The 922,746-nt window shown below is 42.2% G+C and carries 823 protein-coding genes, 4 tRNA genes, 13 pseudogenes and 1 riboswitch (2 of these 841 cut by a window edge); of the genes and pseudogenes, 430 read left to right on the forward strand and 410 right to left on the reverse strand.

Going from position 1 to position 922,746, the window contains the following annotated elements; translation table 11 throughout:
- The 3 genes from hflX to ABM313_RS14450 form a co-directional block, all read left to right on the forward strand.
- Positions 1 to 172, forward strand: partial view of a GTPase HflX gene (gene hflX, locus ABM313_RS14440; RefSeq protein ID WP_434688485.1) — the final stretch only. The gene continues 1,499 nt to the left of window position 1, outside the view; only the last 172 of its 1,671 coding nucleotides appear in the window; the start codon falls outside the window, past its left edge; its stop codon occupies positions 170 to 172.
- 126 nt (positions 173 to 298) lie between these two features.
- Complete coding sequence (def, locus tag ABM313_RS14445) at positions 299 to 865, forward strand: peptide deformylase (protein ID WP_434683884.1); 567 nt, start codon at positions 299 to 301, stop codon at positions 863 to 865.
- 59 nt (positions 866 to 924) lie between these two features.
- On the forward strand, positions 925 to 1,284 hold the full coding sequence (locus ABM313_RS14450) for a cupin domain-containing protein (RefSeq protein ID WP_190578944.1): 360 nt from the start codon (positions 925 to 927) through the stop codon (positions 1,282 to 1,284).
- Between the two features lie 177 nt (positions 1,285 to 1,461).
- Here the strand turns inward: ABM313_RS14450 and ABM313_RS14455 are convergent, their stop codons facing one another.
- Together ABM313_RS14455 and ABM313_RS14460 are read right to left on the reverse strand one after the other, a co-directional pair.
- Positions 1,462 to 3,516: an FAD-dependent oxidoreductase gene (locus ABM313_RS14455; protein WP_434683885.1), complete on the reverse strand. Its 2,055-nt coding sequence runs from the start codon at positions 3,514 to 3,516 to the stop codon at positions 1,462 to 1,464.
- Positions 3,517 to 3,567: 51 nt separating this feature from the next.
- Complete coding sequence (locus ABM313_RS14460; protein WP_434683886.1) at positions 3,568 to 3,987, reverse strand: hypothetical protein; 420 nt, start codon at positions 3,985 to 3,987, stop codon at positions 3,568 to 3,570.
- 204 nt (positions 3,988 to 4,191) lie between these two features.
- Here ABM313_RS14460 and ABM313_RS14465 point away from each other — a divergent pair, with 204 nt between their 5' ends.
- A complete protein-coding gene (locus tag ABM313_RS14465; RefSeq protein WP_434683887.1) occupies positions 4,192 to 6,426 on the forward strand; it encodes a PhoX family protein in 2,235 nt (744 codons plus the stop codon).
- Positions 6,427 to 6,605: 179 nt separating this feature from the next.
- Here the strand turns inward: ABM313_RS14465 and msrP are convergent, their stop codons facing one another.
- The gene (gene msrP / locus ABM313_RS14470; protein WP_434683888.1) at positions 6,606 to 7,568 is read right to left on the reverse strand and encodes a protein-methionine-sulfoxide reductase catalytic subunit MsrP; all 963 of its coding nucleotides are present in this window, start codon (positions 7,566 to 7,568) and stop codon (positions 6,606 to 6,608) included.
- A gap of 239 nt (positions 7,569 to 7,807) precedes the next feature.
- Between msrP and ABM313_RS14475 the strand changes: the two genes are divergently transcribed.
- Both ABM313_RS14475 and ABM313_RS14480 read left to right on the forward strand, forming a co-directional pair.
- Positions 7,808 to 8,995: an AAA family ATPase gene (locus tag ABM313_RS14475; protein WP_434683889.1), complete on the forward strand. Its 1,188-nt coding sequence runs from the start codon at positions 7,808 to 7,810 to the stop codon at positions 8,993 to 8,995.
- The gene (locus tag ABM313_RS14480; protein ID WP_434683890.1) at positions 8,992 to 9,600 is read left to right on the forward strand and encodes a DUF4276 family protein; all 609 of its coding nucleotides are present in this window, start codon (positions 8,992 to 8,994) and stop codon (positions 9,598 to 9,600) included. Before ABM313_RS14475 ends, ABM313_RS14480 begins: the two co-directional genes overlap by 4 nt.
- Positions 9,601 to 9,636: 36 nt before the next feature.
- Here the strand turns inward: ABM313_RS14480 and ABM313_RS14485 are convergent, their stop codons facing one another.
- From ABM313_RS14485 to ABM313_RS14510, 6 genes are all read right to left on the reverse strand, one after another.
- Positions 9,637 to 10,119 (reverse strand): hypothetical protein, encoded by a 483-nt coding sequence (locus ABM313_RS14485; protein WP_434683891.1) that lies wholly within the window; start codon positions 10,117 to 10,119, stop codon positions 9,637 to 9,639.
- A gap of 3 nt (positions 10,120 to 10,122) precedes the next feature.
- The gene (locus tag ABM313_RS14490; protein WP_434683892.1) at positions 10,123 to 11,484 is read right to left on the reverse strand and encodes an AAA family ATPase; all 1,362 of its coding nucleotides are present in this window, start codon (positions 11,482 to 11,484) and stop codon (positions 10,123 to 10,125) included.
- Between the two features lie 7 nt (positions 11,485 to 11,491).
- Complete coding sequence (locus ABM313_RS14495; protein ID WP_434683893.1) at positions 11,492 to 11,974, reverse strand: CRR6 family NdhI maturation factor; 483 nt, start codon at positions 11,972 to 11,974, stop codon at positions 11,492 to 11,494.
- A gap of 52 nt (positions 11,975 to 12,026) precedes the next feature.
- The gene (locus ABM313_RS14500; protein ID WP_434683894.1) at positions 12,027 to 12,998 is read right to left on the reverse strand and encodes a DnaJ C-terminal domain-containing protein; all 972 of its coding nucleotides are present in this window, start codon (positions 12,996 to 12,998) and stop codon (positions 12,027 to 12,029) included.
- Between the two features lie 114 nt (positions 12,999 to 13,112).
- Positions 13,113 to 14,459, reverse strand: coding sequence for a phospholipid carrier-dependent glycosyltransferase (locus ABM313_RS14505; protein ID WP_434683895.1), 1,347 nt, complete (start codon positions 14,457 to 14,459; stop codon positions 13,113 to 13,115).
- Between the two features lie 145 nt (positions 14,460 to 14,604).
- Positions 14,605 to 15,366, reverse strand: a complete 762-nt coding sequence (locus ABM313_RS14510; protein ID WP_190578519.1) for a DsbA family protein — start codon at positions 15,364 to 15,366, stop codon at positions 14,605 to 14,607.
- Positions 15,367 to 15,601: 235 nt separating this feature from the next.
- On the opposite strand from ABM313_RS14510, the gene ABM313_RS14515 reads away from it, so the two are divergent.
- Positions 15,602 to 15,865: a hypothetical protein gene (locus ABM313_RS14515; RefSeq protein ID WP_434683896.1), complete on the forward strand. Its 264-nt coding sequence runs from the start codon at positions 15,602 to 15,604 to the stop codon at positions 15,863 to 15,865.
- 149 nt (positions 15,866 to 16,014) lie between these two features.
- Here the strand turns inward: ABM313_RS14515 and ABM313_RS14520 are convergent, their stop codons facing one another.
- Positions 16,015 to 18,042: an ATP-binding protein gene (locus ABM313_RS14520; RefSeq protein ID WP_434683897.1), complete on the reverse strand. Its 2,028-nt coding sequence runs from the start codon at positions 18,040 to 18,042 to the stop codon at positions 16,015 to 16,017.
- Positions 18,043 to 18,706: 664 nt separating this feature from the next.
- Here ABM313_RS14520 and ABM313_RS14525 point away from each other — a divergent pair.
- On the forward strand, positions 18,707 to 18,922 hold the full coding sequence (locus tag ABM313_RS14525; protein ID WP_434683898.1) for a DUF2949 domain-containing protein: 216 nt from the start codon (positions 18,707 to 18,709) through the stop codon (positions 18,920 to 18,922).
- Positions 18,923 to 18,943: 21 nt separating this feature from the next.
- Here the strand turns inward: ABM313_RS14525 and ABM313_RS14530 are convergent, their stop codons facing one another.
- From ABM313_RS14530 to ABM313_RS14540, 3 genes are read right to left on the reverse strand one after another with little or no spacing between them, the layout of a single operon-like run.
- Positions 18,944 to 19,201 carry a MoaD/ThiS family protein gene (locus tag ABM313_RS14530; RefSeq protein ID WP_434683899.1) on the reverse strand — a complete coding sequence of 86 codons (258 nt, stop codon included), beginning with the start codon at positions 19,199 to 19,201 and terminating at the stop codon, positions 18,944 to 18,946.
- Between the two features lie 58 nt (positions 19,202 to 19,259).
- Complete coding sequence (locus tag ABM313_RS14535) at positions 19,260 to 20,222, reverse strand: PhoH family protein (protein ID WP_434683900.1); 963 nt, start codon at positions 20,220 to 20,222, stop codon at positions 19,260 to 19,262.
- Between the two features lie 49 nt (positions 20,223 to 20,271).
- Positions 20,272 to 21,453, reverse strand: a complete 1,182-nt coding sequence (locus ABM313_RS14540) for a peptidylprolyl isomerase (RefSeq protein WP_434683901.1) — start codon at positions 21,451 to 21,453, stop codon at positions 20,272 to 20,274.
- Positions 21,454 to 21,534: 81 nt separating this feature from the next.
- On the opposite strand from ABM313_RS14540, the gene ABM313_RS14545 reads away from it, so the two are divergent.
- From ABM313_RS14545 to ABM313_RS14555, 3 genes are all read left to right on the forward strand, one after another.
- Complete coding sequence (locus tag ABM313_RS14545; protein WP_434683902.1) at positions 21,535 to 23,478, forward strand: ATP-binding protein; 1,944 nt, start codon at positions 21,535 to 21,537, stop codon at positions 23,476 to 23,478.
- Positions 23,479 to 23,556: 78 nt separating this feature from the next.
- Positions 23,557 to 25,044 (forward strand): hypothetical protein, encoded by a 1,488-nt coding sequence (locus ABM313_RS14550; protein ID WP_434683904.1) that lies wholly within the window; start codon positions 23,557 to 23,559, stop codon positions 25,042 to 25,044.
- Positions 25,045 to 25,233: 189 nt separating this feature from the next.
- Positions 25,234 to 26,547, forward strand: coding sequence for a dihydrolipoamide acetyltransferase family protein (locus ABM313_RS14555; protein WP_434683905.1), 1,314 nt, complete (start codon positions 25,234 to 25,236; stop codon positions 26,545 to 26,547).
- A 242-nt stretch (positions 26,548 to 26,789) separates the two neighbouring features.
- Here the strand turns inward: ABM313_RS14555 and ABM313_RS14560 are convergent, their stop codons facing one another.
- The 3 genes from ABM313_RS14560 to ABM313_RS14570 form a co-directional block, all read right to left on the reverse strand.
- Positions 26,790 to 27,866, reverse strand: coding sequence for a sensor histidine kinase (locus ABM313_RS14560; RefSeq protein ID WP_434683906.1), 1,077 nt, complete (start codon positions 27,864 to 27,866; stop codon positions 26,790 to 26,792).
- Between the two features lie 19 nt (positions 27,867 to 27,885).
- Positions 27,886 to 29,052 carry an FIST signal transduction protein gene (locus ABM313_RS14565; protein ID WP_434683907.1) on the reverse strand — a complete coding sequence of 389 codons (1,167 nt, stop codon included), beginning with the start codon at positions 29,050 to 29,052 and terminating at the stop codon, positions 27,886 to 27,888.
- Between the two features lie 669 nt (positions 29,053 to 29,721).
- Positions 29,722 to 29,853 (reverse strand): ribbon-helix-helix protein, CopG family, encoded by a 132-nt coding sequence (locus tag ABM313_RS14570; protein ID WP_434683908.1) that lies wholly within the window; start codon positions 29,851 to 29,853, stop codon positions 29,722 to 29,724.
- 220 nt (positions 29,854 to 30,073) lie between these two features.
- Between ABM313_RS14570 and ABM313_RS14575 the strand changes: the two genes are divergently transcribed.
- The 6 genes and pseudogenes from ABM313_RS14575 (at position 30,074) to ABM313_RS14600 (ending at position 34,861) form a co-directional block, all read left to right on the forward strand.
- Positions 30,074 to 30,433, forward strand: a complete 360-nt coding sequence (locus ABM313_RS14575; protein WP_434683909.1) for a Pepco domain-containing protein — start codon at positions 30,074 to 30,076, stop codon at positions 30,431 to 30,433.
- Complete coding sequence (locus ABM313_RS14580) at positions 30,426 to 32,258, forward strand: SUMF1/EgtB/PvdO family nonheme iron enzyme (RefSeq protein ID WP_434683910.1); 1,833 nt, start codon at positions 30,426 to 30,428, stop codon at positions 32,256 to 32,258. The genes ABM313_RS14575 and ABM313_RS14580 overlap by 8 nt, the downstream gene beginning before the upstream one ends.
- 200 nt (positions 32,259 to 32,458) lie before the next feature.
- Positions 32,459 to 32,668: pseudogene (locus tag ABM313_RS14585) on the forward strand (type II toxin-antitoxin system Phd/YefM family antitoxin); the annotation flags it as partial.
- A 44-nt stretch (positions 32,669 to 32,712) separates the two neighbouring features.
- Complete coding sequence (locus ABM313_RS14590; RefSeq protein ID WP_434683911.1) at positions 32,713 to 33,294, forward strand: Uma2 family endonuclease; 582 nt, start codon at positions 32,713 to 32,715, stop codon at positions 33,292 to 33,294.
- A gap of 25 nt (positions 33,295 to 33,319) precedes the next feature.
- Complete coding sequence (locus ABM313_RS14595; protein ID WP_434683912.1) at positions 33,320 to 34,000, forward strand: Uma2 family endonuclease; 681 nt, start codon at positions 33,320 to 33,322, stop codon at positions 33,998 to 34,000.
- A gap of 75 nt (positions 34,001 to 34,075) precedes the next feature.
- A complete protein-coding gene (locus ABM313_RS14600; protein ID WP_434683913.1) occupies positions 34,076 to 34,861 on the forward strand; it encodes a DUF3120 domain-containing protein in 786 nt (261 codons plus the stop codon).
- 231 nt (positions 34,862 to 35,092) lie between these two features.
- On the opposite strand, the gene ABM313_RS14605 is transcribed toward ABM313_RS14600, so the two are convergent.
- Complete coding sequence (locus ABM313_RS14605; RefSeq protein ID WP_434683914.1) at positions 35,093 to 36,523, reverse strand: AmpG family muropeptide MFS transporter; 1,431 nt, start codon at positions 36,521 to 36,523, stop codon at positions 35,093 to 35,095.
- Between the two features lie 82 nt (positions 36,524 to 36,605).
- Between ABM313_RS14605 and ABM313_RS14610 the strand changes: the two genes are divergently transcribed.
- The 5 genes from ABM313_RS14610 (at position 36,606) to ABM313_RS14630 (ending at position 40,072) form a co-directional block, all read left to right on the forward strand.
- Positions 36,606 to 36,887, forward strand: a complete 282-nt coding sequence (locus ABM313_RS14610) for a hypothetical protein (protein WP_434683915.1) — start codon at positions 36,606 to 36,608, stop codon at positions 36,885 to 36,887.
- Positions 36,888 to 37,038: 151 nt separating this feature from the next.
- Positions 37,039 to 37,368: a thioredoxin gene (trxA, locus tag ABM313_RS14615; protein WP_094534188.1), complete on the forward strand. Its 330-nt coding sequence runs from the start codon at positions 37,039 to 37,041 to the stop codon at positions 37,366 to 37,368.
- Between the two features lie 172 nt (positions 37,369 to 37,540).
- A complete protein-coding gene (gene pyrR, locus ABM313_RS14620) occupies positions 37,541 to 38,146 on the forward strand; it encodes a bifunctional pyr operon transcriptional regulator/uracil phosphoribosyltransferase PyrR (RefSeq protein WP_434683916.1) in 606 nt (201 codons plus the stop codon).
- Between the two features lie 320 nt (positions 38,147 to 38,466).
- Positions 38,467 to 38,823: a nuclear transport factor 2 family protein gene (locus tag ABM313_RS14625; protein WP_434683917.1), complete on the forward strand. Its 357-nt coding sequence runs from the start codon at positions 38,467 to 38,469 to the stop codon at positions 38,821 to 38,823.
- Positions 38,804 to 40,072: a bifunctional folylpolyglutamate synthase/dihydrofolate synthase gene (locus tag ABM313_RS14630; RefSeq protein WP_434683918.1), complete on the forward strand. Its 1,269-nt coding sequence runs from the start codon at positions 38,804 to 38,806 to the stop codon at positions 40,070 to 40,072. Before ABM313_RS14625 ends, ABM313_RS14630 begins: the two co-directional genes overlap by 20 nt.
- A gap of 111 nt (positions 40,073 to 40,183) precedes the next feature.
- Here ABM313_RS14630 and ABM313_RS14635 read toward each other — a convergent pair whose 3' ends face one another.
- From ABM313_RS14635 to ABM313_RS14660, 6 genes and pseudogenes are all read right to left on the reverse strand, one after another.
- Positions 40,184 to 40,627 carry a DUF4058 family protein gene (locus tag ABM313_RS14635; protein WP_434683919.1) on the reverse strand — a complete coding sequence of 148 codons (444 nt, stop codon included), beginning with the start codon at positions 40,625 to 40,627 and terminating at the stop codon, positions 40,184 to 40,186.
- 155 nt (positions 40,628 to 40,782) lie between these two features.
- Positions 40,783 to 44,004 carry a COR domain-containing protein gene (locus ABM313_RS14640; protein WP_434683920.1) on the reverse strand — a complete coding sequence of 1,074 codons (3,222 nt, stop codon included), beginning with the start codon at positions 44,002 to 44,004 and terminating at the stop codon, positions 40,783 to 40,785.
- A 39-nt stretch (positions 44,005 to 44,043) separates the two neighbouring features.
- Complete coding sequence (locus ABM313_RS14645; RefSeq protein ID WP_434683921.1) at positions 44,044 to 44,457, reverse strand: type II toxin-antitoxin system VapC family toxin; 414 nt, start codon at positions 44,455 to 44,457, stop codon at positions 44,044 to 44,046.
- The gene (locus ABM313_RS14650; RefSeq protein WP_434683922.1) at positions 44,454 to 44,711 is read right to left on the reverse strand and encodes a DUF2281 domain-containing protein; all 258 of its coding nucleotides are present in this window, start codon (positions 44,709 to 44,711) and stop codon (positions 44,454 to 44,456) included. Before ABM313_RS14650 ends, ABM313_RS14645 begins: the two co-directional genes overlap by 4 nt.
- A gap of 73 nt (positions 44,712 to 44,784) precedes the next feature.
- A complete protein-coding gene (locus ABM313_RS14655) occupies positions 44,785 to 45,015 on the reverse strand; it encodes a DUF433 domain-containing protein (protein WP_434683923.1) in 231 nt (76 codons plus the stop codon).
- Positions 45,016 to 45,283: 268 nt separating this feature from the next.
- A pseudogene (locus ABM313_RS14660) lies at positions 45,284 to 45,568 on the reverse strand (DUF433 domain-containing protein).
- Between the two features lie 173 nt (positions 45,569 to 45,741).
- Here ABM313_RS14660 and ABM313_RS14665 point away from each other — a divergent pair.
- Both ABM313_RS14665 and ABM313_RS14670 read left to right on the forward strand, forming a co-directional pair.
- A complete protein-coding gene (locus ABM313_RS14665; RefSeq protein WP_434683924.1) occupies positions 45,742 to 45,939 on the forward strand; it encodes a hypothetical protein in 198 nt (65 codons plus the stop codon).
- Entirely contained in the window at positions 45,878 to 46,321 is a 444-nt protein-coding gene (locus ABM313_RS14670) for a hypothetical protein (protein ID WP_434683926.1), read from the forward strand. The genes ABM313_RS14665 and ABM313_RS14670 overlap by 62 nt, the downstream gene beginning before the upstream one ends.
- 154 nt (positions 46,322 to 46,475) lie before the next feature.
- Here ABM313_RS14670 and ABM313_RS14675 read toward each other — a convergent pair whose 3' ends face one another.
- The 3 genes from ABM313_RS14675 to ABM313_RS14685 all read right to left on the reverse strand — a co-directional run bounded on the left by ABM313_RS14675 (position 46,476) and on the right by ABM313_RS14685 (position 48,387).
- Positions 46,476 to 46,640, reverse strand: a complete 165-nt coding sequence (locus tag ABM313_RS14675; protein WP_434683927.1) for a hypothetical protein — start codon at positions 46,638 to 46,640, stop codon at positions 46,476 to 46,478.
- A gap of 135 nt (positions 46,641 to 46,775) precedes the next feature.
- Positions 46,776 to 47,627: a 3'(2'),5'-bisphosphate nucleotidase CysQ family protein gene (locus ABM313_RS14680; RefSeq protein WP_434683928.1), complete on the reverse strand. Its 852-nt coding sequence runs from the start codon at positions 47,625 to 47,627 to the stop codon at positions 46,776 to 46,778.
- 1 nt (position 47,628) lies between these two features.
- A complete protein-coding gene (locus tag ABM313_RS14685) occupies positions 47,629 to 48,387 on the reverse strand; it encodes a bifunctional sterol desaturase/short chain dehydrogenase (protein ID WP_434683929.1) in 759 nt (252 codons plus the stop codon).
- 311 nt (positions 48,388 to 48,698) lie between these two features.
- Here ABM313_RS14685 and ABM313_RS14690 point away from each other — a divergent pair, with 311 nt between their 5' ends.
- On the forward strand, positions 48,699 to 49,955 hold the full coding sequence (locus ABM313_RS14690) for a CCA tRNA nucleotidyltransferase (protein ID WP_434683930.1): 1,257 nt from the start codon (positions 48,699 to 48,701) through the stop codon (positions 49,953 to 49,955).
- A gap of 203 nt (positions 49,956 to 50,158) precedes the next feature.
- Here ABM313_RS14690 and ABM313_RS14695 read toward each other — a convergent pair whose 3' ends face one another.
- A complete protein-coding gene (locus ABM313_RS14695; protein WP_434683931.1) occupies positions 50,159 to 50,608 on the reverse strand; it encodes a DUF29 domain-containing protein in 450 nt (149 codons plus the stop codon).
- Between the two features lie 209 nt (positions 50,609 to 50,817).
- Positions 50,818 to 53,832: an AAA family ATPase gene (locus ABM313_RS14700; protein ID WP_434683932.1), complete on the reverse strand. Its 3,015-nt coding sequence runs from the start codon at positions 53,830 to 53,832 to the stop codon at positions 50,818 to 50,820.
- Between the two features lie 54 nt (positions 53,833 to 53,886).
- On the opposite strand from ABM313_RS14700, the gene ABM313_RS14705 reads away from it, so the two are divergent.
- Positions 53,887 to 54,813 (forward strand): Uma2 family endonuclease, encoded by a 927-nt coding sequence (locus tag ABM313_RS14705; protein WP_434683933.1) that lies wholly within the window; start codon positions 53,887 to 53,889, stop codon positions 54,811 to 54,813.
- 38 nt (positions 54,814 to 54,851) lie between these two features.
- Here the strand turns inward: ABM313_RS14705 and ABM313_RS14710 are convergent, their stop codons facing one another.
- Together ABM313_RS14710 and ABM313_RS14715 are read right to left on the reverse strand one after the other, a co-directional pair.
- Positions 54,852 to 56,018: a metallophosphoesterase family protein gene (locus tag ABM313_RS14710; protein WP_434683934.1), complete on the reverse strand. Its 1,167-nt coding sequence runs from the start codon at positions 56,016 to 56,018 to the stop codon at positions 54,852 to 54,854.
- Positions 56,019 to 56,030: 12 nt separating this feature from the next.
- Positions 56,031 to 56,666, reverse strand: a complete 636-nt coding sequence (locus ABM313_RS14715) for a ribonuclease HII (RefSeq protein WP_434683935.1) — start codon at positions 56,664 to 56,666, stop codon at positions 56,031 to 56,033.
- 279 nt (positions 56,667 to 56,945) lie between these two features.
- Here ABM313_RS14715 and trpB point away from each other — a divergent pair, with 279 nt between their 5' ends.
- Both trpB and ABM313_RS14725 read left to right on the forward strand, forming a co-directional pair.
- Complete coding sequence (trpB, locus tag ABM313_RS14720; RefSeq protein ID WP_434683936.1) at positions 56,946 to 58,178, forward strand: tryptophan synthase subunit beta; 1,233 nt, start codon at positions 56,946 to 56,948, stop codon at positions 58,176 to 58,178.
- A 543-nt stretch (positions 58,179 to 58,721) separates the two neighbouring features.
- On the forward strand, positions 58,722 to 59,864 hold the full coding sequence (locus ABM313_RS14725; protein ID WP_434683937.1) for an alpha/beta hydrolase: 1,143 nt from the start codon (positions 58,722 to 58,724) through the stop codon (positions 59,862 to 59,864).
- 59 nt (positions 59,865 to 59,923) lie between these two features.
- Here the strand turns inward: ABM313_RS14725 and trxB are convergent, their stop codons facing one another.
- Positions 59,924 to 60,865: a thioredoxin-disulfide reductase gene (trxB, locus tag ABM313_RS14730; protein WP_434683938.1), complete on the reverse strand. Its 942-nt coding sequence runs from the start codon at positions 60,863 to 60,865 to the stop codon at positions 59,924 to 59,926.
- Between the two features lie 521 nt (positions 60,866 to 61,386).
- Here trxB and remA point away from each other — a divergent pair.
- The 5 genes from remA (at position 61,387) to ABM313_RS14755 (ending at position 64,751) form a co-directional block, all read left to right on the forward strand.
- Positions 61,387 to 61,647 carry an extracellular matrix/biofilm regulator RemA gene (gene remA, locus ABM313_RS14735; protein WP_009629073.1) on the forward strand — a complete coding sequence of 87 codons (261 nt, stop codon included), beginning with the start codon at positions 61,387 to 61,389 and terminating at the stop codon, positions 61,645 to 61,647.
- Between the two features lie 258 nt (positions 61,648 to 61,905).
- Entirely contained in the window at positions 61,906 to 62,514 is a 609-nt protein-coding gene (gene gmk, locus ABM313_RS14740; RefSeq protein WP_434683939.1) for a guanylate kinase, read from the forward strand.
- Positions 62,515 to 62,704: 190 nt separating this feature from the next.
- Entirely contained in the window at positions 62,705 to 64,021 is a 1,317-nt protein-coding gene (locus ABM313_RS14745; protein WP_434683940.1) for a D-alanyl-D-alanine carboxypeptidase, read from the forward strand.
- An 83-nt stretch (positions 64,022 to 64,104) separates the two neighbouring features.
- A complete protein-coding gene (locus ABM313_RS14750) occupies positions 64,105 to 64,470 on the forward strand; it encodes a TMEM165/GDT1 family protein (protein WP_434683941.1) in 366 nt (121 codons plus the stop codon).
- A 5-nt stretch (positions 64,471 to 64,475) separates the two neighbouring features.
- Positions 64,476 to 64,751 (forward strand): TMEM165/GDT1 family protein, encoded by a 276-nt coding sequence (locus ABM313_RS14755; RefSeq protein ID WP_434683942.1) that lies wholly within the window; start codon positions 64,476 to 64,478, stop codon positions 64,749 to 64,751.
- On the opposite strand, the gene ABM313_RS14760 is transcribed toward ABM313_RS14755, so the two are convergent.
- Entirely contained in the window at positions 64,748 to 65,557 is an 810-nt protein-coding gene (locus ABM313_RS14760; protein ID WP_434683943.1) for a hypothetical protein, read from the reverse strand. The two genes, ABM313_RS14755 and ABM313_RS14760, sit on opposite strands and share 4 nt — an antisense overlap.
- Positions 65,558 to 65,889: 332 nt before the next feature.
- Between ABM313_RS14760 and cobJ the strand changes: the two genes are divergently transcribed.
- The gene (gene cobJ, locus ABM313_RS14765) at positions 65,890 to 67,302 is read left to right on the forward strand and encodes a precorrin-3B C(17)-methyltransferase (protein WP_434683944.1); all 1,413 of its coding nucleotides are present in this window, start codon (positions 65,890 to 65,892) and stop codon (positions 67,300 to 67,302) included.
- Positions 67,303 to 67,465: 163 nt separating this feature from the next.
- Here the strand turns inward: cobJ and ABM313_RS14770 are convergent, their stop codons facing one another.
- The 5 genes from ABM313_RS14770 to cobD all read right to left on the reverse strand — a co-directional run bounded on the left by ABM313_RS14770 (position 67,466) and on the right by cobD (position 72,238).
- The gene (locus ABM313_RS14770; protein WP_434683945.1) at positions 67,466 to 68,191 is read right to left on the reverse strand and encodes an SDR family oxidoreductase; all 726 of its coding nucleotides are present in this window, start codon (positions 68,189 to 68,191) and stop codon (positions 67,466 to 67,468) included.
- Between the two features lie 151 nt (positions 68,192 to 68,342).
- Complete coding sequence (locus ABM313_RS14775) at positions 68,343 to 68,933, reverse strand: Crp/Fnr family transcriptional regulator (RefSeq protein WP_434683946.1); 591 nt, start codon at positions 68,931 to 68,933, stop codon at positions 68,343 to 68,345.
- Between the two features lie 244 nt (positions 68,934 to 69,177).
- Positions 69,178 to 69,714: a hypothetical protein gene (locus ABM313_RS14780; protein ID WP_434683947.1), complete on the reverse strand. Its 537-nt coding sequence runs from the start codon at positions 69,712 to 69,714 to the stop codon at positions 69,178 to 69,180.
- A 317-nt stretch (positions 69,715 to 70,031) separates the two neighbouring features.
- A complete protein-coding gene (locus ABM313_RS14785) occupies positions 70,032 to 70,898 on the reverse strand; it encodes a hypothetical protein (protein ID WP_434683948.1) in 867 nt (288 codons plus the stop codon).
- 221 nt (positions 70,899 to 71,119) lie between these two features.
- Positions 71,120 to 72,238 carry a threonine-phosphate decarboxylase CobD gene (gene cobD, locus ABM313_RS14790; RefSeq protein WP_434683949.1) on the reverse strand — a complete coding sequence of 373 codons (1,119 nt, stop codon included), beginning with the start codon at positions 72,236 to 72,238 and terminating at the stop codon, positions 71,120 to 71,122.
- Positions 72,239 to 72,435: 197 nt separating this feature from the next.
- On the opposite strand from cobD, the gene hisD reads away from it, so the two are divergent.
- On the forward strand, positions 72,436 to 73,734 hold the full coding sequence (hisD, locus tag ABM313_RS14795; RefSeq protein ID WP_434683950.1) for a histidinol dehydrogenase: 1,299 nt from the start codon (positions 72,436 to 72,438) through the stop codon (positions 73,732 to 73,734).
- 132 nt (positions 73,735 to 73,866) lie between these two features.
- Here the strand turns inward: hisD and ABM313_RS14800 are convergent, their stop codons facing one another.
- The 4 genes from ABM313_RS14800 to ABM313_RS14815 form a co-directional block, all read right to left on the reverse strand.
- Entirely contained in the window at positions 73,867 to 74,469 is a 603-nt protein-coding gene (locus tag ABM313_RS14800) for a Uma2 family endonuclease (protein ID WP_434683951.1), read from the reverse strand.
- Between the two features lie 115 nt (positions 74,470 to 74,584).
- The gene (gene thrC / locus ABM313_RS14805; RefSeq protein WP_434683952.1) at positions 74,585 to 75,685 is read right to left on the reverse strand and encodes a threonine synthase; all 1,101 of its coding nucleotides are present in this window, start codon (positions 75,683 to 75,685) and stop codon (positions 74,585 to 74,587) included.
- 289 nt (positions 75,686 to 75,974) lie between these two features.
- Positions 75,975 to 76,241 carry a (2Fe-2S) ferredoxin domain-containing protein gene (locus ABM313_RS14810; protein WP_434683953.1) on the reverse strand — a complete coding sequence of 89 codons (267 nt, stop codon included), beginning with the start codon at positions 76,239 to 76,241 and terminating at the stop codon, positions 75,975 to 75,977.
- Positions 76,242 to 76,340: 99 nt separating this feature from the next.
- Complete coding sequence (locus ABM313_RS14815) at positions 76,341 to 77,183, reverse strand: Npun_R2479 family HD domain-containing metalloprotein (RefSeq protein ID WP_434683954.1); 843 nt, start codon at positions 77,181 to 77,183, stop codon at positions 76,341 to 76,343.
- A 592-nt stretch (positions 77,184 to 77,775) separates the two neighbouring features.
- Between ABM313_RS14815 and ABM313_RS14820 the strand changes: the two genes are divergently transcribed.
- The 3 genes from ABM313_RS14820 to cobM all read left to right on the forward strand — a co-directional run bounded on the left by ABM313_RS14820 (position 77,776) and on the right by cobM (position 80,279).
- Positions 77,776 to 78,345 (forward strand): hypothetical protein, encoded by a 570-nt coding sequence (locus ABM313_RS14820; RefSeq protein ID WP_434683955.1) that lies wholly within the window; start codon positions 77,776 to 77,778, stop codon positions 78,343 to 78,345.
- A gap of 82 nt (positions 78,346 to 78,427) precedes the next feature.
- Complete coding sequence (gene cbiD / locus ABM313_RS14825) at positions 78,428 to 79,474, forward strand: cobalt-precorrin-5B (C(1))-methyltransferase CbiD (RefSeq protein WP_434683956.1); 1,047 nt, start codon at positions 78,428 to 78,430, stop codon at positions 79,472 to 79,474.
- A gap of 46 nt (positions 79,475 to 79,520) precedes the next feature.
- A complete protein-coding gene (cobM, locus tag ABM313_RS14830) occupies positions 79,521 to 80,279 on the forward strand; it encodes a precorrin-4 C(11)-methyltransferase (RefSeq protein ID WP_434683957.1) in 759 nt (252 codons plus the stop codon).
- 287 nt (positions 80,280 to 80,566) lie between these two features.
- Here the strand turns inward: cobM and ABM313_RS14835 are convergent, their stop codons facing one another.
- A complete protein-coding gene (locus ABM313_RS14835; protein WP_434683958.1) occupies positions 80,567 to 81,052 on the reverse strand; it encodes a CGLD27 family protein in 486 nt (161 codons plus the stop codon).
- Between the two features lie 123 nt (positions 81,053 to 81,175).
- Positions 81,176 to 81,787 carry a LysE family translocator gene (locus ABM313_RS14840; RefSeq protein ID WP_434683959.1) on the reverse strand — a complete coding sequence of 204 codons (612 nt, stop codon included), beginning with the start codon at positions 81,785 to 81,787 and terminating at the stop codon, positions 81,176 to 81,178.
- A 142-nt stretch (positions 81,788 to 81,929) separates the two neighbouring features.
- On the opposite strand from ABM313_RS14840, the gene ABM313_RS14845 reads away from it, so the two are divergent.
- On the forward strand, positions 81,930 to 83,531 hold the full coding sequence (locus tag ABM313_RS14845; protein ID WP_434683960.1) for a SpoIID/LytB domain-containing protein: 1,602 nt from the start codon (positions 81,930 to 81,932) through the stop codon (positions 83,529 to 83,531).
- A 90-nt stretch (positions 83,532 to 83,621) separates the two neighbouring features.
- Here ABM313_RS14845 and ABM313_RS14850 read toward each other — a convergent pair whose 3' ends face one another.
- Together ABM313_RS14850 and ABM313_RS14855 are read right to left on the reverse strand one after the other, a co-directional pair.
- Entirely contained in the window at positions 83,622 to 83,738 is a 117-nt protein-coding gene (locus ABM313_RS14850; RefSeq protein ID WP_071590168.1) for a Photosystem I reaction center subunit IX, read from the reverse strand.
- 107 nt (positions 83,739 to 83,845) lie between these two features.
- Positions 83,846 to 84,421: a Photosystem I reaction center subunit III gene (locus ABM313_RS14855; RefSeq protein ID WP_434683961.1), complete on the reverse strand. Its 576-nt coding sequence runs from the start codon at positions 84,419 to 84,421 to the stop codon at positions 83,846 to 83,848.
- Positions 84,422 to 84,738: 317 nt separating this feature from the next.
- On the opposite strand from ABM313_RS14855, the gene tsaD reads away from it, so the two are divergent.
- Positions 84,739 to 85,764, forward strand: coding sequence for a tRNA (adenosine(37)-N6)-threonylcarbamoyltransferase complex transferase subunit TsaD (tsaD, locus tag ABM313_RS14860; protein WP_434683962.1), 1,026 nt, complete (start codon positions 84,739 to 84,741; stop codon positions 85,762 to 85,764).
- Positions 85,765 to 85,836: 72 nt separating this feature from the next.
- Here the strand turns inward: tsaD and ABM313_RS14865 are convergent, their stop codons facing one another.
- The gene (locus ABM313_RS14865; RefSeq protein ID WP_434683963.1) at positions 85,837 to 87,222 is read right to left on the reverse strand and encodes a 1-acyl-sn-glycerol-3-phosphate acyltransferase; all 1,386 of its coding nucleotides are present in this window, start codon (positions 87,220 to 87,222) and stop codon (positions 85,837 to 85,839) included.
- A gap of 455 nt (positions 87,223 to 87,677) precedes the next feature.
- Here ABM313_RS14865 and ABM313_RS14870 point away from each other — a divergent pair, with 455 nt between their 5' ends.
- Both ABM313_RS14870 and ABM313_RS14875 read left to right on the forward strand, forming a co-directional pair.
- Entirely contained in the window at positions 87,678 to 87,983 is a 306-nt protein-coding gene (locus ABM313_RS14870; protein WP_434683964.1) for a hypothetical protein, read from the forward strand.
- A gap of 110 nt (positions 87,984 to 88,093) precedes the next feature.
- Positions 88,094 to 88,876: a carbonic anhydrase gene (locus ABM313_RS14875; protein WP_434683965.1), complete on the forward strand. Its 783-nt coding sequence runs from the start codon at positions 88,094 to 88,096 to the stop codon at positions 88,874 to 88,876.
- A gap of 59 nt (positions 88,877 to 88,935) precedes the next feature.
- Here the strand turns inward: ABM313_RS14875 and ABM313_RS14880 are convergent, their stop codons facing one another.
- Positions 88,936 to 89,238 (reverse strand): ArsR/SmtB family transcription factor, encoded by a 303-nt coding sequence (locus ABM313_RS14880; protein ID WP_434683966.1) that lies wholly within the window; start codon positions 89,236 to 89,238, stop codon positions 88,936 to 88,938.
- A 137-nt stretch (positions 89,239 to 89,375) separates the two neighbouring features.
- Between ABM313_RS14880 and ABM313_RS14885 the strand changes: the two genes are divergently transcribed.
- The gene (locus ABM313_RS14885) at positions 89,376 to 90,458 is read left to right on the forward strand and encodes an alkene reductase (RefSeq protein WP_434683967.1); all 1,083 of its coding nucleotides are present in this window, start codon (positions 89,376 to 89,378) and stop codon (positions 90,456 to 90,458) included.
- A 490-nt stretch (positions 90,459 to 90,948) separates the two neighbouring features.
- On the opposite strand, the gene ABM313_RS14890 is transcribed toward ABM313_RS14885, so the two are convergent.
- Positions 90,949 to 93,252 carry an MASE1 domain-containing protein gene (locus ABM313_RS14890; protein ID WP_434683968.1) on the reverse strand — a complete coding sequence of 768 codons (2,304 nt, stop codon included), beginning with the start codon at positions 93,250 to 93,252 and terminating at the stop codon, positions 90,949 to 90,951.
- A 562-nt stretch (positions 93,253 to 93,814) separates the two neighbouring features.
- On the opposite strand from ABM313_RS14890, the gene ABM313_RS14895 reads away from it, so the two are divergent.
- Together ABM313_RS14895 and ABM313_RS14900 are read left to right on the forward strand one after the other, a co-directional pair.
- Positions 93,815 to 94,033: a hypothetical protein gene (locus ABM313_RS14895; protein ID WP_434683969.1), complete on the forward strand. Its 219-nt coding sequence runs from the start codon at positions 93,815 to 93,817 to the stop codon at positions 94,031 to 94,033.
- A gap of 292 nt (positions 94,034 to 94,325) precedes the next feature.
- On the forward strand, positions 94,326 to 96,803 hold the full coding sequence (locus ABM313_RS14900) for a dynamin family protein (protein WP_434683970.1): 2,478 nt from the start codon (positions 94,326 to 94,328) through the stop codon (positions 96,801 to 96,803).
- A gap of 41 nt (positions 96,804 to 96,844) precedes the next feature.
- Here ABM313_RS14900 and ABM313_RS14905 read toward each other — a convergent pair whose 3' ends face one another.
- The 7 genes from ABM313_RS14905 to ABM313_RS14935 all read right to left on the reverse strand — a co-directional run bounded on the left by ABM313_RS14905 (position 96,845) and on the right by ABM313_RS14935 (position 102,014).
- Positions 96,845 to 97,510 carry a response regulator gene (locus ABM313_RS14905; protein WP_434683971.1) on the reverse strand — a complete coding sequence of 222 codons (666 nt, stop codon included), beginning with the start codon at positions 97,508 to 97,510 and terminating at the stop codon, positions 96,845 to 96,847.
- Positions 97,511 to 97,591: 81 nt separating this feature from the next.
- On the reverse strand, positions 97,592 to 98,704 hold the full coding sequence (locus tag ABM313_RS14910; protein ID WP_434683972.1) for a sensor histidine kinase: 1,113 nt from the start codon (positions 98,702 to 98,704) through the stop codon (positions 97,592 to 97,594).
- A gap of 76 nt (positions 98,705 to 98,780) precedes the next feature.
- Entirely contained in the window at positions 98,781 to 99,347 is a 567-nt protein-coding gene (locus tag ABM313_RS14915) for a DUF6887 family protein (protein ID WP_434683973.1), read from the reverse strand.
- Between the two features lie 2 nt (positions 99,348 to 99,349).
- Positions 99,350 to 99,523, reverse strand: coding sequence for a DUF6888 family protein (locus ABM313_RS14920; protein ID WP_286392746.1), 174 nt, complete (start codon positions 99,521 to 99,523; stop codon positions 99,350 to 99,352).
- Between the two features lie 6 nt (positions 99,524 to 99,529).
- Positions 99,530 to 101,200: a pentapeptide repeat-containing protein gene (locus ABM313_RS14925; protein WP_434683974.1), complete on the reverse strand. Its 1,671-nt coding sequence runs from the start codon at positions 101,198 to 101,200 to the stop codon at positions 99,530 to 99,532.
- Between the two features lie 142 nt (positions 101,201 to 101,342).
- Positions 101,343 to 101,684, reverse strand: coding sequence for a DUF5615 family PIN-like protein (locus ABM313_RS14930; protein ID WP_434683975.1), 342 nt, complete (start codon positions 101,682 to 101,684; stop codon positions 101,343 to 101,345).
- A gap of 3 nt (positions 101,685 to 101,687) precedes the next feature.
- A complete protein-coding gene (locus ABM313_RS14935) occupies positions 101,688 to 102,014 on the reverse strand; it encodes a DUF433 domain-containing protein (protein WP_434683976.1) in 327 nt (108 codons plus the stop codon).
- Positions 102,015 to 102,356: 342 nt separating this feature from the next.
- Between ABM313_RS14935 and kdpA the strand changes: the two genes are divergently transcribed.
- The 5 genes from kdpA (at position 102,357) to ABM313_RS14960 (ending at position 108,298) form a co-directional block, all read left to right on the forward strand.
- A complete protein-coding gene (kdpA, locus tag ABM313_RS14940; protein ID WP_434683977.1) occupies positions 102,357 to 104,051 on the forward strand; it encodes a potassium-transporting ATPase subunit KdpA in 1,695 nt (564 codons plus the stop codon).
- A gap of 222 nt (positions 104,052 to 104,273) precedes the next feature.
- Positions 104,274 to 106,286, forward strand: a complete 2,013-nt coding sequence (kdpB, locus tag ABM313_RS14945; RefSeq protein ID WP_434688487.1) for a potassium-transporting ATPase subunit KdpB — start codon at positions 104,274 to 104,276, stop codon at positions 106,284 to 106,286.
- Positions 106,287 to 106,308: 22 nt separating this feature from the next.
- Positions 106,309 to 106,572 carry a potassium-transporting ATPase subunit F gene (locus ABM313_RS14950; protein ID WP_434683978.1) on the forward strand — a complete coding sequence of 88 codons (264 nt, stop codon included), beginning with the start codon at positions 106,309 to 106,311 and terminating at the stop codon, positions 106,570 to 106,572.
- A 26-nt stretch (positions 106,573 to 106,598) separates the two neighbouring features.
- Entirely contained in the window at positions 106,599 to 107,189 is a 591-nt protein-coding gene (gene kdpC / locus ABM313_RS14955) for a K(+)-transporting ATPase subunit C (protein ID WP_434683979.1), read from the forward strand.
- Positions 107,186 to 108,298 (forward strand): universal stress protein, encoded by a 1,113-nt coding sequence (locus ABM313_RS14960; protein WP_434683980.1) that lies wholly within the window; start codon positions 107,186 to 107,188, stop codon positions 108,296 to 108,298. Before kdpC ends, ABM313_RS14960 begins: the two co-directional genes overlap by 4 nt.
- A 246-nt stretch (positions 108,299 to 108,544) precedes the next feature.
- Here ABM313_RS14960 and ABM313_RS14965 read toward each other — a convergent pair whose 3' ends face one another.
- The 4 genes from ABM313_RS14965 to ABM313_RS14980 form a co-directional block, all read right to left on the reverse strand.
- A complete protein-coding gene (locus ABM313_RS14965) occupies positions 108,545 to 109,795 on the reverse strand; it encodes a PQQ-dependent sugar dehydrogenase (RefSeq protein WP_434683981.1) in 1,251 nt (416 codons plus the stop codon).
- Positions 109,792 to 111,360: a mucoidy inhibitor MuiA family protein gene (locus ABM313_RS14970; protein WP_434683982.1), complete on the reverse strand. Its 1,569-nt coding sequence runs from the start codon at positions 111,358 to 111,360 to the stop codon at positions 109,792 to 109,794. Before ABM313_RS14970 ends, ABM313_RS14965 begins: the two co-directional genes overlap by 4 nt.
- Positions 111,361 to 111,363: 3 nt before the next feature.
- Positions 111,364 to 113,682, reverse strand: a complete 2,319-nt coding sequence (locus ABM313_RS14975; protein WP_434683983.1) for a DUF4139 domain-containing protein — start codon at positions 113,680 to 113,682, stop codon at positions 111,364 to 111,366.
- Between the two features lie 326 nt (positions 113,683 to 114,008).
- Complete coding sequence (locus tag ABM313_RS14980) at positions 114,009 to 114,383, reverse strand: IS110 family transposase (protein WP_434683984.1); 375 nt, start codon at positions 114,381 to 114,383, stop codon at positions 114,009 to 114,011.
- Positions 114,384 to 114,788: 405 nt separating this feature from the next.
- Here ABM313_RS14980 and ABM313_RS14985 point away from each other — a divergent pair, with 405 nt between their 5' ends.
- Complete coding sequence (locus tag ABM313_RS14985; protein WP_434683985.1) at positions 114,789 to 117,578, forward strand: CHAT domain-containing protein; 2,790 nt, start codon at positions 114,789 to 114,791, stop codon at positions 117,576 to 117,578.
- Between the two features lie 463 nt (positions 117,579 to 118,041).
- Positions 118,042 to 118,674 (forward strand): ATP phosphoribosyltransferase, encoded by a 633-nt coding sequence (gene hisG / locus ABM313_RS14990; protein WP_434688489.1) that lies wholly within the window; start codon positions 118,042 to 118,044, stop codon positions 118,672 to 118,674.
- Between the two features lie 463 nt (positions 118,675 to 119,137).
- Here the strand turns inward: hisG and ABM313_RS14995 are convergent, their stop codons facing one another.
- Together ABM313_RS14995 and ABM313_RS15000 are read right to left on the reverse strand one after the other, a co-directional pair.
- The gene (locus tag ABM313_RS14995) at positions 119,138 to 119,707 is read right to left on the reverse strand and encodes an IS630 family transposase (RefSeq protein ID WP_434683804.1); all 570 of its coding nucleotides are present in this window, start codon (positions 119,705 to 119,707) and stop codon (positions 119,138 to 119,140) included.
- A 24-nt stretch (positions 119,708 to 119,731) separates the two neighbouring features.
- A complete protein-coding gene (locus tag ABM313_RS15000) occupies positions 119,732 to 120,211 on the reverse strand; it encodes a helix-turn-helix domain-containing protein (RefSeq protein WP_434683986.1) in 480 nt (159 codons plus the stop codon).
- 57 nt (positions 120,212 to 120,268) lie between these two features.
- Between ABM313_RS15000 and ABM313_RS15005 the strand changes: the two genes are divergently transcribed.
- Positions 120,269 to 121,126: an IS110 family transposase gene (locus ABM313_RS15005; RefSeq protein ID WP_434688491.1), complete on the forward strand. Its 858-nt coding sequence runs from the start codon at positions 120,269 to 120,271 to the stop codon at positions 121,124 to 121,126.
- Positions 121,127 to 121,289: 163 nt separating this feature from the next.
- On the opposite strand, the gene ABM313_RS15010 is transcribed toward ABM313_RS15005, so the two are convergent.
- Positions 121,290 to 121,634 carry a hypothetical protein gene (locus ABM313_RS15010; RefSeq protein WP_434683987.1) on the reverse strand — a complete coding sequence of 115 codons (345 nt, stop codon included), beginning with the start codon at positions 121,632 to 121,634 and terminating at the stop codon, positions 121,290 to 121,292.
- A gap of 37 nt (positions 121,635 to 121,671) precedes the next feature.
- Here ABM313_RS15010 and ABM313_RS15015 point away from each other — a divergent pair, with 37 nt between their 5' ends.
- From ABM313_RS15015 to ABM313_RS15040, 6 genes are all read left to right on the forward strand, one after another.
- On the forward strand, positions 121,672 to 122,961 hold the full coding sequence (locus tag ABM313_RS15015; RefSeq protein WP_434683988.1) for a tetratricopeptide repeat protein: 1,290 nt from the start codon (positions 121,672 to 121,674) through the stop codon (positions 122,959 to 122,961).
- A 258-nt stretch (positions 122,962 to 123,219) separates the two neighbouring features.
- Positions 123,220 to 124,050, forward strand: a complete 831-nt coding sequence (locus ABM313_RS15020; protein ID WP_434683989.1) for an AAA family ATPase — start codon at positions 123,220 to 123,222, stop codon at positions 124,048 to 124,050.
- A 60-nt stretch (positions 124,051 to 124,110) separates the two neighbouring features.
- The gene (locus ABM313_RS15025; RefSeq protein WP_434683990.1) at positions 124,111 to 124,329 is read left to right on the forward strand and encodes a hypothetical protein; all 219 of its coding nucleotides are present in this window, start codon (positions 124,111 to 124,113) and stop codon (positions 124,327 to 124,329) included.
- The gene (locus ABM313_RS15030; RefSeq protein WP_434683991.1) at positions 124,317 to 125,354 is read left to right on the forward strand and encodes a metal-dependent hydrolase; all 1,038 of its coding nucleotides are present in this window, start codon (positions 124,317 to 124,319) and stop codon (positions 125,352 to 125,354) included. The genes ABM313_RS15025 and ABM313_RS15030 overlap by 13 nt, the downstream gene beginning before the upstream one ends.
- Positions 125,338 to 126,453, forward strand: a complete 1,116-nt coding sequence (locus ABM313_RS15035; RefSeq protein WP_434683992.1) for a hypothetical protein — start codon at positions 125,338 to 125,340, stop codon at positions 126,451 to 126,453. The genes ABM313_RS15030 and ABM313_RS15035 overlap by 17 nt, the downstream gene beginning before the upstream one ends.
- A gap of 10 nt (positions 126,454 to 126,463) precedes the next feature.
- On the forward strand, positions 126,464 to 127,306 hold the full coding sequence (locus tag ABM313_RS15040) for a hypothetical protein (protein WP_434683993.1): 843 nt from the start codon (positions 126,464 to 126,466) through the stop codon (positions 127,304 to 127,306).
- Here the strand turns inward: ABM313_RS15040 and ABM313_RS15045 are convergent.
- Entirely contained in the window at positions 127,303 to 128,538 is a 1,236-nt protein-coding gene (locus ABM313_RS15045; RefSeq protein ID WP_434683994.1) for a hypothetical protein, read from the reverse strand. The genes ABM313_RS15040 and ABM313_RS15045 overlap by 4 nt on opposite strands.
- A gap of 124 nt (positions 128,539 to 128,662) precedes the next feature.
- Between ABM313_RS15045 and ABM313_RS15050 the strand changes: the two genes are divergently transcribed.
- A complete protein-coding gene (locus ABM313_RS15050; RefSeq protein WP_434683995.1) occupies positions 128,663 to 129,271 on the forward strand; it encodes a thermonuclease family protein in 609 nt (202 codons plus the stop codon).
- Between the two features lie 113 nt (positions 129,272 to 129,384).
- On the forward strand, positions 129,385 to 129,909 hold the full coding sequence (locus ABM313_RS15055) for a hypothetical protein (RefSeq protein WP_434683996.1): 525 nt from the start codon (positions 129,385 to 129,387) through the stop codon (positions 129,907 to 129,909).
- A 59-nt stretch (positions 129,910 to 129,968) separates the two neighbouring features.
- Here ABM313_RS15055 and ABM313_RS15060 read toward each other — a convergent pair whose 3' ends face one another.
- From ABM313_RS15060 to ABM313_RS15070, 3 genes and pseudogenes are all read right to left on the reverse strand, one after another.
- On the reverse strand, positions 129,969 to 130,163 hold the full coding sequence (locus tag ABM313_RS15060) for a hypothetical protein (protein WP_434683997.1): 195 nt from the start codon (positions 130,161 to 130,163) through the stop codon (positions 129,969 to 129,971).
- Positions 130,164 to 130,210: 47 nt separating this feature from the next.
- A complete protein-coding gene (locus ABM313_RS15065) occupies positions 130,211 to 130,405 on the reverse strand; it encodes a hypothetical protein (protein WP_434683998.1) in 195 nt (64 codons plus the stop codon).
- A 59-nt stretch (positions 130,406 to 130,464) separates the two neighbouring features.
- Positions 130,465 to 130,617 (reverse strand): annotated as a pseudogene (locus ABM313_RS15070) (IS4 family transposase); the annotation flags it as partial.
- Between the two features lie 100 nt (positions 130,618 to 130,717).
- On the opposite strand from ABM313_RS15070, the gene ABM313_RS15075 reads away from it, so the two are divergent.
- Complete coding sequence (locus tag ABM313_RS15075; RefSeq protein ID WP_434683999.1) at positions 130,718 to 132,064, forward strand: CHAT domain-containing protein; 1,347 nt, start codon at positions 130,718 to 130,720, stop codon at positions 132,062 to 132,064.
- A 77-nt stretch (positions 132,065 to 132,141) separates the two neighbouring features.
- Positions 132,142 to 132,759: a DUF4113 domain-containing protein gene (locus ABM313_RS15080; RefSeq protein ID WP_434684000.1), complete on the forward strand. Its 618-nt coding sequence runs from the start codon at positions 132,142 to 132,144 to the stop codon at positions 132,757 to 132,759.
- On the opposite strand, the gene ABM313_RS15085 is transcribed toward ABM313_RS15080, so the two are convergent.
- The gene (locus ABM313_RS15085; protein ID WP_434684001.1) at positions 132,756 to 133,001 is read right to left on the reverse strand and encodes a hypothetical protein; all 246 of its coding nucleotides are present in this window, start codon (positions 132,999 to 133,001) and stop codon (positions 132,756 to 132,758) included. The genes ABM313_RS15080 and ABM313_RS15085 overlap by 4 nt on opposite strands.
- Positions 133,002 to 133,029: 28 nt before the next feature.
- On the opposite strand from ABM313_RS15085, the gene ABM313_RS15090 reads away from it, so the two are divergent.
- Genes ABM313_RS15090 through ABM313_RS15100 form a run of 3 tightly spaced genes read left to right on the forward strand, consistent with a single transcriptional unit; the run spans position 133,030 to position 133,650 of the window.
- Positions 133,030 to 133,239, forward strand: coding sequence for a hypothetical protein (locus tag ABM313_RS15090; protein WP_434684002.1), 210 nt, complete (start codon positions 133,030 to 133,032; stop codon positions 133,237 to 133,239).
- A 23-nt stretch (positions 133,240 to 133,262) separates the two neighbouring features.
- Positions 133,263 to 133,505, forward strand: coding sequence for a hypothetical protein (locus ABM313_RS15095; protein WP_434684003.1), 243 nt, complete (start codon positions 133,263 to 133,265; stop codon positions 133,503 to 133,505).
- Positions 133,486 to 133,650 carry a hypothetical protein gene (locus ABM313_RS15100; protein ID WP_434684004.1) on the forward strand — a complete coding sequence of 55 codons (165 nt, stop codon included), beginning with the start codon at positions 133,486 to 133,488 and terminating at the stop codon, positions 133,648 to 133,650. Before ABM313_RS15095 ends, ABM313_RS15100 begins: the two co-directional genes overlap by 20 nt.
- 789 nt (positions 133,651 to 134,439) lie before the next feature.
- On the opposite strand, the gene ABM313_RS15105 is transcribed toward ABM313_RS15100, so the two are convergent.
- On the reverse strand, positions 134,440 to 134,643 hold the full coding sequence (locus ABM313_RS15105) for a hypothetical protein (RefSeq protein ID WP_434684005.1): 204 nt from the start codon (positions 134,641 to 134,643) through the stop codon (positions 134,440 to 134,442).
- A gap of 641 nt (positions 134,644 to 135,284) precedes the next feature.
- The gene (locus ABM313_RS15110) at positions 135,285 to 135,710 is read right to left on the reverse strand and encodes a hypothetical protein (protein WP_434684006.1); all 426 of its coding nucleotides are present in this window, start codon (positions 135,708 to 135,710) and stop codon (positions 135,285 to 135,287) included.
- 94 nt (positions 135,711 to 135,804) lie between these two features.
- On the opposite strand from ABM313_RS15110, the gene ABM313_RS15115 reads away from it, so the two are divergent.
- The 5 genes from ABM313_RS15115 to ABM313_RS15135 all read left to right on the forward strand — a co-directional run bounded on the left by ABM313_RS15115 (position 135,805) and on the right by ABM313_RS15135 (position 138,610).
- Positions 135,805 to 136,242, forward strand: a complete 438-nt coding sequence (locus ABM313_RS15115) for a hypothetical protein (RefSeq protein WP_434684007.1) — start codon at positions 135,805 to 135,807, stop codon at positions 136,240 to 136,242.
- A 240-nt stretch (positions 136,243 to 136,482) separates the two neighbouring features.
- Positions 136,483 to 136,782 (forward strand): hypothetical protein, encoded by a 300-nt coding sequence (locus tag ABM313_RS15120; RefSeq protein ID WP_434684008.1) that lies wholly within the window; start codon positions 136,483 to 136,485, stop codon positions 136,780 to 136,782.
- Positions 136,783 to 136,789: 7 nt separating this feature from the next.
- Positions 136,790 to 137,209, forward strand: a complete 420-nt coding sequence (locus tag ABM313_RS15125) for a hypothetical protein (RefSeq protein WP_434684009.1) — start codon at positions 136,790 to 136,792, stop codon at positions 137,207 to 137,209.
- Positions 137,210 to 137,280: 71 nt separating this feature from the next.
- On the forward strand, positions 137,281 to 138,195 hold the full coding sequence (locus ABM313_RS15130) for an ArdC family protein (RefSeq protein ID WP_434684010.1): 915 nt from the start codon (positions 137,281 to 137,283) through the stop codon (positions 138,193 to 138,195).
- Between the two features lie 154 nt (positions 138,196 to 138,349).
- Positions 138,350 to 138,610: a hypothetical protein gene (locus ABM313_RS15135; RefSeq protein WP_434684011.1), complete on the forward strand. Its 261-nt coding sequence runs from the start codon at positions 138,350 to 138,352 to the stop codon at positions 138,608 to 138,610.
- Positions 138,611 to 138,682: 72 nt separating this feature from the next.
- On the opposite strand, the gene ABM313_RS15140 is transcribed toward ABM313_RS15135, so the two are convergent.
- Positions 138,683 to 138,820 carry a hypothetical protein gene (locus tag ABM313_RS15140; RefSeq protein WP_434684012.1) on the reverse strand — a complete coding sequence of 46 codons (138 nt, stop codon included), beginning with the start codon at positions 138,818 to 138,820 and terminating at the stop codon, positions 138,683 to 138,685.
- Between the two features lie 75 nt (positions 138,821 to 138,895).
- Here ABM313_RS15140 and ABM313_RS15145 point away from each other — a divergent pair, with 75 nt between their 5' ends.
- From ABM313_RS15145 to ABM313_RS15225, 17 genes are all read left to right on the forward strand, one after another.
- Positions 138,896 to 139,090 (forward strand): hypothetical protein, encoded by a 195-nt coding sequence (locus ABM313_RS15145; protein ID WP_434684013.1) that lies wholly within the window; start codon positions 138,896 to 138,898, stop codon positions 139,088 to 139,090.
- Positions 139,083 to 139,547 (forward strand): hypothetical protein, encoded by a 465-nt coding sequence (locus tag ABM313_RS15150; RefSeq protein ID WP_434684014.1) that lies wholly within the window; start codon positions 139,083 to 139,085, stop codon positions 139,545 to 139,547. Before ABM313_RS15145 ends, ABM313_RS15150 begins: the two co-directional genes overlap by 8 nt.
- Positions 139,548 to 139,616: 69 nt before the next feature.
- A complete protein-coding gene (locus ABM313_RS15155; protein ID WP_434684015.1) occupies positions 139,617 to 139,808 on the forward strand; it encodes a hypothetical protein in 192 nt (63 codons plus the stop codon).
- Between the two features lie 272 nt (positions 139,809 to 140,080).
- Positions 140,081 to 140,419 carry a DUF3768 domain-containing protein gene (locus tag ABM313_RS15160; RefSeq protein WP_434684016.1) on the forward strand — a complete coding sequence of 113 codons (339 nt, stop codon included), beginning with the start codon at positions 140,081 to 140,083 and terminating at the stop codon, positions 140,417 to 140,419.
- 91 nt (positions 140,420 to 140,510) lie between these two features.
- Positions 140,511 to 140,795, forward strand: coding sequence for a hypothetical protein (locus ABM313_RS15165; protein ID WP_434684017.1), 285 nt, complete (start codon positions 140,511 to 140,513; stop codon positions 140,793 to 140,795).
- 37 nt (positions 140,796 to 140,832) lie between these two features.
- Positions 140,833 to 141,042, forward strand: coding sequence for a hypothetical protein (locus tag ABM313_RS15170; protein ID WP_434684018.1), 210 nt, complete (start codon positions 140,833 to 140,835; stop codon positions 141,040 to 141,042).
- The gene (locus ABM313_RS15175; RefSeq protein ID WP_434684019.1) at positions 141,039 to 141,428 is read left to right on the forward strand and encodes a type II toxin-antitoxin system VapC family toxin; all 390 of its coding nucleotides are present in this window, start codon (positions 141,039 to 141,041) and stop codon (positions 141,426 to 141,428) included. Before ABM313_RS15170 ends, ABM313_RS15175 begins: the two co-directional genes overlap by 4 nt.
- A 95-nt stretch (positions 141,429 to 141,523) precedes the next feature.
- Positions 141,524 to 141,745 carry a helix-turn-helix domain-containing protein gene (locus ABM313_RS15180; RefSeq protein ID WP_434684020.1) on the forward strand — a complete coding sequence of 74 codons (222 nt, stop codon included), beginning with the start codon at positions 141,524 to 141,526 and terminating at the stop codon, positions 141,743 to 141,745.
- A 79-nt stretch (positions 141,746 to 141,824) separates the two neighbouring features.
- Entirely contained in the window at positions 141,825 to 144,836 is a 3,012-nt protein-coding gene (locus tag ABM313_RS15185; protein ID WP_434684021.1) for a BPTD_3080 family restriction endonuclease, read from the forward strand.
- A gap of 3 nt (positions 144,837 to 144,839) precedes the next feature.
- Positions 144,840 to 145,127 (forward strand): toxin, encoded by a 288-nt coding sequence (locus ABM313_RS15190; protein ID WP_434684022.1) that lies wholly within the window; start codon positions 144,840 to 144,842, stop codon positions 145,125 to 145,127.
- Position 145,128: 1 nt separating this feature from the next.
- Positions 145,129 to 145,404 (forward strand): antitoxin, encoded by a 276-nt coding sequence (locus tag ABM313_RS15195; RefSeq protein ID WP_434684023.1) that lies wholly within the window; start codon positions 145,129 to 145,131, stop codon positions 145,402 to 145,404.
- Positions 145,405 to 145,410: 6 nt separating this feature from the next.
- Complete coding sequence (locus ABM313_RS15200) at positions 145,411 to 148,200, forward strand: site-specific DNA-methyltransferase (RefSeq protein WP_434684024.1); 2,790 nt, start codon at positions 145,411 to 145,413, stop codon at positions 148,198 to 148,200.
- 17 nt (positions 148,201 to 148,217) lie between these two features.
- Positions 148,218 to 149,576 (forward strand): AlbA family DNA-binding domain-containing protein, encoded by a 1,359-nt coding sequence (locus tag ABM313_RS15205; RefSeq protein WP_434684025.1) that lies wholly within the window; start codon positions 148,218 to 148,220, stop codon positions 149,574 to 149,576.
- A gap of 13 nt (positions 149,577 to 149,589) precedes the next feature.
- Positions 149,590 to 151,650: a 3'-5' exonuclease gene (locus ABM313_RS15210; protein WP_434684026.1), complete on the forward strand. Its 2,061-nt coding sequence runs from the start codon at positions 149,590 to 149,592 to the stop codon at positions 151,648 to 151,650.
- Positions 151,651 to 151,743: 93 nt separating this feature from the next.
- The gene (locus tag ABM313_RS15215; protein ID WP_434684027.1) at positions 151,744 to 152,247 is read left to right on the forward strand and encodes a hypothetical protein; all 504 of its coding nucleotides are present in this window, start codon (positions 151,744 to 151,746) and stop codon (positions 152,245 to 152,247) included.
- A 133-nt stretch (positions 152,248 to 152,380) separates the two neighbouring features.
- Positions 152,381 to 152,704 (forward strand): hypothetical protein, encoded by a 324-nt coding sequence (locus ABM313_RS15220; protein WP_434684028.1) that lies wholly within the window; start codon positions 152,381 to 152,383, stop codon positions 152,702 to 152,704.
- 118 nt (positions 152,705 to 152,822) lie between these two features.
- The gene (locus ABM313_RS15225; RefSeq protein WP_434684029.1) at positions 152,823 to 153,662 is read left to right on the forward strand and encodes a hypothetical protein; all 840 of its coding nucleotides are present in this window, start codon (positions 152,823 to 152,825) and stop codon (positions 153,660 to 153,662) included.
- A gap of 35 nt (positions 153,663 to 153,697) precedes the next feature.
- Here the strand turns inward: ABM313_RS15225 and ABM313_RS15230 are convergent, their stop codons facing one another.
- Positions 153,698 to 153,931 carry a hypothetical protein gene (locus ABM313_RS15230; RefSeq protein WP_434684030.1) on the reverse strand — a complete coding sequence of 78 codons (234 nt, stop codon included), beginning with the start codon at positions 153,929 to 153,931 and terminating at the stop codon, positions 153,698 to 153,700.
- An 88-nt stretch (positions 153,932 to 154,019) separates the two neighbouring features.
- Here ABM313_RS15230 and ABM313_RS15235 point away from each other — a divergent pair, with 88 nt between their 5' ends.
- From ABM313_RS15235 to ABM313_RS15245, 3 genes are all read left to right on the forward strand, one after another.
- The gene (locus ABM313_RS15235; RefSeq protein WP_434684031.1) at positions 154,020 to 155,876 is read left to right on the forward strand and encodes a 3'-5' exonuclease; all 1,857 of its coding nucleotides are present in this window, start codon (positions 154,020 to 154,022) and stop codon (positions 155,874 to 155,876) included.
- A gap of 374 nt (positions 155,877 to 156,250) precedes the next feature.
- Positions 156,251 to 159,907, forward strand: coding sequence for a GAF domain-containing protein (locus ABM313_RS15240; protein ID WP_434684032.1), 3,657 nt, complete (start codon positions 156,251 to 156,253; stop codon positions 159,905 to 159,907).
- A 137-nt stretch (positions 159,908 to 160,044) separates the two neighbouring features.
- The gene (locus ABM313_RS15245; RefSeq protein WP_434684033.1) at positions 160,045 to 160,968 is read left to right on the forward strand and encodes a DNA/RNA non-specific endonuclease; all 924 of its coding nucleotides are present in this window, start codon (positions 160,045 to 160,047) and stop codon (positions 160,966 to 160,968) included.
- Here ABM313_RS15245 and ABM313_RS15250 read toward each other — a convergent pair.
- On the reverse strand, positions 160,965 to 161,354 hold the full coding sequence (locus ABM313_RS15250) for a nuclease A inhibitor family protein (RefSeq protein ID WP_434684034.1): 390 nt from the start codon (positions 161,352 to 161,354) through the stop codon (positions 160,965 to 160,967). The genes ABM313_RS15245 and ABM313_RS15250 overlap by 4 nt on opposite strands.
- 137 nt (positions 161,355 to 161,491) lie before the next feature.
- Between ABM313_RS15250 and ABM313_RS15255 the strand changes: the two genes are divergently transcribed.
- Positions 161,492 to 163,129 (forward strand): hypothetical protein, encoded by a 1,638-nt coding sequence (locus ABM313_RS15255; RefSeq protein WP_434684035.1) that lies wholly within the window; start codon positions 161,492 to 161,494, stop codon positions 163,127 to 163,129.
- A 785-nt stretch (positions 163,130 to 163,914) separates the two neighbouring features.
- On the forward strand, positions 163,915 to 164,115 hold the full coding sequence (locus ABM313_RS15260; protein ID WP_434684036.1) for a hypothetical protein: 201 nt from the start codon (positions 163,915 to 163,917) through the stop codon (positions 164,113 to 164,115).
- Between the two features lie 381 nt (positions 164,116 to 164,496).
- On the opposite strand, the gene ABM313_RS15265 is transcribed toward ABM313_RS15260, so the two are convergent.
- Positions 164,497 to 165,228 carry a hypothetical protein gene (locus ABM313_RS15265; protein ID WP_434684037.1) on the reverse strand — a complete coding sequence of 244 codons (732 nt, stop codon included), beginning with the start codon at positions 165,226 to 165,228 and terminating at the stop codon, positions 164,497 to 164,499.
- Here ABM313_RS15265 and ABM313_RS15270 point away from each other — a divergent pair.
- The 3 genes from ABM313_RS15270 (at position 165,227) to ABM313_RS15280 (ending at position 166,563) form a co-directional block, all read left to right on the forward strand.
- A complete protein-coding gene (locus ABM313_RS15270; RefSeq protein WP_434684038.1) occupies positions 165,227 to 165,388 on the forward strand; it encodes a hypothetical protein in 162 nt (53 codons plus the stop codon). The genes ABM313_RS15265 and ABM313_RS15270 overlap by 2 nt on opposite strands.
- Before the next feature lie 235 nt (positions 165,389 to 165,623).
- Positions 165,624 to 166,007: a two pore domain potassium channel family protein gene (locus ABM313_RS15275; protein WP_434684039.1), complete on the forward strand. Its 384-nt coding sequence runs from the start codon at positions 165,624 to 165,626 to the stop codon at positions 166,005 to 166,007.
- Between the two features lie 88 nt (positions 166,008 to 166,095).
- Positions 166,096 to 166,563, forward strand: coding sequence for a hypothetical protein (locus ABM313_RS15280; protein WP_434684040.1), 468 nt, complete (start codon positions 166,096 to 166,098; stop codon positions 166,561 to 166,563).
- Position 166,564: 1 nt separating this feature from the next.
- Here ABM313_RS15280 and ABM313_RS15285 read toward each other — a convergent pair whose 3' ends face one another.
- Positions 166,565 to 166,720 carry a hypothetical protein gene (locus tag ABM313_RS15285; RefSeq protein WP_434684041.1) on the reverse strand — a complete coding sequence of 52 codons (156 nt, stop codon included), beginning with the start codon at positions 166,718 to 166,720 and terminating at the stop codon, positions 166,565 to 166,567.
- Positions 166,721 to 166,736: 16 nt separating this feature from the next.
- Between ABM313_RS15285 and ABM313_RS15290 the strand changes: the two genes are divergently transcribed.
- Together ABM313_RS15290 and ABM313_RS15295 are read left to right on the forward strand one after the other, a co-directional pair.
- Positions 166,737 to 167,279, forward strand: a complete 543-nt coding sequence (locus tag ABM313_RS15290; RefSeq protein ID WP_434684042.1) for a GUN4 domain-containing protein — start codon at positions 166,737 to 166,739, stop codon at positions 167,277 to 167,279.
- A 63-nt stretch (positions 167,280 to 167,342) separates the two neighbouring features.
- Positions 167,343 to 167,690 carry a hypothetical protein gene (locus ABM313_RS15295; RefSeq protein ID WP_434684043.1) on the forward strand — a complete coding sequence of 116 codons (348 nt, stop codon included), beginning with the start codon at positions 167,343 to 167,345 and terminating at the stop codon, positions 167,688 to 167,690.
- Here the strand turns inward: ABM313_RS15295 and ABM313_RS15300 are convergent.
- Positions 167,687 to 168,046: a helix-turn-helix domain-containing protein gene (locus ABM313_RS15300; protein WP_434684044.1), complete on the reverse strand. Its 360-nt coding sequence runs from the start codon at positions 168,044 to 168,046 to the stop codon at positions 167,687 to 167,689. The two genes, ABM313_RS15295 and ABM313_RS15300, sit on opposite strands and share 4 nt — an antisense overlap.
- Before the next feature lie 117 nt (positions 168,047 to 168,163).
- Between ABM313_RS15300 and ABM313_RS15305 the strand changes: the two genes are divergently transcribed.
- Complete coding sequence (locus ABM313_RS15305; protein WP_434684045.1) at positions 168,164 to 168,328, forward strand: hypothetical protein; 165 nt, start codon at positions 168,164 to 168,166, stop codon at positions 168,326 to 168,328.
- Here ABM313_RS15305 and ABM313_RS15310 read toward each other — a convergent pair.
- The gene (locus ABM313_RS15310; protein ID WP_434684046.1) at positions 168,303 to 169,154 is read right to left on the reverse strand and encodes an IS5 family transposase; all 852 of its coding nucleotides are present in this window, start codon (positions 169,152 to 169,154) and stop codon (positions 168,303 to 168,305) included. The genes ABM313_RS15305 and ABM313_RS15310 overlap by 26 nt on opposite strands.
- Positions 169,155 to 169,771: 617 nt before the next feature.
- Between ABM313_RS15310 and ABM313_RS15315 the strand changes: the two genes are divergently transcribed.
- From ABM313_RS15315 to ABM313_RS15340, 6 genes are all read left to right on the forward strand, one after another.
- Positions 169,772 to 170,008 (forward strand): hypothetical protein, encoded by a 237-nt coding sequence (locus tag ABM313_RS15315; protein WP_434684047.1) that lies wholly within the window; start codon positions 169,772 to 169,774, stop codon positions 170,006 to 170,008.
- Positions 170,001 to 170,975, forward strand: a complete 975-nt coding sequence (locus tag ABM313_RS15320) for a helix-turn-helix transcriptional regulator (RefSeq protein ID WP_434684048.1) — start codon at positions 170,001 to 170,003, stop codon at positions 170,973 to 170,975. Before ABM313_RS15315 ends, ABM313_RS15320 begins: the two co-directional genes overlap by 8 nt.
- A complete protein-coding gene (locus ABM313_RS15325; RefSeq protein ID WP_434684049.1) occupies positions 170,972 to 171,829 on the forward strand; it encodes a hypothetical protein in 858 nt (285 codons plus the stop codon). Before ABM313_RS15320 ends, ABM313_RS15325 begins: the two co-directional genes overlap by 4 nt.
- A gap of 10 nt (positions 171,830 to 171,839) precedes the next feature.
- Positions 171,840 to 172,226: an HNH endonuclease gene (locus tag ABM313_RS15330; protein WP_434684050.1), complete on the forward strand. Its 387-nt coding sequence runs from the start codon at positions 171,840 to 171,842 to the stop codon at positions 172,224 to 172,226.
- A 79-nt stretch (positions 172,227 to 172,305) separates the two neighbouring features.
- Positions 172,306 to 172,890, forward strand: a complete 585-nt coding sequence (locus ABM313_RS15335; RefSeq protein ID WP_434684051.1) for a J domain-containing protein — start codon at positions 172,306 to 172,308, stop codon at positions 172,888 to 172,890.
- 100 nt (positions 172,891 to 172,990) lie between these two features.
- Positions 172,991 to 173,359, forward strand: a complete 369-nt coding sequence (locus tag ABM313_RS15340; RefSeq protein ID WP_434684052.1) for a hypothetical protein — start codon at positions 172,991 to 172,993, stop codon at positions 173,357 to 173,359.
- Here ABM313_RS15340 and ABM313_RS15345 read toward each other — a convergent pair.
- Both ABM313_RS15345 and ABM313_RS15350 read right to left on the reverse strand, forming a co-directional pair.
- On the reverse strand, positions 173,337 to 174,383 hold the full coding sequence (locus ABM313_RS15345; protein WP_434684053.1) for a tyrosine-type recombinase/integrase: 1,047 nt from the start codon (positions 174,381 to 174,383) through the stop codon (positions 173,337 to 173,339). The two genes, ABM313_RS15340 and ABM313_RS15345, sit on opposite strands and share 23 nt — an antisense overlap.
- A gap of 59 nt (positions 174,384 to 174,442) precedes the next feature.
- Positions 174,443 to 174,514 (reverse strand) — tRNA-Thr (locus ABM313_RS15350).
- A 116-nt stretch (positions 174,515 to 174,630) separates the two neighbouring features.
- Between ABM313_RS15350 and ABM313_RS15355 the strand changes: the two genes are divergently transcribed.
- On the forward strand, positions 174,631 to 175,074 hold the full coding sequence (locus ABM313_RS15355) for a DUF29 domain-containing protein (protein ID WP_323261980.1): 444 nt from the start codon (positions 174,631 to 174,633) through the stop codon (positions 175,072 to 175,074).
- Positions 175,075 to 175,344: 270 nt separating this feature from the next.
- On the opposite strand, the gene ABM313_RS15360 is transcribed toward ABM313_RS15355, so the two are convergent.
- The 6 genes from ABM313_RS15360 to prfB form a co-directional block, all read right to left on the reverse strand.
- Complete coding sequence (locus tag ABM313_RS15360; protein WP_434684054.1) at positions 175,345 to 177,684, reverse strand: secretin N-terminal domain-containing protein; 2,340 nt, start codon at positions 177,682 to 177,684, stop codon at positions 175,345 to 175,347.
- A 237-nt stretch (positions 177,685 to 177,921) separates the two neighbouring features.
- Complete coding sequence (locus tag ABM313_RS15365; RefSeq protein WP_434684055.1) at positions 177,922 to 178,665, reverse strand: hypothetical protein; 744 nt, start codon at positions 178,663 to 178,665, stop codon at positions 177,922 to 177,924.
- A gap of 1 nt (position 178,666) precedes the next feature.
- Positions 178,667 to 179,374 carry a PilN domain-containing protein gene (locus tag ABM313_RS15370; RefSeq protein WP_434684056.1) on the reverse strand — a complete coding sequence of 236 codons (708 nt, stop codon included), beginning with the start codon at positions 179,372 to 179,374 and terminating at the stop codon, positions 178,667 to 178,669.
- An 8-nt stretch (positions 179,375 to 179,382) separates the two neighbouring features.
- On the reverse strand, positions 179,383 to 180,492 hold the full coding sequence (pilM, locus tag ABM313_RS15375) for a type IV pilus biogenesis protein PilM (protein WP_434684057.1): 1,110 nt from the start codon (positions 180,490 to 180,492) through the stop codon (positions 179,383 to 179,385).
- Between the two features lie 246 nt (positions 180,493 to 180,738).
- Positions 180,739 to 181,341, reverse strand: a complete 603-nt coding sequence (locus tag ABM313_RS15380) for a DUF4168 domain-containing protein (RefSeq protein ID WP_434684059.1) — start codon at positions 181,339 to 181,341, stop codon at positions 180,739 to 180,741.
- A 139-nt stretch (positions 181,342 to 181,480) separates the two neighbouring features.
- Positions 181,481 to 182,588, reverse strand: a protein-coding gene (gene prfB / locus ABM313_RS15385) for a peptide chain release factor 2 (RefSeq protein ID WP_434684060.1) whose coding sequence is annotated in 2 segments (ribosomal slippage) — positions 181,481 to 182,515 and positions 182,517 to 182,588 — 1,107 coding nt in all. Because the reading frame shifts where the segments join, the coding sequence is not laid out codon by codon here.
- 524 nt (positions 182,589 to 183,112) lie between these two features.
- Here prfB and ABM313_RS15390 point away from each other — a divergent pair.
- The 8 genes from ABM313_RS15390 to ABM313_RS15425 all read left to right on the forward strand — a co-directional run bounded on the left by ABM313_RS15390 (position 183,113) and on the right by ABM313_RS15425 (position 188,303).
- Positions 183,113 to 183,493 carry an FHA domain-containing protein gene (locus ABM313_RS15390; RefSeq protein WP_434684061.1) on the forward strand — a complete coding sequence of 127 codons (381 nt, stop codon included), beginning with the start codon at positions 183,113 to 183,115 and terminating at the stop codon, positions 183,491 to 183,493.
- A 233-nt stretch (positions 183,494 to 183,726) separates the two neighbouring features.
- On the forward strand, positions 183,727 to 184,074 hold the full coding sequence (locus ABM313_RS15395; RefSeq protein ID WP_434684062.1) for an FHA domain-containing protein: 348 nt from the start codon (positions 183,727 to 183,729) through the stop codon (positions 184,072 to 184,074).
- 166 nt (positions 184,075 to 184,240) lie between these two features.
- Complete coding sequence (locus tag ABM313_RS15400) at positions 184,241 to 184,807, forward strand: hypothetical protein (protein WP_434684063.1); 567 nt, start codon at positions 184,241 to 184,243, stop codon at positions 184,805 to 184,807.
- Between the two features lie 113 nt (positions 184,808 to 184,920).
- Positions 184,921 to 185,961, forward strand: a complete 1,041-nt coding sequence (gene csaB / locus ABM313_RS15405; RefSeq protein ID WP_434684064.1) for a polysaccharide pyruvyl transferase CsaB — start codon at positions 184,921 to 184,923, stop codon at positions 185,959 to 185,961.
- Between the two features lie 269 nt (positions 185,962 to 186,230).
- Entirely contained in the window at positions 186,231 to 186,866 is a 636-nt protein-coding gene (gene tsf, locus ABM313_RS15410) for a translation elongation factor Ts (RefSeq protein WP_434684065.1), read from the forward strand.
- Positions 186,867 to 186,968: 102 nt separating this feature from the next.
- Positions 186,969 to 187,568: a hypothetical protein gene (locus ABM313_RS15415; protein ID WP_434684066.1), complete on the forward strand. Its 600-nt coding sequence runs from the start codon at positions 186,969 to 186,971 to the stop codon at positions 187,566 to 187,568.
- A 69-nt stretch (positions 187,569 to 187,637) separates the two neighbouring features.
- Positions 187,638 to 187,964 carry a translation initiation factor gene (locus ABM313_RS15420; RefSeq protein ID WP_190581648.1) on the forward strand — a complete coding sequence of 109 codons (327 nt, stop codon included), beginning with the start codon at positions 187,638 to 187,640 and terminating at the stop codon, positions 187,962 to 187,964.
- 93 nt (positions 187,965 to 188,057) lie between these two features.
- Positions 188,058 to 188,303, forward strand: a complete 246-nt coding sequence (locus ABM313_RS15425; RefSeq protein WP_434684067.1) for a hypothetical protein — start codon at positions 188,058 to 188,060, stop codon at positions 188,301 to 188,303.
- Positions 188,304 to 188,321: 18 nt separating this feature from the next.
- Here ABM313_RS15425 and ABM313_RS15430 read toward each other — a convergent pair whose 3' ends face one another.
- The 5 genes from ABM313_RS15430 to ABM313_RS15450 form a co-directional block, all read right to left on the reverse strand.
- Complete coding sequence (locus ABM313_RS15430) at positions 188,322 to 188,861, reverse strand: Uma2 family endonuclease (protein ID WP_434684068.1); 540 nt, start codon at positions 188,859 to 188,861, stop codon at positions 188,322 to 188,324.
- Positions 188,862 to 189,030: 169 nt separating this feature from the next.
- The gene (locus ABM313_RS15435) at positions 189,031 to 190,239 is read right to left on the reverse strand and encodes an acetate/propionate family kinase (protein ID WP_434684069.1); all 1,209 of its coding nucleotides are present in this window, start codon (positions 190,237 to 190,239) and stop codon (positions 189,031 to 189,033) included.
- 32 nt (positions 190,240 to 190,271) lie between these two features.
- Positions 190,272 to 190,952 (reverse strand): class I SAM-dependent methyltransferase, encoded by a 681-nt coding sequence (locus tag ABM313_RS15440; RefSeq protein WP_434684070.1) that lies wholly within the window; start codon positions 190,950 to 190,952, stop codon positions 190,272 to 190,274.
- 57 nt (positions 190,953 to 191,009) lie between these two features.
- The gene (locus ABM313_RS15445) at positions 191,010 to 191,648 is read right to left on the reverse strand and encodes a histidine phosphatase family protein (RefSeq protein ID WP_434684071.1); all 639 of its coding nucleotides are present in this window, start codon (positions 191,646 to 191,648) and stop codon (positions 191,010 to 191,012) included.
- 88 nt (positions 191,649 to 191,736) lie between these two features.
- The gene (locus tag ABM313_RS15450) at positions 191,737 to 194,184 is read right to left on the reverse strand and encodes a phosphoketolase family protein (RefSeq protein WP_434684072.1); all 2,448 of its coding nucleotides are present in this window, start codon (positions 194,182 to 194,184) and stop codon (positions 191,737 to 191,739) included.
- A 566-nt stretch (positions 194,185 to 194,750) separates the two neighbouring features.
- Here ABM313_RS15450 and sat point away from each other — a divergent pair.
- Positions 194,751 to 195,953 carry a sulfate adenylyltransferase gene (gene sat, locus ABM313_RS15455; protein WP_434684073.1) on the forward strand — a complete coding sequence of 401 codons (1,203 nt, stop codon included), beginning with the start codon at positions 194,751 to 194,753 and terminating at the stop codon, positions 195,951 to 195,953.
- A 44-nt stretch (positions 195,954 to 195,997) separates the two neighbouring features.
- Here the strand turns inward: sat and ABM313_RS15460 are convergent, their stop codons facing one another.
- The gene (locus ABM313_RS15460) at positions 195,998 to 197,098 is read right to left on the reverse strand and encodes a glycosyltransferase family 4 protein (protein ID WP_434684074.1); all 1,101 of its coding nucleotides are present in this window, start codon (positions 197,096 to 197,098) and stop codon (positions 195,998 to 196,000) included.
- A gap of 208 nt (positions 197,099 to 197,306) precedes the next feature.
- Between ABM313_RS15460 and ykgO the strand changes: the two genes are divergently transcribed.
- Positions 197,307 to 197,432, forward strand: coding sequence for a type B 50S ribosomal protein L36 (ykgO, locus tag ABM313_RS15465; protein WP_094534052.1), 126 nt, complete (start codon positions 197,307 to 197,309; stop codon positions 197,430 to 197,432).
- Between the two features lie 100 nt (positions 197,433 to 197,532).
- Here ykgO and ABM313_RS15470 read toward each other — a convergent pair whose 3' ends face one another.
- From ABM313_RS15470 to ABM313_RS15510, 9 genes are all read right to left on the reverse strand, one after another.
- Positions 197,533 to 200,613, reverse strand: a complete 3,081-nt coding sequence (locus tag ABM313_RS15470) for a beta-ketoacyl synthase N-terminal-like domain-containing protein (protein ID WP_434684075.1) — start codon at positions 200,611 to 200,613, stop codon at positions 197,533 to 197,535.
- On the reverse strand, positions 200,610 to 201,836 hold the full coding sequence (locus ABM313_RS15475; protein ID WP_434684076.1) for a cytochrome P450: 1,227 nt from the start codon (positions 201,834 to 201,836) through the stop codon (positions 200,610 to 200,612). The genes ABM313_RS15470 and ABM313_RS15475 overlap by 4 nt, the downstream gene beginning before the upstream one ends.
- A 100-nt stretch (positions 201,837 to 201,936) precedes the next feature.
- The gene (locus tag ABM313_RS15480) at positions 201,937 to 203,973 is read right to left on the reverse strand and encodes an AMP-binding protein (RefSeq protein ID WP_434684077.1); all 2,037 of its coding nucleotides are present in this window, start codon (positions 203,971 to 203,973) and stop codon (positions 201,937 to 201,939) included.
- A 71-nt stretch (positions 203,974 to 204,044) separates the two neighbouring features.
- Complete coding sequence (locus ABM313_RS15485) at positions 204,045 to 208,547, reverse strand: beta strand repeat-containing protein (RefSeq protein WP_434684078.1); 4,503 nt, start codon at positions 208,545 to 208,547, stop codon at positions 204,045 to 204,047.
- A 20-nt stretch (positions 208,548 to 208,567) separates the two neighbouring features.
- Positions 208,568 to 210,715: an OmpA family protein gene (locus ABM313_RS15490; RefSeq protein WP_434684079.1), complete on the reverse strand. Its 2,148-nt coding sequence runs from the start codon at positions 210,713 to 210,715 to the stop codon at positions 208,568 to 208,570.
- Between the two features lie 5 nt (positions 210,716 to 210,720).
- Positions 210,721 to 215,778 carry an OmpA family protein gene (locus tag ABM313_RS15495; RefSeq protein ID WP_434684080.1) on the reverse strand — a complete coding sequence of 1,686 codons (5,058 nt, stop codon included), beginning with the start codon at positions 215,776 to 215,778 and terminating at the stop codon, positions 210,721 to 210,723.
- The gene (locus tag ABM313_RS15500) at positions 215,778 to 217,313 is read right to left on the reverse strand and encodes a hypothetical protein (RefSeq protein ID WP_434684081.1); all 1,536 of its coding nucleotides are present in this window, start codon (positions 217,311 to 217,313) and stop codon (positions 215,778 to 215,780) included. The genes ABM313_RS15495 and ABM313_RS15500 overlap by 1 nt, the downstream gene beginning before the upstream one ends.
- An 88-nt stretch (positions 217,314 to 217,401) precedes the next feature.
- Positions 217,402 to 218,043 (reverse strand): hypothetical protein, encoded by a 642-nt coding sequence (locus tag ABM313_RS15505; RefSeq protein WP_434684082.1) that lies wholly within the window; start codon positions 218,041 to 218,043, stop codon positions 217,402 to 217,404.
- A gap of 109 nt (positions 218,044 to 218,152) precedes the next feature.
- Entirely contained in the window at positions 218,153 to 220,669 is a 2,517-nt protein-coding gene (locus tag ABM313_RS15510; RefSeq protein ID WP_434684083.1) for a beta strand repeat-containing protein, read from the reverse strand.
- A 732-nt stretch (positions 220,670 to 221,401) separates the two neighbouring features.
- Here ABM313_RS15510 and ABM313_RS15515 point away from each other — a divergent pair.
- Both ABM313_RS15515 and ABM313_RS15520 read left to right on the forward strand, forming a co-directional pair.
- Complete coding sequence (locus ABM313_RS15515; protein ID WP_434684084.1) at positions 221,402 to 221,995, forward strand: PAP/fibrillin family protein; 594 nt, start codon at positions 221,402 to 221,404, stop codon at positions 221,993 to 221,995.
- 197 nt (positions 221,996 to 222,192) lie between these two features.
- Positions 222,193 to 223,755: a mechanosensitive ion channel family protein gene (locus tag ABM313_RS15520; RefSeq protein WP_434684085.1), complete on the forward strand. Its 1,563-nt coding sequence runs from the start codon at positions 222,193 to 222,195 to the stop codon at positions 223,753 to 223,755.
- Here the strand turns inward: ABM313_RS15520 and ABM313_RS15525 are convergent.
- Entirely contained in the window at positions 223,752 to 224,306 is a 555-nt protein-coding gene (locus ABM313_RS15525; RefSeq protein ID WP_434684086.1) for an ankyrin repeat domain-containing protein, read from the reverse strand. The genes ABM313_RS15520 and ABM313_RS15525 overlap by 4 nt on opposite strands.
- 179 nt (positions 224,307 to 224,485) lie before the next feature.
- Here ABM313_RS15525 and ABM313_RS15530 point away from each other — a divergent pair, with 179 nt between their 5' ends.
- From ABM313_RS15530 to ABM313_RS15540, 3 genes are all read left to right on the forward strand, one after another.
- Positions 224,486 to 225,967: a BCD family MFS transporter gene (locus ABM313_RS15530; RefSeq protein WP_434684087.1), complete on the forward strand. Its 1,482-nt coding sequence runs from the start codon at positions 224,486 to 224,488 to the stop codon at positions 225,965 to 225,967.
- A 46-nt stretch (positions 225,968 to 226,013) separates the two neighbouring features.
- Positions 226,014 to 226,550: a hypothetical protein gene (locus ABM313_RS15535; RefSeq protein ID WP_434684088.1), complete on the forward strand. Its 537-nt coding sequence runs from the start codon at positions 226,014 to 226,016 to the stop codon at positions 226,548 to 226,550.
- Positions 226,551 to 226,861: 311 nt separating this feature from the next.
- Positions 226,862 to 228,544, forward strand: a complete 1,683-nt coding sequence (locus ABM313_RS15540) for a sensor histidine kinase (RefSeq protein WP_434684089.1) — start codon at positions 226,862 to 226,864, stop codon at positions 228,542 to 228,544.
- On the opposite strand, the gene ABM313_RS15545 is transcribed toward ABM313_RS15540, so the two are convergent.
- The 8 genes from ABM313_RS15545 to ABM313_RS15580 form a co-directional block, all read right to left on the reverse strand.
- A complete protein-coding gene (locus ABM313_RS15545) occupies positions 228,499 to 229,272 on the reverse strand; it encodes a hypothetical protein (protein ID WP_094534094.1) in 774 nt (257 codons plus the stop codon). The genes ABM313_RS15540 and ABM313_RS15545 overlap by 46 nt on opposite strands.
- A 272-nt stretch (positions 229,273 to 229,544) precedes the next feature.
- Positions 229,545 to 230,057 (reverse strand): opioid growth factor receptor-related protein, encoded by a 513-nt coding sequence (locus tag ABM313_RS15550; RefSeq protein ID WP_434684090.1) that lies wholly within the window; start codon positions 230,055 to 230,057, stop codon positions 229,545 to 229,547.
- A 34-nt stretch (positions 230,058 to 230,091) separates the two neighbouring features.
- On the reverse strand, positions 230,092 to 230,253 hold the full coding sequence (locus ABM313_RS15555) for a hypothetical protein (RefSeq protein WP_434684091.1): 162 nt from the start codon (positions 230,251 to 230,253) through the stop codon (positions 230,092 to 230,094).
- Between the two features lie 63 nt (positions 230,254 to 230,316).
- Positions 230,317 to 231,369, reverse strand: coding sequence for an isochorismatase (locus ABM313_RS15560; RefSeq protein WP_434684092.1), 1,053 nt, complete (start codon positions 231,367 to 231,369; stop codon positions 230,317 to 230,319).
- A 19-nt stretch (positions 231,370 to 231,388) separates the two neighbouring features.
- Complete coding sequence (locus ABM313_RS15565) at positions 231,389 to 233,245, reverse strand: hypothetical protein (RefSeq protein ID WP_434684093.1); 1,857 nt, start codon at positions 233,243 to 233,245, stop codon at positions 231,389 to 231,391.
- A 17-nt stretch (positions 233,246 to 233,262) separates the two neighbouring features.
- A complete protein-coding gene (locus tag ABM313_RS15570; RefSeq protein ID WP_434684094.1) occupies positions 233,263 to 234,036 on the reverse strand; it encodes an ADP-ribosylglycohydrolase family protein in 774 nt (257 codons plus the stop codon).
- On the reverse strand, positions 234,030 to 234,803 hold the full coding sequence (locus ABM313_RS15575) for an ADP-ribosylglycohydrolase family protein (RefSeq protein WP_434684095.1): 774 nt from the start codon (positions 234,801 to 234,803) through the stop codon (positions 234,030 to 234,032). The genes ABM313_RS15570 and ABM313_RS15575 overlap by 7 nt, the downstream gene beginning before the upstream one ends.
- Before the next feature lie 48 nt (positions 234,804 to 234,851).
- Complete coding sequence (locus tag ABM313_RS15580) at positions 234,852 to 235,715, reverse strand: protein phosphatase 2C domain-containing protein (RefSeq protein ID WP_434684096.1); 864 nt, start codon at positions 235,713 to 235,715, stop codon at positions 234,852 to 234,854.
- Positions 235,716 to 235,823: 108 nt separating this feature from the next.
- Here ABM313_RS15580 and ABM313_RS15585 point away from each other — a divergent pair, with 108 nt between their 5' ends.
- From ABM313_RS15585 to ABM313_RS15600, 4 genes are all read left to right on the forward strand, one after another.
- On the forward strand, positions 235,824 to 236,516 hold the full coding sequence (locus tag ABM313_RS15585) for an NUDIX hydrolase (RefSeq protein WP_434688493.1): 693 nt from the start codon (positions 235,824 to 235,826) through the stop codon (positions 236,514 to 236,516).
- 263 nt (positions 236,517 to 236,779) lie between these two features.
- Positions 236,780 to 237,493: a ribonuclease H-like domain-containing protein gene (locus ABM313_RS15590; protein ID WP_434684097.1), complete on the forward strand. Its 714-nt coding sequence runs from the start codon at positions 236,780 to 236,782 to the stop codon at positions 237,491 to 237,493.
- Positions 237,494 to 237,625: 132 nt separating this feature from the next.
- On the forward strand, positions 237,626 to 237,910 hold the full coding sequence (locus tag ABM313_RS15595; RefSeq protein ID WP_434684098.1) for a BolA family protein: 285 nt from the start codon (positions 237,626 to 237,628) through the stop codon (positions 237,908 to 237,910).
- A gap of 179 nt (positions 237,911 to 238,089) precedes the next feature.
- Positions 238,090 to 238,686: a lysophospholipid acyltransferase family protein gene (locus ABM313_RS15600; RefSeq protein ID WP_434688495.1), complete on the forward strand. Its 597-nt coding sequence runs from the start codon at positions 238,090 to 238,092 to the stop codon at positions 238,684 to 238,686.
- A 36-nt stretch (positions 238,687 to 238,722) separates the two neighbouring features.
- Here ABM313_RS15600 and pyk read toward each other — a convergent pair whose 3' ends face one another.
- From pyk to ABM313_RS15615, 3 genes are all read right to left on the reverse strand, one after another.
- Positions 238,723 to 240,150 (reverse strand): pyruvate kinase, encoded by a 1,428-nt coding sequence (gene pyk, locus ABM313_RS15605; protein ID WP_434684099.1) that lies wholly within the window; start codon positions 240,148 to 240,150, stop codon positions 238,723 to 238,725.
- Positions 240,151 to 240,480: 330 nt separating this feature from the next.
- Positions 240,481 to 241,482 (reverse strand): photosynthesis system II assembly factor Ycf48, encoded by a 1,002-nt coding sequence (locus tag ABM313_RS15610; protein WP_434684100.1) that lies wholly within the window; start codon positions 241,480 to 241,482, stop codon positions 240,481 to 240,483.
- A gap of 58 nt (positions 241,483 to 241,540) precedes the next feature.
- Positions 241,541 to 241,930: a rubredoxin gene (locus ABM313_RS15615; protein ID WP_434684101.1), complete on the reverse strand. Its 390-nt coding sequence runs from the start codon at positions 241,928 to 241,930 to the stop codon at positions 241,541 to 241,543.
- Positions 241,931 to 242,110: 180 nt separating this feature from the next.
- Here ABM313_RS15615 and ABM313_RS15620 point away from each other — a divergent pair, with 180 nt between their 5' ends.
- From ABM313_RS15620 to ABM313_RS15650, 7 genes are all read left to right on the forward strand, one after another.
- Positions 242,111 to 242,302, forward strand: a complete 192-nt coding sequence (locus ABM313_RS15620) for a DUF6888 family protein (RefSeq protein WP_434684102.1) — start codon at positions 242,111 to 242,113, stop codon at positions 242,300 to 242,302.
- Positions 242,286 to 242,378, forward strand: coding sequence for a DUF6887 family protein (locus tag ABM313_RS15625; protein ID WP_434684103.1), 93 nt, complete (start codon positions 242,286 to 242,288; stop codon positions 242,376 to 242,378). Before ABM313_RS15620 ends, ABM313_RS15625 begins: the two co-directional genes overlap by 17 nt.
- A 293-nt stretch (positions 242,379 to 242,671) precedes the next feature.
- Positions 242,672 to 243,925 carry an AAA family ATPase gene (locus tag ABM313_RS15630; RefSeq protein ID WP_434684104.1) on the forward strand — a complete coding sequence of 418 codons (1,254 nt, stop codon included), beginning with the start codon at positions 242,672 to 242,674 and terminating at the stop codon, positions 243,923 to 243,925.
- A gap of 14 nt (positions 243,926 to 243,939) precedes the next feature.
- A complete protein-coding gene (locus ABM313_RS15635; protein WP_434684105.1) occupies positions 243,940 to 244,554 on the forward strand; it encodes a DUF4276 family protein in 615 nt (204 codons plus the stop codon).
- 148 nt (positions 244,555 to 244,702) lie between these two features.
- Positions 244,703 to 245,029 (forward strand): hypothetical protein, encoded by a 327-nt coding sequence (locus tag ABM313_RS15640; protein ID WP_434684106.1) that lies wholly within the window; start codon positions 244,703 to 244,705, stop codon positions 245,027 to 245,029.
- 68 nt (positions 245,030 to 245,097) lie between these two features.
- Positions 245,098 to 245,604 (forward strand): hypothetical protein, encoded by a 507-nt coding sequence (locus ABM313_RS15645; protein WP_434684107.1) that lies wholly within the window; start codon positions 245,098 to 245,100, stop codon positions 245,602 to 245,604.
- Between the two features lie 7 nt (positions 245,605 to 245,611).
- Complete coding sequence (locus ABM313_RS15650) at positions 245,612 to 246,451, forward strand: metal ABC transporter permease (RefSeq protein WP_434684108.1); 840 nt, start codon at positions 245,612 to 245,614, stop codon at positions 246,449 to 246,451.
- A gap of 214 nt (positions 246,452 to 246,665) precedes the next feature.
- On the opposite strand, the gene ABM313_RS15655 is transcribed toward ABM313_RS15650, so the two are convergent.
- The gene (locus ABM313_RS15655; protein ID WP_281005633.1) at positions 246,666 to 246,959 is read right to left on the reverse strand and encodes a hypothetical protein; all 294 of its coding nucleotides are present in this window, start codon (positions 246,957 to 246,959) and stop codon (positions 246,666 to 246,668) included.
- Between the two features lie 492 nt (positions 246,960 to 247,451).
- On the opposite strand from ABM313_RS15655, the gene ABM313_RS15660 reads away from it, so the two are divergent.
- The 8 genes from ABM313_RS15660 to ABM313_RS15695 all read left to right on the forward strand — a co-directional run bounded on the left by ABM313_RS15660 (position 247,452) and on the right by ABM313_RS15695 (position 255,504).
- Entirely contained in the window at positions 247,452 to 248,744 is a 1,293-nt protein-coding gene (locus tag ABM313_RS15660) for an MSMEG_0569 family flavin-dependent oxidoreductase (RefSeq protein WP_434684109.1), read from the forward strand.
- 295 nt (positions 248,745 to 249,039) lie between these two features.
- A complete protein-coding gene (locus tag ABM313_RS15665) occupies positions 249,040 to 249,522 on the forward strand; it encodes an MSMEG_0572/Sll0783 family nitrogen starvation response protein (protein WP_094534132.1) in 483 nt (160 codons plus the stop codon).
- A gap of 15 nt (positions 249,523 to 249,537) precedes the next feature.
- On the forward strand, positions 249,538 to 250,548 hold the full coding sequence (locus tag ABM313_RS15670; protein WP_434684110.1) for a Nit6803 family nitrilase: 1,011 nt from the start codon (positions 249,538 to 249,540) through the stop codon (positions 250,546 to 250,548).
- 41 nt (positions 250,549 to 250,589) lie between these two features.
- Positions 250,590 to 251,687: an MSMEG_0568 family radical SAM protein gene (locus ABM313_RS15675; RefSeq protein WP_434684111.1), complete on the forward strand. Its 1,098-nt coding sequence runs from the start codon at positions 250,590 to 250,592 to the stop codon at positions 251,685 to 251,687.
- 282 nt (positions 251,688 to 251,969) lie between these two features.
- The gene (locus ABM313_RS15680) at positions 251,970 to 252,476 is read left to right on the forward strand and encodes an MSMEG_0567/Sll0786 family nitrogen starvation N-acetyltransferase (protein WP_434684112.1); all 507 of its coding nucleotides are present in this window, start codon (positions 251,970 to 251,972) and stop codon (positions 252,474 to 252,476) included.
- Entirely contained in the window at positions 252,477 to 253,451 is a 975-nt protein-coding gene (locus ABM313_RS15685) for a sll0787 family AIR synthase-like protein (protein ID WP_434684113.1), read from the forward strand.
- Positions 253,452 to 253,658: 207 nt separating this feature from the next.
- Positions 253,659 to 254,333: a glycerol-3-phosphate 1-O-acyltransferase PlsY gene (gene plsY / locus ABM313_RS15690; RefSeq protein WP_434684114.1), complete on the forward strand. Its 675-nt coding sequence runs from the start codon at positions 253,659 to 253,661 to the stop codon at positions 254,331 to 254,333.
- The gene (locus tag ABM313_RS15695; RefSeq protein WP_434684115.1) at positions 254,311 to 255,504 is read left to right on the forward strand and encodes a DegT/DnrJ/EryC1/StrS family aminotransferase; all 1,194 of its coding nucleotides are present in this window, start codon (positions 254,311 to 254,313) and stop codon (positions 255,502 to 255,504) included. Before plsY ends, ABM313_RS15695 begins: the two co-directional genes overlap by 23 nt.
- Positions 255,505 to 255,653: 149 nt before the next feature.
- Here the strand turns inward: ABM313_RS15695 and ABM313_RS15700 are convergent, their stop codons facing one another.
- Positions 255,654 to 256,322, reverse strand: coding sequence for a helix-turn-helix domain-containing protein (locus ABM313_RS15700; RefSeq protein ID WP_434684116.1), 669 nt, complete (start codon positions 256,320 to 256,322; stop codon positions 255,654 to 255,656).
- A gap of 71 nt (positions 256,323 to 256,393) precedes the next feature.
- On the opposite strand from ABM313_RS15700, the gene ABM313_RS15705 reads away from it, so the two are divergent.
- Positions 256,394 to 256,855: an MAPEG family protein gene (locus ABM313_RS15705; RefSeq protein ID WP_434684117.1), complete on the forward strand. Its 462-nt coding sequence runs from the start codon at positions 256,394 to 256,396 to the stop codon at positions 256,853 to 256,855.
- A gap of 131 nt (positions 256,856 to 256,986) precedes the next feature.
- Here the strand turns inward: ABM313_RS15705 and pheT are convergent, their stop codons facing one another.
- Positions 256,987 to 259,398, reverse strand: coding sequence for a phenylalanine--tRNA ligase subunit beta (gene pheT / locus ABM313_RS15710; protein ID WP_434684118.1), 2,412 nt, complete (start codon positions 259,396 to 259,398; stop codon positions 256,987 to 256,989).
- Positions 259,399 to 259,551: 153 nt separating this feature from the next.
- A complete protein-coding gene (locus tag ABM313_RS15715) occupies positions 259,552 to 260,163 on the reverse strand; it encodes a Uma2 family endonuclease (RefSeq protein ID WP_434684119.1) in 612 nt (203 codons plus the stop codon).
- A gap of 168 nt (positions 260,164 to 260,331) precedes the next feature.
- Between ABM313_RS15715 and ABM313_RS15720 the strand changes: the two genes are divergently transcribed.
- The gene (locus tag ABM313_RS15720) at positions 260,332 to 263,646 is read left to right on the forward strand and encodes a tetratricopeptide repeat protein (RefSeq protein ID WP_434684120.1); all 3,315 of its coding nucleotides are present in this window, start codon (positions 260,332 to 260,334) and stop codon (positions 263,644 to 263,646) included.
- A gap of 381 nt (positions 263,647 to 264,027) precedes the next feature.
- Positions 264,028 to 264,240, forward strand: coding sequence for a hypothetical protein (locus ABM313_RS15725; protein WP_434684121.1), 213 nt, complete (start codon positions 264,028 to 264,030; stop codon positions 264,238 to 264,240).
- A 231-nt stretch (positions 264,241 to 264,471) separates the two neighbouring features.
- Here the strand turns inward: ABM313_RS15725 and ABM313_RS15730 are convergent, their stop codons facing one another.
- The 6 genes and pseudogenes from ABM313_RS15730 to ABM313_RS15755 all read right to left on the reverse strand — a co-directional run bounded on the left by ABM313_RS15730 (position 264,472) and on the right by ABM313_RS15755 (position 269,223).
- A complete protein-coding gene (locus ABM313_RS15730; protein WP_434684122.1) occupies positions 264,472 to 264,726 on the reverse strand; it encodes a hypothetical protein in 255 nt (84 codons plus the stop codon).
- 105 nt (positions 264,727 to 264,831) lie between these two features.
- Positions 264,832 to 265,656: pseudogene (gene acsF / locus ABM313_RS15735) on the reverse strand (magnesium-protoporphyrin IX monomethyl ester (oxidative) cyclase); the annotation flags it as partial.
- Positions 265,657 to 265,776: 120 nt separating this feature from the next.
- Positions 265,777 to 266,196 carry a bacteriohemerythrin gene (locus ABM313_RS15740; protein WP_434684123.1) on the reverse strand — a complete coding sequence of 140 codons (420 nt, stop codon included), beginning with the start codon at positions 266,194 to 266,196 and terminating at the stop codon, positions 265,777 to 265,779.
- A gap of 53 nt (positions 266,197 to 266,249) precedes the next feature.
- Positions 266,250 to 266,837, reverse strand: coding sequence for a 4Fe-4S single cluster domain-containing protein (locus ABM313_RS15745; protein WP_434684124.1), 588 nt, complete (start codon positions 266,835 to 266,837; stop codon positions 266,250 to 266,252).
- A gap of 187 nt (positions 266,838 to 267,024) precedes the next feature.
- On the reverse strand, positions 267,025 to 268,425 hold the full coding sequence (gene hemN, locus ABM313_RS15750; RefSeq protein WP_434684125.1) for an oxygen-independent coproporphyrinogen III oxidase: 1,401 nt from the start codon (positions 268,423 to 268,425) through the stop codon (positions 267,025 to 267,027).
- A 66-nt stretch (positions 268,426 to 268,491) separates the two neighbouring features.
- On the reverse strand, positions 268,492 to 269,223 hold the full coding sequence (locus tag ABM313_RS15755; RefSeq protein ID WP_434684126.1) for a heme oxygenase (biliverdin-producing): 732 nt from the start codon (positions 269,221 to 269,223) through the stop codon (positions 268,492 to 268,494).
- A gap of 229 nt (positions 269,224 to 269,452) precedes the next feature.
- On the opposite strand from ABM313_RS15755, the gene ABM313_RS15760 reads away from it, so the two are divergent.
- Entirely contained in the window at positions 269,453 to 269,866 is a 414-nt protein-coding gene (locus tag ABM313_RS15760) for a XisH family protein (protein ID WP_434684127.1), read from the forward strand.
- Positions 269,854 to 270,195, forward strand: coding sequence for a XisI protein (locus ABM313_RS15765; RefSeq protein ID WP_434684128.1), 342 nt, complete (start codon positions 269,854 to 269,856; stop codon positions 270,193 to 270,195). Before ABM313_RS15760 ends, ABM313_RS15765 begins: the two co-directional genes overlap by 13 nt.
- Positions 270,196 to 270,347: 152 nt before the next feature.
- Here the strand turns inward: ABM313_RS15765 and ABM313_RS15770 are convergent, their stop codons facing one another.
- Together ABM313_RS15770 and ABM313_RS15775 are read right to left on the reverse strand one after the other, a co-directional pair.
- Positions 270,348 to 272,081 carry an ABC transporter permease gene (locus ABM313_RS15770; RefSeq protein ID WP_434684129.1) on the reverse strand — a complete coding sequence of 578 codons (1,734 nt, stop codon included), beginning with the start codon at positions 272,079 to 272,081 and terminating at the stop codon, positions 270,348 to 270,350.
- 3 nt (positions 272,082 to 272,084) lie between these two features.
- On the reverse strand, positions 272,085 to 273,437 hold the full coding sequence (locus tag ABM313_RS15775; protein ID WP_434684130.1) for an ABC transporter ATP-binding protein: 1,353 nt from the start codon (positions 273,435 to 273,437) through the stop codon (positions 272,085 to 272,087).
- Positions 273,438 to 273,875: 438 nt separating this feature from the next.
- On the opposite strand from ABM313_RS15775, the gene ABM313_RS15780 reads away from it, so the two are divergent.
- The 5 genes from ABM313_RS15780 (at position 273,876) to ABM313_RS15800 (ending at position 280,331) form a co-directional block, all read left to right on the forward strand.
- Complete coding sequence (locus ABM313_RS15780; RefSeq protein ID WP_434684131.1) at positions 273,876 to 275,144, forward strand: glycosyltransferase; 1,269 nt, start codon at positions 273,876 to 273,878, stop codon at positions 275,142 to 275,144.
- A 47-nt stretch (positions 275,145 to 275,191) separates the two neighbouring features.
- Positions 275,192 to 275,734 (forward strand): CDP-diacylglycerol--glycerol-3-phosphate 3-phosphatidyltransferase, encoded by a 543-nt coding sequence (pgsA, locus tag ABM313_RS15785; protein ID WP_434684132.1) that lies wholly within the window; start codon positions 275,192 to 275,194, stop codon positions 275,732 to 275,734.
- An 84-nt stretch (positions 275,735 to 275,818) separates the two neighbouring features.
- Positions 275,819 to 277,780 (forward strand): protein kinase domain-containing protein, encoded by a 1,962-nt coding sequence (locus tag ABM313_RS15790; protein ID WP_434684134.1) that lies wholly within the window; start codon positions 275,819 to 275,821, stop codon positions 277,778 to 277,780.
- 410 nt (positions 277,781 to 278,190) lie between these two features.
- Positions 278,191 to 278,961 (forward strand): alpha/beta fold hydrolase, encoded by a 771-nt coding sequence (locus tag ABM313_RS15795; protein ID WP_434684135.1) that lies wholly within the window; start codon positions 278,191 to 278,193, stop codon positions 278,959 to 278,961.
- Positions 278,962 to 279,119: 158 nt separating this feature from the next.
- The gene (locus ABM313_RS15800; protein WP_434684136.1) at positions 279,120 to 280,331 is read left to right on the forward strand and encodes a tetratricopeptide repeat protein; all 1,212 of its coding nucleotides are present in this window, start codon (positions 279,120 to 279,122) and stop codon (positions 280,329 to 280,331) included.
- A 57-nt stretch (positions 280,332 to 280,388) separates the two neighbouring features.
- On the opposite strand, the gene ABM313_RS15805 is transcribed toward ABM313_RS15800, so the two are convergent.
- The gene (locus ABM313_RS15805; protein ID WP_434684137.1) at positions 280,389 to 280,538 is read right to left on the reverse strand and encodes a hypothetical protein; all 150 of its coding nucleotides are present in this window, start codon (positions 280,536 to 280,538) and stop codon (positions 280,389 to 280,391) included.
- A gap of 50 nt (positions 280,539 to 280,588) precedes the next feature.
- Here ABM313_RS15805 and ABM313_RS15810 point away from each other — a divergent pair, with 50 nt between their 5' ends.
- The 8 genes from ABM313_RS15810 to ABM313_RS15845 all read left to right on the forward strand — a co-directional run bounded on the left by ABM313_RS15810 (position 280,589) and on the right by ABM313_RS15845 (position 290,687).
- Entirely contained in the window at positions 280,589 to 281,428 is an 840-nt protein-coding gene (locus ABM313_RS15810; RefSeq protein ID WP_434684139.1) for a hypothetical protein, read from the forward strand.
- A 182-nt stretch (positions 281,429 to 281,610) separates the two neighbouring features.
- Positions 281,611 to 282,729, forward strand: a complete 1,119-nt coding sequence (wecB, locus tag ABM313_RS15815) for a non-hydrolyzing UDP-N-acetylglucosamine 2-epimerase (protein WP_434684140.1) — start codon at positions 281,611 to 281,613, stop codon at positions 282,727 to 282,729.
- 96 nt (positions 282,730 to 282,825) lie between these two features.
- The gene (locus ABM313_RS15820) at positions 282,826 to 284,277 is read left to right on the forward strand and encodes a CmpA/NrtA family ABC transporter substrate-binding protein (protein ID WP_434684141.1); all 1,452 of its coding nucleotides are present in this window, start codon (positions 282,826 to 282,828) and stop codon (positions 284,275 to 284,277) included.
- Between the two features lie 385 nt (positions 284,278 to 284,662).
- Complete coding sequence (locus tag ABM313_RS15825) at positions 284,663 to 285,106, forward strand: T3SS (YopN, CesT) and YbjN peptide-binding chaperone 1 (protein ID WP_434684142.1); 444 nt, start codon at positions 284,663 to 284,665, stop codon at positions 285,104 to 285,106.
- A 114-nt stretch (positions 285,107 to 285,220) separates the two neighbouring features.
- Positions 285,221 to 285,670, forward strand: a complete 450-nt coding sequence (locus ABM313_RS15830) for a T3SS (YopN, CesT) and YbjN peptide-binding chaperone 1 (protein WP_434684143.1) — start codon at positions 285,221 to 285,223, stop codon at positions 285,668 to 285,670.
- A 12-nt stretch (positions 285,671 to 285,682) separates the two neighbouring features.
- Positions 285,683 to 286,324: an HAS-barrel domain-containing protein gene (locus tag ABM313_RS15835; RefSeq protein ID WP_434684144.1), complete on the forward strand. Its 642-nt coding sequence runs from the start codon at positions 285,683 to 285,685 to the stop codon at positions 286,322 to 286,324.
- A gap of 232 nt (positions 286,325 to 286,556) precedes the next feature.
- Positions 286,557 to 289,556, forward strand: a complete 3,000-nt coding sequence (locus ABM313_RS15840) for a CHAT domain-containing protein (RefSeq protein WP_434684145.1) — start codon at positions 286,557 to 286,559, stop codon at positions 289,554 to 289,556.
- A gap of 168 nt (positions 289,557 to 289,724) precedes the next feature.
- Complete coding sequence (locus ABM313_RS15845; protein WP_434684146.1) at positions 289,725 to 290,687, forward strand: protochlorophyllide reductase; 963 nt, start codon at positions 289,725 to 289,727, stop codon at positions 290,685 to 290,687.
- Positions 290,688 to 290,768: 81 nt separating this feature from the next.
- On the opposite strand, the gene topA is transcribed toward ABM313_RS15845, so the two are convergent.
- Together topA and ABM313_RS15855 are read right to left on the reverse strand one after the other, a co-directional pair.
- The gene (gene topA, locus ABM313_RS15850; protein WP_434684147.1) at positions 290,769 to 293,480 is read right to left on the reverse strand and encodes a type I DNA topoisomerase; all 2,712 of its coding nucleotides are present in this window, start codon (positions 293,478 to 293,480) and stop codon (positions 290,769 to 290,771) included.
- A gap of 278 nt (positions 293,481 to 293,758) precedes the next feature.
- Complete coding sequence (locus tag ABM313_RS15855) at positions 293,759 to 294,196, reverse strand: protein disulfide isomerase family protein (protein ID WP_434684148.1); 438 nt, start codon at positions 294,194 to 294,196, stop codon at positions 293,759 to 293,761.
- Positions 294,197 to 294,379: 183 nt separating this feature from the next.
- Between ABM313_RS15855 and ABM313_RS15860 the strand changes: the two genes are divergently transcribed.
- Positions 294,380 to 295,516: a glycosyltransferase family 4 protein gene (locus ABM313_RS15860; RefSeq protein ID WP_434684149.1), complete on the forward strand. Its 1,137-nt coding sequence runs from the start codon at positions 294,380 to 294,382 to the stop codon at positions 295,514 to 295,516.
- 40 nt (positions 295,517 to 295,556) lie between these two features.
- Here the strand turns inward: ABM313_RS15860 and ABM313_RS15865 are convergent, their stop codons facing one another.
- Entirely contained in the window at positions 295,557 to 296,462 is a 906-nt protein-coding gene (locus ABM313_RS15865) for a phosphoribulokinase (RefSeq protein ID WP_434684150.1), read from the reverse strand.
- A gap of 252 nt (positions 296,463 to 296,714) precedes the next feature.
- On the opposite strand from ABM313_RS15865, the gene dusB reads away from it, so the two are divergent.
- Positions 296,715 to 297,788: a tRNA dihydrouridine synthase DusB gene (gene dusB, locus ABM313_RS15870; RefSeq protein ID WP_434684151.1), complete on the forward strand. Its 1,074-nt coding sequence runs from the start codon at positions 296,715 to 296,717 to the stop codon at positions 297,786 to 297,788.
- A gap of 124 nt (positions 297,789 to 297,912) precedes the next feature.
- Positions 297,913 to 299,043, forward strand: a complete 1,131-nt coding sequence (gene lptC, locus ABM313_RS15875; protein WP_434684152.1) for an LPS export ABC transporter periplasmic protein LptC — start codon at positions 297,913 to 297,915, stop codon at positions 299,041 to 299,043.
- A 230-nt stretch (positions 299,044 to 299,273) separates the two neighbouring features.
- On the opposite strand, the gene ABM313_RS15880 is transcribed toward lptC, so the two are convergent.
- The 4 genes from ABM313_RS15880 to ABM313_RS15895 all read right to left on the reverse strand — a co-directional run bounded on the left by ABM313_RS15880 (position 299,274) and on the right by ABM313_RS15895 (position 302,499).
- Positions 299,274 to 301,247 carry a bifunctional aldolase/short-chain dehydrogenase gene (locus tag ABM313_RS15880; RefSeq protein ID WP_434684153.1) on the reverse strand — a complete coding sequence of 658 codons (1,974 nt, stop codon included), beginning with the start codon at positions 301,245 to 301,247 and terminating at the stop codon, positions 299,274 to 299,276.
- A gap of 47 nt (positions 301,248 to 301,294) precedes the next feature.
- Positions 301,295 to 301,711, reverse strand: coding sequence for a type II toxin-antitoxin system VapC family toxin (locus ABM313_RS15885; RefSeq protein ID WP_434684154.1), 417 nt, complete (start codon positions 301,709 to 301,711; stop codon positions 301,295 to 301,297).
- Positions 301,711 to 302,019, reverse strand: a complete 309-nt coding sequence (locus ABM313_RS15890; protein WP_434684155.1) for a type II toxin-antitoxin system HicB family antitoxin — start codon at positions 302,017 to 302,019, stop codon at positions 301,711 to 301,713. Before ABM313_RS15890 ends, ABM313_RS15885 begins: the two co-directional genes overlap by 1 nt.
- Before the next feature lie 87 nt (positions 302,020 to 302,106).
- Positions 302,107 to 302,499, reverse strand: coding sequence for a Rid family detoxifying hydrolase (locus tag ABM313_RS15895; RefSeq protein ID WP_434684156.1), 393 nt, complete (start codon positions 302,497 to 302,499; stop codon positions 302,107 to 302,109).
- A gap of 314 nt (positions 302,500 to 302,813) precedes the next feature.
- On the opposite strand from ABM313_RS15895, the gene ABM313_RS15900 reads away from it, so the two are divergent.
- The gene (locus tag ABM313_RS15900; protein WP_434684157.1) at positions 302,814 to 303,038 is read left to right on the forward strand and encodes a hypothetical protein; all 225 of its coding nucleotides are present in this window, start codon (positions 302,814 to 302,816) and stop codon (positions 303,036 to 303,038) included.
- 21 nt (positions 303,039 to 303,059) lie between these two features.
- Here ABM313_RS15900 and ABM313_RS15905 read toward each other — a convergent pair whose 3' ends face one another.
- The 8 genes from ABM313_RS15905 to ABM313_RS15940 all read right to left on the reverse strand — a co-directional run bounded on the left by ABM313_RS15905 (position 303,060) and on the right by ABM313_RS15940 (position 309,203).
- Positions 303,060 to 303,389: a hypothetical protein gene (locus tag ABM313_RS15905; protein WP_434684158.1), complete on the reverse strand. Its 330-nt coding sequence runs from the start codon at positions 303,387 to 303,389 to the stop codon at positions 303,060 to 303,062.
- A 41-nt stretch (positions 303,390 to 303,430) separates the two neighbouring features.
- Positions 303,431 to 304,474, reverse strand: a complete 1,044-nt coding sequence (locus tag ABM313_RS15910) for a recombinase RecB (RefSeq protein ID WP_434684159.1) — start codon at positions 304,472 to 304,474, stop codon at positions 303,431 to 303,433.
- Positions 304,475 to 304,562: 88 nt separating this feature from the next.
- Complete coding sequence (locus tag ABM313_RS15915; protein WP_434684160.1) at positions 304,563 to 304,796, reverse strand: toxin-antitoxin system HicB family antitoxin; 234 nt, start codon at positions 304,794 to 304,796, stop codon at positions 304,563 to 304,565.
- Positions 304,797 to 304,798: 2 nt separating this feature from the next.
- Positions 304,799 to 305,218 carry a putative toxin-antitoxin system toxin component, PIN family gene (locus tag ABM313_RS15920; protein WP_434684161.1) on the reverse strand — a complete coding sequence of 140 codons (420 nt, stop codon included), beginning with the start codon at positions 305,216 to 305,218 and terminating at the stop codon, positions 304,799 to 304,801.
- 54 nt (positions 305,219 to 305,272) lie between these two features.
- Positions 305,273 to 305,653: a DUF433 domain-containing protein gene (locus tag ABM313_RS15925; RefSeq protein WP_434684162.1), complete on the reverse strand. Its 381-nt coding sequence runs from the start codon at positions 305,651 to 305,653 to the stop codon at positions 305,273 to 305,275.
- Positions 305,654 to 305,737: 84 nt separating this feature from the next.
- Positions 305,738 to 307,357, reverse strand: a complete 1,620-nt coding sequence (locus ABM313_RS15930) for a B12-binding domain-containing radical SAM protein (protein WP_434688496.1) — start codon at positions 307,355 to 307,357, stop codon at positions 305,738 to 305,740.
- A 231-nt stretch (positions 307,358 to 307,588) separates the two neighbouring features.
- Positions 307,589 to 308,053: a hypothetical protein gene (locus ABM313_RS15935; protein WP_434684163.1), complete on the reverse strand. Its 465-nt coding sequence runs from the start codon at positions 308,051 to 308,053 to the stop codon at positions 307,589 to 307,591.
- A 79-nt stretch (positions 308,054 to 308,132) separates the two neighbouring features.
- Positions 308,133 to 309,203: an FAD-dependent monooxygenase gene (locus tag ABM313_RS15940; protein WP_434684164.1), complete on the reverse strand. Its 1,071-nt coding sequence runs from the start codon at positions 309,201 to 309,203 to the stop codon at positions 308,133 to 308,135.
- A gap of 371 nt (positions 309,204 to 309,574) precedes the next feature.
- Here ABM313_RS15940 and ABM313_RS15945 point away from each other — a divergent pair, with 371 nt between their 5' ends.
- Both ABM313_RS15945 and ABM313_RS15950 read left to right on the forward strand, forming a co-directional pair.
- Positions 309,575 to 310,216, forward strand: a complete 642-nt coding sequence (locus tag ABM313_RS15945) for a Coq4 family protein (protein WP_434684165.1) — start codon at positions 309,575 to 309,577, stop codon at positions 310,214 to 310,216.
- Between the two features lie 347 nt (positions 310,217 to 310,563).
- Positions 310,564 to 311,283 (forward strand): phytochelatin synthase family protein, encoded by a 720-nt coding sequence (locus tag ABM313_RS15950; RefSeq protein WP_434684166.1) that lies wholly within the window; start codon positions 310,564 to 310,566, stop codon positions 311,281 to 311,283.
- 10 nt (positions 311,284 to 311,293) lie between these two features.
- Here ABM313_RS15950 and ABM313_RS15955 read toward each other — a convergent pair whose 3' ends face one another.
- The 3 genes from ABM313_RS15955 to ABM313_RS15965 all read right to left on the reverse strand — a co-directional run bounded on the left by ABM313_RS15955 (position 311,294) and on the right by ABM313_RS15965 (position 313,868).
- Positions 311,294 to 311,917: a Vat family streptogramin A O-acetyltransferase gene (locus tag ABM313_RS15955; protein ID WP_434684167.1), complete on the reverse strand. Its 624-nt coding sequence runs from the start codon at positions 311,915 to 311,917 to the stop codon at positions 311,294 to 311,296.
- Between the two features lie 113 nt (positions 311,918 to 312,030).
- Complete coding sequence (gene lipB / locus ABM313_RS15960; protein ID WP_434684168.1) at positions 312,031 to 312,717, reverse strand: lipoyl(octanoyl) transferase LipB; 687 nt, start codon at positions 312,715 to 312,717, stop codon at positions 312,031 to 312,033.
- 89 nt (positions 312,718 to 312,806) lie between these two features.
- On the reverse strand, positions 312,807 to 313,868 hold the full coding sequence (locus ABM313_RS15965) for a hypothetical protein (protein WP_434684169.1): 1,062 nt from the start codon (positions 313,866 to 313,868) through the stop codon (positions 312,807 to 312,809).
- Between the two features lie 98 nt (positions 313,869 to 313,966).
- On the opposite strand from ABM313_RS15965, the gene ABM313_RS15970 reads away from it, so the two are divergent.
- Positions 313,967 to 314,758 (forward strand): ABC transporter ATP-binding protein, encoded by a 792-nt coding sequence (locus tag ABM313_RS15970; protein WP_434684170.1) that lies wholly within the window; start codon positions 313,967 to 313,969, stop codon positions 314,756 to 314,758.
- Positions 314,759 to 314,816: 58 nt separating this feature from the next.
- Here the strand turns inward: ABM313_RS15970 and ABM313_RS15975 are convergent, their stop codons facing one another.
- Positions 314,817 to 315,494 (reverse strand): integron integrase, encoded by a 678-nt coding sequence (locus ABM313_RS15975; RefSeq protein WP_434684171.1) that lies wholly within the window; start codon positions 315,492 to 315,494, stop codon positions 314,817 to 314,819.
- A gap of 63 nt (positions 315,495 to 315,557) precedes the next feature.
- Between ABM313_RS15975 and ABM313_RS15980 the strand changes: the two genes are divergently transcribed.
- Positions 315,558 to 316,711 (forward strand): IS630 family transposase gene (locus ABM313_RS15980; RefSeq protein ID WP_434683792.1). Its coding sequence is split into 2 segments (ribosomal slippage): positions 315,558 to 315,999 and positions 315,999 to 316,711, totalling 1,155 coding nucleotides; the frame shifts between segments, so codons are not numbered across the junction.
- 46 nt (positions 316,712 to 316,757) lie between these two features.
- Here the strand turns inward: ABM313_RS15980 and ABM313_RS15985 are convergent.
- A pseudogene (locus tag ABM313_RS15985) lies at positions 316,758 to 317,036 on the reverse strand (phage integrase N-terminal SAM-like domain-containing protein); the annotation flags it as partial.
- Between the two features lie 552 nt (positions 317,037 to 317,588).
- Positions 317,589 to 318,615 (reverse strand): IS630 family transposase gene (locus tag ABM313_RS15990; protein ID WP_434684172.1). Its coding sequence is split into 2 segments (ribosomal slippage): positions 317,589 to 318,198 and positions 318,197 to 318,615, totalling 1,029 coding nucleotides; the frame shifts between segments, so codons are not numbered across the junction.
- 241 nt (positions 318,616 to 318,856) lie between these two features.
- On the opposite strand from ABM313_RS15990, the gene ABM313_RS15995 reads away from it, so the two are divergent.
- From ABM313_RS15995 to ABM313_RS16010, 4 genes are all read left to right on the forward strand, one after another.
- Positions 318,857 to 321,613, forward strand: coding sequence for a coiled-coil domain-containing protein (locus ABM313_RS15995; protein WP_434684173.1), 2,757 nt, complete (start codon positions 318,857 to 318,859; stop codon positions 321,611 to 321,613).
- 4 nt (positions 321,614 to 321,617) lie between these two features.
- Positions 321,618 to 322,118 carry a helix-turn-helix domain-containing protein gene (locus ABM313_RS16000; RefSeq protein WP_434683803.1) on the forward strand — a complete coding sequence of 167 codons (501 nt, stop codon included), beginning with the start codon at positions 321,618 to 321,620 and terminating at the stop codon, positions 322,116 to 322,118.
- 2 nt (positions 322,119 to 322,120) lie between these two features.
- Positions 322,121 to 322,690 (forward strand): IS630 family transposase, encoded by a 570-nt coding sequence (locus ABM313_RS16005; protein WP_434683804.1) that lies wholly within the window; start codon positions 322,121 to 322,123, stop codon positions 322,688 to 322,690.
- Between the two features lie 222 nt (positions 322,691 to 322,912).
- A complete protein-coding gene (locus ABM313_RS16010) occupies positions 322,913 to 323,551 on the forward strand; it encodes a hypothetical protein (RefSeq protein WP_434684174.1) in 639 nt (212 codons plus the stop codon).
- A gap of 173 nt (positions 323,552 to 323,724) precedes the next feature.
- On the opposite strand, the gene ABM313_RS16015 is transcribed toward ABM313_RS16010, so the two are convergent.
- A complete protein-coding gene (locus tag ABM313_RS16015; RefSeq protein WP_434684175.1) occupies positions 323,725 to 324,660 on the reverse strand; it encodes an IS110 family transposase in 936 nt (311 codons plus the stop codon).
- 369 nt (positions 324,661 to 325,029) lie between these two features.
- Between ABM313_RS16015 and ABM313_RS16020 the strand changes: the two genes are divergently transcribed.
- The 5 genes from ABM313_RS16020 to ABM313_RS16040 all read left to right on the forward strand — a co-directional run bounded on the left by ABM313_RS16020 (position 325,030) and on the right by ABM313_RS16040 (position 327,051).
- Positions 325,030 to 325,302: a hypothetical protein gene (locus tag ABM313_RS16020; RefSeq protein ID WP_434684176.1), complete on the forward strand. Its 273-nt coding sequence runs from the start codon at positions 325,030 to 325,032 to the stop codon at positions 325,300 to 325,302.
- The gene (locus ABM313_RS16025) at positions 325,299 to 325,676 is read left to right on the forward strand and encodes a clan AA aspartic protease (protein WP_434684177.1); all 378 of its coding nucleotides are present in this window, start codon (positions 325,299 to 325,301) and stop codon (positions 325,674 to 325,676) included. Before ABM313_RS16020 ends, ABM313_RS16025 begins: the two co-directional genes overlap by 4 nt.
- Before the next feature lie 104 nt (positions 325,677 to 325,780).
- A complete protein-coding gene (locus ABM313_RS16030) occupies positions 325,781 to 326,218 on the forward strand; it encodes a hypothetical protein (RefSeq protein WP_434684178.1) in 438 nt (145 codons plus the stop codon).
- Positions 326,219 to 326,291: 73 nt separating this feature from the next.
- Entirely contained in the window at positions 326,292 to 326,453 is a 162-nt protein-coding gene (locus ABM313_RS16035; RefSeq protein ID WP_434684179.1) for a hypothetical protein, read from the forward strand.
- Positions 326,446 to 327,051 (forward strand): GNAT family N-acetyltransferase, encoded by a 606-nt coding sequence (locus tag ABM313_RS16040; RefSeq protein ID WP_434684180.1) that lies wholly within the window; start codon positions 326,446 to 326,448, stop codon positions 327,049 to 327,051. Before ABM313_RS16035 ends, ABM313_RS16040 begins: the two co-directional genes overlap by 8 nt.
- A gap of 94 nt (positions 327,052 to 327,145) precedes the next feature.
- On the opposite strand, the gene ABM313_RS16045 is transcribed toward ABM313_RS16040, so the two are convergent.
- From ABM313_RS16045 to ABM313_RS16060, 4 genes and pseudogenes are all read right to left on the reverse strand, one after another.
- Positions 327,146 to 327,877, reverse strand: a complete 732-nt coding sequence (locus ABM313_RS16045) for a DevA family ABC transporter ATP-binding protein (RefSeq protein ID WP_434684181.1) — start codon at positions 327,875 to 327,877, stop codon at positions 327,146 to 327,148.
- A 39-nt stretch (positions 327,878 to 327,916) separates the two neighbouring features.
- A pseudogene (locus ABM313_RS16050) lies at positions 327,917 to 328,102 on the reverse strand (response regulator transcription factor); the annotation flags it as partial.
- 253 nt (positions 328,103 to 328,355) lie between these two features.
- Entirely contained in the window at positions 328,356 to 329,528 is a 1,173-nt protein-coding gene (gene devC, locus ABM313_RS16055) for an ABC transporter permease DevC (protein ID WP_434684182.1), read from the reverse strand.
- On the reverse strand, positions 329,525 to 330,709 hold the full coding sequence (locus tag ABM313_RS16060; protein WP_434684183.1) for an ABC exporter membrane fusion protein: 1,185 nt from the start codon (positions 330,707 to 330,709) through the stop codon (positions 329,525 to 329,527). Before ABM313_RS16060 ends, devC (ABM313_RS16055) begins: the two co-directional genes overlap by 4 nt.
- A 196-nt stretch (positions 330,710 to 330,905) precedes the next feature.
- Here ABM313_RS16060 and ABM313_RS16065 point away from each other — a divergent pair, with 196 nt between their 5' ends.
- Complete coding sequence (locus ABM313_RS16065) at positions 330,906 to 331,526, forward strand: TetR/AcrR family transcriptional regulator (RefSeq protein ID WP_434684184.1); 621 nt, start codon at positions 330,906 to 330,908, stop codon at positions 331,524 to 331,526.
- A gap of 187 nt (positions 331,527 to 331,713) precedes the next feature.
- On the opposite strand, the gene ABM313_RS16070 is transcribed toward ABM313_RS16065, so the two are convergent.
- Entirely contained in the window at positions 331,714 to 332,721 is a 1,008-nt protein-coding gene (locus ABM313_RS16070; RefSeq protein ID WP_434684185.1) for a diguanylate cyclase domain-containing protein, read from the reverse strand.
- 942 nt (positions 332,722 to 333,663) lie between these two features.
- Here ABM313_RS16070 and ABM313_RS16075 point away from each other — a divergent pair.
- The 8 genes from ABM313_RS16075 (at position 333,664) to ABM313_RS16110 (ending at position 342,388) form a co-directional block, all read left to right on the forward strand.
- Positions 333,664 to 334,410, forward strand: a complete 747-nt coding sequence (locus tag ABM313_RS16075) for a carbon dioxide-concentrating mechanism protein (protein ID WP_434684186.1) — start codon at positions 333,664 to 333,666, stop codon at positions 334,408 to 334,410.
- Positions 334,411 to 335,034: 624 nt separating this feature from the next.
- Entirely contained in the window at positions 335,035 to 335,343 is a 309-nt protein-coding gene (locus ABM313_RS16080; protein WP_094532067.1) for a carbon dioxide-concentrating mechanism protein CcmK, read from the forward strand.
- Between the two features lie 105 nt (positions 335,344 to 335,448).
- Entirely contained in the window at positions 335,449 to 335,790 is a 342-nt protein-coding gene (locus tag ABM313_RS16085) for a carbon dioxide-concentrating mechanism protein CcmK (RefSeq protein WP_190578735.1), read from the forward strand.
- A 114-nt stretch (positions 335,791 to 335,904) separates the two neighbouring features.
- Positions 335,905 to 336,213, forward strand: coding sequence for a EutN/CcmL family microcompartment protein (locus ABM313_RS16090; protein WP_434684187.1), 309 nt, complete (start codon positions 335,905 to 335,907; stop codon positions 336,211 to 336,213).
- Positions 336,214 to 336,381: 168 nt separating this feature from the next.
- A complete protein-coding gene (locus ABM313_RS16095; protein WP_434684188.1) occupies positions 336,382 to 338,418 on the forward strand; it encodes a ribulose bisphosphate carboxylase small subunit in 2,037 nt (678 codons plus the stop codon).
- A 215-nt stretch (positions 338,419 to 338,633) separates the two neighbouring features.
- Positions 338,634 to 339,491, forward strand: coding sequence for a hypothetical protein (locus tag ABM313_RS16100; RefSeq protein WP_434684189.1), 858 nt, complete (start codon positions 338,634 to 338,636; stop codon positions 339,489 to 339,491).
- 475 nt (positions 339,492 to 339,966) lie between these two features.
- Complete coding sequence (locus tag ABM313_RS16105) at positions 339,967 to 340,146, forward strand: hypothetical protein (protein WP_434684191.1); 180 nt, start codon at positions 339,967 to 339,969, stop codon at positions 340,144 to 340,146.
- Between the two features lie 160 nt (positions 340,147 to 340,306).
- Positions 340,307 to 342,388: a ribonuclease catalytic domain-containing protein gene (locus ABM313_RS16110; RefSeq protein WP_434684192.1), complete on the forward strand. Its 2,082-nt coding sequence runs from the start codon at positions 340,307 to 340,309 to the stop codon at positions 342,386 to 342,388.
- Here the strand turns inward: ABM313_RS16110 and ABM313_RS16115 are convergent.
- Positions 342,385 to 342,711, reverse strand: coding sequence for a DUF433 domain-containing protein (locus tag ABM313_RS16115; protein ID WP_434684193.1), 327 nt, complete (start codon positions 342,709 to 342,711; stop codon positions 342,385 to 342,387). The genes ABM313_RS16110 and ABM313_RS16115 overlap by 4 nt on opposite strands.
- A 214-nt stretch (positions 342,712 to 342,925) precedes the next feature.
- Here ABM313_RS16115 and ABM313_RS16120 point away from each other — a divergent pair, with 214 nt between their 5' ends.
- Genes ABM313_RS16120 through rnc form a run of 4 tightly spaced genes read left to right on the forward strand, consistent with a single transcriptional unit; the run spans position 342,926 to position 345,283 of the window.
- Positions 342,926 to 343,549 (forward strand): Swt1 family HEPN domain-containing protein, encoded by a 624-nt coding sequence (locus ABM313_RS16120; protein WP_434684194.1) that lies wholly within the window; start codon positions 342,926 to 342,928, stop codon positions 343,547 to 343,549.
- Between the two features lie 4 nt (positions 343,550 to 343,553).
- Positions 343,554 to 344,054: a helix-turn-helix domain-containing protein gene (locus tag ABM313_RS16125; protein WP_434683803.1), complete on the forward strand. Its 501-nt coding sequence runs from the start codon at positions 343,554 to 343,556 to the stop codon at positions 344,052 to 344,054.
- A 2-nt stretch (positions 344,055 to 344,056) separates the two neighbouring features.
- Entirely contained in the window at positions 344,057 to 344,626 is a 570-nt protein-coding gene (locus tag ABM313_RS16130; protein ID WP_434683804.1) for an IS630 family transposase, read from the forward strand.
- 6 nt (positions 344,627 to 344,632) lie between these two features.
- On the forward strand, positions 344,633 to 345,283 hold the full coding sequence (gene rnc / locus ABM313_RS16135) for a ribonuclease III (protein ID WP_434688498.1): 651 nt from the start codon (positions 344,633 to 344,635) through the stop codon (positions 345,281 to 345,283).
- Positions 345,284 to 345,576: 293 nt separating this feature from the next.
- Here rnc and ABM313_RS16140 read toward each other — a convergent pair whose 3' ends face one another.
- The 4 genes from ABM313_RS16140 to rpsP are packed head-to-tail and all read right to left on the reverse strand — an operon-like array spanning position 345,577 to position 347,729.
- The gene (locus tag ABM313_RS16140) at positions 345,577 to 345,720 is read right to left on the reverse strand and encodes a hypothetical protein (RefSeq protein ID WP_434684195.1); all 144 of its coding nucleotides are present in this window, start codon (positions 345,718 to 345,720) and stop codon (positions 345,577 to 345,579) included.
- Between the two features lie 33 nt (positions 345,721 to 345,753).
- Complete coding sequence (locus tag ABM313_RS16145) at positions 345,754 to 347,013, reverse strand: competence/damage-inducible protein A (protein WP_434684196.1); 1,260 nt, start codon at positions 347,011 to 347,013, stop codon at positions 345,754 to 345,756.
- 57 nt (positions 347,014 to 347,070) lie between these two features.
- Complete coding sequence (locus ABM313_RS16150; protein ID WP_434684197.1) at positions 347,071 to 347,442, reverse strand: KH domain-containing protein; 372 nt, start codon at positions 347,440 to 347,442, stop codon at positions 347,071 to 347,073.
- A 38-nt stretch (positions 347,443 to 347,480) separates the two neighbouring features.
- Positions 347,481 to 347,729, reverse strand: a complete 249-nt coding sequence (rpsP, locus tag ABM313_RS16155; RefSeq protein WP_094532087.1) for a 30S ribosomal protein S16 — start codon at positions 347,727 to 347,729, stop codon at positions 347,481 to 347,483.
- Positions 347,730 to 348,000: 271 nt separating this feature from the next.
- On the opposite strand from rpsP, the gene ABM313_RS16160 reads away from it, so the two are divergent.
- Together ABM313_RS16160 and ABM313_RS16165 are read left to right on the forward strand one after the other, a co-directional pair.
- Positions 348,001 to 348,408, forward strand: a complete 408-nt coding sequence (locus ABM313_RS16160; protein WP_434684198.1) for a hypothetical protein — start codon at positions 348,001 to 348,003, stop codon at positions 348,406 to 348,408.
- Between the two features lie 384 nt (positions 348,409 to 348,792).
- Positions 348,793 to 349,761: an aspartate carbamoyltransferase catalytic subunit gene (locus ABM313_RS16165; RefSeq protein WP_094532089.1), complete on the forward strand. Its 969-nt coding sequence runs from the start codon at positions 348,793 to 348,795 to the stop codon at positions 349,759 to 349,761.
- A gap of 349 nt (positions 349,762 to 350,110) precedes the next feature.
- Here ABM313_RS16165 and ABM313_RS16170 read toward each other — a convergent pair whose 3' ends face one another.
- From ABM313_RS16170 to ABM313_RS16180, 3 genes are all read right to left on the reverse strand, one after another.
- Complete coding sequence (locus tag ABM313_RS16170; protein ID WP_434684199.1) at positions 350,111 to 351,289, reverse strand: Era-like GTP-binding protein; 1,179 nt, start codon at positions 351,287 to 351,289, stop codon at positions 350,111 to 350,113.
- Between the two features lie 7 nt (positions 351,290 to 351,296).
- Positions 351,297 to 351,878 (reverse strand): Uma2 family endonuclease, encoded by a 582-nt coding sequence (locus tag ABM313_RS16175; RefSeq protein ID WP_434684200.1) that lies wholly within the window; start codon positions 351,876 to 351,878, stop codon positions 351,297 to 351,299.
- Positions 351,879 to 352,244: 366 nt separating this feature from the next.
- Entirely contained in the window at positions 352,245 to 353,876 is a 1,632-nt protein-coding gene (locus tag ABM313_RS16180) for a photosystem II high light acclimation radical SAM protein (RefSeq protein WP_434684201.1), read from the reverse strand.
- 414 nt (positions 353,877 to 354,290) lie between these two features.
- Between ABM313_RS16180 and ABM313_RS16185 the strand changes: the two genes are divergently transcribed.
- Together ABM313_RS16185 and ABM313_RS16190 are read left to right on the forward strand one after the other, a co-directional pair.
- On the forward strand, positions 354,291 to 354,653 hold the full coding sequence (locus ABM313_RS16185) for a DUF1830 domain-containing protein (RefSeq protein ID WP_434684202.1): 363 nt from the start codon (positions 354,291 to 354,293) through the stop codon (positions 354,651 to 354,653).
- Between the two features lie 2 nt (positions 354,654 to 354,655).
- Complete coding sequence (locus ABM313_RS16190; protein ID WP_434684203.1) at positions 354,656 to 356,149, forward strand: MBOAT family O-acyltransferase; 1,494 nt, start codon at positions 354,656 to 354,658, stop codon at positions 356,147 to 356,149.
- Between the two features lie 16 nt (positions 356,150 to 356,165).
- Here the strand turns inward: ABM313_RS16190 and ABM313_RS16195 are convergent, their stop codons facing one another.
- The 4 genes and pseudogenes from ABM313_RS16195 to ABM313_RS16210 form a co-directional block, all read right to left on the reverse strand.
- The gene (locus ABM313_RS16195) at positions 356,166 to 356,324 is read right to left on the reverse strand and encodes a DUF2887 domain-containing protein (RefSeq protein WP_434684204.1); all 159 of its coding nucleotides are present in this window, start codon (positions 356,322 to 356,324) and stop codon (positions 356,166 to 356,168) included.
- Positions 356,325 to 356,341: 17 nt separating this feature from the next.
- Positions 356,342 to 356,488: pseudogene (locus ABM313_RS16200) on the reverse strand (DUF2887 domain-containing protein); the annotation flags it as partial.
- Between the two features lie 374 nt (positions 356,489 to 356,862).
- Entirely contained in the window at positions 356,863 to 360,360 is a 3,498-nt protein-coding gene (locus ABM313_RS16205) for a tetratricopeptide repeat protein (RefSeq protein ID WP_434684205.1), read from the reverse strand.
- Positions 360,361 to 360,434: 74 nt separating this feature from the next.
- Positions 360,435 to 363,284, reverse strand: coding sequence for a tetratricopeptide repeat protein (locus ABM313_RS16210; RefSeq protein ID WP_434684206.1), 2,850 nt, complete (start codon positions 363,282 to 363,284; stop codon positions 360,435 to 360,437).
- Positions 363,285 to 363,875: 591 nt separating this feature from the next.
- Here ABM313_RS16210 and ABM313_RS16215 point away from each other — a divergent pair.
- The gene (locus tag ABM313_RS16215) at positions 363,876 to 365,537 is read left to right on the forward strand and encodes a GMC oxidoreductase (RefSeq protein ID WP_434684207.1); all 1,662 of its coding nucleotides are present in this window, start codon (positions 363,876 to 363,878) and stop codon (positions 365,535 to 365,537) included.
- A gap of 69 nt (positions 365,538 to 365,606) precedes the next feature.
- Here the strand turns inward: ABM313_RS16215 and ABM313_RS16220 are convergent, their stop codons facing one another.
- Positions 365,607 to 366,914, reverse strand: coding sequence for a hypothetical protein (locus ABM313_RS16220; RefSeq protein WP_434684208.1), 1,308 nt, complete (start codon positions 366,912 to 366,914; stop codon positions 365,607 to 365,609).
- Positions 366,915 to 367,629: 715 nt separating this feature from the next.
- On the opposite strand from ABM313_RS16220, the gene ABM313_RS16225 reads away from it, so the two are divergent.
- Positions 367,630 to 367,938 carry a DUF3082 domain-containing protein gene (locus ABM313_RS16225; protein ID WP_434684209.1) on the forward strand — a complete coding sequence of 103 codons (309 nt, stop codon included), beginning with the start codon at positions 367,630 to 367,632 and terminating at the stop codon, positions 367,936 to 367,938.
- 187 nt (positions 367,939 to 368,125) lie between these two features.
- On the opposite strand, the gene ABM313_RS16230 is transcribed toward ABM313_RS16225, so the two are convergent.
- Positions 368,126 to 370,120 carry an FAD-dependent oxidoreductase gene (locus tag ABM313_RS16230; RefSeq protein ID WP_434684210.1) on the reverse strand — a complete coding sequence of 665 codons (1,995 nt, stop codon included), beginning with the start codon at positions 370,118 to 370,120 and terminating at the stop codon, positions 368,126 to 368,128.
- Positions 370,121 to 370,584: 464 nt separating this feature from the next.
- Here ABM313_RS16230 and ABM313_RS16235 point away from each other — a divergent pair, with 464 nt between their 5' ends.
- Both ABM313_RS16235 and ABM313_RS16240 read left to right on the forward strand, forming a co-directional pair.
- Positions 370,585 to 370,845 carry a hypothetical protein gene (locus ABM313_RS16235; RefSeq protein ID WP_434684211.1) on the forward strand — a complete coding sequence of 87 codons (261 nt, stop codon included), beginning with the start codon at positions 370,585 to 370,587 and terminating at the stop codon, positions 370,843 to 370,845.
- A 2-nt stretch (positions 370,846 to 370,847) separates the two neighbouring features.
- Positions 370,848 to 371,291 carry an HNH endonuclease gene (locus ABM313_RS16240; protein ID WP_434684212.1) on the forward strand — a complete coding sequence of 148 codons (444 nt, stop codon included), beginning with the start codon at positions 370,848 to 370,850 and terminating at the stop codon, positions 371,289 to 371,291.
- A gap of 194 nt (positions 371,292 to 371,485) precedes the next feature.
- Here ABM313_RS16240 and ABM313_RS16245 read toward each other — a convergent pair whose 3' ends face one another.
- The 5 genes from ABM313_RS16245 to ABM313_RS16265 all read right to left on the reverse strand — a co-directional run bounded on the left by ABM313_RS16245 (position 371,486) and on the right by ABM313_RS16265 (position 375,294).
- The gene (locus tag ABM313_RS16245) at positions 371,486 to 371,770 is read right to left on the reverse strand and encodes a hypothetical protein (protein WP_434684213.1); all 285 of its coding nucleotides are present in this window, start codon (positions 371,768 to 371,770) and stop codon (positions 371,486 to 371,488) included.
- 87 nt (positions 371,771 to 371,857) lie between these two features.
- The gene (gene tnpC / locus ABM313_RS16250) at positions 371,858 to 373,276 is read right to left on the reverse strand and encodes an IS66 family transposase (protein ID WP_434684214.1); all 1,419 of its coding nucleotides are present in this window, start codon (positions 373,274 to 373,276) and stop codon (positions 371,858 to 371,860) included.
- Between the two features lie 4 nt (positions 373,277 to 373,280).
- Positions 373,281 to 374,036: a hypothetical protein gene (locus tag ABM313_RS16255; protein WP_434684215.1), complete on the reverse strand. Its 756-nt coding sequence runs from the start codon at positions 374,034 to 374,036 to the stop codon at positions 373,281 to 373,283.
- The gene (locus ABM313_RS16260) at positions 374,036 to 375,010 is read right to left on the reverse strand and encodes a helix-turn-helix domain-containing protein (RefSeq protein WP_434684216.1); all 975 of its coding nucleotides are present in this window, start codon (positions 375,008 to 375,010) and stop codon (positions 374,036 to 374,038) included. Before ABM313_RS16260 ends, ABM313_RS16255 begins: the two co-directional genes overlap by 1 nt.
- On the reverse strand, positions 375,010 to 375,294 hold the full coding sequence (locus tag ABM313_RS16265; protein ID WP_434684217.1) for a DUF4160 domain-containing protein: 285 nt from the start codon (positions 375,292 to 375,294) through the stop codon (positions 375,010 to 375,012). The genes ABM313_RS16260 and ABM313_RS16265 overlap by 1 nt, the downstream gene beginning before the upstream one ends.
- 316 nt (positions 375,295 to 375,610) lie before the next feature.
- On the opposite strand from ABM313_RS16265, the gene gyrA reads away from it, so the two are divergent.
- Positions 375,611 to 378,307, forward strand: a complete 2,697-nt coding sequence (gene gyrA / locus ABM313_RS16270) for a DNA gyrase subunit A (RefSeq protein ID WP_434684219.1) — start codon at positions 375,611 to 375,613, stop codon at positions 378,305 to 378,307.
- A gap of 345 nt (positions 378,308 to 378,652) precedes the next feature.
- Here the strand turns inward: gyrA and ABM313_RS16275 are convergent.
- Together ABM313_RS16275 and menE are read right to left on the reverse strand one after the other, a co-directional pair.
- Positions 378,653 to 379,990 (reverse strand): annotated as a pseudogene (locus ABM313_RS16275) (cytochrome P450).
- A gap of 70 nt (positions 379,991 to 380,060) precedes the next feature.
- Positions 380,061 to 381,587, reverse strand: coding sequence for an o-succinylbenzoate--CoA ligase (menE, locus tag ABM313_RS16280; protein ID WP_434684220.1), 1,527 nt, complete (start codon positions 381,585 to 381,587; stop codon positions 380,061 to 380,063).
- Positions 381,588 to 381,669: 82 nt separating this feature from the next.
- Here menE and ABM313_RS16285 point away from each other — a divergent pair, with 82 nt between their 5' ends.
- Both ABM313_RS16285 and ABM313_RS16290 read left to right on the forward strand, forming a co-directional pair.
- Positions 381,670 to 382,044, forward strand: a complete 375-nt coding sequence (locus ABM313_RS16285) for a phasin family protein (protein WP_434684221.1) — start codon at positions 381,670 to 381,672, stop codon at positions 382,042 to 382,044.
- Positions 382,045 to 382,086: 42 nt separating this feature from the next.
- Positions 382,087 to 383,481 (forward strand): tetratricopeptide repeat protein, encoded by a 1,395-nt coding sequence (locus ABM313_RS16290; protein ID WP_434684222.1) that lies wholly within the window; start codon positions 382,087 to 382,089, stop codon positions 383,479 to 383,481.
- Here the strand turns inward: ABM313_RS16290 and tnpC (ABM313_RS16295) are convergent.
- Entirely contained in the window at positions 383,430 to 384,848 is a 1,419-nt protein-coding gene (tnpC, locus tag ABM313_RS16295) for an IS66 family transposase (protein WP_434684214.1), read from the reverse strand. The genes ABM313_RS16290 and tnpC (ABM313_RS16295) overlap by 52 nt on opposite strands.
- On the opposite strand from tnpC (ABM313_RS16295), the gene ABM313_RS16300 reads away from it, so the two are divergent.
- The 3 genes from ABM313_RS16300 to ABM313_RS16310 all read left to right on the forward strand — a co-directional run bounded on the left by ABM313_RS16300 (position 384,836) and on the right by ABM313_RS16310 (position 386,318).
- A complete protein-coding gene (locus ABM313_RS16300; protein ID WP_434684223.1) occupies positions 384,836 to 385,231 on the forward strand; it encodes a tetratricopeptide repeat protein in 396 nt (131 codons plus the stop codon). The genes tnpC (ABM313_RS16295) and ABM313_RS16300 overlap by 13 nt on opposite strands.
- Positions 385,232 to 385,626: 395 nt before the next feature.
- A tRNA-Thr gene (locus ABM313_RS16305) sits at positions 385,627 to 385,698 on the forward strand.
- 302 nt (positions 385,699 to 386,000) lie between these two features.
- Positions 386,001 to 386,318: a hypothetical protein gene (locus tag ABM313_RS16310; RefSeq protein WP_434684224.1), complete on the forward strand. Its 318-nt coding sequence runs from the start codon at positions 386,001 to 386,003 to the stop codon at positions 386,316 to 386,318.
- Positions 386,319 to 386,517: 199 nt separating this feature from the next.
- Here ABM313_RS16310 and ABM313_RS16315 read toward each other — a convergent pair whose 3' ends face one another.
- The gene (locus tag ABM313_RS16315) at positions 386,518 to 386,967 is read right to left on the reverse strand and encodes a single-stranded DNA-binding protein (protein ID WP_434684225.1); all 450 of its coding nucleotides are present in this window, start codon (positions 386,965 to 386,967) and stop codon (positions 386,518 to 386,520) included.
- Between the two features lie 616 nt (positions 386,968 to 387,583).
- Between ABM313_RS16315 and ABM313_RS16320 the strand changes: the two genes are divergently transcribed.
- On the forward strand, positions 387,584 to 388,186 hold the full coding sequence (locus ABM313_RS16320) for a hypothetical protein (RefSeq protein WP_434684226.1): 603 nt from the start codon (positions 387,584 to 387,586) through the stop codon (positions 388,184 to 388,186).
- Positions 388,187 to 388,397: 211 nt separating this feature from the next.
- On the forward strand, positions 388,398 to 389,402 hold the full coding sequence (locus tag ABM313_RS16325; protein ID WP_434684227.1) for a zinc-dependent alcohol dehydrogenase family protein: 1,005 nt from the start codon (positions 388,398 to 388,400) through the stop codon (positions 389,400 to 389,402).
- A 39-nt stretch (positions 389,403 to 389,441) separates the two neighbouring features.
- Here the strand turns inward: ABM313_RS16325 and ABM313_RS16330 are convergent, their stop codons facing one another.
- The 5 genes from ABM313_RS16330 to ABM313_RS16350 form a co-directional block, all read right to left on the reverse strand.
- Positions 389,442 to 390,125, reverse strand: a complete 684-nt coding sequence (locus ABM313_RS16330; protein WP_434684228.1) for a Crp/Fnr family transcriptional regulator — start codon at positions 390,123 to 390,125, stop codon at positions 389,442 to 389,444.
- Positions 390,126 to 390,261: 136 nt separating this feature from the next.
- On the reverse strand, positions 390,262 to 391,038 hold the full coding sequence (fabI, locus tag ABM313_RS16335; RefSeq protein WP_434688500.1) for an enoyl-ACP reductase FabI: 777 nt from the start codon (positions 391,036 to 391,038) through the stop codon (positions 390,262 to 390,264).
- A 69-nt stretch (positions 391,039 to 391,107) separates the two neighbouring features.
- Complete coding sequence (locus ABM313_RS16340) at positions 391,108 to 391,383, reverse strand: YggT family protein (RefSeq protein WP_434684229.1); 276 nt, start codon at positions 391,381 to 391,383, stop codon at positions 391,108 to 391,110.
- A 147-nt stretch (positions 391,384 to 391,530) separates the two neighbouring features.
- Positions 391,531 to 391,860 carry a hypothetical protein gene (locus ABM313_RS16345; protein ID WP_434684230.1) on the reverse strand — a complete coding sequence of 110 codons (330 nt, stop codon included), beginning with the start codon at positions 391,858 to 391,860 and terminating at the stop codon, positions 391,531 to 391,533.
- A gap of 657 nt (positions 391,861 to 392,517) precedes the next feature.
- Positions 392,518 to 393,396 carry a DUF928 domain-containing protein gene (locus ABM313_RS16350; protein WP_434684231.1) on the reverse strand — a complete coding sequence of 293 codons (879 nt, stop codon included), beginning with the start codon at positions 393,394 to 393,396 and terminating at the stop codon, positions 392,518 to 392,520.
- A gap of 1,427 nt (positions 393,397 to 394,823) precedes the next feature.
- Here ABM313_RS16350 and ABM313_RS16355 point away from each other — a divergent pair.
- The 3 genes from ABM313_RS16355 to ABM313_RS16365 all read left to right on the forward strand — a co-directional run bounded on the left by ABM313_RS16355 (position 394,824) and on the right by ABM313_RS16365 (position 396,773).
- The gene (locus ABM313_RS16355) at positions 394,824 to 395,834 is read left to right on the forward strand and encodes an RNA polymerase sigma factor, RpoD/SigA family (protein ID WP_434684232.1); all 1,011 of its coding nucleotides are present in this window, start codon (positions 394,824 to 394,826) and stop codon (positions 395,832 to 395,834) included.
- 119 nt (positions 395,835 to 395,953) lie between these two features.
- Positions 395,954 to 396,304, forward strand: coding sequence for an NAD(P)H-quinone oxidoreductase subunit M (locus tag ABM313_RS16360; protein WP_094528447.1), 351 nt, complete (start codon positions 395,954 to 395,956; stop codon positions 396,302 to 396,304).
- 58 nt (positions 396,305 to 396,362) lie between these two features.
- Complete coding sequence (locus ABM313_RS16365) at positions 396,363 to 396,773, forward strand: DUF2996 domain-containing protein (RefSeq protein ID WP_434684234.1); 411 nt, start codon at positions 396,363 to 396,365, stop codon at positions 396,771 to 396,773.
- A 42-nt stretch (positions 396,774 to 396,815) separates the two neighbouring features.
- Here the strand turns inward: ABM313_RS16365 and ABM313_RS16370 are convergent, their stop codons facing one another.
- The 4 genes from ABM313_RS16370 to ABM313_RS16385 all read right to left on the reverse strand — a co-directional run bounded on the left by ABM313_RS16370 (position 396,816) and on the right by ABM313_RS16385 (position 402,346).
- Complete coding sequence (locus ABM313_RS16370; protein ID WP_434684235.1) at positions 396,816 to 397,607, reverse strand: hypothetical protein; 792 nt, start codon at positions 397,605 to 397,607, stop codon at positions 396,816 to 396,818.
- 5 nt (positions 397,608 to 397,612) lie between these two features.
- Positions 397,613 to 399,370, reverse strand: coding sequence for a peptidoglycan-binding protein (locus tag ABM313_RS16375; protein ID WP_434684236.1), 1,758 nt, complete (start codon positions 399,368 to 399,370; stop codon positions 397,613 to 397,615).
- 101 nt (positions 399,371 to 399,471) lie between these two features.
- The gene (locus ABM313_RS16380) at positions 399,472 to 400,644 is read right to left on the reverse strand and encodes a peptidoglycan-binding domain-containing protein (protein WP_434684237.1); all 1,173 of its coding nucleotides are present in this window, start codon (positions 400,642 to 400,644) and stop codon (positions 399,472 to 399,474) included.
- Positions 400,645 to 400,858: 214 nt separating this feature from the next.
- Positions 400,859 to 402,346: a DEAD/DEAH box helicase gene (locus ABM313_RS16385; RefSeq protein ID WP_434684238.1), complete on the reverse strand. Its 1,488-nt coding sequence runs from the start codon at positions 402,344 to 402,346 to the stop codon at positions 400,859 to 400,861.
- Between the two features lie 155 nt (positions 402,347 to 402,501).
- Here ABM313_RS16385 and ABM313_RS16390 point away from each other — a divergent pair, with 155 nt between their 5' ends.
- Positions 402,502 to 404,364: an iron uptake porin gene (locus ABM313_RS16390; protein ID WP_434684239.1), complete on the forward strand. Its 1,863-nt coding sequence runs from the start codon at positions 402,502 to 402,504 to the stop codon at positions 404,362 to 404,364.
- Positions 404,365 to 404,877: 513 nt separating this feature from the next.
- On the forward strand, positions 404,878 to 406,287 hold the full coding sequence (locus tag ABM313_RS16395; protein ID WP_434684240.1) for a hypothetical protein: 1,410 nt from the start codon (positions 404,878 to 404,880) through the stop codon (positions 406,285 to 406,287).
- Positions 406,288 to 406,358: 71 nt separating this feature from the next.
- On the opposite strand, the gene ABM313_RS16400 is transcribed toward ABM313_RS16395, so the two are convergent.
- Positions 406,359 to 407,891, reverse strand: coding sequence for a family 10 glycosylhydrolase (locus tag ABM313_RS16400; RefSeq protein ID WP_434684241.1), 1,533 nt, complete (start codon positions 407,889 to 407,891; stop codon positions 406,359 to 406,361).
- 126 nt (positions 407,892 to 408,017) lie between these two features.
- Between ABM313_RS16400 and ABM313_RS16405 the strand changes: the two genes are divergently transcribed.
- The 3 genes from ABM313_RS16405 to ABM313_RS16415 all read left to right on the forward strand — a co-directional run bounded on the left by ABM313_RS16405 (position 408,018) and on the right by ABM313_RS16415 (position 409,763).
- The gene (locus tag ABM313_RS16405; protein WP_434684242.1) at positions 408,018 to 408,968 is read left to right on the forward strand and encodes a tetratricopeptide repeat protein; all 951 of its coding nucleotides are present in this window, start codon (positions 408,018 to 408,020) and stop codon (positions 408,966 to 408,968) included.
- Between the two features lie 112 nt (positions 408,969 to 409,080).
- The gene (locus tag ABM313_RS16410; protein WP_434684243.1) at positions 409,081 to 409,338 is read left to right on the forward strand and encodes a hypothetical protein; all 258 of its coding nucleotides are present in this window, start codon (positions 409,081 to 409,083) and stop codon (positions 409,336 to 409,338) included.
- The gene (locus tag ABM313_RS16415) at positions 409,335 to 409,763 is read left to right on the forward strand and encodes a putative toxin-antitoxin system toxin component, PIN family (RefSeq protein WP_434684244.1); all 429 of its coding nucleotides are present in this window, start codon (positions 409,335 to 409,337) and stop codon (positions 409,761 to 409,763) included. Before ABM313_RS16410 ends, ABM313_RS16415 begins: the two co-directional genes overlap by 4 nt.
- Positions 409,764 to 409,899: 136 nt before the next feature.
- On the opposite strand, the gene ABM313_RS16420 is transcribed toward ABM313_RS16415, so the two are convergent.
- Positions 409,900 to 411,573: an RluA family pseudouridine synthase gene (locus ABM313_RS16420; protein WP_434684245.1), complete on the reverse strand. Its 1,674-nt coding sequence runs from the start codon at positions 411,571 to 411,573 to the stop codon at positions 409,900 to 409,902.
- Between the two features lie 21 nt (positions 411,574 to 411,594).
- On the opposite strand from ABM313_RS16420, the gene ABM313_RS16425 reads away from it, so the two are divergent.
- Positions 411,595 to 413,022: a protein adenylyltransferase SelO gene (locus tag ABM313_RS16425; RefSeq protein ID WP_434684246.1), complete on the forward strand. Its 1,428-nt coding sequence runs from the start codon at positions 411,595 to 411,597 to the stop codon at positions 413,020 to 413,022.
- Positions 413,023 to 413,056: 34 nt separating this feature from the next.
- Here ABM313_RS16425 and ABM313_RS16430 read toward each other — a convergent pair whose 3' ends face one another.
- Positions 413,057 to 413,773, reverse strand: coding sequence for a hypothetical protein (locus tag ABM313_RS16430; RefSeq protein WP_190576109.1), 717 nt, complete (start codon positions 413,771 to 413,773; stop codon positions 413,057 to 413,059).
- The gene (locus ABM313_RS16435) at positions 413,770 to 413,910 is read right to left on the reverse strand and encodes a hypothetical protein (protein ID WP_434684247.1); all 141 of its coding nucleotides are present in this window, start codon (positions 413,908 to 413,910) and stop codon (positions 413,770 to 413,772) included. The genes ABM313_RS16430 and ABM313_RS16435 overlap by 4 nt, the downstream gene beginning before the upstream one ends.
- 351 nt (positions 413,911 to 414,261) lie before the next feature.
- Between ABM313_RS16435 and ABM313_RS16440 the strand changes: the two genes are divergently transcribed.
- The 7 genes from ABM313_RS16440 (at position 414,262) to ABM313_RS16470 (ending at position 420,385) form a co-directional block, all read left to right on the forward strand.
- Entirely contained in the window at positions 414,262 to 414,759 is a 498-nt protein-coding gene (locus tag ABM313_RS16440) for a GNAT family N-acetyltransferase (protein WP_434684248.1), read from the forward strand.
- Between the two features lie 9 nt (positions 414,760 to 414,768).
- Positions 414,769 to 415,848 carry an AAA family ATPase gene (locus ABM313_RS16445; protein ID WP_434684249.1) on the forward strand — a complete coding sequence of 360 codons (1,080 nt, stop codon included), beginning with the start codon at positions 414,769 to 414,771 and terminating at the stop codon, positions 415,846 to 415,848.
- Positions 415,845 to 416,489, forward strand: a complete 645-nt coding sequence (locus ABM313_RS16450) for a DUF4276 family protein (RefSeq protein WP_434684250.1) — start codon at positions 415,845 to 415,847, stop codon at positions 416,487 to 416,489. Before ABM313_RS16445 ends, ABM313_RS16450 begins: the two co-directional genes overlap by 4 nt.
- A gap of 91 nt (positions 416,490 to 416,580) precedes the next feature.
- Complete coding sequence (gene rpmE / locus ABM313_RS16455) at positions 416,581 to 416,817, forward strand: 50S ribosomal protein L31 (protein WP_190576113.1); 237 nt, start codon at positions 416,581 to 416,583, stop codon at positions 416,815 to 416,817.
- 81 nt (positions 416,818 to 416,898) lie between these two features.
- Complete coding sequence (prfA, locus tag ABM313_RS16460; protein WP_434684251.1) at positions 416,899 to 418,005, forward strand: peptide chain release factor 1; 1,107 nt, start codon at positions 416,899 to 416,901, stop codon at positions 418,003 to 418,005.
- 96 nt (positions 418,006 to 418,101) lie between these two features.
- Entirely contained in the window at positions 418,102 to 419,601 is a 1,500-nt protein-coding gene (locus tag ABM313_RS16465; RefSeq protein ID WP_434684253.1) for an isochorismate synthase, read from the forward strand.
- 16 nt (positions 419,602 to 419,617) lie between these two features.
- Positions 419,618 to 420,385 carry a Fic family protein gene (locus tag ABM313_RS16470; RefSeq protein ID WP_434684254.1) on the forward strand — a complete coding sequence of 256 codons (768 nt, stop codon included), beginning with the start codon at positions 419,618 to 419,620 and terminating at the stop codon, positions 420,383 to 420,385.
- A 23-nt stretch (positions 420,386 to 420,408) separates the two neighbouring features.
- Here ABM313_RS16470 and ABM313_RS16475 read toward each other — a convergent pair whose 3' ends face one another.
- Together ABM313_RS16475 and ABM313_RS16480 are read right to left on the reverse strand one after the other, a co-directional pair.
- Positions 420,409 to 420,900, reverse strand: a complete 492-nt coding sequence (locus tag ABM313_RS16475; protein WP_434684255.1) for a hypothetical protein — start codon at positions 420,898 to 420,900, stop codon at positions 420,409 to 420,411.
- 2 nt (positions 420,901 to 420,902) lie between these two features.
- Entirely contained in the window at positions 420,903 to 422,255 is a 1,353-nt protein-coding gene (locus ABM313_RS16480) for an AAA family ATPase (protein ID WP_434684256.1), read from the reverse strand.
- A gap of 165 nt (positions 422,256 to 422,420) precedes the next feature.
- Between ABM313_RS16480 and ABM313_RS16485 the strand changes: the two genes are divergently transcribed.
- The 3 genes from ABM313_RS16485 to ABM313_RS16495 all read left to right on the forward strand — a co-directional run bounded on the left by ABM313_RS16485 (position 422,421) and on the right by ABM313_RS16495 (position 426,378).
- Entirely contained in the window at positions 422,421 to 423,968 is a 1,548-nt protein-coding gene (locus tag ABM313_RS16485; RefSeq protein ID WP_434684257.1) for a cytochrome P450, read from the forward strand.
- Between the two features lie 383 nt (positions 423,969 to 424,351).
- Entirely contained in the window at positions 424,352 to 425,509 is a 1,158-nt protein-coding gene (locus ABM313_RS16490; RefSeq protein ID WP_434684258.1) for a hypothetical protein, read from the forward strand.
- Positions 425,510 to 425,619: 110 nt separating this feature from the next.
- A complete protein-coding gene (locus tag ABM313_RS16495) occupies positions 425,620 to 426,378 on the forward strand; it encodes a sterol desaturase family protein (protein WP_434684259.1) in 759 nt (252 codons plus the stop codon).
- A 118-nt stretch (positions 426,379 to 426,496) separates the two neighbouring features.
- Here the strand turns inward: ABM313_RS16495 and ABM313_RS16500 are convergent, their stop codons facing one another.
- Entirely contained in the window at positions 426,497 to 428,911 is a 2,415-nt protein-coding gene (locus ABM313_RS16500) for a PAS domain S-box protein (protein WP_434684260.1), read from the reverse strand.
- Between ABM313_RS16500 and ABM313_RS16505 the strand changes: the two genes are divergently transcribed.
- Positions 428,892 to 430,229, forward strand: coding sequence for an FAD-dependent oxidoreductase (locus ABM313_RS16505; protein ID WP_434684261.1), 1,338 nt, complete (start codon positions 428,892 to 428,894; stop codon positions 430,227 to 430,229). The two genes, ABM313_RS16500 and ABM313_RS16505, sit on opposite strands and share 20 nt — an antisense overlap.
- Here the strand turns inward: ABM313_RS16505 and ABM313_RS16510 are convergent.
- Together ABM313_RS16510 and ABM313_RS16515 are read right to left on the reverse strand one after the other, a co-directional pair.
- Positions 430,226 to 430,426 (reverse strand): N-6 DNA methylase, encoded by a 201-nt coding sequence (locus ABM313_RS16510; protein WP_434684262.1) that lies wholly within the window; start codon positions 430,424 to 430,426, stop codon positions 430,226 to 430,228. The genes ABM313_RS16505 and ABM313_RS16510 overlap by 4 nt on opposite strands.
- 166 nt (positions 430,427 to 430,592) lie before the next feature.
- Positions 430,593 to 431,984, reverse strand: coding sequence for an aldehyde dehydrogenase (locus ABM313_RS16515; RefSeq protein ID WP_434684263.1), 1,392 nt, complete (start codon positions 431,982 to 431,984; stop codon positions 430,593 to 430,595).
- 111 nt (positions 431,985 to 432,095) lie between these two features.
- Here ABM313_RS16515 and ABM313_RS16520 point away from each other — a divergent pair, with 111 nt between their 5' ends.
- Positions 432,096 to 432,896 (forward strand): E3 ubiquitin ligase family protein, encoded by an 801-nt coding sequence (locus ABM313_RS16520; protein ID WP_434684264.1) that lies wholly within the window; start codon positions 432,096 to 432,098, stop codon positions 432,894 to 432,896.
- 168 nt (positions 432,897 to 433,064) lie between these two features.
- Complete coding sequence (locus tag ABM313_RS16525) at positions 433,065 to 435,923, forward strand: zinc-dependent metalloprotease (RefSeq protein WP_434684265.1); 2,859 nt, start codon at positions 433,065 to 433,067, stop codon at positions 435,921 to 435,923.
- 249 nt (positions 435,924 to 436,172) lie between these two features.
- On the opposite strand, the gene ABM313_RS16530 is transcribed toward ABM313_RS16525, so the two are convergent.
- Positions 436,173 to 437,009: a TPM domain-containing protein gene (locus ABM313_RS16530; RefSeq protein WP_434684267.1), complete on the reverse strand. Its 837-nt coding sequence runs from the start codon at positions 437,007 to 437,009 to the stop codon at positions 436,173 to 436,175.
- Between the two features lie 88 nt (positions 437,010 to 437,097).
- On the opposite strand from ABM313_RS16530, the gene ylqF reads away from it, so the two are divergent.
- The 8 genes from ylqF (at position 437,098) to ABM313_RS16570 (ending at position 446,514) form a co-directional block, all read left to right on the forward strand.
- Positions 437,098 to 437,937, forward strand: coding sequence for a ribosome biogenesis GTPase YlqF (gene ylqF, locus ABM313_RS16535; RefSeq protein WP_434684268.1), 840 nt, complete (start codon positions 437,098 to 437,100; stop codon positions 437,935 to 437,937).
- A 200-nt stretch (positions 437,938 to 438,137) separates the two neighbouring features.
- Positions 438,138 to 439,079, forward strand: coding sequence for a GAF domain-containing protein (locus tag ABM313_RS16540; RefSeq protein ID WP_434684269.1), 942 nt, complete (start codon positions 438,138 to 438,140; stop codon positions 439,077 to 439,079).
- Positions 439,080 to 439,114: 35 nt separating this feature from the next.
- Positions 439,115 to 439,966, forward strand: a complete 852-nt coding sequence (locus tag ABM313_RS16545) for an IS5 family transposase (RefSeq protein ID WP_434684046.1) — start codon at positions 439,115 to 439,117, stop codon at positions 439,964 to 439,966.
- Positions 439,932 to 442,991, forward strand: a complete 3,060-nt coding sequence (locus ABM313_RS16550) for a GAF domain-containing protein (protein ID WP_434684271.1) — start codon at positions 439,932 to 439,934, stop codon at positions 442,989 to 442,991. Before ABM313_RS16545 ends, ABM313_RS16550 begins: the two co-directional genes overlap by 35 nt.
- Positions 442,981 to 444,699 (forward strand): response regulator, encoded by a 1,719-nt coding sequence (locus ABM313_RS16555; protein ID WP_434684272.1) that lies wholly within the window; start codon positions 442,981 to 442,983, stop codon positions 444,697 to 444,699. The genes ABM313_RS16550 and ABM313_RS16555 overlap by 11 nt, the downstream gene beginning before the upstream one ends.
- A gap of 69 nt (positions 444,700 to 444,768) precedes the next feature.
- The gene (gene rnhA / locus ABM313_RS16560) at positions 444,769 to 445,707 is read left to right on the forward strand and encodes a ribonuclease HI (RefSeq protein WP_434684273.1); all 939 of its coding nucleotides are present in this window, start codon (positions 444,769 to 444,771) and stop codon (positions 445,705 to 445,707) included.
- 61 nt (positions 445,708 to 445,768) lie between these two features.
- Positions 445,769 to 446,182, forward strand: a complete 414-nt coding sequence (locus ABM313_RS16565) for an element excision factor XisH family protein (RefSeq protein ID WP_434684274.1) — start codon at positions 445,769 to 445,771, stop codon at positions 446,180 to 446,182.
- Positions 446,170 to 446,514: a XisI protein gene (locus ABM313_RS16570; RefSeq protein ID WP_434684275.1), complete on the forward strand. Its 345-nt coding sequence runs from the start codon at positions 446,170 to 446,172 to the stop codon at positions 446,512 to 446,514. Before ABM313_RS16565 ends, ABM313_RS16570 begins: the two co-directional genes overlap by 13 nt.
- Positions 446,515 to 446,552: 38 nt before the next feature.
- On the opposite strand, the gene ABM313_RS16575 is transcribed toward ABM313_RS16570, so the two are convergent.
- Positions 446,553 to 447,752, reverse strand: coding sequence for a GNAT family N-acetyltransferase (locus ABM313_RS16575; RefSeq protein WP_434684276.1), 1,200 nt, complete (start codon positions 447,750 to 447,752; stop codon positions 446,553 to 446,555).
- A 727-nt stretch (positions 447,753 to 448,479) separates the two neighbouring features.
- On the opposite strand from ABM313_RS16575, the gene tpiA reads away from it, so the two are divergent.
- From tpiA to tuf, 5 genes are all read left to right on the forward strand, one after another.
- Entirely contained in the window at positions 448,480 to 449,229 is a 750-nt protein-coding gene (tpiA, locus tag ABM313_RS16580; RefSeq protein WP_434684277.1) for a triose-phosphate isomerase, read from the forward strand.
- Positions 449,230 to 449,431: 202 nt separating this feature from the next.
- Positions 449,432 to 449,845 carry a 30S ribosomal protein S12 gene (rpsL, locus tag ABM313_RS16585; RefSeq protein WP_126384375.1) on the forward strand — a complete coding sequence of 138 codons (414 nt, stop codon included), beginning with the start codon at positions 449,432 to 449,434 and terminating at the stop codon, positions 449,843 to 449,845.
- Between the two features lie 79 nt (positions 449,846 to 449,924).
- Complete coding sequence (rpsG, locus tag ABM313_RS16590) at positions 449,925 to 450,395, forward strand: 30S ribosomal protein S7 (RefSeq protein WP_281005785.1); 471 nt, start codon at positions 449,925 to 449,927, stop codon at positions 450,393 to 450,395.
- Positions 450,396 to 450,474: 79 nt separating this feature from the next.
- Positions 450,475 to 452,553: an elongation factor G gene (gene fusA, locus ABM313_RS16595; protein WP_434684278.1), complete on the forward strand. Its 2,079-nt coding sequence runs from the start codon at positions 450,475 to 450,477 to the stop codon at positions 452,551 to 452,553.
- Positions 452,554 to 452,660: 107 nt separating this feature from the next.
- Positions 452,661 to 453,893, forward strand: a complete 1,233-nt coding sequence (gene tuf, locus ABM313_RS16600) for an elongation factor Tu (protein WP_434688502.1) — start codon at positions 452,661 to 452,663, stop codon at positions 453,891 to 453,893.
- A gap of 58 nt (positions 453,894 to 453,951) precedes the next feature.
- On the opposite strand, the gene ABM313_RS16605 is transcribed toward tuf, so the two are convergent.
- Together ABM313_RS16605 and ABM313_RS16610 are read right to left on the reverse strand one after the other, a co-directional pair.
- A complete protein-coding gene (locus ABM313_RS16605; protein ID WP_434684279.1) occupies positions 453,952 to 457,119 on the reverse strand; it encodes a SpoIIE family protein phosphatase in 3,168 nt (1,055 codons plus the stop codon).
- Positions 457,120 to 457,505: 386 nt separating this feature from the next.
- A complete protein-coding gene (locus ABM313_RS16610; RefSeq protein ID WP_434684280.1) occupies positions 457,506 to 458,024 on the reverse strand; it encodes a pentapeptide repeat-containing protein in 519 nt (172 codons plus the stop codon).
- 140 nt (positions 458,025 to 458,164) lie between these two features.
- Between ABM313_RS16610 and ABM313_RS16615 the strand changes: the two genes are divergently transcribed.
- Complete coding sequence (locus tag ABM313_RS16615; RefSeq protein ID WP_434684281.1) at positions 458,165 to 458,530, forward strand: YraN family protein; 366 nt, start codon at positions 458,165 to 458,167, stop codon at positions 458,528 to 458,530.
- A 118-nt stretch (positions 458,531 to 458,648) separates the two neighbouring features.
- Here ABM313_RS16615 and ABM313_RS16620 read toward each other — a convergent pair whose 3' ends face one another.
- From ABM313_RS16620 to ABM313_RS16630, 3 genes are all read right to left on the reverse strand, one after another.
- A complete protein-coding gene (locus tag ABM313_RS16620; protein WP_434684282.1) occupies positions 458,649 to 459,947 on the reverse strand; it encodes a glycosyltransferase family 4 protein in 1,299 nt (432 codons plus the stop codon).
- Positions 459,948 to 460,018: 71 nt separating this feature from the next.
- On the reverse strand, positions 460,019 to 460,963 hold the full coding sequence (gene pip / locus ABM313_RS16625) for a prolyl aminopeptidase (protein ID WP_434684283.1): 945 nt from the start codon (positions 460,961 to 460,963) through the stop codon (positions 460,019 to 460,021).
- Between the two features lie 107 nt (positions 460,964 to 461,070).
- Positions 461,071 to 461,850 (reverse strand): ABC transporter permease, encoded by a 780-nt coding sequence (locus ABM313_RS16630; protein ID WP_434684284.1) that lies wholly within the window; start codon positions 461,848 to 461,850, stop codon positions 461,071 to 461,073.
- 232 nt (positions 461,851 to 462,082) lie between these two features.
- On the opposite strand from ABM313_RS16630, the gene ABM313_RS16635 reads away from it, so the two are divergent.
- Complete coding sequence (locus ABM313_RS16635) at positions 462,083 to 463,156, forward strand: AI-2E family transporter (protein ID WP_434684285.1); 1,074 nt, start codon at positions 462,083 to 462,085, stop codon at positions 463,154 to 463,156.
- Positions 463,157 to 463,182: 26 nt separating this feature from the next.
- Here ABM313_RS16635 and ABM313_RS16640 read toward each other — a convergent pair whose 3' ends face one another.
- Together ABM313_RS16640 and ABM313_RS16645 are read right to left on the reverse strand one after the other, a co-directional pair.
- A complete protein-coding gene (locus ABM313_RS16640) occupies positions 463,183 to 463,437 on the reverse strand; it encodes a YciI family protein (RefSeq protein ID WP_434688504.1) in 255 nt (84 codons plus the stop codon).
- A gap of 120 nt (positions 463,438 to 463,557) precedes the next feature.
- Positions 463,558 to 463,731, reverse strand: coding sequence for a hypothetical protein (locus ABM313_RS16645; protein ID WP_434684286.1), 174 nt, complete (start codon positions 463,729 to 463,731; stop codon positions 463,558 to 463,560).
- A 311-nt stretch (positions 463,732 to 464,042) separates the two neighbouring features.
- On the opposite strand from ABM313_RS16645, the gene ABM313_RS16650 reads away from it, so the two are divergent.
- Positions 464,043 to 464,996: an NmrA family NAD(P)-binding protein gene (locus tag ABM313_RS16650; RefSeq protein ID WP_434684287.1), complete on the forward strand. Its 954-nt coding sequence runs from the start codon at positions 464,043 to 464,045 to the stop codon at positions 464,994 to 464,996.
- 101 nt (positions 464,997 to 465,097) lie between these two features.
- Positions 465,098 to 465,397: a DUF6825 family protein gene (locus tag ABM313_RS16655; RefSeq protein WP_434684288.1), complete on the forward strand. Its 300-nt coding sequence runs from the start codon at positions 465,098 to 465,100 to the stop codon at positions 465,395 to 465,397.
- Positions 465,398 to 465,462: 65 nt separating this feature from the next.
- On the opposite strand, the gene ABM313_RS16660 is transcribed toward ABM313_RS16655, so the two are convergent.
- Positions 465,463 to 467,067 carry a NupC/NupG family nucleoside CNT transporter gene (locus ABM313_RS16660; RefSeq protein WP_434684289.1) on the reverse strand — a complete coding sequence of 535 codons (1,605 nt, stop codon included), beginning with the start codon at positions 467,065 to 467,067 and terminating at the stop codon, positions 465,463 to 465,465.
- A gap of 171 nt (positions 467,068 to 467,238) precedes the next feature.
- On the opposite strand from ABM313_RS16660, the gene rpsT reads away from it, so the two are divergent.
- The 8 genes from rpsT to ABM313_RS16700 all read left to right on the forward strand — a co-directional run bounded on the left by rpsT (position 467,239) and on the right by ABM313_RS16700 (position 474,799).
- On the forward strand, positions 467,239 to 467,532 hold the full coding sequence (gene rpsT, locus ABM313_RS16665; RefSeq protein ID WP_190578680.1) for a 30S ribosomal protein S20: 294 nt from the start codon (positions 467,239 to 467,241) through the stop codon (positions 467,530 to 467,532).
- A 280-nt stretch (positions 467,533 to 467,812) separates the two neighbouring features.
- Entirely contained in the window at positions 467,813 to 468,046 is a 234-nt protein-coding gene (locus ABM313_RS16670) for a DUF7219 family protein (protein ID WP_434684290.1), read from the forward strand.
- Between the two features lie 330 nt (positions 468,047 to 468,376).
- Positions 468,377 to 469,909, forward strand: coding sequence for a DEAD/DEAH box helicase (locus tag ABM313_RS16675; RefSeq protein ID WP_434684291.1), 1,533 nt, complete (start codon positions 468,377 to 468,379; stop codon positions 469,907 to 469,909).
- A gap of 156 nt (positions 469,910 to 470,065) precedes the next feature.
- The gene (locus ABM313_RS16680; RefSeq protein WP_434684292.1) at positions 470,066 to 471,361 is read left to right on the forward strand and encodes an MFS transporter; all 1,296 of its coding nucleotides are present in this window, start codon (positions 470,066 to 470,068) and stop codon (positions 471,359 to 471,361) included.
- A gap of 175 nt (positions 471,362 to 471,536) precedes the next feature.
- A complete protein-coding gene (locus ABM313_RS16685) occupies positions 471,537 to 473,270 on the forward strand; it encodes a zinc metalloprotease HtpX (RefSeq protein WP_434684293.1) in 1,734 nt (577 codons plus the stop codon).
- 264 nt (positions 473,271 to 473,534) lie between these two features.
- Entirely contained in the window at positions 473,535 to 473,711 is a 177-nt protein-coding gene (locus ABM313_RS16690; RefSeq protein WP_434684294.1) for a DUF6888 family protein, read from the forward strand.
- Complete coding sequence (locus ABM313_RS16695; protein WP_434684295.1) at positions 473,711 to 473,917, forward strand: DUF6887 family protein; 207 nt, start codon at positions 473,711 to 473,713, stop codon at positions 473,915 to 473,917. Before ABM313_RS16690 ends, ABM313_RS16695 begins: the two co-directional genes overlap by 1 nt.
- Positions 473,918 to 474,118: 201 nt before the next feature.
- Entirely contained in the window at positions 474,119 to 474,799 is a 681-nt protein-coding gene (locus ABM313_RS16700; RefSeq protein WP_434684296.1) for a DUF4145 domain-containing protein, read from the forward strand.
- A 195-nt stretch (positions 474,800 to 474,994) separates the two neighbouring features.
- On the opposite strand, the gene ABM313_RS16705 is transcribed toward ABM313_RS16700, so the two are convergent.
- From ABM313_RS16705 to ABM313_RS16720, 4 genes are all read right to left on the reverse strand, one after another.
- On the reverse strand, positions 474,995 to 475,864 hold the full coding sequence (locus ABM313_RS16705; RefSeq protein WP_434684297.1) for an aldose epimerase: 870 nt from the start codon (positions 475,862 to 475,864) through the stop codon (positions 474,995 to 474,997).
- Between the two features lie 67 nt (positions 475,865 to 475,931).
- Complete coding sequence (locus tag ABM313_RS16710) at positions 475,932 to 476,336, reverse strand: thiol-disulfide oxidoreductase DCC family protein (protein ID WP_434684298.1); 405 nt, start codon at positions 476,334 to 476,336, stop codon at positions 475,932 to 475,934.
- A 166-nt stretch (positions 476,337 to 476,502) separates the two neighbouring features.
- Entirely contained in the window at positions 476,503 to 481,224 is a 4,722-nt protein-coding gene (locus ABM313_RS16715; protein ID WP_434684299.1) for a pentapeptide repeat-containing protein, read from the reverse strand.
- 701 nt (positions 481,225 to 481,925) lie between these two features.
- On the reverse strand, positions 481,926 to 483,092 hold the full coding sequence (locus ABM313_RS16720) for an LL-diaminopimelate aminotransferase (RefSeq protein WP_434684300.1): 1,167 nt from the start codon (positions 483,090 to 483,092) through the stop codon (positions 481,926 to 481,928).
- A gap of 677 nt (positions 483,093 to 483,769) precedes the next feature.
- Between ABM313_RS16720 and ABM313_RS16725 the strand changes: the two genes are divergently transcribed.
- Positions 483,770 to 484,123: a HesB/IscA family protein gene (locus ABM313_RS16725; protein ID WP_190578647.1), complete on the forward strand. Its 354-nt coding sequence runs from the start codon at positions 483,770 to 483,772 to the stop codon at positions 484,121 to 484,123.
- Between the two features lie 52 nt (positions 484,124 to 484,175).
- On the opposite strand, the gene ABM313_RS16730 is transcribed toward ABM313_RS16725, so the two are convergent.
- A complete protein-coding gene (locus ABM313_RS16730) occupies positions 484,176 to 484,571 on the reverse strand; it encodes a GFA family protein (protein WP_434684301.1) in 396 nt (131 codons plus the stop codon).
- Between the two features lie 87 nt (positions 484,572 to 484,658).
- On the opposite strand from ABM313_RS16730, the gene ABM313_RS16735 reads away from it, so the two are divergent.
- The 3 genes from ABM313_RS16735 to ABM313_RS16745 are packed head-to-tail and all read left to right on the forward strand — an operon-like array spanning position 484,659 to position 488,401.
- Positions 484,659 to 487,394 (forward strand): ATP-binding protein, encoded by a 2,736-nt coding sequence (locus tag ABM313_RS16735; RefSeq protein ID WP_434684302.1) that lies wholly within the window; start codon positions 484,659 to 484,661, stop codon positions 487,392 to 487,394.
- Positions 487,378 to 488,241: a diguanylate cyclase domain-containing protein gene (locus tag ABM313_RS16740; RefSeq protein ID WP_434684303.1), complete on the forward strand. Its 864-nt coding sequence runs from the start codon at positions 487,378 to 487,380 to the stop codon at positions 488,239 to 488,241. The genes ABM313_RS16735 and ABM313_RS16740 overlap by 17 nt, the downstream gene beginning before the upstream one ends.
- The gene (locus ABM313_RS16745; protein ID WP_434688507.1) at positions 488,222 to 488,401 is read left to right on the forward strand and encodes a diguanylate cyclase domain-containing protein; all 180 of its coding nucleotides are present in this window, start codon (positions 488,222 to 488,224) and stop codon (positions 488,399 to 488,401) included. The genes ABM313_RS16740 and ABM313_RS16745 overlap by 20 nt, the downstream gene beginning before the upstream one ends.
- Before the next feature lie 135 nt (positions 488,402 to 488,536).
- Here the strand turns inward: ABM313_RS16745 and ABM313_RS16750 are convergent, their stop codons facing one another.
- The gene (locus tag ABM313_RS16750; RefSeq protein WP_434684304.1) at positions 488,537 to 489,067 is read right to left on the reverse strand and encodes a DUF2059 domain-containing protein; all 531 of its coding nucleotides are present in this window, start codon (positions 489,065 to 489,067) and stop codon (positions 488,537 to 488,539) included.
- 210 nt (positions 489,068 to 489,277) lie between these two features.
- Here ABM313_RS16750 and ABM313_RS16755 point away from each other — a divergent pair, with 210 nt between their 5' ends.
- On the forward strand, positions 489,278 to 490,930 hold the full coding sequence (locus tag ABM313_RS16755; RefSeq protein WP_434684305.1) for an ABC transporter substrate-binding protein: 1,653 nt from the start codon (positions 489,278 to 489,280) through the stop codon (positions 490,928 to 490,930).
- 83 nt (positions 490,931 to 491,013) lie between these two features.
- On the opposite strand, the gene ABM313_RS16760 is transcribed toward ABM313_RS16755, so the two are convergent.
- Together ABM313_RS16760 and ABM313_RS16765 are read right to left on the reverse strand one after the other, a co-directional pair.
- Complete coding sequence (locus ABM313_RS16760) at positions 491,014 to 491,466, reverse strand: hypothetical protein (protein WP_434684306.1); 453 nt, start codon at positions 491,464 to 491,466, stop codon at positions 491,014 to 491,016.
- Complete coding sequence (locus ABM313_RS16765; protein WP_434684307.1) at positions 491,463 to 491,975, reverse strand: hypothetical protein; 513 nt, start codon at positions 491,973 to 491,975, stop codon at positions 491,463 to 491,465. The genes ABM313_RS16760 and ABM313_RS16765 overlap by 4 nt, the downstream gene beginning before the upstream one ends.
- 310 nt (positions 491,976 to 492,285) lie before the next feature.
- On the opposite strand from ABM313_RS16765, the gene ABM313_RS16770 reads away from it, so the two are divergent.
- The 5 genes from ABM313_RS16770 to ABM313_RS16790 all read left to right on the forward strand — a co-directional run bounded on the left by ABM313_RS16770 (position 492,286) and on the right by ABM313_RS16790 (position 496,398).
- On the forward strand, positions 492,286 to 492,603 hold the full coding sequence (locus ABM313_RS16770) for a hypothetical protein (protein ID WP_434684308.1): 318 nt from the start codon (positions 492,286 to 492,288) through the stop codon (positions 492,601 to 492,603).
- Between the two features lie 74 nt (positions 492,604 to 492,677).
- A complete protein-coding gene (gene ycf46, locus ABM313_RS16775) occupies positions 492,678 to 494,201 on the forward strand; it encodes a stress-responsive protein Ycf46 (protein WP_434684309.1) in 1,524 nt (507 codons plus the stop codon).
- Between the two features lie 174 nt (positions 494,202 to 494,375).
- Positions 494,376 to 494,726, forward strand: coding sequence for a DUF1257 domain-containing protein (locus tag ABM313_RS16780; protein WP_094535623.1), 351 nt, complete (start codon positions 494,376 to 494,378; stop codon positions 494,724 to 494,726).
- Positions 494,727 to 494,912: 186 nt separating this feature from the next.
- On the forward strand, positions 494,913 to 495,551 hold the full coding sequence (locus ABM313_RS16785; RefSeq protein WP_434684310.1) for a Uma2 family endonuclease: 639 nt from the start codon (positions 494,913 to 494,915) through the stop codon (positions 495,549 to 495,551).
- A gap of 169 nt (positions 495,552 to 495,720) precedes the next feature.
- The gene (locus ABM313_RS16790) at positions 495,721 to 496,398 is read left to right on the forward strand and encodes a hypothetical protein (RefSeq protein WP_434684311.1); all 678 of its coding nucleotides are present in this window, start codon (positions 495,721 to 495,723) and stop codon (positions 496,396 to 496,398) included.
- 44 nt (positions 496,399 to 496,442) lie between these two features.
- Here the strand turns inward: ABM313_RS16790 and ABM313_RS16795 are convergent, their stop codons facing one another.
- A complete protein-coding gene (locus ABM313_RS16795) occupies positions 496,443 to 497,096 on the reverse strand; it encodes a 4'-phosphopantetheinyl transferase family protein (RefSeq protein WP_434684312.1) in 654 nt (217 codons plus the stop codon).
- Positions 497,097 to 497,280: 184 nt separating this feature from the next.
- On the opposite strand from ABM313_RS16795, the gene ABM313_RS16800 reads away from it, so the two are divergent.
- Complete coding sequence (locus tag ABM313_RS16800; protein ID WP_094535627.1) at positions 497,281 to 497,589, forward strand: hypothetical protein; 309 nt, start codon at positions 497,281 to 497,283, stop codon at positions 497,587 to 497,589.
- 37 nt (positions 497,590 to 497,626) lie between these two features.
- Here the strand turns inward: ABM313_RS16800 and ABM313_RS16805 are convergent, their stop codons facing one another.
- Both ABM313_RS16805 and ABM313_RS16810 read right to left on the reverse strand, forming a co-directional pair.
- Positions 497,627 to 497,902 (reverse strand): MoaD/ThiS family protein, encoded by a 276-nt coding sequence (locus tag ABM313_RS16805; protein WP_190578634.1) that lies wholly within the window; start codon positions 497,900 to 497,902, stop codon positions 497,627 to 497,629.
- A 210-nt stretch (positions 497,903 to 498,112) separates the two neighbouring features.
- A complete protein-coding gene (locus tag ABM313_RS16810; protein WP_434684313.1) occupies positions 498,113 to 498,574 on the reverse strand; it encodes a hypothetical protein in 462 nt (153 codons plus the stop codon).
- Positions 498,575 to 498,680: 106 nt separating this feature from the next.
- Here ABM313_RS16810 and ABM313_RS16815 point away from each other — a divergent pair, with 106 nt between their 5' ends.
- Positions 498,681 to 498,818: a photosystem II reaction center protein K gene (locus tag ABM313_RS16815; protein ID WP_009627037.1), complete on the forward strand. Its 138-nt coding sequence runs from the start codon at positions 498,681 to 498,683 to the stop codon at positions 498,816 to 498,818.
- A gap of 159 nt (positions 498,819 to 498,977) precedes the next feature.
- On the forward strand, positions 498,978 to 499,217 hold the full coding sequence (locus ABM313_RS16820) for a hypothetical protein (RefSeq protein WP_281006750.1): 240 nt from the start codon (positions 498,978 to 498,980) through the stop codon (positions 499,215 to 499,217).
- 30 nt (positions 499,218 to 499,247) lie between these two features.
- Here ABM313_RS16820 and ABM313_RS16825 read toward each other — a convergent pair whose 3' ends face one another.
- Both ABM313_RS16825 and sppA read right to left on the reverse strand, forming a co-directional pair.
- On the reverse strand, positions 499,248 to 500,246 hold the full coding sequence (locus ABM313_RS16825) for a 2OG-Fe(II) oxygenase (protein ID WP_434684314.1): 999 nt from the start codon (positions 500,244 to 500,246) through the stop codon (positions 499,248 to 499,250).
- A gap of 55 nt (positions 500,247 to 500,301) precedes the next feature.
- A complete protein-coding gene (gene sppA, locus ABM313_RS16830; protein ID WP_434684315.1) occupies positions 500,302 to 501,312 on the reverse strand; it encodes a signal peptide peptidase SppA in 1,011 nt (336 codons plus the stop codon).
- 150 nt (positions 501,313 to 501,462) lie between these two features.
- Between sppA and bchM the strand changes: the two genes are divergently transcribed.
- The 6 genes from bchM to ispD all read left to right on the forward strand — a co-directional run bounded on the left by bchM (position 501,463) and on the right by ispD (position 507,000).
- Positions 501,463 to 502,173 carry a magnesium protoporphyrin IX methyltransferase gene (gene bchM / locus ABM313_RS16835; RefSeq protein ID WP_434684316.1) on the forward strand — a complete coding sequence of 237 codons (711 nt, stop codon included), beginning with the start codon at positions 501,463 to 501,465 and terminating at the stop codon, positions 502,171 to 502,173.
- An 86-nt stretch (positions 502,174 to 502,259) separates the two neighbouring features.
- Entirely contained in the window at positions 502,260 to 502,940 is a 681-nt protein-coding gene (locus ABM313_RS16840; protein ID WP_434684317.1) for a restriction endonuclease subunit R, read from the forward strand.
- Between the two features lie 234 nt (positions 502,941 to 503,174).
- Positions 503,175 to 504,125: a hydroxymethylbilane synthase gene (gene hemC / locus ABM313_RS16845; protein ID WP_434684318.1), complete on the forward strand. Its 951-nt coding sequence runs from the start codon at positions 503,175 to 503,177 to the stop codon at positions 504,123 to 504,125.
- A gap of 294 nt (positions 504,126 to 504,419) precedes the next feature.
- Positions 504,420 to 505,931: a threonine ammonia-lyase, biosynthetic gene (gene ilvA / locus ABM313_RS16850; protein ID WP_434684319.1), complete on the forward strand. Its 1,512-nt coding sequence runs from the start codon at positions 504,420 to 504,422 to the stop codon at positions 505,929 to 505,931.
- A gap of 163 nt (positions 505,932 to 506,094) precedes the next feature.
- Positions 506,095 to 506,313, forward strand: a complete 219-nt coding sequence (locus ABM313_RS16855) for a DUF2839 domain-containing protein (protein WP_434684320.1) — start codon at positions 506,095 to 506,097, stop codon at positions 506,311 to 506,313.
- Positions 506,314 to 506,316: 3 nt separating this feature from the next.
- Positions 506,317 to 507,000 (forward strand): 2-C-methyl-D-erythritol 4-phosphate cytidylyltransferase, encoded by a 684-nt coding sequence (gene ispD, locus ABM313_RS16860; RefSeq protein WP_434684321.1) that lies wholly within the window; start codon positions 506,317 to 506,319, stop codon positions 506,998 to 507,000.
- Positions 507,001 to 507,243: 243 nt separating this feature from the next.
- Here the strand turns inward: ispD and ABM313_RS16865 are convergent, their stop codons facing one another.
- Complete coding sequence (locus ABM313_RS16865) at positions 507,244 to 507,696, reverse strand: peroxiredoxin (RefSeq protein ID WP_094535637.1); 453 nt, start codon at positions 507,694 to 507,696, stop codon at positions 507,244 to 507,246.
- 92 nt (positions 507,697 to 507,788) lie between these two features.
- Here ABM313_RS16865 and ABM313_RS16870 point away from each other — a divergent pair, with 92 nt between their 5' ends.
- Positions 507,789 to 508,322: a hypothetical protein gene (locus ABM313_RS16870; RefSeq protein ID WP_434684322.1), complete on the forward strand. Its 534-nt coding sequence runs from the start codon at positions 507,789 to 507,791 to the stop codon at positions 508,320 to 508,322.
- Between the two features lie 62 nt (positions 508,323 to 508,384).
- Here the strand turns inward: ABM313_RS16870 and ABM313_RS16875 are convergent, their stop codons facing one another.
- Positions 508,385 to 508,960 carry a hypothetical protein gene (locus ABM313_RS16875; RefSeq protein WP_434684323.1) on the reverse strand — a complete coding sequence of 192 codons (576 nt, stop codon included), beginning with the start codon at positions 508,958 to 508,960 and terminating at the stop codon, positions 508,385 to 508,387.
- Positions 508,961 to 508,998: 38 nt separating this feature from the next.
- Between ABM313_RS16875 and ABM313_RS16880 the strand changes: the two genes are divergently transcribed.
- The 4 genes from ABM313_RS16880 (at position 508,999) to ABM313_RS16895 (ending at position 512,353) form a co-directional block, all read left to right on the forward strand.
- The gene (locus tag ABM313_RS16880) at positions 508,999 to 509,733 is read left to right on the forward strand and encodes an SDR family oxidoreductase (RefSeq protein WP_434684324.1); all 735 of its coding nucleotides are present in this window, start codon (positions 508,999 to 509,001) and stop codon (positions 509,731 to 509,733) included.
- Positions 509,734 to 510,378: 645 nt separating this feature from the next.
- Complete coding sequence (gene folE / locus ABM313_RS16885; RefSeq protein WP_434684325.1) at positions 510,379 to 511,146, forward strand: GTP cyclohydrolase I; 768 nt, start codon at positions 510,379 to 510,381, stop codon at positions 511,144 to 511,146.
- Between the two features lie 128 nt (positions 511,147 to 511,274).
- Positions 511,275 to 511,856, forward strand: coding sequence for a thylakoid membrane photosystem I accumulation factor (locus tag ABM313_RS16890; RefSeq protein ID WP_434684326.1), 582 nt, complete (start codon positions 511,275 to 511,277; stop codon positions 511,854 to 511,856).
- A 77-nt stretch (positions 511,857 to 511,933) separates the two neighbouring features.
- Positions 511,934 to 512,353 (forward strand): (2Fe-2S) ferredoxin domain-containing protein, encoded by a 420-nt coding sequence (locus ABM313_RS16895; RefSeq protein WP_434684327.1) that lies wholly within the window; start codon positions 511,934 to 511,936, stop codon positions 512,351 to 512,353.
- A gap of 48 nt (positions 512,354 to 512,401) precedes the next feature.
- Here the strand turns inward: ABM313_RS16895 and ABM313_RS16900 are convergent, their stop codons facing one another.
- Positions 512,402 to 513,760 (reverse strand): hypothetical protein, encoded by a 1,359-nt coding sequence (locus ABM313_RS16900; protein ID WP_434684328.1) that lies wholly within the window; start codon positions 513,758 to 513,760, stop codon positions 512,402 to 512,404.
- A gap of 926 nt (positions 513,761 to 514,686) precedes the next feature.
- Here ABM313_RS16900 and ABM313_RS16905 point away from each other — a divergent pair.
- The 3 genes from ABM313_RS16905 (at position 514,687) to ABM313_RS16915 (ending at position 517,838) form a co-directional block, all read left to right on the forward strand.
- Entirely contained in the window at positions 514,687 to 515,940 is a 1,254-nt protein-coding gene (locus ABM313_RS16905; RefSeq protein WP_434684329.1) for a M16 family metallopeptidase, read from the forward strand.
- 143 nt (positions 515,941 to 516,083) lie between these two features.
- Positions 516,084 to 516,542: a photosystem II protein PsbQ gene (gene psbQ / locus ABM313_RS16910; protein ID WP_434684330.1), complete on the forward strand. Its 459-nt coding sequence runs from the start codon at positions 516,084 to 516,086 to the stop codon at positions 516,540 to 516,542.
- A 144-nt stretch (positions 516,543 to 516,686) separates the two neighbouring features.
- A complete protein-coding gene (locus ABM313_RS16915; RefSeq protein ID WP_434684331.1) occupies positions 516,687 to 517,838 on the forward strand; it encodes an IscS subfamily cysteine desulfurase in 1,152 nt (383 codons plus the stop codon).
- A gap of 383 nt (positions 517,839 to 518,221) precedes the next feature.
- Here the strand turns inward: ABM313_RS16915 and ABM313_RS16920 are convergent, their stop codons facing one another.
- The gene (locus ABM313_RS16920) at positions 518,222 to 518,446 is read right to left on the reverse strand and encodes a DUF433 domain-containing protein (RefSeq protein WP_434684332.1); all 225 of its coding nucleotides are present in this window, start codon (positions 518,444 to 518,446) and stop codon (positions 518,222 to 518,224) included.
- A 20-nt stretch (positions 518,447 to 518,466) separates the two neighbouring features.
- On the opposite strand from ABM313_RS16920, the gene ABM313_RS16925 reads away from it, so the two are divergent.
- On the forward strand, positions 518,467 to 520,869 hold the full coding sequence (locus tag ABM313_RS16925) for a GUN4 domain-containing protein (protein WP_434684333.1): 2,403 nt from the start codon (positions 518,467 to 518,469) through the stop codon (positions 520,867 to 520,869).
- Positions 520,870 to 521,401: 532 nt separating this feature from the next.
- Here ABM313_RS16925 and ABM313_RS16930 read toward each other — a convergent pair.
- The 7 genes from ABM313_RS16930 to ABM313_RS16960 form a co-directional block, all read right to left on the reverse strand.
- On the reverse strand, positions 521,402 to 521,911 hold the full coding sequence (locus ABM313_RS16930; RefSeq protein ID WP_434684334.1) for a DUF1993 domain-containing protein: 510 nt from the start codon (positions 521,909 to 521,911) through the stop codon (positions 521,402 to 521,404).
- Between the two features lie 148 nt (positions 521,912 to 522,059).
- Positions 522,060 to 522,611, reverse strand: a complete 552-nt coding sequence (locus tag ABM313_RS16935; RefSeq protein ID WP_434684335.1) for a DUF3038 domain-containing protein — start codon at positions 522,609 to 522,611, stop codon at positions 522,060 to 522,062.
- Complete coding sequence (locus ABM313_RS16940; RefSeq protein ID WP_434684336.1) at positions 522,608 to 524,245, reverse strand: AAA family ATPase; 1,638 nt, start codon at positions 524,243 to 524,245, stop codon at positions 522,608 to 522,610. Before ABM313_RS16940 ends, ABM313_RS16935 begins: the two co-directional genes overlap by 4 nt.
- Positions 524,246 to 524,312: 67 nt before the next feature.
- On the reverse strand, positions 524,313 to 525,056 hold the full coding sequence (locus tag ABM313_RS16945) for a hypothetical protein (RefSeq protein ID WP_434684337.1): 744 nt from the start codon (positions 525,054 to 525,056) through the stop codon (positions 524,313 to 524,315).
- 155 nt (positions 525,057 to 525,211) lie between these two features.
- Positions 525,212 to 526,873 carry an HD domain-containing phosphohydrolase gene (locus ABM313_RS16950; RefSeq protein ID WP_434684338.1) on the reverse strand — a complete coding sequence of 554 codons (1,662 nt, stop codon included), beginning with the start codon at positions 526,871 to 526,873 and terminating at the stop codon, positions 525,212 to 525,214.
- Between the two features lie 62 nt (positions 526,874 to 526,935).
- Positions 526,936 to 527,739, reverse strand: coding sequence for a hypothetical protein (locus ABM313_RS16955; protein WP_434684339.1), 804 nt, complete (start codon positions 527,737 to 527,739; stop codon positions 526,936 to 526,938).
- Between the two features lie 65 nt (positions 527,740 to 527,804).
- Entirely contained in the window at positions 527,805 to 528,404 is a 600-nt protein-coding gene (locus ABM313_RS16960; RefSeq protein ID WP_434684340.1) for a hypothetical protein, read from the reverse strand.
- A gap of 263 nt (positions 528,405 to 528,667) precedes the next feature.
- On the opposite strand from ABM313_RS16960, the gene ubiE reads away from it, so the two are divergent.
- Together ubiE and ABM313_RS16970 are read left to right on the forward strand one after the other, a co-directional pair.
- On the forward strand, positions 528,668 to 529,375 hold the full coding sequence (gene ubiE / locus ABM313_RS16965) for a bifunctional demethylmenaquinone methyltransferase/2-methoxy-6-polyprenyl-1,4-benzoquinol methylase UbiE (protein ID WP_434684341.1): 708 nt from the start codon (positions 528,668 to 528,670) through the stop codon (positions 529,373 to 529,375).
- A 140-nt stretch (positions 529,376 to 529,515) separates the two neighbouring features.
- Positions 529,516 to 529,689, forward strand: coding sequence for a hypothetical protein (locus ABM313_RS16970; RefSeq protein ID WP_176453121.1), 174 nt, complete (start codon positions 529,516 to 529,518; stop codon positions 529,687 to 529,689).
- A 32-nt stretch (positions 529,690 to 529,721) separates the two neighbouring features.
- On the opposite strand, the gene nadA is transcribed toward ABM313_RS16970, so the two are convergent.
- Complete coding sequence (gene nadA, locus ABM313_RS16975) at positions 529,722 to 530,705, reverse strand: quinolinate synthase NadA (RefSeq protein WP_434684342.1); 984 nt, start codon at positions 530,703 to 530,705, stop codon at positions 529,722 to 529,724.
- 375 nt (positions 530,706 to 531,080) lie between these two features.
- Between nadA and ABM313_RS16980 the strand changes: the two genes are divergently transcribed.
- From ABM313_RS16980 to ABM313_RS16995, 4 genes are all read left to right on the forward strand, one after another.
- Positions 531,081 to 531,980 carry a M48 family metallopeptidase gene (locus ABM313_RS16980; RefSeq protein WP_434684343.1) on the forward strand — a complete coding sequence of 300 codons (900 nt, stop codon included), beginning with the start codon at positions 531,081 to 531,083 and terminating at the stop codon, positions 531,978 to 531,980.
- Positions 531,981 to 532,127: 147 nt separating this feature from the next.
- On the forward strand, positions 532,128 to 533,798 hold the full coding sequence (locus tag ABM313_RS16985; RefSeq protein ID WP_434684344.1) for a Clp protease N-terminal domain-containing protein: 1,671 nt from the start codon (positions 532,128 to 532,130) through the stop codon (positions 533,796 to 533,798).
- A 110-nt stretch (positions 533,799 to 533,908) separates the two neighbouring features.
- Positions 533,909 to 536,530, forward strand: a complete 2,622-nt coding sequence (gene clpB, locus ABM313_RS16990; RefSeq protein ID WP_434684345.1) for an ATP-dependent chaperone ClpB — start codon at positions 533,909 to 533,911, stop codon at positions 536,528 to 536,530.
- Between the two features lie 75 nt (positions 536,531 to 536,605).
- Positions 536,606 to 537,316, forward strand: a complete 711-nt coding sequence (locus ABM313_RS16995; RefSeq protein ID WP_434684346.1) for a Uma2 family endonuclease — start codon at positions 536,606 to 536,608, stop codon at positions 537,314 to 537,316.
- 9 nt (positions 537,317 to 537,325) lie between these two features.
- Here ABM313_RS16995 and ABM313_RS17000 read toward each other — a convergent pair whose 3' ends face one another.
- The gene (locus ABM313_RS17000; RefSeq protein WP_434684347.1) at positions 537,326 to 538,483 is read right to left on the reverse strand and encodes a 3-deoxy-7-phosphoheptulonate synthase; all 1,158 of its coding nucleotides are present in this window, start codon (positions 538,481 to 538,483) and stop codon (positions 537,326 to 537,328) included.
- Between the two features lie 198 nt (positions 538,484 to 538,681).
- Here ABM313_RS17000 and ABM313_RS17005 point away from each other — a divergent pair, with 198 nt between their 5' ends.
- From ABM313_RS17005 to ABM313_RS17015, 3 genes and pseudogenes are all read left to right on the forward strand, one after another.
- On the forward strand, positions 538,682 to 539,176 hold the full coding sequence (locus tag ABM313_RS17005; RefSeq protein WP_434684348.1) for a DUF1648 domain-containing protein: 495 nt from the start codon (positions 538,682 to 538,684) through the stop codon (positions 539,174 to 539,176).
- 250 nt (positions 539,177 to 539,426) lie between these two features.
- Positions 539,427 to 540,281, forward strand: a pseudogene (locus tag ABM313_RS17010) (Rpn family recombination-promoting nuclease/putative transposase).
- A gap of 125 nt (positions 540,282 to 540,406) precedes the next feature.
- A complete protein-coding gene (locus ABM313_RS17015) occupies positions 540,407 to 541,384 on the forward strand; it encodes a M48 family metallopeptidase (protein WP_434684349.1) in 978 nt (325 codons plus the stop codon).
- 41 nt (positions 541,385 to 541,425) lie between these two features.
- Here the strand turns inward: ABM313_RS17015 and ABM313_RS17020 are convergent, their stop codons facing one another.
- The 3 genes from ABM313_RS17020 to aat all read right to left on the reverse strand — a co-directional run bounded on the left by ABM313_RS17020 (position 541,426) and on the right by aat (position 546,113).
- Positions 541,426 to 543,321, reverse strand: a complete 1,896-nt coding sequence (locus ABM313_RS17020; RefSeq protein WP_434684350.1) for a tetratricopeptide repeat protein — start codon at positions 543,319 to 543,321, stop codon at positions 541,426 to 541,428.
- 616 nt (positions 543,322 to 543,937) lie between these two features.
- The gene (locus ABM313_RS17025; RefSeq protein ID WP_434684351.1) at positions 543,938 to 545,347 is read right to left on the reverse strand and encodes a serine/threonine protein kinase; all 1,410 of its coding nucleotides are present in this window, start codon (positions 545,345 to 545,347) and stop codon (positions 543,938 to 543,940) included.
- A gap of 163 nt (positions 545,348 to 545,510) precedes the next feature.
- Positions 545,511 to 546,113 (reverse strand): leucyl/phenylalanyl-tRNA--protein transferase, encoded by a 603-nt coding sequence (aat, locus tag ABM313_RS17030; RefSeq protein WP_434684352.1) that lies wholly within the window; start codon positions 546,111 to 546,113, stop codon positions 545,511 to 545,513.
- 1,012 nt (positions 546,114 to 547,125) lie between these two features.
- Here aat and ABM313_RS17035 point away from each other — a divergent pair.
- Both ABM313_RS17035 and ABM313_RS17040 read left to right on the forward strand, forming a co-directional pair.
- On the forward strand, positions 547,126 to 547,815 hold the full coding sequence (locus tag ABM313_RS17035; RefSeq protein ID WP_434688508.1) for a zinc metallopeptidase: 690 nt from the start codon (positions 547,126 to 547,128) through the stop codon (positions 547,813 to 547,815).
- 469 nt (positions 547,816 to 548,284) lie between these two features.
- Complete coding sequence (locus ABM313_RS17040) at positions 548,285 to 549,058, forward strand: hypothetical protein (RefSeq protein WP_434684353.1); 774 nt, start codon at positions 548,285 to 548,287, stop codon at positions 549,056 to 549,058.
- On the opposite strand, the gene ABM313_RS17045 is transcribed toward ABM313_RS17040, so the two are convergent.
- From ABM313_RS17045 to ABM313_RS17070, 6 genes are all read right to left on the reverse strand, one after another.
- On the reverse strand, positions 548,975 to 549,325 hold the full coding sequence (locus ABM313_RS17045; protein WP_434684354.1) for a DUF2887 domain-containing protein: 351 nt from the start codon (positions 549,323 to 549,325) through the stop codon (positions 548,975 to 548,977). The two genes, ABM313_RS17040 and ABM313_RS17045, sit on opposite strands and share 84 nt — an antisense overlap.
- 41 nt (positions 549,326 to 549,366) lie before the next feature.
- Positions 549,367 to 551,985, reverse strand: coding sequence for a CHAT domain-containing protein (locus ABM313_RS17050; RefSeq protein ID WP_434684355.1), 2,619 nt, complete (start codon positions 551,983 to 551,985; stop codon positions 549,367 to 549,369).
- Between the two features lie 44 nt (positions 551,986 to 552,029).
- Entirely contained in the window at positions 552,030 to 554,684 is a 2,655-nt protein-coding gene (locus ABM313_RS17055; protein ID WP_434684356.1) for a CHAT domain-containing protein, read from the reverse strand.
- Positions 554,685 to 555,144: 460 nt separating this feature from the next.
- Positions 555,145 to 557,793, reverse strand: a complete 2,649-nt coding sequence (locus tag ABM313_RS17060) for a PAS domain S-box protein (protein WP_434684357.1) — start codon at positions 557,791 to 557,793, stop codon at positions 555,145 to 555,147.
- 195 nt (positions 557,794 to 557,988) lie between these two features.
- Entirely contained in the window at positions 557,989 to 558,726 is a 738-nt protein-coding gene (locus ABM313_RS17065) for a phycobilisome rod-core linker polypeptide (RefSeq protein WP_434684358.1), read from the reverse strand.
- A 271-nt stretch (positions 558,727 to 558,997) separates the two neighbouring features.
- Positions 558,998 to 559,753 (reverse strand): phycobilisome rod-core linker polypeptide, encoded by a 756-nt coding sequence (locus ABM313_RS17070; RefSeq protein ID WP_434684359.1) that lies wholly within the window; start codon positions 559,751 to 559,753, stop codon positions 558,998 to 559,000.
- Positions 559,754 to 560,117: 364 nt separating this feature from the next.
- On the opposite strand from ABM313_RS17070, the gene ABM313_RS17075 reads away from it, so the two are divergent.
- The 4 genes from ABM313_RS17075 (at position 560,118) to ABM313_RS17090 (ending at position 566,511) form a co-directional block, all read left to right on the forward strand.
- Complete coding sequence (locus ABM313_RS17075; protein WP_434684360.1) at positions 560,118 to 560,792, forward strand: response regulator transcription factor; 675 nt, start codon at positions 560,118 to 560,120, stop codon at positions 560,790 to 560,792.
- A 398-nt stretch (positions 560,793 to 561,190) separates the two neighbouring features.
- A complete protein-coding gene (metH, locus tag ABM313_RS17080; protein ID WP_434684361.1) occupies positions 561,191 to 564,754 on the forward strand; it encodes a methionine synthase in 3,564 nt (1,187 codons plus the stop codon).
- Between the two features lie 17 nt (positions 564,755 to 564,771).
- The gene (locus tag ABM313_RS17085; protein ID WP_434684362.1) at positions 564,772 to 565,887 is read left to right on the forward strand and encodes an AAA family ATPase; all 1,116 of its coding nucleotides are present in this window, start codon (positions 564,772 to 564,774) and stop codon (positions 565,885 to 565,887) included.
- 3 nt (positions 565,888 to 565,890) lie between these two features.
- Complete coding sequence (locus ABM313_RS17090; protein ID WP_434684363.1) at positions 565,891 to 566,511, forward strand: DUF3226 domain-containing protein; 621 nt, start codon at positions 565,891 to 565,893, stop codon at positions 566,509 to 566,511.
- Between the two features lie 42 nt (positions 566,512 to 566,553).
- Here the strand turns inward: ABM313_RS17090 and ABM313_RS17095 are convergent, their stop codons facing one another.
- Positions 566,554 to 566,988, reverse strand: a complete 435-nt coding sequence (locus ABM313_RS17095; RefSeq protein WP_434684364.1) for a gamma-glutamylcyclotransferase family protein — start codon at positions 566,986 to 566,988, stop codon at positions 566,554 to 566,556.
- Between the two features lie 88 nt (positions 566,989 to 567,076).
- Between ABM313_RS17095 and ABM313_RS17100 the strand changes: the two genes are divergently transcribed.
- Positions 567,077 to 567,904, forward strand: coding sequence for a Uma2 family endonuclease (locus tag ABM313_RS17100; RefSeq protein ID WP_434684365.1), 828 nt, complete (start codon positions 567,077 to 567,079; stop codon positions 567,902 to 567,904).
- Positions 567,905 to 568,088: 184 nt separating this feature from the next.
- Positions 568,089 to 569,978 (forward strand): AAA family ATPase, encoded by a 1,890-nt coding sequence (locus ABM313_RS17105; RefSeq protein ID WP_434684366.1) that lies wholly within the window; start codon positions 568,089 to 568,091, stop codon positions 569,976 to 569,978.
- Here ABM313_RS17105 and ABM313_RS17110 read toward each other — a convergent pair.
- The 4 genes from ABM313_RS17110 to ABM313_RS17125 all read right to left on the reverse strand — a co-directional run bounded on the left by ABM313_RS17110 (position 569,975) and on the right by ABM313_RS17125 (position 574,434).
- A complete protein-coding gene (locus ABM313_RS17110) occupies positions 569,975 to 570,265 on the reverse strand; it encodes a hypothetical protein (protein WP_434684367.1) in 291 nt (96 codons plus the stop codon). The genes ABM313_RS17105 and ABM313_RS17110 overlap by 4 nt on opposite strands.
- 418 nt (positions 570,266 to 570,683) lie before the next feature.
- The gene (locus ABM313_RS17115) at positions 570,684 to 571,544 is read right to left on the reverse strand and encodes an NfeD family protein (RefSeq protein ID WP_434684368.1); all 861 of its coding nucleotides are present in this window, start codon (positions 571,542 to 571,544) and stop codon (positions 570,684 to 570,686) included.
- Between the two features lie 166 nt (positions 571,545 to 571,710).
- Positions 571,711 to 572,427: a DUF3386 domain-containing protein gene (locus ABM313_RS17120; RefSeq protein WP_094530250.1), complete on the reverse strand. Its 717-nt coding sequence runs from the start codon at positions 572,425 to 572,427 to the stop codon at positions 571,711 to 571,713.
- A 288-nt stretch (positions 572,428 to 572,715) separates the two neighbouring features.
- Positions 572,716 to 574,434: a DUF3352 domain-containing protein gene (locus ABM313_RS17125; protein ID WP_434684369.1), complete on the reverse strand. Its 1,719-nt coding sequence runs from the start codon at positions 574,432 to 574,434 to the stop codon at positions 572,716 to 572,718.
- Between the two features lie 703 nt (positions 574,435 to 575,137).
- On the opposite strand from ABM313_RS17125, the gene ABM313_RS17130 reads away from it, so the two are divergent.
- Together ABM313_RS17130 and ABM313_RS17135 are read left to right on the forward strand one after the other, a co-directional pair.
- A complete protein-coding gene (locus tag ABM313_RS17130; RefSeq protein ID WP_434684370.1) occupies positions 575,138 to 576,394 on the forward strand; it encodes a response regulator in 1,257 nt (418 codons plus the stop codon).
- 11 nt (positions 576,395 to 576,405) lie between these two features.
- Positions 576,406 to 577,782 carry a plasmid pRiA4b ORF-3 family protein gene (locus ABM313_RS17135; RefSeq protein ID WP_434684371.1) on the forward strand — a complete coding sequence of 459 codons (1,377 nt, stop codon included), beginning with the start codon at positions 576,406 to 576,408 and terminating at the stop codon, positions 577,780 to 577,782.
- 125 nt (positions 577,783 to 577,907) lie between these two features.
- Here the strand turns inward: ABM313_RS17135 and ABM313_RS17140 are convergent, their stop codons facing one another.
- Positions 577,908 to 579,698: a proline--tRNA ligase gene (locus ABM313_RS17140; protein ID WP_434684372.1), complete on the reverse strand. Its 1,791-nt coding sequence runs from the start codon at positions 579,696 to 579,698 to the stop codon at positions 577,908 to 577,910.
- Positions 579,699 to 579,848: 150 nt separating this feature from the next.
- Between ABM313_RS17140 and ABM313_RS17145 the strand changes: the two genes are divergently transcribed.
- On the forward strand, positions 579,849 to 580,112 hold the full coding sequence (locus ABM313_RS17145; RefSeq protein WP_434684373.1) for a ribbon-helix-helix protein, CopG family: 264 nt from the start codon (positions 579,849 to 579,851) through the stop codon (positions 580,110 to 580,112).
- A complete protein-coding gene (locus ABM313_RS17150) occupies positions 580,099 to 580,518 on the forward strand; it encodes a type II toxin-antitoxin system VapC family toxin (protein ID WP_434684374.1) in 420 nt (139 codons plus the stop codon). The genes ABM313_RS17145 and ABM313_RS17150 overlap by 14 nt, the downstream gene beginning before the upstream one ends.
- A 113-nt stretch (positions 580,519 to 580,631) precedes the next feature.
- Here the strand turns inward: ABM313_RS17150 and ABM313_RS17155 are convergent, their stop codons facing one another.
- The 5 genes from ABM313_RS17155 to ABM313_RS17175 all read right to left on the reverse strand — a co-directional run bounded on the left by ABM313_RS17155 (position 580,632) and on the right by ABM313_RS17175 (position 586,546).
- Positions 580,632 to 580,964: a XisI protein gene (locus ABM313_RS17155; protein WP_434684375.1), complete on the reverse strand. Its 333-nt coding sequence runs from the start codon at positions 580,962 to 580,964 to the stop codon at positions 580,632 to 580,634.
- A 54-nt stretch (positions 580,965 to 581,018) separates the two neighbouring features.
- The gene (locus ABM313_RS17160; protein WP_094532524.1) at positions 581,019 to 581,363 is read right to left on the reverse strand and encodes a DUF5615 family PIN-like protein; all 345 of its coding nucleotides are present in this window, start codon (positions 581,361 to 581,363) and stop codon (positions 581,019 to 581,021) included.
- Positions 581,360 to 581,653, reverse strand: a complete 294-nt coding sequence (locus ABM313_RS17165) for a DUF433 domain-containing protein (RefSeq protein ID WP_055075740.1) — start codon at positions 581,651 to 581,653, stop codon at positions 581,360 to 581,362. The genes ABM313_RS17160 and ABM313_RS17165 overlap by 4 nt, the downstream gene beginning before the upstream one ends.
- A 67-nt stretch (positions 581,654 to 581,720) precedes the next feature.
- Positions 581,721 to 582,095, reverse strand: coding sequence for a hypothetical protein (locus ABM313_RS17170; RefSeq protein WP_434684376.1), 375 nt, complete (start codon positions 582,093 to 582,095; stop codon positions 581,721 to 581,723).
- A 32-nt stretch (positions 582,096 to 582,127) separates the two neighbouring features.
- Positions 582,128 to 586,546, reverse strand: coding sequence for a HEAT repeat domain-containing protein (locus ABM313_RS17175; RefSeq protein WP_434684377.1), 4,419 nt, complete (start codon positions 586,544 to 586,546; stop codon positions 582,128 to 582,130).
- 473 nt (positions 586,547 to 587,019) lie between these two features.
- Between ABM313_RS17175 and ABM313_RS17180 the strand changes: the two genes are divergently transcribed.
- From ABM313_RS17180 to ABM313_RS17195, 4 genes are all read left to right on the forward strand, one after another.
- Entirely contained in the window at positions 587,020 to 588,018 is a 999-nt protein-coding gene (locus ABM313_RS17180) for a PRC-barrel domain-containing protein (RefSeq protein ID WP_434684378.1), read from the forward strand.
- Positions 588,018 to 588,794, forward strand: a complete 777-nt coding sequence (locus tag ABM313_RS17185; RefSeq protein ID WP_434684379.1) for a photosystem II S4 domain protein — start codon at positions 588,018 to 588,020, stop codon at positions 588,792 to 588,794. The genes ABM313_RS17180 and ABM313_RS17185 overlap by 1 nt, the downstream gene beginning before the upstream one ends.
- A 173-nt stretch (positions 588,795 to 588,967) precedes the next feature.
- Positions 588,968 to 589,246, forward strand: coding sequence for a BrnT family toxin (locus ABM313_RS17190; protein ID WP_434684380.1), 279 nt, complete (start codon positions 588,968 to 588,970; stop codon positions 589,244 to 589,246).
- Positions 589,209 to 589,493, forward strand: coding sequence for a hypothetical protein (locus ABM313_RS17195; RefSeq protein WP_434684381.1), 285 nt, complete (start codon positions 589,209 to 589,211; stop codon positions 589,491 to 589,493). Before ABM313_RS17190 ends, ABM313_RS17195 begins: the two co-directional genes overlap by 38 nt.
- 369 nt (positions 589,494 to 589,862) lie before the next feature.
- On the opposite strand, the gene ABM313_RS17200 is transcribed toward ABM313_RS17195, so the two are convergent.
- The 6 genes from ABM313_RS17200 to gltB all read right to left on the reverse strand — a co-directional run bounded on the left by ABM313_RS17200 (position 589,863) and on the right by gltB (position 597,017).
- Positions 589,863 to 590,711 (reverse strand): dual OB domain-containing protein, encoded by an 849-nt coding sequence (locus ABM313_RS17200; protein WP_434684382.1) that lies wholly within the window; start codon positions 590,709 to 590,711, stop codon positions 589,863 to 589,865.
- Positions 590,712 to 590,714: 3 nt separating this feature from the next.
- Positions 590,715 to 591,164 (reverse strand): DUF488 domain-containing protein, encoded by a 450-nt coding sequence (locus tag ABM313_RS17205; RefSeq protein ID WP_434684383.1) that lies wholly within the window; start codon positions 591,162 to 591,164, stop codon positions 590,715 to 590,717.
- Complete coding sequence (locus ABM313_RS17210) at positions 591,157 to 591,813, reverse strand: DUF488 domain-containing protein (RefSeq protein WP_434684384.1); 657 nt, start codon at positions 591,811 to 591,813, stop codon at positions 591,157 to 591,159. Before ABM313_RS17210 ends, ABM313_RS17205 begins: the two co-directional genes overlap by 8 nt.
- Before the next feature lie 47 nt (positions 591,814 to 591,860).
- Complete coding sequence (locus ABM313_RS17215) at positions 591,861 to 592,088, reverse strand: hypothetical protein (RefSeq protein WP_434684385.1); 228 nt, start codon at positions 592,086 to 592,088, stop codon at positions 591,861 to 591,863.
- Positions 592,069 to 592,347: a BrnT family toxin gene (locus ABM313_RS17220; RefSeq protein WP_434684386.1), complete on the reverse strand. Its 279-nt coding sequence runs from the start codon at positions 592,345 to 592,347 to the stop codon at positions 592,069 to 592,071. Before ABM313_RS17220 ends, ABM313_RS17215 begins: the two co-directional genes overlap by 20 nt.
- A gap of 80 nt (positions 592,348 to 592,427) precedes the next feature.
- Positions 592,428 to 597,017 carry a glutamate synthase large subunit gene (gltB, locus tag ABM313_RS17225; protein ID WP_434688510.1) on the reverse strand — a complete coding sequence of 1,530 codons (4,590 nt, stop codon included), beginning with the start codon at positions 597,015 to 597,017 and terminating at the stop codon, positions 592,428 to 592,430.
- Positions 597,018 to 597,394: 377 nt separating this feature from the next.
- Here gltB and ABM313_RS17230 point away from each other — a divergent pair, with 377 nt between their 5' ends.
- Positions 597,395 to 597,766 (forward strand): DUF2809 domain-containing protein, encoded by a 372-nt coding sequence (locus ABM313_RS17230; RefSeq protein WP_434684387.1) that lies wholly within the window; start codon positions 597,395 to 597,397, stop codon positions 597,764 to 597,766.
- 124 nt (positions 597,767 to 597,890) lie between these two features.
- Here the strand turns inward: ABM313_RS17230 and ABM313_RS17235 are convergent, their stop codons facing one another.
- The gene (locus ABM313_RS17235) at positions 597,891 to 598,517 is read right to left on the reverse strand and encodes a lysozyme inhibitor LprI family protein (RefSeq protein WP_434684388.1); all 627 of its coding nucleotides are present in this window, start codon (positions 598,515 to 598,517) and stop codon (positions 597,891 to 597,893) included.
- Between the two features lie 234 nt (positions 598,518 to 598,751).
- Between ABM313_RS17235 and ABM313_RS17240 the strand changes: the two genes are divergently transcribed.
- Complete coding sequence (locus ABM313_RS17240) at positions 598,752 to 599,189, forward strand: hypothetical protein (protein ID WP_434684389.1); 438 nt, start codon at positions 598,752 to 598,754, stop codon at positions 599,187 to 599,189.
- A gap of 2 nt (positions 599,190 to 599,191) precedes the next feature.
- Here ABM313_RS17240 and ABM313_RS17245 read toward each other — a convergent pair whose 3' ends face one another.
- The 10 genes from ABM313_RS17245 to ABM313_RS17290 form a co-directional block, all read right to left on the reverse strand.
- Positions 599,192 to 599,938 carry a cytochrome c biogenesis CcdA family protein gene (locus ABM313_RS17245; protein ID WP_434684390.1) on the reverse strand — a complete coding sequence of 249 codons (747 nt, stop codon included), beginning with the start codon at positions 599,936 to 599,938 and terminating at the stop codon, positions 599,192 to 599,194.
- A 100-nt stretch (positions 599,939 to 600,038) separates the two neighbouring features.
- Positions 600,039 to 600,770, reverse strand: coding sequence for a methyltransferase domain-containing protein (locus tag ABM313_RS17250; protein WP_434684391.1), 732 nt, complete (start codon positions 600,768 to 600,770; stop codon positions 600,039 to 600,041).
- Between the two features lie 59 nt (positions 600,771 to 600,829).
- Positions 600,830 to 601,945 (reverse strand): type III polyketide synthase, encoded by a 1,116-nt coding sequence (locus ABM313_RS17255; protein ID WP_434684392.1) that lies wholly within the window; start codon positions 601,943 to 601,945, stop codon positions 600,830 to 600,832.
- Between the two features lie 105 nt (positions 601,946 to 602,050).
- Complete coding sequence (locus ABM313_RS17260) at positions 602,051 to 602,572, reverse strand: transposase (protein ID WP_434684393.1); 522 nt, start codon at positions 602,570 to 602,572, stop codon at positions 602,051 to 602,053.
- 437 nt (positions 602,573 to 603,009) lie between these two features.
- Positions 603,010 to 603,147, reverse strand: coding sequence for a hypothetical protein (locus ABM313_RS17265; RefSeq protein ID WP_434684394.1), 138 nt, complete (start codon positions 603,145 to 603,147; stop codon positions 603,010 to 603,012).
- A 1,160-nt stretch (positions 603,148 to 604,307) separates the two neighbouring features.
- A complete protein-coding gene (locus tag ABM313_RS17270; protein WP_434684395.1) occupies positions 604,308 to 606,668 on the reverse strand; it encodes an nSTAND1 domain-containing NTPase in 2,361 nt (786 codons plus the stop codon).
- Entirely contained in the window at positions 606,661 to 607,275 is a 615-nt protein-coding gene (locus ABM313_RS17275) for a hypothetical protein (RefSeq protein WP_434684396.1), read from the reverse strand. Before ABM313_RS17275 ends, ABM313_RS17270 begins: the two co-directional genes overlap by 8 nt.
- A complete protein-coding gene (locus ABM313_RS17280; protein ID WP_434684397.1) occupies positions 607,178 to 607,906 on the reverse strand; it encodes a caspase family protein in 729 nt (242 codons plus the stop codon). The genes ABM313_RS17275 and ABM313_RS17280 overlap by 98 nt, the downstream gene beginning before the upstream one ends.
- 23 nt (positions 607,907 to 607,929) lie before the next feature.
- Entirely contained in the window at positions 607,930 to 608,199 is a 270-nt protein-coding gene (locus tag ABM313_RS17285) for a type II toxin-antitoxin system RelE family toxin (RefSeq protein WP_434688512.1), read from the reverse strand.
- On the reverse strand, positions 608,196 to 608,492 hold the full coding sequence (locus ABM313_RS17290; RefSeq protein ID WP_434684398.1) for a type II toxin-antitoxin system prevent-host-death family antitoxin: 297 nt from the start codon (positions 608,490 to 608,492) through the stop codon (positions 608,196 to 608,198). Before ABM313_RS17290 ends, ABM313_RS17285 begins: the two co-directional genes overlap by 4 nt.
- Before the next feature lie 73 nt (positions 608,493 to 608,565).
- Here ABM313_RS17290 and ABM313_RS17295 point away from each other — a divergent pair, with 73 nt between their 5' ends.
- Positions 608,566 to 608,907, forward strand: a complete 342-nt coding sequence (locus tag ABM313_RS17295) for a CU044_2847 family protein (protein ID WP_434684399.1) — start codon at positions 608,566 to 608,568, stop codon at positions 608,905 to 608,907.
- Between the two features lie 29 nt (positions 608,908 to 608,936).
- Here ABM313_RS17295 and ABM313_RS17300 read toward each other — a convergent pair whose 3' ends face one another.
- From ABM313_RS17300 to ABM313_RS17310, 3 genes are all read right to left on the reverse strand, one after another.
- The gene (locus ABM313_RS17300; RefSeq protein WP_434684400.1) at positions 608,937 to 610,643 is read right to left on the reverse strand and encodes an NAD+ synthase; all 1,707 of its coding nucleotides are present in this window, start codon (positions 610,641 to 610,643) and stop codon (positions 608,937 to 608,939) included.
- 201 nt (positions 610,644 to 610,844) lie between these two features.
- Positions 610,845 to 611,462 (reverse strand): CPP1-like family protein, encoded by a 618-nt coding sequence (locus ABM313_RS17305; RefSeq protein WP_434684401.1) that lies wholly within the window; start codon positions 611,460 to 611,462, stop codon positions 610,845 to 610,847.
- A gap of 176 nt (positions 611,463 to 611,638) precedes the next feature.
- The gene (locus tag ABM313_RS17310) at positions 611,639 to 612,343 is read right to left on the reverse strand and encodes a Uma2 family endonuclease (RefSeq protein ID WP_434684402.1); all 705 of its coding nucleotides are present in this window, start codon (positions 612,341 to 612,343) and stop codon (positions 611,639 to 611,641) included.
- A gap of 426 nt (positions 612,344 to 612,769) precedes the next feature.
- On the opposite strand from ABM313_RS17310, the gene ABM313_RS17315 reads away from it, so the two are divergent.
- The 3 genes from ABM313_RS17315 to ABM313_RS17325 all read left to right on the forward strand — a co-directional run bounded on the left by ABM313_RS17315 (position 612,770) and on the right by ABM313_RS17325 (position 614,940).
- Entirely contained in the window at positions 612,770 to 613,240 is a 471-nt protein-coding gene (locus ABM313_RS17315; RefSeq protein ID WP_434684403.1) for a hypothetical protein, read from the forward strand.
- A 321-nt stretch (positions 613,241 to 613,561) separates the two neighbouring features.
- Positions 613,562 to 614,554, forward strand: a complete 993-nt coding sequence (locus ABM313_RS17320; protein ID WP_434684404.1) for a sodium-dependent bicarbonate transport family permease — start codon at positions 613,562 to 613,564, stop codon at positions 614,552 to 614,554.
- Between the two features lie 80 nt (positions 614,555 to 614,634).
- Complete coding sequence (locus tag ABM313_RS17325; protein WP_434684405.1) at positions 614,635 to 614,940, forward strand: P-II family nitrogen regulator; 306 nt, start codon at positions 614,635 to 614,637, stop codon at positions 614,938 to 614,940.
- A 118-nt stretch (positions 614,941 to 615,058) separates the two neighbouring features.
- Here the strand turns inward: ABM313_RS17325 and murJ are convergent, their stop codons facing one another.
- The 3 genes from murJ to glyS form a co-directional block, all read right to left on the reverse strand.
- Positions 615,059 to 616,759, reverse strand: a complete 1,701-nt coding sequence (murJ, locus tag ABM313_RS17330) for a murein biosynthesis integral membrane protein MurJ (protein ID WP_434684406.1) — start codon at positions 616,757 to 616,759, stop codon at positions 615,059 to 615,061.
- 157 nt (positions 616,760 to 616,916) lie between these two features.
- Positions 616,917 to 617,216: a 2Fe-2S iron-sulfur cluster-binding protein gene (locus tag ABM313_RS17335; RefSeq protein ID WP_434684407.1), complete on the reverse strand. Its 300-nt coding sequence runs from the start codon at positions 617,214 to 617,216 to the stop codon at positions 616,917 to 616,919.
- A 422-nt stretch (positions 617,217 to 617,638) separates the two neighbouring features.
- The gene (gene glyS / locus ABM313_RS17340) at positions 617,639 to 619,765 is read right to left on the reverse strand and encodes a glycine--tRNA ligase subunit beta (protein WP_434684408.1); all 2,127 of its coding nucleotides are present in this window, start codon (positions 619,763 to 619,765) and stop codon (positions 617,639 to 617,641) included.
- A gap of 186 nt (positions 619,766 to 619,951) precedes the next feature.
- Here glyS and ABM313_RS17345 point away from each other — a divergent pair, with 186 nt between their 5' ends.
- From ABM313_RS17345 to darG, 16 genes are all read left to right on the forward strand, one after another.
- Entirely contained in the window at positions 619,952 to 620,647 is a 696-nt protein-coding gene (locus ABM313_RS17345) for an aldehyde oxygenase (deformylating) (RefSeq protein ID WP_434684409.1), read from the forward strand.
- Positions 620,648 to 620,797: 150 nt separating this feature from the next.
- The gene (locus ABM313_RS17350) at positions 620,798 to 621,817 is read left to right on the forward strand and encodes a long-chain acyl-[acyl-carrier-protein] reductase (protein WP_434684410.1); all 1,020 of its coding nucleotides are present in this window, start codon (positions 620,798 to 620,800) and stop codon (positions 621,815 to 621,817) included.
- A gap of 793 nt (positions 621,818 to 622,610) precedes the next feature.
- Complete coding sequence (locus ABM313_RS17355) at positions 622,611 to 625,958, forward strand: PAS domain S-box protein (protein WP_434684411.1); 3,348 nt, start codon at positions 622,611 to 622,613, stop codon at positions 625,956 to 625,958.
- Between the two features lie 185 nt (positions 625,959 to 626,143).
- A complete protein-coding gene (locus tag ABM313_RS17360; protein ID WP_434684412.1) occupies positions 626,144 to 627,034 on the forward strand; it encodes an NAD(P)-dependent oxidoreductase in 891 nt (296 codons plus the stop codon).
- A gap of 158 nt (positions 627,035 to 627,192) precedes the next feature.
- On the forward strand, positions 627,193 to 628,362 hold the full coding sequence (locus tag ABM313_RS17365; protein WP_434684413.1) for a pyridoxal phosphate-dependent aminotransferase: 1,170 nt from the start codon (positions 627,193 to 627,195) through the stop codon (positions 628,360 to 628,362).
- Positions 628,363 to 628,437: 75 nt separating this feature from the next.
- Entirely contained in the window at positions 628,438 to 629,187 is a 750-nt protein-coding gene (locus ABM313_RS17370) for an SGNH/GDSL hydrolase family protein (RefSeq protein ID WP_434684414.1), read from the forward strand.
- Between the two features lie 60 nt (positions 629,188 to 629,247).
- On the forward strand, positions 629,248 to 629,796 hold the full coding sequence (locus ABM313_RS17375) for a pyridoxamine 5'-phosphate oxidase family protein (protein WP_434684415.1): 549 nt from the start codon (positions 629,248 to 629,250) through the stop codon (positions 629,794 to 629,796).
- 144 nt (positions 629,797 to 629,940) lie between these two features.
- The gene (nrdJ, locus tag ABM313_RS17380; RefSeq protein WP_434684416.1) at positions 629,941 to 633,402 is read left to right on the forward strand and encodes a ribonucleoside-triphosphate reductase, adenosylcobalamin-dependent; all 3,462 of its coding nucleotides are present in this window, start codon (positions 629,941 to 629,943) and stop codon (positions 633,400 to 633,402) included.
- A gap of 114 nt (positions 633,403 to 633,516) precedes the next feature.
- Positions 633,517 to 634,272 (forward strand): hypothetical protein, encoded by a 756-nt coding sequence (locus ABM313_RS17385; protein WP_434684417.1) that lies wholly within the window; start codon positions 633,517 to 633,519, stop codon positions 634,270 to 634,272.
- Complete coding sequence (locus tag ABM313_RS17390) at positions 634,250 to 634,408, forward strand: hypothetical protein (RefSeq protein WP_434684418.1); 159 nt, start codon at positions 634,250 to 634,252, stop codon at positions 634,406 to 634,408. The genes ABM313_RS17385 and ABM313_RS17390 overlap by 23 nt, the downstream gene beginning before the upstream one ends.
- Before the next feature lie 121 nt (positions 634,409 to 634,529).
- Complete coding sequence (locus tag ABM313_RS17395; protein ID WP_434684419.1) at positions 634,530 to 634,880, forward strand: DUF6173 family protein; 351 nt, start codon at positions 634,530 to 634,532, stop codon at positions 634,878 to 634,880.
- Positions 634,881 to 634,993: 113 nt separating this feature from the next.
- A complete protein-coding gene (locus ABM313_RS17400; RefSeq protein ID WP_434684420.1) occupies positions 634,994 to 636,145 on the forward strand; it encodes a hypothetical protein in 1,152 nt (383 codons plus the stop codon).
- A 180-nt stretch (positions 636,146 to 636,325) separates the two neighbouring features.
- Complete coding sequence (locus ABM313_RS17405) at positions 636,326 to 636,565, forward strand: hypothetical protein (RefSeq protein ID WP_434684421.1); 240 nt, start codon at positions 636,326 to 636,328, stop codon at positions 636,563 to 636,565.
- Positions 636,565 to 636,972 carry a putative toxin-antitoxin system toxin component, PIN family gene (locus ABM313_RS17410; protein WP_434684422.1) on the forward strand — a complete coding sequence of 136 codons (408 nt, stop codon included), beginning with the start codon at positions 636,565 to 636,567 and terminating at the stop codon, positions 636,970 to 636,972. The genes ABM313_RS17405 and ABM313_RS17410 overlap by 1 nt, the downstream gene beginning before the upstream one ends.
- 100 nt (positions 636,973 to 637,072) lie before the next feature.
- On the forward strand, positions 637,073 to 637,723 hold the full coding sequence (darT, locus tag ABM313_RS17415) for a type II toxin-antitoxin system toxin DNA ADP-ribosyl transferase DarT (RefSeq protein ID WP_434684423.1): 651 nt from the start codon (positions 637,073 to 637,075) through the stop codon (positions 637,721 to 637,723).
- A gap of 17 nt (positions 637,724 to 637,740) precedes the next feature.
- Complete coding sequence (gene darG / locus ABM313_RS17420; RefSeq protein WP_434684424.1) at positions 637,741 to 638,790, forward strand: type II toxin-antitoxin system antitoxin DNA ADP-ribosyl glycohydrolase DarG; 1,050 nt, start codon at positions 637,741 to 637,743, stop codon at positions 638,788 to 638,790.
- A 79-nt stretch (positions 638,791 to 638,869) separates the two neighbouring features.
- Here darG and ABM313_RS17425 read toward each other — a convergent pair whose 3' ends face one another.
- The gene (locus ABM313_RS17425) at positions 638,870 to 640,159 is read right to left on the reverse strand and encodes a hypothetical protein (protein WP_434684425.1); all 1,290 of its coding nucleotides are present in this window, start codon (positions 640,157 to 640,159) and stop codon (positions 638,870 to 638,872) included.
- Positions 640,160 to 640,243: 84 nt separating this feature from the next.
- On the opposite strand from ABM313_RS17425, the gene ABM313_RS17430 reads away from it, so the two are divergent.
- Together ABM313_RS17430 and ABM313_RS17435 are read left to right on the forward strand one after the other, a co-directional pair.
- Positions 640,244 to 641,050 (forward strand): DUF1997 domain-containing protein, encoded by an 807-nt coding sequence (locus tag ABM313_RS17430; RefSeq protein ID WP_434684426.1) that lies wholly within the window; start codon positions 640,244 to 640,246, stop codon positions 641,048 to 641,050.
- 39 nt (positions 641,051 to 641,089) lie between these two features.
- Entirely contained in the window at positions 641,090 to 641,785 is a 696-nt protein-coding gene (locus tag ABM313_RS17435; RefSeq protein ID WP_434684427.1) for a GvpL/GvpF family gas vesicle protein, read from the forward strand.
- Between the two features lie 87 nt (positions 641,786 to 641,872).
- On the opposite strand, the gene glcD is transcribed toward ABM313_RS17435, so the two are convergent.
- Entirely contained in the window at positions 641,873 to 643,372 is a 1,500-nt protein-coding gene (glcD, locus tag ABM313_RS17440; protein WP_434684428.1) for a glycolate oxidase subunit GlcD, read from the reverse strand.
- Between the two features lie 140 nt (positions 643,373 to 643,512).
- Positions 643,513 to 644,184 (reverse strand): hypothetical protein, encoded by a 672-nt coding sequence (locus tag ABM313_RS17445; protein ID WP_434684429.1) that lies wholly within the window; start codon positions 644,182 to 644,184, stop codon positions 643,513 to 643,515.
- A 185-nt stretch (positions 644,185 to 644,369) separates the two neighbouring features.
- Here ABM313_RS17445 and ABM313_RS17450 point away from each other — a divergent pair, with 185 nt between their 5' ends.
- Positions 644,370 to 645,302: a methylenetetrahydrofolate reductase gene (locus ABM313_RS17450; RefSeq protein WP_434684430.1), complete on the forward strand. Its 933-nt coding sequence runs from the start codon at positions 644,370 to 644,372 to the stop codon at positions 645,300 to 645,302.
- 80 nt (positions 645,303 to 645,382) lie between these two features.
- The gene (locus tag ABM313_RS17455; protein WP_434684431.1) at positions 645,383 to 645,901 is read left to right on the forward strand and encodes a DUF3172 domain-containing protein; all 519 of its coding nucleotides are present in this window, start codon (positions 645,383 to 645,385) and stop codon (positions 645,899 to 645,901) included.
- A gap of 74 nt (positions 645,902 to 645,975) precedes the next feature.
- Here ABM313_RS17455 and isiD read toward each other — a convergent pair whose 3' ends face one another.
- From isiD to ABM313_RS17480, 5 genes are all read right to left on the reverse strand, one after another.
- Positions 645,976 to 646,209 carry a protein IsiD gene (gene isiD / locus ABM313_RS17460; RefSeq protein WP_434684432.1) on the reverse strand — a complete coding sequence of 78 codons (234 nt, stop codon included), beginning with the start codon at positions 646,207 to 646,209 and terminating at the stop codon, positions 645,976 to 645,978.
- A 24-nt stretch (positions 646,210 to 646,233) separates the two neighbouring features.
- Positions 646,234 to 646,325 (reverse strand) — tRNA-Ser (locus tag ABM313_RS17465).
- 47 nt (positions 646,326 to 646,372) lie between these two features.
- A complete protein-coding gene (locus tag ABM313_RS17470) occupies positions 646,373 to 646,660 on the reverse strand; it encodes an MSMEG_0570 family nitrogen starvation response protein (protein WP_434684433.1) in 288 nt (95 codons plus the stop codon).
- A 112-nt stretch (positions 646,661 to 646,772) separates the two neighbouring features.
- Complete coding sequence (locus ABM313_RS17475; protein WP_434684434.1) at positions 646,773 to 647,924, reverse strand: MSMEG_0565 family glycosyltransferase; 1,152 nt, start codon at positions 647,922 to 647,924, stop codon at positions 646,773 to 646,775.
- A 3-nt stretch (positions 647,925 to 647,927) separates the two neighbouring features.
- On the reverse strand, positions 647,928 to 648,791 hold the full coding sequence (locus tag ABM313_RS17480; RefSeq protein WP_434684435.1) for a class I SAM-dependent methyltransferase: 864 nt from the start codon (positions 648,789 to 648,791) through the stop codon (positions 647,928 to 647,930).
- A 321-nt stretch (positions 648,792 to 649,112) separates the two neighbouring features.
- Between ABM313_RS17480 and ABM313_RS17485 the strand changes: the two genes are divergently transcribed.
- A complete protein-coding gene (locus ABM313_RS17485; protein ID WP_434684436.1) occupies positions 649,113 to 650,318 on the forward strand; it encodes an NAD(P)/FAD-dependent oxidoreductase in 1,206 nt (401 codons plus the stop codon).
- On the opposite strand, the gene ABM313_RS17490 is transcribed toward ABM313_RS17485, so the two are convergent.
- Both ABM313_RS17490 and ABM313_RS17495 read right to left on the reverse strand, forming a co-directional pair.
- A complete protein-coding gene (locus tag ABM313_RS17490) occupies positions 650,280 to 651,542 on the reverse strand; it encodes an MFS transporter (protein WP_434684437.1) in 1,263 nt (420 codons plus the stop codon). The two genes, ABM313_RS17485 and ABM313_RS17490, sit on opposite strands and share 39 nt — an antisense overlap.
- A gap of 134 nt (positions 651,543 to 651,676) precedes the next feature.
- On the reverse strand, positions 651,677 to 652,384 hold the full coding sequence (locus ABM313_RS17495; RefSeq protein ID WP_434684438.1) for a pentapeptide repeat-containing protein: 708 nt from the start codon (positions 652,382 to 652,384) through the stop codon (positions 651,677 to 651,679).
- Positions 652,385 to 652,834: 450 nt separating this feature from the next.
- On the opposite strand from ABM313_RS17495, the gene ABM313_RS17500 reads away from it, so the two are divergent.
- Positions 652,835 to 653,554: a TerC family protein gene (locus tag ABM313_RS17500; RefSeq protein WP_434684439.1), complete on the forward strand. Its 720-nt coding sequence runs from the start codon at positions 652,835 to 652,837 to the stop codon at positions 653,552 to 653,554.
- 135 nt (positions 653,555 to 653,689) lie between these two features.
- Positions 653,690 to 654,076: a glycine cleavage system protein GcvH gene (gcvH, locus tag ABM313_RS17505; RefSeq protein ID WP_434684440.1), complete on the forward strand. Its 387-nt coding sequence runs from the start codon at positions 653,690 to 653,692 to the stop codon at positions 654,074 to 654,076.
- A gap of 27 nt (positions 654,077 to 654,103) precedes the next feature.
- On the opposite strand, the gene ABM313_RS17510 is transcribed toward gcvH, so the two are convergent.
- The 3 genes and pseudogenes from ABM313_RS17510 to ABM313_RS17520 all read right to left on the reverse strand — a co-directional run.
- Positions 654,104 to 654,742 carry a TMEM165/GDT1 family protein gene (locus tag ABM313_RS17510; RefSeq protein ID WP_434684441.1) on the reverse strand — a complete coding sequence of 213 codons (639 nt, stop codon included), beginning with the start codon at positions 654,740 to 654,742 and terminating at the stop codon, positions 654,104 to 654,106.
- 446 nt (positions 654,743 to 655,188) lie between these two features.
- Entirely contained in the window at positions 655,189 to 657,843 is a 2,655-nt protein-coding gene (locus ABM313_RS17515) for an ATP-binding protein (RefSeq protein WP_434684442.1), read from the reverse strand.
- Between the two features lie 125 nt (positions 657,844 to 657,968).
- Positions 657,969 to 658,082, reverse strand: a pseudogene (locus tag ABM313_RS17520) (PDDEXK nuclease domain-containing protein); the annotation flags it as partial.
- Positions 658,083 to 658,384: 302 nt separating this feature from the next.
- Between ABM313_RS17520 and ABM313_RS17525 the strand changes: the two are divergent.
- From ABM313_RS17525 to dprA, 3 genes are read left to right on the forward strand one after another with little or no spacing between them, the layout of a single operon-like run.
- Positions 658,385 to 659,635 carry a SufS family cysteine desulfurase gene (locus ABM313_RS17525; RefSeq protein WP_434684443.1) on the forward strand — a complete coding sequence of 417 codons (1,251 nt, stop codon included), beginning with the start codon at positions 658,385 to 658,387 and terminating at the stop codon, positions 659,633 to 659,635.
- 4 nt (positions 659,636 to 659,639) lie between these two features.
- Positions 659,640 to 660,203 carry an adenylate kinase family protein gene (locus ABM313_RS17530; RefSeq protein ID WP_434684444.1) on the forward strand — a complete coding sequence of 188 codons (564 nt, stop codon included), beginning with the start codon at positions 659,640 to 659,642 and terminating at the stop codon, positions 660,201 to 660,203.
- A gap of 12 nt (positions 660,204 to 660,215) precedes the next feature.
- Positions 660,216 to 661,325 (forward strand): DNA-processing protein DprA, encoded by a 1,110-nt coding sequence (gene dprA / locus ABM313_RS17535; RefSeq protein ID WP_434684445.1) that lies wholly within the window; start codon positions 660,216 to 660,218, stop codon positions 661,323 to 661,325.
- A gap of 265 nt (positions 661,326 to 661,590) precedes the next feature.
- Here dprA and recJ read toward each other — a convergent pair whose 3' ends face one another.
- From recJ to ABM313_RS17555, 4 genes are all read right to left on the reverse strand, one after another.
- Positions 661,591 to 663,915, reverse strand: a complete 2,325-nt coding sequence (recJ, locus tag ABM313_RS17540; protein WP_434684446.1) for a single-stranded-DNA-specific exonuclease RecJ — start codon at positions 663,913 to 663,915, stop codon at positions 661,591 to 661,593.
- A 203-nt stretch (positions 663,916 to 664,118) separates the two neighbouring features.
- Positions 664,119 to 664,556 carry an NADAR family protein gene (locus ABM313_RS17545; protein ID WP_434684447.1) on the reverse strand — a complete coding sequence of 146 codons (438 nt, stop codon included), beginning with the start codon at positions 664,554 to 664,556 and terminating at the stop codon, positions 664,119 to 664,121.
- A gap of 154 nt (positions 664,557 to 664,710) precedes the next feature.
- Positions 664,711 to 665,835 carry a hybrid sensor histidine kinase/response regulator gene (locus ABM313_RS17550; RefSeq protein ID WP_434684448.1) on the reverse strand — a complete coding sequence of 375 codons (1,125 nt, stop codon included), beginning with the start codon at positions 665,833 to 665,835 and terminating at the stop codon, positions 664,711 to 664,713.
- Between the two features lie 576 nt (positions 665,836 to 666,411).
- Positions 666,412 to 670,491, reverse strand: a complete 4,080-nt coding sequence (locus ABM313_RS17555) for a GAF domain-containing protein (protein WP_434684449.1) — start codon at positions 670,489 to 670,491, stop codon at positions 666,412 to 666,414.
- Between the two features lie 605 nt (positions 670,492 to 671,096).
- On the opposite strand from ABM313_RS17555, the gene ABM313_RS17560 reads away from it, so the two are divergent.
- The 4 genes from ABM313_RS17560 (at position 671,097) to ABM313_RS17575 (ending at position 675,340) form a co-directional block, all read left to right on the forward strand.
- Positions 671,097 to 672,500, forward strand: a complete 1,404-nt coding sequence (locus tag ABM313_RS17560; RefSeq protein ID WP_434684450.1) for a serine/threonine protein kinase — start codon at positions 671,097 to 671,099, stop codon at positions 672,498 to 672,500.
- Between the two features lie 292 nt (positions 672,501 to 672,792).
- Positions 672,793 to 673,074 carry a hypothetical protein gene (locus ABM313_RS17565; protein ID WP_434684451.1) on the forward strand — a complete coding sequence of 94 codons (282 nt, stop codon included), beginning with the start codon at positions 672,793 to 672,795 and terminating at the stop codon, positions 673,072 to 673,074.
- 241 nt (positions 673,075 to 673,315) lie between these two features.
- Positions 673,316 to 674,065: a DUF4079 domain-containing protein gene (locus tag ABM313_RS17570; RefSeq protein ID WP_434684452.1), complete on the forward strand. Its 750-nt coding sequence runs from the start codon at positions 673,316 to 673,318 to the stop codon at positions 674,063 to 674,065.
- A 228-nt stretch (positions 674,066 to 674,293) separates the two neighbouring features.
- Positions 674,294 to 675,340: a DMT family transporter gene (locus ABM313_RS17575; RefSeq protein ID WP_434684453.1), complete on the forward strand. Its 1,047-nt coding sequence runs from the start codon at positions 674,294 to 674,296 to the stop codon at positions 675,338 to 675,340.
- Positions 675,341 to 675,367: 27 nt separating this feature from the next.
- On the opposite strand, the gene glgB is transcribed toward ABM313_RS17575, so the two are convergent.
- The 6 genes from glgB to ABM313_RS17605 all read right to left on the reverse strand — a co-directional run bounded on the left by glgB (position 675,368) and on the right by ABM313_RS17605 (position 679,780).
- Positions 675,368 to 677,626: a 1,4-alpha-glucan branching protein GlgB gene (gene glgB, locus ABM313_RS17580; RefSeq protein ID WP_434684454.1), complete on the reverse strand. Its 2,259-nt coding sequence runs from the start codon at positions 677,624 to 677,626 to the stop codon at positions 675,368 to 675,370.
- 182 nt (positions 677,627 to 677,808) lie between these two features.
- On the reverse strand, positions 677,809 to 678,228 hold the full coding sequence (locus tag ABM313_RS17585) for an HNH endonuclease (protein WP_434684455.1): 420 nt from the start codon (positions 678,226 to 678,228) through the stop codon (positions 677,809 to 677,811).
- A complete protein-coding gene (locus ABM313_RS17590) occupies positions 678,228 to 678,647 on the reverse strand; it encodes a hypothetical protein (protein WP_434684456.1) in 420 nt (139 codons plus the stop codon). The genes ABM313_RS17585 and ABM313_RS17590 overlap by 1 nt, the downstream gene beginning before the upstream one ends.
- Positions 678,648 to 678,800: 153 nt before the next feature.
- Complete coding sequence (locus tag ABM313_RS17595; protein WP_434684457.1) at positions 678,801 to 679,073, reverse strand: BrnA antitoxin family protein; 273 nt, start codon at positions 679,071 to 679,073, stop codon at positions 678,801 to 678,803.
- Positions 679,074 to 679,111: 38 nt separating this feature from the next.
- Positions 679,112 to 679,459, reverse strand: coding sequence for a DUF5615 family PIN-like protein (locus tag ABM313_RS17600; RefSeq protein ID WP_434684458.1), 348 nt, complete (start codon positions 679,457 to 679,459; stop codon positions 679,112 to 679,114).
- Between the two features lie 12 nt (positions 679,460 to 679,471).
- Entirely contained in the window at positions 679,472 to 679,780 is a 309-nt protein-coding gene (locus ABM313_RS17605; RefSeq protein ID WP_434684459.1) for a DUF433 domain-containing protein, read from the reverse strand.
- Positions 679,781 to 679,922: 142 nt separating this feature from the next.
- Between ABM313_RS17605 and ABM313_RS17610 the strand changes: the two genes are divergently transcribed.
- The gene (locus tag ABM313_RS17610; RefSeq protein ID WP_434684460.1) at positions 679,923 to 683,486 is read left to right on the forward strand and encodes a DNA methyltransferase; all 3,564 of its coding nucleotides are present in this window, start codon (positions 679,923 to 679,925) and stop codon (positions 683,484 to 683,486) included.
- A gap of 105 nt (positions 683,487 to 683,591) precedes the next feature.
- On the opposite strand, the gene ABM313_RS17615 is transcribed toward ABM313_RS17610, so the two are convergent.
- Positions 683,592 to 683,966 (reverse strand): winged helix-turn-helix transcriptional regulator, encoded by a 375-nt coding sequence (locus ABM313_RS17615; protein ID WP_434684461.1) that lies wholly within the window; start codon positions 683,964 to 683,966, stop codon positions 683,592 to 683,594.
- An 83-nt stretch (positions 683,967 to 684,049) separates the two neighbouring features.
- On the opposite strand from ABM313_RS17615, the gene ABM313_RS17620 reads away from it, so the two are divergent.
- A complete protein-coding gene (locus ABM313_RS17620) occupies positions 684,050 to 684,475 on the forward strand; it encodes an acyl-CoA thioesterase (protein WP_434684462.1) in 426 nt (141 codons plus the stop codon).
- Positions 684,476 to 684,494: 19 nt separating this feature from the next.
- Here the strand turns inward: ABM313_RS17620 and ABM313_RS17625 are convergent, their stop codons facing one another.
- The 4 genes from ABM313_RS17625 to petJ form a co-directional block, all read right to left on the reverse strand.
- Positions 684,495 to 685,715 (reverse strand): urease accessory protein UreH domain-containing protein, encoded by a 1,221-nt coding sequence (locus ABM313_RS17625; protein ID WP_434684463.1) that lies wholly within the window; start codon positions 685,713 to 685,715, stop codon positions 684,495 to 684,497.
- A 205-nt stretch (positions 685,716 to 685,920) separates the two neighbouring features.
- The gene (locus ABM313_RS17630; RefSeq protein ID WP_434684464.1) at positions 685,921 to 686,376 is read right to left on the reverse strand and encodes a hypothetical protein; all 456 of its coding nucleotides are present in this window, start codon (positions 686,374 to 686,376) and stop codon (positions 685,921 to 685,923) included.
- Positions 686,377 to 686,396: 20 nt separating this feature from the next.
- Positions 686,397 to 687,047, reverse strand: a complete 651-nt coding sequence (locus tag ABM313_RS17635) for a superoxide dismutase family protein (RefSeq protein WP_434684465.1) — start codon at positions 687,045 to 687,047, stop codon at positions 686,397 to 686,399.
- Positions 687,048 to 687,124: 77 nt separating this feature from the next.
- On the reverse strand, positions 687,125 to 687,466 hold the full coding sequence (petJ, locus tag ABM313_RS17640) for a cytochrome c6 PetJ (RefSeq protein WP_434684466.1): 342 nt from the start codon (positions 687,464 to 687,466) through the stop codon (positions 687,125 to 687,127).
- 343 nt (positions 687,467 to 687,809) lie between these two features.
- Between petJ and ABM313_RS17645 the strand changes: the two genes are divergently transcribed.
- A complete protein-coding gene (locus tag ABM313_RS17645; protein WP_094532815.1) occupies positions 687,810 to 688,511 on the forward strand; it encodes an ATP-dependent Clp protease proteolytic subunit in 702 nt (233 codons plus the stop codon).
- Positions 688,512 to 688,671: 160 nt separating this feature from the next.
- Positions 688,672 to 689,271 (forward strand): ATP-dependent Clp protease proteolytic subunit, encoded by a 600-nt coding sequence (locus ABM313_RS17650; RefSeq protein WP_434684467.1) that lies wholly within the window; start codon positions 688,672 to 688,674, stop codon positions 689,269 to 689,271.
- A gap of 82 nt (positions 689,272 to 689,353) precedes the next feature.
- Here ABM313_RS17650 and ABM313_RS17655 read toward each other — a convergent pair whose 3' ends face one another.
- Positions 689,354 to 689,695, reverse strand: a complete 342-nt coding sequence (locus tag ABM313_RS17655) for a hypothetical protein (protein ID WP_434684468.1) — start codon at positions 689,693 to 689,695, stop codon at positions 689,354 to 689,356.
- A gap of 206 nt (positions 689,696 to 689,901) precedes the next feature.
- Between ABM313_RS17655 and menC the strand changes: the two genes are divergently transcribed.
- Complete coding sequence (menC, locus tag ABM313_RS17660; RefSeq protein WP_434684469.1) at positions 689,902 to 690,921, forward strand: o-succinylbenzoate synthase; 1,020 nt, start codon at positions 689,902 to 689,904, stop codon at positions 690,919 to 690,921.
- A gap of 22 nt (positions 690,922 to 690,943) precedes the next feature.
- Here the strand turns inward: menC and ABM313_RS17665 are convergent, their stop codons facing one another.
- From ABM313_RS17665 to ABM313_RS17710, 10 genes are all read right to left on the reverse strand, one after another.
- Complete coding sequence (locus ABM313_RS17665) at positions 690,944 to 691,315, reverse strand: hypothetical protein (RefSeq protein WP_434684470.1); 372 nt, start codon at positions 691,313 to 691,315, stop codon at positions 690,944 to 690,946.
- Between the two features lie 143 nt (positions 691,316 to 691,458).
- Complete coding sequence (locus ABM313_RS17670; RefSeq protein WP_094532806.1) at positions 691,459 to 691,740, reverse strand: DUF3593 domain-containing protein; 282 nt, start codon at positions 691,738 to 691,740, stop codon at positions 691,459 to 691,461.
- A gap of 44 nt (positions 691,741 to 691,784) precedes the next feature.
- Positions 691,785 to 692,093 carry a DUF2499 domain-containing protein gene (locus tag ABM313_RS17675; protein WP_323262456.1) on the reverse strand — a complete coding sequence of 103 codons (309 nt, stop codon included), beginning with the start codon at positions 692,091 to 692,093 and terminating at the stop codon, positions 691,785 to 691,787.
- 42 nt (positions 692,094 to 692,135) lie between these two features.
- The gene (locus tag ABM313_RS17680; RefSeq protein ID WP_434684471.1) at positions 692,136 to 693,113 is read right to left on the reverse strand and encodes a carbohydrate kinase family protein; all 978 of its coding nucleotides are present in this window, start codon (positions 693,111 to 693,113) and stop codon (positions 692,136 to 692,138) included.
- A 9-nt stretch (positions 693,114 to 693,122) separates the two neighbouring features.
- Positions 693,123 to 695,714 (reverse strand): cyanophycin synthetase, encoded by a 2,592-nt coding sequence (gene cphA / locus ABM313_RS17685; RefSeq protein ID WP_434684472.1) that lies wholly within the window; start codon positions 695,712 to 695,714, stop codon positions 693,123 to 693,125.
- A 262-nt stretch (positions 695,715 to 695,976) separates the two neighbouring features.
- Positions 695,977 to 697,152, reverse strand: coding sequence for a GNAT family N-acetyltransferase (locus tag ABM313_RS17690; RefSeq protein ID WP_434684473.1), 1,176 nt, complete (start codon positions 697,150 to 697,152; stop codon positions 695,977 to 695,979).
- Between the two features lie 364 nt (positions 697,153 to 697,516).
- Positions 697,517 to 698,353, reverse strand: a complete 837-nt coding sequence (locus ABM313_RS17695; protein ID WP_434684474.1) for a carbon-nitrogen hydrolase family protein — start codon at positions 698,351 to 698,353, stop codon at positions 697,517 to 697,519.
- A gap of 131 nt (positions 698,354 to 698,484) precedes the next feature.
- Entirely contained in the window at positions 698,485 to 699,156 is a 672-nt protein-coding gene (gene phoU, locus ABM313_RS17700) for a phosphate signaling complex protein PhoU (RefSeq protein WP_434684475.1), read from the reverse strand.
- Positions 699,157 to 699,389: 233 nt separating this feature from the next.
- Entirely contained in the window at positions 699,390 to 699,863 is a 474-nt protein-coding gene (locus ABM313_RS17705; protein WP_434684476.1) for a GNAT family N-acetyltransferase, read from the reverse strand.
- A 124-nt stretch (positions 699,864 to 699,987) separates the two neighbouring features.
- Positions 699,988 to 700,851 carry an acyl-CoA desaturase gene (locus ABM313_RS17710; RefSeq protein ID WP_434684477.1) on the reverse strand — a complete coding sequence of 288 codons (864 nt, stop codon included), beginning with the start codon at positions 700,849 to 700,851 and terminating at the stop codon, positions 699,988 to 699,990.
- A 123-nt stretch (positions 700,852 to 700,974) separates the two neighbouring features.
- Between ABM313_RS17710 and ABM313_RS17715 the strand changes: the two genes are divergently transcribed.
- Together ABM313_RS17715 and ABM313_RS17720 are read left to right on the forward strand one after the other, a co-directional pair.
- Positions 700,975 to 702,237 carry a TetR family transcriptional regulator gene (locus ABM313_RS17715; RefSeq protein WP_434684478.1) on the forward strand — a complete coding sequence of 421 codons (1,263 nt, stop codon included), beginning with the start codon at positions 700,975 to 700,977 and terminating at the stop codon, positions 702,235 to 702,237.
- 232 nt (positions 702,238 to 702,469) lie between these two features.
- A complete protein-coding gene (locus ABM313_RS17720; protein WP_434684479.1) occupies positions 702,470 to 704,614 on the forward strand; it encodes an IMS domain-containing protein in 2,145 nt (714 codons plus the stop codon).
- A 254-nt stretch (positions 704,615 to 704,868) separates the two neighbouring features.
- On the opposite strand, the gene recA is transcribed toward ABM313_RS17720, so the two are convergent.
- Positions 704,869 to 706,008 carry a recombinase RecA gene (gene recA / locus ABM313_RS17725; RefSeq protein WP_434684480.1) on the reverse strand — a complete coding sequence of 380 codons (1,140 nt, stop codon included), beginning with the start codon at positions 706,006 to 706,008 and terminating at the stop codon, positions 704,869 to 704,871.
- Between the two features lie 365 nt (positions 706,009 to 706,373).
- Entirely contained in the window at positions 706,374 to 706,871 is a 498-nt protein-coding gene (locus ABM313_RS17730; RefSeq protein WP_434684481.1) for a hypothetical protein, read from the reverse strand.
- Between the two features lie 768 nt (positions 706,872 to 707,639).
- Between ABM313_RS17730 and ABM313_RS17735 the strand changes: the two genes are divergently transcribed.
- Positions 707,640 to 708,185, forward strand: coding sequence for an NYN domain-containing protein (locus ABM313_RS17735; RefSeq protein WP_434684482.1), 546 nt, complete (start codon positions 707,640 to 707,642; stop codon positions 708,183 to 708,185).
- Here the strand turns inward: ABM313_RS17735 and ABM313_RS17740 are convergent.
- Together ABM313_RS17740 and ABM313_RS17745 are read right to left on the reverse strand one after the other, a co-directional pair.
- Entirely contained in the window at positions 708,182 to 709,732 is a 1,551-nt protein-coding gene (locus ABM313_RS17740; protein WP_434684483.1) for an adenylate/guanylate cyclase domain-containing protein, read from the reverse strand. The genes ABM313_RS17735 and ABM313_RS17740 overlap by 4 nt on opposite strands.
- Complete coding sequence (locus ABM313_RS17745) at positions 709,729 to 710,784, reverse strand: molybdopterin-dependent oxidoreductase (protein WP_434684484.1); 1,056 nt, start codon at positions 710,782 to 710,784, stop codon at positions 709,729 to 709,731. Before ABM313_RS17745 ends, ABM313_RS17740 begins: the two co-directional genes overlap by 4 nt.
- Positions 710,785 to 711,426: 642 nt before the next feature.
- Here ABM313_RS17745 and ABM313_RS17750 point away from each other — a divergent pair.
- Entirely contained in the window at positions 711,427 to 712,023 is a 597-nt protein-coding gene (locus tag ABM313_RS17750; RefSeq protein ID WP_434684485.1) for a Uma2 family endonuclease, read from the forward strand.
- A gap of 50 nt (positions 712,024 to 712,073) precedes the next feature.
- Here ABM313_RS17750 and ABM313_RS17755 read toward each other — a convergent pair whose 3' ends face one another.
- From ABM313_RS17755 to sfsA, 9 genes are all read right to left on the reverse strand, one after another.
- Complete coding sequence (locus ABM313_RS17755) at positions 712,074 to 713,702, reverse strand: B12-binding domain-containing radical SAM protein (RefSeq protein ID WP_434684486.1); 1,629 nt, start codon at positions 713,700 to 713,702, stop codon at positions 712,074 to 712,076.
- Between the two features lie 190 nt (positions 713,703 to 713,892).
- A complete protein-coding gene (locus tag ABM313_RS17760) occupies positions 713,893 to 715,479 on the reverse strand; it encodes a B12-binding domain-containing radical SAM protein (RefSeq protein WP_434684487.1) in 1,587 nt (528 codons plus the stop codon).
- 66 nt (positions 715,480 to 715,545) lie between these two features.
- A complete protein-coding gene (locus ABM313_RS17765; protein ID WP_434684488.1) occupies positions 715,546 to 716,010 on the reverse strand; it encodes a YlqD family protein in 465 nt (154 codons plus the stop codon).
- Between the two features lie 61 nt (positions 716,011 to 716,071).
- Positions 716,072 to 717,949, reverse strand: coding sequence for an AMP-dependent synthetase/ligase (locus ABM313_RS17770; RefSeq protein WP_434684489.1), 1,878 nt, complete (start codon positions 717,947 to 717,949; stop codon positions 716,072 to 716,074).
- A gap of 120 nt (positions 717,950 to 718,069) precedes the next feature.
- Positions 718,070 to 719,176 (reverse strand): hypothetical protein, encoded by a 1,107-nt coding sequence (locus ABM313_RS17775; protein ID WP_434684490.1) that lies wholly within the window; start codon positions 719,174 to 719,176, stop codon positions 718,070 to 718,072.
- Positions 719,177 to 719,232: 56 nt separating this feature from the next.
- Positions 719,233 to 720,030, reverse strand: a complete 798-nt coding sequence (locus ABM313_RS17780; RefSeq protein ID WP_434684491.1) for a Uma2 family endonuclease — start codon at positions 720,028 to 720,030, stop codon at positions 719,233 to 719,235.
- 181 nt (positions 720,031 to 720,211) lie between these two features.
- Positions 720,212 to 720,436, reverse strand: a complete 225-nt coding sequence (locus ABM313_RS17785; protein WP_434684492.1) for an Hfq-related RNA-binding protein — start codon at positions 720,434 to 720,436, stop codon at positions 720,212 to 720,214.
- A 217-nt stretch (positions 720,437 to 720,653) separates the two neighbouring features.
- A complete protein-coding gene (locus ABM313_RS17790) occupies positions 720,654 to 721,178 on the reverse strand; it encodes a hypothetical protein (protein WP_434684493.1) in 525 nt (174 codons plus the stop codon).
- A 491-nt stretch (positions 721,179 to 721,669) separates the two neighbouring features.
- The gene (sfsA, locus tag ABM313_RS17795; protein WP_434684494.1) at positions 721,670 to 722,386 is read right to left on the reverse strand and encodes a DNA/RNA nuclease SfsA; all 717 of its coding nucleotides are present in this window, start codon (positions 722,384 to 722,386) and stop codon (positions 721,670 to 721,672) included.
- Positions 722,387 to 722,474: 88 nt separating this feature from the next.
- Here sfsA and ABM313_RS17800 point away from each other — a divergent pair, with 88 nt between their 5' ends.
- The 9 genes from ABM313_RS17800 to ABM313_RS17840 all read left to right on the forward strand — a co-directional run bounded on the left by ABM313_RS17800 (position 722,475) and on the right by ABM313_RS17840 (position 735,652).
- Positions 722,475 to 723,362 carry an ion channel gene (locus ABM313_RS17800; RefSeq protein ID WP_434684495.1) on the forward strand — a complete coding sequence of 296 codons (888 nt, stop codon included), beginning with the start codon at positions 722,475 to 722,477 and terminating at the stop codon, positions 723,360 to 723,362.
- Between the two features lie 344 nt (positions 723,363 to 723,706).
- Complete coding sequence (locus ABM313_RS17805; protein WP_434684496.1) at positions 723,707 to 724,714, forward strand: ABC transporter substrate-binding protein; 1,008 nt, start codon at positions 723,707 to 723,709, stop codon at positions 724,712 to 724,714.
- 46 nt (positions 724,715 to 724,760) lie between these two features.
- Entirely contained in the window at positions 724,761 to 726,704 is a 1,944-nt protein-coding gene (locus tag ABM313_RS17810; protein ID WP_434684497.1) for a sensor histidine kinase, read from the forward strand.
- Entirely contained in the window at positions 726,697 to 727,149 is a 453-nt protein-coding gene (locus ABM313_RS17815) for a response regulator (protein WP_434684498.1), read from the forward strand. Before ABM313_RS17810 ends, ABM313_RS17815 begins: the two co-directional genes overlap by 8 nt.
- A 318-nt stretch (positions 727,150 to 727,467) precedes the next feature.
- The gene (locus tag ABM313_RS17820) at positions 727,468 to 728,592 is read left to right on the forward strand and encodes an ATP-binding protein (protein ID WP_434684499.1); all 1,125 of its coding nucleotides are present in this window, start codon (positions 727,468 to 727,470) and stop codon (positions 728,590 to 728,592) included.
- On the forward strand, positions 728,589 to 729,011 hold the full coding sequence (locus tag ABM313_RS17825; protein ID WP_434684500.1) for a response regulator: 423 nt from the start codon (positions 728,589 to 728,591) through the stop codon (positions 729,009 to 729,011). Before ABM313_RS17820 ends, ABM313_RS17825 begins: the two co-directional genes overlap by 4 nt.
- A 48-nt stretch (positions 729,012 to 729,059) precedes the next feature.
- A complete protein-coding gene (locus tag ABM313_RS17830) occupies positions 729,060 to 731,051 on the forward strand; it encodes a response regulator (protein WP_434684501.1) in 1,992 nt (663 codons plus the stop codon).
- Between the two features lie 584 nt (positions 731,052 to 731,635).
- A complete protein-coding gene (locus ABM313_RS17835; RefSeq protein ID WP_434684502.1) occupies positions 731,636 to 733,087 on the forward strand; it encodes a DEAD/DEAH box helicase in 1,452 nt (483 codons plus the stop codon).
- A gap of 321 nt (positions 733,088 to 733,408) precedes the next feature.
- Positions 733,409 to 735,652: a PAS domain S-box protein gene (locus tag ABM313_RS17840; RefSeq protein ID WP_434684503.1), complete on the forward strand. Its 2,244-nt coding sequence runs from the start codon at positions 733,409 to 733,411 to the stop codon at positions 735,650 to 735,652.
- 223 nt (positions 735,653 to 735,875) lie between these two features.
- On the opposite strand, the gene ABM313_RS17845 is transcribed toward ABM313_RS17840, so the two are convergent.
- From ABM313_RS17845 to ABM313_RS17870, 6 genes are all read right to left on the reverse strand, one after another.
- Positions 735,876 to 737,357: a DUF1565 domain-containing protein gene (locus ABM313_RS17845; protein WP_434684504.1), complete on the reverse strand. Its 1,482-nt coding sequence runs from the start codon at positions 737,355 to 737,357 to the stop codon at positions 735,876 to 735,878.
- A gap of 114 nt (positions 737,358 to 737,471) precedes the next feature.
- A complete protein-coding gene (thiC, locus tag ABM313_RS17850) occupies positions 737,472 to 738,857 on the reverse strand; it encodes a phosphomethylpyrimidine synthase ThiC (protein WP_434684505.1) in 1,386 nt (461 codons plus the stop codon).
- A gap of 7 nt (positions 738,858 to 738,864) precedes the next feature.
- Positions 738,865 to 738,961, reverse strand: a riboswitch (TPP riboswitch).
- Positions 738,962 to 739,557: 596 nt separating this feature from the next.
- Positions 739,558 to 740,310, reverse strand: a complete 753-nt coding sequence (locus tag ABM313_RS17855; protein WP_434684506.1) for a DUF561 domain-containing protein — start codon at positions 740,308 to 740,310, stop codon at positions 739,558 to 739,560.
- A 363-nt stretch (positions 740,311 to 740,673) separates the two neighbouring features.
- Positions 740,674 to 742,005, reverse strand: coding sequence for an ATP-binding protein (locus tag ABM313_RS17860; RefSeq protein ID WP_434684507.1), 1,332 nt, complete (start codon positions 742,003 to 742,005; stop codon positions 740,674 to 740,676).
- 88 nt (positions 742,006 to 742,093) lie between these two features.
- Positions 742,094 to 742,378: a DUF7734 family protein gene (locus ABM313_RS17865; RefSeq protein WP_434684508.1), complete on the reverse strand. Its 285-nt coding sequence runs from the start codon at positions 742,376 to 742,378 to the stop codon at positions 742,094 to 742,096.
- Between the two features lie 144 nt (positions 742,379 to 742,522).
- Positions 742,523 to 743,449 carry a hypothetical protein gene (locus tag ABM313_RS17870; RefSeq protein WP_434684509.1) on the reverse strand — a complete coding sequence of 309 codons (927 nt, stop codon included), beginning with the start codon at positions 743,447 to 743,449 and terminating at the stop codon, positions 742,523 to 742,525.
- Between the two features lie 642 nt (positions 743,450 to 744,091).
- Here ABM313_RS17870 and ABM313_RS17875 point away from each other — a divergent pair.
- Positions 744,092 to 745,909: an ABC transporter ATP-binding protein gene (locus tag ABM313_RS17875; protein ID WP_434684510.1), complete on the forward strand. Its 1,818-nt coding sequence runs from the start codon at positions 744,092 to 744,094 to the stop codon at positions 745,907 to 745,909.
- Between the two features lie 32 nt (positions 745,910 to 745,941).
- Here ABM313_RS17875 and ABM313_RS17880 read toward each other — a convergent pair whose 3' ends face one another.
- The gene (locus ABM313_RS17880; protein ID WP_434684511.1) at positions 745,942 to 746,286 is read right to left on the reverse strand and encodes a winged helix-turn-helix transcriptional regulator; all 345 of its coding nucleotides are present in this window, start codon (positions 746,284 to 746,286) and stop codon (positions 745,942 to 745,944) included.
- 122 nt (positions 746,287 to 746,408) lie between these two features.
- Between ABM313_RS17880 and ABM313_RS17885 the strand changes: the two genes are divergently transcribed.
- The 5 genes from ABM313_RS17885 to ABM313_RS17905 all read left to right on the forward strand — a co-directional run bounded on the left by ABM313_RS17885 (position 746,409) and on the right by ABM313_RS17905 (position 750,674).
- The gene (locus ABM313_RS17885; RefSeq protein ID WP_434684512.1) at positions 746,409 to 747,017 is read left to right on the forward strand and encodes a flavodoxin family protein; all 609 of its coding nucleotides are present in this window, start codon (positions 746,409 to 746,411) and stop codon (positions 747,015 to 747,017) included.
- A gap of 450 nt (positions 747,018 to 747,467) precedes the next feature.
- Positions 747,468 to 747,833 carry a cupin domain-containing protein gene (locus ABM313_RS17890; protein WP_434684513.1) on the forward strand — a complete coding sequence of 122 codons (366 nt, stop codon included), beginning with the start codon at positions 747,468 to 747,470 and terminating at the stop codon, positions 747,831 to 747,833.
- Positions 747,834 to 747,837: 4 nt separating this feature from the next.
- Positions 747,838 to 748,245 carry a hypothetical protein gene (locus ABM313_RS17895; RefSeq protein WP_434684514.1) on the forward strand — a complete coding sequence of 136 codons (408 nt, stop codon included), beginning with the start codon at positions 747,838 to 747,840 and terminating at the stop codon, positions 748,243 to 748,245.
- Between the two features lie 578 nt (positions 748,246 to 748,823).
- Positions 748,824 to 749,708: a Sll0314/Alr1548 family TPR repeat-containing protein gene (locus ABM313_RS17900; protein WP_434684515.1), complete on the forward strand. Its 885-nt coding sequence runs from the start codon at positions 748,824 to 748,826 to the stop codon at positions 749,706 to 749,708.
- Between the two features lie 129 nt (positions 749,709 to 749,837).
- A complete protein-coding gene (locus ABM313_RS17905) occupies positions 749,838 to 750,674 on the forward strand; it encodes a Cof-type HAD-IIB family hydrolase (RefSeq protein ID WP_434684516.1) in 837 nt (278 codons plus the stop codon).
- Positions 750,675 to 750,712: 38 nt separating this feature from the next.
- Here ABM313_RS17905 and ABM313_RS17910 read toward each other — a convergent pair whose 3' ends face one another.
- Complete coding sequence (locus ABM313_RS17910) at positions 750,713 to 751,537, reverse strand: Uma2 family endonuclease (RefSeq protein ID WP_434684517.1); 825 nt, start codon at positions 751,535 to 751,537, stop codon at positions 750,713 to 750,715.
- A gap of 273 nt (positions 751,538 to 751,810) precedes the next feature.
- Here ABM313_RS17910 and ABM313_RS17915 point away from each other — a divergent pair, with 273 nt between their 5' ends.
- From ABM313_RS17915 to ABM313_RS17925, 3 genes are read left to right on the forward strand one after another with little or no spacing between them, the layout of a single operon-like run.
- Positions 751,811 to 753,253 carry a serine/threonine protein kinase gene (locus ABM313_RS17915; RefSeq protein WP_434688514.1) on the forward strand — a complete coding sequence of 481 codons (1,443 nt, stop codon included), beginning with the start codon at positions 751,811 to 751,813 and terminating at the stop codon, positions 753,251 to 753,253.
- A gap of 19 nt (positions 753,254 to 753,272) precedes the next feature.
- Positions 753,273 to 754,778: a serine/threonine protein kinase gene (locus ABM313_RS17920; protein ID WP_434684518.1), complete on the forward strand. Its 1,506-nt coding sequence runs from the start codon at positions 753,273 to 753,275 to the stop codon at positions 754,776 to 754,778.
- On the forward strand, positions 754,778 to 755,707 hold the full coding sequence (locus ABM313_RS17925; protein ID WP_434684519.1) for an endonuclease/exonuclease/phosphatase family protein: 930 nt from the start codon (positions 754,778 to 754,780) through the stop codon (positions 755,705 to 755,707). The genes ABM313_RS17920 and ABM313_RS17925 overlap by 1 nt, the downstream gene beginning before the upstream one ends.
- Before the next feature lie 26 nt (positions 755,708 to 755,733).
- Here the strand turns inward: ABM313_RS17925 and ABM313_RS17930 are convergent, their stop codons facing one another.
- The 3 genes from ABM313_RS17930 to ABM313_RS17940 form a co-directional block, all read right to left on the reverse strand.
- Positions 755,734 to 756,576, reverse strand: coding sequence for a C39 family peptidase (locus tag ABM313_RS17930; RefSeq protein WP_434684520.1), 843 nt, complete (start codon positions 756,574 to 756,576; stop codon positions 755,734 to 755,736).
- Positions 756,577 to 756,722: 146 nt separating this feature from the next.
- Positions 756,723 to 757,364 carry an HAD family hydrolase gene (locus ABM313_RS17935; RefSeq protein ID WP_434684521.1) on the reverse strand — a complete coding sequence of 214 codons (642 nt, stop codon included), beginning with the start codon at positions 757,362 to 757,364 and terminating at the stop codon, positions 756,723 to 756,725.
- A 124-nt stretch (positions 757,365 to 757,488) separates the two neighbouring features.
- On the reverse strand, positions 757,489 to 757,992 hold the full coding sequence (locus ABM313_RS17940; RefSeq protein WP_434684522.1) for an endonuclease V: 504 nt from the start codon (positions 757,990 to 757,992) through the stop codon (positions 757,489 to 757,491).
- 181 nt (positions 757,993 to 758,173) lie between these two features.
- On the opposite strand from ABM313_RS17940, the gene ABM313_RS17945 reads away from it, so the two are divergent.
- Complete coding sequence (locus ABM313_RS17945) at positions 758,174 to 758,422, forward strand: DUF433 domain-containing protein (protein WP_434684523.1); 249 nt, start codon at positions 758,174 to 758,176, stop codon at positions 758,420 to 758,422.
- Between the two features lie 187 nt (positions 758,423 to 758,609).
- Positions 758,610 to 761,456 carry a leucine-rich repeat domain-containing protein gene (locus ABM313_RS17950; protein WP_434684524.1) on the forward strand — a complete coding sequence of 949 codons (2,847 nt, stop codon included), beginning with the start codon at positions 758,610 to 758,612 and terminating at the stop codon, positions 761,454 to 761,456.
- 234 nt (positions 761,457 to 761,690) lie between these two features.
- Here ABM313_RS17950 and ABM313_RS17955 read toward each other — a convergent pair whose 3' ends face one another.
- Positions 761,691 to 763,415: a ShlB/FhaC/HecB family hemolysin secretion/activation protein gene (locus ABM313_RS17955; protein ID WP_434684525.1), complete on the reverse strand. Its 1,725-nt coding sequence runs from the start codon at positions 763,413 to 763,415 to the stop codon at positions 761,691 to 761,693.
- A gap of 633 nt (positions 763,416 to 764,048) precedes the next feature.
- On the opposite strand from ABM313_RS17955, the gene ABM313_RS17960 reads away from it, so the two are divergent.
- Both ABM313_RS17960 and ABM313_RS17965 read left to right on the forward strand, forming a co-directional pair.
- The gene (locus ABM313_RS17960) at positions 764,049 to 766,928 is read left to right on the forward strand and encodes a DUF4347 domain-containing protein (RefSeq protein WP_434684526.1); all 2,880 of its coding nucleotides are present in this window, start codon (positions 764,049 to 764,051) and stop codon (positions 766,926 to 766,928) included.
- Positions 766,929 to 767,028: 100 nt separating this feature from the next.
- Entirely contained in the window at positions 767,029 to 768,246 is a 1,218-nt protein-coding gene (locus ABM313_RS17965) for a M20 metallopeptidase family protein (RefSeq protein ID WP_434684527.1), read from the forward strand.
- A 32-nt stretch (positions 768,247 to 768,278) separates the two neighbouring features.
- On the opposite strand, the gene ABM313_RS17970 is transcribed toward ABM313_RS17965, so the two are convergent.
- The 10 genes from ABM313_RS17970 to ABM313_RS18015 all read right to left on the reverse strand — a co-directional run bounded on the left by ABM313_RS17970 (position 768,279) and on the right by ABM313_RS18015 (position 788,417).
- On the reverse strand, positions 768,279 to 769,223 hold the full coding sequence (locus ABM313_RS17970) for a trypsin-like serine peptidase (RefSeq protein WP_434684528.1): 945 nt from the start codon (positions 769,221 to 769,223) through the stop codon (positions 768,279 to 768,281).
- Positions 769,224 to 769,497: 274 nt separating this feature from the next.
- Positions 769,498 to 772,641: a tetratricopeptide repeat protein gene (locus ABM313_RS17975; protein WP_434684529.1), complete on the reverse strand. Its 3,144-nt coding sequence runs from the start codon at positions 772,639 to 772,641 to the stop codon at positions 769,498 to 769,500.
- Positions 772,642 to 772,674: 33 nt separating this feature from the next.
- A complete protein-coding gene (locus tag ABM313_RS17980) occupies positions 772,675 to 776,040 on the reverse strand; it encodes a CHAT domain-containing protein (protein ID WP_434684530.1) in 3,366 nt (1,121 codons plus the stop codon).
- Positions 776,041 to 776,278: 238 nt separating this feature from the next.
- Complete coding sequence (locus ABM313_RS17985; RefSeq protein ID WP_434684531.1) at positions 776,279 to 779,173, reverse strand: CHAT domain-containing protein; 2,895 nt, start codon at positions 779,171 to 779,173, stop codon at positions 776,279 to 776,281.
- 173 nt (positions 779,174 to 779,346) lie between these two features.
- Complete coding sequence (locus tag ABM313_RS17990) at positions 779,347 to 781,632, reverse strand: CHAT domain-containing protein (RefSeq protein WP_434684532.1); 2,286 nt, start codon at positions 781,630 to 781,632, stop codon at positions 779,347 to 779,349.
- A gap of 244 nt (positions 781,633 to 781,876) precedes the next feature.
- Positions 781,877 to 783,466, reverse strand: coding sequence for an IS5 family transposase (locus tag ABM313_RS17995; RefSeq protein ID WP_434683668.1), 1,590 nt, complete (start codon positions 783,464 to 783,466; stop codon positions 781,877 to 781,879).
- Between the two features lie 117 nt (positions 783,467 to 783,583).
- Positions 783,584 to 786,313 (reverse strand): CHAT domain-containing protein, encoded by a 2,730-nt coding sequence (locus ABM313_RS18000; RefSeq protein ID WP_434684533.1) that lies wholly within the window; start codon positions 786,311 to 786,313, stop codon positions 783,584 to 783,586.
- Between the two features lie 363 nt (positions 786,314 to 786,676).
- Entirely contained in the window at positions 786,677 to 787,630 is a 954-nt protein-coding gene (locus ABM313_RS18005) for a DNA polymerase III subunit delta' (RefSeq protein WP_434684534.1), read from the reverse strand.
- Positions 787,631 to 787,632: 2 nt separating this feature from the next.
- Positions 787,633 to 788,130 carry a hypothetical protein gene (locus ABM313_RS18010; protein WP_434684535.1) on the reverse strand — a complete coding sequence of 166 codons (498 nt, stop codon included), beginning with the start codon at positions 788,128 to 788,130 and terminating at the stop codon, positions 787,633 to 787,635.
- A 32-nt stretch (positions 788,131 to 788,162) separates the two neighbouring features.
- A complete protein-coding gene (locus ABM313_RS18015) occupies positions 788,163 to 788,417 on the reverse strand; it encodes a hypothetical protein (RefSeq protein WP_094529921.1) in 255 nt (84 codons plus the stop codon).
- Positions 788,418 to 788,662: 245 nt separating this feature from the next.
- Here ABM313_RS18015 and hisS point away from each other — a divergent pair, with 245 nt between their 5' ends.
- Complete coding sequence (gene hisS, locus ABM313_RS18020) at positions 788,663 to 789,928, forward strand: histidine--tRNA ligase (RefSeq protein WP_434684536.1); 1,266 nt, start codon at positions 788,663 to 788,665, stop codon at positions 789,926 to 789,928.
- A 117-nt stretch (positions 789,929 to 790,045) separates the two neighbouring features.
- Here hisS and ABM313_RS18025 read toward each other — a convergent pair whose 3' ends face one another.
- The 3 genes from ABM313_RS18025 to ABM313_RS18035 form a co-directional block, all read right to left on the reverse strand.
- The gene (locus tag ABM313_RS18025) at positions 790,046 to 790,267 is read right to left on the reverse strand and encodes a hypothetical protein (protein WP_434684537.1); all 222 of its coding nucleotides are present in this window, start codon (positions 790,265 to 790,267) and stop codon (positions 790,046 to 790,048) included.
- 76 nt (positions 790,268 to 790,343) lie between these two features.
- Positions 790,344 to 790,613, reverse strand: a complete 270-nt coding sequence (locus ABM313_RS18030; protein ID WP_434688516.1) for a PIN domain-containing protein — start codon at positions 790,611 to 790,613, stop codon at positions 790,344 to 790,346.
- 103 nt (positions 790,614 to 790,716) lie between these two features.
- Positions 790,717 to 790,890 carry a hypothetical protein gene (locus tag ABM313_RS18035; RefSeq protein ID WP_434684538.1) on the reverse strand — a complete coding sequence of 58 codons (174 nt, stop codon included), beginning with the start codon at positions 790,888 to 790,890 and terminating at the stop codon, positions 790,717 to 790,719.
- 496 nt (positions 790,891 to 791,386) lie between these two features.
- On the opposite strand from ABM313_RS18035, the gene ABM313_RS18040 reads away from it, so the two are divergent.
- The 6 genes from ABM313_RS18040 to ABM313_RS18065 are packed head-to-tail and all read left to right on the forward strand — an operon-like array spanning position 791,387 to position 795,765.
- Positions 791,387 to 791,680 carry a hypothetical protein gene (locus ABM313_RS18040; protein WP_201324263.1) on the forward strand — a complete coding sequence of 98 codons (294 nt, stop codon included), beginning with the start codon at positions 791,387 to 791,389 and terminating at the stop codon, positions 791,678 to 791,680.
- Positions 791,677 to 792,024, forward strand: coding sequence for a helix-turn-helix domain-containing protein (locus ABM313_RS18045; RefSeq protein WP_434684539.1), 348 nt, complete (start codon positions 791,677 to 791,679; stop codon positions 792,022 to 792,024). Before ABM313_RS18040 ends, ABM313_RS18045 begins: the two co-directional genes overlap by 4 nt.
- Positions 792,024 to 792,938 (forward strand): ImmA/IrrE family metallo-endopeptidase, encoded by a 915-nt coding sequence (locus tag ABM313_RS18050; protein ID WP_434684540.1) that lies wholly within the window; start codon positions 792,024 to 792,026, stop codon positions 792,936 to 792,938. The genes ABM313_RS18045 and ABM313_RS18050 overlap by 1 nt, the downstream gene beginning before the upstream one ends.
- Positions 792,931 to 793,707, forward strand: a complete 777-nt coding sequence (locus ABM313_RS18055) for a thymidylate synthase (protein ID WP_434684541.1) — start codon at positions 792,931 to 792,933, stop codon at positions 793,705 to 793,707. The genes ABM313_RS18050 and ABM313_RS18055 overlap by 8 nt, the downstream gene beginning before the upstream one ends.
- 33 nt (positions 793,708 to 793,740) lie before the next feature.
- Entirely contained in the window at positions 793,741 to 794,862 is a 1,122-nt protein-coding gene (locus tag ABM313_RS18060; RefSeq protein ID WP_434684542.1) for a nucleotide kinase domain-containing protein, read from the forward strand.
- A 21-nt stretch (positions 794,863 to 794,883) separates the two neighbouring features.
- Entirely contained in the window at positions 794,884 to 795,765 is an 882-nt protein-coding gene (locus tag ABM313_RS18065) for a nucleoside triphosphate pyrophosphohydrolase family protein (protein ID WP_434684543.1), read from the forward strand.
- A gap of 46 nt (positions 795,766 to 795,811) precedes the next feature.
- On the opposite strand, the gene acpS is transcribed toward ABM313_RS18065, so the two are convergent.
- The 6 genes from acpS to ABM313_RS18095 all read right to left on the reverse strand — a co-directional run bounded on the left by acpS (position 795,812) and on the right by ABM313_RS18095 (position 801,128).
- Entirely contained in the window at positions 795,812 to 796,192 is a 381-nt protein-coding gene (gene acpS / locus ABM313_RS18070; RefSeq protein ID WP_434684544.1) for a holo-ACP synthase, read from the reverse strand.
- A gap of 58 nt (positions 796,193 to 796,250) precedes the next feature.
- Entirely contained in the window at positions 796,251 to 796,727 is a 477-nt protein-coding gene (locus ABM313_RS18075) for a DUF1643 domain-containing protein (protein WP_434684545.1), read from the reverse strand.
- 208 nt (positions 796,728 to 796,935) lie between these two features.
- The gene (locus tag ABM313_RS18080) at positions 796,936 to 798,168 is read right to left on the reverse strand and encodes an RNA polymerase sigma factor (protein ID WP_434684546.1); all 1,233 of its coding nucleotides are present in this window, start codon (positions 798,166 to 798,168) and stop codon (positions 796,936 to 796,938) included.
- A 6-nt stretch (positions 798,169 to 798,174) separates the two neighbouring features.
- Positions 798,175 to 798,792, reverse strand: a complete 618-nt coding sequence (locus ABM313_RS18085; protein WP_434684547.1) for a glutathione S-transferase family protein — start codon at positions 798,790 to 798,792, stop codon at positions 798,175 to 798,177.
- A 122-nt stretch (positions 798,793 to 798,914) separates the two neighbouring features.
- Positions 798,915 to 799,247, reverse strand: coding sequence for a YciI family protein (locus tag ABM313_RS18090; RefSeq protein WP_434684548.1), 333 nt, complete (start codon positions 799,245 to 799,247; stop codon positions 798,915 to 798,917).
- A 327-nt stretch (positions 799,248 to 799,574) separates the two neighbouring features.
- Positions 799,575 to 801,128 (reverse strand): site-2 protease family protein, encoded by a 1,554-nt coding sequence (locus ABM313_RS18095; RefSeq protein ID WP_434684549.1) that lies wholly within the window; start codon positions 801,126 to 801,128, stop codon positions 799,575 to 799,577.
- A gap of 814 nt (positions 801,129 to 801,942) precedes the next feature.
- On the opposite strand from ABM313_RS18095, the gene ABM313_RS18100 reads away from it, so the two are divergent.
- Both ABM313_RS18100 and ABM313_RS18105 read left to right on the forward strand, forming a co-directional pair.
- Complete coding sequence (locus ABM313_RS18100; protein ID WP_434684550.1) at positions 801,943 to 803,022, forward strand: leucine-rich repeat domain-containing protein; 1,080 nt, start codon at positions 801,943 to 801,945, stop codon at positions 803,020 to 803,022.
- 177 nt (positions 803,023 to 803,199) lie between these two features.
- The gene (locus ABM313_RS18105; protein ID WP_434684551.1) at positions 803,200 to 804,219 is read left to right on the forward strand and encodes a sulfate/molybdate ABC transporter ATP-binding protein; all 1,020 of its coding nucleotides are present in this window, start codon (positions 803,200 to 803,202) and stop codon (positions 804,217 to 804,219) included.
- Positions 804,220 to 804,320: 101 nt separating this feature from the next.
- Here ABM313_RS18105 and ABM313_RS18110 read toward each other — a convergent pair.
- Positions 804,321 to 804,987, reverse strand: a pseudogene (locus tag ABM313_RS18110) (Rpn family recombination-promoting nuclease/putative transposase); the annotation flags it as partial.
- Positions 804,988 to 805,055: 68 nt separating this feature from the next.
- Between ABM313_RS18110 and ABM313_RS18115 the strand changes: the two are divergent.
- The gene (locus ABM313_RS18115; RefSeq protein ID WP_434684552.1) at positions 805,056 to 805,394 is read left to right on the forward strand and encodes a hypothetical protein; all 339 of its coding nucleotides are present in this window, start codon (positions 805,056 to 805,058) and stop codon (positions 805,392 to 805,394) included.
- A gap of 252 nt (positions 805,395 to 805,646) precedes the next feature.
- Here ABM313_RS18115 and ABM313_RS18120 read toward each other — a convergent pair whose 3' ends face one another.
- From ABM313_RS18120 to ABM313_RS18170, 11 genes are all read right to left on the reverse strand, one after another.
- The gene (locus tag ABM313_RS18120) at positions 805,647 to 806,441 is read right to left on the reverse strand and encodes a tetratricopeptide repeat protein (protein WP_434684553.1); all 795 of its coding nucleotides are present in this window, start codon (positions 806,439 to 806,441) and stop codon (positions 805,647 to 805,649) included.
- Between the two features lie 532 nt (positions 806,442 to 806,973).
- Entirely contained in the window at positions 806,974 to 807,834 is an 861-nt protein-coding gene (locus ABM313_RS18125; protein ID WP_434684554.1) for a DUF4388 domain-containing protein, read from the reverse strand.
- Between the two features lie 76 nt (positions 807,835 to 807,910).
- Positions 807,911 to 808,450 (reverse strand): GTP-binding protein, encoded by a 540-nt coding sequence (locus ABM313_RS18130; protein WP_434684555.1) that lies wholly within the window; start codon positions 808,448 to 808,450, stop codon positions 807,911 to 807,913.
- A gap of 107 nt (positions 808,451 to 808,557) precedes the next feature.
- The gene (locus tag ABM313_RS18135; RefSeq protein ID WP_434684556.1) at positions 808,558 to 808,929 is read right to left on the reverse strand and encodes a roadblock/LC7 domain-containing protein; all 372 of its coding nucleotides are present in this window, start codon (positions 808,927 to 808,929) and stop codon (positions 808,558 to 808,560) included.
- A gap of 118 nt (positions 808,930 to 809,047) precedes the next feature.
- Positions 809,048 to 809,524, reverse strand: coding sequence for a hypothetical protein (locus tag ABM313_RS18140; RefSeq protein ID WP_434684557.1), 477 nt, complete (start codon positions 809,522 to 809,524; stop codon positions 809,048 to 809,050).
- 679 nt (positions 809,525 to 810,203) lie between these two features.
- The gene (locus ABM313_RS18145; RefSeq protein ID WP_434684558.1) at positions 810,204 to 811,115 is read right to left on the reverse strand and encodes a pentapeptide repeat-containing protein; all 912 of its coding nucleotides are present in this window, start codon (positions 811,113 to 811,115) and stop codon (positions 810,204 to 810,206) included.
- Between the two features lie 361 nt (positions 811,116 to 811,476).
- A complete protein-coding gene (locus tag ABM313_RS18150; RefSeq protein WP_434684559.1) occupies positions 811,477 to 812,166 on the reverse strand; it encodes a cysteine hydrolase family protein in 690 nt (229 codons plus the stop codon).
- Between the two features lie 163 nt (positions 812,167 to 812,329).
- Positions 812,330 to 812,683, reverse strand: coding sequence for a cupin domain-containing protein (locus tag ABM313_RS18155; RefSeq protein WP_434684560.1), 354 nt, complete (start codon positions 812,681 to 812,683; stop codon positions 812,330 to 812,332).
- Between the two features lie 2 nt (positions 812,684 to 812,685).
- The gene (locus ABM313_RS18160; protein WP_434688517.1) at positions 812,686 to 814,260 is read right to left on the reverse strand and encodes an ABC transporter ATP-binding protein; all 1,575 of its coding nucleotides are present in this window, start codon (positions 814,258 to 814,260) and stop codon (positions 812,686 to 812,688) included.
- A 101-nt stretch (positions 814,261 to 814,361) separates the two neighbouring features.
- A complete protein-coding gene (gene biuH, locus ABM313_RS18165; RefSeq protein WP_434684561.1) occupies positions 814,362 to 815,045 on the reverse strand; it encodes a biuret amidohydrolase in 684 nt (227 codons plus the stop codon).
- Positions 815,046 to 815,302: 257 nt separating this feature from the next.
- Complete coding sequence (locus tag ABM313_RS18170) at positions 815,303 to 816,955, reverse strand: bifunctional metallophosphatase/5'-nucleotidase (protein WP_434684562.1); 1,653 nt, start codon at positions 816,953 to 816,955, stop codon at positions 815,303 to 815,305.
- 135 nt (positions 816,956 to 817,090) lie between these two features.
- Between ABM313_RS18170 and ABM313_RS18175 the strand changes: the two genes are divergently transcribed.
- Positions 817,091 to 817,426, forward strand: a complete 336-nt coding sequence (locus tag ABM313_RS18175) for a hypothetical protein (protein WP_434684563.1) — start codon at positions 817,091 to 817,093, stop codon at positions 817,424 to 817,426.
- A 220-nt stretch (positions 817,427 to 817,646) separates the two neighbouring features.
- Here the strand turns inward: ABM313_RS18175 and ABM313_RS18180 are convergent, their stop codons facing one another.
- Together ABM313_RS18180 and ABM313_RS18185 are read right to left on the reverse strand one after the other, a co-directional pair.
- Positions 817,647 to 818,009, reverse strand: a complete 363-nt coding sequence (locus ABM313_RS18180; RefSeq protein WP_434684564.1) for a DUF5615 family PIN-like protein — start codon at positions 818,007 to 818,009, stop codon at positions 817,647 to 817,649.
- Positions 818,006 to 818,257: a DUF433 domain-containing protein gene (locus ABM313_RS18185; protein ID WP_434684565.1), complete on the reverse strand. Its 252-nt coding sequence runs from the start codon at positions 818,255 to 818,257 to the stop codon at positions 818,006 to 818,008. Before ABM313_RS18185 ends, ABM313_RS18180 begins: the two co-directional genes overlap by 4 nt.
- Positions 818,258 to 818,382: 125 nt before the next feature.
- Between ABM313_RS18185 and ABM313_RS18190 the strand changes: the two genes are divergently transcribed.
- The 3 genes from ABM313_RS18190 to ABM313_RS18200 all read left to right on the forward strand — a co-directional run bounded on the left by ABM313_RS18190 (position 818,383) and on the right by ABM313_RS18200 (position 822,860).
- Positions 818,383 to 819,360 (forward strand): CHAT domain-containing protein, encoded by a 978-nt coding sequence (locus ABM313_RS18190; RefSeq protein ID WP_434684566.1) that lies wholly within the window; start codon positions 818,383 to 818,385, stop codon positions 819,358 to 819,360.
- On the forward strand, positions 819,305 to 821,743 hold the full coding sequence (locus ABM313_RS18195) for a tetratricopeptide repeat protein (protein WP_434684567.1): 2,439 nt from the start codon (positions 819,305 to 819,307) through the stop codon (positions 821,741 to 821,743). The genes ABM313_RS18190 and ABM313_RS18195 overlap by 56 nt, the downstream gene beginning before the upstream one ends.
- 754 nt (positions 821,744 to 822,497) lie before the next feature.
- Positions 822,498 to 822,860 carry an endonuclease domain-containing protein gene (locus tag ABM313_RS18200; protein ID WP_434684568.1) on the forward strand — a complete coding sequence of 121 codons (363 nt, stop codon included), beginning with the start codon at positions 822,498 to 822,500 and terminating at the stop codon, positions 822,858 to 822,860.
- Between the two features lie 99 nt (positions 822,861 to 822,959).
- Here the strand turns inward: ABM313_RS18200 and ABM313_RS18205 are convergent, their stop codons facing one another.
- The 3 genes from ABM313_RS18205 to ABM313_RS18215 all read right to left on the reverse strand — a co-directional run bounded on the left by ABM313_RS18205 (position 822,960) and on the right by ABM313_RS18215 (position 831,511).
- Positions 822,960 to 824,192 (reverse strand): LL-diaminopimelate aminotransferase, encoded by a 1,233-nt coding sequence (locus tag ABM313_RS18205; protein ID WP_434684569.1) that lies wholly within the window; start codon positions 824,190 to 824,192, stop codon positions 822,960 to 822,962.
- Between the two features lie 305 nt (positions 824,193 to 824,497).
- A complete protein-coding gene (locus ABM313_RS18210; RefSeq protein WP_434684570.1) occupies positions 824,498 to 826,831 on the reverse strand; it encodes a response regulator in 2,334 nt (777 codons plus the stop codon).
- 141 nt (positions 826,832 to 826,972) lie between these two features.
- Positions 826,973 to 831,511 carry a PAS domain S-box protein gene (locus tag ABM313_RS18215; RefSeq protein WP_434684571.1) on the reverse strand — a complete coding sequence of 1,513 codons (4,539 nt, stop codon included), beginning with the start codon at positions 831,509 to 831,511 and terminating at the stop codon, positions 826,973 to 826,975.
- A gap of 833 nt (positions 831,512 to 832,344) precedes the next feature.
- Between ABM313_RS18215 and ABM313_RS18220 the strand changes: the two genes are divergently transcribed.
- Positions 832,345 to 833,115, forward strand: a complete 771-nt coding sequence (locus ABM313_RS18220) for an ABC transporter substrate-binding protein (protein WP_434684572.1) — start codon at positions 832,345 to 832,347, stop codon at positions 833,113 to 833,115.
- On the opposite strand, the gene ABM313_RS18225 is transcribed toward ABM313_RS18220, so the two are convergent.
- Positions 833,047 to 833,850, reverse strand: coding sequence for an IS5 family transposase (locus tag ABM313_RS18225; protein WP_434684573.1), 804 nt, complete (start codon positions 833,848 to 833,850; stop codon positions 833,047 to 833,049). The genes ABM313_RS18220 and ABM313_RS18225 overlap by 69 nt on opposite strands.
- A 164-nt stretch (positions 833,851 to 834,014) precedes the next feature.
- On the opposite strand from ABM313_RS18225, the gene ABM313_RS18230 reads away from it, so the two are divergent.
- From ABM313_RS18230 to ABM313_RS18255, 6 genes and pseudogenes are all read left to right on the forward strand, one after another.
- Positions 834,015 to 834,242 (forward strand): hypothetical protein, encoded by a 228-nt coding sequence (locus ABM313_RS18230; protein ID WP_434684574.1) that lies wholly within the window; start codon positions 834,015 to 834,017, stop codon positions 834,240 to 834,242.
- Between the two features lie 44 nt (positions 834,243 to 834,286).
- The gene (locus ABM313_RS18235) at positions 834,287 to 836,923 is read left to right on the forward strand and encodes an ATP-binding protein (RefSeq protein ID WP_434684575.1); all 2,637 of its coding nucleotides are present in this window, start codon (positions 834,287 to 834,289) and stop codon (positions 836,921 to 836,923) included.
- A gap of 212 nt (positions 836,924 to 837,135) precedes the next feature.
- Positions 837,136 to 838,071 carry an IS110 family transposase gene (locus ABM313_RS18240; protein ID WP_434684175.1) on the forward strand — a complete coding sequence of 312 codons (936 nt, stop codon included), beginning with the start codon at positions 837,136 to 837,138 and terminating at the stop codon, positions 838,069 to 838,071.
- 166 nt (positions 838,072 to 838,237) lie between these two features.
- Positions 838,238 to 838,612, forward strand: a pseudogene (locus tag ABM313_RS18245) (response regulator); the annotation flags it as partial.
- An 11-nt stretch (positions 838,613 to 838,623) separates the two neighbouring features.
- Positions 838,624 to 839,628 (forward strand): diguanylate cyclase domain-containing protein, encoded by a 1,005-nt coding sequence (locus ABM313_RS18250; RefSeq protein WP_434684576.1) that lies wholly within the window; start codon positions 838,624 to 838,626, stop codon positions 839,626 to 839,628.
- 125 nt (positions 839,629 to 839,753) lie between these two features.
- Positions 839,754 to 841,571 (forward strand): EAL domain-containing response regulator, encoded by a 1,818-nt coding sequence (locus ABM313_RS18255; protein WP_434684577.1) that lies wholly within the window; start codon positions 839,754 to 839,756, stop codon positions 841,569 to 841,571.
- A gap of 80 nt (positions 841,572 to 841,651) precedes the next feature.
- Here the strand turns inward: ABM313_RS18255 and ABM313_RS18260 are convergent, their stop codons facing one another.
- From ABM313_RS18260 to ABM313_RS18285, 6 genes are all read right to left on the reverse strand, one after another.
- On the reverse strand, positions 841,652 to 842,590 hold the full coding sequence (locus ABM313_RS18260; RefSeq protein WP_434684578.1) for a ribonuclease Z: 939 nt from the start codon (positions 842,588 to 842,590) through the stop codon (positions 841,652 to 841,654).
- 2 nt (positions 842,591 to 842,592) lie between these two features.
- The gene (locus tag ABM313_RS18265; RefSeq protein WP_434684579.1) at positions 842,593 to 843,153 is read right to left on the reverse strand and encodes an OmpA family protein; all 561 of its coding nucleotides are present in this window, start codon (positions 843,151 to 843,153) and stop codon (positions 842,593 to 842,595) included.
- Between the two features lie 2 nt (positions 843,154 to 843,155).
- Positions 843,156 to 843,356, reverse strand: a complete 201-nt coding sequence (locus ABM313_RS18270; RefSeq protein ID WP_094536372.1) for an NAD(P)H dehydrogenase subunit NdhS — start codon at positions 843,354 to 843,356, stop codon at positions 843,156 to 843,158.
- 111 nt (positions 843,357 to 843,467) lie between these two features.
- Positions 843,468 to 844,574, reverse strand: coding sequence for a DnaJ domain-containing protein (locus tag ABM313_RS18275; RefSeq protein WP_434684580.1), 1,107 nt, complete (start codon positions 844,572 to 844,574; stop codon positions 843,468 to 843,470).
- 135 nt (positions 844,575 to 844,709) lie between these two features.
- On the reverse strand, positions 844,710 to 845,681 hold the full coding sequence (locus ABM313_RS18280) for a M56 family metallopeptidase (RefSeq protein ID WP_434684581.1): 972 nt from the start codon (positions 845,679 to 845,681) through the stop codon (positions 844,710 to 844,712).
- A complete protein-coding gene (locus tag ABM313_RS18285; protein ID WP_434684582.1) occupies positions 845,599 to 846,027 on the reverse strand; it encodes a BlaI/MecI/CopY family transcriptional regulator in 429 nt (142 codons plus the stop codon). The genes ABM313_RS18280 and ABM313_RS18285 overlap by 83 nt, the downstream gene beginning before the upstream one ends.
- A gap of 448 nt (positions 846,028 to 846,475) precedes the next feature.
- Here ABM313_RS18285 and ABM313_RS18290 point away from each other — a divergent pair, with 448 nt between their 5' ends.
- The 6 genes and pseudogenes from ABM313_RS18290 (at position 846,476) to ABM313_RS18315 (ending at position 853,329) form a co-directional block, all read left to right on the forward strand.
- The gene (locus tag ABM313_RS18290; RefSeq protein ID WP_434684583.1) at positions 846,476 to 848,542 is read left to right on the forward strand and encodes a protein kinase domain-containing protein; all 2,067 of its coding nucleotides are present in this window, start codon (positions 846,476 to 846,478) and stop codon (positions 848,540 to 848,542) included.
- 230 nt (positions 848,543 to 848,772) lie between these two features.
- On the forward strand, positions 848,773 to 850,887 hold the full coding sequence (locus tag ABM313_RS18295) for an ATP-binding protein (protein WP_434684584.1): 2,115 nt from the start codon (positions 848,773 to 848,775) through the stop codon (positions 850,885 to 850,887).
- 1 nt (position 850,888) lies between these two features.
- Positions 850,889 to 851,989, forward strand: a complete 1,101-nt coding sequence (locus ABM313_RS18300; RefSeq protein WP_434684585.1) for a DNA cytosine methyltransferase — start codon at positions 850,889 to 850,891, stop codon at positions 851,987 to 851,989.
- A 54-nt stretch (positions 851,990 to 852,043) separates the two neighbouring features.
- Positions 852,044 to 852,373 (forward strand): annotated as a pseudogene (locus ABM313_RS18305) (aminotransferase class V-fold PLP-dependent enzyme); the annotation flags it as partial.
- A 368-nt stretch (positions 852,374 to 852,741) separates the two neighbouring features.
- Positions 852,742 to 852,999, forward strand: a complete 258-nt coding sequence (locus tag ABM313_RS18310) for a hypothetical protein (protein ID WP_434684586.1) — start codon at positions 852,742 to 852,744, stop codon at positions 852,997 to 852,999.
- A gap of 138 nt (positions 853,000 to 853,137) precedes the next feature.
- A complete protein-coding gene (locus tag ABM313_RS18315; protein WP_434684587.1) occupies positions 853,138 to 853,329 on the forward strand; it encodes a hypothetical protein in 192 nt (63 codons plus the stop codon).
- A 135-nt stretch (positions 853,330 to 853,464) separates the two neighbouring features.
- Here the strand turns inward: ABM313_RS18315 and ABM313_RS18320 are convergent, their stop codons facing one another.
- Positions 853,465 to 853,908: a type II toxin-antitoxin system YhaV family toxin gene (locus ABM313_RS18320; protein WP_434688519.1), complete on the reverse strand. Its 444-nt coding sequence runs from the start codon at positions 853,906 to 853,908 to the stop codon at positions 853,465 to 853,467.
- Positions 853,909 to 853,916: 8 nt separating this feature from the next.
- Positions 853,917 to 854,243, reverse strand: a complete 327-nt coding sequence (locus ABM313_RS18325) for a hypothetical protein (protein ID WP_434684588.1) — start codon at positions 854,241 to 854,243, stop codon at positions 853,917 to 853,919.
- 171 nt (positions 854,244 to 854,414) lie between these two features.
- Between ABM313_RS18325 and ABM313_RS18330 the strand changes: the two genes are divergently transcribed.
- Both ABM313_RS18330 and ABM313_RS18335 read left to right on the forward strand, forming a co-directional pair.
- The gene (locus tag ABM313_RS18330) at positions 854,415 to 855,038 is read left to right on the forward strand and encodes a histidine phosphatase family protein (protein WP_434688521.1); all 624 of its coding nucleotides are present in this window, start codon (positions 854,415 to 854,417) and stop codon (positions 855,036 to 855,038) included.
- Between the two features lie 17 nt (positions 855,039 to 855,055).
- The gene (locus ABM313_RS18335) at positions 855,056 to 855,673 is read left to right on the forward strand and encodes a hypothetical protein (RefSeq protein WP_434684589.1); all 618 of its coding nucleotides are present in this window, start codon (positions 855,056 to 855,058) and stop codon (positions 855,671 to 855,673) included.
- Positions 855,674 to 855,724: 51 nt separating this feature from the next.
- Here ABM313_RS18335 and ABM313_RS18340 read toward each other — a convergent pair whose 3' ends face one another.
- Positions 855,725 to 856,690 (reverse strand): acetyl-CoA carboxylase carboxyltransferase subunit alpha, encoded by a 966-nt coding sequence (locus ABM313_RS18340; RefSeq protein ID WP_434684590.1) that lies wholly within the window; start codon positions 856,688 to 856,690, stop codon positions 855,725 to 855,727.
- A gap of 497 nt (positions 856,691 to 857,187) precedes the next feature.
- Positions 857,188 to 857,637 (reverse strand): hypothetical protein, encoded by a 450-nt coding sequence (locus tag ABM313_RS18345; RefSeq protein ID WP_434684591.1) that lies wholly within the window; start codon positions 857,635 to 857,637, stop codon positions 857,188 to 857,190.
- 99 nt (positions 857,638 to 857,736) lie between these two features.
- On the opposite strand from ABM313_RS18345, the gene crtH reads away from it, so the two are divergent.
- The 4 genes from crtH to ABM313_RS18365 all read left to right on the forward strand — a co-directional run bounded on the left by crtH (position 857,737) and on the right by ABM313_RS18365 (position 860,563).
- A complete protein-coding gene (gene crtH, locus ABM313_RS18350; protein ID WP_434684592.1) occupies positions 857,737 to 859,251 on the forward strand; it encodes a carotenoid isomerase in 1,515 nt (504 codons plus the stop codon).
- 62 nt (positions 859,252 to 859,313) lie between these two features.
- Positions 859,314 to 859,607 carry a hypothetical protein gene (locus ABM313_RS18355; RefSeq protein WP_271254286.1) on the forward strand — a complete coding sequence of 98 codons (294 nt, stop codon included), beginning with the start codon at positions 859,314 to 859,316 and terminating at the stop codon, positions 859,605 to 859,607.
- The gene (locus ABM313_RS18360; RefSeq protein ID WP_434684593.1) at positions 859,604 to 860,038 is read left to right on the forward strand and encodes a type II toxin-antitoxin system VapC family toxin; all 435 of its coding nucleotides are present in this window, start codon (positions 859,604 to 859,606) and stop codon (positions 860,036 to 860,038) included. Before ABM313_RS18355 ends, ABM313_RS18360 begins: the two co-directional genes overlap by 4 nt.
- 198 nt (positions 860,039 to 860,236) lie before the next feature.
- A complete protein-coding gene (locus tag ABM313_RS18365; RefSeq protein WP_434684594.1) occupies positions 860,237 to 860,563 on the forward strand; it encodes a low molecular weight protein tyrosine phosphatase family protein in 327 nt (108 codons plus the stop codon).
- A 29-nt stretch (positions 860,564 to 860,592) separates the two neighbouring features.
- Here ABM313_RS18365 and ABM313_RS18370 read toward each other — a convergent pair whose 3' ends face one another.
- The 4 genes from ABM313_RS18370 to ABM313_RS18385 all read right to left on the reverse strand — a co-directional run bounded on the left by ABM313_RS18370 (position 860,593) and on the right by ABM313_RS18385 (position 864,775).
- Complete coding sequence (locus tag ABM313_RS18370) at positions 860,593 to 861,270, reverse strand: DevA family ABC transporter ATP-binding protein (protein WP_434684595.1); 678 nt, start codon at positions 861,268 to 861,270, stop codon at positions 860,593 to 860,595.
- Between the two features lie 128 nt (positions 861,271 to 861,398).
- The gene (gene devC / locus ABM313_RS18375) at positions 861,399 to 862,580 is read right to left on the reverse strand and encodes an ABC transporter permease DevC (protein WP_434684596.1); all 1,182 of its coding nucleotides are present in this window, start codon (positions 862,578 to 862,580) and stop codon (positions 861,399 to 861,401) included.
- A 194-nt stretch (positions 862,581 to 862,774) separates the two neighbouring features.
- Positions 862,775 to 863,944 carry an ABC exporter membrane fusion protein gene (locus ABM313_RS18380; RefSeq protein WP_434684597.1) on the reverse strand — a complete coding sequence of 390 codons (1,170 nt, stop codon included), beginning with the start codon at positions 863,942 to 863,944 and terminating at the stop codon, positions 862,775 to 862,777.
- A 6-nt stretch (positions 863,945 to 863,950) separates the two neighbouring features.
- Entirely contained in the window at positions 863,951 to 864,775 is an 825-nt protein-coding gene (locus tag ABM313_RS18385; RefSeq protein ID WP_434684598.1) for an SDR family NAD(P)-dependent oxidoreductase, read from the reverse strand.
- Positions 864,776 to 864,867: 92 nt separating this feature from the next.
- On the opposite strand from ABM313_RS18385, the gene ABM313_RS18390 reads away from it, so the two are divergent.
- From ABM313_RS18390 to ABM313_RS18400, 3 genes are all read left to right on the forward strand, one after another.
- Positions 864,868 to 865,425, forward strand: coding sequence for a PadR family transcriptional regulator (locus ABM313_RS18390; RefSeq protein ID WP_434684599.1), 558 nt, complete (start codon positions 864,868 to 864,870; stop codon positions 865,423 to 865,425).
- A 490-nt stretch (positions 865,426 to 865,915) separates the two neighbouring features.
- Positions 865,916 to 866,257, forward strand: a complete 342-nt coding sequence (locus tag ABM313_RS18395) for a hypothetical protein (RefSeq protein WP_434684600.1) — start codon at positions 865,916 to 865,918, stop codon at positions 866,255 to 866,257.
- A 166-nt stretch (positions 866,258 to 866,423) separates the two neighbouring features.
- Positions 866,424 to 866,963: a GNAT family N-acetyltransferase gene (locus tag ABM313_RS18400; RefSeq protein WP_434684601.1), complete on the forward strand. Its 540-nt coding sequence runs from the start codon at positions 866,424 to 866,426 to the stop codon at positions 866,961 to 866,963.
- A 43-nt stretch (positions 866,964 to 867,006) separates the two neighbouring features.
- Here ABM313_RS18400 and cobU read toward each other — a convergent pair whose 3' ends face one another.
- Positions 867,007 to 867,588, reverse strand: coding sequence for a bifunctional adenosylcobinamide kinase/adenosylcobinamide-phosphate guanylyltransferase (cobU, locus tag ABM313_RS18405; RefSeq protein ID WP_434684602.1), 582 nt, complete (start codon positions 867,586 to 867,588; stop codon positions 867,007 to 867,009).
- 181 nt (positions 867,589 to 867,769) lie between these two features.
- Here cobU and ABM313_RS18410 point away from each other — a divergent pair, with 181 nt between their 5' ends.
- Entirely contained in the window at positions 867,770 to 868,243 is a 474-nt protein-coding gene (locus ABM313_RS18410; protein ID WP_434684603.1) for a hypothetical protein, read from the forward strand.
- Positions 868,244 to 868,454: 211 nt separating this feature from the next.
- Here ABM313_RS18410 and ABM313_RS18415 read toward each other — a convergent pair whose 3' ends face one another.
- Positions 868,455 to 869,039, reverse strand: coding sequence for a Uma2 family endonuclease (locus ABM313_RS18415; RefSeq protein WP_434684604.1), 585 nt, complete (start codon positions 869,037 to 869,039; stop codon positions 868,455 to 868,457).
- A 132-nt stretch (positions 869,040 to 869,171) separates the two neighbouring features.
- On the opposite strand from ABM313_RS18415, the gene nagA reads away from it, so the two are divergent.
- Entirely contained in the window at positions 869,172 to 870,218 is a 1,047-nt protein-coding gene (nagA, locus tag ABM313_RS18420) for an N-acetylglucosamine-6-phosphate deacetylase (protein WP_434684605.1), read from the forward strand.
- Positions 870,219 to 870,223: 5 nt separating this feature from the next.
- Here the strand turns inward: nagA and accD are convergent, their stop codons facing one another.
- The 3 genes from accD to grpE form a co-directional block, all read right to left on the reverse strand.
- On the reverse strand, positions 870,224 to 871,198 hold the full coding sequence (gene accD, locus ABM313_RS18425; protein WP_434684606.1) for an acetyl-CoA carboxylase, carboxyltransferase subunit beta: 975 nt from the start codon (positions 871,196 to 871,198) through the stop codon (positions 870,224 to 870,226).
- A 258-nt stretch (positions 871,199 to 871,456) separates the two neighbouring features.
- Positions 871,457 to 873,316, reverse strand: a complete 1,860-nt coding sequence (gene dnaK / locus ABM313_RS18430) for a molecular chaperone DnaK (RefSeq protein ID WP_434684607.1) — start codon at positions 873,314 to 873,316, stop codon at positions 871,457 to 871,459.
- A gap of 115 nt (positions 873,317 to 873,431) precedes the next feature.
- Positions 873,432 to 874,193, reverse strand: a complete 762-nt coding sequence (grpE, locus tag ABM313_RS18435; protein WP_434684608.1) for a nucleotide exchange factor GrpE — start codon at positions 874,191 to 874,193, stop codon at positions 873,432 to 873,434.
- A gap of 399 nt (positions 874,194 to 874,592) precedes the next feature.
- Here grpE and ABM313_RS18440 point away from each other — a divergent pair, with 399 nt between their 5' ends.
- Positions 874,593 to 875,102, forward strand: a complete 510-nt coding sequence (locus tag ABM313_RS18440) for a GNAT family N-acetyltransferase (RefSeq protein WP_434684609.1) — start codon at positions 874,593 to 874,595, stop codon at positions 875,100 to 875,102.
- 41 nt (positions 875,103 to 875,143) lie between these two features.
- Here the strand turns inward: ABM313_RS18440 and ABM313_RS18445 are convergent, their stop codons facing one another.
- From ABM313_RS18445 to ABM313_RS18460, 4 genes are all read right to left on the reverse strand, one after another.
- Positions 875,144 to 877,069: a pentapeptide repeat-containing protein gene (locus ABM313_RS18445; protein WP_434684610.1), complete on the reverse strand. Its 1,926-nt coding sequence runs from the start codon at positions 877,067 to 877,069 to the stop codon at positions 875,144 to 875,146.
- Positions 877,066 to 878,034 (reverse strand): protein phosphatase 2C domain-containing protein, encoded by a 969-nt coding sequence (locus ABM313_RS18450; RefSeq protein WP_434684611.1) that lies wholly within the window; start codon positions 878,032 to 878,034, stop codon positions 877,066 to 877,068. Before ABM313_RS18450 ends, ABM313_RS18445 begins: the two co-directional genes overlap by 4 nt.
- 89 nt (positions 878,035 to 878,123) lie before the next feature.
- On the reverse strand, positions 878,124 to 878,465 hold the full coding sequence (locus ABM313_RS18455) for an MgPME-cyclase complex family protein (RefSeq protein ID WP_094530224.1): 342 nt from the start codon (positions 878,463 to 878,465) through the stop codon (positions 878,124 to 878,126).
- A gap of 255 nt (positions 878,466 to 878,720) precedes the next feature.
- Positions 878,721 to 879,512, reverse strand: coding sequence for a TIGR01548 family HAD-type hydrolase (locus tag ABM313_RS18460; protein ID WP_434684612.1), 792 nt, complete (start codon positions 879,510 to 879,512; stop codon positions 878,721 to 878,723).
- A 60-nt stretch (positions 879,513 to 879,572) separates the two neighbouring features.
- Between ABM313_RS18460 and ABM313_RS18465 the strand changes: the two genes are divergently transcribed.
- Positions 879,573 to 879,872, forward strand: coding sequence for a 30S ribosomal protein PSRP-3 (locus ABM313_RS18465; RefSeq protein ID WP_094530228.1), 300 nt, complete (start codon positions 879,573 to 879,575; stop codon positions 879,870 to 879,872).
- A gap of 80 nt (positions 879,873 to 879,952) precedes the next feature.
- On the opposite strand, the gene psbC is transcribed toward ABM313_RS18465, so the two are convergent.
- Positions 879,953 to 881,344 carry a photosystem II reaction center protein CP43 gene (gene psbC / locus ABM313_RS18470; RefSeq protein ID WP_434684613.1) on the reverse strand — a complete coding sequence of 464 codons (1,392 nt, stop codon included), beginning with the start codon at positions 881,342 to 881,344 and terminating at the stop codon, positions 879,953 to 879,955.
- 217 nt (positions 881,345 to 881,561) lie between these two features.
- Positions 881,562 to 882,623, reverse strand: a complete 1,062-nt coding sequence (psbD, locus tag ABM313_RS18475; protein WP_434684614.1) for a photosystem II D2 protein (photosystem q(a) protein) — start codon at positions 882,621 to 882,623, stop codon at positions 881,562 to 881,564.
- Between the two features lie 453 nt (positions 882,624 to 883,076).
- Here psbD and ABM313_RS18480 point away from each other — a divergent pair, with 453 nt between their 5' ends.
- From ABM313_RS18480 to ABM313_RS18495, 4 genes are all read left to right on the forward strand, one after another.
- On the forward strand, positions 883,077 to 883,775 hold the full coding sequence (locus ABM313_RS18480) for a type IV pilin-like G/H family protein (protein WP_434684615.1): 699 nt from the start codon (positions 883,077 to 883,079) through the stop codon (positions 883,773 to 883,775).
- Positions 883,776 to 884,037: 262 nt separating this feature from the next.
- The gene (locus tag ABM313_RS18485; RefSeq protein WP_434684616.1) at positions 884,038 to 884,955 is read left to right on the forward strand and encodes a pentapeptide repeat-containing protein; all 918 of its coding nucleotides are present in this window, start codon (positions 884,038 to 884,040) and stop codon (positions 884,953 to 884,955) included.
- A gap of 35 nt (positions 884,956 to 884,990) precedes the next feature.
- Positions 884,991 to 885,767, forward strand: coding sequence for a sterol desaturase family protein (locus tag ABM313_RS18490; RefSeq protein ID WP_434684617.1), 777 nt, complete (start codon positions 884,991 to 884,993; stop codon positions 885,765 to 885,767).
- Positions 885,767 to 886,306 carry a rhodanese-like domain-containing protein gene (locus ABM313_RS18495; RefSeq protein WP_434684618.1) on the forward strand — a complete coding sequence of 180 codons (540 nt, stop codon included), beginning with the start codon at positions 885,767 to 885,769 and terminating at the stop codon, positions 886,304 to 886,306. Before ABM313_RS18490 ends, ABM313_RS18495 begins: the two co-directional genes overlap by 1 nt.
- 35 nt (positions 886,307 to 886,341) lie before the next feature.
- On the opposite strand, the gene ABM313_RS18500 is transcribed toward ABM313_RS18495, so the two are convergent.
- Positions 886,342 to 886,415 (reverse strand) — tRNA-Pro (locus tag ABM313_RS18500).
- 342 nt (positions 886,416 to 886,757) lie between these two features.
- Between ABM313_RS18500 and gap the strand changes: the two genes are divergently transcribed.
- Positions 886,758 to 887,783 carry a type I glyceraldehyde-3-phosphate dehydrogenase gene (gene gap, locus ABM313_RS18505; protein WP_434684619.1) on the forward strand — a complete coding sequence of 342 codons (1,026 nt, stop codon included), beginning with the start codon at positions 886,758 to 886,760 and terminating at the stop codon, positions 887,781 to 887,783.
- A gap of 352 nt (positions 887,784 to 888,135) precedes the next feature.
- On the opposite strand, the gene ABM313_RS18510 is transcribed toward gap, so the two are convergent.
- Complete coding sequence (locus ABM313_RS18510) at positions 888,136 to 888,705, reverse strand: IS630 family transposase (RefSeq protein ID WP_434683804.1); 570 nt, start codon at positions 888,703 to 888,705, stop codon at positions 888,136 to 888,138.
- A 2-nt stretch (positions 888,706 to 888,707) separates the two neighbouring features.
- Positions 888,708 to 889,208, reverse strand: coding sequence for a helix-turn-helix domain-containing protein (locus ABM313_RS18515; RefSeq protein WP_434683803.1), 501 nt, complete (start codon positions 889,206 to 889,208; stop codon positions 888,708 to 888,710).
- Positions 889,209 to 889,364: 156 nt separating this feature from the next.
- Here ABM313_RS18515 and ABM313_RS18520 point away from each other — a divergent pair, with 156 nt between their 5' ends.
- From ABM313_RS18520 to ABM313_RS18540, 5 genes are all read left to right on the forward strand, one after another.
- Positions 889,365 to 890,930 carry a hypothetical protein gene (locus ABM313_RS18520; RefSeq protein WP_434684620.1) on the forward strand — a complete coding sequence of 522 codons (1,566 nt, stop codon included), beginning with the start codon at positions 889,365 to 889,367 and terminating at the stop codon, positions 890,928 to 890,930.
- Between the two features lie 499 nt (positions 890,931 to 891,429).
- Positions 891,430 to 892,119: a response regulator gene (locus ABM313_RS18525; protein ID WP_190580946.1), complete on the forward strand. Its 690-nt coding sequence runs from the start codon at positions 891,430 to 891,432 to the stop codon at positions 892,117 to 892,119.
- Between the two features lie 120 nt (positions 892,120 to 892,239).
- Positions 892,240 to 894,117, forward strand: a complete 1,878-nt coding sequence (locus tag ABM313_RS18530; RefSeq protein WP_434684621.1) for a lipoxygenase family protein — start codon at positions 892,240 to 892,242, stop codon at positions 894,115 to 894,117.
- Positions 894,118 to 894,179: 62 nt separating this feature from the next.
- Positions 894,180 to 895,442, forward strand: coding sequence for a family 3 adenylate cyclase (locus tag ABM313_RS18535; RefSeq protein ID WP_434684622.1), 1,263 nt, complete (start codon positions 894,180 to 894,182; stop codon positions 895,440 to 895,442).
- The gene (locus ABM313_RS18540) at positions 895,432 to 897,144 is read left to right on the forward strand and encodes a TPM domain-containing protein (RefSeq protein ID WP_434684623.1); all 1,713 of its coding nucleotides are present in this window, start codon (positions 895,432 to 895,434) and stop codon (positions 897,142 to 897,144) included. Before ABM313_RS18535 ends, ABM313_RS18540 begins: the two co-directional genes overlap by 11 nt.
- A 25-nt stretch (positions 897,145 to 897,169) precedes the next feature.
- On the opposite strand, the gene lnt is transcribed toward ABM313_RS18540, so the two are convergent.
- The 3 genes from lnt to ABM313_RS18555 all read right to left on the reverse strand — a co-directional run bounded on the left by lnt (position 897,170) and on the right by ABM313_RS18555 (position 901,762).
- Complete coding sequence (gene lnt / locus ABM313_RS18545; RefSeq protein ID WP_434684624.1) at positions 897,170 to 898,705, reverse strand: apolipoprotein N-acyltransferase; 1,536 nt, start codon at positions 898,703 to 898,705, stop codon at positions 897,170 to 897,172.
- Positions 898,706 to 898,859: 154 nt separating this feature from the next.
- Positions 898,860 to 900,719, reverse strand: coding sequence for a polysaccharide deacetylase family protein (locus ABM313_RS18550; RefSeq protein ID WP_434684625.1), 1,860 nt, complete (start codon positions 900,717 to 900,719; stop codon positions 898,860 to 898,862).
- Positions 900,720 to 900,922: 203 nt separating this feature from the next.
- Positions 900,923 to 901,762: a YdcF family protein gene (locus ABM313_RS18555; RefSeq protein WP_434684626.1), complete on the reverse strand. Its 840-nt coding sequence runs from the start codon at positions 901,760 to 901,762 to the stop codon at positions 900,923 to 900,925.
- A 114-nt stretch (positions 901,763 to 901,876) separates the two neighbouring features.
- On the opposite strand from ABM313_RS18555, the gene ABM313_RS18560 reads away from it, so the two are divergent.
- The 9 genes from ABM313_RS18560 (at position 901,877) to ABM313_RS18600 (ending at position 913,028) form a co-directional block, all read left to right on the forward strand.
- Positions 901,877 to 902,071 carry a hypothetical protein gene (locus ABM313_RS18560; protein WP_434684627.1) on the forward strand — a complete coding sequence of 65 codons (195 nt, stop codon included), beginning with the start codon at positions 901,877 to 901,879 and terminating at the stop codon, positions 902,069 to 902,071.
- Positions 902,072 to 902,284: 213 nt separating this feature from the next.
- Positions 902,285 to 903,583, forward strand: coding sequence for a response regulator (locus ABM313_RS18565; RefSeq protein WP_434684628.1), 1,299 nt, complete (start codon positions 902,285 to 902,287; stop codon positions 903,581 to 903,583).
- Positions 903,584 to 904,231: 648 nt separating this feature from the next.
- Complete coding sequence (locus ABM313_RS18570) at positions 904,232 to 905,509, forward strand: response regulator (protein WP_434684629.1); 1,278 nt, start codon at positions 904,232 to 904,234, stop codon at positions 905,507 to 905,509.
- A gap of 231 nt (positions 905,510 to 905,740) precedes the next feature.
- A complete protein-coding gene (locus ABM313_RS18575) occupies positions 905,741 to 906,100 on the forward strand; it encodes a response regulator transcription factor (protein ID WP_434684630.1) in 360 nt (119 codons plus the stop codon).
- A gap of 81 nt (positions 906,101 to 906,181) precedes the next feature.
- The gene (locus ABM313_RS18580; protein ID WP_434684631.1) at positions 906,182 to 906,547 is read left to right on the forward strand and encodes a response regulator transcription factor; all 366 of its coding nucleotides are present in this window, start codon (positions 906,182 to 906,184) and stop codon (positions 906,545 to 906,547) included.
- 1 nt (position 906,548) lies between these two features.
- Positions 906,549 to 907,061 carry a chemotaxis protein CheW gene (locus ABM313_RS18585; protein WP_434684632.1) on the forward strand — a complete coding sequence of 171 codons (513 nt, stop codon included), beginning with the start codon at positions 906,549 to 906,551 and terminating at the stop codon, positions 907,059 to 907,061.
- A gap of 52 nt (positions 907,062 to 907,113) precedes the next feature.
- The gene (locus ABM313_RS18590; RefSeq protein WP_434684633.1) at positions 907,114 to 909,435 is read left to right on the forward strand and encodes a methyl-accepting chemotaxis protein; all 2,322 of its coding nucleotides are present in this window, start codon (positions 907,114 to 907,116) and stop codon (positions 909,433 to 909,435) included.
- Between the two features lie 61 nt (positions 909,436 to 909,496).
- The gene (locus tag ABM313_RS18595) at positions 909,497 to 912,415 is read left to right on the forward strand and encodes a hybrid sensor histidine kinase/response regulator (RefSeq protein ID WP_434684634.1); all 2,919 of its coding nucleotides are present in this window, start codon (positions 909,497 to 909,499) and stop codon (positions 912,413 to 912,415) included.
- Positions 912,416 to 912,491: 76 nt separating this feature from the next.
- Positions 912,492 to 913,028 carry a chemotaxis protein CheW gene (locus tag ABM313_RS18600; protein ID WP_434684635.1) on the forward strand — a complete coding sequence of 179 codons (537 nt, stop codon included), beginning with the start codon at positions 912,492 to 912,494 and terminating at the stop codon, positions 913,026 to 913,028.
- 174 nt (positions 913,029 to 913,202) lie between these two features.
- Here ABM313_RS18600 and ABM313_RS18605 read toward each other — a convergent pair whose 3' ends face one another.
- The 7 genes from ABM313_RS18605 to ABM313_RS18635 form a co-directional block, all read right to left on the reverse strand.
- A complete protein-coding gene (locus tag ABM313_RS18605; RefSeq protein WP_434688522.1) occupies positions 913,203 to 916,022 on the reverse strand; it encodes a cyclic nucleotide-binding domain-containing protein in 2,820 nt (939 codons plus the stop codon).
- A 163-nt stretch (positions 916,023 to 916,185) separates the two neighbouring features.
- Positions 916,186 to 916,638, reverse strand: coding sequence for a fasciclin domain-containing protein (locus tag ABM313_RS18610; protein ID WP_434684636.1), 453 nt, complete (start codon positions 916,636 to 916,638; stop codon positions 916,186 to 916,188).
- A 180-nt stretch (positions 916,639 to 916,818) separates the two neighbouring features.
- On the reverse strand, positions 916,819 to 918,135 hold the full coding sequence (locus ABM313_RS18615; protein ID WP_434684637.1) for a CO2 hydration protein: 1,317 nt from the start codon (positions 918,133 to 918,135) through the stop codon (positions 916,819 to 916,821).
- Positions 918,136 to 918,153: 18 nt separating this feature from the next.
- Positions 918,154 to 918,750 carry a Uma2 family endonuclease gene (locus tag ABM313_RS18620; RefSeq protein ID WP_434684638.1) on the reverse strand — a complete coding sequence of 199 codons (597 nt, stop codon included), beginning with the start codon at positions 918,748 to 918,750 and terminating at the stop codon, positions 918,154 to 918,156.
- Positions 918,747 to 920,285, reverse strand: a complete 1,539-nt coding sequence (locus ABM313_RS18625) for an NADH-quinone oxidoreductase subunit M (RefSeq protein ID WP_434684639.1) — start codon at positions 920,283 to 920,285, stop codon at positions 918,747 to 918,749. The genes ABM313_RS18620 and ABM313_RS18625 overlap by 4 nt, the downstream gene beginning before the upstream one ends.
- 13 nt (positions 920,286 to 920,298) lie before the next feature.
- The gene (locus tag ABM313_RS18630) at positions 920,299 to 922,134 is read right to left on the reverse strand and encodes an NAD(P)H-quinone oxidoreductase subunit F (protein ID WP_434684640.1); all 1,836 of its coding nucleotides are present in this window, start codon (positions 922,132 to 922,134) and stop codon (positions 920,299 to 920,301) included.
- 330 nt (positions 922,135 to 922,464) lie between these two features.
- Positions 922,465 to 922,746 carry the end of a hypothetical protein gene (locus ABM313_RS18635; RefSeq protein ID WP_434684641.1) on the reverse strand. It continues 453 nt past the right edge of the window, so only the last 282 of its 735 coding nucleotides appear in the window; the start codon falls outside the window, past its right edge; the stop codon is at positions 922,465 to 922,467.

The raw sequence follows: 922,746 nt of genomic DNA on the forward strand, positions 1-922,746 counted from the left end.
CGTTGGTCCAATCTTGTTAGTTTTCAATAAAATCGATGCTGTTGAAGATCCCAAGGCAATCTTAGAGAAATATCCTGAGGCGATCGCTATATCTGCGCTGAAACGCCAAGGCTTTGAGCAGATGAGTAAGTCTTTGCTCAAACTCATCGAATATGCGATCGGTAAGCTATAAAAGTTGACAGAATGGCGGCGCAAAGCGCCGCCATTCTGTCAAAGTACGTTAATTGTCGAACAAGCGATGCAATATGCCAAAATATAGTTAGTTAACTACAAGCTTATATTTACAAGCTGATCGGCAATGTCTGCAATTTCCATAAAAGTCCCCAAACAAAAACTCAAAAATCCACCACTGCAAGTCCATACCCTAGGCGATCGCGTATTACGCCAGCCAGCTAAGCGCATTAGCAAAGTCAACGACGAGATTCGTCAGACTATTGTGGAGATGCTCCAAACCATGTATAGCAATGATGGCATCGGGCTGGCTGCACCACAGGTGGGGATTAACAAACAATTACTTGTCATTGATATTGAACTCAAGGATGAAAGTAAGCCGCCTTTAGTAATGATCAATCCTGAAGTGAAGTCTTCGGGCGGTGATCTGGTTACTGGCGAAGAAGGCTGTTTGAGCATTCCTGAAGTATTTCTTGATGTTGTGCGTCCCGATCGCGTTGAAGTCTCTTATCGTGATGAAGATGGTAGACCGAAGCATCTTATTGCCGATGGATTGCTAGCCAGAGTGATTCAGCATGAAATGGATCACTTAAATGGTGTCTTGTTTGTCGATCGCGTTAAGAATCCGATCGCCCTCAATAAAGAATTAAGCGCCCACGGCTTTGCTACTAAGGATGTCCAAGCAATTAAGTAATTCTAGGGCGGCACAAAGTGCCGCTCTATTGCTCAGAAAACTTATTTAAGATTGTTTCAATGTTGATCCAAAAATTGCTGGATTGTCCAGAGTTCATCGCTGGCGATTCGACCATATTGCGCGAATTATTGCATCCTGACAAACAGGCGATTAACCTGCGTTATAGCCTAGCCCATGCCATTTTGCCTGTGGGCGAGACTTCGCAGCCACATTCCCTAACAACTTCTGAGGTGTATTACATTCTCAGTGGTCGCGGAGAAATGCACATTGATGAAGAGATTCGTGAGATCGAGTCTGGTGATGCAGTGTATATTCCACCAGATGCAAAACAATTTCTCAAGAATATCGGTGATGAGCCAATTGTATTTATCTGTATCGTCGATCCAGCTTGGCGGAAAGAAGACGAAACCATTTATTAACTGACGATACGTAGAACAAAGATCGTCATCATGTTTCCAAGTCATCTTAAAAGAGGATTTGGAGACCAAATCCCTACATATTTGTATAGGTAGGGGCTTGGTCTCCAAGCCCCAATCTCAGCGTTTCATGTAACATCAGTAAATAAAATCAGCCATGCAAAGCATGGCTGATTTTATTTACCAAATTTTCCAATCACTCCAATTGAGATTAAAAATAGAAGTGTCTGGGAACGCGATCGCATTATTATTTTTCACTAGCATCTGTTGTAATTGCAAAAGCTTAGGACTTACTCTCGGTAAATCTTCAACTAGTTGATAGGGAAGCATCCCTTCAGACAGTGCAAAGGATGCAGTCGTTGCAGCAGCGGCTCCCACTGACCACTCGTAGGAATGGACACGATAACCTGCGGCAACGATATAACTAAAGGCGATATTCTTCCCAGATACGATCAGATTATCGACTTTTTGAGGAATTAGCGATCGCAACGGAATTTGTCCTGGGAACGCTGGTCCATGACCATTACGAACTCCTGCTCTTTCCGTATTGCCAGCTTTTTCGACGGGATATTCGCTCAGGCAAGGATGAAAGTCGAGATAGTACTGAGCAATACCGATCGCATCAGGATAAATCGTAGAACGGGTGCGGCGGGAAATCTTTTGCGGCTCAGTATTATTTCTAATGGCACTAGCTGACTCTACACCTGCTAGAGCTTTCCATAAACTGCGATAGGTTTGCTCAGAGAGATTTTGGCGATAGGTTTCAGTACTAAAATCTACTTGTGATACATCGATTTCAGACATGCTGAAGCCTTCAGGATAACCATAGGATGGACGACCGATGATTCTACGGGACTCACGAATGTAGGGGTATTTGGACAGTCCATGCGAAGTTCCCATTGGCGAATCGAAGCCAGTCAGCAAACGATGATTAGGGAAAGGCTTTTTCCAATCAGTTTTTTGTTGTGAGTCGGTTGTACCTGCGACCAACCAATAATAAAAACCGAGGGCAATTTCTTCACCACTTTTGAGGGTTTCCGTTCTTAAACCTCCCATCCATCCATTTGGCTCCAACTGTCCCGATCGCAATAATTGCTCACGCGAATAAATGAGATTATCTTTGTTAGTCCCTGGACGATAATCATTACCCCAAACCCAGTTCTGCATGGAGATATCGCATGCTTTCATAGGCGAAACCCCAAAGGCATTCTTTTTCGGGTTTTCAGTGGCAGCGCTCCAAATACGGCGATAGGTAAAGATCGTATCAAAGTTAGCCAGATTGGGCTTAGGGTCGGAGCCGTAATAGGGCAAGTAGCGATCATAGAAACTCGGCTTTTGCTGGGGTTGCGCTTCGGCAGTTTGCTCCATTGCAAAGGTGTAGGTAAAGCCTTGCGTACAGTATGGATCATTCTCGGTGACGGGCGATGATGGATTGAGATGCGATCGCGGATCGAGACCCAAACGATATGGAACATCGGCTAAAGCGATAATTTCTCCTGTTTCCGTCGAGTCAATCACAAACCAATCAGTAGGACGCTTTTCAGTACTGGCAAGCGGAATGAACCGAATAATTTGTTTGTTTAATCGCGATGAATTTTCGTAGCGATAAGCATCTTCAATGATTGATGAAAGTGTTTCAGTATTTAGCGGCGGCGTATTGGGTGCGGGACTATGTTGTATTGCGATCGCGCCATCAATCAGTTTCCCGTCAGGACTCATTTCCAGCTTTTTAATTACTGTATTCGGGAACCATTTCAATTTGCCATTCCCCTTCTGCGCTGCTTCCTGCAACATTCCCACTAATATTTGCTGAGCAGTATTGGGAATGAAACAAGACACACTTACCCAACAATCTCCCGCGTTCAATTTGCCATAGTTCTGCTCAATCCTCTTCCGAAATTCGGTGTAACCTTGGGGAAAGAACCAGAGATTGCGCTGTTTTTTTGCTTCATCTAAAGCCGATGTACCTTGAGCAGTTATCTGTCCACCGACCCAATCCGTAATCTCGGTCATGCAAACAGTTCGTCCTGCTAGCAATCCTTCATAGGCTGTAGCTGTTCCTGCGACACCACCACCCACGATCAGAATTTCACATTCTTCGCTACGATCTGGGGCTTTAGGAGTAGATGGCTGTGCGATCGCCTGATCAGTAAGTGCTGCTGCTAAAGAGATTGAGCCAATCGCAAAGATAAAGATCCGAACTGTAGAAGCAAGATTTTGCAATGATTTTGACATGTGTTTTTGGGTCACTGATATCATCTGAAATTAGCATTGAACATTTTTAAGTCAATTATCTCCATAACTAGTTACCCCAGTGTAGATGTAGCTATAAAGTGCTACTAGAGCAAGCATTATGGCAATTACGATCAGCCATCTTTGTAAATAACGTGGTGCTTTTGATAAGATTTTTTCTCCAACGAGTTTACCAATAAGTCCTCCTATTAAAGATCCATATAAAGGCATTTGGATAAATATTGTATACCAGTTGCCCTTGGCATTTGCTCCATGCCCCAAATTCCATAAAGCCCCTAGAATACCTGTAGCGCATAAAGCACCCAAAACTTCTCCAAAACATTCTAAATTTCGATTGTTGGGGAATTTAAATGATCGATTATTTACAAAGTTAATAATTAGAGTCAAACAGAAAAGAATTAATAATCCTGTAATTAGATAGAAAAAAATAGAGAGAATCGCAAAACTAAACATAGTTAACCTACCCTACAACAAATTTGCAGACCGAGCGAAGTTTCGATCCATTCAATCTCGCTAGAATTTTTGATGGCTTGGCAAAGCCAAGCCATCAAAAATTGCTTCCTTATCCATAGTTTTACCTTGCCTTAAACTCATAACGCTAAAGTTAGAACTATCGTCAATCCTCACGAAACTAACTTTAGAAAGCTATCAAAAAACATGACCATTAAACGTAGAGATTTCCTAACTTTTATAGGTGGAATTGGCGGAGCAATGTTATTTGACGTAGGATCTCGAGATCGCTCAGCCTCCAAATTTTCGATGCCTTTTATGGGGGCTGAAGGAAACAGTGAAGCTCTAGCCGCAACATCGTCTTCACAGTTAAACTTTAAACCGATTAAAGGTCCAATACCATTAGTAACGGATGCGATCGCTCCGTCAAAACAGAGTCAATTTTATAGAACTTTTGAAGTAGCTGATGATCTAGTTTTACCTGAAGGATTTGTCTATGATGTCATTGCTGCATGGGGCGACCCAGTTGGTGACTCGCGCTTTGGCTATAACAATGACTATTTATCTCTTATTGAAACAAGTGCAAATGAAGGTTATCTAACTGTCAATTTTGAATATATTAGTAGTATTCCTTGGGAGCAGTCCTACGCAAAAGTTATTGGCAAAAATTTACCATTTGATGAAGTTGACTCAGCCCTTAAAGCTCTCGGTACTAAGGATATCGATGCATGGTCTTTAGCCGCAAGTGATCCTCTCAAAGCCAAAATTGAATTGATCTCTAAAGAAGCACTGATTGATTTGGGAATTGGTGTAATTTCAGTACGTCGAACCTCTGAAGGTAAATGGGTGCGGACAAATTCCAAAGCCGATCGCCGCATTACTGGTATCTCAGGTTTAGATGATGGTCGCTATCTCAAGACAACAGGTCCCGCTACCATAATTTTTCGGAAAGAGAAGGGTTTAGGCTATACCGATAAAATCGGCGATCGCATTATTGGGACATTCAACAATTGTGCGGGTGGTACAACCCCTTGGGGAACTGTATTCAGTGCAGAAGAGAACTTTCAAGATTTTGTACCAGAACCAGTAATGCCTGATGGAACTTCCCTCGATCCGAGCAAAAAGAAATTCATTAAAGACAATGGTGATCTCAATGGTGTCGCCAATGTGTTGGGCTTAGCAGGTAACAAATACGGCTGGATGGTAGAGATTGACCCTGCTAATCCTGAGGATTATGGCACAAAGCACACTTGGCTAGGTCGCTATCGCCATGAAGCGGTAGGCATTCGCGCCGAAGCTGACAAGCCCCTAGTATTTTATTCGGGTTGCGATCGCCGTGGTGGACACCTTTACAAATTTGTTAGCAAAGGGATTGTCACCAATCCTCAAGACAAGAGGAATTCTCAACTCTTGGAATCAGGAATGCTCTATGCGGCTAAGTTTAATGCTGATGGTTCAGGTAGCTGGATTGCTCTAGAGCCCTCTACCCCAATTAATCCCCATAGCCTAGATGTCCTTGCTGGGAAAATGTTGCCTCTTCCCCAAAGACCCGCAGGTGGGATTTTCCGAGCAACTAAAGAAGAGGAGATTTCGGAGTTTAAGTCCAAGTTTAAAACTTTGGGTGATTTGTATGTAGGTAGCGATCGGGAAAAGCAAGGCGCAATATTGATCGATGCTCACTATGCGGCTAATGCTATTGGTGCAACCTGTGCCGCACGTCCTGAAGACACTAAAGTAGCCACCGATGGTTCTTTATTTATTGCTTTTACTTCAGGTGCTGCTAGTGATAGCGATGGTAGTCCAGATTTGAGAATCTTTAAAGGTGCTGATGGCAAAGCTTATGAATATGGCTGGATCATGCGTTTAAATGAGCAGGAAAATCAACCCAATGCAATGAACTTCCAATGGTCAATGATTGCTACAGGTGGCGAACCTGCGGAAGGTGGTCTAGGTTTTGCCAATCCTGATAACTTAGCGATTGATCGCAGTGGACATCTCTGGATGGTTACCGACATAGGCACTGACAAGTACAATCTCGCGATTCCTAGCCGCAAGGACAAATTTGGAAAATCTGTTAGTCAATCAGACTTACGCGGACTTTATGGTAACAGTTCTATCTGGTTTTTACCAACATCTGGTGCGGATATTGGTAAGGCTTTTCTATTTGGATTTGGTCCAATGGAATGTGAAACCACTGGGCCATTTTTCTCCAGTGATCAGCAGACTTTATTCCTGTCAGTACAGCACCCTGGGGAAGTTAGAGGTACTCGCAAAGATATGACCTCTGAATCTCGTCAGTTTGCGATGCGAACCACAGATGGCAGAGAGTTTATGCAAACTCGGAAAGTTCCCATCGGCTCTAACTGGCCCTCCCTCAAGCCCAATGATTCACCAAAACCAGCAGTAGTTGCCATTCGCAAAATTAGCAATAGCTCGATCTAACACCAAAGCAGAAAACGGCATAGTCGTTTTCTGCTTTTATAGCTATAGTCACCTGTATGAGAACAAATCAAAAACCCAATAGTGTGAGGCGGCGCTTCGCGCCGCCTCACACTATTGGGTTTTTATGTCCTAACAAGCATGGCGATAGCTATAAAACTAACGTGCATAGACGTGAACCCTTAATACAAATTAGCAACATAAGAGGCATAGCCGTTATACATTTGCGTAGCATAGCGATCGCCTGTACCTAGCATCTTTTCGCTAGCCTGAGACCAACGGGGATGGGGAATATTTGGATTGACGTTAGCAAGAAAATCATATTCTTGGGGAATACGTGTATTCCAAAATGTAGCTGGTTGGCGATCGCTAAATTCAATATTGACTATTGATTTAATGCTTTTATAGCCATATTTCCAAGGCAAAACTAATCGAATCGGAGCGCCATGTTGTTTGGGCAGCTCATGTCCATATATACCCACAGCCATAAAAGCAAGATCATTCATCGCTTCCTTAATTGTTAGCCCTTCGGTATAAGGCCAAGGCTCGCTCTGCAAGATTTGTCTCCTTGCCTGCTCTGGACGAAAGAAAGTTGTAAATTTAACATGGGTTGCATTAGCCTTTGGTTCCACTAATTCAATTAATCGCTTGAGAGGGAACCCAGTCCAAGGAACTGCCATTGCCCATGCTTCTACGCAACGATGGCGATAGAGTCTTTCTTCGATAGGCATTTTGGCAATCAAATCCTCGATCGCAAATTTTTGGGGATTTGTGACTAGGCCAGATACTTCCACAGTCCAAGGATGCGGTTGAAACTTCCCCACTTTCTCCCATACATCTTTATCTCCACTAAATTCATAAAAATTAGTGTAAACAGCAGCGCTATATTCATCGGTAATTGGGCGATCAAGGGTAAAAGCAAGATTGCGAGAAGTGGTAATTACTTTTAAGCGATCGTCTAGTAGTTTTTGTTTGACAATGGCTTTTTTCTCTTCGATAGTTTGACAGCCAGCTAATAATCCCATAATGCTTAGGCTACCTAATCCAGCTTTCTTCATAAATCTCCGCCGATTTAGATAAACTGATTCTGAGGTTGCTTGACTTTCAGGCAGAAACCAATCTGGAAGAATCTTGATCAAAGTCATAAGAACATTCAACTATTTTAGAGCCTACAACTATAGTAGACCGATCCCCAACCAAGATGAGTGACTAAGGGATTAAAACTATTGCTGGTACTCACTTCATAAATTGCGATCGCGACAAGTGCCAATGCGATCGTCTAATTCATCGGTCTGATATGCTGCATTTTGCCAAAATTTTAAGCTAATCTGAAAACGATATACTTAAATGCATCGTACACAAAAATGTTGCTGACTACTTGACTATGAGTAAATTTGAAAGAATATCTATTAAAGGTTATCGCCGATTGCAACAGGTGGATCTAGAAATGCGAGATCTTATAGTCATGATTGGTGCAAATGGCTCAGGCAAGACATCTTTTTTAGATGCTATGTCAATGTTAGCTGATTCAGCAAGTGGAAAGTTACATGAATCATTACAAAGCAAAGGCGGATTGAATGAAGTTTTAACCAGAGGAAGAGCAGAAAAACTGCAAATAGGAATATTAGGAAAGGCGTTAGATCAAGAAAGCTTAACATACAGTCTAGCTATATCTCCTAAAGGCTTGGCTTATGAAATCAAACAGGAATTTTTAGCAAAGCACCCAACTTCTGTCGCTGAAATATCTCAGAGGGTTTCGTCAATAATCCCCGACAAGCGTATTTCAAAGAAATATATTGAGTCTTATGGTTTAAGTATCAAATATTTTCAAGAAGATGATGATTTTACTTTAATTCCTAATTGGGAACATAATTATCTAGAGACTTCTCTTTCTCAAGTTCCTAAAATGTATCAAGAACCTGAGAACCTGAGAAAAAGTCTTGCTTCTTGTACTTATTATGGAGCGCTTGATGTCTCAGGGACAAGCCCAATCCGTCTACCTCAAGCAATGCGACCAGCGAAATTACCAGGGGTAAAAGGAGAGGATTTAGTTTCTTGTTTTTATGATTTGCGTGAAAGCGATCGCGATCGCTTTGAAATGGTTGAGAGTATTATTTCTGCGGCTTTTCCAGATTTTGAACGTTTGAATTTTCCTCCAGTTGCAGCAGGAACTATTTCTATGACTTGGAAGGATAGAAATTTTTCACAGCCTATATATGTACATGAGCTATCAGAGGGAACGTTGCGATTTCTTTGGTTAGTAGCACTGCTGCAAAGCCAAAATTTGTCAACAATTACGCTCTTAGATGAACCTGAAGTTAGTTTACATCCAGAACTTTTAAGACATTTAGTTTATTTGATGCGCGAGGCTTCCAAGCATACGCAATTAATCGTAGCAACTCACTCAGATCGACTTATTCGATTTCTTGCACCCCATGAAGTTCTGATTTGCGATATCGAAGATGGCGAAGCAAAAATGACATGGGCTGATACTCTCGATCTTGAGAAATGGCTGGAGGATTATAGTCTGGATCAACTTTGGGCAATGAATGTAATGGGTGGTCGTCCATGAAAATTGCAATTTTAGTTGAAGGTGCTACTGAAGCAGCTTTTAGAGAGAAGCTACGCGAGTTTTTGCAAAAATATTTAGCGCAAAATATGCCGAGGTTAAAATTTATCCCGCAGGACGGACGAATTCCCAAGGAAGATAAGTTAAAGCGGCTTGTGGAAAATTTATTGAGTGGGAAAGATGCCTATGATGCTGTGATTGCTTTGACGGATGTATATACGGGGACAAGAGATTTTGTAGATGCGGCGGATGCTAAAGCAAAAATGACTACATGGGTTGGCAACAATCCGAAGTTCTATCCACATACAGCTTGTCATGATTTTGAGGCATGGTTACTTCCCTATTGGGGTACAATCCAAAAGATCGCTAAACATAACCGTTCTGCTCCCAGTGGCGCACCAGAGAAGGTAAATCATAATAAACCGCCTTCTTATTGGATTAAGGAGGTTTTTAAATTAGGCGATTGCAAAAGAGACTATAGCAAGATCATTGATGGCAAAGCTATTCTCAAAAATCAAGATCTGATGATTGCGATTCAAGCTTGTCCAGAGCTGAAGGCTTTTGTAAATCAAATTATTGCTTTGTGTGATGGTGAGGCAATAATCTAAATGTAAATTTTTGGGCGATCAGTGTACTCATAATGATTAGATGCGATCCTTCTCAAATTGTACTGAGCCATACGCAAAATCTCCACCAAGTTTCTTCAGCAACTTTCTTAGTGATAGTACTCTAGCATCAGTATCAATAGATGATGTAGGTATATGAACTCGGGTGACAACAGCTCTTGCAAAGACTTTTCCAGTAAATTTATATTTTTCAGATTGAAAATATTTAATTGTCTCAGTTAGCTGCTCTACAGCAGACATTAAATCTCGACCTTTAAGTTCAACAAAGTATAAATCGACTGATTCAGTCTGATTTGATGCTTCATCTTCACAAACTATCATAAGATAGTCACACTTTCTTTGGCTTTGACTAGTAATTACGCAGCCATCAATTCTTACTTTACATACTTTCTTTCTGGAGGGATTTTGAAGAATATACTTTCTTTTATTTTCTTCTGCGACATCAGAACACTTTGTACATTCTCGATAATTTTCCTGAAAATGTTGACAATTAAATTTCATGCCTCAATCCTCAAGGTCAAACAGTTGATTAAAGGTATCAACAATAATGTTTGAGGCTCTATCGATTTCGGCTGATTGAATCAATCCCATTTCGCGATCGACAATGGTTCGGGCAGTACCATCTTCTAAAATATAAGCATCTAGCCTATCAGGATTAATCCATAAGTGAGGATCTATAATATCTGCAACTTCCTTTTTATCTTCTCCATTTCCTAATTTATGAGCATAAAGGAGATTATTAAATGATGAAAGTATATAGGGGCTATGAGTAGTTAAAAGGATTTGATTTTTACTATAGTTAGCAAAAAGTGATATTAGGTCAATAATTTGCTTTTGGGCTACTGGGAAAAGATGCGCTTCAGGCTCCTCAATAATTAGAAAAGCTTTACTATCGTTAAGAATTAAAAGAAAAATAATTAGTAAAATCCAAACAACTTCTTGTTGACCCGAAGAAGCAAAATTTATCTCAGTACTCTTGCCATCAGCAAATTCAATTTTTTCAATTCCATTTTGATAACTATATGATCCTTTTAAGATTGAATTAATAAGACCTTGAGCAAGTTCAATTGTTCTTATGGATGTATCATTGGGGCTATTTTTTTCTGAAATATAATCTTGAATTAAAGTATCTATACCATTTTTACAGACAAGTTTAGCTTGATCAATAAGATCAATAAATTCTCGCATGAGATAATCTAGCTTAATTAAATTATCTGATTGTAATTTGTTATCTGATAACAAATCATCTCCCATATCAATATTGTATCTTTGCTGAGATAGTGTTGTAATCAAGCTACGTCCAGCAGGTAAATATATAACTTCTCTCTCATCTCCAAAAAGGATGTTAAGCTGAATATTAATTTCTTCAAACAGAGCAGATTCCTTAGATTTAATAATACTAGACTCTTTTGAAGAAGAAAAATTAGATGTCTTTCCATATAGCTCACTTCTTAAATCTTTTAATTTGTTGATTGTTTCCTCAAAACTTATTGTAAATACTGAATTAAATTCAATATAATTAACTCGACCATTTAGATCAGTTCCAATTAGTATCTCATTTTGGTCACTGTATATGTAAGTTAGCTTAGTATTGGGAGATTGCAGTAATGTAACACCATAGATTTTTGTAAATTTCTGATTTACTAATTTGCAAAATCTAGAAATAGCGTGATCAAATTTATTTTGATTATAACAATCAAGATAGTATCGATATAAATCATCTTTCAAAGACTTAAAAAAGAAGATTGCTTTACTAACGGTACTCTTGCCACTAGCTTGAGAACCTATAAACACAAGGATATCTTTCACCTCAATATCGATGTCCGCAATTGGTCCAAATTGATGAATGATTAACCGTTGTGACATATTGATTTTACAAAAGGTTGAAAAATGCTGAATCAATCTCGTAGCCGAGGCTTTGAGTCATTTGTTGTAACTTTGCTGTGCTTTCAATGCCACGTGACTTGAGCCAGAGAGAAATTGTGAATACCTTCTGCATTACAAAAATCTCCAGTGCTTCAGGATTGTATTGCAACACATAGCCATCACCTTCGCGCTTAAACTCATGGGGAACTAGCATCGCGGCATAGCGACTGAGTTCTAAACGCCAATCGAGGAGATAGCTAAACCAAGGATAAGTGGCATCGAGACGCACAAACCAGAGACGGACTTCCGAGATTTCTGATAATTCGCGAGGGTCGCCATCTTCCTTATCCCATACAAGTTCAATTTGAAATGCGCGATCGCCTTCGGGAGTTTCATCCCAATTGGCTAATAACTTCTCGATCGCAATTTTGGCAGGAGTAATATCCAGCGACTCAATACAGGCTTGGTTGACGTAGATGACAGTAGACATATAGCTTTTAGATAGAATTAAGTTAGGGCGGCGCATCGCGCCGCCCTAATGTTTATTTTTTCGGTAAGTTTTCGCGAGGATCGAAGGATTGGATTTCTAGCAACTGCTCGTAAAGTTCACGTTCACGCTTGCTAGGATTTTTGGGAACGACAATCTGGATTTCTACATACTGATCGCCAAAGGTTCTCGCATCTTTTGGGAAACCCTTGCCAGATAGTCTTAACTGCTGTCCAGACTTCACCGCAGGGGGAATAGTTAACTTGACTAATCCACTTAGGGTTGGCACTTCCACTTGAATACCGAGAACTGACTCGCTCGGTGAAATGGGCAATTGACAGCGAATATCGGAACCTTCGAGGGTGAAGAATGGATGAGGCTTAAGCGTGATTTTAAGATAGAGATCGCCGCCTGATGCACCTTGCCCTTTGAGGCGGATTCTTTGACCTGAAAGTACACCTGCGGGCATATTCACCTCAAGCGATCGCCCATCTTCGAGACGAATGCGTTCACGACCGCCGACATAGGCGCGTTCGAGCGGTAATTCTAAAAGAGCTTCCGAATCACGGCGTGGTGTGGGGCGTGGTGGAGCTTGGGTGCTAGTGCGATAGGAAGATGCGCCACCAGTATCTTGGGCGCGTTCATTAGTACGGAATTTGCCTAGGAGTTGATCAACAAACTCTTGGAAGTCGTTATATTGGCTAAAGTCCACATCACCTGTGTAGCCACTACGCTCAAAGTCTGGTGTATATTGCTCACGCGATGAGGGAGCGCGTCCTCCAGACCCCTGAAAGCCGCCTTGTTTCCAATATTGCCCAAAGCGATCGTATTGCTGACGTTTGGTGGTATCAGATAGGACTTCATAGGCTTCACCGATATCTTTAAATCGTTCCTCGGCTGCCTTGTCATTGGGATTCAGGTCGGGATGATATTTCCGCGCTAACCTGCGATAGGAGCGCTTAATTTCGTCAGCCGTGGCTGTCTTCGGAACACCGAGGATTTCATAATAGTTGCGAAAGTTTTGCATATTTCCCGAACTGCAAACAAGGAGATAACTTAGCTTACCTTATCGTAGCTTTTGGAAACGCTTGCGCGTTTGTCAAAAAGTATGAGTAGAGACGTTACGAAGCAACGTCTTATGTTAGATCCAGCTAGGTAACCACATTAGCACGGGCAAATAACCCGATGAGATCGGTAAACCGATATAAATAGGCAACCAAAATATAAAAGCGATCGCAATAATTCCCACAATCCCCGAACCGAGCGTTCGCATTTCCTGCAATGGCGATCGCCACATCCATGACACCAAGAGGGCAAGGGCGGTAAAGGCAAAAACTGAGGCGGGCATATAGTGATACAGAAATATGCAACGTTTGCTCAAGCTCCAAGGCAACCAATGACCAGCAAAACTAATCGTCACATAGGACGCAAACCAAAATAGTTGCGATCGCTCTTTAGGATGAATTTCAGTTAATATTTGGGGCGAAAATTTTAGTTTTGAGGCAATTAAAAAAGCTAACCAGATTAATAAGGCGATCGCACTAAGCCAATATAACAAAGGGTTACCCATCGCATGAACAAATTGCACCATGCTATTGGGACGCATCTCAAAGAAATAGGCAACTGGACGAATTAATAAAATCCAACTCCACCAAGGTGAACAATAGGGATGAATCGGTTCAGTTTTTCCAGCACCCAAGTTTTGATGAAAGCCAAGGATCTGGTGATGTAGTTCCCAAATATCAAATTCGTGATTCATCATCAAATGCGGAATCCACTGCACAAAATAAAAGGCGATCGGTAAAATGATTAAACCAATTAAGATTTGCAATGCATTTAAAGTTTGGCGATAACGTGACCATGCATAACCCATGAGAACGACAAGCCCGACAATATAAGCCAAGCCTGTCCACTTCACACTAATTGATGCGCCTAACATTAAGCCTGTAGCCATTACCCAAAACCAACGTTGTCGCGATCGCTTAAGAGCTAGCACTATACATAGCTGACTGAGCATCCCAAACAGCAGAATATAGGTATTGATCAAGCCAAACCGTGACTCCACCAATAGCAAACCATCCATAGCCATAAACCAACCTGCTAGCCATGCCCAACCACGGCGATCGCTCAACTGCCAAATCAACTCATAGGTAACTAAGGGCAACAGTGAGCCAGCTAGTGCCGTCATGCAGCGATAGCCAAAAGGTGCATAGCCAAAAATCTGAATCCCTATGGCAATGATGTACTTGGCTAGGGGCGGGTGAGCATCAAAAAATGGCACACCACGTAGATAATTTTGAGCAAACTTAGGGTAGTAAAGCTCATCAAAAACGATATCCCTCAGACCATCCAAATTCCAAAATCGGCTAGCAAAGGCAACTAAAGCGATCGCCATGACTCCATAGATAGGATGCTCTGATAACCAGATCAGGCGATCGGATAAACGAGCAAAGGGAGTCTTAGTTATTTGCTTACTCCAATTGCTCATTTACGTTTCTCATCTAAAAAATACTAAGTTACTAAAAACACAGAAACTGCGATCTACTTTTTTAAAATCTCTAAAAAGCTTGCAAAGCAAGCTTTTTAGAGATTTTAATTAGAGAATAGCTTTGCTTAGCAAAGCTATTCTCTAATTATTTACCTGCTTTAATTTGAGCAACCAACGCTTCCAAATCCTTGACCTCTGGTACACCAGAGAAAAATACTCCGTTTACTACAAAGGAAGGTGTGCCGCGTACTCCTAAAGATTTACCAAGTTCAAAATCTTTCTTAACTGCTTCCTTGGCTTCTTTGCTTTGGCGATCGCGATTAAAGCGATCAATATCAAGCTTCAAGTTCTTAGCTAATTCCAAATAAAACTCTTCACCAAGTTTGTTCTGCTGCTCAAACAAGGCATCATGGTATTCCCAAAACTTACCTTGTTGGAAAGCCGCCCATGAGGCAAATGCTGCGGGTTCCGCCTGAGCATGGATCTCTGACAAGGGGAAATGCTTGTATACCAAAGTTACATCATTCTGATTTTTTGACATAAACTCTTTGACTACAGCATGACCTCTAGCGCAAAAAGGACATTCAAAGTCGGAGAATTCCGCCATAATAATTTTCTGGCTTGCCGAACCTGTCACAGGAGAATTGCGAAGTAATAAACGAGGCTCTTGGCGAATCTGTGATAACACCTTATCGCGCAATTGCTCTTCTTGCTGAGCCTGAGATCTTTGATAAGACTGCACAGAGTCTAAAATCACCTGTGGATTTTTACGAATAATCTCTAAGACCTTGGATTCAAATTGAGCATCAGACAGTTGAGCGCTAGCAGATTGTCCTGTAGAAGCACAACTAGTAATCATCAGTAAGAGCGCAACTAAGGCTGACAATAGATAAGGTTGGAGGCGCATTGCAAAAACATCCCAAGTAGAAGGCGGAATTCTTTTCGTCTTAAGTCTACACGATCGCCTATTAAAAACGATAGAAGTATAACCCCTGCGTTTCTATCATTTCTCTCACCTCTTGCACCTTAATGGGTGACGACAAAATATGTTAAGTTATACTAAGTTTGTTTAAGATTGCAAACGAGGAAATTATTTTGAGACGTAATTAAGAAAATCTTACTGACATCAATAGACACAAACAATGACCGCTATTACTGATACTTACAACAGCCAGACTCTCATTATTGCAGGCAGCTATTCTGAATATTTAAACTGGCGCAAAAACAATACATCGATTAAATCTTGTAAATATGTAGAACGGATTGAAGATGTGCAGGGGGTAAATGGATTTTTGGCAAACATTGTTCTCTATGGAGATTATGAACAGAATCCCGTATATAACACTTTAAAAATGCAGAAAATCCTAGCAGAAAAGGCTTCTCCATTTCGTTCCTATGTACATTAAGTACAGCCTATTGAGGCTTTGAGTAATACAGATAAATTTTGGGAAGCGGCGCGGAGCGCCGCTTCCCAAAATTTATCTGGGGTTTAATTAAGCGCAAAGCACTATAACTGGAACAAATAACTCTAAGAAGTGCCTTGCACTTCTTAGAGTTATTTGTTGCTGTAAATATATCTCAAGTTCAGATGTTCAGCCATTCTGGCAAAAATCTTGTCTTCAGTAAATGGTTTAGCGAGAAATCCATCGAACCCTTGCAAAAATAATTCTTCTTCTCTAAGATCGATTAGACTAGCGGTCAAAGCAATAATTCGGACTTTTTGCGATGCTGGTATATTTCTCATTGATTCAATTTCCCTAATTGCCGAGGCAGCTTCTTGCCCACTGAGGATCGGCATTCTGACATCCATCCAAATTAAATGTGGTGACCAAGACTCCCATACAGCGATCGCTTCTTCACCATTACTAACTTCACGCACCTCAAAACCCAGAGGTGACAAAATTCTGGTTAATAGTTGGCGATTCAAACGCATATCTTCAGCAATTAAGATGCGGTAAGTTGGATTTCCCTCAATACCAATCACGCGGTTGGGTAATTTATTGGGAGAATTTAGATTAAATAAATCCAAGGATCTGACAGGAATATAAAATCTAAAAGTAGAACCTTCGCCGACCTTACTAGTTACAGACATCTGTCCACCCATGATCTTGACGTAGTTATAGCTAATGGATAAACCTAACCCTGTACCCTCCTGAGATCGCCTACCAGAATGAGTTTGAACAAAAGGCTGAAACAAAGTTAGTATTTCTGTCTCAGATATACCTGCACCAGTGTCTTCCACTTCAAAACAAAGGATGCGAGGTATTTCTGAATATTCTCCAACGATAGCTTTCACATCTTCAGGAAGGCTACGCACATCTACACGAACATGAATATGTCCTGTTTCCGTAAATTTGATCGCATTACTAATCAAGTTGATTAATATTTGGCGTAATTTACCTTCATCGGTATAAATATAGGGAGGAACATCTGGTTGAATACTGACATCGAAAGATAGGGATTTCTCTAGAGCTTTCAGAGATAACATATCTCTTGCTGTATCCACGATATTGTATAGATAGCACTCCTTTTCACGGAGAAGTACGCTACCAGCTTCGAGTTTCGACATTTCTAATATGTCATTAATCATCGTTAGCAAGTGATTACCACTATTGCAAATTGTTTGTAGGTCAGCTTGATGCTGCTCATTTAACTCTTGGTCATAGAGCATAAGCTGAGCGAAACCAAGAATTGCATTTAGAGGAGTTCGCAATTCATGACTCATGTTTGCTAAAAATGCGGCTTTAGAGCGACTTGCTGCCTCAGCAGCCTCTTTGGCAAGTTTAAGATCGCGAGTCCTTTCTTCAACACGATGTTCTAAGAGGTTAGCCTGTTCTCGGAGTTTTGTTTCTGACTCACGTAGTGCAATTTCTATCTTTTTAAGCAGCGTAATATCATAGAAAGTGCTTAATAAGACTTGCTCACCTTTCAGCCATAGTGGGTGTAGGGAAGCCAGTACCCACACAGGTTCCTGATTTGCTCTACATAGACGAATCTCATAGTCACGCACCCTTTGATTTTGCAAAAATTGCTGCTGCAAAATTTCCCATTCGGCAGGTAAGTAGTAAAGATCCTTAATTGAGCGCTTAATTAACTCATGGGATTCCCTTTGTAGCATTGTGCCAGCGCTGGTATTGGCATAGGTAATTGCCCCATCTGAGAGGCTACTTACGAGCATTGCCATACTAGTTGATTCAGCGATCGCTCTAAACTGCTCCTCACTTTGACGCATGGTCTCAACAGCGCGATTGTACTGCTCGTACTCGATCGCGTCACCATGTTCAGTAGTGGTCATCAGCATGATTTCGAGATCGCTTTTATCGCGATAGACGATCTCTAAAATTGATTGCAAGGTCGCTTGCGCCATCTTGCGTTCAATAATTTCACTTTTTAATCTTTTATTGACATCTAGTAGTTCTGATTCAACAAGATCACCATGTTCAACTGCGGTTAACAGGGAATTTTCCAGATCGCAGTTTTCCATTTGAAGTCGGCTGACTTCCATTCGTAATTCTTTTACTTCTTGCTGGATCGTTTGCCAGTCTTTAGTGGATATTTCTTCAGAAACTTTGGGATTGTCCATGTAGGGAAATTTTGTAAAAGCACTGGAAATTATTTAGAAGCGTCCAAAACAAGAGTGATGCAATCTAGAAAAGATTACCAATTTTAAGAGATTTACTAAACTTATTATGCGCTTTTAGAGATTCTGTCAGGTGAATCTTGTAGAAATTTTTTGAAATATTCGTCAATTATAAAATTATCAAGATAAATCACACTTAAAAAGACAGGATACAGCGTAAAATGCTGCATCCTGTCTTTTTAATACCAAAACACAAAATGGCATAGCCATTTTGTGTTTTTAAAACCCTTACTGGTTTTGGGTTTTAATTCACGAAAGTGTTGCCACTCTTTCGTGAATTGGTATAAGTTTAGCGTGAGTTCGATATACTCCCTTCCCACCCAATAATTAGACATTGCGGCGCGAAGCGCCGCAATGTCTAATTATTGGGTTTAATGTATATTGCTTGAGTGGGAAGGGAGTAGCTATTAGCGGCGTACTTCGCACACTGCTAATGACAACAAAAATGGTAAGAATCACTTAGCGATTCTTACCATTTTTGTTGTCATTGAACTGACGTTAAGTTCATGTTTTAACAAAAAAATAATTTTGACGGACGTTGATAGATATGGTAAGGTGCGCTACGCTATTAATCCAAATTGCTTAAGTAATTAGTTATCTGATCTCAATGAGTTATCACTCCCAGACATATGCGATCGCTAGTCGCCAAGAAGATTTAGAGAGACACCTGCTGGAGTTGTCTGTCGTTGACCGTGAGCAGTTGGCGGTTGCCAAACGTTGGCAAGAACGCCAAGAAGGACCCTTACTGATGATTTTGTTACAGCTTAGTTTTATTGACTTGCACCAGTTTAGTGGTTTGCTTGACTGGTCTGGTCAAAGCTAAGCATGAGAGGGTGGATCGATGCTATCCACCGCTCACAGGGGGGATCAGTGCAACCTCATCACCATTTTTTAGAATTGTCTGGGGATCTGCAAAATTTAGGTTGACAGCATAACGAGTGAGCGATCGCCATTTCTCTAGATGCGGATATTGACTCACAAGGCGATCAAATATTGTTGATACCGACGTACCCGACTCCAAATTAATTTGCAGTTCATCAGTAGCGAGTACTTCTTGAAAAATTGCAAATAGTTTGACAGTAATTTGAATATATTCAGCCATTGGTTTGTGGGAATAGTTTTAATTTAGGAAAAAAGGGTTGCTAAGCAACCCTTTTTTCCTAATCTGCTTCTGCATTTTCATAGGCAGCGATGATGTTATGCACTAAGGGATGGCGCACTACGTCATTCTTATCGAACAGGTTAAAGGAAACGCCTTGAACGCCTTTCAAAATATTCATGGCGATGATCAAACCTGACTTTTGATGGCGGGGCAGATCGATTTGGGTGATATCACCCGTTACCACCATGCGCGATTTAAAACCCAATCTGGTTAAAACCATCTTCATCTGCGCAGCAGTTGTATTTTGCGCCTCATCCACGATGATGAACGAGTTACTGAGAGTGCGCCCACGCATATAGGCAAGGGGTGCAACCTCAATAATGCCGCGCTCCATTAATTGCGGGACTTTTTCCGCCCCGATCATTTCGTACATTGCGTCATAGAGAGGACGTAGATAGGGATCAATCTTTTGCTGTAAGTCTCCAGGAAGGAATCCCAGACTTTCGCCTGCTTCGACCGCAGGGCGGGTCAGGATAATCCGCTCAAATTTGTTGCTCTGTAGCGCACTAACCGCCGCAACGGCCGCAAGATAGGTTTTTCCAGTACCTGCAGGACCAACCCCAAAAATCAGATCGTGGCTTTCCATCGCCTGTACATATTGCTGCTGACGATAGGTGCGTGGCTGCACTGAGTCTCCGCGTTTATTACGCGATATCGTCGCCCGATCGCGCCATTCTCCAGAGCGTTCCTCAGCGATCGCTTCAAGGGCGGCGCGAATATCTACAGCCGCGATCGTTTTCTCCTGTGACCACAGAGTTTTTAGAGCCTTAATCACCTGTTCCACTAGACTGATTTGCTCAGTTGTGCCATCTATTAAGAGGTCTTGTCCCCGCAACACCAGCCGTACACTCGTTAGTTCTGCAAGTGTTTTGAGATTTTCCTCCCTTGTTCCCGCCAAACTGATGGCACTACTGGGAGTTGGCAAGCTCAAAATGTACGGTTCGTCGCGGGGAGTACCCATTAAATTAATTTTCCTCTAGTTGTGATTGTGTGGGGCAAAGCCCCACACACTAATTAGTTAAATTTTCAGCGCCACTGATGACACGGGCGGACAAAATTTTGTCACCTAGTCTTAGTTTATCTAAAGTTTCCTTACCATCGGTGACATAACCAAAAACAGTGTAGTTGCCATCTAGTAAATTCAGACCTGCGGGAGTTAGTTCTGATTCAAATAGGTAGATGAAAAACTGAGATGAACCCGCATTAGGATCATCATTGGGATGCGCCATCGCCACAGTCCCGAAGGCGGCAAAAGGTAGTACAGGTATTGTTCCTGATAAACCCTGTTCTTCAAAGGTTTTACCATAGGTAGGAACCTTCTGATCGGGTAAGCGGACTTCAATGGGAACTGTGCGATATTTGCCTGTTTTGGGATCGACGTAGCCATCCGATGGTCCATCGGGATCGCCCGTCTGCAAGTAATAGTTTTCGTCTGCTCGTGTGAAAGTCAGCCCATCATAAAAGCCTTTCTGCACGAGATCCACAAATTGACCTGCATTGACTGGCGCATTATAGCCATCGACAGTAATCGTAGCATTGCCTTTTTCTGTAGATAGTTCTACTAGAGCGCGTCCCTTGAGTTGGGGGAGATTGGCATATTTCGCTGGAATTTCAAAGGGGAAGGTTTGGATAAAGTCAGCTTCTACTAGACCGACATAATCCAAGGCTTTTTCTGATAGAGCCTTGACATTGTTACGATCTTTGATGGCGATCGCTTCTTGGAGAGGCACAAGAGCCGTTGCTAAGCTAGCCAGATGTTCAGTTACTAATCCTTGGCGATCGCTGCTAACTTCAGCAATCAACTGTGACTGATTTTGAGTCAGGGTTTGCGTGATTGTTTCAATATCTTTTTTGAGACTGCTCCAGCGTTTCAGATTGGCTTGGCGAGGCATTTGCTCCAATGTGCGTTGGACATCGCGTAGCACTTCACTATCAATTGGCAAAGCGTTTCTCAAGATAATGCGGGGATCTTTGATCGCACTTTTGGTTGGTAAGGCTGCCATACTTGGCGCGATCGCCGATATCATCGTTAAACAAGTCACAAACAAACAAGCGATCGCGAACGTCACGCCCTTAAACCACCAAGATCTCTGAACAATAAGATCGGTTTGATGATTAGTTCGATCGCTGCTTCTTTCTAAATTACGATTTAAATTAAGATTCAACATTGCACCCAAAACTAAATTAGCCACTTAAAAAATGCTATTGCATTTGGTTGCACTGTTAGGCAAACTTAATCTGATTTCATGCAGTCCTATCTTTAAAAATTCATTATGACGGACGCAAGTATCGATCACACAGCAGCGCATAAAACAAAGCAGGGTTCTGATGAATCAGATATATCAGCCCTCAAAAATGATCGCCTATTTAGATCGATCATGGAAAATGTTGCCGACTTAATTGCGGTGATCGATGCCCAAGGCTATCGCATTTACAATAGCCCTTCCTATCAAAGAGTTCTGGGCTATACCTCTTCAGAGTTAAAAGGGACATGGGCTTACGACAAGATTCATCCTGACGATCAAGCACAAGTGCTAGAAGCAGCCGCAGAGACCTTAAGAACAGGTGTGGGCAAGGTTTTAGAATATCGAATGCAACATAAGGACGGCACTTGGCGGATTTTAGAATCATCGGGCAGTGTGATGCGTGATGAGCAAGGGAATGTCCAAAATATTGTGATTGTGGCTCATGACATTAGCGATCGCAAAAAGGAGCAGTGGGAACGCCGTCGTGCCGAACGAGAGCTAGAGCGATCGCGCCAAAGTTATAAAGATCTAGTCAGACGTGAGGAGATGCTCAACCGTCGCCTTGCTAGTCAGATTCGTAATTCCCTTGATCTCGATACGATCCTTGCTACTGCTGTCAATGAAATACAGGATTTGTTACTAATTGATCTGTGTAATTTCTTTTGGCATGTTCCTGATACCAATCCACCAGAATTTCAACTTGTGCATTTTGCTTCTAGTCATAACTTTCTGAATGCTGCTACTAGTTATCCCCTGTCGCGATTGCCGAAATTTGGTCAGCGCTTACTTAGCCAAGAAATTATTCGGATTCAATCAATCTATACCAATGCTGAACTAGATAACCCAAGTCGGATGCTTCTCGCCGAGAAAGGTTTTACTTCGCAGTTACTTGTACCAATCAAAACCCGATCGCAAAAATTAGGGGTGATTGTGGCGGCGCATTGTCAAGGGAGCCGCCCTTGGGATGCGGATGAAGTTGAGCTACTCCAAGCGGTTGCTAACCAATTAGCGATCGCGATTGATCAGGCTGAACTCTTTGACAGCGCCCAAGCCAATGCCGCCAATGCCCAAGCCCAAGCCCTACTAATCGAAAAAGCTCTTGCTGATTTGCAGAAAACTCAAAGTCAACTGATCCAGACCGAAAAAATGTCCAGCCTTGGTCAACTCGTCGCAGGTGTTGCCCATGAAATTAATAATCCTGTGAACTTTATCTATGGCAATCTCAATCACACCAACCGATTCGTCCAAAATTTATTAGATGTGATCGCCCTTTATCAAAAAAATTATCCAGAGCCAATCCCTGAAATCGTCAAGTTTCTCGATGAGATCGATCTGGACTTTCTTCAAGAAGATCTGCCCAAAATGCTGACATCGATGAAAATCGGGGCTGAGCGCATTCGCCAAATCGTTTTATCCTTGCGAAATTTTTCGCGTACAGACCAAGAAGGGCTTAAACCCTTTAATATCCATGAAGGGCTTGATAGTACGCTTCTAATTTTGCAAAACCGCTTCAAAGCCTATGGCGATCGCCCCGCAATTAACTTAACGAAGCGTTATGGCAATATTCCAGTTGTTCAAGCCTATGCAGGACAGCTCAATCAAGTGTTTATGAATATTTTAAGTAATGCGATCGATGCACTTGATGAGAGTGTCACCGATCGCGATCATGCCGCAGATTCTTCTCAACATGTCGCTAGTGAAATCTCGATCATTACTGAATTTAAGCCACCCACAACTGAAAATCAGCAACCAAAAGTAATAATCAGCATTGCCGATAATGGTCGTGGCATTCCTGAAGATATTGTCAACAAACTCTTTGATCCCTTTTTCACGACTAAGCCTGTGGGCAAAGGGACAGGATTGGGGCTATCCATTAGCTATCAGATTGTGGTGGAGAAACATCAAGGCAGATTGCAATGCTTTTCCAAAGTTGGCAAAGGCACTGAATTTAGGATTGAAATCCCTGTGTAAATAATAGAAGTGGTGCGAAGTATACCTTCTACTGTTTAGTTTTTCGTTTATCCTAGGCACTATAGCGATCGCCTCACTATGAAATCAAACTCCCCCGACAATAACGCTTCCCCCTTGCAAAATATTTTCTCTTGGGTCAAAAACACGCCTGAACGCGCGATTAACGAGGCTTTTGAAGCAGCTGTCAACATCAAGAGAATTGAAGAAGAAACTTTCAAAGGCAATAAAATTGCTAATGATGGCAGCTTTGGTCGCAATGTATTTAGCGTATTTGAGATCCAGCTTCAGAAATATCTCAGAACGATCAATGCAGGGCTAAATTTTTATAGGGTAAGTGCTTCATTACCTTACTTACAGACTCAAAGCTCAAGTAATCAAGCAAATACAGCGATCGCTAAATACGCCCCCAACAATCAGGACAATGATCCCGTTGCTAATGGACAACTATCGGCAAATCAACTAGGTGGCAATAGTCGTAGATTTTCCATTTACCAGAAACTTGCGTTTATTGATTACACCCTCGAAAGATATAACCAAGCAAGTGATCAGACTATTGATGTTTCAGCAAAGCCTTCGGTTAACACGAATTCGTCGGATAATCGGCAGAACTTAGAAGAGCTTGTAGAGACTGAAACTGATGAAAAGTTTCAACTCTTTAAGAGCACGAATAAATCCAAAAAATACAGACGACCTCCTCAGCAAGTAACATCAGTAGAAAAAAGTATTTTACCTGGGTCTTTTTTTAAAGCTTTTGATCGGGTTAAACGTAATCTTACTGGCTCATATCCAGATTATGAGAAAGATATTGTTGAGGAATTAAGGCAATCACAAAAGCGCATTACTCAGGCTTTACGGTACATCGTGATTTTAGTGATTTCGGTGATCGCCGTGCAGTTTTTATCGAAAGCAATAGTTTTTAGTCCGATGATCGATAGCTTTATTGATCCCAGCATTATGACTGTCAAGTTTAGCCCTGCGGTCGAGGAGAGAGCCTTTAATGCACTGCGATTAGCTAAAGAAAGAATTGAATTTGACTACACGATCAAGTCAATTGCGCTAGAAGAATCGCTAGAGAGAGAAGAATCTACCAACCCTAAAAAAACGGCAGCAGAACAATCCGAAGAAATTGAAGAATTAATAAGACAAGAATCGGTCAGAATTTTAAAAAGATTTAATGCTGAAAGCCTTGATGGTGTAAAAAACTTGCTTGCTGATATCACTGCATCTTTTGTCTTTTATCTATTTTTACTCTCAGGGCGTAAAGAGTTAGAAACTATTAAAGAATTTCTTGATGAAGTTCTCTATAGTCTCAATGACAACGCTAAAGCCTTCTTGATTATTATTTCAACTGATACTTTTGTGGGTTTCCACTCTAGCGAAGGATGGGATGCTTTGTTAACAGTTTTATTTAATCATTTTGGATTACCTGAAAATAAAATCTTGGCACAATCTTTTATCTCAACAGTTCCCGTATTTTTAGATGGATTGTTTAAATTCTGGATTTTCCAATACCTAACTCAAGCTTCACCTGCTACAGCCACAATTTATCGAGAAATGAACGAATAAGTTTGATAATGCTTTGTGTGCAAGAAAAAACAAAGATAAAAGGCGGCGCTTCGCGCCGCCTTTTATCTTTGAACCGAGAATTGCTGTAAGCGATCGCAAAAACAAGTTAAGATTTATGATGGCTTAGCGACCCAGCCGTTGACAGCCGTTGACTTTGTTAGTTGTGCAATAGATTTTTAAAAATTCCCTATGATTTACGAAATTTTCATGCCCGCGCTTAGCTCCACCATGACCGAAGGCAAAATCACTTCTTGGGTGAAATCGCCTGGCGACAAAGTGGAAAAAGGCGAAACTGTCGTGATTGTAGAGTCTGACAAAGCTGATATGGATGTCGAAACCTTCTACGAAGGTTATCTTGGAGTAATTCTCACTCCCGCAGGCGAATCTGCTCCTGTTGGTTCGGCGATCGCCTATGTTGCTGAAACCAAAGAAGAAATCGCAGAAGCCCAGAAAAAGGCTGCGAAGAAAAGTGATGGGGCTGCACCCAAAGAATCTGAAGAGCCACCTGCTAAGCTAGTTTCCGCACCCACAACTGCATCCGTCGCTTCAATCCCTGATGTGGTTGTATCCTCTCCTCGCAAATCTGCACCCGCCGCACCCTCAGGTCGTCAGATCGTTTCTCCCAGAGCTAAGCGCATTGCCAAGGATAACGGTATTGATTTAGCTAAGATTTCGGGTACTGGTCCCAATGGACGAGTTACTGCTGCTGACGTGGAAGCATTTTTAAGTCCTGCTTCTACGCCCGCGCCTGCTCCTGTAGCTCAAGTCTCATCTGCTCCTGCAAAAGTTGTTGCCCCTGCGACCGTTAAAACGGCGGCTCCCGTTGCGCTAGGAACTGCTCAAGCCTTAACAACTTTGCAAAAGGCTGTGATCAATAACATGAATCAGAGCCTCTCAGTGCCGACATTCCGTGTAGGCTACACGATTACCACCGATGCTCTAGATGCTCTATACAAGCAAGTCAAGTCTAAGGGTGTGACTATGACCGCACTTTTGGCTAAGGCTGTAGCCGTAACTCTCCAAAAGCATCCTTTGGTAAATGCAAGTCTTAGCGATCGCGGTATTGAGTACAAGAGTAATATTAATGTTGCCGTTGCGGTGGCGATGGATGACGGTGGATTGATTACGCCTGTGTTGAAAAATGCTGACCAAACCGATCTCTATACACTTTCCCGTGACTGGAAAGGACTAGTTGATCGCGCCCGTGCGAAGCAATTGCAACCCGATGAATATAACTCTGGCACATTCACCATTTCCAACTTGGGTATGTTTGGTGTGGATCGCTTTGATGCGATTTTGCCTCCTAATACGGGTGCAATTTTAGCGATCGGTGGTTCGCGTCCTCAAGTTGTGGCAACTAAGGATGGGGCGATCAAGGTTGCTAGCCAAATGCAAGTCAATCTTACTGCCGATCACCGTGTGATCTATGGCGCTCATGCGGCGCAGTTCTTACAGGATCTAGCCAAGTTGATTGAAACCAATCCTCAATCTTTGACTCTGTAATATTTCTGGTAGTGCTAAATAGGTAAGGATGGGCGGCGCGAAGCGCCGCCCATCCTTACCATATAAATCCTTTCCTTTTTAGGACTACCATATTTCTAGCTATTTATTAACGTCAGTTTGGCAAAAGTGGAAATCCGCATCTTGCCGTAGGGGCAGGTTTTGCTAAAATCCTTGCTGTAAGCCAATCACTGATCTACTAAACCTGCCCCTACAGAGATTTGTCAGTCAATCAGCTATCGAACTCACGTTAACGAAGACCTTTGCTCCACTGGAATCTCTAGCATAAACCTAGTACCCACTCCAAGTGTAGAATCGCAGTAAAGTTTACCGTTATGTTTTTCAGTAATGATTTGATAGCTGATTGATAGACCTAAACCTGTACCTTTGCCTACAGGCTTGGTAGTAAAAAAAGGATCAAAGAGGCGTGATCTGACGGATTCTGGTATACCTGCCCCATTATCTGCAAAAGTGATGTTGATGTAATTGTGATTATCAACCGTTGTCTTAATTTCAATTATGTTTGGATCAGCCTCAATCTCTTGATATGTCCGTGATTGGCTTGAATCTTCTAAGGCATCAATGGCATTACTCAAAAGATTCATAAAAACTTGATTCATTTGTCCTGCATAGCATTCTACCAACGGTAAATTACCATAAGCCTTGATGACTTGAATTTCTGGACGATGTGAATTAGCCTGTAAGCGATGTTGCAAAATTAGTATGGTATTGTCAATTCCTTCATGGATATTCACTGCTTTAAATTCTGCTTCGTCCAACCGCGAGAAATTCCTTAATGAGAGGACAATTTCTCGAATGCGATCGCTACCTATTTGCATCGATTTGAGAATCTTGGTCATATCTTCTCTTAAAAAGAGAAGATCAATCTCTTCCATTAAATCTTGTAAGTTTTGAGGTGGATTGGGAACATAATCTTGATAGGCTTCAACTAGTCTTAAGAGATCCTGAGTATAGACTTTAATGTAGTTTAAGTTGCCATGAATAAAACTGACAGGATTATTGATTTCATGAGCAATTCCAGCTACCAGTACCCCCAAAGCGGACATTTTCTCAGCTTCAATTAGTTTGACATGCAACTGCTTGAGATCCCTTAGTGCTATCTCTAGTTCATGGGTGCGCTTTTCTAATGCTCTTTCTGACAGTTCAAAATCACGAATTACCTGTTTGAGTACACGTTCACGTTCTTCGCTGGATGCTTCTAATTGTCGGCGATCTGCTTCTGAGCGTTCTAGCTTTTTGGTAAGAACTCGCACCTGCTTCTCTAAATCCTGTAATCTTTTCTCATCAGCAGTGATTTCCATAGTTTGCATATTTCATCTACTATGCAGTACCTAAAAGTAAGGTAACAAAGGTTTCTTGGTGATAATAATTACAACCCTGTGCTTGAAGAGGTGCAAATTCACCATAGGTATAAAAGCCAGCGATAGGCATCATCTTTGGCAGTGAGTTTTTAACCAAATCATATTCCTCTTTAGCGCGTGTCCCTAATAACCAACGTCGGCAGCAGCAAGAAAATATTAGCACTGCTTCTGGCTCGCTACCAGGATAATCTGCTAAAGCCATTTTGAAAGAGCTTGCAGAAGCCTCGATCACTTGATCTCGACTAATCTCTGCTAGTTGCACGGTTGCACCTTGGGGTATATTGCCCAAAAAGTTAATGCTACCTGCTTCTAAATCATAGGTATTCGGCACTCGTAGGTAACATCGATCGCTATCCCCTTCATAGACATAGAGTGGATGCTCTGCGGTAGGTTGGCGATCGCCCAAGTATTTTTGATAGAATTCCAGTGCAGACTGTCCATTTACCTCATATAGAACAGTGTCTTGCGCTTTGGTTACAGTACTTTTATAGCCCATTGGCTGCCAACCGCAACCAACACCATGAGAGATATATAGGTCTCCAGAAAAAAGCAGAATAGGTAAGGCATCGGTAAATACTTCTGTACCAAAGAACTGGTAAGTTTGTTTAAATCTGAATTGATCTCCTGCGGTTCCTCCAACAATAGGAACGTTACCCCCTAAAGCTGACTCTAATCCTTTGAGAATTTGTTCACCACTGGTGGTTGAACCTCGACTGGTATAACTTGCTGGGACTGTAATACAAAGTTTTGTTGGGGCATGATTTTTGTCAGTTGCTTGCTGTACAGCTTGGTAAGCTGCGGTGATTGCGTCTTTTTCTGTATGATGCCCCACTCCCGCAAAGATTTCCACAGTATCTGAACAAAATAACGTCAGAATCAAAGAATCTTGTTGAAATCCCATGATTGAAGACATTTCTCCATCAGTGGTACAACCAACTAATTGTAAATTTGGAAAGGTTTGATTAATCTGTTGCAAAATTGAAGCATGGTCAAAATCTATGGCAGCAAATAATAGACCTGCTTTAGGTAGCATTCCTGCTAACTCTTGGATACATTGCTCTAGTACTTCTGTAATTGCTCCTTGAGAATCAGGATCATCACTGTGACCAACAACTATTTTGAGCATTTATTATTCCCCCTGCGTATAGACAAATATAGACAAATATTATTTACAGCGTTAGTGATCAAGATGGTAGATTTTAGAGGATAAGAATGGACAGTGCTTTGCGGCGCTTATCCTTTCTAGATTACAACCAAAATTGCTAACAGGAGCATCTTAAGTAGGTACTACTTATAAATGCTTAATAAACATGAGAGGTAACATTTGAGTTTAACTGTATCAGCTACTCTAAGCGGTTAAACTAGAAGTCGTTTCATGTTGGTTCCAACGACTTGTTCTACCTGCAACGTTTCGTAATTTTATTATATTCAGAATGATCGCTATAAAAACAGAACCAGCTAAAGCCCAAATTTAGTTTGATGAGGAGTTTGCTGTTAATGGCGATCGCTCTTGAGATTATTTTGGTAAAAAGAAAGTTTTCCTAGAGGCTAGACATTTACGCGGCGATCGCACTAAGCTTTCCACAACCCAAGGATCGCTTTAGATTGTTTATTGGTGATCGCTCCAAACTAAACTGGCGATCGCACATTTATTGATCATCTACAAAATTAGAAATCTAGGTTGGAAAAATGGTGTCAAGGACTATTCTCATGACACCATTTCAAAGATATCTTTGTCTGTGAAACCACCTTGTAGATCAGTTTTGTTAAGCATTTTTTTGCGTAGCGATCGAGATTAACGTACTAGCAAATATTCACGAACTGCACGTTCGATAAGTTCTGTTGATGAAATTGCTTCAATTTTTGATCGCAATTCGAGTGAGGCTTTTACATCTACTGGCAGATTTATGGTTATTGCTTCTTGCATAGAGCATTAGGGACAAAGTAAAAAAGCATTGCTTGTGAGTATTTTAGCAAAAAGCAAGTTTTCTTAGAGACTAGACATTTACGCGGCGATCGCTTGGTACTCAAGACAGTATCTACAAGTGATTGGTGATATTTTTCTGTGGCGATCGCTTTATATACCCTTATTTTTTGTATATTGGCGTTAGTAATTGTTAGTAAGCCACATTTCGGAACGTAAAACCATGACTCGAACTACTCCTAAAGGCATTTGGATTATTACTGATGAAACTGTAGAGGTTGTGGAGGGTAAAGGTGGGGTAGATATTGGTGCGGACTATGGTGATTCGCCGAGTGACGATCGCAGTGGTCGTAAGCGATCGCATATTAGCGCTGAAGATTTAAAACAGAATATTGGTGAATTTATTGAGGTGGTGGAAGAGTCATTTGATCGGGCTGAAAGTTCAAAGTCGAAGCTGCAACTGGAGGAAATCGAGCTATCTGTAGAAATCAGTGGTAGTGGCAAGGTAAGCTTGTTAGGTTTTGGTGGCGATGCGTCGGCTAAGGGTGCTGTCAAACTCAAGTTCACACGAAAAGATGGCTAAGAATTGGGCGATTTGCATCGGTATAAATGAATATCACAATCTGCCATCTCTGAATTTTGCGGTGCGAGATGCCGAAAAGATGCGGGATTGGTTTGTGGATGAGGCGGGGTTTGAGAAGGATCATGTTTATCTCTTTACCGATAACTCGCCACCGATCGCTGATATGAGTAAGCCCTATCCGTCGCAACCAACCTACGCGACGCTCCTCCGCTTTTTGGAGAATCGCTTTAAGAAACGATTTCTAGAAGCGGGTGATAATTTATGGTTCTTTTTTAGCGGGCATGGGTTGCGTCATTCTGAACGCGATTATTTGATGCTGACAGATAGTAGTGCTAGTGAGAGGTTAATCGAGAGGACTGCTATTCCTTTGATTTATGTAACTGAGCGTTTGCGGCTTTGTGGGGCGGACAATGTGGTGATCGTGCAGGATGCTTGTCGCAATGAGTTAAAGGACAAAGGAGTGGGTATTGGTGAAGAACATCAGGCTGGGGTGATTACTTTTGCTTCATGTAGCCCTGCGGAAAGATCCTATGAAATTGAGTCACTACAACAGGGGGCATTTACCTATGCATTATTAGAGGCTTTGCGTTTAGAAGGTGAAGGGAATTGTGCGACGGTCGAACGGCTGTATCAGAGGTTGCGCTATCGGGTTGCGGAAATCAATCAACTGCATAAAAAGCCTCGTCAGACTCCCTATGCGATCGTGGAGCCAGCGACGAAATATCATTTAATTCTATTACCGAAACAGGCGACGCTTCGGGATATTGATGCGTTGAAGATGGATGCTCAGGAGGCTGAGCTAGAGAGAGATTTACAGCTAGCCGAGCAAATCTGGACAAGGGTTTTAGCGGTTTCGCCTGCGGATAATCAAGCTCTAAAGGCGCTGAAAAGGATTTGGGGACAGTCACCATCTCCAAGCAAATCGCAACAAGCATTGTATCAATCACAATCGTCAAGCAAATCAGTCGCATTGCCGACCTTTGAATTTGAGGTGGTGAGTGTTAATGCGAAGGGGAAGGAAGTTAAGCGAGAAAAAAGATGGGCTAAATATATTGCTGAAAATCTGGGTGATGGCGTAACTCTAGAAATGGTGTCGATTCCTGCGGGTAGCTTTATGATGGGTTCGCCCGAAACTGAGAAGAATAGTTTTAATAGGGAACGTCCGCAACATCGAGTCAATATTACCGAATTTTTTATGGGTAAATACCAAGTCACACAGGCACAGTGGCGACAAGTGGCAGCATTGCCGCAAGTAAAAACTGAACTCAATCCCGATCCTTCAGATTTCAAAGGTGATAATCGACCTGTGGAGAGTGTATCGTGGCTAGAGGCTATGGAATTCTGTGCGCGGCTATCTAAATATTCAGAATGTGAATACAGGCTACCGAGTGAGGCTGAATGGGAATATGCCTGTCGTGCTGGTACAACAACGCCGTTTCATTTTGGCGAGACAATTACGCCCGAATTGGTTAACTATAACGGCAATCATCCTTACGGTGATGCGCTCAAAGGGGAATATCGAGCACAAACAACGGATGTTGGTAGTTTTAATCTAGCAAATGCTTTTGGTTTATACGATATGCATGGAAATGTATGGGAATGGTGTGCCGATGATTGGCATGATAATTATGAAGGAGCGCCAACCGATTTATCCATCTGGATAGATGTTGTTAAAGATTATGGAGAACTCAAAACGAAAAAGCCGTTGCGCGGTGGTTCGTGGTTCTATGATTCTCAGGATTGTCGGTCTGCGTTTCGCTTCAACGACATCGTTCGCAATCAGGACGGCAACTACGGTTTTCGGGTTGTGTGTGTTGTGCGATGAGGACTTCCTTCTCTATTCTTTTGCCTCAAATCTTTGCACTTCTTCGTATTTCTTTACACTTCTTTCTTCCTCCCTCACCGTCAGGCGATCAAATTTTTTTGAGATTGCCTTTCCAATTACACTTTTATCACATCCACTAATACCAACTTTATGATTTCATGGTAACATTAAATTGAATGCAAATTTAGTGCAGTAGCCCTATGATTGACCTCAGCCAAGACATTCAACCCCTATCTACCTTCAAGCGAAATACCAATGAACTCATCACCCAGATGAGAAATACTGGACATCCCATAGTATTAACCATCAATGGCAAAGCAGAATTAGTCGTACAAGATGCAGCGTCCTATCAACAGTTGCTCAATAGAATTGAAGAACTAAAAGCTATTGTTGGAGTAGAAAAAGGATTATAAGGCTTGGCATAGGTTCACACTAGATAAAAGAAATTAAAGCCATGACGATCGCCACAGAAAAAACTCAAGCTAAAGCCAAAATTTGGACTGATGAAGAGTTCATGGCTTTGCCCGATCTCGGTGATCGCTACGAAATTATTGATGGGGAGTTGGTAACTTTGGGTAACTCTGGCATGGAGCATGGGAATATCGGCATATTCCTTGGCGGCTTAATCGAAATTTTTGTCAGACAGCACCGTCTTGGTGTTACCTGCGACTCAAGTACCGCTTTTAAAATGAAAGGTGGTAACAAGCGATCGCCTGATATTTCCTTTGTAAGCAAAGAACGTCTAACGGGTCTGAAACGCTTGCCCCAAGGATTTTTTGACGGTGTGCCAGATTTAGTAGTGGAAATTATTTCCCCCGAAAATACCTTTGAAGAAATTCATACCAAGGTTGAAGAATATTTTGCAAGCGGAACGCGATTGCTATGGATCATCCATCCCGATGAAAAATTTGTGCTGGTTTACCATAGTCCCCAACCTGATCGCCTACTGCGTGGTGATGACATTTTGGATGGCGAAGACGTAATTCCTAATTTCAAGGTTGCTCTCAGTGATTTATTTAGAACCCTAGATTTTTAACATCGAATTTTCGAGGTGAGTCGTCATGATTGCCATCCCTAAGTCTCTTGAAATAACAACAACTCACACTGAGCAATCTCGACCTATTGCCGAACAAAGAATCTGGCTCGAAAACATCAGTTGGCAAACCTTTGAGCGATTGCTGGAAGATATAGGCGATCGCCGCAGCACTTTATTTCATTACATCAATGGAAACTTAGAAATTATGTCGCCAATGGCGCTCCATGAGCGCAGCAATCGATTTATTGATGATTTAATTCGGGTGCTGTCCGATGAGCTAGAAATAGATTTATGTAAATGCGGCTCATTATTGATGCGGATTCCTGAACTCAAGATTGGTGCAGAACCAGACTCTTGCTATTACATTCAAAATGAGCCAAAAATTCGCAATCAAAATGTAATTACGATGGAGCAAGATCCGCCCCCCGATCTCGTTTTAGAAGTTGATATTACTAACCCTAGCGATCGCCGTTTACCGATCTATGCTCAACTGCAAGTCCCTGAAATTTGGATCTACAACGGCTATAGCTTAGATTTTCTAGGCTTAGAGAATGGCGAATATCGCAAAATAGAACATAGCTTGTCTTTTCCTAACTTACCTGCGGCGACTGTGGTGGAGTTTGTGCAGAAGCGATTTGAACTAGGCGATCGCCAAACCCTCAAGGAATTTCGGCAATGGGTAAGCGACAATCTTAAAAAAAGCTAGAGGCTAAGCTCGCTTGGTTAAAAAAGCCTGTTAGTATATTAAGTAATAAAAATTAATATAACTTTTTAAGATACTTTGTTTTTAAATCCTGACAAGGTTGAACTAGAGGAGCGCACCTTAGCACGTTCTACATCAACAGTTCAGGCTTTACCCTTAACTGCAAATGTTCCGTCTGCGTTTCCCCAATACTTATCGCAATACTTACTTGCCCTCGCTTCCTTAGTGCAGCATTGGCGGGTTTGGTTTGCGGCTCTATTTTTAGTATCCGTACCCGTCTTTTTTGAAGCTCCCCTTGTGCGCTATGCCCCTTGGTTGAGCTTGATCTGTACAGTCGGTTGGCTGGCGATCGCTAAGCATCTCCAAGCAGACCCAAAAACTAAAATATGGGGCAGCTTAGTCTGGGGCTTTAGCCTCACTTGGCTATGTGGCTCCCTCTATTGGGGTTGGTTACGTTGGGAGCCAGCCTATCATGTGCCTGTCGAAGCTTTGGCTCTACCTTGGGCTATCTGGGCAACTCGTCAAGATGTTTACCGAGTCGGCGGGTGGTTCTATATTGGCTCATTATTAGGAACTGCAATTACTGATTTCTATTTCTACATCGCAAATCTTTTTCCAAATTGGAAAGCTTTGATGCAAGTTGAAGCCAATATCAGCCTCGCTCAACCAATTTTAAAAAGTGCTTTAGCTCTGGTCGAAACACCTTGGGGTATGACTTGGGCTTGTGCTTTAGCAGCATTACTCTTGATTACAGGTAATCGAGCCATGCGATCGCCTGATCTTGGTTATTGGGCTTTTGGTGGTGCGGTGCTAGGTACGATTTTTGTGGATTTGCTATTTTTTAGCGTTGCCATATTGGGATAAAAAAAGGAGTCACTTAGCGACTCCTTTTTTTATCCCAATATTTTTTGCCAAATAAAAACCCAGCGTTGGTGCGCTGGGTGCAGTCAGTTTAAGGCTTCATTGATAAGTAGATTACTCGAATAAGTTCTCTTTGCACCTCACGCGATCGGGTGAAAAAAATAAATAAAGGCGGCGCTTCGCGCCGCCTCACTCTATTTGGGTTTTGATTGAAGTTATGGCAAAGCAATGGCTTCAATCAATTGGTAAGGAATCTACTTTTTTAAATTCTCCATTCCAAGGTGCAAAAAATGGCAAAAATAGCATTCCTGGAAGAGCTAATACCAAGGTAAACAAGAAAAATAACGCCCAACCCTTGCCGTCGCTGCCAACGAGCCAAAGGTTTTGATTGATTGCTGTCCATGAGGGCATGTTGCGTTGAATAAATTGGGCTGACTCCCCTGAAAATGGAGAAGCTAATAGATCGCGTCCAACCGCAAATAGACTTGATAGCAAGGCAAATTGAGTTGCCGAAAAACTAGGATTGCATAACACCATCAGAAATCCCAAGAAACCTGCGGTTCCCAGTCCACCGCAAAAATTCTCGACATTAATCGCAGCAATTAAAACATAATCATTTTTGCCTACTACAGAAATTGCGTAATAGCCAATATTACTAACCGCTTGTAGAATTCCGAAAACCCATAGCGATCGATTGACTCCAATTTTGCTCAGAATAGCTCCCCCAGTCAAGGTTCCCACAATTGTCGCAACCAGTCCAATACCCTGCCGAACTGTGCCAATCGTGCCATCATCAAACAAAGTTTTTAAAAAAGGAACTGCCATTTTCCCCACCATCGCATCACTAAACCGATAGAAGATCGTGAATGCGAGAATCAATAAAACTTTCCAAACCCCCAAGCGTTGAAAAAACTCTTGAAAAGGCTTAACTACAGCTTCATCTAAGGTTGCGGGACGAGCATGAGCCTCTGGTGGTTCAGGAGCAAAGATTGTAGCAATCAGTCCAAGGCTCATCACAATTGCTAGCAACACATAGACCCAAGCCCAGCCAAATTTACTTAGGCTTAAACCAGTAAATCCGTTATTAAATAGAAACTGTGAAAGCGGTGACTTCCAACTTAATCGAGTTGCTAAATTAAAACCCACAAAGCCTGCAAATAGCAGCGCAATTCGATATCCCATTACCCAAATGCCAATCCCCGCGCCCACTTCCTGAACTGCTAATACATCAGTCCGATAAGCATCGATCGCAATATCTTGAGTGGCACTAAGAAAGGCAAGCATCAACGCCGCGATCGCCAACATTGGTAAAGCAGCATTACGGCTAGCCAAATCAAGCTGGTCAATTGTAAACATTTGTAAGGCGATCGCCAAAATAGCAATAATTAAACCGCCCTGTGTTAGTAAAATCCAACCCCTGCGCCGCCCTAAAAAAGGTGGTACAAACCGATCAATTAATGGCGACCATAAAAATTTGAGCGAATAGGGTAGTGAAACTAAGCCCAGCCAACCGATGGTACTGAGGTCAAACTTAGCCGTAGTAAGCCATGCCCGAAATGCATCATCGGTAAGAGCATAGGGTAGCCCTGACGCAAATCCTAATGATAAAAGCGCCGCCATTTTGCGACTCTGAAAAACTCGAAAAAATTGGGCGATCGTATTCATACTTGCGGATTAGACTACAATATATATGTAAGCGGAGACGAAAGTTTCCGTTCACTCCTCACACCACATTCCGCCTGAGCTTATGAGCAGCAAGGGCGGTTTCTTATTTTTTGCCTATAAGAGGCAAATTTTGGTGTCGCCTGAGCTTATACGCATCAGCAGCAAAAATATTTTCTTATTTTTTGCCTATAAGAGGCAAATTTTGGTGTCGCCTGAGCTTATACGCATCAGCAGCAAAAATATTTTCTTACTTTTTGACTATATAACCAATTTTGGGGTTGGCTACGCCGAAGGTGCAGCCAACCCCAAAATTGGTCTCATAATATTGCTTCGTAACACTTACAAAGCTATTGCGCGTAATTAAAAATTGGCAATCGCTGCGAAGAGTTAACTCAATCGTTGAGTGTGTTGCTTAACAATTCTGGTTTTTAGCAAATATGTGATTCTAGCTGTTATACTACCTACACATAATTTTTGAAATTAAAAGTTTTTAGTATTTAGGGAGTTAGCAAAGCATGTCATCAGCGATCGCCGTCACAGATGCTAGCTTTGAGCAGGACGTACTTAAAAGTGACATCCCTGTTCTAGTAGATTTTTGGGCCCCTTGGTGTGGTCCTTGCCGTATGGTTGCGCCTGTAGTGGAAGAAGTCGCCACACAATATGAGGGCAAAATTAAAGTTTTCAAGCTTAATACCGATGAGAATCCTAGCGTAGCTGGACAGTATGGCATTCGCAGTATTCCCACGCTCATGTTATTTAAGGGTGGTCAGCGTGTGGATGTGGTTGTCGGTGCTGTCCCTAAGACAACACTATCAACGACTATCGAAAAGCATTTAGATAGCTAAAGATTTTTCCTTCTCCAAAACAAAAGGGGCGCTAAGCGCCCCTTTTGTTTTAGATAGATAAGCACAAAGCGCTATATTTATAGCTATCGCCAGTCTTCTTAGGAAACAAGCCCAAGAAGCAAATAGCGGCGCGAAGCGCCGCTATTTGCTTCTTGGGTTTAGAGTTTTCCTAATGCAAGTGGCGATAGCTATAATTACAGAACTACCAACTAATTTAACGAAACTAGTAGTGCCACAATCCAAGATTGTCGAAATTTTATCTGAGGACGAGTTACGCCGCACGATTAATCGTCTGGCTTCACAAATTGTCGAAGCTAGTGGAGATCTATCCAATGTCGTCCTACTCGGTGTTTATACTCGTGGTGTGCCGCTAAGTGTGGCGATCGCTAAGCAGATTCATACCCTTGAAGGAGTCTTGGTTCCTTCTGGCGCATTAGACATTACTTTTTATCGGGATGATCTTGATAAGATTGGACTGCGGACACCTAGCAAAACAGAGATTCCCTTTGACCTCAACGGCAAAACCGTAGTCTTAGTGGACGATGTAATTTATAGTGGTCGGACAATTGGGGCAGCATTAAATGCCATCCATGATTATGGTCGTCCTAAGGTTGTGAGACTATTAGCCTTAATCGATCGCGGTCATCGTGAGTTACCCATCCATCCTGATTTTGTGGGGAGGACATTGCCGACTTCTAAGGATGAGCAGGTCAAAGTATTTCTAAGTGCCGCAGGGGATAGTCGCGATGGTGTTGAGTTAATCAAACCTATTGGTTAACGTTACAGCCACCTGTAGACAAATCAAAACCCAAATAATGTGAGGCGGTGCTTCGCGCCGCCTCACATTATTTGGGTTTTATGTCCTGACAAGAATGGCGACAGCTATAGTTCGATAAGCCATTTGCGACGTGCGAAGCACGCCGCAAATGGCTTATCGAACTGACGTTATATTAATGCCCTATAGGGTGAAGTAAATTTTACAATCAAGAGCTTAATATATGTTTACAAGTACAGAAGATAAATAGAAAAACTTCAATAAAGCAAGTTTAGTCCTATTAAACAAAGTTTTTAGCTTTAGAGTAGTTGAGGTAAGGGAATATGACCGTTTTAGACCAGTATTTTGAACTTTCAGATCGTGCTAGTGACGATGAACAAGCATTTAACGAGTTGGTAGAGTTGTTTGCCGAGCAAGCTGAAGTTCATCCATCAGGGGCGCGGAAAGTAGTTGGCAAAGATGAAATCGCCAATCTATATCGCAAGTTTTTTCAGTCCTATTCAGGAATGCAACGAGTTTGGACAACCAGAAAGACGGAAAATGGACTAGAAGCCATTTGGGCGATCGCAGGCAAGCGTGATAGTGGTGAACTATTCGCGATGCAGGGCAGACATATTGCCGAAGTCGATGCCCAAGGCAAAATCTACGCCTTAGAAGTTCATGTCTCCAAAGCTAATTAATTCATCTCCCGAAGCATATCTTGACAGTTTTGATAAATTTGGTATTCATCTCGGTTTAGAACGAATTCAACAACTGCTCGGTGCTTTAGGAAATCCTCATCAACAAATTCCCGTGATTCATATCGCAGGCACAAATGGAAAAGGTTCTGTTTGTGCTTTTTTGCTGTCAATTTTGCAGGCGGCAGGTTATCGCGTTGGACGTTATACTTCGCCACATCTGATCGATTGGCGTGAAAGAATTACGATTAACGGTGAATGGATTCGCGATCAGGATTTGCTAGAGGCTCTGCAACAAGTGGCAGCCGCAATTAATCCTGAGTTTCCGCCCACGCAGTTTGAAGTGATTACGGCGGCGATGTGGTGGTATTTTGCTACCCAAAAAGTCGATATTGCGATCCTAGAGACAGGATTAGGCGGGAGATTAGATGCCACCAATGTCTGCGATCGCCCTTTGGTTTCCGTCATTACTTCCATCGGTCTCGATCATTGTCAGCAGTTGGGAAATACCTTAGGTGAAATCGCTTCCGAAAAAGCAGGAATCATCAAACCTCAATGTCCTGTCGTCATTGCCGAGAATGATGCTGAAGCGATCGCAGTTTTGCAAGCAAAGGTAATAGAATGTGAGGCTCCTGTCACTTGGGTAAGTGCAGCTCAGCCTACGGCGATAAGGGCGATCTATCAAGGCTTTGAGTATCCTTTGTCATTATTGGGAAAGCATCAGTTAATCAACTCCGCAGTGGCGATCGCCACAATCCAATCCTTGCGAAATCAGGGTTGGGAGATTAGTGACGAGGCGATGCGTACAGGCTTAGCAAATACGCAATGGTCAGGGAGATTGCAATGGATCGACTTTAATCTTGATGGTAAGTTCCATAAAATCCTGATTGATGGAGCGCATAATGTGGCGGCGGCGGAATATCTAAGGCAATTTGTCGATGAGGCTTTTCCGCATCGGCGTAAACGTTGGGTCATCGGTATTCTGAATACAAAAGATCAAGCGGGAATCCTCAATACACTTTTAGTTCCTGACGATTTACTTTTTCCTGTCCCTGTACCTAGTCCTTCGTCTACTTCACCACAGGATTTATCTGAAATTGCATCTTCTATGGTTAGGGTTAAACCGCATCCCTATGCAAGTTTGAATTTAGGACTGGCAGCCGCTTTTGAGGATCAACAAAATGATGTGGTTATTCTCTGTGGTTCTTTATATCTAGTGGGAGAGTTTCTCAGTCAACTAGCAAGTACTTAGGGACTTGACGAGAAAAAAGGTGCCACCGAGTTTGTATGGCTTCGACTTCGCTCAGCCAACGTTGGCTGAGCGAAGTCGAAGCCGTAGATACTTTAATTAATCGCAAGTCCCTTAGCTTTTCTCAATCAAACTTCTTACCCAAGCTTCATCTTCCATACTTAAAGGTGGTTGTGGTAATTGGGAATAATCAATTGCGAGGTCATAGCGTCCACTTTTAACTTCCCTAATTTCTAGGTATCTTTCGTTAATTTCCTCTGGTATTGGCAGCAAGATACGGGTTGGTTGCATTGTCGTTTTTTCAGCTACAGCGATCGCTTGATTGGTTTCGCTATTGCGATCGACGCGACTCAACAAAGCTACGTCAGGAATTCCAATTAGCAGATCATCTCCTGACTCATCGCTCCAATAGGTACGTTTTTCAATTTCTATGCGATATTCCTGAGAGAGTGTATCCGCAAGGGCATCGGCGATCGCTACAATTAGTCGGCTATGGACGGCTGACCATAGTTCGGGATTTTCTAAGTAGGGATTCATTCCCAAGAAAGGAGATGGCATTTTTAGAGATCCTTCTGTAGGTTTGGGCTTATGGAGTAAAGGGTAGCTCGATATTTAATTTGTTGTTGGTGAAGTCTGTGATGCCTGCGATCGCGCCAAAGGTGGGTGACACGGCAATAAACAAGCAATTTTTCTGGAACTTAGAAAGTCTAGTCTTAACTTTTCTTTAAAAGTTTCGGAGTGGCATATTCTTTGATTCCTGCTAAGCGAATAGCATTGCAACCTAGTTTAAAAGCAAACTCGTAGGATTCTCCTGCACCGATCGCGGCATAAAAACCAACGGCAAACTCAATAGCTGCCCGATCGCCAATTGCTTGATTCATGCCAATTACATATTTGATGTTTTGGCGGATTGCTTCGGATTGGGTTTTGCTGTAGCAGGCATTGAGGACAACGCATTCAATGCGATCGCTAAATAAATCAAATAAATCCGCTAGGTCTTCTCCACCAATTAATTTGAATTGTCCATCGATATCTTCAAATACTAATCCATCTTCATTGGCTCCATGCCCTGAGAAATGGATGATTTGCGGTTTGAAGTCGAGCATGGCTTGCTGGATATCTCTAGGACGAACAGCTACAGCAGTTTTGATCGGTTCTGTGCCATAACCTGCGAGACGCAAGCGTTCTTTGATGTCGCGCTCCTCTTCTTGGAGTCTCAAAGAGACTGAATTTTTAGGATTTGCCGCCAGCATGAGAATCGTTTTCATGGGTTTAGTTGCGCTGTTGTTTTTATTTGGTGGTGATGCTTCAGGTGCAGGGTTTTGACTGAGGTGATTGTTCTGAGTTCCAATATTGTTTCCTGCGGGTTTTACATTTCCAGTAATTACCTGTCCTGTTTGTTCGTAGAAGTTATAGATGATGTCGCCTCGGCTTTCAGTTTTCTCATTGCGCGATCGCCTATCTTCGATGCTACTAATGTCATCGCCTATGTCGCGAGGTTTCCGATCGCGATAGGGGTCAATGGAGTCATCGAGTAGGCGGCGAACATTAACATCTTCACCACTTTCATAACACTCAATGGTGGGGCGACGCTGTTCGGAATATTGATTTAGACGCTTTAAGGTGTAAGTGTATGGCTCAATGAGAGTTTTACATTTATCGCAATTACAGGGTATGAGGGTGTCGTATTCTAGGCGATTTTCAAAGCGATCGTGAATTTTTTCAAATTCATTGTTGATGATGGTGAGAAAGTCTCGTTGCCATGAACCACTGAGGCGAATCCGAATTTCGCGATCATGGGTGCGTTCGGTGACTTCTGCACGGGTGTTACCACGATTGAGAACTACGCCATATTTCCACACTAAAGCGCGATCGGGATCGGAGACGTTTTCAATTTTTTGGTGCATTTCCACAATAAAGCGGCTCAAAATCCCTTTGGGCATAAAGATTTTGTATCGATAGCGGAGGATTAGATTTTGGCTAGTATCCCAATCATAATTGGGAGGATCTTTTTGGAGGAGGTGAGGGGCGATGTAGTTACCCTTATGGTGGGGGATTTCGTAACAGACTTTAAACTCCTTCATCAATTGCAGAAGTTCATGGCGCATATTGTTATATTGACTTTCCCGCCAAATATTTCGCAGATCGTCATCACAAAACTGTCCAAGTTCTTTTTTGACCTTTGCATTATCTAAAATTTTGTAAATGGCGGCAGTTCCCCAGTTGGGTTTGAGGATAAGGCGATGGCGGAGGATGGGGTCTTTTTGGAAATGGAGACAGATGCCGAGTCGATGCAAAAAGTCGCTGATATCTAGCATCTCTTGAGGATCGCTAATTTTATGTAATCGACAAATCGATTCGTATTCACTAAGAGCGATATAGTTGCGTCCGTCATTTTCGAGAGCATAGCGAACATTTAGCCATGAGTTAGGGAAAGGAATGCCATTGGGTAGTAGATCTTCGAGGTTGCGCTGAATGGTTTCTTTGATTTCCGCTAGTCCGCGATTGTCGGCGAGGTTGATGCTTTGGGGTGTTCTAAGCTGTTCAAACTCGGCGCGGAGTTCGCGGAGGTTGAGGTTGCAGTTACGGTTTTGTTTTTCGTTTTGAACCAATAGGACGGGGCTATCTTTGCCGAGTAAACGGATTACTTGTAGCCAAAAGTAATGATCGGTGTCTTCTTTGCGGCTGTCGGCAACTAATAGATAGAGGGAGCGCTCGGTTAGGAAAAATTGATGAGTTTGGTGATAGATTTCCTGTCCGCCAAAGTCCCAAATATTTACTTTATAGGCTTGCTGATTGCGTCCTGTAAATTCCCATTGCAAAATATCGATGCCCTGTGTGGAGATGTTCTCTGCTTCAGGTTTAAGTTGATAATCAGCGTCAATCAGTTTGTTAGCAAGGCTCGTTTTGCCTGAACCACCTTCACCAACTATCAAGATTTTTGCTTCATAGATTTGGGTAGTTTCTTTGGGATCTTGGATGCGGAAATAATAGTCAAGAATTAGACGTGCAGAAGGGCGATGATCTCCTACTAGTGGAGCTAGAAGATCGCGAGGAATACTAATCGGGTTACCACGCAAATTTAAATATTTCAACTTGACTAATTGTGTGATCGCGTCAGGTATCGCCGTGATCTGGTTGTCAGCGAGGTAAAGCAAAGTCAGATTTGCTAATTGAGAGATCGCATCGGGGATCTTCGTGATTTGGTTATCAGAGAGGTAAAGCAAAGTCAGATTTGCTAATTGGGAGATCGCATTGGGTACATCCGTGATTTGGTTGTGAGAGATATCAAGCAAAGTCAGATTTGCTAATTGGGCGATTGCATCGGGTATCTCCGTGATTTGGTTAACATGAAGGGAAAGCTCAGTCAGATTTGCTAATTGGGTAATTGCGTATGGAATCACCGTGATTTGGTTGATATTGAGGTCAAGCGTAGTTAGGTTTGCTAATTTGGCGATCGCATCTGGTATCTCTGTGATTTGGTTGTTAGAGATGTCAAGCGTAGTCAGATTTGCTAATTGGGTGATTGCATCGGGTATCTCTGTGATTTGGTTGCTAGAGATGTCAAGCGTAGTCAGATTTGCTAATTTGGTGATCGCGTCTGGTATCGCCGTGATTTGGTTGTTATAGAGGTAAAGCGTAGTCAGATTTGCTAATTTGGCGATCGCATCTGGTATCGCCGTGATTTGGTTGTATGGAATATGAAGTTCTTTGAGATTGGTTAATTGAAAAATCTCTTGGGGAATAGCAGTTAAACGATTTCCTTTACCTTGATACGTCTTATTGTCCCACTTACCTAAAATCAACTTTTCCAGACTTTGCAACCGTCCAATTTCGCTAGGTAATCCTTCCAGATCGTTTCCCGACAGATCGAGTTCTGTCCAGCCCTCACGTTCTGCTTGTGCGATTATTGCCAATAACTCTGCATCAGTCATAAATTCAAGGAAAAAGTAGAAAGTAAAAAGGAAAAAATATTAGGGTTGGATTATGGGAATTTCTTGACTGCGATATTTACGATAAATTTGAAAATCACTATCCAATGTCATCACCGTGCTGTTTTCTATTTGTTCAGACATTCTCACCAAACAAGCATCCGCAAACGACATCGGCACAGACTCATAACGATCCATCAATACTCGCACATTACCCGCCTCCTCTTGCAAATCAAAGGCGATCTCAATTACATTCCCTTCAATTAACTCAACTATGGCTCGTTGAATATGAGGCAAATCTCGAAATAGAAAACAAGCTTCCGAAATCACCGCATCACAAGTGAATACAGGCAAATCAACCAGATCCCATTGCTTGACAGCCCATTGATGAAAGCGATCAGACTTTCTAAAATATGCAACCAAAACACCAGTATCGAGAATTACGCGCTGACTCATTTCTGACCATAGCCTTCCATGTACTTCTGGTTAAAAGAAAGATCATCTACGCCACCTTCAACAGCCCCTTCCCATTTTTTGAGTAAATCGCGAGGAGAACCTTGGAGTTTTTTAGCAATTGTGCTTTCAGATTCTTGGTTAACTTGGCGATCGCCCAACTCAAACGCGAGAAATTCAACAAAGCGGAGTACTTGTTGCTGCTGATCTGTTGGTAATGTCTGCATTTTACTCAGAACTTTTTCTAATACCGTCATTCTCTGAATTCTCCTGCATACTTAATCTAGTCATATTTTACAAGCTTTTCTAGATAGGCGATCATCTATACTTTCATGCTGCCCCCAAAGCAACCTCAACCTCCTCAGACCGCCAAGCCGCATAGGACAACGCCGCCGTAATATCCTCTTTCTCTAAATAAGGATAAGCATTTAAAATTTCTTCAACCGAATGTCCAACCGCCAATAGTCCAACCAATGTACCCACAGTCACCCGCATTCCCCGAATACAAGGTTTACCGCCCATCACTTGAGAATCCAAGGTAATTCTAGCTAAATACTTCATTTTTCAGACCTCACTGAAACCATCAAAATTCTAACCTTTACAACTTCACTAAACCACTTTAGGATGAACTAACGCTTGACTCTTCCAATACTCGATATTAGAAGACTCTTCCAAATCCTTCTCAATTTCCTCCTGATGATCAAAATAATAGGCGGTAGTGCTAAATAGGTAAGGATGGGCGGCGCTTCGCGCCGCCTATCCTTACCACCATAAATCCTTTCCTTTTTAGGACTACCTAATAGGCAAGTGCTGACTGTACTTGAGAAGGTCACAAGTGAGAAAGCACACTTAAAATCTCATCCACATTCATCCCCATCTGATAATATCCAGCAATCCGCCGCACCGTTACCCTCGTACCTTCAATAATTGGCACACCACCCGCAATCTCAGAACTAGCTGCAATATAAGGATAAATTGTTGCGGTAATACTCATAGTTTCAGGTAATCACAAACTAACTATATCTGCAACCGTAATGCGTCTACCAGCAATGCGCGGCTTACCACCCCGAATATCAGGCGTAATCTCAATATAGCGATCGAGTGTAACTTTCATTATGTTCTCTGATGCCGATTTTCTAGTGTTTTACAATCTTTTTAATCTAGCCATTCAAATCTTGCTAGGGATTATACTAGTTATAGACAAACGTACAAGGCGGACTGGCGGAAAACACAGCAAATATCATCATTAAGCTTAAACCAAATACTCACATCAACAAACCTAAGACCATGAAATTCAATCGAGTTACATTCAGCATCGTTAACTTACATGATGAAGATATAGAAGACAAAGCTTACTGGCTCTCAAAAAGTCCTAGTGATCGCCTAGTTGCTCTAGAATATCTACGTCAAGTAATGTATGGCTATGATCCAAATACCACCAGACTTCAAAGAGTTTTTGAGATTGCTAAATTCCCATCAAGTTGAATACCTATTGATTGGAGGATACGCCGTTGGCTACTACGGCTTTGTCAGAGCAACAGGAGACATGGATATTTGGGTAAATATTAATACGACTAATGCCACTAACGTTGTGGCAACCCTAAAAGAATTTGGCTTTGCTGTTCCCGAATTATCCCCTGAACTTTTCTTGCAAAAAGATCGAATTATCCGAATGGGAATTCCACCATTACGATTAGAAATCCTCACAACCATCTCAGGGGTTGACTTTGCAGAATGCTTCGAGAATAAATTAACAGTACAAATAGAAGAGCTTGAAGTAAATTTAATCAACCTACAAGACTTGAAAGTAAATAAACGGGCAAGTGGAAGACTCAAAGATTTATTGGATTTAGAAAACCTTCCTTAAAAATTTATCACTCTCTAATAAAGCTAGTTCAGCCATTGAAAGCTTATGGAATGATTTCTCTACCCACACTGCGATCGCGCAAATCCGCAAAATCCTCATTAGTAAACCCCACTCCCTCATTTTGAATTGTCAATCTAAATTTTTGCAATCCTTTCTAGAAATCAGATTTTGGCTGACCTTCTTTGAGATCCTCAGATTCTTGGTTAACTTGGCGATCGCCTAACTCAAACGTAAGAAATTCAATAAATCGCAAGACTTGTTGCTGTTGCTCAGTTGGTAATTTCTGCATTTTACTCACAGCATTTTCTAACACAGTCATTCTCTGACTCCTCATGCATACTTAATCTACAGACATTTTACAAGCTTTTCTAGATAGGCGATCGCGTTGTCAAGGCAAAGCAAATTTCACCATCAAGCCCAAATATAAGAAAGGCGGCGCATCGCGCCGCCTTTCTTATATTTGGGCTTGAAGTTCTTGATAAATTGCTGCCAAATATTCATCGATAAATTTTGACCAGCCAATCACAATTAGTTGATTGTGAGTTAATTTCTCAGGATGAATATCATCATAGCCAAATCCAATTTCTCGACCTGAGAGATCACAACAAACTAACCCTGCGGCTTTAGCGATCGCTAAAGGTCCAACCGTATCCCAAAGCTTCACCCGACGATTGAGATAGATATAGGCACTAGCGCGACCTTGGACAACTTCCATTACCTTCAAGCCAAAACTACCGAGGGTATAAAATTCCACATTCGGAACCGCCACACGAATGGCATCACCATAGGCGAGATCATCTTTTTTGCTGACGATCACGCGATCGCTACTTGCGCCAATCGGCGGCACAGCATAGAGAACTTCAGGAACATTCCCATTCGTGACGGTAAATACTCCATTTATCGCCGTACCGCCAAAATATAAGAGATCGCTCTTTGGTGCATAGATCCAACCCAGCGTAGGCTGAAATGCTTCTAAGATCCCAACCATTACCGAATAGAATTCACGCCCATGAATGAAGTCATCCGTGCCATCAATGGGATCGATAAACCAGTACTTTTGATTTAGTTCTGCATATTGCTTCCATAGTTCCTGCGATCGCGAATTTTCTTCACTAATTACCACATCATCAGGAAACCATGCTTGAAACCTCTGGCTGAGCAGATGATCGAGTTCGCGATCAACATTAGTTACATAATCATCAAAGCCCTTCTCATCGACCTGAAAACCAGACTCTCTCAGATGAATTGCTTTTTGTCCAATCTCCCGAATAAATTGACAGATTTCTGTTTGTAATGCGAGATTCATATTATTGCTTACGGTGAGAGAATAGTCGGAAATAAAGCGATCGCCAAAATTCTTTGACAGGATAGGCGATGAAAGTAATGGGATTAATCGTGACGATAATATCGCGCAAACCGAGTTCGGCTAAAAAGGCGATCGCCCAAGCCACAAAACTTGCCGACATCACCCCATAGGGATTAAGCTCGCTTTTAAATGGTCCCAAAATCAATTTGCGAATTGTACAAGCGTTATCAAGGCGACGGAGGGTAACTAAATCACCAATGGCGCGTTTGGAAAGCTCATACAAGGGACTCAGAGCAGGATTAACTTCCGCTTCCGAGGTATTGACCCATATTTCTTTCTGATTGGCATTGTCAGCATCAGGTATTGTTTCTAGGAATAGATCAATCCAGCGAAAAACCGAAAAAGTATTGACTTCATAGGATTTGTAAATAGATGCTGAATCTCTGTCCCCCAGTACATTTATACCATGATTGAGAATGAGAATATCCACTTTTTGTAAGCGATCGCGCAGTTCTGCCTCATGCCCTAACTGCCATGTGAGTACTTCTATTTTTTTATTTATTTGATTATCACTGTCTGTCGTTTGAAAACTCACATTAGGTGAAGTGGTTAGTGCAACTAATTTTGCCCCTCGTTTAGATAGCTCAGACATCAGCGCTCGTCCCATCGTGCCTGAAGCGCCTGTAATCGCGATTGTTTTATCCTTAAATGACAAGGTTTTACCCAAAACTCTATCTACAAGTGTAATACCAAAGCACAAAATGGCTACGTCATTTTGTGCTTTTAAAACCCTTACAGGGTTTGGTTTTTAATTCCCAACTGATGTTACGTGGATAGAATTCCTACGATCATCTAAGTCTAGGGCTTGCGCTGTGGCACAGACCCTACAAAAATCTAAATTATTGGAGTAGGGGCAATCCCCCCGTGGTTGTCCTGTCATGCTAGCAACAAGAGATTCATCATCTGAGTTCCACGTAACATCAGTTACCAAAATTTTGCTGGATCAGTACGGTGATCGTATAACATATCTAAGCAATCAATACCTTTAGCTAAGCGGAATATAAATAGATTTTGCAGCAGTTTCCTTTTGATTTTAATGATTTGCCTACACCAACTTATCTCGTGGGGGGATGGGTGCGCGATCGCCTATTACAACGTCAAGGTAAATATCTTGATCTAGATTTTGTCTTACCTGAAAATGCGGTGGAAACGGCTCAAGAAATTGCCCGTAAGTACAAAGCAGGCTTTGTAGTTCTTGATGCTGAGCGCAAAATTGCAAGGGTTGTTTTTAAGAATGGTACGGCGGATTTTGCTCAACAGATGGGTAGTAGTTTAATTGACGATTTGGGGCGGCGTGATTTTTGTATGAATGCGATCGCGATGGAATGTCATCAATTAATTGGCGATCAGTTAATTGGTAATCGGTCGTTGGGGATTGGTGATGGGTTATTTGCAGGTGAAGATTTTATTGATCCTTTTGATGGAATTGGGGATTTAAAAGCGAAGAGAATTAGGATGGTTGCTCCTGAGAACTTGGCGGAAGATCCTTTACGGATTTTGCGCGGATATCGGCAGTCAGCACAATTGGGCTTTGCGATCGAAGATTTAACGCGACAGGTTTTGATTAAACTTGCACCGAGATTAAAATCTGTGGCAGCAGAACGGGTACGCACAGAGTTAGGTTATCTATTGTCAATTAACAGTGGTAGCCAATGGATGATGGAAGCAATTGGCGATCGCATTTTAGAGGATTGGCTACCCAGTCAGCATTTAAATTTGCCTAGATTTGCGGAGATTGAAAAAGTAATCTCTAGTTTGCTATCCCAGTTTCCTAATTTAGAATTATTTTTTAGTAAACATTTATCTGGCGATCGCTATGCCATTGTAATCGTCAAATTAGCAGCTTTAAACAATAGTGCAACTGCCCTTGAGTCTTTGGGCTTAAGTCGTGCTGAGCAACGTTGGTTAGTAGGTATTTTGAGATACTTACCTCAATTTATTAACTTGCTAGATCAAGCTACCCCTAAGGAGCAATATAAATTCTTCCAATCAACTCTAGAGTTTTTCCCTGCGATCGCTGCGATGGCTCTAGCTAGTGGTTACGGATCTGAAAAGATTTTCCCTTGGTTGGAGCGATGGCTCAATCCCAATGATGCGATCGCCTATCCGACTACATTAATTACAGGTGACGATCTGCGTAAGGATTTAGGAATACCACCTAGTCCAAAGATTGGTGAACTTTTAGAAAGTGTGAAAATTGCTCAGGTAGAAGGCAAAATTAGTTCTCGATTAGAGGCGATCGCTTTCATTAAGTCAATTATCAGTTAGTTAGGATAGGTGCTTTGCACCTATCTTAACTAATTGACGTTACGTGGAAGGAATTCTTGCGATAGCGTAAGTCTAGAGCTGGCACGGGGGCACAGCCCCTACAAGATCTGAAATTTATAGGTAAGGGCAATCCCCCTGTGGTTGCCATGTTATGCTAGCAGCAAGAGGTTCATCATCTGAGTTCCACATAATCTCACCTCTTCCTAACTAATTAAATAGTCATCTGAGTTAATATCCAATACATCAGACTTGGAGAAAGGACAGGATGAAGGGAAAGTTGCTAAAGGCAATTGTGTCTCAACAGAAGCTGCTTGACAAGCCGCAGCATAACATTCATCAAACACGTCATTAAAGTGTCGATTTAGACTAGGACTATTCTTAAAAGCCTTATTCAATCTTCGAGAATGTTCGATAATCGTATAAGCCCAACTAGGCGATCGCTTTTGTGGTTGATAATTCCATTTTAGGAGATGTTGCAGAACTTTAATCAAATTACTTTCTACTGCATCTTTCTCTCTCCGACTCATACCTTCAATTTCTTCAAACAGATTTTCAATGTCTAATCGATCTAACTTACCCTCTTTGATGAGGAGCGCAGTTTCCTCTAGCCAAAGGTTAAAATCAGTTTCGTAAAGAGTTTTTATAGCTATCATCTTACTAAGCCTGAGCTAAAAATCTGGACTCTAGTTGAATTATATAGCAATGTAAGTTTTGCTTAGAACATAAAGACCACAAGATTAGTGGCGGCGCGAAGCGCCGCCACTAATCTTGTGGTCTTTGATTTGTCCTAGCGATCTCTTGCATTGCTATAGCATTCGCCAAAAGCAAAGGAATAGCAACGCAAAGCGTTGCTATTCCTTTGCTAGATTCTAACTAATTCTGAACCATTGATGGACTTGCGAACGTGGATTTGGGTGGGTAATCGCTCGGCTAAAGATTGAATATGGGTAATTACACCGATTAGGCGATCCTGTTGGCGTAAGGATTCGAGGATTTGGGTGACGCTTTCGAGTGTTTCACTGTCGAGCGTGCCGAAACCCTCATCAAGGAAAAGGCTACCAAGTTCGATACCCATTGATAATTTTTCTGATAGAGCAAGAGCCATTGAGAGGGAAGCCGCAAAGGTTTCACCACCAGAGAGGGTGCGTACACGCCGCTTTTCGCCTCCATTCCAATTATCTGCTACCCAATAGTCACCACTTTCGATTTGGAGGATATAGCGATCTTCCGAAAGTTGTTGCAAGAGAACTGAGGCACGGTTAGCGAGTTCCTGTTGCAGGCTGTCGAGAATATATTCCTGAAAGCGATTGGATTGCAGGTCTTGGGCGAGGGTGTGATAGGTTTGCTCTTGCGCCTGTAAAGCAATTTTACGTTCTTCGAGTTCCTGTGACTCTTGGCGTTTTTGGTGGGCTTGCTCTAACCATGCTTTGATGGAGGCGCGACTTTCACTAGCTATTTGTAATCCTTCTTCAGCTTGTTGCGATTCCTCACGCAATTTTGCGATCGCCTGTTCATCAGTTTCTCTCTCTGCGATCGCCTCCGCAAACATTTGTAAGCGCGTTGTTAAGTCCTGCTCTTGACGCTGATAGTTCTCAATTTGCTGTTGCCATGTATCCATTTGCGATCGCGCAGTCTGAGCAGCGAGAAACTCTAATTCAGTAAAGTTAATGGAATTGAGTTCATGTTGCCAATTGGATTCCTGTTGAGCTTGCTCAGCAATGGCAAGATCATGATTTTCTTGAGCCTTAGTTGCTGCTTCCTCCCGTTTAGCAAAGGTTTCACGGGCTTGTTGATATTTTGCTTCAATAGTTTTGAGGCGATCGCTAAGTTCCTGCTTTGCCTGCAAAATACTTTGACGCAAGGATTCGTAACTCTTGCCATTGGTAATTTCTAGCAACCGTTGCGAAATTTCCTGTAGTTGCGATTCTCTAAGGACTTTTTCCTGTGATGATTTATCAAATTCTGTTTGGGCTAATTGCAGATTTTCTTGACTGGTTTTAAGTTTATTTTCGGCATTTTGAGCAGCGATCGCTATTTCCTTTTGTTCGCTACTTAGCTTGAGATATGCTGACTCTTGAGCTTCGAGTTCTTGGCGATCGCGGAGAATATCGACCGCTTGCCAAGCGGACTTAAGAACTTGATCAATCTGTTTTTGTAATTTGGCAAGTTGTGATTCTAAATCCTCAATTTCCTGAGATTGACTCTGCAATTGTTGCTGTGAAGCTTCGAGACTAGCCTCGATTTTTGCTTTATCTTGTAATAACTTCGCTAACTGACGCTCAGTAACTTCCTTCTGTTTTACCAATCCTGACGTATCAACTAATTCTAATTCTGGAAGTTCGGGCAATCCCTCTAAACTATAGAGATGATTACAAACGGGGCAATGATCGCCATCATGTAATTCAGTACGCAAAGCGTTAGCGTGGCTGGTTTGCAGGGCTTGCAGATTAGAGGCTTCTGCTTCTTTGAGAGCATTATTCGTAGTTTGAAAATCACTTTCAGCCTTAGCGATCGCCTGTTGTGCTTTCTCTAGTTGTTGCGTGAATTTCTGAATTTCTGTTTGGAACTGAGTTGACTTTTGCTGCTGCTTAGTGAGGTTCTCTTGGAGAATTTGCCATTGTGTAAGCGGTTCGGCAACTTGACGCAATTGTTCGAGCTTAGTGGGATCGTATTGCGAATTTTTAAGGGCAGCTTCAAGGTTTTGCAGGTTTTGATTAATAGTTTGTAAATCTGATTTCGCTTGAATTACAGCCTTATTTGCTTTTTGTAGAACCTGCGATCGCTCTTGCAAGTTTCGCTCAGCACGTTCTAATTCAGCTTGAGATTGTTGTTGATGTGTATGTAGAGATTCCGCCAGAGCAAGATTGCGCTCTTGAGTCTCGATTTGACTTTGGGTAGCAACCTGCTCGGTACGAAACTGCTCATAGACTTGTTGTTGTTGATCGAGATCCAGCCTCGAAATTTCTAGCTGTTTCTTAGCGGTTGCAAGATCAGCGATCGCCTGTTCCACACGCTTACGCGCAGTCTGGAGAACTGTCCAAGTTCCCATGATTGAATTTGCTAACTGAGCATTTCGTAATTGATTTTCTAAAACTTGGATTTGCGATGCGTCCTGTTGCAATTGCGCTAGTTTTAGAGAAAGCTGTTGATATTGCTGGATTTGAGCAAAGAGTCTTTCTTCTACTTCCAAGAGTTTTTGACTTTGCTTTGCTTGAATATCGAGTTCAGGAATTAAACTTTCTAGATTTGCTAATTCTAATTGTTGCGCTTCCACTTCCTCATGTGTTGGTGCTTGCATCCCTTCAAGGACTTTATCTAAGCCTTCCCGTTCCGCCTTAAACCGACTAGTGCGATCGCTTGCTTCTTTCCGCATCTGTTCAAAAATTTGAAATCCTGCTAACTGCCGCAAGATCTCGCGCCGCTTACCCGCCTCCCCCTTGAGGAATTCATCAAATTGTCCCTGCGGTAAGATGATCACACGGGTAAAGGTCTCAAAATCCATGCCGATGATATCTTCTACCTTTTGACTGCGATCGCATCTTTCCCATTCCCCATCGATTAACTGATCAAACAGAAATTTCTTCTCATCAGTTTTGCCACGATTGCGCCAAGTTCGCAATACCCGATATTCCGTTTGACGCATCTCAAACCGAAATTCCACTTTTAATTGCGTCGCGCCTTGGCTAACTAATTCCTTTGATGAATTGGGCTTATTCGCCACCTTGTCATACAGTGCAAAGGTAATCGCATCCAATAGCGAAGTTTTGCCTGCTCCCGTTGCGCCTGTAATCGCAAACAAATCAAGGCTCGTAAAATCTAACACTTGACGAGTGCGGAAACTGGTAAATCCTTCAACAATTAATTCAAGGGGACGCATCAAGAAACTCCATGTAGAATAGCAATAATCAATTAGTCATTTACTCAAAAAATAATGACGCAAGCGATCGCACCAATCACAAATACTACTCCTCAACCACCTAATCAATCTGCAACTGGGCAAATCGCGACTAACTCAGTCCAACCTGAAGTACTCCAAGCGATCGCCAAAGCCAAGGCTAAGCCTGAGATCGTTTGGGAATCTTTGCCTAAAAATTTTATTCTACCCGATGATCCTGTGGAAAGCATTGCTCAACCTCTTCTCGCCGCCGCCCTCAATGACAGCCTAGAAATTGCCCAGCTTGTTACTCTAGAGCGTATAGTTGCCTCAAATATGGCGCTAGTGGTCAGAATCAATCAAAAGACGATCGTGAAAGCCCCCGATTGGTTCTATGTTGCCAAAGTTAATTCCACTTGGAAAAATGTGATCCGCCGCAGCTATAGCCCCCATGTGGACGGAGATACACCTGCGATCGCGATGGAATTTCTCTCCGAAGAGGAAACGGGAGAATATTCCACACGCCCCACCTATCCCTACGGCAAGATGTATTTCTATGAGCAGATCTTGCAAATTCCGATCTACGTGATTTTTGATCCTGAAGATGGACGCTTAGAAATTCGCCAACTAGATGCTTCGGGTAAATATATCTTGCAATCCCTTGATGAAAATGGTCGCTACTTCATCGAGTCTATTGGCTTATATCTTGGCACATGGTACGGCACAAGGCTCGATCAGACTTTTCACTGGCTGCGATGGTGGGACAATGCAGGAAATTTGCTGCTCTGGGGATCAGAAAAACTAGCTCAAGAACGGCAATTACTCGAAGCTGAAAAGCAACGCGCTGAAGCTGAAAAGCAACGTGCCGAAGCTGAAAAGCAACGTGCTGAAACCGAAAAGCAACGTGCTGAAACCGAAAAGCAACGTGCCGATGAAGCCGAGCAAGAAATACTGCGCTTAAAGCAACTTTTAGCCGAAAAGTAAAAGTTTGCCAGAATTACAAGATAATTCTGGCAAACTTTTTAAGCAGTTACCTCGCTAAATTCCATATACAACTCTTTAAAAACAGTAATTACTTCAGGCGATAAGTTTTTTTCCCGATCTCTATAAAACTTTTGAAACTCAATGATCGGATCGAAGCGATCGTAATCTTTCGGTTCTGGAACCTGTGCGGATTCACTTACGATTAACTTCGGCTCGACCATCACTGCTTGCGGGCAAACTTTTCGTACCCGATCCGCGAGTCCGATGGGCGGCGTATCCACAGCGATCGCAAATTTCAAATAGCCTGCATAATCCCGATGGGCTTCTAGATGCTCATCCAGTTGATCTAAATGACATTCGACACGCTTAAGCGGCTTATGGCAAGTAAGTGGCTGAAATTGCACTTTTGCAGGTCGCCCAGTTTCCACTTCAATTAAGTTAAATCCTTTCTCTTCGCCTACTTCTCCAAAATCCACTTGAATTACAGAACCAGCATAATAGGTCGGCGCAGCATTGGGAATTTGCTGTGGTCGATGGATATGTCCTAAGCCCACGTACTGACATTCCGAAGGAATCGATTGCCCCGAAAGACTATACACAGCACCACTATAAAAAGCTGCCTCAGAACCTGTAAACTTTGCGCCATCAACGGTCATATGTGCCATCATCACATTCACTGAATCGGGTTTAAAGGCATTAGCGAGATTCTGGAGAACATAGGTAACTGTGGTTTTATAATCATTTCGCTGTTCCAAAGCATCCTTATTCCAGACATCCTCAGCAGCTAATAACTTCCGTTCCGAGGCAAAGGGCATCGCACCGATGCAAAGCTTACCACTCGCGGTTTCTAAATTAACCACGCCACCTTCTTCGGCAATTCTGGGACGACCTAATGCTCTCACGCCTGCGAGGGATAGCAAATGGGCAAGACTATCAATGCGATTTGCTGAGTCATGATTTCCTGCGATCGCTACAGAGGGAATACTTAGCTGATTGAGCTTGTAGAAAAAATCATAGGCAACCCGCTCGGCTTCTGTCGTGGGATTTGGCACATCGAAAATATCGCCAGATACTAAAACAGCATCTACTTCATATTCTTTTGCATATTGCAGAATTTCGTCTAAGGCTAAGGCAATTTCAGGCGTGCGATCGACTCCTTTTAACTTTCTACCCAAATGCCAATCTGAAGTATGTATTAAGCGCATAGTCCTTATGTTTTAAAGAAGTGATTGCGAGGTAATCACTTCTTTGATCTTAAACGTTTTACGATGTAAATCACTGTAACCTAATTTCGCGATTGCCTGTCGATGTTTAGGCGTACCATAGCCCTTATTTGTAGCAATGTCATAACCTGTATAGATTTCTGCGAGTTCGACCATGCGGCGATCGCGCCATACTTTCGCGACAATACTCGCAGAGGCGATCGAGATTGATAGAGAATCACCTTTGACTACAGTAGTTTGTGGTATTGAGGGAATGAGTTTAAATCGTAAAAGTTGATTGCCATCAATCAAGCAAAGCTTGGGTTGTGGATTTAGCTGAGCGATCGCTCTTTCCATCGCTAGTAAACTCGCTGCGAGAATATTCATTTCATCAATTTCCTCAACTGATGCTGTGCCAATTGCACAGGCGATCGCTACTTCACGAATGAGTAGATCTAACTTTTCGCGACGCTGAGGTGAAAGCTTCTTGCTATCAGTTACGCCAAGCTCTTCTAAATAAGTCAATTTATCAATTGGCAAAATTACCGCCGCCGCCACCACTTCACCAAATAGACAACCACGCCCAACTTCGTCTACTCCTGCAACTGGATAATTTGTAATTTCTAGCGATCGGATCTCTTCTTGATTCATGAAAGTGATTCATCTTTCGGTATATAGCTATCGCCATTCTTGTTAGGACATAAAATCCAAATAGTGTAAGGCGGCGCGAAGCGCCGCCTTACACTATTTGGATTTTGATACAGGTATCTTAGGTATATGTTACAGCGCAAAGTACCGACTTAAAACCCAGTAAAAATTTTGAAAGTGGCGCGAATCGGCACTTTCAAAATTTGTTATCCTAAATACAGTGCCATAAACACCACAAGCAAGTTTTAATAGTAGCTAACTCATCAGTCAAGATCCACCGCAATGACCACAACGCCGATCGCACCCAAAACAACTGCACCATCCACAATCGTCAATCGTCCCGATACTTTAGGACGGTTTGGTATTTTCGGGGGGAAATATGTCCCCGAAACCCTCATGAGTGCTCTTACTGAGCTAGAAACTGCCTTTTATCATTACAAGAATGATCCAGATTTTAACAACGAGCTAGACGGCTATTTGCGGGACTATGTGGGTAGACCAAGCCCTCTATATTTTGCAGAGAGATTGACACAGCACTATGGAACTGCTCAGATTTACCTAAAGCGTGAAGACCTCAACCATACAGGCGCACATAAAATCAATAATGCACTTGCTCAAGTTCTCCTTGCGATCCGTATGGGCAAAAAACGGGTAATTGCCGAAACAGGTGCAGGACAGCATGGTGTGGCTACAGCAACAGTTTGCGCTCGCTTTGGGCTAGATTGTGTAATTTACATGGGTGTACAGGACATGGAGCGTCAGGCTCTAAATGTCTTCCGTATGAAGCTGATGGGTGCAGAAGTGCGCCCCGTTGAAGCGGGTACTGGCACGCTCAAGGATGCTACATCTGAGGCAATTCGTGATTGGGTAACTAATGTGGTCGATACCCATTATATTCTTGGTTCCGTTGCAGGTCCCCATCCTTACCCGATGATTGTGCGTGATTTCCATGCAGTGATTGGCAAAGAAAGCCGTCGCCAGAGTCAAGAGAAATGGGGTGGTTTGCCAGATGTTTTGTTGGCTTGTGTAGGTGGTGGTTCCAATGCCATGGGACTATTTCATGAATTTGTCGATGAACCAAGTGTCCGTTTAATCGGGGTGGAAGCCGCAGGTAAAGGGACAAACACAGAGTTCCACGCCGCAACCCTAACACTTGGACGTGTTGGTGTACTCCATGGTGCAATGAGCTATTTATTACAAGATGCCGAAGGACAGGTACAGGAAGCCCATTCCATTAGCGCTGGTTTGGATTACCCAGGAGTTGGTCCAGAGCATAGCTATCTGAAGGATTTAGGTCGCGCCGAGTATTACAGCGTCACCGATCAAGAAGCTCTAGATGCATTTCAACGCCTCTCTCGTTTGGAAGGAATCATTCCTGCTTTGGAAACATCCCATGCGATCGCCTATCTCGAAACTCTCTGTCCACAGTTAACTCCTGATCAACGCATCATTATTAACTGCTCTGGTCGTGGCGATAAGGATGTAAATACTGTAATTCAGCATTTGCATCTCTAAGCAAAAATCAACAACAGATCTGTTGTTATAAGAACCGTAAATTAACAAAATCTAGATCCATCACTTTCTCAAAACCCAAGAGATTTTTTGAAGGTGTTGATTTATAGCTGTCGCCAATTGTATTAGGACATAAAACCCAAGAGGCGAATGGCGGCGCTTCGCGCCGCCATTCGCCTCTTGGGTTTTGCTTGTGTCTTGACACAAGTTACTGTAGCTATATAACACTTTCAAAAAACTTTTTATATTACATAAAGTCCAAATAGGCTGTACTGCTTTATAACTTAATAAGGAACTATTTTTTGTATAGCAATGAAAGTTTTACTTAGGATCTAAAGCCCAGACAAAAGAAGACGACGCAATGCGTCGCCTTCTTTTGTCTGGGCTTTGATTTTTCCTAGCTATCTCTTTTATTTGGTATAACATAGCCTCAATGACACACAAATAGTTATTTATTAATTGCAATTTAGCCGATATTTATTAATAAAAATTATTATGCATTTAAGATAAAAGCATTTACTCTTATGCACTAAGAGAATCTAGTCTATGCATAATAAGTATATGTCGTCAAAGTTAAACCCAATTCGTTTCTTTGCAACCAATCGAGATCTTGACGACCTCGGTCGTGATGCAAATCGTGATGATCGCATTCGACTTCAGCAAGGTGGCTATCACTGGGTAGACATGAAAAAATACATGGCGCATTATCTATCTACTACCGATTCGACGACTATGCCGCCTGACGCGATCGTGCAGAATTCTCAAAAAATCGTGTTCGACAATTTTCTCTCTAAACCCACTATCAAACGTATCATTATCGGTATTCATGGATTTAATGTTCCATTTCATGGAGCTTTAACTTCTTTCTCACTGCTTGCTGACACTTTAAGCATTGCTTTTAAAAAGCACAATACGACACTACTCACTGATGAACCAAGTGCTGATTTAGATTTAGGCAACGGAGATTTGACAGCTTTTGTCGGATTCTCTTGGCCCTCTAATGGCAAAGTCTTAGACTATCTATCAGATCGAGCTGAAGCTGTGCAAACTGCTCCTGCATTAGCAAATCTGATCGGCTATATTCGCACTCAAAACCCTGAAGCTAAGATCCATATCATTGCCCATAGTATGGGCAATTACCTAGCCTGTAATATGTTGAAGGGATTAATTAATGAAACCTTTAAGCCGATCCTGTTCTCTGACAATGCCGAGATCAAAGCGAAGATTGACCAGCAATTAAAGCGCATCGACAAAGGTGGTAGAGATATGTTTTTCATCGATCGCTATTTGATGCTAGCTCCTGACGTAGAACGTCGAGAGGTAACTCAATGCGATATCGATGGAGACAAGTCTAGTTATCTTGGTCCTTTCTATGCAGGAATCAAACACTTAGTTTCCGAAACGCATCTGTTTTACTCTCGGTATGATAACGCTCTCAAAGCCTCTGTCGCAGAGAAAGATTTTATCCAAGAAACCTTGCAGAAGGGGAAGGAAATATTTACAGGACAAGATTTACAAAAACGCTGGGAGAATAGCCTAGGACTGAATCCTCTGCCTTCTCTGGTTCCTGACAATATGTATAGTCACAACACTACAGTTTTGACCAATCGCACAATTGATCATGGTGACTATTTTGATGCGATCTCGATCGCTGAAAGGATGGCGGAAATCATTATGAGTGCTGTTTAAGGTTCTTTATTCAATAGAAATCCTAAATGAGTGGCGGCGCTTCGCGCCGCCACTCATCTTTATAGCTGGGCAGAGAGCCAGCGTTCTGCTTCTAGAGCCGCCATACATCCAGTTCCTGCGGCAGTAATTGCTTGACGATATTCGTGATCTTGGACATCGCCACAGGCATAGACACCTCCGATATTAGTGGCTGTTGACTTACCTTTGGTGATGATATAACCATTCGGATCAAGCTCTATCTGTCCTGCAAACAAATCTGTATTCGGAGTATGCCCGATCGCATAAAAAAGCCCACCCACTGCTAAGTTACTTTCCTCATTAGTGGCAGTATGGCGAATTTTTACCCCTTTTACAATCTCTTCGCCATAAACATCAATGGGAATAGATTGCCAATGCACCATAATTTTCGGATGATTAAAGACTCTCTCCTGCATAACTTTGCTAGCTCTCATGCGATCGCCTCGCACCAGCAAATGAACCTTCGAGCCAAACTTAGTTAAAAAAATTGCTTCCTCGGCGGCTGTATCTCCACCACCAACTACCGCTAACTCCACGCCTCGAAATATGGGAGCAGCGCCATCACATACGGCACAAGCTGAAATACCCCGATTCCAATACTGTGTTTCGCTTGGTAAATTGAGCCTTTTGGCAGTCGCGCCTGTGGCAATGATCACACTTTTGGCTTGGACTTCCTGAGAAGTTGACTGTATCGTAAAAGGATAATTGCTAAGATTAACAGCGATTACATCTTCCATCACTAATTCTGCACCACAGTTATTAGCTTGCTCCTTCATATAGCTCATCAATTGCGGACCAATTACACCTGAAGGAAATCCTGGGAAATTTTCTACTTCCGTTGTCGTCATCAATTGTCCGCCAGCAATTCCTCCCTTTTGAAATCCTTCAAATACAAGTGGATTAAGGCTAGCGCGTGCAGCATAAATTGCGGCAGTATAGCCTGCGGGTCCTGAGCCAATGATCACTACATTTCTAATCGACATAATAACTTTGCTGATAAGATTTGAAACTTTAGATTGAGCAATTCTCATTATAAAAATCAGTTTTTTGAAAGCTCCTTGAAGGTGGGCTTTCAAAAAACCGATTTTGTTATTTCCAGTTGGAAATAACAAAATCGATTTCATAATGAGAATTGCTGTTTTAGATTACAGTAAAACCAAAAAGATGCATTTCTCTAAACCGCATCTTTTAAGTTTTATATACTGACAAAATTGGTGGCAGATGTATAGCTGTCGCCATTCTTGTTAGGATATAAAACCCAAATAGTGTGAGGCGGCGCTTCGCGCCGCCTCACACTATTTGGGTTTTGATTTGTCCTTATACAGGTGGCTATAGCTATAAAACACAAACCGACTAGACTGATGAGTATATCTGCTTAATTAAGATAAATTTCGCCATGCGTGACAAAATATATCGTATCTAATTGATTTTTATTGGATAATGCGATAATACTTTCAAAAATGAAGCTACACCACCTCTAAATCGATTTTAGATCGATAAAATTATGGACATTAAGCTCATCAACATCGGCTTTGGTAACATTGTTTCGGCAAACCGAGTTGTAGCGATCGTTAGCCCTGAATCTGCTCCTATCAAGCGTATCATTAGTGATGCACGTGAACATGGTAAGTTAGTTGATGCTACCTATGGGAGACGTACAAGAGCCGTAATTGTTACAGACTCTAGTCATGTAGTTCTATCTGCTATCCAACCTGAAACTGTCGCCAATCGTTTTGTCATCAGTAAAGAAGGCGCAACAGACTAAACTAATTTACGGCGCAAACAAACCACAAGAGATTTTTTGAAAGTGCTGCTTTGCAACACTTTCAAAAAATCTCTTGGCTTGATGATCAATCTATTTAAAAAAATTTGCTTTACAGAGTTTTTTTAATACATAGCTGCCTTCACTTGTATTAAAACAAAATCAAAATCCAAGCAGAGATAAAGAGACATTTCTCTACTTAGGTTGTATGTCCTAAAGCGATTGGCAACAGTTATAATGTGAAGCTGATGAAGGCTCAAATTGCTATCAGATTTATCTCTACGAAGGACTTACGAAACGTTGGGTGAAGATAACTTAAGCATAGGTAAATTAATTGTGGTTACGGGACCAAGTGGTGTCGGTAAAGGCACTCTATTACAGAAGCTACTTGAACGCTATCCCGATCACATTCTCTTTTCGGTATCAGCAACGACTCGATCGCCTCGTGCAGGGGAAGAAAATGGTCGAGAGTATTTCTTTTGGGACAGGGCTGAATTTGAACAGAAGCGTGATGCAGGTGAATTTCTGGAATGGGCTGAGTATGCGGGAAATTTCTACGGCACACCACGTAAACCAATTGATCAGGCGATCGCTCTAGGGCAAATCGTTCTGTTGGAAATCGAACTGGAGGGAGCGCGGCAAGTAGCGCAGTCTTTCCCCAGTGCAAAACGAATTTTCATAGCCCCACCTTCGATGGAAGTACTAGAAAATCGTTTGCGCGATCGCAGTACCGATAGTGATGAACAAATTATCAAGCGCTTGCATCATGCCAAGTTAGAAGTAGCTGCCGCCCACGAGTTTGATATCACAATTATCAATGATGATCTAGAAATTGCTTTACAGCAACTCGAAAGCGCCATGTTTGACTAGATTCCCCAAAACCGATTTTTTGAAAGCTCGCCTTCGGCAAGCTTTCAAAAAATCGGTTTTATTGTTTCTAGCGCCTTTGGCGCTAGAAACAATAAATCGATTTTTATAATGAGAATTGCTGCACTAGAATGATTGTGCTTGTGTTGGCAAATCCAACACAAGCACAATCATTCTAATTGCGGATTTCTTTATGACTACGTGGAGTCTCGTTGGTGCTTTGCTGTTATCGGTTTCGACCCAAGTTCTCGATGGTCGTGAAGTTGCCGCAGTACCTCGATCAGTGATGAGCTACGCTACTCGTCCAGTCCTAGCCTCAGAAGAGATTGCCAATAATCAGTCTGATCCCATCGCGAAACAAGCGATCGCAACGATGCTCAGCGATCTCAAGCAAGCAGGGATAACTAGTCCTGATCAAGGCGTTTGGATTCAGTCCCATGATGGAGCGATCGCTTCAGGGCGTTTGTCAAGTCGCCCATTGCCCTCAGCTTCACTGACTAAAAATGTCACCACCTTAGCAGCGTTACAAACTTGGGGATCAAATTATCGCTTTATTACGAATATTAGTACTACAGGCAACCTCACAGGCGATACTCTCAGAGGGGATCTGATTATTGAAGGCAGTGGTGATCCATTTTTTGTATGGGAGGAGGCGATCGCCCTTGGCAATAAACTTAATCAAATAGGCATTAAGCGCGTTCAGGGCAATTTGATTATTACAGGTCGATTTTCTATGAATTTCGAGTCTGATCTCCAAGAATCAGCAAACTTTCTGCGTCTTGCCTTTGATAGCAGCCGATGGCAGGGTGAAGTTGCGGAGCAATACGCAACGATGCCTGTGGGAACGCCCAAACCGCAGCTAGTGATTTTGGGGAATGTACGAATTGTGCCAAATCTTGCTGTAGATAATGTTTCTACCCGCAAATTGTTGATCCGTCATGCATCGCTACCCCTTTGGCAAATCCTGAAGCGGATGAATACCTTTAGCAATAATGAAATGTCAGAAACCCTTGCGGCTCAAATGGGAGGTGGGAGACAAGTTGCGGCGATCGCAGCTAATGCGACAGGGATACCAATTTCGGAAATAAGACTAATTAATGGGTCAGGGCTAGGACAAGGCAATCAAATTTCCCCTCGCGCAACAGTGGCGATCCTGATGGCTATTCATAATCGCGCTCAAGTTGAGGGGTTAACCCTAGCCGATCTCTTTCCAGTCAGTGATTGCAATTGCGGTACGATCGAAGGACGTAAAATGCCGAAAGGAGCAATCGTCAAAACTGGCACTCTCTCTGATGTCAGCTCCTTAGCAGGGATCGTCCAAACTCAAGAGCATGGTGCAATTTGGTTTGCGATCGTCAATCGAGGCGAGGGTGATATTGATACTTTTCACCGATCGCAGGATCGCGTCTTACAAGCTTTAGTTGCTAAATGGGGTTTAGCCAAATTACCAACTGCTAGCTTTGCAGAAACACCTTGGCAAGATAGCGATCGCAATGAAATCGTGAAATAGTAACAAATCCCAAAATGGCGTTGCCATTTTGGGATTTGGTGTAAACTATGAAATGATTATGAAAGATTGAATAATGCTTATAAATGATGTCTGCAAAGCCTGAATTGAATAACCAAGAGCTTGAGCAAGCTCAAGTAATAATGACATCACCAGTAAAATCTCAGATGAAATCTGAACATTGGCAAATTGTTACCACAACTTTTATTACGGTATTTCTTGCGGAAGTTGGGGACAAAACCCAACTAAGTGTTTTAGTGATGTCGGCTCAGTCACATCAGCCTTGGATTGTATTTGCTGGAGCCGCGATCGCCCTAGTCTCCACTAGCTTATTAGGCGTAATCGCAGGTAAATGGCTAGCTAAAACTTTCTCACCAAGTTTGCTGAATACCTTAGCTGGCTTAAGTTTTCTAATTTTGTCACTTAGTTTATTGTGGGAAGCGATCGCTTAAAAAATATGGATTGGCAATTACTATTTCTAAGCTTTGGTACGATTTTTTTGTCTGAATTAGGTGACAAAAGCCAATTAGCAACCTTGAGTTTAAGTGGTAGCTCAACGGCTCCTAGGTTTGTTTTTATTGGCTCAGCCGCAGCCCTGCTAGTAGCTAGCTCGATTGGGGTGTTTTTGGGTGACAGCATTTCCGTCCTTTTGCCAACCAAAATACTCAAGGCGATCGCAGCTTTGCTATTTGCAATGATGGCTATGCGTTTATTGATGACAGATGCCAGCTAGCTCTTGTTTTTAGAAAGTTTTCTAATTTCGTTTAACAAATTTTTTAAAAATAAAGTCTTTTGGTCTTTATCCTCATTCAACAGTTGTTTTGTATTGAAGTACCTTGAGATAAACTCTGGCAATGGTTTACTTTCTAGATCAGATTCCGAATCTGATACTATAGATAACCCTGTTCTTCGTAAAAATAATATCTTTCTTTTGGATGGTAGTTTTTGATATTCTAGATTGAGTCTGTTGATGATATTGGCATTTAACTGTATGTAACTTTGCGTATCTAAAGAATCGGATTTTCTTTGATTCAAATAAATTATTGTTACTTCAAAAACTAAAATTAGGCATAAGCAAAAGCTCAATATTGTTTCGGTTTTATTATGTATATTATGTAATTTTTTGTAATCTTCAATTTGTTTCTCATAGATTTCTTGTGGGCTTTTCTCCCATGTAAATCCTACAAATTCTTTGCGTATACCAATCTTGCATAGAAATTTGTCTAAATTATCTAACTCTCTTTTTACAGCTTGGATTCTGATAGTGTTTAGTAGAGGAGATTCACTATCTCTTCTCCCAACAAGTCTTTTGTTGATATCAGGACCATCCGCGAAACACTGAATATTATCTGGCTTACCTGCAATATTTTTGACGTCAACATACGAGTTCTCTTTACCAATATGCCATCTACTACCCATCCTCACAAAATAATATGGCTTACTAATCTCAAACCCAGGGACTTGCTTTAGATCTTCAATTGTTGGCAACTCATTTAACCACTGTTTAATTTCTTTAAGGCTAGGGTTGGGATGGTTCACTAAATTTTTGAGGTAAAGTGATTTTAAAGGGAATTTTAATTTTATATATAAATCTAAAATATAGCTAAATCAAAAATTTAAGTCAATCAACTCTATACAAAACGAAATGTGCATATAGAGATTTTTATTCCCTCCAACTATAGCTATAGCAATCTGTATCAGGACAAATCAAAACCCAAATAGTGTGAGGCGGCGCTTCGCGCCGCCTCACACTATTTGGGTTTTATGTCCTAACAAGAATGGCGACAGCTATAGAACCAATTACAATATTTGGGGCTACATCAATAGCACTAGATAAATAGTAAAAAATAGCAACTAAATAGCAAAAACAAATGAAATCGCCTGTAATTATTAGCTTAGGAGAAAAAAGTATTGCGATCGCCAGACAAATTCAAACCGTAATTCCTAACGCCACAAGTTATGGACTTGCATCACGTACCCAAACCGCTGATCGCCAATATGACAAATTCAGCGAAACCGTCAGCGAATTATTTAGCCAAGGACATCCAATTATTGGCATTTGTGCCGCAGGAATTCTCATTCGATCACTAGCTCCCTTACTCTCAGACAAACGTGCTGAACCACCCGTAATCGCGATTGCCGAAGATGGTAGCGCCGTAGTGCCTCTCTTAGGTGGACTGAATGGGGCAAATGAACTTGCCAGAGCGATCGCCAAATCACTTCAAGTCCAGCCAGCAATCACAACCACAGGCGATTTGCGCTTTCAAATTTCATTGTTAGCCCCACCTGCTAATTATCGGTTGTTAAATTCCGATGAACAGGCAAAGACTTTTTTAGCGGATTTATTAGCAGGAGCAAGGGTCAAACTCATCGGTGAGGCAACTTGGTTAAGTGATAGCAATCTTCCCTTTGACGATGACGCTACACATCAAATAGAAGTAATTTCTGAGGAAGTGGAACCAGAGGCGATCGCTTCTAAACTAAGTTCTAAGTACTTGCTATATCAAACAGGATTCTCTCCAAATTCACAGACTACAGGTATGGTTTCCATAATTGGTACAGGACCGGGAGCCGCTAAATGGATGTCACCCGAAGTAAAAGCGATTTTAGAAGCGGCTACAGATTTTGTTGGCTATAAAACCTATGTAAATCTAGTTAAAGAATTTACTAAAGGAAAAACTATCCATGCTTCTGATAATCGTGTCGAGCTAGATCGCGCTCGTCACGCCTTAGAACTAGCTAATGACGGCAAATCTGTAGTCGTAGTTTCATCGGGAGATGCAGGAATCTATGGCATGGCTTCCGCCGTATTTGAAGTAGTTGATCAAGATCGTCCCAAATGGAACCATATCCATATCCATGTTGCTCCTGGCATATCTGCCGTCCAAGCTGCCGCCGCCGCTATTGGTGCACCCATCGGACATGATTTCTGTACTATTTCACTCTCAGACATTCTCAAGCCTTGGGAAATTATCGAGCAGAGGTTGTCTGCCGCTGCCCAAGCTGATTTTGTAATTGCAATTTATAATCCCATTTCTACACAGCGTAAATGGCAACTCCCAGCCGCCAAAGAGACATTATTAAGATGGCGATCGCCTAATACACCAGTAATTCTTGGTCATAAAATGGGACGTAAAGGCGAAAATGTGAAAGTGATTACACTTGCAGAATTAGAGCCTGAACTTGCAGATATGCAAACGGTGATTATCGTTGGTTCTAGCAAGACTAAGATTTTAGAATTAGGCGATCGCATACGAGTGTACACTCCTCGCACATACAATTAAGATTCTATTCCCAAATCCTGCAAACGATTACATAGATACCTTTCCATCGGGATTGCATAAATTGGGAACTGCAAGCATCATGAAAAAACCACTCAAAAGAAGCAGAATCATACCAAACTAGTAAGTTGTTTATGCATAAGTCTCTTCTTGTAAAAATAAATGATTAGAGTCCAAGACGCATAATTCGCTCTGCAAGCGATGGCATGAAACGCTGAAGCACAAAGAGCAATTTCGTTTTCCCAATTCGCATCTCATAGCAATCGTTGCCAAAATCACGCCAGAATTCTTGCACCAATGTCTTCGTCGTAATTTTGCCGCGTCCCCTTCCTTTCGTCATGGTAGTATCTACCAGTGGCGGAATAATCTCAAATACTCGCACCGACGTTCCTTCCAGTTGCCAGCGCAACGTCTTGGTAAAACTATGTATTGCAGCTTTGCTAGCACAATAAACTGGTGCACTCTGCTTTGGTACGATGCCTAAGCCAGACGACACATTCATAATGGCAGCCGTCCGATGACTTAAAAATTGAGGCAAAAATAGCTTAGTCAGATACAAAGGGCTGAGCAAATTGATATCGAGTTCAGTTGAAATTTGTGTAGGTGCGATCGCAGGATCGGCAAAGTTATAGTTGTACTGAACACCTGCATTATTAATTAGAATATTGACATCAGGATAGCGATATACAAGCTTTTCGAGGGCTTGACGATCACGCATGTCAGCAAGTTCAACAGTCAGCGCAGGCAAATCATACTTTACGGCTTCTGCCTTTTGAACATTCGTTCCTGTAACGATCACAGTATTATCCGCCATCAGAAATCGTTTAGCCAAAGCCAATCCAATTCCTGATGTTCCGCCTGTAATCAGAACAGTGTGGTTAGAAGTCTTCACAACATTTCCTCATCAATGACATTTTTAGCCACTGTAGGCGGAATCTTGTGAGAAAGCATTAACCTATGTTAATGCGATAGGTTAACGTGAGTTTGATATCGCCATTTGCGGCGTGCTAAGCACGCCGCAAATGGCAGAAAATGACATTAGGTTAAAGAGATTTTAGTTGAGCACGAATTCGACTTAAGGTCACTGGAGTCATCCAAAGATAGGAAGCGATGTGATGTTGTTTGAGCCGCACTTCTAATCCCGAATATTCCTCTAAAAAACTGAGGTAGCGAGTTTTAGCATCATCCAATAGCAAAGCGCTTTCTCGTCGTTCTTTTTTAATGAAGAGGGATTCTGCAATTTTGCAATTCAACTGCTGCAATTTTATCTGAGATTCTGACAGCGATCGATAAGTGGAATAATCGGCAACCAAGATCTTGGAATCTTCTAACGCTTGAATAAACAGTCGAGAAGGCTGTCTCATGAGCAATGCGCTATACGCTGCCACAAAACTATTTTCATCACAAAATGACTTCGTAGATTCATTACCACCATCATCTACATAGTATAGGCGCAGAATACCAGATATGACAAATCCAATTGTCTGAGGAATATCCCCCGCACGAACAAAAAATTCTCCTTGGTTCAAGGTACTGAGTTGAAATATACGAACAGCTTGATTTGCCTCACTCTCAGTAAGCTGAATCAGCGATCGCAGGATTGCCATCAGTTGAATTTGTTCTGGAATGAGCATATTTCCAATGATCTACACTGAGTTATCTTTGTACCAGAAATTATTAGCCTTACTCTATTTAACCTCAGTTCGGGTTAATTTTAAACTTGTTTCTAGAAAGGGTTCGCGTTGCGAACCCTTTCTAGAAACCAAAATAGTAAAAGCCTCGCGAAGCGAGGCTTTTACTATTTTGGTTTATCGTCTCCTTCCAAATCCTCCTGCAACTTCATTTTTTAGCCAAAACTTAAATTAGGCGGCGATTACGCTAAAAGTTTGGATCAGGATGAGAAGTTGGTCTACTTTCGCCACCAGTACATATCCCATCATATACATTTCCATAGTTGCTCAATCGGCTACCCTGAATCCTAAATCCAGCATTACCAGTAAGTCTAGAAAAACTTTGCATATTCTCATACCAACAGTAATGACCTTGTCCATTGGAGTAGTAAATGGGAGATCGATTTTTGAATTTAAAGTTTCCTAAACGAATAGGTGTTGGATCAGGGTGAGTCGATGGTCTACTTTCGCCACCAGTACATATCCCATCATATGTCATATCGTAATCAACTAATTTTCCACGCAAGGTTGTCCATTTTGAGTTACCAGCAAGCCTAGAAAAACTTTCCATATTCTCATACCAACAATAGTGACCTTGTCCATTGGAGTAGTAGATGGGAGATCGATTCTCAAATTTAAAGTTTCCCAAACGAATAGAAGTTGCCTGAGCAGAGTAACTAAAGACAATCGTTAACAGAAAAAACAAACTAAGGGGAATTGTGCAACGAAAAAATCTAATTTTCACAAATCTTCCTCTCGATAATATCTTGGTTTCAATCAATGCTCGCAGTCTAAACATAACGTTTGAGTTGAATCGCATTGGCTACGCTAAGCGTTTAACTAAAAGTTGTTTTTATGTCAGTTCCAAAGACTTATTCTATCTACTGCTTTTCATAACTTTATCATATAATGTCAAGTCCTATTTAACCAAAGTTGATACTCATAGGTTAACGCTAAGTGCAAGGGTTAGTTATTAGTCTTAACACATAATGGAAACCGCATAAAGGAAATATCTATCAAGTATTTGGTGATTTATCTTGTTTTATAACAAGTTATAGCAGATTATTTCCTGTCACTATTCTCTTGGAGATAGCCTCCTGTATGGAGAAAGTCAAGAATTTGCTTTGCACATTTTTCATAATCACTTTTGCGACTAAAAAACAAAGACGGAGGACGCAAAATTATTACTGAACCTACAATACCTTGAAAGAAAAGCCCAAAGATGACTTGTCTTATATTTGTTTGTTGCAATGCTGTATTTGCTTTCAATACAATCATTAGAACGTGATATTCATGTAGTCTAACTTTACTGCTGGTTACGATCACTTTATCGATTTGATTTAGACCACACTCAAAGATTTTTGTTCCTAAACCGCCTTGTTTTTTTAGTGTCAATTTCTTAGTTATCTTATTAAGACTAAGCGTTGAAATTCCGCCAAATAGGATGTTTATACCTACAGCTATTATCACTATTACCAAGCCTATAAAATAAGAGAAAAATCGATCGTCTTCCTGCAATGTTACTTGAGGTTGTAGAGAGTCTTTCAGAAAAGCTTCTATTCGCCTAACTTCAGACTGCATTTCTTCCCATGCCCTAATAGAAGAGGGTACATATTCCTGTGATGTAGTTAAATAAATCTCATAGATCTTGCGACCCTTACTACTACCTACAGGAAAGAAACTTGCCCCTTTAATCTGTTGCAGTTGTAAGCTTCGTTGGCTTTGAATCTGCCCCAACCAATTAGATTTGGTTAATGTGCATTGTCCTTGAGTGGGTTGCTGCAAGTCACGAGTGCAAGATAAAGTCATCAATTTTGCATTTGTTAGAGCGATAATCCCTAAACAGACCATTAAGCTCCCAAACAGCCACACTCCCCAAGGAAGATACCGTATGGTCAAAATATTTGCTGTTTGTTTAATTAATCTCATTAGCAGTGTTAGCAAAAACTGTAATTTTAACTTTTACAATAAAGTGCGATCGCAATAATCAAAAGCTTTATTTTAATGTGAGTTTGATCTTGCCATTTACGCTGTGATTCGCACAACATGAATGGAAAAAGCAGGAAAAATCGCTTAGTAATTTTTCGGCATTTGCGCCTTGCTTTGCAAGACACAAATGCCAATATCAAACTGACATTTGTTTAATGAGATTAGGATAGACATCTTAGTACCTCTATCAATCGCTGATTTTCATGTTCGAGACGTACAGCTACTCGAAAATAGCGATCGCCTAATTCAGGAAAACTAAGACAGTCGCGAATGAGAATTTTATCTTCTTGCAATAGTTCCTTCTGTAAAAGTGAACCTGCTATTTCTGTTTGAACTAATAGATAATTTGCAGCATTTGGTAATGGGTTTAAACCTGCTATTTGTGACAAACCTGAAAATAGATGCGATTTAGCACTTTTTAACCATGCCCATGTTTGTTGCTGAAATTCCACATCTTCTAATACGACAATTCCTGCGGCGACAGCTAAACTATTTACACACCAAGGATCTCGCCATGTTTGCCAGCGTTGCAAGCGTTCAGGATGAGCGATCGCATAGCCAAGTCTCAATGCTGGCAAACTGTAAAACTTAGTAAGCGATCGCAAAATCACTAAATTCGGATGAGAGGGAACTAAATCGATTAAACTTTGCTGCTGATCTGGTGTGAGGAAATCCATAAAAGCTTCATCAATCACCACGAGAGCAAATCTTTCTAGATAGGGAAGGAGGCTATTCCTTGTAAATAAATAGCCTGTGGGATTATGGGGATTATTAATGAGGATTCCTTTGTTATGGGAATTGGTGATTTCAGGTAAATCTTTATCAAAAATGACTTGTTGATTGCTTAATTGCAATGGATATCTTTCTACTTGGCAATCAAAAGTTTTCAGAGCGCGATCGTAGTCGGTAAAGGCTGGTGTAAATAGAACCGTTGAAGATAGTTGTGAAAGATCACGCCCTACCCAAGTTAATAGCTCCGCCACACCATTGCCAGCCAAAATCCATTCTGGTGACAGTTGATGAAACTTTCCTAATGCTGCTCTGAGCGATGTATATTCAGGGTCAGGATAATGACTGAGATCGGTTAAATGGGATTGGATGGCAGCGATCGCTGATTTAGGTGTCCCAAGGGGATTAATACTCGCCGAAAAATCTAAGATTTGTTCTGGTGATATACCAGCCATACTCGCCGCCCATTGACGATTTCCCCCATGAATTGGACGCGATGCTCGTTGCTTTGCGCCTGCAATATAAGTTTGTAAGTCATTGGGACTGATCATTTTTTTCCTTTAAACGAAATCCCAAGAGATTTTTTGAAAGTGCTGCTTTGCAGCACTTTCAAAAAATCTCTTGGTTTGGATTTGCTCGTAAAGCGCTGTATTAAAAATCCTAGCTCTCTTTTTTGGATTTTAGGTCACACAACTTACGGGAATACAGGTTAAGCTAGGATTAATCATCGCTTCTTACGTCACAATCTATGCTACGAATTGTCACCCAGAGAACTGAAGCAGAATCCGAAATCAAGCGGATTTGCGATCGCATTTATGACGATCAGATGATCCACAAGGAAGCCACCGTCACCGAAATCATTCAAACGGTAAGACGCAAAGGCGATACAGCCCTGCTGCACTATACCTCTGAATTTGATGGTCAAGACTTCACGGCTGCGGAACTGCGCGTCAGTGGATCGGAACTTGATGCGGCTTATCAACAGGTCAAAGGTGGTCTGCTCAAAGCGATCGAGATGGCGCATCAGCGTATCGAAGAATTTCATAAGATGCGTGTACCCAAAAGCTGGGTGCATTTTGGCGACAAGGATGTAGTTTTAGGTAAGCGCTATACACCTGTCGATGCTGCGGGTATTTATATTCCGGGGGGAAAAGCTGCTTATCCAAGTACCGTTTTGATGAATGCTGTACCTGCGAAAGTTGCAGGGGTCAAAAAGATTGTGATGGTTACTCCTCCCGGTCAGGAGCGCACGATTAACCCTGCCATTCTTGTGGCAGCACAGGTAGCTGGAGTAGAAGAAATTTATCGTGTCGGTGGCGCACAGGCGATCGCTGCTTTAGCCTATGGCACAGAAACTATTCCTAAGGTTGATGTGATCACAGGTCCGGGCAATATTTATGTCACCCTTGCCAAAAAACAAGTATTCGGTCGTGTGGGTATTGATTCGATCGCAGGTCCTTCGGAAGTATTAATCATTGCTGATGCGAGCGCAAATCCCACCTATGTTGCTGCCGATATGCTTGCCCAAGCGGAGCATGATCAAATGGCAGCATCAATCCTGCTCACCAATGATTCACGCCTTGCCAATCGTGTCTCCGAAGAAGTAAATCGGATGCTCGAAAATCATCCCCGTCGGATGATGACTGAAAAGGCGATCGCCCATTATGGCTTAATTGTGGTGGTTGATAGCCTGAAGACTGCTGCCGAACTATCCAACCAGTTTGCTCCCGAACATTTAGAACTAGAGGTCGAAGAGCCTTGGCAATTAGTTGATCAAATCCGTCATGCGGGGGCAATTTTCATCGGACATTCTACGCCCGAAGCTGTGGGGGATTACTTAGCAGGACCAAATCATACTTTGCCAACCTGTGGCGGTGCGCGTTACTCGTCAGCGCTTGGGGTCGAGACTTTCTTAAAGCATTCCAGTTTGATCCAGTACAGTCCTGAAGCCCTAAAAGAAGTATCAGGGGCGATCGCTTTGCTCACGGAAGCTGAAGGCTTACCGTCTCACGGTGACTCAGTTAGTTTACGTCTAAAAGATTCGTAACCACGATGGTTATAGCCAATTCTCCGCCAACGTTAACAATTCTGGAAAATGGCGATCGCTTAGATCGCCTTGAATTTGAGCGACGTTATACAGCCTCAAATATCAAAAATCGGGGCTTTAGCGAGCTGAGACTCATGAGATGGGAGGCAGTATTGAAGTTAGGTTAATCGCCAAATCAGGAAATGCTAAAGGCGAAACTTGGCTAGGTTCGGAAAGAATGAGATGTTCGATGTAGCCAGTTGCTGTTGGTTTGCGAAAGATATGCAATTGACGTTTTTGAGGAGCTAATACCCAATAGTCAGCAATACCTGCTTTAGCGTAGAGTTTATCTTTGGTTTCACAATCCTGCTTTAATGTGGAGTCAGCAACTTCTACGATGAGATAGATTTGCTCAGGATATGGATGTTGGTCGGTATAGTCGAGAACCGTTCCTTGGGCGATCACTAAATCTGGTTCGGGTTCCGAGAAATCATCTAAATGAATAGGATCTTGAGTGCGAACTAGTGCCGAATTGCCAAGGCGATCGCGGAAAACATTGGCAAGCAAATGTAATGAAGTAACGTGGGGCGTTCCTTTGGCTGCCATTAAGGTAATTTGTCCGTCAAGTAGTTCCGTGCGCTCATTGCAATCCAAAATCCCTAATTCACTCATGCGCCGATAATCGTTAGCAGTCCAACGTTTAAGGATGCTTGACTCCAGAGTGATCCGAGAAATAGTTTCATTGCCAAGAGCCATAGTTTACTTGAGTAGTTATCTCACGAACAATGATAAATATCTGATTTTTCATGTTGCCGCAGGCAACATGAAAAATCAACAAGCATTTTTACATATCAGTTGCGAAATGCCATAATTAAAAGCCCATTACTTTAGCGACGCTGGTAATGTCTGGAGCAATGCCCTTATGTAACTTGGACTCGGCACAGGCGATCGCTGTGTCAGGGTCTTTAATGCCATTACCTGTGAGGACACAAACAATCGTTGACCCAGAGGGAATTTGATCGCTGACCTTCAGTAACCCTGCAACAGAAGCGGCACTAGCGGGTTCACAGAAAACGCCTTCTTCCCCAGCTAAGAACTTGTAAGCTGCTAGAATCTCGACATCGGTGACACTGTGGAACTCGCCACCACTTTCTTCGCGGACTTTGAGTGCCTTTGCCCAGTTCGCAGGATTGCCAATTCTAATCGCTGTAGCGATCGTTTCGGGTTTTTCAAAGACTTGTCCTGTAACGAGAGGAGCAGAACCTGCGGCTTGAAATCCCATCATGCGGGGCAGTTTCTTGGCTTTGCCCGATGCGTAATACTGCGAGAAGCCCATCCAGTAGGCGGTAATATTACCCGCATTACCCATAGGGATACAGAGCCAATCTGGAGCATCGCCGATCGCTTCGACTAATTCAAAGGCGGCGGTTTTCTGTCCTTCTAAACGGTAAGGATTGACGGAATTAACTAACGTAATCGGGAATTTTTCCGACATTTCCCGCACAATTTCTAGGGCTTGGTCAAAGTTGCCATCGATCGCAATGACTTCAGCTCCATAAATCAGAGCTTGGCTTAACTTACCGAGCGCAATCTTGCCATCGGGAATTAATACAAAAGCTTTGAGTCCACCACGTTTGGCGTAGGCGGCGGCAGCGGCGGAGGTGTTACCTGTACTCGCGCAGATTACCGCCTGTGATCCTGCCTCCTTCGCCTTGGAGATCGCCATCGTCATCCCGCGATCTTTAAAACTGCCAGTGGGGTTGAGTCCGTCATACTTGAGCAGGACTTTGATATTGCGCCCTAGTCTTTGACTAAGCGCGATCGCGGGAATTAGCGGAGTATTGCCTTCATGCAAAGTTACGATCGGCGTTTGGTCTGTAACTGGCAAATAATCCGCATAGCGACATATCAGTCCGGGCCAACCATTAGGAACTGTAGAGGCAGGGTAAAGATCGAGACGAGTATCAATCACGCTTTCTTATATAAAATGCTTATAAACTATCAAACCTAGTTTAGCCTGATACCAATTTCAAAATCCTGACTGGGTTTGAGTTGTACTGGCAAACGAGTATAAGCTTATATATTACTGCAAATAGTTGAAGCGATCGCCAAAATAATATAGGGGACAGCAATTCTCATTACGAAACCGATGTTGGAGTTTCCAGTACCTTTGGTACTGGAAACTCCAACACCAGTTTTTTGAAAGCCCAATAGGAATAAGCGGCAAGGATGAACGGCGCTTCGCGCCGCCCATCCCTTATCTAGCCAAAATAACGATTTAGTAAGCTACTAACCTGAGACGGCTTGACATAGCTATGGCGATCTTTATTAGGCATAATCATTAAATTAGGCGCTTGGTGGCAATGATTTTGACATCCCGTTTTTTGAATTTGAATGCGATCGCTCCATCCGCGATCGCGCAATTCCTGTTCCAAACGCTGGTACACCTCTTTACCGCCCTGTAGCCAACAGTCAGATTTTTGACAGATCAAAATACTAGATGCTTGATTCTTTTTTTTCTTAACCACACTGTAAGTATCACTAGAGAAATCTAAAGTTATAAATGAAGGCGGCGCTGCGTGCTGCCTTCATAAACAAAGAGAGGACGTTTCACGTCCTTTCTTTGTTTATGGCTGATATTCTGGCTTTTCATGCTCAACTACAAACACATTGGAATAGAGATGAGCCACAATCTCTTGACCCTGCTGTGTCAGTGATAAATAGTAAAGAGCATCTTTGACAAATGGGTATACGCTTGTCCAATAGAACTTAGGATAGTTTCGGCGTAAATCCCCTGGGTGGGCATATCCAAGAGCCGCATTTACACCAGTTTCTTCAAATTCATAGAATAAAGCACCTATTTTCTTGAGATAACGCGGATCACTAAGTTGTCCTATCAAATCTGCCGATCGCACTAGCCCTGCAAAATGTGTCGTATCTTGGTGGTCACCAGTTTTAGGTACAGGAAATCGTGTTAGTTCAATATTGCGGCAAATTTTTTCGGCTTTAATCAAAGAGTGATTGGCAAAGCGTTGATTTACAAATAGTTTGGCGCGATCGACATGATATGGCGTTAACCCCGCATCGGAAGCCCCTGCGGGCAACTCCACCATTGCATCACCAATTCCCGTGGCAAACTTACCATTACCATCCTGAAGACAAACACCTTTGACATAGCCGATATCATGACAAACCAGAGAAATGATGTAATGCAACCAATCTTCAGGCGAGACTCGACCTTCACGAATATGTTTACCGCGTAAAATTTCTTGCCCAACTAACGTTACTAAAATCGTATGTTCGACATTATGGTAGAGCGCATCGCTATTGGCTATATTTTCCAGAGCCATATTGCCAGCCCAACCGATGATATCTTCGTAATCATGTAGATAGCCACCATAGGTACGGCGATATCCTAGCTTTAGTTGTTCAACAAAGTTACCTATTAGGAGTTCAGTTGCATTAAACATAAATCTTCGTGTACCTATGTAAAGCCAAAATCTACTCTAAATAATAAGCCCAACTCTTATTTTTGGCGCAATCATCAATAAAATTCTTAGAAATTACTGCTAAGTAGCTAGGCATAAGTAAGCTAAAAACCCAAAAGGTTGTTCCGCCCGCGTAGCGGGCGGAACAACCTCTGGTTTTAGATTTTAATTAAGCCCAGCTACTTAGTTTTTTGCATTACAACAATTACCAATTCAACTAACTATAGGTAGGTGTCGTCACTTGCTTTAGAACACAATCAAAAACAAAGAAGAGAATGGCGGCGATTCGCGCCGCCATTCTCTTCTTTGTTTTTATACCAAAACACTTGACGCTAGCTATACAAAGAATTTTTGCAAGTGTTGCTTCGCAACACTTGCAAAAATTCTTTGTTTGGATTTGAGTGCAAAGAGATGAAAGACTTAGCGAAACTACAAAATTGGGATGAATATGCTTGATTTTGCCATCTTAAGTTTGTTGATTTAGTGGTTTTAAGTTGAAGCAAAAAGTACTATATGTGCAATATGGTTAAGGTAGTATTATTGGGTTGATGAATCTTACTCCTAAATATTAAATATGCTTAAACACTTCGCTGGTCGTTTGTTACTGCCTCTATCCGTTGCTTTGGCAGTAGCTTCATGTCAGCAGCCTAGTGCTACAACATCTCCTTCGCCGTCAGTGGCAGCTTCAGCCTCTCCTACTGCTAGTCCCTCCGAATCTCCTAAGGCTGATGCATCTCCTAAGGCTGATGCATCTCCTAAAGCCGATGCATCTCCTAAAGCCGATGCATCTCCTAAAGCTGACGCATCCCCTAAAGCCGACGCATCAACTAAGGGAGATGCTCCTTCCACAGGAAAGACCAAAGATATTGATGCCTTGGTCAAAGAAAATGCTGAGTACAAGGAAATGTACGATGCAACTAACGGCATTAAGTATATCGGTTTAGTCGAAACAGAAACTTGTAAGGCTTTGGATCAAGGCGTGCCTTTCCCCACTCTAATTGATGCGCTCGAAAAGGAATTTGACAAGCAAGGTAGTTCCATGCCCGCAGATAAACTCACGAAGTTGAAAGAATATACAGGTTTTGTCGTTGGTGCTAGTGTAGTCATCTCTTGTCCTCAACACAAAGATAAGATTAAGTCTTAATTTTCTAAGTAACCTACATAAACTAAAAAGAGAGACAGCACCTAGCACTGTCTCTCTTTTTTTGAGCGCTATAATTGCACATATGAAATCTGGTTATACTCTGCCTGTATTTGCGATCGCTGCTGCTAAAGCCGCAATTTCTGCTATACACAAAAACATCGTAACTTCAGTCAACCTTGATTTATTAGACTCTGGTTCTGGTGAAGTGGCGATCGCCCAAAGTGCAATTATTGATGAGAATACTGCTCTAGCGATTGCAATCAGCGATCCAGGCGATAACCTTGATCTGACGGCAGGAACGCCCATCTGGGCATGGGTAACATTAGAATCTACAGAATCTACAATTGGTGGGGAGCGAATAATTTTAGAAGCAGGGGAAGGCTTAGGAAAAACTGCTAATGGAAAACCAGCGATCTATCAATTAGCGCGAGATTTAGCAGAAGTGAATCTCATCCCATTACTACCAAAAGGTATTACTGCGAGAATTAGATTCATTTTACCTGAAGGTAGAGCATTGGCTAAACGTACTTCTAATGCTGCTTTTGGTATTTTAGAAGGCTTATCTTTACTAGGTACTTCCGCAATATCAAAACCACTTTCTGTTGAAGATAAATTGGAGGAGTTTCGCTTAGATTTACGTAGCAAAGCTATAAATTCCCAAGAAATAGTCTTTTATATTGGTGCAAATGGTTATCAAGTTGCTCAAAATTTAGGATTTCAGTCTTCGCAATTGGTACAGACAGCCAATTGGTTAGGTGCAATGTTAGTAGAAGCAGCCCTCTTAGGCGTAACTTCAATCACTATCGTGGGCTATCATGGCAAATTGTTAAAACTCGCTGGTGGAATTTTTAATACTTCTAGTCATTTAGCTGATGCCAGAATTGATATTTTAGTTAGAGCCGCAGTAAATCAGAAGTTACCATTTGACCTAATTCAAGAAATAGAAAGTCTATCCACTGCTGAAGCTGTGCATAGAGTATTAGTTGAGCATGGATACGATCACCAAATATTCCAATATCTCACCGATCAAATTACGCAACGCACCACAGCCTATATCCAAAAATATACGGATCGCCAGATTGAGGTTAAAACAATTTTATGTGATCGCTTAGGGAAGTTAGTTGTTTAAGATTAAAAACAACGCTTTGCGTTGTTTTTAATCTTAGGGTTTTGTAATGCAACCAGTTTATATTGTTGGTGCGGGACCTGGTGACCCAGACCTCATTACTGTTAAGGGGCGAAATCTGCTTACCAAGGCTGATGTGGTCGTTTATGCCAATTCGCTTATTCCTGACTCAATGCTGCAATTTTGCCGCCCCGATGCCGAAATTATTCCTACTGCGAGCAAATCTTTAGAAGAGATTTTGGAAATAATAATCGACAGAGTGCGATCGCAAAAATTAGTAGTCCGTTTGCATGATGGCGACCCTAGTCTATACGGTGCTATTCAAGAACAAATGGTTGCTCTCAGTGAAGCCCAAGTTCCCTTTGAAATAATTCCTGGGGTGAGTGCTTTTCAACTAGCTGCGGCTCGTTTACAAGTAGAACTAACGGTTCCTGAATTAGTGCAGACAATTATTCTCACGCGCATTAGTGGGCGTACTCAAGTCCCTGAACGTGAAGATCTATCAAGTCTTGCATCTCACCAAGCCTCTCTATGTCTCTATCTCAGCGCTCATCATGTCGAGAACGCCCAAGCAAAATTAATGGAACATTATCCAGCCAATACGACAGTAGCAATTTGTTATCGCTTGGGTTGGGATGATGAGAAAATTTTGACAGTTCCTCTTGCAAATATGGCTTCAGTTACACAAAAAGAGAACTTAACTAGAACAACTCTATTTGTGATTAGTCCTGCTTTAAACCATATCAATAAGGTCGAAAAAGGGCGATCGCAGTTATATAGTTCTCACTACAAAAGACTTTTTCGTTAATGTTAACGTGAGTTCGATATAGCCATTTGCGGCGTGCTTCGCACGCCGCAAATGGCGAAAAATGGTAAGAATCGCTTAGCGATTCTTACCATTTTTCGCTTTCGTCGAACTGACGTTGATGTTAACGAGCGTTCGGGATAATCTACAAAATTTTAGAAGCCAAAACAGTAAAAGCCTCGCAAAGCGAGGCTTTTACTGTTTTGGCTTTTAGAGAGGGTTCGCACCGCAAGACCTTTCTAGGAAATAGTTTGAAATTAACCCGAAAAGTCGCTGTTTGTGTATGGCATTTAGCCGAAAATCTTTAGAGAGCCAAAGCCAAGGGCGAGAAACCCAATGATCCCCAAAAGTGTTTTTTGTAATCTCGTCATGACTGGTTTGATTTCGTAAGTGACTAGCAACCGATCCTTGGCTAGGTCTGCTTCTGGTTTTTCCCATGTCTGCCCATCATACCAACCCGATTCTTCATAAAAAATCTTCGCACTATCTAGCCTTTGCTTGACATGACTCCACCCTGATAATAGCAGCAGCACTGGCAAAATCAGACCTACTGCACCGCCAATGCTCGCCACACAGATAAATTGCCACAAATGTCGGCTTGGGGACTCGATGCTCATCGCCACTGGCGCAAAAACAACGGTAAATCCTAGCCACATGAACAACAACACTCGCAAATATTGCGATCGCGCTAGTTTTGCCCAACGATAGAAGAACGCTTCCTTAAGTTCAATATATTCATTAAGTGGTTGTTGGTCTTTGGGAACTGGACAGGTCATGGGTTATATGATGATGAGCAAATATTCTGTCAGTGTAACTCGTTTCAATAAATTTAAGAGCTAAAGGACACGCAGTAAAATTTTTAGTGATGCGGCAAAGCCGCATCACTAAAAATTGAGAAACTATGCTTTAACAATTACAAATATGCCTACAGCAATCATTACGCAGCCAGCAACTAGGTTGATTTTGTTTTTGGTTTTAGAACTGGCGATCGCACTCACTTTATCTGCCATAAGTGCATACATAAGCTTGACACCACCTACAGCTAATGTGGCAACCAAGATAACAGCGATCGTATCTAAATAAGATATTTTCGAGACATCAAGAAAGGCGGGCAGAAAGCCAAGATAGAATAATGTCGCCTTTTGGTCACCTAAAGTAATGACTAAACCCGTTACAAAACTAGAAAACAAAGAGGAATTTACAGGCTTCTTAATCGTCATCTCTTGCACTTTTGACCTACATAGACTAATTCCTAGCCATACCAGATAAGCCCCACCAAGGTATTTGATCACAATGAAGAGACTTCCCATCGCTTCAGAAAGAAACGATAAGCCCCAAATGGCGATCAAAATAAAAATAATATCTCCCGTTACTAAGCCAATGGTTGTGAAAACGCCGTCAACAAATCCATAGGTAGCTGCTCTTGTAGTTACAGTTAACACACTGAGACTAGGAATCGCCGCTAAGACAACCATGGCAATGAACAGGGAAACAATATTGCTAAATGTCATAGCTGAGTGCAATTTTAGAGTTTTGATGAAAGTTAGCCGACAGCTGACTTTCATCATATTTGATGGCAAAGCCCTTACTATTGGGGAAATTATCCTAGAGTAGGTGTAAAATGTCTAAGTTTCTGAAAATGTTGGGCTTGACATGCTAAAGACTTTCGGTATCATCCGCCAAACCGTAATAGTGACTATTTGTTCATTTACGCTCACAGCAGGTGAATTTGTTCAAGCTCAATCTGACTCCAATCCCATCTTAAAAATTGGTATTGTGCAGCGTTTTGGAGAAAGACCCCAAGATCGTCTGACCCTCAAAGCAACATCAGGTGGACAACTGACACTTTCTTTTCCCTCGGCTGATGGTAAAACTACACAAACTATTACAAGCGATCGCGTAGTGATCGAAGTCGCATCACAGCCATTATCGCCACCAATTCTCGAAGAGAAGATCGTTCTTAGTAATCATCGTAGTTTTGAGAATGCGGCTGCAAGTGCCTTCCATTGGAATGATAAAGGTATTCAAACAGAAATAGCTCAGCCAAGACGTTGGCAAGTGTGGACAAAGCGTGATGTCTATGACTCAATGTTATTGCGCTATTTGATGTTTTATACCCTACGATCGCAAGGTAATTTAACCGTACAACTTGATCGCCGTATATTGCCTCAAAAAGCGATCGCCTCCTTTACCATCGGAGATTTTCGATATAATCGCGATCGCCTTGATGTTAGTAGCAGTACAGGAATTGTCGAAGTTAGCTACCAAAGAGAGAATAAATCCGAAATTAGCAATCGCCCCTATGCAGGTACTCTCAAATTACAATCTAATGCCCACCAAAATTTTACGCTAGTTAATAATGTTCCCTTGGAAACCTATGTGCGTGGTGTGGTTCCCCATGAAATTGGGTATAACGCTCCCTATGCCGCAGTCCAAGCGCAAGCAATTTTAGCTCGTACTTACGTGTTGGCTAGTTTGCACCGTTTTAAAGTCGATAACTATGAACTCTGTGCTGATACTCAATGCCAAGTCTATCGAGGGTTAGAAGACACAACAGAAGTAGCTGATCGGGCGATATCTGATACCAGAGGCTTAGTACTAACCTATAACAATCGGGCGATCGATGCTCTGTATTCCTCAACTACAGGGGGCATTACCGCCAACTATAACGATATTTGGGATGGCACACCTCGTCCCTATTTACAATCGGTACTAGATCTTGCGAAGCGTCCAGACAATATGCGATCCGCAAATATTAGTGACGATAAGAACTTGAAAGCATTTTTAGAGCGGCAAGAAGGGTTTAATGAAGCAGGGTGGAAAAATCTGCGGTGGCGGAGAATTGGTACGCTAGAAGAGTTACAAACATCTTTGAAAAAGTTTTTACGCTTCTCTGGAGACAATACAACAAACTTTAGTGCGATTAAGCAATTACGAGTCTCCAAAAGAGCAGCTTCGGGAAGAGTTTTAGAGATGGAAGTAACCACTGATACTGGCAAAATCCTCGTCAAAAAAGATGAAATCATCGATGCTTTCGATCCGCCTGACAGCACGTTTTTTAAACTAGAGCCAATTTATCAAGATAAGGTATTAACTGGATATGCTTTTGTTGGTGGTGGTTTGGGGCATGGTGTCGGCATGAGTCAGACGGGTGCTTACAATTTGGCGCGTATGGGCTGGACTTACGATCGCATTCTCAATTTCTACTACACAAATGTCCAGCTAGAAAAGCTCCGTCCTGAACATTACCAATAAAAAAGAGATAGCACGCATTGAGTGCTATCTCTTTTTTATTGTGGAGAGTTAAATTAAGAGCAACGCTCTTAATTTAACTCTTTTCAAAATTTAGAAAGGAAATGTCAGGGTGTCTGGGAATAAGCGATTAGCTTCAATCAATACACCAGCCGTAATGGTCATCCATACAGCAGCTAAAACAGGAGCAGATGATAAGAAACCTTTCAATGGAGTTCTCCTTTTAAATAGTTTTGATAAATTCTCTAAGTGGGAATATGCTGAGTGTAATTTTTAAAAGCTTTGCAAAACAAAGCTTTTAAAAATTACTTGCATATCTAGCGAGGTGAGACAGTAACTTCGTTTTCAGGAGCTACTAGTTCGCCAGTACCAAATTCTTTGAGAGCAGCAAGGGGCCATGCAAAGCCAGTTAGCATGTACTTAACAGCTAGAGGAAGATCGATGAGGATTTCCTTTTGAGCTGCGGTTGCTGCATCCTTACGGATCGCAATGAGGTAAGCACGACCTACCCAGCCAATCCAACCAGCGATGTATAGGAACATCAAGGCAGGAATAGTGAATTCGCCAGCGCGATCCCAGCGACCATCACTGATCAAGTGAGGTAGACCATCGTCTCCACAAAGTAAGCCTGCTTGAGCATACTTAGCAAAGCGGGCTTCAGTTTGAGCAATTTTACCTTTGAGGTATTCCGCAGGACCACTGCCAGCTTTGAAGTTAGCGAGACGAGCGGTGTAACCATCAACTTCTGATGCCAAACGATCTTGGAATGCAGAGGAAGTGGCACAAGGAGTCAAAGCATTGAATGAGAACTCTGCATATGCAGCAGGGGTTGCAGCAAGGCTCACGCCAAACCACAAGCTAATAACTAGAATGAGAGCAAAAAGTCTTTTCATAGACTGACCTTAATTTACCTTGGTTAAGATAGGCAAAAATAACGAGATTTTAGTTTGAGAACTTAGCCTCAGATCCTATATCAGCGATCGCGCCTTGGTAAAGCAATCTTCACATCCTGTAAAGTAAGTTATCAATTACGGGTTTTTAGCTTTTAGCTGTTAGCCATTAGCTTTTAGCTGTTAGCCATTAGTTTTAGGCTTTTTTAGAATATGTAAGTCCCCTCAAGGCTAATCGCTAATAGCTAACAGCCACTTGTATCATAAGTAAGTCCCCTAAAAGCTAATCGCTAACAGCTAATTGCTAACAGCCTATTAAAATGCCAACAATCCTTGCGATCGAATCTAGCTGTGATGAAACTGCGGCGGCGGTGGTATGCGATCGCCAAATTCTTAGTAGCGTAGTTTCATCGCAAATCCAGACCCATGCCCTCTATGGTGGCGTTGTGCCTGAGATTGCGGCGCGTCAGCATGTGGAGACGATTAATCCTGCGATCGCCCAAGCCTATCGTGAGTCTGGCAAAACATGGGCTGATATTGACGGGATTGCGGTGACTACTGCTCCTGGGCTAATTGGTTCACTGATGATTGGGGTGACAGCGGCAAAAACTTTGGCAATGCTACACAAAAAGCCTCTCATTGCCGTGCATCACCTTGAGGGGCATATATGTTCAGCTTTGTTAGCTGATCCAACTTTAGAGCCGCCTTTTCTATGTTTACTAGTCTCTGGCGGACATAGCAGTATTATTTTGGTGAAGGACTACACCGATTATCAGGTGATGGGTAAAACTCGCGATGATGCTGCGGGTGAAGCCTTCGATAAAGTAGCAAGGTTGTTAGGTTTGGGTTACCCAGGGGGACCAGTAATCGACAAGATTGCGATCGCGGGAAATCCTAAAGCCTATAAATTGCCACAGGGTCGCATCCCAGATTTTCCCTATGATTCCAGTTTTAGCGGGTTAAAGACTGCTGTATTGCGCTTAACCCAAAAGCTAAGCCCCAATGGCGAAGAGTTGCCGATCGCTGATATCGCCGCCAGTTTTCAAGAAACCGTTGCCACAGCCCTTGTCACACGCACAATTAAATGTGCGATCGAGCATAATTTATCAACAATTGTGGCGGTTGGTGGTGTTGCCGCGAATAGTGCTTTGCGATCGCGACTAGTAGCAAGTGCCGCAGGGCATGACATTCGTGCCATTTTCCCGCCTTTAAGTCTATGTACTGATAATGCAGCAATGATTGGTTGTGCAGGAGCAATTCACCTCGCACGCGGCGAAACTTCATCGATGAATATTACTACGCGATCGCGTTTGAATCTAGAAGATTGCCAGAGTTTATATGCATAAATAAAGCGCCGCTTGGCAAAGCGCCGCTTGGCAAAGCGCCGCTTGGCAAAGCGCCGCTTGGCGGCGCTTTATTTACATAGCCGAGGGGAGAATTAAATTTTTCATGGCAATATGAATTTCTTCAGTGAGCTTTTTAGTACATTCCTTAGCAGAGGTACGACTGGATTGATATTCGGCTAGCCGCTCGGAGACAGATAATGGCTCAGCCACTGAGATTGTTAATTTTCGCTTGCCAAAATTAGGAGTTTCTTTAAAAACTGACTCTTGATTGCGCTCAGTGACGCGCTGTAAAACGCTCCACATTAACTTCAAAACTTCAATATAACGACTAGGACTGGGACGTTGACGCACGTAATCACTGGTGACACCGATTATGCTCTCAGCAATTCGCATATGCCAATTGCTATAGCTAGCTTCAAGAGCTAATTGATCAGCAAAGCCACGCTCCACTTCTGATAACTGCTCAATATCCTGAATGTCATTGCGAAAAATGCGATCCCATCCTGCTTGTTCTAGGCGACGGCAGCGATCAATCGGTGTACCCTTTGCCTTGATGCCAAAATTCATTTCGGCAACACTCAAAATGCGTTCGGCTAACTCCTGCAAACTAATTGCCAGATCATCAGAATTGTTGTTGCTGCTATCAATTTTGACATAGTTACCATAGAAGGATTTGTAATAACCACTGACCCATTGCACAAGGTAAATCCCCAAGTCGTAGAGTCTTTGGTATCTGGTATCAGGTGTAATTTCAGGTTTACTAAGACCACATTCTTTTTCAATTGTAGCGATCGTTTGATCAATTTTGTCCCAAGCCTTAGTCGAATACTCGTATTGAATCCCCACAGGAATGATTAACATTTCCTCAGTGCGCCCTTCTTTTTGCAAATCTTCGGCAGCCCAGAACCCGATCTGAGCAATTCCTGGTTCTAGTTCCGCAACGGTTTCACTTTTGCCATTTGTACCGCCTTCTGGAGCCATTGATAAAGGCACATCGCCATTAGTAATTTGCTTACGCATTAGATTTAATGCTGGGCGATCAAGTTTACCTCGAAATATAGAAATCCCTCCCAATGCTGGAAATAGCCAATTGATATAGTCCCCAGCCCATAGAGAAATGCCGCGATCATACACAAAACCGCTATGGGGTAATGTCGTTAATTTGATCCCCATTTCTTGCGCTTGCTCTGGCACTGCGTAGGCTAACAGATATAACATCGCAAAGGGATCATCTGTAGTGGGATGCCGAAAAGCAAGCATATAACGAGCTTTGCCGTCCTGAAACTTTTTTGTAGCTTCAACAAGGCGATCAATATATCGAGTTTCAATCTGCCTGATGCCACATTGCCACCACAACCACAAAGGCGTTAACAGCCGTATGATTTTCAATATGAATTGATTGGCTTTGGGCGGATAAACTTTGAGAGGTGGTTGGACGCGAGTCAGATCTACTGCCATGATTTCCGTTGTATGTATAGCAATACGAATTAAAACACGCAAAGCGTATCTTCGCGATTTTAGCTGTTTTATCAACTAAATAAATCTAGTTACAGCGCTTTATGCTCAAACTCGAACCAAGAAATTTTTGGGAAGTGTTGCAAAGCAACACTTCCCAAAAATTTCTTGGTTTATTTGATCGGTAATTGCTGCAAGCTATAAATATAGCTGTCGCCATTCTTATTAGGACATAAACCCCAAATAGTATGAGGCAGTTCTTTGCACTGCCTCATACTATTTGGGGTTTGATTTGAGCTATAGCTATACCAAAATAGAGTGGCGGTGCTAAGCACCGCCACTCTATTTTGATTGCAATTTCAGCTAAAGAGCTATTGTTCTTTGCAAGATAATAGATGAATATTTCTAATCAAATATTTTTAAATACTTTTAGCAACAAATTTAATTCAGTGAACGCTATGCTGACGAATATACCTGTGGTACTAAACGATTTTGGTGCATATTTAAAAGCTAGTGGTAGAAGATTTCAGTGGATTGCCCCAAAAAAAGACACTAAATTTCGGACGATCGCATGGTCAAGTGGCACGATGTTGCTTTTGCGCGTCATACTACCTAACCGTAGATATGCAGTGGCAAGAATATATTGTGCAACTCAAGAGATTTTACAAAAAACCCATCAACATTTAATTAATGGCGATCGCCTATCGGTGAAACTGGGTTTTCAACTAACGCGATCAATATGGTGTGCAATTCCTCAAGTATAAAAAGGGGGCGCTTTGCGCCCCCTTTTTTTATCGACACAAATCGCTATACACTAAACATTAAGCAAGAAACACAAGCGATAAATTGCTGCATCCAAGGTCAACACTGGTATATGAGAAAGCTACTAAAGGGTTTACACAAGTTTCAATCGTCCTATTTCCCTGCCAATCAAGAGATTTTTGAACAACTCGCTGAAGGACAAAAACCGCGAGTACTGTTTATCACTTGCTCCGATTCGCGGATTGTGCCGCATCTCATTACTCAGTCAGGTGTTGGCGAACTATTTGTAATTCGGAATGCAGGAAACTTAGTACCGCCCTTTGGTGCGGCAAATGGTGGCGAAGGCGCAGCGATCGAATATGCGATCCATGCCCTCGGTATCGAGCAAGTAATTATTTGCGGACATTCTAACTGTGGCGCGATGAAAGGTTTGCTCAAGCTAGAAAAGCTCAGAACTGAAATGCCACTAGTCTATGAATGGCTACAACATGCTGAGTCAACTCGACGCTTGATTATCGAAAATTATGCTGATACTAAAGGTGAAGAGTTAGTTGCAATTACGATGGCAGAAAATGTCGTCACCCAAATTGAAAACCTGAAAACCTATCCCGTAATTCGCTCGAAATTGCATCAGAACAAGATGTCCATCTATGGCTGGATCTATGACATTGAGACTGGTGAAGTACTTGCCTACAATCCTGAAACCGATGAGTTTGAAGTTCCCCAAACTTTGCTAGCCAATACGAGTAATGCGCCCAACGAACATTTTGTGCATACTGATGCCCCACCAATTCCATCCGCCTATCAAAAACCTAAAAATCCTGGTGATTTAGCTTCATGGATGACCCCTGAGCAAGCTAATCGCATTTATCGTGGTTCAGCCACAACCAGATAGAGCAAGGTGGTGAAGCACTAAGCGCCGCACCACCTCTTAGGTTTTGCCAAGGAACGTATTTAATCTATTCCTTGTAAAATTGCATCTAACAAGTTTGGAAACCTTGCATCTAAATCCTCACGACGCAAGGAATTATAATGCTGCGTACCTTCTAGACGTGTATACATAATCCCCATATCACGTAGCACTTTAAAGTGATGAGATTGAGTGGATTTGCTCATTTCTAAGCAAAATTCGCCACAGGTAATTTCTTCCTTAGTAGCCAACATTTTCACAATTTGTAAGCGCGTCGGATCGCTGAGTCCATAGAGAACTCCTGTTAGAGAGATATTTTCGCGATCGGGGTGATGATATTGACGCATTACGAAAGGCTGAACAAATTAACTTAGGAAAAAAGTAAAGCTTTTTCTCTAAGTTAATTATCCCACGATCTTGCATAAATTTCTATAGTTCGTATATAATCGAACTATAGAAATTTATGTAGCCATCAGTTAATCAAATGAGCGCTCCTCTCCTCTCCTCAGTTAAGCTCGGTCGTTATACATTGCCCAATCGAATTGTGATGGCTCCTTTAACGCGCAATCGAGCTGCTGCTGGTAATGTACCTACAGCCTTAAATGCTCTGCACTACGAACAAAGAGCTTCCGCAGGATTGTTGATTACAGAAGCAACACAGGTTTGTCCTGAAGGTTTGGGCTATCCTAATACCCCAGGGATTCACTCTCCTGAACAAGTTGCAGGCTGGAAACTCGTTACGGATGCTGTTCATGCGAAGGGTGGCAAAATCTTTTTACAACTTTGGCATGTGGGTAGAATTTCGCATCCAGATTTACAACCCAATGGCATATTGCCCGTCGCACCATCGGCGATCGCACCTGAAGGTGAAGTTGCCACTTACACAGGTATGAAGCCTTACGTTACACCTCGCGCTTTAGAATTAGATGAGATTCCTCAAATTATTGAACAATATCGCCTCGGCGCAAAAAATGCACTCGAAGCTGGCTTTGATGGCGTAGAAATTCACAGCGCGAATGGATATCTATTGGATCAGTTCTTGCAGGACAATACTAATCACCGCAACGATATCTATGGTGGATCGGTAGAAAATCGTGCTCGTCTACTGTTGGAAGTAACTGCCGCAGTTGTAGATGTATGGGGTAGCGATCGCGTCGGAGTAAGGCTTTCTCCTAGTGGCACATTTAACAGTATGTATGATTCAAATCGTGCTGTTACTTTTGGCTATGCCGTTAAAGAATTAAATCGCTTTAATCTTGCCTATTTACATTTAGTCGCGCCCAGAGTTGAAGGATTTGGATCCGCCGAAGATCAACCTGATCTTGGTGCTGATTTCTTCCGTCCAATTTTTAATGGCACAATTATTACTGCGGGTGGTTATAGCTTTGAGACTGGTAATGCGGCGATCGCATCTGGATCAGCCGATCTGGTTGCATTTGGTCGTCTCTATATTGCTAATCCTGACCTCGTAGAACGTTTTGCTGCGAATGCTCCACTAAATAAACCCGATCGCAATACCTTCTATGGTGGCGATGAGAAAGGTTATACCGACTATCCTAGTTTATAAGCAAAAGAGAGTTCGCTTTGTGAATTCTCTTTCTCTTATTAGCTGATGTTACGTAGAACAAAGATCGTCATAATGTTGCTATGTCATCTTAAAACTGATGTTACGTGGAACTCAGATGATGAATCTCTTGTTGCTAGCACGACAGGGCAACCACGGGGGGATTGCCCCTACTCCAATAATTTAGATTTTCGTAGGGGCTGTCCCACAGGGCAAGCCCTAGACTTAGATGATCGTAGGAATTCTATCCACGTAACATCAGTTAAAAGAGGATTTGGAGACCAAATCCCTACATATTTGTAAAGGTAGGAGCTTGGTCTCCAAGCCCAAATCTTGGTTTCTAATCAACCCGTTTCAACGGGTTTGAGCTTTTAGCCTGCACTTGAGTGCAGGGCTACCTATTTATAAAAGGTAGTCCTAAAAAGGAAAGGATTTATGGTGGTAAGGATGGGCGGCGCGAAGCGCCGCCCATCCTTACCTATTTAGCACTACCTTATAAAAGACTATGAGTTTGAGTTCGCTTAATAGCCGCAATTAAATTCTCTATTTGGATAGGCTTACTCAAAAAGTCATCCATTCCTGCTGCCAAACACTCCTCGCGATCGCTAGGCATAGCATTTGCGGTCATCGCAATGATCCGAGGACGCATAGCAAAATTCCATTCTTCTAAAATCTTGGCTGTAGCCTCTAATCCATCCATTATAGGCATTTGAATATCCATAAACACCAGATCATAATTACGCGATCGTAGCATTTCAATTACTTCAAGCCCATTATTGGCAATATCGACGATGTAGCCCAATCTTTGAAACAGCCGTGAAGCAACTTTCTGATTCACAATGTTATCTTCAGCAAGTAAAATCTGTAAAGGGTACTGCTGGGCTAACTTGGAGTCAAACCCACGATGGGAATTGCTCACTTGATCAGAATTTCTTGACAGCTCATATTGGTGAGCATCATAATCACTTGCACCATAGCCCATAGGATCAACAACTTCAAATGGTAATCGTAAATTAAAACAACTACCTACCCCTAATTCACTAGTGACACTAATTTCACCTCCCAGAAACTGAGCAATTTTTTGACTGATGGCTAACCCTAATCCTGTACCTTGAGATTTAAACTTATGCTCACCCACTTGCTCAAAGGGTAAAAAGATTTTGTTCAGTTTCTCAGAGTCAATCCCTATGCCCGTATCTGCGATCGTAAATAGCACATATACAACTTCAGATGTAGACGAAATAGAATTGGAAGAACAAGTTATCGCATTAATGTAGATAGAAGAAGCAAGCTCAGAAATCATCTCTTGATTAGTCATTTTACTAACTTCAAAAGTCACTGCGCCTCTATCTGTAAATTTCAAAGCATTACCTAATAAGTTAAAGAGAATCTGCTTCAATCTCTTAGCATCTGTATGTATCATTTGAGGTAAATCAGGTGCAAACTCACAAATTAAGTCTATCCCTTTTTTATTTGCTAAAGCTCGAAAACTCTCACTCACTCCCTGCAACAGTTGCAAAAAATGACAATCCATTGGCTGGATTTCCATTTTACCTGCTTCAATTTTGGAAATATCAAGAATATCTTCAATTAAAGATAATAAATGGAATCCAGCATTATAAATGATTTGCAAATCTTCCTTTTGCTGTGGCAAAGCACCTTCGTCTTCCTGAAGCAATTGAGTGATACCAATAATGGCATTGAGTGGCGTGCGTAACTCATGGCTCATACTAGTCAAAAAGTGGCTTTTTGAACGATTTGCGGCTTCGGCTAATTGTTTAGCTTGGGTAAGTTCCTGATTACTCTTAGTGAGGAGTTGTGATTTCTGAAGTAGTTCCATTTGAGATTTTTTTAAATGATTGCTATTGCGACGTTGTTCGTTAATTGTTCCTGACAAAATCAATGTAAATGAAACAGTCGCAACGATAAAACTTTGTAATAACAGTAAGGATTCATTAATATTGACTCTTGCGAATGATCCTGATCCTTTGAGTGTACCAACAATCGCAATTATGGCAATCAGCAAAATCAAATTAGTAGCTGCAAAATGTCCAAAACGGAAAGTTACCCATACCAAACAGGGAATAATTAGATATTCAATGGGATAAATACCAGCAAAAGCAGTTTGAGAAATTGTTAGTACAATGACTAACATCACTAATGCTTCCAAAAGATGTAGAGGCTTAGTTTGGCGATAGAAGTAGATTAGTTTGTAGTGGGTAATCTCACTCCAACTTAAGAGCGTCGGGGTTAATACAAAAATGCCTGTCACATTGGACACCCACCAAGTTAGCCAGACATTTGCGTACTCAGACCAAGCGATCGTACCGCCCAAGCATAGAGCCGTTACACCCGCTGTTGCATTCACCATCGTTCCCATTAGCCCCGTCAGCCAGAAAAACTGGGCAACATTCCGAAAGTTTCTCAGCGGACTTTCTCGCCCAATCCCCCGACGTAACAGATAACTACCCAAACCAATTCCTGTAGTTGTACCGATCGCAATTATTGTGACTTGGGCAATAGATTGTACTAGATGTAAAGTGGTATCGGTTTTCAGAAAAGCCCAAATATTTGCTAAGAAAGAACCGATAAAAACCCCAAGAAGTAGGCGATCGCCAAACAGCAAAATCGCAGCAGAGGCAAATCCATCAGGAAACCAAACAGGTGTAACATCTTGAGGAGTAGAAGCAAGGCGACGACAGATTTCGGCGAGCCCATAGTAACCTGCTGCAACTATGACGATACCAAGGCAATTGATACAGGTTTTCCAAATAGATTTGTGTTGACGAAAAATCATAGGAATTCTCAACATATTGCTGTACCTAATAGCTCAATTCCGTATAGCCATTTAACTGATTGTAGATGGTAGTTGCTAAATACTGGCTCTCTAGCCTTGATCCTTGTAAAAGAGGGATGAGTAGATGAGTAACTATACTTCTACATCCCCTTCTCCCTGCAAAGAGGATGGGTTGGGAAATAAGGCGCATTTTTCTTACCAAGTCAGCTATTAAAAGATTGTATTCGGTTAATTGAGCTTATTTTTACAAAAAACAAAGAATTTTCTTGCGCATTGTATAGCAATGCTAGAGATAGCTACACCGAAAATATAAGTGGCAGTGCAAAACTCTACCACCTATATTTTCGGTATTTACTTGTCCTAAACTTACATTGCCATAGTCTGTTTCATGTTGAGAGATCACTGTTCATTAATGATCTAGATCGTTGGTTGTTGTAATTGCAATCGTGATTTTGAGTGCTGGAGATCGTTAATTTGTCACTATTTGAATCACCAATAGACTTAGCGATCGCCACGATAATAATGATGTCCAGAATTGATATGCGAACTGAGGGGGACTTCTATGACACCTACACAAATAGCCAGAACCCAAGAATTACTGAGCAAGCATCAGTTTCAGCTTTTCTTTCAACTCAGTAAGATTCGTGGATGGATGGGAGAACTATATTTAGAATTAGTTTTATCCGATGAAGATGTTGAATATATCTATCGTTCAGAAACTGATATCTGCAATTATCAAGATGATCAAAAAGAACTGAAATCGCCCTATCTAATGCGATGAAATCACCCCATCAAAGGAACTACAAGAAGCTTTTGAAAGTGTTGCTTGACAGTACTTTCAAAAGCTTCTTGATTTAGATTGAAGCGGAAGATATTGTAAATACTCTCTAATACCAATTCATAAAAGTATGAGTGACTTTTATGAATTGAAAACTAAGCCCAGTAAGAGGTTAAAAAACACAAAATAGTGTAGCCATTTCGTGTTTTGGTGTAAATTACGGTAATTTAACGGGTATCTACATGATATATTCAGGTTAAAGCGTTAAATTTTCTTAAATTAAGGATCTGCTTGCATGACACTCCTCTCCCTTTTTCCACAATGTCAAGACTTACAAGCACAGGTTGAGTCGATTTTACAACTTTTGCAACAGGAGCCAAATTTGCGATCGCAGCAGGATGGCAGCATTGTTCAAGCTTCCCTCAGAAAAGCGATCGCCCCAACCTTTGAGATTGTATTTGCGGGGGCTTTTAGCGCGGGTAAATCAATGTTGATTAATGCACTGTTAGAGAGGGAATTGCTCTACAGTGCCGAAGGACATGCTACGGGGACGGAATGCAAAATTGCCTTTGCCAAAACTGGGGAAGAACGGGTTGTATTAACTTTCTTGAGTGAAGTGGAAGTCCGCGAACAGGTACAAGCTCTGTCTGAACTGATTGGACAGGTTGCACCAATGAATATTAATCAACCTGAATCTCTCAAGCAGTTGCAAATCCTAGCCCTAAGTGTAATTGAGCAAGAAGGTGGTAAGAGCAAATCGAAACGTGCCAAGGATGCTGATGCACTAAACCTATTGCTCGAAGGATTCACGAATAACCGCGATCGCATTAGTTCGACAGCCAATGCAACCTACTCAATGGAACAGTTTGGTTTTGACAATCTCAAAAAAGCTGCTGACTATGCAAGACGCGGAGCCAATAGTGCAGTTCTCAAACGGGTGGAATATTATTGCAATCATCCCCTGTTACAAGATGGCAATGTGATTATCGACACCCCTGGGATCGATGCACCTGTTAAGAAAGATGCAGCTTTAACCTTTGAGAAGATTGAGCATCCCGATACTTCAGCAGTAGTATTTGTGCTTAAGACCGCAGCTACTGGAGAGATGACTTCTGAAGAAACAGAATTGAGTGAAAAAATGCAAGGTAATGCGGGAATTCGCGATCGCGTTTTCTATGTATTCAATCGCATTGATGAGACTTGGACGAATGATCAATTGCGAGATCGCCTCAATCACACAATTTCCAGCCAGTTTCGCAATAGCTCAAAAATCTATAAAACCAGTGGATTGCTAGGTTTCTATGGCAGTCAACTTAAGAACACAAGTATTAGCGATCGCTTTGGTTTGGACTCAGTATTTGCCGAAAGTGTTAAGTCTGTGGGCGGCGAAGAAGGCACACCACAATTTGTCAATGAATTTAACAGCTATTGTTTAGTCTCTGGCAAACTGGACATTACTAAGTTCCCAATTCCCTACAGCGTTTTAGAAACCAATGTTAAAAATGAGAAGTATGTACGCTTGCTCAGCCATTCAGGAACAGCACTAATCGAGCAACTAATTAAGGATAGTGGCATCGAAGAGTTTCGCACTGCGATTACCCGCTATCTGACCACTGAGAAGCGCCCACTGTTGTTTGCCGATCTTGCTGATGATTTACAACCCATTTGTATTGCACTGCGCCAGTCCTATCTCGAAGCATGGCTGAATCTGGAAAGCCAACCTCGCGATATTGAAGCGATCAAGTCTCAAGAATTGCAGAAACTCAGTCAAGATTTGAAACAAATTGGCGATCGCTTGCGTGAACATATTGCTCAAGAAGTAAATGTAGCAGTTGCTAGCGATCGCAATGAACTTTTAGAGACAGATTATCTGAAGCTAAAAACCAAGATGGTCAGACGTTTAGACGAACTGATTGTCAGTTTTTCAGTTGCTATGGTGCATCAACGCGCTCAAGCTAGCCATCGTCGTAACTCTGTAGTTCCTGTAATGGGAATTTTAACTGAGGGCTTCTATTTCTTGGCAAATGAGCTAGAGGATGTGCTGGTGGAATGCTCTAGAGAAATTATTGCTAATTTCTTCCAAAATATGATTGAACAGATTAAAAAAGCTGACTATTACCGTGAACTCTATCGCTTACTTGGTAATGATGGTGAGACAGAGAGCTATCTTCAAAGTTTAATGGTCAAAGCCTCAGATGCTTTGGTCAATGAAGCTAAAACTGAATGCGATCGCTATGTGCGTGAACGTCCAACCTTCTACGCAGACGGGACTGTAGGTTTTTGGCAGTTGCAACAAACCTTACAGCAAGCCTGTCGCGGTTACGACTATCAGAGTATGATCGAGTCTGAACCCGCTATCCGTCAACTGCTCAAACTAGATTTTGAGTACAAAGTCAAAGACACCGTAATTCGCACTTTCCGTCAGACAATTAATCAAACTCTAAATACTCATTTACTCGGTGGTGCAGATAAGCAAGCGGATAAAATTTTGCAGCAATATGATCGCGCCCGCGAATATCTCGCTCAAACCCTCGAAAAAGAAGCTCAATCTAAGGTTGACAATAATCGCCGCTTGCAAGGCGAGGTAAAACACAATATTGATGCCTATAATGCCGCAGTTTCCAACATTAACCAGTGTTTAGAAGCAATGCAATTGACTCGCAAAAAGCTGCCAATTATCAGTGAGTCTGACCTACTGATTCCAACAGCGATCGCAGAGACAGTAGAGGCTGACTCTTCTATCGTTGATGAAGGAGAAAATACAAAAGCATAAATTTTAGTGGCGCGGTTTCGCCGCGCCATTAAAATCTGTTCTTATTTTTGATTCAGGCTGTTTTGAATCGCGATCGCTTGTTTGCGATCGCTTACTCCCAACTTGTGCAAAATTGCATGAATATGAACCCTTACTGTCCCTGACGAAATATAAAGTATCTCTGCGATTTCTTGATTGGTCTTGTGTTCAGACATTAAAACGAGAATCTCTTTTTCCCTTCGCGTCAAAGTATCAATTTTTGCTCCAGATGAATCATCTAAAGTAAGTTCAGAAGATTGATTTTGAAAAGTATGATGGATTTCAGCAGTAGCAGTAGCATCCCACCAAGAAGCCCCAGCAATCACCGAGCGCATCGCCAAAATCAACGTCTCGGCAGCAACGCCCTTAAGACAGTAACCCTGTGCGCCTGCGGTGACTAAACGGGAAATAAGCGATCGTTCATTACGTGAAGTGAGTACCAAAATTGGTAAGTTCGGATGATTCATTTTGATTTGGCGACAAGTTTCTAGTCCACCCAACCCTGGTAAACCGATATCAAGCAGGACGAGATCAAATGGCTGCTGTTTGGCAAGATCGATTGCCGTTTCTCCATCATTAGCCTCCGCTAAAACTGCAATTTTAGTTTCCTGTTGCAAGCGCACCTGTAAACCGAGGCGAAAGAGCTCGTCGTCTTCAACTAACAGGATTTTGAGGTGATCTAAGGTCATTTTTTTTAGGGTAAACTTCAGCACCAAGCACCAAAGTTGAAGTGATATTGTCAATTCAAGCTGGCAGGATACCGATCCTGTCTAGGCACTGTTATGGGATGAATAGGGCAAAGCTGGCAGACGGAATCCAAAAATTGCACCTTGGAGATGATGATTTTCTGCCCAAATTGTACCGCCATGAGCTTCAATAATTTGGCGAGTTAGATATAAACCTAGCCCAGAACCAGTAGCTAAGCGATCGCTCTGCCCTTGATAAAACCGTTCAAATAGGTAGGGTTGCTCGTCAGGCTTAAGCCCTGCACCAACGTCAATTACTTGGACAATCTGAAGCGAAGATTGGGTTTCTAGCACCAATTCTACTTTTGCACCTCGCGGAGAATGATTGATTGCATTAGTCAGTAAATTTGTAAAAACTCGCCGCAATTGGAAGGCATCACCATGCACCCATAGGAATTTGCGAAAGTCTGATTCTCCATAATTTAGGTTCAAATAAACTCGACGACTAGTAGATAGACTCAAAAGTGAAGTTGCCACATCTTCCGCTAGCATGGCTAAATTAATTGGTTCTAATTGTAATTGCAAACCTTCCGTTTCATTGCGATAGACATCAAGAAGGGTTTCCACTAGTTGCAGACTATTCTGATGACTGCGAATCATGGTTGCGACTACAGTTTTTTGTTTGGCATGAATAGTGCCAAATTGTTCACGGTCAAAGGCTTGGAGAGTCTCGATCGCACCAAGTAACGGTGTACGTAAATCATGGGCTAAAGTGGAAGCAAAGTCTTCACGGACATTCATGATTTTCTCTTGTGCTTGCAGTTTTGACTGTTGCTGCACCAAAATTTGCTGTGTTTGCCGATAGCGATCGCACAGAATCGCGGTCACGATTAGAGCTAAAATAGTCACCAAGCGATTGACAATCATGGAAACTTGAATTGTTTGATGATGAGGAATCCAGATATTGATGAGCGTCAACACCACCGATGCAAGTGTGAACAGAAAGGTACTAGTACGGCTCAATTGGGAATTAGCGATCAGTATGGGACTGATGTAGAGATAACCCATCACATATTCGGGCGGTGTAGAGAATTCTAAAACAATCACCAACCCAACCAAGCCTATGATCTTCCAAAATGAAGGCGATCTCCAAGGTGATGATTGTTTAGCTATACGTATAGAATTTCTCACAACCATTCGCCTTTCTCAAAAATTGATTAAATAGCGATCGCCTATTAATTCCCACAACCAGCGATCGCTATAATCCCAATATCTATTTTTGCGGTTCTGCTTCTAGCCAACCTTTGACAGTTTCAAGTGGAATGCTGACAAAGGGATTATTTGTAAGAACTTTTACTGTCTCAATACCACCAGATTTGATTGCACTTAGCAAACGATCTTTAAGGGTTGGATCTTCTTTAACTTTGCGTCTAAGTTCCATCTTAGCGACTGTTTGTTTCTCTTCTGGTGAGCCTTCAGGGTAATCTTGAGCGAGTTGTGTCAAAAGTGCTTGTATTTCCATTGCGGCACTTGCTAGACCTTGTTGCTGGGCGTTAATGACTTGGTTGCCTGCAACATGACCAGCGACACCATAGACATTGCCGTGAAAGTTTTGGCTAACCATATTTGTGGATTCTTGCTGTTTGCGTTGTTTATTTTGTTCAATGAAAGTAGCAAATTTTTGGGGATCGGCAATTACTTCATCATTGATTGGGGTTTTGACGGCTTCTTGCTGAACTTTGTCCATGTAGGTGTGAAAAGCTTGCTCATCATCACGGTGAGCTAACATATATTCCCGTAGTTCGGTACGAGTCATTTGTTTGTAATCAGGCTGGATCATCTCTATATCTCCACTATTTCGCCGTTACTACCAATCAATACTTCTGTTTCTTCGCCTGCGAGAATGTAAATAGCATTATATCGCGAATCAAATCTGACGAGATAAATAGGCAAATACATACTTGATAGGCTTTGACAAACTAAAAAGCATTTTTTTAACTGCGCTTCTGAAAGCAAGTTATGTCACTCCTCATTTTCATTATAATTACCCTGAATATTATCAGGTTTAAGTGGATAAATTTTTTGATCGCCTTGCAAGTTACCTGCCACTCCATAAACAGGAGCATGAAAAGCTTGACTAGGTTGTTGCAAGGCAGTTTGCAATAGGTTCAACAAGTTAGTATTTTCTCTGCGATATCCTTCAATTTGAGTGTCTTTTACCTTGAGCAAAGTCTCAATTTCCTTTTTGTCTGCATCAGGCGGGACATTGACACGAATAACAAAATAACCATCCCACTTATCTTCTATCGAATAAATAGATAATTCGTCGCCAGTTTCAGATTTTAGCTTCAAAAAAGCCTGTAGAAAGGCTTGCCAGTCAATGCCATTCGTAAAAATCAGATCGACTGTATTTTGAGCTTTTTGAATAAATCTCTCAAATTCTCCTACTTTAAAATTTATTGCAGGATCATGCGGTAATCGATCTGAAGGCAAAAATTCACCATCGTCATCCCATCCAGATTTATTGTAAACAAAGTTGCAAAGTATATTTTGCAACTTTGTCTTTGTATTGATATTCCAATCTTCAATACAAACTCCAGTTAAATTAGCTTCGGAAAAATTTGCATCAATTCCACGCATTGCAGCAAGGCAAGCATCTGTTAAATCTGCATTAAAAAAGTTACAGTCGATTGCATTGGCTGCATAAAAAAACGATTTTTGAAGATTTGCTTGCTGAAAGTTTGCAAATGTAATATTAGCCCCATTGAAAACTGAGGATCTAAGATTAGCCTGATAAAAACTAGCTCTTAAGCAGTCAGAATACCCAAATAAAGATGATTCTAGGTTAGCTTCTCGGAAGTCTGTTTGATAACATTTAGATTGATATAGATTTGCTCGTCTCATATTCGCTTTAAAAAAGCACGAGTAACTAAGATCAGCTTTGTTTAGATTGACTCCTTCACAATCTGATTTATTAAGATTCGTATAATTGAGGTTTGCATATTCTAAATCTGAATCTTTTAGAATTGCTTTTGTTAAGTTAGCATTAGACAAGTTAACCCTTATAAGTTTTGCATTACTTAAGTTTGTAGATTCAAAATTGATATTGCTCAAATCCATCCCACTTAAGTCAGATTTACTAAGATCGCAATTCATTAGGCAATAACTTTTTAAGTTAAAACTACGGAGATCTAATTCAATTAAATTTGCACCACTAAGGTCGATTTCTTCAAGATTAAACTCTTTAAATATTGCTTCAATAATATTTGCTTTTTCAAATCTAGCTCCTTTAAAAATAACGCCGCTACTAAATGAAAAATTAGTCATATTTGAATTACTTAAATTAGCATGACTTAGATTTGTATTACCCAAAACAAAATTTTTATAAGAACCAATATGAGCATAAGCTTGTGCAAATCCAGCAGGCTTATGTGGTATGAAAACAGACCGAATGAAATTAGTTTTTTGAAATATAGCTCCAGATAAGTTCACGAAGAAGAATGTAGCTTTGGTTAAATTGGCTCCACTAAGATTTGCATAACTCATATCACCGTTAAAAGTAGAATCACTCAAATCTACCCCATTAAGATCTGCATAGCTCAAATCAGGTTTGATATCAGGATTTTTGACTATCCATTTGTTCCAAACATCTGAACCTTGCCAGAAAATATCTAAATGTTCTTGATTAGCCATAATAAATTTTTAGAAATATCTTTTAAAGATTTAAGTTTTAATTAATCGTAGCTGTAATTTGGTATGAAGCGATCGCCACACTATAAACTTCTCAACAAGCAATCGACAATTTTACCCATGAAATGATTAGGCGATCGCTAATTTAGACAGAGGGACGAACCACCCGAATTAACTTTCTCTGTAACGATCCCTCTGCTATTACTGCTTCATTAACCCGTGCCGCAAACTGTTCCCAATTACGATTATTCGTACAAACCACAATCCCGAAATGCTCATCATCACGACGATGTAGACGAATAAAGTCAATTCTATTGATAGTCAAAATAGAGCGCTCTTGACCTACAGCAAACGCTAACACTTGCTCGTCAGGTATTCGTTGATTAGCCTTTCCCGCTTCTTGCACTGTCAAAACATCATGACCAAAATTTCGCAGCAATTCCACAACCTGAAAGGGAAACTGCTCATCCGCGTAAAAACGAGCCATCTCCTAAGCAGCCTCATTCTGCTCGATCAGCAAATCCATCTCATCCGCATGTGCTGCCGCATATACCCAAGCGTTTGCTAAATCTGTAGCCGTAATCGTTGGATAGCTCGTTAACAAATCAACATCGCTATATCCAAGACGGCGAGCCTCTACCAGTACCCAAACAGGAATTCTTGTATTCGCAATGCAAGCATGACCACCGCAAACTCTAGGCGTTTTCTCAATTCCCTGCCAATTGCTACCCAGACTTTGAGCAAGTAACTGGATCACCTGCACCTTTTCACTAGGTCTGAGTGCAAGAAGTTGCTGTTCTAACTCTTTGATGATCACAGATGTAAATCCTCATAACGCTTTAGCAAACTATATTTACCATTTTATATCCTATCTAACAGCCAATGAGTGGAAACTTTCTAATTAAAGACAAATAGGCTAGAAGAGATAATGATCAACTGTTACTTTGATCATGAGATGTATAGAAGATCGCTAGCTAAACACCATCTAAACGCTATCTAAACAGCACAATCTTGAATGTGTTTAAAACCTATACTTAAGTAAGCACAAGGATTCTAAACAAAAAGATATACCTTGTCAGAGTAGAGAAATAGGTTGATGATTTGACTATCACAGCAATTGCTTGATACTTCATCGACGCAAAAGGAAGCAGAAATTTCCATGCTACAAGGATGGATTCAGATAGGAATAACGCTGGTGCTGATTGTGGCGATCGCTCCGATTTTTGGGCGCTACATCGCAAGGGTGTTCTTAGGACAAAAGACTTTACTGGATAGAGCTTTGAACCCACTGGAGAGTTTGATATTTACTCTCAGTGGAGTTAATTCTCAAACCCAAATGACAGGTTGGCAATATGCCCGTTCGATTTTGTATAGCAATTTGGTAATGGCGATTATGCTATTTCTGATGCTAATGTTTCAGGGATTGTTGCCGCTTAACCCAACGGGCATGAGCGCTCCAAGCTGGGATATGGCTCTACATACGACGATTTCGTTTATTACTAATACCAATCAACAACATTATTCTGGGGAAACAGCCCTCAGTTACTTTACCCAGATGCTGGGTTTGGGATTTCTATTTTTCACCTCAGCCGCAACAGGTATCGCCGTGGCGATCGCCTTTATTCGGGGTTTAACTGGGCGATCACTTGGCAATTTCTATAAAGATCTCACGCAGGCGATTACCAGAATCCTCTTACCAATTAGCATTATTGGGGCAATCATATTTATCGCCGCAGGTGTACCCGAAACCTTATCAGCGCCTGTAATTGTCCCGACTTTAGAAGATGGAAATATCAGTCAGGCGATCGCGATCGGTCCTGTAGCTCATTTCGAGATCATTAAGCAACTTGGCGAAAATGGTGGCGGTTTTTTTAGTTCTAATTCAGCTCACCCATTTGAGAATCCCAATAACTTCACGAATCTAATTCAGATTTTGACGATGATTTCCATACCCACAGCGCTAATTTTTACCTATGGAGAAATTGCCAATAGCCGTAAGCAAGCATGGCTAGTTTTTGGCATGGTGTTCATTCTCTATGTTGCTTTTATTGTTGTGGTAGGCGTTGGAGAGTATCAGGGCAACCCCCTTGTAAATACATTGCTTGGCTCAGCAAGTCCCAATCTAGAAGGGAAAGAAGTTCGCTTTGGATGGGCGCAGTCAGCTTTATTTGCAGTAACGACAACGGGAACAATGACAGGCGCAGTCAACTCGATGCATGATTCTCTAATGCCAAGTGGTGGCTTTATCACTCTATCGAATATGTTCCTACAAATCATTTGGGGCGGACAGGGAACAGGTACTGCTTACCTATTTGCCTATTCAATTTTGGCTGTATTTGTGACAGGCTTAATGGTGGGGCGAACTCCCGAATTTCTGGGACGCAAGATTGAGAAGAATGAAGTGGTTTTGACAAGTTTTTTGATTTTGTTAATCCATCCGATTTTTATTCTCATTCCCAGTGCGATCGCCTTAGCGTTTCCCGATCAGTTAGCAGGTATTAGCAACTCAGGATTTCATGGGCTCTCGCAGGTAGTTTATGAATACGCTTCGGCAGCCGCAAATAATGGTTCTGGTTTTGAAGGATTAGCTGACAATACGCTCTGGTGGAATCTCAGCACTTCCGTTAGTTTGTTAGGTGGGCGTTATATTCCTTTAGTTGCTCTATTGCTGTTAGCCGATGGCATATCGCGTAAGCAACCTGTGGCGATGACAACAGGAACATTGCGTACTGATACTGTTCTTTTTACGAGCGTTACCGCAGGCGTGATTTTGATTATGGGTGCATTGACTTTCTTTCCTGTATTGGCTCTCGGCTCTGTTGCTGAAGCTTTTTTGATTGCTAGAGGTGGATAGCCCTCATCCCCCAAACCCTTCTCCCTTTTTGGGAGAAGGGGAGTAAGAGATTTTTCTTGTTCCCCTCTCCCTTTTTGGGAGAGGGGCTAGGGGTGAGGGTCTTAGAAGATCCTAGTCAATTCATATTCCAAATGTTTTCCCCTAAAATCTATGAACAATTCTTCATTAAAATCGATGCCTAGCGGCACTCGCGACTCGCGTAAACATACGCCCAAAGCCTCAATGGTGGGACTTTATCAACGTGCTGTTCGTGATGCTTTCCGTAAACTTAATCCCAAGATTGCGGTGCGAAATCCTGTCATGTTTATGGTTTGGGTCGGTACGATTGTGACTTTGCTAGTTACGATCGATCCCAATCTCTTTGGAACAGTTAAAGGCGACCCCAATCAGGAACGGATTCTCAACGGCTCAATTACGATAATTCTTTTCTTTACGGTAGTATTTGCCAGCTTTGCTGAAGCGATCGCAGAGGGACGTGGTAAAGCTCAAGCCGACTCATTACGCACAACGCGATCGGACACGATCGCTCGTAAAATGCTGCCCGATGGAACAATTCAGCCAACTAGTTCTACGGAATTGCGGCGTGGTGACTTAATCAAAGTAGCGATCGGGGAAATGATTCCTGCCGATGGCGAGGTGATTGGGGGGCTAGCCTCAGTCGATGAGTCCGCGATCACAGGCGAATCGGCTCCCGTTCTCAAACAAGCAGGGACAGATATTTCTAGTTCGGTTACAGGTGGTACTCGCGTGGTCTCCGATGAACTGACAATTAGGATTTCGGCTGACCCCGGACAGGGATTTATCGATCGCATGATTGCTCTAGTGGAAGGAGCCGAGCGCTCTAAAACACCGAATGAAATTGCTTTGACGGTGCTGCTGACGGTGCTAACACAGGTATTCTTAATTGTTGTCGCCACGATTACGCCGATCGCCAACTATGTGAATACCCCCACCACGATCGCAATTTTAGTTTCTCTATTGGTTGCCCTAATTCCTACCACGATTGGCGGATTGCTCAGCGCGATCGGTATTGCAGGCATGGATCGCGTCGCCCAGTTTAATGTGATCGCCACATCAGGACGCGCCGTTGAAGCTTGCGGCGATATCAATACTTTGGTACTCGATAAAACAGGCACAATTACTCTAGGTAATCGCTTAGCCGATGAATTTATTCCTGTCAATGGGCATTCGATGAAAGAAGTTGCCACGGTTGCCCTTACAGCTAGTGTCTTTGATGAAACTCCAGAAGGACGCTCAATTGTCCAACTAGCTGAACAATTAGGAGCGATCGCCAATTTTGATCGCACCCAAGCCAAAGGAATCGATTTCTCCGCTCGTACTCGCATGAGTGGCACTGATTTACCCAATCAGATCGAAGTTCGCAAGGGAGCCGTGGATGCAATTCGTGGATTTGTGCGATCGCGATCTGGAAATGTTCCTGAAGAATTTGAAGCAGCCTATGAGAAAGTCTCAAGACTGGGCGGCACACCTTTGGGAATCTGTCAGGGCGGTGACCTCTATGGTGTGATCTATCTCAAAGATATCGTCAAATCAGGACTGCGCGAACGTTTCGATCAACTGCGTCGGATGGGTGTACGCACCATTATGCTCACAGGAGACAATCAGATTACGGCTTCGGTGATTGCCGAAGAAGCGGGAGTTGATGATTTCATCGCTGAAGCCACACCCGAAGACAAGATCGAAGTAATTCGTCGTGAACAGTCTCAAGGTAAATTAGTCGCCATGACAGGCGATGGTACAAATGACGCACCAGCCTTAGCCCAAGCTAACGTTGGAGTTGCGATGAATTCAGGCACACAAGCCGCTAAGGAAGCCGCAAATATGGTGGATTTGGACAGCGATCCGACCAAGTTAATTGATCTTGTAGCGATCGGCAAACAATTACTGATTACACGCGGCGCATTGACCACCTTCTCGATCGCCAATGACATCGCCAAATACTTCGCCATCATCCCCACCATCTTCGCCACCGCAGGGATTGGCACTTTAAATGTAATGGGTCTAAAAAGTCCCCAATCCGCAATTCTCTCGGCTCTAATTTACAATGCCCTAATTATTCCTGCCTTAATTCCCCTTGCACTCAAAGGCGTAAAATTCCGACCTCTTACTGCGGATCAACTTCTCCAACGCAATATCCTAATTTATGGTCTAGGTGGTGTAATCGCTCCATTTATTGCCATCAAATTCATTGATATTCTCCTGCCAATTGCCTAATACAAAAAATTTCTTCACAACTATGAAAAAAACTACTTCTCACATTTCTCCAAGCTTCCCCATAGCCGACCTTAGCGATCTCTGGCAACACTCTCTTAAACAGAAATATCCTATCTATCTGTTTCTAGCGATCTGCTTTAATCTCATCATTGCTCCTGCGGTCTATGCCGCCAATGCCGAAAGCTTCACTAAATTCCAAGCCTATGCTCTAGGACTTCTAGGAATTGTCACCTTTGCCTTCTCAATTTATCTATTTGTCGTCATGTTTCAGCCTGAGAAGTTTTAAATTAATTCCCAATTACCAATCCCCATATGAACGAAATCATCAAAGCCATTCGCGCCACCCTAGTTCTCTGGATACTCGTTGCTGTAATCTATCCTTTGGGAATGTTGGCGATCGCCCAGTTGCCATTCCTCTCATATCAAGCCAATGGTAGCCTCATCCGCAATGCTCAAGGTCAAGTTATCGGTTCGACTCTAATCGGACAACCCTTTACTAGCGATCGCTATTTCCACAGCCGCCCCAGTACTACCAACTACAGCACCGCCGATCCGAAATCAGATACAGCAAATATTCTCAAAACAGGTGTTTCTGGTGCAAGCAATCTCTCGCCAAGCAATCCTGACTTGCTCAAGAGAATTAAAACGGATATATCTAAACTACAACAATCGGGAATCTCACCAACTGCTGATTTGGTCTATACTTCTGGCTCTAGTCTTGACCCACACATCACTCCTGAGTCTGCAAAGGCGCAAATTAACAGAATTGCTCAAGTCCGTAAAGTTGAACCGAGCCAACTCGAAAAGCTGATTGAGCAAAATAGCGATCGGCGGTTTCTCGGTATCTTTGGCGAAGATGGCGTGAATGTCTTGAAATTAAATTTAGCTTTAGATAGTTTATGATTAAAGCCCATCGGCGCGGTAAGCATAAAATCTTTATCGGCATGAGTCCTGGGGTCGGTAAAACCTATCGGATGCTGGAGGAAGGGCATCGCCTACGCTCTGAAGGCATTGATGTCGTCATTGGCTTACTAGAAACCCATAATCGCGAGGAAACTGCGGCAAAAGCAATAGGACTAGAACTAATTCCACGCCAACAGATTAGCTGGGAATCCGTAACACTTACAGAAATGGATACGGAGGCAATCCTCAAGCGACAACCCCAATTAGCGCTAGTAGATGAATTAGCTCATACTAATGTCCCCAATGCCGATCGCGAAAAGCGTTATCAGGATGTAGAAGTTCTGCTTGAAGCAGGAATTGATGTCTATTCCACTGTAAATATTCAACATATCGAGAGCTTAAATGACACGGTGGCAAAGATTACAGGTGTGATCGTGCGTGAGCGGATTCCCGATCACATTCTCGAAAAAGCTGATGAAGTGGTAGTAGTTGACGTTACGCCTGAAACTCTTCAGGAACGTTTACGAGATGGCAAAATCTATGCTCCTGACAAAATCGATCAATCATTGAACAATTTCTTTCAGCGTCGTCATTTGATTGCTCTACGAGAACTTGCCCTGCGGGAAATAGCAGATAACATCGAAGATGCTCTAGAATCCCATGATCAGTCAGGCTTCAGCACAAACCTCATTTGTAATATTCACGAGCGGGTGTTAGTTTGTGTGTCTACCTATCCCAATTCACTCCAATTACTCCGCCGAGGGGCAAGAATTGCGGGATATATGCACGCCCAACTTTATGTTTTATTCGTTGATGATCCCGATCGCTTTTTAACCAAAGCTGAAAGCTTACATATCGAGACTTGTGAACGTTTATGTAAAGAGTTTGGCGGTACTTTTATTCGTGTGCGCGATAGCAATGCTTTAAAAGCGATCGTGGAAACCGCTCAAAGCTATCGGATTACCCAAATTGTGATGGGTGAAAGCCAAAAGTCACGCTGGCAGATCCTGTTTAAAGGATCGCTTACGCAAAGGATTTTGCGAATACTCAAAAATGTAGATATTCATATTATCTCTACTAGCAAGGTAGATGATAGCGATCGCGATTAATAACTGATGTTACGTGGATGGAATTCCTACAATCATCTAAGTCTAGGGCTGGCACGGGGGCGCAGCCCCTACAAAATCAAATTATTGGAGTAGGGGCAATCCCCCCGTGGTTGCCCTGTCATGCTTGCAGAAAGAGATTCATCATCTGAGTTCCACGTAACATCAGTAATAATAATGTGCTTCGCAAAGAGATACATATCATTACTAGCAGTCATGGGATGTGGCACTCCGTGCCACATCCCATGACTACACTGGTTCTAGTCGGATGAGTTGCCCCGCTTGTTCGTCAGTGAGAATATAAATAAATCCATCTTTCCCCTGTCGCACATCACGCACCCTTTGACCGATGGGCATCTTTTCTTGAACTACCGCTTGATTACCTTCTATTTGAATGCGAATAACTTCTTTAGATACCAAACCTCCTGCAAATAGATTACCTTTCCAATTAGGAAAGCGATCGCCACGATATAACAGCAACCCAGATGGTGCGATCGCAGGAGTCCAGACTAATTTGGGATCGACCATATCAGGACGAGATGTTTCGTCAGAAATCTTACCACCAATGTATTCTTGGCTAAAGCTCACCACTGGCCAACCATAGTTTTTACCTGCTTCGATGAGATTTAATTCATCGCCACCCCTTGCACCATGTTCCGTTGACCATACCTGCTGCGATCGCGGATCAGCAAATAGCCCTTGAATATTGCGATGTCCATAGCTCCAAATTGCAGGATTAGCATTAGCGGTTTTCACAAAGGGATTATCTGGTGGAATGGAGCCATCATCCTTGAGCCGTAAAACTTTGCCAAGGTGACTATCTAATTTTTGGGCTTGTTTCCGAATCAATTCACCATTCAGTTGTAAAGGTGGATTGCCACCATCACCGATCGCAATTAGCATCGTTTCATCGGGTAGCCAAACGATGCGCGAACCAAAATGCTGATTTCCCGACTTTGAAGGCTTGACCTCAAAAATTACTTGTGGTTCAACCAGAGCTTTGCCATCAAATTTTGCCCTCAAAATACTGGTGTGATTAGCTTGGAAATTTCCAGAGGAATAGGTGAGGTAAACCAAGCTATTTTCCGCAAAGCGTGGATGTAGTGAGATATCCATCAAGCCTGCTTGTCCAGATACAAATAGATTGGGGATATTGGCGATCTCAACTTGCTGTAGTGATCCATTTCGCAGGATTTGGACTCGACCAACTCGCTCAGTAATCAGCACAGCACCATCGGGTAACCAAGCCATTCCCCAAGGTCTTTCTAAATTTTGGACTACCGTCACTTTTTTGAACCCATTCTGAGTAGCTTCTTTACTCTTTGCGGTATTTGTGGCGATCGCGGAAGTTGTCGGTTGAGCAGATGGTGTTGGTGTTGGTGTTGGATTGAGGTTAAGTTCTGGAATAGCACAACTTCCTATGGTTAGCGCGATCACCCCAAATACAAATCCAAACGACGGATAGCTTAAAGTCTTCATTACTTTGATCTGATAACTCATAAACCCTCTACATCAGGAGCAGCAGCAATTTTATAAACTAGGTTAACTTTGGATTGAGAATAGGGGGAGATATGTAAGTCCCAATTACAAAAGCCATTGACATCAGGTTGAAGGCGATCGCTCGTTTCATCCTGAACCACCTCAATTTTAACTTTTTCTAATTCGGAAACAGGAACACGCTCAGTCATCATGATTTTTCTGGCTTCATCACCAATATTCGAGAGAAAAATGCTAACGGTATTGGTAATCGTATTCCATTGAGTGAGATGATTTTTCTCACGTTTTTGTGATTGAATACGCTGGACACGCATATTTGCATCAGTCCCCCAACCAAGGGCAAATTTTTCTTGGGGAGCGATAAAAGATACAGTTGTTCGCCCGACATATTCAGTAGACCGTACTAGATCGACAGGACCAGCCAGAATTGGTAAGGTCGCATTATTTGTTTGTTCACTTTTGAGAACGACTTGCAGAGCGATCTCTGGCATCAGCACATACTCAATCTTGGCTGAGGATTGGAACTGAAATAATGGCACACGATAGGGATTGCCATTGGAGGGAATATTTGCTTTTTGAGGAGCGCGAATTGTTCGCACTTCACCACCATCATCTACCCCTGGTAGATCGATCGCCTCTGGTCTTGTTGCTACACCTAGCCCCGTAGTTTTCACCGTTTGATCGCGCATTTCTACAGCAATCTTCTTTCCTTTCTCGCGAATATTCAGCCAATCATCGGTGAGTAAAGGTGGCTCAGTGCCAAGAGAAGCACGGGCTGTGGAGAAAACTAAATCAACATTTAACCATTCTTCGCCTGTGTTTTGCCAAACACAACCATCGGTACGGAAAGTTAATTGGGAATTCTCTCCCATTTGCAATTGGGCTTGATGATAGGGTCGCCAGAAGGCATTAGGAACCACATAATCAAAGGCTAGTTCGTACTCGCCCGTTTCCGCGATCGCCAAATCAGCCTCAATGTGAGCTATAAACATCTGATCTGGTCTAGTTTCAGCTTGGATACGGCTTACGAGTCGCTCGATCGCTGACTTTAATTTTGCCTGTGCATGGTAAGTATGGAGAATTTCGCTACGAGATTCCCGCATTTTTTGAAATAGTGGCTGTAATTGCGATCGCCATGCCATCGGATCAACCTGTCCCCAAGCCGCGTCAATGGGCAGTTCTTGCAAAGCCTTGCCCAAAATTATGCCAATTTGGTGGAACTGTTCTTCCAGTTGTTGGCGATCTTCAGTGAGGACATTGTATTGCTCAAATTGCGATCGCCATTCGGTCTTTAACTCCTCGATTAAACCTGAGCGATCGGATTCCTTAATTAACATGCGTCGGCGCACACGTACATCATTTACTCGCGCACCAGATTGGCGACCTCTAAATTCCGCCCGTAGCGACTTATCAGAGAGAATCGGAGTCACCCGATCAATATGCACTCGCCATAGTCCTGCGGCTAAAGTTACCTTGGCTATCCGTTGAACTTGAGCGCGATCTTCGAGCAGGGTCACGGTAGTCACAGGAGCATTTAGATCTAGGGTCTGAATTTCAGTTGATATCATGGGCTATTCCTCTCTCCGATTACCGTTAACTAGCTCATTGTCCACAAAGGTTTTGATCGTATAGTCGGCGGTTAATTCCGTTTCACCACCTGCGGGAACGTTGACATGCCAACGATAGCCGCCTTTGATGATGGCATTACGTTCTTGCTGTTCGTACTTTTCCCATGCTGGTGAAACCTGCGTAACGGTCACATCAACTTTTACATCCGCTTGGGGAACAGGGACACGTTCGCGTACTTCGATACGGGCATCTCGTCCTAGTCGATTGGCGATCGCGATATGAATACTGTGACGCAGTTCGTTAAAGGCAACCAGACTCATACCCGATCGCACTTCTTTAAAGGAGGTATTTCGCGCCACTTTAATCGATTGCTCTACGCCTAAACCTAGTTCCATTTGTCCCTTGGGTGGCACGGTATTAATGCGCGTTGAGAGAATATATTCCCCATCCACATAGACATCGGTAGAACCTGATAGTAATGGTGATCGCAGCGGGTTGCGAAGTTGCGCGATCCGAAAAACATTGGTGTCTTCACGGGGAACAACAACATAACGCATATCAATTTCGGCATTCTCTTCAAGCAGAGCCACGGAATGAAATTGCCCATCCGACGGAATATCAATGCGTCCAGTCCCAAGATAGGCAAAGTCAAAAGCACCTGCCATTTGACGCACATTCGTTCCACCCGCAGGTAAGGGAATGTTAGAACAAGCAGCTAACTGTAAGGCTTTTCGCAAAACCATCGTCAGATCAAAGTTAATCGTTATCTGCGATCGCTTCAGGGATTCTAAATAGAGTGTCTGTACATCAGGCAAACTGAGTTTGCCACGCTGTGAGGTATTACTAGGATCAGCCAATCGCATCAGTCCATAGTTCGTAATCTCTTGAACAGTATCAAAGATGGATTCTCGCATTACTGCCCCTTGTCGATCCAAAAGCGTAGAACTTTGTGCAGAAGCAGGAGCCCTTGCCTTCCTCATAGCTGCTTGAGGAGCTTTAGCTTCACTCATCATAACGCTTTCTTCCATTCTTTCTGGAGCAGGAGCTGGTGCACTGCTGCAAACTCTAGATTGCATCCTAAATTTCAGATCTTCCAACTCTGCATCAACTTCTGATGACATAGCACCAAAATATTGGTTCTGTTCGTCAAACGAGATGGCTTCACTTGCTAACTCAACCGAGTTGACTCCCCGACCCAGCAGATTTTGACTAAGCTCTGAACCAGAATCTATTTTTAAATATTCAAGATTCTGGTTCAGAATCGATCGGGTTACTGCTGATAATGGCTCTAGTGATGGTATTTGAAAATTTTGCGAAATTGAAGTAGTACTAATGGCGCTATCGGCGATCTGTCTCTGAAGATCATAATCTTCAAACAGAACCTCTGATCCCTTGGGTGGATTGCGCCAAGCTTTTTTAGATGCGAAAGTCTGCGATCGCCCTAATCGCAAAGAAGGCAACTCTGGCAACTCACACCAACCCATCGGCGTAGCTGTCGAAAGCTCGATCTGCACACCCGACCAGTCTTCACCAGTACGCTGACAAATCAAGGCTCTCAAGGCGATCGCGGCAGTATTGTTGGCACTATTGAGCCGACAGACATAGGTGGGTATCCATTTTGCTCCTTGGACAAAATATTCCACAATCAGTTGTAGATTATCGGGTACTGGCAAAGATGCTGCTTGGCGATCGCGAATTTGCAAACGCGCCACGATGGTTTTACGCAATTCGTTTTCTTTGGCGACATTGGCATTAGAGGCAAGGTTTTGTTGTTGCTGGAGATCGGCTAATTGTTCGGTTGCCTTTCGCAGTTGACTTTCAAGTTCTCGATGCTCTTTAATGCGTAATTGTTTCTGCTCATCCTTGAAATTGGCTAGGGCGATTCTTGCGCCTGTTGGTGAGGTTGGTGGCGCTTTGCCTTGTTCACCAATCGGGCGATCGGGGACATGCAGCACATTCAAAGCCGACATTTCTAGGACTATTACATTCATCAAATCATTCAGGCGATCAACCTCAGCTTTGGCGGACTGGATGGATGCTTCTAAATCTGATATAGGAACTTCCACAGGTGGCGGGACATGTAACCCAACCCGCACATCTGTAACTATTATGTTGCTGTCTGTCTCTGTGCCGTTGTCTACCCTTACCCTGATACTTCCATCATCTAGAGCCAGTGGTAGTCCAACGATTTCCACTTCAACATTTTCATCGTTTTCATTTTGCCATGCGATCGCTGATAGACTTGCTAACCGCTTCACAGTGGAGCCTTCGGCATAGACTTTAACTTTATCGATTTTGGAGGCAAGCTGAGCGATCGACATAAATTTATGCGTTATCCAAATCTTGTCTTGGTTTTATTAAATTCATTATATACTCCTAAAAATCAAAGTCTGTAAATGCACAAATAGCCTAGTATTTGCGGGTTGAGATGGTGATGGGTTTAGAATAAGATCCCATTTAAGAATTACACAATCCTTAACACCTCGTTTAAATTTATTAGGTGTCTAGCCCCCTAAATCCCCCAATGCTAGAGGACTTAAATGTGACTCCCCCCAGAATTGGGGGGGCTAGAGGGGCAAAAAGCACAGAGCACATAGGATTTATAGAAATGTAGGGGCATAGCATTCCCACAGAAATTTATGAATTTTCAGATCACCTTAATTTGGGAATGCTTTGTACAAAATCTGGCAATAACTTTGGCATCAGCACGGTCTGTTTTTGTGCGACTTAATTCACTTTTACCAAAGGCTTTGGGAAGTGATGGATTAACAATACTTACTTTGCCTGCTTCTACTAAGAATCTAGCTAACCCATTGCCGTAAGTGCTGGTGGCTTCCATACAGCTATGTAAATTTGTGACACCTTGAGTATTTAGCCATGCTTGTAATTCAGAAAATCCTTCAGGATTGTTGGCAAATACTTTGCTCTTGATTTTGGCGTTGCCTTGGATAAGTGCAACATCAAATTTGGCTTTGCTGATATCTATTCCTAAAACATCACATACTTCATTGCTATTGTTCATAGTGTTTTCCTTGTCTCTTGCTAGAGTTTCGAGTAAAGCAATTAGTGGTGTTTAACTATCCTTGTGAATGCAGGTTTACCTGTTGGGCGACCTCTGATACTGTCCTGTCTTTACTGTTTCCACTGTTGAAGCAGAGACGACTCTGTCTACAGTTCGAGCTTGGTGTCCCTAGGGGTTTAACGAGTTTATCTCTGCTTTTGCTTGTTGGAGTTTAGTAAAGATTTTATCCTTTACTTTTCTTCCTAGATACAAGGGGTTTAGCATTTGCGCCGCAATATTCAATCTCCTCACAAGAAATCTCAATCCGCAAATGCTAAACCCTCTTCGCTCTCACCGATAAATTGGGGCTGCGTTGTGAGGTTTGGGCGTAGCAATACCGTTCGACGATCTCGATGATATGCGTAGATGGTGGCGGTAATGCTTTGCCCCTACGGAGAATTGGTGGATTTTAGTTATGTTTTTTGTAACGATCGCCTGTTTTGGAGAATATCGCTTTATGCTGTCTGGTGTGATACTGCGGGTTTGGATGTAAATGTGAGGATGTGGGCGATGAATAAGGCGATCGGTATCGTGATGTTGACTTTTTTGTCTTGTTTGCCGATGTCCACCATTATCAATAACAGTGTTCAAGCACAACCAGCGCCAGATTCCCAAGCAGAAGCAACTCGACTATTAAGGCAAGGAAATCAGTTATATCAAGCTAGTCTTTATCGAGAAGCTATTCAAACATGGCAACTAGCTTTAGGAATCTATCGCACAATCAAAGATCGTAAAGGCGAAGCAACTATACTCAATAATTTAGGTACTGCCTACGAAAACTTTGGACAATATCAGAAAGCCATTGATTTCTATCAACAATCTCTCACGATCACAACCCAAATCAGCGATCGCAAAGGGGAGGCAATGGCACTCAGTAATTTAGGTGGCGCATACGATAGTCTCGGACAGTACCAGAAAGCGATAGAACTCTATCAGCAAGCCCTAGCGATCCAAAAACAAATTGGTCATCACTATGGAGAAGCAACATCACTCAATAATTTGGGATTAGCTTATAACAATATTGGGCAGTACCAGAAAGCAATTGAATTTTATCAGCAAGCCTTAGCAACTCAAAAGAAAATCGACGATCGCGAAGGGGAATCAATATCACTCAATAATTTAGGATTTGCTTCCGACAATCTTGGACAGTATCAAAAGGCTATTGCTTTTTATCAACAAGCCTTAGCAATCAAAAAGCAAATTGGCGATCGCAATGGTGAGGCAAGATCACTCAATAATTTGGGCGCTATATACAAAAATCTTGGGCAATACCAGAAAGCAATAGACTTCTATCAGCAATCCTTAGCGATCAAAAAGCAAATTGGCGATCGCGATGGTGAAGCAACGTCACTCAATAATATGGGACTTGTATATGACTATCTGGGACAGTACCAGAAGGCGATTGATTTTTATCAGCAGTCCGTAGCGATCGCTAAGCAAATCGGTGAGAGCAGTATTGAAGCAAGATCACTCAATAATTTGGGTGCGGTCTATGACAGGCTTGGACAATATCAAAAGGCTATTGACTTCTATGGACAAGCTTTAGAAATGCAGGAGAAAATCGGCGATCGCCAAGGCGAGGCTAGGTCACTCAATAATTTGGGTGTTGCCTACAAAAATCTTAGACAGTATTCAAGAGCAATTGATTTACATCAGCAGTCCTTGGCAATCAAAAAGCAAATTGGCGATCGCCAAGGTGAGGCAACATCACTCAATAATTTAGGGTTCGATTTTAATCAACTTGGCCAGACTGAAATCTCGATTCTCTTTTATAAGCAAGCTGTTAATGTATTTGAGTCTATTCGCCAAAGTCTCAAGGGACTTAGAGAAGAAGAACAGCAGTCTTTTACCAATACCATTACAAATAGCTATCGCAACCTTGCGGATCTCCTTCTCAAGCAAGGACGGATCATGGAAGCCCTGCAAGTTCTCGATCTCCTCAAAGTCCAAGAACTCGAAGACTATTTCAAAAATATCAAGGGCAGTGACAGATCGGCGCAAGGTGTCCGACTTTTAGAAGCAGAGAAAGCGATTAGCGATAAGCTGTTAGCGGTTAGCTTTGAGAATAGTCCTGAAATTAACAGCCAACTTGCTAAGCAGATTCAACGACTTCGCAAATCTGAAATCAATAAAGTTCCCGACTATCTCAACCAAATCCCAAATGGAACCGTATTACTCTATCCATTCATCCTAGGCGATCGCCTCGAGATCATCCTCTTCTCGCCCAATACCATCCCCATCAGCCGCACTGTCAAAATCTCGCAAGAAGAACTAGAAACCCTAGTGATTGATTTTAGAGCTGCACTCCTTGATGCTGGCTCTGAAGATGTCAAAGAAACTGCGGCTCAACTCTACAAATTGCTAATTAAACCCATCGAAGCCGAAATCATCCAAGCCAAAGCCACAACGATCCTTTATGCACCCGATGGACAACTGCGATATATTCCCATCGCCGCCCTCTATGACGGTAACCAATGGCTAGCAGAGAAATACCGTATTAGTAACCTCATTGCCTATAGCCTCTTTGACTTTTCACCAAAGCTAAATACTCAACCCAACATCCTAGCAGGAGCATTTGGTGGGAAATATGGTGAACTCAAATTTGGACAAAACGCTTTACCTGCAACAATAACAGAAGTTCAAGCGATCGCAAATTCCTTTGATAACTCAGTTACTTTAATTGAGGATCAATTTAGCCGCCAAGCGATCGAAGCAAAATCCAAAAATCATAATATTCTGCATCTCGCCACCCATGCCGAATTTAACATAGGCGTTCCAGAAAACTCCTTCATCATTTTCGGCAATGGTGACAAAATCCGTCTCAATGAAATCACCGATTGGCAAATTCCGAATATCGATTTGATCGTGCTAAGTGCTTGTCAAACTGGAGTTGGTAAGCTTGGTGATGGGGTGGAAATCTTAGGCTTTGGCTATCAAGTTCAGAAAGCAGGTGCAAAAAATGCGATCGCTTCCTTCTGGAAAGTCGATGATGCAGGAACACAGGCTTTAATAGAAGCATTTTATGGTGAACTGCAAACAGGTAATGTTCCTATTGCTGAGGCATTACGCAAAGCACAAGTCTCTCTAATCAAATCGTCAAATTACAATCATCCTTTCTATTGGTCAGCATTTTTTGCGATCGGCAATGGTTTATAAAGTAAGTAGCTGGGCTTAATTAAAATCTAAAACCAGAGGTTGTTCCGCCCGCTACGCGGGCGGAACAACCTTTTTGGTTTTTAGTTTACTTATGCCTAGCTACTTAACGTGAGTTCGATATAGCTATTTGCGTCGAACTGACGTTAAAGTAAAAAGTGCTGCCATGTTTAGAGTATTGGAACGGTTTCTTCTTGTTGGTTCTCGAATATGGTTAACACTCTTCCCCAACAGACGACTAGCGAAGCTGTGGTGTTAGTCCTTGGGGCTATGGCTAGGAACTTGGGAAGGGACAAGTGGTCTTGACTTAACTTTGACGGTTACCCAGATTTTTGATTGGCACAATTTTTAAGCCTGAAGCGCTCATATCAATTAGCGATCGCTAGCCCCAAGTAATAATTGCGACGCAAAGCGTCGCGACTCTATAGCTATAGAATTAACTATGACCAACGCTTTAAAACATTCCATGTTCACCTTCGCACTGCCCAAAGGCTCACTATTAAAAGACTCGATCCGCTTACTCCAAGGCGTGGGACTTGACTTTAGCGTTTTTCTTGATCCTGCAAACCGTCAACTACAAATTTTAGATCCCACAGGAACCGCCAGAGCCTTGCTGGTCAGAGCGCAGGATGTGCCTGTATATGTAGAATATGGACAAGCCCAAGCGGGCATCGTCGGCGAAGATGTTTTGCGTGAAAAAAAGCCAAAAGTTGCCAAATTACTAGACTTAGGATTTGGTGGTTGTCGGATGTCGATCGCTGTTTCAGGAGAGAGCCGCTACCGATCGCCCTTAGATCTCCCACCCCACAGCCGCATTGCCTCTAAATATGTCGGATGCGCCCAGACCTACTTTGACAGCATTGATTTACCTGTCGAGATTATTCCCCTGTATGGCTCCGTTGAGCTGGGACCAATTACAGGTATGGCTGAAGCGATCGTTGATTTAGTCTCAACAGGCAAAACTCTCAAAGATAACGGACTGATTGAAATTGAAGTTTTATATCAAAGCACAGCCCGATTGATTGCCCATCCGCTTAGCTATCGCCTCTATAGCGATCGTTTTAGCAAACTGATGAGCCAAATTCAAGTTCCTACCTAACTGATGTTACGTGGATAGAATTCTACGATCATCTAAGTCTAGGGCTGGCACGGGGGCGCAGCCCCTTGTATCTAGGAAGAAAGTTAAAGGATAAAATCTTTACTACAATCCAAACAAGCAAAAGCAGAGATAAACTCGAGCAGCCCCTAGGGACACCAAGCCCGTAATGTAGATAGAGTCGTCTCTGCCCTAACAGTGGAAACAGTAAAGACTGGACAGTATCAGAGGTCGCCCCATGGGTAAACCTGCATTCACAAGGATAGTTAAACTCCACTAATTGCTTTACTCGAAACTCTAGCAAGAAGCAAGGAAAACACTATGAACAATAGCAATAAAGTATGTGATGTTTTAGGAATAGACATTAGCAAAGCCAAATTTGATGTTGCACTCATCCAAGGCAACGCCAAAATCAAGAGCAAAGTATTTGCCAACAATCCTGAAGGATTTGCTGAATTATACCAAATCACAAAAGAGAGGCAACAGATAGAGCATCCAGTATGGAATCTCTACCGACAAGAGAAGCAATTACAGATTTAGTCATTTCGGAGAGACGATTCTTGACCAAAAGCCGCAACTCATCCATATTTTTGGGTAAAGAAAATCTCAACCCTTGCTTCAAATGTAGCCAAACCCGCTCAATTGGGTTTAATTCTGGAGAATGAGCAGGCTGAAATATCAAAATGATATTGTGAGGTAATCGTAAACGCTTAGCCCGATGACAACCAGCCTGATCAACTTGCAAGATAATTATGCTGTCTGCAAATTTCTCTGATACAAGGTCTAGAAATATTTGAAAACAGTCAGTGTTGAGATGACTAAATTCATAGAAAAAGCTTTCTCCCGTCGCAGGTTCGACGATGCCGTATAACCATGTAGCCTGAAACTGCCACTGGACTTTTGCCTTGGGTTTGACCCCACGAGCCGTTATTTTACGACCACTGATGGTTTTCAAACCAATCCTTGTTTCGTCTTGACAAAAGAATCGGACTTTTCCCGTTAATCCCAACACGGTCACGGCATACCATGCCACCATGGCTAGGTTATCCGAGAGTTTTTTTTATATATCCTCGCGTTGCCCTTGGTTTTGACTGGCGCTATAGGGACGGGCTACCTTTGGTTTTGCCTTCATTCGGTAATGCACCAAGTCATGCACATTTTTATAGGTACTTTCGATTCCTAGTTTTTCCTGTAGCCATTGTCGTATCTCTCCGTAGCTATTAAATCCTTTTTCCTGTTGCAGTTGTTTGTCCAGTGCTTTTTGCGCCCAATCTGGGATTTTGGGTATTCTGCCTACTCTTGGTTTATGGCTTAGTATTCCTGCTATTCCTCCCTCTCGATATCCTCTGATCCACTCTTGCACTGTGCTACGGTTTCTCCCGATTAGTTGAGCGGCGGCTTGCACTGTGCCAGCTTGCTTGCTTTTCAGTAAGTACAATACTTGCACTCGTTCTTTATCTGAGCCTGTTTTCTGCCGCCCTAGCATCTCTTTTAGCTCTTCTTCGCTTTCACTTATTTCTAATCTATATACCCCTGCCATTTTGTTATCCTCTTTCTCCTTTTTCTCTTATATCATCTGTTGCCTCTTCTTTGTGTTTTGGTATTACAAGCATGGCTAAACACTCAAGGTGTCACCAATTTACATAGCTGTATGGAAGCCACCAGTACATACGGCAATGCCTTAGCTAGATTCTTAGTAGGATTAGGTTACAAAGTAAGTATCGTTAATCCATCACGCCCCAAAGCCTTTGGCAAGAGTGAGTTAAGTCGCACAAAAACAGACCGTGCTGATGCCAAAGTTATTGCTAGATTTTGTGCTGCTTTAAAACCTGCACCATGGACACCACCTGCATTAGAAATTGAGCAACTCCAAGCATTGGTGCATCGTTTAGATAGCTTAACTGCTATGCAGCAGCAAGAGCAGAATCGTCTTGCTACGGCTGACCAAATTTTGGTTGAAGCAATTATTGCTCACATTGATTTTCTCAAAGAGCAAATTGAGATGACCAAAAAATTGATTCGTCAGCACTTTGATCAACATCCCCATTTGAAATCTCAACGGGATTTGTTGACTTCCATTCCTGGTATTGCTGATTTGACTGCAACTGTATTACTCGCAGAAATTCGGGATATTTCGGCTTTTGATACTGCTGATCAATTAGCTGCTTTTGCGGGTTTAACTCCCCGTGAGTTCTCTTCTGGGTCTTCGGTTCATGGAAAACCACGTTTATCGAAAATTGGTAATTCTCGTTTGCGTAAAGCTTTGTTTATGCCTGCGATTGTGGCTCGTCGTTATAATTCGCCGATTGCTGCTTTCTGCGATCGCCTTACGGCTAAGGGTAAGTCCAAAATGTCGGTCATTGGCGCTGTCATGCACAAGCTATTGCGACAGGTCTTTGGCGTTCTCAAGTCTCAGCGTTCTTTCGATCCTAATTTTGTTCAAATTCCCTCTTGACTTTTTGGTACTCAAGACAGTATCTACAAAATCTAAATTATTGGGGTAGGGGCAATCCCCCCCGTGGTTGCCCTGTCGTGCTAGCAGCAAGAAATTCATCATCTGAGTTCCACGTAACATCAGTACCTAAGCAAAAAAGAAGCGTTTCACGCTTCTTTTTTGCTTAATCGGATAATTTTTGCCATGCCGATCTCGCTGCTTTTTGAATACGGCTGACAGTTTTAGAGACTTTTTTCTCTATTTTCTTCTCGACATTTTCTAAAGCCTCATTCACCGACTCCACCGCCCAGCTATCAAACTCCTCAAGGCGATCTCGTACCGAGTCAACCTGTTTGTCAACATTTTTATGGGCTTTTTTTAAATTTTTTTCATACTGCTGTTGAGCGACATCAACAACCGTATGTAGGGTTTTCTCAATCTGATGCTTGATATCTTTTGGTCTTTCTTTCGGTCTTTTGGACATTGGATTAACTCCGCGAGTAATGCACTGCAAAAGTATGAGTTTCATTTATCATATCGCTATAGCTTGAGTAGCAAGTACAGCCATGACACAAGATTTTAATGAAGATTTTTATCAGCAGGGGTTGGCAAAGGCAAAATCAGGCGATCGCTATGGCGCTATACAAGCCTTTAGCTGCGCGATTGCGGCTAATCTTCACTTAGCAGAAGCCTACTACCAGCGTGGTTTAGCTCTCTTTGATTTGGGCGATCGCCAAGGTGCGATCGCTGACTATGACCAAGCGATCCAGCTAAATCCTGAGGCAATTGATGTATACATTGCTCGCAGCATTACCCGTATAGCGATCACAGATATTAGTAGTGCTCAAGCTGACATTGCCCAAGCTCTAGTACTTAACCCCAAATCAGCGATCTCCCATCAATTACTGGGCTTGACCTATAAGCAACAAAATCAAATCGAAAAGGCGATTGCTACTTACAAAAAAGCTGCTAGCTTGTTTTTAGAACTTCGTGATGAAGAAAATTGTCGTCGTTGTATCGAGAGCTATAAACCGCTAGAAGCTTTATTACCGCCATCAACAGAAGATTTGTTGGTAAATGTACAGCAAAAAATTGACAAGAGTGACTATACAAATGCCCTGATCGATCTCAATTGGCTTTTACAAATTGAGCCCAAAAATGTGAAAGCTTTCTGCTTGCGGGGCTTAGTTTTTGGGAAATTAGGCGATCCTCAAAGTGGGCTCAAAGATCTTAATCAAGCACTATTTCTAGAACCTCAAAACCCAGAAGTTCGCATTGGTCGGGGCAAAATTCGCGTGGAAATTGGTGATGCTCAGGGGGCGATCGCTGATTTTAATGAGTTACTCCGCGAATATCCCAGCAATAGTGAAATCTATAGCCATCGCGCTAAAGCCCACCTCAAACTTAAAGACTATCGTACTGCAATTGAAGATTTTTCGCGATCGCTAGCTCTCAATCATCAAAGCCCTCAACTCTATTGCGATCGCGCCGAGGCAAGATATGACTTTGGCGATCTCAAGGGGGCGATCGATGATTACCAACAGGCAGCAAATATTTGGTTTAACCGCTCACTTATGGATCGCTATCAGTACGCCCTCACGCGCATCAATCTCTGGCAATCGGAACTCGAAAAACAAACCCAAGAGCAGAAGCGTCAACTTGCTAGTGCTGCGGCTACTGTAGATCTGATGCAAATGCCAAGTTTAGAATTACAACAACGGTTACTTGGTTTAGTTGGCGGGAATATGGCGATCGCGCAGCGTCTGATCGATATAGCAAAGCAGGAAAAACCAAACATGCCTGAAGTTTGGTATTGGCAAAAAGTAATTTTCGATCTGGAAAGCGATCAGCAATAAAAAAGGTTGCATTGCAACCTTTCTCTCTATAAAGCCCTCAACGGGATTTGAACCCGTGACCTTTCCCTTACCAAGGGAAAATTTATCAATCTGAGATTCAATACTGAATATACTTTTGCTTGTATTTTGCATTTAGAGGACTTAATCAGGACTCAAAATCAAAGATTGTCCTAACGAGAATAATAAAAATATTGTGGCTTTGTTTAGTCTAGGAAAAAGGTCTAGATTGCTAAAAATTACAATTCTGACTACTAAAGCATGGACAACTTCAGACAGAATGAAATCAATCAAGCGATCGCTAGCCTAGAAAGTAAGCAATCGCTTTTGATAATCGGTGAAGAGGGATCGGGCAAATCTGCGATCGCTGAGGCAGTCGAGACTGTCTTTAGTTCTAGGGGTTGGAATGTAGCGATCGCAGATTACGAAAGCAGTTCAAAAGACACCCTTCTAGAAATATGTGACCAGTTAGGCTGTGACACGGTAGACAATAGCGGTGCGAAGCCTAAACCCTACAGCGCTGCACAGCTTCGGATGGAAATCAAAACTGCTCTATCAACTAACAATACTTTGTTGATATGCGATAACGCCAACCATTATCCAGTTGCCATGCAGAGATGGTTAAAAAATTGCTTGGCGGATCGGGCGTTGTTACTAATGCTTGCAACTAAACCTCCTGCTGGGGGGATTTTTTTTAAAATGCCACGCATATGTATACGAGCGCTCGAAAGTTCTCAAATTAGAGAAATCATGTTGGAGGAAGCAACAGAGATTGGGCTAAAGTTACCAGCTTCAGAGCTTGCGTTACTGGAACAACGATGTGGGGGGAACCCATTTCTGGCTAGGCGCGTTGTACGCGAGCATTCTCTCAATTTGGCACAAGACCAAGAAGGAGATCGCGTCGATTACATCGACGGCACACCGTTTTTAATTGCCACTCTAAGCATGGTGGGTGTGGTGCGGTTGATTGGCTTAGGACTAGGGAACAGGTCACTGTATATCATTGGTGGGATTTTTACGATTTCAGCCATTACCTTGCGGATATTGGTAACGAGGGCAAATTCTCGGAGCAAAACGAGGCTTGAATCGTAACGGCTCTTGATTAGTCGGAAAACCCTTGACTATGCTTGAGAATCGTTGTGAGTTTGCCACATGGTCAAGGGTATCTATGGAGACGAGTACAAACAGTTCAAGGGCGATCAATGGGTCAATGTCTATCGGCGGGACTGTATGGATCGCGCTATTTATTACGCAACTATGCAAATTGACGATCTGAAATGCCGAGAGGATCTGGAAGATTTTCTACTTGAACCAGTTACGGAAATGGGTGATGTGATGTCAGTCGAGGAGGCTAAGCAATGCTCTCGATAACTCATGCTGCGATCGCTACTTGCTCTGTATCGTTAATTATTGGCACAGCCGATCCCCTTGTTCTCGCGGCAAGTGCGATCGCGTCACAACTGCCTGACGTGGACAGCACGAAATCCTATACAGGTATGGTGCTTTACCCAATTGCCAAATACCTAGAATCAAAATTTGCCCATCGGTCGGTAACACATTCATTTCTTGCCACAGGCATTGTGACAGCCATAACCGCACCCATTGCCCTGTGGTTTAGTTGGCAAATATGGCTCGGAATTGCGATCGGTTATTTCTTTGGCTGGTTCTCTGATGCCTTTACCAAAAGCGGTGTTGCCGCGTTTTATCCGAGTACGGCAAGGCTAGTAATACCAGGGAATCCCAAAGCTAGGCTCTCGACTGGTGGCAATGGTGAATATTGGATTTTAGCGATCGCGATCGCCTTACTCATAATTTCTTGTCAATTTATTAGCAATGGTGGAGTTACCGAGCTATTTGAAAGATCTTTTTTCCGTAGCGCCCAAACTGCCGCAGATATCTTTAAAAAAAGTGGTTCTTACCAACAGGTATTTGTCAAAGTTACTGGAATCAACGCGGCAACTTCAGAGCAGATCGTAGACAGAGAATTTAAAGTAATTGCGGCTAATGAGTCATCGGTTATTGGTCGAGATGCGAATGGGGACTTGTACCAGATTGGCAGTAATGAGACATCTCAAATCCGCCCCAGTAGTGTAGAGACTCGACTTGGTGAGAAAATTTCGATTCAAGCGATCGAGGTTGAGCCTAAAGATATGTTTGTGTCTGAATGGCTTCAGTCAGTACCAAGCAATGCTTTGATTTCTGGCAATTTACTTGTCGATAATGTGGAATCTTTGCGATTTCCCCTAGAACAAAAGACCTTTAATACCTTTCGACTATCAGGAGGACAGATAGAACTAACAAATGCTCAAAAACAAAATCTAGAGCCAATTATGGACTCATTCATCTTGGATGGTAAGGCAATCATTAAGGTGCGTAGTGATGAACCGATACGATAATCTTCCTGAAATACTTGGTACAGCGATCGCCCAACAGTTGATCGACAATGGTGCAGCAGATGAGGTAAAGGCTTCAATGCTAGCAACATTGAAAAAGCATAGAGAACAAAAGCGTAAATCTCGCAGGGAGAGACTTTTAGTGGCGATCGCTATTTGTTGGATAGGCGGAAGCTTTGGTTTTTGGATTGGTGGAAAATTACCTTTTGCGATTGCCCAGTCGGAAGGCAATCAAGTTACCGCACCCAAGGAACCCACGACACAGCCTAGATTGTTGCGAATCACTTTAACTTTGAGTGACCCCAAAGACTTGAAAGTTAAAGAAAAAGATTTCTTGCAAAAGGATGCCATCATTAGCGATCGCACAGACGAAAGAACAAGACTGCAAGCACAACGCTCTGAATACTTGGCAACTATTAAAAGGTTGTCACTAGAGCCATCGAAACCAATTGAACCTCTGTCAGTGCGGAAAGCTCCTGAATTGCCTCCACAATCGTTTGCGGAATATGAATCAGAAGTAGATTTTCAGCGCATTAAGGTTGAACGAGCTAAGAATCAAGTAAGTTTGCAGCAGAGAAAAATCGATCTAATCGCTACTCTTGATCCTAAAGATTTGCCGTCTGGAGTGGAAGCCCATGAGAATGAAAAGCTTGCTCAAGTTAAGGCTGATCTGGCTAAGGAAGAGGCAATGCTTCAACTTCAGTTAGGTAAGTTTGAAACTGCCAAAGCGAATCGGGCTTTGAAAGAATACGATTCTCAAGAGGCGGCTGTAAGGCTTGCCTTGCAACAAAATCAAACCCAGATGGAGTATCAAAAAGCGCTTGCCGAATATAACCGTTCGGAACAAGAACGTCAGTTTAGGATTGCGGAAATCAGATCAAAGATTGCTGATGTCGAAAATAAATTGCAAGAGTTGTCAACGGTTCGCGCCCAATTTGCTAGTGAGGTTAAACGGATTAGATATGTTAAGCAGGTTAATAACCAGATCGATGTTGAGTTGTTTTTGTATGTTGCCGATCGCAGCGACAAGCGTATTCGCACAAACAGCAAAGGATCTAGCTCCACCCCCTTCAACCAAGAATCCTTTACCAAGCCCAATTAGATTAGAGCGTGTGGATGGTAAGCCTGTTATTACTATCGATCGCCCAGCCAATAAGCCAGTTGTAAATGTTAACACTGTCAAACCTGTGAACGGTTCTAGTGGAAATGGAGAAGATGAACCCATTGAAGGATCTGGTCTAGATGAAAAACTCGATCAACGGGAGGAATCAGAGCAGTTTGAAATGCTGAAGGGCGATCTGCCCTGCTTGGATTCAACACCTGAGTGTATTAAGCAGTTGGAGCAATTAGCGATCGCTAATAGTCCCGAATTAAGAGCGATCGATGCTCAAATTGCAAGTTCATCGGACGCGGTGAAGTTGGCTAAAGTTCAAGGTGAAGGCTCATTTATTGAAAGTATTCAGCCCTTTGTTAGTGCGATCGCCCCAATACTTTTGCAGAATTCCAGACCTCTTGCATTTGGCGAAATTCGTACATCCTTAGAGTCAAGATTATTGTTTGAGGCACTTCCCACAATCATTAGTGGACGAGCAACATCTGATGCTAACCAGACCAGAAACAATCAAGCTAATGCCGATCTTGCGATCAAATTAGCTCAACTCGAAAAAACTAAATCTGAAATTGCGATCGCGATCAAGGGCAAAGTTACCGATGCTGTAATTGCTTTTGAGCAGATTCGAGATGAGTCGGATCTGCAAAGTACCATTGTGAGGCGGGAAGAAGTCAGAGCTAAATTGATTGAGATTTCTTACCGACTAGGGGAAGGTACAACCACTGAACAGATTGCCAGATTAAACGAGATGGACAGAAAAAAAATAATCGCAGCTCAACTAAAAAGTAAGCTGCGATCGCAAGCGCTCCGTATTCAGAGGCTGTGTAAGGGTTCTGAGACTTAGTTCACCTTGACAAACAATTCATTGTTTGTGCAGCGTGGCGCTACGAATTCGGGCAAATTCGAGAATGTTTCTTGGGCGTTGCTACCCTTTGTAAATAAGGTAGCTGCCAAGATTGGTGCGTTTGATGTACTGCGGATTTGTGCTAAGCCACAGGCATTAGTCCGACTATTTACGGTGCGAACGCCTGGTACTTCAACATTGAGGATCGAGCGATCGCCAAATTTATTAGGTGCAGCACCGTTAATATTTAAGCCCACAACCTCAGACAAAAATACTTGTCCATTTGGTAGCTTGAAGTTTGGCGCAGTTGGCACAAACTCAAAGGCATAATTGCCACCACTCAACAAGCATCTTGGACGTGCTGCGGCTGTGGGTAAAGTGTCAGTATTGACAGATAAACCGTTTACTTTGACTGTGCCACTTACGGGATTTGTGGCAGATCCAAGAAGTAAACCACCGCAGCGATCGCTAGTTGCCGATCTGATATTGGGAGCGCCTTCAAAGGTAGTAGTAATTTCTGTGAATGGAGCACCGTAATACCAGATAGATGTGCCATCTCGGAAGGTTGCGGGGATTGTTGGCGCAGGCGTGATTGAGGATGCTTTCGCGAATATGTTGCCGCTTACACAATTAAATAGAGATACTGGCAAACTTCCCCAAGCAACGGGCGCACCGCCATTTACAGAAATATTTCCATAGCCAGAGGGTGGATTTGTTAGCCCGAATCCACAGGCATTAAGAGTAATGAATCTGCTCACAGGTGAAGAATCTGTATAGGTCAGATCGAGAACTCTTGAAGGTGGCAACCCAACTAGCAAGATCGAGTTATTTGGAGCATGATAAGCGCCATTTGCCTGATCGCTAGGAAGTGGCGAAGATGGCACGCCATTAACGCAAGTAGGCACTTCACGAACAGGCAAAGCCAAAACCGACGCGACGTTTACTGTTTGTGCTACATAGGAAATTGAGCTACCCAATCCATTTGCATTTGGAACAACTGCAAAGCCACATGCATTTACTCGAACAGTTCTAGTCCTTGGCTGCCCAGTCCCAAGATCAGGTGTAAAAGTTACGGGTACTTGTGTTCTAGGTGTTCCCGAAACACCAACTCTAACGCCACTTGTTCCAGTCTGCACAAAAACACTTGGCAATTGTGCAAATGCTTGACCACCTGATGAGATCGCCCCTGCAATCACAACCCCAAACAATCCAAATTTAATTAATCGCTTCACTTGTTTAGTCCTCAATATTTATCTATACAAATATCTGAGGACAAATTGATTAATCTAATAATAGCCTGAGCCTAGCTATATGCAAGGACTTAGGCTATTTTTTTATTGGTTAAGCGTGGCAACCATGAAAGAAAAGTTTGTCGAGGCAATTGTTACGATCATTGTGATCGCAGGAATAGCCAGTTTTTTCTTTTGGCAAAATCACCAACGGGAGATTGCTAAAAGCCCAAGCTACGAAGGTGACAAACCAACGCTCTCCCGTCCGATAAGATTGGCAGATACTCAGTTTAGAATCTGCGAAACAACCAAAGTTTCCGACGGTGACACGATCACCGTTGATTGTGATGGGGAAAAGTTGAAGCTTCGTTTTTGCGGGATCGATGCGCCTGAGTTAAGTCAGCCGTTGGGTGCAGAGTCCAAAGCTTTGATGTTGGAGCTAGTCGAGGATAAGCAAGTTGTAATTAGACCGATTGAACTAGATCGCTATGGTCGGACCATTGCCGAAGTGGAGGTAAAGAGCGATCGCAAGGGTAGCAATGGGGAATATGAGATTTTGTTTGTTGGGGGTGAAATGGTCAACGCTGGTATGGCTTATCACTATAGGCAATTCTCTGGGAACTGTCCCAACAGAGAAATAATTGTCAGTGCCGAAGAGGAGGCAAAGTCTAAGAAAGTCGGTGTGTGGAGTGGCAATTATCAAAAGCCTTGGGATTACCGCAGATCCAAGCAGTAACAGATATCGTGACAATGTTTTCTGAATCTGTAACATTCACCGATCCACTATTGCTTAGTCAGTAACGCTCTGCGATCCTGATGCAATCAATTTTGTCACAGGAGATGTTACAAATGTCTGAAATGGTTACTATGTCTGTGCCTAAGACCTACTCTAACAAAGAAATCGCGAGTATTCTGGGATGTTCTGAAGAGTATGTACGGCAGCTAAAAAATCGCAATGAAGAAGCTCTGATCGGATTGTGGGGAAAAGATGGCACTAAAACTGAGTGGACTCAAGAGGGATTGGACAAACTCGCTGAACTTGCGAATACTCTTGAAGCAAAAGAGTATCGTGCAAGTGCCTTGGCTAGAAGGACGGCTGAAGCGATCGCTGTCGATCGGGCGGAGTTGAATTGTCCCGATTCTCAAGATTCCCCTAGAACAGGTCAGGAAGTATCAGCCTATGAGATTCCAAGCCCAACCGCAAAAGGCGGAAGGTATGCAGATTTGCCTGAGAAAGTGGGAACTGCGATCGGCAATCGGATTCTTGACAATGATGGACTAAAGCGGATGGACAAAGCTGCTGCCATGACCTTGCTTAAAGCCGCAAATCTAGGCGATATTGGTATTGATATAGATGCTTTGCTAGGCAACTAGAAAATTATCCCCATCACATTTTGAAGCGATCGCCTGTCCGCAAACAGCGATCGTTTTTTTCATTTAACAAACAAAGGAATTATCTGCATAATCGAATAACCAGCGATCGGTCCCGCGATCGCCATAGCCACAAACCAAGGAAATATCTGCCAAATGCAATATGTCATCACACCCAAAGCTGTGATCGCAGGGATGAAAAATAATAGGCGTAGGTATCTGAGTTTTGATTTGGGTTTGGCAGATTTTAGTTCCATGATTGAATTGTTCTAGTGGAAAGGTGCAACGCATCACTACTCTCAAATTAATTACTTTTGCTACTGATTTGAAGCCTTAGACCTTGACTATCTAACCACTGTGCAAACTCATACACAGCTTGGCTTTTATTGTTTGCTGCAAAATCTTTTACCCATTGGTGATCGCTATCATTGCCCAGTGCAGCCGCGACATGCCCCAAACATAAAGGTAATAACTCAGGCTCAGGATTTTCTTCTTCCAAAATTGCTGATAAATAAGCAGCAGATTCTTCTGGATCTTTAAGAGAATCAACTAAGTATTGGCTTTGCCGCTAAATCCTGTGGCAATTTCTGCCAAATTCACTGTCCTTACTCGTATTAGCGCAATAAGAAATGTAGCCACAAAGGCTAGTCTTGCTGCATTCTATTGTAGATGCGGCTGCAACATTTCTCGGAATAGGTTAATCTCTTTGATAGGGGTTTTATGGTTGATGTGGTTATCTTTTATAAAACCCTTTCCTCTCTAATTTCGCAACTTTTTTGCCCTGTACTTAGTCAAAATCCATAACTATACTATGCAACGTAGACAGATTCTGAAAGCCATCCCTTTTTTTATATCTACTTGGGCTTCAGCAACTTACGCTCAGAATCGTCCAGATGATGCCGTTCGACTATTTGACTTAGCAGCTTCAAAGCATAAACGAGAGCTTAGGGATTTATGGAAAGCGCGAAATGCACCAAGCATTAGACTTAGTGACGTATCTTCTGAAAGTATTGCAAGAGTTTTAAAAGTCAGATCAGAAGACAGTAGAATAGACCGAAGAGGACGATATGGTGAAATAACATACCCAGACAGAACTGCCCTACTCTTTTACTCTTACGATAAGGAAAATCTCCAAGTTTGGCTAGTCGATGCTCTTGGAATACAGGCATATGAAAGTCAAAGGATATCTAAGCAACATATTAGCGAAGCAATTATAAAACTGAGAAATTCACTTAATGTAGATTCGCTGCAACGTTCTCGTGTGCCACGGCTACGAGAACGTATTAAAGCTGGAACAGTCGATGATAATGAAGGGGAATCACAAGATCACTCTATCAATAATCTGACTCAGATTTTATTGCCAACTACAGTAGCTAACAAATTGGATACTGTAGAACATCTAATCATCGTACCAATTTTGGAGATTGGTATAGTTCCTTTCGCTATCCTGAGACCGTTCAGAGACAACTCATTTCTGATTGACAGAATGTCTATTTCTATAGCTCCTAGCTTGTTCGATCTTAGCCAAGCTTTGCATGAAGATAATTCAAGAGGTTTATTAGAATCTCCATTGATTGTAGGCAATCCTTATCTTCCAAAAAGTACTATTTGGTCAGTTCCACCTTTGCCTGGGGCGGAGAAGGAAGCCCAAGCTGTTGCAAAAATGATGAATGCTATCCCACTTCTTAGAAAGGAAGCGACAAAGGCAGAGATTGTTTCGAGAGCTAGGACATCAAGTTTGCTCTACTTTGCAACACATGGTGTTGCAAGTAGTCAAAATCCCTTATCCGATAGCTTTCTCATGTTGTCAGCAGAGAGATTCGATCAAGGTTGGTGGACTGCACAAGAGATCCAAAGTACAAGACTTAGAGCGAGAATTGCTATATTAAGTGCATGTCAAACAGGTTTAGGTAAAGCACATGATGCTGGTATTATAGGGCTTTCAAGGGCATTTCAAATAGCTGGCGTACCACGGGTAGTAATGAGTTTATGGAGTGTGGATGATCAAGCAACGAGCCAGTTAATGCAAACATTTATAAAACATCTGGAAACTCAATTCCCATCCGAAGCATTACGACAGGCAATGCTTGAAGTTAGGCAAGAATATTCTGAACCTTCTAAGTGGGCATCGTTTGTTGTATTTGGTACTCCAAGATAGTTATGCGGTAGGGTTATGGATGATAGTCTGCGGCTGCTCAGTTAAGAGATGCGAATGAATCATTAATCAAGCAAATCATGGGCATTGTCGGTGTAAGGATCATGCATGAACTGCGAGGTTTGTCTTGTCTGCCATTGGAAGCGATCGCTCCACCGCAAAAGCATATGATTTGTTCGCGATCCTTTGGTCAACCTTTGACTAGTCTCGCACAAATGCATGAAGCGATCGCCCACCATGCAGCGAGGGCGGCGGCAAAATTAAGGCATAGAAAATTAAGAGCTTCGGTTCTAGGGGTATTTCTGACAACTAACCGATTCAAGCCTGATGAACTGCAATACAGCAATTCGGTTACAGTTGCTTTGCCGACGGCAACAAACAGTTCTCAAATATTGATTCGGTATGCCAAGCTCTGTATGACAAGTTTGTTTCGCGAAGGATTCAGTTATAAAAAATGTGGTGTTAGTCTGAACGATTTAAGCTCGGTTGATGCGGTGCAGTTGGATTTGCTATCACCCGCAGTTGATCGCCATGATGAAAAGTTAATGGCAGTAATTGACACACTGAACAGACGTTATGGAACTGGAACGATTCGGTTTGCCAGTGAGGGGATTAGGCAAGAGTGGAGAATGCGTAGTGATCTGCGATCGCCGAGGTTTACAACTAACTGGGATGAAATACTAGTAGTGAAGAGTTAGACAGATTGCAAAATCAATTCGTTAGGAATCGAAACCCAAACACTAAACTGGTTATCATTGGGCGCGATTAATACTGCCATGCCCAAATCTAAATCTCGTCTGCATCCTGCGATCGCATCGTTGAGGGAGTTATAAGCTTTATCGGCTACGAAGATTTTGCCTAGAAAAATAATCGCCTGTTCAGTGCCAACAACGGTATTGATTACAATCGAGCGAACTTGGTTTAATGAATTGAGGATCATTGCTTTTGCCTTGTGAACGTTTTTCTCTATGGGATTAGTATCGCGTTCTATCAAGGTTGGGGATGCGATCTCGAATCTATGCTCCTGTGATGTTGGGTGTGGGAATATGCGATCAGGATCACAAATGTCTCGACCTACTCAAAGTGCTAGTAGTCCCAAGGTATTGGTTGTTTACAGTGATTGTCCCTTCGTTTCCGTGAGCCAAAAAATCTTTACCAATAGCGATCGCTCTTATTAGGAATTAGAGCTAGGCAGATTTTTATGGCTCACTTAGCCCACTACCCAGAAACATTGATACTTCGTGTCCGAACCTGTGCTGTCATCGTGCTATTCGGCAATCTTCCTGCGATTGCCCAAGATTACCGATCGCACCATGACAAAGGCACAAGAGGCACAGCGATCGCTATTCAGTTTGCAAAGCCCGTAACTGATTATCGATTCGCCGTGCCAAGAATCAGTGGAAAACAATATCTATGGCAAAGCTTTGTACCCAGAAAACATTGATTTCCGTTGGTCAGTTTTATTCTATGGGGGACACCCCCACCCCCCCGATCCTGTATGGTTGCTTCGCGTCCGAACTGTGCCGATGCAGTGCGATCGCTTAGGGTTTCTGAGTGATTTTAATACTGGCGATCGCACCACATCGTAAGGCACAAATAAGCAAAGCGAAAAACAAAGATCTTCCTGTCTACACCCAAGATCTTTGTTTTTCGCCATGCCCAGAAACAACGGACTAAACTTTTATTTAATTGGGAAGTTTCCCAAAACCTCGATCGCATATTGATACTGCGTAATCCGAACCTGTGCTGTCATCACGAAATTTGCAAAATTCTCGAAGGGCTAAGCAGGAATTTTGAAAATTTCGCCATGACAAAGGCACAAAGAGACACAGTGCTATTCGCCGATCTTCCTGCTGCACCCAACATCGCCGATCGCACCGTGTCCGTAAGTTGAACGTTTGTTGATTCTCGTTCTAGGGGAAAGTTGTAAAAGCTTAGAGCGATCGCCCGAATAGTTTTCTCTGTAGCTTCGTTGGCGGAGGCGGGCTAGGTGCTAAGTAGCGATCGCTGTCTCAGAAATTTAGAGTTATTGCACCTGGCCCACCACCTCGAGTAACTAACATCTATATTGACGGGCAAAGCCCGATCCGAACTGTGCTGTCATAGTGCGATTTAATTGGCGATATAAGGGCTGAGCGATCGCCAATTAAATCGCACCATGACAAAGGCACGAAAGATCGGTAAGGCGAATCGCCATGACTACAGAGTTCGGTTCTATATCTTTAGCGATCGCACAGGTTATGTCTGCTACTAGCGCCCCGTTGGTAGCTTAGTTTACTGCCCTCGGTGAACAATACCCCCTGAAGTCGGTTAAATCGAGTGAGATACTTGTGGGTAGGGGTATTGTTCACCTTGGGGCTAGTTACTCGGTTGCTAGGTTATCCCGCTTGAAGCGAAGCATACGCTTCGCAGGTGATCTCTAAGAGAAAATTTTGCTGTCTATGTTGAGAGGTTTTACATATAATTGTTGCTTCGCATTTTGAATGTGCTGTTGCAGTGCGATCGCTTACCTCATTAAAGCCCAAGGTATCAGCAAGCGATCGCACCGCAACAAAGGCACAAAGAGCGACAGAGCTATTCACCGATCTTCCTGTCTAAGCCCAAGATCGGCGATCGCTCCGTCGTCAGAAACAAATGATGCTTCGCGTTTATGCGATCGGGCAAAATGCCATTTGTTTGATTGGGGAAGTTTCCCCAAACCCCTCGATCTCATTTTGACTGAACTTTTGTTGATTGAGCCGCAAAAGGTACAAATCCCAGCTTAGCAAGGGGCGCAAGGGGATTATTTGTTTATTTTGATAGACACCCCTTGCGCTCCCTTGCTCTTTGTGGGCTGTGTACCTTTTGCGGCTAGAAATATTGACTATACTTTTGTTTATGTGGGGATACCCCACACCCCGATCTATTGATGCTTCGCAATCAGAACTGTGCCAGCGCAGTGCAATCAAAAAAAGTTTTAAGGGCTGAGCAGACTTTTTTGATTGCACCGCACTGCGAAGGCACGAAGAAGCGCCGATTTCATCCGCGCCAAGAAATATAGACGGCAAAGCCGATTTGTTTAATCCGATCGCAGGGGGACGTTCATTGGCACTCCCCCTGCACCCCCTCGCCTAGTGTGTGTGGGGCGGTGGGGTTATCGGTGGGGTTCGAGTTTTCTGCTTAGGGCGGCGTTTTTTTGCCTCACCTCTAGCCCCCACTGGGGCGGCTGCGCCGCCCGAGTACCTCAGAGCCAGTCTGGGGATTCGAGTCCATCAACTAGCCAGTGTAGTTCGACAGTTACGCCTAGTCCTTTTGCTAGTGCTATAGTCCCCCACGTTCCTGATCCGTTTGCGCCTTTCCAGTTTTTAGCGGGCTTTAGTCCTTGTGGTGCTGGTTTGTTTGCCCATGCGTGGAGTGTCCCTCCTACGGATGCGATCGCCTTTACCATGCGAGTGCTTCTCTCTGCGTAGTGCCACTTTTCAGAGCCAGTTACTTCATATATTTTGAGTTCTCCATTTACTACCCAGTTTCTAGCTAGTTCATCCACTCCCGCCGCGTCGCCTATGTGCCACTCGTTGCCAGTGTGGTCTAGTTCCCATAGTTCATATTTGATTTGCTCCACTTGTTCAGTGGTTAGTTTTCTTGCTCCAGTCACTCCGATTACTGCCATTTTCTCTAGCTCTTTTTCTTTTTATTATATACTAATTGGTATATATTTACAAGCTTATAAGTTATAATATAGATCTGATTTCAAATGGATGTTTATGGACTTCGATCAACTTTATTTGCATTCCAAAAATCTTTTATCCAAGTATGGAAAGGCGGACAAAAGTAGTCTTACCGAAGATAGAAAAATTGTTTGGATTGGTAAACAGCCTTTGTTTACAAAAAAGATGGAGATTGCAGGACATGACGACCAAGTTATCAAAGCGATCGCTACAGAGATTTATCCAACCCACGACTATATTTTGATCTGTGGCGGCAACACTGAAATTAATCCCCATCGTGATGCTACTTACGCTTTACCAGAGGCAGTTTCGATTAATTTAGGTGGTATGGCATATTTTGACCATGAGGACGGCTGCAAATGGCTAAAGCATGGCGATGTCACTGCATTTAATTGCAAGAAGTTACACGCAATTTTAGAGGCGGATCTAGACCGAATTTCGATATGTATATGGCGAAAAAATCCTAAGTGGTAAGTTCTATAAAAAGTTACCGTAACCTCAAAAATTAGCCCCCTCCTAGTCTGCAAGCAGCGTTAAGCAAAGGATTAAGGAGGAGGCTAATTTTTTTGAGCTTACTAGAAAATTTTCTTTAAAAATAAATACTAGAAAGATTGTAATTATATACTAATTAGTATATAATTAGATTAATCGAAAGAGGCAAAAAAAAAGACCGCCTCTGAGAGACAGCCAAAAAAATTCTTACTTGGAGTTTATATGCCTTTCACCGAAATGTCCATTGATGTACCTCCAGAAACCATCTCAGAGATTGCTGAAGAGTACTGCCAAAATCAACGCGATCAATACGGTTCAGTCTTCTACAAATCGGATGTAGAGGACATGGTGACAAACCTTCTAGCTGATGCTTACGAAGAGATAGTTCGTGAGTTGCCACGATTGCTGACGAATCCCAACAGCAAGGCAATTGATTTTAGTTTGCTAATTCGGCAGCGTACATCAAATCTAGTGGAGGTCGATAGCGATCGCCTATATCAAGTCGAATCAATCGCTGCCTAGTTCTCTCATGGCGATTGTCACCTATGGCGATCGCCTCTCACAAATAATTTTATTCACTTCCATTCTGAAAATGAACACATCCACTTTAAATAGATTGCCTCAAGCGATCGCAGATCAAAGTTATAAAATCTTGGCACTGGATAAAAAAATTCGAGAAGTGCGCGAGACTGTGGCTAGTTTTGAAATCGAAATCGAACGGACGATTGCTTTCTCTCAAGACCTCAAAAATGATTCACAGCGTAAATCTCTTAAGTCTCAAATGATTCTAGAGAATGAAGCCTTACAAGACAGTTTGAAGCATTTACAAGCCTTAACAACTGAGAGAGAAGAAAGCTCGATTGAATTGACTTTGTTGCGAGATCGCTTTGCAATTGCCAAATTAGAGGCAAGGGAGCGGATCGCTAAGACTGAAAGTTTAGCTGCCTAGTTTACTCATTGCGATCGCTTCTCTCTAGCGGCGATCGCCTCTCAAGTCCACTTAAATTTATTACTAAAAATATGACTAAGCACGAACCAAGCGATAAGTTTGAGATCGTTACGGATAGACTCATCCAAATTTTGGAAACTGGTGTTAAACCTTGGTCTAAGCCTTGGCACTCTCAAACCTCAGAGAGCATCTTTCGCAACATTGTTACAGGGCATTGCTACAAAGGCATCAACCCAATCATCTGTTTGATTGACATCCTAACTTTAGGAGACGATCGCCCGTACTTTGTGGGCTTTAGTCAGGCTAAAGATCTTGGCTGGAAACTGCAAAAGGGAAGTAAATCCACTTGGTTGCGCTGGGGTGGCACGGTTGCCAAATCGACTGAGAACGAGAACGGCGAGACTGAAAAGCAGTTTTACAATGCTTGCAAATGGCTGAACGTTTTTCATGTCAGTTTGTTTGATGACTCAGAGGCAAAAATTAAAATTGCTGATTATGCTGCCAAGTATGAAGCTCAAAAGCTTGAAGTCATTAACCCCGATGCAAGGTTGCAAGAAGCCGATCGCCTTATTAATGCTACAGGTGCAAAGATTCGCTATGGCGGCGATCGGGCTTGCTATTCTCCACAGGTAGACGCAATTCTATTACCTCAGTTTGAGCAGTTCACTAGCGCATCTAGTTTTTATGCAACGGCAATCCACGAACTGACTCACTGGACAGGACATCAAAGCCGATGCGATCGCGATTTATCGGGCAGGTTTGGATCTTCTAAATATGCCTATGAAGAACTGATCGCTGAGATTGGGGCGGCTTTTACTTGTAACCATTTAGGCATTAGTGGCGAGATGGAAAACTATGCAAGCTATATCGGCTCATGGATTAAAGCTTTGAAGGATGACAAAAAGTATTTCTTCAAAGCGGCGACCGAGGCGAGAAAAGCCAGTGAGTTTCTACTTAATGCCAACAGTCAACAGTTAGCCGCCTGATTCTTTTTGAGCTAGTCAAAGGCGATCGCCTCTCAGTGTTAACTCTTGCTTTAAATACGGTGCGATCGCCTTTGACTAGCCTCGCCCCTGCGAGGTTAGCTTTTTTCTCTTTCTCTACTTTCCCCTAGAACTTTAACTTTAATTCAAAACAATCATGATTGAAATTATTGCTACTGCGATCGTCCTTACCCCTGCCCAAATTGATCGGGTTATCCGTTGCGATCGAGTTCTCTCTGTCCGAGTCACTAGCGAAGAATCAAGTAAATATTTTCAGTGTGTCCGAAAGATTGAAGCCGATCTTGATTTGCAGCTTGTCCCCACTGTGAAAGAGTGTCGCAAGAAGCTTTCTAGCCCTTTTTGGAATGCCTCAAGGGAAGACAAGAAGACATTTAGAAATTGTCTCAAAGGTATTTAATCTTTTCTCAATCAACTTTATTCAGTAAGTAAATTATGGAATGCCCAAATTGCGGAAGCACAAACACTGACTTTAATCCTCATTTTCTTTGCTATGAGTGTGATGATTGCAGTAATCAGTGGGACTTTCAAGACGCTCACGAAAGCGCAACAGAAGCTCTAAGGGCTGAACTGGAAAGGAATTGGGAGGCTGAAGAGTAAGTCTATCCATTGCGATCGCCTATCAATTCCGTTAAGCGATCGCTTTCCCCTAGAACACAATTTTTATTCACTTTCCCCTAGAACAATGACTGAAAAACAACGGGCTTTACTTCTCTTTTCTATTAGAGAATTACAAATGAGCATCCAATACGATCGCGATGGAATGCTTGCTAATTTGAAAGAATTTTACGGTGTGGCGATCGGATCTGCCGATGAGCTTTTTACTACTTTGGAAGATTTGGCTAAAACAGTTAATTTGGAGGGTTTGGACAATGGCTAACATCACAATGGCAACGGGTAAAGTCAAGTATGGCTGTGGTAAACCTAAAGACTTTGGGCATGGCGATCGAATTAACGCTGTAGTTACTCTCGACAATGGTGAAGAGGTCAAATTATGGGGTAAGCCAGATGATCAAGATTTGCTGAGTTTAAGAAAAGGACAGGCAGTAAATTTGATCTATGACGGTAAAAATTACAAGCTGGTAAACTCTCAACCCGTCGCCAGTTCTCAAACCGTTCCTACTTCTCAAATTGCACCCGCACCCATTGCCAGTTCTAATTTATCGACAGAACAAAAAAAGGCGATCGCCGAGTATATCGAAGGACGTGCCGATCTTCTTAAGTATTGCTGGACGACGGCAAAGTTGAAACTCGGAGATGTCACCACTGATGAAGAATCTTTACGGAGTGCTGCTAGCACTTTGTTTATAGCGGCTCAGAAGAAGTTCAACTTGTAACCCTTTGCGCTGATTTGGGGAGTAGCGCCCCCACTAGTCAACCCTATCAATTTTGTGAGTATCAGAACTATGGATTTAATTTGCCCAAACTGCGGAAGTCATGAAGTTTATGAAGCAATCAACTTTTTTAAGTGTGAGACTTGCTCAACTATTTGGACAGACAAAGACGATGAACTAAACGAGCCAGATTTTAACTTGTCTGCACATCAAGAGTATTTAGCTGAATGTGCCTATGAAGATTCTTTTGCAGACTTAGGTTAATTCTTTGGGCTGATTTGGGGAGTAGCGTCCCCTGAGAACATTTAACTTTTTTATTTCTTACTGATATAGATGAAATTGCGAACAGGTCAAACAATTGGCTGGACTTGGTACTTTGCCAAGCCGACACAACGCCGCCCGATCAATTGGTTTATAGGATTTTTTTGGATTCAAATTACCAACTAATCTCTAAATCTTGGAGCCTCTGTACTTGCTACGAACAACTACAGAGGCAACCCAACCAACCCTTGTAAAATCAATCAGGTAACTCAATTATGTCTCAATCCACAACCCCCGCAATGATCGCCCAACTGAATGACCAGTTTCGTCGCGGCGATCGCACCTTGGGAATTTTCAATGCTACGGTTAGCGTCGCCAACTTGCCCCCCGAACGACTCGCTGCTATTACCACAGCGATCGCAGATTTTGATGACTTCAACCCAGATAACGATCCCTATGGTGAACATGATTTGGGATTTATTGAGTTGGATGGCGATCGCTATATTTGGAAAATTGATTATTTAGATCGGGATTTGAAATATCTCAGCAAAGACCCCGCAGATCCAAGGCTGACTAGACGAGTAATGAATATCATGTTCGCCAACGAATATTAAATACTGGGGGGATTGCTTAGCCAGTCCCCAGCCAAATATGCTCTTTGTAGTTTATAAAAACCAACTAACTAATTTATAATCACAGACTTATATGTTTACTCTAGAAAAACCTGTGACTGCTCAAGAGTTGACCGAAAAACAATTAGAAGCTATTAAAACTAGGGCGATAAAGCTGTGGGGAGATCGCTTTTGGATAGCTAAATTAGCCGCCGCTTACGAAGAGGCAAATGGGTTTGAGCCAAAATCCAAAGATCCTGTAGTGCGGAGATGGTTTAGAGATGGCACAGTACCATCACTCGAATCTTTTAACGGTTTGCTTCTTGCCGTCGGTTGCACAATGGCGATCGACTGCCCAACAACTGAGAGGATTTTGTGAGTGCTATATTGCATAAATGACCAAGGAGGCAAACCGAATGACTGTCACCACAAAACAGCAAATCATCCAAGAAGTTGAAGCCATGTCAGAAAGTGAGTTGACCAAGGTTCTCAAGTTGCTGCAATCCTTTGGTTTAACTAAGCACAAGCCTCAAATCGCTGATGCTAAATACCCCTTACGTGGTTTACCAGTGGAATATATCGATCCCCTAGAACCAGTTGCCCTCAGTGACTGGGAATTAGCATGATTGTTTTAGATACACATATCTGGATCTGGTGGGTGCATGGCGATCCTAAGCTCAGTCCAACTGCGATCGCTGCCATCCAAGCCCATGAGTCTGATGTAATTGGGATAAGCGCCATATCCTGTTGGGAAATTGCCAAGCTCGTTGAATACGATCGCTTGAAATTGCCCTGCGAAATTTCCAAATGGTTTGAGCAAGCTTTGTCTTATCCCGCAGTCCAATTACTAGACCTAACGCCCGAAATTGCGATCGCCTCAACGCAGTTAATTGGTTTTCATCGCGATCCATCCGATCAAATCATTACCGCAACAGCTAAGGTGTACGATTGCCCACTTGTCACCGCAGACACAAAGATATTGAGCTATTCGGGTGTATCGACTATTGCTTGAAATTGTTCGCGATCTCGTAAACATTGCTTTTTTGTCACATAAAAGCTAAAAAGTATCTGATACAGTGAAAATATCACTTGATAAATTTCGCTGTCATGAAGTTACAGGTAAAAAGTTATTCAAATTTAATTAGTGAACTTCAGTCAAGGTTAAATCTAACCCAGACCGAACTCGCGAAGAAAGTTGGCATATCCTATCCTTCGCTTAGTCGATGGCGTAATGGGCATCATCAACCGTCACCGATGGCGATCGCATTGTTAAAGCAAGTGGTTCTCGATTTGGGCGATCGGGGGACAGATTTGCAACAGTATTTCTAGGCTCTTGTTGTAGAGATTATTTTTTTGTGCGATCACGTATCACTTGATATAAAAACATTGTTCTAGGGGAAATTGGTTGATGACCAAGCAATTCTTTGAAAGTCCTATTCTTAACTCTCCTTATAAAATTCCTCTACAACATTGGGAACTTGATAAGTCTGGCCAGCCAACAAATAAAATTACCGAAACAAGACGATCGGCAGAATTTGTTTCTCCTATTCCCAAACCAAGAAAGCGTAAAGTTTCTCAAGGCGAACTATTTACTGAGCAGGAAATTTCAACTGATAAACAAAAGTATGCGATGTCTCTGTTTATCAACAGCATTCGCGAGAAGGTGAGTGAGTGGCGATCGCTACCAAATCCTGAAAGCTGGAAAGTAACACCAGAAACCGCTAGACTTTTGCAGCATTGGCGAAGTCATCCGTTTGCAAGCGTAAGACCTTTTTTCTGTCAGATTGAGGCGGCTGAAACTGCTATTTGGTTGTCAGAAGTTGCGCCCAAACTTGGAAAACAAGGGCAAAACTTTATTGATACTATCAACCAAGCAAACCTAGATGCTAATCCCGAAATTTGGCGTGTTGCGTTAAAACTTGCTACTGGAGCAGGTAAAACTACAGTTATGGCGATGCTGATCGCATGGCAAACAGTAAATGCTGTGCGCCATCCATCAAGCAAAAAATTTACACGCGGATTTTTAATCATCACCCCAGGAATTACGATCCGAGATCGCTTACAAATATTGCAACCTAACCATCCTGATAATTACTACAGCACCAGAGAATTAGTACCACAGGATATGTTAGGTGAAATTGCAAAAGCCAAGATTGTAATTACTAATTACCATGCCTTCAAACTGCGTGAGCGCTGGGAAATCGCCGCAGGTACACGCAAACTATTGCAAGGACGTGATGAACCTCTTCAGACCTTAGAGACTGATGGACAAATGCTTCAGCGTGTTATGCCTGATCTGACGGGAATGAAAAATGTTTTGGTAATCAATGATGAGGCTCACCATTGCTATCGTGAAAAGCCAGATAACGATGAATTAGACGATCTCAAAGGTGATGATAAGGACGAGGCAAAGAAAAACAACGAAGCTGCGAGGCTCTGGATTTCCGGGATTGAGACAGTCAAGAAGAAGCTCGGTGTTGATGTGATCTATGACCTATCAGCAACACCATTCTTTCTAAGAGGATCTGGCTATGCCGAAGGTACTTTATTTCCTTGGACTGTGAGCGATTTTTCTCTCATGGATGCGATCGAGTGTGGGATTGTCAAATTGCCCCGCGTACCCGTATCCGATAACGTTCCAAATGAAGATATGCCTAAGATGCGTAATCTTTGGGAGCATATCCGCAAAAAAATGCCGAAAAAGGGGCGCGGATCTGGAGGCAGTTTAGACCCTTTGAGTTTACCTGCGGAATTACAAACTGCTCTTGAAGCTTTGTATGGTCACTACGCAAAAACCTACGAACAATGGCAAGCGATCGGTATCCGAGTCCCACCAGTGTTTATCGTGGTATGTAACAACACATCAACATCGAAGCTTGTGTATGACTTCATATCAGGGTTTCATCGTGAGGGAGAAAATGATGAAACTAGCTACAATGCAGGACGATTAGAGTTATTCCGTAACTACGATGAATATGGCAACCGATTAGCCAGACCACGAACTCTTTTAATCGATAGCGAGCAGTTAGAGTCAGGTGATGCCCTTGATAACAATTTTCGAGAAATTGCAGCCGACGAAATCGATCGCTTTCGCCGTGAGTTAGCGCTCCGCAAAGGTTCGGCTGAAGTGGAAAAGCTGACCGATCAAGACCTATTGCGCGAAGTTATGAATACTGTAGGCAAAGAGGGCAAGTTAGGCGAATCGGTGCGCTGTGTAGTTTCAGTTTCCATGCTTACTGAGGGATGGGATACAAACACCGTAACCCATGTTCTAGGGGTTCGTGCTTTTGGTACACAGCTACTTTGTGAGCAGGTAATCGGACGTTCTTTGCGCCGCTATTCCTACGAACTCAATGACGATGGTTTATTTGATGTGGAATATGCCGATGTGTTGGGTATTCCCTTTGACTTCACGGCTAAGCCCGTTATTGCCAAGTCCAAACCGCCCAAAAACACAACCCATGTCAAGGCAATTAGTCCCGATCGCGATGACTTAGAGATCAAATTTCCCCGTGTTGAAGGCTATCGCGTGGAATTGCCTGAAGAAAGGCTATCGGCTGTCTTTACTCAAGATTCAGTACTAGAACTTAATCCCGATCTTGTCGGCGCGACCATTACGCAAAATTCGGGCATTGTTGGCGAAAGCGTAGAGCTAAACGTGAAGCACCTAGACGGAATGCGACAATCTACTATTTTGTTCAACCTGACTAAGTATCTGCTTTACAACAAGTACCGCGATCCCAACGAAGATCCTAAGATGCACTTATTTGGGCAACTCAAACGGATTGTAAGGCAGTGGATTGATGGAGGATATTTACGCTGTACGGGTAGCACATTTCCTGCACAGGTGCTTTATCAGGAAATAGCAGATATGGCTTGCAACAAAATCAAAGCTGCTATTACTGAAGCAATGATAGGCGATCGCCCCATCAAAGCGATCCTCGATGCTTATAACCCCATTGGCTCAACCCTTGGTGTCAGTTTTAATACTTCAAAGCAAACCCTATGGCAGACTGCGCTAAATAAGAGTCATATCAACTGGGTTGTCTGCGATAGTGACTGGGAATCTGAATTTGCCCGTGTTGCCGAATCTCATCCCAGAGTGCGATCGTATGTCAAAAATCAAGGCTTAGGTTTTGAAGTCCCCTATCTCTATGGCTCCACACCCCGCAAGTACATTCCAGATTTCATTGTGCAAATAGATGACGGTCTAGACGACTTACTTAATCTGATTGTTGAAATCAAAGGTTATCGCGGTGAAGATGCTAAGCAGAAAGCCAGCACCATTCGTAATTACTGGGTTACAGGGGTAAATAACTTAGGCAAGTTCGGACGTTGGGAATTTGCGGAGTTTACCTCGGTGTTTGAGATTGACTCAGACTTTCATAAGTTAATTGATTCATTGATAAAAAAGGAATGAATAATGCCCCAAGAACCATTAAAGCCTTTTCGGTGGAATGTCGATAAAAACAGTCAACTACAACTAGAGAGGCAAATTAACTTTCCAACTATCGTATCGGCTATAACAGGAGGCAAACTACTTGATACCATCGAACATCCAAATCAGGAGAAATACCCAAATCAAAGAATTTTTATTGTAAAGATTGATCGCTATGTTTATCTCGTTCCTTTCGTAGAAGATGATACCGAGTTTTTTCTCAAGACCATTATTCCCAGTCGCAAAATGACAAAACAATACTTAGGAGAATGACATGACTATCCAACTTGATGAAGAAGAACAAGACATTTTAGATTCTGTAGAACGAGGGGAATGGCAATCTGTCCCAAACCTACAGCAAGAGATCGAGCGCTATCAAAGTCACGCCCAAGCCTATGTGCAGTCCATCCAAAAAATTACTATCGAGCTGCCCAGTAGCGATATTGAGTCACTGCAAGAGCTAGCGAGTAGTTCGGGTGTATCGATACCTTTGCTCTTGTCTAGCATCATTCATCAATATGTCGGTTCTCAATCTATTCGTCAGTCGTAAATAACCATGCCTCCACGCAAGTCCAGCAACCAGTCCAAGAAAGTCGAAGCGCTCAAACACGAAGAAGCCAAGCGGCGCAATATTCCCACAGCCGAACATCAATCGGTCATGGCGGAAGATGAGAAAAGCCCGATCCGTGTTGCCTACGATCGCCGCAATCGTGATCTCGATCCGCAGTTGGTATGGCGCGGCAAGGATGAACAGGACTGGTCAGATTTGGTTGTGTCGGCTCCACCTCTATACATTCAAGAAAAGGTACATCCAAAAGCGATCGTTGACGATTTGCGCCGCCAAAGTCAGGAGCGATCGGAGGCAACTCAAGATACGCAGTTAGATTTGTTTGCTGATTTTAACGGTTTACCAAAGGATGCAACGGCGACGGAATTTTACAAGCATGATGCGAACTGGACAAATCGCATGATTTTAGGGGACAGCCTTCAGGTGATGGCAAGCCTAGCCGAGCGTGAGGGTTTGCGCGGTAAGGTGCAATGTATCTATCTCGATCCGCCCTATGGGATTAAGTTCAATTCTAATTTTCAATGGTCAACGACAAGCCGAGATGTGAAAGATGGCAAGCTTGAGCAGATTACCCGTGAACCTGAACAGGTCAAAGCTTTTCGGGATACTTGGCGCGATGGTATTCATTCTTATTTGACTTATTTGCGCGATCGCTTGACGGTGGCGAGAGATTTATTAACGGAAAGTGGTTCTATTTTTGTTCAGATTGGGGATGAAAATGTTCATCGGGTTCGCCTACTTTTGGACGAATTAATTGGTGAAAACAACTTTATTGCTGAAATTCATTTTCGTTCAATGATGCCTATGGCATCTGGACAAATTGAAAATGTTTTTGATCATATACTTTGGTTCGCAAAGTCGAAAGAGTCTCTCAAGTACAGAGATTTAAAGCGATTAAAAAATTTTGGTGCTGACTCTGAATTTAATCTTATTGATAATAAAGATGGGATTTTTCAAAGATTATCAAAGCAAGAAATTTCAAGAGATGATGTAATTAATGCTTATCCTAATTTATTCAAAAGAAGTGACCTAGCGTCATCAGGGTATACTGCAAGCTGTACATTTCCAATTGAATTTAGAGGAGAAGTATGGAAAACTTCTTCAGGTAAATCTTGGCGTACTACTCGTAAAGGCATAGATACCCTTAAGAGAGCAGATCGTATTTTTACTTTAGGAACAAAGCCATATTACAAACTATTCTTTTCTGACTACTCCTATACATCTTTTGAAAATACATGGTCAGATACTATAGAATTTGAGGCAAAATCGTATGTTGTTCAAACTACACGAACAGTAATACAACGCTGTCTCCTCATGGCAACCGACCCTGGCGATCTAGTTCTAGATCCCACCTGTGGCTCAGGAACTACAGCCTATGTTGCCGAACAATGGGGAAGACGCTGGATTACCGTTGATACCTCTCGCGTTGCCTTAGCCCTAGCCCGTGCAAGAATCATGGGCGCACGTTACCCCTATTACCTCCTAGCTGACAGTCCCGAAGGTCAGCAAAAAGAAGCAGCAATTACTCGTACCATGCCATCCGAAACCCCGACACATGGCAACATTCGCTTAGGTTTCGTGTACGATCGCGTTCCCCACATTACGCTGAAATCCATTGCTAACAATACCGAAATCGATACTATTTGGGAGTCATACCAAACCAAGCTCGAACCATTGCGAGAGGCATTGAACAAAGAACTAAGCAAATCTTGGGAAGAGTGGGAAATACCCCGTGATGTTGAGGCGAAATGGTCTGACAAAGCCAAGCAATTGCATAATGACTGGTGGAAAAATCGCATTGCTAGACAGAAAGAAATTGATGCTTCTATTGCTGCTAAAGCCGATCAAGAATTTCTCTATGACAAACCCTATGAAGATAAAAACACTGTGCGGGTAGCTGGTCCATTCACCGTTGAAAGTTTGTCGCCTCACAGAGTCTTAGCAGTTGATGAAAATGATGACCTTATCGATCCAGATGCAAAACCAGATCGCGATAATGACGAAATCGACTTTGTAAATGTGATTCTGGAAAACCTCAAAACCTCTGGTGTGCAACAAGCCCACAAAGAAGACAAGATCAATTTCACATCGCTTGTCCCCTTTCCTAGTCAATACATTTGTGCCGAAGGTCGTTATGTCGAAGGTGAAAATGACAAAGAAAAACGCGCAGGTATTTTCATCGGTTCTGAATTTGGCACAGTATCCCGTCCCGATCTAGTTGCCGCCGCTAGAGAAGCGGGTGATCTTGGCTTTGATGTCCTAATTGCATGTGCCTTTAACTATGACGCTCACTCAGCCGAATTTAACAAGCTCGGTCGTATCCCGATCCTCAAAGCTAGGATGAACGCCGATCTACACATGGCGAATGATCTCAAAAATACTGGTGCAGGAAACCTATTTGTCATCTTTGGAGAGCCTGATATTGATATTAATACCCTTGACGATGGCAAGTTACAGGTCAAGATTCACGGTGTCGATGTCTTTCATCCCCAATCTGGTGAGGTCAGGTCTAGCAACGCCGATGAAATCGCATGTTGGTTCATCGACACCGACTACAACGAAGAAAGCTTCTTTGTCCGTCATGCCTATTTCTTAGGTGCGAGTGACCCATACAAGTCGCTCAAGACCACACTCAAAGCTGAGATTGACGAAGAAGCATGGTCGAGTCTTTACAGCGATACATCCAGACCTTTTTCTAAGCCTAAGTCTGGACGCATTGCGGTTAAGGTAATCAATCACTTAGGCGATGAAGTGATGAAAGTTTTTAGTGTGGTGTAGTTGGAGATTAACCAACCATGAGCGAGAATATCGATTTTTCAGAAATTGTAGAAAGAATTTTTCAGATCGATCCGACTAATCCTGAGTTTCTTATTACAGGAGAAACTACTGAGCTTGAGTTCAAAACCAGTTTTCACTCTCAAACTAACAAATGGGATGATTATGGTAGAACTATCGCGGCATTTGCTAATAATCTTGGAGGCTGTTTAGTTTTCGGCATTAAACCAGAAATGCCTCATCCTCTCATTGGGATGCAAAATGATAGCTTTGAAAACTTAGATAGTGAGCAATTAGCTAGCTACTTGAATAGTAGATTCTCTCCTGAAATATTGTTCAGAAAATATATCCATCAAATCGAAAACAAAAAGTTTGGACTAATTTATGTCAAGAAGTGCTATTTCAGACCTGTAGTAGCTACAAAAAATGGAGAGGATGGTAAAACTATCCGCGAGTCCGATATTTTTTATCGCTATGAAGCTCGTAGTGAAAGAATTAAATACTCTGAACTAATTCAAATTATTGATGAACGCAGACAACGCGAACAAGATATGTGGATGCAACACTTAAGAAAGATTGCGTCTATTGGTGTAGAGAACGCAGCAATTTTCAACCCTGACGATGGAACTGTTTCAGGAAACAAAGGGACATTCGTAATTGACTCAGAGCTACTTTCCAAAATCAGTTTTATTCGAGAGGGAGAATTTCAGGAGGTTTCTGGAAAGATCGGAGTCCCAACATTAAAGATAGTAGGAGATGTTGAAATCCTTGCTGCCGCAGGTGAAATAAAAAGAAATGTTTCTACTGAGAAAGAAAGAATTACATGCAAAGATATTTTTGAAGATTTTTTACTACAGAAAAAACCGAATCAACCAAGATTATATTTAGAGCAAGCTTGTTATGAAGATACATGGTTTTTACCTATCTATTATTACGCATTTTTAGCTGAGTTTGATATTGAAAAGTTGAAAGAAGTAATTGATACTCAAGAATCCATAAGAAATACGAAGAAACAAATTCTCGTCAGGATAAATACTGGAGACAAAAGCTTGTTCAAAGATATTTCTGGTTCATCTCAATCAGAAAGTCAACACAAAAAGTTGGAATTTCGACAATCTTTTATTTCTCAAAGTTTTTCTTCGGAGGCGATTGATGAAATCAGCAATGATGAGCAGCAAATTCAGTATGCTCTATCTTCACTGCAAAGTTTAAAGAGCGAAGAAATTGATATTGACTATATTTTTCCTATCCTTCATCTATGGCTTGGCAAATGGTATTTTAATGAAAATTCAAAGCCTATCACACGAACAAATTTTAATAAGGCAGTCTGCCACCTTGATAAAGAGATGTTTTTTCAAAAATTGACAAAAATAGAATAGATGGATTGTTCTTATGGAATTTCGCATCGCCGACACCTTCACTGATAGCCTCAGCCGACTTACTGGACAAGAACAGAAAGCCGTGAAAATGACTGCTTTTGACTTGCAGCTAAATCCTAGTAGTCCCAGTTTGCGCTATCACAAACTCGATCGCACCAAAGATCAAAACTTCTGCTCGATCGCTGTAAATCTTGACCTGCGATTAATCGTGCATCGTACCGAAAATAGCTTACTGCTTTGCTATGTCGATCACCATGACAAGGCTTATGCGTGGGCAAATCGCCGCAAAATCGAAAACCACCCCAAAACGGGAGCCGCCCAACTTGTCGAAGTACGCGAGACGGTCGAAGAAGTCATCGTTCAAAAAACAATTGTCAAAGGTGTTCAAAAATCCCTGCTATTTGCCCATATTTCCGATGATGACTTACTTAGTTATGGCATCCCCCCAGAATGGCTGTCTGATGTCAGAATTGCCGATGAAGATCGACTATTCGATATTGTCGATCGCTTACCTCAAGAAGCAGCCGAGGCATTGCTAGAAATAGCCACAGGGGGTAAACCTAAACCGATTATTCCGACAGTTGCTGTCAATCCTTTCGATCATCCTGACGCACAGCGTCGCTTCCGCATTATGAGTAATGCCGAAGAACTTCAACAAGCACTTGATTATCCTTGGGAAAAGTGGACAGTATTTTTGCATCCCAGTCAGCGATCGCTAGTCGGGCGAGACTATAGCGGCGCTGCCCGTGTATCTGGTTCGGCAGGGACAGGTAAAACCATCGTTGCTTTACATCGCGCCGTATTTTTAGCCCGTAAATATCCCAACGCCCAACTATTGCTAACTACCTTTTCGCCAGCCCTAGCCAATGCTTTGCAAATCAAGCTAGAGAGATTAATTGGCAACGATGCAAAAGTGATTAGTCGCATTAGAGTTAGAGCAATTCAAGACATTGCATGGGAGCTTTACAAGCCTTTAGGCAATCTCAAAATTGCTAATCCAATAAAAGTGCGGACTAAGTTAGTGGCGATTGCTACTCAAAACCCTAACCGTAAGTTTTCCGAGTCATTGCTATGGGATGAATGGAATGATGTTGTTGATGCGTGGCAACTGGACACATGGGAAGAATACCGCGATGTCATTCGTTTAGGCAGAAAGACTAAGCTAGGCAGCAAACAACGGGAAATACTTTGGGAAGTGTTTCAAGAGGTCAAAAATTGGTTGCGATCGCAGAATCTAATTACATGGTCAGGAGTATTCCGTACAGTTACCGAGTCCTTTAACCAAACTAATGCTTACCCCTTTCAGTTTGCGATCGTTGATGAATGTCAAGACATGGGTATTGCCGAGCTTCGTTTCTTAGCAGCGATCGGCACACAAAGACCTGACAGCCTATTTTTTACAGGTGACTTAGGGCAACGCATATTTCAACAACCTTTTTCGTGGAAGTCTTTGGGTGTTGATATCCGAGGGCGATCGCAAACTCTCACGATCAATTACCGTACTTCATTCCAAATCCGTTCTATTGCAGATCGCCTATTGCCTAGCTCTATTTCTGATGTGGACGGCAACCAAGAACAACGCAAAGACACAATTTCTGTGTTCAATGGCATAGCCCCAGAAATCAAAATTCTCGATGACGATGACGCTGAAAGTGAATACGTTGCTAAATGGATTGCCAACCATTTAGCCAGTGGTATTCAACCCGAAGAAATCGGTGTATTCGTTCGCGATAAACCTCAAATCGAAAGAGCGATCGCCGCAGTCATGGAAGCTGGTGTAAAACCTGTTGAATTAAGCGATCGTTTGTCCTTTGCCGAGGGTCGTATTGCAGTTAGCACCATGCACCTAGCCAAAGGCTTAGAGTTTCGGGCTGTGGCTGTCATGGCTTGCGATGATGAGGTTTTACCACTACAGGAGCGAGTCGAAAATATCAGCGATGAATCTGATTTAGAGGAGGTTTACAACACTGAGAGACATTTGCTCTATGTAGCCTGTACCCGTGCGAGAGATTACCTGCTAGTTACAGGTGTTGATCCTGCTTCTGAGTTTTTAGATGATTTGAGGAGTTGCTAAATATCAAAAAGGAGGATGTGCGCCTGGTTTGTTATGAGTGGTTCAAGTCTAATAGTTAAAAAACAATCAAAAAAATTATAAGGAGTCTTAATTATGTTTCATGGAAGAAATTACATTATCTATATCATCACAGGCTTGATATTTCTTTTAGGAGGAGAGGTTCAATCTAAGACGAAGCAACAAAGAGATTATTGTGATTTAGCATTAGACAAAACTCAAAGCAAACTCCGTGAAAACAGAAGACGTATTAATGTCGATTTTAAACCGCGTGAGATTACGAGACAATCAGATTGGTATGAAGGTATGCCCAGTGATCGCCCTTATGAACTTTGGGTGATTATGCGGGGAAGTGAAAGCGATATGAGTAACGTCATGCACTCTAAACAGTTTCTAACAACGCTGGCAGCAAATATTATTACTAATTGTGATCGTGTAAGTGTTGTGACTTTTGGCATAAACAGTACAGACTACTTGAGAAGTTATGGATTGATTAATAATAAGGTCACTTACTTTAAGTGTATTGACAGAGAGACATTCCTCGCAGCGCAACGCATAAGTTCTCGCGTTATTTATTGGGGAAGACAATTGTGCATTTAAATTTCCTAATCTATTAATTTACTAACAAGGTAATACTTCAATGAAATCACTATTAACTAGACTTATTTGTCTCACTTATTTTTTTTCTGTTTGTTCTGAGGCAATGAGTCAAAACGTACCTTTGAGAGTAGGCATGAACTACACACAAGCTCGTAAGGTATTACTCGACAATGGTTGGCAACCTTTTGTGCCAACTGGCGCTCTTCAACTTGCTTGTGATGGCAAAAGCCCTTGTGATAGTAGGTTGATAGACCGTGAGATCGCATTCAGAAAGCAATTCAGAAATAGAGGATGGTTTGAGACTGTTATGTGTATGCCTTCAGGTGCTGGTCTTTGTTATCACCAATTCTATGACATCAATGAAAGAGGTCTTGTAGTTGTAACTGGCTCTGGTTCTTACTCACAGATGCCTTCGGTAGTGAAGTTCTACTATGAAGATATACCAAGGCGTAGATAGAAGTTTTGCAGCGATCTCCTATTGCGAGAGATCGCTAAGTTGAATGCGATCGCTGAGTGTTTGGATAATTTGAAATAGCTATATAATTCAAAGATATTATCAGAGAGACATATTTGCAATGTTTAATCATTCACAAAATCAAAATATAGATATTAAAGATATAGCAATAATAAAAATATTTTTTGCTAATCTTAGCGCTTTTATTCTTGGATTAGGAGTATATGCATTAGGAGTTAATATATCTCAGGTTTTACCAATACCTCCATTTCTTTTTACAGCAATAGTTGGGCTTATTTCTACATATATTTTATCTGATAAGTTCGCTAAACCATTTGTTAGTCAATGGATTGAATCTGAAATCAAAGCTTATAAAGATTTGATTAAAAAAGAATCAGTGCAGAGCTTACAAAGACAATATTTTGATCTTTTGTACGGGCTAAAAAAAGTATATTTAAATGTAAAGACTTTAAATATTGATGATTTGATAGAAAATGATGAGTACTCAATATCTAAATTAGAGATTGACGAAAAAATAGATGCGAGTTTTAAACAGGAAAAAATCTATGATAAGGCTTGGAAAGAACTACTAGAGGCTGAAGAAAGAGAAGATAATGGAGAAATCCGTGATGTAATTCAAGAAGTTGTAAGAACTACTGTAACAAAAGGTCTAAAAATCAATAGGCAAGATACAAATTATCAGCTATATGCTAAACCAATTCGAGCATATCTCAGAGCTTGGCTAGTTTGTAGCATTAAATATAGAAAATGTATGCCTATAGAACCAATCTTAGATTCTAGGGATAATGTTAAGACCCACAAAACTGCTATTAGATATATTAGAAATAATATTTTAAATAGTGAGAATAGATACCAATTTATTCCAAGTCAAGAATCTATAGATGTTATTAAAGAGTACTTAGACAAGTTGCTTGCAATGATTCAAGAGAAAGACAAATGAAATTCAAAAATTTTTGTTTGCCGAGTTTTCACGACTTAAGGATCAAATTCTCTGCCAAAAGGATCGATATCACCAAAATTTTTTAAATAGTTTATAAGCTCTCTGTATTCTGCTAGACCTTCAAAGTCATCACTATGTTTTTTTATAGAGGTTTGAACAGTAGTCCAAGCCCTATTAACGGATTCTCTTTCGTGTGGATTTAGTCTTTTTGATAATGCATTTACTGCTTTACCAAATTTACTTATTAATTTTATAGTGTCAGCAGTCATAAGAATATCCTATGTTTCTTAATATCAAGATTAAGCAATATCCTTGATGGAAGCCATACGCTAAATTACTTAGAATTCAATATCTTAAATGCCCTCTCTCATCCCCTCTCTAAATAGCTGCGTCGCCAGAATGACTTCAGGCGAAAAGCGCTTTGCGGTGAGATTAGAGCAGAAACTTGATGACGATTATCTAATCTGGTATGACGTACCCATCGGCAAAAAGCAACTGCACCCCGATTTCATTGTCTTGCACCCGTTGAGAGGCTTACTGGTACTAGAGATCAAAGATTGGAAAATCGACACAATCAAAAATGTCACTAGAGCCAATTGGACGATCGGCGATCGCCACACCAACGAACCGAAACAAGTCAAAAATCCCCTAGAACAAGCTCGAAACTATGTCCTTCATGCTGCCAGACTCTTAGAACGTGATGCCGATCTAGTCCATGCGATCGCAAGTGACCACGCTGGTAAATGTATCGTTCCCTATGGCTATGGTGTGGTGTTTACCAACATCACAAGGGCAGTGTTTGATAAGCAAGGCTTAGGAGAAGTCATCGAATCAAACTTGGTAATCTGCCAAGATGAGATGTATGACAGCGTTGACAATGGCGATTTCCAACAAAGGTTGTGGGATATGTTCCCCTACCATTTCGATCGCACCCTAAGCCCGCACCAAATCAATCGTATCCGTTGGCATATTTTCCCAGATATCGCGATTCAAGCGTCACTGTTGCCAGAGCCAGAGGAAGAAGAAGTAGTTACACCCGTGGCGATCGCACCTGACTTGATTAAAATCATGGACTTGCAGCAGGAGCAACTAGCGCGAAGTCTACGCGGCGGACATCGGGTTATTCATGGTGTGGCGGGAAGTGGCAAGACTTTGATTTTGGTTTACCGTTGCCAATTTTTGGCAGAGCAAAGCGAAAAGCCAATTTTGGTACTGTGCTATAACATCTCGCTAGCATCGAGGCTGAGGCAAATGCTTAGAGAGAAAGGCATTGCTGAGACTAAGGTTTCAGTGCAGCATTTTCATAGCTGGTGTGCGGAAATGTTGCGACTCTACCAAGTTCCTTTACCCGATCGGACCAAGCATCAAGGAGGAGAATTTTTTGAGCAGTTGGTTAACCAAGTGGTTCTAGGGGTGGAGCAAGAGAAAATTCCCAAAGGCAAATATGGGGCTGTGCTTTTGGATGAAGGGCATGATTTTCAGCCAACTTGGTTTAATTTAATCGTGCAGATGGTTGACCCCGAAACTAAGTCATTACTTGTACTTTATGACGATGCTCAGAGCATTTACGAGAGGCGAGAACGGGGCAGATTTAGTTTTGCCAGTGTCGGCATACAGGCAAGGGGTAGGACGACGGTACTCAAACTCAACTATCGCAACACTGAAGAGATTTTGTTTTTTGCATACGAGTTTGCCAAGAACATCATGCAACCCACCGAGGATAGCGAAGAAGATAGTCCCGTTCTCATAAAGCCGCAGAGTGTGGGCAGACATGGTGCAAAGCCTACTTTTACAAGGTTATCTAGTTTTTCAGCAGAGACAAAACATATATGCGATCGCATAGGGGAATATCGAGATCGCGGGATTGCTTGGAATGACATCGCAATTATTTATCGATCCGACTTCATGGGGCGATCGCTGAGCCGTGCTTTGAAAGATGCTGGTATACCTGTGGAATGGTTAAGTCAAGACAGTAACAGCAAGCGTTACCACCCAGAAGCGCAAAGCGTGAAATTACTAACAATGCACAGCAGTAAAGGTCTAGAGTTTCCAGTGGTGTTTATTGCAGGTGTTGGATTTATGCCAAATCGGTCGGAGGCGATCGCGGATGAGGCGAGGTTGCTATACGTGGCGATGACTAGGGCTACTGAGTTTTTAGAATTATCGTGCGATCGGGATTCGGCTTTTGTGAGGAGATTGGAGAGGGTGATTTAGGGCTACAGGGGGGTGTGACGAAGTGCGATTAATAGTCAAACTATAGATTAAATTTAATTCATAAAATTATGGTTCGTTAACATTAAAAAGCATTTTACGATTGCAACTATTTCTTGCTTTCGTTTAGTAGTAATAAATCTGCCAAAAAAGAACGGATTATGATTTACAAAAATTTATAAAAAATTGTTATCCCTAGAAAATATACTTGATATATAAAGATTTTATACTTGACTAAGAATGTCAATCAAATAAAGCTTCAAAATTAATTTTATAAAATAGATCATAAATAGTTGCACATTGACAAAATGAGTGGGCAACTCTAGAAAGAGTAATAATTGTTTTGTTTTACTATCAATATTCTAAGCAAGAATTCAATGATTAATATCCTACTTCTTGATTTATCTGATGGTGATAGTTGCTGTAATAGCATAATTGATAAGCTAACTAATGCAAGCGAAAAAATAAAACTTGAAATTGTTGATTCTTTAGAAATTGTAAAAGAAACAATAGTCGAGCGATGGAACAACATCTCGGAAACATCTGAATTTGCGAGTTGGGATATTGTTTTAGTCTGGTTAAACCAGCAAAATGCTGGTTTCTTGGGACAAATAATTGAATTCAAAGATGAGATTAGAGACATTGAGCCTCTAGAAATCATTATTATATTTGGGTTTAACGAAGAAGTTCAGCAAACAGCACTTACATCGATGATGAATGGGATATATGCTTTTGCACAGCCATTTAATCAAGGAGTTCTGATAGCGTATATAGAATCAATAGGTTTAGAGGTTCAGATTTCCAAAAAACTACTAGAATTCAAAAGCTATCTTTTGGAAGCAAAAAATATCGACGAAATTATTGATATAAGTATTTTAGAGCTAGAAACAAATCCGATAATTGGTTGTAATAGAGTTACAATATCTTTGATTGATAACAATGGGGCAGAGCAACATAACAGATATTTGTTGAAATACAAATCTGACGGACTTGAATTACCTAATAGAAGTCTAATTAAAAATATAAAAAAAGACAAATTAATTGAAGATGTTGAAAAAAAAGGGGTATATATTATTGACAACTTAAATGATCTACGTACAAATGGAAAAGAAGAATTAAATCAATTAGGCTGGGAAGACTGTGGAATTACATCGGAAATCAATTCTTGGGTAGGATTGTGTACTAAACATCAAGATAAATCAATAGCAGTTATTACATTAGACAATAATTCTGCTAATCATTATTCGCAGTCTAAGGATAAATTGACTAAATTCCTTAAAGGGTTTGGAGAAATTTTCGCTAATACAATTAAAGATTTTTTTGAAGCTAGGAATTCAAAAGCAATCTATGAAATCACTCGCGATATCGGTGATGTAATGGATAGCAAAGAACTTGTAATCTTAATATTAAGTAAGCTGAAAAATGTTCTTGATTGTGACAACTGTACATATTTTAAAGTGAGTTCTTTTAGAGAATCTCAATTTGCGGAGGAACCTTTTCTTATTGAATGGATTTCTGCTAAAGACTCTAATAATTATAGAGAATCATCTCGTGATGAACCAAAATTTTTTAAGAAAGGTGAGGGAATAGTAGGCTCAGTATTGGCAGATGCCCAATGTAGGATTATTCCTATCGCCTCAGAAAGTCATGAGTTTAGGCAAGGATTCAATTTTTCTGGATTTAACCTTTCTATGTTAGCAGTTCCAGTAATTCCAAAGTATAACGAAGGTCCAAAAACAAATAGTCGGATAATAGGTGTTATTAATTGTTATAAAAAAAATAAGCCTGACCACTTTACGCCATATGATCGAGATCTTGTGGAAAGTATTGCACAAATAACAGCGACTGTTGTTGAGAGAACTGTGACACTAGAATACTCAAACAATATCAATTCACAAATGAATTCTCTTTTGTATAATATTGACAAAGTTAATTTTTCTAATGAAGACAAGACTATTCTCCTTAAAAGTATCTGTAAACATGCATTAACTATCACTAGTGCGAGAGCAGCCGTTATTCATCGACTTAAAAAAGATCCGCAGGACGATTCTAAGTATCAATTAACAGATACACCTTATGCTTTCCCAGAAGGAAGTGTAATACATCGTCCACGCCTTGATGGAACTGGAGCAACAGATGTTGTAATCAAACAAATGAAAACAGTTGAATTTTCTGAGCAAGAAAACTTTGACTGCATTGCAAAGCAATTTCAAGATCAAAATATCAAATATCTAATTATAGTCCCATTATTTATTACATCGAAGGAAGGTAATGAAAAAGAATTAATTGGTACTTTATCATTAAACAAATTTGAATATATTCCATTTTCTAAAGTTGAACTATTTGCATTAGAATTATTTGCAAGTCAAGCTGCTAACACGATTTATAATCAAGAGTTTTTAGCTCAGAGGTTTACTTGGTCTGATGCAAATAAGAAATTAGTTGATGCTATTGATGTGATAGTTCAAAGAAAGGATCTTGATCTATTATTACGAGATATCGCAAAATATGCCTATTTGCTAGTTGCAAATGAAGTAGATCGTGAACGATCTGTAGCAAGTTTTAGTTATGTAGCTTTCTTTGCAGAGAATGATAGGTTTGACTATAGAGCAGCTTTCCCAGAATATGTATTGACTGAATTACATTCTGCTAGATCAAGGAAAGAGAATATTGGCAAAAGGGGTATCACAATGCTTGCAAAGGAGAGGCAAGAAACAATTCTAATTTCCGATCTTCATTTGGAAAAAGAAAATAATTCGGAAGAGTGGCAATACTACATTAGTGCCAGAAACCCTGATGAAATGCGCTCGGAGATGGCTGTACCAATTAAAGTTGTAGGTTTAGATAACGAAACTAGTGTAATTGGGGTGATTAACTTGGAGCACGAGAATCCTTATGCATTTACACTAGTACACAAAGAGATTATGGAACATTTTGCAAGACAGATTGCAATTGGATTTCAAAATAAAAACTTGCTTGATGGCGTGGAAAAGAAGAAAAATATCTTAATCAGTCTTCAAAAAGCATTAACGCAAATCATTGAGTCGCCATCAAGTAAGATGCTTTATAATGCAACTGTACAGACTCGTATAGCATTAGATGTAAATGAAGTAATTATCGTTCCAGTAAAAGAAAAAGATCGCTTATTATCTATAAAAGATATATATAAAGATGCAAAAAATAGTACACAATCATTTGTCAGTGAAATTTCCTTTGCGGAGATAGTTGCTAAATCTGAGGAAGTATATAACAGTCAGGAATTTCATTGTTTTACTACTGATGGTAGTAACCTAGAACTAGGTAAAGCTAGTTTAAATCAAGAAATTTTATTTTACTGTATTCCTTTTCCAAAAGAAAAGAGACAAATCGGCGTTATGTGGATAATTAAATCTAACAGAAGTGATTCAAACCCATTAGATACTTTGGATGAATCTAATGGGTTTGTTTTATATAAAAAGATCTTTAAGTATTTAATTGCTGATGATATGTTTAACGATGAATTTGAAGTTTATCTCAACTATGTAAATCAAATTTCATTAGCCTATGATGGAGCTGTACAATCTTATGAATTAGAGAGAAAACTTGATGAAAAAATTTCAATGGTTAGCGATGATATTCTTAATGATTATAGACAAACCAAGTACCAGTCATTCATCTTTTTTGTGCTTTCTATATTAAGTTCTTGTGCTGGAATCGGTCTTATATTATTGGGATTGAGTGGAATAATTACTAGCAATAACAAAGAGAATAAGCAGATTAACATTGATGGCGGATTTCCTGCTTTTATAGGCGTATTAATGCAAGCTGTAACTGTTTTAGCTTTTGATCGGGGTAAAGCTGCAAACAAGAGGATGGATGATTACCATAGAGAAATATTGAGTTTTGAGCAATTGCAGATTTTGATCTCGTATACACATCAACTTGACAAAGAAAGCTCACAAAAAATGAAGCAATTTATTATAGAAAGTACGGCAAATACTTGGCTTGAATCTTTTAAAAAAAGTCTAATCTCTAAGGATATAAACGAAAAATAATCCTAAATTATTTATTTTATTGTCTAGTCAAAGTCAATATACCTAAATTAGCATTTGCTAATTTAGGTATATTGATTAATCGCCCCAAAAACAAATCAAACAAGCGCTATGATCTTGGCAAATTCCCCTAGAACACCATGCGATCGCTACTAGCTTTTTTCCTAACAGTCTTACTTGTTGTCAGTTGTAGCCAAGCTCCCAGTGTCACCACCACAGTAACCCCTGCACAGGCAAAACCAGCGCAAAAACTTGAAAATACCGTTGCACCGACTCAAAAACCGCCTCAAGTACAACCAGCAAAAGCGCCAGACAAAGTACAGGATAATCCCAACTTACGCATGGGAAATCCAAGCAAAGCCACGACAGATCCCACTAATACCGACAACTATTTGCTGGTCAAACCTCAGTATGTACTGAGCTATAGCAAGAGCCGCAATATCGCTAATTGGGCATCATGGCAACTAAACAATTCGTGGATGGGTAATGCTGAAAGGCAAAACAATTTTCGCCCCGATCCCACTCTGCCGAAAGGTTGGTATAGAGTTGTAACCAAAGACTACACAGGCTCAGGATTCGATCGCGGACACTTGGTTAACTCAGAAGATCGGGGTCGATCAGTAGAAGACAATTCGGCTACTTTTTTGATGGTAAATATCTTGCCACAAGCACCAGATAACAATCAGGGTGTGTGGGTGCAACTAGAAGAGTTTTCCCGTGACTTGGCAAGAGAAGGCAAAGAGCTTTACATCGTTGCGGGTGGACATGGCACAGGTGGAGAGGGCAAGAATGGTGATGCCTCACTGTTGAAGGGCAAGATTGCTGTGCCTTCTACCATGTGGAAGGTAGTCTTGGTGCTAGACGATCCCGCCAAAGGTTTAGCAGGGGTCAATGCCAATACTAGGACTATCGCTGTAATTATGCCCAACAAGCAAGGGCGTAATGGTAAGTGGACAGATTTCTGTACAACTGTTAGCGACGTTGAGAAACTAACGGGCTATGACTTCTTTAGCAATGTGCCGCCCGACATTCAAAAGCAGATTGAATCAAAGAAAGGCTGTTAGGTTTCAATTACGGTAGTTTTTAGCCCGACCAAATCGGGACCGATCGCACCAACGATATAAACATCAATCTCGATTTTGCCAAGGCGAAACACTTGGACATTTTCTAATGTGGCGATCGCTGCTTGCAGATCGCGAAACCTTTGCGAGACTTGTCGATCTTCATCTTCAAACCAATCTTCATCGGTGGTGACGGGTGCAAAGAAAACTTCTAGGGCGATCGCTTCGATAGGTGTGTCTGATGGTTTCAGCGATCGCGTGAGGATGGTTTCTGGGGTAAGGGTTGCTGATTCCCAAGTGAAAGGTTCTAGGGGATAGTCGGATTCACTGGGAAATAGTAAATCTTTGGAGAGGAGTAAAAGGCGATCGGTAATTTCTTTGGCTGTCATGGGTAAAGCCTAATTTTGGTTGCTATGACCATACAGCCATTATTGGATCGGGTAGTGTTACAAGATGCGATCGCATAATGTATTTTATGTGCAATAAAGCTAAAATTATCACGCCTGATATAAAACAGTGAGCCAAGATGAGTCAAAAAAAATCTAATGCCCAACTTGTGATCAAAAGATACGAAGAAAACAAAAAAACATTTGCTCATTGTTTAATCTGTAGCACCGCACCCATAAATGCTGAAAGTCAATACCGCGAGGATCTTACTTCAAAAGTCTCTCTAGATTCTTCATATCCGATAGCTGATATCAAACTTGTTCTACTAAATTTTATTAAAGCAAAATGGGGAGAATCGGGTAAGGATGTCCTTAACAAAATTAGTATTGTTCTGGATATTCACGGGTTTAACGTTCCATTCAAAAATCTTGAAGAAAATACTTATGAGCCTTTAGCAAAGAAATTTAAGGATGATGTAGCTAAAAAAAATATCGAAGATTTTGAAGATTTTGTACTTTTTATCAACTTTTCTTGGTCTTCAGAACCGATTATCAAATCAAAACTTATCAAGTGGATAGAGCCGCTTCAAGCAATGCCTGTGATGCTGTGGATATTTATTATTGCAGGAATATCCACAGCATTTTTCTTGTCAAATCCACTGTCATCATTAGCTTTAATCCTAGTGGGGATGGTGGTTTGTTTGATTTTTCTCCGTTTAGCTGTCTACTTTCGAGATCGAGATCGTGCTGCTAACTATGGTGTGTTTGATGCTGTTGAGCTAGTGCGATGGATGCAAGTCATATTAGATGAAATCCTTTTAGAATTAGATCCGCAAGCGAAGGAGCGTCTAAAGTTATGCCCAGATTTTTATGGAAGAGCTAATCTAAGCTTTATCGCTCATAGTGTGGGGTGTTTTGTGGCAACCCACACTATTCGTGTTCTCTCTGATGTTTTTGATCAATCAGCGATTAAACGGTGGAAACAAAAATCACCTGATGGTCCTTTTGGGGAAAATTCTAAACCGATAGCAAGCCTTACGAAAGACGAAGAGATTCAAAATCTTGGAGACTTCTTTAGATTAAAAACACTGGTTATTGCCTCGCCTGATATTCCTATTTGGGCAATTACAACGGGGCGAACTAACTTTCTTCAAAGTTGTCTACATCGTTTCAAGGAAGTTTATCTATTCACCAACGATGCTGATATGATACTGCGTCTAGCGTCTACAGCAGCAAACTTTTTCATGTTCCCTTCGGCTTCTCGTGTTGGCGGCTATCGACTTGGTAATCTTACAATTACTCAAGAGCGAAGATATGGTGTACTCAGTTATGGCAATGATGCCATAGGTATTCGTGGATTAACCCATACCATTCCACTTAAAGATGATCCTTTCAATTGTGAAGTAGATATAAGTAAGTCATTCACAATTATTGACTGTACTGATTACAAAGATAAATTAGTTGGATCGCACCCTTCAGCTTCTTCTAGCCGACGATTGAGTGCATTTACGGCAAACAATTCTTTCGCAACTTTTTTTAATTACATTTTAACGGCGTTCAAGCATTTCTCAGGAATATCTCAAATTGACTCACATGGCGGTTATTTTCGAGGAGAGTTTTGCCGAGACTTGATTTATTCACTAGCCTTGTATGGCAAGGAGAAGACTCAGAAGAAATCTCAGGTAATAGAGGAAAACTGGGAACAGAAATTTAAAGATCATCAGATGGCTTGGATTGAAGCCAATGATGATAGGGATTGTAATGCAACAGAGAAATAACTGACTAATCTGTAGCAAAGGCAAAATTATTTTATGTCCTAAGTAACACTTGCTTTGCTTTAGATGCGATCATGTCAGGATAAGTTCTTTTGCAAGAGTTGATGCTTCCCACATAATCAGTTAAAGAGATAATGATTAAAAGTTATAACGAGCATCTCTCAAACAACAAGTAGGCTGTAGCTTCTTGAAAATTCCAGCCTACTTGTTGTTTGGAATTTTTAAGATAGCATTCAACCCCATAAGGGGATTGAGAGGACACTTATTAGTATCAGTAAATTTTAGTCAATTTTTTATAATCACCGCTTTACATAGCTATATATATGCTGAAATATAACTTTTAAGTAACTTTTATATAACTAAACTGCTTTGGCTTGTATGTTATGATTAACCGCCTAACTGGTTAAGCGCAAGGTCGTTTTTAGCTAGCAATATTCATAGAAACCAAAAAATTGTTGCTTATCTTACGCAATTTAGTAAGGCTTAGGCAGCATAATAAGGTGGATATAATCACATTTAATCTATATGTTTTATTAATAGAATGTTGATGATTAAGTTATTGAAATTAAATAAAGGAGCGCTTAGCTATATTAGCTACAGCATTACCATTCTGTTTAGCCAATTGATGCTTTGGCTGGTACTAACTCATTCTACAAATAGTTAATGCTTCCTATCTATAAAAGTTAAGGAAGCTTATTTTTTGACTTTTATTCAGTCAAAGTAATGTATTACATTACTTTGCTTTCATCCTGTTTCTAAATTATCTGTTCAGTTTAGAGAGCAACACCATGTCAACTGCAAAAAGAAAAGGTAAGAGAAGTGATCCAACATACGACCAAGTTGGAGCATATGTACCTAAAGAGCTTTATAAGGATGTTAAAGAAAAGCTAGTTCGAGAAGATAGAGATTTCTCAGATCTCGTCACAGATCTACTAAGCGAATGGACTAAGAACGGGGCGCAACATACATATAATTCAACTGTTCGATAATAAGCTCAAAAAAGTCTCAAAAGCAAACTTGGATGGGGGGGGAGCGATTTTAATTGCTATTACCCAACATGTTTAACATATTCTAGATTTCGTTAAAAGATTTACTGGGCAAGGCTTTTAACAAATTCTAGAATCCTTAAGGTTCTTACCCATACCCTTATCAAAAAAGAAGGCTCATTAATTTAATGAGCCTTCTTTTTTGATAAGGGTATTTCTATAAATACAAAAACTGTTTTGTGGCAATATCTAACTCCTGTAAATAGTATTGTAAACACTGTTTTTTCATTAATATTCGAGCTATTGTTCTTGTCAAATGTCTTAGATATAGCCTAAAACATAGAAAATAACTAGAGGAATGGGTTCAATCATCCTAAGCTCTTGTTAAGGTTTCCATAATCCCTTTTGCTGCTCCCGCGCCAGTTGGACACTCGCCAAAATCTGGACGCGATCGCGACATAGTTTTGCTAAGAATTGAGACGATGTAGCATAACCACTTGCTGCTTGCTGAGCATTAATTGAGCCTTGGACTCTGCGATCGTATAATTCCATAACTTGAATACCTTTGTCATTGTCGATCAGTGACCAAAATAAGTTATCAGTACCAGCGAGATCGAGCAATTGCTGTAAGTTCTGAGTCGCTGCTGCAAAAAGTGGACTATTAGGTGTTGGTGCATTGAGTCCACACAATAAAACCGTTTGCGGTTTACCACTAATCTCTAGAATAACTTGATTACCAGATTTAGCAACGGGTTTGGCGACGGGTTTGGGCATGGGTTTGGCGATCACCTTTGGTACTGTTTGTGTGGGAGGTTCGCGAATATTACTGATACTTGCTGGAATTATTTCTGGTTCTGGTGCTAATACGTCTGTTTGATTGCGGATTGGGTTAGATAAGTTGCTAGATGCTACCCGAAAGATGAAGAGAAACCCAACGATCGCGATCATTAAGCCACTCAAACCGCCAACAGTAAGCGATGGCATAAACCAACCATAATCAGGATCATTAAGGTCTTTTCGATAGTTACAACTGACGCACTTAAATACATTCTCTTTGATTTCTTTGAAAGATTTCTCTCCGCACTTGGGGCATTTTGTCATTTTGCTCTTGGACATGACCTTACCTCGGCTGGCGATCGCCACAAATTTATTTGGCTATTTATTCATCAGAAAAATGACTTCATTTTTTACAGGTATTAGATCCCAAAATTTCTTCTCTAGAAAGCAATCTGAAGTGATTTCTTTCTTTAAGATCTTAGGAATTATGGTTAAGTGATTAACCGCTTAAGCGGTTAATCACTTAACCATAATTCCTATATTTTTTTTTGTCAAGCGCTCTATTAGAAAAACAATTAACGTGCAGCTTTTCCACTAGCCCTGATCGCCTAACCAAACAACCAATGCCAAAACTACTCCAAAGCGATCGCTGTCTCCACAATGCCTACAGAGCTAAGGGTGATCGCTCCGTTACAAACTGCGATCGCACATGGATCGGATAGCGTGACATTGCTATGCTGGTTGTAAAATCTCCCTACATGAAAGTCATGGCAAACCTGATTAAGTCAATAAAGCAGTCAGAATCAATTCAGGTTCTAGCTCGCAGATTTGCCACTTATCTTGTCTTGTCAGGAGTTTTTATACTACTAGGGCTAGGGATAGGCGTTATTGGCTATCACTGGTTTGCAGGGTTAAGTTGGGTAGATTCCTTGGTTGAAGCTTCGATGATTCTGAGTGGCATGGGACCAATTAGCCCACTACCGAATATCAGCGCTAAGATTTTTGCCTCTACCTATGCGCTTTTTAGTGGTTTAGTTTTTGTCCTAGCAATGGGGATCGTTTTGTCTCCCGTTGTCTATAGTTTGCTGAAACATTTCGATGTCAATAAGGAATCTTAACTACTACAAACTGCGATCGCCCCTAGCTCTGATACCGTGAGAATATTTAGTTATCGACTTTCCCCTAGAACGCAACAAAGAAAACCCCATGACTGCCAAGCAAATTTTGTCCACCGTTGCCTCTGCGATCGCCTTATCCTTACTTGGCAATGTGGCACAGGCTCAGGCAGAATGCCCTAAAGCTGGTTCGTTAAAGAATTTTGCTCAAATTACGGCACAGGCAGATATTTTTAATGGTTGTGATGTCACTACCGAAGTTAGTTTTGTGGGCGCTGGTGCAGGCGGATACTATGTATTTTCAGCTTATGATTTAGATGGACTGACAATGTTTCGAGTCATGCCTGTAGGTCAGCCACCTAGCTTTAATCAATTAGGAGCATTAGAAGCTTATTCCGTAGTCATTGAACATAGCAAAGCTGATGTAGTTTTCTCTGTAAAAGTGGGCGATACTTTACGTTTGCGGGGAGCTATGGACTACAGAAAAGCTAATGGCTATGACACAGGCATTGCCAGCCGTGTTTTTCGCGCTCAGTCTATCGAAGTTATAAAAAAGTAGTTTAGGTGAGGCGATCGCACAGTGGATCGGGTTGTGTTACAAGATGCGAAAGTAGTGTAACGGTTAGTGTGACATCGTAATTATTGGCTGCTTTCCCATAGAACAAGTCCCCAAAAACCAGACTGCGATCGCCATAGGATATAAACGTTTGCAACATACTGAAAATCCCATCTATGCTTTACGCTCACCATCAAACTTTGCAAGATCTTCTCGTTGCCCAAAACTGGCGGGAAGCAGATTTAGAAACAAAAAGATTAACTTTTCAAATTAATCCAGAAGATCTAAATATCGATTCTGGACTATCAGTAAGGAAAGCAATCATTCCAAAAATCAAAGCTTTTTCAAAGGAGGAGCTAGAAGCAATAGATCGCCTTTGGGTAGAGCATAGCAACGGTCATTTTGGCTTTAGTGTCCAATGGCAAATCTACCAAAATATTCTTGCTGAAGAAAAAGAGTTGGGGATGTCTGTAGTTAGAGAAAAATATCCTATATCCATAGTAGGACGTTGGACTCCAATGTTTGCGCTAGCTATTTTACTAGGATGGCTGAGTGCAGGTGCTGATGAATGGTTTTTTGACTGCGAGACAAATTATTCAATTAATGCTCCAAAAGGACATTTACCCACTGTGGGCAAGCAAGAGCTAGGTTGTGCTTTTCATCATGGATATTTACTAAGTTGGATTTTCAGCAATCTATACCATGACTCTAAAAGCTAACTTCTCAGTAAGTCTTGTCAAAATTCCACTAGAACATTAAGCGATCGCCTATCTATAAAACCAATGCCCAAAATACCCGACTGCGATCGCTGTCTCAACAATGCCCACAGCAACTATCTAGTCTGTGCGATCCATCCCGACGGTGTTGATGGTGATTCATGCCCAGACTTTGCCGATGATGGTCAAGAGCTATGGTGTCCCAATGGTTTTACGTTTGTTGATGGTCATCTTGTGAAATTGCCAATAACCTATGAAACCGATCATCAGCCAAGGTTAACCAGAGCGCAGCAGTATCGAATTTTAATGACGCATCCTGTATTTACGGGTATGTGTCCGCAATGTCGCTATGTGTATGAAGTGAATAGCGATCGCATTGATTGGACTTGTCCTATATGTGGATGGAAAGATTAATCTAGTTTTTTTTCTTCAATATCGTCGGGCAGCTCCCCTCCAAAATGCTGACCAATTAGCATGAGTATGCAACCTATTTCTTGATTGTCCATTGTGGTAATCGCAAAGGCAACTGTGGGGCATTCTTGTGTAGATATTGTGCGCCCATAGATATTTGCTAAAAATTCTTCTGGTAATTGCTTAGACAATTCCGCCAGCTTTTCTATGTTTTCAAGGGTTGGCACATTGGTGGCTTTCTCCCAACTGGCGATCGTAGATTGTCTGACCCCCATAGTCTTGGCAAATTCTACTTGAGATGTGTTGTCTCTCAAAGCTCTTACCTTTTGCGCGAGTCTTTGACGGCTTTGCTGATCCATAGCTGCAAATCACAATCATATAGATATTTACCTATTTGTAAAACATTTTAGACGTATTGACGTATAAACGTGAATACGTCTATTATCGATCAATAAATAATTATCGATCGATAAATAATGGATAAAAGAGAAAAGACAACTACAGCTATCAAAACAAAACTCAAGAGCAAGATATTTATGCTTGCTGCTGAGAGGGGCGTTGATTTTTGTGTCGTTTTGGAGGATTTGATTATTAGACCTCTTGCAGAACTGAAAATTAATCCAGAGCAGAGAAAGTTTTAGAAGCAACAAGAGCGACTTCAAAGTTATAAATGGCAGCAATCAAATTACAACGCAAACCAAAACGACGACGACGATTACGATAAGGTAAAGAGAGAATCTTAAAAATCTTCAAGCGACGATTAACATGCTCAATCGCAATACGTTGACGTGCAAGTTGGCGATTACAACGCTTATCTTCCTTGGATAATGAGCCATTTTGAGGCTTTTTGATAGGAATTTGCGAGTTAGGATGCAACTTTTGTAAGCCTTGATAACCCTTGTCTGCCAAACCTTGTGTCTGTGCGTGAAAATGAACTCCACTTGCCTTGAATAATGAGAAATCATGCTGCTTGCCCTTACCGTAAGCGGTACAAACTATCTTGAAATTAGTCAGATCGACCACCAATTGGGCTTTGAGGGCATGATGCTTTTTCTTACCGCTATAAAAATGTTTCTGGTGATATTTAGGGCGCTCAACCTTTGTCTCAGTTACATCAATGGCAATTATGGCTGGAGCCTTCTCCTGCCACAATGACTTTTTTCCTGCTAACCGAAACTTTTTCGATTTAATTAAGACATTTTCTACTTTTTTGACGATGCGGCAAATCGTCGATTCTGACACTTCCCAGTCGCTAGCAATATGAAAATAGGTGCGATATTCACGCCAATACTGCAAAGTAACCAATATTTGGTCTTCTAGACTTAGCTTTGGTTCTACACCACCTTGTCCTTTGCTTTGGGCTGCTTGTTGCATTAGCTCCGTCATTTGCGCAAATGTTTCTCTTCTTACCCCAAATAACCGTTTAAATTCTGTCGCTGATAGATTTTGACTGGCTTCGTATTTCATCGCTTAATTTGAGATCTGATAAAAAGCTTATAAATCTAACATGTTTTTGGTTCTGCAAGAGGTCTATTAAGGGTCTCAAAGATGAAGACAACTCGTTTGCCGCTTAATACACTTCAACGATTTACGACAAATTCGTACAGCCTTCATATTGCTGCAAATAGGCGGACATCATCTCTTAAATGCGTATCAGTTCATTCCGAAGGCAATGCTATTGCTATTAACGAGCTAGCAGTGAACTTAGGCGGTAAATGCTCCAAAACAATTACTAGTAAAGATGGGGAGGAGCGATTATTTCTTTTTGAGAACAAATCGATCGCCAATGAGTTTTTTAAAGCTGTTTTTATCTTCCCCGAAGTAATCAGCGTAGGGTCAGAACCCCTTTTATAAGAAAAAAGCCCTCTAGCGCGAACTAGAGGGGCTACAAATTTTATTCAATTTCTAACTATGCAACAAAATATCTTTGAAATGCTCAATCGTGAGCAATTTTTAGAGTGCCAAAGATTGAATCTAATCTATGGTGCGAGGACTGCTTTTAACTATGTAATCGTTGTAACCTCACAAAAATATCGAAATCGCGCTCCTCGCACATCGCCCAGAGTTGGTAAGAGGACAAAGCGATGCTAACAAAGTTTCCTAGCATCAGAGAACAGTTACAAGCCACTGGCTATTTTGCCAGCCTAGCCAAGTCTGTAGCTTGTCAATGCAAGCCAAATTATCTTGAGCATTGCGATCGCGACGGTTTGTTTTTTACCTGTGAACTGTGTCTGCGGGATATACCTTACTGCTTTGGTGCAGACGATGACCACTTCGACTATTGCGATGACTGTGCTAGTGAGGTCAAAAGCAATGGCTAGATTTTATCCACTAGAACATGAGGAATGGCTAAAAGCTGTCAAACAGCTACACGAAAGCGAAAAAGATGTTCTTTACTACATCCGCACGCTCGATCCTTATAGTAAGGGTGTAAAGGTCAATGCTAGTAAAATCGCCAAAGATTTAGACATTAATCGCTCGACTGCAAGCCGCGCATTAAAAAGCCTTGATGCAAAGGGCTACATCGACCTAGAGATTCTAATAGCCAATGTCTCGATCAAAGGCAAAGGTTTGTTGCATACACGCAACGATGTTGCACCCACGCAACAAGAAGAGGTGTTGCACCCATGCAACGATGTTGCACCCACGCAACAGGAGTTGCACCCATGCAACAAGCAGTGCGCTGATGCAACAAGCAGTGCATCCATGCAACAAGCGACGGCTGAAAGCTCTGCTATAACTGAATCCTGCGACCCTAAGATCTCTAAGATCTCTTTAGATCTATTAGAAAGATCAGATCAGGACGATTTTTTGAATTTTGAAAATTCAGAAGCGGCGCAAAGCGCTGTAGAAAATTCAGATATTTCTTTAGATGAGGCGATCGCTGAAATCCAAAAGGCAATCTCTGACAATTTAGAACCTGATGAAATTGCATGTGAAGTACAGACACCTAAAGATCCGATCAACCCTATTGATGGTCAATTCTCCCGCGCCGCCGTTGAGAATTTTGTTTTGAAGTCTTTGAAATCTCTACCACGAGATCGCAAGGCGTATTTTTCTAAATTTAAGCCCGCAGATTGGCAAAAGTGGGAATTGGAGCTTAGAGCATCAGTCACGCCAAAGCGAGATCCATTAGCAGAAGATCCGTGGCGATTAGAAAACTCGATCGCTCAGGCGATCGCTGACAAGAACATTGATTTTGCCAGAACCAAGATTGAAAACTTAAGGGCAACACACCCAGATTTAGCACAGCAATTAAAAACAAAGTTTTTTGGAGGTGCTGCATGACTTTACTAGCAGGACATGGGAAAGATCCCCGTTTAATTCAACCCGTCTTATTTTCCGTAGGCGATCGCGTAGTTGATATAGACGGGAAAGAAGGAGTAATTACACATCTATCTAAGAACTGCATAAACATCCAAAAAAATGACTATTTGACTTCTCACAATCTAGAAATCAGTACACCCGTAATAAAGGCAACGAATCACAGTCAACTGGTTGAAATACTGAATCCAATCTGTAAGCACTATTCGGGACGCTATCTGCCAACATTTGCGGTAAATGCCTTGGCTCATGCGCTGATCAACGCTAAACGTGGATTGATCGCAGAAGCAATCGCTTTGCTATTGCCAGATGTCGTAAAAGAACTGAAAAAACCTCAAAAATCAGTTACCGAGCTTAAGGAATTTCTGGCAAATCTTCCTTGCATCGATGCCGATCAATCCGCCGATCTTGAGGTTGTAATCGACTCGGAACCTAAGTTATCCGTTGCTAAGTTACGCATGGATGAACCCACTAGGGTATCCGTTCTAGTGGAAGTTCCCAAAACAGAGCTTGAGATTTTGCGCGAAAGCTTAGCAGATTTGCAAAAAGAAGCGATCGCTCTTGAATCATCAGGTGCTAGCCCGAAAGGAGTTTGGTTAGAGAAGTCGCGACCGTCCAAACGGAATTTCGATCAAGTGGTCTGGAAAAGCGACAAGCCCCACAAATGGCTAAATGACAAAAAATCTAGGTACATCGGCAAGGTTGACCAAGACGAGCATAAATCTGCGCTTACTCAGTTTGCCGCAGGAAAGCGATTGCAAGAGATCGAGAAAGAAATTAAAGAGATCGAAAAAAAATTGACAAAAATTAAAGAGTAAAACTATGCCAATGAATAGAAGCCTTTACCCCAGTGATTGGGATGCGATCGCTACCCGCATCAAAGATAAAGCTGAATGGATTTGCCAAAACTGTCAGCGTCCATGTCGAAAGCCAAGTGTTTCTTGGATTGACTTTAGCCAATGGCTACTTGATACAGGTCAGATCGATTGGTACGGCGAGGGGTTTGAGGTAATGACAGATGGTAGCTACAAAGAACATATGCACCGATTTACCTTGACTGTTGCCCACCTCGATCATCGTCCCGAAAATTGCAGAGATGACAACCTTAGAGCATGGTGTTTTCCTTGCCATGCCCGATATGACGGTTACCAAACTGCTCTAAGGCGATCGCGTAGTAAAGAAAGGCAAGGGCAACTCACCCTATTTCCAGATTAACTATGCCACCACTATTTTTCATTAGCGGCGCGAAGCGCCGTCTTGCCCAAAAACTAAAATTTTCAACAATTTAATTTCTATGGAAATGAACAATCTGAGATATCCACTGCATTACCCCGCAGGTTGGCAGCGTAACAAATTTAGACAGAAATCAAGATTTTCTCCAAGAGGTGATCGAACCTTTGCTAATGCCCGTGATGAATTATTCAGACAGCTAGATCTGTTGGGTGCTTCTCAAGTCGTTCTTTCTAGCAATATCCCCTTGCGTAAAGATGGGTTGCCATATGCCAGTTTTAGACAACCAGACGATCCAAGCATAGCCGTATACTTTCGGCTTAATAAAATTGATTTGGTTCTAGCTTGTGATTATTGGGACAAAGTAGTTGATAACACTTGGGCGATCGCTAAACATATTGATGCAATGCGTGGAATGCATCGCTGGGGTGTTGGCAGTATGCAACAGGCATTTATGGGCTATCAAGCATTACCGTCTGAGCTTGAATGGTGGCAGATTTTAGGGGTTAGCCAAGATGCTTCGGTTACTGAAGTGAAAGCCGCATATGTCCGTTTATCAAAAGAAGCTCACCCCGATCTCGGTGGTAGTAAAGATCGCCAACAGCAAATTAACAAAGCATTTGATATTTATAAATCAATTCACAAGTAACAACCAGAAAACCATCCTGCCAAAGTTGCCATTCACGGGTGACTTGATCGAGGGGAGCGGCAAAAAAAAGGAAGACAGCTTATTTGTTTTGGACAGGACGATGACTACCGAATTTACAGATTTACTTAAGGAAATTAAAGAACTCAAAGAATTGGCTCTATTGCACTCTAAACAATTGGAAGCAATTAAGTCTAAAGAAGATCCTAAAATTCCCCCAATCCAAAAGCTTGCTGCTGCATTGGATAAAGGAGAAAGTACTATTCGCAGTTGGATCAGGCTGCAAAAGAAAAATAATTTGGGGATTCCATTTACAAAAGATTTTCACTATACAGATGAGTCTGGACTAAATTTCAATATTCACCGATGTCACGATTGGCTGCTATGCGAGGTCGATCAAGTCGAGCAGTTTACTCAATGGCGCAAAAAGATTTTAAAACTAGAAAAATCTAGAACAAATCGGGCATCTTAGGACTTGATTCAATAAATCCTGCATATTCGTTATAGAGTGTCTGCACATCGTGACCAGTCACAGCAGCAACCATCATTGGATTAGCACCTTTACTTAAAGCATGGCTAATCGCTGTACTTCTACATAGATAAGGACGACGATAATCTATTTTTTTGCTATCTAGTACATCTTTCCAGTAACGCTTTCTAAAATTGCCATGATTGATCTGATGCCCTTCCGCACTGGTAAATATATATTCATGAGATCGGTCCACACTTTGTAATGCTGCAATTGCTAAATCAGGTAGTCTAAAGGATCTTGTTTTACTCCGCTTGTGATCAAGTATTTGGATACGGGTCATATCATCAGATATCTGCGACCATTTCAAATTATTGACCTCTTGTAGCCTTACCCCAGTGGATACACAGAATTGGACATAGGGAAGGTAGTGAGGATATTTCTCTTTGAAACCTTCAAAGATTAACTGCACTTCATCGGCACTGAAAGGTCGTGGCTTTAATTTAGGTGGGATTTTAAGTCTTTGTTTAGTGTTGATAAAAGGATTAGGGATACCATGCCATCGGTAAGCCTGATCGAGCCATTCTAGCTTTCGCTTTACTGTCTCCGCATTATTTGTCACGCTCAAAATCTGCACAATATTTTCAGGTGTTAAACCACGTTTTAAGTCCTCAAGTAAGGACTCATATTTTTTGATGGTGGATGCCACAACCTGCGATCGCTTAAATTCTAAAAATGATTGATAAATTTCAAAGGTAGCAAGCTCTTGTGGTTTAGGTTCCTGCTTTTTAGGTTTGTATTTGGCAAGGGTTTCATCAAAATTACCTGACAAAATATCTAGGGCAATTGTCTTTGCCTTAGTCTCGGCTACAGAGCGCAACAGAGGTTCATCAGGTAACCCCGTATAAATATTGTATTGCTTGCCTAGATACCGCCACCGCAAACGTAAGTAGCCTGATTTTGCTTCGATCGCAACAGTACCTTTTTTGGATTTTTGGGGACTCACAGAGGACTCAAATCGTGACACTTTATAGCGTTTTATAGCACTTTATGCACCAGATTTAAATCATGGAGTCTTGTAAATTAAGCCCTCAACGGGATTTGAACCCGTGACCTTTCCCTTACCAAGGGAATGCTCTACCCCTGAGCCATGAGGGCGTTTTTTAACGCTTTGTAATTATGACACAGTGGCGCACATTTTTTGCAAGCTCAAAAAAATATTTTTACTAGGCTAAAATAGCTCGTAGCCTGATCAAGTATATACTGACTTTTTTATGAATACAGCAAAAGCTTTATACGAAACTGACTTTAATCTTTGGCTGACGGAAACTGTCAATCTATTACGCAAAGGAGATATCGAGAAATTGGATTTGGAGAATCTTGCTGAAGAAGTTGAAGATATGGGGAATAATCGCAAAGATGCTTTGGAAAGTAATTTGATTAGGGTTTTGCAGCATCTACTCAAATGGAAATATCAACCTCAAAAGAGAACTAATAGCTGGAAAGCGTCTATTACTGAGCATTCTCTCCGTTTAACTAGGGCTTTCAAAAAGAGTCCTAGTCTTAAGCCTTATTTTGAAGATGTGTTTGCAGAATGCTATCAAGATGCGAGATTGATCGCGGCTCAGGAGACAGGGCTGGATATTTTGGTGTTTCCAGAAATTTGTCCATTTGAGCGATCGGATGTTTTGAATCCTCAATATTTACCTGAAGATTGAAACAATAGAACCGTAGGGGGTTAGCATTTGCGCCACAATTTTTATACTCTCCGCCATCATCTCGATACGCAAATGCTGAACCCTTTGCGCTTTCACTAATATTGTCCCTGCGTTGCGAGGTTAGGGCTTAGCATTCCCGAATTAAGGTGATCTGAAAATTTATGAATTGCGACGGGAATGCTAAGCCCCTACAAAAAATAAAAACAGCCTTGGAAATATTTCCAAGGCTGTGAAGAAGGGAGTGTAAATGAAGAAGGGAAATATAAAAGTTTATTGAACCTTGCGTTGATTGCTGTCTAGAACTTTCTGAGTTTCTGGACCTGGTTGATAGGTATAACCCCAAGTTGCATCCTGACTATCATCAATAATACGAGGAGTGACGACAATGATCACTTCGCTTCGACTATTACTGGTGACAGTTCTTCTAAACAAAGCTCCGATAATTGGGATGTCACCAAGAACAGGAACTTTCTGCACCGACTCTGAATCTGAATCACGAATAACGCCTGACAACACCAGTGTTTGAGCATCACGTAATCGAATTCGACCAGAGTTCAAGACGCGCTCAGAAATTGGAACTACAAAATTAGTACCAGCAGAGGAAGTTAGAGGAACAGCATTTAAAGGTGTGGATATTCTTGGAGACACCGACAAATTGATAAAGCCATTATCATCAATTCTCTCGATTTGAATAGCAAGAGTTAACCCAACTTGAGCAAAAGTTGCTGTAGTTGTGGTAGTGGCTGCGGTTCCAGGGGTAGTTGCGGCAGTAACAGTAGAAGTAATGTTATTGACAACTTGATCTGTCAACGCGATCGTTGCGGTCTCACCTTCTTGGACAGTTAGATTAGGATCAGTAATTACTTTAGCACTTCCATTCCTAATTGATGCTGTCAGCGAAGCGATGAATGATGTAGGTAGTGTTATCGGATTATTACTGCTGAGAGAAATCCCTAAAGTGTTAGTACTATCAACGCTGAGACCTTGGGTAATGGTTGGGTTTCCACCAGTTGTGGTAAATCCACCCGAAAGAGTTTGACCATTGTTAATTGCAACTTCTAGTACTCTTACGTTAACCATAACTTGACGTTTACGCAGGTCTAGCCTTGCAAGTTGCGCTTCAGCATACTCTACTTGCTTAGGTGAGCCGACCAAAGTTATAGAGTTAGACCGCTCTTCTGCAATTACCTGTAAGCCTTTCAGCAATGGAGTTGCGCCAGATTCAGGAGTAATGCTAACAGTCTCTAGAGTGGGAACAGCTTCAGTAGTAACGTTGATGATCGCCTGAGCAGCAGTACCGATTGTAGCTGTCTGCACACCAGGAATAGGGCGTTGACGACTGACAACGCGAGAAGCACCTAAACCAATCAAGTAAGCTGATGCTTCACCAGTCGTTATTTGATTGAGTCGATAACTCTTGCTGACTAGGTTCTTTAGTGTTACAGGAAGTTTTGTTGCCACAAAGATGGTCTGACCAATCCGATTAGCTTCTAGTCCAGAAATCCTCAATACGTTATTGAACACATCCTGAGCAGTCTCATTCTCAATTGAGAGACTGACTGGTTGCTTTAGCCCTGTTGCACCACTACTTGCTTCAGCAGGTGCAGCAGCACCAGTAGTACCAGTTGTTGGGGCTTCGGCAGAGACCACACTTAATCCAGCAACACGACCAATCAGAGTTAGAACTTCGATTGCAGGAGCATCACGCAAGGTAATTCTTGGTACACGTTCAGCCGTACCAAGCTCAACAATATCAGGACGGAGTTTAGTTGTTGTTGTCGCGATATCACCAACAGGTGGAGTCTTGATTTGGCGGAAAGGAGGGACAACGCCAGGTACTCGACCTGGCAATTGTGGAGTTACTGGATTCGCAACAGGTGGCATTACAGTATTGGAGCCAGTATTTTGTGCCACGCGAGTCTTTCCATCAGGATTAGTGATTGTCACCTTTGGCTCAAATAATGGCTTACCGACAGAAGAACTAGTGGTATTTTGAGCAATTAAAACGCGATCTGAATCAGAAACATTTGCAGAATTATTTTTATTGACGACTCCAGCTTCAGGCGCATTTACCGCAGAAATCGTACTAGCTTGTGTTGCGGAAGGTTGCATCTCTAAGCTAAATACTAGGCTATCGCCAGTATCTTGGCGCTTGATCAAATCCTTAAGCATCTCTGGATCATTAGCAGTCACACGAATACGAACTTTATTCGCAGCATATTGTGTAGCTTCGATCGCTGTAATTCCTGGTGCAGGATTAGCCTTCGCATAGCTAGCATTACCATTACCCAATTGTAACTGTGCGCCATTTAATACTGCTACCCATGCCTTACCTTGCTTGGTATAGGTAACTTGGGGGCGATCGCTACTGGCAAAGTTCAAAGTGAGGTTGAGTCGATCATCAGTCACACTGGTATTAATGTCAGTAATCCGACTCGCTACCGCTACTACATCAGCTTGATTTGCAGAAACAGTATTTTGGGTAGCATTTTGTGCTTGGCTAGGTGCGATCGCCAAAACCTGTGGGCAACTCGCAGCAATCAGAAACCAGCAAGCCAAGGACTTACCATTCAAATTCGCATTCAACCTATCATTCAATTTAGCATTCATAATTACACTCCTCTTGTTCCTCACGGAACTCAATACACTTAATCTTTGTAGTAATCTGTAGAAACTTGAACATGCCCTAACTAAAAGAACGACATAACCAAGACAGAATTGACGCGATTATGGTGCGAGATTATACCACACTTTGTCATTTTTAAATCAAAAAAAATAATATGACTGCAAGTTAGGGCTATCATTAATCAGTCAATACAACAAGGGGCTTAAGCCCCTTGTTAACATCTATTTTGGTGGCGCAGCAGCAGCAGCTTTAAGCTCTTCTTCAGTTTTTGGCACAAAAGCTTGCAGAGTAAAATCTGCTCCAATTAATGGCGGTAAGCTATCCAAAATGTCTTTTTCTTTGCCAGCAGCGATCGGGCGTGAAAACTTAAAAGTAGTAGTTGGTAAAGCCTTCTTAGTTAGTTTTAAATCTTTGACAATTAGCAAAGGTCTTAATCGCTCAATCCTCTGAATTGTATTCAACACATCTTCAAACTTGCCATCAAACCCAACTGTAAAAGAGTAGGTATTATACTGCGTTCCTATAACTGGAGCTGTGGGTTGAAAAGTCCTTAGAGTTCCTGCTAATTCATAGGAAAAATCTGGAGGTAGAGCAATCACAATTGTTTTGGGAATCTGCTCCTGAATATCGCGGATTAGTGTATCAATATTATCTACATTTGGCAAAAGCGATAGAACAAATTTATTCTGCTGATTTGCAGCCTCAATTCTTTGAGCAATATTGCCTTTACTTGCCACTTGCCCTTCCAACGTCGTAACATTGGTCTTTTTTGTTGCAATGTTTTGTTGCCCAGACTGCACTGAGTCCCAGATTGGCATTACATAGGTACTAGCCACATAAGCAGCCAGAGCAACGCCACCAACGCCGATTAAGATTCCTAAAATCTTTGAGGTAAAGGTGATACCAAATAGAGTTACACCACCTCCAACTTCTTCAATTCCTGAAGCAGCTCCAACGTTTGCCATTTTATTTGATTACTCCCTGTTGCTTTAATAAATTAACTCTGGTAACTAACCCATCGGCTCCTGTCTTTTGGAGGTCAGGCAAGATATCCGCAGGGCTTTTTGAGGTAGTAGCTGTAATGATTTGGAAGTTGACCAAGTTAAAGTTTTTATCAGAAGTTGCTGGTTGCAAAGCTGATGAGACTAATACGGTGTCTTTATCCTCTAGTAAAGGCGATGCTTTAAGTAACAATAGAAAATCATTTAGTTCATTGTAGCTAGTTGCCTTGCCTGTCAGAGAGATTGTGTTTTTTGCACGCTCCGTAGCCGTTGCTGCAACTGAAGCTTGCGTAATCGCATCTACTTGAACTGTAATGGGAGTACGTTTTCTAATGTCATCAGCGATCGCACTCACAGGGAAATTACCAACAAACAGATTTACTAGTTCTCCAGTTCTAGCTTCAATCGCCTGCAATTCAGTTTCTTGAGCCTTCAAAGCTGTAAGTTGACTGTTTAGTTGTGACTCCTTAGCACTTAAAGCAGAAAGTTCACTTTGAATACCTTCATTTTGTGCATTTAGAACAAGAAATGCACCGCCAACTATGGCAAAGGCAACTACAGCCGCCGCACCACCATAGACTAAAAACTGGGAATCAGCGATCGGTTGACGTTCTGCTGATTGCGCTTCATCCGCAATGCGATCGCTTAAAAAATTAATATCAAGTGTATACATAAGACTTTTTAAACCTCCCTCAAACCTAGACCTAGAGCGACAGACATCGCCATGCGTTCCTGGATGGGAATATCACCATCAACAGTTACACCAACAGCAGTAAGTGGATCAACTGCCACAGCAGCAATACCAAGACGTTGACTGAAGAACTCATTTAACTGACCAATACAAGCACCAGGTCCTGCAATCAGTAACTGTACAACATCCGATCCAGGAGACTGACTAGTATAGAAGTCAATTGAGCGTCTTAGTTCATCGGAGAGATCGCCAACAACCCTCATAATTGCAGCATCACCGGGAGTTCCACCACCACCTGCGAGACTTGCCGTATCCATGGACTGAACAGGCACAACAGTTGAACTCAACATCTCCATATCCGTTGTCCGTCGTGGAGGTAAGTTGATAGCACGCAATTGAGCATTCTGGATTTGAGCAGTGCCAATTGGGAAAGTCCGCGAAAATTGTGGAACCCCATCGACTGTTACTGTAATTTCTGTCGCTTCATACTCGATATCTACGATCGCTACAGCTTCCGCTAAAGTACTAAATCTCGCTAGCTCATTATGCATGGCACGAATGAGGGCAAAACTACTAACTTCAACAACATCAACCTGTAGCTGTGCTATTTCTAAAGCCTGCATATAACTATCTGTAACTTCTTTCGGCGTTGCCACCATCAGAATCTCAATCCGCTCGATACCATCGTCATCCAGAGATGTACCCAACTTTTGATAGTCCACATCGGCATCTTCGCGAGGAAAAGGTAAGTACAGACTAGCTTCTTGATTAAGAACCATTTCGCGCAATTCTAGATCAGGAATTTCCGCAGGTAGACGAATCAAGCGACTCACTGTCTCGCGACCAGGTAGTGCTGTTGCCGCCTTCTTAACTTTTATTTTTTTGTCCGCTAGCAAACTGCGAATAACTTCTCCCAGCGCTACAGGATCGAGAATGCGACCTTCTTCAACAGTGCCTTCAGGAAGCTCGACGCTACCATACGTCACTAGCTTGTAAGAAGATTGCCCCTTGCGGCGCAATTGAACTAGGTTTACTTTCTCGGAAGTGATTTCGATTCCGATGCCTTTCTTAGACTTTCCGCCAAATTTTAAGCCGAACATAAGCGTGTCTTTATGAGTTTTGTAGCTTTTGTAGCACTGGGCATACTAAACAATGGAGGGATTATAGACTGTAAGTGACCATTGTCAATAGGACAAGAAAAAATAATCATCACCATTGCCATAGATGTCTGATTTTGCCTTGTTTCTTATAGACGATTTTGGACGTTTTAGCAAACAACCCAAATCTCGCCACAAAAAAAACGAGAAGTGATACTTCTCGTTTTTTTGTTTGTTATTTTTTATTTTTTATCTGCCGCCTCTTAGTTGAATTTGCTTGCTTTGGATTAGGCTTCTCAGTTGTGGATTTTGTTTCTGCTCTAGCGTAATTTGATTAAACTCTCTAGCAGTAAATCCATGACGGCAAATTTCTTCTTCGCTATAGCTGCGTAACTGGTCACAGAGAGTTTGCAAAAACTCTGGTGGAGCAGTAAGGTCACAAACCTTAGTTTGTTTCGATTCGGCAAGATTTGCGACAGTACTCCAATTAGGATTGCTCTTAGCAGCTCGAAAAATTTCCAAACGTTTATTTTCGATCGCATTAGCGGCGGCGGCATAGCGATCAATATGGTCTTCGCCAAAGGTAACTTTGGTGAGGAAATTTTGTAAAGATGATGGTTTCACGCAGTTTTCAGCAAATACAAATATGCGATTACCACTGATCATCGGCTCAATAATTATCCCTATAACCATGCATAGACCAAATAAGCTGACTGTGCCTATGCTCTGACCTAGATATTTTTTGAAATGATTTTTAACACCGCTTTGATCTGATGTTAAATCTAGATTTTGGGTTGGTTTGTTTGCAGATCGCTTTAAATAAACCAAATGTCTCTGATGCCAACTATTCATAATCAATCGCCATTAATCGCCAAAAATACTAAGGACGTAATCTTTTAGGGTTCTGCGATTTAATAATTTGTAGTAGCAAGGCTTCGCCTCGCTACTACAAATTATTAAATCGCGTGTCCCTATATCTAAAAATAATGACTCAAATAGGCTGATTTTGTTGCCGCAAATATGACTGAATGAAAGGCTCAAGATCGCCATCCATCACGTTTTGAATATTCGTAGTTTCTTCACCTGTGCGTAAATCCTTAACTAATTGGTAAGGATGAAACACATAGTTGCGAATTTGGTTACCCCAAGCTGCTTCCACCATATCTCCCCGAATATCGGCGATTTTCTGGGCGCGTTGCTCTTGGGCGATAATCAATAACTTAGCTTTCAACAAGCGCATCGCATTTTCTTTGTTTTGTAATTGCGATCGCTCTTGCGTACAGCGTACTGAAATTCCTGTGGGTAAATGGGTAATTCGTACCGCCGTTTCCACTTTGTTGACGTTTTGCCCACCTTTGCCGCCTGCTCTTGTTGTCGTAATTTCTAGTTCTTTGGGATCAATATCGAGATCGATATCCTCTTCTAGTAGTGGCATTACTTCTACGCCAGCAAAACTAGTTTGGCGCTTGTCATTGGCATTAAAAGGTGAAATCCGCACAAGGCGATGTGTGCCTTTCTCAGGAGCGAGATAACCATAGGCATAGCGTCCATGTACTAGCAAAGTTACGGACTTAATTCCCGCCTCTTCACCTTCTGAAATTTCTGAAATCTCCACTTTGTAGCCTTGGGACTCACAAAAACGGGTATACATCCGTAAGAGCATCTCCGTCCAGTCTTGGGAGTCAGTACCACCAGCACCTGCATTTATCGTTAAAATTGCATCGTATTTGTCATAGGTTCCTGACAGCAACTGTTCGAGATCCCAACGATCCATCTCTTGCAGCATTTGGCTCAGGCTTTGTTTGGCTTCACTTACGAGAGACGGATCATCCTCAAGGAGCAACAGTTCGGCGATCGCTTCCAGATTTTCGATAGTTTGATGCCAGCGATCGAATTTTTCGAGGTAAGACTTCAGCGAGTCTAGCTCACGCATTGTTTTTTGGGCTTGGTCACTATTTTCCCAAAATTCAGGTTGAGCAGCAGTTTGTTCAAGGTCACTAATTTTTGCCGCGATCGCAGGTACGTCAAAGATAGTCCTGAGCAATGCTCAGGCGCTGAGATAAAATCTGGGTCTGGCGTGCGATCTCCGTAACATCCACTAAAATATTTCTCCGATATAGCAGGTTTTAACTGCCTATTGTATAGGCAAGTAATACCAAAGCTAAAAATGACAATGCCATTTTTAGCTTTTAAAATGCTTACTGGATTTGGTTTTCAATTCACAAAAATGCTGTTTCACTTTTGTGAATTAGGATTAGGAACACACGGTAAAATAAAGAGTCTATTTTTGTGGGGTGGCAAAGCCACCCCACAAAAATAGACTCTTTACCAGCTTGCAGAATTCTAAGTATTTTACCCTCCCCCTAAAGATGCTTGTTTTACCAAGGGCTAAAGATTAAGTTAAACGAAGAAAATATTAGTAAGGTTGCGTTGGGGACTTAGATTTTAATAATGCACCAATTACACAAATTATTTCCTAGCAGATCGGCATTTTATTTTTATGCAAGTTTATGCAAGTCTCTTAGTGACATTTTATTAAAATAGGCGGCTTAAGATAGATAGCGCAAATCAGCGCTCACACTAGCTTAACTAGCTAACTCAACTAAGGAGTAATACTAAAAATATGTCAAGAACAATTCATGAAGAGTCTGAAATCAGCGTTAATCTTTCGTCTGACCACACATTAGTAGTAACTGACAACAGTGGAACTCGCAAGATGAAGCTAGTTGCTAATCAATATACAATCGGTCGTGAAACTGATAACACCGTACACCTTAACTCCGACTTTGTTTCGCGATATCATGCCATCTTGCGAAAGGTGCATCATCGCGATCGCCTTGATACTTATCGGATTATTGATGGTAGTGCTTCTGGTAAACTCAGTAAAAATGGGATTGTCTTAAACGCGATCCGCAAAGTTTCTTCCTACGATCTGCAAGACGGTGATATTGTCACCTTTGCACCTGAAGTGCATATTCTGTATCTTGCACCAAAGTTAATTTGAAAACAAGGTAACTTAAACGCTAAGTTTTAATTATGTTTAATTATGTTATTTGAATGCACATATCTAAACTGCACCAATGATACATAAAGTGCATAGATTCACGAACTCTTGGGAAAAACTCTATAAATTCAATCCGTTTGTAGAGTAAAGTAGAGCGAGATTAAACCAAATGCCTACCAGTAGCATATACTTTTCGCTGGTAAGCCACATCTACTTCTTTTTTTGGTGAGCTAATGAGCGAAATACACGTTAGTCACACGCTATTAATCACAGATGCGAGAGGTAGTAGAAAACTCGCACTTGATGGCTTAAAGTATACGATTGGGCGGGATGTGAATAATAATATTCAGCTTTATTCGCGTTTTGTTTCTCGTCAACATGCGGTGTTGCTGCGTGTACCTGGAGAGGGAGGGCGCTATTTGTATCGGATTATTGATGGTGATCTTTCTGGCAAGCCCAGTGTCAATGGCGTAATTATTAATCATCATATGAAAGTCGCCTCTTCCTATGATTTGCGTAATGGTGATGTGATTACCCTTGCCCCAAATGTAGAATTGACTTATTTAAGCAGCCAAACTTAAGCCAAAGTTTCGAGCTTTTAAAATTATTTCTCGGCTATTTAAAGCCTCAATAAACGCAGAACCAGATTTTTGCTGGTTTACCAGCAAAAATCTGGTTCTGCGTTTATTGTCATGTTTTTGATGACAATTTTGCTGATGATTTCTAGTTCGTGATTTTTAGAATGAGATGAAACAATGTTATCTAGTACATCCGCAATTTGGCTTGATTGCAGCATATATGGCAATTGTTTTATCCCTTCAAGAAAACATAGACTTGCTGCTTTTTTTAGTTAAGTTGGCGATCGCTCTCGGCTCAATCGCAATTACGCTGTTGTTACTATTTTGGCTGCGGCTTAAGAAAATTGAAAACCGCATATATCAGAGACGCAGACAGCTAAAGTCAAGATTTAGTCAAAATATTACTCACCCAATTCCTAACAAAATATTACCAAAGTCTTCAAAATCTATAGTCTCGACTCAAGTTATTGATCATCGTTCAATGACAAAGCGATCGCCACAGACTCAGGTTTATCTGCCAACTGCATACCCAAAACTCTTAAAAAAATCCAAGAAACGATCTAGTCGCGTTCGTTTGCATTGGCTATGGGCGATTATGCTCGCGAGTATGACGGGCATGGCGATCGCCTTGATGCAATTGGGGAATAGCTTTATCAGTCCTGAATATATGTCAATTATTTGGTTATTAATTGGCGTAACCCTAGTCATGAGTGCCACTTTTATCGAAATTGCATAGCGTTAGAGTTTTCAGCGCCTGCGGCGCTGAAAACTCTAAACTTGGTGAAAATGCGCGACAATAATATCCCGTAAGAATTGCGGCAACGCTAAAAAATATTTAGGACAATAAATATGCGACGTGCGGTTTTATGTGGATATTACGGAATGGGGAATGGTGGCGATGAGGCTTTGCTTGCTACATTGTTGCAAATGCTGCCCGAGGATATCCAACCGCTTGTCCTGTCTGCTAGTCCCAAAGCCACCGAAAATTTGCATCAGGTCGAAGCTAGCGATCGCTATTCAGTATTTGCATTGCTCAATGAACTAAAGCGAGCAGATTTATTCATTTGGGGCGGTGGCAGCTTGATGCAGGATGCCACAAGTGCCAGAAATCCGATTTATTATGGGGGATTGATGGGCTTAGCTCAGGGCATGGGTTTGCAAACGATCGCTTGGGCGCAAGGTGTTGGTCCTCTAAAGCGCAAATTAAGTAAATGGATCGCTCGACGTGCTTTTCAAGGATGTGCCTCGGTGTCTGTGCGCGATCGCCAATCAGCACAACTATTAGCTGACTGGCAAGTAGAGAGTATAGTTGCGCCTGATCCTGTATGGGCTTTGGAGGCAACTCCAGTGAATATGTATCGTGATTTATCGAAGATCCGTGTTGCTGTAGTTTTGCGAGCTCACCCTGAGCTAACTTCTTGTCGTCTCGCCACAATTACTGAGGCTTTGCAAAAGTTGCAGATGCAAACTGAGGCGCATATTTTACTAATTCCCTTTCAACCTTCTCAAGATAAAGCGATCGCTCAAGCAATTTGTGATGCGCTCAATGAAAAGATTCCTAATCATAGTCAGATCATTATTCAAAAAGATCCCCGTCGCCTCAAGGGAATTTTTACTGGTGTAGATTTGACGATCGCTATGCGATTACATGGACTGATCATGGCAGCATCTGAGGGGAGTCATTGTTCGGCAATTAGCTATGATCCGAAGGTTTCCTACTTAATGGAAGAATTAGGGATCTCTGGCTGGGAATTGGGAGATTTGCCAGAAGATGCGCGATCAATTGCCGATGTTTGGGTTAATAATCTCGAAAATCGGGATCAGTTATTAAGCGATCGAGTTCAGCAACTGAAACAACAAGCTTTAATTCATCAAAAAATATTAGGCTAAACCCAAAAAGATGAGAGACGGCGCAAATCGCCATCTCTCATCTTTTCGGGTTTTCAGTAGGTTTTAATTTTTGAAAGTGTTGCTTCGCAACACTTTCAAATTTGAGTAAGTACGTTCGGCGATCGCCCCAAATTTTGAAAACCTTGTGTACATGGAATTGTGATAACTTAGAGTACTGCAAACAACATTTTAGAGATATTTTCGGCAACGAGCAAAACTCTAAGCTCCTCGAAATGTTGCCCTAGAAATCCCAAACAAGCTTACTTAATATGGCAGACATTACAACCCAACAAATTCAAGAACTACGTGCGAGAACTGGCGCAGGTATCAAAGACTGTAAAGCAGCACTCGTTGAATCCAGTGGCGATTTCACCAAAGCAACCGAATACCTAAGACAAAAGGGGCTAGCCTCTGCTGTTAAAAAAGCAAGCCGTGCTGCATCTGAAGGAATTGTCCATAGTTATATCCACTTTGGTAGCCGTATTGGTGTGCTAGTCGAAGTTAACTGCGAAACTGACTTCGTGGCACGTCGTGAAGAACTCAAAGAACTAGCTGACAGCGTAGCCAAGCAAATTGCTGCTTGTCCTAACGTAGAATACGTCAGTATCGCAGATATTCCTGCTGCTTTTATAGAAAATGAAAAGCAAATCGAAGCAGGTAAAGATGACTTGGCTAGCAAGCCTGCCGCGATTCGTGACAAGATTGTGCTTGGTCGTATCGAAAAGCGCTTGAAAGAATTGTGCTTACTCGATCAGCCTTACATCAAAGATCAAAGCATTACCGTTGATGAGTTGGTTAAGCTAACTGGTACTAAACTCAGCGAAAATGTTAAGGTTCGCCGTTTTGTACGCTTTGTTGTCGGCGAAGAAGTTGCTTCTGCAACTCCTGAAACTCCCGCAGCATAATCTACAAATAATTATTTTTGGTTAGCGCGGCAATGCCGCGCTAACCAAAAATAATTAAACTATTACCCCTAATGTTGATACGAAAAAATAGTGTGAACTACGATGCTGGTGCGTATTGATCAAGATATTCGCAATATCCAACAGGCGATCGCTGATGTCATCAGTCGTATCGATACTATTCATCTTGAGTATTCTCAGGCGATCGCTCAAGCAGTACAGCAACAAATTTTGCTGACCGTATTTAAATTTTGCACCCAAAAATGCCCTGATGCATTTCTAGCGCTATCCCTATCAGCACGCCAAAACTTGCAAGAAGCTCTCCGCAAAACAATCGCATCACTTTGTGAGCAGATGCAAAAAACTCTCGAAGAATGCGATCGCGATAGTCGCACCAATCAAGAAAATCTCGATACTCTACTCAGCAAGCTCCTCAATGAAAGTATGGAGACACTGAACCAGCTCTTAGTCGAGCATAAAGTTTTACCCCCTGACGAAAACAAGACTAAAGACGATAAAAATACGCAGATGAGTATTCGTCTCGCTGAAATTGAATTTACCGATCGCAAGGTCATGTCCCATCGTGGGGAGTTGCGCGTTTTATCGGCAAGGCTAGCGCATTTGCACAATGAGCTAGAAAAGAAATACCAACAAAAGACGATCGCTGAAGCCGAATTAGCATGGCGATCAGCATGGACGGAATAATATTTTTAAAACTGTTGCTTCGCAACAGTTTTAAAAAATATGGGATTTTATTAACGATTAGTTACAGCTATGACCAAAAATCGTGTAGTTTACCGTGAGTTCGGCACACCAGAAGAAGACGATTCTGAGCAAAAAGAGATCGATCTGCCACCACAACAACAAAATCCTCGCATTCAAGTAACGCGCCGAGGCAAGGGTGGAAAAACGGTAACTGAGATCACAGGCTTTCAGACGACGACTGAGAATTTGGCAAAACTGACTAAGCAATTAAAAAATCAGTGCGGAACGGGTGGTACATGTAAGGGGCAAGCGATCGAAATTCAAGGCGATTGCAGTCAGAAGATTTTGCAGATTTTACTTGGCTTAGGTTATAAAGCCAAAATAAGTGGCAAGTAAATCCGTTAAAGTGGAGGATATTGATCTTTTGCTCAAGGTGTTTTCCCATTGCGCTACCTACTGCTCGTAATACTCTTAATTCTCCCCAGTTTATTGGGAGTTATAGTATTTGGTTATTATGCACTCATAGATTGGGATGCTCTGCAAAAAGCCTATAACCATTTTGTGGATGTTACTAAAAGTAGTGCCAACTTAGAAACATTGTTTGTTGCAGAAGCACAGCAAAACATTCACCGAATTAACCTTTTTGCAGATGGTGTGTGGATATTGCTAAGTGTCATAATTGGTGCAATTGGTCTTCACGGTGTTTGTACAATTCCTAAGAAATCAAAGGGATAGATAAATACCTTGCTTGCATTAGCGATTTAAGCAACCGAAAATTTGATTCGGGGTTAAATGTAATGACAGATCCTCTAAAAAAGTTAGAGGATGATCGCCGCTAACAAGTTGGAGTGGCTGGTTCGGGCGAAAAATCATGATTACTTGTTCTTGACTATCAATTAACCAACCAAGTTTTGATCCTTCAGCCAAACAAGCTTGAATTTTTGAGATTAGTTTGGTTGTGCTTTGATCAATCGAGAGAATCTCAATTAGCCAGTCTGGAGCGCCTTGAATTGGCTCATTACTGGATGGGATACGACTTTGATGAATGATGGTTATATCTGGAACAACCGAGTTTTTGCTTAAGATACAGCGCAGTTCTGGAAAAGCTTCATAGGAGCTATTGGCATTGTCGATCGCTCTAACTAAATACTTTTGCAAAAGACTGTGGTAAAAAGTAGGCATTGGCTTTTGCAATACTTGACCGTTAAGAAATTCCCAAGCTGGAGATTCTTCAATATTGGGAAGTTGAGAAAACTCATCTAAGGTGACTGGATGAAGGGCTGCTAAAACCATAAGCCACTTATCTCAAGACTAACAATCTAAACTTTATCACATCCAGAAAGCCCTGCACTCAAGTGCGGGCTAAGAGCTAAAACCCATTGAAATGGGTTAATTAACAGTATTCAGTAGTCCACTTCAGTGGACTTTAGCTTTTAGTCAAGAACTTGAGTTATTGGCTTATTTACTTTATATTCCAACATTCACGAGCAATTTCCCAATCTTCTTGGGTGTGGATCACTAAAACTCGCACTGCTGAATCAGGTGCAGCAATATCTACATCAAGCAATCTCTGATTGTTCTTATCTAAATCCAGTTTCAGTCCTAAAAACTCAAAGCCTTCACAAGCAGCAGCTCTAACTGTAGGTGCATTTTCACCAACGCCTGCGGTAAACACTAGAGCATCTAATCCGCCGAGACTAGCTAACATCGAGCCAATATGTGATCGCAGGCTATTCACATAGACATCAAAGGCTAGTTGCGCTTGCTGATTGCCTTCAGCGATCGCTTGGAGAACTGGGCGAAGATCCGCAGAAATTCCTGAGACACCTAACAAACCTGATTCTTTATTTAATAAGCGATCGAGTTTATCGGCATCCATATCAGGCTGTCGTAATAAATGAATGAGAATACCTGCATCAATAGAACCAGTGCGGCTGCCCATTACTAAACCTTCAAGGGGGGTAAATCCCATAGTTGTATCAATACTCTGTCCATTCCGAATTGCAGCTAATGAACATCCATTGCCTAAATGACAGGTGATTAAGCGTAAATCTTCGACTTTGCGATTGAGAATACTTGCGGCGCGATCGCGACAATATTGGTGACTAATACCATGAAAACCATAGCGTCGAATCCCTTGCTCAGTATATTTTGTAGGGATCGCGTAAGTATAGGTGGCAGGAGCTAAATGAGCATGAAAAGCAGTGTCAAACACAGCAACTTGCGGGACATTCCCAAACACTTTTTCGGCAGTGATAATTCCTTCTAAATTGGCGGGATTATGTACTGGTGCGAAGATGGCTAGTTTAGCGATCGCCTCTTTCACCTGATCATTAATGATTGTACTTTGGCGATATTCTGCACCACCATGTACCACTCGATGTCCGATGACATCTACTTCTGAAGGACTCTTAAGAACTGGGGCTTCTCCACTCCACAGGGTTTCGAGCATATGCGCGATAATCTCAGGACGTGAGGTTGCAGCAATTTCCTCTTCTAAAACCTGCCCATGTTGATGTTTAACCTTTATTTCCGCAAACCCATCATGATGCGTCCAGTCGATACTCGCTTCCCAAATTGGTTCTGGTGGTGTATCGGGTAACACATCTTCTAAATTGTATAAACAACTTTTTTGACTGCTCGATCCCGCATTGAGAATTAATATCTTCATTATTTTTGTATCTACTTTGACTGCTCTCACACTTACGATAACTTTGTCGCGATCGCACGCAAATCAGCAACATCTTCCGCATTCTTTGGAGGCACAATTTCTACATCTATCAATCTAAAACCCACTTGCATTATTTCTTGTAAAATATCATTGGAATCGCCAATATAACGAGTCGAAATTCCATCATGAATGGTTTGTCGTGATCGCGGATCGAAATTCTCCAGCCAAGAGGCACTTTTGGGGATTTCATTACACATTGTGTTAACTGCCAAAATCCCGTTAGGTTTGAGAATTCGCGTAATGTTCTCCAAGAAACGGCGGCGATCGCTACCAATAATGCAATGAAAACAACGCCCATCTAATGCGATATCAAAAGATGCATCATCAATCTCAGTCAAATCCAGTACATTCGCTTCTAGAAATGTAGCCTTAACTGCTGCCTTCGCTGCATTTTCGTTCGCCCAAGCGATCGCATTCGGTGCAATATCCACACCTACCACTTCATAGCCCGCTTGCACAAAGCGAATACTGAGATTGCCAGCACCACAACCTAGCTCCAAAAGTTTACCCTGCTTGGGAAAAGCTGCTTTTTGGATCATCGGTTGCCAGTTACGGAGCCAATCTTCGGCATATCCACTACTCCAACCCTCATAATTTGGATCGTTACGTCTATTCTGATAGGCGCGATCGTGACCGATATAATTGGTTCGCATTAAGCTCTCCACTTGAGTAGCATATATTTTTACGATTAGGAATCACCCAGCAAACTTTTAAGTACCTGAGAGTGATCGCAAGTCAGCATCCATAAAACTGCGATCACCTAAAACTTTGAGCATTGGTCCTAATGCACCAAACTGAACTACGCTTAGCGAGGCGGCTGGAACATCAATGCGATCGCGATATCTACCCATATCGATTCCCAATAAACCGCACAAAATGACGCGAATTGTTGCCTTATGCGAAACGACTAATACATTACCTGATGGATACATTTCCTGAATTTCGGCAACTACAAATGAAGCTCGACTGGCAAGCTGTACCGCTGTTTCGCCGCCCGTGGGTGGATTCCATGCAGGTTCTGTTAACCAACGGAGATAATCATCACTATAATTCTCTTTGACAAAATCATTGGTTAGTCCTTCCCATTTGCCATAACGTAGTTCTTTCAAGCCATCTCGAAATTGCATTTCCATGCCGATCTCTTTACATAATGGCGTGGCTGTGGCGATCGTGCGTCGCATGGGACTGACAAATACGGCATCCCATGCGATCGCTTTATGAGCCGCCGCAAAAGCTACTGCCATTTTTTCGCCGTTCTCAGTTAACTCAGGATCAAGATCGCCACAATATCCACCAGTACGACTATAGACAGTTTCACCATGACGAAGCAGATATAGTTTTAAGCTCATAATTTTCTCTACAGATATCGTTTTGTTGTCTAAATACAACTTCACAATTTAAAAAAGCCTTGCTAAGCAAGGCTTTTTTTAAATTGTTTTAGTGGGGATAACGCCAGTTCACGATTTCAGGTTTATCGATGCCATGCTCGTAGGCATATTGACGACATTCGATTTGCTGATTGCGTAATGATTCCTTCGCATGAGCGCCGATATTTTGGAGCTTGGGCACACGGTCAATCACATCAATCGCGAGACTAAAACGATCGACTTGGTTATTAATCGCCAGTTCCAAAGGTGTGTTGATATTACCTTTCTCCTTGTAGCCACGGACATGCAGATTTTTGTGATTATTGCGGCGATAGGCGAGACGGTGAATCAACCAAGGATAACCGTGGAAGTTGAAAATGATTGGCTTATCAGTGGTGAAAAGCGAATCAAAATCGCGATCGCTTAAACCGTGAGGATGTTCAGTATCAGGCTGTAACTTGAACAAATCGACAACATTGATAAAACGAATCTTCAACTCTGGGAAATGCTCCCATAACAAGATTGTGGCAGCTAAAGCTTCTTGAGTGAGAATGTCGCCACAACCGACCATCACCACATCAGGTTCGACACCTTGATCATTACTTGCCCAATCCCAAATACCTAAGCCTTTGGTGCAGTGCTTAACTGCCTCTTCCATATTCAAGAATTGCAAATGTGATTGCTTATCACAGACGATCACATTTACATAATCAGTACTACGTAAACAATGATCGGAAACCGATAGCAGCGTATTCACATCGGGCGGTAAATAGATGCGTGTTACCTCTGCACTCTTGTTTACCACTACGTCCAAGAATCCAGGATCTTGATGGGTAAAACCATTGTGGTCTTGTCGCCATACTGTTGAAGTAATCAAGAGATTAAGCGAAGCGATTGGCGATCGCCAAGGAATCTCCCTACTGATTTCCAACCATTTGCAATGTTGGTTGATCATCGAGTCGATCACATGCACAAAGGATTCATAGGTTGAGAAGAATCCATGTCTTCCAGTCAGTAAATATCCCTCTAGCCAACCTTCTAAGGTATGCTCACTAAGGATTTCCATCACGCGACCATCGGTAGCTAGTTCACCACCGTCGGTATCTTCGGGTAGATATTCGGCAATCCAGAATTTCTTACTGACTTCATAAATTGCTTGCAATTTATTGGATGTGTTTTCATCGGGACCAAAGACACGGAAATTATCCATGTTTTGGCGCATCACATCGCGCAAGAAAACTCCTAAAGGCTTGGTGTTTTCTGCTTCAGTTGTCCCTGCTTTATCGATTTTTACGCCATAACTGCGAAAATCGGGCATTCTCAAACCACGACGAAGTAATCCACCATTAGCGATCGGGTTAGCGCTCATACGGCGATCGCCTGTTGGTGCAAGATCCTTCAATTCAGGAATCAACTTACCTGACGCATCAAATAATTCATCAGGTTTGTAGCTCTGCATCCAATCCGATAGCATTTTTAAATGTTCGGGATTATTATGCATTCCCGACAGTGGTACTTGGTGCGCTCGCCAAAAGCCTTCGACTTTATGTCCATCCACTTCCGCTGGTCCAGTCCAGCCTTTAGGAGTCCGCAACACGATCATTGGGAACTTTGCCCTTGTGGGAATACCTGTACTCCGAGATTCCAGTTGAATGCGTCTAATCTCGTTAATGCAATGCTCAAGAGTAGCGGCGATCGCCTGATGCATCGACTCAGGATCGGAACCTTCGACAAAGTAGGGTTGATAACCGTAGCCAATAAATAGGCTTTCTAGCTCTTCATGGCTAATTCGCGATAGCACCGTCGGATTGTTAATCTTGTAGCCATTCAGATGCAAAATCGGTAATACAGCACCGTCACGAATCGGATTGATAAACTTGTTAGAATGCCAAGCAGTTGCGAGGGGACCAGTCTCCGATTCGCCATCACCGACCATCACCACCGAGATTAAATCAGGATTGTCAAATACAGTTCCATAGGCATGGGAAACACTGTAGCCGAGTTCTCCTCCTTCATGAATTGACCCTGGAGTTTCAGGGGTACAGTGGCTACCAATCCCACCAGGAAAAGAAAATTGCTTGAAGAAGAGCTTCAATCCTTCTTCATCTTCGCTGATGTCGTGATAAATCTCAGAATAGGTTCCTTCCAGATATACAGGACCTAAAATCCCTGGTGCGCCATGTCCAGGTCCTGCCAAAAAAATGGTATTCAAATCGTATTTCTTAATCAGACGATTCAAATGGGTGTAGACAAAACTCATGCCAGGACTCGATCCCCAATGTCCTAACAAGCGGTTTTTAACATGTTCTGGCTTCAGAGGTTCGCGCAAAAGTGGATTTTCGCGTAGATAGATCATCCCGATCGCGAGATAGTTGCAAGCCCGCCAGTAGGCATCGATTTTCCGCAATTCTTCGGTGCTGAGAGGTGTTCCTGCAACAGTGGAGCGTGCAGGACCATAGCAACTAATTGCTGTTTTTGAGGAGTCCGTGTCAGCCATTTTGAGAGGAGTTGATACCATAAAATTACGATTTGTTCCTGTCGCTAATTAGTTTTATAACTTCTGACTTCACAACTCTACATGAGATTGCAAGAATTCTGAGGGATGTGTATATCTCTTTATAGATTAGCTAATTAGGATCGCTTTAGGATCGCTTATCCCTATATCTGGTTTAGATTTGCAGTTGGGGATCGCTTATACTTCTATATAAGGTTTAATGGAAAGAGAAGACAGAGCGAAGCTTTGACTTCTCTTTTATTTTTATTTTTATTTTTGAGCAATTTGCACTGAAAGCTCCAAAATCGATTTTTATAATCAGAATTACGGCTCAAATTCAAAATTTATTGTCAAAAAAAGTTAACATTAACTTAATAATTCTAGAAATCTTAACCAAGTTATTTTTCCATAGCTTGTAACAATAAATCACACTAATTTATAAAAATATCAGTACATTTTTATAAATTAAAAGCAAGTTAAACCAGACTTTTAAAAGATGAAATGGCTTAGCCACTCTATCTTTTGGTATAACCTTAAACTTCGCTAAAAACTAGAATCTCAGTAAATCAAACCCTTTGAACTCAAACGTCATGGCTCGACAACTCAAAAACATTGCACCGCATGGTGGTCAACTGATCAACCGCATGGCTACAGAAGCCCAAAAAGAAGTTTTTTATAGCAAAGCTGACCACTTGCCGATTGTGCAACTGACTGAGCGATCGCTCTCCGATCTTGAGCTAATAGCGATCGGTGGATTTAGCCCCCTGACTGGCTTCTTAGGCAAAGCTGACTATGAGTCCGTGGTCTTAAATATGCGTCTTGCCAATGGCTTGCCTTGGTCGATTCCAATTACTTTGCCTGTCACCACCGAAGTTGCCGACACCTTAAGCGTTGGTAACCTTGTACGCTTAAATGACCCCAACGGCATATTTATCGGCGTATTAGAATTAAGCGAAAAATATAAATACGACAAACTCAAAGAAGCCCTTCATGTATATCGCACCAATGAAGATCGACACCCAGGGGTCAAGGTAGTCTATGCCCAAGGTGATGTATATCTGGCTGGTGATGTGTGGTTATTAGAGCGTCGCCCTCATCCACTTTTCCCCACCTACCAGATCGATCCTGTAGATTCTCGCGAATTATTTATCGAAAAAGGTTGGCGCACCGTCGTCGGTTTTCAAACTCGTAACCCGATCCACCGTGCCCATGAATATATTCAAAAATGTGCGCTGGAAATCGTCGATGGTTTATTCCTGCATCCTTTAGTTGGTGCAACTAAGAGCGATGACGTGCCTGCGGATGTGCGGATGCGTTGCTACGAAATCATGTTGGAGCATTACTTCCCGTTGGATCGGGTAACTTTGGCAATTAATCCTGCGGCGATGCGCTATGCTGGTCCCCGTGAAGCGATTTTCCATGCTTTGATTCGTAAAAACTATGGTTGTACGCACTTTATCGTCGGGCGAGACCATGCAGGTGTCGGTGACTACTACGGAACCTATGACGCGCAACATATTTTCTATGAATTTGAAGATGGCGAATTGGGAATTACACCTTTGATGTTTGAACATGCTTTCTATTGCAAACGCGCTCAAGGCATGGCAACTACGAAAACAAGTGCCAGTCTCCCTGAAGAGCGAGTCCATCTCTCTGGTACAAAAGTCCGCGAAATGCTGCGTCGTGGCGAATGTCCTCCTCCTGAATTTTCACGCCCTGAAGTAGCAGCCGAACTGGCGAAAGTGATGCACAAAATGGCGATTGAGGAAGCTGCCACAGGCTTTGAAATCTAAACCCCAAAAACAAAAAGGAGGCACTTTGTGCCTCCTTTTTGTTTTTAATGATCGCTCAGTGACTGTTCCTTTTGCGATCGCAATTCCTTAGCTCTAATCCTCTGCCAAACTTTAAAGCAAGCATAAACCATCAATAAAGTACTAATCGCCGCATAGGTTCCCCCCGCAGGCATTCCTGACACTGCCATCGCAATACTCCCAACCCAAAGGGTAAGGGCATAGATAAACAAAACTGTCAGCCGTTTAGAAACGCCTGCTTGGACTAAACGATGGTGTAAATGCTGTTTACCAGCCGTCATTGGTGATTCACCCCGACCAATACGCTGCACAATCACGGCTGTCGCATCCACAATCGGTACAGCCAAAATCATGTAAGGCATAATCAGAGCCACCGTCGCTACTGCCTTAACTAGTCCGATCACACTTACCCCAGCCAGCGTAAACCCTAAGAAATAAGCACCACCATCACCCATAAAGATTTCTGCTGAGCTTTTAGGCTTAAAGTTGTAGCGCAAGAAACCCAAACATCCGCCAGCGAGTGCCGCCGCAATCAGCGCCGCCGCAGGTTGCTTCATAAATAAACTAGTAATTAAAATTACAGCAGCAGCGATCGTCGTTACACCCGCTGCAAGTCCATCCAGTCCATCTAGCCAGTTGATCGCATTTGCCATACCTGCTAGCCAAATCATCGTGATTGGCAGACTAAACCAACCAAACTTGATAATTCCCATAAATGGTACTGAGATAAAGTCGATTCTCACGCCCACACGCCATGCAGCAGCAGATACTGCTAGCTGAGCAATGAGCCGAGGTAATGGCGGTAAGTTAAACAAATCGTCAGCAAAACCAATCAGAAAGAAAGCCGCGCCACCAATGGTTACGCCCCATACTTCATATTCTCTAGTTTGCGGTAAAATCCCAAAGTAGCCCCCTGCCCAAACTAGCAATAAGGCGCTGACACTGCCCAAAAAAATTGCTACACCCCCAACGCGCACGACTGGCGTTGTATGCATTTTACGGTGATTGGGTTTGTCTACTAATCCTGCTTTTAGTCCAAAATGGCGAATAATTGGTGTACTCAGCCAGACCACGATCGCAGATACTGCAAAGGCGACCAAGTAAGGAATGGCAGTTGGATGCAGCATTACAAGAATAAAATTGAGTATAAGGATTGGGCAAATTTATGCTTGCAAGCATAACACTGGATTGGCTAAACGCAACTATATTAAAGCCAATTTAAAGTGAGTGCTTGGCACTCTCTTTAAATTGGCTTTAATATGTGGTCAAAAATCATGTTAAGATTAAAAGCCGTGTCAAAAATTTTGATCATCAGTAAACGTTAGGCATTAGTTCATGAAAGTTGTTAGCTCCCTCAGATCGGCAAAAACTCGCCATAAGGACTGCAAAGTTGTGCGTCGTCGCGGTCGAATTTATGTCATTTGCAAATCAAACCCAAAGTTCAAAGCTCGTCAAGGATAATCAACGATTTTGCGTTATTTATCAAACAGAAAAAATCCCGTCATTAAGATGGGATTTTTTCTGTTTGATAAACATGGGAGATAGTACGAAGTGCTGCCTCTTATCTTTGGGCTTGTCGCGCCCTATGTAAACATTCATGTAATTTCTGCGCCAATACCTGTACCTGTGGCTCATGAAACATTGACATGTGATCGCCAGAGATAGTTTGGATATCCAATCCACCTGCCGCTAAATTACTCCATCCCAGATCCCAATCTAGCGGCACAAAACCTACTCCTTGATCTGCTTCCTGTGTGTCAGCCCGAAACAAGGTTACTTTGTCAGGATAGACTTTCATAACATAGTTTTTCAGTGCTTCTTTACCAGCTTTTTCTAATGACTCCTCGATCGCTGATTGCCTCAAATAGATCGGTAGTTTCCATCGCATCCGTTGATAAAAACGTCGAATAATTCTCTTTGTCCAATACTGATACCTGCCAATTAGCCATTCTTGCCAAGCTGGAAATTTTTGAGAAAGATAGGTAAACCCCATTTCTCTGAAGCTTTGATAATGTATAAAAATTCTCTTCCGAAAAGGCTGCCTAACTGTATTGATGGATCTAATTTTTCCATCGAATAACGCCAGTAAGGCGACTTTTTCACCTTGCTTACGTAGCTGTTGAGACATCTCCCAAACTACATGACTTCCCAAAGAAAACCCACCCAAGAAATAAGGTCCTTTAGGCTGAACTGTTTGCACAACTTGAATGTAGTAAGCCGCTATTTCTTCGATGCTGGTGAGGGGCTGATGGATGCCATCTATTCCCTTAGGTTGCAGTCCATAAAAAGGTTGATCTGCACCCAAATGTTTAGCAAGATCAGCATATATAAGTACGCTGCCATGAATACCAGAAACACAAAATAGAGGAGGATGAATGCCTGTTGGTCTAATTGGTACAAGGGTTGACCAAGCTGCTGTTTGCTCCAACTGCTCTTGCTGATTTAGCTGACTTAGCATCTGGGCAAGTTGAGCAATAGTGGGACATTGAAATACAACAACCAAACTAAGATGGCATTTAAAAGACTGCTCGATTTTGGCAAATAAGTTAACTGCAATTGTCGAAGTTCCACCAATATCGAAAAAATTGTCATGAATGCCAATTGGTTTTATATCGAAAACCTTTTCCCAAATTTCGACTAGTTTCTTTTCAGTGCGATCGCGTGGTGCAACAAAATTGCTTTCTAAATCTCTTGCTGATTTTGTCTTGGGTGGACGGGTTATGGGTATTTCAGCAACGGGGGCAGATTCTGAAGTATTTGATTGAGAAGATGGCTGCACCCAAAAAGATTGTCGCTCAAATGGATAAGATGGTAATGAAATTGGAGTCAAATTAGAACTAACGTATAAACTGCTCCAGTCCACTTTTACCCCATTCACCCAAAGATCTAGTATGCGATCGCGTAAAAGATTATGAGTGTTTGGATCTAGTTCAGGGAACGATCCTACACCAAAGATGATTTGTTCTAAGGTGTGTTGGGGATAGTTTTGGCTAAGCTTGCTAATTAGAGGTTCTTCATTCTTCAGAATTGTGTGAAGAGACTGTTTTTTATATTTTTTGAGGTTTACTTTACCGCTAAAGACTTGACTGGAAGAGTGATCGCTAATATATGCACTCAGATTTTGCTGTAAGTCATCGATCTCATTTTTACTCGCTTTTACCACAATTGCAAGGCGATAGTTAAATTGTGTTCTTCGCATTGATGTAGCACATACTTGGGTGATCGTGACTTCTGATTGTTCTTTCAAAAAGTCGTGATAATTAACTGCCATTTGCCGCAAAGCCTGTTCGGTCTTAGCGCTCAGAATCAAAACATGGTAAGCATAAGTAATAGATAAATTTGGAAGGGAAATAGAAACTTGTGGTGCAGATTCTAAAATAACGTGAGCATTCGTGCCACCCATACCAAAAGCACTTACACCCGCGTATAAGCTCCCCTCTAAAGGTAAAGGCGTAAGTATGGTCGGTACTTGAAAAGATAACTTCTCAAACTCAATGTATGGACTAGGCTGCTCGAAATGCAAATGGGGTGGAATTTGTCGATGGTGCAAGGCTAAGGCGACTTTGAACAGCCCCGCAATTCCTGAAGCAGTTTCCGTATGCCCAATATTCGTTTTCACCGTGCCAATTTGACATATTTTTTTTGCAGAGTCCTCCGAGGAACTAGAGTTAAATACTCGTTCGATCGCTTTCATTTCCACGGCATCGCCCATCATTGTGCCAGTGGCGTGCGCTTCGAGATAGTGAATTGCCTGAGGCTCAATACCCGCATTTTTATACACCCGACGCAATAGTGATTCCTGTGCTTGGAGATTAGGTGCAGTGAGTCCATTGCCTCTTCCATTGTGATTAACTGCACTACCTCGAATCACGGCATAGATGCGATCGCGATTTGCCAAGGCTTCAGACAATGGTTTAAGAACGATAATTCCTACACCTTCAGAACGTACATATCCATCTGCTGCTGCTGAAAAAGAGCGACATCGGTGAGTGGGAGAGAGTAATTCTGATGATTTCGGTGAGATTCCTAGATTGGCAAAAATATTTACACCACCTGCCAAAGCGAGATTGCTTTCACTAGACCAGAGGCTATGACAAGCTAGATCTACTGCTACCAATGAAGACGAGCAGGTTGTATTTATGGCTAAACTTGCACCTTGCAAATCGAAGTACTGCGAAATGCGATTTGCTGCGATCGCATTACTCGTGCCTAAAGATGTATATGCAGTTTGGGCTTTACCTCCTTGTAAGAGTGCTTCATACCCATTTGCAGCCATCCCTATAAATACACCAGTTTGGCTGCCAGCAACTTGTTCTAGTGTCAAAGCAGCATCTTCTAATGCAATCCAACTCACTTCTAGTAATAGTCGTTGCTGCGGATCGAGTGCTACAGCTTCGCTAGGAGAAATGCCAAAGAATTCCGCATCAAATTGATCGATTCCATCCAGAAATCCGCCCCATCTTCCATTGATGGCTTCAAGTGCAGCGTCATCAAAGCTATTAAATGGATAAAGTTGGCGGCGATCGCTCGGCATGGGGGCGATTGCATCAACGCCATCACGCAATAATTGCCAAAAAGCTTTAACACTATTAGCTTGAGGAAAACGGCAGCCAATACCAATAATTGCGATCGGTTCTTTCATGATACTGACAATCTTACGGTCAAAGTTTTGAGCCCTCTCAAAGTGATGCTCTCCCGCCACTGAAGATCAGGATTGCTTAAGTTTGTCAATTCTAAATGAGGATAACGCTGAATCAAACTCTTAATCGCAATTTGTCCCTGCACCCTTGCGAGAGCTGCTCCTAGACAATAATGCAGCCCACCTCCAAATGGCAAATTATAATTGCGACGATGGAAATTGATTTGGTCAGGTTCTGGAAAAGTTTCGCGATCACGATTAGCTGCACCCAAACACAAAATCACTTTATCGCCAGCATGAATTGTTTTACCTTCATACTCAAAATCTTCAGTAGCAAGTCGAGCAATCACTTGCACGGGGCTATCATAGCGCAATAACTCCTCAATCGCTGCGGGAACTAAATCCAGATTTTGCTGTAATTCGGCTAAGGCTTGAGGATGCCGTAAAAGGGCGAGAATACTATTGCTGATAAGACTTTTGGTGGTTTCTTGTCCCACAATTAACAGCATGATACAAAATCCTAAGATCTCATCTTGACTCAATTGCTTACCCTGATCCCTTGCTGCCATGAGTTGCCCGATTAAACCTGAAGGTTTAGTTTCCATGAGGTTAATCAGATATTCTCGCACTTCGAGCGCAATTTCATTTTGTTTTTGATAGCCGCCGAGGGACATCGGTTGATCGAATACAAAAAACAAATCGTAAGACCAACGCATTAACTTGTCATGATCTTCCAATGGCACACCCAAAATTTGAGTGACGGTCATTGCAGGCAGTGGTGAGGCAAAATCAGTCATGATGTCGATTTCACCATTGTTTTGATGTGCTTTATGCTCAGCTTGTGTGAGCAATAGATCAACTGATTGGGAGATCGTAGGTCTCAAGGTTTCAATCATATTTGGAGAGAAAGCCTTGGCAACTAAGCTTTTGAGTCTAGTGTGGTGTGGTGGTTCTAGAAAAAACAGCCAGTTTTCTATGGTCTGCGCCAATGCTTCAAAGTTTCCTTGCTTGAGGTACTGGCTTTTTTGTCTTAACCGCATTGGCAAATCATCCACATGCAATTGTGGTGCTTTTAGCAATTCATCAACATCATGATGGCGAGTAATTACCCAAGCTTGCATAAAGCTCCAATGTATTGGGTCGTGCTCACGTAACCATTCATAGATGGGATAAGGATTGGTGTGAAAATCTGGAGAGAAGGGATCGAATTTGACAGGGTTAGTCATATAGGAGTTTTCAAAGGATTAGTTTACACAAAGTCTGCTCAAGTTCTTAGTTTGCAAAGCTTTTAAAAATGATCTAGTTCGGGGGGGGACTGTGAAATCTTTATTGGTTTAGAACGTCATTAAATAAATGATCAGTCAATGCTGAAATAGTAGGATATTCCCAAAACAGAGTAGGCATAAGTTGATGACCAATTTTTTCCGATAAATCTGCGGTGAGACTAAGCAAAACCGAAGAGTCTAGTCCATAGCGCGATATTGGCTCATCGATGTCCACCTCATCTGGATTGATATTTATAACTTGACTGATGCGCGTCAAAATCCATGCAGCGATCGCCTCTTCAGTCAGGTCGGCATTGAGTGAAATCGAGATGGAAGGTAAAGCATCTTCAATATCTGGTTGTACCCATTGTCCAACGATATCAAGACTGTTTGCTAAAAATTGTTGTCGGCAAGCCTGACGCTGAATCTTACCACTTGAGGTTTTGGGGATACTAGCAGGTTTGAGCAGAGCGATCGCAAATACTGATATCTCATGCTGCTCTGAAACGGCTTGACGAATTGCAGTAACAATTGCTTCAACATCTAGTTCACGTAATGCAGTTCGTTCGACTTCTTGCACAATTACCAAATATTCTTGGCGATCGCGATCAATAGCAAAAGCTGCTCCAGCATCAATCCGCAATGCAGGGTGACTATTTTGGACTGTCATCTCAATATCTTGAGGATAGTGATTGCGTCCCCATAAGATCAGCAGATCTTTTAGTCTTCCTGTAATAAAAAGTTGGCGATCATGCACAAACCCTAAATCACCAGTACGCAGCCAATTTTCCTGCTTACCATCTTGGCTACCTACAAGTTGGGCTTGAAATGTGGCTTTAGTCACTTCAGGTTGCTGCCAATAACCTAATGCGACACTGCCACCTGAAACCCAAATTTCACCGATTTGCTCAGGTTGACACTCTACCAGTGTTTCTGGATTCGCGATCGCAATTTTGGTATCCAACCACGTTGAGCCAACGCTAACAAAATGTTTAGTATTTGGCTCAGTGGCATCAATAGTAACAACTTGCTGTTGTTCTAGCGCTTGGGATGCGATCGCACAGTACACTGGCTCTGCATCTACATTCCCCCCTGAGATCATCAGTGTTGACTCTGCCATACCGTAGCAAGGATAGAAAAATTTAGACTGGAATCCGACGGACTGAAACTTGTTAGAAAATTGCTCTAAGGTTGATCTCCTAATCGGCTCAGCCCCCGTGTAGGCACTTTGCCAGCAACTTAAATCAATTTGTCCTTGATTAATTTGATCTTCACTAATTTTACGAACGCATAACTCGTAACCCTGATTTGGCCCCCCGCAATGAGTAGCTCGATAGCGTGAAATTGCGTCAAGCCAACGTATCGGCTTTTGCAAAAACACCGCAGGCGACATCAACACGCCCAGAAATCCTGTATATATCGGTTGAATAATACTGTCGATCAGCCCCATATCATGAAAATTGGGTAACCAACTCACTGAAACACTATTTGGGCTTAGCTCAAAAGCTGTCTGGATATAGGCTGAGTTGTGCATGAGGTTCTGGTGACTGACCATCACCCCTTTAGGGTGACCTGTCGAGCCAGAGGTATATTGCAAAAATGCAAGACTATTTGGCTTTATCTGTGGGTGTTGCCACTGTGAGGCTAGTTCAGGTAAGAGGCGATCGCTAGCTATCCATTGCACAACTGGCAAATCTGGAAAACTCAGCCATGACTGTTGCAAACTATCTAATAATGCTGCCGTCGTTAGTACCACAGCAGGTTGAGCATCGTTAACGATTGCCTTTAGGCGTGACTGCATCTGAGTCCGTTTAGGCGGTGGAACAGGAACTGCGATCGCCCCCGCATAGAGACACCCAAAAAAAGCACTAATAAACTCCAGTCCTGATGGATAGCACAATAGTACTCGCGAGCCTAATGGAACTAGAGCTTGCAGTTGTGCAGCGATCGCCATTGCCTGTAAATCTAGCTCTGAATAACTCAGATTTGCCACATCTAACTCCCCATCCACCAAAAATGTCAATGCATTTTGATTGGACTGATTTTGCGATCGCAGTTGTAGACAATCTACTAAATCAGAGAAATTAGGATGGCTCATTTTGGCTGTTAGCAAAGTTGGACTGAATCATTTACAACTAGCATAAATTGTACAGGCTCATACTATCTCCATCATTTAACGCTCACCTGAAAACGAATGAACCCATAGGAATTAGTGGGGGTACCTGAGCCTGTAGCATTAGGAACATCAGTAGTTGAGCCAAGTCTGACTAAAATTGCACCCTCAGGATTTGTAGATCCATCGTTACAGGGTATAGGAGCATTAGTGACTGAGACATTTGTTGCTAAGAATTGCCCAGCATCTGCATCTGGCACGTTGCTGATAGCAACTTTACCTGCACCTATAGTGGAATTTGTGGGATCGGGTAAAGGTAATGCTCCACCTGTAGTATTCCAACCTAGCAGAATTCCATTGCCAGAGCCATAGGTGTCAAGTTGGAAGACAGTATCAGCAGGAATGCGATCGCATAACTGTACATTTCTTGCAGCGGTTGCACCATTGGACAAGAAGTAGATCGTATATTCTATTAATCCTCCAGGAGCAACATTTGAGATCGTCCCACCATTGCAAGGAGATGCTGTAGTACAGTCGATCGCTCCTCTTAAATATTGGGTATTAGCTGTGGGCCAATTGGGATCGTTATCATTAGATGTGGCTGTATTTGCACCATCTACAAACCCAGTAATGGGAGTATTGTTAATGGCTGTAATCCTTTTGACTAGATTAAGCGCTGGAACACCAGCATTAGTAATAGTGATTTGGTAATCTTCAACTTCACCATTGCCCACAGCTCCATTAGGAGTTGTAGTGGTCAAAGCGCCATCACTAATACGGAACCGAGCGTAGGTATTGCCCACTGTAGGTACAGTTATGCCTGTCCAGTTAAGGACAATATTTTGAGCGATCGCGCTACTTGGTACAGATGCAGTTTGAGCTTCAGTCGCCTCAAAATTACCATTGCGATTAAAGTCAATCCATCCCACTAAAGGTCTGTTGGCTCCAGTGTTATTAAAGACATTAATTGTCACTGAGTAGGATGTGCTAGATGTGGTTAGGGCAGGGAAAGTGGCAACACCATCTTCATCATCAATACCGTTGGTGTCGTCAGCATTAGCTGCTACATTTTGTAATAAGCCACTATCAGCATCAGGATCAATTGCCCCTAACCTGAGATTAGCGATAATTGTATGACTTGCACCACCGCTAGCACTAAGAGTTTCATAGTTATCCTGTCCTATACCTGCACCTGTATCTGGTGCATCACCGTAGTCAATGGCATTAGTCACAACTAGTCGATAGTCTTCAACTTCACCGTTACCAATTAATCCATCGGGAGTAGCAGTAGTCAAGGTGGCACTATCACTTAGACGGAAATGTGCATAAAGAATATCACCAGCAGTTAAGCCAGAAATTCCCGTCCATTGGAGCGGCAAATCTTGAGCGGTAGGACTAATAGCGATCGGTTGAATACCTGCTGTACCAGTGTCTGAGTCATAGGCTCTACCTTCAGTAACTTCAAACTGACCGTTTCTATTAAAGTCAATCCAACCAACTAAATAAGCTGGAACTGCGGTATTCGTTACATTGACGGTAGCTGTATAAGAGTTTGTACTAGCGGTGATCGCGGGTAAGCTGACACCATCTTCATCATCGATACCTGTTGTATCGTCAAGATCGGCATTCGCGTTTTGTAACGTACCGTCATCAGCATCGTTAGTCGCACCAATTCTGAGAGTATTGACAATAATATGGTTGGCTCCTCCATTAGCTGCGGTAGTTTGATAGTTACCAGTAGCAACTGCCGCAGTGGCATCAGGAGCATCACCATAGTCAACGGGATTAATCGCAACCAGATAATCTTCAACTTCTCCACTACCAATTAAGCCTGTAGGTGTAGCTGTGGTTAAAGTTCCATTACTGATGCGGAACCGTCCGTAAGTATTACCTGCCGTCAATCCACTTAACCCTGACCAATTAAGAATAACGTTAGTACCATTGCTATTGTCAGCTACTGTTGCAGTTTGACCTTCAGTAGCTTCAAAAACGCCATTCCTATTAAAGTCAATCCAACCCACTAGAGTGGCAGGAGTGCCAATGCTATTAGTAACATTGACGGTGGCACTATAGGTTGTACTGGCTGTGGTTAAGGTATTGGGTAGAGTAACTCCATTTTCATCATCAGTATTGTTAGTGTCATCAGCATCAGCCGCCACATTTTGTAATGTGCCATTATCAGCATCAGGAATATTTGCACCTAATCTCAAGTTAGTGTTAATCAAGTGCGAGGCTCCACTATCGGCACTTGTAGTGTTGTAATTTCCTGTCCCCACCCCCACTGTTGCATCAGGGGCATCACCGTAGTCTAGGGGAGAAGTTGCGCCAATGATAGTTAAAGCATAGTCTTCTACTTCACCATTTCTCTTACCACCAATAAAGTCACTAGTGGTTAAAGGATCGTTGTTAATCCGAAAACGTGCATAGGTATTTCCTTCGGTTAGTCCCAATCCACCTAATCCAGTCCAATTGATATTGATGTTGCCATTGGTTGCATTAGGTATAGTCTGGACGACACCTTCACTTGCCTCGAACTGACCATTGCGGTTGAAGTCAATCCACCCTCCTAAGTAAGCATTAGCTCCAGATGTATTTTGAACTCTAATCGGAACAGTGTAAGTCGTATCAGTAGTTCTTAAAGAGTTAAAGCTAGTAACTCCATCTTCATCATCAGGTGCAACGCCATTAGTATCATCGCCATTAGCAGCAGCATTAGGCTGACCATCAGTATCTTTATCAGTAACAGCAGTGCCTAACCTAACGGTAGTACTAAGAATGTGACTAGCTCCTACCCCTTCAGTAGTGCTATTAGTTCTATCAGTACCATAGGTATCTGGTGCATCACCATAGTCATTATCGTCACCATCAGAAATGATCGCTGGAATTGTACCTACGGCAAAACTTCCATAGACAAATGTATCAAGATACCTAACATCACCCCAACTAGAACCATTAGAGCCTTGTGCGCCACCACTGGAAGTAGTTCCCCAAGTATGACGACCGCCAGATAATCCACCAGGTAATGTGGTTGTACCTGCTGCTCCTAGAACTGTCCTATCATCCCAATAGACTAGAGTGTTTTGATCGGTGGATGGACCTAGAGCTTCAAGAATTGTTAATCCTGGTTGCGGTCCGCCACTAGTTTCTACGTCCCCAGCGACAAAGTGATACTCTCCAATGATCGCTTTGACTTGGGCATTATAAGTTCCTTGAGGTAAGAGTACTCCAAGATTATCTCTACCATTCCAAAGAGCAGAAACATTACCAAAGGCATCTGTATCACCTCTTAGCTGAACATCTCCTGCTCCATAAATTCCATCTTGATTGGTATCAACAATAATTTCATAGGTACCTGGAAGACTGGAGGTGAATCTAAAGAAGCCTGAATCTTGTATCCCAGTAGTACCTCCTGGGGTAAAGGTATTATCTTCACCAGCACTATCTTCAAATCTTAAATTGGTGATAGTAGGACCTACAGTTGGTCTGGTATATGTTCTTGCTGTTGGATAACTAAGATACATTCTATATTTTGGATCAACACTGTTACCTGCAACAGGTACACTTAACCCGCGAACGTTGTTACCTGCTCCGTTCGGAGAGTTAACCCCTGCGTTATTAGCAACTAGTTCGTAGACATATCCAGCAAAATAATTTAAGTCCAATTTCCAAACAAAATTGGTACCTGGAACACCTCCAGGCACTACAACGTAATAGTCCTGATTCGTGGAGTTAGTGGCTCCAAATCCTTTGGCATTAAAAGCCCAAACGTAAGACCAGATCCTGCCATTCGCAACTTGAGGATTAGGATTTGTGGCAGTATCAGGTGTTACAGAGATATCAAACTGACGAAACAGGGTATTTGGATCAGCAGCATTAGTATTCTGAGTTCGGTTGCGTAACCGTATTTCATAAACCCCTGCTTGGGTAGTTGTATATTTAATAACGCTTCCATCAGCAGTATAAGGAGCAGCAGGAGTAGCTAAGTCCATATTGGCTGTACTCAGTAAATTATACTGATCGCAATTCGGGTTATTAGCATTCGTGCCAAAAGTGCCTTGACCTCGGAAATTCACATCACTTGTACCTGCATCGCCAGCCTGTCCAAAAACTAATGTGCCAGAAGCAGGAGGATAAGTTGCATAAGTCCCAGTATAGTCATCTGGTATAACACCGCTGTAATAGATATCGACTTCCCAGTCATCTGTCCAAAGATGTCCACAAGCACTTACATTGATAACCTCTCCAGCATTGACAATATCTATATAGATTGGGCGGCTAAGTGCGTCAATCCCTGTTGTTGTACCGCCACCATCACTATAGGGAGAATCATATTCCATTAAAGCTTGATTACTTACAGTTGTGCCAGGACTAGGACCAAATTGATAGCTTCCTTCTGATCTAACTGGTGTGGGCAACCAGAGGCTAATTCCACTAAAATTTATCGTAAATATCAGACTTAAGAGTAAAGTCGTTAAAAAGCGGGTTAAACGATCGCTGTTTAACTTTTGGATTAATACTTTTAAGAAAGATCTTAGTTTTTTGATTATTGGAATCAACATTTTTTTAGGTCAGCAGTTTACTATTTGTTCTCAAGTTGCAAGTCTGATTCTTGATTTTCAAAGCGGATTTCGACATCACGCACATCAGTAAATTCAATCTCGACACGTCGATCGCGGGCATAGTCAGTGGCTTGATTACCCTGTGAAGCGCGTTGTGTTTCGCCTAGCGATCGCACGGTCATCCGTTCAGAGGCAATGCCCTGTCGCATTAGGTAATTACGCACTGCACGCGATCTCCTAAAGCCCAGCTCACGGTTATAGGCATCACTGGCTCTAGGGTCAGTGTGTCCTTCAAGGGTAATCATAATTGTGGGATATTGCTTTAACACCTCAGCGATCCGATCTAGGATTTTAGCGCTGGTGGGGCTAATTGCATCACGATCTAGCGCAAAGTGAATTTGGCGCGGCACAGATAGCACAATCGTTTCGGGCGGCGGTGGAGTCTGTACAATTTGAGGTGGTGTCGTACAGGCGGGGATAGTTGTGTCTGCATTTTCATTTGTGGGAGCCGACAGATCAGGATTAACGATTCTGGCATTGAAGGCTGGCTCTGAAGTCCCGTACTGTGGATCGGTGGCGATCGCGCTAATCGTATCGCCAACTTGGAGGTTATTTAAAGAAACAGCAAATTTACCATTAGCATCAGTCTTGACCGTGGTTAGGTATTCACTGAGAGAACCATAGGGCAGATTGGGATCGACTTTGCCAGCGACACGATATATGTCTACTTCAGTATCGGGATCAGCATTACCATCAATATTGACTTTGTTCGTGCTAAACATCGGAAAAGTTGTCGCTAAAAAAGTCGGTGCATTGATTGCGCCATTAGCAGTATCCACACGCCGAAAATGAGAATCACGGGGGCGATTAATGCCATCACCTGTCATGAAATCGCGAGTATTCACATGGCGCTGAGAAATCAAGTCAATACTCAAGCCCTTGAGAGCCGTAAAAGTATTTTTGCGAATTAGATTGCGATCGCTTTTTGGATAAGCAGCGATCGCCACACCTGCACCACGTTGATTGCGAATTTGGTTATTAGTAACTCGATGATCGTTGCCCATGAGATAAATGGCAGCGTAGTTGGTACTGCGATCGTTAAACAAAATGCGGTTATTTTCAATGGCGATCGCGCCTTTGGGTTTGAACAGATAAACGCCACTGCCATCATTAGCACAAAGGATATTTCCCTTGATACTTAAGTTAGCAATTTCACCTTCGAGATAGATGCCGTGAGGTAGCCCATCAAAGCCATTGCTGGTAATTGCATTTTCGAGAATCTGCGTTCCTATTGCTTTTACCGATGTGACGATACCACTACCCTCGTGGTAAGCAATACGATTGCGACGGATCAACGTATCAGTACTATTAAATAAATAAACTCCAAAACTAGAAGGTTGCTTGGGCATTTTGCCTGTGGGCGTAATGCCCAGCCAGTTAGCTTCGAGGATTACCCCTTGAGGGGGACGATTGCTGTCATAGAAGGGCGAAAATTTGGCGGGCTGCTGTTGCTGTGTGGTGTCGGGCGGTGGCGCTTGGTGGGAAATGAAAATATCGGCGGATGGTGTGGTGGTTGGGACGCTTTCGATCGCATTAAAACCATAGATACTTAAGCCCTTGATCGTCACGCCATCAGCGACAATAGTCAAACCTCGGAAAATTTCTACCCCATCGGCGGGAGAAATCTCCACAATTGGTTGGGGAATCGCTAGCTCTTGGGCAAATGAACTCTGAGAGTCATAACCTGCTTGGGTTGTACCGTCAATGGTCAGGTATGGACTACTGATATCAGGTAGCGCCTTGCTTAACAAGATCTTGGTGCGATCGCTAGGCAAATTAAAGCCAATCTGTGAACCTTGTTGATTAACTAATGGCTTAACCTGAGAGCGTTCAGTATCACTAAGCCGTTCAAGGGTGAGGCTACCATTGGCGATCGCAACGGCTTCGCGCAGAGTTAACTCGCGATCGGATTGGATGTCACCATCGCGATCGCTATTTACAATAATTTGGTATTTGAGAAGAATGGGCGAAGTGGCTTGGGTAGTGTTTTGGGCGATCGCCAGATTGTCTTGTGCCCTAAACATTTCGATAGCTATACCAGAGAGACCGATCAACCCGATAGAACTAATCAATGTAGCTGTTAATTTTTGGCTGTTTACTTTTCGCATAGTCTCTAGTTCTTTAGATTTGAGAGTTGATCAGGATCGATCACAAAGCCGCTTTTCTCGGTAGTGCTAATTCCCATGGCTCGCAGGAGTGCAGTTACCGTATCACCTTCACTAGTCAGCAAGAAGTTAAACGCGGTGGCAAGACGGCGGGTGGCTCCATCAGTAGGATTAATATTGGCTGGACTATTCGCAGAATTATTATTTAGGTCATTACCCAGCAACATACTGACAAGCTGAGTTGGTGAGGCTTCAAAGGCATAACTCCAGAGGCGATTGCGATCATCCGATGGGAAAGCAGGATCGACAGGACGAGCGATCGCGAGCAAGAAGGAATCTACGGCTGGTAATTGGGTTAACAAGGGTCTAAATTCAAGATTGGGGATTTGAATAGATGTATTAAATACTGGATTGAATTGGGGATTAAGTTGAGAATCGGGGATTGCACTTTCCAGCCAATTGGACAATCGGCGATCGGCTTCTAACAGAACCGCCAAGGGCGAAGTAGAAGTATCGGCAGTTGCCAAGGGGACAGGAGCAGTGGTAGCACTTGCCTGAGAAGTTGATGGGGTAGTTGGGGTTGTCGCAATATTAATATTGCTCTCATCTACATTCAGAGAGATATAAACTTGCGAATTTCCTGCTTGATTGGCTCTATTAGAACTCAATAAAATGCGATCGGAACTCACGCCTTTGTCTAGTAGATAGCTCCTGACAGCAAGTAATTTAAATGTTTCTAGATCCTGACCTGACACAGCACCGAGGGCTGAGCCAGTCTGAATCTCAAACATCAAATTAGGATTGGTATTCAGTCGCTCAACCATCCGATCCAGAGTGGCATAGCTTAAGTCTGCTATTTTACCGTCGTTGCCAACATCCACACCTACTGAAATGTTAGGATTTGCGGCACTAATATTCGAGGAACGATTAACAGGTATGGCATTAGCTTGCAAAGTAGATTGAGCATTGGGCAAGATGCTTTGCAAAAATTCGGTTGTCGGCGAATTGGATGCCATCGTTTGCAAACGGGTAGCGATCGCATTAAAGACATCGGCTTGACCACTGAGTGCAAAACTAACGGGGGTAGCATTGGCAGAGATAGCTTGATTAGAACTGTTGGCGTTAGCAATTCCACCTAAGGAGCGTAAGGTCATCTGCGTACTTGCCACACCACGTTCGAGTAAATACTTTCTTGCCGCCATCATTCGGTTTGCTGCAAGATTATCACCTGAATTCATCTCGGCAAGTGAGCCAATATATCCTTGGATATCAATGGAGAGATTTTTATACTCTTTCAAGACTGCGGCTAAGTTTTCTAAAACCGCGATATCTGACACTGCTAACTCAACACTCTTGCCTTGACTCTCCTCTCTGAAGGTCAGCGATCGCGCCACATTCAGGCTGATAATTTGAGGACTAGAGGGAATGGCTGCTGCTAGTTTCTGCTCTGGTTGTGGTGCTTTAGCTACTGGTGCTACAGGCTCAACAGGCTCTTGTTGCTGACGTGGAGGAGTCTTTTGTAACCCAAAGCCATCAAACAACTCGTTCAGCTTTACAGTAATTCCTGCATATAGTCCTCCTGTGGAGCGTGAACCATTAAAATCGCGATCAACATTAACGGAACCACTGCTATAACCAGCTGCTAAGCGTAAGTTAGGAGTGAGGAAATAGCCAACTTCGCCAACTAATCCTAGTTCACTGTAGCCTGCGGTTGGTTGATTAAGAAATCTAGTTTCTCCCACTAGTTCGACGTTATAGCCAAGACGATAGGTAACTCGAAATTGCGATAAATTGGTATTCGATACACCTGTAAAATCACGGGCGATCGTGGTGGTGCTATTACGCAGGGCAAGCTTGCCATAAAATTCCCATTGCCAGTTAGGAGCATAAATTGCTTCTAGAGCAAGGGTGTGATCAGTATAGCCACTACCACTACCGATCAGCAGAGATTCAGGAACAATACTGGGGTTTTGGCGATATTCATAACGGAGGAGAACGTTGAATTTGTCATCTTCAGGATCGCGATAGGCAAGCCCGACCTTGAGATTGGAGATCGTTCCCAAACCAGAAATCAATTGATTGGCAGCACTAGATTGCTGATAGTTAAACAGCATTGTCAGGGCAGGAGATAGCTTGCCTAGAGCAGCAGCTGTAAATACGGTATTAGTATTGGTATTATCACTGCGATGCTCAAATCTAGCACTTGCCTTGAAGTCTGGATTATCGGTATATTCCACACCGATGTTATAACTATTGCCATTTTGGAAAGTTAGAGAGCTAGAAGATTGACCAACAGCAAAGGGTTGTAAGAATGATGTTCCTGTAGTTGTGGCGGTCGTAAAGCTACCAAATATATGCTCATAGCCAAAACTCATACGTAGCCCTGGTAGAATTTGCCAGCGTTGGTTAATCCCTAGAGAACCTTGCGTAGATGCAGCATTATTAGCTCCACCAATCACCGAATAGCGTCCTGTAAATGTGGTATCAGTGCCGAGTTTATACTCTCCTAGTAAGTCAGCGCTAGTAATCGCTTGACCTGCTAATGCTCCAGAATGGAACCATTGCTGTCCCAATCTCGCGGTCAAGCCTTGGACAATTGTCCAATCTAGGGCTAAAACACTGCGATCAGGAATAACAGCATCGGAGCTTGCGGAAAGGCTTACTTCATTTTGGGCTGTCACTCGTAGATTATCGGCAATTGGTACACTGAGACGCGATCGCAATTGGGTTGAGTTACTCGATAAAACATTGGGGATTTGGCGATCTTGGCGATCGCGATATAACACATCCAGATTAAGCAGAGCCGCACCGATATTTTGCTGCACGCCTAAACTAATCGTGCGAAGCGAATTATTTACTAGCGATCCAGGGATGGCTTCTTGCCTCGTATTGAGAAGATCGGCAAGGGTTGTCAATGGACGTGGCGCAATACCCACATTGTCTTCTTGGTCATAGCGAAATTGCAGACTAGTTGTGGGACTGATCTTGGCACTTAAATTGCCTCCGTATCGAGTTTGTCCTGGCACAAAACTAATCGTGGCATTATTGGCAAAACCTGTTTCCGCCTTACTGTAATAGAGCTTACCGAGAATACCTGAAGCAATCTCACTGTTTAACTCAAAACGCATTGCTGAGCCGCTCACATAGCCCAAGATCTCCGAATCATTTTGCGATCGGGCATATTCAGCAATTAGTTGAGTCTTCTCGCCAAAGGAGATGAGGGCATTCGCACCATAAAGAACAAAATTGCGAATGCCGAGACTTTCTTTAAAATAGTTTGCACCAATCCAACTAGGCTGGCTTTGACTGCGGTTGAAATGATAACGCAGTTGTCCACCATAAAGATTACTGTCACCACCGACTTGCTCATTCTGATAAGTAACGACTATTTGACGACGCAAGAGTTGTCCAGCATCACCCAGTTGGGTTTGCAATAATGGCTGTCGAAATAGAATGGAGCCATTGTCATAGTTAATATCGTAGTCTTTACCACGGATTAGCTCTTGACGCGAGACTACTGTACCTGCACTAAAGAAATCGATTAATTCGATAGTTACATTCTCACTACCATTGATTAACAAACGTTTCGAGAGAAAGTAAGTGCCACTCGTGCCATTAGGGGTGATCGTGTCGCGCTGAAATCCTTTACCAACGTTGCTATAAAAGCCCGTAATTTGCAGATCGCCTAAATTAAAGTTCCCTTTGAAACCTTGCAATTGCCTTGAAATCGCACTAAACTGCTGCGATCGCGTGGCGAACTCTTCTGTCCCATAATTACCCCACATGAAGTAATCAGTACTTGCACCCTGCACAGGAGAGTTACGCTCAAAGCGCAAAAACAAGCTGTCATAGGATGGCGTTGTGCGAGTTACGGTAGAGCTATCACCATAGACAGGATATTGTTGCTCGCAATATTTTTCTGTGCCAGCTAAGCTTCTATTGCCAGCACAGTCTTGATTGAGAGTGCGGCTGTTATTAAATGCACCTGTAAATAGCCATTCACCCACACGTCCAGTTCCAAACACTGCACCATATAGGTCAACTTGAGTACGATTGTCGCGATCGGCAGGCAAAAAGTCCCGCAAGCTGCGATAGAAGTCAGTTCCTCTTGCTCCAACCCGCAGATCAATTACCCCTGTCACCAAGGAAGGACGCAAATCAGTTTCAAACTGAACTTGCGTAAAAGCTTCCATTTGAGCATTGAGCGCTCGAATCGTCACTGTTCCCGTCTTTAATCCCGATCGCAACTGGGTTGAGAACTTTCCTTGTTTAGCTTCAACTTGAAAGCCGGGTTGTTCTGACGAAGCATCAGTACCAATAAACGTACCTTCACTAGCTTCAAGTGTGACTAATGCATCCCAGTTGGAACGATTACCATCTTCATCAACTAATTGACCATTAACTGTCACATAGGAACGTCCATCCGCAGGAACTTTCGATTCCAACGTACTCACAACTAATTTAGTGGGAGCACCACGAACTTTGAGATTGATGGAACTAGAAGATGATTCAGAACCGATCGCTCTTGCCGTAATCTGGTTGTCACCTGCCTGTAAAGGTACGCCATACCATGTTTGCGTAATGGTTCTATTAGTTTCATCTAATTCCGATCGCCCAATTGAACTAGGATCAACAGCTTTGCCATTCACCAAAAGCTCAATTTTGACATTGCTTGGCATTTGGATGACCACGGTTGCCGCAGGAGCATCTAAAACAGTGCCAACCGTAGGCGAAAGAATAACGATGCGTGGAGATGAGTTGTCAGATGGATTAGGAGTATTAGCAGTTTTCGGAATATCGGTAACAGCCTCAGAAGTCTTGAGGGTACTAGGAACTTTCTCAGTAGATAAGGATTGATCTAGTTGTTGAGAATTGTTACTCTGATTAGGCTTTTCTCCAGTCTGTCGATCCGTTTGACTAGTTAAGTTGTCTTTTTGCTTAATGTCTGGATCATTTTTGATGTCAGTAACTAATTCTGCTTTGACCACTGATGTTGTCAGTAACAACATGATTTGCGGCAAAACTAAAATCCCTAACTTTACAAAAGGTGCAGAAGTGTTTTTCATTACTTTGTACCTTCCTGTTTTGTATCGCTTATACCACGAGCCGCAGGGGTGACTGCAAAGTTAACCCTTCCTAATGCTCCAGGAGCAAGTCGCACTAAACGTGATTGGCTATTACGCTCAATAAAATACAAGTTAGGTGCAAGGGTATATCCTGGAACGGAAGTTAAGTCGATCGCTAAAGTGCGGCTACCAGATAGAACACTACTGAGAGAGTAAAGTCCGTTCGCATCAGTCACTATTCGATTGCCATCATCCATATAAATCACTGCATTCGGTACACCTGGCTCACCTGGTTGCTGTTCTCCATCAAAGTTCTTATCAACAAATACTCGTCCAACTAAGGTTCCACAATCGGACAAGATGCCTGGACGAATCCGCATCAAATGTGATACGGGACCAGTACGAACGATTCGTCTATTATCAGTACGAGTACCTGATATAGAGGCTCGGTTAATACCATTCCCACGAATCGCATCATTGGTAACTTGTGCAGCATAGACAATGTTAAGGGGGACATTATCAGAAGCTATAGGCAGAGAAACATTGGGGCGAAAAGTCAAGCTGCGACCATTCCGTTCTACGGTTACATTAACTGCATTCCCACCAAGCTCAGCACGAACTGAACCATCGACATATTGGAACCCTAGTGGTAAATCATCGCGAATTTCGGGATTATTAATCACCGTACTTGAGAGGTTTCTAGCATTTAAGCGATAAACAACAATATCGCCTGGCTCTGCTGCTGCGCGATCACCTGTTTTTAAAAGTTGAATTGCTTGGGCTTCACAGGTCGAGATATCCAGATTATTGACTGCCACAGCTAGACTTAAACCTACAGTTTCAGCATTAGCGATATTAATAACCCCATTTACTGAGGTAGCGTCACTCGTCGCTGAGATCGGTTCGCCATCTAAAGAAGTCGCCGTATAGCTAGCAACATTACCATTGCGCGCAGTAATTGTAATTCTGACCCGTCGTTCAGCAAGTGCTGAGTTTGCTGGTGGCTTGACAGCCAGAACATATTCTCTGCCAACATCAACTTGTCCACGACCAACATCCAACAAAAAGTTGAATCTGCCCTGATCACTATTGACCAAGACAAAAGGATTAGCGTTATAGAAATTTGGACTTATGCCAACAGCTTGTTTTGTTTTAGGTGGTACTGTAGCAGTTAGAGAAACGGGTAAGCCAATATCACCAGTTGAGTTCAGTAGTTCATACAAGCCGACGCTGAATCCTGTGTAATCTGCCAATAAACCACCGTCACAGGAGGTCAGAACACCAAATGGGTCAATCAGAGGATTCGTAGGATTTATGCCTGACGCTGCTGATTGAAGTTGTGCAGAAAGACTCTGAAAAACAGCTCCTGAAGCATTATCAGTGTAAGTATAGGCAGCAGTATTCCGAATTGTTTTTGTGGCTGGCTGCGCCAAACTAAACTCACATACTTGAGAAGAGCCAAACAGAAATATCGCAGTAAGGTGTAAACTGTTTCGCAGAAAATTCTGTTTTATTGCACAATTTCGAGTTTTCATTTCCAACAGTTAACCTTAAACGCTCAAAATCTGAGTCTGAGGAGATTTGTGTATATTTAAGCTAGCGATCGCAGTTTTGTCCCGATCTCTAACGAATACGAACTTGATAGGTTGCATAGGCAATTGTCTTAGCTGAGAAATTGTCTCCAAAGCTCCATCGAATATTGGTGTACATACTGTCTGGCGCAGGACGAGTGACAATTTTGCCATTCTCTAGCTTGACCCGAATTGTGGGATTTTCGCTGTAGGTTTTACCGCCATCAATGCTGTAGTCTAATCTCGCTCCTTCTACTTGTGGCAAAGTTGCTGAACCCAAGACATAAACTGAACCCTTGGGAATCGGTTGATTGACGACTAACTTTTTGATTTGGCGATCGCTAATATTGCTAGCAGTCAAAACATAACGAATGGTCTCACCTGGACGGAGTGAGACATCAGTTGGCATTGGCTTCCACTCAATACGACCAGAAGCTGTGGCAATAATTGATTGCCTTTCAGCAGCTAGTTTGAGTTGCACTGGTGCTTCTTGCTTAGCCGTTTGCGCGATCGCAGGATCATTATTTTGCAAACTAGCTAAGCTAGGCCTTACAGTAGCAAAAGAGATAGAAGAAATAAGGGCTAGCGCACTCAATCCGATTACATTTATACGTTTCATTTGGCTTACCTGATTTACAACAATAATCAATAAATAGACATCAAGTAATTTGGAGAAGCTGGGTTTAGAAACCATTAAGAACTACTTTCTAAGTAATAAAAGCTCTAGTAGAGTTCGCTCAATCCCCCTGTTTTTGAGGGGGGACTGAGTGAATCTAAATTAATTCTTAAATGGGTTCTTAGTTCTAGTTCAACCTACGTTGGAAACTAAAAGTTCTACTAGCACCAGGGATAACTGTGCCAGTAACTGTATTGACATACCTTGTAACATCTGTAGCAGCAGTCAAACCAGTTTGGTCTCCACTAGAGGTAGTTGATGGATTTCCGCTGAAGAAGGTGATAGTAGAAGCTCCAGAGTCAACTGCTGAACCAACAATATTGCTAGTGTCAATTTGACCATTGTTGTCAGAGTCTAATGCCCAGTTATTGCCAGTAGCACCACCAATAACCCCATCTTCTGTAATTACTATAGAGGAAGCATTCAGGAGAACGCTATTGCTTCCTCCTCCAGAAGAAATATTTCTATAGGTAATTCGATACTCAATAATATTGCCTGGAGCAGGAGTTTTTGCAGTGATGCTAAATGTGCCTTGAGCTCCAGTGATTGCTGGACCAGTTCCCTGTAGAAGTCGCGACTCTTTCAGTAATTGCAAGAACCCAGTGTAAACTCGGTCAATAGTAATATTTTGAGGTTCACCAGCAGTAGGTAAACCATCTGCATTCGTATCACTGAAGGCTGTAATTGGAACAGGGAATCCGCGCTCAACATTAGCAACACCCTGTGCAGCACCATCAGTCGAAAGTGGTGTACCAGCAGGCAGATTTACACTGACCCCATAACTAGCAGTACCACCATTGGCTGCAACTGCATCAATTCTTAGAGGATTTGTTGCGCTAATTGGATTTCCCCCTACAGTACCCACACCACTTACAAATGTAAAAACAGTACCATTGTAGTTGTAGGTAGCTGATAAACCTTGATAGGATATCGTCACCGATGTATTTGTAGGTAAGTCACCTGGTGTTGCTGGTGGTGTTGGTACAAGGGAAATATTAGTATTAGCAGTACCAGTATTCTGAACTGTGTTAGTAAAAGATACTGCGGCTGGATCAAGTGTTGATCCTGGAGCAAGATTTGGAGGAATTAATGCAGACTGATTGGTAAAGTCATCGTTTTGATTAGTGGGTCCAAAGGCAGCAGGCTGTCCATTTGGTCCATTCAATAAGGAATTGGCAGCAGCCACTGCAATCGGAGTTTGGTTAACATTACCAATAGTATTGTTAGGCGCTTGGTTATTATTACCTGTGTCTATATTCGGTGGAGTTGTGCCCCCAGGAATAAAGCCCGTATCCGTTGTCGTAGGGAAGGTTCCGGGAACAGTGCCATTATTAAAGTTACTAGGGTTTTGGTCGCCCGAATTGTCATAGATTTTGGGACCGCCACCAGCAGTTGTACCAACTACTTGAGCAATGTTGTAAATATTTGTAGGTAAGAGGGTGGCAACAGTAGTCCGAACTTGAATGTTAAAGCCAGTTACAGTAGCACCAGGCGCAACTGAAGTCACAATATTAGGATCATTAATGAAGCCTACTCTTGTCACGGTGTTCAAAGCTGGAGCAGTAGTTGTCCAGTCAGTCACAGTTTCTGCTGTAGTAGCACCAATAGCAGTAGTACTATAAACTACCAACCAACCAATAGGAGGCGTTGGCGCAGCATTAAGAACTGTATTTGCTGGAATAGCATCAGAAACTAAGATGCGGTTACTGACGGCAGCTCCAGCTCCAGTGTTAACTGTGATTGGTGTGCCAGCCAACGCCGCAGGAGTTACGCCAGTATTGGTTAAATCATTATTCTCAACCCGTAAACTCAGACCATAAGATATCAGGTCATCATTGAGTACAGCAAGGTCGCCTGGATTGTAAGCTGTTCTGGTCTTGAGAATAGTTGCTAGCGCTCTAGTTGCAGCAGTATTTCCTACTTGAATGCTTTGGGTGGAACTGGCTTCTCTTACCCCGTTGACTGGTGTTAAGGTGTTGTCAGAATCTACAGTGTAAACATCACCACCATCGGCAATACGTGGTTGGTTTTGAGCATCGCCAGGAGTTTGTCCTAGTCTGACACTGATCGTAGACAAGGGTGGTGCACCAGCTTGAACTGTGACGGGGACACGGACTAAGGCAGTGCCATTGACAGGAATCGCGCCAGTAGTCACGCCACCAGCAGGAATATTTAACCAAGTTACTCCTCCGTCCGTACTATATTGCAATGCTCCGTTAGACACTGCTCCTGGTAGCAACCCAGAGACGGTTGCAGATCCTGCTGTTACCGTAGCCAAATTGGGGATTTGGAAGCTGGTAGGAGCATTACCAACGTTTGTTACTGTATAGGTATAGATCAGCAGATCACCAGGTTGAACAGTACCCGCATTTTGGTCTGCAATCCCAGATCCTGCAACAGTAATACCAGCTACTTCAGCAACAGTAACTGTAACTGTGTTAGACGTAGTATTAAGAGTACTTGTTGGGTTGTTGGGATCTACGTAAGTGCCTGTCGCCGAGTTTCGGATCACCGTGCCAGCGGGAGTAATCTGAGCTGAGGCTACTAATGGAAGCAACAATGACACGCCACCCATTGTTAATGTCGCTGCTATCAACCGATAGAATGAAGACTGTAATTTGTTTTGTGGATTAAATTTAAGCATATCGGATTGATTTTCCTCAATAAAAAAGCAACAAAGTGTTTCCTTATAGGTAGTGTTTAATCAACATTACCTATCTGTAGATAGCAGCGATCTATCAAAAATTAATTTTAGTAGTTGATCCAAATAGCATTTGAAAAAAAGTCTGAGATTTCCATTGATTTCATCGAAATCTAGCAGAATATTTGCAGACTTATAGGATCAGCCTACGTATGGGCATTTGAATATCAAGACAAGATGTCTAGAAGCCTCTCCCAGATGCTAGGTATCTTAATAGCTATTCAAATTAGATTGTATTTATTCAGTTCTTTCATCTTAACGATGTACTATACCTGAACAAACTTACTAGCGAACGTATGATTCATAAAAGAGTTTAGATACTATGAATCTAATTCTCACTATTGATTGATTTAATTTTATCAATACGCGCAATAGCTTACATGATTTTACCCAATTAATACAATAAGCTATCTGAATATTGTCTTTTTTTTATTTTTACTTTTGCTTAACCTATATGATATCGTCCTTAAAACTATTTGTAGATTCTGGACTGGTAAAAGCTCGGTGATTCGGGTGCTTTTCTTGTAAACCTTCTATGACGAGACCATAGAAGGTTTGCAAGAAAGGCGATGATGAAGCTCATTGTTGTTATGGGATTTATCTTCTCACGATTCATTTAGGATTGCTATATTCAAATGCCATATTCTCGAAGTGCGATCGCGATAGAATAAAGTTATGACTAGCAATACTCGCAAAGCAAATCTAATTAATGCGATCGCACCTGTGAATCGCGGCTTACAAATGTCCGAAAATCAGCGTAAAATGATTTTTTCAGCAGTTGCGTATCTTGAAGAACTAAATCCTACACCTGCGCCTACTCAATCCCCTGAATTATTGGACGGCAATTGGTTATTGTTATTTACGACTAGCCAAGAGCTTTTGGGAATTGATCGCTTTCCACTTTACAAGCTGGGCAACATCTATCAATGTTTGCGCGTATCGGAAGGAAAGATTTTTAATGTTGCTGAGATTAAGGGATTACCTTTACTAAGTGGTCTAGTAAGTGTTTGTGCAAACTTTACTGTTGTTTCTGACAAGCGGGTTAAGGTTGATTTTGAGCGTTTGGTAGCAGGTTCGCAAAATTTAATTGGTTATCAAAATGTAAATAGTTTTATCAATACTTTACGATCGCCTAAGAAATTATTGGCGATCGATTTCCAAATTAAGCGAGAAGATCAAAAGGGTTGGTTAGAGACTACTTATCTTGATCAAGATCTCCGCATTGGTAGAGGAAATGAAGGTAATCTATTTGTTTTGAGAAGAGTTTAACAAAGATGCTGCTTATTACAGCCTATTCAGGCTTTAATGGATATAAAAGAGGTTTTGAAGGTGGCGCTTTGCGCCACCTTCAAAACCTCTTTTGGGTTTTAAGTCAGCGTAAGGCGCTTTAATTACCAATGCATAGTCGATTACTCCCAACCAAGATACACTTTTGGAAGCGATGGATTCGTGCTGGCATTTTATGCATGAGTGCGATCACTCTTTCCTTCTTATTTGCCACTAGTCAAATGGCTTGGGGGCAGTCTGATATTCTAAAACTAAATTGGCTAACTGGTCAGAATATTCCTAATACTCAAAGTATTGATTATGCTGTGGTCAGACTTGATGGCTATCCATTGTTTGTACTAGCGGCTCCAACTCTTAATCAAAAAGTCTTGCTAGAGCAGCGTGTTCAGGATATTGAAAATCAATTGCATCTTCTGGCTAATAACAATCTTGATGCTAATAACTTGTCAATAACTATCAAGATTGATCCTAAGAATGAGCAACCAGTAATTGCGATTCAAGATCGATATCTGATGACGGTGACCAATATTGATGCTCAAATCCAAGGACGAGATGCTAAAGATTGGGCTAATCAAATTACGCAGATTTTGCGTAATGCACTGATTAAAGCCAGACAAGAGCGGCAAGTACCCTTCCTAATCAACCAAGGCTTAATCGCAGTCGGAACTCTGCTTGCGATGATTTTTGGGATGAGAGCAATTAGCTATTTACAACGACAACTCAAGTTAAAGCAGGAACAAGAAGTAGCTGGGACTGAGCCTGAAGGGGATGCCCTTCAGGCTGCTAATGATCCTATTACAGAACTAGAGCAGCGCCTACGTCAAAAACTACGAGCAAACCTCAGTGATTTGAAACGACGTGCTTTAGAAATATGCTATTTCAGTATTTTTGGTGTCTGTAGTTTTGTCGTTTTAGGGCTGTTTCCCTACAGTCGCTGGATACAATCTTTCTTACTATCGACTCCTCTCAAAATTGCAGCGATCGCCTTTGGTACATACCTGTTAGTTCGGATAAGTAATCTATTGATTGATCGCTTCGCTGGCTTTCTTAAGGCTAGGGAATTTGAAGTACTGAAGTCGTACCAGAGATTAGATCTGCGCGTATCTACGGTTTCGCAAGTCCTCAGAAATGTTGCAGCGATCGCTTTGATTGGATTAGGAGCTTTAGCAATTCTCTCTGCTGTGGGAGTTGATTTAATTCCACTGCTTGCGGGTGCAGGAATTGTTGGTATTGCTATTTCCTTTGCGGCTCAGGGACTAATTAAGGATGTAATTAATGGCTTTTTGATTATTTTAGAAGATCAGTATGCAGTGGGAGACATGATTATGGTGGGTGAACTGAGGGGATTAGTCGAAAATATGAATTTACGAGTTACTCAAATCCGTAATAACGAAGGTCAATTCATTACCATTCCCAATAGCTCGATTGCAATTGTCCGTAACCTCTCTAAGGACTGGGCAAGAGTGGATTTAGCAATTCGTGTGACCTACGACACTAATCCCGATCGCGCTTTAGAAATTTTAAGAAATCTAGCCGAAGAGATTTACCAAGAAAATTTCTGGCGTGACAGAATTATTGAACTTCCAGAGGTTCTTGGCATTGACGATTTGCAACAGTCAGGTATGTTAATTCGGATCTGGATTAAAACACAGCCACTTCAGCAATTGCTTGTGGCAAGGGAATTTCGGCGACGGATCAAGTTGAGAATGGAACAAGAAGGGATCACGATCGGGGCGCTTTAATCATTAGACACATTTCGTAAAATTGCGACCGTCTCTTGCTGATTGCCATCCCATGCCCACATCATCGCTGTCCAGCCATTGCGATCCTGTGCATTTAGCCGCGCCCCTGATGCAATTAGCGATCGCACAATTTCGCTATAGCCTTGACCTGCCGCCCACATCAGTGGAGTCCATCCATACTTATTGCGGGTATTGGGATTTGCGCCTGACACTAATAAAACTCGCACCACATCAGTATGTCCATTCATCGCAGCCCATAGGATCGGTGTCCATCCATGTTCATCGCGGACATTGACATCGGTTGCTTGGGAAATTAGCGATCGCACCTCCTTAAGGTCACCATTTTGAGAAGCAATTAGTAATCGAGCATTTAATAATTGAGGATTGGGATTTTGCTTAGTTTTTTGTGGCTTAACTTGCTGAATTTGATGATTAATTGACTTGATTGCATTAAAGTTTTGAGGTAACTCCTCTGCATAAACCTTTGTACTAAAGCAGAGAACTAAACTACAAGCCAATAAAAAATTTGAGCGTTTCAAACAAGAATTCATAGATTTATCCCCATCTCAATTTGATCAACTTGATTGATTTAGAGTCGCTCATAGGTCAACAACCAACAATCAAGATTGATTTAGAGTCTATGAGCTTGTTTAGCGATCGGCTAGCGCAATTCTGCGGAAGTTTGAGATAATAGTGTTTTTACTAATTTTTTTAATTTCAATCGCAACCGATGAATAACCAAGTCGATATCGCAAATTTAGACGAAACCCCGTCCCAAATACCGCCTAAATTGCCACTGCTCCAAATGTTTAGGATCGGGCTATTTCAAATGGGCTTAGGAATTATGTCTTTGTTGATCGCAGGGTTGTTGAACCGTGTGATGATCAACGAACTAGCGATTCCTGCTACCCTCGCCGCCGTGTTTATTGCGATGCCTCTGTTTGTGTCTCCGACGCGAGTTTGGTTTGGGCAGACATCCGATGCCAAAACTTTATTCGGAACCCATCGCTCAGGCTATGTCTGGATTGGAGCCGTGATCTTCGCGATCATCGCCTTTTTCACAACACAGGTGATGTGGCAATTGGGACGCAGTGTGCATGAGATTGGCTGGAATGGTGTCACCTATGGCTGGACGATCGCCTTGGCTGCTATGTTTGCGCTGTATGGAATGTCGATTAGTCTAAGTTCCACACCTTTTGCTGCGATGTTAGTGGATGTATCCGACGAAGAGGATCGCTCTAAGCTAGTGGGCATCGTCTGGTCGATGTTGATGGTGGGAATTGTGATTGGTGCGATCGTGGTTTCTCGGCTTTTGCAATGTTCAGAAGCACCACCTAGTAATATTTCTATTTATACTGATGCGAATAAACTCGCAACATTACAAAAAACAATTAACTTTGTATTTATGGTCATTCCTGCGGCGGTAGTTGGTTTATCGCTGTTCGCTACCTATGGCATTGAGCAGAAGTATTCCCGTTATAAGTTGCGTGTTGCCGAAAACCACATTCTCAATGGAACCACTGCCACAGAGGATAAACTTAGTCTTGGTAAAGCTTTACGAGTGTTGACGGCAAGCAAACAAACAGGTTTATTCTTCTCATTCTTGCTAATGATGACAATTGGTATTTTCATGCAAGATGCAATTATGGAACCCTTTGGCGGTGCTGTATTTGGCATGAGCATTTGTAAAACCACACAACTTAATGCCGCTTTTGGCACAGGAACCCTTATAGGGTTGAGTTCTTCAGGATTCTTGATTGTGCCGCGCCTTGGCAAGCAAAATTCCACCAAGCTGGGTTGTTACTTAGTTGCGGGTAGTTGCGCCTTATTATTAATTGCAGGATTTACCCAAAAAATCCCCGTCTTACAAGGTGCTTTAACTCTATTTGGATTTGCTTCTGGAATTACGACTTCAGGTGCTTTGAGTCTCATGCTTGACCTCACGGCGGCGGAAACTGCGGGAACCTTTATCGGTGCTTGGGGACTATCTCAAGCGATCGCTAGAGGACTTGCCACAGTTACAGGTGGTGTGGTGCTAGATATTGGCAAAAAAATCTTCAGTTTGCCGACATTAGCTTATAGCTTCGTTTTTGTTTGCGAAGCCGCAGTGATGATTTTTGCCGTATTTCTATTAAGTCGAGTCAATGTCCAAGAATTTCGTACCGATGCGAAACAAGCGATCGCTACTGTATTTGCTAACGAAATCGACTAAATAAATACAATTCTCGGCTTTCCGATGTTGTTTATGGTGTAGACCTATGGAACAAATCTTTCTCTTCCTTGACATTGATGGCGTAGTTAACACAAGCATCAACGCAGATTCACAATTTCTTGGTACATATCAAGACAAAGATCTCCGAGGCTCGCCATCACCTTTAGTCAAGCCACTTCTCAAGGCGATAGATCAAGCAGAGCATATCAAACCTTTCTGGATGTCTTCGGGCTGGCGGGAACATTCAAATATTTGGAATCGTTGGGCTGGGATTGCCCCTTGGACTGTTGGCTATCCCATCACTTTTGCTAAAGCAAACTATGTAATTGGCAGGTATCGAAAACAATTAGAACTCGATGAAATCGACGATAGTAAAACTATTGCAGTGATCTATCATTCTGGGAATACTCCTAAAATTGTATGGATCGAAGATGGCTTCTCTCAATCTGCGATCGCATGGGCTGCCTTAGATCAGCGCGTAAATCTTATCAATACCGTTCATCCTTCTGATCCTTTACTTTTAGGAATTCAAGCATGGAACATAGAGTCCATTTTAGAATCTCTAGACATTAAGTTAACGTGAGTTCGATATACCCATTTGCGTCGTGCTTCGCACGCCGCAAATGCCAAGAAGCAGTATAGAAATATCTTTACAAGCAATACTCTGTAAAATCTTTAGTGACAACTTATATCTGCCGTCGATTGTGTTAGGACAAAAGCAAACCCCAAGAAGAGAATGGCGGCGCGAAGCGCCGTCATTCTCTTCTTGGGGTTTATGTCCTCATACACTTGGCGACAGATATACAAGCAAATTGCTCAATTAAAACTTTAATTAATTTAGTTTTATTGTATATGTTTTCTCATATTTAATTAACTTTTTATCCCTTTTGAAACATGGGAAATATAAGCCGCCCAATTCGTAAATTGAACTATCTAACTAATAGGTTTCTGATGCCATTGCTCAGTCTAGCTGTAGTTTTTAGTTTAGTTTTAGTTGCATTAGGCAGTTGGAATGTATGGCAAATCTCTCAAAGCTTTAATTTAAAAATTACTCCTGAATTTCAACTACAACGGCTAAGCGATGAGATTATCTATCTCGATGAAGTACTCACCATGTCTGCAAGGATGGCATCGTCAACAGGAGATTTACAATGGGAAAATCGGTATCGCACGTTTGAACCGAAGCTTGATGCAGTAATCAAGCAAACTATTGCGATCGCACCAGAAACCTACGCAAGTCATGCTATCCAAACTGATAAGGCAAACATCAAATTAGTTGCAATGGAAAATGAAGCATTTAACTTGATTCGTCAAGGAAAATCGCAAAAAGCTCTTGCTATATTATCTAGCGCAGAATATGAACAACAGAAACGGATTTATAGCGAGGGAATGCAACTAACTAGTACAGCTTTACAATCAAGAGTCAAATCCAGCTTAGAATTTTATGGTTCCACTTTGTCAAGGTCTAGTCTATTTAGTCTCTTAAGTTTGCTAATTTTAATAGTAGCTTGGATAACTATTCTAGGATTAGTACATCAATACATTAATTATCGTAAACGTACAGAAAGAAAACTTTTAGAAACTAAAACAAAGCTAGAGAAGACTAATGAGAGTTTAGGAAAGTCAGAAACTGCACTCAGGCAAAAAGCAGAAGCTTTAGAAAAAGCGATGCATGATTTGAAGTTGAGTCAATCTCAAATGCTGCAAAATGAAAAAATGTCTAGCTTAGGGCTGCTAGTTGCAGGAATTGCTCATGAAATTAACAATCCAGTTAACTTCATTTATGGCAATGTTAAATATATTCAAGAATATGTCAGTGACTTATTACACTTCATTGGTTTATATCAGAAGCACTATTCAGAGCCAGTTCCTGAAATACAGAGTGCTTTAAATTCTTCCAATCTCAATTTTTTGCAGGAAGATCTACTCAAAATCTTAGATTCTATTAAGCTTGGTAGTGAGCGAATTCATCAGATAGTTTTGTTATTGCGAAATTTTTCGCGTATGGATCAAGCTGATTTAAAAAAAGTCAATATTCATCAAGGTATTGATAGTACATTGCAGATTTTGGAATATTACTTGAAATCTAAGGCTGAGTTCGTACAGATTGAAATTATCAAAAATTACGGGGATATTCCTCTAGTAGAATGCTACGCTGGTGCATTAAATCAAGTGTTTATGAATATTTTGACTAATGCCATAGATGCCTTAGATGAGATGAAATTTAATAAAAGTGACCCTTTAGCAGCAGAAGACCCCAATCTGTGTCAATCAAGACAAATTCATATCAGAACTGCTCTGATTGATACAGATTGGGTAGAGATTATAATTGCAGACAATGGCATGGGAATGTCAACATCAGTTAAAGATAAAATGTTTGACCCATTTTTCACGACTAAACCTATTGGCAAAGGGACAGGTATGGGAATGTCAATCAGTTATCAAATCATTGTTGAGCAGCATGGTGGAGTTATAGAGTGTTATTCAGAACTCAATCAAGGAACTCAATTTAAGATTAGGATTCCACTTATTCAACCACCAAATCCGCCTAAAGAATTGAAATTAGCTGCACTCTGACTCACGCGCATCGCTGACTGCGAGAACACCTGAAAAGCCTTACGAATTTCACCATCGCTATTAGCAGGTGTGAGAATCCATTCATCACGAATTCCCATATCTTTAAACACTTGGCGAAAATTCGTAGAGCCATCGTCAATACCCATCGCCGCAATAATATGATTTTCCATTCGTAGCATGTCGTGGGCGATCGCGGCCACATCCTTAGCTGTATGACGCATCGAATGACAATCATCACCGTCAGTAATAATTAGGGTCACGGTGCGAACAGGCACGCCATTATCCGAGAATTCCTGAGACTTCGCTAATACAGTCCCCAATAGCACTACCGTCTGATCATAAAGGGGTGTACCTTGATTTGGGGTGTAGTTTTTGGAATCCATACGGATCGCCTGTGCGATCGGGCAGTAAGGATAAAGAATTGTGCCATTGAGATAACGATTGTGAATGAGAATATTATCTTGTTGCTGTGAAGATGTGAGCGCATCAATGACGGAGTTATGTCCGCCGCGCACAGCCTGAGCATTTCCTGAGTATTGAATCGATCCCGAATCATCGGGCATAATTGTCACTAGCACAACTTCGCTAGACATGACATCATCAACATGAATACCAAGCCCTGCTTGAATTTGTGCGCCAAGGTCATAAACAGTAAGTGCTTGCAAAGATTCATTGGAAAGGCTGCCATCATCTAAAGCAGATTGAAAGAGATCGTTAATGTTTGTCATTTTATTTGGTGATTGGTAATTGGTGATTGGTGATTTGGATAATTACGAATTACAAATTAATAACTGATGTTACGTGGATAGAATTCCTACGATCATCTAAGTCTAGGGCTGGCACGGGGGCATAACCCCTACAAAAATCTAAATTATTGGGGTAGGGGCAATCCCCCCGTGGTTGCCCTGTCGTGCTAGCAGCAAAAGATTCATCATCTGAGTTCCACGTAACATCAGTTAATAATTCGTAATTCATAATTCGTAATTTGCTTTTTCCTTGTTTAAACTGCTTTTGTCCAAAATTCCATCGTTTTAGGATCGATCGCTTTGGGATCTTCTTGATAAAGTTCTTGCAAGCAAATTAGGAAAGCTTTGGAATATGCACTAAGTCCCAAGAGTGTGAGACTGCGGAGAATGCGAGTAATTCTCAGATGATTGTGATTCATTGGACGTAGCCAAAATGGTTTTCGTGAGTTGAAGTTAGCTGCTTTACTGATCTGGACTCCTAATTCTTTGGAGGTTATGCATTGCAAACCGTAAAAATCTAGCATCAGTTTGAAGGAGCGAAATAAGCGCCGCCGAAGTTCTTTGTGAGATAAAAAAGCTTGAATCACTTCTTCATCAAGAAGGGGAGCGGTTGCGTTAAATCGGCTCGGTTCAGGAAGTGGAAATAACCATTGAATGTAGTTATGGACATTCTCAAGGCGATCGCGTTGCCAAATCCAAATATCTTCGAGTTTGCGACCTTCAGGATTTGCCGATTCGCCGCGATAGAAAGAGAGTAAAGCGTTCATAGATCGACTTCATGCTTTTTGTTTTGTGCCCATTTCAACTAGATAACAAGCGTCCAAAAAATCCTTTCTTGGGTTGTATAGATTCTAGGTAATCTCTAAGCAATCGTTCAATTAATTCTGAGCTAGTTGTATTTTCTTTCGCAAGGATTGCCACTAGATATTTCTCTGTTTCATAGTCAAGATTGATACTCATCATAGGATTGACCTCCAAAAACTAAATTTATTGAGAGTTGTAATGCGCTTCGCGCATTACAACTCATTAGGCAAGGTTAAGATCTGTCCAAGATTCCATTGCGTCAGTAGATTTGACCAAATGCATACCTGCATTAGCGAAGCGTTGAAACGCTGCATCGGCTTGATCGGTGTAGTCCACGATATTGGGAACGACTACAGGCGAAGTGCAATCTTCAAGTAGATAGACCTTCTTGGCGAGTTTAGGATCGTGAGCGAGAATTTCGCTGAGTAGATCTTGGATTGTCCATGCAACGCAATGGCTCTTAGCTTGTCCCGCAATAATTACGGCATCAAATTCCAATAATCTTTGCAAAAAGCGCGTATTCTTTTGAGCGATCGGTCTGCCATCGGCTCCATCCATCACTTCAGGACGCAATACGGAATAATTTTCAGTGAGAGGATTACCTCCTTTAATTTCAAAGTTAGTCTGACTGTGCCTTGCAATATTATGGAAAAACATTGCTTCTTCAACGGAGGATACGAGCGCGTGACCAATACCGCCAAGCATAGAGTGATAAGCCCAAACCGTAAGTGGAAACTTGCCTTCATCGCTCAGTTTCTGCACATAATGCAGAGCGTGACGCTGAATTGCCATGTAGTTACCTTTAGCTAGACTATAGGCGATCGCAGGATTTACTTTCCACTTGCCTTGCTGCACATCTTCTAAAGTAATCGAAGTAGCATTAGGAATAGGATGCTCCCCTGCATCATTCACCCAAAAGATGGGATGGAAAATTTGCATGGCGGTATGGGTATCCATCGTGGGCGCAATTTCGCTGATGTGGTGGAGATTGCGATAGATAAATTCGCAAAGGCGCACATTATCCTCGATCGCACCAGTACCAGAGCGACCACCGACATATAGCTCATGGTCAGGAATACAAAAGGTATTCTGCACATCGATCGCCATCAAACAAATTTTCTTGCGATCCTTTGCGGCAGGCGTAATACCATGTTGTTTTGCCCATGCTTCGGCTTGGTTAGCCCGATCTTGGTAAGGAACGCGCCATACTGATCCGACTTTGTGGCGATCAAAAAATGCGGGAATGGGAAGTTGGGTAACAATTTGAGTAGTCATTTTAGTATTTCCTAATTATTTAAGCTAACTGTAACTGCAAAATCTTTTGTGATTGAATCACATAGATACCTTGGGAGCCAACAATGAGAGAACAGCCGCTATCGACATAGGGTTCAGTTTCGAGAAAAGTTTTAGTAATCATAATCTGTCCATTGTTTACCTCAACTCTCGCTATACCTTCATCAGTGGGAACGAATAGCCAACTAGCGATCGCACTGCCTCCATGAATATTCATTAACCATGCAATGTCACCTTTTTGTCCTGCGAGAGTTGCTACTAATTCACCGTTAGGACGCAATACAGAAACACGATGGATAATTTTGCCTTGCTCTTGGGTGATGCTGAAAAACCAGCAGAGGTCATTACTAAAGACACAATTTGCATCAATTAGTTCTCCTTGAATGGGTGGAATATTCACGCGATCACAGATACCAGATCGCTTAGCGTCAAAGGTAAATGCAACACTGATTGCTCCAGCCCGATAGAAGCCAAAACCGAAGGTTTCACCAATCCAAAATTGTGTTTGTCCTTCGAGGATATCACCAATATATTCATTCCCTAGCTTACCATCACGGAGTAATTGACCTTGATCAATCCAATAGCGAGAGAAGGAATTAGCTCGGATTAACTCGGTGGCGATCGCTTGCGGCTGTCCTTGAGTGATCGTGATAGCTTTTCCTTGTTTGGTAACGATTGTAGACTTACTAAAGATTGTAAATTGAATATTTGCATCGAGTTCTCCTGATAATAAAACTGCGTTGTCTTCGCGTTTAAATTCGTGGTTAACGTGATAGAGATAATTGAGAGAATTGTTTTGTAAGGTAACCTGTAGAATCACGCCTTCAGTTTGGAATATATGGATAACCTTACATTTTTCCTCTACCTCTGCCCCTCTGCCAGAGGTAGATGGAAGAACTGCAATTAGAGGCGCACAAATTGGGCAATTAGTCCTTAAATGTTCGATTCCACATTGATTGCACTTTCTCCAACGCATTGATTCGAGTAGTGGTTTAGGAAAATCTCCTCGCCAATCTTTTTCAAAGCAGTTATGAAAATGCTGTAGCAAATCATCGGACAGAACTTTATAGGGAATTGCAGGTTTGGGATAGCGGACATCGGGATGAAAAATCGTAATCCTTTGTAGTGGTCTGGCACTGTGAGGGATTTGCGATGCTTGCGATTTGGGCTTATATACGCCGCCATAGGGATCGACATAAAGCAGGCTTTGCATCAGCATCACCGTGAAGGCGTACCAGTCAGATTCAGAATTATGGGAACCGATGAGAATTGGTTGATTGGCGTGGCGATCACAAAGCATCGGATCAACAAATCGTGCCGTAAATACCTGACAGGGAAACTGTCCAAACTGAAAGGAATCCGCATCAATGAGATGGACTTGATTTTGAGAAACCAATAGATTCAAATCATTGAAATCGCCAATCGTGACATTTGCTTGATGGATTTTGAGAACTGTTTCGTGTAAGTCACGAAATAGGCTAGTCACAAATTGCTGTGAGATGGCATTAGTTTGGCGATAATTGCGATCGCTGTATTTCAAAAGTGGCACTGTATTTTGCAAAAATGGCATTGCATAGCCCAAGATCATTCCCTGTTTATCTGTGGCTAAAGCTTCAGGTTTAATCACTCTTGCAGGCATATTTTGTGGGAAAGCAGGCAACTTTTGCTGATGGAGCGACAATCTGGCTTGAGCCGCTAATTGTTCTTGAGGAAGTAACTGATAATCAGGATGATCAGCAGTTTTGAATAATTTAAGAACCTTGCCATTTTTGAGATCATAGATATCCGCTTCGCCACCCTTGCCGATCGCATTTTTAGGATTAACTTTAATCCGCTTTTGGTTAAGATAGATATCCATGATTTTTCTCCAACGCTTTAAGGCAATTGATAAACTTTTCTAAACTCAGTCACAGTTTGACGAATACGAAGATCTAACTTTTTCCAAACAGGTTGGACGATCACATGAGGCACACCACCATAAAATGCTTCAGCAATACTACCCGTAATACAAGCGATCGTGTCGCTATCACCACCTAGAGATACAGCATTGCGAATTGCATCTTCAAAATCCGTTGATTCTAAAAAAGCAATGATTGCTTCAGGAACGCTTTTTTGACAGGAAACTTCAAACTTATAATTGGGGCGAATTTCATCTAGAGAGCGTCGCAAATCATAGTTAAAATTCTGTTCGATATAGTCACGAATTTCTGCCTTGGTTTTGCCATTACGAGCTAAAAAGATTGCTGCTACTGTTGCTTGTGCGCCTTTGATTCCTTCAGGATGATTATGAGTAGTTACCGTGCAACGTTCTGCTTCTTTCAAGACAGTATCAAGATCATTGTATGCCCATGCGATCGGGCTGACTCTCATCGCCGCACCGTTACCCCAACTGTTATAACCTTCCTTCTGATTGCTCATTGCCCAGCAAGTAAACCTTTGCCCAAAACCTGCTAAAGGGTAGTGCCAAAAGCATTTTTTGAAGTTACTCGTATAGTTGGTTCCTGTGAGAATAGAATGAGCAACAGCATAGGTGAGAACGGTATCATCGCTAAAATGACTACCAAAGGAGAAGAGTTTAAAATCTTTCCGTTTCATCGGAATGACTTCGTAAATCGAGCCGATAATGTCACCAGCGATCGCGCCTAACATAAGTTATACCTCACTCTAAATTCTTCAACCACTTCACGCATTGCTTTGGGTAAATAACTTAAAGCCTTTTCAGCGATATGTTGAGGAACACCACCATAAAAGGCTTCAGCGATGCCGCCTGTAATACAGGTCAGCGTATCGCTATCACCACCGAGGGAAATTCCATTGCGAATGGCATCTTCAAAATCTGTTGATTCTAAGAAGGCAATAATTGCTTCGGGAACGGTTTCTTGACAAGATTCATTAAATTGATAAATAGGACGAATTTCGTCTAAGGTTCTATCTAAGTCATAGCTAAATGATTTGGCGATCGCTGCTTTTATTTGCTCTTTACTCTGACCTTGACGCGCCATATAAATAGCAACAGCCGTTGCTTGCGCTCCTTTAATGCCTTCTGGATGATTATGCGTGACTTCAGCCGATCGCTTAGCTTCCTGCATCACCATTTCTAAATCATCAAAAGCAAACCCCACAGCACTGACTCGCATCGCTGAGCCATTACCCCAGCTATTGTATGGCTCCATACTCTCAAAACGTATCCATTGAGCAAAGCGTCCACCATAGCCACGGTTGGGATATTTGCGAGCATAGTTTTTGATGTATTCTGCATAATTGCCTTGATGCATCAAGCAATCAGCTACTGCTACAGTTAACACTGAGTCATCGGTAAAATCACATCCTCCACTAAAGAGAGGAAAGTCTTTTGAGCGATGATTATTAAATTCGTAAATAGAACCGACGATATCACCGACAATTGCGCCTAACATAGTTTTCAAGTAAAAAGGTAAAAGGTAAATATTCTTGCTCCCCTCGCCCTATGGGAGAGGGGCTGGGGGTGAGGGTCTTCTTATCACAATTAAACTAGTATCATCAGACAGCACACCTGATCGCTTAATTAGCTCTCTTTTCTGCCAATCTGGTTTAGATTCTTCACGATTTAGCATTGCTAACTTACGTCTTATGGCATCAGGATTTTTAAAGTAACGATCTTCTTGCCAGAACTGACTAACTTCTTCAACAGCAATCAAATCATCAATTCCATCGGTAGCAATTAGAATAGATTCTAATTCTGAGGTAGGGATACGATCGCGAATCTCGAAACTTACTGCATCAGGTCGATACAAGCCATAGGTAAGATAAGGTGGAGCGTTATCAGGATAGGCTGGAATTTGAGTAAGTTTGCCATTAACAGCGATCGCCCCATCGCCCATAGAGAAAGCAACCGTTTCGCTAGGAGTAATAACTAAGCCCACAATTGTAAATAATAGATAATGATTCACGAATTCCATGACAGATTCTTGAGCATCATTAGTAGAGATCGCAACAAAAGTCTTTACTTTCTGTAAGAGATTAATTTTAAGAACATTCCAGAAATCAGACTCAGATATTGCTAACCCTTGATGGAGTAAATCGCCGATCGCATCAGTCACCATCCGCGCACCGAGCTTTGCCCCAACTTCACTATGCTTGCCACTACCACAGCCATCACACACCACAGCCGTCATAAATTGATCCCATAGAACAATTCGTAGCGCATCCTGATTATTTTTGCTAGCAAGAACATGGTTACGCCCAATAATCGAACCGCAGGCATATTCAAACTGACTTGACAAATTTTCACCCGCTAAATCAGGAATTTGCAGCGATCTCATGTTAGGAAGTTTCACTTGTTCTTGCATGACGTTATAGTGTATAAACTACACAAACTAATATAGTGTCATTTTTACACTATGTCAACCATTACTTGTAAATTTGCTGAGTATCAGCAAATTTGCCCATCAAAACCTATGTCCCACACCTACGACTACCCCCGCCCTGCTCTCACTGTTGACTGCATCATCTTTGGACTTGATGCTCAGCAGGAACTCAAAGTTATGCTGATTCAGCGCGATATTCCACCATTTCAAGGACAATGGGCAATTCCAGGAGGTTTTGTCAGGATCGAGGAAAACCTTGAAGAAGCAGCTTTACGAGAATTGCAAGAAGAAACAGGGATAAAGGATGTTTACCTAGAGCAGTTATATACCTTCGGAGCTTTGGGCCGAGATCCCCGCGATCGCACGGTTACTGTTGCCTACTACGCATTGATTAATTTGGTGGAGCAAAAGATTCAAGCATCCACTGATGCGCGTGAGGCGGATTGGTTTGCAATCTCGAAAATTCCTGCTCTAGCCTTTGACCATAACCAGATCTTGCAAATGGCGATCGCTAGATTACGAAACAAAATTCGCTATGAACCTATTGGCTTTGAGTTATTACCCAAAAAATTCACGCTGTCACAACTCCAAAAACTCTATGAAACGGTATTAGATCGACCTTTAGACAAACGTAACTTTCGTAAAAAAATTCTTGGCATGGACTTGCTTATTGATACAGGCAAAGTCGAACACAATGTCGCCCATCGTGCTGCAAAACTTTATGAATTTGATGAGACTAAATACTTACAGTTAAAACAAAATGGATTTAATTTTGAAATCTGAAACCAAAAATTACTCCCTTCCTACCCCCCTAAATTAGTAGTGCGGCGCTTTGCGCTGCACCACTAATTTAGGGGGGGTAATGTCTATTTTTAGACATAGAAGAGAGTAGAGGTGATGATTTGTATTGTCTCTTATCTTTCTTAACAAGATGATCGCCAAATTAGCGATCGCAAACAGAGTATTACAGTTAGGATGTATAGGTACAGCACCCAGCAAATCAAACAAATCAACAGATTTGCTAGCCCACTTTTAAGCCAAACTTTATGTATAAAAGGGAACTCAAGCTTTCAAGTCAATATACAAACAACTTCTATGATGGCTCTATCTACGATCTTGTTTTTTTAGACTTAGAATGGTGTCGTGATTTTCAGAAGAATGGCACAGTGCAAAAAATATTTGGTTATACACTCACACGCATTTTAGAAGATAGTAACGAACAATACATAAAAATCCAATTTATCGAATCAAGTACACAAGAAAAAAAGATAATTCAAGATATCTTAAATGACTTACAAAGTTTACAGGGTAAATATTTCATTGGTTATGGATTATCGACTAGTGATATGTTTTGCTTACGTCAAAGAATTGATGCTCTAGATTTCATTCCTAAAGTTGATAGTATTAAAATCCTAGATTTACAAAGAATTATTCAACGTACAGACCTTAATCAAGGTTTAAATAATTTATTTGCTTATTTAGAAATTCCTATTTATAAAAGAATTAAGGGATACTATGTTTTTCGGAATGGCGTAAAGGTGTTACGGAAAGAAAGAGGGTATGAAACAATTCTTAATGAAATCTACGAATACTGTTTAGAAGATGCCGAAAATTATTTTCATATTATTAGTAATTGGCAAACCCAATTTCCCTTAGTCGATCGCCATAAACACCAATTAATTAACCTAAAAATCGATCCGAGATCGGAGCAACGCATCAGATCGCGACGGGGCGCTGCATTACAAAGACCATCCAATTGAATAATTAGTGGGGCATAAGCCTCTTGTCGTGCCTCCTCAAATCTAGGATTGCTAAATATAGCGAAAAGCACTGTAGAAGGGGCTTGCAAAACGATATAGTAATTGAGATCAAACCCTTGCCATAGCAAAAACATGGATGCAACAGCAACAATCAAAACCATTTTGCAAGAAAAAATCGGCGCAACAATTGTCGAAGTCGAAGATCGTAGTGATTTGCATAAACACCATCAAGGGCGGATGAATGCCCCTGTTGGCAGTGGTCATTATGACGCGATCGTGGTTGCTGCAAGTTTTGCTGGCAAAACGATGATGCAACAACATCGCATGGTCTATGCGGCTTTAGCGGATCAGATGCAAACTTCGATTCATGCTTTATCTCTCAAAACTTATACGCCCGAACAATGGCAGCAAATTTAAATTGAATAGTAGAACTCACGCTGTTTCTTCTATTTAGATTTTAATTTGTTGATCATAGAAATGTTATAGGAACTTGTTAAATGGAAAACTATAAAAGCTCTGAAATAAAAAGAATTGTGGCAGATAACAATGCAACCAACATTGTCAAAGATAAGGGTGGAAATCCCTTCTTCTATAAAATGTTCAAGTGGCTAGTAGTCAGACCACTTCTATATTTGTTTTATCAAGAGCGAATTTATGGTACTGAAAATGTGCCACTTACTGGCAATCTCATCGTCGTCAGTAATCATGCTAGTGACTTCGATCCTCTCATCGTTGGTAGTTGTATGGGTCGTCCTGTCGCTTTTATGGCAAAGGAAGAATTATTTGAAATACCCGTGCTAAGTCAAGCAATTCAAGCCTTTGGTGCTTATCCTGTGAAACGGGGAGCAGGCGATCGCGCCGCCATTAGAGCCGCGATCGCTTCCATTGAGAAAGGATGGGCAACGGGAATTTTTTTGCAGGGGACACGCACATTAGATGGAAAGGTGACAGAACCAAAGTTAGGGGCAGCGATGATTGCGGCAAAGACTCAAGCTCCATTTTTACCGATTAGTATTTGGGGAACGGAAACAATTTTGCCAAAGGGAGCAAAGTTCCCGAAGTTATTTCAACCTGTCACTGTCAGGATCGGTGAGCTAATTCCACCACCTGAGACAAGCGATCGCCAGACTCTTGAGGCTTACACTCAAAAATGCGCGGATGCGATCAACGCTCTCCATGCCTTAGGAAGATGAAGAAAAAGGGTTCGCGAAGCGAACCCTTTTTAGGGCTTATAGAATATGTATTTTCAGGAAGTTAGTTCCTCCCTGTATGCCCATCGGGATACCACCAATAATCAAAATGCGATCGCCTTTAGCCGCAATATTTCGCCCCAATAAACAAGACTCTACCTGTTGCAGCACCATCTCGAATGAACTCACCTCTTCATCTACTAGCAAAGGCTTTACACCCCAAACTAAGTTCAACCGATGATAAACATTAATGTTGGGAGTGATGGCAATAATCGGAGTTTTGAGACGTTCCTTCGATGCAAGAATTGCGGTATAACCAGTAGCTGTGAAGGCAACAATACAACGAAAATCAATCACATCAGAAATTACATGCAGGGCTTCACTAATGGCATGAACTTCATCGGTTCTGGATGCAGGATAGTTGGTGAAAACAGCGTCTTTCTCGACTTCCGCCGCGATTCTGGTCATCATTTCCACTGATTGCACAGGATAATCGCCCACTGCCGACTCGCCTGAGAGCATCACTGCGTCAGTGCCATCCATAATTGCGTTGGCGACATCGCTCGCCTCGGCTCTAGTGGGACGTGGATTCTGAATCATGCTCTCTAACATTTGGGTAGCCGTGATGACAGGAATACCCCTTTCATTACAGCGTTGAATGATCTGCTTTTGGATCATCGGAACTCTTTCTGGGGGCATTTCCACGCCTAAATCACCTCTCGCCACCATAATCCCATCGACAACAGCAAGAATTTCTTCCAGATTGGCGATCGCCTGAGGCTTTTCGATTTTGGCAATAATCGATACTGACTTTCCATATTCAGTAATCAGTTCTTTGAGTAGTTTTACATCGGCTGCTTGCCTCACAAAGCTGAGTGAAATCCAGTCCACGCCTTGTTCTAAGCCAAAGGCAAGATCTTGCCGATCCTTATCAGTCATTGATGGCAACCGTAAATTCAAACTAGGAAAGTTTACGCCCTTATGACTAGTGAGTATTCCACCTTTGACCACTTCACAATGGACAGCATTACCAGATATTCCACTGACGATCAGTTCAAAGATGCCATCAGCTAATAGAATCTGTGTGCCAATGGTTGCCTCTTCAGCAATATAGGCATAATCAATGGCGATCGCATCGGCATAAACTGACTCGGATTGCTGAAACTGATCGATTGGTACGAGCGTGATAAATTTGCCCTCAATTAGCTTAATTCCTGTATCAGGTAAAGTTCCAACCCGAATTTTGGGCCCCTGTAAATCTTGCAAAATCGTAATCGGAATATCTAACTCTTCTGATACTTCACGGATCATGGTGATGGTTTGGGCATGATCGGCATAACTACCGTGGGAAAAGTTCAGCCTTGCCACTCTGACACCCATCTCTACCATCTTGCGGAAGACTTGAGGCGATCGGCTTGCAGGTCCAATGGTGGCAACGATCTTGGTCAAATGTTGAGGAATTGACATACAACTCAAGGGTTAGAAATTTCTACGCTTCCCAATCTAGCTCTAGTTCTCTTTAATCGAAAGGCGAAATTGAACATATAGCGCTTTTCTTCGTTTAATCTGCATAAAAAAGGGTTGAAGTACTTCGTACTTCAACCCTTTTTTATGCAGATTGTTATTTACTGATGTTACGTGGAACTCGGACATGAATTTCGTGCTACTAGTACATCAGGGCAACCACGGGGGGATTGCCCCTACCTAAATAATTTAAATTTTTTGTAGGGGCTGTGCCCCCGTGCCAGCCCTAATCTTCCACTATTACAGGAAGCCCTTCCACGTAACATCAGTTATTTAATCTGGGGAATAGGCTAGTAATGTGCCATTCTGTCCGACGACAAAACCGCGATCACTAGAGAAGAAGTAAATCTTGTAGAGGTTAGCGCCTGCATTAGCTGCCGACTCATCACGCTTCCAAGTCTTGCCACCATCTTCACTATGGAGCAAGCGTGAACTACCGCCAGAGATCCAAACATTATTCTCATCTTGATAGGCAAGATCCAGCAGTCCAAAGCCACCACCTTCTTTAGGAGTTTGCTTTTTCTCCCATGTATCAAATTCACCAACTTCACTAAATTGGACTTGTCCACCACGGTTCAGCATCCAGAGGCGATTGTCAGGGGTATAGCCCATGTTCTGTACACGGCGAGAGCTATTACGATTGTGTTGAATCCAAGTCATGTCTCCTGGTTGCCATGTAGAATAAAAGTTACCATTTGCTGATATGGCAACATAACGACCATCTTCACTGCGATTGAGGTTACGGGCATTACCAACGGCTTGAGTAACTAAGGCTCTCCAGTTTTGCCCAGCATCTTGAGTGCTATAGATTGCGCCTAGATCGGTGACCATTTCCGCAGAGTTGCTACCTTGAGCAACGATCGCAAAGGGATCACCGGGGAGCTTTGAGCTAAGTCCAATGCGTGACCAAGATTTGCCGCTATCAGTGGTATGTAGCAAGAGTGCTGGCTGTCCTGTAATCCAACCTTCATTACCAGAGAAACTGATCGATGAGAAACGATAAATACTATCGCCAAGATCAAGTTTGCGCTCTTCCCATGTGTTGCCGCCATCGGTAGATTCGAGTAACGTCGCTTCAGTGCCAACTAGCCAGCCATGATTTGGGTCATATTTATCAAACCATAGATCAAGGGGGGTAATTGCCACGGGGAGATCGACTTTGTGCCAGCTACCAGTACTTGCCAAGGCGCTAGGGATATTACCAAATAATGTTAGGCAAATGAGCAATACACAGATCGCAAAGGAGCTAAGGAAGCGTTTTATGCTTTTTTTCATAAAAATTGGGCGAAAATAATTAAGGTTATAATGCTAAATAAAAGTGCTGATGAATAAACTAATCTAGGGCATAGAGACTAATAAAAAATGCTACTGCTAAGGCTAAAGAGCCAAATATGAGTAGGTTTTTTTGACCTGGGGTGAGGACGTTTACACCAAATCCATAGCCAAGGTTTTCGGTAAAGCCTGATGGTTTGGCGGCAATGCCAATATCTGAGAAGGCTTTTTTCTTGGTGTTGCAGACGGGGCAACGCCAATCTTCGCTGATGCTCTCAAAGGCTGTGCCAGCAGGAATATTCCGCTTAGCATCACCGACGGATGGTTCATATATATATCCACATACACCACATTCATGGCGGTGTAGTTCTTCCTCTATAACTGGGGCAACTACTTCCGCGTTGATTGTTTCTATGTTTTCGGTTTCCGTACTCGTTATTTCGGGTTCCATAATTTTGATCGAGTTGATCGAGATATATGCGATCGCTTGTTAATTCTGTTACAAATTATTACATCTTTTTGACAGGCTTGCCTAGTTGCCAAAAATCCTACAAGTTGCCTAAAAATAAAACTTAGTTTGAAATCTTAAAATCCCGTAAAGTTGAGGCTTGTCAAATTTATTCGTCTATATATGCCAACTGTAGATCAAGAGATTGCTTGTGTTAGGGTTTGTCAGATGCTCTCAAATGGCTATCAGCCAATACATATACTTCGCTACAATGCGAATACTAGTGCAGATTTCATTTTGGCTAGCGTAACTGAGAGCTTAGAAGTTTTGATTTTTCCTGATGGTCAATGGAGGTCTAATGATGATGAAGCCTAACTTTAGTAAGATGACTCGCCAAGAATTACGAGCTTACATGTTGGCTAAACGAGAAGATGATGAGGCGATCGCCTAACGATTAGAAAAAATATGACGATTTCGATAGAGTGATTTGTTTGCTTGAAGAGATCACTACGGATACGAAAAAGCTGTTTATGGGTAAAACCTAAAAATTAACTTTTGTGGTTTTGGAATCGGCTCTAGAAAATCTATTTTGTCCAGATAGCAAGTTCCTGATATGGTGTTATCTTACTTTTCAGCACATAAATTGATCAAAAGTGCAATGGTTGCTATCCTCTATTACCCATGCATATAATGTGCGAGGCTTACTGTAATTAATCAAGAATTCTTATGTAAGGTACTTAATTTATGACTAGACGAGCAGATCCTCGTATCGAATTCACTGGAAGCAAGAGACGCTCGGTTCCTCGTATTGAATACCTTAGAGTTAAGAATTATCGTGCATTATACGATCTTGAGCTTAAGAATATTACGCCCCTCACAGTCTTCTTAGGACCAAATGGTAGCGGTAAGTCAACTATTTTTGATGTCTTTGCTTTTTTGGCAGAATGTTTTTCTGAATCTGGATTAAGAAGGGCTATAGATAAATGGGGACGATTTAAAGAACTAAGAACAAGAGATAGTGAGGAGCCAATTGTAATCGAACTTAAATATCGCGAACAAATAGATTCTCCTTTAATTACTTATCATTTAGCCATTTCGGAGCAGAACAAATCCCCCTATATTGCTGAAGAATGGCTACAGTGGAGGAGAGGTCAGAGAGGTGCACCTTTTAAGTTTCTAGATTTCAAAGATGGTGAGGGTAGAGTTATTTCAGGTGATACGCCTGATGAAGATGACGAGCGCATTAACGAACAACTAGATTCTTCCCAACGCATCGCTGTTAATACATTAGGACAGTTTGCTAAACATCCTCGTGTTTCTGCACTTCGCCGTTTTATAACCGGTTGGTATTTATCATATATATCTGCCGACAATACAAGAGGAGTACCTGAAGCAGGGCCACAAGAGAGACTGTCGCTAACAGGAGACAATCTACCCAATGTCATTCAATATCTTAAAGAGCAACATCCTGATCGCCTTAACAATATCCTTACCAAACTCTCTAGCCGTATTCCTCGCTTAGAGAAGGTCGATGCCGATTTGATGCCAGATGGTCGCCTGTTGCTGCAAATTAAAGATGCTCCTTTTGCAGAGCCAATACTTTCCAAATTTGCTTCAGATGGAACATTGAAAATGCTTGCATATCTTATTGTCTTATACGATCCCGACCCAGCACAATTAATTGGTATCGAAGAACCCGAAAACCATCTACATCCTAGCCTGTTACTAGAACTTGCGGAGGAATGTCGGGCGGCTTCTGATTCCAGTCAACTAATGGTGACAACTCATTCACCATTCTTTGTTGATGCCTTGAAACCAGAGGAATTGTGGGTATTATATCGCAACGAAAAGGGATTTACGCAGGCAAAACGTACTGCGGATATGCAAGGTGTCAAGGAGTTTATTGAACATGGCGCGAAATTGGGTCAGTTATGGATGGAGGAATATTTTGAGGTCGGTAATCCTTTGATTAATTCAGGTGCACCAAGGCAAAGGTGAGAGAGGATTTAATTTTGCATATAGAATTTCTGACTGAAGAGGTATCCGCTCAAGCTGTTTTACAGCAGTTGTTACCAAAAATTCAGGGAGAACACATTACATTTGATATTCGTGTTTATAGAGGTAAACCCGACCTTATCAAAAAACTACCAGAGAGGCTAAAAGGCTATAAATCTTGGATTCCTCCAGAGTGGCGCATAGTTGTTTTAATTGATGAGGATCGTGAAGATTGCCAAAATTTAAAAGCTAAGTTAGAAGAGATTGCTAAAGATGCAGGCTTTGTCACCAAAACATCGGCTAGACAGGGAGAATCCTTTCAAGTCCTAAATCGTATAGCTGTAGAGGAATTAGAGGCTTGGTTCTTTGGCGATATATCTGCAATATGTGCTGCTTATCCTAAAATGTCGGCAAGTTTAGGTGCTAAATCTAGCTATCGCGATCCTGATGCAATTTCAGGTGGTACGGCTGAGGCGTTAGAAAGAGTTTTGCGGAAGGCTGGTTATCACAGTGGAGGATTGGAGAAAGTAAAAGCCGCAAAAGAAATCTCTCTACATATGATCCCTGAGCAAAATAACTCAAAAAGTTTTCAGATTTTTCGAGATGGGTTAAAGGCTTTAATTGCCCATTAACATAGATTGCTCTGGATCTCTGGTGTTTTTCCGATAAGCTAATAGCAGCATTACCAATTATAAAATCCCTATGAGTCAGTTCGCTTGGGTTATCGGCAAGAATAGTCGCTATGTCGCTATGACAGCTTGCAGGCTCTGAAGGCTCCATATGACTAACCCACCACTCCCCCAACCCCAACTCGATCGCACCCCAATCACCTCCGAGCAGTATTTTGAATACACCCCCGAAAAACTAGAACTATGGAGTGGATTCTATGGTTATGGTGGACAAGACTTAACAGGCTTTTATCTTGGCATCTTGGCAAACATGGGACTCCGTGAAGCCGTGCGTCATGTACCAATATCCAAATGGCTAGAAGCAATTCAAGCAGTCGCATTACAAAATCCTAAACTCGATGAAGCAATGCGCGATCGCCTCAACCGAGGATTAGCAGATTTGCAAGCAGTTGCTGATTCTTTAGAAGCACAAAGTTAAGCTTCAAGATTTTCTGTAACCTCTGAACTCATGTAGGATTGCTGTAGCCACAAATATAGTTAACGAGCGTGCAATCTTTTCATCCTATTTCGACCGAATCAGAGCATTTATCTGTAGCCGATCGCATTGAATCTTTTAAAGCGGGATTTCTCGGCGCGATCGCTAGTGTGTTCGCATTTTTTGCGATCGCCCTATTGCATCACTTTTTGCAGAATTTCCTGCCTGTGCAACTAATCAGCAGTTTTGAGCTTAGCAGTCCCTTCATATTGCTAATTAAACTAGGCATGATTGGCTTTTCAGGTTTTTTGTTTGCCGTCACCTATCGCTATATCGTGCGGCGCGATCGCAACTCCCATCTCAAATCAGGCGCAATTTTAGCCTTTGCCTGTATCCGTAGTTTTGGCGCAATTGATCGTGACTTGCCTACACTAACGCTCTTGCCTTTAGTCCAACTAGCTTTAGTAAGCGCCTTCTTGTTATTGGAAAATGTTGCATGGTTAGCGATCGTCCAAAGTCTCCTCGAAACCTCAATTCAAAACAAATGGATCGCTGCTTTTGGCTCAGCAAAGGATTGATAAATTTATGGCTATTCAAATCTGGCAATGGATCACCGAGCCACTTGCTCTAGAATTCATGCGAAATGCCCTGATAGCAGGTGGTTTGGCAGGAATTATTTGTCCAGCGATCGGGTGCTTCTTGATCGTTCAACGGATGGCGTTACTAGGGGATGTGATGACGCATACGGTGATGCCGGGGATGGCGATCGCCTTTTTTTGGCGAATTGATGTAGCGATCGGCGCATTTATTTCAGGAATTGGTAGTGCCTTTTTAATCGCATGGTTGCGATCGCAAACTCGCGTCAAGGTTGATGCAGCGATGGCTTTGACTTCTTCGAGTTTTTTTGCGATCGGGATTTTGTTAATTTCCTTGCTGAAAATCAAAATTGATCTGCATGGCTTTTTGTTTGGCGATATTCTCAGCGTTACGCCAACCGATACGATCCGCGCAGGAATTATTACCGTGATTGTGCTGGCGGCGATCGCCATGTTTTATAAGCAATTACTTTTTTATACATTTGATCGCATTGGGGCGAAGGCTTTGGGATTGCCTGTTAATCTGATCTATTTAGGGTTAATGGCAGGTGTAACTTTGACAATTATTGCCAGTATGCAAACGATGGGCGTAGTTTTGGTGGTGTCGCTCTTAGTGGGTCCCGCGATTACCGCCTATCTATTAGTTAAGGAATTGCATCAGATGATTTTTGTGGGTGCAGGGTTAGGGGTAACGGCAAGTGCGATCGGTTTATATGCCAGTTATTATCTAAATTTACCTTCGGGACCTGCGATCGTTTTAGCGGTGCTGTTGTTATTTTTATTGACTTTAGTTTTTAGTCCTAGTCAAGGCTTACTCACAGGCAAATAAAAAGCGGCGCGATGCGCCGCTTTTTATTTGCCTGATGTTACACAGAAGAAGTTCCTGCGATGGCGTAAGTCTAGGGCTGGCACGGGGGCGCAGCCCCTACAAAATCTATATTGTTTGGTAGGGGCAATGCCCCCGTGCTTGCCCTGTCACGCTAGCAGCAACAGATCTCATCTACAATTCCACATGGCATCAGTTTTTGAGGAAAAAGTTTGATTTATGCTTCGGTCGTTTCTTCAGTTACGCTTTCTTCAGGTGCTTCAGTCACTTCCGCAATAACTTCTTCCACAACTGGTTGTGGCTTGGTTGGCTTGGGTCCCCTGACTAAAGCGAGATTTACGGGAGCCTTAACTTCTTCATCCCTTCCACCTCTTTTATCTCTCTTGCCCTTACCACCATCACGGCCAGAACGCTTTTTGTCGGAGTCGTCAGACTGTCTCGCGCTAGGTGTGGTTTCGGTTGTTTCGGGTTTTAGCTGACGGTCTGCTTTCTTGATAGGACGTTCTACCATTGTTAAATTCCTGATTAACTTGATGTATTTGTATCCTAGCCTGTTTAGGTATAATCTCGCGAACAAAACTAGAAAGGACGCTTTGCGTCCCCATAAAACTCTAAAAGTAGAGGTGGCGCTTCGCGCCACCTCTACTTTTAGAGTTTTACAAACTATTGACTGATGTTACACAGAATGCAGATGATAAACCTCTTGTTGATAGCAAAACAGGACAACCACGGGGGGATTGCCCCTACCTGAAGATTCATATTTTGAGGGACTGCGCCCCCGTGCCAGCCCCAAACATCGGCTATCGCAGGAATTCTATCTACGTAAAGTGAGCTATTGATTTAGCTAGAAATTTAATTGGCGATCGCCTCACAATCCTCGGTACGTTTTCTATCCCTAGCGTTATCGATAGACTTCAAGATTTCGTAGTTAGGAATACAAAATCACTGTTTAGCTAGCAATTACTCTCAAATCATTCTAAGCAGCGATTTAAGAAGTTAGCCAATGACAAATCACTATCCCGTTGTAATTGTTGGCGGTGGTCAGGCTGGTCTATCCATAAGCTATTGCTTAAAGGAAAGAGGCTTAGACCATATTATTTTTGAGAAGAATCAGATTGCGAATGCATGGCGATCGCAGCGATGGGATTCCTTTTGTCTGGTAACTCCCAATTGGCAATGCCAGCTTCCCGGCTATCCCTATAAAGGTAATGAGCCAGAAGGTTTCATCAAAAAAGATGAAATCGTTGCCTATATCGAAAATTATGCCCGATCTTTTGATCCTCCGATTCGGGAAGGCGTAGAAGTTCTGAATTTACGACGAGGCGATCGCGGGATTTTTGAAGTGACAACCAGTATTGGTGATTACACCGCCGATCAGGTTGTCGTCGCCGCAGGTGCATACCATCAGCCGAAGATTCCCAAAATTGCTGAGCGCTTGCCAGAGCATATTTTGCAGGTACATTCCTCAAAGTACAAAAATCCTGAATCTCTTCCCGAAGGTGCGGTCTTGGTAATTGGCACTGGTCAATCGGGCTGCCAAATTGCCGAAGATTTACATTTAGCTGGGCGCAAAGTGCATCTATGTGTCGGTAGTGCGCCGCGATCGCCCCGTCGTTATCGCGGTAAGGACGCAGTAGAATGGCTAGATTTAATGGGATATTATGAACTTTCCATCGATCAGCATCCCCAAAAAGAAAAAGTCCGTTCTAAAGCTAATCATTATCTAACTGGACGTGATGGCGGTAGAGAAATCGATTTACGCCGTTTTGCTCTCGAAGGAATGCAGCTACATGGCAGGTTGAAAAATATCTCTAGAAATAGCTCTAGTGCTAAATTGGAGTTTTTCAATGACCTCAAGCAAAACCTTGATGGTGCTGATGCCGTATCCGAGAGTATTAAGAAAACGATTGACAATTTTATTGCTAAAAATAATCTTGATGCACCCCTTGAGCCTCCCTATCAACCCGTCTGGCAACCAGAAATGGATATTCCCGATCTAGATTTGGCTCAGGCGAATATTACAACTGTGATCTGGTGTACGGGCTTTCAATCGGACTTTAGTTGGATCGAGATTCCTGTATTTGATGGCAAGGGCTACCCAGGTCACGATCGTGGAGTGACTGAGGTCAAAGGTTTGTACTTCCTAGGATTACCTTGGCTCTATACATGGGGTTCGGGTCGATTTTCAGGAGTTGCCAGAGATGCAACTTATCTCGCTGATTACATCATGGCACGGCGCAAGGTTGCCCATGTCAGTGATTGGACTGTGGTTAATGAGTTTTTACTTGGTTCATGACTACCTATCGAAATCGATAGGTAAGTAATCGCATTTTGATGAATTCCTAAAGAAAGCGATCAGCTTCCTATCGATAAAGATAGAGTTCTCTTTTTCGTAACCAGAGATACAAAATGGAACCTCAGATAGAAACTAATCTGACTTCAAGTTCTTAGTTAGGTATAGGCTTTTAGCTTTTAGCTTTATTACTGACTGTCAGATTATTTAGATATTGCAACCATTTTGAACTTCAAATTTTAAAGCTAATAGCTAACAGCTAATAGCTTCTTAAACATTTACCTTAAAGGAAACAACAATGCCTGAAGTAACTGCTCCTGCTCACCAGACTGGCGATTTCTTTGTGAACTATGAAGAGAAAGTATTTGAGGATGTCAAAGCTGAACCTGGGGAGAAAGCCCTTGTCACTTTCCATACTGTCGCTTTTGAAGGTTCAATCGGTTTTGTGAACCTCTTGCAAGCTACTCGATTGCTTCGCAAAGGTTTTGAAACTTCGATTTTGCTCTACGGTCCTGGGGTAACTCTGGGTGTACAGCGTGGTTTTCCAAAACTAGGCGATGCAGCTTTCCCTGGACATCAGAATTTCAATGACCAAATCTCTAAATTCATGTCTGAAGGTGGCAAGGTATATGCTTGTCGCTTTGCCCTGCAAGCTCTCTATGGACATGGTGAACCATCACTAATTCCTGGTATTCGTCCAATTAGCCCTCTGGATGTATTGGATATCATTCTTTTGCATCGCAAGGATAACGCCTTCATTCTCGATACTTGGACTCTATAAGGACTTCACAAAATCGTGGATTATTCACGCAAAGTTAGAGCCGCCGCTGTCCAAATCAGTCCTGTGCTGTTCAGTCGCGATGGTACGACCGAGAAAGTCCTGCAAGCGATCGCCAATGCTGCGAAAGAAGGCGCTCAGATCATCGTTTTTCCTGAAACCTTCGTTCCCTACTATCCTTACTTTTCCTTTGTACAGCCGCCCGTAATGATGGGAAAAGAACACATGCGTCTTTACGAAGAAGCAGTTGTCGTTCCTAGTCCTGTTACGGATGCGGTCAGTCAAGCGGCGCGATCGCATAGCATCGTTGTTGTGTTAGGTGTGAATGAACGCGATGGTGGTTCGCTCTATAACACACAGCTAATTTTTGATGCCGATGGGTCGCTGTTACTGAAGCGGCGCAAAATCACACCGACCTATCATGAGCGAATGGTGTGGGGACAGGGTGATGGTGCAGGCTTGAAGGTAGTAGATAGTGCGGTTGGTAAAGTCGGCGCTCTGGCTTGTTGGGAGCATTACAATCCTTTAGCAAGGTTTGCTCTAATGTCTCAGCATGAACAGATTCACTGCGCTCAATTTCCGGGATCTCTAGTTGGACAGATTTTTGCTGACCAAATCGAAGTCACGATCCGCCATCATGCCCTTGAGTCTGGTTGCTTTGTGATTAATGCCACGGGTTGGCTCTCGGCAGAGCAGGTCAGTCAAATCACCAGCGATGAGAAACTCCAAAAGGCTCTAAGCGGTGGTTGCAACACTGCGATTATTGGACCAGAAGGAACTCATCTTTGTCCACCGATTACAGAAGGTGAAGGCATGGCGATCGCTGATTTAGATTTCTCGCTGATCACCAAACGTAAGCGGATGATGGATTCGGTTGGGCATTATGCGCGTCCAGATTTACTTCAAGCTCATTTAAATGCTGAGGCTTTTGCAGGATTCCAGATCGCCCAAGGAGGTGATGTCATAATTCCTCCTATGAGCGATCACGGATTGAACGGACTAAAGGACTACGCAGATTCTCAACTATAGACCCAAGGGGCTTAAGCCCCTTGTTGGTAAAGGCTACCCCCATGAACAAAAAACAATTAATTACGGAATTACAGACTAAGGGTTTGCAACTGGTTGATCGCCAAAACGATCATCAAATGGGAGCGAATGGTCGCAAAGGTGGCGCAGGCCCTTCCGATCATAAGGCGATCGCCATTGATGGTACGACAGCCATGGTTCCCGTCTTTAATAGTTCAGCAGCTAGCTCTCCCTATAGGGTGGAGATTAATGCCGAAACTAATGAGATGCTCCTAGAATCAGGAAAAGAAGCGATCGCGCCCATTGCATTTCCTAAGTCTCCTAACTTCTATAATCTCACCACCAGCGATGGCATCCCCTATTGGAAAATCGCATTGCTGCACAGCCACGATGTTCTAGCAACAACGGTTTTACAGACCTGTATGCGCTACAACAATACGGATACGTCCTGTCAGTTTTGTGCGATCGGGCAGTCTCTCGAAGCAGGACGTACCATCGCTCGCAAAACTCCTGCTCAATTAGCGGAAGTTGCCGAAGCTGCGGTGCGTTTGGATGGCGTCAAAAATATGGTGATGACTACGGGGACTCCAAATACGAGCGATCGCGGTGCGGCTTATTTGACGGAATGCGCTAAAGCAATTAAAGCAAAAGTAGATATTCCCATTCAAGCTCAATGCGAACCTCCCGATGACTTTATCTGGTTTGATCGGATGAAGGCAGCAGGTATCGACACTTTAGGAATGCATCTGGAAGCCGCTGACCCCAAAGTTCGCGCCAAAATCATGGCTGGCAAAGCAAGCGTTCCCCTTGACTATTATTTTGAAGCCTTTGCTGCTGCCGTGAAGGTATTTGGTTGGGGACAGGTTAGCACCTATCTCTTAGCTGGGTTGGGCGATAGTTTAGAAACTCTGGTGGAAACCTGCGATCGCCTAATTAGCATCGGTGTTTATCCCTTTGTTGTTCCCTTTGTGCCAATTAGCGGTACGCCCTTAGCCAATCATCCTGCACCGACGACGGAGTTTATGTTTGCAGTTTATGAGCAGGTGGGTGCATTACTAAAGCGATCGCAGATGTCTTCCGCCGATATCAAAGCAGGTTGCGCGAAGTGTGGCGCTTGTTCAGCACTTTCTCTTTTTGAATAAGAATAAGCCCCTCATTCCTAGCACTTTAGGCTAACCTGTACACATTAGTTATCAGCTATAACATGATTCACTAATAGATCCCCCCTCAATCCCCCTTAAAAAGGGGGAAGAATTTAATTCTCCCCCCTTTTTAAGGGGGGCTGGGGGGGATCTAAACCTTAAAACGCAGATAGCAAGACTTGTGTATATAGGAGGGAGAGGGGGATAAGAATTTGCCTCACGCCTCTTCTCCCGTAGGAGAATGGGCGTGAGGGCAGAATATTAAACTTAGGGATAATTATCATGACTGCCGCTTATATTTTCAAACTAGCATCTACACCACAAGAAATCGATGCCTATTTCGAGCTTCGCAAAGCCATTTTTGTGGAAGAACAATATGTATTTGAAGAGAATGATGTCGATGATATTGATGCGATCGCCTATCCGATTGTGGCGATTAATCCAGTCAATAAACAAGTTGTGGGTGTTGTCCGCATTTATGAAACCGAAAAAGGCATCTGGTATGGAGGTAGATTAGGCACGCACAAAGACTATCGAAGGGGTTGGCAAATTGGCAAAGGCTTGATTTATAAAGCAGTGACAACGGCAAATACATGGGGATGCGATCGCTTCTTTGCCACAGTCCAGATCCAGAATGTGCGCTTCTTCCAACGTCTGCATTGGGAATCGCTTAAGGAAATGACCATCTGCGATCGCCCCCATCATTTTATGGAAGCCGATCTTAACTTCTATCCTCCAAGCGATGAAATTCGTCCTACTTATCCTGCTCAAATCCGTGAGGCTTCCTAAATGCTGGCGGCACTTGCAGCAAAACTTAGGGCATCTATGGGGATCTTGCACAAGCAGGATATTCAGATTACGGCAAGAGGGCTAGGTGAACAATGGAATGATGCAATTCTGTTAGGTGATGACTGTGCGGCAATTCGCGATCGCGATGGCTATTTGTTACTTGCTGCTGAGGGGATGTTACCGCAACTAATTGAGACTGATCCTTGGTTTGCAGGTTGGTGCTCGGTGATGGTTAATGTTAGCGACATTTACTCAATGGGGGGTGAACCGATCGCCATTGTCGATACGCTCTGGAGTCAATCACCAGACTCTATTTCTGAGTTATTGGCAGGAATGAAGGCGGCGGCTATTGCTTATCAAGTGCCAATTGTTGGTGGACATACAAATTGTCGTAGTCCCTACAATGCTCTGTCTGTTGCCATTCTGGGACGCGCTCAGAAGTTGCTCACCAGTTTTAACGCCCAGCCTAATGATATTTTGTTAGCGGCGATCGATATGCGTGGGCAGTTTCATCCCGATTACCCCTTCTGGAATGCCGCCACAACTGCCGATCCACAGCGACTACGACAGAATTTATCGATCCTGCCATATCTTGCCAAATCAGAACTGTGTGATACGGCTAAAGACATCAGTATGGGTGGGATTATCGGCACTTTATTAATGCTCACGGAAACTTCTAATTGTGGTGCAATTCTTGACTTAGATCGGATTCCCTGTCCTGAGCATGTCCCCTTAGAGCGTTGGTTGATTGCTTTTCCTAGCTATGGATTTCTATTAAGCATTCGTCCTGAAAATGTAGAAGCAGTGCAAGCGCTTTTTCAGGCTCAAAATTTAGTTTGTGCGGTGGTGGGGGAAGTACAAGTGGGTACTGAAGTGATTTTGCGATCGCAAGGTGAGTCAACTCTATTCTGGGACTTCTCACAGCAATCTCTAACAGGATTTAGCGATCAGCCCGTAGCTAATCTCTCTAAATAATTCAGAGATAATTAGCGATTCCTTTCAAGATTCGTCCCATCACAAAGATAAATAATTATTAAGCGATCAGAGTCTAGACACCATAATTAAAGTTTTTCAAGAATAATTTTATTAAACTTTACGGTTAATTCCTGCTTAGTGAATGATTAGTGATACGCAGCAAAGCCGCGCACCACTATCCCAAAAGCTCTCTTAACGAGATTAATTATGGAACTTGGCTTATTGATTCTTGCTTACTTTATTGGCTCGATACCAACAGGTTATCTGGTGGGTCGAAGCGTAGGGCTTGATATTAGAGAACATGGTTCTGGTTCGACGGGAGCCGCCAATGTTTGGCGCACAATTGGTAAAGATAAAGGTATTTTTGTGTTTGGGATAGATTTAATCAAAGGTACTACAACCATCTTGCTCATACAATCTATTGGTGAACTCAAACCCACCTCAAGCTCTCTATTTTTCAATAGCTTCCAGACAAATATCCTGCCTCAAAATGAATGGTTTGTAGTAGGAGCAGCATTACTAGTGATTTTGGGACATAGTTATTCATGTTGGATTGATTTTAAGGGAGGTAAATCCGTAGCTACAGGTTTAGGAATTCTATTGGCTTTTAATTGGATCGTAGGACTAGGAGCATTTAGTTTTTGGTTAGCAACGGTAGTCATGTGGCGAACGACATCAATTGGTTCTATATTGGCTGCGATCGCCGCCTCAAGTCTCATGCTTTGCACTCACTCACCCGTCGCTTATAAATTGATGGTGTGTGTCGGTAGTCTTCTCATAATTTACCGACATCGCAGCAACCTTGATCGACTATGGCGAGGGACAGAGCTTAAAATCAACTTTTTTGAGAGCGATCGCCATGAAAATATATCCACGGATTGAGTTAGATATCTCAATTAAGGATTTAATTGTAAGCCTAGTTTCTTCTTTCTCCTATTCTGAAAGAGCAAAAATAGTTACTCAGATTCAATCCTATTGGCATATACCCAAGGAAGTTCTAGTTACACTCTGCGTTAGAACTTCCTTTGATCTACTACTCCAAGCATTATGCTTACCTGCTGGCTCCGAAATTATGATGAGCGCCGTAAACATAGCTCACATGGAAGAGATTGTCAAAAAGCATCATTGCATTTCTGTTCCCATAGATATTGACTTAGAGACACTTGCACCCTCTTTAGAATCACTCAAAGCCTCTATTTCTGATCAAAGCAGGATATTTGTCGTAGCCCAATTATTTGGAGCGATTGCGCCACTCGATCCTTATGTAGAGATATGCAAGAGCCATAATATCCTGCTGGTAGAAGACTGCGCTCAAGCATTTGATGGGTTGCGTTATCTGGGACATCCTCATGCTGACATCAGTCTTTTCAGTTTTGGTCCAATCAAATCCTGTACTGCTTTAGGTGGTTCCGTAACTATCGTTCAAGATCCTAATTTAGCCCAGAAAATGCGAGATATTGAGCAAATCTATCCTGTCAAGACAGATTTCTGGTTCTTGAAAAGATTATTTAAATATTTCGGGCTTAAAGTTCTCTCTACTCCTACGATCTTTGGGATTCTTATCGCTTGCTTAAATTTACTGAAATTAGATGCAAATAATTTTATTAGTATGCTAACCCGTGGCTTTGGGAAAGGAGATATCCAGATTCAATTGCGATACCGTCCTCCCAATAGGATGCTTAGGCTTTTGCTCCATAGACTAGAGCATCTTGATACAACCTATTACGATCGCCGCAAGCAGTCAGCTATGCTCTTTTTTGATTCATTAAAAAAGACAAACTCTAATCTTGGAAATAGGGTTATGCTGCATTCGTTCTGGGTAGTTCCTTTGATGACAGAAAATCCAGAAATGCTAATGCAAACGTTGAGAAAGGCAGGATTTGACTCGACCACAGGAACAACTAGTTTGAAATCAATGGCTGAGGAGTCATCATTTGCAACTAAGTTAATGCGTAGTATCCTTTACTTACCGATATATCCTGCTGTCCCATTAGAGGAAGTGGATCGTCTTGCCCAATTAATTAATCTGAATACAGCAAATGAATCTAAGTAGATCACCAAGAATAGTTGCAGCACAAAGCTCTACAACTATTCTTACAGCTATTTTCGATCAAACAAACCACAAGAAATTTTTTAAAAGTGTTGCGAAGCAACACTTTTAAAAAATTTCTTGGTTCTGGTTTAAGGGCAAAACACTGTAAATCAATAATATTGCTTTGTAGAAAGTTGTCCAACCATCTCTGCTCGCGATGAAACCTCAAGCTTACGGAACATTCGCTTTAGAGCTTGCTTTACCGAATTTTCTGTAATCCAAAGCTCAATTCCAATTTGTGCATTTGTTCGACCAAGAGCAACCAGTTCCGCAATTTGTAGCTCGCGAGACGTTAAGCGATCGCTACTCAGAGATCGACGCTGAGATGTATTCGTTGCAATCCAAGCTGATACATGCAAACAGATCGCGCTCAAATCAGCTAAATTTTGCGTATCAAAGCTAGTCATTGCCTTCTCCCGAGTGCAACCGACTGCACCCACTAATTGTCCGCTATTGACAATCGGACCTGCCATGACATGCCAATGATCGGGACGGGGGCAAATTAATGACCAGACTTTGGGTGTTACAACTAAACCTTCATGGGCAGGAGAATGCCGTTCGACAATATAACGCGCAATGGGATTATGCTCAACCGATAGAGCCAATTTCAAAATTCTCTGAAGTTCTCTATTTTCTAAAGACAATTGATCGAAGAAAAAGATAGCCGATCTCTTGGCTAAAAAATACTCACCAATTTTTGGTGCAACCTGCGATCGCAAATCATTTTTATCCTTAGACCGATTGATATCTTCAAATAAAAGCTTTAGGGGACTTGTCATAGTTCAAGATTTCCGTGAACTGTACTCGATCGAGGTCTAGAAAGCTTAAAGCCATCAACATAATATTAACCTTGAAGTCTCCCCAACAGCCTGAAATGCCAATTATTCAAGAGTCTATTTTTAGCCCATTCTTTGCGATGGTGTTTTTAACGTTCCTAGTCTGGATATATATGTATATTCGGCGTATCAACTTTATTACCAGTAAAAAGATTCGCCCTCAAGATTTTGCCGCAAGTAGCACAACACTGGCACAGATTTCCCCTGCAAATGTTTCCAATCCATCGGACAACTTCAAAAATCTATTCGAGATGCCGATAATTTTTTATGCCTTTGTCCTCTATCTTTTTATCACAAAGCAAGTAGACACAATATATATCAACGCTTCATGGATCTTTGTTGTATTTCGGATATTGCATAGTGTTGTGCATTGCACATTCAATTTGATTATGCTCAGATTTTATCTCTATCTATTTTCAGCGATCGCAATATGGTTTATGACAATTCGTGCGGCACTGATGTACTTTAACTTGTAATACCAATTCACGAAAGTGTTGCAACACTTTCGTGAATTAAAAACCAAACCCAGTAAGGGTTTTAAGAACACAAAATGGCTACGCCATTTTGTGTTTTGGTATAACTGATGGAAAGCCGAAGCCCTAGAAAACTAACTTCTCAATGTTGCTTGGAATTTCTCTTCGAGTAAGTCACGTACCTTTTGATGGACAGGATTAATATCGGCATCAGTAAGCGTGCGATCACTAGCTCGGTAAACTAGTCTAAAGGCAAGACTACGTGAACCTTCGGGAACGCCTTTACCGATGTATTGATCAAAGAGAGTGACGGAATCAAGCAACTCGCCGCCCACATGGGTAATCGATCGCTGAATATCGGCAACGGTGAACTTAAGTGGTGCGAAGAAGGCAATATCGCGATCGCTACTGGGATAGGTCGAGAATGACTGAAAAGTAGGAATCGACTTCTTCATCATCGCATCAAGCAAAGTATAGAAATCTAGCTCAAAGGCATAAATTTCATCAGGAAGTTCCTTCTCCGCACGTAACTGGGGATGTAACTGTCCGAATGTACCAAGGCGTTCACCAGAAATCCAGAGAGAAGCGGTACGTCCAGGGTGTAGGCGCTCATCCTTTTGATCAGGTTGATATTCTACAGTTACCGAGAGATTGTGGAATACGGAATCGAGCAAACCTTTGGCTTCATAGAAATTCAAAGGTTTGGAATCATGCTGCCATGCGCCCACAGTGGGATCGCCGCCGAAAATGCCTGCAATGCGATCGGTTTCATCGCTACCCGCTTCATCGAGCCAGAATACGCGCCCAATCTCAAATCCATTCAAAATGCCATTACCTTGATTGATATTAAAGGCACAAGCCTCAATCAAATTGGTGAGCAAGTCGCCACGCAAAGCGCCATATTCGATCGCGACAGGATTATTGATTTTCACCTGATGTGATTCAGTGGGAGGGCATAGGGACATATGCATGACTTCTGTTAAGCCCACCGCACGGAAGGCAGCCCGAATCATCCGCCCACCCTCTTGATCGGCGGAGAGGAATCCAAACTCGGTTCTCGCAGGTAAAGTCTCTACAAATTTGTCATAGCCATAGATCCGCGCAATCTCTTCCACTAAGTCAATTTCGCGCTCGATGTCAGCATAGCGATAGGGTGGCACGGTGACTTTCCATGTGGCATAGCTACCTTCTTCGATTGGTTGCTTTTCTAGCTCAAAGGATAAAACCTTGAGAGTCTGCTCAACTTCCGCTTCCGATAGTAAAGCTAAGGCATCATCATCTTCGCGATCAACTTCACCTAATACCTGCCAAACTTTAGTCAAGCGTAAATCAATGGTGCGAATTGCCTTAGAACGTGCATCAACAATACTCTGTTCCACAACTTCACCGCCAGCCATCTCCGTAATCATCTGGATTGCTTTTGCCGAAGCCGACTCGATCGCCGCCTGATTAACACCGCGTTCATAGCGAGCCGAGGCTTCAGTGCGTAAGCCTTGAGCGCGTGCCGATCGCCTTGTAGTAACCTGCGTAAATAGAGCCGCTTCTAAAACAATATTGGTTGTTTTTTCAGAAACCTCAGTTTCCGCGCCACCCATTACCCCTGCGATCGCGATCGGTTTGTCGCCCGACGTAATCAGGAAGTTTTGACTGGTGAGAGTGCGATCGGCATCATCAAGGGTTTTAATTTTTTCGCCAGCCTTGGCAAAGTGCACCCCGATCTTCAGATCCTTGTCCAAAGTATCCGCATCAAAGGCATGGAGAGGCTGTCCCCATTCCAACAGAATGTAATTGGTGATATCCACAATATTGTTAATCGATCGCATTCCCGCCGCTTCTACACGACGCTTTAACCATTCAGGAGATGGCGCGACCTTTACGCCTTTGATTAAAGTACCGATATAGGCAGGACAGGACTTCGGATCTTCTACAGTCACCCAATTTGCGGCTTTGGGCTGAAAATCTGTAGTTGCTAGGGGTAACCGCACCTCTTTGCCTAGCAAAGCAGCGACTTCACGGGCGATCCCCACCACACTCAGGGCATCGGCACGGTTTGCCGTCGAGGTCACATCAAGGATTGCGTCGTCTAGTCCTAGCAATGGACGCACATCTGCGCCAACTGTGACATCTTCAGGAAATTCATGGATACCACTTGATTCTTTGGCTAGCCCAATCTCGGCTAGTGAACAAATCATCCCCTCCGAACGTTCACCACGTAACTTAGTGGGGCGCAGTTTCAAATCAATGGTCGGCAAATAAGTCCCAATCGTGGCTACAGGCACAAACAATCCCTGTCTAGCATTTGCCGCACCACAGACGATTTGCAAGGGTTCAGGTGCGCCAATATCGACTTTACATACCTGTAATTTATCAGCGTTGGGATGACGCTCGGCTGTGAGGATATGACCAACCACCACGCCCTCAGCCCATGTCCTGCGATCTTCGATTGACTCGACTTCAAAGCCTGCCATAGTCAGTTTTTCATCTAGCTCTTGGGGCGAGAGATCGCAGTCTACAAGTTCACGGAGCCAATTCAGAGAGATACGCATTGGAAAATTATGGAGAAAATAGTATTAAGAAATTTTCAGGCTATAGTAGTTTAGCAAAATCCGCACTCCAAACTCATTAAGTGTATAGCATGACGCTATAGACATGATTTTAGGCTTAATGTATATGCGATCGCCTCAGCCCCAATTGCATCACTAGCCACCAGCTTGAAAAATTTGTTGAGCCGTTAAATTCAATTCTGGAAAAGTTGGTGAAATGATGCGTTGATTTTCGCGAAATTGCCTAACTTGGTATTCGCCATTAATTAGCGAATAAATTGAGATTGTCGGCTGTTTCGGATTACCAATATAGCGAATCCCACCTAAGGCGAGATAATCAATAATCCAATATTCAGGAATACCGATTTCCTCGTAATCTCTCAATTTGGTTAAATAATCAACACGCCAATTATTACTGACGACTTCAATTACTAAAGGAATTGAATCCCCCTGCGTTACAGTTGATTGGGTTGCCCAGAGTGGCTCGTTTATTAAACTAGGGCAATTCAGCAACAAGACATCGGGAATATAACCTGATTCACTACCTAGAGATCTGACTAATGCTTGTTTGGGGATAGAGTAAGGGAGGTTAAGTCGATCAAATTCTACAGTGATTTTCCGTGCTGTAAAGCCAGTAATATTTTCATGCTGTCCCAATGGCTGTGGCATTTCAATAATTACTCCATTATGCAATTCATAACGTGCATCGTCAGGCTTCCAATCGATAAATTCTGCAAAAGTTACCTGTTTTTGGAGGAGTTGCATCATGATTTACTTACCTGAGCGGTTACTCTAATCACAGGTGTATTTTAACAGTTATAAGTAGTTGGATTGGGCACAATTAAACAAAAAACTGTGGCGCACGCTGCGCCACAGTTTTTTGTTTAATTGAAAAGTTTTCGTTAGAATGGCAACAGATGTGGAGGATGCCAAGCTATGACAAGAATCTTTTTGGCGAGGACTGAGGAACAGAAAAGATTTCGGGAAGTATTGCGATCGCTGCAACCAAATGCTGGTTCACGATGGTTCTCGGAGAACTTGCCTACGATGGCGAAACTTTTACCTGCGAAGAAAGAAGTAGTCAGTACATCACCGCATATTTTCCTGCTCTATGGCGAAGGGGGAATGGGAAAAACGAGTCTGGGGCGGCGGTTTTGCGATCTGGCTAGGGAAGAGTTTCCTGATGGCTTTCAGGTGTTGCGATTGGATTGGGAAGAGGCAAAGAATGAGTATCCATCGCTGAATGTGGGACATGAATCAATTCGTCCTGAATCGGTGTTAGAGACGATTTATTTGGCGGTGAGTAAGGGGCGCGAGGGAATTTTTGAGAAATATCGGCAGGTGGAGAAAACGCTGAAGCAAATTGAGGAGAAGGTGGATAAGGAACTGCAAGCAAGGCAGGGAGAGGGGGTGGAATATGCGCCGATTTTGAAAAAGGGTTTGAGTTGGTCGTTGGGAGCATTGAGGAAATTGCCTTATGTAGAAACGATTCTGGGGGCGGGAGATGGAACGGTGGACGAGGCGATCGCGGATGGGGCGGTGAGTGCTTTGGTGGGTTTGATGAAAAAGCGGTTGTCCTTGGAGGAACGCAGGATTTTTGCGACTCCCCATCGACAATTGGCTGAGGCTTTGGGGCATGGTTTACAGGCTATTTCTGCTCAGAAACCCTTGGTGCTTTTGTTGGATACCTATGAGATTGTCGATCGCCTTGAGTGTGATCGCGTGTTGCGAATGGTGATTAAGGCGGCGGGTCGGCGGGTGGTTTGGGCGATCGCGGGTCGGGCAAATCTGGCAGATAGCTATCGGTTATCGCAGGATTATTTTCAGGGCTATCGGGATGTGTTTTCAGAAAACCTCTATGTTTACCCGATGAGTGAGTTTAGTTGGGAGCAGGTGAGTGAATATTTTGCACATCCTGAGATCAATGTACCTCTGAGCGATAAGGCAGCGGAGTCGGTGAAGCAGTTTAGTTTGGGAATTCCCTTTGTGGTGCAGCAAATTGCGGCGATGCGTCAACAGGGGATTGATCTTGACACGATTCTCAGCGCTCCATCGGCGGATCGTGATGATGAGTCGCCCCGTGAGGCGGTGGTCAGGGCAACGAGCGATCGCTTTTTGCGGTATTGCTTGGATGAGCATGACCAAAAGGCGGTGTATGCGATGGCGATGATGCGTCGTCCTGATAATGAGCTATTAAAGGCGATGCTGGGGGTGACTGACCTTGAGCCAGAGATGCGATCGCTGAAAGCAAGGCATTCGTTTGTGTTGTTGGAGGGTAAGGGCATTAGGTTGCATGACAAGCTAGAGAGCTTTTTGCAAGATTATCTGCGTTGTGGGTTGGCGGGGCAGTCACCAATGGTGCGAGAGTTGAGCGATCGGGCTGTGGCTTATTTGGAACCGCGTTTGCGTGAGTGGACTCAAGAGTTTACGGATACGGCAGATTATTTCGAGTCGGATCGGATTGCGAATGGGTTGTTGGATTTGGTGCAGTTTAAGTTTTGGCAAGATGTGGAGGTTGGCTGGCGTTATGCAGTGCCGCTTTTTGTGGAGAGTTGGCAATATAACCACGATTGGCAAAAGCAACTTTTGGGAATTGTTGAGGCTTTTCAGGTACGGTTTGATGGGGATAGTAAAAAGCGTTTGCGAATTTTTACTAAAGATTTGGATTACTACTTTTTCGATACTGATAGTCGGAAGGATTTGTTGGATGAGTTGGAGAAGTTGGCAAAACGGGGTTGGGTGGATGGCGATCATAAAATTGAACGCATGGTAATTCTCTTTTTACAACATGGCCGTTTACTTTATAAACTGGAACGCTATTCAGAATGTCTTCAGATATATCTTGAAGCAGAAAAACAACTTCCTGAAACTGCACTACATTTACGGAAAGATTTAGCAGAAGAATTTGAAAATATTGGTAATCAGTTAACTTGGAAAGATGGCAATGAGATCGCTTCACCTGAGGCTCAGGGTGCTTATCAAAATTCGGTTACATTGAATCCTGAAAATTCAGGTGCATGGTACGGATTAGGTGTTAGTCTTCTGTTATTAAGCCAATATGAATCAGCAATTGCAGCCCTATACAGAGCCATCAATATAGACCAAAAATCTGCCAATCCTCATAACAGTTTGGGCAATATCTACAAAGCACAAGGAAAATACGAATTATCAATCACATCTTATCAACAAGCGAGCGACCTCGACCCCAAATTTGCCTATCCTCACAACGGTTTGGGCAATGTCTACTATGTTCAAGGAAAATATGAATTAGCGATCGCATCCTATCAACAGGCGATCAACCTCGACCCAAAATTTGCCAATCCCCACAACAATTTGGGTAATGTCTACAAAGCCCAAGGGGAGTACGAATTAGCGATCGCATCCTATCAACAGGCGATCGACCTTGACCCAAAATATGTCTATCCCCACAATGGTTTAGGCAATGTCTACAAAGCCCAAGGAAAGGATGAATTAGCAATCACATCCTTTCAACAGGCGATCAACCTCGACCCAAAATTTGCCTCTTCCCACTACAATTTGGGCAATGTATATCAAGCTCAAGGGAAGGATGAATTAGCGATCGCATCCTATCAACAGGCAATTAGCCTTAATACAAAATATGCCTCTCCCCACAACGGCTTGGGCAATGTCTACTATGTTCAAGGGAAGTACGAATTAGCGATCGCATCTTATCAACAGGCGATCGACCTCGACCCAAAAAATGCTTTTCCCCACCACGGGTTGGGCATTGTCTACCAAGAACAAGGGAATTATGAATTAGCGATCTCATCCTATCAACAGGCGATTAATCTCGATCCAAAATATGTCTATCTCCACAATGATTTAGGACTTATCTACATTGACAAAGGAGAATATGAATTAGCGATCTTATCTTTTCTAAAAGTGATTGACCTTGATCCCACTAATGCTTCGCCAAAGTTTAATCTTAGTATTGTGATGGGTCTTCAAGGTAACCAAGACAAAGCTATTGAACTACTAAAATTGAGTCTAGATCTTCTTGACGACTCTATATATGAACGACTTTTTCGGACGTTACATGAAACTGCTATTGGTGAGCTCGAACTTGGTATCAATAGATTAAAAGAGATTTTAGAAACTGAGAATCCACCAGAGAGTATGCTGTCGAATGCCCTAAAGTACGCAGAACTTATAGCGCGATTTCCTACTAAACTTGAGGGCATTGATACTGTGATTGAGATGCTGCGTCAGGCGATTGCGAAAGCGCAATAAGTTGGAGCTTAACATTTGCGCCACAATTTTAAAACCCATCACAGAAATCTCGATCCACAAATGCTATGCCCTCTCTGCTTTTACAGACAATTTGTCCCTGCGTTGCGAAGTTTTGGGCAGTGCATTCCCAAAAGAATATCATCTAAAAATTTATAAATTCCTGCGGGAATGCACTGCCCCTACAGTTCTACTCTATAGACGCGAATAAATAATGACATTAACAAAAATCGAGGATCTGGATATACATTCGGATTTTGTTGAGGCTTGGCGATTTCTTCCAAGTTTTGGAGAGCGATTAGATACTGATGATTTTAGGACACTACATCAAAATTCAAAATTCAAAATTTGCTACACTGACAAAAATAGATACATTAACTCACTATGTATTCCACAAACCAAAACCAACAAATCTTAGAAGCGATCAGTGAACTTAGCCAGCAGCAGATCCAGATAGTTTTACGATTTATTCAAACACTGCAACCCAAAAAGCTCTCTAACCCAACTTCTACACCATTCGATCCACTAGCAAACTTTGTTGGAGCTACCAATCACGGCAATCTCGCCCAACAAATTGACCAAGACCTCTATGAGTAACGCCATATTCATCGATACATGGGGATGGCTCACCTTGAACCTAGCTCCTTTTGATTTGCTGAAATAGTGATTATTAGCTAAACCCCTCTTTTGATCAACCGTCAAATTTTGTAGAGCGATTAGATATTGAAGATTTAGGCGATCGCCCTATAAATGCAGCTCAAGCTCATAGAAATCTATTGAGATTTCTATGAGCTTGAGCTAGTGATTCTTATTTAATTGCCAAAAATACTAATGAACTTCGCCGCGCTTAGCCTCAGCATCAATGGGCTTAGCTAAATACACCAGCAGCAACTGCCAGAAAATCGCCACGAATAAAGGCAACTTCTGCAAGGTCTTCACAAACTGAGGGCGATCGCTATCATTAATCTCCATCAGCTTGAAATTGTAATCAGCGCATTTCTCCAATCTGGGGAAAAAGTCGGGATGACTGGTATCTAGTACCGCAGGAAATGCACTAATGGCAGTGTGATTAGTATTGACCACTACTGGACTGTTTCATCTAAAGTGATGCAATAGTCGATCTATCAAAAAGCTTGTTAAGACTGACTTCACCTAGTTTTCTATTACACTATTTTAGATGAAACAGTCCACTACTTGCTTATTATATTCGCGAGCATCTAAGCCAATGGATTTATAGAAATCAGCCCGTTCAAATACAGTAATTGTGTGGGTAGCAAATACCGTCAACAGGAAGAAACGTGCCCATAGTTTCGCTTTCCATGTGCCCCATAGCGCTGGCTGCGATCGCAACAATACTTTAAAGAAATCGCCATGACGGTTCTCATCTTGACACCAGCTTTCAAAGTATTTGAAAAGTGGATAGAACTGATTTTCGGGATGATCCTTCAAATGATAATGCACGAGAATATAGCGCCAGTAGCCAATTTTCTCGGACAAGTAAACGGTATAGATTACCCATTCTGGTTTAAAGAAAGTATAGCTGCGCTTTTTTGTCATATTCACCAAGTCCAGCGACAGATTAAAATCCTTCATCGCCTTATTCAAAAATCCTGCATGACGTGCTTCATCCCTTGCCATCAGGTTAAAAGCTTCGGCTAACAGAGGACTGCGATCGCTGAGTTGACGTGATAGTTCTTTAAATAGCAGAAATCCAGAAAATTCTGAGGTGCAGGAACGCTCTAGGAAATCAATAAAAGCGGCGCGAGTCTCCCCGTCAATATGTTCCCAAGACTGCTTAAACTCATCATTGCGTTTGTAGTGATAGCGATTGTAGTCGGTGCGAAGCTCCTCGACTACAGCTTCCAGTTCTGCCTGTTGCGATGAGACATCCATCTTCGCAACCTTGTCATAGTCGGTAGTATAGAATCTGGGAGTTAAGAGAGTTTCTTTAACAGGAACTTTGATACCTTCACGGAGAAGTTCGGGTTCGGGTCTAGATTGAATTGAAACCATAGTAGTAATTTAGTTATAAATGTTTTTATAAAATTTGAGGTGTGCGATCCCCCTCAATCCCCCTTGTAAAGGGGGAAGAAGATAATTCTCCCCCCTTTACAAGGGGGGGCTGGGGGGGATCTATTGATTTTGGAAAAACTGAATCATCTTTTGGTCTTCACCCTTGATATGGTGAGTCAACCATTCAGTGAGAAATTGAGTAAGTTCTGTTGTTACTGCTTCGGTATTACGATCGCGAAACTTTAACAGTAGCCGATCTACCTTGGACAAGAGGTAATCGTGCGTATGTTTGTGGCGATCGTAATCAGGATAATTTACCGCCATCATCAAAGCCTCTTCCGTTTGAAAATGCTCGATGGTGTGATTCGCTAGGGCTTCTAGAAGCTCTTGGATTGTATAAATATTTTGTCTTGCGACAACAGCATCATGGAGGGCATTAACAATCTCAAATAGTTGTTGATGCTGTCCATCGACCTGTGAGTTACCAGTGTTATATTCCTGTTGCCAACAAGCGATCGGTTTAGTCAAAGTAGAAAGCATGAATTTATAGAAACAATGTATTTGTGAGATTGTGCTTTGCTCAAACAGCGAATTTAAGAAACCATATCGAAGTCCATTTGTCCGCGAAATCCAGTAAAAACACGAGTACCATCCTTAAGAATATGAATTTCGGTTTGATCGCTTGCCCAATCAATTTTGTCGGCAAAAGCGGGATTAAAGACATGCAAACGCTGATTGCGCGACGAAACAGGAGAATCGGGAGCGTGAATGGCAAGAGCCGCAATATAGGGACCATCAATCAAAATATCCAGTTGGTCGAGAAGATCCTCGGCTCCCTCTGGGGCGCTAGGCGATCGCAGTTCCGCTAATGTGTATCCCGTAAACGACATAACATTCAGTCCTGCGGCTTTGACCTGCTTGGCTAGGGCGGCTAAGGCAGGAGCCTGTAAAAATGGCTCACCTCCAGAAAAGGTGACTCCTTGATTGGCGGGTTCGCTGAGAATGCGTTCGGCGAGTTCCTCTACTGACACGAGTTGATTAACTGCTAAAGACCAAGAGGCTGGATTAAAGCAGTCAGGACATTCACGCCAGCAACCCTGTACCCAGACCACAGCACGACAACCAGGTCCATTTACCTCAGAGCGATTCAGATAGCCCATGATATTCAGTTGTGGTGTCATGTCAACCTCCAAAGTTTCTTTAGATTTTTTAGACCGCAACCTTGGAAGCCATTGAAGAATTACTTTCTATGGTCAAAGACTCTCAGAGATCCCCCTCAATCCCCCTTATAAAAGGGGAAGAAGATAATTCTCCCCCCTTTAAAGGGGGGCTGGGGGGGATCTAGACAATTCTTAAATGGTTTCTTATCTAGACTGACCTTGAGAATTTGTCAAGATCGTTCTTTTTCAGATAGGCATCAAACACTGAGGCAATATTGCGGATCAGCAAGCGTCCCGCAGGCGTGACCTCAATGTGATCTTTTTCTAACTCAATCAAGCCATCTGACTGTAGTTGTCGCAATTGCAAGCGTTCTGGTGCAAAATATTTGCCAAAATCGCGATCGCAGGTTAAGTGATATTTCGCTTCAATCTCTTGCTGCGAGAGTTCAAATTGACACATCAGTTCCATAATTACGGAACGACGCAAAATGTCATCGGCATTGAGAGTAACACCGCGCTCAATTGGTAATTCGCCCGCATCGATCGCCTTATAAAAGTCCTGTAAACCCTTATGGTTTTGGGTATAGACATTTTGCAGCATACTGATCGAGGTCATGCCAAAACCTAAGAGGTCAGATTCGGGCTTGGTGGTATATCCTTGGAAATTACGATGTAAATTACCTTCACGCTGAGCGATCGCCAATTCATCATTAGGCTTGGCGAAGTGATCCATACCGATAAACACATAACCATGCTTGGTTAAGGTTTCAATGGTCGTCTGCATGATTTGTAACTTCTCTTCTGGTGAAGGCAAAGTTGCAGGATCAATTTTCTTCTTCTGTAATGGCTTCAGCCAAGGCACATAGGCGAAATTAAATACAGCAATGCGATCAGGATTAAGGGCGATCGTTTTGGCAAGGGTTTCGCGAAATGTCTCTAGGGTTTGATAGGGCAATCCATAGATGAGGTCAACGTTTACACCTTCAAAGCCAACTTCACGCATCCATTCCATTCCCTGAAATAGCATTTCTTCAGGTTGAATACGATTAACTGCTTCTTGAACCTTGGGATTAAAATCCTGAATGCCGAAGCTAATGCGATTAAATCCAAGATTTCTTAAACCTTGCAAATATTCCTTAGTCAGCGATCGAGGATTCACTTCAATAGAAATTTCTGCATCCGCCGCAAAAGTAAACTGCGATTGCAAACTTTGCCATAATCTCTCTACTTGATCAAAGGAGAAATAATTAGGAGTGCCGCCACCCCAGTGCATTTGTTGGACTAGGCGATCACGATCAACTGTGGATGCCACCTGTTCAATATGACGAATTAAATAACCTAAATAAGGTTCCGCAATTTCCTTGCGAGAGCTAATTACCGTATTGCATCCACAAAAATAACAGGGTGCATCACAAAAGGGAATGTGAGCATAGAGCGATAAAGGTGTTTTCTGTAAATTCCCAGCCGCGATCGCCCCCCGAAAATCAATTTTCTGAAAGCTTTCGTTTAATTCAGTTGCAGGTGGATAGCTGGTATATCTGGGTACGGGCTGATTATATTTATGTAAAAGATTAATATCAAATTTAACTGTCTGTGTTGCTGTATGCATTCATTCACTTCCTAAATTTAAGGGGTGAGAATAAACAGCGCCTTGTGCTGTTTATTCTCATGATTTCTATGCTGCGTGGCTATGGTGACGCTCAGTACTACCTGCCCGATCCTGCTTGGTGAGCAGGTCAAAAACATGGGGATCGAGTACGGCTCTAACATCAGCTTCTAACTCATCCACCACATTCCGATTGAGTGTAAAAGCATAATTTGCCTCTTCCACAATTCTCAAAATTGTGGCTTCATCTAAGACCAAAGAATCTAGGGCATGACGATACTTCTCTTTAAATTCTTTTTTTGCCTCAATGGTCGGCAATTGCTCAAATTCATAGAAAGTTGTGCCGCGATCGCTTGGTAAATCCAAAGCCGAACGAATAATATGTTTCAAGGCTTGTCCACCCGACAGATCGCCCATATAGCGCGTGTAGGAATGGGCTATTAAACAGGCGGGATCAGTATTGGAAAGTTCGATTAAGCGCTCAACATAAACTTGTCCTGCTTTGAGAGGGACGATCTGCGATCGCCAATCATCACCATAATAAAAAGCTAAATCTTGTTCCAAATTTGACTGGCGATCGATTTCGGGAAAATACATCTTCCCGACAATTGGATGCTCAGCATGGCGCTTTAGTTCTGCTTCGAGGGTACTGTAAACAAGATAGAGATTAGCCAATAATTTTCTAAACGGTACAATTTCCACAATACCCTTGAGAAAGCATTTCATAAATGCAGTATTCTCGGCAGCAGTATGAGATTTTTGTGTACCTTCGCGTAGACGGGTAGCTAAGTGACTAGTCATCGGCATTTACTCACGCAACTTAATCACTGAATCCTAGACCTTATACCTATATACAATGTCAAGCAAAGTTATGTTAAGGATTATCGCGATCGCCATTAATTACAAACCCAAAACCATAAGGTTAAGCCCCGCAGGGACTTAACCTTATGGTTTTGGGAAATTATTCTGACAGGTATTAAATGCATAAAATAGTTCAAAAAATATGTAGGAACGGCAAAAACAAATAATTATGGCGAAAGATTTGTATCACGATCTAGTTAAACGTGCACTCCAAAAAGATGGATGGGAAATAACTCATGATCCCTATGAACTACGTGTAGGAGGAGTTGAAATGTATATAGATATAGGGGCTGAACAGATTATCGGTGCTGATAGAGGAAATGATAAAATTGCAGTCGAGGTTAAAAGTTTTATTAGTCCCTCAAGAATTTCTGACTTTCACTTAGCCCATGGACAATTTTTAGATTATCGATATGCTTTAGAAGATATAGAGCCAGAAAGGGTTCTATATTTAGCTGTACCTGATTTTGTCTATCAAACTTTTTTTAAGTTGACCTTCATTGATAGAGTTATACAACGTAGTCAACTTAATCTTTTAGTTTATGACTTAGATAAGGAGAGTATTGAACAATGGATAAAGTAGCTGTTTATAGGCAATATATTCAACAGTTAATGCAAGCAAGAGCTTCTCGTTCCATGAAATCGTCAAAGGAAGTTGAGGCTCAGACTATTTTTGATGTAGAACGTGATCATTACCAACTTGTTTATGTGGGTTGGAAACGAAATAACATAAGGGATTACGGATGCTTGTTACATCTAGATATTAAAGATGGAAAGATTTGGATTCAATATGATGGTACTGAAGGTGGTATTGCCTACGAGTTAATGAATTTAGGAGTACCAAGGGAAGATATAGTTTTAGGCTTTCAACCTGTTAGGGTACGTGCTGATACTGAGTTTGCGGTGGGTTAATCCAAATAGTGTGAGCCAGCGAGAAGCACCGACTCACACTATTTGGATTAACAAGAATGGCGACAGAAATATATAAAAAATTTTGAGAATTAAAAACCAAACCCTATGAGGGTTTAAAACACAAAATGGCTACGCCATTTTGTGTTTTGAGATTACACAACTAATTGATATTTGACCTGAGCGAGTCGATAAAGAGGTCGCCATACCAAGCGATTGGTCGTCACAACTAACAACGACATCACAATTGTCGAAGCCAACAAAAGTGGAAAATCACCCACATCAGAGGCTTGCGTAATCGTCGAGCCTAAACCTGTTGCAGTCAGTACCCTACCCTGAAACTTGACATATTCACCTGCAATACTAGCGTTCCATGCTCCGCCCACTGCCGTAATGATCCCCGTCACTAAATATGGAAAAATCCCTGGCAAAATCAAAGTCCGCCAACGTTGCAATGGCGAAAGCTTATATACTCTTGCTGCTTCAAAAAGTTCAGAGGGAATGGCTTGTGCTCCTGCAATGACATTGAAAAGGATGTACCACATACTTCCTAAAGTCATGAGAATCACTGCGCCAATGTCCAGACCACCAGCCATATTTCCCAAATATAATAATAGAACTGGAAATAAGGCTGTCGCAGGAACGGAAGCGGCTATTTGGACAATTGGTTGCAAAAATTGGGCTAGTTTGGGATTACGACCAATCGATACACCAATGGGAACCGTAATAATCAAGGAAATAATCAAAACAATAAATACCCGAATAGCCGTGAATAAAGCACCGATCGCTACTTGTCCCCATGCGCTCAAGGGCATACTACTCAGCAAGGCGATCGCACTTGATGCACCACTCAAAACCATAAAACCCGCTAACCCAAACAATAGCCAGTTAAACCAATTGAGCCATTGTGATGTTTTTTTATGTTGATTAACTAGAGAACTTGGCGCTTTATGACTAAAACTATGATTGACTACTTCCGCGATCGGCATAAACAGGCGATCGCTAATAATTCGCATCGTAGGCGATCGCCTTAAAAAATCTAACACTCGCGATTCTGGTACTTGAGTAGCTTCAACCGTCTCATTCTTGAACTTCTCTGCCCAAGCAATTAGCGGTCGCCACACGAAATAATCAATAATCGTAATTATGCCAATTAGAACTGCCAACCCACTAAAAATTGCTAAATTATCACCTTTGTCTGCTGCCGCTTTCAGAAATGAGCCGAGTCCGGGAAGCGTAAAGTCACGATTGGAAAGTGTAAATGATTCAGTTTGCATCAAAAAGAACCAACCACCAGCCACAGACATCACACTATTCCAAACTAAGCCCACCACCCCCGAAGGAAGTTCTAATGTCCAGAAACGCTGCCAAGCACCGAGTCGATAAACTTGACTTGCTTCGATTAATTCTTTAGGAATACTACTTAGGGATTGATAGAAACTAAAGGTCATATTCCAAGTCATGCCCGTGAAGATCAGCAAGATTGAAGCTATCTCAATTCCCAATCTTTGCCCAGGGAATAAACCGACCAAAGCAAGTACAACCGCAGGCAAAAATGATAGTACTGGAATTGATTGCAGAATATCCAATAGAGGAATCAAAACCTTTGACCATAAAGTTGATCGATAAGCAACATAGGCATACAAAAGGCTAAACGCTAAGGAGACTAAATAGGCGGCTAGCATTCTTACTAAGGTCTGCAATGCATAGCTTGGTAAAAAGCTCAGCGATAAATTAACTACATAGCCACTTTCATAAGTACCTGTAAAATTCCTAGCAGTCTGCACAATGATGAATATAAAAGCAATAATCGCTAAAGGCAGTAAAACATCACCAAGACTCCAGCGTGAGCTAAATTTTGATTTGGGATCGATAGTGGGCTGATACATATCTTAATCTACTCGCACTTCTTCAGTTTCTGTAGTACTCTCTTCAATAAAGATTTCACCTGAAGGCTCATCATAGCTAAATAATTCAGCATAACGTCCCCAATCCATAGCAGTTCTGAGTTGGCGTTGTGCTTCTTTGGTAGTGAAGTAGTTTTCTAAAATATCGAGAACTAGTTCTTCAGAAATACGATGGTTGCGCTTAGCTTGTAAAAGCTGACAAATCTGTTGGACTAAACGAATATACTTCTGTAATAACTCCCGAATAATTGCTTTGCGCTCATCGATATTACTATTGATGAAGTTCTCACCGATCGCTGATAGTTGGATATCACCCTCATTAATAGCAACTAGTTCCATTAATTTGCAGGCATCCACAATTGGCAATATATCATCAACTTCTAAAAGGAGTTCTTGAGCGATTCGATATAAATCTTTGTCTTGACGACCTTCAAGAAGTTCTAGTAAACCAGCTACAGAGCCAATGCGAACATGAGGAAGAGATTGGTATTTGGGTTGAGCTTTGGGTTCTGAAGTAGAAGTCGTAGTTGTGGTGGTCTGAGTTGATAAATCTGGTAGATCGGGATTTGTCAGAATCTTGTAAACTTGGTCAACTAAAGCCTGAAATTCGGGACTCTTGCGATCGCGATAGTGTGGCAGAGTAATCGGCAAATCAGCACGAATCCGCCCAGGGTTACGACCTAGCACAATCACGCGATCGGCAAGGGTCACAGCTTCTTCAATCCCATGCGTCACAATCAAAATTGACTTAGTGGGAATACGTTTTTCTAACCAAAGGTCAAGCAACTCAAAGCGTAAGTTTTCCGCAGTTAGTACATCTAAGGCAGAAAATGGCTCATCCATACATAACAATTCTGGCTCAACCGCCAATGCTCTAGCAAAGCCGACACGCTGCCGCATTCCCCCCGATAACTCTTTAGGGTAAGCGTTCTCAAATCCGTCTAAACCAATCACATCAATCATCCGAAGTGCTTTTTGCTCTCTGGTATCCTTGGCTTCTCCCTTTGCTTTCAGCCCAAGTTCCACATTCTCTAAAACCGTTAACCAAGGATAAAGTGCGAAATTTTGAAAAACGATCGCTACTCCCGGATTTAGTCCCACGAGTGGACGATTGTAATACAACACTTTTCCAGTAGAAGGTGGAATTAAACCCGCAATCATTCGCATTAATGTTGATTTGCCAGAACCTGAAGGACCTAACAAAGCAATAATTTCACCTACTTGCAACTGACAATTAATATTTTCAATAATCGAAATAGTCTGCCCATTTGGTTGTAAGTAAGACTTACCAACACCTTCTAAGGCAACAAAGCTATTTTTTGCGGCGTTTTGAACCATAATGTTATCTGTGCAGGTGTTTTGAGCTACATAGATAGGGAAGTTTTCGCTACCCAACCCAATACATTATCAGCTAAGAGCGCTCAGAAATTAGATGTTATAGCTATAGCCTCTGATATCAGGACAAATCAAACCCCAAATAGTGTGAGGCGATGCTTTGCGCCGCCTCACACTATTTGGGGTTTATGTCCAGAATGGTGACAGCTTTATACGGCAAGGCTTGCGTTAGCTAGGTCAAATCAAAACTCAAAGGAGTGATGGCAGAGCTTCGTATTGTCATCACTCCTTTGAATTTTATGTTGTCAGCAAAAATTGCATTGTTATAGATTAAGAAAAAATATAGAAAGTTAAGGCTTACATTAGTCTAAAGTCTAATGTAAGGGATATAAATCATTACCTATTCTCTAGATTTCACCACAACAAACCAATTTTTGGATAATGTCCTACTCTCTCATCCCCGTGCCATCGGGATCATTTCAAGTTAATGAACTTCTCTTCTCTGGAGAAATCATTGAGTCAAACTTTGATCAAGATTCTCAACATCAGAAGCAATCAGTTAATTTCTCTTTAATTGTACCTACTTACAATGAGAGTAAGAACTTAGCTAAGTTAGTAGAAATTTTAACTCAATTATTAAATAATTATTTTAATGACTCTAACGATAATTATGAATTAATTATTGTTGATGATGATAGCCCTGACCTGACTTGGCAAGTGGGATTAGATTTGATGCCAAATTATCCGCAACTGCGAATAATGCGTCGTCAGGGGGAAAAAGGACTCTCAACAGCAGTGATTCGCGGATGGCAAGCATCACAGGGAGAGATTTTGGGGGTAATTGATGGAGATTTACAACATCCACCAGAAACGCTGTTGAAGATGCTTGATGAAACGGTAAAGGGCGCAGACTTAGTAGTGGCTAGTCGCCATGTCGAAGGTGGTGGGGTCAGTGACTGGGGCTTTATAAGGCGATTTTTATCACGGGGAGCGCAGATGCTGGGCTTGCTGATTTTGCCAAATGTTATCGGACGAGTTTCTGATCCGATGAGTGGCTATTTTATGGTCAGACGCAGGGCGATCGCTAACTATCCGATGAACCCACTAGGTTACAAAATTTTGATTGAAGTGCTTGGTCGTGGCAATATTGCAACCGTTGCTGAGGTTGGCTATGTATTTCAAGAACGTCAAGAGGGTGAAAGTAAAGTAACTTGGCGGCAATATGTGGATTACATTTTGCACTTGTTGCGCTTGCGATCGCGTGGTCGAATCACCAAATTACGCGAAAAATTGCGCGTTCCGTTCAAACGTTTTTTAAGCTTTGGCATCGTTGGCTTTAGCGGAGTATTTGTGGATATGGCAATCCTATATTTGCTCAGCGATGCCTCAACGCTTGGGTGGGGGCTAACACGGAGTAAGATCGTTGCTTCGGAAGTAGCAATTCTCAACAATTTCCTATGGAATGACATTTGGACATTTCGAGATTTATCTAGCCAGCAATTTGGTTGGAGAAAGCGAATTAAGCGATTTGTGAAGTTCAATCTTATTTGTTTGGTGGGAATTGGATTAAACTTGATTATTCTGAATTTTCTTTATAATTATTTGCATATCAATAAATATCTCGCTAATCTCATGGCGATCGCGATCGTCACAATTTGGAACTTCTGGTTTAATCTCAAACTTAGCTGGAGAGTCACCCAAACCAAATAATATAGAAAGTGCTGTTTTATAGCACTTTCTATATTATTTGGTTATTTATGATTACATTGCCTACTTGGGTAACTTTATCGAGATTGATTGCTGTACCGATTATTTTTGGGCTATTTCTATGGCAAGATAGTGAACTTAGTCGCTTAATTGCTTTAAGTGTATTTATCATCGCCGCAATTACTGATTGGCTAGATGGATATTTAGCAAGAAAACTTAATCAAATAACAGAACTGGGGAAATTTCTTGATCCCCTTGTGGATAAAGTCCTCACGATCGCCTTGTTTTTATTGTTTATCGAACTCGGTCAAGTTCCCGCTTGGGCAGTGTTTTTAATTATTACGCGAGAGTTATTGATTACTGCTTGGCGTGGTGCGCCGAGTACGACGAGTCAGGACAATTCTTCTAGCGAAGTTAGTAAACCGCAAATTATCGGCGCAAATTTTTGGGGAAAGGCGAAAACTGTAATGCAAATCGTGGCAATTGCGGCTTTATTAGTCAAAATCCCCTACGCGATCGCTTTTTTCTGGATTGCAGTCGCACTTACGTTAATTTCTGGCATTCTCTATGTTGTGCCAGCATCAAAGGGCTAGTTATAATCGAATGGGTTGTCTTACTGACAGTAAGACAACCCATTCGATTATAATTAAATGAGTTGCGGTTGGAGTAAGGTTCTCATGGCGACATCACAAACAATAGGTAAAGCGTTTGGTAATCTGTTAGGCGGACGCTTTCGAGTTGTACAGACGATCGCTGATGACACCTATGGACAAACCTACTTAGTTGAAGATACCGTGGCTGCGGAAATGCCACGTTGGATCGCCAAAAGTTTTTGTCTGATTAATAAAACTAATCTGCAACTTGACTGGGCGCGATCGCTATTTCGCAATCAAGTTCCTAAATTACAGCAACTGAGCGATCGCAGTGCCGACTTCCCAAAAATTACAACCTATTTTGAGCAAGAGGAGGAATTTTATATCGTAGAAGAAGCGATCGATGGAATTCGTCTCAGTGATGAAATCTCTACAGGAAGACTCTATAGTGAGTCCGAGTTAGTTCAATTCCTCCGACAATTGTTGACTAGTCTGCATATTGCCCATAGTTCCAATATGGTGCATGGAGATATCTGTCCTCGAAATTTAATTCGTCGTAAAGATCGACAGGGTGGCTATCAAGGCATTAATAGTAGCGATCAACATTTTGTGCTGACTAATTTTGCCGTTCTCAAAGGTATTTATGCAACAGCCGCTCAAAATGGAGTTGTCCTCGGTACACCTAGCTATATGCCCTTTGAGCAGGCTCTTGGACACTTTACACCTAGTTGTGATATCTATGCCCTTGGATTAACGGCGATTCAATTACTCACAGGTTTACATCCTAGTCAACTAGTCCGCCGTGAAGACCTGAATTTATTAGACTGGCAGATGGGTTCAGCAATTCGTCCTGAACTAGCGCTCATTCTCAATCGCATGGTCAAGCACCATCCTGAAGATCGCTATCAGACTGCACAGGAAGTTCTCTATGAACTCGACAATTTACCACCTATGCATCAAGAATCTGATGATTTTCAGATGCCCACTTTTACCCTCAATCAAAATACTAATCGTTGGGCGATCGCTCTAGTTTGTTTAGTAGGAGTTAGCTGGGGTGCGATTAACTTCTCTCAATACTTGCCTAAATTTTCCTCCACTCCCAAACCAACTCCTACAGTTATCGAACCGACTCCAGCCATTACTTCTAATTATCAATTACGGCTGAGCCTAACAGGGCACACAGGTTGGGTCAGAGCCGTGGCTTTCTTTCCCAATGGATTCAGTTTCGCGAGTGGTAGTTACGATCGCACCTTGCGCCTATGGAATGTAAGAGATAATCAGTCTTTTGGAACTTTATCCAATCATCTTGGCTCTGTATCTGGAATTAATGCAATCGCCGTGCATCCTAACGGCAATACCTTCGCAATCGCCTGTATTGACAAATCGATTAAGTTATGGAACTTCCGCAGTGGTAAACCAGTTCGGAACATCGAAGCCCATGATGGACAGGTCTACAGTGTGGACTATAGCCCGAATGGCAACACCTTAATTAGCGGCAGTGCAGATAAAACGATCAAACTCTGGGATTGGCGTAAGGGTGATCTATTACAGACTTTTGAAGGACATCAAGACAAAGTTGTATCTGTTGCTTTTGCCCCTGATGGTAAGCAATTTGCTAGCGCCAGTTTTGATAAAACCATTAAAATTTGGGATGTGAAGACAGGAAAGCAGGTTCTAGATATTACAGGACATAATGCACCTGTAAATGCGATCGCCTATAGTCCCGATGGCAAAATGCTGGCTAGTAGCAGCCAAGATCAAACCGTAAAAATTTGGGATGCAAGCACAGGCAAAATCCTGCGAACCTTATCAGGACATACAGGGGGGGTCTTAGCGGTTGCCTTTAACCGTGAAGGCAATGCGATCGCCTCTGGTGGTGTAGACAAAACAATTCAGATCTGGGATGTTAACACGGGTAAAACAATGCAAATTCTCAGTCAGCATGAAGCCCCAGTCCTATCCCTGAGTTTTAGTCCTAAGGATGCCACCCTAGTTAGTGGTGGTGCTGATCGCTTAGTCAAGGTTTGGCAATTGCAAGCTAAGTAATCCCAAAACACAAAATGGCGTAGCTATTTTGTGTTTCTAAAACCCTGACTGGGTTTGATTTTTACTTTATAAAAGAATCGTCTACACTTCTGTTAAGTAAAACCAAAAAATAAAAGTGGTGCGTCGCACCGCTTTTATTTTTTGATTTTACTATTGATAATTATATTCAATAGTGTTAAAGTGCCAATTAAGTTCTGATGCGGCTTGACTCAGCACGCTTCATTACACATAGTTCAAATGCGTTGGCAGGATTGAGTGATAAAATGCGTTTTTTTTACAGGGATTGCTGACACAGATTTTAGTAAGAGTAAGCATCTATCACTCAATTTTTTTTTATTTACTTTATTTACGGTCTTAGAAATCATTTATAAATTGTCCCTAGCTTAATAATAATTAATTTCGATAAAAACATGCCCTTTAGACAGTCCACCTCACCTCAAGTTGTCGGTCTTTGTACCAGTCAATCCTTGCGCCGCTTTGATTTACAACTGCTCCGATCGCTGTCACGTCAGTATGCGATCGCCCAATGGGAGTATTGCCAAAACCCTGACGAACCCATCGATCTAAATTTAGCGATCGCCTCCCTCCATGAATACATACAAACCTGTGATGACAAAGTGCATCTAGTCGGACATGGCATAGCGGGCTTAGTCGGTTGGCTCTATGTCAAGCAATATCCTGAACAGGTGCGATCACTTACTTTATTGTCAGTGGGGGTTAACTTAGCGACTAGCTGGCATAGTCATTACTATGAGCAGCGTCAATTAATCGGTTGTAGTCGTGAAACAATGCTGATGCGGACAGCCTTTTATCTATTTGGTTATCGTGACAAAGAAATGTTGTATTGGTTAGCCAACCTACTCAAGCAAGATCTCGATAATTCTTTGATTCCCCACTCTCTTTATGCACCCACTTATATTGCGCCCACAAGTATCTCTGTACCAATGTTAGTTTGTGGTGCTCTAGATGACTATGTAATTGGTGGCGAAAATGCCTACAAAAAATGGAAATCATATCTTAAAGACAGCGATCGCCTTTGGTTAAGTGAGCAGGGAAAACACTTTTTTCATTACTCGCAGTGGCAAACTGTCAGCAAGCAAATTCGTTCTTTCTGGAATTCTTTAGCTCTCGATCATGTAGTTTCCATTAAACAGCAAATTGAACTGAGTAGAAACTCATAAAGAACTGAATTTTTCTAATGCCTTTGGCGCAGGAAACAACAAAATCGGGTTACTGATCCAATGGATGATTTTGGGATAGATGATTTTGGGTACGATATTATTTGTGAAGTGTGAAGCCTAAAAGTAGGTAACTTACACGCATAATTTTGGAGTTTCTCATGAAATTAGCTGAATTTCTAACCCAAGGGCAGCACCTGCGTCAACAGGATCGCACCTTAGCGATCGCTTATTTTGAACAATGTCTTCAAAATACTACCACTGGTGAAAACTTGGAGGCAGACCCTAGCACAACCATAAGGGTTTTACTAGATCTGGCTGTAGAGCTAATAGCCACAAAACAATTAGAATCATTGCAGAGAGCGCAAGTTCTTGTGCAACAAGCGGGGGAAGCATTAAGTCAGCATCCAGATCATGATCACGAACAAGAGGCTTATCTGCTTTATGTACGTTCAATTCTGGCGCTCGAAATGGGGGATTTGAGCGATGTTTTACATATTCTACAAACGGCTCATCAATCTTATCGCAATAGTCAGCAGGGGCAGGCTCTCATTGATGACGCAATCGGACAATATTATCTACGAGTAAATGATCTGCAATCGGCTCTTATGAGTTTTGAACGATCGCTATCTGTACGCCTAGAAGTAGAAGATGAATGTGAGATCGCTAAAAGCTATATCTACTTAGGACAATTGTATTTATCATCTGGGGATATTAATCAAGCGACTAGTCTTTTTCAAAGTACTCTCGATATTGCCTTAGCTAATTCCGATAACTTTTTGCGTTTACAAGCGCTGAAAGGGCTAGTGAAAGTGGCGATCGCGGAATCTCAGTGGCAAATGGCAATTGAGATGATCAAAGATGGCATCTCTTTGCTGAAAGAGCCAGTTGATACCATCGAAATTGGTTATTTATACTGTGATTTGGCAGAAGCTTTGCTAGGCAATCGCCAAGTTGAAGAGAGTCTGATCTGCATTAGAGTAAATGTATTACCCCGTTTCCGAGATTATCAATATCTGAGGGGGATTGCGATCGCCAAACATCTCCGAGGACGTATCTATGTATATCGACTGCTCGATGGTTTGGATAGTCTTGATGAAGATTCAATCGAAACGGCGGAAGACTCATTAATTGATGCTTCTATCGCTTTTGAGCAATTCGGAATGATGTATGAATATGCGAGATCTCTATACGATTTAGCTTGTCTCTACCAGCTATGCAGTAATTCGCAGTTTCAATATCAATATCAAGGCAAGTCTTTGCGATCGCTAGAATTATCACTCAGCATCTTAGATCAGTTGGGTATGAGCCATACTCAGCTTGCCTCACAAGTTGAATCTATGCTCAATCAAGTGATGAGGGGAAGTTTTTAAATAAAAGAAGGGGCGAAACGCCCCTTCTTTTATTTTAAGCTTGAGTAATAATTCTCATTATAAAAAAATCGGTTTTTTGAAAGCACGCCGTTGGCGTGCTTTCAAAAAACCGATTTTGGTGTTTCCAGCGCCTTCGGCGCTGGAAACACCAAAATCGGTTTCATAATGTGATGGCATTTCAGCGATAGTTACAAAAATCTGATACATTTGGCTTAATCTGAAAAACATTTTTAGGATCAGCATCTGAGGTTGATGCCATGACTCAAAATCCACTAGTTGAACAAGCCAAACAGGGCAACGTTAACGCGATCGCCTCGCTCATGAATCGATTGCTTAAATCTCAAGCAATGTTGGCAAACGTTGAGCGTGATGGCGATCGCTTAGAAATCTTAATTGAGTCTGATTTGCGATCGCTAGACGATGAGATGCGAATTCCTAATCGGCAGGTGCTAGTGGGAATGCTCAAAAAATGGTTTATCACCCTTGAAGTAAAGACAGTTTCTCGGATCACCGTGTCTTGGCAACAAACAGGATTTGATGAACCTGCATGGACAGAGGAAATTTACCTAGTTGAGCAGGAAACCCCCAACATTAGTGAAAATGGCGGAATCACTGAGACTAAACAAAGTCCTAGAATACCTCCTTTACCAGTATTCCCACCCAAATCTATGCTAGAGCGAAATGATCTCAGCGATCGCGCCAATAGAGAAACAAATGCCGTAGCATCTAGTCCCGATCTAGATGAGATGTTTGGAGAACCCAGTGTTCCCGAACAGTTGCCCAACACTAATCATCTCAATTCTGATTTAGACAATACAAGAACCTCTCAAGATTCAGAATTACTATTTCTTTCTGATATTCCTGTAATGCCTGACGCTGAGGAAACTAGCGATTTCCATTCTGAGGAGCAATCCTCAACAAATAAATTTGCTTGGCAAGCTTTAATTAGAACTCCAATTTTTGCAATGCAAATAGCTCAGTATGTGGTTGTTTGTGTGATTATTATTGTCACTTTGAGAGGAATTCATGCAGTCTTTGGCGGTAGCAAAGCTCCCAAAACTACATCTGTTGCACCGCAATTGGTGCATTATAGGTAAGACTTACGCACACTAACCAAGAGCTCAAGTGCTTGGCTAAAAGCTCAAGTCCACTTCAGTGGACTAAAGAATAATTTCAAATAAATCCTTATCAACGGGTTTAATCTTTGAGCAGCGCACTTGAGTGCAGGGCTACTGCGTAAGCCAATCACCGTCAGAAAGCGTGTTTAGTAGGGATTATTGTGTCAACTCAATTCCATGTCTGTATTACTTTAGGAACTCGTCCAGAAGCAATTAAACTTGCCCCGATCATTCATCTATTTAGAAATAATCCTCAGTTTCAAACTTCAGTGATTTTAACTGGACAACATCGGGAGATGGTGGAACAAGTAATGCAACTGTTTGAACTCAAAGCAGATTACGATTTGGACATCATGCAGCCGAAGCAAACGCTTACCCAAATTACTTGCAATAGTTTGATCGGTTTAGAAAAGTTATATAAAGAAATTCAGCCAAATATTGTTTTAGTCCAAGGTGATACGACTACAGCCTTTGCCGCCGCTTTAGCAGCTTTTTATCAGCAAATTCCTGTTGGACATGTAGAGGCTGGGCTTCGTACCGACAACCTATTTAATCCATTTCCTGAAGAAGCAAACCGTCGTTTAGTATCGCAAATCGCCCAGCTTCATTTTGCCCCCACTCAAGCCTCAGTGGAGAATCTTATAGTTTCTGGTGTCAAAACAGGTATTCACAATACAGGCAATACCGTAATTGATGCACTGTTATACGTTTCAGGGCGATCGCCAAACTGTGAAATTAAAGGCTTAGATTGGAAAGCCCATCGCGTAATTTTGGCAACCGTTCATCGTCGGGAGAATTGGGGAGAACCCTTAGCCCAAATCATCCAAGCATGGTTACAGATCTTGGCAGATTTCCCAGATGTAGCTCTGGTGCTGCCGATGCATCTCAATCCTGTAGTAAGAGAACCGTTAATCGCGAAATTGGGCAATCATCCGCGTATTTTCTTAGTTGAGCCTCTGGACTATGAACAATTGGTAGGAGCCATGCAGCGCTGTTATTTGATCATGAGTGACTCAGGCGGCTTGCAAGAAGAAGCTCCTAGTCTTGGTAAACCTGTTTTAGTATTGCGCTCCACCACTGAGCGTCCAGAGGCAGTTGCCGCAGGTACAAGTAAGCTAGTTGGCACAGAAACTGCGGATATTGTGGCGGCAGCTTCTAAATTACTAGGCGATCGCCATGCTTATGAGCAAATGGCAAATATTGCTAATCCCTTTGGCGATGGCAAGTCCAGTCAGCGTATCCTAGATATAGTCCATTCATTTTTAAGTGATGTTTGCTGAGTAGTGAATTAAAAGTTACCAAAAATTGGTGATTGGTGATTGGTGATTGGTAATTAGGGCTTTTAGAGTTTAGCTTTTGGCGTTTAGCGTTTTGAAATGGGAAATTGGGTTTCATTTTTTAGTAGTAACTTAATTATTCTCAATCACCAATCACCAATTACCAATCACCAATCATCAATCATCAATCATCAATCATCAATCATCAATTACCAATCACCAAATGTTATGAAACTTTCTAGACGTAAGATCCTAACTAGCTTTGGTGTAGCAGCAAGTACACTCTTGCTGAATAATTGTACGTCCCGAACTCTATCTAACCAGCCGTTTCAAATTAATGCTGATGCTCAAGCTTCCGATATCCCTGAAGTGCAATCAGTCCGCCTTGGTCTGATTCCATCCATTGAAATCGCTCCTCTTTTAGTTGCCAAGAGCAAAAAACTATTCGCTAAATATGGCATGACTGATGTGGAGCTAGTTCCCTTACGATCCTGGAGAAATATTTGCGATCGCACAGAAATAGGTACTAAACTCGGCAAAAATAATCAGGGTATTGATGGTGGACATTTTTATAGTCCTTTGCCAGAACTATTGAATGAGGGCTTGATTAATCGACATACAAGTAAAACTGCCATGTATGTGTTGATGCGCCTACATACACATGGTGGCTATATTGTTGTGTCTAAAAGACTTAAGCCCTTTGGCATTCAACTGAAACGAGCAACCTTTTCGCCTTGGCAAGATATTGCTAAATTGTTTGGGAAACCAATGAATGGCGCGATCGCTGAGATTGGAAGTAATTATGATTTATGGCTTAGATATTGGCTAGCCTCAATGGATGTGATTCCTCAAAAGAGTATCGACATTCTGGAGATTCCATTTGATCAGATCATTCCCCAAGTAAAACAAAATAAAGCTGACCTACTTTGTTTAGATAGCTGGCATAGTCTGCAATTGGTTGAAGCAAATCTTGCTGATCCTGCGATCGCGATCGGAGAAATCTGGCGCAATTATCCAGGGGAGATTTTTGCCATGCGGGCTGATTGGGTCGATAAATATCCGATCTCTACTCAAGCATTGATCCAAGCAATTATGGAAGCGCAGATCTGGTGTGATGATCCAGCTAATGCCCAAGAATTAGATACGATTTTAGCCTTGAGTTTTAATGATAGCCGCAATCTTATATCGCAGCCAATTAAGATATTTGCTCAGCTTTTTAAAAATAGTCCTAAACAAAAGATGAGAAGACTAAAAATAGATAGCCCTACTTCCATTAAGTATTGGTCAAATGATGGTATTTCTGTTTCTTATCCCTACAAAAGTCACGATCTCTGGTTTCTCACTGAATATCGTCGATGGAATGATTTGCCTGATGATTTTGAGACTAAAGAAATCATTGATGCCGTAAATCGTGAAGATCTTTGGAAAAATGCAGCTAAGGCGATCGGGGTTCCTGATACGAATATCCCTATTTCAACTTCAAGGGGAATAGAAACCTTTTTTGATGGTTTCAAGTTTGATCCTGAACGTCCCATACAACAGGAAATATAACCTCCTCTTTTCTGGTTTAACGTGAGTTCGATATCGCCATTTGCGGCGTGCTTCGCACGCCGCAAATGGCGAAAAATGGTAAGAATCGCTAAGCGATTCTTACCATTTTTCGCTTTCGTCGAACTGACGTTGGTTTAATACAACGTCAGTTCGATATAGCAATTTGCAGTGTGCTTCGCACACTGCAAATTGCTATATCGAACCAATACCATTTGCTGGGTCTCCAAGCCCAAGTATCTGTTTCCCCGTAACTCGTAACACAGAATACGGAAAAGGTTTATCTTTTGTAACAAAATCGTTCCATGAAGCCAAATTTTGAATTTAAATGCAATTAGATTTCATTAAATTGCATAAATAGAAGAAGTAAGACATAGGATCGTAGGCAATGAAATTTGAGACACCCATCCAGCAAGCTTGTTACGAAAAGATCCAGCCTTGGTTAACTGACTTATACGAAAATGTCTATTCGCCTCCCTACGATATGCCTGTGTTTGTATTACCCCTTGGCTCAGCCACAGCTACAGTTGAAGTATTGCCTTGGGGAAATACAGAAGCGATCATTTCTACTTGGTCTTATGTAGTAACGGGTGCAGAAATTACTCAAGATCTGATGAAATTTCTACTCAAAAAGAATTCTGAGATGCAGTTTGGTGTTTTCAGTATTGATGACGATGGCGATATTCGTTTTCATACGACGTTAGTTGGTTCCACCTGCGATCGCGACGAATTACAAACCTCAGTATCCTCAGTTCTCCAGACTGCTGATAAATATGATGATGCGATCGTTGAGGCTTGGGGCGGAGAAAGAGCTTTAGAAAGAAGTCTTTAAGAATTGGTATTGTGGCACAAAGTGCCGCAATACCAATGGGTTGTGTTTAAGCGTAAAGCCCTGTAATTATGCGGTAAACTCTTAGAGGTTTTAAGTAAATGGTAAGTTGCAGGCGTGAACTTTCAATCAAAAGCACAACAAGACTGTTATCACAAAGTAGCTGCTTGGCTACCAGATATTTGCGATCGCATATCCAATCCTGTTGCCCATAATCCGATTTTTAGTTTGCAGTTTGGTTCCGCAACTATACTTGTGGAGATCAAACCGTTTCGTGATTCAGAATCTGTTATTTATATCTGGGCATATGTGGCAACAGATGTTGAAGTAAGTAATGATCTCATGCTTTATTTGCTCAAACAGAATGATGTTTTCCGTTTTGGCGGCTTTAGTATGGAAGATGAAGGGGACATCAGGTTTCATGTAACTTTGTTGGGTGCTTCTTGCCAACAAAATGAATTTAAACTAGCTCTGACTGAGGTTTTAGAAAGTGCTGATCACTATGATGATCTGATCGTGCAGCGTTGGGGTGGTCGCAGAGCAGCAGATGCTTTATTTGACATTTAAGAAATTCAGTTAATGTTTGTACCTTTATCTCAATCTAGACGCGATCGCCATCCTCAACATCTTGCTGAAGTTGTGGCAACTTCTACCACTGAATTTTTAGCCCAATGCCTTGAACCTGACAATCTTGATTTCCCATTGATGCCAGCTTTTGGTAGTTGGGTGAAGTCACAACAGGATGAAAATAGCGACGTAATTGCTTATGGTGTGGTTTACCATGCGACGACAGCACCGATTGATTCTGTTCACCGTGCTGTGGCTCTAGGACTGAGCCTACAAGAGTTACGCGAGCAACAACCACAAATTTTTGCAATGCTCCGTTCCGAAATCAAAGTTGTCCTACTGGGCTTTAGTTCCGTTGGTAATATCTATCAGCACTTACCTTCGCAACCACCCCAAATTCATCAAGCGGTTTATGGTTGTGAAGAATCAGAAATTGAGAACTTTACGGAAGAGTTAAACTTTTTAAGAACCTTAGTCCAAATGACCAATGCGCCTGTGGATGAGTTAATTGCCGCAGTACTTCGTAATGTATATCAAGTGAGAAAATGCGATCGCAATTGGTTAGTTCAAGCAGGTCGCAAGCTGAGCATTTTATTAAAGGATGACTACGATCGCCTCGGCGCAATCTTAGGACAAGTCCATCCTTTTGCGTAATGAAATGCCGCACAAAATACAGCCTTTCATTTTTTGGTTATGTTTTTTGTAACAACCCTAGATTTTTCAGGATATAGCTTTATGCTTTAGGCGATCGCGGGTTTTGATATCCAGCGCTTTGCACTCAAACCCAAACCAAGGGATTTTTTAAAAGCGTTGCGAAACAACACTTTTAAAAAATCCCTTGTGACTCTTTCGATCAGTAATTGCTGTAAATATGAGGATTTTGGCTATGAATAAAGCTATTGGTATGGCGATGTTGGCATTTTTAACTGGTGGGCAAGTAGTGATCAGTGAAAGTGCCCAAACACAAACATTACAGTCTCGCCAAGTGGAAGGAGATCTGCTATTTAATCAAGGAAATCAGCAATTTCAACTTAGCCAGTTTGATGCGGCTTTTCAATCATGGCAGCAAGCATTGACCATTTATCGGGAAATCAAAGATCGTTCCAGAGAAGGCGCAGCATTGGGCAATTTGGGACTTGCTTACCTTTCCCTTGGTAAATATGACAAAGCGATTGATTACCAACTCCAAAGAGCCGAACTTGCTAAAACAATGGGTGATCGTAGCGGTCAAGCAAATTCCTTTGGAAATCTGGGCAATGCGTATCTTGCGCTTGGTAAATCAGACAAAGCGACTGAGTACTTTCTCCAATGCTTAGCGATCGCAAGGGAACTTAAAGATCGACAGACTGAGGGTGCGACACTAGGGAATTTGGGTATTGCTTACCAAAATCTCGGGCAATATGAAAAAGCAATTGAGAACTATCTGGTAAGTTTAGAGATTGCTAGAGAACTCAAAAATCGCCTTGGTGAAGGACAGTCATTGGGGAATTTGGGTGGTGCTTACTATGCTCTCGGCAAATATGACAAGGCTATTGAGTATCAACTGCAAACCTTAGCGATCGCAAGGGAAGTCAAAAATCGGCTGAGTGAGGCTCAGTCACTGGGCAATCTGGGTGCTGCTAGCAATGCATTAGGCAAATATGACCAAGCAATTGAGTACTATCAGCAATACTTAGTGATCACTAGAGAAATCAAAGATCGGCGCGGTGAGGGTGTAGCCCTAGGAAATCTGGGTATTGCTTACAAAAACCTCGGTAAATATGACCAAGCGATTGATTCTCAACTGCAATATTTAGCGATCGCCAGAGAAATCAAAGATCGGCAGGGAGAGGGTGAGGTACTGGGAAATTTGGGGATCACTTATGTTTCTCTGGGTAAATATGACAAAGCGATTGAGTACCAACTCCAAAGCTTAGAAATCAAGCGGGAAATCAAAGATCGGCGCGGTGAAGTAGCATCGCTAGGCAATCTGGGCATTGCTTACCGTAACCTTGCTAACTATGGCAAAGCAATTGAGTACCAACTCCAAAGCTTAGCGATCGCTAGGGAAATCAAGGATCGACGCGGTGAAGGCATAGTGTTAGGCAATCTAGGCAATTCCTACTATTCTTCTGGTAAATATGACAAAGCGGTTGAGTCTCATCTCCAAAGCTTAGCGATCGCTAGAGAAATCAAGGATCGCCTCAGTGAAGGACAAGCGCTAGGAAATTTGGGCGCTCCTTACTATGATCTCGGCAAATATGACAAGGTGATTGAGTACAATCTGCAATTTTTGGAGATTGCAAGGGAAATCAAAGATCGCAGTGGGGAAATGTATGGCTTGCATAGTTTGGGCTATGCCTACAATGCTCTAAATCGCGATCGCGAAGCGTTGGCTTCCTATCAGCAAGCATTGACCATTGCTAAAGAGATTGGCGATCGCAGTATCGAAGGTTATGCGCTTGGAAACCTCGGACAAGTATTTGCAAAATCCAAGCAAACCGAAATCGCAATTCTCTTTTACAAACAATCGATCAATGTGCGCGAAGCAATTCGCAAAGATATTCGTAAGCTCGATAAAGAAGATCAAAGATCCTATTTAGGCACTATTTCTAGCAGCTACAAAGAACTGGCTAGCTTACTGCTTAATCAAGGTCGGATCATGGAAGCTCTGCAAGTTCTCGATCTTCTCAAAGTCCAAGAACTTGAAGACTATCTTAAAAATATCAAAGGTAGCGATAGAACTACGCAGGGTGTGAGGATTTTAGAGCCAGAGAAAGCGATTAGCTCTCAGATATTAGCGATTAGCAATGAAAAAGCTCCTGAACTTAATCGGAAACTTGCGGGACAGATCCAGCAACTTCCTAAATCCGAGATCAACAAAGTCCCAGACTACCTCAAACAAATTCCACAGGGAACAGTATTACTCTATCCATTGATTTTAGGCGATCAGCTAGAAATAATTTTCTTCTCACCTAGCAGCCTCCCCATCAGTCGCACTGTCAAGATCTCCAAAGCTAAGCTCGAATCATTGATCATTGAATATAGAGCAGGACTGCTTGATGCTGGTTCTGAAGATGTCAAAGATGCTTCTAAGGCTCTTTATGACGTGCTAATTAAACCGATTGAGAATGAACTGATTATGGCAAAAGCGGAAACTATTCTCTATGCTCCCGATGGCATCTTGCGCTATGTTCCCCTTGCGGCTCTCTATGACGGCAAACAATGGTTAGCGGAGAAATATCGCATTAGTAATCTGATTGCCTACAGTCTCTCCGATTTTTCACCAAAGCCCAAAATTCAACCTAACATCCTCGCAGGAGCATTTGGCGGTAAAGCTGGCGATCGCAAGTTTGGACAAATAGCCTTACCTGCAACCCTTAAGGAAGTCCAAGCGATCGCTAACTCATTCCGAAACTCAGTTACCTTAACCGAAGAAGCATTTAGCCGCCAAGCGATCGAATCAAAATTCAAAAATCATAATGTGCTGCACCTTGCTACCCATGCTGAGTTTAATACTGGTGTACCAGATAACTCCTTCATCATCTTCGGCAATGGCGACAAAATTCGCTTAAGTGAGATCACCGATTGGCAGATTCCAAATATAGAGTTGATTGTGTTGAGTGCTTGTCAGACTGGGGTGGGCAAACTCGGTGATGGGGTAGAAATATTGGGATTTGGTTATCAAGTGCAGAAAGCAGGAGCAAAACAGGCGATCGCTTCTCTTTGGAAGGTTGATGATGCTGGTACACAAGCTCTGATGGCAGCGTTTTATCAAGAGTTACAAAAAGGCGATGTCACGGTTACGGAAGCATTACGACGAGCGCAAGTTTCTCTGATTAAATCACCTAATTTCAATCATCCTAATTACTGGTCAGCATTTTTGGCGATCGGTAATGGTTTATAAGTATCTGTGCAAAATCTTAGAGGTATGAGCTACGCTAAGCGATCGCTTAGTGGTGATCGCCATTAATATTCCACAAATACTCTCAGCGTAAAGCTTTGACTCCCATTTGTCGCTTAATCCCAAATCGCTGTAAAATTCTAGTCAAAGTCTATAAATTAACTCTTAAAAATGTCACAATATCACAAACCTACAGTCATTATTACAGGTGCATCTTCAGGCGTTGGTTTATGGTCAGCCAAAGCAATGGCAGATAAAGGCTGGCATATCGTTATGGCTTGCCGCAATATCCCCAAAACCGAAAAAGCCGCCGAATCTGTCGGTATTCCTAAAGATAGCTACACGATCATCCAAGTCGATCTTGGTTCTTTGGTCAGTGTGCGCGAATTTGTGGCTAAATTCCGAGCGACAGGAAAGCCCCTTGATGCATTGTTGTGCAATGCTGCGATCTATATGCCTTTACTCAAAGAACCCTTGCGATCGCCTGAAGGCTTTGAGTTGACGATGACCACCAATCACCTCAGTCACTTCCTCCTCTGCAATCTCCTGCTAGAGGACATGAAAAAGTCCACCCATCCTGATCGCCGTATGGTTATTTTGGGAACTGTCACCCACAACCCCGACGAACTGGGCGGCAAGATTCCTCCACAACCTGATCTTGGTAATCTTGAAGGGTTTGAGAAGGGCTTCAAACCACCGATCTCGATGGCAAATGGCAAAAAGTTTGAACCAGTTCGCGCCTACAAAGAGAGCAAGGTTTGCAATATCTTGACCATGCGTGAATTGCATCGCCGCTACCATGAATCCACAGGGATTACCTTTACTTCCCTTTACCCTGGTTGTGTCGCTGACACACCTCTCTTCCGTAATCACTACCCTCTCTTTCAAAAACTATTCCCACTATTCCAAAAGAACATCACTAAGGGATATGTCACTCAGGAGCTATCAGGCGAAAGAGTTGCTGCTGTCCTCGCTGATCCTGAGTATCGCCAATCTGGAGCCTACTGGAGTTGGGGTAATCGTCAGAAAAAGGATGGTAAGTCTTTTGTGCAGACTGTCTCTCCCCAAGCCCGTGATGATGCTAGAGCTGAACGCTTGTGGGACTTGAGTGCGAAATTAGTCAGACTCGTATAAAAAATCCAAAAGAGTGATGGCGGCGCGATGTGCCGCCATCACTCTGGGCAAAGAAAAGCGGCGCGATGCGCCGCTTTTCTTTTATTTAGTCGCAGCAGCCTTTTTGGTAGTTGCGGCTTTTTTAGTAGTTTTAGCAGCGGTCTTAGTGGTTGTTGCTTTAGTTGCGGTGGACTTGGTAGTAGTCTTTTTCGTGGTAGTTTTCTTAGGCTCGCTAGACGTAGACTTAGTGCGCTTACTAGTGCTTTTACCAGACTTACTTGCCAACATCGATAGCGCCTCTTCTAACGTCAGTCCTTCCACGGTCTGCTCCTTAGTTAGAGATACATTGACTTTGCCATGCTTCACGTATGCACCATACTTACCATCAAGAATCTCGATCGCTTCATCATCACTAGGATGTTTGCCAAGCGATTTCAATACTTTCGCTGCCGCCGCTCCACGCAAAGTCTTTGGTTGCGATAGTAGTTCTAAGGCTCGTTCAAAGGTGATGGTATAGGGATCATCAGTCGATTTTAGCGATCGATTGTCGTCCTTGTCGCCATTACCTTTGGTGTGACAAACATAGGGACCAAAACGTCCCGTATTCACAAACACCCGATTACCAGTATCAGGATGTGCGCCCAAGGTACGTGGCAGAGCTAGCAGTTTGACAGCAAGATCGAGGGTAACTTGCTCAGGCTGCATACCCTTCGGCAATGAGGCACGTTTAGGTTTAGGAACTGCTTCCGTCGCCTGACCTAGCTGTACATAGGGACCATACTGCCCCATCATCATGAAAATTGGCTCATTCAGTTCTGGATGAATACCGACTTGATCGGGACCTTCTAGCTTCTGTTTGAGTAGAAGTTCAATCTTTTCAGGCACTAAATCAGAAGGAGTGAGGTTCTGAGGAATGGAAGAATTAACCGTGTGATCACCTTCTCCAACTTGAATGTAAGCACCAAACTTACCGATTTTGACTTTAACATCATCATCTAAGCCTTCAAGACGTACTGTCCGCGCCGCTTCGCCATCAATGAGACTATCGCGAGACTTTACCTGTCCGCTTAAGCCTTGTTCACCCGAATAAAATTTCTTGAGATAGGGTAGCCATTCCACACTACCCGTAGAAATATCATCGAGGGTTTGTTCCATTTTAGAAGTGAAACTAGGATCGACGAGGTTGGGGAAATGCTCTTCTAATAAACTGGTGACAGCAAAAGCCGTGAAGGTGGGAATTAACGCATTATTCACAAGCTGCACATAGCCGCGATCACAGATTGTGCCGATAATACTGGCATAGGTACTAGGACGACCGATACCTTCACTTTCGAGCATTTTCACAAGAGCCGCTTCAGTATAGCGGGCGGGAGGTTGAGTTTCATGTCCGACCGTATTTAACTCACGGCAAACAGGATGATCGCCAATTTTGAGCGGCGGCAACATTACCTCTTTTTCTTCAAGGGCAGCATCTGGATCATCGGAGCCTTCGACATAGGCGCGGAAAAATCCTGCGAAATCAATACGTTTGCCTGAAGCTCGGAAAATCGCATCTTCAACGGTTAACTGCACGCTGAGCATGGTTAACTGAGCATCCGCCATTTGTGAGGCAACTGTGCGCTTCCAAATTAGGTCATAGAGCGCTAATTCCCGTCCTGACAACCCCGTTTCTTGAGGAGTACGAAAAGTTTCACCTGCGGGGCGGATTGCTTCGTGAGCTTCCTGTGCGCCTTTGGACTTAGTCACATACTGGCGAGGCTCTTTGCTGAGGAAGTTACTGCCGTACATCTTGGTCACACATGTCCGTGCGGCGGCGATCGCCTGTTGTGACAAATGAACCGAGTCAGTACGCATATAGGTGATAAAGCCTTGCTCGTACAGGGCTTGAGCTACTCGCATTGAGTCCCTTGCCGATAGACGCAATTTACGGTTAGCCTCTTGTTGCAATGTCGAGGTGGTGAAAGGTGGTGAAGGCTTGCGGGTGGTGGGACGTTCATCTAGATTGCTCACCGACCAGACTTTGCCATTTAAACGCTGTTGCAAAGCGATCGCCGCCGCTTCATCCAACAATAAAACCTGGCGACCTCTGGCAATTTTGCCTGTCGATTCGTCAAAGTCTTTACCTGTAGCCACATTTGTGCCACCGACCGAGACTAGCTGCACAGGAAATTCCTGTTTCGGCGCATAGAGATTTGCCTTCAAATCCCAGTAGCTACCAGATTTAAAAGCACGTCGTTCACGTTCACGATTGACGATTAACCGCACGGCTACAGACTGCACGCGACCAGCCGATAAACCCCATGCAATTTTTTTCCACAGCAAAGGAGAGAGGGTGTAACCCACAAGGCGATCGAGGATGCGGCGTGTTTCTTGGGCATGGACAAGGCGATCGTCAATCTGGCGACAGTTTTTTAATGCGCCTTTAATTGCCTCAGAGGTGATCTCATGGAAAACCATGCGCTTAATTGGTACTTTGGGTTGCAAAATTTGCAATAAATGCCAAGAAATACTTTCCCCCTCACGGTCTTCGTCAGTTGCTAGGATCAATTCCTTGACACCTTTTAACGCTGACTTGAGTTCGCGGACGATCTTTTTCTTATCGTCTGGCACGATGTAGAGTGGCTCAAAGTCAGCATCGACATTAACGCCGAGCTTAGCCCATTCCGTACCCTTTAGTTCGGTAGGAATATCACTAGCTGATTGTGGCAAATCGCGCACATGCCCCATAGATGCCTCTACTCGATATCCAGCAGGCAAAAAGTTGCGAATGGTGCGGGCTTTAGTGGGCGATTCGACAATAACAAGGGTAGACATATTAGCCTGCAAGGTTCGCGGTAATCAAAATAACGGGAAGATCAATAAGCAATTAATCATCAAAATTAAGGGCTTACTTAAATACCTTCTTAACCTATATACAATGTTTATGCGGAAAATTACTATTTTTTAGTAGGACGGTAACTACACTAGCAAGTTTCCCGCAACTACTAGTTGCCAATTTAGCGATTTAATGCATTGGACTCAATTAATGCATGTAAAGACATATCTTGCAAGATCCTTTATTTTTCAATGAGCTTACGAGCATTGGAAAAATACTATAGATTGCCACGATACTTTGAAAAGTTGGCAATGCTTTCTAGGGAGTGATTTCCGGGATAGAGTTTGCCATTGATTTCCCATGTAGGATAAAAACGAACCCTTTTATCGCGGCAAAGTTGAGTTTGAGGATTGACACCACGCCGATCGCATTCAATCACCTCTAATTGTTTGACGGCCTCTTTGCCGAAGCGTTGTTTTTGACTATGGCAATGGGGACACCAATAGGCAGTGTATAGCTTTGCGCCAATTTTACGTAAATGTTTAGCTAAAGCGATCTCGTTGGCACTTGATGTTGTTGTTACATTCGGTGCAGCTTCTTGGGCGATCGCCGCCTTAGTCATTGGCGAAGAAAATGTCACAACGGAAAACCCTGTGATACTAGCGATCGCTAGACCAACAGATGCCAATGCTGAAGATAATCTGTGAAACTTCATAAGGTAGACCCGTTCAACGTTGCTATTTTAACCATAATTATTAACACTGAGATAGGTTACCCTTCCCAGAGAAGAATTAACGTTGCGGCGCTTCGCGCCGCAACGTTAATTCTTCTCTGGGAGGAACACCCACACCAAAAATTAATAAGGTGGGCATTGCCCACCCTACCTTAGAAATTGATTATGCCAAACTTAGAAAATCTCAAGATTGCGATCGTTCATGAATGGTTTGTGACCTACGCAGGATCGGAGCGCGTAGTTGAGCAGATTTTAAATTTATTTCCCCATGCTGATCTGTTTGCGGTCGTAGATTTTCTCAATGATTCGCAACGGGGCTTTATTCAAAATAAACCAGTTAAGACAACTTTTATTCAAAAATTACCCTTTGCTAAAGCTAAATTTCGCCAATATTTGCCACTCATGCCCTTAGCGATCGAGCAGCTTGATCTATCAGCATATGACTTAATTATTTCTAGTTCCCATGCTGTTGCCAAAGGCGTATTAACTGCGCCACATCAATTACATATTTCCTATGTGCATTCCCCCATCCGTTACGCTTGGGACCTGCAACATCAATATCTTAAAGAATCAAATTTAGAACGGGGAATTAAAAGCTGGATTGCAAGATGGATCTTGCATCAAATCAGGATTTGGGATACGCGCACAGCCAATGGAGTCGATCTATTTGTATCAAATTCTGAATTTATTGCCCGTCGGATTCATAAAGTCTATCGGCGATCGGCGACAGTAATCTATCCACCCGTAGATCTGCAAAATTACACACTGTGCAAACAAAAGCAAGAATTCTATCTCACTGCTTCCCGATTAGTTCCCTATAAGCGCATTGATCTGATTGTAGAAGCTTTTTCGCAGATGGGCGATCGCTCCTTGATTGTCATTGGTGATGGAGAACAAATGGCAAAAATTCGCGCCAAGGCAAGCAGTAACATTAAATTTCTTGGTCATCTAGAACCAGAAGCTTTGCGCGAATATATGCAAAAGGCGAGAGCCTTTGTATTTGCGGCTGAGGAGGATTTTGGGATTACACCTGTAGAGGCACAAGCCTGCGGTACACCAGTGATTGCCTATGGTCGTGGTGGTGTATGTGAATCAGTACGTGGCTTAGATTGCGATCGCCCCACGGGTGTATTTTTTGCGGAGCAGACGGTGGCGAGTATCCGTACGGCAGTGCTTGAATTTGAGCAGAATAGCGATCGTATATCACCGACAACCTGTCACGAAAATGCGATGCGCTTCTCAACCGAGAGATTTCAAGCAGAGTTTTTACAATTTGTAGAACAGGCTTGGCGCGATCGCTAAAATAAGCACAAAAAAGGGGCGCATAGCGCCCCTTTTTTGATTATGATTGCAGGCTTTTCGATTCAACTACAAGAGAATCGATCAATGGTTGGAGAATCAGTTCCATTGCCATACCCATCTTACCGCCGGGGACAACTAAGGTGGTATGACGAGACATGAAGGAATCATGGATCATGTCTAGCAAATAACGGAAATCGATTTGGAACTTGTCACGGAAGCAGCGATTGGTATGGATAATTACAAAGCTTTCATCAAGGGTAGGGATATCGCGAGCAATGAAAGGATTGGAAGTATCAACGGTAGGAACGCGCTGGAAGTTAATGTGCGTATTCGAGAACTGAGGCGCAATGTAATTTACATAGTCTGGCATCCGACGCAAAATTGTATCAACAATTGCTTCAGCACTATAGCCACGTTCAGCATTATCACGGTGGATCTTTTGAATCCATTCCAAGTTCACAATCGGAACTACGCCCACCAATAGGTCAACATATTGAGCAAGGTTAATATCTTCAGCAACGACACCACCGTGTAAACCTTCATAAAACAGCACATCGGTACCAGCTTCGATGCTTTCCCAAGGGGTAAATTCGCCAGGTTGATTGTTCGTACCTAAGCGTCCATTGTGATACTCAGCTTCTTCGGTGCTGTGCAGATAATAACGTCTTTGACCACCACCAGTTTCACCATATTCCTGAAACAGAGCTTCAAGCTTATCTAGTAAATTGGCATTCAAACCAAAATGGCTGAGACTACGACCTTCAGCCGCAGCTTGTTTCATGGCTTCGCGCATTTCTAAGCGATTGAATTTGTGGTAGCTATCACCTTCAATAACTGCCGCTTGAATGTTTTCTAAACGGAAAATATGTTCAAAAGCTCGCTTAACGGTACTAGTACCAGCACCTGATGAACCTGTTACCGCAATAACTGGATGTTTTTTAGACAAATTTTTTCTCCTTAATTTTATTTAATCAATGTGTTTTTATTAACGTGAGGGGGATGCAATCTAATAAAGAACCCGATTTTTGATGACGCGGCTTTGCCGCGCCATCAAAAATCGGTTCTTTATTTTACGGCAAAGCCCTAAGTGCGATCGCTCGCAACCGAAGAGTCACAAAAAATATTAAAACTACTATACCTTTGTATATAGCGCCCAAGAAAGCAAAAAATAATCAACTTTAGGGCAAAGTTTGCAGACATGATTTCTGGTCTATCAAAATTACCGCAAAAATTCACTGAACCTTTAACTATTGGTAATGTCATCCTCAAAAGTCGAGTGTTGCAATCGCCATTGTCTGGGGTGACAGATCTGGTGTTTCGGCGGTTAGTGCGGCGCTATGCTCCTGATTCGATGCTATATACCGAGATGATCAGCGCTACGGATTTGCATCACATGAAGGCTTTACCCAAGTTGATGGAGATCGATCGCCATGAAACACCGATTAGTATTCAGCTTTTTGATTGTCGTCCCGATTTTTTAGCAGAGGCGGCGCAAAAGGCGGTTGCTGAGGGTGCGGACACCGTAGATATTAATATGGGCTGCCCCGTCAATAAAATTACGAAAAAGGGTGGCGGCTCATCTCTGTTACGTCAGCCTGAGCTTGCCGAGCAAATTGTGCGATCGGTGGTTGATGCTGTGGATATTCCTGTGACTGTAAAAACGCGGATCGGCTGGGATGATGCAGAAATTACGATTTTGGACTTTGCTAAGCGCATGGAGGATGCTGGGGCAAAGATGATCACCGTCCATGCCAGAACGCGATCGCAGGGCTATACAGGTATTGCCAAGTGGGAATGGATTCGTAAAGTGAAAGAGGTGCTAACGATTCCTGTGATTGCTAATGGGGATATTTTCTCGGTAGAGGCGGCGATCGCTTGTTTAGAGCAAACGGGTGCGGATGGGGTGATGTGTTCACGCGGGACTCTGGGCTATCCGTTTTTGGTGGGCGAGGTCGATCACTTTTTAAAAACGGGTGAATATTTACCAAAGCCAACATCTATCCAATGCTTAGAAGTTGCCAAAGAGCATTTACAAGGGCTATGGGATTACAAAGGTATTCGTGGGATTCGTCAATCCCGTAAGCATATGACTTGGTATGCCAAGGGTTTTGTGGGGGCGGCGGCTCTGCGCGATCGCCTCTGTCGGATTGAGTCGGTGCAAGATGGCTTTGATTGCCTAGATGAGGCGATCACTAAGTTGGCTCATCATCAGAATGATCTTGGGGCGATCTCACCTGAAGATATGGCAGAAATGATCGCCATGAAGCAATAATAAAGCTCAAGAAGTATTTTTTTGTCAGAGATACTTTGTCAGACTCACAAAAAAATGGGTTTTTGACTATAATTTTCACTGTGCAAAGCACGGCGCAAATCACCTAACTTTATCAAGAAGCATCATGCAACAAATATTTAGTCGTCGTAATTTGCGCCTGTTTATCACTCTCTTTGTGTTAACGGTGCTGATGTTTGGGCTGGGGTGGTTTATATTTTTGCGCCCCGAAATTTCTAGCCTCAATAAAACCGCCCAAACTGCTGGCTCAAGCCTTCAAAATATTACCCTCACCGAATTTGACGCAAATGGCAAACTGCTTTGGGAAATTCAAGCCAAACGCGCTAACTATCGGGAAGATCGCAAAATTGCCGATGTGGAAGATGTCGAAGGGAAATTTTATCGCGATGGGGAACTACTCATGGAAACCACTGGCGATAAGGGAACTATCGATCAAATTAGTAAAGAAATTTCCCTAGATGGCAATATTAAGGCGATCGCTGTCCAAGAAAAGATCAATATGAAAGCGGATCGCATGGTCTGGAAATCGGAAGAAGATTTGCTCAAAGCCACAGGCAAAATTCAGATTGATAAGCCTGAGGACAAGCTAACCATGACAGGCAAAGAATTAACGGCTAAACCTAGTACGAATGTGTACAGCCTAGAAAAACAAGTAATTGTGACTGCGGTAAAGCCCCCACTGGAAATGAAGAGTGAGAAAGTCACTTGGGATGCAAAGAGCGATCGCGTGTTTACGGATGTTCCGATTTCTGTAATTCAAATCAAAGATAAATTGCAACTAACTGCCAATAAAGGTAATTGGGATATTCAGAAAAAGGAAGTTACTTTTACAGGTGATATCAAAGCTAAAGATCCGAATCTAGATGTTGACATCGAGGCGGCTCAAGCCATTTGGAATCTTGAGAAAAAGTTGGTAACTCTACCAGTAGCCTTTACTGGAACTAGTAAGGGTCGGGGCATTGTTGTAAAGGCTCAAAAGGGAGAAGCTCAAATCGAAAAGGAACAGATTAATCTCACGGGGCAAGTATCAGCAAGTTTTAGTTCTACTCAAGGTGTTGTTAATGCCGACAAAGTGGAATGGCTAATTCCCACAAAAACGATTACAGCCGAGGGTAATATCGTCTATAAACAACCCGACAAAAATCTCAATGTTAGCGGCGATCGCGCTGTAGCTAATCTCGAATCACAGACTGTGACGGTCACAGGTACAAATGTGCTTTCAATATTAAATCCTTAAAAGTTACTTAATACTGATGTTACGTGGAAAGAATTCTTGCGATGGCGTAAGTCTAGGGCTGGCACGGGGGCACAGCCCCTACAAGATCTAAAATTTACAGGTAGGGGCAATCCCCCCGTGGTTGCCCTGTTATGCTAGCAGCAAGAGGTTCATTATCTGAGTTCCACGTAACAACAGTTATTACCAAAAAGAGAAAGGCAGCGCTTCGCGCCGCCTTTCTCTTTTTGATATTAGATTACGCGATCATTACCGCCATCAATGGGAACTTGAGCCGCAGTCGTACAGGCAAACAATGCACCGCACATCTCGGCGGCAAGTTCGGCAACATGGCGACTCGTCACTTCCACTTTCAGCAGATTATTGGTTTTATATTCCTCAATCGTTAAGCCGTAATGCTTGGCGCGAGAAGTTAATACTTCCTCTGTCCAGATGCCCGTATCAAAGACTGCATTAGGATGCAAAGTGTTGATGCGAATGCGATCGCTACTCCACTCTAGAGCCGCAACGCGCATTAATTGAGTGAGCGCCGCCTTGGATGCAGAATATGCCGCCGCCGCAGGGCCAGGGGCAGGGACATTTTTGGAACCGATCGCCACAACGCGACCACCATTAGGCGCAAGTTTCAGCAATGGATAAGCTTCACGCATGAGGACTAGATTTGCTTCAAGATTGATCTGCATTACCTTTTGCCATGTGGCAGTATCCAGATTTTCGATGCGACAACCAGAGGGGAAAATCCCTGCATTGAGAATGAGAATATCTAGACCGCCAAAGGCTTTGACAGCTTGATCAAGGGAATTAGCGATCGCACCTTCATCACTGACATCGCAAGTAATGCCCACAAAATCGGGGCGATCATGAAGTTTTTCAATGGCGGGATTAATATCTAAGCCCACAACTGCCGCACCACGCTTTAATAGTGAATCTACGCAAGCTTTACCAATGCCTGAAGCTGCTCCTGTGACTAAGGCAATTTCGCCTGTAAAAGCAGGAGAGGAACCACCTTTTTTGAGTTTTGCTTGTTCCAATTCCCAATATTCCACCGCAAAGATATCGCTAGCGTGTAATGCTTGATAGCCACCCAAAAGTTGCGATCGCTGGATGATTTCCATTGTATGTTCATAGATATCCGCGACAATCTTGGCATCCTTTGCGGATTTACCAACAGTCACTAGCCCTAACTGGCGATCGAGAATCACGCGAGGTGCAGGATCGAGAATCGTTACTGGTTGGGCTGATTTAGGAGCTTCTTCGGCAAAATAAGCGCGATAGGATTCCGCATAAGCTTTTACATCTCTGCCGACTAGGGGCAAGCGCTTCGTGCGAATCACATGATCGGGAGTCGCGCAACCCTGTTGAGAAATGATGTTGACATCTCCTCTTTGAGAAAAGGCTAGACTCTTCTCATCGGTATGGGAACTGATAACTACGGGAAACCCTGCGACTTGAGAAACTTCAGTGCGTAGTTTGGCAATCTCTAATCTCTGCTCACTTTCCCTAATCAGAGAAGCTGGTGGTGAAATTTCCCAAGCATAATGTTTTTTGAGATAAGCCTCTGCGCGATCAACTAACGCAATCATTCTCTCGTAGGAATCCTGTGCAGTTTCGCCAAAGGAGAAAATACCGTGATTCATTAAGACCATACCAATCGTGCGATCGCTTTTCTCCGCCGCAAATTTCTCAGCACAGACTCGCGCTAGGTCAAACCCCGGCATCACATAGGGAATGATCACCACATCATCGCCATAGATCTCTTGAATACGTTCCCATCCATTCGCGGTATTGGTTACCGAAATGACGGCATCGGCATGGGTATGATCGACAAATTTATAAGGCAAACTCGCATGGAGAATTGTTTCTACTGATGGCGCAGGCGCACTTGCCTTAGTCATTTGCGTCTTCAGTTCATTCACCATTTGCGAATCAGAGAGAACCTGTAACTTCGCTAATTTCAATAAATGTGCCATCCGTACAGGGGCAAAACCTGCTTCAGCGATGGTTTCTAAATCCCAACCACTTCCTTTAACATAAAGAATCTCTTCTTCTTCGCCAACAATATTCTTTTCACGGATTTTGACGGAAGTATTGCCCCCACCATGTAAAACTAGTGATGGATCGCGCCCCAATAACCTTGATGTATATACCCTTAAGCCTAAATCGGTTTTATATTCAGCAGCTTCGCGATCGCTCCACAAACTTTTCATTTTTTGAAATTCCTAAATAATTTTTCAATAAAATACAAAGATAAAATTCATACTGTCCAATCTTCAATCATTAGATTCGGTATCTTTTCAAAGTCTCGTCGGTTTCTGGTCAAAAGGATACCGTTATAGGCAATCACTATTGAAGCTATACGCATATCCTGTGTACCAACACGAATACGTTGAGCTTTTAATGATTGATAAATTTCACGGGCTTTAGCATTGTATTGCAAGACATCAAAATCTGACAGCATTAAAATTGTATCTGAGAGAAGTCGATAAGCCGCAGATTGATTTTCTCCATCTTTTATTTCAGAAATCTGAGCTAGACGACCTCTTAATTGTTCCTCAACATTGATAACAGTCGTATGTAGCTGTATTTGAGTTGCTTCAAGTTTCGCAATTAGATATGGGTTAGCACGTCCATAAAGACTAAGGTGATCTGTGTCAAAAATATATTTTTTCATCAGATATCTACTTCTAGATTCGCTGCTTCACGGATACGTGTCAATTTCTCCATGAAATCATCAAAGCTATAATCATTAGCCAGTATTCCTGCATACTTCCTTTTAGGAATAGGATGATAAGACTCAATATTTGAGTTTACTTCTACACTTACAAATTTACCCCTAGCTAGTTGAGTTTCTAGAGCCAACTTAGCCTTGGAAATTGCTTCTTCCTCGGTTTTGCCCTCAGTTGTTACGCTCGACATACCCACAACTGAAGCTACAAAGCTTTGTTGAGACTGACTTTGGACAAAAATTTGATATTGCATAACGGTACGCTTTTTGACACTTTCAACTATTCTAGTTGATTGATTAATTGAATAAGGTGGGCAATGCCCACCCTACTGTTAGGATCGTTAGATGGCGACAATGCACTCAATTTCGACAAGGGCATCGAGGGGCAGTCGAGCAACTTGAACCGTAGAACGGGCAGGGAATGGAGCTAGAAAATACTTACCGTAGATCGCATTTACTTTGGGGAAATCTGCCATATCTGCAAGAAACACAGTGGTTTTAATCACGTTGGTGATATCTGCGCCTGCTTCAGCGAGAACGGCTTGAATATTTTTGATTACCTGTTCGGCTTGTTCTTCAACTGTGTTAGCAACGATTTTGCCAACGGCAGGATCGATCGCAATTTGTCCTGCCATGAAAATTAATTTGCTAGTTGCCGAAACAGCGATCGCTTGGTTATAGGGACCAACGGGTTCAGGAGCATTGGCGCTACGGATTACTTCTTTTTGACTCATGCTTGATATTTTTTCAATAGATCCAAGGCTAAGTATAAAATCTTTTGGCGATCGCCTTATCAACTCACTAAATTATGCGCGGTAAGCGTTGCTGTCTGGTGGGTTGGTTGTCGCTTTTTTCGATACGTGGATAACTTAGATATTTTATTTTGATGCATGAGCGATTTGCGGCATTGTTGTACTAGCTGCATTAGATTCAGTCTTGGGCTTAGATTTAGTCCAATAACTTACTACAAGTATACTTATGCTTTCTGTGTTTGCGTATTTTTAAACTAGATTACAATTTATAAAAATCAAGCTTTAAATTCTTTGTTATGACATCACAAGAACTACAAAAACAGGCGTTGCAATTGCCGATTAGCGATCGCTGGCAGTTGGTGCAAACTCTTCTAGAGTCACTAAAACGCGAGTCTCAACCAATTGTAAAACGTGGTAATCTGTCGAGCCTTAGAGGTATAGCTAAAAGTACGACTGGAATGGATGAACTTGATGCTAAGGAAGATTATGTAAATTATCTTATCAAGAAAGTCTCAATTTAGAGAGAAAGTGATTTCTATCAACTAAGCCGTTACTGCTTCTTTAACTTGATCGCGTACTTGAAACTCTCTCAGGAATTTAAAAAACATTTCAAAGCCTGTCTTTTCATCGTGACAGGATAGCATGATTAGCTTTGCCCATGAGGTAACGGATCTTACGCCTAGTTTTTGCTGTAGCCAAGGCTGAAACTCGTTATAAAAGTCTTCTTCTGCTTGGGTAAGTTCTTCATTAATCTGACTTCGTGCAAATTCATATCCAGCTAAAAACATAAATAGATCGCTAACTGATTGACGACCTAAATACATTCCTGAGTTCTTCTCAACTTTTTGTAAAAGTTCAAATAGTCCAATCATTTCAATATTCTTATTTCAAAAATCACAATATTTTTGTTGATTTATTTACCTAACCACTTTTCTATGGCTAATTCTGACAACACGTCCCAAAAATCTGGCTTTTCTTCATTATCACGACATCCTAAGTATAACTCTATACTAACTGGAGTCCGCGATTTACTGGAAAGATTCTCTATCATACGAGGACGTTTCTCAGGAGGAACTTGCGACCATTCTAATTTTGTCTTCATCTTGCCAAAACCTTCTGGAACATGACCTAAATGAGAAATGGTTTCTCCATTAGTCCAAACACGTAAACGACCAACTACAATTTTTTTGAATTCACGCCATGGATATGAATATGTGCTTGGAGTAGGGAGCCACAAAAATAGGATTGGCTTTTGCAAACTTTTCTGAAAAAGTATTTCTGCACACAGCCTTGTTTTGCCTGAACCATACTGTATAGACTTTCCATCAGAAAATTCTTTCATTCTATGATTAGAAGAAAGCAATTTATTTCTAGTCTTTAAGAATCCTTCTTGCTCTTGCTTTGTACAGCTACCTAACCATTTAATCAATAGTTGTGGAGGCTCAGGAATATTGATTGGAAATTTTGTTTCTATAGGTTGATATGGGATGAGATACTTTTTTTGGAAAAAGGTGTCTCCATATTTTTGGAGAAGAAAATAGAAACTTTGATCCTCTTCTATTACAGAAAAATTAAGAAGTTCAAACGAGAGTTTGCTATGTTCTTTGTCAATTAAGTTATGTCTATGATAACTAGGCGCAACTGAAATTAAGCGAATTGGGAGAGAGTAGTTAATTTGGTCTTGGAACGGTCTTTCTTCTAGAATATTTGCATAGTAACGAGTCAACTGCTGAATTATATACCGATCTTCCGTATTTTTTAGTTCCAGTATAACTAGTCTTCTGTTAATGTCTACAGCAAGTATGTCACATATTTCCCCCTTGGATATATATTGTTGCTTTAACCCAGTCAAATTAAATAAGTGTTCTAGATTTTCCCAAATAAATTTTTCCAATGCTGCTTCATTTAAAAACTCCCATCCTTGCGAAGTTTTATACAATGCTACGCCACTTACCACCAATAATTAACTCCAACAGAAATATGATTTCAATATGTTTAGTTTAACTGTTTTTGAATATAGACGAATAATTTTGTTACACGATCGCCTATCGATCATATACTTCTGGATCAACATCTGGAACCTTAGCCAAAATTGCCTCATACTTTGCCCGACTTCCCCTCTTAGCCCGTTCCTTAAGATATCCCTCAGTCATCAAAGCCGCAATTTTTTCAGCGATCGCTGACGACACAAACTGATCGATAGAAATTCCATCACGATTTGCAAGCTCATTCAAGCTTTTATGTAGCGAATCTGGAATCTGAATATTAACAATGCTCATGATCACTTACCTATCAAGCGTAAGAACTCCGAAGGCTCAAGCGTTTTTAATCCAAACTGCTCAACACCAGCAAAATCGCGAGTGTTGTATGTAATTATACTCTCACATCTCGCCTTAACCGCAAGCTCCAACACCATATCATCCTTGGGATCTCTTAAAAATGGTCGCCATAGAAAGAAAATTTCGTGGTGTATACCAACCGTGCAGTAGAAGTCAAGAATATCATCTACTTCATCTCTTCCCAAGTAAAGATTTGACAATTCTCGAAATAAAACCTCCGTGTATTCAAATACCAGAGGTACTGACAAATGAATATCAAAATACTCTGTACCGATCAGAGTTAATAGCTGAAATGCCTTCCCTCGTCTAGATCTTAATCCAGCAACAATAACATTAGTATCAACAACAACTTGAGGTCTCACATCTCACCATTGCAGATTATTTTGTTAATACAGATTACATGAAAGATGATCGCATTACAAAACGCTAACTTTTAGCTCACGCTGCGATCGCAAGTTCTCAAGCTTTTTCCAAGCAGCCTCATTACCAGTTTTTACCTTTGCAGCAGTACTAGTTAGGCGATCGCGATTTTGATCAGCATAATATACTTGAAGTTCTTCAGTCTCTCGAACCACTTGAGCATACTCAACTTCCACCACATCACGATTTAGCTCAATGTAGGATAGAGCCGCATTAATTTGCTCATCCGTAAGCTCAAACAAACCTTGGATAAACTTAGCAGGATATTTAGCTTTCACATAGTCCATCACATCATAAAGAGTAATGCGACTGCCAGATATTGTTAACCCTCTCTCAGTGCGGATAATCGCGACTTTTGTATTAGATTGTGAAATCATACCCTAGCCTCCTATAGCCTAGCTTCATACTACATTTATTCTCAAAGCGATCGCAAGTCTAAACTAGCGATCCAGCGACACTTTTCAGTTAGCAAAAGAAGATTCGCGATGCTTGATCAACGTCTCCACAGGCAACGCACTCCGCAGATGCTGCCAAGGTAAAACTTGATTCACATCCCAATCCTCATGCACATACCAAGCAAGGGGCGGCAACTGTCCCCGCAATTCCTTAAAGGCGCGTTTGTAAGACCCATCACTCGGTACATCCCCATCGCTATAGCTGCAAGCCAAAATCAATAACTTAGTCAAACGGCGATCGCCTCTCGAAATAAGCGCTTGCACCAGCGAATCTTTGTAACTCTCAGGACGAAAATCTATCCCTTTTGGTAATAGCTTCTTACGGAAATACTGCATCTTCTTCTCAGCGGTCGTGCTGACACCTTGCCACTGCCAAGGCGTATGGGATTTCGGAACAAAGGTACTGCAACCAAAGGTAATCTTTAATTTTGGTGCAATCTTACGCAAGGAAATTAGCATGTCGATGGTTTGCTCGATATCGTCATCATTTTCCATCGGCACACCTGCCATTCCATAGAGCTTCAAAGATTTCAAACCGCCAGCCTGAGCATTAATCGCCGCTTGCTTGATTTCATCATTATGCAACTTCTTATTAATGATTTCCCGCAAACGTTCAGAACCACTTTCAATCGCAATAGTAACAGAACGACTATCACGGGTAGAGAGAATTCTTGCTAATTTTTCTGTCAGTGTGTTGGTACGCACCGAGGCTAGACTGAGGCGCACATCATCAAACTGCGGCTGAGCAAGATGATCCAGTAAAGTATCAAATTCAGGATGTTGGGTAATCGATGCACCGAGCAAACCTAAGCGCTTAGTTACAGTTAGTCCTTTAGCGATCGCAGGCATCAGACTTGACTCTAAACTCGCAGTCCGAAAGGGAAGCGTGAGATAACTTGCCAAACAGAAGCGACACATCTCTGGACAACTCCGCACCACTTCCACCATAAAAATGCTTTCCCATGCTGCTTTTTCGGTCACAACCGTAGAAGCTGAGAGAGTATTGCCTTTGTAGGTTTGTTTATGAACTGTGGCAGGAATATCCGAATCAATGGGTTGAATGGAAGCGATCGCACCATCATCAGATTCGTAGGTAACTGCATAGAACTGCGGAACATATATTCCATCTAGTTTTGCTAAATGACGTAATTTTACTTCACGGTTAGCATGACGAACTTCTTGATAAGCCTTGAGGAAGTTCCCAATTAATTCTTCGCCATCACCCAGTAGCACAATATCAAACCATGCGGCAAATGGCTCAGGATTGGCGGTGAGGACTGGTCCCCCACCAAAAACTAATGGATGCTCATCAGTGCGATCGCAAGTATCAATGGGAATCTCAAATTTTTTTAATGCAGCAAGAATATTGACATAATCCAGTTCCCACGAAAATGAAAAGCCCAAGATCTCAATCTGGCGTGGTAAATCCTCATGGGCATCAGTAAACCAACGACTGACATTAACTTGCGCTCGCGTGGCTAGGTTTGCCCAAACTCCTTGATAGCCTAAGCTGGTGATTCCCACGGTGTAGGTATTGGGGAAAGCAAAGACAATATTTACTGCATCATGGTCTGGTGTAGTGGGGGCAAAGAGTAAATATTCGGACTGAAAATAGGATTGATTCAAGGTTTCGGCAATAGATCGCAATATCGCTATTATGCCAGCAATTTTCGATCGCTGAACCAATCGAAATAGCAGTAGCCCTGCACTCAAGTGCGGGCTAAAAGCTCAAACCCGTTGAAACGGGTTATGTAATAGTATTCTTTAGTCCACTTCAGTGGACTTGAGCTTTTAGCCAAGAACTTGAGTTCTTGGTTTATTTGCTTTTCCAAATTGCTATTGGTTCTAGTCGTTGACCTAAGCAATCCTCATTTCCTCAATAAAGGAAATCCCATCAAAAACTCCATCCTTAAAGGCTTGGGTGCTGCGAACGCGATGATTTTCGCTTAGTAGAGTCATTGTTTCTATAAAGGTAATGAGCGCACCATCTTGAGTCTTATTTGCCCGAAAGCAAACTAAGTCTTGACCTGCATCCCATGCGATCGCCTCAAAGTCAGAGTAACTACTAGAACGCATTTGTAAAATTCGATCTACAAATTTTCCTTCAAAATCAAGCTGAAGGCACGAACCATCGGCGTATTCATACTTATTCACCTGTTGATACTGATTACCTGTGATCGCGATCGTAAAGCTGCCGACAAAGCTACGCGAAAAATGTCCCTGCTTATCAGTTTTAATATATTCGCCCTTCCAAGTGCCAATATGACGGGTAAATATTTCAGGAACTTGTTCTAAATCTGGAGCAATTTCAGAGGTTGTCATCCTTTAATTTGTTTTTTCTGAACAACTTTGTATTTTTTTGAGAGAGTGCGTCCCGAAGGGACACACTCTCTCAAATTTGTTAACGACGACCGATTTTTCGACTTACTTCGCGACTGGAGCGTTGATATTCATGGACAATTGGTAATCTCTCGGTCTGGTATTTTTCGAGAGCCTCGTCAATACTGGCACTAGATTTGAGATATTGCGTTAACAACAAACCATCTTCCCATCCAGAAGTCATGCCTCTAGCGCGAGTAGAACTCTTCGCGTGAGCCGCATCACCAATTAAAAGCACGCGACCATCATATAGCTGTGGTAAGGGATCGATATCGTAGGAGTAACGACAAATCATCGTTTCTGGAGGTGTTGATTCAATTACCTTTCGCGCATCTTCTGGAAGTTTCGCTAATTCTTGGGCAGGAATAGTTGTATTAATCGGCTGGAGTATTCCCTTCTCAGCATCCGTTTGTTCAGTTTCGATAAAGAATCCCCAATGGGTATGAGTATCATCAATATGAAAGAAATTGGCGTAAATACCGCGACCACGTACATAAACAAAAAAGTTACCTTCGGGACAGAAACTATGATCTTCAACAATTCCGCGCCAAACCAGATCCCCAAGATAGTTAAGCTCAACATTGGGAACGACAGACTGACGCACCTTAGACAGAATCCCATCCGCACCAATAATTAAATCTCCTTCCCATTGACTGCCATCTTTAAAATGGGCGATCGCACTACGATCGGTTTGAGTGATTGCCGACAATTGAGCATTAAATTTAATGCGATCAGTTGGTAAAGTATCGAGAATTGCTTCTAAAATTGCCTTGCGATGGACGAGCATTCCTGGCAGTTCATCTTCCGCATAAGTAACAGTTTCTGAATTGACGAATCCCCCCTTAAGATTACGGAACTCAAACAATTTAACAGGATTACCAGCTTCAATAATTTTTTGAGTGATTTTAGGGTTCCCCTCATGCAGTGCTTTCATTCCCGACTGGACGATTAGAATGCCACATCCATCGGTACGGACTACTGGTGCTTTCTCAAACAAGGTAACCTGAAATCCTTCTTGAATAAGTAAACTGGCAAGATAAGCCCCTGATGTTCCTGCGCCGATAATGCCTATCTTGCTGTTCGTAGAAATCATTTGAGCCTCTTTGAATTTGACATTTAATTTGGGACGTTTAATTTGGCGTTGTTTTGATCATAATCAATATTTCTTTATTTACAAGTTTTTTGTAGTTTATGTAACATTAAAGAAGTAATGAAGTATCATGCAGAGTTTGATACTTTATTACTTCTTTAATGATAATGACTATTTTAGTCATTCAACTTTTCTTTCTAAAAATCATTATTGTTTTATTTTCTACAAAGCGAAAACTTAAAAAAATTATCGCTTAGCTTAGACATTTTTTGATCCTAATTAATATTTTTTATCTATGCCTTTTTAAAGTAAATGCTGTAGTATCCAAAGTAGTATATTATTATTTTTAGTATTTTTAATTAATATTAAAAAGTATGGAGCAGTCTCAAGAAACATCTATTCTAGAAAGCTTTCTGCAACTAGTGAAAACTCCTTATGGAAACTTTGCGGACATTGGTAGGCTTTCCCATTTTATTAATGATCAAGCTACAAATCAAAATATTATTGCATTTCTCAGCTTGTCACCTACAGGCAAACAAGCTTTTGTAGACAAGCCTTTGCTCGGAAAAATAGATCTAGAGCTATTGCATCAATTACCTAATTATACGCTTGGGTATAGGTACGCTGATCACATGCTTAGAAATGGGTTAAATCCATTGCCTATTAATGTGGTTGTCAGTGATCCAATGAATTTTTTGTCTATTCATATTGCCGAAACTCATGATATCTGGCACGTTGTAACTGGATCTGACACTGATAAAGCAGGTGAAGTTCAATTAGAAGCTTTTTATACTGCACAGATTACTCCTGACCGTTTATTTCTGGCTCTGCTTGCGAAAAATATACTCAAAACCGCAATGTATGATGTAGAACTCTGTGATCAGATTATGGATGGATTAACTCAAGGATGGATGATGGGAAAACGTGCAAAACCTCTATTTGGCATCCAATGGAACAAATTATGGGAAACTCCATTAGCAGAAATACAGGCTTCTTTAAATATTGCAACGAGCTAATTGCAATGATTTGCAGTTAATTTCGGGTAAATTAAACTCAATAAACTTGAAGTAAGCAAATAGTGAGTGCGTAATCTCGCTATTTGCTTAATCTCAATAGAATCTTCCTTAAAGAAAATGCTGTGTAGTCCAGCAAAAATATTTGTCGCACCTCTAAGTTTATGCTGAGCTACTTATAGTGTTAGCCAATTATGTTAGGACAAATTCAAAAGAGAGTTGTGGCGCTACGCGCCGCAACTCTCTTTTGGTGAAATATCTATAGCTATATAATTTTGACAAGATTTCCCTAAATCAGTAGCCGATCTTTTCACTTTTTATCAAACGATTAATTGTTCAAAATAAAGTGTATGAAACTTTCTGCAATTACTACCATCCAAGCTTTAATTCTGGGTTTATCGATTGGAGGTTCCAGTCTTGCCCAAACCCTCGAACTTCCGCCAAATTTAATTCCATTTAACTCTGCTGAAGGTGAAAAGTTATTAATTAACAGTCAGAATCGGACGGATTATTTCCCTTTGAGTATCCACTTCATCACGCAGCAAAATCAAGCTTTTTGTGGAGTAGCTAGCATGGTCATGGTGCTGAATGCTTTGAATATGCCTGCCCCTAAATCACCCGAATATCCGAATTTTCGTACTTTTACTCAAGACAACTTTTTTAATAACGAAGCAACGAGTAAAGTTACATCAGCGAATGCTATTCGTCGCCGAGGCATGAATCTAGATACATTAGCTAAATTACTGGAAAGCCACGATGTTAAAGTCAAGGTCTATCACGCCTCTAGCACTAATTTGTCAGAATTTCGCCAGTTAATTGCTGATAATCTCAAACAGTCCAACAATTTTGTGATCGTCAACTATTTGCGAAAAGCTATTAAGCAAGAAAGAGGTGGACATATTTCACCGATCGCTGCCTATGACAAAGCAACAGATCGTTTTTTAATCCTTGATGTGTCTCGCTATAAATATCCACCAGTTTGGGTGAAAGCAGAAGAGTTATGGCAAGCTATTAACACTGTCGATTCTGATGGTGGCAAGACAAGAGGTTTTGTCTTAGTGAGTCGATAGATTTTTAGGCTTAAACACAGGTTTGTAAGGCTGAGATATCCGCACTCACAATCTGATCCAGATTTCTCGTAATCTTCTCCATGTCCCAATTCCACCATGCGATTTCTAGTAATTGCGCGATCGCTTGATCTTCAAATCTTTTACGAATCAATGTGGCAGGATTGCCACCAACGATCGCATAGGGTGGGACATCCTTAGTAACCACAGATTTGGAGGCAATTATCGCGCCATCACCAATTTTGACTCCCGCCATAATCACCGCTTCGTAGCCAATCCAGACATCATTCCCAATTACAGTATCGCCTTTGTAGGGAAATTCGAGATTTTGTGGTTTCCATTCGTTCCAGAAGATTTGAAATGGATAAGTGGAGATGCCTGACATACTGTGATTTGCGCCGTTCATGATGAATTTTACACCACGAGCGATCGCGCAAAATTTACCGATAATCAGCTTGTCGCCAATAAAGTCAAAGTGATAGAGAACATTGCGCTCAAAGTTTTCCGAGTCTTCAGGATCGTCGTAATAGGTGTAGTCGCCAATGATGATATTCGGGTTAGTTACTGTGTTTTGAATAAAGCAAACTTGGGGAAACCCTGCCATTGGGTGAGGATTTGTGCGATCGGGATAGTTCATAGATGTCACTCACACTAAATTACAAAATGGCTATGCCATTTTGTAATTTTAAAATCTTTCTGTAGTCCACTTCAGTGGACTTGAGCTTTTAGCCAAGAACTTGAGTTCTTGGCTTACTGAATTACATCAACAGGAATTTGCATGTTTAAGTCAAATATTTTGCCAAAGCTTTGGGCGATCGCCTCTTTTACCTTTACAAACTTAATATCTGCTACAAACTGATCAAGATTACAAACTTGGCAATCGGTAATTCCACAAGGCACAATGCGATCAAATCCTGATAAGTCCATATTTATGTTTAACGCAAATCCATGCATGGTAATCCATTGACTAACCTTGATGCCAACTTGAGCGATTTTTTGATGTTGACCTGCGTTATTAATCCATACACCAGTCAAACCTTGAATACGTTGCGAATCCACGCCAAAGTTAGCCAATACCTGAATAATGACTTCCTCAAGTTGGCGTAAGTACCAATGTAAATCGCGTTGATGATAGTCAAGGTTTAAGATGGGATAGGCTACTAATTGCCCAGTCGCATGATGGGTGACTTCGCCGCCGCGCTCGATGCGATGGCATTCGATATCAGGATCATCAGGACTAAATTTTAAAAACTCTAAGCTTGATCCTTGACCAAGTGTATAGACAGCAGGATGCTCAACTAGCAATAAAACATCAGGTATGTCCTGTCCCTCTCTTCTTGCTTGTTTGCGCTCCTCAACGAGTTTTTTTTGCCATTGCCATGCAGTTAGGTATGGAATGGGGCGATCGCCTTGGTAAAGCAAACAAGTTCGATTCATATCAAAAGCTTGAATAACGATAGAAAAATAGATAAGGGATGGGCGGCGCTTCGCGCCGCCCATCCCTTACCATGATAAATCCTTGTGAATTAAAACGGAAAACTTGGAATGCTAGGGATAGGAATACTAGGGGTGGGGATACTTGGAATTGAAATTGGGAAATTTACACCTGGAAATAGACCGTTAAAAACTGAACGCACCTTATCAATCCCAGGAATTTGATTGGTAAATCCCTGAAATAGATTGCCTTTGAGTAGTCCTACAAACTCATTTTCCGTAAGTTGCTGAATTATTCCCAAAGCACCTCCCTGATTAACTTCAACCTTTTCTCCAGCTTTTAAGACAACTTCATCTGATTGATTGTCAGGCTGTGAATTCTGTTCAATTTTGAGTATTGGCTTATCATTGGCTGGCTGTCCATTGAGAGGATCTACAGGTCGTCCTTCTTGTTGAGGGTTCGTTCGGGGTAATACTGGTTTTGTGGGTGCAGTTGGTGTCGTAAATTGCTTCACCTTGGGTGAAGTAGTTGGAGAACTGAGGTTAGGTTTCTGTGTTGATGGCTTGATTGGTGTTTCTGTATTAGTTGTTGGTTTAGTTGTTGGCTTGTCTGTGGGTTTAACTGTTGATTGCTCATCATCTTCATCAACGATGGGAGTTGCGTTGCGCTTGACCACAACTTCACCCTCTAATACAGTGACCTGTTGATTGCCTGACTCATCCACTTCTAGCAAATAGGTTGTACCGCGTACACCTGTCGTAATCGATGCTGAGCAAGCATTAACTGCACCATTGATTAAAATTGTTCCCTTTCTCAGTCGAGCGCATTGCCCAATATTTAGCACTGAATTAGCCGATAACCGAGCAACTGCACCAGTATTAAACAAAAGTGCAGTCCTAGAGTTACCAGTGCGGACTTGCTGCTTCTGTCTGGCTACATCATTGATAGATGCTCGCTTATTTTGAATAAAAACTTGATTCCCATCAAGAATTTCCTGCACGGTGGCTTGAGTTGATTGTGCAGATACGGGGGCAATCTGTGGAGCCGCTAGCGCAAAAATGCATAAACCTGTCAAAAAAAAAGCAATTCGCTTTTGTTGAGGTAGTCTAACAACTCCCTGTATAAAATTTCGCAAAAGGTTCCATAAATACATATGTGATTATTCTCCCTAATTGATCTTGAGACAGGGTTTAATGAATTGAAGGCTGCGTCCCAATTTTCTCGATCGCTAATCGCAAAGACAGTTACATTATGCAAAAGGTTTCAGCAATATCCGAGGTACTCACCAATAATGGTTTGATTTCAACCGATCGGGTGAGTTATCAAACTAAATTTCGCACACTTTTGACGAATATTTCAGTAGCGATCGCTCAAGGTAGCAAAACTGCGCTAATTGGCGCAACGGGATCGGGGAAAACGACATTTTTACGGTTGCTCAATCGTTTGACCGATCCATCGGCGGGGACTATTTTTCTCAACGGCAAAAATATTCAAGAAATTCCCATTCAAACTTTACGGCGAAGGGTGATGCTAGTGCCACAGGAGCCGAGCTTGTTAGGGATGAATGTGCATGAGGCGCTTAACTATCCGCTCAAGCTGCAAAATTTGCCCCAGAGTGAAATTGATAGGCAATCGCAAAAATGGATCGACAAATTGCAAATTGATCGCAAGTTACTCAATCGCTCGGAGCTAGAGCTATCCCTCGGTCAGAGACAATGGATTGCGATCGCCAGAGCTTTAATTATGGAATCAGAGGTACTTTTACTGGATGAACCAACTTCAGCCTTAGATCGGGGTTTATCGCATTTGTTGTTAGATACTTTAACTGAGCTAACGCAACTACCTCAGCCTGTAACTGTAGTGATGATTAACCATCAACTCGATCTGGTGCAAACATGGTGCGATCGGCTCATTTGCTTGCATAAGGGAGAGTTAGTGCAGGATGCTGAGGCAAGTCTGATCAATTGGCAAGAGATTGATGATTTATTAAGACGCGATACAAGTTCAGGTCAAGATGGTGAATCAGTGGATGAATGGACTTAATGCGCCAAGCTCATCACTGAATTATTCGTTTGAGACAATTTCGGGATAATTGAAATTACTAGCGATCAAGTGGACTAATCACTCCTTTACCGCCACGATTGAGAACATGGGTATAAATCATCGTTGTCTTGACATCTTTATGTCCCAATAACTCCTGAACAGTGCGGATATCATAGCCATTTTGCAATAAATGTGTGGCGAAACTATGGCGAAAGGTATGACATCCGATCCGTTTTTCGATCTTGGCAATTCTCACAGCTTGTTTCAGTGTTTTTTGCATTCCGCTTTCATGAAGATGATAGCGACACATTAATTCACTGCGCGGATCTTTAGCAATGCGACCCGAAGGAAATACATATTGCCAAATCCATTCTTTAGCGGCGTTAGGATATTTTTTCTGTAAAGCAAAGGGTAAAAGAGTCTCCCCATAACCTCTTTCTAAGTCTTGCTGGTGGGTACGTTTGACTTGCTGCAAGTGTTCTTTAAGTTGGTCTACGACATTTTGAGGCAACATAGTTACACGACTTTCCATCCCCTTACTATCTCTGACAATAATCTGCTTTTGAGCAAAATCAAGATCCTTAACCCTTAGTGACAATGCTTCATTAAGGCGTAATCCTGAACCGTAAAGCAGCTTGGCAACAATCTGATAAACACCCGTAAGATTTTTTAAGATTTCTAAAGTTTCTTCAACAGTCAAGACCGTCGGCAAATAATGGGGGCGCTTTGCTCGCACTGCATCTAGTGGACTGTTTCATCTAAAATAGTGCAATAGATATTGGTTTGGAGAGCCCTAATCATGGGAAGAGGAAGGCGAGATAAAGTCTATTTAACAGTAGAGGATAGAGAAAACTTAGAACAAATTAGTCGAAATGGCTATGCACCTGCAAAAAAGATCTTGCACGCCAGAATTTTACTGATGTGTGATGAAGGAAAATACAGCAAGAGAACATGGACTGATGAAGAAATAGCAGAAGCATTGCAGGTGCATAGAAACACCGTAGGTCGAATTCGCCAAAGATTTCTGCAAAAAGGTGAAAAACCTGCACTAGAGAGACAATTAAGGAAAACGCCCCCCACACCGCCCAAGGTCGATGGCTCTAGCGAAGCCCACATAATTGCTCTGTGTTGTGCAGACCCACCAGAAGGACGTGCTGAGTGGACAATCAGACTATTAACGTCAGAACTCAAGCAAAGACAAGTTATTACCGAAATTTCCGCATCAACGGTGTGGCGTACTCTAAAAAAAACGAATTACGACCTTGGAAAACCCAGAGATTTTGTATTCCCGAAAGAGATTTAGCAAGATTTGTGGCAGAAATGGAAGTCGTCCTTGACTTGTATAGCACGGAGCCATGCGAAGAAGAACCGTTGATTGCAATGGATGAAGCATCAAAGCAACTACTCGGAGAGGTTTATCCACCAATAGCGATGCAACCTGGACAAGATAAAAAAGAAGACTACCACTATGAGCGTGAAGGTGTTCAAGCCCTATTCATGTTTGTTGACCCTCATCGAGGATGGAGACGGGTGAGTAGCCGAGATAGTCGAACAAGGATAGATTGGGCTGAGGAAATACGTCAATTGTTGGATGAGGACTATCCGAATGCACGAAAAGTAAAGCTACTCAGTGATAATCTGAATACCCATAATATAGCTTCGCTGTATGAAGCATTTCCTGCACCAGAAGCTCATCGTTTAGCAAGAAGACTAGAAATTTATCATACGCCGCGTAATGGTAGTTGGTTGAATGTAGCCGAAACCGAATTGAGTGTCTTATCAAAACAATGTTTAGATAGACGGATTCCTAGCAAGGACAAACTCAAAGAGGAGATAGACGCTTGGCAAAAGTCTCGAAATCAGAATGCATCCAAAGTAATATGGAGGTTTTCGACAAGCGATGCCAGAGTCAAACTGAAACATCTTTATCCAGTATTTGAGCAAGAAGAATAACCGTATCTATTGCACTATTTTAGATGAAACAGTCCACTAGATTGAGGTTTAGCTCCTGCTGCAATACCTCACGATATAAAAACAGAATGGCGCATAGAGCTTGATTTTGGGTTGATGCTGCCACATTTTCATTTACCGCCAAATGGGTCAAAAAGGCATTCACTTCATCGCCATCCATCTCGCTAGGATGACGCTTGTTATGAAACAAGATAAATCGCCGAATCCACTGCACATAAGTCTCTTCGGTGCGATAGGAGTAATGCTTAACCCTGACTTGATCTCGTACTCTGTCTAATAGCTTTCGAGGCGGTGGCTCGGACTGCATAACTAAATAAATAGTGTAACTGGTATAAATAATACCCGATTTAGTCGGGCTAACAAGCTATTTGGGTGATTATTCAGAAAGTTTCTTCATAACATAACGTATGGGGTATTTAGGCAGAAAGTTTCCGTATAACGTGACGTATAGGGTGATTAGGCAGAAATTTGACTTTCGGGCTAAATCGCCTATAGTCAGATTAGACAGAAAGTTTCCATCTAATACATAAGTAGCTAGGCATAATTAAAAAATAGAATCAAAAGCTGTGACATACCCTGCGCGTGCGCCACAGCTTTTGGGGTTTTATACCAAAACACAAAATGGCTACGCCATTTTGTGTTTTTAAAACCCTTACTGGGTTTGGTTTTTAATTCACAAAAGTGTTGTCACACTTTCGTGAATTGGTATTATATTTAATTGCGCCCAGCTACTTAGTTAGACTGTTCTACGCTTCAAAAGTACTTAGGTTAAAATTAAAAAGTTAGGTAGCATTTATAACAAACAAAGGTTCTTGTTTAACCGTAGGTCAGTTTCTAAACACAAATGACTATAGCAATCCTAAATGATTTGTGGAAAAAAGCCATATTTAAAAATCTTCTCAAAGCAAAAGACTTGAAGATGAGTGACTAACTCAAATAACCTTTTCACATTGTCAAAGTTCTTTAGTAAGTGATAGTAATGACGGATAAAACGCTTTGCTTGCAACCACACATCCTCAATTGGATTCTGAGTAGGATCGTTTGGAGCAAAACGGATACAGGTAATTTTCCAATCTGATTCGCTTTTACCGTCATTGATTGTTGCCAAATAGTCTTTAACTTCTTGAGAACGATGATAGCTTGCCCCATCCCAGAACAAAACAATTTGACTATTAGGATACATATTGACTAGATATTGCATAAAGGCAACCGTAGAATCAGAGTTACCTTTCTCATAGGCTTGAATCATACATACTTGGGTCTGAAGATTGAGCGCCCCATAATAAGTTTGACGCTCACGCTCATTGACTATGGGTACTTCTATACGTTCGTTAGTCTTACCCCATACATATCCACAAACATCTCCCCATAATAAATGACATTCATCTGCAAACAAGACAACTAATTCGCCCGAACTTATCTTTTCCTGACGAGCTTTTAACCAATCCGTAATTTCGTCTTTTTTTTTGAACTAGGATTGGGTCTTTTTTAGGGTTATATTTTTGGGTCTTCTTCCAGCTAATATCTGCTGCTTTAAAAATCTCATAGTAACTTTGTTTCGACGCAAATACCACTTGATAGCGATCCTCAATTTCAGTCATTAATTCTTGCAACTCCCAGTATTGTTTTTGTTGCAACCACTCAATTATTTCTTGCTTTTGGGCTGCGTCTAAATATCCTTGAGACCCCTGATACTTGAGCTTTAGACCCGCAACTCCTTCTTTTTCAAATACCTGTTTCCACTTTCCTACGAAACTAGTGGATACACATAACATTTTGGCTATGCTCTCATAGGTCATATTTTGTTGCACCATCTGTACCGCGATTGCTCTTTTGAGTTCCTTGCTCTTGGGGTTACTCTCGATAAATTCAGTTAATTCTTCCAAGTCTTTGCTTTGATTTCTTCTCCTCTATTTTTCCACAACTCATTTAGGATTGCTATACCTAGTTTCAAGTTCTGGAAAGTACTTCGCTGTTTTGCATGATGATGGAAATTTCTGCGTTTACAAAGGTTCAGGTCTCAACGACAACCAAGGAGGGCTATGGTGTTGCAGTAGTGAAGCCGATGGATTTAGTTAGGGTTTACAAGGCACAAAAGTATCAAGGCAAAGAATCAGGAGGATTACCATGACAGACAAGGCACAATTTATCGAAACCATCTACAGTAAAGTCAATGAACTGTTGGGTGGTAGTAAAGATCAACTATTTAGTATGCTCTTTCCTGCCCAGCCTCTGAACTATCGGATGTATCAATATGACACCAGTTCTAATACCAGTTTACTGACAAAGCCATTCACTATTGCAGAAAACGAGTTCCGCCTGTCAGATCAGCTTTTTAGTGTCAATCGTATTAACACTGGACCAAATGGTGAACGCCTCTCTGTGGTTTATAACACAGCGATTAACAATTTCATCCCGAAACTCGATTACTTAGTTCCATTTATCCGAGATCGGGCTGGTCTAGGCAATTTCTTGGAAGAGCCTAGTGGGGAGGTAGATGTCAAAACTGGAAAGTCTCTCTCTCGAATCGAACTTTGCAAGCAACTCTATGTAACGTATCTAGAAGAAAAGAATGTCTGGAATGAGAAAAAAACCAAGACATATGAGTCCTTCAGAGATGCGTACAGACAAGCTCAGGCTGATTATGAAACTGCAAGAGATCGGGATGTTCCTTCTTCACAACTTGCTGCTCTTGAGCGAACTGCAAACGACAAAGCAAATTGGTTGGATGAATATGCCAAGTGGCAAAGTTCTGAAGGGATGGTGGGACAAGAAAAGCTGAATAACCTGTACAACGATGTTGTCGTTAGGGGTAAGCTCCATGAGGTTATGACAATTTTGGGATACTTAAACGCCTCATCCATTGCCGAAGAACTTGAGGTGACGAAGCAAAGGATGCGAAATTCTGCTAGATCATCTCTTGATGAATCCATGACCGTTTATCCAGTGCAGTTCCAACCCAATAATTGGTTTAAGGCATTAACGCCTAATCTCAATCCGGCGGATCTGACCATGGCGCAAGATTCGATTCGGGATCAGCTGATGGCAAAACAAACAGAGCTTTCTCGAGCCAAGGCTGAGTTGGCACAGATGGACATGATGGATGTAAAACCAGAGGAAATTGCAGCCGCACAACAACAGGTTGACGACAAGCAGAATGATCTCAAACAGAAAGAACAAGATCTCTCTAATGCCCATGGTAAAGCTATTGCTGATTTGGCTACTCTCGTTGTCAAAGCGTTTCCTCGCCTACCTCTGCCTAAAGCAGGTGAGTCATTAGATCAAGCTTTGGTTAGTAAAGTTGGGGGACCGATTCTCAACCAAGATCAGCTCAATGTTTTGACAACAGCAGTAACGGAAGCATCTGCACTTAAAAATAAGCAAGAGGAAACTACAGCATCTCTGGCTGAGTTGCAATCACTGAAGGCAAAAAGGGCACAGCTTGACTCTCGAGATTGGAAATTTAACAAGTCAGCCGTTGAACGACGGGTGCAGGAACTGACTGGGCAAGTAGAGTATTACTCGAACCTTTTGGCTGAGGTGCAGGGTTCAAGTGAGAATAAAGCTGTTGATGACTACCAGAAGCAAAGGCAATTGGCTGGGGAGTTACTAGACTCTGCAAAGCGAACCAATAAAAATATCGAGACAGTCCAAAAATTTCCTGGAGCAAACGCTTTGACTGCGAGTGCAACAACAGTGGGAACAACAGCCCCTACAGACCCAGGGGATCTTCCTCTGGAAACAAAAGCTGATCCGAATAATACGAATAATCCTCCTATTCCAATCGACCATGAAACTAAGGTAAAAGCTCTCAATAATTATGTGCTAAATGACCTTTCCCTTCGTGTTTTAGCAACACAGAAGAGCCTCGATGATTGTCTTGCGGCTCTAAAGACTGACATTGACGCAGAACGAAAGGCGGCTAACCCTAATAAGACTAAGCTTGATACTTGGACTGACAGCCAAAAAGCGCTAACTTCTGACAAGGAAGATCTTGCAACAGGTATGACGAATCTTACGACTCCTCCTTCATCTCCCTTGATGTCCTCATCTCAAACGGAAGCAGATGCCGAAGTAAATGGGATGTTTCAAGATATTGTGATTACTAGTAGTACTGTTAAAGAGCAAAGTTCGCAAAACCTTGCTTCTGCATCTAGCAGCAGCAAGTGGGCAGTCAGTGGATGGTTTTTCTCTGCAAGTGGTCAATCCAATTCGTCTAGCAGTACATCAACGCAGGAAACTGAATTTTATAACCAGGATATTGAGATTGGACTTCGGGTTGCCAAGGTTTCCTTTGATCGAGGAGGGTGGTTTAATCCTGCCATCTTTAAAATGTCTAATGCTTTTTACCATTTAGCTCCGATGAGAGTTTCTGGGGGCTTAGCTGTTTCAGATCTACAGCCAGGGAAAAACCTTGAGGGCAAGGAAAGTTGGGTGAATGATGAGGGGCAAGAACAATCGTATTTGCTTCCAGCTTTTCCCGTCGCAATGATCATCGCCAAGGATGTCACCATTCGGATCAAAACGCAAAGTGGAAGTAGTAAAAACACGAAGTCAGTGGTTGAAAAGTCTACAGCTTCAGGTGGAGGCTTATTCTGCTTCTCAGCATCTAGTGGCTCCGCTAGTAAAAGTTCAGCAGAGACTGCAATGCATGGTGCCACTTCAGATGGTTACTATATTCGCATTCCAGGTCCTCAAATCCTTGGATACTATTTGCAGTTTGTTCCTAAGGACAACTCTTTGACGTTTTCGCCTGCAACAACTAAAAAGAATGATGATGGCGAAAGTGAAATTATCAGAGCATTTGACTCGTACAGAGATTTTATACCAAAACACAAAGAAGAGGCAACAGATGATATAAGAGAAAAAGGAGAAAGAGGATAACAAAATGGCAGGGGTATATAGATTAGAAATAAGTGAAAGCGAAGAAGAGCTAAAAGAGATGCTAGGGCGGCAGAAAACAGGCTCAGATAAAGAACGAGTGCAAGTATTGTACTTACTGAAAAGCAAGCAAGCTGGCACAGTGCAAGCCGCCGCTCAACTAATCGGGAGAAACCGTAGCACAGTGCAAGAGTGGATCAGAGGATATCGAGAGGGAGGAATAGCAGGAATACTAAGCCATAAACCAAGAGTAGGCAGAATACCCAAAATCCCAGATTGGGCGCAAAAAGCACTGGACAAACAACTGCAACAGGAAAAAGGATTTAATAGCTACGGAGAGATACGACAATGGCTACAGGAAAAACTAGGAATCGAAAGTACCTATAAAAATGTGCATGACTTGGTGCATTACCGAATGAAGGCAAAACCAAAGGTAGCCCGTCCCTATAGCGCCAGTCAAAACCAAGGGCAACGCGAGGAATATAAAAAAAACTCTCGGATAACCTAGCCATGGTGGCATGGTATGCCGTGACCGTGTTGGGATTAACGGGAAAAGTCCGATTCTTTTGTCAAGACGAAACAAGGATTGGTTTGAAAACCATCAGTGGTCGTAAAATAACGGCTCGTGGGGTCAAACCCAAGGCAAAAGTCCAGTGGCAGTTTCAGGCTACATGGTTATACGGCATCGTCGAACCTGCGACGGGAGAAAGCTTTTTCTATGAATTTAGTCATCTCAACACTGACTGTTTTCAAATATTTCTAGACCTTGTATCAGAGAAATTTGCAGACAGCATAATTATCTTGCAAGTTGATCAGGCTGGTTGTCATCGGGCTAAGCGTTTACGATTACCTCACAATATCATTTTGATATTTCAGCCTGCTCATTCTCCAGAATTAAACCCAATTGAGCGGGTTTGGCTACATTTGAAGCAAGGGTTGAGATTTTCTTTACCCAAAAATATGGATGAGTTGCGGCTTTTGGTCAAGAATCGTCTCTCCGAAATGACTAAATCTGTAATTGCTTCTCTTGTCGGTAGAGATTCCATACTGGATGCTCTATCTGTTGCCTCTCTTTTGTGATTTGGTATTAGTCCGTTGCAAGCAGCAGAGGTCAAACCTCAACTTGCTGGTTCACCTCCAACTGCACCTGTAACAGTCCCTCCTAACCCATCTCAAGGGTAAGCGGCAAAGTCTGGGCAATCATCTCTTCTAATAGTGGCGATTGCCTAACGACAGGTAGCAACAGCACAATCGATTATGACCCATTACGAGCCAAGAAATTTTTGACAGGAGAGTACATACATGCCATTTGATTGGGCTACTCAAAAACAAGCTTATACAGGCAAACTCAGAATTCTGTCCTTGGGTGTTGTCAGCAGGATTGCCACCGGACAACAAACTATCACCACCAACAACGCCACGGTCACCTATGTAGATTGTGGAACATGTGATATGACAATGAACGAAACCCTCCCCGATGGCATCACTTCAACCATCAGTGCTGGAAGTGGTACCACTAACATAAATGCTTATGGGTTGCCTTGGGGAGCAGGCTATGCCTCTCGCACCATTCTTGGGAGTAGTCGCAATGTTTTCGTGACTCCCCGACTCGATGGCTGCGGTATTATGATTGCTGGTCCAACAGCCACTCCAACAATCATTCATGCTAACTGCCGACCCACAGACCTGCTTACACCAGTTCAAAATGACTTGCCAACTTATTACCGCCTCTGGTCAGACGTATACATTGCCATAGCATCCAAGATGGTCAGTGCTAGTCTACTGCCAGATAACAGTTTAGAGATGCTGTTGCCCAAAGACTACCTATTAACAGGGGTATCTGACGCTTCCGTCTTTGGTGTGTGCGAAGGCGGCAGCTGGTCTTTTTATGTCACTTTAAACAAAACCTCGGCTGGCGAAACACGTAAGATTTGGGGCTGATCCGCAGGTAGAGGTAGTGCGATCGCCTATCTCCTAGTGCGATCGCCGATCTTGTAGCGATTGTCTTGAAAGTCAAGAGGAAAGGAGAAAAAATCTAAATTCCAAATATGCACGACAAAATTACGGTAATGTGTATCCGTTTTTGTCCTTGATTAGATTGTACAAGCATTCAACTAAGTAGGAGCTTGCCAAGTTTTGTTATCGCGGATCATGGCATTGAGAATAACCAGAAGTTTTCGCATACAGGCAACTAAGGCAACCTTTTTCAGCTTTCCATTTGCTAGCAGACGTTCATAAAAATCATGAATTACTGGGTTATGTCGAATCGCCACTAAAGTTGCCATGTACAAGCCACAGCGAATCGATGTGCGACCTCCCTGAATCATCCGCTTGCCTTTGTGTTTACCACTATCGTGATTGATCGGAGCAACACCAACTAAGCGAGCAATCTGTTTGTCAGAGAGTTTTCCTAGTTCAGGTAATTCTGCCAAACAAAGCGCTGATGTGACCTTGCCAATGCCTTTGGCAGAACACAAAATCTCCCGTTTCCTTTGCCAATCACTTTGCTGTTGCGCCAGAGTCTGAATTTGCTCGTCAAGGGATTCAATCCGTTTCTGGATCTGTTCGCTATGATCGCGGATATCAGATTCAACAGTGTTGGAAGCACGGCAGAGACGATTTTTCTCTGCTATCTGCATCTCCACTAACTGCTGACGACGACGCACGAGATCGCTCAATTGTTGAGACTGAGCATCGACCATTGCTTGAGGTTGAGGTTGTACAGCTTGAGCAAAACGAGCAATCACTTCAGCATCAAGTTTGTCTGTCTTCGCTTTTCCCAAAGCAGTGGCAAAGCCTTTAACTTTGCGTGGATTGGCGATCGCTACTGGAATCATCGCAGTTTGCAAGCCACTGACCAGTGTTCGTTCTAATCCGCCTGTTGATTCAACTACCACCAAACTCGGTGAAATTGGTTGTAATTGTTTGATTAGGGTTTGCACTCCGATTTCGGTATTGGGCTGTTGCAAGATTAGACCTTGCGGTAACACGTAGACATCTAGAGCATCTTTACAGACATCTATTCCTATCCATATTTTTTCTATGTTCATTGGTTATACTGGGGCTGAGTTATTGTGTCCCTTTGATAACTCGTCCTTGCGAATGCGAGGTTATTCCTCCAGCGATTGTTCGAGCTTGTATCATTGGGATAAAAGCGTGGCTCCGATGGCTACTAAACGGTGTCAAGCACCTTGGTGGAACTGGTTCGCCACGCTCTTTTCTAAAATATCAGGCTCCCTTGCTACAAATCGGTATTTTCTACCTAGGGTGCGTCGGGTTGCCTTGTTCTCAAGATACAAGGGTGCGTTAATGAAATGTAACGCACCTTATTTTTGTCTTAACAAAAGCAATCTATATCATAGCGACTTCTGGTCAGCTATAATGCCAGATGAGGCTATGCTCTAGGGAAATTCACAATTATGGAAGTCCGTCAACCCCGCTATAGCAAAGAAGAATTTGCCCAACGTGGCGATCTAATCTATCAAACGCAAATCCGCCCACAGGTCGAAGCAAATAATCAGGGTAAAATTGTAGCAATTGACCTTGAAACTGGCGACTTTGAAATTGATGCACGTGAAATATCTGCTTGCAATAGACTCGAAGCCCGTCACCCAAATGCTCAAATCTGGATTGTTCGAGTCGGTTCTCGACACGTTCGTCGATTTGGTGGACGTACAAAGAGAATTCTATGATCACGGGAATCGTTAACGCAGACTTTGAGGCGATTATCTCACTTTCAATATGTGATTCTGATGGTAAGATTTACACGCAAGATGCAATTGTTGATACGGGTTTCAATGGTTGGCTTTCATTGCCACCAGACCTGATTGATCAGCTAAATCTGAAATGGAAAAGACGAGGACGCGCTATTCTTGGAGATGGTAGCGAATGTGTTTTTAATGTCTATGAAGCTGTTGTAGTTTGGGATGGAGATTATCTGACTATACCAATTGATGAAGCTGATTCAGAACCTCTTGTTGGAATGTCATTGATGGAAAACTATCAACTCACAGTTCAAATATGTGAAGAAGGTAGCGTAGAAATCCGTAAAGTAAGCGCCGTCTAACACTGCGTTGGAGCCGACTTAACCAAAAGCGATCTGTAAAAATCAAAGATTGATTGAGGCGGCTCAACTAGACCGTTATACTGCAACTAATTTGATCGTCAAGAATGAAAAATAGAACCAAGGCTGTATTTTTTACTCTTGTTAGCTGTATCTTCTTTCCACTAGCAATTTTCGGAATACCTAGTTTGTATGTTGGTGAAGTGACAACTTGGTTGCTAGTGATGCTATTTTTCTGGACTGGCTTGGGAGTAATCCTGATGTTTCTTAACTTTTGGCGCTTTCTGACTATGACTGACGAAAAATTTGATCTTGAACTCGGCGTAGAGTTTAAAAGAGTACATCCATTTAAGCGTTCACAATTTCTATTTTCACTAGGGCTTTTTTGCTTAACTGTTGCAGGAGCATTGGCAACTGCTAAGAAAGATGTTCTCTATTTTTACCCCGAAGAAATCAAGAGATTCCTTTCAGATCCCAACTTCATGTGGTTTATGTTCGCAATGTTTGGATTTAGTTTGATATCTAGCATGATGATAAAGGATTAGAAAACATACATTTAAAGTTTAATTTCACCTTTTTATCTGCTATTGTGAATATGTAGAGATTAGTGTCTTGACAATGAAATATCCTTTTCATACCCAATCTAAGCCCGTTTCAGGACTTGCTGCCAAGAAATTGCTAGAAGCGATCGACTCTGGTGGGGCAGTGGTTAATGATCGAATGCTTGCTCTAGCAAAGCGTATTGCTGCCCGTCGTCGCAAAGCACAGAAACATGGCTAGTTCTGGTAAATTCGATGGATTTGATTTCTCCCAAATCAATATTGAAACGCTAACCCCTGAACTCCGACAACTTGGTCAGGGGTTTCGTTGTGTCAGGGGAGAATTTGTTACCTATTGGAAACAGGGACGAATTCAACGAGAAGCGGATGCTTATCTTTGCCAATGCTGGATTGCTAGGGTTGAGGATTCTCTAGCTGGTTACATTACGCTTCTAGCAGATAAATTAGAGGTTGAAGACACTCTACTGATTCAAGAAGGTGTGAAATATCGGACTTTCCCAGCCGTCAAGGTTGGGCTTCTTGCCGTTGATCGCCGCACAAAAGGTCTTGGGCTAAGGTTTATGGAGTGGGCGATCGATTATGTGATTACTGAAGTAGTGCCTATCATCGGGGTCAGATTTATCACTGTAGATGCACTTTACGATTTTGATGTTGATCCAGCTTATGATGCATCTGGTTTCTATGAAAAGCTAGGATTTGAGTTTGCCGATCCTACCGAACCTCTACCACCAATCAATCCATATCGCACAATGTATCTAGATCTGAAGCCGTTGATGGAAGCACTTGCTATAGAAAAACTCGATCAAGACCAGCTATAAGTCTCTGCGAAGAGCCGTATAACTCAGCCGTTAGACCGAAGCAATCTACGAATACCAAGCGATTCTTCCCTTCTCCCGTATCTTCACAAATTTCTTATCTGTTTATCGAGTTATTAGTGAGATTACCATCCTCCATTTCTACAATGCGATCCGCGACATCTAAAATGCGATTGTCGTGGGTAACTAGCAAAATCGTACATCCCTGCTCCTTGGCTAGGGTTTGCATCAAGTTCACCACATCACGCCCAGATTTACTATCTAGTGCCGCCGTTGGTTCATCGGCTAGGACAATTTTGGGATGGCTGACCAGCGCACGGGCGATCGCTACCCGTTGCTTTTGACCACCCGATAGATCATCAGGGTAATAATCTAAGCGATTACCCAGACCCACATGATCGAGCATGACAGCAGCGCGATCGCGCATTTCTTGGAGGGATAGATGATTATGCAATTCCAGCCCCATTTTCACGTTTTGCAAAGCCGTTAAACTATGGTGCAGGTTATGGGCTTGGAAAATATAGCCATTGTTCCGACGCGCGAGGGTGAGGGTTTCGGCACTGGCTCCGCATAGTTCTTGTCCTAAGACTTTGAGACTTCCCTCTTGAGCCGAACGCAAGCCGCCGCTTAAGGTCAATAATGTGGTTTTCCCTGAGCCAGAAGGTCCCGTCATGATTACAATTTCACCCGCATTAATTTCTAAATTAATATCAAATAGAACTTGCTTGCGTAATTGTCCATGTCCAAAGAAATGATTGAGATTTTGGACAGTGATCACAGGGGTTTTGGTTGGATCGCGATCGCTCTCATTGGCTATTAATGTTTGCATGGGTTTGTGTAGGGATGTTGGGTTGTCAAAAATCTGGTTTTAAACTAACTGATTGCGAACGGCAAAAACTGCGGCTTGCACGCGATCGCTTACGCCCAGTTTGTTGAAAATGCCATTGACATGGGACTTAATCGTATTGAGACTGAGATAGAGATGAGAAGCAATTTCAGGGTTACTTTTGCCCTCGACAATCATGGTAAGGACTTCAAATTCTCTTTCGGTAAGTTTAAAGCGATAGGAGTCAGAATAGCGTGGCTTAGCTAGAGAAGATAGGGATGAGGGCATAATCGTGCTTCCTTATTTGTGAATTGAAAACCAAAACCAGTAAGGTTTTTAGAAACCATTTAAGAATTACTTTCTGTTGTCAATAATCCTAAAAGATCCCCCTCAATCCCCCTTAAAAAGGGGGAAGAAGATAAATTCTCCCCCCTTTTTAAGGGGGGCTGGGGGGGATCTATCCAATTCTTAAATGGCGCTTCTAAAACATATCGGCAGGGTCAGCAGATTGCAGGCGGCGCGTTGCGATCGCTCCCGAAAGAATGCACATTGCAACAGTGAGCATAAAAACCGTCGTAGCTCTTGCCGTAGTCATGGCGATCGGTAAAGCGGTCGCACCTGCGGCAAGGCTGTATAACCCAATCGGGATAATCACCCCAGGGATAAATCCCAAGAACGCAAGAATGATTGCCTCTTCAAAAACGATCGCTAGCAAATATTGATTGCGATAGCCCATCGCTTTAAAGGTGGCGTATTCCTTAATGTGGCTATTAACATCGGTGGATAGTACTTGATAAACAATCACCACCCCCACCACAAATGCCATTGCCGTTCCCAAACCAAAAATGAATCCAATCGGGCTTTCAGTCTTCCAAAAACTCTCTTCAAATTCAATGTATTCGGCATGGGTGAGGACACGGACATCGTTGGGCAAATAGGCTTTTAACTCGGTCGCAACTTGCTGAGGGTCATAGCCAGACTTAATTTTAACTAGTCCTAAACTGATACTCGCTACGTCGCGTTTGGGAAAGAAATGCAGAAAAGTTTGATCGCTAACCACCACAATGCCATCGGCTCCAAAGGATGCGCCTAGACTAAACAGCCCTGTAACTAACACGTTACGGCGATCAACTTCGGTTTGAACGGGCTTGCCCTGTTCGACGATCGCGATCGCCTTTGTGTAATCGCCCCGTGACTTGCGATCGAATAGCACGCGATCGGGAATTTTGATTTTGTCGAGTTGCTGATTGATTTCAGGCAGATTCAACGCTGGCTTGTCAGGATTAAAGGCGATCGCCTGTACAGAAGTTTCTTTGCGACTATCAGGATTTTTCCAAGTAATGATATTGGAATAGAAGACTTCAGCCGAATCTACCCCTGCAATATCCTTGGACTGGTAGAGTCTGCGGCGTGAAAATGTACTCAAATTTTGGGTGTTCCGAGCTTGAGGACTAACTAGGACGATATCGGCATCTAGGGAGCGACTAAGCTTCGTATTGCTGTCATACAAAGCGCTTTGAAATCCCAGTTGCATGAACATCAGCACATCGGCAAAGGCAATGCCCGCGATCGCTACCACTAATCGCCCACGCTCGCGCTTCAGTTGCAACCACCCCAATGGAGTTCGGCGTTGAATTTGTTGGATCATGCTCATTGCTCAATCTCCATCGTCACTTGCAAATTCGTAAACTTTGCGGCTCTTTTGCTCGAATCTCGATCTAGTACGACATGGACTTCCACAACTCGACCATCAATATTTGTACTCGGATCGCTATTGACAATAGTTTGCCGCTTCACCTGTGAATCAATGCGCTCGACCTTTCCTAGCAATTCGCTATTAATGGAATCGCTAAAAATCTTCACCTGTTGATTAGGTTTAACCTTTTGGATATCGCTCTGATAAACCTGCGCGATCGCATACATTTGCTGCGTCTTGCCAATGGAAACAATGCCATTGCTGGAGATAACTTCACCCGCACGGGTATGAATTTCTAGCACCTCGCCAGCGATCGGTGCTTTGACATAGGCTTGATCGAGATTTGCCTTTGCCTGCTTCATGGCAGCGATCGCGCGATCGACCTCCGCCTGATTCGCCTCCACATCCACCGCCCGCACTTCCGCTACTCGCGCTAAATTTGCCTCCGCCTGATAAATTTGAGCAGGGCTAGTATTCTGAATCCGATTTAATACGGCTTTAGCTTCCTGTATATTGCGTTGAGCCGTATTCAGAGTCAATCGCTTACTATCAAGAGTCGAGTTAGAAATCGCCCCCTCGCGAGCTAATTGTTGATAGCGATTAAATTCCAGTTCTGCATTTTGTAATTCCGAATTTAGGCGATCGACAGTTGCCGCTTGTGCTTCTACATCTCCCTGACGCTGAGCTTGCAAACGTACAATTTCCGCCCGTTGAGCATTGATTTCTCCCTGCTTTGCCCCTGCTTGAGTAATCGCTAGCTTTGACTGCGCCACTCTGACATCTTCCTGAGCTTGTTCGTAGGCTGCTTGTAAGCGATCGCGACTATCGAGAATCGCAATTACCTGTCCGACCTGTACGAGATCGCCTTCTTGCACTAGCAATTTCTCTAATCGATTGCTATTAGTTGAGTTTGCCGAGAGCTTAATCACTTCTCCCTGAGGTTCTAAGCGACCTAATGCTGTCACCGTATTACTTTTTACGGGAGCAATGACTGTTTGGCTCACTGCCGATGGACTAGCCTGCGATCGCCATACTCCATAAACCACTCCGCCAAACACCACCACACCAACCGCAGCCGCAACCCCAAACCAGCGTTGAGACTTAATACCCGACCCACCATCAGAAGAACTTTGCAGCATGGCGACATCCTAATAAAACTAAACAGTTTCGTTTTCTTTTAAAACTAAACTAAACAGTTTCGTCTAGTTTGTCAAGGGGTATGATAGAAATATCAATAGGGTAAAAAAGCGATCGCTTTTTTACCCTATTGCGAAATAATTTAGCCAAGTAAATCTGAATCGCGCTTTGCACAATTCAGATTTACTCAAAAAGTATATGAATGCCCCAATAATGACTAAAGCCAAACCTGTAGAACGAGAGTTATCTTCCAAGAAAACTGCATTAATCCTTGAAGGAGCAATGCAAGAGTTCCTAGAACATGGCTATGCAGGTGCTCGCATCGATCGCATTGTGGAAGCAGCAGGAGTTTCCAAGGCGACCGTTTATCGCCATTTTCCTGATAAAGAAGCTTTATTTACAGCGCTCATCCAACAGATGTCATGTCGCAAAAACATATTTGAGCTTCAAAGCCAGCAATCCTTTGAAGAAGCTCCAAGCGTATTTTTGAAGCGCTATGCCAATACCATGCTGGAAAATGTTGCCGAAGATCCGCAAATTCTGACCTTTTTAAGAATTATTATTGGTGAATCTGGTCGTTTCCCAGAATTAGCAAGAGCTTTTGTAACCAACATTGAGAAAGTAAGTCTTGACTTTCTCACTCAATATTTTTCCAATCATCCCCAACTCCAAATAGCTGATCCTGAAGTGACAGCCCGCGCCTTTATTGGAACCTTAATTCACTTTGTGATGATCCGTGATGTTCTTCAAAGTGGCGATCTCTTACCGATAGAACGCGATCGCTTATTAGAAAGCCTAATTAAAATAATTATCAATTGATTTTAGATTCTATAGCAATCCTAAATGGTTTGTATGCGCCCCTTCGGGGCGCATACAAACCATTTAGGATTGCTATATCAAATTGCTTAGGAATGAAAATTAATTAACCTGTGCAATTAAAACCAAAATTTGTTGGGGCGGGCTTCGCCCACCCCAACAAATTTTGGTTTTAATTAATTTTCATTCCTTAACCAATCTGATAGGTTTGGTTTCTACCTAGCTCTTTAGCTCGGTACAGCGCATAGTCAGCCGCCGTAAGCAACACTGAAGGGTGAGAATCGATCATAGGAACCAAAGAAGTTACCCCCATACTTAAAGTCACAAGCTGACTAACTGTAGAATCTTGGTGGGGTATAGCTAGCTCTAGTAGTCCTTTACGAATAATTTCAGCAATCGCCATAGAGCCTTCTATGTCAGTATTTGGTAGTACTAGCACAAATTCTTCGCCACCATAACGGGCTGCCAAATCCGCAGGACGACGTACCGATTGCTTAATCAACAGTGAAACCTTGCGGAGACAATCATCACCAGCTACATGCCCATAGGTGTCGTTGTAGTTTTTAAAAAAATCAATGTCACACATGATCAAAGACAATGGCAAATGCTCTCTTGCGAGTCTCTGCCACTCTTGATCTAAATACTCATCAAAGCATCGGCGATTGGCAAGTTGAGTTAAACCATCTAAATTAACTAAGCGCCCTAGTTTTTCATTAGCTTCTTGCAGTAAAGTTTCCGCAATAATCCGACTATTAATTTCTTGTTTAAGTCGTTCATTTTGTTCTTGTAGCTGTTTTTGTAATCTCCGCAATGTGAGCTGATTCTCTACTCTTGCTAGTACTTCCGCGATTTGAAATGGCTTGGTGATGTAGTCAACACCACCCACTGCAAAAGCTTGTACTTTGTCTAAAACCTCGTCCCGCGCACTAATAAAAATGACAGGAATATCACGAGTACAATCAAGTGACTTTAATTGCTCACAGACCTGAAACCCATTCATATTTGGCATATTAATATCCAACAATACCAAGTCAGGCATTTCAGTCTGTACGGTTGATAACGCTGTTAAGCCATCACTTACACCACTTACCTCATACCCCTTACGTGTCAACATACTTATTAGCAAATGTAAGTTGGGTGGCGTATCGTCTATAACTAGCACGGAATCTTTTTTAGGCAAGGGTTCAGGCAGTTGCATGTTCCTATCTTTAGACCATTTTGAACGCAGTATTAAAATTTATCGCTCTATAGTATGGTTTTTGAGATACTAATTACTCCATATCTTAAAAATACATGAAAAACTTACTACCTACATCATAGTGGATTGCGAAAATTTGTGAGAAGCCCATCTTGTAGGCTTGATTTCCACAAATTCTTTAAAATCGCCATAAACTATTTGTTTAAGCATAGTTTGCTCATGATTATTATCACAATTAAACTTTAGACTATTTGTAGCTTAAAAATTGTATTGGAAGATCTATAGCTTTCATAATTCATTTGTAATGGTCTAGGCTTCAGCATTGCTCATCCTACAAAGAGGACTATTAACTGATAGGACTCTAAGCCCCACATAAGTACCTGAGCAAAATAAATTACCAAAACCCATAGAGTTGCGCCCCTGCGGGGCGCAACTCTACGGGTTTTGGTTTGTAATTAATTATGCCTAGCTACTTATACCAAAACACAAAATGGCATAGCCATTTTGTGTTTTTAAAACCCTTACTGGTTTTGGGTTTTAATTCACGAAAGTGTTGCCACTCTTTCGTGAATTGGTATTATTGCTCAGAGATGCTACAGAGCTTTTTTTGAAAATTCGTCACAAATCGAAAACGTGGGTTATGCCAGACTGTTATGGCGAGGCGACTAAGGACTATAGCAATGTAAGTTTTGTTTAGGACATAAAACCCAAAAGATGAGTGGCGGCGCGAAGCGCCGCCGCTCATCTTTGCGTTTCCATAGATTAGAAATTTAGACTCTACCTCTTTGCCAAGCTGGAGTCACGGAGGACGCTTTCATAAATCATTGGGGATTGATATACTGTGTGACTTTCAACAGCAAAATGCTGTATATCAGTTAAGATACAGGGTAATGTCGAGTGCGCTAGCCTCCACATATATTCTTTCAATCATTGTGTTAGCTAATGTCTAGTAGTGCATCTCAAAGAATCGATCTATCAGGAAGTGCTTTGGGAATGGTCTCAACTATTAGTTTCCCTGCGATCGTGGGAACTGCTGACATGATGCTCAAATCGGCAACTGTGAGACTGGTTGGATATGAAAAAGTGGGCAATGGTTTTTGTACGGCGATCATCCGTGGTTCAATTACCGATGTTCGCATGGCTGTCGAAGCAGGAGCCGAAACTGCTAAAGAATTTGGGCAACTAGTCTCCACAATTGTGATTCCCCGTCCTTACCCCAATTTAGAAGCGATTCTGCCAATTAGTAGTCGCCTTAGTCAGTTAACTGATGGTCAATATAGCCGTTTGAGTAATCAAGCGGTTGGGTTACTGGAAACTAGAGGCTTTCCCGCGATGGTGGGAGCCGCTGATATGATGTTGAAATCAGCAGATGTGAATCTGGCTGGCTATGAAACTATTGGGGCAGGTTTATGCACAGCAATTATTCGTGGCAATGTCGCTGATGTGGCGATCGCGATCGAAGCAGGAATGTACGAAGCTGAACGCATTGGGGAGTTTCATACCTTGATGATTATTCCTCGACCTCTTGACGATCTGGAAGAAACTTTGCCAACCTCAGAATATTGGATCGAATCACCAACACCTGTGAGCATCCCCATGATTGCCTTACAAGAACAAGAACGAGAATTGGTGCAATTGCCTAATTTAGAGATTGCCGAAGTAGAAACTATTTCGATCAGCGATCGCTAAAAGTTTCCTAAGACCAATAAGACGTAAATAGTCATAGAAATAAAATTCTACCAAAATAAAAATTTGCTACATAGTTTTGGATTTTTTTAGTGCTGCGATACCAGTGTATGAAAGTGTAGCTGTGCTTTCGTACATGGGGATTGCCCTTGATTGCTCTTAAATTCTGTGATGCAAATAAGCCAAGATTATATGCACTATTTAGATTTATCATGGCGGCTTATATTGTCAAATGTACCGCCACTCGTTATCGTAGATATAAAGATAGATTTGAATATATTAATATTATTCATTCTCCCTGATTATTCAGATTTAGAATGGCTAAGTCTGTAGTAATAAATACTTATTTACTATTTTTTAATAACTAGGTTAAGTAATTAATTGCGACAGTAAGTCAAAAATATTTCTGTAATTTAGCTGCGAAAGCTGTCTACAAAAAATGTAGCTGCCAAAATGCGCCAAGCGTCATCTCATTTTTATTTTGTATTAAAAATTTGAAATTTGATGTTTAAAGCGAACCGATCGTAGCTAAGATCAGTAGTTGCGCTTGTGCATCTACATCTTTTGATAGATACAACCTCAAGAACTTCAGTTTTTTAGAGAGTCGTAAGGACACTGACTTAAATTATGGCGATCGGTATTGGAATGATCGAGACCAGAGGCTTCCCCGCAGTTGTAGAAGCTGCTGATGCTATGGTCAAGGCTGCTCGCGTTACCCTTGTGGGTTACGAGAAAATCGGTAGTGGACGAGTAACCGTCATCATCAGAGGTGATATCTCTGAGGTGAAAGCTGCTATGGCTGCTGGTGTTGAAGGTGCAAATCGGGTTAATGGGGGCGAAGTTGTTTCGACTCATACCATTGCTCGACCACACGAAAACCTAGAGTATGTTCTGCCTATTCGCTATACGCGAGAAGTAGAGCAATTTGCTTTTTAAAATTACTTATTAAAGATTGTCTCAAAAAGACTCTCTCAAAAAAGTATCAAAAGACTAAATTTTCATTAATTTCATTATCTGTTTTTTATTAGGAGAACATTAATTATGGCGATCGCAGTTGGAATGATTGAAACCCTTGGTTTCCCTGCCGTTGTAGAAGCAGCAGATGCTATGGTCAAGGCCGCTCGCGTAACCTTAGTTGGCTACGAAAAGATCGGTAGTGGTCGTGTGACCGTTATCGTCCGTGGCGATGTATCCGAAGTACAAGCTTCAGTAGCAGCAGGTACTGAGTCCGTAAAGCGTGTAAACGGCGGACAAGTACTTTCCACACACATCATTGCGCGTCCTCACGAAAACCTTGAATACGTTCTACCTATTCGTTATACCGAAGAAGTCGATCAGTTCCGTGACAATGTGAACTCTATCCGTCCTATCAACCGTCCATAGTAAGGACTTAGCTAGCGCGATCAACCTTTATCTAAAGGTTGTTTTTGTTATTAATCAGACTTTGCCTAGCATCTATCCGTATTTTATTCATTCTGTAAACGTACTCATAACAATATGCAAATCGCTAAAGTTTGCGGTACGGTCGTCAGTACCTACAAAGAGTCCAATTTGTCTGGAACTAAGTTTCTGCTTTTGCAAGTTATCGATTTGCAAGGGCAGTTGCTTCCAGAGTACGAAGTGGCTGCTGATACAGTCGGTGCTGGTGTAGATGAATGGGTGCTATTTACTCGTGGTAGTGGTGCTAGACAGGTGACAAATAGCGAAAATCGTCCGATTGATGCCGCAGTTATTGCCATCATCGACACAGTGAGTTTGAGCGATCGCACTCTCTACAGCAAAAAATACAGTGAGAGGATGCAATAGAGGTATTTATTCATAAGTATCTCTCGTTCAATTATTGATCAGCGCTAGTAAATACACAGTTCTCCGACGTTGTAGCTTAAGTTGTTATTTGGAGGAGCGCTTTTAAGTTCTTATACTCTCGATTTTGACAATCAAGATATAGGTAAAGCTTAGAAGTGCAGATTCACTATGGTAGTTCGTAGCTTTGCTGCCCCCCCTACACCTTGGTCTAGGAACTTGGCAGAACCCAAAATTGATCCATCAGCCTACGTTCATTCTTTTTCCAATCTAATTGGCGACGTTTATATCGGCGCTAATGTTTTGATTGCCCCTGGAACTTCGATTCGTGCAGATGAGGGCAATCCTTTTCATATTGGAGATAGTACGAACGTCCAAGATGGTGTTGTAATTCATGGTCTGGAAAAAGGTCGTGTGGTTGGCGATGACGGTAAAGAATATTCCGTCTGGATTGGTGATAGTACCTCCATCACGCACATGGCACTGATTCATGGACCAGCCTATGTTGGTAATAATTGTTTTATCGGGTTCCGCTCGACGGTATTTAATGCGCGGGTCGGAGACGGTTGCATTATTTCCTTACATGCCCTTGTCCAAGATGTAGAAATTCCTGCGGGTAAATATGTTCCTTCTGGTGCAGTGATTACAACGCAGCAACAAGCCGATCTGCTACCGAATGTACGGGAATCAGACCAAAACTTTGCGAGTCATGTTGTCGGTATCAACGAGTCCTTAAGACAAGGTTATCGCTGTGCTGCTGATATTGCCTGCATTACACCGATTCGCCAACAACAAGAGAACTCGTCACAGCCAATCAGTGATGCTGCTGCCAGTTTTAATACACAGCTTAATAAGCAACATTCTAATCAAATTAATCAAAATCTTACAAATACACCAGCACAGAGGAATGAACCTATGAATGGGGATTTAGCACAGCAAATACGACAACTTTTAGCTCAGGGCTACCATGTTGCGGCTGAGTACGCCGATGAACGCCGATTTCGCACTGGATCTTGGCAGTCCTGTGCAATCCCACATACATCTGAAGCTTCGACCGTAATTTCGGCTGTCCAAAAGGCTCTCGCCGAAAACGAAGGCGATTATGTACGTTTGTTTGGAGTCGATCCCAAAGCTAAGCGCCGCCTTGCCGAGACAATTATTCAACGCCCCAGTGATAAGCCTGTGGTAATTAGCAATTCTGCTTCTAGCAACAATACTTATACTGCACCTAAAGCTTCATCCAATGGTGCAGCTAATGTGAGCAATAGTGATATTTCTAGCCAAGTTCGTCAACTTCTCGCTCAAGGATATCGCATTAGTACTGAGTATGCTGATGCCCGTCGTTTCCGTTCCGCAGCATGGATGACTGGTCCTGCGATCGATGCCTCGAATGAATCTACAGTGATCGCCGCCTTAAATAGTATTCTTGCTGAGCATGAAGGCGAATATGTGCGTTTGGTAGGAGTCGATCCTAAAGCGAAACGCCGTGTAGTGGAAACAATTATTCAACGTGCTGATAGTCAAGCTGTGAGCATTGGTCAGTCCAATGGTAATGGTGCAGCAGCCAGCTATAGCGCACCTCGTGCAACCAATGGCAATGGTGTTGCCAATGACGTATCAACTACAGTAGGGCAACTTTTAGCTCAAGGTCATCGCATTAGTGTTGAACATGCCGATGAGCGTCATTTCCGTACAACTTCTTGGCAGACTCTACCCGCTATTACAGCTAGTAGTCCTGCGGCAGCGATCGCTGCTTTAGAAAATTACATTGCCGAATACAGCGATGAATATGTCCGCCTTGTTGGAGTTGACACCAAGGCAAAGCGCCGTGTTGTCGAACTGCTAGTGCATCGCCCTGGTGGTCAGCCTGTAGCGGCAACTCGTACTGCGGTTAAGGTAAGCAACTCTACTAATAGCTCCTATGGTGGTGGTACTGCTGGAAAAATCAGTGCAGATATGTTGTCACGGATTCGTCAACTGTTGTCTCAGGGATATCGCATTGGCACTGAACATGCTGATGAGCGCCATTTCCGTACTAGTTCTTGGCATAGCTGCTCACCGATCGCCGCATCAAATGAGTCTGAAGTAATTCGTGCCTTAGAAGATTGTCTTGCTGAGCATGGTGATGAGTATGTGCGTTTGCTAGGTATTGACACCAAGGCAAAACGTCGTGTGTTTGAAGGTATCATTCAACGTCCTGCAAAGTAACGTTTCTAGAGAACCTCGCTTTGCGAGGTTCTCTATTTAGAAAGTAATTAGCGAGTAATTGTTGTCAAGAACTTAGCGAAGTCCTTGATGAATTTATACCAAGTTAAGAAATGGCTACGCCATTTCTTAACTTGAAAACCCTTACTAGGTTTAGTTTTTAATTCACAAAAGTGTTGCCACACTCTCGTGAATTGGTATTAGAGAATATAAAAATCATGCAATCGAACTACCTACCACCTTTAGAACCGATCGGAGATTTTCGCTCCTACGTTTGTGGGGATGTAGTGATCGATGAGACAGCGGCGATCGCATCGGGCGTATTAATTCAAGCTGATCAGGGTGGGCGAATTACAATCGCGGCAGGTGTATGTATTGGGATGGGTGTTGTCCTTCATGCCCAAGATGGACTTTTAGAAATTGGGGCTGGGGCAAATTTGGGGGCTGGGGTTCTGGTTTATGGAACTTGTAAAATTGGGGAAGGGGCTTGCATTGGAGCTTCGAGTTCAATTGTGCGTGCGGTAATTGGTAAGGGTGCGATCGTGCCACCTTGTTCTTTGATTAGTGGTTTAGAGCAAAGTGCTGTGGAGAAAGAGGCGAGTCCTGCGATCGCCCAAGAATTAGAAATTAGTAAGACTTATACGACACCCACAAACCACTCGTTTACACATACTTATTCATCGGCAAAACCTTTAGCCAATAACCTTGGGCAGGCGACTAGCTTCAATCAAGCAAACTTAAATGGTGCTGATAGTATTGCTGACAATGACAATATAGTTGAACGATCAACGACGGAAACCTATGTGCACACGAGCTTAACCGCAACACCAGAGAGTGTTATTGCTAACTCTGTAGAGTGCACAGTCACGGAAACACAGGTTGAGATTCCCACAGATGCGATCACGAATCAGGGTTTAGAAAATGCTGATGTTTCGAGTAATGAGCAAGCTAATCCAGCCATAAATCCTCTGGAAACTGATATCGCGACCCTTGTAACTGCGAATTCTGCACAAGCTAAAGCCCATGCCCAGTCTCAAATTAATCGCTTCATCAAAAGGCTTTACCCACAAAACTAAATTAACGTAAATCACCCAGTCAGCGCTTTTCGATTTTTAATCAAACCTATACATTAGAAACACATTACAATTCACTATATTTTTACTGCTGTCGCCCCAGATCATATTAATATCTCAAATCACCTAAGCTTAATTAGTTCAGTCTGTAGAGTTTAGTTTTTATGGAAAAAAGTGGTTTCAGGGCGTTATTCCCTAAAATGTTGAAGATTTTTATGTAAATAGGTATTAATCCTCATTAATATCAATAGTGCTGACTGTATGTGACTAAAATCACTCAGGACATGATATCTAAATTACATTTTTACTTTTATATCTCAATTATCATAAATGTAATTAAAGTGATTTTTAGTCGATAAAGCTAAAAATCATTACCATAAAAGTTTATAAACGCGCTTTAACCAAGGCTTCAGAAACAAAAAGAATCAAAGTTTAGTCATTGGGTTTGTTTGGTCAAGATTGTTGGAGGAATATGAAGATGAATAGCACTTTTAGCCTTAAATCTAGTATTGCCTTGCTAGTTTTGGGAACTGCTATGGTCGCAGCCCCCAAACAACCTGTAACATCAACATTAGCTGCTATCAGCGCTTACCAACCTGCGATTGCTGCCTCTGCGGTTGGCGCGATCGCTAGTACTATGCAATATGAAATTGTTTAGTTTAATAAAGTAAAGACAGCGCAAAGTACTTTTTTGCTTTATCCAAAAACTAGAGGCGTTGCAAAGCACCGCCTCTAGTTTTTGGTTTTGTATAGCGACCGCTGTATAAAACGGTAGAATATTAAAGAAAAATTTTGGCTTTGGTGGATAAGGGGCAATTTTGGAAAAAGGTACGCTAGTCGAAGTGAAATTGCATGGCGATCGCCGCCTTGTCGTAATTGATCGTCCTGAAGGTAAAAAACACTTTCAAGCGATCGATGAAAATGGCAATAACCACACTATCCATCCCCGCGAAATTAATTACACCATCAAAGCTAGTGGTGAAAATGCTAGTTTTACCCATTTGCAAATCCCCTCATTTTTGCAAAAAGTTGAAAAATTTCTCGATCCTTCTAGCTTAGAAGTCGCATGGGAAATTTTGATTGAAGATAATCAAGCTACAAATCCCAATGATCTTGCTAGTCTTCTATTTTCAGAATTATCTGCTGTTACTTCCTACGCATCCTATTGCTTATTAAGTAATGACAAAATTTACTTTAAGCAAAAAGGAGATCTTTATGAGCCACGCTCAAGTTCACAAGTCTTAGAGTTAAAGCACCAAGCTGAGGCTGCGGCTCAAAGAGCAAGATTACTTGAGGAGTTTCAACAAAAGATCACCACTAAACTAGCGGGTGGTGAAGTTACTTGGACAGCTAGCGATCGCAGTCGCCTAGATTGTCTAGAGCGTTATGCCCTTCATGGTGATGAAGCCTCGGACAAGGCTGCAGCCCAAGAGCTTCTAAGTTTTGCTAAACGTTCTAAAAATGAACAAGCGGCTTTCCAAATGCTAGTCGATCTCGGTATTTGGAGTGAACATGAAAATCTCAATTTACTACGTAGCCAGATTCCGATTCGCTTTGCCAATGAATTGATTGCCGCCGCTCAAGAATGTTTTACTTCTCCAATTCCTGACAATATGAAGGATTTGCGGCGCGATCTCACCCATCTGCATGTTTATACGATTGACGATATCAGTACCACGGAAATTGATGATGGGCTGAGCATTGAGACTCTTGCTGATGGGAAAAAGCGCATTTGGATTCATATAGCTGATCCGACAAGATGGCTCGATCCTGAAAGTCCTCTGGATAAGGATGCGCGTAAGCGTGGAACAAGTGTGTATTTACCCACGGGCGTGATCCCGATGTTTCCGATTGAGCTAGCGGCGGGTCCGATGAGCTTGATTGAGAACAAGATCTGTCATGCACTCTCTTTTGCCGTTGATCTTGATGAAGTTGGTGCAGTTGCCCGTTATGAGATTGTGGCAAGTTTGGTGAAACCTAACTATCGTCTCACCTATGAAGATGTTGAGGAAATGCTACAACTTGGTGTGGAGGATGACCTCGATCGCCTTGCGGAATTTGCGCGTCTTCGCAAAAAATGGCGCGTTGATCAGGGTGCGATCGAAATTCATTTGCCTGATACCAGCGTTAAAGTTGATTCTAAAAATGGCGATCGCCTCACCTTAGAACTGATGGAAGATACCTTCTCGCGTCAACTGGTTGCTGAGATGATGATCCTCGCTGGTGAAGTCGCCGCCAAATTCGCGCAAACAAATAATATTCCCATTCCCTATCGTTACCAAGAACAACCCGAATTGCCACCCCTCGATACTTTGATGCAATTGCCATCAGGTCCCGTGCGCGAATTTGCAATTTGTCGCTGTATGACCAAAGGCTCATTAGGGCTGTATGCGTCGCGCCATTCAGGTTTAGGTCTGGATGCCTATGCACAGGTAACTTCGCCAATTCGTCGTTATAGTGATCTACTAGCCCATTGGCAAATCAAAGCTTTTTTGCGCGAGGAGCCTTTGCCCTTTACGGCAGAAATGCTCACGGCTATTCTGCAAGCGATCGATCCTGCGATTTGGGATGCGAATCAGGTGGAGAAGCAGTCGGTACGTTATTGGAGTCTAGAATATCTGCGCCGTAACAAAGATGTGGTGTGGGAAGCGCTGATGCTGGACTGGTTGCGCGAAAATGAAAAGCTGGCGCTAGTGCTGATCGAGGACTTAGGCTTGAAATTACCAATGCGAATTAATCGTCAGATTCAAGTGGGCGATAATCTCCGCATTAAAACTGGTGAAGTCGATCCCCGCAAAGACATTATTTATTTCCAAGAGGCGCAGCAATCTACCTCAGTCTTAGAAATGGAGATGGAAAGAGATAGCGATCGCCTCGAATCTGAATATGCAACTCTCTAATTAATTTCGTTTTCCTTAATGGCAAGTGCAATTTCTTCAGGATAGGCTATGGCATAAACCCAAGCATTGGCTAAATCAGTTGCGGAGAGAGTTGGATAATCTTTTAAAAGTTGAGCTTCGCTAATACCTAAGTTACGAGCGTTAACTAACACCCATACTGGAATGCGGGTTCTGACAATACAAGCATCCCCACCGCAGACATTGGGCGTTTTCTCTATTCCTCGCCAAGGACTGCTTAAACTTTGGACTAATATCTGAATCGCCTGTGCTTTTTCGTTGGGCGTTAGGGCAAGTAGTTGTGGCTCTAGATTTTGAAGTGTCATAAAACTGCTACTAACTCAAGAGCACCAGAATAATTAATATCATATTTGAAACGCTCTCTCAATATTCTTATAAATTCAGATCTACAAGAAAATTTTAAGGATGTATTTTTTAAGGAAGGTTGCTAGTCGTATTGCCAAAAACTGACTTATTTAGGTAATTTTAAGCTATAAAATTGCTAGAGTAGTGAAAAACTAGTATGGAGATATTTAGGGAATGGGGGCGAATAATAGAGACAGTATTGGAAAAGCTTTAGAATCTTTGCGTCAAGGACTGTATGTGTATGTTGAGCAAAAAATGCAGTCAGTCTATGGCTCCGATTGGCTACAAAAAGCTGTTTCACTTTTACCAAATCATCAGAAATCAAAACAACAAGCAGAAAACTTTATCCGCGAAGATGTAGCTGCACTGTTAACGGTATTAAATAAAGAATGGGAAAAGGTTTTCAAGGGTAATCTTAATCAGCCTGATCGTGCTCTTGTGACTGAGTTACTCGAAGTCAGAAATCAATGGGCTCATCAAACTACTTTTTTAACCGATGACACATACCGAGCGATAGACAGCGTATGTCGATTGCTTAAGTCTATATCTTCACCCCAAGTGACTGATGTCAATAAGCAGCGCCAAGATGTTCTCCGTATTTTGTCTCAAGAACAAGTAAGACAGGAATCACAACCGATACAAGTTTCTCCTATTATGGAAGCTCGTATTCGGCAGAGACTTGATGGCTTATTGAAACGTATTTCATTTCAAAATGCTTGCCTACTCAATCAAGCTTTAATACCAAAACACAAAGAAGAGGCAACAGATGATATAAGAGAAAAAGGAGAAAGAGGATAACAAAATGGCAGGGGTATATAGATTAGAAATAAGTGAAAGCGAAGAAGAGCTAAAAGAGATGCTAGGGCGGCAGAAAACAGGCTCAGATAAAGAACGAGTGCAAGTATTGTACTTACTGAAAAGCAAGCAAGCTGGCACAGTGCAAGCCGCCGCTCAACTAATCGGGAGAAACCGTAGCACAGTGCAAGAGTGGATCAGAGGATATCGAGAGGGAGGAATAGCAGGAATACTAAGCCATAAACCAAGAGTAGGCAGAATACCCAAAATCCCAGATTGGGCGCAAAAAGCACTGGACAAACAACTGCAACAGGAAAAAGGATTTAATAGCTACGGAGAGATACGACAATGGCTACAGGAAAAACTAGGAATCGAAAGTACCTATAAAAATGTGCATGACTTGGTGCATTACCGAATGAAGGCAAAACCAAAGGTAGCCCGTCCCTATAGCGCCAGTCAAAACCAAGGGCAACGCGAGGAATATAAAAAAAACTCTCGGATAACCTAGCCATGGTGGCATGGTATGCCGTGACCGTGTTGGGATTAACGGGAAAAGTCCGATTCTTTTGTCAAGACGAAACAAGGATTGGTTTGAAAACCATCAGTGGTCGTAAAATAACGGCTCGTGGGGTCAAACCCAAGGCAAAAGTCCAGTGGCAGTTTCAGGCTACATGGTTATACGGCATCGTCGAACCTGCGACGGGAGAAAGCTTTTTCTATGAATTTAGTCATCTCAACACTGACTGTTTTCAAATATTTCTAGACCTTGTATCAGAGAAATTTGCAGACAGCATAATTATCTTGCAAGTTGATCAGGCTGGTTGTCATCGGGCTAAGCGTTTACGATTACCTCACAATATCATTTTGATATTTCAGCCTGCTCATTCTCCAGAATTAAACCCAATTGAGCGGGTTTGGCTACATTTGAAGCAAGGGTTGAGATTTTCTTTACCCAAAAATATGGATGAGTTGCGGCTTTTGGTCAAGAATCGTCTCTCCGAAATGACTAAATCTGTAATTGCTTCTCTTGTCGGTAGAGATTCCATACTGGATGCTCTATCTGTTGCCTCTCTTTTGTGATTTGGTATAACTCATACTTCTTACAAATTTGAGAACCCAAACACAGGTGAAGATAATGAGCAACTAGAATTCATTGGGGATGCCCTACTCACATTTTTAAGTGGAGATTTTCTCTACAGACGTAATCCAGATTTAAGAGAAGGAAAAATGACTGTTTTGCGTTCAAATTTAGTTGATAAGCCTCAATTAGCGGGATTTGCAATTAAATTAGACCTTGGTAAATGGATGCGGCTGGGGAAAGGGGAAGAAAATACTGGAGGACGAAGCAAAATTTCATTACTCAGTAATGTATTTGAATCCGTCATTGGTGCGTATTACTTAGATTCTGGAGTTGAAACAGTCCGTGATTTGGTTTATCCCTTTTTTGAAGAAGTTGTCAATGACTTACCAACTAACGAGGATGCAATTCCACAAATTAAAGATGATGTCAAAGGATGGTTGCAAAAAGTTGTCTTAGCTGTTGGATTTGGTCACAATCCTGGACGTAAACCTCCTGAATATAAGACTATTCGTTCAGGTGGTACTGATGACAATCCAGAATTTACATCTGTGGTTTATGTTGCAGGAAGTGAGTATGGTGTCGGCAAGGATAGTAAAAAACAAAAAGCTGAGAAAATTGCCGCTGAAGATGCTCTGCGAAAACTTGGTTTGCTTTAGATAAATGGAGAAACTTTAGAGCTAATTTAGAAGTCTACACTATAAAGTCACTAAGAATTTTTATGTTTGTAACTACTGATTTTTAATCTGTCATGAACATTGAGAACATAGAGATCTTCTTATAAAGATTTTGCTATCGTCAGAAGCGATCGCCAAATTATCATCATAAAAAATAGAGGCATCATAAAGCTCAACCTCTATTTTTTTATGATCTGATTTTTCGTGAGGCAATCAGCGATCGCTCAACATCCCCCCTAACAAAATATAAGACTCGCTAAGCGAGTCTTATAACCTTAATTGCGACGATCGCGTCGTGAGTTATTTCTTACTGGTATAGGAATCAACTCAGGTTGGGGCTGATTTTGACCCAAAAGGGCTTCCAGAACGCGATTTAGAATTTCGCCGATCTCTTTCAGTGCTTTCTTGATCGCTTTCACTATGCTTGGCTCCCTATCATCGTCTAGGTTTATTTACCCAATCATAACAAATCTTTTCCTAAACAAATCTAAAGCTGACATTACAGTTGCCTTTCTAATCCAATTTCTTCCTCTAGAGGGACTAAAACGCAACTCGATCGCCTCGACTTTACCATCGGGATAGGCGATCCCCACGTAAATCAAGCCTACAGGTTTGGTCTCAGTCCCGCCCGTTGGTCCCGCGATCCCCGTGATGCTAATACCCCAGTCAGATTTGAGCTTTGATTTGACTCCGATCGCCATTTGCTCAGCAACGATCGCACTGACTGCCCCATGCTGATCGAGAACTTGGTGATCGACATTAAGTAAATCAACTTTTACCTCATTGCTATAACTGATCACGCCACCGAGGAAATAACTAGAACTTCCTGATACCTCTGTTAGCGTCTCACCCAGCCATCCGCCTGTGCAGGATTCTGCAACTGCTAGAGTTTGACCACGTTCCAGTAATAGCTTACCTGCCACAGTCGCCAGCGTATCATCATCAGTGCCATAGCAAAACTCACCTGTGAGTTCACGAATCTCGGCTTCGACGGGAGCAATTAAAGCGATCGCCTCTTCTTGAGTATTTGCTCTTGCCGTAATCCGCAGTCTTGCTTGTCCATAATTGGCATAGGGTGCAACCGTAGGATTTTTGAGATCGAATAAATGATTGACTTTAGTCGCTAGCGCTGATTCGGCAATACCCCAATACAGTAAAACCTTAGAGTGAAATGTCCCCTGTCCATAGTTTCTCGCTTGGAGCAAAGGTGCAGCAGTTTGCTCCCACATCGGGTAAAGCTCACTGGGTACACCAGGGAAAGTGAGAATCAATAAATTGGGCTTAGGCTCCCAGATCATCCCGGGAGCAGTGCCAACGGGATTATGTAAAGTCTCTGCACCCTTGGGTAGGAGTGCTTGCTTACGGTTATTGGCGGTAAGCGTTCTGCCCGTTTGCGCTGCCATTTGCTGGATGCGCTCCCAAATTTCGGGACGTTCTTCGAGAGGTGTATTAAAGAAATTTGCGATCGCTTCAGTAGTGAGATCGTCGGGTGTAGGACCAAGCCCGCCCGTAGTGATGATCAAGTTAGAACGGCTAGCCGCAATTTCTAAAGCCTGATGAATGCGATCGGGATTATCACCAACAACGGTTTGATAAAAATGGGGGACTCCCAATAAAGCAAGTTGCTGTGCCAAATACTGAGCATTGCTATTCAGAATTTCACCTAGTAATAGCTCCGTACCAATGCAAAGGATTTCTGTGCCAACACTCATATACTTGATCTCACTAGTTTCCAAAAATAAAAGGGGTGCAAAAGCACCCCTTTTATTTTAAATCTCTCGTCGCTTCGGCTTTTCAACATTAATCCGAGGACGTTCAAATTGAACCTTTTGTCGTTCTGGCTCAGAACGCTCTGTGTTTCGGGTCTGATAGTCGTCCGAATTTGCGTTGGGGGTTGGGTCAAAGACTTCAAATCTAGCACTATGACCAGCTTCTTCGGCTGCGGTCATCACCACTGTCCGAACTGCTTGGATTGTTCGTCCCCCTTTACCAAAAATTCGCCCCCGATCTTCTGGATCGAAAGCAACTCTGATCCAGACGCGATCGCTTTTGCTATTTGACTCAAAATCTACCCGAAGCGCCTCTGGATGAGCTAATAATGGCTTCAGCAAAAAACTAATTAAGGCGTTATAGTCTGGCACAAGTTTAGATTGGCACAAATTGAAATTAATTCAGAGAATTAGGCAGTAACGAGATCAAATACCTTCGCTTTTTCTAAGATGCGACGTACGGTGTCGGTAGGTTGAGCGCCTTGCTTAATGCGAAGCACGATCGCTGGTACATCGAGTTGGGTTTCTTTGGTGCGTGGGTTGTAGAAACCGAGTTCAGCAAGGGGACGACCATCGCGACGGCTAGTACTGTTTACGGCAACGATGCGATAGCTGGCTTCAAATTTCTTGCCAAATCGCTTTAATCTCAACTTCATCATGGGTTTATGGCTCTAGTTTCTGGGGGTGATCTAGTTCAATACTATTTAGATATTTTAGTAGGCTTATTAATATAGCATTATTTTAGGGTTTACAGCCTAATAAATTTTGTTTTGATCTAGCGGCATCTATTGATAATAGTCGCAATAGAGATCTTTGAAAAGCCGATACCGTCGTTCAAAATTTGACGGCTTAGGCAAATCAAAAGTCATAATGAAAATTGCTGGGTTTACCTGTCAAGATTAATACAGTGCTCGCACCAAAGGAAAAAAAATGACAGTCAAAAAAGTGTTTTGTGAATCTAGCGGTACTCGGTATCGATCCTTAAGTGAGTCTAATACCCCTCCAAGCATTACTGTAGATACAGAAAGCCAAACTGTTCGTATTGAAGACGGCTTTAATGGAGGAGATATTACTATCTCTATTAAAGCTTTTAGGGAAGCTAACAAAATCATTTCTCAAATTTCTCCAAATCAAGAAGAGATATTCGATCTTGAGGGGGTGACAGTTGATGTGCATTTCGATATCTTTGCGGATTTTGATGATGACGGTACTCTAGTAATCGATCTTTGCGAACCTGAAAATGTGCGTAAATCTGGGAGTTTGGGAGACGCAGCTTTTGGGATTACCTTCGATGAGTGGAAATTCTTTGTACAAACTGTAAACGAACTATGTCCTTAGAAGCAGAATCGCCACGTCAATTTGCTTTTGCAACAGGTAAAGACGGGTATGACAACGATTGGTGTAAAAAAGTATCACGATAGACTTAAAACACTATTGATAATAATCGTAATAGTTATAGCTAAATCAAATCAAAATTTCCATAGTTATTAGGGCTTTAATTTAGCGCAAAGGGCTGTAAATCGTAGATAATATGATGGTTATCTATGATTTAAACCTGTGCCTTTCTTTCGTCAGTACATTGCACCGTTCATTATTTTTGCCATCTTTTTATTTACGCTAGTACTAGTTAGCTCTCGCGCTTTCTTGCCAGACGACATGGTTGCCCCAGCCCCCATCGGCGTAATTTCGGGCGTATCTTTTATCTCCTAGCTTTAAAGCACCATGACTGAACTTACTTGGCAGCGACGACATGTAATCTCGCTGGCTGATTTTACGCCGAATGATTATGAAACGGTTTTGCAGACAGCCGTTAGCTTTTTAGAAGTGCTGTCGCGTCGCAATAAAAAAGTACCAACCTTGCAGAGCAAAGTTGTCGCTAATTTGTTTTTTGAATCTTCTACCCGTACCCGTAATAGTTTTGAGCTTGCTGCTAAGCGACTTTCAGCAGACACCTTAAATTTTGCCCCTGGGACATCTGCACTCACCAAGGGCGAAACTATCCTTGATACGGCGAGAACTTTTTTGGCTATGGGTACAGATATTATGGTGATTCGCCATCAGTCGGCTGGTGTGCCTTTGGCGATCGCCCGCGATATGGATGCCCTCAGTGGCAAAGTGGCGATCCTTAATGCTGGTGATGGCAAGCATGAACATCCATCCCAAGCTTTATTGGATTTATTAACCCTTTGCATGTATCTCAATCCCAAAGCGCCAACAGCTAAGGATCTAAAGGGCAAAAAAATTGCGATCGTTGGCGATATTTTGCATTCACGGGTAGCGCGATCCAATCTTTGGAGTTTGCTTACTAACGGTGCAGATGTGCATCTAGCGGCTCCGCCAACATTATTACCACCAGAATTTGCCGAATATGGCGCAAAAATTCATTACACCCTTGAGCCAGCCCTTGAGGATGCGGATTTTGTGATGACTTTGCGTTTGCAAATGGAACGGATGGGGCAATTCCTCATTCCGAGTTTGCGGGAATATCATGCGCGGTATGGGATAACTCGCGATCGCCTTGCCAAATGTGCGCCGAATGTCCAAGTCTTGCATCCCGGTCCCGTTAATCGTGGCGTGGAGATTAGCTCTGACCTGATGGATGATCCGCGTTTAAGCTTGATCGATAAACAGGTAACTAACGGTGTAGCGATTAGGATGAGCTTGTTGTATTTACTGGGTACAGCGATTTAAATTCTTGCAAGTTCTTGCAAAATAGGGGCAATTCATAAAATTTACCAAGATCAAGGCGATCGCCTTGATCTTAGGACTGAGACAAAGTTTTGTTGAGGTTACAATCGCGTGAGACTGACTGCCATCGGATCATATTGAAACTGGTCAAGGGTTCCTTCTTTAACGTGAGTTCGACGGAGTAGAACCCGCTTTGTCAAGTTAAGGCATGCGCTTTGCGCCCAAACCCAAACCAAGAGATTTATTTAAGGTGTGGCAAAGCCACACCTTAAATAAATCTCTTGCGTTGCTATACCAAACCCAATCAGGGTTTCCCAAACACAAAATGGCTACGCCATTTTGTGTTTGGGGATTAAATATTCTGAAATCTTCGCAGTATCGAGCATTCAGGTACAGACTGAATAATTGTAGTGATCAGTGTTTTTGCACCAAGCTTTCCAGAAGCATGACTCTGTTCAATATCGGTGATAAGGCTCTTAAATAGAAACAATAAACTTAAACCTAAACCCACAATTTGGATATAGCCTGTAACTGCGGTATTAATTCCCAAGCCTGCACACAAGCAAGCGATCGCCACAGTCAACAACAACCATAAATATTTCTTCTGACTCGCATATTTGCCAATCACCCAAATTACAAATAAGCCTGTAACTCCTCCACTAATCACCCCATCCAGCCATCGCAAAGGGGATATTAATACAGCGATCGCCTCTATGATAAATACGAGAGAGGTGAGCGCTGTTGATGCCTGTAATCTTTGAATATATCTCTGTGAGACTGTGTTTTGAATTTCTAACAGCGATCGCAATACATTTACGGCTAGCAATTCCTTTCCTTCAGTATTCAGCAACTCTAGAATTCTCTCTTTTAAAGCTTGCACATCAGGTTTTGGCTGTTCCCAAATCTCTTGACTATCACGCCCATCACTATATTGGATGCGTACCCTAACAGGTTTGGGTTCTACCGATGTTAAGACAATCTCTTGTGGAGAAATCAGTTTACGCATTTCGACATTCTGCAATGCTTGGTGAATCGCAAGGCGATCACACTCAGGATAAAGGTCAGTTTTATTGAAAATCAGCAAAATTGGCTTATAGAATTTTTGCAGATTGGCGATTGCCTCCTGTTCTAGCCGCGTCATATCCCCTGCAATCACAAACAAGATTAAATCCGCTTGCTTAGCAGCTTCTAGGGCGATCGCTCCCCGCACTTCACCACCCACCTCATCAATACCCTGAGTATCAATTAATCGCAATTGAATTTTGCCGCCAGAGTTCCAATCATACACAGCAACATTTTGAGTGATGCCGTGAATTGCCCCTGTTTCACTCAGTTTTTGCCCAAGTAAAGCATTAATTAATGATGATTTCCCCCGTGATACCATGCCAAAAACAGCGATCGCGATCATGTTTTTATCTAGCTTCTCTGCAAGAAATGATATCTCTGCTAGCTCAGATTCCGTTAATTCTTGATTAAATAAATTTCGATAGTTGACGAGGCGATCGCGCACCTGTGGGAGATAATCTTGCATGAAAGAACTAACCCAGAATGTCACTCAAGTTAATCTCAATTTCTGGTATCACGCCACTTTTAATCACCATATCCCCAGTATAGATAGACTCATCATAAAAACCTTCAACCCAAGACAGCAGCGTAATCTGGCTACGCACAGGATCAACAATCCAATATTCTGCTATCCCTCGCGCTGCATACTCGGAACGCTTAAAACGATAGTCCCTTGCTTCATTTTCATGACCAGCCGACACCACCTCAATTACCACTAATGGCGGTGGCATATCATGGGTAACTGTTCCTTTTTTCGTAGTTTCTAGAGCCGCTCGACATTCTTCACCCAAAATGATCAGATCAGGTATTCTGACTCTTGCTCGACGACCACTTACCTCAATCGAGACTTCTTTGTATCTCAATAAATGGGCAGGGATAAATTTACCTAACGCGAACAATAGACGCATTGATACATCAGAGTTAAAAATTGATTCGGGTGGCATCGCAACTAATTCTCCATCCTCTAGCTCATAGCAAATGTCGCTGCCGTCAACATAGGCATAGTATTCTTCGTAGGATAGATACTTGACTTGGGGACTCGCGGCTTGAACCATAGATGTTATTCCATTCGCTGATTACATATTACTGATGTTACGTGGAACTCAGATGATGAATCTCTTGCTGGTAGCGAAGCAGGGCAACCACGGGGGGATTGCCCCTCCCCAATAATTTAGATTTTTGTAGGGGCTGTGCCCCGTGCCTGCCCTAGACTTAGATGATCGTAGGAATTCTATTCACGTAACATCAGATATTATACCAAATCACAAAATGGCTACGCCATTTTGTGATTTTAAAACCCTTACTGGGTTTGGTTTTTAATTCCCGAAAGTGTAGCCACACTTTCGGGAATTGGTATTACAACTATAGCAATCACCTTTCTCATCACAAAAAAGAAGATTCGCAATGCGAATCTTCTTTTTTTAGACGTTAACTAGTTCCTTCATTGGTGCAGCAAGAGCTTCTTCCAATGGTGCGCGTCCTAGACGCTCCTCTAGAATATCCATCACTGTGCGCCCGAAGTCATCATCATCACGCTTCCATGCTTCTAAACAAACCTCACCAAAGAAAGAACCAAGCGGCTCAGGATTCCAGAGTAATTTCTTGGCTGTCCAAGGCATCATGCTCATGGGATTGTAGTCAGGTTTGAGAATGTTATTTTTGAAAGCATAGTCTTCCAAATGTGTGTGTGGTTGCAAGCCAATAAAGAAGATGGCTGGCTCCACTTTGTCCGCACCAAATATAGATTCCAATTCACGGTGATAGGCGATCGTCTGGCGAATTGTCTCTAGGGTTTCATCAATAACATTAAAGGAATAGTTAACCGATACCAGCTCATTAAAACCTGCGGCTTTGAGATCGCGACAGTTTTGTAAAACGGACTTGAGGTTATAGCCCATTCGCATTTTCCGAACCAGCTCTTGCGAACCGCTAGTGATGCCGATCTCAAAATAGCTCATGCCTGTCTCCACCATTAACTGACAGAGGTAAGGCGTGAGATTATCCGCACGAATATAAGCTGCCCAATGAATATCAGTCATACCCGATGCTTTGACTTTTTCTAATAATTCAACGGCATCATCAATAAATTTTTTGGCAGGAATAAACTGAGCATCGGTGAACCAAAAATTGCGAACACCGCGATCGTAAAGTGTCCGCATTTCCTTGATTACTTCATCAGTAGGATTGATCCGAACTTGCTTGCCTTCGATAACGGTGTAAATGCAGTAGCAACAGTTATGGGGACAGCCGCGCTTAGTTTGGACACCAATATAAAAGTCACGATCGCGAAAATAGTAATTAAAATCTTCCCAAATCGATTCGATATATTCGTAATCACACGCGCTTTTTTCAATCGGTGCAGGTTGCTCATGGATTAATCTAGGGCGAGGCTTTGTTTCGCCGACCACATAGCAGCGATCGCTTTCGATTTCTCGCCCTTGGACTAAGCGCTCCAGCAATGATTCGCCTTCACCTACAGAAATAATCGTCCCCTTCGGCAAAATATTTCCTAACTGCTCATAGAACACACTGACCGCACCACCACCGATCACAGCTCTAGCTTCGGGGTGATAGCGTCTAGCGCGAGCCAATCCGCGTCTGATTAACTGCGAGTTGCGCCAAAGCTCAGTGTAGTAAGAGGTAAATAGACGCAGCCCATTCACGGCTCCCCGTAATTTCTTAAAAGGATTTTTGGCGTAGTAAAACTCAAAGGCATTTTGCAGAGGATTACCACCACGTCCACCTACAGGTGCATAAATCTGAATATCGCGCCACGAGAATACTAATAAGTTTGGTTGAAACTTGTCGATCGCCCGATCCAACGCTGCATAAAAATCGAGGGGTGGCACAGTGCCTAAGTCAAAGATATTTTGCTGCACATGGGGCGCAACCTTATGAATATGATCCGATAAGTAAACCACACCAATCGGAAAAATCGGGTTGCATGGTAGGCGAATGTAGAGAATGCGATCGCAACCTAGGGATGCACCAGATCGATCACTTAGATCACTCGCTAAATTATGGGCATTTGTTATGAAATCAGTGGTGGACATAGGATTTTATCTCTGATCTAAATTTTTTCTTATTGCTTTTATTATTTTTGGAGATTTCACAACAATTTCTAACTTGGGAAATTGAGGAATATTCACCGTTAAGTCTTTACATATCTTAATTATATTCACTTTACAGCTAGTTCGGGAATCATGGGGATCAACAAAGTGGGGATCAAATTAGCGATCGCCGAATTAGTAGTTGGTAGTAGTGTTTACAATCGCTAATTAGCCTTGAGTGTTAGTTTTATGTACAAGCAAAATGGCAAGATTAGTATTCTTGTTAATTTCAAAGAGATCGGCAGGGTCTATTTGGCTTCACTTGGAATATTTTTGGATTTGTGACTAATCTAGGTTGGTTGCATCCCCAAAAAGTCCTATTAATTTTTGCTTAAATAACTTTATATAAAAAACACTATGTCCATACTTGATCCGTTACCTGCTAATTTACATGACAAAATAATTGTCTGCTCCTATGTAAATGCCACCAGCAAAATCCAAATTGCAAGGATTACTGATGTCCCCCAATGGTATTTTGAGCGAGTTGTCTTTCCTGGGCAGAATCTCATATTTGAGGCGATCGCCTCGGCACATGTTGAGATTCATACAGGCATGATGGCAAGCTCCATACTTTCGGATACAATTCCCTGTGTCCAATTACAGGTAGAAGAAGCTAGCTCCACCTTACCAAGCTGGGTTCCGATCAAGTCACTTGACGACAACCCACTTGAGGATCCATCGGTGCTGCTGAACCTGCCTGAACCTGAAGTAGTCTCCTAACGATGGATTTTTTATCCCTCCAGTTTTCTCAGTTTTTGGCTGGCATAAAAATGGATTTTTTATCCCTTGATTATGCTCAGTTCCTGATTATCACAACAATTGTTTATTGGCTCTTACCAAATGTGCAAGCACGCTTGTTAGTTATTTTGACAGCAAGCTTAATGTTTTACTCATTTATCCAGAGACAATATGTCTGGCTGTTGCTAGTTATGTTGGCAGTTAATTACTGGCTAGGAGGAGAAATTCGCAAAGGAGATAAATTCCTGAAGCAGTGGCTGCTGTTTGTGGGGATATTTTTTAATGTGCTGCTGCTATTTGGTTTTAAATATATTCCTTTTGTAGCAACGGCGATCGGCAATATTACGGGTTTACCAGTGGGGAGTTCGCTAGCAATCTGGGCGAAGGCAAACATCGTACCGCCGATCACCCTTAGTTTTTTTGTATTTGAGTTAATTGCTTATCTCATTGATACCTATCGTGGCAACAGCCCTGCTAAGGATTTTTTAAATTTTGCTGCCTATAAATTATTTTTTGCCAAACTTCTATCTGGACCCATTACCCGCTATCAAGAATTTGCACCACAATTAGTCACGCGATCGCGTCCCGTCTTACCTGATATTGCTGAGGGTGTATGGCTATTTGCCTGTGGAGCCGTCAAAAAGGGGATCGTCGCTGACAATATGGCTAGACTCGTCGATCTCACTTTTCGGAATACGGAACGCGCAGGTAGTGTTGACCTATGGTTAGCACTCTTTGCTTATGGCATTCAGATTTATTGTGACTTTAGCGGCTATATCGATATGGCACGCGGTAGCGCCTTGTTATTAGGGTTTAAGCTGCCTCAAAATTTTGATTTCCCCTATTTCTCTGCCAGCATCTCCGATTTTTGGCGACGTTGGCACATGACCCTCGGCGCATGGATGCGAAATTATCTTTATATTCCCCTCGGTGGTTCTAGGGGTGGGCTTTGGCGCACTTGCCTAAACTTGATGATCATTATGCTCGTAGTCGGAATCTGGCACGGTGCAAACTGGGGCTTTATTATTTGGGGAGTCTGGCACGGTGCGGCGCTGGTAGTCCATCGCCTCTGGATGGAAGTTTGCAGCGTGTTTGAAGGGTTACATAAAATCTGGAAACCTATACCGATGCAGATTTTAGCAATTGTGATCACGCAGTTAGTGGTCTTTTTAGGCTGGATTCCTTTCCGTTTACCCAACTTAGCCGACACCAATATGTTTTTACAAAGACTTTGGGGCTACGAGAGCGATCCTCAGTTTGGCGTAAAAATCTATGTGGAGTCCCTCGGCATTACGGTGGGGCAAATCTCGTTATTAATGTTTGCGATAGTTCTTTTGTCACTAATTGCCTATCGCTGCGATCGCGCCAAGTGGCAGTTAAATTGGCAAGTAAAATTATTCCTAGTCCCCGTTAGCCTATTTCTAGTCAGTATACTCAGCCCTGATAAGAAGCTCCCATTTATCTACTTTGATTTTTAGATTTTATTAACTGGTGTTAAGTGGAAGAATACCTATGATGTCCGAGGTTGGGGTCTGTCACGGGGGCGCAGCCCCTTGTTTTATTGAGATCACCTAACGTAAACATCGCTTCAACCTCCTCTCGACTCATTTTGGGAAACTTGTACAGCAAAACTGTCTCAATAAATTCCACCACCCTTTCTTGATCGCCAAAATACCGTCAAAGCGAAAGGCTTTTTCCTTGATCTCCACAGAGGTAAAGCGATAGCCTGATGCTGTTTCGGGTGGTAATCCCACCAATTCAAACAGCAAGCTATCAAAGGTTTGAAATAGCTCAAAGAAGATCGTGTCAGTACGCATCAGCTTATATGAGCGAATTGTGATCGCTTGCGGCAAAGTGTGCGAGTTGCAAAACATCCAAAAAGAAAAGTACATTAAGTCATCAGTTATAGCCCAATTGACTGGACTAAACGCTAAGCAAGTGTAGAAGCTGCAAAAGCTATCTAATAAAAAGTCTCAGAAGCCCAAAAAGTAATAGCGATCACCAAAGGTAGAGGCAATTCATGAATTGCCTCTACCTTTAACAGTTTTTTGTGTCGTAATAATGATGCAAATACTATAGCAATGCAAGAGATAGCTAGGACAAATCAAAACCCAAAAGATGAGTGGCGGCGCGAAGCGCCGCCACTCATCTTTTGGGTTTTATGTCCTAAGCAAAACTTACATAGCTATGCCTACAATCCATTACCGATCGCAAAGAATGCTGACCAGTAATTAGGATGATTGAAATTAGATGACTTAATCAGAGAAACTTGCGCTCGGCGTAAAGCTTCTGTAACCGTGATATCGCCTTTTTGGAACTCGCGATAGAATGCTGCCATTAAAGCCTGTGTACCAGCATCATCAACTTTCCAAAGAGAAGCGATCGCCTGTTTTGCTCCTGCCTTCTGGACTTGATAACCAAAACCAAGAATCTCTATCCCATTGTCTAACTTACCTGTCCCAGTTTGGCAAGCACTGAGGACGATTAGCTCCACATTAGGAATCTGCCAATCGGTAATTTCACTTAAACCAATTTTATCGCCATTGCCAAAAATGATGAAGGAGTTTTCTGGTGTACCAATATTAAATTCGGCATGGGTGGCAAGGTGCAGAACATTGTGATTTTTGAGCCGAGATTCGATCGCTTGGCGGCTAAACTGTTCTTCAGTAAGTGTAGTTGAGTTTTGGAAAGAATTGGCGATCGCTTGGACTTCTTTAAGGGTAGCTGGCAATCCAGACTGCCCAAATTTGCGCTCATCGCCTTTCCCGCCAAAAGCTCCAGCCAGAATACTAGGAGAGATTTGAGGCTTAGCAACAAAGTCACTGAGGCTATAGGAGATAAGATTGCTAATGCGGTACTTCTCCACTAGCCATTGCTTGCCATCATAGAGTGCCGCAAGGGGCACATAACGCAATTGTCCATCGGGAGCATAGAGAATAGTTTGCGCCTTGGCTTGGACGAGTTCCTTCTCGATTGGTTTAATTAATAAGTTATATAGTTCTGATGCGGGTTCTAGCACATCCTCAGAACCCGCATCTAATAATCCCGCTTTAAAATTAATGATTAATTCTTCGAGTTTAGCTTGAGATATTTTGCTAGTACGGCTAATCGGTAGATTGTTAGGAGAAAAGAGAATTAATTCTAGCCGATCGCTCAGAATTAGAGGATAAATTAACACGACTCCTTGGGGCAACTTTTGCAAATACTCAGGAACCTTGTTGATCTCTGACTTAGGCAGTTGTTGGATCTGCTGGGCTAGCTGAAGATTAAGCTCAGGGATTTTATCAAAGGTCATTGCTAATAGCTGTGAGCTAACCGCTTGCTCTGGCGCTAAAATTCTAATTCCCTCCGCAGTTCGCTCATTCCCTTTGACATTTTTAAGATAGTCTTCTAACTCTTGAATTTTGAGCAGATCGATAATTTGTAAGGCTTCCATTACCCTTCCTTGCTGAAGTAGTAAATCAGCGAGACGACGGTAGGTTTGGGCTACGGTATTTAAATAGGTCTTTTGTTCTTCTTTGCCTAAGCCCTTGATATCTTTGCGAATAGACTCCGTAACATTAATTGATTGTTTGTAAAAGACGATCGCTGCTTCAGGTTGCGATTGATAGGCTAACAAGGCTCCTAGATTATTGAGAATCTCCCTTTCGCCTGCACGATTGCCAATCTTTCTAGAGACTGCTAAAGCTTTTTGGTAGAAGGCAAGGGACTCTTGAGGCTTTTTAATCGCGCTATAGGCAACTCCTAAGTAGCTCAGGGCATTACCTTCATCTTTACGATTACTAATTTGTCGAGCAATTTCTAGAGCTTTGACAAAGAAGTCGATACTTTCTTGGTGCTTACCAATATCGTTGTAAATCAGTCCCAAGTTATTGAGAGCATTGCCTTCTCCGCTGCGATTACCGATTTGTCGAGCGATTACCAAGGCTTGCTGATAGGATTCCGTTGCCTTCTGATATTGTTTTAAACTGCGATAGGCAATGCCAAGATTGTTAAGAGTATTACCTTCCCCACTACGATCGCCAATGGTTTGAAAAATAGCTAGGGCTGGCTGAAAGAAGTCGAGCGCTTTTTGGTACTGCCCCAAATTACTGTAGACCAATCCCAAATTGCCTAACATACTGGCTTCACCATTGCGATCTCCGATTTGTTTTAAAACCATTAGAGATTGCTGGTAAAAATTAATTGCTTTTTGGTACTGTCCTAAATAGTAATAATTTCCACCAAGATTTCCTAATAAAATTCCTTCGCCATTGCGATCGCCGATCTCTTTGGCAATGGCTAAAGACTTTTCATAGAAGTCAATCGCTTTGGGATAGTCACCGAGGCTGCTATAAACATTACCCAAATTCCCTAATGTCCCTCCTTCACTGCGGCGATCACCAATTCGTTTAGCGATTACTAGAGCCTGTTGATGAAATTCAATGGATTTTTGGTATTGACCAAGATTGCTATAGACCAAACCAATATTACTTAGAGAATTACCGACACCTTGGAAATCGCCGATGCGCTTAGAAATTTCCACTGCCTGCTGATGAAATTCTAAGGCTTTTTGATATTGACCTAAAGAGCTATAGGCAAGCCCCAAATTTCCTAAGGCATTACCTTCGGTAAGAATATTCTTATATTGTTTGGCGATCGCTAAGGCTTGTGCAAATAGACTAATGGACTTTTGGTACTGCCCTAAAAAATAGTAGGCATTACCCATATTATTTAGGGTTGAGCTTTCACCACTGCGATCGCTGAGTTGTTTTCTAATGATCAAATCCTGTTGAAAAAAATCAATCGCTTTCTGATACTGACCAAGATTGACATGGGTGTTACCCAAATTAGTGAGTGCAGAAGCCTGATTGTAGAGATTGCCAATTTGCTTAGCGATCGCTAAGCCTTCCTGCAATGCGGTAATTGATGACTGATATTGTCCTAAGTTTTTGTAAGCTACTGCCAAATTAATGATGGTTGTGCTTTCGCCAATTTGATCTTTAATCTGTTTAAAAATCACTAGAGACTGTTGATAGAATTCAATCGCCTGTGGATATTTCTGTAACGAATAATAAGTAAGCCCTAGATTTGATAAAGCATTGGCTTCACCTTGACGATCTCCTAATTCTTTAGAAACGGTAACGACCCGTTCATATAGGGAGATATTTTCTTGGTATTTGCCTAGAGCTTGATAAATCCCAATTAATCCCCCTAGAGTGGTTCTCTCATTAGTGCGATCGCCGATTTGCTGCCGCAGAGTTAAGGCTTGTTTGTAAAAGTCAATCGCCTTGTCGTACTGCCTTAAAGCAGCATAAGCAAGCCCCAGATTGTTATAGGAATTACTTTGTCCTTGACGGTCATTAATTTGCGTTCTGATGGCTAGAGACTGCTCATGAAAGGCGATCGCTTGGGGATACTGTCCGAGATAGTTATGGGCTAGCCCGATATTACCGAGAAGTCGCGCTTCATCTATGGGGCTTTTGAGCGCTCGAAATAACTCTAGGGACTTTTGCCAAGTGGCGATCGCTTCAGGATATTTCTTTTGGAGATAAAGCTGGGTTCCCTGTTCTAGCAACTGTGTGGCTTGGGTTTTACGGTCGATGGTGGCTTGGGCAAAGCTGCGATCACTAAGGGCGATCTGCACAGGAAGACATGTTAAAAAAGTGATTAAGGCGATTTGTCCTGCCGAACTCAGATGTTTATCCATAGCCGCTACTTTGTCCTGAATTACAACACTCAATCCAGCTTAACAACAGATGTCCTAAACCGTATCCGTCAAATCTACAACCCATTGCCGATCGCAAAGAATGCTGACCAGTAATAGGGATGATTGTAGTCTTTGGATTTGATCAGTGATACTTGAGCGCGGCGCAGTGCTTCAGTTGCAGTGACATTACCCTTTTGCAATTCTGCATAAAAAGCTGTCATCAGTACACTTGTCTTATTGTCATCGACTTTCCAAAGGGAAGCGATCGCCTGTTTTGCGCCTGCTTTTTGGACTTGATAGCCAAAGCCTAGGATTTCCACCCCATCGCCAAGTTTACCTGAGCCTGTCTGACAAGCGCTCAGGATAATCAAATCGATATTGGGAATCTGCCAGTCGGTGATTTCATTGAGACGGATTTTGTCACCATTGCCAAAGATGATGAAGGACTGATCGGGAGAGCCCACATTAAATTCGGCATGGGTGGCAAGGTGGAGAATATTATGATTTTTAAATTTAGACTCGATCGCTTTACGGCTAAATTGTTCTTCGATGAGGGTAACTGAGTTTTGGAATGAGTTGGCGATCGCTTGGACTTCTCTGACAGTTGCGGGTAAGGCTGTTTGTCCAAACTTGCGATCGCCTGCTTTTCCACCAAAGGCTCCTGCGAGGATGTTGGGTGTGTTTTGGGGTTGTGGTGTAAAGTCGGAGAGGGTATAGGCGATGAGGTTACTAATCTGGTATTTCTCAACTAACAATTGTTTACCGTCATAGAGTGCGGCGATGGGAATGTACCGCAGTTGCCCATCTGGTGCATAGAGGATCGTTTTGGCGTTGAACTGAACAAGTTCGGCTTCGATGGGTTTAATCAGGAGGTTATAGAGTTGGAGTGATGGCTCTCTGAAGTCTTCGGAGCTAGGATCAAGGAGTCCTGTCCTAAAATCAACAATTAAGGTTTCTAGTTGGTCTTTGGAGATTTTGGTTGTGCGGCGGATGGGGAGGTTGTTGGGTGAGAAGAGGATGATTTCGAGGCGATCGCCTAGGATGAATGGATAGAGTAAGACGTTTCCCCTTGGGATTTGGTTGAGATAGTCAGGAACTTTGTTGATTTCGGTTTTGGGAAGCTGTTGAATTTGGGTTGCTAGTTGTTGATTGAGTGCTGGGGCATTGTCAAAGCTAACCGCTAACAGCTTATCGCTAATAGCTTTCTCTGGTTCTAATAGTCTGACTCCCTGAGCCGATCTGTCGCTGCCTTTGATGTTTTTGAGGTAGTCTTCGAGTTCTTGGACTTTGAGGAGGTCGAGGACTTGGAGGGCTTCGATGATGCGGTTTTGTTGGAGGAGTGTGTCTGCGAGGTCACGATAACTACTGGCGATAGTAGTGATATAGGATTGCTGTTCTTCCTTTTTCAGTCCTTTGTTGTCTTTGCGAATGGCTTCATAGGTATTGACAGATTGCTTATAAAAGAGAATGGAAACTTCTAGTTGGTTGAGTTGATTAAAAGCTGTACCCAGATTATTGAGAGATATTGCTTCACCATTGCGATCTCCAATTTGCTTTTTGATCGCTAAGGATTGCTGATAAAAATCAATCGCTTTCTGGTACTGTCCGAGCCTGTCGTATGCACTACCTAGATTATTGAGAGATATTGCTTCACCATTGCGATCTCCGATTTGCTTTTGGATTACTATGGATTGTTGATAAAAATCAATCGCTTTCTGGTACTGTGCGAGCCTGTTGTATACAAGACCAAGATTATTGAGAGACGTTGCTTCACCATTGCGATCTCCGATTTGCTTTCGGATCGTTAAAGATTGCTGATAAAAATCAATCGCTTTCTGGTACTGTCCGAGCCTGTCGTATGCACTACCTAGATTATTGAGAGACGTTGTTTCACCATTACGATCTCCGATTTGCTTTCGGATCGTTAAAGATTGCTGATAAAAATCAATCGCTTTCTGGTACTGTCCGAGATTTTCGTATGCAAGACCCAGATTATTGCGCGACACTGCTTCCCCCTTGCGATCTCCGATTTGCTTTTTGATTACTATGGATTGCTGATAAAAATCCATCGCTTTTTGGTACTGTGCGAGATTTGTGTATGCAAGACCCAGATTATTGAGAGACGTTGCTTCACCATTGCGATCTCCGATTTGGTTAAAGATAGGTAAGGATTGCTGATAGAAATCAATCGCTTTTTGGTACTGTGCGAGATTGTTGTATGCGAGACCTAGATTATTGAGAGATATTGCTTCACCATTGCGATCTCCGATTTGCTTTTGGATTACTATTGATTGCTGATAAAAATCAATCGCTTTCTGGTACTGTCCAAGATAGCTGTATGAACTACCCAGATTGCCAAGTGATCTTGCTTTACCATTGCGATCTCCGATTTGGTTAAAGATAGGTAAGGATTGCTGATAGAAATCAATCGCTTTTTGGTACTGTCCGAGATTGTTGTATGCGAGACCTAGATTATTGAGTGACGCTGCTTCACCATTGCGATCTCCGATTTGGTTAAAGATAGGTAAGGATTGCTGATAGAAATCAATCGCTTTCTGGTACTGTCCGAGATTTCTATACATTTCCCCTAAACCAAGAAGTGAAGTTGCTTCACCCCTGCGATCTTTAATCTCGCGATAGATTTCTAGAGCCACTTCAAATACTTGAATCACTTCTCGATAGCGACTGGCTCGGTATAACTGAATGCCTTGCTGTAATAGTCTATCTGCTTCAGCTTTGCGAGATTGAATTATTTGCGAGTTATCAGGAATTACTAAAGATGGAATTCTAATAGGAATATCACTATTCGTTGGCGATATAGGGATATCTAAATCGTCAGACGTATCAATGGGAATGTCATCATCATCTGGTACTTTCTGAGATATCTCCACATTACCCTCTCGTCTTACTTGCGCCTGCGACACCTCACCCCCACCAAGAAGGCAAATAGAAAAAGGTAAAAGGAGAAAGTGGACGAGTTTCGATGATTTCTTGCGATGGGGCATCATAATTTGGCAAGGAAAAAGTAGAAAGGCAAAAGGAAAAAGTGGGCGAGTTTTTGGGCTTTTGGGCGCGATTACATCCCAAACCCTACGATCCGCACAGTCAATATATCACTAAATTTTCTTGTGTCCCCATCTCCCCGAATTTTTTAAACATTCATCAATCAATTTTGCCCATCACACCCAACGTAGGGGCGGGTTTTGCAATTAAATCCTGCATTCAGAACAAAATCGTCTACCAAACCTGCCCCTACAGACATTCGTGCTCCCAAATTTTTTTAATGTTCATCAATCAATTTTGCCCATCACACCCAACGTAGGGGCGGGTTTTGCAATTAAATCCTACATTCAGAACAAAATCGTCTACCAAACCTGACCCTTGTATCTACAGGCGATCAATCATACAAATCCTAATTAGCCAAAAGCTTGGAATTCTGGGGCATTTTCAGGCAATATATTAAATTGCTGTGGTTGCCAAGCAAATATCTAAAAGCTTAAGGTTTGTCAATAAAGATGAGTACCCCTCCCTCTTCAGAAATTTATGATGCGATCGTGGTTGGCTCTGGAGCCAATGGCGGTGTTGCGGCTAAGGAATTGAGTGAACGGGGGCTCAAAGTCCTTGTCTTAGAAGCAGGTCGTACTCCCGATGCTAAGGCAGATCTAGGACATCAAGTTAGGGATATGGCAAAGCGATTTTATAACCTCGCTATTTCTAAACGACAGTCTTATCAATCGATGCACCCTGGTTACTGGAAGGCAAACCCTGACTTATTCATCGATGAAAAGGATAATCCCTACACCACACCAGACGATCAGCCCTTTTATTGGATTCGCGGACGACAAGTGGGTGGCAAAAGCTTAACTTGGGGAGGCATCACCCTGCGCCTATCGGACTATGAATTTAAAGCAGCCAGTCGCGATGGTTATGAGCAGGACTGGCCGATCGCCTATGGCGATCTCGCACCTTACTACAGCAAATTAGAGCAGTTTTTTCAAGTGCGCGGCAGCCAAGAAGGACTAGCCCAACTGCCTGATGGAGAATATCAGCCTACTTTGCCTCTTACTCCTGCTGAACTGCACTTAAAGCAAGTTGTGGAAAACCATTGGTCTGATCGTTGCCTAATCCCTTCACGGGGCTTTGGTCTGCACCATCCCACACCAGAACAACCTTGGCCGATGTACTCTAGTCTAGGTTCTTCACTCAAGGCAGCGATCGCCACAGGTAATGTAACTTTGCGATCGGATGCAGTGGTTAGTCATGTGATTTTTGATCCAGATACGCGCAAGGCTCGTGGTGTGACATATCGCGATCGGAACAGCAAAACCACCCATGAGGTATTTGCACGTACTGTCGTTCTGTGTGCTTCCACTATTGAATCAGTGCGAATTCTTTTACACTCCACAGAGCAATATCAACAAGCAGGATTAACCAATCCATCGGGAATGCTAGGGCATTATCTGATGGATCATGTATCCACTTCTACTTTCTTCTTTTTACCGAATATCAAACAATCTAAAACCTTCGATCTTTCAGGATGTGATAGCTTTTTTATTCCTTGTTTTTGCAATTTGGAATCACAACAAGAGAAGTTCTTACGAGGCTATGGTATTTGGGGAGGTGTGCAGCGCTTTGATTTACCAAGCATTGTCCGTAAAGTGGGATCTGGTTCCATTGGCTTTCTGATAGCACATGGAGAAGTTTTACCTCGCTATAACAATCAAATTCAATTAAGTAATGATGTCGTTGATGCATGGGGAATTCCTGTACCACATATCGAATGTACTTGGTCAGAAAATGAGCATTTAATGTTAGACCATATGCACCGACAGATTGATGAAGTTATTAAACTTGCAGGCGGAAAGAATATGAAGTTAACTGACATGTTTCATGTTCCTATCTTTGCGGATTTTGTCAGTCAGATGGAAGAAACTATGGCATTTTCAGCTCCCCCTGGTTATTACATCCATGAAGTCGGCGGCGCAAGAATGGGAACATCACCAATAAACTCCGTAGTCAATTCCCATAATCAAATTTGGGAATCTCCGAATCTTTTTGTCACTGATGGAGCCTGTTGGGCTTCGTCAGGTTGGCAAAGCCCTACTTTAACCGAGATGGCAATCACAGCAAGGGCAAGTGCGTTTATTGCTGAAGAGATACGTAAGGGAGTTTTTTAAAACTATAAATGCAAGAGATGTTGCACTGCTTCGCGGTGCAACATCTCTTGTCTGGGAACTCAGTCAAAATCAACGAATCTGTGAAAAAATTCGATATTCTCTAGTATCAAAGCTGGATATCTGAGAATCTGATTGAGTATTACCTTCTGATGAATCTGACAATTCATAGGGAGTCATTCGCACAAGGTTGTAGCGAGTTTCACCAGCATAAATTGCAAGGGCAATATTTAGCATATCGATAAATGCAATAACTGATTTACATTTAGACTCACTATATTGACTGTAGTATTTAATTATTGAAGCTACTCTTAGTTCAAGAAATGGACGAATAGATTCATTTAGCAATAGTAGCTTTACAAGTAGCATCACTAAATTAATCGGATTTGTATGGTGCAGTAAAATATTAAACAGCTCTGTTGGCTGCTCGCGATCGCTAATCGTGATTTCACTAATTAGATACTTAGCAGTTTTTAAAATTAGGAGTGCACTAACAGGTTGATCATGGTGATTTGATTTCAAATCCCATAAACCATTATGCAGTTTAGTTTGTACCGTCTCAGATATTTCGGCATCAGCCATAGAAAAATCAATATATTTAAGCAATCCCACTTTAAAGTCTTGATAGGATAAGCCCTCAATATTCTCAAGGAAATTAACAGCTAATTGTTGGCAATTTAGTACACTCTTTTTAGTAAGCATAAGTGTCACTAGATTAAGTACATTGTTACTTAGGCTAGTAGGATTCGATGGGTGATTTTGCGGAGCAGACTGGGTACCTACACGTGCAGTGTACATAGCAAGATCAAACTTAAACTTATCTTTCATCTTTTGAGCTAATAAATTAGCTGCTTGTCTTTGCTCTTGAGGACTAGCTGGGTTTGTATATTGATAAGCAAGTAAGTAAGAGGCAAAACGATTACCCCAATTTTGATCATGACTTCCATGACCTTCTAAGTGCAATGTAAATAGCTGTAATGATTGAAAATCTTCACTACTGACAAACATCTGCAACCAAATTCTGAGAGTTCTTAATTTAATAGACTTTGGTTTTTTATGAATGGAAGGATGCTTAAAAATATCAATCAATGATTGAATATAAACTCTCTTATTACTAACTGTCCAATTGTTAATCAGAATATAACAACAACGTCTTAGCGTATAAAAAAACTCTTTTTCATTATATGCAGTCAAAATTTGATCAAGAGCCTGAGTAATTTCAGGATTACTGCTATCACTAAAATTTATGAATAAATTCCTGAAATCTACTAGTACTTGATCTGGAGATTTACGGCGCACGGCATCTAGAAAGAATTCATAAATTCTTTTCTGCGCTTGTTCAATTCCTTGAGAGTAAATACGATCTGCTGTCCAGAACATAATAATTTCATTCTTGAAAGTATGAACTAAACAATACCTAAAGCTTATATTTCTTTCTGACAAAGCTTTGTAAAGTATTTGTGTAGATATTATTCACTTTTTTAACTATTTAAAAGTGAGACTTAAGATGATTTTGTTATTAAAAAGATATATAGAAGTTATGCAAATGTTATATCCGCATAACGTGAAAATGTTCAAGAGCCATAATGCTTGAACCCCAAATAATAAGATTCGGTGCTTCATACCGACTCTTATTATTTGGTAATCGCTACTCTCTTTCTAGCTTAGCGTCATACCATAAAACCCATAGTAAGTACCAAGCAAACGAACCACGAGATATTCTTTAAAAGTGCTATAAAACAACACTTTTAAAGAATATTTTGGGTTGGATTTAAGCACAAAGCTCAGCCAAGAGTTGGTGTTGCGGCGCAACACCAACTCTTGGCTGAGCGGAGTAGCTAAATTTTGTTGTCGCACCACACAAACATTTGTGCAATGATAAAAGTACACAGAAAAAAGCCCACTGTTTCCAGTGGGACTAGCATTTTTGTGTTGAGTGCGGATATCTTAAATCATTTTGTGGTCAAAGATATTAAGTTTTTTGCCTGCTTAAGTGATTTTTTTGTGATTACAAGTCGCAAAATACCAAATACAAGTAACAGCAAGTCCTGCTGTTACTTGTTACCCTCTAGTTAAAGGTTTTGCTAGCCCTGATATGCCAGAAGAAGTTAATCTCCCATCTCCACAAGAATCTCCTGCCTCTCCTTTTAAAAATCTTACTGGAGCCGCGATCGCTGCTACTCTTGCCACTGGGCTTTATGCATTTACAAATATGGTTGCCCAGAAGCTAGCTTCAGCACCTTTGCAGACTACGAATACTCTGGCTAATCGCATCGCCACACTGGTTCGCACATTACTATTAGCGATCGGTAGTGGTGCAACTATGATTTTTGCAGTGATTGCTGTGGGTTTGGTATTGCTAACATTTAAACAAGCATTTACAGCGATCGCGATTAAGAAGTAAACAATATTGCGATCGCGCTATCTAAATATAAAAGGCATATATAGCTATAGTCACCTGTATCAGGACAAATCAAAACCCAAATAGTGTGAGGAGGCGCTTCGCGCCTCCTCACACTATTTGGGTTTTATGTCCTAACAAGCATGGCGACAGCTATAAAAGGGACATTCCAAGAATGTCCCTTTTATATTTACCATTCCAAAACGAGTCCTTGCGATCGCAAAAGCGTCTGTAAATCGCCAATCCTGCCGCGATCAAGAATAGCCTGTGGAGTTAGCGATGGATCATCCTGCAAAACAATCCATGCAGCGGCGGCTCCTGCGGCGGCTCCTGCCGACCATTCCCCCACATGAATGCGCGTTGCGCCATTGACAATGTGGCTAACAGCCATTGCCTTACCACCCATCAGCAAATTATCAATGCGCTGAGGAATTAAACTCTCAAACGGCAAAATAATTGGACGGACTTTATCCTCATTAGCTGGAGCTGAACTTGGAGCTTTGGACGGTTCCCAATTGCGATAACGACATCCATGCATATCGATCGCGTAGTGAGTTAATCCTATCGAAGTAGGATTAAAATTACGCCCACCTTCCATATCATTACGAATGTCTTGCTCACGCATAAAGAAATTGGTCTGACCATAGGCTGATCTTCCCAAAATTCGCCGACCTTCACGGATATATGGATACATACTTAAGCCAGATTCAGTGGGCATCGGGCTATCAGGACCTGACATTAACCTGAGGGGAAATTCTGAGGATACATATTTTTCCATAATCCATTCGGCAAACAGCAGAGCATGGTTTTCACCATCTTTGAGGGCGGTCGTATTCAATCCACCTAACCAGTTTTGCTGTTGTCCAGAATCTCGGATTTGTTTATCAGTCAAGATTAGAGGTGGATTCATTACCCCCCAATCATTACCTCGATTCCAGTTAATCACCGTCATATCGCCTTTAGCAGGAACTGCCTTAAAGGGGTCATCACGTTTCATACTGACAATACGGCGATAGTTAAATACACTATTGCCTTCAAACATGGGAAATCTACCCAAATCGTAATCGCTGCGGTGTTCTTCACGGGAATACCCTGGTTGAACCTTGCGAAGTTCTTTGAGCGATCGCCCTTCATCATCGGCAATTTTCAACACAAAGGGAAAAGTAAATGCTTGCGTGCATTCAGGATTATCCGCCACCGCATGAACTTCTCCTGTCGTCTCAAACCCTTCAGAACCTAAACGATGGGGCAGATTTGCCCAAGCAATCAATTCAGCCGTATCGGTGGAATCAATCACGATCATCTGCTTACCTACAGGAGGCTGCAAACGGATGGGCTTTTTGACAAAGGTTTCGTCAGAGTTCCAGTTAAACCAGCTTTTGATTTCACGAGATAAACGCCCTTGAGGAAGATAGTTAGGGTCGCGAGGGATTCTCTGAACGGCATGAATTGCGGTAATGCGATCGCCTTTTTCATTAAAACTTGCTCCCTTGAAAGCAATCTGAGTACTCCATCGGCTCTTAGGCGCTGAACGCTGTGACTCACGCAAAAATTCTTCCGACGCAAGTTCTCCTGAGTAGGGCGTAAAGCAAAGATTGCCGACCCAACAGCTATTGGTATCCGCAACCACCGCACCTGGTTTCAGGTAAGAATATTTCTCTGGTAAAGCGGGCTGGCTGGCAATAATATTTTTAAAATGCGTCCAACTAAGGGGGAATTGTTGGCGGTAACGCATTAGCAGTGACTCATCGATCGCGCTAACTCCCTGTGAACTGACTTGCCCACCCAGCATTGGGGTAAGCTCAATCAAGCAAGTTGTTGCCCCAGTTTTCATCGAGTGATAAGCCGCCGCTACACCTCCTAAAGACCCTCCAACCACAGCCACTTCGCATTCCCATACTTCGGCATCTTCTGGTGGCGGTGGATTCAGCAATGGATAGCCATTGCGATCAAATAGGGGAATGGGATTATTAGCATTTTGGGCGATCGGTTCGATAGACTTTGGCTTATTAAAAATCTGCCAAGACCTTGCTGTTGCACCGCTAAGGACTACACCCATAAACAATAATCCTAAGATATATCGCAATTTAGGGCGAAAAGATGGCTTAGGGTTGGGATCTTCAACATCTTTGACGCGATCGCTAATGTTTTCTGGTTTGTCTTGTTGATCTTCTTGATCGCTCATAACTTGCTATTACTAACTAAAGATTTGCCTGTTTGGAAGACAAGCAAGTTTACTCACATCACACAATCTTAAGATTAACTTATAGTGTCAATGATTTGACATACTTTAGTGTAAGTGAATTGGCTGACTAAAAAAGTTCGCAATTTGCTGAGACTTCATCAGTTTTTCTCTAGAGAAACCATAGTCTAAGCAATGGTCTAGAGGCATTCTTTAAAGAATGGTTAGACAGCATTTTTGTCAAGTCTATTGGTATACAAAAGATATTTATGCAATTGTAGAAAGCTTGTAAATATCTTCAAAAGTCTATAAGTCCATCTAAACATTCTACGAATAACAATAAAAATCTAAGTCTGTTTAATCTAAACCAATTAGAACTAAGTTTTAATATTGAGAAGTTGAATAATATTAATATATTCACAATTTAGATATGGTTTAAAATCAGAAAATATATAGAAAATAGAAATATGAACACGTCAATTAAAATAATTAAAGTTTATGAGGAAATCATAGATTTTATCGCTTCTGGTACTACTCCTCAAAGTGTGATTGATTTTCGACTTTCTGAGATTGCTCAAGAACGTTTAGAAGATTTGATATATAGTTCCAAAAACAATGAACTGACCACAGAAGATAAACGCGAGTTAGATCACTATCTAACTCTGGAACATATCATGACCTTAGCAAAGGCTAAAGCGCATAAGCTTATCAATGCTGGAGCTAAATAAAAATGGCTCGAACTTACATTAGTGCTGAACTGCGTCGTTTAGTTAGCGATCGCGCGGATCATCTATGTGAATATTGCCTAGTATCTTCATTGGATAGAGTTTCTGGTTGTCATGTTGACCATATCATCAGCGTTAAACATGGCGGAGCCACAACACTAGAAAATCTATGTTATGCCTGTACATTTTGTAATCTCCAAAAAGGTACAGACTTAGGTTCAATCAATTGGCGTACTGGCGAACTTGTAAGATTTTTTAATCCCCGTAAAGATTTCTGGGGAGATCACTTTCAACTGAATGATGCATTAATTCAAGCAATTACAGATATTGGAGAAGTGACGGAGCGGATTCTTGATTTTAACAATCATGAAAGAGTCTTAGAGCGAGAGCTATTGATGGAAATAGCCAGATATCCATTAACCTCAGCACGAAAAAGAATACGCAGATAGTAATACTGTCACGATTAGCGTCCCTTGCAAACTCACAAAGCCGACACTTAGTAAGAATTGCGTTTGCACGGGGAGCAAGCAATGCTAAGTGATCGCCTAAACAGGTATCAGTAACTTAGCAGTTTTGATGATGATGGTAATAGGGGGATGAGGCGATTTATTTTTCGTTAAGCACTACAACAATGTATTTAGAATTACATTAACTTAGAAAATTGAGGCTCAAATAGATTTAGCTGATGCAAATCATCTTGATAATTAATTCTTAACAAACTTTCATTGGTTGGAATAACAAATGTGTCATGTCCGCGTTCTTCAAGTAGGTTTGCAAACAATAACCAAGAAATAATTCTGGATCTATAGTCACTCTTGCTTTTATCTTTAGTAACTTCACTGCGAGAATATATATCTGAGATAATTTCCTGTAACCTCCATTTGGTTATAGCTTTATCTCTCTCTATTTCTCTATATATTTGCTGCACGATAGCAAGATCTTTTAATGCAATTGACAGATATTTAGAAATATCACTTTCTCCAGTATCTAATAAATTTGGGTCGATTGTAAGAATTCAGGTAAGAATAGGGATGAGAGAGATGGAAGAAGGATCAATTAAAGCTTGACGGAAAAAATCAATGACAGATTTACCTTGAGCTTTACAAGTTTGAATAACCGTCAATAAAGCGGCGGTATTGCGAAAACCATCCATAGAACGGGAGCCACCACAAACTTTGCGTTTGGTAACAGCAAGTCTGAGATTACGCTCGGCACGATTATTGTCAGGAGGGACATGAGGATTTTCAAGGAAATACCACCATTGAGCCGATTTCTTCTTGAGGGACTTTAATAAATTACCTGCGGCATAGCCAACTTTGGGCATCCAATCCGAGATAGCTTGGCTGACTCGTTTTTTAAAATCAATCGCCCAGTTAAAATATGGTCGAGTATCACGATTTTTTTGCCAAGTCGCATGATGTTCAAATGCTTCATCAATCAGCCTAATGAATATACGCCCAATTTCTTGTTGAGATTTAAGGGTTAATTTAAGTAGTGCTTTAAAGTGTCGTCTTAGGTGAGCCAGACATTTCTGTTGTCGCTCAACGGCGTAACCGTTATACACACTATAGTCGTCACTACACAATACGCCATCATAGCTTTCTCCCAACATTGACTCTAGTTCGGCACGACTACGAGTATCTGCACCACGATATAGCGCATAACCTTCACCACTGAATGACCATAGCCATTCTTTTACGCCTTTGACGAGCCACGGTGTTTCATCGACTTGAACTTGGGGTTGGTCTTTAATCCAATCTGCTAGCTCTTCCACTTTTGCTTCAATACTGTCTGCTACTCGCTCATTGGTGGCGGCGATGGTTCCTAGTCCGATTTCGACTAGTCCCATCTCTTTTAGCAATTCTTGCTGTTTTTTATAACTCATATGTCCATAATTCCCTAACCATACCAACATCCCTTGTAGGCTTGCTTCTAGGTCTTGTTCGCCAATCACATCTTTAGGCAATTCTCCCCACACCACTGCGCCACAGTGCTTACATTGACATTCCTGTTGCTGATATTCAACGATTTCAATTGGTTGTTCTACCAATCTTGCTGTTTGTCTGATGCTGACTCCTATCTCTGTCCATGCTTGTCCTCCGCAATTTGGACAGCCTTCGGGCGAGAGCGTCTCAAAGCGATCTACTCGATTAAATCCTTTTCTCGTTTTTCCTTTATGTCCGAATTGTCCTCCTACTTTTTTCTTACCCTCCTCTTCTGCTATTTCTTCGACTTTTTTCTCTGACCGTTTTAATAGGTCGCTTGATGGCGGTTTTGATGAGTCTTTGCTACTTCTGTTGTTGACTGCTTTTAGGCTCTCTATTTCTTCATATATTTGCTGTGCCCATTCTTGTTGGCGCACGATTACTTCTACCAGTTCTCCTACTGGCATGTTTTCTAGTGCTTCTCGTTCATATTGTGGTGGTTCTTTCATCCCTTTACTTTAACCACTTTGACTCTTTTGTCAATTTCTTACCTGATTCTTTACGGTCGATTTCCACCTTGTCTCTATAAGATAAAGCCATTCCAAATCTTTCTAAATCCCAAATTACACTCCTAGTAGTAGTCTCAGATGAACCTAGCTTAGCAGCAAACTCTTGTTTTGTTAGACCTCGAAATCCTGCTGTTTTAAGTATTGCTAAAGCTTTTTTGATTATAGGCATTCTATTTCTTATCATATATTTTGCTGGATCTTTATCCTCTGCAAATGGCAAAGATAATTGATGATTTTGTTGATACAGTAGAACTGGGTTATTAGTAGATGATGCAAACGAATTCTCTAAACTGTGCCTCTGTATAAACTGTTCTACTGACCAAACAGATAAGCTATTGCCAATATATATTTCGGGTGATTTGGTAACAATTGCATTTATATCTAATTCGAGACAGCATTCTAGATCAATTGCTGCGTCAATCTCTAAATCCTGATGTAGTGCTTTTTCAAAAACTTTAGGAGAAACTTCACAAATAGTAAATATAAACTCAAGTTCACGAACTAAATCATCTGCATTTTTAACCGAACTGGATATGCTGGTGAGACTGTGAACCATATCTAAACTAAGTCTAGTTATGTAAAACTGTGTAAATGAAGGACTAAGTATAATCTCACAAAGTGTTTGAACGTATGAGGAGTTAGATGTACTTCTTTTTAGGAGAGTATCTACAATTAACTTTGAACCAAGGAGTATTTTCATTAATTCAAACCTCCTAAATGCGAACATTCATTACTGGAAGTTGTTTCAACAACGTTAGCTTCTTTCTCAGTCCCCATAAGCTTGCGTAGATCATCAATTGACTTTATCTCTTTTTTCTCGATGCTGGATTGTGGGTTAAATCCCTTTGGAATACTGACGATCACATCCGCAACAGCATCAAGATAAGCATCTAAATCCATACCATGAGCCTTAGCAAATAACCTCAGCGTATCAACCTTTGTACTACCATCACCCTGCTCGATCCGCCGCACCTGACGTTCAGACAAACCAATAATATCCGACTGGCGGAGTTTATATTTCTTGCGTAAAGTAGCGATCGCCTTACCAAAAACTTGATTATGCTCTGACTTAAGAGATTCAAACTTCTGCTTCCATTCAGGATTGGTTGCACAACGAAAAGCCTCAAGATCAAGATGGATATCTGCATCTTCCCAATAAAGACAACTACCATCATCATCAATAGTAAAGTTACTACGTTCATCCATAGAAATACATTTTAATGCTGGCAAAGAATCAAAAGGAATTTCCAACTTTTCCATCGCACAACTAAGAACTAATAATTGATCGCCAATCACTGTTGCATCAGCAATTAGTTGTTCTTGCGCTCCCATAATCCAAGCATTCATCACCCTTTTAGGTACAATAGAATTAGTATGAACAAGCGTATTTCGCATCACTCGGAGGTTTGCGCGATCAAACATTTGAGGCATCCAAGTAGGATCGATATCTTCTCTAATAAATAGCACCCGTAAATGATGCTTCTGATTTGCCAATCTCACAATATCCGCAATCTCTGGCAAGCCAGTTGCTGAAGCTAGCACAAACAAATTTAGGGCTGATTCCAAGTCCTGTGAGTCAGAAGGCTGTAGGACTTGAACTGACTTAGAACGGGTTACAAGATGTTTGTTCGCCCTATCTTGAACTAGAACAGTCATTGTCTGTTGGCTGGACATTACTGATCCTCCTTAATACATACTTTTTGATCCCATTCGATGAGAAGCTTAGACCGATTTTCTAAAACGAGTTTCAAAATTTGTTTTTCGTCCTTACCTGATATTTGAGGATTTGGTGGATATTTAGCTGTAAACACTAAGCCATTCTCTTTACTGCAAAGCAAAATATCAACGCGGATCTCCCATGCGCCTGCCTTACGAGCGTGAAAGTGTGGAGGTCTATGATCGTGAGAATTAAAGAACAGATACAGACCGTCAATTTTAAAGCATTGAACTTTACCCAAGTCTTGACCTAACTTTAATTTGCAAGATAATTAAATGTGAATATAAACCTTATCAGACATTTTGTCAATAATTTGCGAAAACAATAATGTCCGTCAAAGTCGTTGATATTTTAGAGCCATTAAGCTGAGCTATTAATTCTTTCTTTGAAACGTCCCAAAACTATCATTGGAGTTCAGAGGCTGGTGGTCTAAATGGCATACTAAAATCCCCCTGCAAAGCCGCAAAGCCTTATAATAGTAAGACACTTAGTAATGATTGCCTATCTCACACGGGGCAAGCACTACCAAGCCATGCAAGGAGAATTTAAGTAGCCGTATGACTGATACCTTAGAAGATCGGATTATTCCCACAGACCTGCGCGGCGAAATGTCGCGATCGTATTTGGAATATGCCATGAGCGTGATCGTCGGTCGCGCCCTGCCCGATGCCCGTGATGGACTCAAGCCCGTACACCGTCGCATTCTCTACGCTATGCACGAGTTGGGCATGACCGCCGATCGCCCCTTTCGGAAATGCGCCCGTGTGGTCGGTGACGTAATCGGTAAATATCACCCCCACGGTGACACCGCCGTATATGAAGCACTGGTACGGATGGCGCAAGACTTTTCGATGCGCGATCGCTTGGTTGATGGTCACGGTAACTTTGGCTCAGTCGATAACGATCCCGCCGCCGCAATGCGATATACCGAATGTCGGTTGACCCGCATCTCTCAAGTTGGGCTGATTCAAGATATCGAGCGCGATACGGTTAACTTTGGTGACAACTACGATGGCTCACAACAGGAGCCGCTAGTATTACCTGCCCGAATTCCTCAACTATTACTCAATGGTTCCTCAGGGATTGCCGTAGGGATGGCGACCAATATTCCCCCGCACAATTTAGGTGAGTTGGTAGATGGATTGGTCGCTCTGATTGCCGATCCGAATCTGACGGATTTGGAACTGATGCGATATATTCCAGGTCCTGATTTCCCAACAGGCGCTTTGATCTTAGGAACCGATGGCGCTCGCGAAACCTACACTACTGGGCGCGGCTCCGTGACCATGCGAGCTGTAGCCAACTTTGAGACCATTTCTGCTTCTGGACGACAGGATCGCGAGGCGATTATCGTCACCGAAATGCCTTACCAAACCAATAAGGCAGCACTAATCGAACGCATTGCCGAGATGGTCAATGAGAAGAAAATTGATGGTATTTCTGATATTCGTGATGAAAGCGATCGCGACGGAATGCGTTTAGTCATCGAATTAAAACGCGATGCTTATCCCAAAGTAGTTCTAAATAATCTTTACAAATCTACCCCTCTGCAATCGAACTTTAGCTGCAATATGCTCGCTCTCGTCGATGGCGAACCGATTACGCTAACCCTGCGTAATGCACTGCAAGTATTTCTCGATTTCCGCTACGAAGTGATTACGCGCCGTACTCAATATGAATTGAACAAGGCACAGGAACGAGATCATCTATTACAAGGGCTATTAATTGCACTTAATCACTTAGATGCAGTCATTGCTCTGATTCGTGGAGCCGATGATAGTAGTTCTGCGAAAGCGGGCTTGATTGAGAACTATGGGCTTTCGGAAGCGCAAGCCGATGCAATTCTGCAAATGCAATTGCGTCGCCTGACTGCTCAAGATGCCGATAAGATCCATGATGAGCATAATCAGTTAGTTGAGAAGATTGCAGATTTACAACATATTCTTGCAAATCGCGATCGCATTCTCACGATTACCCGTGAAGAATTAGAAGCAATCAAAGCTGAATTTACAACACCTCGCCGCTCTCGCATTCTGCCCAATGAAGGTGATATTGATACTGCTGATTTGATTGCCAATCGCGAAACAATTGTGATGGTTACCGAACAAGGCTATGTCAAACGGATGCCTGTGGATACTTTCACCGCTCAACATCGCGCCACACGCGGCAAAGCTAGCGCCAACGTCAAGGATGATGACGCGATCGCCCATTTCTTCGCCTGTCGCAGTCATGACAAAGTTCTCTTCTTTACTGATCGCGGTAAGGTCTATGGAGTCAAGGCTTACGAAGTTCCTGAATCAGGTCGCGCCGCCCGTGGTACAGCCGTGGTGCAACTATTACCGATCGCGGCTGACGAAAAAATCACCACAGTATTACCTATCAGTGAGTTTAGCGAAGATGAATATCTGGTTATGCTCACGGCTGGTGGCTATATCAAAAAAACGAAGTTACCAGCTTTTGCCAATATTCGTTCCAATGGGTTAATTGCAATTGCTTTAGAAGAAGGTGACTTACTGCGTTGGGTACGCCGTGCTAAAGCCGATAACACGATTATTGTCGGTTCGCGTCAAGGCATGTCGATCCGCTTCCGTACTGACCATGAGCAGTTACGCCCGATGGGTCGTGACACTCGCGGCGTGCGATCAATGCGTCTAACTGGCGATGATGAAATCGTGAGTATGGACATTCTCCCCGCAGGCTTAGCCGAAATCGAGGAAGTTGAAGGTTCGGAAGAAGAGATTGATTTGACTGTAGCTGTCAATGAAGATGAGAATCTAGAAGCTGAGACTACTGAGGCTGAGAATGAAAAGGCTCAAGGACCATGGGTGCTAGTCGTCACTAGAGGCGGTTACGGTAAGCGCGTTCCTGTTAGCCAATTCCGCATCCAAAAACGTGCAGGTAAAGGTTTGCGCGTGACTAAGTTCAAATCAGGACAAGATCAACTTGCCTCACTCTGTTTAGTTGATGAGAACAACGAACTGATGATTGTTACCAGTCGTGGTATCGTCATGCGCCAGTCTACCGATGCGATCGCCCGCCAATCTCGTACTGCGCGAGGTGTGCGTCTGCAAAGGCTTGATGCCTCCGATGCGATCGTGGGTGCGACCTTAGTTCCACCTGCTTTGGAAGAAGAGATTGAAGAGGTGGATATCCAAAATGGTGATGCGCCAGTAGCTGCTGTTGAAGTTATTGTCGAAGCATCAGCAATCGAAACCTCAGAAGTTGAGGAGTTAGACGGAGATACAGAAGTCTAAAAATTGCCCCCTTGTTAGTGCTTTGCGCTATAACTAAAAAAGGTGGTGCTTTGCACCACCTTTTTTAGTTATGTTAATGGCTGATGTCACGCGGAAGGAATTTTTGTGCTGGCGTAAGTCTAGGGCTGGCACGGGGGCACAGCCCCTACAAGATCTAAAAAATTTACAGGTAGGGGCAATCCCCCCGTGGTTGCCCTGTTATGCTAGCAGCAAGAGGTTCATTATCTGAGTTCCACGTAATATCAGTTATTAGGACTTATGCAAAAATGACTTGAAACAAACCTGTCATCGTAGGAGCAATTCATGAATTGCCCCTACTTTTCGTTCTTTTGCAAAAGTCCTTAATTATGTTAATGGCTGAAACTTGACTTTGAGTCCGTCTTTAGGACGGAGAGTAGGAATTGGGAATGGTTCTAAATTTTGAGACGGCAAAATTTCCCATTGATAGTTGCGTAATAGATGAGCAGCAATAATCTTCATCTCTAATTTTGCAAAAGCGATCCCAATACAAATCCTTGCACCACCACCAAAACCAATCAGGCTAAAAGGTTTCTGCTTCTGTTCTTGGCGATCGCTACTAAAGCGATCAGGATCAAACTGGTCAGGATTGGGATAGATATCCGTTTGTTTATGGGTAATCATAATCGAATAGAGAACTAGCCAGCCCTTAGGAACATGATAACCATTAAACTCAAAGGGCTTGACTACACCTCGAAATCCTCCACCCACAGGTGGACGTAAGCGCTCAATCTCTTGAAATATTTGATCGAGATAGGGCATTTGTCCTATTTGTTCCAGGTTTAATTTGCCTGTTTGTGCTAACGCTATTTGCTCTTGTCGAGCGCGTTCTAAAACTTGAGGATGACGACCTAATTCTAGACAGAACCAAGTCAACATCGAGGTCGTGGTTTCATGACCAGCAAACAACATCAGCATTGCTTGAGCTTTCAATTCTTCTAGACTAAAGCGACATCCATCTTCGTCTTGAGCCTGTACTAACATGCTCAGCACATCACTAGTGGGATTTTGTTGGCGTTCTTGCACAACTTTGGTGAGATGTTCTAATAAGCGATCGCGTGCTTTCAGCGCTTTGCCCAAATTAGTAAATGGTAAATCGAAAGGCGCGATCGCAAATAACCCATTAGTTAAGGTCGCAAATAATTTGCTCAATCTCTCCACATCATCGCCAGCATTTGCCCCAATCAAAAGTTGACTAGCAATCTCAAAGGTCAGTTTTTTGAATTCATCAAACCAATTAAATTCTGCCTTCTCTGTCCATTTAGCAAGATATCGCTGGGTGATTTCTTCCATTGTCGAGAAATACCCAGCTAAAGCCTATCCATGAAATGCGGGCATCATCAAACGGCGATTGCGGCGATGTTCTTCCCCATCTTGCAAGAATAGCGACTCTCCTAATAGCATCTTGAAATTATCTGGCCACCCTTCTTTCCATGAAAAAGAGTCCATATGACTAGACAACACAAATTCCGCAGCTTCAGAGCCAATCATAAATACTGTCGGTCTACCAAGTAAGCTAGTTTTAGAGATTGCACCGTATTTAGCATATTGTTTCTCAGCAAATTTGCGATCAAAGAGAAACTGGAGGGTTTGCCCAAGGATGGGTAATCCTAATTCCCCAGGGGGAAGATTTTGCAAATTGGCGATATCAGAATCTTGATGCATGATGCTAGAGCGTAGATGGCTTTGGCTATTTCCATTGGTATTGTAGCGCGATCGCTATAATTTTCAGATTTCATTTAGGCTCTAGGCGATCGCGGATTTCTTGACGCAATAATTTACCAGAGGCAGTTTTGGGGAGGGATTTCCAAATGTAGATCGACTTAGGTAATTTGTATCGAGCTAAAGATTTCTGTTCACAAAAGTCTCTAATTTCTGCCAAAGATAATTGAGCCTTCGCCACAATTACCGCCACAACTATTTCCCCCCATTCGCGATCTCCTATTCCCACCACACAAGCCTCTACGATCGCAGGATGTGCTAATAAAATTGCTTCGATTTCGGTTGGATAAATATTTTCACCACCACTAATAATTAAATCAGATCGACGACTGACTACAAATAGATAACCATCGCGATCGAGATAGCCCAAATCGCCTGTATGCAACCAACCATCTTGAATTGCATTAAATGTATGTTGATGGAGATAACCTGACATCACACTCGCACCCTGAACTAGAATTTGCCCAATCTCACCAGCATCAAGATCTTGATTACTATCATCCACAATCCTTAGACAATTTCCGAAAAGTGGTAACCCTGATGAACCTCGCTTAATCGCAATTTCATGGGGCAAAAGTGTAGTGATTTGCGAAGCCGTTTCGGTCATCCCATAGGTAGGCATAATCGGCAAATTTAACTGTAGACAGAGATCAATCAGTTCTAAACTCGCAGGTGCGCCCCCCAACAAAATCGCCTGTAATCTCAGTAAATTTTGCCACTTGGGATGTTGTAGTAAACGATTCAACATTGTTGGGACAAGGGATATTAGCGTTACTTTCTCAACTGCGATCGCTTCTAGCACTTGCTGCTCATCAAACTTCGGCAAAAGCGTAATTGCCGTACCATTAATCACACTCCGCCATGCGATCGCCAATCCCCCCACATGAAACATCGGCATACATAACAACCAATTATCATCTGGCTCAATTCCTAAATGTAAAGCCGAGGCGATCGCACTATGGAAATGATTGCTGTAGGTTAAGGGAACTCCCTTGGGCTTGCCCGTTGTTCCAGATGTATAGAAGATGCCCTGTATGTTTTCTAGATTAATTAAAACCTCACTCCTTACCCCTCTCCTAGAGGGAGAGGGGAACAAGACTCTTTCTTCCTCTCTCCCTCTGGGGGGAGTTTGGAGGTAAGAGCAATTCTCAATTACTAAATCTTCGATTTGACCTTCTAAACTATTAGCGGTGAGCTGTGTAAATTCATCGCAAATTAAATATTTGACTTGACTATCTGCTATTTGCCAGCGTATTTCTTCAGGCGTGAGGCGAATATTTAGAAAAATAGCTATGGCTTCACACTTTACTAAGGCATGAACAAGCATAATATATCTGGGATGATTAGCTAGTAACAAGCCAATGCGATCGCCTGCCTTGATTCCCAAAGCTTGTAAATAATCTATCCATTGATTAACATCAGCTTCTAATTGTGAGTATGTCCAATGTGCTGATTCTCTATTAATACCTGATTTAAATATTAGTGCGATCGCATCTTTCTTTTGCACTGCTCGTTGTGATAGCCAGTTGGAAAATTTCATAATATCGAGATATGATAGTCATGGTGAGCAGTGCAAAGTACTACCCACAACGACTATCATAAAATTTTATGGAGTAATAGCAATGAATCCATTTGGTGGCATTGTCCAAAAAGCATTTTATCTGGGTCTAGGCTTGGCGACTGTCGCAGGTGAAAAAGCAGGCGAGACCCTTGGTGAACTCCGCACTCAGGCTAGCAAGTTAGCTGAAGAACTAGTTGAGCGTGGAGAAATGACCACCGAAGAAGCAAAGAAATTTGTTGATGACCTTGTGCGTAACTCCCAAAAGCCAATCAGTGAATCTCAAAACGCATCAAATCCTAGTGGTAAAGATACTCCGCGCACGATCTCGATCGATGATGAGGAAGATGGTAATTCTAATCAAACTATAAATGATGTAGATTCTCTCAAGAGTAAAGTTCAAGCTTTACAAGATGAACTAAAACGCTTGCAAAAATAGAAATATCCTATATAATTTTCGCATAATAGCCAGTTGGGGAATATGCGTAAAAATTTAACCTTATCAATTGGATTTCCATTGTTGTTAATAAGTATATTCCCCTGTACTGCACTATTTCTGGATAGAGAAAATGTAGTACTAGCCCAATCAACACAAACAAATCAATCGCAGAAGTCTCAGGCAGATAGTTTAATTAAGCAAGCAAAGCAACATCTTGAGGTAAGTCAAAATCTAGAAGCTTTCAATGCCTACCAACAAGTTTTAGATATTTATCGGCAGTTAGGTGACCTTCAAGGTGAAGCTGAATCTCTCAATAGTCAAGGCACAGCTTACTATAATCAAGATACATTACAAAGTGCTTGGTATGGATATAAGCCTATTTATTTTGAGAACTTTAGTTCTACTAAAGCAGAAAAATCTTTCAAACAAGCTCTAGAGATCGCTAAAAAAATTGGTAATCCAAAACTAGAAGCTGAAGCTCTAATGGGATTAGGTCGTGATGTTGATAGAAAAAGTAATCAGGCGGAAGCAATTAAATATTACGAGCAAGCTTTAGCGATCGCTAAAAAAATAGGTGATCGTCAATCAGAAGGTAGGATTCTTAACCATCTCGGTGCTGCTCATAGAAGTAGAGCATATTTTCAAAAAGTCTTAGATTATCACCAGCAAGCTCTTGCAGTCTCTAAAAAAATTAGCGACCGTCCATTAGAAGCTTCTGTATTAAAAGAACTCTGTAGTTTGTATCATGATTACGATCCAAATTATATTGATAAGCCATCTCTTAGCAAGATAGAAATGTGGCAACAATCGATTAACTACTGTCAAAAATCTTTGGATATTTCCTCTCAAATTAAGGATATCCCAAACACAACTAAGCTTTTACAATTTTTATCCAGTAACTATGAAGATGTAATCAGTAAAGAGCAAGTAATCAAATACTATCAACAAACTTTATTGATTGCTAAGCAAACTAATGATCGCGATTTGCAAAAGAAAACGATTACTAGTTTAGGTAATACTTATCATGAATTGGGACAATATCAAAAAGCAATTAATTTTTATTTTCAAGCTTTAAAATTTGAGCCACCAGTTTTAGAGACAGCTATTCATTCAGAAAATCTCGTGATGTATTCTTTATATAAAGATATTGCTCGATCCTATGGCGAATTAAAGCAGTATACCCAAGCAATTGATTACTATACCCGCTCTTTAGCTATTGCAAAATTCTACAATAAAAACAATAGAGGTATTGTTAAATCTGTTTCCTTTACTGAAGAAGATATACTTTTGAGCTTAGGTGATGCCTACTATGACAGTAATAATTATCAGAAAGCAATTGATAACTATCAAGAAAGTCTATCTATTTATAGAAAAGATGTAAGAATTCAGGTAAGAATAGGGATGAGAGAGATGGAAGAAGGATCAATTAAAGCTTGACGGAAAAAATCAATGACAGATTTACCTTGAGCTTTACAAGTTTGAATAACCGTCAATAAAGCGGCGGTATTGCGAAAACCATCCATAGAACGGGAGCCACCACAAACTTTGCGTTTGGTAACAGCAAGTCTGAGATTACGCTCGGCACGATTATTGTCAGGAGGGACATGAGGATTTTCAAGGAAATACCACCATTGAGCCGATTTCTTCTTGAGGGACTTTAATAAATTACCTGCGGCATAGCCAACTTTGGGCATCCAATCCGAGATAGCTTGGCTGACTCGTTTTTTAAAATCAATCGCCCAGTTAAAATATGGTCGAGTATCACGATTTTTTTGCCAAGTCGCATGATGTTCAAATGCTTCATCAATCAGCCTAATGAATATACGCCCAATTTCTTGTTGAGATTTAAGGGTTAATTTAAGTAGTGCTTTAAAGTGTCGTCTTAGGTGAGCCAGACATTTCTGTTGTCGCTCAACGGCGTAACCGTTATACACACTATAGTCGTCACTACACAATACGCCATCATAGCTTTCTCCCAACATTGACTCTAGTTCGGCACGACTACGAGTATCTGCACCACGATATAGCGCATAACCTTCACCACTGAATGACCATAGCCATTCTTTTACGCCTTTGACGAGCCACGGTGTTTCATCGACTTGAACTTGGGGTTGGTCTTTAATCCAATCTGCTAGCTCTTCCACTTTTGCTTCAATACTGTCTGCTACTCGCTCATTGGTGGCGGCGATGGTTCCTAGTCCGATTTCGACTAGTCCCATCTCTTTTAGCAATTCTTGCTGTTTTTTATAACTCATATGTCCATAATTCCCTAACCATACCAACATCCCTTGTAGGCTTGCTTCTAGGTCTTGTTCGCCAATCACATCTTTAGGCAATTCTCCCCACACCACTGCGCCACAGTGCTTACATTGACATTCCTGTTGCTGATATTCAACGATTTCAATTGGTTGTTCTACCAATCTTGCTGTTTGTCTGATGCTGACTCCTATCTCTGTCCATGCTTGTCCTCCGCAATTTGGACAGCCTTCGGGCGAGAGCGTCTCAAAGCGATCTACTCGATTAAATCCTTTTCTCGTTTTTCCTTTATGTCCGAATTGTCCTCCTACTTTTTTCTTACCCTCCTCTTCTGCTATTTCTTCGACTTTTTTCTCTGACCGTTTTAATAGGTCGCTTGATGGCGGTTTTGATGAGTCTTTGCTACTTCTGTTGTTGACTGCTTTTAGGCTCTCTATTTCTTCATATATTTGCTGTGCCCATTCTTGTTGGCGCACGATTACTTCTACCAGTTCTCCTACTGGCATGTTTTCTAGTGCTTCTCGTTCATATTGTGGTGGTTCTTTCATCCCTTTACTTTAACCACTTTGACTCTTTTGTCAATTTCTTACCTGATTCTTTACGAAAAGATAAACGCGATCTAGGGACTGAAGGATCTATTCTCTGGAATCTAGGAAATTCTTACTTCGCGCTAGATAATTACCAACAAGCGATCGCTAGCTATCAAGAAAGTCTATCTATCTTTAAAGAATTTAAAAGCCCTTCAAGTCAGGCTAGCTTACTATCTAATCTGGGCAATTCTTATTTTGCAATTAAGCAATATCAAAAAGCGATTGATGCTTATCAGCAAGCTTTGACGATTAAAAAAGAATTAGGAGATCGTCAAGATGTACCAGAATTAATACAAAATATTCTTGATGTAAATGAGGCTTTAATGAACCAAAAACCTTAGAGGCAATTTATGCATTGCCTCTAAGGTTTGAAGTATAGCAATGAAAGAGATAGAGATTGCAAAAATTGTGCTTCTGAGAAATTAGTTGTCAATGAGTCGAGAAATTTAAGAGAAGCGATCGCCTATTTTTGAATTGCCGCGAACGCTTGTTCTTTCTTGTAAATTAATTGAGGAACTTCATCATTGATTAATCCTGCACCCCTTGCAGAAAGTTGAGGTAAATAGCGGGAACTGGATATCGGTGCAATACATTAAGCACATTTAGCACTTCAATTCCATATTCCCCATAGCAATCTCCCCAAAAATGAGGTTTCCCAAAATTTTGTAAAGTGTGCAATGATGCTATAATAATTACCGCAAAAAAACTTGTTTGACTTATCCAATTGATTTCATTTGCCGATGTAGCACAGGGGTAGTGCAGCTGATTCGTAATCAGCAGGTCGTGAGTTCAAATCTCATCATCGGCTTTTTAATAAATTTAGCTTTAAGAGTCTTACAAAGCAAATTTATTCAGGCTATTTTAGGCTATCTATAGCCACTGCCGGTTGTGTTAGGACATACCTCAACAAATAGAGGCAGAGAAGCAGCGCTTAATACTGCCTCTATTTGTTGGCAAGTAACTCTATTTCTATTAATTGCCATACATCCTGTTTTTGGCTAGGAAATATACAAAATATACAATTGTGCTGCAACTTCAAAGGTAATGTTATGGCTTCGCATATCTTAACTTTCAGTAAAAACAAGTAGTTATGAAAATAGAGAGCTTTTCATGAAGTATTTTTTTCTGTCTCAAGGTTGGCGGGTAAGAAGAGTATGGGAGGTTACGGGGTTATGGAATGAAATGGCATGGCGACGTAGACCAATAATTGTTCCGATTGGAGTTTACCTTGTTGATGGCAAAGAGGAGATGGTTCTCTATAAAGTAGAGGAGGCAATTCAAGCTGTAGAAGCTATTCCAGAAGAATTGCTCAAAAATAGCGCCACCAGTATAAACAATGAAAATAAGAAGCCAGCGATCGCTCAGGTACGCATCACAAGATTATTATCTGCGGAGCAAGTTTTAGAAAGGATGATGCCTCTACGTTAGTGGGGCAATAGAGGGACAAGTATTCACCTCTCTAGGAAGCAAAACAGTAAAAGCCTCGCTTTGCGAGGCTTTTACTTTAACGTTAGTTCGACTAGAACAGAAAATAGTAAGAATCGATAAGCGATTCTTACTATTTTCTGCTATTTGCGGCGTGGGAAGCACGCCGTAAATAGCTATATCGAACTTACGTTATTTTTAGTTAGAACGGGATATCGTCATAATCAGGAGCATCAATTGCAGGTGTTGCTACAGGGACATAGGTTGATGTTGGAGCAGAATTAGATGGGTTAGATCTAGTACTGCGTGCTGGTGCAGCAGATACATCTGTAGCATTGCTCACGGTACTTCCAGCACCAAAACTATGTACACGCTGAGCAATCAATTCAGTGCGCTTTTCTTTATAAGTACCTCGATCAACTGTATCTAGACGTAACCGACCTTCAACTACAACTTGGTCGCCCTTATGATACTTTTCCACCATTTCATCCGCCAAGTTATTCCAACCCACGACCTTAATCCGATAAGGGGCTTCCTCGGCGCGTCCGCCCGCAAACTGCACCAAAAATGAAGCGATCGAGCTTTGGTTATCAGGAGTGCGGCGTAGCTCTGGATCGGTTAATACTTCTGCCATTAAGACAATAGAGTTCATAGGGTTTTATCAGAAGCTTATAGCTTATTTTTATTAATCATCATAATATCGCGATCGCTAAGCAATCATCTAAAATTCTGATATAGCGATCCTAATTATAAGATTTAAATGAGTTGTAAGAGTTCGTCACTTTGGGGCGAACTCTCACAACTCATTCAGGATTGCTATATACCTCAAAAAAGCTATGTAATATTAAACTAAACGTGAATTCGATATCGCCATTTGCGGCGTGCTTCGCACGCCGCAAATGGCGAAAAATGGTAAAAATCGATTGTCGATTTTTACCATTTTTCGCTTTCGTTGAACTGACGTTAACTAAACAACAAAATAGCTGCACTATTTTTTGTTTAAAATCCTTACTGAGCTAGGGTTTTAATCTACAAAAGTATGACAACACTTTTGTAGATTGGGATTATAGGTATGATTAGACAAGTGCACGAAAAAACCAAAAAATTAGTTTTGTGGAAACGCTTACTGATTTTTGGGAAAATCACTATCACTATATAGAGTACAGACAATATTTCAGGCAAAATCTTGATTTCAAGAGTCTCATCAGCATGTATACTTTTGCTGATTATCAAGCTGCTATGCTGCTATTAGGATTAGTCACGCACATATGCTGACCATCAATGCAATCATCATCAGTACTATCATTCTCGATGTTGGGATTCAGTCTGTGATTATCGACAGAATATTTCGAGCAAAACAAGGTAATAGGCGGCGGGAAGAAGTGGAAGAAGAAAATCTTACTCGCTACGAGTCCAACACATCTAGCGATCAGCCCAAAGGCTGGGAATTTAAAATCTTGCGTACTAGTAGCGGTGGTTTCCGCAGTCGTAAAGTTTTAAACAAAGTCTGTTCGGAAGAGTCACAAGCAGGCTGGATTTTATTAGAAAAGCTTGACGATCATCGATTGCGGTTTCGCCGACCTATTACAGCACGCGATCGCGATAATCAATGCAAAATTGATCCCTATCGCACTCGCTATGGCATCGGTGAGAGCGTAGAGACTTGGACAACAATTATTGTGTTATTAGCAATTATGAGTGGTGCAGCAGTTTTAGGATTTACGGTAATGAATCGATTTTTTGGCGATTGGCAAACTCGCTCTGTGCAAAGCGCTCCTCGATCTGGGGACAACAACAATGTTATCCGTCAGCCGCCTAGTCCTATTGCCAAACCAACTACAGCCCCACAACCCACTTCTCCTGCACAATAGTAGCGGCGCTTCGCGCCGCTACTCGTCTTCTGTTTTTTAAGTCAGCGCAAAGCGCTGTAGCTCTATCATTTTGTGATTTGGGATATAGCAATGTAAGTTTTGCTTAGGACATTAAACCCAAAAGATGAGTGGCGGCGCTTCGCGCCGCCACTCATCTTTTGGGTTTTGATTTTTGTCTGAGCTATTAATCTTTTTTATTCAGGAGAAATTTATGAAAGCAATTTTGATGACCGCAGCAGGTGATCCTAATGTGCTGAAACTTGGGGATGTACCAGAACCAACTATTCAGGCTCCAACCGAGATGTTGGTGCGACTCAAAGCCGCAGGAGTCAATCCTATTGATACCAAACTGCGTAGTCGTGGCACATTTCAGCCCGATCGCTTGCCCTCTATCTTAGGTTGCGATGGGGCAGGTATCGTAGAAGCGATCGGGTCAGAGGTCAGTAAGTTTAAAGTGGGCGACCAAGTTTATTTTTGTAACGGTGGTCTAGGTTTTCATCAGGGCAACTATGCCGAACTAACCACGATTGACGAAAAATTTGCTGCCCATAAACCCAAATCCCTCAGTTTTGAGGAAGCCGCCGCCGCTCCATTGGTACTAATCACAGCTTGGGAAGCCCTGTATGATCGCGGAAATTTACAACCATTATCCACCAATCACAATGTCTTGATCCATGCAGGAGCAGGAGGTGTTGGTCATGTGGCTATTCAACTAGCCAAGCTCAGAGGTGCAAATGTTTGTACTACTGTTGGCTCTGAAGCTAAGGCAAGATTTGTCCGAGATTTAGGTGCGGATTTACCAATTGCCTACAAACAAACTGATTTTGTAGAATCAGCGATCGCATGGACAAATGGGGAAGGTGTAGATCTTGCCTTTGATACAGTTGGCGGCAAATTGATCGAACAAACTTTTCCTGCTGTCAAAATCTATGGCGATATTGTCACTATTCTTGAACCACCTACTGATATCAGTTGGAAAGTCTCTCGCACCCGTAATTTACGATTTAGCTTTGAACTGATGCTGACCCCAATGTTACTGGGAAAAGCCAATCTCCAAATTCAACAGGCTAAAATTCTGAGTGAATGTACAGCATTATTTGACTCGGGCAAACTAAAAATTCATGTCAGCGATGTGTTTCAACTTGCGGATACAGCCAAAGCTCATCAATTATTGGAAACTGGCTCCATGACAGGAAAAATTGCGATCTCCATCTAAAGAATAAAAAAGGCTTGCAAAGCAAGCCTTTTTTATTCTTTAGCGAAATGTTGCTAGTTGCAACATTTGTTTTTCGTTAGTGATACTCATGACTTGACGCTTAGAATCAATTACGATCCAACCCTTTTCTTTAAGTTTATCTAATACCTTGGTAGTATCTTCAGGGCTTACCTCTGAGAGATCAGCAATATCCTGCACGGGAATATTAAAAATATCAATACCTACATCAGTTTTACTACCGTAGGTTTCAGCAAGACTCGTCAAAATCGTGGCAATCCGCACCGCAGGAACTTGTTGACGTAACTGAATGCGTTGATTGGTTTTGCGTAATCGTCTTACCATCAACTGCAACATCCGATGATGCAACTGGGGATCTTTAAATAAAAACTGAATAAATTTTTGAGCAGGGACACTCAGAACGCGCACTGGTGTGAAAGCAACAACATCCGTAGATCGCGGCGACTCATCCAAAATCGCCATTTCTCCAAAAAAGTCACCATTGCCAAGTATGGCAAGCGTAGTTGCGTCCTGACTTCTCAAAAATCGAACCTTTAACCAACCCGAAAGGATGAAATATACAGCATTGCCCCAAGCATCCTCCATTAGTACAGCTCGTCCCGAAGGATAGTCACGTTCTACTGCTTCAGCGAGGAGCCACTCCAAAGTTTCGGCGCTAGCAGCATCGAATAGTGGAAATAGCTCTTTGAAGATATCCGTTTGCATGGGAATTTTTTTTAAGACTTGTCTTGTAAGAACCGTAGCGCAGGCATTTTAACTGCAATTATCTATCCAGATAAAGAACCTGCACTACACATCGAAAGGCAACTGATTCTGAGTTCTAGAGTACCAGTCAATCAAACTAAGCGCCCATCACTTCGTAACCAGCATCTACATAAATAATTTGCCCAGTTACAGCACTTGACAGATCGCTTCCTAGGAAAGTTGCCACATTGCCAACATCATCTGGAGTAACTAAACGACGCAAAGGCGCTGTTTCTTCGTAGTGGTGCAACATTTTATGGAAGTCACCGATCGCCGCCGAAGCAAGAGTGCGAATTGGTCCAGCCGAAATTGCATTAATCCGAATGTTGTCTGGTCCCATATCGGAAGCGAGGTAGCGCACATTCATTTCTAATGCAGCCTTAGCGATGCCCATCACATTATAGTTAGGGACAACTTTCGCACCACCAATATAGGTGAGAGTAATTACACTGCCACCATCTTTGAGTAGCGGTCTTGCGGCTCGGCATAGGTGAATTAATGAGTAAGCACTCACATCTAGAGCCAGTTGAAAGCCTGAGCGGGAAATATCCGTAAAGCTACCAGATAAATCTTCTTTATTAGCAAATGCTAAGCAATGCACCAAAATATCGATCTTGTCCCATTTCTCGGCAACCGAGGCAAACAATGAATCTACTTGGGCATCATCCTGAACATTGCAAGGCAACAAGAAATCTGGTGTTAAGGAATCGGTCAACTCAGCAACCTTGCCTTTGTTGCGATCGCGATCATCTGGCAAATAAGTAATACCAAGCTTAGCGCCAGCCTGATGTAACTTTTGGGCAATACCCCAAGCGATCGAACGATTGTTGGCAATTCCAGTCACAAGAGCAGTTTTCCCGCTCAAATCTAACAAACCCGTCATGTATATTTCCTAACGTGAACGCAGCGTAATTCGTAATTTGTAATTAGAAATAAGCTTACCTTAAAAGCCCATACTCGCGCTTGCTGCTAATGGAGCGAGGGCGCGTTGCAAAAAGCTAAGCGCAAGGAAAGCAAGCATAGGTGAAAAATCCATGCCACCTAGAGGGGGAATAATCGAACGAAATAGATTGAGGTAGGGATCGGTGATCTGACCGAGCGCCGCAAATGGCTGACTGTACCAATCAATATTGGGGAACCAAGTCAATAAGACACGGATAAATAGCAACCCTAAATAGATCGAGATGAATGAGCTGACTGTACCAAGAATAACTGCCATAGGAGTTTGTTAGGTTAGAGAACAATTAAAATAAATAGCTACCATCATTCTACTGAATGCAACAGAAATAAGGCTTTTTATCATTACTATAGGATCATCATTGTTTGTGGCGCGGCTTCGCCGCGCCACAAACAATGGGTTTCTTTATTAAATCGTAGAACCTTTATCATCAACAGTCATATCTCGTAATGATTCAATTGATGTCTGCTTGCGACCATTTTTTCCTTCAGCAGTAGCAAGTTCTTGACTAACTGAGTCGATCGCTGCATTCAGTTGGGCAATTTTCTTTTCGAGATTACGACGGGCAAATTCATTAGAAGTCTGAGGTTTATCGATGAGGTGATCGCGATCAGCTTGCTGCTCAATGAGCTCATCGTCTGGCTCACTGAGCTTAATGGCTACCAATGCGCCAACTACGCCGCCGACAGCAGCCCCGAAGAGAAAGCCTCCCCAAAAATTACCTGAATTATCTGCCATAGCTTTGCCTTAACGATCTCAACAACATTGAATAGTGCTTAAGCATTACTTAAACAGTGAGACTTTTGGCACATCATATCATTATGGTTTACGTTAGGGACGCAAACTAAATTTTTTGGTGGTGCAGCTTTGCTGCACCACCAAAAAATTTAGTTTTTTATTTGAACTAAGAGGGTAAATACCCCACCGCTCTGTGGTGTGAGTATATTCTAGTAAAAAAGAATTTGATACCCCGTCCGCTTGCGGCAGGGTGATTCATTAAATTGCAAAACTCTAAATACGAAAAAGCAGAGTAGACAAACTGAGCCCTCTACTTTTTTGATTATGAAATCAGTGGAAGCTAGCTATAGCCAAACCCAGCTATACAAAAACAGAAAATGGCTACGCCATTTTCTGTTTTTGTATTATTGTCACCATTTGTACTAAAGCAAATCAAAACCCAGAAGCCGAGTTGCGTCTCTTTGCGCCGCAACTCGGCTTCTGGGTTGGTGTCTTAACAAGAATGGTGGCAAATATATCAATAGATTTGGGTTTTAATTCAAGAAAGTGTGGCAACACTTTCTTGAATTGGTATAGGAGAAAAGCGTCATAAAGCAGCGTTTTTCTCCTGCTAGGTTTTGATTTTGTCTTAACACAAGTAGCGACAGCTAGCTATATTTATGTTGATGGTTTAGTGACGATTTTAGGCTGCAACAGAATGGATGCAGCACCTTTGCTTTCATCCAGTTTGGTTAGAAAGGTTGACAATTTTGTTGGATCTAGCTCTACAGGCAGAATTAATTTACCTTGTTCATCTCTTTTCAGAAAAGCTGAATTGTTGTTTAAACCTGCTTTTACCAAATTACTACGCTCAGTGAGGGCTACATTATCCTTAGGGTTTTTGGATAGCCAACTAGTATAAGCATCAAGTGCATCGTACCAATATGCATTTTTTGCATAGATTCTTGCTTTTTCCAAATCATTTTTAGCCGCAGCGATCGCCTTTAAAACTACAGGCTCATCATCTCGACGAATAGCAGCATAGACATCAACTTGAGATGTAGCGCCATGACTTTGCCAACGGATTTGCCAACGTTGCGCTTTTCCTTTGACTAGCTCAGGCGCATTTTCTGGCAATGTGAATTTGTAGAGTCCTGAATCCTCAGCTTTACCTTCAGCGACAAAGACTGATTTTGCGGCTCTGTCATGACCATCACGCAAAAGGAATGTCACTTTAAATGAGCCTTTACCACTATCAATTTGAGGAACTGTCGTTGATGTAGTTGTTGCAGCATCTTGAGGAGCAATGTACCAATACAATGTTGGGCGAGATGCTAAAGTCTTTGCCCCATCTTCAATTCCCAGAATCGTAATCAGAGGTAACCCACCCCTAGTTGCACCACCAGAACTTGCGGATTTTGGTAACCCTAGGTTATATTGAGCAACCGCTTCATGACCACCAAAAAAAGTCGGACTAGCGACAGACGCTATACAGATTGTGCTTAGAGCGATCGCTTTCTTGATATTGATTTTAATTTGAGTCTTCGTTGAAGTCATGGTTCTAATCATCCCAGTTGTAATTATCCCAGTTATTGTTAATAGCTTCAGCACAGGACAACATCACTTTACCAAAGTCTAATTATAGATTTCAGGTCGAGAAGTTGGGATAACAAGTTCCCTCCCGACAAAAATATTTATATTTCGGATATCTTAGTAATTGTGTTGCAAGCGACAAGCACATACAACATAAATTACACTAAATTTTTTGATCGAGACTTTGGGTTTACGTAATGACTCCAAAACGCTCAGACAAGTTAGTAACGTAAGTTTCCATCAACATCTAAGCCTGCATCTTCAATACTCCAATCAATACACATCTTTAGCATTGCTTCATGCCGCTATCCTAACCTAAAGCATTACTACAAAACGATTCTCAAACAAATTACATCGAATCAATTTTATAACATCAAAAAATTGACTTTAGGTTGGTGGTTTCGATACTTGACTTCACCCAGATGAGTGATTGCATTTTACAGATTTTCCTTAACAATAAAGATTAGCAAATTATACGATCGCTCAAATGCAGCATTTGTGACAATTAATCATAAAGCTAATGACTAGAGTTTATTGATCAGATAGTTGGGAGTTGTGGATAAATTTATATAAGTTTCTTAAGCAAAATTAAAGATAAGCAGAGGCGATCACAGGGAATAATTAACATGAAGTTCTTATTATAGAACTCTCCCTTTGGTAAACGTTATATGGTTAATTCTTAAATTAGTGCTGTCGGGAACCTGTAGTTTATCCTCTGCGTCCTATTTAACCTAGCAGCCAGTAAAACCAGCAAAGCATTTTTGTCAGTTAAGTTAATTACGCATTATCACTCTAAGTTTGTGTAAATTACCATACACATTTCAAGTTTAGAGATTTAAAGCTTCAGTTCTTTCTAAGTCTCAATATCTGAACAATTGCTCTCAACAATTGTATTTCTGGATATTTATTAAATCTAAACAAGTAGTTACATACGTAACTTTAATAGTTATTTGGTTTTTAGATTCAGATTTTTAGTTTCTAATCTTTTCTAAGCATTAAGGCTGTCTGATTACGTTAATAACAGTAGATGAGCATTATCAATACCATCAAAACCATGAAATACCCAAAACAATGAGTGTAAATACTTAGTCAAATTCCATCCAAATCTTTAGAGAGATAGTGATAGCCGTCCTTTGACTTTTTTAGTTAATTTGTAATAATATGTAACTCCAGACGCAAGAGATAAAAAGGTTAACCATGTATTATACAAATCAACTTTGGAGCAAATGACACATTATTAGAACAACTTTATAAAACTTAAAGATTGTGATTTTAAGCTATCAAGCTCACAAATTTGGATTTTAAAGTTACTGGGTCTTCTTTAGTATCAGACTTCTAGTCTTGGAGAAGCACTCTTGGAAAACGCTTAGTTTAAATAAAGTAGGAGCGATATGTCTGAAGAACCATTGACCCAACCCACGCCAAAGACAGTGGATAGGCAAGCTAACAAGCAGGTCGGTCTGTCTGCTGACATGGTTCGCACATACTTGCATGAAATCGGGAAAATTCCTCTACTCAGCAATGAAGAGGAGATTATCTATGGCAAGCAAGTGCAGCAGATGATGGCGCTGTTTGAAGTTCAAGAAAAGATTGCTCAAAATAGCGATCGCTTACCAACTGAGCAAGAGTGGGCTGAAACTGTTGATCTAGAGCCAGAGATTTTGCATAGCCTTATTCGCGTTGGCACACGCGCTAAACGCAAAATGATTGAGGCAAACCTCCGTTTAGTAGTCTCTGTCGCGAAGAAATATCAAAAACGGAACTTAGAACTTCTAGACTTAGTGCAAGAAGGAACTCTAGGATTAGAGCGAGCTGTAGATAAGTTCGATCCTACTAAGGGCTTTAAGTTCTCGACCTATGCCTATTGGTGGATTCGTCAAGCAATTACGAGGGCGATCGCTCAGCAAGCGCGGACGATTCGCTTACCAGTTCACATTACCGAAAAGCTCAACAAAATCAAAAAAGCTCAACGCCAACTTTCTCAAGATCTTGGTCGAGTTGCCACGGTAGCTGAAATTGCCTATGAGCTAAATATCAAAACGGATCAAGTCCGTGAATGTTTATCCCTATCGCGTCAGCCAATTTCCCTTGACTTACGCATTGGCGATAATCAAGATACAGAACTTGCTGAGTTATTAGAAGATACAGGTCGTTCTCCTGATAACTATGTAGAGCGTGAGTCTTTGCGGACAGATATTCAAAGCTTGCTTAAGGAGTTACCCGAAAAGCAACGTCAAGTAATGATTTTGCGTTACGGGCTGGAGGATGGGCAGGAAATGTCGTTGGCTAGCATTAGCAAGCGCATGGATCTTAGCCGTGAACAGGTAAGACAACTAGAGCGTCAAGCGATGGACTATCTACGCAAGCGCAAAACCAGAATGCAAGAATATCTGGCTAGTTAAAAATAAGTGTGGCTCTCTGAGCCGCACTTATTTTTTATTGAAAGTTATAAAAGTTAAGTCTTAAAAATTTGCAATAATCTAGAGTTAGTTCTTCAATACTTACCCAAGTCACAACCTTTATGCCGCTCAAATCTACAACCCGTCATATTCAGATTTATGCTGCCATTGTTGAGGAGCAGAATGATGAGCTTATCGATAGTGAAAACATGCTCACACTAGATGTCGATCCTGATAATGAACTAAACTGGACAGATGGCGCTCTGCAAAAGGTATACCGCAAGTTTGATCAGCTTGTGGAAGATTATAAAGGTGCAGACCTAACTGATTACAATTTGCGTCGCATTGGTTCAGATTTAGAGCATTTTGTGCGATCGCTATTACAAGAGGGTGAAGTTACTTACAACCTCAATCATCGATCACTCAACTACAGCATGGGTTTACCACAGATCGTCAACACTGAAGCCAAATAGAGATATAGACAACATACAGCATTGTTTATTCTCCTTATAAAATTAATACTCAAAAACTATGTCTGAAACCACTGCATCAACTTCCGAAGAGCCAAAGGTAAAACCTGCCGCTAAGCCCAAAGCCGAGAAGCCTCCAGCGATCGAAGAGTTACCCTTTGATGAATTTATTAACAAGCATTATCTACCTGCCTTAACCAAAGCCTTTGCAAAACAAGGTGTAGATGATTTGCAATTGGAGTTTGGCAATTCTCAAGTACATGGGATTTGGGCACAAGGGCTACGCCAATTTACGGTTTATTTTTCTAAGGCAGATCTCAATGCTCAGAAAGCTTTTTCCTGTGCTGATGCTGGACGATCGCCTAGTACAATTGAGCCATTTTTGATCGATGAGCGTAAAGCCCCTCTTGATTTACTAGTATTTGGTGTAATTCAGCGATTAACTGCCCAAAAGTGGTTGACGGCTAACTAGAAAAAAAGGGGTGCAATGCACCCCTTTTTTAATTTTAATTTTTTATTTCGGCACAATAGCTTGTACACCATCTTTAATTTCAATTTTCATTCCCAGTTTATCTAGCTCCTGAGCAATAATCTCAACAGTTTTTTTATCCGTCGCATTTTGCAAAACTACTGACCAAGCGCCGATCTGGGCTTTCGTCAAATCCCGTTCCTCTTCTAGCCATTTAGCTGATTGGCGAGATATCTCAGCAGCAAACTTAGAATCTTCGATCAGATCTTTGCCTGACAAGCTAGCTCTCTCAGCCCATGCTGCAGCTTGGAGATAAGAAAATCTTGCGCCTTTAGCATCACCTAAAAACAATAGCTGATCCGTTGCCTTATAACGCCAAACAGTATAAGCACTAGGCTGTTGATCGGGATTTAGAGATTTTAGCCCCTTACTATATATTTCGATCGCTTGGCTAGGAGCTCCCGCAAATATTGAGACACTAGCTGACATATATATGTAGCTCTTAATAAATCTGGGATCTCGAGCAATAATATTTTCAAAATACAGTGGGCTTAACCCATATCCCGTTTGCAGGGTGTTTCTCGAAACATCATCGCCAAAGTATTGCAAAAACTGCAAAAAAGCAAAGTTGGCAATCATGTTATTAAAGCCAAATCCGCGCGGTGGCAATTGCCTAATTAGTTTAAGACGCGCTTCTTCATCTCTGACTGCCTTACGAGTCTCTTCTGGAGTTTGTCCACTCAGTCGTTGATTAAGTTTAGGAAATTGCAAAGCGAGGGCGATCGCTGCAAAAACAGTGATCGCGCCTAAATTAATTGCAAGTTTACGAAACCGCATCTGATTTAATTGCCTTCAGAAATAAATGTATCTTTGCTAAGACTATCAATCAGTTTATTGCTTGGTGCGCCATCAGCAGGACTAATTGTGTAAAAGTTTTGCGCTCTAATAATCGCATTACGAGTTTCGCCGCTCAATACGCCATCCACCTTACCAGTGTAGAAGCCTCTCTGGGTAAGCAATCTTTGCAATTCTGATACTTGAGTATTTGCAGATGTTGCAGGTATGGTAGGCTGAGAAACTGGGGCTGTTGTGGGCTGGGCTACTGGTGCAGGTTTAGTAGTTGCTTGGACTGTAGGTTGAGGAGTTGCGGCTGCTTGTGGTTGAGTCGTCGGTTGAGGAGTCACCTGTGGTTTGGGTTCCACCCGAATAGTTGGTGTGACCGTTGGTGTGACATTAGTTACCGCAATCTGTTGCTTGGGCGCACCTGCTTCTAGAGCAGCGATCGTTCTTGCTCCAGCCACTCCATCCGCCGTTAAACCATAGGCTTTTTGAGCAGCAATGATTGCTTCTCTAGTACGTGTACCTAGAAACCCTGTAATTGGACCATTGTAAAATCCGCGATCGGTCAGCAAGTTTTGTAAATTGGCGACTCCACCATCGTTAGCCATAGGCACATTAGCAGCTTGATTACTTGCAGGTGTTACGGCGACTGATGGTTTAGCATCTGATTGCAATGCAGCAATAGTTTGAACACCAGCAATGCCGTCAATTGTCAATCCGTAAGCTTTCTGGGCAGCAGCGATCGCGGCATTAGTCTGCGCCCCTTTGACTCCATCGATCGCCCCATTGTAAAAACCACGTTTGGCTAGCAACTGCTGGAGTTCTACAACATTTTTATCTCCAGCCGCCGCAGTGGTGTTTGAGGATGTTGGCGCGTTATTGCTGGCAATACTAACAGTGCTTGCTCCTGATTCAAGAGCAGCCATAGTTTGAACACCTGCAATCCCATCGGTGACTAAGCCATAGTTTTTCTGAGCAGCAATGATCGCCGAGCGAGTCTGTGGTCCCATGATGCCGTCAACAGCGCCGTTATAAAAACCACGTTTGCTAAGCAATTCTTGCAGCTTGGAAACTTCTGTACTTTTAGTAGTTGCAGTGGTAATGATGGGCGTAGCTTTAGGTTTACCACCATCTGACTCTAGCGCCGCTAAGGTTTGTGGACCTGCAACACCATCGGCTGTGAGGTTATAAGCTTTCTGAGCCGCAATGATCGCCGAACGGGTCTGAGATCCCATGATGCCGTCAACAGCACCGTTATAAAAACCACGATCTGCTAGCAGTTTCTGAAGATTCATCACAGTCGAAGAGACGCTAGTAGTAGTTTCAACTACGGCAACAGGCTCAGCAATATCGACTTTTGTGGCGATCGCATCTGGAGCTTTACCACTTTCGAGAGCGGCGATCGTTTGACTACCGACAATGCCATCGGGGGTAAGTCCAAAGGCTTTTTGGGCGCGAAGAATAGCATTTTTAGTTGAAGCTCCTGATACACCATCGATCGCTCCAGGGTCAAAACCATTTTTGGCTAGTAGCGATTGCACATATTTCACATCCGATGATGGGGCTTCAGCAGCTAAAACATTGAGTGCCGATCCTAATCCAATTAAGAGAGTAGTCCCTGTGAGGAGGAAACTCAAACTGAGCTTTGCAGATTTAGTAGTTAATTTCTTTAGCCATGCTTGGAAAGCTGCATTACTTTCATGGGCGATCGCATCATCAGTGTGGATAGATTCTTCTTGGATATATGCTAAGAGTTCCATAATTAGACCTTATTGAAATTAAAAATTAAGATTTGAGATCGAGGAGAGAGCTTAGGAGAACTTGACGGAAGTTACTCAACTTTTTTGGATATTTGGAATATTTAGGATGAATTAGAATTTTTAGCTGCTGGCACATTTTGACTAGAGGTTGGAATTTGAGTTCCATTTCCTAACGGAGTGCTGCTAGGAGTTGAAATTGGCTGAACAGTTTGATTAGCATTACTGGAAGTGATTTGAGCAACAGTCTGAGCAGGATTTTGAGATTTAAGAGCTGTCGCTAAATCGGTGGACAAATCACCCGTTGCGACTTGTCCATAAGCAAGTTGAGCCTTCAAAATACTTGCCTTAGTCTGCATATCATATAAACCATTAAGGTCTGCATCATAAAAGCCTCGTTCCTTAAGTAACGTTTGGATTGCCAAGACATCCTGAGTAGCTGGCAATCTGGGAAAAGCAGGCTGAGTGAGGGGAAGATTGTTGCCACCAGCTAATAATGCGCGAATAGTTAAGGGACCGACAAAGCCATCCTGAGATAAGGCGTAAGCTTTTTGAGCTTTCAATATGGCGTTAGTTGTAGTCTGCCCTAACTGTCCATCAATTTCACCCTGATAAAATCCCCTTTGTTTCAGTAGCATTTGCAAATTGCCAATCTCACTTATTGCTGGCTGTTGAGAGTTGCTAGCTGGAGGATTATTTGACCGCACAATCACAATTGTCTGGCTGGGTGACTGACTTACCCGATCGCCAGTAGTCGGGTTACCTTTAGGTTGATTTGGTTGCTGAGGTACTAAAGGCTTGCTCACTGATGAGTTTCGCAACAAAGCCAAGGTTTTCTCCCCAGGAATACCATCGGCAACTAGATTGGGTTGAGTTCTTTGAAAGTCAATCACCGCTTGCTTTGTATCGCGACCATAGACCCCATCAATCGCACCCACCGCAAAACCACGCTGAGCCAGCAGAGTCTGAACTTCCAACATATAGCTGGTATTGCACAGATACAAATTGTTACACCAAGGCGCAACATTTACCGATGGCTCTAGTACATGGGCAGCCATAGCAGGAGCTAAATTCCAGCCCATCCCACTAACGCTAGTAAAGGCGATCGCCGATAGTAAATAGGCTTGCTGTCTAATCGTGGCAAAATCCCAACCAAACTTATTTACCTGATCTTCGTCAGCACAAAGCTCATCACAAGTAAGCAGATTACGATCTGTTTTTCCTTGATTGGCTTGTTCATATGCCCATGCATCATATATATATGCTGCAAGTTCCATAACGGCTACCAAATGATTGCGGTCTAACTTATTTTAAACGATTTTTTCTGGTTTCTTACGTCAAAAAATGTATACATTTTTTTTACAGAGTTTTGTGCTCAAAACCAAATCAAGAAAAAAAATTTAAAAGCGTTGCTTCTCAACGCTTTTAAATTTTTTTTCTTGTAGCTCGTTAGCAAGCAAAAAAATAGAATGGGGCGTTTCTCGCCCCATTCTATTTTTTATCGTAATCATTGGAAATTTCAGCAGCGATTGGGGACAGCTTATGGATATCTGAGTCGTACTTAACTCCTATTTGCACCACATTGTCCTGTTTCTGTTCTGGACGCGATCGCTCAATTCCCCTTCGTCTCTCTGAAGTCCTCACTTCACTAGTATCCTCAGTCACCACTTCATAGAGAATTGCTTGCTTGTTTACTTCAGAACCACGCCGCAACACCCGCCCCAAACGCTGAATATATTCTCTGGCTGAACCTGTACCTGATAGGAGGATGGCAATTCGCGCATCAGGCACATCAACACCTTCATTTAAAACATGGGAAGCAACTAGAGTCTTATATTTACCCTCACGAAAGAACGTTAGAATTTCGTGGCGTTCCTTCACAGGAGTTTGATGAGTAAGGGCTGGAATTAATAACTCCTGTGAAATGCGATAGACCGTAGCATTGTCATTGGTGAAAATCAGTATTCTTTCGCCAAAATGTTGAGCCAATAAATCTGACAGGACTCGTAATTTTGATTCTGTGCCTAAAGATAATTCCTTCGATTCACGGTGGGCAAGCATTGCTCTTCGACCTGCTTGCGATCGCGCACTTGCTTGGACAAATCTTTGCCAGCCTTCGAGACTACCAAGGGAAATTTTTGATTCCTTTAAAAACTGATTACGACTTTGAATTAGAGAATCATAGCGATCGCGTTCTTTTGCTGAAAGAGAAACTTTAATCTGGACGATTTTATGTTCTGCTAAAGCTTGACCTGCTAAGTCTTCAGCAGATTTGCGATAGACTTCTTCCCCGATGAGAATTTCTAAATCAGCATGTTTGCCATCACTGCGTTCAGGGGTAGCCGTTAATCCGAGGCGATAGGGCGCGATCGCATATTCAGCAATCACGCGATTAAAATCAGTGGGTAAATGGTGGCATTCATCAAACACGATCAAGCCGTAGAGATTGCCTAAAGCTTCCGCTTGAATCGCGGCACTGTCATAGGTGGAAACGAGAATTGCTGTGCGATCACGTGAACCACCGCCCAATAAACCAATCTCCACATCAGGAAACGCTGCTAATAAATGGGCATACCACTGATGCATCAAATCAAGGGTCGGCACAATCACTAAGGTGCTGCGATTGGTGACTTGCATCGCTAACTGCGCTAGATAAGTTTTACCTGCAGCAGTCGGTAAAACAACCACACCACATTTCCCAACTCGCTGCCATGCGGCTAGAGCCTCACTCTGATGCGGATAGGGTTCCATTTTGGTGTGAGAAATCAAGTTCACTTCTTGATATCCCCGTGACTTATCTTCGATGGCGATGCCTTCTGAGCGCAGAGTCAAAATCAACTCGCGATAACGATTAGCAGGAATACGAAATTTCTCAATGCGATCATCCCATGTGGCAAATTCAATCCATGATTTACCTTTAGGCGGTGGATGAAGAATTAAGGTTCCGCGATCGTAGGTTAGGTTAGAAATGCGGGGCATATCTAGTACAAATTAAGTAATCTTATATACAAACCTTGCAAAAATTCGCAAAAATCTTTTAAATAGTAAGGAACTAATTAAAAAAATTTTCGTCTTTTCGTAGAAGCTTGCCTTTCTACCTAAATAACGTGATCATGTGAGGATTGCAAATGTTTATGCTCAAACCCAGATCTAGTAAATCGATCAATTTAGTTGTACTTACAGCAACAACGATCACATCAACATTGATAGCTAGTGTTTTGAATTCCAACTATGCTCAAGCTGAAGTTCAAAAGGAATCATTGATCGCCACAAATGAATCGGAACTAGTTCGGTCAATTGGCAACGATCCAATGATTATACCTGCCACTACCACCAATCAATCACAGACATTACCAGTTTCCACTAATCCTAGTACTGATTCAGAAATTATTCGGGCGATTAACTCTGAATTAGGACAGTCGAAGCCAGTCAAAACCAGCGATCGGACCAAACCAAATCTTAACGCTCAGGGCGTTACCTCGGTTTCGCAACTAAGTGATGTCAAACCTACAGACTGGGCTTTTACAGCATTACAATCCCTCGTTGAGCGCTACGGTTGTATCGCAGGCTATCCAGACAGCACCTTTCGCGGTAGACAAGCTACTAGTCGTTATGAATTTGCCGCAGGTTTAAATGCTTGTCTCGACAAAATCAACGAAATCATCTCCGCAGGACTAGCCGACAAAGTTAGCCAAGAAGATCTCGCCACATTGAAAAAACTGCAAGAGGAATTTGCTGCCGAGCTTGCGACTTTGCGCGGTCGAGTTGATGCACTCGAAGCAAAAACCGCCAAGCTAGAGGCTCAGCAGTTCTCGACAACAACAAAGCTGTTTGGTCAAGCTATTTTTGGACTGCAAAGCCGTTTGCCAAATACTGGTAGTCTCACTCCTAGAGATGGTACACGCAACACCATCGATGATGCGACTAATCTTACCTTTGGCTATAACCTACAACTCAGCTTAGTCACCCAGTTTGACAATCGCAGTCTTTTGTTAACAGGTATCCAAGCAGGAAATGCTTCCACCGCTTCTATACCAGTTGCTGGTAGCGCTAACTTTCTAACCAATACCTATACGCGCCTTGGATACGAGCTGGATACAGCCAATTCGATCCAATTGAGCGATTTGTCCTATCGCTTTTTAGTGGGCGATAACCTTGCTGTCATCGTGGGTGCAGCAGGGGTTGCTCCATCAAGTGTATTTCGTGGACCCAACCGTTATGAAAGCGCAGGTCAAGGTGCGCTCTCTGCCTTTGCTCAACGCAACCCCATCCTCAACTTCCCAGGGCAAGCTGGTATTGGCTTTGACTGGCAAATCAGCGATAACATCAGCTTGCAAGGTGTTTATGCAGCAGCATTAGCTTCTGACCCAAACAATGGTTTAACTGGTGGTCCTTTTACCGCAGGTGTGCAACTAGCGCTTACTCCCACTGATGCTATTGATCTCGCACTTTATTACCTTAATTCTTACACCACTAACGCTAGTTTAAATACGGGTGTTGGTGATAACTTAATCGGTCCGATCGCAGGACGTTTCTCAACCAATGCCTTTGGTGGCACAGCAACATGGAGAATCTCTCCTCAAATTACTTTAGGTGGATGGGCTGGCTACACTACATCGGCTACTAGAGATGCAGGACTTGGTGGTTCAGTTGAAACATTTAACTGGATGGCGTTTTTAAACTTCCCCGACTTATTTGCTGAAGGCAACTTGGGCGGTATCTACGTGGGACAGCCTCCCAAGATTACCAGCAGCAACCTTACTTCTGGCGGCGTACCTGCGTTTAACATTCCTAGTGCGATCGGTTTGTCTGGTGTTGCCCCAGGAGGCTTTGGTGGTCAACCTGCATCAACCACTCATTTAGAGTTGTTTTATCGGATGCGTCTAAATGACAACATTAGTATCACCCCAGGATTACTATTTATTTTCAACCCTGTACAAACAGCAGGCAGTGACACAATCACTGTTGGCGCTATCCGCACAACTTTTACATTCTAGTAACCAAGTACAAAATGGCGTAGCCATTTTGTACTAAAAAAACTTACTGATCTTGTTTTTAATTCACCAAATTGTGAATACAATTTGGTGAATTTGTATTAAGACACAAATTAAAAGCTGAGGGCAGCACAAAGTGCTGCCCTCAGTTTTTAATTTGTGTTAAAGATAAACTACAAAATTTTAAAAGCCAAAACATTAAAAACCTTGCAAAGCAAAGCTTTTAATGTTTTAGCTTCTAGAGAGGATTCACGGCGTGAACCCTCTCTAGAAGCAAGTTTGGAATCAAATTGAACAAAGGTTAAATTTAGGGAGGTCTAATTCTTAGGTTTGTAAGACGAAAAGATTTTTTTTAATTTTGGGAACCATAGAAATAGCCTAGCCGTCTTGGGTGAAATCAGTTCTTATATGGAACTACTTCCGAGCTATTTACGTCGAACTTAAGCTTTCAGCTAGCAAAGCCTTAGTTTCAGGATTACTCAAGTACGCACAAAAAATATTAAGAAGGACAAAAAAATGCTAACTCGGATCAAGAATTACACATTCAACTTGGGGGCGATCGCAATCACACTTGGTGCAACAGCGATCGCGGCATCTCCATCACTAGCTCAAACGACCTCTGTACCAATTACTGGTGGTAGTTTTACAGTGAACGTGACTAATGCAGCTACAAACAACGTTAATAGCACAGCCGTAACTGTACTAACACCAGTTGGAACTGCTCAAATTTCCGCACTTTCAGGAACTACTGCTGGAACGACAAATCTGGCTGCTGGTAATAACTTTGACATTGTTGGTAAATCCACTGGATCAGTAAACTTTGACACTGGGACAACTGCCAACTTTACAAATGCTGACACCACCATCAAAGGTAAAGTTGTTACTACAACTGCTGCTGGGAATGTTTCGGCTTTAGCAGCACCAGCAACAGTAACAGGCTCCATCCAAAAAGACTCTTTTATCCAAGTTCCTACAGCCAATATCTCGGCGTTGCCATCTAACACCGTCGTTATTCCTATTACCAGTGGGAAGTTTGATGTCACTCGATTTAATGATGGCACAACAGTTGGTAACAGTATTCCTACAGTGCTTACTCCCTTTGGGACTGCTCAACTCACCAAGTTTACGTTCAAAACTCTTGAGAATTTGAATGGCTCATCATTATTTGCTGTTGATGATGAAGTGCGTACTACTGGTTTAGCTTCTGGATCTATTCCTACCAAGGTTAGCACTTTCACCGATGCGAAGACTGCTATGGTTGGAAAACTGACAACTGCGACAGCTAATCCAAACGCTTCATTCACTCTCAAGGGCGATATCACTGGTGGCAATCTGATTGTTCCATCTAGCGCAACCACTATACCAAACACTAGTACTGAGACCATTCTCATTCTTGTCAAAAATCCGAAGTTGTTGAAGTTAGTTGGTCTGAATCCAAGTTTCCTAGCTTCAGGTAAAAGCAAATTCCTGCTTGTACTAGTCAACAACCAAAGCTTGCTGAACTATGTAGAATCCAAGTCTTCGGAAGTAGGTTCTAGCGATCCTGTATCTCTTGGTGATAGCAATGCTGTAGATAAAATCGTTTTCGTCAATTTCCAGAAGAAGAATCTTTACTATTTTAGTGAAGTGTCTTACAGGGCTTTATTGACAGCGATCGCTAATTCTAGCAACACCTCTAACAACACCTCTACTAACACCTCTAACAACACCTCTACTAACACCTCCAACAACACCTCCAACAACACCTCTACTAACACCTCCAACAACACCTCTACTAACACCTCCAACAACACCTCTACTAACACCTCCGTCAATACTTCTACCCAAGTTGTGAGAGTTGTTTTTGTTGGCTTACCTAGCCGCCTTATCCCTGGTTTCGGTACAATCGCCAAAATCGAACGCCGCGATCGTGGTGATGATGACTAAACCTCCACACGAGGCTTAGAACAATTCAAACTCTAAAAAAGATAGGTGGCACTACGTGCCACCTATCTTTTTTAGAGTTTACATATTTGGCGCGATCGCGAGAGTGCTACTTCTTCTAATTGCCAACCAAAAGCAAAATGACTAATAGAATTAACCGCAGGTACAGCCGCCCGAATTGACTGCATTTGCTCTTCTAATGATGGGCGATTTGTAAATGGAGCATTCCATTGACCGACTAAAATCGGTGCGATCTTAGTTCCTCTCGGAGCATAGTCCGCGACTCTACGAACTTGCTCCACAATACAATCTGACTTACCACAAACCGCATATGCCATCGGTTGCCACTCATAAGCCTTAGTAAACAAATGCCAAGGTTGCATTCGCGAGTCAAATCCATCACCTACGGGTTGATTGCCATCAGAGAAAAAGGCAATACTAGCAGGAATACCTTGCTGAAAAACAGGTTTAGAAACGGTGTCAAGATAATAGGTTACACCTATAAAAGCATGACCAACAGCCAAGCGCCAAAGTTCACCTTGCCAATAGGCGATCGCAGGATTTTTTTGATTGGATGGTTGGCGACCTTGCCAGAGAGGTTCTGTTTCTTGTGGGTAAAGTTTTTTGACAGCTTGCAGATCTGTGGGTGTAACATAACCCTGTTTGAGAAAGCGATCGATAATTTCTCGACCTTGCAAGTTCTCGGCACGATCGCGCAAAGCTTGCAAAGAAGCTTGTCCATAAATCCATAGATAGCGAACATTACTAACTACTGAAGACGCGCCCGCACCTCGCTTGTAACGCACATAATCAAATACCACCCCATCGGGTTTGCGCTTAACGACCTCATTCACCGCTAAATACAAATCACTTTGGGCTTGATAATTATAGGGATCGATGAATAGCTGATCTTTAGTTGGAACTTCACCTTCAGAATTTTTACCTAAGTTCTCAACTATGGAAATTGTACTATCACCATTAGCATTGCGAGCGATCGCATTTTGACGGGCTACGGTTAATTTCGATAGTCCATTAAGATCTACGCCTCTACCATAACCAGTTCCCATATTCATCGTAAATATCCACGCATGAACCTTAATTCCCCGTTCTCGACCTTTAGCGATCGCCAGTTTTAATAAATCTGCATTTTTATACTTCTCAGATTGTACAAGGGAATTCCAAGCCGTCGCATTCTCTGACTGTGGTAATAGAATCTTGCCATCGGACAGCACCTCTATAAATACTTGGTTATAGCCCTTATTCACAATCCGATCCATCACTTCGTCAAGTCTGCCAGACTGCAAATCACAGGGGTACAAACGTAGCCAAATTCCTTGAGTTTTGAGCCAAGATTTTTGACGGCAGGTGTTGAGAGATTGACTATGCTCCTTCACAATCGACTGATATTCTTTAGTTGCTGCTAAATTTGTACTTTTAGTTGTGTCTTGAAAAGCAGCAATTCGCAAATTTTCTTTGGTAGCGATCGCCTCCTTATCAAATTGACAATATTCACCAACTTGAGCAAAGGCTGGTTGTAAAACAATGGCTACTAAGAAATTAGTACCTACAACAAGGGAAAAGAATTGAGTAGCGATGTTTACTGACATAAGAGAACTGCAATATTGAAAGGAACTGAAATTGCTGTAGTGTTTTGGGGAAATATGTTATTAAATTTTTGACATAGCGCCAAGCACTGTAGCAGAAATCAAACACCATAACAGACTTTAATCACCATGACTGATGTTATTAACCCATCAACCTTTGAATCACCTGAGACTTATTTACAGATAGGAGATCGCTACTACCAGTCTGGGAACACTCCTCTGGCACTAAAAAACTATGAACGAGCCTTATCAATCAATCCAGATTTGGCTGCTGTCCATGAACGAATCGGTCTAGTTCATCAACAGCAAGGAAGTATCATGGAAGCGATCGCGAGTTTTACTAAAGTAATTCAACTCAATCCACAATCATTAGAAGCTCAATTAGGTTTAGGGAATGCTTATCAAAAGATGGGTTGGGCGGAACTTGCGATTACCCATTTTCAACAAGCTCTTGAAATGCATCCTGATCGTTTTTTGGCTGAATATCATTGCAAACTGGGGGATAGCCTCAAAGAGAGAGGCAAGATAAAAGAAGCATTGGCTAGCTATGAAAGAGCAATCACCACTAATCCTGATTATATCGATGGTTATCGAGCGATCGCCCAAATGTATATGCGTCAGAATGATCCTAAATCGGTACATACAGTTTATGAACGTGCTAATGCTCGTAATTTAGAACTACTACAAAGTAAGGATTACAATGCACTGGGGGTAGCATGGATGTTTCAAGTTAGTTCTCTAAGTGACACAGAAAAATCGGCAATAGATGATTGTGTAGATAGAGCCATTACCTGTTTTGAACGAGCTATTCAAATCGAGCCAGCCTATGCTGATGCCCATTGCAATCTAGGCAGTGCTTTCATTCGCAAAAATCAACTTAAAGATGCCATTCTTGCCTATAAAGAAGCGATCGATATCGATCCAAATTTTGCTCAACCCTACTTCAATCTTGGCATTCTCCTCAATAATATTGGCAATGTTGACGAAGCGATCGCCTGTTTTCAATCCGCAGTTGATCTAGTTCCCGATTGGGTCGAAGCAAAACAATACCTCGGTAAGCTTCTGGAACGTCAGCTATAAACGCAAATATTGCTAGGTAATGCGTTTGCTATACTCAAAGCACAGTCTGACTTTAATCCTTCCCGAAGATGGCAAGATCAATTAACTAAAGACGAAAATCAAGTAAAAAACCATGCAAAAAACCATAACTATCAATCTAACCCCCGAAGGAGACTTACAACTTCCTCTAGAAATTCGAGAACAGTTTTCCAATGGCGAACAGTACTTGGTTATTACAAGCGAAAATACAATTACATTTAAAAAAGCTACTAAATTAAGTTGGCAAGAACTCAGAGAAAAAAGACAGTTGCTTGGTAGTGACCCTAATCCTCTTACTAATGAGGAAATTTGTGAAATTGTGAAAGAAGTACGCAAAGAAGCAGCCATATGATAGTGGTTTTAGATACAAACATTTGGGTGTCAGCAATTATTTGGGGCGGCATCCCTGATGAGATTATCTCTCTACAAGAGCAAAGGAAAATAGAAATAGCTTCTTCACAAAAATTGTTGAATGAGTTAGAAAATACATTTAACAAGAAGAAAATTCAGACCAAATTAGAGGCATTACAATTAACGACTGCTTCTGCAATCAGCCTTGTCTATGAGTCTGTAAATATTTATCCAATTGAAGAATTAATTGTTCCAGAGCTTCGAGATCCAGATGACACCGTTGTTTTAGCTACAGCGATCGCTGCTAATGCTGAAGTCATTATTACAGGCGATCGCGATTTGTTGGTCTTGCAAGAATATCAAAACATGAAGATTATGACTGCTACAGATTTTTTGGAACAGTATTTTAACGTGAGTTCGATATAGCCATTTGCGGCGTGCTTCGCACGCCGCAAATGGCGAAAAATGGTAAGAATCGCTTAGCGATTCTTACCATTTTTCGCTTTCGTCGAACTGACGTTATTTTAATTTGTAGAGACGGAGATCGCAAGCTGCTATCTGCTTAAAAAGGAACAGGTATTTGCAAATGTATGTACTCATGCGATCGCGGATGTTTGAACGTTAACTCCCGCGCATGGAGATGTAGGCGACTTGTTGCTGCATGACAGCCATACAGGCGATCGCCTAAAATTGGCACACCTAAACCTTGAGAATCAGCAGAGTGAACTCGCAATTGATGAGTTCGTCCTGTTAAAGGAATAAATTCTATCCGTGCATAATTCCCGATCTGCTCTAGTAAGCGAAACTCGGTCACGCTAGGCTTCCCCCTATGCACATCTACCTGTTGATAGGGACGATTTTCGGGATTGCCCCATAGTGGCAAATCAATTGCCCCCTGCTCACACTCAATCTTTCCTGATAGCAATGCTTCATAAATTTTGTGAATTTCGCGCTTTTGAAATTGTGCACTCAAACTGCGAAGAGCTTCCAAATCACGGGCAAATAATAAAATGCCTGAAGTTTGGCGATCGAGGCGATGTACTGGATAAATGGGAGCGTCTGTACCGAATGATTGCCGTAATCGGCTTAGAACACTGTCTTGAGTATCTAAATATCTCCCAGGGATAGAGAGAAGTTCTGGAGGTTTCGCGATCACAATTAGGCACTCATCTTCATAGATAATTGGAAGAGATCCCCCTAAATCCCCCTTAAAAAGGGGGACTTGATTTGCTCCTCCCTTAAAGGATGCTGGGGGGGATCTTCTTCCTGATAATAGAAATCCCATTAATGGCTGACATCGCTCTACACAAGCACCATAAAACTCGCCTTGGTTTTTATAACCATCGGGGGAAGGGTTTCCCCACCAAAACTCTGCCATTGCTAAAGGTATTAGGTCATGGGTTGCGGCATAGTGCAGTAACTTTGGAGCGCAGCAATCTCCCATTCCTGTGGGCATTGCTCCTTCCGTAATTAATTCCCGTAGCGATCGCGTTTCGCCTGCGAAATTAGTTAACACATAGGCTCTGTGCATTTGGGCTTGCAAAGTGCGTGATAACTCTCGACGTTGGCGTTTGAGAATTTGCATTTTGCTGTCAGCTAACGTAATTATTTCTCTTAAGGGCAACAGAACCTGATCGCGATCGCGTCTAAAATCACGTCTTACCATCTTTTCTTGTTGACTTTCTCTATCCAAATCCTTGAGTGCAATTTCCAACTCTTTTCCTGTTAGGGATGCTAATAATTGCGATCGCTTAACTTGTCTTTCTTGTTTAGAAACTTGATGGCGATCTCGCAAAGCCTGCAACTGAGCAGCATATTCCTGAGATTGCTGCTCATATTCCCGACGTTCAGGAATTTCACTTAACTCGATTAACTCCTGTTTAATGGTCGTTAATTTACTTAATGTAATTGATTCCTCAATCGCCACTTTCTCTCGACCTTCAATTGGTGGAACCCATCCTTCAAGCTCACTTTTACCATTTAATAATCCAGAAAAGGCTTTGAGAACTAATCTTTTTCCTGTTGATGATTCCGCGAGCAATACCCCGTACATTTTTCCTTCTACGATTTCGGGATAACTACGTTTAAGTTCTTGTATCAGACTTTTGGCGATCGCCTCTGCTTGCAAAGTTCGTGGCAACCGCAATAATTCACCACTGTAGGGGCAAATCCCTTCGTACCAATAGTTTACCTGATCTCCCTCTGAACCAAGTATCATGGCAGAAGCCTCTAACATTTCTCCGCTTATTTCCTCGATATGAGTCACCCTAGCAACCCTTTCCTTAATCTCAACTACGAACCTGCGATCGAATCCCTAGCAGACTATCACGATGTCGTTACGGCTGCTGAATTTCCACTTCATAAATTGCGGTGGCGTAATGATGATATTTTACCAACTCTAGGACTTGAAGCCTCACAGGTAAGTGATGATGACTTTATCGAAGCTTTTGGACATTTCCGTGCTGTGCGTCCATTCTTAGCCCTGCGCTATCACGGCTATCAATTTGGCGAATATAACCCCCAACTCGGTGATGGACGTGGCTTTGTCTATGGACAGGTGCGTGGAATTGATGGTGAACTCTATGATTTTGGAACTAAAGGATCAGGTCGTACTCCCTATTCCCGTACTGCGGATGGGCGGCTTACCCTTAAGGGAGGTGTGCGTGAAATCATCGCTTCAGAAGCCCTCCATCGGATGGGTGTCAAAACTTCTCGTTGTTTTAGCCTTGTGGAAACAGGCGAAGATCTATGGCGCGGTGATGAGCCTTCACCCACTCGATCATCGGTAATGGTGCGCTTTTCGCGATCGCATATTCGTTTCGGCACATTCGAGCGACTGCACTGGATTAGACGCGATGATCTTGTGCGGAAACTACTCGATCATGTTTTGCAGGTTTACTACCCCCATATCTGGGGCAAAGAGAATCAAGATAGTATCTTTTATTTGGAACTAGTGGAACGAGTTGCCAAGCTCTGCGCTCAATGGATGGCAGCAGGATTTTGTCATGCCGTTCTCAACACTGACAATATGTCAATTACGGGAGAGAGTTTTGATTACGGTCCTTTTGCCTTTATTCCCAACTACGATCCTAGATTTACAGCAGCGTACTTCGATTATGCAGGACGCTATAGCTATGCCAATCAACCTGCCGCCTGCTATTGGAATCTCGAAAAGCTCCAAGATCCTCTGAGCATGGTGATGGACAAAGATGATATGCAATCGTCTTTACTGAAGTTTAAAGACTTCTATCGTGAAGCCTATTGTGAAATGATGCTCAAACGTTTGGGGCTTGCTACACTTTCCGAGCCTGAAACCGAGGACTTAATCGGCGCAACTCTAGAGTTATTGTCAGGGGTACAAGCGATCGGCTATAACCAGTTCTTCGTGAATTTACGTCAATCTTTTCAAACCAATTGGCGCGAAGATGCAGGTAATATTTTTGCTGACCATGATTGGGAAATTACCGAGGCGCAGTTACCGTTATTAGGGAAATGGCGCGAGGTTTATCATCAACTACTGATCCGTCAACCGATCGCAGAATTAGAAAATGTCGCCAAGCAACTCCAGCAAGCCAATCCTACAATCATTTTCTTACGTCCCAAAATAGAAGAGGTTTGGGGACGAATTACCGTTGATGACGATTGGCAACCTTTTTACGATGCGATCGCCCAACTCAAATCCTAAAAAAGAAGAGGATGCTTTGCATCCTCTTCTTTTTTTAATAAGACAATCTCTGCTTGAGACTTTCCGCGATCTTTGTCCCCAAATATTCAGGAATTAAATTTTCGTTGGGACCTAACAAATACAAAATCAACCTTGTACGCCCACGCCAGACTAATAAATTGGCATTTACCACCAACAAATCTTCCTGCCAAATCGCATTCATCACTTTATAAAATAATCCTGGTTGGCTATCCGCCTCAACTAACAACGCTGGCAAATGAAATACGCGATCGACATAAAAGTTTGTTTCTACTTTCTTAAGCCCACTGTCGAGATTAAACTCTAGCGCCAACATTTCCTCCACCTCAAAGCGCCCTAATAGAGTCTCTTTGATAGCTTTTCGTACATTTTCCGCCGTTTTTTGAGGCAGAGATTTGCCCCCACGCGAAATTACCAGCTTAATAAATACCAGCATTGGCGAGTGAATCTGCCCATACAAACTGAGGCTATGAATCGTTAAGCCGTAAGCCGCTAATACGCCAAAAATGTCGTTTAACAAAAAAGATTGATTACGATAGGCAAAGTAGAGCACACTTTTGCTGCTTTCAGACTTTAGCTCAATTACAGCTTCCTTAGTTTGATATAGCTGATAAGCCAAACGCAAGTTTTGTAGCTGAATATCACTACTTACAAACTGCTCGTAAAACTGAGGAAAGCTCATATTGAAGCGTTTCAGTAATTCGATCGTTGAGGTTTTTAGCCCAAACGTCATTGACAACCTCCCGATCGCTTACAATCGCCTGTCATTGTCCAGAATATTTGCCAAGACACCAAAACACCTACGGCTTTTGGTGTGGATACCAATATTGGATGCCCATAACTATGAAATAGCGCGATCAAATTTAACATTGCTTGTTTCAGGAGTTAAGAAAATAAAAGCTAATAATCGAGGGCTTAGTTATAAGGCAGCAATGATGGCATAATTCTACCAACTATAGACACAAGACTGGATAAAAGCACCTAGCATTTATAGCTGTCGCCAGTCTTGTTAGGATACTAACCCAAGAAGTGAGTTGCGGCGCTTCGCGCCGCAACTCACTTCCTGGGTTTTGATGTGTCCTAATACAAATGGCGACAGCTATAAATAACAGCATTTTAGTATTTGCGATCGCGTGATTTCAACAAAAGCGGATACAATACAAAAGCGTTTAGAATGTCTGTAACAAATAGGGCGATCGCTGCTATATACAAATTAGGCAAATGGGGTTCTGGAAAAGCTTATTTGGTTCTGACACCCTAGAACCGACAAAAAAAACAAAACTTCGCCAAGTGCCAAACCAAAGCGGACAGATTTTCTTTAGCACCGAAAAAGATCTTGATCTCTACGAACTAGAAGAATTATGCGACTCTGTAGGTTGGGCGAGGCGACCAATTCGTAAAGTCCGCATTGCCTTACAGCATAGCTTTGTCGTTCTCTCGATGTGGGAGCATCGCGGCGGTTTTCGGCGTTTAATTGGATTTGCTCGTGCTACTTCTGACCATGCCTTTAATGCGACATTATGGGATGTAGTAATTCACCCCGATTTTCAGGGAAGGGGTTTAGGTAAAGCAATGATGGAAGAAATGATCCGAGAGTTACGCAAATCTGACATTAGCAATATCAGTTTATTTGCCGATGCCCATGTGGTCGAGTTTTACAATCAGCTAGGTTTCAACGCTGATCCCGAAGGCATCAAAGGTATGTTTTGGTATCCATAAGCTACAAAAATGAACCAACATCAGTTATCCAGAATCGTACTGAAAGGGTTCAAATCAATCCGTGAGTGCGATCTTGAGTTAAAAGAGCTAAATGTCTTAATTGGGGCTAACGGCTCTGGTAAGTCGAACTTTATTTCGTTTTTTCGACTAATTCAGCAAATTATTGCCAAGAATCTACAGTACTACCTCAAAAAGCAGGGGGGGATAGATGCCCATTTACATTTTGGGCGCAAAAAGACTAAAGAAATTATTGGCGAACTCTACTTTGGCGATCACGGCTATAAATTTTCGCTAGAGCCAACGCTGGACAATCGAGTTTTATTTGCTAAAGAGAGCTACTGGCAATCTCAATTGCCTGACTGGAGTATTGGATCAGGACACTTTGAAACTAATTTAGGCATTCCAGAACAGATTAGTAATCCCACTGTACTTAAAGTGATGAAAAGTTGGCGGATCTATCACTTTCACGATACTAGTGAGACTGCTTCGGTTAAGATACCTCAAGCAATTAACGACAATACCTATCTGCGATCAGATGCTCAAAATTTAGCTGCTTACTTATATCTATTAAAGGAGCAATATCAAACTCACTATCAAAGAATCGTTAAAACAACCCAGTTAGTAGCGCCCTTCTTTGGGGATTTTTTCTTGCGTCCTGATCCTAATAATCAAGACCAAATTCAACTGGAATGGGTTGAAAAGGGTGAAGATATACCATTTAAAGCATATCAACTCTCCGATGGGACTTTGCGGTTTATTTGCCTTGCAACTGTATTGATGCAGCCAGAGGATAAGCAACCTGAAATGATTTTGATCGATGAGCCAGAATTGGGTTTACATCCCTATGCCATTAATGTTCTCGCTTCATTGCTGCGCTCTACAGCCAAATCTAAACAGGTCATAGTTTCTACCCAGTCAGTAGCACTACTGAATGAATTCGACGCATCTGATGTGATTGTGTGCGATCGCATCGAAGGGGCAACATATTTACACAGACTAGATGAAGATGCTTTAGCTGAATGGCTAGAAGAATACTCTCTAGGTGAACTATGGCAAAAAAATATTTTGGGTGGTAGACCATCGCGATGATTAGAGTCCATATTTTCTGTGAGGGGCAAACCGAAGAAACCTTTGTACGAGAACTGTTAACAAGCCATTTTGCTCGACTAGATATTTGGATCAATCCAATTATTTTGCGTACCAGTAAAATCGGTAAAGGTGGGATATCAACCTATGGCAAGCTGAAAAATCAGATTAAAAAAAAATGTAAGGAAGATCCTAATGCGTGGATAACGACGCTGATCGATTTTTATGGGTTATCTACTGATTTTCCTAAACTAGCAATATCTAGGAACTTATCATCAGTTGCTAAAGCAAAGATAATTCAGCAATCCTTTCAGGATGATATTGCAGAATCAAACTTCATTGCAAACCTGATAATTCATGAGTTTGAAGGTTTGTTGTTCAGTGAACCAGAAGCTTTTCAAAACTGGTGTGATGATACACAAGTAGTCGTTAATCTGATGAAGATTCGTTCTGGGTTTCCGTCACCTGAACATATTAATGATGGATATAAGACCGCACCCTCTAAACGGATTCTCAGTATATTTAGTCAATACGATAAGGTTTTACATGGCTCATTAGTTGCTCTAGATATCGGCTTAGAAACTATTCGCCGCGAATGCCCAATGTTTAATAGTTGGATTGAGCGCCTTGAAAGTCTTGCTTAAAATTAAGAAAGAGCAAATCGTCTTTTTTAATTTGCATAATTCTGTGTTAGTCTAGAAAAGCTTAATTTTTTGATTTTTTATAGCTAAGACTATGCCTAAAGCTGGAATTCACCCAACGTGGTATCCCGAAGCAAAAGTAATTTGTAACGGTGAAGTAGTAGCAACCATTGGTTCTACTCATCCTGAGATTAATGTTGATGTATGGTCGGGTAATCACCCCTTCTACACAGGCACACAAAAGATTATCGATACCGAAGGTCGCGTAGAACGCTTCTTACGTAAGTACGGCATGTTTGACGAAAACGCTGCTGTGGAAAATCAGGTATAGCCAACCTTGGATTAATTCAAGATTCAAGATTTCCTTCTGGCTTACTAACTTTTCACTTTCTTTTGCGGTAACTCAAATTCCATGCCTGCTGCTTACTTAATCAAAAAGCTCGAATCTGTTGAACAAACCTTCAATGAACTGACTCGTCGGATGGGTGATCCTGACGTGGCGACCGATCACGGCGAGTTTCAGCGCATTGCTAAGGTACGGGCTTCTTTAGAGGAGACGGTGCTGACCTACGAGACTTTTCGCAAGGCGGAGCAAGATTATAAAGAGTCGCAAGAAATCATGAAGGAGTCAAATGACCCCGAACTCAAAGAAATGGCGGCTCTAGAGGTAGAGGAGTTATCCGCAAAGCTAGAGGAACTAGAGAAAAAATTACAGATTTTATTGCTGCCCCAAGATCCTAATGATGATAAGAACATCATGTTAGAAATCCGTGCAGGTACGGGCGGCGATGAGGCTGGGATCTGGGCTGGAGATTTGGTACGGCTATATACACGCTATGCCGAGCGTCAGGGCTGGCGGGTAAAGATGGTCAGTGAGACCCTCGCCGAAATGGGTGGCTTTAAGGAAGCAATCATTGAAGTCCAAGGCGATCGCGTTTATAGCAAACTCAAATTTGAGTCGGGTGTACATCGTGTACAACGGGTTCCTGCGACAGAGTCACAAGGACGTGTGCATACATCCACAGCAACAGTGGCGATCATGCCTGAGGTCGATGAAGTAGAAATTCACATCGATCCTAAAGATATTGAAATGTCTACGGCAAGATCGGGCGGTGCGGGTGGTCAAAACGTCAACAAGGTGGAGACGGCTGCCGACCTATTTCACAAACCGACGGGAATTAGAATTTTTTGTACAGAAGAGCGATCGCAGTTACAAAACAAAGAGCGAGCCATGCAGATCTTACGGGCTAAGCTCTATGAAATGAAGTTGCGCGAACAACAGGCTGAGATTACGTCGATGCGACGATCTCAAGTTGGTACTGGTTCGCGATCTGAAAAAATTCGGACTTATAATTACAAAGACAGTCGTCTTACCGAACATCGTTTGGGTCAGAACTTTACTTTGCCGCCGATTTTAGAAGGTGATTTAGAGGAAGTAATCCAAAGCTGCATTTCTAAGGATCAACAAGAACGTTTACAGGAATTAGCGATCGCGACAGGTGACGATCTCGTTTCATAGAATGATTTAAAGCGCGGCTTTGCCACACCCTCAAATCGTTCTATGAAACAGTGGATTCGCGTAGGCTGAATGACCTTGTATAGTTAAAATATAATCATGCAAGTTCGTCAGAGTGTCACCTATAGCAGCATCGATTCTAAATCTCTGCACGATTGGATTGTTAAAGCGATCGCTAAAGCACAGATCACAGGATCACCGATCTTATTGAGTTACTCTCAAAACTGGGAGTGCTTTAATCCTTTATTGTTGTTGGCGAGTAAATCCGAAGCTCAGCAACCAAAATTTTACTGGGAACAACCAAATGCAGACTTAGTAATAGCAGCGGCAGGTTCAGTTGCTGAGGTGTCAGTTCCCAACCATGACTTGAGAGATCGCTTTGATTGTGCCAAAAAATTTATCAAAGCCCATTTAACTAATGCAATCATTGCGAAGACTCCCAATTTTGCATCCCCCGAATCTCAAATTTCTATACATATTTTTGGGGCTTTTTCGTTTTATCGCAATGGTAGTGATGCGAGTGAATACCTAGATTTAGCTGAACCCAACGATTATCAACCAGCGATCGAGTTTCCGACTTTACTCTTTTTTATTCCGCGTTGGATGATACGTCACAAGGATCAAAATTGCACTTTAACCCTAAATCATTATATCCAGCCTTGGGACAATGCCGATGAAGTACTAGAACTTATAGAGAATTTGCGATCGCATTTATTAGAAAGCTCCCATTACGAAGCACCAACAGTTCACGAGGTGAGTAAAATTGTCGAGGTTCAAGGTCAACAAATCTGGACAGAGATCGTCGAACGAGCCTTGGCTTTAATTCATCAAGGACATTTTGAGAAAGTAGTTTTGGCTAGAGCATTGGATGTGTTAGCCGACCGCGATTTTGATCCATTTCAGGTACTGCATGTTTTACGGTGTGAATATCCTGAATGCATTTCCTTTTTATTAGATTATGGCGTGGGCAAAACCTTTTTAGGCGCAACTCCTGAAGTGGTGCTGCAATTTAAAGCTCAAAGCGATCGCCTTTGGTTACGCAGTGATGCAGTGGCAGGTTCGATCGAGCGTGGTAAAACTGTCCAAGAAGATCAAATGCTGGGAGATCGCTTGCTCAATAGCGAAAAAGATATGCGCGAACATCAGATTGTAATTCGTTCGATCTGCGATCGCTTGCAAAGTATGGGTGCGGCAATCGATTTGCAAGCCGAGACTAGTTTGCTAAGGCTTTCTAATGTGCAGCATTTATATACACCGATTACTGCTCAAATTAATGATCCTGATTGGTTGATTGCCCTTGATATTTTGCAGCAGCTACATCCAACGGCGGCAGTTGGGGGTGAGCCGAGAGATCGTGCAGTTTGCTTTATGCAACAATGGGAAGCCTGCGATCGCGGTTGGTATGCTGCGCCCATCGGTTGGCTAAATGGTAATGGCGAAGGAACTTTTGGTGTAGGGATTAGAGCGGGATATATTCAAGGCGATCGGGCAAGAATTTTTGCGGGTGCGGGGATTGTGGCAAATTCGCAGGTGGAAAATGAGCAAAGTGAAACCACGATTAAGTTTGCAGCTTTGTTAAAGGCTTTGGGCGCAATTTAATTTACATGCTGAATTTATGAGAACAGTAGAATCAATCCTTGCTGATATTGATCGACTCAAAGCAGAGCTAGATATTTTGCGGCAATCCTTAGACAATGCCACAATTAAAGAAGCGTTAGAAGTTGAGTTTTTGTATGAAAGCAATCGCATCGAAGGTAATACTTTAACGTTACGTGAAACTCAATTAGTCATTAATGAGGGAATGACGATTAGTGGCAAGAGTATGCGTGAGCATTTAGAAGCAATTAATCATAAAGAGGCAATTCTATTTATTGATGATCTTGTTTCTCAAAAGGTAGATTTGTCAGAATATATTCTTAAGCAAATTCATGGAATTGTCTTGTATGGAATCGATCGCGAAAATGCGGGAGTTTATCGTAAGTTACCTGTAGCGATCGCAGGAAGTAAGCATTTACCTCCACAACCCTATTTACTACAAGATTTGATGGATGGCTATTTCCAATTTTATAATCAAGCAAAGGATCATCTGCATCCAGTAGTTTTAGCAGCCGAAATGCATGAAAGGTTAGTGACTATTCATCCTTTTATTGATGGCAATGGTAGAACTTCCCGCTTAATCATGAATTTAATTCTATTGCAATATGGATTTCCATTAGCAATTATTGGTGGTGATTATGATAGTCGGATGGCTTATTATGATGCATTAGAAAAGGTGCAATCTGAGAATAATAAAGAAGATTTTATTGAGCTAATTGCTAACAAGGTTTTATTTGCTTTAGAAAGATATATAAACATATTAAGTCCTACACAAATCAGATCATAGCCTAAGAAAATTTTGATAGAAGTTTAGGCGTTAGTGTTTGCTTCAGGGCAAATAAAGTCGAGCTTAACACCATGTTCTGCGAGGGCTTGTTTGTACCTAAGCCAGCCACGATCTGCTGCATGGGAAATTGCGGGCTTAGCAGGATGAATTAGGGCAACTGCAACAAATTTGCGATCAGACTTATCAAAATTTTTGAGAGATTCTGATTGTGGAAACTCCTCAAACTCATATTCCGAAATTTGTTTGATAGCAACTTGCTCACAATGCTTACGATTTGCCTGATTCTTCAAAAGCCAATAAAGAAATCTATCTCCTACCTCAGGTTGCCCTTTCTCGGAGACATTATTTTTATACTCTTTAAGAATTAGCCAACTTTTGTCAATTACTAAGACACCTGATTTTTGTAAACTGTTTAAGTATTTAACGCATGAATTTATACATTCTAGTGAAGCTTGCGGCGCTTTATTTTTTCCATTTGCGACAACAAGAACATTTGTATCTACAACATGATACATTTTCAATCTCCAGCATTCATTTGACGTTTGATAGCAGCCTCAGTCATAGCAACAGCATCTCCCATTGAATCACCAAAGAAACCATCAGGATAATTACAAATATTGCCATAGTCATCAACATCAAGAGTAATTAATTCTGAATCTCCTTGATCGTTCATTTTACAAAAATATAGGGCTGCATCTTCATTAGTAAAACCATCCTTTTCTTCAGCCATACGTCTTTGTAATCGTGTTAATAAATGTTCACTATGACTTTCGATAATAATTTGAATATTGCGGGTTTTGATGACTTCGATAAATATATCGGCGAGTCCTGCTTGGACTGAGGGATGTAAATGTATTTCGGGTTGTTCAAATATGAGGGTTGCGCCTTTGGGTGCGTAGTAACATAAAACTAATATTGGTAATACTTGCGAGACTCCAAAGCCAACATCAGTAATTAATACTTCTGCTGAATTCAGCGACTTCTGAACTAATATTTCATAATCACCACGATTAGGTGTAATTCTATTTACTCGAAAGTTGTGTATCAATGTCAATTTTTGCAAATCTCTAGCTACTGACAATTCAACTTCAAACTCTTTTTTTCTTGAAGCAAGAAGGGCAGCAACAGTAAACTCTCCATACTTACCAACACCTTGGGGACTTTCCCCAGACCATTGATAAGTTCTTCTAGGATATTCTCTTAATGGTGCAAGATAGTATGTATTTTGAAAGAGATCCTCGTAGGCTGCTTGATATTCTGATATATCTACATTATGTAAAATACCGTAGTTTTTTATTAGTTGAGGATTTTCTATTTGTTTTATTCTAGGAAAAGATTTTCCCTCAAGAGATTGTAAATCATGAAATTCTTCAAAGAACCTTCCATCTTTAGAGAGAGTATAATTTTGACTGTTATTCTCTTTGTCAAAAGAATTCATAATAGTTAAATAATTCCATCCATAACTTTCTCCTATGTATTTATCCACAGTAAAAGTATATCTAAAAAAATCAAAATTAATTTGATCTGCTTCGATAGTAATTACTGATTCAAATTTTAATGAGTTATCGGCATTTTGCTTGTAGGCAGGTATTAATGGAGAAGTTTTAACCATATAAGGAACTGATAAGCCTGACACATCAATATATTTAGGAATCCATTCAAATTGAAATTGAAATTTTTGGGGTAATTGATGTCTGTGACTAATATCGTAAGTAGTACCTAAATCAACATAGCTATATTGATCGCCGCCTAGGTGCAAAATCCGATTGCGATCGCTTGACTCGACAGTTTGCTTTAGCATCAACAAAAATTGTAAAATTGCCGTTTTCCCAGAACTATTCGCACCAAAAAATCCAGTCAGAGGAGCCATCCGAAACTCACCCGTATCTGCCCAAGACTTAAAATTCTGAATGCGTAGTTGCGTAAACATTGTGAGTCTATAGTTGGGTAAAGATTATTCGCATTTTTATCTTAGCGCGATTATAGATAGTAAGATGAAGCGATAGTGATATCTACATGAGTTCTAGGCGAGTCTATGCCCATATTCAGTACTATACAGATTTCTTTTGCTGCATTGCTCCCTTATACCAGCATAATTGCGATCGCGATTATAGGAATTCTTAGCTGGCGTTCTTGGCAAAAAAGACAGCGCTATCAATCGCTAAAATCATTACCATCACCAGCAGGACATTGGCTACTAGGTAACATTCCACAAATATTAGAAGCAGTCAAAAAGAGACAATTCTTTAAACTCATATTTGACTGGAGTAAACAATATGGTTCTATCTATGTTTATTGGGTCGGCTATCCCGTTCTCATATTAAGCAAACCGTCAGTCATTGAAAGCACCATTGTCAATGGTATGAAAGATGGTAGCTTAATTCGATCAAGACAGGCTGTTCGGGCTTGGAATGATATCAGTGGACCAATTTTATTAGGACAAAGCGGAACCGAGTGGCAATGGCGACGGAAAGCTTGGAATCCAGAATTCACTTCCAGTGGACTTTCGGAATATATGGATATGGTACATCAAGCCTGTTCACAAATCACCACCACCATTAAAACTGCTGCTCCTAACGCAAGCATCCAAGTTGATGGACTGTTTGTAGAATTAACCATGCGGGTGATTTCCTGTCTACTGTTAGGCATTCCGATTGATCGCGAAGTTCACAGTCCAGAAGGTTCGCCTCTTGATGTGGAAAAAATTTACAAGGAGATGTCAGTGATTGGCTATCGATTTTTGCGCGTAGCAACTAGCGACAGCCCTTGGAAGAAATACTTACCCACACAATCATCCCGAGACTATTGGGCAGCAAGAGGCTATCTTGAAAAATTTCTCTCGCCACGTATAGATCTCGCTCTGCAACTCAGAGACAAAAAACAGATTGAGGCTGGTTCAATCAGTCCTTTATTCCAAAAATCAATGCTGGTCAAAATTGCCGAGAGGGAACCTCGCTACACCAGAGAAACTCTGATTGCTGAATCAATTGAACTATTGATTGCTGGCACTGATACTACTGCGCATACTTTATCCTTTGCGGTCGGTGAGCTTGCCTTACATCCAGCCATTTTTGAAAAAGCGCAAGGAATTGTCGATCAAGTTTGGCAAAAGCATGGATCGTTGTCGCTAGAAAGCCTAAAAGAACTCAACTATCTTCGTGCGATCGTCAAAGAAACTATTCGTCTTTACTCTATTGCATCTGGTTCGACTTCGTTACAGGTTGTCAAACCCATTGTTGTTGAGGGAATTACTGTTCCTGAAGGCACTAAATTATTTTGGTCAATTTTAGGTGCAGGTAGAGATGCTGAGACATACGACCAGCCTGACGAATTTCAGCCAGAGCGTTGGCTTGACGAACATAAAGGCAGTCTTCCACTACCAATGGTGGGATTTGGTTCAGGCTATCATCGTTGTCTGGGCGAGCATTTAGCAATGTTAGAGGCAACAATTATGTTGGCTCAATTGCTACGGCACTTTAATTGGACATTGGTCAACGGTCGCTCGTCTCTAGAAAATTTGCAGCAAAACTTATTGATTTATCCACCCGATGGTATGCCAGTGCGGTTTCAGGTAAGGTCGTAAATAGCTTGAGCTTGCTATTCAAAAAACTCCTTTTGTTTAAATAGATCACAAAAGCTATTTCATGCAACCAGTAAATTTTTCCCGTTTCTGTTGCTTCGCGCCGTAACTAGGGCTTTATGTCTTAACTTGCGTAGCTATAATGCTTAGCTATAAATTGATGAGTCCAAGCCCTTTCCCGCATATAGCTATAGTCGGACAAATCAAAAACCAAATAGTGTGAGGCGGCGCTTCGCGCCGCCTCACACTATTTGGTTTTTATGTCCTAACAAGCAAGGCGACAGCTATATTTATGGCAGTGACTAAGAAAAAAACTTGCAAACTTGACAAAGTCTGTTAATGTTTGTCTTGTAAAAATACCTCGGTATTGTTCGGTGAGGTTGTCCGTGAGTGATTTGAAACGCGAAGCAGCACTACGAGAAGTTTTGGTTAGAGCCGTACCCGTTAATGATGACGATGATCTTGATGCGCTCTTAGCTGGTGAAATGCTAGAAGAAAAAACAATCACTGAAATCACGAATATGTTGCGAGATAATGTGGATCTATTTTCAGATGATTGGTCGTTAGATGATAGCAACAACGGTAATAGTGAAAATTTAGAAAATACTGAATTGATTGCCGAGCGCGATCGCCTCCAGAAAGAGTTAGAAGATCTGCGATCGCAACACCAATTTGAATGTGAATATGTTGATCAGCTAGAACAAGAAATTACTAGCATCACTAATGATCGCGATCGCCAAGTCACGGAATTAACCACCCAACTCGAACAGTTGCAAAAGCAAGTCACTGATTTGCAAACGCACCCACCAGCACCAGATGATCGAGATTTAAGCGATCGCCTAGCGATCCATGTATTGCAACTAGAGGAAGAATTCAAACATCGCTTAGCGCTCGCCTTAGAAATTGAATCACAAAAAATTACCCAGCAATATTTGCAGGAAATTAACGACAAAAATGAGGTGATTCATCAACTGCAATGTCAGAACACAGCCCTAGATATTTCTCAACAAGCCTTGACCACAGAGCTAGAGGCAACTCAAGTTCTGCTTAAAGACTCCACTAAAACCCTTGAAATTGCTCAAACCAAGCTATCAGAAGTGACAACTCAACGGGATCAGTTGGAAGAAGAATTAATTCAACATCTTTCCAATCAGGCAAAGCTACATCAATCCTTGCGTGGTCTCGAAAATGAATATGTTAGCGATCTCACAAGAGTCCAAGAATTAGAGCAGCAGATCGAAGAACTACAAAATCAAGTGCTGCATCAAGCTTCTAAAGCTTCCGAATATGAAGCAGCGATCCAACATTGGAAAGAGCAATCAGTCCGTCATCAACACCACGCCCTCCAACTTAGCGGTGCGTTAGATCGCTTGCTAGCCGAAAAACCAGTTAGACACTTAACTCAACCGAATCACCATGCTAGTGAGTCTATGTACAAGCAGGAAGATCGATCACCTGAGTTTTTATCAGAATCAACGCCAGTGCGATCGCAGCGTCCAAATTCAAAGGTAGATTTACCATCTTTTCTAGTCAGACATCGCTAATTAACCAAAAATAGTAGGGGCGCTTTTGCGCCCCTACTATTTTTGGATGAACCTATATCGGGTATTGCAAGTCTAAGTAAAGATAACGCAAAGATCACTAAGCGATCGCCATGAAATTTGTTATTGCCTTTTTGGTACTATGGCTTTTATTTGGCACACTTGAGTGGTTATACCCACTGAGAAAAGAACAAAAGCGCTTTCGTCAAGGTTGGCTGACCGATGTTGCCCATTTTTTCTTTAATCACATTCTGGTAAATTTAGGGACATATCTAGTTGCGGCTTTTTTATACATCTTTTTTAGAGGCACAATTTCACCCTCATTGCAAATAGCAGTCAGAAGTCAACCTGCTTTATTGCAATTTGTTGAAGCATTTTTCATCGCCCAACTAACATTTTATACATTGCATCGCTTAGCGCATACAGTGCCTTGGCTGTGGCGATTTCATGTAATTCACCATAGTAGTGCGGAACTAGATTGGCTAGCCTCTGCAAGGTTACATCCCATTGAAATGATAGTTGTCAATATTGCAGTGGGAGTTCCACTCTTTTTACTTGGCTTCACGAAAGAAACTTTTGGTGTCTATCTGGTATTTAGCGCCATTTTACCGATTTTAAACCACTCAAACACAACATTTGAGTTCCCAATTCTCAATCGCATTATTGCTACACCTAATTTTCATCACTGGCATCACAGCAATGATCTAGAAGCGCGTAATAAGAATTTCTCTGGATTTCCCATCATTGATTTAATGTTCGGCACATATTATTTACCCAAAACTCGAAGCCCTGAAACCTATGGAGTTGATGAGACAATTCCTCCAACCTATTGGCAACAATTAATCTATCCTTTTCAAACCCAAAAACAGTAAAGGCGGCGCGAAGCACTACCTTTACTGTTTTTGAGTTTATGTCCCAAGCAAAACTTGCATTGCTATAAAACTCTAAAGAGAGATGCGGCGCTTCGCGCCGCATCTCTCTTTAGAGTTTTTATTTACTTTCATAGGGCAACCTAACAGTAAAGCAACTACCTTCACCGACTTTACTTTCAACACTTACTAGCCCTCCGTGAAGTTCAGCAAGTTTCTTGACCAAATTTAAACCTAGTCCAGTACCTGCATACTGCCGACTCAGACTACTATCAATCTGCATAAAAGGCTGAAATAGTTTATTGATATCATCTAGAGAAATACCAATCCCAGTATCAGACACCACAAAATGAAGCTCAGTTTTAAAATGTTCTTGAAAATGCTCTTTAGCATCTACGGCTGCGTCATCTATGGCAACATGAACTAACTTAGCTTCTAGGGTGATATCTCCATTTTTAGGTGTAAATTTTACGGCATTACTCAACAAGTTAATTAGCAACTGTCGCATTCTACGTTCATCAATCTCGATCGCCGTTGGCATATTCCCATGAATTACCAGATTTAATCGAATATTCTTTTGTGTAGCTTGGTGTTTAACAAAGCTAAGACTACTATCACATAAAGAGCGTAACGAAACTGATGTTAGTTCCAGCGTGAACATTCCTGCTTCAATCTTGGCAACATCAAGAATATCGTTAATTAGTTCTAAGAGATGTTGACCACTTTTTTGAATTGTTTTTAATGAGCTTTGTTGCCTTTGGTTAAGTTCACCAAAAACTTGCTCAAGTAAGCCTTCAGAAACCCCTAAAATGGCATTGAGTGGAGTTCTTAGCTCATGACTCATTGTGGCAAGAAATTCATCCTTCAGACGAGTAACACGCTCTAGTTCTTTATTGGTAGCAAGGAGTTTTTCATTACTTAACTGGAGTGCTTCTTCAGCGCGTTTGCGATCGCTGATATTTCTTACCAAGACTAAAACCTCATCCTTCCCGCAGGGACTGATCCGCACTTCCTCATAAACCCATTCGCCATACTTTTGCAACTTATGTTCGTAAATTTGCACCTCACCTGTAGCGCTCGCTTTGTTAAACACGGCAAGTTGCTCCATAAGAACTGGCGGCGATAGAAATTCAGAAATATTTTGCTTAATGGGAATAAACGCCTCCTTATCGGGAACAAGTGGTAACATACAATCTAGGCAAGTTCCATCTAGTTTAAGGCGCAGTAATAAATCGGGAATTGCATTCAGTATTTCTTGTTTACGAGTTTCACTTTCGGCAAGATCGGCAGTTCTTTGTTCAATTCTAATTTCTAATTCTTGATTGAGTTTAGATAGTTCCTGCTGTGTATTTTTCAGTTCATTGATATTTTGAATCAGGGCAATATCATACATAGGCTGATTTTGAGGATCTCGCACTATGGATACACTCATTAATCCCCAAATAAATTGTCCATTTTTATGGCGAAAGCGCTTCTCTATATGAAAACTATCAATTTCATTATTAAGTAGTTTCTGATAATTATACAGATCGATATCTAGATCGTCAGGATGGGTAATCTCTTGAAATGTAAACACTTGTAGCTCCATCTCCGTATACCCCAACATTTGACATAGAGCTTGGTTGACAGCAATATGTTTACCATCAGGTGCAGCTAATGAAATTCCCACCGCAGCAGTATCAAATACGCTTCTAAATCGCATTTCTGATTCGCGTAAAGCTTCTTCAGCATGTTTGCGATCGCTGATATTCCGAATAATTGTCAAGACTTCTTGCTCATTGACTTTTACTATTTGCACCTCTTCATATTGGATTGTTCCATTCATATCCCATTGCTGCTCAAAGGTCTGGATCTCACCAGTAGCGATCGCTTGTCTGAGTAAGTTTAATTTGCGATCGGCTAAATATTTGGGCAGAACATCGGAAAGATGCTTGCTGATAGGATCAAAGTCAGGTGGAAGTAAATCTGTAACATAATTACTAGAGAATGATTCCAGATAAATACCATCAACACTAACACGATAAATCAAGTCTGGAATTGCAGTTAAAATCGCCCGTTTTTGAGCTTCAACATTCACTAAAGTGTCTTCAAATAGCTTGTTTTTGGCAAAGAGAATACTTTCTTGAGTTGCAACACCGATAATGTTGTCAAAGTCATCAATTACAGGCAGGTGACGACCTCGATGTTGCTGCAAGAGGTTAAGCATTGACTCTAAATCTTGAATTTGCGATCGCCTAATCACCATTGGGCGATCACAAATAGCATCAATTATCTGCAATCTTTGCAAATCTACCTGATTCTGCACTAACCGCAATACATCCCACTTAGAAAAAATTCCGATTAACCGATTTTCATCAACCACCACCACACAACTTGCTCTAGCTTCAAGCAATCTGGAGTCACAGGGCTGTCCATAATTTGAATCAATCATTTGATTCATTAAGCTAATTGCTTCCAGTACAGAGCGTTCTGACGCAATCATGATTGGGCAGCGATCTATGGCTAGGTCAAGATAAATGCTGTTTTGTACTAGCATTGGTTTAGTCGTTAATTTATTTAAGAGCTTGTTTAGAATATCGGTCGATTATGACCTCGTTGTAATTGGTATGAGTGCTTATGCTCATAAACTAGTGAAACTTGCGTCTCAACGTAAAGCTAGAGTTGTGTGGGTATGGGATCAAGTAAATGACTCTTATCTAAATATTGATCAGGTTATTCATATTTTACAGCTATTAAAAACTAAGATAAGTGATCGCCCCAAACCTGAACGTTTAAAACTTTTTGCTAAGCAGATTCCTTCAATTCTCCAAGATTTTTGTCAGGAGGAAATACGAGAGATCCTTCAAAAAAATGGGGTCGATGTGATTGTTGGGGCATGTAAATTTCAGAGCAAAGAACAAAACTCGTATATTTTGGAAGTTAGCGAAACTTCTCTTTCAGCATTATCTCGTGAGTCTTCTCAGAGCCGCCTCAGTTCACGAGCCTATGCGATCACCCATGACACCCCAACACCACTACGGAAAGTCTTTGGACTTGCTGAACATAATTACATAACCGCGCCTCAGTTATTACATTTACAAGACTTACCGAACTCGATCGCCGTTTTAGGAGATGATGCCCATGCTTGCGCGATCGCCCAAGCCCTAAACTTTCTGGGTGTACATACAAGCTTGATCACCAATAACAGTCATGTTTTGCCAAATATTGATGTGGCGATCGCCCGTACTTTACAAGCCCAACTAGAAGCGGAAGGGGTGGAAGTATATACGTCAACGCAAGTAACAGCGGTAAGCAAAATTGAGCAAGATCGTTCCAGAATTTGGCTCAATAACACAACTATAGAATGCGATCGCTTGTTAGTCCCCTTAGCATCAAAAGAGTTTGACTATCCTAGTGATCGCCATATTTATCAATGTCGTAGCGATCAAGATATCGCCAAGATTTTAAACCAGACCCTACAAACTAGTTTTTGGCAATCCGCATCTATGCCAACAGTCCCAGAAATTACTAGTATATCGACAACACCGCCACTCGCTCAGATTGGCATGACCGAAGTATTGGCAAGACTAAAGTATAAGCAAGTTTATGTTTTGGATAGCTATGTTGAGAATGGGTTATGTAAAATTATTGGCGATCGCCAAGGACAAATTCTCGGCGCAAGTATGTTTGGTGATCGCGCTCAGTTAGTGATAGAAGCGATCGCGATCGCCATGCAAGGCAAAGCCAAAATCCAAGATATTGGTGTTTTACAAGAGTTACAGATTACTGAGCAATGGGAAAAGCTCCATCAAACTCATGCTCAGAAAGCGAAACTTAAGGAGTGGTTTACCTTTCGTCGTGATTGGAACATCTAATTTGGCGCTTTACGCCCAAACCCAAACCAAGAGATTTCTTTAATACTCGTATATTCCCGATTCAGACTATCCGTATACTCAATATTCGGAACCTCAATCTCATGCAAAAACAAATTCGTCACCGCCAACATAAACGGCAACGGCTTAAACTCCATCCCCTTGATCGTCTGCTCCAAAGTTTTCTGTTTATCGGTCATCTATAAATAAACTTATATTTTTTGGAAATCTTTCTTTGATTATAATAGGACTGATCCAAAAAATGAAATGTAAGGGCAATTCATGAATTGCCCTTACAATGAAATATTGATTATCTTGACGAACGTTGATTTATTCAAAAATTCATAAATTGTGGCTCGTAATAGACTAGTTAATGAATTTTTTCAAGCTGTCAAGAGTCATTGTGTAAGGGGGATAGCGCCATTTGAGATCGAAGCGGAAAGAATTTTTGAGTACACTCTTACGATGAGAGAATGTATCAAAACTTGCCTTACCGTGATAGCTACCCATACCGCTATGACCAACACCACCGAAGGGAAGCTCTGGATTGCCTAAGTGCATAATAATGTCGTTGAAACAACCTCCACCGTAGGATGTCTCTTGAATAATGCGCTCTTGATTCTGTTTGTTGCTAGAGAAGAAATACAGGGCTAGTGGTTTGGGATGAGCATTAACAAAAGCGATCGCTTCTGAAAGTTGGTCATATTCTAAAATCGGCAAGATTGGACCAAAGATTTCCTCTGCCATGATTTTCGAGTTGGGAGACACTGCCTCAATTAGAGTCGGTGCAATAAAGCGATCGCTTTTATCGCTGTTACCACCGACTAGTACTTTACCTTCATCTAGCAATCCTACGAGGCGATCAAATTGGCGATCATTGACAATACGAGCCAAGTCAGGGCTTTTTTGAGGATTCTCTCCGAAGAAGGCTTTGACATGAGTGACTAACTTCTCAACGAGCGTAGACTTAACGTTTTTCTGAACTAATAGATAGTCAGGTGCAACACAGGTCTGTCCAGCATTATAGAACTTACCCCAGACAATCCGCTTCGCAGTAATTTCTAAATCACAGGTTTCATCGACAATACAAGGACTTTTTCCCCCAAGTTCTAGGGTGACAGGAGTTAGATGCTTTGCCGCAGCTTCCATTACAATTTTGCCGATCGCAGTTCCACCTGTAAAGAAGATATGGTCAAATTTTTCGGCTAGTAAGGCTTGATTGGTTTCGATACCGCCTTCGATGGCAATTATAAAATTAGGATCGAAGTTATCGTTAATGATCTTAGAGATCGCTTGGGAAGTATGTGGCGTATGTTCAGAAGGCTTGAGTATGGCGCAATTTCCTGCGGCGATCGCCCCAATTAGAGGTTGGATCGTAAGCGCAAAGGGATAGTTCCAAGGCGCAACGATCAATACTACGCCTAGGGGTTCTGTATAAATATAACTAGAACTTGGGAATAAATTTATGGGAGTCCCAACTTTGTTGGGTTTCATCCAAGTTTTGAGATGTTTGAGTACAAATTTAATTTCTGAGAGAGTTACTAGAACTTCACTGCCAAACGCCTCGATCGCAGGTTTGCGTAAATCGGCATAAACAGCATCAAGAATTAGCTGTTCATGTTCTTTGATCAGTTGTGTAAGCTTATTGAGCTGAGCGACTCGAAAATTATAATCTTTGGTTTGACCTGTGGCAAAGAAAGTACGTTGCTTGGCGATCGCATCTTGGATATCAAGACTACTGGCAGGTATAGTGACCATAATTGGTAATTCGTGATTTGTAATTCGTAATTTATTAAATTGAGTTCTAGCTCAAGGTTAACCTATGTTAATTTTAAGCCATAGCAAAAGCGCATATATACTGCAAAGACTATGGCAATTTTTGGCTGCATTCTGATCGTAATCGGTATCATTCTATTTTTTGTTCAAAAAAATTACAGTACTAAACTACAAAGTATTAAGCTAGCAACAGCTTCAACAGTTGGCGAATTACAACGGATTGCTAGTGAAATTGCGGGAGAGATTGGTAGTGGAAATTTACGAGAATATGTGAAGGTGCGTGGCATTATTCGCAGCGATCGCCCTTTAATTTCCGAGCTTAAGCAAGAACCTTGTGTGCATTATACGATGCGCGTTGTTAGGGAATATGAAGAGCAGCAAACAACTACAGATAGTGAAGGCAAAACCCGTACCGAAACCCGTCGCAGTTCCGAGACGATATCGAGTAATAGTCAGTCAATTCCCTTTACTTTGCAAGATCGTTCTGGTGAATTGTTGGTAAATCCTGATGGTGGAAATATTGAGACAGTCCAAATATTAAATGAGTTTCGCCAAGAAAATTTTAATAGTTCATCGATATCTTTTGGAGGCTTTAGTTTGGCGATTGGTGCTGGTATGGGCGGTGGACGACGTACGCTCGGTTATCGTTATACGGAGTCGATCCTGCCCTGCGATCGCGAGGTTTTAGTAATTGGTACAGCAGCCGATGAGGGTGGTCAAGTTACTCTCCTCAAGCCGATCCAATCTGACAAAAAGTTTATTATTTCCCTTAAGAGTGAAGAGGAACTCGCTAAGGCTACGGCAAATGCTGCTAAATGGTTCTTCTATGGCATGGTTGCTTGTTTAGCGATCGGGGCAATTCTATTGATTTTAGGATTAATTTTAAAAAAGTGAACATTACAAATTCACCTAATTAAGAAAGGCGGCGCGAAGCGCCGCCTTTCTTAATTAGGTGAATTTGAGAGAATATGCTAAATTTCCATAAAATATTTAGACTAAGTGCTGTAAGTGCAACTAAAGTGGGTAGTCTGTTTTAACAAAACTCATGTCATAGGCGCGGAAATGAAGAGAATTCGATTTTGGATAGCAATTTGCCTTAGTTTTTTTCTTGTTCTAATTTCTCATCCATTTATCGAGAGGTTTTCTCCCATTTACGCACAGATTCCTTTTGCCCCTAATATTTCTCCTCTACCTAATATTCAAGGGCAAGATAAACCACCTGAACTCCAACCCTTTGACCAAGTAATCAAAGATCATCAAAAATTAACGGGACTATTTACGCTCTATCGTCATAAAGACACGGGTAAAGTCTTTGCCGAAATTAAACCTGAACAAATTAATCGTAATTTTTTGGCAGTGATGACCCTTGAATCTGGGTTAGGTGAACGCGGTCTCTATCGTGGTATTCCTTTACGTGACTTGATCTTTACCCTGCGTCGCTTAAATAACAATTTGCAATTTGTGGTTCCGAATACTAACTTTCGCGCTCAGCTAGGTGACCCCCAAGAGCGATCGCTTAGTCAATCATTTAGTGACTCGATTTTGATATCACTGCCAATTCTTAGTATTCATCCTCAAAATAAATCTTTTCTAGTCGATTTAGATCCCTTGATCTTGAGTGATGTTTTACCCAACTTGAGTAAGACTTTGGCTAGACAACTTGGAGCTTCCTTTTCTGCCGATCCCAGCAAATCCTATATTAGCAAAGCAGAATCCTTTCCCAAAAATATTGAACTGGAGTCAGTATTTGGATTTATGGGATCAGTAGTGATGAATACAGGGTTTAGCAATCCCGATCTAGAAACCTTACCTGATAGCAACGGTTTTACGCTCAAAGTTCGTTATAGTCTATCTCAACTGCCAACTCAAAATGGCTATCGTCCTCGCCTTGCGGATGAACGAGTTGGCTATTTTGTGACAGCCTATCAAGACCTCACCAAAAGCTCGGCAAAAACTCCGTTTGTACGTTATATCAATCGTTGGCATTTAGAAAAGCAAAATCCTCGTGACACGATTTCTCCACCCAAACAACCGATTACCTTTTGGATAGAGAATACGGTTCCTTTAGAATATCGAGCTGCTGTGAGGGAAGGTGCATTAATGTGGAATAGCGCCTTTGAGAAGATCGGTTTTAAAGATGCGATCGTTGTTAAACAAATGCCCGATCGCGCTGATTGGAATCCAGCCGATGTTCGCTATAACACGATTCGTTGGTTCAACTCGGTTGATGGGTTCTTTGCGATGGGTCCATCGCGCACTAATCCTTTAACAGGTGAGATTCTCGATGCTGATATTATTATTGATAGTAATTTGATTCGCGCCATCAAGCAGGATTTTGGCAGTATCACTCAACAAAATAGTTGGCAAAATTTAGCTTTTCTGTCACGGTTGACGGGTAATCCGCAGCTATGTAGCTATGGAATGGATGCGCGACAAATGCGCTACGACAAACAGGCGATCGCCTTGCGCCAAAAGCAAACGCTTTCCCCTAATTTCAATGGCAACCTGTTTATGTCTGGGGCAAGTGATTTGTGCTATGGCATGGACGCGGTGGAACAGTTTAAGGTTGGTGCAATGTCTCTTTCACTGTTTGAGAATGTATTGCCCAGTAGCGATCGCATGAAAGACTATATCAATCAATTTGTGCGAGAAGTCACAGCCCATGAAGTCGGACATACCTTGGGTTTGCGCCATAATTTTCATGGTAGTGCGATGCTCTCACCTGCAGAATTAAACAATACTGAAATCACTCGCAAACGTGGTTTAGTTGCTTCTGTAATGGACTACAACGGTGTAAATCTTGCTCCCCAAGGAACGAAGCAAGGTGATTTCTTCACTAGTAAAATTGGAGCCTATGATGAATGGGCGATCGCCTATGGATATACTCCAATCGATGCGATTATTCCTGCTGGTGAGCTAAAAGAACTAGAAAAAATCGCTAAGCTTGCACCTCAGCCAGAACTAGCCTATGCTCCTGATGAAGATGCTTTTGCGGGGCTTGATCCTATGATCCAAACCCATGATTTGAGCAATGATTCAGTTACCTATGCTCAATGGCAGTTTGACAATGCTCGTGTCATGTGGAACCGCATCGAAAAGCGCTACCCAGGGAAAGGAGAAAGCTTTAATGATACTAAAGTTGCCTTCAATCAGGTCTTTGGGCATTATGCCTCTAATCTGTTTGCCTTGGTTTCCTATGTGGGTGGGCAATCCTTTAATCGTTACCGTTCTGGTGATGCGATCGGGCGATTACCCTTTGAGCCAGTTCCTCTATCAAAGCAACGGGAAGCGATCGCCGCAATTCAAAAAAATCTCTTTGCAGCCGATGCTCTTAACTTTTCTCCCAATCTGTTGAATAAGCTAGCGCCATCCCGTTGGTATCATTGGGGAGCTTCACCACAATACTCTTCTTTAGACTATCCAATTCATGATCGCATTCTCTCTTTGCAAACCTTTGTTCTTAGCGATTTATTATCTTCAGAACGCTTACAAAGGCTACGTGACACGGAACTGAAAACCTCTGCTGGTCAAGCTCTGACATTACCAGAACTGTTTGACACTCTCCTGCAAGGTATTTGGACAGAGGTAATGCAACCAACTAATGACTTAACCCAAGTTTCGAGCCTGCGTCGTTCGCTTCAGCGCCAACATATGAATCTATTAGTTAATCTAGCTCTTCGCAATCGTCTCTCCCTAAACAAAATCGATAATTTCCTTGATTTAGTCGTTGGGATGCAAACCAGTAATCCACCTGAAGATGCTCGTACCCTTGCGTGGTATCAACTCCGTCAACTGCGCGATCGCCTTGCGACTGTACTGCGCGATCGCGGCGATAAGGTCGATACCTATACTAAAGCTCATCTCGAAGAAGCCAATGATCGCATTGCCAAAGCGATCGACTCCAAGTTGCAAGCTCAATAAAGCGCTGAAACCAGAACAGTCCTATATTGTAAAAAGTGCTGCTTCGCAGCACTTTTTACAATATAGGACTTACGCAGAATTTTCTAAGACCCTCACCCCTAGCCCCTCTCCCATTAAGGGCGAGGGGAACAAAAAAATTGCTTTACTCCTCTTCTCCCGTTCTGGGAGAAGGGGTTGGGGGATGAGGGCAGTTTGTTTTTTGCGTAAGTCCTACAATAAAGAAAAAGCGGCGCGATGCGCCGCTTTTCTTTATCTTGCTTCGGTTGATGGAGTTACTCGTTTTGGTGAAGGAATCAAATAAGCAATCACTGCACCACCGACAAAACCCGCTACATTGCGAACAATGGGAACCCATTCGCTAGTGCGTGTCAGTACTGGACCTAGACCAAAAGAGATAAACAACATGCCCCAAAGTGGTGTAAAAATTAGCGCCCATTTCCAAGCAAAAATTTCCCCTTCTTTCCGAGGATGTCCCGCAAATCCAAATACCACACCACCAACAATGGAAGTAATCAAAGTGAGAATCCATTGCTCTTGGGGAATTCCAGGGACTACTGCACAGCCATCTTGATCGAGACAGGTAGCGATCGCATCAATAGCTGACAAAATTGATTGATCATAGCCCTGCTCACGCACATAGAATTGGTTGCCATATCGCGATTGCAACTCAATCCAGAAGCTGCGAGATAGCAATGGATAGACAGCATCACCAACACTAAAATTTAGTAAATTCCGTCCGCGTGCGTCCGCGACTAACATCACACTATTATCATCTAATCCCCAAAACTCTTTAACTGCTCGCCCTGGGGTGCGATCAACTTGAGTAAGAACACGCAATTTCCAACCAGTTTGCTCTTCAAATTTGGTTAACTTTTGATCTAGAGCTAATTCTTCTGTATCAGTCAAAAAACGTCCCAAATCAATGACGTTTGTATACTTTTCAGGCAATAGCTCTGGGGCATCAAAGGCTTGAGCCGCAGGAATATGGGTAAAGGCGATCGCCAAAGGTAGGAATATGGCGATCGCGATCGCGCCGAATCTCTGAGCTAATCTCCGAGTAAAGTTTTGTAGAGTGGACTTAATCATGATTTTTGTTAAAAGTTAATCTTAATATTTCTTAATATCTTAGCAACAGTATATAGTTAAAGATACTTTCTCTCCGTATTTTTTTCCTATGGCAAGCCCAATTCAGTGGTATCCAGGTCATATCGCCAAAGCTGAAAAGCAGTTGTTAGAACAACTAAAATTGGTGGACGTGGTCATTGAGGTGCGTGATTCGCGCATTTTGATGTCTAGTAAGCACCCAAAAATTGAAAAATGGGTGGAGGGAAAGTCACATATTTTAGTATGCAATCGTATTGACGCTATTTCCTCGACGGTAAAAACGCAATGGATGCGCTGGTTTACCGAGCAGGAGCGCATGGCATATTTCACCGATGCACAGGCTGGCAAAGGTATGGTGGATCTGCTCAAGGCGGCTCAAGTTGCGGGCGAAAAGGTTAACGAGCGCAGAAGGGGACGGGGAATGCTACCGCGTCCTGTGCGGGCTGTAGTTGTCGGCTTCCCTAACGTTGGCAAATCGGCACTGATCAATCGTTTGCTTAAGAAAAAAGTGGTTGCTAGTGCCAATAAACCAGGAGTAACTCGCCAGTTACGTTGGATTAGGATTTCTGACGAGATCGAGTTGCTCGATACCCCTGGGGTAATTCCACCTTTACTACATGATCAAGATGCGGCGATGAAGCTTGCCATTTGTGATGATATTGGTCAGGCAGCCTATGACAATGTATTGGTTGCGGCGGAAGCAGTAGACTTGTTGACCAAATTAAATGTCAAGCTGAGCAGTCGTTATGTAATTGATCCAGCAACGGTAACTTCAGGAATCGAGTATATCCACGAAGTCGCAGCTTTAAATAAGTTTCAAGGAGATTTAGATAAAGTCGCAAGGCTGATTTTATATGACTTTCGTAAAGGGAAGCTGGGAGCGATCGCCTTAGAAATGCCTCCGTTGTGAACAATAAACATAACCCCCAAAATAGAGTTGCGGCGCTTCACGCCGCAACTCTATTTTGGGGGGTGATTTTGTATAAAACCCAAAAAGGAAAGCGGCGCTCTGCGCCGCTTTCCTTTTTGGGTTTTATATCTTAACAATTACCTAGCCGAATTAACCGCAGATATATAATTGTTAAAGATTGACGTATTTCTAGATTGACGATGGCTGGGAAAAAGACTATTAAGTTAGCAAAGTCTGAATTGCTGAATGCTAATAAGCAGGAAGCTTTAAAGTTGATTGCTCAGCCAGAAATAACAGATGCATCAGCAAAGCCTCAATTTGCACAGCAAAAAGCACTATTTAGCGTCATTGCGAAGATCCGTGAATCCCTTGATTTAGAGAGTATTTTCAAGTCAACGGCGATTGAAGTACGTCAATTATTAAATGCCGATCGCGTTGGGATGTATCGATTTGACGACACATCAACCTTCACTTGTGGGGAATTTGTTTCCGAAGATGTCTTACCAGAGTTTGCCTCCACGTTAGCAGCCAAAATTAATGATCATTGTTTTGGCGAAAATCATGCCAAATATTACCAGCAAGGTAGAATTTGGGCTTGTGCGGATATTTATGCTCAAGATTTACCAGACTGTCATATTCAAATTCTTGAGCGCTTTCAAGTCCAAGCGAATCTAGTTGTACCTTTGCTTAATGGAGATCGCCTGTGGGGACTACTTTGCATTCATCAATGTTCAGCACCCAGACAATGGCTCGACGCAGAAATTGATTTTGTTAGGCAGATTGCCATGCATTTAGATGTGGCTTTACAACAGTCGGAGTTTGTGGCTCAACTACGATCGCAATCAGAATATCTCACCCGTGCGATCGAACAAGCCGTAGGACGCGAAAAAGCAGTAGCTGCGATTATCAACAAAATCAGGCGATCTCTTAATCTCAACACTATTTTTAAAACCACCACCGAAGAGGTGAGGCAACAGCTACAAGCTGATCGCGTTACTATCTATCGCTTCAATCCCGATTGGAGTGGTGAGTTCGTCGTTGAGTCCATGACTGAAGGATTGCGCTCTCTAGTGGATTACCCAAAAGAGCATCCCGAACTGAATGCGAATATTAGACCTCTTGCAGAACCAAAAACATGTTAGATTTATAAGCTTTTTATCAGATCTCAAATTAAGCGATGAAATACGAAGCCAGTCAAAATCTATCAGCGACAGAATTTAAACGGTTATTTGGGGTAAGAAGAGAAACATTTGCGCAAATGACGGAGCTAATGCAACAAGCAGCCCAAAGCAAAGGACAAGGTGGTGTAGAACCAAAGCTAAGTCTAGAAGACCAAATATTGGTTACTTTGCAGTATTGGCGTGAATATCGCACCTATTTTCATATTGCTAGCGACTGGGAAGTGTCAGAATCGACGATTTGCCGCATCGTCAAAAAAGTAGAAAATGTCTTAATTAAATCGAAAAAGTTTCGGTTAGCAGGAAAAAAGTCATTGTGGCAGGAGAAGGCTCCAGCCATAATTGCCATTGATGTAACTGAGACAAAGGTTGAGCGCCCTAAATATCACCAGAAACATTTTTATAGCGGTAAGAAAAAGCATCATGCCCTCAAAGCCCAATTGGTGGTCGATCTGACTAATTTCAAGATAGTTTGTACCGCTTACGGTAAGGGCAAGCAGCATGATTTCTCATTATTCAAGGCAAGTGGAGTTCATTTTCACGCACAGACACAAGGTTTGGCAGACAAGGGTTATCAAGGCTTACAAAAGTTGCATCCTAACTCGCAAATTCCTATCAAAAAGCCTCAAAATGGCTCATTATCCAAGGAAGATAAGCGTTGTAATCGCCAACTTGCACGTCAACGTATTGCGATTGAGCATGTTAATCGTCGCTTGAAGATTTTTAAGATTCTCTCTTTACCTTATCGTAATCGTCGTCGTCGTTTTGGTTTGCGTTGTAATTTGATTGCTGCCATTTATAACTTTGAAGTCGCTCTTGTTGCTTCTAAAACTTTCTCTGCTCTGGATTAATTTTCAGTTCTGCAAGAGGTCTATTAGTGAGTGCAGCCTCAAAAATCTGACTACTCCCATTGGGACTGATACTTATTTACAACAAACACAGGGAGGTAGCTTTAGTGTTGGTCAACTATTTCGAGTATGCGATGACATCTATGCAGGAGGGTTCTCACCTTGTTACATCAAGGCTCTAGAGCGATATCAAGCTAGAGCCTATGCAATTATTGCAATCTACAAAGGTAAAGACCTATGGGGATTACTAGCAGCATTTCAAAGTAATGATGTACGTCAATGGCAAGAGCCTGAAGTCAATTTCTTAGTACAAATTGGCACACAGTTGGGTATCGCGATTCAGCAAGCAGAATTATTTGGACAAGTCCAAAAACGTTCAACTGACTTACAAACTACTCTAGAGATTCAACTGCAAAAACGAGCCAATGAATTAGCCAGAGATGCTGAGCAGGAACGTGCTTTAGCACAAGTAATCGACAAAATTCGGCGCACTTTAGATATTGATACGATCTTTCAAACCGCTACTACCGAAGTACAAAAACTACTCAATAGCGATCGCGTCGGGGTATTTCAGTTTGATCATGATGACTATACAAATGGCACGTTTGTCTCGGAGGCTGTTTTACCTCTATACAGTTCAGCTCTGAAAGCGAGAGTACGGGATCGCTGCTTTGCTGATGAACATATTGCCAATTATCAGGTGGGGCGTTTTAAAGCGATCGCTGATATCTATGAAGAAGGCTTAAGTGATTGCCATATCGCAATTCTAGAAAGATTTCAGGTACGGGCTAATCTTGTAATTCCCCTTTACAAAGGTTCAGAAATATGGGGGTTACTATGCATCCATCAATGTTCCAAACCAAGACAATGGCAATCAAAGGAAATTGAATTTGTTAGTAAAATCGCAATCCAACTGGGTGTAGCCCTTCAGCAAGCAGAATTATTCGCTCAATCGCAAAATCAAACTATTGAGCTACAAAAAGCATTAGCGAAAGTACAAGCTCAAACCACACAACAAGCTAAAGCCGCTGAACAGGAACGGGCGTTAGCTAGAGTAATTGAACGTATTCGCCAAACCTTAGATATTGACACCATCTTTCTCGCTACTACTCAAGAAGTTCGTCAAAATCTCAACTGCGATCGCGTAGTTGTGTATCGATTTTTTGATGATTGGAGCGGTGAATTTGTCTTTGAGTCAAAAACTGATGAATGGCTGCCACTAGACCAGCTTTTTAACTGCGACAACATTTGGGAAGATACCTACCTCCAAGAACATCAAGGCGGACGCTATCGTAACCATGAATCTTTAGCTGTAAATGATATTTATCATGCGAATTTGACAGATTGCCATGTTGGCATTCTTGAAAGCTACCAAATTCAAGCTTATATGGTCGTCCCTGTATTTGTTGGGGATAAATTATGGGGATTACTTGCCGCTTACCAAAATTCTGGTAGCCGTAATTGGGAACCAAGCGAACTCAGCTTACTAAATCAAGTTGGCAATCAATTGGGAGTTGCCGTTCAACAGGTAGAACTGCTCGTTCAACTCAAAAAAGCTAAAGACAATGCCGATGCCGCCAATCGTGCTAAAGGTGACTTTCTTGCCCATATGAGCCACGAATTGCGGACTCCACTTAACTCAATTCTCGGCTTTACGCAAGTATTAGCGCGTGATCCATCACTAAACCATAACCAAAAATCACATCTGGGAATTATTGCCCGTAGTGGCGAACATTTATTGACATTAATTAACGATGTCCTCGAAATGTCCAAAATCGAAGCAGGACTAATCGAACTTAATACCAATAATTTTGATCTCTACAATCTGCTCAATAGCCTGAAAGAAATGTTTTTACTTAAGGCAAAATCTAAAAATTTACAACTTGTTTTTGATTTTGCCTCTAACGTTCCTCAATATGTGCAAACTGACGAAAGTAAACTGCGGCAAGTTCTAATCAATCTTGTGGGTAATGCGGTGAAATTTACCAATCAGGGTAAAGTTATTCTCCAAGTGGCTAAGATAGAAGCTGATGCGGCGATCGCATCTGAAGAGCAAGACGGAGTAGATAGTATTCTTTCGTTTGAAGTTTCTGATACAGGTCCTGGGATTGCCTCAGAGGAATTAGACAATCTATTTGAAGCCTTTGTGCAAACGGAAACGGGGCGAAGATCTCAAGATGGTACGGGTTTAGGAATGCCCATTAGCAAGCGTTTTGTACAGTTGATGGGGGGCGATATTCGGGTGGAAAGTACTTACGGTAAAGGTACAATCGTCAATTTTGATATCAAGGTGCAAATGGCTAAGGTGAGTGATGTCCAGCCGCCACAGGTCAAACGTCGGGTGATCGCTTTAGCTCCTAATCAGCCAAAATACCGCATTTTACTTGCTGACGACAAATGGGAAAGTCGCCATCTTATGAAAAACCTACTTGCACCCCTAGAGTTTGAGATTCGTGAGGCTGAAAATGGTCAAGAAGCGATCGCTCTTTGGCAATCATGGCAACCGCACCTGATCTGGATGGATATGCAGATGCCTGTAATGGATGGCTACGAAGCAACCCGTGCCATCCGCGCCGCCGAAACGCCAGACTCAGCTTGTAAAATCGTCGCTTTGACTGCCAGTGTATTTGATAAGCAGCGTTCAGTAGTATTGGAATTAGGATGCGATGATTTTGTGAGCAAGCCGCTTCGAGAGGAACTCATATTTGATAAGATTTCGGAACATTTGGGTGTAGTTTATATCTATGCTGAAAACAGTTCTGATTCTATCGCTAGCCAACATTTAGATGATAGTTATCAATTATTAATTACTCAAGACCTAGCTAGATTAGATCGTGAATGGTTAGTTTCATTACATTTAGCTGCGAGGGGTGCTGATGAAGAGGCTATCTTTGATTTGTTAAAGCAAATCCAAGCTACTTATCCCAAAACCGCAAGTTTTATTCAAGATTTAGTTGATAACTTCCATCTCGAACAGCTTGTAACATTGATTCAACCATTCCTAAATCAGCAGGCAAATGAAAGTTAATAATAAAACATTTCAAGGAGATATTCTGGTCGTTGATGATCGTCCAGAAAATCTCAGACTCCTTTCAGAAATTCTATCGGCTCAAAACTACAAAGTACGGCGAGTAACTAGTGGTAAACAAGCGATCGAGGTCGTGAAAATCAACCCACCAGAACTCATCTTATTGGACATTATGATGCCTGATATGAATGGTTATGAAGTTTGTCAATATCTCAAATCTCAGGCTCAAACCGCAGAGATCCTAATTATATTTCTAAGCGCCCTAGATAGCACTTTCGACAAGGTGAGAGCTTTTGAAGTGGGTGGTATCGACTATATTACTAAACCTTTTCAAGTTGAAGAAATAATTATTCGTGTCAAAAATCAATTTACGATCCTCCATCAAAAATACAGCCTCCAAGCTCAACAAAAACAACTTGCTCAGCAAAACCAACAACTCAAGCAAGAGATTCAAGAACGCCAACAGATAGAATTAGCTTTAGCTAAAGCGAAGGAAATTGCAGAAAAAGCAAATAGAGCAAAGAGTGAGTTTCTTGCCAATATGAGTCATGAGATTCGTACGCCGATGAACGGGGTCATCGGTATGGCTCAATTGCTAATGATGACTGAGCAAACTGAGGAACAACATCACTATACGCAGATCATTCAAGATAGTGCAAATTCTCTGATGACGATCATTAATGATATTCTCGACTTCTCAAAAATTGAGTCGGGAATGCTGGAGTTAGAACAAAGAGTTTTTAGAATCGAAGATATCTTGAAGGCTATATGTAACTTACTCAATCAAGCAGCGATTGATAAAGGGATTCTTCTACAATATAAGATTCAACCTAATGTGCCTGTCGCTATCATTGGCGATGAATATCGCCTGCGGCAAATTTTGATTAACTTAATGGGGAATGCGATTAAATTTACTAAACAAGGTGAGGTAAATATCAATGTTAGTTATCAAGATGCAAATATTCAGCCTGATGACTATGAACTAAAAACTGAAAACTTTTTACACTTTACCATTACCGATACGGGAGTTGGCATTGCAAGCGATCGCATTGACAAGCTGTTTAATCCCTTCATGCAAGCTGATAACTCCATCAGCCGTAAATATGGTGGTACTGGTCTAGGATTAGCTATTTGCAAAAGCTTAGTGGAACTAATGGGCGGTACGATCTGGGCTGAGAGTGCTGGACATACAGGTGGTAAGCCTCCTCAGAATTATGAACCTAGTGAGGTTTCAAATGCTTTAGGGTCATCTTTCCATTTCACGATTTCTATATCTATACCTGCGATCGCTAAAACATTAGAGACTCAGAAGCATCCAGTCTTTAATGATTTACAAATGGCGAAGAAATATCCTTTACGCATTTTGTTAGTGGAAGATAATCCGATGAATCAAAGATTAATATTTTTGATTATGCAAAAATTTGGTTACACCATTGATATTGCCAATCATGGATTAGAGGCAATTAATATCCTGCAAACTCAGATGTACGATATGGTACTAATGGATGTCCAGATGCCAGAGATGGATGGCATTACGGCAACTAAATGGATTCGCCAAAACCTTGTTGCTCAACCGCGTATTGTGGCAATTACCGCTAATTTTTCCGATGCTGATCGTCAAAACTGTCTAAGTGCTGGTATGAATGATTATATTAGTAAGCCTGTTAATATCCAAGAAATTATCCGCATAGTTTCTCAAACTGACTAGAGAATACAATGCTCTATCACTTTTTCTCTAGGCTATAAATCAATAATCAATCATCAAGACTAGAAACCCATGACAACGAGCAAAAACTTCAACAAAATTTATCTCAAAGGGGTCAGAGCCTATGGGTATGTGGGTTATCTTCCCGAAGAGAATGTATTAGGACAATGGTTTGAGGTGGATGCAACCCTCTGGGTCGATTTTGAGCAATCTACTCAGAGCGATGAAATTGAAGATACGGTTAACTATATTTCCTGTATTCGCAAGATTGAAAATTTAATTCAGACCCAGAAATTTAAACTGATTGAGAGATTGGTCGGTGCGATCGCTGACAGCCTTCTTGAAGATTCTAAAATTGCACAGGTCGAGGTGAAGGTAATCAAGCATCCGCCAATTCCCAACTTCTTAGGCTCAGTCGCTGTAGAAATTGTGCGATCGCGTTCTCATTCCCCAACAACAAGCGCCGCTAAGACCACTCAAGCAAAGCTAGAATCAACCATTCAAACCGAATCTAGTCCTGACACTAAACCCGTAAGCCCAAAATCTAAAACTGAAGATGTAGGAACATCAAAAATTATTAGTATCCATACTGATGGTGCTTGTTCCAAAAATCCAGGTCCGGGCGGTTGGGGTGTAGTTGTTCACTTCTCTGATGGTAGTACCAAAGAGCTTGGTGGTGGGCAGCGCGAAACTACTAATAATCAAATGGAACTGCAAGGTGCGATCGCTGCTTTAGAATTTCTCGCTACTCACAAACAGTCTACTCCTGTCGATCTCTATACCGATAGTAAATATGTGCTAGATGGAATTACTAAATGGATTAAAGGCTGGAAGAAGAACGGTTGGAAAACCAAGGACAATAAGCCTGTCAAAAACCAAGAATTTTGGCAACAACTCGATCCTCTCAATACATCAAATATTCGATGGCATTGGGTAGAGGGACATTCTGGCGATCCTGATAATGAGAGATGCGATGCGATCGCCCGCAGCTATACTGCTAAGTTTGCTTAAATAAATAGACTCGCAATGCGAGTCTATTTATGAACAATGTGTTTATTACAGTTAAACAGCAATGGCTAGAGATTTATTCCATGATGCAGTAAAAAATGCACTAATCAAAGATGGTTGGCGGATTACTGATGATCCATTTTCCTTAAAAGTAGGAGATTCTGAACTTTATATTGACCTTGGCGCAGAAAGGCTCATCGCCGCCGAGCGCAACAATGAAAAAATTGCCGTAGAAATTAAAAGCTTTATTGGCAACTCATCTCTCAGTGACTTTCATTTAGCAGTCGGACAATTTATTAACTATAGAATAGGTTTAAAAGCCGCATATCCAGACCGTAAACTATTTTTAGCAATTCCCAATAATGCCTATGAAACATTCTTCAAGAAAGAATTTCCACGCATGGTGATCCAAGAATGCCAGCTTGATATCTTAGTTTATGATGTAAAGAATGAGGTAATTGTCCAATGGAAAATCTAGAAAAAAGAAACAACTACCGCAACATTATTAAACAATTTCTTCGCCAATATGCCTCTTATAAACCTTCACATGGCGAGATCGAAATGCAAACCCTATTTGATACTGAACAGGATCGCTATCAAGTACTGGCAATTGGCTGGGATCAAGAAAAACGTATCTATGGTTGCTCAATGCATCTCGACATTAAAGCAGGAAAAATCTGGATTCAAGCTAACAATACAGAAATAGATATTGCGGAGGCTTTAGTTTCTCAAGGAGTACCCAAAGCAGATATCGTGATTGGCTTACAACCTTCTTATCTAAGGCAATATACGGGATATGCGATCGCCTAAATACCTAATAAAACTAGACTTGCATTGCGAGCCTAGTTTTATACATGGAGATCGGGTGGTGCAAAATCAAAGGGTAGTTCGTTGTTAATCGCTTGAATTTGTTTTGCCTCGTAAGTATTTACCTCGCTGATATAAGGAACCAGAATTTGCTTGAGCCGATCGCGGTAAAAGCGATGCAAACTGTAATTTGGTGTGGCAGGAAATCCGCGCCGCTTTTTATGCTGACCACCAGCCCCTGGGTCAAAGCGTTTAATTCCTTGCGCGATCGCCCATTCGATCGGCTTGTAATAGCAAGCATTAAAGTGCAAACAATCAATCTCTTGCACACAACCCCAATAACGACCGAATAATTGATCGTCTTTGCGAATGCAGAAAGACATCCCGACAGGTTTGGGATAATCTTCGATCTCACCTGCTACAAATACAAGGCGATCTCGAAAACTATGGGCGAGATTTTCAAAAAACTTGCGATTTAAATATTTGCTGCCACCCCAGAATTTATTGCAATGATCGTTATATAACTCATACATATAGCCATAGAAATAATGCGGAATCTCCTCACCCGTATAGACGCGCATTGTAATCCCTGTGCTTTCGACCGACTTACGCTCTCGCTTAATATTGCGGCGCTGATTTGCATTGAAATTTTTGAGATAATCATCAAAATCCGTGAACTCTTGATTTTCCCAAACGTAACTATGGTGCATCCAAGTTGTGAAACCTCTCGACTCTAGCTCATGCTTCCAACTCGGATCGACATATAAAAAGTTGCAGCCCGACATTTGATGTTTTTCGCAAAGGCGATCAATCTCCACAAGCATTAAGTCATAGATTTTTGATAATTCGTTGGGATTATCGCTCAAATCAGGATGCACCAAGAAGCGATAACCCACCGCAGGTGTAAAGGGAGCCATCCCTAATAATTTCGGATAATACTCAATCCCCAACCGATAAGACAAATCCGCCCATTGATGGTCAAATACAAACTCACCCTGACTATGCCCCTTCAAATACAAAGGTGCAGCTGCCACTAATACGTCACCCTGCCATACCAATAAATGACTAGGTAGCCATCCCTGCTGTGCGATCGCACAGCCTGAAGCCTCTAGATTCGAGAGCCATTCCCATTCAAAAAAAGGAGTCACCAAAGGTTTAGCGAGAATATTCCATGCCTCAGCCTTGACCTTATTAACCGTATCCACCCAAGTCGTCGTATAACGGGAAGCTTGTTGCAGCATAGTGAAAGTCTTGGCTGTATTTTAAGTAAGTTGCTTAGTATACATAGCTTAACAAATGTAAACCCTAAAGTCAGAACGATGGCTCAGTAATCTTCTTGACTTTTTGCTTTTAGAAATCAAGAAACTTGTGAATTTATGTAAACAAATGGTGTCGTGTAACACCACCTGCGTTAATGTATATACATGGCACAAGAGACAGAGCAACTCAATCCAAACGCAAACCTAGTTTAAATGTTGAAAGTAATTTTTCAATGTTAAGGAGGAGCTAATAGAAAGAGTTAAAAGTCAAAAGTCGGATTGACGCTTTGTTGCTCCCCACGATTCTTTCGATCTTTACGGGGCAGTGCTTATTCCAAAGATCGGTGTAGTTTTGATAACTTCGATAGCCTGTATTGTTATTGGGGTCTCTTAAATTTCTATTCAATGTTTACTTAGGTTTTGACCTAGCATGATGAAGAAATGAGACAAACTTATGTAGTTGAAAAGATAAGGGCTACAACGTACAGTTAATCAATATCCACACGTTACAGTAAACCTCTAGTAGAAACCTTAATTGAATTATTTAAAGACATGAGTCTAGCAGCCTTCTGCTAGACTCATTCAGTTTTGGGAGATCAAAAACAAAGGCGATCGCTTCGCACCTACCTTTGCTTTTAATGATCCCTTTTTCGGTAAAATAAACAACAATTCATTTTTTTCACAATCCTAACTCAGGGGTAAACGAGCATTGCGTAAGATCGTTATCGCTGGCAACTGGAAAATGTATAAAACCCAGTCTGAAGCCAAAACATTTTTCTCGGAATTTCCCGCCCATCTCAAAGCTACCGCTCCCCAAGCGGCGATCTCCGATCAGCAAATCCTTATTTGCGTACCATATACAAATCTGGCGATTCTACAAACAGTCGTGCCAGCGATCAGTCAAGCAAACCTGAGTATTGGCGCTCAAAATGTCCATTGGTCAACAAATGGTGCATTTACAGGTGAAATTTCTGCACCGATGCTAGTTGAGCTTGGCATCAAATATGTAATTATCGGACATAGTGAGCGTCGTCAGTTCTTTGGCGAGACCGATGAAACTGTGAACAAGCGATTAAAAGCAGCGCAGGAGCACGGACTAACTCCCATTCTCTGTGTTGGCGAAAGCAAGCAACAACGCGATGCAAACGAGACAGAGTCTTGGATCTTCTCGCAACTAGCTGCCGACTTGGTTGATGTTGACCAAAACAATCTAATTATTGCCTACGAACCAATTTGGGCGATCGGTACTGGAGACACCTGTGCCTCTAGCGAAGCCAATCGTGTGATTGGACTAATTCGTGGTAAGCTAGAAAACCCTAACGTCACAATTCAGTATGGTGGTTCTGTCAAAGCTGATAATATTGACGAAATCATGGCGCAACCTGAAATTGATGGTGTGCTAGTTGGTGGAGCAAGTCTTGACCCAGCAGGCTTTGCCCGAATTGTAAATTATCGCTAGCTTTGCTTACATTACTTTTTGTTTATATGCTGTCCCTAATGATTTCTTAATAAAGACAGCGATCGCCACAGCCGACATAACCGTAACAAAGCTCATCAAGCTATGACAATTGTTTTGACAATTGACTTTGTGAGATCTACTTTGTTATAATTATGTGCTGTTGATTAGAATACACAGCCGCAGATATACCAAATCATCACTTATGCCCACGATCCAACAGCTCATCCGCAGTGAGCGCCAAACCATAAACACCAAAACAAAATCTCCTGCCCTAAAAAGTTGTCCTCAACGCAGGGGAGTATGTACGCGCGTCTACACTACAACACCCAAAAAGCCCAACTCTGCACTTAGAAAAGTGGCACGGGTACGCTTGACTTCTGGATTTGAAGTCACCGCATACATCCCTGGGATTGGGCATAACCTCCAAGAACACTCCGTTGTGATGATTAGAGGCGGTCGTGTAAAAGATTTGCCAGGTGTGCGTTATCACATTATCCGCGGCACTCTCGATACTTCTGGTGTAAAGGATCGTAAGCAAGGACGCTCTAAATATGGTGCTAAGCGACCCAAGCCCGGTCAAGCCCCAGCAGCAAGCACTGGCAAGAAGAAAAAGTAAGAATCATCTATAAAAAGGTTACTTAGTAGCCATTTAGTAAAATTAGCAATTCATTTTATAAGGTGAATTTAGTACCGCAATGTCCCGTAGAACGAAAGCTTCAAAGCGCATAACTCCTCCAGATTCGGTTTACAACAGCCGTCTTATTAGCATGCTAATCCGCCGTGTAATGTCACGGGGTAAGCATTCTGTAGCCTCGCACATTGTTTACAAAGCTCTTGACACCATAGGCGAACGTACAGGCAATCCACCATTAGAAGTGTTTGACCGTGCAATTCGTAACGCCACACCACTCGTAGAAGTTAAAGCTCGTCGTGTTGGTGGTGCTACTTATCAAGTCCCTATGGAAGTTCGCACTGATCGTGGTGTTGCCCTTGCCCTACGCTGGTTAGTCCAATATTCTCGCGGTCGTGCTGGACGTAGCATGATTACTAAACTAGCTAATGAGTTGATGGATGCCGCCAATGAAACTGGGCAAACCATCCGTAAGCGTGAAGAAACCCACAAAATGGCAGAAGCAAACAAAGCATTTGCCCACTATCGTTACTAACGTTATTAGACCTTAGCTTGCCTCGCTATACTATTCTTAATATAAATTCTCAATTCCTGACAAACACGAGGAAACTATTGTGGAACGCTCTATTGCCTTAGACAAGGTACGCAATATAGGTATTGCGGCGCATATTGACGCTGGTAAAACCACAACTACAGAGCGGATTCTGTTTTATTCTGGCGTTGTTCACAAAATAGGTGAAGTCCATGACGGAACCGCAACAACAGATTGGATGGCTCAAGAACGCGAACGTGGCATTACAATTACTGCTGCTGCGATCAGTACCAGTTGGAAAGACCACCGCATTAATATCATTGATACTCCTGGACACGTAGACTTCACCATTGAAGTAGAGCGTTCCATGCGTGTACTTGATGGTGTAGTTGCAGTTTTCTGTGCTGTAGGTGGTGTGCAACCTCAGTCTGAAACTGTATGGAGACAAGCAGATCGCTACAAAGTACCTCGCCTTGTATTCGTTAACAAAATGGATCGTATGGGTGCGAACTTTTTGCGCGTAAGAGAGCAGATTCGCGGTCGTTTTGGTTCTAATGCTGTTCCCATCCAATTACCAATTGGTAGTGAAGCAGAACTAGTTGGTATTATTGATCTCGTCAAAATGAAAGCCTACATCTATAAAGATGAAATAGGTAAAGATATTGACGAAGTAGATATTCCTGCTGATTTAACTGATCTTGCCAATGACTGGCGTGGTAAGCTTCTTGAGTCAGTGGCTGATTCTGATGATGTCCTGATGGAAAAATATCTTGAAGGTGAAGAACTTACCGAAGATGAAGTTAGAGACGGTCTGCGTAAAGGAACCTTAAGCGGCAAGATCGTTCCCATGACTTGTGGTTCTGCTTTCAAGAATAAAGGTGTACAGCTTTTACTAGATGCCGTTATCGATTATCTCCCTGCTCCTAGTGATGTCAAACCAGTTTCAGGTTTGCTACCTAACGGTGAAGAAGCTATTCGTGAAGCCAAGGATGATGCACCAATGTCAGCACTTGCCTTCAAGATTATGTCCGATCCCTATGGTCGTCTCACCTTTGTGCGAGTTTACTCTGGCATCTTGAAAAAAGGTTCTTATGCTCTGAACTCCAGCAAAAACAAGAAGGAACGTATTTCTCGCCTGATTGTATTGAAAGCCGACGATCGCCAAGAAGTTGACGAACTCAGAGCAGGTGATCTTGGTGCTGTATTGGGACTTAAAGATACCTTCACTGGCGACACCCTTTGTGATGATACCTCCCCAATTGTCTTAGAGACTCTGTTTATTCCTGAGCCTGTAATTTCCGTAGCTGTTGAGCCAAAAACGAAGCAGGATATGGAAAAATTATCCAAGGCTTTGCAATCTCTGTCTGAAGAAGATCCGACCTTCCGCGTGATGACTGATCCAGAGACTAATCAAACAATTATCTCTGGTATGGGTGAGCTTCACCTTGAAATTCTTGTTGATCGGATGAAGCGTGAGTTTAATGTTGAAGCGAACGTCGGTGCTCCTCAAGTCGCTTATCGCGAAACTATTCGCAGAACCGTTACTGATATTGAAGGTAAATTTGCCCGTCAGAGTGGTGGCAAGGGACAATATGGTCACGTCGTGATCAATTTGGAACCTACAGAACCAGGCACAGGGTTTGAGTTTGTATCGAAAATTGTTGGCGGTGTGATTCCTAAAGAATTCATCAAGCCTTCAGAGCAAGGTATGAAAGAAGCCTGTGAATCGGGAATTCTGGCAGGCTATCCTGTGATTGACCTCAGAGCTACCCTTGTACATGGTTCGTTCCATGATGTGGACTCTTCAGAAATGGCTTTTAAAATTGCTGGTTCAATGGCAATCAAGGAAGCTGTCATGAAGGCTCAGCCTGTTTTGCTTGAGCCGATGATGAAGGTGGAAGTAGAAACCCCTGAAGACTACATGGGTGATGTCATCGGTGACCTCAGCCGTCGTCGTGGCAACATTGCAGGTATGGACGATACTCCATCTGGCAAGAGAGTTGAGGCAAGGGTTCCCTTGTCTGAGATGTTTGGTTATTCTACTGACCTTCGCTCTTCAACTCAAGGCAGGGCAAGCTTCTCAATGGAATTTAGCCATTATGAAGAAGTACCAAAAAATGTGGCTGAAGCCATCATTGCTAAAAGCAAGGGTAAAGAGTAGTCCTTCAAAATACTCGACAAATACTCTATAAACTAGAGTAGCAATTACCAAAAATGCTCTATAAAACTAGAGCAACAATTACTAAAGTTAAGGATAATTACGAAAAAATGGCACGCGCTAAATTTGAGAGAACCAAGCCCCACGTTAACATCGGTACTATCGGTCACGTTGATCACGGTAAAACCACTTTAACTGCTGCAATCACCATGTCCTTGGCAGCCGCAGGTCAAGCAACAGCCAAAGCATACGATCAAATTGATGCTGCCCCTGAGGAAAAAGCTCGCGGTATTACGATCAACACCGCTCACGTTGAATATCAAACTGTAGAGCGTCACTATGCTCACGTTGACTGTCCTGGACACGCTGACTATGTTAAGAACATGATCACAGGTGCGGCTCAGATGGACGGCGCAATTTTGCTCGTATCTGCTGCTGATGGTCCTGAGCCTCAGACCCGCGAACACATCTTGCTTGCTCGTCAGGTTGGTGTACCTAACCTTGTTGTTTTCTTGAACAAAGAAGACCAAATGGAAGGTGAAGAAGAGCTAGTTGAACTTGTTGAACTAGAAGTTCGTGAGTTGTTGTCTTCCTACGATTTCGATGGTGACAATATTCCCATTACTCGTGGTTCGGCTTTGAAGGCAGTTGAAGCTATGACCGCTAACCCTAAAACTCAACGTGGTGAAAATCCTTGGGTTGACAAGATCTGGGCTTTGATGGACTCTGTTGACTCCTACATTCCTACACCTGAGCGTGCAGTTGATAAGCCTTTCTTGATGGCTGTTGAAGACGTATTCTCGATCACTGGTCGCGGTACTGTTGCGACTGGTCGGATTGAGCGTGGTACTGTCAAGGTTGGCGATGTCGTTGAATTAGTTGGTATTACCGATACTCGCTCAACCACCGTTACTGGTATCGAAATGTTCAAGAAGAGCTTGGACGAAGGTCTGGCTGGCGACAATGCAGGTCTCTTGCTTCGCGGTATTCAAAAGACTGACATTGAGCGTGGTATGGTTTTGGCTAAGCCTAAGTCGATCAACCCTCATACTCAATTTGAAGGTCAAGTTTATATTTTGACCGAGAAAGAAGGTGGTCGTAAGACTCCTTTCTTCCCTGGCTATCGTCCTCAGTTCTATGTACGTACAACTGACGTAACTGGAACTATTGTTACCTTCACTGCTGATGATGGTAGCGATGCTGAAATGGTGATGCCAGGCGATCGCATCAAAATGACCGTTGAGTTGATCAATCCCATCGCGATTGAAAATGAAATGCGTTTCGCGATCCGTGAAGGCGGTCGTACCGTTGGATCAGGTGTTGTAACCAAGATCTTGAAATAGTTCTTAGATTTTCAACAACAAAAAAGCCTCGCAAAGCGAGGCTTTTTTGTTGTTGAAATCAGGAAGGTGGAGTAGACTTGAGATATTTGTAGAGCCAGCCACAGCCACCTAAACAGGTACGCTTATCTTCTTCGGAAACGTTAATATTAGTTCTTAAATATTCCTGTAACCATTGGCAGCCTCGCATTAGCAGATTTTCGAGGTCGAGATTCCACATAATGATTTTGCGATCCTCGCCCGATGAAACTAAGATTTTGCCATTTGGACTAAAGCAAACACTTCGTACTGGTCCTTGATGCCCATTGAATGTTCGCAAAAGCGTCCCATCACCACTCCAAAACTGAATTGTAGAGTCTTCACTAGCTGATACAATTGACTTACCATCGGGACTAAAACAGACACTGGTGACTTCAGCGCTGTGCCCATTTAAGGTTTTAATTAATTGCCCTTCAATGCTCCAAAGCTTCACACTTTGATCCATGCTGCCACTGGCGATCATCTTACCGTTAGGGCTAAAGCAGACAGTATAAACTTCGGCGCTATGGCCGTCTAAAGTTCCGAGCAGAGTGCCATCCCAGCTCCAGAGATTAATTAGTTTGTCTTTGCTTGCTGATGCGAGCATACTGCCGTCAGGCGCAAAATCAATGCTGTATACTTCTGCTGTGTGACCTGTTAAGGTTTGCAGCCATTTGCCATCGGCACTCCATACTCTCACCGTACCATCAGCGCTACAAGAAGCAAAAACCTGACCATCGCAACGATAGACTACTTTATAGATTTCCGCACGATGGGCACTAATTGTATCAATTAAGGTTCCATCAGTTCTCCAGATTTTGATACTCGCGTCGGCTGCGGCGGTCAAGATGGTAGAACTGTCTGGACTGAAAGTGACACAGTTGACCTTATCATTATGCCCTTCCAAAACCGCTTCAAGTGTACCATTCGCATTCCACAGATTAACTGTTTTATCTTTACAGGTGGAAGCTAAAAATTTCGAGTTAGGGCTGACGGCAACAGAAAACACTTCATCTGAATGTCCCATCAAAGTTCTTAAAGGAGTACCACGAATTGCCCATAACTTTACGGTGGTATCTCGGCTGGCTGAGGCGAGAGTTTTGCCATCTGGACTAAAGGCAATACTGTGGACAACGTCACCATGTCCTTGAAATGTATATTGCAAACCCTGCTCTATGTCCCAAACGCGGATTGTACGGTCAAATCCGCTTGAAGCGATCGTGTGATTGTCATGACTAAAGGCGACACTCCATACTTTGTCAGAATGTCCATAAAAAGTTTTCAGCAAAATTCCATCTGATCCCCACATTTTGACTGTGCGATCGCGGCTTCCAGAAACAATTGCTAAACCATTAGGTGCATAGGCAACACTTTCTACAAAACTGTCATGCCCTCGTAAATGTCTAATTGGTACGCCAAGTGTGTTCCAGATGATGAGATTGCGATCAGCACTACCTGATACTAGGGATTTACTATTGGGATGAAAAGCTACACAGGTGACCCAACGATCGTGACCGCCGCGCAAAGTCCGAATCACAGTGCCATCATTTTTCCAGAGTCTTACGGTTGTATCTTCGCTTGCGGATGCGACCATTTCACCATCATGGCTGAAACATACATCTAAAACGGGACCTTCATGACCTCTGAGGGTAGCGATTGGTTGAGCAGCAAATTTTTCTGTAGATTCATCGCGTTTCCAAATCTTGACCATATTGTCGCGGCTACCTGACACTAATAGGTTACCGTTGGGACTAAAAGCAACGCTAGTTACCCAATTTGTATGACTGGTTAAGGTTTGGAGTAAAACTCCTGATGCGTCCCAAATTTTGATGGTGCGATCACTACTAGCTGAAGCAATAAATCGACCATCGCGAGAATAGCAAACTTTATTAACCCAAAATCCATGTCCTTCAAGACGATTATATTCATGGGTCCCATAGACAACTTGCTCTAGAGCGGTAATCGCCCGAATTTGAGTATTGGCGCGTAGATTTTCAAGGGTGCTTTCGTCAACTTGTGTTGTAAGGCGTTTAAGCTGGACTCCACCAATTACGCCTGCAATCATTGCTTCAATATGATTATTAGAGAGAAATAGTGCTTCTGAAGAAATGGTGTAAGCAACTATTTTCTCGTTGATTTCGCCCATCTCGGCAATTACGCGCTGACGACGTTCGGAATCTAGGCTTTTTTCGAGTTCTTGGCTCAGTTTTTCGAGACGATCAGCATCAGCAGCACGCGCTGCCATCATTTGTTCACGCTCATTAACTCTTTGTGAAGCCTCCAAAAAGTTGAGATCAATTCTAGATAATTCTGGCTGACCCTCCGCCCAAGCTAGAGCTTCAGCCAGCCGAGTTCCTCGCAATAAAGCTGACTCATCAGTTTCCTCAGAGCGTTGCCATGCTTGTAAAGCCTCAAGATAAGGACAGTTACGTAGTTCTGAAAAATGAACCTTTTGTTTAAGTTTGATCACGACGATGGAAACATCGTCGTCAGGTATATCCTGCTCAGAAAATTTATCAAGGGCAGCTTTTAAGCCCTGTAAAATTTCTATGGCTGAATATTGGGCTAAATTGATTATGGTTTGGCGTAATGGTGAGATGTTATTACCATTCGATCTGCCAAATTCATCACCCGATGGGTTGGTTGCTTCAAACAGTCCATCACTAAAAAAGATCGCAATATCCCCTTCATGCAGCAATCTCGAAGTGGCTTTGTAGGTAGCACTATCAAAGCGCCCCAGAGCGATCGCAGGGTTGACAACCTCCTCACAGGTATTAGTCTCAGCCCGATAAATTAATGGTCCCGGAATGCCAGCATTGCCCAGATGCAGTTCATAGTTAACCAGATCAAGTGCACCATAACAAAAGGCGATCGCATCATCAGTGCCGCTTTTGCAAAGTAATTGGTTCAAAGAATTCAACATGGAGGAAGGATTTTGGAGCCTGCCCTGCTGTCCATAGGCATCCAATTGTCCTTTAAATAAAGCAGCATGAATTGCCCCAGCAACTGACTTGCCTGAAGAGTCAGCGATCGCTACAGCTAATGTGCCTGATTGCTCTAAAAACTGATAATAATCGCCACCAAGATCTACGGCTGTCCATACTTCCGCAGCAATATCTAGCCCAGGGTAAGCAGGCAAGCTTTGTGGCAATAAGCTTCTTTGTAGTAATCTGCCACTTGATAGGTCATTGGAAGTTTCATTTAACTGCATACACTGATAGGCAGAGCGATCCTCAGGACAAGTATTCTTAGCACAGATATCAATTATTTGTATCAGTCAAACTATTTGTTCAAAATAGTTCCCAAAAATTCTGTGCTATTCACACAGAGAATCATACTCCCTAAGATAGGGTAACTTAATATAAATATGGCAATTCCCTGTAAAGTTAAGACATAAAGCTCATAAATTAAAGTTTATCGAAACTTACTTTTTTCTGTTTTATAGTCTTTAGCCTAAACAGTTACTCTAATCTAAAAGAGAATTCATACAGTGATTCGCACAACCTATCAACACAATATTTTTTACAATACTTCTAAAAAAGCATTGTAAAAAATATTAGTTTTTAGATTACCGCAAAGCGCTGTATTACATTTAGTCTAGTCACATTCAAGAGTTTCACGGGTCATTCTCCCTGTTACAGGGTTTTGTCCCTTAGCTGATAGACAGAGTTTTTGACGAATTGGTGGACGTAGATCCACATCTGTAAAGTCGGCTCCATCAATAATCACATTATTAAAGGAAGTTCCGTAAGCAAACGAGCCTTGAATTATGGCATTAGTTAAGTTTGCTTTGTCAAGACGTGCATTATCAAGCGTACTATAGCTGAGATTTGCCCCTGTCAGGTTTGACTCTTTCATATTGGCGGCGAAGAAGCTGACTCCTTGTGCGTCAGCATTAACAAATGATGTATTTCGCAGATCAGACTCGTTAAACTGATAACCTTGAAGCGATCGCCCCGAAAAGTCGGCTCCTTCAAGAAAGGCTTTCACATATACGTCTGCTAAAGCAGGCTGAGTACTAGCCAATATTAGAGTTAAGCATAGTAGCAGTGTATTTATGGCTTTAAAGAAGGCTTTAAAAGTAAAATTGCGTAACGTAAAAACTGTGGTTTTCATAATCTTTATGATAGCTGAGTCTTAATACCAATTCATAAAAGTGTAGTAACACTTTTATGAATTGAAACCCAAACCCAGTAAGGGTTTTAAAAGCATAAAATAGCTTAGCCATTTTGGTGCTTTGGGATAAGATTAAGTTTATGGTAAAAGAAGTAGGCGATCGCGGGGAGATGCTGGTAGCCCAGCTCCTACAATCTAATGGTTGGCAAATTTTAGAAACTCAGTGGCGATGTCGTTGGGGAGAGTTAGATTTGATTGCTTGCGATCGCCAATGGTTGCTATTTATTGAGGTCAAAACCCGCAGCGATCGTAATTGGGATGATGATGGTATTCTAGCGATTACCCCTAAAAAGCAAGCTAAAATCATTAAAGCTGCATCTACATTTTTAGTTGAACATCCACATCTAGCAGCACTTTCCTGTCGGTTCGACGTGGCTCTAGTCCGCCGTACTGCCTCAGAAGATTTTTGTTTACAGTCTTATATTGAACAAGCCTTTGTCGTCTAGCTATAACGTCAGTTCGACGAAAGCAGAAAATGAGAAGAATCGCTAAACTATTCTTCTCATTTTCTGCCATTTGCGGCGTGCAAAGCACGCCGCAAATGGCTATATCGAACTCATGTCGCTATACAACTTTTTCGGTTTTATAAAAGCTTATTTGGTTTTCTTCAATTGGAGTAGTAAATTGATCTCTTAGCCCCAGAGCGTCGATGTATTTGGGAATAGCTTGATCAATTGTGTAGTGTCGTTCTAGTAATTTTCGAGCATTCTTACCAAGTTTGTCTTGGAACTGAGGATTTGACGCAAGCCAGCAAATATAATCGGCTAATCCTTGGGCATCGCCATTCTCAAAGCAAGCTCCACAATTGCCCTCATCCACAATTTCTCGTAAATAATTATCCGTAGGACAGATTGCTGCCACAGGTTTTCCAGCAGCTAACATGCCATACATTTTTGATGGGGCAATCGTATCACCGACATTCGGCAAAATACTTACTAACGAGAGATCGCAAGCCGTTAATGAGTATGGTAGAACCTCACGATCTTGGTAAGGCAATTGCAGAGCGTTGGGCAGTTGTCCAGAAGCGATCGCCTGTTTAATCATGTGTGAGCCTACACCATTGCCAATAAATACAAATTTGATATCAATGTGACCAATCAGTAATTGAGCGCACTTGAGGATAGTTTTACTATCATGGCAACGTCCTAGATTGCCTGAATAAAGTACTACAAAACAATCTGTTAATCCATGTTGTTTGGCAAACCAATTTTCTGATTTGGCAAGTGGGGTAATAAATTTAGGGTCAGCCCAGCTATGAATAACATGAATTTTGTCTGCAAGATGCTTGTGCTTCTTAATCAATAGCTGCTTCATTGGTTCACTAAGAACGATCAATGATTCTGATCGATCCCAAACCTTGTGATTGACAAATTCCCAAAACTTGATAACCCAATGATTATGAGCAACTACTTGTAAGCGAACTGCCACTTCAGGATAAATGTCATAAATAATGCAGCTATAGGTATGACCAAAAACTTTATTGTAAAACCATCCAATTAGTCCTAAAAATGGCGGTGCAGAAGTTAATACAAGATGTGAGCCACGGATATCTTTGCTCAGAAATTTAATTACACAACGGGCTAAAAATAAGACGCTGCCAAAAATTTTGTTGCGAATTCGCTTAGACATCAGGTGGATAGAGCCAGTACGTCGCACAAATACCCCATTATCAAGCTCCTCATGTTTGACATCTGTTTGGTTAAACGCATATCCTGGCATCCCCGTAAACACGCTTACCTCAAATCCTTCGTGAGCCAAAGCCCCCGCTAAGTCATATACAAATTGACCAGTTGCCGCATAGTCTGGTGGATAAAATTGAGTAATGATACTAATGCTAGTTTTTACGTGTTTCTTTTCCGCCATTATGTTACTCGTTAGTTGTTCTTAGTCTGCACCTGCTACAACTAGCTACGTATCAGGTCTTTGGGGCGCTTTTATGGGACAAGGCGATCGCCCGCTTCAATTAAAGCGCTACGAATGCCAACCTCAGTCATGGAGTGTCCTGCATCAGGCACAACTATAAACTCAGCTTCAGAAAAAGCCTGATGCAGTTCCCAAGCTGTAAACATTGGGCAGACCACATCATAACGACCTTGGACGATAGTTGTGGGAATATGTCGAATGCGATCAATATTTTCTAGAAGTTGCATTTCTGATATAAAAAAGCCTCTGTTCATAAAATAGTGGCATTCGAGTCTTGCAAATGCATCAGCGAAATCCTCTGTGCCAAAGCGAGCTATGAGTTCTAGGTCTGGGACGAGCTTGCTAGTACTGGCTTCCCAAACTGACCAAGCACGGGCTGCTTGCGATCGCACATGATGATCATCACTAGTGAGGCGGCGATAGTAAGCAGCGATCATATCGTGACGTTCATCGATGGGAATTAGCTCAACGTATTGTTCCCAAGCTTCAGGGAAAAAATAACCTGCCCCCTCTTGATAAAACCACTCTAATTCTTTGCGCCGCAGCATAAAAATGCCCCTCAAAATCAATGCTTGACAATATTCAGGATGGGTTTCACTATAGGCAAGGGCGAGGGTACTGCCCCAACTGCCCCCAGAGATAACCCAGCAATCAATGTTGAGATATTTACGCAAAGTTTCAATATCTTCGACTAAATGCCATGTGTTGTTCTCGGTGAGTTCGGCATGGGGAATGCTTTTGCCACAGCCACGTTGATCAAATTGGACAATTCGCCATAGGTCAGGATTAAAATATTGACGATAAAGTGGTTGACTGCCTCCTCCAGGACCACCATGCAAAATTACCACTGGCTTACCTTCAGGATTCCCCGATTCTTCAAAATAAATAGTATGTAAGTTGGAAACTTTGAGCATTCCTTGTCTATATGGCTCGATCGCTGGATATAGTTCACGCATAAAGTGATTTTTAAAGAATTTATTGCCTAATTAATTTATCGAAGTGACTAATATAGCAACTTAAAGCTCAAAAAAAGAAAGAGCGCTGTGCGCTCTTTCTTTTTTATTTATAGGTGACTTTCAGTTTGTAACATCCGTTTATAGGCAAACCACCCCGAAGCGATCGCCACGACAAAGAATCCAATCAAAAATCGAATATGTAGCACCATATCTGGACTGGTGAGCGTTTTACTATTAGTGGAGAGAGCTGTAAATGCTTCGCTCATATGATAGACAGGATTAAATTGAGTAATCAAGAGTAAATCTTTGGATAAAAATGTGGTCGGGAAAAAGGCTCCGCCTAAAATTAATAGTGGCACGCCCACCCCTGCAACCAAAGAATTGACATCTTCGACTTTACGCGCAAATTTTGTAGCTAGGACAAACCCCATTCCCACGTAGGAGCCAATACTTGCCAAAATTACGAAAATCCCCAAAGCGATCGAGCCACTAAAACGTACTTCCCAAAATGCTGCAATCGTATAAATAATTAAGGTTTGTCCAATACCGATCGCTGCATAAGCGAAGAAAATACCAAGAAAGTATGAAATTCCATTAATTGGCGAAATTAATAAACGCTTAATCGTGAGGCTTTCGCGTTCGGAGACAATCGTGGACATCGTGCCGCCCAGACAACTAAAAAACAGGGCTGAACCGATTAAGGTTGCAGGAGCTGCTAGCTTAAAGGACTCAGCCGTCGTGATTTTTGAACCTTCTGCTAAGACAAACCCGTTCAGTAACAGCATTGAAATGGGAAAGATCACCCACAAGAGCAAAGTACGATATGTGCGAAATAGTTCTAATAAAATACGTCGCCCGATCGCGATCGCTTCATATCCATAGTTCATGTGAAATTTTTAGTGATTGAGTGGCTTGCTATGGTAATTATAAGTAGAGGCGGACAGAAGCAATGTTCTCTCGCTATCAGGATGTTGCAATTTAATTGAAAAATAAATTTTTCAGTGGTGCGGCTTCGTCGTGACACCAAAAAATCGGCTCCCTTTACTGTCTGTTACTGCGCGTCCCTGTGATTAATTGCAGACCTGTTGTGTAAGTCCAATCAGAAGATAAGACCCCACTGTGTTAAATGGCAAAAATTTTTTTAGTAGATATCTAAAGCGCATTGTCATCATTGCTGTTGCGATTTATCTTGCCTTTCGATTACAACAAACTTTGCAATTATTGCTAACTAGTATGTTTTTAGCAGGAGCAATTACCCCAATCGTTGAGCAGATATCCAGTTTTCGCATTAGGGTTAATCGCTGGAAAATTGGTTTAAATCGTGTATGGGCTGTGGTGATTCTCTACTTATTTTTGTTGATAGCGATCATTCTGGCGATCGCTCCAGCACCGCAGATTATTTTGGAACTGGGACAATTTTTTATTAAGTTGCCAAATTTGTTGGAGCAAATTCAATTGCCTAAGGGGGGAATATTCAATTTTAGCCAAGATGAACTCAGGCGCATTTTACAAACACAGCCATTGATCGATCAAGCCCAAAATTTTGGTAAAGACATAGTTGGTCAAACCTTTGTATTTACCTTACAAATTTTCAATGCGATCGGGGTAGGTATTTTAAGTATGTTGATTGCTGCTTATATGGTGATCAATTCCGATAATCTTGTGAGTAGGTGCTTGCGTCCTTTTTCTAAGGAAATTCGCCAACAGGTTGAAATTCTTATACCTCCAATTACTAGATGTCTGGGAGCCTATGTGGTGGGACGAGTTGGCACATCTAGTTTGCTAGGTTTCTGTACATATTTAACGCTCTCTATTTTTGGAATCCCCTATGCAGGAGCCTTAGGGCTATTAGTGGCGATCGCCAATTTAATTCCTTATATCGGGGGGCTAGTGGCGCTAGTCGCAATTTTTATCGCAGCATGGGGTGTTGAATTTAACAGAGGTGCGATCGCTCTATTTCTTTGCTTTGCCCTCCAACAGATCGAGGCCTTTATCCTTCAGCCTTGGTTAGTTGCTCCCTATTTGAATCTAGATCCCTTTGAGCTTTTGCTTTCGATTATTGTTGGTGCAGAACTTTTTGGTGTAGTTGGTGCGATCGTTGCACCACCGATTGCAGGTACTAGCAGAATTCTGTTCAATCATTTTTTTGCTAGTTCCAGTAACGAAGATTTAGAAACTGACACTAAAGAATAAAGGGACGCAAAGCGTCCCTTTATTCTTTAGTAAACCTGAATCCACTCATGGATTTCATAATCTGTCCAAATACCATTTTGCCAATAGGGATCTGATTCTACTAAATTCCTTGCTGCTGCTATATCAGTCGTGACATATACGGCAAAGACTTTGGTCACATCTTGAGTAGGACCAACTGTTAGCAATGTCCCCGACTCATGCAAAGCCTTAAGATTATCAAGATGGGCTTGACGAAAGGGTGTACGTTTTTCGAGAACGTTCTCGCAATAGCTGCCCCACATTACAAATTTTTTAAGTTCAGTGCTCAATTTTCCAGCTATCCCTATAGATATAAATTCACTATTTCAAAATAATAGAGGCGTGCAAACGCGCCTCTATTATTTTATTCATGAGTATTGATTTTAGTTAAAAAATAAACTATCAACAATTAAAGCAACTGTGGTAGCAAAAACAGTTACACCGATCGCGACAAGAACATTTTGTCCTTGGCTGACGCTAAAACAAGCAACTGCACCTGCACCTAAACCTGCTGTAACTGCGGCAACTACTGGATCTTTAGTTGATTTATTGTACATTTTGAAAATACCGACTGTTAAATAAAAATTCTGATGCTTATATTGTTGTAAGACTACAGCAGCCACTCAAGGTCGTTGGTGGTTCTCAATAATTCTTCTTGCTAGCCAGCATTTTTGTAATATTCATTTACAAATTAATCAGACAGTAAAAACAAAAAATAGGAAGTCGATGCTTTGCACTGTCTTCCTATTTTTTGTTTTTACTGTCTATAGACAGATATCGCGATCGCTGATATCGCCTACCAAAAGTTGTCACCAAATATCTGTTAGATTTATATATGTTTACAAAGTCAATTTAATAAAAAAATTTTATGAGCTTACTGATCGTTGGTGCGACAGGTACATTAGGTCGTCAAATCACCCGTCACGCACTAGATCGGGGGCTGAAAGTCAAATGTTTTGTTCGTTATCCCAAAAAAGCAAACTTCCTCAGAGAATGGGGAGCCGACTTAGTAGCAGGCAATCTGAATAATCCTCAAAGTTTGGATGATGCATTAGAAGGGGTTACCGAAGTTATTGACGCAGCCACAACTCGTGCCACGGGATCGCTCAGAATTCGGGATGTTGATTGGCTCGGCAAAGTCTCACTGATCCAAGCTGCTGAACGCGCTAAGGTTGAGCGGTTCGTATTTTTCTCTATTCTCAATGCCGAGAAATATCCCAATGTTCCCCTCATGGACATTAAATACTGCACCGAAAAATTTTTAGCATCTACCGATCTCAACTACACCATCCTCAAGCCTTGCGGATTTTTCCAAAATTTGATTGGTGAATATGCGATCCCCATCCTTGAAAATCAAACAATCTGGATTGGTGGTGAGTCTTCGCCGATCGCTTACATGAACACTCAAGACATAGCTAAGTTTGCTATTCGTGCCTTGACTGTTAAAGAAACTGAGCGTCAATCCTTTGCGATCGCAGGTCCCAAAGCATGGCAACCGAGTGAAATCATTAAACTCTGCGAAAGAATGTCAGGGCGTACCCGCAGAACTGCCAACATGCCTCTTGGATTACTGCGCTTTGCTCGTAAGGTTGCTCTCGGCTTTGAATGGGGCTGGAGTTTCGCTGAGCGTATGACCTATGCCGAAGTTCTCGCTAGTGGAATTCCTCTTGATGCCGACATGAAGGAGACTTACAAGATCTTTGGTCTGGAGGAAGAAGAAATGACTACTCTTGAATCCTATATGCAGGATTACTTTAGCCGTATTCTTAAAAAGCTGAAGGAGCTAGACTACAAAGAACCCAAAATTAAAGCACCTTTCTAGAGCATATAGCCCCTGATGTGCTGCCTATGCTTTTCAGGTTTGTTATTATGTAGATATCAAACAAACAGCTTCAAAATAATTAAACCCAATAATTAAAAAACATGAGCAAATCACCACTAGACGCTTTCTTTATTGGTAGAGCAACGGCTGAGGCTGTAATTGATCGCATTGAAGAAAAGGTAACTGATGCCCTTAGTGCCTTAGGTAAATTTGATGCTGAACAACGGGAACAGATTCGTATTTTCGTCGAAACAATCTTAGAAAAAGCCGAACAACAGAAGGGAAACGTTACCACCGATGATAGTGATATCGACCCTGATGAGTTGCAAGAAACTATTGATAATCTCCGCGCCGAAATTGCTCAACTAAAATCTGAATTGCAGCAATATCGGAATCAATAAAAAAAGGAGCGCGTTGCGCTCCTTTTTTTTATGATAAAAGCCTTGCAATGCAAGGCTTTTATCATTTAACGTGTTGTCGGCAAATTAGGTGATGCTTTCGGTGAAACGCTAGGCACAGGACTTGTACTATTAGGCGACACACTTGGTAAAGGACTAGGTGACGCTTTAGGCGTAGCACTTGGTGAAGCTGTTGTTTGAGGCTGTACTTGTGCTGGTTCAGCTTTTTTCTTCTCGCCTAAAATGCTAGGACTGCCATCGTCAAACACACCCGCAATACAAGAGATCATCAAAGTCGCTAAAGTACCTACAAATAAAGCTTTCCAACCCAGATCAGAAATATCACGGCGACGCGATGGAATCAAAGCAATTGTGCCACCCACGAAAATTCCTACAGAGGCTAAATGGGCAAAGCCTGATAGTGCATAGCTAACAATAATCACAGTGCGATCGCTGATTGTACCAGCTTGAGCAGCCTGAGCCAAAGCTTGATAAGGTGGGATCGCTGTTTCTAGTAGTCGCCGACCAATAATCACTGAAGCTGGCCAAGAATCCTCTAACGATACTCCTGTTAGCAAAGTCAAAGGATAAAATAATGCTCCTTGAATATTTGGGAGATTAACCACTTTAAAAATATCGTTAATAGTTGCGAGCCAAGCAAAAATTTGATTAACCAGATCCACTAAACCCACAATTAAAATCAAAATTGCAGCGATCGAAGCAGCCATCTTCAAGCCATCCAAAGCACCAATAATCGTGGCATCCATGGGACTCATCCGCTTCATTGCCTCGCCACCAGCATTTTCTAGTTCACCCTCTTCATCAGATTTTGAGGATTTATCTTCCTTGGGGATACCACCCATTGTTAGAGGTTCACCTGTTTCAGGCACAAGAATTTTTGACAACACAAAACAAGCGGGGATCGCAATAATCGAAGCTGAAACTAAGTGTCCAAGAATATTTGGGAAAACTGGACGTAAAAAGCTCACATAAATCGCCAAGGTCGAAGAAGCCGCTGTCCCAAAACAACAAGCCAAGATTGCACATAGCTCACTACGAGTCATCTTAGGAAGGTAAGGCTTGACCACGATCGCTGCTTCAATACCCACAAAAATATTGGCGGCTCCACTCAGAGCCTCAGCACCGCTCAAACGCATTGTCCAGAAAAAGAGCTTAGCAAAAACCTCCACGACCTTTTGAATGATCCCTAAATTTTCCAGTAGCGCCATGAAGCCTGAGAAGAAAACTACCGCAGGCAAGGCTCGAAAAGCAAATACATAAGCCAAACGGTTCGTTGTGCAATAATTTGCAGCCGAGTTTGCCACACTGGTCAGATCATCTAATAAAACCTGCCCAGGGGGACAAGTACCATTGGGGCTTAGTGGCAATAATGCATAAGGCTCTTGTCCTGTAGGTGGGACAAGCAAACGTCCAAATACAAATCTTGCGCCAGTATCCGCCGATGCAAAGATGCCATCTAGCAGACCGCTAAACCACCGTAACCCTTCTCTAGTTTGGGGCTGCTGAAAAACTAAATAGCCAAGTACTAACTGCAAGCCAATTCCCCAGATAATGACTCGCCAAGGAATGACTCGACGATCTTCCGAAAAGATCCAAGCTATAAAGCACAAGCCAAAAATGCCAAAGAAAGAAACAAAATTCAGGTAGGTCATGGGCGTTTGAGGGTGAGATTAGTCAACATAGATAGCCAAACCAGAAAAGTAGTGCCAAGGCTAATTAAAAAATTAATTAAAAAGTAAATTGGTTTTACAGTTGCAAAATCTAATCAAAATGTTACGATGATAAATGCTTTAAACCATGTCATTTCGCTAAAGGAATAAACTGTGGCAAACATCAAGTCCGCCAAAAAGCGCATTCAGATCGCTGAGCGTAACCGTCTGCATAATAAATCATATAAGTCAGCCGTCAAGACTTTAATGAAAAGCTATTTAGAAGCTGTTGATGCTTATAAGGCAAATCCAACTCCTGAAGCCCTAGAAGCTGTTAATGCTAAACAGTCTTTGGCTTATAGCAAGATTGATCGCGCTGTTAAGCGTGGAGTTCTTCATGGCAACACAGGTGCACGTCGTAAATCTAAGCTTGCTGTCGCCCTCAAAAAAGTTACTGCTACAAACTAATAGTAATTAACCAATGATAAATTAGCGTTTTCCGAGCATTAGCAACTAAAAGTGTTTAAGTAGCTCACAGCACTGGGGGCTTAAATAAGCTTTTGGTATAATCTAGTTCGGATAACGATTCAGGATTAGTTACTTTGGGCTTGCGGTCTTATAACATTTTGTTGACGACCCGAAATAATCGGGCAGGTTGCAGAATAATCGCTTTTCCCTACAGTTTCTTACGTCTGCGATCATGAGGTCTTCTCAACCTGTCCAGCCTATACCCTTTGGCTAAATCTAGATGTCTAACCTTGATAAAGAGAGCTTCTTGAACCCTATCTCTAATTTTAGAGGTGAGTTCACTCCGCAAAATTTAGCTTTTGATGCTAATCTGCAAGAGTTTACGAATCGTATTTCGATCATTTGTGCTTTAGAGACTGGTGGTAAGATTTCGCCCAATGAAGCTTATCTACAGATCAAAGAACTCTGGAAAAAGTTGGATACATCCAGACAACATCTTTTAGGCGACGACTAATTTATCTTGAAATGCTATCGTCAGATAGACCATCAACTTTTTTACACCAATACCATAGACATAAATCCACTAAAAGATTGTTTACAATCTTTAACATAGGTTTATACTAGGAATAATTAACTTCATTTTGCTGATTTCTCCCATTGCATGACTATCCAAAGCAATCTAATCTTTGGAAGCTGAGGTTTTCATAGAAAAGCTCTTTTTAAACCGCTTAAAATTTAGGGCAGAGATGTCCTTCGGCTTTGTTAGTGATTGTTTATCCCGTGCGATTGGCAGAATAGGCGAACTGTTCTTAGAACAAATTTGCTGCAAATCTTAGGATCATCCATGCCCTCATCTTTTCTTTCTCTCGGTATTTCTGAAGCAAGAGTTGCTAAGCTCGAAGCGATTGGCTTTACAGAGCCTACGGCTATTCAAGAACAAGCAATTCCTCAACTGCTCGCAGGAGCAGATGTACTTGGTCAAGCTCAAACTGGTACTGGTAAAACAGCAGCCTTTGCTCTGCCAATTTTAGAGCGCTTAGACTTGACCAACGACTCATTACAGGCGTTGATTTTAACTCCAACTCGTGAATTGGCTATTCAAGTTGGACAAGCGCTACGTAGCTTTAATACCAAACCTGGTGCAAAGATTCTCACTGTATATGGTGGATCTGACATCAGTCGCCAAATGGTTCAATTGGAACGTGGTGTGCATGTAGTTGTTGGTACTCCCGGTCGTGTCATCGATTTGATGGAACGTGGGAAGCTAAAATTAGAGCACCTTGCTTGGTTTGTTTTGGATGAAGCAGACGAAATGCTCAATATGGGCTTCATTCAAGATGTAGAAAGAATTTTGGTAACGACTCCTTCTACTAAGCAAAGTACTTTCTTCTCGGCAACTATGCCTCCTGCGGTAAAGCGCTTGGTCAAGAATTTCTTGAAATCTCCTGTAACTGTCAAGGTTGAGACTCAAGATTCTACCCCTACCCGTATTGATCAACAGATTTATCTGGTTCCTTATCACTTGACTAAAGAGGAGGCTTTGCTGCCTGTTCTAGAATATGAAGCTCCAACTTCAGCCATTATTTTTGTACGGACCAAGGATTCAGCAAGCCGCCTAACTGAGATTCTGCAATCTTCTGGGCATAGTGTTGATGAGTACCACGGTAATCTATCTCAGTCTCAGCGCGAAAATCTGTTACGCCGTTTCCGTAATCAACAAGTACGTTGGGTTGTGGCGACTGACATCGCTGCTCGTGGTTTGGATATTGATGGTTTGACCCATGTGTTTAACCTCGATATTCCTGATGATCCTGAGCGCTATGTTCACCGTATCGGTCGGACTGGGCGTGCTGGTAAAAAGGGAGTTGCGATTACCTTGATTTCTGGAAAAGAGCGTTACAAGTTGCGTCAATTGGAACAGCAAGTGGGAATGCCTTTGCCTCCTCAGCCATTGCCTAGCGTTGCTCAGATTCAAGAGCGTCGGATTGGACGCTTTACTGAGCAAATTCTAGAGGCTCTGTCTGGTGAGCGTTTGGCTTCGTTCTTACCTTTAGTATCACAATTGGTTGAGGACTATGATCCTCAAGCGATCGCTGCCGCAGCTTTACAACTTGCCTATACTCAACTGCAATCAGATAAAGCAGAACAAGCTGCCCTACAAGTTTTAGCTAAGCAACCTCACAGTCCTTCTGGTGGACGCGATCGCGATGGCGGTGGTTACAACAGTGGTAGACCAATCAAGCGCGGTCAAAGTGGTTATCGTGGCGATGGCGGCGGTGGTCGTTCTGGCGGCGGTGGTCGTGAAGGCGGATATGACTCTCGCCGTCCTACTCGTTCTGGAGATCGTGATCGTTCTTCGGCTCCAGTTAAATACTAGAACTAAATCAAAAGAGTTGTTTCGCATCTCTTTTGATTGGGAACTAATTCACCCGATCGCTTGATACCTCTACTCTAGAGCTTAAGAGATAATCTTAAATAAGTAATCGCAGCCCAAGTCATTTGTAGGGATATCCATAAAACGGAATTCCCTTAAGTGGCTTGGGCTATATATTTCAATGGTCATGTTCAGATCATGCAGTCCTTAACTACTTTTTCCAATCTTGATACGCACCTTCGCAAAAATCTGACTGCGATTTTTTTGGCTGGTCTATTTTTCTGGTCAAGTATGGCTTCCCAGTTGCCTACTTTGCCTCTCTACATTCGCACCTTAACGCAGTCCTTTGACCAAATCGGCATCATCATGGGTTCCTTTGCGATTGGATTGCTCGTTTGTCGTTCCTATCTGGGGAGACTTGCTGATCGTAAAGGGAGACGCTACACCATGAGAATTGGGCTGATAGTAGCGGCTATAGTTCCCTTGTGTTATGCATTATTACCATCCATCCCTCTATTAATACTCTTTCGAGCCATACATGGGATCAGCATTGCCGCTTTTGCGGCAAGCTACAGTGCTTTAGTGTCTGATCTTGCCCCCATAGAGAAACGTGGCGAAGTGATTGGTTATATGAGCTTAGTCAATCCTTTGGGATTGGCTTTTGGTCCTGCCATTGGAGGATTGATGTATGAAGCTTGGGGCTATCAGCCTCTGTTTGTATCAGCCTCTTTGTTAGCAATTGCTGGGCTATTGCTGACAACTCAAATTGAAACGGAAGGAAATATAGGCGATCGCCAAGTTAACTCAGCAACTATTACAAAAGCTGGATTTTGGCAGACATTCCTTAATCCTAGAGTCAGAGTTCCTTCTACAGTTTTATTGCTTGTGGGACTTGCATTTGGAACGCTTAGTTCTTTTATGCCAATTTTGATGCAGCAAAAACATATCGCGTTGAATGCTGGTTTGTTCTATATGGCGGCGGCATTATCTGGATTTATCATTCGGTTTCCAGTGGCAAGACTTAGTGATGAATGGGGACGTGGCATCTTCATTTCGATTGGCATCTTCTTTTATAGTTTGTCGATGGCAATTATCTATTTCGCTAACCATGACTATGCATTTTTACTGTCGGGAATTGCGGAAGGTATTGGCTCAGGTATTGTGATTCCTGCGGTGGTGGCTTTGCTCGCCGATCGCACGGTTCCACAGGAGCGCGGCTATGTATTTGGAATGACATGGATCGGTTTTGATGTGGGGATCGCTTTGGCTGGTCCAATTATGGGCAAGATGATTGGTTTTGTGGGTATCACTAATATCTTTGCGATCGCGACGGGGCTTTGTATCGTGGGAATGGTTATTTTTGCAACGCAGTCTAATAAAACTGTGTCTGAGTCCTTTAAATTCGCGATCGGTAAAACTCGCGATCGCTATGCAGTCAAAGCCGCAGCAGTTTGAGCTTAGTTTGATCAAAACTCAAAAAAAGAGATAGTTGTGCTTCGCACAACTATCTCTTTTTTTTGGCGATCGCTATATCATATTTGTATTGAATTATGGGTATGTTTTTAGAAGCATTTCGCAACAAAAACATTACGAAACGGGACTAATACTCAATAACTTTAGAGAGGATTTTATGTCCGCACCAGACTCAGAATTTCCCCACAAAGCAGGGCGAGCTGCTCAAGCTGGCGCAAGTCTAGCCACAGCCAAAATCGCAGGAAATCTAGCCCTTGCCTCTAGTATTACGATCGCCTTACTTGTAGGTATCGTTTTTTCACTAGTTACCGCCACAATTTTTATCGTCAATAGCCCCAATCCTGTTCTTGGGTTTGGCGTTGCGGTAATCGTCACAATTGTGGTGAATGCGATTATTTTCTTTGTGTCGCCTTGGATCATGGACTTGACCCAAGGTTGGCTTTATCACACTCGTTGGGTAAAGATTGAAGAAATCGAACGTCTCAGCCCTGAATCTGCCCATGCGATTCAGCGTATTTGCAGTCTCAAAAAGCTAAAGCAACCTCGTCTTGGAATTATTGACGATAACAACCCCACTGCTTTTACCTATGGTGCTTTGCCAGATAGCGCCCGTTTAGTTGTTAGCGCAGGGTTGTTCAAATATCTTGATGATGACGAAGCTGCTACCGTCTACGCCCATGAATTAGGGCATATCGTGCATTGGGATTTTGCGGTGATGACCGTTGCCTCGACATTGGTTCAAATCACCTATTTGCTCTATGTCACTATTCGCGAAATTGGTAAAAAGGTTAATGATGAGCGTGCTGAAAATGCAGCCATGATCACTGCCTTTATTGCCTATGTTTTTTATATAATTGGCACATATTTGCTGTTATATCTATCGCGCACCAGAGAATACTTTGCCGATCATTTTGCGGCGGAACAGACGGGTAATCCTAATGCGTTATCCCGTGCTTTAGTCAAAATCGCCTATGGTATTGTCCAAGAGACGGAAAAATCAAAAGAGCCAAGTCGGTTAATGCAGGGGACTCGCGCTCTTGGTATTTATGATGCAAAGGCAGCAGTTTCTACTGGTACTGCTTATCAAATTTCCTCTTCTCCTGAAAAAGTTGGTCGCCTGTTCCTTTGGGATTTGTTCAATCCTTGGGGCTGGTGGATGGAGTTAAATTCGACCCATCCGCTCACGGGTAAGCGTGTTCGCGCTCTCAGTAACTATGCTGAGCAATTGGGACTAGATATGGAATTTGATATGGGTCGGGTGGTTGCCGAAGGTAAGCAACTCGACAAGAAGCGTCTCTATGGCACTTTTTATCAAGATGTCCTACTTTATGGTGCAGAATTTATCGCGATTGTGATCGGTTTAGTGATTGGGGCAGTTTTGGTTAATAGTATCGGAGGCTTAAAAGCATTTATTGCCATTCCACTTCTATTACTAGGTGCTGTGATGATCTTTAAGCGATCGGTCATGTACCCCAGTTCTAAGAATGCGATCGCCAGTGATGTGATTACGCTCATGTCCGATGCCTATGCTAGCCCTTTGCGCGGACAACCTGTGCAATTGGAGGGAACTCTCATCGGTCGTGGTGATGCTGGTTATGTGTTTGGTTCTGATCTGAAGTTACAAGACAAAACTGGCATGATGTATCTGCTCTATGCTTCGCGTTGGGGTCCTTTGGGCAACTTCTTCTTTGGCATGAAGCGTGTACAGGGCTTAATCGGAATGGAAACCACTGCAAAAGGTTGGTTCCGTCGTGGTGTTGCGTCATGGATGGATTTGGAACTTCTATCTACTACCAATGGCAACAAGGTTTCCAGTCATCCTGCTTTTTGGGGACTATTATGGTCAATTATCTTTTTGATTGTAGGCGCATTACTATTTCTTGCTAAATAGTTTTTAGCTGATACCAAAGCAAAAAGAGAGGGCGATCGCCCTCTCTTTTTTGTAAGAACTCAATTACATAAAATAACGTAGATATCAGATCTCTTGAATTTATGAAGCTATTTCTAGCGCTATTAATGATATTAAACGCATTCCTTATGCGACTATGGTTGAATCAATATCAGACTCTATTAGGTTAATAGATAAAGCTGAAATTCTTAAATATATTCGCTAAAATCTAGTGCTATAATCAGATTGTGTGGACTAAAAAATTAAATGCCTACTGATGCTCAACTAAGGGGCTTATATCGTCTGATCTATTGGTTAACGTATATTATGCTTCAGCCCGTACATGTTGTCTGTATTGATGAGCGAACAAATAATTTGTATGTTTTGGCTGGAAATACTGAAGATTTAGAGTTCCAGATTACAACGAATGGAGAGTTATTCTAATGAGTGAAGTTAACTATACAGTTATGTCAGATCAGGAGTTAAGACAATATTTTCTCCTGCATCGTGAAGATAAGAGAGCTTTTCGAGCGTATTTAGATAGACTTAGCGATCGCAAACGAGAGATTATTACAACTGTAGACGATCCTAATTTTGATGAGAAAATTCAAGCAGCAGTTTTACAAAAAATGAAAGCAGCAAAAGTCTAAATAGCTAAAGCAGATATTTTTATTTAGTTGCGAGAGAAAAAGACTTATTCAATTGATGATTATTTATTAGAATTTTCTAAGGTCAATATGAATTTTAATGTTGCTAGCAGTTGGCAAAAAATAGCACCATAACTTCAAGCAAATATTAAAGATTTGGTTGCTTAGGTAATAGTATTTCTTTTTAAAATGCGAAGTAAAATTATGAAATGTCCACATTGTAGTGTTGGTGTAAGTTTTGAATTTGGAAAAATTGTATGGGAGGAGGAAGACGTTGAAAAACCTGATATGGGATATGGGATATTTTATGACCATTGTCCAGAATGTGCTGATTTAGTTGTGCTATTTAAAAGGGGTTCCTACAAAGAAAAGAAATCAGATTACTATACAGACAGTTATCTTGAAGATATTCTCTTTGAAGAGATTATTTATCCTAAATTTGTCAATCGCAAAGTAGAAACTGAAGTGCCTGAACGATATCGGAAAGATTTTTTGGAAGCTTGCGCTGTTTTACCAATTAGTGCCAAGGCAAGTGCCGCATTAAGCCGACGGATATTACAAGATATCCTTCGAGAACATTTCAAAATAAAGCATAGTAGCCTTGCAACTGAGATTGAGCAATTTATTGCTTTAAAGGATGTTCCATCTTATTTATCTCAAGCAGTAGATGCAATAAGGAATATTGGTAATTTTGCGGCACATCCTTTGAAAGACACTAATACAGGTGAGATTGTAGAGGTTGAGTCTGGAGAGGCTGAGTGGCTTCTTGATGTACTTGAGTCTTTGTTTGATTTTGCATTTATTCAACCCAATCGACTTGCAGAGAGAAAGAAAAGTTTAAATGAAAAACTAAAATCATTAGGAAAACCAACGATGAAAGGATAATAAGATTCATCTCTAATTAGCTGACAAAAGGTCTGATAATGCCGATCGCAATCCAAGTTATTCTGCTCATTTTTTCGACACTTTATCAAGCGGATCGCCTATCTTCTAAAAAACTAGGCGATCGTATTAATCTAAGAAGGTGCGTTAATTTCAAGATAAAGCACCTTCTGTTCAAATTATTAGAACTGCAATTATTTAGAAAAAGCTTGCAGTAATACTTACTGTGGCAGTACTGCTAGCATTAGGTTCTAGTACAGTCAAATACTCATTAGTATTCAAAGAATTGCGAGTTGCACTCCAAGGCTCTAGACAATAGAAATCTTTGCCCTTAACTGTCCAAAATACCAGATAGGTATAAAAATCATCGTAGTCGATCGCAATTTTAAGTTTGCGATCATTGTCAGTTACTGAAGTTGAGCGACTGGATAGCTTACCAAATACCGAGTCAATCTCATCTTGATCGAAGTTAAACTTACCATCAAAATCAAAACTCTCCTTAGTGCGATTATCCTCATAGCGTACAGAAGGAATATTGGCTTCAATCTGATTTTTGTCGCCGCAGAGAAAATAGGGATGGAAACCTGAAGAGAACGGCATCGGTGTAGAAGAGAGATTTTTATATTCTTGGCGAATCTCTAAGGTATTGCCGCGTAACGTATAGGTAAAAGCTAAATGGAAATCAAATGGATAGACAGCCTTAGTTTGTTCATTGCTACCTAGCTCAATGGTTACACTTGCTCCACCATCATTACTTTGTGATGTAGCTGTCCAAGGTAACTCACGGGCAAACCCATGCTGTTTGATTTTGTAGTCAGTTCCATCAACATTGTAAGTGTCATTGGGCAAGTTACCACAGAGAGGGAATAAAATCGGATTGCCACCTCTAACACTCAAATCAGGATGGGTAAAGCGTTCTGCATCAAGATAGAAAACTTCTTGGTTATTGATCTGCCAGCTTGTGATAATGCCACCGCGCTCTGGCACAACTTCTATTTGAGAATTAGCGCTCTCATCAGACAAGATATAGGTATGGTATTGCTTTTGCTGAGAAGAAACTTTATACACAAATTTTGCCTTGTAACATTGCAAAAATGATTATATAGCAAAGTCGAGGGAGAGCTTAGTATTCTCGCTACTTTCTCGCCGCACAACCAAATGGATAAGCAGTCTGATAAGTGCGATCGCGTTTTCCAAATAATTGATAGCGATTGTCGCGAATTTGAATATAGGTCGAGTCTCCAAGTGATTTAAGAGGTGCGATCGCTCGATATGCTGATATCAAAGCTTTGCCCATAGGCAATAATCGTGTAATTTCCTCGGCTGCCTCACTGCCTTGCCATCTTTGAGTAGGAATTTGGCGATCGATTAAGATCATTCCCATTTCACAATCTTCAGGTGTGACATTAAAGATTTCTAATGTCTGTGTATCCTGCATGGGGATATAACAAAACTGATGACCGCGATCGAACTTCTCTAGAAGACTGACAAAGCTAGCACAGAGATTACAATTACCGTCATAAATCACAGCGTAGAACATAGTAAAGTTTATTGAGGCTTTAAGTAGTAAAGAAATATCTTTAAAAGCGGCACAAAGCTACGCTTTTAGAAAAAATTCTGGGTTTTAAGTCGTTGCAAAGCGCTGTATTCCCAGCCTAAAATCATAAAGTTGCGCTCCTTCGAAGCGCAACTTTATGATTTTGGAATTAGAACTTACAAGGACCTTTCGCTCCATTAGGACAAATTGTTTCCTCATCTGTTTTTGGCAGCTTGTTTTTGTCAAAATTAACATTAGTAAAGTTAATTCCATTTAGTTTTGCCCCACTCAAATTAGCGCCATTTATCTGACTGCCAGTAAGATTGGCTCCACTCAAGTCTGTACTAGTCAAGTCTGTATAGTTGAGCTTAGCATTAGATAGATTGGCGCGTTTGAGACTAGTAAAGCTCAAATTTAAGCCTGATAGATCTTGGCTTGCTAAGTTACGTCCTTCACGAGGCTGATTAACAATTTGCCATGCAAGTAAAGTTGTTGCACTAAATCTTGTTGCTTTCTCTGTTCCTTGAGCACCTATTTTAGAATCTTTTAAGTTAGCTCCTTCCATTTTAGCTCCAACAAAATTAGATCGAGTCAGATCGGCTCCTGCTAGGTCAACGAGATTCATTTGAGCCTTGTTAAATTCTGCCCAGATAACACTAGATTGGATTAATCTTGCTCGGCTCAAATTAGCATTGGTGAAGTTCACCCCATCAAGGTTTGCTTCCTGAAAATTTGCACCCACAAGACTTGCATCTTGCATTTTTGCACCTGTAAGAATGGCTTTGCTGAAGTCAACATTATCCAGTTTGGCTCCTTTGAAATCGGCATTTGTAAAATCCTTACCACTGGCATCTTTAAATAGACCCCAGCGTAGACCCAAATCGAACACTGGTCTATTGAGAAGACTATAAATTAGGAAAGCTCCACCGATCGCCCCTAACCCAATCACAGGAAGTTTGAGATAATTTTGCCATAGCGCCTCTAAGCTAACACTAGGTATCGTTAATTTCGTCCTACTAGGGTTTGGTGGTTTTGCTACTGGTTGGTCATAGCCACCATAAGCATCGTAGTTGTCTTCAGTAAATCGATTAAAATCGACTTGATCAGGGGGAGTAGCCATACGCGCTTGAGTTGAATCACCAAAACTTGCCATAGGCTTACGGCGATCGCGAGGAATTTCTCTAGTCTCGCTTATACCAGTCACATCAGATCGAAAAGATGCTGTTGGCGTAGTTCTAACCCTAGAAGGTAGTGGTGTAGTTTGAGGACTGATCGTAGTGATACTGTCGGATAGATCACCGCTATCTAGTAAGCCAGACCAATCTGTATTGTCATCATGAATTTCCAATCCAAGATCGTTAAAATCAGGTAATCCAGTTTCTTTCCGCTTGGGCATACCAGAAGAATTCCGTTCTCTCCTATCTCTGTTTTGTGTGACTTTCCCAGCCGATGTTCCTGCGCTTGGAGACGTTGTTATATCACTATAGGAAGATCCTGTGGATGCTCTTCCTCCAGAAAGCACGGTATCAGCATCTAATAATTCTGACCAGCCTTCATCAATTGAGGAGATCGGTTTACGCTGTCTATGTTGATCTGGTTGAGCATGAAATCGATCAAAATCATCTTCATTGTTTCGACCCATTCTATTTTGGGGCAGTGGCTGAGAGCTAGCATTAGGACGGGGTGGCACTGGAGTCGTACTACCCTGAGTAGGATTGCGCTTTGGTGGTAAGGGTGGAAGAAAAGGTGGTGGTGGTGGGTTATTGACAGATGGAGAAGTTGGTTCTTGCTTCGCAAGGGGAGGCAGACTTGGTGGTACTGGAGCGATCGGCGGTGTTGGTGGTGTCAGTCCAGTAGATATTTGTGCAGAGATGAACCCATCATCAGTGAGTGGGTCAAGACTATCTAAATCAAAATCATCTAAAAAATCATGATCGCTCGTATTTGTAGCAAACTTTGATGACGATAAATTTGAATTTGGAGATGCCATAGGGGATGAATCTTTTACTGAAACAAAATCATTAAAATCCTCTGATTCTGAAACAAAGCCATTGAGTAAATCATGAGCTAAGGCTTCTTCTTGAAAATTGACTTCCGCATAGTTATCGTTAAGTAAATCATTTACCAAAGCTTCTTCAAATGGATCACTTGCTCCAACTAAGTTATCTCCCAAACTGCCTACTGAACTGTTAGCAGACTGGTGAAGACTAAATCCCGCAGAGAGTGAATCTTCTTCTACGGGTAAGTCAGATATAGGACGGCTTGGAGTAAGTGTTGTCGGAATACCACCAAGGCTGAGATCAGAAACAGGAAGCCCTGATAAACTATCTTCATCAAAAGAGGCTAGATCAAAATTGTCATCCAGCATACTTTCTAAATTATCATCGACGTTATTGTCTGTAACCAGAGATTGAGAAGTACTTGTATCCCAATTAGAATTTGCTGAAATAGCATTGACTGGTGGGACTATATTATGGTCAAAATCATTGTCAAAGCTATCAGCATATTCAGCAAAACTATCATTTAATCCTGAGTCGGCAAATTCTTCCACAGCAAGACTATCAGTGTAATTAGCAAAATCAGAATCAGTAATTTGTTCGGCAATAGATTCACTCAGGCTGTCCCATTCTGATGATGGAGGAATATAATTCTCAGATTGGTTAAATTCACTGCCTACCGAACCTGTTGAATAAATATCATCATGAGATGGATTATCAAATTCGTTGAAACTGCTAGGTTGTTGCTGATAGGGAACTGGATCAGAAGTATCTAGATTTTCTGATATCTCATTAAAATTATCATAGGTTTGTGGAAGCTCGGAGTTATTCGTCTCAGGATTACTGATACTTTCAGCTAGTTCATTGACATTATCAACGATCGCCCAATCGTTTTCATCAAGACTGTTGTTAAAATCAAAGTCTTCATTGAGAGGCTGCTCTAGTAAGTTATTGTCAACTACACCTAGCAAATCATCATTGAAAATTTCTGAAGGTTGATCTGAAGGAGACAAATAATCTTCTGTTTCAACTAACTCTTCATCCCATGCATCATTACCTCGACTGATTTCTGCTTCTAGACTTGCGCTCCAATCAGCTTCGTTGTCAATACCAATTTCAGATTCTAGGTTCTCATGCCAATTTGCTTCATCACTCAGTCCTGCATCGATGATATTGATTTCATCTTCTAGCGATGCCTCCCAGCTTACATCGTCACTAATGTTATTAGCATCTAAGTCTTCTGTGTTAAGTCCTAAACCCCAATTCTCATTTTTATTTACATCTTCTGCTTCATTATTTGGCTGCCCAAAGTCCTGTATGAAAGGTGTTTCAGTTTCTATACTAGAATCTACATTGGTTGTTTCAAAGCTAATAGATTCTTCTAATTCAGAAGAATCTAGATTGGGTAAATCAAAATCAGCATATTCTTCTGTTTCAGACAGAGTATTAGCTATCTCAAAATCAGCATATTCTTCTGTTTCAGGTATATCTACTTGTGATCCATTTGCCCAGTCATCAGATATGCCAAAAGCATTATCAATAGATGTAGTAGATGATATCAAGTCGCTATCTATACTAGAAGGACTATCCCATACAGCATCATCGATCGCATTTTCGCTAGCCTCACCCCAATCATTAGTGAATGCATTCTCAACTGATTCATCAAAAGCGGAAGACTCAAGATTAGACGAATTGGTAGACCAAATCTCATCTTCAGTCACATTGGGATCAAAGGGTTCTTGAGCCTGAGATGTTGCAAAGGCATCGTCTGAAAAGTCATTATTTAATGTGTTTTCAACGATGCTATTAACTTCTGCTTCCAGATTGCTAGCTTCAAATCCATCAAAAGATAGATCCTGTATATCCTGTTCTTGTGGATTTTGTAATTCGTTCTGAAACTCGCTTTGAAAATCATTCTGAATTTCAAAATCATCAACAATTTGATCAATCTGATTGAATTGCATGTCTTCAGATTGTATTTCTTCAGATAGATCTAAATCACTAACTAATAAGTCATCTAAATCGTCTGAATAAATGATTTCAGCAAATTGATCAGAGCCTAGATCTACATTTTCAAATTCCTCTTCAGTATTTCCAAAAACCTCTAAAACTTGATTTGATATTTCAGAAGACTCACTAACAACATCTAAACTGAGTTCACTAGATGACTGATTAAAATTGTTTTCTAATATTCCTGAAATACTATCCCAGTCATTATCATTATCATCAGAACTTAAATCGAAACTTGAGTCATCATTATCGTCTAGCAATTCTGCTAGTCCTTGTATTTTACCTTCAGTATTATCGATCTCGCTTTGTAAATCATCAATACTCAGCGGATTGGAAGTGTCAAATTCCAAAGAGTCTAAATCGGAAAAATCAGAGTTATCTAAAAAATTCAATTCGTCTAAGCCTAGATCTTCATCTAGACTTGGAAGATTTGGCATTGGTTGAAGCGTTGTCTGAGATTGACCTATATCTTGGTATGAAGGAGAAGGTTTTGCATTATCTGAGTCATCCATCCTTGTCTTGAGATCAGTCACAATCAACCAATCAATATCCCCAACTTCATTGTTGTTAGGAGTAGTGCTTCCCTGACTATTTGATGTGTTTGATGTATTCCTTGAAGGGATAGATCGTTCAATTGGCTCATCTAAACCAAGCGATCGCAACCATTCTAAATCTTCAAGATCACTATCAGCAGCTTGATTACTAAATACTTGAGAAGATGAGCTTGTTGGTGATTGATTTGATCCTGATTTGATGTCTGGAGATCCGCCAATTCGCGTACTAATATCCGATATAATCATCCAATCGACATCAGCAGCATCAGCCTTCTTATCTGGTTGGTTAGCGCCTTGATCTTTTTGTGGGATATTTTTATTGGAAGCCATGAATCAATCCTCAGCATTATGTTCGGGCTTGCACCGCTAGGCGCTTTCTAAAAATTAGATCGCAATTTAGTTGGATACATTTAACGTTATTTCAAACCATAGCTTATCAAAAACGTTAGGATGATTTTAACAAATAACGATTTTCATCAGCAAATCTTAAATCAATAGCAATAAGCGTTTCATTCTAGACTCTTGTTAGCTTTAATTATTTCATTGCATACAAAGTTTAAGCTAATCTTAACAAACAAAGATCATAAATCTCATGAAAGTGGAGTTGAGATATTTCACTTTTAGCTTAGCCTTGAGATAAGGAACTGATTTTTGATAGCACAGCTTCGTCACGCCATCAAAAATATAGATTGCGGAACCCTTATGCTAACTACCATGATATGGCTACCGTCAATTGTGTTAACGTCAGTTCGACGAAAGCAGAAAATGGTAAGAATCGCTAAGCGATTCTTACCATTTTCTGCCATTTGTGGCTTGCTTTGCAAGCCGCAAATGACTATATTGAACTCACGTTGTGTTAGGAACCCAAGAAGAGAATGGCAGCGCAGAGCGCTGCCATTCTCTTCTTGGGTTTTATGTCACTTGGCGACAGCTATAAAAATCAGTTTTACCGAATTGTTATAGTTTTCACTGGACTTGATTCTGAAAGAAAACTTAAAAGATGTTTAGGCTGATTAGAACTTTCATGATGGTCAATGTAGAAATGTACCAATTTTTGTGGCGGCTTCTCGTAAAACTTCAGGTGGATGTACCAGTGCAAACCTCACATAGCCTTCGCCATGTTTGCCAAATCCAGAACCAGGTGCTAATGCAACTCCAGTAGATTTAATTAAGTCTAGACAAAATCCCACTGAATTGTGGGCATATCGATCAGGTAGCTTTGCCCAGAGATACATTGTTGCCATGGGATAAGGGACTTCCCAGCCGATCGCTTTAAGGGCTTCGATCATTACATCTCGCCGCGCTTGAAATGTATTAACTACATGTTCAATTGGTGCGTGATCGCTATTGAGAGCTTTGATAGCACCACGCATGATGCCCTGATATTGATTGAAATCGACGACAGCTTTAATTTGACGTAGAGCTTTAATTAATTCACGATTACCAACTGCAAACCCAACTCGAAAACCACCCATGTTGTAGGACTTAGACATGGTAAAAAATTCAATGCTGACATTTAGATCGCGATCAGCTTGCAGCATCGAAGGTGGTGTCGAGCCATCAAACACTAGATCGACATAGGGAAAATCGTGAACTAAAGCGAGATGATGTTCTTGACAAAATTGGACGGCAGATTGGAAAAATTCTAAAGTTGCTGTGGCAGCAGTGGGATTATGGGGATAGCTCAACACCATCAGTTTTGACTGCGCTAACACTGGCTCAGGAATATCAGCAAAGACCGATAAAAAGTTATTTTCAGCTAATAGGGGCATACCATACACTTGACCGCCAGCTAAATGAATGCCGCCATAGTGCGATGGATAACCAGGATCTTGTAAGAGCGCAAAATCATTGGGATTAAGCAAAGCAAGTGGTAAATGGGCTGTTCCCTCCTGTGATCCAATAAGAGGTAATACTTCTGTCTCAGGATCAACTGTTACTCCAAATCTTGTTTGCATCCATGCTGCTACTGTTTTGCGGAAGTCCAGAGTGCTGCCAAATAGCGAATAGCCGTGAGTAGTGGGATCGTTTAATGCTGCGGCGATCGCTTCTAAAATAAATGCATCAGTTGGTAAATCAGACGAACCAAGCGATAAATCAATTATTGCCATTCCAGAGGCTTTGACCTGACTTTTGGCTATGTCCATGTAGGCAAACACATTGGACTGTAGCGGCTGAAGGCGATCGGCAAATTGCATAAAACTTAGCAAATATGGGTAAATAGGTATAGACAGCACCTAGCACTGACTATCCTATTTTTACCTAAACTAGCGTTATTTGTATGATATCGCTGTATTCACTTGCATTGACTAGTGGCGGCTCGAAGCCACTATTTTTCTGGGTTAGGTATAAAAACGCGATTTAAAAGATGCCCCTCAAAGAGGATCACCCTCACAACTCATTCATGGTTGCTATAACTTTGAAGATACGCCCCGAAGGGGCATATCCTCACAACTCATTCATGGTTGCTATAACTTTGAAGATACGCCCCAAAGGGGCATATCTTCACAACTCATTCATGGTTGCTATAACTTTGAAGATACGCCCCGAAGGGGCATATCCTCACAACTCATTCATGGTTGCTATAACATAGAGTAAGTTGTTGAATTATTGAAAGAAATTTATGGGTTGCTGTAAAACAAAATCTAACCTTGCTAAGGCTGTCAAACTACACCGCAATTTTCATTTCAAAACTGGGCTACTTCTTGATCAAGGAGTCCGTTTATTGGGTGTACATAAATGCTTTCTTACCAAACCGTTTTATAAAGCCGCCAAAGTGGCTGGCTACACCAATGTTTCTCTAGCTAGTATTGCGCTTGTCTTATTAGAAGACTAATATTGCTCTTAGCATGATTTATATACAGGAAAATTTCATATGATTACATTGACTGATGCAGCGATCGCGCGCGTAAGAAATCTGCAAACCCAACGAGCCACTTCTGCGCCTTTGCGTTTAGGCATTAAACAAGGTGGCTGTTCTGGTTTGTCCTATTTGATGGACTTTGTTGACCAACTCGAAGCTGATGACAATCAATACGAATATAACGGCGTAAAAATTGTGATTAATAACAGCAACTTGCCTCAGTTGCAGGGTTTAGAACTCGACTATACAGAAGATTTATTAGGTGGTGGTTTCCGCTTTCGTAATCCTAATGCTAGTAAATCTTGTAGTTGCGGAACTTCCTTTGCTACTCCTAAAGAGCTTGGCGCACCCGTAGCTTGTAGCTGATAAGCTTGTAGCTAATAAAAAAGAAGCCTCGCAATGCGAGGCTTCTTTTTTATTAGGTGATCTGCTGAATATTATCTTCCCAATGTTTGCCATCAAAAGGCACAATCGTAAATCGCGTCATCGCGTCATCATCTAGACATCGTACATTTACATCGTAATCATGAGGATGTGATCGCGGACGATAAAAGGGATGAATCCCACAGGTTTTGCAGAAAAAATGCTTGGCAATTCCTGTATTAAACGTGTAAGTGGTGAGATTCTCTTCACCTTGTAAGATCTCAAAATCTTCAGGAGGAACGATCAAATGCAAAATTCCTTTCTTCTCGCACATTGAGCAATTGCAGGCGATCGCTTCATATTTTCTCACATGCACTCGAAAGCGTACTGCTCCACAATGGCAGCCACCAGATATATTGGTAGTTAAGTCTGGATTAGGTAATAGAGACATAGAGTTTTATGCGCTTATTTGCATAGATGAGCAGGTACATTCAAGATCTTTAGTCTAGAATTAAGCTATTGAACAATTCAACAATTTATGGTTGTCGATCGCCCTATTAAACGCGCAAAGCATCCCTTCATTTCGATGAAACTGTTCTTAGTTGTCCCCTTTACAATTTTGTTAAGTGCGGCAATAGGAACAGTTAGCTATCTGTCTTTTCGCAATGGGCAAATGGCTGTAAACAAAATTTCAGGACAACTTCAGCAAGAAATAAGTTCTAGGGTTAAGGAGCAGGTTCAAAACTATCTAGAAGTTCCACGTTTAGTGACCCAAACTAATACAGATATTATTCAGTTAGGAATGATTGACTTAAATAATCTTGATAGTGCAAAGGGCTATCTATGGAGAATAGCAAGTCGTTTTAAAACTATTAGTGCGATTGCGCTGACTAATGCCAAGGGGGAATATCTTCAGATTAGACGAACAGACAAACCACGAGCTGCAAACTCTCAAGTAGGTGAATCAAATAATCCAGATACTAATGATTTAGATTTAGCTTTTGATAAACAATATTTTCGGGAGAATCCACAGTTTAAAGAGGCTCTCAAAAACAGCAAAAATAACCAGTCGGTATGGCGTGATTTAAATATTAGTCCTGATAATACTGGATTACAACTTAGCTTCAATATTCCTAAATACGATAGTGAAAAAAATTTTATAGGGCTATTAATTTACCAAATTAGCTTAGAGCCAATTCATCAATTTCTACAAACACTACAGATTAGTAAGTCTGGTGTAGTGTTTATCATCGATCCTTCAGGTAAGCTAGTGGCAACTTCGATCGCGAACCAATCAACTGTTAATAAAATAAGCTATGCAGCTAATGGGAAGGAAGATGTAAGGCAACTTATGGCAATAGATAGCACCAACCCTATAATTGCTCAAAGTATGCAATCAATGCAATCTAAAATTAGTAACTTATCAATTATTCAGGAACCAACCCAACTCGACTTTCAAATAAATGGCGAACGATACTTTCTTGCAGTATCTCCAATCAAAGATGAATATGGACTTAACTGGTTAGTAGCAGTAACTATACCTGAATCTGATTTTATGGAACAGATTCATATAAATACACGCGATACAATTCTCATTTCTATATTTGCCTTGATTTTAGCGCTTAGCCTCAGTTTCTGTATTGCTCAAATCATTTCTCGTTTTGTTCGAGATCTCAATACTTCAGCTAAAGCGATCGCTAATGGCGAAATGGATCAATTTGTTGAAGTAAATGGATGTGCTGAGTTAGAAACTCTTGCCAATTCCTTTAACCAAATGGCAATTCAATTACAAAATTCGTTTGAAACCTTAGAAAAGCGAGTACAAGAACGCACCTCTGAATTAGCAGTTGCTAAGGACAAAGCTGAAGTCGCTAATAAAGCTAAAAGTATGTTTATTGCGAATATGAGCCATGAACTAAGATCACCGCTTAATGCCATTATTGGATTCTCTCAAGTGATGCTTCGTTCTAAAAATTTATCCCATGAACAGTATGAAAATGCAGCTATCATCCAACGGAGTGGCGAATATTTATTGAACTTGATTAATAATGTTCTAGATTTTTCCAAAATTGAGGCAGGCAAAACTACTATCAACCCAAAAGATATTGACATCTATCAATTGCTTGATGAGTTGGAAGATATGCTTCAAGTACAGGCTGTGAAATCTGGATTAGAATTGATTGTAGATAGGGGGAAGAACTTACCTCAGTACATTTATACTGACGGGGTGAAGCTACGTCAGGTTTTACTAAATCTGTTGGGGAATGCGATTAAGTTTACACAAGAAGGTGAAGTAATTTTGCGGATTGATTCTGAAGAAAGCTTAGCAGACCAAACCTATACTTTAAATTTTCAAATTAGTGATACGGGGGTTGGAATCGCATCGAAGGAACTAGAAAAACTATTTGAAGCTTTTAGCCAAACTGAATCAGGTCGAGAATCGCAAGAAGGGACAGGATTAGGTTTGTCAATTAGTCGCCAATTTGTACAGTTAATGGGAGGAGATATCAGCGTTACTAGTGAATTAGGTAAGGGATCTACCTTTAACTTCTCAATCCAAGTACAACTGGGCAAGGAAATCATTGCCACAACATTTGATAATCGTCAGGTCATTGCACTCGCACCCAATCAACCATCTTACAAAATCTTAGCAGTAGACGATAAACCGATTAATCGCCAGCTATTAGTTAGGTTGCTTTCTCCATTAGGTTTTGATGTAAAAGAAGCAAGTAATGGTAAGGAAGCGATCGCTATTTGGCAAGAATGGCAACCACATTTAATTTGGATGGATATGCGAATGCCCGTAATGGATGGTTATGAAGCAACTAAATATATCAAATCCACTCCCCAAGGTATTGCTACCGTAGTCATCGCTTTAACTGCTAGTGTGCTAGACCAAGAAAAAGCAGTCATTTTAGCAGTAGGTTGTGATGATTTTGTGCGTAAACCTTTTAAAGAACAAACAATTTTTGCAGCACTAAATCAATATTTAGGCGTGCAGTATATTTACGAAGAAACTGCTGATACTCAAACAAGCGATCCCAATGATTCTAAAATCAATTTAGATTTGTCTGTCATGTCTGATGAATGGTGCTCAAAAATATGTGAAGTGGCTCTAGAGGGAGATAGCAACCTTGTTAATCAATTAATTAAGGAAATTCCTAATCAAGAATCAGATATCGTGAAATTACTAGAAAAATTTGCTTGTCAGTTTCAATTTGAAGAATTGGCAGAGTTTATTATAGGAAATTCACGCTATGTCCCAACTACTTAGTGAGTATTCTGTGCAACTAAATTTTCCACCAGAAACTAAAGGTAATATTTTATTAATAGACGATCTACCTGAAAATCTCAAATTATTGACTGAGTTACTCTCTGAGCTTAATTACACAGTTCGTAGCGCCATTAATGGTGCTAGAGCCTTAAAAAGCGCAAAGGCAAAGCTTCCTGATATTATCCTGCTTGATATTCATATGCCAGAAATGGATGGATATCAAGTTTGTCAAGCCTTTAAGTTAGATGCTGAGCTTTGTGACATTCCCATTCTGTTTATTAGTGCTTTAGATGATACTTTTGATAAGTTAAAAGCCTTTCAAGTTGGGGGAGTAGACTATATTACTAAGCCATTTCAAATGGAAGAAGTTGTGGCGCGGCTAGAAACGCACCTAACGATTCAAAGGCAAAAGAAGAGATTGCAAGATGAAATCGCTAAACGGAAGCAAACTGAGTTGGTTTTACAGGAGGCAAACCGTAAGTTAGAATTGCTAGCAAATTTAGACGGATTAACGCAAATCGCCAACCGCCGCCGCTTTGACAATTATTTAGCTCTGGAGTGGCAGCGTCATCAGCGAGAACAGCATTCTCTTACTCTCATTTTCATCGATATTGACTATTTCAAGCGCTACAATGACACCTACGGACATCAAGGTGGGGATGATTGTTTAATGAGGGTAGCTCAAGCGATCGCTAAAGTTCCACAGCGTCCTACAGATTTAGTAGCCCAATACGGAGGGGAAGAGTTTGCGGTGATTTTGAGCAATACGAATCTAGATGGTGGGCTGAAAGTTCACAGCTATCCAAAGCCAAATTTTAAATCTTGGAATCCCTCATCAAAGCTCTGAGGTTAGTGAGTATGTGCCCCTGAGTATAGGTGTAGCAAGCCTAATTCCCACATTAGAGCTCAATTTGGGAACTCTCATTGCTAATGCTGATCAAGCATTGTATACAGCTAAAAGTCAGGGTCGGAATCTGGCGATCGCCTACCAGATATTGATACCTTGATCACCAAACACAACTATAGCAACGCAAGAGATAGATAGGACAAATCAAAACCAAAAAGATGAGTGGCGGTGCTTCGCACCGCCACTCATCTTTTTGGTTTTATGTCCTAAGCAAAACTTACATTGCTATAAGGCTTTACCTTAGTATGTTTGACGGCACATTGATTTTACCTGAGTTATAGTCATCCCACGCTTGCCAAAGTAATCTTGCTCTCTTTTCTCCCGTCTCCTCATAGGCTTGGATTTCCGCCCTTAATAATTTTTTCATCAATGGACGTTTAGCTAAATCCAATAATTCCTGTAGTTCCATTTCCGAAAAATTAGATTCTAATCTTGCCACATACTGAGATTCAACATACTTCCATCCAGCTACTCGTGCCAAAGTTTTTTGCAACCAAGCACTAAATTTAGTTCTTGAGCCATTTACAATAGAAATGTCAACACTGTTCCAAAAATATAGGTCGTACTGTTTACCAATCCCCAATTCAACTAGAACTTCTCTGGCTAGTTGCTTTTTTGATTTTAGGGGGACAGTAATCGATGTAGGGGAATCTTGGCTAGTTTCAGCACTAGCGATCACTGTAAATGATGCAAAGGAAACACAGGCTATTAGCCATAAATGCGGCAGAATAAGCAGACTAATAAGAGATGACTTAAGCTTTCTCATATCGATCTTCAAAATATAAGCTAAGGAATTTATGTTAGTGAAGTTTACCTCACAGGCAAATTATTTGAAAGTCCGCCAATGGCGGACTTTCAAATTTGGTTTTATGTCCTAAGCAAAACTTACATTGCTATATAACTACGACATTGTGAGAAGATTTAGCAGTAAGAAATCCAGTTATGTTTTCGGCTAATACACCAATAATATAGATCAATGAGATATCTGCTGCGTCGCTTTTTTTCTTGGTTTGCGATCGCCCTAATCACACTAACCACACTATTTGCCTGCACCAATGGCAAAATCATCAATAACGTTAATAGACTGGGGATTAGCGATCGTACCGATGAGCGTATCGTCTTAGGTACAACCAGCAAAATTCGTACTCTCGACCCAGCCGATGCTAACGAATTTTTTATTAGCAATATTTTCTACAATACGCTCGAACGTCTTTACACCTACAAAGAAGGCTCCAACGAGGTAATTCCACAACTAGCGGCGGATATGCCCAAGGTTAGCGAAGATGGCTTAACTTATACCGTACCTGTGCGGACAGGGATCAAATTTCATGATCGCACCAACTTTAATGCCTACACGATGAAATTCGCATTGGAACGCTTCATAAATTCTAAAGGTGCGCCAGCATATATCTTGAGTGATGTGATTGAAGCTATTTCTGCACCGAGCGAGACTGAACTAATTTTTAAGCTCAAACAACCTTTACAATTTTTCCCAAAGTTTTTAGCTTTTACAGGCGCAGCAGCGATTTCGCCACAGGTTTACAAACACATTAAAGATGAAAAGACAGGCAAACTACTATTTTTACCCGATAAATTAGTAGGAACTGGACCCTATCAAGTTACCCAGTTTGTTGAGGGTAGTTACTTGCGTTTAGATACATTTCCTGATTATTGGGGTAAAAAGCCTGCCAATAAAGGATTTGATATTCAGTTTTTCTCCTCTAATTCCAACTTACTTAATGCATTTAAAACGGGTGCTGTCGATATTGCATTTCAGACCCTTACACCAACTCAGGTCAAAAATCTAGAAATTAACGCGAAACAAAATGGCTGGACGATTGCCTCAGGTCAAGGTGCAACCATTTTGTATATGGTACTAAATACTCAACAAGCACCACTAAATGACGTGCGTGTGCGTCAAGCATTATCTGCGGCGATTGATCGACCTCTTCTAGAGTCACGTATATTTCTTAATCAGCGTGCACCACTGTATAGCTTAATTCCTAGTGCTTTTAAAGAGTCTAAGCCTGTATTTGAACAAAAATATGGGGATGGTAACGGCAAACTAGCGCGGCAATTGCTGGAATCAGCAGGATATTCTGACGATAAGCCTGCTCAAATTACCATTTGGTACTCCCCAAAATATGGTGGTAATGGTGACTTAATCGCCAGTACGATGCGTGCTTCAATTCAAAAAAATGTCGGCAAAATTTTGCAGATTAAAACTGAGCGCGTAGAAAATACTGTTGGTTATGCTTTTTTGGATAAAGGTGTATATCCTGCTTATTTACTTGATTGGATTCCTGATATTCTCGACCCTGACAACTACATCAAGCCATTTTTAGAATGCGAAGAGGCCGAAGGTGATCGCTGTACAAAAGGAAGTACTCAATTTCAAGGCTCGTTTTATAACAACCCTGAAATGAATGAATTAATTGCCAAGCAGCGTAAAGAGCGCGATGAGGTTAAGCGCTCGCAAATACTTCAAAAAATCCAAGAAATCTTGGCTAAGGATGTACCTTTTATTCCGCTCTGGCAAAACAAAGAATATGCCTTTGCCCAAAGAGGTTTACAGGGAGTCAAAATCGAACCAAATCAACAACTTCCTTACTGGAATATTTCCAAATAACAAAAAGGAGCGCTTGACGCTCCTTTTTGTTACATTTAAAGCACCGCTTCGCGGTACTTTAAATGGCTTATCTAGAGTTGTAATTACTGGCTAGTTTCACTAATCGTTAGACGATATGATGCGCGATCGCCATCGGGTGTACTAACCCAGATTTCATAATTTCCCGCCACCCAAGCACCTGATAGTTCAGGACTTCTACCACTACGACAGTAAATCCCATCTGGACCTTTGACCAGTATCGATAAATTCTGATCACCTGACACTTGCAATGCCAAAAAGCCAAAGTTCTTTTGTACCGTCAAAGTATGGTTTGGTGTCTGCTGTGTTAATCCTTGGCATTGTCCATTAGCTTTACCATTAGCAATAGATGCTAAGGGGATATCCCCACCTGCGCTACCAGTATAGACTAGAGGATCAGGGGTAAATTTAGGGGAGATTGGCTTCAGTACCTCTTGGCTCAAGGTTGGCGATACAGCCAGAAACATTGGTACTAAAGCAGATCCTAGTAAAGCGATCGGGAGTTTCAAGAATTTCATTTTTGACTTATTTCACTCAAAGATAGCGTATAACTAAAAGATTGATTTATATTTTTAGAACCAACCCAAACTTGGTAAGTACCTTTTGGCCAAGATTGATAAGTACCATTAGACAAACGGCGAGATGACTGTGGATTGCGCCCACCTGACTCATCGTCAGCACAGATCACAATACCGTTTGGTCCTTTAATTAGCATAGTTGGATCATCATTGATGTTAGTGGTATAAACCAAAAGATCTAGCACTTGAAATGTCTCAGACAAAGTAATTGTGTGATTTGGTTCAGCGTTAGCAAATCCACGACAATTATCAGCAATTCCTGCAATACTCGCAATACTGACATTACCTCCCCCATTTCCAGTTAAATGTTTTGGATCAGGTCGAAAATTTCGCTCCAAGGAAGTAACATTTTGGGCAAAACTTGGAAATGCGATCACTAAAGCTGCAATAGTTGTCAAGGTTCCCCAACCCAGCTTAAGTTTGGAATACCCGATTTTAGAAACGTTCATACCTGACTCCATGTGGGATGCATTAGTTTAGATGCATTATTTGGTATTCATTGCATTTAGGCATTATGACCTGACCGATGCTGATTTTGTTCCTAAAAACAATTTTATAGCGTTTTTCAAAATGGATTGATATATCAGTTTTTTTGTTTGTGGAGGCACACCTCTATGGGGTGTGCCTCCACAAACAATAGAGATTTATTACATGAAGAAATGTTAAGATGTTGCTGTCATGATGGTATAGAGCCTTGACAGTACAAGATTCTGCCTGTAACTTAGTTGCATACCCGGGTATTCACTGTTCTTAACCACTATGCAAGACAAGCAAAAGGTAACTTTTTATCTCCCCGAACGACTACATCAACAGCTAAAGATTCGTTCTGCTATTGATGGTGATTCGATGTCAGACTTGGCTGAGAAAGCGATTAGCTTTTACCTAGCTCATGCAGATATTGTCGAATCTTCTGGTATTGGGCATACCCATCAAACCTACAACTGTCCGAGCTGTTCTCAAACTGTTGTGATTCGTGATGGTGAACTGCTGGCAATCGGGGGCAATCGCATTCAAGCTTTACCTGTTACTGTTGGCAAAGCTGACAGCCCAGATGAAGAGCTAGTTTCAATTGGTTAGAGTAATTATCTGCACTTCCTAGATTTTTTCTGTAGACAAGGTGAGGACAGAGGCATAAACCTCAGTATTACTATATGCAAGAGCAACTTAGCATTTTAATTCAAGCCCAATATCCCTTGATCTACCTCAACACACCAGAGGAAGAAAGAGCAGAAAGGGCAATTTCAACCATCTCTGAACTGAAGCCAGTACGTCGAATGTTCACATGGACAGTGACACATGGCATCGTTGAGTATGGACAAACTACAGGGGCAGCGCAACATAATACCGAATCTGCGGAAGCAGCTCTGAAATGGATTACACGTGCTGATCAGAAAGATCCTGCTATCTATATTTTTAAGGATATGCATCCTTTCTTAGATCATCCTGTAACTGTTCGTTGTTTACGTGATGCGATCGCTAACTTTAAAGGCACTCAGAAAACAATCATTTTGATGTCGCCGATTCAAGTGATCCCTGTTGAACTAGAGAAGGAAATAGTTGTACTTGATTTTCCTCTGCCAGATATGAAGGCGATCGAAGAAGTACTCGATCAACAACTTGGACAGGTTCGCACTAAGAAAGTGTCATCTGAGACTCGCGAAAAGCTAGTCAGAGCTACCTTGGGTTTAACTCAAGATGAGGCAGAAAAAGTCTACCGCAAAGCTCAGGTCACTAACGGCAAGCTCACCGAAGAGGAAGTCGATATTGTACTTTCTGAAAAGCAACAATTAATCCGCCGTAATGGCATCCTCGAATATATCGAGGATGAAGAAGATTTAGATGCTGTTGGGGGACTCGAAGAACTAAAGCATTGGTTGCAGCAGCGCTCAAATGCCTTTAGTCAGAGAGCTAGAAATTATGGACTACCTCAACCAAAGGGGATGCTGATTCTTGGTGTTCCTGGTTGCGGAAAATCCTTAATCGCCAAGACAACGGCTAGGTTGTGGTCGCTACCATTAATTCGCCTTGATATGGGGCGTGTTTATGATGGCTCAACTGTTGGCAAGTCAGAGGCAAATTTACGTAATGCGCTCAAAGTTGCTGAATCAATTTCACCAATGATCCTATTTATTGATGAGCTTGATAAAGCTTTTGCAGGGGGAGCAGGCTCAGCAGATTCTGATGGTGGCACATCATCAAGGATCTTCGGTACATTCTTAACATGGATGCAGGAGAAAAAATCACCTGTATTCGTGATGGCAACCGCCAACCGTATCGAAAAATTACCAGGGGAATTTCTCCGCAAGGGACGTTTTGACGAACTTTTCTTCGTTGATTTACCTAACGGTGAAGAACGCAGAGATATTTTCAAAATTCATCTGTGCAAGCGTCGTCCAGATGTTGAAAAATTAGACAGATTCGATTTTGAACAACTATCGAAAGTAAGCGATGGTTTTTCGGGGGCGGAAATCGAACAGGCAGTAATCGCTGCCATGTATGAGGCTTTTGCCCAAGATCGGGAGTTTACGCAGCTAGATATTATTTCTGCTGTGAAATCCACTACTCCCTTATCACGCACAATGACTGAGCAGGTTGCTGCTTTGCGTGACTGGGCAAGAATGCGGGCTAGACCCGCCGCTACTTCAGTCGCTGAATATCAGCGTATGGAGTTTTGAAAAGCTTATCCTGCTGTTTCGTAGTCAGCAGGCTTAAGGCTAGATTCTAAAGAATGTCTTATCAAAAGGCAATCGATCTAGCAGCTAACATAGGAGTAAGAACCACCAACACTCTTATGTCTCCCGTTCGAGTTAACAGTCAAGTTCACATTTATTTACAGGAGCAAAACTATTATGTCTCATTTCAGCACACTTCGCACAAAAATTACTGATGCCGAAGTCCTCAAGTCGTCTTTGCGCGATCTAGGTATCAGTGTTAAGACTGAAGCTGATGTTCGTGGCTATAACAGCCAACGCATCCGTGCCGACATTGTGGCAACTCTTGAAGGCGATTATGATTTGGGTTGGTCGCGTAATGCTGACGGCTCATTTGATCTAATCGCTGATCTCTGGGGTGTCGCTAAAAAGCACAATCAGACTGAGCTGATCAATTCGATCAACCAGAAGTATGCTGTAAACAAGGCTCTAACTGAAGTTAAGCGTCCTGGGCTAAGTAATGCCAATGTCAAACTCGTTTTGCAGTAAGGTGTCCAATCTTGCGAGTTAATTATGCAAACTAACAGGCTCGTCATCCTTGACGAGCCTGTTTTTTAATTAATAAAGAAAAGGAGCGCAATGCGCTCCTTTTCTTTATTAATTAATACCAAAGCAAAAAATGGCTACGCCATTTTTTGCTTTGGTATAATCTCTTTACACTATGAGAGTTAGACAATGATTGCCACAATAAAAGCTCAACAAAAATGGCAGCAAACGACTTGGGACGATTATGTAATGCTGCGCGACGACGAGCAAGGCGATCGCTGTAAATTATTTTTTGACAACCAAAAATTGTGGATCGAAATGGGGGCAGAAGGAATTAATCACGCTAAATTTGGCGATTTGTTTGCGATGATTCTCGTCTTTTGGGCAGCAAAATTTCCTGACATCAAATTAAGTACGTTTGGAGGTTGTCAGATGGAAAAGAAAGGCAAGCGGGCTGTAGCTCCTGATATTGTTGTGTATGTTGGTGACGATACGCCAACATGGAAGGCTGGACAGTCGAGATTTATTGATTTAGAGCATCGGAGATCACCTGATCTCGTAGGGGAGATTGCGGATACGACTTTAGCGATCGATTTGGATGAAAAGAAGCGAGTGTATGCTGAACTAGGTATTTCTGAATATTGGGTGATTGATGTCCGCGCTTATCGACTATTTGCGTTCAAGTTAGATGAAAATGGAGTTTATAAACAATGTGAAGTTTCTCAAGTTTTACAAAATTTAGCGATCTCATTATTAGAAAAAACTTTGGAACAGCTAACTACCAAAACTAACACTGAATCTGCAATCTGGTTTTCACAACAAATATAACAATCCTAGCGCGCCCCGAAGGGGCGCACTCTCACACCCCTCCAAATCTTACAGCTCATTTAGGAGCGCTATATAAAGCCCTAAACTTGAGGCGATCGCAGGGCTAGCAACTCAAGTTTAGGGTTTTAATGTAGAATGATGATACATAATTTTTTCCAAAGTCCCCCTCATGGAAATTGCGATCGCCCTATTGCAGCATTACAGTTTTGATCTTGGTGGTTATACTATCAGAGATTTGACTCGCGCATGGGGAGGTTTTAAGCCTGAATGGGTACGCCAAGCTGTAATCGAATCACTGTTTCAAGGAAGATATAAAGCAGTTTCTGTTGATCAGATTCTGCATCTATGGGAACGCAAAGGGGAACCAAATTGTCGTTATAACCGAGAATTTGAGCGTTTAGTTTGTGGTGATGTAGCTGTGATTTATGAAGATCGGATTTTTTACACTCCTCCTCGTACTTCCAATCGTGAAACTGCGATCGCCGAAATTCCTCCATTTAAAGCTATAGAAGAGTCAAATCCCCCACTTCCATTTCCGCGCCGCTCAATGATGGGAACTGCAAAGATCGATAAAGTTTCTCCACAAAGTGCTGATCCTAAACCTCAAAAATATCCTAGTCGGCTTACCAATCCTTCAGGAATGACTGCCCCTACAAAAGTTTATCCTTCAACTTCAAAAGCTGAGTATTCTGAAGTCTATCGTTCCGCTTACGAAAATATGACTTTACTTGCTGAATCTTCAATGTTTGTCGATAAGCTGCGATCAATGTGTAGCGATCGCCTCGTTTTGCCAGCTCCTGAAATTGCCTCTGATCTTGATAAATTAGAAGTCCCTATTGAGAATTAGGTTCGAGCAATCCAAAAGAGTAATGTCGGTGCAAAGCGCCGACATTACTCACTCGAAGCAAAACACAAGGCAGCAGAATAATTTAAATCTATGTGTAATTCTGAGGCAATTAGTTTTAGATTCCAGTTTTGAATTCTCAAATTCTCACCCATAGGACACTCTAGCAGTGAAGTCACATCTATCTGATCAAGAATATTGGCTATACCTTCTCCTGTAGCTTTCCCATAGGCTTCTTTTAGAGTCCATGCTTGATAAAAAGCTAGGTACTTGTCACGATCGTATAATTTGCTAATAACTTTCTGCTCTGAAGGTAAGAAGTAACGCTCAGCAATACTATCAACATCACATTTGGAATTAATAAATTCCAAATCTATACCTATCTCATCATCACTACACAATGCATAGATTGCTAAATCGTGGGAATGCGATAGATTAAAATGAAGCCCGTTGAAATTTTGAATGTAAGGTTTGCCGCGATCGCTATATCCAAATTGAATTGCTCTTGGTTCACAGCCTAGCCTTGACGCTAGAATTTCTCGTAAATTCCCTCTTGCGGCGATAAAATTGCGCTTGAGATATTCACGTTTGAAGCGGTCAGCACGCGATCGCTCATCTTCTGAAAGGAGATGCCAAAGGCGATCACATTCAGTTTGTGAAATATCAAGCCTAGCTTGATAAAGTTGTAAGTCGTGAGACATGATGATCAATTGACAATGGCGCGATCGTGCCAAAATCTAATAATAGCAAAGCAAAAAATGACGCAGCCATTTTTTGCTTTGCTTAAAAAAATTTACTGGGTTTGGTTATCAAATCACAAAAGTGTGACTACACTTTTGTGATTTGATATAAACTTTTTGAACTTGAGATGGGATTAGGTAATCTATGAATTTGCCCCTAGTGATTGGTGCATTAATAGTCTCTTTACTGCTGTTGTGGTGGTTGCTGAGCGTGATTAAAGCTAGCTTCAAAACTGCATTTTTGATAGTTGCAGTGATTTTTGCAATTCAAGTATTAACTGGTGTTGGTCCTCAGCAGATTTTTGCCCAAGTGGGGCAGTGGATGGGTGACTCCATGGGCGGCTTAGGAAAATGGCTCCAGAATTGGGGGGACAAGGGCAAAGTTGATCCAGATCCTAAAAAACAATCAGTAATTTGGGTAATGGAAATAGCGATCGCTCTGATTAACCCATGAAATAAAAGGGGATGCTTTACATCCCCTTTTATGGTGATTAGCCCCCTGCGATCGCAGGAATGATACTTACTTCATCACCATCATTGAGGGCTGTATTAGCACCATCAAGAAAGCGAATATCTTCACTGTTGACATAAAAATTAACAAAACGACGGAGATTACCCTTTTCATCACAAATGCGGGCTTTGATACCTGGGCAACTAGTTTCGAGAGAATCAATAATTGCTTGAACAGAATCACCAGTGCACTCGACAGTGGCTTGATTATTAGTCAATTGTTGCAGTGGAGTAGGAATTAAAACTTTAACAGCCATATTTTTGGATCAATATCAATTCAGATAACTTTGGACTTAGGTTTTACCCAATCATATATAGCGATCCTAAATGAGTTGTAAGATTTTGAGTGTTGTGAGAATGCGCCCCTTCGGGGCGCATTCTCACAACCTATTTAAGATTGCCATAGAGGCGGCGCTTTACGCCGCCTCTATATGATTGGGTTTATATATATTTTAACTTGAGTGCGATTAACGTCTAACTTTGCCAGCAAATCCAGAAGCTTTAAATTGCTTAAGCTCAAGAGGCTCAGGCTGTTCAGCAGGAATTGCTACCATAATTTCAAAATCACTTTTGCCAGCAGGAATCTCCTCAACTGCACCTAGTCGAGCTCTCTCAGGCATAGCATCATTACCATTCGCATCGTAGATCCGCCCAAAAATGTCGGCATTGTACACAACTTTGCCTGATGGGTTGTCGGCATTTCCCTTGATCATGTAGCACTTTGCCGACATGATACCGCCACCGAGCACCATATTTTTACCGACATCACCTGTGCATGGCTCGTAAGTAATATTAGTCAGCTTTATCTGCACACTTGCCCAAGCGTCGGTGCTAAAAGCAAAGGTACAAATACAGAGTAAGAACGCCAAAACGGCAACATTGAAACCCTGTAGGAATTTTTGGATGTTTTTAGTCTTTGCGATCGCCATAAATAAACCTATTTTATAAACCTTTAGATAAAAAATTTTCAGACAAAAGAATGGCTTCTTTGACGTGGTAAAATTCATCTTAGCTCTTGAAGGAGGTCTATTTTTAATGCCACTTAGTCTATTGATTGCAACGTTACCTGAAGCGTATAGAATTTTCGATCCACTGGTAAACGTTCTTCCTGTTATTCCTGTATTTTTCTTGCTACTCGCTTTTGTGTGGCAAGCAGCAGTAGGTTTCAAATAGGTTTCAATTTTAAGTCTTGACTTAATCAAAAAAACTTATAAAAAACTTTTAAGTACGCTCTGTGCATTTATAAAACAAAAACGATATAAGTAATCGGGGTAGCGGCAACGTTACCCCGATTGCTTTCTATTAGTATAAAAGTATTATCTTGAATGAACTATGGAAACCCTTGGTCGTTGGACGAACAAATTTTTGATGTTCAATTTGTTCTTAGTATTTTTCTTTTTTGCTTGGTTGTTGGTTGCCCTCGGCGGCGAAACCCTAAAAATAAATCTGGGGTTAGAACTATGGAGACAACTATGGGAGCCATTAATTCAACCAGTGTTGGGTATTGTGATGGCTGGGGCGATCGCTAGTGGCATCATCTCTAAAGTTAAGCAAAAATTAGCGAAACCCTAGTCATCAAAAAAGGCGCAAAGCGCCTTTTTTCTATACATGTCTTACCCAGCCATTGATCGTGAAGCGACTATCGGCAAAATATTCTGATGGGCAACTGACAGGCAAGACTTCATGCATACAGTGGCTAGGAAAAAAGATGATTGTATTGTTAGTAGGCTGAATCACCTTGCGTGAGTCTGCGGCGACAGAGTAGCCATTTTCGATCTTGCTGTCATAGATGACTAATTCGCCACCAGTAAAAGACTTGGGTTCACGATAATAGTAGTACACATAGGTCAGAATTCTTGAGGAGCAGTCTAGACTACCATTGTCATTATGAATCTTGTAATAATTGCCATGATTATGGGCAGTCATCTGTGACTCAATTTGTCCGATCATAAAGTCTTTGATATCTAAGTGTTTGATGATTTGTGGTGATATCTTTCGTACCAGATTAACCATTAGATCTGAGAATTCAGGAAAATGGGAAAGATAAAAAGATCGTCGATAGTTAGGATCAGAAGCTGAATTTGTAGTAGGAATAAATTTCGGTTGGCTATTAATTGTGTAGCGCAATAGGTCATTTAGTTGGCTTGTTGATAAAAAATCATCAATCAATGCATAGGGAGATGGAATTACCTCTACTTCTGGAGCAATCTTTAAAAGAATAGAATCACTAATTGTTGATTGTTGAGAATCTTGTATTGCGGGTATATGTGTGGGTGTTTGGAAAGTAGTACCATTGTTATCTGTCAATAGGTTTTGTTTTGTATTAATAGCCCAAAAGCTTTCTCCAAACTGATGATCAACTAATGTACATTCAAAGTTTCGCCAAGAAAATTTACAGTTTTGAGGTTGAGATAGTACTTTTTTATTCAAGCTATTAATAAAGATTTCATCAAGGCTTAGCAAAAGTTTTAGCTCAGTGGTTGAAATCCAGAAACCCGAATCAGCAATATGCTTTACATTGTCAAGTCTTTGGATTAAGGAATTAACTTGACAATGAGTATCTTCAGAAATTATTTGGGGTTTTCGATGCTGCGCTTTCATAGGTTTAATGATTACTGTTATTTTATTTGAGCCATGTTATATGACTCAAATAACTCTAATTAGACCAGCTTGGCATTAATAAAATTGGTGGATCATAACTGCTTGTTTGCATATTGCGACTGGTTAGTTTTGACGTTAGCTGATCAGCGATCGCTCCAGAAATCCTGTCAGTACCAGTGATATTTAAAAATGGCAGAGCTATACTGACGTTAGCTTCACTGAGTAATTGATCTAATAGTCTTTCAAAGGAAGCTGGAGTCTTACGAATTGGTAATTCTCTTGTTTCAGGCAAATTGAATTTTTTTCTAGATAAACTACGCAAATCTGCGATCGCCACATCTAAGGTTCCTATAGCATCAACGAGCTTATTATCTTTAGCCTGTTGTCCTGTATAAAGCCGCCCATCCGCTAATTTACGAACTACCTCTAAGTCTAGTTTGCGACCTTTAGAAACGTCGGTGATAAATTCTTGATAAGTACTTTGTAGAAGATCTTGCAGGAGTTGGCGCTCAGGCTCACCTAGTTCGCGAAATGGCGAGAAAATATCTTTGTATGGTCCAGTTTTGATCGTTTGTGGTTGGATTCCCACCCGATCTAATAATTCCTTAGCATTAAAACCGCTTAAAATCACACCGATACTGCCTGTTAATGTACCAGCATTCGCATAAATCTTAGTTGCTGAACTTGCGGCATAGTAACCGCCACTGGTCGCTTGATCGAGCATACTTACGACAACGGGCTTTACTTCACTCAAATCCTTAACAGCTTCGTAAAGTTCTTTGCTTGCACCTACTGTTCCCCCAGGGCTATTAATCGATAGCAATACGCCTTTAACAGATTCTTCTTCAATTAATTCACGAAGACGATCTCGAACTGCCATTGCTCCTGATGCTGATGCCCTTGCTCCAGTAATCGCACCGTCTAATGAGACTAGTTCGAGGCGATCGCGATCGAGTACTTTCTTTAAATTTAACTCCTCATCCATTTGGCGACGCTGGATGCCAAATGTTGCCGAGATGAAACAAATTGCGACTAAAACGAGAGCAATGATGCGATTAAGTTGCATAGGAAATTTTTGTGGCGGCTGCTTTAGTTTAGTATAAAACCCAGAAAGTATAGGTAGTGCATCGTGTCGCCAATACTTTCTGAGTTAAAATCATCATCTGTAACAAAACTACTAATTTAAACAGCTTTTTTGTAAGCTTTCTTCACAATCATGGCTAATAAAGCACTCAACAATCCTTCAACTAAAGCAACTCCTAAAGATAAAGAAATAGTTCGCGATTATTTTAATTCCACTGGCTTTGATCGCTGGCGGCGGATTTATGGCGAAGGTGGTGATGTCAATCGAGTGCAACGCGATATCCGTACTGGACATCAACAAACTGTTGACTATGTTTTGAACTGGTTTAAAAATGACAAGAATGCTGTGGGTCAAACGGTATGTGATGCGGGTTGTGGTACGGGTAGTTTGAGCATTCCCCTCGCAGCAATGGGAGCAAAAGTATATGCCAGTGATATTTCCGAAAAGATGGTGGGTGAAGCCAAGGAACGCGCTGCCAATCCTGAAAACCCTGTCTTTGAAGTCAAGGACTTAGCCACCTTATCTGGAGAATATGACACTGTAATTTGTCTAGATGTATTGATCCACTATCCCGATCGCGATTCTGAATTGATGATTGAACATCTTGCCTCCCTTGCTAAATCCCGATTGATTCTCAGCTTTGCCCCTCAAAATCCTTACTATTTACTAATGAAAAAAGTGGGCGATATGGTTCCTGGTCCGAGCAAGGCTACTCGCGCCTATCTACACAAAGAGTCTGATGTGCGCCGTGTTCTTCAGAAGCTAGGCTTCACGATTAAGCGCAAGGAATTTACTGCTACCTCATTTTATTTCTCTCGCCTAATCGAAGCTGTCCGCAATTAACTAAAAAAATCACCGCCTCTAGACGGTGATTTTTTTAGTTGTAGAACAATCTCATATAATTTACAAAAGACTGCTGAAATAAAACTATGCCTGTCCTTAACGCTAGCACCCTGACATTAGATCAAGTTTATCAATACCTCAAATTTCAGGAGATATCCTATGGCGCTTTCAAATCTTTGCTTCAATTAGAGCCATTATCAGAATTTGAGATTTCTGAACTTACCCAAATTCGTAATGACTTTAAGAACTATCTTAACGATGGGAAGGTGCTAGAGGGCATGGTTATGGCGTTAACGGTGATGCCATTGTTGAGGCTAGCAGGTTTTTATCGCGCTCCGATCAAAATGCGAATGGAACAGGAAATAGATCGGATTAATATTGAAGATGAAGATATTAGTATCACAGGCAGATTAGACCTGATTTGTATTAATAAAAATCGTCCTGCGATTAATGATATTGCTTTTTGGATTTTAGCGATCGAGGCAAAAAATACCAGTATCAGTGCATCGGAAGGCTTACCGCAATTACTTACCTATGCCTATAAAAGTTTAGAACAACAAAAATCCCTTTGGGGATTAACTACCAATGGAGTGTATTACGAGTTTTTCTATATTCAGCAAAATCCTCAAAATGTTGCATCTCCAACTTATCAACCCTTGCCATCATTACATCTAATGGAACCTGAGTCCTCAGAAAAGTTGCTGCAAGTCTTAAAAGCCATTTGCAAATTGCAGAATAGTGTGGGCAATTTATCTGCGGCAATTTAAAAGCTAAAAACTAAGAAGGTATGGCGACGCTTTGCATGGCTGATCGCTTGTAGATTTTAAGCTGTAAGAATTCTTTACATTTTATATTTAGGCGATCGCATAGAAATAGCAGCAAAACCTGTTTGAATAGAAAATGGTGCTTTTATTTCGATTTTTATAATTTCTTTTTGTCTTAAAAATCTCACCTTACAAATTCCACCTTAATTAATTTTTTTACTATCCACCCTCTGTCCTATGGTTGCATCCTCAACAGTTCGCATTAGTTCTCGCAAAAGTCAGCTAGCACTGGTACAAACGCATTGGGTACAAGCGGAACTAAGCAAAGCACATCCCGATCGCCAGTTTGATGTCGTCACCATGAGTACACAGGGCGATAAAATCCTTGACGTGGCATTAGCCAAAATTGGAGATAAGGGCTTATTTACTAAAGAATTAGAAGTCTCAATGCTGACTAAGGAGTCAGACCTTGCAGTACATAGTCTTAAAGATTTACCAACTCATTTACCAGAGGGACTAATTCTTGGCGCGGTAACTGAACGTGAAGATCCTGCCGATGCCTTAGTAGTCCATGAAAAGCTTAAGGATAAAACCCTCGCAACTTTGCCATCAGGTACTGTAGTTGGTACATCTTCACTGCGTCGCTTAGCTCAGTTACGCTATTACTATCCTCACCTCACCTTTAAGGATGTACGCGGTAACCTGAATACGCGCTTGCAAAAGCTTGATTCTGGTGAGTACGATGCCCTAATTCTTGCAGCCGCAGGTTTGCGTCGTTTGGGAATGGGCGATCGCGTACATGAGGTAATCGATGGAGAAATTTCACTTCACGCGGTCGGACAGGGTGCGTTAGGAATTGAGTGCCGTGCTGAAGACCCCGATATCTTGGCTTTATTTACGCCAATTATCCACTATCCCACCACACAACGCTGCCTCGCTGAGCGTGCTTTCTTGCGTGAACTTGAAGGTGGTTGCCAAGTTCCTATTGGTGTAAATACTTCCATCACTGCTGATAAACTCACTTTAAAAGGAATTGTCGCGAGCCTTGATGGGAAGACTCTAGTTAAGGGCGAAGTAACAGGCGATCTGACTAATCCTGAAGCGATCGGTGCAGAACTTGCTGACGACTTAAAATCTAAGGGCGCTCAAGATATTCTCAATAAGATCTTTGCTGAAGTGCGTGCTTAGATACGTACAGTAAAATCAAGAACCAATTTTTTGTGGCACAAAAAATTGGTTCTTGATTTAGTAAAACTTTAATACCAATTTATGAAAGAGTAACAACACTCTCGTGAGTTAAAAGTTAGACTCAGTAAGGTTTTTTAAACACAAAATGGCATGGCTATTTTGTGTTTTGGTGTAAGTTCGTGCTTTAAAAAGCGAAAAAGAGAGTAAAATTGTAGATTCCTAAACAAGTTTTTGTAGGTTGTAGTACTCACAGCACAGCAACCTGTAAAAATCAATAATTGAGTTGATAGCGTTGTGCAGTCTGACTATTTAGAACGAATTCTCAAAGCTCGCGTGTATGATGTCGCGCAAGAATCTTCCTTAGAATTGGCTCCCAATCTATCGGCAAGATTAAATAATCGACTGTTACTTAAAAGAGAAGATATGCAATCGGTTTTCTCCTTTAAGTTACGTGGTGCGTATAACAAAATGGCGCAATTGCCCCATGATTTGCTCATGAAAGGTGTAATCGCTGCGTCAGCAGGAAATCATGCTCAGGGTGTGGCTCTTAGCGCTCGTGAGTTAGGTACACAAGCAATTATTGTCATGCCCGTGACTACACCACTGGTGAAAGTAAATGCGGTAAAAATGCGTGGTGGTGAAGTAGTCTTACATGGCGATACCTATGACGATGCCTATGCCTATGCCCGTCAACTGGAAACAGACAAGAATTTAACTTTTATCCATCCCTTCGATGATCCTGATGTGATTGCGGGACAGGGAACGATTGGTATGGAGATTTTGCGCCAGTGTCAGAAGCCAATCCATGCGATTTTTGTGGCGATCGGTGGTGGTGGACTGATTTCGGGTGTGGCAGCCTATGTAAAGCGGCTACGTCCTGAGATTAAAATTATTGGTGTGGAACCTGTAGATTCTGATGCAATGTCGCGATCGCTACAGGCTGGACATCGAGTGCGCCTCGATCAAGTTGGTTTATTTGCTGATGGGGTGGCGGTGCGCGAAGTTGGTAAAGAGACCTTTCGGCTTTGTCAGCAATATGTCGATGAAATCTTGCTAGTTGATACCGATAATACCTGTGCAGCGATCAAGGATGTTTTTGAAGATACACGCTCGATTTTAGAACCTGCTGGAGCCTTGGCGATCGCAGGTGCGAAGGTCTATGTTGAGCGTGAAGGCATCGAAGGACAAACCCTAGTAGCGATCGCCTGTGGTGCGAATATGAACTTCGATCGCTTACGGTTTGTTGCCGAACGTGCCGAATTGGGGGAAAACCGTGAAGCCATTTTTGCGGTAACCATTCCCGAACAGTCGGGAAGCTTGCGGAAGTTTTGCGAACTTCTGGGCAAGCGGAACTTGACTGAGTTTAGCTATCGGATTGCTGATCAAGAAATTGCTCATATTTTTATTGGCGTGCAGATTGTCAATCGTGCTGATGCCGCAAATCTAGCAACTACTTTTGCTGAGAATGGATTTACCGCGATCGAGATTACTGATGATGAACTCACGAAACTACATTTGCGCCATATGGTTGGCGGGCGATCGCCACTTGCCAATAATGAGCTACTCTATCGCTTTGAGTTTCCTGAGCGTCCAGGTGCTTTGATGAAGTTTGTCGGCTCAATGAGTCCTAACTGGAATATTAGCCTGTTCCATTATCGTAATAATGGTGCAGATTATGGAAGGATTGTTGTGGGCGTGCAAGTACCACCATCAGAAATGGAAGAGTGGCAAGCATTTCTCGATACTCTCGGTTATCGCTACTGGGATGAAAGCCAAAATCCAGTCTATAAGTTATTTTTAGGTTGAGTTTTGTTTGCTACTTTTCAACTGATATTATTTAGGGACGCGCAATAAAACAAAGAAGCAATTTTTGTTAGCATGGCAAACCGTGACACAAAAAATATGGTTCTTTATGTTTTGCTATTAGATTAGGCATTAGAGCAATAGTTCGTTTAGGAGCATATATTTTATGGGCGAGTCAAAACGCCGTAAGCAAGTATTAGGCGAAAATTATGGCAAAACTGAGCCGATTGCGTCTTGGATACCTTTTTTGACTAGAGATAAAGCCGAAACATTTGTGAGAGTCTCCACCCAAGCTGCTTGGTATGGCATTGGTGCAACTGCCTTAATCTGGGTGACAATTCGGTTTATTGGTCCCGCCTTTGGATGGTGGCATCTTGCTGATTAATCTATGACCTGTCATTTACTGATTCCTGCGGCGGGTAGCGGCAAACGCATGGGAGCAAACTGCAATAAGTTGCTGTTACCTCTACTCGGCAAGCCAATTTTGCAATGGACTCTAGAAGCAGCGATCGCATCAGAGGCGATCGCTTGGATTGGCGTAATGGGACAGCCCCATGACTATCCAGAATTCCAAAAGATTTTTAATGAGATCAGTCAGCTTAAGCCCATTCGACTGATTCAAGGTGGAGCAACTCGACAAGCTTCGGTATTCAATGGCTTAAAAGCTTTGCCGACAGACTGCGATCACGTCTTAATCCATGATGGTGCGAGATGTTTAGTGACACCTGAACTATTTGATCGTTGTGATGTGGCTCTACAAAAGATGCAAGGTTTTATTGCTGCTGTCCCAGTCAAAGATACGATTAAAGTCGTCGATGGCTTGACCATTGTCGATACCCCCAATCGCGATCATCTTTGGGCGGCGCAAACACCCCAAGGTTTTCAATTAGACGTAATCAAAAATGCTCATCTCACCGCCTTGGAACTAGGTTGGGAAGTTACTGATGATGCGGCTTTATTAGAAAAAGTTGGTTTAGCAGTACAGATTGTTATGGGTGAAGAGACTAATCTCAAAGTGACTACGCCACAAGATCTAGCGATCGCTGAATTCATTTTAAACCAGCGGAATTGATATAGTTGTCGCCATTCTTGTTAGTAAAATAGTGTAAGGCGGCGCGAAGCGCCACCTTACAGGTTTACTTTGTACTGATACAGGTGGCTATAGCTATAAAAAAGATGACATCCCAAGCTGAGTCTTTAAGATTAAGATGAGTGCTTAGGGGTTCACCGTAAAACAAAGAACTGATTTTTGATGGTATAACGAAGCCACGCCATCAAAAGTCTGTCTCTTAATTTAAGCCACTCATTTTAAATTCTAAGATTTGAGACTTCTCAATACGACCAAGAGTTCCGAATCTTCACGCTTAAAAACAGGCAGAAATTCAATATGCTTATAACGGATGATGCCATGAATATCGATGATGCAATAGGCGCGTTTACTGCCAAACAAACTGGAAACCCCGTACTTTTTGCAAACCTCTTGGTTGCGATCGCTTAGCAAGGGGAACTGTAAACCTAACTTTTTAGAAAACTCAATATGTTTTTCAATTGGATCGGTGCTAATACCAAGGATTTCTGCGCCAGCTTCCCGAAATTTTGTCCAATCATCCGCAAAACACTGCATCTCACTAGTGCAAAGAGGAGAAAAATCTCCTGGATAAAAGGCTAGTACAACATTGGTTTTACCTTCGTAGCGGCTGAGGGTAATATCACCGCGATCGCTAGGTAAAGTAAAATCTGGAGCTTTTTGACCGACTTCGACAGACATAGAGTTTCCTGTATTACCTTTTGATTTGGGGTTTAGACTGGAGCATAGTATTTGTTTCACAGCCACTCATCATCTTATCAACAATACCTACCATGGAAAGCCCTGACATTAATTCTCCTAGTCATGTCATAACTGTTCAGCTATCTAGTGAACTATATGCAAGCTTGGTCGAAAAAATTAAAATTACTGGTAAAACGGAGTCAGAGTTAGTAATTCAGGGCTTACATTATATTTTGGGTAATACGCTAGAACAAACTTTTGTTCAACAAGAAGAATTTGACCGCTTTTCGGCTTTAGAAGCGTCCTTAGAACAAAAGCTCAAACAATATGTAGAACATTTGATTAAAGATCGAGTTTCATCATCTGAGGTAGCTGAAAATTTAGCCCAAGAACATCTTGACTCAGATTTAGACAAAAATAGAAATATGCCAATCCCCACGATTCGACCATTACAAGTTGGCGATCGCGTACTAATTTTGGAGCCAGATAGTCCTTACTACATGGCAAAGTTACTGGTGACAAGGACTAGTTTAATTCGAGCAACGGTGGATACTGAAACAGGCGAGAAAACATTTTTAAAACGAGATTTGCGATTTGTGGAAGCTGCTAATGATACCAATGAATAGTTAGGTTAGTTGTCTATGGCGATGTTTGTAATGTTGTGGTGTGCGGTGCGAAGCGCCGCCCATCATTTTTTGATTTTGTGTGAAGTCTTTGGTGATCGTAAAACTTTAATAATAGCTAACCCTGTAATAGCGCCATAGATTAATCCTTGCAAAGCACTAGCTAAGATCGTTAACCTCAATGTATAGCCGAAGTATAGACCTAACGTACTTAGAGATAAGGCAATCGGACTTGCAAAAAACCATAGTCCTGCTGCGCGAAATGATTTGAGTAATTGCCATTGGCAAATACTGACAATCAAGCCAATGATCGCAAAATCAACCATCAAAATTGAGAGTGATGGCAAGCTTTGTACCTGAGATCGCCACGATAGGGCTGGTACAAAAAAGACAATAGTTAGCCCGATAATCCAGCCACACAGAGTTAACGGTAGCCACCATTCCTTTTTTGGGGTAAAGCGATCACGCAAAACTACAGACTGAGCGATAGCAACCCCTACCCCATGCAGTATTTCATTGAGAAAAATACGCGATCGCAGATCATAAGGATCTTGCCAAACGAGGATAGGTAACATCGCATTGCCAATAACATTTGCAATCAGCCATAGCCACCAAAAGCTCTTTCCTACTTTTTTTGACATAGACTTTTGACATAGACTAAAGGAAAACAAGTTAAACCATGACAGATACAGTATCAGCTAAATTAACAGGTAAAAAAGCAATCGTTACTGGAGCAAGTAGTGGTATTGGCAAAGAAGTAGCTCTGAGACTATTAAAAGCGGGCGCACAGGTGAGCCTCGTCAGTCGCAATCCTGAGCATATTCTGAGCGAATTACCCGCAGGTAGTAATGCCAAAAGCTATGCGATTGACTTAGGTGATATTTCCCAAGTTGCCACGAAGATGCAAGCGATCGTTGCCGAGATGCGGGGAGTAGATATTTTGATTAATAATGCAGGAATGGCATATATCGGCGAATTAATTGATATGCCTTTGACCGAATGGCAGAAGTTGCTAGACCTTAATCTCACCAGCGTCTTTCAATGCTTACAGGCTGTCTTGCCCACGATGCGATCGCAAAAAAGTGGCACGATTATTAACGTCGCATCGATCGCAGGCAAGCAAGGGTTTCCCAATTGGGGCGCATATTGCGCGAGTAAATTTGCGTTATTGGGTTTGACTCAAGCGATCGCTGCCGAAGAACAGCCCTACGGTATCAAAGTTATGTCCATTAGCCCTGGTTCTGTCGATACGCCTCTATGGGATACTCTCGGCGATAAAGTACCACCCAGCTTTAATCGAGCTGCCATGCTTCGACCTGCTACGGTAGCGGACTCGATTATGACTTTAATCAATCTGCCTGCCGATGCAATGATCAATGATCTTGTGCTAATGCCCAACGCAGGAACCTTTTAAACTAGAGTGGTGGCGCTTTGCGCCACCACTCTAGTTTAAAATATCGCCAAGTGTATGAAGACATAAAACCCAAGAAGAGAATGGCGGCGCGAAGCGCCGCCATTCTCTTCTTGGGTTTTGCTTTTGTCCTAGCGCAGACGGCAGCTATAAGTCATAAAATCCAGCTACTAAAGACTTGGCAAATCAATACTTGTATAAGCTAGGAAATCCAATTGACTACATCTATATAGCAATCCTAATAGCAATCCTAAATAGGTTGTGAGAGTGCGCCCCTTCGGGGCGCACTCTCACAACACTCAAAATCTTACAACTCATTTAAGAGCGCTATGTCTTATGGATGGAATTAACTGAACCTTAACCCAGAAGCGCCTAAGCCATGAAGGAATAGTTTAGAATTATGTAGGCACATTAAATAACGATTGAAAAAGTTCAATCTATTGAGAGAAGCAATAACTCCCACAGATCTGCGAATATGGGAGAATATATTAAATTTTATAGTTTGAATCGCTAGTTAAACACCTTTTTATGCTGGTGGTTTTGATCTGACTCAAACACAAAATTTTGATGTTTATCTACTGTTTTCTCCGCATTTTTTTAGCCTCCTCCTTCTTAAGTTAATTCACTGGATATCTAGTAAGTATCACCATGACGATCAGTATCTCTCGCCCTGTCAGTCCCACTTCTGAGAATGATTCAAAAACCGCCAAAGTCCTTGAATCTCTACCCACCCGAAAAGCAATTTCGCAAGTTATTCGCGATCGCGTGATTGCGGCTGGCGATCCTTTTTTCGCCAATGACTCGATCGCCCATCATATCAGCGATATCGAACGAGAAGAACTCAAAAAAGAAATCGAAGGAAAGCTGCAAGGTGTTTTTGACTCATTGATTATTGATACTGCCAATGATCACAACACCAAAGAAACGGCTCGTCGGGTAGCCAAGATGTATGTGGATGAAGTGTTTAAAGGGCGTTATCATCCGATGCCCAAGGTTACTGATTTCCCCAATGCCAAAGAACTTGATGAAATCTATACCCTTGGCCCAATTACGGTACGTTCGGCATGTTCTCACCACTTTGTACCGATTGTTGGACAAGCATGGATTGGTATCGTACCAAGCGATCGCGTCATTGGTATCTCCAAATTTAATCGCATCGTGGACTGGGTGATGAGTCGTCCACATATCCAAGAAGAAGCGGCGATCATGGTTGCCGATACAATTGAAAATTTGATTAAGCCTAAAGGTTTAGCATTTGTGATCAAGGCTCAACATATGTGCATGACTTGGCGTGGAGTCAAAGAACCCGAAACCAAAATGGTTAACTCCATCGTGCGTGGTTCTTTCCGAAGTGACCCATCGATGAAAAAAGAATTCTTTGATCTGATTCGGGCGCATGGCTTTGGCGATTCATAAGGTGCTTTGCACTTTAGAAAAACCCAGAGATTTAGAATCGGTGCTTTGTGCCGCCTCTAACCTCTGGGTTTTAATTTGTGATGGCTAGCATTTATAGTGTTCTGTAGAAGAATTTATATTTGAAGATAATGAAAAATTGGCTGAAGCGATCTTTTGATTTCATATTATGTGTAGCGATCGCAAGTTGTATAAGCCTAAGTATATTTCTGGGAACTGTATTGGGTGATGCCCAGCCTGTGCAAGCAAAACTTACCGATGATACTTACGATGGTAATATCTTTGCTCTCTATGGCGGTAATGGCTCTATTGTGCCACCTCGAATTAGCTTAGCTCAATCCCTTGAGATTGGACGAGCAGCGATGCTAGTCTTTTATGTTGATGACAGTGCTGATTGTAAAAAGTTTTCGCCAATTCTCAACTTAGCTCAAGGATTTTATGGCAAAACGATAAGTCTAATTGCAGTTCCTGTTGATAGCTTGGACTTACAACATAATAACTACACTCCAGCCGATGAAGCCTACTATTACAAGGGTACAGTACCTCAAACAGTGCTAATTTCTGGTGAAGGTAAAGTTAGTTACGATCGCGAAGGTTTATTTGGCTTTGAAGAACTCGACTCAGCAATTAGAGATCTACTAGGATTACCCGATGCGCCTCCTGAATTAAAATTCCGCAAAACCGATAAAGTTATTAACGAATTAAATCCTTAAATTGCAAAATCTCTGTCCTAACCCCTCTCCATATAAAGAAGAGGGGAAATAACTTATTATTTGCCCCTCTTCTTTATATGGCAGTAAATCCAGAAATTATTCCTCCAGATGTTGACGAATCAGATCAAGAGCTACCAGACCTTGATTTGATTCGTCAACAATTAGCAAATCGCGCTCAGCAATTATCAATTCCCCAGATCGAAAAGCATTTATTCTTATGTGCTGACCAGACTAAACCGCTCTGCTGTCAAAAAGAAGTTGGTTTGCAAGCATGGGATTATCTCAAACGTCGAATTAAAGAGCTGGATCTCGAAGTCAAAGTATTTCGCACCAAAACTAATTGCTTGCGGGTATGCGATCGCGGTCCAATTTTATTGGTCTATCCTGATGGCGTTTGGTATCACTCTGCAACAGTTGAGGTGTTAGAGACAATACTGCAAGAACATATCATTGCTGGCAAAATCGTCTCAGAATATGCATTTGTTGCACCTGCTTAACCCCCAAAAAAAGTAGCGGCGCAAAGCGCCGCTACTTTTTTTGGGGGTTTATTGAGAAAGAGCAGCTTTGCGGGAGTCAAATAGCTCTAAAACTGCACTCTTGATCATGGACATTACATAAGGGTCACAGCTTGCAAGTAGATCTTCGGAAGTTAAGTTGCCCTTAAAAAATTCCTTAGATAGATTTAACATACGTTGCATTTCTGGAAAGCCAATTGATTTCACCATAAAAGTAGCGACAGGTGAGTTTTTCACATCGTAGCTAGAATCAACTTTTCGTCCCTTATCTAACAGTTCCAAAACTTCAACTTCGATAGGATTTGAAGGTTGGTGAGGCGTGGTAATTGATGGTAATAATTGCCCTAATCCCATCACTGTTTTTCCGGGGACAGGTAATTCCCCCATCATAGTGGAAAGCGAAATATCATGCCCAATCCGAAATGATAGTGCTTCTAAAATCGCGATCGAGGTTAGTTTTGTTCCTAAATACAATCTTGATACTTCTAGATTGTACTGAGTTTGGGCAAGTAGCTTGTAATAGGTTTTATCATCTGGTTCATTGCGATAGCGACGAAAAACAATTTCAGGTGAAAGGAAGTTCATAAATCCTTCCATTTTTTGAATAGAAACTCGATAGCCATGCACACTATAAGAGTTGACATTTTTTAGATCATGGTTTGTCTCTGGAATTAAGTTCCAAGTATTATCGAGAAATCGCGATGGCTTAGGACTGGCAAAGTTTTCTACATCGCGATTGGATAGACGTACTGCCCTCTTGACGATTTCAGCGATTTCTTGATCACCCCACCCAAATTGAAACTCTTCATTAGCATTAACTAAGCGCCCGAATAGTAGATCAGAACAAGTCAAACCTGAATCTAATTGTGGACGAAATGGAATTGTGGCTTCAATGCAGGCAGCTATTTCCGTCAATTTAGATAAAGGCAGCATATTTTCTAAGGCTTTGATCGCAATGAGTGCACTAAGAAACTCATTTTGACCAGACATTGGTAGCAGAGGCTGTCCATGCTTAAAACCGAACAGCATTGTTACTATCTTAAAAACTATGTCTTCTTGAAGCTCAGGAGGATCAAGGATGACTAATTGCTCACGATCTTGTTTGATATAGGGCGAAATGTATCGACTAATATTGACGCTGATACCTTGATCAACTTGGACATAAACTAGATCGTGAAATAAAGCTGATATTACTTCGATCGCATCTCCCCCTTCGCCAACCTCAAAAATATGATTTGGCGTGTGAAATGATCGCCAAGGACCAGTCATCGTCTGAATAATCAAATTGGAGATTTTGGTTAATTCTGATTGGTCAGCTTGACCATCTAAGTCTATGATCGCTTGCGTTAAGCAATCTAGACATTTTTGTTTATCCTTTGCAGTACTCATCCAATCCTCTCCGCATTTAACTTCATTCGTATTTACAGCGTTTTTCCGAGCATCTCAACCACAAAATGCTGTTGATTATCTAGACAATTAGTGACAATTACCTAATTATTGGCTACTAAATTTGTTGATATTTTTTTAAGCGCTGGGCGCTGTAGGCTCTGTATTGCATGAAATTTAAACCGACTTATCTTAATATTGATGACCGATTGGATTTGTGTGATTTTGCTCGGATTTTTTAATTAATGCAAAAGATGGACTGCACTAAGCATCTCTCACCATTAACATATTAATACGACGCTTTGAAGATGACAGAAAATCTAACATAATCTGTTGATATCTGAGCATAAGTAGCCGATAAAACTAAACCATAAAACCTGTGACGCAAGAGCAGCGCTTTCCACAGGCTTTACTCACTAACTTACACCAAAACACAAAGCGGGCTGACTGTTTTGTGTTTTTTAAACTTTTACTGGGTTTGATTTTTAATTCACAAAAGTGTTGTCACACTTTTGTGAATCCGTATTACTCATGATTCATTAAGTTTGAGGTTATGTATATCGTTAGTTTGGCTGGCAATCGCCAGAAAAATCCAGTGATTACTCTTCTCAGCCCCAGTTTCTAGATTTTGCGATATTCTTAAGCTAAGGATCATGGTTATCTTTAATTATCCAAGCCCCAAGAGATTTTTTGAAAGTGTTGGTTAGCAACATTTTCAAAAAATCTCTTGGTTTGGTTTTTGAGCGCAAAGCGCTGTAATACCAGTTCACAAAAGCCGTCATACTTTTGTGAACTGAAACCCAAACCCAGCAAAGGTTTTAAAAGTACAAACTGGCTAAGCCAGTTTATACTTTGGGATAAAAGTATCGCGAGTGACTATGCCTAATGTTTGTTTTTTGTAAGTTGGGGAAGAAAATTTGTCACTAACAATGTCACAACGAATCAGCGATCGCTTGGTGCTATCCAATGGCATTGTGGTCTTAGTAACCGAAAACCCCACGGCTGACATTATTGCGGCGCGTTGCTTTTTTGCAGGTGGTGAGCGTGTCCAAACCTCAGATAAATCAGGACTGACCCATCTCGCCGCATCCATCATGACCCGTGGCACTGAGAAATATTCCTCACTAGAAATTGCGGAGCAGGTGGAGTCAATTGGTGCATCATTAGGGACAGAATGCTCAAGCGATTATTTCTTGCTATCCTTAAAAACAATTTCGTCGGATTTCCATGACATGTTGTTGCTGGGATCAGAGATTTTGCGATCGCCTAGTTATCCCGATCATGAGCTAGATCTCGAAAGGCGGCTGACAATTCAATCGATCCGATCGCAACAAGAGCGCCCATTTACGATCGCTTACGATCATTTGCAGCATTTAATGTATGGGGATCATCCCTATGGATTTTCTAGCCTTGGCACAGAGGCAACCGTTAGCCAACTTACTCGTAATGATTTAGTTGATTTTCATCAAACTTATTTGCGCCCCGATCAAATGGTGGTCAGTATCGCAGGTAAAATTTCCTCAGAGCAAGCCCTTTCTCTGGTGGGTGAAGCCTTTGGTGATTGGAAAAAGCCTACTCAACCAAATGTTATTTCTACGCCTACACCCAATTTCCAGCCGCACCTCGTTACCCATGAGCAGGATACCCAACAGGCGATCGTGATGATTGGTTATCCTGCGCCATCAGTTAGCTCGCCCGATTACGCAGCGCTGAAGATTATTTCCACCTATTTGGGCAATGGTTTATCGAGCCGCCTGTTTGTGGAATTGCGTGAAAAGCGTGGACTTGCCTATGAAGTTTCAGCTTTTTATCCTACTCGTTTAGAGACCTCGCAATTTGTTGCCTACATGGGAACGGCTTCGCAAAATACGGGGACGGCTCTAGAAGGATTGCGCTATGAGTGCGAGCGACTTGCTACTGTAACGATTACAGAAGATGAGTTGGCAATTTGCAAGAGTAAGTTACTAGGACAATATGCTCTCGGTAAGCAAACCAATGGTCAAATTGCTCAAGTGTATGGCTGGTATGAGGTCATGGGTTTAGGACTAGAGTTTGATCATCGATTTGTCGAGGCGATCGAAGGGGTGACGATCGCTGATGTCCAGAGCGCAGCACAGAAATATTTTGTAACACCTGCTATTTCCATAGTTGGCTCGGCGGATGCTTTGAAACAGGTAAACTAGTTTTCAGTCGGCACGATGCGCCGACTGAAAATTTGGCAGGACTAAAAAATTAGGGATAAGCTGCGCGAAGCACAGCCTATCCCTACAAATCCTTTGACAGAACTACCGAAAATTTATAATTTATACAAGGAGTAATTTTTTCTGTGTTGAATCTTAAAAATTATTGGACAGGTTTTCAAAAAGTAACGATCGCTTTTTGTGTGATGCTAGCGCTAGTCGGTACGCTTTTGGCTCCCGTTTTCACTCAGCCTGCGATCGCTCAAACTGGCTCTAAAGCTGCTGCTCTGACAGCTTCTTCTGAGAAGCTACAGGTGCTTAGCGATCGCTTTGATCGACTCGAAAAGTTTGTATATGCTCAAAAATGGAACGACATAATTACATATATTCATGGACCTTTTGGTGAAATTCGCCGTGAGCTAAGATTGATTGCTAGCCAGTTGAGCAAAACCGAAAAAGAAACTGCTAACAGTTTGGCTAATAATTTATTCAAAAACTTTGTGATCCTTGATAATGCTGCTAAAGATAGAGATGCGATCGCAGCCGAGAATGCCTTTAAAAATGCTCTCCAAGATTTTGAAAGTATCGTTGATTTAGTAAGCTAATTAAAAAGGGGTGCAAAGCATCCCTTTTTAATTAGCTAGGCATAAGTAAGCTAAAAACCTAGAAAGCTGTCACGCCCGCTAAGCGGGCGTGACAGCTTCTGGTTTTAGGGTTTAATTATGGTGAGCTACTTAATTGTAGGTTTTATGCAAAGACCAATTTATCTCGATTGTCATGCTACAACTCCCGTTGACGAGAGGGTGCTGGAGGCGATGTTGCCGTATTTTCGGGAATCCTTTGGCAACCCTGCGAGCATTGGACATCTGTATGGCTGGGAGGCAGAAGCGGCGGTCAAATTGGCACGGGAATCGATCGCGAATGCAATCAGTGCCACACCTGAAGAAATAATCTTTACCAGTGGTGCAACTGAAGCGAATAATCTGGCACTCAAGGGTGTGGCTGAGGCTTATCACTCAAAAGGTCGGCATATCGTCACCGTCCAAACCGAACATAGCGCGGTGCTTGATCCCTGTGTCTATTTGCAATCCCTTGGTTTTGAGATTACCTATTTACCTATCAAGTCTGACGGCTTAATTGATTTGACGAAACTTGAAACTGCGATTCGTCCCGATACAATTTTAGTGTCGGTGATGGCGGCGAATAATGAAATTGGGGTACTGCAACCGATCGCGGAAATTGGTAAAATCTGTCGCGATCGCCAAGTTTTATTTCACAGCGATGCGGCTCAAGCGATCGGTAAAATACCCCTCGATGTGAATGCGATGCAGATTGATTTGATGTCGCTCACTGCCCACAAGATCTATGGAGCAAAGGGAATTGGTGCTTTATATGTGCGTCGTCGTCCTAGAGTGAGTCTTGCGCCGCAGTTACATGGTGGTGGGCATGAGCGGGGAATGCGTTCTGGTACTCTCTACACGCCGCAAATTGTTGGCTTTGCGAAGGCTCTAGAAATTGCGATCGCTTCTCAAGATTTTGAGCAAAAACAAGCTTTAACTCTACGTGAACATCTGTGGCAAAGATTGAGTGAAATAGAAGGAATAATTCTCAATGGGTCTCGCACTCAAAGACTTGCAGGAAATCTCAATGTCAGTTTTACAGGAATTAATGGAGCTGCTTTAATGCTTGCCTTGCAACCGATTGTGGCTGTTTCGTCAGGTTCTGCTTGTAGTTCTGCGAAAACTGCTCCTTCTCATGTTCTCACTGCTTTAGGTCATTCTAAGGAATTAGCCTATGCTTCCATTCGGTTTGGTATTGGGAGATTTAATACTTTTGATGAGCTCGAAACTGTCGCTGATCATGTAATTGCTTCAGTGCGATCGCTACGAAAAGAGCTATAAACTTCCCAAAATCAAATCGCTGTAGCGATTTGATTTTGGGGTTACTTATACCAAAACACAAAATGGCTACGCCATTTTGTGTTTTTAAAACCCTTACTGGGTTTGTTTTTTAATTCACAAAAGTGTTGTCACACTTTCGTGAATTGGTATTACTGATGTTACGTGAAAATCAGATAATGAAACTCTTGCTGCTAGCATAACAGGGCAACCACGGGGGGATTGCCCCTACCTAAAATGGATTATGTGGACGTAGGGGCTGTGCCCCCGTGCCAGCCCTAGACTTAGATGATCGCAGACATTCCATCCACGTAAGAATCAGATAGGGAACAGCTCTGCTACGAGATAAACCAATTTTGGTGAAAGGTTGTGATCGAAGAGGAACTTCATGCCTGAATCAGGAGGGTTTGTTGTTCACGGTCGGCAGCATAAGCAAGACAAGCAAAAATATCTTCTTGAGTAAGGTATGGGAAGTCTTCAAGGACTTCTTGGTAGGTCATACCAGAGGCAAGGTAAGACAGAACGTCATAAACGGTGATTCGCATTCCTCTGATGCAGGGCTTGCCACTGCGTTTTCCTGCTTCGATGGTGATGCGATCGCGGTAGTTCATATTTTTTAGATTGCTTTTTATTGCTCGTTTTTTCATCATACCAATTTATTTTATCGGTTTATAATGCTGTCACTGCGATCGCCCTAAGCACCATGACTCAAGAGCCAGAATCAAAATCAAAGCCATCTCTCGAAGAGCAGATCACTGATATTGTCTTGAAAACTGTCAAGACTGGGGGAATTGCTGGTGGTGGGATTGGCGCATTTTGGCAGTTGTTTATGGCGAGTGATATTCCCAAGGCGATCGCCTCAATGGTAATTGGTGCGGGTATATCCTATGGCGCGGCTTTGCTGCAACCAATTCATGAAGGTAATAAAAAGCGGTTTAAGGGTTTAGGTGAGTCGGCAGATCGGGGTATCGAAAAGCTAGGCGAAAATGTAACGGAATCTTGGCGATCGCTTGGGTTTACGGAGAAGTATCTCAAGTGTCAAGAGTGGGACTGCCATGAGGACAATGTGGTGGGAATGCGCGAAGAAGACGATCTGCCTGTGAATAGTCCTTTATTACGAGAAGTATTTGTTCCTTTGGAATTGAGTGCTGACTCGTTGACTAGGGGTTATGAATTTCGCGATCGCTCTAAAAAACAGGAAGAAGCTTGTGAACAACTGCAAATCTGGCAATTGCTAGAACGGGTAAGAGAAGATAATCGCCTACGGCAAATTGCGATTAGAGCATGGGGTGGCTATGGCAAATCAACTCTATTAAAGCATCTCGCCTATATCTACAGCAGACAGGAATATTGCAAAGGAAGTTATCGCAAATATCAAGTTCCGAATTTAATTCCCTTTTTATTGATTTTGGGAAGTTGTTGGAAAGAACTCACTAAAGACAATCCGCCTAAATTGCCCGAACTTTTGACTAACTATCACATTGGCAGATTGACGAAAATTAAGCCTCTTGACTCTGTGCCGAATAATTGGGCGTTGAGTATTCTCAAACGTGGTGATGCTTTGGTCATGTTTGATGGCTTTGATGAAGTGCCACCTGCGGAACGGGCAAAGGTGAGTACTTGGCTGAGTGATGAAATGCGTCAATATCCTGAATCTGTATTTATTTTGACTTCGCGTCCCACGGCATATTCTGAAGACTATACGGCAAGAAAACCGACGGCAAGTTTTTGGATTCAAGATTTTAATCCAGAGCAGCGCAAACAGTTTGTGGAGCAGTGGTATATCTGTCAGGAACGCTATGCGAGGGGTGGGCGCAATACGCCTGATGTGGAGGCTAAGGCGAAGGACAAGGCGCAGAAGTTATTGGCTCAAATTGATGCGCGTCCAGAACTGAAGGATCTGGCAGGTAATGCGTTGCTTTTGAATATGATGGCAAGGTTTCATCGGGATAATAAGCAGGGGGCGGAGTTGCCACAGCGCAAGGTGGAGCTATATCAAGATATTTGTGAGTTGCAGTTAGGGAGACGGGCAAAGGCTAAAGGGATTGATTATTTGCTGCTTAACTCGATTAGCGATCGCCAGCAAGTGCTGCAAAATTTGGCTTTGAGGATGATGGTTGGTGCGGCGAAAAACATTAATGATACAGAGGGGTTTAAGCTAATTCGGAAAGACAATTTGTTGCAAGTTCTCAAAGTATCTTTAGCCAAAATCGATCCTGATGTGAACGCACAAGAGTTTTTAGATCAAATCGAACAGGTGAGCGAACTGTTAGTAAAGAGAGATGGAAATATCTATCAGTTTTCGCATCTAAGTTTTCAGGAGTTTCTCGCGGCGGCGGAAATTGTGCGTTTAAGAGAAGAAGGGGAGAAATTAATTTTTAAATGCTTGGGTGTTAGTGCATGGAAGGATTTGATATTGTTTTATGCTGGTTTGGTGAATCCCACGAAACTAATCCAAGAATCCCTCAAACAAAATCAAAGTGATCTCGCCTATCTTATCTATAAGCAAACTGAGAAGCGTTTAAATTTATCTATTGTTGAACAGAAAGCACTAGAAGGTGTTAAACAATCCGTCACCAATTCGCGCTATCAAAAGTTAGAGGCATATCTCGAAAATAAGCAATGGTATGAGGCAGATCAGGAAACCTATAAGCTGATGATTACGGCGGTGGGTAAAGAGGATGGACAATGGTTTAGCGCAAAAGATTTAAAAGAGTTCCCTTGTGATGAGTTATTGGCGATCAATAAACTATGGGTGGAATATAGCAAGAAACATGGATTTGAGTTTGGCTTTAGCCTCCAGAAGCAAATTTATGTCGAGTGTGGTGGTAAGCTAGACTTTAGTTATCCAAGTTCTGAGACTTGGGAAAAATTTTACAAAGAGACAGCATGGAATGTGAGTTACCCAAACCAATTTTTTGAGAAAAATTTTATGTGTGTTAAGGGACACCTCCCGTATTGGGGAGGAGAGTTTGTAGTGAATTGGGGTAGTGTTGTGTTATTCTTTTCTCGCATCAAGACTTGTGAACTGTAGCAGATAAAGATTACAGTTCAATATTAAGCTTTCTTTACAAACCCATTTCTACGACATAATTATCCTTCCAGCGCTTTTGTTACCTGTCACCGAGGTGGGGATATTGATGTTTGTGTAGGGGCAGAGCATTCCCGTCACAATCCATCAATTCTAAGATCCTTCTAAATCGGGAATGCTCTGCCCAAAACCTCCAACATTCCCCAAAGAATCTCAAACCGCAAGGATAATTTATCGGTTACAGCGAAGAGGGTTTAGCATTTGCGAATGTAGATTTTAGTGGAAAGTTGAAAATAGTGGCGCAAATGCTAAACCCCTACGGTTCTATGTCCATATGTATTTGACGATTAATTCCATAATTCAAAACAGCAAAATTTCGTAAGATCAAAGCATTCCCATAGAAATTTATGATTTTACAGATTCTCTCAATTAGGGAATGCTTTGCCCAAGACCTCCAACATTCACCAACAATACCTAAACCGCAAGGATAAGAGATCGGTCACAGCCAAGAGGTTTGGTGGGTTAGGGGAAATAATTACCGAGGAGCACCCAAGAAATCGAGCTTGCCTAACTCCACACCACAATGTCTAAGAATGTCATAGGCAGTCGTCACATGGAAATAGACATTGGGCAAAATGAAGAACAACAAATAGTCTTGCCCCGCAAAAGTCATTGTCTCCTTCCCGATAGGTAAATTGATTACCTTCTCTTCCGAACCATCAATCTGTTCAGGAGTAAAAGTCTCGATGAAAGCAACCACATTCCGCAAGCGATCGCATAGTTCCACAAAAGTAGTTTCTTTATCTTCTAACGCAGGAGCTTCTGTTCCTGCCAATCTCGCCACACCACGCCTCGCAATATCCGAAGCAATCTGCACTTGGCGGCTCAGAGGAAACATATCAGGATACAAACGGCTTGCAATTAGTACCGCAGGATCAATTTTTTTGGCTTCAGCATGAGCAGCAGCCTTTTCGAGAATAGCAACTAAATTATTTAGCGATCGCACTACAGAAGGAACGGCAACCTGATACATCGAAATGGTCATGAATACTTCTCCAGTATCTTAAAAAATTAATCTTTGTAACTTGAATATCACTATATAGCGTTTATTCAGTCTAGTGAAGTACGGGTTTGTTTCCCCGCCGAAGGCGGGGAAACAAACCTTTGTATAATCGCGATTTTTTATACTTGCTTTAATGCGATCTCTCAAATAACGCCACCCACAAACGCCGTGATCCGATTTGGGAGCTGTAAAACAATAAATCAATTAATAGTTTTAAAGCCAAACGTTGGATCGCATCGGGTTTAGCCTGCTCCTCCTCAGCCATCCGCTCTTGATACAAACTATTAAAGCGATCGAGATAGTCACCTAAAATTGGTTCACGGTGGGGCGCACGCTTGAGAGCCGTAGATTTTTCTAACTGGGCGACAGCATTACGGATTGCAAATTGTTGCTGAGCCGCCAAAGTACAACTGATTAAAGTCATTGCTCTCGCCTCATCCACATCCAATTTCTTGCGCCCCTTGCCCTTGCGTAAGGGACTAGCCTGACGTAAACGCCATAATGTAATGCGATCGCTTAAAATCTCTTCTAAGCCCAATTTCTCGGCAACAGCAAGCATTTCATCGGAGCCAAGCCCTGTTAAAGCCTCTAAAGACAGCAGCACTAAATCCAAATGCGCCTTGATCGCCTGCAACTGAGGCAAATCGGGATTATCAAAGGATGGCGCAGGTTGGGATGTCATGAGTCAGAACTAGATTTAATTTGTGGCAAAGGGGGCAAAGGTAAAGGACGATGCTTACCTCTTGACTTCTCGACTAAGGGTTTAGTTGCCTTGTCGATTACACTAATATCGCTTAATTTATCACTTGTGATATCAATTACTTCACCACGAGAAGCACTTCTTGCCCTGCCTTGGGTTGCCCATGCTTGCATAAAGCTAATCTGCTCCCTCGCAGTACTAGCCAAGGGATAGGTTTCCTTGATCGCTCCTAAAATGTCTTCAGTACTCACATCACGTTGTTCATGGAAAGCGCGATACATACCTTCGACGATCGCCTGTTCGATTTCTGCACCACTAAACTCCTTAGAAATGGCTGCCATTTGATCGATATCAAAATTGCGTAATTCCATTGGACGAAAACGTTTCAAATGGAGTAAAAAGATTTCCTTTCGCTCTTCATAGGTAGGCAGATTAATAAAGAACAATTCATCAAATCGCCCTTTGCGTAATAGTTCAGGGGGCAATGCATGGATATTATTTGCTGTGGCAACCACAAATACAGGACTCGATTTCTCCTGCATCCATGTGAGTAATGTCCCTAATACGCGCTGACTAGTTCCCGAATCGCCCATGCTATTGGAAATACCCCCAAAAGCCTTATCAATCTCATCAATCCAGAGAATGCAAGGGGCAAGGGCTTCTGCTAATTGAATAGTTTGACGAGTACGACTCTCAGACTGACCCACAAGGCTACCAAATAAGCGCCCCACATCCAACCGCAGCAAGGGGAGCCGCCAAAGATTGGCGATCGCCTTAGCACAGAGACTTTTCCCTGTTCCTTGAATACCCAGTAGCAAAACTCCCCTTGGATTTGGTAACCCAAAAGCCCTTGCTTCATCGGAAAAGGCTTGCTGACGCTGCATCAGCCACAGCTTGAAATTATCTAATCCCCCAATGCTGTCAAGGGTTTCATTGGGTGTAAAAAATTCTAAAAACTCGGTTTGACGAATCCGTTTTTGCTTCTCAACTAAAACTCGATCAATATCTGATTCATTGAGAAAATGCTTCTGGACTATGGACTTAGAGAGCGTGTGACAGATGCGATCGCGGGTCATGCCCATACATGCCTTGATCAGTTGTTCAAGGCTATTCCCTTCCATTCGCAACTGGTCGGGGGGAATCATCTGTTCAATAATGTTGCGAATTTCTGTAGTTTCAGGTAATGGGAAATAGAGTACCGATACCTGTTCTTCGAGTTCCGATGGCATCTCTAGCAAGGGACTCAACAAAATTAGAGTCTTACGGGAATTGCGAAAACTCCGATAGAGATTGCGAAGTTGGCGCACTAAAATCTCATCTAGTCGCTGCGATGCTAAACGCCGATGCAAATCGCGAAATATGTAAATAGTGGCTGTTTGGCGATCGCTATTCTCGACAATTTGCAGAGCTTGCAGCAAATTGTTTTTGCCTTCCTGATTATGCTCAAAGCCACGCACCAGATCATAATAAAGGGTTTGGCGTGGCGGTCCACATTCTTGAGCAACTTGAGCGATCGCCTTTTCAGCACGCTCTTCTTCCCATGTCACGACGTAAATAATCGGACATTTGGCGCGGATCAGGAGACTAAGTTCTTCTTTAAAGTTGAGAGATTTCATTCACAGATGCCTTGGATTTGCAAAAACTCACTGAGCAAGTTTTTATAGCGATTTTTAATAGCTAATTTTAGAAGAAATCGTCATTTGCTACCTGTCGATGGGGAGTTGGTAGCGATTTTAAATGACTGAGAAATTGTAACAACTCGTCATTAGTTAATTGCTGACGTGACTTTTTATCAAAAGTTCTTACCAAATAATCACGCCCCTGAGTTTTTGTCCAACTTAGACGCTCCATCTCCACATCAATTTTAGAAATTGCGTCTGATAAATCAACAGGCTCAGGTGAAATTTGGGGAGATGATGACTTACTTGGCGTTGTATGAGTTGCTCGTGGCAAAGGCGTTAAATCTACGTCGGCTGTGGGCAGATGATCAGTTTCTCCATACTCACTCGTGTAGTCTATGGCTGATTCAGCGTGAATTGCTTGTGTTGTATGCGTTACAGGATGTGAATCACTAGTACTAGAAAGATTGCCCGAACCCAAACTGCCTAATGTATTAAAGTTTGCTGATGGTAAGGAGTTGATTGCTGATGACTCTCGTGACACTTGCGTTAGTATCGGCGCTCGCCCTCCATAGTTGCCATAGTTATTATCAAATCCATTGTCAAAGGCTAGCCCTGCGATCGCAAGGGCACGTTTTACCGCTCGATCTTCAGCAATTTCGAGATCACTATCGACAGCCGTGGCAGTTCCCATGATCGCATCTCCTTCAGAAACGATCGCTCTAAAAGCATGAAGACCATCTATTTTCGGTAGCATCTCTGTCTGGATACGACCTTGAGGATATTGAGAGCGAAACTGGGCGAACATAAATAGGTACAAAATCAATTTTTTGTGGAAATAATCTGCAAAATACAGAACATCTTATAGCGGTTTTCCAATGAGTATAGCTGTGAGTACAAGTATTCGCACTTAAGTAGTAACACTTTGCACTGTTGCTCTTAGGCAAGAGCTATACAAATTGTCTAGGTGTCAAAAAAGTAGGCAAAAGGAGGCGTATAACCAGGAATCTTATTTTCATCGACTTCATCGATCTGATCTGGATCAAGATATTCATTGGCATACCGCATATAGACTTTTTCGCTAACAAATAAATCGAAGAGATCGGGATCGATATGACCGTTTATTTTCATGTTACCGAGAATTTGTAGGCATTCTGTCAGGGTTTTGCCTTGCTTATAGGGTCGATCTTTCGCACTGAGAGCTTCAAAAATATCTGCAATTCCCATCATTCTCGCAGGTAAAGACATTTGCTCACGGGTTAAACCCTTCGGATAGCCTTTGCCATCCATCCTTTCATGGTGACCACCAGCATATTCGGGTACGCGACGGAGATTGCGGGGATAGGGTAACTGCTCCAGCATTTCAATCGTGACTACGATGTGATCATTAATAATTTTGCGCTCTTCCGCCGTAAGAGTTCCTCTAGAAATATTCAGGTTGTATACTTCATTGTCCGTCAAGAAATTTGTTTCCACACCTTGGGGATCAGTCCAGCGATAAGTGGCAATTATTTGCAGTCGCTCTTTATATTCATCGCGCATAAATTCACCGCCAATATTACAAATGCGGAGAAAATCTTGATCACTAGAATATTGGGCAAGTTTCTGCTGAAATGCATCTTCTAGTTCAGGAATAATACTAAGATTGCCCGACTCGATCGCTGCCATTTTTTGATGGAGAAAACTAATTTCGGCATCTCGTTTCAGGACTTCAAAGCGAGTATTAATGAGGTGAATGCGATCAAAAATTGTTTCTAATTTTGTGGCTTTATCAATTACATGTACAGGAGTCGTCACTTTACCGCAATCATGGAGCAATCCCGCAATCTTCAGTTCATAGCGTTCATCCTCATCCAAGTCAAAATCCTTAAAAATGCCATAATCAGCTTGACAAGCAGCATCCGCAATCATCATCGTCAATGTGGGAACGCGGCGGCAGTGAGCGCCGTTATAGGGCGATTTTTTGTCGATCGCCTCAGACATGAGATTAATAAATGACTCAAACAGTTCGCGAAACTGACCAATCAGTTTGTTATTGGTTAAAGCGATCGCGGCTTGGGATGCTAAGGATTCGCCGATGCGTTGGGCAACCTTAGAAAACTCAATGATCTTATTATCGGTAATACTTTTGGCATTAATGAGTTGCAGTACTCCAATCAATTCGTTTTCATGATTGAGCATGGGCAGAGTTAAAAACGACTGCGATCGATAGCCAGTTTTCGTATCAAATGCTCTTGTCCCTGCAAAGTCAAAGCCCTCAGCAATATAGGCATCAGGGATATTAATCGTTTTTTTGTGTAGAGCGGCGTGGGCAGCTACCATTGTATTGTTTGGATGCCCCAGCTCATCGTAGAGTGGCAAAGGATCAAAGGGAATTGGCTCTCCTAACTTTGCCCCCATCATAATTCCGAGGGAATCATTCATGATAATTTCAAACTGAAGGTAGCGTTTATCTTCAGTTGCTAAATACAGAGTCCCAGCATCAGCATTTAAGATTGTCTTTGCCCCCCTCAAAATCATCTCTAGTAATTTGGGCGTATTTTTTTCAGCAGAGAGGGCAATGCCAATCTCGTTTAATTTTTCGATTAATTCAAAGGATTCTGTTTTAGTATCGCCCATGTCCATATTTTGCGTCCCTATTTGTCAACAGTGTCTTTTTTTGGAAATGTCATGAGGGAATAAATTTGTCAATTTTTCTTGGGTTGATCAGGTTGAACCAATATTTGGGGTAAAGGTGGCAAACCAGTTTTTTTCCAGAACTGTTGAAATTGTTGGGGCTTGGCTAGTCGCCATCCAAACAATAAGATCGTAACTAAAAACGTTGTTGTCAGACCAAATTTCACAAGACTTATCGCAATTTGTCTAAAGTTTGTTTTTTGGGGTAGATTTTCTTGACGGTCTTTTATCTTTTGTTCAGTGCTGACTCCTGAACTAGAAGTAGTTAAACCTATAGTATCGGTTTGATGTAAGGATTGATTAATTGGTTGAGATATTTGTTTTTGTAAATATTCGATAGACTGATGCACAATCGGTGGTGCTTGATTGGTTCTAGACCATTGGCGGGCGATCGCGGAGGGAATAGCACAGAGATTTTTTTGTTTTAGCTTGGCAATGCGATCGCGTAACGATATTTCATCAGAGATTAAAACCACACATTTTTGTGGATAAGCATTAGCGACTCCAACCGCACTTTGAGCAACTTTAATCATTAATTTTGCCTTACGACTTAGATTTTGGGTAGCCCTAACTACTAAGTCAGCATGTTTGTCAGTTAGATTTGTAATTTGCCACTTTAGTCCTGATGAATTTTGAAATTGTTTTGCAACTGACTCGTTACCTTCAGCTTTGCCATTAGCTATATTCTTAATTTCGAGAGCCACAACTTCTGGCAAAAGACATTCACCCAATTTTGCGATCGCCAGCCAAGTATTAGGATCAGTGTCAATAATGACGCTAGTCTCGACAAGCAGAAGGTAAGGAGAGTTAGTCATAGCAAAAAGTACAGATTATGTGGTAGGTGGCGCAAAGCTGCGCCACCTAACTGATTAAGAAAAGATTATTTTGTCAGTCGAGAGCCTTGCCAATTGCCAAAATTGTTGGTGCTTTCACCAGTTCCATAGCTGCCATAAAATTCTTTACAACCCTCTCCAAAAACAAGAATCCCTTTGCCCTGTTGTTTTGGTAGCTCACTAGGGGTTTCTGTCCAGTCGAAGGTAATGACATTATTGCTCAATCTACCTGTTAGCTCACCCGTAATTTTGCCGCGTTCAAAATTTGTATACTCATACTTTCCTGAAACTAGATTTTCACTTTCTTCTTGTAAAGCTACTTTGCCAAAGGGTGTTTGCCAATCTCCAGTAATTTTAGATTTACAAGCAAGGTTACTATCGGTCGTTGCTTCAGGAGCGGTGAGATATTGCAATCCGAACATAGTAATGATCGCGACTCCGCCTACTCCAACCAGCAACAACAACCAAGACAGAGATATTTGCCATTGCCAAGGTTTCTTCAGCAATTTTGAGGAATATTTCAAACTGTCATCCGCAGAAGTTGTGTCTTCTGGTTCCAAGACTTCTGTTTCTGGAGAAGATGTATCTTCATCTTCTGATGGCAATGGCTGCGATCGCTTACTTTTACTAGACCAAATTTTTTGCATAGTCAGGGCAAATATTTTAATGCCAATATCTAGTATTACTAGTATTACATTGTTGCATGATGATAAAACTCATGACTATTGATCTGCTCAGCGATTATGCTTATCAATGTTGTATATGGGTGCTTTGCCACCGCATAAGTATCAAAATTAGAGCCAAAAAAACATGACGCACGCTGCGCGTGCGTCATGTTTTTTTGGGTTTTATATTTAATTGCGCTTAGCTACTTACAATATTGCTAAGTTTTAGATTTTAGGTAATATCAATGTCTCAACCTTCGGAAACTGATATTCAACAGATTTTCGATCGCATTGCGCCAGTTTACGATCGCTTTAATGATCTGCTCAGCTTAGGTCAGCATCGGATTTGGAAAAAAATGGCTGTGCGTTGGTGTGAACCGCAACAGGGCGAAAAATGGCTGGATCTTTGTTGTGGGTCTGGAGACATGACGGCTCTGGTTGCTCAGCAAGTGGCTCCCACTGGTCAAGTGATTGGTGTGGACTTTTCCAAAGAACTATTAGCGATCGCTGCCGATAAAGCCAAAAACTACTTGCCCAAGATTCAGCAATGTCTGACATGGCAACAGGGAAATGTTTTGAGTCTACCCTTTGCTGACAATAGTTTTAATGGAGCGACATTAGCCTATGGGTTGCGGAATGTGGCAAATATCCCTCAATGTCTCTCCGAGTTACATCGAGTTTTACAAACTGGTGCAAAGGTGGCGATTTTAGATTTTCATCGTCCTAGCGATCGCCTGATGCAAACTTTCCAAGATTTTTATTTGGCGCGGGTGGTTGTGCCACTAGCGGATCGCTTTGCAATGACCGATGAGTACGCTTATATTGCGCCAAGTTTGGCAAGATTTCCGATTGGTTCGGAGCAAGTCAAACTAGCTAAAGCTGCAGGATTTAATCAAGCAAAGCACTACGCGATCGCCAATGGCATGATGGGAATATTAGTTTTACAAAAATAGAGTCGGCACAAAGCGCCGACTCTATTTTTATTTTTTATATCATGATCCCCATATTTATCTCGTTTTTTGAATCCTGCGATACCAAACTTTAGCTGTTACTAGCTGTAGATTGATATTCACTGGGACAAAAAGATGGAAATATGACACAAGCTAATCTTGAAAAAATCAGAACTCTCCGTCAACAAATTATTGCTGAAACTAAACATGGTTTTGCTGATTGGAACCTAGTACAGCAACTCTTAGATGATTTAATGATTAATCATCGACAATATAAGCAGTTTGCAATCAAAGAAAATATCACTCTCTATAAATAAAAAAGAATCAGCGCTTTGCGCCGATTCTTTTTTTAAACAGACATTTCTAGCATCCGTTGCATGGGTTTCAGGGCTGCCTGCCGAATTTTTTCATTGAGGACTATTTCAGGAGAACGGTTTTTCATAGTGAGATAGACCTTCTCTAAGGTATTCAATCGCATGTAGGGACATTCGTTGCAGGCACAATTGCTATTGGGGGGAGCAGGAATAAATTTTTTAAATGGTGTGGCTTTTTGCATTTGGTGAATGACACCTGACTCAGTAACCACGATAAATTCTTGGCGATCGCTCTGTTGGACATATTTTAATAAGCCCGTTGTTGAGCCGATGAAATCCGCATGTTGTAATACATTGGCTTCGCATTCAGGATGGGCAATGATTTCCGCATTGGGGTAACTAAGCTTGAGTTCCACTAATTTGCGTTCAGAAAAAATTTCATGAACCATGCAAGCCCCATCCCATAGCAACATTTCGCGTCCTGTCTGCTCGATCACATAGCGTCCAAGGTTGCGATCGGGGGCAAAAATAATTGGCTGATCTTTGGGAATTTGATTGACGATCGCGACAGCATTGGCACTTGTACAGATAATATCGCTGAGGGATTTGATTTCGGCGGAGCAATTTATGTAGGAAATTACCAAATGATCGGGGTGATCAGCTTTAAACTGGGCAAAGCGATCGGGTGGGCAACTATCGGCAAGGGAGCATCCAGCATCAAGATCAGGCAGTAATACTAATTTATTTGGGTTCAAGATTTTGGCAGTTTCAGCCATGAAATGCACGCCCAGAAACACGATCACATCTGCTTGGCAATTTGCCGCAGCTTGTGACAGTCCGAGGGAGTCACCGATATAATCGGCAATATCTTGGAGATCAGGATCTTGGTAATAATGCGCCAAAATTACCGCATTTAGTTCTTTTTTGAGATCAGAGATCGCTTTGAATAAGTCGATGGGAATGGAATTAGTAGTAATTTGGCGGTCAAGTTGTTCAGGTTTGGGAGCGGCGAGAAACACAGGTTGCCTCACAAGAATAAGAATAGTGAGTAATAGTGAAAATTATTCATTTTCTACATTTAATTATAGTAGAAATTACCAAAAATATATCTGTCAGACGAAAGAAATAAAACCTAAAAGAGGATGGCGGCGCATCGTGCCTCTGTCCTCTTTCTATGGAGATTAATTTTTCGCAACTTTTTCCGTAGGTTTTACGTCAGTGTTATTCAATAAATAGTAAATAGTGACAATGGCAATTTCGTGCTGCATATTTCTGCATGTCGAATCAGCGCTCTAATTTTTGTGATGGTGGCTTTAATTCGTGGGGATCTAGCCTAAATATATTGTTCACAGTAGATAAACATCAGACCAGTAAAGCTTGAGGTAATGATAAATATGAAAATATCGATCGCTAAGTTGTCAAATTCAATTAGTCAGAAAGTTATCGCATCAATGGTTAAAAGAATTCAGCATTACTGGAAATTTGTAATCGCCTTATTGATGTCTTTATTGCTGGCAGTCACGCTTAATCCTTTTGCGGTTAAAGCCTTTGACCTATCTGACTTGTTTCGAGTGCTGCCATCGGCTATTCAAATTATTCAGCTTTCTAGTATTGGCGACAATGAGGAAGTTTCCCTAGGTCAACAGATTGATCGGCAAATTCAACAAGAAGTCCGCCTCAGTCGCGATCCTGCGGCTAATGCCTTAGTGAGTCGCCTAGGTCAAATTTTAGTTCCTACTAGCGATCGCCCGAATATTCCTTATACTTTTCGTGTTGTTGATGATAATAATCTCAATGCCTTCGCTACTATGGGAGGGTTTGTGTACATTAATACTGGTACGATCGCCGCTTCCGATAATGTGGCTCAGCTAGCCAGTGTTATCGGTCACGAAATGGGACATATCTCAGGTCGTCATTCACTAGAGCAAATGAAGCAAATGGCGATCGCCCAAGGTATTGCCACAATTGCGGGTGTTGGTGATGATCGCTTAGTTGGGATTGGGGTTAATCTAGCGTTGCGTTTGCCAAATAGTCGTGAAGCGGAATTTGATGCCGATCGCCGAGGCTTGCTCAATATTACGAGATCAGGTTTTGCTGCAAGAGCGATGCCAGCCTTTATGCAAAAGCTAGCTAGTTCCAGTGGTGGTGGCGCTCCCACGTTTTTGAGTACTCACCCTGCTACAGGAGAGCGTATTGCTGCGCTTAATCAATCCATTCAAGCTAATAATTTGAATACAACAGGTGGTTTGAATGATAGTGAATATCAAAGAATTTGGCGATCGCGCTTTCGTTAAATAATTATCAAAAAAAGAGAGGGTGCAATGCACCCTCTCTTTTTTGAGTAGAGTACATAAACATGCACTTCTTAGCCATGTAGAAACAAGCCCGTAACCACTAAGTAAGATAATCACAGACGTTGAAACCACAGGAGGTAACTGGCGATGCAACCAACCAATCCCAATCAATTTACCGAAAAAGCATGGGCGGCGATCGCAAGGACACCCGATGTGGTGAAAGCAGCTCAACAACAGCAAATTGAACCAGAACATTTACTCAAGGCTCTCCTAGAAGAAGAAGGACTAGCAGCTAGTATCTTTAGTAAAGCGGGGATCAATATTCAAAAATTGCGTGATCGCACCGATGAGTTTATCAATCGTCAGCCTAAAATATCTAGTTCTACTAGTGGTGTGTACTTAGGTAAGAACTTAGATGTACTGCTTGATCGAGCAGAAAAAGAACGTAAAAGTTTTGGCGATGATTTTATTTCCATTGAGCATATCCTGTTGCCTTACTGCAAAGATGATCGCTTTGGCAAACCTCTCTATCAGGAAATGGGACTCGATGAGGCAAAGCTCCGTAATGTGATTCAGCAAGTAAGAGGCAACCAAAAAGTGACCGATCAATCCCCAGAAAACAAGTATGAGGCTCTGACTAAATATGGGCGTGACCTGACCGAGTTAGCTCGTGAAGGCAAACTCGATCCTGTAATTGGACGTAATAATGAGATTCGGAGCATAATTCAAATTTTGTCGCGCCGTACTAATAACAATCCTCTTCTGATTGGTGAATCGGGTGTAGGTAAAACTGCGATCATTCAAGGATTAGCCCAGCGAATATTCAGTGGCGATGTGCCTGAATACTTGAAAGAACACAAATTAATCGCTCTCGATATGGGCGGACTGATTGCAGGGGCAAAATATCGTGGTGAATTTGAAGAAAGACTAAAAGCCGTTCTGAAGGAAGTTACGGAATCAAGCGGTCAATTCATACTCTTTATCGATGAAATCCATACTGTTTTTAGTGCGGGTGCAACATGCATAAATAACTTATTTAGGTCAATGATATTGCAGGAGATGTTGCATTGTATCGGTACAACTACATTAGATAAGTATCGTGAATATATTGAAAAAGATGCACCTTTTGAACGACGCTTTCAAAAGATTTATATCGATCAACCCAATGTCAAAGATACGATCTCAATTTTACGTGGATTACGTCCTCAGTACGAATTGCATCATGGTGTAAACATCTCAGATGCTGCATTGGTAGCGGCAGTGACACTTTCTAGTCGATATATTATTGATCGCTTTCTGCCAGACAAAGCAATCAATCTTATTGACGAAGCCGCAGCGAAATTAAAAATGGAAATTACTTCTCAGCCCGAAGCTATTGATGATATTAATCACCAAGTAATTCAACTTGAAATAGAATGTCTTGCCTTAAAAAAAGAAACAGATCCTAAATCTTTGAACTGTCTCAACAATTTATACAAAGAACTGGATGACTTAAAAGAAAAACAAATTATTCTCAAAAATCAATGGGAAACCGAAAAATGCTTCACCGTTAATATCTACAGTCTTAAGGAAAATATTGATCTTGTAAATATGCAAATTGATCAAGCTGAACGTGAGTTTAATCTGAATAAAGCCGCCGAACTCAAGTATGGCAAGCTTGTTGATTTGCAACGTCAGCTAGAAATTGCCAAATTAACTCTCGAAAATGCCAAAACTTCAGGGATAGCGCTACTACGGCAAGAAGTTACGGCAGAAGACATTGTTGAAATTGTTGATAGATGGGTGGGAATTCATGATAGTAAGTCCGTCAAATCTTAGAAAGAGAGGTACGGAAACACGCACCCTTTAACAAGGTAGAACCGATCCCGTTTAAAAGCCTTACGCTCTAAGATATTCACAGACATTGAAACTACAGGAGGTAACTGGCGATGCAACCAACCAATCCCAATCAATTTACCGAAAAAGCATGGGCGGCGATCGCGAGGACACCCGATGTGGTGAAAGCAGCTCAACAACAGCAAATTGAACCAGAACATTTACTCAAGGCTCTCCTAGAAGAAGAAGGACTAGCAGCTAGTATCTTTAGTAAAGCGGGGATCAATATTCAAAAATTGCGTGATCGCACCGATGAGTTTATCAATCGTCAGCCTAAAATATCTAGTTCTACTAGTGGTGTGTACTTAGGTAAGAACTTAGATGTACTGCTTGATCGAGCAGAAAAAGAACGTAAAAGTTTTGGCGATGATTTTATTTCCATTGAGCATATCCTGTTGCCTTACTGCAAAGATGATCGCTTTGGCAAACCTCTCTATCAGGAAATGGGACTCGATGAGGCAAAGCTCCGTAATGTGATTCAGCAAGTAAGAGGCAACCAAAAAGTGACCGATCAATCCCCAGAAAACAAGTATGAGGCTCTGACTAAATATGGGCGTGACCTGACCGAGTTAGCCCGTGAAGGCAAACTCGATCCTGTGATAGGACGCGATGACGAAATTCGCCGCACGATCCAAATTTTGTCACGGCGCACTAAAAACAATCCCGTACTCATTGGTGAACCAGGGGTCGGTAAAACGGCGATCGCTGAAGGTTTGGCGCAACGTATTCTCAGTGGAGATGTACCTGAATCACTGCAAGGTCGTAAGTTAATCGCGCTCGATATGGGCGGACTGATTGCTGGTGCAAAATATCGTGGTGAATTTGAAGAAAGACTAAAAGCCGTTCTGAAGGAAGTTACGGAATCAAGCGGTCAATTCATTCTTTTTATCGATGAAATCCATACCGTCGTTGGTGCAGGAGCCACACAGGGCGCAATGGACGCAGGCAACTTGCTGAAGCCAATGCTAGCTCGCGGTGAGTTGCGTTGTATTGGTGCGACGACCCTCGACGAATATCGTAAATATATTGAGAAAGATGCCGCCCTTGAGCGTCGTTTTCAACAGGTTTATGTCGATCAACCAAATGTCGAAGATACGATCTCGATTTTGCGTGGTTTGCGCGATCGCTACGAGTTACATCATGGTGTGAAAATCTCTGATACCGCACTAGTAGCAGCGGCTACGCTTTCTAATCGCTATATTAGCGATCGCTTCTTGCCAGATAAAGCGATCGATCTGGTTGATGAAGCTGCTGCAAAGCTAAAAATGGAAATCACTTCCCAACCTGAAGCTCTTGATGAAATCAATCGCAAGGTGATTCAGCTTGAAATGGAATGTCTATCGCTCAAAAAAGAAAATGATCGAGAGTCTATAGATCGTCTAGAAAAACTGAATAAAGAATTAGGCGACTTGAAGGAAGAACAAACTACCCTCAAGGCGCAATGGGAAGCTGAGAAACAGGTGATCGATAATATTCGCAAGCTCAAAGAAGAGATCGAGCATGTGAATGTGGAAATCCAACAAGCTGAGCGTGACTATGATCTCAACAAAGCTGCGGAACTCAAATATGGCAAGCTTACCGATTTACAGCGCCAATTAGAAATTGCCGAGGTCAATCTCGAAGAAGCTAAAACATCAGGGCGATCGCTATTGCGTCAAGAAGTCACTGAAGAGGATATTGCGGAGATTATCTCCAAATGGTCGGGCATTCCTGTGAGCAAGTTGGTGGAATCTGAGAAAGAAAAGCTCTTGCAATTGGAAAATGTGTTACACGATCGCGTCGTGGGTCAAGAAGAAGCTGTAACGGCGATCGCAGATGCCATTCAACGTTCCCGAGCAGGACTCGCCGATCCCAATCGCCCGATCGCTAGCTTTATCTTCTTAGGTCCCACAGGTGTTGGTAAAACAGAACTTGCCAAAGCTCTCGCCGCCTATCTCTTCGATACCGAAGAGTCAATGGTGCGAATCGATATGTCGGAATATATGGAGAAACACAGCGTTTCTCGTTTGGTGGGCGCACCTCCCGGCTATGTCGGCTATGAAGAAGGTGGACAACTGACTGAAGCAGTGCGTCGTCGTCCCTATGCCGTAATTCTCTTTGATGAAATCGAGAAAGCACATCCCGATGTATTTAACATCATGCTGCAAATCCTTGATGATGGTCGCGTTACCGATTCCCAAGGTCGCACCGTTGACTTCAAGAACTCGATCATCATCATGACCAGTAACGTCGGTTCGCAATATATTCTTGATATTGCTGGCGACGATGCGCGTCATGAGGAAATGCGCGAACGGGTGATGGAATCAATGCGATCCAGTTTCCGTCCAGAGTTCCTCAATCGTATTGATGAAATTGTGATTTTCCATGCTCTCCGCCGTGATGAACTCCGCCGTATCGTGAAGCTGCAAGTTCAACGTTTAGAACAACGTTTATGCGATCGCCGCATGACCTTGAAAATTGCCGATGCTGCTCTAGACTTCATTGCGGAAGTTGGCTACGATCCAGTTTATGGAGCGCGTCCACTGAAGCGAATCATTCAGCGTCAACTGGAAACCCAAATCGCAAAAGGTATCCTACGGGGCGACTATAGCGATGGTGACACCATCTTTGTCGATATTGAAAACGAGCGTCTCGCCTTCAAACGACTTTCTGGCGATCTCATAACTGTTTCCTAAAAGAGAAGGGGTGCATTGCACCCCTTCTCTTTGTTTTTGCTTTAGAATACTTTTGAGCAGAGTTGTAGTTGATATATGGTTCTCACTGTTTCACCACTAGAAATACAACCTTCAGATTCGGCAGTTACCGCATCAGCGAAACAAGGTGAAAATCGAGTTGCGCTAAGAGGAATTAGCTGGCTGTCATACCAACAGATTCTCCATGCTCTGCCTGAGAGTCGTGCTGCGCGGCTCACCTACGATCGCAGCATCCTTGAAATCACTATGCCTCTAGAAACTCACGAATACTCAAGCGAATTAATTGGTTTATTTATTCGTATTTTGGTTTTAGAAATGGGGCTGAAACTCAAATCGATGCGCTCAACAACAATCAATCGCCCTGATCTTGAAAGAGGTGCTGAGCCAGACTGTGCTTACTATATCCAGAATCAACCAAAAGTTGCAGGAAAAACTGTTGATTTTAGTCAAGATCCTCCGCCCGATCTCGTAGTTGAAGTGGATATTACGCACACCGATATTGATAAAAATAGGCTTTATGCTAGCCTTGGTGTCCCTGAATTTTGGCGATATAACGGACAAGAATTAAAGATTTATACATTACAGGAATCAGAACAGGAATCTCAATATGTAGAGTGCGATCGCAGTCCTAAATTTCCTTGGATGCAAAAAGAATATTTATATAGCTTTCTCGAAGAAGCGCAACAAGACGAGATTGCTGCTGAAGTTAAGTTTCGTGATTTTGTCAAAACTAATGGTGCTGGGCTACAGCCCAGCACCATTAGTTAGAACCATTAGTTAAAAACGTCCTGCTCGCACTGCATTGGCGAGATCGGTTAAAGTCTCAACAGTGGTCTCAAAGTTAATGCAACCATCGGTAATGCTCTTGCCATATTCCAATTTTGACAATTCTTTCAAAGGTTGCTTGCCTCGATTGAGGTGACTTTCGAGCATGATGCCAACAATATGTTCTGAGCCATGACGCACCTGCTCAGCGATATCTTGCAACACGATCGGCTGATTTTTGTAATCTTGTCCACTATTGTCGTGGCTGCAATCAACCATCATGTAAGGCAATAGTTTGCGGTCTCTGAGACGATTAGCGATCGCCTCTACATGAACGTTGTCGTAATTTGGTCCCTGCTTACCACCACGTAACACGATATGTCCATCAGGATTGCCTGTCGTCGTGACAATACTTGCCATACCTTCGTTATTGACACCAAGAAAACGGTGAGGCTGACGCGCGGATAGCAATGCATTAATCGCTACGTCAATGCTGCCATCAGTACCATTTTTGAAACCTACAGGCATCGATAAGCCAGAGGACATTTCGCGGTGAGTTTGGCTCTCGGTTGTTCTTGCGCCGATCGCTGTCCAAGAGATCAGATCAGCTAGGTACTGTGGCACGATCGGATCGAGCAGTTCGGTAGCGCTGGGTAAGCCCAATTTTGCCACATCTAGCAATAGTCCCCGCGCCAAGCGAATACCATAATTAATATCAAATGTGCCGTTGAGATGCGGATCATTGATCAGTCCTTTCCAGCCAACTGTGGTACGAGGTTTCTCGAAGTAAACTCGCATCACAATTTCGAGGGCATCACTGACATCCTCACGGAATTTGGCTAACTTTTCGGCATACTCACGGGCTGCTTTGACATCGTGAATTGAGCAAGGACCAACGACTACCAATAAACGGCGATCGCTACCATTCAAAATATTTCTGATTCTAGCTCTGGCGTTGGAGACGACCTTAGCGATCGCGGTAGTAATGGGTAACTCGGCTTTAACTTCTACGGGTGCTAGCAATGGACAGGTTTCGACCACATGTAGATCACTAGTCTTAATTTGATCTAAACTTTGATCTAAATTGTGATTTAGATTTGCCTCTACTACTGATACTCCTTGACCAGAAATATTTGCGATTTCAGTTGGGGACACGCCTTTTAACTCCATATAAATATCTACTTATACTTTAGCCTCCCAATGGGGTTAACGTATCCCACAGATGGATTTTTGTTACAACAATCTGCAAAAAATATCTTTAATTTCTAGTTTGCTTAGATAATTTGGTAGTCATGCAACTTAATTGTGTTGTGGACGTGAAGTTTCCACAACACAATTACTAAAAATATACCTAAGGAGCATACAGCGATGAAGTTACCGTTGTATATCGTTCTATTTTTATTTGGATTAGCGATCGCCCAAAGTATCTATTTCTATCCATTACTACCAGAGGTGGTTGGTTCTCATTTTGATGTTGCAGGTAGAGTTAATGGAACTTCTTCTAAGATCGTCTACTTTATAGTCTATTTTGTGTCTCTTGCTATCACTAGTTCCTTTACGATCATACTGCCTCTAATTTTCAAGTATGTACCAACATCTATGATTAATTTGCCTCATCGAGAATATTGGCTATCGGATGAACTACGCGAGGAGTCTTTTAAGTTTCTCAATGGGCATTTTTCTTGGTTTGGGGTTGCCACGATGTTACTGATGGTGATTATCTTCCATCTCACATTTTTAGCGAACCTAAGTCCCACTAAAAATCCTAGCGTTCCTGCGCCTTGGGCTTTGTTGGTAGCTTTTGTTCTATTCACTGTCTGGTGGACTGTAGTGCTATTGAGGCGTTTCCCTAAGCCATCATAATTAACCAAGACTTGTCTGTGGCTGTTCTCAATCCGCGATCGCTTAAGTTTGAAGATATAGGCGATCGCTTTTTAGTAACTTAGGGTGCGTTCATGAAATGAAACGCACCAAGTAAATCTATTTAGAGCCTATTCTATTATTCCAGAGATCTCCATACAAACAAACAAGCGATTTTCTCAAGCTTGTGAGCGATCTTTTGAGCTATGGATTGAGACTTTCTCAATCACCCTTGAGATGATAAAATCCCGCAATGATCGACAACATTTGTAAATTCTTAGCAGAAACCTTCCCCACCGACTTTGCTAGATGGCTATTAGGAGAAGCGGTTAACTTTACCAAACTTGAACCATCGGAACTCTCCGTCTAACCAATTCGGGCTGATTCAGTGATATTCCTGAAATCATTAAGAAAGATCCTCCACATAGAGTTTCAGACCGCCCCAAACAAAAACATCCCCTTCCGTATGACCGATTACCTGTTGAGATTGCATCGTCAATTTCCAGACAGGGAAATCTATCAAGTCGTGATATATCTCACACCCAGCGAATCAAACCTTGTTTACGAAACCATATTTAACCTTGGCGGACTAAGCCATCAATTTAACGTCATCAGACTTTGGGAACAACCCACAGAAACATTTCAGCAATACCAAGGACTACTACCCTTTGCCACGCTCTCACAAACCGATAACCCTGAAGAAACCTTAAGACAAGTAGCTAAGCAAATCGAATAAATTAGCGATAAACAAGTACAAAGCAACGTAGCCGCTTCGACGGCTATAATATCGGGTATAGCCCTGAATAAAGAAATCATCCAAAGACTTTTGAGGAGCGAAATCATGAAAGAATCAGTTATTTATCAAGAAATCTTACTAGAAGGCAAGGCTGAAGGCAAGGCTGAAGGCAAGGCTGAAACTGCACGTCAAATTGCTATAAACATGATGCGCTCCAACATGTCTATAGATTTAATTGCCCAATTTACAGGACTAACTCTCAAACAAGTCCAAAAACTCCAAAAACTATCTGCAAAACAGCCTAAGCCCCCGAAATCAACAAAAACAAAGCAGCAGAACGCATCTCCACTTGGAGAATCGCCACAACCTTAGTTTAGAAATTCCTAGAAATTCTCCATGGATGGGAGCGATTGCCTTCCCACTTACCATTAACAAAGCTCAGTAACTTTGCGATAAAATAGAGAAAATCATGTATATCTCATTAGATATCAACACCTATGCCACGTTATACAGGAATTTCTAGCGAAGCCTTTCGCCATCCTCTTGATCGCCAAGCCGAGCAAGCTCTCCGCAGTGTCCCCGGTTTCGATCTGGTAGCGGGAAAATTTGTTGAGTTTATGTATGAGCGTCCGCAGACGATTTACCACATTGGTAATAGCATTCAGGTTAGTCATCGTCAATATGCGACGATCCATCGTATCTTTCGGGAATGTGTTGCTGATCTTGATGTTCAACCCGAACCAGTCCTATTTGTCTCGCAAAACCCTGTAGCTAATAGTTACGCCCTCGGTAAAGATCATCCCTACATTGTGATTAATTCAGGATTGCTCGATCTGTTAACCGAAGATGAAATTCGCTCTGTGCTTGCCCATGAACTTGGTCATATTAAATGTGGTCATACAACGCTGATCCAGATGGCGATGTGGGTGATGAGTGTTGTTTCGACTATTAGCGAAATGACTTTCGGTTTAGGGGGAATTGTTAGCAGTGGCTTGATTTATGCCTTTTTTGAATGGCGACGTAAGGCTGAACTATCAAGCGATCGCGCGGCTTTGTTGGTTACCGATCAGCTTGATACAGTCCTCTCCACGATGATGAAGTTGTCGGGTGGAAGTTCTGCTTTTGCCCATGAGTTGAGTTTGCCTGAGTTTATTCGCCAATCGGATGCCTATCAAGAACTCGATAAGGATAATCTCAATCAAATTTATAAATTCATGCTCTACAACGGTTTTGGGGCTGGCTCGATGCTCAGTCATCCATTCCCTGTGGAGCGGGTTCACTATATTCGTGAATGGGCTGAGTCCGAAGAATATCGCAATGTCAAGTCTGGCAACTATAAGTGCGGCGATACGACTGGTGCGGTGGATGTTTCCCCATCTCCGAAGGAAGAGAAAAAGTCGGAGAGCGAAGCAGAACGTCTAAAGCGTCAAATTGATGAGCTGCAAGCTGAAATTAATCGCATTAAGCGACAATAGGTTTGATTCAAAGTTCTGCAAAGCAGAACTTTGAATCAAACCTATGAATTTCCTTTCCGATAGCGATCAATCAAATTTGGTAAATGGTCAAATCCATCAACACCAATCTGAGCAATCAAAGGCGATCGCTTCTGTTGTAATAGATTTGAGAAAGTCTCTGCGCCTAGCTTTCCTTGTAAAATCACCACCAAAGCCGCCGACTGTTGCCAAGCTTTACTATGACGCTGCTCTAGTAGATACATTCCCAAACAGGCGTGATAGGTTGCTGATTCTAGTTGATTAAGTTGATAGAGAGCTTCGCCAAGATAGGCATGACTGAGTGCTTGTAAATCGCGATCGCCAATTTGCTGAGTTAACGCTAATCCTTTCTCCAAAGCGATCTGCGCTTGACTTGGTTGCTCAATCGCCACATAAGCCGTACCTAGTCCTACCCAACAAAGCGCTTGATTTTGGAGATCATTCAATTTCTCGGATAGCTTTTGTCCGCGTTCCAAATGACTGATTGGAGTTTCCAGTTCTTCAGGCGTAATCACTTCCTGTTGCCTTGCAATCATCACTTCGCTATAGCCCAAATTAGCCAGAGCATTAGCTTCTCCTTGGCGATCGCCATTTTGTCGCGCTAAAATTACGGCTCTCTGGGCTTGGGACTCACTAGTGCTGAAATCTTTTTGAATCAGACTGAGCCGACTGAGGTGATTGAGATTAGCAATTTCGCAACGTTGATCGCCTACTTCACGGGCAAGGTTTACTGCTTCTTGATGGAGCGAGATCGCTTCTTGATGATTTCCCATCCATGCTTTTGAATAGCCTAAAACCGTGAGAATTCTTGCCTTCTCCTGTGTATTCTCTGCTTCTTTGAGCGGTTGATCGAGGTAGTTAATGGTTTCGCGGAAACTTTCTCCCGAAAAAGAGGCAAAGACACCACCATAAAGTGGGAAGTTTTCGCGTTGGGCAAAGGTTCGTAAGGTTTGTAAGCTGATGCGGAAGCATATCTTTGATAGAGATTGGCGATCGCGTGCTGATAGTTGTGGTGAGTTCTGGAAGCCAGTGCTAAGTTCACCCCAAATCATTGCAAAAGCAATAAAGGTAACACCAGTCATATGCATCCCTGCTTTGGCATCGTAGGGTTGCTGATCGAACCAGCGCACCAAACCATTTTGCAAATATCTTAATAGGATTGATAGTTCCACCCAAGCACTAATATCAATGCTCCGCTGAGCTTGGGAGATCGTTGCCGCTGATTGATTACTTGCTTGTCCTGCAAACAGGTCACGGGGTAAAGGGCTAGTAATTTGTTGCGCCCAACTATGCCAAGGTCCACTAATCTTAGAGCGTTCAAATCCCACCTGTCTTTGTGGCTCGTATAGCCAACTAACAAGGGAACCTTCCAATAGATCAAAATCTGCTAAGCCACGAGTCAGCCCGATCGCGAATTGCCGTAATGTAAAAGCTTCCGAATCATCGGGGAGAGTGTCGGCAGATTTTTGCAGTAATTGGATAAGAAGCTGAATATGTTGACGTTCAAAAACAGGCGTATGGTTAGGATCGAGAACTTGAATTAAGGTAGCCAGACGCTCTTGAGGTTCAGCATTGAGAATAGTTTGTAAACCTCTAGCACAAGTATCCTGAAGTTGATAATTTTGTTGCCACTGTTCCCATGCATCCTTGAGAATTTTCATGGCACGAAGTTTCTGATTTGCTTTTGCCTGTTTCACTTCATCAGTTTGAGCCGCAAAGGTTGCTTGAAGTAAATTTGCTTGTTCTTCTAAAGCCCGTTCAAATATTTCCCCTGTTCCCGATTCTAAACTCTCACTCAGAATTCGATAGACATGTTCTTTGGATAGCAGCTTGCCATTTTCGATATTAATAATTATGCGATCGACAAAAATTGTGTAACGTTCAAAAGTTGTGAGTGGTTTAGTTGAAGAATCTGACATATTCGTTTTACTAGTATTTAGTATTGATCAGTAATATATAGCAATCCTAAATGGTTTGTGGAAGGACACCCCGATGGGATGTCCTTCCACAAACTAAAAAATCTATAAATGATATATAGCGATCCTAAATGATTTGTAAGATTTGGAGGGTTGTGAGAGTGCACCCAAAGGGTCGTACTCTCACAACCCATTTAGGATTGCTATAGCTGTCGCCATTCTTTTTATGACATAGTGTGAGGCGGCGCAAAGCGCCGCCTCACACTATTTTGATTTTGATTTGTCTTGTGTTGCTATATTTAGTGATCACAATCACCATAAACACGTTGATTTATCACAGGAAGATAGCACTATAACAGCGAAAGTAGATAGTGGTAATCTGGGTGCATGGAGTTATTATGAAATGCCGATTCTGTCGAAATTATGATTCAACGGGGAGACATGGTGGATATTGTAATTTGTTGTCTGTGCCAGTACAGGGTAAATGGGAAGCTTGTAGATGTTTCTGCGATAAGTTTGCTAAAAATTCTTTGCCAGAAATAGGAACGCTAACAACTAATTCTAGTTTTGTTATGGAAATGGTTACCCCTTAAAGACACAAACAAGCTGCCGAATTTTCTTAGTGACGCGATCGCCATGTTTCTAAAAAGTCATTAATTTCTTGCATTAACCATTCTTTCTCAGGACGACTTAGCCCTAACCCAAACTTGTGGACATAAATGCCTTGATTTAAACGTAACTCCATTACGGGCTGATTATTAACTTCGTAAGAACTCTTGAGTTCAACTTGTCGCAAATCTTGGGTTTTCCCTTGGACATGGCGCTTGATGCCTAAAACGTCCCAATCAATACTGAAGGTGCGATCGCTAATTACTAGGCAAACTTTGCCAAAGACAATTGATAAACCTGCATACGCCATGCCAATACCCACAATCCAAAAGGGAATTGAAAAAAGAGCAAAAAGTCCTGCCCTCATAGCCATTGAAGTCCAAACAATCAGAAAACCATTCCAAAAAATTGCAAATGATAGGATGCTTGCGCCATCACCACGTAGCCCCGTAGGTGGGATCTCAATTTTCAAAACACTATCAGTCTTTTTAAGCTCAATGCGACTTCCCAGAGGTTTGGGATATTGATATTTATAGTTGAGGCGATCGCTATTGGGGTTAAGTAAACGACTAAATTCTAGGTCACTAATTCGACTTTCGAGTGATGGCAAGGTGGGAGTTCGCAAAGCTTGAAGGGCTTGCTGGGCACTACTGAATCGATCTTCGATCGCAGGTTCAATCATTTTTTCCAGCCAATCAGCAAAATGCGATGAAATGCTAACGGAGTCACGAAAACTGATCTTGAACTTGATTTCAGGTAAATCCGCAGGCGATCGCCCCGTCAATAAAAATAAAATCGTTGCACCAAGCGCATATAGGTCGGTCGCAGGAACAGCCTTACCCCGAAATTGTTCGGGTGGCATATATCCGTAAGTGCCAACAACTGTACTGCCCCCCACCTGTGTACTGCGATAAGTGTCCTGAACTGCACCAAAATCTACCAAGGCAATTTTATGGTTGGGCTGAAGAATGATATTTTGGGGCTTGATATCACGATGGATGACAGGCGGCTTGAGTTGATGGAGATAGCTCAACACCTCTAGCACTTGCTCAGCAATCTGTTTAATGTCTTCCTCACTGCCATGCCAGCCGTCAGCGATCGCCTGTGCGAGAGATTTTCCCTCGACCAGTTGCTGCACGATATAAAAATTGCGATCTTGATCGCTATCAATCTGAAAATAGTCCAAGTAGCGAGGAATGGCAGGATGCTCGAGTTGAGAAAGTACCTTTGCTTCCCGCTCAAATAATTCCAGCACTTTCCACTCATTCATGCGTCGAAATGATAGGGCTTTTAATGCCACGCGATCGCCTGTATTGGCATCAAAAGCAGCATAGGTGATGCCAATACCACCTTGTCCAAGAACGCTGGCAATGCGGTATCGAGACTGGATGATTTCACCAATTTGATGTAGTTCTGCCACAAACTTTTTTCACCTCTTGTTTGCCATCATATAGCGGTTTTCATTTTGCCTATGGCAAAACGAAAACCGCTATACCGTTGTTTTGATCTGACCCCCCGTTATAAATAATAATGATTTTTGATGCAAAGGATTGCCTCGCTCCGCGAGGCAATCCTTTGCATTTTTAAGGTTTGGTTTCAGAAATTGGGATGAAGTTGCAAGATTTGGTTAGTGCTTGCTTGAGCAATGATTGATAGCTATCGTCATCAATTTCAAATGCCCCAAACCTCTCAAGATGGGGATTCATTAACTGCGCGTCAAATAAGCTATAACCTTGCGATCGCAAATGCTCCACTAACTTCACCATTGCTACTTTAGAGCCATCAGGAATCTTAAAAAACATTGACTCGCCAATAAATACGCCCCGTATAGCAATCCCTAAAATCCCTCCCGCTAGTTGATCCCCTTGCCATGTCTCAAAACTATGCGCCCAACCTGCTGCATGTAAATTGCTATAAAGCGATCGCAGTTCTTTCGAGATCCATGTGGTTTCGCGATCGGCACAGCCTTCTACCACTTGTTCAAAGGCAGTATCGAGCCTAACTTCAAAGCGATTTTGGTTGAGGACACGCTGCAAAGATTTGGGATATCGAAAGCGCTGGTCAAGTGGGATCAAGGTACGACTGTTCGTGTAGTACCACTCAATTGGCTCACCATCACCCTCTGACATCAAAAAGTAGCCTTGGGTATAACCTTCAATAACGCTACGGATGTTAAATCTTTCCACGAAGTGACTATACCTATTTACCCAGTTTAAAAGACTTGAATCAGAGAATTACATGAAAAATTAGCTGGTACTTAACAGATGATCTTTTCCTAAGCTCCCACAAGCAAAAATCTCTAATAAAATAAATGGTTTGCTGCAATTAAGTAATCTTACTTAGTCATAGCAAACCATTTATTTAGGTAAATTGTTATTAAATTGGCTTTGAAATTCAGAACCTTTAAATTAGCCGATTCCGTTTGAATGATCTTATTCTCTAAGATATGTATCCAAAACTGGGATCGCTTAACATTTTCTTTATAATCTGCTTTGGTAATTTTATTTGAGTCTAAATACTTATTTACTGAGTTGTTACTAACTGAGGATTTGGCAACGAAGAATGACATGCAATTCCCTCTTATCCTTTTTTAATGGGCATTACAACGATCTCCTTCAAAATAATAACGAAATAAAATTATAGAAACCATAAAAAATAAGTGACCTAGTTTGGCTAGGTAAAAATTACCATTTGCCCTACTAGATCACTTATTTTTTTTGTGTTTTATTAATTTGGTATTTAAATTCAGAGCCTATATATAAGCTAGCTCCGTTTGAATAATAGTATTGTGCTAGAAGTTTTGTCATATTGGGGATCACTTAAACTTTTCTTTATACTTAATACGCCTATTCTTTATCCTTGAGTAATTATACTTATTGCTTAATGCTTGATGAATATTCTTTTGGAAATATTACTCAAAAATACTGTTCTACAGGCTGCCATTATTATTTCATTAATTTCTTGTTTATTATTTATTTGTCAGACACTTACTATAAAAAAATGAGATTAAACCCTTAAACTTAAAAATAACTGAATTAATAAAATTAATGCCTATTTTTGGGGGTGGTAAGACCTTACTTATCTTAGAGATATTTCTAGTAGATATTGCTAGCTATGTGAGTAGTGTTTTCACTACCGCCAGAGACTATGGCAGCAAGGGCATAATCATACATAGCAATGTCAGAAGGAGAAAAGTCAATGTTTTTTCACCCATCCTATTTGATCCTCATCCCTGGGATGATCTTGATGTTTTGGGCGCAGCAACGAGTCAAAGCGACCTATGAAAAATACGCAGATATCCGCTCAAGTCTAGGAATGACAGGCGCACAGGTTGCGAAGACAATCCTGCAACGTATGGGTATTTATGATGTGACTGTAGAGCCAGTAGCAGGAGAACTGACCGATCATTATGATCCTTCTGTGAAGGCTGTGCGCTTATCAGAATCAGTGTATGCGTCCTCGTCTCTAGCGGCAGCGGCGATCGCTGCCCATGAATGTGGTCACGTTTTGCAGGATGTGCGTGGCTATCAATTTATGAATATTCGTGCTTCGCTAGTACCAGTAGCAAATATTGGTGCTAATTTTGGTCCTCTGATGGTGATGGCAGGGCTATTCCTGAGTTCGCTAGGTAGTCTGAGTGTGGTTTTCATTAATATTGGTATTGCCTTGTTTGCAAGTGCGATCCTATTTCACATTGTGACTTTACCTGTGGAGTTTGATGCTTCTAGCCGTGCTTTGCGACTAATTGATGAGTTAGGTATTCTCCAAGGTGAAGAAAATCGTGGCGCTCGTAAGGTGCTTAATGCCGCAGCTTGGACATATGTGGCTACGGCAATCTATGCGGCGTTGCAACTGGTGCAGTTGTTGTTAATCCGTGGCGATCGCTAATTACAACGCGCTTTACAAATCAAAAAAAGACGGCGCAAAGCGCCGTCTTTTTTTGATTTGATTGTCTTTAAAGTCAAATACGCGATGTGCAACTTTCCGATCTGCCCTCACCCTAAATCCCTCTCCCAAAGAGGGAGAGGGACTTTGATTTAGTCCTGCTCCCCTTCTCCCCAGTGGGGAGAAGGGGCTGGGGGATGAGGGCTAGATTTAAGTTGCACATCGCATGTCAAATACTGTTTTGTTAATAGATTTCAGTTAAACTTTAGCTAATTTTACAATAACCGCATAAAGCAGGAGCTAAAAACTTGCTTTAGGGACTTGCGATTAATTAAAGTACCTACGGCTTCGACTTCGCTCAGCCAAAGTTGGCTGAGCGAAGTCGAAGCCATACAAACTCGGTGGTATATTTTTTCTCGTCAAGTCCCTTAGCTGATGAGATCTCTGAGCCATATCCTTGGAGTTTGAGGCGATGATTGATTGGTTAGTAGTTTGGGGTGTGACACAGGCGGCTGGTGTAGTCGTTTATCCCATTTTGGAAAGTTTGGCTCAGGATGCGGCAAAGGATTATGGCAAGGACTTTTTTAAGGATTGCTTGAAAAAGGTGATTCACTTGCCTGAAAAGGATGTGCAGAAAGAAGCCTATGGCAAAGCGCTGAAGGTGTTTTTAGAACTGATTCAGGATGAACTGCTTGAAGCTGGCTATCAGGAGACAATACTCAAAAAGTATTACATTCCTGCTCTGAAAAAGTTTATCGATCGCGAAGAAGTAGCATCGGCTTTGGGGATGGCGTTGAATGTGGACTGTAAGGCGATCGATACGGCGCTGTTGGTGCGGACTTGGGCGGCTTTGAATTCACCACTTTTGCCTGAAGATATGGATTGGGATTTTGTGTGTAAGCCCTACATCAAATCGGTCAAGAAACTTGTCCAGAACTCGGATAAGTTGCGCCCGATTTTTGAGGCGCAGACTTTGGACAAAATCGCCGATGCTACACAGGAATTAGCAGGAATTGCGCCAGCGTTTGATTTGGAGAAGTATGCGGAAGGGTTGCGGGAGCAGTATGGCAACTTGAAGCTGGAATCTCTAGATACAAGGGGTTTAGCATTCCCGCAGAAATCTATAAGTTTTCAGATCGCCTTAATTGGAGAATGCTATGCCCTAAACCTCACAACGCAGGGACAATTTATCTGTGAAGGCATAGAGGGCAGAGCATTTGCAGATCGATATTGTTGCGGGTTTTAAAAATTGTGGCGCAAATGTTTTGCCCCTTGTTTTCTTGAGATAACCTAACGTAAACATCGCTTCAACCTCATCTCGACTCATTTGGGGAAACTTGTACAGCAAAACTGTCCCAATAAATTCCACCACCCTTTCTCGATCACCTTGCCCCACTCGTTCAGCTAACTGATGGGCTAAGGCGATGGTTTCCTTTTGGGGAGCAACAATCAACCTCACAAGCCCTAAACTGCATGACTCAGCCTCTGGCAATTCATCCAAATATTTAGTCAAGGAACCAGTTTTTTGTGTCGTAAAGATATTGTAAATACTGCCTACAATCCATTACCGATCGCAAAAAATGCTGACCAATAATTTGGATGATTATAGGTTTGAGAACGAATGAGTGATATTTGCGCTCGTTGTAATGCTTCTGTAACCGTGACATCACCTTTTTGCAACTCTTTATAAAACGCTGCCATCAAAGCCTGTGTACCAGCATCATCAACCTTCCAGAGAGAAGCGATCGCCTGTTTTGCTCCTGCTTTCTGCACTTGGTAGCCAAAACCTAAAATCTCCACTCCATCTCCCAGTTTCCCAACTCCTGTTTGACAGGCACTTAGGACAATTAGATCTACATTCGGGATTTTCCAATCGATAATTTCATTGAGACGGATTTTGTCGCCATTGCCAAAGATAATGAAGGAATTCTCTGGTACACCAATGTTAAATTCAGCATGGGTGGCAAGGTGGATAATATTGTGATTTTTGAATTTTGATTCGATCGCTTGGCGGCTAAAGTTTTCTTCGGTTAAAGTAACTGAGTTTTGGAATGAATTAGCGATCGCTTGAATTTCTGTAATCGTGGCAGGTAATGCGGTTTGTCCAAACTTTTGCTCACCTGCTTTACCACCAAAGGCTCCTGCGAGAATGCTAGGCTGGGATTTAGATTGGGGCACAAAGTCAGAGAGAATATAGGCAATCAGATTACTGACTCGATATTTTTCGATTAGCCACCGCTTGCCATCGTATAGCGCAGCCAACGGGACATATCGCAGTTGTCCATCGGCTGCGTAGAGAATTGTTTCTGCTTTGGCTTGGATGAGTTCAGCTTCGACAGGTTTAATCAACAAATTGTATAGTTCTCTCGCAGATTCTTGGACATCTTCAGAGCTAGTATCAAGGAGTCCACTTCTATAATCAATAATTAATTTTTCTAGTTTCTCTTGAGAAATTTTAACAGTACGACTAATGGGAATATTGTTATTAGAGAAGAGGATTAACTCTAAGCGATCGCGTAAAATTAGAGGATAAAGTAAGACTGTGCCTTGAGGAATTTGTTGAAGATAGTCGGGAACTCGATTGATCTCTGATTTGGGAAGCTGTTGGATTTTGCTCGTAAGTTGGCTGTTAATTTCAGGAATATTCTCAAAGCTAGCTGCTAATAGCTTATCGCTAATAGCTTTCTCTAGCTCTAACATCCTCACGCCTTGAGCAGTTCGGTCATTGCCCTTAATATTTTTGAGATAGTCTTCTAGTTCTTGAACTTTAAGTAAATCTAGAACTTGGAGAGCTTCAACGACACGACCTTGCTTGAGCAAGAGATCTGCAAGATAACGATAGCGATCGGCGACTGTTTGTAAATAGGATTGACGATCTTCTTTACCTAGACTCCGAATATCTTTACGGATGGATTCTGTAATCCCAATGGAAGACTTATAGAAGGCGATCGCTAGGCTAGTCTGATTGAGATTAACGAGGGTAGCCGCAATCCCAGCATTGGCACTTGCTTCACCTTTGCGTTCACCTATTTGACGGACAACTACAAGATGCTGTTGATATAAATCTAGTGCTTTTTCATATTGTTTGAGCGCGTAGTAAGCATTGCCGAGGTTCCCTAATGTTGCACCTTCCGCTTGACGATCTTTGATAGTTTGCACAATCTCTAAGGTCTGCTGCAAATAATTGATCGCTTTTTGATGTTGACCGATCGCATTAAATGCATTGCCCAGATTCCCTAAAGCCGTTGCTTCTGCATTGCGATCGCCGATTTGCTTGTAGATGACTAGAGCCTGTTGATAAACCTCAATCGCTTGCTGGTACTTGCTTAAATAGGCATAGGCATTACCTAGATTTTCCAAAGCCTTGCCTTCTCCACGGCGATCACCGATTGCTCTGACCAGAGTTAAGCTTTGCTGGAGCCAGTCTACAGCTTTTTGATACTGACCTAAATAGACATAGGTATTACCAATATTGCCCATTGCATAGGCTTCTCCTTGGCGATCGCTAATATCTTTGGTTGCTGCTAGGTATTGTTGATAGAAGTCTAAGGCTTTTTGATATTCCCCCAGAGCCACGTAGTCATTGCCTAATAGCCCAAGAATTAGGCTTTCACCTTGGCGAGCGGCTATGTTACGCGCAAGGGCTAGTCCCCTTTGATGCTGGTCAATAGCCTTTTGATATTGTCCCAAAGCAAAATAAGCGGCTCCCAAATTGTTGAGAAGTTTCACTTCTAAATTAGGAATTCCCAATTGCTTAGCAATTTCCAGACTTTTGCTGAAAGTGTTAATGGCGCTATCGTATTGACCAAAAATCAAGTAGACATTACCGATCAATAGTTGAGTATTAGCTTGACTAGGATAGTCACCGATTTCTTGATAAATCTGTAACGCTTGTTCGGCAAATTGCAAGGCTTCACGGAACTGGCTCAATTGAGCTTGTTGCAGCCCTTGATTGAACAGGCGATCTGCTTCAAATTTGCGAGATTGAATAGACTGGGCTTGGGTAAGTATAGGTGTGAAAGTTAGATCAGTAGCTAATCCCACAAACCCGGTTAAAGTAAAAATTGCGATCGCATATAACTGTGAAGCCATAACATCACCTTTGAAGTTACCAAATAATTGTATAGCGAAATCCCAACCCCAGAGGTGAATAGCGGTGCTTTGCGCCGTCATTCACCTCTAAGATTTATGTCCAGACTGGCAACAGCCATACATTTTTAAGAACCACTCCCAATCACAAAAAAGGCTGACCAATAATTGGGATGGTTGTATTGTGGTGATTTGATCAGTGATACTTGCGCTCGGCGTAAAGCCTCAGCAATAGATACATCATCTTTTTGTATTTCTCTATAAAAGGCTTCCATTAAGACTTGTGTCCCAACATCATCGACTTTCCAGAGAGAAGCGATCGCTGATTTTGCACCAGCCTTTTTAACTTGATAACCAAAACCTAAAATCTCTACTCCATCACCAAGTTTGCCTACCCCTGTCTGACAAGCGCTAAGGATGACTAGCTCAACATTCGGGATCTTCCAATCACTAATCTCATTGAGTCTAATTTTGTCACCATTCCCAAAAATGATAAACGAAGTTTCAGGCACGCCAACATTAAACTCAGCATGGGTTGCCAAGTGAATAATATTATGATTTTCAAGTAGAGCCTCCACAGCTTGGCGGCTAAACTTTTCCTCTTGAAGTGTAACTGAATCCTGAAAGGAACTAGCGATCGTTTGGACTTCTTTAATCGTGGCAGGTAATCCTGACTGCCCGAATCTTCTCTCACCGCCTTTGCCCCCAAATGCCCCAGCGAGAACACTAAATTCAGTCTTTGCTTTAGGAGAAAAGTCACTCAAACTATAGGCAATGAGGTAGCTGATGCGATATTTTTCAATTAGCCAATGTTTACCATCGTTAGCCTCTTGATCGTATAAAGCAGAAAGGGGAACATAGCGCAACAGTCCATCAGGAGCATAGAGAATCGTATCCGCTTTCGCTTGTTTCAGTTCTGATTCGATTGGTTTGATCAAGATATTATAAAGCTTTGATGCAGGCTCCCTAAAATCTTCAGAACTACGATCTAGCAATTCTGCTTTGAACTCTTCAATTAAAATCTTTAGATCATCCTGTTTGATATTTACAGTACGACTAATCGGCAGATTTCCCTGAGAAAAAAGCACTAGCTCGAGACGGTTTTCTAGAATGAGTGGATAGAACAGGACTGTGCCTTCGGGAATTTTCTTAAGATAGTCAGGAACTTGATTCAGTTCTGATTTAGGAATTTGTTGAATCTGATTAGCTAATTGGCTATTTAACTTAGACATCTGCTCAAAATTAATTACCGAGAAATCCTTTATAAAAGCTTGCTCGACCTCCAATAGCCTTACTCCCTGAGATGTGCGATCAGTTCCCTTGATATTTTTGAGATAGTCTTCTAGCTCTTGGACTTTTAACAAATCTATAACTTGCAATGCTTCCATAACCCGCCCTTGGGTTAGTAAGAGGTCGGCAAGATAGCGATAGGATTTTTCAATAGTTGATAGGTACGATTTCTGAGATTCTTTGCTGAGTCCACTAATATTTTTGCGAATAGATTCCCGAACGTTAATCGATCGCTTATAAAAAAGAATCGATAGTTCTGTTTGCTTTTGTTGAGAGAAGAAAATGCCAAGATTATTTAATAAACGTCCTTCCCCAGCCCGATTACTAATTTGAATGGCAACGGCTAAAGATTGCTGGTAATAATCAAGGGCTTTTTGAAATTGTCCGAGTGAATTGTAGGCGATCGCTAAACTGTTGAGTGAACCGCTTTCTCCATCACGATCACCTATTTGTTTGGCAATTTCTAGAGCTTGTTGATAATTGGCGATCGCTGTTTGCGTATCTCCCAGAGAACGATAAGCTCCACCAAGGTTGTTGAGGGCGCGTCCTTCTGTATTACGATAGCCGATTTGCCGAGCAATCACCAAAGCTTGCTGGAAGTATCCGATCGCTTTGGGATATTGTTTAAGGCTATTGTATACATTGCCAAGATTATTGAGAGCGTCAGCTTCGCCACTCCGAGCGCCCACTTGCTTTTTAAGATCTAACGATTGCTGATAATAATCAATCGCCTTTTGGCTCTCACCCAGAACACTATAGGCAGCACCAAGAGTATTCAACGCATCAGCTTCACCATTGCGATCGCCGATTTCCTTTTTGATGGCTAAGGATTTCTGATATTGCTCAATGGCAGTTTGATACTTACCAAGTCCATCGTAGGCAATGCCAATGGCTATATACAAATCTGATTCTCCATCGCGATCATCGATTTCTCTCAAAATCGGCAGACATTTCTGATAGTATTCAACGGCTTTGTTATACTGTCCAAGCAGATTGTAGGCATTGCCAAGATTGCCTAGCGAACGACCTTCACCGTAGCGATCGCCTATTTGTTGTTTAAGGGCTAAAGCTTGTTCATGGTACTCAATTGCTTTAGTGTACTGTCCGATCGCATAGTAGACATTGCCCAAATTCCCTAATGAGTTTCCTTGATTATCGCGATCGCCAAGTTTTTTGGCAACAGCTAGCGACTGCTGGTGATATTCAATTGATTTTGGATAATTTCCCAAAGAATTATACGTATTGCCAATGTTATTGAGTGCATTCCCTTCACCCTTAAGATTTTTGATTTCACGATAAATCTGTAGCGATTTCTCAAATACTCGCAATGCTTCCCGAAATTGGCTAACTCGATTTAACTGGTTCCCTCTTTCTAAAAGACGATCTGCTTCCGCTTTGCGATCTTCTACGGTTTGAGCTTGAATTCTTTCACTAATCACCATCTGCAATGGCAAGCAAGATAAAAAAGTTAACATTGCTAAACCAATAGCCATATTCTTCATAGCCGAAACCTCATATTTCACCTAGACATTTAGCATAGATGTAGTCAAGACAAAAAGAGATTTGGTTACAAATTTGATAACAGCAAGCGATGGTTTGGCGTTTGCAGATCGAGATTTTGGTACATATAGCTATAGCCACCTGTATCAGGACAAATCAAAACCCAAATAGTGTGAGGCGGCGCGAAGCGCCGCCTCACACTATTTGGGTTTAAGTCCTAACAAGAATGGCGACAGCTATAAAATTACCAATCAAAAGAGAATCAATCAAGATTGAGGAAGCGTTGCTTTGCAATGCTTCCTCAATCTTGATTAGTTTTGGGTTTCAAGTAAATAAGTAGCTAGGCATAAATAAACTAAAAACTGAAAAGATTGTTCCGCCCGCTACGCGGGCGGAACAATCTCTGGTTTTAGGTTTTAATATGCTCTTTTACTTAGCTGTAATTATGGTGATTTACTTAGCGAGTTCGTCATATCTCAAGGGAATAGTAATTATACAGGTTGTTCCTCGTTCAACTTCGCTATTGATCACAATATTACCTTGATGTAAATCCACACATTTTTTAACAACAACTAAACCTAATCCAGTGCCAGAAATAGTTTTGACATTTTTTCCGCGATGGAACGGTTCAAACAGTTGCTTTTGATCTTCAAGTAAAATCCCAATCCCTTGATCTTGAACTTTGATGATGAAATTATCTAATTGAAACTCCAGAGAAAGAGAGATATCTCCACCCTGTGGCGAATACTTAATCGCATTAGAAAGTAAGTTAGAGAGCATCGATCGCAATAATTTTTCGTCCAGACAAACGTGCTGCGATTTACCATGGCAACTAAACGTAAGTTGATGTTGATTGCCAGCATTGAGTTTCATTTCTTCAATAAAATGTCGGCAATAAGCCTCCAGTGCGATGTTTTTGGGATTAAAGGCAAGTTTACCCGTTTCCGCCCGATTGATTGTCAAAATATCATCTAGCAATTGCACCATATTCCGCACAGCATCTTGAATGCGATGTAAATTGCGTAATCGCTTTTCTGTATTGTCCCACTCCTGTTGAGAATTTTCGAGAACTTGCGCTGCTGCTAGAGCCGTACTCAGAGGTGTGCGAAACTCATGGGAAGCCATTGAGAAAAATCTTGTTTTTAAAGCGCTTAGTTCTTTTTCGCGTTCTAAGGCAAGGTGGATTTCATCTAGACGTTTCCGTTCGGTAATATCGCGAGCATTCACCATCATTTGCATTACATCGGTACTATCGACAAAGGGCTGACTAATTGCTTCCAGAATTCGCCAAGTTCCATCTTGATGGCGATGGCGAAATTCAATGGTAAGTCGCGATTCCTGTGATGTGGTATCAGTCAAGCGATCAATCGAGATTGCCCAATCATCGGCATGAATAAATTCCTGTATATTTGCGCCCACGAGATCGGTAACGTCATAACCTAAGACCTTGCTTACCGAAGGACTAACATAGCTAATTGTGCCATTGATATCCAGAATCATGATGATATCTAAGGCGTTTTCGATTAGCGATCGGAAGCGTTCTTCACTTTGGCGTAGCGCTTGCTCAACTTTTTTGCGCTCGGTTGTATCACGTTGCACTGCAATCCAATGTGTATACCAACCTTTAGCATCGGCGACTGGTACTAAACTAAACTCGTTCCAAAATTCTGAACCATCTTTACGATAATTGATCACCTCAACGGTGATAGATTCCCAAACAGATAGAGCCTGACGAACTTTCTGAAGTTCTGCGCGATCAGTCTTGACACCTTGTAAAATCTTTGGCGTTTGTCCTAATACTTCGTGGGGATGATAGCCAGTAATGCTTGTAAAAGCCTCATTTACATAGATAATCCGATGTCCTAGTCCCTCAGTTGGTTCCGCTTCAGTAACAATGATCGCATCATTGGTATTGACTACAACCGATTGTAATAAACGCACTTGTGCCGCTTGCCGCTTTTGTTCTGTGATATCGGCAATCACCGCAACGATGCCATTAATTTGTCCATTATTGTCGGGCAGTGGCGCTGCCGAAAAGACGATATCGATCGCTGAACCATCTTTTCTCTGGCGAGTCATTTCCACTCTCGTATAGGTTTTGCCTTGCAGCAAACTACTTTGTAGAGTTGTCAAATCTTCTAATTGATCGTCTAATAAAATTGGGCAAGGATGATCGATCACCTCCGTTTCTGTCCAACCAAACATTTGTTCTGCTGCGGGATTCCAAATCTTAACTTTCCCCTCTAAATCAAGCATGAAAATTGCCCTCGGCGAAGCATTAACAAGGGCTTGTAATGTTTCATTAGTGTGGCGCAGAGCAATTTCAGTACGCTGTCGTTCAGCAATTTCTGCTCTTAGGGACAAATTAACCGTTGCAAGTTCAGTGGTGCGTTGCTGGACACGCTCCTCTAGTTGCGTATTGAGATGTTGCAATTGCCGATACAGCTCTGATTGTTGAATAGCGATCGCTACTTGGGTAGCGAGTTGCGTCATTAGTTCCACTTCCCAGTTTTCCCATTGGCGAGGGCGATCGCATTGATGGGCAATCAATAGTCCCCAAAGGTAGGGCTGTGAGTTTTGTGAATGATCATTTTGATGATCATTTTGACGATTTTCCTGAATGATTGGTACTACTAACTTAGCTTGAACCCCAAATTGCTTTACAAAATTTGCCAGACAGGATTCGATATTTGCCTGCTCGATATTAGCAATAGAGCGAGCCTTGCCCAATGAGTAAGCCTGATGATATTGCTTAGGAAAAACTTCGTCGGGAAACACTTGCCCTAAAATGCTGGGATATGGCGGTAAAACAGTTTCATGAATGGCGCTGCCAGTGCCATCATCCCAGAGGCGATAGATTAAGACGCGATCGGCTTGCAGAAATAGTTGAACTTCTTTAACCGTCGTGGCGAGAACTTGATCAAGATTGAGGGATTGGCGAATTTGATGGGCGATCTGCGTAACTAGTCTTTCGCGATCGCTTTGCTTGCGTAATAATTTCTCAGTAAGACGACGGCGAATTCCCTCTTTGCTCCAGAAGAAATAACCGATCAACACAACCAGAAAATTAAGGCAAACCCCAATCACATACAAACTGGTCATACTTTCAACTATCTCAATTGAGGATGTAATACAACCGCACAAATCTTGCAGGCTAATACACTACTTTGCGTTCAAACCCAAACCAAGAGATTTTTTGAAAGGCTTGCCAAGCAAGCCTTTCAAAAAATCTCTTGTGGTTCGTTAAAAGAGTCTTGCCATGCAAGACTCTTTTAAGAATATTGAAGATTATAAGGTCTACCACCCAAGTAAAACTGCCAATAACAATAAGCCAATAAAACCAGCGCCAGCATAGGTAATCCCTGCGCCGATTTGACCAATAATTGCGGGTGGATTCTTTTGCCATTCCCAACGCAGATAATCCAATCTTGCCGCACCTCTATTGCCTTTATAGACTTGTTTTGGCAGGCGATCACGATAGTCCGCACCATACCTTGTCATGTGAGCAAAGGTAACATCGCCCTTAGTGCGCTGAGGCAAGATCCGCCGACGTTGATAGGGAACGATGCTATCACCAAAGTTATTGAGATATTCTTCACTATTCAGTAATTCATCTACAAAAGCTTCAATACCTTTGGTGGCAATCACAATCGACCAAGCAATCTTTTCGCGATCGCTATAGACATTACGCCCAAGAATTCGCTGAATGCAAATCTCCGCAAAGCGATAGTTATTATTGCAATCGAAGGTCAACCGTCTGAAGGAATCAGACAATACTAAGCCGCGAATAAATCCTCTCACCGTAATTTGACGCGATCGCAATTGAGACTCTAGAATTACTTGGCGGTGTTTGTCTAGCATCTGCTGTTCGTTATAAACTTGCCGATAGGCCGCACTAATTAAAAAATCCAACTCAGTACTAGACAATAAATTGTCAGTGGTGAAAAGCCGAGGTTGTTCATCTCCAGCAATTTCAAAGCTATCTACACGATGATTTTGAGATAAAGGTTTGTACTCTAACAATGGAATTGACATGAATGGTTTCCTAAAAAATTACCTAGTATTGAATTAGTCAGCCAGTTGAAATCTGGTTTTGAAATTACTGTATTTAACCCAGTAATGCTTTAAATTGTGATGAGAAATATGTAAACTTGCCTTTGCCTGATATCGAACAACTTGGCAACGTTCTCCAACTCAAACCTTGCGATCACATCTAAAGCTAAAGAACCTGCCTTACACACCCCTACCTCTATGAACAGATCATGGACTATAGGTAAGGCAGGAGGATTGGAGAAAAAATGGGGTGTTAAACTACCTCAGTAATGCTGACAATTTTGCCAGAGGTACGGTTAATCCTTTGAATTTGAGCAGTCATATTGTCGCCCGCAACCAAGTAGGTACTAGTGCTGACACGACGGCGGGTATCAAATTTAGAACCCTGAACCACAATTTTGAATTTTTTCTTATTGGCTTCACCCGAACCGCCGAGATTGGCACTGGCTGGTGAAATTTTGTTGCTGCTGTTGGTAGCGACCTCAAAAACTAACTGTGAAGACTTAACCGCACTGCTAATTTGGGAATCACCACGATTAAGCGCATACATACGGTTAAACGTCACTTGGCTTTGCCCTGCTTCAGTGTTGCTACGATTAAAAGGAACCACATTCTCACCAAAAGCAGTTTGATATTCGTCACTATCAATATAGGAATCAATTTCAGCATCGTAGCCCTCGGTCACACATCGTATAATATGCTCGGAAATCTCTGCTTGAGACTGGGGAGGGCGACCGAGAAAATGCATAAAATTCAATTCCACAAAGCGGTAAGGAGCGCATGAGGTGAAGTAGCGATCGCGATAAAATTCAGATTTACCAATCGCCCGCACAAATTCTCTTACCGATATACTGCGATCAGTTAACTGCGACTCAGCTTTAACAAAGCGCTCACTTTCCATTATGTGAGGATTACCCAATACTTGTCTGTAAACAGCACGAATCACATTCTGAATATCATCAGTGGAACATAGTTCCACAGGACTAGCATTGATGACGATACTACCCATTGAAATCCTCCAAGTTTAAAGTATTTGCTAACATTAGAATCTACGAGCTTTTAGTACTCATGTTCTATTTCCTAGAATTAAAAATTGCATTTATTTAAATCAAAGTGCTGTTGACAATCAAGCCTTTTTCACAATGAAATTTGATAGTCCCATACCCAAAGTAAGGAAACTAGTTAGGAAAGTGTAAAGAAAACGGAAAGATTGACCCTAGGCAATAAATCTTGATGTTCCGTTACATTTATTTGAATTAACTAGCTTCAATATGTGATATGTCGATTCGCTTAATCTGAATGGAATCGTATTTTGGTAGCAAATTTTTGTAGAATCAGAAAAGTTTGATCGCGTCTCGCAAAAAATCCATTCTATGAGGATTCTTCTAGTTGAAGATGATATTCGCCTTGCCGAAACCTTGGCAGAAGCGTTAACTGACGAGCGCTACGTTGTGGATATTGCTGCTGATGGCAAATCTGGATGGCATCAAGCTCATTCCCTAGATTACGATTTAATGATCTTAGATCTGATGCTACCAGAATTAGATGGCATAAGTCTTTGCCATCAGTTGCGATCGCATGGGTTCAACTTGCCTATCCTTATGCTCACAGCCTGCGATACGATCAACGATGAAATTAACGGGCTTGATGTAGGAGCCGATGACTACATTGTTAAACCAGTAGACTTGCAAAAACTATTTGCGCGAATTCGTGCTTCGTTGCGTCGAACTAGCTTAAGTGCCTCACCAGTTTTGGAGTGGGGGCAACTACATCTCAATCCCAGTACTTGTGAAGTGGGCTATGGCGAAAATCCGATCCATCTAACCCCAAAGGAATATTCTCTTTTAGAATTACTGCTACGCAACGGTCGGCGCGTCTTGAGCCGCAGTGTGATGATTGAACATGTATGGTCTTTAGAATCTCCTCCTGAAGAACATACCGTAAAAGTACATATTCGCAGTCTCCGCCAAAAGTTAAAAGCCGCAGGGGCTAATGAAGACTTGATTGAGACCGTTCACAGTATGGGCTATCGTCTCAATCGGATCTAATTAATAGGTAGTCCTAAAAAGGAAAGGATTTATGGTGGTAAGGATAGGCGACGCTTCGCGCCGCCTATCCTTACCTATTTAGCACTACCAATTAATATCAATTCATGAGAGTGGGATCATACTGTCGTGAATTGAAGCCTAGACCCAGTAAGCATTTTTAAATTAAGAAATGGCTATACCATCGCCTACAGTGCTTTGCGCTCAAACCCAAACCGAGCAATTTTTTGAAAGGCTTGCGAAGCAAGCCTTTCAAAAAATTGCTTCTGGTTTGTTTGATCAGCAATTGCTGTAATTTGATATCAACCTAAGTTCGGCAAAGGTGTAAAAAGGTAAAAATCATAGAGATATTGCTAAGATTAATACCTAGAGTCACTTTGTTAGCTTAGGGTATAGATTAAATGACCAGTCTGTTTCTGGAACGTCTTCACAGCAGCGATCGCCCTGTCATTGTCTTTGATGGTGCAATGGGTACAAACTTGCAAGTCCAAAACCTGACCGCCGAAGACTTTGGTGGCTCAGAGTATGAGGGTTGCAACGAGTATTTAGTGATGACGAAACCTGAAGCAGTCGCCAAAGTGCATCGCGACTTTTTGGAGGCGGGGGCTGATGTAATCGAGACGGATACCTTTGGCGGTACGTCGATCGTTTTGAATGAATATAATTTGGGGCATCTCGCCTATGAACTTAGCAAAAAGGCAACAGAATTAGCCAAGTCTGTCGCTGCTGAATTTTCTACGCCTGAGAAACCCCGCTTTGTGGCGGGATCGATCGGTCCAACCACCAAGTTACCGACTCTGCTCCATATTGATTTCGATACGATGAAGGAGTCCTTTATCGAGCAGATCGGAGGTCTGTACGATGGTGGCGCGGATCTATTAATTGTCGAGACTTGTCAGGATGTCCTGCAAATTAAGGTCGCACTCAATGCGATCGCCGAATTTTTTGACAAGAAAACTGCCGAAGGCAAGCCCCGCATTCCTGTGATGGTTTCGGTCACGATGGAAACTACTGGCACAATGCTTGTCGGTTCCGATATTTCCGCAGTTGTGACCATTCTCGAACCCTATCCCATCGACATCTTAGGGTTGAACTGCGCCACAGGTCCCGACCTGATGAAAGAGCATATGCAGTATTTGAGCGCCCATTCGCCTTTTGTGGTTTCCTGCGTCCCGAATGCTGGCTTACCTGAAAATGTGGGTGGACAAGCTTTTTATCGCCTCACTCCCGATGATCTCAAAGGACATCTAGCCCACTTTGTTGAAGATTTAGGCGTGCAGATTATTGGTGGTTGTTGCGGCACAAGACCCGCCCACATCAAGGCTCTAGCCGATGCTGCGAAGACTCTCAAACCGAAAAAACGCGAACCTCTAGTCACTCCTTCGGCGGCTTCCATTTATAGCTCTCAACCCTATATTCAAGATAATTCTTTCCTCATTGTCGGTGAAAGATTGAATGCTAGCGGTTCTAAGAAAACTCGCGATTTGCTCAATGCTGAGGATTGGGATGGACTGGTGGCGATCGCTAGGTCACAAGTCAAGGAAGGCGCACATGTTCTCGATGTGAACGTGGACTATGTGGGACGCGATGGCGTGCGGGATATGCATGAACTTGTCTCTCGCCTCGTCACTAACGTTACTTTGCCTCTGATGCTCGACTCCACCGAATGGGAAAAGATGGAAGCAGGGCTAAAAGTGGCGGGTGGTAAATGTATTCTTAATTCCACTAACTACGAGGATGGTGAAGAACGCTTCTGTAAGGTCGTAAGTCTTGCCAAGCAATACGGCGCAGGGATCGTCATCGGTACAATTGATGAAGAGGGCATGGCAAGAACTGCGGACAAAAAGTTCCAAATTGCTTCCCGTGCTTACAAACAAGCAACGGAAGAATTAGGAATGCCCCCTAGCGAAATTTTCTTTGATACCCTCGCCTTGCCGATTTCCACAGGTATCGAAGAAGATCGCCAAAATGCAGCAGCTACCATTGAGTCCATTCGACGCATTAAGGAAGCGATGCCCGAAACCCATATTTTGCTTGGGGTTTCCAATGTTTCCTTTGGTTTAAATCCTGCTTCACGGATAGTCCTCAATTCCGTATTCTTGCATGAAGCAATGAAAGTAGGCATGGATTCGTCGATTGTCCATGCTAGTAAGATCGTGCCGCTTAATCGCATTCCTGAAAGAGAATTAGAAGTAGCGCGTCAACTCATCTTTGATCAGCGTCAATTTGATGGCGATATCTGCACCTACGATCCCCTTGGCGAATTTACAAAGCTTTTTGAAGGGGTTTCGGCAAAGCGGATTAAAGTAGTCGATGATAATCTCACGATTGAGGAGAAACTCAAAAATCATATTATTGATGGCGATCGCATTGGTTTAGATGACGCACTCACCGAAGCACTCAAAACCTACGAACCATTGACAATCATCAATCAATTTCTTCTTGATGGCATGAAAGTAGTGGGCGAACTCTTTGGGTCAGGTCAGATGCAACTTCCCTTTGTACTGCAATCCGCCGAAACCATGAAATCTGCTGTTGCCTTTTTAGAGAAATTCATGGAAAAAGCCGAAGGTTCCAATAAAGGCGTATTCCTGATTGCCACTGTCAAAGGTGATGTCCATGATATTGGTAAGAATCTTGTCGATATCATTCTCTCCAACAATGGCTACAAAGTTGTCAATATCGGCATCAAGCAATCGGTAGAGAATATCATTCAAGCCTACGAAGAATGCAAGGCAGATTGCATTGCTATGAGTGGCTTGTTGGTTAAGTCCACAGCATTCATGAAGGATAATCTACAGGAATTTAATAATCGCGGCATTACTGTCCCCGTCATTCTCGGCGGCGCAGCACTCACACCCAAATTTGTCTATAATGATTGTCAGAATGTCTATAACGGCAAGGTGATCTATGGGAAAGATGCCTTCTCTGACCTGAACTTTATGGATAAATATATGCCTGCCAAGGCTGAGGGTAAATGGGAAGATGGTAAAGGCTTCTTAGATGAAAATCTTGCCCTTGATGAAGTATCGGAGACTACTGAAAGTTCGACAACTGCGGCTGAGGATAAGGCGAAAAAAGAGGCGGCTTTGGCAGAACGGTACTTGGATATTGTGCGATCGGAGGCGATCGATACCAATATCCCCCGTCCCAATCCTCCCTACTGGGGAACCAAGATTCTCCAAGGTGCAGATATTCCCATTGAGGAACTATTTTGGAATCTGGATTTGCAAGCACTCTTTGCTGGTCAATGGCAGTTCCGCAAGCCTCAAGGTCAGTCCCGTGAGGAGTACGATCTATTCCTGCAAGAAACCGTTTATCCAATTCTACATACATGGAAAGAGCGGATTATCAATGAGAAGTTACTAGCGCCAACCTCAGTCTATGGCTATTTCCCTGTGCTTGCAGAAGGAAATACGGTCTATGTTTACAATCCTCAAGATATCGACAACATCAAGAACGCTGAGCCAATTAATTCCTTTGTGTTCCCTCGCCAAAAGTCTCAACGTCGTCTCTGTATTGCCGATTTCTTCTCGCCCAAGGATTCGGGAATCGTTGATGTTTTGCCCTTGCAAGCGGTCACCGTTGGACATATTGCCACTGAGTTTGCTCAAGGACTATTCAAGGCGAATCAATATACCGATTATCTCTATTTTCACGGCTTAGCCGTACAGATGGCGGAAGCAGTGGCAGAGTGGACACATACACGCATTCGCCATGAACTTGGATTTGGTAGTGAAGATCCCGACAATATCCGCGATATTCTCGCCCAGCGCTATCATGGCTCTCGCTATAGTTTTGGCTATCCCGCCTGTCCAAATATGCAGGATCAGTACAAGCTGCTCGATTTGCTCGATGCAAAGCGTGTTGGGTTAGAAATGGATGAGAGCGAACAACTCTATCCTGAACAGTCAACAACTGCGTTGATTGTGCATCATCCCGTAGCTAAGTACTTCAGTGCTTAAAAAATTGGTATTCAATTATGCTGAAATCCCTCAAAATCGAAAATTTTCGTTGCTTTCCATATTTCGAGATGGGACAACTAGGAAGGTTGAATCTCATTGTTGGCACAAACAACAGTGGCAAAACTTCTATTTTAGAAGCAGTCCAATTACTTACTTCTCAATCTCACTTTGAAATATTAGAAATATTAAAAAGTGTTATGACTAGACGTGATGAATGTATCAATAATGAAAATGGTGAGAATGAATTAGATATTCGCCATCTTTTTAGTGATCGCACAATTCATGCAGGAAGTAAATTTTCAATAGGAGAGATTCATAATGATTTAGAGAAGATTGCTGTTTCTTTGTCCTACATAGGCGAGAATCATTTGGTTTCAGTGCGGAGTTTAAAAAACAATCCTATGCTCACTGGCGGTATGGAATCGCACTTACCTGATCTAAGAGGATTTGAGATAAATATTGAGAAGCTGAGTGTCAATCTCAAATTACCGCTATCACCCAATGATGGACTTTCCTTTAATAGCATAAGTGGGTTTCGCAAAGACCTCAGAAATATGCCGACAAGAACTCAAGTCATTGGACTAGGTTCTCTAACGATGGAACAAACTATTGAACTTTTCGATAAGATTGTTCTTACCCCAGAAGAAGATTATGTTACAGAGACTATTCAATTATTAGAACCAAACATTAAAAGGATTGCTGTTACAGGTTTTGAGCATACAAAACAGAATATTTCACATCGCAGCTTTATGGCTAAGCTTTCAAATAAGGATCGCATACCAATTGGCAGCATGGGCGATGGTGTGTGGAGAATATTAGGTCTAGCTTTAGCGATTGTAAATGCGAAAGATGGCGTTTTGTTAGTTGATGAAATTGATACAGGGCTACACTTTACAGTAATGTCTGATATGTGGAAAATGCTCTGGGAAACCGCAAAACGCCTTAACGTCCAGATTTTTGCAACTACTCATAGTAATGACTGCTGGAGGAGTTTAGCGGATATTGCTAATGAAGACCATCCAAGTGAAGATGGAATTACAATTCATCGAATTGAGAAAGGAAAACCACACAGTATTGTATTTACTGAAGATGAAATCGTGATTGCATCTCGTTCCAGAATAGAGGTGCGCTAAATCATGAGTAAAATCTTATTGCTTGTAGAAGGGAAACAAGAATATCTTGTCATCCCTGAATTAATGAGAAGAAATGATGTGAGCATGAGAGATGATATCCCTGAAATTATTCCATGTAACGGTGCTTCAAATTTATTAAAAGAGATTCCTGTCCGATTGAAAGAATCTTCTCTTTCTGTACTTGGAGTAATAGTGGATGCAGATGATAATCCTGTCGGGTGTTGGGATAGCATCAAGCACGCTGCTAGAAAGATTATTCCTGATTTACCTAAAAAATTGCCAGAAGATGGATTAATTCATGAAATTGCTAACGGAGTCCGATTTGGGGTTTGGATTATGCCCAACAATAAAATGCGCGGTATGTTAGAGACTTTTCTGGCTGACATTATCCCTGAAGGTAATGAGATAACATGGGAATTTGCAAAAGAGTCTGTAAGGGAAGCAAAAAATAGAGGAGCCAAATATACGCCTAAACAAATTGACAAAGCCAATATCTATACTTGGCTAGCGTGGCAAGATCCACCAGATAAAGCATTGCATTTAACAATGTGGACAAGTTTTGCTCCCACGCATCCTAATGCTCAGAAATTTGTGAAATGGTTTAAGGATTTGTATGGGTTGTAAGCGATCGCTGAAATGTTTTAAAAGCTTTGCAAAGCAACGCTTTTAAAACATTTCGTGGTTATGAGTCCATAAGCCATCAGGTTGAGCAATACCTGCAAATTTAGTGACTTGTGCTAATTCCATAAAATACGCCCATGCCATCCCCAGAGACTCTCCTTGTAAATCAAAAACCTCTATTAGTCGCCGATCATATAAATTCTCATGAGAAGCCCGATCACTTTGATAATCCTCTAGCTCATCCAATGATTCTAAAATACTTGCATCAGGAAATGAGAGCAGATATCCATGCACTTGAGCATTACCGACAGTCATCGCAGGATAGCCCATCGGCAACACAAATAAATCGCCATAGGCGATCGCCTGTTGCTGAGAATGGAATTTGCCAGCGCAATATGTTTCAAAATTAGCTTCATTTGGTTTGAGAGTCCCATAGACAAATACGTAACATAGTGCAGTATGTGAAGAATCTTGATCCATCTTTGATCCATTTTTGAAATGATTGAAAATCCCTGAAAGCTTTTGGTGATGTGCTAGGATTACTTCAATGTAATCTCGTGGAGTTACTATGGAAAGCACTCAAGTAATGGTTAAGCCTGATGCTACCACATCTCAACTCGTTCAATCAATTCCACTTAGTCTACCCGATCATACCCAACTGCCAGAATCTGATGGAACCTTTGTGAAAAATTTTCAAGAGCATCCACAAAGTATAGTTTTAACTAGTTCTATTGAACCAATTTTACAAAAACTACATCCTGATGGAAACTATTGTATTGGGCAAGATAGTGGCATCTATTGGCGGCTAACTGAACCTGCGGAAAAAGGGGCAGAAGCTCCTGACTGGTTTTATGTTGGAAATGTACCGCCATTAATTGACGGCGAATATCGTCGTTCCTATGTACTGTGGAAAGAGTTTATCGCTCCATTAATTGCAATTGAATTCGTCTCCGGCAATGGTGCAGAAGAAAGAGATGCGACACCCCCCAATGACAACCAAAAAGCAGGTAAATTTTGGGTTTACGAACAAGCAATTCGGATACCTTACTATGTCATTTTTGACGCAAGGAGAGCCTTGCTGGACTGTTATCATTTAGTTGATGGTCGCTATGAGAAATCCGTACCTAATCAACGTGGGCATTATCTGATCGCGCCAATGGGTGTGGAACTGGGGCTTAAAAATGAAGGTGAGACTCTTTGGCTGCGTTGGTGGGATCAGTCTGGGAACTTATTACAGACGGGTGACGAGCGGGCAGCGCACTATGAAGCGATCGCAGAGCAGGAACGTTTGGGCAAACAACAGGCTGAAGCGATCGCAGAGCAGGAACGCCAACAAAAGCAAAAGTTAGCAGCTTATTTAAGGTCAATCGGTATCGATCCTGATGCCATATCCTGATGCCATATAAATCTTGACTTTATGCTGATGCGATCTCCCTTTCATAATAGCTAGCATTATCTAGATGCAAGAGCGGCGCGAAGCGCTGCCCCTACTCACAAATCATTAGATCACTATCGAAAAACTTCTTAGTTCGGGGTTGAGTACAAAACGCTGAAAATGCTACACATAGGAAATACTGTTAATGAGTAATGACAAAGATAGTTTTAAAGACAAATTTGCTTTCAAAGTGGAAGGCTTTGAATCTCTAGTGGATGATGTTAAGCAATTACTAAATCTTGATCAACTCATCGATCTTGCTCAAAAACTGGATGAGAAGCAGAAATCTGGCGAAATTCATACTGAGGTAAATGTTACTTCCCGTCCATTATCCAGCATTCCCCGACGCGGTAATATTCCCCGATCGCCTCGTGCTGCTACAGCAACAGGTGGAAGCAGTGAAGTCACTTCCCCTGATGTGGTCAAACCTGAAAAAGATAATTCTCCAACCGAAAAACCACAGGCGATCGCGGAACTAGTAGGCGGATTAGGTGACACCCTAGCGCAGTTGCGTGATTTAGTTGAAATTCCCCTAAAGCGTCCTGATATTTTAGCTAAGTTAGGACTAGAACCACCTAAAGGCATTCTCCTCGTTGGGCCTCCCGGCACTGGCAAAACTCTAACAGCGCGATCGCTTGCAACTCTGTTGGGCGTAAATTACATTGCGATCGTGGGACCAGAAATTATTAGTAAATACTACGGTGAAGCCGAAACTCGGTTACGTCAGGTATTTGAGAAAGCTGCCAAATCTTCACCCTGTTTGATTTTTATCGATGAAATAGATGCTCTCGTTCCTAATAGGGCAAATGTAGAAGGAGAAGTGGAAAAGCGTCTAGTGGCGCAGTTGCTCGGCTTAATGGATGGATTTGCCGAGACTAAGGGAGTAATCGTGTTAGCAGCGACCAATCGCCCCGATGCGATCGATCCTGCCCTCCGTCGTCCTGGACGATTCGATCGCGAGATTATTTTCCCCATACCCGATCGCCATGCGCGTCGTGAAATTCTAGAAATCCATACGCGCTCAATGCCTTTGACTGGTGATGTGGATTTAGATGAGATAGCCGATCGCGCCTATGGTTATGTGGGAGCCGATATTAAGGGGCTTTGCCAAGTTGCAGCGACTAATGCTTTGCGGCGACAAGTAACCAGCGTGGCGGATATTCCTGAAAACCTTGATGTGAATCGTGCAGACTTTGAATTTGCGTTAAAGCAGGTTCACCCCGCCGTATTGCGATCGCTGCAAATTCAAGTTCCTACTGTGCAATGGTCTGAAATCGGTGGACTGGCGAAAGTTAAGCAAACTCTTCAGGAAGCGGTAGCAGGCGCATTAGTTGATCCTGCGCTCTATGCCCATACCCGTGCTAAGGCAACCCGTGGAGTCCTCCTCTATGGACCACCAGGGACAGGCAAGACTTTACTGGCTAAAGCGATCGCCACTCAAGCCCAAGCAAATTTTATTGCCGTTGCGGGTTCGGAACTACTAACTAAATGGGTTGGAGCTTCTGAACAATCGATTAGACAGTTATTTGCTCAAGCACGTCAGGCATCTCCCTGCGTCATATTTATTGATGAGATCGATACGCTTGCACCCGCAAGGGGTAGCTATCAAGGCGACAGTGGAGTAAGCGATCGCGTGATTGGTCAGTTACTAACTGAACTTGATGGCTTGCAATCGGCTGAAGGACTATTGGTAATTGGCGCAACCAATCGCCGTGATTTTATCGATCCTGCACTATTGCGATCAGGGCGCATCGAATTGCACATGATGGTCGATTTACCTGATCGCGACAGCCGCAGTTCGATTTTAGAAGTACATAATCGCGATCGCCCCCTTGGCGATCATATCAATTTAGATGTTTGGGCTGACCGTACCGAAAATTGGAATGGAGCCGATCTCGCTTTTTTAAGTAATCGGGCTGCTATTTTTGCGATCCGTCGTCATCAGCGTGATGCTTCTAATCTGCTTGAAAATCTCAAGATTACCAATGAAGATTTTGAGCAAGCTTTTGCCGAACTTCTCGAACAACGAAACTAATATTCAAAAGTCCAAATCGCCCACCCTTTGGAAATAACTGTAATGACATAAGCTGAGGAAAGTCGGCTAGTAATTTTTTGGACTTCAGCCCAGTCAAAACTAGTGCGAAATAGACTATAGGTAAAGCCGTTGTATGCGATCGCCGCTACGGGTTTATCCAAATCTTCAACTTTAATATGGTGATAGCGAATTTCCGCAGGCGTAATTACAAAGTTAGTTGTTTTCCCTCCCAACCGAAATAGCTCATCTTCATCTAAATAGGCGTTTTCATTTTTGTGATCGTTCATAAAAGCATCTAGCGGCTTAAAAGTATTCTCTTACTTTAACTTACTGCACTTTGAACTGAGATATAGCTGTCACCACCAGTATTAACTCATGTTATAGCTACCGTCGATTGTGCTAGTACAAAATCAAAACCCAAGAAGAGAATGGCGGCGCTTCGCGCCGCCATTCTCTTCTTGGGTTTTATGTCCTCATACATTTGGCGATAGCTGTACATAGAACTCAGATGATGAATCTCTTGCTGCTAGAAAAGCAGGGCAACCAAGGGGGACTTGCCCCTACCCCAATAATTTAGATTTTGTACAGGCTGTGACCCCGTGCCAGCCCTTGATTTCTATGATCGCAGGCATTACTTCTACATAATATCAGTATTAACCCAAAAGCATGAGGTGGTGATCTGTGCTGCCTCATACTTTTTGGGTTTTACGGAAAATCGGAAGAGAATTCTTGTAATTCTGTCATCACTTTCTGGACATCGATCGCAATTTGTAAAGTCGTATCAAAAATGCGTCCATACTCCTTGGCTCGATTATTGATCTGGATCGCTTCAAAAGCATTTAAATCAATATCAAAGCGATCGGGATGAAAGTCAGGATGCTCCCGTAAAATCCGTTCAGTTTTGAGGGCGCGAACAATGTCATTGCGAGTCATTCTTAAAGCCGAGATCGCTGATTCCCTAGACTCTAATTTAATTGGATTGCCTGCATCTTGTAACTGATCGAATACATCAATATCACGGATCGTCTTATTGCATTTGTCAACTTCCGTAAATAGACGCAAAATAACTTTGGGAATACCTTTTTGGCGATGTAAATTTTTTGACATTCGCCATTGCTGCATAATTAATCTTGTGAGCAATAAAGCAATAATTCCGCTAGCGATCGCCAATCCAAGGCATAGTAAAATCATCCCTAAGGGCGCTCCTGTCAAAACATAAAGCGAATAAATAGCTGCACCTAAAGCCACACAAAAGAAAAGTACAGTTACTTCCACGAATTCGATCGCTAAGCTCAACGCCCCCAATATCAAACTAATCAAAAAGATCACCCCTGCAATCCGTAGTGGCGGCAAAAAGATGCTAGCAAATGAGATAAAGTTAATCGCGGTAACCCCTAAGGCGATCGCACGTTGGATCTTGATCTGTCGTGAAGTCAACTTTAGTGATGGCAAAATCTGTTGGCGATCAAAACCTGTCAATTCCAATAGCTCTGCTTCCGAAATTAATAATCTTTCTAGATCGGTTCTCATAATTGTCGCCACCATCATTTTTGTGAGGACTGACAAGGGGCTTAAGCCACTTGTCTTGGCTGTTAATAACTTTGTAAAAAAGCTATTACACCAATTTTCGATCAAGCGAACCAAGAGATGTTTTGAAAGTGTTGCTTCGCAACACTTTCAAAACATCTCTTGGTTCGGGTTACAGCGCTTTGCGCTTCAACCCGAACACACTCTAGCCGAGTAGCTGGATATCACTGAAGATAATTTCGTAGTTTTTAGTTTGACCTTGCTCGTTAGATTGCACAATTTGTTTGGTCATCACATAGTAATTACCGAGCTTTTCGTAGATATCCTCAAAACGAGCTTGACGCACGATTTCATCATTCATTGGATTACGAAACACCGCAGTATAAAGAGATGAGATATAACCTTCGCCAGTATCCAAGTGACCAAGGTGATTAATCACAAATCCAATCCGTCCCATCACGCGGCTGACCATTGAGATCTCTTTGCCACGGACTTTGTAGTTTGATCCCATTGAGTCACCAGTAACCAAGATTTCTACGGCTCCCGACTCATCGGTTGCGCCAAGATTAAAGGATGATTTGCCATGGGCTTCGTCAAAGGTTTTACGCTTGCGATGGGTCACTACATCTCGTAGTTGGTTGTATAGCCATTCTTGACCTTCATCCACAGAAACTGTCTTTTCTTCGCCGCTAGGGGTGCGGGTGGTGCGCTCAATCAGTTGTGGTTCGTCCATACTTACTTCAACGGTCAAGTCTGGCGCAATTTTTGCCTTGCCAGTACGGGCTACGCCATCGATCGCTACGGATACATTGGCAGTTAAGCCTGGAAAATTATGATCCCATGTATAGCGATTTTCGTAAGCAGCCTGAAACAGGTCACGGGCGCTAGTATCAGATTGAGTATTAGGTGCTGCTGTAACCATTTTTTGTTAAAGGTATTAAGGATTTTTATATTTTGATTGCATAGCTAATATAGCAATCTCAGCTATACAATCATCAAAAAACTGTAGTGGCAATTCATGAATTGCCACTACAGTTTTTTGAGATCTATCTGATGTTACGTGGAAGTTTCTAAGACCCTCACCCCTAGCCCCTCTCCCAAAGGGCGAGGGGAACAAGAATTTTCTGGATTCTTCTCCCCCTCTCCTCTTTGGGAGAGGGGGCTGGGGGGTGAGGGCAATCTTCATTCCGCGTAACATTCAGATCTATATCTAATTGCCAGGGGTGGGCTTCAGCGTAAATAGGAAATCTAGGCGGGTAGTTTTGGCATCGACATTGGTGGAAGTTACGGCAATGCCGTTAATGGCATCAAGTACAGACCGAATTTCAGTAAAACTGGGATTAGACTTGACTTCAGGCGGCAAGAGGCGATCGGCAAGGGAAAGTGCCGTAGTCATATTTAGATAGAAGTAGCCGCCATTGGATTTAGGAATGTCGGTAGTGAGAATTTTGAAAGAACTACTTTGAGGTAAATTGTTGGCAGGAGTCGGCACAAAGGTATTGGCAAGATCGCCCATAGACCAGAACACAAAGTTATTATCTAACGTGCCGCGTGTTGCCACATTGGTATTACCGATCGCCCAAGTAATCACCGATTTATCACCAATTTGCTTGGGTTTAAGATCAACTCCTTTAGGCAGTAGTCCGCCAGAATTCGTTTGGGCAACCTTATCGATTTTATCAAGGGCTGTTTTGGCTGCATTCTGATCACTGGCTTGAGCGAGCGCTACAAATCCAAACCCTGGATTCGCTAAGATACCTTGATTATTAGGAATAGCGGCGATCGCAAACTCACCATTCATCCATTTGAGAATGTCCTGATCGAGATCGAGTTTAGTACTATCCTTTACAGCTTTGCGAATCTGATCGATCAGTTGTGCGGAACTGGAATTTCCCTTGGCTTGGGCAACTAGCGATTGCCATGACTGATAGAGATTTACTCCCGAAACTAATAAAAAGGTTTCCTGTGGTAAGAGATTGAGAACCTTGGCTTCATTATTGGCAAGGGGATTAGAATTATCATTTTTGAGATAAGTATTAATCTCAAACCGCAAACCTTCTTTCTGCGTACCACCCGTCAAAGTCATCGCATCTAGCTCTCGCTTGGACTGCGCGATCGCCGCTTCGTTGAGATTGAGATTAGCTTGTGAGCCAATAAACTCAAGGGCAACTTCCCCATCTAAATAAACCTGTAACAATGGTTCAACTAGTTTCGTTTGATTAGTCGCACCATAAATCTTGGCAAAGATTGGTTTCTTGGCAAGAGATGGATTACTACCCTTATAGGTATCGATCGCCTGTTGGATCACTGTGGGGCTAGTGGCGATCGCCACATATTGTCCACCAATGTCTGCCGTCACCACACTGTTGTTTGGGTCGCGAGTAGGAGACTCGTAATAGGTGACATCCTTATACTGCTTAGCAGTAAATTTTGCCCCTTGTTGTGCCAATGCCCCACGATATTTTGACAAAAAAGCATCAGACTTGCTGCGATCGCGGGTTGGGGCAATGACTAAGGTTGCCGCAGGTGCTTGTGGCTGCGCCGCATTTGGGACAAGCGCCGTAATGATATAACCCTCTAACCAAGGCTGCACATCGCGACTATATTCAGTTTTGCTCTGGACTAGCAAAGAATTTAACGGTGACTTGGTAATACTTTCACTGATCAGCTTTTGCGAGGCGGGTGTGCCAAATTGCGCCAGTTTATTCCAAGGCTCAACTTTGGTATTAAAAGCCATCACCACTTGTGCTTCTTGAGGGATTGCCGCCGCCGCGCCTAAAATCCCTTTAATCGCCTGCGCTTTTTGCGTAAAATAGAAATACGCACCCCCTGCGCCTGCGGCGATCACGGCTGCCCCAATACCGATATACATCAGCATTGCTGATTGCTTTTGTTTAGCAGATTTGTTGGTTCTAGATGACTTCGACATGGGTATGGAATAAACCTAAAAGTTGCAAGATGTTAAGCTCCAAGTCTCAATCAAGATACTACAGAATCGGACACAAATCGTCAGAGTACTAATCGCTACATAATATATGGGGGCATAATTGAAACCCAGTGCTAAAACCTATGATGCAGTCTGTGCGTGCGTCATAGGTTTTAGAGTTTTCTATTCATCGCCTACCTACCTATAGCAAAAAAAGAGTTAGCTAGTACAACCCAAAACCCAAGAATCGAGTGGCGGCGAGAAGCACCGCCACTCGATTCTTGGGTTTTATGTCCTAAGCAAAACTTGCTTTGCTATATATAGCTGTCGCCATTCTTGTTAGGACTTAAAACCGAAATAGTGTGAGGCGGCGCGAAGCGCCGCCTCACACTATTTCGGTTTTGATTTATCCTGATACAGGTGGCGATAGCTATAAAAACAATTTCTGATAAAAATCTGTCTTTGGTATATTTTTATCAAAATTGCTTTGTTTTTTCAATTCTTGTAATGCTAAGCGATTTGATAATGAGAATTGCCAAATGAAACCTCAAAAATCGACTTGATAATGAGAATTACTGTATTCTTTTGAATATAGTTTTATCGAAAAAAAAGCTTTTAATAGCAAGCTCATCTTGTTTTTGAAAAGCTGCTTTTTTTCTATCCTTGAAACTAGATAGCTCAATTTCATAGGACGTATAGATGACACATGGATACAGATAATCTAGCCGTTTATAGCCTTATTGAACAGTTACGTGGCTATGGTCGCAAGCAGTTTACTGGCAAGCTGGAACTTCATAGTGTCAAAGATTACAAATGGAGTGTTTATTACTGTCATGGGAGATTGGTATGGGCTTCGGGGGGAGCGCATAATTATCGCCGTTGGCGAAGACTAATGGGACAGTACAAACTACAGATAGACTTCAACAAAATTTCTTTCCGCACTATCGATGAGATTCGGCTTTGGGACTATCAAGTGCTGGTAATCCTGATGAAACGCATGGTCTTAACCCGTGAACAAATTACACCGATTATTGAGGGTTTTGTTCAGGAAGTACTGTTTGACATTATCCAATGTGCTGCTAATGAAAAGATCACCTATTACTGTGATTTTGAAGATGAGATTACACCAGTGATTTCCTTGATCCATGCGGAACATGCAATTGATCAAGCTCACCAAGAATGGTTAACATGGCGCAAAGCTGGAATCGCAGATTTTTCGCCAAATCTTGCACCTTGGATTAAGCGCCCATCACAACTTAAGGAAGAAGCGTCAGAACTCACTTATAAAACTTTGATTACGATCCTTGATGGAAGGCGATCGCTGCGGGAATTAGCAGCATGGATGAAGAAAGATCTACTTAATCTTGTACAGTCATTGATGGCTTATTATCATCGTGGGATGATTGGACTTGTAGAGGTTGCGGACATTCAATCTCCTATCTCTGCTCTATCACTAAATGAAAGTGAGTCCTCAAAAGATGACTCCTCTCGCTTAACAGAAAAAAGGAAAACTCAGAAAAATATCCCTATTCTCTCAAGACCACTCATTGCCTGTGTAGATGATAGTAATCAGGTATGTGCAACTATCGAACAGATAGTTACAGGTTTCGGATTTGGTTTTTTAGGAATTCGAGATTCTATTAATGTCTTGCCTTTGCTAGTTGAAAATAAACCAGAGATGGTAATTTTAGATTTAGTAATGCCGATCATCGGTGGTTATGAACTCTGTACACAAATTCGCCGCATACCAGAGTTTAAAGATACACCTATTCTGATTTTGACTAGCAATGATACGTTGTTTGATCGCCTGAGATCAAAATTTGTTGGTGCTACAGCTTTTATCTCCAAAACTGCGGGTAATGAAAAGATCGGCGAACAGATCCAGAGATATCTAATTCCTTCTAACAATGAGAACAAAGAACCTTCACCCATTAATTTTAATTCGTCAGAAACTTCTAGTTAAGGTAGAAATCTATGTTTAATTTGTTCAATCTCTTTCCAATTGATAATTCCCCAAAAGAACCTTTATCTGACTCATCAAAACAGTTGTTAAGCCAACAGATTTTTACAACTAATCAACCCAATGCAATTGTGCAGGATTTTGAGACGTTTATCGAGTTTCTGCAACTTCATAAAGTCGAAGTAAGTGCTAATCAACATGCGATCGCACCCAAATATCTTGCCGATCTTAATAGCCGCCTCAGTCACCCCACCACCATCGATTTTCAACGTCCTAGTCAGAAGTCTTACCCTTATATTCATGGTTTGTATTTGTTATTACGTGGCTCAGCGATCGCGCAGGTGCAATTAGACAAAAAGAAAAATATACTGCACATTGATCCGCAAGTTCTGCAATCATGGCAGCAATTAAGCATAATTGAGAAGTATTTTAATCTCCTTGCCACATGGATCTATTATGCCTCTGAGGACATTATGGGTGATGGTAGACGGCTTTTTCCTGAATGGTTTTCTGTATTTAATAGTTGGAGAGATTTAGCTAAAGGGGATTTGAATTTTACGGATGGTTCTAAAAATAACAATTGGCTGAATTATGTGAAACTGCATAACTTGGCTTTGTTAAATCTGTTTGGATTTGTGGAATTAAAAGATGCGGAACCTCTTGCAGGTAAAGGTTGGCGGGTAACTAAGGTAAAAGCATTACCATTTGGGACAGCCATGATGGAGCTATTGGACAAAACTAATTGGAAAAAGGGAATGTTGAGTGAATCTGGAGATGATATTTCAGATTTATTTATAGAAAAGCCATCTTCATCGCCTAAACTCGATATAGTCGTGCAGAATTTAACTCCAACGGAGATATTGCAAGAAGAATTTCAAGCGCTTGAGCTATTTCCCACATGGGAGCATAATTTACAATTGCCTGAGCCTGAAGCCCAAGATGGGATCTTTACTTTTAAAGTGTCCATTCAAATCCACATTCAAAAATCTAAGGATAAATTTTCTACGGAAACCATATGGCGTAAGATTGCCATTCCTTCTCATCTCACACTCTATGATTTTAGTTGTGCAATTCTCAAAGCCTTTGATTTTGCAAACGATCATCTACATCAATTCACCTACAAAGATCATCAAGGCTTCAAACAGAGCATTTATCATCCTTACACTCAATATGAAGAAAATGCCATCTTTACCGATAAAGTTTTGCTGAGAGATTGGCAAATTAATATCGGCGATCGCATTACCTATGTGTTTGATTTTGGTGACTGGTGGGAGTTTAATGTGGTCTTAGAAAGTATTGATGAACCTGATCCTAAGTTCAAAAAGGCAAAGGTGATCGATAAAAAAGGCAAGGCTCCAGAACAATATCCTGACTATGACGATGATGAATAAAAATAAGCCAAGAACTCAAGTTCTTGGCTAAAAGCTCAAGTCTGCTAAAGCAGACTAAATAATAATAGCAACCCGTTTCAACGGGTTTTAGCTTTCAGCCTGCACTTGAGTGCAAGGCTGTTATTTTACTTGAGTTCGTTCTGTAGATACTCCACCACTGACTCAATTTCTACCAAAGTTGCCACCTTCGTCGCCCGATTGACAATTTCTACCTTGCCATCAGCGATCGCCTTACCCGTAACCACCCGATAGGGAATGCCCACAAGATCAGCATCCTTGAACTTGACACCAGCCCGTTCATCGCGATCGTCAAGTAATACTTCCACACCTGCTGCCTCGAGGGCAGTATAGAGCCTCTCACCGACATCCATTTGCTTAGCATCGCCCACATTCGGCACGGTAACGATTACATGGTAAGGTGCGATCGCCTTATTCCAGATGATGCCATCTTTGTCGTAGGACTGTTCCACGGCGGCTTGGGCGAGGCGCGAGACACCTAAACCATAGCAACCCATGACTAAGGGTAGCTCTTCACCTTGCTCATTGGTGAAGGTCGCCTTCATCGCTTGCGAATATTTAGTTCCCAATTGGAAGATATGCCCAACTTCGATACCTCTGGCAGTTTGCAGGATTTGTGAAGGATCATGAACAGCGCGATCGCCTGCTTTGGCTTTATCAAGATTTACAACTGTGGGTAATGTAAAATCCTTACCCCAATTTGCGCCAACAACGTGATAATCAGCTTCATCTGCACCTGTGACAAAATTATGTAAATGCTCAACAGTGCGATCGGCTAAGCGGAGAAACTTAGGAGAAACTGCGGAGCTTTTATCAATATAGGAATCATCCAGACTTGGTGAGATAAACCCGACAGGAAGTTTGGAATGCGCCCATTTTTGTTGAGATTCAGGATCGGCAACTTGGAGGTTGATAACGGCTTTTCCACCGTAGTTACTTGCTAGTTTCGTCAGTTCATTTTGGAGTTTTACTTCGTTAACATCGCGATCGCCACGAATGCTAACTAATACTAAAACTGTTGTGCCATTGTCATAAATGACTTGATAGAGAACCTGTTTGACAACTTGGGTGGGGTCGCATTTCAGCAACTTGCACACAGTCTCAATGGTTCCCTTTTTGGGTGTATGCACTTTCTCAAACTTGTCGAAGTGCGAAGGTACAGCCTCAGGTGGTAAAGATACTGCTTTCTCGACATTAGCGGCGTAGCTACTATCTTCGGTAAAGAGAATGTCATCTTCACCAGCTTCCGCTAATACCATAAACTCCTGCGAACCCGAACCACCGATTGCTCCTGAGTCTGCCTCTACTGCACGGAATTTTAGACCGCAGCGATCGAACATCTTCCGATAGGCGCGATCCATTTCGTAGTAGGTTTCTTTAAGGCTCTCTTCATTTTCATGGAAGGAGTAACCATCCTTCATGATGAACTCGCGCCCACGCATCAAGCCAAACCGAGGACGAATCTCATCGCGGAACTTGGTTTGGATTTGGTATAAATGCTGTGGCAATTGGCGATAGGAGCGGATCGTATCTCTAGCGATCGCTGTAATAATTTCTTCGTGGGTAGGACCAAGCCCGACTTCACGATTAGCGCGATCGGTGAGGGCAAACATGATCCCTTCGGCTTTGGTGTAGGTATCCCAGCGTCCTGACTCTTGCCATAGTTCCGCAGGTTGCAGTTGCGTCAACAGGCATTCTTGCGCTCCTGTGTCGTTCATCTCTTCGCGGACGATCGCCGAGATCTTTTGCAAAACGCGCCACATGAGCGGCAAGTATACATACAAGCCTGAACCTACGCGCCTGATGTAGCCCGCACGGAGTAATAGTTTGTGACTTGTGAGTTCTGCTTCGGCGGGATCTTCACGCAGAGTGACCCAGAGCATTTGAGATAGACGCATATTGCTGGAGGTATTCGCTGATGTTCGCTAGGGATATTCGCTAGAATTTCGTTAATCTGTTAACGGTGATTCTGCCTGACGATCATATCAGGACTTGTAGCTTTGGTGTTGATGCTATAATGTCATACAGCGTTATGACAAGCTAAACCTATGAGAGTTAATGCCCGACTCGACAGCGATCGCGCTAGTAAGTTCAACTACATCCGTCAGCGTACCAATCAAGGTACTTCGGAAATAATGAAGGCGGCGATCGATCTTTACTATGAGAGGTTGCGTCAAGAAACGACCGTAAAGCCTTTGCAACTTCTCCAACAAGCAGGGTTAATTGGTTGTGCTGAAGGGGAACCCGATTTGTCAGTAAATTACAAGCAATATCTCACTGAAAGTCTCAACGAAAAATATGGTCATCGTTGATTCAGGCTTTTGGATTGCGTTAATCAATCGCCGTGATGATTATCATGCGATCGCGCAAAAGGTTTTAGACACTGTTGATGAGCCTCTAATTACAACATGGTGTGTGATTACGGAAGCTTGTCATATTCTCTTAAAACGAACAGGCACAAATGCTCAACAAACTTTCATTCACAGTTTAGAAGTTGGAGCATTTGAAGTTTTCGATCTTCAGGTTCAAGATGGTAAGAGAATTAGTGAGTTAATGAAGCAGTATAGTTCTCTGCCAATGGATTTAGCGGATGCTTCTCTAATTATTCTTGCTGAGCATTTGGGGCATGGACGCATTCTATCCGTTGATTTTCGAGACTTCAATACCTATCGCTGGAAAAACAGGCATCCTTTTGAGAATTTAATGCATTTAGACTAACTTACCGATCTTTTTCTTGTTGAGTTAATCCCAAAGGGATTAGAAATTCTTCTAGTAATATTTCCCCTGCGTGGGTTGGTGGGTGATGGGTTGGTATGCGTGACATATTCTTTCTATGCTACTCCATAGCCTGTATAGGGTCTTTTGTAGGGAGGATGTAAACCTAGCACGATGTCTTCTTTGGGAATACCGAACTCTAGTAACTCTTGTCCTACGTCAATATCAGTTGTATTTTGCTGTAGCCAGATTTTTCCGTCTTTGATGTCGAAATGTAGAACAGTATGATAGACACGCTTCAATCCTTTCCAGCCAATACGCATCAGTTGATAGCGATCGCGCACGGTGTCAAAAATCAACTCATTCTCTACATCGTCTTGGGTTTTAAAATGACTATGCCTTTCTAGAAGATTTTGAATGTATAGACGGTAATTTTCTAGTTTATCCATTTGACTATCTCCTCAGCGATGGGTTCATAGACAATCAGCTTTAATTGATACCAATCAAATATAAAGCAATTGATTCGCAATTTCATCGGCTGTCAAGGTGTCAAGAAGCATGGCAACCCTTTCGGCAATTTCATAGGGATTTCTCCGTTTAGCGATGATGATTCCTGCGTGTGTCTGGTTATTCAAGACATAACTCGTATGAAGTTTCTCAAAATCGAGTCGGTTGTGGGTCAGCATACAACGCCCCATTGATGCGGCAAAAGCTAGTTGCTGGGGATCGAGTTCGCCTAAAGTTTTCTGCTGTCTTGCTGTGGTTGCGTCTAATCCTCTAGCGATGAGTAGGGTAGCAACTAGAATATCCACATCTTCATCGATGTAAATTTGAGCGAAAATAGTCATCTTTGATTTAGTCTAGCTTTGATGAGTGGATGTACTAGCTCATCGGGAACGTGGTTGCGTTCGATGTATTCGTTGATTTCTGCTTGGTTGTCTAGATAAAAGCTAAGGGCATCAAAGATTTGCGCGAGATTGAGATGTGGTAAGTGTAATGGAATTTCTTCTGGTCTAACTCCTAAGCGCCAGTTTTCAACAATGGCTCTAACGGGTGTTCTGGTTCCATCGATGATTGGTTCGCCTGAGAGGATTTCAGGGTTACGGGTGACATGGCGGGAGATGGTTGCTGTTTTCATGTGGTTTTGCTCTCTAAACTGTCATCAGTTTTGCTCTGTGATATGGCTGATATCTGGAATAGGCGTTTTACTTTTTAGGTTTGGCTTCAAGTCCTGCTTTAAAGGCGGTAAGGAGAACTTCCACAAAATCATTTTTGGCAATTTTTTTGATGGCTTCAAATGCACCTGCTTTAAATGCAGCAACTAGACGATCTTTAAGGGTTGGTTTGTTTTCTATCTCTTCCATTGCGGCGGCGGTGATGATTTCTTTGCCTGCTTCGCTGGTGGGATCGGAGATTTGGGGGACGATTCCTTGCAGGATTTCAACGAGTTCGATCGCTAGTTCTTGGGTGTTGGGGTCGTCTATGCTGTAGTAGTTGTTTTGTGTGCCGATGTTGTCGCCTGTGACGGTTTGATCGCCTGCGATGACTTGTCCTACGGGGGCGTTGAAGTTAAAGGTCATAGTTTTCTCATTGGGTAATGTTTAGTGGTTGGTTAGGACTCAGGTGCTGTCTTTTGGTTGTTTTGTGTGGCAATATTATCACCCTGAACTATTAGATTTCCACTAACTACTTGCCCTACTTTGTCGTTGAAGATGTAGGTGTTGCCTGTGGTGGGGTTGGGGTTATCTTCGGGGGGTAAGGGTGTTTGGGCTATGTCGTAGTTGTAGTATTTGCATCGGGCTTGGATGGCGGTGATGACTGAGAGGGCTTCTTGGCTCGATTCTGTGGGGATGAGGGTGAGGAGATGGGGAAGTTGTTGGGTGAGGATGGGTAAGTTGCGATCTGAGCCAGCAATCCTGATTAAAGCTCTTGCTGCTCTATTACGCGCGTAATCATAAAAACTTTCAAGATCCAAAATCAGATCTTCTAGCTCCTTATCGCTACCAATTTTTCCTAATGACTCTGCTGCTTTGTCACGAACATTGTCCTCTGAATCGCTTTTAATAGCAGCCATAAGTACATCAACCGCTTTGCTACCCCCAATTTTTCCTATTGCTTCTGCTACTCTCTCACGCGCATTGTCACCTAGGTCTTTGAATGTTTGAAGAAGTGCATCAATTGACTTACTAGTTCCAATATTTACTAATGCTTGTTCTGCTTCGCGGCGAACAACAAAATCTGAATCTTGAAGAATAGAAACGAGGAAATTTACTGCTTTGAAACTACCAATTTTTCCTAGTGCTTCTACTACACTCTCACGTCCATGAACATCCAAGTCTTTGAAGGCTTGAATCAGAACATCAACTGCTTTATTACTTCCAATATTTACTAATGTCTCTAATGACTTCTCTCTAACAGAGTGATCTGAAGCGTTAATAGTAGAAATGAGAGCATCAACTACTTTAGTAGTATTAATGTTATCGACACTACTAAAAAATGCTTCTGCTGCTTTCTCACTCCCGTAATAATCTGAATTTTGGAGAACAAAAAAAAGTATGTCAATTGCTTTGGAATTCGCAGTCTTACCTAACACCTGTAAAGATCTTTCACGAATGGAATAACAATACTTTGAATCATTGATAATAGCTATTAGCGAATCTATAGCTTTCTCGTTAACAATAACATTAATATTATTGAATAACGTCTCTTGATTCTTCTCATTATTAAATAATGCCTCTTCTGCTTTTTCTAAATAATTGAAAACAGAAAGTAGCGCTTCAACTGCTCTGATACCACCAATTTTACCTAGCGCTTCTGCTGCATTTGATCGCACATCATAATCTGAATGATTAAGAGCTTGAATGAGCGGCTCAACAGCTTTATCGCTACCAATATTACCTAACGCTTCTGCTGCTTCAAGCTCTTGGTAGTAGCTGTATGGATTTTCGAGGGCTTGAATGAGTGGTTCAACAGCTCTTTTACTACCAATCTTACCCAATGCTTTAGTTGCATGTCTGCTCACAAAGCGATTTGGGTGTTTGATAGCTTGAATAAGGGTATCAACTGCTTGATGACTGCCAATCTTGCCTAATGCCTTCTCAGATGATATACACACATCTTCAGCTTGACTCGCATACCTCGAATCATTGAGATCTTGGATTGCATCGTTGAGAGTTTGAATTAGAGGTGCAACTGCTTTATCACTGCCAATATTTCCTAGCGCATCTGCTACTATTTCGCGCAGATGATAGTTGGGGTATTGGACAATAACAGTAGGATGTAAATAACTTGCTGGCATAAAAATCTTACGCAGACAACTTTTTATTGTTTTTTTATCAATTCTTTGTTCATAAATATAAGTTGCATTAAGAGATGGAATGAGTAAATCAACTATTTTATTACTAGCACTCTTAGATAATGATTCATAATCAAGAGAGGTGATGAGCGTCTCAATATTAAGACAAGAAATAAGTGCATCAACCGCTTTGTCATTACCAACTTTACCTAATACTTTTGCGATTTTTTGTCGCACACTAGAATCTGAATCATTGAGGGCTGAAATAAGTGCATCAATCGCTTTCTTACTACCTATCTTTCCTAATGCTTCTGCTACTTCTTGACGTGCATTATAATCTAAATCATTGAGAGCAAAAATAAGTGCTTCAACTGATTTTTTATCATCAATCTTACTTAATACATTTATTGCTTTCTGTCGCACACGAATCTCTGGAGCTTTAAGAGCTAAGGTTAAAGAATCAATAACTGTTTCACCCCCTATTGCACCTAATATATATGATACTATCTGATATACAGAAGTATCTGGATCAAAGAGTGCTGTAAGTAGTGATTTAACCACCTTATCACTCCCTATATTAACCAGTGCATTTGCTGCTTTTCCTCGGACATTATAATCTGAATCCCTTAGAGCTACTATAAGTGCATCAACAGACTTATCACAGCCGATATTTCCTAGTGCTTCTGCTGCTTTTTCACGCAATTCATAATCTGAGTCTTTGAGAACTTTTAGTAGTGTACTAACGGCTCTTACATCCTTGCTATTGAATAGCAATTCTGCTGCTTTTTCACGCAATTCATAATCTGAGTCTTTGAGAACTTTTAGTAGTAATTTAAATACTCGATCACTGTCAATTCTGGCTAAAGCCTCTAATGCTTTCTTCTGCAAGCTAGAATCAGGATGTTTAAGAACTTTAATAAGAGATTCAATTGATTTTGCACTGACAGTAATATTACTTAATGCACTAAATAAAGTTTTTTCTGCTTTCCATCTTACATCATAATCTGAATCATTGAGCGATAATATAAGTACACTAATAGCTTTATCATTAACTGTGTCATTAGCAATTTTGGTTAATACCTCTGCTGATTGACAACGCATATAAACATCCGAGTTCTTAAGATCAGAAATAAGAGCTTTAATTGCCCTATCAGTACCAATATTACCTAATACCTCTGTTGCTATCTCATGAACATGATAATCTGAATCCTGAAGTGTTTGCACAAGAGTGGCAACTGCAAAATCAGATTTTGTTTCTCCTAATATCTCAATTAATGCTAGTTTATGTATCTCTCTTTTTTCTAATTCTTTAGCCAATAACCCAATAGTCTTTTCTTGAAATTCATACTTCACCGCTCCAGCCAACCTCGCTCCCAAACGCAAATCCACCTCCAGTGCTACCCGCACAACCCGCACTGCCTGTTCTTCATCCTCCACTAACGCCAACATCAACGCCAAAGGTTCCGTCCATTTCAAATAATTAAGATAGACCTGCTGTAGCCGTGCATCACTCAAACTCGGCAACAGTCCCAACAACCACTCCGCCGCATAATATTCCTGAATCAACTGATGCCGAAATTCAATATATTCTCCAAAAGCAACTTGAAGTAAGTGATACTTTATAAGGTCATCAAGGCAGTCTCTTGCAAATTTTGGAGGGTACGGCTCGTCTTGGAATCGTTCTTTAAATGTCTGTTCAATTTCATCCCTATACATGACAGTACGAAAATCAACAGGCGAATCTCCTTTCATCATCTTAGATGCTAAATGCTCAAGTGCAGAAGACCAAAGACGCTGATCTGATAAAGGTTGAACATCTCCCTTGAGTACAGCAACCTGATAATAACGAATGCTTTCAGTTTCATAAAACTTAGTGAATTTCCGAAATATCTCACCTAAATTTTCAGGAATCTGCTCCGACTGCTGAAACAACGAACAAAGCATCCATAACAACAAAGGCGTTTGCCCAAACTCTCGCAACCGTCCCGACAACTGCCGCAACAACCTCTCCCCCTGCGTCGGCAAATACGCCATCACAAACTGCTGCATCTGCGGCTCCGTCAAGGGCTGCATCTCTAACCGCTTCGCAATCCCCAAATCCCCACCCGCACTCAACTCCCGCGTCGTAAAGATCATCGGGCAAGTTTTTTGATAAAGCTCCCGAAATTGATTTACCATGACGCGACCGCGATCCGATGGCAACTCATTCACCCCATCCACCAACAGCAACAACCGCCCCTGACTCAATAGCTGCTTAATCCCAGTCTCATCAATATCCAAAGCAGGATCGTGTTTGTGCATAAAAGCAAGAATGCGATCGCATACAGATGATTCATTCGCCTCCGAGGGTAAATACCGCAACTCCACCAACACAGGAATTTTCGCTTGCTGATCCTTTAACGCCTTTCCCGCCTCATCCCACAACAACCGCGCCAAAGCCGTAGACTTCCCCGATCCTGGTCTACCCACCAGCAACACATGATTACCTAAGTCATGCTTACCCGCATACTTACAGATCCCCTCCAACACAGGCAACCGCTCGATTTTTTCCTTCTTTTCGCGATCGCGTTCTGATTCTCCTTCCTGCTCAGACTTTGGCGGCTCCACCGTCTGCACCATTAAGCCGAAGTCAAAAAAAGCAGGAGCAATCTGCTCACGATCCACACGTTGCGATTCCCGTCCCGTCGCATCCGTCAGCGTATACAAGCGCCACCACTGCTGATAAGCGCTTATCACTGACCTTAAATAACCATCAAAACAAATCTCTACACCCATGCCCTAGCTACCGAAAATAGCGGCAAAATCTTGGGTCTATAATAACTTTTTCACATTGAAAATCTAGCAATCTTCTAAAATTAAAGTATCCACAAACTTTGATGATCCTAGCCTATGCAACCAAACTATCTCAAGCATGACAGGGCAAGCACGGGGGCATTGCCCCTACCCTAAATAATTTAGATCTTGTAGGGGCTGTGCCCCCGTGCCAGCCCTAGACTTTTGCCATCGCAGGAAGTTCTTCCATGCATCAATAAAACATAATGCGATCGCCAAAACATAATGCGATCGCCCGAACAATCGACCGAACAAACGTTAAGATACCGACGGGGATCTAGTCTGCTAAGATCAAGCCTAGGTATTTACCGTCCTGTTTAGTTCATGCCCCACTTGTTGGGGATTGTTTGGGAATCTTTTAGAGCCACGTCACCGCCATGATGCAATCGGAAAATCTTCGTCAACGTGCCGCCGTATTGGGTTTGCAAGTCTTTAGCAAGCGCTCAGCCGTGCGGCTTGGCATCGTCACCCAAATCTGGCTAGATGTCGATCAGAGGCGGGTCGTCGGCATGACCGTCGCTGAAAGATTTGTCCCAGGCACACCGATCGGCATAGGTGACACATTTTTCATGTCCCTTGACAATATTGACTTGCTGGGGCCAGATGCCATCTTGGTAGATGACGAATCGGTACTCGAAGATATTTTAATTACTGAGCGCTACACCACCCTCATTAACAACGAAGTAGTCACAGAATCAGGTGAATTGCTTGGTAAGGTACGCGATTTTAAATTTGACCCAGAGACGGGTGATTTACTTTTCTTAATTGTTGCCTCCATCGGTAACCCAATTATCCCAGCCAGCTTGATTAGTACCTACGAGCTTGATGTCAATGAAATCATCGCCGTAGGACGCGATCGCATCATTGTCACTGAGGGCATGGAAGATCGGATGACCCAGCTTAGCAAAGGCTTGCTAGAGCGTCTAGGACTAGGTAAAGCACCTTGGGAAGATGACTTCGAGGATGACTACATGCCACCATCGACAACAATTCGTGACAACGCTCTGTCATCAGGTACCAGAAGCACCTATTCACCACCACCGCAGCAGCAACGCCCTGTCTATCGTCAAGAACAATCATGGGACGATGGCGATAATTGGGCTGAGGAGCGCATTCCTGTAAATCCCCCGCAGCAACAACGTCGCCAAGCCAGAGCCGAAGTGCGTCCTGAGCCATCGCGCCCGATCGCCCCACCACCAGCGCCCATCGATAACTACGATGATGAGTATGATGATTTTGAAGACGATTATTTAGACACACCGAAAACTAATTTTCGTAACGAAACCCAACAGCAGATCCGTGATGCTTGGGGCGAAACCAAAATTCCTGACAAGTCCAAACAACGCATTCCCGAAGAGGAATTTGACGAAATTTAATGCTACCTCGTGACCTATTGAATCATGTTGAAAATCGCGATACCCTCAGCCGATTGCTGGATTTAGGCGATCGCGCTATCCAGACATGGGATGTCGTATGCAGTGATTTTCTATCACCGCCCGAAATTACGGAAGCACTACAAGTATTCGGCAAAATGACCGAAATCCACTGCCTAGCGTGGGGTGGCTACGAACAAGCCGAACGCCAAAGATTAGCGATCGCCCGTTCTGAGTTGCCTCTCGATCAGTCAATGGTGAGTCTTACACCCATATCGATTTCTGGGAACTTCCTATTTGACACGGCAACCCATCGCGATTTTTTGGGTGCGCTTCTTGGTACGGGTATAGAGCGTCAAAAGGTCGGCGATGTCAATGTCCTAGGTGAAAAAGGCGCACAGGCGATCGTCGTTCCCGAACTCGTAGAATACTTACAACTTCACTTCACACAAGTTCGCACAGTTCCCGTTAAGGTCAATGCGATCGCTTGGGAAGAGTTAAAAATTCGCATCCCCGTCACTAAAGAACTTACTTCCACTGAAGCTTCCTTAAGACTAGATGCGATCGCATCTTTTGGGTTTGGTATGTCGCGTAGCAAAATGGTAGATCTAATCAACGGCGAAGATGTACGTGTCAACTGGAAAACAGTTTCTCAGCCGAACTATCAACTCAAAACTGGTGATCTCATTGCCATTCGCGGTAAAGGGAGGGTCACGATTGGCGAAATTATGATTACCAAAAAGGAACGCTATCGAGTGCAAATGACGCGATCGGTTTAAAAAGAATAACGAAGGAAGAGAAAGTTGGAAAATAGCGATCGCCTAAATCATCCATACTTCCACCCCACAAGCGATCGCCCCTCAACAAATCAACAACACCAAACAGCGATCTCACCTATGCATAAGTTAAAATCAAGAAAATCCCAAAATACACACAATCACTAAGCTTTAAGATGAGATTTGAGTGGGATGAACGTAAAAATCAGATTAACCGTGCTAAACATGGGTTTGACTTTGCAGACGCTTATCTGATTTTTAATATGCCTATGGTTGTTGAACTTGACGCAAGAGAAAACTATGGAGAGGATCGGTATATCGGTATTGGTTTACTTCAAGGTCGAGTCGTGGTAGTCGTCTACGCAGAACCTGACGAAGAGACAATCAGAATTATTTCATTACGAAAGGCACTATCTTATGAACGCAGATACTACGAACAATACATCTCAGACTGATTGGGAAAGAATTGATGCTATGCGTGATGAGGATATTGATACATCTGATATTCCTCCATTATCATCAGAGTTTTGGGCTAAAGCAAAATTGAGAACTCCTAAACAAATTACAACATCGGTTCAAATCGATCCTGAAACTTTTGCATGGTTTCAATCGCAAGGAGAGAATGCATCTCAGCAAATGTCAGTTGCATTAAAAATCTATGCAGAAGCACATAAGTCTTATATCACAACGACAAGAGATTAGAATTTCTTGATCGCCTCTCAACCAACCAACATCTCCAAATAGCGATCGCCTAAATCATCCATACTTCCACCCCACAAGCGATCGCCCCTCAACAAATCAACAACACCAAACAGCGATCGCCCCTAATCTCATCAAAAAGCGATCGCCTAAAACATCAACCCTTTCCCCTCACAAGTGATCGCCCCTCAACAAACCAAGAACACCAAACAGCGATCACACCTAATCTCAATCAAAAAGCGATCGCCTAAAACATCAACCCTTTCCCCTCACAAGTGATCGCCCCTCAATAAACCAACAACATGAAACAGCGATCGCCACTAATCTCAATCAAAAAGCGATATTACAAAGAGATGTAAGTAAATTGTGATATCAAAACAAGTCATCATTACTGTTTGGTAATTGTTTTAGATGATTTAGAAAATCTCTCAATTCTCTGAAATCTAATAGTGTTCGCGATCTTTTTTGAAAGTTGCGATTGAGGTAATCACGAGCTTGCTCAACACTCCAGCCAATTCTTTGTATTTCTTGGTCTGTCTTTTCTATCAAATCTGCAATAGGACAAAACTGATACCCACTTAACTCAATCACTCCTACAATTAGCCTGTAGCACATTGGCTCATTGTCTGAATCTGCTTTTTGCCAAGGCTGTGCAAGACTTAATATGACTAAGCAACTAGATGATATTGTGTGACCAAGATCCAAAAGTTTACACATCTCAGGGTCTGTAATATTAGCAACTAAAGTCTTATCATAATTCCCAATTGGTATGCTTCCTTTCCACTTACCATATTGAGTTTTAAAACACTTAAAATCCTCTGTCTGCATAAGCTGTAGCGTTCTTCTCTTATGTCTGGGCAAACTCAGTAGATAAGAGTACGGAATAGCATTTAACCAATCCTCTTGCTGATAATGTAAAAGATTCGTTTCTCTAAAGCGCAGTAAATCCGCTGGTTTGGCTTGTCCACTTCGAGTCCATAAACCAGATAGAATAAGACGATTTTCAGATTCATGTCCATTGCCTTTTTCTTGGGATATAGGTATATCAATCTTATCTAGGGTTTCAATTGGCTCACCACTTACAACAGTTAAATTAGTTGGAACGTGACCGTCTTCTTCATTTGTCACGGGGCGAATCCATTCGCCTGTATTAAAGTTGATTCCTGCAATACACCTATTATTATGTTTACGAGAGTTTGCCAAACAAATTATCTCAGTCATAGTTCAAAGATGTTGAATATTTACATTATCCCATCTATTCTTTAGGTACTCTGCCACAAGTCGGCGATGACAATTATGTGGTTTTGCTTCACTACAGAGCAAACATCCATGATTGAGTAATTTGGGCGTAACTTTTTTCTCAATCTGACGATCTGATATAAGTCTTAAAAATTTTTGCTCATACACCCCCCAATCGCCTTTGCTTTTTTTGTACTCGACCAAAATATCTTTAGTTGGAGCTAAATCAAGAATATGCACATAATCAATCCCCCCAACTTGTTTAAGAAAATATTTTAAATCGTTTTTCTTAGTAAAGCCCGCTAACTGGGACACATTGTTTAGTCTTGTATCTATAACTGTTCTCACACCAGACTTTATCAAGGTATCAAAAAATTGCTCAGCACTTTTCTGAGTAAAGCCCATTGTAAATAATTGGATTGACTGACTAAGCATAAACTTCTCCTTTTGTTTCTACATAAGCGATTTCATTACCCTGCTTTTTATAGGCTTCCATGAGATAACCTTCACGATCTAACTCGTCAACATCTTGAACAGGTGATAAAGCATCAAACAGAGAAAGTTGACTAGCTGCTGTTTGTTCTACAAATTGCTTAAATCCCTGCTTAGCCAGCATCCTATCTTCTAATTCTCCATGAGACTCTAGTTCACCATTACTTTTAATATGCTGAATATCTAGATCATATTCCTTGAGATTTTTACAGACTAAAATTGCTCGATGGCAAGTTAAAGGATCTTTTTCGGCACACATCAACGCGATTCTATGACGACTTTTTACACCTTTTAAAATTCGCCTAATCCCTTCTGTAAATAAGTCAGTCGCCGCAATTCTTTCGTATAAAGCCTTACCATCGACATAGCAACTTTGGTCTTCAGGTCTTGCTCCTAACTCTTGACCTAAAAACACATAACGCACTTTTTCCGCTTCTAAATAATCCTTTAACTGCGCTTGGCAAAAATGAGGTAAATAACGACTATAGGGACGCGATCGCACATCAGCTAAAGCCGTAATCTCATGCCTTTGCAAAAGCTCAATGAAGGTTTTTATATTGTGGTTAGAATGACCAATAGTAAAAAGTTGCATTTTTCACAATCCTCCATTTATCTAAACATGACTTACAACTGGCACTCTCAAGTTGATTGAGGCATAGACTCGATTAAGGCTCTTAGTACTTTGTTAACGGCTTCAGGCGTAGTAAAAACCCTTGCTACATCTTCATCTAAAACCACAATATTTAATCTCTTACCTTCACTCCGATTAGCAAAGCGATTAGGTTTAGCCTTCTGATAATCAAAGCTATATTCATGTAAAAGCTCATCAATAGAACTTTGTTGACCTTCAACGGGACTGTTGTTCATAATCTTCACACTCTTTTCTGGTTGTTTGACGGGCGCTAATAATACGAATACCATTCGGGCGCTCAGTAAAAGAAATGATCAATAAACGATTGCGTTGTGAGTGACCAATAATGATCTCTCTTAACACATCGAAAGAATGTGCTTCATCATCAAAGATGACTGCTAGAGGATTATCAAATACTGTTTGAGCTTCCTCAAAGCTAACTCCATGCTTTTTTAGATTGGCGATCGCTTTTACGTTATCCCACTCACATTTCATAAACGCATTATAACCAACTATCGAATTATTCTGGAATGCAGCTAAAAAACAAGGGGCTTGCGCCCCTTGCCTTTTGTTAATTAGCTGCCGCCGATACGGGCGACATCGCGGGAGTTGGCTTCAAAGGCAGCGTTGAGTGCATCATCACCACTCAGACCATCTTCCAATGCTTCCTTAATTGCTTGCAATACCCGCTTGTAATCCTTGGGCATTACCTTTACGAATTTAGGAACACTCGCATTCCAATCAGCGAGAACCTTCGCACCCTTAGCACTCTCCGTATAGTCAACGTGCTGCTGAATCAACTGCTTCAGATCCTTGATTTCTTCGGGATCTTCGAGTTTCTCTAAGCCGACCATTGAGGTATTGCAACGGGTTGCGAAATCGCCAGATTCATCGAGAATGTAGGCAACACCACCACTCATACCTGCGGCGAAGTTCCGTCCTGTTAAACCGAGAACGACGACTTTTCCACCAGTCATATATTCGCAACCATGATCGCCGATGCCTTCGACTACAGCATTTACGCCAGAGTTCCGCACACAGAAACGTTCACCAGCGATGCCGCGAATATAGGCTTCGCCACTAGTTGCACCGTAGAAGGCGACGTTACCAGCAATGATGTTCTCTTCGGCGACAAAGGTAGAAGCTTTGTGGGGATAGAGAATGATCTTACCGCCGCTCAGACCTTTGCCGAGGTAGTCGTTAGTATCGCCTTCCAGTTCCATCGTCACACCAGAGGGAACGAATGCACCGAAGCTTTGACCAGCCGTACCTTGGAAATGCAGATGTACGGTGTCATCAGGCAATCCTTCCCAATGGCGTTTGGTGATTTCGTTACCAAGGATAGTTCCGACTGCGCGATTGATATTTTTAATGGGAACTGTGGCATGGACAGGTTCACCATCAACGATCGCTGCTTGACATAAATCTAACAACACCGTCATATCAAGGGACTTGTCTAAACCGTGATCCTGTGGAATTTGGGCATAGCGTCCGACATCTTCACCAACTTCGGGCTGATAGAGAATCTTGGAGAAGTCTAAGCCCTTCGCTTTCCAATGTTCAACCGCTTGCTTCGCTTCGAGGACATCGGTACGACCGACCATTTCATCAAGGGTGCGGAAGCCTAACTGTGCCATCAGTTCACGCACTTCTTGAGCGATGAAGGTCATGAAGTTGACGGTGTGGGCAGGATCGCCTGTGAATTTCTCGCGCAATTGAGGGTCTTGGGTGGCAACTCCGACGGGGCAGGTGTTGAGATGGCAAACGCGCATCATGATACAGCCTAAAGTAACAAGGGGAGCAGTGGCAAAGCCGAACTCTTCGGCTCCTAGTAGCGCAGCAATCACGACATCACGCCCTGTTTTCATTTGTCCATCGGTTTCCACGACGATGCGGCTGCGGAGGTTATTGAGAACGAGGGTTTGGTGGGTTTCGGCGAGTCCCAGTTCCCAAGGTAAGCCTGCGTGCTTGATCGAGGTTTGGGGCGATGCTCCAGTACCACCATCATAGCCAGAGATGAGAACGACATCAGCATGAGCTTTAGAAACCCCTGCGGCGATCGTGCCGACACCAACTTCGGATACCAACTTGACGCTGATACGGGCGGCGCGGTTGGCATTTTTGAGATCATGAATCAACTCAGCGAGGTCTTCGATGGAGTAGATGTCATGGTGAGGAGGTGGCGAAATCAAGCCCACTCCTGGGGTAGAGTGACGGACTTTGGCAATCCAAGGATAGACTTTCTTGCCAGGGAGTTGTCCGCCTTCCCCTGGTTTTGCGCCTTGTGCCATTTTGATTTGAATCTCTTTAGCTTGGGAGAGATAGAGGCTAGTTACACCAAAACGTCCAGAGGCTACCTGTTTGATAGCACTATTTTTGGAATCTCCTTGCTCGTTTGTCCATGTGTAGCGATCGGGATCTTCGCCACCTTCGCCTGTGTTGGATTTACCACCAATACGATTCATAGCGATCGCTAAAGCTTCATGGGCTTCCTTAGAGATAGAACCATAGCTCATTGCGCCAGTTTTGAAGCGTCTCAGAATGCTTTCAATAGGTTCTACTTCCTCAAGGGGAATTGATTCGCGAGATTTGAAATCGAGCAATCCTCGGAGAGTGAAATGCTGTTGATTCTGCTCATTGACTAGAGAGGAGTATTTCTTGAACTGCTCGTAATTGCCTTCACGGACAGCCTTTTGCAAAGCATGGATGGTTTCAGGGCTGAAAAGATGCGCTTCACCTTCCTTGCGCCATTGGTATTCGCCGCCGACATCGAGAGTATTACCACTAGAGGGACGGTCGGGGAAAGCATGGGTATGACGCGCGATCGCTTCTTTGGCGATTACTTCCAAATTAGCCCCTTCAATGCGGGAGGCTGTCCAAGTGAAGTATTGCTTGATTACTTCTTGATTCAAGCCAACGGCTTCAAAGATTTGAGCGCCGCGATAGCTTTGGATCGTGGAAATACCAATTTTAGAAGCAACTTTCGTTACGCCCTTAGTAGCTGACTTGATGTAGTTCTTGACCGCAGTTTTGTAATCGACATTCACGAGCAAGCCTTGCTTGATCATGTCATTGATACTTTCAAAGGCAAGGTAAGGATTGATCGCGCCACAACCATAGCCAATCAAGAGCGCGAAGTGATGCACTTCTCTAGGTTCACCCGATTCGAGGACTAAGCCGACTCTGGTTCTTGTTCCTGTACGGATGAGATGGTGATGTAAGCCTGATACCGCCAACAATGCAGGGATTGGCGCATTGTCAGGATTCACGCCGCGATCGCTTAAAATCAAAATATTCACACCATCGGCGATCGCCTGATCAGCCTTCGCGCAAATTTCCGTAATTGCTGATTCTAATCCAGATACACCAGACTTAGGAGCGAACAAAGTGGAAAGTGTAACTGATTTAAAACCACCTTCATTAATATGCTTCAACTTTGCTAGTTCTGCATCACTGAGGATGGGAGTTTTTAGCTCAATCAAGTGACAGCTTTCTGGCTCAGGTTTGAGCAAATTCCGTTCTGCGCCAATTGTGGTTTCTGCGGAAGTAATAATCTCTTCACGAATGGAGTCAATTGGTGGATTAGTTACCTGTGCAAATAGCTGTTGGAAATAATCGTAGAGAAGTTTCGGGCGATTGGAAAGAACTGCTAAAGGAGCATCATTACCCATTGCGCCTACAGCTTCCACACCATCACGCGCCATTGGCGTTAATAGCAAGCGCAAGTCTTCAAAGGAATAACCGAAAGCCATTTGTCGCTGCGTGAGGGGAATTGCTTCTGGTGCGGAGACTTCTGCATCCTTGAGACTGGCGATTTCCACCATATGCTGATTAATCCAGTCACGGTAGGGATGCTCAGTTGCAATTTGATGCTTGATCTCTTCATCAGCAACAATCCTACCTTCCTGCATATTCACCAGAAACATGCGTCCCGGTTGCAAGCGACCCTTCGATTCGATGCGTTCAGGTTCAATTTGTAATACCCCTGCTTCGGAGGCGAAGATGACCAAATCATCCTTGGTGACGTAGTAGCGCGAAGGACGTAAACCATTGCGATCCAAGACTGCGCCGATCATCGTGCCATCGGTGAAGGCGATCGAGGCGGGACCATCCCAAGGTTCCATCAAGCACGAATGATATTCATAAAATGCTTTCTTCTCATCACTCATGGATTCATGGGCAGTCCAAGGCTCAGGAATCATCATCATCATGGCATGAGGTAGCGATCGCCCTGCCAGTACCAATAATTCCAAAGCGTTATCAAAAATCGTGGAGTCACTACCTTCGATGTTAATGACGGGCTTGATCTTGGAGATGTCATCACCAAACAAATCCGACTCAAACATTGACTGACGAGCGATCATCCAGTTGGTATTGCCGCGCAAAGTATTAATTTCGCCATTGTGGGCAATGTAGCGGTAAGGGTGCGATCGCTCCCAACTGGGGAAAGTATTCGTACTAAAGCGCGAGTGGACTAGAGCCAGAGCGCTCTCCATGTCGGGATCACGCAAATCATGGGCGTAGTACATTCCCACTTGTGCCGTCATCAACATCCCTTTATAAACGATGGTGCGACAGGAAAGGCTTGAAGGATACCAGTAAGGGTCAACGTTTGCTGCGCGAATGGCGGTATGGGCAAGCTTACGCAGCACAAACAATTTGCGATCGAAGGCGAGGTCATCGACAAGATCAGGCGATCGCTGAATGAATACCTGCTGCATGAATGGTTCACTGGACTGAGCTGTTGCGCCCAAAGACGAATTATCGGTGGGTACATCACGCCAACCGAGAACCTTCAAACCTTCAGCAGCTACCAACTTTTCAAAAGCTTCTCTACCATTCTTGCGAGAAGTAGCATCGGGCGAAGCATAAACCATGCCTACACCGTATTGTCCTGCTTCAGGTAGGGTGATATTTGCCGCAGCCGCCACTTTCACCAAAAACTTATGGGGGATTTGCATCAAAATCCCTGCGCCATCACCTGTATTTGTCTCGCAACCGCACGCGCCACGGTGTTCCAAGTTCTCCAGAATTGTCAAACCCTGCTCAACGATCGCATGGGATTTTTTCCCTGACTTGTGAACAATAAATCCGACCCCACAAGCGTCATGTTCAAATTGGGGATCGTATAAACCTTGTTTTAGGGGCAGTGCGTTGCTATTCATCATGGACTGAAAAGGATGGTATTTAAGGATTATGTTAGCTCAGACGTAATTGAGTAGTTACGATCGCTACTTTGGATTGTACTAATAAATCTATGTCCTAGGTATGAGGTACTAAGGAATTAGTCAAATTCAGTTAGTTATTATCACTATTTTTATTGCAGTTGTTACAAAACTTGACAGGCGTACAAACCTATAAACTTAAACTCTTCGTAGAAAAGTACTATAGCTGTCACCATTTTTGTTAGGACATAAAACCCAAATAATGTGAGGCGGCGCTTCGTGCCGTCTCACATTATTTGGGTTTTGATTTATCCTAATACAGGTGGCTATAGCTATAAAAGTCTCAAAAGTGACGTTTAATGTCTTAATTTCGTAACATGCTGACTAATCGGCTCACTTTTAATCGTAAATACTTCTACTTGACAGTTTTATTCTTTTTAATAGAAGTTTATATCGCTATTTTTATCAATGACCAGTTGATCCGTCCTTTTATTGGGGATGTATTAGTGGTAATTCTGATTTACTGCTTTATTAAATCTTTTTGGAAAGTTCACTCACAGGTAGCAGCGATATCTGTTTTTGGATTTGCCTGTGCGATCGAAGGATTGCAGTATCTCAAGTTTGTCGATCGCCTAGGATTAGCAGAAAACAAAGTTTTAGCAACTATTTTAGGAACTACCTTTGATTGGAAAGATATCTTAGCCTATGCGCTTGGGACTGTGATCATCCTAGTGTGGGAAAGTCGCTAAAAGTGTTATTTACAGCAATTACCAAGCAAACGAACCACAAGAAAGAACTTGAAAGCGTTGCTTCACAACGCTTTCAAGTTCTTTCTTGGTTTGGGTTTGAGCGCAAAGCACTGCAAACAGTCATTTATCGAGTGCCAAGCATTGCTTCTAACTGTCGAAGCCGACCTTCGGCTAGGCGATCGCGACATTGTTTGACCGATGGCGAGTTATCCAGAGAAATTAATGATTCAAACTGACAGTGCTGTGCTTGGTAGAGCAACCATTGACGCTGCCCCGCAGAATTTTGTATATTGTCCTGCTTCAGAATTTTAGCTAGCCTTTGGGTGGTGACATCTGATGTAAGTTGAGAATTATTCGTTCCTAGTAAATCAGCAATGCGATCATTAGTCAGTCTGGCTCGACAACTGAAATACAAGAGAGGATAAATGGAGCCTTTACGGAATGGTTCACTCAACTCCTTACAATGAATATCTCGATAGGAATTCCAAGTTTTTTCAACTGCTTTGAGTTGGGACTGTCTAGCTGTAGGAATCTGACTATAAACTTCATCATAAATTAGCGATCGCAAGAAATCAGCAGTTTTTGCCCAGCGAGAAGCACAAATGTTTAGGTAAAGCTGGGCTTCTTTTTCGCAGGCTGGGGGAGCAACTCCAAATTGTTGAGAGCTAGTGATCGTTTCCGATAATACAGGAGGCATTGCCATACAGGACAGTCCTATGGCGATCGCGAAAGAAGATAAAATCTTTTTCATATTATTTGAATTGTTGGGAATTGCTATATGTATCTTTCTCAGGTTATTTACAGCAATTACCGTTCAAACGAACTACAAGAGATTTTTTAAAAGTTTTGCAAAGCAAAACTTTTAAAAAATCTCTTGGTTTGGGTTTGAGCGCAAAGCGCTGTAGAACTAGTATATTTGCTTAAAAGATGACATCTCATAATCCTATAATCTTTAAATCTTTTTAACTAATTGCCTAATACGACCATGTCCGATTCGCTATCACCTCGCGCCGCAATGCTCTCGTCCATGCTTTTAGAATTAATCGAGATTTTGCGCGATCACCAAGGTGAAACATGGGCGGCGATCGTGCGCGTGGCTTCTGGGAAATCGGCAACGATCGCGATCGATGAAGCTCGCATCCATGTGCAGGTCGAAGGAGGACAGGAATTACAAATCACTATTTCCGAGGCTGAGCCTGACGCAGTCAATGACTTTGAAAGCACTGGGGTTGCTTTACGCAACATCATGTTTGGCAAATCTACACTCGAAAAGTCTGTCGCTTCTGGCAAAATCTTCATTCGGGCTAGTTTTGGCGATCTGTTAAAAATACGTTCAATCGTTACCGCTGTTCTACTTGACACAGAGATCGATCCGAGATTGCTCAGTCTTTGGGGAAGATTTGATCAGGAGTGGCGGCAATAGATTTAGGCAATCTTGCTCAAAATGGAAAGTGTGCCGAACCCAATTAAAATAAGCCCACTTCCCCAATTGAGCCAACTTGACCAACGACGCAATTCTAAAAACTGTTTAATCAGCCCTGTAAATGTCCCTGCGATCGCTAATGGCAATACAGAGCCGATCGCATAGGCAAGTAAAAATTCTGTACCCACCAGCAAATTTCCTGAGCCTGACACCCAAGCTAAAAGGGTCACTAATACGGGAGTACTGCAAGGCGAAGCCACAAACCCAAAAGATAATCCGATTAATAGCGATCGTAATCCCTGTGGCAAATTTTGAGATACTTCCCAATTCCCAAAGCTGGGTAAACGGAAAGAAATTACTTCCAATAGTTGCAATCCCATTGCGATCGCGATTATTCCCATCACCACCGACCAACCCCAAGCCGTTTGTCCATAAATTTTACCGAGAAGCGCGGCGGTCAGTCCAAAACCTGTGAGGGAGATCGCAAAGCCGAGACAAAACCATGCCGATTGCAGCGCCGATGTCCATGTACTTTTAGATTCATAGCCGCCAATATAGCCAATCGTGAGTGGCAACATTGACAAGGTGCAAGGGGTCAGACTTGTAACAAGTCCTGCTAAAAACACTACGCCAATGCTTGTCCATGAGGCTTGATTGAGTTGGCTATTCACCAAAGCATCAGTCCATTGTTCAAGTTGATAAAACCAGTTTGGTAGACCACCCAAGAAAGTATCAATAAATTGCAGCATCGTGATTATTATTAAACTATTTTTATTCTATAGCTCTTGTTAGGACACAAACCCAAAAGACGAGTGGCGGCGCTTCGCGCCGCCACTCGTCTTTTGGGTTTTAAATTGTATGCAGCACCCAACGAAAGGCATAACGCCATTTGAGTGAGAAATCAACTAGTCCTGCGGACTCGGCAATATTTTTTAGCTCAGGGGATTTGAATCCACGTAAAACCGATAGAGGTGCATCATTGCGAACCATTTGCACCGCAGGTAATAGCCTTGTGAGGGCATAGATTCCATAATAGGCAAGAGGATGCCGATGCAAATCATTAATCAGAATACCTTGCTTCGATATACGCTGCATCGATCGCACAATTTGTACAGCATTCTCATGGGCAAAGTGATGCAAAAACATCGCGGCGATCGCCACATCAAACTCGTCATCTGCATAGGGTAACGCCAGAGCATCCGCAACTTCCACTTTGATTTTTGCTTGTAGTTCTGGTGGTAATCGCTTTTTGAGAGCTTCACGGGCATAATCAACGGTGACAGGATTAGCATCGATCGCCACAATTTCGACATTGATTGCAGGGGACTGAGCCGCAGCCCAACGCACGATATATTCAGGGAAATCACCAATACCAGTGCCGATATCAAGAATGCGGGTAGTTTGATTTGATTGCGCTCTCTTTTTGAGAAAAGGCGCGAGAACTTCCATCGTGGTGGCATATCCGCCTAGCAGTTGGTTAATGGGGCGCAGTTGTTCTAAGGCATCGGTAAGACGTTCATCCTGAATGGAGAAATCATCCATCAATTCATCTTGATTGGTGCGGATTTGAAATGAAGGCATATATGCTCCTAATTTTTTTAATCAATATTTGTAGCGCTTAGCGCTACAAATATTGGTAGTTAGACTTTTTGAAATAAACAACCTTCAATCGATAGTCCAGGACCAAAGGCTAAAGCAATCCCATTTTGAAATGGAGTCTCTGCATCTACTTGATGCTTGGCTAAAATCTGTTTGAGAATAAATAGAATCGTTGGCGAACTCATATTGCCATAACGTCGCAAAATCTCATAGGAATCAGCAACCATGCGATCGCTAAGCTCACAAGTAGATTGAATCTTTTCAATAATTCGTCTCCCTCCTGGGTGAATCGCCCAAAAATCTAGATCCTCTGAGGTGAGATGATGTTGACTTAAAAAAGTTTGTAGATAACTAGGTAAATGTCCTACTACTACATCAGGAACTTTCGGAGATAGACCCATCAAAAAGCCCGTATCACCAATTGTCCAATTCATTAGTTCTTCAGTGTTTTCTATGAGTAGACTCGATCCATCAGTGTAAGCTAGCTTTCCTTCAGCTTCAGAGAATGGGCGAGAAGTTAAAATAGCGGCGGCGGCTCCATCGGAAAAGATAGCATTAATAATCGTATTCTCTAGAGTGTCAGCCACTTGAAAATGCAATGAACATAACTCCACACAAACTAAAAGAACTTTGGCATGGCGATCGCTTTGACAGATCGCATGAGCAGTTCTCAGTCCATTAAAGGCAGCATGACAGCCCATAAATCCAATCATTGTCCGAGAAATTGTATAGGAAAGCCCTAGTTGCTTGATCAGGTGAATATCAATCCCAGGAGCCGAAAAGCCCGTACAACTAACGACTATTAAATGGGTAATGTCTTGAGCGCGAAGATTTTCTGTTTCAGCGATCGCTTGTTGTGCTGCTTGCAGCGCAAGTTTAGGTGCATAGATTTCATATTTTTGATTGCGACTAAAGGTGGTTGGTGTGGGTGTGAGTTCCCAATTATCAGGATATAGTTCAAATTTTTGAAGATCGCCGCCATAGTCTGGAATGCAGCTAAAGCGATAATCGATTCCTGAATTTGCATAAATTGATGGAATTCTTTTTCTAATAGCAGCCGATAAACTTTCTGTCTTTAACATAAAGTCAGCGGCTTGGGATTGCGTGAGCTTATAAGTAGGATTGCTAGTAGCGATCGCTTCTAAAACTGTATACATTTGGTATCGGTGGGATTTTGGGAAACGGGATGGTAGCGCAAATGGTTACAGCAAACCTCTAGACAATTATATCAATTGCCTCCGCAACACAGGCAAAGGCTCTTGTCATAAAGGGCGAGCGCTATTTGGATACAGAAGATCGGATTCCCATGATGAGGGATTATTAGCTATGTATTGGCGTAGGCGATCGCAGATTTCTTGATTGCGGATAATATGTTCATAATAGTTCCGTTGCCATAGTCTGCCGATAAATGGTTGCCATTGTGCCTGATGAACGCCATGACGATATTTTGTGGTTGTGAAGGATTTGAACCGATGAATAATTTCTCCTAATGTCATCACAGGTTCTATTTGTGCTGATTTCAGAATGATAATGCCGTGAATGTGATTGGGCATTAACACAAAGGCATCTAATTCTATGTTTGGATAATGGAATGGCAGTTCTTCCCAAACTGTTTGTACCATTTCTCCCGCAGGGTTTGGATACATGATGCCATCGGCGATCGCGCCTAATAGAGGTTGTCGATGGTTGATGCAAATGGTGATGAAATATGCGCCTGACTGTGAATAATCGTATCCCTTGAGACGAATGGAACGGCGATGATGTATGTCTGGATTGTAGGACATGGTGCAATTTTTTGGCGGCGATCGCATTTTATCGTTGTATTTGGAAATTTTCGCCGTATTGTGGGATTTTCTGCGATTGGCGACAACGGGGCGAGCACGGGGGCATCGCCCCTACCGATTTTTGTTTTGAATGGTAAATGGAATGTTCTGGCGATAATTTTTATGATTTCACCCGTAGGGGCGAGGCTCCCCGTGCTCGCCCCTTCTATGCGAACCGCAAATAATTTTTGACTGCAAAATCCCCGATTTTCATTAATAGATTTGGCGATCGCATTATTATCATCGGTCAAAATTGATCGCAATTTTTTCCCACATTGCAAATCCATCGCCGTATAAAAAAATGGTCGTGATCTGCGACAACGGGGCGAGCACGGGGGCATCGCCCCTACCATTTCTTGTTTTAAATGGTAAATGGAATATTCTGGCGATAATTTTTATCATGTCACCCGTAGGGGCGATGCCCCCGTGCTCGCCCCTTCTACGCGAACCGCAAATAATTTTTGACCGCGTAATTCCCAATTTTCATTGGTGGATTTGGCGATCGCATAATCATCATTGATAAAAACAGATCGCAATTTTTCCCCACATTGCAAATCCATCGCCGTATAAAAAAATGGTCGGTGATTGGCGACAACGGGGCGAGCACGGGGGCATCGCCCCTACCCATTTTTGGTTTAAATGTTAAATAGAATGTAATGCGAATAAAATTTTATGATTTCACCCGTAGGGGCGATGCCCCCGTGCTCGCCCCTTCTATGCGAACCGCAAATAATTTTTGACCGCAAAATCCCCAATTTTCATGGATGGATTTGGCGATCGCATAATCATCATTGATAAAAACAGATCGCAAATTTTCCCCACATTGTAAATCCATCGCCGTATAAAAAAATTGTCGTGATCTGCGACAACGGGGCGAGCACGGGGGCATCGCCCCTACCCATTTTTGGTTTAAATGTTAAATAGAATGTAATGCGAATAAAATTTTATGATTTCACCCGTAGGGGCGATGCCCCCGTGCTCGCCCCTTCTATGCGAACCGCAAATAATTTTTGACCGCAAAATCCCCAATTTTCATGGATGGATTTGGCGATCGCATAATCATCATTGATAAAAACAGATCGCAAATTTTCCCCACATTGTAAATCCATCGCCGTATAAAAAAATTGTCGTGATCTGCGACAACGGGGCGAGCACGGGGGCATCGCCCCTACCCATTTTTGGTTTAAATGTTAAATAGAATGTAATGCGAATAAAATTTTATGATTTCACCCGTAGGGGCGATGCCCCCGTGCTCGCCCCTTCTATGCGAACCGCAAATAATTTTTGACCACAAAATCCCCGATTTTCATGGATGGATTTGGCGATCGCATAATTATCATTGGTCAAAATTGATCGCAATTTACCCCCATATCGCAAATCCATTGCCGTATAAAAAAATGGTCGTGATCTGCGTCAGAGGGGCAAGCACGGGGGCATCGCCCCTACCCATTTTTGTTTTTAAATGGTAAATGGAATGCGAATTAAATTTTATCATTGCACATGTAGTGGCGATGCCCCCGTGCTCGCCCCTTCTATGCGAACCACAAATAATTTTTGACCGAGCCATCCACAATTTTCATTGGTGGATTTTTGAAAAAAAATTTGATCGCCTGACGGCGAAGGGCTAATCAAAGAAGGGCAGAGAAATACGAAGAAGTGCAAAGGGCTGAGGGCAAAAGAACAGAGAAGGGAGTCCTCACCGCACAGAACAGACAACTCGAAAACCGATGAAGTCGTCCTGACCGCGCGCATAGCTGCTGCCGCGATACGCAGACCGACAATTCCTAGCATTGCTGTTCCACGAACCACCGCGCAGCAGTTTTTTTGTTTCGCCGCCGTCTTCATGATTCTTAATGTCCTTTACCCAAATCTGTGCATCAATTGGCGCTCCTTCATAACTATCATGCCAATCATCGGCACACCATTCCCACACATTGCCATGCAGATCGTAAAGTCCCCAAGCATTAGCTGGTTTCATTCCGACAGGATGCGTACCACAATTATTTTGCCTTATTCGTTCAAGATATCGATTAGAATCTTGATTCACTTCTTTCCAGATCTGATCGGCATCGATCGCGCGATCTCCGCTATTGTTGCCATACCAGCCATAGTCATCTAACTGGCTAGGATCATCACCAAAGCTATATTCTGTGTATTCACTTGCCCCTGCACGACAGGCATATTCCCATTCCGCTTCACTGGGCAAGCGATAGTTCTCTCCTGTTAGACGCGATAGCCGCGCACAAAATTCTTGAGCTTCGTACCAAGTTATTTGCTCCACAGGTTTATCATCACCACGATGATAGGCAGGATTGAGACTGAGATCGATTTCGACCTTGGGCAACATCGCCACAGTCCGCCATTGCGCCTGTGTGACAGGATACTTACCCATCCGAAAGGCTTTTACCGTAACTTGGTGATAGGGTTTCTCATCGTCATAACCTTTCCCTTCAGGTGACCCCATCCAGAACGTACCGCTAGGAATATCCAACATTTCGGGCAGATTCCTTTCATCAAGCCAAGGCTTGTATTTGCAACGATTTTGCCATACAAACTCCTGTAGCTCGGATGTGAGGTAATCATTCAGGGCAACTTCCACTTCCTCGATTTGTGCCACCACCCCTTCAGGCAACAAGAACTTATCGCGATCGCTTGCCTGCTGACATTCCTCAAAAGCATCGCGAATCCGATTTGCCAACCGCAACACATCGCGTTTTTCTTCACGCCACTTTGCGAAATATTCCCATTTCTCCATCAACGCCTCATGCGCCATATCCACCCATGCCTCACCATCTCCATCCTTGCCCGTTACCAACAGTCGCCCCGCCACCAACTGATCCAGTGCCACCTGAAAGGCATCTCGATCAACCTCTTGAGCCAGTTGCGTGAGTTCCCCCTTGGTTTGTCGCTGGCGCGTATCCCTTTCACCCAAACCCGTCCGCACCAACATCAAACAGATTCGCTTTGCCCATTCCTGCTCCTGCGGTTGCAACGCATCATAAATAGAGTTGGCGTGATTATTCAGCGCTCCCATCACTCCACCCAGCTTGTCATAGATCGCAAAAGTAAATCGCCGCTTTTCGCGATTTTCCCATAGCTGCGTCAGCGCAAACTCCAACAAAGGCAGCACATTCTTCTCATCACGCACATCGCGCAAAATCGCAGGTAACAAACCCTCACCTAGTTCATATTGTCCAACTTCAGCAGGAGCCGCGATCGCCTCTTTTAACTCCTCCTCATTCATCGGCAACAACAACACCTGATGCTCTTGAATCACCTCCCCTAAACCACGATAGCCCAGACAATTCTCAAAGAAATCTGCCCGCATCGTCGTCACCACCCGCAAACGCGAATCAGGATACTGCGTAATCCCCACCAACAAGTCGATAAATTGCTGACGTTCTGCTTCCTTTTCCGCAGGACATACCGTAAATACTTCCTCAAACTGATCGACCACCAGCAAAATCTTCTTCTGCTCGGATAGACAGGCGATCGCTGCTTCTAAATTTCCCGATGCGATTTGTTTGCTAATTTCCAGTTTGCTATCCGCTCTCTGACAAAGCTGCGTCAATACCCGACTAATTTCGGCAACAGGCATAAGCGGCGAGTCCCCAGCTTTAATCGGTGGCAAAATCAACCAATTTCCCTGCGCTTCCAATTCCGAAATCAGCCCAGCCCTCACCAGCGATGACTTACCACTCCCCGAAGCTCCAATCACAGGCACAAAGCTTGATTCGGTTATTTTTTGTAATAACAACCGCACAAAGCGATCGCGCCCCTTAAAAAATTTCGCTGTCTTCAAATCAAACGCATTCAACCCCACATAGGGACAAATTTCATAATTATTCTCACGCTTTACAGGTGTTTCATAATTTGCATTTTTTTGTAACTGATTTTCTATTTCTTGGATTTTTTTGAGTTTTTGCTCCAATTGGCGCTCAATTTTAACTCTCTGAACTTCATCAAGAGTTGATTCCCATTGTTCTTGAAGCGTCTCAGCCTCTTTTTGAAGAACATTAATCTGTTGATTGAGAAGATCCTGTTGAAGGTTAGCCATTCTCCATTTTCTCCAGCTTTGCTAGTTTGTGGGCTAATTGACGCTCAAGTATAACTCTCTGAACTTCATCAAGAGTTGATTCCCATTGCTGATGAATTATCTCGATTTCCTGCCTGAGAGATTCGATCTGTTTCTGACGTATTTGTTGCCTGAGATTTGAAACACTATCTGACTGGGGTGAAGATTTTGGCTTGCTGTTAACTGATTGACTAATATTGACAATATCTCCACCTTGACGAAAGCCGCTTGTGTGCCTGTACTGAGAACTGTTAACTATATTGACAATATCTCCACCTATTGGAACATTTTCAAAACCAGTCTGCTTAACACTGTCACTTGCTTGTAGATTGCTTTTTTGATTGTTTTGTGTACCGATATTGTCGCCCTGCACATTAAGGTTGCCAGTCACTAGCTGCCCCACAGATCCATAAAAATTATACTGAGAAGTACTATTTCCTGATTGATTGTGCGTTTCATTTTGTGGAGTAACACTTGACATTGAACGATAATCAACAACTCGCAGCGCTCGCCCATAGCCAAAACTCACAGCCTCTTGTCCCGTACCACGCAACTGAGTCAAACACATAGTCAAACATTGTGCCTGCATAAACTATTCCGCGTTCGTTCGCCCTATCCCTCGCCAATCCGCGCAACAGCGCCCCCGTAAAAATACTATAGCTCTCGCTTTTCATCGCATAGGCTTCTTCAAACTTGCGACAAGCCGACACCAAAAAATAATCCTGCTTCAATTCTGCAAAAGCCTGACTGACGATCGCCCGTTGCAAAAATCCCTGACTCTCCTCAAGCAAAGTCTCGCTGTGACAACAATCAAGCAACACTACCAAATTACTCAACTTCGCCTCACCGATCAACCCACTCAGATCGTCTAAAGCAATACCATTCTCAATTCCCGTAATTTCACCACTGCTAGTTTTTAGAGCAGTATTAGACAGCGCCAAATAGCCGCGCTTTTTGCCAAAGTTCCCCTTCACCACCACCGCATGACCAGAGAAATAAATCAGCACCTCATTGCGATCCGCCCGTTCCAGCAGCAATCGCCCCAACGCATCCTCAAGCTGCTTCGCTGTCACCTCCCCCGTCAGCACCTGAATATCTTCAAAATCACCATGCTGCTTCAGCAGATCATGCACCGCCTTAGCATCAATCTCAGTCTTGCTGAGATTACCAAGCGGAGATTTATATTTGGCTACACCAACCACCAACCCATATCTAGCCATAATTTACATTGGGCTCGCTTAAACTAGAGATTACGATAAACTTCATCATCGTTACGTTTACCCACCCGAAAAATGCGGATTGCATTATCTTCAATGGTGTAAAGAATACGACATTCGCCAGAATCCACACGATAGCCTCCTGCATAGCCCTTTAGAGCCTTACAGTCTTGCGGCTGAGGACTATCCAAAAGAGAAAAAATCTTAGTTGCGATTTGCTTAAACTGTTTAGGTTGTAGCTCTGCGAGAGATTTTTTTGCATCTCTGGCAAATTGTAAAGTAAAGCGATCGCTCAGAGATCTTTGAGATTTTCTACTTGCAGTTGAGAACCATAAATCTGGTTATGATCTGCTAACACATCTTCAAATCCAAAAAAAGCATCATTATCCGCAATCGCCTGTCTCAACAGCTTGCTATCCAAAGCATCCTCTAAAGCCTCAAGCAAACCCGTCAAATACTCATAGCGCACCATTGCCACCACTGGCTTACCATCCGACTCAATCACAATCCGATCATTGCGATCCTGAACATCATGGACGAGTTGAGACAACTCACTACCTACTTGACCAATTTGGAGAATATTCACCATAAGCTAATCCTATCAAGACAAACTTATTTTATGACAATAATATTACAGTTAAAATTCATACCCAACTAAAATCATGGCTCACAAAATTTATATCGAGCAAGAAGATGGCGAAATTCTCGACATTGAAATCTCTGAATCCGAAGATGATCAACCAGTAAATGCAGATAGCGATCGCGAATCCTATGGCATCAAAGAAGATGCGATTAAAAACTTGCAAGAGATCCATGAAACCATTCGCTTCTATACCAAATATGCGATCGGTGCGTTCAAAAATCTTGGTGATGCCCAAGTCGAAGAAGTCAACCTCAAATTCGGTTTAAAAATTAGCGGTGAAGCAGGTATTCCCATTCTTACCAAAGCCTCAGCCGAAAGCAACTTTGAGATTTCCGTCAAATGTAAGTTTCCACCAAAATAAACTTCTATTAACTATACATACATTCTTATCTATGGTGTCACCTTACTAGCGATCGGCATTCTCCAACCAGAACCAAAAGCGCGATCGGTTATTCTCAATCCTGGAGCAGCTTGGCGACGTTTGAATTCAGCAATTTTGACAAGACGAACTACGCGATCGACGATCGCTTGATCATGTCCCGTAGCAATAATTTCGGAAGCTGAAAGATGTTGATTAATCAGCTTATGCAAAATATCATCCAGAATATCGTAGGGAGGAAGTGAATCTTGATCGAGCTGATCAGGCTTCAGTTCCGCACTGGGAGGCTTAGTAATAATATTCACAGGAATCACTTCTGTCTTCCCTTGCTTAATTGATAGAAGAGAACTAGTTCGATTTAGCCATTCACAGATAGAAAATACTCTAGTTTTGGGGACATCAGCGATCGCGGCAAGTCCACCATTCATATCACCATAGAGAGTACAGTAACCAACCGAAACTTCCGATTTATTGCCTGTAGAGAGCAGCAAATGTCCAAACTTATTCGAGATTGCCATCAGCAGGCTGCCACGAATTCTTGACTGCAAGTTCTCTTCAGTCACATCACTAGATTTTCCTGTAAAGAGATTAGCTAGACTAGTATCAAATGCTTCCATCATTGGCGCAATCGGAATGGTTTGCGTAGAGATTCCTAAATTATCTGCCAAGGCGATCGCATCGGTAATCGAATGCGTAGAACTATAGGGCGAAGGCATCAACACCCCCAATACATTCTCTTTGCCGATCGCCTCGGCAGCGATCGCCGCCACCAGTGCAGAATCAATACCCCCACTCAACCCAATCACCACTTGCCGAAATCGACATTTCTGCACGTAGTCACGCACACCAAGCACTAAAGCCGCAAAAATTTCCGCATCATCACTTTCATATCTGGATGCATTCAGGTTTAGCACGTCATCCAAATTAATGACCAGTAAATCCTCTTCAAATCCCTTCCCACGAGCGATGATTTTGCCACTACGATCAAAAGCCATGCTCCGCCCATCAAAAATCAAGTCATCATTTGCCCCAACTTGATTGGCGTAAATCAATGGCAAGTTATGCATAATCGCACTATGGCTTAACATCGACTCGCGTAAATTCTGTTTGCCCACCGCATAGGGTGAAGCCGATAAATTCAGTAGTAAATCGAGTTGATGATTTTGCGTGAGTTCCGCAACAGGATCATCGGCATAGTTCCGCTTGCCCCAAAACTTCTCATCGTTCCAAATATCTTCGCAAATGGTCACCCCAATCCTTAGTGATGTTCCATCCTTGAGATGTAGTGTAAAAACTTGACTCCCATTACCCACGGCAAAATAGCGATCTTCATCAAATACGTCATAGGTTGGTAATAATCGCTTATGAAAAATCTGCCTTACTTCACCCCCCTGAAGCAAGGCGGCGCTATTAAATAATGGCTTCCCACCTGCTTGACTAGCATGGGGATTGACAGACACCATGCCCACTAATACCGCAACATCAGGAGGAAGTTTACGAGCAAGATCCGCGATCGCTGCTTCCATATCACTAATAAATTGCCGATGCATTAATAGGTCGCGAGGTGGATAGCCACAGATCGATAACTCAGGCGTGAGTACTAGTTGCACACCTTGTTCAGCTAATTTCTGTACAGCAACCAATAGGCGATCGCTATTACCGACTAAATCGCCAATTACTGGATTAAGCTGGGCGATCCCAAAAATTACAGGGGTCATATTTGTTTTATGGGTTTGAAATTATTGGCTGTTAGCGATTAGCTTTTAGCGATTAGCTTTTAGCGACTAGCGATTAGCTTTTCCAAATATATTTTAAAAGCCTCGCAAAGCGAGGCTTTTAAAATATATTTGAGTTTACCAAGAGTGCAAAGCACTCTAACAAGCTAACAGCTAATCGCTAAAAGCCAACAGCTAATAGCCTTATCTCAAGAAACAAGCATGAAGCCACATCACCAACAAAATAATCACCATTTGGATCGAGCTAGGAAAAAATCCATCACCGACCAAACGGGACAGTACTAAAACTTGATTAGTCAAAGCTGCTAATATGACACCGATCGTAATTCCTGATAGGGAGATTAGCAAAGCTCGTCCAAAGCGATTTTCTTTACGGGTAAGCAAATAAACACTAGCAATTAACCCAAAGGATAACCATGTAGTAGCTGCGGGAACGAAAAAGCTTACTGCACCCAATCCCGTAAAAATTCCCAACGAAATATAAATATCTTTTTGGCTTGGGGTGTCTAATAGCCTCGACAACCAAGATGGTGCGCGTCGCTGCGTATTGTTTTGCATCGCAGCAGGGATCGCTGTAGACAGACGTTCAGGATAGCGGATACGATCAGGTACAGCAATCTTGCCTTCTTTACGGGCGCGTAAACGATCCATAAGGATGGCATCGTAAGCAACCTCGATCGCTTCTTGTTGCGACTCGTCCCCCTCATATTCGCGCAATAGGCGATCGCGTGCATCGCGCACTTCCTCAAAGGAGGCTTCGTCATTGACTCCTAGTTTTTCGTAGGGAGTTGGTTCGCTCATTTTTCCAACTATGAATGTTTGTAGAGTTCGCTGTATATTTACTGAAAAAGTAGGCAAGCAACTGAATCAGAAAATAATATGTAGCTTAATGTCTAAACATAGTATAACGTCTGCTTTCAAATACGTATCTAAACTTTGTGAATATCAATAAGAGTCTGTCACTGTGAGACGGACTTTTATGAATTATGGCTATATTTTTGTAAGATCCATGCCCCAACTTCTGATTGAGATTTTTCGCGACTGAGTTTTAGGGCGGCTTCGAGATCAGCGATCGCTAAGCCACCTAACAATTTTGATACGGTAATTTGCCGACTGCCACCATTCTCTAGCATTTCTAAAGCAATAATTTTCACCTCTTGGACATCAACTACCCAATATTCACTAGTCCCCAGTTGTTCATAAAGTAATCGCTTCTTACCTAAATCATCGCCGATGGTAGAACTAGATATTTCAATTACCAAATTCGGTACAGGCGATTCATCAAGACTAACAATAGAACTGCTGTGAGGTGCAAGGACTGATATTTCCCCAACATAGTAGGAAATATCTGGCTGACAACCTTGGACTCCTGTTTTGACATAACTAGCATTAAGTAATCCTACAATCGGAATATTTTTTAATGTGCAGTATAGGGCAATCGCAAAATAAACAATGCCATTATCTTTTGCATGTTCAGAGCCAACAGGCATAGTTTCAATCCTCATTTGCTTAATTTGATTTTTGTCGAAGTAGCATCGAGCTTCTGCATATTGAGGATTTTCAAGAATCTGCACAAACTCATCCCATGTAGCGCTAATCCACTGATCAGTGATGAGTGACAAAGATATTGAATCTTCTGGTTTTGTTTTTTGTGTGATGGAGGGAGGGGCGATCGCTGACATTTATTAGGCTCCTAAAAAATTAGCGTAATACCAATTCACAAAAGTATCGTTACACTTGTGTAAATTAAAAACCAAATCCAGTAAGGGTTTCAAAACACAAAATAGCGTAGCCATTTTGTGTTTTGGCTTAACAGAATGAAAAACACAAAGTTTCCTTTATCCTAATTAACATTTTTGCAATATCTTGAACAAGTCTTCATTTTTTGACTGAGTAATCCTAAAAATTGATTAAACATAGCAAAGCAAGTTTTGCTTAGGATATAAAACCCAAGAATCGAGTGGCGGCGCGAAGCGCCGCCACTCGATTCTTGGGTTTTGGTTTGTACTAGCTAACTCTTTTTTTGCGATATATTTGCTATATATATTGTGAATTAGTGAATCTTGACTGAGATATAAAAATTAAAGCTTTCTCTACAAAACGAAAAAATGTTAAAGCTATTTAAATTTCCAGTTGCAAAAGTCGGAATCGAGAATAGCCAGAAAGGTTTGCTCAAAGCACTCCTTTGGTATAACGGATCTCTGCGTCCTCTGTTTGGACCTTCTCCTAGCTCCATGATCCCACTGAATTTAATGGCAGCGTTTTTTATTCATACCCATACTGATGCATCTATGCGTATCCTGCATGGGTACACATCCTTGGGGTTAATTCCTGGACTATTTACTGTAATTTTAATGCTTCTCAAAAAAATCAGGATTGAACTTGTAATTACGGTTTTAGCAGTGAATGCCATTTTCTTGGTTGTAAATACTTTAGTTGCGGTCAGCGCGATCGATATGCCCTACGGTCAAGTATTTCATGCTTTGATTTCTGCCATAATTCTTGGCAACTTCTTTCTTACCAATTGGCTAAATAAACTTTCAGCAGAACAACCGATGAAAGAATCAATAGAAAAGTAATTGAAAACTCAATATATAGCTAACACTGGTAGACAATCATACAGATGCGTCGCTTTGCGCTGCATCTGTTGATTTAAGTTCTGTGCTTTAAGCAAAACTTGCATTACTACATAAGATTTTATGGCGTTTTTCAAGCAAGCGAGGTACATAGGTTTGTCTCCCCAACTCGTACTTCACTAGACTGAATCAACGCTATAAATAGTTTTTGAGAGTGCGTCTCAAAGAGATGCACTCTCAAAAACTATCTGAGATTGCTATACATGATCTGTCATCATGAAACGATCATTTTCTCTAAAAATTCTTTAATGTGGATCTGTCCCAATGAATTTAGACTTAATTATTTCTAACATCCTCAATCCGCCGATTTTGTTCTTTTTCTTAGGAATGTTGGCGGTTTTGATTAAATCAGATCTAGAGATTCCACCACCGATCCCGAAATTGTTTTCTTTGTATTTGCTATTAGCGATCGGGTTTAAGGGTGGCGTGGAGCTAGTAAAGAGTGGGATCAGTCAAGAAGTAATTTTGACGATGGCAGCCGCGATCCTGATGGCTTGTGTTGTACCTGTCTATTCATTTTTTATTCTTAAAATCAAACTTGACTCCTACAATGCCGCCGCGATCGCCGCAACCTATGGCTCGATCAGTGCGGTTACTTTCATTACAGCTAGTTCATTTTTGGGGCAGCTAAACATTGCTTTTGATGGCTATATGGTAGCGGCTTTAGCGCTGATGGAGTCTCCTGCGATTATTGTGGGACTGATTCTTGTGAGCCTATTTACTGCCGAGGAAAAAGCCAAAAAAGGTGAAACTAGTGAATTTGCATGGTCAGAAGTACTCCGTGAAGCTTTTCTCAATAGCTCGGTATTTCTGCTCGTCGGTAGTTTGATTATTGGCTGCTTGACTGGCGAAAGAGGTTGGCATGTGTTGTCACCTTTTACCCAAGATATGTTTTATGGTGTACTGACTTTCTTCTTGATGGATATGGGCTTAGTCGCCGCAAAACGAATTAAGGATTTGCAAAAAACAGGTGTTTTCTTAATAGCCTTTGCGGTTTTGATGCCGATCTTGAATTCTGGTGTAGGAATTGCGATCGCTAAGTTAATTTCGATGTCGCAGGGGGACGCACTGTTATTTGCAGTCCTCTGTGCTAGTGCTTCGTATATCGCTGTACCTGCCGCCATGCGTCTGACTGTACCAGAAGCCAATCCTAGCCTCTATGTATCAACGGCTTTAGCCGTCACATTTCCCTTCAATATTATTGTCGGGATTCCGCTGTATATGTACGTGATTAATATGTTTTGGGTAACAACTTAGACGCTATTGACGGCATAAAACGTCGTCATTCGTTTGGGCTTAGACAAGAAATTTAGTAGGAACTTAGTAGAAATAAAATCATGCAAGCTGTTAAAAGAATCGAAATTGTATCTGATTCTGTTGAGTCGCACAAAATCATTAAGGTTTTAGAAAAAGTTGGAGTTCTGAACTACACCGTGATTCGCAATGTCGTCGGAAAGGGAGTCAGTGGAACGAATTCAGGCGATCTCGATATGAGTATGTTGGAAAATGACTATGTGATAGCTTTCTTTTTGGAAGACAAAACGAAAACTTTGGTGGAAAAGCTGAAGCCAGTCACCAAAAAGTTTGGTGGAGTTTGTTATATCTCTGATGCGGTCGCGATTAATGCCGCAAGTGCAACCTAAATAAATTGAGTTAGATATCACCATTTGCGACGTGCGAAGCACGCCGCAAATGGTGAAAAATGGTAAGAATCGCTTAGCGATTCTTACCATTTTTCACTTCCGTCGAACTCTCGTTAGTTTAACGTCGTGAAAACCGACGCTTGATTTGATCAGTGAGAGCTTTGATTTCAGGGATTTTCAGTTGCACAGCGATCGCCCCGAAAATAGTAAACCCGACGGCACTGGCGATCGCTAAATCACCTAGTTTTGCTCCAAATTTTAAGAAAGGACTGAGGCTTTCCAAGCTTTGGCTGAGTAAATGATAAGTCCCCCAACTCGCCCCACCAGCGATCGCACTAGCAATGATTAAACCCAAAATCGTTATGCTCCAGCTTTTTAGCGGCATTCCATTCAGGCGGCGATCGAGAAAATAGAGCATCACCACCATCGAGATCACATTCACAGCAACAGTTGCCAAAACTAGCCCCACTGCACCAAATCTTGAGACTAGCAAATAATCAAAGAGTCCATTAAAGAAAATATTGACAACGCTGATTTTAAAAGGTGTGTCGCCATCGCCGAGGGCATAAAATACCCGCACCAATACATCGCGACCTAAGTACACAAACATCCCTACCGCATATGCCATTAATACCATCGCCGTTAGTTGCGAAGCTTCCGCATCGAAGGCAAAGCGTTCATAAACTACCTGTGAGATGGGTAAAGCCAGCGCTACCATCACCGCACTAATCGGTAACATTGTCAGCGCCGTGAGCATTAAACCCTGACGAATACGCTGTTTCAGTTCATCCCAGTTCGCAGGATCAGTGAGCTTTGATAGTACAGGAAACAAGGGAACTAAAATCACATTCGACAAGATTCCTAGAGGAGTTTGTACTAGCAAACCTGCATAGCCCATTGCTGACACTGCCGCTGCCGCATTGGGAATGAATGAAGCAAAAAATAAATCTGTCCAGACATTAATTTGCAGCATCCCCGATGAAAAGGTCGCAGGAAGCATGATTTTTATTACTTCTTTAACTTCAGGACGCTGAAAGTCAAACCTGAGCTTAAAGCCGCCCATCCCAGCCTTAATCTGCACAGGCAATTGCACTAGCCATTGCAGAACTGCTCCAGCCAGAGTTGACCATGCTAAGACTGCACCACCCAACATCGCATTTTCAGGCAACAACATTTTGCTACCCATTGCCCAAAATAAGCCGCCGATGCCAATTAACACGGTCAAACTGGAAAATATGGGGCTGACAGAAGGCAACCAGTAAGCATCCGCCGCATTTAATGCTCCAAATCCGATCCCCACCAGCCCTGCTAAGACTGCCATTGGAGCCATGATCTGAAATTGCTGAATCGCGATATCTTTAGTAATCTTCAGATTTTGAATATCTTCAGGGGTGATCCCTTTGGCAAGCAAAGTAGCTTCAGGTACGAATAATCCAGGGGCGACGAGGTGCAGCAATGGTTCCGCGAAAATCACCAACGCAATGCTCACCAGCAATAAAATTCCTGTAACGATCGTGGTGATGCTATCGATGATGGCGGCAACTTCGCGGCGATCGCGTTTGGATAGCACACTCACAATCGCGCTGTGAAATGGTCCATTAATGCCACCTAGCAAGATCAGCAAGAAGCCAGGGATCACGTAGGCAAAGTTATACGCGCCATAGGCTGTACCGTTACCAAAAGCGGCGGCGATCGCCACTTGCCGCAGTAATCCAAATATTTTGCTCACTAACGTTGCGATCGCCACAATCGTTGCGATATTCAGTAACGAACGCTTCGTAGGTTGAGTGGATTGTGATTCCTGCGATTTCGTGATCATATCGTTTTCTTCGTTGCGAGACAAAATTGGTGAGGTTCCTTACAATTTAGATTCTGAGAAATGTAACATCAAATCATGACACAGACTAAAAAACTCCGAGCGTTGTACATAAAGTACTAGCGATCGGAGCTTTTAAAATATTTATGCAAAGAAGCGATTAGTAGAGAGCTTCTTCTTGGTGGGTCAAGATTTCACAATCAGACTGAGCATAGGTTACGCAAAGAAGAGCGTAGCCAGCTTCGATTTGTTCGTCATCCAAGAAGGACTGATCGCCTTGATCGATATCACCCTTAACGATTTTGCCAGCGCAGGAAGAGCAAGCACCAGCGCGACAGGAGTAAGGAAGATCGATGCCTTGAGCTTCAGCAACGTCAAGAATGTACTCATCAGAAGGAACTTCGATAGTCTTATCAAGCCCTTCAGCTTCGTTAATCAGTCTTACTTTGTAGGTAGCCATGTATGTAATAAACCTCTTAAAGATTGCAGCCAAAAAAATAAACGAGGGCTTGAATTTGTACCCTATTAAAGGCACTCAGCCAAGTTACGTTTATTTCAATCACCCACAAGGGTATCAACACGCATCATATCGCTCTTGGCATCCAAGCGAACAACTAGCTTTTTATTTCTATCATTGGTTATAGGTGATAGTTATCGATCGCTTTCAAGCTCATCTGATTATCTCAAATTCAATCTAGGAGAAGATTCCAGCCGTTTTAAACAAGTATTAAAATGATGAGTTTTCGTTTGTATTTTAATTTTTTTAATAAGTTTTTCTAATCTTATCCGCAGACATAATCACAGACTAGTTTTTGATATGAAAATTCAATCAATGATTAGCCCTTAAATAAAGAAGAAGGGACGCAATGCGTCCCTTCTTCTTTATTTAAGGATGGCACTAAAGTCAGCTAGTTGGCGGCTGTAGTTGCGGATAATTCCCAGCAGGTTAAGTCGATTTTGTCGCACTTGTGGATCTTCAGCCATGACCAGCACATCATCAAAGAATTTCGCTAGAACAGGCGCGATCGCCTTAATACCCTCCATCAACTGCTCATCACTAGGCTGACTAGGTAAAGCGGCGATCGCCTGATACAAGTTCTGCTCCGCTGGTTCGGTTAAAGTTTCAGGATTGATTACAGCTTTCACGTCAACAGTCACACTATCGAGATCACCCTGAACCGCAAGTCGAGAAGCTCTCACAATTGGCTCATAAATGGTGGTAAGGGTTGCCCCATCACGGGATTTTTGCAGGAAGTGGGCGCGTTCTTTGATGCGCGTGAGATTACTCAAACCTTGCAAGGTATAGGCGAGATCCTCAGTACCTGAAACTGCATTCACAAGATCATATTCAATACCTTGATCCGCCAAAATCGTCTCGTAGCGCTGCTTAAACCATTTATAAAGATTTTCGAGTACAGTTTCCGCAGGTTGCGCTAGTAAATTTTTCTCGGCATAAATGGCGATCGCCTCCTGCAAAAGTTTCGGCAAATCAAGGGCAAAACCGCTTTCCCATGCAATTTGGATAATACCAGTAGCGGCGCGGCGCAATGCAAATGGGTCAGATGAGCCTGTGGGAACAATACCTAAGCCAAAAATACCAACAAGGGTATCAATGCGATCGCTAATAGCAATAATCTGCCCCGTTAAGGTTGTGGGCAAAGTATCGCCTGCGCCTTTGGGTTGATAATGCTCACGAATACCCGTCGCCACAGCTACAGGTTCGCCACTGGATAGGGCATAGTAATAACCCATTTGTCCTTGCAGTTCAGGAAATTCCTTAACCATCTGCGTAACTAGATCGGCTTTGGCAAGTTGAGCAGTGCGATCAATCAGCGCTTGATCAGCTTCAGTGGTTTCTAAATTGGCAATCGCAGCCAATACAGATTTAGCGATCGCCCTAATCCTGTCTACTTTCTCCGCCACTGAGCCAAGTTGGGCTTGGAATGTGACTTTTTCTAAAAGTGGCAAGAAAGTTTCTAAATGTACGGCGCGATCGCTGTCGTAGAAAAATTTACCGTCGGAAAGACGCGCTCTAATGACCCGACCATTGCCCGCCGCAATCAAACGTGATTTATCAGGATCACCATTGGAAATCGTGATAAAGCGCGGCAATAATTGGTCAGGATTTCTGATCGAATGCACAGGGAAATAGCGCTGATGGCTGACCATTTCGGTCTTAATTACGGGTTGCGGCAGTTCTAAATACTCACGCTCAAATTCACCAATGACGGCGGTGGGGAATTCCACCAAGTAAGTAACTTCTTCTAATAAATCCTCAGGAATTTCCGCCTTACCACCGAATAATTCCACAATGCTATGGATTTGGGTAAGAATATGCTTTTGGCGCTCTTTGCCATCGACTAAGACAAAAGCTTCGCGCAAAGTCTCTACATAATCTTTGGCAGTGTCAATTACTACTGATCGCGGATGCAATACGCGATGCCCTTGACTAAAGCGATCGCTCTGCACATTTTCTAAAGCGATCGGCAACAGCTTGGAATTAAATAACGACACCAACCAACGGATCGGACGGGGAAACTTGAGATCACCATGTCCCCAACGCATCAATCGCTTACCCTCTAAACCTGTAATCCAAGTCGGAGCTAGCTCTTGCAAAATATCGGCAGTCTCACGACCAATTATTTGCTGATTGGCAAATACAAACGCGCCCTTATCCGTCTCTTTAATAACAATATCTTTGAGGTCAATACCCTTGGATTTAGCAAAACCTAACAACGCCTTAGTTGGTTCACCTTGAGGATCGCCATTAACAAAGGCTGAGCCAACTGCTGGCCCCTTAATCTCTAGGTGGCGATCGCTTTGTTGGATTGGTAAACCTTCGATGAGTACAGCCAAACGGCGAGGTGTACCATAGACACTGACCTTACTCGTAGTTAGTTGGTGTTCATCTAAATTCTTGGGGATGCGCTCTTGCCACTGGCGCAAAGCATCGACAATAAAGCTAGCAGGTAGCTCTTCAGTACCAACTTCTAACAGAAAACTTGCCATAACCACGAGTTGAGGGACATTCTTCAGTTTAACGCTTTGGCGTGTAAAAAACTAAAACTTAGACAAGGTGTTCACTACGAAGCTTGACTACACCTTTCTGGGTTTTAATTTTATTGCATAGTCCACTTAGCATAAAATAGCAAGAGATTAACTTTTATTGAGCAGGGATATTTAAAGAGGCAAAACATGGGGCAAACACTCGAAGCTGTAGCGATTGACTATTACACAGAAAACTATCGCGATGCCTACAGTCGAATCAATGCCATTGTCATTGAGGGAGAAGCTGAGGCGTACAGCAACTATCTCCAACTAGGAGAACTACTGCCCGAATTCACTGAAGATTTTACTAGACTTGCCAAGATGGAGGATCGCCACAAAAAAGGCTTTATCGCCTGTGGTAAAAACCTCAAAGTCACACCTGACATGGGTTTTGCGGAAAAATTCTTTGCTGAATTGCATGGCAATTTTCAAAAAGCATTTGCAACAGGGGATATCGTTACTTGTCTGCTGATCCAATCACTCATCATCGAGTGCTTTGCGATCGCTGCTTACAACATCTATATTCCCGTCGCTGATGCTTTTGCGCGCAAGATCACTGAAGGTGTGGTCAAAGACGAATACTTGCATCTTAATTTTGGAGAAGAGTGGTTGCAAAATCATTTTGATGACTCCAAAGCTACTCTAGAGCAAGCCAATCGTCAAAACTTGCCCATCGTCTGGAAAATGCTCAACCAAGTCGAAAATGATGCCAAAGTCCTTGGCATGGAAAAAGAAGCTTTGGTTGAAGACTTCATGATTCAATATGGCGAAAGTCTCGGCAAAATCGGCTTTAATACCCGCGACATCATGAGAATGTCTGCTATGGGTTTAGTCGCTGCTTAATTACTAGCTAAGACCCTCACCCCTAGCCCCTCTCCCAATGAGGGAGAGGGGACTTAGAATCTTTCTCCCCTTCTCCCTGCATTGGGATTAGGGGATGGGGGATGAGGGAAACCCTTTTTCGTTGACAACTGTAACTGGTAACCGCAATCGATGTTTGGTCTTATAGGGCATTTGACAAGTCTTGAACACGCTCAGTCTGTAGCAAGGGAATTAGGCTATCCCGAATACGCCGATCAAGGTTTGGAATTTTGGTGTAGCGCCCCACCCCAAATTGTCGATCGCATCAAGGTTACGAGTGCCACAGGTCAGCAGATCGAAGGGCTATATGTAGAGTCCTGTTTCTTACCTGAAATGTTAGCAGGCAGTAAAATCAAAACTGCTATTCGCAAGATCCTCAACGCAATGGCTCTTGCCCAAAAGAACAACGTCGATATTACGGCTTTGGGTGGCTTTTCTTCGATTATTTTCGAGAACTTTAACTTGAGCCAAATGTCGAGTGTGCGAAACATTCAGCTAGAATTTAATCGCTTCACCACAGGTAACACTCATACTGCCTATATCATCTGTCGTCAGATCGAAGAAGCAAGTCGTAAATTTGGAATTGACCTAGCTAAGGCAACAGTAACTGTCTGCGGTGCAACGGGTGATATTGGCAGTGCGGTTTGTCGTTGGCTTGATGCGCGGACTAATATTCAAGAACTCCTGCTCGTCGCCCGTAATCGGGAGCGTTTGCAAGAATTACAATCTCAACTTGGTCGCGGTAAGGTTTTGGAGATTGAGGAGGCGCTACCACAGTCTGACATTATTGTGTGGGTAGCGAGTATGGCAAAGGGGATGGCGATCGACCCTACTACTCTCAAGCGTCCTTGCATTCTCATTGATGGAGGCTATCCCAAAAATATGTCTACGCTGGTTCAAGAAGAAGGCATTCATGTCATTGATGGTGGCATCGTTGAGCATAGTCTCGATATTGATTGGAAAATCATGAAAATTGTGAATATGACAGCTCCAGCCCGTCAGCTTTTTGCCTGTTTTGCCGAAGCGATGCTTTTAGAATTTGAAGGTTGGCACACAAGTTTCTCATGGGGGCGCAACCAAATCAGTATCGAGAATATGGATAAAATTGGGGAAGTGTCAATCAAACATGGATTTAGACCATTAATTAACTAAAAAAGTAGAGGCAATTCATGAATTGCCTCTAAGTACCTGTGCAAAATAAATTACCAAAACCCGTAAAGTTTCGCCCCTGCGGGGCGAAACTTTACGGGTTTTGCTTTGTAATTAATTATGCCTAGCTACTTACTTGTTTAATAGGGCTTAGTCATATAGCTGTCGCCATGCTTGTTAGGACATAAAACCCAAATAGTGTGAGTCGGTGCTAAGCACCGACTCACACTATTTGGGTTTTGGTTTGTCCTGATACATTTGGCTATAGCTATAGAGAGAAATAGTTAAGCCTCAAAAGATGAGTGGCGGAAGCACCGCCACTCATCTTTTGAAAGTAAAACAAAGCGAGTAATACCAATTCACGAAAGTGTGACAACACTTTTGCGAATTAAAAACCAAACCCAGTAAGGGTTTTCAAAACTCAAAATGGCTACGCCATTTTGAGTTTTGGTATAAGTTGGATCAACGAGAGAAAAATTTGTTGATTTATAGAGTTTTTAACATAATTAGCTGATCAAGTCAGCTAGATTTCATTTCAAAAAAGTTGCTTTAAATTTGGACTTGATCAATGTTAATAACTTAGTGACACACCACTAAATTATTAACTGGGAAGGTAGTATGATCAAACTTACAAACAAGGGGAAGTTTGACAAAATTAAAATCTGTGATATTCGAGCCATAAAACTTGTTTTTAGGTGATATAGAAATATTATCTAAAAACAAGTTTTATGTGACTTTCTAAACATACTGAGCTACTTAGTAGATGTTTTATATAGATATTGTTTGGTAAATACTCTTGAACATAGCTAACCCAAAACTACCTGAACTGAAGTCAGCGATTGTTCGTAACCCTTTAGTAGTCACTCCCCATGCAACTGTTATGGAGGCGATCGCCAAAATGGTTAGTGCGCGATCGCCATGCAACAGATCTGATAGTTTTACCAATCTTCTTAATCACCGCAATGCAGAGGTACGGGCAAGCTGTGTGCTGGTGGTAGAAGAAGACAAGGTAAAGGGGATTTTGACAGAGGGGAATGTGGTGAGCCTAAGTGCCCAGAATCTCCCCTTTGATCGTTTGATCATTAGAGATGTCATGGCATCAGTGATTACTTTACGTGAGTCAGACTGCAATGATTTATTGGCAGCCATCAACTTGATGCATCAACATCATCTTTGCCACCTGCCAATCGTGGATGAGCATGATCATCTTGTAGGAATACTCACCAATGAAATTTTGTGGCAAATTTTTCAAGCAACCACTTATCAGCAACTCCAAAATGAACTAGCAGAAAGACAACGCGCCGAAGAGTCATTACAGCATATAGAAGCCCATCAACGCGCCTTAATCAAAGCTATTCCCGACCTATTTATGCGAATGAATCGGGATGGCGTTTACTTAGAATTTGCGCGGATTCCTGAAACCCATCGAATTATTGGCGATCGCTCTCAATTAGAAGGAAATCATATATCAAAAACGCTTCCTCCCGATATTGTTAAACAACGCCTCGAATTTGTAGAACGCGCTTTAGAAACCAACTCTATCCAGATTTACGAACAGGACTTTTCCGATGGCGATACGATCCATGTTGAGGAAGTACGAATTTTTCCCTATGACGAGAATGAAGTTCTATTACTAGTCCGCGACATTAGCGATCACAAACAATCGGAAAATGAGTTAAAGCACACCGAAAAACTATTCCGAGAAGCCCAACGGATTGCCAATCTGGGGAATTGGGAAATGAATCTACAGACGAACTCTCTTTACTGGTCAGATGAAGTATTTCGGATTTTTGAAATTGATCCGCAGCAATTTGAAGCAACCTACGAGGGCTTTCTCAGTGCTATTCATCCTGATGATCGGGATATGGTTGATGCTATCTATCAAAAACATCTACGCGATCGCACTCCCTACAATGTAGTCCATCGTCTACTTCTATTTGATGGATATATTAAATATGTGCAAGAAAAATGTGAAACCTTTTATGATGCTGATGGCTCACCCATTCTTTCCCGTGGCACAGCCCAAGACATTACCAAACTCAAGCAAACTGAAATCCGACTCAATCAACTTAACAAAGACCTAGAATCTAGAGTTGAAGAACGGACACATGAGCTTCTGCAAGTGAGTAGTTTACAACGCGCTATTCTCGATAGTACCAATTATGCGATCATTTCTACTAATAGCAATAGCATTATTCAGACCTTTAATGCTGGTGCAGAGAATATGCTAGGTTACAGTGCTGATGAAGTGATTGGGAAGGCTGCTATTCAAGACTTCTACGATTGTCAAGAGTTAATTGATCGTGCGGCTTCTCTCTCATTAGAACTCAGACAAGATATTTCTGAAAGCGAAGTGCTGATTGCTAAAGCAAGACAAGGACTAGTCAGCGAAGAAGAATGGACAATTATTCGCAAGGATGGTTTTCGTCTTCCGATATCGCTATCAGTCAAAGCTATCAAGGATGACAAGGATTGCATGATTGGATTTGTCTGTGTTTCTAGAGATATTAGTGCTCAGAAAGCAACCCAGCATGAACATCAACTTGCCGAAGCAGCGCTACGAGACAGCGAAAATCGTTTCCGACATGTATTTGAATCTAACGTTGTGGGGATGATGTTTACCAGCTTTAACGGTCAGGTTGACGAGGCTAATGATCGTTTTTTGGAGATGCTTGGCTATAGGCGAGAAGAACTCCGTGCTAAACAAATAAATTGGGAAGCCCTTACTCCACCTGAATATCAACAACTAGATCGAGAAGCGATCGCCTATCTCAAAGTGCATGGCAAAATTGATCCTTGGGAAAAAGCTTACTACCACAAGGATAGACATCTTGTGCATGTGCTTATTGGTGTAGCCATGCTGACTACAGAGGATTGTGTCTGTGTTGTGGTTGATATCACTGATCTTAAACAAGCCCAGCAAAAACTTGCTGAAACTAATCATCAACTAGAACTCTCCAACGAAATTCTGGTTCGCGCTACTCGACTCAAAGATGAATTTCTGGCCAATATGAGCCATGAACTCCGCACTCCCCTCAATGCAATTCTCGGCATCACTGAAGGTTTACAAGAAAGAGTCTTTGGGATGATTAATCCACAGCAACAGAAAGCTTTACTCACCATTGAGCGTAGTGGAAACCATCTACTAGAGCTAATTAACGATATCCTCGATCTCGCTAAGATCGAAGCTGGTAAAGTGACATTAGATTATACATCTAGCAATATTGGTCAGCTTAGTCAAGCCAGCTTAGTGTTTATCAAACAACAGGCAAAACAAAAAAATATCAATCTGAGTATCAAGTTGGCATCTGTTTTGCCAGAATTGATGATTGATGAACGTCGTATTCGGCAAGTATTAATCAATCTACTAAATAATGCCGTAAAATTTACACCAGAGGGAGGCAGCATTACCTTAGAAGTATCTCTACAAAAGGCGATCGCTTTTGATGAGAATAAGAAAGATGTCACACACTGGGTAAGGTTAGCGGTAATCGATACAGGTATAGGGATTTCCTCTGAAGACTTAAAAACTCTATTTCAGCCTTTTATCCAAGTCGATAGTGCTCTCAATCGTCAATATAATGGCACAGGGTTGGGCTTAGCCTTAGTTAAACGTATCGTTGAACTGCATGGTGGTCAAGTTAATGTCACCAGTGAAGTTGGTGTGGGTAGTTGCTTTGAGATCAATCTTCCATTCAATGAATCGGCTTTACCACTTCCAAAAAGATTATCTAATAGCCCTTCATCATCTATTTTTTCCCTCAGAAATGATAATGATGACACATATTTCCCTCCCTTAATTCTACTTGCAGAAGATAACGAAGCGAATATTATGACAATTTCTAGCTATCTTCAAGCCAAGGGATACCGAGTCATTCTTGCTAAAAATGGACGGCAGGCAGTGAATCTAGTGCAATCAGAACAACCTGATTTAATACTAATGGATATTCAAATGCCAGAGATGGATGGACTAGAAGCAATCAAATATATCCGCAACGACAAGTTCAATATTCCGATTATTGCCCTCACAGCGTTAGCGATGACAGGCGATCGCGAGAAGTGTCTTGCCGCAGGAGCCAATGACTACTTGAGTAAGCCAATTAAGCTTAAGCAATTAGCCACTATAATTCAACAATTCCTATAAAAGCATCACAAAGCATTGCCATTTGCGTGACAAATGGCGATATCGAAACATCGAACCTAAAACCCCAATAGTGTGAGGCGGCGATTCTCGCCGCCTCACACTATTGGGGTTTTGATTTGTTCTGATATAGGTGACTATAGCTATAGTAAATTTATAAGGCTCAATCAGCTTTATAAATTATAGGTATGACTCAAAAGATTGCATTTCTAGGTTTAGGCGTAATGGGTGGTGCAATGGCTGCCAACTTAGTCAAACGAGGATATTCGGTACTAGGTTGGAATCGCACTAAAGAGCGTCCCACAATCTCTACATTTACGAGTGTAGGCGGCACATTAGCTGAGTCCCTAGAAGATGCAGTCAGTTTTGCCGATGTAGTTTTTTCTTGCCTCGGTGATGTTCCTGATGTCACCGAGGTGCTAATTGGTGATCATGGAGCCATGCATTTCGCCAAGGCAAACACCTTATTTATTGATACTAGTACTATCGGCAGTGATGCCGCCAAAACTATTGGCAATGCCTTAATGCATGATGGTTTGAGATTTTTGGACGCACCAGTTTCAGGCGGCGATGTGGGCGCACGTAATGGCACATTAACTTTTATGGTGGGTGGTAATCCTGAAGATGTGCAAGAATACCTACCCCTATTTGAAGCAATGGGTAGCAATATCAAACATTGTGGGGCGATCGGTAGTGGTCAAGCAGTGAAGCTTTGCAATCAGTCCCTCGTTTCTATTTATATGCTTGCTCTCTGTGAAACCATGAAGATTGCCGAGAAAATGGGTGTCGAGCCACAATTAGTGGTTGATGTCTGTGGCAGTGGTGCGGCTGGCTCATGGGCTTTAAATAATCTGGGGATGAAAGTTGCTACGGGAGATTATCAAGCTGGTTTTGCGATCAAACATATGCTCAAGGATTTACGACTGGTGCAAGAAATCAGCGATCGCCAGCATCTTGATTTTTCCTTAGATTTACCTGCGATCGCACTGGCTATGCAAAATTTTCAAAAAGTGAGTCAACTCGATGATGGACAGGGTGCAGAGCAAGGCACTCAAGCGATGATTCGGGCTTACCAGTGAGGCTTGGCGTACTCTAGAAAGTAGTGGCAGTGCTTCGAGTCGTCACTACTTTTAGGGGGTAAATCTTAAATTGTTAAAAATCTATCAAACTCTAGCGAGTATGCTTTGATACAATGCGAAGCTAATCCCGTAATGCTGCCTCCGCTCCTCCAGAAAACATGCAACTGGCAAAAAGACTTCGTAATATTCAGCCTTCCTTAACTCTAGCGATCGACGCAAAAGCTAAGGCAATGAAGGCAAGTGGAATTGATGTTTGTAGCTTTAGTGCTGGCGAACCAGACTTTGATACACCCGACCATATCAAGGCTGCGGCAAAAACTGCACTCGACCAAGGCAAGACTCGCTATACAGCCGCCGCAGGTATACCCGAACTCAAACAGGCGATCGCTGCTAAGCTCCTGCGCGATAATCAAGTAACCTATAAGCCTGAACAAATCATCGTTACTAATGGTGGTAAGCACTCACTTTATAACTTGATGATGGCAATTCTTGATGAGGGGGATGAGGTGATTATTCCTGTACCGTTTTGGGTGAGCTATCCTGAAATGGCAAAGCTTGCCGATGCAACTCCAGTATTTGTAATTACGACTGAGGAAACTGGCTACAAAATCACTCCTGAACAATTAGAAGCGGCAATTAATCCCAAAACCAAACTTTTTGTTCTCAATTCTCCTTCTAATCCCACAGGGATGGTCTATTCACCTGCGGAAATCAAGGCTCTAGCTGAAGTTTTGGAACGACATCCCCATGTGTATATTGTTTCTGATGAGATTTACGAAAAGATTCTCTACGATGGTGCAACCCATATCAGTATCGCCTCGGTAAGTCCTGCAATGTACGATCGCACCTTAATCAGTAGCGGCTTCGCCAAAGCTTACTCGATGACAGGTTGGCGGGTTGGCTATCTAGCAGGCTCTCCTGAAATCATCAAGGCAACAACGATGATTCAAGGGCATAGCACCTCGAATATCTGCACCTTTGCTCAGTATGGTGCGGTTACCGCTCTTAATGATTCTCAAGAATGCGTAGAAACAATGAGAAAAGCCTTCGCTGAGCGTCGTGATGTCATGTATGACCTGCTAACTTCCATTTCAGGGCTAACTTGTCCTAAACCCGATGGGGCATTCTATCTCTTTCCTAGCATTAAGTCCTTTGGGATGCCTTCTCTTGAGTTTTGTGACAAACTGCTTGAAGAGTTTAAAGTGGCGGTGATTCCAGGAATTGCTTTTGGTTTAGATAACTGCATTCGACTATCCTATGCTACTAATTTAGAAACGATTCGCGAAGGTTGCGATCGCATTCGTCAATTTGCCGAAAAACATTTTTAATCCAAAATGTCAAAAAGGAAGCGGCGCAATGCGCCGCTTCCTTTTTGGGAGAATTCTTTTTGGGAGAATAAAGTGATGAACAAAATATACTTCGCTATAGCTATTTTGCTAATCCTTCTCAGTGGATCTTTGGGGCTAAATTTCTGGTTGCAGAACAATAATCAACCATCGGCGATCTCTGAATCTCTAATCGATCCCTATGGACTGAACATGTATCCTTCTCAACCTATAAACCGTGATCTAAACAAACCTTTAGTCGTATTTTTTGGAGACTCTCGTGCGGTGGCTTGGCCAGCGATCGCCAATATCCCCTTTGAATTTATCAATCGTGGCATCAATGGACAAACGACTGATCAAGTACTAAGAAGGCTATCAGCCCATGTTGCCTCGTTATCACCTCAAATCGTCGTCGTCCAAGTCGGTGTGAACGACCTAAGAGATATTGCGGAATTCCCCAATCAATCACAGAATATAGTCAATAATTGCAAACAAAACATTCAAAAAATTGTTGATCGATTAACCCAAGAACTAAAAGCAACCGTCATTCTCACTACGATTTTCCCGACTAGTGAGTTATCTCAATCGGTTCGCGCTTATTGGCCAGAAGAAGCCGATCGCGCGATTATTGAGATTAATCAATTTATCAAATCACTCAAAGGCGATCGCGTTATTATCCTAGACGCAGCAGCACTTTTAGCAGATGAGAGTGGCAAGGTTCGCCCAATCTATAGCCGTGATATTCTGCATCTTAATAACCAAGGCTATACAATGCTTAATGAGGAGTTATTGAAAATACTCACAAATTACAAAAATAGCGATCGCTAAGAAGTGAGTGGCGACAGCTATATTAATTCACGAGGATTGGATAGTTAAATAGTTAAACAGATGTCTAAATTTTACGATCGCATTACGACTGAGTTGCAAACATTCATCGAATCTCAACATATTTTCTTTGTGGCAAGCGCTCCGAATGAGGGACGAGTGAATCTATCTCCCAAAGGAATGGATGCTTTGCGTGTAATTAACGAATCCGAAATCGCTTATCTTGATCTCACAGGAAGTGGTAATGAAACCGCTGCCCATCTCCTCGAAAACAGCCGAATTACTGTCATGCTTTGTAGCTTTACTGAAAAGCCTCTCATTCTGCGCCTCTATGGACAAGGCGAACCAATCCGCCCCAGAGATGCCGCATGGCAAGAATATTTATCGCTATTTCCTGCGATCGCGGGTACTCGCCAAATTGTGCGCGTCAAAGTAGAATCTGTGCAAACTTCCTGTGGTTTTGCGGTTCCCTTTTATGAATTTTCAGGCGATCGCACTATTTTAAAAGAATGGGCTGAGAAAAAAGGTGAGGAAGGCGTGTATGAATATTGGGAAAAGAATAACCAACACAGCATTGATGGCTTACCGACTAGACTATTAGAACCTCAATAGTTAAGGTGGCGATTAGCGTTGCTTTCATTGTGCTGCACATATAAAAGCCTACTAATAGTGTGATAAATATTTTTTGTTTATCTTTTGACGCTAAATGTGAGTTAAGGTATTATCTGACTCAACGTTAAAACAAAAGCATTTTTTATGGTGCAAGAATTTATTCGCCTCGACAAAGAGGTGCGATTTCCCGATAGCGCTCCTGCCGCTTACCCCGTATTTTTTAGGACTTATAGCCGCAAATATAATAACAAGCGCGAAAGCTGGGCTGAAGTATGCGATCGCACACTTACAGGTTTAAAAAAGCTAGGTAAGCTGACCCAAGAGCAAGCTGACCTGATCGACAAGATGCAAAAGCAGCTTAAGTCCCTCACCTCTGGGCGTTGGCTGTGGGTTGGCGGTACGGATTGGGTAGATCGACCTGAAAATTTCTCAGGCTCCTATAACTGCACCAGCACCAACGTAATCGACTGGCGTGCCTTTGGCTTGATGATGGATCTCGCCATGCAAGGCTCTGGCACTGGTGGCGTATTAGAGCCACAGTACATCAGCCAATTGCCCGTAATTCGTAACCAGTTACAAGTCAATGTCATCGGTGCGATCGGCGCAACCCCCGTCGAAAAGCGTCGCCACAATACCGAAGTCGAGTTTGACTATGCCAATAATGCAGTTAGATTCCATGTTGGCGATAGTCGTCAAGGTTGGGTTAAGTCCTACCAGTCTCTACTAGAACTATCTAGCGATGAAAAGTTTGACGCATCCAAGCCCGTCCAAATCACCGTTGACATCAGCGATGTCCGCCCCAGTGGTGAACCCCTCAAAGGCTTCGGCGGCATGGCAAATCCTGTCAAGTTGCCCACGCTCTACGATCGCTGTGCCAATATCTTGAATAAAGCGATCGGTCGTCAACTCACCTCTGTTGAGTGCTGCCTCCTCATCGATGAAGCCGCAGTTTGTATCGTGGCAGGCAATATTAGGCGCAGCGCGGGGATTCGTCAGTTTGTCTCAGAAGATTCTCTTGGTGGTAGTGCTAAGGATAATCTCTGGCAACAGGATGAAGCGGGGAATTGGCGCATCGATCCTGAGCGTGATGCACTCAGAATGGCAAACCACACAAGGGTATTCCATCGCAAACCTACAGAACAAGAATGCATTGATGCAGTTCGCAAGCAATATTATTCGGGTGAAGGTGCAATTCAATGGGCAGGTGAAGCGATCGCCCGTTCTAATGCTGACATTTTGACAACTTCCATTTTGAAGAAAGAATTTCTTGCTTTTTATGTACAAGGAATTGACAAAGCTAAAGAATGGCTGTTGTCCCTAAAACCAGATATGTCAAAGCGAGAACTTGATCATCGTTTTGAGCGTTATGGTTTAAATCCTTGTGGAGAAATAATTGGATCGGGATTTCACTGTAACCTTTCAGAAGTACATCTAAACCAAATTGATCCGCATAATCATAAAGAGCAAGAACAAGCCTTTAAAGCAGGTGCTTTATCGGTTGCTGCTTTGCTCAATCATCGCTTCAATGAAGAACGCTATCAATTTAGCCGTGATGTCGATCCAATTGTGGGTGTATCCTTTACAGGACTATTTGACTTCTTCGTTCATGCCTTTGGAGTGGAATGGTTGCGCTGGTGGGAAGCAGGTCGTCCTGACACTGTGCAGGGGCTAGACTTCAAAGAGAAGGAAGCTAATTATCTAAATCGCTGGCGTGAGATTGTGCATCAGATGGTTTGGGAATATTGCGACGCGCATGGCTTACGCCGCCCGAATCGTTGCACAACAACTCAACCTGCGGGATGCCTCGATCGCACTGCTTTACGCATTTTTGATCAAGGCTTGCTCTATGCTGATGAGATTGTCGAAGCAGGTAGCGGTGAAAGTAAAGGTTTAGACTTGAGTGTGCGGAATGGGATTGCTACTGATACAGCGATCGCCAATCAACCTCTCAATCTAGTGCGAGTCACTCTTGAAAATGGTCGTGTCTTACGGATGACTCCTAATCATCGCCTTGCGATCGCCAATCAATGGGTGAGAGCTGATCACCTAGAACTTGGTATGGACATTGACTATTCCCTTGGTGAATACCGCCATACAGAAGATGCTCTATTGCTCAGCCTCAATGCTGCTCAATATACTCGCGAAGGTCGTAAAGAACTTTTAGGGCATAGTCGCGGTGTACTTACTGCGGAAATCACGACACCAACTACATTAAATCCAGAATTGGGTTATTTCTTGGGTTGCTTGTTTGGCGATGGCGCAATGAGTGAAAGCAAAGATCGGGTAAGGTTTGCTTTTAATGAGAAAGAGCTAGATTTGGTAGAGCGTTTGCAAGCGATCGCCCAAAATCAGTTTGGACTCACAGGCAAAATCAGCCATGATCCTCGCAATGGTGGCACAAGAGGTGAATTAAGTTTTGCTTCTGGACAGTTGTTTGATTGGCTGAAGTTGAATCAATTACAGAAAGGTAGCAGTAAGGATCTAGATCGGATTCCCCTTGCAATTCGTAAGTCTTCCCGCGAGACAATTCTGGCGTTTTTCTGTGGTTTGATTGATACCGATGGATGCGTTCGGGTAAAAGGTGATCTTTCTATTGATTCATCAAGCGAAGCCTTCATTCGTAACCTGCAACAAGTCGGTGAAGCCGTTGGTTTGTGCTTTGGTATTTTTCATAATACTCAAGGTGAGAACTTCCAAGGTCAAAAGAATATGTGGGGCTTATCCCTAAGTCGGATGCTGTCACAGCCTGAATCCTTGGCATATCTCAATACCCACAGCCGCAAGTGTCAGCTACGTCCATTACCAGAACCCAAACGCCAATTTGCATTTCATCCCTATCGCGTCATCAGCATTGAGTTTGAAACTACTCCTGATTACAGCTATGACTTTGCTGTATCAGGAATTGATGATGATGACTCATGGTACTGGCAAGGTGCGCTGAAGTCGCACAATACCAAGTCTCTCCTCACTGGCGCTTCCCCAGGTTGGCATCCTCCGAAGGCACAGCGCTTTATCCGTCGGATTACTTTCCGTAAGGAAGATCCTGTGGCACGGGCTTGCATGGACTATGGCTATAGCATCATTCCTTCGCAATCGGATAAGGATGAGAATGGACAATTGCTCAATGATCCCTTCGATTCGAGATGTACGGAATGGCTGGTGGAGATTCCTGTGAGCGTTTCTTGGGCTGACCTTGACGGTGCTGACAAGGTAGACATCAGCAAGTTCGATGTGATGGCGCAGTTTGATTTCTATATGCAGGTGCAGAAGCATTACACCCGTCATAATACTTCCGCAACTTTGGAATTGCGCGAGCATGAAATCGAGCCTTTAGGGAAGAAGATTTACGAAGCGATTCGTGATGATGAGGGTTATATCTCGGCGGCGTTGTTGGCGCGTTTTGATGACCTGCAAACTTTCCCTCGTTTGCCCTTTGAGCCAATCGATAAGGCTACCTATGAGAAGCTCTGTGCAGAAATGCTGGCACGTCGCAAGTCTGATGATTTTTACGCGAGTTTGTTGCGTTATGATTCGGGTGAGTTGATGGAGGCGGGACCTGCGGGTTGTGATTCTGATAAGTGTATGTTCCCTGAACAGAAGCCATAGATTCTAGGCGGTCACGTTAATTTAGGGATTTTAGTGATTGGTTTAGAAGTTTCTATCTAATCACTAAAATTCGTATCTTAAAAAGAAAATTTAATATTACATATCATTTTAATTATGAGTGAACAAAAGAATTACAGCTTTGATGTTATAGGTGTGAAACCAATTGCTGATTCAATTAATGTTCTAACAAAAGCAGTTGTTGATGGGACTTCTTCATTCTTAAGCCGTATTTGCTTACCAGTAGCCGAAGAATTTGGATTGCTTTTGCAAGATCATGTCAGGCATTGGCGTGCAGTTAATGCCACTAAAATAGTTGAGAATGCAGCATCTATAGTGAACAGTCAAACTGATGCAGATAAGCATCACGCACAACCTCGTCTCATTTCTCAAATCATAGAACATGGGTCTTGGACAGATTCTGCTGAATTACAAAAAATGTGGTCAGGTTTATTAGCTTCTTCATGCACTATAAATGGCTCTGATGACAGCAATCTTATTTTTATTGATACTCTTTCTCGTCTTACATTGATAGAAGTCCGAATCCTTGAATATGCTTGTAGGGAGTGTAGGAAATCAGTAACACAAGCAGGGTGGTTAATGGCTCAAGATTTCAGGATGTCACTAGAACAATTAGAGATCTGCTCTGGAACAAGTGATTTTCATAGGCTTGATAGAGAACTAGATCATCTACGCACACTTGGTTTGATTAAAGTAGGATTTGATCCATTTTCAACGAATGCCGATCTTACACCTTCAGCATTCGCATTACAAATGTATGCTCGTTGTAATGGTTGGTCTGGGAATTTACTAGATTTTTTTGGTTTAACAACACTGTCAAATACTAGTAATGACGATCCAACTAAACAATAAAATCAATGATCGGCGAAGCAATTCTCATCAGTTATGGCTTGTGGAGCATATAGCGCATCAAATTCAGATTGAAAATGAACTAGCGGCAATGGCGCAAGATCCGCAAATTCAAGTTGAGCTTTCTCAGATTCAGTAAGAGTTTGCTGTTACAGATTGTGATGGTCTTTGAAATATGACTATGATGCTCTAGATGTAATTGATCTCTTATAAACCACACAAGAATTTGTTTGAACGATAATTAATATTAGGATTTAACTATGGCTACCATAATCACTGAACCACCTAACTATAATAACCCTAGTCTTGCACATCAAACGTATATATGTCTCTTGAAAGAGATCGCTAAATTTGAAAGCACCTTAAATGTTGATGAAGAAATTGGATATTTTCTTTTCGCGTCATTTGCTGGTGGAACTCATATTTCTGTTGAGTCAATATATTCCTCAGATCCTTACTTTGTCGTTTTTGAAGGAATTATCCATAATACGAATCAGAGGACAAAACTTGTGCAGCATTCAACACAAATCAATGTTTTATTTGTGGCAGTTAAAGTTCAACCAGAAGAGAACAGAGAACCAAATCGGACAAATCGGATTGGATTTGTTTAACAATTTATTTCTTGATTCTTACTAGCAAATTCTAGCCAACATGATGCGGCTTAATCTGCCGTCGGTTGACTTTCAGGCTACAATTATAAAATACATATCTGAGTATTATCAACATGGCTGAAGATGCAAGGTATATAGAGCTTGTAGGGCAAGATGGTAAACCAAAAGCTTTGCTGGTTGGCTATGGTAAAAACTGTAGTAAGCACATTATTGAGCGCTGGCAGCAACGCCCCCAAGAGTCTCCCAGAGGAAACATCCATGCGTCTATTGTGGATCAAGTTAGCAGGGCTATACCTACAGTAATATCAGCAGGTCTGACTAGTGGTAGTGTATTTCAGGTAGTGGGTACACCTGCATTAGTTGAAGGAATAAAAGCTGGTACACATACTTTGATGCAGACGGGTGGGGCTTCGCTTGGCACAGTTGTGAGTACTTCAAGTGGACAAATTGCTGGTCAGTTACGATTTGCACCTTCTTCAATGGCTCCTGTAATTGCTCCAATGGCTATTTGGTCAGTACTTAATGGAATTGCGGGGACATTACAAATGCAACGCATTAATAGAAGATTGGATGTAATGACACGAAAACTTGAAAATCTTGCTTTTCGACAAGAAGCCGAGACTTTGGGTAGAGTGTTTCAGGCGATTAAAACACTGGATGATTTACTTGACGAGTATTTTCACACAGGTATTTTTACTCAACCATCAATGACAAGATTGGCAATTGTAGAACAGGAAATTGGCTCAGTTTTAGAAAGGAACAAGCTTATTGTTGAGTATTTTGCTGAAAGAGCTAGAGTAGTTCAAAATGCAAAGGGAACTCAGGGGGCAGAACAGTCATCTGTGTTATTGCAAGAAGAAGGCTCTACAACAATTCACGATATGCAACTTTTGAGTGGTCTAATTTCTGCACAGTCACGAATTCAAGAAGCCCATCTCTTTTATGCGCTTATGGAAAATCCTAACTACGTTGATCGTCATCTGGAAAAAATGCAGGATCGAGTTGAAGAACATAAAAAAGTTATTTCTGGATTCCCTTCAATCAGTGAATTACAAAATCACGCTAGACAATGTGTAAATGATATGAACTGGTTTGAAAAAAATATTTTTAATCGTTCGACAGTAAGAAATGTTCGCCAATCTGAGAATATCAGAGATCCCTTTGTGGCAGGGCAAAACTCATTAAATGCCATTCCAAGCTACTGTTTTTGGAAAGATGAAAATGGCATCAATGTAAAAATTGATCGCTCAGGACAACTTAGTTAATGAGATTCCTAGATGAGCCGATATGCAGACAACTCAAGTAACCGTAAATTTATCTCTCCCTTTTAAATCACTTATCGAAATGATCTAGTCTTTGCACACTCAGGTAAGTTGAGTTAAATCTCTCTGAGATGAAATGTTCTTAGCAAATACAATTTAGAGTTAATATCTGGAGAATAAAAAATGCCAAGCCTAACACTAAGCAACGAGCAAGTTGTAGAACTTGTTAAACAACTCCCACAAGAACAAAAAATAGAAATTTTTAGATTCCTACTGCTTTCTCAATGGCAGCAATGGCAAGACTTATCTAGTTATGGAGCTGATAAAGTAAAACTTGCCGCAAAAGAGCGTGGCTATGATTGGGAAAAGATGTCAGAAGAAGAAAAAGAAGAATTTATTGATTTAGTAGTCCACGAAAAATAGTGAAATACATCGTTGTTTTTGACACAAACATTTTGATTTCTGCATTGTTTTCACAAACTGGCAGCCCATTTCGAGCATTAGCCCTAGCTAAAATTGGGCAAATAGAATCCGTTACCTGTCAAGAAATCATGGACGAATTTGCAGAAAAGCTATTGTTGAAATTTAAGTTCTCTGAAGACAAAACTCAATCTGCTGTAGGCGAGATTTTGAGCTTTTCTCGCATGGTCAAAATTTCTGGAACACTCAAAGCAGTTCCTAACGATGCAGATGATGACATGGTTATCGAATGCGCCGTAGTTGGTAACGCAAGCCATATAGTCACGGGAGATAAGCATCTTTTATCACTTGTCAAATATCAAGACATAGCGATCGCTAAAGCTACTGATTTTATTAATTTATTCTCTTAGGTAGCGATCGGCTATGCAGACAACCCAAGTAACCATAAATTTATCTCTACCTTTTGAAGCGATCATCGAAATGATGCGCCATAACAATTTGGGTAATTAAATGGCATCCGTTCCCCCCAGTCCCAAGATTTATCACATTAGCCATATCGACAACCTGCCTAACATTGCAGCCAATGTGGGATTAGTTTCAGATGCAACCCGCATAGCAAGAAATATCTCTTGTTCAGTAGTGGGGATGTCCACTATCAAGGAAAGAAGACTCAAAGAGATAGAAGTCCCATGTCATCCGAAAACAATGGTTGGACAGTATGTACCTTTTTATTTCTGTCCACGTTCAATAATGCTGTATATGCTGCACATGGGAAACCATCCAGATATTAGCTATAAAGGCAGTCAACAACCGATAGTTCATCTGCAAGCCGACTTCCATAAAGTCATTAATTGGGCAAACTCAAACGGCGTAAGTTGGGCTTTCAGTAATGGTAATGCAGGTGCTTACTTGACTAACTTTTACAATCATCCCTCTAAACTTAACGAGATTGACTGGGGCGCTGTTTCTTCTTCAGATTTTCGTGATGCTAAAATCAAGGAGGGCAAACAAGCAGAGTTTTTGATGTTTAATGTCTTTCCGTGGACATTGATCGAGAAAATTGGGATAATCAATAGTACGATGGCAGCAAAGGTTAAGGCGACTTTAGCAAATGTCGCACATAAACCCGTTATAGCCGTAGAACCTAATTGGTATTTCTGATAGCAAACGTTAAACCCATGATTGAGCTAACTCAAGGCGACATCCTCAAAGCTGACGCTGAAGCGTTGGTTAACACCGTCAATTGTGTTGGCGTTATGGGACGTGGTATTGCACTGCAATTCCGAAAAGCTTTTCCAGAAAATTTCAAGGTTTATGAAGCAGCTTGCAAAGCTAACGAAGTACAAGCTGGCAAAATGTTTGTGTATGACCTTAATCGTTTGTATGCTCCTCGATTCATCATCAACTTTCCCACTAAGCGCCATTGGAAAGGCAAAAGCAGCATTGAAGATATTAAAGCTGGTCTAGAAGATTTAATAAATGTGGTACAGCAACATCAGATTCGCTCGATCGCAATTCCTCCATTAGGTTGTGGTTTAGGTGGTCTAAACTGGGAAGATGTGCGCCCCCTAATTATTGAGGCTTTTCAGTCCCTACCAGAAGTAGCTGTTTTGCTCTTTGAGCCTGTAGGTGCGCCTCAAGCTAAGTCAATGGTCAAGGAGAGTAAAGTCCCAAATATGACTGTGGGACGAGCCGCTCTATTAGGACTGATGCGCCGCTACTTATCTGCTGTTATGGACCCTACCGTTACTCTTTTAGAAGTGCATAAGCTTATGTACTTCATGCAGGAGGCTGGCGAACCTCTGCGGCTAAATTACCAAAAGGCTCCCTATGGACCTTATGCTGAAAATCTACGCCATGTTCTTAGTTATATTGAGGGGCATTTTATCAGTGGCTATGGCGATGCTGAAGATCGACCAGACAAGCCACTAGAGTTGATTCCTAATGCTTTTGAGCAAGCCGAAAACTTTCTTGCAGAGCATGAGTCTACAAGACTCAGGTTTGATCGTGTTGCCGATCTGATTAAAGGATTTGAAACAACTTTTGGAATGGAATTGCTATCAACGGTACATTGGGTTGCCACGAGAGAAGAAGCAACAACCGCAGAATTAGCTGTCGCCAAAATCTATGATTGGAATACTAGAAAACGTATGTTTGAATCCCGTCATATTCATGTAGCGTGGGAACGATTGCATGAGGCTGGTTGGCTACCAAAATTCAATAATTGAAACTGAATGATATTTTGATTTATCGGGCGATCGCCTTAGCATCAAGCCATAAAACAGCGATCGCCTAACATCTAAAAAGCTATCGATCTTTATTCTCCTTGAGCATTTTTGCATATTCTTGATCCGTCAAATCCTGCTCAGTGGTATAGGCAAGATTGTTTTGATCGATCGCCTCTTGCTTCATTGCAAAAGTACGTGCAAAATCTAGCTTTTCGCGCAGAGTCGAGGATGGATTTTTGAGTTGGTCGGCACGGGCGGCGCGTTTTTGGTTGCGATCGCTGATCCCACCATTTAAGTACTGCAAGACAAAATAGCGTACCAAAGGCGTAGATAGAAACAAAACGGCATAACCCAGCAAGAACCCATAGGCAGCTTTGATAAATCCTAAAAATCCAACAAGGGATGTGGCTAATCTGGGATTACCCAGCAAACTGCCCAGATAGAGCGAGGCAACTAGATAGAGAACCCCTAAACCGATCGCCAAAGCAATTTTGCCTTGAGAGGCTTGGCTAAATTTCCAGAGTTTTTCTTGCAAATAAGAACTAGTAGTCTTGGCTTTGCGCTCAGTAGCAACCTTTTGCAATTCAGGAAATTTATAGGCAAGGGTTCCTGCATCGCTGACTTCAGGAAAACCGTTAAATTTGGACAAAACGGGAATCACAAAATATTCATCACCCTCTAGACGGCTAGTTTCATCAAGATAGGGCGCAATTTGCTCAGCAACGACCACACCATTATTACTACGAATCATCGCAGCAATCTCACGCCAACGACGTTCTTCGAGGTCAGAGTTAGGGTTACCATCACCAAATAAAAATGAAAATACGCTTTCTAAAAAGCCCATTTCATCGGGATCACGCTGGCGAACTTGCTCTGGCTCGTAGTAGTAAGGGTCAAACATGATAAAGGGATTACCGAAGGGGTTGCCCCAACCACCAAGCCAAATAAATCCGCCACCACCGCGATCGCTACGACGATCATCACGGTCATTGTCACTACCCTTTTGGCTATTCAAGGCGATCGTTGCCGCGATAATACCTAGCACCACGATAATAATCGAGACAATTAGTAAAATGCCAAAGGAAATGCGGATCGCGTAAAACAACCATTTCCAAACACCTTTAAGCCATTCTTTGACCTGTAGCCAAAATGAACGACTGACTAGAATTTGCCGAAAATTTGGAGCAAATTTGTAGGCAATCTCGCCAGACTCGGCAACTTGGAGATTGCCACCCGTTTCCGAGGCTAGCGCCAGCACTTCACGTTGCGCTGTATTGAGATCAAGTCCAGACTGTGCCGCCACATCACCTATCGTGACCCGATAGTTGAGCTTTTCGACGGCTTCCATCACTGCTGTACGCGGAGCCATATGCTTTCCCTAATCGAACTTCTAAGACTATTATGATGGAAATAGTTAACAACTAGCGCATCAGCAGTTTTTAGGATATCCGTCATGCAGCAAGAACCAATGCGATCGCCTGCAAATCAAGATTTAATTTCAGCATCAACAGGGGATGGGGACTCTGAGTTTATGTTAACGCCTGAACAGGAAGCCGCCATGCTTGCCGAATATGGCAATAATGATGATTCACAGTTTGATCTACAAGATCCTGACGATGAGACTAATCCCAAGGATGACAAAAATTTAGAGCAGAAAGCTGACCCAAGTTCGGATTTACAACATTTTCGTAATCATTACATTGGCAATATGGATCTGTTGGCTGATAAAGCAACCGTAATGAAATATCTTGATGCTCATCAGGGTTGGTTTCGGCGATGCGCCCATCCTTTTAAAGCTGATCCAATTGGGGAAACTGGCTATGCAATGGGTATCGGTAAGGTTGGAGCTTTGGGTTTTCAGGTTGATGCCAGAGTGGGGTTAAACTTGTTGCCTCCCGATGAAAATTGCGTTTATCGGATTGTGACGATTCCGATTCCTGAGCAATTACCACAGGGGTATGAAGTAGATTTTCAAGCAGAGATGCGCTTAGAGCAGAAGAAACTAGAACCAAAAGCAGGAGAAAAGCTAGGAAATAATCCCATCATCACCTCAATTGAATGGGATTTACACCTCACAGTTTCCCTGCATTTTCCTGCCTTCATTCAGCAACTAGCCAAGGACATGATTCAGAAAACAGGTGATAGCGTGTTGGGATTCATTGTGCAGCGTGTCTCTAAAAGCTTGACCGCAAAAGTGCAAGATGACTTCCATAAGACCCATGAAATTAAAGTTCCCAAACAGATTAAGCTACGAAGATAACCTTTGTCCAAGGAAAAAGGAAAAAGGAAAAGAGAAAAAATGCTTTATACTTTTGCGATTATGCTTGCGCCAGCCCCAGATGTGCAACCATTGGGAATTACGGGCAAGCCTATTCAATATTTACCATGCGATCGCCTAATTGCGGCGATCGAACCAGATATTGACATTGAAGCGCTCAAACTATTGCCAGAGCAATCTTTGATGCAAGTAATTATTCAACACGATCGCCTAGTTTGTGAATTATTTAATCAGCGCACTTTATTACCCTTACGCTTTGGAACGGCGTTTGTCTCTATTGCTGCTTTGGAAACCTATTTACAAACAGAATCAGAAAGGTTATTGGCTAGTTTACAGAGACTAGATGGCTATGCCGAATTTCTAATTACTGGTTCAGCGATCGCCCCCAAAGCGGAAGCTGCTACAAACCTCAAAGGTAAGGATTATCTCTTAGCCAAGCGATCGCAATATTTACAACAGGAACAATGGCGATCGCAGTTACAACAGGAAGTTCTCGACTATCGTCAGACAATCACTGATAACTTGAATTCTGAAATCTATAAACCTGAATTTCAACATGTGGAAACTCAAGGTTCAGAAGATGTGCGTGTATATGCATTACTGCCGCGATCGCAGGTTGAGTTTTTACAAGATACATTGCGATCGTGGGAGGAACAACATTCCCATTGGCAGATCTCATGGAGTGCGGCTTTGCCGCCCTATCATTTTTTGATGTAGAAGTTTGCAAGTGTCAGCCTTATCTAGGACATAAAACAAAGCGAGTGGCGGCGCGAAGCGCCGCCACTCGCTTTGTTGAGGTTAGATTTAAAAACGTTCCACTAACTTATATTTAGCGTCATGGCTAGGCTTAGCCCCTTCACCACAGGTACGTGGAGTTGGCAAAATCTTGGTCGGATTCGCAATACCCTGCGGATCGAACACATCGCGTACCCATCGCATCGTTTCCAAATCAGTCTCGCTAAACATCTCAGACATATAGCATTTCTTATCAGCACCAATGCCATGCTCACCCGAAATGCTACCACCAACGCGCACACAGAGCTTGAGGATTTCGCCGCCTAGTTCTTCCACCGTTTCTAGAGCGCCAGTTTCCGCATTGTTATACAAAATCAATGGGTGTAAGTTCCCATCACCAGCATGGAAGACATTGGCGACATGGTAGCCGTACTTCTCACTCAGTTTCTCAATCTCCTGCAACACATAGGTAAGCTTAGTACGGGGAATCACTCCATCCTGCACATAGTAGTCAGGACTGAGCCGCCCCATCGCGGCAAAAGCTGCTTTCCTGCCTTTCCAGAGTCTGAGACGTTGTTCAGGATCAGTTGCAGTGGTCACATTTCGTGCCCCATTTTTATAACAAATTTCTTCAACTCGTTTAGCACTTTCGGCTACTTCTATTTCTAATCCATCTATTTCAATCAGCAGAATCGAAGCTGCATCACGCGGATAGCAATTTGTGGCGACGGTATCCTCGACTGCATTGATACTCATGTTATCCATAATTTCCATGCCTCCAGGGATGATACCAGCACTGATGACATCGGAAACCGTTGATCCTGCTGCTTCTACGGTCGTGAAATCCGCTAAGAGAACTTGAATCGATTCAGCCGATTTAAGAATCTTGAGAGTTACTTCCGTAGCAATGCCAAGTGTTCCTTCAGAACCGACAAAAATACCTGTAAGATCGTAACCTGGGCTTTCAGGGATTTTGCTGCCAATATCTTTGATCGAGCCGTCGGGCAGCACAATCTTGGCTCCGAGAACATGATTGGTAGTAACACCATATTTGAGGCAATGCACACCCCCTGAGTTCTCAGCAACGTTCCCACCGATAGAGCAGATGATTTGACTTGAAGGATCGGGTGCGTAGTAAAATCCTGCACCGCTTACAGCTTGGGTTACCCAGTTATTGATTACTCCTGGTTGGACGACAACACGCTGATTCTCAAAATCAACTTCGAGAATCTTTTTCATGCGGGCTGTGACGATCAGTACGGAGTCAGGTAATGGCAAAGCTCCGCCCGATAAGCCTGTCCCTGAGCCGCGAGCCACAAAAGCAACTTTGTAACTCGCGCATACTTTCACTACTGCCGATACCTCCTCAGTGGTCAGAGGCAGCACAACGATCGCAGGTTGTTGCTTATAACTAGTGAGTCCATCGCACTCATAGGCGAGTAATTCTTCGCTTGTACGTACCACGTAGCGATCGCCGACGATGGCGATAAAGTCCTTGGCGATCGCCTGCCAATCAATAGCCTGTGTTGATGCTGAAGAAATATTAGAGATGGGGGCGATCGCGGTCATGCTGCATTTACAAGGTAGTAATTATCCTGATTTTAAAGTATAGCAAAGCCAGTTTTGCTTAGGACATAAACCCCAAGAAGTGAGTGGCGGCGCGAAGCGCCGCCACTCACTTCTTGGGGTTTGGTTTGTTACTCAAGCGATCACAAAGATGATTGTAACTTTTGGGTCAAATACCAACATCCATTGCGATGTTCAAAGATATAGGCATTAGGCGCTCCATAGGTTTTGACAAGGCTTTCTTCTTGAGCATTACCATTGCCTTCATATTTGTATTGGGCTTTGATATAGTCCACTCGAAATGTTTTGTCGTCAATTTTTTGGATGTCTATCTTCAGCCGAGTATAAGGACTGTTATCAACTGTTGAAGGAACTAGCTGTACCCATTGATAATCTCTAAGATCAATACTGAATTCGTCATTCTTTCTACTCATCGTTTCGATTAGTTTACTTGGGTCTTGATAATCTCTTACTTGGATGTAGGGTGAAGTAAAGGGATAGCGTATTTCATTGCCTTGATTATCTTTGCCACGCACAAATTGCTCGAAAAAACTTCTATATTCTTCTTTGCTACATGATGCTGGAAGGTTAGCCTGACTCAGTTTCTCAACTTCTAAGCTCTTAGTTTCTATACTTGCATTTCCAATAGAACTACTATTGCTTTGGGTTGGAGTAGAGGTTGGCGTGGGGTTACTTGTAATTTGAGTATTGACTCCTCCTGATATGGGTTGATCGATCGCCGCTTTGGTGGATGATATCCCACATGCTTGAACTAGAACCACTAGAGTCATTGCAAAGATCTTTCGATAATTCATACAAATTGTTGTTTAGCCCAAGTATTATCGTCTGTCCCATTAGTCGGGAAACAGTCAATTTTGTTCCATGTAATCAAGAGGTTAGGCAGCACTTCGCGCCGTTCATCCTAACCTCTTCACTACCTGTAATCGCAATAGTTTAAAATGCAGACAATCTTAAAATTCTTTTAACAGTTTTGTTTCGCATGATCGAGCCGCCCCAGTCAGTATTTGAGCAGTCAGAGCCACCCTTTACCAAATTTCGTAAGGCGATCGCCAACAAGGAATTTCTAATCACGGCTGAGGTGTCGCCACCCAAGGGCAGTGACCCCACCCATATGCTCGAACAAACGCGATCGCTCAAAGGGCGTGTTCATGCGGTGAATATTACCGATTCCAGTCGGGCTGTGATGAGCATGAGTCCTGTCGCTGCATCAGTATTGATTCAGCAACAAATCGGGATTGAAACTATTTGTCAAATCGCCTGCCGCGATCGCAATCGGATTGCTTTACAAGGTGACTTATTTGGGGCAGCAGCCTTGGGCATCACGAATATTTTGGCTTTGACGGGCGATCCTGTAAAAGCAGGTGACTCTCCCGATGCGCGATCGGTTTTTGACTATGAATCAGTACGCTTACTGCAATTAATCCAAAAACTGAATCAGGGTCTGGATGCTAATGGAAAAGCTCTGCCCCATCAAGGTACTAACTTTTTAGTAGGAGCCGCCGTTGATCCGCAGTCGCCAAGCTGGTCAGGTTTACAAAAACGGTTTGAGCGTAAAGTCAATGCGGGAGCGCAATTTTTTCAAAGTCAATTGATTACTGACTTTGATCGCCTTGATAAATTTGTGAATCAAATTGCGAATCAATCAGATAAACCGATTTTGGCAGGCATATTTTTGATTAAATCCGCTAAAAATGCCTTGTTTCTGAATAAATTTGTCCCAGGGGTACAGATTCCTGAGCATATTATCGATCGCCTCGCCAAAGCGAAATCTCCGTTACAAGAAGGCATGGCGATCGCTGCCGAACAAATCCAAACTGCGCGGCAAATCTGCCAAGGTGTGCATATCATGGCAATTAAAGCCGAACACTTGATTCCTGAAATTCTTGATCGGGCAGGTGTCGCCGTTCTCTAACTTTCGAGCGATTTACTCAGCAAATTGCTCAAATTTTCAGCATTTTCGGTTACCCTAGGAAATAACCCTAACTCACATCTATGGCAAGACGTAGATATTCTTCAACTCTGAACCAACCTCCTACTGAACCAAGGTCAAATGGTACAACCACTAAACTCGCGATCGCAGGCGCAATTTTTGCGGTCGGGATTGGTGTTGGTATAGCTTTGTCTACGCTCAATCCTACACCGCGTACCGTTGATGCGATTCGTTTAGATAACCTTGCACCTAGCCGTGATTTTTGCAATAACTATGGGGCATCGGCAATGGTGATGAGTAGCCGTGTCTATGTCACACTTAATCCTTTTAATGTGTTCATCAGCCAAGCCGAACCTGTGCCTGGGTGCGTCGTTCTGCCCAACAACTGGAATTTGCTATTACAAAAAAATGTAATTAAAGAAGCTGATATTCGTCAATGCAAAGACAGGATGAATACCTTTGGCTTTACAGGTGATCTAGAAAAAGCTCCTACTGTTGATTGCATCTACGAAAGCAAAAATGCTACCGAAAAGTTTACCAACGGTTTACCAGCAACGCCGAGTCCTAGTCCTCAGCCATAAAAAAGTGCGTTAAGCGCACTTTTTTATGATCTCAAAGAAAAAGCGCCGATTAGCGGCGCTTTTTCTTTGAAGATTTAGCATTCATCAAATGCTTCAAGATCTAATAAATGACGGTATGGCTCGGCTAATTCTGAACCTTTAAAGGCTAATGACCGCAAAATATGCCAATCATTCAAACTCTCAAAAGCATTGGCGTAGTCATCGCGCTCTAATCGATCTGCAATTGCTGCGACATCTGACGCAGTAAATTTACTAGGATCAACTTCTGGAGCTTCGCCTACTACATCCTTGGAAGGGTTATCAACCATATCGCTCTATGACAGTCTTGTGAACGGAGAGAGAGGGATTCGAACCCTCGGTACGGAGTTACCTGCCGTACAACAGATTAGCAATCTGCCGCTTTCGTCCACTCAGCCATCTCTCCAAATTTATAAGGAATTATATCTTATCAGATAGCGTGCATAATGCAACCTAATTGTTAAATTTAATAACTTTCACTTTGGGCTGCTCGATCTCAGAAAACTTTGCCGCTTTTGCCTCGATCTCCTGTAACTGTCCTAACGCTAATCCACAGGGAAATCCATATTTTGCCTTGACCCGATCGCTAGCAATATTTAGCGCAGTCCGCGATCGCTCTACAAAATCCACTAGGTCGTACTCAGTATCGGGCGCAAAATATTCCTTGACGATTAAAGATGGTGAATAGCAAGAGTCTTGAGAGTTGTCTGGCCAAGTGATTTGAAAACGGACTTCAGGCATAAAATTTCCTCAAAATGATGGTAAACGGCGCTTTGCGCCGCCTAAGAGACAATTACCAAAAACCGTAAAGTTGCGACCCTGCGGGTCGCAACTTTACGGTTTTTGGCTTGTCTTAGCTACTTAATACCATTTTTGCATAATGTGTTGTATGCATTTGAGCCGAATTTTCCCATGTGTATTTTGTCAAAATTTCTTGGCTAGCTTGGATTAGAGACTGACTAAAATCAGGGTTAGTAACTAAACGCATGGCTTGAGCGATCGCCTCAATATCATCAGGAGCAATCAGCACAGCCTGTTGTTCAGATAAAAATTCCGTAAAGGGCGGACAATTAGAAGTGATCACTGGTAAACCCGAAGCGATCGCCTCCATAATTACTAAGCCCCAACCTTCCTTAGACGAGGGAAAGACAAAAGCATCAGCGCAGCGATAAAGTGCAGGTAATTCAGCATCCGTGAGAACGCCTGTAATGATGAGGGATTTCTCTATATCTAGCTCCTGTGAGATCGCCAGAAATTGCTCTCGATAATCCTGATAGTCAAATAAGGTTGCACCTCCTGCGATTACTAACTGCGATTCTGGGAAGTCCACTAAAACTTGAGCAAAGGCTTGAATTAATTTAATTGAGTTCTTGCGTGGTTCAATCCCGCCTACAGTCAAATAAATTGGTGAGCCTGTTAAACCAAATTTTTGGTTGATTTGTAATTCTGTACCATTGTGATCGCAGGAAAATCTTTGCAAATTCACCCCATTAATTACTCGCGGCGCATGGATTTGATAATGTTCATAAATTTGGGTTTGCCAGCCAGCACTTACACATAGGCAAAGCTCAGCTTCTCGAATAGAACGATCCTGACAAGCCTGTAAATAGGGACTGTTGTAGTCTTCGATATGATGAATAGTGCGGATAAAGTGGGGAATGCGTCCTTGCAATCGCAAAATTGCTAATGCATTGGCACTGATGCAGTCTTGAGCATGGTAAATATCATAATCAAGGTTTGAATTCTGTAAGTAATTCACAAATTCCTGAATACGTTGCTGGATTAGCTGATCGATTTCCTGTGGTGCAGGTTGGGCAAGAATTGGTTGAACTTCACAGGACAAATGGCGATCAAATCCTGAACCATCTTTGTCTAATGCGTAGATACATACTTGATGTCCTAATGCTTGCAATGCTTCCGCAAGTTCTAGAGTATGGATCACGCTCCCTCTAGGTTTTGTGGAGTAAGTGAGTAAAGCGATGCGTAATTTAGAAAACTGCGGCATGGATTATATTTTATGGGCAACGTGAAAAGCCGAGATGAAAGAGAGGTTGAGGCGATCGCCTTGATGTTTATGAAGCGCTTCTTGCAAATTTGTAAATAGATGATTTCTGCTGTTCTCGGCTAGAGCGATATATGGCGAAAGTGTACTCAGCAGTAAAAGATAATCATCAAGGCTATAAACAACTTGATGGATTGAAGATTCATATTTGACATTCTTAAAATACTCTGAATCAGTGATGAGTTCACTGAACTTCAGAAAATCTGCTTGATGATTTTTCCTGCCTTCATGTCTAGCATATAGGGGAATCGAAGGCGCTAGGGTTTCATACACCGCATCAACGATTTGATAGGTTTCTTCATTTAGTTGGGGTGGAGTATTCCATAACAGAATCAGAGATCCTTGCGCTTTCAGGGCTGCTGCGGATTTTGCGTAGGCGATCGCAGGATCAATCCAATGCCAAGAAGTCGCCGCTAAAACTGCATCAAAGCGATCGCGTTCCAATTGCCATTCTTCAAAGGCAAGATTTTGAATTTCGACATGGGGATAGTCTGCACAGTTTTGTTTGGCTAATTCGGAAGCCTCTCGATTGGGTTCTAGACTCAACATTTCAAAGCCAAGCTGAGCAAAGGGAACTGTCGCGATCGCGGGACCAGAACCTAATTCGAGAATTTTGGCTTTTGGGGGCAACTGAGCAAGCTCAATTACACGATCAATCACTGCTTGGGGATATCGAGGTCTGACACGATTATAGGCACTCGCTACTGAGCCATACCAATGCTTTCGTTCGCCTAAGTCTTTGCCAGCGTAGTCTTTTACTACTTCTGTCCAAGTTTTATTACTGATGTGACTTCGGCTTTCTTTGCCCATTATCTTTCTACCTAAAGCAGTTTTTACAGCTAGCGCTCCAAGAAGTTAATGGCGGCGCAAAGCACCGCCATTAACTTCTTGTTTTTGTGGTCTAACAAGAATGGCGACAGCTATACATTAACTTTACAGCGATCATCTTAAATTTGCTGTAGCGATCGCCAGTATGCAAAAAATTGCGCGTAACATCTATAGTTGTGAGAGTGTGCCCCGATGGGGCGCACTCTCACTATTTATTGCGGTTTTCAAATGAGTTCGGACTGATTTGAAAACTAAAAAGTAAACATAATCAGGGTTTTGAGTTTTCATTTTGCCTACAGCAAAATGAAAACTGCAATAATTAAAAAAGAAATACCGTCAAGGCAAAATATGAATTACGATGCGATCGCGATCGGTGCAGGGCTATCGGGCTGTAGTGCTGCTATCCAACTGGCAAAGCTGGGCTATCGTGTCCTACTGCTAGAACAGAGCCACTATCCGATGCATAAACTTTGCGGCGAGTTTCTATCCGTTGAAGTAACTGAATCATTTGAGCATCTAGGCATAATGGAACAGGTTCGCAAAGTTGGCGCACAGCCAATTCATCGGGCTTACTTAACCACCTCTGGCGGAGCATCATTTCGGAGCAAGCTTCCTAGTACTGCCATGGGACTGAGCCGCTATCAACTAGATTTGATGCTATTTCAAAGAGCGCAAGCGATGAACGTAACTTGCATTGATAATACTAAAGTTACGGGCGTGACAGGAAATCTCACAGAAGGATTTACCGTGAATACGACTAAAGGAGAATTCTCTGGAAGACTAGTATTAGGAGCATTTGGTAAACGTTCTTCCCTCGATCGCACTCTTAATCGCTCATTTATGCAAAAGCGATCACCTTGGGTTGCTTATAAAGGACATTTCACAGGTGTGGATATTGCTGACGTGATCGAGCTGCATAGTTTTCCTAACGGCTATTGTGGACTATCGCAAATCGAAACAGGGGAAATTAATGTCTGTTGGATTGCCCATGAATGGGTGATGAAAGAGCCAATACATCCAGAGTTAGATATTCCTGAATCCTTAGCCAAAAATCCAGTCCTCGCCGATCGCTTTCGTCAGATGCAACGAGTTTCACTATCGCTGCAAGGTTTAAGCCAGATTAGTTTTGCTCTCAAAGAGAATTTCTATAACGACATCTGCATGATTGGCGATACGGCAGGAATGATCACGCCGCTGTGTGGGGATGGGATGGCGATGGCGTTGCGATCAGCGGAAATTGCGGTTCCTTTCGTGAGTCAGTTTTTAGAAAATCAAATCACGGCGATCGTCTTTAAACAGCAATATGCGATCGCATGGCGTAAAGAATTCCAAACGCGCCTGCAACTGGGACGGATCATGCATAATTGCTTTGTCCAGCCACAACTGGCAAATGTGGGCGTGAGCCTGTGTCAAATGGCTCCCGCTTTGGGGAATTGGATTATTGGCGCAACTCGCGGCAAACCAAATCCTCTAGTCAGCAATGATCTTGCCAGTAATGCGCTCTCCTAAGGCAATGCCTACACCTGCAATTAGGAAAGTAATCGCTGTTAATACAATCACATTTGGTGTCGAGAGCATGTCCGCAGGTTTTGGAACGAGATAACCAAAAATCGCGATCGCCCCTGATAGCCCACCAAAAAATGTGCCAACGGTTAATCCCCCTAATGATTTGGGAACCATAGTGAGGGCAAAGGCAACCATGCCATTGTTCACGGCACTGAGACAGGTGAGCATCAAGAGAATACTGATGATGGCAGCGATCGCACCATAGCCGAAGGATAGCAATCCTAAACCTGCGGCAATTCCACCCAAGCTAATCATCATCAGGCGTTTGTTATCCAGCAACTTACAGAGGTTTCCTGTCAACAGGGCTACCAATCCTTGGGCAATCAATGCTGAACCCATTAGCACCTCAAAGGAGAAGCCCGTGAAACTTGTCAGATCTGCTTTGATCGTTCGGGGTAATACATCTCCCATCAGCAAGCGGATGCCTAAGCCGATCGCTGCTCCCACCAGCATGACGATCGCTAAGTTGATCCAGCATTCTCGAATGGGTAATGGTTCATTTTTTTCTAATTCGGGATTGAGATTTTTGGGAATGTAGATCATCGCACTTCGCAAGCTAGCCACACTTGCTAGTAAGACGATTGAGGCGATTGTAAAAGTCACGGGTGCGCCCAGCCCTACAATAAATTTCGTCGCTAAGGGTCTGATCGAACCAACAAAACCACCGACTAGGGTTAACACACTGCCTGCAAGCGGTAATTTAGTCGCTCCCGCAAAGATACCTAGCAGACACATAACGGGACTCCGAAAGCTTGCCATGACGATCGCCCAAAGAATGGCTAAGCTGATCAAAAGTACCCGCGTAATCTCGCTTGATCCACCAAAGATCACCACGCAGGGCAATCCGATAAATAAAGCTGTTGAAGCGATCGCAGCAGCAACAATGAAAGGCATTCGTGAGCTATACCAACGCTGCCAGCGATCGGACAGACCACCAAATAATGGCTCGACGATTACGCCGATCGCGCTTTCGATGACCAGTATCAGTGCTGTTAATTGTTGTGCTTGATTGGTGGGATAGCCAAAAACCTGCTCGATAAACTTTGGCAAATAAATACCGTAGGCAATCCAAGTCAGCGACATGGCTCCCTGAACTGAGGCTAAGCCCCATACTTGGAGCCAACGCACTTGACTTGATGTTTGATCTGATGTTGGGGCGATCGCCATAAAGCTTCCTCATTTTGTAGCAATTTTAATTAAAGAGAGTCGCAATGCGACTCTCTTTAATTAAAATTCTTGAGGATGTTGCACAGCAATATACTCAAGAATTTTGTGTTTAATTACATCGCAAAGCGATGTAATTAAAATTTGGTGCAACCTTGCATCGAGATCCTGCCGTCGGGCATCGTTGCACGACAGAGATTGGCTTGACTCAAATCCGCATTAGTCACATTCGCATTGGTAAGGTCAGCACGATACAAATCTGCCCCCTTGAGATTTGCACCTGTCAAATCTGCACCATAGAGGCTCGCATTCCGTAGAGAGGCATTAGTAAGATTTGCGCCATTGAGCTTAGCGTAGACCAACTCAATATCAATTAAATTGGCATTTTCTAAATTAGCTTCGGTTAAATCTGCATATTTCCAGCGACTATTACGAGCATTTGCCCCTGACAAATTTGCTTGGATCAAATCGCTATGAATCAAGAAAGTATTTCGCAAATCAGAATTGCTGAGATCTGAGCCACGAAAATCAGCATAGTAAATAGTACTAAAAGCCAAAATTGCACCAGAGAGGGCACTTTTTCGTAGATCCGCTACGTCAAGGAATGATTCGCGTAAATTAGCTCCATTTGCGGCAATCCCGCTCAGTTCGCAGCGCTGACAAGTGCGATGTTCCAAAAGAGCTTGAAGATGTTCATCATTTTGAGCTTGTACGCTCGATGTGAGTCCAATGGTCATGACACTAGCCACAAGAGCGCTAGCGATCGCAGTCACGGTGTGAGTAAAGGCTGTTGACTTCATAAGAAAAGTACCATTATTTAGCAATCCCTCTTTAATTGTTATCATACGCTCCCTCTATACAACACCGCAAAATGTAACAAACCATAAAAGTAATAATGGGTGAGTTATAGCTAAGTACCTGTGCAAAATAAATTACCAAAACCCGTAGAGTTGCGCCCCGCAGGGGCGCCACTCTACGGGTTTTGTTTTGTAATTAATTATGCCTAGCTACTTATAGCCACATGTATCATGACAAACCAAAACCCAAATAGTGTGAGGCGGCGCGAAGCGCCGCCTCACACTATTTGGGTTTTATGTCCTAACAAGAATGGAGACAGCTATATTACATCCAAACCCATAAGATTATTCCCCCTGCGGCGGTTAATCTTACGGGTTTGGATAATTTATATATCGGCGCAATAACGTGATATGTGATGCTTTTAATTATTGAGTTGATGGTCTGATGATTTTGTATACTTGTAGTATTTGTTAATATTTTGCGATGGATCGTACTGAATGTTCGAGCAGTTTCTAGAAACGAATGATTTTTCCTTTCGACCCGAAGTTATTCCTATTTTGGGAGTACTAATTCTGCTAGAGGCGATTCTGTCCGCAGATAACGCGATCGCTTTAGCGGCGATTGTGCGGAGTTTGCCAGATCCTAAGCAAGAAGAATGGGCGCTACGCTATGGGTTGATTGGCGCATTTGTATTGCGAGTATTGCTGATCTTTACAGCGACATGGGTAATTAAATATTGGCAATTTGAACTAGCTGGTTCCATGTATCTGCTTTGGTTGTCGGGGAAATTTTTCTTAGAAAAGTCCCAAGAAGGTCATGATGCTCAACATCCAGTGCGGATGGCTGATAAATTATGGCAAGTTGTGGCTCTGGTGTCTTTGACAGACTTGGCTTTTTCACTGGATAGTGTGACAGCAGCAGTGGCAGTAGCACAAGAGACTTGGCTCGTACTTATTGGCGGTGTAGCGGGGATCATTGCCTTAAGATTTTTGGCAGGGCTATTTATCAAGTGGCTTGCAGAATTTACCCACCTTGAATCGGCAGGTTATCTAATCGTGTTGCTTGTGGGTTTGCGCCTATTTATTAAAGTATTTTCTGACAGTCTAGTGCCGCCTGAATGGTTGATGCTGACCTGTATTGGACTAGTATTTCTCTGGGGATTTTCTAAGCGTGAGCCAATAGATGATCTTGAAACGATCGCCGATACCAATAAATAAAAAGAAAGGTGATGCAAAGCATCACCTTTCTTTTTGATCCCAATTTTTTGGTATAAAGACTCATAGCGATCGCGCCGTTCTGCTAAAAATTATCTTCACTGCCAAAAAGATAGCCAAAAAGGAAAAAGTAGCCAGATGTTTGAATATCCTGATGACCTAAAATACACTAACTCCCACGAATACATTCGGCTGGAGAATGACACTGCCATAGTGGGGATTACAGCTTTTGCGATCGATCAGCTTGGTGATATTGTGTTTCTCGATCTTCCTGAAGTGGGGACAAGGGTAGAAAAAGGTCAAACCTTCGGCACAATTGAGTCAGTCAAAGCTGTTGAAGATATCTATTCACCTGTAACTGGCACAGTCATAGAAGCTAATACAGCATTAGTAGATGAGCCAGAAAATATTGGTAATGATCCCTATGGTGCATCTTGGTTGCTCAAGGTGAATCTTGAGGATGTCGGCGAACTAGATGGCACGATGTCGGCAAGTGAATATCGCAGTAAGGTAGAAGGTCAATAAAAAAGGCTGCACAAAGTGCAGCCTTTTTTAAGCTTGAAAATAAGCAGTTACGCCAAAAATCAAAAAGAGAACGCCACCGATTCCTGTAATTACGCGCTCAGATATGCGTCCTGCCACCATACGACCGCCAATCACAGCAATCACCGTACAAATGCCATGACCTAAAATCGCACCCAAGGTCACAAAAACTGGATCATTCGCAGCAGCCAAAGCGATCGTACTAATTTGGGTGCGATCGCCCCATTCTGCCAAAAACGTCATCACAAAAGCTTGTATCCAAATGCCAATCTGGGGATAACGCGCTAACATTTTGCCGAATAGGAGAATCGCAATTTGTTGTTTTTGTTCTTCAACAGTCTCTTGAGCTTCCTTGACAACGTCCTCGGTTGAATTGGGAGACATGCGGATGGCATCGATAATTAGCTTCACGCCAAAAATTAAAAATAAGGCGATCGCCCCATAATGAGTGTAAGTCTTTGGTAATAAAGATACAGCCTGCCCCAACAGAACCGAGAGTACTGTCATCAATGCTAGTGCTGATAACACTGATGAAAATACGGTGCGGTGGTCATAGCGCATCGACAAGATCACAGCGATAAAAAAAGTTTTATCCCCTAATTCCGAAATAGTAATCAGCAATAAACTTGCTGTAAAAGCTTGCAACAATCTCTTAATTCTCTCGATAGTTAATACCAATTCACAAAAGTGTTGTCACACTCTCGTAAATCAAAAACTGGTTTGCAAGTTAAGTAACCATTTAAGAATTACTTTCTGTGGTCAAAAGCTCTAAGAGATCCCCCTCAATCCCCCTTAAAAAGGGGGAAGAATTAAATTCTCCCCCCTTTTTAAGGGGGGCTGGGGGGATCTAGACAATTCTTAAATAGTTTCTAAGAAATGGCTAGGCTATTTCTTAACTTGGTATGACTTCGATTATAAGTCTTTTTGAGAGATTTTTTACTAATTTTCAAATAGATAGAAACCCGTAAAAGCATTGTGGAACAAGCATTTCACATAATGAACTGATAATGAATCGATCATGAACCAATAATGAATTGCCATCATTAAATCTAAGATAGAAAGGTGGCGCAAAGCGCCACCTTTCTATCTTAGATCTAATTGTCTTTTAATCTTGGTGGTAACTCGATTGTAAAAGTGGAACCTTGATTAACTACACTTTCTACAGAAATTGTGCCACCCATCAATAAAACAAGCTGCTCTGTAATCGCTAAACCTAACCCCGTTCCCCCATGCTTACGGGTAGAAGATTGATCGACTTGACGGAATTGCTCAAAAATTGTGCGCTGAAACTCAGGCTCAATCCCAATGCCTGTATCTCGAACAGAGATGAGAATATTTGATGTCGCAAAAGGAGAATTCGGTAATTCCTCACTGGATGAATTATTTGTTGGAGCAGTAACATCAGCTAAAGTCTTCTCTAGCAATGGCTCTGGTGTTTCCGAAGCATATTTTAGCTCCACACAAACTTCGCCACTATCAGTAAATTTAATAGCATTAGAAACTAAGTTAGTAATAACTTGCTTAATCCGAATCGAGTCATGATAAATGGCACAAGTACCAATATGATTTTCAAATACAAAATTGAGAGATTTGATATTGGCTAGTGGCTGTAGGCTTTCACAAGTATGATGAATCAATTCATCAAGATTAAAGATTTCGGGATGAGCTTCCATTTTTCCTGCTTCGATTTTCGATAGGTCGAGAATATCGTTAATCAAGTCCAGCAGATTTTTGCCATTGCGAAGAATACGTTCTACCATGTCAACTTGACTGGTAGAGAGAGCCTCGCGACGCTGACGCAAGAGTACTTGTGAAAAGCCAATAATTGCATTCATGGGTGTTCGCAATTCGTGACTCATATTCGCAAGGAACTGACTCTTGAGTTGGGTAGCCTCTAGTAACTGAGCATTTTGAGCTTCGATTTGATTAATTAATTGGGCATTGCCGATCGCGATCGCTGCTTGGACTCCAAAGGAAGCCAATAGATTTAAATCTTCGCGAGAACTAGCTCTCTCTAAATGAAAATGCCCGATCGCTAACACCCCTAAACGACCAGAGCGACTAGATTCAATCGGTACACACAAAGCACTTTTTACGGGTAGATCCTCAATAAGATGCGATTCCCCAGCTTTGATTTCAATGGGAATTCCTTCTTTAAATACCTGTGCAATTAGATTTTGAGCATTCAAATCAAAGGATTCTTGTAGAGGCAAATCATCGGGCAAACCCTTTGCTGCTGATAGAGTCAGGCGATTTTCCTTAGGATTGAAAAGGGCAATCACACAAATCTCCGCCCACATAATCGCATCGCAAGTTGCCTCTACTACTGATTCTAAAAGAACATCAAGATCTTGTAACTGCTGATTAATCAAGTTGGTGAGCCGTTGCAAAATACTCATCCGCTTTTGCTGCTCAATCATGATCTTGTTGGTTTCCTGCATCACCTTATCGCGATAGCGCTGCTCCGTCACATCTCGCAAAATCATGACACTGCCAATTAGCTCTGACTCCGTGCCAACCAGCGGTGCAGCCTTCGTACTGAGAATAATTTCATTGCCTTCAGGAGGACGCAACACCACTTGATCTTCCACCACTTCGCCTGTGGACATGGCACGAAATACGACGAGATTTGCTAGATCGACGGGTTCGCCATCTTGATGTCTGATGTCAAATTGTTTGACGATTTCTTCCATCGATTTGGCAATTACAGGTGATGCAGGTACACCATCATTCACCGCATTGAAACTCAGAATTTTACGTCCTGCGGAGTTGATTTTGAGAATGCGTCCCGCAGGATCGCTAAGTAATACGCCATCTGCAAGTTGCTCGAATACTGTAGTTAGTTCTTCACGCTGACGGGCGATCGTTTCAATACTCTGGGCATTGCTAATTGCTGTGGCAAGACGACGACCAATCGATTGGAGAATATTCCGTCCGCGATCAGAGAGAGGTGTAAGACTAGCCAAAAATAGAACGCCCACAAGGCTACTTCTGAGCATCAGGGGATATGCGGAAAGACTTTGAGGCAGCAAATCACCAACGGGAGTCCGATAAACTAGCGTTTGTCCCTTCAGGCGATCGCCTTCCCAAATAATTGCTTCTTGCAGTTGTCCTGACTGACCGATGATTCCTTCACCTAGGGAAATTTCTGTCATGGCTTGACTAGTTTTATAGCCCCATTCTGCCGCTAGGACTAGACAGCCTTCAGGTCGAGAGGTTGTGGTTTCCCAGAGGTAAATGCTTCCCAGTTGTGCACCTGTTAGTTTACAGATTTCCTCTAAACTCGCTTTAATTAGTTTGTATTGATCGGTGGTATTTACTAATACGCGATCAAGGGATTGCAGCGCAAATTGAATGTCACGGGCTTCTAAGGTGGCGGTTTTGGTTTCTAGATGCGCTGCCATCCGATTAAATACTTTGGCAAATTCACCAATTTCATCGGCTCGATTTAACTGCGATCGCGCGGCTAAGTTGCCTGTAGATAGTTCTTCGGCAGTTTCTGCTAGCTCTGATAGCGGTGGTTGAATACTCCGAATAATGGAAATGGCGACAAATAGCCCCGAACCTAGCCCCGCAGAGAAAATCACGATCGCCAGCCATGTGGTGAAGGCTTCTAATTCGGGTGTGCCTTGTTGGATATGCAGCAACAAGATCAAGGTAGCTGTGGCTAGCAGAGATGTGCTAGTGGTTAGCCCAAAAATTAAGCGATTGACTAAACTTTCACGGCGGGGCAGGTTGGCATTGGTCATGGATGGAGCTTTAGTTTAGTTTGGCGATCTAGTTTGATTTTAGTACTTTTAGTCAAGTTGCTTGAAGGCGATCGCCCAAGTACCTTGCCATAAGTTAAGAGAATTTAATTGCCACCTAGATAAATCTCTACGCTTTCTCGGTCATATTTTGCAAGCCAACGTAAATAAAGTTCCATTTGTCTTTTGTATTCATAGCGAAAGTTTCCAAGTTTGAGGTCGATCGCGATAAAGCGTTTGAGTTAGAGTTTTTGTGTTGTTTCTTGGATATCTGGATTAATCTGTGATGAGTTGCGATCAGCTTTGTTCATAGTAAGTAGCTAGACATAAGTAAACTAAAAACCGAGAAGTTTGTTTCGCCTGCTACGCGGGCGGAACAAACTCTGGTTTTGGGTTTTAATTAAGTTGAGCTACTTATTTCTCTATTTTGTAGCGGCAGTCATTTAGTTAAAGCATGAAGTATAGCGAAGCGAGGCTTCATGCTTTTTGGGGTTTGAACTGTTAAAATGCTGATAGCAGTTACGACAGCAACCATCTAAGCCTCATGACATTAACCTACGAAAAGACCTTGGCAGAAAGGGTCAGAGCAGATTTTGAAATTTTGAATCAAGAGGTCAACGGCAAGCCCCTCATTTATTTTGACAATGCCGCAAGTTCACAGAAGCCTAAAGCAGTAATCAATGCTTGGAAATATTATTATGAGCATGACAATGCTAACGTTCATCGTGGCGCTCATACTCTTAGCGCAAGAGCCACTGATGCATATGAAGGAGCACGGGAAAAGGTTGCCAAATTTGTTAATGCTCAGTCATCTCAGGAAATTATTTATACCCGTAATGCTAGTGAAGCGATTAATCTAGTTGCCTATACTTGGGGTTGGGCAAACTTGAAAGCAGGGGATGAAGTGATTCTCTCGGTCATGGAACATCACAGCAATATCGTGCCTTGGCAACTAATTGCTCAGCGTACAGGTGCAGTCCTTAAGTTTTTAGAACCGACTGAGGAGGGCATATTGAGTGTAGAACAGTTCAAATCCTTGCTCAATCCTAAAACCAAACTAGTTTCAATTGTCCATGTTTCCAATACTCTTGGCTGTGTGAATCCAGTGGAAGAGATGATTCCCTTAGCACATGCACAGGGAGCCAAGGTATTGCTGGATGCTTGTCAGAGTGTGCCACATATGCCGATTGATGTACAAGCTCTCGATTGCGATTGGTTAGTGGCTTCAGGGCATAAAATGTGTGCGCCAACGGGCATTGGCTTTCTCTACGGTAAACGGGACTTATTGCTAGAGATGCCTCCATTTATGGGTGGTGGCGAAATGATTGCCGATGTATTTCTCGACCATTCTACCTATGCTAGCTTACCCCACAAGTTTGAGGCGGGAACTCCTGCGATTGGTGAGGCGATCGCTCTCGGTGCAGCAGTGGATTATTTAACAGCGATCGGTATGGATAAAATCCACGCTTACGAACAGGAATTAATTAATTATTTGATGGATTATCTCGATGATATTCCCGATATTAAAATTTATGGTCCGCGTCATCATCGCGCAGGTTTAGCTGCCTTCACGATCGCCCATGGGATTCATGCTAATGACCTATCGGCTATGCTCGATCAAGACGGCATTGCGATTCGTTCAGGGCATCACTGCACTCAACCATTACATCGTTTTTTAGGAATTAGTGGTACTGCAAGAGCAAGTGTCTATTTCTACAACACCAAAGCTGAAGTTGATACCTTTGTCGCTTCGCTCAAAGATGCGATCGCCTTTTTTAAAAATGTAATGGCATAACTCTATGGTAAGACTTGTTCTATTAGGTGCTTCTGGCTCAGGGAGAACTACTCAAGCTTCACATCTCCAAGCTTTGCTAAACATTCCTGTGATCTCAACTAGCGAAATTTTGCGGTTAGAGATTGCGACAGAAACAGAGTTAGGGTTAGAAGTAAAGAGCTTTGTTGATGCTGGAGAATTTGTTCCCGATCATCTAATGATTGCATTGATGCGATTACGGTTAGAGATGGAAGATGTTCATCAAGGATGGATTTTAGAAGGCTATCCCCGCACTTCTTTTCAGGCGGAGGAGTTAGATTTTTTGCTGCATGAGTTGGGCTGTCCCCTTGACCATGCCATTTATTTACAGGCTTCAGAAGAGACATTGATGCAGCGATCGCGATCGCGTGGTGGTTTCGATGACACGATTGAGGTAATTCAGAAGCGGATTGAGCAATTCCTAGAACTAACTATGCCTCTGTTGGAGTATTACGGCTATAAACAGAAATTATTGACCATTGATAGTGAGTGCAATATAGCCACTGTTAGCGCTCGTCTAGAGCATGGTATTCAGCATTTACTGCAATAAATTATAGAATTCATGAGTCTTAGCCCTAATTCTGAAAGAGCCTATTGGTTAGCATGGTCGCAAATACGCGGCATTGGTCCTGTTTTAATCAAGCGACTATATCAAGCGTTTGGCTCCATGTCAGAAGCTTGGCAGGCTTTGCCGAGTGATTTGCAAGTAGTGGAAGGTATTGGCAGTCAAACATTAGAAACTATTCGCCAAGCACAGCGCGAAGTCGAACCAGTGTCACTATTGGCTGTGCATGAGCATAATAATCTCAATTTCTGGACTCCCAGCGATCGCGAATATCCACAGTTACTGTGGGAAATCCCCGACCCACCACCAATTCTCTATTATCACGGACATCTGACCCATTGGAATGAACGCAATACAGTGGCGATCGTAGGAACACGCAACGCTACGCCCTATGGCAAGCGCTGGACAAAAAAATTAGTCTCAGCCTTAGCAGGTCGTGGTTTCACGATTATCTCTGGCATGGCTGAAGGTATTGACGGCGAAGCCCACAAAGCTTGTTTAGAGATTGGTGGGCAAACCTTGGCAGTTGTAGGTACAGGAGTCGATCGCATTTATCCCTACAAACATAGGTCTCTCTACGATCAAATCGTGGCTTCAGGGCTAGTAGTGAGCGAATATCCACAAGGTACTCCGCCTGATAAAACCCATTTTCCTGCCCGTAATCGGATTATTGCAGGATTGAGCCGCGTTACTTTGGTAATGGAAGCCCCTGAGCGATCGGGAGCCTTAATCACCGCCTATCAAGCCAATGAATATGGACGCGATGTCTATGCCTTACCAAATTCCCTTGAAGTGAGCGAAGCCAAGGGTTGCTTGAAACTACTGGGTAGAGGCGCACAGGCGATTTTAGGCGTAGATGAGCTATTGGAAGCTTTAGGCATGTTGCCAAATCTAGATCAACCTGTCCCTGCGATCGCTATTTCTGAACTTCCCCTATTACAACAAAATATTCTCCAAGCGATCGGTTTTGGCGAGCCCGTTGGTCTAGATTGGATTGTCGAACAAACAAAGTCACCTTCGGGCGAAGTATTAGGTGCTTTAACTCATTTAGAACTTGTAGGGGCGATCGCGCCATACCCTGGAATGCGCTATCAACGTTTAACGTAAACCTTATTTAAATAAACCTTTGCAAGTGTTGCAAAGATTTATTTAAATAAGGTTTATAGTTGTCGCCACTCACGTTAACGTCAGTTCGACGAAAGCGAAAAATGGTAAGAATCGCTAAGCGATTCTTACCATTTTTCGCCATTTGCGGCGTGCTTCGCACGCCGCAAATGGCAATATCGAACTCACGTCACGTTAGGACAAAATCAAAACCCAAGAAGAGAATGGCGGCGCGAAGCGCCGCCATTCTCTTCTTGGGTTTTATGTACTAATGCACTTGGCGACAGCTATGTTTGTTTTTGCTATATGTTGCTAACTTCTTTAACTGGAGATCAAAAAATTGCTGTTGAAAGGCTAACTCATTTGCAGCTTGGATAAATTGCTTTGCTGGTGTAGATCCATCATCGGTTGATGGAATTGAAATGATACGGATAGTTGCATCAAGAGCGTCTGAGGAATCAGCGATCACTTGCACAGCATAGCCATATTGTTGAAGTTCATCAAATCCAATTTGCAACACATCTTGATCATCAATTCCCAATTTGGTAATTAACTGCGATCGCTTGATTTCCTTGCCAGTTCGACTTAGATATTTAGCTATTCCCACAAGAGTTTGCCATGCGATCGCGCCATTTATTTGCTGAGGGTCTGGATAAACTAGAGCGAGAGATTGGTTAGCTTGATGAGCGAGATCAATAATAGTTTTCAGGGCTTGCCAACTTTGCGGACAGCGATCGCAGATAGTTGCTGATAAAGATTGCTCAAGGTGGATGGCATCGCGTCCATGCCAATCAATGATCTTGAGATTAGTAGGAGGATTTTTGATTGCTGTCGCAAGAGTTGAGTCCTCAGCACTTAAGGGCATACTCTGAGCATGGAAATCCAGCAGACGCACATCATAACGACGGCGAAAGGCATTATCCACTAGTTCGATTACTACATCACAAGCAGTATCAGGCAACTCATAGCTGTAATGTCCCCACCAATCGCCATGAATTTGCTTGCCAAGGCGATCGCTTAGGGTAAATTCAGTTTTAATATATTCAACCTTCTGTCCCTTTGCAGTACGAATATTGGCATTAGATACTTCTGAAAACATACAATTGCGAACTAATAATTTGGGATAGGGATTCCCCATACCAAAGGGTTCTAGGCACTTGAATTCATTAAATAGGTCTTTAGTGAGATCAGCGATTGCTACTTCTAGATCAACCTTGATTGTCTTACTTCGCAGTTGTCCATATTGACTCCAAAATTTTCGATCAATGGACTCAGATAGTATCTGCAAATTTTCCAATCGAAAGCTCAAACCACCTGCCAAAGGATGTCCACCAAAGCTTAGTAGCAAATGTTCTTGCTCTTTGAGGAGATCATAAAGATTAATTCCCTCAATTGATCGCGCACTACCTTTGGCAATCCCATCCTCAACCGTACAGAGAATTGTCGGACGGGCGTATTCGGCGACGACTTGACCAGCTACTAAGCCCAAAATTCCCACTGACCATTGCGGCTCAGCAAGGATGATAATTCCTGTTGTGGATAAATCAAGCTGTTTAATTTTCTCCTGAACCTGTTTGAATAATCTTTTCTGTAAAGCTTTACGCTGTGTATTTGCCAGTTCCGTTTGATCGATCAGAGACCTGCAAACTTTTTCATCACGAGTGGTGAGCAATTCCACACATTTTCGCACATCGCCCCAGATACGGCTAACTGCATTAATCCTTGGTGCAATACCAAAGCTAATATCAATCGGGCGATCGCCAACGCGCTTACATTGTTCTAGGAGCATTCGCACACCGAGGCGTTTTTTTTGTCGCAAGACCTCAATTCCCTTTTGGGCAAGATAGCGACAGTCGCCTGTCAATTGCACTAAATCCGCAACTAGCCCGATCGCTACTAAATCTAATAAATCCTCTAGGGGTTGTTGGGGAACTTCAGGCAAAGTTTCATAGAGTGCTTCCATTAATTTATAAGCAACTGCTACGCCCGACAAGTTAAATAATGGATGCTGATTTGATAAGTAACGCGGATTGATAATGGCGGTGACAGGTGGACGCGCATCGGGCAAAGTGTGATGATCAGTAACGATCACATCAATTCCTAAACCCTGAGCATAGGTTAGTGCAGCCAAACAAGTACTGCCTGTATCACAAGTAATAATTAAGCTTAGTGATTTTCCTTCAGAATGACATTGCGATCGCAGTTCATCCAGTCCTCGAACTGAAATTCCATGGGATTCCTTAAGGCGATCAGGGATATAAAAAACTAAGCGATCGCCCTGCGTAAAAAATTGCCCCAATCCTTCCCACAATACTGATGTAGCCGTAATCCCATCCGCATCAAAATCTCCCCAAATAGCGATCGTTTCACCTAGCTCATATGCCTTTTGAATTCTGGCGATCGCTTGTTGCATCTCAGGAAACTCAAAAGCACTGGTCGGTTGATAGGCTGCTGTATCTAAAAATGCAGCTACTTGCTCAGGATCAAATATTCCTCTTTGATAAAGTAACTGCGCGGCAAACTTACCCACTTTTTCAATTAGCCAAGTCGGTGGTTCAACTGTTTCTGAGATGTGCCAATTAGTCAGTGACATGTTTATCCCAATAGCTTCTTCTTCCCAAATCAAGCATGAACTATTTGCAGGTCTAACTCATGTTAGTCTTGATACCCTTCCATTATGCGAAAGTCTTTGGATGGATGATTTCTTTATTCATGGCTATATCTGACATTATAGCGGTCGATGCAGCTATGTTACTTTGCTAAAAACTTACAGATGTTATCAATCATGGCAGGATTTTAGCAGCTTAAGATTTGAGCGCGGACTTCTTGCAGAATTTTGCCTAACATATTTTTGCCAGAGCCATCGGCTCCACAACCCCAGTAATAATCACCTGGGGCGTTTTCCACAATTTCCTGATCACCTGTGGAAATCAAAAGCGCTTTGAGTTGAGGATGGGTTTGAAATTTCTTGAGAACAGCCTTTCGCATTACATCATCTTTAATATTTTCCCAATCTTCTCTAAGGGGAACTGCACGACTTCTGCCTAAATTAGCAGCAGTTTTAGGATCGGGAGCTAGACGAATTTTTTCTTGATGGGCTTTGTCTAAAAACTTTTGTGCCTGAAAATAATGCTCAGTTGTGCGCCACCATTGTCCATCCAGATCAACTCCAAAGGGTGCAAAGTTAGAGAACTCAGAATAGTCTTGATTTTGGCTATAGAAATAGATTGCCATAAGTCATGTTTTGTGAACAATGATCAAAATTGTGGAGTTCATTGTTATGGTAAGTAAATGAGCATATTAAAACCTAAAACCAGAGATTGTTGCGCCCGCGTAGCGGGCGCAACAATCTTTTCGGTTTTTAGTTTATTTATGCCTAGCTACTTATTTAAAAATTTGGAGTATGTTGAACCTTACAGGGCAAACTCACTGTAAAACAACTTCCTTCTCCTAATTTACTATGTACTTCAACCTTACCACCATGTAGTTCGACAATTCTCTTGACAAAGGCGAGTCCTAAACCCATACCATTATTTTGGCGTTTGTAACTCTTATCCAATTGATTGAATGGTTGAAATAATTTAGCTATTTCTTGAGGTTCAATACCTATACCTGTGTCTATTACAGAGATTTGAGTAGTAGTTGTTTGCTCAGGTAATATGCAGTCTACGTTATGCTTAACTACTAAATTGATCAGTCCATCTTTGGGAGTGAACTTAACAGCATTTTGAAGTAAATTGACTAATACTTGGAACATGCGCCTTTCATCGATCATTAAGTAGGGAAGAGATTCAGCAATATTTACTTCAATTTGAATTGATTTTTGAAATGCTTCCGATTGAACCTGCTCTATTGCTGCGTGACAGATTGGCGTAATTGGTGATAGATCGATTTGTAATGTAAGCCTTCCTGCTTCCAGCATTGATAGATCGATAATTCGATTAATCATTTTGAGTAAATGATTACCACTGCTGTTAATAGCTTGTAAAGCTTCTATTTGCTCCGAATTAACTGTACCAAGCATCTCTTGCTTTAAACAATCTGAGAATCCTAAAATTGCATTGAGGGGGTTCCGTAGTTCATCTCTAATAATTGTGAGAAACTTGTCTTTAAGAACTGATTCCTGCTCCTCTTTTTGTTTAGACCTATGGGTTGTTAATGCGATTGTAATTGTGGAAAGAAGTTGTTCACTACGGAATGGTTTGACTACATATCCCATGGGATTAGTTAATTGAGCACGTTTTAGGGTTTCTGCATCTGAAAAGGCTGATAGATATACAATGGGAATATCACAGAAGGATTGAATAAATTTAGCAACATCTATACCATCTATTTCTCCTTTAATCCGAATATCAAGTAAGACTAAATTAGGAGAAAATTCTAAGATTTTTTTTATTGCAGTCTCACCATCTGAAGCGATCGCGCAAACAATATATCCTTCATCCCTTAGTATTTGGGTAATATCTTGCGCGACAAGTCTTTCATCTTCAACTATTACTACTTGGATACTCAATGTTTTGACCTCTTTATTAAGCAGAGGTTGACTATTATGCAAGCGAAAGAGTGAATTTTATTGGGAGAATGTTACTTTTGCAGATTCACTAAGGGACTTGACGAGAAAAAATATACCACCGAGTTTGTATGGCTTCGACTTCGCTCAGCCAACGTTGGCTGAGCGAAGTCGAAGCCATAGGTACTTTAATTAATCGCAAGTCCCTAAGGAGTGATATCTCGCAAATAGTCTAGGATTAGAAAGTAATTTAGGATTGTTATATAGCAGTCCTATATCATTTGTGGATTTTTTTTGTTTTGTGGAAGGACATCCCGATGGGGTGTCCTTCCACAAAACATTTAGGATTGTTATATGTGCTCTGCAAACAAGTATAGATCCTTGTTTGCACAAGTGTCATATGCCCAATTTTCGCTTGCTAAAGTAAACTTCTAAACTATATTTATAATTATATTTTTATGTTTATAGTCTACATTATACAGAGATATCAATGCCATAGCATAGAGACATACTCACAAAATATATGAGATTGTGATAATCAGTGAGAAATAAACTTTTCAAGTTTATTTCTCGCAAATTTCAGGGGTTACTATATGGTGAAAGCGATAAACTCTTGACTACAGGAAAAAACACTTGAAACTTTGTTCCCTTCTTACCATTATATAGAAGTGTTCCTTCAAGTTGGTCGGTTAAGCTATGGACTAACTGCATCCCTAAGCTCTCTGTGCTTGCTAAGTCAAGGTCTGGAGGCAGACCAATACCATCATCAGCCACTATTAAATGATATTGATTTTCAGTTTGAGTTAATTGAATATTGATTGCACCAGAACCATGAGGAAAAGCATATTTTAAGCTGTTTGATATTAATTCGTTGATGATTAGCCCTAGAGAAATTGATTGCTCTAGAGGCAAGAAAATATTAATAACATCCAACTTATATTCAATATGTTCTGAATGATTGACATAGCATTGAAACAGATTAGCCATTAAGTCAGAAATATATTCTTGGAAGTTGATGTTAGCAAGATCTTCATTGTTATGGAGTTGGGCATGAATTAGCGCCATAGACTGAATACGATTTTGATATTCTTCAATCAAGACTTTTAATTCAGGTGTGGTTTTGCGAAATTGCATTCTCAGAAGGCTAGACATCACTTGCAAATTATTTTTGACCCGATGATGTACTTCCTTAAGCAACACTTTTTTCTGATGCAGTTCGTTAGCTAATTGCATGTATAGAGCTTCTTTGTGCACAAGTTCTTCCTGCACCTGCTGATACAGGCTAGCTTGTTGAATCGCGATCGCAAGTTGATTACTGAATTGCTGAACTAAACTAATTTCCTCTGTTTCCCAATGACGCGGCGATGAACATTGATGAATACAGAGCAGTCCCCATAAATTAGTACCACTTAGTAATGGCACGACTAGATTTGCGCGAATTTGGAATACTGACAAAATATCAATATGACATTGATGAAGCCCTGCATTATAGATGTCATCTACAGCTTGAAATTTTCCGTAATGATAAGATTCAGCATATTGCTCACCAAAGCAATCATCATGAAATTTCGCCGCAACAACTGAATCAAATTCGGGTACTACGGATTCGGCAACAAATTCACCATCATTAAAATTAGACTCTGGGGCGAATTTGAAAATGCCAACTCGATCAGCTTGCAAAAATTGACGAATTTCTAGGGTCGCAATATCAAAAATAGTAGGTAAATCAAGAGATTGACGAATTCGCTGCATGAGATCATGTAGCAAAGACTCTCGACCTGCTTGTTGCCGAATTAGCTGTTCAGCGCGTTGCCGATCACGTAATTCTAGCTGTAGTTGCTGATACAAGCTAGTTTGTTGAATTGCGATTGCAAATTGGCTAGACAGTTGTAGTAACAACTCTATTTCTGTGTCTTGCCAAGCCCGAGTGCGATCGCATTGATGGATAACCAGCAATCCCCAAAGTATTTGATCTTGAATAATTGGGATCACAAGTTTGGCTCTAACTTGAAGTTCTTGAAGAAACTCAACTAAGCAAGGTGAGACTGAGCCAGTTTCAATATCCTCTAAAGAACAGACTTTTCCATTCAAGTAGCTATCATACACTTCTGCTGGAAAGGTTTCTTCAGGGTAGATATTATCTAATATTGAGGTAAATCTGGGTGAGACAGATTCTGCAATTACGGCTCCCGTACCATTGGCATATATTTGATACACCAAAACCCGATCTGATTGTAAGACTTGATGTATTTCGGCAACCGTTGTATTGAGAGTTTCTTCGAGATTAAGGGAGGCTCGAATACGCTGTGAGATACTACTGAGAAGGCTTTGATGATTTGCCTGCTGTTGTACTTGGATCTCGGCAAGTTTGCGATCGGTAATGTCCAAAACAATACCATGACGAGCAACTGATCCTGTTATCCGATCACTCTCAGTACTATCCTTGTTAATTTTTTCAGGTAGAGAAATTAGCTGTAACCATTTGAGCTTGCCTGATGGCGTAATAATTCTCCATTCATGCTTAAAAGGTGTCATAGTCGCAACACTATGACTTGATGCAGCAACGAAGTCCGCTAGGTCATCGGGATGGTGTTGCTCGTCAAGCCATGTAGAAGATTGGAGTACTTGCTCAATCGTCACTTCATGGATTCTTTCGACCCCCGCACTAATGTATTCAAAATAATGTGAACCATCTGGCTTATTGATGACTGTGAATATATATCCTGGTAGAGATAGAGCAATCCGCTCAAATCTTTTCTCACTTTGTTTTAATCTCTTTTCCGCAAGTTTATAATCGCTAATATCTCGAACTAGTAATAAAACCTCATTTTCAGTATACGGAACAATTCTTACCTCCTCAATTTGAGCTGTGCCATCAACGTCAAAGATTTGTTCGTAAATACAAACCTTGTTTGTGTCTAAAGCTTTATGTATTTGTGCAATGCGCTCTTCACATTGAGCAGGAGATATCGTCTGACTGATATGGGTTCCAACCATGTTAGAAATGTTGCCGATTACATGAAAATTAGGACTGGCAAGAAATTCTAAATAAATTCCTGCTCGGTTCGTCCGCATGATTAAGTCTGGAATCGCTCTAATTAATGCTCGATGATGCGCTTCGCTGATTTGTAATGCTTCTTCAGAGCGTTTGCGATCGGTGATATCTTGAGCAGTACCAATTAATAACAAGATATTACCATGTTCATCTCGACGGAATACAGAGTCTCGACTATGGAGCCAGCGCCATTCTCCATTAGCATGTTGCATCCGATAGTCCATATCGATGATTGTGCCATCTTCAGCAGCATGGAGACGCGCTAAATTGATAGGTACTTGACCAATATCATCGGGATGAATCAGTCTTTGAAACAAATCCGCTCCCATATCCTGAATATCTTGGCTAGTATACCCAAGTATGGAATAAATCTCTCGGTTTGCGTAGACATTTCGTTGCTCTTGTACATTGTATAGATAAAGAATATTCGGGGATGCTTCTGCAATTTGCTGAATAAATTTTTGACTTTCTCGAAGTGCAGCTTCAGCTTTTTGGCGATCGCTTAGTTCTTGTTGTAGTTGTTGATAGAGTAATTTTTCGCGGTACAACTGCTGCTGTAAATTGACCTCACTGTGATTACGTTCAATGGCAATGCTTGCAGCATAGGTAGTATTCTTAATCACCTTGAGCTCTTCTATCGATGGCTGTAGTAAATCGCGATAGTATAGGATGCAAAATCCTAGAACTTTCTGTTGATTACGTGCAAGAATTGGATTACTCCACAAGGCTTTAAAACCGTAAGATATTGCTAACTTTTTATAGTTTTGTAAATGGGAATTATTAATATCATTTATATTTACACTTCTACCCTCAAGGGTATTGCCAAAAACTGGTGTAATTTTATCCAGAGAAATATCATTAAGGACATGACTAAAATTCTTTGGCAAATTAGGTTCAGCAACACATTTAAGGTTGTTTTGATTGTCAATTACTAAAATAGAACATAGAGAATCATTTGTTTGTAAATCAATTAAATGTGAAAGGAGATTAAATGTTTCTGCAAGGGGATCTCCCATAGCAATGCACCCTAGGCAACGATTTTGGATTTCTAGTAATGATTCTGAAAGATTATATTTACTGCATTCTATCTTTATATCTTGTTCAAAAAATCCTTGCTGGGCTTGATTCTGTTTAGCCTGTACCTCAGAGAAGCTATTATTAAATATAAACTTTTGCAATTTTTCATTGGTATTGGTGACTTCCCGTTTTAACTGAGATTGAGAGATTGCGTTCCTAATTGCCGAAAAAGTTAATTCTTGATTTAGAGATTCTTTAATTAAATAATCATGATAATCCCATTGCAGATTGGATACCGATTTCTCCATGAGTGTATTTATCAAAAGCACTACAGGGATTTGAAGCAAATTCATCTGTTGTAAAAAACTTGATCCATCTAGGTTAGGTAATTCCCAATCCAACAAAATACAATCGGGCTTTTTGAGTAGACAAGTTTCTATGAACTCTAAATGTGGCTGGCAAAGTTGAATATGGTAAGAGTTTTGACGATGTTTTAAAGTACTTGCATGGTTAGACAAAGAAAGATGCTGACAAGCCCAATCGTTGCTAGCTGTGATAATTAAGACTTTATATTCAGAGATCGCCATACATCTGTTAATTCAAATAAAGTGCCATGGATATAGCAGCACTCCTAACTAGATAGGTGAAGTACTTTTTTACCAGTGATTAGGAACTGACGACTGAGCATGAAATTCCTAACGAGAAGCTCGTAATATTTCTACAAAATATTTAGGTACGCTATAAGTAGCTAGGCGCAATTAAATATAAAATTCCAGAATCTTTGGCACACGTACGGCATGTACCAAAGGTTCTGGCTCCAGTTTTTAACTATGCCCAGATACTCAACATTATAAAATGTTACTAGATAAACGTCAGTTCGACGAAAGCAGAAAATGGCTATATCGAACTCATGTTAGATAAGCTAGTTAATCAAGAATACATTTATAAAAAAATGCCAAAAATTCAAGTTCTACTTTATTTTGTACAACTCTAAAGTCAATTAAAGTAAACTGCAAAATTTGCCTAAGGACTTTGTCGTAAAATAAGGAACCAGATTTTTGGTGGCAAGGCAAATCCTCACCACCAAAAATCTTAAATTGCAGATCTCTAATCGAGCTATTTCAAATGGGTTAACCTTACAGTCCACACTTTATTACTACAAGGCTAATCTTTAAGCCATATTTTAGGAAAAATGATGGAAGAATTGCATCAAATTGGTGAGATTTTAGCCGATCGCTACGTGATTAAATCCTTACTAGGTCGTGGTGGTATGGCAACTACCTATGCAGCAAGCGATCGCCTTAGCAATCAATCCGTAGCTATGAAAGTATTGTCTCTAAGGCAATCTAGCCAGTGGAAAGCAATTGAATTATTTGAAAGAGAGGCAAAGGTTTTAGCTAGTCTCAATCATCCACAAATTCCTAAATATCTTGATTATTTTCATATTGATTTGGAAAGCGATCGCCGATTTTATCTAGTTCAAGAATTGATTGAAGGAGAATCACTAGCGGCAATCCTCCAGAATGGCGAGCGCATGACGGAAGCAGAAGTAAAAGAGATTGCCATCCAAATCTTAACTGTGCTTTGCTATTTGCAAGAACTTTCACCACCTGTAGTGCATCGTGACATTAAGCCCCAAAACTTAATTCGTCGTCCCAATGGGGCGATCGCACTTGTGGATTTTGGTGCAGTACAGGATGTCTATCGGCATACGATCGCAGGCGGTAGTACGTTTGTCGGAACCTATGGCTATATGGCTCCTGAGCAATTTCGAGGACAGGCAAGTTGTGCATCGGATTTATATGGATTAGGCGCAACCCTAATGTTTTTACTGACTCAAAGAATTCCATCGGAATTGCCCCAAATCCGCATGAAAATTGATATCCGCGCCTGTACTAATGTTTCATCTGCATTTGCTGATTGGTTAGCAAATGTACTTGAACCTGTGACTGAAGATCGCTTTAATTCTGCACGTATAGCATTGGATGCATTGGAAGGTAGGAGTAATAACTATCAACCAATGAGCAACTATATTACATTGTTAAGAACGTCGGGCGAAGTCGAGAAAGCCCAAAAACTCAAACCTCTAGATACACGAATTCATTACGAAAGAACAAGCGATCGCCTCACATTTAAAATTCCTAGTCTTGGTTTTCGTCCTCTCACATTGTTCTTTGGCGGTCTGGCAATTCTTATTTACTGGAGCTTGGATAAATTCATTTTGCCTTACCTTAATACTCTTGGGCTGATATCCCAAATCCCTCTAGGTATAGTTGCATTTGTTGTTGGGCTGATGTCTTTGATGTGTGCTTTGCTATTTGGCTATGCATTGATCGGCAATATTTTAATTGAAGTGAATCGCCAAACTTTTGAAATTGCATGGTATTTGTGGGGAGTTCGTGTTGGTCGTGAGCGTGGCTATAACTCAGAAATTACAAGCATTGGCATTGTTGAGACTGTGTCAGGAAATGGTCAAAAAAATACACATTATTCGATCTGGATAGGAGAAAAGCAGTATAGTTTTGATTCAATTTTGATGGAAAAAGAAGAGATGGATTGGATATTGGGTGAAATATTAAGTTTTTTAAGTCAATAGCGGAAAATAGTAAGAATCGCTAAGCGATTCTTACTATTTTCCGCTATTTGCGGCGTACTTCGCACGCCGCAAATGGCTATATCAAACTCACGTTAAAATTACGAAGCAACCCAAGAGATTTATTGAAAGCATTGCTTAGCAATACTTTCAATAAATCTCTTGGGTTGCATTTGAGTGCAAAGTGTCGATTATCATGCTTTGGTAGGATGATGATATTTAGATATAAAGACTAGACTTTATTACAAAGATTTGGATAAAAAATCATTATCAGCTAACTGGTGGAGATCATATTATGAATACCCAAGAAGCGACCATCGAAGCCTTACAAAATCGAATTAAGTATCTGGAAGCACATCTCCATCTAGCTTTACAGGTTTTAAATGAAATTGAAGATAATTCTCAAACTGTAATAAAATCGCTGGAATATCAGCATCAATCTCAAACTATAGACATAGTTCCCACAAGCAAAATTGAACTGCCCACATTTTTACATGCCCGTTCTTGGAAACATAATCACCCTGATGTCATAAATTATGTAGATTCACGCGCTCGCCTAGTTGCCAAGGCTTCTTAGACTTGTGGTACTTATGTTTATCAAAAAAGCGATGGTGTGTTCTACACGTCATCTCTTCTTTATAGAGACGCAAGAGATAGCTAGGACAAATCAAAACCAAAAAGATGAGTAGCGGCGCTACTCATCTTTTTGGTTTTATGTCCTAAGCGAAACTTACATTACTATAGTTTTCAGAAAATGTTCCTTTTACAAATCAGAGAATTAATGTGAAAATTGCTATATTAATTCGTGGATGAAAACTATGGAACTGGAAGATTTTTTTGCTTTAGTGCATCCTGCGATCGCGATTATTGTAGTGTTTCCCTTAATTGGCATTGTCACAAACCGAGCATGGCTAGTTCGTCAGCGCCGTCTGCAAGTCATCGAAGGAGAAAAAAGCAAAATCCCTCCAATTGTGGGATCTGAACATGTAGCGATCGGTAATTGGTTGAGCATCTCCGTCGTAGGAGTTGCCCTATTGGGTATGGCTTATCCTATTTTTTCCAGATTTCTCAAAAATAATGTCTTCTCCACGGATTCTTGGCGGGCATTTTTTGTTGTTGCGATTTTCATAGCGACGATCGCTTCATTTACATTTCTATTTAAGGCGAAGGTCAAAATAGGACGAAATATCTTTGCAGCGCTAACATCGATTGGATTGATTGTATTAGGGGCGCAGCCAGAAGTATTTCGGCGGGACAATGAATGGTTTTTCTCTCACTATTACTATGGTATTGCTGCCTCGATATTGATGATTATTTCGGTAGCCATTACTCAAGATATCTACAAGGACAAACAAAATCGCTGGCGGAATATCCATATAGTTCTTAACTGCATTGCATTACTTCTATTTGTAGGACAGGGAATGACTGGTGCTAGAGATTTACTATCCATACCTTACAGTTGGCAAAAAGAGTATCTACGTTCTTGTGATTCTAAAACGAGAACCTGTCCAAAATCTACAGCTTTTTATGCTCCAATCAATGTGGAGCCTATGTACAGCAATTTATGATCAACTTATTTTGCTTAGGACATAAAACCCAAGAAGTGATTAGCGGCGCTTCGCGCCGCCACTCACTTCTTGGGTTTTGGTTTGTACTAGCTAACTCTTTTTCTGTTATAGAATGAGAGATTAGAGATTGGAGACAAAGCCCTGACTTCTACAAAAATGTAAGGATTTAGTCTCCAAATCCTCTTTTGCAGCGATTTGCTACTAAATTCTCTTATGTAAATTGCCATAGTGAAAATCAACAATATTCAGAAGTTTTTAGAACGAACTCCTAGCTCCATTTACCTTGCCCTTGCGGTCTTGATTTTTGCATCTTCTAACTCGATTACCCGCAAAATCGTAGCCATTGGTAAACAGAACTTGATCGATGGCAGAAATCCCATCTCACTCTGTAACGTTTTGTTTGTGGGCAATATTTGTGCTTTTGGATTGATGGCTTTGATCTTTCATCGAGACTGGAAAATTAAGAACCTCAAAGCAATATCTCTTAAAAATTGGATTAGCCTCACTATCATGGGCATTCTATCAGGGGCGATCGCCCCAGCCTTAATCTTTACGGCACTTGAACAAACAAATGTGACTAATATCGTCTTAATTGGGCGGATCGAGCCAATTCTGACATTGATGTTCAATGTTTGGTTATTAGGTGCATCGGTTAACGCTTGGACGATCGCAGGCTCTTTAGTTTCCTTTGCAGGTGTCGTCGTAACCGCCCTTTTAACAACATCCAATAGCAAAATGATGATGATGGGAGGATTTGCAATTGGCACTGGCGAAATTTTAGTAGCGATCGCGGCGGTAATTGTTTCCATTTCCACGATCGTTAGTAAATTGCAATTACGGGCGATTCCCTTGGGAATTATGACCCTTTATCGTAATGCATTGGGAACTGTGATTTTCTTTATATTAGCGAATGTACTTTATGGAGTAGAACACTTTCAGGATACCTTTTCGCCTTTGCTCTGGCAATGGATGCTAGTCTATGCTGCTGTAATTGTGGTGACTGGTCAAATATGTTGGTTAGCGGGACTGAAAAATGCTACTTCCACAGAACTAAATTTAGCTAGTTTGTTCAATCCAATCATCGCGATTATTATGGCTTATTTGATTTTGGCAGAAGTTCCTACTCAAGCCCAATATTTAGGAGGCAGCCTTTTGTTAATCGGGTTTATATTTAGTTTTATTGGCAATCGCTACCAAACAAAGATTAGACGAGAATTAAAGAAACTAAATCTTCCTGAAGCAGAAGAAATAATGGGTGGTTTTCGAGGAGTATAAAAAAAGGGGCGCAAAGCGCCCCTTTTTTTATACTTCGCCGATGTATTTCAGCACTACGACGCTCAGTGGTGGTGCAGTTACGTCAATTGAATAAGGCTTGCCGTGAGTTCCATAGTCATCAGCATACTTGCCGCCAAGATTGCCGATACCGCTACCGCCGTAGATTGGCGCATCACTGTTAAGTACTTCCTTATAGAAGCCCTTCTCAGGTACACCAACACGATAGTTATGATGGGGAACAGGCGTAAAGTTACAGACAACTAGCACAAAATCCCCATCATCAGCTTTCCTTAAAAAGGAGATTACTGAGTTCTGAGTATCATTACACTCAATCCATTCAAAGCCAGCTTCTGAGAAATCTTGAGTGTATAGTTCAGGCAGCGATCGCAAAAGTTTATTCAGATCGCTGACATATTTTTGCAAGGTCTTGTGGCTTGGATATTGTAATAAATGCCATTCCAAATCGCCCCAAACATTCCATTCCGCCCATTGTCCAATTTCCATGCCCATGAACATGGTTTTCTTACCTGGGTGCGTAAACATATAGCCATAGAGACAGCGCAAGTTCGCAAACTTCTGCCACTCATCTCCCGGCATCTTGCCGATCATTGGACTCTTGCCATGCACCACTTCATCATGGGAGAGCGCCAGCATGAAGTTTTCACTGAAGGCGTACCAGATACTGAAGGTGACATAGTTGTTGTTATGTCCACGGAAATAGGGATCAAGCTTGAAGTAATCGAGCATGTCATGCATCCAGCCCATGTTCCATTTCAGGTTAAAGCCCAAGCCACCTGAATAAGCAGGCCAAGTCACCATCGGCCAAGAAGTAGATTCTTCGGCGATCGATAACGCCCCAGGGTAATAGGTAAACAGAATGCTATGCAGGTGACGGAATAGCTCGATCGCTTCTAAGCTTTCACGACCACCGTATTCATTAGCAAGCCATGTGCCTGGTTCACGGTTGTAGTCGCGATAAATCATCGAGGCAACAGCATCAACGCGAATCCCATCAATGTGATATTTATCGAACCAGAACAGCACATTAGCAATCAAGAAGTTCTTAACTTCACTGCGCTTGTAGTTAAAGATTTTAGTTCCCCATTCCTTATGCTCACCAATCCGTTCATCGGCTGGTTCATAGAGGAATGTGCCATCAAAGAAGGACAAACCATGTCCATCCTTGGGAAAGTGAGCAGGAACCCAATCAACAATGATCCCAATGTCATTTTGGTGGCATTTATCAATGAAGTACATCAAGTCTTGGGGTGTGCCATAGCGTGATGTGGCAGCATAGTATCCCGTTACCTGATAACCCCATGAACCATCGAAGGGATGCTCGGCAACAGGCATCATTTCTATGTGGGTATAGCCCATCTCCTTGACGTAGGGGATCAGGTCTTCGGCTAGTTCGCGGTAGGTGAGAAATCTTGCTCCAGGTTTGAGATCGGCTGCCGATACGGCAGGATAGCCACTTGCGGGGGGATTAGCTGATGAGGCGTGCATCCATGAGCCGAGATGCATTTCGTAGACGGAGATTGGTTTTTTGAGAGGATCTTCAGTGCGGCGCTTTTCTAGCCAAGCCTGATCATTCCACTCGTAGGTATTGAGATCGGTGACAATTGAGGCTGTTTTGGGGCGCACCTCTTGAAAGTAGCCGTAGGGATCGGATTTTTCGTAGATATGTCCTTCAGGACTCTTAATTTCGTATTTGTAAACAGTACCAACAACTAATTCAGGAATGAACAGATCCCAAATGCCTGTATTACCTTTACGCATTTGGTGCTTGCGCCCATCCCAGCTATTAAAGTCACCAATGATCGAGACATTACGCGCATTCGGTGCCCAGACTGCAAAATAAACGCCACTTACACCGTCAATGGTGGTGGGGTGTGCGCCCATTTTTTCGTAAATCTGATAATGTGTGCCTTCACCAAATAGGTAAGCGTCAAACTCAGTTAGCAATGGTGATTTGAAATAATAGGGATCATGAATTAGGCGATCGCTGTCACCAGATTTGACTTTAAACTGATAGCTAAATAGGTGGGGCGAGTCACTAATAATGCATTCAAAAAAGTGGGGATGATGCACTGATTGCATCGGATATTCTTTGTGCTGATCGGGCGTAACTACATAGACTGCCTCTGCGTCGGGTAGATACGCTCTAACCACCCATACCGACTTACCATCTTGCTCAATTTCATGGGGACCAAGGACTGTAAAGGGGTCGTGGTGTTGATTCCACACAATGCGATCGATCTGCTCGGTGGGGAGGGTCGGGGTCATATCTCTTTTAGTAAACGCACATATTTAAATTACTGCATATTATTCCCTAAATTGCGGGGTGTAATCTAAACTAAAGACTGATATGTATTTTCTTTTGTTTTTTATATACATCAAGAACATGCAAAACTAAGATTTTTTAGAAACATAGCGATCGCTAAATTCATCACAAAAACCATACCTACCTAATAAGGTGGATGCCAGCCTCTCATTGCCCAAATACCTCTTGTGGCAACAATATATTCATTATTAATTCGCAAAGCTATTACTGTCACTCTACCAGTTGCTGTTATACCAACAACCTGAGTTGCTCCATTTATCCAAGCAAAATGTTCTACCCATAATTGTTTTCGTGGATTAAAGAACATTGCCAATTCATCTGTTACAGGATCAATGCCTTGAATTCTCGCGCCTTTAAACTCATTACAGCGATAGCAAGAAGCTGCTAAATTTTCGCGTTCATCGCTACCGCCTAGCGATTTAGGAAGAATATGATCGATCACCAATGGCATACCGATTAGCCGACTAGAGGTGAGACAGTACTCACAGCGATGCTCAGCTTCAGAAATAACTTGTTGGCGAATAGCCTTTGGAATAGATGACATTATGCTTCTGGTGGTAACTCATCTAGAGTTGGGATTGGATATCCGCGCCACCGTAAGATCGCCCATGCATGAGCTTTGGTTAACATCATCCGATCAACTATCTTTCCTAAATCTTGGAGTTCTTGATATTCTGTTTCTGAAAGTTCTGACTGTTGATTTCTTTCAAGCAAGTACTGGTGACGATCGCTATGTATTTCTGATACTTGACTATGGGCAATTTCTAGTAGCTGATTAATCTTTAATAATTGCATCTTCGATAACTCAGCTTGCATTTCTAATGGCAAGTTCTCGACTGAGGGGGGCAAGTTGCCTGTAATACTCTGTAAAGCCAGCGATTCTAGAGGTTGAGCGGTTAGCTCTGCAATGCGAGTCAACTGTTGAAAAAGTGGCTCAGGTAGCTCTAATGTCAGTTTTTGCATAACTTTTTTAGTGATAGCTTAATCTATATTAGCGATATTGCCGATCGCTAAGTCAAAAAATCAATAGAGCCTTTTAGATAAAATGGAGATCGCTAAATTCATCACTAAAAATTGCGATTGCACAAACACAAAATTCCTTACATCTCCAATTTTTTACATTCTATTTGTTTCTTCTGTTTGATGTTCTATCATGTATTTCTTGAGAACAGTGTTAATCAAGGTTTGATAGCCTCGTGGGACTTGTTGCTTGTACCATGCTAGGACGTTTGGATCGATTCTGAGAGTGACGGGAACTTTGACGGGGGGAATATTGAGTGTAGCTTTTTGCCAGAATTCGGCATTAGTGGCTGGCGCATCTGAATAGTCGATGTCAGAGTCCTGCATCTGTCCAAGGATTTTCAGTTGTTCTTCTTTCGATATAGCCATAGTAAATTTCCCTTTCTTCTGTATTTGCGCGTCATCCCCTATAGAGGTAAGTATTGAATATGGTTGGAGAAGTCTTCCAGATCACTAACTTTGGCAATTAGTTCTAAGTCCCTCACGCAAACGCCTATACTCGCAATTTGTTGTGCGGCATAAATGATGCCAATAAAACTAGTCTCTTCTTGGAGAAGTTGATTAGCGATCGCCAAAAAATCATCATCTCTAGTGAATAAAACTCGCTGTAACTCGTTAGCTCTCGCTAAAACCTGAGGGTCTGGATCACCTGATCGCTGATCTTCTTGAACAGAAAGCACATCTACTCCTCTTAGACGCAATCCAAGTAAAATTTGGCGCGGTACGTTTTCATCCATGTATAGGGCGATCGCCATAGATTTAATGAATTAATGAGGTCTCGCTTGAAGTTTGGCTTGCAATGGTGAGATTGGAGAGTTTAGGCGCATTTGTTCGGCGTAGTCGAGGCGACGATGAATGTCATTATCAATTTCTTGTTTATGATCCCAGTAGTAGGCGAGGGCGGAATAGATTTTGCTGAGGGCAATGTGGGGATATTGAAAATGTAGTTCTTCGGGACTCCATCCGTAGGTGAGGTGTGATGTAACTAGCTCGACGACTTTCATGGTCGTACCTGAGATGATGGGTACGTTGCCTTGAAGTTGGATATGCATATATTGGGTTGGTGTGTCGAGCATCGTGCAGACCTCCATAACGTAAAGTTCTTGATTGTCCTTATTGTTGTCTAGCTTAATTCTAACTTTCTTACTTGAGCTTAAATGCGATCGCCTTGAATCGTCTACAAAATGCTAGAATTATCCGAAAGTTTCAGTAGTTGTCATGAACGATCGCGATCGCACGAATATTCAAGCATTTTTAGCTAAATGGCAAGGCTCACAGGGAAATGAGCGAGCTAATTATCAGACTTTTTTTGATGATTTGTGTGTGGCTTTAGGGGTGGAGCGTCCGATTCCCAAGGGGACAGTGCAGGGTGATCCTTACTGTTTTGATAAGGAGATTAAGGTTTTTCATAAGGAGGGAATTAAGACTAATTTTGTGGATTTCCATCGGGAGGGGCATTTCTTAATTGAGGCGAAACAGGGGAGTGATAAGCCTAAGCAAAGTTCGCCGAAGCGCGGGACTGAGAGTTATCTGCGGATGATGGAAAAGGCTTTTTATCAGGCTTTGAGCTATACGCCGTTTTTGAATAGCAAGCCGCCGTTTTTGATGACTTGCGATATTGGTTCGCATTTTGAGCTATGGATGAGTTTTAGTGGCAACTATGGCGGCTATGGGGCGAGAGAAGTCATTCCCCTTGCGAGTCTGCTTGATGAGAAGGTTTTCGATCGCTTTGTGGCGATTTTTAGCGATCCGCAAAGTCTGAATCCTGAGAAGTATCGGGCGCGGGTGACGCGAGAGGTGGCGGGGACTTTGGCGAAGTTGGCGAAGTGGCTAGAGGAGCAGGGTAAGGAACCGCAGGAGGTGGCGAATTTTTTGATGCGCTGCATTTTTACGATGTTTGCGGAGGATGTGCGGTTGTTGCAGGGGGAGATTTTTACGAGGGCTTTAAAGGAGCGTTGGATTCCTGAACCGAGTCGATTTAAGGCTGAGATTGAGGATCTGTGGAAGGTGATGAATACGGGTGGTAAGTTCAATTTTGATGCGATTCCACAGTTTAATGGAAGCTTTTTTGCGAATGCGATCGCCTTTGATTTGCCGAGGGAACAGCTTGAGGTGTTGTATGAGGCGGCGCAAAAGGATTGGCGCGAGGTGGAGCCTGCGATTTTTGGGACTTTGTTGGAACGGGCGCTAGAGAAAAAAGAGCGTAGTCGGTTGGGGGCGCATTATACGCCGCGATCGTATGTGGAGAGGTTGGTGCGTCCTGTGGTGATGGAACCTTTGCGGGAGGAGTGGCTTTTGGTTGAGACAGAAGTTAATCGGCTGTTGGTGCTGAAGGATGGTCAGGAGGAACCAACGAAGGCGCAAAGGGATAAGGCGGCGGTAGAGATTCGGGCGTTTTTGGAGCGTTTGCAAGGGGTGCGGATTCTTGATCCTGCTTGCGGTTCGGGCAATTTCTTGTATGTGACGTTGGATTTAATCAAGACGTTGGAGCAGGAGGTGCAGATGCGCTTGTTGGATGTGTTGGGCAAAGTTACCACAGATTTGTTGGAGGAGTTCGATCCACGTTTGGCAGGGCGGAAGCAGGTGAATCCTTCTCAGTTTTTGGGTATTGAGATCAATCCAAGGGCGGCGGCGATCGCGGAGTTAGTAATTTGGATTGGTTATTTGCAGTGGCATTTTAAGCGCTATGGTACTACGCCGCCCCCTGAGCCAATTTTGCAGGATTTCCACAATATCGAGTTTCGGGATGCGGTGTTGGCTTATGATGGGCGGGAGCTTGATGTTGATGCGAAGACGGGTAAGGTGCGGAGTCGTTGGGGTGGGCGGACGATGAGGCATCCTGTGACGGGTGAGGATGTGCCTGATCCGTCGGATCAGGTTCCCATCTATCGCTACATTAATCCGCGTCCTGCGGTGTGGCAAGAGGCTGATTATATTGTTTCTAATCCTCCTTTTATTGGGAATGCGAGAATGAGGGATAGATTAGGTGATGGATATACAGAAGCTTTACGAAAGGTTTATCCAGATGTGCCTGATACTGTTGATTTTGTTATGTATTGGTGGCATAAAGCAGCAAAATTAGTAAGTTCTAAAAAGCTTCAAAGATTTGGCTTAATCACCACAAATAGCATCCGTCAAATTAGACAACGTAGCTTAATAGATATTCACTTCAAAAAGAAAGATCCTGTGCGCTTGATCTTTGCAATCCCTGATCATCCTTGGGATGACGAAGGCGCAGCAGTCAGAATTTCGATGACTATTGCATCTCTTCATGATGCCAAAAAGTCTATCAATGACACTAGATTAATCCATGTCATTTCTGAACTTGAGTCAGATTTACCAGAAGATGAGGCGGAAAAAATTCAGCTTAAGGTTCTAAATACAGGAAGTATTTTTAGTGATCTCACATCAGGGACAGATATAGGTAGTGCATTAAGTCTATTAGCACAAACCAATTTATGCTCTTCAGGTGTAAAAATTTATGGAGAAGGTTTTATTCTCTCGGCACAAGAAAGCGAACCTCTAAAACACTGTTCTATAATAAAAGATTACTTTAATGGAAGAGATATTAATCAAAGTAGGCGATACGTGAAAGTTATCGATTGTTTTGGTTATACAGAGAGTGATATCAGAGATAGTTTTCCTAACGTGTATCAAATCTTGCTGGACAAAGTATATCCCTATCGATCAGTAGAGAGGGATCAAAAAATCCGCCAAAACTGGTGGTTATTTGAGCGAAATCGTCCTGAATTAAGGAATGCTATTCAAAATCTACAAAAATATATTGTCACCTCTGAAGTTTCAAAACATAGGTTTTTTTCTTTCGTAGATGCTTCGGTTATTCCAGATGTAACCCTTATTTGTTTTGCTGTTGATGATCCTTATTTTTTAGGGATTTTATCTAGTAAGGTTCATATTGACTGGGTGCTTGCGACAGGTGGAACATTAGAAGATAGACCTCGCTATAACAAAACTCGTTGCTTCGATCCTTTCCCTTTCCCAGATGCAACATTAGAACAAAAAGAAAAAATTCGACAACTAGGCGAAAGACTCGATCGCCATCGCAAACAAGTACAGGCTCAACATCCCGAAATCACGATTACAGGAATGTATAACCTCCTCGAAAAACTCCGCAAAGGCGAAGACTTCACCGACAAAGACCGAGAATACAACAACAAAGCCCTAGTCTCCACCCTCAAACAAATCCACGACGAACTAGACAACGCCGTTCTAGAAGCCTACGGATGGGAAGATTTGAAATACCCTCATCCCCTAACCCCTTCTCCCATTAAGGGAGAAGGGGAACAAGAAACTTCTTCGCTCCCCTCTCCCTCAATGGGAGAGGGGCTGGGGGTGAGGGAAAATTCTCTCACCGAAATCATCCTCGATCGCCTCGTCACCCTCAACGCCCAACGCGCCGAAGAAGAACGTAACGGACACATACGCTGGCTCCGTCCCGAATACCAAGCACCCAACGAAGTCCGCACCCAAACCATCATCGAAGGAGTTGGCGAAAGTGAAGAAGTAGCGATCGCTCCTGCCGAAGTCAAAACATTCCCTAAACAACCCAAAGACCAACTCGCCGCCATACGCGACCTCCTCCGCACCAGCAACAACCCTTGGACGATCGCCCAAATCGCCGCCCAATTTAAAAACGGTAGCCGCTATAAAAACGCCATTTCCGAAAACCTCGAACGCCTAGAATGGTTCGGCATCCTGCACTGCCATCAAGACGCACAAATTAAATACTGGCAACACATCGAAACCCAGCAAGCAAGTTGAATTGTGTAAGAAGCGATCGCATTTACTTTCTAAACTTCAAAAAACTAATAATGGTAATTTCAATCATCAAAATCCAATTTTTCAGAGTCCGCCGCACCAAGATCATTAGTACCGATCGCCAATCTTATCGCCATCTGCTAAATCAACCTTAAGAATCTGAGTATCCGCAATATGCTTTAACCCCCAAAGCCCAATCACCTTCAGCACTGGGCGAAGACTTCTTCCCTTTTCAGTCAGTTGATAATTCATGCGGCGAGCATGATTGCTGTAAGGTTGTTTCTCGACTAAATCTAACTCCTCCAACAATTTCAAGCGATTTGCCAAAATATTTGTCGAAATGCCTTCAGGGGATTCCAAAAACTCTTCAAAGCGTTGCTTCTTAAAAAACATCATGTCTCGAATCACAAGTAACGTCCAGCGATCGCCAATTAGATCGAGGGTGCAGGCAACAGGACAGGGAGAGCGTTTGAGTTGATCCATACTTCACCAATAGTTTAGTTACTTGCATTTTACAATCTATATGCGTTAACATACTTTTTAACTTGCAATTTAAAAGTTACTCTATGACTGCAACAACCCTAAAACAACCATTTGAGATCGAAATACCTCTGCCAGTGAGGACTTACGACATTGACTTTGCAGGCATCGTGAATAATATCGTTTACGTGCGCTGGTTAGAAGATTTGCGCTTAGAGATGCTAGCCCGTCATTTCCCATTGGAAGAACAGATCAAAAATGGATTCGCACCTGTGATTTTACAAACAAAAATTGATTATAAACAGTCGATCAAGATTTCTGATCAGCCCAGTGGCAAAATGTGGATGCAAAATTTGGAATCTTTACGATGGACTGTCAATGCAGCGATCGCCGTTAATGGCAAAGTGGCTGCTTTGGGCGAACAGGTTGGTATTTTTGTCGATCTCCAAAATAATAAACCCATGCGGATACCCGAAGCATTGAAACAGAAGTATCAAGAATTAACCGCATAAATGGAACCTCTATGCAAGGCTATTTTTTCCTCAGTTTCCGATCTCCAAATCTCAAAAACCTAATTAACACAGTCCCCACTGTAATTACTCCACATAAACCCGTCAAAATCCAATTCTTAGGAGTCCAGTCCACTGCTCCCAGATAATTAGAACCGATCACGATGGTATGTACTGATGCTAATACCAAGGCAGGAACTGAGAGTAAATGGACATAGCGCCAAGATTTACCCAGTTTCGCCATCATCCAATCAGAACTGGTGAGAGCGGCGGGAGCCATCAACGCGATCGCGATCGCACCTAACCAAATTGAAATCTGGTGCTGCGGAATCATGAAGGATAAAGCATCAAAGTTCCATTGAAAAGTATGCTCAACCTTATGGAAAGTATGGGCAAGGGATAGGACAAATGCACCAACACCGATCGCTCGGCGGTAGGTCATTAAGACTGAACAAGCCTTAAAAAGATGACTGAGCGGACGAGCAGCAAGGGCAAGAATTAGCAAAATCAAACCTGCATGACCTGTATAGTCCACCATGTCACTGGTGCGTAACAGCGTTAAGATGCCAATTGTGAGTGTAATCCAGCCACCCAAGCGAAATAACTGACTGCGGCGATCGCGACTCAGTAATCCCGCAAATACGCCGATACCCAGCATCGATGGCAAAGTTCCCAATCCGAAGGCTAACATCGTCAAGGCTCCCTGAGTCATATTGCTAGTTTCTGCCGCCTTGATCTGAGCTGTGTAGAGAAATCCACAGGGAATCAATCCCCATGTCATGCCGAGTAAAGCGGGTGTCAGTGGATGGGAATGCAGCGATAGTTTCATCATTGCGCTGCTAAGGCGTTGATGTAGCCCCACTAATGCCATAGGATTAAGAAAAGGCATATTTGGCAAACCTTCTGGCTTAATCTGCACAAGTCCCATCCATACCAAAAGAATACCTGTCAAAATCGCAAGCCAACGCCGCAGATCGCTCTCTAAACCTGCTAACTGTCCACTAGCTACTAGTACCGAACCGATCGCCCCAATAAAAGCCCCTGCGATCGCATAGCTTAAAATTCTGCCGATGTTCAGCAATGCATGAAAATACAAATGCTGTTGCCAAGCTAGAGGATGATTTTGGGAATTGCTATCTTTACCTGAAAGCGAAAAAGCGACGGTCAGGGGACCACACATCCCCACACAATGACCAAAACTCCCTAAAAAACCTAAAGCAGCAACAAGCAATAAATCTAGCATTCTTTATTTATAGCGCCTTGCGCTGAATTATTTTTAAAACTGGTATTAGGTAGAACAAAGATAGTCATCATGTTTCCATGTCATCCTGCAAGAGGATTTGGAGACCAAATCCCTAGATTATCGCAATGGTAGGGGCTTGGAGACCAAGCCCCTACAGCTACTCTAAAAGAAATCTCTTGATTTTGGCTTGAGCGCAAATTGATGTCTATCTACCCACATTTGTCGTAAAAGTTAATTCAAAGGGGGCAAAATCTTCACCCTCTCTTGCCGAACCACTCAAACGCAGTTCATATCTACCTACTTGAGGAAATGTAACCTCCATACTTGGCAATCCCAAATAGCGCTCAATAATTGACAAAGGATTAGCTACCGTAAATTTGATGTTGCGATCAGTTAGCGATCGCACTTCTAACCGACAATTGCATTTTCCGTAAGGGATAAGTTCACCGCCTCGTTTAGTAAGCGCGATCCAAATTCTCGATTTTTTACCCGCAACAGGTCGATCATTGGGTTCAATATGAATTGTGCCACCAACATCTTGAGAAGTTTTTACTTCATGGGCAATGCGAACAGGTGCTGGAAGTTTTTCTAATTGTGAACTATTAATATTGTAAGCAGTGGATAAATGCAAATTCAAAAGGATAGAAGCTACTTCAAACATTGATTAACGATAATTCTTAATTATTGAGATTTGACAACGCCACAAGCAATACGGGTTTTATAGTCAACATTGGGAATTGTTGATTTTCCATTTGCGCCTGCATGAATGACGATCGCAGTGCCACCTTTCTTTAGTAAAGAGTTGTGCCCTGTACCTAGAGTTAACTCTGACAAGGTTGCTGTTAAAGTTCCTGTCCCATCCTGCTGAACCATGATATTTGGCAAATCACCAGCAGGCTGATGTTGGTCAACGCCATGCTTCATATCCTCATGTTTGTAATGAGTATGATGATGATGTTTGTTATGCATATGATGAAGCCTGTGATCGTGGGAATTATCCATGAGCGATCGCTTTGGATCGAAATGATTGCCTGCTGATTTAAAGTCTGGCGCTTCACATTTACCATTTTCATGTAAGTGCACCATATGCTCTCCCTGAGCCAGTTTTTGAACTTGCAGAGTTACTTTGACACCTGAAGTAGATTGGGTAAAAGTTGCAGTTCCCACCAGTTCGCCCTTAGCATTAAAAATCTGTGAGCTAGCACTGGGTTTTAACGTTTTAGAAATAGCTGCATTAATACTAGTCAGATTTGCCATCGCGATTAAAGGCAGCAAAACTACGAACTTAGATACAAATTTAGCTTGAAATGGGTATTTATTAGGATTAATCATGCGCTCTATTACCTCTTACCTTAAAAATGTAGCTCTCTCCAAGTTAAGCCGCGCAATGCGCGGCTTAACTTACTTCTTTATGCTTTTGGCCAACCTTTCTCAGCTTGGTCAAGCACATAGTTAGCAACTAGGGTAATTTCATCAGCGCTAAGTTTTTTCCCAAAGGCAGGCATTGCACCTTTACCCTTAGAAACTTGTAGAGAAATTGCTTCAACAGTGTTCTTGCCATACTTTTCTAAGGCATCTGCTTTTAAGGTTTTGGCTGCGACTACATTATTTTTGCCACCTGCATGACATTGAGCGCAGTTGTTGTTAAAGATTTTTGCACCTGCGGAAACTTCAGCAAAAGCTGGTTGACCGAAAGCAAGACTCACCAAGATTGTTAAGGCGATCGCAAGAATAGAAAAAATGCGTTTCATAGTTAGTTAGTCCTTAAATATTCACGAAAAATAAGGGCAAAGCCACAGCTGATGCCCTACGCGGCTTAGCCGCAAAGTCGAGTTGAATTTTAGTCTGGATATATCATGACGGTACTTTCCCTAGCCGTCAAAAGACACTCTGTCAAACAAGACAGCGCACCATGCCCTCCAAAGAGCCAGAATAGACTTTTTGAAAGTGTCGCGAAGCGACACTTTCAAAAAGTCTATTCTGGTTCTAGTGTCCCTAGACGGCTAACCCTACCTCAATCTTGGCTAGGATCAACAATCGCAGTGGGATCGCTGTGATAAGCTAACAGTGTTAGTGTCATTAACACGAATAAACATGGATCGACCTTCTCGCTCTGTTCCCCAAGCCGCACAAGCCGCCTATTCAGGGGATTCGTCATACGGACGCACACCGCCGCCTGACTTACCTTCGCTACTGCTAAAAGAGCGGATTATTTACTTTGGGTTGCCTCTTGTATCTCCCGACGAATACAAACAGCAGCTTGGTGTCGATGTCACAGAATTGCTCATCGCCCAACTTTTATATTTACAATACGAAGATCCCGAAAAACCGATTTTCCTGTATATCAACTCCACAGGGACATCTTGGTACACAGGTGATGCGATCGGATTTGAAACCGAAGCATTTGCCATCTGTGACACACTCAACTACATTAAGCCTCCCGTCCATACCATCTGCCTTGGACAAGCTATGGGGACTGCCGCAATGATCCTTGCCTGTGGAACTAAAGGTTTCCGAGCGAGCTTGCCTAATGCCACGATTGTCCTACATCAAGCTCGTCGCCAAACTAGAGGACAAGCCTCTGACTTGCAGATTCAAGCTAAGGAAGTACTGACCAATCGCGAAGCAATGCTGAGAATCCTGTCACGAACTACAGGCAAGTCACCTGAGGTACTTACCAAGGATATGGATCGGATGTTTTATATGACTCCTGAGCAAGCTAAAGAATACGGGCTAATTGATCGCGTACTCGAAAGTACTAAAGATTTGCCTAAAGCAGTCCCAGCACTTGTTTAGTGATTGGTGATTGGTAATTGGTAATTGGTGGTAGGTGAAATTGTTAATTAATCATCATTAACCACTAATCATTGATCAAACCTTAATTACCAATCCCATACTTCACGAATCCGCAATTACCAGTTACCAATTACCAGTTACCAATTACCAATTCAAAACTATGCCTATCGGTGTTCCTAGAGTTCCCTATCGCTATCCTGGTGACTCATATACGCAGTGGATTAGCATCTACGAGCGCCTGTCAATGGAGCGAATTATTTTCCTAAGTGGAGAAGTTTCGGATGGGATGGCAAATTCGATCATTGCTCGATTGCTCTACTTTGATTCTGAAGACCAATCCAAAGATATCTACATGTATATCAACTCTCCTGGTGGCTCAGTTTCCGCAGGATTGGCAATTTTTGACACGATGCAGCATATTAAAGCTGATGTAACCACAATTTGTGTTGGACTAGCGGCTTCAATGGGTTCATACCTGTTGATGGCTGGAGCTAAAGGTAAGCGCTATGCTCTGCCCAATGCGCGAATTATGATTCACCAGCCATCAGGTGGCACTCGTGGTCAAGCGTCCGACATTGAAATTGAGGCGAGAGAAATCATTCGGATTCGCCATAAGTTGAATGAAGAATATGCCAAGCGAACTGGACAGCCCCTAGAAAAGATTGAGCGGGATATGAATCGCGACTATTACATGTCTTCTCAAGAAGCTCTTACCTATGGATTGATCGATCGCGTTCTTGATTCACCCCAATCAGTTTGATGACAATAAAAAAAGATGTAATTATGCGTGCTACGCATCGTTACATCTTTTTTGTTAAGGCAGAAATTAGAAATCATTGTTTCTATCGGAATACAATCGGATCATCTAGATTTTGACAGAAATCAATGTAAGATGGAGCGCTTTCGCTACCATCAGCAAATTCAGCCTTAATCCATTGTTTACACGATTGATTATCAGTGGAACTGTCCCAGACCATCTTGGCATTCTCCCCTGAGACAATACCTGAGCCAATATCAAACTGTCCCCAAGTCTTTTCTGGCTCACCCACCATCAACTTTTTGATTGTCGAATTGCTATTATTCTTAACGTAGAAATACCATTGATCAGCAGAAGCAGAAGCAACGTTTGCCACTAGACTCAAGGCAAGTACACTAGCAGAAATCAAAAAACTTTGTTTAACCACTGTCTTAAACTCTCTAAAGAAGCTCTTACTAAGAATATAAACTATAAAATCTGATTTGCAACATGCATTAAGATTCTTATAACTTTCTTATAACTTTTAATATGGTTTACTCCTTTCTCACTTAAGAATTAGTGTTACTGTGCTTTGCACCGCACCACTAATTCTTAGGTTTGAATGTCTATTTTTAGATGAGGAAGTGAATATCTGTGACTTTTACGGTTCAATCAATCCAATATCAGCCTTATCAATTGGCTTTCCGCGAACCCTTTCAAACTGCGGCGGGTATACTTCTGAATCGTAAAGGTTTTATAATTAAGATTCGCGATCGCCCATCTGATCATCAAGTTCAGCATATTGGCTTAGGTGAGTCTGCGCCACTTTATGGTTTTGGGATGGAATCTCTACTCGAAACAGAACAAGCCTTAAAAGAAGCTCAGCGATCGCTGATTAATGCAGAAATCCAAAACCTCAAAGATATTGAGAATTTACTAGCAAAATATGATTCTACTCCTGCGGCAAAACATGGAATTGAATTAGCATTACTGAATTTATTGGCACAAGTGCAAGGTATTTCCATTTCTCAATTGTTAGCTAATTCCTTTTCGGGAATAGTGCGAGATCAAGTTACTGTTAATGCAGTGATTGGAGCGACTGAACCTGAAATAGCCGCAACAAAAGCAAGGGAATACATAGAACAAGGTTATCCCTGTCTCAAAATCAAGGTGGGAACGCAAAATTTTGAAATGGATTTGCGAAGAGTAGAAGCAGTGCGATCGCAGATTGGGAATAATATCCAAATTCGGATTGATGCGAATCAGGGATGGTCTGTAGAGGAGGCGATCGCAAATTTAAAAAAACTAGAGTTTTTGGAAATAGAATATGTCGAGCAACCTGTTGCTGCTTCCAATTTGGTAGGAATGGGAGAAGTTAGGAGATCGCAATCAATTCCCGTCGCTGCTGATGAATCTGTCAATAATCTTGCCCAATTGCTGCAAGTGATTAAGGCTCAAGCTGCCGATATTATTATTCTCAAACCAATGGCACTAGGAGGAATTATCACGGCAAATCATGCAGCCGCGATCGCTTTTCAGGCTGGCTTGGATGTAGTGGTAACCACTACCATCGACGGAGTGATCGCCAGACAAGCTGCCTTTGACTTAGCCGCTGCTCTACCAATCAAGCGAGCTTGCGGTTTGGCTACAGGACATCTACTAATAGAGAGTTAGCGCTTGGCGCTAACTCTCTATTCTATTTTTCACGCCGAGATGATCCTGACTCTTGGAAAATCTGGACAGCGTTGAGAGGATCGCTGCTAAAAGTACCAGAGCGGTTAACTTTCTGAGGAGAAGCGTTGTAATTACCAGGAATCACTGGCTGAATCTCTTCAATGTCAAGATTGATATTTTGAATTTTGAGATCAGAATTAGGTAACCCTCTTTCTATCGAAAACTGATCGGTATTTGTAGGTGAGATTGGCTGACCTTTCGCAGAGCGTAAGCGATCAGCATCACCTTGGCGTGGTTGTGTTGATTGGGCCAAGACTGGACTAATTGCAGTGCTAGCGATCGCTAAAATAGCGATCGCTGAAAATTGAGAAATGCGTTGATAATGTCTGTTCATAAATTCCTCGCATTAGCAGTCAGAGACGTTAACTACAATAATTGCTCATTATATTGGACAAATCAAAACCCGAATAGGTTGCGGCGGTGCTTTGCACCGCCGCAACCTATTCGGGTTTTAAAGATAGATACGCTTTGCCAGATCTAATCTTTAGGTTTAAGCGCATTTTTAAAGCCTAAAACCAGCAAAATATTGGTCATTGTTAAAAACGACTCCGCACTTCCATGCAACCAATCAACATTGGCTAAGGCTTCGTTATATTGTGTCTGAGCATAAATCCCTGCGGGAATCGTAATCGCCACAAAAACTAATGTCCCATAAAACCCCCAAAGTCCTAGCTTCGGAAATTGCTGAGATTTGGTCGCGAACCATAGGAACGCGAGGTAAGGAAATAGAGATAATCCGAATAAGGCTTCTTTAGGCATAATTTCATCTAGTTTTTGATGCTGGCTTTGCCCAGCACCAAAAACTAACTCTGTGTTTTTGTACTGGCAATTTTCCAAATAAAATAAGCAGCGATCGCTAAGGTACTATTGCCGATTAAGGTTAAAGCAGCTTGTACCGTCACTAGCCATTCCAACGAGTCAGCATTATCAAAAAAGTGCCAAGTCACAGCACACATAGCACTGACTAAGGCAGGAAACATCGCCCATGCTAAGTTGCGCCATCCGCGATCTGGATTTTGCTTGTCATATTGCCAAATGAGCCAAATAGCCAAAGTCCATTCGATCACGCTAGAAATATGAATTACCCATGTGGGCAAAGATAAAGAGTGCATGGCAAATAGTTGTGGTGCTTCGCGCCACCAAAGTAGATGATTTTAATGTTTTGCTTCGCGCATGGTTAGAAATTCACGAATTTGCCGATCGCTTGGTTGAGCAGTGATCGCACCCATGCCTAAAGTCGTCAAAGCACCAGCAGCACAGGCATAGCCGATGACTTCATCCGTAAACTTAGAATCAAGGAGATGGGTAAGCGGACGATGATAGATTTTATGGATAAATGCTGCTAAAAAAGCATCTCCCGCGCCAGTCGTATCGATCGAATGCACAGGATAGACAGGGTGCTTGCCTTGCTTTTCACCTAAATAGTAGCGACAGTCTTGATTGCCATTGGTGATCAAAATTCCTTCCAAATGACTATAGGCTTGGGCGATCGCGGCGGGACTAGTTAACCGAAATAGCAGCTTTGCCTCATCCTCAGTCATTTTCAGAAAATCAGTGTATTTCAGTAAAACTGGCAAGAGTTTAGCTACCTGCTCAGGATTTTTCCAGAACATCGCTCGCCAATTAACATCAACTACCACTTTGACAAAATTTTGCTCAGCAAGTTTTAGCGCTCGACCGATCGCTCTTGAGGTTTGTGGATTTGCTAAACCCAATGTGCCTAATACCAAAAATTTAGCATCCGCAAATAAATGCTCAGGCAAGTGTTCAGCAGACATCAAGGTGTCAGCAAATACCGTATTCGCATCACCATTAAAGCGATCAAAACTGCGATCGCCGTGAGCATCACGGGTGACATAAACCTCACGGGTAGTAGACTTAGGATGCACTTGCACGCCTGAAGTTTCTACACCTGCGGCTCCCAATTGTTTGAGTAAATCATTTCCTGCGGCATCTTGACCAACGCAGCTAATCAAACTGACAGGAGTTCCCAGTTTGGCTAAACCACAGGCAACATTAGCAGGCGCTCCGCCAAAATAAGGTTTCCAAGAATTAACTTGGTCATAGGGAACCCCAATATCTTCAGCTATTTGATCAATTAAAACTTCGCCAAGGCAAATTACACGCGGCATAGGCGGACTTTACGAGGACAGTTTGGACTTTCGCGATTCAATGATAGCAATAGCTGAATCCACTTTGTCAGGAAATACCACAACTAAACTACTTTGAGGGGCGCTATCCAAGGCGGCTGTGATGGCTTCCGATTCGTCAAGAATTGTAATACAGGGGATATTACTATCCACTTCTTCGACTCCTTGGCGTAACAGGTCAGCTACTACACGAGGAGCACGTCCCCGTAAATCCTTGTCTTCTTTCACAAAAATACGACTAAACATGGTTGCAGCCAGTTGTCCTAGCTCAATGATGTCTTCATCACGGCGATCGCCTGGTGCGCCAATCACCCCGATCGCTTCACCTTCCCATTTTTGGATAAAATCGGCGATCGCTTTAAATCCCGCAGGATTATGGGCGTAATCAACTAGCGCATGATACTTACCTAGGTCAAACAAATTCATGCGTCCAGGGGTCTGCTCGCTAGAAGCAACAAAGGTAGCTAGACCTTGACGAATTTGCTCGATTTGCACATCCTGAGCAAAAGCAGCTAAACTTGCCGCTAGTGAATTTTGAATATTAAAGGCAGCGCGTCCGCCAAGGGTCAGAGGGACATTTATCGCCTTTTCAATCCGCAATTTCCAGTCACCTTTCAAAATTGTCAGAAATTCGTCTTCATAGACTGCGGCAAGTCCACCTTCGGCAATATGGGACTTGATCAAAGGATTATCAGGATTCATGCTGAAATACGCAACTTTGGACTGTAGCTCTTGAGCCATAGCAACAACTAATGGATCATCAGCATTCAGTACTGCATAGCCGCTTGGTAAAGCCGTCTTCACAACTACACTCTTGAGTTGGGCAAGGTCTTCAATTGTATCAATGTCGCCAATACCAAGGTGATCGGCAGCGACGTTCATCACTACACCAACATCGCAGCCATCAAAACCTAAACCCGATCGCAAAATGCCGCCTCTAGCAGTTTCTAGGACTGCCACTTCAACTGTGGGATCTCGAAGAATTACTTGGGCGCTATAGGGACCAGTAGTATCGCCTTTCTCGACTAAGCATTCACCGATATATATACCATCAGTGGTGGTGTAACCCACACGCTTACCAGTTTGTTTGAAAATATGGGCAATTAAGCGCGTTGTGGTAGTTTTGCCATTTGTGCCTGTGATGGCAACGATGGGAACACGAGTAGGTGATCCCGTCGGAAATAGCATATCGATCACAGGTGCAGCCACATTGCGGGGTGTACCAATGCTGGGAGCAGTATGCATTCTGAAACCAGGCGCAGCATTTACCTCCACGATCGCTCCATCGACTTGACGCACAGGCACAGAGATATCTTCTGTAACCACATCAATTCCTGCGATATCTAAGCCAATGATCCTGGCAACTCTTTCCGCTAGCCAGATATTTTCAGGGTGAATCTCATCAGTGCGATCCACGGATACACCACCTGTACTGAGGTTAGCAGTTGCCTTGAGATAGCAGACTTGACCTTTCGGTGGGACGGAGTCCAATGTAAAGCCTTGTCTCGCCAAAATATCCATGCTCGTGCGATCGATCTCGATGCGGGTCAAGACATTATCATGACCATCGCCACGACGGGGATCTTGGTTGGTAATTTCAATCAATTGCGAAATTGTGGAAACGCCATCACCTGTAACATTGGCAGGAACCCGCTCGGCAACAGCTACAAATTTGCCGTTAATGACTAGTACACGGTGATCGCGTCCCGTATGAAACCGCTCAATAATTACTTCTTCTGACACCTCTTGCGCCATATCAAAGGCATCGATCGCTTCTTTGACAGTACGTACATCAATGGTGATCCCGCGTCCATGATTACCATTTAAGGGCTTAATTACAATTGGAAAGCCCCCAACTTCAGCGATCGCATCTTCTAAATATTTAGGCGATCGGATCGTTGTTCCCCTTGGCACAGGTATTCCCGAAGCCCGCAAAATGCTCTTTGTGCCTTCCTTATCACAGGCTAGCTCTACCGCTAAAATCCCCGTCTTATTCGATAAAGTTGCCTGAATCCGACTCTGATAGACACCATAGCCTAGTTGGATCATGGCACGACTACCCAGTTCTAACCACGGAATATTTCTTGCCTTGGCTTCAGCAACAATTGACTCAGTACTGGGACCTAATTGACCATCAAGGCGAATATCCCTTAAATCCTTGAGATCCTCTTGCAACTCCGTAGTTGCATAGGTTCCTGTCTCTAAAATACTGGTACAAATCCTTACAGCGGCACGGGCTGCATAACGTCCTGCACCCTCGGTCTGATACTCAAATACTACTTGATAGACATTTTTTTCAACAGTTTGTCTAATCGTGCCGAAATCAACCTTCATGCCCACATAACCTTGAAGGGCGATCGCAATATCTTTCACAATTTCCGCTAAGAAATCGGAGTCACTAATATCTGAGCGCTTTGCAATGTCTTTCCCCGCTAGACTTGGCAACACTTTGCATAGGTTTTGATAAAAGCCAGTTCGTTGTACTTGAAAATCCTCTAAATCTAATCGCACAACTACAAGCTGATGTCGTTGGATACTCCAATAGTTTGGACCACGTAATGTCTGGATTTTGAGAATTTTCATAGTCAAGCGTTTTTAAAGGTGCATCCAATGCCTAAATGTCCAGTGTCTAATCCTAGCGATCTTGTGGATCTTCATTTTGTATAAATTGAACCAAAATTAGATCAGTTAACAATAACTTCATTAAGTAGGGTTTTTCTAGCATATTTTGCTGAAGTCCCCTGTAACTCAGTTGCTAAAAGTGTCAATGGCAAATTTTAGCAACAGAACTAGGGTGCGATTTTCAGAGCTTGAACAACTGATATCTCTTCATTTCTCTTGGTGTCTAAAGTGGTTCATCAGTATGTTGATGCTGTTGAGGTAAAGTCTCGATTCGACCTGGAATCGGCTTTTGATTAGGCTGTAAACCTGACAACATACGGGAAAGTTGTAAACCATCAAGGACAGGTTTGGTCTCCCGAATCTTATGCCAAACTGAACGCGCCATTAGTAAAGAATGCCCTTGACGTTGGGCATGAATACTTTCTAAATAATCTTCACGTTCAGGCTGATAATCAGCCGAAGATAGTTGGAGGCTAACATGCTCAGACAACTTCTCAGGAGATTGCTTAGTGACAATGCGTGCAATTTGTGAAGTGAGTTCAGGATAAAGCCATGTGTAGGCGGGATGAACCGTGAGCTGGCAATGGTGAACCAGTTTTTCATTGGTCTGATTGACGGTTGGGCGCTGCAATAGTAAATAAAAGTAACCGATCGCAGCTTTGCGCTGTGGCTCATAGACATAGCCCGACACATCCTGCAAATGGTTAATCAGCAAGGAACTGTGATTAACCAGTTTATCGATCGTCTTGGCTCGAAAATCATCAACATTGAGATCGTAAACTTGGCGAATGTGTGGAGGCATCGCAGCGGTATCAAGTTGATAAAGCAAGCTGGCATCAGCATTACTGACGGGCATCAAATTAGGCAAATCAGGAGAATGTTGAGCAAGTTCATGCAGACTTGCCGTATCAATTTCCCAATCAGTAAATTGAGCCAGAGGCTGAAAGCCATTCTGACGATAGAGAGCGATCGTATCTTTTTGGTTAATGTCAACCTGCAATACCCAAGTTCTCGCCTCTAAACAAGACTCTAGGCAGTAGCGAATCAGTTGTGTGCCAACGTTGTGCTGACCATTCTGGGCTTCTGGCAGAACCACGACGCGATCAATCTGCCAAGTACTGCTGTTGTTATTAAAAGGTGAAACCCGAATAAAGCCTTGGATAATGCCATTACATTCGGAGACATAGGCTCTTACATAGGGTTTGAGCAGGGTTTGCACAGGAGCAGGCAACCAACTGGCTAGCTGATGTAAGCTGATTTTTTGGCGACTGCGACAGCCACTAAGATCGCTGACCGCAATCTGTTCGAGATCATTGGGCGATGCAAATCGCTGAATAAACTCTAAGTCGCGATGTTGTAGCGGACGGATCGTGTTACCAAGCACTGGAAAAGGTTGCATAGCTGCTTATGCCAGAGAAAGAATTGAAAAAGCCTAGGGATATATGTGAGGATCTAGTTTGGGAGCACTTAAAAAAAACAGAACAACCCATTGCTTAAGATTTTAATACATATTTTATAAACATCGCCCAAAAAGAAAAGGCTGTACCTTACACCCAGCAATTCTAATTGCTCTCTTACCGCCCAAAAATTAGTGGTGCGACACTTTTTTGCGCCGCACCACTAATTCTCTTGGATTTTGATGATTTATACCAATTCACAAAAGTGTGGCGACACTTTTGTGAATTGAAAATCAAACCCAACAAGGGTTTTAAAAGCACAAAATGGCAGAGCCATTTTGTGCTTTGGTATTACACAGTCTTTTCTTAATAACAGGAAAAGGTGCGATGTTGTAAAGATGGCATCTGGCGACGAATTTGATCAAGGCGTGAGGGTTGGATCTCCGCGATCGCCACTCCAATGTGATCTCCTGCATCAGCAAGAACAATGCCCCAAGGATCGACAATCATCGCATGACCATGGGACTGACGGCGTGGCGTATGCATTCCCACCTGTGCAGGTGCAATCACATAGCTAGTATTTTCAATGGCTCTAGCTTGTAATAAAACTTGCCAGTGATCTTTACCCGTAAAAGCCGTAAAAGCAGCAGGAACAAACAAAACGTTTGCACCATTTTGAGATAAATGGCGATACAGTTCGGGGAACCGCACGTCATAGCAAACTGATAGCCCCAAGTTGCCATATTTCTCAGAAACATAGACAGGCGGAGATTCACTACCTGCCAACACAGTCGCTGACTCCTGATAAGTATTGCCATCAGGGAGATTAACATCAAACAAATGCATCTTGCGATAGCGGGCTAATTCCTCACCTTCACGACCAATCAGTAGAGCGGTGTTATACATTTTGCCCTGATTGCCATTGTTGCTGTCAGTGACAGGGACAGGAAATCCACCACCAAGTAACAGGATTTGATAGCGTTGAGCGATCGTAATTAAAAACTTCTCGCTCTTTTCTGCAATTTCTGTAGAAAGTCTTTTCTTTTCGCTTTCATCGCCTAAAAACGAAAAATTTTCAGGTAAGCAAACTAGTTCTGCACCTCGATTCACAGCCAGTTGGATCAAATCTTCTGCTTGAGCAAGATTTTTATCTACATCAGAGACACTGGTCATTTGTACGGCAGCCGCCAAATATGACTTCATTTCAATCCTTAAAACTTTCCCACATAAATCAGATGTGCTATAAAGCACTTAACTTAGATTACCGTGCTATAGCGCTATAAAAAACTAGAAAATAAAAAAAGGCGCAATACGACTTTTTTATTTATGCAAACCTAGCCAAGTTTGCCAGTAACGATATACGCAACGCGCAGCCCAACATTGGTGGCATGATCTGCCATGCGTTCTAAATGATGAATTGCTAATACCATCAACATTATAGGTTCCATGGGTTCGCCAAATAGCCTTTGAGAAGAGAGTAGGTTATAGATTTGCTTGTAATCATCGTCAACCGCATCATCTTTCGCCTTAATTTGTAAACCAATATTCTCATCAAGATTGGCTAAGGCTTCTAAGCTCATAGCAAGCATGGCTCGACAGCGATTAGACATCACTTGCAATTCACCTAGATAGGGGGATGGTGGATAGGGAAAAAGCTTAATTGCTATGTCACCTAAGTTTTCAGCATAGTCCCCAATTCTTTCAATATCTCGGATCAATTGCATGAGAGCACTCAAAAGCCTGAGATCACGAGCAACTGGTGACTGTAGTGCGATTAAGCTGATACACTCCATTTCGATTTGTCGATAGATCTGATCAATCTGTTTGTCTTGGGACTCAATACGTGTAGCAGACTCAAGATCTCTTTCAAATAAGGCTGCATGAGCTAAAAGAAATGAGTTTTCGACAAGTGCACCCATTCGCAAAGAATCTTGTTCTAGGCGATGCAGTTGGCGTTCAAATTCGCTCCTTGTCCGTTTCTGACTTTGAGATGAAGTTTCAAGCATTGGCTCCCACCAAATGAAATGGGATAATAAAAAGCTATAGGAATCTGAAGAGGTTTGACAAAAAGTTAGACCTTTTCAAGGCTAGAATTCGTTCAGATATCTTTGACTGAGCGAACCCGAAGACCATATTAGAGTGAGTTTTTGCGCTTCCTACTCTTCTATAAGCTTAGTATGTACATAGATAGTCACATATATTTTAGTCTTTGCAAGTATCTCTAAATACTATGGCAAATCTAGAAATTAATTGTAGATTGAGCTAGCTCAGAAGTTGTGAGATGCAGATCGCTATTACAATTCCTATTGAATAAGACCAGAGTGGTTGAAGAATTTTGCTTAAAGCCGATCTGTTCGTAAAACTTTTGCTGGTGAGTCGTCATTAAATAAACCCGCTCAACATCACAAACATTAGGATGCGCCAACACCGTTTGGACTAGCTTACGACCTAAGCCTGCACCACGATAGTCAGGATCGATCACCACATCCCAAATTGTCGCTCGATAAATACCGTCACTAGTGGCGCGAGCATGACCAATCAATCGATCGCCATCCCACACAGTTACGACTGGCTTGGAGTTAGAAAGAGCGATCGCTAGTCCTGCCAAGGTTCTCTCCTTTGCCCAAAATGCACCCAACCGAAATAATCCTTGCAACTGCTCTAAATCGACTTCCTCATGGCGATCGCTAAAGCGAATGTGGCGATGATCCATATGCTTACTTTCCCGCATTGATTAACCCATTTGTAGAATTAGGTTTACATACTACTGATCCAGTCAATGTATCTATTTTTGCTAGATCCCTAAAAAAGAAAGGGCGCTAAGCGCCCTTTCTTTTTTACTTAGCTTGCCAAGGTTCAGATAAATAGACCTTCTTCGCTAAACCAACAGTTTGCAACAGATTGATCACGCCCCAAGTTGGATCGATTTCCCACCACTTCAGACCAGACCTTGCTGACTTAGGAAAAGCATGGTGATTGTTGTGCCAGCCTTCACCATAGGTCAAAATTGCTGCCCACCAGAGGTTTGTAGAGTGATCGGGAGTCTCTGTGAAATTCTTATAACCCCATTTGTGGCAAGCTGAGTTAATCAACCAAGTGCTATGCCATAGAGCTACGGAGCGTACTGCCATGCCATAAACCAAGAAAGACATACCAAGTCCAGAGAAGGCAGTTTCGCCAATTACATAAAGTAATATTGCGAGTGGTACTTGCAGCAGTAGAAAGTAAACATCTAAAAACTTGTAGTAAGGATCATTAGCAAGATCAGGTGCAAACTTACAGTAGTTTGAACGCTGAAAATGCTCAGGCTTGGAGTACATGATCCACATCATGTGGCTCCACCAAAAACCTTTATTTGCTGAGTAGGGATCTTTTTGATTGTCTTCTGTAAAACCGTGATGCTGGCGATGTCCGCCCACCCAAAACACGGGACCGCCTTGAAGGGCTAATGCTCCAATTGTGGCGATGATGTATTCCAACCACTGAGGCACTTGAAAGCTACGATGGCTAAGTAAGCGATGATATCCTAAGGTGATGCCAATGCTGCCAAATAACCAATGCAAGAAGACTGTAAGGATTACAGCTTGCCATGAGAAGTAAAAAGGCGCAGCTAGGGCAGCGAGATGAAAAGCACTGAAGAAGGCAACATTTGTCCAGTTCAGGTTTTGTTCTTTTGAGATGGCTTCAGTAGTGGCGGTCATGAAATAATAACTTAAGGGGTGGTGAGGAGATGCAAGTATCACTTACAGTTATGCTAAGTCTAACTGTTTTTTAAGTAATAATGCAAGTATCACTTGCAAATCATCTAAATGGTACATGCGCTCATGTCTGTATCTCGAATTCCTACTCGTCAACGTATAGTTAACACAGCACTAGAGTTGTTTGCTAGCAAAGGAATCACCGAGACAACTACTCGCCAAATCGCTGACTTTGCTCAGGTTAATGAAGTAACTTTATTTCGTCATTTTGGTAATAAACATGGTTTATTGCTAGCCGTATTGCAAGAATGTCTGCAAAAATATTTGGTGTTGGCGCAAGTGGGAGAGTCGCTCATGGTGTCAGATATCTCTAGTCAGAGTGATTTGCGGAGATTTCTCAAATATTACATTCAGAGTTCTTTGCGGGCGCTCGAAAGTGTGCCTGAGTTAGTGCGATCGCTTGTTGGGGAGGCAGGACAATATCCCCTAGAGAGTCGTCAAGCACTTGCCCAAGGCATTAATCAAGTCAATCAGACGATCGCTACAGCCATCCATGATGTGTTGATTAATTCTCGCTTGCAATATTCTTTGCCCCCAATTAAGCTGGCTAACTTATTAAATACTTGTATTTTGGGTTACGCAGTAATCACTTTAACCAGTGACGTACAGGCAATCTGGAATGATCGCGATGAGTTTGTGAGTACATTGGTGGATATGTTTGTTCAAGAAGTTATCCCCATCTCTCAAGCAAACCCAATTATTGATATCCCTGCGGAGATTGTCCGCGAAATCCTGCTGCAAGCGAAAAAATGTGGGGTAAAGGACTACGCGATCGCCTATCTATTATTTGGATCAGGGATTACAGCACTTGATATTACGCGCTTGGGTCTAACAGACTATCAGCATCATGCTAATCATGGAATTTTAAGAACCAAGGACAATTCTGGTAATGAGAGATCTGTACCTCTTAATCAAAAAATTCTCGGTCATCGTTATGGCTCAGCAACCAATAATCCCCTCAGTGCCTATCTCAAAACTCGTAAAAATGATCTTAATCATGATTTAAAGGATCGTTCAAATGATCTAAAAGAGCTTCAAAATAGCGACAAGATTGAGCTTTTATTTCTCAGTAGCGATCGCCAGCCCTTGTCGTTAGAAGAACTCGAACAAATGTGGGAGCGTTGGACGCAGCCCTATCAAAATCTTGATGGCTCAAACTTAACTATTGATCAAGCTCGTCATACTTGGTGTATCGAAATGTTATCTCGTGGCATTGATGTTGATAGCTTTAGTATCATTAGCGGCATCAAGCCCAAAGAACTACAAGCTTATCAAATTCGTCTCAATCAAAAGTTAGCGATCGATAAAGCGATCGCCCTTGATTCTTAAAAGTAAAAACGACCCAAAGGGTCGTTTTTACTTTTTTAGCTATTTTCACCAAGTTGATGAACTTGGTGTATAATTCGGGCGTTTAATGTACTTAAAAAATTGAGTACATTGCATCAAATGTTCTCAGTGCATTAGTTAGATACGGAGCATCTTTGATTTGAGAGGCAAACAGGTTGGTATTATCGGAGTTCAGATCGGCATTTTCAATTGAAGTTTCGGGTAGAAAAGCAAAGTGAGAGTTCCCCTAGACTGTTACCGAATCCTTGGTTTAACACACCTGTCAGGGCTAGATAAAATTCATCAAGCCCATCGCGATCGCCTGCTTTCTATGCCAAGGCGTGAATATTCTGATGCTGCGATCGCCTCTCGCAAGCGCATTATTGATAAAGCTTATGAAACTCTGACTGAACGCGCTCTTCCTAGTGAAGCAAGTGATGTATTAGATCCTGAAAGCGATCGTCCAGTTTTAACATTGCCGCCTCAGATTGAAGCTGACGAAAAGGACTTTGCAGGACTACTACTGATTTTGTACGAACTCGGCGAATCCGAGAAAGTTTTATCCCTTGCTAAGCCCTACTACGACCCTGAAGAAGCTGAGTATCAGTCGGCAAGAATTTCTCCCCATGATCCAGATCTTTTGCTATCTGTATCTCTGTCCTATCTAGATCTCGGTCGTGAATATTGGAAACAGGGACAATATGAAACTGCTGCGTCGTCCCTAGAATCCGCTCAAGAAATTTTATTGCGAGAAGGATTGTTTCTCAGCATTCGCAGTGAGATCCAAGCCGATCTCTTCCGTTTGCGTCCCTATCGCATTCTCGAATTGTTAGCATCACCTGACAATCACACCAACGAACATCGCAAAGGTATGTCGCTTTTGCAAGAGATGCTCGATGCGCGTCGCGGTATTGATGGATCGGGTAATGACTATTCCAGCCTTGGCATTGATGACTTTTTGCGGTTTATCCAGCAATTACGCAGCTACATGACAGCGATCGAGCAGCAAAACCTGTTTGAGGAAGAAGCACGTCGTCCATCGTCTGTTGCAACCTATCTTGCTGTATATGCCTTAATTGCGCGTGGATTTTCCCAGCGCCAGCCAGCCTTGATTCGTCGCGCTAAGGGATTGCTAGTCAAACTCAGCGCTAAGCAAGATATTTATCTGGAAAAGGCAGTATGTGCTTTATTGTTGGGGCAAACTGAAGAGGCAAGTGCGGCGATCGACAATAGTGCCGAAGAGGATCAAATTGCTTTCATCCGTCAGAATTCTGAAGGTGCACCTGATTTACTCCCTGGGCTATGTCTCTATAGCGAACGTTGGCTCCAAGAAGAGGTCTATCCGCATTTCCGCGATCTGATGAGTCAAATCGTCTCGCTTAAGGATTATTTTGCTGACGAACAAGTGCAAGCATACCTAGAAGAATTACCGAATACTGGCGCAATGTCATCGGAATGGACTTCTCCTGTGGGTGGCGATCGCTTAGCCGCGATGTCTTCTCTTGATGATTCACCAACTGTAAGTCGTGATTTTGATCTGAATCCTGCAAAAAGCACTGTTGCTGAGCCAAAACTATCTAACTATGCCCCTGAAACGCCAAACCGTTTCCAGCGATCGGCGACACCTGTAATTGAGCGACCTGCCTATGTCAATACCAACGGTACTGGCAATGTTCGAGATCTGCCTAGCTCACGTCGCACCAGTAACGTACCACCTACCAGAAACGTTAATGAACCGATCAGGGAAATCAAACGTCCTTCTCAAGGTCACACAGGTCATGCATCTCCACCAAAACGTAAGTTTAATGTTGGTCGTTTAGTCACGGTAATTGTCGTGGCGATCGCTTTGTTAGCTGGCTGTATTAGTCTAGTTGTTTGGGCTGTCCGAGCTTTAAGTGGTTCAACCCAACCACAACCTATGACCCTAGAGAAACCAATCACAACTCTAGTCCAATCTATTAAAGAAAATAATGCCGCACCAGTTGCCCAACCAGGACCACTAGATAAAGAAACTGCCACCAAACTCATCGAAACATGGCAAGCAACTAAATCAAAAGCTTTGGGCAAAGAATATGAAGACAATCTTTTAGAAGAAGTTTTAGTTGATCCTGCCCTTAGTGATTGGAAAGGACGTGCTAAAGAGCTTAAATCTAGCAACTCTTATTTGCAGTATCAAACCAAGTCTAGTGAAGTTGATAGTGTCACCCCCGATGGCGATACTAAAGCTAAAGTAGTCGCTAAAATATCAGAGTCAAGAAATTATTTCTATAATGGGGAACTTGATCGCAGTGCATCAAAGGATAATGCGAGCTATACCGTTGAGTATGACTTAGTTAAAAAAGATAATAAATGGCTAATTAGGGAAATGTTAGTCTTTTAAAAGAAATGGGGCGCATAACGCCCCATTTCTTTTAAAGCAATTATCAATTAAACAAATCACAAGAAAAGTTTTAAAAATGTTGCGTTGCAACATTTTTAAAACTTTTCTTAGTCTGGATTTTGTGAGCGCAAAGCGCCATAGCCACCAGTATCAGAACAAATCAAAACCCAAGTAGTGTGAGGCGGCGCGAAGCGCCGCCTCACACTACTTGGGTTTATGTCCTAACAAGAATGGCGACAGCTATATAAAAAGTTTTAGAAATCTTCTGGTGGGATATCGTCATCTTCAGGCTCAATTTCTTCAGGCACAACTTTGGTTGCTGAAACTGCTACGCCTGCGGAGAGTTTTTCGCGGACTTGACGTTCCACGTCTTGAGCAAATTCTGGCTTGTCTTCCATGTATTTGATTGTGTTATCTCTGCCTTGCCCAATGTTGTCACCTTGATAGCTATACCATGCGCCCTTACGCACAATGATACTCATTTCTTCGGCTAGGTCTACTAGGCAGCCAACAGTAGAAATGCCTTTACCGAAAATAATGTCAAATTCAGCAATACGGAAAGGTGGCGCAACTTTATTCTTAGCAACTTTGACCTTGGCGCGAATCCCATATTCTTCCGTCCCTTTCTTCAGAGTTTGGATACGTCGAATATCGAGACGAACTGAGGCATAAAACTTGAGAGCAGTACCACCTGTCGTAGTTTCAGGGCTACCATAGGACACGCCAATTTTTTGACGCAATTGGTTTAAGAAAATGACAATGCAATTGGATCTACCAACATTAGCCGTGATTTTGCGGAGAGCTTGACTCATCAAACGGGCTTGCAGGCCAACATGGGACGCACCCATTTCCCCCTCGATTTCGGCACGGGGTACAAGGGCGGCTACTGAGTCGATCGCAATGATATCCACTGCCATTGATCGCACAAGGTTATCGACAATTTCTAATGCCATTTCCCCTGAATCAGGCTGGGAAATTAGCAAGTTATTAATATCAACACCAACACTGGCGGCATAGGTGGGATCTAATGCATGTTCAGCATCGACAAATGCAGCAACACCACCGCGCTTCTGGACTTCCGCGATCGCGTGCAGTACTAGAGTAGTTTTACCTGAGCTTTCTGGTCCATAGACTTCGATGACCCGTCCTTTGGGTAGTCCACCACCGAGGGCAAGATCGAGAGGTAATGCACCGCTAGGGATAGTTTCGACGCGCATATTCGTAGCATCGCCGAGACGCATGATCGAGCCTTTGCCATGATCTTTCTCGATCTTTTGCATGATCGCATCCAGCGCCTTTTTTTTCTCAGGACTGATGCTAGCCTTTGCTGCTTGGGCGATCGGGGTAGCCTTATCAACTTGACTATTTGCCGTTGCAGAAGAATTTTTCGCCATTGCCGTTCGAGGTTTAGTTCGTTTAGTAAGTCTGCCTCATTATGACACTAAAGTTTCTACATTTGAGGTATTAAATTCACACTGAAATTTAAGTGATTACCTTGATTTTACTTGTATTTAGATATTTGTACTAAAAATCTTCAATAAAAAACTCAACATTTGTATGATCTTTTGTTAATCAAATTAGGTTTAGTGCAAATCCTAATCTTCAATCAAGGTATTGGCACTGCCATGCAAGTGCAATCAGTAAATTTTTAATAAATTAAAAAGCTATTTTAAAGTTATTCAGAATCCAATTTAAATGTCAATTCTATTAACTCCTATTAACGCCAAAGACTAAGAATCAACTCTCCTAATTAATCATACTAATCTTCACCAAAAACTTTGGTATATCCTACATAACCTATTAGGAGAACTATTGCCAAAATTATTAAAAATGAGTTAAAAGGCAAGTATGAAAAGAAATATAAATGAATCCTACCAGAAATCCATGATAAAAACATGAATACCATTGACATAAACATTAAGCCTTGGATGAATTTAAATGCTGGAATCCGACCAAGTGGCATCCGTTTTTTTGCAAGAATAATCGAACAGATGACGTGGTAAGGAGCAGATAAAAGTAACAAAACATCAGCTTCTTTTCCTAATTTCCCCCAACCTCCAGTATTGCTGGCATAGGCTATGTAACCAGCAAACACAATGGCTACTAATGCAGATATACTCAAATTTACACTTAGTACATAGGGTTCTTCTTTAGTTCCAGGAACAATTAAACAAATAAAGTAAGCAATCCAAGGAGATAAAAATACTAATAAAAGAATGGGTATTTTATAGAGCGTTAAAAGGCTTTCTATGGTCATAAAACTCTCCTTGATTTAAAATTTTTTCTAACTTACAGTGCTTTGCACTTTCTCAAAATCCAAGGAACTTTTAAGAGTGTTGCGAAGCAACACTCTTAAAAGTTCCTTATACTACATGAAGCATAAACAGTTTGTATTAGTTATAAATCTCAACAACAATATCTAGGATTTATACAGTCTAATTCTGTAAAATTTGCATAATTACGGAGCTATTAAGCAAATTATGCCGAGATTATTTTTAAAATTACCCCATAACTTAAAAAGATGTCAAATTTGCTAATGGCATAGCATGAGCTATTTGAGTTAAGGCATCAGACCTAAAATATGAAGTACGCCACGAAGTGCCACACTTCATATTTTAGGTCTGAATGGAGGCTAAAGCAGCAATAATTCATTTATAGAAAAAGTACGGGCTAGCCAACAACACATCAGGCTTTGGCTGAGCAAAGCCTGATGTATTGTTTAGAAATATGAGAAAGTGCTTTGCAATTTTTCATATTTCTAAAATTTTTTGAATGATTTGCTTGCAACCCTTTCAAAAAATTTCTTGTACTACATAAAGCCTAAACAGGCTGTATAGAAAATGTAGCCAATTATGTTAGGACAAACTCAAAACAACAAAAGAGAGTTGCAGTACGCCGAAACTCTCTTTTGTTGTTTATGTCTTAACTAATTGGCTATAGCTATATTTGATCCGAGACAAATGCAACATTTGTAAAGTCTAATGTCAGAATTGAAATAAGTAATTCTAACTAGCGGTCTAATACTATGTCTTCGGAACATCCACCAGTTATGTTGGTGGACGCTTATAACGTGATTGGACTATGGCGGCATTTGCAGGAAATTAGAGATCTGCAAGGGTTTGACATTGCCCGATCGCATTTAACCGAGACAATGGTCAACTTTAGTGCTTATCACGGCTATAAGACCACATTAGTATTTGATGCTTATGTACAAGCAACCCCTGCGAAATCTGAAAAGATTACCAAAAATCTGAAACTATATTTCACCGATCATAACGAAACTGCGGATACTTATATCGAGCGTCAATGTGGCAAATACCGACGCGATCCACTGAGGCATTTAAAACGCATCATTGTCGTCACTTCCGATCGCGCTCAACAACTCACCGCTGTTGGGTTTGGGGCTGAGTGGCTATCAGCAACCGCATTAGAACAGGAAGTGGAAGCAACTCTGCGATCCGTACAAAGCCGTCAAAGACCGCAAAAGGCAAATACAAATAATCTTCTGGGTAATCGCATCGATAGCGCTACTAAAGATAAATTAGCCAAGTGGAGAAATAGGCTAAATTAATCTAATTTGAGTCGATACAGCTTAATAGCCGTTTCTTTTCCTTTCACTTTTACCGATTCGTCAACTATCTCCAAATGAAAATCTTCTGGATGCTCTAAGGCTGCCACAACTGCATCAGTGATCAAAATTTCACAATTATAATTCTTCGTTAAACCCTCAACCCGCGACGAGACATTCACGGCATCGCCAATCACAGTTGAATCAATACGAGAAGTAAATCCAACAGTTCCCATTACCACTTCACCTCGATGCATTCCAATCCCACTCGCAATAGTTCTCAAGCCTAATAGTTCTCTTTTTTGATTGAACTTTTTGAGCGCTAATTGCATGGCGATCGCTGCTTTCAAAGCACTATCGGTATGATTTTCATCAAATAACGCCATCACTGCATCACCGATGTATTTGTCAATAAAGCCGCCATATTCATCGATCGCATCGCCGACATAGGCAATATATTCATTTAAAAACTTGAATGTTTCTTCAGGAGTTTGAGATTCTGATAGCGCTGTATATCCCCGAATGTCTGAAAAAAGAATTGTGATATTGTGCTTGGCATATTCACCAACAGCAATGTTTTCAATGCCTCGTGGCGCTATCACTTGTAAAAATTTTTCGGGGACAAATCTCTCAAAGGAGTCTAAAGTTTTTTGCAGCTTGCCAAAAGAAGCTTGTAATGAATCCGACATATCGTTAAAAGATCTACCTAATGCGCCTAGTTCATCTTGGCTATGGATCGTCACACGGTGATCTAGCTCTCCAGATGCAAGCCGCGAAGCACTTTCACGCAATCGCAAAATTGGCTGACTCAAGATCCAAGATAGATAATAAGCGGCGATAATGCCTAAGAATAAAGCGATCGCGCCTACAGCCAAGGTCTTAGTCACTGCATTAACAATTTGTCCATCCATACGCCGCAGAGTAATTCCTACTCGAAAGGTTCCATTCGCTACCTCATTGTGAAAAGGAATATCGATCGCTGCCTCAATGATTCTCTCTCCTCTTTTGGCTCGCAATGTATTCGGTGGAAAATCAATATCACGCAGTAAATATGTCTCAGCAATTCTTGCCTTGAGGCTAGCTTTAGGTTTTTCCTGTCCATCGCGAATTGCAACTTTGCTCACTGCGACTGGCACTAAGTCGGTCATAAACTGTCCCGCGATTTCTGCTGGTGCAGCGGACACAATTTGATGATTTTCACGGCGATCGCTGACAATGACGTAAACAAAATCCTCATTACTTTGCATAATCAAATTCATTTTCGTCCGCATATTTGCCCAGTTTCTATCTGCTAACTCTAACTGAAGAGTTTGCCCAAACGCCGCAGCAAAGGATTCTACTTGTTGAATTTTTTGCTGTCGATAGAATTCCATCTCATTAGTTGCCCATAACCAAATTATCGCGGTGACGACCATCAAAATCAGCAAGGTAATTGCTGTAATCATGCGAGTCTGAATCGAACGAAATAGAATTAACTTTTTCTGTCCCAAGCGCTTTTTAGTGCGTTGCTGGAACTGCCAAAATTTAGGTTTGGAGGCTATAAGTTTCATGACTTGATTTCCGCAGACTCAACTGAGATAGACTCGACAAAGGGCAGCCAAGCTAGATTCTTGACGGTCTCACTAGGACAGTTGTTGCCATAGGCGAGGGTAATTGGTCCCCCCTTGCTAGCAGGAATACTTTGGGAATCTGTTCCCCACTTGTACACCAGCATTACGTCACAGTCATTAACTAAGCTAGCGGGAATCTTGACCGATTTTTGAGGATCAAGATCATCCATAGACTTACGACGCACCCTAAGCACCGATTCATTATTCATAACTACATTTTGGCTACGGAGGATATCTCTTAGTTTGACTCCAATCAGGTCAACAGGTTCATATTTCCAACCAATTTGGTATCCAACTAGTGTCGTTATTTTATGGGTTGGCAATTTTTCTAGGTCGGCAAGTTCTAGAGTCGCTTTTTCAACTCTCAGTCGCAAAGGCTCAGTTCCGACAATTAAATGCGTCACATAATGCACCCAGCGTTGTTTATCGATTTCTCCTTGCGGTGAATTAGCGTCTCTAAAATATGCTAGGTGAATTGGTCCACCTTCATTACGCCGAATTCGTTTGCCAGCCTCTAAAATTGTCAATAAACCTTGATTGCGATACACATCTTTGATCGCGATCGTGGTGTAGTATGCATCCGCCGCAACAACTGTTAGCTCCTCAACACCAGAGTTAATGATCGCTTTTTCTAATAACTTTTGTACAGAAATACCTTGAAATTCATGTGGCGTAGTAATAGCTCCTGGGTGAGGATTGATACTGATGAATTTAGTGTCAGCAAGAGCTTCAATTTCTGCCCATTTGAGGGTGATTGGTTTCTGAACTTGCCCTTGGACTCTAATGATCCAATTATCAGTTAAGTTAGAGCCATAGGTTTCAGTGAGGCGCGAGTTCTCAGCGATCGCTTCTTTGTGCCATTGAGTCAACTGATCGTTTGAGACTTGCGATTGACATCCCATAAGCAAAGTCAAGATCAAACATAGGCTAAGACTAAGGATAATCCATTGGATAAAGCGTTTGATATTTGTTAACCAGATCATAAAATTCATGTAAATCTAGAACACCAAAATCCAAATCAAGTTCTTCTTCATGAACATCTATAGCATTCCTACAAGCAATTACCGATCAAATGAATCACAAGAGATTTTTTGAAAGTATTGCAAAGCAATACTTTCAAAAAATCTCTTGGTTTGGGTTTGAGTGCAAAGCGCTGTAAATAAATGCGGACTTTACTATGATCAGATCTTACTGTTGCAGTCTATTTTGAGATAACGACCATAATGCGTAAAAAACAATAATTTTTTATTCGTTATATAGCTACCGCCACTCGTGTTAGGACAAAACCAAAACCCAAGAAGAGAATTGCGGTGCTTCGCACCGCAATTCTCTTCTTGGGTTTTATGTACTAATACACTTGGCGACAGCTATATAGCGCTTTTCAAGCAAGCGAGGTACATAGGTTTGGTTCTCCGCCGAAGGCGGAGAACCAAACCTGTAATTCACTAGACTGATAAAAGCTACATGACAACACAAGTTTTGATTAGGATATAAAACCCAAAATAGTAAACACAAAGCACCACTGTTAATCTTTGGGATTTTGATTTGTCTTCACTAAATTTATCTGAATCCCGAATTCTGATGATAAGAGATGCTTGATATAATGACTGCATCGCTCCGATTAGGAAACCATTATGACTCCAGTGATCGCACCTCCTGATCTCTCAGCCAACGCCCCAGAGGGAAAACTTCTCTGGACAAGCGCCGACCTCGAACTATTGCCTGACAACGGCAACCGTTATGAAATTATTGAAGGAGAACTTTACGTGACTAGAGCGCCCCACTGGAACCATCAAACTACCTGTGGTAATTTTTACTTCGAGCTAAAAACTTGGTCAAAAATAACAGGATTGGGTTATGCCGCAGTGGGTGCAGGTGTAATTTTTGGCAACAAGGATGATGTTATTCCTGATGTAGTGTGGATCAGTAAAGAAAAATATGAAGCTTTAATTGATCAATCTGGACACTTACTTGGTGCGCCTGATCTGGCAATTGAGGTGCTATCGGCGGGAACAGATAATGAAAAGCGCGATCGTGAAGTTAAGTTAAAGCTCTATTCATCACAGGGAGTCTTGGAATATTGGATCGCAGATTGGCGAGAAAAGAAACTCCAAATCTATCGCCGCGAAAATGGTGTTCTCAAATTAGCTATGACTCTATTTGTGACTGATACGCTCACTTCCCCATTATTACCAGAATTTGCTTGTCCCCTAACTCAGATTTTTGAATAAAGCAAAAGCGGCGCGAAGCGCCACTTTTGCTTAAGTTGAAATTGAGATCGCTACTTTATTTCTTGCAGGTCTGGCTCTTTCTCTACTGGTTGAATCTTTGGTAAAACCTTGGGCTGAAGTACAGGAGGATTAGCGAGATAATCTGCTAGTTGTGCTTCGATCTGTTCACGCACAATCGAACGATATTCGAGGAAATGCTCACCCTGAGCGCAAACCGATAGATAGCTGGTGACGACATTTGGATAACGCTTCATCAAGTCAAAAAGATTAATCCAGAATTGGAAACGGGTTTTGCGAACAAAACCTTGTCGCCAGCAGAGAATTAGTAAGGCTCGGATTGCCGTCCAATCAGTTTTCTTCTTTTGATCGGTTTTCTCACGCTTGATGCGCTTGTAAGGCGACTCACCCAAAATCAAGAAATGGCGATAGGTGCGATTGAGAAAGACTAGTGGATCGTAAAGAGTCCAGAAAGCATGAACATACTCAGTGGCAATATCTTCTAAAGGACGAGTGGGCATAAAGTTCATCAAAGTGGTTTGATGCCCATTACTATTCTGGGTAATCATCCGTCCTTCCTTATTCAAACGATGCCATAAACCAGTATCAGGCAAAGCTTGCAGCATACTGAATAGCGCCGTAGGAACTGCCGTGAGTTCCACAAACTGGACAATGCGATCGCCTGCTCCTTTCTTCTCACCATCAAAGCCGATGATAAATCCTGCCATCACTCGAATCCCAGCTCTGGCTATATTAATCACTGATTCTGAAAGCGGATCGCGATTGTTTTGGAACTTCTTGGTGAGCGCTAGACTATCCGTATCAGGGGTTTCAATGCCAAGGAACACCGATCCAAAATTACATTCCACCATCATCTGCATCATTTCAGGATCTTGGGCAAGATCGACCGATGCTTCGGTGGCAAATGAGAAGGGATAATTACGCTCCTTCATCCAAGGTTTTAGCTCTTGGAGCATCACTTTCACGTTGCGCTTGTTGCCGATAAAGTTATCATCAACCATGAAAATACTCCGTCTCCAGCCAAGATCGTAGAGACATTGCAGTTCTGCCAGAATCTGAGCAGGAGTCTTAGTGCGGGGCTTACGTCCATAGAGTACGATGATGTCGCAAAATTCGCATTGGAATGGGCAACCGCGAGAGAACTGCACCGACATTTCCGCATAACGGTTCATTTCGAGCAAGTCAAACCGAGGAATCGGCGTATCCGTAACCGCAGGCTTTTCACCATTAGCTCGCAAAATACCACTGCGATCGCCTCTTTGGATTGCCTCGACAAACATCGGTAACGTAATTTCCCCCTCATCGAGAATCAAGAAATCTGCCCCTGAAACCTTCGCTTCTTCAGGTAAAGCGGTGGGATAGGGACCACCCACAGCAACTAATTTACCGCGCTTTTTCGCCTCTTGAATTTGAGCAAGAAAGTCATTTTTCTGCACGATCATCGCTGAGAGAATTACCACTTCCGCCCATTCCCATTCGGCTTCAGTGATATCACGCACATTACGATCAACCAGTTTAAATTCCCAAGTCTGAGGTAAGATCGCGGCAACCGTAACCATGCCGAGGGGTGGAAGCTGAGCCTTATAACCAACTAATTCCAGTGTTTTCTCAAATGACCAGAAGCTTTTCGGAAATAACGGATAGACGAGTAAAACACGCATTATATTTGGGGGTTAATTTATAGAATTAGAAAAGCTGTGTTTTACGCTATGCTTAGAACACAACTTTTTTGAGACAAAGAAAAACCCTTTCTAAATTCCTGCTAATAAGACTTGCTCATTAACAAGAATTAAAAAGGGTTATGGTAGAAAATCAGAATATTGCACATAGCGAAATATTCTGATTTATGGACTAGCTTGCTAGATCTAGTTCTCTTTCAGGAACAGCTTTGAGAAGTTGCAATCGTTCTTCTTCTTCCCAGTACGCAGTTAACTGTGATTCAATTTCACGACGCACGATGTCACGGTATTCCATGAAGTGTTCGTTGTGAGCGCAAACGATCAGGTAATGTTCCCACACCGCAGGATTTTTCTTGATCATGCTAAACAGATGATGCCAGAACTTCCAACGGGTATTACGCTTGATCCCTTGTCGCCAGACAATAATTGCTAATGCCTTGAGGTCGGTAAGAGTAGGCAGTTTGGCTGCGACTTTAACTCTTGGCGCACCTAGTTTTAGAAAATAGCTATAAACGCGATCAAGGTAAGCGTGCGGCTCGTACAAAGCGCAGAAGGCTTCCACATATTCACGAGCAATCTCTTCGACTGGGCGCGTTGGCTCGAAATTCATCAAGGTGGTTTGATTTAAGTTCCCATTTTGAGTTCGCAAACGACCTTCTTTTTCGAGTCGATGCCAGAGAGCCGTATGGGGTAAAGCTTGCAACATCGCGAATGTTGTTGTAGGAATGCCTGTTAGTTCGGCAAATCTCACAATGCGATCGCCTGCACCTTTTTTCTCACCATCAAAGCCGATGATGAAGCCTGCCATGACGCGAATCCCTGTTTTCGTAATCGCTTCGACGGAATCCAGTAGCGATGACCTTGTATTTTGAAACTTTTTGGTCATCTGTAAGCTATCTTCATCGGGGGTCTCAATACCAAGGAACACCGCATCAAAATAGCATTCCACCATCAAATCCATTAGTTCTTGATCGGCGGCTAGATCGATGGAAGCTTCGGTATTAAAGCGGAAGGGATAGCCATGCTCTTTTTGCCATTCCTTCAGTTCGAGCAGGAGTAAGCGGACATTGCGCTTGTTGCCGATGAAGTTATCATCGACCATAAACACACCACGCCGCCAGCCAAGGCTATACAAATAATCCAGTTCGGCGAGTAACTGAGCAGGGGTCTTAGTGCGAGGCTTGCGTCCGTACAGTACGATAATGTCGCAAAATTCGCACTGGAAGGGGCAACCACGCGAGAACTGCACCGACATTGAGTCATAGGCATCAAACTCTAATAAATCAAAGCGTGGTACGGGTGTACTTGTGACATCAGGCTTTTCACTAGTGCGGAAAATGCCACTAGTTTCACCATTGGAGATCGCCTCAACAAACATCGGTAACGTAATTTCACCTTCATCCAAAATCAGATAGTCCACACCTGCGGCTTGAGGCTCTTCAGGCATTGAAGTGGGATAGGGACCACCGCAAGCAACTTTTTTACCGCGACGTTTCGCTTCTTTGATTAAGGACAATAAATCATCTTTCTGGACAATCATTGCCGACAGAATCACCATATCCGCCCATTGCCACTCTGCTTCAGTAATTGAGCGTACATTACGATCAACTAGTTTAAAGTTCCATTCTTGGGGCAAAATTGCGGCAACAGTAATCAAACCTAGAGGAGGTAGTAACACTTTACGATTTACTAGCTCTAGGATTTTTTCGTAAGACCAAAATGTTTTTGGAAAAAGTGGGTAAACCAGTAGAACGTTCATGCCTTTTTTTAGGTAAGTGGGCGGATAATCTTAATCGCATCCCCCAATGGGGGACGCGATTAAGATTTAGACAGCAGGGAAACCAGTACGGATATCTTCGATTACACCATCGCGGAGGACTATTTCCACGCGCATCTGAGCAATCAAATTATCACCCTTGCCAGCAGGGAAGTAGCTGTCAAGTTGCCCTTGAGAAACTTCTTGTTCAAGTTCCAGATTTTGAACTTGGGTTAATTGCGTGAGTAATTGATTCTTTTGGTCTAGTAATTCGGCTTTAACCCGATTCATTTCTGCACGAATACCTTCGATCGCATTGGAAACTTCGGCAGAAAATGGTTTGATGCTTTGGCGCTCAATTTCATTGATTTGGCGTGAGCCTTGAGCATCGACTTGCTGCACTTGAGCATCAAGTTGAGCAATTTGCTGTTGCAGTTGTTGCTGCATTTCCTCTTTCCAGCGCTGCGTCACTATGACTTGGATATTGGCGGTACGACGCAATAAGAGCTGATTAGAAAAATCGATCGAATTCACACTTATCTCCAGTTTGCTAAGTTTTTTGTAAGCATAACTAACGCTTTATATTAGCGATGCTTTAGTTGGTAAACATTTTGACAATAATATCTTGATAACGCTCAAATACGATGTTACGTCGGATCTTGAATGTTTGCGTTAGGAAGCCATTATCGATTGTAAAGGGTTCAGGCAAGAACTCAAAAACCCCGATGCGATCATTAATGCTATATCCTGGGCGGTTTTGGACTTCGCGATTGAGTTCTTCACGGTAAAGATTCCGAATTTTTGAATTATTCAACTCAGGTAAAATGTCGGCAAGATTAGAATCAGTAGGAATTAATCCTGCGGCTTCTAGTGCTGAGAGATTGGGAACGATCAAAACCCCTAACTGCTTTTGGTCTTGCCCCACTAGTACCACTTGGTCAATGTAAGGACTACGAATACATGCATCTTCAATTGGTTGGGGTTCAATATTTTCACCATTGGTTAGCACAATCGTATCCTTAGCCCGACCTGTGATTACCAAGTCATCCCATTTGCTGACATAGCCTAAATCGCCTGTGTCAAACCAGCCCTGCGGATCGATCGCCTTGGCTGTAGCTTCAGGATTTTTGTAATAACCCTTCATCACCTGTGGACCACGAATTAGGACTAATCCCTGTTGTCCAACTGGGACATCGGCTCTAGTGGACATATCAACAATCCGAGTTTCCGTATTAGGAAATGGCTGTCCATCTCCACCACGAATATTGCGATGGGGACGACGCACATGGGTAATTGGTGAAGTTTCGGTCAAGCCATAGCCACCCAAAATTTCAATGCCAACAATTTCATAGAAGTCTTCGAGGTGTTCGGCGATCGAGCCGCCGCCACTGACGATGTATTTAAAATTGCCACCTGTTGCTTCGCGTACTTTTTGATAAACCAATTTATGACCAAGCCGATGAATTGCCCACAGTCCTAAAACTATCAGTGAGGCTTGCAATTTGTCGCCTAGAGAAGGATAGAGATTTTCGACATTTAAGCCTTGGACAACTCGTTTGGCGGTGATATATTTCTGGCTAGTTTTCAAGAAAAAATTCACTAAACGCTGTTTGCTCTCAGGTTGCTCGCGGAAGTTTTTCTGTACACCTTCATAGATTGACTCCCACAGACGGGGTACAGCAACCATGTAATGAGGTTTATGTTCCTTGAGATCTTTTTTAATGGTGCGGAGATTGGTGTAAATCTGAGTGCAACCTTGAGAAAAAATGAAATATTCAAAGGTACGCTCGTAGGAATGCCATGTTGGGAGAATACTCAGAACTTTTTCACCTACATTCAGTTGTAAGACCGATTGCGCCCCTTCAACTTCATACAAGAAATTTCCATGAGTAAGCATTACTCCCTTGGGGCGAGCAGTTGTACCTGATGTATAGATTAATGTGGCAAGGGTATCGCGTTGAATTGGGGGATTGCCTAAATCTTTACTACTACCTTTTTCGAGCAATTGCTGAAAGTTATAGGCTCCTTCAGGTGGGGTTTCGTCCGATAGCAAGACAATTTGCTTGACGGGTAATGTATGTAATTCAGGTTCTAGTTTTTTGAGGGTGGCAAGATTTTCGACGACGATCGCCACGCTATCGCTATGCTCAATGATGTAGAGCAATTCGCTACGTTCAGCTTGAGAACTGCGGGTAGCATTGGCTGCGCCGATCGCTAAAATTCCTTGGTCAGCAATCAACCACCTTGGCGAATTATCAGCAATTAGAGCTACCTTTTCTCCAAATTGGATGCCTAGCGATCGCAAGCCTGCCCCAAAAGCATTAATTTGCTCAAATGTATCTTTGTAAGAAACTCTGACAGGTGGTTTCGCATGGGGATCGTGGAGGGCGATCGTATCGGGATGAGCTTTTGCGCCTTGTTCCCATAGTTTCCAGAGACTAGAGGCTTGCGAAATAGGAAAGGATGTATCCATAAAATGCAGTAGCTTCACTAACTGTTTAATTATTTTTGATTACTAGAGCTTATAGTCAAAAACAAGCATTAACTTAATAATTGCATAATGCCTAAAATCATTGAGAATAATCAATGGTTCTCATTGGGGTTTCTCATAGATTTCTTTGAGTAACCCTTTCTGGTTACGACCACTTTTAGTTTTGCCACCGATCACTAGTAGCCATAATTCAGTGAATTGCCATTTGTATATTGGCATAGGATGTGCCGTCAAATTTCGTAATTTAGCAATTTGGTCAATTTTACTGGCTGCTTTTTGATTGCCTAAGAGCCAACTAGAAACAGGATGATCCCACTGTTCTAAAAATTCATTTACTAGTTGGCGATCGCTAGTTGATATTTTCTGATCGTTAATTTTGTGATAGTAAAGGCGATCGCGATCATCACTAGATAAACTATCTTTATTTAAAACTTCATCACTAAAAGTATCCCATTCCTTAGCAATCAGATATGGCAAACTGCCGATAGTATATCTCCCTCTATTTTTGAGAACTACTCCCGCAATTACAAAATCTCTTTGCATTGGATTTTGTTTGCAAAGAAAGTGATAGAAACTCTTATAAAAAGAATGGACTATTTCTCTTTCGACCACACTAGCAATATATAAACATGAGGGTTTGTAGTCTGAAAAATCCTCTGTAAAAATATCAGACTCAACTAAATATTTATGTTTATAGGCACTAAATAGATCGTTTTTGCTAGATGTTTCTAACTCTTGCCAAGCCTTTGATCCCAGCCTTTTAATTAGTTTTGATTCAGTCTCTTGCTCATCATAATTAAAGGTAGGAATATTTTGGCGATCGGATAAAGTTTTGATTTGTTCTCTCAGTTGTAAAATTTCACCCCGTTCTTCGTCTGACAGATTAGCTTTTTCTTTAAAAATGGCAATCTCTGCATTAAGCAAGCGAATTTCTTCATCTTTATCTTTAAGCAGTTTGTGTTTTTCAGCAAGATCGAGCGCATTTACAGCAGCTTTGATGAGGTTGTAATAGTTATTTTTTAAAATATCGACTTCCTGCGAAGTCGCCCGACTTTTACCGCGCAAAGCTGTTTTTTGCCCTTGCCTGACAGCTAAGATTTCGCCTTCATGATTGCGGATGCGTAATTCTTTACTCTCCCCTCGCTCATCAGAAAGCATCACAACCATGCATTCATACTTACGCTGACTGTAATAAAATTCCGCTTTCATGATTATTTAGATTGCTGATTCAAAAAGGCGGCGCTTTGAGCTACCTTTCTCATAATTCACTCTTGTAGCAATTCATCGGGGTTGATTCCTTGCGATCGCAAATAATTGGCTAACTTTTCAGCCCGTTCGTTTGCTTGCTCGGCACGTAGACGCTCTTGCTCTGCAACTTGTTTGGCTTGCTCAGCACGTAGACGCTCTTGCTCAACTAGCTCAACAGCCCAAGGCAAAATATTACCTAGCTCATCCCACCAGCGCAACCAATAGCCATCGCGTTGTTCTTTATGACCCTGCCACACACCCAAATACAACTTCATCGCCTCAATCCAAAAATGCCCTTCCGCATTTGGTTGAGCGAGTTCATAGCGATCGCCCTGTAGATAGTAGACCTCTAGCGCACCTGTAACTGGCTCAAAAATCACATATACAGGCACATGCAAAATCTGCTCATAAAAAAACCATTTGCCAAGGGGGAAAGTCCGTTTGACTGAATATTCGCCGCCATCGCTATGGGACAAAAATTCCATAACCACAGTCGGTGTCGCCCCTTCAAGTGTGGGTGTATAGCTACGGCGATCATGAATCGACTCATACTTTTGAACATCCGCGACATACAACCAATCAGGAGCCTTGATCGCGATCGTATCGTTGACCGTAGCGCACAACCCAAAGTTAGATGCAATCAACATCTCAGGTTGAATAAAACCTGCTAGTTCTAAGCTTTCACGCAATGCACCTGCCAAAAGCGGTTGCCCTTCATTTCCCACAGGTTCTTCCTCTAAAGGCAGATCGTCTGGCAATTTTTCCCACTTAATCACGAGGGGAGATTTGACAATAGAAGACGGTGTCAAAACCATATATCCTCCAAATCTAGTCAGTTAGTACACACGTGCCGCGTGAGTACTAACTGGTTACACAATAGAACCGTCCCAGAGATTTCAAAAGTTGGTAGTCAAGCAATGTAATTGTTTTGCAGGCGCAAAGCGCCCGCAAAACAATTACTAAAAAAATTACTTTGCAGCACTACCCAAAAGTTAATTAGCCTTTGATAAAGGCGATCGCATGTTGCCAAATCACGATCTTATGTCCCGATGCATCCATGCAAAGGCATTGATCATCAATCCAAACAATTTTGCCGCGGAGTTGATCGCCTGTGATTAGTTTGATCTCAACCTCATTTTTGTCGCGAATAATGGCATGAATGCGACGAATACTTGGCAAAGCGGTATTTAGTCCGATCTTGGTTGCTGTTGGTGCGCTCATCGTCTTACCTATGACAGTTTTACGAATATTATCATTTTAATTTGTAGGACTTACTCAAAATAAAGTCCCATTTTTTGTGGCGCGGCTACGCCGCGCCACAAAAAATGGGTTCTTTGGAGATAAAGACTAAGTAATATTGCTAATCCATAAAAATAAAAGCAGCCCTTGGGACTGCCTTTACTCTATTTTGTTGGGACATGATGGAAATAGCCTTTAACTAGAATCGTAATCCCAAACCAGTTTGTAAAGAAGTTGCCGATGTTCCAGGAGAATTACGATAGGCATCAAAAGCAAAAATTACATTACCAAATAGCACAAGATTACTATTAGGTACTGTGTAATCAATACCAGGTTGGATTACAAAACTATTTCTGTTACCTACTGGAGTGGTATCAACGGTATTTGAAAGCGCTACACCTGCACCAATATAAATATCAGTATCAAAGTTTAATGGCACATCAAAGGAAACAGTTGGTACAACTGCGGTGCTACTACCAATCAAAATTTGAGTTCTGACAGAAACAGGGAATTCTAGAAACTTATAACGTGCCGCAATTAGACCAGATGTACGAGAGCTTTCACCAGCACTGGAATTGCCACTTGTAAAGCCAAAGCTAGCACCTGCACCAACATAGCTACCATAAGCAGGCTGTGCTTGAGCTGATGGAACCGCGATCGCTGACAAGCAACCCACGGCAGTCAAGCCAAGCAAAATTTTATTTAGGTTAATTAGATTTTTCACAGATATCACTTCCTTGTGTGAGAAACGATTTACTTAGTTTTTTACTGATTTTGAATTTTTGTTTACAAATGAGTCGGTACTCGCTTGTAAACTGCTGTAGTTTTCGGAGTAACCCCGTCAGGGAGACAGACTATCACAAGTTGGAGAGTTTGGCGAAAGAATTTACGATAAATTCCGACAAACTAAGTGGAGATCAAAACACTCCACTTAGTTTGTCGGAAATATGGTTAAAATATCGCCCGACTGGAGATAGCAAAAATGCAGATAAGGTTGTATGGTTAAAGATCTATCTGGTGGCATCTGCTACAGATCAAAAACTTCTCTATATAAAACTTGTCTCTTGACCTATGGCAGAACTCGCAGTTTGTTTTGTTTTGAGTCTTGGTGTTCCTTACACATTCTGGAAAATTGTGAAACCTTTTACAGATATGTAACGACTTAACTCAAAAAAAGCAGAGGGGACGTTTTGCGTCCCTTTTGCTTTTTTGAGTCTAATCTACTAGCTCTGCTAAGCCGAGATAAGTAATTTTTGGCGGATTGATCGCAAATCGACAGGGTAAGACCTTCACACCTTTAGCGATCGCCTCTTTTAAAAGCCTTGCATATTCGGGATCAGCTTGTGCTCCTGCGGCAAAGCGATCGCAATCGCCACGATTAATAAAAAAGATTAAAGCAGCAAATGTATCTTCTGTAAGTACCGACATCAACTCGCGAATGTGCTTTTGTCCCCTCGTTGTTACCGTATCAGGAAATAACGCCAAGCTTCCCATACACCAAGTTGTATTTTTGACTTCCACATAGGTCTTTCGGAAAGTATCTTCTCCATTAGTTAATAAGAAATCAATACGGCTTTTTTCATTGCCATAGGTTACTTCGCCTTTGACGGTGTTGTATGGCTCTAACTCTGGTAATAAATGGCGATCAAGCATATGACCAATCACGCGATTGGGAAGACTCGTATTTATGCCAATCCATTGTTCATCTAGATAGATTGCCTCCCAACTATAAGCCAATTTACGTTTAGGACTAGGATGATAGGAAACTAAAACAGGACTTCCCAATTTGCATACACCTGTCATTGGACCTGTATTAGCACAGTGGGCGGTAATTACTTCGCCATTCTCTAATTCTATATCTGCAAAAAAACGTTTGTAGCGGCTGACAAGACGACCTGTGATTAGCTCAGAATAAGTATGGACTTGTGGCATTTTAAGTTTAATATGAACGGCGCAAAGCGCTGTTCATATTACCATGATGGGAAAGATAGTATGTTGGTAAGTTTTTTGGTAATTTAGTATGGGAATCAAACATAAGATCCATCGTTCTGTAATCAAGCTGGAGCAGCGTGATGGAGTTCTTCAAGTTGTTGGTGGAAATTCTTGGTATTCTTATGTTCGCGATCCATATCACCTATTGTTAACAATTCCTTGGATCGGATTTTTTGCGATTGTGATGGGCTTCGACATATTTCTCAATGCTGTTTTTGCAATTCTCTATTTACTCGATCCGAATGCGATCGCAGGTGTAAAAGAAGTAGGATTTTTGGAGGCTTTTTTCTTTAGTGTGCAAACACTAGCTTCCATTGGCTATGGAGTAATGAATCCTCAAACACTATATGCCAACCTGATCGTCACCTTAGAATCAATTACTAGTTTAATGTTATTTGCGGTGATCACAGGCATAGCCTACACTAGATTTGCCAAATCTGCTTCCCGTGTGATGTTCAGTCGTGTAGCAACGATTCACAATTACAATGGCACTCCCACACTAATGTTTCGCACTGCTAATGAGAGGAAAAACAATATTCTCGAAGCGAAATTGAGTGTTTATTTAATGATTGATGAAGTAACTGCGGAAGGTCAAATGATGAGAAGGTTGCATGAGTTGAAACTAGCTCGCAATCATTCTCCAGTCTTTTTACTATCATGGACAGTGATGCATACGATCAATGAGAGTAGTCCGCTGTATGGATTGTCAATGGAAACAATGGAAAGATTACATGCTCAGATTCTTGTATCTCTTACTGGTGTTGATGAAACGATCGAAGGTACGCTCCATGCTCGACACATGTATGCATCTCGAAATATCCTATTCGATCGCCGTTTTGTGGATGTAATTTACATGGGAAATGATGGGCATCGCTATCTTGATTACACGCACTTTCATGAAACAGTTGCAATTTAATAATATTATTCTTTTTAATTCTAACTGATGTTACGTGGAAGGATTTCTTGCGATGGCGTAAGTCTAGGGCTGGCACGGGGGCACAGCCCCTACAAGATCTGAAATTTACAGGTAGGGGTAATCCCCCCGTGGTTGCCCTGTTATGCTAGCAGCAAGAGGTTCATTATCTGAGTCCCACGTAACATCAGTTTCTAATATCAATTCACGAAAGTGTGACAACTTTTTCGTGAATCAAAAAACAAATCCAGTAAGACTTTTTAAAATAAGGAATAGCACAGCCATTTCTTATTTTGGTATAAATCTCTAGTAAAAGCCATTTCTAGCAGCAAAGGATGTTAGCGCTTATGAATTCTGCACGAAAGACGTTTGGCTTGATCGCTTTAACTGTGATTACCTTACTCTCGGCACTCTTGATCAAAAGTTGTACTTTAGGCGGAGAGGTTGCCCTAAAGCCATTTAAAGTAGGCATGAATAGTTGGCCGGGTTATGCGATCGCCCTTTATGCGAAGGAAGCAGGACTATTTAAAAAGCGAGGTTTAGATGTGGAATTTGTGCGCTTTACCAACCAACAGGATAATATTCGAGCTACGATGCGTGGAGCACAGGATGCTAGCTTTGTCCCTCTGTGGGAAGTCATGCAAGTTGATCCTGCGGGAGACAAACCTGTAGTAATGATGGTAGTTGATATTTCGGCTGGCTCCGATGGGATCGTCGCAGGCTCAGCTATCCAAACGACTAAAGCTCTGAGGGGGCAGAAAGTAAGTACTAAACTCGGCACAGTTACACATTTAATTTTGCTAGAGGCTCTCAAGTCCAACCAATTGAAACCCTCCGACGTAGAAATTGTCGATGCCTCCAATGATCGTGGGGCTGAACTCTTAAAGAAAGGTGAAGTTAGTGCGGCGGTAATGTGGGAACCATTGTTGAGTAATACCGCCAAAGCCATCAGTGGAAAAGTTATTCACACTACAGCCGATGTGGATAGTATTGTGATTGATACCTTGGCTTCGCGTTCCAGTATTGTCAATTCTAAGCAAGACGAATTAGTCAGCTTTATTGAGACTTGGTTTGATACGATTCAGGCAGTTGAGACTAAACCACAAGAGGTATTTACCTCCGTTGCGAAACAGACTAAGCAGACTGTCGAAGCCTTTACTGAAGACTATAAAGGCTTAAAGAAAGGTGACATTGCCATGAATAATCGGATGTTTACGGGTGGACGGTTACAGGAAGCATCGAAATTAACCCGCGAACTTTTGCGTGAAGATCCTCGGCATGGACGTGTCATTCGAGACGATGTGGAAATTAATGCTGTACCGCTTAATAAGGCGATCGCAAATTGGAAAGCATGACAAAATCACACTTCATCAATAAAAACTTGTAGCAATAAAGAAAGTCGTGAAAAAGCAGTTACCAATTTCTAAACGAAATCTAGCGCAAAAGTTGTTAATAGGGTTTGGTTTATCCTTAGTCACAATTGGACTAGGGACATTATGGGTAACTTACGCTTCCATCCGACAAGACTTAGAACGGCAAGTACAACAACGAGCTGAATCAATTACGCGCGGTTTAGAATTTGCGACGGAAGGATTGATTGAAGTTAGAGATACGGTTTTGCTAGGACGCATTGTCCAAAACTATGCCACTTTGCCAACCGTAGTGGAAGTTTCAATTGTCGATCCTGATGGGATGGCGATCGCCCATAGTCAAAATCTAGAAACGGGTAAACGTTATGCAGATATACGACCTTCTTTAACCATGGAGGTCAATCGAGCCTCGCTGATGGGGGAAGTAGCTCATTTCCGCACCTTCTTAAATGGCAAATCTGTAGTAATCGAGATTTTACCTTTTAGTAGTTTGCTATTTGGAAAAGTGGGAAAACGGGGTGTGGCGATCGCGATCATGGATCTTGAGAAAATGGAACAAGAAACATGGCGTAGTTTTCTATCTTCTACGCTAACGATGGCAATAGGCACAGGCATAATTTTACTTTTCCTTGGTTGGCTGATCCAGCAATTAGTACTTCGCCCTCTAGCCAATCTCAATCAAGCAATCACTCAAAGCACCCAAACCGAAGACTTTGTACTACCTGCTTTGCCCAATGATGAAATTGGCTTTTTAGGCAATAACTTTGCGGCGGTATTTGAGCAATTAAGAGCTTACAAACAAATGGAGCTAGAGATTGTAGAGATAGAACTCCGTGAAAAGAGTCGATATCTAGATGCAGTACTACTCAATTTACAGGATATGAAATATGCTCTTGATCGCAGTGCCATTGTGGCAATTACTGATATTAGAGGCGAAATCACCTATGTAAATGATAAATTTTGTGAGGCTTCTAAATATAGCCGTGAAGAATTGATTGGACAGAATCATAGCCTCCTCAATTCTGGACATCACTCTCCAGAATTTTTTGCGGAGATGTGGGCGGCGATCGCTAGTGGTCAAAATTGGCGATCCGATATTCGCAACCGCACCAAGGACGGTGTTCTTTTTTGGGTTGATACAACCATCGTCCCCTTACTCAATTTACAGGGTATTCCCTATCAGTTCTTGGCAATTAGCCAAGACATTAGCGAGCGCAAACGAACCGAACAGGAAATGCGGTTATTGACGGAGAGATTAGAAATAAATAACCGTGAATTACAAGACTTTGCCTATGTAGCATCCCATGACTTGCAGGAGCCTCTCCGCAAAATTCAAGCTTTTGGCGATCGCCTCAAAACCACCAACGGAGATGTGATCAATGAAAAAGGAAAAGATTACCTAGCCCGAATGCTCAATGCTGCTAGTCGAGCGCAAGTGTTGATCAATGATTTATTAACATTTTCACGGGTAACAACCAAAGCTAAAGATTTTGCCTCCATTAATCTGAATGAAATATTAGAGGGTGTGCTTTCTGATCTAGAGGTACAGATTGAGCGGACTGCGGCAACTGTTGAGTTTGATCCTCTACCCAAGATCGAAGCTGACCCCAGTCAAATGCGGCAATTGCTCCAAAACCTGATTACCAATGCGATCAAGTTCCGTAAAGAAGATGTGGCTCCGATCGTCCAGATTCGTGTTAACCCAATTCACCAAGATAACAGGGATGCTTATGAGATTCGGGTTATCGATAATGGGATCGGACTTGAACAAAAATATAGCGATCGCATTTTTCAAATGTTTCAACGCCTCCACGGACGCAATGCCTATGAAGGTACAGGAATTGGTCTAGCGATTTGCCGAAAAATCGTGGAACGTCATGGTGGTATGATCGCAGTCAAGAGCCAAATCGACCAAGGCGCTACCTTTATTCTTACCCTACCCCTCAAACAAGCCACAATAGAAGATTATGACTAAAAAAGGAAAAGCAGTCACGATTTTGGTTGCTGAAGATGACGAAGATGATCGAATGCTGATGCAGGATGCATTAGAAGAAAATCGTCTCGCCAACGATCTCCACTTTGTTGGTGATGGGGAAGAATTGATGGATTATTTACAGCATCGCGGACAGTATAGTGATCCCAAAACGGCTCCTCGCCCCAGTTTAATTTTATTAGATTTAAATATGCCTCGCAAAGATGGACGGGAAGCCCTAAAAGAAATCAAAACCGATCCCGCGCTCAGACAAATTCCCGTAGTAGTGCTGACCACATCTAAAGCCGAAGAGGATATCCTGCGAACCTACGATCTTGGTGTTAGTTCCTTTATTGCCAAACCTGTAATCTTTGAGTCAATGGTACAAATTATTAAAGCTCTGGGTAAATATTGGTTTGAAATTGTGGAACTACCCGAAAAAAACTAGCGATAGCTCAAGATGTAGTGCTTTGGGCTGCACCTTTTCTTAACTAATGCTACGTGGGAGTCTCTAAGACCCTCACTCCTAGCCCCTCTCCCGCAGGAGAGGGGAAAAAGAAATTAGTCTTACTCCACCTCTCCTGCGGGAGAGGTGGCTGGGGGGTGAGGGTTCCGCGTAACATCAGTTACTTAATTTACGAAAGAGTGGCAACACTTTTGCGAATTAAAAACCAAACCCAGTAAGGGTTTTAAAAACACAAAATGGCTACGCCATTTTGTGTTTTGGTACAATTCGATAATCATCAACAATCATGGCGCGAGAATCATGGCACGAGAAAAGTGCAAAGTTTTACTAGTAGATGATGATGAAGATGACTACATTGTTACTCGTGACTTTTTGAGCGAGGCTGAGCAATTTGATTTTCAGCTTGACTGGGTGGACAATTTTCAAGCAGGGCTACAAGAAATTGCCAAGAATCAGCATGATGTCTATCTGCTTGATTATCGGCTTGGCAAAGAGAATGGTCTGGATTTACTACAAGCTGCGGTCAAAAATGGTTGTGCTAAGCCAATTGTGCTGCTCACAGGACTTGGCGACCACGAAATTGACCAACAAGCGATGAAAAGTGGCGCATCAGACTATCTTGAGAAAGGACTGATGCTCAGTACGATTTTATTGGAACGGGCTATTCTTCATGCAATTGACCGCAAACAGTTTGAAAATCGCCAACTAGAACTAATGTCCGAACTTGCTATCGCCAATCAGGAACTTAAAGACTTTGCCTACATTGTCTCCCACGATCTTAAAGCTCCTTTGCGGGGTATTGCTTCAATTGCCAACTGGTTAGAGCAAGACTATGGCGATCGCATCGATCCCGATGGACATGAGATGTTGCAACTGTTAGGCGGACAAGTACGGCGAATGAGCAACCTTATCGATGGGATCTTGCGATATTCTCGTGTGGGTAGACTTAAAGAAGAGAAAAGTGCAGTAAATCTTCAGGTTTTGCTTACAGAAGTGATTGATATGATTGCACTTCCGTCAGGTATTGAGATCGTGATCGAAACTGATTTGCCCACATTATTTGTAGGAAATACACAAATGCAACAGGTATTTCAGAACTTATTGAGTAATGCCGTGAAGTATATGGGTAAACCAGAAGGGAAAATTCGACTTGGTCACACCGACCAAAATAGATACTGGCAATTTTATGTCAGTGATACTGGGATCGGGATTGAGGCAAGGTATTTTGATAAGATTTTTCAGATTTTTCAAACATTGGCAAAGCAAGAACCAAATGAAAATACAGGCGTGGGATTAGCGATCGTCAAAAAAATCGTCGAAATCTACGGTGGTAAAATTTGGATCACTTCGGAAGTTGGTCAAGGTAGCACATTCTTCTTTACCATACCCAAATCAGTTGAGATCATTGAGGACAAAAAACAATGAGAAGTTGCGATCCAATTTTGTTAGTAGAAGATGATCTCATTGATATCATGACCATCAAAAGAGGGTTGAAAGAAATTCACGCTTATAACCCGCTTCATGTTAGTAATGATGGTGAAGATGCCTTAGCTTTTTTACGTGATCCTCAAAAGCCTGATCCTGCACTCATTTTTCTCGACCTGAATATGCCTCGTATGAATGGGTTGGAATTTCTGAACGTCATCAAAAATGACCCCCACTGGCGGATTATTCCTGTCGTTATCTTTACAACTTCGCAAGAAGCACAAGATCGTCTAGCTAGTTTTGAGTTAGGGGTTGCGGGATATATTGTCAAACCATTAAGCTATCCAGACTTTGTGGAGCAACTGAAAGTAATATATCAATACTGGTGCTTGAGCGAATCTCCTTACACAATTTCGTAAGTTTACTGTCTGGATATCTTATGTATCAATCATTAGGATCAGTCTAAAATGGCTCTCATTAATCCCACTGACTCACTACACCCACAAGTAATCAGAGTTCTTCTTGTAGAAGATGATCGGATTGATTATCTCGCCTTTGTTCGATTCATTAAGCAAGGAGACCTGCCCTATGACTATGCTTTAGCCCAGTCTCTGGCTGAAGCAAAAGCTATTTTAGCATCTCAATCGTTTGATATTGCGATCCTAGACTACTTATTGGGTGATGGGACATCGCTTGAACTATTTGATATTCTCAAATCTCAAAATTGTCCATTTATCATTGCCACAGGCACGGGGGATGAAGAAACTGCGGCGAGATTAATGAACGAAGGTGCGTATGATTATCTGATTAAAGATCCCGATCTGAAATATCTCAAAATTTTACCAGCCACTGTATCCAAAGTTCTTGCCCGCAAGCAATCAGAGGAACAGATCCGCATCCTCAACCATGCCATGCAGAGTGCAAAAGATAGCATTTATATCACTGACTTAGAAGGAAAACTACTATATATTAACGACTCTCTCAAACAAATTTGTAACCTTGATGGCAAAGACCTCATAGGACTACCCATAGAGATTTTGGGACAACCACACCTACAACCATGCGTAAGCGATCCATGTATGGGCAAGAATTGTGCGATCGAGTCAGAGATATCAATGCGAAGGTTAAATGGAAGTCTATTTCCTGCCTTACTATCGGAATCTTTTATTCAAGATGGAGAGAAACGAATTAGGGTGGGCTTGATTCGGGATATTACCGATCGCAAAGCTGCTGAGGTCGCTTTAGCGCAAGCTAAAGAAGAAGCAGAATTGGCTAATAGAGCTAAGAGCGAATTCCTTGCCAATATGAGTCATGAAATTCGCACACCCATGAATGGGGTACTGGGAATGACTCAGTTGCTTGCCATGACTGAACTAACTGAGGAGCAACAAGACTTATTACAAACAATTCAATTTAGCAATGAGTCTCTTTTGACATTAATTAATGACATTCTCGACTTTTCTAAAATTGAAGCGGGAATGCTGGAGTTAGAGGAACAATCATTTGTCCTAGAAGACAATTTAAAATCTGTATGCAATCTCCTCAATGCACAGGCTCAAAGCAAAGAGATAAAACTCAGCTATCAGATCAGCACAGAAGTTCCTCAGATTTTGATGGGAGACAATTCTCGCCTTCGCCAAATCTTGCTCAATCTTGTTGGTAATGCGATCAAATTCACCCAGCAAGGCAGCGTTACGATCACGGTTAAGAGTCGAGTAATTTCTGATGATGTTGAACAGAAAAAGTGCGAATTGCTTTTAGCGATCGCTGATACAGGTATTGGCATTGAGCGCGATCGCTTAGCCAAATTATTTCAACCTTTCACCCAAGCCGATGCTTCGATTAGTCGCAAATATGGCGGTACTGGGCTGGGGCTAGCCATTTGTAAGCGATTGGTTGAGATTATGGAAGGAAAGATTTGGGTGGAGAGTCTGGGAAATATTGGGGGAAATCCTCCTTTAAACTGGATTCCGCCTAGAAGTTTCAATTCTAAGAAAGGTTCAGTTTTCTATTTCACAGTCTTAATGAAGGAATCAGAAAAACTACCACCAGATTCTCCCTACCTTAATGCAAAATTAGCGATCGCTACTGCCGAGAAATCATCTTTACAGATCTTGGTTGCTGAAGATAATCCAGTAAATCAAAAATTGGCGATCTTTATGTTCAAAAAGCTTGGTTGTAATGTAGACATAGCCAACAATGGAGTAGAAGTCTTAGATAAGCTAAATCACAAGGTCTATGATGTGATTTTTATGGATATGCAAATGCCTGAGATGGATGGAATTGAGGCGACTCAAAGAATTCGCCTTAATTGCGACCCTCAACCTTGGATTATTGCTATGACGGCTCACGCCGTAGGTGAGGCTCGGGAAACTTGCTTACAGGCTGGAATGAATGACTACATCAGTAAACCAATTCGGATTGAAGAGCTTACAACAGTGCTACTCAGAGCAAAATAACTTTCTCCAAGCATATCGAAGAGAGTCGGTGCTTTACGCCTACCCTCTTATGCCAAATTAAGAAATGGCGTAGCCATTTCTTAATTTAACGTCAGTTCGACGAAAGCGAAAAATGGTAAGAATCGCTAAGCGATTCTTACCATTTTTCGCCATTTGCGGCGTGCTTCGCATGCCGCAAATGGCAATATCGAACTCATGTTAATTTATAGCTATAGCCACCTGTATCAGGACAAATCAAAAACCAAATACTGTGAGGCGGCGCAAAGCCCCGCTATTCTCTTCTTGAGTTTTGCTTCTGTCCTGACACAATCGACGAAAGCTATACAACAATAAATCGCGAACCTCTGCTAAGATGTAAGCCTACAGTGTTTGCTCCCAGTCATTGATACTGTTGACACGTTATACAATTCTGTCTCTGATCCGTCTGACACCAATTTCAAAAAATGGTAACTCCACTTTTTGAAGCTTTAAAATCCCTCTGGGTAAGGTTTTAGATTCTTAGGAATGTCACAAAACTCTAAGAATTGGTACGACTACAAATGGCAACGCTAACAGCGACAGACCGATAAAAAATTTGGAGTTCTATGTCTTCTTCCTCAATTACATTGCCTGTAAAGAAATCTTCTCTAATTCATAAATCTTCTATACCGATCGCCTCAGCACAGGGTTTCTTAGCATTAGGTTTGTCTGAGCAAATTGTTCGTGCGGTCGCAGCTCGTGGTTATACCAATCCCACGCCAATTCAGTTGCAAGCGATCCCCGTCGTCCTCTCAGGTCGCGATCTATTAGCAGGCGCTCAAACTGGTACGGGCAAAACCGCAGGATTCACCCTGCCCATTTTGCATTTACTATCTAACAAAGTTGTCAAGCGATCGGCGACGGGGAAAATTCCGATCCGCGCCCTGATCCTCACCCCCACCCGTGAACTCGCCGCCCAAGTTGAAGAAAGCGTGCAGACCTATGGCAAACATCTGCCTTTAACCTCAATGGTGATCTATGGCGGTGTAAATATTAACCCCCAAATCAATCGCCTTAGAGGTGGTGTCGAAATCTTGGTGGCAACCCCCGGACGCTTGCTCGATCATGTGCAGCAGGGTCGATTAGATTTGTCGCAAGTGGAAATTTTGGTGTTAGATGAAGCCGATCGCATGTTGGATATGGGCTTTATTCGCGATATCAAGCGAATTTTGGCACTATTACCCAAACAACGCCAAAATCTCCTATTTTCAGCAACTTTCTCCAATGAGATTAAAGCTTTTGCCAGTACTTTACTCAATCAACCCGTGATGGTGGAAGTGGCAAGCCAAAATGCTACTGCTGATTTAGTTACGCAAAGGGTATTTCCTGTAGATCGCGATCGCAAGCGGGAATTGCTCACCCATTTAATCAAGACTCATAATTGGTATCAGGTATTGGTGTTTACCCGTACTAAACATGGAGCCGATCGCCTAGTTAAGCAACTGCATCAAGACGATATTGTGGCGATGGCAATTCATGGCAATAAGAGTCAAGCCGCCCGTACTCGCGCCCTTGGCAAATTCAAAGATGGTAGTTTACAAGTCTTAGTTGCCACAGATATCGCGGCACGCGGCTTAGATATTAGTGAACTGCCCCACGTGGTTAACTACGAGTTGCCAAATGTGCCAGAAGACTATGTCCATCGGATCGGACGTACAGGACGCGCTGGCTCTGCGGGTGAAGCTATTTCACTCGTATGTGTGGATGAGCGCAAGTTTCTGTCAGATATCGAGAAACTGATCAAGCGATCGCTACCTCAAGAAATCATTACTGGTTTCGAGCCTGATCCCCTTGCTAAGCCTGAACCAATCCAAGTTGGACAGCGACAAAAGCATCAGCCTCGACGGGGTGGACATAGCGATCGTAATCCAATTGCAAAACTATCGAATTCGTCAGGTGCTAGCAAATCTCCTGCTAAGCCACAACCAAGAAGTCAATCAGGCAAAAGTAACTCTCAATCTGTGGCTCACCCCGTAAGATCTGAACATGGAGACTCCCACCACAACCGTAATCGGTAGTTATATCACTGATGTTGCGTGGAATGCTGAGAATGGGGCTTGGAGACCAAGCCCCTACTACCAATATGTAGGGATTTGGTCTCCAAATCCTCTTTTAAGATGATTGAGAAACAGTATGGAGATCTTTGTGCTACGTAACATCAGTTCTAGCAAAAGCACAAAATGGCTACGCCATTTTGTGCTTTTGGGTATTGCTATTTTGGGCATGGCTATTTATAGATGTCTTCCATGACAAAAGCGAAAGAGGGATGCTTTGCGCCCCCCTTTCGCTTTCGTTGTTATATTATATAAGTCTTAGCAAGACTAAAACATGGATGCTTTATGGGAATGCGCCTTTGTCTCGAATTGATCGCAACCTCGATTCAGCAACTGCATCAGCTAGAGCATATTGCAGTATCACCCGTATCATCTTCTGAGGAAATCGAGACGAGAAGTCTCAATCTAGAAGATGCTGTTAATATTTTGCAGGCTAGCTTAACAGAACTCGAAGTTTGTCAGCGATCGCTTGCAGGAGAACTAGATAAATATCGCGAACTATTTGATTTTGCCCCCGATGGCTATTTTGTCACTGATGCTAATGGTGACATCTCTGAAGCCAATCGAGCCGCTACATTGATGTTTGGTTCACAGCCAATTGGTCAAAACTTAGAAAACTTTGTCTATCCCTCCTATAAAGAGCAATTTCAAATACTATTAGGTCAACTCCAACGCGGTCAAAATATCAAGAGTTTGGACTTTCGGATGCAGTTTCCTACAGGACAACCATTTGATGCTAGTTTTACAATTATTAGTATTCGCACGCCCTTAGATGGGCGAGTAACCGGGATGCGTTGGTGGATTCAAGACATTACCCAGCGCAAACAAGAAATTGATAAATTGCAGCAGTCTCATCAGCGCTTAGAAATTCGCGTTGCTGAAATGAATGCTAAACTCAACCTGATGGATCGCCAAATTCGGGTGGAGAGAGAAGAACAACGTCGGATTTCTCGAAACCTTACCCGTAACGAAGCAAAACTACGGGCGATGATGCAGTATTCCTCAGATATAGTGAATATTCTCGATATTGATACTACGATTCACTACTGTAGTCCCGCACTATTTAAGACCTTAGGCTATTTGCCTGAAGATGTGATTGGCAAAAAATTTGTGCAGTTTATCCATCCCGATGACTTACCAATTTTTCAGAATTTTCTGACTCAATCTGTTGATACTTTATCTGTATCAACACCAATTGTGATGCGCTATCAACATATTAATGGTGATTGGATTCATTTAGAATCTGTTTGCTGTAATCTGTTGCAAGATGCTAATGTCCAAGGTTTAGTGATCAATTCCCGTGACATTACAGAACGTAAGCGCACAGAAACAGCATTACATGACAGCGAACTCAGATTAGCAGCGATCGCGTCAAGTATGCCAGCTACCCTCTATCGTCTGGCAATCTCACCTGAAGGGAAAATTTCCATTCCATTTATCAGTGATGGATTAATCGATCTAGTCGGTATCTCACCAAGATATGCGATTTCTTCTCCATACCAATTATTAGATCTGATCCATCCTGAGGATGTTGATCAATTCAAAGCTCTGATCAAGGCTGGATTTGACAAACTTGCTACTTTTCGTCATGAATTTCGAGTGATTGCGATTTCTGGAGAAGTTAGGTGGGTTCAGAATATTGCTCGCTACTATCGTACGGATTCAGGTTCAGTGTTTGCTGATGGAGTATGTATTGATATTAGCGAACGCGGAGAAGCGGAATCTAGTCTCCAACGCACCAATGAACTATTACGCGCCGTGATTAAGGCTGTTCCTGTGGCGATCGATATTGTGAGTCCTGAAGGCAAAGTTTTGTTGTGGAACGCTGCTGCTGAAAAACTATTTGCTTGGAATAGTTCTGCTATTGTTGGTTATCCTGTACCGAGTATTCCTGAGTCTCAAGCATTGAAGTTACAAGCTGCCATTCTTGATACGCTTTCAGGGAAACCCCTTGATGACTTCCCTATGACTTTTCAACTTCGTGATGGCAGTTGGACGAATGTGAGTATCTCAACAGTTCTCGTTCACGATCCTCACGGCAAAATTGTGGGCGTATTACGAATTATTGATGAAGTAGGGGATCGCTTTTCTATTAGCTCAGATTATAGTCAGACAATTGAGCTTGAGCAAGTCCAGAACTCATCACTGCTCCGTTCTGGTACAGAGGCGATCGCTAATTATGTAACCATCAATGCCAATACACTACTGAATCAATACAAAATTGGTCAACGTAATTTTGCAGGCTTAAATTTACGCGGTGCTTATTTTGTTGAAGCTAATTTGCAGCAAGTAGATTTTAGTGGAGCTGCTCTAAATGGTAGTAATTGTAGCCATGCAAATTTCCAAGCAGCAAATTTACGTGGCGCAGATCTAAGAGGGGCAAACTTCCAATATGCAGATTTACAGCATGTAGATTTACGTGGTGCAGATTTACGGGGTACGGACTTAAGGGATGCAAATACAACAGGCGCAATCCTTGACGAGAGTAATTTGCAAGGTGCTATTTTATCAAGTGATTTGCATCAATAGTAAGGATTGTAGGGGTTTTCCAATGAGTGCGTACTCATTGGAAAACCAGTCTTATAGCTGACTTTATAGCTGTCGCCATGCTTGTTAGGACATAAAAACCAAATAGTGTGAGGCGGCGCAAAGCAGCGCCTCACACTATTTGGTTTTTGATTTATCCTGATATAGGTGACTATAGCTATATCAACGAAAAAAACAAGTGACTTAATTAAGTCACTTGTTTTTTTTAGCGAAAGGGAATAATTTCTGCTTTTAAGCCAGATTGGGCAAGTTTCTGCACTAGTTGATTTGCCGTAGCACTCTCACTATAGGCTCCTACTTGCATCATAGTTCTCCCACTACGAGATAACCGAAATGCATCGGGAACAACCGTTTTTACCCGTTGGGTTATAGCAATGGAAGTCGCAGGCACAACTACCCGATATTGAAAAGGCTTGCCTGTGGTGGGATCAACTGACGCTGGAGGTAAAGCGGCAACTCTAGGAGGAATTGCAGGAGTACTATAGTCACGCTCAATGATGATCGTTGTTGGTGCATTATTATTCGTACTAGGATTAGTGGAAATCACTGCACTTGGTAATGCTTGACTAGCACTAGGTGGCTTGGCTGGTACAAATACTGTAGTTGTTGAGGGACTAGGACTAGACTGAATCGGAATAGCAGTTCCTGTACTTGTAGGTGATGCGGGAATTGTAGGAAGTGGCGCAGGAGTAATAGAAGCAACGGGATTAGCCGTAACTGGAGAACTAGATGCTCTCAAATCCAACAATCCTTTAACTTTCGATTGATTAATTTGATTGCCTACAGCTGTTAAAGGAATAGTCGTAGCATTGTTAATATCAAATTCACGATTGTTTCGGAAAGTGTTATTTCCCAATGAAATCGTTGTGCCAAGGTCAGGACGAGGAGAGCCATTAGCACTACTGAGAACCACTAGACCATTGCGTTGATTATCGGCGATCGCATTCCCTCGCAATGTTGGCTGAGCAGTATTAGAAATGATAACTCCATCCACATTGCGAGAAATATTATTATTTGCCAATACAACCCGAGATTGTTGCCCAATCGATAGTCCAAAGCCTGTATTCTCAAACCTGTTATCACGAATTTCCCCTGTGCTTGTGCCAAGAGCCGAAATGCCACTGCCTTTATTGTTTGTAAATAGATTATTGCCAATGTAAGCATTAGCACTGCCTGTGAGGAAGATACCATCATGGGTACTACGCACAAAGCTATTATTGGCAATAACCACATTGCGGCTGGACTCCAACCATAGTCCATACCCCCGTGGATTGCTATTGGTGATAGTAACACCTTCAATGCGAGAGTTAGTTGCGGCGGCGATCGCAATATTTTGACTGGCAAAGGTGGGACTAACAAAGCGACCACCACCGCTGATGATTACATTACTTCCATTTGCACTAGGATTACCACGTAGAATTGCCCCTTTAGGAAGACGGATTGGAAAACTTTCGCCAGTGGCGGTGCTATATGTACCATTACTTAATTGAAAGATCGTTCCTTCTTGAGGGTTAGCTGCGATCGCCGCAGTAATAGATCGATAAGACTGGGTATCAGAACTTTGTGGAGAAACGTAAACAATCTTTTGCTGAGCAGTTTGAGCTAAAGCAATAGAAGGTAGAGCGAGTGATGCGAGAAAACCTATATTAACTATATTAATAAGACGAGGACAGGGAAACTTATTCATATTGAGACACCAACAAGATATCTAGCAAACATGTCTAACTAGACTAGCAGTAAGTTGCTTTTGTTTCATACAAAAAAAGGAGGTGCGATGCACCTCCTTTTTTTAGATTTTTGATTAAGCTGAAGTTACAGGCTCTTTAGCCAAAAACTTCTCAAGCTCAGTAATTGCTTCCGCATCAACCTTCTCTTGCATCGGACAGAACTTAGGTCCACACATCGAGCAGAATTCTGCGGTCTTATAAATATCCGCAGGTAATGTCTCGTCATGGTATTCCTTAGCCCGTTCAGGATCGAGAGATAGCTCAAACTGCTTATTCCAATCAAAGTTGTAACGCGCAGTTGATAGCTCATCATCGCGATCGCGAGCATTAGGACGATGACGGGCAATATCTGCTGCATGAGCTGCGATCTTGTAGGCGATCAAACCATTGCGCACATCTTCGGCATTGGGCAAGCCAAGGTGTTCCTTCGGTGTGACATAGCAAAGCATGGCAGTACCATACCAACCAGCCATCGCTGCACCGATCGCCGAAGTGATGTGATCATAACCGGGGGCAATGTCAGTGACCAGAGGCCCAAGCACATAGAAAGGCGCTTCGGAGCATTCTTCCATTTGCTTACGCACATTGAACTCGATCTGATCCATTGGCACATGCCCTGGACCTTCGACCATAACTTGAATATCATGTTCCCAAGCACGGCGAGTAAGCTGTCCGAGAGTCTTCAATTCCGCAAGCTGAGCAGCATCAGATGCATCATGCAAACACCCTGGACGGAGTGAATCGCCTAAACTGAAGGAAACATCATGCTTCTTGAAGATTTCGATGATGTCATTGAAATGGGTATAGAGAGGATTTTGCTTGTGATGATGCAACATCCAACGCGCCAAAATACCACCTCCACGGGACACAATACCTGTCAGGCGATTCTTCACCAGAGGCAAATGCTCGATCAAGATCCCAGCATGGATAGTTTGATAGTCCACGCCTTGCTCAGCGTGCTTCTCAATGATATGGAGGAAGTCGGCGGCGGTGAGATTTTCCATTCTGCCATGCACACTTTCGAGTGCTTGGTAAATGGGAACTGTGCCGATAGGAACGGGTGAAGCGTTAATAATCGCAGTCCGAATCACATCTAAATCACCACCACCTGTGGACAAGTCCATCACGGTATCAGCGCCATATTTAACCGATAGATGGAGCTTGGCAACTTCTTCGTCAATATTAGAAGAGTTAGGGGATGCACCAATATTGGCATTGACCTTACATCGGAAGGCAATGCCAATTCCCATGGGTTCAAGATTGGTGTGATTCTTGTTAGCGGGAATAATCGCCCGACCTCTAGCAACCTCAGCACGTACTAATTCGACGGGAAGATTTTCACGCCATGCTACATACTGCATCTCTTCAGTGATGATGCCTTGACGAGCGCAGTGCATTTGCGTACCGCGATATTCCCCGCGCCTTGTGGGTGCAGAGTTAAGCTTTAGTCCAACTGTCATGTAAATTTCCTCAAATAATTTGCTTTCCTACGCCGATGTCAATCGGTTCAGGTTCTAAGGATTTGCTCTCAGTCTGGTTTTCACAGACACTCCTAGCATCTTGAGATCATAGCACTGTAAAGCTAGTGCTTATAGTTAGAGATAAGCTGGACTATAAAAATTAACTATTGCTATGGGTAAAGGTGAAAAGTAGTAGGGGCGGGTTTAGTCGATAATTTAACCATGCACCGTAAGGTTGTCGTCAAAACCCGCCCCTACAGAAGACAATGATCTTATTAAATTTCCAATCCTTAAGTAAAATCAATATTAACGTCAGTTCGATGAAAGCGGAAAATGGTAGGAATCGCTAAGCGATTCTTACCATTTTCCGCCATTTGCGGCGGGCGAAGCCCGCCGCAAATGGCTATATCGAACTCACGTAATATTAGCGAAGATAGCCAATAAAGTTGACAAGCTCAGGGAAAGAATCATCTGGCAAGTTATCAATTAACTCAATAATCTGTTGTCGCGTTGGAGTTAGAGTATTCATAAGCAAATATGAAAGATACTCATCATGTTTTAGCTGCAAGATTAGGCGATCGCACTTTTAGCTAGCTGATTTATGAGAAAAGCGATCGCTTTGAACTAGAAAATTCATAGCGATCGCCTTTTAGTTTATGGATTTTGCTAATTTGCTAGCGAGAAATTAAGCAAATATTGATTACACAACTGCTTGGTTAGCAACATTGCTATCAATTGCTTCTTTAAGAGCGCGAACAGTGGCAATCATTGAAACCACATCATTCAATTGGTTGACTGCGGAACCAACACCAACACCAGAAGCTCCAGCAGCGATCGCCATTGGTGCAGTGATATTGCTCAAACCAGAAGCGCACATTACGGGGATAGAAACTGCGCGACTAATCGCATGGGCAGCAGCAAGGGTAGGCGATGCCTTTTCGATCGCACCAAGGACACCTGCATGGGTTGGAGCCGAGCTTGTACCACCTTCAGTTTGGATGATGTCTGCGCCGATCGCTTCGAGCTTCTCAGCGAGGGTGACTTGCTCATCAAGGGGCAAGGTGTGAGGAACGGTGACAGAAATTGCTGTGTGGGGCAATAATGCTCTGGTTTCTGCGGTCAAAGCAATGATTTCGTCGGCAGTAAATACACGACCTTGAGCATAGAAACTATCATAGTTACCGATTTCGACGAGATCAGCACCATTAGCCACAGCATCAGCCAACTTGTGAGCTTCGACTGCCGATACACAAATGGGCAACGAGCAATTAGCCTTAGCGATCGCAATTAGTTCAGCATCAGCCGCAATATCAACAAATGTTGCGCCACCGCGATCGGCTGCTTGCACAACCATTTTCACAGAGTCGCGATCAAAGTTGTGGAGACCGCTAATAATCTTGAGAGTGCTGCGGCGGCTAAAGGCGGTTACTAAGGTAAGAGGTAAACGAGACATAAAGTTTGTCATCCTAATAGACTGAATATTTAGATGTAGGAATACTTTAACGCGATTTTGCATAAAACCCAAAGAGTGGGTGGCAGCGAGAAGTTCTGCCTCATCGTAAGTTTTGCTTAGGACATAAAACCAAAAAGATGAGTAGCGGTGCAAAGCACCGCTACTCATCTTTTTGGTTTTGAATCATTCCATTTAGAGATCGCCAAATTCCTTCTTAAAGAGCATGTTTGAGAAGTCTCATATCTAGCATAAATTTCTGCTTTTACCCCCCTTAATCCCCTGCCTCTCAAAGGGGGAAACTTGAATTCTCCCCCTTTCAAGGGGGAGTTAGAGGGGGTAAAAAACTTCGCAAACAGACTCTAACTATTTGAGTTCTAAATCTGCCTGCAAAAAATTGATAAACTGTTGGGCAGTACGTCCCGATTGTCCATTATGGCGAGTAGCCCATTGCAAAGCTCGAAAATTGAGATCGTCATCCAGTAGTTTAATACCAGCACGTTTGGCGAGGTGATGTACGATTTTGAGATAGATTTCCTGATCGGCTTGCAGAAAGGTGAGAGTCAAACCAAAGCGATCGCTTAAAGATAACTTTTCTTGCATAGTGTCCCAAGGATTGACTTCTTTACTATTACTGAGATCTCTTAAAGTGGGGCGATCGCTAAAATATTCGCGCAACAAATGACGACGGTTAGAAGTTGCATAAACCAAGACATTACTTGGCTGTGCCGAAAGATTCCCTTCTAGAACTACCTTGAGCGCTTTATAGTCTTCACTTTCTTCTTCAAAGGACAAGTCATCCACAAAAATGATAAATTTTTGTGGAACTTGGCGCAACATATCAGCAATAATTGGCAAGTCTTTAAGATCATTTTTGGCAACTTCGATTAAACGTAACCCGCGATCGCGATAGGCATACATCAATGACTTGACCATCGAAGATTTGCCCGTGCCGCGACTGCCATAGAGCAAAGTGTGCAATCCATGATAGCCAGCCAAAAAAGCTTCTGTATTCTTATATAAAGTTTGGCGTTGTGACTCGTAGCCGATTAGATCGGATAGTTGTACCAGATCAGGATAGGCAATTCCCTCCAGATGACCTTTGTGCCAACGGAATGCTCCGTAATCGGTAAATATCCCCGTGCCTGAGTGTTTGTAATAATCAGCTAATTCGGGTAAAAGTTGCGTCCAGTCATCGGTTGCTTGAAATTTGAGAATCAGCGATCGCTTCGCTTCAGATATTTGCGACATGTCACTTTCTATCAATTGCCAAGCAACAGGGCGATCGCCAAAGGACTCTATGCAATCAACTAACTTGTTTCCACCCCAAAGACTAATCTCTTCTAAAACTTGTAGATCATGCTTAGCGGCTACAACCAATGACACTGGTAAATCATCAAGGTCGGTAGTTTGGGCTTGCTGACTAAAGGGATTATCAGAAGCCAGAATCTGCGAAATGACATAATCTCGCCAGTTGAAACCCGTTGAAGCGATCGCTCTAAACCATCTGCCATAGGAAAATAAATAGTAAAGCCGCCGTGAACTATTTTCATGCCCGTCTAAGGCATAGTTAGCAAGGCTACGCAATAGCTTCACATAAGCTGCCCATGCTTCTTGCTTTAATACATTTTGATACAGCAGTAGTGAAGCGATCCTCACTTGTCTGTCATAAATTGATTGCCGCGTTTCGTCAAGCATATTTACTAATCTGTAATTAAACCCAAACCCGTAACGTTTCACCCCATAAGGGCGCAACTCTGCAAGAGTTTAAACTTGCGAGTGTGTATCACAAATAATTTTGGAACTCTTCCCATTTTATCCCTTGTTGGAGATAGTTAGGCTGATTTTGTTTATAGGGGGCTGTGAGGCGATCAATACTTAAAATTTCAGCGCGATCGCTAATTACAGGTACATCAGCATCAAAGGCGGTTGCGCGCATCAATGAGCTAGAAAAACCCTTAAAAATCATCACTTCGTCAAGTTCACCATCAATTTGCAGCTTGACCAGTAGAACTTCTTGAGGATGTTGATTACTATACGTTTCTAGTTGTTGAGCTTGATTTGCCGACATGTTTTTTGCTTTAAGGTTAAGTTGGTGGATGATCACCATAGAGGCAATTTATCAATTATAGCTGCCAAGGCAAAACCCAAGAGGCGAATGGCGGCGCTTTGCGCCGCCATTCGCCTCTTGGGGACATCTATATATGAATTGACTTTAGGAATATTGCACCGAGTCTTTGAAATTTAAGAAGGAATTAGTTTTCTGTTTCATGCCAGAATCCATTTGTTCGGGATGCCGAAGCAGCGTATAAAACAGGGTGAAGTAAATGACTTTGATTGTTCCAACTGCGGCTCCAAGAATTTGATGAAAGATTGATCCAATGTATAGAACAGCAATAATGATCATTGCACTTACCTGAATACTAGGATTTAGTAGATAGATTAATCCCACCGCAAGCCCAATTAGAATTAAATACAAAGGCATGACGAGCCAGACGATCACATCTCCCACAAAATCGATCCCAAACACACCCATTAAAACTGAAGGTACATGATTGCGTAAATCTTTAATCTGAACAACTGCGGTTTTTATGGTCAACCGATCAACTGCGATCGCAGGAATGAGATAGTGATTAACTAGATCCCAAATTTCAATGGCTCCTTGCACCATTAGATCAATCAAAAGTTTCTTAATTGCCCCCCAAATTCCTTGCTGTTCTGCATCGCGAATGGAGCCAAGATATTTGAAAAACATATCGATGAAAGCTATAAGTCGAATTTGTCCACCCACGCTATCCACCATTCTCTGAGCTTGCTCGAATGAGGGTTTAGTCCCACAAGCCGTAGTACAAGCTAGCCAGCTCAGACGTAACTTCAGCTCTGTAAAATAAAAAAAACTCCAAAAATATAGAATAATTACAATCAGAATCCCTATAGATCCGACAGGAGCCAGTTTAGCTCCTAGAAAGAAAAATAAAATCGAACCCCAGAATATTGTAGTCATCGTGAGGGATACGAAAATGATGCGGATTAAAGGTTGAAAAACTGCGGGATTTAGTCCTAACAAGGAATAAGTATTTTTGAGAAGAAAGAAAGTATCTTGGACCTTTGATGCGAGTGATTTCTCCGATATTGCTCTCATAACTCCTTCTGTAAACAATACTTAGTAATACTTAGTCAGTATGTCATATTTTCATCTTTTAATCTTTGAAGTATAAGATATCTCTTAGGAAATCATACTCATTATTATGAAATAGCCTTTGAATTTGTCTAACTCAACTTTTTAATTAATTTATCTGTCAAATACTCATCAGCAGACAGCTCCCGCCGCTCAGTCTATACAATTTGCTAAACCTGCTGATGCGATTAAACCTACTAAGTAGCTAAGATTGCTGTGTCGCCCGCTACGCGGGCGACACAGCAATCTGGGTTTGGTTTATAACTATGCCGAGCTACTTAATATGATAAAAAATGAAGCTATGAAAATTCACATCTCTACTGATGCCATGAAGCAATTGATTTGTAAAAACTTCTTTGGCAATTAGATAGAATGGTTGTAAAAACCAAACTGTGAATGAGCAATTTGCCTAGTTACAGCTTATTTCGGTTAGCCTAGCAATACAGAGCTTTGTGCTCAAACCCAAACCAAGAAAATTTTTAAAGAGTTAATCCGTAATACTTTAAAAATTTTCTTATGGTTCTTTTGATCGGTAATGGCTATCTATATGTCAGGACTTCATCTGACTAGTTTATCTAGATTTTCTCATTGTGGATTTTGACGAGCATGACAGCTAATTTTTGGGACATCGCACGTTACTTTAAACGCTATCGGACAAAGGCGATTTGGAGCATCACTGCTTCTAGCGTATTTGAAATTATTGATCTCACTGTTCCCTATGCGGTAGGGCAAATCCTGAATGTGTTGTCGGGGCGATCGCTTGATTATGAAATCAATAACTTCGTAATGGCAGCAGTGTCACTATTTGGACAACCTGTGACGCAAACAACTTCATTAATCACTCTATCGGTTTTGATTTTTGTAGTTACAGTGATCCGTGCGCCCATGCAGGTATGGTTTGCCAATAACTTCCATTGGGAAATTGCGCTCAAAACCCGTCGCGATCAGACCCAAAAGGCGATCGCGAAGATCTTGACTTTGCCCATTGAGTTTTACGATGAGAACAATGCGGGACGGATTGCAGGGAGAGTGGCGCGAGGCTTAGCCAATCACATGTGGTCATATCCTGAAATCGCAGGGCAATTGATTCCGAAAGTGGTACGAATCCTCGGTATTTTTGTGATTATCTGTGCGATCGCATGGTGGATTTCGGCTTTCTTTTTAGTGTCATTTATTTTGGTGCTATGGGGTAGCTTAGGGAAGCTGAAGGATCTTACAAAAATGGAAGAAACCCTTGATATTTATCAAGAAAATACCGAAAGTCGTACTTCAGAAATTATCACCAACATCAAAACTGTCAAGGCTTTTGCCAATGAAGCCAAGGAATATAAACGCCAAAGTGATCGCCTTGTGCGTGAAGCAAAAGTTTCGCTCTGGGGCATTCATATTGGCTATGTAAAACTGGGGATGGTGCGGGATACGGTTTTAGAAGCCTGTCAATTTGTGGTGTTCGGAGCCGCTCTATTTGCAACTTTTGGGGGCAAGATGTCCATCGGGCATTTCATTACCATTTCCACATTGGCGAGTATGGCATATTCAGAAATTAAGCCGATTTGTTTGCTAGCAGAAGTGTTTGCAAGGCGCTATTCTTCGATGCTACGGTTTCATGAGTTTATGAAACAAACAAATGGACAGGATGCGGCGATCGCGCTCCATCCCAATACCAAATATCCCCAATATCGTTTTGATGGCAAAATTGAATTTCGCAATCTTACCTTTGGCTACGATCGCGATCGCCATGTTTTAGAAAATATCCAATTTACAATTGAGCCGTATGAGACTGTTGCGCTAGTCGGACGGTCTGGTTCAGGAAAATCTACCTTGGTAAAACTGCTGTTCCGTTACTTTGAGCCAACGAATGGCGGGATTTTGATCGATGGTCAAGGGATTACGGAACTAGATATCACTGGCTATCGTAAACGTCTAGCGATTGTGCATCAGGAGGTAGATATCTTCAATGGAACGCTGATGGATAATCTCATGTATGGAAATCCTACAGCGACCTTTGCCGAAGTCCAAGAAGCCTGTGCGATCGCAAGCGTTGATGAATTTCTCCATTTATTACCACGAGGCTATAACACGATTGTCGGTGAGCGCGGTGTGCGGCTTTCGGGTGGTCAGCGTCAGCGATTAGGGATTGCGCGAGCATTGCTAGTTAATCCTGACATTCTCGTATTTGATGAAGCGACTTCTAGTCTTGATTATGAATCGGAGCGATCGATTCAATTAGCGATGCGCCGCATTCAGGGAACTCGCACCACAATTGTGATTGCTCACCGTCTTAGCACTGTGCGCGAAGCTGATAAAATCGTGGTTTTAGATCAAGGTCAAATTGTGGAAATTGGTTCCCATCAGCAGCTTTTATCTCAAGGCGGCATTTATCATCGCTTGCATTCGTTACAGGAATCAGGAGAACTACTATAAAAAGATGAAGCTGAGCTTCATCTTTTTTATCACTAACCAGCTTGAATTTCTTCCTGACCATACCAACGCTGAGCTAAATCATCTAACTGATCCAAAATAGCCATCAATTCCATCGCCCTCTCCGTTAATCCATAGGTTACTTGAGGCGGAACCGTAGGCTCATAATGGCGATACAAAATCCCCTCCTGCTCCAACATCCGAAGCCGTTCAGTCAGCATCTTCGTAGAAATACCCTCTATCTTGCGCTTCAAAGCCCCAAACCTTGTTGGTCCCGAATTTGCTAGCACCCACAAAATATACATAGTCCAAGGTCCCGACAATAAATTAGTCAAAGCACTCACAGGACAAGGATTAAGTTCTCGCGATCGCTGCACCATTACTAGTTACCAGAAAGTTCCTATCAGTTACGAAAAAGTACCTACTTTACTTTCGTAGGTAGTTACTTTTAGTATCTAATCATAACCCACATCAACAACTCAAACAACTCACAGAGGTTGCTATGACAACGATCGCCATTGTTTATTTTTCTGGCTCTGGTCACACCCACTTAACCGCCGAAGCGATCGCCGTAGGATCTCGCAAAGTCGCTAATCATGTTGACCTGCTGCGGATTACAGGAGAGCAAATTACCAATGGTCGTTGGCAAGATGACGAGATCATGGCAAAGCTTAATCAAGCCGACGCGATCATCTTCGGCTCTCCCACTTATATGGGCGGAGTCGCCGCTCAATTCAAAGCATTTTTGGACGCAGCCAGTTCCGCTTGGTTTACCCAACAATGGAAAGATAAAATTGCGGCAGGATTTACCCACTCCAGTTCTCCCAGTGGCGACAAGCAAGGCACTCTAATTTATCTATCTGTCTATGCAGCGCAGCATGGCATGGTATGGATAGGAGCAGGAGAACAGCCAAGCTCTTATCAAGGAAAAACCGATGGAGTTAATCGCTTAGGTTCCTTCCTTGGCACTATGGGACAAACTCCCATGAATCTATCAGGAGGAGAGCCAGTTCTAGACTCAGGCGATCGCTTAACCGCCGAATACTTTGGACAACGGATTGCCCAAGCTACAAAGCGTTGGAATCTAGAAAAAGTAGCGATCGCAGCTTAAGAAATATTTACTCACTTCCCATCCAAGAATTAGAGGTGAGGCGCAAAGCGCCTCACCTCTAATTCTTGGGTTGCTCCTACGATAAAATAAGACTTTCACAACATTTTTGCGTAAGTATTATTTTATTTACTGATGTTACATGGGACTTAGATGGTAGACCTCTTGCTGCTAGCGAAGCAGGGCAAGCACGGGGGCATTGCCCCTACCTCAAAATTTAGAGGTTACTGTAGGGGCTCAGCCCCCGTGCCAGCCCTAGACCTTTGCTATAACAGGAATTCCTTCCACGTAACATCAGTTTCGTAGAACAAAGATCGTCATAATGTTTCCATCTCATCTTCAAAGAGGATTTGGAGACCAAATCCCTACATATTTGTAAAGGTAGGGGCTTGGAGACCAAGCCCCAATCTCCGCGTTCCACATAACATCAGTTATTTATTGAGAGAGTAATACATGTCAAAATCTATTGCTACTTATTGGAATCCATTAGACTTAAACAATAGTCATCAATGGAAGCCAATCCTTGGACTAGAAGGGATAGCGGAAGAACTGACCTTGAGCATCGATCAAGACACAGGCGAATATACTCGCTTAACTCGATTTCATCCCAATGCAGACACAACTGCTTTTGGTAGCAAAAGCCATCCCTATCCTGAAGAAATATTCATCGTCAGTGGTCGCCTGTACGATCGCGCCTTTGATCTGTGGTTAGAAAGCGGTCATTATGCCAGTAGACCACCACACGAAATGCATGGACCATTTAAGACTGACATTGGATGCGTGGTGCTAGAAATATCTTTTCCCAATCGGGTGAACTAAAAAAATGAGAAATCAAGCTTGGTATGTAGCGGCATTAATTGGAATTATGTGCTTGATTCGGTTTGGACTAAGTGCGATCGGTTATGTCGATCCCCATTGGCTGATGCAACAGCTAGGCGCACCCCTAGCATCAAATCTGCAAATGCCTTATATCATTCGAGTTTGGGCGATTAGAGATATGGTCTTAGCTATTCTGGTGGCGTTTTCCAATCAGGCTACGATCAAAGTCCTTTTATTTGCTTGCATTGCCATTGACTTAACCGATATTTGGTCAGCCCACCTGAGTGGTTTAGAGGGGCTATTCAGCGCGACCGATACATGGTCATTAAAACTAACCGCGATCGCTGCCCTACTACCAGAATCTATAGCCTTAGCTTTAATCATGCGGAACTCTAGCCAAACACAAGAATAGATAAAGGACTTGAGCCTTTAGCCAAGAACTCAAGTTACGTGGGACTCAGATAATGAACCTCTTGCTGCTAGCATAACAGGGCAACCACGGGGGGATTACCCCTATCTGTAAATTTTAGATCTCGTAGGGGCTGTGCCCCCGTGCCAGCCCTAGACTTACGCCATCGCAAGAATTCCTTTCACGCAACATCAGTTAAAAGTATTCCTTATACCAATTCACGAAAGTGTGACAACACTTTTGTGAATTAAAAACCAAACCCAGTAAGGGTTTTAAAAACACAAAATGGCTACGCCATTTTGTGTTTTGGTATTAGTCCACTTCAGTGGACTTGAGCTTTTAGCCTGCACTTGAGTGCAGGGCTTGATATTAAGTCTGGGTATTAAAGAAGCGAAGAAACTTTTTGTAAATTACCATCGTCCTTGAGTGCATTAACGTAATTATGTTGCAGACAACCTAAAACATCAGACCAAATTTAGATTAAGTATTTAGATTAAGTCCGAGTTGAATTTGTCAGAATATCTAAAGATACGATCTAAACATTGCTAACTACTTATAGCCTGATATTTTCGGGGAAATTTATGAAACGCTCTTTGAAATTTATATCCGTATCTCTGTTAACAGCATTAATCACTGCCGCTACGGCGATGCCTAGCTTTGCCGCAGATCCATTCCGCTCCCAAAATGCTAGGGCGATCGGCAGCGAAACCCAAAAAGCCTTTGAGTTAATGTTCAAAGACGGAAACTATACGGCGGCTGTAAAGCAGTTAGATTTAGCTGTGAGAACAGAAGCAAACGAGCCACTGTTATTCGCTTTACGCGCTTCCACCTTCTATGCCAGAGAAGACTACTTAGGAATGCGCGTTGCAGGACAGCGCGTTCGATCTAACGCCGAAGCTTTGAAGGGTAAAGATAACCTCAGAGCTTATATCTATATTGCTGCAAGTGATTTGATTGAGGCAGGATATATTGTCAAAACTGAAGGTGTATCTAGTGCACCCAAGGCTTTGCCACTAGTGCAAAGCGTTTTTGACAATATCCAAAAAGCCAAGGATATTTCTCCCAATGATCCTGAGCTAAATTTGATTAAGGGCTATATTGACATGCTAATTGCATCAGTATTACCTCTGTCAGACCTTGAAACAGCTTTGGAAAGCCTCAAGCAATATGCAGCGCCTGATTATCTCAAATGGCGTGGCATCGCTCTAGCCTATCGTGATGCTCGCAAGCCTGACCTTGCTCTAGACGCAGTAAACAAAGCTCTTGTCTCTGCTCCCAATAATCCAGAGCTACATTACCTAAAAGGACAAGTGTTATGGATGCAAAGCGACAGCAATATTCCAACCGCCAAGAAGCAATTTGAGCTTGCTCTAAGTAAGTCTAAGCAACTCAATCCTAGCCTGCTAGACGAGATTCGCGGACAATGCCGCAACATCTCTGGTGGTGTAGCTTGTCCTGAGAAATAAACAGTAAAGGCGGCGCTTCGCGCCGCCTTTACTGTTTTAGATTTCCAAGCAAGGTATTATAAAAAAGTAGGGTCAATTCATGAATTGACCCTACTTTTTTATCCAAAGCAAAAAGAAAGCAAAAAACTCATGGCACAAGACATTAAACTGATCGTGGTAGATATCGATGGCACGATTAGTGGTGATGCCAATCAGGTCAATGATGCAGTCAAGCAAGCGGTAAAAGCAGCTCAGGCTAAAGGTGTAAAGGTGGCGATCGCCACGGGTAGAATGTATCGCTCGGCAGTACGATTCCATGAATTGATCGCTTCAGATATGCCGTTGATTTCCTATCAAGGCGCATTCATTAAAGATCCCAAGACCGATGAATTAGTTGGACATTGGCCAGTTGAACTCGAACAAGCACTCTCTTTGCTCGATGATCTAGGAGAATTTGCAACTAATGACAAGCTTTCAATTCATATTTACGTGAATGATGAACTCTACGTTCGGAAAATGACCGCCCAAACTCAAGCCTATGCCGAACGCTCTAAGGTTGGAGTCACAGTAGTCGGTGATTTGCGAGAGTTCCTCACTAGTAAAAGTACCGATCATCCGCCAACCAAGATTCTTGCCTTGAGTGATACTGCGGAACTGGTGACAGAAATGCTCCGAGTTCTCAAAGATCGCTATACACCGCAACAACTCTATCTGACTAAATCTGTGGCTACTTTCTTTGAAGCGACTAATCCGATCGCCAATAAAGGAACTGCGGTTAAGCATTTAGCTGAGAATATCTTGGGATTTGACCGATCGCAGGTTTTAGCGATCGGTGACAATTTCAATGATTTAGAAATGATCGAATATGCAGGTATTGGCGTAGTTATGGGTAATGCCCCTGAAGGCTTAAAGCCTCTTGGTAATTGGGTTGCGCCCACTGTCGAAGAGGATGGAGCGGCTGTAGCGATCGCTAAGTTTGTGCTTTAGCTAATTTGATCAAAATAGCGTTGCTTAGCAACATTTTTTTATTCGGGGTCAATTCCCGCAGCAAGTAGTTGTGCCAGAAGGCGATCGGCACGTTGACGTTCTTGTTCAGCACGTTGATGCTCCTGCTCAGCACGTTGACGTTCTTGTTCAGCACGTTGATGCTCCTGCTCAGCACGTTGATATTCTTTGGTAGCCCTTTGACCTTCGATCTCAGCACGTTCTGAGCCTGTGATTAACAAGTTACCTTGGGCATCCCACCAACGCAGCCAAGGTAATTCTAGATTTTGATAAAGTCCCTGCCAAATACCAATTTCTACACCAAGTTGCTCAATTGGATAATGTCCACGGGCATTAGCTGTTACTAATTCAAATCTATTCTCGACCAGTCGATATAGCTCGACACTGGCAGTTTGGACTTCGTAAATGCCATAAAAAGCGGGACGAATTACCTGCTCATAGATAAAAAATTTGCCAGTCCAAGGAGTTTTATCTCTTTCTTCTTTGCCACTACCAGAGACAAATTCTAAAATAATTAGCGGCGCAATAAACTCTTGCCACAATACATAGGATCTGCGTGGAATGCCATTTAACAACGGCGGTACATTTGGCACATAAAACCAGTCAGGAGCTTCTGCGCCTTTTTCAGGAGGCTCAGTGATCCGCCAGTAAATACCACTATCTTGCCCGATCGCATATTGCCCGTCAGGATGAATTTGTTGTAATACAGGTTCCAGTGAGTCAGTGAGGAGAATACTTTGGGGATGTTCTTGAAAATTCTTCACAAATGTACCATCAGACTCTGGCAGTTGGGTATGATCGGGCAGTACAACGGGATCTATGGATGGATCGATTGTGAAAGTCATGACTTTCTACCTCAATGGCATTGTGTTTATATTATAAGATGATCAAAAATATTGCTAAGTATTTTTGTCAAAGTAAAAAATGCTGTAATCACCACTAAGAAACCATCTAAGAATTGCTTTCTGCGGTTAACGCCTTCAAGAGATCCCCCTCAATCCCCCTTGTAAAGGGGGAATAATTTAATTCTCTCCCCTTTACAAGGGGGGCTGGGGGGATCTAGACAATCCTTAAAAAGGTTCTAAGTCTCCTCAATTGTCTGAGCAAAGTATATGACTATCCTTCAGCCTCAAGAGATTGTTAATCAACGTTATCAGCTAGAGCGTCAACTTGGGCAAAATGCAGGTCGTGAGACTTGGCTTGCCAAAGATTTACAGAAAGAGAATGAACTAGTGGTAGTCAAGTTATTGGCTTTTGGAGGTAATGTCCAATGGGAAGATTTGAAACTATTTGAGCGGGAAGCCAATGTACTCAAAGCACTAAATCATCCACGTATTCCCAAATATCGCGATTACTTTTCGATAGACGATCGCTCTCTGTGGTTTGGATTGGTACAGGAATATATTCAAGGGGATTCTTTGCGTGAACACATTGTTAGAGGACATAAATTTACTGAATCACAGGTTAAGAAAATAGCGATCGCGGTTTTAGAAATCCTGATCTATCTCCATGAACTTAGTCCTCAAGTTCTCCATCGCGATATTAAGCCTAGTAATTTGATCTTGACTAAAAGTGAAGGAGAAACTCCAAATGTTTACTTGGTAGATTTTGGCGCAGTACAAGACAGAGCAAGCGCCGAAGGCAAATCCTTTACTGTCGTGGGAACCTATGGCTATGCGCCAATGGAGCAATATGGTGGTAGAGCGGTTGCGGCTTCTGATCTCTATGCGTTAGGAGCAACGCTGATTTATTTGTTGACGGGGATCTCACCTGCGGATCTGCCGCAGGATGACGAAGCGCGGATACTTTTTCGCGATCGCACCAGTGCTAGTCCTGACTTTGTGGAATGGATTCAGACCTTAGTAGAACCATTACTAAAAAAACGTTATGCATCGGCTCAAATGGCTTTAGAAGCGCTAGTTCACCCTAAACCCAAAAGGCAATCGAGAGCCGAGCAGGTTGTGCCAATTATTCAATCAGCTAAGGTAAAAGCCACTAGAAACTATGCTCCAGAAAACACCAACATTCAAGTTGAAGAATCAGAACATTATCTTCAGATTTTAGTCCCCAATAAGACGCTATCAGCAATTTTGTTGGTAGGAATGATATCGTTAATCACTTTGTTCTTTGGTACAACATTAGTTCCCTACTTGCTTATCACAAGACCTAGTCCCATAATTGTTGTAATTCTATTAACAATTGTCGGACTGATCTTGAACAAGCTTTTAAAACTTCTCACCACATCTAAGTTTGAAATTAATGGGCAAGAAGTCATCTTAAGTCGCTACATATTTGGTAAATGCTATTGGCGTGACCAACAGGCTTGCAATAGTTCCATTTACGTTGAGCCAAAATGGATCATGATGCGAAACAGATATAACAATAATCTGTTTGGCTGGTTGGTGTGGTTAAGTAGTGAGAAAAATGATGATAACTCGCTCAAGTCCAATGTCAAAATACATATCCAAGATGAGACTTATTTAATATCTGCCAATGAGATGCGACCAACTGAAGTGATGTGGCTAATGGAAGTGATTACTAGTTTTAGAAACAATCGTTAGTTAATATGAGATATCTTTTATGACTATCCTTCAGCCTCAAGAGATCGTTAATCAACGTTATCAGCTAGAGCGTCAACTTGGACAAAATGCAGGTCGTGAGACTTGGCTAGCCAAAGATTTGCAGAAAGAGAATGAACTAGTGGTGGTCAAGTTATTAGCTTTTGGAGGTAGTGTCCAATGGGAAGATTTGAAACTATTTGAGCGGGAAGCTAATGTTCTCAAACAGTTAAATCATCCACGTATTCCCAAATATCGCGATTACTTTTCGATTGACGATCGCTCTCTGTGGTTTGGATTGGTACAGGAATATATTCAAGGGGATTCTTTGCGCGAACATATTGCTAGAGGACATAAATTTACTGAATCACAGGTTAAGAAAATTGCGATCGCGGTTTTAGAAATCCTGATCTATCTCCATGAACTCAGTCCTCAAGTTCTCCATCGCGATATTAAGCCTAGCAACTTAATTTTGATTGGAGATGAAGCAGAGGAACAAAATATTTATCTGGTGGATTTTGGGGCTGTGCAAGATAAAGCATCGGCTGAAGGTAAGTCTTTCACCGTTGTGGGAACCTATGGCTATGCGCCGATGGAACAATATGGAGGCAGAGCGGTTGCAGCTTCTGATCTCTATGCATTAGGGGCAACACTGATTTTTTTGCTGACGGGGGTATCACCTGCGGATTTACCACAGGATGACGATACTCGGATACTTTTTCGAGATCGCACCAGTGCCAGTTCCCATTTTGTGCAATGGATTCAAACCTTGGTGGAACCAACTGTCAAGAAACGCTATGCTTCTGCTAGAGTCACTTTACAATCTCTATCTGAATCCGTCCAAGTTTTTATTCCTCAGAGTAAGCCCACTCCATTAGAACCGATAAAGCAATCTAGTCCTGCCAAATCTAAGCAATTTCCCAGTTATGTTCGCCATTCTTTTCCTCCAGATAACTCTGACATTCAAGTTTCAACTTCTGAAACTTGCCTCAAGATTACAATTCCCCCTAAAATTTTGATTGCAGTCTTTATGTGGGTATTCTTAGGGTTAATCATTGTCTTCGCTCATCCTGTTTTGGGAGATATTTGGAGCAATGTTTCTATGTATTATCTCAACTCTTTTGGTTTCTATGCCATATTTGGGTTATTGGTAATGATATTTGGTGGATTGACGCTTCGATTTACCATAGATTTATTAGAAACAGTAACTCTAAAAATAACTAAAACAGAAACTTTATTTGAGAAGTTGCTATTTGGGAGAACTTCTTGGCAAATTAAACTGCCAACCACCGAATTTCAAGGAACGGAACCAAAATGGCGAATGATTGAGAAACGTAATAGTGGAATTGTGGATAATCTGATTTGGCTAAGTAGCGAGCATAACGAAGACAATTCCATAAAAGTAAATGTACTTTTGTGGTTGAATGGAGTTAAATATCCTTTAGCAAATAATGATATTAGATCAACAGAAGTTAGTTGGTTAATTGATGTAATTGAGGAGTTCTTATATTATATTAAGAGAAATTAATGCAGCGATCACTTTTTAAACACTTTAAATACTTTCATATCGTTTGGCTTTGTGGCATAGCGATCGCAGGTTGCTCTAATCCCTTTGCTACAGCCAATGTACCTGACCAAGTACGAATTGGAACTTTCAATCTAGGTAATTTTGATGGAGCCAATACTCCCAAACTAGAAGCTGTAAGCCAGATTATTGAACGTAATTTTGATGCGATCGGCTTACAAGAAGTTAGTCCATTGGGAGCCGAAAAACTCAAGGAGCAGTTGAATAAAGGTAAACAATGGGAATTTGTGTTAGGAGATACGGGCAGTAAACAAAGGGTGGCTTTGTTCTATCGCAAAGACTTGATTTCTGCTCAAAAGGTGACGGAATGGCAAAAGGTGAATATCACAGGGACTTTGCGATCGCCGCTGGTGACCTTTGTGAAAACAGGCGCAAATTTTGACTTCACCTTAGTGGTTGTGCATCAAAAGGGAGGTGGTGGCAAAGATGCGGATCGCTTAAGACAAAATCAAAGCGATCGCCTGCGCCAAGAAGTAGATAACTATCAACAGAATCCGCAATCTGATCCCGATTTAATTTTAGTGGGTGATTTTAATAGTCCGACTTGGGCTGAGCAAAATCGGGGCTTAAGGGATGCGCCACTGACTTTTTTGACTAGAGCGATCGAAACTGACCAGAAAGAGAACTGCTTAAAAAAACGTGGGCAACCTAAAACTAGCGATGGTCGTCCGCGCTATTCTAATCGCGGCACTGGTTGCGTCATCGATCATATTGCGATTTCCAAAGCTCCTCAAGGCGCAGAAGCAGAATACATTTCTCAATCAGTACAGATTCTCGATCCGCAAAAAGATTTGGGTTTTGATAGCGATCGCACCTATTTTGCAAAAGTATCCGATCATTTTCCCGTAAGAGCCATCTTTCGCAGTAAATAAAAAAGCGGCGCTTTGCGCCGCTTTTTTTATAGCCCTGAAGGTAAACCCGTTGGCTTGCCCTTAATGCTAGTGACAATCCTGCCCCAGCCTGCTTCACCGCCACCATCCCAAAAAATTTGCTGCATGACATCATAACCATAGGGATCGTAAGCGCCGCCAACACCAACGTCATAACTATCGCTAGCGCCATGACGAGTGCCGTAAGGATCATGCACAAGCCAAACTTTTTTGACAGGATCATGCCCGACGATTACGCAAATATGACCGCTCCCTTTGTAGGCAAATCCCACAACTACAGGGATATTCGCTTTAAGTGAAAGCAATACATCTTTAGCTGAGAGAGAATAGCTGAAGTAAGAGTTAATGCCGAGTTCTTTTAAAGCCCATGTTTGAGCGTCATGATCGGTGGTATCGCCAAACTTACCTACCAATCGCATATAAACTGACTCTGGCTCTGGAAATCCCTGTGCTTTTGCCATCGTTGTTAAGGCTCCATTTAGCACAAAGTCAGCTAGCATCGTATTACTAGTCGTGTTGCACTGTCGCCAACCAGGACCAAAAATTGCTTGATCGTTGTCTAGTTGTGAACAATATTTAACTGGTAGCTTGATGAGTTGATTGACATCTTCCCCTTCAACTTTGACATGAGGATCGTAGGCATAGACCTTTTGAAGTTGGGATTTGCCATCTAGTGCTGGAAAGGGTGAGGCTAGAGTCAGTAAAAGGTGTTGATTGCGATCAGGGCTATATTCAGTAACAAAAAATGTTTGCCCTTTTTTGATGAAAATTTTCTCTGAATCGGCTAAATCTGTTGAGCCAAGCAGTTTCTTTTTGAGAAAAGTATCCGCTTCAGCGATCGCTTTGGGCATAGAACAACCTCGGAATAAATGCGATAACGCTATAAATCATCGCATATCGTCATCTATAAATTCAAGAGAGAGTGGCGGCGCGAAGCGCTGCCACTCTCTCTTAGGTTTTTAAAGCACAAAATGGCTACGCCATTTTGTGCTTTGATTTAGCATAAATATTGGGCTATCTCCTTAGGAGAGTTAGCGAGCAAATCGACACCATGCAGTTTTAGCTCCTCTTCAGTGCCATAACCATAGGTAACGCCGATCGCTAAGAGCTGATTTTTCTTTGCCCCGATCGCATCATGGGAGCGATCGCCTACCATTACTGTTTTGGTTGGATTTAGATTTTCAGTGAGCAGAATATGCTGAATTAGCTCTGCTTTGTCACTGCGAGTGCCATCTAATTCACTGCCATAGATGCCATCAAATAGAGAAGTCAGATCAAAATGCTCAATAATCCGCTTGGCAAAGACATGGGGCTTAGATGTGGCAATGTAGGTTTGATAACCTGCGGCGCGAATTAATTTTAAAGTCTCAGGGATTTGGGGATAGAGCGAATTTTCAAATAAGCCTACTGTGGCAAAGCGATCGCGATAAAAGCCAATGGCGCGATCGCTTAACTCTTTATCAGTAGTTTGTAGCAACTTCGCGAAACTAACGGTCAATGGGGGACCAATACACCAGAGGAGTTCCTCTGTTTCTGGTGACTCGTAACCAAGTTGATTGAGAGCATATTGAATACAGGTAGTAATCCCAATTTTGGGATCGGTCAAAGTTCCATCAAGATCGAATAATACTGTATCCATAGGCTGTCATTTTATCAAATTATTGCTACAAGAATCGATTGGCGGCGCTCCACGCCGCCAATCGATTTTTGGGTTTGAGTGCAAAGCGCTGTATGTCCTCGTAAACTTGGCGACAGCTATATTGCTATAAATACGAATCTCGGCAAAGTCTATCTACTGCTTTTAGTATTGTTGGTAAGCGATGATTGCCATGCATTTTTTGAATGCAACCTCTTGCTTCGGATTCATCGATACCGATCGCAGTTACAAATAATGGGCGATTACTATCATTTCTCAAAACTTCCGTTTTTGAAGGAATATCTTGAAAGCGACTTTTAGCTACGCCGATGATGGCTACTTGCGCGTTAAGTGCATTGTATAAATGCAATCCTAAGCCTGCTTTTTGATGGCGATCGAGATAGACATATCCGTCGATAATTATAATTTTGGGAAGCTGTGGAAGTTGTTCTAAAAGTAGCAAAATAATTGGTAGTTCGCGTTTGTAGAACTCTCCTGGTTGATACTCCTCGACCTGATTAGTTTGAGCGATAAATGTGTTGGCGGGGACATGATCTTCCCAATCATTAAAGGCAATTCCTGCTGCTACAGCCTTTCCCTCTCGATAATCCACATCAACCGCAAGTATCATGTTGCTATACCTTCTGGACTCTAATCTCCCATGAAGTAAGTTTAATACTCAAATGCCTAATCAGTCGCCTATATTATCGTCTAAATTTAAGTAAGCCTGCGATCGCCTATCTAAAAAATCTTGTAAAATGTCACTGATAAGGTGATGCGGATCTACTAAACTTGTTTTGAATGGAAAAATGATGAACCGACAAAAACTGTTAGCTCGAATTTCCATAAATCCAAATATTTGTTTTGGTAAACCTTGCATTCGAGGTCATCGGATTTGGGTTTCTTTGATTCTTGATTTTTTAGCAAGTGGCATGACGATCGCTGAATTAATTGAAGAGTATCCCCAATTACAAGTGGATGATATTTATGCTTGTATTGCCTATGGTGCGGAAATGTCGCGGGATCGATATATTGATATTCCTTTGGAGCAGTCTGCGTGAAGCTGAAGTTAGATGAAAATTTGGGCGATGATCGGTGGTTTAGAGCGTGAGGATATAACTGGTAAGCTTTGGATAGTGCAACGCGGACGTATTCGCATTCATCAGCCTCTTTCTGATGATGATTAAGCTTTTTAACAAGAAAAATTTTTTTCCTTTTTCCTTTTTCCTTATGAATAATGCAGAGTTATTGGCAATAATTGCACAAGCAGAACGAGAGGGCTGGACGGAACTCGATCTGTCGGGGAACGATCTGGAAGGATTGCCCAGCGCAATTGGACGGTTGCAAAGTCTGGAAAAGTTGATTTTAGGTAAGTTTGATAATAAAGAAAGAAAACGCAAAGGAAATCGTTTAACGGCTATTCCACAAGAGATTTTTCAATTAACCAATCTCAAAGAACTTCATATTCCATACAACCAAATTACGGCGATACCAGACGCGATCGCCAACTTAGCCAATCTGACTACGCTTTACCTCTCTAGCAACCAAATCACGGCGATACCAGACTCGTTATCCAACTTAGCCAATCTGACTACGCTTTACCTCTCTAGCAACCAAATCACGGCGATACCAGACTCGTTATCCAACTTAGCCAATCTGACTTCGCTTTCCCTCAATAGAAACCAAATCACGGCAATACCAGACTCGTTTTCCAACTTAGCCAATCTGACTTCGCTTTCCCTCTATGAAAACCAAATTACGACGATACCAGATGCGATCGCCCAATTATCAAATCTGACTTCGCTTGACCTCTCTTACAACCAAATCGCGGCGATACCAGACTCGTTCTCCAACTTAGCCAATCTGACTTCGCTTTCCCTCAATAGAAACCAAATCACGGCAATACCAGACTCGTTTTCCAACTTAGCCAATCTGACTTCGCTTTCCCTCTATGAAAACCAAATTACGACGATACCAGATGCGATCGCCCAATTATCAAATCTGACTACGCTTAACCTCTATGGCAACCAAATTAAGGCGATACCAGACGCGATCGCCAACTTAGCCAATCTGACGGAGCTTCGCCTCTATAGCAACCAAATTAAGGCGATACCAGACGCGATTACCCAATTAGCAAATCTGACGGTGCTTGCCCTCGGTAGGAACCAGATCAAGATGATACCAGAGGCGATTGCCCAATTAGCAAATCTAACGGGGCTCTACCTCCATACCAACCAAATCACGGCGATACCAGACGCGATCTCCCAATTAGCAAATCTGACTACGCTTAACCTTTCTCGCAACCAAATCACGGCGATACCAGACGCGATCTCCCAATTAGCAAATCTGACTTCGCTTAACCTTTCTCGCAACCAAATCACGGCGATACCAGACGCGATCTCCCAATTAGCAAATCTGACTTCGCTTGACCTCAGTAATAATCCATTACCAATTCCGCCAGAGATTTTAGAAGATACTGAAAACCCTGCGGCGATAATTGGGTACTGGCAGAAATTGAAACAGAGCGAACGGAAGCCACTGAATGAAGCAAAAGTGATCTTAATCGGACATGGCGCAGTCGGCAAAACCTCACTGGTGCGGCAATTGATCGATCGCAACTTCAAACCCGATGAAATCAAAACCGAAGGCATTGATATCAGGGCTTGGCAAATAAAAGCTCGTGAAGAAAACGTCAAACTTAGAGTTTGGGACTTTGGCGGACAGGAAATCATGCACGCCACCCATCAGTTCTTTTTGACCGAGCGTAGCCTCTATCTCTTAGTACTCAATGCCCGCAAAGACGAAGGCAATAACGATGTCGAATATTGGCTGAAAATTATTGAAAGCTTCGGCAAAGATGCCCCCGTCCTGATTATTGCCAACAAAAGCGACGAACATCCCCTCAAACTCAACCGCCGCCATCTACAAGAGAAATATCCCAACATTCAAGGCTTCTTTGAAACCTCCTGCAAAACAGGGTTAGGTATTGACGAGCTTCGCAAGGCGATCGCCCAACAAATCGCCGCAATGGATCATGTGTTTAATGAACTACCCCAGCAATGGTTTCGCCTCAAAGAACAAATCGAACAGGACAACCGCGACCATATCAGCTATACCGAATACGAATGTATTTGCAATGATCAAGAAATTAGTGATCGCCAAGAACGCCGCGACCTAATTCGCCTCCTGCACCTGCTGGGCATTGTTCTCAACTTCGCCGAAGATACCAGACTCCAAGACACCAGCGTGCTCAATCCCGAATGGGTCACAGGCGGCGTATATCGCATTCTCAATGACAATCAACTCATCACCAAACATAAGGGAATGCTGAACTGGCAAGACCTCACTCGCATTCTCACACCCAAAAATAAAGGCGATCGCAATTGTTATCAAGAAAACCGCGATCGGCAATTCATTCTCGACATGATGCAAAAATTCGAGCTATGTTTTCTCCTTGATGCTAATTCTCAAAAGCCCATTTACCTAATTCCTGAACTCCTTGACGAAGAAGAACCCGATACAGGCAATTGGGACAACACTCTCAATCTGGAATATCACTACAAAATTCTATTTAGCAGTGTCATTTCCCGCTTCATTGTCAAAATGCACCACCGCATCTCTAAACGCACCTACTGGCGCACAGGCGTAATTCTCACATTCCCCGAAGGCAATCGCGCCTACATCAAAGCCGATCTCGCCGATGCCAAGATCTTCATCCGCATCGATGGCAACCCTAACACCCGCCGATCTTCCCTCGCCGCCATTCGCAACACCTTTGATAATATTCATCACAGTATCTCCGCCCTAGAAGTCGATGAGTGCGTTCCCTTACCTGATAATCCTAAAGTTACAGTTCCTTACGATCACTTATGCGATCTTGAACGTGAAGGTATCCTAAGCTTTATTCCTTACGGCACACGTAAATCCTACGAGGTGCGATCGCTATTAGATGGTATCGAAGAAAGGCGATCGCGCCATGAGAAAACTGAAAGCCGAGGCGACACTTATCACTTCTACGCAGAAACAGGACAAGTAATTACTGGCAATGTAAAACCCGCAGGAAACAATATTGGAACTCAGAACAATAACCTCTAGCAGGAATCAAAGAACATACCACCCCCCAACTTTTGAAGAAAGATTAAGGGGGGTAAAAGCAGTAATTTATGCTAAACAAGAGACTTCTCAAACACACTCTAATTTAACGTGAGTTCGATATAGCCATTTGCGGCGTGCTTCGCACGCCGCAAATGGCGGAAAATGGTAAGAATCGCTTAGCGATTCTTACCATTTTCCGCTTTCGTCGAACTGACGTTAATTTAAACTGAGTCCTCAAAACAGGTAATTGAGGCTGAAATATAGTGATGACTCTTGCAAATTAGAGCCGCGATCGCTGAGATTCACAAATGGAATCGCAAAATCTAGACGTAAGTTGAGCCGCTTAATTGGCTCGAATATAATTCCTAAACCGCCACCTGCTAAAAAATTTTGATTGGGCAGCACATTGAGATTTCTAGAGTTGTTCCAGACTGAGCCGAGATCGATAAAAGGAGCTAACTGGAGCATTGTACGACCTTCCTCATTTCGCGCCACTACAAATCGGCTCTCCAAGGAAAAACGGATGCCATTATCACCCGATCGCACATTTTGACGGAAGCCACGCAAGGATTGACCACCACCAATCACAAACTGCTGCGATGGTAGAAGTGGATCGGCTGAGAGTTGAGTATCTAGCGATCCAATCAAAATTGTGTCAGCACCAAGAACCTGAACTCGTTGAATCTGTCCTAACCAACTTAGAAAAGCTGCGCTAGGAGAAGTAACGAAAGTCGCACCAAATAGACCTGTACCAAGACTAAACTGCGATCGCAATGACCAAACCCCTTCGGTATCACGGCTGGTATAGTCTTGCCCAAACTTAAATACACTGGTGCGGCTAGTGCCATCGGCTTCGGGTCCAATCCCAAATGGCACGGCAAGGTCGTTAAATAGGAAAGTCTGACCTCTTTGATATTCATAGCCTAGAGACAGCGCAAATTCTTCGCGGGGATTGCGAATTATGGGCTGGCGATATGTAGCAGAGTAAACTTCGTTGTTGCCACGAATATTGAAGACATCGAATGGGGACTGGGTAATGCGATAGTTGCTGGGTGCAAATCGAAGTGAGACAGTTCCATTCATCGGGTTGACGGGAATGCTAAAACCAAAATCGTATTGATTAGAGCCGCCTGTCGTAGTTCTATAATAATTGGCAGTAAAGACATCTCCCGCCCCAAAGAGATTGCGGTAACTGAGTCCTGCTCCCATGCGCTCAGAGCCAACCGCAGGTGGAGAGAAGTTATCAAAACTAACCGATCCTGCCAGTTGATTGGCTTCCACAACTTTGATCGTGAGTATGCTCAAGCCAGATTGACTACCTGCTTTGAGGCTAGCATCTACACTTGTAAAATTGGGGTCAGCACGCAGGAGGCGCAGTTGATCTTCGAGGTTATTGGTGTTGAGAGGAGTACCAAGTCCTAGCTCAGCGCGCGATCGCACGTAGTCAGGATTAAGAGAAGTAACACCTAAAATATCGATTCTTTCGATTTTTCCTTCTAATACCTGAATCTTAGCAAGACCATTAACAGCGCTTTGAGGTGTATATATGGCTTGAGAGGTGACATAGCCGTTACTAACGTAAAGTTGTGTAATGGCGTTGGCTACTGCTGTTAATTGATCTTCTGTAACGGTCTTTCCTTCAAGAGGTTTGATAATCGGATCGAGTTTTTCAGAATCGAAAACAGTATTGCCAATAACTTCAACTTTTTTAATGGAAATTGTTTGAGGCGCTTGACTTTGGACAATTTGAGAAAGATCAGGATTATGGGAAGTAGCAAAGTCTAATTCTTTTGTGGGAGTAGAACTGATTGATCGTGAGGGTGTTGATTCTGAAGAAATAGAATTAGCATTAACTTCTAATTGACAAACTGTTACTAATAATGCAAGCGCAGAAATGCTTAATATTAATTTGGAATATTTGTTTCTTTTAACTTTTAGGCTTATATTTATTATGCTCATAATTATCATTTTCCTTCTAAAGTTGCAGATTGTAGCATATACAAATCTATAAATTTATAGTTGTCGCCATTTGTACTAGGACAAATCAAAACCCAGAAGACGAGTTGCGGCGCTTTGCGCCGCAACTCGTCTTCTGGGTTTGTGTCATAACAAGACTGGCGACAACTATACAAACTCATACATAATTAGTTAAGGTTATGGCTTATGTGTTGTCCCTGAACTCAAGTCAGTCATCATATTTACCTAATTGGTGACTAACTTGAGTACAATAATGCATCCTACATTTAATTAAGCTTTCTTCCTTAGGAAGTGAGAGAAAATGAATAAAAATTGGCATTATTTAGTAAAGGCAATTTATGAATTACCTTTATGTTTTCCTTCTTCGTAAGCACTAATATTAACTAAATATTTAGCTACGTAACTTAAGCAAAAATCAATTTTATTAATGATATAGCAGTCCTATATCATTTGTGGATTTTTTTGGTTTGTGGAAGGACACCCCGATGGGGTGTCCTTCCACAAACCATTTAGGATTGCTATATCGGTAGATAGACTTAATAAGTAGAGATTAATAATGTAGATTAGGTTCTAAGGTCAAGATAAATTTTGATGTAGTGGTTATTGGAGATTAGTATGAAGTCAGTTTTAGGAATATTTTGGACAACCGCGATCGCCCTATATCCAGCCCTACTAACAACTGCACCCATCAACGCCCAAACATTGCCAATCACTGCCGCCCCAGACGGAACAGACACAATCGTCTTACCAAATGGACAGAGGTTTGACATCACTGGAGGCACTCAAGCTGGAGGAAATCTCTTCCATAGTTTTCAGCAATTTGGCTTACATCAAGGACAAATAGCCAACTTTCTGAGCCAACCAAATATTCAAAATATTCTTGGTCGCGTCGTTGGAGGAGATCCTTCAATGATCAATGGCTTAGTTCAACTGACAGGAGGAAATTCCAATCTCTACATCATGAATCCCGCAGGTGTGATCTTTGGTGCTAACGCTAGTTTGAATGTTCCTGCCTCATTTACTGCAACGACAGCAATCGGCATTCAAGTAGGGAATAGTTGGTTTGGCATGAATACCAGTGCCACCGATCTGAAGAATCTCACAGGCACTCCCAATGCTTTTGCTTTCACTAGTCCAACAACGCCACTGACTCAAGGACAAACATCAGGTGTAATTCTCAATCAAGGAAATCTCAACGTTTTGGAAGGAAAGAGCATTTCTCTGGTTGGTGGGATAGTGATCAATACAGGGGCGATCGCTACTGACAACGGCACAATTAATATCGTGGCTGTACCTGATAGTAAGTATGTGCGGATTACGCCCGAAGATGGTGTCCTCAGTTTTGATCTACCGATCGCTACCCAACAAGAATTGGGCAATACCAAACCAATGGCGGGGATAGACTTGCCAAAATTGCTCACGGGCACAGGAATTACTGCACCGACAAATTCAGGAGAAGCGATCGCTACAGGTAGTCTCACAGCAGCAAATATCAATATCCTTGCCAATCGTTACAACACAACTCAAGCATCTTTGAACGCTACCAATATCCAACAGGGATGGAATTTTGTATTTATCGATAGCACAGTTAAAGATTATCAAACATTATTAGATGGAACTAATGGTGGTAGTAGTGTCACGGTGATTAATCCTGATCAATACGGAATTCAGAAAGTTACTGAAACCTTAGCTAGTGTCACTGGTGCTAATAGTTTACATATTGTGTCTGAGGGTGATGTTGGTAATTTCTGGCTCGGTAAAGACTTTGTCAGTACTGAGAATATTGCTAAATATGCTAACGATCTCCAAGCATGGAAAACATCTTTATCTCCTGCGGCAAATATTCTGCTCTATGCCTGTAATTTAGCTAGTGGCGAGAATGGGGCGACGCTAGTTCAAGCGGTTAAATACTATACGGGGCTTGATGTGGCGGCTTCGACTGACATCACAGGTAGCAGTAATCTGGGTGGCAATTGGAATTTGGAATATCAGACTGGGAAAATTAATTCGGGTGTGGTGTTTAGTTCGCAAGCTCAGCATAGTTTTAACAGTAGACTAGTCACTTTTACGACTACGAATATTAATGATTCTGGAGCAGGATCTTTGCGACAGGCGATTCTTGATGCTAACGCTTTGGCAGGTGCTGATGATATTCGCTTTGATCCCACAGGTATATTTGCCACACCTCAAATAATTAATTTGACATCGGGGACAATAGATATCAGTCAAGATCTGACAGTTCAGGGGACTGGAGCTAGCAATCTCACTATTAGTGGTAACAATACTTTTAGGATTTTTAATATCACTGCTGGCAATGTCACGTTTGATGGTTTAACGATTACCAATGGTAGAGGTGTCACTGGTGGTGGCATAAGTAATAATGGCGTTGGAACTTTGACCGTTAGCAATAGCAATGTGTCAGGTAACTCGGTAACTAACTCTGGTGGTGGACTGTTTACCAATACTGGCAACCTGACTGTTATCAATAGTACTGTGTCAAATAATACGTCCAATGCCGATGGTGGTGGGATTGTCAGTAGAGGCGGAGCCTTGACCATCACTAACAGTACTGTGTCGAATAATCGGTCTCTTAATAGTGGCGGTGGTGGGATTGTCAGTGATGGTACGACCCTCACCCTTACTAACAGCACAGTTTCAGGTAATACAACATGTTTGGTTGCGGGATGCGTTGCTGGTGGTATTTATATTGGCAATAATGGCACAATCTCCAACAGTACAATTTCGGGTAATTCTTCCTTTGGTGATGGTGGCGGGATTTTTAGCAATGGTGGAGTCGTAACTATTACCAACAGCACTATTACCAACAACATATCCGACTCACTTAACAACGATAGCGGCAATGGTGGTGGGATCTTTGCTTTTCCCGGCAACTTGACGATCAGCAACTCGATTGTTGCAGGCAACTTTGACAGCCCTAATAATGCGGGATTGGGGACAATAAATCCTGATGTAAGCGGATCATTTATTGATGGTGGGAATAATTTGATTGGAGATAGCACTGGGAGCGTAAACTTTACAATCAGTACATTAGTCGGCACAGCCGCAAACCGACTTAATCCCCAACTTGCACCCCTTGCAAATAATGGCGGTCCAACGCAAACCCATGCGCTTTTGACAGGTAGTCCTGCGTTAGATGCTGGTAATAATGCGCTGATTCCAGTCGCGGTAAATACCGATCAACGTGGCTTACTCCGTATCTTTGGCGGCATTGTTGACATTGGTGCGTTTGAGTTTCAGATTCCTCCACCTGTACCTGTACCTGCGCCTGCATCTATACCCACATCTACATCTACGCCAATATCTAGAGGTGGATTTGGTGGTGTATATCCCAGCCGCAAGGATTTGGAAGCATGGAATTCAAAATTAGGTAAGCAGACGGATGTCAGTTTCACACAGGTTCTCTGCCTTGATCCATCCCTTGTTACTTCTCAGACTACTTCCATTCCTATTTGTCAAAACCTTGAACCAAACTAAACTCTCAAAGTGAAGCAGCGGCAATAAGCATTGCACCTTTCTTGGGGGTTGGTTGTTATATTGAGATTAGTCGTCTCTACAATCAAAGCCTCAAAAAATCATGACTTTTACAACCACCGCCTCACCCACACATACTAATTTCAAGATTCGTGCCGATATCCTCGATTTGCAACCTAGCCTTGTGCAATGGCGGCGAGATTTTCATCGCTTTCCTGAGTTAGGGTTTCAAGAAAAGCGCACATCTACCGCGATCGCTGAAAAATTAACCGCTTGGGGTATCCCTCATCAAACAGGTATTGCGGAAACAGGCATCGTGGCAACAATTTCAGGAGCTAAGAAAGGCAATAATAAAGTTTTAGCCATCCGTGCCGATATGGATGCGCTACCAATTCAAGAAGAAAATATCATTAGTTATAAATCGCAAATTGACGGACTGATGCACGCCTGTGGTCATGATGGACATACGGCGATCGCCTTGGGTACAGCAAAATATCTCTGGGAACATCGCGCTGATTTTAGTGGCACAGTGAAAATTATTTTTCAGCCAGCCGAGGAGGGACCTGGGGGCGCAAAACCAATGATCGAGGCAGGTGTACTCGAAAATCCTAAAGTTGATGCTGTGATTGGTTTACACCTATGGAATAATTTGCCCCTTGGTACGGTCGGCGTGCGCAGCGGCGCATTAATGGCAGCAACGGAATACTTCTATTGCAAAATTATGGGGCGGGGTGGACATGGCGCACTTCCCCATCAAACTATTGATTCGATTTTGGTTGCTGCTCAAGTGGTAAACACCATTCATAGCATCGTCTCCCGCAATGTCAGCCCTCTCGAATCCGCCGTTATTAGCATTGGTGAATTTCACGCAGGTTCCGCCACAAATATCATTGCTGATTCCGCCATGATTAGTGGCACTGTGAGGTTTTTCAATCCTGAAGTTGGCGCAAAGCTAGCACTACGTTTAGAAGAGGCGATCGCAGGTGTATGTGCAGCACATGGTGCTACTTACGAGTTGGACTATACCAAGCTCTATCCACCTGTGATTAATGATTATGCGATCGCCGAGTTAGTTCGCTCTGTTGCCGAAACCGTAATCGAAACTCCCGCAGGCATTGTTCCTGAATGCCAAACGATGGGCGGTGAAGATGTTTCTTTCTTCTTAGAAGCTGTCGCTGGTTGCTATTTCTTTCTTGGTTCTGCAAATCCTGATAAGGGCTTAGCCTATCCTCATCATCACCCCCGCTTCAATTTCGATGAGACGGTTCTCGCAACTGGGGTAGAGATTTTTGCTCGTTGTACCGAGAAGTTCTTGGGTTAGCCCATAAGTATCTCTATCACTTGTAGACAGGGCTAATTACCTGTCTTTTTCTTTAACCCTGCCTCAATTCTGCTAATCTGCACTGCATAATTTTCAATCCCTTTACCCGTCCGAGACTTCAGCCCAGCTGCATGGAGTCCGACAATATGATAAGCACCATCAATCTTACCAATCAGTGCAGAACCAGAAGCCCCAGAGTTAGTGTCGCAATCATGCACAAACATCCCATCCAATTCATCGATCACACTACAACCAATATGAACACCAGCCGTCTCTCCCTTTCCCGCTTGCAAGTCTGCATAGCGTTTCGGATCAGGATAATCGACAGAATAGCCTGTCACAAATAGTTTCTTTTTGTAGTCTTGCAACACTGATAAAGAAAGTGACTTCCACTTCAGAAATCCATATTTCTCACCCAAAGGCTTGTTCAGTAACAAGATCGCCCAATCATCTGCTGAGTTTTTTTCTGAATTCTTTGTTCCTGCAAAAACTTCTTTTACCACAGCATAGTCTGTCTTTCTTCGTAACCTTCCATTGATTAAGTTGGGTAAAAAGATCATTTTTTTGGCTAACTTGCCCCGATCATAAACACAGTGAGCATTGGTTAACACATGGTAGTCTCCAATCAAGGTTCCTGTGCAAGCATATTTTTCATTTTTCTCAGTCAGTCCTACGACCTTACCTACCGTAGACCAAGGATAATCTCGGCTCATCATGGGTTGGCGCTGGTCTGCCCCAATCACGCCACGATTAGAACTAGGCTGATCCGATTGGCGCAATAGTGTAGGAACAAAGCCGTTAGGATTCGTGTTAAGGGGCTGCGACTGATTAGTCTGGACAGGAGAGATCGCCTCTCGCGACAGTAACTCATCTAGTGATTGCGCCTCCGATGGGGCATGAAGCATGATCCCGCATAACGAGGCGATCGCAATGCCAAGCACAAATTCGATTAAAACTTTCCATATCTTGACTTGCATAGCCTTATCTCTAAGTTTTAAGGTTAGATTTTCATTAGATTACGATCAAAGTTAAACCATTCCTATAGCGGTTACAGAATTTGCAACAATTTTTAGATGTATAGCTGCCACCTATATCATGACAAATCAAAACCCAAATAATGTGAGGCGGCGCGAAGCGCCGCCTCACATTATTTGGGTTTTATGTCGCAAAAAAAGAGTTAGCTAGTACAAACTAAGACCCAAGAATTGATTGGCGGCGCTTTGCGTCGCAATCAATTCTTATGTCTTGTTATTACAGCCCATTACCGATCGCAAAAAATGCTGCCCAATAATTAGGATGACTAAAATCTTTAGACTGAATTAGCGCAACTTGCGCTCTACGCAAGGACTCAATAACAGTAACATCACCTTTTTGCAACTCATTATAAAAGGCAGCCATGAGAACCTGAGTGCCCACATCATCAACTTTCCAAAGCGAAGCGATCGCCTGTTTTGCTCCTGCTTTCTGAACTTGATAGCCAAAACCCAAAATCTCAACGCCATCCCCCAGTTTACCAACTCCTGTCTGACAGGCACTTAGGACAATTAAATTAATATTCGGAATTTGCCAATCGGTAATTTCACTGAGATGGATTTTGTCACCATTGCCAAAAATGATAAATGAATTGTCTGGCGTACCTGTATTAAATTCAGCATGGGTGGCTAAGTGCAGAATATTATGGTTTTTAAATTTAGATTCGATCGCTTGGCGACTAAAATTTTCTTCAGTTAAAATAACTGAGTTTTGGAAAGAATTAGCGATCGCCTCTATTTCTTTAATCGTGGCAGGTAAGCCATTTTGTCCAAATTTTTTCTCTTCTGCTTTGCCACCAAAAGCACCTGCAAGGATTTTAGGCTCAGCTTTGGGCTTTTGGGAAAAGTCGGAGAGGCTATAGGATACTAAGTTACTAATTTGATATTTCTCAATTAGCCACTTTTTGCCATCATAGATTGCGGCGAGAGGAACATAGCGAAGCATTCCATCGGTCGCGTAGAGTATCGTTTTAGCTTTGGCTTGTTCGAGTTCTGTTTCGATTGGTTGAATGAGCAGGTTATAAAATTTGATCGCAGATTCTCTGTAATCTTCAGAACTAGCGTCAAGAAGTTCAGATCTGTAGTCAATAATTGAGGTCTCCAGTCTTTCTTGAGAGATGTTGACGGTGCGACTGATGGGGATGGAGTTGGGGGAGAAGAGAATAATTTCGAGGCGATCGCTTAAAATCAAGGGATAAAGCAATACTGTCCCTTGGGGAATTTGGTTGAGGTAGGTGGGGACTTGGTTGATCTCTGATTGAGGAAGGCTCTGAATCTGATTAGCAAGTTGGCGATTGAGATGAGGTATTTGCTCAAAGCGAATTGCTAATTGCTGATCGCGAAACGTTCTCTCTGGCTCTAAAAGCCTCACTTCCTGTAATGTGCGATCGCTGCCTTTAATATTTTTTAAATAGTCCTCAAGTTCTTGGATTTTGAGAAGATCGAGAACCTGTAGGGCTTCCATAATCCGACCTTGTTTGAGCAAGAGATCGGCAAGATCGCGATAGGAATTTGCGACCGTAGATAGGTAAGATCTCTGCTCATCTTGGCTTAATCCGCGAATATCTTTACGAATAGACTCTCGGACGTTGATTGATTGTTTGTAAAAGAAAATAGCTAATTCAGTTTGTTGTTTAATCGCCAGTAACTTACCCAGATTGCTAAGTACCGTGCCTTCACCGTCGCGATCGCCGATTTCCCTAGCGATGATTACAGCTTGCTGATATGCCTCCAATGCTTGCTGATGCTGTCCGATATTGGCATAAGCTACACCCAGATTGCGGAGAGATGTACCTTCGCTATCACGATTTTTAATTTCTTTGGCGATCGCTAAAGCTTGTTGATAAATTTCAATCGCCTGCTCATTCTGCCCTAAATTGCGATATGTATTCGCCAAATTGACCAGTACTCGACCTTTACTAGCATGGTCTTTGATTTTCTGCATTATCGTCAAAGCTTGCTGATGCATGACAATTGACTTATCAAATTGTTGGGAACTGTCATAGGCAGTACCGAGATTGCTGAGTACTGCTCCTTCACGGGCTACATCTTTGATTTCGCGGGCAATTACTAGTTCTTGCTGATATAAGGCAATTGCTTTGTCGAATTGACCTAACCTTTCGTAAGCCAGACCCAAATTACTGAGTACGATGCCTTCCGCCATCCGCGCTTGGATTTCTGGCAAAATCACATAATATCGCGGCGCAAAAAAACGAATGGCGATTTCATCCTGTCCCAAGCTATCGTAAAGTCGATCCCTAGCTATATTACTAAGCAATCCTTCGCTATCACGATGATCAATGCTGCGAGCGATCGCTAAAGACTGCTGATAAAGCGCGATCGCTTGTTCATATTTGCCTAACTCCAGATAAGCGTTACCGAGTTTAACCAATATTCCTGCTTGAGCAATCCGATCTGTCAATTTGCTAGATAGCTCTAAGCCTTGTCGATAGAACTTAATTGCCTGCGTGTATTGTCCTAAGTTGCGATAGCCATCACCTAGACTGATTGTGGCTCTAGCTTGACTCGTAGGATCTGGAGACATGCTCGAACTGGCTAACAACTGCTGAAAAATCGTGATTGCTAGTTCATATTTTCCTGTCTTCAGATAAACGTTGCCTAAATTATCTAGCAAGTTACGTTCTTGTTCCCGATCCTTCAGTTCTCTCGCAATCACCAAGGCTTGCTGATACATTTTAATGGAACGTTCATAGTCTCTAGAAAATTGGTAAGCTTGGGCGAGATCATAGACTACTCTTACTTGTTCCGTCAGGAGCTTTCTCTGCCGCAGGATTGCTAATTCTTGCTCATAAACAGTGATTATTTTTGGATATTGTCCTAAATCAGCATAAATAAGCACTAGTTCACCAATAACTTCTCTCAAGTAGGCGTGAGGAAGCTCGCTGATTTTCGCCCTGATGGCTAAAGCTTGTTCATAAAATATCGTTGCTTTCTCGAATTGATTCAGAATTGAGTGAGCATGTCCTATGCGAAAAAGTGTTGTACTCTCATCAAGGGGATCTATGACCTTAAGCTCTCTCAAGATTACCAAGGACTGCTCATAAAACTTGATCGCTTTTTGGTAATCTTCAAGTGCGTCATAAGCCTTCCCTAGACTATTCAATGAGTTACCTTCACCCTTGCGGTCTTTAATCTCACGATAAATTTGTAAAGATTGTTCCCAAGCTTGTAATGCTTCCTGATATTTATTAGCTTGATATTGCTGATTTCCTTTTTTGTAAAGTCGTTCGGCTTCTGTTTTGCGATCTTGGATAGATTGCGATCGCGCAGCATCGGATACGACTAGTTGCACTTGTCCACAACATAGGACTGTCAAAAGTGCGATCACTAAACTTCCACGCATACCTCACCTCATAGTAACTACAATTCTTTATCTCTACAGTCCATTGCCGATCGCAAAAAATGCTGACCAGTAGCTAGGGTGGCTATAGTTTGCTGATTTGATCAGAGCAACTTGTGCCCTATGCAAAGCCTCAGTGGGTGTGACATCACCTTTCTTTAGTTCGCGATAAAAAGATTCCATTAGGGCTTGAGTACCTTCATCATTGACAGACCAGAGAGAAGCGATCGCATTTTTTGCACCAGCTTTTTGGACTTGGTAGCCAAAGCCTAAGATTTCCACCCCATCACCGAGCTTACCAACACCAGTCTGACAAGCACTCAACACAATCAAATCGATATTTGGAATCTGCCAATCAGTGATTTCATTGAGCTTAATTTTGTCACCATTGCCAAAAATGATGAAAGAATTGTCAGGTGTACCCGTATTAAATTCAGCATGGGTAGCAAGATGGAGAATATTATGATTTTTGAATTTTGCTTCGATCGCTTGGCGGCTAAATTGATCTTCGATTAAAGTAACTGAGTTATCAAAGGAATTGGCGATCGCTTGAACTTCTCTAACTGTAGCAGGCAACCCAACTTGTCCGAATTTGCGATCGCCCGCTTTACCACCAAATGCTCCTGCAAGGATATTAGGTTGGGTAGTTCGCTTTGATGCAAAGTCAAAAAGGCTATAAGCGATCAGATTATTAATACGATATTTTTCAGCAAGCCATTGTTTGCCATCATAGAGAGCAGAAAGAGGAATATAGCGCAAAATGCCATCAGGGGCATAGAGTATCGTAGTGGTTTTAGCTTGAGCAAGTTCAGCTTCAATAGGTTTAATCAGTAAATTGTAGAATTTGGATGCAGGTTCTTGGACATCTTCAGAACCAGCATCAAGGAGACCAGATCTAAAATCAATCACTAGAGTTTCTAGTTCTTTTCGGGAGATTTTGACGGTGCGGCTAATAGGGATAGTGTTGGGAGAGAAGAGAATAATTTCGAGTCTGTCGCCTAAAATCAAGGGATAAAGCAAAGCTGTTCCTTGAGGGATTTTCTGGAGATAGTCAGGTACTTTATTGATTTCTGATTTAGGAAGTTGCTGAATCTGATTGGTAAGTTGGCTATTGATTTCTTGGCTATTATCAGGGATTATCGCTAATAGCTTATCGCTAATAGCTTTCTCTGGTGCTAATAGTCGGACACCTTGCGATGATCTATCACTACCTTTGATGTTTTTGAGATAGTCTTCGAGTTCTTGGACTTTAAGGAGATCAATAACTTGTAGGGCTTCCATGATCCGACCTTGTTGAATTAGGAGGTTGGCAAGACGTTTATAGCCGCTAGAGACCGTTTCCAAATAGGATTTTTGGATATCTTTATCGAGTTTGCGGATGTCTCGGCGGATAGTTTCACGTGCATTGACTGATTGTTTATAAAATAAAATAGCGAGTTCGGGTTGGTTTACTCTGGAAAAAATAGTTCCTAGATTTGATAGTGCCAAGCCTTCTCCACTAAGATCTTTGATTTCTCGCGTGATCGCTAAGTATTGCAGAAGGAACTCTAAAGCTTTGTCATACTTGCCGATGGCATAGTAAGCGACTCCCAGATTGCCTAGCGATTTTCCCTCACCGAGACGGTCTTTGATTTCCCGCAAGACTTCCAAGCTTTGCAGAAGAAACTCGATTGCTTTGTCATTTTTACCAAGGTTTTGGTATGTATTTCCCAGATTTCCCAGAGACTGTCCCTCACCAAGGCGGTCTTTGATTTCCCGTACGATCGCTAAGCTTTGAAGATGAAGCTTGATCGCTTGGTCATATTGACCGATGGCATCATAGGCAATTCCCAGATTTCCGAGTACACTTGCTTCGACGTTACGGGCTTTGATTTCGCGCGCGATCGCTAAACTTTGCAGATTGAACTCGACCGCCTTAACATATTTGCCAAGACTGCGGTAGGCTTCTGCCAGATTCCCCAGCACAGTTCCTTCCCCACTGCGGTCTTTGACTTCCTTTAAGATTGCTAAAGCTTGCAGATAAGACTCGATCGCCTTGTCGTATTTGCCAAGAAATTGGTAATTATTTCCCAGATTTACCAGCGACTGTCCTTCGCCGTTGCGGTCTTTGATTTCCCGTGCGATTTCTAATCTTTGTAGATGAAGCTCAATCGCTTTGTCATATTTACCGAGAGAAGCGTAAACTACACCCAGATTCCCCAGCGAGTTTGACTCACCACGACGATCTTTGATTTTACGCTTGATTGTCAAGCTTTGCAGTTGGAATTCGATCGCTTTGTCATATTTGCCGAGGGCATGGTAAGCATTTCCCAGATTACCTAGAGATTGCGACTCACCGAGAGGATCTTTGAATTCACGCATAATCGCTAATCTTTGTAAATGGAACTCAATCGCTTTGTCATATTTACCAAGAGAAGAGTAAACGCTACCCAGATTTCCTAGAGAGTTTCCCTCTCCGAAACGGTCGTTAATTTCTCGCTTGATCGCCAAACTTTGTAGGTGAAATTCGAGCGCCTTGTCATATTTGCCGAGGGAATCGTAAACACTTCCTAGATTACCTAGAGAATAGCTCTCACCACGACGGTTTTTGAGTTCTCGATTGATTGCCAAACTTTGGATATGAAACTCAATTGCTTTGTCATATTTGCCAACAGCATCATAAACCATTCCCAGATTACTCAGTGAATTCCCCTCGCCTTGACGGTCTTTAATTTCCCGCTTGATCGCTAAACTTTGCAGGTGAAACTCTATCGCTTGGTCGTATTTGCCAAGGTACTCATAAACCGCACCCAGAGTTCCCAACGAGCTTGACTCACCACGACGGTAATTGAGTTCTCGCTTGATTGCCAAACTTTGCAGGTGTAATTCGATTACTTTGTCATATTTCCTAAGAGAATAGTAAACATTTCCCAGATTGCTGAGAGAATAACTCTCACCCTGACGATCTTTGAGTTCTCGATAGATTTCTAAACTTTGTAAATGGAACTCGATCGCTTTGTCGTATTTGCCAAGGTAATTGTAAGCTATGCCCAAATTGCTTAGCGAATTTCCTTCGCCACGACGGTCTTTAGTTTCACGCTTGATTTCTAAGCTTTGTAGTTGGTACTCGATCGCTTTGTCATATCTCCCAAGAGAATCGTAGATGATTCCAATATTTCCCAGCGACTGTCCTTCCCCACGACGGTCTTTGATTTCTCGATAGATTGTCAGTGATTGCTGCCATGACTGAAGAGCCGCCTCAAACTTGCTAATTTGATATTGCTGAATTCCTTGCTGTAATAGCCGATCTGCTTCTGCTTTGCGTGCTTGAGAGGTTTGCGCTTGGACACTTTCACTCATCACTATTTGTACTTGTGTATAAGACAATAAAGTCAACATTGCAATTCCAAGCACTTTATTCACAGTCAAAATCCTCACATTTACATTACGCAATTGCATACCAAATAAAATAAAGCTATATCCTGAAAAATAAGCGATCGTTACAAAAAATGTAACTAAATATAGCAACGTAAGTTTTGCTTAGGACATAAAACCCAAATAAGTGAAGGTGGCACCTTGTGCCACCTTCACTTATTTGGGTTTTGCTCTGTCTTAGCTATCTCTTACATTGCTATAGCTAGGCAAAAGTAGGGTAATACACTTATAATCCATTCCCGATCGCAAAAAATGCTGACCAATAATTAGGATGATTGTATTGTGGCGATTTGATCAAGGCAACTTGTGCTCGACGTAATGCTTCCGTAACCGTGACATCACCTTTTTGAAGTTCACCATAAAAAGCAGTCATAAGTGCTTGAGTACCCGCATCATCGACTTTCCAGAGGGATGCGATCGCATTTTTTGCACCAGCTTTTTGGACTTGGTAGCCAAAGCCTAAGATTTCCACCCCATCACCAAGCTTACCAACACCAGTCTGACAAGCACTTAGCACAATCAAATCAATGTTTGGGATTTGCCAATCAGTGATTTCATTGAGACGGATTTTGTCGCCATTGCCGAAAATGATGAAGGAGTTGTCTGGAAAGCCTATGTTAAATTCGGCATGGGTGGCGAGATGCAGAATATTATGATTTTTGAATTTTGCTTCGATCGCTTGCCGACTAAAGTTTTCTTCGATGAGTGTGACTGAATTATTGAAAGAGTTGGAGATCGCTTGGACTTCCCTGATGGTTGCGGGTAAGGCTGTTTGTCCAAACTTCTTCTCTCCTGCTTTACCACCAAAAGCTCCTGCGAGGATTTTGGGTGAGTTTTTAGGTTGTGCAGAAAAGTCAAAGAGACTGTAGGCGATCAGGTTACTAATTTGGTATTTCTCTGCTAGCCATTGTTTACCATCATAGAGTGCGGCGATGGGAATATATCGCAGTTGTCCATCGGGTGCATAGAGGATCGTTGTGGCTTTGGCTTGGATGAGTTCGGCTTCGATGGGTTTAATTAGCAATTTGTAAAGCTGGATCGCAGGTTCTTTGACATCTTCGGAGCCAGCATCAAGGAGTGCAGCTCTAAAATCACTAACTAGGGTTTCTAGTTCTGTTTGCGATATTTTGACGGTGCGACTGATGGGGATGGTGTTAGGTGAGAAGAGGATGATTTCGAGTCGATCATCTAAAATTAATGGATAAAGTAAAGCAGTGCCTTGGGGGATTTGTTGGAGATAGTCAGGAACTTTGTTGATAGCAGATTTGGGAAGTTGTTGGATTTTGTCCGATAGCTGCCTATTGGTTTCTTTGCTATTATCAAAGTTAACGGCTAATAGCTTATCACTAATCGCTTTCTCTGGCTCTAGAAGTTGGACACCCTGCGCCGATCTATCGCTGCCTTTGATATTTTTAAAATAGTCTTCGAGTTCTTGGACTTTGAGGAGATCGAGAACTTGCAATGCTTCTATAATGCGATCTTGCTGAATCAGTAGATCCGCGAGACGTTTATAGCTACTAGAGATAGTCTCTAAATAGGATTGTTGAATGTCTTTGTCGAGTTTGCGAATGTCTTTGCGGATTGCTTCGCGGACATTGATCGATTGTTTGTAAAAGACAATGGCAAGTTCAAGATGATTGGCTTTAGATGATAAATTCCCTATATTTGCAAGGGTTAAACCCTCGACACTTCGGTCTCTAATTTCCCTAGCAATGGTCAGTGCTTGCTGATAAGAAATCATTGCTTCTTGATCTCGATTGAGTTTTTTGTAAGTAACGGCTAAATTATTGAGTCCACCCATTTCACCGCTACGGTCTTTGATTTCCCGTTTGATCGCTAGGCTTCGTAGATGGAACTCGATCGCTTTGTCATACTTGTCGAGAGAATCGTAAGTATTTCCCAGATTCCCTAGCGACTGTCCTTCACCTAGACGGTCTTTAATTTCTTGCGCGATCGCTAATCTTTGCAGATGAAATTCGATCGCTTTGTCATATTTGCCAAGAGAATAGTATGAGATTCCTAGATTTCCCAGTGAACGCCCCTCTCCTAGACGGTCTTTGATTTCCCGTTTGATCGCTAGACTTCGTAGATGGAACTCGATCGCTTTGTCATATTTACCAAGGAAAGAGTAAGTAATTCCAAGATTACCTAGCGACTGTCCCTCACCACGACGGTCTTTGATTTCCTGATCAATTGTTAAGCTTTGCAAATGAAACTCGATCGCTTTGTCATATTTGCCAAGACTTCGGTATGCGTTACCCAGATTTCCCAACGATTGCCCCTCACTACGACGGTCTTTAATTTCCCGCGCAATCGCTAAGCTTTGCAGTTGATATTCGATCGCTTTGTCATATTTGCCAAGGTTTCGGTATGCATTTCCCAAATTTCCCAACACACTCCCCTCTCCTTGACGATCTTTGAGTTCCTGTAGTATTACTAAGCTTTGCCTATGGAACTCGATCGCCTTATCATATTTGCCAAGGTTTTGGTAAGCGATTCCCAGATTTCCTAGCGATTGCCCCTCCCCCCGACGGTCTTTAATTTCCCGTGCGATCGCTAAGCTTTGCAGATGGAATTCGAGCGCTTTGTCAGATTTGCCAAAGTTTTGGTAAGCTGTTCCCAAATTTCCTAGCACAGTCCCCTCTCCTTGACGATCTCTAAGTTCCTGTAATACTGTTAGAGCTTGCAGATGGAACTCAATCGCTCTGTCATACTTACCAAGAGCATCGTAAGCGTTGCCCAGATTTCCCAGAGACCGCCCCTCTCCGAGACGATCTTTGAGTTCTCGTGCGATCGCTAATCTTTGTAATTGATATTCGATTGCTTTGTCATAATTGCCGAGAGAATCGTAAGCGATTCCCAGATTTCCCAGCGATGCACCCTCCCCACGACGGTCTTTAATTTCCCGATAGATTGTCAATGCTTGCAGCCATGACTGAAATGCTCTCTCAAACTGGCTGGTTTGAAATTGCTGATTTCCTTGATTAAACAGTCGATCTGCTTCTGCTTTACGGTCTTGTATTGTTTGAGCTTGGACGCTTTCACTTATCACTATCTGCACTTGACCGCAAGCCAAAAAAGTTAACATCGCAATACTGATCACCTTAATCATCGTCCACATCCTCACATTTACATCAAAACCCGCAGTCGCCTACCAGCCAGCATAAAGTGATATTCACCAAAACAGGCGATCGTTACAAAAAACATAACCAAATATTCACCCAAAATGCCAAAATCTCTTAGGGGGCGACCAAGGAACTAGTTTTTTATCGTGATGATGGTAGTAGATACTACCTACAATCCATTGCCGATCGCAAAAAATGCTGCCCAATAATTAGGATGATTATATTGTGGCGATTTGATCAAGGTAACTTGCGCTCGGCGTAATGCTTCCATAACCGAGACATCACCTTTTTGCAGTTCACTATAAAAAGCAGTCATGAGTGCTTGTGTACCAGCATCATCGACTTTCCAGAGCGACGCGATCGCATTTTTTGCGCCTGCTTTCTGAACTTGATAACCAAATCCTAAAATTTCCACACCATCGCCCAGCTTACCGACTCCTGTCTGACAAGCACTCAACACAATCAAATTAATGTTTGGGATTTGCCAATCAGTGATTTCATTGAGACGGATTTTGTCGCCATTGCCGAAAATAATGAAGGAGTTGTCTGGAACGCCTATGTTAAATTCGGCATGGGTGGCGAGATGCAGAATATTATGATTTTTGAATTTTGCTTCAATCGCTCGGCGGCTAAAGTTTTCTTCGATGAGGGTGACTGAGTTATTGAAGGAGTTGGCGATCGATTGAACTTCTCTGACGGTTGCAGGTAAAGCAGTTTGACCAAACTTCTTCTCTCCTGCTATACCACCAAAAGCTCCTGCTAGAATATTGGGTTGTATCTTTTGATTTGGGGTAAAGTCAAAGAGACTATAGGCGATCAGATTGCTAATGCGATATTTTTCAGCTAGCCATTGTTTACCGTCATAGAGTGCAGCAATGGGAATGTAGCGCAGTTGTCCATCGGGTGCATAGAGAATTGTTTTGGCTTGAAATTGAACGAGTTCAGCTTCAATGGGTTTAATCAGGAGGTTATAGAGTTGTATTGATGTATCTCTGAAATCTTCCGAGCCAGCATCAAGAAGCCCTGCTCTAAAATCACTAATTAATTTTTCTAGTTGTTTTTTGGCAATTTTGACGGTGCGGCGAATAGGAAGCTGATTGGGAGCAAAAAGGATGATTTCGAGGCGATCACCGAGTATAAGTGGATAGAGTAATAGAGTGCTCTGTGGAATTTGGTTGAGATAGTCAGGAACTTTGTTGATTTCGTTTTTGGGCAGTTGTTGAATTTGATTAGCAAGTTGATTATTAATTTCTTTGCTATTCTCAAAGCTAACAGCTAAACGCTTATCGCTAATAGCCTTCTCTGGTTCTAAAAGTCTGACACCTTGCGCCGACCTATCACTACCTTTGACATTTTTGAGATAATCTTCGAGTTCTTGGACTTTAAGCAGATCAAGGACTTGCAGGGCTTCAATGATGCGGTCTTGTTGGAGAAGGAGATCGGCGAAATTGCGATAGGTTTCTTCGACAGTGCCTAAATATGACTGTTGGACATCTTTATCGAGACTTCTGATATCCTTGCGGATCGCTTCACGGACATTGATTGACTGCTTATAAAAGAGAATCGCCAGTTCGGGTTGATTAAGACTGCTAAAAGATTCTCCTAAATTATTCAGCGAAATCCCCTCACCTTGACGGTTGTTGACTTCCCTTGCGATCGCTAAATATTGTAGATGGAACTCGATTGCTTTGTCATATTTACCGAGGGCATCATAAGTGGCTCCCAGATTTCCCAATGCCTGACCCTCACCGAGACGGTCTTTGATTTCCCTTGCGATCGCTAAGTATTGCAGATGGAACTCGATCGCTTTGTCATATTTGCCGAGAGAATCGTAAGCGTTTCCCAGATTTCCCAGTGATTGACCTTCACTAAGACGGTCTCTCCTTTCCCGAAAGATTGCTAACGCTTGCAGATGGAACTCGATCGCCTTGTCATATTTACCAAGAGAGTGGTAAGTGCTGCCCAGATTTCCCAGTGACTTTGCCTCACTGAGACGATTTTTGGTTTTCCGAGCTATTTCTAAACTTTGCAGTTGATACTCGATCGCCTTGTCATATTTACCAAGGGAGAAGTAAGTACTGCCCAGATTTCCCAACGAAATGCCCTCACCATGAAGGTCTTTAATTTCCCTTGCGATCGCCAATCTTTGCAGATAGGAATCGATCACTTTGTTGTACTGCCCTAAATAAAAATATGCCAGCCCCAGTCCGTTGTAAGCACGAGCCTCACATTCACGGTCTTTTATTTCAAGACAAATATCAAGCGCCATCAGCGCAAACTGTACTGCCTTTTGATATTGGCTGTCCCGTATCGCCCTAATTCCTAAGTTATAGCGCCAATCAGCTTCTGCTGCTCGTTCTTCAATTGTTCGTGCTTGGACACTTTCACTTATTACTATCTGCACTTGCCCACAAGCCAAAAAAGCCAACATCGCCGTCCCAACAACCTTATTCATCGCCCACATCCTCACATTTACATCAAAACCCGCAGTCGCCTACCAGCCAGCATAAAGTGATATTCCCTAAAACAGGCGATCGTTACAAAAAACATAACCAAATATTCACCCAAAACGCCAAAATCTCTTAGGAGGCAACCAAGGAACTAGTTTTTTATCGTGATGATGGTAGTAGATACTACCTACAATCCATTGCCGATCGCAAAAAATGCTGACCAATAATTAGGGCTTGCTGAAAAAGAGACTAAGGGAAAAGTAGTGGGCAAAGAGGAAGGGGATAATACTTTGAGTGTCTACAAGGAAATTGCCAAGAAAAAGAATTAAAGTTAAAAAGGGGTTTCCAAGAAGGAAGAACAAAGAGTTGCCAGCAAAAGATAAACCAAGACAAACCGAAAAAAGCAAGCTGCTTGAGCAGCGCTTCCAAATTCATCACCAAGAAAGTGATAGCGATCGCCGTTTCCGATGTATTTGCCAACTTGGACATGACGCGATTTAGACTGAACCGTCGTTTAGCCAGTCCAAACTTACCTTCAATTTGATTGCGAACCTTAGCATCTTCGAGAGTCTGCTTGCGAATAGCCGCCAACTCATCGGGTACAGGTCTGCCCAAAGGCGGAGCCGTAATCCGAATACCGAGATTTCGACAATAGGCGCGATTGCTGCGAGTGCGGTAAATCTGGTCAACGTAAACCGCTTCAGGATAATGTCCAAAGCGAGATTTAAACAATGCTACTTGTTGCTGCAAATCCCCCGATTCATTGAAGTTATCCCAACTGAGATGGTCGAGAAAGGCATGACCATCGACACAACTAACTGAGAGTTTAGCGCCAAACTCCACAGGTGTTCCTGCCTTACCTCTGACAATCGGACGTACATGAGGTTGCGTAATACTGACGATGCGGTCATCTATGCGATGACCACCTTGCTCGTACATCCATTGTTGTTGCCGATATACTTCACTGACGACTAGCAAGTTCCGATAGAGACTCCTCTTCAATTCCGATAGCTTTGCCCCTGCGGCAATTAGAGTGTCAATATGGGCAAGATTGCGACGCACATATCCCAACTGTTGGCGCAATGCTTTGCGAATCCTTTTACGATTGGGTTGGCGTTGTTTGGCAATTTGGAGATACGCTGTCCTTGCTTCACGGCGATAGGTGCGTGGTTTCTTCGCTAATTGTTCTTTCACTTGTTGGTAAAGAGCATCAATCACTATTTCCGTTTGTTCTCTTGCTTCGTTCAACAGTTTGATGTCAGTGGGATAACGGATGTCGGATGGCGCGACTGTTGCATCTAGCAGCAATTTTCCTTGGTTTGCTGGTTCTGGTTCTTTCTGTTCCTTTTCTATATTCTGCTCTTCTAACTTCTCTTCTATCTCTTCTCTTTCTTCTTTCTTGTACTGCTTTGCTTCCTTCTCTTTTTGTCCCGACTCTTTAGGAGGCTTCACAATCCGTTCGTTGATTCTGCCCACGATCTCTAGATTCAATCGCTTGCGGAAATGTACCATCATGCTTGCTTCAAATGGGGCGTTGTCGCTGTACTCTGATAAGCCTAGGAAGTATTGTAAATATGGATTCTCACGAATTTGTTCTACTGTCTCTTCGTCACTTGTTCCTAGCTTCTCTTTGATGATCAGCGCCCCAAGTGCTATCCGAAATGGTTTTGCTGGTGCTCCTTGTCCTTCGCTAAATTGTTCTGCATATTCATTCTCAAATTCTTCCCACGGCACTAGTTCTGCTAATCTTACCCATCGATTTTCTCCTGATAGTTTGCCGCCAAATGGTAAGTAGAAGTTCTCGAATGATAGCTGTCCTGTGGGGGATTGTCGGTACATGCAATTTTATTGGTGCAAGGGTTTTTCTAGCTTTTCTTGCTTTTTCTTGCATTTTATCTGTTTTCGTTCTCCTTAGAAACCTTTGCTTGTATGCTTTTCTTGCTTTTTCAGTAAGCCCTAATTAGGATGATTATATTTGGGGGATTTAATCAAAGCAACTTGCGCTCTATGTAAAGCCTCTATGGATGTGATATCGCCTTTTTTGAGTTCGCTATAAAATGCTTCCATTAAAGCCTGTGTTCCTGCATCATCGACTTTCCAGAGTGAGGCGATCGCATTTTTTGCGCCTGCTTTCTGAACTTGATAACCAAAGCCTAAGATTTCTACACCATCGCCCAGCTTACCAACTCCTGTTTGACAAGCACTTAGCACAATCAAATCGATATTCGGGATTTGCCAATCGGTGATTTCATTGAGACGGATTTTGTCGCCATTGCCGAAAATGATGAAGGAGTTGTCTGGAACGCCTATGTTAAATTCGGCATGGGTGGCGAGATGCAGAATATTATGATTTTTGAATTTTGCTTCGATCGCTTGGCGGCTAAATTGATCTTCGATTAAAGTAACTGAGTTATCAAAGGAATTTGTGATCGCTTGCACTTCTCTTAGCGTGGCAGGCAATCCAATTTGTCCAAACTTCTTTTCGTTAGCCTTGCCACCAAATGCTCCTGCGAGAATGTTGGGTTGTATCTTAAGATTTGGTGAAAAGTCGAAGAGGCTGTAGGCGATCAGATTATTAATGCGATATTTCTCTGCTAGCCAGTGTTTGCCGTCATAGAGTGCGGCAAGAGGAATATAGCGGAGTTGTCCATCGGGTGCATAGAGGATTGTGGTGGTTTTTGCTTTGGTGAGTTCGGCTTCGACGTTTTTAATCAATATGTTGTAGAGTTTTGCCGCAGGTTCTTTGACATCTTCAGAGCCAGAATCAAGGAGACCAGATCTAAAATCAGTCACTAGGGTCTCTAGTTCTTTTTGCGATATTTTGACAGTACGACTGATGGGGAGAGTGTTGGGTGAGAAGAGGATAATTTCGAGCCTATCACCTAAAATTAATGGATAGAGTAATACTGTGCCATGAGGAATTTGTTTGAGGTAGTCAGGGACTTTGTTGATTTCTGCTTGGGGAAGTTGTTGAATCTGATTAGCAAGTTCATTATTAAGCTCCTTGCTATTATCAAAGCTAACTGCTAGCAGCTTATTGCTAATTGCTTTCTCTGGTTCTAGAATCTTCACGCCTTGCGCCGATCTGTCACTACCTTTGATGTTTTTGAGATAGTCTTCGAGTTCTTGGACTTTGAGGAAATCCAAGACTTGCAGTGCCTCCATGATACGATCTTGCTTAATCAGGAGGTCAGCAAGAAGTTTGTAGCTGCTAGAGATAGTTCCTAAATAGGATTGTTGAATGTCTTTATCGAGTTTGCGGATATCTTTGCGAATCGCTTCGCGGACGTTGACAGATTGTTTGTAAAAGAGAATGGCAAGTTCGGGTTGGTTTACTTTGGATAATATACCGCCTAAATTTGAGAGAGTAGTACCTTCTCCACTGAGATCTTTGACTTCCCGCAAGATTCTTAAGCTTTGCAGTTGATAATCGATCGCTTTGTCATATTTGCCAAGGTTGCGGTAAGCACTTCCCAAATTCCCCAGCGACTGTCCCTCACCCTGACGGTCTTTGATTTCTCGTGCGATCTCTAAACTTTGCAAATGGAAATTGATCGCCTTGTCATATTTGCCGAGGTTTCGGTATGCGTTTCCCAGACTTCCTATCGTTTGCCCCTCACCGCGACGGTCTTTGATTTCCCGCGCGATCGCTAAGTCTTGTAGATAAAACTCAATCGCTTTGTCATATTTGCCAAGAGAAGAGTAAGCGATCCCTAGATTTCCTAGCGAAATCCCCTCGCCGCGACGGTCTTTAATTTCCCGCGCGACCGATAGGTATTGCAGATAGAATTCGATTGCTTTGTCATATTTGCCGAGAGAATAGTAAGCGTTTCCTAGATTTCCTAACGACTGTCCTTCCCCTCGCCGATCTTTGATTTCTCGCGCGACTGCTAGTACCTGCTCTAGGTAATTGATTGCTTTGTAGTATTTACCGAGGTTTCGGTAAATACTTCCTAAATTCCCCAATGACTGTCCCTCGCCTTGACGGTCTTTGACTTCCCGTAAGATGGCTAAAGCTTGTAGATGATAATCGATCGCTTTGTCGTATTTACCGATGCTTCTGTAAGCGCTTCCCAGATTTCCCAGCGACTGTCCTTCACCACGACGGTCTTTGATTTCCTGCGCGATCGCTAAGTCTTGCAGATAGAACTCGATCGCTTTGTCATATTTGCTAAGGGAAGCGTAAGCATTGCCCAAATTCCCCAGCGACTGTCCTTCACCACGACGGTCTTTGATTTCCCGCGCGATCGCTAATCTTTGCAAATGGAAATTGATCGCCTTGTCATATTTGCCAAGGGCATTGTAAGCGATTCCCAGATTTCCCAGTGCATTTCCTTCGCCGCGACGGTCTTTGGTTTCTCGTTTGATTACCAAACTTTGTAGATAGAACTTGATCGCTTCATCATATCTTCCAAGGGAATCATAAGCTATTCCTAAATTCCCTAGTGCTGCTCCCTCTCCAAACCGATCCTTGATTTCCCGATAGATTGTCAATGCTTGCTGCCATGACTGTAATGCGGCTTGAAATTGGCTGATTTGATATTGTTGAATTCCTTGCTGTAACAGCCGTTCTGCTTCTGTTTTGCGGTCTTGATTTGTTTGTGCTTGGATGCTCTCACTCATGAATATTTGCACTTGCCCACAAGCCAAAAAAGCCAACATCGAGATCCCAACAACCTTACTCATCGCCCACATCCTCACATTTACATCAAAACCCTCGGTTGACCAACAGCCAGCATAAAGCGATATTCCCCAAAACAGGCGATCGTTACAAAAAACATAACCAAATATTCACCAAAACCGACACTCCCCCGTAGTTCAGATCTCCGACTTTTTTGTGACTAGCATAACTAATTGGTGAATGTGCAGAAAAAGTCGGAGATCTATCTCTGCACGAAGAAACCACAAACCCATTAGGAGCGAAGCATTACTGCAACCATTTATGGATTTCACCGCGATCGCCAAACGGTAATGCTACGCCCAAACCTCTCGCAGGCTCGATCAGCTAACTGATAGGCTAAGGCTATAGTTCCAAACTCAGTTGATAATTTAGATCTTTCCTGCAATTTGGAGAAGCGTTACTTCCCAAACTAACCTTGGTTGCACATAACGTGCAATTAATTCCCTTGCTTTATCGAGATGTTGCAAAACTGACTTCGATCTTTGCTGCTCCCAAAAATAATTTTGTAAATAATCAATCAGCCATAATTGCAAATCCACCTCTAGTTCCTTGGTGATTTGTTTGGCGATCACCATAGCACTTTTGGCATCCTGAGGAATTTGGCGTACAGAAGTTAATAACTCGGCGGGAATACTCTTAAAACGTTCAAAAGACTCGATCGCTTGTCCTGCCGATCCTTGTGCTAAGGCGACCACTTCGGGTGGAATATCGGTGTGACCTTCACGGGTGAGGACTTCCTGCATTTGCGCTTGATTTAGTCTTGTGAAGGGGATGCGTTGGCAGCGCGAAACGAGGGTCGGCAAAATCGAACCAGCGTCAGGAACGATCAAAATTATGGTGGCATACAGAGGTTCTTCGAGGGTCTTGAGCAGACTATTGGCGGCAGACTCTGCCATTGACTGCGCTTCTTCGAGAATCACTACTGATCGCTGACATTCGAGGGGCGATCGGCTGACAAACTCGCTGATTTCGCGCACTTGCTCAATCCTAATTTGGGGCAAAGCGCGTCGCTTGAGTCCTGCTGCGTCGGCTTCCTTTGCCGTGAGCATTTTGCCCTTGTCTAAATAGGTTGGCTCTACCCATAGCAAATCGGGATGATTGCGATCGCTTAGTCGATTAGCTGATTTGCGATCGCCCAATAATACTTCGGCAAATGCCGAGGCAGTTTTGCTGCGCCCCACGCCACTCGTACCCGCAAATAAGTAAGCAGGGGCAATGCGATCGCGTTTAATGGCAGCATTTAACAAGGCGATCGCTTGACTTTGACCAACGACAGCATCGAAGGGCGAATGTATGGGTAGAGGCAAAGTTGGAGCCGACACCTCTAGTCATTCCACTGATTTTGTAATGATCTTGTGGCGCTGATGCCTGTTGGATAGCGACGATGGCGAGTGCCAGAATCAAGAGATTCAACATTGCGTCGTCTCAGCCACCAGCGGATCGCTTCATCGACGATCGCCGCAGGGTTGTCAGATATTTCCAATAGCTCAGTCAGTAATTCTGGGGCAATGTCTACTTTATAGGTGAGATCAATGGCAGGTGGATCAGCTTGAATCGGCTCTGTTATTGATTCTGGTGGAGCGATCAAAGGTTGATTGGTGGGATCGGACAAGGTTGGTTTGAGATCTATTTCGTTATTGACTAGATTATTTGCTACATCTGTTACAGCATCAGGTGTATTGAGATTATTTTTGTTTGCTTTGCCTTTTGGTTTACTTTTGCGTTTGCTCATACTGAGAATCATGAACATCATGAGGATAAGTCCGAACTGAAAAAGTCCAATCATCAAGAGCAGCTTGTCTGGCGACCAAAATTCATACATAAATTTTTGGGATCAGCTTACTAGGCATTTTCCTAATCATTCCACTCGCCTCGTGGTGGCACAACGGGATTCATTGTCAAGGGTCGAGAGCGATCAGCTTCTTTGATCGCCCGACGCTGCAACCATTGACGGATCGCCGTATCGATCGCCTGTTCAGGGTCATTGGTGACTTCACCGAGTTCAGCAAGTAAAGCAGGATCGATGTCTATACTCTTTAGCACCTCATTAAATACTGCTTCATTAGCCGATTGGGTTATTTGCGGTTCGTTAGCGTTATCTTCTGGCATATGAGTTTTTAAATTAACTGGCACTAAATTTACTGGACACTATCCAGATTTTACCCAGATTTGTTACCTTCTGAATGTGCAGAGCGATCGCATTCATACTTTTAGCTACTATCTACGTATAAAATATAAATCCCAAAAAAATCCAAAAAAGTAGGGGCAATTCATGAATTGCCCCTACTTTCTACTCAAAAACTCTGTATTCTGGAATAACATTACAGTCTCCTGTTCATCACACGTTAGCATCCATGTCTTCACTTCAGGTCACCCGTGGCACTCGCGATATCCTTGCTCCCGAAATTTATTACTGGCAGCAGTTAGAGACAACTGCACGTCAAATCCTTAGCCAAGCCGCCTATACCGAGATTCGCACACCCATTTTTGAAGCAACGGAGCTATTTGCGCGGGGCATCGGTGAAGCCACAGATATTGTTGGTAAAGAAATGTACACCTTTAGCGATCGCGGCGATCGCTCGTTGACTTTGCGCCCAGAGGGGACGGCGGGAGTAGCAAGATCCTATATTGAAAATAAGTTATTTGCCCAAGGTGGCGTGCAACGTCTCTGGTACATGGGTGCAATGTTTCGCTATGAACGCCCCCAAGCAGGTCGCCAGCGTCAATTTCACCAGTTAGGCGTAGAAGTATTAGGTAGTGCCGATGCGCGTGCGGATGCGGAAGCGATCGCGATCGCTAGTGATTTTTTGCAAGCTGTGGGTTTAACGGATCTTGTGGTGGATCTCAACTCGGTGGGCAGTGCGGAAGATCGGGTTGCCTATCGTCAAGCTTTGGTGGATTATTTCACGCCTTTTGTAGAAGAAATTGATGCTGATTCTCGCGATCGCCTCACGCGCAACCCTTTACGAATTCTCGATAGCAAAGATAAGCGCACCCAAGAAATTTCCCAAGATGCACCGAGCATTCTCGATTACTTAAGCCCTGAATCACAACAGCATTTTGAGAAAGTCCAAAATCTCTTAACAGATTTGAATATCGCTTATCGTATTAATCCTCGCCTAGTACGAGGATTAGACTACTACACTCGTACCGCCTTTGAAATCCAATCCAATCAACTGGGTGCACAGTCAGCAGTCTGTGGCGGCGGACGCTACGATCGCTTAATTGCAGAACTTGGTGGCGCGGATGTGCCTGCTGTAGGTTGGGCGATCGGCTTAGAGCGTCTGGTCATTCTCATGCAACAGGTTGCCGAACAAAAACAAGCGGCGATCGATTTCTATGTGATTTCACGAGGCGAACAAGCGGAAGCAAAGTCTCTATCCATTGCTCAAATTCTCCGTAAGGCAGGATTTACAGTGGAACTCGATGTCACTGGTGCGAAGTTTGACAAACAATTCAAACGGGCTAGTAATGCCAATGCAAAAGCCGCTGTGGTCATCGGTGATAGCGAAATCGAGGCAGGACAAGTTCAAATCAAATGGCTAGATTCTGGTGAACAGGAGGCGATCGCGATCGCTGATCTCAGTGACAGTTTTGAGATGTTAAGACAAAAGTTATGAATCATAGCAAGTTTTTCTATCTCTCATTCAATGACATAGTCGAAAACTTGCTGTAGCAATGAATTTACAAACATTAAGCCACTGATCAAGATGTTGGTATCGATTACTAATCTTAGCTTAGCCATCCTTGAGGATTTCCTCTAAGATTTCGGGAGTAAGTCCTTTTTGTTGTGCTTCTAAACGAATTTCTTGAACTACTTTTTGTAGTGTGGTTGGTTGGGCAACAGATTGTAAAAAGATACTGACGAGTGTTTGGAAGGCTTGGCGATTTTCAGAGGTTGTATTTTGATATGCGTCGGCGATAGGGGCTTCGACTTGAAGGGTGATCGGTTTAAGCATGGTGTGGCTATTTATCCTGCAATCATTGCATAAGATAAATTTCTGCGTTTTGGCTGTTCCATGTAGCGATGCCAATTCAAAAAAAATCTTTGTCTTCCGTCCAAATTGGACAATCAAAGTGCATCGCTAAAGCGACTACTTCCCAATCGTTAGGATCTCTTGCTTTAATGCGTCTTTGAGCTTCGTTTTTATATTGAATGTAAAACTCTTCTGATATTGGGATAATGGATTTTTGCAGTTGTAATATTTCTTCGGAAAATGGAGATATTGATATCCCCAAATTTTGTTTTTGTAATATTTTTGGCAAATTATTGTAAAGCTCTTGATAGCATTTATCGGGAGTAATATAAAGTCACAGCTACTGACGTATTTATTCAAGAAGTGTGGAACTTTTTCGCCTAATAGTGCTCAGATTAGGATGTTTGTATTTAGGACAATTGTCTTTGACATTATTTGGTTGCGTCTCTCCTTGCTTGTTTACGCATGGCGTTAAATTCGGCAATGATGTCATCTTCGCTAATGTTGTGAGCTTTTAAGAGTTGAGCAAACTTTTGGGCAGATTGACGTATAGCAATTAGGGTTTCTTTTGTCGGTTTTTTCAGTTGAATGGTTTGGGTTTTCATGGTGGGTTGATGTTTTTAGTAGTGTTAGGGACAATTCATGAATTGTCCCTATGTTGAATCATAGCAAGTTTTTCTATCTCTCATTCAATGGGAGCAAGCTATTCACAATTTTAACTGATTCGATGCTGACGCGCGCGATCGCACTTAACGAGGTCAAGGATGTAGCACGATCGCTTGATTAGTCGTTGAGATTGTTGGTAATTCCACTATGTTTTATGTTTGTCATGGGTGAGGCGATCGCGTTCTATGATCCATTCTAGGGATGGGGTGCTATTGAATCATAAGGTGGAAATTGCATCACCACTTTTCCAATGGAGTGTCCTTTTACTTTTGAGCAAACGCTAGATGAGGATTTTTTGCCTGAAGGTTAGTTATAGTGATTTGCTAAGTAATTCTCACTTGAAGGAAATGTACTCAACGACATAAAAAACAACTTGACATATTCTTGCTGTCTTGGTAAGATTTTCTTACATTCCGTAAGATATCAAAAAGCGCTATGAATGAACAAGATGTGCAAATGAACCTCATAAATGTTCTTCAAAGTATTCAGAGTGATAGTGGATATGACATAAGCCAAATTCAAGGTAATACATGTCCTTTAAATGATCTTGAGGGATTTGATAGTATGCTATGGCCCGCCGCTATTAGTATGTTGTCATCTACGATTGGGGTCACTATCCCTAACTGTAGCAATATTTTTCTCTCAAAAGATGGCAAGCGTCCACTCACTATTAATGAATCAGCAGCTATGGTCTGTGAAATGATAAGTAGAGAGGAGAATCAATCATGACAGAAGCAATAGAGAAAAAAGCAATTATAGCTTCTCGTATTCGTGAAGCTCGTAAGATGGCTGGTCTCTCACAAACTCAAGTTGCAAAAATGGTAGGTGTTCATAGACCCTCTATTTCTGAAATAGAAGCTGGGAATAGAAACGTCTCTGCCAAAGAAATTGCCCAGTTTGCTGAAATCTTTGATGTTAGTCCTTCATGGCTAATTGGTGAAGGAGCAGACAAAGTTGATATGCACGATAACAAAATTCAACTTGCAGCTAGAGAACTACAAAAACTGAAACCTGAAGACCTTGACAGGCTTCTAACAATATTGGCTTCGATGAAAACAGGAGGAAGCAAATAGTGAATAGCACCATTACCCAACTTAATCGAAATAAGGGGAAGCAAATAGTGACAAATCCAAAGCAAGTATTGGCTCAAAAGGCTATGCTCAAATCAATTGAAGTTCGGACTCAGTTAGGGTTTGGGCTTAATACTCCAATTTGCATCTATGATTTATGCGACAAACTAAAAGTAAAGGTTAGATTTGTTGACATCAATATGGAAGGTATGTATATCAAAGGAGAGGAGCCAACAATTTTGCTTTCTTCTTTGCGTCCTCTCTCAAGGAGAAATTTCACCTGCGCTCATGAACTTGGACATCACATTTTTGAACATGGTTCAACAATAGATGAGCTCAAAGAAGGTGTAGATGAATTCAAAACTTTTAGCCCAGATGAATTTTTAGTGGACACCTTTGCTGGCTTCATATTCATGCCACCTTTAGCTGTGCGAAAAGCATTTGTCTCAAGAGGGTGGAATTCTTCTTCAGCAACACCTCTCCAATTTTTTACAATTGCTTGTAGTTTTGGAGTTGGTTATGAAACTTTAATCAAGCACATGGCTTACACTCTAAAAATGATTAGTCATGCACAAGCGAGTTTACTTCTCAAATCAAGCCCCAAAGCTATACGAAAAGACGTTTTAGGGTATACCTCAACCGATCCTTTAATAATTGCTGATTTACAATGGTCTCTACCGATACTTGATGTGGAAGTAGGGAGTAATCTCTTACTACCAAGTACGGCAGAATCAGTCAAAGATACTATCACTATTCAAGAAGAGTTACCTTTAGGAAGACTCTTTCGGGCTAACCGTCCTGGTATTGTTCGTGTTTACTGCCCTGATAGTAATTGGGCGATATTTGTTCGGATATCTCGTTTTCAATTTGCTGGATTGAGTCAATATCGCCACTTTGAGGATTTTGAAGATGAATAGCACTACACCACTCTTAATTGAAGACACGAATCTATCACATGCTTGGTCTCGTGCTTTCTTACATATCATTGATAATCCTGGCAAAGAGATTTCACCCCTAATAATAACCTTAACAGGTTTTACGAATGGCGTTCCAAATGAGGATCAAGTAATTCGAGATGAGCTTGACAACAGCCTTGTAGCTAATAGTAAGCAAAAAGTGCACACAGTTGCAAACACTATTTTCCCCTACTCCATCTGGACACATTCCAAAAATGACCGAAATAAGTTATTTCAGATGTATATTGATACTCTTCCTAGATATAAGGCTCTAGAAAGACATAAAAATCGACGTGGTATTTACTTTGAGAGGCTTATATCATTTGGTTCTGGGGCAAAGAACGGCAATCAACTTGAATATATTATTTCTCAATACAAGTCTCGTCCAGGTGTTAGGAAAAGTATGTTTCAAGCATCAATCTTTGATCCCGCGAGAGATCACATTACTACCGCACAGCTTGCTTTCCCTTGCCTCCAGCACATCAGTTTTGTTCCTCAAAACGATAAAACTCTAGCACTTAATGCTTTCTACGCTACTCAGCAGATATTTGAGAAAGCCTATGGGAACTATTTAGGGCTTTGTAGATTGGGGAATTTCATGGCTCATGAAATGGGATTAAAGTTTGAGCGAATGAACTGCTTTATTGGCGTTGCCAAAATAGATACTATTCCTAAGCTACATTCCAGTCTAGCTAAACTCACAGACTTAGCTCGAAAAGCTCAGAGTTGAACAATTAATAAGAGACATCAATCGGAATATAAAATGGGAACTAAAAGTCAGAAAATCCATAATGACAACATCGAACAAAACGAGCAATTAAATTTTTTGTTTGGCGATTATGGGGATGAAAAAGACTCAGAGCTAGAGATTATTTCGCATATTCTTCCTGCAAAGCCTACAGTTGTATTTAATACTTACTGGCGGTTTGCGGTAGAAAGGCAAAAAATATTTTTTAAGAAGCTAGAAAATGCGTCAATGCCTTGGACAGATGATCCAATTCTTTCGACATACAAGTTCACTAATGCTTACCGTGCCTCAGATCGTGTCAGTCAATATTTAATAAGGAATATTATCTACCACAATGATCTTCCATCATCACCGAATGAAGTTTTTTTTAGAATCATGCTCTTTAAACTCTTCAATAAGATCGAAACATGGCAACTTCTAGAACATCATCTAGGTTCTATCATTTTTGCAGAATATTCCTTTGAGCGCTATGACAAAGTTCTTACAGATGCCATACAGTCAGGTCAAACTATTTATTCTGCTGCATACATTATGCCATCAGGAAGTACAAGTTTCGGACATACAGCTAAACATCGAAATCATCTTAAATTAATCGAGATGATGATGTCCAATGATTTGCCCAAAAAGCTCGCAGATGCTAAAAATATGCACCAAGGATTCGATTTAATACGCGATTATCCGACCATAGGTGATTTCTTAGCATACCAGTTCATTACTGATGTTAACTATAGTGAAATTACTAACTTTAGCGAAATGGAATTTGTTATTCCAGGCCCTGGGGCGCTAGATGGCATTCGCAAATGTTTTACAGATCTGGGAGGACTTAATGAACCAGAAATTATAAAATTTATGGCAGATATTCAAGATTCTGAATTTGCGAGGCTAGGGCTTAACTTTCAGTCTCTCTGGGGACGAAAGCTGCAATTGATTGATTGTCAAAATCTATTTTGTGAAGTTGACAAATACTCTCGAATGAAACATCCTGACATTTCTGGAATATCAGGTCGAACTCGCATAAAGCAGAAATATTCAGGCAAAGGAACGCATTTGGATCACTGGTATCCTCCAAAGTGGGGAATTAACCAAGAGATCAACGAATACAGACTAAAAAAGAGCACATCCAACTCTAAGTTTTAATAGTACTTGATGGAGTGAACAATGGATTTTCAAGAATACCAAGAACAAGCTCTGAAGACAAATAGAATTCCTACTGACAAAGGGGTAGACGTAATGGTTCCCCTCTTAGGTCTTGCAGGTGAATCTGGCGAGTTGCTTAGTGAATACAAAAAGTATCTTCGAGATGGTGAATCTCATCAGCTTTTCCCGAAACGGGTTGCTGAAGAGTTGGGCGATCTACTTTGGTATATTGCCAATTTATCTAGCAAGTTCAATCTTGACTTGTCTCAAATTGCTGAAGCAAATCTGCGGAAATGTCGTGATCGTTGGGGAATATCATCTTCAGAGCAAACACATGTATATATATTTGATAGCGATTTTCCAGAAGAAGAACGTTTACCCCGTCAATTTGAGATTGAGATTACGGAAGTAAGTGAAGATAACTCAATAAAAATGAGAGCTTTTATCAATGGGAAACAAATCGGGAATGATCTTACAGACAACTCTTACTTATCTGATGGTTATCGCTTTCATGACATTTTTCATTTTGCATGTGCTGCTGTTTTAGGTTGGTCACCAGTTACTAGAAGTAATCTAAAATGCAAACGAAAAAGCAACTCTGATATTGACGAGGTTGAGGATGGCGGTCGTGCAATAGCTACTGAAGAGGGAATATCTACTCTTGTATTTACCTATGCCAAGAATCATCATTTTTTAGAAAAAATTTCAACCCTTGACGATCACATCCTAAAAACCATCAAAAGTCTAACAGAACATTTAGAGGTTTCTCAATGTTCACTTGCTGATTGGGAAAAAACTATTTTAAACTGTTATGAAGTATGGAGGAAAGTCGAAAAAAATCGAGGTGGAAAAGTTCTTGTGAACCTTGATGCTCGTTCAATAACCTATCAAGATCAGCGATAGATTTATTCTCTTCTTTTCAGTAGTGATGCTTTGATTAGAGCATAATTTATCCTAAAGCAATAGCACTTGCGACTGCGATTAAATCTGTATGGCTTATACTCAATAACCACTTTAGAATCCCTAATTCTGAAGCTATCTCTTGGCATTTACCATATAAAACTACTGTTGGCTGTCCTGTTGACAAGCGTTGAATTTCAATATCAGTTGGTGCAATTCCTTGACTCCAGCCTGTCCCCAGAGCTTTAATTATCGCTTCTTTAGCAGCAAAACGACCTGCTAAGAATTGAATGTAATTCACATTAGATTTAGCAGTAATAAGTTCTAGTTCGGTAAAGCATCGTATTTCGTAGCTGCTTCCTAATTTTTCTAGAAGATTTTTAATACGCTCTATTTCAACAATATCAATACCATGACCGATAAAATTCATATGACTCTTTTCTAGAAAGTTGTTATTGAATGACGCATTAAATTGATTGATTCATAAATTATTCATAGTCAATAGTTTTTGTACAACACTTAACATATAGAGGATGGCGTGGATGTCCTCCCTGTGTAACTCCTAGACAGTGAGGTTGAATATTGTGTTTAGATAGCAACTCTAAAACAAAGTGATCGCGTTGCATTAAATTCCCGTTATTTCCCCAAGCAACAACAACCCGATCGGCTGACTTAATCGCCTTTTTTAAATAGCGATCATTCTGCTTCCCAACAGGATCATCCACCTTTTTAAGCTCCAAAGGACTTGCTGTTCTAAAAGCAAATAGATTAACGACAATTAGCGAACCATAGTCCCAAAACTTCGCAAAACTAATACATCGCCGCAGCGTCGGGTCATCAATACTTGCATCCGCCTTACTAGGATTAAGCATAATAAACACAATTTTTGACTTTTCTATATCCCATTCTCGCCATAGCGAATAACGATAGAGTCCCGTTTTATCGATGACAGCACCCTTTTTCATGAATTCCCGACTCAACAAATTTCCTTAAACTTAGCTAGTTTCTAGTCTCAGTTTTCCTATCAACTATTTTTCTATAATCTCACTAAACATCCGCACAAACATATGACTGTTAACTTTTCTAATACAGTTCATACTAACCCTCATAACGCATTGTACGAACAAGATTATTTGCTATAGAACAATCTATATGGTCGAGTACAGCCGAAACCTACTCCTCCAACGGAAGAGACTGTTTAAGCAGAAATTCACGAATAGCTGAATCTTCAGTAAGCCCGATCGCTCTAGCATAGGCTTGCTTTGCTTCTGACTTAGCCCCCAACTGCTTAAATAAATGCGCCTTTAGCGCCCAGTAAGGTTGATAATTTTTCACAGACTCCAAAGGAATTGCCTTGAGGTGCATTAACCCCTCTTCTATTCCCTGCGCTTCGGCGATCGCTGCCGCATGACTGACTAAAGCCCCCAAAGTCGGCGAAATCCGAATCAACCCTGCGTACAGCAACGCTAATGCTTGCCAATTGACTTTCTGGGCGATCGCTCTTTGAGCATGAATCGATTGAATCGCCGCTTCCAGTTGAAACCTTCCCAACTGTTTAAAGGTTGCCGCCTGTGCTAGTTCCTTCTCTGCTTCTGCGATCGCCATCTGCGACCACAAACTCGTATCCTGCTGCAATAGCGGCACATAGGAACCATCGCTAGTCCGACGAGCATCCCGCCGAGATTCACAATAGAGCATGAGCGCAAGTACCCCCCTTGCTTCTGGCTCTGTAGGCATTAACTGAACACAGAGCCGCGCTAACCAGATCGCCTCTTCTGCTAATCCACGATGACGTGGATCACTACCATCCACAGTTTCCCAAGCATGAGTATAAGCAGCATATATCGCTTCTAATACAGCAGCTAATCGAATTGGCAAATCCTTCTCCTCTGGCAACTCAAAGGCAATCCCCGCATCACGAATTTTTGTTTTTGCCCTCACTAGCCGCTGACTCATCGTTGCAGGAGCAACTAGAAAGGCAGAAGCAATCTGCGCGGCATTCATCCCCAGAACTGTTTGCAACATTAGGGGCGTGTGAATTGTAGGATCGATCGCTGGGTGGGCGCAAATAAATAATAATTTCAAGCGATCGTCAGGAAAGGTAACCGATTCTAAAGACGGCTCAGCAGCAAATTCTTGTTCATTGAATTTGAAAGTATTAAGAACCTTGTCATGCACCTGCGAACGTCTTCCCACATCAATCAATCGATTTCGCGCCGTTACCAATAACCATGCTTCAGGATTTTTGGGAACGCCGCTTTCTGTCCAAGTTTTTAGTGCCGAGAGGAAAGCATCGCCGAGGGCATCTTCAGCAGCGACAACATCCCTTGTTTGGGCGGCTAAATAGGCGACTAGCCGCCCATAGGAGTTGCGTGCAGCTAATTCGGCGGCTCGACGTGCTTCCATCTATGATTAACCTCGCGGTGCGGTTTGTTGCCACGCTGGTAATTGCTCAATCCGCGCATACCAAGCCTGAATATGATGATAGTTCTCTAAGGGAAATCGTGCAGGTATGGCATAGGTGAGATCGCTCGCCACGGAGAAATCAGCCAAGGTCAAGGTGTTATTGACTAGGTATTCGCGATTTGCAAGATGATTATTCAAGACGCTAGCTTCTTTATGAAAGCGATCGCTGGCTTGTTGCACTACTTGCAGATCAGGTTCGCCTAATTGCAAGAGAGCCTTCACAAAGTTCTCAAACTGCAAGGGCTGACAGACAGAATACCAATGGGCAAGTTGCCAACTTTGCCAGCGCATAATATCCGCCCGAATTTTGGGATCTTCGCTCCAGAGAGAATTAGGAACTTGACTAGCCAAGTGTTGCATGATGGCTGTCGATTCCCAAAGGATAAAGTCACCATCTTGGAGGACGGGTACACGCCCTGTGGGATTTAACTGGACAAATTCGGGGTGATGTTGTTCGCCTTTCTGTAAATCTACCAATCGCAGATCAATAGGAAGTTGCAAATGAATGGCTACAGCATGAACTTTACGGGTGTTGGGAGAAGGGGGAAAGTAATAGAGCTTCATGGGATTTTTCTCCTATAGCAGTTTTGATTTTGCCTACGGCAAAATCAAAATTTAAAAACTTTACTGAGACTGATGCGTGATTTAACAAATGAGTACATACTCATTTGTTAACAGCGATATTTCTACATGGGCAACAGAGGACGGACTTCGACCGCACAATTACTAGCGGCTGGGCAGCGAGCTGCCCAATCCATGGCGGTATCTAAATCGGGAACGTCAATAATAAACATTCCTCCCAGTTGCTCTTTGGTGTCAGCATAGGGACCATCTTGAACGTTGCGTTGTCCATTTTGAAGACGAATGGTGGTGGCTGTGTGACTAGGATGAAGTGCTGCTCCACCTGCGGCTACTCCCGCTTCGGCTAAGGCTTGGGAGTAAGCGCCATAGGCTGGCATAGTTTGAGGGCGATCGCGGATGTCTTGCTCGGTTTCATAGACCAAAATTGCGTATTTCATCGGTGTCTATCCGTTTTGAGGTTGATTAAAGCACAGATTTTTTATGCTTTATATCTCTATGACGAGCGAAGCTTGACCATTTCGACAGGAATTGAAAAATTTATTTTGGGATTAATCGCAATTTTACTTACAAAAGAAAAGTGGTGGCGCTTTGCGCCACCACTTTTCTTTTGGGTGTTATATCTGTCGCCATTATCGTTAGGACATAAAACCCAAATAATGTGAGGCGGCGCGAAGAGCCGCCTCACATTATTTGGGTTTTGATTTGTCCTGATACAGGTGGCTATAGCTATATGTGCAAATAAAAAATAGCTACGCTATTTTTTATTATGGTAAAAGCCCACCACCACTACCAATACCTAGACGTTCGGCAACACCAGAAGTCAATGGAAGTAACGTAATCAACATCCAAAAGAGCGCCACCACACCCAATGCTTCGCGATCGCCATCGAGTTCTGAAAGTTCATTCAGCATTGGACGTTCCAGATCTCGCAATAGAATCAAGATAATGCCACCCCAATAGAGCGCAAGGGGATTAATCACTGTGGCAATCACTAGGAAAATCAACGTTAATACCGTTGTCCAACTTGCAGTACGTCGTCCATAGATTGATTGCACGATCCGACCACCATCTAACTGACCAGCGGGCATCAAATTTAAGGCAGTGATGACTGAGCCGAGCCAACCCAGAACCACTAAGGGATGAATCGAAACGAAGTTACTATGTAATGCATCACCAAGGAAAAGTTTCGCTAAGGTTCCAGCGAGTACAGAAGCTTGAAAAATTTGACTGGGAATTTCAATCCCGCCCATGCCGATCGCGGATAGATATAAACCCACAAGCAAAAAGCCCAATGATATTAATCCACTAGCTAAGGCTGGGGCGATCGCAATATCAAATAGGGCAAAACGATTAGGCAATGGCGAAGAAATGCGACTGAATGCACCAAAAGAGCCTAACTGTGACGAAGGCAAGAGAAAAGGTAAACTCATCGTTACCTTATATTTCTTTGCCATCATCCGCATCGCCAACTCACGCACGCCTAAAATTACGCCAATTCCAAGGGCAAAGGGTAAACCTACTAAATATTCTTGAGGCGATTGAATCACAGGAATACCTGCAACTAACGCACCCAAATTTAAGGCTGTATAGCCATTTGCCACAATCAACACGGCAATTAGTACTCTTTGAGGGATCGTATTGTTATCAATGGCACTAACGCGACTAGGAAGCACAATCACTACGGGCTTGCGATCTTGACCTTCTACTAAAAACAAATTGTACTTATCACCAAGGCGATCGCTGAGGGATTTGGTGAGGCGATCATGGACAACATCAGGCTCACCACGCAAATTCCCTTTAAAAATTGCTCCTTCTTGATAGGGAATCGTCTCAGTAACATAGTAGGTTTCAATGCCAAAGATCCCCTGTATCAGCTTCATATCTTCTGTAGGAAGAGCCTTAAACAGTTTTAGCTGTGTTTTGCCTTGAGACATAGCCACAGCAATGGGAGAATTAATCGGTGATTTGTTAGTTGAGTTATCAGGGGAATTAGGGCGATCGCCATTGGCTTCAAGATCTCGCTTCAGCTTCTGCTCGATTACTGACTTTTCCTCAGCAACAGCTTTACGTAATTGATTGCTAATGGCAACATAAGCGATCGTGGAACTAAGTAATAGAAATAATAGCGTTGTAAAATTTATAAAGATACCCGATACAAACAAACCAAAATAAATTAGCCAAGGCGACATGAGCGCTACGAACTGTAGCCAAGACAGTAACCCAAGCTTGCCAAACTTGCGGGAACGAAAATATCCCCAACCCAGTAAAGCAAGGGTAAGTATAAATACAGAGATCGGAAGAAGTGGAGTTGACATCATAAAAATAAATTACAGGAAATCTTAGGAACTCTCGACAAAAAGCCATAATTCCCTACAATTTCTGAGTAGTTTGGCGGTGTTCTGTGTATTCACTTTAGCGACAAACCGTAAGCTAATTGTCCAGAAAGTTTTTAAGATACTCCCTGTCCAGTCTAAAACATAGATAACAAGACCACTTAAATGTTAGTGCAGCGCGACTCTGCACAAAATAAATTAAACCCATGAATTTGTGCCCCTGCAGGGACAAATTCATGGGTTTTGGTTTGTAATCAATTACTTCCAACGACTTATACCAATTCACGAAAGAGTGGCAACACTTTCGTGAATTAAAAACCAGACCCAGTAAGGGTTTTAAAAACACAAAATGGCTATGCCATTTTGTGTTTTGGTATTATTGGTTTTATAGCTATAGTCACCTGTATCAGGACAAATCAAAAAACAAATAGTGTGAGGCGGCGCGAAGCGCCGCCTCACACTATTTAGTTTTTATGTCCTAACAAGCATGGCGACAGCTATATATTCAGACTTAGACTCCTTAGAATATCTAAGTACCTGTGCAAAATAAATTACCAAAACCCGTATAGTTGTGCCCCTGCGGGGCGCAACTATACGGGTTTTGTTTTGTAATTAATTATGCCTAGCTACTTACCCAAGAATTAGTGTTGCGGTGCTTCGTGCAAATTCTTGGCTTTTACTGCCTAATTTTTCACTAGAAAGGGGGAGCTATCGCGTGAAACACCTAGGCTAAGATAAATTCGACAAAATTAAGATAAATTTAAGAAAAAAACGACTTTATAAGATAACTATTTTCACTATGAAAGCTTTAATTTATCGATCCATTCGACCAATATGGTTGCTTATTACTTGCGGACTAACTATATCAGCACCTGCTTGGGGCAATGAGTCCACATTACCTCAAACATTTCTTGAGTGGTGTCAAACCAAAAGCCAGTGGTCTGTAGAGACCCAACTGACAATCAACTATTTACTTTCTGCTGGCGGCAGTCAGGATTGTCAATTAGCATCCCGCAACCTACAAGAGCGAACTGAACTAATTAATTCCGATCCAAAATCAAGGTCTACTAGGCTCACTGATCTGCGCCCCTTGGCTAGTTTGAATCAGTTACAGAGCATGAATATTATCAGCCAAGAACTGACCGATCTTAAACCACTAGCTAAGATGAAAAATCTGAAATTTCTAGCTATTGCTGGGGACAAATTAACTGATCTTACTCCTCTGCGAGAACTAACAGGGCTGCAAGATTTGGTATTGTTTGGGAAAAATATTCAGGATTTACGACCTATCAGCCGACTATCTCAGCTAAAAAAATTTACAATTTGGAATAGTGCTGTCTCCGATCTTTCGCCTTTAAGTCAGTTGTCTAACTTGGAAGAAATTAGTTTGATGAACACTCGAGTTGCTAATTTGCAACCTTTGAGCAAATTGAGATCGCTCCGTAGTCTAGAACTTCAAGATAATCAGATTCAAAATATTCAACCCCTAGCCAAACTAACGAATCTAAGAAGACTATTCCTCTCGAACAACCAAGTCAGCGATCTGCGACCTCTTCAGGGACTCATCCAGCTAAAGACTATTATTCTCAGTTCTAATCGCATCAACGATGTTAGCCCATTAGCTAGTTTAGAACAATTACAGTCTCTCGATCTGAGTTTCAATCGCATTAATGATGTCAGCCCTCTAGCTAATATAAAGCAATTACAATGGCTGATTTTAACAGGCAATCAAATTACGACAATTAAACCACTTCAGAAACTAACCAACTTAGAGAGACTAGTTATTTCTCGAAACCCAATTCCCCATAAGATTTGTCCTATTCAACCTGCTAATATTTGTGATTTCAATACTTCGATAGGAGGGATGAGGGTTTTTTAGATCTAACTCACGTTTATACAAAAAGTGAATAACACTCTTAACGAGGGCTATAATGTGAGATTATATTTAATCAACGGTAAACACATAGGTTAACTGTGGATTTACCAACATTTTTGTAAAAATGTTGGTAAAAGCGATCGCGTCGGACATGTCAAGACAATTTGAGGTAAGTGCAACGTGGGCATTGTTGTAGAAAGCGTAGTTAAGCAGTTTGGTGATTTTTTAGCCCTAGACAATATCAATCTTGAGGTCAAAACTGGATCTCTGGTGGCTTTATTGGGACCCTCTGGCTCTGGTAAGTCCACTTTATTAAGATTAATTGCTGGCTTAGAAACTCCCGATCGCGGCAAGATTTTTCTGACGGGTAAGGATGCCACTGACCAAGATGTACGCGATCGCAACATTGGCTTTGTGTTTCAGCATTATGCCCTGTTCAAGCATATGAACATCCGTCGCAATATTGGCTTTGGACTAGAAATTCGCAAAGAATCAAAGGCGAAAATTGCTGAGCGTGTCGAAGAATTACTAGAACTAATCCAACTCAAAGGCTTAGGCAATCGCTATCCATCCCAACTATCGGGTGGACAACGTCAACGAGTCGCCCTTGCCCGCGCCCTTGCTGTTCAACCCAGCGTGCTGCTCCTTGATGAGCCTTTTGGAGCGCTCGACGCTAAAGTTCGTAAAGAGTTACGGGCTTGGTTGCGCCGACTTCATGATGAAGTGCATGTCACCAGCGTATTTGTTACCCATGACCAAGAAGAAGCGATGGAAGTCGCTGACGAAATTGTGGTGATGAATAAAGGCAAAATCGAGCAAATTGGTACACCTGCGGAAGTTTACGATAATCCAGCCACTCCCTTTGTGATGAGCTTTATTGGTCCTGTAAACGTACTTCCCGCCAGTCGCGATCGCAAGAGTGAGTTTCATGAAATTCACAAGCACGATAATGATGTCTATATTCGTCCCCGTGATATTCATATAGAAACTGAACCAACTAGCAGTTCTATATCCGCCAGAATCACTAGGCTAATCCATCTAGGTTGGGAAGTTCAAGCTGAACTAGTACTGGGTGATGGACAGGTTTTAACTGCTCACATGACTCGTGAACGCTATGATGAATTGAATCTACAACCACAGCAGTATGTCCATATCGAGCCAAAGGATGCTAAGTCGTTTCCACTCGATTATTCGATTTAGTTATCTGCTATTTACGGACTCTATAGGCTCTATTGCGCCAGATTCAGTTGGTCATCTTTTGCTGTTTGAACAAGAGATCGCTGTAGTTTGATATTTGCTAATTAGGATTTAGGCGATCGCTTTGTTTTAACAGACTCGGGTGATTGAATTTTTTTGGCTGAGAGTTTTTGGAGCTTTTGCACTTGTTTGACTGTGAGTCCTGTAAATTGGGCGATTAATTCTACAGAGATGTTGGAACGTATCATGTTTAGCGCAATCTGGTTCGCTGTTTCAGCTTTGCCCTCAGCCTTGCCTTCAGCTTTACCTTTAGCAATACCCTTAGCCTCACCTTCGGCAATGCCTTTAGCTTTGCCTTCAAGCAAGATTTCTTGATAAATAACTGATTCTTTCATGATTTCGCTCCTCAAAAGTCTTTGGATGATTTCTTTATTCAGGGCTATACCCGATATTATAGCGGTCGATGCGGCGACGTTACTTTGTACTTGTTTGTCTGTAATATTTTCAATTTGTCTGGCAACTTGTCTTAGGGTTTCTTCAGGATCTAAGGTTTTGGTTAACACTGCAAAGGGGAAGAGTCCTTGGTATCGCTGAAATATTTCTGTGGGTTGTTCCCATAGTCTCTGGAAATTTACGATATAGCCGCAGTCGATAGTCAGCCATGCGAAAGGGAATATTTTTATTTGGCTCGGTCTGAAATTCGATGTGCAGGATGATTTCGGTTGATTCGAGAAATATCACGGAGTCGGCACGGATTGGTTCGACGGACAATCGATCGCTACAGCCTCAAAAAAATTTGGTATAAACTAGTGATTAGATGTTACTTAGGAGCTAAAACTATGATTGCTAAAACTATTTCCCTAACGGCTGTAAGTTTGGTGTCCGCTACTATGTTTGCTTCGGCAGGCGCGATCGCCCAAATTAATAATGCAACTACCCTATCTGAGCAGACCTTACGTGAAGCGCAACAACAAGAGAGAAGCTCACTTAGTGTTGGTGGTAGCAACCTCAACTTATTGCAACTAATTAATAATATCAACCTTGCTGGTGGCAGATCTCCTGAGCAGTTTCGAGCCAATCAAGCTGAGTCCCTTGACGAAGCTGTTTCTAATTTTAGAGATCAACAACGTCGTGAAGTGAAGATTTCAATTCCCTCAGCAAACACTCAAACCAATTAATGTTTTAAAGAACCCGTTTTTGTGGCAAGGCAAAGCCTTGCCACAAAAAAAGAGGCTGGCGTAAAACGTCAGCCTCTTTTTTACTTCAAATTGATGTTACGTGGAAGGAGTTCCTGTAATGGCATAGGTTTTGGGCTGGCACGGGGGCACAGCCCCTACGAGAACCTTTAAATTTGGGGGTAGGAGCAATCCCCCCGTGGTTGCCCTGCTTCTTTACCAGCAAGAGATTCATCATCTGCGTTCCACCTAACATCAGTTCAAAGTCAAAAACTTTTCGAGAGCCGTAACCAATGATGGCGGCCAACGGCGAATATTTTTGACCCAATTAATATCGCGATAGCGTGGATCAAGATTTTCTACAGAGACCCAATTGCTTTCGGCTTCACCTTGCTTGTGATCAGCCCAAAGAGCCGCAGTTAAAGCAGCCCGCACATCTGTAAAGTTCGGGTATTTGCGTAGAATATTCTTCATCGCCTTAATCGCTTCATCGCTTTTGCCGACCTCATACAAAGCGATCGCCTTATTCCCAAAAGCTGTACTAAAACGCGAATTAACATTCATCGCCGTTTGATAATCGGTGATCGCCTCTTCCCATTTACCTAGCCCTGCTTTTGCGTTACCACGATTGTTATACGCCGCCGCATCCTGAGGATCAATCTCTAGAACACGATTATAATCAGCGATCGCTTCTCCCCATTTACCTAAGCTTTCTAAAGCTGCACCACGATTGAGATAGGGATCGGGAAAATTGGGTGCAAGCTCCACTGACTTGTTGTAATCTGCAAGCGCCTCTTGAGGACGGTTTTGACTCATTTTGGAGTTGCCACGATTGCTCCAACCTGCGGCATTTTCAGGATAGAGCTTGATTAAATCAGTCCAATAGCCTTCTGCGGCTGTAAATTCTCCTGCATCTGTCGCATCAAAAGCTTTTTTGACCAATTCGTCAAGTTGCTTAGATTCGGCTTCGGTAATGTTAAGTTGAGCCTGAGCTGGAGCAGGATTCAAAAGTAAAAATAAGGCAAGAAAAAATGCAAATAGCGATCGCATGGGTATTGAATCCTTGCCAAAAGTAGAGATTGTTTTTGTCTTAATATATCAGGCTGAGAGATTAATTGTGTCTTGCTACTTAACAATGCAGCAATTCTCATTATAAAAGTCGTTTTTTTGAAAGCCCTCCTAAGGCGGGCTTTCAAAAAAACGACTTTTGTGTTTCCAGTGTCAAAATCGATTTCATAATTTTTACTACGACAAATCAAAACCCAGAAGATGAGTTGCGGCGCTTCGCGCCGCAACTCATCTTCTGGGTTTGTGTCCTAACAAGACTGGCGACAACTGTAACGATGACAAAAAGCGGGACTCATTAGCAAAGTAAAATTACAACGATTGCCGATCAAATGAACCATAGGAAATTTTTTAAGAGCGTAGCGAAGGAAGCAACACTTTTAAAAAATTCTTGGTTTGGGTTTGAGCGCAAAGCGCTATAAATATAAACACCAGAAATCTGCACCGACTGCTGAGCAGTCGGTGCAGATTTTGTCTCTACTGTTGTAAGAAAACAAACTCTGTAAGGTAAGTTTAGTTAAACGTTAGCTTTAATCTTAAGATGACCTAGAAGGCTTTGTAAAAATGCATTGCTCGGAGCTGAATAATTTGAATTGCCTGATGTTACTAACCTTGGCATTTCAATCTCTTGATTCTGTGAGGGCAACTCTACCTCAATAAAGGGAACTTCTTCTACTAGTCCCATAGTCATTAATCGAAAAGCAACTTGTTGGAGCTTGTCAATCGGCAATTTTAATTGCTTAGCAATATTCTGAATTGAGACATCTCCGTTGGTAAACTCCCACACCTGTGATTCTAGTTGATTTAGGCGTAATTGGGGTTTACCATTAATTGTACTGACAATACCAGAAGACGCTTCTGGAAGCTTATCTAAGAGCATAGTCCAGTCTTTTAAAGCTCGCAGTCCAGCTAAGGTTACTTCGCTAGGAGGAGCCTTTAAACCCGTCAATTCCGTAATAGGCGCTACTACTTTAGCCTCAAACTGAAACTGTCCATCTAGCAACTCGAATAGTTTGCAAACCTGTTGCAATACCTGCTGACTAAACAACATTTTCAGTTGTTCTGCTTCTAGTAAACCCTGTTCTTTCAGACATAGCCCTGCGGGTTGATCGATGGCACATACTTCTGTAACACGGGATGCAACTCTAGTACTCACCCATCCACGTTTTTGAATCATCGACAACAACCCATATCCATCAAGCCTATCTCCCGCTGCAATAATATTTCCTTGTTTAAACCAAATGCGAAATATCTTGCCTGGATACAATGGATTTTGAGAGCGTTCTTGAATACTTAAACGCCCTGTCTTATTTCCCTGTTCAAGCAATCGAAAGATCTCTGGAAGGGAGAATTCGGATAGATATCCTGAAATAGCCATGACTTAAATCCTTTGATTATGCAAAAAATCAGAATAAAAGAAACAGAATAAAATAGAGTGAAACAACTAGGACTGCCTAGACTAAACAACCTTGCATAGAATGCTGAATCAGGGTAACAATGGCTTGAGCCACTGATGACTGTTCATTAGCATTAACAGTTATGAATGGAGGGCGGGTTTTAGGGTCGATGTACCCTAGTGCGAGCGCAATGTTGTCTGAATGCCAAGCATTAGGGCAGTCCGTATGAGTCAGACCGATCACCATTGGCAACTTTTGCCGTTGATTCATAAAGCTAGCTATTCGACGAGCATAGCGAAACTCGGCTGGACGATGTGCAGCAACAAGTAAGACATAGGCTTGGGCTTTCTTAATCAAAATCTCCCACATGAAGTCAAATCGAGATTGTCCAGGAGTTCCATATAAATGGAGAGCCATTTCTGCCCCAAACTGCAAGCGACCAAAATCAAAGGCAACAGTGGTTTTGGGTTTCAATTCTGCGGTTTCGTCAGTTGCTTGACGATCAGTGTCAACAACTTCAATTTCACTGACAGTTCTGATAAAGGTAGACTTTCCAGCCCCTACTGGTCCAGTCACAACCAAACGCATAATTTCCATAATGTTCAAGTGAATGACTGCAAAGTTTAATGCAGATAAATTACAAGGTATGATTCTCTATTTATATCTGCATTAATACCATCGGTTGCTCAGCATTGACCAAGCCATTATTTTAAAATCTGTTTGATTTCAGAAACAATTCGCTTAATTTCCAGCATCAACATCCCTTGCTTTGCTTTTTGATCAGCTAATACTAGAAGTACTGCATCTTCCCCACAGCTGATCAAAATACCATAGCCCTTGTCGCCTTCAACATAGATACGCTCAATAATCCCTCTGGCTAATTCTTTCCCAATTCTCTCTCCCAAAGACAGCATGGCAGCAGACATAGCCGATACTCTTTCTTCATCCATTGCACCTGGCAAAGTCGAAGCCAATGGTAAACCATCGGGAGTTACAAGTGCAACACCTTGAACATCACTGGTTCCACTTACAAAGTCTTGTAAAACTAGGTTAAGCTTTTCGATATTAATTGCCACGATAGAATTCTCCTGATAAATATAAATACTACGATTGATAATTGATTCTGCTTAGTGGTTTTCAGAAAGACTACTATTCAATGCAGAAATCAATTCAGAACAATTAGAGATATAAGTTTTAGGCTAGGACTTCAAACTCAATAACATCATGAGAACCGCCACGCAGAACTGATTCTGTTTGCTTACCACGAAGACGCTTACCCGTGGCTTTTTCCAGTACTCCTTGAATTGCTCCCAGTGTAAATGTTAGTTTGCGAGGAGATCCTTGAGGCTCTCCAGCAGAGCAGATTGTTTCGCGACTGTAAACCGAAATCAATTCTCCTGATTCAACAATTTTGTCGATAATGCAAAGTCTGGTACCATCTTTGCCCAATGCAGCCTGAAGCATTGGAACAAGTTCAGTATTGGCAAGACCTTTTCCCACAAGACCAAGCTGTTCAGCTACTTGCTTGCCACGGTTACGACCAGCAGAAATTAGAGCGATCGCCGCAGCTTTTTCCCCTAGAGCTTCTTCAGTACCCACAACTACTGCTTTGAAGCAAACTATACTACTGAAATCACCAAGTTCATTACGCATTTGTGAAGTGTCGGACATAGTAGAACCTAAATATTTACATTGACGTGTAAGGAATACCTTCATTCTGAAAGTATCAAAATTACTATTTTTATGAATTCACATGTACTCTATTCCCACTAGAAAATATTCATTGGAAACGTTGATATACATTGCTCTTACTTCCTATCTATGGAATTAAATTCCATCCCCCTGCCCGATAAGAATAAATAATCTTAGTAGTTTTGTTTCCTACGCCATCTAATCTAGAGGCTATAGCTAGCTACAGTGTCAAGGGGGACAAAAAAAAGTTGCTATTATAAAAACTTATCAATTATTTTGATAGAGTATAATCAATGCTTTTTTATAGCTGTCGCCATTCTTGTTGGGACATAAAACCCAAATAATGTGAGGCGGCGCAAAGCGCCGCCTCACATTATTTGGGTTTTGATTTGTCCTGATACAGGTGGCTATAGCTATATAAGTACCTGTGCAAAATAAATTACCAAAACCCGTAAAGTTGCGACCCTGCGGGTCGCAACTTTACGGGTTTTGCTTTGTAATTAATTATGCTTAGCTACTTATATAGCAATATTGGGACAATCATGCCAAAGCCCAAAATGGCATAGCCATTTTGGGCTTTTAAAACCCTTATAGGGTTTGGGTTTTAGTTCACAGAAGTGTTGTAATACTTTTGTGAATTGGTATTAGGGGCGCTGTTTCACTTTGCAATATCAGTTTTAGTAAAATCTGCTCCTGTCAAAATCGCCTCATTAAAATTCACACCTCGTAAATTTGCCCCTGTAAAATTCGCCCCCCCTAAATTTGCAGATGTAAAATTTGCATCTTCTAGATCTGCACCACTAAAGTCGGCTCCGACTAATAATGCATCAGTAAAGTCAGCCTTTTGTAAACAAGCTTCACTCATCATTGCACCAGCTAGATTTGCCCCAACAAATTTTGTTGCGATCATTGAGACCTCACACAAGTCAGACAACATTAATTTGGCATTAGTAAAATCTGCACCACTTAAATTTGCTCCATTGAGTTTTGCGCTGATTAAATTTATTAGTCTAAAGTTCCGTCTGCCAACTGAATACATATACAAAACTTCCTGACTAAGATCAGAAAATAGCGTGTGATCGCGCTGAGTTCCCTCTAAATCTATTGAATTAGAAGATGTACTGATCAAATTGAGTAGAGGATTTTGGGTAAGATCGAAATTGGTAATGTCACAATCAGGTAGAGCTTCGGCAATTAGATCGAGGCGTTGAGAAATATTCTGTCGTTGAGTCATTAACTCCTGAATTTGTAAATCCAGTTTATCAAGCTTCTGCTTTACCATCAGTTTGAAGGTTGCATAGGGTATGGTATGAACAACTTGTAAATCCAACAGTTGTTTTATCTCATCAAGAGAAAGTCCAAAAGCTTTAGCTCCTTGAATAAATAAAAGACATTCCAGCGCATCTGTAGAGTAGATTCGGTAGCCTTGCTCAGTTCGATGAGGTTTGCGCAATAATTCCAGACGTTCGTAATAGCGAATAGTTTGAATAGGAATTTCGACTAAATGACTGAGTTCACCAATTAGCCAACCACGAGCACTACCAACTGAGCTATTTTCAATTAGTTCCATAATATTTTAGAAACTATTTTAGAACTCATCATATGCATAAGTATTTTAATATGATATAGCGATCGCTACTTTATCCAAAAAACTAAATATAGCTATAGACACCTGTATCAAGACAAATCAAAACCCAAATAGTGTGAGGCGGCGCTTCGCGCCGCCTCACACTATTTGGGTTTTATGTCCTAACAAGAATGGCGACAGCTATAGCTACGCGATTTTGGATTTTGGTATAAGAATTGTTTTTTAACCCAGTCACAGGCTAGCTTAAAAAAACAATATTGGATTTTCCATTACCATAGGCACTGGAAAACCCAATATTGTTTTTTTTAATGAGAATTGTTTTACGCTTTGCGCTGTAAATGATCTATGCGATCGCCATTGCTTTAGGTGCGAGAGCCGAAATCACTGCCTCAGAGTCAGCAGTCCAGCCAATAATACCGCCTTGAGCGCGAAGCATTTCAATGGTTGACGACTTAAATTCTGGGAAATAGCTAGCAGTTCCATCTTCGATCAGTAAGCATTCATAACCACGATCATTAGCTTCACGCATTGTTGTCTGTACACAAACTTCCGTAGTTACACCTGTAAATAGAAGATGGGTAATATTTTCCTTTTGTAAAATCTCTTCTAGATTTGTCCGACAAAAAGCTCCTTTACCAGGCTTAATGATCACGATTTCATTCTCTAAAGGTGTAAGTTCAGGAATAGGGTTATTTCCATCTTCACCAGCGATTAAGATCCTGCCCATTGAGCCTTGATCCCCAATCTTGAGATGATCGCCTTTGCCGCGATTGAGCTTTGAAGGAGGACAATCGGATAGATCAGGTGAATGCGCCTCAATTGTATGAATGACTGGCAAATTTAGCGCTCGGAAAGTGTCTAACAGTTGCTTGACAGTTGGCACAATGCTTTGCAGTTGGGTGACATCATTCCCAAGGGCTTCACCGAATCCGCCATGTTCTAAAAAATCTCGTTGCATATCAATAATCACAAGAGCAACTTTGCTATCAGTTGGTAGCTCGTATTCATAGGGCTGAGCAGCGATCGCAGGCATAAGTTTTTCCTCAGTAATTTGCTTACAGGCACTGCATTGCACCGCCTGTATTAATGGATAAATACAAAAAACACAAATAGGTTATTTTGTGTTTTTAAAACCCTGACTGGAATTGGTTCTCAACTCACAAAAGTGTGATGACACTTTTGTGAGTTGGTATAAATTATTCGTTAATAATTACAGGTTTTTCCCAAACAATAAGCACTACACAGCCTTCTTCACTAGAGACTTGGTGGCTAGTATCAGGAGGATTGATGATTACTGAACCTTTGTTGTATTTGCCATTGGCATCGGCTTGTGAACCCGACAATACAAATATATGTTCGTAACCTGAATGGGAATGATGGGGAACTCTGGCTCCAGCTTCATAGCGGAGTAGAGCCGCACTTGCTCCCGTATCACTCTTATATAAAGGATAGATTTCGACTCCTTTGCGAAATGGCTCCCACAATAGATCATCATAGCTAGCGCGAGTAAGCAATTCGGGAAAGATCCGAACTTGTTGATTGATGATCATCGTTAATGTCCCGCCATCTTCTGCCCAATTTCGGCGAGATTGACTTCAGCACTGGTACTTTCATAAACAAATTTACCGTCACTCATGACCAGAATGCGATCGCTTAGAGTCAAGATTTCATCGAGATCTTCACTGACTAGGAGGACAGCAACGCCACGATTTCGCGCTTCGACAATTTGATTATGAATATATTCAACCGCCGCAAAGTCCAAGCCGAAGACAGGATTTGCCACAATCAATAATTTGATTTGCTCAGCAGATAGCTCTCTAGCAAGAACTGTACGCTGTACATTACCACCTGAAAGATTACCCACAGGAGTTTCAGGAGATGGTGTTTTAATGGAGAAGACCTTGATCAAATTCTTCGCAGTTTCACGAATTGCTTTGAATAGTAAGAGGATTCCTGCTTTAGCTTGTGGAGGACGATCAAAGGTGCGTAAAGCCAAGTTTTCGGCAACACTCATGTGTGGCACACAGGCATTTCGCAGAGGTTCTTCAGGTAGTGAAAATACTTGATGGGTATACATTTCCTTGCGGGTAGCAGTATAGCGATCGCCGTTGACAAAAATTTCACCAGCCGTGAGAATACGCTGACCAGATAGAACTTCTACTAACTCCCTCTGACCATTGCCTGAGACACCAGCGATACCGACAATTTCGCCACTCTTGATTTTTAAATTAACACCAGTGACTGCTTCTAAACCATTGTCGCGATCGGCATGAAGATTACGCGCATCAAGAACCAGATTATCTGTAGTAACTTCTGTTTTGGCAACTTGACGGGCTTCTTTCGCTTCACCTAGCATCATGGCAGCCATATCAGAAACTGATAGATCTTTCGTAGAACCCGTTCCTGCAAATTTACCTTTACGCAGTACTGTGACATTGTCGGCAAAGGTGGTAATCTCGCGGAACTTGTGACTGATCATCAGTACGCTTAATCTGCCTGCGGTGACTTCTTCACGTAAAAGTCCTAATACTTCATCAGCCTCTTGGGGAGTTAATACTGATGTAGGTTCATCAAGAATGAGAATACGACTTTTGAGATAAAGCTGTTTGAGAATTTCTAACTTTTGCTTTTGTCCAGCCGCCAGTTGTGAAATTGGAGTATTGAGATCAATTTTGAAAGGAGCCGAAGCCATGAATGCTTCTAGCTTTTCTAATTCATCTTTCCAGTTAATCACCTTGGGGGTATCAGGGCGAACCAGTAAAAGGTTTTCCGCAACTGTCATGGCAGGTACAACGGTGAAATGCTGATAAACCATGCCAATACCATAGTTATAAGCATCGCGAGGACTATGGATATCGCGGGACTGTTTATTAATCAAAATGTCGCCATGAGTTGCCGCATGGAAACCCATAATGCACTTGACCAAAGTACTCTTACCTGCACCATTTTCACCAAGTAAGGCGTGAAAAGTTCCGGGGGCAAGCTTAAGTGATACGTTGTCAACGGCAACGAAAGAACCAAATCTCTTAGAGATATTTACGAGTTCTAGTTCAGGCGGTAGGTGCGATCGCAGAGTATCAGTAGAAACACTAGCTGGAATAGCCAAGGATGGTATCGACTCTTTCATAGATTCTTCTTCGACCAGATTAGCAGCAAGATCGCTTTCAAGATCGTCAGGCATCGGTTTTTCCATAGCGACGTATACTTATATGCATTTTTATGATTTAACTAGAAATTTTTGGCGATCGCTGTAGTCAATGTTTCAGAATCACTGACTGCACCAAATACGCCGCCTTGCATTTCAATCATTTTTAGGGCTGCAAGGTGGTTGCCATAGTCAGTAGCGCCTGTGCAGTCTGATAGCATCAAACATTCATAGCCGCGATCATTGGCATCACGCATGGTCGTATGGACGCAAACATCAGTGGTAATACCTGACAAAATAATATTTTGAATGCCATTGCGTTTCAAGATCAAGTCGAGATCAGTGGCATAAAACGAGCCTTTACCAGGTTTGTCAATAATTGGCTCACCATCTATAGGGTACAGATCGGGAATGATGTCCCAACCCTTTTCACCACGTACTAAGATCTTGCCACAAGGTCCTTCATCGCCAATTCCTGCACCAATTCTTTGCGATCGCCAGCGCTTATTTTCAGGTAAATCTGATAAGTCGGGGCGATGACCTTCGCGGGTATGGATGATCAAAAAGCCTTTTTCACGAAATAGGGTCAAGACTTTTTTGATTGGCTCGATGGGGGCGCGGGTGAGTGAGAGGTCATAGCCCATTTTGTCTACATAGCCGCCGACACCGCAAAAGTCAGTTTGCATGTCGATGATGATCAAAGCCGTATTATCTGGTCTGAGATCGCCGTTGTAGGGGTAGGGGTAGGGCGTAGAATCGATATACATAAGTGATTTTTTTAAGATTAATACAAATTGCATTGTAGATTTGTATTAATTGTTGAGGATCTGGTTAGCCCAGACTGTTACTCAGAAACTTATAGCGATCGCTGCCTTACCTCAAAAGCATATAGCTATAGACACCTATATCAAGACAAATCAAAAACCAAATAGTGTGAGGTGGCGCGAACCGCCGCCTCACACTATTTGGTTTTTATGTCCTAACAAGCATGGCGACAGCTATATATTGATCCCATGACTAAATTTTACTGACGGACAATGCGATTCTCGGTCTTTACCTGCAAGGGTGAGTTAGCAGTGATATATTCAGCGATCGCATCCGATAGTAGATACCCAGTTTCTAATAGATTTTTACCTTCCGCAAAAACACGATAACCATCACCACCAGAAGCAAGGAAGTTATTTGTGGCTACCTTATAAATTGCCTTGGGATTCAATAATTGGAAGTTACCTGAAACATCTTTAACTTCTACTTTCGTAACTCGCTTGCCTACGGGAAGTTTCGCATTCCATACAAAGCGAATTCCTGCCACTTGGGGAAATCTGCCTTCCCCTTGCTCCGCCATACTTACACCACTCTCTAATGTTTCTTGTAACTGCTTGCCAGTTAACTCTACCCTTGTAATCGTATTGCCAAAGGGAAGTACTTCTAAGACATTTCCCATCGTGATATTGCCTAGAGGGAATCCATTGCGAATTCCACCCGCATTGATTAGAGCAACTTGGACTTGATCTATCTTTGTTTTTGCCAAGATCGCATCAGCAATCAAATTGCCTAAAGCCGTTTCGCTAGTGCGTAGTTTAACGCGATCGCCATCTAGCGCTACCAAAGATTTACCAATAATCTTTTGACGTAGTGCTTCAATTGGAGCAGCATAGGCTTTGAGTTTATCGACAAATTCTTGATTGGGTTTGATACTTTCGTCAATGGCATGGGGTTTACCTGCCCAAGCAATCAACTTACCCGTGCGATCAAAACTCACCGACAGATCGCCTAAATATTTACCCCATTCCCAATCTGTGACTACCAGTACAGGTTCCTTAGTTCCATTCTTCTCAACCAATGGATAGGGATGATTAGCATTGGGAATATTGCCAATGGATGTATGGCTATGACCACCAATAATAATATCAATGTCAGGGACTTTTCGCGCTAATGTGACATCATTCTCAAATCCAATGTGTGTTAGGGCAATAATTTTATTAATTCCCTGTTGTTTGAGAGCCGATATTGAAGTTTGTGCTGCCGCGATCGGATCAGTAAACTTCACTCCATCACCGACATTGGCTAATATCGCCGTGTCAGGAGTCGTCAAGCCAAATACACCAATCTTTTCGCCTTTCATATCAAGAACATGCCAAGGACGAACTTTGCCATAGAGAGGCGATTCGGGTGCAATGTCGATATTTGCGGAAATGATGGGGAATTTTGCCTTAGCGATGAAGTCAGCGAGGACTTGCTGACCGCGATCGAATTCATGGTTGCCAATGGTTCCTGCATCGTAGGCAAGGGCATTATAAAAATCGAGATCCGCCTGTCCGAGATATTGATTGAAATAGAGCGTACCTTGAAAAATATCCCCTGCATCCAATAGCAGCAAAGGCTCTTGATTAGTCTTATTCTCCGCACGAATTTGATCGATGAGAGTGCGACGACGGGCGATTCCACCCAATAGGCGATCGCCATATTTGACAGGTTCCAAATGCGCGTGATGATCGTTAGTATGCAAAATCCTCAGGGAGAAGCGACTTTCCTGTGCAACGACATTTAACAGCGCAGGAGACACGGCAATCAGAAAGGTAATCACGAAAGCTACGAATATCTGCAAAGATCGCCTCATCTGAAGTTTCAGTTTTAAGTAATTGGCGATCGCTTTTAAACTATTCTTCGCTTTCACAGTCATCACCTTTAGATTTATCTTGATTGTTATACCTCAAGTGTGAGGTCGCACAGATCAGCACCTTACACTTATCTATCAGAAACCAAATATAACCTAAAATTTTAGTCAAATTAGCAATTGGTTAACTCGATCATGTCAGAAGTTAGTTCAGAAATTAAATTTGCGATCGAAGGTGATGGAGCGATTGAAGCTACTGAGGAATTGTTGGCTTTAGAAGGAATTGAAGGCTCCTATGCTGTGAATGAAGAGATTCAGCGTGAAGGTGTACTTGCGACGATCGCTTCGATTGTTGGGATTGTATCTGGCACTTTGGCAGTTGCGGAGCAAATCCGTAAATGGTATCAGGAATATAAGGCTGGCAAGTCGGGCAAGAAGATTGCGAAGGTGTTGATCGTTGGACGCAAAGGTGAACGTCTCTTGCTAGAAAATGCGACAATCGAACAAATCCGTAAAGTTTTAGAGAGTTAAGTGGTAGGGTGCTGTTAGGCGCAGCCGTAACGCACCCATAAGTAAGTTTCTTTTACTTATAAATTGGTGTTCTCAGGGCATGAATTTCTTGCTGATAGCAAAATAGGGCAACCACGGGGGGATGGCGACTACCTGAATAATTTAAATTTTGGTAGGGGCTGTGCCCCCGTGCCAGCCCCGATCCTTCAACATTGCAGAAATTCCTTCCACTTAACATCAGTTATAAAGGTAAACGCCTTAGTCGAATGGAACCTTCATTTACTGAGATAATTGCGCCACTTTCTAACTCTGTTGAATAGTTTGTTAAGACAGATAATAAATAGGTATTAACTACTTCTCGACTGACATTTCCCAAACGAAATAAAATCACGCTAGGTAAGCTTTCACCGCTAATTGCTAGCAGTTGAGTAAAATCTAAATCCACTGTAAGCAATATTCGCCCTTCTTGCCGAGATTTTTGTAAAATGCTTGGATCTGGCATCCGTTCTAGATTTTGCTCGACCAGATGAATTGCATCATAACCGCGCTCTCGTAAAAGGGCGATCGTGCGGGGAGAGATGCCCATATCACCTAAAAATTTCATACAGCTTGGGCGGTTTGTGGCAAGAAAATCACCCGTTCTTGAGTTAGCCATGCGGCATATTTTAGGGATTGTTGAATGTCTTCTGGTTCGAGATATGGATAATCCTCAATAATTTCCGCGATCGATAAACCATTGGCAATCAGGTTGACAACTACAGAAATAGGTATCCGCATTCCACGAATGCAAGCTTGTCCAGCCATAATCTGTGGATCAAAGGTGATGCGATCTAGTCCAGTTAGCGTGGTCACGAGGTTAACCTCCTATGAATTTGATTAAGAAGGTGAAAGGTAAAGAATAAAAGAGATGCTTTAATGAGATATAGCTTGCTCTAGCTTACCAGCAAAAAATTTTGCAAACAACTTGGGAGTAGTTTGTGCAAATTCTTTATATCGAGTTGCATCCCAGCAGTGAGACTAAGGTTGAGTTGCGGTATCAAAAGCTGAATGGTCAAGGCTATGAAAAGCAGATCTTGCGGATTAGTGATATTGAGGATGCGATCGCTTTAGCGGAACGGGATATTTATACGCTGATGCCTGACCCTGTGGCGATCGGGAAGAAATTATTTGGCTGGTTGGATGGGGATGGGCGCTGGTTGAGTCGTGCCTTGGCTGACTGTCAGGGGGAATTGTTGGTTTTAGCGATCGCCAACTTAGCTAAACTCCCGCATTTGCCTTGGGAGGTGCTACACGATCGCGAGGGATTTTTGATCGATCGCACTTTTCCTAAGGTTGTTCCTGTGCGCTGGACTAAGGGAGAGGTGGTTGCCATTGAGCCAGCCGATCGTCCTTTGCGGGTGATGTTTATGGCGACTGATCCTGAAGGGGTGCTGCCACGTTTGGAGTTTGAGAAGGAGGAGGGCAAGATTTTAGAGGCGACGCGGGACTTGGCGCTGACCTTGCGGGTGGAGGAAAGTGGCTGTGTGAGTGAGTTGGAAAAGACTTGGCGGCGCTATGGCACTAATCATTTTGATGTGTTTCATTTGACGGGTCATGCTTCGATCGCTGATGATGGTCAGCCGTTTTTTATTACGGAGACGGAGACGGGCGATCGCTGTGATGCGAAGGCGGTTGAGATTGCCAATGCCTTGCGGTTTCGGTTGCCGCGTTTAGTGTTTTTGTCGGGCTGTCGGACGGGTCAGGCTGGCGAGCAGGGTGCTACGCCTTCGATGGCAGAGTGTTTGTTAAATTTGGGATTGACGGCGGTGTTGGGTTGGGGTCGTCCGATTGGGGATGATGTGGCGACTCTGGCGGCGGCTTGTTTGTATGAGTCTTTGGCTTCGGCGAATAGTTTAGTATTTGTTGAATTTGGGATTGACGGCGGTGTTGGGTTGGGGTCGTCCGATTGGGGATGATGTGGCGACTCTGGCGGCGGCTTGTTTGTATGAGTCTTTGGCTTCGGCGAATAGTTTAGTAGAGGCGATCGCGGCGACCTATCAGAAATTGCGAGAGGAGAATATTTCTAATTGGTATTTGTTGCGGTTGTATGGGCGCGGCAAGTTGGATGTGAGTTTAGCGGCGTTGGTGTTGCCGTTGGGCGATCGCCTGTGGCAAGGGTCTTCAGAAATTGAGCAGTTATTTCTCGATCCTGATGATGCGACTACGCCGAGGGTGGTGCGGCGCGAGGACTTTGTGGGGCGGCGGCGCATTTTGCAGACCTGTTTGCGGGAGTTGCGGGAGAGCAATAATCTGGGGGTGTTGTTGCATGGGATGGGTGGTTTGGGTAAGACGACGGTGGCGAAGCGGTTGTTGGAACGGATTGCCGATCCGCAAAACTCGAACTATGACACGATTTTTAATTACAAGCAGTTTGATGAGGCGAAGCTGTTGCAGGATTTGGCGAAAAATTGCACTTCTGAGGCGGGGCATGAGATTCTCAATGGTAAGTTACCGCTAATGCAGAAGTTGACGAAGTTTCTCAAGGAGGGCATGAATGAGAAGGATCGCTGTTTGATGTTTGTTTTGGATGATTTTGAGGAGAATCTGGAAGAGAATGCGTTTGGGGCATGGGTGCTGAAGTATGAGGTGGTGGAGCCTTTGATGGCTTTGGTGAGTGCGATCGCCCGTTCTGGTTTGCGCCATCGGTTGATTGTGACCTGTCGCTATGATTTTAATTTGCCCGACGTTGCCCTAAATGCAAGGCTATTTCGCGTGCCGTTGTTTTCGTTGCGGGGTGTGGATCTTAAGAAGAAGTGCGATCGCCTTGCTGGGTTTAAGTTGCCGATGTTGTCGCGTGAGGATGCGGAGCCTTTGGTGGCGTTACAAAAACAGGCGATCGCGGTGGCGGATGGGAATCCGAGGTTGTTGGAGTGGTTGGCGGCGATTTTGCCGAATGATCTGTTGACGGAGGCACAAAAGCAGGAAGTTTTGGATCGGATGAATGCGAAGCAAATTGAGTTTCGCGAACATATTCTCGCGGAGACGTTACTAGCTCAGCAAAGTCCAGATTTGCGGGAAATGTTAAGGCTGGGTTTGGTGTTCGATTTGCCTGTGCCTGAGTTGGTGTTTGCGAAGGTATGTGAGGGAGTTGAGAATCTCAAGCTGCATCAAGTTCGGGCAAAGGCGATCGGTTTATTGGAAGTGGAAGATCCCCCTGCCCTGTCGGGCATCCCCCTTACAAAGGGGGACTCAGAAGCAACGAACAAGCCCCCCTTTGCAAGGGGGGTTAGGGGGGATCTCTATCGTGTGCCGAAGATTTTGGTGGAGTTGTTAAGTCCAGAGTTTACGCAGGAGATTTATGCAACAGCAGCAAGGGAACTCTATCGAGTTTGGTGGGAATCGGATTACAACATCAGCGAAGATGAATTATTAGAAATTCATCGGTTGGCTTTGTTGGGTGACGAGAAAGAGATTGCTTCTAAAATTGCTTATGCTTTAGCAGGTAAATGGAGAAAAGTTAGTAGATTTCGAGAAATTGTTCAAATTTGTAAATCAACGATAGAAATTTCGCTAGATTACAGAGTTCTCAAAGAATTTGGATTTGCCGAACAGAATCTTGGCAATGTTCAGCAAGCATTAGATTACTACCAGCAGGCTATAAACCTTTGTCCTGAAGAAGATTTGAGTGAAAAAGTTTCTCTAAGTCATTACTTAGGTTTTATTAAAAGGAGATTAGGAGAGATTGAAGAGGCATTAACTTTATTTCAGCAAGCGAAAGAAATCTATGAGAATATTGGAGATGAGGGAAATGTAGCTGCTGCTTTGCATCAAATGGCAATGATCTATGACCAACAGGGACAGATAGACCAAGCGATCGCCCTCTATCAGCAGTCCTTGGAAATCACAGATCGCATCGGAGATGTGCAGGGCAAAGCTGACACATTGCATCAAATGGCAGGAATCTATGCCCAACAGGGACAGGTAGACCAAGCGATCGCCCTCTATCAGCAGTCCTTGGAAATCACAGATCGCATCGGTGACGTGCAGGGCAAAGCCGCCACATTGCATCAAATGGCAATGATCTATGCCCAACAGGGACAGGTAGACCAAGCGATCGCCCTCTATCAGCAGTCCTTGGAAATCCAAGAAAGCATCGGTAACGTGCAGGGCAAAGCCATGACACTTGCAAATATGGGATATTTATCAGCGAACAATGGCGATTTTCAAACGGCGATTTCCTATCTCCAAGAATCCCTCACCATCCTGCAACACCTCAAATCCCCCCACGCAGCCACAGTTCAGAGTTTGTTAGAACAAGTCCAACAACTAGCAAAAAGCCCCCCTTTGCAAGGGTGGTAGGGGGGATCAACCCTCTAAACGGAGCCAGAAAAATTTATTCAAGCTTGCAAGGCGACTAAAGATCCCCCCTCCCCCCCTTAGAAAGGGGGGCTTTAGACAACTTCACAAAATGAGAAATTTATCTTGGAAACTATTGCAGAAAAAGAAATCTCTTAAAAGCCCCCCTTTGCAAGGGGGGTAGGGGGGATCAACCCTCCAAACGTAGCAAGAAAAATTTATTCAATCTTGCAAGGCGATCGCACAATTGACTCAATACATTTAAAGTGACTAAAGATCCCCCCTACCCCCCTTAGAAAGGGGGGCTTTCAGACAACTTCACAAAATGAGAAACTTATCTTGGAAACTATTACAGACAAAAGAACCTCTTCTCTTAAAAGCCCCCCTTTGCAAGGGGGGTAGGGGGGATCAACCCTTCAAACGCAGCCAAAAAACTTTATTCAAGCTTGCAAGGTGATCGCACAATTGACTCAATACATTCAAAGTGACTAAAGATCCCCCCTACCCCCCTTAGAAAGGGGGGCTTTCAGACAACTTCACAAAATGAGAAACTAATCTTGAAAACTATTACAGATAAAGGAACCTCTTAAAAGCCCCCCTTTGCAAGGGGGGAGGGGGGATCAAACCCTCAAACGCAGCCAACAACCCCTCTATCCCAATTGAACATATGGCAGAATTCCATAAGATAAACAACTGACGAAAGCGAAAAGTTTAGATCCCCCCTACCCCCCTTAGAAAGGGGGGCTTTTAAGAAACCATGATCCAAACCGACAACCATCTGCCTTACAACCCAAAACTAGGCGATCGCGCTAAAGAACTTCGCAAAAACATGACCAAAGCAGAGCGAAAACTTTGGTATGACTATCTTCGCCACCTTTCCACCAGATTTTATCGACAAAGACCAATCGACAACTTTATCGTAGACTTTTATTGCCCAGCCTTAAAGCTAGTGATTGAAATTGATGGCGACACGCACAATAGTCAAGAGGCAAAAGATTATGATTTAGAGCGATCGCAGAGATTAGAGGGTTATGGATTGCAAGTGGTCAGGTTTACAAATGAAGAAGTTTTAGCTGATTTTGAAGGGGTTTGTTTGAGAATTGAAAATTTCACTCCATAGAATGTCTAAGCACAGAGGGCGCAGCATTTGCGAATTGAGATTTCGGTGGTGAGTTTTAAAAATGTCCCGCAAATGCAACGCCCCTACAAGTCCTAATTACTATTTGAACTTGTCGAGAATGCGGCGCATGGCTTCATTTACATTATCGCGACTGTTGAAAGCCGAAATACGGAAGTAACCTTCACCTGCTGCACCAAAACCAGAACCGGGGGTTCCCACTACATTACAGGTTTGCAAGAGTTTATCAAAGAAATCCCAACTGGTCAGCCCTGCGGGAGTCTTCACCCATACATAGGGAGCATTCTCTCCACCATAGACAGCCAAACCTGCTTCAGTCAACTTCTCGCGGATAATCTTGGCATTTTCCATATAGAAGTCAATCAAGGCTCTGGTTTGTGCCTTCCCTTCTTCAGAATAAACTGCCTCAGCACCACGTTGGACGATGTAGGAAACACCATTAAACTTAGTGGATTGACGACGATTCCAGAGTTTCCATAACTCTACATTAGAACCATCTTTCGCCTTGCCAATCAAATTCTTAGGCACAACGGTTAACGCGCAACGAGTACCTGTAAATCCTGCATTCTTCGAGAAAGAACGGAACTCGATCGCACATTCCTTTGCGCCTTCAATTTCATAAATCGAGTGAGGAAGGTTTGGATCGGTGATAAATGCTTCGTAGGCAGCATCAAAGAAGATGATTGAGCCATTTGCCCGCGCATAATCAACCCATGCTTGCAAATGTTCCTTGGTTGCAGTTGCACCCGTAGGATTGTTGGGGAAGCAGAGATAAATCAGATCGACTTTTTGAGTGGGAATCTCGGCGGTAAAATTATTTTCGGCAGTTACAGGCAAATAAACTAAGCCTTCGTATTCGCCTTTGTCGTTGATGTCGCCTGTGTGACCTGCCATGACGTTCGTATCCACATACACAGGATAGACAGGATCGGTTACAGCAATGATATTGTCATCGCCAAAAATATCGAGAATGTTGCCACAGTCGCACTTAGAGCCATCGGAAATAAAAATCTCAGAAGCGTCAATATCACAGCCTCGCGCCTGAAAATCATTCGCTGCAATCTTTTCACGCAACCATGCGTAGCCTTGTTCGGGACCATAGCCCTTAAATGAACTGCGATCGCCCATATCTTCAACCGCTTTGATCATGGCATCACGACATGCTTGGGGCAAGGGTTCGGTGACATCACCAATGCCAAGGCGGATCACTTTTGCGTCAGGATTTGCCTCGATAAAGGCGTTTACCCGTCTTGCAATTTCGGGAAACAGGTAGCCTGCCTTGAGTTTGAGATAGTTGTCGTTAACGGTAGCCATGATGGATGAGTTAATCTTTTCTGATTTTTGTATAGTTTTATATTATGCCTTTATCAAGTTACTTAAGTCACCAAAAGCTCTAATAGACTTCATCATGACTGCCAATATCTACGTATAGCAACGCAAGAGATAGATAGGACAAATCAAAACCCAAAAGATGAGTGGCGGCGCGAAGCGCCGCCACTCATCTTTTTATATCCTAAGCAAAACTTACATTGCTATAGCACAATCATCATTTCTAGCAGTTTCTCATCTTCAGAAAATCTAAAAATAATTCTGCAATCATAGACAACAGAACATGATCATCAACCCGCACTCTCTAATAACGTTTGAATCATTTTAGCTAAATTCTTTAACTTAACTGGCTTAACTAAGTAATCGTTGGCTCCAGATTCTAGACATCTTTCGCGATCGCCAGCCATTGCCAAAGCCGTCAGCGCAATAATTGGAATATCAACCAGATTTGGATCGAGACGGATCTGCCGAGTTGCTTCTAAACCGTCCATGACTGGCATTTGAATATCCATCAAAATCAGATCAGGTTTATGGGCTTTAGTAAGTGCGATCGCTTCTTTCCCATCTTTTGCTAAGAGAAATCGATAATTCTTAGCTTTAAGGTAACTCGAAACCGTCATAGAATTGACTTCATCATCGTCTACGATCAATATCAGCAAATCCTGTCTGATATCTGTATAGGTGTTTGAGAGTTTAGTTTCTAAGGGCTTGACTGGTAAATTGCCTGAGCCTATTTTAGTTTGAGGGTTTGGGAGAGGCAGACAAGGCAGCAGGATTGTGAAACAACTGCCCACGCCCACTTCGCTAGTTAAATCTACATAGCCACCATGAAGCTCAACAATGCGCTTTACCAATGCTAGCCCCAATCCCGTCCCCTCAAATTGCCGATTTAAGGCGCTATCGATTTGAATAAAGGGCTGAAATAGTTTCTGAATATTCTCTGGCGCGATACCTATGCCCGCATCGCTTATAGAAATCTGTAGATAGTCCTGTGTTGTATCTATTGTTTTGTTTAGGACAGAAGGCTGTTGTTTGACTTCTAAGGTGACCGATCCTCCACCAGTCGGCGTAAATTTAACTGCATTATTGAGGAGATTAATTAATGCTTGACGAATACGTCGTTCATCTATTAGCAAGTTAGGAAGGTTAGGGTCAAGTTTGAGGGTCAATTGAATTTGTTTTTTTAAGGCTTGCTGCTTCACAAATTCTAAACTTGATTGAGCTATCAATGAGATTGAAGCGATCTCAAAATCTAGCTCGATCTGTCCAGATTCAATTTTTGCTAAGTCCAAAATGTCGTTAATCAATTCGAGGAGATGGTTACCGCTCCTTTCGACAGTTTGTAATGCGTCAAGTTGGCGATCGTTGACTGCGCCAAATATGTGTTCTTGCAGTGATTCCGTCATTCCTAAAATGGCATTGAGGGGAGTACGCAGTTCGTGACTCATATTTGCCAAAAAACTATCCTTTAGCCGATGGGACTCAATCAGTTGAGTATTGGTTAGTTGCAATTGATGTAAAAGATTTTCTTGGCGCTCCATCATACTGAAGAAGGCTGTCGATAAACGACTAATTTCATCATTGGAGCTAATTTGCTCATTGCTTTCTGTGCCTTTTACTTCGCAAGCCTCTAAAATTGGCTGCAATCGACGGTTTAGATAACGGATAAATAGCCCCACAACAAAAGCCATGACGATCGCTGCCGCCAGAGTTGCACTGATGGATAGCAATAGGGCAGGATTGACAACCGTACCATAGGGGATAGATTGCAACATCACCCATTGACTACTTGGCACTCTCTCATAAACCCAAAAACTTTGTGTTTCATCTGACTCGATAATTCCTTGAGATTTTCCTTGAGCTAATTCAGATTGGACATCATTCCACATAACTTTATATGAGGACATTGATGCAATATTTTCTAAATGTATTGCTTTATTAGGATCAGGTTCATAACTTAATATCATTCCCTCTTGAGTCACAAACACTGAATATCCATCATCCTTGGAGTGACTTTTCTCATTAGATTGACTTTTCTCATTAAGATTAAGATCTCTAATGTTAATATCACCATTCACAATTCCAATTAAATTGCCATTGCGATCGCGAATGGGTCCCGCAAATGTCACCAATGGAACTGGATAAACTGCATTGATATATGGCTTTGACCAAAAAAACTTGTTCTCCTTGACAGCATCGGTATAATATTGCAATTCAGGATATTTATCGACTTGCCAAAGTTCCACTAAACTGTAATTGGCATCTTCGGGAAGGTTAACACCTCGATTTGGTTGCGTCTCTTCGATAAAAGATCCAAACCATTGGCGATCTACCAAGCCATTTGGAGTCTGCATCACGCCAAAGCCAGTAATCAGTTTGGGACGAACAGACATAAATGAAAGAACCATTTGGTCGTATGCAGATGGCGATCGCACTCCGTTATTTTGTAAATTGATAGTTGATACGACTATACTTTTTAAAAAAACTTCACTGTTACGCAACTCAGCATCTACCTCTTTAACCTTGAGATCTGCTTCTGTTGTTAGATGGTACAGCTTGTCAGCTTCCACATTTAAATAAATTAGAGTCCCCAATCCAGCTAAGCCGATAGTCACAGGTGTCATTATTGATAAAAATAATCGCGTACCAATCGAAGAAAGCCCAAAATCTCCTAGTTTAAATGAATTGATAGACTTCTTTTTAAATAAACTTTTTCTCATATATATCAAAGCTAGAGATATTAAGGTTAGACAGAAACTAAAAAATTACACATTTTTCTTTGCGTTTAAAAGTTGTTGAATACTAATAGCCAATTGCTTAAGCTTTAAAGGTTTTTGGAGATATTCATTTGCTCCAGCATCCAGACATCTTTCGCGATCGCCAGTCATTGCTAAAGCCGTCAGTGCAATAATCGGAATGTCAGCAAGATCTGGATCGAGACGAATTTGTTTGATTACTTCTAGACCATCTATAACTGGCATCTGGATATCCATCAAAATCAAATCAGGATGCTCGGCTTTTGTAGTTGCGATCGCCTGTTGTCCATCTTTAGCGAATACAAGGCGATAGCCCTTAGCTTTTAGGTAGCTAGAAAATGTATTGATATTAGCTTCGTTATCTTCGGCAAGCAATATTAAGGGTAAGAGAGAGCTTAGGTTGTCAGTTTGACTTTGATCGATCAGAGATGGCTCTGCCAAATCATACTGAATTTTGACTTCGAGGTTAGGGTTTTCTACATTAAAGGGAAGAGTAATTGCAAAGCAACTACCTACTCCCAATTCGCTGGTGAGTTCTACGCTGCCTCCGTGAAGTTCGACGATTCTTTTGACTAGAGCCAGCCCCAAACCAGTGCCAGTATATTGACGATTTAAGGCACTATCAATTTGGATAAAGGGCTGAAATAGCTTTTTGATATCCTCAGATGAGATACCTATCCCCGTATCAATCACAGCTATCCTTAAATAATTTGGAGATGTGAGATTGGTCTCGCCTTCATCAGGTTTAACTTGAGTCACCTCTAGCGTGATTGTTCCTCCCTCTAAAGTAAATTTGACAGCATTATTTAGCAGATTGATTAAGACTTGACGGATGCGACGCTCATCGAGCATTATTTCTGATAGATTTTGAGGAACTATCAGTGATAGCTGAATACGTTTTGTCAGTGCTTGCTGATTGATAAATGACAAACTAGATTTACATAAGCTCTCTATACTAGTAGCGGTTAAATCTAAGTCAACTTGTCCAGATTCAATTTTTGCGACATCGAGAATGTCATTAATCAATGATAAAAGATGTGTACTACTACTCTCAATGGTTTGCAATGCTTTAAGTTGGGGCTCATTAATACTGCCAAATATCTCATCTTGTAGCGATTCGTTCATTCCTAAAATTGAATTGAGCGGTGTCCGCAGTTCGTGACTCATATTTGCGAGAAACTCATCTTTAAGGCGGGTAGCTCGCTTCAGTTCTTCATTAGCTAGCTGCAATTTAGCTTCGGCTTGTTTGCGATCGCTAATATCCTGCACACTAGACCAAATCAAAAATTCTCCCTTACTCAAAATCATTATTCCCGACAAAAGCACTGGCACAAGATGTCCATCTTTATGGATGTATTCTTTCTCATAGGGACCATAACGTCCTTCTGTTTGAATTAATCGCAATTGTTCTGATTCTTGCTCAGCATATTTAGTAGGTGTGATATCCCAATAACTTAGAGATAGAATTTCCTCAACTGTACGTCCTAACATTTGGGCAAAAACGTTATTAACAAATACTAAGTGCCCATCCAAGCGACAGCTTGCTAAGCCAATCGGAAACTCTTCGACTAACTGACGATTGAATGCTTCGCTCTCAGCTAAGGTTTCTTCGGCAAGTTTGCGATCGCTAATATCTTGAAAAGTCCCGACTAAACCGATAACTTCTCCCAATGCATCTCGCAAAGGAATTTTATTAGTTTCGATCCAGTTTACTTCTCCGTTAGCCAAGGTAAATGATTCTTCAATACCAATCTTCGAGAGTCCCGACTCCATTACAGATTGATCGTCTTCTAGGAATTTACGGGATTCGTCTTCAGTAAAAGAAAAGTCAAAACTCGTTTTGCCAATAACTTCTAAAGGAGATTCCAGTCCACAGGAATTAGCAAAATACTGATTGCTACCTAAGAGAACCGATTGGCGATCTTTCCAAAATACTGCTAAGGGGAAGGAATCGAGGACGGTTTGTAGGAGTCTTTGCGATTCTTCTAAGGCTTTTTGGGCTTTTTTACGTTCGGTAATATCTCTGAAGATTCCTCTAGTCGCAACTGGTGAGCCATCTTTTAACTGACAGTTCACATTGCCTTCCACAACAATTGTTTGACCAGCCTTAGTTACAAATCTAGTCTCAATCGCGACACATTGTTCACCACAAAATAGATTTTGCATAGCGATCTGACAATGTTCAAGGTCTTCAGGATGGATGATTTGAAAAATCGATAAGTTTTCTAGTTCGGCTTCGCTATAGCCTAAGGTACTTTTCCAAGCTTGATTTACAAATAAAATGTTGCCTTCTGGAGATATGCTTTGGATTAAATCATTCGCATTGTCAAAAAAGTCTCGAAGTTGTTCCTCACGTTCTTGTAGTGCTTGAGTCCGTTCTAGTACACGTTCCTCTAGCTCATGGTTTAGGCGATTGAGTTCTTCGTTGACATTTTTGCGCTGCAATTCTGCCGATGCTCTCGCTGCAAAGACCTGCAAGATGCCGATCGCCTCAGCCCTTTTAGTTTCTGGCATTGACTTTGTATCTAAAACACAAAGATTACCAATAACGTTACCATCATCATCTTTTAAGGCAATTCCTAAGTAACTTTCAGCTTGCATGGTCACAAGATCAGGATCTTCTGCAAAGACCGTTTGGACGAATTCCTCACAATGATATTGACCATATTCCATACAAAGTTCGCAGGGAGTCTTTGCGGGTAGATAGGAGATAGCAGTTTGTAAGCTACCATTTGCCCAAAATCCCAACGAAACCAATTGCCCACCCACAACTTCGGTTACGAGAGCATAGGTGACATCGAGAGCCTCGGCAATGTGACGAACCAATTCCACAAAAAAGTCTGCTCCTGTAACGGCGGCGGTTCCTGTTACGAGTTTTTGTAGGATTGTCTCAGCGCGTTTGCGATCGCTAATATCGGTAATCGTCCCCACATAGCCAATGATTTCGCCATAGATATCGCGTTCAGCGTTGGCTCGTGAAAGAACCCAAGTTACAGTGCCATCGGGCTTTTGAAAACGACACTCAAGCTCAAACGGACGATGCTCCTGTACGGAGGCATACCATTCTGCGCCAACTTTTTCGCGATCTTCAGGATGCAATGCCCTCGCCCAGTTAGGACCAGACGCTTCTGCGGCGGTCAAGCCTGCGATCTCACACCAGCGATCGTTAAGGTAGATCGCATCACCAGCGGTATTAGTGCGATAAATGCCCACAGGAGCAACAGCGGCTAGGGACTCAAAGCGTTGCTGACTCTCACTTAAGGATACCTCGATCTGTTTTCGAGTCGTAATATTTATACCAACTCCTAAGACTCCATCTGTATTGCCATATATTTTAATCGGGCGCTTGTGCCACTGAAGCCATTGATAACCCAGATCTAAGTAAAGTACTTTCTCTTCGGGCAGGAATAGCTCTTGCTGGGTTTCAATTATCTGGCGATTTTCTTGAAGAAATCGTTCCGCATCTATAGGATTGGGGTGAAATTCTTCATCTGTCTTACCCACAAGATTTTCAACTGTGGTGTTATAAAACTCAGCCATAGCCTGATTAGCAAAGAGATAGTGACCATCCCAATCTTTTACAAAAATTAAGTTAGGGATACTGTCAATGACTAATCTAAAAAATCCCTGTTGTTGCTGGAGTTGATTCCGATTTGCACGCAATGACTCCTCAATTGTTGTACGCTCTTGATTCTCTTTCTGTAAATCCACAATTGCTTGTTGTAGTTCGGCAGTCCTTTCATTAACAGTATTTTCGAGACATTGTTGAGAATGTCGCAATTTAAGTTCAACTGACTTGAGAGAAGTGATGTTGCGGATCACCCCAACCCTGATTAAGTGATGGTCTTCGATAACGCAAGTTTCCGAGACTAAAGCCACGAAGTTTGAGCCATCTGCTCGACGCATCACAATTTCTGCTTCGATACCGCAACTCTCATGACAACAAGTAGGAAGACTGTCCACCCATTCTTCTAGATAAGGCTGTTTTAAAACTTGAATCGTTTGACCGATCGCCTCTTGGGGAGAAATATTACTAAACTCGGCAAGAGTATTGTTAATGTACTGTAACTTTCCTTGGTTATCTAAGATGTAGATGCTGTCTTTGACGCTCGTTATCGCACGGTTGAGTAAATTTAATTGCCGCTCGGTTTGGTGGCGACTCAGAGTTTTACTAATGGTTACGGGTAAAATTTTCAGGTAGTTGCGTTCGGGATCTTTAATTAGATAGTCATCTGCCCCTTCCTTCATCAATCCCGCCGCTGTTTCCTCATCCCCCCTATCTATCGAGATCACAAATGGACAGTTTTGTTCTTTGAGAATTGCAAATAGCTCGCTAGATCTTCCATTGCCTAAGTTGTAATCGAGAATCGCAATTTGAAATGTGCGATCGCGCAGAATTTCCAGTGCCTCTGAGAGTGAACTTGCTAAGGTACATTCATAGGGCAAACTATGCTGTTTCACAGTTTGGGTAAAGGCGATGCGATCTTCCTGATCATCTTCGACGAACAGAAGCCGAATCTTTTCTGAACTATTGATAGTAAAAGCCATAAACTTATTAGCAGGAAGCTAGATAAAATAAAAAAACAAAATTCTGGATTTTGCTTAATCGTCAGTCAATATTAATAAAGAATTCATAACTGAGATGTTACGTGTAACCCTCACTCATACCCCCCCAGCCCCTCTACCGCAACAGGATCAACCCGTTAAAACAGGTTTTAACTCTGAGCCTCACCTTTAAAGGGCGATCGCGATATGTACAGACTACAAGCAAAATTAGATCGAAGCTTCTTAAGTTTTTTGAACCCTAGCTATGGGTTGTACCATAAGCTCTGATATGGATGATGTAAAACAAGATTTACTATCCTTGTCAACTTCAAAAGCTAGTCTAATTTTACCACTATAGGCTTCCACAATTTTGTTAGCGATCGACAAGCCCCCTCGTACTAGCAGACTGATCTCGTGATACTAAGGTTTGAAAAATCTGAAACACTTTGTCAAAATGTCTAGACTCAATTCCCATTCCCGTATCGCTGACATAAAATTCCCAAATGTATCGAGAATATGGTAGCGATAGAGGACAACTAAGCGATCGCTTTCATTAGCTGGGATATCGGGTTTCCGCATAGGGTTTGTGCGATCTATTTGTTAAATGCAAATAATAAATTAATTCAATTGATTTGAAGTATTAAATATCAGGCATATTAGAACTGTTATCAATACTGTTATCTATTTCAACGAGAACCGTAACGGCATAGAGTCTATTTTTTGGCTCGAAATAGTTAGAAAAAGCAGAAAAAACCTAAAAGATTACATACAAAAATCAGATGAAATCAGTTCTTTTTATATTTTATAAATGGCTTAGACAAAACTGCAATAAATTTGTGAGTGAAATTACTTATAATCTAAAATATGCAATGCTGAGCCTGTTGGCGGTGATTGTAGCGATCACCTTGACTAATTGCACTCCCAAAACAAACATACCTTTACGCATTGGTTCAAATCTTTGGACGGGATATGAGACTTTATATCTGGCGCGGGACTTGGGCTACTATAACGACCAACCGATCCGTTTAGTTGATTATCCTTCAGGCACTGAAGAAGTCCGCGCTTATCGCAACAAAGAAATTGAAGGGGCAGGACTATCAATCGATCAAGCTTTAGTCCTCGGTGCTACCCAAGAAAATATTCGGATTATCGCGATTATGGATGTATCCAATGGCGGTGATGTGATTTTAGGTAAGCCAGAATTTGCGGATATGAAAGCTCTCAAAGGTAAGCGTGTGGGCGTGGAATCATCCGCACTTGGTGCTTTCTTCATTGCCCGTGCATTAGAAAAAAATGACATGACTGCCAAAGATATTCAGATTGTGTCTTTGGAATTGACAGAACATGAACGTGCTTACAAAGAGGGGAAAGTAGATGCTGTGGTTACTTTTGGACCTGCAAGAAGCAAGCTGTTAGCGGCTGGAGCAAAATTACTATTTGATAGCAGTCAGATTCCTGGGGAAATTGTTGACACCTTGGCGGTCAGTACGGAGGCGATCGCCAACTCTCCCGAAACAATTCAGAGAGTGTTTGAGAAGTTAAGCGAGGCGTTTAAGGAGGATATGAATCATGCCGACATAGAAAAAAGCCTCAGAAGTTTCAGGTAAAAGTTCGTATTCTCTGTTCAAGCGTCGAAACCGAGAAAACCAAGCAAAAGTACGCTCAACCACCCAACGCTTCTGTTGGACGACAAACCCCTTTTGCCCAGCAGCAGGAACAACCACTTGTAAACACCAGTAAAAAGTATGCAGAATAGCCATAATGAAAGCTTGCCCCCTATAGCCACGATCCACCCAAATCGTTGACAGACGGGGAAAATGGTCACGAATTTGGTTGATTTTTTCTAAAAGCATAACTGCCCTTGCATCATCGAGATTCGCCGCACTAACTACCACCATCAATAGCAAACCCAATGTGTCCACCAAAATATGTCGTTTTCTCCCATTGACCAGCTTGTTACCATCAATACCAACTGCTTCAGGTGATGCTAATCGACTAGCGATTTTGGTTGATTGGCTGTCAATACAACCCGCACTGGGCGTTGCTTCTCTTCCTTCACTGACTCGATACCATTGTTGCAATTTAGCATTTATCTCTTGCCATGTGTTGGTAATTCGCCAATGTCGAAAGTAATGATAGACAGTTTGCCATACGGGAAAGTCATGGGGCAGCATTCGCCATGCACAGCCTGCGGCGTTAATGTAGAAAATACCATTGAGTACTGCTCTAATATCTACGGTTCTCTTTCTGCCTCCTGTTCCTGCGGCGGGTATCAAGTCTTTTACCATTTCCCACTGACTATCAGTTAAGTCTGTGGGGTATGATTTCTTTGTTGCTTCCATAGGTCTGTCTTTGTTTTTCTATATTGACAGGCTATACCTTTGGGAGCTTTTTTATACCTTTTTTACCCCCGAAAACTTCTCAAACACGCTCTCAAGCCTTAGTAAATGGTCGATTTCGTGCCTTAGATTATTTTGAAAAAAATCCTCAAGATGCCGCAGTAAGGATGGCTAAACGAACTAAAGTCCCCCCCGAACAAATCCTCGATGACTTTAAAGGACTCAGCCAACCGAATTTACAAGAAAATCAAAAGCTACTTGATAAAAGCGATCTATCGCTGATCAAAGGTATGACTAAACTAGTAAAGATTATGGTTGACAACAAATTACTCCCCAAAACCATCGATCCTACTAGCATTCTAGATGATCGTTTTATCAAGAATGCCAAGTTCTAAATTTAAGTTCTAAATTTAAGTTCTATATTTACCAACATTTCCCCATGAAAGGATTGTCAAGTTTTCCGATCTCTTTAAGAATTTCTATCCCTACAATCTTAATTTTTTGTGGGGGACTGTTGGGTTTAACTTCTTTTAATCAAGAAATTAATGAGGCTTATCAAAAGACAGAAGTTAACGCCCAAAATTATGTCCAAATTTCCGCAGGACAGACATCAAGAATCTTAGATTATTTGTATCGTAGGGCAGATATTGAAGATGCTGAAATTACGATTATTAGCCAGCTTGGCAGCGATCCCAATCTTAATTTGGTATTGTTGATTAACGATCGCGATGTTGTGCGTCTTTCTAATCGTTATGAATTAAGAAACGAACCAATTACCAAAACAAGCGGTGCGGCTTATGTCGAAAAGTTTGGGGAGGTACGCAAAAAATTATCGGGAGATGTGGTGATATCGGCGGATCGCTCGAAATTAATTGCGATGTATCCGATCATTTTGCCAGTGCAGCCCAATGAGCTTCAGTCTTCACGGGTGGGAGTTCTATTTTTTGAATATGATTTAACCCGTACCAAACAGATTGCGTTTAATGATGCATTAAGGCGATCGCTATTTTTTAGTGGCGGTTTAACAATCTTCTGCATAGGAATTTGGTTCTTTTTTGAAATCACACTCACAAGGCGAGTCTCGCGTTTAGTGGCGGTGAGCAATAGCCTCGCAGAAGGAAAACTAGACGAACGCGCAGGACTCACAGGCTCGGATGAATTATTGCAAATCTCGGTTGCCTTTGATCGCATGGCGGACAAAATTCAAGATAATGCCAATATCTTGCTTCGTCAAAATGCCGTGTTACAAGCCCAGCTTGAAGCCTCCATTGATGGGATTTCCATTGTTGATGAAAATCGCAATATCGTCTCTTACAATCAGCGTATTTGTGACCTCTGGCAAATCCCTGTCAATATTATTGAAACAGGGGACGATCGCCAATTTATGCAATGGGTATTGAGCAATCTAGTCGAACCCGAAGTATTTGGCGATAAAATCGAATACCTATACGAAAATCCCCAGAGCAGCAGCGTTGATGAAGTAGTGCTGAAGGATGGACATATTTTTGATTGTTATTCAACCAGTGTGAAGTCCTTAGCGGGAGATTTTTGCTATGGCAGAATTTGGTATTTTCGGAATATTACCGATCGCCGCAAAGCCGAAAAACTAATTCAACAACAAGCGGAAAGAGAAAGATTACTCAGGGAAATAACCCAAAGAATTCGCCAATCCCTAGATCTATTCACGATCTTTAACACTGCTACTAAAGAAGTTAGACAGTTTCTCAATGCCGATCGCGTAGGCGTGCTGAAATTCGATCCTAAATCTAATAATACCCAAGGCGAATTTGTATCTGAATCCTTAGTCGCAGGAGTTAACTCAATTGTGACGATTTCCATCAATGAACATTGCTTTGGCGAACAACATACCATCTACTACCAAAAGGGGCGAATCCAATCTTTAGATGATATTTATCAGGCAGATATCAAGGGATGTTATCGCAAACTCTTAGAAAGCTTTCAAATTCGGGCAAATCTGGTTGTGCCATTACTAAATGGCGAAGAGCTATGGGGACTGCTCTGTATCCATCAATGCCATGAGCCGCGAGCTTGGCAACAATCAGAAATTGAGTTTGTCCAACAAATTGCCAATCAATTAGCGATCGCCATTCAACAAGCAAATCTATTTGAACAAATTCAAAAAGAATTAACGGAAAGACAACAAGCCGAATCACGACTAACAGAAAGTAACCAGCAACTTGCTATCTCTAACAAAGAACTAGAGCGTGCTACAAGGCTTAAAGACGAATTTCTCGCCAACATGAGTCATGAATTACGAACTCCCCTCAATGCAATCTTAGGAATGTCTGAAGCTCTACAAGAGCAGATATTTGGCACAATCAATCAAGAGCAGAAAGAATCGATAGAAATAATTACCAGTAGCGGTAAACATCTATTGGAATTGATTAATGACATTCTTGATGTTGCCAAAATCGTTTCTGGGCAAGTAGAAATTGTCTGTTCACAAACATCGATCAATGAACTATGTCAATCGAGTTTGCCCTTTGTGAAGCAGCAAGCATTACGCAAACGCATTCATCTTGAATTAAAAATCGCACCTAATTTACCAGATATATTCATCGATGAGAGACGTATCCGCCAAGCTCTGATTAATCTGCTTAGTAATGCAATTAAGTTTACTCCCGAAAGAGGGCGGGTGACATTGACAGTTAGTCTCCACCAAAATCCCGCAAAAATTAAGGATAGCGCTCGAATGAAGGGGGGCGCAATGCGCCCCCCTTCATTCCCTCTCGATCACCAGCAAATTACGAGCGAAATTAGATTTGCCATAACTGATACAGGGATTGGCATCTCACCTGAAAATCTGCAAAAATTATTTCAACCCTTTATCCAAATTGACGGCGCTCTCAATCGTCAAAACTCAGGTACTGGACTGGGACTGGTGTTAGCTAAGAGCATTGCAGAGATGCATAACGGCACTGTAAGCGTAACCAGTGAGGTGGGTAAAGGTAGTTGTTTTACGATCGCACTTCCCTGCGAAAACAGAGCAGTTTCATCGCCTATATTTACCGATCAACCTTGTATCTTGAGAACAAGGCAACCCGACGCACCCTAGGTAGAAAATACCGATTTGTAGCAAGGGAGCCTGATATTTTAGAAAAGAGCGTGGCGAACCAGTTCCACCAAGGTGCTTGACACCGTTTAGTAGCCATCGGAGCCACGCTTTTATCCCAATGATACAAGCTCGAACAATCGCTGGAGGAATAACCTCGCATTCGCAAGGACGAGTTATCAAAGGGACACAATAACTCAGCCCCAGTATAACCAATGAACATAGAAAAAATATGGATAGGAATAGATGTCTGTAAAGATGCTCTAGATGTCTACGTGTTACCGCAAGGTCTAATCTTGCAACAGCCCAATACCGAAATCGGAGTGCAAACCCTAATCAAACAATTACAACCAATTTCACCGAGTTTGGTGGTAGTTGAATCAACAGGCGGATTAGAACGAACACTGGTCAGTGGCTTGCAAACTGCGATGATTCCAGTAGCGATCGCCAATCCACGCAAAGTTAAAGGCTTTGCCACTGCTTTGGGAAAAGCGAAGACAGACAAACTTGATGCTGAAGTGATTGCTCGTTTTGCTCAAGCTGTACAACCTCAACCTCAAGCAATGGTCGATGCTCAGTCTCAACAATTGAGCGATCTCGTGCGTCGTCGTCAGCAGTTAGTGGAGATGCAGATAGCAGAGAAAAATCGTCTCTGCCGTGCTTCCAACACTGTTGAATCTGATATCCGCGATCATAGCGAACAGATCCAGAAACGGATTGAATCCCTTGACGAGCAAATTCAGACTCTGGCGCAACAGCAAAGTGATTGGCAAAGGAAACGGGAGATTTTGTGTTCTGCCAAAGGCATTGGCAAGGTCACATCAGCGCTTTGTTTGGCAGAATTACCTGAACTAGGAAAACTCTCTGACAAACAGATTGCTCGCTTAGTTGGTGTTGCTCCGATCAATCACGATAGTGGTAAACACAAAGGCAAGCGGATGATTCAGGGAGGTCGCACATCGATTCGCTGTGGCTTGTACATGGCAACTTTAGTGGCGATTCGACATAACCCAGTAATTCATGATTTTTATGAACGTCTGCTAGCAAATGGAAAGCTGAAAAAGGTTGCCTTAGTTGCCTGTATGCGAAAACTTCTGGTTATTCTCAATGCCATGATCCGCGATAACAAAACTTGGCAAGCTCCTACTTAGTTGAATGCTTGTACAATCTAATCAAGGACAAAAACGGATACACATTACCGTAATTTTGTCGTGCATATTTGGAATTTAGATTTTTTCTCCTTTCCTCTTGACTTTCAAGACAATCGCTACAAATCCTTTAGAACCAAGTCCTGACTATGGTATTTCTGAGGATCTGCCCACAATATTACTCGCGGAAGATAATCAAGCCAATAAGCTGACAATCTCTAGATATCTTAAAGCCAAAGGCTATCAACTACTATTTGCCGAAGATGGTCGAGAGGCGATCGATATTGCAACATCAAAGCGACCTGATTTAATTTTAATGGATATTCAAATGCCAAACATTGACGGGCTAGAGGCTATCAAAATCATTCGTGGTAATAATATTCCTGAATTAGCGAACATTCCCATTATTGCCTTAACTGCTTTAGCAATGACAGGCGATCGCGAGCGATGTATAGAATCTGGGGCAAATGAATATTTAACTAAACCCATCAAACTCAATCACCTAGCCACGACAATCAAACAAATTTTAGCCCAAAAGCAATAATCTAAAAATCAATGAATAACCGATCTATTTTAATTGTTGATGATGAGTCGCGTAACTTTGATGTTATTGAGGCATTCTTGAATGAATATGACTATGAATTAAATTATGCTTCTAGTGGACAGGAAGCACTCGAATCTTTAGAAATCTTAGAAGAAATAGATTTGATTTTACTAGATGTGATGATGCCTGATATGGATGGTATCGAAGTTTGCGAACGCATCAAAGCCATTCCCAAATACAGACCAATTCCTATCATTATGGTCACGGCTCTAACCGCCAAAGCAGATCTTGCTAAATGCTTAAACGCAGGGGCTGATGATTTTATTAGCAAACCTGTTAATGATCTTGAACTACGGGCTAGAGTACAATCAATGTTGAGGCTGAAACAACAATATGATGCTTTGCAAGTATCCCTCGATCGCCTGTTAGTCTTAGAAGCAGAAAAGAGAGAGTTATTAGAAAATCGTAATGCCGAACTAGAGCGACAAACCGAAGAAGCCCATCTTCGAGCCAACACCGATGGCTTAACTCAGGTATTTAATCGCCGTTGTTTTGACGATCGCCTACAGAAAGAATGGCGACGGGTAATGAGAGATCAAACATGTCTTTCCATTATTTTGATCGACATTGATTATTTCAAATGTTATAACGACTTCTACGGGCATCTCTCTGGCGATGACTGCTTGATCCGAGTTGCCCAAACTGCTGCCAAACAAATCAAACGCCCTGACGATCTATTTGCTCGCTATGGAGGAGAAGAATTTGTAGTACTGTTGCCCAATACAAATATAGATGGGGCGATCTTAATTGCTGAGTCCATCCAACAGGCGATCCGCAACCTAAATATTCCTCACAAAGATTCTCAAGTCAGTGAAATTATCACGATTAGCATGGGCATTGCTGGCTTGATTCCTACTTCGGATAAATCACCAGAACATCTAGTTGCCCTGTCTGACAAGGCACTTTATGGAGCTAAGGAGCAAGGTCGCGATCGATATGTGGTAGGAATTCCATGATATTTATCGTTGATATTTATCATTGAATAGTTAGCTAAACTCGTCAAACTCAATCAACTAGGAAATACAATCAAACAAGTTTTAGTCCAATAATCATCTCGTAATCCATAACAATCTCGTAATCCATGTCGAATCCATCCATTCTAATAGTTGATGATGAGCCGCGTAACTTTGATGTTATAGAGGCATTCTTGAATGAATATGACTATGAGTTAAATTATGCCTCTAGTGGACAGGAAGCGCTCAAATCCTTAGAAATCATAGAAATAGATTTGATTTTACTAGATGTGATGATGCCCGATATGGATGGTATCGAAGTCTGCGAACGGATCAAAGCTATTCCCAAATATAGACCGATTCCCATCATTATGGTCACAGCCTTAACCGCCAAAGAAGATCTTGCTAAATGCTTAAATGCAGGAGCCGTTGACTTTATTAGCAAGCCTGTTCATGCTCTTGAACTGCGGGCTAGAATGCAATCAATGCTCAGTCTGAAACAACAATATGATGCTTTGCAAATATCCCTTGAGCGCCAGTCAGTTTTAGAAGCAGAAAAGAGAGAGCTATTAGAAAATCGTAATATTGAATTAGAAAAGCAAGTATATGCCCGAACTGCTGCCTTGAAAGTTGCGTCAGATTTGATTACCCATAATGCGCTGCACGATCCCCTTACCGATTTACCCAATCGTAGGTTTCTATTAGATCGGATCGATCAATCGATTAAGCGATCGCAACAATTAGATTCCTATAATTACGCAATTTTGTTTCTAGATTTAGATCAATTTAAAGTCGTCAATGATAGTTTGGGGCATATCATTGGCGATCAACTGCTAATTAGTATTGCTGAGAAATTAAAAGCTCATTTGGAGGATGTTTATTTAGTAGCTCGATTTGGTGGTGATGAGTTTGTCATTTTGTTAGAATATATCTCTAATATTGATGAAGTAATTAAGATTACAGAACAGATTTTAAAGGCTTTTCAATTACCATTAATTTTGAATGGTGGAGAAATTTTTATTAATGTCAGTATAGGCATTGTCTTAGGAAATAAAAATTATCATCAAGCTGCCGATCTGCTCCGTGATTCCGATCTCGCTATGTACAAAGCGAAGGCACAGGGAAGCAATTCCTACAAGATTTTTGATACCAACATGCATAATCAGGCGATTAAGCGACTGACTCTAGAAACAGATTTACGTAATGAGATCAATCGCCAAGAGTTTATAGTTTATTATCAGCCAATTATGGATATTCTTAATGGCGATCGTTTAATTGGTTTTGAAGCCTTAGTTCGTTGGCAACATCCAACAATCGGCTTGGTTTCTCCAGTAGATTTTGTGACGATTGCTGAAGAAACTGGAGCAATTGTCGCTCTTGATAGTTGGATGTTTTACGAAGCTTGTAAGCAACTCGCCCAATGGCAGGCAAAATATACGAGTTCTCCTGCCCTAAAAATGAGCATCAATCTATCGGTACAGAATATTCGCAATCCCAACCTATTAACAGATATAGATCGCATATTGGCTGAGACAGGGCTAGATGGAAGATCGATCTCTTTAGAAATTACTGAAAGTATTTTAATTGCTGATATTGAAAAAACAATCGATCTACTCACTCAAATTAAAGCCAGAAATATCCAAGTGAGTATTGATGATTTTGGCACTGGATATTCATCGCTAAATTATATCCATCGTTTACCCGTGGATTACTTGAAAATTGACCGCTCCTTTATCAATCAAATGCAAGAAGGAAGCAGTAATTGCCAAATCGTGCGTACCATAATCGCTTTGAGCAATCAACTAGGATTAGCTGTTGTCGCTGAAGGTATTGAGACACTAGAGCAGCTACAAATTTTGAGGGACTTAAAATGCGAATTTGGTCAAGGTTATTTATTCTCCAAGCCTTTACCCGTGAAAGAAATTGAAGCAAAATTTATGATCTAATTTATGGTCTAATAGTTGTTGCCTATTGGTAAGATGAATAAAGTCCACTCTACTAATCCTTACATCAACTCACATCAGTACTAAGCAAGATGAGAAGGAGCGATTTCGTAAGTCATGAAGTCATAGGCAGGAATCGTATTCGCAAAAATCATTCTCGCTTCATTAACTAAATCTTCTAAAAGAATGGGATTACCAGGGGAATAGCGTGGACTGAAATGAGTCATGATTAATTGCTTTACATTCGCCAATAGCGCTACTTGAGCCGCCATCGTACTAGTAGAATGCAACCGCTGAAAAGCCATATCAGAATCTTGATGAGCAAACGTTGTCTCATGGATTAGGACATCTGCATTTTGAGCTAATTCCACTGAACTATCGCAAAAAATTGTATCCGTACAGTAGGCAATCTTCCGCCCGATCTGGGGAGCGCCACAAAATTCCTTGCCATCTATTTTACGCCCATCGGGAAGCGTCACTGTTTTACCTTGCTTCAGTTCTCCAAAAACTGGACCTGGGGGAATATTCATGGAGATCGCCTTATCGACATCAAACTTACCAGCGCGATCGCGTTCCACCAAACGATAACCATGAGCTGTCACCTTATGTTTGAGCGGAGCCGCCATCATATAAAATTCTGAATCTTCGCAAACTAGTCCCGTCTTCACCTTATGCACTTTGATCGAATAGGAGAGGCGTGTCTCGCTATAGCGCAAACAAGCATCAAGGTAGTCACCTAAGCCTGATGGTCCATAAATATCAATATGGCTGACATTCCCTGCCATGCCACAACTAGCCAGCAACCCTGGTAAACCAAAAATATGATCACCATGCATATGCGTGACAAAGATCTTGGTAATTTGGCTAATTTTTACATCACTTCGCAGTAACTGGTGTTGAGTTGCCTCACCACAATCGAGCAGCCAAACTTCGGCACGCTGAGGTAAACGCACTGCCACACTAGAGACATTGCGCCCACGTGTAGGCACACCCGAACTAGTACCAAGAAAGGTGATTTGCATATCTAGTCATCTACAAAAATCTCGATGCGGCGGTTACTTTTGCCATTGCTATCAGCAGCACTACTAGCCAAAGGACGACTAGCACCATAGCCAACCACCATCCAATAATAGTTCTGTTCGCCGCGTAGTCTTGCCAAATAGTCCTTAACTGCTGTAGCTCGTAAATATGAAAGAGTTAGCTCATCCCCTGCACTACTCAAATCCATATGACCATTAATCCTGACTCTCTTGCCCGTTGCTAATGGCAATTGAGCTGCAACTTCATCAAGTAACCGAAAACTTTCTGGACGAATACTTGACTTGTCCACATCAAACAACGCATCAGAAGAAAGGGTAAATTGCTGTTTTTTATAATTTAAAAAGTTAAAGGAGGGTTGCCATACTAAATCTGGTCGCGTGAGTGCGATCACTAAGCCAATGCTCGTACCTGCGATCGCACTCACACCCAGAACCAAGCTACGAACGATCAATTTCGCAGCAAAGCTACCCACCTGATTAAAATCACCAGAGGGTTTGCCCGAAGATTTACCTATTGACTTATCTGGAGTCGGTAAATTTGACACAATTATTTCTTCTTCGCTTTAGAGCTAACAGTTGTATCAATCAGTTCTAACTCAGTAGCACGAAACGAAACGATCTTTTCCCAGTTTCCACCACCAAAAATCACGGCAACACGACCATCGGTTACCCGTTGCACTTGTCCCTGAAACCCGTAATAGGTATCACCTTCATTGATAACCCGCACCGCAGAACCTGGAAAAATGATTGGCTGCATACTCTCTCAAAACTCCTTACTATGGTTTTAACTAGGTTCATTCTATATCTTTTGCCGACGCTCTGTGTATTGTTGCGATCGCGACTACCCATCAACTCATCTCTATTTACGTGAGTCATCACGATCATCCGATGAAGTCCATCCGAGCAGGTTAGACAGCCAGCCGCGTTTTTGTGGTGGTGGAAGCGTTGTTTTTTGGGTACTTGGAGGATTGGGCTTCGGTTCACTTTTACTATTGTCTTTAGTATTAGTTTGGCTAGGATTGGGATTATTCAGCTCTTTAATATGCTTGAGTGCTAATGGCTCTTGAGGATTAATCTGAAGCGCTCGCTGCAAGCTAACTTTTGCCATTTGTGGTTGATTGATATTTTTATACACCACACCCAGCATGGCGTGACACTTACTATTGTTCTTATCAAGTTGCAAGATCTCACGTAAGTCCTTGATCGCTGATTTCCAATCACCTTGACTAATATAGATTTCACAGATTTTCAGGCGATCGCCGATTGCGCTAGTATCACGCTCCTCAATTCTGGTTTGAATTATCGTTTCGTCGGGGTCAGCTTTACGATTAATAGGCGGCTGATAACTTGTGTATTGAGGAGCCTGGGGATAACTAGTTTTGGGGGCTGAAGTAGGATAGGGCGGTGAATAAGGCCTGGGGTTTTTGATGGGTGACATGGGCATCAGCACTGGTGGCATATTGTCTGCACCATAGTAATAGCCTTCTTTATAGAGAATATAAACCAGATTTAGTTCACTGATTTGGGCGGTATATTCCAGAATAGTTTTGATTGATTGATACTGTACTTGCGCGATCTTGGAAACTGAGCGCTCGTAAAGACCATCATTGGGAGCCATCATTAACTCACAGGCGATCGCCGAATGAATCGGGACATTGCGCGATTTTTGCATTAACCGTTTAGCAAGCAACTTAAAGATGCCCTGATAAGCTTTACGCTCTTCCTCCCTCATCAGAACGTTATAGGCTGGATTAACCAGTTTTGCTAGATATTGTGTAGCAATTTCCTTTTCTTCGCCCGAAAAGCCATAAACATCAGGATGGAGTATGCGAGCAATACTCAAATAGACATGGCGAATGTAAACAGGACTGCTAATGATTGGCAAGCCCAGTGCGGCGTAGTAGTCATGATTGAACTGACTAATGCCTCGATCAACGCGGATAAACTGGGGCTTGGGCTGATTCATGTTTACTCGCTCTGCTCATGGTCAGATGATGATGGCGACTTGATTTATCGAGATTTATTTAATACTTATACCAATAAAACCAAAAAGTAGAGAGAGCCTTTCATGCCCTCTCTACTTTTTGATTTAACAGTAAATTTAATAATGCAATGGCAATACAGTAAGCGGTAACAGGGAAAAGCCAATCCAAAAGAGTGATCGCCAAGAAAATTGTGGTAATGGTTCAGGCTCGGCAAGTAAAAAACTCACCCGTTCTTCTAGGCGATTGTCTGTATTCGTCGCCCCAAAAGCGGCGGCAAAAGTTGGGGTTGAGTGCATATTGCTGCTAACCATGGCAAGTAATGACTCAGCGATTAATAAACCATCTGTATATTGAGCCGCCCAGCGATCGGCGCGAAGTTCTCGCAACAGTAGCAACTCTTCCCATAAAGCTTGTGTATTTGGCAACCAAGGCATCACTTGACGTAAGCAACCAAGCCAGAAAAACCAGAATGTATCGCGGTAGTGGGCATGGGCGCGTTCATGCCATAAAACTGCTTCCAGATGATCGGCATCAAGGGTATCCAGTAAACCTTGGCTCACAAAAAGTTGCGATCGCCAAAACCCAATTTGAGCGGCAAATAGCATCGGCATATTTAGCAAGCGGATCGGTTGATTAACCGAGTTAGCATCCTCAAAATCGGTAACCATCTCTTGCAGTTTTTGTAAAGATTGCCAGCCACTCCAAGCAAGTTGCCCACTCCGAACCATGCTGTAAATCAAAAATATTAAGGCGATCGCATAGCTGAGTCGTCCTGCTTGCAAGCCGATCATTTGACCTTCGGCTCCCATACATAGCACAGCGATCGCGGTCATCACGACTAGTAATGGCGGCAGCACAAAGCATACTAGCGCTTTCTGCCAACGCATCTGCCAACTTGCAGGGTAAGTAACATCATTGCTATTTTGCCAACCATAGCGCAGCCCCCATGCAAGGCAGAGAGAGCCAAACAGCATCACAAAATGTATAGAGAAAAAGGGCATGGGCTTAACCTTCTTGTGATTGTTCTCTCGATTGACGGATGTTTTTAAGACGGACAGCGATCGCTTCAAGCTTGTCCATACTGGCATGATCAAGATCATTGGCAAAAGCAGCAACAATATCTGCATCACCCACTTCTAAAAAGCGATTGAGTTGGTGATAGGCTTCCAGTGCTTGTGCCTCTTCACGGGAAATTAGTGCTTGCCAATAAAGCGCTCGCCCCTCTTTTTCACAATGAATCCAGCCCTTCTGCTCTAGTCGGCGCAGTACCGTCATCACTGAGCCATAGGCTAGCTCGCGATCGGGATCAGCCAAGATGCGATCGTGAATATCTGTTGCACCTAGCCTTGTATTATCCCAAATAATATTGAGGATTTCTGACTCTAAACGTCCTAAAGATAGTTGTTTAGGGCGATATTTCGGTAAAGGGGTCATAGCGTCTTAAACTTGCACTTTAGCTATCACTATACTGCTTTAAGCTAGCGCAAAGCTGTGCTTAGTAAACCTTTAGAATTTAGGAGGCGGTGCTTCGCACCACCTCCTAAATTCTAAAGATTTGAGCGCAAAGAGCCGTAAGACTGGTGACAGCCATAGAGTGAGGCGGTGCAAAGCACCGCCTCACTCTATTTGGACTAAGAATAGCGACAGCTATAACTTGTATGGCAAGATTGTAATTAACTGATGTTACGTTGAACTTAGATGATGAATCTCTTGTTGCTAGCATGATAGGGCAACCACGGAGGGATTGCCCCCTAATAATTTAGATTTTGTAGGGGCTGCGCCCCCGTACCAGCCCTAGACTTAGATGATTGTAGGAATTCCATCCACGTAACAGCAGTAATTAAGTCCAAGACATCCACAGAAATAGTTTAAGAAATAGGTTATGAGTCTTACAACTGGGCAAATAGTCGGTGGGCATTACGAAGTTACGACACGTTTGGGTGGCGGTGGATTTGGTGAAACCTATCTTTCACGGGACTTACACCTGCCCGATCGCCCAATCAGAGTCATTAAAAGACTAAGTCCGCACATCAAAGAAAAGAGTGTCCTGCAACTATCACGACGACTATTTGAAACTGAAGCTCAAGTTCTCTATCGACTCGGAACTCATCCCCAAATCCCCCAACTATTTGCTCACTTTGAAGAATTATCAGAATTTTACTTAGTTCAAGAATATATTGATGGCAAAGATCTGAGTCATGAACTACCGCGAGGCAAGATTTGGGAACAGTTTGTAGTTGCAGATTTATTACAAAATCTTTTAACTGTCCTCAGTTTTGTCCATCGCAACAATGTAATTCATCGTGACATTAAGCCTGAAAATATCATTCGTCGTCGTGATGGACAGCTTTTTTTAATTGATTTTGGTGTGGTGAAGCAAATCGTTACACCCACAGCAATATTGGAGGGACAATCAGATAATGATGGCTATACGGTGGGAATTGGGACTCCAGGATATATGCCCAGCGAGCAGGCGCATGGCGAACCTAAATTTGCGAGTGACATTTATGCGATCGGAATGCTTGGTGTCCAAGCACTGACAGGTATCCCACCCAGTCAACTGATGAAGGATGAGAACTTAGAAATAGTGTGGCGTGCATCGGCTCCAAAAGTCTATCCCGAATTTGCGGATATTCTTACACGAATGGTCAAGTTTGATTTTCGGCAACGTTATCCTAGTGCGGAAGTAGCCTATGAGGAGATCAAAGAATTTATCGATCGCTATCCAAGTTCTCAGGTCAATCACAGTTTGCCAACGGTACTGCTCAGTGAAGAGGTATCTCAAGCCAGAAGTCACAGAAGCTATGCTAACAATGTGACTGTGCGCGATCGCCACTCAGCCCAGAAGCAAGAAGTATCTAAATCAGGTATTTGGGAATATTTTCAACCTTGGCACTTGGGCTTAGGAATCATTACTCTAGGCGCGATCATAATCACGGCTCTAGTTCTCATGTTTGGCTATTCTAGACCAACAAATTCTAACAGCAGTCCTAACGAGTCTTTAGAAAAAGCAGGGCTATCAGAATCTCCAACTAATTCGACTAATTCATCGAATATAGGTTCATCCTCAGTCAGAGAATTTACAATCGATGGCGCAAAGGATGCAATTTATGGGGTTACGATTAGTCCTGATAGTAAAATCTTAGCAGGGGCAAACTCAGAGCGAACAATTGAGCTATGGGACTTACAAACCAATAAAAGATTGCGGACTCTTAAAGGACATACAGGAAGGGTCTATGATGTGAACTTTAGTCCCGATGGTAAGCGTTTAGTTAGTGGCAGTGACGATCGCAAAGTGATTGTTTGGGAAGTAGCCACAGGGAAAGTTCTCTATACGTTAGAAGGACATCAAGAACGGATATATACTGCCATCTTCAGTCCTGATGGGAAGATAATCGCTAGTTCTGGTGGCGATCGCACTATTCGTTTATGGAATGCAGAAACTGGTAAGCCCATCAGCACAATCTCTGAAAAATCTTGGGTTTATGATGTTTCATTTACGCCTGATAGTAAAGTCTTAGCAAGCGGCAGCAAAGATGGGGCAATTCGCTTATGGAATGTGGAGACAGGAAAAGTCCTCAAAACCTTAGTGGAAAATGGCAGTGCGGTGCGCTCAATTGTCTATAGTAATGATGGTAAAAATCTTGCTAGTGCAATGGAAGATAATACTATCCGTTTATGGGATGGAGTGACGGGACAGTTAAAGGAAGTTCTCACAGGACATAATGGAGAAGTACATACGCTTGCCTTCAGTAGTGACGGGCGTATGCTAGCTAGTGGCAGTGCTGATAAGACTATTCGGATTTGGTTTTTAAAAAACAAGCGATCGCCTCAAGTTTTGTCAGAGCATGAGCGTGGTGTGTCATCGGTTGGATTTAGTACTGATCAAAAAATGTTGATCAGTGGCAGTCTTGATGGCAAAGTAAAAGTTTGGACGTTGGCGAATTAAATATACAACTTCAGTAAAGCCAAAAAACTATGGCGTTAATAAATATATAAATATACTTGACACATCGTCATGCTATAAATCTTTTTTCCATAAGAGAAGGGGGAGAAAGAATATATTTATTGTCCTCAAAAATTGGAGTCTAAGAGGTAATTAATTGCTGACTTAAAATTCATATATCTATATATATAAAGATGCTGCTAAAATCAATGAGTAGAAAGTTGGAGAAAAATATGGTACTAAATGCCCCATTACAAAATAACTACGTAATGAAAATTTCACGACTAACTGTAGATAAACTGGGAGTTAAACTATATGATCGGGTAGCAGCAGTGATCGCAGAATTAGTTTCTAATAGCTTTGATGCTGATGCAACTGAGGTAAAAATTAAAGCCCCAATGAATTTATATCTTGCAACTAAACAAGGTAATGAGCTAGTTGACTGTGGTTATGAAATCGAGGTCGAAGATAATGGAATTGGGATGACTCCAGAAGAAATTAATAAATTTTATCTCCGTATTGGATCAGAAAGACGTAATGACGAGCGCGGTGACTTATCTCGCAAGTTTAATAGAAAGGTTATGGGGCGCAAAGGAGTAGGTAAATTGGCACCCTTTGGTATTTGCCAAAAAATTGAGATTTTGACTTCAGGGGGAGAAAAAACTACTGGAAAAAACAAAGAAGGTCAAGAAGTTGAAGGGTACTTGACCGCTCATCTTACTCTTGATGCTTCTGCAATTCTGCAAGATCATGACGAGGATTATCGTCCAGAGATCGGCATATTGGATGGAACTATTAGAGAGAAAACAGGGACTTCACTGAAGTTGTCAAAATTTATTCAGAGAAAAGTTCCAGATATCGAAGTTCTCGTTCATCAGCTATCCCATCGTTTTGGCAGAAGTATAGCTTTACCAGACTGGGAAGTAACTCTAATAGATTCAACGAAAACTGATAGCGATCCAAATTACTCCAGAAAGCTTGGTTCGTTTGATATAGATAAGATGGAAAATACAGAAATCTGCTTTAATGCTGATGGAAATGCGGTTTCATCAGATGGGAATATTTTCCCAGACTTGAAAGCTGGATTTGAATACGAAGGAAAATTTTATAGTATTACTGGCTGGGCTGCATACTCTAAAAAGCCTCACAAGGATGATTTATCAGAAGGAATTCGTATTTATTGCAGAGGAAAAATAGCTGGTCAGACTACTGTTTTTAACAGGGGAGCAAGCTTTTCGGGTGAGTTAAGTATTCGTTCTTATCTTATTGGAGAACTAAATGCAGATTGGCTAGACGAAGAAGAGGATCTTATTCAAACTGATAGACGTGACATCTTATGGTCTCACGATCTAGGGCAAGAATTTGAGAAATGGGGTCTTGGCTTACTTAAAAAAATAGGTAATATGTCACGTGATCCTCTAAAGAAAAAAACTTGGGATGTTTTTAAAGAAACGTCAAATATCGAAGAGAAAATTGATCAAGCTTTTCCGCGAGATAATCAAAAAGTAATTCGTGAACAGGCTATTGAATTCGCTGAATTGATAGGTAAGAAAATGAGGATGGAAGAAGCAGAATCTCCTGAGCGAACGGAAGATATTGTTCAGCTAAGTTTAATGTTTGCACCTCATGTAACTCTAGACAAGGCACTAAGAGAAGCTGGTGAGGTTGAAGGAACATCTGTGAGTGTAATTACTGAAATCCTTAAAGTGGCTAGGTTAGCTGAGTTGTCTTCTTTTGGCAGAATTGCAGATGATAGAGTAAAAGTAATAAATAAGGTTGAAACTCTTAAAGATAATGCTGATACACTTGAAGCTGTATTCCAAAGTTTGATCACAGAGGCTCCTTGGCTTATCGATCCGCAGTGGTCTCCACTTACTTCTAATCAATCATTCTCAACTTTAAAAAAAGAATTTCAGAAATACTACAGAGAGGAGACTGGAGACAATATTGAACTTGAGAACTTTAGCGATCCCAACAAGAGAACAGATTTTGTTCTTGCTAGTCATGACAATGTCATTCAAATTATAGAGATAAAGAGACCAAAACATGAGTTTGATGACAGTGAGATGATACGACTTGAGAAGTACGCCGATTTGATGGAAGGGTTTCTTAATACGCCCGCAAACTCAGAATTCAAGAAGGTTTTCACTGATTATCATATTACTCTTGTATGCGATTACAAAAAGTTAACTGGCAACAATAAAAGATCTTTTGACTACTTCACAAAAGAAGGGAAGCTAACATACATGAATTGGGCAAATTTTTTACTACGCACCCGAAAAATGCATCAGGATTTTTTGAATGAAGCCCAAAGACAAAAACAAGATGCTGCTGGAGAAGTTGAATAAGATGCAACGACCTACTGCCGTTGATATATTTGCTGGAGGAGGAGGGTTAACTGTTGGACTTAAGAGCGCAGGGTTCCAAGTGGTATCTGCTGTTGAGCTAGAACCTCACGCTTTTGCAACTTACAAAGCAAATCATCCAGAAGTTAAAGCTTTTCTACAAGATATAAGAACTATTAGTGGGAAAAGCTTACTAGAATGTTCGCCTACTGGGAGAATAGACTTACTTTCTGGATGTCCTCCATGTCAGGGATTTTCTAGCCTCACTGCTAAATATAAGCGTGAAGATTCACGTAATCAGTTAATTAAAGAAATGAGTAGGTTGGTTATTGATATTAACCCTCGCATAGTCATGATGGAAAATGTTCCAGGGCTATCTAACAAAGGGAAACCGTTATTTGATGAGTTACTCCAAACGCTTAAAGATGGTGGATATATTGTCAACTGGGGCATACTTCAAGTCGCTGACTATGGAGTACCCCAAAGTAGACGAAGACTTGTTTTACTTGCAGGAAAAGGCTTTTCTATAGATTTACCACAGCCCACTCATGCTCAGGATGGAAAGAATGGGCTTAAACCTTGGAAGACTCTACGAGATGCTATCTCTGGCACAGTTAAACCTCATTTACTTTCAGAAGTCAAAAAAATGGGAGATCCACGCATGTTTAAATGGAATGTGGTACGGGATTTATCTCCCCAAACTTTAGCTAGGCTACAGGCAGCAAAAGCAGGTGAAAGTCGATTTGAGATACCTATGGAATTACGCCCCCCTTGTCATCAGAGAAATTTAGATGGTTTTCAAGGTGTATATGGTCGGATGTCTTGGGAAGAAGTTTCGGGAACTATTACTGGTGGTTGCACTACTGTCAGCAAAGGAAGGTTTGGACATCCTGATGAAGATCGAACTATATCTGTGCGTGAAGCTGCTCTCATTCAGACTTTTCCTATTGATTACATTATTGATACCCCCTACATGGATCATGCTTGCGAGATAGTTGGTAATGCACTACCCTGCGATTTTGCTAAAGTTATTGCTGAGCAGTGCTTTTTTGCGCTTGAGAAGAATTATTCTAATTTGGGCGAGACATCGACCCATGTTTTTTGATGTTTGAACTGTTAAAGTGCTGATAGCAGTTACGACAGCAACCATCTAAGCCTCATGACATTAACCTACGAAAAGACCTTAGCAGAAAGGGGCAGAGCAGATTTTGAAATTTTGAATCAAGAGGTCAACGGCAAGCCCCTCATTTATTTTGACAATGCTGCAAGTTCACAGAAGCCTAAAGCAGTAATCAATGCTCGGAAATATTATTATGAGCATGACAATGCTAATGTTCATCGTGGCGCTCATACTCTTAGTGCAAGAGCCACTGATACATATGAAGGAGCGCGAGAAAAGATTGCCAAATTTATTAATGCTCAGTCATCTCAGGAAGTTAATTATACCCGTAATGCTAGTGAAGCGATTAATCTAGTTGCCTATACTTGGATTTGAGAAACACGCAAGTAACGGACTTATCAGTGCTAAAACTTCTAGATAAACTGACAATCATTACAGATACCAAAGAGAAATCAGAATTATGGCGTTCTCAAGGAATGAAGGTGAGCCTAATATATTGATGTTTTTGTACGCGATGCCCTCAGTGCTGACAAGATGTAGCAAAAGGCGATCTGTTTCTGTCTTGCTAAACTTTTGATGTTTGAGGCGATTGTTTTTGTCTACAAGGTTCTATTAGCGATCACGCTTGATGATGACAAAAGGCTATCTCTGGTTATGTATCAGTAAATAGGCGATCGCCTTTCCTGCTATGGTTTGCTAAACTAAAACTAACTAGAGCGTGAATCGAGAAAAGTAGTATGAACACAATTAAAAGCGAGATAGTACAACGCTTAGAAATTATCCCCGATGATAAGCTGCGAGAAGTTCTTAGCTTTTTAAACTATCTGGTGTGTCAAACTGAAAAATCACGCACTCAAGAAGATACTGACTGGCTAGAGAGCAACTTATCAAGTTTAGACAACTATGAGCCCTATGAATGGAAAGAAGGAGAACTTCAAGAAGGACTACCAGTTAAATTTATTTCTGAAACAGGAAAAATTGAGATCGGTGTATGACAGCGCATATTTTACAAAATTCCTTCAACAAATAATGGAACCCGATTGAGAGCCTCATTGATATTTTTAGAGATGATTAGGGCGATCGCTATTTAATGCTCTGATAGAATACTCGTACAGCGCAACAATGCTATGAATATGAAAACCACCACAAATTCATCACTAGCAAAACTTAACCCCTATTCGGCTGAAGGCAAAGCAATTCAACGTCTCCCCCTAGAAGCTGACGATTCTCAGTGGATAACAACTATTGAAAGAGGTGAAGAAATAAATCTAGATGCGTTGCAGCAACAAATAAGTATTTTCAAAACTTCCCAAGCCACCCATTAAAATTAAAAGGGGATTTGGCAACAAACAACGCCTCATATCTTCAAAATCTAAATAGTGATCGCCTTTTGGAGAGATGATTAGTGCGATCGCAGTCGAACTCTTCCGTACTTGGGTAGTTAAATACAAACTGAGCGATTAAATAACATCAGCTTCTGAAAGTAATTGGTCTAACGTTTCAGGAAAATCGCCATTATGAACCATCCGCGAAAAAACTGCATAACAATCATTTTTATCACCTTCCTTCCGTGGAAATCCCAACCAAAGCAAAATTAACACCTTCCGACCTCCTGCCTCAAAAGCACGAAAAAAGAGCCGATGGCAATCGCTTAATCCCATCCCCTTCAATCTTCCGTAATGCTTTAGCGCACCCTTGAGAGCAAATTGAGGAGCAAACGGATCGAGAACTATCTTTTCCTTAATCCCCACCATCACAGCAGCAAGCAACTTAACCGTAGGATGTTTAACAAACTCTTCAGGCGGTAGATTCGCTTTTAGTTGCCTGACTTGTTCCTTTAGTTGCCGTCTTTGCTCACCAAAAAAATTTCGATGGAAGTAAATTTCCCAACCATTGCGAATAATTGCACTCATCAATCAATTTCAACCCCTTCAAGGAGTTCATCATCATCTTGAGCCATCGCTTCCGTATAAGCTTCAAGGCGATCGCTATTTTTGAGAGCATCCTTAGTGATAAAGTCCAAAAACAAACTAAGCATTAAATCGTTATTTTCTTCATCATCTTCTGCCTCCATCTCCACTGGTTCCAGCTTAATCAAAAGCGTATCATCAGCAAGAACCTCTACCCATCCAGTCGCATTAGCAAATCGAGGATGATCGCGATAAAAAGATACAGGCAGCCTAAAGCCCGAAGAATTGCCAATTTTCGCAGGAGCGAGTGAGTAGGTCTTGGAACGCATATATGTTAGTACGAATTGTAATAACGGCAATATTATCTTAGCAGTTTTCCCCATAATTGGAAGCTTATTATGAGGATTGATATAGCCGCCCTTTGTAGAGATTATTGGTGCGATCGCTCTTGATGTTTAGTTTTGGTAGACTATGCAAGGCTTCAGCAAATAAAAAGTGTGATGCTAAAACTCTATTTTGTTCGGCATGGCGAGAGTATTGCTAACATTCTCCATGAATTTTCTAATACTGGCTATAAACATCCTCTAACTGAGAATGGAATCAAACAAGCGAAGTCGTTAGCAAATCAATTATCTGGGTTGCAGATTACCCAAATTTATTCTAGTCCTCTATTGAGAGCTTTACAGACTGCCCAAATTTTATCTGACCACTTACAAACACCCATTGAAATTACCCCAGCATTACAAGAATGGAGCGTAGGTATCTACGAAGGTACGACTGACCAAATTGGATGGGATCTGCACCGTCAAGTTCAAGATGACTGGTTTATCCATCAGAAATTTGATAGTAAGATGCCGAATGGAGAAAGCTTTCGCGAAATCAAAGCAAGGTTTAATCCCTTTATTGAAAGATTAGTAGAAAGTGGAAGATCCTCAGATCAGAATATCGCTCTAGTCGCTCATGGAGGCTTATATCTAGCTATGTTGCCGAGCATTTTCAAAAATATTAGCTTCACCTTTGCGCGTCAACAAGGCTTTCCCCATACTGCCTATGCAGTTGCTGAGCTTCGATCTGATGGACTATACTGCACCTCATGGGGAGCAGTTTCAAACAATAGAATGTAGAAAAATCTGATAATCCTATGAAACAGACAAAATTACCAAAATCTAAAAAGAAAAGCTTCTCTAGCTTCGATCTTCCCTCTGCATATAAACAGCTAGGACTCAAAACCATAACCCATTGGGACTTGCCAGACATAGCGATCGCCCCTAGTGAATTTTTTATCAAAAGATTAGAACGCTTGCACCGTAACTTTGATCTGCGAAGTTACAAAGAATCTAAAAAGCTTCTAATCGATGCCTTTTGCGAAGAAGCAATGGATAGTAGCGACAAGCTGAAAATATGGAAAGGAGGAAAAATAGAAAGTGATATTTTAGTGTGCAATGCCGATTATTTAATTGCAGCTAGACAAGACTATTTAGATACACCATTCCTATGTATTGTCGAAGCTAAACGTGACGACTTTGAACAAGGTTTAGCTCAGTGCTTAGTAGAAATGCAAGCCTGTCAATGGGAAAATCGGCAGGCAAATAAAGATATTGATGTGTTGGGAATTGTCACCAATGGGCAAGGCTGGATATTTTATAAACTGGCGATCGCAGGAGAAGTCTATGAAACAGGAATGTATACTGCTGATGATGTAGCAAAGACATTAGGAGCTTTACATTCAGTCTTTCAAGAGTGTGCAAGCAATTTGTAAACTATGAGTGATCGCTTTTTGTAGAGAGGCTTAGGGCGCTCGCCGCAAGCTTTATGATTCGAGAAATACACCCATCTTACGGAACTTTTGATAACGTAGCTCTTGTAAATCTTCCACAGACAATTTACTTAAGCGATCGAGATTTTCGACTAGGGCAGCTTTGAGATTTTCCGCCGCCTGTAGTGGCAGACGATGCGCCCCACCCAGAGGCTCATCAATCACATAATCGACAATGCCCAAACGTTTCAAATCAGGAGCCGTGATTTTTAAAGCTTCTGCTGCCTTGCCAGCCTTTGCCGAGTCGCGCCATAAAATTGCTGCACAAGCCTCAGGAGTTGCCACCGTATAGACCGAGTTTTCAAACATCATAATGTGATCGCCAATGCCGATCCCCAAGGCTCCACCCGATCCACCTTCACCAATAACAGTACAAATAATTGGTACACCTAGACCAAACATTTGTCGCAAATTTGCGGCGATCGCCTCACCTTGTCCTTGTTCTTCTGCCGATACACCAGGGTATGCCCCAGGAGTATCAATTAAGGTAATAATCGGCAATTTAAAACGATTAGCATGATCCATTAATCTTGCCGCTTTGCGATATCCCCCTGGGGAAGCCATGCCAAAATTGCGGGTCATATTGTCTTTGGTATCACGCCCCTTCTGATGCCCCAAAATTACCACAGGGCGATCGCTAATGCGGGCAAGCCCACCCACTAAAGCTGGATCGTCATTACCCCTGCGATCGCCATGTAGCTCCATCCACTCATCGGTAATGGCTTGTACATAGTCAAGGGTACTAGGACGACGAGGATGCCTTGCGATCTGCATCCGTTGCATCGCACCTAAACCTGAAAAAATCTCTCGCCGTAAAAGCTCGGCACGCTGCTCTAAGAGCTGGATCTGACCAACCATATCCACATCGTTGTCATTCGCGAGTTCGCGGATTTGGGCGATACGGTTTTCTAGTTCAACGATGGGCTTTTCAAAGTCAAGCAGGATTTGGCGATCGGCCATGATGCAATTTTGTATAGTAGATACCAATTCTCAGATTAGCAGACAAAGGGCTAGTCTCAATCACCTAATTGGCTTTGTATAGCTATAGCCACATGTATCATGACAAGCCAAAACCCAAATAGTGTAAGTCGGCGCTTCGCGCCGACTTACACTATTTGGGTTTTATGTCCTAACAAGAATAGCGACGGCTATATTTCATCAATTAACTAATCGTCTTATTTAACGTCAGTTCGACGAAAGCGAAATAAGAATCGCTAAGCGATTCTTACCATTTTTCGCCATTTGGGGTGTGCTTCGCACGCCCCAAATGGCAATATCAAATTCACGTTTATTTAATATGCAGGATGGTGTGATTGTGGAGACTGCGAAAAGCTCAAATTAAATAACCTCAGTTCGGGTTAATTTCAAACTAGCTCCTAGAGAAGAATCGCGCCGTTCTACGAGCCAAAATAGTAAAAGCATCGCTTCGCGATGCTTTTACTATTTTGATGGGTTTCCTAGATTTCACTTTCTATCATCTTCCCTTTACATTTAGGGCAATATTCAACGTAGTCCAAGTAATCTACTAATGCACCTTTAGTCTTACAATCTGGGCAGTCAACATTGTCAAAAACTAGTTTGTAGACAATATGTAGATTGCTCTCTTTTAGAATAATATCCTCCTGTACAGGAATCCGAATTCCAATATCTATCCATGCATCTTGAGAAACTGTTTTTTTAATTCGTCCTTTCTTAGAAGAAACTTCAACCCATTTCTTACCTTTGACGTAGATTTTGTGAGGTTGATTGCTATTATTTACTTCCTCACCATGTTCAGGATAGACATAGAAAGATGTCGCACAATTATTGCAAATTGCTACAGTACGATTTGACTCCTTACCTATAAATCCAATTGTAACTAGATGCTTACAGCTCTCACAGGTGTAAATACTGAAGTAAGTGGACATAATCATCTACTCTTTTTAGGAAAAACTTACTATCGATACTAATAATGTAAGAGGATCTAAAACTGTATAGTTAAATAAAGGTTTTGATTAAGAAATGTGATGGCTCTAACACTCGATGCGGATGTAATTGTAATTGGCTCAGGGATTGGTGGCTTAGTCACCGCAACACAATTGGCGGCGAAGGGGGCAAGCGTGATTGTCCTAGAGCGCTACTTGATTGCGGGGGGGAGTGGCGGATATTTTGAGCGCAATGGCTATCGCTTTGATGTGGGCGCATCGATGATTTTTGGTTTTGGCGATCGCGGCACGACAAATCTCCTCACCCGTGCGCTAGCGGCGGTGAATATGAAAATGGAGACGATTCCTGATCCTGTGCAGATCCATTATCATTTGCCAAATAATCTGGAAATCGAAGTGCATCGCGACTATGAGCAGTTTATTAAAGAATTAGGAGATCGCTTTCCCCATGAGCGTGAGGGGATTCGTAAGTTTTACGATGAATGCTGGAAGATTTTTAATTGTTTAAATGCGATCGAGTTGCTGTCCCTCGAAGAATGGCGCTACTTGATGCGCGTATTTTTCCAGAATCCTTTAGCTTGTTTGGGTTTAGCAGCTTATTTGCCCCAAAATGCAGGAGATATCGCCAAGAAATATATTCGCGATCCTGAGTTATTGCAATTCATCGATATGGAATGCTATTGCTGGTCAGTGGTTCCTGCCGATCGCACGCCAGCGATTAACGCAGGGATGGTGTTTAGCGATCGCCATTACGGGGGCATTAACTATCCCGTCGGTGGTGTGGGCAAGATTGCTGAAAAATTAGCGGAAGGGTTGGACAAAGCGGGTGGAGAAATTCGCTATGGGGCAAGAGTGACCCAGATTATTCCCAAAGCAAAATCTGGTAAAGGAGCGATCGGGGTAAAACTAGCGAATGGCGAAATTCTCTATGCGAAGAAGGTAGTTTCTAATGCCACACGCTGGGATACTTTTGGGAACTTGCTCAAGGATGAACCTTTACCTAGTGGTGAAAAAGGTTGGCAATCACGCTATCAAAAATCCCCTAGTTTCCTAAGCTTACATCTTGGTGTTGAATCTTCCGCAATTCCTGATGATGCGGCTTGTCACCATATCTTGCTCGAAGATTGGAACGATATGCAAAAGGAACAAGGCACAATTTTTGTCTCAATTCCCACGTTACTCGATCGCTCCCTTGCACCAAATGGTCATCATATTGTGCATACCTTTACGCCTAGTTGGATGAGTGAATGGGAAGGTTTATCTGCTTCGGAATATGAAGAGAAGAAAAATGAAGCTGCGAGGAAATTATGCGATCGCCTGTTAGCGATTTTCCCGAAACTAGAAGATTGTCTCGACTACCAAGAAGTCGGTACACCTCGCAGTCATCGCCGCTTCCTCGGTCGTGCCGATGGAACCTATGGACCAATTCCTGCGGGTAAGCCTTGGGGACTTTTGGGAATGCCTTTCAATCGCACTTCTATTCCTGATTTATATTGTGTCGGTGATAGTACTTTCCCAGGACAAGGTTTAAATGCTGTAGCATTTTCGGGCTTTGCCTGTGGACATTTGGTTGCATCATCATTAGGACTTGTATAGCAATTCACTATTTTTATGGAAGGCAAGTAAAATTAAGAGTATGTTGATATAGGTCTTGACATATGAGCGCTGTAAAGGAACTTATTTTAGGTAAGCTAGAGCAATTAGAAATTTTATCTGAACCTATTTTACAAGAGGTTTTAGATTTTGTTAGTTTTTTGGAATGGCGGCTAGACACAAATCAACAATCAATTCTAAGTTCTAAAAAGGATATGGAAGCACAAGAAGATACAAGTTCCTTTTTACTAGGGATTGCATCGTCTTTTGCTGATGGTTTATCTAGTGAGGATTTGGAACGTTTGCCGACAGATGGTGCAGAAAATCATGATCGCTATCTCTACAATAATCAAGTATGACTGAGATGATTTTTGCTGACACTTTTTATTGGGTGGCATTACTCAGTCTTCGCGATGCTTTTCACAGTCAAGCGATCGCTATTACGGCTAAGCTTGGTAAGACGAAAATCATTACAACTGATGAAGTACTTAGTGAAGTTCTTAACTTTTTGTCTGATGGTGGTGTGAGATTACGCGAACGAACAGTAAATACAGTTCGGCAACTTCTCAGCGCAGATTCAGAAAAGGTGATGGTATTAGCTCAATCTCATGAAACTTTTTTAGGTGGATTGAAGCTATATGAGCAACGTTTAGATAAGGGTTATAGTCTTACGGATTGTATTTCAATGGTAACGATGAAACAAATGGATATTAGTCAAATATTGACTCACGATCATCATTTTACTCAAGAGGGTTTTACAATTCTTTTTCCACGCGATCGCCTACAGTAAAACCTTTAGCAGATGCATAATTAGGTAGTCCTAAAAAGGAAAGGATTTATGGTGGTAAGGATAGGCGGCGCTTCGCGCCGCCCATCCTTACCTGTTTAGCACTACCCATAATTAAGGCGATCTTGCTTGACTTAAAGTCAGATCTACATTGAGTTGAGATTTTTAGTAAAGAAAGATTGAATTGCTAAACTGTTATTCATGAAGTTACTCTTTATTTGCAGTCAAAACAGATTACGCAGTCCCACAGCCGAGGCAGTATTTGCAGAATACCAAGGGCTAGAGGTGGACTCCGCAGGACTAGATAGAGAAGCAGAAATCCCTTTAAGTAGCGAAGTAATTCAATGGGCAGATATTATTTTTGTGATGGAAAAGACGCATCGAAGCAAACTCTCAAAGAATTTTCAGCCTTGGCTCAAACACAAACGAGTGATTTGTCTAGATATTCCTGATGAGTACGAGTATATGGAACCAGAACTAGTAGATTTACTGAAGAAAAAAGTACTACCACTGCTAGGAACCTTTTAATAGAATCTATTTTGAAAAATTTTCAGATTTCATATCATCAAGCATCCATCTTCCATGTAAATAATGCGATCGGCGAGATCGAGAATGCGATTGTCGTGAGTCACAAGGAGAATTGTACAACCTTGCTGTTTGGCTAATTTCTCCATAATCTCCACTACATCGCGCCCCGATTTTTTATCTAGAGCCGCCGTTGGTTCATCGGCAAGAATTATTTTCGGTTGTCCCACCAAGGCACGGGCGATCGCTACTCTTTGTTTTTGTCCTCCCGACAAGTCACTAGGATAGTAATCCAGTCGGTGAGACAAACCCACAGCATTTAAGACATCTCGAATCCGTCGATCTGCCTCTTCCGCAGTGACATCATGGAGTTCTAGCGCTATTTCCACATTTTGATAAACGGTGAGAAAGTTCAAGAGATTATGGGCTTGGAAAATATAGCCAACATTGCGACGAATCAGCGTCATTTGGTCGGGAATAGAATTAAGCAATTCCTGATCGAGGATCTTCAGGCTACCCTCTTGAGGCGATCGCAAGCCACCCATGAGCGTGAGCAATGTCGTTTTCCCCGAACCCGAAGGTCCCGTCATAATCACAATCTCACCGCGATCGATTTGCAGATTTATATCAAATAAAACCTGCTTACGGAGAGCATCCTGACCGTAGTAGTGATTTAGTTGCGTTACAGAAATAGCGAATTGCGAGGACATTGTTTTTGAATTACGAATTATCAATTACGAATATTGTTTTTGAATTACGAATTATCAATTACGAATTACGAATTATCAGCCACCAATCACCAATTACCAATTACCAATCACCAATCACCAATCACCAATCAAAAAATATCCGCAGGATCGGCAGTTTGAATCTTTCTCACGGCAATTGCGGCGGAAATAGAACACATGATGGCGGTCAACACGAATACAAACGTAATCCGTCCTGCATCCATTGCCATTGGTAAGAGAGTGGCGATATGGGTGATTTCGTAAATGCCCCATGCCATCGCCGTGGCGGGAATGAAACCGAGGACAGCGAGGATTAGGGATTCTTGGAAGACGACTATTAATAGATAGCGATCGCGAAAGCCCATTGCCTTCAGGGTGGCATATTCGGGTAAATGGTCAGTGACATCGCTATAGAGAATTTGATAGACGATTACGGCTCCGACGATAAAGGCGATTACCACACCGAGATCGAAGGTATAGCCTACGGGTGTACTGGCATTCCAAAAAGCTACTTCAGCTTTGGCGAAATCTTGTCTCGTCATGACTTTGACATCGTTAGGCAGGAGCGATCGCAATTCTGCTAAGACTTGATTGACATCGGCATCGGGCTTGAGCTTGACTACGCCGATATCGATTAGTCCGCCCTGACGCGATCGCACCATTCGCAAAAAGTTAATATCGCTAGTGACGAGATGAGCATTAATCCCAAAGGTGGGGCTGAGTTGAAATAGTCCGCGCACTTGAAACTGACGTTCGTCAATTTCGGTAACGATGGATTCCCCTGCTTTAAAGTTTTTAGCGATCGCCCCAAATTCATTTCGCGATCCAGAATTAAAGAGAACAGTGTCGGGTTCGCGCATTTTTTGGCGATTCTCCTCAACTCCTTGAATATTTAAAACTTGATGTTCGGGATTAATGCCAATGGCGTAAATATCCCAGATCTCTTTGTTATAGGGATTGCGCCATTGAATAAAGTTGAGATAAATCGGAATAACAGACTGTACACCTGATACGCCTGCGGCTTGGTAAAGACGGCGATCGGTAAAGCGATCGAGGGAAATTAGCGATCGGTAGCGACTGCTCAAAATGACAATTTCACCATTGATGCTGTGATGGAGTTCTACGGCACTGCTAAATAATGCGCCCCGAAATCCCATTTGCAAAAACATCAGCACATCAGCAAAACTAATACCTGCGATCGCTACCAGCAGACGTACTCGCTCTTTCCGCAATTGCAACCAAGAAAGAAAAAGTGGCTTCTTTTTTTTGCTCTTGTCTATAATTTGGGTCATAATTTTCTAGGTTGTAACTGATGTTGCGTGGAACTCAGATGATGAATATCTTGCTGGTAGCGAAGCAGGGCAACCACGGGGGGATTGCCCCTACCAAAAAAACAAAGGTTTCTGTAGGGGCTGCGCCCCCGTGCCAGCCCTTACCTTTGCCATTACAGGAATTCCTTCCACGTAACATTAGGTTGTAAGACAGATCATTCCCGCACATCGATCGCTGCTTGAATACTGAGATTGGTTAAACCTGCAACCAGACGACTAGAAGGCTCATCCAGCAATATTTTTACTTCCACGACTCTTGCATCGAACTGAGCCGCAGGATCGGTATTTAAGACATCTTTTTTACTAATCTCTAAGCCAACTTCCTTTACTTTGCCGCGCAATGTTTCGGAGAAGGCATTATTTTTGCTGATTACAGTGGCGGATTGACCGATTTTGACGCGGTTGATGTCCAGTTCATAAACCTCAGCAACCGCAACCATGCGTTGAGTTTGTCCCAAACTAATGATTCCATTATTTCCCACTAATTCCCCAGCACGGGTATGGATTTTGAGAACCTGTCCATCTTGGGGCGATCGCACTACAGCCAAATCAAGATCAGCCTTAGCCCTTGCCACGCCTGCCTCTGCTTGAGCAACCTGCGATCGCGCTAACTCGATATCTACGGGACGAACTTCGGCGATCTGGTCGAGGGTGGCGTGGGACTCGGCAATTTGCGACTGACGCGATCGCACGATGCGGGATAACTGTGCCTTCGCTTCATTTAGTTGTTGACGGACAGTATCGCTAGTTAACTGTTTGCTATCACGCAGGGAAGCAGAAACTGCGCCTTCCATTTGCAGATATTGATACCGCCGATCCTCTAGCTCCGCGTTGCGAAGTTCGGCTTCTAAACGAGCGATCGCCGCTTCTTGAGCAGCAGTTTCTGTTTGTAACTCCACTTGAAGGCGATCGACGACTCTTTGCTGCGCTACAATCTGTCCCGACTTTGCTCCTGCTTCTATTTGCCGTAATTGCGCTTCGGCGACCGCAACCCTTTCCTGTGCTTCCCTTAGAGCCGCCGCACGCGGAGCATAGTTATCGAGATAGGCGATAATCTCTCCTTTGCGAAGTTGTTGTCCATGCTGCACATTGAGCCGCTCGATTCGCGCACTTTCGCCTGATGTCGGTGCAAATACTTTAATGACTTCGCCATCAGGTTCCAATCTGCCCAATGCTGAAACTGTTTCTAATTTGGGTGCAGTTTCGGAAATAACAGGTTGAATGGATTTTGGGGAGAGATTAATATAGGCGATGCTGCCAATGCCCAAAGCAGCGATCGCGATCGCCGATAGTGGTAAATATTGAACTGGAAATCTAATGCTCATGGGATTTTAACCGTTTTGATGTCTAGTCATATCTCGCATTACGCCCCCCATAATCTGCACTCTCGCCCAACGTGGCAAAAATGCAAGGGAATAGGTCAACAGTTTCGAGATGAATCCTGGGAGGATTGTGGGCTTTTTTCCCAGAGCATCTAGAGTTGCTTGAGCCACATCTACAGGATTTAATGCCATTCCCAATTTCATGCCTGCACGGTCAGCAAAACCGCTATTAGTGGGACCGGGAGCAGAAGCAATCACATCGATTCCCATTGGCGCAAGTTCCACATATAGGGCTTCGGCTAAGGTTTGGACATAAGCTTTAGTTGCAGCATAGTGCGCTGCAAAGGGTGTTCCTTGAAAGCCGACAATCGAACTCATCAGCACGATGCCACCGTTACCGCGCTTTATAAAGCTTTGCCCAAAATGCCAAGTTAGTTCTAATAGCGATCGGCAATTGACATTCAGCATTTCCATTTCTGCTTCTATAGGTGACTCAAGGAATGCGCCCGAAGTCCCAAATCCAGCTGCCGCTACGAGCAACCCAATATCGAGGTATTTAGTTTCATCCAAAATAATTTTGTTTCCAGACAGTATTGACAAGTCAACTGCCAGAACCTTTACCTCGATTGCATAGCGATCACGCCAATCAACCGCCATCTGCTCCAGTACATTTTGACTACGCGCAACTAGCACCAGATTTAGCCCTGCCTCAGCAAGCCTTAGCGCCATTTCGCGCCCAATCCCTGAAGAAGCACCCGTCACAATCGCCCAAGATCCGTATCGCCTAGATAAGTTACTAACACGGTATTGGTTTCGAGAATTAATACTCTGCATTTTTAACTCCGTTTTTTGTATTCAAGTTTTTGAATACAAAAAACAATGTATACTTAACCCATAAAATTCGTCAAGTAGTTTGCGATCAAAAAATGGCGCTCAAACACACTATCCTTGCTTTCCTATCTCGGCAGTCCCTCAGTGGCTATGAAGTTGCCAAAGAATTTGCTGAAGGTTTTGGGAGTTGCTTCTGGAAAGCAAGCCAGCAGCAAATTTATGCCGAACTTGCCAAGCTAGAAAAGCAGGGTAGTGTTACCTATGAGGCAATTCCACAGGCTGGCAGGCTGGACAAAAAAATTTATTCGATTACCGATCAAGGGCTAAAAGAACTTACGGATTGGCTAGTGCAACCTAGTGAACCCACACCCATTCGTGAAGACTTAGGCGTAATGGGTTTGGCGGCGCATTTAGTTCCCCATCAAGTGACTGTGCGCGAAATCGAAAGGCGGCGACAACTCCACGCAAACATGGCACTCCATGTCAAAAAAATGGATGAGCATTTTGCCCAAAATTTAGAATCTCTAGAGCTAAAGGATCTATACATGCATCTAATCATTCGGCGAGCAATTCGCTATCAAGAAGATTGGGTTAGTTGGTGTGATGAAGTGTTAGAGGCGATCGCTAAATCTGCTAAAAATCCACAAATATAGCAAACCAAAAAACAAAGACGAGTGACTGCTCTTTGCGCCACCACTCATATTAGGGGTCTGTAAAAATTACATTGCTAATTAGCTGGGCATAATTAAAATCCAAACACAAAACTGTGGTGCACGCACAGAGAGATCCGCAAGTTTTTTGTTTTATAGCTGCCGTCGATTGTGTTAGGACAAAAGCAAAACCCAAGAAGAGAATGGCGGCGCTTCGCGCCGCCATTCTCTTCTTGGGTTTTATGTCCTCATACACTTGGCGACAGCTATATAGCAAATGAGTTTGATTACCTGTGAGGTAATTGCTTTGATGATTTCCCTTTGGCAAGATGATGACAAGCATGCTGTATTGGCTTCTTAGCGATGATTGCACGCTTACTATACTTACGAGATCGCTCTGGGGAAGTTTCAGCCGTTGTGGAATAACTCAGAGATTTTATTCAGCAATCTCTCCTTCTTTGTTTAATTTGGTTATTAAAAGTAACAACACAAAATGACATTACTACGAGCTTTTCTAATTGCTACGACAATACTCATTTTCTCCGTATCAATTTACGTCATCATCACAATGGGAATTAACTTCCCAGCCATCTATTTTGGCGATTTGCTCAAGCTGGATTGGCGATCGCAGTTCAATACCGATCTTTTGATTGCCCTATGTCTATTCTTGATTTGGGTGATTTGGCGAGAAGGATTTACCACCAAGGGATTTCTATTCGGCTTTCTGTTCTTGTTATTGGGATTTATGTTCGGATGTCCTTATTTATTATTCGCGACATATAAGGCAAATGGCGATACCAAGGCTCTGCTCCTAGGTGTACATGCTGATAAGTGACCAAGATTTAGTGTTTATGTTACGTAGAAAAAAGATCGACATAATGTTTCCATAACATCCTAAAAGAGGATTTGGAGACCAAATCCCTACATATTTGTAAAGGTAGGGGCTTGGTCTCCAAGCCCTAATCTCAGAGTTCCACTTATCTTTTTTGAAAGAGCTTGTAATGTTTCCGCAAAGTTTTCTGCCTAAATTAACTCAAAGATTAATTCTGCGTCGATTTATCGATCAGGATCTAGAACGGTTCCTTGATTATCGTCAAGATCCTCAAGTTGCTCGATTTCAGGGTTGGTCAGAGATCTCCTACAGTGAAGCGCAATCTTTTATTAGCGAAATGAATAATGCAGAAATCGGAAAACTAGGAGAATGGTTTCAAATCGCGATCGCAGACAAGCAATCCAACATACTCTTTGGTGACATCGGGATGTTGATTTATGCTGAAAATCCAGCGATCGTGGAAATTGGGTTTACTGTGAGCCGCGATAGGCAAGGCAAAGGATATGCGAAAGAAGCTGTTCAAGCTCTAATTGATTCACTGTTTGAGCTTAGAACCATCAACAAGATTGTTGGTATAACTGACGCACGAAATGAACCATCTATCAGACTATTGAGAGGTTTGGGAATGAATCTAATACGATCAGACGAGGTGGAATTCAAAGGTGAGTTATGTATTGAGCAAACTTTTGAATTAGACAGGAAAAATTAATTACTCTGCCTTAATTCTAAAGGGCATGAAAACGGCAACTTATTCAGCTAGAAGGTAATCTTTCGCCAATTTGCGTGAGATTAACTGCATAGCCACCTGTGACCAAATAAACAGTATCAGCGATCGCGCCAATTTTGCGACTGAGACCGCCGAGGCGATCGCGAAAGGTTCTACCCAGTTCATAGGCTGGCACGATTCCCCAGCCCACTTCTTCAGCCACAAAAGTAATATCAACGATGCAACCCTGAACCGCATGTAACAAAGCATTCTCCACTATACAGGTTTGAATTACTTGCAATAATTCATGTTCAATCTTCGCCCACTCCTCTTCATTCTTGTCTAAAAGATTGGCTAGCCAAGTTCCAAGCGAATCCACCAGAATATAATTGGAAGAATTACTAGCGAGGTCTAGAATGGCTTGAGCTAATTCAATGGGAATTTCTAAAACTTGCCAACTTTCAGGACGGCGATCATAATGTTTTTTTAGCCTTGCTTCCCATTCCGCATCATCAGCATAACGAGTTGCTGTGGCAATATAAATTACATTTTTTTGCGATCGCATTGCTAAATGCTCAGCCCATTCGCTTTTGCCTGAACGAGTTGCGCCCGTTACTAGAGTAATCATGTTTGTTACCATCAATTGCCCCTTGTTATACTATTACGATATCGCGCATCGTTTGATACCCTGACATCGGCACTTTTGCCAGAATTTTCCTGTCTAATATCCCAGATTTTTGAATAGTATAGGCGGCACTTCGCGTCGCTTATATAATGTTTACCTGAATAGCGCTCTAGTTATAAAAAATATGAAAAAAGTTTTTTACGGTATTACCGCGATCGCCATTAGTTTTAGCTCTAACTTTATTGCAGTCAATTCCGCCCAAGCTCTCGAAGAAGGTATCTATTGGGGTGGTGGTTCACGGTACATCACCATTTCCCGTAGAGTTACAAAAGAATTTGGCGCACGCTATTGCTATGCTGGTTCCTCATCCAATGGTGCAATGATTGCCTCTCTCAATCCCAAGATTCCTCGCTATCAAACAGGTATTGATTATGAAGTTTATACCTTAGATGGGGTGGAAAATAATTTAGCAATTCAGCAATATGCCTTTAAAAGAGATCAGATTACTTTCGGCAAATTAGTTGGGCGGTTTGTGCGTGAGGGACTTGTCTATAAACGTGAGGGGGATACTAGGGTAAAGCGATCTCCTGAACTGCAAGAATGTCTTAACTCGACTCAGCCTTACTTTAAACAAATTTCATCGGGACGCGGGCGTTAGAGCATTTCGGTAGATTTTCCTTGAAACCATCAGCGACTTCTCTACCTTTGGCATAGACCTTATCCAGTAAATGTCATAAGGAATTATTACCCCACTAACTAAATTAGGAAAGTCAATGATTTGTGAGAAAAAGTCATAGGAAAAAAGTTTGGGGAAATTAAAGATTTGTCGATGAGTAACAAACTCTCTCAAGAACTCAAAAAGCTATAAATTAAAACAGTTCATTCCAATTGAAAGTCACATCAGGAAAGGCGAGAACTGATAGAGTATCATTCTCATCATAGCGTCTGATTAACTTATATCCATTTGCTGATGGTTGTGAATATCCCTCGATCGCTTTTTTATTCACATCAAACAACCACATTTCAGGAATCCCCACTGCCGCATACAGAAGTGCTTTTACTTCGCGGTCATAGTCAATGGAACTATCAGCAACCTCGATAATTAACAAAATATCCTCTGGGGTTGGCAATCCACCAGCATAGAAATCTTCACGACGTTTAAGAATGGCAAGATCGGGCTGAGGCTCTGAGCCATTATTCAAAAGAATAGGATTTTGTGACCAAACCTGTACTTTGCCTAATAAACGACTAATAAATAGTTCTTGTAAACGAGTTACACAGACTGCATGTTTTCTACCAATTGGGGACATTTCTGTAATTTCTCCGTTAATTAGTTCAAGGCGATCGCCCTCTTGGAAAACACCAGCTTCGTGCATGAGGTGATATTGCTGGGTCGTCAAGAGGAACTTATTCGCCAACTTATTCTGGTTTTGCGTGAGCAATTGAACTGTCATAAGCTTAGAATTAGGTAGGTTGGAGTGATATCTACGATCATCATAACTCAGCCTATAGCAATTCTAAAGAGTTCACCCCTTCAGGGCGCACTCTCTTAGTTCGACGAAAATAATTAGCGATCGCGAAAAATCATGACAGGTTTACGTGAAATTATCTGTTCTACTCAAGGTGCAATTGATCTGCAAATTAATGGAGCATTAGGAATTCCTTTTAATGATTTAAATGATGATCGTGCAGCTAAGTTACCTGAGATTTGCCAGTTTTTATATCAACAAGGTATAGATGGATTCTTACCTACACTTGTGACTACATCTATTGAGCAAACACATCGATCGCTACTTGTTCTTGCTAAAGCAATCTCCTATCAAAAGCGAAATCCTAATCCTCTCGAAGCCAAAATTTTAGGTGTGCATCTTGAGGGGCCGTTTCTTCATCCTGACAAAAGGGGCGCGCATCCGCAGCAACATTTATTACCGCTTAATCTCGATACCTTGCAGCAGGTATTAGGTCATTACACCAAAATTGTTAAACTTGTTACCCTCGCGCCCGAACTAGATCTCACAGGTGAGACTATCAAATATCTATGTGATCGCAATATCGTCGTCAGCTTAGGTCACTCTACGGCTAATGCTGAGCAAACAAGATTAGCGATTACCCAAGGGGCAACAATGGTCACTCATGCTTTTAATGCGATGCCCAGTTTGCATCATCGCGACGTGAGCTTACTGGGCGAGGCAATTTTAAGCGATCGGGTTTGGTGCGGACTAATCGCTGATGGTGTTCATGTTTCACCCGAAATGATCAAACTGTTCTATCGGATGAAAAAACAAATTTTTCTAGTCAGCGATGCCCTTGCCCCCCTTGGGTTACCTGATGGCACTTATCCTTGGGACGATCGCCAGATTACGATTACAAATGGCACAGCAAAATTACCCGATGGCACGCTCTCAGGTACGACACAGCCATTAATCAACGCAGTCAATAATCTGATTGAGTGGGGAGTTTGTGACCCAGAAAATGCTATTAAACTAGCGATCGAAGCTCCACGTCTTGCCATAAATCTTGAAATCGATCAAGATGCGCCTCATCGGCTCACTTGGTGCAGTTACTCATTCTCTTGTCCTGCTCCACCCAATTTTAAATCCGTCCGCACTTCTTGGGGTTGTGAAGTTAATTGATAGAGCTAAACCTCAGAAGCTAAGCTTGTCTCGGACGCAATATCAATTCCCGACTTAACAGCACCATTAAGATGGCGATCGCTGGCAATATCGGCTTGAGGTTGGTGCATTTTTAAAATCATGGCAAGACTTTGCTTCAGCTTAGTTCTTGGTACAACTGCATCCACAAACCCGTGATCGAGCAGATACTCCGACGATTGGAAGCCTTCGGGAATTTTTTGCTTAAGGGTCTGCTCAATGACGCGACGACCTGTAAAACCAATTAATGCCTTTGGCTCAGCCAAGATCAGATCCCCAAGCATCGCAAAACTTGCCGTTACGCCGCCCGTTGTCGGATTCGTCAAAATGGGAATGTAAAGTAAATTTGCTTGACGATGACGCTCAAGAGCCGCCGAAGTCTTTGCCATCTGCATTAAGCTCAAAATCCCTTCCTGCATCCGCGCCCCACCAGAAGCACAAAAGATCAAAGAAGGATATCTCTTTGCCGTCGCAGTTTCCAACATACGGGTGATTTTTTCGCCGACGACCGATCCCATACTGCCGCCCATAAAGCGGAAATCCATGACCGCAAGCGCCGCATTGCAACCATCGATCTTGCCAGTACCAGTGATTACCCCATCGCTTAAACCAGTTTTTTGTTTATATTCTTTAATGCGATCGATATAGGGCTTACGATCTTTAAAACCTAATGGGTCACAAGAAGTTAAATCTGCATCCATTTCTTCCCATGTGCCTGCATCAATCAGTTGAGCAATGCGTTCATAGGCATTAACCTGATTGTGATGACCACATTCAGGGCAAACCATCAAGTTAGTTTTTAAGTCCTTTACATAGGTCAAAGTGCCACAACTAGAACATTTGTGCCACAAACCATCAGGAATTTCACGTTCTTGAGACTCTTGATTAAGATTAGGTGTTTTGCGGCGATATGCTTCACCTGCGCGCGAGCGAGTTTCAGCAAACCAATCAAACAGTGACATAGCGGCTCACGGTTTACAGAATAAGCTTTATATACCAAATCACAAAATGACATTGACATTTTGCAACTTTAAAACCCTTACTGGGTTTGTCTTTTAATTCACAAGAGTGTTGTTATACTTTTGTGAATTGGTATTAGTTGCTAATGTTGATAGATAACAACTGTAGCTAAAAATACAAGTATAACTCTGTCATCATACAGCGCTTTGCGCTCTCAGTAAAACTAAGGGGTGATGCTTGCTCAGCATCACCCCTTAGTTCTATTCTAGGCTGTCACTAGACTTTTGCTTCACCCGTTCAACTTGAGAGTATTTTTCAACTGTTTGAGTTACTTCGTACAACGATTGCTGCAAAGGCTTAATGGCTGTTTGTAAGTCCTCATAGGTAGCTTCTTCAGCTTCGTATAAATTCTTGAGAGCTTCCATGTTTTTGAGGGTGGGTTCGCGCAAACTCTGAGTAATAACCGATGGTCCATTATCTCTGAGGATTTCCTCAACCGTGCGAATCAGGTTAGAGGCTTGGTTTCGCATATTTGCTAATTCGCGACGAGCAGCATCCTCATCAGAATAAACTTCAGCCTCCATGCGCATTCTCTCGATTTCACTGGGACTCAAGCCACCTGTATTGGTGATGCTGATACTTTGCTCGACTCCAGTATCAATGTCACGCGCTGAAACCTTGAGAATACCATTAGCATCAATATCAAAGGAAACTTCAATCTGGGGAATACCTCTGGGCGCAGGACGAATGCCCTCTAGCTCAAATTTACCAAGACTCTTGTTATCCTTTGCCATCGCCCGTTCACCCTGTAGGACATGGATTTCTACAGCCGATTGATTATCAACAGCAGTGGAGAAAATTTGGGACTTACTAGTGGGGATTGTGGTGTTACGTTCTAGGTTTTTCGTAAATACACCTCCTTGAGTTTCTAGTCCAATTGAGAGGGGAATTACATCCAGTAATAGGAGATCCTTAACTTCACCGCCTAAGATCCCAGCTTGCACTGCTGCACCGATCGCTACAGCTTCGTCAGGGTTAACTGACTGATCAGGCTTTTTACCATCAAAAAATCTAGATATCGCTTCTTGAACTGAAGGAATACGAGTTGAGCCACCAACCAAAATAATTCGATTAATTTCTTTAGGTAGTAGCCCTGCATCCTTCAACGCTTGGGCAGTCGGTTCGAGAGTTGCCTTGACTAACGGTGCTGTAATTTCATCAAACTTGGAACGAGTAAAATCTAGCTCAATCGTCTTAGGTCCTGACTCATCAGCAGCAATAAATGGCAAACTGATCAAGGTGGAAGGGGCGCTAGAAAGCTCAATCTTGGCTTTTTCAGCAGCTTCTTTAAGTCGTTGCAAAGCAGTTTTATCAGCAGATAAATCAATCCCTTCTTTTTGTTTAAAGTCAGCAACTAACCAATCCACAATCATTGCGTCAAAGTCGTCACCACCAAGGTGATTATTTCCTGATGTTGCCTTAACTTCAAAAATACCATCGCCAAGTTGCAGTACTGAGACATCGAATGTACCGCCACCAAGGTCAAATACTAAAACGATCTGATCTTGATCCTGCTTGTCTAATCCATAGGCAAGTGCTGCGGCTGTGGGTTCATTGACAATCCGTAGCACTTCCATGCCCGAAATAGCCCCAGCATCTTTGGTGGCTTGGCGTTGAGTATCAGTAAAGTAAGCAGGTACAGTAATAACGGCTTGAGTAACCTCTTCGCCTAGATAGTTTTCAGCATCCTGCTTTAGCTTTTGCAGGATCATTGCTGAAATTTCTTGGGGTGTATAAGTCTTATCACCAATCTGGACATCAACAGTTTCGTCTTTTCCTTTGACCGCTGTATAAGGAACACGACGACGCTCCGACTCGGTTTCATCCCAACCACGACCAATAAAACGCTTGATACTGTAAACCGTATTGACCGAGTTGGTAACGGATTGGCGCTTAGCAACCTGTCCAACGATCCGCTCGCTGCTGTCTTTGACAAAAGCGACAATACTCGGTGTGGTACGCCCCCCCTCTGCACTAGAGATGACAACAGGCTTACCACCCTCTAAAACCGAAACACAACTGTTTGTCGTACCAAGGTCGATCCCAATTACTTTCGACATAATCGCCAGTTCCGTTAAAAGCTTTTTTAAAAGTTTAGCTTAATGAATTTCTGAATAATGTACCCTAAGAATGCATTTCAAGATGCAATCACGATCGCATCTTGAAATATTTAGCTTAACTAGGTTCACTAGAGCTATTTTCAGAGACATCGTTTGAAGACGGATCATTATCTCCATCAATTTTACCTGAAGACACTTTGACCAGTGAATGACGCAGGACACGATCATCACTAACTAGATAGCCTGGGCGTAATTCTTCGGTGATGATACCTTCGTCATATTCGGTTGAAGGTTCTTGCATAATTGCTTCATGGAAATTGGGGTCAAAGTCTTGACCGACACATTCCATCCTTACAACACCAGTCTCTTTGAGGCATTTTAGCAACTGCTTATATACAGATTGATAACTTTTATGAATTGAAGCTTCCCCATCAGTTTTTGGAGAAATTTGTAACTGTGCACGCTCAAAGTCATCGACTACAGGCAGAATTTTTTTAAGGATTTTGGATGTAATAGTCCCTTCTTGCTCTTCTTTATCGCGCTCGGTACGTTTGCGAAAATTCTCGAAGTCAGCATATAAACGCAAATACTGTTGTTTGCGATCATCTAATTGCTCTCTCAGTGAGGTTGACTCAGCGATCAAACCATTAATTTTTTCTAGCGTTGCTGCGGCTGCCGCACTTGCTTTACTTGCGTCAGGTTTTGGCTCGCTAGCTGTAGTTGCAGATGCGGGAGAGCCTTCGGCTTTAGGTATGTCTGAATTTGATGAGATTTGATTTAATTCTTCGGCAGCAAGTTGTTGCAACCGTGACTCAAGAACCTCATCATCTTCATCGATGAGGTCGTCAGAACTTAGTATGTTTTCTTCTTCGATCATTACGGTGATACTCTTTTAGCGCTTTTTAGACTAGCAGTAAATTGCTAAGAGTTAAAATTTAAGTGTTAGTTTTGACGATTTTTGTCAGTCATTTCGATTTTACTCTTTATCTGAGACAACGTATAGCCGTTAGTGGGATAAAAGGGACAAACAAGCGCAAATTATATGTTCATTGTCATTTTTTGGTAAATCTTATAGCAATGCTCGAATTAGTTTGCATCCCAAAAGAGAATGGCTGAGCAAAGTGCCGCCATTCTCTAGTCTATTTCCTCAGCAAAACTTATAGCTGTCGCCAAGTGTATTAATTAGTACATAAAACCCAAGAAGAGAATTGCGGCGCGAAGCGCCGCAATTCTCTTCTTGGGTTTTGATGTAGAGCATTAGCTATCTAACATATTTATGGAAATACGGGCTGAAAAACTAGAAGATGTCAAGGAAATTCGGGCTGTTAATGTAGCAGCCTTTGGAAGAGAGAATGAGGCAAACTTAGTTGATCAGCTACGGGGAATTGACAACACATTTTCTTTTGTTGCTATAGAATCTGAACAAATTGTTGGTCATATTTTCTTTAGTCCCGTTGAGATTATTGGGGGATATTCAGAACAATTAATAATGCTGGGATTAGCACCATTAGCAGTCTTACCTCAATATCAACGACAGGGCTTTGGATCGTTATTGATTAGACATAGTTTAAAAAAATGCTCTGATTTAGGCTACAAAGCTGTGGTGGTGTTGGGATATCCAGAATACTATTCACGTTTCGGATTTATTTCTGCAAAAGACAAGGGGCTAAAGTGTGAATATCTAGTTCCGGATGATGTATTCATGGTCTTAGAATTGCAAAATGGAGCTTTAGATGGTTATTGTGGAACTGTAAAATACCGATCAGAATTCCAAGAATGTGAGTAGCGGCTTACACATAAATGAAGACAGAGCAAGTGCTGCCTTCATTACGGCAAACAATTAAGAGTTGATTTTGTAGATACGCCAGACTCAGCAACGTTACCAGAAGCTAAAGAGCAAAAATATGAACGAATATTAGGAGCAAGATTTAAAGCATTAGTAAAATCGGCGGATTCAACACTACCAACATTTTCAACGATCGCATTACGGAAATTCGCGCCATTAAGGTTTGTACCAGCAAACTCGACCAAAATTAGTTTTGCTGCGGTTAGGTTAGCTGCACTGAGATTTGCGTTGGAGAGGTTGGTTAAGTGAAGCTCCGCCGATCGCAAGTTGGCTGAAGATAAATCAGCATCGTCTAAGATTGCATCACTAAGATTAGCTGCACTTAAATTACTCTCACTAAGATTCGCTTTAACGAGATTAGATTTACGAAGATTGGTAAGTACTAAATTTGCACCTTTAAGATTTGCAGAACTAAGATCAGCTTCACTCAGATTAGTCTTCATTAATTCAGCCCTTTGTAAAATCGCTGATCCCAACTTTGCTTGAAATAAATTGACTCGCAATAAATTTGCCTGAGATAAATTTGCTTCGGTCAGATTAGAAAAGGCTAAATTTGCATCAACAAGACTAGAGTTACTCAAATCCGCGCCTCGGAGATCGACTTTAACGATTTTAATGCCATTCAAATTTGCGTTTTTGAAGATGACTTGGCGTAAATCGACTCGCTCTAGCACAGAACCACTGAGATTAATATTGCTAAAGTCTTGACCTTGTAAGCGATCGCCTTGAGAGCCTGTCAACTGAATATATCGAAAATCTCGCTGCCCCTCTGCATATTTCGCTTGTAAAGTTGTGGCTGTGATTGGGGTTAATTTGGGAGTTGTAACAGCGACGGGAGTAGGAGAATTAGTAGGAGTAGGAGAAGGCGGATTAGTAGGAGGGATAGTTGTGACAGGCTGAGGTGGCGATGGAGTTTTTTTAACCAGCCAGAAAATAATCCCAGCAATAGCAAATAACGCTACCCCCCAAAATAAGAACCTCTTGGACTGTGTAACTACAATTTTTACTTTTTGTAAAGGCTGTGCAGATTGTTCTTGCTGATCTTTGCCATGACAACGGCGGATCAGGCGATCGCATAGCTCACGAGTTTCATCATCAGGGATATTCGCGATCGACTGAAACACAGGTGACAAATCAGGTTCTTGAAAATCGTTTTGCCGAAAAATCAAATTTTTGTTGTCTTCGTGGAAGGTTTCCCAAAGATTGGGTTGACTGGCTAAAGCCCGAAGAGACAGGGAAATCACTTCAAAGGAAAATTCATCAAGCTGATCCCCAAAGTCCTTTGGCGATCGCATTGGTGGCTGATAGTTAGGATGCCCCACCTCAAGGGGTGGAGTCCCTCGCAATGCAGGCACATACATACCGTCATAATCCACCAGCTTTAGCTCTCCTTGATCGTCCACCATGATATTGCCATGCTGCAAATCACCGTGGGCAATACCTACCTGTTGGAGATCTTTTTGGAGTTGTTTCAGTTGGCGATCTAAACGCAGTAATACTTGCGAATCATCAATATATTCACCAATATAGCGATCGAGTTCTGAGCCTTCCACCCAATCCATTTTCAGAATCGGATACCATTCGCCTTTGACCAGAATTCCTTGGGTCAGAAATTCAAAATCAACTAAATAAGGGATTTGATGCTGGCTGAGATATTCACTGATTAACTTATAGCGTTGCTGCACATCTGACTGTGGAATGCGCGTAAAACAACGCACAGCCCAAGAGCGATTTCCCTTAGTAAGCTTGTATACCGTAGCAAAGTTGCCCGACCATAACAAAACTCGTCCTCGCGAATTTTTAGAAGTACTAGATTGCTTCAGGTCAGGATCGGCAAAGCAAAGATGTGGATTTTGCACTGCGATCGTGAAGTCAATATTTAAGGGCCAAGTTTGAATATCTGTCATGACTCACAACTTTGACTCATCGGTGCATCCTGAATTTTGAGACATAGCAAGGTTGTATCGTCGTTAGCTATTTCATGGCGATCGCGCAAATCCGTCACCCATTCTGCGAACAAATCTTGCGAGCTGATCTCGTCTAATTTTACCCAAGGATCTTGATTTGCTTCTAGTTGCTTAAAAATCCAACAGGCGATCGCATCGGTGGTCAAATAAAAGCGATCGCCATGTTTTGCATCTCCATAAATTTGTGAAATATTAATATTTGCCGCCTTAACATTGGTTCCGATTAGCTTGGGACGATTATTAAATTCATGACTTTTTTGCAAAGGAAAGCTAGTTTGCAGACAGCGATCGCGCACGATAAATAAACAAGAATCTCCCACAGCAATGGATTTCCAACTTAAATCCGCAAAAACTTCTAAGCTCACAAAAGTAGCAAAAGCACCCTCACTAGCCTTACGTTTAGCAAACCAAGACAAATCCTGATGCGCTAACCATTGTTGCCAAGACTTTTGTAATGGCGATAGCCAATTTGCAGTACAAGCATAGACTTCTTGCCAAGGTAATTGACGATTCACAAAAGTCGTTACTAACTCTCGCGCCCATTCCCGTGCAAAGGAAGACTCGGTTGCCCCATCGGACAAAGCGATCGACACCATCGGATTTCGTTTTACACAATGCCAAATGTCTTCACATTCGGCGATCATATTTCCAGCCTTTTGGACTGAAAAACTCTGAATTAACTCAAAATTAGCCTCTAGTTCTCTGTCTAAATTTTTTTGCTCAGGCTTGAGGGGCTGATTATATAAACTGCGATCGCTATATTTCTGAGCATTTAAGGATATCGCCTTAAAGCCAAAATTTGCATACCCATGGGGAGAATGCAAGCCAGAAAAATTATTAGGGCAAAAAGGTCTATACACAGTAGCTATAGCGATCGCTAATTTGATCAGCAAATTCAAGGTCACACCTTAGCACATTAACCTAATCGAAAAGCCGCCATAGGGCGGCTTTTCTTATGCAAAAAATAGAGCGTAATTTACACGCTCTATTTTGATTAGGCAAATGCTAAAGAAGCTAAAGGCTGGGGAATAGAGGCGCTAGGGGCAGTAAATTCTCCAGTCACCACAAACTCAAGTCTTAACTTCAGCCAACGCATAGTATTTGGATCAGTTGTAATGATCGCCGCCGCAGGTTGGGGAATTTGCTTTTTAATGCTTGCCATCTCAGGCGCTTCCAAAAAAGCAGGCTGCTCAATCAACCAAAAATTAATTTCCTTATTGCGAGCCTCAAAATTGCGCCGACGCTCCGATAGCGTCTCACCCAAAGGTTTCCCTTCGTCTTCGCACAAGTACTTACGGCTAGCAGCCACGAAATAGTATTGCTGGGAGTCTGACATAAATTTTTTTCTTAACAAGGTAATAGCTTGTAAAGCCAGATCTATGTTAGCTCTTATTTAATACCAAAACACAAAACGGCTAAGCCGTTTTGTGTTTTTAAAATCCTTACAGGGTCTGGTTTTTAATCCCCAAAAGTGTCGTCACACTTTTGGGGATTGATATATCTAAACTTTGCAATAAGTGCCTCAAACCAAGATCTGTACCGCCCGCAAAGAGGGCGGTACAGATCTTGGTTGGGGTTTTATATTTTGTACTTAAATACTTAGATTAAGTTGTGGTGTTAGCTCTAGAACACTGTTCAACACCATATCCGCACCATTTTCCTTGAGCAAAGCTGTATAGCGATCGCGTAAATCTTCACTGACATGTGGAGGAATTACGCCAACAGCAACATATTGATAACTAGGCTCAAAGTCTCGCGCCTTTATCACCGTCAGCATATCCGCCACAGTATCCCCCACATACACAATCACCGTTACAGTATTACCCTGCTTCATCTCAATTTGCTTAGCCGCTAATAACAGCCCTGTGGGATCAGGCTTACCTGCCGCATCCTCCATCGCTATTAGCACAGGCTCATTAATATCTAGCCGCCTTAGTACATAACCAGCCGAAGCCCGCGTTGCCCCACTAAAAAAGCCCCAACCAATTCCTGAGATCGACAACTCCTGAAAATATTTCTTAGTAGCAATCAGAGGCTCTGTCGCAATATAACCATCTGACCAGTCAGGATTACGACCCCGATAACGACTTTGGAAAAACTCAACAATCGCCTCATAGGATACTTGAATCTCTTTCCCCAGACTTTGAAAATATCGCTTAATTAGCTCCTGTGAAGCTTCCCAGTCATTATTCCAAATCCCTTCGGCTTTTAACTCGTCAATTTCTTCGGGAGTAGGACGGTAAGCAGCTTTTGTAAAATGCTCAACCGTATCAGCAAGTGCACGGCGATAGGAACCTGATACATCCCGAATCACGCCATCAATATCAAAGACAAAAATACTTTTGTTTAATAGTTTTGAATCAACTTTAGAGGTTTCAATCATGTTATAGTGCAAGATCGCTACTTTAATATGTAATTTAACTTTTCTTGGAGGTAGGTAGCATTGTCCCAGTTTATTCTAAAAATCTTATGGTTAGAGAATAATGTAGCTCTTGCCGTCGATCAAGTCGTTGGCAAAGGCTTCAGCCCTCTCACCAAGTATTTCTTTTGGCCCCGTGATGATGCTTGGGATCAACTTAAAACAGAAATGGAAAGCAAGCCTTGGATTGCCGATCAAGATCGGATTGAAATTTTAAATAAGGCAACCGAAGTAATTAATTACTGGCAGCAAGAGGGCAAAAATCGCCCTATGACAGAAGCTCAAGGTAAATTCCCTGATGTCATATTTACTGGTAGTAACTAAGCAAATAAAAAAGGGGCGCAATGCGCCCCTTTTTTATTTGAGTATTTGGTGCAGCGCACCAAATACTCAAGGGAAAGAAACTATTTATCGAGAGCAGGCATCGATAGTACAGCCTCAGTCTCACGGTCAATACCCTTTTCAAAGCCAGCAACAGCCGCGCGTGCGCGACCAGCATGCCATAGGTGACCAACCAAGAACATAAAGGACAATACGAAGTGAGAGGTAGACAACCAAGAACGAGGAGAAACAAAGTTTACCGCGTTAATTTCAGTGATAACACCACCAACTGAGTTCAAGGAACCCAAAGGAGCGTGCGTCATGTACTCAGCAGCACGACGTACTTGCCAAGGCTGAACGTCATTCTTGAGTTTGTCGATATCTAAGCCGTTAGGACCACGGAGAGGCTCCAACCAAGGACCACGGAAGTCCCAGAAACGCATGGTTTCACCACCAAAAATGATTTCGCCCGAAGGAGAACGCATCAGGTACTTACCAAGACCAGTAGGACCTTGGGAGGTTGCAATGTTTGCACCAAGCTTTTGGTCACGAACAAGGTAGGTAAATGCTTGAGATTGAGATGCTTCAGCGCCAGTAGGTCCAAAGAACTCACTAGGATAAACAGTGTTGTTAAACCACACAAAGCAAGTAGCGATAAACGCCATAAAGCTCAATGCACCAAGACTGTAAGATAGATATGCTTCACCAGACCAAACCAGAGCGCGTCTTGCCCAACCGAAAGGCTTGGTAAGGATATGCCAAATACCACCAGTAATGCAGATCAAGCCAATCCAAATATGTCCGCCAACTACGTCTTCGAGGTTGTTAACACCAACGATGTTGCCTTCACCACCAAAAGGTGAGTTGAGCAAATAGCCAAAGATAACAACGGGGTTGATCGTAGGGTTAGTGATCACACGTACATCACCTCCACCAGGAGCCCATGTATCATAAAGACCACCAAAGAACATTGCCTTGAATACGAGTAGAAGTGCACCAAAGCCTAACACAATCAGGTGATACCCGATAATGTTAGTCATCTGGTTCTTATCTTTCCAGTCATATCCAAAGAAAGAAGAATAATTTTCTAAGACTTCAGGTCCGCGCAAAGCATGGTAAATACCACCAAAGCCAAGTACAGCCGAAGAAATGAGGTGTAACACACCAACTACAAAGTATGGAAATACATCAACAACTTCACCGCCAGCACCAACACCCCAACCTTGAGTTGCAAGGTGAGGCAATAGGATAAAGCCCTGCTCATACATTGGCTTTTCAGGGACAAAGTGTGCGACTTCAAACAAAGTCATTGCACCAGCCCAGAACACAATTAAACCAGCGTGAGCAACGTGAGCGCCCAGCAGTTTACCAGAAAGGTTAATGAGTCGTGCGTTGCCAGACCACCAAGCAAAGCCCGATGAGTCTTGTGTACGCCCGCCCACTCCTAGGGAGTTTAAGTTAATGGTCGTCGTCACGAGAGGTTATCTCCAGAAAAATTTTTATAGGTTTAAAGTGCAAATAATTTTTAAGCTATCAGTTACCAGATAGTTAACTGCTAACATTCAGACGTTTGATGAGATTCATCATAATCCAAAAACTAGTAGAACCGTACTGATTTCTGATAGCTAAGTTTTGCAGTTATCCTCAAAAAATCGATTGCAGATTGCGGCAATCGATTTTTAAGATTCAAATTTATAGTGCGTTACCGCGAGGTAATACTTCTTCAGGGAAGATGAATCTTTCAGCTGGTTGGTCTTGAGGAGCCATCCAAGCACGGATACCTTCGTTCAAGAGCAAGTTCTTGGTGTAGAAGGTTTCAAATTCAGGGTCTTCTGCTGCACGAACTTCTTGTGATACGAAGTCATAGGCGCGCAAGTTCAATGCTAGACCAACAATACCTACGCTGCTGAACCATAGTCCAGTTACAGGTACGAATAGCATGAAGAAGTGCAACCAACGCTTGTTGGAGAATGCGATACCAAAGATTTGGCTCCAGAAACGGTTAGCTGTAACCATGGAGTAGGTTTCTTCAGCTTGAGTTGGGTTGAAAGCTTTGAAAGTGTTAGAGCCTTCACCATCTTCAAACAAGGTGTTTTCTACGGTTGCACCGTGAATAGCACAAAGCAATGCACCACCAAGGATGCCTGCTACACCCATCATGTGGAATGGGTTTAGCGTCCAGTTGTGGAAACCTTGTAGGAACAAGATGAAGCGGAAAATACCAGCAACACCGAAGGTAGGACCGAAGAACCAACCAGATTGTCCCAAGGGGTACATTAAAAAGACGGATACGAATACGGAGATAGGACCAGAAAAGGCGATCGCATTATAAGGACGAATACCAACTAGACGAGCAATTTCAAACTGACGAAGCATGAAGCCGATCAGTGCGAATGCACCGTGAAGCGCTAGAAATGTCCACAGACCACCGATTTGACACCAGCGGGTAAAGTCACCTTGTGCTTCAGGTCCCCAAAGCAATAGCAAAGAGTGTCCAACGCTCAAAGGTGGAGAAGATACAGCTACGGTCAAGATATTGCAACCTTCGAGGAAGCTAGAAGCTAGACCGTGGCTATACCAAGATGATACGAAGGTGATACCTGTAAACCAGCCACCAATTGATAAAAATGCGGTAGGGAATAGCAACAAGCCACTCCAACCAATAAATACAAATCTGTCGCGCTTTAGCCAGTCGTCGATGATGTCAAACCATCCTCTTTCGACTTCTTGCGACCTGCCCATTGCAATGGTCATAATCTTAAATCCTGCTGTAACTAAGAGTATTTATATGGATTTGAAATTAGCTTAACACATCTTTACGTTTGGGGTCTTACAAAATAGTTAAAAACCTCAAATTGTTTGCAAGCAAGGGTTTGAGCTTACTTTACAAAGTATATGTAATTAGCAAAAAATCTTAAAAAAGTATTAAGAAGGTTTACTTCTACCTCTTTTGAGATAGTTGCCAATAAATTAATATATTAATTAACAATAATAGCAGTGCTAAATCCAGTCATTTCAAAAATGTTGTAAGGGAGATTGATTTGACTTGATCTTCGTCCTAACAGCTAAGTATTTGTACTTATAAATTTTGCAAACATTGATAATGCAAGTAGTCAATAATCACTAAAGCTTGCGATCGCGATCGCAAGTTTTAATTCAACAACAGGGCAGTATTGGTTAAAGCTGCATTAGCAATAGGTAATTAAAATGATTGGGCAGGTCGCAACAAGACAGTCTGAAACATTACAAGAACCATTACAAACAGGTGATCTTCAGGAAGAGGTATCGTCTTTTCTTGAAAACATCAGTGAGATAGATACTGAAGCTAATTTGCTTGCTGATTTACCTCAAAAAGAAGATATATCAACAAAGTCGAAAAAATATCGACGGCTATTACGTTGGTCAATTTATGGCTTGTTAGGATTTGGAATAATTGCAATAGTAGCTCCTGCATTTCTAGGGTCATTTAGTTGTGGCACAAAAGCTAGGAGTGCAGAGGCTCGGAGTTATGTAGGAAGTATGGGTAAAGCGCAGCAAGCTTTTTGGCTAGAAAATGGAGCTTTGGGGCGATCAATCCCTGCTTTGGCAATTGGCATTAAAGAGGAGACAGATAACTACAAGTATGATTTACAAAGTTTTGAGCTTGTTGCCTATCATTACGGCGTCCCCAAGAATGACAATTTAAAAAGTTTTGTCGGAGCCGTGTTTGTAGTTCCTGAAACAAATAAAACATCTCAAGGTTTAAATCATCCAACTTCAAGCCCAAAGCCAAGCACCAAAAAAGAGCTAACTACAACCACGATTCTTTGTGAATCCCCCAAACTTGGTGTAAAGACAAAGCTACCAAAACCATTTCTAGAAAATGGCATTCCAAAATGTGCAGAGGGAACTGTCTTTATAAGATAGCTGTCTTTCTACTCTTGGAATATCTTGAAAAACTTGAGTCATATTCTAAGTCGCTATATTTATCTGCCCAAAGTTAACGTGATTTCGATACAGCCATTTGCGTCGTGCTTCGCACGACGCAAATGGCTGAAAGTGGTAAAAACCGCTTAGCGATTTTGATCACTTTCAGACTTCGTCGAACTCACATAAAGTTAGGATTACCAGCAAGTTCTCGGACTGTTAAATAATATCCACTCAAATACCCACTAAGAGAGGTTACCCCATGGATAGTTATGTGAATTATCGTTATCGTGACTTTCAGAATCACTCTTTTCAGAATGAATTTCGTAAAGATGCGGCAAATAAAGCTGACTTTACAGGTTCAAGGTTGCAAGGTTGCGATTTTCAGGGATCGGGACTAGTGGGTGCTGATTTTTCAGAAACAAAGATCAGTCGAGATCAGAAAAACTTCCAAAAGCATCTCATCCATATGTTGCTGCATATCATTGTGGGAGTTCCTTTAGGAGTCGCATCATGGTTTTTAGCGCAACTTGTAATAGTGGGTTGTGGTAGTGAGAATGGAAGTCCCTATGGATGGATGTTAAATCCTTTTGTGTGGATGTTTGCCTTTGCCACGGCGGCGGCAGTCTCTCAAAGAAGACTTTTCTCTATATACATGGGGCTAGTTGGATTAATGGTAATCGCCGCAATTAACTCTACAGCTTTAACAGTAGTTGGGATAGGTGTGATGATTGCCGCATTTGGGATGTCTCTTTTTGGGCTATATCTGGGTTACAAAAAAGGGGCGATCGCAGTGGGCATGGTCTGGATGGCGGTGGGAGTATCTTCAGCAATTTCGGCTGGCTATAGCTGGATCAAATACCAAGAAATTCATTATGCAATTTTGTTTGCGGTATTGGCGATTTTGCCTGCGGTTTTGGCGACTAGGGCTTTTAATCTCCACTTTGCAAAAGTCAAAATGTCGGCTGTGACTTCTTTTGAGGGGGCAGATTTAGAAAATGCAAGATTTGTCAACGCAGTTCTAGAAAATTGTGATTTTTTAGGCGCAAACTTAGCAGGTATTGACTGGCATGGTGCAACCTTTAAAAATTGCAAGTTCCCCAATGGTTTTTCTCCAGATACGCAGGAGGCGATCGCTAAAAATATTGAGAATCCAGAGATGACGCAGTTGGCTATATGAATACTTAACTATGAACAAAATTAGTGATTTGAATAATGCTGGAAATACCTAATGTTATTAAAGGAATATTAATCCTTATTTTTGTATTTGTACCAATTGAAAAAATATTTGCAGTACATCACAAAAAACTATTACGTGAAGGTTGGCTTACAGATATTTTTTATTATTTTTCAGGCTATTTTATTGGTCATGGCACAACTAAATTATTAATTATATTTGCTTTCTTTGGACAAGGTTCTATTCCGACCTTATCTGGCTTTGTGGCACAACAACCCCTTGTTCTTCAAGTAATCGTCGCCATATTTATTGGGGATCTTAGTTTTTATATAATTCACTATCTAATGCATACTGTGCCTTGGTTATGGAAATTTCATGCTATTCACCATAGTTCCACCCATATCGACTGGCTTGCAACTGTGCGTGTACATCCTTTTGAGCAGATTTTGACCAAGGCTTGCCAAATGATTCCACTGTACTGGATCGGTTTTTCAACTGAAGCTTTGGCGATTTATGGAATTTTTTCAAGTGCGATCGCCTTTTTTATTCATGCCAATATTAGCGTCAAATTTCCAATTTTAAAATGGATTATTGCCACGCCTGAATTTCATCATTGGCATCATGATCGCCATCCAAAACTATATGCTCAAAATTTGGCTGTACAGTTACCAATCATTGATTATATATTTGGTACTTGGCATATGCCTAACAAAGAACTACCTAAACAATATGGAACAGAATTAAATATTAGAACTAATTATTTTAATCATTTAGTTTATCCATTTAATCATCTATTTAAAAGCAAGAAAATCTAATGGATAGACAAGCATTTCAACTAACAAAAAGAAATTTTAAAGAATTTATATCTACACGTAGATATCTGATTCCTTTAGCTATAGTTGGCACAGCGTTAGTCGTTGGTCTTGGGACTTTGAGTCTGTTGGCTTATCAGCAGCAAATGAGTTTACCTGTATATTTACAAAGTTTTAGTACACCGCAAATTTCAGTCGATGCGTTGGCTAGTAGCAAGCTTAAATCTATAGTTTTAATCGATGTGCGATCGCCCGAAGAATATCAAGAGGATCACATTGGCAATAGCGATCTTGTGCCATTAGCTGAAATTGAGATTGAGTTAGGTCTTCAAAGGATTAACAAGATTGTGAAAAGCTACGAAGAGAAACAAAAAACTAGACCCACAATAGTTTTGTACTGTACTTCGGGAATGCGATCAATCAAGGCAAATAAGTACCTAAGCGATCGCGGCTATCAGGTTGTAACTTTGACAGGTGGTATCACCGCATGGCGTAAACAATTTACGCGATCGCAGGATTTGCAAGTTTTGTCAGAAAAATAAAAAAGCGCCTCATGAGGCGCTTTTTTATTTTTAAGTCGGGATGATAGGATTCGAACCTACGGCATCCTGCTCCCAAAGCAGGCGCGCTACCAAGCTGCGCTACATCCCGTTGCGAATATATATGTTACTACAGAAAGCGCGAAATACACATAATTATTTTTTTCCTTGAATTTTCAACTCAAGAATTTGCTTATGGGGCTTTGTGTTCAAAGAAATGAAGTGCAGCGCTCCACAGCACTTCATTATATAGCTGTCGCCAAGTGTAAATCCAAGAAGAGAATGGCGGCGCTTCGCGCCGCCATTCTCTTCTTGGGTTTTGATTTTGTCCTAACACAATCGACGGTAGTTATATGTATGCAAGTCTTGACATATTAATGTTTTAAGGATTGCTTCACTAAAACTTGAGGTAGCATAATCGCGAAGCACTATAAATCTGCTAGACAAGCAAAATATGGCTAAACTCAGAATTGGTATTAATGGATTTGGCAGAATTGGACGATTAGTGGTTCGTGTTGCTGCCAAACATCCCGAAATCGAGATTGTCGGAATCAACGATCTTGTTCCTTCTGATAACCTCGCTTATCTGCTTAAACATGACTCTACCCATGGTCTCTATGACGGTAAAATCTCGGCTCAACCCGAAGGCATTGAGATCGACGGTAAGTTAGTACCCTGTACAGCGATTCGCAATCCCTCGGAATTACCTTGGGGAGAACTAAAAGCAGACTATGTTGTGGAGTCTACTGGCTTATTTACTGATTATGCTGGAGCGATCGCACATATTAACGCAGGTGCCAAGCGCGTGATCATTTCTGCTCCCACAAAAGATCCCGAAAAAGTACCCACATTGTTAGTAGGTGTAAATCACACTAAGTTTGACCCTGCTACTGATGTAATTGTCTCTAATGCAAGCTGTACCACCAATTGTCTAGCACCGATCGCTAAGGTTCTCAATGATAAATTTGGTATTGCGGAAGGATTAATGACTACTGTTCACGCAATGACAGCTACGCAGCCAACAGTGGATGGTCCTAGCAAAAAGGATTGGCGTGGCGGACGAGGCGCTGGTCAAAATATCATTCCTTCTTCAACAGGTGCGGCGAAAGCTGTGGCTTTAGTTTTGCCTGAACTGAAAGGGAAGCTGACGGGAATGGCTTTGCGTGTTCCTACACCTGATGTATCGGTAGTAGATTTAACGTTTAAGACTGAACAAGCTACTAGCTATAAAGAGATCTGTGCAGCGATGAAGGCTGCCTCAGAAGGTGACCTAAAAGACATTCTCGGTTATACCGATGAGGAGGTTGTCTCGACAGATTTTAAGGGAGACTCGCGATCAAGTATTTTTGATGCGGGGGCCGGCATTGAGCTAAATCCAAACTTCTTTAAAGTTGTCTCTTGGTATGACAATGAGTGGGGTTATTCCTGCCGTGTGGTTGATTTGATGATATCAATGGCTAAAAAAGAAGGAATTCTCTAGTTACCTAACTGATATTACAAACAAAGTTTAGGCTTGGCGACCAAGCCCCTAACTGTCTAAATAATAATGTAGTAGGGGTTTGGTTTCCAAACCCACTTTCAATATCTTATTGATCTTATTGAAAGTGGGTTTTCTAAACAGAAGTTAGTATAGAGCTATAGCCACCTATTAGGACATAAAACCCAAATAGTGAGAGGTAGCGCTTTACGCTACCTCTCACTATTTGGGTTTTGATTTGTCTTACAGCACCTCGCTCGCGCTCAAACCAAGAAAATTTTTGAAAGTGTTGCAAAGCAACACTTTCAAAAATTTTCTTGTGGTTCGTTTGATTGGTAATTGCTGTAATACCAAATCACAAAAGAGAGGCAACAGATAGAGCATCCAGTATGGAATCTCTACCGACAAGAGAAGCAATTACAGATTTAGTCATTTCGGAGAGACGATTCTTGACCAAAAGCCGCAACTCATCCATATTTTTGGGTAAAGAAAATCTCAACCCTTGCTTCAAATGTAGCCAAACCCGCTCAATTGGGTTTAATTCTGGAGAATGAGCAGGCTGAAATATCAAAATGATATTGTGAGGTAATCGTAAACGCTTAGCCCGATGACAACCAGCCTGATCAACTTGCAAGATAATTATGCTGTCTGCAAATTTCTCTGATACAAGGTCTAGAAATATTTGAAAACAGTCAGTGTTGAGATGACTAAATTCATAGAAAAAGCTTTCTCCCGTCGCAGGTTCGACGATGCCGTATAACCATGTAGCCTGAAACTGCCACTGGACTTTTGCCTTGGGTTTGACCCCACGAGCCGTTATTTTACGACCACTGATGGTTTTCAAACCAATCCTTGTTTCGTCTTGACAAAAGAATCGGACTTTTCCCGTTAATCCCAACACGGTCACGGCATACCATGCCACCATGGCTAGGTTATCCGAGAGTTTTTTTTATATTCCTCGCGTTGCCCTTGGTTTTGACTGGCGCTATAGGGACGGGCTACCTTTGGTTTTGCCTTCATTCGGTAATGCACCAAGTCATGCACATTTTTATAGGTACTTTCGATTCCTAGTTTTTCCTGTAGCCATTGTCGTATCTCTCCGTAGCTATTAAATCCTTTTTCCTGTTGCAGTTGTTTGTCCAGTGCTTTTTGCGCCCAATCTGGGATTTTGGGTATTCTGCCTACTCTTGGTTTATGGCTTAGTATTCCTGCTATTCCTCCCTCTCGATATCCTCTGATCCACTCTTGCACTGTGCTACGGTTTCTCCCGATTAGTTGAGCGGCGGCTTGCACTGTGCCAGCTTGCTTGCTTTTCAGTAAGTACAATACTTGCACTCGTTCTTTATCTGAGCCTGTTTTCTGCCGCCCTAGCATCTCTTTTAGCTCTTCTTCGCTTTCACTTATTTCTAATCTATATACCCCTGCCATTTTGTTATCCTCTTTCTCCTTTTTCTCTTATATCATCTGTTGCCTCTTCTTTGTGTTTTGGTATAAGACAGGTGGCTATAGCTATCTATATATTTGGAACCCATTCTGTAGTAATAATGTCTACATAAAGTAGATTGATTTAGAAGGCTTTACCTTATGTGGAAACCCCGATCGCTTAAAACTTTAATCCACGCTTTACCGATCGCAATTTTATCCTTACTTTTGATCATCCCGTCAATTAACTCAGAGGCGATCGCCCAAGCTACTTTTGGGCGCACTGGACAAGATGGCGATCGCGGACGAGATGGACGTAGTGGTAGAGATGGACAAGACATAAAAATCGTTGGCGATGGTAAACCTGCTGCCTATGATCTCTCAGGCACAATCGGTGAAGATGCTGAGGATGGAACATCAGGGCGATCGGCTAGTAGTTGTGAACAACCCTATCGTCCTGAATATTCATTAATAGGCGCATCAGGTGGACGTGGTGGCAATGGCGGGAATGGTGGACGTGGCGGCAACGGGGGCAATGCCATCATTTTCTATACTAATATTGCTGCACTTCAACAGCTAGAAATTCGGAATGCAGGAGGGAAAGGCGGTCGAAATGGACGTAGCGCAGTTGGTGGCAAAGGCTGTGAATGCCAAGAAACATCATGGCAAGTTAAATACTGTACGCTAGAGACTGAACGCAGACCATTTAATGATGCTAAAGCTCCTTGGCAATATTATTCCAAAGAAACTCGGCTTTGTAGGCGTTCAAGTGATGGTTGGGACCTTGATTTTAATCGCTTATACTCAAAGGTTTCTGAATATCGGCAAGGTGATTGGCTCTATCGGCGCACTAATAAAGGAGTCACCCAGACAGGTTATTATTCTTGCCAAAGTGGACGTAATGGAGAGACTGGCAATAATGGACGCAATGGCGAGACAGGGAATTATGGAAAAGTTACCCTTGTACCACGTTTAGATATTCCTACGGAGATCACCAGCGATCGCACACCATTAGGAACTGCGATCGGTAAAAAAGTTGGCTTGGTCAAAAATATTTGGGTTGAAAGAAGTGGTTTATCGCGTTTGCTGCGCCCCAGTTCTGACGTTTCAGATCAATACACCTATCTAAAGGATACAGCACGCTTATTCTATCAATTTGATTGGACTGCAAAAGAAACACCAACAGCTTTAGGTGTTGATCGCGTAGAAATTGGCGCAACAGTAAATGTCCGTAATGAGAATGCTGAACTCGAATATCAATTGCCAGGGACATTGGAATATCAAGTTGTTCCTGAGAACAATCTTCAAGTGGTAAAGATTACAGGCGGATTCAATCCCGATCGCGTTAGTTCATTCCAATTACAAAAAATCTCAGGTGTTGGTACTGACAATCAACTAATCCTTAGCGATCGCGGTAATGTGCGTGAGTTGCTCAAGAATACGCAAATTGAGGTGCAATGTTTTAGCAAGCAATCAGCAACGGGTGTAGTCGCTAGCGATTATGTTAAACGGCGTACTGTTACCTTTAAAATCCCACCAAAATTGGAACCTAGTGAGGGAGCGATCGTTAATGGCAATGTTTACACTTTGCCCGTCGGGCGTTATTGTTCTCCTTGGCTGAAAGCTGATTACAACGCAGCCTATGGAATTGTGATTAATCAAACGACAAAGAGCGGCGCAAAATACAATCAAAGTATCGACATTCCTTTTGTAGTTGGGAAAAACTAATGGTTGAGCAATAGTCTGCTAAATCGCGATCAACATAATATTTGCATCTTGTTTAACGTGAGTTCGATATCGCCATTTGCGGCGTGCTTCGCACGCTGCAAATGGCGAAAAATGGTAAGAATCGCTTAGCGATTCTTACCATTTTTCGCTTTCGTCGAACTGACGTTTGTTTATCGCCATAAAATGGGCATTTCAGAACCTATAGCTGTCGCCAAGTGTATGAGGACATAAAACCCAAGAAGAGAATGGCGGCGCGAAGCGCCGCCATTCTCTTCTTGGGTTTTGCTTTTGTCCTAACACAATCGACGGCAGCTATATCATACATTCGCTAACCATTACCTGATTACTTAGTTAAGTTCCAATTATCGAGCATTAACTTCGAGGAGAACTTTGTAGATCTTTATGAAGATGTTGTTTTTTAGAGTGTTTTTGATTTTATTGCCCCTTTCTGTGAGATTCTGGTATCAATACAGACCATGCATAACTTGCACAAGTGCTTATGAGTTCGATTCGTGTTGTCCTAATTGAAGACCATGACCTAACCCGCATGGGCATGAAGATTGCTTTGCAACAGCAAGTCGATCTTGTCTTTGTTGGCGAAGCTGCTACAGGTGCGGAAGGCGTATCACTAGTAAACAGCCAACAACCTGATGTAGCGATCGTCGATTTGGGCTTGCCTGATATGGATGGCGTGGAAGTAACCCGCCAAATCAAGGCTGCGGCTACCGAGGCAGGTCGTGCCACTAAAGTTTTGATTCTGACCCTGACTGATAGCCAAGAGACAGTATTAGCTGCTTTTGCCGCAGGTGCAGATTCCTATTGCATCAAAGATATTAGTTCCGAAAATCTAGTACAAGCGCTGAAGCTAACTGCCGAGGGTAACTCATGGATTGATCCTGCGATCGCTAGCATTGTCTTGCAGCAGGTACGTCGCCGCGAGGCAACTGTAGAAATTGACGCAGCAGAGGCTGATTACAAACAAGTTTTACAGGCAACACCACTAACTGAGCGTGAGCTAGAAGTGTTATCTGAGATTGTCAATGGTAATAGCAATGCGGAAATTGCCGAGCGACTTTATATTACAGTTGGCACGGTTAAAACCCATGTGCGGAATATTTTGAATAAGCTATGCGCTGATGATCGCACCCAAGCCGCAGTACGCGCTCTCAGAGCAGGATTAGTTAAATAAATTTTTAGAGATCGCGATTAAACTAAATTTAAGCAGTTTATCTTATTATCTTAGCAAAACTTCACTTTATTTCAGGCTGACAGGTTTTATATATGGAGGTACAGATTTTTAGGTGCATCCATGATCTTCTCGCTTTTGAGTGGTGTTGCCAGAATATTAACTTTCTTCTCGGCTAAGTTAGCAGATTTAGCCAATTTAATATCAAGGCGATCGAAGTCGAGCAAATATCCCCTCCTGCCTCAGAATGATCCCGAAATTTCTCAACGTCAAGCATCACTAAATCAAGTTCGGCAGCTTTATCAATACAACTACACCTACATTGATTCTCTACCAATGGTAGAAAAGGTACCACTTAATGAGCGATTCTCTTTATCTTGGGGATTGCTCGTTGGGAAAGCAGTAGTCAAAGTTTTGTTAAATGATCGAGCGAATCCATTACTTTTAGAAGAGAGTAAGGAAATCTCCAAAGCCAAACAACTGGACTTCTCAAAACGTTTGCTAGAGGCTAGTGTTGCCCATTCTGATTCAGCACTAGTAGAGCTATTATCGGAAATACCAACAGTTTTAGAGACTGAACCAACCAACATCGAAGGCTCCAATATTAAGGAATATAACAATCTCTTTTGGATTATTTCTTTACCCGCCATCAGCCAAAATTTTACGAGTAATTCGGAATTTGCCAGACTGCGTGTCGCTGGATTCAATCCTTTGATGATTCAAAGAGTTAAGACTTTGGATGCAAGATTCCCTTTAACTGAAGCACAATTTAAGACAGTTTTAGCAGATGATTCACTTGCCGAAGCAGGATCATCTGGACGTTTATATTTAGCTGATTATGCAGAGCTAACAGCGATCGCAGGCGGGACATTCCCTAAGGGAGAGCAGAAATATATTAACGCTCCCTTAGCTCTGTTTGCGGTTCCTAAAGGCAAAAAGAGCCTTACTCCGATCGCCATTCAACTAGGACAAGACCCCAACACCAATCCCATCTTTTTACGTCAAGCTGGGGATGAACCCAACTGGCTATTAGCGAAAACCGTTGTCCAGATTGCTGACGCTAATTACCATCAATTAATTAGCCATTTGGGTAGAACCCATTTATTTATTGAGCCTTTTGCGATCGCCACTAATCGCCAACTTGCTAGCAATCATCCTTTGTATATTTTGCTGAAACCTCACTTCCAAGGCACTCTAGCAATCAATGATGCCGCCCAATCGGGATTAGTTAGTGCTGGCGGAACAGTTGATAGTCTTTTGGCAGGCAGTATTACCACATCCCGTGCTTTGTCGGTACATGGAGTCAAGACCTACAACTTTGACGAAGCCATGTTGCCTGTAGCGCTGAAGAACAGGGGAGTTGATGATCCGAACTTATTACCAGACTATCCCTATCGCGATGATGCTTTATTAGTTTGGGAAGCGATCGCTACTTGGGTGAAGAATTATCTATCCATCTATTACTTCAAAGATGATGATGTGATCAGAGATTCTGAACTGCAAGCTTGGGTACAAGAAATTATCTCTGACAATGGTGGTCGCGTGACTAGCTTTGGGCAAGGTGGACAGATTCGCACTTTTGATTATTTAGTTAGCGCTGTGACCTTGCTGATCTTTACTGCAAGCGCTCAACATGCAGCAGTAAATTTCCCTCAAAGCGACTTGATGACTTACGCTCCTGCAATACCTCTAGCGGGCTATACTCCTGCGCCAACCACAAACACAGGCGCTAATGAGGCGGATTTCTTTGCGATGTTGCCACCAATCGATCAAGCCAAGAGTCAACTGACGATGACTTATATTCTTGGTTCAGTTTATTACACAACTTTAGGCGAATATGGTGCTGATTACTTCAGCGACGATCGCATTCAGCAGCCTTTACACGATTTTCAAGATCAGTTAAAGGTGATCGAATCTACGATCAAGTCTCGCAATGAACAAAGAGTTGCAGATTATAACTATTTGAGACCATCACGGATTCCCCAAAGCATTAATATCTAAAATATCTATTGAGCCGAGCTTAGCTTGGCTCAATAGATATTCACCTAAACTGAGCAAGCCGAATGATAGAAAAACTCAGCAAAAAACGTTATTCCACCAATTTATTTGATGTTACACAAGACATCATCGGTGCGCTACCACTGAAATTGGTTGAGCAATGGCTGAGCAGTGATCAAACCTATGCAGATGCATTAAAGCTACTTGATAGTCACAAGGTAATAGGTTACAGCGTATCTTCAGACTCAGTTGGGCTGACTAAGCTATGTCAGCAAAATGGATTACTAGAGATTCTTGCTATCATCAACCAACCGAAAAAGATTGTGCATGGCTACGGAAAAGCGATCGGGGGCGAAAGTGTGGGCATTTGGGCGGCGGACAATACCCAAATGTTTTATCCAGATGACCTAAGCGCATCTACCCTTGTGTCCACACTCTTAACAATTCAAGATGCGATCGCTCAGAGTTGTCACATCAAAATTGGGCTTGGCGCTCATTATGGCAGTTTTTATTCGATTAGTGGTGGTTTATATGGCTCAGAGGCAGATGCGATCGAGGATATTGCAGAGAATCATACCTGTGGAGGTGAAATCTTAATCAGTCAAGCCATATGTGATCGCTTACCCAATCATCACAACTTCACCATTGAGAAACGCAATGATTTAGTAACGGAAATTGGCAATATTTATCGAGTCCTAGATGGCGATCGCTTGTCAGGATTGCAACCTCTCAATCAACAGTATCCGATTCCCTATTCTGAAGATTTTTATGCTGATTTATTAGAATATGAAACTCGACTCACAAGCCATACTATAGACCAAAGGTTTACCCATGATTTGATAGATAAGTATATCCAAAATAAAGTAGTAGTGCTGATCGAGAGTAGAAGTGAATCTGTGGAAACCCATGAGGTTTCGATGTTTAATCAGTTATCATTCTCGGCTTTGATGAAAGATATCGGACTGCGACTGCTAAACAAAACATCAGCCGAAGAAATCAAGGTAGTTAGCTCATTAGCAATTTATGCTTTTGATGATGCTCATGATGCAGTCAGCTTTGCCCAAACGTTCCGTCAAGAGCTAGCAAAACAAGATATTACCTGTCGAATTGGCATTGATCGAGGTGAAGTTCTAATTTTCAATTTACCGTTCGGGACTAAAGATATTGCAGGAATGCCTGTGAATGTAGCATCTAAAATGGCTCAAGACAAAGGTGAGTTTGGCAAGTTATACCTAAGTGCGGCAATGCGAGATGTGGTTGATGTAAGAGAATTTAACGAGATTAAGTACAACGTTTCTGGAGTGGAGATAACAACCTATGAAGGGTAAATTAGCTGGGATTATCTGTTTAATATTCTTGCTATGGGCATTTCTATTACCTACAGCACCTTTACACGCGATTCCCATTAGTGACATTCCCAATCCTAGAAAATTAAATGGAACTTGGGTGAGCGATGTTGCGAATATTTTAAGTGTAGAAACCGAATCTCAACTCAATCGCCGAATTTCGCAACTCGCCACTAATAATAGTTCAGAAATCGCGGTAGTGACAGTGCCAGACACCATACCATCAGCAACGGTTAAAGCCTATGCAACGGAATTATTTAATACTTGGGGCATTGGTAAACGCGATATTGATAATGGCGTATTGTTTTTGATCTCAGTAAACGATCGCAGGATTGAAATCGAAACTGGGCGAGGTGTTTCTCCATATATTAGCGATCGCCAAGTAAAGCAAATTATCGAAACTCAAATTACCCCTGAGTTTAAGCGCCAAAACTATGATCGCGGCATCATTAACGGCGTAGAGGAGATGGCGGGACGTTTAGAGAAAATCAATTTTTATCCTTTCCCTTTTATGCCCATTTACAGCAGTATCGGGCTTATTGGCATAGCGATCGCTCTGAGTGGCGTGATATTGATCGTTATCAAAATTCGAGAATGGCGACAAACATTACCTACTGTTAGTAAAGAACTCCAAAATCCTGTTGTGTTTCGGTTAAATATTCCTCAATTGACAGAATTTACTAGTTTAGGAATGTTGTTAATGGTATTTGGGCTATCTGCGATCGCCGTTAGCATCAATGCATGGGTACTATCGCAAGAAACGTTAACTAGCTTATTTATTCAGCCTATTAATCAACTTTTAGGCTCAGTGCTAATTAATGTGATAGTTGCCCTTGCCTCTCTCATTTTGTGGTTGAGTATTGAAAAATTTTGGTTGGCTCAGTTGACGGCTGTTTTCCAAACACCAATACAGCGCGATGAAACAAGTCGATTTGGTTTAGAATTATCCCGAAATTATGGTTGGATGATCGTTTGCAATGTCCCTGCTCTGGTTGTGCTATGGCTAATCACAAGTACTTCGATTTTGCTCACTATTCCTAGTCACTTGTTATTTGCGATCACTAGCTTACTTATGGCAATGGGATATCAATTTCTATGGCTGTACCTAGTCAATGATATGTACATTGATAGGAGCTTAGCTAGAGAACAGCATTTTTGTCAAAGCTGTCGAAATATTGTTCAGAGTGTAGGATCAGATGTAACTAATCAGTATTTAATCAAGCCAGAGTTAAAGGCTGTTGAGTTAGGGAATGCCACTTACACAGTATATTCATGCGATCGCTGCTATCCTCCAACTAATCAGACTGCTAAAAGCGATCGTCAGCATGTTTATTGTCAATCCCATATTTTAAATGAAGATGCAGTTTGTCCAAAATGTAACTACCCAACTTTAATAGATGCAAAACTCAAGCAATCTCGCAAGCCCAAGAAGTTTCCTAAAAAAGCTTCTAAAGACGCAATTAGCATACGTCAATGTCAAAACTGTTTTTATGAGGAACCTGTCTATCCTTTCATTCCTGCACCTGTGAGTTATTCCAGTAGTACAGACTATTACAGTTCTAGTGATAGTTCGAGTAGTAGTTCTAGTAGCTATGATTCCTATGATTATGGTAGCAGTTCTTCTTCTAGCAGTGATTTTGGAGGCGGCGGTAGCGATGGCGGAGGTGCGGGTGGAGACTGGTGATTAGCTCTTAGCGATTAGCTTTTGGCTAATTCAAGCGATGCTTAGCATAAATTATAATGCTAAGCACACAGAGTAAAGGTGTTAACCAATCGCCCCATAGGACATACAGAGTTTTAGTATCTCTTAAATAAACTGTCTCGATATGGGTTTCATAGGTATTTACATTTGAGAGCCAAATCGTGCGTCCATTAGGATCGACAAAACCTGAATAGCCTGTATTAGTTGCTCTCACTGCCCAGCGATCGCTTTCGATCGCTCTTGCTACATCCTGAGCATGGTGTTGAGCCGACATATAGGAGGCAAAATGAGCATTATTAGAAGCAGAGAGAATTAACTTGCCACCTGCGGCAGTTTGAAAACGGAAAGTGGCAGGATAGGCAGATTCATAGCAAATCCCGACGATGAAGCGTCCCCAAGGTGTATCGACTAATTGCTCACTAGAACCTGCATCGACTTCACCTCTGAGTGGAGATAAGCGCCTAATTAGACTTCCTAAAATTGGTCTTAAGGGAATATATTCACCCACTGGCACAAGCCGCACTTTATCGTATTGACTGAGAATCTTGCCAGAACCATCAATCAAAAAGAGGCTATTTGTATAGTTATTTGGGTCTTCTGCATTGGGATTACGAGTTGTCCCGAAGCCTCCTAGCCATACAGGAACTCGATATTTCTCCACCGCCCGATCAAATGGTTCACGACGTGGATCGTAATTAGGATAAAGAAAAGAAATCGCCGTCTCAGGCGTAACGATCATTTCTGCTCCTGACTGCGCTAATTTTTCATAGCCTTTGGTGTAGTTATTAACTGCTATTTCCCAACCTTTCGGCTTTACAGTCAGAGCATTGGGGAAGTTACCTTGAATAATTCCTGCTTTAATCGCTTTTCCGTTACCGCTTGCCATACGATCGCCTTGCATTTCCCATGCACCATAGCCCGCGATCGCAATCAAGAGAGCAATGGCTGCGATCGCACAGCGTCGTTTATCTGCCCAAGTTCTCTGCAAGAGAATTTCCGCAAATAATCCATTAACTGCCACGAGCGCTGAAGTCATCGTCTGCTGTCCAGAAATCCGACTAATTTGTAACATCAGCAAATCATGGGGGCTTTGCGTATAACCTAGTGCAGTCCAATAAAGTGGTCCCCAACTCCAGACAATTTCTAATCCACTAAAAATCGCACAGGCGACGATTACCCGACTAATCACATTGAGATTCTGCGTAAAGAGTGACATTCCCCCAGCCCATAAGCCTGATAATAATGCACCGCAACCCGTAATCAGTAGCCAAACCAATGTAGCAATCCAAAAACTCGTCCACCAAGGTACACCCATCCATTCCATTGGATGCACACTCGTAATCCAAAACAATGCCATCCCGTGATAACAAAATCCCCACATCGCCCCCATAGCGATCGCCTCTTTCACTTTTAACCTTTGAGCAAGCATCCAGAGGGGAATCAAAGCGACCCAAGCCAGCCACCATTGACTAAACGGGTCAGGAGTAAGTCCCATCAACACTCCACCAAAAGCAGCAAACAGGAGATTGCGTAAATTTCGCATAGTATTTTATTTTAAAAGCTGTAATACCAATTCACAAAAGTGTTGTCACACTTTTGTGAATTAAAGAGCAAACCCAGTAAGGGATATCAAAACTCAAAATGGCTAAGCCATTTTGAGTTTTGATATCAGGGACATGCAATTTAATAACGCTGATCTAAGGATTCAAACTAACTGGGCAATTTGGTTTCTCAGAAGTTTCCACAGGAGCAGGATCGGGTGGTAGAAGTGCAACAATATGCGGAACAGGGCGAGGCTCGTAAGCCATAACTGATTTACCTCGATAAGCAAGTGCGGTACTAGCACCAGAGTCAAGCATGACCACGTCGCGCAGTCCCGCTTTGGCTAATATTTTACCCAAGCCAACCGAATCAATCATTTCCATAGTTACCCCAATGGTCGGTCTGCCAGAACGATCAATGCCCCAAAAGGCGCGATCGCGGCTAGCATCAAAACCATAAAGCTTACCAAAGGACTCCGCTGGTTGAGGTTTACCATCACGAACTAACCAACCAGCCCCCACAAAAGCATCCGTCACATCTGGCAGTTCGGCTCTTACTGCTTCTAGCGAATTGTGTTTAGCAGCATTGTAGGGAATAAACTTAATCGCTGTAGGACTGATCAAGACTAGAGGACGACCATTGAGCAATGGATTTTCGCCCTTATTGCCATTGATAAAAACTCCAGCCTTACTAGAAAATTGACTCAACACAGGACCAATCATCTTATTGCTGTCAAGGTGTTCCAAAGAAAAGAAGGTTCCATCAACAGCAGCGATCGCATTGGGAGTCATGGTCATAATTTCGGCAACTTGAGCGCGAGTATCCGCATGGGTTGTCGCAACACGTCCACCAGACACAAGGGTAAGAGGTAACCCATCAATGGTAACTGTCCGCTTCTCCACAGGGGTAGTAAAGTTAACTACGCCATTACTTACAGTGGGCAAAAGTGCTACTTGACTTGCCGAAGTACCTCCAGATGCTTGGGCGATCGCTTCATCAAAGCGCGACTGACCAAATCGCATGATTGTCAACAAATCTTCGGACTCATTGGCTGATCGCTCTTGCCTTGGATCGAGACTCATCGACAGGGCTGCTTTGTAACCAGCATCTTTGATTTTTTCCTTAGCGCGTTCGGTGAAATCTCCTTCAGGATAAGTAAAGTAATCAATAGAAATTCCTAATTCTTTTTCAAGAACCTTTTTCGATTCTGTTACTTCACGTTCGATTTCAGCATCGCTGAGGTTAGTCATATTTAAATGATTAACTGTGTGGGAAGCAACCGTAATCAGACCACTTTTTTGCATTTCTCGGAGTTGGTTCCATGTTGCTTTTGGCTTCTGTCCACCTGTACCGACAAAGCGCGTATGCACCGACCAGACCGCAGGATAGTTATATTTTTTCAGCAATGGAAATGCATATTTGTACTGCCCAACATAGTTATCGTCAAAGGTTAGTAATACAGGCTTTTCAGGTAATTGTGCGCCAGTCCGTAGATGATTCACCATTCTATCCATCGTAATTGGTGTATATCCACCTTCTTGGAGCGCTTGAAAATGTTTTTCTAATTCTTCGGGGGTGACATCCCAGCTTACATCTTTGGTAGCTGTAATGTCGTGGTACATAATGATCGGGATTTTGGCATTACGCGCTCGATCGCTAATTTGCGGAAAGGGAGCAGGATTAAAGCTTGCCACTAAATCAGCATTAATAGTGCTGCTCAAGCTTGATAAAGCAGGCAAAGGATCATTGGCGATCGCATTGATCGCTCTGACCTGATAAAGTGAAGCCGTCACCGACTCCAACGCATTGTATTGACAGAAAGCCCGTGAGTCATTGCTCGCTGGAGTAGCAGGATTTAAAGTTGTTTCATTGGCGGCTATGTCCGCAGAGGATGGTCGATAAGTAACAAGTCGTGAAGCGATCGCCGCACCCATGCCAGTACCGAGGGCAGCTAATCCCAGCACGAGCCAAATTGTGTTCATGCTGCCACTATTATTGCCTTTGCCCCTGCTCATAAAGATTTATAACTTTGTTGATATTACTAGCGCCTATTTAATCAGAGAGCCATCATGTACACAAGTCCCCATACATCGCTATGCGCTTCCATCAAACTCAGACCATTGCAGAGAAATTTTTAAAAAGCTTACTAAGCAAGCTTTTTAAAAATTTCTCTATGTTAAAAAAAGAAGAGGCGGCGCAAAGCGCCGCCTCTTCTTTTTTAAGCCCATCCTGCTAATTGATAAACAAGTAGCCCAATATATTCCTTGATGGCATTAGTCGTATTTTTGAGTGCATCCACAGTAGGGAGCAAATCTAGAACCGCCGCCAAACCTTTACTGTTTTCATTTTGTACCGATAAAAAGTCTGTTGGAACCGCAATGCTTTCAACACCTACTTTACGGAAAATTTCCATCGATCGCGGCATATGTAGAGCTGATGTTACTAGCAAGATTTTATTGAGTCCTCTTTTAACGAGGATTTGCTTGGTATTGATCGCATTATCACGAGTATTAAAAGATTGTGATTCTTGGATAATGGCGCTAGGTGGTACACCCAAAATTTCAGCGATCGCCGCCATATCTTCTGATTCAGGATTGCCACCATCGCCCAGCCATTCAGCACGACCACCACTAACAATGATTAAAGGAGCTTTTCCCTGTTTATAGAGCCAAGAGCCGTACAAAATGCGATCGCCTGCTTCATTGACCTCATACCAAGGTCGAGGTGCTATGCGCGGACGAGTACCACCACCTAAAATGACGATCGCTTCAGCTTGGGGGATATCTGCACTCGGCAAATATTGCCATTCCAGCGATCTCACTAACCATTTAGAAAAAATCTCATTACTACTTAGCAATAAAATTACGAGCGCAATGCCAATTAGGGCTGAGGCAAAACGATTTTTTTTAAATAAACTGATTAATCTACTGGAGTTACTCGCATTGCGAGATCGTTTGGATTGCCATAGCAAATTCGCTAAGGCGATCGTAATCAAGAGACTCGACAGCCCAAGGGGATAAAAGAACAGTGGCAAAAGTTTTGATAAAAAAAGCGACACAGTTTAAAGACGGGTTTTAGAGATTTTGTAATATAACAAGCTTAAATCATTAGTTTTTCTACATTTATAACAGCACATCCCCAAAAGAAGCAATTTTAGTGATACAGCAAAGCCATGGCATTAAAATTAGGTTCTTTACTAATCCCTAGGCTTATTCATACAGCGCTTTGCTCTCAAAACCAAACCAAGAAAATTTTTGAAAGCGTTGCTTTGCAACGCTTTCAAAAATTTTCTTGTGGTTCGTTTGATTCGGTAATGGCTGTAAGTTATTTTAAGCTGGTTTTAAATCAGCTTAATAATCTTGTTTGAATTATGTAGGAATTTACAGCTTTTTGATATCATTAAAAAGTCTTTAAACTATAAGTATTTTATTTTGTTCATAAATTAAGACTATGGTTTAATGAATATTCAAGGGAATTAGCAAAGCTCTAGTCAAAAATTTAGAAAGTTTCTAAATACAATCGAAGAATATGCTCAATGGGGGGAGTATTCAAGTTCACGCTTAGCAATTGGTACTAAATCATGATGCGTGCTGAAATTAACATAGATAGCGTAAATAAAGAGCAAAAAGAATCTGCTAGAGAGCTATTAAAGAGCTTAGAGCTAAGTCGGGATGGATGTGTTTATGTTGTACGCGATCGCATTCGTTGGTCGTTTTATATCGAGCGTGGCAAATTAGTCTATGCATCCCACTCGTTAGATAGTTTTGAAAGATTAGAAAGACATCTGCGAAGTTTAAGCCGCGAAGTCCCAGCCTTGAATGACAAATTGAGATCGCAGCTTCGACTCATGTTTGATGATCCATCTCCAGAGAATGCTAAGTACAAAGTTACTAGCGAAATTCTCTGCGTTGAATACATCGCAATTCTGTGGCTAGTTAATGATAACTATTTATCAAAAGTCATGGCAGGCAAGTTGATTACAAGGCTCATTCAAGAGGTCGTTGAGGCATTTCTAGGACTGCCAGATGGCAAGTTTGGCGGTATCTATTATGAGCATTTCTTGAAGGAGACCTATTGTAGTTTATCAATTGAACGGGTTTTAGAAGTAGTTACACAACGACTCCAAGCTTGGTACAAACTAGGTCCGACGATTAGCTCCCCCTACCAATGCCCCTATTTAGTCAGCCAGACAACTGCGGAAAAACGCATGTCTACAGAAACAGTCAAGAGGCTGGGGCGGATTTTACGTGGATTTAACTTTTGTCAGTTAGGTGCATTACTAGGCAAAGACCCTCTAGCGATCGCCAAGCAACTCAGCCCCTTAATTAGTGATGGCTCAATTCTATTAAGAGATCCTTTAGCACCTTTTAACATGTTGCCACGTACTTACTATCTAGCTCCCGAAGAAGAACGTGAAAACATTGAAAAACTTGCAGAAACCTTTGATATAGAAGAGAGTGCAAACAATGATGATATTTCTAGTATTTCGCGAATAGTTTTAAATCAATCTGTCAAAACATGGAAGATTGTTTGTATAGATGACAGTGAATCAATGCTAAGCATCATCAGCAGCTACTTGGGAAATGAAGATTTTCAAGTTACGCTCATTCAAGACTCAATGAAAGCCTTGATCAAAATTAGTTCGATTCATCCTGATTTAATTCTGCTAGATATTGGGATGCCCAATGTTGATGGCTATCAACTCTGTTCTTTAATTCGTAAGTCTTCTAGTCTAAAAGACATTCCAATTGTGATGGTAACAGGTAATAAAGGAATAATTAATCGTGCAAGAGCAAGTATAGCTGGTGCAACAGATTATTTGACCAAGCCATTTATACAAGCTGATTTACTGAAGATGGTTATGCGTCACCTGATGTAAGCCCCTAAAATTTTGCTGATTCTTATTTTTTAATGTAATCAATTTGTACCGTAGCAATATAAGTTTTAGTTAGAACATATAGCAGTCCTATATCATTTGTAGATTTTTTTGGTTTGTGGAAGCACACCCCGATGAGGTGTACTCCCACAAACCATTTAGTTAAGTTTCCAAAAATATATCAATCCTAAATGGTGTATGCAATCGCACATATTTTGGGTAAGCTGTTTTATGGGCATAAATCTCAAAGATCTCTAAACAATATAGGATTTACACACAAATCCTATATAAACCTTTATTAAATTTTTGTTTTATTTTTAGCTTGGCTAATATTAATAAATAAACAAATAATGGTTTAATATTAATTACATATAGCAATCCTAAATAAGTTGTGAGAGCGCGCTCCGAAGGAGCGCACTCTCACAACTCTCAAAATCTTACGACCCATTTAGGAGTGCTATATGTCTGAGTTTAAATCAAACTATAAACAGTTGAATTTAATAAAATCTTGAGGTAAAAGGCATAGTGTTTGAGCTATGTCTTTTAGAGACATCAAAAATTAAATAATATCTCATTGTGGGGACTTGAGATGAATCCTAGCATTAGTAAAATTTACTATTGGGGTAAGTCATGATATGTACAACTATTAATATGATTGAAGAGCAAAAGCAGTCGCCTAGAGAACTTTTAAAAAATTTAGAATCCAGTAATGATGGATGCATGTATGTTGTCTGCAATAACATTCGCTGGTCTTTCTATGTTGAAGCAGGAAAACTGGTCTATGCATCACATTCATTAGAAAGCTTTGAAAGAGTAGAAAGGCATTTGCGCGGACTAACCCGCGAAGTTCCTGCGCTGAATGACAAACTGCGATCGCAACTCCGTTTGATGTTTGACGAGACTTCGCCAGATCAGGCTAAGTATAAAGTTACCAGTGAAAACCTCTGTACTGAATACCTTGCAATCCAATGGTTAGTTAATGAAAATTATCTAACCAGAATAGCTGCTAGTAAACTCGTAGCTCGGATTATTCAAGAAGTAATCGAATCTTTTCTATGCCTTCCCAGTGGAAACTTAAGCAGCAGTTTTTATAATCATTTATTACAGAACACTTACTGTAGTTTGTCCATTGATCGCACCTTAGCAGTTGTTGAACAAAGGTTGCAAGCTTGGTATAAGCTTGGTCCCGCAATTTATTCTCCCTATCAATGTCCATATTTAGTCAACCAGAAAGAGGCTACAAAACGCATGTCTGCCGAGACTGTCAAGAGCCTCGGCAGAATTCTGCGTGGATTTAACTTTTGTCAGTTAGGCGCATTATTGGGCAAAGATCCCCTCGCGATCGCAAAACAACTGAGTTCTCTAATTGGTGATGGCTCCATCTCCTTAAAAGACCCACTACCTCCTTTTAACTTATTACCACCCACCTATTACCTAACACCTGAAGAAGAGCGTGAAAGCATCGAAAAACTCTCGGGAGCATTTAATGATGAAGTAGGTGAAGAAGAAGTAAGTGACAATGACTACTCTGGTATTTCACAAATTGCCTCACAGCAGCCAGTCAAAACATGGAAGATTGTTTGCATTGATGATAGTGAATCAATGCTTAGCATCATCAGCAGCTATTTAGGAAGTCAAGATTTTCAAGTTATGCTCATTCAAGACTCAATGAAAGCCTTGATGAAAATTAATTCTATTCGTCCTGATTTAATTCTGCTAGATATTGGAATGCCCAATGTTGATGGTTATCAACTTTGTAGTCTAATTCGTAAATCTTCAATTTTGAAAGATATTCCCATTGTCATGGTGACAGGCAATAAAGGATTGATCGACCGCGCCCGAGCAAGGCTTGCAGGAGCTACAGATTATTTGACAAAGCCCTTTACCCAAGCTGATTTACTAAAGATGATTATGCGCCATCTCCTGTGAGTGTTTGTTATGAAAAACATGGAAAACAGGATTAATTTTTGGCTTTGCGTAAGTTAAAAAACACAAACCTAAAAGCACATTACTTTTGTGTGGTATCTTTTGTTTTATAAGTGTTTTATTAAGAATTACTAGTTTGGGAAAAATAGGATTAATGCCAAAAGTAAAATCTTATTTACAAAAGTCTTTAGTTACTAACGCAACCCCACCACAAAATTGTAGAGAGAATGGATTATGACCACAGTGCTTGTAGTTGAAGATACTGCTTCTGAGCAGGATTTGATTGTTGGTTATTTAGTGGAAAGTGGTTACAACGTAATCAGTGCCGCTAATGGGCAAGAAGCCCTCAAAAAAATCGAAGGGAAAAAGCCTGATGTCGTAGTTACGGATTTGGTAATGCCTGGAATGAGTGGCTTAGAGCTATGCCGCAGTTTGAAAAAAAATAGTGAGACGAAAGATGTGCCAATTGTAGCTTGTACTTCTAAAAACCAAGAACTTGATAAGTTATGGGGAATGAAACAAGGAATTGATGTCTATGTTACCAAGCCTTTCTCCCGTGAAGATATTTTACGGGCTGTACGCTCTGTTGCTTAGACGTATTTGTCATTTAGTGCCTATTAGAGCATTAAATGACATAAAGCCCCTATTGACTTATATATAGCAAGGAGAGAGATCTTGATTACAGTACTAGTTGTGGAAGATACAAATTCAGAACGTGAGTTAATCTGTGATTACTTACGACAGGGGGGATATGCGGTAGTAAGTGCTGCTAATGGTACAGAAGGATTAGAGAAGTTTAGTAAAACTAATCCAAATGCGGTCATTACCGATTTGGTAATGCCTGGAATGAGTGGATTGGAACTATGTCGGGCGATCAAAAAAGTCGCTGTTGGTAAAGTACCTGTCATTGCTTGTACTTCCAAAAGCCAAGAACTCGATCGCCTATGGGGAATGAAACAGGGGGTTGATGTCTATCTCACTAAGCCATTTACAAAGGAGGATATTTTACAAGCATTACGATCGCTAGGTTTGGGAGGATAAGATGATCGACTTAATGATCGAGTTACAGGAAGAAGAAACTCAAGCAAGTGCGGGCTTGCCATACTTGACCTTGCAACTAGATCAAGAGGTTACGGTTGCTGTGCAACTAAGATTTGTACGCGAGACATTGGTACTGAATACTGATCGGTTTATGCAAATGCCCAATGTCCACCCCTGTCTAATAGGATTAGTCGAGCATCGCAGTAACGTTTTTTGGGTGTTGGACTTACCACAATTATTAGGATTTACTCCCCTTGACTCCACTGCGCTTGAGACACATATTGCCATCTTGCAAATCGGTGGATCTTTTCTGGGATTGGGCGTTTATCGAATTGGGCGTGTAATTCGTTTTGCTGAGACAGCGATCGTATCTCCTCAAGACTCACCGCAGACCAAAAATCCTGCTGAAACTGTGCCATTTTTGCATGGTTGGCTCGTTCAGTCCGAAGGTGATCAGAACAATTTGTATGTATTAGACGCGGAGGCGATCGCTAGTCATAATTTCACTGTGTAAATTGAATTTCTTTTTCCTTTTAACTTTTTCCTTGAAAATGGAGTTTTAAACAATGGTTCTTGATTCACGTTCTCGCGTCGATAGCACTGAAGTTCACCACAACAATGGTCATACTACTAAAGCATCTAGTAATGACAATGGTGAAACGGTTGCTCTCAGCAATTCATCTGTTTCTATCCCTTTATCTCCTGTAGTCCATAAAAAATCAATTGGGAAATGGTGGCAATCTCTAGGACTGCGGACAAAAACCACAATTGTGTCTGTTGCCGCAGTTACGCTCCCTTTGCTAGTGATCGGGGGATTTTCTTATTACTTTGTTAGACAAGATATCATTGATACAACAAAGCAAACCAAGTCTGCGAGGACTAGTGATATGGCATATCGGGTTGCTTATTTCATGCGAGAACGATATGGCGATATTCAAGTACTTGCTCAACTCTCATTCTTGACAAACTCAAAGGTACAGGCTCTGTTGCCAATCTCTGAACAGAAGGCAATTTTAGAAAATTATCTTAAGAGTTATCTTGTCTATGACAGTATTGCCGTCTATCGCTTAGATGGCAGCTTAATTATTGATGCTAGCTCAGAGCCGCCGCCTGCAAATATCTCCAAGCGTCCCTACTTTCAGACAACTTTAAGTACAGACAAACCCTTCATCAGTCAGCCCGAACCCTCTGTTGTTACCAAGAAGGTCAGCATGTTTGTTGCCGCGCCAGTTAAAGATATCGCTACAGGAAAAACTATTGCCATTGTGCGGACAAGAATGCAAGCATCTACCCTTGAGGATATTATCAAGGACTTTAGTGTTGGCGGTGAACAGTATCACTTGACTGAATCTGATGGCAAGTTTTTTGTAGCTTTAGAAAAGGAGCAAGTTGGACGCGATCTAAAAACTGACTTCCCATCATTAGCTCCTTTAGTAGAGAAACGGGAAACAGGTTCAGCGACATCAATTGATTTAATTTCTAATAATGAACAATTTGCGGGTTATTCACCATTGCCCAAACTGGAGGGATTGCCAGATCTAAAGTGGGATGCAGTAATCGCAACTGACACAGAAATCGCACTTAAGCCGTTGCAACAATTACTGTTGATCTTGGTGTCAGCCACTGGGGTGGTGAGTATATTGGCAGCAGTATTGGCGTTTTTTATTGCTCAACGCGCCACTCGCCCGATTATCGATGCAACTGCGGCAGTGGTAGAACTAGGTAAAGGCAATCTGGATACTCGCCTTGCCGTCAAAGGTGAAGATGAAATGGCGCAATTGGGCGGTAACATCAACTTGATGGCAGGTCAGTTACAAGATTTTATTGCGCTGCAAGAAGAACAAAAGCGTCAATCTGAGGAATTAGCAGAAAAAGAACGTTTACGCAGTGAATCCATTCAACGTGAGTTAATCACACTATTATCTGACGTTGAAGGTGCGGTAAGTGGAGATTTAACCGTTCGCGCTCAAATCTCGGCTGGAGAAATTGGCATCGTTGCCGACTTCTTTAACGCGATCGTTGAAAGCTTGCGAGACGTTGTAACACAGGTAAAACTTGCCACTTTGCAGGTAAACACCTCAGTAAACACCAATAACGAATCGATTCGATCGCTCGCCCAAGATGCCACCTTGCAAGCAGAACAACTTGATGCAGCGCTGCAATCGGTAGAACAGATGACTAACTCCATTCAGCAAGTGGCTAGTAGCGCGAGACAAGCGGCTGATGCATCAACTCAAGCAGCAACAACGGCTGAAACTGGTAGCTTGGCGATCGAGCAATCGGCAGCCAGTATCTTACAACTACGGCAAACCGTTGCCGAAACTACCAAAAAGGTAAAACGACTCGGTGAAGCTTCGCAACAGATTTCTAAGGTTGTCGTTTTGATCGACCAAATCGCACTAAAAACCAACATGTTAGCGGTAAACGCCAGTATTGAGGCAGCGCGTGCGGGTGAAGAAGGTCGCGGCTTTGCGGTGGTTGCGGAAGAAGTCGGCGCACTGGCTGCTCAGTCAGCAACGGCGACCAAAGAAATTGCCCGCATTGTCGAAAGCATTCAACAGGAAACTAGTGAAGTGGTCGAATCAATGGAAGCTAGTACTTTACAGGTGGTTGAAGGTACAAACAAGGTTGAAGATGCGCGAAAGAGTTTAAGCCAGATTGTACAGGTTGCCACAAGGGTAAACGAACTCTTCCAAGGTATTTCGATCGCCACAACGTCACAGGTGCAAACCTCGCAATCGGTGAAGCAAGTTATGGAAAATCTCTCAACCCAATCGCAAAAATCATCGGAAACTTCCCGCGAAGTCGCGATCGCTCTACAGGAAACTGCCAATGTTGCTAGTAAGTTACAAGCTTCGGTAGAAACCTTTAAGGTTGATGCAGCTTAATTTTTTAAGTATGTGCTTTGCACATACTTAAAAAATAATTAAACAATTAGTGGAGGTCGATATGGCAACTAATACATTAACCGATCGCGAGTGGGAAGTTCGATTATTATTTCTGGACGAAGTTAAGGACTTTCTCACAGATATTGAAACAGAAATATTAGGATTAAGCGATCGCGGTTTGCAGCGATCGGCTATCAATAAAATCTTACGGGCTGCTCACTCGATGAAAGGTGGTGCAGCAATGATGGGATTTCATGCCCTCAGTGAACTGGCTCACCGTTTAGAAGACTTTTTTAAGATTTTGCAAGCTAATAATCAAACCGCGATCGCCCCTGATATGGAAAGCCTATTTCTGGCAGCGATCGATGGGATGGGCAAGGTTGCCAAGATTCATAAGCAGCGTAAAATCCCTCCAGAAAACTGGTTGCAAGAACATATTAATTCTCCCTTCCAACAACTGCATGAAATCTTAGGAGACTTGTCAGCACAGGATGAAGCAAGTTTACTTTCTGAAGAAGCAGGACAGGATATGCGTGTCCTCATGTTTGCAACAGAAGTAGATGCTTGTCTAGAAAGGTTAACCAATGTACTTGCCGATCAAAATTCACAGGTGCTACGGGAAGAATTTGAGCTTACTAGTCAAGAATTTGCCTGTTTGGGAGAAATGTTGGAATTACCAGCATTTAGCCAACTTTGTGCGGAAATTAGTACAGCCTTAGCCAATAAAGACCATAATCTGCAAGAGGTGACAACTGCGGCTCTAGAAGCTTGGAGGCGATCGCAAGCCCTTGTCTTAGTTAGTCAGTTTCAGGCTTTACCTGAGCATTTTGAAATAGCACCCTCTAGCTTAGAATCAGCCACAGGTTCTCTCGATACCTTTAACCTTGAAGAAACTACTCAAGGATTTTTAGATAGTGATTTTCTGCATGAAGATGAGATTATCAGTCTTGACCAGTCTTTACTCGATCTGGCAGATTCCCAAGATTTAAACAAAGAGAATCCCCTAGTAGTTAACGATCTTCCAAACCCTGAACAAAATCTAGATGCAACAATTCGGATACCTTTGCGTCAGTTAGAAGCTCTTAGCGATCGCTTTGGTGAGTTGAATGCTGAACGTAGCGGATTACGACTTCAGCTAAAACGGATGCGCGATCTAGTACAGCTTCTAAATACGAGAATGCATGGATTAGAGCAATCTAATGCTCAGCTAAGAGATGCATATGATCGTGTAGTAACCTCTTCAGAACCTTTCATTCCGATCAATGCAGTAATTGCCTCTGAAAAGGTAACGAGTATTAGCGGTGATCGATTTACCAATCAAAATCCAAACAACGAATCATTTCTTCCCTATGCTAGTCGCTTTGATTTATTAGAAATGGACTCCTATAGCGAGTTACATGTGCTATCAAGGGAAATCATGGATAGTGTAGTGCAGTTACAGGAGGTTTCCAGCGACTTAGAAACTGCTTTAACGGATACTGAAGGTACAGAACGTGAACTGGGTCGAGCATCTCGCCAAATGCAAACAGCGATCGAACAAGCCAGAATGCGAATGCTCAGCGAAGTTTTAGGACGCTTTCCACGTCTGTTACGGGATTTGTGCTTGACTCATGGCAAACAGGTAGAACTTGTAGTTCGTGGTAGCTCAACCCTAGTTGAACGCTCCGTTTTAGAAGTTTTAGAAGATCCCCTTTTGCATCTAGTTCGCAATGCCTTTGATCATGGTATCGAAACGCCAGAAGCACGCATAGCTAATGGGAAAGCGCCCAAGGGTAAGATTGAAATCGCCGCAGGTTATCGCGGTAATCAAACTGTAATTACCGTTAGTGATGATGGTAATGGCATTGATTTTGCGAAACTTCGCGATCGCGCTTTGCAAATGGGATTAAGCGAGAGCGATCTGGATGGATCTAGTCAAGCAGAACTATTAGATCTGATTTTTGAAGCAGGATTTAGCACTGCCGATCGCGTAACTGAGCTTTCAGGACGTGGTGTCGGCATGGATGTAGTACGCTCAAACCTCAGTACGATTGGCGGCAGTGTTCGGGTTGAAACCGAAGCAGGGCAGGGAACAACTTTTATTTTAACAGTACCTGTTTCTCTCTCAATTGCACGGGTTCTACTTTTCGAGAGTAACGGATTGCAGATGGCAATTCTGACTAGTGCTGTTGAGGAAATCCTCTTAATCAAAGAGACTTCCATCTATACAGTTGCTAATCAAGAAGTCTTAGATTGGGAAGGCTATTCTGTGCCTTTGTTGAGACTAGGCGATCGCCTGCACTTCTCCCGCCCACAATTCCAAAGTGAAACTGAAAATCGCCCAATTGTAGACGAACCTTTAATGCTCATTGTCACCCGCAATAGCGTTCCCTTTGGGTTACAAGTTGATCGTTACTGGGGTGAGCAAGAAGTAACGATCCGTGGTGTGCAAAGTTTGATCCCGATGCCAACAGGATTTATGGGTTGTGCAATTTTAGGTGGTGGTAAACTTGTGCCACTAGTGGATATTGACAACTTACTCATTTGGGCGATGGCTGATATTGAAGAAACTCCCAGCAAAACCCTCACCTTACCATCGGCTCGAAGCGATCGGCGCGTTACTGTGTTGGTAGTTGACGATTCCATTAACGTGCGTAGATTTTTAGCAATGACCTTAGAGAAATCTGGCTATCGAGTTGAACAAGCTAAAGATGGGTTAGAAGCAATGGAGAAATTACGGAAATTGCAAACGTTACCTAAGAGTTCTCAAGTCAGCGCTGTCATCTGTGATATTGAAATGCCTCGACTAGATGGGTTTGGATTCCTAGTTCAATCTCGTGGTGATGAGAATTGCAAAAATATTCCTGTGGTGATGCTCACATCGCGTAGTGGCAGTAAGCACCGAGATTTAGCAATGCGTCTAGGAGCCTCTGCATATTTTGCAAAACCTTTTAAAGACAACGAACTTCTGCAAACTTTATCTCAACTTATAGCTAAATGATTTTCCAGTAATTAATAATTAATCCCCACAATCCCCAATTACCAATTGCCAATTACCAATTACCAATTACCAAATTATGCCAGCCATTTCTTCTCTACGATCGCAACGACTTTCAGAACTTCGTCCTGATATTGGTAAGCAATATGTTGCATTTCGCTTACGTCTTGCTTGGTTTATTCTCCCGATCGAGTCTATTTATCGGGTAATTCCCCTTGAAAAACATATTCCCAAAATTACATTTTTAGGACAAAATGTGCCGATAGTCGATCTTGGGAAAATACTATTTGGTTCAACTAAGGGAAAAGTAGATAATATCCCTCAGTTAGTTGTTAATGGGGCGATCGTGGCTTCAAAACCATCTTTGATTATTGTGCATAATCAAAATGAAGATTTAATTGGCATACTTAGTAATTCCCAACCTGCACTTCAAAGAGTTTCACAAGATCAAATTGTGTCGCTACCGCCTACCTATAGCCAACGCTGGAAAGCTGACTTTATTAGTTCGATGACTCTTCCTACGGAGGGTCTCCCTTCACTATTTGTGATTGACGGCGATCGCCTTATTTCCAGTACGGTGAAGCAAAAGAAAAAGCCTCAACTATTGGAGAAATAAGTCTAAATAGATGAAGGTGGCGCTTCGCGCCACCTTCATCTATTCTTTAAGTTAAGAAAGGGCTAAGCCCTTTCTTAACTTGAAAAATCTTACTATTTTTCGCCATTTGCGGCGTGCAAAGCACGCCGCAAATGGCTACATCGAACTCACGTTAAAAAAGTGTCGTCACACTTTTTAATTGGTATTGGTCTGGAACGATCGCATAAATTTTTGCAATTGACGGCTTTCTAGTTCGAGAACACGACGGGCAAAATCGCGATCGCGATCTAGAAAAGCATCAAAGGCATCCACAGGAACCGCCAAAATTCGCGTAACCTCACTTTCAGCGATGATTGTATTTTGAGAATCACTGTGGGCTAAAACCTCTAGTTCATCTAGGGTTTGTCCAGACTTGAGATGCTCAACACGCACTACCTCACCCTGCGAATAGAAATTAATCTTCGCTGAGCCAGAGATTACCAGTAACAACTCACGACAAGTATCACCTGCTTCCGTAATCACCTCATTCGTCGTAAAGGATCTGATCTCAGCACGATCAGCAAGCCCTACCAACGTTTCACCATGCATCCGATGGAAGAAATCGCTATTAAAGAGATGCGCTACTTTCTCTAACATCGGAAATGCTGTGAGCGGCGGGGAACTCTCGGACAGCGAGAGTACAATCTTAGCCGTCTCTTGCACTAAGCTGGAAGTTTGCAGACTGTAATTACGAGCGATCGCCTTGCTTTTCTCAAGATTAAGTTGGGCGGTGATATACAAGCAAGCAGCTTGCATCAAAGGATTTTGATCATCCAGTAAAGGCTCTAGCGATCGCAAAATCTCTTCAATCGAATAATCGAGCTGGCAGACAGTTGCTTGTCCCTGCGATGGAAGTAAATATTGCAGGATCTCTGGAGATAAGCGATTGCTCCATCTCTCAGATTCTAAGGCTTCCACCAAAACTGCTGGCGCTAATTGTCCCAAATGTTGAGCAACGGCGATCGCATCGGCATCATTTGGGAAAGTCTCCAGAGTCCCTAAAATAGTCCGCACGATTAATTCCTTTTTGTGAGTAATGCTATCCCACAAAAGTCTCAGCACAGTCTGATGTTCTTGAATGATCGGTTGGTGCAGCGATCGATAGGAGAAAATCAAAGATGGCAACTGAGCGACTAAAAACTCGGCTCTACGCAAGTTTCCTGATTCGGGGGAAATGCCATCCAAAATCCAAGCTTCTTCCTGCGGATTAATCGCATACTGGCGACGTAAGGCTCGCACTTGAGCTGAGTTCTGCTCAAGTAAAGTATCAGAAGAGCTATCAAACTGTTGCTTTTGCAATAGCATCAATCGCTCCATTGATTTGCGATAGCCCGTCAAACGAATTTGATTTTCCAAACTCCGCTTATGATCAGGATTCAGCAATTGCGGATCTTCAATGCCTAATTCTTCTAAGACTTCACGGTGTTCATCATCAGTAATTCCAAGTTCCTGACGTAATTGTTGCAAAACTTCTAAACTACTGGAGGAATCGACATATCCTTCCTCCAAGGCTTCGCGCACCACTCCTTTATAGGCAGTGTGGCGCTTTTCTCTAGTGAAGCTAGGCAAGACCTTTGCCAAAATATAAACTTCATGGGTATTCAAATCGCTGAGCGATCGCCCTTCTAAAAACTGGGAAACATTAAGTTGCAACTTCTCTAGTTGCTTACGGAAGCGGCTAGCTAAATTCTCTCGTGAATAGAGGTCGGGGCTACGCTGCCAAGTTTTATACACCCACAGTGTACTGAGCAGAACTAATCCCAAATCATAGATATATTGCCACCAAAGTGGCATCAAAGCGACTAACGGACGACCGCCAAAAATAAAGAAGAAATTGAAAATGCTAAAAGTGCAAAGTGTAAATAGACGATGCCGAATGATTTCTCTAGATAACTTGAGATGGCGATCGCCACTGTAAATCCTGAGCCGCTTTTCAATCCACCGACCCAAGAAGTACCCGATCACCGTAAAACTACCGAGGGTCAAAGGTACTGCAATTAGTTTAGGAATATTAATTGGCTGTCCAAATAGATAGAAACCTGCACTAAATAAGGTGGCTAACTGGTCAGTTTGTCTAGCCCATGCCCCAGAGAAGTAATATTCCCAATTCCCTGCATAGAGATAGTAATAGACAAAATAGCCCACCACTAAGCCCACATAGCCATAGCGGATAAAGGATTCTTCAGGCTTGCTCAAACTGTCCCAATATACCCGCTCAGAATCAATATCAATACAAGGATTTTGGCAAGCAACACAAGCACTTTGCTCCTTGCCATCGGGCAGTACTGTCCGACACATTGACTGCGTAATCAACTGATCGCTAGTATGGGCGTTGCTGCTAAATAGTCCCCCCGGCTCACTGTAAACACGCTGTACAGGAGCCATCGGACAGAAGTAATTGCACCAAGATTTGCCACCATAGAGATAGCCCACTGCGATCGCAGCGGCAATGGTGGTCAAGATCCATAGAGCGAGAATTAAGCGATCGGCATTAAAAAATAAAATCCTGCCGCATAGCCCTATAAATAGCCAACCAAACTGTACATAGGGGTAATTTTTTCCTAGCCATGAGTCAGGCTTGACCTTGGCTAATTCATAGCGAACCTTACCTGTTTTGGCATTTTCGCGTTTAAATTGACGCTGCCAACCCAAGGCGCGAGGAATTTGCGATAAAAAGGAGAGTGGACAAATCCGCCGCCATGCCTCATGTCCAAATACTAACAAAATGAAAATCGCCGCAGGGACAACCGCACCCCAGAATACAGTCGTACCAAGGGCATAGGGCTGTTCTACTAAGCAATTCCCTTGTACAGAAATACAACTATCAGTTAACCTCAATGGACTCCAAGGATGGTTGGGGACTGTAAATTGAGGAGTCCAAGGATCGTAAAATAATGACGCAACGATTAATAACCATGCGATCGTTAAGATCCAACGAATCCAATGCATTCGTTGTTCAGATAGCCGTGAAAACATAAATAGTTTTTGATAAAGAATTAGTAACAGAACGCCAAATCCTGACTGACTTAGTTTCTTCAATACTTAGTGCTTAAACCCAAATCTAGAACTTCTAAGAAAGCGTCACACTGCCACACTTTCTTAGAAGTTCTGTGGGTTTGTTTAATTGATCTTTTGGGGCTTACACTACTCCGACTCTGCCAGATTCCATAATTGGATAAAACCAGTGGGGACGCATCAACATCACAGTATCAATTACATGAATTATGCCATTTTCAGCTTCGATATCAGCAGCAATGACCGTGGCATTGTTTGCCTCAAAGCTTTCCTCAGAAATATCTATATCAATTTGTGTACCTTCCAAAGAAGTTAAAGATTTTATCCCGATTAAATCTTCTTTCTTATACTTGCCAGCAACAACGTGAAAGGTCAAAATTCTTGCGAGTTGAGGAATATTTTGGACTAGGGTGGTAATTGTGCCAGCAGGTAATTTGGCGAAGGCATCGTTAGTCGGTGCAAACACCGTGAAAGGTCCTGGACTTTGTAATGCTTCCACTAAGCTCGCCGCAGAGACGGCAGTAACGAGTGTGGAGAATGCATCGTTACTAACAGCTATATCAACAATTGTAGACATATGTAATTCCTTTTTCTTGGTTTCTTTTTAATAACTGATGTTACGTTGATGGAATTCCTGCAATCATGTAAGTGTAGAGCTGGCACGGGGGCACAGCCCCTACAGAATTCAAATTGCTCAGTTAGGGGCAATCCCCCCATGGTTGCCCTGCCATGCTAGCAGCAGGCTTCATTTGAATTCTTACCGATAGTTCTGATCCTGAACCATCCCTATTCTCGCAGCCTTATCCATGCCATATTTAGGATTACAGAAGCGATTCAGTTGTCCTTCAAAATAATGGCGATTTGCCAAGAGATGTTTAGGGTTAGGATCATCTAAAGGATAAAGCAACGCCGCTCTTCCCGCCTGAATTACAGCCGAAGTAACGTTGTACATCGATCGCTGAAAACTGACAGCTAACTGAATTAACATGTCATCTTCACCGCGACAATGTTGTTTGTAATAGTCCACCAAATATTGCGGCAAGAAATGATACATGTCTTGATGCAGCAATGTGGGCGGAATACCTGCGGAACCGACGGGAAACTTATCAGCATATAAAATTCCATAGTGGAAATCATTCTGATCGTCAGGAATTTCATGGGCTTGGGCATTATAGGACTTCGTACCACGGAAAGGGGAAGTACGGTAGAACACAGCCTCTACATAGGGAAAAGCCGCCTCATAAAGCCAAGTAAATCCCTTGGATTTTGGGACGATATCAAGCCATTCTCCATCAATCTGCACACGGTGGTAAATAGGACGACCCGCGATCGCAAAGATGCCATTTACTAAAAAGTCCATCGCATCGGGAACACCCTTAAATCCTCCCTCATCGTAGATATCTGACATCTCAAAGAAGACAGGAGCCATGATTTCCCAGAATAGTCCTAAGACTGAGGTCATAGTGGATTGACGGCATTGTTCCATAAACAGATCAGGGAACAGTTTATAGAGTCCTAGCATGATCGGATTCTTTTTAAAGAAAGCACGAATAGCGCGATCGGCATTCTGCTTGTATTCATCTGAATCCATATATGCTTCCAATTCCCCACCCATGCCACGATGCCACAGCATCGCTCGCATACATTCTTCGGCAAACTCCATATTGATGCGATCGTGGTACAGATGATGGAATATTTTGGGAAGTTTAGCCTTGAGTTCTCCCTTTTCCATAAATTCCAGTAATTCTGGATGGGCAGTTGCTATGCCACGCCAAATCCGCAGATCCGCATCATCGCCAGCATAGTGATTATGCAAGTCTAAATATTCTTGTGGCAGAAAATATTTAAAAGCAGGAAGTGGTTCTAAAAATACTTGCTCAGCTATGTATAGCAAATCCCGCCAATAGAAATCCATGGGTACGGCATAAGCCTTGTAAAGCCCAATAATCTGCATTAGGTTTTCGGGCGTATCAGGGAGCATAGAGCCACCTGCCTCTAAACGATGGATTACCTCTGCATAGGGATGTGTAGAAGGTGGTAGTTTTGTTGCTGGTTCCGTTAAAGTAGCTGTCATCGTTGATTACCTTTTTATCTAAATGGAGGTTTCTAAAATTTCTTCTGGACTTGCTTCTAATAAATTGACATCTTCATAAATTGCATCAATCGAAATCTGGAGGTTTATAGTTTGTAATTCGATCAATTCTCCTGTGGTATAGGTTTGCAGTACCCAGAACTTCTCACTACGGCGAAATATTTCTACTCGCTGCTCCCATTGGCTAATCAATACATATTCCTGTAATGATTGCAGGGTTTGATAGTGGGCAAACTTTACACCTCGATCTTTTGATTCTGTGGATTCCGATAGCACCTCAATAATGAGACAAGGATAATTTTTTTGCTTTTTATTGAAGCGATCGCGCTCATCACAAGTAACTAGAAGATCGGGGTAGTAGTAAATATTTTTTGAAGCAATGTTTAACCGCATGTCTGAAGGAAACCGCTTGCAATCTTTACCACGTAAATGATTGGAAATGATCACAGTTAAATTAGTTGTGATACCGATGTGATCCTCACTAGCTCCAGCCATCGCATAGATCATGCCATTGACATATTCATGCTTTTCTTCTTGCTTTTCTTCCCATTGCAAGTAGTCATTGGCAGAGAAATAGTTTTGAGGTACGGCAATCATCTTGGATCTCTCCTAAAAGCTAAGGATATTTTCTCATAGGTTGAGTATTTGCTGTTTTCATTAGCTAAGAGAGATGAGTCAGGAACGCGAGCGATGATTTGGGTGGCACTGGTTTCACTCCAACGGACTAACCAAGATGGCTGAACACCTAAAACAACGATCAAAGCTGTCAAGATCAAAGCTGGCAACTGTTCCAATCCACTGACCTTGGGATAGTAAGCAGTATGGTTATCCAACTTACCAAAGCAGGTACGATTGAGCAAAATCACAAAATATACCGCCGTGAGTCCAGTACCGATAATTGAGAAGATCGTGGGAATGGGGAACTTACTAAAGGTTCCTTGGAAAATTAGAAATTCGGAGATAAACCCAACTAGACCAGGAATACCTGCGCTAGCCATGCCTCCCAAAATTAGTAAGGCACTAGTAGTAGGTAATCCACGGATCGGATTAAGTAAACCATTGAGAACATCTAAATCCCTTGTGCCAACTTTCTCTTCAATTACACCAACTAAATAGAACAGTAGCGCCAGTACCAAACCATGACTGACCATTTGGATGATGCCACCGACCATGCTGAGGGGTGTAGCTGCCGCCGCCGCAAGGAGAATATAGCTCATATGTCCAATCGAACTATAGGCAACCATGCGCTTGATGTCTTTTTGCGCGATCGCCACCATTGCCCCATAGAGAATCCCTAAACCTGCCCAAACCGCAACCCAAGGCGATAGTAAAGCCCAAGCGTCAGGAAACAAACCAACACAAAAGCGGAATAAGCCATAGGTTCCTAATTTCGCGACAATACCACCGAGCATCATTACCGTTGGGGTAGTTGATTCTACATAAGCATCGGGTAGCCATGTGTGGAAGGGGACAAAGGGAGCTTTGATGGTGAAACCTAATAGTAATACTACTAAGAGCGTTACTTGTATTTCAATGGGTAATGATAGATTTCGCAATGTCTCATAGTCAAAAACTGGCGTTGGATTAGCAGAAAGCCAACCTAAAGCAAGAAAGCCAACTAAAATGAGTATTCCTGAAATTGCGGTAAAGATTAGGAACTTCATCGCTGCATAACTGCGTTGTGTACCTCCCCAAGCAGCAATTACAAGATAAAGAGGGATTAGTTCAATTTCATAAAATAGAACAAATAGGAGAGTATTAGTTGAGAGAATTGCGCCACTGACACCTGCATGAATTAGCAGAATTAAAACATCAAATAGTTGCTTGCGTTCGGTGATCTGTTTTTCGCAAAAACAAATTACCAACCAAGTGATTAAGCCATTGAGTACTACTAGAGGTAGTGATAGACCATCTACTCCAAGGCTATAGTTTAAGCCAAGATTTTCGAGCCAAGGTAGATTTTCGGATAGTTGAAATGCAGAACTGCCAATGTCAAATTGACGCAACAGCAAGAAATCAAGAATCAGGATTGCCGAGGTAACGATCGCCGATCCTTTATTTGATAGAGATTTTGGCAGCAAGGCGATCACTAAAGCCCCAATCACTGGTAGCCAAATTAAAGCACTAAGCATAGTTTTTTCCAGATTAAAGAGTTCGATTAAATAGCAGTAAAAGTAGAACGCCAATACCAACCATGATCGTTAAGGTATAAAGCTGTAACTGACCAAAGGTGCTGTAACGCAGATTTTGACCACTAAATAGCGTCGCTAATCCAAAGAAATTACCTACGCCATCAACAAAAAAGCGATCGAACCAGTACATTCCTTTTGACACACCATCAACTAAGCCCACAATCGTCACCTTATAAAGTTTGGGCGTATAGAAGTCATTGGCAAAGAAGCTTTGTAAACTCTGCCAAGGTAAAATCACAGGCTTAGGTACTTGCTCGTTAAGATAGAGATATCCACCTGTGGCTAAACCTGCCACACTGGAACTCAACAGCAACAGAGCGTTGGGACTGAAGAGTAAATTCCAATCGGTGATCACTCCCCAAGCAGTGAGCATCTGGGGAACATGAAGGACGATTCCTGCCATGATTGTCATTGGCAAAACGATTAGCCATAGAGGTTCTACAGATCGCTCGGTCATCTGCTTGGGTCGCCCTCCCCAAATCAGCCCAAACACGCGCATGAGACTAAAAGCAATCAAGCCATTAATTACCAAAATTAATTCTGCCAGTGCAGGATTCTTGTCCCAAAGATGAGAAATCAAATCAACCATCGCCCAAAATCCGCCCAATGGAGGTAAGCCAATCAAGCCGATCGCCCCAACTAAAAAGCAGAGTCCCGATACTGGGCGACGACTCCATAGTCCTCCCAATAATCTCAGGTCTTGACTAACATTATTAGAAATAATGCTGCCCACGGACATGAGGAGCAAGGCGATCGCTAAGGCATGGGAAAAGATCAAGGTATAAGCACTATGGGTTTCACCAGCACCAACGGAAATAAATATCAATCCCATAAATGCGCTGGTTAAATAGGACAGAGATCGCTTCACATCTATTTGGGCGATCGCGATAAGAGTCGCTCCCAAAGCTGTAGCTGCACCAACAGCAATTACAGCCTGTTGAGTCAGGGGTGATAATGCCAAAAGTGGTTGCAATTTCACTAATACCCAAGCACCTGTAGCAACCACAACCGAATTACGCAAAACCGTACTGGGTAAAGGTCCTTCCATCGCTTCATCTAACCAAAGATGTAAGGGGAATTGAGCGCATTTGCCCATAGGACCGACCATCAGTGCTAGGGTGACTAAAGTAATCGCAGTGGGACTGACATCTGAAGTTTTAGCCCATTCTGTCAGTTCGCTAAAATTCCAAGTGCCAGTCAAAGGCAGCAAGCCGACAACTCCGATTAAAAGAAATAAGTCACCAACTCGCTTTGTTAAGAAAGCATCTCGTGCTCCTGTTACTACTAATGATTGGTTGTACCATATGCCCACAAGTAGGTAAGTGCCGAGGGTCAAAATTTCTAGAACGACATAGCTGAAGAATAAAGAGTCACATAGAACAAGGGAACACATGCCTGCCTCAAAAAGTGCTAGCAGCGCATAAAATCTTCCCCAGCCCCAGTCCATTTCCATGTAGCCAACGGCGTAGATCCCCGCCATTAGATTAATCGCAGTAACTAGGACGATCGCTCCAACCGTGATTTCTGAGATCTGTAAATCAATGGTGAAGTTTAATCCTCCTACCTCTAGCCAAGGAAAAGATAACAATTGTGCTGGCTGTCCCCAAACTACAGTCAAAGCGGCGATCGCATGAACCAAAGAGCATAGGGTCATGGAGATATTGATGTAGCCTGCTGGTCTTGGTCCAGTTTTACGAGTAATACTGGGAAACCAGATGATCGATAGCATCGCTCCTATCAGGGAATAGCAGGGTATCAGCCAGATCGTGTCCAGCCAGTTATTTATCATGATATATCTATCTATTTGCTAAAAATCATAGTTAAATTTCTATGATTATTGCAGAGATAGATCTAAATGAAAATAGGTAGTATCATCAATATTTATCTATGTATATTATAAGCAACTATACCAAAACATAAAACGGCGTTGCCGTTTTATGTTTTGAGAACTCTTACTGGGTCTGGGTTTTACTGCGATTACCGAGCAACCGAATCACAAGATATTTATTAACAGTGTTGTTTCGCAACACTGTTAATAAATATCTTGTTTGGGCTTAGGCAAAGAGAAAGGCGGTGTAAAGCACCGCCTTTCTCTTTGCCTAAGCTCTTGCTATAGAAATTAGTAATCATCCCTAACAGCAAACGTAATCGTTTGTTTAGTCACGACATTGATCACTGTATTTGGTTCAATTACTGTCACCTGCGGTGCTGTCACATTACCAACTAGCACGGAAGCCGCCGCACCACCAAGAATATCAATGATCTGCACATTGCCACGTAACACTCCACCAAGGACTGCACCTGCGGCTCCACCAATCCCAGCATCGGTCAAAATTGCGCCTGCACCAGTTTCACGGGGATCTTTCATGTCATTAATTAAAGCTGATTCAGCTTGAAGTCT

The organism is Pseudanabaena minima str. Chao 2107, assembly GCF_051131155.1.
Taxonomy (GTDB): domain Bacteria; phylum Cyanobacteriota; class Cyanobacteriia; order Pseudanabaenales; family Pseudanabaenaceae; genus Pseudanabaena; species Pseudanabaena minima.

What these genes read in the sequence shown, in the direction of transcription:
- ABM313_RS16575 (WP_434684276.1), bottom strand. Translation starts at nt 447,752, where the DNA reads ATGCTGCAACAAGCTTCCCGTTATACGACGACTTGGGTGGATACGGTT.
- ABM313_RS15495 (WP_434684080.1), bottom strand. Translation starts at nt 215,778, where the DNA reads ATGAAAAACACTTCTGCACCTTTTGTAAAGTTAGGGATTTTAGTTTTG.
- ABM313_RS14590 (WP_434683911.1), top strand. Translation starts at nt 32,713, where the DNA reads ATGACGATCGCCACAGAAAAAACTCAAGCTAAAGCCAAAATTTGGACT.
- ABM313_RS15510 (WP_434684083.1), bottom strand. Translation starts at nt 220,669, where the DNA reads ATGCTTAAATTTAATCCACAAAACAAATTACAGTCTTCATTCTATCGG.
- ABM313_RS15540 (WP_434684089.1), top strand. Translation starts at nt 226,862, where the DNA reads ATGGGAAATATAAGCCGCCCAATTCGTAAATTGAACTATCTAACTAAT.
- ABM313_RS16700 (WP_434684296.1), top strand. Translation starts at nt 474,119, where the DNA reads ATGAAATGTCCACATTGTAGTGTTGGTGTAAGTTTTGAATTTGGAAAA.
- rpsG (WP_281005785.1), top strand. Translation starts at nt 449,925, where the DNA reads ATGTCCCGTAGAACGAAAGCTTCAAAGCGCATAACTCCTCCAGATTCG.
- ABM313_RS16945 (WP_434684337.1), bottom strand. Translation starts at nt 525,056, where the DNA reads ATGTTCGCCCAGTTTCGCTCTCAATATCCTCAAGGTCGTATCCAGACA.
- ABM313_RS16785 (WP_434684310.1), top strand. Translation starts at nt 494,913, where the DNA reads ATGATTGCCACAATAAAAGCTCAACAAAAATGGCAGCAAACGACTTGG.
- ABM313_RS17745 (WP_434684484.1), bottom strand. Translation starts at nt 710,784, where the DNA reads ATGAATTTTATGATCTGGTTAACAAATATCAAACGCTTTATCCAATGG.
- ABM313_RS15225 (WP_434684029.1), top strand. Translation starts at nt 152,823, where the DNA reads ATGTTTAATCATTCACAAAATCAAAATATAGATATTAAAGATATAGCA.
- ABM313_RS15000 (WP_434683986.1), bottom strand. Translation starts at nt 120,211, where the DNA reads ATGGCAGGGGTATATAGATTAGAAATAAGTGAAAGCGAAGAAGAGCTA.
- ABM313_RS15560 (WP_434684092.1), bottom strand. Translation starts at nt 231,369, where the DNA reads ATGACTACTCAAATTGTTACCCAACTTCCCATTCCCGCATTTTTTGAT.
- ABM313_RS15165 (WP_434684017.1), top strand. Translation starts at nt 140,511, where the DNA reads ATGTTTACTCTAGAAAAACCTGTGACTGCTCAAGAGTTGACCGAAAAA.
- ABM313_RS16825 (WP_434684314.1), bottom strand. Translation starts at nt 500,246, where the DNA reads ATGAAAGCGCAGCATCGAAAACCCCAAATAATTTCTGAAGATACTCAT.
- gap (WP_434684619.1), top strand. Translation starts at nt 886,758, where the DNA reads ATGGCTAAACTCAGAATTGGTATTAATGGATTTGGCAGAATTGGACGA.
- ABM313_RS15290 (WP_434684042.1), top strand. Translation starts at nt 166,737, where the DNA reads ATGCTTTACGCTCACCATCAAACTTTGCAAGATCTTCTCGTTGCCCAA.
- ABM313_RS16290 (WP_434684222.1), top strand. Translation starts at nt 382,087, where the DNA reads ATGCGTAAAAATTTAACCTTATCAATTGGATTTCCATTGTTGTTAATA.
- ABM313_RS14520 (WP_434683897.1), bottom strand. Translation starts at nt 18,042, where the DNA reads ATGGACAATCCCAAAGTTTCTGAAGAAATATCCACTAAAGACTGGCAA.
- ABM313_RS15675 (WP_434684111.1), top strand. Translation starts at nt 250,590, where the DNA reads ATGAACAAAAAACAATTAATTACGGAATTACAGACTAAGGGTTTGCAA.
- cobU (WP_434684602.1), bottom strand. Translation starts at nt 867,588, where the DNA reads ATGATTACTCTAGTAACGGGCGCAACTCGTTCAGGCAAAAGCGAATGG.
- ABM313_RS15075 (WP_434683999.1), top strand. Translation starts at nt 130,718, where the DNA reads ATGCAACGTAGACAGATTCTGAAAGCCATCCCTTTTTTTATATCTACT.
- ABM313_RS15180 (WP_434684020.1), top strand. Translation starts at nt 141,524, where the DNA reads ATGAAGTTACAGGTAAAAAGTTATTCAAATTTAATTAGTGAACTTCAG.
- ABM313_RS14835 (WP_434683958.1), bottom strand. Translation starts at nt 81,052, where the DNA reads ATGACCTGTCCAGTTCCCAAAGACCAACAACCACTTAATGAATATATT.
- ABM313_RS14715 (WP_434683935.1), bottom strand. Translation starts at nt 56,666, where the DNA reads ATGAATCAAGAAGAGATCCGATCGCTAGAAATTACAAATTATCCAGTT.
- ABM313_RS14530 (WP_434683899.1), bottom strand. Translation starts at nt 19,201, where the DNA reads ATGGCTGAATATATTCAAATTACTGTCAAACTATTTGCAATTTTTCAA.
- ABM313_RS15195 (WP_434684023.1), top strand. Translation starts at nt 145,129, where the DNA reads ATGACTATCCAACTTGATGAAGAAGAACAAGACATTTTAGATTCTGTA.
- dprA (WP_434684445.1), top strand. Translation starts at nt 660,216, where the DNA reads ATGAGTCTTAGCCCTAATTCTGAAAGAGCCTATTGGTTAGCATGGTCG.
- ABM313_RS16525 (WP_434684265.1), top strand. Translation starts at nt 433,065, where the DNA reads ATGAAGAGAATTCGATTTTGGATAGCAATTTGCCTTAGTTTTTTTCTT.
- ABM313_RS17830 (WP_434684501.1), top strand. Translation starts at nt 729,060, where the DNA reads ATGGCTCTCATTAATCCCACTGACTCACTACACCCACAAGTAATCAGA.
- ABM313_RS16320 (WP_434684226.1), top strand. Translation starts at nt 387,584, where the DNA reads ATGCTGACCATCAATGCAATCATCATCAGTACTATCATTCTCGATGTT.
- ABM313_RS18055 (WP_434684541.1), top strand. Translation starts at nt 792,931, where the DNA reads ATGAATAGCACTACACCACTCTTAATTGAAGACACGAATCTATCACAT.
- ABM313_RS15640 (WP_434684106.1), top strand. Translation starts at nt 244,703, where the DNA reads ATGACTAACCCACCACTCCCCCAACCCCAACTCGATCGCACCCCAATC.
- rnhA (WP_434684273.1), top strand. Translation starts at nt 444,769, where the DNA reads ATGACAACGAGCAAAAACTTCAACAAAATTTATCTCAAAGGGGTCAGA.
- ABM313_RS17090 (WP_434684363.1), top strand. Translation starts at nt 565,891, where the DNA reads ATGAGTAAAATCTTATTGCTTGTAGAAGGGAAACAAGAATATCTTGTC.
- ABM313_RS15655 (WP_281005633.1), bottom strand. Translation starts at nt 246,959, where the DNA reads ATGGTAGAACGTCCTATCAAGAAAGCAGACCGTCAGCTAAAACCCGAA.
- ABM313_RS16530 (WP_434684267.1), bottom strand. Translation starts at nt 437,009, where the DNA reads ATGATTAAGTCCACTCTACAAAACTTTACTCGGAGATTAGCTCAGAGA.
- ABM313_RS18485 (WP_434684616.1), top strand. Translation starts at nt 884,038, where the DNA reads ATGGATAGTTATGTGAATTATCGTTATCGTGACTTTCAGAATCACTCT.
- ABM313_RS16185 (WP_434684202.1), top strand. Translation starts at nt 354,291, where the DNA reads ATGTCCATACTTGATCCGTTACCTGCTAATTTACATGACAAAATAATT.
- ABM313_RS18240 (WP_434684175.1), top strand. Translation starts at nt 837,136, where the DNA reads ATGAACATAGAAAAAATATGGATAGGAATAGATGTCTGTAAAGATGCT.
- ABM313_RS17095 (WP_434684364.1), bottom strand. Translation starts at nt 566,988, where the DNA reads ATGGATCAAGATTCTTCACATACTGCACTATGTTACGTATTTGTCTAT.
- ABM313_RS17940 (WP_434684522.1), bottom strand. Translation starts at nt 757,992, where the DNA reads ATGATACTTGCGGTTGATGTGGATTATCGAGAGGGAAAGGCTGTAGCA.
- ABM313_RS15010 (WP_434683987.1), bottom strand. Translation starts at nt 121,634, where the DNA reads ATGAAACTCATACTTTTGCAGTGCATTACTCGCGGAGTTAATCCAATG.
- ABM313_RS14755 (WP_434683942.1), top strand. Translation starts at nt 64,476, where the DNA reads ATGGATTGGCAATTACTATTTCTAAGCTTTGGTACGATTTTTTTGTCT.
- ABM313_RS16260 (WP_434684216.1), bottom strand. Translation starts at nt 375,010, where the DNA reads ATGTCCAGCCAACAGACAATGACTGTTCTAGTTCAAGATAGGGCGAAC.
- ABM313_RS17960 (WP_434684526.1), top strand. Translation starts at nt 764,049, where the DNA reads ATGAAGTCAGTTTTAGGAATATTTTGGACAACCGCGATCGCCCTATAT.
- ABM313_RS17870 (WP_434684509.1), bottom strand. Translation starts at nt 743,449, where the DNA reads ATGAGAGCAATATCGGAGAAATCACTCGCATCAAAGGTCCAAGATACT.
- ABM313_RS16555 (WP_434684272.1), top strand. Translation starts at nt 442,981, where the DNA reads ATGAAAGTTAATAATAAAACATTTCAAGGAGATATTCTGGTCGTTGAT.
- gyrA (WP_434684219.1), top strand. Translation starts at nt 375,611, where the DNA reads ATGACTGATACCTTAGAAGATCGGATTATTCCCACAGACCTGCGCGGC.
- ABM313_RS16650 (WP_434684287.1), top strand. Translation starts at nt 464,043, where the DNA reads ATGAGCTTACTGATCGTTGGTGCGACAGGTACATTAGGTCGTCAAATC.
- ycf46 (WP_434684309.1), top strand. Translation starts at nt 492,678, where the DNA reads ATGCAAGAGCAACTTAGCATTTTAATTCAAGCCCAATATCCCTTGATC.
- ABM313_RS15380 (WP_434684059.1), bottom strand. Translation starts at nt 181,341, where the DNA reads ATGAATAGTTGGCATCAGAGACATTTGGTTTATTTAAAGCGATCTGCA.
- ABM313_RS17170 (WP_434684376.1), bottom strand. Translation starts at nt 582,095, where the DNA reads ATGACCTTTAACTTCAACGCCCCCGTAGGACAAGTCATCGCAGGCGAT.
- ABM313_RS17840 (WP_434684503.1), top strand. Translation starts at nt 733,409, where the DNA reads ATGGGAATGCGCCTTTGTCTCGAATTGATCGCAACCTCGATTCAGCAA.
- ABM313_RS17425 (WP_434684425.1), bottom strand. Translation starts at nt 640,159, where the DNA reads ATGGCTCCGCGTACAGCAGTGATGGAAGCCGTCGAAAAGCTCAACTAT.
- ABM313_RS16485 (WP_434684257.1), top strand. Translation starts at nt 422,421, where the DNA reads ATGCCCATATTCAGTACTATACAGATTTCTTTTGCTGCATTGCTCCCT.
- ABM313_RS15660 (WP_434684109.1), top strand. Translation starts at nt 247,452, where the DNA reads ATGACAAATCACTATCCCGTTGTAATTGTTGGCGGTGGTCAGGCTGGT.
- isiD (WP_434684432.1), bottom strand. Translation starts at nt 646,209, where the DNA reads ATGGTTGATAACCCTTCCAAGGATGTAGTAGGCGAAGCTCCAGAAGTT.
- ABM313_RS15945 (WP_434684165.1), top strand. Translation starts at nt 309,575, where the DNA reads ATGGAGCAGTCTCAAGAAACATCTATTCTAGAAAGCTTTCTGCAACTA.
- ABM313_RS16360 (WP_094528447.1), top strand. Translation starts at nt 395,954, where the DNA reads ATGCCGCTCAAATCTACAACCCGTCATATTCAGATTTATGCTGCCATT.
- ABM313_RS17635 (WP_434684465.1), bottom strand. Translation starts at nt 687,047, where the DNA reads ATGATTAATCCTAATAAATACCCATTTCAAGCTAAATTTGTATCTAAG.
- ABM313_RS15525 (WP_434684086.1), bottom strand. Translation starts at nt 224,306, where the DNA reads ATGAATTCTTGTTTGAAACGCTCAAATTTTTTATTGGCTTGTAGTTTA.
- ABM313_RS15240 (WP_434684032.1), top strand. Translation starts at nt 156,251, where the DNA reads ATGATTAATATCCTACTTCTTGATTTATCTGATGGTGATAGTTGCTGT.
- ABM313_RS18520 (WP_434684620.1), top strand. Translation starts at nt 889,365, where the DNA reads ATGTGGAAACCCCGATCGCTTAAAACTTTAATCCACGCTTTACCGATC.
- ABM313_RS14680 (WP_434683928.1), bottom strand. Translation starts at nt 47,627, where the DNA reads ATGAATCTCGCATTACAAACAGAAATCTGTCAATTTATTCGGGAGATT.
- ABM313_RS15310 (WP_434684046.1), bottom strand. Translation starts at nt 169,154, where the DNA reads ATGAAATACGAAGCCAGTCAAAATCTATCAGCGACAGAATTTAAACGG.
- ABM313_RS18390 (WP_434684599.1), top strand. Translation starts at nt 864,868, where the DNA reads ATGGCGCTCAAACACACTATCCTTGCTTTCCTATCTCGGCAGTCCCTC.
- ABM313_RS15120 (WP_434684008.1), top strand. Translation starts at nt 136,483, where the DNA reads ATGCCTTTCACCGAAATGTCCATTGATGTACCTCCAGAAACCATCTCA.
- ABM313_RS15950 (WP_434684166.1), top strand. Translation starts at nt 310,564, where the DNA reads ATGAAACTTTCTGCAATTACTACCATCCAAGCTTTAATTCTGGGTTTA.
- ABM313_RS16435 (WP_434684247.1), bottom strand. Translation starts at nt 413,910, where the DNA reads ATGTTAAATTTGATCGCGCTATTTCATAGTTATGGGCATCCAATATTG.
- ABM313_RS17395 (WP_434684419.1), top strand. Translation starts at nt 634,530, where the DNA reads ATGGCTACCATAATCACTGAACCACCTAACTATAATAACCCTAGTCTT.
- prfA (WP_434684251.1), top strand. Translation starts at nt 416,899, where the DNA reads ATGCCTGCTGCTTACTTAATCAAAAAGCTCGAATCTGTTGAACAAACC.
- ABM313_RS16740 (WP_434684303.1), top strand. Translation starts at nt 487,378, where the DNA reads ATGTCCCAACTACTTAGTGAGTATTCTGTGCAACTAAATTTTCCACCA.
- ABM313_RS15420 (WP_190581648.1), top strand. Translation starts at nt 187,638, where the DNA reads ATGACCAAAAATCGTGTAGTTTACCGTGAGTTCGGCACACCAGAAGAA.
- ABM313_RS17105 (WP_434684366.1), top strand. Translation starts at nt 568,089, where the DNA reads ATGAGTAATGACAAAGATAGTTTTAAAGACAAATTTGCTTTCAAAGTG.
- ABM313_RS18040 (WP_201324263.1), top strand. Translation starts at nt 791,387, where the DNA reads ATGAATGAACAAGATGTGCAAATGAACCTCATAAATGTTCTTCAAAGT.
- ABM313_RS18065 (WP_434684543.1), top strand. Translation starts at nt 794,884, where the DNA reads ATGGATTTTCAAGAATACCAAGAACAAGCTCTGAAGACAAATAGAATT.
- ABM313_RS17065 (WP_434684358.1), bottom strand. Translation starts at nt 558,726, where the DNA reads ATGTCAATTCCATTGTTAGAGTACAAACCTTTATCTCAAAATCATCGT.
- glcD (WP_434684428.1), bottom strand. Translation starts at nt 643,372, where the DNA reads ATGACCGCGATCGCCCCCATCTCTAATATTTCTTCAGCATCAACACAG.
- ABM313_RS14785 (WP_434683948.1), bottom strand. Translation starts at nt 70,898, where the DNA reads ATGAGATTAATTAAACAAACAGCAAATATTTTGACCATACGGTATCTT.
- ABM313_RS17805 (WP_434684496.1), top strand. Translation starts at nt 723,707, where the DNA reads ATGAATTCTGCACGAAAGACGTTTGGCTTGATCGCTTTAACTGTGATT.
- ABM313_RS14500 (WP_434683894.1), bottom strand. Translation starts at nt 12,998, where the DNA reads ATGCAAAACTTTCGCAACTATTATGAAATCCTCGGTGTTCCGAAGACA.
- ABM313_RS17300 (WP_434684400.1), bottom strand. Translation starts at nt 610,643, where the DNA reads ATGACCCCTGTAATTTTTGGGATCGCCCAGCTTAATCCAGTAATTGGC.
- ABM313_RS14820 (WP_434683955.1), top strand. Translation starts at nt 77,776, where the DNA reads ATGCTTAAACACTTCGCTGGTCGTTTGTTACTGCCTCTATCCGTTGCT.
- ABM313_RS15555 (WP_434684091.1), bottom strand. Translation starts at nt 230,253, where the DNA reads ATGATGAGTATCAATCTTGACTATGAAACAGAGAAATATCTAGTGGCA.
- plsY (WP_434684114.1), top strand. Translation starts at nt 253,659, where the DNA reads ATGGAACTTGGCTTATTGATTCTTGCTTACTTTATTGGCTCGATACCA.
- ABM313_RS18345 (WP_434684591.1), bottom strand. Translation starts at nt 857,637, where the DNA reads ATGTCCACTTACTTCAGTATTTACACCTGTGAGAGCTGTAAGCATCTA.
- ABM313_RS17750 (WP_434684485.1), top strand. Translation starts at nt 711,427, where the DNA reads ATGACTCCAGTGATCGCACCTCCTGATCTCTCAGCCAACGCCCCAGAG.
- ABM313_RS14465 (WP_434683887.1), top strand. Translation starts at nt 4,192, where the DNA reads ATGACCATTAAACGTAGAGATTTCCTAACTTTTATAGGTGGAATTGGC.
- hisD (WP_434683950.1), top strand. Translation starts at nt 72,436, where the DNA reads ATGCTACGAATTGTCACCCAGAGAACTGAAGCAGAATCCGAAATCAAG.
- ABM313_RS16220 (WP_434684208.1), bottom strand. Translation starts at nt 366,914, where the DNA reads ATGTTCTGGACAGCAGATCGTATTTACTCTCAAGGAATTGAACAAGCG.
- ABM313_RS15175 (WP_434684019.1), top strand. Translation starts at nt 141,039, where the DNA reads ATGATTGTTTTAGATACACATATCTGGATCTGGTGGGTGCATGGCGAT.
- ABM313_RS18210 (WP_434684570.1), bottom strand. Translation starts at nt 826,831, where the DNA reads ATGACACCTGTGACTATCGGCTTAGCTGGATTGGGGACTCTAATTTAT.
- ABM313_RS16060 (WP_434684183.1), bottom strand. Translation starts at nt 330,709, where the DNA reads ATGCTGCAAAGTTCTTCTGATGGTGGGTCGGGTATTAAGTCTCAACGC.
- ABM313_RS16100 (WP_434684189.1), top strand. Translation starts at nt 338,634, where the DNA reads ATGCAATCGAACTACCTACCACCTTTAGAACCGATCGGAGATTTTCGC.
- ABM313_RS16045 (WP_434684181.1), bottom strand. Translation starts at nt 327,877, where the DNA reads ATGCAAACATTAATAGCCAATGAGAGCGATCGCGATCCAACCAAAACC.
- ABM313_RS17905 (WP_434684516.1), top strand. Translation starts at nt 749,838, where the DNA reads ATGGCACAAGACATTAAACTGATCGTGGTAGATATCGATGGCACGATT.
- ABM313_RS16175 (WP_434684200.1), bottom strand. Translation starts at nt 351,878, where the DNA reads ATGGTTCAAGCCGCGAGTCCCCAAGTCAAGTATCTATCCTACGAAGAA.
- gltB (WP_434688510.1), bottom strand. Translation starts at nt 597,017, where the DNA reads ATGAATAGCAACGCACTGCCCCTAAAACAAGGTTTATACGATCCCCAA.
- ABM313_RS18600 (WP_434684635.1), top strand. Translation starts at nt 912,492, where the DNA reads ATGCCAGCCATTTCTTCTCTACGATCGCAACGACTTTCAGAACTTCGT.
- acpS (WP_434684544.1), bottom strand. Translation starts at nt 796,192, where the DNA reads ATGAATTTTATCGGTCATGGTATTGATATTGTTGAAATAGAGCGTATT.
- ABM313_RS17845 (WP_434684504.1), bottom strand. Translation starts at nt 737,357, where the DNA reads ATGAATAAGTTTCCCTGTCCTCGTCTTATTAATATAGTTAATATAGGT.
- ABM313_RS14840 (WP_434683959.1), bottom strand. Translation starts at nt 81,787, where the DNA reads ATGACATTTAGCAATATTGTTTCCCTGTTCATTGCCATGGTTGTCTTA.
- kdpA (WP_434683977.1), top strand. Translation starts at nt 102,357, where the DNA reads ATGCTACAAGGATGGATTCAGATAGGAATAACGCTGGTGCTGATTGTG.
- ABM313_RS15260 (WP_434684036.1), top strand. Translation starts at nt 163,915, where the DNA reads ATGTCAACTGCAAAAAGAAAAGGTAAGAGAAGTGATCCAACATACGAC.
- ABM313_RS16500 (WP_434684260.1), bottom strand. Translation starts at nt 428,911, where the DNA reads ATGCTAGTACAAAACAGCATTTATCTTGACCTAGCCATAGATCGCTGC.
- sat (WP_434684073.1), top strand. Translation starts at nt 194,751, where the DNA reads ATGGCTCGACAACTCAAAAACATTGCACCGCATGGTGGTCAACTGATC.
- phoU (WP_434684475.1), bottom strand. Translation starts at nt 699,156, where the DNA reads ATGCTTGAAACTTCATCTCAAAGTCAGAAACGGACAAGGAGCGAATTT.
- thiC (WP_434684505.1), bottom strand. Translation starts at nt 738,857, where the DNA reads ATGACAGTTGGACTAAAGCTTAACTCTGCACCCACAAGGCGCGGGGAA.
- ABM313_RS15970 (WP_434684170.1), top strand. Translation starts at nt 313,967, where the DNA reads ATGCAAAAGGTTTCAGCAATATCCGAGGTACTCACCAATAATGGTTTG.
- ABM313_RS17815 (WP_434684498.1), top strand. Translation starts at nt 726,697, where the DNA reads ATGACTAAAAAAGGAAAAGCAGTCACGATTTTGGTTGCTGAAGATGAC.
- ABM313_RS17610 (WP_434684460.1), top strand. Translation starts at nt 679,923, where the DNA reads ATGAACGATCGCGATCGCACGAATATTCAAGCATTTTTAGCTAAATGG.
- ABM313_RS16630 (WP_434684284.1), bottom strand. Translation starts at nt 461,850, where the DNA reads ATGAACTATGGATATGAAGCGATCGCGATCGGGCGACGTATTTTATTA.
- ABM313_RS15665 (WP_094534132.1), top strand. Translation starts at nt 249,040, where the DNA reads ATGCCTGAAGTAACTGCTCCTGCTCACCAGACTGGCGATTTCTTTGTG.
- ABM313_RS16445 (WP_434684249.1), top strand. Translation starts at nt 414,769, where the DNA reads ATGAACCAACATCAGTTATCCAGAATCGTACTGAAAGGGTTCAAATCA.
- ABM313_RS14845 (WP_434683960.1), top strand. Translation starts at nt 81,930, where the DNA reads ATGCTAAAGACTTTCGGTATCATCCGCCAAACCGTAATAGTGACTATT.
- tsaD (WP_434683962.1), top strand. Translation starts at nt 84,739, where the DNA reads ATGCCAACAATCCTTGCGATCGAATCTAGCTGTGATGAAACTGCGGCG.
- ABM313_RS17480 (WP_434684435.1), bottom strand. Translation starts at nt 648,791, where the DNA reads ATGGGCAAAGAAAGCCGAAGTCACATCAGTAATAAAACTTGGACAGAA.
- ABM313_RS15150 (WP_434684014.1), top strand. Translation starts at nt 139,083, where the DNA reads ATGGCTAACATCACAATGGCAACGGGTAAAGTCAAGTATGGCTGTGGT.
- ABM313_RS18095 (WP_434684549.1), bottom strand. Translation starts at nt 801,128, where the DNA reads ATGATGTCAACTCCACTTCTTCCGATCTCTGTATTTATACTTACCCTT.
- ABM313_RS16345 (WP_434684230.1), bottom strand. Translation starts at nt 391,860, where the DNA reads ATGGCAGATAATTCAGGTAATTTTTGGGGAGGCTTTCTCTTCGGGGCT.
- darG (WP_434684424.1), top strand. Translation starts at nt 637,741, where the DNA reads ATGATTGAGCTAACTCAAGGCGACATCCTCAAAGCTGACGCTGAAGCG.
- ABM313_RS14485 (WP_434683891.1), bottom strand. Translation starts at nt 10,119, where the DNA reads ATGAAATTTAATTGTCAACATTTTCAGGAAAATTATCGAGAATGTACA.
- ykgO (WP_094534052.1), top strand. Translation starts at nt 197,307, where the DNA reads ATGAAAGTTGTTAGCTCCCTCAGATCGGCAAAAACTCGCCATAAGGAC.
- ABM313_RS16380 (WP_434684237.1), bottom strand. Translation starts at nt 400,644, where the DNA reads ATGGAACTTGCAGCATATATATATGATGCATGGGCATATGAACAAGCC.
- ABM313_RS18100 (WP_434684550.1), top strand. Translation starts at nt 801,943, where the DNA reads ATGAAAGCTTTAATTTATCGATCCATTCGACCAATATGGTTGCTTATT.
- glyS (WP_434684408.1), bottom strand. Translation starts at nt 619,765, where the DNA reads ATGGCAAGTTTTCTGTTAGAAGTTGGTACTGAAGAGCTACCTGCTAGC.
- ABM313_RS17125 (WP_434684369.1), bottom strand. Translation starts at nt 574,434, where the DNA reads ATGTCGAAGTCATCTAGAACCAACAAATCTGCTAAACAAAAGCAATCA.
- ABM313_RS16070 (WP_434684185.1), bottom strand. Translation starts at nt 332,721, where the DNA reads ATGCAACTGCCTGAACCCTTGCCTAAAAAAGATTCCGTGCTAGTTATA.
- ABM313_RS15570 (WP_434684094.1), bottom strand. Translation starts at nt 234,036, where the DNA reads ATGTTAGGCGCGATCGCTGGTGACATTATCGGCTCGATTTACGAAGTC.
- ABM313_RS15270 (WP_434684038.1), top strand. Translation starts at nt 165,227, where the DNA reads ATGACCTTACCTCGGCTGGCGATCGCCACAAATTTATTTGGCTATTTA.
- gcvH (WP_434684440.1), top strand. Translation starts at nt 653,690, where the DNA reads ATGTTTGAATATCCTGATGACCTAAAATACACTAACTCCCACGAATAC.
- tsf (WP_434684065.1), top strand. Translation starts at nt 186,231, where the DNA reads ATGGCAGACATTACAACCCAACAAATTCAAGAACTACGTGCGAGAACT.
- ABM313_RS16995 (WP_434684346.1), top strand. Translation starts at nt 536,606, where the DNA reads ATGGTTCTCACTGTTTCACCACTAGAAATACAACCTTCAGATTCGGCA.
- ABM313_RS16770 (WP_434684308.1), top strand. Translation starts at nt 492,286, where the DNA reads ATGCAAGACAAGCAAAAGGTAACTTTTTATCTCCCCGAACGACTACAT.
- ABM313_RS17235 (WP_434684388.1), bottom strand. Translation starts at nt 598,517, where the DNA reads ATGAAAAAGATTTTATCTTCTTTCGCGATCGCCATAGGACTGTCCTGT.
- ABM313_RS14565 (WP_434683907.1), bottom strand. Translation starts at nt 29,052, where the DNA reads ATGCTCAAAATAGTTGTTGGTCACAGTGATGATCCTGATTCTCAAGGA.
- ABM313_RS18460 (WP_434684612.1), bottom strand. Translation starts at nt 879,512, where the DNA reads ATGATTGAAACCTCTAAAGTTGATTCAAAACTATTAAACAAAAGTATT.
- ABM313_RS16540 (WP_434684269.1), top strand. Translation starts at nt 438,138, where the DNA reads ATGGCTGGGAAAAAGACTATTAAGTTAGCAAAGTCTGAATTGCTGAAT.
- ABM313_RS15545 (WP_094534094.1), bottom strand. Translation starts at nt 229,272, where the DNA reads ATGACAAACATTAACGATCTCTTTCAATCTGCTTTAGATGATGGCAGC.
- ABM313_RS15275 (WP_434684039.1), top strand. Translation starts at nt 165,624, where the DNA reads ATGCTGGTTGTAAAATCTCCCTACATGAAAGTCATGGCAAACCTGATT.
- ABM313_RS18400 (WP_434684601.1), top strand. Translation starts at nt 866,424, where the DNA reads ATGTTTCCGCAAAGTTTTCTGCCTAAATTAACTCAAAGATTAATTCTG.
- nrdJ (WP_434684416.1), top strand. Translation starts at nt 629,941, where the DNA reads ATGGTGCAAGAATTTATTCGCCTCGACAAAGAGGTGCGATTTCCCGAT.
- ABM313_RS16395 (WP_434684240.1), top strand. Translation starts at nt 404,878, where the DNA reads ATGCTAACTCGGATCAAGAATTACACATTCAACTTGGGGGCGATCGCA.
- ABM313_RS16205 (WP_434684205.1), bottom strand. Translation starts at nt 360,360, where the DNA reads ATGGATAAACATCTGAGTTCGGCAGGACAAATCGCCTTAATCACTTTT.
- ABM313_RS16675 (WP_434684291.1), top strand. Translation starts at nt 468,377, where the DNA reads ATGCCCTCATCTTTTCTTTCTCTCGGTATTTCTGAAGCAAGAGTTGCT.
- ABM313_RS15215 (WP_434684027.1), top strand. Translation starts at nt 151,744, where the DNA reads ATGTTTCATGGAAGAAATTACATTATCTATATCATCACAGGCTTGATA.
- ABM313_RS15620 (WP_434684102.1), top strand. Translation starts at nt 242,111, where the DNA reads ATGCCAACTGTAGATCAAGAGATTGCTTGTGTTAGGGTTTGTCAGATG.
- pheT (WP_434684118.1), bottom strand. Translation starts at nt 259,398, where the DNA reads ATGCGTATCTCTCTGAATTGGCTCCGTGAACTTGTAGACTGCGATCTC.
- ABM313_RS15535 (WP_434684088.1), top strand. Translation starts at nt 226,014, where the DNA reads ATGGAACAAATCTTTCTCTTCCTTGACATTGATGGCGTAGTTAACACA.
- ABM313_RS16805 (WP_190578634.1), bottom strand. Translation starts at nt 497,902, where the DNA reads ATGGCTGTTAAAGTTTTAATTCCTACTCCACTGCAACAATTGACTAAT.
- ABM313_RS16685 (WP_434684293.1), top strand. Translation starts at nt 471,537, where the DNA reads ATGTCCGCACCAGACTCAGAATTTCCCCACAAAGCAGGGCGAGCTGCT.
- metH (WP_434684361.1), top strand. Translation starts at nt 561,191, where the DNA reads ATGACCAGTCTGTTTCTGGAACGTCTTCACAGCAGCGATCGCCCTGTC.
- ABM313_RS16765 (WP_434684307.1), bottom strand. Translation starts at nt 491,975, where the DNA reads ATGAACGTTTCTAAAATCGGGTATTCCAAACTTAAGCTGGGTTGGGGA.
- ABM313_RS15925 (WP_434684162.1), bottom strand. Translation starts at nt 305,653, where the DNA reads ATGATTTCACAATCTAATACAAAAGTCGCGATTATCCGCACTGAGAGA.
- ABM313_RS15485 (WP_434684078.1), bottom strand. Translation starts at nt 208,547, where the DNA reads ATGTTGATTCCAATAATCAAAAAACTAAGATCTTTCTTAAAAGTATTA.
- ABM313_RS16620 (WP_434684282.1), bottom strand. Translation starts at nt 459,947, where the DNA reads ATGGCGGAAAAGAAACACGTAAAAACTAGCATTAGTATCATTACTCAA.
- ABM313_RS17895 (WP_434684514.1), top strand. Translation starts at nt 747,838, where the DNA reads ATGAGAAATCAAGCTTGGTATGTAGCGGCATTAATTGGAATTATGTGC.
- ABM313_RS17000 (WP_434684347.1), bottom strand. Translation starts at nt 538,483, where the DNA reads ATGGAGTTAAAAGGCGTGTCCCCAACTGAAATCGCAAATATTTCTGGT.
- ABM313_RS16125 (WP_434683803.1), top strand. Translation starts at nt 343,554, where the DNA reads ATGGCAGGGGTATATAGATTAGAAATAAGTGAAAGCGAAGAAGAGCTA.
- ABM313_RS16520 (WP_434684264.1), top strand. Translation starts at nt 432,096, where the DNA reads ATGGCAATTTTTGGCTGCATTCTGATCGTAATCGGTATCATTCTATTT.
- ABM313_RS17855 (WP_434684506.1), bottom strand. Translation starts at nt 740,310, where the DNA reads ATGTCTCGTTTACCTCTTACCTTAGTAACCGCCTTTAGCCGCCGCAGC.
- ABM313_RS18330 (WP_434688521.1), top strand. Translation starts at nt 854,415, where the DNA reads ATGCTAAAACTCTATTTTGTTCGGCATGGCGAGAGTATTGCTAACATT.
- ABM313_RS16870 (WP_434684322.1), top strand. Translation starts at nt 507,789, where the DNA reads ATGGAAAGCCCTGACATTAATTCTCCTAGTCATGTCATAACTGTTCAG.
- ABM313_RS18440 (WP_434684609.1), top strand. Translation starts at nt 874,593, where the DNA reads ATGGAAATACGGGCTGAAAAACTAGAAGATGTCAAGGAAATTCGGGCT.
- ABM313_RS15760 (WP_434684127.1), top strand. Translation starts at nt 269,453, where the DNA reads ATGGCGAAAGATTTGTATCACGATCTAGTTAAACGTGCACTCCAAAAA.
- ABM313_RS15235 (WP_434684031.1), top strand. Translation starts at nt 154,020, where the DNA reads ATGCCCTCTCTCATCCCCTCTCTAAATAGCTGCGTCGCCAGAATGACT.
- ABM313_RS16930 (WP_434684334.1), bottom strand. Translation starts at nt 521,911, where the DNA reads ATGACCATTTCGATGTATCAGGTTGCCGTTCCTTCTGTAGTGCGATCG.
- ABM313_RS16935 (WP_434684335.1), bottom strand. Translation starts at nt 522,611, where the DNA reads ATGACATCCCAACCTGCGCCATCCTTTGATAATCCCGATTTGCCTCAG.
- ABM313_RS17250 (WP_434684391.1), bottom strand. Translation starts at nt 600,770, where the DNA reads ATGCCTTCATTTCAAATCCGCACCAATCAAGATGAATTGATGGATGAT.
- ABM313_RS15585 (WP_434688493.1), top strand. Translation starts at nt 235,824, where the DNA reads ATGTCCCACACCTACGACTACCCCCGCCCTGCTCTCACTGTTGACTGC.
- ABM313_RS15050 (WP_434683995.1), top strand. Translation starts at nt 128,663, where the DNA reads ATGAAAGAAAAGTTTGTCGAGGCAATTGTTACGATCATTGTGATCGCA.
- ABM313_RS18075 (WP_434684545.1), bottom strand. Translation starts at nt 796,727, where the DNA reads ATGAAAAAGGGTGCTGTCATCGATAAAACGGGACTCTATCGTTATTCG.
- pyrR (WP_434683916.1), top strand. Translation starts at nt 37,541, where the DNA reads ATGCAAGTGGCGATAGCTATAATTACAGAACTACCAACTAATTTAACG.
- ABM313_RS14545 (WP_434683902.1), top strand. Translation starts at nt 21,535, where the DNA reads ATGACGGACGCAAGTATCGATCACACAGCAGCGCATAAAACAAAGCAG.
- ABM313_RS15080 (WP_434684000.1), top strand. Translation starts at nt 132,142, where the DNA reads ATGGGCATTGTCGGTGTAAGGATCATGCATGAACTGCGAGGTTTGTCT.
- ABM313_RS17470 (WP_434684433.1), bottom strand. Translation starts at nt 646,660, where the DNA reads ATGCCTGAAGTCCGTTTTCAAATCACTTGGCCAGACAACTCTCAAGAC.
- ABM313_RS14975 (WP_434683983.1), bottom strand. Translation starts at nt 113,682, where the DNA reads ATGTCGATCGCTCAGCTTGCCTCCAAAATCGATAAAGTTAAAGTCTAT.
- ABM313_RS17625 (WP_434684463.1), bottom strand. Translation starts at nt 685,715, where the DNA reads ATGCTAGATTTATTGCTTGTTGCTGCTTTAGGTTTTTTAGGGAGTTTT.
- ABM313_RS14815 (WP_434683954.1), bottom strand. Translation starts at nt 77,183, where the DNA reads ATGTTTAATGCAACTGAACTCCTAATAGGTAACTTTGTTGAACAACTA.
- ABM313_RS17295 (WP_434684399.1), top strand. Translation starts at nt 608,566, where the DNA reads ATGGCTCACAAAATTTATATCGAGCAAGAAGATGGCGAAATTCTCGAC.
- trxA (WP_094534188.1), top strand. Translation starts at nt 37,039, where the DNA reads ATGTCATCAGCGATCGCCGTCACAGATGCTAGCTTTGAGCAGGACGTA.
- ABM313_RS17015 (WP_434684349.1), top strand. Translation starts at nt 540,407, where the DNA reads ATGCCACGTTATACAGGAATTTCTAGCGAAGCCTTTCGCCATCCTCTT.
- ABM313_RS18155 (WP_434684560.1), bottom strand. Translation starts at nt 812,683, where the DNA reads ATGATCATCAATCAACAAGTTCGGATCTTTCCCGAATTGCTTACTCGC.
- ABM313_RS15505 (WP_434684082.1), bottom strand. Translation starts at nt 218,043, where the DNA reads ATGGTTTCTAAACCCAGCTTCTCCAAATTACTTGATGTCTATTTATTG.
- ABM313_RS17315 (WP_434684403.1), top strand. Translation starts at nt 612,770, where the DNA reads ATGTTAAAGCTATTTAAATTTCCAGTTGCAAAAGTCGGAATCGAGAAT.
- ABM313_RS17100 (WP_434684365.1), top strand. Translation starts at nt 567,077, where the DNA reads ATGGAAAGCACTCAAGTAATGGTTAAGCCTGATGCTACCACATCTCAA.
- ABM313_RS15110 (WP_434684006.1), bottom strand. Translation starts at nt 135,710, where the DNA reads ATGGCAGTAATCGGAGTGACTGGAGCAAGAAAACTAACCACTGAACAA.
- ABM313_RS14605 (WP_434683914.1), bottom strand. Translation starts at nt 36,523, where the DNA reads ATGAATACGATCGCCCAATTTTTTCGAGTTTTTCAGAGTCGCAAAATG.
- ABM313_RS17485 (WP_434684436.1), top strand. Translation starts at nt 649,113, where the DNA reads ATGAAAACTGCAATAATTAAAAAAGAAATACCGTCAAGGCAAAATATG.
- ABM313_RS16030 (WP_434684178.1), top strand. Translation starts at nt 325,781, where the DNA reads ATGAAAAATAGAACCAAGGCTGTATTTTTTACTCTTGTTAGCTGTATC.
- ABM313_RS15280 (WP_434684040.1), top strand. Translation starts at nt 166,096, where the DNA reads ATGACTGCCAAGCAAATTTTGTCCACCGTTGCCTCTGCGATCGCCTTA.
- ABM313_RS17240 (WP_434684389.1), top strand. Translation starts at nt 598,752, where the DNA reads ATGTCCGATTCGCTATCACCTCGCGCCGCAATGCTCTCGTCCATGCTT.
- ABM313_RS15135 (WP_434684011.1), top strand. Translation starts at nt 138,350, where the DNA reads ATGATTGAAATTATTGCTACTGCGATCGTCCTTACCCCTGCCCAAATT.
- ABM313_RS15230 (WP_434684030.1), bottom strand. Translation starts at nt 153,931, where the DNA reads ATGACTGCTGACACTATAAAATTAATAAGTAAATTTGGTAAAGCAGTA.
- ABM313_RS16570 (WP_434684275.1), top strand. Translation starts at nt 446,170, where the DNA reads ATGGAAAATCTAGAAAAAAGAAACAACTACCGCAACATTATTAAACAA.
- ABM313_RS15480 (WP_434684077.1), bottom strand. Translation starts at nt 203,973, where the DNA reads ATGAGCCATCCTAATTTCTCTGATTTAGTAGATTGTCTACAACTGCGA.
- ABM313_RS14670 (WP_434683926.1), top strand. Translation starts at nt 45,878, where the DNA reads ATGATCCAAATACCACCAGACTTCAAAGAGTTTTTGAGATTGCTAAAT.
- rpmE (WP_190576113.1), top strand. Translation starts at nt 416,581, where the DNA reads ATGCCTAAAGCTGGAATTCACCCAACGTGGTATCCCGAAGCAAAAGTA.
- ABM313_RS17190 (WP_434684380.1), top strand. Translation starts at nt 588,968, where the DNA reads ATGAGATTTGAGTGGGATGAACGTAAAAATCAGATTAACCGTGCTAAA.
- ABM313_RS15015 (WP_434683988.1), top strand. Translation starts at nt 121,672, where the DNA reads ATGACACAAGATTTTAATGAAGATTTTTATCAGCAGGGGTTGGCAAAG.
- ABM313_RS18215 (WP_434684571.1), bottom strand. Translation starts at nt 831,511, where the DNA reads ATGGCTTTTACTATCAATAGTTCAGAAAAGATTCGGCTTCTGTTCGTC.
- trpB (WP_434683936.1), top strand. Translation starts at nt 56,946, where the DNA reads ATGACCACAACGCCGATCGCACCCAAAACAACTGCACCATCCACAATC.
- ABM313_RS18000 (WP_434684533.1), bottom strand. Translation starts at nt 786,313, where the DNA reads ATGAGTAAGGTTGTTGGGATCTCGATGTTGGCTTTTTTGGCTTGTGGG.
- ABM313_RS16615 (WP_434684281.1), top strand. Translation starts at nt 458,165, where the DNA reads ATGGTAAAAGAAGTAGGCGATCGCGGGGAGATGCTGGTAGCCCAGCTC.
- ABM313_RS14505 (WP_434683895.1), bottom strand. Translation starts at nt 14,459, where the DNA reads ATGAGCAATTGGAGTAAGCAAATAACTAAGACTCCCTTTGCTCGTTTA.
- ABM313_RS17245 (WP_434684390.1), bottom strand. Translation starts at nt 599,938, where the DNA reads ATGCTGCAATTTATTGATACTTTCTTGGGTGGTCTACCAAACTGGTTT.
- ABM313_RS15805 (WP_434684137.1), bottom strand. Translation starts at nt 280,538, where the DNA reads ATGTATCAGATTTTTGTAACTATCGCTGAAATGCCATCACATTATGAA.
- ABM313_RS17435 (WP_434684427.1), top strand. Translation starts at nt 641,090, where the DNA reads ATGCTTTATACTTTTGCGATTATGCTTGCGCCAGCCCCAGATGTGCAA.
- topA (WP_434684147.1), bottom strand. Translation starts at nt 293,480, where the DNA reads ATGTCTACCCTTGTTATTGTCGAATCGCCCACTAAAGCCCGCACCATT.
- ABM313_RS14535 (WP_434683900.1), bottom strand. Translation starts at nt 20,222, where the DNA reads ATGGGTACTCCCCGCGACGAACCGTACATTTTGAGCTTGCCAACTCCC.
- ABM313_RS18325 (WP_434684588.1), bottom strand. Translation starts at nt 854,243, where the DNA reads ATGCGTTCCAAGACCTACTCACTCGCTCCTGCGAAAATTGGCAATTCT.
- ylqF (WP_434684268.1), top strand. Translation starts at nt 437,098, where the DNA reads ATGGCAAGCCCAATTCAGTGGTATCCAGGTCATATCGCCAAAGCTGAA.
- ABM313_RS15825 (WP_434684142.1), top strand. Translation starts at nt 284,663, where the DNA reads ATGAAATTTGAGACACCCATCCAGCAAGCTTGTTACGAAAAGATCCAG.
- ABM313_RS17110 (WP_434684367.1), bottom strand. Translation starts at nt 570,265, where the DNA reads ATGAACGATCACAAAAATGAAAACGCCTATTTAGATGAAGATGAGCTA.
- ABM313_RS17005 (WP_434684348.1), top strand. Translation starts at nt 538,682, where the DNA reads ATGAAGTTACCGTTGTATATCGTTCTATTTTTATTTGGATTAGCGATC.
- ABM313_RS14705 (WP_434683933.1), top strand. Translation starts at nt 53,887, where the DNA reads ATGACGCAAGCGATCGCACCAATCACAAATACTACTCCTCAACCACCT.
- ABM313_RS17360 (WP_434684412.1), top strand. Translation starts at nt 626,144, where the DNA reads ATGACTCAAAAGATTGCATTTCTAGGTTTAGGCGTAATGGGTGGTGCA.
- dnaK (WP_434684607.1), bottom strand. Translation starts at nt 873,316, where the DNA reads ATGTCGAAAGTAATTGGGATCGACCTTGGTACGACAAACAGTTGTGTT.
- remA (WP_009629073.1), top strand. Translation starts at nt 61,387, where the DNA reads ATGGACATTAAGCTCATCAACATCGGCTTTGGTAACATTGTTTCGGCA.
- ABM313_RS16760 (WP_434684306.1), bottom strand. Translation starts at nt 491,466, where the DNA reads ATGAAATTCTTGAAACTCCCGATCGCTTTACTAGGATCTGCTTTAGTA.
- ABM313_RS15765 (WP_434684128.1), top strand. Translation starts at nt 269,854, where the DNA reads ATGGATAAAGTAGCTGTTTATAGGCAATATATTCAACAGTTAATGCAA.
- ABM313_RS17280 (WP_434684397.1), bottom strand. Translation starts at nt 607,906, where the DNA reads ATGGCTAGATATGGGTTGGTGGTTGGTGTAGCCAAATATAAATCTCCG.
- ABM313_RS17645 (WP_094532815.1), top strand. Translation starts at nt 687,810, where the DNA reads ATGGATCGACCTTCTCGCTCTGTTCCCCAAGCCGCACAAGCCGCCTAT.
- ABM313_RS15140 (WP_434684012.1), bottom strand. Translation starts at nt 138,820, where the DNA reads ATGGATAGACTTACTCTTCAGCCTCCCAATTCCTTTCCAGTTCAGCCC.
- ABM313_RS15790 (WP_434684134.1), top strand. Translation starts at nt 275,819, where the DNA reads ATGGCGACATCACAAACAATAGGTAAAGCGTTTGGTAATCTGTTAGGC.
- ABM313_RS17935 (WP_434684521.1), bottom strand. Translation starts at nt 757,364, where the DNA reads ATGGATACAGTATTATTCGATCTTGATGGAACTTTGACCGATCCCAAA.
- ABM313_RS16120 (WP_434684194.1), top strand. Translation starts at nt 342,926, where the DNA reads ATGGGGGCGAATAATAGAGACAGTATTGGAAAAGCTTTAGAATCTTTG.
- ABM313_RS16390 (WP_434684239.1), top strand. Translation starts at nt 402,502, where the DNA reads ATGCTCAAACCCAGATCTAGTAAATCGATCAATTTAGTTGTACTTACA.
- ABM313_RS16605 (WP_434684279.1), bottom strand. Translation starts at nt 457,119, where the DNA reads ATGCAGTTAAATGAAACTTCCAATGACCTATCAAGTGGCAGATTACTA.
- ABM313_RS16115 (WP_434684193.1), bottom strand. Translation starts at nt 342,711, where the DNA reads ATGACACTTCAAAATCTAGAGCCACAACTACTTGCCCTAACGCCCAAC.
- ABM313_RS17985 (WP_434684531.1), bottom strand. Translation starts at nt 779,173, where the DNA reads ATGTGGACGATGATTAAGGTGATCAGTATTGCGATGTTAACTTTTTTG.
- ABM313_RS18380 (WP_434684597.1), bottom strand. Translation starts at nt 863,944, where the DNA reads ATGAGCATTAGATTTCCAGTTCAATATTTACCACTATCGGCGATCGCG.
- ABM313_RS15055 (WP_434683996.1), top strand. Translation starts at nt 129,385, where the DNA reads ATGTCTGAAATGGTTACTATGTCTGTGCCTAAGACCTACTCTAACAAA.
- ABM313_RS16755 (WP_434684305.1), top strand. Translation starts at nt 489,278, where the DNA reads ATGAGATATCTGCTGCGTCGCTTTTTTTCTTGGTTTGCGATCGCCCTA.
- ABM313_RS17675 (WP_323262456.1), bottom strand. Translation starts at nt 692,093, where the DNA reads ATGCACTCTTTATCTTTGCCCACATGGGTAATTCATATTTCTAGCGTG.
- ABM313_RS15450 (WP_434684072.1), bottom strand. Translation starts at nt 194,184, where the DNA reads ATGGTATCAACTCCTCTCAAAATGGCTGACACGGACTCCTCAAAAACA.
- cphA (WP_434684472.1), bottom strand. Translation starts at nt 695,714, where the DNA reads ATGAAAATTCTCAAAATCCAGACATTACGTGGTCCAAACTATTGGAGT.
- ABM313_RS16340 (WP_434684229.1), bottom strand. Translation starts at nt 391,383, where the DNA reads ATGGCAGTTATTCTTGGTACAGTCAGCTCATTCATCTCGATCTATTTA.
- ABM313_RS14775 (WP_434683946.1), bottom strand. Translation starts at nt 68,933, where the DNA reads ATGCTCATTCCAGAACAAATTCAACTGATGGCAATCCTGCGATCGCTG.
- ABM313_RS16495 (WP_434684259.1), top strand. Translation starts at nt 425,620, where the DNA reads ATGAAATTTGTTATTGCCTTTTTGGTACTATGGCTTTTATTTGGCACA.
- ABM313_RS17875 (WP_434684510.1), top strand. Translation starts at nt 744,092, where the DNA reads ATGACAGCTAATTTTTGGGACATCGCACGTTACTTTAAACGCTATCGG.
- ABM313_RS16400 (WP_434684241.1), bottom strand. Translation starts at nt 407,891, where the DNA reads ATGTCAGTAAACATCGCTACTCAATTCTTTTCCCTTGTTGTAGGTACT.
- ABM313_RS16670 (WP_434684290.1), top strand. Translation starts at nt 467,813, where the DNA reads ATGTCTAACCTTGATAAAGAGAGCTTCTTGAACCCTATCTCTAATTTT.
- ABM313_RS18595 (WP_434684634.1), top strand. Translation starts at nt 909,497, where the DNA reads ATGGCAACTAATACATTAACCGATCGCGAGTGGGAAGTTCGATTATTA.
- def (WP_434683884.1), top strand. Translation starts at nt 299, where the DNA reads ATGTCTGCAATTTCCATAAAAGTCCCCAAACAAAAACTCAAAAATCCA.
- ABM313_RS16695 (WP_434684295.1), top strand. Translation starts at nt 473,711, where the DNA reads ATGAGTGAAGTTAACTATACAGTTATGTCAGATCAGGAGTTAAGACAA.
- ABM313_RS14880 (WP_434683966.1), bottom strand. Translation starts at nt 89,238, where the DNA reads ATGCGTCAATATCATCACCCCGATCGCGAAAATATCTCTCTAACAGGA.
- devC (WP_434684182.1), bottom strand. Translation starts at nt 329,528, where the DNA reads ATGAGCATGATCCAACAAATTCAACGCCGAACTCCATTGGGGTGGTTG.
- ABM313_RS17690 (WP_434684473.1), bottom strand. Translation starts at nt 697,152, where the DNA reads ATGCAACCTTTTCCAGTGCTTGGTAACACGATCCGTCCGCTACAACAT.
- ABM313_RS15355 (WP_323261980.1), top strand. Translation starts at nt 174,631, where the DNA reads ATGAATACAGCAAAAGCTTTATACGAAACTGACTTTAATCTTTGGCTG.
- ABM313_RS18145 (WP_434684558.1), bottom strand. Translation starts at nt 811,115, where the DNA reads ATGGAACTAATTGAAAATAGCTCAGTTGGTAGTGCTCGTGGTTGGCTA.
- ABM313_RS16025 (WP_434684177.1), top strand. Translation starts at nt 325,299, where the DNA reads ATGATCACGGGAATCGTTAACGCAGACTTTGAGGCGATTATCTCACTT.
- ABM313_RS17260 (WP_434684393.1), bottom strand. Translation starts at nt 602,572, where the DNA reads ATGTCCTACAATCCAGACATACATCATCGCCGTTCCATTCGTCTCAAG.
- ABM313_RS16640 (WP_434688504.1), bottom strand. Translation starts at nt 463,437, where the DNA reads ATGTGGGGCAGCTATTGCGAGAACGTTCTCGAAAAACGTACACCCTTT.
- rpsP (WP_094532087.1), bottom strand. Translation starts at nt 347,729, where the DNA reads ATGATGAAGTTGAGATTAAAGCGATTTGGCAAGAAATTTGAAGCCAGC.
- ABM313_RS16750 (WP_434684304.1), bottom strand. Translation starts at nt 489,067, where the DNA reads ATGAGAAAGCTTAAGTCATCTCTTATTAGTCTGCTTATTCTGCCGCAT.
- ABM313_RS17715 (WP_434684478.1), top strand. Translation starts at nt 700,975, where the DNA reads ATGTCTGTATCTCGAATTCCTACTCGTCAACGTATAGTTAACACAGCA.
- ABM313_RS15305 (WP_434684045.1), top strand. Translation starts at nt 168,164, where the DNA reads ATGGATAAAAGAGAAAAGACAACTACAGCTATCAAAACAAAACTCAAG.
- ABM313_RS14890 (WP_434683968.1), bottom strand. Translation starts at nt 93,252, where the DNA reads ATGATTTTTCGTCAACACAAATCTATTTGGAAAACCTGTATCAATTGC.
- ABM313_RS18035 (WP_434684538.1), bottom strand. Translation starts at nt 790,890, where the DNA reads ATGAAAACCCAAACCATTCAACTGAAAAAACCGACAAAAGAAACCCTA.
- ABM313_RS14965 (WP_434683981.1), bottom strand. Translation starts at nt 109,795, where the DNA reads ATGAGTTATCAGATCAAAGTAATGAAGACTTTAAGCTATCCGTCGTTT.
- ABM313_RS14550 (WP_434683904.1), top strand. Translation starts at nt 23,557, where the DNA reads ATGAAATCAAACTCCCCCGACAATAACGCTTCCCCCTTGCAAAATATT.
- ABM313_RS14995 (WP_434683804.1), bottom strand. Translation starts at nt 119,707, where the DNA reads ATGGTGGCATGGTATGCCGTGACCGTGTTGGGATTAACGGGAAAAGTC.
- ABM313_RS15695 (WP_434684115.1), top strand. Translation starts at nt 254,311, where the DNA reads ATGAAAATATATCCACGGATTGAGTTAGATATCTCAATTAAGGATTTA.
- ABM313_RS16405 (WP_434684242.1), top strand. Translation starts at nt 408,018, where the DNA reads ATGACTGATGTTATTAACCCATCAACCTTTGAATCACCTGAGACTTAT.
- ABM313_RS17860 (WP_434684507.1), bottom strand. Translation starts at nt 742,005, where the DNA reads ATGCTTGACGAAACGCGGCAATCAATTTATGACAGACAAGTGAGGATC.
- ABM313_RS17910 (WP_434684517.1), bottom strand. Translation starts at nt 751,537, where the DNA reads ATGACTTTCACAATCGATCCATCCATAGATCCCGTTGTACTGCCCGAT.
- ABM313_RS16190 (WP_434684203.1), top strand. Translation starts at nt 354,656, where the DNA reads ATGGATTTTTTATCCCTCCAGTTTTCTCAGTTTTTGGCTGGCATAAAA.
- ABM313_RS16950 (WP_434684338.1), bottom strand. Translation starts at nt 526,873, where the DNA reads ATGGACATGGGCGATACTAAAACAGAATCCTTTGAATTAATCGAAAAA.
- ABM313_RS15030 (WP_434683991.1), top strand. Translation starts at nt 124,317, where the DNA reads ATGCTCTCGATAACTCATGCTGCGATCGCTACTTGCTCTGTATCGTTA.
- ABM313_RS15265 (WP_434684037.1), bottom strand. Translation starts at nt 165,228, where the DNA reads ATGTCCAAGAGCAAAATGACAAAATGCCCCAAGTGCGGAGAGAAATCT.
- ABM313_RS16970 (WP_176453121.1), top strand. Translation starts at nt 529,516, where the DNA reads ATGACACAAGCTAATCTTGAAAAAATCAGAACTCTCCGTCAACAAATT.
- ABM313_RS17605 (WP_434684459.1), bottom strand. Translation starts at nt 679,780, where the DNA reads ATGCTCGACACACCAACCCAATATATGCATATCCAACTTCAAGGCAAC.
- ABM313_RS18200 (WP_434684568.1), top strand. Translation starts at nt 822,498, where the DNA reads ATGATCCAAACCGACAACCATCTGCCTTACAACCCAAAACTAGGCGAT.
- ABM313_RS17705 (WP_434684476.1), bottom strand. Translation starts at nt 699,863, where the DNA reads ATGGATCATCGCCACATTCGCTTTAGCGATCGCCATGAGGAAGTCGAT.
- rpsL (WP_126384375.1), top strand. Translation starts at nt 449,432, where the DNA reads ATGCCCACGATCCAACAGCTCATCCGCAGTGAGCGCCAAACCATAAAC.
- ABM313_RS18550 (WP_434684625.1), bottom strand. Translation starts at nt 900,719, where the DNA reads ATGAGCAGGGGCAAAGGCAATAATAGTGGCAGCATGAACACAATTTGG.
- recA (WP_434684480.1), bottom strand. Translation starts at nt 706,008, where the DNA reads ATGGCGAAAAATTCTTCTGCAACGGCAAATAGTCAAGTTGATAAGGCT.
- ABM313_RS15845 (WP_434684146.1), top strand. Translation starts at nt 289,725, where the DNA reads ATGTCACAATATCACAAACCTACAGTCATTATTACAGGTGCATCTTCA.
- ABM313_RS16020 (WP_434684176.1), top strand. Translation starts at nt 325,030, where the DNA reads ATGGAAGTCCGTCAACCCCGCTATAGCAAAGAAGAATTTGCCCAACGT.
- ABM313_RS16170 (WP_434684199.1), bottom strand. Translation starts at nt 351,289, where the DNA reads ATGCAAGATTATCTCCCACAGGTGCGCGATCGCCTCGTCAACTATCGA.
- ABM313_RS14450 (WP_190578944.1), top strand. Translation starts at nt 925, where the DNA reads ATGTTGATCCAAAAATTGCTGGATTGTCCAGAGTTCATCGCTGGCGAT.
- ABM313_RS18535 (WP_434684622.1), top strand. Translation starts at nt 894,180, where the DNA reads ATGATAGAAAAACTCAGCAAAAAACGTTATTCCACCAATTTATTTGAT.
- ABM313_RS16565 (WP_434684274.1), top strand. Translation starts at nt 445,769, where the DNA reads ATGGCTAGAGATTTATTCCATGATGCAGTAAAAAATGCACTAATCAAA.
- ABM313_RS17900 (WP_434684515.1), top strand. Translation starts at nt 748,824, where the DNA reads ATGAAACGCTCTTTGAAATTTATATCCGTATCTCTGTTAACAGCATTA.
- accD (WP_434684606.1), bottom strand. Translation starts at nt 871,198, where the DNA reads ATGTCACTGTTTGATTGGTTTGCTGAAACTCGCTCGCGCGCAGGTGAA.
- ABM313_RS18370 (WP_434684595.1), bottom strand. Translation starts at nt 861,270, where the DNA reads ATGTCCTCGCAATTCGCTATTTCTGTAACGCAACTAAATCACTACTAC.
- ABM313_RS16875 (WP_434684323.1), bottom strand. Translation starts at nt 508,960, where the DNA reads ATGTCAAAAAAAGTAGGAAAGAGCTTTTGGTGGCTATGGCTGATTGCA.
- ABM313_RS18565 (WP_434684628.1), top strand. Translation starts at nt 902,285, where the DNA reads ATGATGCGTGCTGAAATTAACATAGATAGCGTAAATAAAGAGCAAAAA.
- ABM313_RS15650 (WP_434684108.1), top strand. Translation starts at nt 245,612, where the DNA reads ATGGCTATTCAAATCTGGCAATGGATCACCGAGCCACTTGCTCTAGAA.
- ABM313_RS17020 (WP_434684350.1), bottom strand. Translation starts at nt 543,321, where the DNA reads ATGTCAGATTCTTCAACTAAACCACTCACAACTTTTGAACGTTACACA.
- ABM313_RS17515 (WP_434684442.1), bottom strand. Translation starts at nt 657,843, where the DNA reads ATGACCAATGCCAACCTGCCCCGCCGTGAAAGTTTAGTCAATCGCTTA.
- ABM313_RS15955 (WP_434684167.1), bottom strand. Translation starts at nt 311,917, where the DNA reads ATGAACTATCCCGATCGCACAAATCCTCACCCAATGGCAGGGTTTCCC.
- ABM313_RS18205 (WP_434684569.1), bottom strand. Translation starts at nt 824,192, where the DNA reads ATGGCTACCGTTAACGACAACTATCTCAAACTCAAGGCAGGCTACCTG.
- ABM313_RS17430 (WP_434684426.1), top strand. Translation starts at nt 640,244, where the DNA reads ATGCAGCAAGAACCAATGCGATCGCCTGCAAATCAAGATTTAATTTCA.
- ABM313_RS16710 (WP_434684298.1), bottom strand. Translation starts at nt 476,336, where the DNA reads ATGTTCTACGCTGTGATTTATGACGGTAATTGTAATCTCTGTGCTAGC.
- ABM313_RS17145 (WP_434684373.1), top strand. Translation starts at nt 579,849, where the DNA reads ATGAGAGTTAATGCCCGACTCGACAGCGATCGCGCTAGTAAGTTCAAC.
- ABM313_RS14625 (WP_434683917.1), top strand. Translation starts at nt 38,467, where the DNA reads ATGACCGTTTTAGACCAGTATTTTGAACTTTCAGATCGTGCTAGTGAC.
- ABM313_RS17290 (WP_434684398.1), bottom strand. Translation starts at nt 608,492, where the DNA reads ATGGTGAATATTCTCCAAATTGGTCAAGTAGGTAGTGAGTTGTCTCAA.
- ABM313_RS16010 (WP_434684174.1), top strand. Translation starts at nt 322,913, where the DNA reads ATGCCATTTGATTGGGCTACTCAAAAACAAGCTTATACAGGCAAACTC.
- ABM313_RS18480 (WP_434684615.1), top strand. Translation starts at nt 883,077, where the DNA reads ATGATTGGGCAGGTCGCAACAAGACAGTCTGAAACATTACAAGAACCA.
- grpE (WP_434684608.1), bottom strand. Translation starts at nt 874,193, where the DNA reads ATGATCGAAGAAGAAAACATACTAAGTTCTGACGACCTCATCGATGAA.
- ABM313_RS15190 (WP_434684022.1), top strand. Translation starts at nt 144,840, where the DNA reads ATGCCCCAAGAACCATTAAAGCCTTTTCGGTGGAATGTCGATAAAAAC.
- ABM313_RS18585 (WP_434684632.1), top strand. Translation starts at nt 906,549, where the DNA reads ATGATCGACTTAATGATCGAGTTACAGGAAGAAGAAACTCAAGCAAGT.
- ABM313_RS17055 (WP_434684356.1), bottom strand. Translation starts at nt 554,684, where the DNA reads ATGGCTATTGGTTTAGCAATGTTAACTTTTTTATCTTGCTTGCCATTG.
- ABM313_RS14985 (WP_434683985.1), top strand. Translation starts at nt 114,789, where the DNA reads ATGGTGGCGGTAATGCTTTGCCCCTACGGAGAATTGGTGGATTTTAGT.
- ABM313_RS17620 (WP_434684462.1), top strand. Translation starts at nt 684,050, where the DNA reads ATGACTGCAACAACCCTAAAACAACCATTTGAGATCGAAATACCTCTG.
- folE (WP_434684325.1), top strand. Translation starts at nt 510,379, where the DNA reads ATGACGATCAGTATCTCTCGCCCTGTCAGTCCCACTTCTGAGAATGAT.
- ABM313_RS17755 (WP_434684486.1), bottom strand. Translation starts at nt 713,702, where the DNA reads ATGCGTGTTTTACTCGTCTATCCGTTATTTCCGAAAAGCTTCTGGTCA.
- ABM313_RS18300 (WP_434684585.1), top strand. Translation starts at nt 850,889, where the DNA reads ATGCAACGACCTACTGCCGTTGATATATTTGCTGGAGGAGGAGGGTTA.
- ABM313_RS18130 (WP_434684555.1), bottom strand. Translation starts at nt 808,450, where the DNA reads ATGGAAATTATGCGTTTGGTTGTGACTGGACCAGTAGGGGCTGGAAAG.
- ABM313_RS16510 (WP_434684262.1), bottom strand. Translation starts at nt 430,426, where the DNA reads ATGACCGATAAACAGAAAACTTTGGAGCAGACGATCAAGGGGATGGAG.
- ABM313_RS18525 (WP_190580946.1), top strand. Translation starts at nt 891,430, where the DNA reads ATGAGTTCGATTCGTGTTGTCCTAATTGAAGACCATGACCTAACCCGC.
- ABM313_RS16815 (WP_009627037.1), top strand. Translation starts at nt 498,681, where the DNA reads ATGCCACTTAGTCTATTGATTGCAACGTTACCTGAAGCGTATAGAATT.
- ABM313_RS15550 (WP_434684090.1), bottom strand. Translation starts at nt 230,057, where the DNA reads ATGAACGCTTTACTCTCTTTCTATCGCGGCGAATCGGCAAATCCTGAA.
- trxB (WP_434683938.1), bottom strand. Translation starts at nt 60,865, where the DNA reads ATGTCGATTAGAAATGTAGTGATCATTGGCTCAGGACCCGCAGGCTAT.
- ABM313_RS17770 (WP_434684489.1), bottom strand. Translation starts at nt 717,949, where the DNA reads ATGGATACATCCTTTCCTATTTCGCAAGCCTCTAGTCTCTGGAAACTA.
- ABM313_RS15770 (WP_434684129.1), bottom strand. Translation starts at nt 272,081, where the DNA reads ATGTATCAGCCCACTATCGATCCCAAATCAAAATTTAGCTCACGCTGG.
- ABM313_RS14560 (WP_434683906.1), bottom strand. Translation starts at nt 27,866, where the DNA reads ATGGAAATCACTGCTGATGAGAAAAGATTACAGGATTTAGAGAAGCAG.
- ABM313_RS18575 (WP_434684630.1), top strand. Translation starts at nt 905,741, where the DNA reads ATGACCACAGTGCTTGTAGTTGAAGATACTGCTTCTGAGCAGGATTTG.
- ABM313_RS16000 (WP_434683803.1), top strand. Translation starts at nt 321,618, where the DNA reads ATGGCAGGGGTATATAGATTAGAAATAAGTGAAAGCGAAGAAGAGCTA.
- ABM313_RS15935 (WP_434684163.1), bottom strand. Translation starts at nt 308,053, where the DNA reads ATGACAACCTCTGAAATTGCTCCAGATTTAGAACAAGTTCCTGAAATA.
- ABM313_RS17120 (WP_094530250.1), bottom strand. Translation starts at nt 572,427, where the DNA reads ATGGTTACAGCAGCACCTAATACTCAATCTGATACTAGCGCCCGTGAC.
- ABM313_RS17925 (WP_434684519.1), top strand. Translation starts at nt 754,778, where the DNA reads ATGCAGCGATCACTTTTTAAACACTTTAAATACTTTCATATCGTTTGG.
- ABM313_RS16960 (WP_434684340.1), bottom strand. Translation starts at nt 528,404, where the DNA reads ATGCAAAAAATTTGGTCTAGTAAAAGTAAGCGATCGCAGCCATTGCCA.
- ABM313_RS17865 (WP_434684508.1), bottom strand. Translation starts at nt 742,378, where the DNA reads ATGTCGGCAAATCAAGCTCAACAACTAGAAACGTATAGTAATCAACAT.
- ABM313_RS15800 (WP_434684136.1), top strand. Translation starts at nt 279,120, where the DNA reads ATGAAATTAGCTGAATTTCTAACCCAAGGGCAGCACCTGCGTCAACAG.
- ABM313_RS16075 (WP_434684186.1), top strand. Translation starts at nt 333,664, where the DNA reads ATGTCTAGTAGTGCATCTCAAAGAATCGATCTATCAGGAAGTGCTTTG.
- ABM313_RS15745 (WP_434684124.1), bottom strand. Translation starts at nt 266,837, where the DNA reads ATGACACCACAACTGAATATCATGGGCTATCTGAATCGCTCTGAGGTA.
- ABM313_RS15885 (WP_434684154.1), bottom strand. Translation starts at nt 301,711, where the DNA reads ATGAAAAAATATATTTTTGACACAGATCACCTTAGTCTTTATGGACGT.
- ABM313_RS15085 (WP_434684001.1), bottom strand. Translation starts at nt 133,001, where the DNA reads ATGATCCTCAATTCATTAAACCAAGTTCGCTCGATTGTAATCAATACC.
- ABM313_RS16370 (WP_434684235.1), bottom strand. Translation starts at nt 397,607, where the DNA reads ATGCGGTTTCGTAAACTTGCAATTAATTTAGGCGCGATCACTGTTTTT.
- nagA (WP_434684605.1), top strand. Translation starts at nt 869,172, where the DNA reads ATGACAGGTTTACGTGAAATTATCTGTTCTACTCAAGGTGCAATTGAT.
- ABM313_RS15995 (WP_434684173.1), top strand. Translation starts at nt 318,857, where the DNA reads ATGACAGACAAGGCACAATTTATCGAAACCATCTACAGTAAAGTCAAT.
- ABM313_RS14895 (WP_434683969.1), top strand. Translation starts at nt 93,815, where the DNA reads ATGACACCTACACAAATAGCCAGAACCCAAGAATTACTGAGCAAGCAT.
- ABM313_RS18275 (WP_434684580.1), bottom strand. Translation starts at nt 844,574, where the DNA reads ATGAATCAGCCCAAGCCCCAGTTTATCCGCGTTGATCGAGGCATTAGT.
- ABM313_RS14655 (WP_434683923.1), bottom strand. Translation starts at nt 45,015, where the DNA reads ATGAAGTATTTAGCTAGAATTACCTTGGATTCTCAAGTGATGGGCGGT.
- ABM313_RS14575 (WP_434683909.1), top strand. Translation starts at nt 30,074, where the DNA reads ATGACTCGAACTACTCCTAAAGGCATTTGGATTATTACTGATGAAACT.
- ABM313_RS17890 (WP_434684513.1), top strand. Translation starts at nt 747,468, where the DNA reads ATGTCAAAATCTATTGCTACTTATTGGAATCCATTAGACTTAAACAAT.
- ABM313_RS14950 (WP_434683978.1), top strand. Translation starts at nt 106,309, where the DNA reads ATGAAAAAAACTACTTCTCACATTTCTCCAAGCTTCCCCATAGCCGAC.
- hemC (WP_434684318.1), top strand. Translation starts at nt 503,175, where the DNA reads ATGGTTGCATCCTCAACAGTTCGCATTAGTTCTCGCAAAAGTCAGCTA.
- ABM313_RS15440 (WP_434684070.1), bottom strand. Translation starts at nt 190,952, where the DNA reads ATGCGAACCAATTATATCGGTCACGATCGCGCCTATCAGAATAGACGT.
- ABM313_RS16145 (WP_434684196.1), bottom strand. Translation starts at nt 347,013, where the DNA reads ATGAGTGTTGGCACAGAAATCCTTTGCATTGGTACGGAGCTATTACTA.
- ABM313_RS18620 (WP_434684638.1), bottom strand. Translation starts at nt 918,750, where the DNA reads ATGATTGCCGTACCTCAAAACTATTTCTCTGCCAATGACTACTTGCAA.
- ABM313_RS18120 (WP_434684553.1), bottom strand. Translation starts at nt 806,441, where the DNA reads ATGCGATCGCTATTTGCATTTTTTCTTGCCTTATTTTTACTTTTGAAT.
- ABM313_RS17590 (WP_434684456.1), bottom strand. Translation starts at nt 678,647, where the DNA reads ATGCAAAAACTGACATTAGAGCTACCTGAGCCACTTTTTCAACAGTTG.
- ABM313_RS16410 (WP_434684243.1), top strand. Translation starts at nt 409,081, where the DNA reads ATGCAAAAAACCATAACTATCAATCTAACCCCCGAAGGAGACTTACAA.
- ABM313_RS16285 (WP_434684221.1), top strand. Translation starts at nt 381,670, where the DNA reads ATGAATCCATTTGGTGGCATTGTCCAAAAAGCATTTTATCTGGGTCTA.
- ABM313_RS16355 (WP_434684232.1), top strand. Translation starts at nt 394,824, where the DNA reads ATGTCTGAAGAACCATTGACCCAACCCACGCCAAAGACAGTGGATAGG.
- ABM313_RS15340 (WP_434684052.1), top strand. Translation starts at nt 172,991, where the DNA reads ATGACTACCGAATTTACAGATTTACTTAAGGAAATTAAAGAACTCAAA.
- ABM313_RS16420 (WP_434684245.1), bottom strand. Translation starts at nt 411,573, where the DNA reads ATGTTAGAGGCTTCTGCCATGATACTTGGTTCAGAGGGAGATCAGGTA.
- ABM313_RS17165 (WP_055075740.1), bottom strand. Translation starts at nt 581,653, where the DNA reads ATGAAAACAGCAACCATCTCCCGCCATGTCACCCGTAACCCTGAAATC.
- ABM313_RS15615 (WP_434684101.1), bottom strand. Translation starts at nt 241,930, where the DNA reads ATGGAACCCGAAATAACGAGTACGGAAACCGAAAACATAGAAACAATC.
- ABM313_RS14555 (WP_434683905.1), top strand. Translation starts at nt 25,234, where the DNA reads ATGATTTACGAAATTTTCATGCCCGCGCTTAGCTCCACCATGACCGAA.
- ABM313_RS14875 (WP_434683965.1), top strand. Translation starts at nt 88,094, where the DNA reads ATGAGAAAGCTACTAAAGGGTTTACACAAGTTTCAATCGTCCTATTTC.
- ABM313_RS16840 (WP_434684317.1), top strand. Translation starts at nt 502,260, where the DNA reads ATGCCTGTCCTTAACGCTAGCACCCTGACATTAGATCAAGTTTATCAA.
- pgsA (WP_434684132.1), top strand. Translation starts at nt 275,192, where the DNA reads ATGATTACATTGCCTACTTGGGTAACTTTATCGAGATTGATTGCTGTA.
- ABM313_RS16255 (WP_434684215.1), bottom strand. Translation starts at nt 374,036, where the DNA reads ATGAAAATACTCCTTGGTTCAAAGTTAATTGTAGATACTCTCCTAAAA.
- ABM313_RS17050 (WP_434684355.1), bottom strand. Translation starts at nt 551,985, where the DNA reads ATGACGGCGCAAAGCACCGCTATTCACCTCTGGGGTTGGGATTTCGCT.
- ABM313_RS18295 (WP_434684584.1), top strand. Translation starts at nt 848,773, where the DNA reads ATGGTACTAAATGCCCCATTACAAAATAACTACGTAATGAAAATTTCA.
- ABM313_RS14570 (WP_434683908.1), bottom strand. Translation starts at nt 29,853, where the DNA reads ATGCAAGAAGCAATAACCATAAATCTGCCAGTAGATGTAAAAGCCTCA.
- tnpC (WP_434684214.1), bottom strand. Translation starts at nt 373,276, where the DNA reads ATGAAAGAACCACCACAATATGAACGAGAAGCACTAGAAAACATGCCA.
- ABM313_RS18015 (WP_094529921.1), bottom strand. Translation starts at nt 788,417, where the DNA reads ATGCCAGAAGATAACGCTAACGAACCGCAAATAACCCAATCGGCTAAT.
- ABM313_RS18280 (WP_434684581.1), bottom strand. Translation starts at nt 845,681, where the DNA reads ATGCCAGTATGGACAAGCTTGAAGCGATCGCTGTCCGTCTTAAAAACA.
- lnt (WP_434684624.1), bottom strand. Translation starts at nt 898,705, where the DNA reads ATGCGAAATTTACGCAATCTCCTGTTTGCTGCTTTTGGTGGAGTGTTG.
- ABM313_RS16375 (WP_434684236.1), bottom strand. Translation starts at nt 399,370, where the DNA reads ATGGAACTCTTAGCATATATCCAAGAAGAATCTATCCACACTGATGAT.
- ABM313_RS17270 (WP_434684395.1), bottom strand. Translation starts at nt 606,668, where the DNA reads ATGGCTAACCTTCAACAGGATCTTCTCAATCAACAGATTAATGTTCTT.
- ABM313_RS17760 (WP_434684487.1), bottom strand. Translation starts at nt 715,479, where the DNA reads ATGAACGTTCTACTGGTTTACCCACTTTTTCCAAAAACATTTTGGTCT.
- ABM313_RS18255 (WP_434684577.1), top strand. Translation starts at nt 839,754, where the DNA reads ATGTCGAATCCATCCATTCTAATAGTTGATGATGAGCCGCGTAACTTT.
- ABM313_RS15020 (WP_434683989.1), top strand. Translation starts at nt 123,220, where the DNA reads ATGGACAACTTCAGACAGAATGAAATCAATCAAGCGATCGCTAGCCTA.
- ABM313_RS14595 (WP_434683912.1), top strand. Translation starts at nt 33,320, where the DNA reads ATGATTGCCATCCCTAAGTCTCTTGAAATAACAACAACTCACACTGAG.
- ABM313_RS14885 (WP_434683967.1), top strand. Translation starts at nt 89,376, where the DNA reads ATGAGCGCTCCTCTCCTCTCCTCAGTTAAGCTCGGTCGTTATACATTG.
- ABM313_RS17885 (WP_434684512.1), top strand. Translation starts at nt 746,409, where the DNA reads ATGACAACGATCGCCATTGTTTATTTTTCTGGCTCTGGTCACACCCAC.
- ABM313_RS17560 (WP_434684450.1), top strand. Translation starts at nt 671,097, where the DNA reads ATGATGGAAGAATTGCATCAAATTGGTGAGATTTTAGCCGATCGCTAC.
- ABM313_RS15445 (WP_434684071.1), bottom strand. Translation starts at nt 191,648, where the DNA reads ATGAGCTTAAAACTATATCTGCTTCGTCATGGTGAAACTGTCTATAGT.
- ABM313_RS15035 (WP_434683992.1), top strand. Translation starts at nt 125,338, where the DNA reads ATGAACCGATACGATAATCTTCCTGAAATACTTGGTACAGCGATCGCC.
- ABM313_RS15860 (WP_434684149.1), top strand. Translation starts at nt 294,380, where the DNA reads ATGCCAAACTTAGAAAATCTCAAGATTGCGATCGTTCATGAATGGTTT.
- ABM313_RS15835 (WP_434684144.1), top strand. Translation starts at nt 285,683, where the DNA reads ATGTTTGTACCTTTATCTCAATCTAGACGCGATCGCCATCCTCAACAT.
- hisG (WP_434688489.1), top strand. Translation starts at nt 118,042, where the DNA reads ATGTTCACCTTCGCACTGCCCAAAGGCTCACTATTAAAAGACTCGATC.
- ABM313_RS16230 (WP_434684210.1), bottom strand. Translation starts at nt 370,120, where the DNA reads ATGAGCGATCAAGAAGATCAACAAGACAAACCAGAAAACATTAGCGAT.
- ABM313_RS18310 (WP_434684586.1), top strand. Translation starts at nt 852,742, where the DNA reads ATGAACACAATTAAAAGCGAGATAGTACAACGCTTAGAAATTATCCCC.
- ABM313_RS17615 (WP_434684461.1), bottom strand. Translation starts at nt 683,966, where the DNA reads ATGGATCAACTCAAACGCTCTCCCTGTCCTGTTGCCTGCACCCTCGAT.
- ABM313_RS15965 (WP_434684169.1), bottom strand. Translation starts at nt 313,868, where the DNA reads ATGTATTTATGGAACCTTTTGCGAAATTTTATACAGGGAGTTGTTAGA.
- ABM313_RS18385 (WP_434684598.1), bottom strand. Translation starts at nt 864,775, where the DNA reads ATGCAGAGTATTAATTCTCGAAACCAATACCGTGTTAGTAACTTATCT.
- ABM313_RS14745 (WP_434683940.1), top strand. Translation starts at nt 62,705, where the DNA reads ATGACTACGTGGAGTCTCGTTGGTGCTTTGCTGTTATCGGTTTCGACC.
- ABM313_RS16795 (WP_434684312.1), bottom strand. Translation starts at nt 497,096, where the DNA reads ATGTCTCACGACTTACAACTTTATCAAGCTAGGCTTGATATTTCACAA.
- ABM313_RS15170 (WP_434684018.1), top strand. Translation starts at nt 140,833, where the DNA reads ATGACTGTCACCACAAAACAGCAAATCATCCAAGAAGTTGAAGCCATG.
- ABM313_RS15160 (WP_434684016.1), top strand. Translation starts at nt 140,081, where the DNA reads ATGTCTCAATCCACAACCCCCGCAATGATCGCCCAACTGAATGACCAG.
- ABM313_RS18180 (WP_434684564.1), bottom strand. Translation starts at nt 818,009, where the DNA reads ATGAAATTTTTAGGTGATATGGGCATCTCTCCCCGCACGATCGCCCTT.
- ABM313_RS18080 (WP_434684546.1), bottom strand. Translation starts at nt 798,168, where the DNA reads ATGGAAGCACGTCGAGCCGCCGAATTAGCTGCACGCAACTCCTATGGG.
- ABM313_RS18140 (WP_434684557.1), bottom strand. Translation starts at nt 809,524, where the DNA reads ATGTCCGACACTTCACAAATGCGTAATGAACTTGGTGATTTCAGTAGT.
- ABM313_RS15580 (WP_434684096.1), bottom strand. Translation starts at nt 235,715, where the DNA reads ATGCAAGAACAAGTGAAACTTCCTAACATGAGATCGCTGCAAATTCCT.
- ABM313_RS16475 (WP_434684255.1), bottom strand. Translation starts at nt 420,900, where the DNA reads ATGTATCATGTTGTAGATACAAATGTTCTTGTTGTCGCAAATGGAAAA.
- glgB (WP_434684454.1), bottom strand. Translation starts at nt 677,626, where the DNA reads ATGACCCCGACCCTCCCCACCGAGCAGATCGATCGCATTGTGTGGAAT.
- ABM313_RS15320 (WP_434684048.1), top strand. Translation starts at nt 170,001, where the DNA reads ATGGCTAGATTTTATCCACTAGAACATGAGGAATGGCTAAAAGCTGTC.
- ABM313_RS15595 (WP_434684098.1), top strand. Translation starts at nt 237,626, where the DNA reads ATGGATGCAACAGCAACAATCAAAACCATTTTGCAAGAAAAAATCGGC.
- ABM313_RS17800 (WP_434684495.1), top strand. Translation starts at nt 722,475, where the DNA reads ATGGGAATCAAACATAAGATCCATCGTTCTGTAATCAAGCTGGAGCAG.
- ABM313_RS15490 (WP_434684079.1), bottom strand. Translation starts at nt 210,715, where the DNA reads ATGCGAAAAGTAAACAGCCAAAAATTAACAGCTACATTGATTAGTTCT.
- ABM313_RS15775 (WP_434684130.1), bottom strand. Translation starts at nt 273,437, where the DNA reads ATGGTTCAAAACGCCGCAAAAAATAGCTTTGTTGCCTTAGAAGGTGTT.
- ABM313_RS17920 (WP_434684518.1), top strand. Translation starts at nt 753,273, where the DNA reads ATGACTATCCTTCAGCCTCAAGAGATCGTTAATCAACGTTATCAGCTA.
- ABM313_RS14610 (WP_434683915.1), top strand. Translation starts at nt 36,606, where the DNA reads ATGAGCAGCAAGGGCGGTTTCTTATTTTTTGCCTATAAGAGGCAAATT.
- ABM313_RS14635 (WP_434683919.1), bottom strand. Translation starts at nt 40,627, where the DNA reads ATGCCATCTCCTTTCTTGGGAATGAATCCCTACTTAGAAAATCCCGAA.
- ABM313_RS16315 (WP_434684225.1), bottom strand. Translation starts at nt 386,967, where the DNA reads ATGAACTCTATTGTCTTAATGGCAGAAGTATTAACCGATCCAGAGCTA.
- ABM313_RS14980 (WP_434683984.1), bottom strand. Translation starts at nt 114,383, where the DNA reads ATGAACAATAGCAATGAAGTATGTGATGTTTTAGGAATAGATATCAGC.
- ABM313_RS17075 (WP_434684360.1), top strand. Translation starts at nt 560,118, where the DNA reads ATGAGGATTCTTCTAGTTGAAGATGATATTCGCCTTGCCGAAACCTTG.
- ABM313_RS16855 (WP_434684320.1), top strand. Translation starts at nt 506,095, where the DNA reads ATGGGCGAGTCAAAACGCCGTAAGCAAGTATTAGGCGAAAATTATGGC.
- kdpB (WP_434688487.1), top strand. Translation starts at nt 104,274, where the DNA reads ATGGTGGGACTTTATCAACGTGCTGTTCGTGATGCTTTCCGTAAACTT.
- ABM313_RS14800 (WP_434683951.1), bottom strand. Translation starts at nt 74,469, where the DNA reads ATGGCTCTTGGCAATGAAACTATTTCTCGGATCACTCTGGAGTCAAGC.
- ABM313_RS18605 (WP_434688522.1), bottom strand. Translation starts at nt 916,022, where the DNA reads ATGTTTTCACGGCTATCTGAACAACGAATGCATTGGATTCGTTGGATC.
- ABM313_RS16365 (WP_434684234.1), top strand. Translation starts at nt 396,363, where the DNA reads ATGTCTGAAACCACTGCATCAACTTCCGAAGAGCCAAAGGTAAAACCT.
- ABM313_RS15025 (WP_434683990.1), top strand. Translation starts at nt 124,111, where the DNA reads ATGGTCAAGGGTATCTATGGAGACGAGTACAAACAGTTCAAGGGCGAT.
- ABM313_RS18150 (WP_434684559.1), bottom strand. Translation starts at nt 812,166, where the DNA reads ATGCCTGCGATCGCTGCTCAGCCCTATGAATACGAGCTACCAACTGAT.
- ABM313_RS15370 (WP_434684056.1), bottom strand. Translation starts at nt 179,374, where the DNA reads ATGTATACACTTGATATTAATTTTTTAAGCGATCGCATTGCGGATGAA.
- ABM313_RS16915 (WP_434684331.1), top strand. Translation starts at nt 516,687, where the DNA reads ATGCAAAGACCAATTTATCTCGATTGTCATGCTACAACTCCCGTTGAC.
- dusB (WP_434684151.1), top strand. Translation starts at nt 296,715, where the DNA reads ATGATTTCTGGTCTATCAAAATTACCGCAAAAATTCACTGAACCTTTA.
- ABM313_RS14700 (WP_434683932.1), bottom strand. Translation starts at nt 53,832, where the DNA reads ATGCGTCCCCTTGAATTAATTGTTGAAGGATTTACCAGTTTCCGCACT.
- ABM313_RS15395 (WP_434684062.1), top strand. Translation starts at nt 183,727, where the DNA reads ATGAGCGAAATACACGTTAGTCACACGCTATTAATCACAGATGCGAGA.
- ABM313_RS14750 (WP_434683941.1), top strand. Translation starts at nt 64,105, where the DNA reads ATGATGTCTGCAAAGCCTGAATTGAATAACCAAGAGCTTGAGCAAGCT.
- ABM313_RS15360 (WP_434684054.1), bottom strand. Translation starts at nt 177,684, where the DNA reads ATGAATGCTAAATTGAATGATAGGTTGAATGCGAATTTGAATGGTAAG.
- csaB (WP_434684064.1), top strand. Translation starts at nt 184,921, where the DNA reads ATGCGACGTGCGGTTTTATGTGGATATTACGGAATGGGGAATGGTGGC.
- ABM313_RS16130 (WP_434683804.1), top strand. Translation starts at nt 344,057, where the DNA reads ATGGTGGCATGGTATGCCGTGACCGTGTTGGGATTAACGGGAAAAGTC.
- ABM313_RS15390 (WP_434684061.1), top strand. Translation starts at nt 183,113, where the DNA reads ATGTCAAGAACAATTCATGAAGAGTCTGAAATCAGCGTTAATCTTTCG.
- ABM313_RS17965 (WP_434684527.1), top strand. Translation starts at nt 767,029, where the DNA reads ATGACTTTTACAACCACCGCCTCACCCACACATACTAATTTCAAGATT.
- ABM313_RS18355 (WP_271254286.1), top strand. Translation starts at nt 859,314, where the DNA reads ATGAGCGCTGTAAAGGAACTTATTTTAGGTAAGCTAGAGCAATTAGAA.
- ABM313_RS17035 (WP_434688508.1), top strand. Translation starts at nt 547,126, where the DNA reads ATGTTTTTTCACCCATCCTATTTGATCCTCATCCCTGGGATGATCTTG.
- ABM313_RS17310 (WP_434684402.1), bottom strand. Translation starts at nt 612,343, where the DNA reads ATGTCAGCGATCGCCCCTCCCTCCATCACACAAAAAACAAAACCAGAA.
- ABM313_RS14640 (WP_434683920.1), bottom strand. Translation starts at nt 44,004, where the DNA reads ATGACTGATGCAGAGTTATTGGCAATAATCGCACAAGCAGAACGTGAG.
- menE (WP_434684220.1), bottom strand. Translation starts at nt 381,587, where the DNA reads ATGAAATTTTCCAACTGGCTATCACAACGAGCAGTGCAAAAGAAAGAT.
- ABM313_RS15325 (WP_434684049.1), top strand. Translation starts at nt 170,972, where the DNA reads ATGACTTTACTAGCAGGACATGGGAAAGATCCCCGTTTAATTCAACCC.
- ABM313_RS16690 (WP_434684294.1), top strand. Translation starts at nt 473,535, where the DNA reads ATGCCTACTGATGCTCAACTAAGGGGCTTATATCGTCTGATCTATTGG.
- ABM313_RS15185 (WP_434684021.1), top strand. Translation starts at nt 141,825, where the DNA reads ATGACCAAGCAATTCTTTGAAAGTCCTATTCTTAACTCTCCTTATAAA.
- ABM313_RS18510 (WP_434683804.1), bottom strand. Translation starts at nt 888,705, where the DNA reads ATGGTGGCATGGTATGCCGTGACCGTGTTGGGATTAACGGGAAAAGTC.
- ABM313_RS16310 (WP_434684224.1), top strand. Translation starts at nt 386,001, where the DNA reads ATGAAGTATTTTTTTCTGTCTCAAGGTTGGCGGGTAAGAAGAGTATGG.
- ABM313_RS15575 (WP_434684095.1), bottom strand. Translation starts at nt 234,803, where the DNA reads ATGTTAGGCGCAATTGTCGGTGATATCGTCGGTTCTATTTACGAATTT.
- ABM313_RS15210 (WP_434684026.1), top strand. Translation starts at nt 149,590, where the DNA reads ATGGAATTTCGCATCGCCGACACCTTCACTGATAGCCTCAGCCGACTT.
- ABM313_RS14710 (WP_434683934.1), bottom strand. Translation starts at nt 56,018, where the DNA reads ATGCGCTTAATACATACTTCAGATTGGCATTTGGGTAGAAAGTTAAAA.
- ABM313_RS15095 (WP_434684003.1), top strand. Translation starts at nt 133,263, where the DNA reads ATGGCTCACTTAGCCCACTACCCAGAAACATTGATACTTCGTGTCCGA.
- ABM313_RS16465 (WP_434684253.1), top strand. Translation starts at nt 418,102, where the DNA reads ATGCAAGTTCGTCAGAGTGTCACCTATAGCAGCATCGATTCTAAATCT.
- ABM313_RS17445 (WP_434684429.1), bottom strand. Translation starts at nt 644,184, where the DNA reads ATGAATTATCGAAAGATCTTTGCAATGACTCTAGTGGTTCTAGTTCAA.
- ABM313_RS18335 (WP_434684589.1), top strand. Translation starts at nt 855,056, where the DNA reads ATGAAACAGACAAAATTACCAAAATCTAAAAAGAAAAGCTTCTCTAGC.
- ubiE (WP_434684341.1), top strand. Translation starts at nt 528,668, where the DNA reads ATGTCTCAACCTTCGGAAACTGATATTCAACAGATTTTCGATCGCATT.
- ABM313_RS17680 (WP_434684471.1), bottom strand. Translation starts at nt 693,113, where the DNA reads ATGCCGCGTGTAATTTGCCTTGGCGAAGTTTTAATTGATCAAATAGCT.
- ABM313_RS15315 (WP_434684047.1), top strand. Translation starts at nt 169,772, where the DNA reads ATGCTAACAAAGTTTCCTAGCATCAGAGAACAGTTACAAGCCACTGGC.
- ABM313_RS17220 (WP_434684386.1), bottom strand. Translation starts at nt 592,347, where the DNA reads ATGAAATGTGAGTGGGATAACGTAAAAGCGATCGCCAATCTAAAAAAG.
- ABM313_RS14675 (WP_434683927.1), bottom strand. Translation starts at nt 46,640, where the DNA reads ATGACTGTGTTAGAAAATGCTGTGAGTAAAATGCAGAAATTACCAACT.
- pilM (WP_434684057.1), bottom strand. Translation starts at nt 180,492, where the DNA reads ATGTTCGGCTTAAAATTTGGCGGAAAGTCTAAGAAAGGCATCGGAATC.
- ABM313_RS16450 (WP_434684250.1), top strand. Translation starts at nt 415,845, where the DNA reads ATGATTAGAGTCCATATTTTCTGTGAGGGGCAAACCGAAGAAACCTTT.
- ABM313_RS15460 (WP_434684074.1), bottom strand. Translation starts at nt 197,098, where the DNA reads ATGCTGCATCCAACTGCCATTCCTTACTTGGTCGCCTTTGCAGTATCT.
- ABM313_RS15090 (WP_434684002.1), top strand. Translation starts at nt 133,030, where the DNA reads ATGGGATTAGTATCGCGTTCTATCAAGGTTGGGGATGCGATCTCGAAT.
- ABM313_RS16725 (WP_190578647.1), top strand. Translation starts at nt 483,770, where the DNA reads ATGATTACATTGACTGATGCAGCGATCGCGCGCGTAAGAAATCTGCAA.
- ABM313_RS16165 (WP_094532089.1), top strand. Translation starts at nt 348,793, where the DNA reads ATGACTGAACTTACTTGGCAGCGACGACATGTAATCTCGCTGGCTGAT.
- ABM313_RS18085 (WP_434684547.1), bottom strand. Translation starts at nt 798,792, where the DNA reads ATGAAGCTCTATTACTTTCCCCCTTCTCCCAACACCCGTAAAGTTCAT.
- sfsA (WP_434684494.1), bottom strand. Translation starts at nt 722,386, where the DNA reads ATGCCACAAGTCCATACTTATTCTGAGCTAATCACAGGTCGTCTTGTC.
- ABM313_RS16480 (WP_434684256.1), bottom strand. Translation starts at nt 422,255, where the DNA reads ATGGCTCCTCTGACTGGATTTTTTGGTGCGAATAGTTCTGGGAAAACG.
- ABM313_RS15630 (WP_434684104.1), top strand. Translation starts at nt 242,672, where the DNA reads ATGACTAGACGAGCAGATCCTCGTATCGAATTCACTGGAAGCAAGAGA.
- hemN (WP_434684125.1), bottom strand. Translation starts at nt 268,425, where the DNA reads ATGCATACAGCAACACAGACAGTTAAATTTGATATTAATCTTTTACAT.
- ABM313_RS18045 (WP_434684539.1), top strand. Translation starts at nt 791,677, where the DNA reads ATGACAGAAGCAATAGAGAAAAAAGCAATTATAGCTTCTCGTATTCGT.
- ABM313_RS16035 (WP_434684179.1), top strand. Translation starts at nt 326,292, where the DNA reads ATGAAATATCCTTTTCATACCCAATCTAAGCCCGTTTCAGGACTTGCT.
- ABM313_RS18630 (WP_434684640.1), bottom strand. Translation starts at nt 922,134, where the DNA reads ATGATAAATAACTGGCTGGACACGATCTGGCTGATACCCTGCTATTCC.
- ABM313_RS18590 (WP_434684633.1), top strand. Translation starts at nt 907,114, where the DNA reads ATGGTTCTTGATTCACGTTCTCGCGTCGATAGCACTGAAGTTCACCAC.
- ABM313_RS15725 (WP_434684121.1), top strand. Translation starts at nt 264,028, where the DNA reads ATGTATTCCACAAACCAAAACCAACAAATCTTAGAAGCGATCAGTGAA.
- ABM313_RS17565 (WP_434684451.1), top strand. Translation starts at nt 672,793, where the DNA reads ATGAATACCCAAGAAGCGACCATCGAAGCCTTACAAAATCGAATTAAG.
- ABM313_RS17490 (WP_434684437.1), bottom strand. Translation starts at nt 651,542, where the DNA reads ATGGCGATCGCCCCAACATCAGATCAAACATCAAGTCAAGTGCGTTGG.
- ABM313_RS18445 (WP_434684610.1), bottom strand. Translation starts at nt 877,069, where the DNA reads ATGACAGATATTCAAACTTGGCCCTTAAATATTGACTTCACGATCGCA.
- ABM313_RS15880 (WP_434684153.1), bottom strand. Translation starts at nt 301,247, where the DNA reads ATGAAAAGTTTGTGGAGCGATCGCGAAGCTGCTGAATATAAAACCGAT.
- ABM313_RS17230 (WP_434684387.1), top strand. Translation starts at nt 597,395, where the DNA reads ATGCTGACTAATCGGCTCACTTTTAATCGTAAATACTTCTACTTGACA.
- ABM313_RS17070 (WP_434684359.1), bottom strand. Translation starts at nt 559,753, where the DNA reads ATGGGTAGTATCGTCATCAATGCTAGTCCTGTGGAACTATGTTCCACT.
- ABM313_RS17160 (WP_094532524.1), bottom strand. Translation starts at nt 581,363, where the DNA reads ATGACTATTTTCGCTCAAATTTACATCGATGAAGATGTGGATATTCTA.
- ABM313_RS16890 (WP_434684326.1), top strand. Translation starts at nt 511,275, where the DNA reads ATGAAAAATTGGCTGAAGCGATCTTTTGATTTCATATTATGTGTAGCG.
- ABM313_RS15515 (WP_434684084.1), top strand. Translation starts at nt 221,402, where the DNA reads ATGACTAGCAATACTCGCAAAGCAAATCTAATTAATGCGATCGCACCT.
- ABM313_RS18625 (WP_434684639.1), bottom strand. Translation starts at nt 920,285, where the DNA reads ATGCTTAGTGCTTTAATTTGGCTACCAGTGATTGGGGCTTTAGTGATC.
- ABM313_RS15715 (WP_434684119.1), bottom strand. Translation starts at nt 260,163, where the DNA reads ATGATGCAACTCCTCCAAAAACAGGTAACTTTTGCAGAATTTATCGAT.
- ABM313_RS15795 (WP_434684135.1), top strand. Translation starts at nt 278,191, where the DNA reads ATGCCCTTTAGACAGTCCACCTCACCTCAAGTTGTCGGTCTTTGTACC.
- ABM313_RS16780 (WP_094535623.1), top strand. Translation starts at nt 494,376, where the DNA reads ATGTCTCATTTCAGCACACTTCGCACAAAAATTACTGATGCCGAAGTC.
- ABM313_RS18025 (WP_434684537.1), bottom strand. Translation starts at nt 790,267, where the DNA reads ATGCTTAAACCGATCACCCTTCAAGTCGAAGCCCCTATCGCCGACGCA.
- ABM313_RS16790 (WP_434684311.1), top strand. Translation starts at nt 495,721, where the DNA reads ATGGAAATTGCGATCGCCCTATTGCAGCATTACAGTTTTGATCTTGGT.
- devC (WP_434684596.1), bottom strand. Translation starts at nt 862,580, where the DNA reads ATGACCCAAATTATAGACAAGAGCAAAAAAAAGAAGCCACTTTTTCTT.
- ABM313_RS18415 (WP_434684604.1), bottom strand. Translation starts at nt 869,039, where the DNA reads ATGACAGTTCAATTGCTCACGCAAAACCAGAATAAGTTGGCGAATAAG.
- ABM313_RS16425 (WP_434684246.1), top strand. Translation starts at nt 411,595, where the DNA reads ATGAGTCACCCTAGCAACCCTTTCCTTAATCTCAACTACGAACCTGCG.
- ABM313_RS14855 (WP_434683961.1), bottom strand. Translation starts at nt 84,421, where the DNA reads ATGAAAAGACTTTTTGCTCTCATTCTAGTTATTAGCTTGTGGTTTGGC.
- ABM313_RS14865 (WP_434683963.1), bottom strand. Translation starts at nt 87,222, where the DNA reads ATGGCAGTAGATCTGACTCGCGTCCAACCACCTCTCAAAGTTTATCCG.
- ABM313_RS17335 (WP_434684407.1), bottom strand. Translation starts at nt 617,216, where the DNA reads ATGGCTACCTACAAAGTAAGACTGATTAACGAAGCTGAAGGGCTTGAT.
- ABM313_RS16980 (WP_434684343.1), top strand. Translation starts at nt 531,081, where the DNA reads ATGAAAATATCGATCGCTAAGTTGTCAAATTCAATTAGTCAGAAAGTT.
- ABM313_RS16735 (WP_434684302.1), top strand. Translation starts at nt 484,659, where the DNA reads ATGGTTGTCGATCGCCCTATTAAACGCGCAAAGCATCCCTTCATTTCG.
- ABM313_RS15590 (WP_434684097.1), top strand. Translation starts at nt 236,780, where the DNA reads ATGTATAAAAGGGAACTCAAGCTTTCAAGTCAATATACAAACAACTTC.
- tnpC (WP_434684214.1), bottom strand. Translation starts at nt 384,848, where the DNA reads ATGAAAGAACCACCACAATATGAACGAGAAGCACTAGAAAACATGCCA.
- ABM313_RS16720 (WP_434684300.1), bottom strand. Translation starts at nt 483,092, where the DNA reads ATGCAATTTGCCGATCGCCTTCAGCCGCTACAGTCCAATGTGTTTGCC.
- ABM313_RS14480 (WP_434683890.1), top strand. Translation starts at nt 8,992, where the DNA reads ATGAAAATTGCAATTTTAGTTGAAGGTGCTACTGAAGCAGCTTTTAGA.
- ABM313_RS17455 (WP_434684431.1), top strand. Translation starts at nt 645,383, where the DNA reads ATGGCAAGACGTAGATATTCTTCAACTCTGAACCAACCTCCTACTGAA.
- ABM313_RS17995 (WP_434683668.1), bottom strand. Translation starts at nt 783,466, where the DNA reads ATGTACCGACAATCCCCCACAGGACAGCTATCATTCGAGAACTTCTAC.
- ABM313_RS15565 (WP_434684093.1), bottom strand. Translation starts at nt 233,245, where the DNA reads ATGGATATCTATCTTAACCAAAAGCGGATTAAAGTTAATCCTAAAAAT.
- ABM313_RS17210 (WP_434684384.1), bottom strand. Translation starts at nt 591,813, where the DNA reads ATGCAACTTTTTACTATTGGTCATTCTAACCACAATATAAAAACCTTC.
- ABM313_RS15820 (WP_434684141.1), top strand. Translation starts at nt 282,826, where the DNA reads ATGGGAAATTGGGTTTCATTTTTTAGTAGTAACTTAATTATTCTCAAT.
- ABM313_RS16660 (WP_434684289.1), bottom strand. Translation starts at nt 467,067, where the DNA reads ATGACCTACCTGAATTTTGTTTCTTTCTTTGGCATTTTTGGCTTGTGC.
- msrP (WP_434683888.1), bottom strand. Translation starts at nt 7,568, where the DNA reads ATGACTTTGATCAAGATTCTTCCAGATTGGTTTCTGCCTGAAAGTCAA.
- ABM313_RS18230 (WP_434684574.1), top strand. Translation starts at nt 834,015, where the DNA reads ATGGCTAAACGAACTAAAGTCCCCCCCGAACAAATCCTCGATGACTTT.
- ABM313_RS17945 (WP_434684523.1), top strand. Translation starts at nt 758,174, where the DNA reads ATGAACCGACAAAAACTGTTAGCTCGAATTTCCATAAATCCAAATATT.
- ABM313_RS16715 (WP_434684299.1), bottom strand. Translation starts at nt 481,224, where the DNA reads ATGGCTTCCAATAAAAATATCCCACAAAAAGATCAAGGCGCTAACCAA.
- ABM313_RS16160 (WP_434684198.1), top strand. Translation starts at nt 348,001, where the DNA reads ATGACAGTCAAAAAAGTGTTTTGTGAATCTAGCGGTACTCGGTATCGA.
- ABM313_RS16330 (WP_434684228.1), bottom strand. Translation starts at nt 390,125, where the DNA reads ATGCAAACGGATATCTTCAAAGAGCTATTTCCACTATTCGATGCTGCT.
- bchM (WP_434684316.1), top strand. Translation starts at nt 501,463, where the DNA reads ATGGCTAATAAAGCACTCAACAATCCTTCAACTAAAGCAACTCCTAAA.
- ABM313_RS18115 (WP_434684552.1), top strand. Translation starts at nt 805,056, where the DNA reads ATGATTGCTAAAACTATTTCCCTAACGGCTGTAAGTTTGGTGTCCGCT.
- ABM313_RS16730 (WP_434684301.1), bottom strand. Translation starts at nt 484,571, where the DNA reads ATGTCTCTATTACCTAATCCAGACTTAACTACCAATATATCTGGTGGC.
- ABM313_RS14910 (WP_434683972.1), bottom strand. Translation starts at nt 98,704, where the DNA reads ATGGTTGTGAGAAATTCTATACGTATAGCTAAACAATCATCACCTTGG.
- ABM313_RS18175 (WP_434684563.1), top strand. Translation starts at nt 817,091, where the DNA reads ATGTCAGAAGTTAGTTCAGAAATTAAATTTGCGATCGAAGGTGATGGA.
- ABM313_RS18615 (WP_434684637.1), bottom strand. Translation starts at nt 918,135, where the DNA reads ATGACAGCTACTTTAACGGAACCAGCAACAAAACTACCACCTTCTACA.
- cobJ (WP_434683944.1), top strand. Translation starts at nt 65,890, where the DNA reads ATGAAATCGCCTGTAATTATTAGCTTAGGAGAAAAAAGTATTGCGATC.
- ABM313_RS17670 (WP_094532806.1), bottom strand. Translation starts at nt 691,740, where the DNA reads ATGCCTAAAGAAGCCTTATTCGGATTATCTCTATTTCCTTACCTCGCG.
- ABM313_RS16325 (WP_434684227.1), top strand. Translation starts at nt 388,398, where the DNA reads ATGAAAGCAATTTTGATGACCGCAGCAGGTGATCCTAATGTGCTGAAA.
- ABM313_RS16865 (WP_094535637.1), bottom strand. Translation starts at nt 507,696, where the DNA reads ATGTCTGTCGAAGTCGGTCAAAAAGCTCCAGATTTTACTTTACCTAGC.
- ABM313_RS17325 (WP_434684405.1), top strand. Translation starts at nt 614,635, where the DNA reads ATGCAAGCTGTTAAAAGAATCGAAATTGTATCTGATTCTGTTGAGTCG.
- cobD (WP_434683949.1), bottom strand. Translation starts at nt 72,238, where the DNA reads ATGATCAGTCCCAATGACTTACAAACTTATATTGCAGGCGCAAAGCAA.
- ABM313_RS17495 (WP_434684438.1), bottom strand. Translation starts at nt 652,384, where the DNA reads ATGATAACAATTAAAGAGGGATTGCTAAATAATGGTACTTTTCTTATG.
- ABM313_RS14870 (WP_434683964.1), top strand. Translation starts at nt 87,678, where the DNA reads ATGCTGACGAATATACCTGTGGTACTAAACGATTTTGGTGCATATTTA.
- ABM313_RS17205 (WP_434684383.1), bottom strand. Translation starts at nt 591,164, where the DNA reads ATGCTTAGTCAGTCAATCCAATTATTTACAATGGGCTTTACTCAGAAA.
- ABM313_RS16900 (WP_434684328.1), bottom strand. Translation starts at nt 513,760, where the DNA reads ATGAGTACTGCAAAGGATAAACAAAAATGTCTAGATTGCTTAACGCAA.
- ABM313_RS16430 (WP_190576109.1), bottom strand. Translation starts at nt 413,773, where the DNA reads ATGACGTTTGGGCTAAAAACCTCAACGATCGAATTACTGAAACGCTTC.
- ABM313_RS15295 (WP_434684043.1), top strand. Translation starts at nt 167,343, where the DNA reads ATGCCCAAAATACCCGACTGCGATCGCTGTCTCAACAATGCCCACAGC.
- ABM313_RS16040 (WP_434684180.1), top strand. Translation starts at nt 326,446, where the DNA reads ATGGCTAGTTCTGGTAAATTCGATGGATTTGATTTCTCCCAAATCAAT.
- ABM313_RS18125 (WP_434684554.1), bottom strand. Translation starts at nt 807,834, where the DNA reads ATGGCTATTTCAGGATATCTATCCGAATTCTCCCTTCCAGAGATCTTT.
- ABM313_RS16905 (WP_434684329.1), top strand. Translation starts at nt 514,687, where the DNA reads ATGTCACAACGAATCAGCGATCGCTTGGTGCTATCCAATGGCATTGTG.
- ABM313_RS18455 (WP_094530224.1), bottom strand. Translation starts at nt 878,465, where the DNA reads ATGTCAGACTCCCAGCAATACTATTTCGTGGCTGCTAGCCGTAAGTAC.
- ABM313_RS15285 (WP_434684041.1), bottom strand. Translation starts at nt 166,720, where the DNA reads ATGTTGCAAACGTTTATATCCTATGGCGATCGCAGTCTGGTTTTTGGG.
- ABM313_RS17215 (WP_434684385.1), bottom strand. Translation starts at nt 592,088, where the DNA reads ATGAACAACAGTCCCGTTGAAGGTCAACAAAGTTCTATTGATGAGCTT.
- ABM313_RS15250 (WP_434684034.1), bottom strand. Translation starts at nt 161,354, where the DNA reads ATGACAGCCAAAGAAATTACCGATCGCCTTTTACTCCTCTCCAAAGAT.
- ABM313_RS14495 (WP_434683893.1), bottom strand. Translation starts at nt 11,974, where the DNA reads ATGTCTACTGTCATCTACGTCAACCAAGCCTGTATTGAGTCGCTGGAT.
- pyk (WP_434684099.1), bottom strand. Translation starts at nt 240,150, where the DNA reads ATGTCAATTCCTCAACATTTGACCAAGATCGTTGCCACCATTGGACCT.
- ABM313_RS16085 (WP_190578735.1), top strand. Translation starts at nt 335,449, where the DNA reads ATGGCGATCGCAGTTGGAATGATTGAAACCCTTGGTTTCCCTGCCGTT.
- ABM313_RS14650 (WP_434683922.1), bottom strand. Translation starts at nt 44,711, where the DNA reads ATGACGGTATTAGAAAAAGTTCTGAGTAAAATGCAGACATTACCAACA.
- petJ (WP_434684466.1), bottom strand. Translation starts at nt 687,466, where the DNA reads ATGAAACGCATTTTTTCTATTCTTGCGATCGCCTTAACAATCTTGGTG.
- ABM313_RS16985 (WP_434684344.1), top strand. Translation starts at nt 532,128, where the DNA reads ATGCAACCAACCAATCCCAATCAATTTACCGAAAAAGCATGGGCGGCG.
- ABM313_RS17200 (WP_434684382.1), bottom strand. Translation starts at nt 590,711, where the DNA reads ATGACTGAGATAATTTGTTTGGCAAACTCTCGTAAACATAATAATAGG.
- ABM313_RS15415 (WP_434684066.1), top strand. Translation starts at nt 186,969, where the DNA reads ATGCTGGTGCGTATTGATCAAGATATTCGCAATATCCAACAGGCGATC.
- ABM313_RS17155 (WP_434684375.1), bottom strand. Translation starts at nt 580,964, where the DNA reads ATGGATAAACTAGAAAATTACCGTCTATACATTCAAAATCTTCTAGAA.
- ABM313_RS15255 (WP_434684035.1), top strand. Translation starts at nt 161,492, where the DNA reads ATGAGTCAAAAAAAATCTAATGCCCAACTTGTGATCAAAAGATACGAA.
- ABM313_RS17820 (WP_434684499.1), top strand. Translation starts at nt 727,468, where the DNA reads ATGGCACGAGAAAAGTGCAAAGTTTTACTAGTAGATGATGATGAAGAT.
- ABM313_RS15890 (WP_434684155.1), bottom strand. Translation starts at nt 302,019, where the DNA reads ATGCAATATCAAATTTTTGTCCAAAGTCAGTCTCAACAAAGCTTTGTA.
- ABM313_RS17130 (WP_434684370.1), top strand. Translation starts at nt 575,138, where the DNA reads ATGGATACAGATAATCTAGCCGTTTATAGCCTTATTGAACAGTTACGT.
- ABM313_RS17780 (WP_434684491.1), bottom strand. Translation starts at nt 720,030, where the DNA reads ATGGTTTTGACACCGTCTTCTATTGTCAAATCTCCCCTCGTGATTAAG.
- kdpC (WP_434683979.1), top strand. Translation starts at nt 106,599, where the DNA reads ATGAACGAAATCATCAAAGCCATTCGCGCCACCCTAGTTCTCTGGATA.
- ABM313_RS17650 (WP_434684467.1), top strand. Translation starts at nt 688,672, where the DNA reads ATGCCTATCGGTGTTCCTAGAGTTCCCTATCGCTATCCTGGTGACTCA.
- ABM313_RS15780 (WP_434684131.1), top strand. Translation starts at nt 273,876, where the DNA reads ATGTCCTACTCTCTCATCCCCGTGCCATCGGGATCATTTCAAGTTAAT.
- sppA (WP_434684315.1), bottom strand. Translation starts at nt 501,312, where the DNA reads ATGCAACTTAATCGCATCATTGCTCTCGTTTTAGTCGCAATTTGTTTC.
- ABM313_RS18060 (WP_434684542.1), top strand. Translation starts at nt 793,741, where the DNA reads ATGGGAACTAAAAGTCAGAAAATCCATAATGACAACATCGAACAAAAC.
- ABM313_RS16385 (WP_434684238.1), bottom strand. Translation starts at nt 402,346, where the DNA reads ATGCCCCGCATTTCTAACCTAACCTACGATCGCGGAACCTTAATTCTT.
- ABM313_RS18090 (WP_434684548.1), bottom strand. Translation starts at nt 799,247, where the DNA reads ATGAAATACGCAATTTTGGTCTATGAAACCGAGCAAGACATCCGCGAT.
- ABM313_RS14525 (WP_434683898.1), top strand. Translation starts at nt 18,707, where the DNA reads ATGAGTTATCACTCCCAGACATATGCGATCGCTAGTCGCCAAGAAGAT.
- ABM313_RS17545 (WP_434684447.1), bottom strand. Translation starts at nt 664,556, where the DNA reads ATGGCAATCTATTTCTATAGCCAAAATCAAGACTATTCTGAGTTCTCT.
- ABM313_RS14510 (WP_190578519.1), bottom strand. Translation starts at nt 15,366, where the DNA reads ATGCGCCTCCAACCTTATCTATTGTCAGCCTTAGTTGCGCTCTTACTG.
- ABM313_RS14475 (WP_434683889.1), top strand. Translation starts at nt 7,808, where the DNA reads ATGAGTAAATTTGAAAGAATATCTATTAAAGGTTATCGCCGATTGCAA.
- ABM313_RS14645 (WP_434683921.1), bottom strand. Translation starts at nt 44,457, where the DNA reads ATGAGTCAGCGCGTAATTCTCGATACTGGTGTTTTGGTTGCATATTTT.
- ABM313_RS18570 (WP_434684629.1), top strand. Translation starts at nt 904,232, where the DNA reads ATGATTGAAGAGCAAAAGCAGTCGCCTAGAGAACTTTTAAAAAATTTA.
- ABM313_RS17475 (WP_434684434.1), bottom strand. Translation starts at nt 647,924, where the DNA reads ATGCCGCAGTTTTCTAAATTACGCATCGCTTTACTCACTTACTCCACA.
- ABM313_RS15400 (WP_434684063.1), top strand. Translation starts at nt 184,241, where the DNA reads ATGAAACAATGTTATCTAGTACATCCGCAATTTGGCTTGATTGCAGCA.
- ABM313_RS15435 (WP_434684069.1), bottom strand. Translation starts at nt 190,239, where the DNA reads ATGAAGATATTAATTCTCAATGCGGGATCGAGCAGTCAAAAAAGTTGT.
- ABM313_RS16610 (WP_434684280.1), bottom strand. Translation starts at nt 458,024, where the DNA reads ATGAAAACCACAGTTTTTACGTTACGCAATTTTACTTTTAAAGCCTTC.
- ABM313_RS17180 (WP_434684378.1), top strand. Translation starts at nt 587,020, where the DNA reads ATGATGCAATCGGAAAATCTTCGTCAACGTGCCGCCGTATTGGGTTTG.
- ABM313_RS16415 (WP_434684244.1), top strand. Translation starts at nt 409,335, where the DNA reads ATGATAGTGGTTTTAGATACAAACATTTGGGTGTCAGCAATTATTTGG.
- ABM313_RS17405 (WP_434684421.1), top strand. Translation starts at nt 636,326, where the DNA reads ATGCCAAGCCTAACACTAAGCAACGAGCAAGTTGTAGAACTTGTTAAA.
- ABM313_RS15685 (WP_434684113.1), top strand. Translation starts at nt 252,477, where the DNA reads ATGCTGGCGGCACTTGCAGCAAAACTTAGGGCATCTATGGGGATCTTG.
- ABM313_RS15755 (WP_434684126.1), bottom strand. Translation starts at nt 269,223, where the DNA reads ATGACTAGTCACTTAGCTACCCGTCTACGCGAAGGTACACAAAAATCT.
- ABM313_RS17695 (WP_434684474.1), bottom strand. Translation starts at nt 698,353, where the DNA reads ATGAAGTCATATTTGGCGGCTGCCGTACAAATGACCAGTGTCTCTGAT.
- ABM313_RS14960 (WP_434683980.1), top strand. Translation starts at nt 107,186, where the DNA reads ATGATTAAAGCCCATCGGCGCGGTAAGCATAAAATCTTTATCGGCATG.
- ABM313_RS17990 (WP_434684532.1), bottom strand. Translation starts at nt 781,632, where the DNA reads ATGAATAAGGTTGTTGGGACGGCGATGTTGGCTTTTTTGGCTTGTGGG.
- ABM313_RS15700 (WP_434684116.1), bottom strand. Translation starts at nt 256,322, where the DNA reads ATGACAAGTCCCCTAAAGCTTTTATTTGAAGATATCAATCGGTCTAAG.
- ABM313_RS15740 (WP_434684123.1), bottom strand. Translation starts at nt 266,196, where the DNA reads ATGCTTTCTACTTTGACTAAACCGATCGCTTGTTGGCAACAGGAATAT.
- ABM313_RS17085 (WP_434684362.1), top strand. Translation starts at nt 564,772, where the DNA reads ATGCTGAAATCCCTCAAAATCGAAAATTTTCGTTGCTTTCCATATTTC.
- ABM313_RS14665 (WP_434683924.1), top strand. Translation starts at nt 45,742, where the DNA reads ATGAAATTCAATCGAGTTACATTCAGCATCGTTAACTTACATGATGAA.
- recJ (WP_434684446.1), bottom strand. Translation starts at nt 663,915, where the DNA reads ATGTCACTGACTAATTGGCACATCTCAGAAACAGTTGAACCACCGACT.
- ABM313_RS18395 (WP_434684600.1), top strand. Translation starts at nt 865,916, where the DNA reads ATGACATTACTACGAGCTTTTCTAATTGCTACGACAATACTCATTTTC.
- ABM313_RS18250 (WP_434684576.1), top strand. Translation starts at nt 838,624, where the DNA reads ATGAATAACCGATCTATTTTAATTGTTGATGATGAGTCGCGTAACTTT.
- crtH (WP_434684592.1), top strand. Translation starts at nt 857,737, where the DNA reads ATGGCTCTAACACTCGATGCGGATGTAATTGTAATTGGCTCAGGGATT.
- lipB (WP_434684168.1), bottom strand. Translation starts at nt 312,717, where the DNA reads ATGAATCGAACTTGTTTGCTTTACCAAGGCGATCGCCCCATTCCATAC.
- ABM313_RS17785 (WP_434684492.1), bottom strand. Translation starts at nt 720,436, where the DNA reads ATGAGCGCACCAACAGCAACCAAGATCGGACTAAATACCGCTTTGCCA.
- ABM313_RS18610 (WP_434684636.1), bottom strand. Translation starts at nt 916,638, where the DNA reads ATGTCTACAATTGTTGATATAGCTGTTAGTAACGATGCATTCTCCACA.
- ABM313_RS18260 (WP_434684578.1), bottom strand. Translation starts at nt 842,590, where the DNA reads ATGCAAATCACCTTTCTTGGTACTAGTTCGGGTGTGCCTACACGTGGG.
- ABM313_RS17350 (WP_434684410.1), top strand. Translation starts at nt 620,798, where the DNA reads ATGTTTGGTCTTATAGGGCATTTGACAAGTCTTGAACACGCTCAGTCT.
- ABM313_RS16015 (WP_434684175.1), bottom strand. Translation starts at nt 324,660, where the DNA reads ATGAACATAGAAAAAATATGGATAGGAATAGATGTCTGTAAAGATGCT.
- ABM313_RS16225 (WP_434684209.1), top strand. Translation starts at nt 367,630, where the DNA reads ATGCCAGAAGAAGTTAATCTCCCATCTCCACAAGAATCTCCTGCCTCT.
- ABM313_RS15245 (WP_434684033.1), top strand. Translation starts at nt 160,045, where the DNA reads ATGCGATCGCTACTAGCTTTTTTCCTAACAGTCTTACTTGTTGTCAGT.
- ispD (WP_434684321.1), top strand. Translation starts at nt 506,317, where the DNA reads ATGACCTGTCATTTACTGATTCCTGCGGCGGGTAGCGGCAAACGCATG.
- ABM313_RS16800 (WP_094535627.1), top strand. Translation starts at nt 497,281, where the DNA reads ATGAATTTGCCCCTAGTGATTGGTGCATTAATAGTCTCTTTACTGCTG.
- ABM313_RS18495 (WP_434684618.1), top strand. Translation starts at nt 885,767, where the DNA reads ATGGATAGACAAGCATTTCAACTAACAAAAAGAAATTTTAAAGAATTT.
- ABM313_RS17370 (WP_434684414.1), top strand. Translation starts at nt 628,438, where the DNA reads ATGAACAAAATATACTTCGCTATAGCTATTTTGCTAATCCTTCTCAGT.
- ABM313_RS17500 (WP_434684439.1), top strand. Translation starts at nt 652,835, where the DNA reads ATGTTCGAGCAGTTTCTAGAAACGAATGATTTTTCCTTTCGACCCGAA.
- ABM313_RS18235 (WP_434684575.1), top strand. Translation starts at nt 834,287, where the DNA reads ATGAAAGGATTGTCAAGTTTTCCGATCTCTTTAAGAATTTCTATCCCT.
- ABM313_RS15625 (WP_434684103.1), top strand. Translation starts at nt 242,286, where the DNA reads ATGATGATGAAGCCTAACTTTAGTAAGATGACTCGCCAAGAATTACGA.
- ABM313_RS16240 (WP_434684212.1), top strand. Translation starts at nt 370,848, where the DNA reads ATGGCTCGAACTTACATTAGTGCTGAACTGCGTCGTTTAGTTAGCGAT.
- ABM313_RS14900 (WP_434683970.1), top strand. Translation starts at nt 94,326, where the DNA reads ATGACACTCCTCTCCCTTTTTCCACAATGTCAAGACTTACAAGCACAG.
- ABM313_RS18515 (WP_434683803.1), bottom strand. Translation starts at nt 889,208, where the DNA reads ATGGCAGGGGTATATAGATTAGAAATAAGTGAAAGCGAAGAAGAGCTA.
- tuf (WP_434688502.1), top strand. Translation starts at nt 452,661, where the DNA reads ATGGCACGCGCTAAATTTGAGAGAACCAAGCCCCACGTTAACATCGGT.
- ABM313_RS15155 (WP_434684015.1), top strand. Translation starts at nt 139,617, where the DNA reads ATGGATTTAATTTGCCCAAACTGCGGAAGTCATGAAGTTTATGAAGCA.
- ABM313_RS15600 (WP_434688495.1), top strand. Translation starts at nt 238,090, where the DNA reads ATGTTCAAGTGGCTAGTAGTCAGACCACTTCTATATTTGTTTTATCAA.
- ABM313_RS16065 (WP_434684184.1), top strand. Translation starts at nt 330,906, where the DNA reads ATGAATGCCCCAATAATGACTAAAGCCAAACCTGTAGAACGAGAGTTA.
- ABM313_RS18365 (WP_434684594.1), top strand. Translation starts at nt 860,237, where the DNA reads ATGAAGTTACTCTTTATTTGCAGTCAAAACAGATTACGCAGTCCCACA.
- ABM313_RS16655 (WP_434684288.1), top strand. Translation starts at nt 465,098, where the DNA reads ATGAGCAAATCACCACTAGACGCTTTCTTTATTGGTAGAGCAACGGCT.
- ABM313_RS17255 (WP_434684392.1), bottom strand. Translation starts at nt 601,945, where the DNA reads ATGTATACAGTTTTAGAAGCGATCGCTACTAGCAATCCTACTTATAAG.
- ABM313_RS17345 (WP_434684409.1), top strand. Translation starts at nt 619,952, where the DNA reads ATGGGGCAAACACTCGAAGCTGTAGCGATTGACTATTACACAGAAAAC.
- cobM (WP_434683957.1), top strand. Translation starts at nt 79,521, where the DNA reads ATGCAACCAGTTTATATTGTTGGTGCGGGACCTGGTGACCCAGACCTC.
- ABM313_RS17185 (WP_434684379.1), top strand. Translation starts at nt 588,018, where the DNA reads ATGCTACCTCGTGACCTATTGAATCATGTTGAAAATCGCGATACCCTC.
- ABM313_RS15200 (WP_434684024.1), top strand. Translation starts at nt 145,411, where the DNA reads ATGCCTCCACGCAAGTCCAGCAACCAGTCCAAGAAAGTCGAAGCGCTC.
- ABM313_RS17880 (WP_434684511.1), bottom strand. Translation starts at nt 746,286, where the DNA reads ATGGTGCAGCGATCGCGAGAACTTAATCCTTGTCCTGTGAGTGCTTTG.
- ABM313_RS18010 (WP_434684535.1), bottom strand. Translation starts at nt 788,130, where the DNA reads ATGTATGAATTTTGGTCGCCAGACAAGCTGCTCTTGATGATTGGACTT.
- ABM313_RS17835 (WP_434684502.1), top strand. Translation starts at nt 731,636, where the DNA reads ATGTCTTCTTCCTCAATTACATTGCCTGTAAAGAAATCTTCTCTAATT.
- ABM313_RS17375 (WP_434684415.1), top strand. Translation starts at nt 629,248, where the DNA reads ATGTCTAAATTTTACGATCGCATTACGACTGAGTTGCAAACATTCATC.
- ABM313_RS17305 (WP_434684401.1), bottom strand. Translation starts at nt 611,462, where the DNA reads ATGAGCGAACCAACTCCCTACGAAAAACTAGGAGTCAATGACGAAGCC.
- ABM313_RS16235 (WP_434684211.1), top strand. Translation starts at nt 370,585, where the DNA reads ATGAACACGTCAATTAAAATAATTAAAGTTTATGAGGAAATCATAGAT.
- ABM313_RS16820 (WP_281006750.1), top strand. Translation starts at nt 498,978, where the DNA reads ATGGAAACCCTTGGTCGTTGGACGAACAAATTTTTGATGTTCAATTTG.
- ABM313_RS18315 (WP_434684587.1), top strand. Translation starts at nt 853,138, where the DNA reads ATGAAAACCACCACAAATTCATCACTAGCAAAACTTAACCCCTATTCG.
- ABM313_RS15500 (WP_434684081.1), bottom strand. Translation starts at nt 217,313, where the DNA reads ATGAAAACTCGAAATTGTGCAATAAAACAGAATTTTCTGCGAAACAGT.
- ABM313_RS17530 (WP_434684444.1), top strand. Translation starts at nt 659,640, where the DNA reads ATGGTAAGACTTGTTCTATTAGGTGCTTCTGGCTCAGGGAGAACTACT.
- ABM313_RS15130 (WP_434684010.1), top strand. Translation starts at nt 137,281, where the DNA reads ATGACTAAGCACGAACCAAGCGATAAGTTTGAGATCGTTACGGATAGA.
- ABM313_RS14905 (WP_434683971.1), bottom strand. Translation starts at nt 97,510, where the DNA reads ATGACCTTAGATCACCTCAAAATCCTGTTAGTTGAAGACGACGAGCTC.
- ABM313_RS15610 (WP_434684100.1), bottom strand. Translation starts at nt 241,482, where the DNA reads ATGAAAAAAAGCATAAAACGCTTCCTTAGCTCCTTTGCGATCTGTGTA.
- ABM313_RS17040 (WP_434684353.1), top strand. Translation starts at nt 548,285, where the DNA reads ATGATTGATTGGTTAGTAGTTTGGGGTGTGACACAGGCGGCTGGTGTA.
- ABM313_RS15840 (WP_434684145.1), top strand. Translation starts at nt 286,557, where the DNA reads ATGAATAAAGCTATTGGTATGGCGATGTTGGCATTTTTAACTGGTGGG.
- ABM313_RS17710 (WP_434684477.1), bottom strand. Translation starts at nt 700,851, where the DNA reads ATGACCGCCACTACTGAAGCCATCTCAAAAGAACAAAACCTGAACTGG.
- ABM313_RS14460 (WP_434683886.1), bottom strand. Translation starts at nt 3,987, where the DNA reads ATGTTTAGTTTTGCGATTCTCTCTATTTTTTTCTATCTAATTACAGGA.
- ABM313_RS17320 (WP_434684404.1), top strand. Translation starts at nt 613,562, where the DNA reads ATGAATTTAGACTTAATTATTTCTAACATCCTCAATCCGCCGATTTTG.
- ABM313_RS17775 (WP_434684490.1), bottom strand. Translation starts at nt 719,176, where the DNA reads ATGAAAGCGGAATTTTATTACAGTCAGCGTAAGTATGAATGCATGGTT.
- ABM313_RS16645 (WP_434684286.1), bottom strand. Translation starts at nt 463,731, where the DNA reads ATGTACAATAAATCAACTAAAGATCCAGTAGTTGCCGCAGTTACAGCA.
- ABM313_RS14580 (WP_434683910.1), top strand. Translation starts at nt 30,426, where the DNA reads ATGGCTAAGAATTGGGCGATTTGCATCGGTATAAATGAATATCACAAT.
- ABM313_RS17400 (WP_434684420.1), top strand. Translation starts at nt 634,994, where the DNA reads ATGGCTGAAGATGCAAGGTATATAGAGCTTGTAGGGCAAGATGGTAAA.
- ABM313_RS16180 (WP_434684201.1), bottom strand. Translation starts at nt 353,876, where the DNA reads ATGTCCACCACTGATTTCATAACAAATGCCCATAATTTAGCGAGTGAT.
- ABM313_RS17150 (WP_434684374.1), top strand. Translation starts at nt 580,099, where the DNA reads ATGGTCATCGTTGATTCAGGCTTTTGGATTGCGTTAATCAATCGCCGT.
- ABM313_RS15680 (WP_434684112.1), top strand. Translation starts at nt 251,970, where the DNA reads ATGACTGCCGCTTATATTTTCAAACTAGCATCTACACCACAAGAAATC.
- ABM313_RS17975 (WP_434684529.1), bottom strand. Translation starts at nt 772,641, where the DNA reads ATGCGTGGAAGTTTAGTGATCGCACTTTTGACAGTCCTATGTTGTGGA.
- ABM313_RS17735 (WP_434684482.1), top strand. Translation starts at nt 707,640, where the DNA reads ATGTCTTCGGAACATCCACCAGTTATGTTGGTGGACGCTTATAACGTG.
- ABM313_RS17730 (WP_434684481.1), bottom strand. Translation starts at nt 706,871, where the DNA reads ATGACCATAGAAAGCCTTTTAACGCTCTATAAAATACCCATTCTTTTA.
- cbiD (WP_434683956.1), top strand. Translation starts at nt 78,428, where the DNA reads ATGAAATCTGGTTATACTCTGCCTGTATTTGCGATCGCTGCTGCTAAA.
- ABM313_RS15220 (WP_434684028.1), top strand. Translation starts at nt 152,381, where the DNA reads ATGAACTACACACAAGCTCGTAAGGTATTACTCGACAATGGTTGGCAA.
- ABM313_RS16095 (WP_434684188.1), top strand. Translation starts at nt 336,382, where the DNA reads ATGGTAGTTCGTAGCTTTGCTGCCCCCCCTACACCTTGGTCTAGGAAC.
- ABM313_RS18410 (WP_434684603.1), top strand. Translation starts at nt 867,770, where the DNA reads ATGAAAAAAGTTTTTTACGGTATTACCGCGATCGCCATTAGTTTTAGC.
- ABM313_RS17275 (WP_434684396.1), bottom strand. Translation starts at nt 607,275, where the DNA reads ATGCAGGCACAATGTTTGACTATGTGTTTGACTCAGTTGCGTGGTACG.
- ABM313_RS18490 (WP_434684617.1), top strand. Translation starts at nt 884,991, where the DNA reads ATGCTGGAAATACCTAATGTTATTAAAGGAATATTAATCCTTATTTTT.
- hisS (WP_434684536.1), top strand. Translation starts at nt 788,663, where the DNA reads ATGTCTTCACTTCAGGTCACCCGTGGCACTCGCGATATCCTTGCTCCC.
- ABM313_RS14455 (WP_434683885.1), bottom strand. Translation starts at nt 3,516, where the DNA reads ATGTCAAAATCATTGCAAAATCTTGCTTCTACAGTTCGGATCTTTATC.
- ABM313_RS15475 (WP_434684076.1), bottom strand. Translation starts at nt 201,836, where the DNA reads ATGACTAACCCTGTCAAATTCGATCCCTTCTCTCCAGATTTTCACACC.
- ABM313_RS14490 (WP_434683892.1), bottom strand. Translation starts at nt 11,484, where the DNA reads ATGTCACAACGGTTAATCATTCATCAATTTGGACCAATTGCGGACATC.
- ABM313_RS17630 (WP_434684464.1), bottom strand. Translation starts at nt 686,376, where the DNA reads ATGTTTGAAGTAGCTTCTATCCTTTTGAATTTGCATTTATCCACTGCT.
- ABM313_RS16090 (WP_434684187.1), top strand. Translation starts at nt 335,905, where the DNA reads ATGCAAATCGCTAAAGTTTGCGGTACGGTCGTCAGTACCTACAAAGAG.
- ABM313_RS15940 (WP_434684164.1), bottom strand. Translation starts at nt 309,203, where the DNA reads ATGATTTCTACGAACAGCAAGATAGGCATTATCGGCGCAGGAACATCA.
- ABM313_RS18540 (WP_434684623.1), top strand. Translation starts at nt 895,432, where the DNA reads ATGAAGGGTAAATTAGCTGGGATTATCTGTTTAATATTCTTGCTATGG.
- biuH (WP_434684561.1), bottom strand. Translation starts at nt 815,045, where the DNA reads ATGTATATCGATTCTACGCCCTACCCCTACCCCTACAACGGCGATCTC.
- ABM313_RS17930 (WP_434684520.1), bottom strand. Translation starts at nt 756,576, where the DNA reads ATGCCCAAAGCGATCGCTGAAGCGGATACTTTTCTCAAAAAGAAACTG.
- ABM313_RS17555 (WP_434684449.1), bottom strand. Translation starts at nt 670,491, where the DNA reads ATGGCGATCTCTGAATATAAAGTCTTAATTATCACAGCTAGCAACGAT.
- clpB (WP_434684345.1), top strand. Translation starts at nt 533,909, where the DNA reads ATGCAACCAACCAATCCCAATCAATTTACCGAAAAAGCATGGGCGGCG.
- ABM313_RS17140 (WP_434684372.1), bottom strand. Translation starts at nt 579,698, where the DNA reads ATGCGTCTATCTCAAATGCTCTGGGTCACTCTGCGTGAAGATCCCGCC.
- ABM313_RS16440 (WP_434684248.1), top strand. Translation starts at nt 414,262, where the DNA reads ATGGGGTTCTGGAAAAGCTTATTTGGTTCTGACACCCTAGAACCGACA.
- ABM313_RS15470 (WP_434684075.1), bottom strand. Translation starts at nt 200,613, where the DNA reads ATGAAAGAACCGATCGCAATTATTGGTATTGGCTGCCGTTTTCCTCAA.
- ABM313_RS14695 (WP_434683931.1), bottom strand. Translation starts at nt 50,608, where the DNA reads ATGATAGCTATAAAAACTCTTTACGAAACTGATTTTAACCTTTGGCTA.
- ABM313_RS14915 (WP_434683973.1), bottom strand. Translation starts at nt 99,347, where the DNA reads ATGATCCAGCCTGATTACAAACAAATGACTCGTACCGAACTACGGGAA.
- lptC (WP_434684152.1), top strand. Translation starts at nt 297,913, where the DNA reads ATGCAACAAATATTTAGTCGTCGTAATTTGCGCCTGTTTATCACTCTC.
- ABM313_RS15145 (WP_434684013.1), top strand. Translation starts at nt 138,896, where the DNA reads ATGACTGAAAAACAACGGGCTTTACTTCTCTTTTCTATTAGAGAATTA.
- pip (WP_434684283.1), bottom strand. Translation starts at nt 460,963, where the DNA reads ATGCGTGAACTATATCCAGCGATCGAGCCATATAGACAAGGAATGCTC.
- ABM313_RS15900 (WP_434684157.1), top strand. Translation starts at nt 302,814, where the DNA reads ATGACATCACAAGAACTACAAAAACAGGCGTTGCAATTGCCGATTAGC.
- ABM313_RS14630 (WP_434683918.1), top strand. Translation starts at nt 38,804, where the DNA reads ATGTCTCCAAAGCTAATTAATTCATCTCCCGAAGCATATCTTGACAGT.
- ABM313_RS17390 (WP_434684418.1), top strand. Translation starts at nt 634,250, where the DNA reads ATGACGATCCAACTAAACAATAAAATCAATGATCGGCGAAGCAATTCT.
- ABM313_RS14725 (WP_434683937.1), top strand. Translation starts at nt 58,722, where the DNA reads ATGCATAATAAGTATATGTCGTCAAAGTTAAACCCAATTCGTTTCTTT.
- ABM313_RS17740 (WP_434684483.1), bottom strand. Translation starts at nt 709,732, where the DNA reads ATGAAACTTATAGCCTCCAAACCTAAATTTTGGCAGTTCCAGCAACGC.
- ABM313_RS18560 (WP_434684627.1), top strand. Translation starts at nt 901,877, where the DNA reads ATGGCATTAAAATTAGGTTCTTTACTAATCCCTAGGCTTATTCATACA.
- ABM313_RS15810 (WP_434684139.1), top strand. Translation starts at nt 280,589, where the DNA reads ATGACTCAAAATCCACTAGTTGAACAAGCCAAACAGGGCAACGTTAAC.
- ABM313_RS16080 (WP_094532067.1), top strand. Translation starts at nt 335,035, where the DNA reads ATGGCGATCGGTATTGGAATGATCGAGACCAGAGGCTTCCCCGCAGTT.
- psbD (WP_434684614.1), bottom strand. Translation starts at nt 882,623, where the DNA reads ATGACCATTGCAATGGGCAGGTCGCAAGAAGTCGAAAGAGGATGGTTT.
- ABM313_RS17600 (WP_434684458.1), bottom strand. Translation starts at nt 679,459, where the DNA reads ATGGCGATCGCCCTATACATGGATGAAAACGTACCGCGCCAAATTTTA.
- ABM313_RS18340 (WP_434684590.1), bottom strand. Translation starts at nt 856,690, where the DNA reads ATGGCCGATCGCCAAATCCTGCTTGACTTTGAAAAGCCCATCGTTGAA.
- darT (WP_434684423.1), top strand. Translation starts at nt 637,073, where the DNA reads ATGGCATCCGTTCCCCCCAGTCCCAAGATTTATCACATTAGCCATATC.
- murJ (WP_434684406.1), bottom strand. Translation starts at nt 616,759, where the DNA reads ATGATCACGAAATCGCAGGAATCACAATCCACTCAACCTACGAAGCGT.
- ABM313_RS14515 (WP_434683896.1), top strand. Translation starts at nt 15,602, where the DNA reads ATGACCGCTATTACTGATACTTACAACAGCCAGACTCTCATTATTGCA.
- ABM313_RS18290 (WP_434684583.1), top strand. Translation starts at nt 846,476, where the DNA reads ATGAGTCTTACAACTGGGCAAATAGTCGGTGGGCATTACGAAGTTACG.
- ABM313_RS15335 (WP_434684051.1), top strand. Translation starts at nt 172,306, where the DNA reads ATGGAAATGAACAATCTGAGATATCCACTGCATTACCCCGCAGGTTGG.
- ABM313_RS15855 (WP_434684148.1), bottom strand. Translation starts at nt 294,196, where the DNA reads ATGAAGTTTCACAGATTATCTTCAGCATTGGCATCTGTTGGTCTAGCG.
- ABM313_RS15300 (WP_434684044.1), bottom strand. Translation starts at nt 168,046, where the DNA reads ATGGATCAGCAAAGCCGTCAAAGACTCGCGCAAAAGGTAAGAGCTTTG.
- ABM313_RS16940 (WP_434684336.1), bottom strand. Translation starts at nt 524,245, where the DNA reads ATGAAATCTCTCAACTTTAAAGAAGAACTTAGTCTCCTGATCCGCGCC.
- ABM313_RS15720 (WP_434684120.1), top strand. Translation starts at nt 260,332, where the DNA reads ATGACAAGAATCTTTTTGGCGAGGACTGAGGAACAGAAAAGATTTCGG.
- ABM313_RS16505 (WP_434684261.1), top strand. Translation starts at nt 428,892, where the DNA reads ATGCTGTTTTGTACTAGCATTGGTTTAGTCGTTAATTTATTTAAGAGC.
- ABM313_RS16955 (WP_434684339.1), bottom strand. Translation starts at nt 527,739, where the DNA reads ATGACTAACTCTCCTTACCTTCTGCTTGTCGAGACTAGCGTCATTATT.
- ABM313_RS17195 (WP_434684381.1), top strand. Translation starts at nt 589,209, where the DNA reads ATGAACGCAGATACTACGAACAATACATCTCAGACTGATTGGGAAAGA.
- ABM313_RS17825 (WP_434684500.1), top strand. Translation starts at nt 728,589, where the DNA reads ATGAGAAGTTGCGATCCAATTTTGTTAGTAGAAGATGATCTCATTGAT.
- ABM313_RS17135 (WP_434684371.1), top strand. Translation starts at nt 576,406, where the DNA reads ATGTTTAATTTGTTCAATCTCTTTCCAATTGATAATTCCCCAAAAGAA.
- ABM313_RS15330 (WP_434684050.1), top strand. Translation starts at nt 171,840, where the DNA reads ATGAATAGAAGCCTTTACCCCAGTGATTGGGATGCGATCGCTACCCGC.
- ABM313_RS17570 (WP_434684452.1), top strand. Translation starts at nt 673,316, where the DNA reads ATGGAACTGGAAGATTTTTTTGCTTTAGTGCATCCTGCGATCGCGATT.
- ABM313_RS15205 (WP_434684025.1), top strand. Translation starts at nt 148,218, where the DNA reads ATGAGCGAGAATATCGATTTTTCAGAAATTGTAGAAAGAATTTTTCAG.
- ABM313_RS16920 (WP_434684332.1), bottom strand. Translation starts at nt 518,446, where the DNA reads ATGAACTACCGCGATCGCATCACCATCGAAGCAGGAAAACGCAGTGGC.
- ABM313_RS16470 (WP_434684254.1), top strand. Translation starts at nt 419,618, where the DNA reads ATGAGAACAGTAGAATCAATCCTTGCTGATATTGATCGACTCAAAGCA.
- ABM313_RS17060 (WP_434684357.1), bottom strand. Translation starts at nt 557,793, where the DNA reads ATGACCAGTTTGTATGTGATTGGGGTTTGCCTTAATTTTCTGGTTGTG.
- ABM313_RS15905 (WP_434684158.1), bottom strand. Translation starts at nt 303,389, where the DNA reads ATGATTGGACTATTTGAACTTTTACAAAAAGTTGAGAAGAACTCAGGA.
- ABM313_RS17585 (WP_434684455.1), bottom strand. Translation starts at nt 678,228, where the DNA reads ATGTCATCTATTCCAAAGGCTATTCGCCAACAAGTTATTTCTGAAGCT.
- ABM313_RS14930 (WP_434683975.1), bottom strand. Translation starts at nt 101,684, where the DNA reads ATGGCTCGTTTTTACGCGGATGAGCAGTTTCCCTTTCAGGTTGTGGAA.
- ABM313_RS16350 (WP_434684231.1), bottom strand. Translation starts at nt 393,396, where the DNA reads ATGACTTCAACGAAGACTCAAATTAAAATCAATATCAAGAAAGCGATC.
- ABM313_RS17955 (WP_434684525.1), bottom strand. Translation starts at nt 763,415, where the DNA reads ATGAGCATAATAAATATAAGCCTAAAAGTTAAAAGAAACAAATATTCC.
- ABM313_RS18285 (WP_434684582.1), bottom strand. Translation starts at nt 846,027, where the DNA reads ATGACCCCTTTACCGAAATATCGCCCTAAACAACTATCTTTAGGACGT.
- ABM313_RS17385 (WP_434684417.1), top strand. Translation starts at nt 633,517, where the DNA reads ATGAGTGAACAAAAGAATTACAGCTTTGATGTTATAGGTGTGAAACCA.
- ABM313_RS15530 (WP_434684087.1), top strand. Translation starts at nt 224,486, where the DNA reads ATGAATAACCAAGTCGATATCGCAAATTTAGACGAAACCCCGTCCCAA.
- ABM313_RS16105 (WP_434684191.1), top strand. Translation starts at nt 339,967, where the DNA reads ATGAATAGCACTTTTAGCCTTAAATCTAGTATTGCCTTGCTAGTTTTG.
- ABM313_RS14925 (WP_434683974.1), bottom strand. Translation starts at nt 101,200, where the DNA reads ATGGCTAATCAAGAACATTTAGATATTTTCTGGCAAGGTTCAGATGTT.
- ABM313_RS18530 (WP_434684621.1), top strand. Translation starts at nt 892,240, where the DNA reads ATGATCTTCTCGCTTTTGAGTGGTGTTGCCAGAATATTAACTTTCTTC.
- ABM313_RS15060 (WP_434683997.1), bottom strand. Translation starts at nt 130,163, where the DNA reads ATGGAACTAAAATCTGCCAAACCCAAATCAAAACTCAGATACCTACGC.
- ABM313_RS15365 (WP_434684055.1), bottom strand. Translation starts at nt 178,665, where the DNA reads ATGGCAAACGTTGGAGCTGCTTCAGGAATTGAAGAAGTTGGAGGTGGT.
- ABM313_RS17665 (WP_434684470.1), bottom strand. Translation starts at nt 691,315, where the DNA reads ATGAACAGACATTATCAACGCATTTCTCAATTTTCAGCGATCGCTATT.
- ABM313_RS16545 (WP_434684046.1), top strand. Translation starts at nt 439,115, where the DNA reads ATGAAATACGAAGCCAGTCAAAATCTATCAGCGACAGAATTTAAACGG.
- ABM313_RS15520 (WP_434684085.1), top strand. Translation starts at nt 222,193, where the DNA reads ATGAGTGCGATCACTCTTTCCTTCTTATTTGCCACTAGTCAAATGGCT.
- ABM313_RS15895 (WP_434684156.1), bottom strand. Translation starts at nt 302,499, where the DNA reads ATGAGTCAAAAAGAAGTAATCCGTAGCGCCAATGCTCCTGAACCCGTT.
- ABM313_RS14970 (WP_434683982.1), bottom strand. Translation starts at nt 111,360, where the DNA reads ATGATATCAACTGAAATTCAGACCCTAGATCTAAATGCTCCTGTGACT.
- ABM313_RS16215 (WP_434684207.1), top strand. Translation starts at nt 363,876, where the DNA reads ATGAGTACCCCTCCCTCTTCAGAAATTTATGATGCGATCGTGGTTGGC.
- ABM313_RS16810 (WP_434684313.1), bottom strand. Translation starts at nt 498,574, where the DNA reads ATGGCGATCGCAAAGACTAAAAACATCCAAAAATTCCTACAGGGTTTC.
- ABM313_RS15915 (WP_434684160.1), bottom strand. Translation starts at nt 304,796, where the DNA reads ATGAGCATTGTTAATATTCAGATTCCAGATTCGCTACATAAAAGCTTG.
- ABM313_RS17595 (WP_434684457.1), bottom strand. Translation starts at nt 679,073, where the DNA reads ATGGCTATATCGAAAGAAGAACAACTGAAAATCCTTGGACAGATGCAG.
- ABM313_RS17525 (WP_434684443.1), top strand. Translation starts at nt 658,385, where the DNA reads ATGACATTAACCTACGAAAAGACCTTGGCAGAAAGGGTCAGAGCAGAT.
- ABM313_RS17970 (WP_434684528.1), bottom strand. Translation starts at nt 769,223, where the DNA reads ATGCAAGTCAAGATATGGAAAGTTTTAATCGAATTTGTGCTTGGCATT.
- ABM313_RS17365 (WP_434684413.1), top strand. Translation starts at nt 627,193, where the DNA reads ATGCAACTGGCAAAAAGACTTCGTAATATTCAGCCTTCCTTAACTCTA.
- ABM313_RS16880 (WP_434684324.1), top strand. Translation starts at nt 508,999, where the DNA reads ATGACAGATACAGTATCAGCTAAATTAACAGGTAAAAAAGCAATCGTT.
- ABM313_RS15430 (WP_434684068.1), bottom strand. Translation starts at nt 188,861, where the DNA reads ATGGTTTTAGCAGCCCTTCATCCAGTCACCTTAGATGAGTTTTCTCAA.
- ABM313_RS17450 (WP_434684430.1), top strand. Translation starts at nt 644,370, where the DNA reads ATGATCGAGCCGCCCCAGTCAGTATTTGAGCAGTCAGAGCCACCCTTT.
- ABM313_RS18160 (WP_434688517.1), bottom strand. Translation starts at nt 814,260, where the DNA reads ATGAAAGAGTCGATACCATCCTTGGCTATTCCAGCTAGTGTTTCTACT.
- ABM313_RS16005 (WP_434683804.1), top strand. Translation starts at nt 322,121, where the DNA reads ATGGTGGCATGGTATGCCGTGACCGTGTTGGGATTAACGGGAAAAGTC.
- ABM313_RS16895 (WP_434684327.1), top strand. Translation starts at nt 511,934, where the DNA reads ATGGCAGTAAATCCAGAAATTATTCCTCCAGATGTTGACGAATCAGAT.
- ABM313_RS15125 (WP_434684009.1), top strand. Translation starts at nt 136,790, where the DNA reads ATGGCGATTGTCACCTATGGCGATCGCCTCTCACAAATAATTTTATTC.
- ABM313_RS15115 (WP_434684007.1), top strand. Translation starts at nt 135,805, where the DNA reads ATGGACTTCGATCAACTTTATTTGCATTCCAAAAATCTTTTATCCAAG.
- ABM313_RS18360 (WP_434684593.1), top strand. Translation starts at nt 859,604, where the DNA reads ATGACTGAGATGATTTTTGCTGACACTTTTTATTGGGTGGCATTACTC.
- ABM313_RS16515 (WP_434684263.1), bottom strand. Translation starts at nt 431,984, where the DNA reads ATGGTCACTATACCTGCCAGTAGTCTTGATATCCAAGATGCGATCGCC.
- ABM313_RS18225 (WP_434684573.1), bottom strand. Translation starts at nt 833,850, where the DNA reads ATGGAAGCAACAAAGAAATCATACCCCACAGACTTAACTGATAGTCAG.